This window comes from Streptomyces sp. VNUA24 (assembly GCF_029167005.1).
Taxonomy (GTDB): Bacteria; Actinomycetota; Actinomycetes; order Streptomycetales; family Streptomycetaceae; genus Streptomyces; species Streptomyces scabiei.
The window spans coordinates 9,243,140-9,974,491 of the sequence record NZ_CP119143.1 but is presented as its reverse complement, the minus strand read 5'-3'; the positions used below and the strand labels follow the sequence as shown (position 1 = coordinate 9,974,491).

Genomic DNA, 731,352 nt, shown 5'->3' with positions numbered 1-731,352 from the left:
GAAGAACTCCGCATCGAACTCCGCCGCATCATGCAAAAACCCGCCATGCCGCGTATACGACGTCCCCGGCCGATCCGGATCCGGATCGAACAACCCCTCCACATCCCAACCCCGGTCCACCGGAAACCCCGACACACCGTCCCGACCCTCAGCCACCAACTCCCACAACCCAGCAGGCGACACCACCCCACCCGGCAACCGACACGCCATCCCCACCACCGCCACCGGCTCCCCCACACCCGCCTGCGCGAGGGCCTCCGGGGCCGGCGTGCCGTCGCCCGGCGCGTTCCCCAGGTGGCGGATCAGGGCCTCGGGTGTCGGGTGGTCGTAGATCAGGGTGCTGGGCTGACGTGTGCCGGTCGATCTGCTGAGGATGTCGCTCAGTTCGACGCCCATGAGGGAGCTGAAACCGAGTTCCTTGAAGGTGGTGCCGATCCGCACGGCGTCGGCCGAGTCGTGGCCGAGGACGTGGGCCACGTGTGCGCGCACCAGCTCCGCCGGTGCGGTTCGGCGGTCGCCGGGGGCGGCCGGGGAGACCATGTCGAGTTCCGGCGAAGGGAGTTCCGGGGCGGCCGGGCTCCGCGGGAGCGATGTGCCGGGGGAGCCGAGCCAGTGGCGCTGCCGCTGGAAGGCGTAGGTGGGCAGGGCGACGCGGCGCGCTCGGGAGCGGGCGAAGAGCTGGTTCAGGGTCCCGGTGGCGCCGCCCACGTGGAGTTCCGCGAGTGCCGAGTAGAGAGTGGCTCCTTCGTCGCGGTCCCTCCGCACGGCGGGGACGAAGAGCTGGTCGGCGCCGTCGGGCGCGCAGTCGCGGGCCATGGTGGAGAGCACCGCGTCCGGTCCGATCTCCAGGTGGAGGACGATCCCGCGGGCGTGCAGGGTCCTGACCCCGTCGAGGAAGCGGACCGCGTCGCGGGCGTGGCGGACCCAGTGGTCGGGAGAGCGGAGTTCGTCCTCGGTGGCGGTCCGGCCGGTCAGGTTGGAGACCACGGGGAGGTGCGGTGTGCGGTAGGTGAGACTCTCGGCGACCTGGCGGAACTCGTCGAGCATGCCGTCCATGTGGGGTGAGTGGAAGGCGTGACTCACCCGTAGTCGCCTGGTCCTGCGGCCGCGGTCGCGCCAGCGTCCGGCGAGGCGGAGCACGGCGCCCTCGTCGCCGGAGAGCACGGTCGAGGCGGGTCCGTTGACCGCGGCCACGGCGACCTGGCCGGCGAACTCGGCAAGGTCGGAGCGGAGTTCCTCCTCGGACGCCTGGACCGACACCATGGCGCCGCCACCCGGCAGTTCGTCCATCAGACGGCCCCGTGCCGCGACGAGCGTGCAGGCGTCCGGCAGGTCCAGTACGCCGGCCGCGTGTGCCGCGACCAGTTCGCCGACGGAGTGGCCCAGTACGGCGTCGGGAGTCAGACCCCAGTGTTCGAGCAGCCGGTAGAGCGCGGTCTCGAAGGCGAAGAGCGCCGGCTGGGTGTAGCCGGTCCGGTCGAGCAGGGCCGCGTCGGGGGTGCCGCCGCTGTCGAGGACCAGGTCCCGCAGCGGCCGGTCGAGGTGGCGGTCCATCTCCTCGCACGCCGCGTCGAAGGCGTCCGCGAAGACGGGGAAGGTGGTGTGCAGCGCCGCGCCCATGCCGGGCCGCTGGCTGCCCTGCCCGGTGAACAGGAACGCGAGGCCGCCCTCGCGTGCGGTGCCCTCCACCAGACGCGGCACGGGGCGGCCTTCGGTCAGGGCCGCGATCGACGCGAGGAGGTCGTCGCGATCGGTGGCGAGGGCGACCGCGCGTCGCGCGAAGTGGGTGCGGGTCGTGGCGCAGGAGTACGCGATCTCGCCGGTCCCGAGTTCGGGGCGGTCGGCGAGATGGTCGAGCAGGCGTGCCGCCTGGGCGCGCAGGGCGGGCTCGTCGCGCCCGGAGAGGGCGACGGGGGTGACGGGGGCGGGCAGCGGGGCGTACGACGGTTCGGGGGCCGCGGGCGTGCCCCGGCCGCGCCAGTCGGACAGCACCAGGTGGCAGTTGGTGCCGCCCAGGCCGAACGAGCTCACCCCCGCGGTCCTCGGCAGGTCGTCGTGGGGCCAGGGCGCGAGTTCCCGCTGGACCGTCAGATTGAGGCGGTCCAGGGGTACCGAGGGGGGCGGGGCGGTGAAGTTGAGGCTGGGGGGAAGGGCCTGGTACTCGATGGACAGGATGACCTTGAGCAGGCCCACGACACCGGCGGCGGCCTCCAGATGGCCCACGTTGGTCTTGGCGGAGCCGACGGCCAGGGGCCTGCCGGGCGTCCTCGCGGTGCCGAGGGCCGCGCCGAGTGCCGCGGCCTCGACGGGGTCGCCGGCCTTCGTCCCGGTGCCGTGCAGTTCGACGTACTGCACCTGGTCGGGGCGTGTCCCGGCGCGCCGGTGGGCGAGTCGGATCACCTCGCGCTGGGCGCTCTCGTCGGGAACGGTCAGCCCGGAGGAGGCGTTGCCGGCGTTGTTCACGGCGCCGCCGAGGATGAGGCAGCGGATGCGGTCGTCGTCGGCCATGGCCCGGTCGAGGGTCTTGAGGACGACCAGAGCTCCGCCCTCGCCGCGTACATAGCCGTTGGCGCGTGCGTCGAAGGTGTGGCACCGCCCGTCCGGCGAGAGGGCGCCGGAGCCGGCGGCGACGAGTGCGCCGTCCAGGGCGAGGTTGAGGTTGACGCCGCCGGCCAGGGCGGCGGTGCAGTCGCCCGCGCGCAGGCTCTCGCAGGCCAGTTGGACGGCGACGAGGGACGAGGACTGTCCGCTGTCGACGGTCTGGCTCGGCCCCCGCAGGTCGAGGGTGTGGGAGAGCCGGTTGGCGATCATGGTGCGCTGGGTGCCGACGGCCGTGTGGCGGGTGATGCCGGCGGCGCCCAGGCGGGCGCGCAGGGTCGCGTAGTCGTCGGTGGCGGCGCCGACGAAGACCGCGGTCGGGCTGTCGGCCAGGGTGCCGGGGACGATGCCGGCGTGTTCCAGGGCCTCCCAGCCGAGTTCCAGCACCAGGCGCTGTTGGGGGTCCATGGCGGCGGCCTCGCGCGGGGAGATCCCGAAGAAGGAGGCGTCGAAGAGGTCGGCCCGGTCGAGGAAACCGCCCCATCGCACGCGTTCGGCGTCCGGTGCCGCCCCGGCCGACCTGATCGCGTCGGCGTCCCAGCGGTCGGACGGCGCCTCGGTGATGGCGTGCCGGCCCGTCGCGAGCAGCCGCCAGAACGTCTCCGGGTCGGGCGCGCCAGGCAGTCGGCAGGAGTATCCGACGACCGCAATCGGCGTGCCGGCATCACCGTCGTCCTTGTTCGGCATTTCTTCCATTTCCGGCTTCCCGGCCATCCGGGCAAGAGGAATTACTCGGGCCACGCAAGAACTCTGACAGTCCCGCATATCGTCTCGATAGCGCGGCCCGCGACACCCGACGGTGGCTGGAAACAGAGTCGGATGGCTCTTTCCGCAGGGCCGGGCGGTGGGTACGGTAGCTGCGCATCAGTGGCCTCGAAGACCCGGTCGCGCGGTAGGCACACCGAGAGCACCAGGTCCTGTTCACGCCTTTTTTGTTCGAGATACACAGGAGTCGGCCATGACGTTGGGCTTTCTGTTCGGCGGCGGAGTCGGCGCGGATGTGCACGGTCTGGAGATGTACAGGGCCCATCCCGTGATGCGGGACCTGTACGAGCAGGTCTCGGAGTGGACGGGTCTCACGGTGGGCCAGATCCTCGAGGAGGAGCTGCCGGAGCCCCAGGAGGAGCGGCAGAGCGCCGGGACGATCCGCGAGACGGCACTCGCCCTCGGCATCCACGACGTGCTGGCGGAACAGGGGCTCTGCCCGGCGGTGCTGGGCGGACTGAACCTCGGCGCCATGACGGCGAGCTGCCTGGCGGGCTCGATCGGACGGCGGGAACTGTTCGAGATGCTGGCGTACGCCCGTCACACACCCGAACTGTGCGCCGAGGAGCCGGAGCAGGGCCTCGCGCTGGCGTTCGCGCCGGCCGAGGGCGACCTGGTGGCGGCGTACCGGGGCGAGGGCCGGGCCGGGGTGCATCTGTCCGGGGACTTGGGTCCGACGGCCGACGGGGCCGTGCGGATCCTGATGCTGTCGGGCGAGCGGAAGGCACTGGACGCGCTGGCGGCGGACCTTCCGCCGGGCAGTGTCGCCCCCTTGCCGGACCGGCCGATCGCCGTGCACTCGCCGCTGCGCGGTCGGTTCCGCGCGTTCATGGCGCCGTACATCGACGCGATGCCGTTCAAGGCGCCCGAACTGCCTCTGGTCTCCTGCCTGGAGCGCAAGACCTTGACCACGGCGGAGGACGTACGGGATCTGTTCGACCGGAACCCCACGGACCCGATCAGTCTGGTGGACGTCTGCGACGAGATGAAGGACCAGGGCGTGCGCCTCGGCCTCATCATCGGCGGCTCGATCCCGGACGGCATCCTCGGATTCCCGTTCCCGGTGGTGCACGTCGACAAGCCGGAGCACATCCAGCAGGTGCTGACCAGTGTGAACGAGTTCGGCATGGACCTTTCGCCGGCGTGGGCCCGGTGAGCGCGGCGGCCGACGTGTCGCCCGCCGCGCTGGGGGCGGGCTGCGACACGTTGATCGAAGACTGGCTCGAAACCGACCTCGACGCGTGGACCTCGAAGGCGGTGGTGGCTCGGTACTTCCCCCCGGAGACCGGCAGCCCGTACCGGCCGCCTCGCGCCGCCCGACTCGACCCCGACGCGCGGGACATCACCCGCTATGAGCGGCTCACGGCGTTCGGCCCGTTTCCGGTGGACGTCCCGCGCTCCCGGGACCCGGCGGACCTGATACCGCTCGACGTGCCGCGCCCGCCGACCGGCCGCGTCCGGGACACCGGCGGCACGAGGGGCGCGAGCGGCACGACCGGCACGTCCTCCCGGACCTGGCTCCGGGCGACCCCCACGAGACCAGGTCTGATCGGCGACGGCGTGCGGGAGGTGCCGGACCTGTACGCCGGGCAGGCGCACTCCGTCGGCATGGACCCGCGCCGGGTCGAGCGACGCATCCGGGCCGACCGACCGGCAGACGCGGCCAAGTGCACCACCCATCCGCTGGAGCAGGTGGGCCGACGTGCTCGTCCACGCCCGGATCGACGGCGGCATCCGCGGTCGCGGCTACGGCAACACCTTCGGCAACGCGGCGAGCCTGCCCGTCGGGCAGAACACCGAACGCAAGCCATATGGCCCGAATTGCCCGCAGGCGACAATGAATGTCATACGCAAAGTGGGCTGGTCAACGGCGGTGGAATACGGCACCGTAGGACAGGTCCGGCCGACCGTGCCGCACGAAGACCCCTGCCTTCCGACATCTTCGAACGCGACCGGGCGCTACTTTACGACACCGGCTCGAAATGGCCGTCCGGCGGAGTCGCGAATGGGACTCCGCTGCAGACTACTTCGTCGGCCCCCGAGGGACTCCGCTAAGAGTCCGCAAAGAAACCCGAGGCCTCCGGCAATCTACTCGTGAGTTTACGAATAGAATTCCGATGTGTTGCAAAGAGTACACGCATGATACTGATCGACCGCAAAGACGAACTGTCCGCGTTACACGAATTCCTCGCGGACAGCCGCCACGGCAATGGACACGTCGCCCTCGTCAGCGGCTCCGTGGGCATCGGCAAGTCGGAGTTGCTCTATGCCTTTGCCGAGGAGGCGTCCGCGACCGGTTCCGAGGTTCTGCGAGCCGTCGGCCGGGAAGAGGAGCGCGACGTCCCGTTCGGTATCATCCATCAGCTCGTCCGGGACATCTCACTGCCCGCACCGCTCCGTACGCAGATGACCGCCCTGGAGAACAGCTTCGCCTCGGGTCGTCCGCCCGCCCGTCATGAGTCGGCCGCCCTGCAGGCCCATGTCGCCCGCAGCCTGTGCCGTGCGCTGCTGCACGCGGCCGGGCCGCGCGGCCTGCTGCTCTGCGTCGACGACGTCCAGCACACCGACTCCGCCTCCCTGAGCTGTCTGCTGCAACTGCTCCCGCACACGAGATCCGCCCCCGTGATGCTGGTGTTCAGCCGCCCGGACAGTGCCCGCCACTGTCTCCCGCAGTTGAGCACCGAACTGCTCCGCCATCCCTTCTACCGGCGTGTCCGGTTGGCTCCCCTGTCCTCGGAGGGCACGACCGAGCTCACGACGAAGGCCCTGGGCACACAGGAGGCACAGGCCTACGGCCCCGTCTACCACTCCCTCGGCGGAGGCAATCCCCTGCTCGTCCACGCCCTGTTGAGGGACCACCGCGACAGGCTGGTGGACGGTGACGACGACAGCGCCGGCGACGGCGACGCAGGGTCCGAAGTCCCGCCCGCGGGAGAGGAGTTCGCCCAGGCGGTCCTCGCCTGTCTGCACGGCCGGGAGCCGGACGTCCTCGGCGTGGCCCGCACGATGGCGTTACTGGACTCCTGCTCCTCCCCCGACCGCCTGGGCCGCCTGCTCCGGCTCGGTCCGTCCTCGGTGGCGAACGCGCTGCGGCATTTGGAGGCCGCCGGGCTCGTCGCCGGCGACCGTTTCCGTCATCCGGCGGCACGGTCGGCCGTCCTGGACGACATCCCCTGGGGCGTGCTCCGGCGACAGCGACTGGACGTCGCGGAGTTGCTCCACCACGAAGGACTTCCGACACCCACGGTCGCCCGGCATCTCGTCGCGGTGCGACACGTGCCACCCGGCTGGGCCGTCCCCGTGCTGATGGACGCCGCCGAGCAGGCGCGCCGAAGCGGCGACGTCGGCTTCGCCCTGGAGTGCCTGGAACTGGCGCTGTCCGGCTCCGACGACGCGCGGGAGCAAGCGCTCACGGCGATGAAGCTCGTGCGGCTGGAGTGGCAGCTCAACCCCTCCATGGTGACTGCCCGTCTGGGGCCCCTGTCCGAAGCGCTGCTGACGGGTGTCCTGCCCGCCCATCTGGCCGTCCCGCTCTCCCGTGCCCTGCTGTGGCACGGGCGCCTGGACGAGGCCGCCGAGGTGATCCGTGCGCTGGACCCGAAGGTCCCGGGCCCCCACGGCCTGTACACGGAAACCAGGGAGTGGCTGCGGAACCGCTACCCCGTGATGGTGCCTCTCCTCCCTTCCGCCGCCGAGGACGGCCCGGGCATCCGCGACAGCAGGGAACCCGCGGCCGCCAGACCCCTCCTGCTCGCCGAGACCGTCCTCGGCTCGACACTGCGCAACGGCGGCGACGAGTCCAGCGCCAGGAGTGCCGAACAGGTGCTGCGCTCCTGCCCCCTGGACGACACCAGTCTGTACGCGCTGGAGTCCGCGCTGCTCGCGCTCGTCTACGCGGACCGGCTCGGCCAGGCTTCCGTATGGTCGGCCAAGCTCCTGCAGGAGGCCACCGTCCGGCAGGCGCCCACCTGGCAGGCGAAGCTCACCGCGATCCGCGCCGAACTGGCCCTGCGGCAGGGCGATCTGCACGAGGCATGCGCCCTGGCCCGCTCCGCCATGACCCACCTCTCGCCCCGCAGTTGGGGGGTCGCCGTCGGTGCGCCGCTGAGCACGCTCGTCCTGGCCGCGACCGCCATGGGGGCGGACGACGTCACCGAGGAGTACCTGCGGCACTCGGTACCGGAGGCGATCTCCGAGTCGCGGTACGGCCTGCAGTACCTCTACGCCCGGGGCCATCACCACCTGGCCGCGGGCCGGGTGCACGCGGCCCTGGACGACTTTCTGCGCTGCGGCGACCAGGCCCGCGCCTGGGACATGGATCTGCCCGCCTTCCTGCCCTGGCGCAGCGGCGCGGCGGCCGCGCATCTGCGCCTCGGGCAGCGGGACCAGGTCCGACGACTCGCGGATGCGGAGCTGGCCCGCCCCGGCAGCGCCAAATCCCGCAGTCGCGGCGTCGCCATGTGCCTGCTGGCCGAGATCGCCGAACCGCGGCGCCGGGCGAGCCTGCTGCTGGAGGCGGTCAGTGTCCTGCGGCTCACCGGGGACAGGCTCGAACTGGCCCGGGCACTGGCCGCGTTGAGTTCCGCGCAGCGCGCGATCGGTGAGGTGGAACAGGCACGGCGAGCGCTGTACCAGGCGCTGCACCTGGCCGATGTGTGCGGCGCCGACCGTCTGCAGCCCTACCTGCCGCCGCGCGGCAGGGAAGGGGCACCGCCCGACCAGGTCACCGTTCCCCGCGACCCCCTCAGCGCGGCGGAGCGACGGGTCGCCTCCCTGGCCGCCCTGGGCAACTCCAACCGCGAGATCGCCGACCAACTGTGCGTCACCATCAGCACGGTGGAACAGCATCTGACCCGCGTCTACCGCAAGCTCAACGTCACCAGGCGCGCGGACCTCCCCAGAGAGTTCAAAGCCCTGGCCGTCGGCTCCATCTGAGCGACCGCACCGCCGTTCCCCTGACGGGCGCCGCCGAGTCCCGCGGCGCCTCCGGCACCGGTCGCGGTGATGGGTGCATCACCGTCGCCCAGACAATCCGAACCGGGACCTCGTGAAGGATATCGGGCCCGGTCTCGTCAATGGATGTGGGAACCGCCGTTGACGTCGTACGTCGCCCCGGTGAGGTAGCCCGACTCAGGGCGCGCGAGGAAGGCGATCACGTCGGCCACGTCCTCGACGCTGCCGATCCGGCGGACCGGAACGTCCGCGATCATGGCCGCCTTGCGCTCCCCGTCCAGTTTGCCCTGTGTGATGTCGGTGTCGATCAGGCCCGGGGCGACGGAGTTGACGGTCACACCGGAAGGACCGAGTTCGCGGGCGAGGGAGCGGGCGAAGCCGAGGAGCGCTGCCTTGGCCGCCGAGTACGCCACTCCCCCGAACACCCCGCCGCCGCGTTCGGCCGAGACGGACGACAGGAATACGATCCGGCCGAAGCCCCGTTCGGCCATCCCCGCCGCCACACGGTGCGTGACCAGGAAGCTGCCGCGGACGTTGACGTCGAAGATCCTGTCCCACTCCGTGGATGTCACGTCGAGGAAGCGGGTCGGGGAGGTGATCCCCGCGTTGTTCACCAGGACACCGACCGGCGGCAGCGCCGCCTCCGTCTGCGCCAGCGCGGCGCCGACCGCGTCGGCGTCGCAGACGTCCGCCGCCACGCCCAGGGCCTCCACCCCGTGCTGGGCGGCAACCTCCCGGGCGGCCTCCTGGGCGGCCTCCTTGTCGAGATCGAGTACGGCGATGTGGTATCCGGATGCGGCGAGCGCGTGCGCGGTGGCGCGCCCGATGCCGCGACGGGAGCCGGCACCGGTGATGACGGCGGTGCGGGAGATGTGATCAACGGACATACGGTTCTCCTGAGGGTGGGAAGGTCGGTGGTCTGGGGTCAGAGGGCGTGCCTCACCCGCTCCTTGATCGCTGCGACCGAGAGTCCGTAGCGGTCGTGGAGTGTGGGCAGTGCTCCCGCGGCGAGGAACTCGTCCGGCAGCCCGATCGGGACGATGCCCGCCGTCTGCCGGGCGAAGGCCAGGCAGGAGGCGACGGACTCGGCGAGACCTCCGACGACGCTGTGGTTCTCGAGCGTCACCACGAGACGTCCCTTTGCCGCCTCCCGCAGCACGGTCTCGCGGTCGAAGGGCTTGATCGTCGGTACGTGGAGGACGGCGACGTCGACATGGTCGGCCGCGAGTTCCTCGGCAACGGTCAGTGCCCGTACCGTCATCAGACCCGTGGAGATGAACAACACATCGCGTCCGTCGCGTAGTTGTGCCGCCTTGCCGACTTCGAACCGGTAGTCGTACTCGTCCAGGACCGTGGGTACGGCCCCGCGCAGCAGCCGCATGTAGGTGGGGCCCGGGTGGGCGGCCAGCGCCGGAACGGCCTGTTCGATGTCGACGGAGTCCGCGGGGTCCACGATCGTCAGTCCGGGCATGCCGCGCAGGATGGCGAGGTCCTCGGTCGCCTGGTGGCTCGGTCCGTAGCCGGTGGTCAGGCCGGGCAGGGCGCCCACGACGTTGACGTTCAGCTGTGGCTCGGCGATGTCGAGGCAGAGGAAGTCGTAGGCGCGGCGGGTGGCGAAGACGGGATAGGTGGAGGCGAACGGGGTCAGGCCCACCTCGGCCAGTCCCGCAGCCGCGCCCAGCATCACCTGTTCCGCCATGCCCATCTGGAAGAAGCGTCCGGGGTGGGCCTCCCGGAAGACGTGCATGTCGGTGTACTTGGCCAGGTCCGCGGAGAGACCGACCACGTCCGGGCGTTCGTCGGCGAGGCGAGCGAGTGCGCGGCCGAAGGGCGCCTTGGTGGTGCGCTGCCCCTCCTCGGCGATCGAGGCGATCATCGCGGACGTGGTCAGCTTGCGCCCTGGGGCCCTGGACGGCACGAAGGTGCTCATCGAACGGTTTCCTCTCCCTCGGCGGCTGTGTGGTGCTGCTCCGTCAACTGGTCACGGGCGAGCTGCCATTCGTGTTCCTCGACTCGCATGAAGTGCGCCTTCTCCCGGCTCTCCAGCATCGGCACGCCACATCCGATCCGGGTGTCACAGATGACCACGGCTGGTGAACCACGGTGCCCGCGCAGGCTGTCGAAGGCCCCGACGAGCGCCTCGATGTCGTTGCCGTCCACCCGGACCGCGTGCCAGCCGAACGCCTCCCACTTGGCCGTGACCGGCTCGGTGCGCAGCACGCCCTTGGTGGGGCCGTCCGCCTGGAGGGCGTTGACGTCGACGAGGGCGGTGACGTTGTCCAGACCGTGGTGTGCGCAGGCGAGCGCCGCCTCCCAGGTGGAGCCCTCGTCCAGTTCACCGTCGGAGAGCAGGTTGTAGACACGTGCGTCGCTGCCCTGGTGGCGCAGGCCGAGCGCCATGCCGGTGGCGACGCCCAGGCCGTGGCCGAGGGAACCGCCGGAGATCTCCATGCCGGGCGTGTAGGAGGCCATGCCCGACATGGGCAGGCGCGAATCGTCGCTTCCGTAGGTGGCGAGTTCCGCGACGTCCAGCACACCGGCCTCCGCGAGCGCCGCGTACAGGGCGATCGCGTAGTGGCCGATCGACAGCAGGAACCTGTCGCGCTGCTGCCAGTCCGGTTCGTCCGCACGGAAGTCGAGGACGTCCTTGTAGACGACGGCCAGAAGGTCGGCCACGCCCAGCGCCTGTCCGATGTAGCCCTGGCCCTGGGTCTCCCCCATGTCCAGCGCGTGCCTGCGGATACGGTGGGCGGAGTCACGCAGGGCTTGGATGCGCCGGGTGGACGACACCCTTGTTTCGGATGCCTGAGTGGACATCACATCGATCCTCTTCTCTGTCAGCGAGCGGTGGGCAGTGCGGGTTCGGCGGTCGCGGTCATGGCGTGGTCGGCCGCTCGGCGCTCCTCGGCACCCCATGTCTCGCGCGTCATGAAGGTCGCCAGGAGTCCCAGAAACCCGTAGCAGCTGAAGAGAACAGCGGGCCCCACCCATCCGGTGACGGAGTAGAGCGCGGTGGCGATCATGGGGGTGAATCCGGAGACCACTGCGGAGAGTTGGTAGGCCAAGGACGTTCCCGCGGTACGGGTCCTGGTGTCGAAGAGCTCGCAGAACCAGGCCCCTTGAACGCCGGCGAGGCAGTTCTGGCAGATGGCATAGCTGATCACGAAGGCGATCAGGACGAATGCGGCGGTCTCCGTGTTGACCAGCAGGAAGAGCGGGACACCCCAGAGCACGCTGACCGCGCAGCCCAGGAGGTAGACGGGACGACGGCCGACCCGGTCCGACAGACGGGCCCAGAGCACGGTGGCCGCTATGCCGAGCGCGGCCGCGGTGACCAGGGCGGTGAGGGTGGTGGTGCTCGTGACGTCGGGGGCGTCGCCGTCGCCCAGGTAGGACAGCACGAAGGTGACGGAGACGGCGTACCCGGCGGTCTCCGTGATGCGCAGGCAGAAAGCCCGCAGGACGTTGCGCCAGTCCTCCCGCACGACTTCGAGCAGCGGATTCCTGACGACCTCGCCGGACTCCTTGAGCGCTTCGAACTCGGGCGACTCCTCGATCTTCAGCCGGATGAAGATGCCGACCGCGATCAGGACGGCACTGAGCAGGAACGGCACGCGCCAGACCCAGGTGCCGTCCAGGGTGTGCCGACTGAACAGGAAGGCGAGGTTGGCGAGCAGCAGCCCGACCGGGAAACCCGCCTGGGTGATGCCCGTGTACAGGCCACGCCGTCGCCACGGGGCGTGCTCGAAGGTCATCAGGATGGCGCCGCCCCACTCGGCGCCGAAGGCGAGTCCCTGTATGACCCGGACGACCACCAGCAGGATCGGCGCCCAGATCCCGACCGTCTGATAGGTGGGCAGGCACCCGATCAGCACGGTCGCGATGCCCATCAGCAGCAGGGATCCGACCAGCACAGGCTTGCGACCGACACGGTCCCCGAGATGACCGGCCACGATGCCGCCCAGCGGCCGTGCCGCGAAGCCGATGCCCAGGGTCGCGAACGACAGCAGGGTGGCTGAGAGCGGGTCGGAGTCGGGGAAGAACACATCGCCGAAGTAGAGCGCCGCCGCGGTTCCGAAGCCGATGAAGTCGTACGTCTCGATGGTCGCGCCGACTCCGCATCCCACGGCGACCCGCAGCCGCTCGGGCGACCCCTCGGCCGACGGCGGCGCTTTGGACTCAGCCATACCGGTCCTCCTTGACCGTAGGCGAAACTGTTGTCTGTCGACTGTTAACAGTCGAGAGTCGATGCTGAGTCCGACGGCGAGAGCTGTCAACCCATGCGGCGAGATCGGCCAGGAAAGTGCTGACTGTCAACAGACAACACCGATGCGGGTTACTCTGATCACTCGTGGACTTCAAGGAGGGTTCGACCGTGTCCGGTCAGGCGCTGCCCAGTCTCACCCGCTCGACCACCCTTCGGGAGCGCGCGCTCGTGGCGCTGCGGACGGCGATCATCACGGGCCAGTACCGCCCCGGCGACCACCTCGGCGAGGTGGAGATCGCCGAGCACCTGTCGGTGAGCCGGGGCACGGTACGGGAAGCCCTCCGCCACCTCCAGCAGGAAGGGCTCGTCACACCCGGCGCACGCGGCATGCTGCGGGTCTCCCGGCTCACGCCGACCGAGGTCCGGGAGCTCTTCCAGGTCCGGGAGGCGCTGGAGGGCCTGGCGCTGACGCAGATCATCGCCTCACCGCGCAGAAGCGAAGCGGCCGACGCGCTCCGCCAGGCCCTGACGAGGCTCCACGACGCCTTCGCGTCGGGCGCGGACCTGGCGGCGAAGGTCGAGGCCGATCTCGGCTTCCACCTCCTGCTGTGCGAGCTGTCGGGCAATTCGGTGCTTCTCAAGACCTGGCGGCAGCTTGAGGGTCCGATGCGCGTGGTGATCATGAGCGCGGCCGGCGAACGCCGCGAATCGGCCATGTCCGCGACGGCCCATGAGCCCATCGCCGACGCGATCGCCCGCGGAGACGCCGCGGCCGCCCAGCGGATTCTGCACACCCACATGACGTCGGCGATCGAACAGTTGGGCATCGAGCCAGAAGGCGCGCGCAAGACCGCCTGATTCCGACGGTCGATCGCGCCGGGGCCGGCGATGCGATACCGGACCCGGGAAGGGGCCTACGCCCCGCTCCTCCTGTCCGGTTACCAGCGGCTGACCGGCACCCGGTTGTGTCCCTCGGAAGCCGAGGTGACCCGGTTCACCGGCCCTACGAGGAAGCGCCGTTCGGAACGCTCGCACACGACGCGAGCGCGGACCCCATGTTCGTGACCCGAACAGAACCGCCCAGGCAGTGCTGCGCACTCTCCTGGCCGGCACCTGGGCCTGGGCCGACCAGCCGCACACCCCCATCGAAGCCACGCAGGCCCTAACCGGCGCGATGCCGAGCGCCCCGGCGACTGGACGCCCGCGCAGCGGCACTTCCGTGACGGGCACACCGAAACCTGGTGGGCCGCCGACGCCCCGGTCCGGGTGGGGATGCGAGCCCTGGACGGAGCGCCGAGTTCGACAGCCGGCCGAGGGCGGCGCCGTGCGGCCGGACCAGGGCGTCCGGGGCCCCACCACCTTCCCCCGGGAGCAGGCATCCTTGGTCCCCCGGACCGGTACGTGCGGTCATGCGGCGGGGACGACGACCACCGGGCAGTGCGCGCGGTGCAGCAGGACCGGAGCCACCGCTGTCCGGTGCGGCGCGACGGCGGATGTGCGGCGGTGTGAACCGACGACCACCAGACCGGCCTCGCGGGTGGATTCCACCAACGCCTCCGGGGCGCTCGTCCGTACCGTGACGGCCTCCACCGGAACATCGGCGTACCGCTCCCGCAACGCGGCGAGGGCGAAGCGCGGAACGGCCTCCTCGACCTGTTCGTACGAGGTGGCCGGGTCCGGTCGTCGGCACTCCGTGCTCACCGGCGGTGGCAGTGCGGGTGTGACGTGGCGGTGGGACCAGGAGTGCAGGACACGCAGCCGGGTGCCTCGGCGGCGGGCCTCCTCGAAGGCGTAGACCGCGGCCCGCTCGTCCCTGTCGTCCTCCAGGCCCAGCACCACCTCACGCCCCCCGTCGCACGGATGGTCGCCGCGCACGACGAGCAGCGGACCGCGCACATGCCGGGCCAGCCGCAGACTGACGGAACCGAGGAACAGGCCGGCGGTGCGGCCCATGCTCCGGGTGCCGACCACGGTGAGGACCGCGTCGGCGCTCTCGCGCGCCAGCGCCCCCACGGCTCCGCCTTCGGCCGCGACGGCTCGTACGGGGAGGCCTGGGTGCCGCCCCCGGACGCGCGAGAGGGCGGCCTGCAGGATCGGTGCGGCCTCGTCGCGGTCCGGCACGGCGTACACCAGGCGCAGCCCGACGCCACGCCGGACCGCTTCCCCGGCGGCCCAGTCCAGGGCCCTGGTGGAGGAGAGGGTGCCGTCCACCCCGACGACGACTGGCTTGTGAGTCATGGCTCCGCTTCCCTTTCGACAGGCTGTGACCGGGGAGCACCGGGCGGTGGCCCCCTCACGAGGCTGGCCGTGTCCCGCCTCCCCGGGGAGGAGCCGGGAGAACCCCGTGTCGTGCCGAACGGCCCCTGCCCTCAGGGCCGTTCGGGCCGTGGCGCCGCGACGGTGCGGCTCTCACGGGAGCCGTCCATGCCGACGGTGACGGTGCGGTTCATGAACTCCGCCTTGTGGGGGCGGAATACTGATCGGAGGGTTCGCGCGAGGGCTCTGGGTGCGGGCCCGCCGTCGGGCCCGCCGCCTCCCCCGCGGTCAACGCAGCCAGGGGCTGCGGCGCACCAGCGGAAGTCCGGCCCAGAACCTGCCCAGGCCCAGGGTGCCGCCGGCGGCCGTGGCGGCGAACACGACCAGGACGACGGCGTAGACGAGGTGGTACTCCGCGAACGGATTCGTCGACATGCTCGGCGAGCCGTCCGACAGGTGCCGCGCGGGCGGCCATTCGGCGATCCACATCAGCGCCATCATCACGGTGCCGGCGACGGCCGCGAGCCGCAGCGCCACTCCGGCGGCGAGGGCCAGCCCGATGCCGAGCAGCCCCAGCATGAACAGCCAGTCCGCCCAGGTGTCTCCCGCCCAGGAGTGGAAGGTGGACTCCATCGGCCCGACGGCCACGGAGCCGAGGAAGCCGCGCGTCGGCGAGCCGCCGTCGATCCAGCCCTTGCCGGACGGGGTGGCGTAGCCGAGACCGAAGGTCTTGTCGAGGAAGGCCCACAGGAAGACGAACCCGGTGAGCAGACGCAGGGACGCGAGGGCGTAGGCCGCCACCGCGTGCGTGCCGGTCGCCGCCGCGAGGGTGGGCACTGCAGACGAGGCGGCCCGCCTCCCCCGGAAGGACGGCAGGTGGAGGCCGGGCCTCCGGTGAGGGTTCTCGTGCACGGCCATGATGGACTTCCCTTCGAAAACGGAGGGGACGTGGTGTGATGCCTTCACCCTCGTCGCGTCCGCCGCGCCGCGCCGGATGCCGAAGGTCCGTGACTCCAGGGCTGAACGTCCCTGTCCGCAAGCCCTGTTGGACGACGGCTCGCTCCCGGGCGGCGTGGCTGGTCACGGACCGCGCCGCAGCCGTGATCAGTGGGCGCGCACGCCGTGCGTCCTGAATCGTTCACGGATCCGTTTCGGTGAGGTCGGCGTCCGGGCAGGGGGTGTCGCGGAGCGGGAACGGCAGTCCCAGGGCCTCGTACTTGGCGGCCGGTCGAGGCGGGTGGCGAAGTTCAGGGTATGCAGCCCCGGTGAAGTGCTCCGCGATCAGTGGACGCACTGGTCGATGCCGGCCTCCAGAAGGTGCACGGTGAACGTGAAAGACGTGTACTGCAATCGGTCCCTGGCACGCCTATGAACGCTCGGGCACGTGACCTTCGCTGCTGCAAGGTCGATACTTCCAGGAGGGGCGCCCCCCGGCATCCGCTCGACCGCTGCGGATACCTGGCGGCCCGTCATCAGAGTCAGCATCAAGTCAGCACCAGTACCGCCAGAGCTCACCCACGACCGCCACCGACCGCCACCGACCGCCAAGATCAACAATTGACCGAACCCGCACTGACCAGCAAAGACGCTGGTTATCGGCTCGTCTGATAATGCCTACAGGAGGCACCAGTGAAGATGCTCATCAACGTCGCGGAGAGCGTGGTCGCCGACGCGTTGCGAGGCATGGCGGCCGCGCACCCGGAGTTGACCGTGGACGTGGAGAACCGGGTGGTGGTGCGGCGGGACGCGCCGGTGGCCGGGAAGGTGGGGCTGGTTTCCGGGGGCGGCTCGGGACACGAACCGTTGCACGGTGGTTTCGTGGGGCCGGGGATGCTGTCGGCGGCCTGTCCCGGTGAGGTGTTCACCTCACCCGTGCCGGACCAGATGGTGCGCGCGGCGGCCGCCGTGGACAGCGGGGCCGGAGTGCTGTTCATCGTGAAGAACTACACCGGCGACGTCCTCAACTTCGACATGGCGGCCGAACTCGCCGAGGACGAGGGCATCCGGATCGCCAAGGTGCTCGTCGACGACGACGTGGCCGTCACCGACAGCCTCTACACCGCCGGGCGGCGCGGCACGGGCGCGACCCTGTTCGTGGAGAAGATCGCGGGGGCCGCCGCCGAGGAGGGGCAGCCGTTGGAGCGGGTCGAGGCGCTGGCCCGGCAGGTCAACGAGAACTCCCGCAGCTTCGGGGTGGCCCTCAGCGCCTGCTCCACCCCGGCCAAGGGCAGCCCCACCTTCGATCTCCCCGCCGGGGAGCTGGAGTTGGGCGTGGGCATCCACGGCGAGCCGGGACGCGAGCGGCGCGCGATGATGACCTCGCGCGAGATCGCCGACTTCGCGGTGAACGCGATCCTCGACGACATGACCCCCCGCAACCCGGTACTGCTGCTGGTCAACGGCATGGGTGCCACTCCGCTGCTGGAGCTGTACGGCTTCAACGCCGAGGTGCAGCGCGTGCTCGTCGAACGCGGGGTGCCCGTGGCCCGCACCCTCGTCGGCAACTACGTCACCTCGCTCGACATGGCCGGCGCCTCGGTGACGCTGTGCCAGGTCGACGAGGAGCTGCTGCGGCTGTACGACGCGCCGGTGCGGACACCGGGGCTGCGCTGGGGCGTGTGAGGGAACGCGCGGCCGCCGGCCCGGGCGGCGGCGGCCCCATGCCTCAGCGTCAGTCAACTCACGTACCACGCAAGGAGATTCCGTGCTCGACGCCGACTTCTTCCGCCGTTGGATGACGGCCACCGCGGCCTCGGTGGACCGTGAGGCCGAACGGCTCACGGCGCTCGACTCGCCGATCGGGGACGCCGACCACGGCAGCAACCTGCGCCGCGGGTTCACCGCCGTGGTGGCCGTCCTGGAGAAGGACGCGCCGGACACGCCGGGCGCCGTCCTCGTGCTCGCCGGGCGGCAGCTGATCTCGACCGTCGGCGGCGCCTCCGGCCCGCTGTACGGCACCCTGCTGCGCCGCACCGGCAAGGCACTGGGCGAGGCGGGCGAGGTCAGCGAGGCCCAGCTGGCGGACGCGCTGCGGGCCGGGGTCGACGCGGTGCGGGCGCTGGGCGGCGCCGCGCCGGGCGACAAGACCATGGTCGACGCGCTGGTCCCGGCGGTCGACGCGCTCGCCGAGTCGTTCGGCGCGGCACGCTCCGCCGCCGAGGCGGGGGCGGTGGCGACCACACCGTTGCAGGCCCGCAAGGGCCGGGCCAGCTATCTGGGTGAGCGGAGCATCGGCCATCAGGACCCCGGTGCCACGTCCGCCGCGCTGCTGATCGCCGCGCTCGCCGCCACGGCCGGCACCCCGGAGGCCACCGATGTCTGACTCCGGGCCGGTCGGCATCGTGCTGGTGTCGCACAGCGCCGCCGTCGCCGCCTCGGTCGCCGAACTGGCGCAAGGGCTGGCCGGGGCGGGGGCCGACGTGCCGGTCGCGCCGGCCGGCGGCACCGAGGACGGCGGCCTGGGCACCAGCGCCGAGCGCATCTCCGCGGCGGCCGCCTCCGTCGACCGGGGCTCGGGGGTCGCGGTCCTCGTCGATCTCGGGAGCGCGGTCCTCACCGTGCAGGCCCTGCTCGCCGAGGGCGACGAACTTCCCGCGGACACCCTGTTGGTCGACGCCCCGTTCGTGGAGGGCGCGGTCGCCGCGGTCGTGACGGCCTCGACGGGGGCGGACCTCGCGGCGGTGGCGGCCGCGGCCTCGGAGGCGTACACGTACCGGAAGCAGTGAACCTGCGGGGAAGCCGGCACGTGGCCCGGGGCCCGTCACCGCTCGGTGGCAGGCCCCGGGCCGTGCCGGTCAGCTCGCGGCCCCGCCCCGCATCGCCGCGCCCCTGCGCGGCGCCGGCTCTCCGACCCACGCCCGCGCCAGCTTCTCCCCCAGCCTGACCGCGGCGGCGTGGTCCTCGATCGGGGCGACCCTGGAGTCCTCGAAGAGGATGTAGGTGACGCCGGACGCGGTGCCGCCGGTGCGCGGGTCGGGCCGGATGCCGAGGGCCTTCGCCGTGGCGTACGAGGCCTCGCCGATGATGTTCTGGGGCCCGGTGTCGCCGACGACGGCGTACTGGACGCGGTCCTTGTACACGACGGCGGCGACCGAACCGCCCCTGATGCCGTGGACCCGGTGGTCCCAGATCCGGCTCGCGACGGGAACGACCACGAAGGGCAGGCTCTCGGAGCGCAGGTACCGGCCGTCGGACTGGAGGAACGACGTGGTGGGCTGGAACCACGGATCGGTGTCGCTGTTGCAGTGCGGGCTCGGCCGGCCGTCGCAGTCGATGTCCATGTCGGCCTTCCAGAACACCGCGCCGTCGACACCGCACACCGGGATGGCGGCCGGGGTGCCCGCGTCGCTGCTGTAGAGCCCCTCGGACACCCGGACGCAGCCGCGCGCCTTGGCCAGCAGCCGGGCGGCGGTCACCTCGCCCTCCCGGTGCACGGGACGCTGCGGGTGGGCCAGGGCGGGCAGGGCGACGGGAGCCAGCAGTACGGCGCCGACGGCGGCCAGCGTCAACGAGCGGAGACGCACGATGAGGACCCTCTCCTGGGGGACATGACGGACACCCACCCAAAGGTGGTGGGGTGCGGAGAGGTCGGCCACCGGGAGGGGGCCGGACGGATCACGGCGCGCCGTGCACGGGTGCGCGTCCGAGGGCCAGGGCCCCGGTTCGGCCCCGGCCGCTCGGCCGCTCTCGTCGGCGCGGGATCGGCGACGACAGCGGCCCGCGCCGTACGACGCGAACATGCCTGGAAATCACGCGAGTTCACGCCGTGTCAGGTGACCAGCATACGTATCCGTCCGCCGTGCCGTGCACCGCGCCGCCGTCGAGCGAGAGGACGCGGGCGACGGTCGGGCCCACTCCGTACCCGCCTCTTGATGTGACCGCGTCAGTCATGCCATACATGAGGCAGGTACAGACCAATCCCGTCGCGGCTCGACGACCGAGGGGCAGGATCGTGCGACGCTTCGGCTCACTGCTCCGCGGCTCACTGCTCTCCGGCGCGCTGCTGGTCGTGTCGGGCTGCGCGATCGAGGAGGCACCCGGTCGGCGCCCGCCGCCGGCCCCGGCCGGCGTCACCGCCGAGGCGGGCAGCGCCACCAGCGTGCACGTCATGTGGAACCGGGCGCCCGGCGACGCGCGAGTCGCCGGGTACGTGGTGTACCGGGGCCGCACCCAGGTGAAGGACGTGCCGGGCGGCGCGCACATGGCCGACATCACCCGGCTGCGGCCCTCCACCGGGTACGTGTTCACGGTCCGGGCCCGCGACGCCGCCGGGAACCTGGGCCCGCCCAGTGCGGAGGTCCGGGCCACGACGCCCGCCGCCGGGACGGCGGACCGGCGCTCCCCCACCCGTCCGGGGCACCTCGACGGCACGGCGGTCGGGAGCAGGGCGGTCCAGCTGTCCTGGGGACCGTCGACGGACGACCGCGCCGTGGTGTCGTACGACATCCTCCAGGGCGGTTCGAAGATCCACAGCGTGGGCGGGCAGCAGACGGCGGCCGTGGTCACGGGCCTGCGGCCCGGAACCCGGTACTCCTTCACCGTGCGGGCGCGGGACGCGGCGGACAACCTCTCCCCCGTGAGCCGGACGGTACGGCTCCGCACGGCGCCCGGGGCGGACGACGGGCGGGGCACCGCGCCCACCGGGTTCCGCGCGGGCACCCGCCGGGCCGACGGCGCGTACTCCATCGAGCTGTCGTGGCGGCCGCCGCGCGTCGACGGGGTGATCACGGAGTACGAGATCCAGCTCGACGGACGCCCGGCGACCACACTCGTCTGGGGCGGGACCCCGCCCCGGGGCCGGGCCACCCACAGTTTCTACGCGGGCCGGGAGTCCGGAGTGTCGTACCGGGTGCGGATCCGCGCGAAACTCCCGGACGGGACCTGGGGCGGCTTCTCGCCCGAGCGGACGGTGACCACCGGCGGCTGAGCCGGGCCCACCGCCACCGGGCCGGCGCGTGGGGTCCCCCGCTCGGCGCAACGCGTCACCTGCCCGGGGGCCGTCCGGGTGCGGACCGGGCGGGCGGCGCGTTGGCTCACCCTGAGGCAGCACGGGTCTCCCGATCCTCGGCGGCGCAAGGGACGTGCCGTCACCGTGCCGCTGGAGGGCAGACCATGCGTACGTCTCAGCTACTCCTTCGCTTCGGCCCGGCCGCGGCCGCCGCGGTGCTGCCGATCGCCCTGGCCACGCCGTCGGCCGCCGCCGCGCCCACCGGCATCTCGGTGAGCACCACCGGATCGTCGGTCACCGTCACCACCGACGACTGCCCGAACAGCACCAACGGCACCTTCGGTACCGCCTCGCTGCTCTCCAGCGGGCAGGCGAACTTCTCCCAGGGGCGCCAGGCGACCCTCACCGGCACGAGCGACAATCAGGCCGCCTCCTGGGCGAACGTGGGGCCGGGCACCTACACCGTGATCGCGGTGTGCAAGGACGGGACCACGGCGGGAACCCAGTCCGTCATCGTCACCGCCGCCACCCCCGCGATCTCCACCCCCGCCGTCTCCGCGCCGGCCTCGCCCGCACGGGGCGTGATGGGCGGCGTCGGCGGCGCGACCCGCGAGTACGGCACCGTCACCCTCGTCGGCGGTGGCGCGCTGGTGGCCCTGGGCACGGGCGCCACCGTCTGGTACCTGCGCCGCCGGGCCAAGCCGCACCGCCTGTGACCCCCGCCGGCTAGGCGCGCCCCGCGCCGTCACCGTCCCCGTCACCGTCGCCGACGGCCTCCGGCAAGGTCTCGAACTCCTCCAGGGCGTCGCTCAGCCACTGGGTCCAGAAGGTCTGCAGGTCGATGCCCGCCCGCAGGATCAGATGCTGCAGCCGGTCCTGGGTCGTGTCCCGGCCGGGCCCGAAGTCCCGCTTCTCGATCTCCTCGTACTCCGCCAACTGCCGCTGATGCAGCACGAGATGGCGCCGCAGATCGTCCTGGAGACCGGCCGTTCCGACCACGGCCGCCGCACGCAGCCGGACGAAGAGCGCGTCACGCCAAGGCTTGGGGTCCTGGGGCGCGGCGGTCCAGCGGGCCAGTTCCTCGCGGCCCGCCGGCAGGACCTCGTAGCTCTTCTTCTGTCCTCGGGCGGGCCGTTCGGAGGGCAGGGCCCGGATGTGGCCCTCGCCCTCCAGCCGTCCCAGCTCACGGTAGATCTGCTGGTGCGTCGCCGACCAGAAGTAGCCGATCGACCGGTCGAACCGCCGGGTCAGCTCAAGGCCCGACGACGGCTTCTCGAGCAGGGCGGTGAGGATCGCGTGCGGGAGTGACATGGGCTCATCCTAGGAAGGCCCGGGGTGCGCGACCCTCCCGCGCACCCCGGGCAGAGGGCTACAGCGCCGCCGCCACCTCGGTCCCCTGAAGGATCGCCCGCTTGGCATCCAGTTCGGCCGCCACGTCGGCACCGCCGACGAGGTGCGCGGAGCGCCCGGCCGCCACCAGGTCGTCGTACAGGTCGCGGCACGGGTCCTGACCGGTGCACAGGACGACCGTGTCGACCTCCAGCACCTGGCGGACGCCGTCGACGGTGACATGCAGGCCGGCGTCGTCGATCAGGTCGTACCGGACGCCGGGGACCATGGTGACGCCTCGGTGCTTCAGCTCGGTGCGGTGGATCCAGCCGGTGGTCTTGCCGAGTCCGGCGCCGACCTTGGAGGTCTTGCGCTGGAGGAGGTGCACCGAGCGCGGCGGGGCGGGCCGCTCGGGCGCGGCGAGGCCGCCGGGGGCGCGGTAGTCCATGTCGACGCCCCACTGCCGGAAGTACGCGGCCGGGTCCTCGCTCGTCTTCTCCCCGCCGTCGGTCAGGTACTCGGCGACGTCGAAGCCGATTCCGCCGGCGCCGAGGATGGCCACCCGGTCACCGACCGTGACGGCGTCGCGCAGGACGTCGAGGTAGCCGACGACCTTGGGGTGGTCGACGCCGGGCAGTTCGGGGGTGCGGGGGGTGACCCCGGTGGCGACGACGACCTCGTCGTAGGCCGTGAGGTCGTCGGCGGCGACCCGGGTGTCGAGGCGTACGTCGACGCCGTGGGTGTCGAGCTGGTGGCGGAAGTAGCGCAGGGTCTCGTCGAACTCCTGCTTGCCGGGGACCTTGCGGGCCACGTTGAGCTGGCCGCCGATCTCGCTCGCGGCGTCGAACAGCGTGACCTCGTGGCCGCGTTCGGCCGCGCTCACGGCGCAGGCGAGGCCGGCCGGGCCCGCCCCGACGACGGCGACCCGCTTGCGCAGCCGGGTCGGGGAGAGGACGAGTTCCGTCTCGTGGCAGGCGCGCGGGTTGACCAGGCAGGAGGTGATCCTCCCGCTGAAGGTGTGGTCGAGGCATGCCTGGTTGCAGCCGATGCAGGTGTTGATGGCCTCGGAGCGGCCCTCGCGGGCCTTGTTGACGAAGTCGGGGTCGGCGAGCATCGGGCGGGCCATGGACACCATGTCGGCGTGCCCGTCCGCGAGCAACTCCTCGGCCAGTTCCGGGGTGTTGATGCGGTTGGTGGTGACGAGCGGGACGGAGACCTCGCCCATCAGCTTCTTGGTCACCCAGGTGTACGCGCCCCGCGGCACCGAGGTGGCGATGGTGGGGATACGGGCCTCGTGCCAGCCGATGCCCGTGTTGATGAGGGTCGCCCCGGCCGCCTCGACGGCCTTCGCCAGCGTGACCACCTCCTCGAAGCTGGAGCCGCCGGGCACGAGGTCCAGCATCGACAGCCGGTAGACGACGATGAAGTCCTCGCCGACCGCCTCGCGCACCCGGCGCACGATCTCCACGGGGAAACGCATCCGGTTCTCGTAGGAGCCGCCCCAGCGGTCGTCGCGGTGGTTGGTCCCGGCGGCGATGAACTCGTTGATCAGATAGCCCTCGGAGCCCATGATCTCGACGCCGTCGTACCCGGCGCGGCGGGCGAGGCGGGCCGCGTTCGCGTAGTCGTCGATCGTCTGCTCGACCTCGGCGTCGGTGAGCGCGTGCGGGACGAACGGGCTGATCGGGGCCTGCAGGGCGCTCGGGGCGACCAGGTCGCGGTGGTAGGCGTACCGCCCGAAGTGCAGGATCTGCATCGCGATCCGGCCGCCCTCGCGGTGGACGGCGTCGGTGATCAGGCGGTGCTCGTCCACCTCGGCGTCGGTGGTGAGCTTGGCGCCGCCCTCGGCGGGCCGGCCGGCCTCGTTGGGCGCGATGCCGCCGGTGACGATGAGGCCCACTCCCCCGCGGGCCCGGGCCGCGTAGAACTCGGCCATGCGCTCGAATCCGCGTTCGGCCTCCTCCAGTCCCACGTGCATGGAGCCCATGAGGACCCGGTTGGGGAGCGTGGTGAAGCCCAGGTCGAGCGGGCTCAGCAGGTGCGGGTAACGGCTCATGGGGCCCCTCCGTGCGTGGCGTCGTCAGCACGGTTGTAGACGACGCCACGCCGTTTGTGCAACTAGTTGCACAAGGGGTGAGGGCAAGGCCACATCCTGCGCGGGGGCCCGGCAGGGTCCCGCACGGGAGCCCGGGCAGGGCCCTGCGGTGTCCGAGGGTGCGGCCCCGCGTGTCTCAGGGGCGGGTGCCGAGCACCACGTGGGCGTACATCTCCCGCGAGACGGCGGTGCGCGCGGTGAGACCGGCCCGCTGGAACGCGTCGAGGGCGAGCGGCGCCTGGCGCTCGCTCGTCTCGGCGAGCAGACAGCCGCCCGGGGCGAGCCACGCGGGGGCCTCGGCGGCGACCCTGCGCAGGACGTCGAGGCCGTCCGCGCCCCCGTCCAGGGCGACCAGGGGTTCGTGGTCGCGGGCCTCACCCGGCAGGAACGGGACCTCACCGGTAGGGACGTAGGGGACGTTCGCCGCCAGGATGTCGACGCGGCCCCGCAGGCGGTCGGGCAGCGCCGCGAAGAGGTCGCCCTCGTGGACATGGCCGCCGTGCGGGGCGATGTTGCGGCCGGCGCAACGGACCGCCGCCGGGTCGATGTCGGCGGCGTGGAGTTCGGCGCCGTCGAGCCGCGCGGCCAGTGCGGCGCCCACCGCGCCGGAGCCGCAGCACAGGTCGACGAGGACCGAGGCACCGGGGACGGCGGCGAGGGCCCGCTCGACGAGGAACTCGGTGCGGCGGCGGGGCACGAAGACGCCGGGTTCCACGGTGATGCGCAGCCCCGCGAACTCGGCCCAGCCGAGGACGAGTTCGAGGGGAAGGCCGCCGACCCGGCGGTCGACCATGGCGGCGGCCTCGCCCGCGGTACGGGCGGTGGCGAGGATCAACTCCGCCTCGTCCTCGGCGAAGACGCAGCCGGCGGCGCGCAGGGACGTGACGACGGAGGAGATCGAGAGAAGTGGCATGACAGCCGAGAGCCTTTCGGTGGGCCGAAGGGCGCTCCCGCGGTGGCCTATCGGCGAGGCACCGCGCCGCGTTGGGGGGAGAGCACCCGACCTGACACAGCGGTAATGGGTCTCACCTCCTCGGTCCACGTGCTGACTGGCCCGGCAACCCTACCCCATGGCCGCGCCCGGACCCTGAGGGCACGAGCGCCACGCCGCAGGCCCGCCGAGGCCGCGCTACACCCCCACGCGCTCCTCCCCCACGGCCGGCACCCTGGCCGCCATGAAGCGGGTGGTGCGGCGCAGACGGAAGCCGAGGGACTCGTACAGGCGGATGGCGTCGGTGTTGGTCGCGGAGGTGTGGAGGAAGGGGGTCTCGCCGCGTTCACGGATGCCGTGCGCGACGGCCAGGACGAGGCGGGTGGCGAGGCCCGCGCCACGGAAGGCGGGGTCGGTGCAGACGGCGCTGATCTCGGTCCAGCCCGGCGGGTGCAGGCGCTCGCCGGCCATCGCGACCAGCGCGCCGCCGCGGCGGATGCCGAGATAGGTGCCCATCTCGACGGTGCGGGGCAGGAAGGGGCCCGGCTGGGTGCGTTCGACGAGGTCGAGCATCTCGGGCACGTCGGCGGCGCCGAGCGGCACGGCCTCGGCGTCCGGGGCGGCGGCGATCCCGTCGTCGACGAGCTGCACGCCCGCGAGGTCGAAGGTCACCTCCCAGTCGGCGGGGAAGCCCCCGGTGTAGGCCGGGACCGGGACCTCGGCGCCGGGGCCGGCCAGTGCGGCGAGGTCGGCCCAGTCCCGCGCGTCCGGCGCGTCGGGGAGGGCCAGCCACGGCGACACGTCGAGCGGATAGCGCAGCACCCGGCCGCGCCGCTCGGCGAAGTGGGCGTGCGGTCCGGTGAGGGAGGCGAGGGCGGGGTTGTCCAGGACGTGCGGCACGGCACCCGCACCCTGACTGCCGCTCGTGTACTCGGACATGCGCTCTCCACTCTGTATCGGTTCGACCCTGTATCGGTTCGACGTTCGGTCACGAAACCGGTCCGGCCCGATCGTCGGACACGGCCCGATCCGCCGGGATCCGGGCCGGTCCGCTGTCACCGGGGGTACCGGCGGCCGGATCCGGTCGGTACCGGCTGAAGACGGCAAGGGAGATCGCCGAGCCGCTATTCCCGGGCCGCCGAAGAGTTCATACGGCCGCAACGATCGCCGCCTGCCCCCGGGCCCGAGCACCCGCCCCGGACACGTACGGTTGTATGACTCAGCATTCACCCTCGTCACGTGGGACCCCATGAACGTCACCCGAGGCTTCACCGGACGCCCCCGCGTCCACCATCCCGGACTGCCGCCCGGCCAGTACGACGCCGGCGACGACTGGCCCGTGCTGTCCGCCGAGGTCACCCCGGACCTCACGCCCGCCGACTGGACCTTCCGGATCGACGGCCTGGTGGCGGAGCCGCGCACCTGGGACTGGGACGAGGCGCACGCGCTGCCCGCGTCGGCGTACGAGGGCGACATCCACTGCGTGACGAGCTGGTCGAAATTCGGCGTGCGGTTCGCGGGCGTCTCGCTCGACGCGTTCCTGGACGCCGTCCGGCCCGACACGTCGGCCACCCACGCGGTCGCGTACGCGCACAGCGGCTACACCACGAACCTCCCGCTCGCCGATCTCACCGGCGGACGGGCCTGGATCGCGTGGGAGTACGACGGCAAGCCGCTGCCCGCCGAGCACGGCGGCCCGGCACGGCTGCTGGTGCCGCACCTGTACTTCTGGAAGAGCGCCAAGTGGATCGCGGGCCTGCGGCTCCTCGACCACGACGAGCCCGGCTTCTGGGAGCAGAACGGCTATCACGCGCGGGGCAACCCGTGGGAGGAGCAGCGGTACTCCGGTGACTGAGACGACGACGGACACGCGCACGCCGGCCACCCCGCCGCCGGAGCCGGCCTTCGCTCCGCCCACGCGGTTCGCCGTGCCCGGCCGGATCGCCGTGAGCAACCGGGCCGCGTCCCTGTGGCAGCGGGCGACGCTCACGGAGATCCGGCGCGAGACGGCGGCGGCGGCCACGTTCCGGTTCGCGGTGCCCGGGTGGGAGGGGCATCTGCCGGGGCAGCACCTGATGCTGCGGCTGACCGCCGCCGACGGCTACACCGCGCAGCGCCACTACTCGCTGGCGTCACCGCCGGACGACAGCGGGCACATCGAGCTGACCCTGGACCACGTCGAGGGCGGCGAGGTCTCCGGGTGGTTCCACACCGAGGCCCGGCCCGGCGACGAGGTCGAGGTGCGGGGCCCGCTCAGCGGCTTCTTCGCCTGGCCCGGGGACCGGCCCGCGCTGCTGATCGGCGCCGGTTCCGGCGTCGTACCGCTGATGTCGATGATCCGCCACCACCGGGCGCGCGGGCTCGACGTCCCGCTGCGGCTGCTGGTGTCCGCGCGCGGGCCCGAGGAGCTGATCTACGCGGCCGAGTACGGCACGGAGACGACGGCGGTGTTCACCCGCCGGGCGCCCGAGGGGGTGCCGGTGGGACGGCTGTCGGCGGCCCAGGTGGCGCCGCTGCTCGCCGAGCGGCCGACGGACGGCTGGGAGGCCTACGTGTGCGGCTCCAACGCGTTCGCCGAACACACCTCACGGCTGCTGGTCGAGGCCGGACAGCCCGTGGACCGCATCCGCATCGAGCGGTTCGGCTGACCTTCGGCCGACCTCGGGCGACCGGGTCCCGTCCGCACGGCCGGGTCCCGGTCCCACGGAGCCGCATCTCCATCATTTATGCCGCAAACCATGCCATCACGCTCTCTTTCGGGTACACCGGAAGTGCGGACCAGTCCAGACCGGGGTTCTCGTACACGAGGACCGGACCGGCGAGGGAGGGCGAGATGCGAGGCCAGGTGTTCGGGTGGCGGTGGCGGGCCAATCCGCTGCGCCGGCGCTCGGACGTCGTCGAGGCGTGGACCGTCCTGTGTGTGGTCCTGCTCCTCGCCCTCGGCGCCCCGGCCGCCGGAGTGCTGGTGGGCCGGTGGGCCCACGCGGACGCGCGGGCCCAGGCGACGGCCGAGCGGGCCGCGCTCGACCGGGTGAGTGCCGTGATCGTCGAGAAGGCCCCCGCCTCGGTGCCCTCGGCGCACGACGACAAGCAGCCCACGTACTGGGTGCGGGCGCGCTGGACCGAGCCCGACGGCGGCTCCCGCACCGGCGAGGCACGGGTGCCGGCCGGGACCGATCGGGGTGACCGCGCCGACGTCTGGCTGGACGACGCGGGCCGCAGCGTCCGGCCGCCCCCGAACGACACGGCCGTCTGGCAGCACGCGGTCGCCATGGGCACCTGCGCCACCGGCGGCGTCGTCTGCGTCGTCCTGCTCGGGCACGTGGTCGTCCGCCGGGTCGCCATCCGGCATCGCCTGGCCGAATGGGAGCGTGAGTGGGCGCGGACGGGCCCCGACTGGGGCCACCACTGGGCGTGACGGCGGCACCCGGGCCGGGACCGGCCGCCGGGCCGTCGCGGGTCCGCCGAGACCCTCTTGGCGGCCCGCGGCGCCGCACGTACGGTGTGATCATCCGCACCTCAGACTCACAAGGTGGTCTTCTTCATGGCCCTGTTCGACCTGCCGTTGGACGAGCTCCGTGGTTATCGAAGCGCTTCAACGGAGCCGGAGGACTTCGACGCCTTCTGGGCCAAGACACTCCAGGAGGCCCGCGAGCACGACCTCGACGCCCGGTTCGAGCCGGTCGAGACCCACCTGAAGACGATCGAGGTGTACGACGTCACCTTCTCCGGGTTCGGCGGGCACCCCGTCAAGGGCTGGCTGGCCCTCCCGGCCGGAGACGGCGAACCGCTGCCCACGGTCGTGGAGTTCATCGGTTACGGCGGCGGCCGCGGTCTGCCCCACACCCATCTCCTGTGGGCGTCGGCGGGCTACGCCCACTTCGTCATGGACACCCGGGGCCAGGGCAGCGCCTGGGGCGGAGGCGGGGACACCCCCGACCCGGTGGCCGGCGCCCCCGCCTTCCCCGGCTTCATGACCCGGGGCATCGACGCCCCCGAGAACTACTACTACCGCCGGGTCTACACCGACGCCGTCCGCGCGGTCGAGGCCGCCCGCGCGCATCCGCGCACCGACGCGGCGCGCACGGCCGTCGCCGGTTCCAGCCAGGGCGGCGGCATCTCCATCGCCGTCGGCGGACTCGTCCCCGACCTGGTCGCGGTCGCGCCCGACGTGCCCTTCCTGTGCGACTTCCCGCGCTCCACGACGATCACCGACCGCGACCCGTACCGCGAGATCGGCAAGTACCTCAAGACCCACCGCGGCCGTACCGAGCAGGTCGGGCGCACCCTGGCCTACTTCGACGGCGTGCACTTCGCCGCGCGCGGCCGGGCCGCCGCCCTGTTCTCGGCGGCCCTGGAGGACCAGACCTGCCCGCCGTCCACGGTCTTCGCGGCCTTCAACGCCTGGGCCGAGGCGAACAAGCGCATCGAGGTCTACGACTTCAACGACCACGAGGGCGGCGGCCCCTACCAGGAGGCGGTCAAGCTGCGCTGGCTGGCCTCCCACCTCTGAGGGAGGCGGACGGCATGGACACGGTGGAGGCCGCCCGGCGGTTCGTGGGCGTGTGGCAGCGGGCGTGGGCCGCGCATGACGTCGAGGCGATCCTGGAGTTGTACGCGCCGGACTGCGTCCACCGGTCGATGCCGTTCCGGGAGCCGCACCGGGGCCGCGACGCACTCGCCGAGTACCTGCGCTGGTCCTTCACCGGCGAGCGGGTGGACGACGTGCGCTTCTCGGACCCGGTGGTCGGCCGGGACGGTGTGGCCGTCGCCGAGTTCCGGGTGCTGTCCGAGGTCGACCAGGAGCCGCAGACCCTCGCCGGATGCGTCTTCGTGCGGTTCGACGCGGCCGGTCTGGCCGTGGAGACCCGGGACTACTGGCACCTGGTCCCGACGCACACGGAGCCCTCCCGGCCGATGTTCCTGTCGCGGACCCCGCGGGGCGGGTGAGGCTCGTTCCGTCGCACGGGCGGAAGGGTGCCGCCTCCTGACGCCGGGCGGCCGTCGGCCCCGCACGGGACCGGCCCGGTCGCGCTCCCGTGATCGCGCGCGGCCGGGCCGACGGCCGACCGTCGGGCCCGGCACCGGCGCTCCGGCCCGCGCGCAGGGCGCGGACGAGGACGGCCCCGGTCGACGAGGGCGGCCTCCGTCGACGAGGGCGGCGCGGAAGGCGTTGACGCCGAGTCGGGCCACCGGGCCGGCTCGTCCGGGCGCTGCGGCACGCCCGGCCGGTCACCCCTTGCGGGTGGCCACGACCATCCGGCAGCGCGGGCTGCCGTCGGCCCGCCGTCCGAACTCGGGCAGGGCGTACAACTCCACCTCGAAGCCCGCGCGTTCCAGCTCCTCCCGTACGACGCCGAGCCGGAACGGCCGGTAGTACATGACGAACGGGGGCCGCCACAGGGCGTTGCGCACCCGCATCGCCGTGTCGAAGCCCAGCGCCGCCCAGTACCAGGGCGAGCGGGGCGGGGCGGGCGCCGGCAGCGGGAACGCGAAGCGCCCGCCGGGCCGCAGCACGGAGCGCACCTCGGAGAACAGCCCCGGCAGCTCCCGCGGCAGGAAGTGCCCGAACGCGCCGAAGCTGACGGCCAGATCGAAGACGGGGGCGAAGGGCAGCGCCAGGGCGTCACCGCGTACCCAGGCCACACGCGGGGCGTCGGAACCGGGGCCGTTGCCGGAGTCGCCCGGTCGTTCGGCCCCGGCAGAGGCGTCCCGAGGGCCGTCGGGACGGGCGGTCGCGGAGCCCAGCCGCCGCCTCCCCACCGCCAGCATCCCCGCGCTGATGTCGACGCCGGTGACACTCTCCCGGCACACCTCGCGCAGCACCTCCATCCCGGCTCCGGTGCCGCAGCAGAGGTCCAGGCCGTGGGCGAAGGGGCCCAGCGACGACAGGGCGGTCTCGACCGCCTCCAGGATCGGGTCGGGCGTACGGAACGGGGTCTCGTCGAACTTGGGCGCGAGCAGGTCGTAGCCGTGTTCGACGGAGGAGAGCGCCTGGACGGCGAGTTCGCGGAGGCTGGGGCCTTGCGGGGTGAACATCACGTCAGCTTAGGCCCTGGCTCGGGGCAGCGGCGGGCGTGTGCTCTCGCCTATGGTCCGTGACATGACTCCGTTCCGCCCCGCCCCGACCTGGCTGGCCGACGCCGTCTTCTACCAGATCTATCCGCAGTCCTTCGCCGACTCCGACGGGGACGGCATCGGGGACTTCGCCGGAATCGCCGAGCACCTCGACCACCTGTCCTGGCTGGGTGTCGACACCGTCTGGCTGAACCCCTGTTTCGTCTCGCCGTTCCGCGACGCCGGGTACGACGTCGCCGACTATCTGAACGTCGCCCCGCGCTACGGCTCGAACGACGACCTGGCGAGGCTCGTCGACGAGGCGGCCCGCCGGGGCATCCGGATCCTGCTGGACCTCGTCGCCGGCCACACCTCCGTCGACCACCCCTGGTTCCGCGCGTCCGCGAACGACCCTGACGACCACCGCTACATCTGGGCGCCGCACGGCCGTCCCGAAGGCTTCGTGGCCTCCCCGGGCACCCGCCCCGGCGCCTACCTACCGAACTTCTTCGACTCCCAGCCCGCCCTCAACTTCGGCTACGCGCGCGGGAATCCGGCCGAGCCCTGGCGGTTGCCGCCCGACGCCGACGGTCCGCGCGCCAACCGTCACGCGCTCCGCACGATCATGGACCACTGGCTGGGCCTCGGCGTGGCCGGATTCCGCGTGGACATGGCCGCCTCGCTCGTCAAGGACGACCCGGACAGGGCCGAGACCTCCCGCCTCTGGGCAGAACTGCGGCACTGGCTGGACGCCGCCCACCCGGACGCCGTGCTCCTCGCCGAGTGGGGCGAGCCGGAGGTGTCGGTCCCGGCCGGGTTCCACGCCGACTTCTTCCTCCACTTCGGGGGCCCCACCGACGGCCTCGCCCTGCGCTCGCTGTGGAACAACGGCGAGGGCACGGTCCACGAGCACTGGGACCCGCTCGACTGCTTCTTCGACGCGAGCGGCCACGGCTCGCCGCGCCCCTTCGTCGAGGCATGGCGGCAGGCGTCCGCGGCGGTCGGCGACGCGGGCTCGATCGCGCTGCCCACCGCCAACCACGACTTCTCCCGCCTCAACTGCGGCCCCCGCACGGCCGAACAGCTCCCCGCCGCCTTCGTCTTCCAGATGACCTGGCCGACGCTCCCGGCGATCTACTACGGTGACGAGATCGGCATGCGGTACGTCCCGGGTCTGCCCGACAAGGAGGGCAGTGTCCTCGGCCCCCGCTACAACCGCGCGGGCTCCCGTACGCCCATGCAGTGGGACGGCACCGCGAACGCGGGGTTCTCCACCGCCCGCGCCGACCGTCTCTACCTCCCCCTCGACCCCTCCCCCGACCGCCCGGACGTCGCGGCCCAGCGCGCCGACGACACCTCGCTCCTGCATCTCGTGCGCCGCCTGATCGCCCTGCGCCGCCGCTCACCCGAGCTGGGCCCCGGCGGTGCGGTGGAGGTGCTGCACGCGGGGTACCCGTTCGTGTACGTCCGCGGCGGGCGCTACCTGGTGGTCGTCAACCCGCAGGAGCACACGGCGAGTTGGCCGTACGAGCCCGCCGTCCACCGGGCCCTGGAGGTGCTGGGGGTGGAGATCGCGGACGGCACGATCACCGCCCGGGGCTTCGGGTACGGCGTCTTCGAGCTGCGCGGCTGAACACCGGAGCGGCTGCCCGGTCCCCCGTTCCGGCCAGCCGCTCACGCACACGGACGGCTACGGCACGGGTGTGCCGGCCGCCTTCGGCTCCTCGCCGTACGCGGTGAGGAACCGGTCGCGGAAGGAGTCCATGCGCCAGACCGGGGCGTCGGCACCGGGCCGCAGGCCGTCGGACCAGCCCCAGTCGTCGATCCGGTCGAGCACCTTGGGGTCGTGGGCGACGACGGTGACCGGTACGTCGTGGCTCGCGCCGTCGCCGCTGACCCTCGCCATGGGCTGGTGGTCGCCCAGGAAGACCAGCACCGAGTTCTTGTCGCCGTACCTCTTCAGGTACTGCAGGAGGCTGTGCAGCGAGTACTGGACGGACCTGCCGTACTCCTCCTTCACCTTGACGGGGTCGGTGAACACGTCCGCCGGGTCCTTGCCCGCCTTCTCGACGGCCTGGTAGACCGAGCCGTCGCCCACCTCGTCCCAGCCGATCATCTTGGGCAGCGGTGCCCACGGCTGGTGGCTGGAGGTCAGGATGATCTCCGCCATCAGCGGCTTGTCACGCTTCTTGGCGGCCTCCAGGCGTTCGAACGCGGTGAGCGTGTACTGGTCGGGCATGGTCGACCAGCTGAACTTCGGCCCCTGGTAGCCGACATCGCGGGAGTCGTAGACCTTGTCGAAGCCGTAGAAGTCGCCTTCCGGCCAGTTGTAGCGGACGCCGGGCACGACCCCGACCGTGCGCCAGGCGCCGGTCCTGCCGAAGGCTCCGGGCAGGGTGAGGCGGTCGCCGGCGGTGACCGTGCGGTAGCGGCTCTGGTTGTCGATCCACAGGCCGGTGAGGAACGTGGAGTGGCCGAGCCAGCTGCTGCCGCCGTACGTCGCGGAGGTCAGCCATCCGCTCTTCGCCGCGAACCCGGCCTCGGCCAGTGCCTTGCCCTCCTCGTCGAGGGCTCCGTTCACTCCGGGGGCGATGGCGGGGTCCTGCAGGGCGGCGCGCCCGTAGCTCTCGATGAAGGCGATCGTGACGTCCTTGCCGCGCAGCCCGGTCAGCAGCCGGTCGGCGGGCACCTCGGCGAACCGGTCCTTCTTGGCCTCCTCGGCGAAGGCGGCCTCGTCCCGCAGTGTCTCCTGGACCCGTCCCCAGCGGTCCTGCACGAAACCGATGGTGCTCCTGGAGGCGACCGCGGTGTTGTCGAGGGGTGTCAGGCCGAGCGCCGCGCAGGTGATCCAGACGGTGCCGGCGACGACGATGCCCTTCGTCGCCCGTTCCCGGTCGCGGACGAGCAGCCCCGTGAGCCGCAGCACGGCCAGCGCCATGACGGCGAACAGCAGGAGCACCAGCACCACCAGGCCGAGCACGGCCGCCCGCGCGCCCGCGCCGCCGAGGGTGTCCCGCACGTAGGACTCGGCGTCGTCGAGCAGGCCCCAGTCGAGGACCACGTTGAAGCCGCGGCCGAGGAACTGGTTGAAGCCGATGTCCAGCGCCTTCACGACCACCAGGGCGGCCAGACCCACCCCGATGACGACCGCCCCCGCCAGCCGCGGCCGGCGCGGCAGCACCAGCAGCAGGGCGGCGGCGAGGATCGGCTCCACGGGGATCCGCAGGAACTGCCGCGCCTCGAAGTACTCGGCCTTGCCCGGCATGAACAGCGCGAAGAACACCAGGGCGGCGGCCAGCGCGGTGACCGTCCAGGACAACGCGCGTGCCGCGCGCGGGTACTTCTCCCGGAACGCGGCGCGGTACCTCCGCAGCAGATGGGTTGTCGGGGCGGCCGTCGGCGGCACACCCGTCCCGTCCGTGTCGTCGGCGCCGTCCGTGTCGTCCGTGTCGGGTGAGGGGCTGGAGCGCGTGAAGAGGGACACGCGGCGTTCCTTCCGTACGAAGACCGCTGGCGGTGCCCCCATCTGTACGAGGTCCCCGGGAGATCGGTTCACCGGCCACGGGTAAGCCGTCGGTAAGGAACTCCCCCACCGTCGGCCACCGATGGTGGTACTGTGGTTCCGGCACGTGTGTATCGCCCCCTCCGGGGCGCCGGTGCCACTCTCCCCGGATCCCGGGATCTCTTCCGCTGAACCGCCCGTCGTCCTCCGACCGGCCGTCAGCCTCCCCGCACCACCCGTGACACACGGTCCGTCTCCCACGAGCGGTCCCGAACGGCTCCGCCGTCCCCCCGGGTGTGCGCCCCTCCCCCCCTTCTCTCCTCTCTTCCACGTTCTTCCCGTCCTCGAAAGGACCCCCACTCATGACCACCACCACACTCGAACGCACGTCCACCGATCGGCAGCCTCCCGCCCGGGTCACCGGTGTCCTGGAGACCGCGCAGGGCGGGCAGGGACACCTGCGCGTCCACGGCTGCCTGCCCGACCCCGCCGACCCGCAGGTCCCCGCCGCACTGATCCGCCGGTACGGGCTGCGCAAGGGCGACACCGTCGAGGGCGTCCGCGACCGCGGGCGCGCCCTCACCGGGGTCGAACGGATCAACGGCCGTACGCCCCAGGAACTGGGCCGCCGCCCGCACTTCCACGACCTCACCCCGCTGCACCCGCGCGAGCGGCTGCGGCTCGAACACCCGGCGAGCGGCCTGACGGGCCGTCTGTTGGACCTCGTGTCCCCCGTGGGCAAGGGGCAACGGGGACTGATCGTCGCCCCGCCGAAGACCGGCAAGACGGTGCTGCTCCAGCAGGTCGCCGCCGCGATCGCCGCCAATCACCCGGAGGCCCGCCTGATGGTGGTGCTCCTCGACGAACGGCCCGAGGAGGTGACCGACATGCGGCGCTCGGTACGGGGCGAGGTGTACGCGTCGACGTTCGACGGGTCCCCCAGGCAGCACATCGCGCTCGCCGAACTCGTCGTGGAGCGCGCCAAGCGGCTCGTCGAACAGGGCGAGGACGTCGTGATCCTGCTGGACTCCCTGACGCGGCTGTGCCGGGCCCACAACAACGCGGCCGCCGCCGGTGGGCGCACGCTCAGCGGCGGAGTCGACGCCGCCGCCCTGCACGGACCCAAACGGCTGTTCGGCGCCGCCCGGCTGACCGAGGAGGCCGGATCCCTCACCGTCCTCGCCACCGCCCTGGTGGAGACCGGAACCCGCGCCGACGACTTCTTCTTCGAGGAGCTCAAGAGCACCGGCAACATGGAACTGCGCCTCGACCGCGCACTGGCCGACCGCCGTGTGTTCCCCGCCGTCGACATCACCCCCTCCGGCACCCGACGGGAGGAACTTCTGCTGACACCGGCCGAGTTGACGGCCGTACGCGGACTGCGGCGGGCCCTGCGGTCGCGCGAGGGGCAGGGGAACCTCGAAACCCTGCTGGAGCGCCTGCGGGCCACCCCGGACAACGCGGCCTTCCTGCGGCAGGTGCAGCCCACGCTGCCGGCGGCATGACCTACGGCATCCGGGTGCTCGATCCGGGCGCACGGCCCTGGCATCCCGGACCGCGACCCGCCTCTTCCTACGTTTGCGGTATGACCATCGGATTCTCATCCCGAGTCCCCCGTCTCGCCCGCATCGCCGTCTGCTGCTCCGTCGTCTGCGCGCTCGGGGCCCTGGCCACCGTGACGCACCCGGAAGGGTCCCCACCCCCCGCCGGGGCGGACCGGCCGGACGCCAAGACCGGGCAGGAGCCGTCGCCGCTGTTCCGGCAGGGGACCCAGGTACGGCCACGGGCCGGGGCTCCCCGGGTGCCGCAGGACATCTCGGCAGTGTCCTGGCTGGTGGCGGACGCCGGCAGCGGCGCGGTGCTGGCCGCGCACGACGCACACCGCAGACTGCCGCCGGCGAGCACCCTGAAGACCCTGTTCGCCCTGACCGTGCTGCCGGGGCTGCCGGCGGGTCTGAGACACACCGTCAAGAGCGAGGAACTCGCGGGCATCGGCGCCGGCAGCAGCCTGGTCGGCGTCAAGGAGAACAACACGTACACCGTCGCCGATCTGTGGCGCGGGGTCTTCCTCAGCTCCGGCAACGACGCCGTACGGGTGCTCGCCTCCCTCAACGGCGGCTGGAAGGCCACCACCGAGCAGATGCAGGCGAAGGCCCGCGCGCTGGGCGCCCGGGACACCCATGTCGTCTCGCCCGACGGCTACGACGCGCCCGGCCAGGTGTCCTCCGCGTACGACCTGGCGGTGTTCGGGCGTGCCGGGCTGCGCAACGCGGAGTTCGCCGGGTACTGCGCCACGGCCACCGCGACGTTCCCGGCGGGCGGCTGGTCGTACGGCATCCAGAACACCAACCGGCTGCTGACCGGCGCCGGGGTCGAGCGCTATCCCGGGCTGATCGGCGTCAAGAACGGCTACACGACCAACGCGGGCAACACCCTCGTCGCCGCCGCGAAGCGGGGCGGCCGCACCCTCGTGGTGACGGTGATGCGCCCCGAGTCGGGCGGTGGCCACGCTGTCTACGAGGAGACGCGCTCCCTCCTCGACTGGGGGTTCCGGGCCGCCGGGCACGTCGACCCCGTGGGCTCGCTGCTGCCACCACGTCCGGCGGCCGCTCCTCAGGCCGGTCCCGAACCGCTGTCGGCGCGCGCGGAGAAGGAGGCCGTCACCTCGCCCGCCCTGCCGGTGGCGGGCGTGATCGCGGGTGCCGCGGGCTGCGGTGCGGCGGCCGTGGCACTGGTGCTGCGGCTCGGACTGCGGCTCAGGCGCGGCCGGGCCGCCGACGGCGGCTGACCGACCGGCAGCCGCAGCAGGAGTCCGAGCGTGATCCACACATAGGTGTTGGCACCGAGGAACCCGCCGGGGCCGGAGGCGTCGTCGAACCAGAGCCATACGACACTGCTGCACAGCACGGCGTACAACGCCGCCGTGAGCGGCAGCAGCCGACGGTGTCGCAGCAGGACGGCGAAGGACGGCAGCAGCCAGACCAGATGGTGCACCCAGGTGACCGGGCTGACCAGACACGCGGTCAGCCCCGTCAGGGCGAACGCGGCCGTCCAGTCCTCGGCGCGCACCGCCGCGCGGGCCCGCCACGCCCACACGCACAGCACCACCAGCACGAGCAGCACCCACACGGCCCGGCTCGGCTCGTGCGGGGCCGCCAGCCGGGCCACGACTCCCTGCAGCGACTGGTTGGAGACGTAGTCCAGGCGGCCGACGCGGCCGGTGTCCCACAGGGCCTCGGTCCAGTAGAAGCGCGAGGCGGCCGGGGCGATCCAGGCCGCCGCCGCGGTGGCGGCCGCGGCGACGGCGGTCGCGAGCCCGGCGGCCCGCCACCGCCGGGCGAGCAGCAACAGCACGATGAAGATCGCGGGTGTCAGTTTGACCGCCGCCGCCAGACCGATGCCGACACCCGCCCGGCGGCCCCGGCCGGTGGCCAGCAGCCGGGCGTCGGCGAGCACCAGGGCCAGCAGCAGGAGGTTCACCTGACCAAAGCTGAAGGTGTCCCGCAGCGGCTCGAACAGGGCGAGCGCGCACAGGGCGAGCGAGGTGCCGAACCAGCCGTGGCGGCGCAGCAGCGGGCCGGCCAGCAGGTACAGGACGGCCGCGAGCGCCGCCAGGTTCAGTGCCAGGCACACCGCGATCGCGGTGCGCAGCCCGGTCAGCGCCATCGGCAGCATGGCGACGGCCGCGAACGGCGGATAGGTGAACCCGTACGTCGTGCCCGGCACCAGATAGTCGTACAGCCCGCCGTCGTGGACCCAGAAGTCGATCGCTCCGTGGTAGACCCGCAGGTCGAACCAGTCGCGCAGCAGCGGGACGGTCGCGGTGAACACGGTGACGGCAGCGGCCGACACAAGGACCAGGAGAGCACGGGCGCGGTCGGTGCGCGGCGCGTACCGCCGCGGTCGCGGCGCGCTCATGCCGTACGCCCCAGGAGCGGCGCGCGGGAGGCCAGTTCGGCCTGCCACAGCACGACCAGCGCGAGCACTCCGCCGCACACCGCCAGCACCAGCTGCTCGGCGTCCGGGGGGTACCCGCTCGGCAGGACGACCAGCGCCAGCACCGCGCTGACGGCCGCGGCCCGGCGCTGCACACGGGCGTCGCGGGCGGCCGCGGCGATGAGGAACAGCCCCCACAGGGCGTACCAGGGGCGGACCGCGGGGCCCAGCGCGGCCACGGCGGCCAGGCTGAGGCCGAGCGCGTACACCGGACCGGGCCTCAGCCGGAGCCAGACGAACAGCACGACGGCGAGGGTCAGCAGGAGCCCCGCCGCGCGCCAGGCCGGGAGGGCGAGCGGGGCCAGGTCGCTGCCGAGGCCGTGCAGCACGGTGCCGGTGGCGCGGCCGAGGACGCTGGTGGGCGACCAGTTCCGTGCGGAGACCGGGGTGCGCAGGGCGGCGATCCAGCCGTACCCGGTGCCGGTCAGGGTGGTGACGGCCGCCGTGGTGGCCGCCGCGACGGCCAGCGTGGCCGCGGTCGTCCGGAGCCGTCCGGTACGGCCGCGCATCACGACCACCGCCAGCAGGCCGAGCGCGGCCGGTGCCTTCACCAGAGCGGCGAGGGTGACGAGGGCGACGCCGATGAGGTACCAGCGGCCTCCGGCGACCACCAGGCCGACGCCGAGCAGGCCCAGCATCAGCGCGTCGTTGTGGGCCCCTGCCACCAGGTGCAGCAGCACCAGCGGGTTGAGGGCGCCGAGCCAGAGGGCGACGGCCGGGTCGGCTCCGCTGTGCCGGGCGAGCCGGGGCAGCGCCACGGCCATCAGGACGACCCCGAGCAGCGCGATCAGCCGCATCCCGATGAGCCCCGCCGGTATCCGGCCCTCGGTCAGACCGGACAGCCCGGAGGCCGCGGCGAGGAAGACCGGGCCGTACGGGGTGGCCGTGTGCCGCCACATCGGGGCGACCTCGTCGGCGAGCGGGCCGCCGAGCCGGGCGGGTCCGTGCAGAGAGACGTCCAGGTGCGCGTCGACCATGGCGCCCTGCGCGAGGTAGCTGTAGACGTCCCGGCTGAACAGCGGCGGCGCGAGCAGCAGGGGTGCCGCCCAGACGGCCAGCACCAGGAGCAGGGCGCGGGGCGTCGGGGGCTCCGGGCCGCGTGTCACCTTCCCGAGCAGGGCCCAGGCGGCCATCAGTAGGACGACGCCGAAGTAGACACCGACCAGCCCCAGGGCGCCGCGCCCCGAGGTCGGCGACAGGAGCTCCCGGACCGGCAGGGCACCGGCGGTCTCACCTCCCAGGGCGAGAAAGGCGGATCCGGCCAGGCCGAGCGCCTGGCAGCGGCGTAGGTCGACGGGGAAAGCGATGGCCACCACTCGGTCAGCCTGGCAACGCCGAGTGGCGGGCAGGCGACGTATCGCCCTCCGGGCGGGTACCGGGACGTGACCAGGAGCGATCCGGTCGGCCCGGCGCGGCGGTCAGAAGACCGACAGTCCCGTCAGGGTGGTGAACCGGTCCAGCGCCGCCACTCCCGCCACCGAGTTGCCCCGCTCGTCCAGTCCCGGACTCCACACGCACAGCCCGCAGCGTCCCGGTACGACGGCGATGATGCCGCCGCCCACACCGCTCTTGCCGGGCAGGCCGACGCGGTAGGCGAACTCGCCCGCCGCGTCGTACGTCCCGCAGGTGAGCATGACCGCGTTGACCTGTTTCGCCTGGCTGCGGGTCAGCAGGCGGGTGCCGTCGGCCCGGACGCCGTGGCGGGCCAGGAAGGTGGTCGCGAGGGCCAGGTCGGCGCAGGAGGCGGTGAGGGAGCACTGCCGGAAGTACTGGTCGAGGAGGGCCGGTACGGGGTTGTCGATGTTGCCGTACGAGGCCATGAAGTGGGCGAGGGCCGCGTTGCGGTCCCCGTGGGCGGTCTCGGAGGCGGCGATGTCCGCGTCGAAGTCCAGGTCCGGGTTGCCGCTCTCCGACCGTAGGAAGGCGAGCAGTTCGCCGGCCGCGTCGCCGGTCCGGGTGTGGAGGCGGTCGGTGACGACGAGGGCACCCGCGTTGATGAACGGGTTGCGCGGGATGCCGCTCTCGTACTCCAGCTGGACCAGGGAGTTGAAGGGGTTGCCGGAGGGCTCCCGGCCCACGTGCTCCCAGAGGGTGTCCCCCTCGCGTGCCAGGTCGAGGGCGAGGGTGAACACCTTGGTGATGGACTGCGTGGAGAACGGCTCGCGCCAGTCGCCCACGCCGTACACCGTGCCGTCCGGTTCCGCGACGGCCATGCCGAAGCGGCGCGGGTCGACGGCCGCGAGCGCCGGGATGTAGTCGGCGGGCCGGCCGCGGCCCGGGGTCCGCTCGATCTCCTCGGCGATGCGTTCCAGCACCGCCCGGTAGGTGGGCGATCCCATCAGCCGAGGGGTCCGCCGCTGCCCGCGAGCACCTCGGGCCGCAGCAGTTCCCGGAGCCGGTCGGCGGGCAGCAGGCCCTTCTCCTGAACGAGTTCGGCGACGCCCCGGCCGGTGGCGAGGGCTTCCCTGGCGATGTCGGTGGCCGCCGAGTAGCCGATGTGCGGGTTGAGGGCGGTGACCAGGCCGATGGAGTTCTCCACGCTCGCGCGCAGCGCCTCGGTGTTGGCGGTGATGCCGTCCACGCACCGCTCGGCGAGCGTCAGGCAGGCGGCGCGCAGGTGGGTGAGGGACTCCGAGAGGGAGTGCAGGATGATCGGTTCGAAGGCGTTGAGCTGCAGCTGACCGGCCTCGGCGGCCATCGTGATGGTGACGTCGTTGCCGATCACCTCGAAGGCGACCTGGTTGACGACCTCGGGGATCACGGGGTTGACCTTGCCCGGCATGATCGACGAACCGGCCTGCACCGGCGGCAGGTTGATCTCGTTCAGCCCCGCGCGCGGCCCGGACGACAGCAGCCGCAGGTCGTTGCAGGTCTTCGACAGCTTCACCGCCACCCGCTTGAGCACCCCCGACATCTGCACGAACGCACCACAGTCCTGCGTCGCCTCCACCAGATTGGCCGCGGTGACCAGCGGCAACCCGGTGATCTCCGCGAGATGCCGGCGCGCCGACTCGGCGTACCCGGCGGGTGCGTTGAGGCCCGTGCCGATGGCCGTGGCACCCAGGTTGATCTCGTGGACCAGTTCCACGGCCTCGGCGAGACGGCTGCGGTCCTCGTCCAGCATCACCGCGTACGACGAGAACTCCTGGCCGAGCGTCATGGGGACCGCGTCCTGCAACTGGGTGCGGCCCATCTTGAGCACGTCGCGGAACTCGACCGCCTTGCGGGCGAAGGAGTCCTGGAGCACCGCCATCGCGCGGAGCAGCTCGCGCACGGCGTAGACGGTCGCGATCTTCACGGCGGTCGGGTAGACGTCGTTCGTCGACTGGCCGAGGTTGACGTCCTCGTTGGGGTGCAGATGGCCGTACTCGCCCTTGGCGTGGCCCAGCAGCTCCAGCGCCCGGTTGGCGACGACCTCGTTGGCGTTCATGTTGGTGGAGGTGCCGGCGCCGCCCTGGATGACGTCCACGACGAACTGGTCGTGCAGCTTGCCGTCACGGATCTCCCGGCATGCCTCGACGATCGCGGCGGCCTTCTCGGGCGCGAGCAGACCGAGTTCCTCGTTGGCGAGGGCGGCGGCCTCCTTCACGGCGGCCAGGGCGTCGATGAGGTGCGGGTAGGCGGAGATGGGGGTGCCGGTGACGGGGAAGTTCTCCGTGGCGCGCAGGGTGTGCACGCCCCAGTACGCGTCGGCGGGGACGTCACGGTCGCCGAGGAGATCGTGTTCGCTGCGGGTGGCTGTGGCGGCGGTCATGGCGGGGGCCTTCTTTCGTGCGGTGCGGTGCGGTGCGGGTGGGTCGGTGGTCGGGGTGGGGTGGGGTGGGTGCGTCGTCGGGTGCGGGTGAGTGGGGGCTGGTCGCGCAGTTCCCCGCGCCCCTGAAAAAGCGGGGGCTGCGCCCCCGGCTTTTTCGGGCCGAAGAGCAGAGGGCGCAGCCCCTGCTCTTCAGGGGCGCGGGGAACTGCGCGAGAAGTTCCACCGGGCCGCCAGTCGGCAGCGCAGCCGCCTCTCAGGGAAGACGCGGCATCGGATCCAGCGCCCGCACCACGCCGACCCGCCCGACCTCCCGCCCGCCTCCGAGCAGCGCCTCGCCCGAGAACGCGGCGAGAGCCTCGGGGTCGACCCCGGCCCGCACGAGCGCGGCCGCCGTCACCGGCACCCGCGCCCGGTTCGCGCCGTCGGCGATCTTCACGGCGACGGCCCGGCCGTCCGGGAGGGCGGCGACCTGGACGCCCTCGAAGCCGTCCTTGGTGAGCAGTCCGGGCACGGCCCGCATCAGCTCGGCCACGTCGCGCCCGGCGCCGGACGCCATTTCGGCGTGGTCGCGCATGGCGTCGGCGACCGTGCGCTCGGGGGTGCCCTCGGCGGCGGTGGTGATCCGGGCGAGGGCGCGGGCCAGGCCGTGCAGGGAGACGGAGAAGAGCGGAGCACCACAGCCGTCGACGGTCACCCGGGCGACGGCCTGCCCGGTGAGGTCCTCGACGATCTCCGCGACGGCCTGCTGCAAGGGGTGGGCCGGGTCGAGGTAGTCGTCGAACGACCAGCCGTTGAGCCGGCAGGTGTAGAGCATGGCCGCGTGCTTGCCGGAGCAGTTCTGCGCGAGACGGGAGGGCTGCCTCCCCTCGCGTATCCACTGGTCCCGGACCGTCGGGTCGTACGGCATGTCGGGGACGTTGCGCAGGTCGTCCTCGCTCGCCCCGGCCAGCTGAAGGATCTGCCGGGCTCCGGCGAGGTGGCGTTCCTCGCCGGAGTGGCTGGCCGCGGTCAGGGACAGCAGTGCGCCGTCCAGCGGCAGTCCGGCGCGCAGCATCGCCACGGCCTGGACCGGCTTGAGCGCCGACCGGGGGTAGAACGCCGCCTCGATGTCACCGAGTTGGAGTTCCACCTCCCCGTCGGCACCCAGCACCACGACGGAGCCGTAGTGGATGCCCTCGATGACACCTCCGCGTACGAGGTGGGCGACGGGGGCGTGGAGCGGTTCCCGGATCGCGGGGGCCGCGGCCACCGGCGGCGCAGGGATCGCCGCGGCGCCGGTGGTCGTGGGGTCGTACATCACTGCCTGCTTCACTTCTTCACTTCGGCCGACTGCTGGGCGACCCGGCGACGCACGCCGAACCATCCCGCGATCAGCGCCAACACGATGAGGGGGAGGCACAGCACGGTCGTGCGGCCCGCGCCGCCGTCCGCGTACATCAGGACGAGGACCGACGCCAGGAAGAACAGGGTCACCAGTTCGGTCCAGGGGGAGCCGGGCAGCCGGTAGCTCGGCCGGGTCAGCTCGCCCTTCTCGGTCTTCTGCCAGAACACCAGGTGACAGATCATGATCATGCCCCAGGTGCAGATGATGCCGATCGCGGCGAAGTTGAGCACGATCTCGAACGCGTCGGCCGGGACCACGAAGTTCAGTCCGACACCGAGCACACAGATACCGCTGGTGAGCAGGATGCCGCCGTAGGGCACCTGGTTGTGGCTCATCACGCCGGTGAACTTCGGGGCGGAGCCCGCCATCGCCATCGAGCGCAGGATGCGGCCGGTGGAGTACAGGCCCGAGTTGAGCGAGGACATGGCCGCAGTCATCACGACCAGGTTCATGATGCCGCCGGCCGCGGGGACGCCGATGTTGGAGAGCACGGTGACGAAGGGGCTCTCGCCGGCCTTGTACGAGGACCAGGGCAGCAGCATCGCAAGGAGCAGCACGGAGCCGACGTAGAAGAGGCCGACGCGCCACATGATCGAGTTGATCGCCTTCGGCATGATCTTCTCGGGGTTCTCGGTCTCGCCCGCGGCGACGCCGACGAGTTCGACGGAGGCGTAGGCGAAGACGACGCCCTGGATGATCAGCAGCATGGGCAGCAGGCCGTTGGGGAAGATGCCGCCGTTGTCGGTGATCAGGGACGGGCCGGGGCTGTGGCCGTCGACGGGCTGCTGGGTGACGAGGAGGAAGATGCCGATCACCATGAACACGACGAGCGCGCTGACCTTGATGATCGCGAACCAGAACTCCAGTTCGCCGAACATCTTCACCGAGATCAGGTTCACGGTGAGGACGACCGCGAGGGCGATGAGCGCGATCACCCACTGCGGGACGTCGGAGAACATGCCCCAGTAGTGGGTGTAGAGGGCTACCGCGGTGATGTCGGCGATACCGGTGGTGGCCCAGTTCAGGAAGTACATCCAGCCGGCCGTGTACGCGCCCTTCTCGCCGAGGAACTCCCGGGCGTAGGACACGAAGGCGCCGGACGAGGGCCGGTACAGGACCAGTTCGCCGAGGGCGCGGACGACGAGGAAGGCGAAGACTCCGCAGACCGCGTAGGCGATGAAGAGGGACGGGCCGGCGTCGGCGAGCCGGCCGCCGGCGCCGAGGAAGAGGCCGGTACCGATCGCCCCGCCGATGGCGATCATGTTGACGTGGCGGGCCTTCAGGGACTTGCTGTAGCCGGCGTCTCCGGCGTCGACGTGGGCCGGGGACGTCCTGGTCTGTTCGACGTCTTTGTCGAGGGACTGCTCGCTCACGCCGCTGGTCCGCCTTCCGTGGAACTCTCCGTGCGCGGGGAACGCACGATGTCGGTGAGGGTGGTCTCGACGCGGTCGAGGTGGTGGGACATGGCCTCCACCGCGTCGTGTTCGGAACCGTCGATCAGCGCTTCGACGATGGCGCGGTGCTCGCGGTTGGACTGCTCGCGCCGGCCGCCCAGCTCGTTGAGGAAGGCCGACTGGCGGGCCAGCGCGTCCCGGATCTCCTCGATGACCCGGCGGAACACCGGGTTCTGGGCGGCCTCGGCCACGGCCAGGTGGAAGAGGGAGTCCATCGCGACCCAGGCGGTGGTGTCGGTCTCCCGCTCCATCCGCTCCAGCAGATGGGCCAGATGGTCCAGGTTCTCCGGGGTGCGGCGCACCGCCGCGTACCCGGCGACCGGGATCTCCACGTGGCGGCGCACCTCCAGCAGGTCGCTGGCCGTGAAGTCGCCGAAGGTGGGGTCCTCGACGGCGTTCGCGATCACGAAGGTGCCCTTGCCGGTGCGGGACTGGGTCAGTCCCATCACCTGCAGCGCGCGGAGCGCCTCGCGGAGCACCGGACGGCTCACTTCGAGCTGTCGGCACAGCTCCGCCTCCGAGGGGAGCTTGTCCCCGATGGCGTACTTGCCGCGCTCGATGGCGTCGCGGAGGTGGGTGAGCACCGCTTCCATGGCGCTGACGCGCCGGGGTGCCGAGCCACCTGTCTGGCTGTCTGACAGGTTCACGGGGGTGATCCTGCGGGTGACGGGAGGGGGCTGTCAAGAGGTCAGGGATTCGATCTTCGAGCTGGTCAGCTCAGTCCGCCCGCGCCGAGCAGGCCGAGGAGGAGCACCCCGACGACGATGCGGTAGGCGACGAACACGTTGAAGGAATGCCGGGTCACGAACTTCAGCAGCCAGGCGACGGAGGCGTACGCGACCGCGAACGAGACGGCGGTTCCGGCGATCAGCGGGGCCGCGCCCACCCCCGCGCCGAGGGCGTCCTTCAACTCGTAGAGCCCGGCGCCGGTCAGGGCCGGTATGCCGAGGAAGAACGAGAGCCGGGTGGCCGCGAGCCGGTCGAGGTCGAGCAGCAGCGCGGTGGACATGGTGGCGCCGGAGCGGGAGAAACCCGGGAAGAGCAAAGCGAGGATCTGCGAACCGCCGACGAGCATCGCGTCCCGGAACCGGGTGTCCTCCTCCGCGCGCCGGCGCCGGCCCACCTGCTCCGCGACCCACATCACACCGCTGCCGGCGATCAGCGAACCGGCCACCACCCACAGCGAGGCGAGCGGCCCCTCGATGAGCGACCGGGCGGCGAGTCCCACGAGGACGATCGGGACCGTCGCGGCGATCACCCACCACGCGAACCGGTAGTCACGGTCCTGCCGCCCCTCCGCGTGGAGGATGCCCCGGAACCAGGCGGAACAGATCCGCGCGATGTCCTTGCGGAAGTAGACGAGCACCGCGGCGATCGCGCCGACCTGGATCACCGCCGAGAACCCGACGACGGCCTTGTCGTCGACCTGGATCCCCATGAGCCCTTCGGTGATCTTCAGATGCCCGGTGGAGGACACCGGGAGGAACTCCGTGACGCCCTCCACCGCTCCGAGGACGACGGCCTGACCGACGCTGATGGTGCTCATGGGGTCCAGTTCTGCTCGGCGAGGGCATGCCTGACGGGCACATGGCTGAGGTGTGACCGGCCACGGCTCACGGTCACCGTGATCGCGCCGGGGAGGCAGTCGTACTACAGCCGGGTAAGGGCCGCGCTCAGAGCCAGAGGGCCCGGGCCACCGTCAGCCCCACGAAGACGGCGCCCAGGCCCGCCGCCACGCTCGCGACCGCGTTGGCGACGGCGAGCGGACGGGCGCCGTCCTGGGCCAGCCGCAGGGTCTCGTACGAGAAGGTCGAGTACGTGGTGAGCGCCCCGCACAGTCCGGTGCCGAGCAGAAGCTGCAGGTGGGAGCCGGCGGCTCCGGCCGCGACGGCGCCGGTGAGGGTGCCGAGGACCAGGGACCCGGTGACGTTGACGGCGAACGTCCCCCAGGGGAAGCCGGTGGCGTGCCGTGCCTGGACGGCGCGGTCGGTGAGGTAGCGCAGGGGCGCGCCGATCATGCCTCCGACGATGACGAGCACCCAGTTCACGACGACCTCTTACCTTTCTCGCGCAGGGGGACGGCCGGCAGCACGCGCCGCGCCGTCGCCGCCGCGAGCCAGACCGCCGTGAGGGCGGCGAGGAGGGTCGCGGCGAGGTAGGCGAGGGCGGTGCCGGGCCGGCCCTCCTCCATCAGGCGCTGGATGTCGACGGCGTACGTGGAGAAGGTGGTGAAGCCGCCGAGGACTCCGGTGCCGAAGAAGGGCCGGACCAGCCGGTGGACGGGCCGTCCCTCCGTGATCACGACCATGAGGAGGCCGATCACGAAGCAGCCGGCGACGTTCACCCAGAACGTGGTCCAGGGGAAGCCGGCCGCCACCGTGGGCCACAGGAGGGAGGCCCCGTAGCGTGCCGCGGCGCCGATGCCGCCGCCGGCCGCCACGACCGCGACCACGGGCGCCTGTCCGTGCCAGCGGGCGGGCCGGGGCGGATCGGCCACGGGGGCGTCGGGGGACAGCGCGGGCACGGTGGCGCCCGGCACAGGGGTTTCGGGTTCGGGGTGGGGGGCCGGCATGGCTGTGCGTCTCTCCTACTCGCCGGGACCCGGCGTCCGCCGGGCGCGCTCCGTCGCAAGCAGGGACCGTTGTCGGCACCGGTGCCGCGGTTCGGGTACGGCGGGCCCCACCGCCGCGCCGCGAGGAACCGCGGCCGTTCGCCAGCGTAACGCGGCCGTGCACCGCCGCGCACCCGGCCGGTGCCGGGGCACACCCCGGGGCACGACGTTCCTGCCGGGCCGTGCCGTCACGCGGCCTTCGGCGGAAGTTCGCACAGCGCGACGGTCGGCCCGCCGCCCGCGCCGGTCCGTCCTGGCAGGCGGTCGGGCCGCACCCACGGCCTCGGGTTAGGTTGGCCGTCACCGACCAGGGAGACCGCCGTGCCCGCCCGCCCCCGCCTGCTGTACGTCACCGACCTCGCCTATCCGGCCCGCGGGCGGCGCTACGGCGACGAGGACGTCTTCCTCACCTCCCGGCTGCGCGCGGATTTCGACCTCGCCCTGTGCCATCCGCTGGACGCCGCCGCCCTGCTGGACGGCTTCGACGCGGCCGTGGTCCGCAACAGCGGTCCGGTGCTGCACCACCGGGAGGCGTACGACGCGTTCCGCACGCGGGCGCGGGCGCTGGGCACCCCCGTCTACAACCCGCTGACCGGGCGGGCCGACATGGCCGGCAAGCAGTACCTGGTGGACCTGACGGAGGCCGGGTACCCGGTCATCCCCACCGTCGACAGGGCCGAGGACCTGGGACGGCTGCCCGCGGCCGACGCCTACGCGGTGAAGCCGAGGGCCGGCGCCGACTCCATCGGCCTGCGCTTCGTGACCGGTGCCGAACTGGCGGACCTGACCTGGGGCGACGACCTGGTCCAGCCCCGCGTCGGCTTCCGTCACGAGGTGTCCTTCTACTACGTCGACGACGCCTTCCAGTACGCCCTGTACGCGCCGGACCCCGCCCGGCGCTGGGTCCTGGAGCCCTGTGCGGCCTCGGCGGCCGACCTCGCCTTCGCCCGGCGGTTCATCGACTGGAACACCCTCGGCCACGGCATCCAGCGGGTGGACGCCTGCCGCACCCGGGACGGCGACCTGCTCCTGGTGGAGCTGGAGGACCTCAACCCGTATCTCTCCCTGGACCGGGTGCCGGAGCCGGTCCAGGACGCCTTCGTGACCGCCCTGACCGGCTCGCTGCACGACTTCCTGCGGACGGCGGGCGGCTGAACGCCCGAAGGGCCGCACGCCGGGACGTACGGCCCTGAACTCAGCGGCGGTGTCCTACCGGTGGCCGAACCAGGCCATCGCCGGGAGCGCCCGGTCGTCGTACCCGAACAGGGCCTGGTTCTCCCAGCCGTTGCCGGAGGCCGCGTCCGTCGGGTCCCATCCGTTGCCCGCGACGGCGGTCCACGTCGACTCCCAGTAGAAGATGCCGAGGCCACGGCCGTTCGGGACGGCCTCGACGATGCTGGCGACGTCCTTCATCCAGCGGGTCTGGCCGGCGGTCGTGGCCGGGTAGCCGGCGACCAGCTCGCTCGGCACGTCGATGATGTTCTCGTGCGCGTCCTTGCTGTCCAGCCGGAACGGGTAGGCGGTCTCGGCCAGGTACACCGGCTTGCCGTACCGGGAGGCGGCGTCGTCCAGCGTGGTCTGGAAGTCCGCCAGCGTGCCGTGCCAGTAGCCGTAGTACGACAGCCCGATGACGTCGAACCTGACGCCGTTGGACACGGCGTTGTCGAACCACCAGCGGGTGCCCGACAGGTCGCCGCCCTTGGCGAGGTGGAGCGCCACGCGGGTGCCGGAGCTGACCGCCTTGACCGCGTCGTAGCCGGAGTTGAGCAGTCCGGCGAGCTGCGGCCAGTTGGCGGTGGATCCGGCGGACCACAGCATGCCGCCGTTGATCTCGTTGCCGACCTGGACCATGTCGGCGGTGGTGCCTTGGGCCTTGAGGGCGTTGAGGACGTCGTAGGTGTGCTGGTAGACGTCCGTCTTCAGTTGGCTGTAGCCGTGCCCGGTCCACGCGGACGGCACGGTCTGGGCGCCGGGGTCGGCCCAGGTGTCCGAGTAGTGGAAGTCGACCAGCAGCTTCATGCCCTGCGCCTTGACGCGCTTGGCGGCGGCGAGCACGCGCGCCTTGTTGTTGTAGCCGTCGGCCGGGTTCACCCAGACCTTGACGCGGGCGTAGTTCTGACCGGCGCTCTTCAGGATGGCGAGCGCGTCACCGGTGGTGCCGGAGGCGTTCTTGTAGACGCCGCCCTTGGCCTCGCTCTTGAGGAAGGAGGACACGTCCGAGCCCTTGACGGCCAGGCCGGTCGAACCGGGGGTGAAGGTCAGGTCGTCGACGTTGAGCCAGGTGCCCGCGGCCGCGTCGGAGGTGACGCTGATGGTGCACTGGTTGTTCGTCACCGCGATCGAGGTGACGATCCGGATCCAGCCGCTCGCGGAGACCGGGATGTCGGTGCGCTGTTCGGCGCTGCCGCAGTTCTTCAGCGCGAGGTACGCGGAGTTCTGGCCGCCGCCGGAACGCACCCAGGCGGTGAGCTTGTAGGTGCCGTTGGTCAGGCCGGACAGGTACTGGTAGGTCTCCACCTTGTAGGCCGAGGCCGACCAGTGGCTGAGGCGGTAACCGCCGCCGTGGCCACCGGACTCGGTGAAGGAGGCGGAGTTCTGTCCGGCCGCCGAGTACGTCGACCAGCCGGCCGGCGTCGCGGTTCCGGTGCCGTCGGACTCGAAGCCCCCGTTGGTGAGGGTGGCGGCCGCGGCTGCCGGGCCGGCGGGCAGGGTGGTCAGTGCCAGACCTGCGAACAGCGGTATGAGCAGGGCCCTGAGGGCGCGTCTCGCGTGGAACATCGTCGTCCCTTCGACGAAGGTGGGGACCTGGTTGCGCGGTGCTGTGACGGCGCCGCGCCCGAACGCCGTGGGCGCGGCGCCGCCGGTACCGGCCGGAAGTCCCCAGAGATCCGGCCGGTGTTCGGGGGGTGGCGGATGCCGGTGCGTACGCGGTGATCAGACGTCGAGGCGTACGACCCGGACGCCGCCTGCGGGGACGACGAGATGGCCCGCCGCGCGTTCGCCGGTGAGGAGTTCGGTGCCGTCGGTGTCGAGCGGCACCTTCGCGTCGGCCGCGGTGTGGTTGATCGCGAACAGGAAGGCGCCCGACTCGCCCGCGCGGCGCACCACTTCGACGTCGCGCGGCAGGTCGCCGCGGGGCGCGAGGCCCGCGTCGTCGGCGGCCCAGCCGAGCAGCGCGTCCAGACCGTGCGCGTCGAGGCGGGTCGACACGTACCAGGCGGAGCCCTCGCCGAGCCGGTGCCGGGTGACGGCGGGCAGGCCGGCGGTGAGGCCGTCGGCGTACGTCCACACCGGGTCGGCGCCGCGCGGCACCACGAACTCCGTCCACACGTCGCCGGTCAGCTCGGAGCCGTCGGGGCCGGTGAGCCGTACGCTCTCCCCGGCCTGCAGCGGCGAGAACTCCTCGACGGTCAGGCCGAGCACGTCCCGCAGGGCGCCGGGGTAGGGACCGTCGTGGACGGCGTCGTGCTCGTCGACGATTCCCGAGAAGCAGGAGACGACGAGGGTGCCGCCGTTCTCGACGTACTCCTTGAGGTTGTTCCCGGCCGCTTCGGTCGTCAGGTACAGCGCGGGGACGACGACCAGGGGGTAGGCCGACAGATCGGCCTCCGGGTGGGCGAAGTCGACCGTGAGGTGACGGTCGTAGAGGGCCGCGTAGAAGGCGTCGGCGCGCTCGCGGGCGTCGTGGTCCTCGCTGGGGCGCCAGGCGAGGTTCTGCGCCCACCAGGAGTGCCAGTCCCACAGGACGGCCACGTCGGCGACGGTCCGGCTGCCGCGGACCTGGCTCAGCGAGTCCAGGGACGCGCCCAGTTCGACGACCTCGCGCCACACGCGCGATGCGGTGCCGGCCTGCGGGAGCATCGCCGAGTGGAACTTCTCGGCGCCGCGCCGGGACTGCCGCCACTGGAAGAACATGGCGCCGTCGGAGCCGCGCGCCACATGGGCGAGCGAGTTGCGGGCCATCTGTCCGGGGGCCTTGGCGGGGTTGCGGGCCTGCCAGTTGACGCCCGAGGTGGAGTGTTCCAGGAGCAGCCAGGGGGCGCCCGCGCCGACCGAGCGCGTGAGGTCGGCGGCCATCGCGAGGTTGACGTGGGTGCGGCGGCCGTCGGTGATCAGGTAGTGGTCGTTGGTGACGAGGTCGACCTCGCGGCCCCAGGCCCAGTAGTCCATGGAGTCGCACTGGCTGAGCGCGGTCATGAAGTTGGTGGTGACGGGGATGCCGGGGGCGAGGCGGTGCAGGATGTCCCGCTCGGCGACGAAGTTCTCGCGGACGGTCTCGTCGGCGAACCGCTTGTAGTCGAGTGCCTGCCCCGGGTTGCCGACGGTGGGGGTGGTGCGCGGCGGATTGATCTGCGCGAGGTCGGTGTAGTGCTGGCCCCAGAAGGCCGTGCCCCAGGCTTCGTTGACCGCCTCGACGTCGCCGTACACACGCTCCAGCCAGCGGCGGAAGTGCGCGGCGCAGGAGTCGCAGTAACAGGCGGAGACGGGGACGCCGTACTCGTTGTGCACGTGCCACAGGGCGAGCGCCGGGTGGTCGGCGTAGCGCTCGGCCAGCTTGGTGGTGATGGTCGCGGCGGCGGCGCGGTAGTCGGCGTTGCTGTGGCAGATGGCGCCCCGGGAGCCGAACTCGTAGCGGGTGCCGTCGGCCGTCACGGGCAGCGCCTCGGGGTGCTCGCGGTAGAACCAGACGGGCGGGACGACGGTGGGGGTGCCGAGGTCGACGCGGATGCCGTTCTCGTGGAGCAGGTCGAGCAGCCGGTCGAGCCAGCCGAAGTCGTAGACGCCGCGCGAGGTCTCCAGCAGGGCCCAGGAGAAGATCCCGACGCTCACCATCGTGACGCCGGCCTCGCGCATCAGCCGGACGTCCTCCTGCCAGACGGTTTCCGGCCACTGCTCGGGGTTGTAGTCGCCACCGAAGGCGAGCCTGGTGAGGCCCGTGGGGGTGGTCTCCGGCATGGATCTCTCCCGTTGAGTTGATCATTTGGGAACGTGCACACACAGATTCGGCGATGCGAGCCCAACATAACCGCACAGCAACAACCATTGACAAGTGTCCGGGATGTTTCTCTACTGTGAACGCTCACAGAAGCATGGCACGGTCCTCGCAGCAGACGAGGGCCCAGGTCAGGGGAGAACGATCCATGTCCGACATCACGAAGCACGGGCGCTTTGTGGCCACCGCCGTCGCCGTCGCGCTCGGCGCCACCACCCTCGCCGCCTGCGGCGGGTCCGGCGACGACGGCGAGGCCCAGGCGGGTCCCGCCGAGCTGACGTACTGGACCTGGACGCCGGGCATGGACAAGGTCGTCGACCTGTGGAACAAGGGTCCCGGCAAGAAGCAGCAGATCACCGTCACGGTGAAGAAGCAGGCCTCCGGCGACACCCTGGTCACCAAGATCCTCACCGCGCACAAGGCGGGCAAGGGCCCCGACCTGGTGCAGGCCGAGTACCAGGCGCTGCCGACGCTGGTCAGCAACGACGCGGTCGCCGACATAGCCGAGGAGTCCGGCGCGGCGAAGGGCAAGTTCGCCGACGGCGTCTGGCAGCAGACCACACTGGGCTCGGACGCCGTGTACGCGATCCCGCAGGACATCGGGCCGATGATGTTCTACTACCGCGAGGACCTCTTCAAGAAGTACGGCCTCGAAGTGCCCACGACCTGGGACGAGTTCGCCGAGACCGCGCGGAAGCTGAAGAAGGAGGACGAGGACGTCGACCTCACCACCTTCTCGGCGAACGACTCCGGCCTCTTCGCCGGCCTCGCCCAGCAGGCGGGCGCCAAGTGGTGGACCACCGAGGGCCAGAAGTGGAAGGTCGGCATCGACGACGCGGCGACAAAGCGGGTCGCCGACTTCTGGGGCGGCCTCGTGAAGGAGGGCGCCATCGACAACCAGCCGATGTACACCCCGGCCTGGAACAAGGCCCTCAACACCGGCAAGCAGATCGCCTGGGTCAGCGCCGTGTGGGCGCCGGGCACCCTGACCACCGCCGCGCCCGACACGAAGGGCAAGTGGAAGGTGGCGCCGCTGCCGCAGTGGTCGTCGTCCGAGAACACCACCGGCAGCTGGGGCGGCTCCTCGACGGCCGTCACCACGGACTCGAAGAACAAGGGTGCCGCCGCGAAGTTCGCCACCTGGCTGAACACGGACCCCGACGCGCTGACCGCGCTGGCGAAGGAGGGCGGCATCTACCCGGCCGCCACCACCGCCCAGACCAGTGACGCGTTCGCCCAGCCGCCGGCCTTCTTCGACAACCAGACCGACTTCTACACCGTCGCCTCCGGGATCGCGAAGACGACCGCGCCCTCCGCGTGGGGCCCGAACGTGAACGTCGCGTACACCACCTTCAAGGACGCGTTCGGCGCCGCCGCGAAGAACAGGTCGGACTTCGGGGCCGCCCTGAAGACGATGCAGGACGACACGGTCGCCGACATGAAGAAGCAGGGCTTCGAGGTCGCTCCGTGACGACCGCACGCCGCAGGCCGTACGGGGTCAAGGGGGCCCCGTACGCCCACCCGTCACCCACCACCACCCTCAAACGAGCGCGAAGCGCCCCCTACTTTTTCCTCCTCCCCGCGACGATCCTGTTCGCCCTGTTCTTCGCGCTCCCCATCGGCTACGCGCTCTGGCTCAGCCTGCACAAGGTGCAGGTCAAGGGGCTGGGTCTCGGCTCGGGCGCGCGCAGCGAGGTGTGGGCGGGCATCGAGAACTACACGGACGCGCTGACCGACTCCGAGCTGCTGGACGGCGCGCTGCGCGTCCTCGGCTACGGGGCGATCGTGGTCCCGGTCATGCTCGGTCTGGCCCTGGTCCTCGCCCTGATGCTGGACAGCGACAAGGTCCGCCTCGCCCCCTTCACCCGGCTGGCGATCTTCCTGCCGTACGCCGTCCCGGGCGTGGTGGCCGCCCTGCTCTGGGGCTTCCTCTACCTCCCGGACGTCAGCCCCTTCTACTTCGTGCTGGAGAGACTGGGACTCCCCCAGCCGGACCTGCTGGACGGCGGCGGGCTGTACGCGGCGCTGTCGAACATCGCGATCTGGGGCGGCACCGGCTTCAACATGATCGTCATCTACACCTCGCTCCAGGCGATCCCCGTCGAGGTGTACGAGGCGGCCAGGCTCGACGGTGCCACCCCGCTGCAGATCGCCCTGCGGATCAAGATCCCGATGGTGGCGCCCTCGCTGGTGCTGACCTTCTTCTTCTCGATCATCGCCACGCTTCAGGTGTTCAGCGAGCCCACCACCCTCAAGCCGCTCACCAACTCCGTGTCCACGACGTGGAGTCCGCTGATGAAGGTGCACCGGGACGCGTTCGGCGAGGGTGACATCTACGCGGCCGCGGCCGGTGCGGTGATCATCGCCGTGGCCACCCTGGTCCTCTCCTTCGGGTTCCTGAGGGCCGCGAACTCCCGTAGCAAGCAGGAGGCAGCACGATGAGTTCTCTTGCCGTCCGCAAGGCCGCCCCGGCGGCCGGCACGACCCCCGGCGCCGCCCGGAGGCCACCGCTGCGCCGCCGGATCGCGCTCGTCCCGACGCTCACCCTGCTGCTGGGTGCCGTCTACTGTCTGCTGCCCGTCGCCTGGGTGCTGATCGCGGCCACCAAGTCGGGCAGCGAACTGTTCTCCACGTTCACCTTCCTGCCGGGTACCGGCTTCAGCGGCAACCTGTCCGACCTGAACGCCTACCGCGACGGCATCTACTGGCAGTGGATGGGCAACTCCGCCCTCTACGCCGGTGCCGGCGCCCTGCTGTCGACGGCCGTCTCCGCGATCAGCGGGTACGCGCTGGCGATCTACCGCTTCCGGGGCCGCGAGGCCGTCTTCAACGTCCTGATGGCGGGCGTGCTGATGCCGCCGGTGATCCTGGCGATCCCGCAGTACCTGCTGATGGCGAAGGCGGACCTGGCGGACAGCTACTGGTCGGTGCTGCTGCCGCTGGTCCTCTCCCCGTACGGCGTGTACCTGTCCCGGATCTACGCCGCCGCGGCCGTCCCCTCCGACGTGGTCGAGGCGGGCCGGATGGACGGGGCGGGCGAGTGGCGGATCTTCACCCGGGTCGCGCTGCCGATGATGGTGCCGGGCCTGGTGACGGTCTTCCTGTTCCAGTTCGTGGCGGTCTGGAACAACTTCCTGCTGCCGTACATCATGCTCAGCGACGACGAGAAGTTCCCGATCACGCTGGGCCTGTTCACCCTCCTCGAACAGGGCGCGAACACCCCGGCGCTCTACACCCTGGTGATCACGGGCGCCCTGCTCGCGGTGATCCCGCTGATCGCGCTCTTCCTGGTCGTCCAGCGCTTCTGGAGCCTCGATCTGCTCTCGGGAGCCGTAAAGTCATGACCATGAGCAACACCGGGGGCAGGCGCAGGGCTCCGACCATTCACGATGTGGCGCGCGAGGCGGGAGTCTCCCGGGGGACGGTCTCGCGTGTGCTCAACGGTGGTCACTACGTCAGCCCGGCAGCGGCCGAGGCGGTCAACGCCGCCATCCGGAAGACGGGTTATGTCGTGAACCGGCACGCCCGCTCGCTGATCACGGGCCGCTCCGACTCGATCGGCTTCCTGCTGACGGAACCGCAGGAGAAGCTGTTCGAGGACCCCAACTTCAACGTGCTGCTGCGCGGTTGCACGCAGGCGCTGGCCGCGCACGACATCCCGCTGCTGCTGATGGTGGCCGGCACGGAGGACGAGCGGCGCCGGATCACGCGCTACATCACCGCCGGCCACGTCGACGGGGTGCTGCTGGTGTCCAGCCACTCCGGCAACCCGGTCGCCCGGGAACTGCGCGAGGCGGGCATCCCCCTGGTCCAGTGCGGCAAGCCGATGGCGCCCGGCTCCAAGGTGAGCTACGTGGCCGCCGACGACCGGGACGGCGCCCGGGACATGGTGCGCCACCTGCTGTCGCTGGGCCGCCGCCGCGTCGGTGTCGTGACCGGGCCGCTGGACACCCCCGGCGGTGTCGACCGTCTCGCCGGCTACAAGGAGGTCCTCGGGGAGGCCGGCATCGGGATCGACGAGCGGCTCATCGTCTCCGGTGACTACAGCCGGGCCAGCGGCGAGGCGGGCACCGACCGGCTGCTGGAGCGGGCCCCCGACATGGACGCCGTGTTCGTGGCCTCCGACCTGATGGCGCAGGGCGCCCTGGCGGCGCTGCGCCGGGCGGGCCGCCGGGTCCCCGAGGACGTGGCCGTGGGCGGTTTCGACGACTCGGCGGCCGCGACGGAGGCGGTCCCGGCCCTCACCACCATCCGCCAGCCCTACGACCGCATCAGCAACGAGATGGTGCGGGTGCTGCTGGCCCAGATCGGCGGCGAGGACCCGGCGGCGGTGATCCTCCCGACGGAACTGGTGCGGCGGGAGTCGACGTAGGACGCCGCTGCGGCCCGGGGAGCGGGGCCGGGCCGCACGGCCGTCCGGGTTCCGGGCTCAGTGGTGCACGGGCTGCCGGTCCGGTGCCGGTGTCTCCTCGGTGACCCGGGTCCCCGGATGCCGCAGCGCGCACAGGAAGCCGATGCCGAGCGCGATGGCCATCCCGTAGAACACCCACTGGTTGGCCTCGGCGAAGTCCATGCGGATGGCGTCCGCCGAGTCCCGCACCAGCGTGCCGAACGGGCCGTCGCCGCTCGGCGCCTGACTGTCCGCGTTGCCGGTGACCGACTCGGAGACGTTCCGGGCCACGTCCCGCGCGGTGTCGTCCGGCACCCCCTTCGAGGTCAGCGTCTCCACGACGTTGTCGGTGGTGAGGTGCGTGAGGATCGTGCCGTACACCGCGAGACCGACGGCCGCCGCGTAGTTGCGGACGGTCTGGGTGATCCCGGTGACCTCTCCGTAGGAGGCGTTGAGGGACCGGTTCACCGCGTCGGTCGAGGCGGGCGCGAGCAGGAAGCCGATGCCGGCGCCGGCGAGGGCGACGTAGGGCCACTGGTCGTGCATCGAGAGGTCCGTCAGTTTGTTCGCCCACAGGGCGAAGCCGACCGCGCCGAGGGCCGTGCCCAGTTTCAGCGCGGGCCGGGCGCCGCGCTTGTCGAGGATCCGGCCGCCCCACTGGGAGGCGATGGCGAAGCCGATGAAGAAGTACAGCAGGAACAGCGCGGCCTGGTTGGGCGAGGCGCTGAGTGAGACCTGTGCGTACACCGAGGCGAAGAAGAACAGCGGCACGAAGGCGAGCATCGCGAAGAACAGGACGGCCGCGTCGACGCTGAACGCCTTGTCACGGAAGACGTGCAGCTTGACGAGCGGTTCATCGACGCGCAGTTCGTAGGCGCAGAACAGCACCAGGACCGCGAGTCCGCCGATGATGCAGGCCCAGGTGGCGAAGCTGCTCCAGCCCCAGGCGGACGCCTGCTGCAGGCCGAGCACGCTCAGGCCCATGCCGACGGCGACGAGCACGGCGCCGGGTACGTCGAGGCGTTCCCGGCGGGCCTGGTGCGGGATGCGGGCGAGCGCGGTCAGGACGAGCGCGACGATCGCGACGGGCACGTTGACCCAGAAGATCGCCCGCCAGGTCCAGCCGGTGAGCCAGCCGCCGAGCAGCGGGCCGAGCGCGGTGAGCGCGCCGGAGAGTCCGAAGAAGAGGGCGAGCGCCCGGCCCCGTCGGTCGACCGGGAAGACGGCGACGACCACGGCGAGCGCGGCGGGGAACATCAGGGCGGCGCCCAGGCCCTGGGTGGCCCGGAAGGCGATGAGCCAGCCCAGCGCGAAGCTGTCGTCGGGGACGCAGCCGCAGAGCACGGAGGAGACGACGAAGAGCAGGGTGCCGACGACCGCCATCCGACGGTGCCCGAGGATGTCGGCGAGCCGGCCGCCGAGCGCGAAGCACGCGGCCAGGGCGAGCAGATAGGCGTTGACCACCCACTGCATGCCCGACGAGGAGAGACCGAGTTCGTCGACGATGCTGGGGGCGGCGATGGCGACGATGGTCTGGTCGATGAAGGTCATCGACACGGCGAACATCATCGCCGCGAGAGCGAGGGTCTGGTGGGGCGCGGCGGAGCCGGCGGCGGCCGGCCCGGGCCCGGAACGTTCCGTTGTGTCGGCCATGGTCAGAATGTTCCCTTGAGCCGCTGCCGTGCGCATGCTCACGGCGCGGCGGCGCCCGGTAAGGGCCCGGGCCCCTGGTCATCACCCGAACGGCCGTCCGAAGATCGGCCGCCCACCGGGATCGGAACGCCTGCACGGGGGTACTCGACGCGCACCGGCCCCGGATCCGGTTGGACACTGGAGTGCGGCCGGGGTGTGCCGGCGGACGAGACCAGGACGCGACTGCCATGAACAGCGACAGCAATTTCGGGGGCGCGGAGCACGTCGTCTCCAGCCATTCCGTCTTCGGGGCCCCCTGCTGGGTGACCCTCACCAGCCGGGACCTGCCGGCCACGGAGGACTTCTACGCCGCCGTACTGGGCTGGCGATGGCGCACGGCCAAGCTGGGCGACCACTTCCGGATCGCGCTGGCGGGCGGGGTGCCGGTCGCCGGGATCGCCGGGGTGGCGTCCCTGTGGCAGATGGCGGTGGCCTGGACCCCCTACTTCGCGGTGTCCGACGCGGACGCGGCGGCGTCCCGGGCCCGGGAGCGCGGCGGCACGGTCGCCGTCGGCCCCCTCTCCTTCCCGCCCGGCCGGGCGGCCCTGCTGGCCGACCGGCACGGCGCCTCCTTCGGGATCTGGGAGGGCGCCCTGTTCACCGACTGGGAGACCTGGCGCAAGGCATCCCCGGCGTTCATCCGGCTGCACACCCGCGACGCCTTCGACGCCGCGATCTTCTACGGCGAGGTCCTGGAGTGGGCCACCGAGAAGCCCGGCTGCTGCGAGGTCCACTACGAGGGCAACGAGGTGGTGCTGCGCAGCGAGGGCGAGGCCGTCGCCCGGATCACCTCCGGCGCGCTGGAGGCCGCGCCGGACCCCACGATCCGCCCGCACTGGCAGGTGCACTTCTCCGTCTCCGACGTGGCGGCCTGCGTCGAGGCCGCCGAGCACCACGGCGGCACGATCCTGGCGCACGACGCGGACGAGGCGGTGCTGCGCGACCCGGACGGGGCCCAGTTCACGATCACGTCGCGCACCAGGCGCTGACCGTCACCGGGCCCCGGCGCGGGTCAGGTGTCCCGGCAGGGCCGTGACAGCAGGACCAGGCTGCGGGCGTCGACGGTGATCTCCGCGCCCGCCTTGTGCTCCGTCTCGTCGGGGACGCCGTCCGGCTCCGCGGCCGTGTCGAGCAGGCTCGCCCACCGCTCGCCGTACACGGGGCCCGGCAGCCGGAACCGTCTCGGCTCCCAGTGGCTGTTGAGCAGCAGCAGGAAGGAGTCGTCGACGACCCGGCCGCCGTGGGGGTCGGGTTCGGCGATGGCGTCGCCGTTGAGGAAGACGGCCACGGCGTGCGCGTCGGAGCGGTCCCAGTCGGCGTCGGTCATCTCGGTCGCGTCCGGCAGCAGCCACACCAGGTCGGGCAGGGGCTGGTCCGCGCGGGTCGGGGTGTCGCCGCGGAAGAAGCGGCGGCGGCGCAGCACGGGGTGCGCGGCGCGCAGGGCGATGAGGTCGCGGGTGAACGCGAGGAGCGCTTCGCGTTCGGGGTCGGGCCGCCAGTCGAGCCAGGAGATCTCGTTGTCCTGGCAGTAGGCGTTGTTGTTGCCGAGCTGGGTGCGGCCCGACTCGTCGCCGTGGCCGATCATCGGGATGCCCTGGGAGAGCAGCAGTGTGGCCATGAGGTTGCGCTGCTGACGGGCGCGCAGCGCGCGGACGCGGGGGTCGTCGGTGGGGCCTTCGACCCCGCAGTTCCAGGAGCGGTTGACGCTCTCGCCGTCCCGGCCGCCCTCGCCGTTGGCCTCGTTGTGCTTGTCGTCGTACGAGACGAGGTCGCGCAGGGTGAATCCGTCGTGCGCGGTGACGAAGTTGACGCTGGCGCGCGGGCGGCGGCGGCTGTGCTCGTACAGGTCGGCGGAGCCGGTCAGGCGGGAGGCGAACTCGCCGAGCGTGTGCGGACGTCCGCGCCAGAAGTCCCGTACGGCGTCCCGGTACTTGCCGTTCCACTCCGACCACAGCGGCGGGAAGTTGCCGACCTGGTAGCCGCCCTCGCCCACGTCCCACGGCTCGGCGATGAGCTTGACGCGGCTGATCACGGGGTCCTGCTGGATCAGGTCGAAGAAGGCAGAGAGCCGGTCGACCTCGTGGAACTGCCGGGCCAGGGTGGCCGCGAGGTCGAAGCGGAAGCCGTCGACGTGCATCTCGGTGACCCAGTACCGCAGTGAGTCCATGATCAGCTGCAGTACGTACGGGTGCCGCATCAGCAGGCTGTTGCCGGTGCCGGTGGTGTCGTAGTAGTGGCCCCAGTCGCCGTCCACGAGGCGGTAGTAGGAGGAGTTGTCGAGGCCGCGGAAGGAGAGGGTGGGGCCCTTCTCGTTGCCCTCGGCGGTGTGGTTGTAGACGACGTCGAGGATCACTTCGAGGCCGGCCGCGTGCAGGGCCTTGACCATCGACTTGAACTCGCTGACCTGCTGGCCCCGGGTGCCGTGGGCGGCGTAGGCGTTGTGCGGCGCGAAGAACCCGATGGTGTTGTAGCCCCAGTAGTTGGTGAGACCGCGGTCCCGCAGGACGCCGTCCTGGACGAACTGGTGCACGGGCATCAGCTCGATCGCGGTCACCCCCAGCGAGGTGAGGTGCTCGACGACGGCGGGGTGGGCCAGTCCCGCGTAGGTGCCGCGCAGTTCGGGAGGCACGTCGGGGTGGGTGCGGGTGAGGCCGCGGACGTGCGCCTCGTAGATGACGGTGTCGGCGTAGGCCCGCCGGGGCGGACGGTCGTCCCCCCAGTCGAAGTACGGGTCGGTGACGACGCCGAGCATGGTGTGCCCGGCGCTGTCGGCGCCGGGCTCGTACAGGGAGGGGTGGTTGTCCGTCTCCCCGTCCACGGCCCGGGTGTATGGGTCCAGCAGCAGCTTGGCCGGGTCGCAGCGATGGCCGGCGGCGGGGTCCCAGGGGCCGTGCACGCGGTAGCCGTAGCGCTGTCCGGGCCCGATCCCGGGGAGGTGGCCGTGCCAGACGAACCCGTCGGCCTCGGTGAGCCGGACGGTGCGGTGGACACCGTCGTCGTCCACGAGGACCAGGTCGACGCGCTCGGCGACCTCGCTGAACAGCGCGAAGTTGGTGCCGGTGCCGTCGTAGGACGCACCCAGCGGACAGGGGTGCCCGCTCCACACGGGCACCCCTGTCCGGTCCGCTCGCAGCGTCACCGCGCGGCCTCGCAGGCGTCCGGCTCGTCGCCGGGCGCCCCGGCGAGCAGGGCGACCTGCGTCTCGCGGGGCACCTGGAGGACTTCGCGCAGGGCCGGCTCGGGCACGGTGGGCACCAGCGGAACACTCTGGTCGACCGGTGCCCGCTGGGTGAACCAGATGACCGTGCTGCCGGTGGCCGTCGAGCAGCAGCCCCAGCCGTCGCTGAGCGCGGCGATCCGGGTCAGGCAGGGGCGCAGTTCGCGGTCCGGGCGCATCTCGCGGTCGTTCGCGCCGACCGCCGCGATGAGGTGCTGGCCGTTCCACCACATCTCGATCGAGGTGTTCTTGTCCGTCGCGTGTTCGTCGATCGCGCGCAGCAGCAGTTCGGTGTTGTGGCAGACGGCCCCCGACAGGGTCTCCAGGTCCCAGAACCGGAGGTGGGCGGCCAGGATGCGCCGGACCTGGCCGACCCGTTCCGGACCGACCTCCACGTCGAGGTGGTAGTAGCGAGGCACTGCGGTCTTCATCGTCGTTGGCTCCTCACCGGCGAAGCTCCCGCCCCATGAGCACGAAGCGTGAGCACCGATCACTTCTGAGTCAGCTCCAGAGTGGGAGTGCTACGCCATTCGTGCAACACGAGCGACCACCGAGGTAGTTGAAGTGCCAACAAGACGCCGGGTGGCCACCTGTGCACCATGAGTGCAGGCATCGGCTCCGTGAGGCGCCGGTGCCCCTCCGTGCACGACCTCCCCAGGGAAGCGTGCTCCGTCGAGAGTGCCGGGAGGGACCAGCGCATGTTGCTGCCCGCCAAGAACGAGGTGGCGAGACATCTGCGGCGCTACCGCACCTGGGAACGCGCGATGCTCGCGTCCCCGACCGACCGTGCCGCCCGGGACAGTTTCGAGGACTCGGGCTACACGCTGTGCGTCCTGATGGGCAAGCGGTGTGCCCGCGAGGCCGTGACGGCCGCCGAGCGCTATCTGCAGACGAGCCTGCCCGCCTATCTCCAGGAGCAGAGCGGCCGGCCCCAGCCGCCGCAGAACGGCAGGACCCGTAAGGACCAGACCGGCAAGACCCGTTCCGTTCGACACGGTCCGCCGTCCGGGCAGCGTTTCGCGTCAGGGCGGTAGGACCCGTTCCACACCCGTTCGGCCCAGCGCCGATCCCCGAGCACGGCGGAGGTGAGACCCATGAGCCCGATCCCGGCCCCGGCCGTCGGCCGCGTCCCCGTCAGGGACGTCCGCCCGCTCGTCGAGTGCGGCAGGCGTCCCGCGAAGGCAGTCGTCGGCGAGACCTTCGAGGTCACCGCGACGCTCTTCCGGGAGGGACACGGTGTGGTCGCCGCCAATGTGGTGCTCAAGGATCCGGAGGGCCGCCCGGCCCCGTGGACGACGATGCGCGAGCTGGCCCCCGGCACCGACCGCTGGGGCGCCTGCGTCACCCCGACCGCCGTCGGCCGGTGGACGTACCGCGTCGAGGCGTGGAGCGACCCGGTCGCCACCTGGCGTCACACCGCCCGTATCAAGATCCCGGCCGGCATCGACACCGAACTCGTGCTGGAGGAGGGCGCCGAACTCTACGCGCGCGCCGCCGCCGGGGTGCCGGAGGCCGACCTGCACGCGGTGCTGCTGACAGCCGTACGGACACTCCGCGACGACACCCTTCCGGTCGCCGAGCGGCTGGCGGCGGCGTTGGCGCCGGAGGTGGACGAGGTCCTGGCCCGGCATCCCCTGCGGGAGCTGGTCACCTCCTCCGAGCCGTTGCCGCTGCTGGTGGAGCGCGAACGCGCCCTGTTCGGGTCCTGGTACGAGTTCTTCCCCCGGTCCGAGGGCACTCCCGCCCAGCCCCACGGAACGTTCCGCACAGCCGCCCGCCGGCTGCCGGCCATCGCCGCGATGGGCTTCGACGTCGTCTACCTGCCCCCCATCCACCCCATCGGGACGACCTTCCGCAAGGGCCGCAACAACACCCTCTCCCCCACCCCCGACGACGTCGGCGTGCCCTGGGCCATCGGCTCCCCCGAGGGCGGCCACGACAGCATCCACCCCGACCTCGGCACCCTCGACGACTTCGACCACTTCATCACCGAGGCCCGCGGCCTGGGCATGGAGATCGCCCTCGACTTCGCCCTGCAGTGCTCCCCCGACCACCCGTGGGTCTCCAAACACCCCGAGTGGTTCCACCACCGCCCCGACGGCACCATCGCCTACGCCGAGAACCCGCCCAAGAAGTACCAGGACATCTACCCCATCGCCTTCGACGCCGATCTGCCCGGCCTCATCACCGAGACCACCCGGGTCCTGCGGCACTGGATGGACCACGGCGTGCGGATCTTCCGGGTCGACAACCCCCACACCAAACCGGTCGTGTTCTGGGAACAGGTCATCGCCGACATCAACGCCACCGACCCCGACGTCATCTTCCTCGCCGAGGCCTTCACCCGCCCCGCGATGATGCACACCCTGGCCGCCACCGGCTTCCAGCAGTCCTACACCTACTTCACCTGGCGCACCACCAAGGCCGAACTCACCGAGTACGCCACCGAACTCGCCGGTGAGGCCGCCGCCTACATGCGGCCCAACTTCTTCGTCAACACCCCCGACATCCTCCACGCCTTCCTCCAGGAAGGCGGCCGCCCCGCCTTCGAACTCCGCGCCGTCCTCGCCGCCACCCTCTCCCCCACCTGGGGCATCTACTCCGGCTACGAACTGTGCGAGAACACCCCCCTCAAACCCGGCAGCGAGGAATACCTCGACTCCGAGAAATACCAGCTCCGCCCCCGCGACTGGGACACAGCCACACGCGAGGGCCGCACCATCGCACCGCTGATCACCGCGCTCAACGACATCAGACGGCGCCACCCCGCACTGCAAGGGCTCAGGAACCTGCGCTTCCACCACACGGACAACGACGCGGTGATCGCCTACAGCAAGCGCTCCGGCCCGGACGCGGTCGTGGTGGTCGTCAACCTCGACCCCCACCGCGCCCAGGAGGCCACGGTCACGCTGGACATGCCGCAACTCGGCCTCGGCGCCGGCGACGACGTGCCCGTGCGCGACGAGCTGACCGGGGAGAGCTACCGATGGGGAAGGACGAACTACGTGCGGCTGGAACCCGGTCGGGCACCCGCGCACGTCCTCCATGTCCACCTGCCCGTCGACAGCACGTCCGCCTCGGCGCGGACCGGAGGGTCAGCCACACCATGACGACGAACAACCCCATTCCGGACACCTTCGAGGACACGCCGCAGAAGGACCGGGACCCGGACTGGTTCAAACGCGCCGTCTTCTACGAGGTGCTCGTCCGCTCCTTCCAGGACAGCAACGGCGACGGAGTCGGCGACCTCAAGGGCCTCACCGCCAAACTCGACTACCTGCAGTGGCTCGGCATCGACTGCATCTGGCTCCCACCGTTCTTCAAGTCGCCCCTCCGCGACGGCGGCTACGACGTCTCCGACTACACCGCCGTCCTCCCCGAATTCGGCGACCTCGCCGACTTCGTCGAATTCGTCGACGCCGCCCACCAACGCGGCATGCGCGTCATCATCGACTTCGTCATGAACCACACCAGCGACCAGCACCCCTGGTTCCAGGAATCACGGAACAACCCCGACGGACCCTACGGCGACTACTACGTCTGGGCCGACGACGACAAACAGTTCCCCGACGCCCGCATCATCTTCGTCGACACCGAAGCCTCCAACTGGACCTTCGACCCCGTCCGCAAACAGTACTTCTGGCACCGCTTCTTCTCCCACCAGCCCGACCTCAACTACGAGAACCCGGCCGTGCAGGAGGAGATGATCTCGGCGCTGAGGTTCTGGCTGGACCTCGGCATCGACGGATTCCGGCTGGACGCGGTGCCGTACCTGTACCAGCAGGAGGGCACCAACTGCGAAAACCTTCCCGCAACCCACGACTTCCTCAAACGGGTACGGAAGGAGATCGACGCACACTACCCCGACACGGTCATCCTCGCGGAGGCGAACCAGTGGCCCGAGGACGTCGTCGACTACTTCGGCGACTTCGCCAGCGGCGGCGACGAATGCCACATGGCGTTCCACTTCCCCGTCATGCCCCGCATCTTCATGGCCGTACGACGGGAATCCCGCTACCCCGTCTCCGAAATCCTCGCCAAAACCCCCGCCATCCCGTCCAGCTGCCAGTGGGGCATCTTCCTGCGGAACCACGACGAGCTCACCCTCGAAATGGTCACCGACGAAGAACGCGACTACATGTACGCGGAATACGCCAAAGACCCCCGCATGCGCGCCAACATCGGCATCCGCCGCCGCCTCGCCCCCCTCCTGGACAACGACCGCAACCAGATCGAACTCTTCACCGCCCTCCTGCTGTCCCTGCCCGGCAGCCCGATCCTCTACTACGGCGACGAGATCGGCATGGGCGACAACATCTGGCTCGGCGACCGCGACGCCGTCCGCACCCCCATGCAATGGACCCCCGACCGCAACGCCGGCTTCTCCTCCTGTGATCCGGGACGACTGTCACTGCCGACGATCATGGACCCGGTCTACGGCTACCAGGTCACCAACGTCGAAGCGTCCATGTCCTCGCCGTCGTCGCTGCTGCACTGGACCCGCCGCATGATCGAGATCCGCAAACAGAACCCGGCGTTCGGCCTGGGCACCTACACCGAACTGCCCTCCTCCAACCCGTCCGTGCTGGCCTACCTGCGTGAACACGGGGACGACCTGGTGCTGTGCGTGAACAACTTCTCCCGCTTCGCCCAGCCCACCGAACTCGACCTGCGCACCTACGAGGGACGCCACCCCGTCGAACTCATCGGCGGAGTCCGCTTCCCCGCCATCGGCGAACTCCCCTACCTCCTCACCCTCGCGGGCCACGGCTTCTACTGGTTCCGGCTCTCCCGAGTCCTCACCCGCGCCGCCGCCCCAGGGCGTTGAGGCGCGGCCCGGCGAAAGGACGCGTCACCATGTCGAAGACCGCAACCGCACTGCTCCGGCCGGGCAGCGGCGGGCCGGGCGCCGGCGAGGCCGCCGCCGACCTCATGACCTCGCTGGCCGGGCTGCTGCGCGACTGGCTGCCCCGGCAGCGCTGGTTCGCCGGCAAGGACCGGCCGGTCACGGACCTCGCCCTGCTGTCGATGACCGAGCTGTATCCGGGCTGTCTGCACCTGCTCGTGCACACCGGCCAGCCGGGTCACACCGGACACGGCGGGGTGCCGGCGCCGGGCGGCACCGCCGCGGGTGACTGCTACCAGTTGCTGCTCGGTGTGCGGGAGCACCAGGCCCCGCGTCTGGGCCGGGCGCTCATCGGCCAGGCGCAGAAGGGCCCGCTCGCGGGTCTCAGCGTGTACGACGCGCTGTACGACCCCCGCTCGGCCCGGCTGCTGCTCGAACGGCTCAGGCACCCCGGCACGGCGGGCCCGTTGTGCTTCGAGGCGGACCCGGACGTGCGGGTGCCGGACGGGCTCGCGCCCCGGCTGCTGGACGCCGAGCAGTCCAACTCCTCGCTGGTGTACGGGGACGCGTTCATCCTGAAGGTCTTCCGGCGGATCCAGCCGGGGGTCAACCCCGACCTGGAGGTGCCGGGCGCGCTGGCCGGGCAGGGGTGCGGCCGGGTGCCGGCGCCCGTGGCCTGGTTCCGGACGACCGATCCGTTCCCGGCGACCCTCGGTGTGCTGCAGCCGTTCCTGCCCGACGCGTCGGACGGCTGGACGCTGGCGCTCGGCGCGCTCGCCGCCGGTCAGGACTTCACGGCGCAGGCCCGGGAGCTGGGCCGGGCCACGGCGGAGGTCCATCTGGCGCTGGCCTCCGCCTTCCCCTCGGGCGCCCATGACGAGAACGACCGCACGGCCGCCGCGATGACCGAGCGGCTGGACGCCGCCGCCCGTTCCGTACCCGCCCTGCGGCCGTTCGTCCCCGGTCTGCGCACCGCCTTCCGTGCCCTGCTCTCGTGCGACATGGGGCCGCCCGCGCAGCGGGTACACGGCGATCTGCATCTGGGGCAGGTGCTGCGGGCCGGCCGGGAGTGGTTCGTCATCGACTTCGAGGGCGAGCCGTCCCGTCCGCTGGCGGAGCGGTGCGGCACCCAGTCTCCGGTGCGGGACATCGCCGGGATGCTCCGTTCCTTCGACTACGCGGCCCGGCAGCGCCGCCCCTGGCGCCCGGAGTGGGCACGCCGCTGCCGGGAGGCGTACTGCGCCGGTTACGCCGCCCACGCCGGCTGGGACCCGCGCAAGAAGCACGGCCTGCTGCGCGCCTACGAGACGGACCGGGCCGTGTACGAAGTGCTCTACGAGGCCCGGCACCGCCCCGACTGGCTTCCCGTACCGATGGCGGCGATCGAGCGTCTCGCCGTGAGAGGAGACTGAGACCGTGGCCCTGCGCGACACCACTCCCCCCGAGGCGGCGGGCCCGCCCCCGCGCGGGCCCCGGCTGACCGTGCCGGCCCCTCCCCTGGCCCCCGACGACCGTGCGCGGCTGCTCTCCGGCGCCCACCACGACCCGCACGCCCTGCTCGGCGCCCATCCGGTGGCGGGCGGGATCGCCGTGCGGGCGCTGCGGCCGTACGCCCATGCCGTGAGCGTCGTGATCGACGGTGAGCGCACCTACCTCGCCTCGGAGGGCGACGGTCTCTTCTCCGTCCTGCTGCCGCGCGAGGCCGTCCCGGAGTACACGCTGCTCGTCTCGTACGAGGACACCGACCACGAGGTGCACGACCCGTACCGCTTCCTGCCCGCGCTGGGCGAGCTGGATCTGCATCTGATCCGTGAGGGGCGGCACGAGCAGCTGTGGAAGGCGCTCGGCGCCGAACCGATGACGCACCAGGGCGTGACCGGCACCCGGTTCACCGTGTGGGCCCCGAACGCCCGGGGTGTCCGGGTGGCCGGTGACTTCGCCTGTTGGGACGGGACGGCGTTCCCGATGAGGTCCCTCGGGGCGTCCGGGGTCTGGGAGCTGTTCCTGCCGGGGGTGGGCGAGGGCGCCCTCTACAAGTTCGAGATCACCTCCCGCCACGGCCACCGTCTGCTCAAGGCCGACCCGATGGCCCGGCGGGCGGAGGTGCCGCCCGCCACGGCGTCCGTCGTCACCGCCTCGCACTACGCGTGGGGCGACGCGGACTGGATGGCGCGGCGCGGGGACACTCCGGTGCACGAGGCGCCGTTCTCCGTCTACGAGGTCCATCTGCCGTCCTGGCGACCGGGGCTGACGTACCGTCAACTCGCCGATGTGCTGCCGGAGTACGTCCGTGACCTCGGCTTCACCCATGTCGAGCTGATGCCGGTCGCCCAGCACCCGTTCAGCGGGTCCTGGGGGTATCAGGTCACCGGCTTCTACGCCCCGACCGCGCGGCTCGGCTCCCCGGACGACTTCAAGTACCTGGTCGACGCCCTGCACCGGGCCGGTGTCGGGGTGATCCTGGACTGGGTTCCCGCGCACTTCCCCAAGGACGACTGGGCGCTCGGCCGGTTCGACGGGGAACCGCTGTACGAACCCGGGGACAGCCGGCGGGCCGAGCATCCCGACTGGGGCACGTACGAGTTCGACTTCGGCCGTACCGAGGTGCGCAACTTCCTCGTGGCGAACGCGGTGTACTGGTGCGAGGAGTTCCATGTCGACGGGCTGCGGGTGGACGCGGTGGCGTCGATGCTCTACCTCGACTACTCGCGGGACTCCGGCCAGTGGACGCCCAACGTGTTCGGCGGGCGCGAGGATCTGGACGCGGTCGCCTTCCTCCAGGAGATGAACGCGACGGTGTACCGGCGTGCGCCGGGCGTGGTGACCATCGCGGAGGAGTCCACGGCCTGGGACGGCGTCACCCGCCCGACCGACGGCGGCGGCCTCGGCTTCGGGCTGAAGTGGAACATGGGCTGGATGCACGACTCGCTCGGCTACATCGAGCACGAGCCGGTGCACCGCACGTACCACCACGACGAGATGACCTTCTCGATGGTGTACGCGTACAGCGAGAACTACGTCCTGCCCATCTCCCACGACGAGGTCGTCCACGGGAAGCGGGCGCTGGTGTCGAAGATGCCGGGCGACTGGTGGCAGCGGAGGGCGAACCACCGGGCGTACCTGGGCTTCATGTGGGCGCACCCCGGCAAGCAACTCCTTTTCATGGGGCAGGAGTTCGCGCAGGGGGCCGAGTGGTCGGAGGCGCAGGGCCCGGAGTGGTGGCTGCTCGACCCGGGGTACGGCGCCGAGGCGGACCACCGGGAGGTGCGCGACCTGGTCCGTGACCTCAACGCCGTGTACCGGCGGACGCCCTCGCTCTGGCAGCGGGACACCGATCCCGCCGGTTTCCAGTGGGTGTGCGGGGACGCCGCCGACGACAACGTCTTCGCGTTCCTGCGGCTCGACGCGCAGGGAGTGCCTCTCCTGGCGGTGTCCAACTTCAGCCCGGTCGTCCGGGAGGAGTACCGGCTCGGCGTCCCCGAGGAGGTCCCCGCATGGGTCGAGGTGCTGAACACGGACGCCGTGATGTACGGGGGCGGGGGCGTGCACGACCCGGGGCCCGTCGCGCGTGAGCCGGTGGCGTGGCACGGGCGTTCGGGAAGTGTCCGGGTGACGCTGCCACCCCTGGCCACGGTGTGGCTCCGCCCGGCCTAGGTGTGGCGTTTCGCGTGCGGGTGGGTGGGGGTTGCTCGCGCAGTTCTCCGCGCCCCTGAAAAGCAAGGGCTGGGCTTCTAGGGGCGCGGGGAACTGCGCGAGAAGCCCCACCGGACCCGCACCCGACCACGCACGGAAAGCCCCCGAGCCGATCGGTCAGGATCGGAGAAGCCCTGCCGACACCACCGCGCCTAGCGTGGACCTCAGTTCCAGTGACCATGCAATTCAACCCCCTCCGAGGAGCACCCCATGACCGCCGGACTCAAGACCGTCATCTACCCCGTCAAGGACCTGGCCGCGGCGAAGGCACTGTTCAGCGCCCTGCTCGGGGTGGAGCCGTACGCGGACTCGGCGTACTACGTCGGCTTCAAGGACGCGGGCCAGGACGTGGGGCTGGACCCGAACGGCCACGCGAAGGGCATGACCGGACCCGTGCCGTACTGGCACGTCACCGACATCCGCGCGACGCTCACGGGGCTGCTGGGTGCCGGCGCCGAGACGCTGGAGGACGTCCACGATGTGGGCGGCGGCCGGCTCATCGCCTCGGTGAAGGACCCGGACGGGAACCTGATCGGCCTGCTCCAGGACACCGCCGCGGAGTAGGCGCCGGACGCATTCGTTGCGCCTGCACTAGTTGCACAGGCAACAACCACCCCGCCCTCTGTTACCGTGCACATATGGCAGCGAACACGGCCGGCGCCCGGCTTGAGGACGAGTGGCGGGACATCCTGTCCGTGCACGCCCGCACCATGTGCGAGATCGACCGCGTCCTGCATCCGCACGGCCTCGGCGCCAGCGACTTCGAGGTGCTCGACATCCTCGCGTCCGGCCTGGCGGCCGCCACGGCGGCCGGGGACCTGTGCCGGGTGCAGAACATCGCGGAGAAGGTCCACCTCAGCCAGAGCGCGCTGTCCCGGCTGATCGGCCGACTGGAGAAGGACGGCCTGGTGGAACGGTCCGTGTGTGCGGAGGACCGGCGCGGCGTATGGGTCGCTCTCACGGACAAGGGCCGCGCACTGCACGCCGAGGCGCTCCCGCTGCAGCGCGACGCCCTGGCCCGCACACTCCGGCAGGGCTGACACCCCGCCCCTCCGGCTCAGCCGGCCTGCCCTCCCAGCAGGGTGCCCACGTCGTGGGCGTCGAGGGTGAGACCGTGCGGGGAACCGGCGTCGATGGTGAGGGACAGGTCGGCGTCGGCCGGCCACTGGGAGGCGAGGGCACCCAGCGGCACCAGGCGGTAGCGCGCCACGTAGGGCAGGAGTTCGGCCATCGCGGGTTCCGAGGTGAAGACCGGCACGATCTGTTCACCGCCGGGCTGCTCCAGAACCGGCAGCGCCACGGCCGTCGGATCGCTCACGGCCGCCTCGTCGGCGTCGTCCGGCACGGGAATCAGCACGTCGCTGTCGGCGAGGGTGCTCAGCGCGGCCTCGTCGTGGGTGTCGAAGGCGAGCGCGGTCAGCGCACGCTGGGCCGGTGACACGGCCTGGGGCGCGTGGTGACCGTTCGGGGAGATGTCCATGGAAGATCCCAGGTAGTGATGGAAAAGGCCGCCCGGAACGGCGTCCGTACCGGGCGCGTCGCCCTGCGCGTACCCGACACGGACGCGCGCACTCCTCCGTGCCGCTCCGGGTACGGCCCGCCGCTCCGTGTCACACGGGGCAGAGCAGGCCGGTCCCGGTTCGGGGTGAAAACGGACCAGCAGTGGTGACCGGCGCCCACGCGCCCTCCGGAGCCCGCCGCCTAGCGTGACCCTATGACCATGCAACCCTGGTTTCCCGCCGCCAAGCTGGGCATCTTCATCCACTACGGCATCTACGCCGTGGACGGGGTGCCCGAGTCCTGGTCCTTCTACTGGGGCGAGGTGACGCACGAGCGGTACATGAAACAGCTGGACGGCTTCACCGCGTCCGCCTACGACCCGTCGGCCTGGGCCGAGTTGTTCGCCCGGGCGGGCGCGGGATACGCGGTGCTCACCGCGCGCCACCACGACGGCGTCGCCCTGTGGGACACCGCCCACGGCGACCTGGACGTCGTCCGGCGCACTCCGGCGGGCCGGGACCTGATCGGCGGCTACGTGGACGCGCTGCGCGAGCGGGGCCTGAAGGTCGGCCTCTACTACTCGCACTCCGACTGGAACCACCCGGACTACGCGAGCCTGCGCCACCCAGAGATCGACCGGTGGTCGCACACGCACCCGGGCGGCAACGACGCCAACCCCTACGCGCACGCCGCCCCCGGCGAGGAGGACCCGGTGGCGTGGGAGCGTTACCTGGCCTACCGTGACGGCCAGGTGAAGGAGCTGGTGGAGCGGTTCCGCCCGGATCTGCTGTGGTTCGACGGCGAGTGGGAACGCACCGAACAGCAGTGGCGCATCACGGAGTTGGCCGATCTGATCCTCGCGGAGAACCCGGACACCGTCCTGAACGCCCGTATGCTCGGCCGCGGCGACTACGCCACCCCCGAGCAGGGGGTGCCGCTCGAAGCGCCCGGCGGCCCCTGGGAGTTGTGTCTGACGATCAACGACTCGTGGGGTTTCCAGCACACGGACCACAACCACAAGTCGGTGCGGCAGCTGGTGCGTTACTTCACCGAGACGATCGGCATGGGCGGCAATCTGCTGCTGGACGTCGGCCCCCGGGCGGACGGGACGATCCCCGCGGAGCAGGTCGACCGGCTGGAGGGGCTCGGCGCGTGGATCGCGCGGCACTCCGAGGCCGTCCACGGAACGGTCGCCGGGCTGCCCGCCGGGCACCACTACGGCCCGAGCACCCTCTCCGCCGACCGGCGCACCCTGTATCTGACCTGCTTCGACGTGCCGCGCGAGTCCGTCGCGGTGCGGGGGCTGCGCAACCCGGTCCGGAGGGTCACCGTCGTCGGCACCGGCACCGAACTGGGCCACCGGGTGATCGGCGGCCTGGACGCCGTGCCCGGTGTGACCTGGATCGACGCCCCCGAGGAGGCCGACCTCGACCCGTACGCGACCGTGCTCGCCCTGGAACTGGACGGGGAGCTGGACCTCTACCGGGGTACGGGCCGCGACTGACCGCGTACCGAGCACGGAGAAGACGTCGGCGCCGGAGCAGGGCCAGGAGACCCGGCCGCCTGCCCGCTTGACCGCCTGCCTGCCTGCCCGCCCGCCCACCTCCCTGTCGGGAGCTACGTACAATCTTCGGGAATCGGCCGGAGGTTCGTGATCAGGGCTCTCCGGATGGGCTCCGGACGGCCCGGGGCCGGCTTCGGGGGGAATCGCATTGCCGTGGGACGTGGCTCCGCTGGTGAGCAGGGAGACCGAGCTGGCACGGCTCGCCGGAATACTCGACGGACTGACGGGGACCGGCGACGGCCCGGCGGTCCCCGCCCCCGGACCGGCGGTCGTCGACGTCACCGGCGCGGCGGGGATCGGCAAGAGCAGACTGGTCTCGGAGTTCTGCGCGCTGGCGCGGGAGCGGGGCATGACGGTGCTGCGCGGCCGGGCGACCGAGTACGAGCAGCATCTGCCCTACCAGCCCCTCGCCGACGCCCTCACGGACCTCGACTCCGAGACCGGCATCCCGTCCCCGTTCGCCGAGGCGCACACCGTGGACCGCTTCGCGATGCAGCGTGCGGCGGCGGCCTTCCTCGCCCGGGTCGCCCGCACGGGCAAGGGCCTCGTGGTGGCGCTCGACGACGTGCACTGGGCGGACCCGGCGTCCCTGGAACTGCTCGACCACCTCGTACGGCACCCCCCGCGGCGCGCGCCGGTGGTGATCGTGGTGGCGCGCCGCGAACGGCAGACCTCTCCCCGGCTCGTCGCCTCGCTCACCCGGGGCGTGGAGACCGGGACGGTGCTGCGGCTGGAGCTGGGCCCCCTGGACCGTGCCGCGTGTCTCGCGGCGCTCGCCCCGGACCGGCCGCCGGCCCTGGCCGCCGAGCTGTACGCGGCCAGTGAGGGCAATCCGCTGTACTTCCTGGCGCTGCTCCAGGCGGGCAGACCCGCGGGGCTCAGCTCGCTGCTCCTGGACGAGCTGACTCCCCTGACCGACGCCCAACGCGCCACGGTCCAGGCCGTGGCCGTGCTCGGCGACCATGCCGCACCCGCGCTGGTGGCGGCCGTCACCGGGCGGGACGAGATGGAACTCGACGCGGATCTGAGGGAGTTGACGGCTCGTGATCTCGCACGGCCGGGGCCGGACGGCCGCTGGGCCCTGCGGCATCCCGTGCTGCGCTCCCTCGTCCACGACACCACCGACCCCCTGCTGCGCACCCGGACGCACCACCTCGCCGCCGCCGAACTGGCCCGGATCGGGGCGCCGGTCACCGAGCGGGCACACCACGTCGAGCGTTCGCTGACCGGCTGGGACCCGGACGCCGTGACCGTCCTCACCGAGGCTGCCCGGCAGGCCGCCGCGACCGCGCCGGCGAGCAGCGCGCACTGGCTGGGCGTCGCCCTCACCCATCTGCCGGAGCGGCCTGCGCACGGGGCGCTGCGCCGCGACCTCATGCTGCGGCGGGCCGAGGCGCTCGGCGCCTGCGGCGGGCTGCTGGAGAGCCGGGACCTGCTGCACGAGGTGATCAGCCTGTCGCCGCCGGGCACCGACGACGGCGTACGGGCCGGCGCGGTCACCCTGTGCGCGGTCATGGAACGCCATCTGGGCCGGTACGCGGAGGCCATCGCCCTGCTGCGCCGCGAACTGGCCCGCGGCGCCGACCTCTCCCCCGCGGAGACCGTCCAACTCGGCCTGGAACTGGGCTCGTCCGCCCCGCACGCCAGCTCCTACCCGGACGTGCGCGACGACGTGGTCCGCACCCTGGAGCTGGCCCGGTCACTGGGCGACGAGGTCGCGGAGGCGGGGGCGCTCGCCGTCACCGCGCTCGGGGAGGCGTACGAGGGGAACATGGTGGCCGCCGCCGAGGCCGCCGACCGGGCCGGCGCGCTCATCGACTCCCTCACCGACCAGGATCTCGCGGGCCTGTGCGAACCGCTGGCCCGGCTCGGCTGGGCGGAGGCGTTCCTCGAACGGTACGCCGACGCCGAACGGCACGCCGGGCGCGGTCTCGCCATCGCCCGACGCGGCGGCCTGCTCTACGTGGTGCCGCATCTGCTGCTGTGCCTGTCCCACATCCAGGTCATGACCCTGCGGCTGGGGCCGGCCCTCGAACTGGCGGAGGAGGCGGAGACCATCGCCCGGGGCATCGGCAGCGACGAACTGCTCGCGTTCGTCCTGGCGTCGAAGGCCCAGGCACTGGTCCCCGCTCTCCCGCCGGGCGACGGCGGCGCGCTGGCCGTCGCCGAGGAGGCCGTGGCGCGGGCCGGTGCCGGCACCCGCTGGTGGGCGTCCATCGCCTGGTGCATGCTCGGGTACGCCGCGCTCCACACCGGTGATCCGGCGCGGGCCCGCGCGGCGGTGATCCGGGCGGGCGGGGAGGATCTCGGCGGCCTGCAGCCGAGCATGCGGCCCCTGTTCATGGAGATCCTGGTGACCGCCGCCGTCGTCGCCGGGGACCGCGATCAGGCCCGGCAGTGGGCGGACCGCGCCCGCAAGGAGGCGGAGCGGCTCGGTCTCGTGGCGCAGCGGGCGTCGGCGCTGCGCAGCTCGGCGCATGTGCCGCTGGCCGACGGCGACCTGGCGGCCGCGGCCGACCTGTTCGAGCGGGCCGCGGCGGAGGCGGCCCGGGGCGGGGGCCGGCTGTGGGAGGCTCAGACACTGCTGCTGGGGGCGCCCCTGACCGCGTCCGCGGGACGCACGGCCCGGGCTCGCGCCATGTGGGAGCGCGCCCTGCGGCTGAGCACCGAGGGGGAGGCCCATCTGCTGACCGGCCTCGCGGAGGTGATCCGGCCGACGGTCCTCGACGCGGAGCGGACGGCGGGGGCGGTGACAGGCCCGGGGACGGCGGGTGTTCCGGAGGTCGCGGGCGGGAGCGGCGGGGAGCCGGGCGCGGGTCGCGTGGCGGGCGCGGTGACCGGTCCGGGCGCGGGTCCGGTGGCAGGTGCCGTGGCAAGTGCCGTGACCGGACCGGGGGCAGGGCCGGCGACCGGTGCGGGGGCGCGTCCGGGCGGGGGCGCCGACGGGCCGTCACGGGAGGCGGCGTCCGAGGAACTGGCGGTACTGTCGCCGCGGGAACGGGAGATCGCCGCTCTCGTCGCCAAGGGCCTGACCAGCCCCGCCATCGCCGAACGACTGTTCCTCAGCCCGCGTACGGTCGAGACCCACCTCTCCCGCATCTACCGCAAGACCGGCGTGACGTCGCGGGCCGCGCTGGCGGCGCTGCAGGTACGCGAGGAGCTGCGCGACGGGGGCGCGTGAGCCCTCCTCGGCACGCGATCGGGCGCGGTCGTGACGCGGCGGCGGGGTGCGCGGCGCGCCCGATTACGTAGTCTCCCCGATACCGGGCACGCCCGCGGTCCGGAACGATCGCTTCTGGAACCACGAGGCGGGGCCGACCATGCCGGCCGCACACCTCGAACACGCCGGGTCGCCGCCGCGGAGGGGGCGGCGGCGACCGGGCTCCCCGGCGTCGGCCGCTCCCGGGCCGACGCCGCCCGGCCGCCCCGGGCAGCCAGGGCCCGCCCCATTGAACCCGGCCCGCCCCATTGAACCCGTGCGACCGCACGCGCTTCCCGCACCCCTCGTTCGTCTCCTCCGAGCGGGGTGGTTAGCATATGAGCGCCGCCTAGCTCGAAAGATAAACTTGTGACTGTCAACGAGGACTCGTTCACCCAATGGAAGAACCGCGAGGAGATCGCGGAGTCGATGATCCCGATCATCGGGAAGCTGCACCGTGAGCGGGACGTGACGATCCTGCTGCACAGCCGCTCCTTGGTGAACAAGTCGGTGGTCAGCATCCTGAAGACCCACCGGTTCGCCCGGCAGATCGCCGGTGAGGAGCTGTCGGTCACCGACACCCTGCCGTTCCTGCGGACCCTCACCTCGCTCGACCTCGGCCCCTCCCAGATCGACATCGGCCTGCTCGCCGAGGCCCACCGGGCCGACGACCGGGGGCTGTCGGTCGAGGAGTTCACCGCGGAGGCCGTCGCCGGTGCCACGGGCGCCAACAAGATCGAGGGCGGCGAGGGACGCGACGTCGTCCTCTACGGCTTCGGCCGCATCGGCCGCCTCGTGGCCCGCCTGCTCATCGAGAAGGCCGGCTCCGGCAACGGTCTGCGGCTGCGCGCCATCGTGGTGCGCGGCGGGGGTGAGCGGGCCGGCGAGGACATCGTCAAGCGGGCGTCCCTGCTGCGCCGGGACTCCATCCACGGCCAGTTCCAGGGCACGATCACCGTCGACGAGTCGACCAGCACGATCAACGCCAACGGCAACGAGATCAAGGTGATCTACGCCGGCGACCCGTCCGAGATCGACTACACCGAGTACGGCATCAAGAACGCCATCCTCATCGACAACACCGGCAAGTGGCGCGACCGCGAGGGCCTGTCGACGCACCTGCGCCCGGGCATCGACAAGGTCGTCCTGACCGCGCCCGGCAAGGGTGACGTCCCGAACATCGTGCACGGCGTCAACCACGACACGATCAAGCCGGACGAGCGGATCCTGTCCTGCGCGTCCTGCACCACCAACGCGATCGTGCCGCCGCTGAAGGCGATGGCCGACGAGTTCGGTGTGCTGCGCGGTCACGTGGAGACCGTCCACTCGTTCACCAACGACCAGAACCTGCTGGACAACTACCACAAGTCCGACCGCCGGGGCCGGTCCGCGCCGCTCAACATGGTCATCACGGAGACGGGCGCCGCCTCCGCCGTCGCCAAGGCGCTGCCCGACCTGAAGGCGCCGATCACCGGCAGCTCGATCCGTGTGCCCGTCCCGGACGTCTCGATCGCGATCCTCAGCCTGCGCCTCGGCCGGGAGACCGACCGCGACGAGGTCGTCGACTACCTCCGCGGCGTCTCGCTGACCTCGCCGCTCAAGCGCCAGATCGACTTCACCAACGCCCCCGACTCGGTCTCCAGCGACTTCATCGGCTCCCGCCACGCCTCGATCGTCGACGCGGGCGCCACCAAGGTCGACGGCGACAACGCGATCCTCTACCTCTGGTACGACAACGAGTTCGGCTACTCGTGCCAGGTCATCCGGGTCGTCCAGCACGTCTCCGGCGTGGAGTACCCGACGTACCCCTCCCCGGCGGTCTGATCCACCGGGACACGAAACACGGGACTCAGGACCGCGGGCCGGACGGGGCATCCCCCGTCCGGCCCGCGGCGCGTCCGTGCCCCTGGGCCGCAGGGCCCGGGGCCGGCCCTCGCGGACAACGACGCCGGGGGCGTTGTCAGTGGTGGGAGGCAGGATGGCTCCCATGACGACTTCAGTTGCAGTGATCGTGGATGCCGCCGCCTACGCCCAGGCCGTCGAGGACGCGGTCCGCGCCTCGGCCGCGTACTACACCGGCGGAACCTCGGCGCTGGACGACGACACCTACGACCGTCTCGTGCGCGGCATCGCGGTGTGGGAGGCGGCCCATCCCGAGCAGGTGCTGCCGGAGTCGCCCACCGGGAAGGTGGCCGGCGGAGCCGTCGAGGGGGACGTGCCCCACACGGTCGCGATGCTGAGCCTGGACAACGTGTTCTCCGCCGAGGAGTTCACGGCGTGGACGGCGTCGCTGGCCCGGCGGATCGGGCACGACGTGGAGCGGTTCGGTGTGGAGCCGAAGCTCGACGGGCTGGCGGTCGCCGCCCGGTACAGCCGGGGGCGGCTCACGCGGCTGATCACGCGGGGCGACGGGACGGCCGGGGAGGACGTCTCGCACGCCATCGGCACCATCGAGGGCCTGCCGCGGGAGCTGGCCGAGCCGGTGACGGTCGAGGTGCGCGGCGAAGTCCTCATGACGACCGCCCAGTTCGAGCACGCCAACGAGGTGCGCACCGCACACGGCGGGCAGCCGTTCGCCAACCCGCGCAACGCCGCGGCGGGCACGCTGCGCGCCAGGGAACGGGCGTACACCGTGCCGATGACGTTCTTCGGGTACGGACTGCTGGCGCTGCCCGGCACGGACGCCGACTCGGCCGCGCACCTGGGCGAGCCGGCCCACAGCGAGCTGATGGCGCGGGCCGCCGAGCTGGGGGTGAACACCACCGCGAGCACGGCCGTCCCCGGTGTCACCGCCGCCACGGTCGAGGAGGTCCTGGACCGGGTCAAGGAGATCGCCGGGCTGCGGGCGGAGCTGCCGTTCGGCATCGACGGCATCGTGATCAAGGCGGACCTGGCCGCCGACCAGCGTGCCGCCGGGTCCGGTTCACGCGCCCCGCGCTGGGCGATCGCCTACAAGCTGCCGGCCGTCGAGAAGATCACGCGGCTGCTGGAGGTGCAGTGGAACGTCGGCCGCACCGGCATCATCGCGCCGCGCGGAGTGCTGGAGCCCGTCGAGATCGACGGCTCCACCATCACGTACGCCACGCTCCACAACCCGGCGGACATCACCCGCCGTGACCTCCGCCTGGGCGACCACGTCATGGTGCACCGCGCCGGTGACGTCATCCCCCGCGTCGAGGCACCCGTGGCCCATCTGCGCACCGGCGACGAACAGCCCATCGTCTTCCCCGAGGTGTGCCCCAGATGCGGCTCCGCCATCGACACCGGTGAACAGCGCTGGCGCTGCGAGAACGGCCGCAACTGCCATCTGGTCGCCTCCCTCTCGTACGCCGTGGGCCGCGATCAGCTCGACGTGGAGGGGCTCGGGCACACCCGGGTCGTCCAGCTCGTGGAGGCGGGCCTGGTCGCCGATCTGGCCGATCTGTTCGCCCTCACCCGGGAGCAGTTGCTGGGCCTGGACCGCATGGGCGAGACCAGCACCGACAACCTCCTCGCCGCGCTCGACACGGCCCGGGGGCGACCGCTGTCGCGGGTGCTGTGCGCGCTGGGTGTGCGGGGCACCGGGCGCTCCATGTCCCGCCGTATCGCCCGCCACTTCGCCACCATGGACAACATCCGTGCCGCGGACGCCGAGGCGATCCAGCGGGTCGAGGGCATCGGCACCGAGAAGGCCCCGTCCATCGTGGCCGAGCTGGCCGAACTCGCCCCGCTCATCGACAAACTGGTGGCGGCCGGGGTGAACATGACGGAGCCGGGCGCCACACCTCCCGCCCCGGCCGGCGACCAGGAAGGACCGGAGGAGGGCGCCGAGGGCACCGGCGGGCCGCTCGCGGGGATGGCCGTGGTGGTCACGGGAGCGATGACCGGCGTCCTGGAGAAGCTCAGCCGCAACCAGATGAACGAACTCATCGAGCGGGCCGGGGGGCGCGCCTCCTCCAGCGTCTCCAAGAAGACCTCCCTGGTCGTGGCGGGCGAGAACGCCGGCTCCAAGCGGGCCAAGGCCGAGAGCCTCGGCGTCCGGCTGGCCGACCCGGACGAGTTCGCCGCGCTGGTGGCCGACTTCCTCGACTGACAGCCTCGGAACGTGCGCCGTGGGGGGGCGGCCGGGATCAGAGCTGGAGGATGACGAGGGCCGCGTCGTCGGTGGCCCGGCCGGCGGGGAGGAGGTCTAGCAGGAGGGCGTCGGCGAGAGGTTCGGGGCCAACCCGGCGGTGGCGGGTGAGCGCGTCGGCGAGGCGGCCGAGGCTGTGGTCGATGTCCTCGCCGCGGCGTTCGACCAGGCCGTCGGTGTAGAGGACGAGCAGGTCGCCCCCGGTGAAGTCGACGGTGGCCTCGGGCCGGGGCGTGTGTTCCGGGCGGGCTCCGAGCGGGGGATCGGTGGCCCCGTCGAGGAACACGACCTCACCGTCACGGCACAGCAGCGCGGGCGGCAGATGTCCGGCGCTGCTGTAGGTGATCGTGCGGGTGTCCCAGTCGACGCAGGTCTGCACGGCGGTGGTGTTCTCGGCGCCGTCGACGGAGCGGGCGTACAGGCCGAGCGCGTCCAGGGCCTGTGCGGGACCGTCCGCCACCAGGGACGCGGCGGACAGCGCGCTGCGGAGCTTGCCCATGACGCAGGCGGCGGCCAGGCCGTGTCCGACCACGTCACCGACGGCGATGCCGATGCGGTCGACACCGGTCAGGTCGACCAGGTCGTACCAGTCGCCGCACACGTTCAGCGCGTCGGTCGCGGGCTGGTAGCGCACCGCCGCCCGGTGGTGACCGAGCGGGTTGGGTGCGGGCAGCATCGCCGTCTGCAGGGCGAGCGCGACCTCCCGCTCATGGGCGTGCGCCTCGCGCAGCCGCTCGTTGACCTCCTGCAGCTCACGGGCCCGGGTGTACAGCTCGGCCTCCAGCACGCTGGCCCGGTCGCCCGGGGAGCGCTCCCGGGCGCGGATCAGCTCGGTGACCTCCTCGACCTTGTGGATCAGGAGGACCACCTTGCCGTCGGGGCCGATGATCGGCGCGTTCACCGGGCTCCAGTACCGCTCCTCCCACTCCCCCGGCCGCTCCGCCGACTCCACGTCGTAGCGCTGCAGCGCCATCGCGTCGCGCTCACCGGTCTCCACCACCCGGTGCAGGGAGGCGGCCAGATTGCGCATCCCGCTCGCCGAGGAGTCGGCGGGGTTGTCGGGGAACACGTCGAAGAGGTACCGGCCGACCACCTGCTCGCGGGTGCGCCCCGACAACCGCAGGAACTCCTCGTTCGCGTCCGCGTACACCAGCTCGGGTGTCAGCAGCGCCACCATGCCCGGCAGCGCCTGGAACACCGCCGCGTAGTCGTTCGCCGTGTCCGTCATGGTCGCCGCCTCAGCGTCCGTCGCCTTTCCGTGATCCCCACCATAGGAGCCCACGGCCCCGCGGGCGCGGTCCCGTTTCAGGAAAACCGGCAGATAACGCACGTTTGTGCGATATAGGGGCTCTGACACCCGGAAAGGGTCACGGTGTGGCACCGCTCCGTGGCCGTGCGGACGTCGCACCCACCCCGGGCCGCTGCGGAGGGTGAGCGCGCCCGGCGGTACGGCGGCGCCCCGGGGCCGACCCCGGTGACTGGCCGGTAATACGTACTCCGGTTACGTAGGACTACGGATGCGGCGGCGCGGCCGCTTCGGTTGGCTTGCCGGACGCCGAGGGGTTCCCGTCGTGCGCCCGCTCGCGGTCGGGGGCTCCCGGCGCGTCGCGGGAGGCTTCTCGGGAGGGGCCCCGCAGCGATTGTCAGTGGCTGCCGCTAGCGTTCCGCACATGGTCGCACGTGGGCCGGGATTCCCCGGCTGAACTGTGCTTTCTTCCTGTGCAATTGACGCTAGGGGCTGGGGTACGTGGGTTGGCTGTCGGCGGGCGACGGGTATGAAGTCGCCCTTGTGGAGGGGCGGGTGGCGGCGCGAGCCACCTCGGGCCGGGCGGCGGGACGGCAGTTGAAGTCGCTGCCGAAGGCGCTCAAGGACCACCCGGAGGTGGACCGGCTGCGGCGGTTCGCCGAATGGCTGGATCGGCACGCGGCGGCGTGCGTCACGCAGGTGGACGCCTGGATGGTGTCGTCACTGCCCGTACCCACCGGTCTGCTGGCCCGGGTGTGGCCGGACGAGGCGTGGCAGAGCGCGCTGCGGGACCTCGCGGTGGTCGGCGACGACCCGGACGAGGTCGGCTTCCTGCGGGGGGCCACCGACTCCGGCGAACTGCGGGTCGTGAACCTGGACGGCGAGACGGTCCGCCTCTCCCCGCGCACGGTGACCCTGCCGCACCCGGTGCTGCTGCCGGACCTCGACGACATCCGGGAGTTCGCGGCGGAGCTGGGCATCGTCCAGCGCGTCGAGCAGATACACCGCGCGACCTGGCGCCGGCCGGCGGATCTCGCCGCCAAGGCCACCCAGGTACGGGACTTCACCGGGGGCAGGTTCCGCTCCCGGTTCGCCCTCGCCGCCCGCGCCACCTCCCTCGGGTACCGCGTCTCCGGCGGGTACGCCACCGCCCGCGTCCGGGACGGCGAGCGCACCGTCGAAGCCTCCGTGTGGATCGGGGAGCCGTACTGGGACGACGAGGTGGAGACCGGCAGCCTGACCTGGCAGGACCGGGACGGCCGCGCCCTGCCACTGGCCGAGGTGGGCCCGGTGGCCTGGTCGGAGGGGATGCGGATGGCCTCGGCGCTGCACGCCGGGCGCGTGATCGAGGAGGGCAAGGACGTATGAACGGGGGCGAGGCTGTGTCGTACGAGGAGATGCTGGCCGCGGGCGGGGTACTGCCGGCCGACACCGAGGGGGCCGGGGAACGGGCGGTGCCGCTGACCGCGCGGACCTACCGCCATCCGGGCCTGGACGACCGGGTGGTGGTACGACTGGTCGCCGGGGAGCTGGGCGCGGCGGAGGATCTGGCCGCCGGGTTCCTCGGTCTGGAGCAGGACGCGGAGCCGGCGGTCGTGGGGCTCGGGCTGCGGCAGTCGCTGGGCTTCCCCGAGTGGGTGCTGGTGCACCACCCGGCGGACGGTCACCACGCGCTGGGCATCGTTCCGGACCTGGAGCGGGCGGCCCGGCAGGCCCGGACCAAGCCCAAGGCGGCCATGGACGCCTATCTGGAGCTGGGCGACCGGCTCGCGGCGTCGGTGCCGCACTTCCTGCCGACGTTCTACGAGCAGGCCGGGCGGGTGTTCCTCGCGGAGGAGAACGCCACCTACGCGGCCCAGTTGTTCACCCGCGCCCGCAAGGCCGAGGCGGAGCACGGGCTGGTCGTCGAGGAAGAGCGGCTCGACGCCGTGTTCCTGGAGTTCGCGCTGGCCGGGGCGCTCCCGGTGAAGGTGCTGTCGGCGTACGCGAAGGAGCTGGCCGCGCGGGTCCCCGCCGAGGAGGCGCTGCGGCGCTTCACCCGGCTGTGCCTGCGCCGCACGGCGGGCGGTCTGCCGCCGTCGGCGCAGATGGCGAACGACCTGCGCAGGCTGGCCCGCGCCGCCGGTCTCGACGCCGACGTGACCGAGCAGGACTATCTGGCCGAGCTGCTGACCCTGCCGTCCACGCTGCGCGCGGCGGCCGGCTGGTGGAAGGGGCACCGCACGGCGCTGGTGGCGCTGGCCGCGCGGGAGCCGAAGGTGCGCGGCACCCTGCTGGACACGCTCCCCTCGTCCACCGACGAGGACCTGCCCGCGATGTGGCTGGACCTCCTGGAGGTCTCCGGCGCCACGGCCGCGCTGTGGGACGGCTCCCTGCCCGCGGACCGGCGTCCGCACGACGGTACGGCGGGCTGGCTGGAGCGGTTCCTGGTGTTCCGGGAGCGTGCGCGGTCCTGGCGCGGCTCCACCCGGATGCCCGAGCTGTACCCGCTGGTGGAGCGGGCGGCGGACCAGCTGCGGACCGAACTTGCCTCGTCGGCACGCGAGTTGACGGTCACGCACGACATCGACCTGATGGACCTGCTGCTGTCCCTGGACGTGCCCGTGGCCGCGCCGGCGAAGGCCACCGCGCTGCCGCTGGAGCAGTGGGCGCCGGGTGAGGGCCACCGCGAGCTGCTGTCGCTGAGCGCGGACTCCCGCTTCCACGAAGCCTTCCTGCTGGGCGCGGACCGGTTCGGCGACGACGACTCCGGGCGGCGCGCGATCCGTGTGCTGGCCGCCTCCCCGGGCGGGCGCCCGCTGCTGGCGCGCTGGGTGAGCGGGGTCGTCCGGCGGTTCACCGCCGTGGGCCTGCCCCAGCTGCCCGACGCCCTCACCCGGCTGAAGTGGCTGCCGGCCGAGGCGCTGGCGCTGGCCGAGGACGAGGTCCGCGCGGCCGTCGCCACCGACCTGGCACCGGTGCTGGCGCGGACCCTGCGCGCCGGGCTCTTCGACGAACTGGGCTGGCCCGCCTGGGAGGACGCCACCGCCGGCCTCGTCCCGAAGGACGACGTCGAGGACATCATCGTCGCCGACGCCTGGCCGCATCTCGTCGTGGCCGGCGGCGCCCAGGCCCGCGTGATCGGCGCGGAGGGCACCCTGCTCACCCACGACCTGCGCATCCCGGCGAACGACCGCTGGGGCGACCCGGGCTTCCACCACGTGGACGGCGAACTGCTCGTCTACTGGCGGTCCCGCAACAACGGGCTGCGCGGCTACTGGCACACCCGCGCCGACAGCCCCCGGACCATGGAGGGCCCGGGCGGCACCCGGGGCACCGAGATGGACTGGTACAAGGCCGACCTGCGGCTCACCCTGCCCCTGCCGGGCGGCGGCCGGGCCACCGGCGCGGGCGTCCTGCACACCGGGGACACCACGGTCCCCGAGGAGCGGTGGCTGCTCTTCGACGGCGCCTCGTACTGGGTGTGGCACGCGGAGGGCGAGCAGGACACCCACGGCTTCCACGAGTACGACCCGGTCACGAACACGCGCGGGCGCCGCAGCCTGCCCGCGTTCCTGTCCGACGCGCTGCGTGACGCCCCCGAGGGCAGCACCTACGAGAGCGGCTGGCTGGGCCCCTCCCCGACCGTCGGCCGCACCCCGGCCTCGGCTCCCGTGGACGGCGTGGTCGGCATCCGCACGATCCGGCTGCCCGACGGCTCCCGGCGCACCCAGGACCTCGCCGGACACACTGTCACCCTGCCCGCCGACCGGGGCCGGGCGGCCGCGCTGGTGGTGTTCCCGGGCGACGACCGGGCCCGTGCGGTCGTCCGCAACGGCTGGCAGCTGGAGATCGTCGACACCGACGGCGTCGTCACCTCCGTCGCGAAGACGGACCGTACGCCGGGCGTCTTCGGCGAGGGCACGCTGCTGCTGCCGCCGGTGCAGTTCTGGGAGTGCATGACCGCCCGGGACCCGAAGGGCTCCGCCGCGCTGCGCCGCGTCGACGGGGCGACCACGCAGGCCCTGCTGGCGGCCGCCGCCGAGGAGGACAAGGAGGCGCTGCCCACCGCGATCCGCGCGCTGCTGCCGGTCACGCACGACGCGCTCGTCGCGGGCATCGCCGGAGTGGTACGCCACGCGGCCGGCCAGCAGGCCGTCCTCGACGGGGCCGCGGCGCGGCTCACCCGGGCGCTCGACGGGGGCCTGGTGGAGGAGGGACCCGCCGGACCGGCGGACACCGTGCTCCAGCAGGCCCTGAGCGGCGTCGGCGGATCGGCCGGCTACTGGTGGAACCGGGACGACCAGGCGGACACCGTCTTCCGCGCCCTGCGCACCCTCACCAGGGCCGCCGGGCTCGACGGGACCGCCGTGCCGCAGGAGCGTGCCGTACGCCTCCACCTCGACGGGACCGGGCTGCCGACCGGGCGTCCCGAGGTGCCGACGCTGATCGACCGGGTGTGCGCCCTGGCGTTCCGGGCCGCGGCCCTCACCACCACGGAGGACCACCGCGAGGTACTGCGGACGCTGCTCGAACGGCTCGACGCCCTGGGCCTCGGGAACGACGGCGCGTCCACCCGCTGGCGCGAGGTGACCCTGCGGCTGGGGGCCGACCAGCTGCGCACCCCGTCGGGGGCATGGCGCGAGGGCTCCTGGGACGGGCTCCTGCCGCTGGGCGGCGGCGCGTTCCTGGCGATCGTGGAGCACGGCTCACCGGACAACGACGGCTGCACCTTCCGCGGGTACCTCCACGACCCGGCGGAGCGGTTCGACACACCGGAGCCCTACACGCTCCAGAAGTCGACCCCTCTGGGCACGGCGGGGGACGCGCCCTGGATCGGCGGGTTCCTGGCGGAGCTGGCCGCGCGCGGGCCGGCACCCTGGTTCCCCGAGGCCGCCGAGGAGTTCGCCCGGCTGACCGGCGTCACCGAGACGGTGGCCCGGCTGCTCGTGGCCGGGCTTCCGGGGATCGACGTCCACCAGCGCACGTTCCTGGCCACGGAGGCGCGCCAGGCCCTCGGGGTCAAGGCCGCCCCCGCCGCCGTCGCCAAGGACGAGCTGCAGGGCGTCGACAGCGCGGTCCGCGCGGCGGTGGTCGGCGCGCTGCTGCCCGACGACCCCGCCGGTCTGTGGACCGACGGACCGAACGTGGCCGCCGCGGCCGAGGTGTGGAACAGCGAGGTCGGCAGGCGGACGGCCGTGCCGGAGGACGTGCTCGCCGACGCGCTGCGCGCGGTCAGGCACGCGCGGTGGAACGTGCGCGAGGCCCTGCCCGCGCTGCTGCACCCGGCCGGGGAGCCGCGGCTCACCCAGGACCTGGAATGGGCGGTCAAGGGCGACCGGGTCCGGCCGGTGCCGGACGACGCGGTCGGTTTCACGGCGGACACGCTGGTCGGCTCGGTCGGGCTGGCCGCCTGGCTCGCCCACCGCCTGCCCGCGGGCGACCCGCTCCGGGCCGCGCTGCCCGTCGCCCTCACCGCCGTACGGGAGCGGCTCGCCCACCCCGGACTGGTGCTCGACCTCGGCCGGTACATCAGCATCACCCAGTTCCGGAAGACGGCCGGCACCCCGACCGAGACCGGTGAGGGCTTCGAGCGGTACGGCGCCGTCGTCCTCGCCACCCACGACGACCAGCCGTCGCCGGGCGTCCGGGTCGCGCTGCTCGACGAGGCCGGCCAGGACCCCTACCTGCCCGCGCTGCGGGTGGACGATCAGCGGCCCTACGCGGCCGAGGTCGCGTTGCGCCTGGCCCGCTCCGCCCCGTTCGGGGCCCTGCTCGACGACCCGGGCGCGCCGCTCGCCGGCGAGCGCGCCGCGGACGGCACCTGGTGGCCGCAGGACCCGAGCCGTTCGGTGCCCGACCTGGTCACCGAGGTGGCGAAGGAGTACGGCATCGGCGAGGACGCCGCCACGCTCTACCTGATGCTGCTCGCCATGCCCGACCCGACGGACCGTATGACGGCCCGTTGGACCGGGTGGAAGCCGGCCCGGCTCAAGGCGGCCCGAGCCGAACTGGCCGGGGGCGAGCTGGTGGTGGAGGCCAGTCGCACCAGGGCGGGGCGGTCGCTGTTCCTGCCCGGAGCCTGGGTCGACCCGAAGGCGCCGCGTCTGCCGCTGGAGCGGTGGAAGCTGCCGCTGTTCGGCGAGCTGATGACCGACGAGCACGCCACGTTCGGCGTGATCGTGCCGACCGAACCGGCCGCCGAGCTGTACCGCAGGGCCTGGCAGCGCGTCCAGGACGGCGACGCGCCCCGGTTCGAGGAACTGAAGGTACGGCGCGGCCGCCGCCGCTGACGGGCCCGGGGGCGCCCCGCGGCGGGGCGCCCCCGCCACCCGCACACCAGAACGACCCACCGACCCACCGACCCACCGAGCAAGGACATCCATGACCCCGACCGACACGGCGACGGCCCTCCCGGCCCGGCAGACCCTGCCCGCCGAGGAGCGCCACGCCACCGAACTCGACTTCCTCGCCGCCCACGACCAGGGCCCCCGCCCGCCCGGCTGGCGGCTGACCCCGCGTTCCGTGGTCACCTTCGTCTGCGGCAGCGGCGGCGAGACCCTGAAGCTGCCCAAGCCGCACGAGACGCTGCCCGAGAAGCTGGTGATCGCGCCCAAGTTCGTCGGCGAGCGCGCCCTGGTCGAGCGGTGCGTGGTCACCCTCGCCGGTGAACGGGGTCTGCTGCTGGTCGGCGAGCCCGGTACGGCCAAGTCGATGCTCTCCGAGCTGCTGTCGGCCGCCGTGTGCGGCACCAGCGCGCTGACCGTGCAGGGCACCGCGGGCACCACCGAGGACGCCTTCCGCTACGGCTGGAACTACGCCCTGCTGCTCGCCCAGGGCCCCACCCCGCAGGCGCTGGTCGACTCGCCCGTGCTCGGCGCCATGCGCTCGGGCCGGGTGGCACGGGTCGAGGAGATCACCCGCTGTCTGCCCGAGGTGCAGGACGCGCTGGTGTCGATCCTGTCCGACCGGCGGGTGAGCGTGCCCGAGCTGTCCGGCACGGACGACGCCCAGGTCCCGGCCGCGCCCGGGTTCACCGTCATCGCCACGGCCAACCTGCGCGACCGGGGCGTCTCGGAGATGTCGGCGGCGCTCAAGCGGCGCTTCAACTTCGAGACCGTGCACCCGATCGCGGACGTGGACGCCGAGACCGCCCTCGTCCGGCGGCAGGCGGAGGCGGCCGTGCAGCGGGCGGGCGCGGCCTTCGGCGTGGACGACGCCGTGCTCGACGTGCTGGTGACCGTCTTCCGCGATCTGCGCGAAGGGCGCTCCGCCGAGGGCTGGGACGTGGAGCGTCCCGGCACGGTGATGTCCACCGCCGAGGCCGTGCAGGTCGCGGCCTCGCTCGGGGTGGCCGCCGCGTATCTGCCCGGCGGGGACGCCCTCGACCTCGTCCCCGGCCACCTGCTGGGTGTGGTCCGCAAGGACGACCCGGCCGACCACGCCCGGCTGCTCGGCTACTGGGACGGGCCGGTGCGGCGCCGCGCCGAGGACGGCTCGGCGATGTGGCGCCGCCTGTGGGACCTGCGGGAGAACCTTCGGTGACGACCACTCAGGACCCGAGGGCGGCCGTCACGGCCCTCGCCGACTCCGCCGCGCCGTACCTGCTGGGCGTACGGCACCACAGTCCGGCCCTCGCCGCGGCCGTCCCCGCCCTGCTGGACGCCTCGGGCGCCGAGGTGGTGTGCGTGGAGCTGCCGGCCGACTTCCAGCACTGGCTCCCCCATCTCGCCGCCCCCGGCACCCTGGCACCGGTCGCGCTGGCCGGGGCGAGCGAGGGGGGACGGCTCGGCTTCTACCCGTTCGCCGACTTCTCCCCCGAACTCGCCGCGCTCCGCTGGGCGCGTGAGCGGGGGGTGGAGGTGATCTGCTGCGACCTGCCGATGTCGGATCCGGCGTGGAGCGCGGAGGCGACCGGGCCGGGCCCGGCCACCCTCCCCGCACCGCCCGCGGACGACCCGGCAGCCGGACCCGCGGACGACACCGTCGCACCGGCGGACGGCCCCGCCCCGCCCGCCGACACGCGGAGCGCGGTCGCCGCTCCCGCCGCCCCGCCCACCGCGTTCGCGGCCGCGCTCACCGCCGCCGGGACGGGGCGCGACGGCGACGACCTGTGGGACCGGTGTGTGGAGGTGCTCGCCCCCGGCTGCGCCCCCGAGGCGATCCGCCGTGCGGCGCTCGGCGTGGGATGGGCGCTGCGCCGCGATGCCGAGTCGGCGGGCGGCGTGCCGTCCGTGGACCTGGCCCGCGAGGCCCACATGCGGGCCACCGTCGCCCGCGCGGCGGCGGGGGGTCGCCGGGTCGCGGCCGTGATCGGCGCCTTCCACGCCCCGGCCCTCACCGACGGGCTCGACGACGGGTCCGCCGACGGCCCGGCCGAGGGCGGGAGCGGGGCGCCGGTCACACGTACGGTCGACGCCCCCGGCCGGGCCCGGGCGGCGGGGCTCGTCGCGGAGCACCCGCCCGTCGTCACCTCGCTGGTCCCGTACGCCTTCGACCTGCTGGACTCCCGTTCCGGGTACCCGGCGGGCATCCGGGACCCGCGCTGGCAGCAGGCGGTGTTCACGGCCGGGGGCGACCCCGACCTGCTGCGCGGCGCCGCCGCGCGGGCGATCACCGACGTGTGCCGGGAGCTGCGCGCCGCCGGACACACCGCGGGCACCGGGGAGGCCACCGAGACGCTGCGGATGGCCTGCGACCTGGCCGCCCTCCGAGGGCTGACCGCTCCCGGCCGGGGCGAGGTCCTGGAGGCGCTGACGACCGTCATGGGCCAGGGCGAACCGCTCGGCCGGGGCCGGGCCCTCGCCCGGGCCCTCGACGTGGTCCTGGTCGGCACCGACCGGGGCCGGATCGCGCCGGGCACCCCCCGCTCCGGCCTCGGCCCCTCGGTGGAGGCGGAGCTGGCCGCGCTGCGGCTGCCCGGCCCGGACGACCCCGCCTCGCGCGAACTGCGCCTGGACCCGCTCCGCTCGGCCCTCGACAGCCGCCGCGAGACGCTGCTGCAACGTCTCGCGGTGTGCGGCGCGGGCTACGGCGAGGCCGTGGAGGTGGCCGGCACGGGCGACGGTACGGCGCTCACCACCCGGTGGCGGCTGTCCTGGACGCCCGCGGTCCCCGTACGGCTGGACCTGGCCGGGATACGGGGCGTGACCGCGGCCCTGGCCGCCGAGGGCACGCTGCGGGAGACCTTCCGCCGGGAGTCGGCGGACGGCGGGCCCACCTGCGCCCTGGTGCTCGCCGGGCTCCGCGCGGCGGCCCGCTGCGACCTGCCCGCGCTGGTCGCCGACCGCCTGGCGGACGCCGCCGCCGTCCTCCCGGCGGCGGCCACCCTTCCCGAACTCCTCGAAGCGCTCGACCTGTTGGAGGCACTGCGGCGGGGCCATCTGCCCGGCACCACCGCCGAGGGCAGGCTGTCGGCGGCCGAGCTGGCCGTCGACCTCCTGGAGGCGGCCGTCCGCGCGCTGCCCGGCCTCGCGGGCAGCGACCAGCCGGAGGACGCCGCCGCGCTCGTCGCGCTCGCCTCACGGGCCGGTGACCACCGCCTCGGTCTGCGCATGGACGACGCCCTGGGCACCCTCGCGCGCACCGGCTCCCCGCTGGTCCAGGGCGCGGCGCTGGCCGCCCGCGTCCTGCTCGACCTCGACGCCGCCGACACGCTCGGGGAGCGTGCCGCGGGCTGGATCGACACGGCCACCGGCCCCGACGGCCGGCTCGCGCTGGCCCGTCGGCTCAGCGGCCTGCTCAGCGGCGCGGCACCCCTCCTCCAGTCCGCGCCGAAAGCGCTGGACCCGCTGCTCGACCGTATCGACACGCTCACCGACCAGGGGTTCCTGGACCGGCTGCCCGCCCTTCGCGGCGGCTTCGACACACTCACACCGGCCGGCCGCGACCGTCTTCTCGACACCGTGACCGAGCGCCTCGGCGACCGGCTGGACCTGTCGCTCGGCGCGTCACCGGCGCTCCTCGCCCTGTGGACGGCTGCCGACAGAGCGGGCCTGGCGGCCGTCGACCGGCTGCGGCTGCCGGCCCGCACGGAACCGGTGGGGCGCTCCGAGGACACGGCCGACACCGCGGCTCCGGAGACGCCCGCCGACCCGGCGGCCCCCGTCGCCCCGGCGGAGCCGGGGACGCCGGACCCCCTCCACCTCACCCCCACCGACCGCTGGCGGCTGCTCCTCGGCCGGGAGAGCGAGAAGCTGCCGCAGGGTGCCCGCCGTTACGCGCACGCCCTGGACGAGCTGTACGGCACCGGCCGGGGCGAGGGTTCCTCGGACCTGGGCCGGGAGGGCGGCCGGAGCCGGGCCGGCGGTCAGGACACGTCGTTCCCCACGGCCCGGGAGTGGGCCGAGGAGCTGGACGCGCTGTTCGGCGCGGAGGTCCGCGAGGAGGTGCTGGCGCGGGCCGCGGACCAGGGCCGCACGGACGTCCTGGCCGAGCTCGATCCCAAGGCCGTCCGTCCCTCGGTCGACCTGCTCACCTCGGTGCTCTCCCTCGCCGGAGGGATGCCGGAGCAGCAACTGGCCAGGCTGCGCCCGCTGGTCCGGCGTCTGGTCGACGAACTGGCGAAGGAACTCGCCACCCGGATGCGGCCGGCGCTCACGGGTCTGGCCACCCCGCGCCCGACCCGCCGCCCCGGAGGCCGGCTCGACCTGCCGCGCACCCTGCGGGCGAACCTGGCCCACACGCGCCGGACGGCGGACGGCCGGACCGTGGTGGTGCCGGAGCGGCCGGTGTTCAGCACCCGGTCCCGCAAGGAGGCGGACTGGCGGCTGATCCTCGTCGTCGACGTGTCGGGGTCCATGGAGGCATCCGTCATCTGGTCGGCGCTGACCGCGGCCGTGCTGGGCGGTGTGCCCACGCTGTCGACGCACTTCCTGGCCTTCTCGACCGACGTGATCGATCTGACCGACCGGGTCGACGACCCGTTGTCGCTGCTGCTGGAGGTGCGGGTCGGCGGCGGCACCCATATCGCGGCGGGGCTGGCCCACGCCCGTTCCCTGGTGACCGTGCCCAGCCGGACCCTGGTCGTGGTCGTGAGCGACTTCGAGGAGGGCTACCCGCTGGGCGGGCTGCTCGGCGAGGTACGGGCCCTCGCGGGTTCCGGGGTGCATCTGATGGGCTGCGCCGCCCTGGACGACACCGGCACCCCGCGCTACTCGGTGCCGGTCGCCCAGCAGCTCGTCGCGGCCGGGATGCCGGTCGCCGCCCTCAGTCCCCTCGCCCTCGCCCGCTGGGTGGGCGACCGCCTCCGCGGAGAGACCCGATGAACGCCGAACTGCCCCCGGCGGCGCCCGAAGTGGTGGCCGCCGCCGTCGAGAGCCTGACCTCACGGCTGCGCAAGAAGCTGGACGCCGCGATCGAGACGTACGCGGCCCTGCCCGTCACGGCCGACGGCGCGGCCCTGCGCGTCCGGTGCGGCGAGGACGCCGAGGTGACGCTGACTCCCGGACCCTCCGGTGCGGTCACCGACGCCGAGCGGGCGGTGTGCAGCTGTCTGCTCGCCCCCCGCTGTCTGCACCGGGCCGCGGTGCTGAGTGCCTGCCCGGTGGCCGACGCGGATGCCGAGGGCGTCGGGACGAGCGGGGCCGCGGCCGACGCGGTCGCCGAAACGGACGGACCGGCGGGCACGGGCACCGCCGACCCCGACGGCACCGACGGCGCCGACGGCACGACCAGCACCGGCGGCCCGGGCGGCCCCGCAGCAAACGACAGCGCCACCGACAGCGCCACCGCCACCCCGGGAACGCCCCACACCCCCGCGGCCGCGCCCCCCACGCCCGCCCAGACCGCAGCCGCCGCCGGGCTCTGGGCCGCCACCGCGGCCGTGCTCGCCGCCGGGGTCCCGGGGGCGGGCGCGGTGCCGCAGGCGGAGCTGCTGCGGGCCGCGCACACCGCACGGCTCGCGGGGCTGCATCGCGCCGAGGCGGCCGCCCTGCGGGTGGTGCGCGGACTGCGCGGCGCGCGCGCCCGGCACGAGGGCCACCGGCTGGCCGACCTCGTCGCCAACGTGCGCGAACTGCTGCTCACCACCGGCCTGCTGTCGGCGGCGGACCCCGATCCGGGCCTCGTCGGCACCGCCCGCCGCGCCTACCGGCCGGGCGGCAGCCTGCGGGTGCACGGGGTGTGCCGGGAACCGGTGATCTCGGCCACCGGCTACGGCGGTGTCGTCACCCACCTCGTGTCCGACGAAGGGGACTGGTTCTCGATCGCCGACGTCAGGCCGGGCGGCCCGGCGCGCGCCCGGGGCGCCGGCACGGCCACCGTCGCGCTCGGCTCCGGCACCCTCGACCACGCCGGGCTCTCGCGCGGCGGCCTGCTGGTCTCCGGCGCCACGCTCTCCCCGGACGGCCGCCTCGGCTCCGGCAAGGGCGTGCGGGCCACGCCGCTCCCGGGCCTGCCCTGGACATCGGGACCGCTCGCCGCCCTCTTCGCCCGGCCCCTGGCCGAGGCGGTCGCCGAACGGCTCGCCGTCGCCCCCGGAACCGATCCGGAACAGGCCGAGCGGACGGCCCGTCGGCTGATCGGCTGCGACCTGGTCCTCGTCGGGGCGGCGGGCGATCATCTGCTCGCCCGTGAGGTGTCGCCCGCCGGGGCCTCGACCGGTGACGGCCTCCTGGTCCGGCTGACTCCGGCGAACGGCCACCCGGACCTCGCCCACAGCGCCAACTTCCGTCAGCTCGCCGCCCGTCCCGGTCTGCGGCTGCGTGTGCTCGGCCGGCTCGAACCCGACCGGGCCGCCACGCTCCGCCCCCTCGCGGTCGGCCCGGCCCCGGACGCGGAGGCCACGCTGCGGCTGCCGGACGACTGGCAGGGCCACGCCGACCTGGGGTACGACCGCCTCCAGGGCGCGCACTTCCCGCCGCCCGACTCGCTGCCGGCCCCGGAGGGTCTCGTCGGTGTCCCGGCCGACCCGCTGGCCGATGCCCCGCTGTGGCGGCTGCGCCGGCTGGTCGAGGTCGCCGTCTCCGGGGGCCGCCGCGCGGTCGCCGAACCCGCCCGGGACGGCGACCGGAACGGAGCGGGCGCGGCTCTGCGCCGCAGCGGGTTCCACGCGGCCGCCGACCTGTCGAGCGCGCTCGCCGCGGAGGCCGACCGTCGCTCCCGGGACGTCTTCGGCCGCGTCACCGATCCCGACCCGGCCCCCTACGCCCGCGCCTGGCTGGCGACGGCGGTGTACCTGGCCGCCACCGAACGCGCCCTGGTCCAGGCCACCTGGCAGCCGGCGGCCTCCGGCACCTGACCGCGGACCGCCCCGCCCGCCGTGCCTGACGCGCCCGCCCCGGTCTCCCCGACCGGGGCGGGCGCGTCACTCAGACCCGGCCCGACGGCTCCGGCACCGGCTCATCCGTCTGCGGGTACGGGAGCGGCGGACAGCGCCGCTGGAGGCTGGATTCGAGGGCGTCGAGGGCCTGCCGTGCGGCCAGGACGCGGAGGAGGAGTTCGCGCTCGTCGGCGATGTGCCCCTCGACGTCCGGGCGCGCCGGACCCGGCGTGGGGAGCAACTCCCCCTGCGCGCGGCCCGGTTCCGCCTGCGCGCGCGTACGCTCCGCCTGCGCACGCTCCGCCTCCGCACGCGCCCGCTCCTCCTCTTCCCGTTCCATCTCGCGGGCCTCGTCGAGGGAGCTGATGACGACGCCGATGAGAACGTTGACCAGGACGAAGGAGGCGAACAGGACGTAGGAGGCGTAGTAGACGATGCTCCAGCGGGAGATCTCCAGCCCTGCGCGGACGGCGTCGCCGAGACCGTCCAGGGTCATGAGGAGGAAGAGGGTGAGGACGGCCCGGCCGAGGGAGCCGAAGTGTTCGGGGTCGTGCTCGGCGAAGAACACCCAGCCGACCATGGCATAGACGTACAGCACCAGGGCGCCGATGAGAAGGAAGCTGAAGGTGCCGGGCAGGCTGCGGCCCACGGCGACCATGAAGACGCGCAGCTGGGGCAGGAAGCGGGCGGTGCGCAGGACGCGGGCCAGGCGCAGCAGCCGCAGGACGGTGCCGTTGTCGCGGGCGAAGGGGAGGAAGGCGGAGGCCACGACGGCCAGGTCGAACAGGTTCCACGGGTCGCGCAGGAAGTCACGGGGGCGGTCGGCGTGCGCGCAGGCACGCACGAGTATCTCCGCGGTGAACGCGACCAGGAAGGCGTGCTCGGCGAGGCGTAACCAGGTGCCCCAGCCCGCCACCAGCGCGCTGTACGTCTCCACGCCCAGCAGCGCCGCGTTGGCGAGGATCAGGGCGAACACGGTGACGCCGAACCAGCGGGCCTCCGTGACGTCGCGGGCCCGTTCCGCGAGCGCCAGGCGGAGGGGCCGCCGGCCCGTGGTCGTACGGTCGTGCGGGTCGGTCATCCTGCTGTACCTGCTCCTTCGCGCAGCGCGACGTCCCGCCGGCCGGGGCGGCCGGCGGGACCGTTGGAACGATCACGCTCCAGGAGACTTCTACAGCACGGCCGCCGTGTGGTGCGCCGAGGGCGGCCGTCAGGCGGCCCGGGGTTGCAGATAGCGCGCCAGGAGGTCGTCCAGGGTGACCAGACCGGCCAGGCGCCCCGAGTCGTCGTGGACGACGGCGAGGGTGGCGCGATGCCTGCGCAGGACGTCGATCGCGTCGGCCACGGTCGCGTCGTCCGGCAGGCCCGGTACGGGCCGGGCGAGGGTCCGTACCGTGACGGCGCGGCCCTTCGTCCGGGCGACCAGGGCGTCGCGGGCGTGGACCGAGCCGAGGACGGTGCCGTCCCCGGCGCGGACGAGGAGACGGGTGCGGTCGTGCGCGGCGGCGGCGCGGAGCACGGCCTCGACGTCGGCGTCCGCGTCGACCGCGTTGATCTCCCCGGCGGGCACCACGAGGTCGCGCACCGGGGTCGCGGGCTCCGTCAGCGACCGGGTGATCAGCGCGGAGTCCGTCTCGCTGATCAGCCCGAGGCGCTGCGACTCCTCGACGAGATGCGTGAGCTGCTCGCGGTTGTGCACGGAGGTCAGTTCGTCGCGCGGGGTGACCTTGCACAGGCGTACGAGTGCGTTGCTGACCCGGTTGAGCACCCCGATCAGCGGTCGTACGGCCCTGACCACGGCCCGGAAGGACGGGGACAGCAGCATCGCGGAGCGCTCGGGGTGGGCGATGGCCCACGACTTGGGTGCCATCTCTCCGACCACCATGTGCAGGAACACCACGACCACCATGGCGACGACGAACGCCACGCCGTAGCTGAGGGCGCTGGGCAGGCCCAGGCGGTGCAGGAGGGGGTCGAGTTCGTGCGAGATGGCGGGTTTGGAGACGGAGCCGAGGCCCAGGGTGCAGACCGTGATGCCGAGTTGGGCGCCGGCCAGCATCAGCGACAGTTCGCGCATACCCGCGAGGGCGGCCTTGGCGCCGCGCTGCCCGGAGGCGGCGGCCTGTTCCATACGGTGGCGTTTGGCGGCGACGAGCGCGAACTCGGCGGCGACGAAGAACCCGCTGCCGATCAGCAGCAGGACGGTGGCGAAGAGTGCCATGGGGAAGCTCATGCCTGCTCCTCCTCGCGCTCACGCACGGGCACCCGCTCCAGACGGACCCGGCCCGGTACGTGCCGGTCGAGCGTGGTGACGTCGATGACGGCACGTCCGCCGTCGGGCAGGTCGACGGCGAGCCGGTCGCCGATGGCCGGGAAGCGGCCGAGCCGGTCCACGACCAGTCCGGCGACGGTGTCGTAGTCCTCCTCCTCGGGCAGGTGGAGGCCCGTTGCGTCGGCGACCTCGTCGAGGCGGCGCCCGGCGTCGACCAGCCAGCCGGTGCCGTCGGCGACGGCGAGTTCGGTGACGGTGTCGGACTCGTCGGCGATGTCGCCCACCAGTTCCTCGGCGATGTCCTCGTAGGTGACGATGCCGGCGACTCCGCCGTGCTCGTCCAGGACCACGGCGAACTCGTCGTCCTGCTCGCGCATCCGTGTCACGGCGTCCGGCAGCGGCAGGGTGTCCGGCAGCAGCAGGGGGCGGCGGGCGAGGGCGCCGGCGGTGGTGGCGGTGAGGGGTCCGGCGGGCAGCCGCATCAGCTCACGCACGCCGAGGACGCCGGTGACGTCGTCCGGGTGGTCGCCGAGCACCGGGTAGTTCGAGTGACCGTGCTCGGCGATCAGTTCCACCGCCTCGGCGGCGGAGGCGTCGTCGCGGACGAAGACGGCGGCCACCCTCGGCACCAGCACCTCGTCGAGGGTCCGCTCGGAGAACTCCAGGGCGTGGTCGAGCAGTTCGGCGGTGTCCTTGGGCAGTTCGCCCTGCTCGTGGGACTCGCCGATGAGGTGGCCCAACTCCTCCAGGGTCGCGCCGTGGTGCAGTTCCTCGACGGGCTCGATGCCCACCCTGCGCAGCAGCCGGTTGGCGGCGCCGTCGAAGACGTGCACGACCGGGCCGACGACCTTCAGGTAGGCGAGTGTGGAGGCGGCCAGGGACTTCGCCAGGCGTTCGGGGACGGCCAGCGCGAGGTTCTTGGGTGCCAGTTCGCCGAGGACCATCTGGACGACGGTGGCCGCCGTGAACGCGAGGACGACGGAGATCCCGCCGACCGCGCCCTCCGGGACCCCGAGGCCGGTCAGGGCCGGTTCGAGCAGGGCGGACACGGACGGTTCGGCGATGAAGCCGACGATCAGGCCGGTGACGGTGATGCCCAGCTGGGCGCCGGACAGCATGAACGACAGCCGTTCCAGCACGGTCAGGGCGCGGGCGGCCCGCCGGTCGCCCGCCGCCGCGTCGCGGGCGAGGGCGAGCCGGTCGGCGGAGACGTAGGCGAACTCCTGGGCGACGAAATAGCCGGTGCCGGCGGTGAGGACGAGGACGGCCAGCAGGCCCGTTACGGCGTACACGGCACTCATCGAGCACCACCTCGTCGCGTGCCGCGATCGGATCGATCAGCCGAGATTCGGCGAGGTGGTCGGGGACTGTGCCCCGGGGAGTCCGTCTGTCTGGCGGACACGGGCTTGCTCCTTCAGTAGGTGTGCAGCACGTGAACGATTCTGACCGGATCTTCGTTCCCGGCCGCGATCACCCCGGCCCGGCGCGGCGCGTGCCCTGTCCCCGGCCGGGCGCCCCCGTACGCAGGCCGCGCATGACGAGGTCGAAGAGACGGGCCGCGCGGGGCTGCCAGTCGCCCTGCGGGTCGAGCTGCCAGACGCCGGCGATGGCGAGGACGACGTCGTCGGCGGTCACGTCCGGGCGGATGGTTCCGGCGTCGTGGTTGGCCGTCAGCAGGCGTTCGATCGCGGCGACCAGGAGCGCGGAGCCGGGTTTCGCCGGGGCGCCCGTCGCGGCGGTGGCCCGGCGCAGCGCATCGGCCAGGCCGGCCTTGGCGGTGGCGTAGCGGGCGAGGTGGTCCAGCCATGCGCGCAGCGCCCGGTCGGGCTCCAGGGTGCGGAGCAACACGGCCGCACCGTCGACGAGTTGCTGCACCTCCTGGCGGTGGACCTCCAGGACGAGCGCCTCGCGGCTGGGGAAGTTGCGGTAGAAGGTGGCCTGCCCCACGCCCGCCTTCTTGGCGATCGTGCTGAGCGGGACGTCGGCGGAGCGCGCCAGTTCGGCCAGTGCGACCTTCAGGATGCGCTCGCGATTGCGCTGCGCGTCGGACCGCTGCGGCACCTCACTCGCCGACACCCCTCGCCCGCCCTTCCTGACGCACGCCCGGCACTGACGGACAGATGTCCACTTAGGGCGACCTTACCGCGACTTCCGGCCGGGAACGAACCCCCGGCCCACCGGTCCGGCCCGCCGGAGCACCCCATGGGGCGGTGTACGGTCTCCGCTATAACACTCGTCATAGGAGAGCGTCATGACCGTCATCACCGTGAACACCGTGCGGGGCAGGCTGAGCCCCGACCAGCGCCGGACGCTGGCGGAGACCCTGACGGACGCCGTGCTGGTGCCCGAGGTCGGCCGGTTCGCCCCGGCCGCGCGGGCCGGGTTCCAGGTGCACTTCGACGAGCGGGCGGGCGACATGGCCGCGATCGGCGGCCGGCTCCTGGCGGACGGCGAGCAGCCCGCCGACGCGATGGTGATCGACGTCACGGTGATGGACGGGGACTGGCGCCGGGAGGTCAGGGCGGAGGTCATCGAGCGCGTCCTGGCCGCGATGGCCGCGGCCTGCGGGGTCCCCGAGCCCTCGCCGACGTGGTGGGTCACCTTCCGGGTCGTCGACGAGGGCAGCTGGGGCTCCGGCCGCGGGGTCCTGTCGGTGCTGTCCCTCCTGGACAGCGGCGTGTTCACCGAGGAGAAGGCCATGGCGATCCGGGGAGCCGTCGGGGCCTGAGTCCACGGCCGGGCCCGCCGGGGCGAGCCCGGCCACCACGTCCGCGGTGCCACGGGCATGGGCCGACGCCCGCGGCACCTGCGAACGGCGACGAGGCCCCCCGAGCCCGCACGGCTCACGGCTCACGGCTCACGGCTCACGGCTCACGGCTCACGGCTCACGGCTCACGGCTCACGGCTCACGGCAGCGGCATCTCACCACACAGGCCCGGCAGGACAGAGCCCTCGACGGCGAACCCGGTCGCCGCCCGGTCACACCCCTGCCGGGCTCAGTCCCGGCCCTCGACGGCCTCGGCGATCAACGCCACCAACTGCTCTCCCACCTGGTCCAGCGGCCGAGCGCTGCGCTTGGCGCGGCACATGGCGGTGGCGCCCTCGACGGAGGCCACGACGAGGGCACCGAGGGCGGCCGACCGCTCAGGGTCGACGCCGTGGTCGCCCAGCGCGTCGGCGAGCAGCCGCTCCCAGCCGTCGAACGCCGCGGCGGCGGCACTGAGGGCCGCGGGGATCTCACCGTCCGGCGGCTCCTCGACGGACACCGCGAGGATGGGGCAGCCCACCCGGAACTCGCTGTCGACCACGATGCCGCGCCACAGGGCCAGGAAGGCACGGACCCCGTCGACGGGCCCGTCCTTCAGCGCCTTGCCCAGGGCACGGGCGATGGCCGTCTCCGCGTACCGCACGGCCTCGGTGGCCAGTTGCGCCTTGCCGTCGGGGAAGTAGTGGTACGTCGAACCGAGCGGCGCCTTGGCGTGCTTGGCGAGGTTCCGGATGCTCGCGGCGTGCAGCCCGCGTCTGCTGATCAGGTCGGCCGCCCCGGCCACGATGCGCTCACGGGACGGCGAGCCGCCGTGCGTCAAGATCGTAGTCCCCTCTGGTTATGTCGCTCGTCATAGTCTAGCGTGACCTCCGTCTATAGCGTTCGTCATAGAGAGGAACCGCCATGCCGATGATCCGGCTGACCGCCCCCGCGGGTTCGCTGACCGAGAAGGGCCGGGCGAGCGTTCAGCGCGAGCTGGCCGCCGCGCTGCTGCGCTGGGAGCGCGCGCCCGACCTGCCGTTCTTCCGCGCCCAGGCGTGGAGCTACCTGATCGAGCTGCCCGAGGGGGCGCAGACCACGGCCGAGGACGACGAGCCGCGCTTCCTCGTGGAGGTGACGGTCCCGCAGGGCGCTCTGGACGACGAGCGCAGGGCCGGGCTCGTGGCGGAGGCCACCACGACGGTCCTCGACGCCGCCGGGCTCTCCCAGGAACACGCCATGCGCGTCTGGGTGCTGGTCAACGACCAGCCCGAGGGCACCTGGGGCGCCGGTGGCAACGTCATCCGCTTCGCCGACCTCGTCGCGCTGGCGAGGGAGCAGCGGGCAGGTGCGTGAACTGACCTACGTGGCCCGCCGCACCGTGGAGTGGCGGGAGGCTCCCGACCCCGTGCTCCGGTCCGACCGGGAGGCGATCGTCGCCCCGGTCGCCGCCACCTCGTGCGACGTGGACTCCGCGATCCTCGCGGGCCACGGCTTCCTCGACCCGCCCTTCGCCCTCGGTCACGAGTGCGTGGCCCGGGTCGTCGAGACCGGTGAAGCCGTCACCACCGTGGCCCCGGGCGATCTGGTGGTGGTCCCCTGGTCCGTCAACTGCGGTACCTGCGACCACTGCCGGGCCGGACTCACCGCGCACTGCACGTCCGTACCGCACATGGCGATGTACGGGGCGCCGATCGGCGGCAGTTGGGGCGGCCTCTTCTCCGACCTGGTCCGGGTGCCGTACGCGGAGGCCATGCTGGTGCCCCTGCCCGCCGGTCTCGACCCGGTCGCCATGGCCTCGGCGAGCGACAACTGGTCCCTGTCCTGGCGGCTGGTCGCCCCTCACCTCAGGAACCGGCCCGGCGCCCGTGTCCTGGTCGTCGCGCGGGGCAGCATCGGCCTGTACGTGTGCGACATCGCCCGCGCCCTCGGCGCCTCGGACGTGCTGTACGTCGACCCCGACCCCGGTCACCGCGCTCTCGCCGAGGGGTTCGGCGCCCGTACCGCGGAGGCGTTCGAGCCCGTGCCGCACGGCTTCGACCTCGCCGTCGAGGCCACCGGGCGGGTCGACCAACTGGCGCTGGCGGTCGGTTCCCTCGCTCCGGAGGGGGTGTGCGAGTCGGCGGGCAATCACTTCCGGCCGGGTGAACTGCCCCTGCTGGACATGTATCTCACCGGCGTCACCCTGCGGATCGCCCGCGACAACGTCCGGGCCCACCTCCCGGACGCGCTCGAACTGGCCCGCTCGGGAAAGGTCGACCCCGCCCGGGTCGTCTCCCACGTCCTCGACTGGGAACAGCTCCCGGACGCGCTCCCGGAGAAGCACCTGAAGCCGGTCTTCGTACGCCCCGCCGCCTGACCGGGGAACGTCCAGGACGCCGCCGGCCGGCCTCCCGCACCCGCCCACGGGGGGGCCGGTTGCGGTGGCCCGGCCTCAGGCCGTGGGGTCGAACCAGGTGACCGTGTCGGACATCGCCTGCTTGATCCGGAACAGCGCGAACTCGTTCAGGTCCGGCAGGGCGTCCAGCGAGAACCAGCCGACGTCCAGCGACTCGTCGTCGTTGACCCGTGCCTCGCCGCCGACCGCCCGGCAGTAGAACGTGGTGTCCATGTACTGGCAGACGTCACCGTTGTCGTAGCGCACCGGGTCCAGTGCCTGCACGAGGACGACCCGTTCGGCCACGCACCGCACCGCCGTCTCCTCGTAGACCTCCCGCACGGCACAGGCCGCCGGCTGCTCGCCGGGGTCCGGGATGCCGCCGATCAGCGCCCACCTGCCGGTGTCGGACCGGCGGCCCAGCAGCACTCTGCCCTCGTCGTCGAAGACGAGGGCGGTGACTCCGGGGAGCCAGAGGAGCTGGTTGCCGGCGGTGACACGGAGGGTGCGGATGAAGTCAGGGGTAGCCATGGAGCCGACCCTAACGGGCCGGTTCCCTCACCCCCGCCGTTCCGGCACGCGCACGCGCGGCGTACGGCTACACGCCACCGGCGCGCCTCCCGCGCACACCGGCCCCGATCGCCCAGCCGAGCCCACCGGCCGCGACCAGCACCAGAAGCATCTCGGGCGCGATGCCGAACCGGGTGGCGGGCGTCTGCGAGGACCGCAGCGGGACCTTCTGGACGAGCGAGTCCGGGACGAACATGCCCGTCTTCTGGGTGATCCGCCCGTCCGGCATGATGATCGCGCTGACCCCGCTGGTCACCGGCACGGTGACGGTACGGCTGTGCTCGACGGCACGGACCCGGGACATGGCGAGCTGCTGGTAGGTCATCTCGCTGCGGTCGAAGGTCGCGTTGTTGCTGGGCACCGAGATCAGCTGGGCGCCGTCGGTGACCTCGGAGCGCACGGCCCAGTCGAAGGCGGCCTCGTAGCAGGTGACGAGGCCGACCTTGGCACCGTCCATGGTGAACACACCGGGCTCCGTACCCCGGCTGAAGTCCTGGCGGACCATGGAGGTCCACTCGCCGTTGATGGCGCCGATGAGCGACCGCAGCGGGAGGTACTCGCCGAACGGCTGGATCTGCCGCTTGTCGTAGGTGTCGACGGGGCCCTTCTCCGGGTCCCAGAGGATCTGCTCGTTGTAGAGCCTGCCGTCCCGCTCGACGACACCGCCGACGGAGATGGGGGCACCGATGGCGGTGGCCGCCCGTTCGATCACCGCGCGGGCGTCGGCGTTGGCGAAGGGGTCGATGTCGGAGGAGTTCTCCGGCCAGAGCACGAAGTCGGGCCGGGCGACCTTGCCCGCCTTCACCTCGGCGGCCAGCCGTTCGGTCTCCTTGGCGTGGTAGTCGAGCACGGCCCGCCGCTGCGCGTTGAAGTCCAGCCCCAGGCGCGGCACGTTGCCCTGGATGACCGCCACGGTCGCCGTGCCGTCCTCGGCCTCGTCGCTCACCAGGGCCCGGGACACGAAGGCACCGGCCAGCGGGACGGCCACGGAGAGCGCGGCCACGGCGGCGGTGCCCCGCCGTACGGCCTCGCCGGTGCGGCGGTTCGCGACGAGCAGCCGCACCGCCTCGCCCAGCCCGAAGCCACACAGCACGACCGCGAAGCCGAGCACGGGTGTGCCGCCGAGCGCGGCCAGCGGCAGGAAGACGCCGTCCGCCTGCCCGAAGGCGATCTTGCCCCAGGGGAAGCCGTGGAACGGGGCACGCGCGCGTGCCGCCTCACCGGCGACCCACAGCGCGGCGGCCCACACCGGCCAGCCCGGCAGTTTCGAGACGACGGCGACGCCCGCGCCGACGAGCGCCACGAACACCGCCTCGATCGCGACGAGCGCGAGCCACGGTCCGGGGCCCACCTCCACACCGGTCCACACCAGCAGCGGAAGCAGGAAGCCGAGGCCGAAGAGGTAGCCGAGGCCGAGGCCCGCCCTCCAGCCGCGTCCGCGCAGCACCAGGCCGAGGACGGCGAAGGCCGGCAGGGCCAGCCACCACAGCGTCCGCGGCGGGAAGCTGACGTAGAGCAGCACCCCGGAGAGCGCCGCGGCGGCGGCCGGAAGGAGCCGGGCGGCCCATCGGGACACCCGGGAGGCGGGCGTGGCCTGGGGTTCGAGCTGTTCCGGCTCGTCTACGGGAGTGGCGGTGACGGTCACTCGGGGAGTGTACGGCGCGTCACCCCGGCGCCGACAGCGCGGCCCGGGCGTCCGGCGTGAGGCTTTTGTCGCACCCCGGCCGCAACGTTCCTGCGCAACTCGTCCACAAACCGGCGCATCACCCGTTACGGTGTCCGCGAGCCTCTGACGTGCGGCCGGACGCGTTCCGGCGGTCGGGGCCCGGCACAGGCGAGAGGCGTCGGGGGGCGACGGGTTGGGGTCCACGAGGACGCGGTCCGCGGCCGGAGCGCCGGCCGCACACGAGAGACGGAACGTCTCCGATGTCACGGGTGTGCTCCTGCTCGGGGCGTGCGCGGCCTGGTCCCTCACCACGGCGGCGGCACGGGGCGGCCGTCCCGAGGGGGTGCTGCTCGCGGTGCTCGCCGTGGCGGCCGGGTATGCGGCGGGCCGGATCTGCGGGGCGCTGCTGCCGGTGCTGGCCCCGTCCGCCGCGGCACTGGCCGGATTCGGTCTGGCAGTCACGTCCCCGCACACCGTGGCGGGCTCGCCGCTGATCCCGCCGCTCGGGCACACCGGTGCGACCGCCGCGCTGCTGGCCCTGTCCACGGGCGCCGCCTGCTGTGCCGCCTGGGCGGCGCCCTCCCCCGGGCCGCGGCCGGCCCTGCGGCTGCTGGCCTGCGGCATCGCGGTGACGGCGGCCGTGCTCGGGTCCACCACCGGTGTCGCCGCGTGCGTGGGCGTGCTGCTGTGCTCGCTCGCGTCGGACCGGATGCGGTATCGCGGCCTGGGGCTCGCGGGGCTCGCGGCCGGCACGGCCCTGGTGACGGCGACGGTCTGGGCGATCGCCGAGGACGCGCTGCCGGCCGGACTGACCGACCTGCTGGAGGGGCAGCTCACCGGGCACCGGGTGCTGCTGTGGCACGACGCGCTCGGCCTGGCCCGTGACGAGCCGCTGCTGGGCACGGGGCCGGGCCGCTTCGGGGAACTGAGCCCGACGATCGCCCTGTCGCTGCCGTCCGACGACCGGCCCCACTCGGCTCCGTTGCAGCTGGCGGCCGAGCAGGGGCTCCTCGGCGTCGTCCTGCTCGCCGCCGTGTTCGGCTGGATCCTGTACGTGCTGTGGCGGGCCCCGCGGTCCACGCCGGTCGTCCTCACCGCCGGTGCGGCCCTGACCGCGCTGGCCGCGATCGCCTCGGTCGGCAACGCGCTGAGCTTCACGACGGTGACGGCGGGCGCGGGCCTGCTGGCGGGCATGGCGACGGCCCGGCCCCTGACGGAGGAGGACGACGACGGAGCGGGGCCCGGTCCCGGCGCGCTCTGAGAAAAGAGGGGGTGTCCGCGAAGTGGCGGGCGGTCAGCGCGCGGCGCCGGACGCCCTCGGGCGCAGCCGGGCGCGGATGACACGGACGGCCGTCTCGGCGTTGTCCACGGTGATGGTGAACGTGTGGCCGTCCCACAGGCGCAGCACCACGGCCTCCCCCCGACGTACGACGACGGCGGTGCCCTTCTCGGGCCGCCAGCGATAGCCCCAGCCACCCCACTGGTGGGGAGTGACGCAGGCCGCGAAGTCGGCGTCGGCGACCTGGGACAGGGGGATACGGCGACGGGGCACGCCGATGTGACCGCAGCGGACCTCCAGGGACTCGTCGTCGACCCGCACGGAGACATGGACGAAGGCGAGGGTGCCGAAGAGGACGAGCAGTCCGGCCGCGATGCAGCCGACGACCGCCATGACGAGCGGGGCGGTACCGGACGTCCACGCCGAGTCGACCGCCAGTTCGATGCCCAGAGCCATGAACGCGGCACCGCCGAGCGCCAGCAGCCATTGACCGCGGTTGGTCGCGCGGCCGGTCCAGACCTCGGAGCCCGGGCCCGCGGGGGTACCCGTCTCGCCGTGGGGGTGGTCCCTCATGGCTTTGAGACTACTCAGATTCCGCAGCGCGGGCACCTGGTCGCGCAGCGTCACTGCTCCGGGTGGGCGGCCGGTACGGGAGCGGTCGTCCGGAGCAGGGCGCCCTCCGCGTAGGCCAGTGCCGGAGCGGGCAGCGAGCCCTCGCGGCCGCTGAGGATGACGGTCAGCGTCGCCCCGGTCCAGTCGGCCTCGGGCTTGGGCAGTTCCCCGATGCGGCGCAGCGCCTGGGCGGCCACGGCGCCGGCGGAACCGTGCAGCACGAGCGGCGGACGGCCGGGCTGCTGGACGGCCGCCCGGATGCGCTCGGCGACCAGTTCGTAGTGGGTGCAGCCGAGGACGACGGTCGTCACGTCCGCGGGGGTGAGGGCGGCGGCCGCGGCGATCGCGGCGTCGATCGCCGCGTCGTCCGCGTGCTCCACCGCTTCGGCCAGACCCCAGCAGGGCACCTCGGTGACCGTGACGCCGTCGGCGAATTCCTCGATCAGGCCGCGCTGGTAGGGGCTGCCGGTGGTGGCGGGCGTGGCCCAGATGGTGAAGGGGCCGCCGCCGGACGCGGCGGGCTTGATCGCCGGGACGGTGCCGATGACCGGCAGACCGGGTTCGAGGAGGGCGCGCAGGGCGGGCAGGGCGTGCACGGACGCGGTGTTGCAGCCGACGATCAGGGCGTCCGGCGCATGCGCGGCGGCCGCCGTCGCCACGGCCAGGGCGCGCTCGGTGAGGTCCTGCGGGGTGCGCGGTCCCCAGGGCATGCCGTCGGGGTCGGAGGAGATCACCAGATCCGCGTCGGGCCGCAGCCGCCGTACCGCGGCGGCGGCGGGCAGCAGACCGATACCGGAGTCCATGAGCGCGATCTTCACCCGGCCACGATAGACGATGGCCTCGGTACGGCCGCCGCCGTGGGGCAGACTGCGGACGTGAGCGCCATCGTGTGGACCGCCGCCGGATCACTCGCCGCCTGGTCGTGGCTGCTGCTCGGCCAGGGCTTCTTCTGGCGCACCGATGTGCGCCTGCCCCCGCGCCGGGATCCGGACGACTGGCCGGACGTGTGTGTCGTCGTCCCCGCCCGTGACGAGGCGGGCGTGCTGCCCGAGAGCCTGCCGTCGCTGCTGGCGCAGGACTATCCCGGCCGGGCGGAGATCTTCCTGGTCGACGACGGCAGCTCGGACGGCACCGGTGACCTGGCCCGCGAGCTGGCCCGACGGCACGGCGGGCCGGCGCTGACGGTGTCCTCGCCCGGGGAGCCGCCCCCGGGCTGGACGGGCAAGCTGTGGGCCGTACGGCACGGGATCGAGCTGGCACGCGCGCGGGAGCCGGAGTTCCTGCTGCTGACGGACGCGGACATCGCGCACCGGCCCGACAGCCTGCGGGCGCTGGTGGCCGCCGCGCGCACCGGCGGCTTCGACCTGGTCTCCCAGATGGCCCGGCTGCGTGCCGAGAGCCGGTGGGAGCGGCTCGTCGTGCCGGCCTTCGTCTACTTCTTCGCCCAGCTGTATCCGTTCCGGTGGATCCGCGTCCCGGGTGCGCGCACGGCGGCCGCGGCGGGTGGCTGTGTGCTGCTGCGCACCGAGGCCGCCGAGCGGGCGCGGATCCCGGAGGCGATCCGGCAGGCGGTCATCGACGACGTGGCCCTGGCGAGGGCGGTGAAGAGGAGCGGCGGCCGGATCTGGCTGGGGCTGGCGGAGCGGGTGGACAGCGTGCGCCCCTACCCCCGGCTGCGCGACCTGTGGGACATGGTCGCGCGCAGCGCCTACGCCCAGCTGCTGCACAGCCCGCTGCTGCTGGCCGGCACGGTCCTCGGCCTCGCCCTGGTCTATCTCGTGCCGCCCGTCGCGCTCCTGGCGGGACTGCTCACCCGGGATCCGGCGACAGCGCTCCTGGGCGGCCTCGCCTGGCTCGTGATGACGGCGACGTATCTGCCGATGCTCCGTCACTACGGTCAGCCTCTCGGGCTCGCCCCGCTGCTGCCGTTCACGGCGTTCCTCTATCTGCTGATGACGGTGGACTCCGCGGTGCGGCACCACCGGGGGCGCGGTGCGGCCTGGAAGGGCCGCACCTACGCACGCCCGGAGCCGGTCCCCGAGGAGGGGTAGCGCGGCTACTTCCGTCCGGGGGTCCAGTTCATCCCCCACCCGTAGGCGTAGTCGACCGTACGCTGCGGGCTCACTCCGCGTTCGGGGACGAGGTAGCGGGCCTCGCGCTGGACGATGAGGTCGCCGCCCTGGTTGGTGATGAGGGCGAGTGCGCACACGGTGGAGGGGACGGTGCACTCGTCGAGGGAGAAGTCGATGGGCGCGCCGTGCTGCGGCTGGAGGGTGACCGTCGCGTGCAGGTCGGCGAAGGAGCGGGCGCCCTCGTAGATGGTGACGAAGATCAGGATGCGCCGGAAGTACTGCGTGTGGTCGAGGTTGACGGTGAGGTTCTCGCCGCTGCTGACGGCGCCGGTGCGGTCGTCGCCGTCGAGGTGGATGAACGGTGGCTGGCGCAGGGAGCCGAAGGCGTTGCCGAGCGCTTGGACGACGCCCTTGCTGCCGTCGGAGAGTTCGAACAGGGCGCACAGGTCGAGGTCGAGGTCCGCGTGCATGGCGACGGCCCGGCCCAGTTTGCTGCCCCACCCCTTGAACTGCTTGCGCACCTCCCAGTTGAGGTTCACGCGCATGGCGCCGGAGGTACCGCCCTGTTTGGTGAGGGAGACCGCCGGGGCCTCCTTGGTCAGCGTCACCTTGGTGAGGCGGACCGGCGCGGGGGGCGTCACGGGAGGGGCGGGGGGCGGGGGCGGGGCGTGGGTCACCGGCGGCGGCACGGTGACGGGAGGCGCGACGGGCGTGGAGGCCGTCGGCGTGGGCGCGGGCAGGGGGGCGGGTGCCGCGGCCGGCTGCTGGGGTTCGTCCACGGTGATGCCGAAGTCGGTGGCGAGGCCCTCCAGGCCGCTGCTGTACCCCTGGCCGACGGCCCGGAACTTCCAGGCGCCCTGCCGGCGGTAGAACTCCCCGAGCACGAATGCGGTTTCGGCCCCCGCGTCCGCGCTGTCGTAGCGGGCGATCTCGGTGCCCGCCCGCTCGTCGAGCACGCGGATGTGCAGGCCGGGCACCTGACCGAAGGTGCCGCCGTCGGCCGAGGCGGCCACGACCACGGTCTCGACGGCGGGCTCCACGCGCGCGAGGTCGACGACGAGCGTCTCGGTCACCTGGCCGCCGGCGTCCCGCTTGCCCTCGTGGCGGACGGCGCCGGAGGAGTGCGCCGGCTGGTTGTAGAAGACGAAGTCGGCGTCCGAGCGCACCTTTCCGCCGACGAGGAGCAGCGCCGAGGCGTCCGTGTCGGGCACGCCCGGTCCGGAGTGCCGGCCCAGTTCCACGCGCAGCGCGGTCGTCGGCACCGCGGTGTTCGATCCTTTCGGCATTGACATGTCCGCCCCCATCAGAAGGTCATCCAGAAGGTCGTCGCCAGACCGCGTCCCACGCGGACCGTCGGATCCGGTCGGATCCGTTGTCGGCGCCAAACCTATTCCCCCGGGGCCCGGAACCCCCAGAACCCGTACCGAAAGATCGTGGCCGACCGTCGGTAACCCGCCGGGAACTCGGCCTTTACACGATCAGTACGCGCTTTGCCGCCCTTTTTCACCGAGTTCGCTCGCATTGGGGGTCCGGCGTCACTGCCGACACGGAAAACAACCCTCTTATCGGTCTCCCCAACCAGCACATCGTGGGCTTAACTTATGTGCCATGACCTCCCCCCGCTCCACCTACGGCGGCGGTTACTACTCCGCCTCGTCCTTCGCGGACACCCCGATCTACGACTCTCTCGTCGCCGAGCGGGGAACCCCTCAGATCGCCCCGATCCGGGTACCCGCCCAGTACGACATGCCGAGCAGCAACCTGCCCGCGCTGCCGTCGGCGCTGCCCGCACTGCCGTCGGCTCCGTCGCAGGCCGCCTACGGCTATCCGCAGGCTCAGCAGCCCTCACCGCTGCAGCAGGCTCCCAACGCGTACATCCCGCAGCAGGTCGCGGGCCCGCGCGGCTATCCGGGCGCCCAGCCGCAGCAGCAACGGCCCATGGCCGGGTACGAGGCCATGCGCCCGGCGGCTCCGCGTCCGGCCCCGTCCGCCCCCTACCAGCAGGATCCGTACAACGGCCAGCAGTACCGGGGGTACTGAGGCACTCGGCACAATGCGCGTGGGGTTGTCACGGTCTGCTGGCAGGATGACCCCATGGGGAATCCGTCGCTGCACTCGATCCACGTCCACCCGCTGAAGGCGGCCCGGGGCTTCGCCCCCGACGAGGCCGTCGTGGAGCCCTGGGGGCTGGCGGGAGACCGTCGGTGGGTGCTGGTCGACGACTCGGGCAAGGTCATCACTCAACGTCCGCATCCGCGTATGGCGTTGGCCGCCGCCGGGCTGCTGCCCGGCGGCGGTCTTCTGCTGTCCGCGTCCGGCCGCGCGCCGCTGACCGTCCCCGTGCCCGAGCCCGTCGGCACGGTCACCGTGGAGATCTGGCGGGACAAGGTGGAGGCGGTCCTCGCCGACGCCGCCGCGCACGCCTGGTTCAGCGACCACCTCGGCGCCTCCGTGCGCCTGGCGCACCTCGACGACCCGGCGACCCGGCGCCCGATCGACCCCGAGTACGCCCGCCCCGGGGAGACCGTCAGCTTCGCCGACGGCTATCCGCTGCTGCTGACCACCCTCGCCTCGCTGGACGCGCTCAACGCGCTGGTCGCGCGGGGCGACCATGCCGAGGAGGGCCCGCTCCCCATGAGCCGTTTCCGGCCCAACGTGGTCGTCGACGGCACGGTCGCCTGGGCCGAGGACGACTGGCGACGGGTCGCGATCGGCGAGGTGACCTTCCGGGTGGCGAAGATGTGCGGCCGGTGCGTGGTGACCACCACCGACCAGGAGACCGGCGAGCGCGGCCGTGAACCCCTGCGCACCCTCGCCCGCCACCGCCGGTTCGGCGACAAGCTGGCCTTCGGGCAGAACCTCGTACCGGAATCCGGCGGCACGGTACGGATCGGCGATCCGGTGCGGATACTCGAATAGCGAGTCCGAACTCACCGCCGTACAAGGGTTCTTGAGGCGGCCCGTATACGGCCCCGAAAGCGACCCCCTGTGTGTCCCCGGTGTGTCCCCGGTGTGTCCCCGGTGTGCGAACCCCCGCCTCCCGCTTGAAAATTCAATCTCCTACGATTCGGTTTCACGAGCTGGGAACACATGCTCAGGGTCCGGCCGTTGGGTGTTTGTGAGAAGTTCATGAGAAGGCCCGGTGGAAGAGTGACGTCGCTCTCTCTTCACCCGGACCGCCCGTGGACGGCTCCGCCCCGGGTTATCACGGACGCGGAAGGGGGTGTGGTGCGATGCGGGCCATCGGTGGACTGCGGGCGATCGGCGGGCTGTGGCGCTGGCGGCACAATCCGCTGCGCCGGACGACCGATCTGGTCGAGGCATGGCTGGCGTTCGCCGCCCTGCTGCTGATCCTCGTCGCCGCGCCCCTCGTCGGCGCCGTCGCCGGCACCACCGCCCAGGGAGCCCTGCAGCAGTCCGTGCGCGACCAGCAGCAGAGCCGGCACCGGGTGACGGCCACCGTCGTCAAGAAGATCGACGGCTCCCCGCTGGACCCCGATCCGGAGACCTCCACCCGCGGCCGGCAGAGCCGTGTGGTCGCCGACTGGACCGGCCCGGACGGCACCGAACGCCGCGGCACGGTCCTGGCCGGTCTCAGGACCCCGAGACCCGGCGACCACTTCACGCTGTGGACGGACGTGCGGGGCCGCGCGGTCGGCCGCCCCCTGGACTCGGCCACCGCGACGACCCACGCCGTGCTGGCCGGATTCGGCTCCACCGTGCTCGCCGCGGGGCTCGTCGAGGGCGTCAGACGCCTGATCGTCTGGCGCATGGTCCGCCGCCGGTACGCCCGCTGGGACCAGGCATGGGACAAGGCGGGGCCGGACTGGGGCAGGACGGGCACGGGCAGCTGACGGCCTTCGCACTCCGGTCAACTCCCCCTGCCCGCGCACGCTACGGTGGACCGACCAGCCGAACTGTTCGGCATCGACCCGCGTTCCACGAGGTGGGGGCACAGCAACGCCATGGCACAGGGCACGGTCCAGGTGACGCACACCGGTACATCGCGGTGGCGGCGCCGCACGGGTGAGTACGCATCGCTCGCCGCAGCCCTGGAGGCCGCGAGCGACGGCGACGTGCTCGTCGTCGCTCCCGGCACGTACCGGGAGAACCTCGTCGTGCAGCGCGGGGTCACGCTCCGCGGTCCGGAGGGCTCGCCCGGCTCGGTCCGCATCGCGCCCGTGGACGGGGTGCCGCTGACCGTGGCCGCCTCGGCCGTCGTCCAGGACCTGCACGTGGAGGGCCAGGACGCGGCGGCGCCCGCGCTGCTCGTCGAGGACGGCACCCCCGAACTGCTGGACCTGCGGATCGTCACCCGTTCCGCGGCCGGCATCGAGGTGCGCGGCGGCGCCCGGCCGACGGTCCGGCGCTGCACCGTGGACAACCCGGCCGGCATCGGCATCGCCGTGGTCGACGGCGGCGGTGGTGTGTTCGAGGAGTGCGAGGTCGTCGCGGCGGGCCAGGCCGGGGTCGCGGTGCGCGGCGGTGGCCATCCCCGGCTGGAGCGCTGCCGGGTGCACCACACCTCGGGCTCGGGTCTGACGGCGACCGGGGAGAACTCCGCGCTGGAGGCGGTCGGTTGCGAGGTCTACGAGGTCCGCGGCAGCGGCGTGCAGATCACCAACCGGGCCACGGCCCACCTCACCGACTGCGATGTGCACCGGACGACGGCCGACGGGATCACCCTCGACACCGACGCCGTGCTCACCCTCGCGGACTGCCGTATCCACGACATCCCGGAGAACGCGGTGGACCTCCGCTCGCGCTCCGTCCTCACCCTGACGCGCACGTCGGTGCGGCAGTTCGGGCGCAACGGGCTGTCGGTGTGGGACCCCGGCACCCGCGTGGACGCCAACCAGTGCGAGATCTTCGACAGCACCGGCGACTACCCGGCCGTCTGGGTCAGCGACGGCGCGACCGCGGTGCTGGAGTCCTGCCGTGTGCACGATGTGCCGGACGCGCTGTTCGTGCTGGACCGGGGTTCGCGCGCGGACGTCGTCGACAGCGACCTGTCGCAGGTGCGGAACACCGCGGTGTCGGTCAGCGACGGGGCGACCGCGCAGCTCGACGACTGCCGGATCCGGGACGCCGCCACGGGCGCCTGGTTCCGCGACCACGGCAGCGGCGGCACCCTCAACGGCTGCACCGTGGACGGCACCCAGACCGGCGTGATCGTCACCAAGGGCGCCGACCCGACCATCGAGCGCTGCACGGTCACCTCGCCCGCCGAGGCCGGCTTCTACGTCTCCGCGGGGGGCCGCGGCAGCTTCCTCAACTGCCGGGTGACCGGCAGCGGGGGCTACGGCTTCCACGTCATCGACGGCTGCCGGGCCACCCTGCGCAAGTGCCGTACGGAGCGCTGCGCGCGCGGCGGCTACGAGTTCGCGGAGGGCGGTCCCGGTGCCGCGGGCGGCGGTCCGGTGGTCGAGGACTGCACCAGCGACGAGAGCGCGGGGGTCCGGCCCCCGGCCCCGCAGGAGACGGCCACGCAGACCACGGCCGCGTCGTCCGGGCTGCTGGGCTCGATCCCCGGACAGCGCACCACCGAGCAACCGGTGACCGCCGCCCCGGCCGCCGTGGAGCCCGAGACCCCGGCGCGGGCCTCCAAGGCCGTGCTCGGTGAACTCGACGCGCTGGTCGGCCTGGACAGCGTCAAGCGCGAGGTCCGCGCCCTCACCGACATGATCGAGGTGGGCCGCCGCCGCCAGCAGGCCGGCCTCAAGGCGGCCTCGGTGAAACGGCACTTGGTCTTCACCGGCTCCCCCGGCACCGGCAAGACCACGGTCGCCCGCCTCTACGGCGAGATCCTGGCCTCGCTCGACGTCCTGGAGAAGGGGCACCTCGTCGAGGTGTCCCGCGTGGACCTGGTCGGCGAACACATCGGCTCAACGGCGATCCGCACCCAGGAGGCCTTCGAACGCGCCCGTGGCGGCGTGCTCTTCATCGACGAGGCGTACGCCCTGTCGCCGGAGGACTCGGGACGGGACTTCGGCAAGGAGGCCATCGACACCCTGGTGAAGCTGATGGAGGACCACCGGGACGCGGTGGTGGTGATCGTCGCGGGCTACACGGCCGAGATGGAGCGCTTCCTCACCGTCAACCCCGGCGTGGCGTCACGTTTCTCCCGCACCATCACCTTCGACGACTACGTCCCCGACGAACTGCTGCGCATCGTGGAACAGCAGGCGGAGGAGCACGAGTACCGGCTGGCGCCCGGCGCGGGCGAGGCCCTGCTGGACTACTTCACCGCGATCCCCAAGGGCCCGGCCTTCGGCAACGGCCGGACCGCGCGGCAGACGTTCGAAGCGATGGTGGAACGCCACGCGAGCCGGGTGGCCCAGGTCGACGAACCGGACAAGGACGACCTGACACTGCTCTACGCGGAGGACCTGCCGGAGCTGCCGTAGTCCGGGTTGCCCGGCGACCGCTCGGGACGTCGTCCTGCCCCGACTAGGGAGTCCGCGGGCCCGGCAGGCCGGTGTCGAGGCGGTCGAGCAGGTGTCGTCGTTCCTCGACGAAGGCGGGGTCCGCCTGGTAGTCGGAGTGGCCGAGGATCGGGGCGGGCAGGGGGTGGGCGGCGGTGCGGCCGTAGGCGAGGGGGTCGGTGAGGGGGTCGGCGTCGACCTGCGGCCCGTTCGCGCTCGTCAGCCGTACGGGGCCGCCTATGGGGTCGGTGCGGCGGTACAGGTTGCGCCAGCAGTCGATCTCGCGGTGCAGGGCGGCGAGCGGCTCGGGGCCGAAGTGGGCCGGGAACCAGCGCCCGTACAGCCGCTCCAGCGGCGATCCGTAGGTGAGGAGCGCGACCCGGCTGCGGACCGACGGGGTCAGCTGCCAGGCGGCGGCCGCCGCGAGGACACTGCCCTGGGAGTGCCCGGAGATGACGAGCCGGCCGCCCGTGGCGCGCGTCCAGGTGGCCATGCGCCAGGTCAGGTCGGGGACGGCCCGCTCGGCATAGCAGGGCGGCGCGAACGGGTGGGCGGCCCGCGGCCAGAACGTGCCCACGTCCCAGAGGATGCCGATCGTGCGGCGCGCGGAGGCGTCCTTGTAGGCCCGGCGCCCCCAGGTGACGAACAGCAGGAAGCCCACGCCGATCAGCCAGGACCCCAGCGCCTGGGCGGCCTCGGCGGCGCCCGCGACGAAGGCGGACGAGCCCAGCGCCGCACGCGCCGGTGTCTCCCGTGTCACCAGGGCGCCGGTCAGGGCGGCCGCGCCGAGCAGCAGGGTCACGGTGGAGATCACGCCGACGAGGCGGGGCGCCCGGTCGGTGAGCGCGGCCATGGCCCGGGTACGCGCGATCCGGCGGGTGCGGCCGTCGTCCCGGGACTCGTGCTCCTCGCCGGGGCGCTCCTCGTGGGGTGACTCCCGCGTCAGGCCGTACTCCCGTTCGACGGCCACCGTCTCCGACCGTCGCAGGGCCAGGGTGCGGCGCGCCAGCCAGCCGAGGAGGCCGAGGACGACCAGGAGGAAGGGCGGGATGACGGATGCCTGCCAGGTGAGCAGGACGGGGGGACCGGGCAGGGCGTCGTCGGTGCCGCCCAGCCAGTCGGCGACGCGCTGGGCGACCCCGGCGGACATGACACCGCCGAGGGCGCAGGCGAGCATCGCGACGGCGGGACCGGCCAGTCCGTACAGGGCGGTGCGCGGGTCGGGCCGGGAGCGGTACAGCAGACGGGCGACCACGCCGAGCGCGAGGACCAGCACGCCCTGGACCAGGGTGATCCCACCGAAGGTCAGGTCCCCCGGCAGCCGTCCCGCCGACCGCCAGCCGGGGCGCGACCACCCGGCGTACAGCAGGGTGAGGACGAGTACGGCGAGCGCGCAGGCCGGCAGGCCGCGTACCAGGTGGGCGTCCAGGTGCTGGTCGAGGCGCCCTTCGCTGCGGCCTCGGCGGCAGACCACCCACACCACGACGACGGCGAGCACGACCAGGGCGGCGTTCAGCAGCGAGCCCAGCAGTTCCAGGAGGGCCGGCCCGCCCGCCCGGCGGTCCTGGCGGGCGGCGGCCGTGCCGACGGTCGCCGCCACGGTCAGGAACCCGGCCGCCACATGGGCGGCGCGCAGCCTGGCCACGAGGCGGCGCCCGTACCAGAAGCCGGGCCGCCCCAGGGCGACGCGTGCGGTGTCCTCGGCGTCGAGGGCGGCGCGCGGCGCCCTGTCGTCCTCGGAGCGGGCGCCGCGCTCCATGGGGCGCTGGGACTCGTACTCGCTCCAGGTGCGGTGGGAGAGGTACCACAGCAGACCGGTCAGGGCGCTGGGCACCAGGGCAGCCAGGGCGAGACGGCGGCCGGGCAGGCTCCACCAGCCGTCGTCGGAGACGGCCGGGGAGAGAAATCCGAGCCAGGTGTGCGCCCGCGCGCAGTCGCGTGCGCCCGCGCACTGCCACGCGGTCAGGTCGAGCGCGACCTCGCAGGCGGCCGCGACGAGCAGCACGGTGAGGGTCAGGCCGGTCAGCCGGACCAGCAGGCCGTAGAGGCGTACGGTCCGACGCCGGTCGCGCACGCCGGGCCGCATCCAGTGGGCGAGGTTGACGACCATGAACGGCAGCAGCACCAGCCACAGCGCGCGGGAGCCGTTGCCGGAGGTGAGGTTGCACCAGACGTATGCCTCGGGGACGGGTCTGCCCCGGCGGTCGGTGGGGCGCTCCTCCGCGTCGGCGTCGTCGGCACGGCGGAACACGGCGGCCGTGTCGTCGCCGGTGATCCGGACGGTGCGGGGGTCGTCGAGCATGCGGTCGGGGCTGGTCCCGCCGACGCCGTGGACGAGGAGTTCGAGGGCGGGCCCCTCCGGCTCCGTGCGGCCGGATTCCGGGCGCCGCTCCGCCGCGGCGGGTTCCCGGTGTTCCCCGGGTTCCGTATGTGCCGTATGTTCCCTCGCACGATCCACTGTTCCGCTTCCCCCGTGACGCGCCGCAAGTCAGGTGATGTGCAGGCACTGATGATCGCCGCTGAGGGCGCCTCGTACACCTGTGGTCACCGAATCTCCTCGATCCGTGTGATAGTGACGGGCGCGGGAAACGGTGGGTGACGTGCGGGTGACGGCACGGGTAAGGGCCTTGCCCGTGGCGGGGCGTGCGAATATGGGACGTCCTCGGGACCGGGGACGGGGGAATGTCCTCGTCGGAGGGGGTAGGGAAGGCGTGTCGGGCGTGATGGGGCGAGAGGACCGGAGCGGGCGTGAGTGAGAACCAGAACCTCCTCGCGGAGCAGCGCCGGGCCCTGATCCTCGACGAGGTGCGACGGCGGGGCGGGGTCCGGGTCAACGAGCTGACCCGCAGGCTCGGGGTGTCGGACATGACGGTGCGCCGCGATCTGGACGCGCTCGCCCGCCAGGGCGCGGTGGAGAAGGTGCACGGCGGCGCGGTGCCGGTGGCCGAGGCGAGCACCCACGAGCCCGGTTTCGAGGCGAAGTCCGGGCTGGAGCTGAACGCCAAGGAGGACATCGCGCGGGCCGCCGCGGAGCTGGTCGCCCCGGGGTCGGCGATCGCCCTGTCGGGCGGTACGACGACGTACGCGCTGGCGCACCGGCTCGTGGACGTGCCGGACCTGACCGTGGTCACCAATTCGGTGCGGGTCGCCGACGTCTTCCACGCGGCCCAGCGCACGACGGGCCCCCGGCAGGGAGCGGCGACCGTGGTGCTCACCGGCGGGGTGCGCACGCCCTCCGACTCCCTGGTGGGGCCGGTGGCGGACCAGGCGATCGCGGCGCTCCACTTCGACGTGCTGTTCCTCGGGGTGCACGGCATATCCGTCGAGGCGGGTCTGTCCACGCCGAACCTGGCGGAGGCCGAGACCAACCGGCGGCTGGTGCAGTCGGCGCGGCGGGTCGTGGTGGTGGCCGACCACACCAAGTGGGGGACGGTGGGCCTGAGTTCGTTCGCGGCGCTGGAGCAGGTCGACACGCTGGTGACCGACGCGGGGCTGGCCGCGCAGGCGCGGGCCGAGATCGCGGAGCATCTGCGGCGGCTGGTGGTGGCCGGGGAGGACTTCGACGACGGCGTGGACGACTGACCGCCGTCGAGTGGCGAGGACTGCCTGGGGCTGCGGGGTGTCCGTGGCCGGTCGTGCCCCCGCGGCGGGGCCGCGCACCGGAACGGCCCCGCACCCCTGACGGGGCGCGGCAGGACCCGGCGCCGAGGCGGGGCTCTCAGGCCGTCCACTCGCCCGTGGCCAGCAGCGTCTCGATCGCCGTCGTGTACGGGGCGATGTCCAGGCCCTGCTCCGCCAGCCACGCGTCGGAGTAGTACTTGTCGAGGTAGCGGTCGCCCGGGTCGCAGAGCAGGGTCACCACACTGCCTCGGCGGCCCTCCGCCACCATCTCGGCGGCGATCTTGAGGGCACTCCACAGGCCCGTGCCCGTCGAACCGCCGGCCTTCCGGCCGATGGCCTGCTCCAGGGCGCGCACGGCGGCGACGCTGGCGGCGTCGGGGACCTTCATCATGCGGTCGACGGCGCCGGGGACGAAGCTGGGCTCCATGCGGGGCCGGCCGATGCCCTCGATGCGGGAGCCGCAGTCGCAGGTGACGTCGGGGTCGCCGGTGGTCCAGCCCTCGAAGAAACAGGAGTTCTCGGGGTCGGCGACACAGATCCGGGTGTCGTACTGCATGTAGTGCACGTACCGGGCGATGGTCGCCGAGGTGCCGCCGGTACCGGCGGTGGCGACGATCCAGGCGGGCTCCGGGAAGCGCTCCAACTGGAGCTGGCGGAACACGGATTCGGCGATGTTGTTGTTGCCGCGCCAGTCCGTGGCGCGCTCGGCGTAGGTGAACTGGTCCATGTAGTGGCCGCCGGTCTCCCCCGCGAGGCGGGCCGACTCCTCGTACATCTTCCGCGAGTCGTCCACGAAGTGGCAGCGTCCGCCGTGGAATTCGATCAGGCGGATCTTCTCGGCGCTCGTCGTGCGGGGCATGACGGCGATGAAGGGGACGCCGATCAGTTTGGCGAAGTACGCCTCCGAGACTGCCGTGGAGCCGCTGGACGCCTCGATGACGGGGCGGCCCGGCCGGATCCAGCCGTTGCACAGGCCGTAGAGGAAGAGGGAGCGGGCGAGGCGGTGCTTGAGGCTGCCGGTGGGGTGGGTCGACTCGTCCTTGAGATACAGGTCGATGCCCCAGGACTCGGGCAGCGGGAAGCGCAGCAGATGGGTGTCGGCGGAGCGGTTGGCGTCGGCCTGCACCTTGCGCACGGCCTCTTTGAGCCAGCCTCGGTACCCGGCGTCGCTGTGATCGACGTCAAGGGTCGTGCCCGGACGAGGGGGGTGGGGGGTGCTCACGGCGTGCTCCTCACAGTGCGCCGACGGCGGATCGCGGCGTCGGACACCCCGATGATAAACACCTTCCACACGCTTCTCACCTGCATAAACATGCCTTTGAGCACCTCAAAGGCACTCCTGTGGCAGGGATGCGCGGGGCGCATGGGGGGCGCATGCCGCGCATGCGCCGGAACCCCGCCCCCGGTCCACCGTGCGCACTGGTGCTCGACCCGGAGGACGTGCAGACTTCACCGCACGGACCGAGTCGACGCCACCGGGGCCGATCAGGGGGAGGCGGCCTCGGGCACACTGGAGCACGGTCCGCGACGGATCACACGACACGGGACAGTCGACGCGCGCTAGGGGGCGGGATACATGGCCGAGCCGGAGTTCAGGGCCACGGGCGTCCGGATCGGGAAGAGGCTGCGGCAGCTCACCCGGGCGGGGCAGGTCCGGATCGAGGACGGCCGGCTGCAGTTGCTGACCAGCTACGGCAGCGAGATCGACAGCGCTCCGGTGCAGGCGGTGCGCGCCTCGAAGCCCTGGTTCGCCAACGAGGACCGGGCGTTGGCCGACGTCAACGGCACCCGTTACACGCTCACGCTGAACGAGCACGACCCGGCTCCGGGAAAGCCCGGTCCGCCCTCGGCGCGCCGGTTCATCGAGGCGGTGCGCCGGGCCGCCGGGCGGGGCTGACGAAGCGGGCCACCGAGCCGCGAGTTGCGGGACCGGTCCCCCTGCGTCACTCTGGTCTCACGTCACTCTGGGTTTACCGGCGATAACGCTGCGAACCAGCCGCCGGCCACGTCAGCGGGCGGCGGCCGTGCGCAGCCACCCCACGAGCAGGCGGCAGCCCCGGCTTCCGTCACCAGGCGGCAGTCATCGGCGGCCGCACCACAGCAGGCGGCGTTTTTCGCCCAGCCACCTCGCTGGATCCGTACTCCGATCTTCTTCCGGACTCAACTTCGGGGAGTCGCAGCCGTGATCAGCCAGCAAAGCAGGCACTGCACGGTGGAGCTCCAAGCCCTGCCGTCGCGGATCGGACAGGTCCGCAGAATCGTATCTGCGCAATTGCGCTACTGGCATCTGGATCCGTTGATAGAGCGGGCCGCACTCGGGGTGACCGAGCTGCTGTCCAACGTCCACCGGCACGCGGAGCCGGACAAGATGTGCACCGTGGAGATGGAGTTGCTCCTCGGCCGGCTCACGGTCTCGGTGCGCGACAACGACCCCCGCCTCCCCGTCGTCCAGGACGCGGAGCCCTTCGCCACCTGCGGTCGCGGTCTCGCGATGGTCGCCGCGGTGAGCGAGAGCTGGGGTGTGCGGCCGCACGCCGAGGCGGGGAAGGTCGTGTGGTTCACGCTGCCGGCGTCCTCCGCGGCGGTGCCGAAGATCTCGCCCTACGACGCCGGGCTGACGGTCGAGGCCGCCCAGCCGTGCGACCTCGGACAGCCCTACGACACCGGACGCAGGCCCGCCGCACGCGGGCTCAGGTCCGAACACGCTCCCGCCCGGTCGGCCGTCGCAGGCTGACCGGGCGGTGACCATCTCTCCGTGGGCCGGGGCGGGTTCGCCCGCCGGCCACCGGTCTCGGGTGGGGCCGGCCGCGGGTGGGAACCCGCCCGTGGCAGGATCGTGGGGCTCGCCGCCCCTGTGTCCGGCGGTTCCCGCGGCACCCCGATCCGAGAAGAGGCCCACCCATGGCGCTGGAGATGCGCGACCGCTGCGAGCGCTGCGCGACGACCGTGCTGCCCGCCGACGCCCCGGCCCGCATCTGCTCGTACGAGTGCACGTTCTGCGTGCCATGCGGCGAGGCCCTGCGCGAGATCTGCCCCAACTGCGGCGGGGAGCTGGTGGCCAGGCCCCGGCGCCGGACGGACGCCTGACGCCACGAGGCCGACGGCAGGCTAGGAGCGGGGGTGACGTGCCTCGTCCTCGACGGTCCCCCGCTGCTTCCGCGTCCCGGCCCAGGTCGCCAGGAGGGTGAGGCCGTCGGCGCTGGGGGTGCCGGGGTCCGCGGTGTAGGTGGTGATGGAGACGTACGGGTCGCCGGGCAGCGCGAAGTCGTCGTACGAGAGTTCCATCCTGCCGACGGCCGGATGGTGGACGGTCTTGCGGCCGCGTGAGTGGCGGCGGACGTCGTGCCTGGCCCAGCGGGTGCTGAAATCGGTGCTGCGGGCCGCGAGCTCGCCGACGAGGGCGGTCACCTGTCGGTCCAGCGGGTCGCGTCCGGCGGTCGCGCGCAGTACCGCGACCAGCAGGTTCTTCGCCTCTTCGAGGTCGTCGTAGAACGCCTCGGCGCGCGGGTCGAGGAACACGTACCTGGCGATGTTCGGCGGTTGCTCGGCCATGGTGAACAGGTCGGCGTACAGGGCGCGGCCGAGTTCGTTGGCCGCGAGGATGTCCACCCGGCCGTTCTGCACCATGGCGGGCACGCTCATGGAGTCGAGGACCTGCTGCACCGACGCGGTGACGGGTGAGGCGCGCCGGGGGCGCTTGCGGGGCGAGCCGGGTCCGACGGCGCGTGCGAGGTCGTACAGGTGGGTGCGCTCGTCGTCGTCCAGTTGCAGCGCACGGGCGATCGCGTCGAGGACGCTGTCGGAGGCGCCGCCCAGCTGACCGCGCTCCAGGCGGATGTAGTACTCGACACTGAGGCCGGCCAGCATCGCGACCTCCTCGCGGCGCAGTCCCTCGACCCGGCGGTTGCCTCCCACGAAGGGCAGACCGGCCCGCTCGGGCGTGATGCGCGCCCGGCGGCTCATGAGGAAGCCCCGGATCTCCTGCTGAAACTCCATGGTTTCCAGGCTAGGCCGCCTGTTCCCGGCATGGGGGTCCCTGAGAGTGCCTGGCAGGGGTCCGCGAGGCGGGAGACGGTGGGTGAGCACCCCTGAGAATCTCTGCAAAGGAATGCCGCAAGTGCGTGGAGCTGTCATACATGCCCCGGGCGATGTCCGGGTGGAAGAGCGCGAGAACCCCACGATCGTCGCGCCGACGGACGCGGTCATCCGCGTGTCGGCCGCCTGTGTGTGCGGCTCGGACCTGTGGCCGTACCGCGGGATCGAGCCCGTGACGCGGCCGACCCCGATCGGGCACGAGTACGTCGGCGTCGTCACCGAGATCGGCGACGAGGTCGAGAACATCAAGATCGGCGACTTCGTCGTCGGGTCGTTCATGGCCTCGGACAACACCTGCGAGATCTGTGAGGCCGGGTACCAGTCACGGTGCGCGCACGTCGAGTTCGTCGGCGCCGGCGGGGCCCAGGCGGAGTACCTGCGGGTGCCGTTGGCCGACGGCACGCTCGTCGCCACCCCCGGGATGCCCGACGAGGACCTGATCCCGTCGCTGCTGGCCGCCTCCGACGTGCTGGGGACGGGCTGGTTCGGGGCGGTGGCCGCCGAGGCCGGGCCGGGCAAGACCGTGGTCGTGGTCGGCGACGGGGCCGTCGGCCTGCTCGCGGTCCTGGCCGCCAAGCGGCTGGGCGCGGAGCGGATCATCGCGATGTCACGGCACGCCTCGCGGCAGAAGCTCGCCCGCGAGTTCGGCGCGACCGACGTCGTCGAGGAGCGCGGCGACGAAGGGGTGGCCAGGATCAAGGAGCTGACCGGCGGATACGGCGCGCACAGCGTGATCGAGGCCGTCGGCACCCAGGAATCGATGATGCAGGCCATCCGCTCCACCCGTCCCGGCGGACACGTGGGCTACGTCGGCGTGGCCCACGGGGTGGAGCTGCCCGGCGAGGAACTCTTCTTCGCCGGGGTGCACCTGCACGGCGGGCCCGCCCCGGTGCGCCGCTTCCTGCCCGAGCTGATCCGGCTCATCTGGGACCGCGAGATCGACCCGGGCAAGGTCTTCGACCTGACCCTCCCGCTCGACCAGGCCGCCGAGGGGTACCGGGCGATGGACGAACGCCGCGCCGTCAAGACCCTGCTGAAGCCCTGACCCGGCCCCACCCCCCACTCATCGGAATCGACGGGAGAACACCATGAACCCCACGTACGACTTCTCCGGGCAGGTGGCCTTCGTCACCGGCGCCGCCTCCGGCATGGGCCTGGCCGCCGCCCGCGCCTTCGCCGACTCCGGCGCCGCCGTGGTGCTGGCCGACCGTGATCCCGACGCCGTCCACAAGGCGGCCGAGGAGATCACCGGCCGCGGTGGGCGGGCGATCGGCGTCGTCTGCGACGTCACCGACGAACAGCAGGCGGAAGCGGCGGTGCGGCGCGCGGTGACGGAGTACGGCCGGCTGGACATGGCGTTCAACAACGCCGGCATCCAGGTGGACCCTTCCGACGCAGCCGACGAGACGGCCGAGAACTTCGACCGGGTCAACGCCGTCAACCTGCGCGGCGTCTGGGCGGCGATGAAGCACGAACTGCGGCAGATGCGCGAGCAGGGCAGCGGCGCCGTCGTCAACTGCTCGTCCCTGGGCGGGCTCGTCGGCCTGCCCGAGCGCGCCGCCTACCACGCCTCCAAGCACGGCGTCATCGGCCTGACCCGCAGCGCCGCGGTCGAGTACGCGCCCCGGGGCGTCCGCATCAACGCCGTGTGCCCCGGCGTCATCGACACCCCGATGGTCGCCGACATGGTCGAGAACCAGGCCGAGGCCATGGCGGCGATCATGAAGGAGCAGCCCATCGGCCGGCTGGGGCGGGCGGACGAGGTCGCGGCCGCCGTCCTGTGGCTGTGCAGCCCCGGCGCGAGCTTCGTCGTCGGAACGGCCCTCCCCGTCGACGGGGGTTTCACCGTCCACTGACGCGGCGCGGGGCGTGGAGCGTGGGCGCCGTACCCGTCGGCGGCGTGGCGACGCCGGGTTGTGTCACCATCGTCGTGTCCGTCACCGCCCTCGCCGGGGTACCGGGTGAGGGCGACCGATGGGGAGCAGACGGAGGAACACACGGCGTGCGGCACGACCAGGGACCTCATACGCCGATGCGCACGGCGACACCGACACGGCCGTTCCCCGGGCCCGGGGAACCGCCCGAGGTCCAGGCCCGGCAAGGGTCCCGGGCGCACGCGACCCCGGACCGCCGCATCCCGGGCCAGATCGTCAGCTTCGCCCTGGTCGGGGTGGTCAACACGGCGGTCTACTACGGCCTTTACCTGCTGTTCCTCCACTGGATGCCCTACCTGGGCGCGCATGTTCTCGCCTTCGCCCTGAGCATGACGGGCTCGTTCTTCCTGAACGCGAGGTTCACCTACCGCACCCGCCCGACCCTGCGGAAGTTCCTGCTCTTCCCGCTGACGAACGCCACCAACTTCCTGCTGACGACGACGGGTGTCTACGTGATCGTCGACGTCCTGCACGCGGGCAACCGCTTCGCTCCCCTGCTCGCGTCGGGGGCTGCCGTCCCGGTGACGTTCGTCGTCTCCCGTTCGATCATGCTGCGGGGTACGGGCACCCGCTGAGCGGCGTCAGACCAACGCGCCCAGCGGATCGTCGAGCACCGGCTGCCACGCCAACTCGGCCGCGCCGACCAGGCTGTTGTGGTCCAGGGTGCACGCGAGGATCGGCGGCACCCCGCTCTGCCGTCCCCACAGGCTGCGGTCGGCGACGACGGCACGCAGCCGGTCGGGGTCGGCGTCGAGCAGGGCGCGGTGCATGCCGCCGAGGATGATGCGGTCGGGGTTGAGGATGTTGACCAGGCCGGCGATGCCCAGGCCGAGGCGGTCGATGATGGCCTCGGTGGCCGTGCGCACACCCGGGTCGTCGTACTGGGTGCGGATCAGGTCGTTGGCCTGCTGCAGCAGGGAGCCGTCGGGGCCTGGGTCGCGGCCGACGGCCGTGAGCAGGGCCCGCGGGTCGGCCTCGACGTCGAGGCAGCCGCGGCTGCCGCAGTGGCAGGGGCGGCCCTCGGGGTTGACGGTGAGGTGTCCGACTTCGAGGGCGAGGCCCGAACTGCCCGTGTGCAGACGGCCGTCGAGGACGAGCGCACCGCCGACGCCCCGGTGCCCGGTCGCCACGCACAGCAGTTCCCGGGAGCCCCGTCCGGCGCCGTGCCGGTGTTCGGCGAGGGCGGCGAGGTTGACGTCGTTCGCCGCGAAGGCGGGCCCCTCGATGCCGGCCGCGCGGACCCGTTCGGCGAAGATCTCCCGGACGGGCGCCCCCGCCGGCCAGGCCAGGTGCAGCGGGTTCAGCGCCAGTCCCGCCGGTTCGGCGACCGCGGACGGCACGGCGAGGCCCGCGCCCACGCACCGCCGGCCCGTCTCGCGCAGCAGCGCGGCGCCCGCGTCGACGACCGAGCCGAGCACCTTCGCCGGATCGGCGTCGACGATCTCGCAGGCGGGTGCGGTGGTGACGATCCGTCCGCCCAGGCCGACCAGGGCGACCCGCCAGCCGTCGGCGTGGATCTGGGCGGCGAGGGCGACGGGCCCCTCCTCGGCGACCTCCAGGCGGTGCGAGGGTCTGCCCTGCGAACCGGCGGCCGCGCCCGGGTGCGCGTCGACGCGGATCAGACCGAGCGCCTCCAGTTCGGCGGCGACGGCGCCCGCCGTGGCCCGGGTGACCCCCAGTTCGGCGGTGAGCACGGCCCGGGTGGGCGCCCGCCCGGTGTGCACCAGCTCCAGTGCCGGACCGAGCGCGCCCCTCCCCCGGTCCAGCCGCGTACGTGTCGTCGGTGTCCCTTCGCCCGCCGCCTTGGGGGCCGCCTTCCCGTCCATGAGGGGGAGTCTCCCATGATCCGCTCGGCGTCGGCCTCCCGCCCGGCGCCGCGCCTCAGGCGTCGTCGAAGCCACCGGCCCGCAGGGTGATGCTGAGCCGGCCGGTGAGGCCCAGTCCGGGCGGCGCGGTTCCCGCGTACACCCGGGGCACCCCGTGGTACGCCCGCCGCGCCTCCCCGCCGAACACGAAGAGGTCCCCGCTGCGCAGCTCCACGTCCGTGTAGGGCCGGGTCCGGGTCCGCGGGTTGCCGAAGCGGAAGAGGCAGGTGTCGCCGAGGCTCAGCGACACCACCGGCGCGTCCGACGGCTCGTCGCTGTCGCGGTGCATGCCCATGCGGGCGTCGGCGTCGTAGTAGTTGATCAGTGCGATGTCGTACGGGTCCGTCGCCCACCCCGGGCCGAGGGTGTCCGCCACCGCGCGCCGGCCCAGTTCGCCGAGCCAGGCCGGGAAGGGCTTCACGGGCGCGCCGTCGCCGTCGACGACCGTGCGGGAGTAGGCGTACGGGTAGGTGTGGCGGCCGGGGCAGGCGGGGTTGTCGCGTACGGCGCGGCCGCAGGCGGGGCATGCCGGTACGATGCCCCAGTGCCGGCCGAGGCAGACCTGCCGGGCGGTCATGGTGCCGCCGCCCGGGGTGCGGACCGTGCGGAGCCCGGCGGGCGGCCGGGCCCATGCGCGGCAGGCGTCCAGGAGGCGCCGCTGCTGTCCGGCGTCCAGCCGGTCCGGGACGTGGACCGCGCCGGGCACGATCTCCGTGCGGTCGCGGGGGAACAGCTCGGCGTTCATCGTGCCATCGTCCCGCACGGCCGCTCGGGGAGGAGTCCCGAGCCGCGGCTCGGTTAGCCTGGGCGCACGATGAGCGACCGTATGACCGCGCCCTGGGGCGAGTACACCCTGACGCGCTTCCCCGAGGACCCCCGTGACCTGTTGCGCGCCTGGGACGCGTCCGACGCGTATCTGCTGCGCCATCTCGCGGAGAGCGGGACGCGGCTGGACGGGACGGTGGTGATCGTCGGGGACCGCTGGGGTGCGCTGACGACCGCGCTGGCCGGGTACGGGCCGACGCAGATCACCGACTCGTTCCTGAGCCGGGAGGCGACGCGGGCGAACCTGGAGCGCGGCGGCGTCGAGCCGGACGCCGTACGCCTGCTCACCACCCGGGACACGCCCCCGGACCGCGTCGACGTGCTGCTCGTCCGGATCCCCAAGAGCCTCGCGCTCCTGGAGGACCAGCTGCACCGCCTCGCGCCCGCCGTGCACGAGGGCACGGTCGTGATCGGCACCGGCATGGTCAAGGAGATCCACACCTCCACGCTCCGGCTCTTCGAGCGGATCCTGGGCCCGACCCGGACCTCACTGGCCCGGCAGAAGGCGCGGCTCGTCCTCTGCACGCCGGACGCGGACGTGCTGGCGGCCCGGGGTGACGATCCGTGGCCGTACACCTATCGACTGCCGGACGACATCGGCGTGTTGGCCGGGCGGACGGTCGTCAACCACGCGGGGGTGTTCTGCGCGGACCGTCTCGACATCGGCACCCGGTTCTTCCTGCGGCAGCTGCCGAAGGCCCCGGCCGGCGGCCGGGTCGTCGACCTGGGCTGCGGCAACGGCGTGGTGGGCACGGCCGTCGCGCTGGCCGGTCCGGAGGCGGAGGTGGTGTTCGTCGACGAGTCGTACCAGGCGGTGGCCTCGGCGCGGGCGACGTACGAGGCGAACCTGCCCGGCGCCGACGCCGGGGCCGAGTTCCTGGTCGGCGACGGGCTGGAGGACTTCCCGCCGGGGAGTGTCGATCTGGTCCTCAACAACCCGCCGTTCCACTCCCATCAGGCCACGACCGACGCCACGGCCCGGCGGATGTTCACCGGGGCGCGGCGGGCGTTGCGGCCGGGCGGGGAGCTCTGGGTGGTCGGCAATCGTCATCTGGGCCATCACGTGACGTTGCGGCGGATCTTCGGCAACAGTGAAGTCGTCGCGAGCGACCCCAAGTTCGTGGTGTTGAGGGCGGTCAGGGCGGGCTGATCGGTTCCGTGCGCTGCGGGGCGCCCCGCAGCGCACGGGGTGAGGCGCCCAGCTCCCGGCGGCAGGCCTTGTTGAATGCCTGGAGGTCGGGGATGCCCACGGAGGCGGCCACGGCGGGGATGGAGAGGGTCGTGGCGCGCAGCAGATGGTGGGCGCGTTCGAGTCTCCGGCGGCGGATGTAGGCGACGACCGTGCCACCGGTCTCGGCGTGGAACAGCCGGGTCAGGTGGTTGTGGGAGACGCCGGCCGCCCGGGCCACCTCCGGGACGGTGAGCGGCGCCGCCAGCCGGGCCTCGATGTGGGCGATGGCGGCGGTCACCGCCGGGTGCGGGCCGGGGCCCGCGGCGGCGGGCGGCGCCAGCGTGGCGACGCGCCACAGGGCGGTCCAGATCTCGGCCCGGGTGCGGTCGGGCTCGCTCGGGGCGGCCGCCACGGCCCGCAGCAACAGCCCGGTGAGCGTGGGGAGTTCGGGTCCGGCGTCCTGGACGACCGGTACCGTGCGGGGCGGGCCGGCCGGGGTGATCCGCAGATGGGCGAAGAGGTGTTCGGAGCGGCCCCGGTAGCGGTAGCGGACCGTGGTGCCGGGCGGCACGAGGCTGACCCGGCCGGGGCGGATGTGGTGGACGGTGCCGTCGACGGTCAGTTCGCCCTCGTACCGGTAGAGGTGCAGCTGCCACAGCTCCGGCAGCCGGAACACGTCCGTGGGGCTCGCGACGCCGTGCACGCCGACCCCGGTGAGGGCGACGACCGGTGGCTCACCGAGGTGGATCTCCGTCTCCCGCATGACCGGAAAATACCAGTGACGGGCGTCACATTCCGCCCCTGCGGCCGCGCATCCTAGGCGGAGGGAACGGTGGGAGCCGGCAGTTCCGCGCGCAGGACGCCGATGAGGCGGGTCACCGTGTCGGCCATCGCCGACCGGCCCGCCGCGAGGTACCGGCGCGGGTCCACCACGTCGGGGCCGGCGTCGAGGAACTCCCGGATGGCGCCGGTCAGGGCGATGTTGAGCGCGGTGCCGATGTTGACCTTGGCGATGCCTCCCGCGACGGCCCTGCGCAGCTCGTCGTCCGGGACGCCGGAGGAACCGTGCAGGACGAGGGGGACGTCCAGGGCGCCGGCCAGCCGCCGCAGCAGGGCGTGGTCGAGGGCCGCGGTGCGGGTGGTCATCGCGTGCGCGCTGCCGATGGCGACGGCGAGCGCGTCCACGCCCGAGTCGGCCACGAAGGCCCGCGCCTCCTCGGGGTCGGTCCGGGCCCCCGGCGCGTGCGCGTCGAGCGGCCGCTCGCCGTTCTTGCCGCCCACCTGACCCAACTCCGCCTCGATCCACAGCCCTTGGGCGTGTGCCCAGCGCACGGCGGCGTGGGTCGCGGCCAGGTTGTCCAGGTACGGCAGATGCGAGGCGTCGTACATCACGGAGCTGAAGCCGGCGTCCGCGGCCCGGCTCAGCAGGTCGTCGCTGCGCACGTGGTCGAGGTGGAGCGCGACGGGCACGGCCGCCCGCTCGGCGGCGGCGGACGCGGCGCGGGCCAGCGGGAGCGGGTCGCCGTCGTGGAACCCGACCGCGTTCTCGCTCACCTGGAGGACGACGGGTGCGGCGGCGTTCTCGGCGCCCGCGAGGACCGCTTCGACGTGCTCCAGGGTGATGACGTTGAACGACGCCACCGCGGCGTGCGCGGCGGCGGCCCCGGTGATCAGTGCTGCGGTCGTCGTGAGGGGCACGGCTCCTCCTGTTTTCAGCTCTTCAGCTCTTCAGCGGTCGTTCGGGGTGAGGATCACCGAGCGCGTGAGATGGCGCGGCCGGTCGGGGTCGAGGCCGCGGGCGGCGGCCACGGCGACGGCGAGCCGCTGGGCGCGGACGAGTTCGGCGAGCGGATCGAGTCCGCCGGGCACCCAGGTCGCGCCGGTCGCCCGTACCTCGTCGGCGAGCCCGTGCGGTGCCTCGCCGAACATCCAGGTCGCGGTGGACCGGGTGGTGACGCTGATCGGGCCGTGCCGGTACTCCATCGCCGGGTACGCCTCGCTCCACGCCAGTGCGGCCTCGCGCATCTTCAGCGCGGCCTCGTGGGCGAGGCCCACGGTCCAGCCCCGGCCCAGGAAGGTGAACTGGGTGCCGCCGACGAGCCCTTCGGGCAGCGGCGCCCGGAGCGCGGTGCGGGCGTCGGCGACGGCGTCCTCGGTGTGCAGACCGAAGTGGGCGCGCAGCAGGGTGAGCGCGGTGGTGGCGAAACGGGTCTGGACGACGGACTTCTCGTCGGCGAAGCCCAGGACGACGACGTCGTCCGCGGCGGCCGTCACAGGGGTGGCCGGGTCGGCGGTGATCGCCGTCGTACGGGTACGGCCCCGCAGCGCGCCCAGGAGGTCCAGCACCTCGGTGGTGGTACCGGAGCGGGTGAGGGCGACGACCCGGTCGTAGGTCCGCAGCCGGGGGAACTCCGAGGCCGCGTAGGCGTCCGTCTCCCCGTGTCCGGCCCCTTCACGCAGTGCCGCGGCGGCCTGGGCCATGAAGTACGACGTGCCGCAGCCGACGAGCGCCACCCGCTCCCCCGGCGCGGACAGGACTCCGGCGTGCTCCACCGCCTCGGCGGCGACGCGGGCCCAGCACGCGGGCTGGCTGTTCAGCTCGTCCTCGACGTGGGTCATGCGGTCACCCTCCCCAGGAGACATCGGATTCATGCTTGTTCCTGCACGATAGAGTCTTTTTTCGAGCATCTTCAAGCATCATGCGCAAACGGACCAGCAGGAGGAGACCCCATGTCCCGCGACACACGCTGGCGGACGCTGCTGGAACTGCTCGCCGAGCGGGGGCGGCTGGACGTCGAGGAGGCGGCCGCCGCGCTGGGGGTGTCCGCCGCGACGATCCGGCGCGACCTCGACCGGCTCGCGGAGCAGCAGATGCTCGTCCGCACCCGGGGCGGAGCGGTCGTGCACGGCGTCTCGTACGAGTTGCCGCTCCGCTACAAGACGGCGCGTCGGGCCACCGAGAAGCAGCGGATCGCGGCGGCGGTGGCGGACCTCGTGGCCCCCGGCGAGGCGGTGGGCCTGACCGGCGGCACGACCACGACCGAGGTCGCGCGGGCCCTGGCGGTACGAGGGGATCTGACGTCCGGGACTCCCGCGCTGACCGTGGTGACCAACGCGCTCAACATCGCGAGCGAGCTGGCCGTGCGGCCCCAGTTCAAGATCGTGGTGACGGGCGGGGTGGCCCGCGCCCAGTCCTACGAGCTAGTCGGCCCGCTCGCCGACGGGGTGCTCGACCGGATCACCCTGGACGTGGCCGTCCTCGGCGTGGTCGCCCTGGACGTGGTCCATGGCGCCGCCGCTCACGACGAGGCGGAGGCAGCGGTCAACCGGCTGCTGTGCGAGCGGGCCGAGCGGGTGGTCGTGGCGGCCGACTCCAGCAAGCTGGGGCGGCGGGCCTTCGCCCGGATCTGCGGGACCGACTCGGTGAACACGCTGGTCACGGACGCGGCGGCGGCACCGGAGACGGTTCGGCGCTTCGAGGAGGCGGGCGTGCGGGTGGTCGTCGCCCGATGAGACCGGGGCGCGTCGGGGCCGTCAGCATCGATGAGACCGGGGCGCGGTGAGGCCGTCAGTGCGCGTGGTCGGCCGTGGGCTTCTCGGGCTGCGTCGGTGCCGCGGCTCCGCCGGCACCGACCGTGAAGGCCACCGTGTGGACCTCGCCCTCGTGCTTGAAGTCGAGGAAGAGGCGGTAGGTGCCGGCACTGGGGGCGGTGGCGGTGAAGGAGATGCGGGGACCGGGCCGGGTCCGTCCGTCGCCGGGCTCGCCGTTCGGGTGGACGTGCAGGTAGGCGAGGTCGCCCGAGCGCAGGGCGACCAGATGGCCGTACGCGCCGAGGTAGGGCTGGAGGTCGGTGACGGGCCGGCCGTCGCGGGTGACCTTGAGGGTGAGTTCGCTCGCGGCGCCCGGGCGCAGGCCGCCGTCCAGCTCGACCTCGTAACCGTCGGCCTCCGCGGTGGCGTTCGGTGCCGGGAGCTTGCGCGGCTCGTACGTGCCCGAGGCCGCGAGGTCGGCGCCGAGGGTGAGGTTCTCGGCACCCTTCCCGGCCGGCGTGAAGTCGGCGAACACCCGGTAGCCGCCGGCCTCGGGCAGCTCGACGGGGGTGCTCCAGGTGCCGTCGGCCGCGCGGGCGGGGTGCAGATGGCGGTAGGTGACCAGATCGCGCGAGGCGACGATGAGGTGGAGTTCCTTGTCGTGCTCGCGCTGGTACGCGGTGACGGCACGGCCGTCCTCGTCCCGGATGACGAAGCGCAGGTCGGAGCGGTGGCCGGCGGTGACACCCGGGGTCCGCAGGTCGAGGGTGTAGCCGCCTTCGGAGAGCTGGAGTCCGCCGGGCGGGGTGGTCTCGTGGCCGCCGTCGCCGTGCCCGGGATCCGGTGACTCCTCGACATGGCTGTCGTGGCGCGCGGGCTCGTTCTCCGCGGCGCCGGAGACGACGGGTTCGATGCCCTTGCCCACGCCGTAGGCGGTGCCGAACGTGGCGGCCAACGCGGCGGCGAACGCGGTGATCCTGAGTCCGGTGTTCATGGCCGTCTCCTTCGGTGTGCGGGTTCTGTCACCACGGCCCACCATACCCCTGGGGGGTATGCAGTCAAGTCGTGCGAGCGACTCGCCACGCGCTCCCCGCGCCGGACCTGACCCTGCCGACCACACACCTCGCCGACGGCACCGACGAGGCGGGGCCCCGGCGGCCGCCCGGGTTCTAGTGGTCGTCGCAACACCCCAGTTCAAGGGGTGCGATGGACTTCGAGGTTCGTGAGGAACGGGGCAACTACGGCGCCAAGCCTCTGGTCCGGGAGCGGGAGGAATACCTTCGGCTTGTGGATCTTGGGATAAGCAACACGGAAGCCTGCCGGATCGTCGGCATCAACCGCCGCACCGGCACACGATGGCGTTACGGCCGGCAGGCATCCGGGAAGAAGAGGGCGTACGCGCCCATCGCCGACACCGGGATTCCGTGGGAGCCCCATGAGGTGCCTGCCCGATCGGCGGCAGAGCCCGAAGCGGCTGGCCCGTCCCGGTACCTGGGCGAGGCCGAGCGCATCCACCTCGCCGACCGGCTGCGGGAGAAGGCGTCCATCCGCACGATCGCGGCCGAGCTGGGCCGCAGCCCCTCCACCATCAGCCGGGAGATACGCCGCAACCGGCGGCCCATGCCCAGGGGCGGCTGGGCCTACCAGCCATTCCACGCCCACCGTCGCGCCGAACGGCGACGCCCCCGTCCCAAGCCCGGCAAGATCGGGCAGAACCCCGAGCTGCGGGACTTCATCCAGGACCACCTCACCAAACGGTGGAGTCCGGAGCAGATCTGCCACGCTCTGCGCAGGCGCTTTCCCGACCGGCCGGAGATGCACGTGGTCCACGAGACGATCTACCAGGCCCTCTACGTCCAGAGCCGCGGTGAGCTGAAGCGGGAACTGACACGAGCCCTGCGGACCGGACGCGCCATGCGACGGCCCCGCCGTCAGGCTGCGAGCCGCAGGCAGCGGTTCCCGCACCCGATGGTCATGATCAGCGAACGGCCCGCCGAAGCCGCCGACCGCGCCGTTCCCGGCCACTGGGAAGGCGACCTCATCATCGGCGCCAACACCCGCTCCGCCATCGCCACCCTGGTCGAACGCAGCACCCGCTACCTGATGCTCCTCCACCTTCCCCACGGCCACAGCGCCGCCGCCGTCCGCACCGCGCTGGTCGACACCGTCCAGACCCTCCCACCCCACCTGAAACGATCTCTGACCTGGGACCAGGGCACGGAGATGGCCTACCACCACAACTTCACCGTCACCACCGACGTCCCGGTCTACTTCTGCGACCCGGCCAGCCCCTGGCAACGCGGCTCCAACGAGAACACCAACGGCCTGCTGAGGCAGTACTTCCCCAAGGGCACCGACCTGTCCGTCCACACCCGCGAGGACCTGGACGCCGTCGCCGCCGAACTCAACAGCCGCCCACGCAAAACGCTCGGCTGGGAAACCCCAGCCGAGCGTCTGTCTAAACTGCTCGCGGCTTGATCAACTCACCGCGGTGTTGCAACGACCCCTGGAATTCGCCCCGGCGGGGCCCCGGCGGCCGACGGGGCCCGTCGGCAACACACCTCGGGGCGCCCGGTCGCCGGTGCCGCCTCCTCGGCGGGCGGCGCTCACGCGGCTCGACGCCGACCCACCGCCCGCGCCGGAGGACGTCACGCACGCGCCCTGCGCGCCCGGCCTCGCGTCCCGTCGGGTCCGGGCTGCCGAACCGTGGCGACCGCCGGGCCGCCACCCCCATTACCCCTGTCTTTGGAGAGGCAACTCCTGGCGACTGGCGGCGTTCTGAGCCGAGGGAGAATCAACCGCCCAGCTGAATACGGTCAGTTGCCTTCCGGTTACCGGCGACGGGTTAGCGAAAGGCCCGTCGAGACCCCGAGGAAAGCGATTCGGCAGGGTGCGGCCCCGTGCAGTGGAAAGGACGTCGAATTCCGGGTTCGATCCACCGCCGCGGCCCCGCACGGGACGCGACCCCTTTGCCGTCGGCCCTCTTTCGCCCGCCCAGCGCCCGGCGCCGCGCATTGCTCTCGTCCGGACCCGCGAATTCCGTACTGCCGGCGAACGGGGAGGTCACCGTCGGTGAGCGGCCGGGGGTGGGATACTCACGGCGACGGGGCCGGTCACGACGCCCTTCGCGGGTGCGCGCCCCGCTTCACGGCTCGCCGCCGACCGGGCCGGTCACCGACGACGATCCCCCCGGGGCCCCTACACCGCCCTCCCCAGCACCCCCGTACCGGTCTCCCAGCCGCCCCCACGCACGGCAGCGCCACCCGCCGGACCTTGCCCCGGCCCCGGCTCCCGCCTAGCCTCATTTTGTGCCGCGAATAAACAAAATCCGAACGCACGGTGCCGTGCCGGGCCAGGACAGCGGCCTCGCGCGAGCCGGCAACCTCCGCGCCCTCCGCATCGCGATCACCGCCTTCTTCGCCCTTGACGGCTTCGTCTTCGCCGGCTGGGTGGTCAGGATCCCCGCGATCAAGGAGCAGACCGGCGCGTCGCCCGGCGCGCTGGGGCTCGCGCTGCTCGGCGTGTCCGCCGGAGCCGTGATCACGATGATGCTGACCGGCCGGCTCTGCCGCCGCTTCGGCAGCCACCCGGTGACGGTCGTCTGTGCCGTTCTGCTGTCCCTGAGCGTGGCCCTGCCCCCGCTCACCCACTCGGCACCCGCCCTGGGCGCGGTACTGCTGGTGTTCGGCGCGGCCTTCGGCGGCATCAACGTCGCCTTCAACAGCGCGGCCGTGGATCTGGTGGCCGCGCTGGGGCGCCCCGTCATGCCCGGTTTCCACGCGGCGTTCAGCCTCGGCGGCATGGTCGGGGCAGGTCTCGGCAGCCTGGTCGCGGGCTCCTTGTCCCCCACCCGTCACCTGGTCGGCATCGCCCTGGCGGGCCTGCTGGTCACCGCCCTGGCCGCGCCCACCCTGCTGCGCCACGAGCCTCCGGCGCCACGGGCCCGCCCCTTGGAGGAGGGCGCCCGGGAGTCCGGACGGCACGACGCGCCCGGCGCGGACCATCACGGCGGCCGTACGCGCGGCCCGGTCGTCGTCCTCGGCCTGATCGCCGGGTGCACGGCGTACGGCGAGGGGGCACTGGCGGACTGGGGTGCCCTGCACCTGGAGGCGGACCTGGGTGCCTCACCGGGCGTCGCGGCGCTCGGTTACTCGTGTTTCGCGCTGGCCATGACGATCGGCCGACTCACCGGGACGCCCCTGCTCGAACGCCTGGGCAGGACCACGGTGCTCGTGGCCGGTGGCGCGACCGCGACGGTCGGCATGCTGCTCGGCTCCCTCGCACCCTCCTCGTGGGCGGCCCTGCTCGGCTTCGCCGTCACCGGCCTGGGCCTCGCCAACATCTTCCCCGTCGCCATCGAGCGCGCCGGCGCGCTGGCCGGCCCCGGCGGGGTCGCCACGGCCTCCACGCTCGGCTACCTCGGCATGCTCCTCGGCCCGCCCGCGATCGGATTCATGGCCGAATGGCGCTCCCTCCCCGTCGCGCTCACGAGCGTCGCGGTACTGGCCGGGTTCGCCTCCGCCATCGCGTTCACCACCCGCCACTCGACCACGAAAGCCCGCCACCCGACCGCGAAATGACCACTCACCGTTGCCCGGTGACGCCTCGCGGTGCATGAAGTCAGCCCTCCGAGAACATGAGGCAACCATTCAGTCGTTCGATTCGTATAACTCCCTGGAGGCACTGCGACCCGGCCGAACAGAGAGCGGCCGGAGCGTCACCATCCGCTTTTCCGGATGGTCCCGAACAAGGAGAAACGATGCGACTGTTCGTGCTCAACTACGCTCGCGCCGCTGAGCAGTTGGAGTTCAGCGCTCCGTACACCTACGACTCCGGGCTGCAGTTGAACGTGCTCGCCGACGGGCGGATAGCGGCACACGACCAGGGTCTTATGCGGGAATTGGGGGCGACCACCTCCACGGCGGGATCGAAGACCCATTTCGACGACTGAACGCGGATTCGCGACGATGACGGTGTTGATCCTCACCTCTGAACAGGACGTGACCGCGGACCTGGTGGTGGCCCGGCTCAACGGGACCGGCGTACCGGTGGTCCGGCTCGACCCCGCCGACCTGCCCGGCACGGTGGCGCTCTCCGGCGAGTACGTCCACGGCTCGTTCCACGGCCATCTGTCCGCCGGCGGGCGCCTGGTGAGCATGGACGGGCTGCGGTCCATCTGGCTGCGCAGGCCCGGCGTCCCGGCCACCGGGGTCGCCGAGCCGTCCCCGTGGCTCACCGAGGAGTCCTCGCAGGCCCTGTACGGCATGCTGCGCGGCACGGGCGCCCGCTGGATGAACGACCCGGACGCGGCCCGCCGAGCGAGGCACAAGCCGTGGCAGCTCCGGCATGCCCAGCGCTGCGGACTCCCCGTACCGGCCACACTGATCACCACGTTCCCGCAGGCCGCCCGGGACTTCGCCGAGCGCTTCCCGGACCTGGTGGTGAAGCCGGTCTCCGGCACCCATCCGCGGGAGCCCGTCGGCACCGTCCCCACCAGCCGCGTCGCGCCCGGCACCGACTTCACCGCCGTCGCGTTCGGCCCGACACTGCTGCAGCGGCGCATCGCCAAGACCGCCGACATCCGGCTCACCGTCGTCGGCGACCGCATGCTGGCCGCCCGCAAGGCCGTGGCCCCGGACGCACACCCCGACGAGGTGGACGTCCGCTTCGCCCCCTCCACCGCGCCCTGGCGGCCGGCCGAGGTACCGGAGCGCACCGCCACGGCCGTCCGCACCTATCTCCGCGATGCCGAACTCTCCTACGGGGCCTTCGACTTCGCGGAGGACGCGGACGGCATCTGGTGGTTCCTGGAGTGCAACCAGTCCGGCCAGTTCGGGTTCGTGGAGATGGACACCGGCCAGCCGATCGCGCACAGCGTCGCCGAGTGGCTGGCACACGAGGAACCGGGGGCGGGAGCCCACCGCGACGACCGGATCCGGACGACCTCCTGAAGTCCCTGCTGTTCCCGGCATCTCTGACGGCTCGTCCGTGCGTGGACGTGCCCTCCCGGGGCCGGGGCGGGCGCGGCGCGCGGATCCGGGGGCGGCGGACGCGTACGCCGCCTTGTCCGCCGCGCCCGCCGCCCCCACACTCGGGCCATGGGGAGACGAACGCAGGCCGAACGGGACGCGATGACCATGGAGATGCTCTTCGCGCTCTTCGCGGGGGCGGTCCTGGCGGGCGCGGCCTATTTCGGCGTCACGGCGTTCCTGCCGAACGTCTTCGGCTCACTGCGCGACCAGGAGGGTCTGACCGGCCCCCTCGCCCTGGCCGTCACCGTCGTGGTGTTCATCGTGGTCGTCTCGATCGTCCTGACACGCTTCCGGCGCGCCACGCGCCTGCGTCGGCAGGCCGCCGGACCTCCCGGCGGACACCGCACCCCTCGGCCCGACCGGCCCGGCCGCACCAGCCCCGACTCCTAGGCCAGGACGACGAGTGGAGCACGGACGACGAGTGGAGCACGGACGACGAGTGGAGGACGGACGACGAGTGGAGGACGGACGACGAGTGGAGGACGGACGACGAGTCGGGCGCCGTCACGGGCGCCCCGCTCCACCATCGTGAGGGACACACCGGGCGACCGCAGCCCTCACCCCTGGGGGAACACCAGGCCGACGTGGTGGGCGAGTTGGCCTGCCGCGTGACGGAAGAACACCTCCCGGTCCTCGACCACCCGGTTGAACTGCCCGAACACCTCGAAGCTGATCAGGCCGAACAGCTGCGCCCACGCCCCGACTAGCACCGCGATGACCTCCGGCGGCAGGTCGGGGGCGTACTCCTCGGCGATCCGCCGCGCCTCGGGACGCAGCTCGGGGGGCAGCTTCCACTGAGCCACACCCTTGGCCTGGTAGGCGTCCCGCACGATCCGGATCAGCAGCTGTCCGACCCGGGAGGCGGCTGGAAGAGTCGCGTCGGGGGCCTGGTAGCCGGGCACGGGCGAACCGAAGATCAACGCGTACTCGTGGGGCCGTGCCAGCGCCCACTCCCGCACCCCCTCGCACACCGCGACCCACTGCCCGGCCGGGCTCTCCCCGGCGGCACGGGCGTGTGCGGCCTCGGCGGCCTCGCCCACGGAGTCGAAGGCGTCGATGATCAGGGCGGTGAGCAGTTCGTCGCGGCTGGGGAAGTAGCGGTAGAGGGCGGAGGAGACCATGCCGAGTTCGCGCGCCACGGCTCGCAGCGACAGCTTGGCGGCGCCCTCGGCGGCGAGCTGTCTGCGCGCCTCGTCCTTGATCGCGGCGGTGACCTCGATCCGGGCGCGGGCACGGGCTCCCTGTGCAGTGCTCATATGAGGCAGTGTGCCACATGGTCGGAGCACTGCACCCGTTTCGGAGCACCGCTCTGGTCCGAGACCGCCGCTCTCGCATGAGAACGCCGCTCACAACTCGGAGCGCCAAAACAAATCGAGATCAGTGCTCTTGCTTTGGAGCACCGATCTCGTGCACACTGCTCTCAAGCGAGAGCAGTGCTCTCCAAAGCGCCCGCCCCATCCCAGTTCCCGCCCCACCCCCAGTCCCAGCCCACGGCTCCCAGTCCCAGCCCACGGCCCTCAGCCCGCGGCCGCTGGCCTCGGCCCCGCCGCCACCCCACCACCACGGGAGGACCCCATGTCGTCGTCGAGCCACTACATCAGGACCAACCCCTTCGACCGCGCACTCAACGGCTTCGTCGGCTGGCTCGCCCGCCGCGGCGTCAGCCTCCTCGGCACGGCCGAGCTCTCCGTGCGCGGCCGCAAGAGCGGCGAGTGGCGCCGACTGCCGGTCAACCCGTTGCCGTACGAGGGCGGCCCCTACCTGGTCTCGGCGCGCGGTCACTCCGAGTGGGTGCGCAACATGCGGGCGGCCGGCGGCGGGCGGCTCCAGGTGGGCCGCCGCGTGCAGGAGTTCACGGCGGTCGAGCTGACCGACGAGGAGAAGCCCGTCGTCCTGCGCACCTACCTCAAGAAGTGGGGCTGGGAGGTGGGCCGGTTCTTCGGCGACGTCAGCGCCGACTCCACCGACGAGGAGCTGCTCGCCGCCGCGCCGAAGCACCCCGTCTTCCGGATCACCGTGCAGCGGTGACCGGGCGGGGTGCCGGCGGGCGGGCGCGGAGGGCCGAACACCGGCCCCCACGGCCCTACTTGTCGAACGCCGTCAGCGCGCGCTGGGCGATCGGGCGGTTGCGGACGATCTCGCCCAGGGAGGTCGACCCGCGGGTGATGTCGACGAAGGCCCGCCAGGCGGGCCGGAACCCGGTCAGTGCCGCGTGGAAGAGACCCGGCCGCCGCTCGAAGGCGGCCAGCAGCCGCTTGCCGACGCTCATCTCGACACCGAGGCCCGCCTTCACGGCGAACGCGTAGTTGAGGGCCTGGCGGCGGGTGTCGACCGCGTCGTGCGCCTCGGCGATCCGCACCGCCCACTCCCCCGCGAGCCGGCCCGACCGCAGCGCGAAGGAGATGCCCTCCCGCGTCCACGGCTCCAGCAGCCCGGCCGCGTCCCCGCAGACCAGCACCCGGCCGCGCGAGAGCGGCGAGTCGTCCGCACGGCAGCGCGTCAAGTGCCCCGAGGACACGCTCGGTTCGAAGCCGGCGAGGCCGAGGCGCCCGATGAAGTCCTCCAGGTACCGCTTGGTGGCGGCGCCTTCACCGCGCGCGGAGATCACGCCGACGGTCAGGGTGTCGCCCTTGGGGAACACCCACCCGTAACTGCCGGGCATGGGGCCCCAGTCGATGAGGACGCGCCCCTTCCAGTCCTCGGCGACCGTCTCCGGCACGGGGATCTCCGCCTCCAGGCCGAGGTCGACCTGTTCGAGCTTGACCCCCACATGCGCCCCTATCCGGCTGGCGCTGCCGTCCGCCCCGACGACGGCCCGCGCGAACAGCGTCTCCCCGCCCTGGAGCACCACCGCGACCGTCCGCCGGTCCGGCACCGCCGAGCCGTGCTGCTCGACCCGGGTGACCGTGACGCCCGTCCGCAGCTCGGCGCCCGCCTTCTGGGCGTGCTCGACGAGTTGCTGGTCGAACTCGGGCCGGTTGATCAGGCCGAACAGCATCTGCTTGGACTTGCGGGTGCGGGCGTACCGTCCGTCGAGGGAGAAGGTGACCGCGTGCACCCGGTCCTTGAGGGGCAGGTCGAAGCCGGGCGGCAGCGCGTCGCGCGAAGGGCCGATGATGCCGCCGCCGCACGTCTTGTACCGCGGCAGCTCCGCCTTCTCCAGCAACAGGACGCTGCGTCCCGCGACCGCCGCCGCGTAGGCGGCCGAAGCCCCTGCGGGGCCCGCGCCCACCACGACGACGTCCCACACCCGCTGCACGTCGTCCGCCGAAGAGTTCTCGCTGCTCACGATGGTCTACTGCTCCCGATCCAGCCGCCTGCCGCACCTGTCCCACGCATCCTACGGCGGGTGACGCCGAGGACCGCTGTGGGAGGATCGGCAGCGCGTGCGCCCTACACCGACACTCCGGGCAAGCGCGTACGCAGCCACATGCCCACCAGGACAACGTCGCACCCACGAGGAGCGTGCCCATGCCGTCGAACCAGGTCGCCGAGACCGTCGCCTCGCTGATTCCCCGGGCGAAGGAGGAGCTCGCCGAACTGGTGGCCTTCAAGTCGGTGGCGGACTTCGACCAATACCCCCGCAGCGAGAGCGAGGGCGCCGCGAACTGGGTCGCCGACGCGCTGCGCGCCGAGGGGTTCCAGGACGTCGCGCTGCTCGACACCCCCGACGGCACCCAGTCCGTGTACGGGTTCCTGCCGGGACCCGAGGGCGCGAAGACCGTGCTGCTCTACGCCCACTACGACGTGCAGCCGCCGCTGGACGAGGCGGCCTGGGGGTCGCCGCCGTTCGAGCTGACCGAGCGCGACGGCCGCTGGTACGGGCGGGGCTCCGCCGACTGCAAGGGCGGTGTGATCATGCACCTGCTCGCACTGCGGGCGCTGAAGGCGAACGGCGGGGTGCCGGTCCACGTCAAGGTGATCGCCGAGGGCTCGGAGGAGATGGGCACGGGCGGACTCCAGCGGTACGCCGAGGCCCACCCCGAACTCCTCGCCGCCGACACCGTCGTCATCGGCGACGCGGGCAACTTCCGCGTCGGACTGCCGACGGTGACCACCTCCCTGCGCGGCATGATCGCCATGCGCGTCCGGATCGACACCCTCGAAGGCAACCTGCACTCGGGCCAGTTCGGCGGCGCGGCACCCGACGCGCTGGCCGCGCTGATCCGTGTCCTCGACTCGCTGCGCGCCGAGGACGGCACCACGACCGTCGACGGCCTCACGGGCGAGGGGACGTGGGACGGACTGCAGTACCCCGAGGAGCGGTTCCGCGAGGACGCCCGGGTGCTCGACGGCGTAGGACTCGTCGGCGACGGCACGATCGCCGACCGCGTCTGGGCGCGCCCGTCCGCCACCGTGCTCGGCATCGACGTACCGCCGGTGGTCGGCGCGACCCCGTCGATCCAGGCGAGCGCCCGCGCCCTGATCGGTCTGCGCGTCCCGCCGGGCGTCGACGTGCGGCAGGCCGTCAAGCTGCTGGAAGCGCACCTGGTGGCGCACACCCCGTGGGGCGCCCGCGTGGAATGCGAACCGATCGGCCAGGGCGAGGCGTTCCGCGCCGACACCGCCAGCCCCGCGTACGAGGCGATGGCCTCGGCCATGGCCGTCGCGTATCCGGGCCAGAAGATGCAGTACGCGGGGCACGGCGGCTCGATCCCCCTGTGCAACACCCTCGCCGCCCTCTACCCCGAGGCCGAGATCCTGCTCATCGGCCTCAGCGAGCCCGAGGCCCGAATCCACGCGGTCGACGAGAGCGTGTCCCCGCAGGAGCTGGAGCGGATGGCCGTGACGGAGGCGCTGTTCCTGCGCAACTACGCGGCGGGCTGAGGGCCGGGGGCCGGGGGGCCGCGCCCGTCAGGAGCGCGGTGATTGCCGCGTGATCCGCGCCGCGCCGGGGCGTCGCGCGGACGTCCGCGGCCGCGCTCCGGGCGGGCGGCGGCGGGCCGTCACACCGGCACACCGGCCTCCAGGTACAGCGCGGCGCCCCGCTCCCGCGCCCGCAGGGCCCACCGCAGCCGCTCGTAGCGCACCGGCGGCAGCAGTTCCGCGGCCTCGTCCTCGGTCACGAACCGCCAGCCGCGCAGCTCGGGGCCGGGCAGGACCGGCCGCTGCGCCCCGCTGACGTCGAGGCGGCCCCCGTCGAACAGCAGCCGCAGGCCGCCGTATCCGGGCGGGCGGGGCGCCTCCCAGTCCACCACCAGCAGCCGGGGCACCTCGTCCAGCCGTATCCCGGTCTCCTCCAGGACCTCACGCACTCCGGCGCGCGCCGGGGCCTCCCCGGACTCCACGACACCGCCGGGAAACTCCCAGCCGGCCTTGTAGGTCGGGTCGACCAGCAGGACCCGGTCGTCCTCGTCGAACAGCAGGACCCCCGCGGCGACCGTCTCGGCGGTCGGCTCGGGGGTCTGCACGATGTCGCACGCGGGTACGTGGTCGCCGGCCACGGCGTCGGCGATGCGCCGCGCGGTCTCGTACGGGGTGAGGGCGCCGGTGTCGACGAGATGGGCGTCCGCGGTGAGCCAGCCGCCGAGGGCCGCGCGGTAGGGCGCGATGTGGTCGTACGCCCATTGACGCAGCCGCATCTCGCCGTCGGGGAGGTCGGGCGGTATCTCCCGCCCGGCTATTCGCTCGCGCAGGATCGTTTCGGCCGGGGCCAGGAGCAGATGCCGTACGACGATGCGGCGGGACGCGAGGCCGCCGAAGATCTCGTCGCGGTACTCCTGGCGGAGCAGCGTCATGGGGACCACGAGGGTGCCGCCCAGCTCGGCGAGGAGGGCGGCGGCGGTGTCGACCACGAGCCGTCGCCAGCTGGGCAGATCCTGGAAGTCGCCGACCTCGGCGAGGCGTTTGGCCGGCAGCATGTGCGTCAGTGCGCCGCCGATGACCTCGGGGTCGAAGAGCGTGCTGTTCGGGATCAGTTCGATCAGTTCCCGTGCGGTGGTGGTCTTCCCCGCACCGAACGCACCGTTGATCCAGACGATCACGGTTCCCCCTCTTCTGTTGACCCCCTGAGGCTTGCCCTCCACCCCGCTACGGAAACCAGCCGCTGTCGAGGAGCCGAAAGTTGCGGAGCCGCGGAGCCGCCGAGACGGAGCCACGGACGACGACGGCGGGCCCCACCGAGTGGGGCCCGCCGGCCGCGATGCGAGGGGGGAGGCGGGGAACCGGCCACATGCACGGCCGTTTCCCCCGCTCTCCGTACGGGCGTCAGCCCTGCTTGCCGGCCTTGCCTCCCTGGTCCGCCAGGCCCCCCAGGGCACCCTTGTCGACCGCCAGGCTCTCGCTGGAGACCGTCTTGCCGACCTTGCCGAGGGTGCTCTCGACGTCCAGTTTGCTCAGACCGTCCGTCTTCCCGAGGGCGTCGGCGGCTTCGAGACCGTGCGACGGCGTGACGGCCGCGACGACGAAACCGGTGGCGAGGGAGGCGATGGCGAGCATGCTGCGCTTCTTCATGCCCTGCCCAACTGCGGAACGCCCCGCGGGGTCACGGTCGACTTTCGCCACCCGGCGCCGCCCGGACGCCGGCGCCAGTCCCGTCGACCCGTCCGGACGAACACCGCTGGCCCTGTCGGGGAGTCGCCCGCCCCGGCCCCGGCGAGACTCTGTCCGGCCGACGGCCCGTATCCCGGCGTACCTGTCCGGACCCCAGCCTCCACCCCGGCAGCCCAGTCCGGACAGCAGCCCCCCGTCCCTGCAGCTCCCTCCGGACCACAGCCACCACCCCGTCGCCCCCTCCGGACAACAGCCCTCATCCCGGCAGCTCCGTCCGGACCACGACCACCACCCCGTCGCCCCCTCCGGACAACAACCCCCTCCCAGCAGTCCCGTCCGGACAACAACCCCCATCCCGGCAGCCCCATCCGAACCACAGCCACCACCCCGTCGCCCCCTCCGAACAACAACCCCCATCCCAGCAGTCCCATCCGGACCACGGCCACCACGCCGGCAGCCCCTTACGGACCACAGCCCTCACCCCGGCAGCCCTGTCGGGACGACGGTGTGTGTGCCGGGGGCCTGTCCGGACCGCGGCCAGCACCCCAGTGACCCCGTCCGGACCACAGCCCTCATCCGCGGGCCCGTCGGTATGACAACCCCCGTCCCGACAGCCTCATCCGGACCACGACCGCCACTCCGGCGGGCAAGTCAGGACGACAGTCCCCATCCCCGCCACCCATCAGGACCACGGCCACGAGCCCAGCGGCCCCGTCCGGGCAGCGGCCACGAGCCCGACACCCCCGTCCGGCGACGGCCGCTATCCCAGCCGGCCCGCTCCCGCGCCCGGGCGCCCCGTCAGCGCCGCCGCGGCTGCTCCGACCAGGCCCGCGTCCGTGCCCATCACGGCGGGGGCGACGGTGAGGTGCTGGACGAAGGAGAGGGTGGCGTAGTCCTTCAGGGCGGCGCGGAGAGGGGCGAGGAGGACGTCGCCGGCGTTCGCGACACCGCCGCCGACGACCGCGATGTCGATCTCGACGAGCGTGGCGGTCGCGGCGATTCCCGCGGCGAGGGCCCGTGCGGCGCGCTCGAAGGACGCCACCGCGACCGGGTCGCCCGCCCGCGCGGCGGCGGCCACCGCGGCGGCCGAGGTGTCCCCGTCGGGGCCGGGCCGCCAGCCGCGCTCCAGGGCGCGGCGGGCGATGTTGGGCCCGCTCGCGATGCGCTCGACGCAGCCGTGGGAGCCGCACGGGCATGCCTCGCCGTCGAGGTCGACGCTGATGTGCCCGATGTGACCGGCGTTGCCGGTGGGACCGGCGTGCAGTCGTCCGCCGAGGACCAGGCCGCCGCCGACGCCGGTCGAGACGACCATGCACAGCGCGTTGTCGTGGCCGCGTGCCGCGCCCTGCCAGTGCTCGGCCGCCGTGATGGCGACACCGTCGCCGATCAGCTCCACGGGCAGTCCGCCGGTCGCCGCCCGGACCCGGTCGACGAGGGGGAAGCCGCGCCAGCCGTGGATGTTCACGGGGCTCACCGTGCCGGCCGAGGCGTCCACCGGCCCCGCGCTGCCGATCCCGAGGGCCGTCACGCCGCCCCACTGCGGCGCGGCCCTCAGCTCGCCGAGCACGTCCTCGACGGCCCGCATGACGGTGTCGCCGTCCTCCCGTGCGGGCGTCGGGCGCTGGGCGCGGACCACTATCCGGCCGTGGCCGTCCACCAGCGCCCCGGCGATCTTGGTGCCGCCGATGTCGAGCGCGGCCACGAGGTCGGTCTGCATCAGTGTCAGTTCTCCCGCTGCGAGTCTCCCGCCGGGCGCCCGGCAGAGCGGCGCCCGGATCTCCGGCCGGAAATCCGGCGGCACGACGCTCGCCTGGTGGGGGGCGCCGGCCGGAGAATGCGACAGACAGTCTCTCCCGGGCGTGACAACGTTGTCCAGGCTCTATGGTGTCCAGGCTCTATGCTCGACGGCACATCCTCAACAGCCGCACCACAGCGACAGCGCACCACCGATCACATCCGATCGCACCCGATCACACCCGTGGACGACAGGACAGGACCGCGCACTGTGCCCGAGACCGCCAACGGCTTCGCCCGCCGCCCCGAGAGCCGCTACGGCAACCGTCCCACGATGAAGGACGTCGCGGCCCGGGCCGGAGTGGGCCTGAAGACGGTCTCCCGGGTGGTGAACGGCGAGCCGGGCGTCACCCCCGACACCGAGCGCCGCGTCCAGGAGGCGATCGAGGCACTGGGCTTCCGGCGCAACGACAGCGCCCGGGTGCTGCGCAAGGGCCGTACGGCCAGCATCGGCCTGGTCCTGGAGGATCTCGCCGACCCCTTCTACGGCCCCCTCAGCCGGGCGGTGGAGGAGGTGTCCCGCGCTCATGGCTCGCTGCTGATCAACGGGTCCAGCGCCGAGGACCCGGACCGTGAGCAGGAGCTGGCGCTGGCGCTGTGCGCCCGCCGCGTGGACGGGCTCGTGATCATCCCGGCCGGTGACGACCACCGCTACCTGGAGCCCGAGATCAGGGCCGGTGTCGCCACGGTGTTCGTGGACCGTCCGGCGGGGCGCATCGACGCCGACGTCGTGCTGTCGGACAGCTTCGGCGGGGCCCGCGACGGCGTCGCCCACCTCCTCGCCCACGGACACCGCCGTATCGGTTTCATCGGCGACATGCCCCGGATCCACACCGCCGCCGAACGGCTGCGCGGGTATCGGGCGGCCATGGAGGACGCGGGCATACCGGTCGAGGACGGGTGGATGTCGCTGGGCGTCACCGATCCCGAGCGGGTCCGCAGGGCTGCCGAGGGGATGCTGTCCGGCCCGTCCCCCGTCACGGCCGTCTTCGCGGGCAACAACCGGGTGACGGTGACGGTCGTACGAGTCCTCGCCGAGCACCCGCGCCCGGTCGCCCTCGTCGGCTTCGACGACTTCGAGCTGGCCGATCTGCTCCGGCCGGGCATCACGGTCGTCGCCCAGGACCCCGCCCGGCTGGGCCGTACCGCCGCCGAGCGGCTGTTCCGGCAGCTGGACGGCTCTCTCGTCGCCCCGGAGCGCATCGAACTGCCGACCAGGCTGATCGCCCGCGGTTCGGGCGAACTCCCGCCCGCGGACTGATCCCCGATGGCCTCCGACCCCCGCACGCTGGAAGCGCTCGGCCTCGCCGTGGCGCCGCGCGAGGACCCGCTGAGCTACCCGGGTGTGTGGCCCGCCGAGTCCGGAATGCTCGACGGCAACCGGATGCTGCCCCTGGACACGCTCCGCTTCGAGGACCGCGCGCCCGTCCTCTCGGTCGGTTCCAACGCCTCCCCCGCGCAGCTCGTCCACAAGATGGCGGAGCACGGTGTGCCGTGCCGGATCCCCATGGTCAGGACCCGCGTCACCGGCATCGGAATCGGTGTCTCCGCGCACGTCAGCCTGCTCGGCTACGTGTCCGCGTCGCCGTTCCGCTCCCCCGGCACGACGACCGAACTGTTCCTCACCTGGCTCGACGAGGCGCAGCTCGCGGTGGTCGACGCGAGCGAGGGGGCCGACTCGCCGACCGGGAACTTCCAGCGGGCCCTCCTGCCCGCCGCCGACGTCCGCGTCGAGCTGGAGTCGGGGGAGGTCCTCGATCACGCCTGGATCTACGTGAACCGGTGGGGCGTCCTGCGCGACGGCGGCCCCGGACCGCGTCGCCATCCGGGCCGGCAGCGACCGCTCATCGGCGAGCTCCTCGCGGCGTCCGCGGAGTTGCGCGAACTGTTCGGCACCACCCCGGACGAGTTCTGCGCCCGCGCCCAGGGCGACCGGGCCCGGTGCGTACGGGGCAGGGAGCTGTTCGCCGAGCGGCGGTGGACGACGGTGTCGGGCCTGGAGCAGTACGTGGCACCGCGCCCGGGAGCGTAGGGACGGCGCTCCCGGACCCGGCTCTCAGCAGTGCGGGAGGCCCGGCACCGGGGCGTCGTTGTCGCCGCCCTGGACGTAGACGACGCTGACGAAGACGTTCCGGTTGCCGCTGTCGTCGTCGGTCTTGGCCCACCACACGTTCGTCCACCTGCCGGAGGTCTCGCGGCGGCCCAGGTTCTGCTGGCAGTAGAAGTAGTTGGTGCCCTGCTTGAGGATGCCGACCTCGGTGCCGGCGGCGTCGTAGGACTTGGCGGTCGTCCAGACCGTGCAGTTGTACTTGCCGCCGCCGATCGCGTGGCAGACCGGCTCCTCCTCGGTCGCCCCTCCGGTGCTCGCCCCGGTCGTGCCTCCGCCGGTGGAGCCGCCCGAGGTCTCCGTACCGCCGGAGCCGCCGGTGGTGCCGCCGCTGCCGTTCTTCGACGGGGAGGGGGACGCCTTGGGCTTTTCGTCGTCCACCTGCTCGTCCTTGCCGCCGGGGCTCGGGGTCGCGTCGACGTCTTGGTCGTCCTTGCCCTTGTCCTTGGCAGTCTCGTCGTCGGAGAGGTCGACCGTGCCCCGGCTGCGGCCCGGAGAGGGGGTGTCGCCGCCCGTCGCGTCGGCGGAGGTACGGGCGTCCTTCTTCTCGTCCTCCCCGTTGAGCAGGACGACGGTGACGCCGGAGGCGGCGAGGACGACGGCGACGGCCACGGCGGCGAGGAGGGCGCGTCCCTTGCCCTTGCGGGCGCTCCGGCCGCCGGCCGGGGAGACGGTGGTGACAGGTCCCGAGGACGGTGCCGGAGTCTGCGCGGCGGCCGCGCCAGGCACGACGGCCGCACCGGGCGCGGCGGCCCCCGCCGGTGATCCGGTGGCGGGGCCCGGGACGACCGGCTGCGGGGGACCGAAACCGGGGGTGGGGCCCGTCGCGCCGGCCCCGGCACCCGCGCCGGCCGTCGGCGGTCCGAAGCCCGGGGGCACCGACGGCATGCTCCGCTGGGTCTGCGGCCTCGGCAGAGCGGCCGGGTCGCCGCCCGCTCCCGCGGCGCCCGGGGAGGCGGGGGTCTCCCCGGCCGCCACGGCCTCCAGCAGGGCGCGCGCCTCATCGGCGTCCGGGCGCCGCTCCGGACGCTTGTCCATCAGCTGCCGCAGGACGGCTCCGAGCGGTCCGGACCGCCGGGGTTCGGGCAGGTCGTCGCTGACGATCGCGGTGAGCGTCGACCAGGTCGACGTACGCCGGAACGGGGAGGCGCCCTCGACGGCCGCGTACAGGGTGGCCCCGAGGGCCCAGACGTCGGAGGCGGGGCCGGGGTCGTTGCCCTGGGCGCGCTCGGGGGCCAGGTAGTCGAGGGAGCCGACGAGTTCGCCGCTGCGGGTGAGGTGGGTGGCGGAGCCGTCGCCCGGGTCCTCCATGGTGGCGATGCCGAAGTCGGTGAGGACGACGCGGCCCGAGCGGTCCAGGAGGATGTTGCCGGGCTTGACGTCACGGTGCAGTACGCCGACCCGGTGGGCGGCGGCGAGGGCGTCCATGACCTTGGCGCCGACGGAGGCCGCCTCGCGGGGGTCGAGCAGGCCCCGGTCGCGCAGGACGTCGTCCAGGGACGGCCCGTCGACCAGCTCCATGACGATCAGCGGGCGTCCGTCGACCTCGGCCACGTCGTGCACGGCGACGACCCCGGGGTGCCGGACACGGGCCGCGGCCCGTGCCTCGCGCTGCATCCGCAGCCCGAGGTCGGCCAGTTCGGGCGCGCCCGCGTCCGTGAAGGTGCGCAGTTCCTTGACGGCGACCTCGCGGTGGAGGACCTCGTCCACGGCCCGCCAGACGACGCCCATGCCGCCGCGCCCGAGTTGCCCCACGACCCGGTACCGCCCGGCGAGCATCCGCCCGACACCGTCCGTCTGTTCGTTCGCCCCCGAAGACACCCGCGCCTCGCTCCTGTGACACACCGATGAACGGCGTACAGCCTATGCGGTGCGCGGGGGCTCTTCGGACCGGCGCCAACAGCTGTCACAGGACCGCTACTTGGCCGCCCGCCGGCCCTCACCCGGGACGTGCCGGCCCGCCCCTACCGGCCGGACGAGATCGTCAGATCGGCCCGTCGGGGCGCCGCGAAGCCCTCCAGGTCGGCGCGGGCCAGACCGGTCGCCGCGGACACCTCGTCGAGGTCGAGAGCGCCGCAGTCCAGCCCCCGCAGCAGGTAGCCGCTGAGGGCCTTGGCGGTCGCGGGCTCGTCCATCACGTCGCCTCCGGCCCGGTGGGCGTACCGGGCGAGGCGGGCGGCGGCCTGTTCGTAGCCCTCGCGGTAGAAGGCGAAGACGGCCGCGTAGCGGGTGGGGAGGTGGCCGGGGTGCATGTCCCAGCCCTGGTAGTAGGCGCGGGCCAGGGCGCGGCGGGTGAGTCCGTAGTGCAGGCGCCAGGCGTCGTGGACCTGCTCGGTGGGGCCGACCGGCAGGACGTTGGTGGAGCCGTCGCAGACGCGTACGCCGGTGCCCGCGGCCGCGACCTGCATGACCGCCTTGGCGTGGTCGGCCGCGGGGTGGTCGCTGGCCTGGTGGGCGGCGGAGACGCCGAGGCAGGCGCTGTAGTCGAAGGTGCCGTAGTGCAGACCGGTGGCCCGGCCCTCGGCGGCGTCGATCATCCGGGCGACGGTGGCGGTGCCGTCGGCGGCGAGGACGGCCTGGCTGGTCTCGATCTGGATCTCGAAGCCGATCCGGCCGGGCTCCAGGCCGCGCGCCTTCTCGAAGGCTTCGAGCAGGCGGACCATGGCGGTGACCTGTTCGGTGTACGTCACCTTGGGCAGGGTGAGGACCAGGCCGTCGGGCAGGCCCCCGGCCGCGAGCAGACCGGTGAGGAAGATGTCGAGGGTGCGGATGCCCCGGTCGCGGACCGGCGCCTCCATGCACTTCATGCGGATGCCCATGTACGGGGCGGCGGTGCCGTTGGCGTACGCCTCGGCGATCAACCGGGCGGCGCGGGCGGCGGCCTCGTCCTCCTCGGCGTCCGGGCGCGGACCGTAGCCGTCCTCGAAGTCGACGCGCAGGTCCTCCACCGGCTCGCGCTCCAGTTTGGCGCGGACGCGGTCGTACACGGGCCGCGCGAGGTCGTCGCCGAGTCCGAGGACGGCGGCGAAGGAGGCGGCGTCGGGGGCGTGCTCGTCGAGGGCGGCGAGGGCCCGGCCGCCCCAGTCGCGGAGGGTGTCGGCGGCGAAGACGTCACCGGCTACGTAGACGGTGTGCACGGGCTGGCGGGTGCCCGGGTCGCCCGGGTAGCGGCGCTCCAGCTCCGCGTCGACGGAGGCGAGGGAGGCGCTGATCTCCTCGCTGACGGCGCCCGCGAGACTCGTCGCCACGTTCTCCTGCCGGCCCTGCCCCATTCCACACCCTCCACTTTCCGCACTGCGGAATCAGAAATCCGTATAACGAAGCTAACGGTCGATCTTCGCCCCGGTCAACAGCCTCTCGACGTGTGATTCCCCATGACTTCCCCCTGGTCACTGCAGACTCGGCCGCTTCTTCCGTATTCATCAGGCAAGGTTCATCCTGACCCCCAGGGGAGGAGATCGCGTTGCCGAAAGAGGTCGGAGTGACGCGCCGCCAAGGACTCAGGTCCGCGGCGGCCGCCGCCATCGCCGTGCCGCTGCTGACCACAGCGGGCTCGTCACTGCCGGCGGCCGCCGGCGAGTACGCGGGTGCCCTGAACGTCATGACGTTCAACGTGCGCTTCGCGACCGTCGTCGACAAGACGCCGCGCTGGAGCGTGCGCCGCCCGGTGATGCGGGAGCTGCTGCGCCGCGAGCGACCGCACGTCATCGGCACGCAGGAAGGGCTCTACCAGCAGCTGCGCATGATCGAGAAGGATCTCGGCGGCCACTACGACTGGATCGGCACCGGCCGAGGGGGTGGCAGCAAGGACGAGTTCATGGCGATCTTCTACGACACCCGCAGGCTCGACCCGATCGAGTTCGACCACTACTGGCTGTCCGACACCCCGTACACGATCGCCTCCAACACCTGGGGCGCGGACTGGCTGCGCATGGTGACCTGGGTGAAGTTCGCCGATCTCGCGGACGGGGGGCGGGAGTTCTACGTCCTCAACACGCATCTGGACAGTGTCAGCCAGTACGCCCGGGAGCGTTCCGCGAAGCTGGTCGGCGAGACGATCGCCGGATGGGACCGCTCGGCCCCGGTCGTGGTCACCGGCGACTTCAACGCGGCCGCCCACGACAACCGGGTGTACGACCTGATGCTGGGCAACGGACTCGTGGACGCCTGGGATGCGGCGGCCTCGCGCAGCCCGGCGTACGGGACCTACCACGGCTACCGGGCGCTCAAGCCCGACGGCCGCCGCATCGACTGGATCCTGACCTCGCCCGGGGTGACCACGCACTGGGCCGCGATGAACACCTTCTCCGTCGACGGGCTGTACCCGAGCGACCACCTGCCGGTGCAGGTCTCCCTGACCCTGGGATGAGCCGAGGCCCCCGTGACCGCCTCTGCGGTCGCGGGGGCCTCGGCCGACGGGACATCAGCCCTTGCGGGTGTTGATCTCGTCGGTGAGCTGGGGGACGACGTCGAAGAGGTCGCCGACGACGCCGTAGTCGACGAGGTCGAAGATGGGGGCTTCGGCGTCCTTGTTGACGGCGACGATGGTCTTGGAGGTCTGCATACCGGCGCGGTGCTGGATGGCGCCGGAGATGCCGTTGGCGATGTACAGCTGCGGGGAGACGGACTTGCCGGTCTGGCCGACCTGGTTGGTGTGGGGGTACCAGCCGGCGTCGACGGCGGCGCGGGAGGCGCCCACGGCCGCGCCGAGGGAGTCGGCGAGGGCCTCGATGAGGGCGAAGTTCTCGCTGCCGTTGACGCCGCGGCCGCCGGAGACCACGATCGCGGCCTCGGTCAGCTCCGGACGCCCGGTCGACTCGCGCGGGGTACGGCCGGTGACCTTGGTCCCGGTCGCCAGCGCACCGAACGTCACCTCCAGGGCCTCGACCGCACCGGCGGCCGGGGCGGCCTCGACCGCGGCGGAGTTCGGCTTGACGGTGATGACCGGCGTGCCCTTGGCGACACGGGTCTTGGTGGTGAAGGAGGCGGCGAACACCGACTGGGTGGCCACCGGGCCCTCGCCGGACGCTTCGAGGTCGACGGCGTCGGTGATGATGCCGGAGCCGATCCGCAGCGCCAGACGCGCGGCGATCTCCTTGCCCTCGGCGGAGGAGGGCACGAGCACGGCGGCCGGGGAGACGGCGGCGACGGCGGCCTGCAGCGCGTCGACCTTGGGGACGACGAGGTAGTCGGCGTACTCGGCGGCGTCGTGGGTGAGAACCCGGGTCGCGCCGTGCTCGGCGAGGGCGGCGGCGGTGTCGGCGGCACCCGCGCCGAGCGCGACGGCGACGGGCTCGCCGATGCGGCGGGCCAGCGTCAGCAGCTCCAGGGTGGGCTTGCGGACGGCACCGCCCGCGTGGTCGACGTAGACGAGGACTTCAGCCATGGGATTGCTCTCCTGCGGATTGCGAAGGCGTGAGGGAAGGGGAGGGGCGGCCCCGGCCGTGACCGGCGACGGTCGCGACGGGCCGCGGGGGCCTCAGATGAACTTCTGGCCCGCGAGGAACTCGGCGAGCTGCTTGCCGCCCTCGCCCTCGTCCTTGACGATCGTGCCGGCGGTGCGCGCCGGGCGGGCGGTCGCGGAGTCCACGGCCGTCCAGGCGCCCTCCAGACCGACGTCCTCGGCCTCGATGTCGAGGTCGGACAGGTCCCAGGACTGCACCGGCTTCTTCTTCGCCGCCATGATGCCCTTGAAGGAGGGGTAACGCGCCTCGCCCGACTGGTCGGTCACGGACACCACCGCCGGCAGGGACGCCTCAAGCTGCTCGGAAGCGGCGTCGCCGTCACGGCGGCCCGTGACGACCCCGTCCCCGACGGAGATCTCCGAGAGCAGGGTGACCTGCGGAACACCCAGCCGCTCGGCCAGCAGCGCCGGAACCACACCCATCGTGCCGTCGGTGGAGGCCATACCGGAGATCACCAGGTCGAAACCGGCCTTCTCGATCGCCTTCGCCAGCACCAGCGAGGTACCCAGCGCGTCGGTGCCGTGCAGGTCGTCGTCCTCGACGTGGATCGCCTTGTCCGCGCCCATCGACAGCGCCTTGCGCAGCGCGTCCTTGGCGTCCTCCGGACCCACGGTCAGCACGGTGATCTCGGCCTCGTCGGCCTCGTCGGCGATCTGGAGCGCCTGCTCCACCGCGTACTCGTCCAGCTCGGAGAGCAGACCGTCCACGTCGTCACGGTCGACGGTCAGGTCATCGGCGAAGTGCCGGTCGCCAGTGGCGTCGGGCACGTACTTCACAGTGACAACGATCCTCAAGCTCACGCCGGCTCTCCTACTGCATCGTCATTTCTGGGCTGCCTTCTGCAAGGCAGCATAGGCGCCTGAAGCGGCCGATCCCGATCGGGGCGACCTGCGCTCCGAACAGAATATTACTCACCAGTACGACGCCTACGCTCCCGCATGACGTGCCCGCTAAGCAAGCGCTTTGAACTGTGAGTTAGGCAACCCTGCGTAATCGCGCGGGGTTCAGTCTCGCAGACCGCCGAAGCGGCCCTGGTGGTACAGCAGCGGCCGGCCGGCGCCCGACGGGTCCCCCTCGACCACCTCGGCGAGCACGATCCGGTGGTCCCCCGCCGGGACCCGCGCCACCACCCGGCAGACCAGCCAGGCGAGCACGTCGTCGAGGACGGGAACTCCCTCCGGGCCGCTACGCCATCCGGTGGGCGCGCCGAAGCGGTCGGCGCCGCTGCGGGCGAAGGTGGCGGCCAGCTCCCGCTGGTGCTCCCCGAGTATGTGGACGCCGACGTGGGACGCCTCGGAGATCACCGGCCAGCTGGAGGCTCCGGTGCCGATGCCGAACGAGAGCAGCGGGGGCTCGGCGGAGACCGAGGTGAGCGAGGTGGCGGTGAAGCCGACGGGGCCGCCGCTTCCCCGAGCGGTGATCACGGCGACGCCCGCGGCGTGCCGGCGGAAGACGGAGCGCAGGAGGTCGGGGGAGGCGAGGCGGGTCGAGCGGAGGCCGGAGGTGGCCGTCATGGAGTTGTCCTTCTGCCGGGGTCGACGGGATCGCGCGGGGCTGCTCACGGCCTGGGACAGCGGGAACTGGCCGTGCGGACCAGGTCCACGTGCACACGCGCGAAGAGAAGGAGTTCTCGGGGCATTCCGTCAGGCTGACGAGAGGCGGGGTCCGTCGTCAAGTGCGTCCCGGTGTGCGGCTTCACACGGCCTCACCGAGCGCGGCGATCACATCGGCCCTGCGCGGCTGGCCGCTGGCCCTGCGCACGATCCGGCCGTCCGCGTCGAGGACGAGGACGGTCGGCGTCTTGAGGATGTCCAACCGCCGGACGAGATCGAGGTGTTCCTCGGCGTCGATCTCCACGTGGGCGACGCCGGGAACCATGGCGGCCACCTCGGCGAGCACCCTGCGGGTCGCCCGGCACGGGGCGCAGAAGGCGCTGGAGAACTGGACGAGTGTGGCCCGTTCGCCGAGCCCCTCCCCCAACTCCGCCGCGTCGAGCCGCTTGTCGCCGTCCCGCCCGCGCACTCTCACCCTCCCGCTCCGCCGCCGATGCAGCACTCCGTAGGCGCTCGCCAGCGCGAGCACCAGCCCACACACCACAAGTCCGGTCACAGCGTGCTTCAGCGTTCACGAGACTGCAAAGATTCCCGGCTGCCCGCGGAGATTGGCCTGAGGAATGCTTGACGCATGGACATCGATGTGAGGGGACCGCGCTTCGGGGCGGCCGTGACGACCGTGGTGCTGGCGCTCGTGCTGATCACCCAGAACCCGTGGCTGCTGGCGTGGCAGACGCTCGCCTTCGCGCTGGGCGCCGCGGGCGGGGTGGGGCGTTCGCCGTACGGCTGGGTGTTCCGCACGCTGCTGCGGCCCCGGCTCGGGCCGCCGACGGAGTTCGAGGCGCCGCAGCCGCCGCGGTTCGCGCAGGCGGTGGGGCTGGTCTTCGCCGCAGTGGGTCTGGTCGGTCTCACGGTGGGGCCCGCGTGGCTGGGACTGGGGGCGACCGGCGCGGCGCTGGCGGCCGCCTTCCTCAACGCGGTGTTCGGATACTGCCTGGGCTGCGAGATGTATCTGCTGGTCCGACGGGTGACGGTGCGCGCGGGGTGAGGGCCGGGTGTGCTTGCGGTGGTCGGTCATGTGTCCGACGTGACGAGAATCTCGCCTCGGGCGAGCGCCAAGACTGGCTACTCGTGCGTTCTTGGGGCACGATCTGCGGGATGCCGTAAACCTACGGCTGCGTAACTTCCCGCCGGGAGACCCCGTCCCAGGCAGAGAGAAGGGTCCACTCCGCCCATGGCAGAGCTTGTCTACCGCCCCGCGATCGGTCTCGCCCAAACCCTGTTCAAGGTCTGGGACCTGAAGATCGACCTCAAGGGGACGGAGAACATTCCGCGCTCGGGCGGCGCGGTGCTGGTGAGCAATCACATCGGCTACCTGGACTTCATCTTCGACGGCCTGGCGGCGCTGCCGCAGAAGCGTCTGGTGCGCTTCATGGCCAAGGAGTCGGTGTTCCGGCACAAGGTCTCCGGTCCGCTGATGCGGAACATGCGGCACATCCCGGTGGACCGCAAGCAGGGCGAGGCCGCCTACGCGCACGCCCTGGACTCGCTGCGCTCCGGTGAGATCATCGGCGTCTTCCCCGAGGCCACCATCTCGCAGTCGTTCACGCTGAAGAGCTTCAAGTCGGGCGCCGCCCGGCTGGCCCAGGAGGCGGGTGTCCCGCTGATCCCGATGGCCGTGTGGGGCACCCAGCGGCTGTGGACCAAGGGACACCCGCGCAACTTCAAGCGCAGCCACATCCCGATCACCATCCGGGTCGGTGAGGCGATAGAGGCGTCCAAGGACAAGTACGCGGGCGCCATCACCCGTCAACTCCGCGAGCGCGTGCAGGAGTTGCTGGAGGCCGCCCAGCGCGCCTACCCCGTGCGCCCCAAGGGCCCGGACGACACCTGGTGGATGCCGGCCCACCTCGGCGGTACGGCCCCGACCCCGGAGCAGGTCCGCGAGGCCGAGGCCCGCTGACCCGCGGTCACAGCGTCTCGGGGAGCGTCGCCCACAGCCGCGCCCGGTCGGGGGCGGCCCGCAGGGCGCCGAGCACGGCCGGATGCGGTGCGGCGTACAGCGTCGGCAGGTCCGACTCGCCCGCACCGGCGTCCGGGACGAACGCCAGGCGCTCCCCGTCGAGCGAGAACCGGGCGTCCACACCCGGCTTGTTGCCCCGGGGGTCCTGGCGGTGCCAGGCGCCGTGGAAGCGCACGGCGACCAGGCCGTGGATCACGTACCCGTCGCCGTCGTCGTCCGCCAGCCGCTGGTAGCACAGGGCGGTGGGGATGTCCTCGGCGCGCAGCAGCGCGGCCAGGGCATGGACTTTGGCGTAGCAGATCCCGGTGCGCTGTTCGAGGACGTCGGAGGCGCGCCAGGTGACGCGCGGATCGCCGGCGTCCTGGGAGTGCGGGACGGTGTCGCGGACGAACTCGAACGCCGCTCTCGCATAGCCATACGAGTCCTCCACGCCCTTGGCGAGCTGCGCGGCCGTCCGTCGTACGACCGGATGGTGGTGGTCGACGGCCTCGTCGGCGGCCAGATAGGCGGACAGGTCGGGGTTCTGTTGGATCGGTTCCATGCCCGTGGAGCATAGAAAAACGATCACCCGAGAGTCAATGACTTTTCGGGTGACCGTATATCTATGCAGTCTGCGAAGGCCCTCGGCGGGACTCAGCGGGTCTCAGCGGGCCATTTCCTCCTTGAGCGCCGCCACGAACCGGTCCACGTCCTCCGCGGTGGTGTCGTAGGAGCACATCCAGCGGACGTCACCCGCGGCCTCGTCCCAGAAGTAGAAGCGGAAGCGCTTCTGCAGGCGTTCGCTCACGTCGTGCGGGAGGCGGGCGAAGACGGCGTTGACCTGCACCGGGTACAGGATCTCGACCCCGTGGACGGCACGGACGCCCTCGGCGAGCCGCTGGGCCATCTCGTTGGCGTGACGGGCGTTGCGCAGCCAGAGGTCCTTCGCCAGCAGGGCCTCCAACTGCACCGACACGAAACGCATCTTGGAGGCGAGCTGCATGGACAGCTTGCGCAGGTGCTTCATGTGGCGGACGGCGTCCTGGTTGATCACGACGACCGCCTCGCCGAACATCGCGCCGTTCTTGGTGCCGCCCAGCGAGAGCAGGTCGACGCCAGCCGCGTTGGTGAAGGTCCGCATCGGCACGTCCAGGGCGGCCGCGGCGTTGGCTATCCGGGAGCCGTCCAGGTGCACCTTCATGCCGTGCGCGTGGGCGTGCTCGCAGATCGCGCGGATCTCCTCGGGCGTGTACAGGGTGCCGAGTTCGGTGCTCTGGGTGATCGAGACGACCTGCGGCATCGCCCGGTGCTCGTCGTCCCAGCCGTACGCCTGCCGGTCGATCAGCTCGGGGGTGAGCTTGCCGTCGGGCGTGGGCACGGTGAGGAGCTTCAGGCCCCCGACCCGTTCCGGCGCGCCGCACTCGTCGACGTTGATGTGCGCGCTCTCGGCGCAGATCACCGCGCCCCAGCGGTCGGTGACCGCCTGGAGCGCGACGACGTTGGCGCCGGTGCCGTTGAAGACCGGGAACGCCTCGGCGGTGGCACCGAAGTGGCTGCGGACGATCCGCTGCAGGTTCTCGGTGTAGTCGTCCTCGCCGTACGCGACCTGGTGCCCGCCGTTGGCCAGGGCCAGGGCGGCGAGCACCTCGGGGTGGACCCCCGCGTAGTTGTCGCTGGCGAAGCCGCGGATCTCCGGGTCGTGATGGCGCCGGGCGTCGGTCTTCGGAGGGTTCACGGCTTGTCGGTCAGCCACAGACGGTTTCCGTTCACTTCGGCGGCGGACTTGTCCCAGACGCCGGCGATGGCCTCGGCCAGCTCCGTGACGTCGGTGAAGCCCGCGAACTTCGCGTTGGGGCGGTCGGCGCGCATCGCGTCGTGCACCAGCGCCTTCACCACCAGGATCGCAGCCGCCGAGGTCGGCCCGTCCGGCCCTCCAGCCTTGCGGAAGAAGTCGGCCGTGGCCAGCGTCCACGCCTCGGCGGCGGCCTTGGCCGCGGCGTAGGCGGCGTTGCCCGCCGTGGGATTGCTGGCGCCGGCCGCGCTGATCAGGACGTACCGGCCGCGCTCGCTGCGCTGCAGGGCCTCGTGGAAGGCGAGGGAGGTGTGCTGCACCGTGCGGATCAGCAGCATCTCCAGGAAGTCCCAGTCGTCGAGGCTGGTCCGGGTGAAGGTCTCGCTGCCCCGCCAGCCGCCGACGAGGTGGACGAGTCCGTCCACCCGCCCGAAGTCCTTCTCGATACGGGTGGCCCAGTCCCGGGTGGACTGGAGGTCCAGCAGGTCGACCGTGTCGCCGACGACGGTGGCGCCGCCGTGCGCGTAGCGGGCCGCGTCGACGGCCTCGGAGAGCCGCTCGGGGTCGTTGTCGGAGCCGACGACGATCGCGCCCGCGTCGGCCAGCCGCAGCAGGGTCGCCCGGCCCGCGGGTCCGCCCGCGCCGGCCACCGCGATCACCGCGCCACTCAGTGCACCGTTGCCGTTCTGCATGGTCCTCGCCTCCTGAGCGGCGTCCGAGACGCCCGCGGGTCCGGCGCTCACGCGGCGATCCGCTCGGCGTTCGCCGCAGTGATGCCCTTGGTGGAGGCGATCACGGACTTCAGCTTCTTGGCGAGCGCCTCATAGAACATGCTGAGCGGAAACTCGTCCGGAAGCACGTCGTCGACGAGTTTCCGCGGCGGCTGCGTCAGATCCAGGGCGTCGGGGCCCTTGGCCCAGCGGGAGCCGGGGTGCGGGGCGAGGTACTCGGAGACCAGCTCGTACCCGGCGAACCAGTGGACGAGCTTCGGGCGGTCGATGCCGTCCCGGTAGAGCTGCTCGATGTCGGCGCAGAGCTGGTTGGTGACCTGCGGGGCGCGCTGCCAGTCGATGTGCAGCTTGTTGTCGGTCCAGCGGACCACGTCGTGCTTGTGCAGGTAGGCGAAGAGAAGCTGTCCGCCGAGCCCGTCGTAGTTGCGGACGCGCTCGCCGGTCACCGGGAAGCGGAACATGCGGTCGAAGAGGACCGCGTACTGCACGTCACGGGCCTGCGGGACCCCGTCGGCCTCCAACTTCACGGCCTCCTTGAAGGCGGTGAGGTCGCAGCGCAGCTCCTCCAGGCCGTACATCCAGAACGGCTGGCGCTGCTTGATCATGAAGGGGTCGAAGGGCAGGTCGCCGTGGCTGTGGGTGCGGTCGTGGACCATGTCCCACAGCACGAAGGCCTCCTCGCAGCGCTTCTGGTCGTGGACCATCGCGGCGACGTCCTCGGGCAGTTCGAGGCCGAGGATGTCGACGGCGGCGTCGGTGACCCGGCGGAAGCGGGCGGCCTCGCGGTCGCAGAAGATGCCGCCCCAGGAGAAGCGGGCCGGGGCCTCGCGCACGGCGATGGTCTCCGGGAAGAGCACGGCCGAGTTGGTGTCGTAGCCGGCGGTGAAGTCTTCGAAGGTGATGCCGCAGAACAGAGGGTTGTCGTAGCGGGTGCGCTCCAGCTCGGCCAGCCACTGGGGCCACACCATGCGCAGCACGACCGCTTCGAGATTGCGGTCGGGGTTGCCGTTCTGCGTGTACATCGGGAACACCACGAGGTGCTGGAGGCCGTCCGCGCGGTCGGCGGCGGGCTGGAAGGCCAGCAGCGAGTCCAGGAAGTCGGGGACCCCGAACCCGTCCTCGGCCCAGCGGCGCAGGTCCTTGACGAGGGCCTCGTGGTAGGCGGCGTCGTGCGGCAGCAGCGGCGACAGCGTCTCGACGGCCCCGACGACCTCGGCGACCGCCTGCTCGGCGTCGCCCGGAGCGGGGGCGCCCTCGGCGTCGAAGTCGATCGAACCGTCCTTGGACTGCCAGGGCCGGATGCGCTCCACGGCATCCTTGAGCACGGGCCAGGCCGGGTGCTCCACCACCCTACCTACCGAAGGAACAACGCCCTCCGCTGCCGTCTGCACAAGAATTTCCGTCATGACCCATCCTCCACGGGAGAACCTTTCGTAGTGACACCGTACGTAGCGAGGGTTCCTCACCGCAAGACCGATCTTGTGTGAGCCAGCCGGAAATCTTCCCGCCACCCCCGGCTCCTAACCGCTGAATCTCCTGTCACACGAGTCATGGATCACAGTTCGTGCGTCACGCTCTCCGAACGGAGGCACCCAGGGTCAACGCGCGCCGGACTCGCCCACTCAGGGATGACCCGCTCGGTGCGCGGCAGCTGCGGAAACGGTCCTGTTCCCGGACGTGACACGGGGTGACACGCCCCGAACGGGCTCGTGCACATGCGGATGCATCGCACGGCGGGAGGACTACGCTGCGCCCCAGCCGCGTGCCGCCCCTCCCCCGGTCACGCGGGCCGAGCCGCCGTCGACGGAAGCGAGTCAACCTTGAACTTCCTCACCATCGGTCACCGCGGAGTCATGGGTGTCGAACCCGAGAACACCCTCCGTTCCTTCGTGGCCGCCGATCGCGCGGGCCTCGACGTCATCGAACTCGATCTGCATCTGAGCAAGGACGGCGCGCTCGTCGTCATGCACGACGCGGACGTGGACCGGACGACGGACGGCACGGGCCCGATCGCCGACAAGACCCTCGCCGAACTGCGCGCCCTGGACGCGGGCCGCGGCGAGCGGATTCCCACCTTCGAGGAGGTCCTGGACGCGGTACGGGCACCGCTGCAGGCCGAGATCAAGGACACGGCGGCGGCCCGCTCCCTCGCCGAGGTCATGCACCGCCGCGACCTGGTGGGGCGGGTCGAGGTGCTGTCCTTCCACGACGAGGCGGTCGCCGAGATCGCCCGCCTCGTGCCCGGCGTGCGCACCGCCCTGGTCGCCAGCCGCTACGGCCCCGACGTGGTGGACCGGGCGGTGGCGGTGGGCGCCGCCACGCTGGTGCTGAACATCCGGCGGCTGACCCTGGAGGTCGTCGAGAAGGCCCGCAAGGCGAACCTGCGGATCATCGGCTGGGTGGTGAACACCCAGGACCACCTGCGGCTGGTCCGCGCGCTCCAGCTGGACGGGGCGACGACCGACTACCCGGACATCAAGCGCACGGGCCGTTTCACGGCCTGACGCTCACCCGAGCGGCTTGACCAGCAGCTCGAACCGCAGATCCGTGCGCAGCGGCACACCGAACCGCTCGTCGCCGTACGGGAACGGGGTCATCCGTCCCGTACGGCGGTAGCCGCGCCGCTCGTACCAGGCGATGAGGTCGTCCCGTACGGAGATCACGGTCATGTGCATCTCCCGGGCGCCCCAGGTCTCGCGGGCGAGGCGCTCGGCCTCGGCGATGATCACCTTGCCGAGGCCACCGCCCTGGAGGGCCGGACTCACCGCGAACATCCCGAAGTAGGCGTGGGAGCCGCGGTGTTCGATCTGGCAGCAGGCGACGACCGTGCCGTCCCGCTCCACGGTGAGCAGCCTGCTCTCGGGGGTCTTGATGACCTGCAGCACGCCCTCGGCGTCGGTCCGCTGCCCGTCGAGGATGTCCGCCTCCGTGGTCCACCCGGCCCGGCTGGAGTCCCCCCGGTACGCCGACTCGATCAGCGCGACGAGGGCGTCCACGTCGCCGTCGGTGGCGTCACGGAAGGTCAGACCGGTGGCGGCGGTGTCCATGAGCTGCTCCAGGCGGATGTCTGCGGACGGGAACACGCACGAGGGTATCCGCAGCCGCGTCCCGGCCCGGGGCGCGGGGAAGCGCCGCGAGAAGCCGCCCCCGCCCGTACCCGTGCGGACCGCCCGGCACCTACCCTCGATCGCATGATCCACGTACTCAGCAGCCGCGTCCTCCTGCGCCCCACCGACCCCGAGCGGTCCCGTGCCTTCTACGGAGAACAGCTCGGACTGCCCGTGTACCGCGAGTTCGGCACGGGCGACCACCGGGGCGTCGTGTACTTCCTCGGCGGCGGCTTCCTGGAGGTCGCGGGCCGCTCCGAGACCCCGCCGTCGCCCGCGCTCAAGCTGTGGCTGCAGGTGGCGGACGTGACCGCGGCGCACGAGGAGCTGCTGGCGGCCGGGGTGCAGGTGCGGCGACCGCCCGTGAAGGAGCCGTGGGGCCTGATCGAGATGTGGATCGCCGACCCGGACGGCACCGAGATCGTGCTGGTGGAGATCCCGGCGGACCATCCGCTGCGGTACCGGCCGGGCATCTGACGCTCCGCACACCGGTCGCCCGGGGCCGGAACCGGGCCGTCGTGCCCCGGTGGCCGGGGCCGGGGCCGGGGCATAGCGTGCTGGCAGGGGCCCGGACCGCTCGCGGGAGGCACGCGATGAAGCTCGACGAGCCCGTCGTCGGAGGACCTTGCTGGACCGAGCTGGGGACCAGCGACCTGGACGCGGCGAAACGCTTCTACTCCGAGCTGTTCGGCTGGCGTCCACGCACCGATCCGCGCCAGGAGGCGGGCGGTTACAGCGTCGCGCACCTCGGTGACGCGGCGGTGGCCGCCCTCGCCCCGCTCTACCAGGAGTCACAGCCGGTGGCGTGGAACGTGTCGTTCGCCGTACGGGACGCGGACGAGTCGGTCGGCGCCGTACGGGCGGCGGGCGGGACCGTGGTGCTGGAGCCCATGGACGTCTTCGACATCGGGCGGTTCGCGGTGGTGTACGACCCGGGCGGCGCGGCCTTCCAGCTGTGGCAGGCGCGCTCCTTCCCCGGCGCCGGGCTGTTCAACGCGCCCGGCACGCTCGGCTGGGTCGAGCTGCTGACCCGTGCGCCCGAGCGGGCCAGGGCCTTCTACACGGCGGTGTTCGGCTGGAGCGTGAGCACGGGCGAGCACTACACGCAGTGGGGCCTCGACGGCGCCGACTTCGGCGGCATGGTCACGATGGGCGACACGTTCCCGCCCGAGGTGCCCTCGCACTGGCTGCCGTACTTCGCCGTGGCGGACGTCGACGACACGGCCCGCGCCGCCGTCGAGGCGGGCGGCACCCTGCTCATGGAGCCCACGACCGTGCCGGAGGGACCCCGTATCGCGGTCCTGCGGGACCCTCAGGGCGCCGCCTTCGGGGTGTACCCGGCCGGCGCCGAGGGCTGACCGAGGGCGGCGGGCGCGCGGCGGGCCCGGCTCGGCGCTCCCCCCTGGCGCGGCGCTCCCCCCTGGCGCGGCGCCCCGGAGGCCGTGACCCCGGGTGCCGCACCCCCACGCGCTCCCCCGCGTACACCCTTGCGCTCGTATGCGCGCCATCACGTCCGGGCATGCCCTGACCGACTGCCCGACCTCGCTCTCAGCGCTGACCGATGTCGACGAACGGGGGGATGCGTGGTGCACGGACCGGTGTCGTCCGGCTGGCTCCTGGTCGCGCTGTGCGCGATGACCGGTGGGTACTGCCTGCTGCGGATGCGCAGTGCCGTCGAGGAGCAGCGCCGGGCCGCGGGGGGCGAGGCGTTGATGGGGTTCGGGATGGCCGCGATGGCCGTGCCCGCCGTGGTCGTCGCACCGCCGCGCTGGGCCTGGCTGGCCTGTGCGGTCGTCTTCGGCACGGCGGCGGTGCGTGCCCTGTGGTCGGCCCGCAGGAGTGCGCACCATCTGCACCATCTGGTGGGCGCGCTGGCCATGGTCCACATGGCCGTCTCGATGGCCGCCGGACCGGGCGGCGGCCACGGCGGCGCGGGCCTGCCCCTGGTGACCGGGGTGCTGCTGGCGTACTTCGCCGGCTATGTCCTGTGGGCGGGACTGCGGCTCGTGCCGGTGCCGGTGACCGCGGGCGCGCGGGGCGCGGCTGCCACGGCGGCGGCGACGGGGTGGGGCGACCGGCCGGAGCTGGCCCGGGCCTGCCGACTGTCCATGGGCATGGGGATGTTCGCGATGCTGCTGACCGTCTGAGCGGGGTCGCCGACCCGCGCCGCCGGCCGCGGCGGACAGCGGTTCGTCCGGTCGTGGGGCGTATCCGGCCGTGGGCTGCGTCACTTCGGCGGCGCCGCCCGTGTCGCGGCACACCGGCCCGCTCATAGGCTGCGCCTCATGATGGTCCCCGCGGCGTTGTTGCTGCTCGGCGCCCTGACCGCCGTCGTCGCCCCGCGGCTGTTGGCCCGCGCCGACTGGCCGGACCGTGAACCGGTGGTCGCCCTGTGGGTGTGGCAGTGCGTGGTGGCGGCCGTGCTGCTGTGCTGCGTGCTGTCGATGGCCCTGAGCGCGGCGGCCGCCTGGGCCGCGGTGCGCGGGCCGGTGTTCGCGCCCGCTCCGGACGGGGTCGTGGAGGCGTACGCGCTGGGCGGCGGGGGTTCCTGGGCCGTGGCCACGGCCGTGGCGCTCGCCTGCGGAGGGCTGTGGACCGGGGCGATGCTGACCCGCGAGATCGTCCGGGCCCGGCGGCAGCGGCGGCGGCGCCATGCCGAACTGCGGCTTCGCGCACCGTTGTTGCCCGGTGAGGAGCCGGACGGCGACCGGCTCGTGGTGGTGGAGGGCGACCGCCCGGACGCCTGGTGGCTGCCGGGCCCCGAGCCCCGACTGGTCATCACCACGGCCGCGTTGCGCCGGCTGGAGGAACGCCAGGTGGACGCGGTGGTGGCCCATGAGCAGGGACACGCGCGGGCACGGCACCACTGGCTGCTGCACTGTTCGGCGGCGCTCGCGGGCGGCTTCCCGCGGGTGCCGGTGTTCGCGGCGTTCCAGGGCGAGATGCACCGGCTGGTCGAACTCGCCGCCGACGACACCGCCTCCCGCCGCCACGGCCGTCTCACCATCGCCCTCGCGCTCGTCGGTCTCAACGAGGACCGGGGCGTGTTCGGGCCGTGCCCGACCCCCGAGGACCATGTGCCGCAGCGGGTCGACCGGCTGCTCGCTCCCCCGCGGCGCCTCAGCCCGGCACGTCGGCTGCGGCTGACCGCGTACGCCACCCTGGTGCCGGCCGTGCCGGTCCTGGTGGCTTTCGTTCCCGCTCTGCGGGCACTCGGTAGGTCGTGACATGGCAAAGAGGGCACAAAGAGAAACCCAAGGACAACGTACGGCGCGGCGGCTGCGCTCCGGATGCGCCGCGTGACGGTGATCTCACGGCCCGGCATTGGCCTGAGGCCCCACGAGTCGGTCAGGATCGCTGTATGCACACCCCCACCGTCGACGCGCCGCCCCACCGGCCGCCGGCCACCCGCACCGTCCGCGCCGCCGTGGCCCTCGCGGTCCCTTCCGTCCTGCTGCTGGTCCTGGTAGCGCTCTCCTGGTCGCCGCTGATGTCGCTGGACCGGAGCATCGCGGACACCACTCATCGCTGGGCCGTCGCCGACCCGGCACTCACCCACGCCTTCCGCATCCTCACGGACTGGGTCTGGGATCCGGTGACGATGCGTCTGCTGGCCCTGGCCGCCGCCGTCTGGCTGGTGTGGCGCCACCGGGACTGGTGGCTCGCCGTCTGGCTGGGCGTCACCTGCGCGGCGGGGACGGCGGTGCAGCAGGGGCTGAAGGCGGCCGTCGGGCGGGAGCGGCCGGCGTGGCCCGACCCGGTGGACTCCGCGCACTACGCGGCGTACCCGTCGGGCCACGCCATGACGGCCACGGTCGTCCTCGGGCTGCTGGTGTGGCTCCTGCACCGGTACGGCGCCGGGCGCGCCGTCGTGCGGACCGCCCTGGCGGTGGCCGTCGTCTCCGTCCTCGGGGTCGGCCTGACCCGGATCTGGCTGGGCGTGCACTGGGCGTCGGACGTGCTGGGCGGCTGGCTGCTGGGCGGACTGACGATCGCGCTGGCGGTGCTGGCCTATGAGAAGTGGCGTTCCCCGGGGCGTACTTGACCGGCCGGCGGCGGGCACGAAAGATCGACGGCATGACGGTCGAAGGGGTGTTGTTCGACTTCTCCGGAACTCTCTTCCGGGTGGAGTCCACCGAGTCCTGGCTCCGTGCGGTCCTCAGGGACGCCGGTCTGGTCCTGCCCGAGCCGGAGTCGCTGCGGGTGGCCGAGGCCCTGGAGCGGGCCGGTGCGCTGCCCGGCGGGGCGGTTCCGGCGGAGCTGCCGACGGGCGCGTCGGGTGAGCTGTGGGCGATGCGGGACCGCAGCGCCGACTCGCACCGGGCCGCCTACACGGCTCTCTCCCGACAGGTGGGGCTGCCCGACCCCGCGCTCCACGACGCGCTGTACGACCGCCATATGACGCCGTCGGCGTGGAGCCCCTACCCGGACGCCGTCGAGGTGCTCGCGGCCCTGCGCGAACGCGGGGTGGCCGTCGGGGTGGTGAGCAACATCGGCTGGGATCTGCGGCCCGTCTTCCGGGCGCACGGCCTCGACGCGTACGTCGGCGCGTACGTGCTGTCGTACGAACACGGCATCCAGAAGCCGGACGCGCGGCTGTTCGCCCTCGCCTGCGAGGCGCTGGGCGTCGACGCGCGCAGGACGCTGATGGTCGGCGACGACCGGCGGGCCGACGGCGGAGCGGCGGCTCTGGGGTGCGCGGTGCACTTCGTGGACCATCTGCCCGCCGCCGAACGGCCGGACGGGCTGCGGCCGGTGCTGGATCTGGTCGGCTGAGACGCCGTTCGGACCGGCTGCCGGGGGGCGCATCCGCGTTCATCTGTCGGCCGGTCAGCGCCGCCGGACGTCCGTCCCGGACCGTCCCCCGTGCGGCCCGGGACGCACGACGGCCGGACGGCGGCACGCCGGGCCTCCCCCGGAGGCGCCGAGTATAGTGCGCCGGCGCCGGGCCGACCCGGGAGTCGCGGACCGCACCGCGCCCCGGCCGGCCGGGACCCCGCCGTACGCGCGAGTCCCGCCGGACCCCTGGGGGCCCGGCGGGACGGGTGACGCGCAGACCGCTCGACGCCCCTAGTCGAGGTCGAAGTAGTCCGGCTGCGTCTGCACGTTGAGCTCGGACATGGTGACCTGCTGGGCGGGGTTCGTCCGCGGGTCGTCGAGCTTCAGGACGTCGAAGCCCTTCACCAGGTCGTTCGAGTAGATGTAACCGTTGTAGTAGTACGCCGACCAGGAGCCGCCGCCCACCAGGGTGCTGGTGGAGATCGGACCGCGCTCGAAGTAGGCGATCTCCTCGGGCTTGGTGGAGTCGGTGAAGTCCCAGACGGAGACGCCGCCCTGGTACCAGGCCTGGACCATGATGTCCTTGCCCTCGACCGGGATCAGCGAGCCGTTGTGGGCGACGCAGTTCTCGGTGTCCGCCTGGTGGCGGGGGATCTTGTAGTAGCTCTTGAAGACCAGCTTGCGCTTGTCGCCCTTGCCGGTGATCTCGTAGATGCCGTCGGCACCGCGGTTCGGCCCGATCGCCGCGTTGCAGGTGGCCGCGCCGCCGCCGCCCAGCTCGTCGGTGAAGACGACCTTGTCGGCGTCCTGGTTGAAGGTGGCCGAGTGCCAGAACGCGAAGTTGACGTTGTCCTGGACGCGGTCGATGACCTTCGGCTTCTTCGGGTTCTTGATGGAGAACAGGATGCCGTCACCCATGCACGCGCCGGCCGCCAGGTCCTTCGACGGCAGCACCGTGATGTCGTGGCAGCCCGTGGTCTTGGAGACACCGGGGTTCGTCGGCGAACCGGGGTTGCCGCCGCCGTCCGGTCCCTCACCGGGGAACAGGACCGGGAAGCCCACGACCTTCGCCCGCTCCGGGTGCTTGCGGGACACCTTGATGACCGAGATGCCGTCGTGCGGCGGCTTGCAGTCGGGGAACGAGGCGCTCGGCGAGTACGAGGAGACGTAGACGTAGACGTTCTTGCCGTCCGGCACCAGCGTGTGGGTGTGGGAGCCGCAGGCGGTCTCGACGGCGGCGACGTACTTGGGGTGCGCCTTGTCGCTGATGTCGAAGATCTTCATGCCCTCCCACGACGACTTCTCGGTCGCGGGCTGCGTGGTGCTGTTGCAGGAGTTGTCGCTGCGCGAGGAGTCGGTGGACAGGAACAGCAGGTCGCCGGAGACCGAGATGTCGTTCTGCGAGCCCGGGCAGAGCACCTGGGCGACGGTCTTCGGCGCCTTCGGGTCGCTGATGTCGAAGATCCGGAAGCCGTCGTAGTTTCCGGCGAAGGCGTACTTGCCCTGGAAGGCGAGGTCCGAGTTGGTGCCCGGCAGCGCCTCCTTGGGGATGTTCGTCAGGTGCTGCATGTTGGCGGAGTGGACGATCTCGTCCTGGCCGGGTATCTCGCCGGCGGCTATCGCCGCCCGCGCCTCGGCGGCGTCGCTCTTGGAGACCTTCTCCCGTACGGCGGGCGCGTCCCCGGGGTCAGGAGTCGCGGCCGCCGGTCCGGCGGTGAGCAAGGCGGCCAGGAGACCGGCCGCGGTCGCGGCGACCCCCAGACGTCTGCGCCGCGTCCGAAGGTTCTTCAACAGGGTCACTGTGTCCTCCCGTGTGGCCGTTCGCGGTCGAACGGTTCAGGCTCCTCCGAAGTATCGTCTTCATCATGCACAGATCAACAGACGGCAATGCACTTGTAACGAACAAATTTGATCACCGATCAGTGAATGCGTGTTAGGAAAGTTCGTCAACACCCACAAGGTGTCCGCCCGTTGCCGTGTCCCCAGGAGGTCACTGTGCTCGTTCGCCGCACCACCCGCGCGCCGCTGGTCACGGCCTCACTCACGGCCGTCCTCCTGGCGCTCGCGGGCTGCGACTCGGGGTCCGGGGCGGACCCCGACGGCGGTTCCGCCAAGTCGGGGGGACCGGCGGTGATCGCCCCCGGAAAACCGGGTGAGGCGGCTCAAACCCTTTCGCCAGCAGAAGTTGAAAAACAGCGCGCGGAGGACGACGCTCCGAACTCCGCGGACTACGACTACGCCCGCATGATGATCGTGCACCACACCCAGGCGCTGGAGATGACCGAACTCGCCCCCGACCACGCGAAGTCGACCCAGGTGAAGCGGATCGCCGAACGCATCTCGGCCGCCCAGAAGCCCGAGATCGAGGCCATGGAGGGCTGGCTGAAGGTCCACGACGCCGACGAGCACGGCACGTCGCACGACCACGAGGCGATGCCCGGCATGGCGACCGAGCGGCAGATGAAGGAACTGGGCTCGCTGGACGGGGCGAAGTTCGACCGGCTGTTCCTGAAGCTGATGATCACTCACCACGAGGGCGCGATCACCATGGCCACGGACGTGAAGGCGCAGGGCAACAACATCCTGGTCGAGGAGATGGCCGACGACGTGATCGCCCAGCAGGCCACGGAGATCAGCCGGATGCGCGACCTGACGACCTGACAGATACCCCTTGCCGGGCAGGCAGGGGGCTCAGCGCCGGGCGTGCCGGGGGCCGAGCAGGCCCTCGTCGCGCGCCCCGGCGATGAGCCGAAGCGACTTGCGGCGGCTGTGCCCGGTCGCGCACATCACGGCGACGACCGGGTCGTGGCCGGACCGCTGCGCCGCGAGGTACTCCTCGGCCACCAGCCGCCGCCCCTCCACCCCGCGCGGCCACGCCGGCCTGGCCCGGCGCCCCGGTCCGTACGGGGCCTCCGGCCGCTCCTCGTCGAGGTACACGGGCGGGGTGCCGCACGCCTCGAACAGCGGGCCCTCGATCCAGTCGGCCAGCTCCGTCAGGTCCTCCAGGGACAGCGGCGGCTGGGCGCGCACGTCCTCCAGGGACAGCCGGCCCTCGCAGACCACGGCGAGCACCTCGACCGCGGCACCGTCGGGGAAGGCCAGCCGCGCGGTGAACCAGGCCGTGGCGCCGTCGTGCTCCTGCACCTCCCAGGCGGGGCGCACGCTCACCACACCGTCCCGCCAGTGGCGATCGGAAAGGTTCAGAAAGGAGGCTTCCAGCACATACGCAACGTAAGCGCATGATCACATTCACTGCGAATAGGCACGCATACCGGGGGCGCACGGCACCCCGACGGCGCAGCACCCGGTCCAGCCTCCGCGCCCCTCCCCCGGCGGGTCCGGCGGTGTCATCCTGGAGGCATCAGCGATCTCCTCGCGTAGGGAGTTCCGCCGTGCTGCGAGTCGCCGTCGTGGGGTCGGGGCCGAGCGGGTGCTACACCGCCCAGAGCCTCGTCCAGCAGGACCCGGGGGTGCTGGTCGACGTCCTGGACCGGCTGCCCTGCCCGTACGGGCTGGTGCGCTACGGGGTCGCGCCCGACCACGAGAAGATCAAGTCGCTGCAGAACACCCTGCGTGCCGTGCTGGAGCACGAGCGGGTGCGCTTCCTGGGCGGTGTCCGGGTGGGCGCGGACGGGGTCCCTGCCGCCCGGCTGCGGGAGCTGTACCACGCGATCGTGTACTGCGTGGGCGCCGCCGCCGACCGCCGGCTCGGCATCCCGGGCGAGGAACTGCGCGGCAGCTGGTCGGCGACCGACTTCGTCTCCTGGTACAGCGCCCACCCGGACGCGACGGACCGCGCCTTCGGCGGACCCGTCCTCGGGGCGCGCACGGCGGTGGTCGTCGGCGTCGGGAACGTCGCGGTGGACGTCACCCGCATGCTCGCGCGCGGCGCGCGCGAGCTGAGCCCGACCGACATGCCCCAGGCCGCGCTCGCCTCCCTCGCCGCGAGCGAGGTCACCCAGGTCCACATGGTGGGCCGCAGGGGTCCCTCGCAGGCCCGCTTCACCACCAAGGAGCTGCGCGAGCTGGGCTCCCTCCCCGACACCCGGGTCGGCGTCAACCCGGCCGAGCTGGAGCTGGACCCGGACTACGTCGACCCGTCGTCCCTCCCCGCCGCACGGCGCCGCAACGTCGAGGTGCTGCGCGGCTGGGCCACGGCGCCCGCGCCGTCCGGCCGTCGCCGCATCCGGCTGCGTTTCTTCCTGCGCCCCGTCGAACTCCTCGCCGACGGCGACCGGGTCTGCGGCGTGCGCCTGGAGCGCACCGCACCCGACGCGCACGGCGGGGTGACCGGCACCGGCCGCTACGAGGAGATCGAGGCCCAGCTCGTCCTGCGCGCGGTCGGCTACCGGGGCGTCCCCCTGGACGGCCTCCCGTTCGACCCGGTGCACGGCACGGTCCCGCACGGGGCCGGGCGCGTGCTCCGCGACGGCGCGCCCTCGCCCGGCGAGTACGTGGCCGGCTGGATCAAACGCGGCCCGACCGGGGTGATCGGCACCAACCGCCCCTGTGCCAAGGAGACGGCGGCCTCGCTGCTGGAGGACGCGCCGGAACTGGCGGTCCGGCACGTGCCCGACGACCCGGTGGCGGCCCTGCGGGCCGAGGGGTGCGAGCCGGTCGAGTGGCGGGGCTGGCAGGCGATAGAGCGGGCCGAGGCGGCCCTCGGGGCCTCGCTGGGCAGAGGCGTGGTCAAGCTCCCCGACTGGGACGCGCTCATGACGGCGGCGCGCACCGGCGCGGGCTGAGAGCGCGGCGACACGCCCCGACGCATGCCGCTCGTGCCGGCCACGGCCGGGCAGCCCTCCCACGGGGCCCGTGCGGTCGGCGCCGAGACGGCCGGACCGCCGGGCGGCGGCGTCCACGGCGGCGTCGAGAAGCCCGGTGACGAGACCGGCCGGGTCGCACCGGCGGCCGTTCTCTCGGCGAGGTCGATCCGGTGGCGGCCGGTCTCGCGGCCGCGCCGCGGTGGACCTTCCGGTCACCCCGCTCGCGCGCACGACGCTCACGCCGTACGGGACCGGCGGCCCCGTGCGGCGGAGCCTCTGCCCGGCCCCAGCCCGCCGCGCCCCCTCGCGGGCCCTGTGGACGGCCCCGTCGCTGGGGAACGAGACGGACGGGGCCACGGGGCCTACGAGGAAGAGGGATCCGCGCGGTGCCGTCGGTGAGTCGGGGCGAAAGTGCCCTCAGGCGGCCGGATCGTGCCGTTCACCCCCGCTGGAGCAGACGGGCCGGGACCGCCCCGGCGAGGATCCGGTAGCCCTCCGGGTTGAGGTGCAGCCAGTCGCCGTCGTGGAGGCCCGGCTGGAGGCGGGCGGGGTTCTCCGGGTCGCGGACCGCGCGGTCGAAGTCGAGGACCGCGTCGAAGCGGCCGCTCGTGCGGATCCAGGTGTTGACGGCCTGCCGCGCCGCCTCGCGGTGTCCGGCGGCGTCGTCGTACGGGGTGTTGCCGCCGAAGGGCAGGAGGGTCGCGCCGTAGACACGGATGCCCTGGGCGTGGGCGCGGACGACGATCTGCTCGTAGGCGGCGACGAGGTCGGCGGTGACGCGCTGCTGGGCGGCGGGGGTGGCCTCCGCGGTGCCGAGGTCGTTGACGCCCTCGAAGACGATCAGCTGCTCGACGGCGCTGTGCGCCAGGATGTCGCGGTCCAGGCGGGCGAGGGCGTTGGGGCCGAGGCCGTCGTTGAGGACGCGGTTGCCGCCGGCGGCCAGGTTCACCACGGCCAGGTGCCGGGTGCCGGGCCGCTGCTGGAGGCGGTCGAAGAGCTGGTCGGGCCAGCGGTTGTTGCCGTTGGTGGTGGAGCCCCGGCCGTCGGTGAGCGAATCGCCGAGGACCGCGACCGAGGTCGTGGCACGCCGGGACAGCACCTCGATGTCACTGAGCAGGTACCAGTGGTTGGTCGGGGTCGCGCCGGGGAGGTCCGTGTCCTCGGTGCCGTCGCCGTGCCGGAGGTAGGAGGTCGTGCGGGAACCGGGGTGGGAGGTGAGCGCGAGCGACGCCTGGCCCTCGGCCAGATACGCGGTCACGGTCAGGACGGTGGCCGGCGCCAGGGGGAAGTCCAGGGGGTCCGAGACCACCTGGGCGCCGACCGGTACGGTCGTGGACCTCCGGCCGCTGAACGTCACGGTCCGCGAGGTGCCCGGTTCGATCGCCGCGACACCGGCCCGCCCGTCCCGCGGGAGGGCGACCGTCACGGCGGTCAGCGGCAGCGCGCTGCCGCCGAAGGCGTTGGAGAAGCGGAGGCGGACGCGGTCACCGCCGGTGGTGACGCGTACGGTCTGCCGCAGGGTGGTGTCGACCAGGACGGCCCGTTCCCCGGTGAACGGCGCCGGGGGCATGTTGGCCGGTTCGGTCAGCTGCGGCATGGCGGACCAGGTGTTCACCCAGTGCCGGGCGGAGGACGCCGCGGCGCCCGTTCCGGTCCCGTTCGTCCGCCGCGGGCCCTCGACCAGGGCGGCCACGGCGGACGACGCCATCACCAGGGCCAGTGTCAGGACGCAGGTGGTGAGCACGGTCGCGAGCGTCGACCGGCGCGACGGCCTGACGGGACGTGGGGTGCTGAGCGGTCGCAAGAGTGGTGCCTTTCTCGGAGGTCGGGCAGAACGGACCGTCGCGCGGGTGCGCGCCGCGCCGGCGCGCACCCGCAACCGGCCGGTCGGAGCGGGCCGGGGCCGGAGGTCAGCGAGTCAGGGCACGTCAACCACGCGTGCACGCCGTCCCGTTGAGCGTGAACGCCGAGGGCGCGGCACTGTTGCCGGTGTGGTTGGCCTGGTAGCCGATGCTGACGCTCGCCCCGGGGGCGATCGCGGCGTTGTACGCGGCGTTGGTCGCGGTCACGGCGCCGCTCGCCGGGCTGTACGTGGCGCCCCAGCCGCCGGTGACGGTCTGTCCGGCGGGCAGGGTGAACCCGAGTTTCCAGCCGTCGACGGCCGTCGTACCGGTGTTGGTGAGGGTCACGGACGCCGTCAGACCGGTGCTCCAGGGCTGGGTGGTGACGGTCACCTTGCAGGGTCCGGCCGGAGGCTCGGGGGCGGGGCCGGAGCCGGTCAGACCGAAGAAGGTCAGGACACGCTCGCCCATGCCCCAGGCGTAGACGTTGTGGCCGGTGCCCTGGAGGCTGATGGCCTCGACGGGGGCACGGTCACCGGTGCCGCCGTAGCGGGTGCGGGTCCAGCCGGACTGGGGCGAGTCGGTGGCCGCCGGTGTCTGGCCGACACCGTGCACATTGGTCCACTGCTTGATCTCCTCGCCGAAGTTCGGGTAGCGGAGCACGTCGTCGGTGGTGCCGTGCCACAGCTGCATGCGCGGCCGGGGTCCGGTGTAGCCGGGGTAGGCGCCGCGGACGAGGTTGCCCCAGGCCTGCGGGGTGCGGATGACGGTGCCGTTCGCGCAGTCGCTGTTCCACTCGGAGCCGTTGGTGGTGGCGAAGCAGGCGAAGGGCACGCCCGCGAAGGCGGCCCCGGCGGCGAAGACGTCGGGGTAGTCGCCGAGGAGGACGTTGGTCATCATCGCGCCCGAGGAGATGCCGGTGGCGAAGATCCTGCCGGTGTCCGCGCCGTAGGTGCGGACGGTCCAGTCGACCATCGACTTGATGCCCACGGGGTCGCTTCCGCCGCCGCGGGTCAGCGCCTGCGGGGAGGCGACGTCGAAGCACTTGCTGCTGCGGGTGACGGACGGGTACACGACGATGAACCCGTAGCGGTCGGCCAGCGAGGCGTACTCGGTGCCGTTGTACATCGCCGGTCCCGAGCCGGTGCAGTAGTGCACGGCCACCACGATCGCCGGCTTCGCGGTGACGTTCTGGGGCACGTACAGGTACATCTGCAGATTGCTGGGGTTGGTGCCGAAGCCGGTGATCTCGGTGAGTGCCGCCCGGGGAGCGGCCTCGGCCCGGGTGTCCGACGCGGTGGCCGCGGGCGCGGTGAGAAGCATGGCCGCGAGGAGCGGCACCAGGGCCGCCAGCAGCGTGCGTAACGCCGGGCGGAGCGTTCCGCGTGCCCGGTGGTGGGGGGTGGGGGTCACGTCGTCGTGCCTTCCTGTGACGGGGTCAGCGGGGGCGACAGGAGTGGGGAACTCGGTTCAGGTCGGCGGCGGGAGCAGCATCGTGGCATGGGCATGGCGACCATGGAAGCGCTCCCACACGTCGAAAGAATTCGCTCGCGGCACCCCCGGCCACAGGCCGGGCCGGGCCCGCGGGACACCAGCCACCGCGCCACCAGGGCGGACCCGACGTCTTTTGCGCAAAGCGTTGACTAGAAAGCGCTTGCCCTCTACGTTCCGTTCAGCAGTGTGAACCGGCGGCCGCCGCCCCGCCCCAGGGTTCAGGCATGCCGGGACCAGCACCTCCCCGGGAAATCGCACCACCTGCACGATCGAGGCCCTGGCCGCAGCCGTTCCGCTCACGCTCATCGATCAGAAGAGTGAACTCAGTTCTTCTACATGGCCCATCAGCATCTCCCTGAAGGGACGCACCCGCATGCGTACCGTCCCCCCACATGCACGGCCGCAAAGATCCGCCGCCCTGGTGGCCGCGACCGCCGCCCTGGCGACCGCCGCCGTCCTCGTCCTGCCGCACGCGGCGACGGCGGCGGAGACCTCCCCGGTCGGCTTCGGCGCCGGGACCACCGGCGGCGGCAGCGCCGGACCCGTCACCGTCTCGACGCTCGCCGCGTTCCGGACCGCCGTCGCCGGCGACAACGCCAAGGTCGTCCGGGTGAGCGGCCTGATCACGCTGAGCGGCCAGGTGGACATCGGCTCGAACACGACGGTCCTCGGAGTGGGTCCGTCGTCCGGGTTCACCGGCGGCGGCCTGCGGATCAAGGAGCGGACCAACGTCGTCGTCCGCAACCTGAACATCAGCAAGCCGGTCGCCCCCGCCGACGGGATCACGGTCCAGGAGTCCACGAAGGTGTGGATCGACCACAACTCCTTCTCCGCGGACCGCACGCACGACAAGGACCACTACGACGGCCTGCTGGACATCAACCACGGCTCGGACCGGGTGACGGTGTCCTGGAACACCTTCAAGGAGCACTTCAAGGGCTCCCTGGTCGGCCACAGCGACAACAACGCCTCCGAGGACACCGGCCGCCTGAGGGTGACGTACCACCACAACCACTTCGGCAACGTGTACTCGCGCATCCCCAGCCTGCGCTTCGGCACGGGGCACTTCTACAACAACTACGTGGACGGCGCCGAGACCGCCTGCCACTCGCGCATGGGCGCCCAGATGCTCGTGGAGAACAACGTCTTCCGCAACACGGGAGTCGCCGTCACCACGAACCGCAGCAGCGACGTGGACGGCTTCGCGAACCTGCGCGGCAACGACCTCGGTGGAGCCGCCACCGAGATCTCCCGGGTGGGCACCTTCACCGCCCCGCCCTACGGCTACACCGCCGAGCCCGCCTCCTCCGTCGTCTCCTCGGTGACGTCGGGCGCGGGCGCCGGGAAGCTCTGAGAACCGCCACCCCCATCCGCTCGGACCACAGAAGGAACCGGGACATGACTTCTGCAGCACGTCCGCGTGTCCGCACACGCGCGCTGACCGGCACGCTCGCCGCGTTCAGCCTTTCATTTGGCATGATCATGACTAATGGGGCCACTCCGGCGAGCGCCGCCACCTGGCCGTCCGCCAACGGCAGCCAGCCGGTGTCCTCCACCATCTCGGTGTCCGGCACCCGGGACGGCGGAATGGTCCGCTACTACGGCAGCGGCGAACTGGCCGGCGACGGCCAGCAGGAGGGCCAGGACCCGATCTTCAAGCTCGCGGCAGGCGCGACGCTGAAGAACGTCATCATCGGCGCGCCCGGCGCCGACGGCATCCACTGCGAGGGCAACTGCACCCTGCAGAACGTCTGGTGGGAGGACGTCGGCGAGGACGCGGCGACCTTCCGCGGCGGCTCCACCTACACGGTGACCGGCGGCGGCGCCCGGAAGGCCGCGGACAAGGTCTTCCAGCACAACGGGCCCGGCACCCTGAACATCTCCAACTTCGCGGTCAGCGAGTTCAAGACGCTGTACCGCTCGTGCGGCGACTGCTCCACGCAGTACACCCGCAAGGTGAACCTCAACAACATCGAGGTGACGGGGACGGGCTCCACCGCACGGCTCGTCGGCATCAACGTCAACCGGGGCGACGTGGCGACCCTGCGGAGGATCACGATCCTCAACGACAGCGGCCGCAAGGTCGTCCCGTGCCAGAAGTACAACAACAACACCGCCGTCGGTACGGGCCCCGACAGCACCAACTGCCTGTACTCCTCCTCGGACATCACCTACAGGTGAGCCCGCTCCTCACCCACCGGTGAGTCCTCCGGCGGCCGGACGAAGCCTCCCCCACGGGCATCGTCCGGCCGTCGGCCGTGCGCGGGGCGGTCGCGCTCTCGTGCGCCCGCCCCGACCGCGCTCACCAGATCTTGCGCTCCCAGAGCGGACCGATCCGGGCCCACTCCTCGTCCCACAGGTCCATCCGCCGCCGTTCCATCCGGCCCCGCACGAGCCGGCCGCCCACCAGGGGCACCGCGGCCGCGAAGACACCCGCGAGACCGCCGACGAGCGCGGCCCGCAGCCGGGCCTGGGCCTCGCTGGCGGGCTTGGTGACCAGCAGGCCCTCGGTGTCCGTCCAGACGGTGACCCGGGCACCCATCAGGACGGCGGGGTCGACCCGGGCCTGTCCCGTGCGGGCGGAGCCGTCCGGGGCCGTCCAGCGGACCTTCGCCCAGACCTTCGCCGTGCCCGTGCCGGCGCCTTCGGGGGCGGACGGCTCCGGCGCGTCCTCGGTGAGCACCGCCTCGACCGGACGCCACTCGGCGCGCTGCCGGGCGAGACCGGACTCCACGGAGCCGGCGGCCGCGAGGCCCACGGCCACCCCGCCGAACAGCGTCAGGGCCCAGGTGATCAGCACGACCCAGGACTCCAGGCGGTCGGCACGTCTTCTGAGCGGGTTGCGCCGCCATCGCCACAGCCACACCTTCGGACCACGGAATGCCACCATCGGAGGCACCCTCCCTCGCACGCACAGGACTGCCGGACCGCTCTCCCATACGGCGGCGGCCCGCCCTCTGCTCATGCGACCTGGGTCACCCCGCCCCCGCCGGACGGCCGCCGAACCGCCCGGCGCGCCCCTCCACGCCCGCCGACCTGCGGCGAAGCCGTCCCGAGGGGTGACTGTCAGTGCCGGGGTGCAGACTGACCCATGGCTGAGACGACGATGTCCAGGAGGTGGCCGCCATGGCCGAGGTACTGCTGACCGTGGGTACGCGCAAAGGGCTGTTCATCGGCCGGCGGCGCGGTGGCACCTGGCGGTTCGACGAGGCGCCGTACTTCAACGCCCAGGCGGTCTACGCGATCGCCGTCGACACCCGTACGGACACCCCCCGGCTCCTCGTCGGCGGCGACAGCGCCCACTGGGGCCCCTCCGTCTTCCACTCCGACGACCTCGGCCGCACCTGGACCGAACCGACCCGGCCGGCCGTCAAGTTCCCCCAGGACACCGGGGCCTCGCTGGAGCGCGTGTGGCAGCTGCACCCGTCGGCCGCGGAACCGGACGTGGTGTACGCGGGCACGGAACCGGCCGCGCTCTACCGTTCCGAGGACCGCGGGGTGAGCTTCGACCTGGTGCGGCCGCTGTGGGAGCACCCGACGCGCGACAGGTGGGTGCCGGGCGGCGGTGGCGAGGGGCTGCACACGATCCTGACCGACCGGCGCGACGCGCGTGCGTTGACCGTGGCCGTCTCCACCGCCGGGGTGTTCCGCACCGAGGACGGCGGCGCGAGCTGGTCGCCCTCCAACTCCGGTGTCTCCGCGGTGTTCCTGCCGGACCCGAACCCGGAGTTCGGCCAGTGCGTGCACAAGGTCGCCCGGGACGCGGTGAACCCCGACCGGCTGTATCTGCAGAACCACTGGGGGGTGTACCGCAGCGACGACGGGGGCGGGCACTGGGAGGACATCGGCGCGGGCCTGCCCTCCACGTTCGGGTTCGCGGCCGTCGCCCATCCGCACCGCGGGGACACGGCCTACGTGTTCCCGATCACCGCCGACGCCGACCGCGTCCCGGCCGACCGCCGTTGCCGGGTCTACCGCACCACGGACGCCGGCAAGAGCTGGGAGCCGCTGTCGGCGGGGCTGCCGGCCGGGAACCACTACGGCACGGTCCTGCGCGACGCGATGTGCACGGACGACGCGGACCCGGCGGGCGTCTACTTCGGCAACCGCAACGGCGAGGTGTACGCCTCGGCCGACGACGGCGACACCTGGCACCAGTTGATGTCGCACCTGCCGGACGTGCTGTGCGTGCGCGCGGCGGTCGTCGGCTGAGGCGGGCCCGAGAAGAAGGCAAGGCAGGAGAAGGAAGAGGGGGTCCGGTTGTCCACGTCGTCATCAAGTCGGGCCGCGGCCAATCGTGTTCGGGTGCGGAACGGTCGTCATCGATCAGCCGTCGGCCACCGGTTGATCGTCATGACCGTCACGGCAGCAGGGTGACGCCGTGGCACCACGACCGTTGCACGAGATCGTCGAATCCGGCTGGGCGAAGGCCCTCGGACCCGTGGCCGGGAGGATCGCCGAGATGGGCGACTTCCTGCGCGGCGAGATCGCCGCGGGGCGCACCTATCTCCCCGCCGGGGCCCATGTCCTGCGGGCGTTCCAGCAGCCCTTCGACGACGTCCGCGTCCTCATCGTGGGACAGGACCCCTACCCGCCCCCGGGGCACGCAAGAGTTCCAGAAGTACTGGAATACCCTTACGCCGATCTGACCGCAGTCAACCAGGTAGGGGGCTCGTGCCCATCGCCGGCCATCTGCGCATCTCTGACGCGGACCTTGCGGAGATCCGACGAGCCGTGCGCAGCGGCGACATCACCCGGGAGGAAGGCGCCGAACGCGAGCGCAAGGGCGTCCTGAAGCAGCGGGACGACATCATCGGTCCAGCTAGCCGGTTGCCGCAGAGGAGTCCCCGACCATACGCAGGACGGGCAGTGCCTTTTCCCCGGCCCGTGCGTGCGTGAGGAACCGCGTCAGGGCGGGCGAGGGGGGTGCGTCGATGCGCTGGACGAACACGGTCTCCGCACGTGCCTCCTCCGCCGGCAGCTCGTGCACTCGTAGTTGCTCGCGAGAGGCATGCCGCTCGACCACGGCGGCGGGCAGCAGGGTGATGCCCATGCCGGCCCCGACGCAGCCGACAATGCCATCCAGCGTGCCGAATTCCATGCAGCGGACACCGGCTGCACCCCGTGCCTGAAGGATGCTCTCCAGACGCCTGCGGTAGGAGCAGCCGACGCGGAAGACGAGGATTCTGGGGTCGCGCATGACGGCGTTCAGGTCGGTGACCCGGCGTGCCGAAACAAGGACGAGGCGTTCCTGGAACACCGGCGTCTCCACCAGGTCGGGCTGCCGCACCGGGCCCCCGACCAGCGCGCCGTCGAGCCGGTACTCCAAAACGTCCCGGACCAGCTGTTCGGTCGGCCCGGTGAGCAGCGAGAAGTCGACGCGCGGACAGTCCTCCGCGAAGGCCGCCAGCACCCCGGGAAGCCTCAGGCCCGCCGTGGTCTCCATGGACCCGATCCGAAGAGGTCCGCAGGGATCGGTCTCGTCGCCGATGACGTGCCGCGCGTCGTCGACGAGCCTGCTGATGCGCTCGGCATACGGCAGCAGCTGCTCGCCCGCGTTCGTGAGTGCTACGCCCCGGGCGTGGCGTCGAAACAGCGGGGCGCCGAGTTCCTTTTCCAGCGCGTGGATCCGGGCGCTGACATTCGACTGCACGGTGTGCAGTTCCTGAGCGGCCTTGGTGATGCCCTGCGTGCGCGCGACGGCCAGGAAGACCCGCAGATCGGACAGTTCCACGTCAACCTCCATGGGTCCGGGTGTGGCCGGGAGCATATCCACGACCGGTTACGGGCGAACGTCGTCACCGGCTGGGGACAGCCAGGATGCCCTCGGTGTACTGGGCGCGTCCGAAGCCGAACGACCAGTCCTGCGGACCGTTCTCCACAATACCGATGAAAACGTCCTCGCCGCTGATGCCGAGAGGTTCCAGCCGGTCCGCGACGGTACGAAAGACGCGCTGCTTGACCTCCGTGGTGCGCCCTGACTGCGTGAAGACCTGGATCATCACCAGCCGATCGGTCCGTTCGAAGCCCAGTCCGGCGTCGAGGGCGATGACGTGATCGGCGTCGTGCTCGGTGATGATCTGGAACCTGTCCCGCTCGGGGATGTCCAGCACGTCCACGAGCGCCCGGTGTGTCGCGTCGGCGATGGCCCGCAGCTCGTCAGGACGGCGTCCGCGGATGAGATCGATCCGTACGAAAGGCATGGTGTTACTCCTTGCTGGGTTCGTTGCTGTCTTGTTTGCCGGTGGGGACGGCACCACGGGCCAGATGTGTCCACGTTCCATGGGCCGCGACCCGCAGCAGAGAGGACAGGCCGGTTTCGTGGAAGGCCGGCTCGATCTCCCGCAGCCCTTCGGAGAAGTGGGCCCAGCCGTCGTAGTGAGCAAGCACCACGGCGTCCGCGCCGAGAACGGCCGCCGCGGCGGCGGCGCTCCGACTGTCCAGGGACAGCGGACGGCCGCCGAACTTCGCCTGCACGCGGGCCGCGCCCGTGTGCAGGACGGCCGCGTCGATGTCCGGCACGCGGCGGGAGATCTCCGCGACCGTGCGGATCGAGGCGTTGTCGCCACTGACGTATACGGCGGGAAGGCCCTGCCCGGACAGCACTAACCCCATGACCTCACAGTTGATGTTGCCTCGGAGTCGCGCTCGCCGTCCTCGGGCCCATGGACGGCGGGGACCTCGAGTACGGTCAGGTCGCCGCCACCGTCCGCGCGTGGCAGGGAGTGTCCGGCCCACGGAGACAGGCCGACCGCCGATGAACCCAGTCGTCCCGCAGCCAGCGGACCGGCGAGCACGAGGGGAGAAGCCTTCGCGAATGCGCGACCGCGCTCGTCGAGGTTGTCCGGATGAGCATCGTGGCTGACCAGAAATAGGTCGACCTGCCCCACCCCGGCCTCGTCGACGGCGGGTCCGGCCGTCTTGGTGAGACAGCCGTGCGGGCCGGCCTCGTCGAAAGTTGGATCACTGACGATACGCAGGCCACCGATGTCGATCACGGCCGTCGGACCGCCCAGGACGGTGATCGCACATTTCTGTCGGGTCGGACCCGTCCTGATGGTTTGGCTCATGACATCGACGCTAGTGACCCCCCACTCCTCGCAGAAATGCCTTTTGTGACCCATCTATGCATGCCGGGCATAGACTGTGTTCGTAGGGTCGAAATCCGGATCACCCGGGGGTGGCGACCTGGGCGGCCTCCAGGAACCGACGGATCAGTGTCCGCTGGGTGCCGGCCAGGTAGACGAGGCTGACCGGGCTCGGTGGCGCGTTGGTCAGGGGCAGGAAGCGGACGGCGGGGTGCTGGGAGCGGCGCTCCGCGACCTCGGGGACGATCCCGATCCCGCGGTTGGCTGCCACCGTCTCCAGCCATTCGTCGTAGTTGGCCGTATCGATGATCTGGGCCGGGCGCTCGTCCACGGGCCACGACCAGGGGCCGGTGGTACCGCTGACCGTGTTGACGACCAGGGGCCAGTACTGGACGTCCGTCCAGTCCAGATGGCCGAGGCGGGTCAGATCGCAGCGCTCGGAGCATACGGCGATACGCGGCTCGTCGTACAGGTGCATGGTCCGTGCCCCTCTCGGCACGTCGAAATCACCGCGGACCAGCACGATGTCCAGGGTGCGCTGACGCAACGCCTGTAGAGGATCGTCCGTCCGGGTCAGGGCGACCGATGCGCCTGTGCTCTCCTCGAAGCGGCCCACGGCCTCCTGTGCCCAGGGATCGGGTAGCAGCCAGCTGAAGCCGAGCCGGAGGACGACTCGGTGGCTGGCGACGGCGAGAGCCTGGTCGAGAGTCGCCAGAACCCGCTCGACGTGTGCGAGGAACTCCGCACCGGTGTCGGTCAGCTCGACGTGCCGTGAGGACCGGTCGAGCAGTCGGACACTCAGATTGCTCTCCAGCTGCGCGATCGTACGGCTCAGCGCCGGCTGTGTGATCAGCAGTTCCTCGGCGGCACGGGAGAAGGAGCGGTGACGGGCCACGGCCGTGAAGGCCCGCAAATGACGCAGTTCGATGTCCAAGCCCTCAGCCCCCTTCCCAGCATCCATGCCTGCTGTGCATAGGGGCAGCTTAACCGGCATTTCACAACCAAACACGCGCCCGCCTAGCGTCAGAGTCGGCCACTCACCGCCACCAGGAAGGCGCCCTTGACGTGCAGTCATCCGCCCCCACCTGTCTGCGAACGCAGTCTCCTTGCGCCATCGTTGCCCAGGCGGCGGCAGCGCTCGCCTCGGGAATGGGGATCGGCAGGTTCGTCTATACCCCCATCCTGCCCCTCATGCACGCCCAGGCCGGACTCTCCTCGGGTCTCGGGGCGAGCCTGGCCACGGCCAACTTCATCGGATACCTCGCCGGGGCCCTGGTAGGCATCGCCCTCCCCGCCGTCGTACGGTCGACCGCGATTCTTCGCGGCTCACTCGTCGTGCTGGTAATAACGCTGGTGCTCATGCCGGCCACCCACGACGGCACCGCCTGGTTCCTCCTGCGTCTCGTCGCCGGCGCCGCCAGCGCGCTGATCTTCGTGATCGCCGTCAGCGCCATGCTCTCCCGCCTGCACACACACGCCCACCTGGTCGGATGGGCCTTCGGCGGAGTCGGTGCCGGAATCGCCCTCTCCGGCCTACTGATCGCCGCCTTGCAGGTGGCTTCGACCTGGCAGGCCGCCTGGTGGATCTGCGCCGCCCTCGCGGCCCTGCTCGCGGCGGTCGCCTGGCCCCTGGCCCCACAGCCGGAACCGAAAAGTCCCGAGGCCGCCGCGCAGACCGAACGGCCCCGTACCCACCGCTGGTTCCTCGCGCTGCTCGCCAGCTACACCTTCGAAGGCATCGGCTACATCATCGCCGGCACCTTCCTGGTCGCCGCGATCCAGCAGGACGTCAAGGGCTGGCTTGGCGCTGGGGCGTGGATCGTGGTCGGACTGGCGGCCCTTCCCTCGTGCGCCCTGTGGGCCCGGCTGGCCCGGCTCTGGTCCAGGCCGGCGCTATTGTTCATCTCTCTGACCATCCAGGCCATGGGCATCGCCCTTCCGGCGCTGTTCAGCGGTGCCACGCCCGCACTCGTCTCCGCGGTGCTTTTCGGCGCCACCTTCATGGGCGTCAGCACGATCACGCTGTCCATCGGAACCCACCTGCAGGTGCCGCGCGCCGTGGCCCTGCTGACCGCCGGATACAGCGCAGGCCAAATCCTCGGCCCGCTGTTCGCCGACCCGCTGCTGAGCCACGGCTACCACCAGGCGCTCCTGCTGGGCAGCGCGATGGTCGTCGTCGCCGCGATCGCGGCCGCCGCCGTGTGCGTCCGCTTTCCACACCACCTCGGGCGCATGACTTCGGCCGCCTGATGCCAGTGCCTTTCACGAGGAGTTGCCGTGAGCAGACTGCTGTCCGGCATCGGAGCGCGACTTCCGATCATCGCAGCGCCGATGGCCGGCGGACCGAGCACGCCCGCGCTGGTCGCGGCAGCGGCCCGCGCGGGCGGCCTGAGATTCCTGGCCGGCGGGTACAAAACCGCACAGGCACTCGCCGGGCAGATCCACACCACGCGTACGGAAGGCGTCAACTTCGGCGTCAACCTATTCGTCCCCAACCCGGTCCCTGTCTCCGAAGAGGCGTACCGCCGTCACGCGCGGGAGGCGCAGGCGGAAGCAGACCGCTACGGGATCTCGCTGCCAGAGGAACCGATCGAGGACGACGACCACTGGAAGGACAAGATCGACCTGCTCATCTCCGCTCCCGTTCCCTGGGTGTCCTTCACCTCGGTATCCCGGACCGCGCGGTCGTCAGTGCTCTACGGAGGGCCGGGAGTACTGTGCTCCAGTGCGTCACCTCGGCCGATGAAGCGCGTCGAGCGGCTGGTGCCGGTGCGGAGGCGCTGATCGTGCAAGCGTCGGCCGCCGGTGGGCACTCGGCAACGCTCACCCCCTCAAGTCCGCCCGCGCCGGTCCGGCTGCCCGACCTGATCGCCGGAGTACGCGGCGCCGTCGCTCTGCCCATTATCGCCACCGGTGGAATCACTACCGCTGCCGACGTGGTAGCCGCGGAACGAGCGGGCGCGGAAGCCGCGATGGTCGGCACCGCCCTGCTGCGCACGAAAGAGAGCGGAGCGTCCGCACCACACAAGGCCGCCCTGGTCGACCCGGCCTTCGACACAACCGTCGTAACCCGCGCGTTCACTGGACGCCCCGCGCGCGCCCTGCGCAACCACTTCACCGACCGATACGACCTGATCGCCCCGACCGGTTACCCCGCCCTCCACCACCTCTCCGCAGAGCCGCCACCGCAGCCGCTGACACACGCCTGATCCACCTGTGGGCCGGAACCGTCACCGCCAGGCAAGGGCCGAGTCCACCGTCGACACCCTTACGCGCCTTGCCGACCGGCTGTGAGCGGAGGGAAACGATCAAGCGAGTTCACCGGCCTGACACTCGTCGGCCAATGAAAAGTTCTCTGTCAGCGATGGATGTCATCACAACCAATCGTTGGTTCTCAAATCTCGGCGAGCCTAGAGTCTCCGCAACGCCGCTCCACCGGGCGAGAGGCGCTCGGACGAAAACGTCTCTCAATGCGCCCCTTCGGATTCAAGCATCCAACCCCAGTCACTTATACATTCAAGTGAGAGAACGAAGATTGGCACGACATGATTGCGTCCCCTATCCCATCCGAGCCGCTGGCTGGGTCCCTCACTGAGTCATCCAAGAGCGAGCATCCCCCAGTGGGAAAGTCGTTCATCTTCGCGTTTGCGTTCGCCTACGCAGGATTCTGGATCGCCTGCCTGACGCCCGGCACGGTCTCGTTGGCGCTCAAGGTCCAGGATCTGGTCGGCTCCAAAAACGCCGCGAGCACATTGAGTGCCATCATCGGTGTGGGTGTCCTCCTCCCCCTGGTTTTGATGCCTTTGGTGGGGCGGTTGAGTGACCGGACGACGGCGCGCATTGGCATGCGCCGTCCGTACCTTCTCGCTGGCGCGGTCGGAGTAGTTGCGCTGGGAGCGGTGATGGGGCTCGCACCGAATGTTCCGGTGCTACTTATCGCCTTCGCGCTGTACAGCGTCGCGGCGAACCTGATCGGAACCCCACTGCTCGCGGTCATCGCTGACCAGGTGCCTGTGCATCAGCGTGGCCTGGTCTCCGGTCTGGTCGGTCTCACGCTCCCGCTGGGGGTGATCGGCGGTACGTTCATCGTCCAAGCAGTGGCCACCGATACTCTGCTGACGTTCTTGCTGCCGCCGCTCATCGCCGCTGTGAGCGTTCTGATCTTCATCGGGTTGGTCAAGGATCGCCGACTCCCCAAGGACGCCCCCAAACCAAGACTGTCTCTGCGCGAGATTGCGGGGACATTCTGGGTCAACCCTGTCCGGCACCCGGACTTCGCGTGGGTCTGGTTCAGCCGTCTTCTGTTTGTGATCGGTTACGGTTTCCTCACCACCTACCAGGCGTTCTTTCTGCTCAATCACCTCGGATCCAGCCCGAACGAGGTACCGCGGCAGATCTTCATCGCGAGCCTGGTGCTGTCGATCACGACCATCCTCACCAGTGTTACTGGCGGGAGACTGTCGGACTTCCTTCGCCGCCGGAAGGCGTTCGTGCTGACCTCTGCGGCGATATATGGTGTCGCGCTGATCATCGCATCGCTCGTCACAGGGTTCAGCGGTTACTTGTTCGCGATGGGGATCGCGGGGATCGGCTACGGGGCATTCCTCGCCGTTGACCTCGCACTGGTCACCGATGTTCTTCCGGACACAGCGAACGCGGGTAAGGACATGGCTGTCTTCAACATGTCCAGCACACTCGCCAACGCCCTCGCTCCTGCGGCGGCTCCGTTCATCCTCCTTCTGGGAGGGGGGTCCTACTCCACGCTGTTCGCCGTCGCCGGTGGCGTCGCGATCCTCGGGGGCATCGCGATCCTTCCGGTAAAGAGCGTTCGCTGACACCCGTCCTCGGCACCGCTCCCTTCACGCATCCTCAAGGACACACATGCCGATCGACCCGGACCTGCGACCTCTTATGCCCTTCGGCCATCCTCCGAAGGTCATTGAAGACCCGGGACTCTTCCGCGCGCAGATGAACCAGAACAACGACGATGCGTTCGACATGTTCGGATGCCCCGGTCCGCGCGTCGCCGAGCGCCAGATCCTGAGTATCGGTTCGCCCTTCGGGAATGTACGAGCGATCCTGTATCGGCCGGCCACCGACGGACCCCATCCGGTACACATCTTCCTGCATGGTGGAGGGTGGGTGATCAACAGTGCGTCCTCAAAGCACTCGGAAGCAGTCAGTCGCCACCGCTGCGTACATGCAGATTGCATTGTCATTTCTGTCGACTACCGCAAAGCGCCCGAACATCTATTTCCGGCGCCCGTCTACGATGTGATCTCGGTCATTGATTGGGTTCGCGACAACAGCGCCGAGATCGGCGCGCTTCCCGGCGCGATTTCCATCGGTGGGCAGTCATCGGGCGCCAACATCGCTGCCGCGGCAACAATCATGCTGCGAGACGAGGCACGGGACGACATCGACTACCAACTCCTGGAGGTGCCTGCTCTCGACCTGACTCACAGCCGCCCACGGGATGAGGGTGAGGAACTTCCTCTGTCGATGTCCGACGTTCGCACGTTCTGTGCGCTCTACCTCGGCAGCGGTAAGGGTAGCGATCCGCTGGCTTCCCCTTTGCTGACCCGCGACCTCAAGGGGCTGCCGTCGGCATACATCGCGGTCGCCGAATACGACGTCCTACGTGGCGACGGCGAGTGGTACGCGCAGCGATTGCATAACGCGGATGTACCCGTCGAGCTCTACCTAGGAGAAGGGCATGTCCATATCTCCCCGTCCATGACGGGGCTGTTGGCCTCGGCGCGCGTGTGGCAGGAGGCGGCGACCGGGGCACTGCGGACTGCCAACACGCGGTTGCGCGACGCGACGCGGTGACGATGTGCCCGTTGAGGGGTACCTCGGCCCCGCCCCAGTGACCATGCCGCCCTGGCTGACTGGCGGCGCTGGCATCGACGCGCTCACACACGGATCGACGGGTATGCGAGCCGGAAGGCCAACCCTTTCTGACGACGCCTCTCACCGCTGAGCAGGCCCTGGGGTCCGGCCCTTCGGCCAGTAACCCGGTGGTGCGCACCAGCGACGAGATCCAGCCCCCTACTCGTAAAACCACGTCTGATCCCACGTTTCTCTGAGGAGCCACGATGACGACGACAACACACATCGACCACTACATCGACGGCCGTCTCGACGACCGCGGCGCACAGCACCGTAGTGAGGTGTACAACCCGGCCACCGGACAGGTCACCGGCCTTGTCGCCCTGGGAACGAGCACCGATGTGGACGCGGGGGTCCGGGCCGCCGTCAAGGCGTACGAAACCTGGTCCGTCACCCCGCCGCACATCCGGGCCCGCATTTTGTTCCGGTTCCGGGACCTGGTGGAACGAGAGACGGACCGGCTGGCTGCGATCATCACGGCCGAGCACGGCAAAGTACGCAACGATGCCAAGGGCGAGGTCATCCGCGGTCTTGAGGTCGTCGAGTTCGCCTGCGGCATCCCCCAGCAGCTGAAGGGAGAGTTCTCCGAGAACGTCGCCCGCGCGGTGGACGCGGTGTCCCTGCGCCAGCCGCTCGGTGTCGTCGCCGGCATCTCTCCGTTCAACTTCCCCGCGATGGTCCCCATGTGGATGTTCCCCGTCGCGCTCGCCTGCGGGAACACATTCGTGATGAAGCCCTCGGAGAAGGACCCCACCCTTTGCGTCGAGCTCGCCAAGCTGCTCACCGAGGCCGGACTGCCCAAGGGCGTATTCAACGTCGTGCACGGCGACAAGGCCGCAGTGGACGCCCTCCTCGCGCACGACGACATCGAGGCCGTCAGCTTCGTCGGCTCCACGCCCATCGCTGAGTACGTGCACCAGACGGCCACGGCCAACGGCAAGCGGGTCCAGGCACTCGGCGGCGCCAAGAACCACATGGTCGTCATGCCCGACGCCGACCTGAACCAGGCCGTCGCCGCGCTGATGGGCGCCGCGTACGGATCAGCGGGTGAGCGCTGTATGGCGATCTCCGTCGTCGTCCCCGTCGGAGAGGACACCGCGAACGCCCTGCGGGAACGCGTCGTCGCGGCCCTGGCAGACCTCAAGGTCGGCCCAGGCACCGAGGACGGAGTCGAGATGGGTCCTCTCGTGACCAAGGTGCACCGGGACAAGGTGGCCGGCTACCTCGACGTAGGTAGCTCGGAAGGCGCCGAGTTGGTCGTCGACGGCCGCCAGGCCTCGCTCCCCGAGTATGAGGGCGGCTTCTTCCTCGGCGGCTCGCTCTTCGACCACGTCACCCCGGACATGCGGATCTACCGGGAGGAGATTTTCGGACCGGTGCTGTCGATGGTGCGCGCCCAGTCGTTTGACGAGGCGCTGCAGTTGGTCAACGACCACGAGTTCGGCAACGGTGCGGCGATCTTCACCGCTGACGGCAACACCGCCCGCACCTTCCTGGCCAAGGTCAAGGCAGGTATGGTCGGTGTCAACGTGCCGATCCCGGTGCCCATGGCCTTCCACTCGTTCGGCGGCTGGAAGCGGTCCCTGTTCGGTGACCACCACATCCACGGCCCCGAAGGCGTGCGGTTCTACACCCGATACAAGACCGCCACCACCCGCTGGCCCAACGACAACCAGGTGCGCGCGGACTTCGCGATGCCGACCCATTCCTGACGCGCCTGCGTAGGCTCGACTCGTCACCTGCGCGGGCAGCCCGGGTGTCCGGCGACGGGCACTCAGGGCTGTTGGCGGGCATCGGTAACCGTGCCGCGAGTCCTCGATCATTCGGCGGTGTTGGGGTTCACGAAACCCACGTAGCAGTTTCGGCCGAGCGATGCTTGGAACCTGTGGCTCGGTGCTGGGAGAACGCAGAAGGCGTACCTTCCCGAACGATTCTGTGATGGTCACCCAGTAGGACCGCGTTCCGCAACGCGGGTCGAAAATGCCCGCCCGTGGTCAGTGTTGTCACCGCCAACGGCTCCACCCAGCTCGGCTCCCTGATCGACGAGATCGTACGCGAGGGCGGCCGCTGGATGCTCGCCGCCGCATTGGAAGCGGGAGCCAACCAGTACATAGCCGAGTTGGCCGCCGAGACCGACGCGGCGGACAAGCAGGCGCGGTGGGCGGCGGCGATTGATCAGCGTGAACTGCTGGCGGCGGGACCGGCCGCGACCGCCGGAGCGGCCGGTGGGCTATCGACCTCATGGCTGCCACGCTGCGCACCGCACTCAGCACCTGACGCACACCAGCAAGCATGCTGAGCATGGGCTGATATGAACCCTGGTGCCACACCGCCGTGTTCGACCATCAAGGCGTGCTGATCACAGAGCCGCGATCACCTCCGAGAGCAGGCGCCATAGCCGAGTGTGAGGCGTGGGGTCGGGGATGGCGCGGTTTGTGAGGTAGGCGAACGTGATGCCGGATTCGGGGTGGGCGAAGGCCAGATGGCCGCCGAGGCCGTCGTGGCCGAGTGATCCTTGGCCCAGCATGGGCTGGCGTGGAGACGACAGAGCGAAGACGGTGCCGAACCGGGTCGGCTGGTCGACCAGGACCTCGTCGGGCCCGCGTACCTGCTCGTGCCGGACCCTGTCCACCGTGGAGGGTGAGATGGCACGGAGGGGGCCGTCGACCACGCTGGAGTAGAGCCGGGCCAGTGACCTGGCGTCGAAGACGCCGTTGGCGGCAGGGATCTCCGACCGCCACATCCCGGGGTCATTGAAGAGATCCGCGGTGACGGCGGGGTTGTTGAACGTAGTGTGGGTCGGCGTGCCGGGGGTTCCGGCGACGGTGGCCAGGAAGTCACCGATTCCCGGTGTGGGAGGGGCATCCTGGTAGCGGATGACGCGTTCGTCGTGCTCCGGGGGCAGGCCGATCCACGCCTGAAGGTCCCCAGCTGGGGCGAAGCGCTCGCGCAGCAGCTCGCCGACGCTCCTGCCGCTCGCACGTCGTGCGACCTCGCCGACCAGATAGCCGAGGGTCAGGGCATGGTAGCCGTGTCGGGTGCCCGGGATCCATATCGGCGCCTGGTCGGCCAGGCGCCGCACACAACCATTCCAGTCGGCGACGTCGGCCTTTGTCATCGGCTCCTCGAAGGCGGGCAAACCGGCTTGGTGCGAGGCCAGTTCGCGGACCAGGACGCTGTCCTTGCCGGCCGTGGCGAACTCCGGCCAGTAGGCCGACACGGGCGCGTCGAGGTCGACCTCGCCCGTGTCGACCAGGCTCGCGAGGACCAGGCCCAGGACGCCCTTGGTCACGGAGTACCCGACGTGCAGGGCGTCCTCGGGGTACGGCGCCCCGCCGGTGGCCTGGATGCCGCCCCACAGGTCCACGACCGGCTCGCCGTTCTGGTAGACGGCGACGGAGGCGCCGATGTCGTCGCCGTTGCGCAGGTTGCTCTCGAAGGCGTCGCGGACGCCTGAGAAGCGGGGCGCGGTGTAGCCGGATGCCCTGGCCACGGTGTCCTGGGCTGTACTCATGCCTGCTTGCGCTCCAGTTCCTGCATCGTCGACCCGCCCGCCATCAGGTCGATGACCTCGGCTGCCTCCTTCTCGCCTCGCGCGAACGAGGCCACGAGCCGGCCGTGGGCGAGGACGGCGAAATGGTTGCCGACGCGTAGGGCGTGATGGGCCTGGTGGGTGATCAGGACGACGCCGACTCCCCGGTCCCGTGCCTTCTCGACGGCCTGCAGGACGATCTCGGCCTCGCGGACGCCGAGCGCCGAAGTCGGTTCGTCCAGGATCAGAACCCGGGCTCCGAAGTGCAGGGCGCGGGCGATGACAAGAGCCTGGCGTTCACCACCGGACATGGTGCCCACCAGTTGGTCGGCGTCACGGATCCGGCGGATACCCAGCTCCTGGATCTCCCGAAGGGCGATCCGGCCCGCCGTCGCGGCGTCGAAGCGGCGGAACGGTCCGCGCCCCTTGGTGGGTTCGGCCCCGAGGAAGAAGTTGCGGGCCACACTCATCAATGGGACGGTGCCCGCACCCTGGTGGACAGTGGCGATGCCGCGGTCCAGAGCGTCGCGAGGACCGCCGAGTGGTACGGGCTCGCCGTCGATCAGCATCGTGCCGTCCGTGGGCGCGTACACCCCGGACAGGATTTTGATGAGGGTGGACTTGCCGGCGCCGTTGTGGCCGAGGAGACAGAGCACCTGACCGGGCCGGACGGTGAGCGAGACGTCGGCGACGGCGGTCACGCCGGTGAACTGCTTGGTGACGCTCTGGAGTTCGATCAGCGGATGATCGGTCGTGGTGGTTGTCATGAGGGTCACCTGCCACTCAGTGCGAGCTTGCGGAAGTAGTTGTTCGCCATGACGGCGACCAGCAGCAGGGCGCCGAGGAACAGCTGGGCGTAGTCGGTGTTCCAGCCGGTGTAGAAGATGCCGAGGCTGACGATGCCGTAGGTCGCCGTGCCCAGGAGGACGCCGAGTGCCGAGCCGTAGCCGCCCTGCAGGAGGACTCCGCCGATCACGGCGGCGATCACGCCGTCGAAGATGAAGCTGGAGCCGCGGGTCACGTCGCCCCCGCTGTAGGTGATTGTCTGCAGGACGCCGACGAGTGCGGCACCGACGGACGTGGCCATGAAGAGCGAGATCTTGACCCGGGCGGTGGGGACACCCGCGTCACGCGCTACGTCCAGTGCCCCGCCCGTGGCGTAGATCCAGCTTCCCGTGCGGGTGCGGGTCAGTACCCACCAGGCGAGCACCGTGATCGCCAGCCACCACAGGATGGAGACCTGGAACTGCCCGGCCTTGGAGCCGAACACCGCCTGTACGCTCGGCTCCGGTGTCAGCGTCATTGCCGTACTGCCGGACAGGGCGCGGCTGAGGCCCAGAGCGCCGCCGCCCACGACCAGCGAACTACCCAGAGTGACGATGAAGGACGGGAGCTTGGTACGGGTCGCGACGAGGCCGTTGACCAGCCCGACAAGCAGCCCGAAGGCGATGGCAAGCGGGATGGACACCCATTGCGGCAAGGTGTAGGTACCGCTGCCGATGGCCACGATCACCGACGTGGCGCCGACGACGGAACCGATCGACAGGTCGAACTCTCCGGCGATGAGCAGCAGCGCGACCGGTGTCGCCACCACACCCAGTTCGGCGGCGGTGTCCAGCCAGCTCGCGGTGCCGTCCACGCTGGTGAAGCCGGAGCCGGAGGCTGTCACCAGGAAGAAGACGAACACGACGACGGCGCCGATCAGCGCGCCGAGCTCCGGGCGCCGTGCCGTGCTTGACATCAGTGAAACGCTCAGTGTTGCGGTCTTCTCGTCCGGCGCGGTGGCTGCCGGAGCTTCTTGCTCGATGGTCATGGGTGCTCTCTTCTGGAATTCGGGGCCTGTTGCGGCGTCTCAGGAGGCACCGCGGATGCCCTTTTGCTGCTCGTTGATCTTCAGCACGTCGGCCGCGTTGTCCTTGTCGATGACCTGGGGGCCGGTGAGCACCCCGTCGGCGGGCACGAGCCGGTACTGCACGTACTGCTTGGCGATCAGGACGCCGTAGTACGTCTGGAGGTAGGGCTGCTGGTCGACGGCGTACTGGATCTTGCCCGCCTTGATGTCCTTGAGGACCTGGGTGGACAGGTCGCCGCTGCCGATGGTCAGCTTGCGTCCGGCGTTGTTCGCCGCGGTCAGCGCGTTCTCCGCGACGGCGGCACCCGTGGTGAACACGCCGTCGATGCTCTTGTCGGCCCTGAGCGCGCCCGCGATGGCCTGGGTGACCTTCGTGGGGTTGGTCGCGTTCTGGTAGGGCACGCGCAGCGAGCTCGCCGTGCCGCCCCCCTTCTTGATCGCGTCGGTGTAGCCCTGGCACAACTGCTCCAGGGCGGGGTTGCCAGGCACCGTGTTGACGCACAGCCCCTTCTTCACTCCGCGCGCGGCCTGTTCCCGACCTGACTTGGTGCCCGCGAGAGAAGGCTCGATACCGACGAACGAGATGGCGCCCAGCTCCTTCCAGTTCGTCTGGCCGGAGTTGATGACGACCACCGGGATACCGGCCTTGATCGCGGACTTGATCTCAGGGTCCTGAGCCTCGGGGAAGAAGTTGCCGACGACGATGGCGTCCGGCTTCTTCGCGATGGCCGCCTGCATGAGCCTGGCGAGCGTCGGACCCGAGGCGTCGGTCGAGGTCGGGCTGAGGTATTCGGTGGCGACGTTCAGATCCTTGCCGGCGTTGTCGGCGCCGGTCTTCATCGCGCCGAAGAACGGGTCGGCAAGCGGACCGGCCACGACCACCACGGACAACTTGCGGCCGGAGGAGCCTCCGGAGCTCTTCGAGTCATCGCCGTCGGTGCGCTTGGAACAGGCGGCGGTGACGGTCGTGGCAGCGACGACGGTCGCGATCAGGGCGATGCGGGATCTACGGAAGGACGACATGGGAACTCCACGAGGTTGAGGGTTGAGCAGGGGCGACATTGCGGTTGGCCGCTGTGGCTCTGGTAGGGCAGGTGGTCGGGGTTCCGCCACGTCCGGCTGTGTGGCGGACGTGGCGGAACCCCGGGCAGCGCCCGCCTCTGTCAGGGATGACGGGCGCTGGACTGGATCACCCGGTGGGGGCGGGTTCGGAGGAGTCCGACTGCTCCGGGGTGTCGAGCTGCTCCCACACGGCGCGGACGAATCTGTTGTCCCCTCCCCCCGCGCAGCAGCGTCAGGCTGACCACGGTGGACACGGCCGCCACGACGATGGGGTAGGCAACACCAGCGAGCTGGTTGCCGGTCGACGTGGTGAGCGAGAGCGCGATGAGCGGCATGAAGCCGCCGAAGACCCCGGCGCCCAGGTGGTACGACACCGACAGGCCGGTGTAGCGGATCCGGGGCGGGTACAGCTCGGTCAGGTAGGCGGCCGTCGCCGCGTACACCATGGCGCTGAACACGATCTGCAGCGTCACAGCCACGACCACCTGTGCCCACGAGTGGTCAGCGGCGGCTTCGCGTATCCACGCGTACAGGGGCAGGAAGCTTACGGCCGAGAGCGCCAGGCCCGGGATGACGATGCGCTGCCTGCCGTATTTGTCGGACAGCCGGCCGAACAGGATGTAGGTCGGGGTGCCCAGCACCAGCGCGACCGCCATGCAGACATTGCTGGTGAGGAAGTCCACCTTCAGCACGCCCTGCAGGAAGAACAGGGCGTAGAACTGGCTGGTGTACCAGACCGCTCCCAGCCCTGCGGTCAGACCGAACAAGGTGAGCAGGACGAGGCGGAGGGACCGGGGGTTGCCCAGGGCCTCTCGGACGGGAGCCTTGGAGAGGGTGCCCTGTGCCTGCATACGGGAGAAGACAGGCGACTCGTGGAGCTTCAGCCGCATCCTCAGCGACAGGACGACAAGGACGGAGGAGAGCAGGAAGGGAAGACGCCAGCCCCACGAGGTGAACGCCTCCTCACCCAGCAGGAGCCGGCAGGCCACGACGACGCCGATGGACAGCAGCAGCCCGAGGGTGGCCGTGGTCTGCAGGAAACTGGTGCAGAAGCCCTTGCGGTCCGCGGGGGAATGCTCTGCAACGTAGGTGGCGGCGCCGCCGTACTCACCGCCCACCGCGAAGCCCTGGAGCAGCCGCAGCAGCACCAGCAGCGCCGGAGCCGCTGCGCCGATGGTGTCGTACTTCGGGAGACAGCCGATCAGGGTGGTGGCCGCGCCCATGAGGACGAGTGTGGCGAGGAAGGTCTTCTTGCGGCCGACCTGGTCGCCGAGCCTGCCGAAGAACAGTGCTCCGAGGGGACGGACGACGAAGCCGGTGCCGAACGCCGCCACACTTACCAGGAGCGCGAGGCTCGATTCGCCGGCGGGGAAGAAGAAGCCGGAGAAGACGACGGCAAGGCTGCCGTAGATGAAGAAGTCGTACCACTCGATGAGCGTGCCGGTGCTGGACGCGGTGATGATGCGGCGCAGCTCGCGCGGCGAGGTCTGCGGTGATTGGGGACTGGACATTGCGATCCCTCCCGATGCCGATGCTGCGGTGTCGCGGTGAGTTCAAGAACGGGTGGACATGTCGAAGGAGGATCGATCCTGTTCGCCCGGCGGGCGGTGGACCGTGGGCGTCTTCAGCCGGGTACGAATGGGCGGACTGACCACTACGGCCGGCGACGGCGGGGTCGTGGACGGGCTGCCAGTCATCGGTAGAACTGCCACTCCCGGGGAGAGCTTCGGCTTACACTCCGCGCGCGGCGGTCTGCTGAGCGAAGCAGCTCAGGCGTCCGACGGCTTCCTGGACCATGCGGCGTACGACGTCGCCCGCGGGGAGAATCTCGTGAACCAGACCGATGGCCTCGCCGACGATCATGTTCGCAACCTCGAAGTCCTGCTCGACCACGGCGGCGTGGAACTCCGCCACCGCTTCAGGCAATCGCGCGGCCAGGTCCGCTTCTCGGCCGTGCCAGCGATCGATGAATTGGTTGCGCAACAGGCGTCCGTTGTACTCGGCCGGCCAGGGGTACTGCCGAACGATGTCATAGACGCCCGTGCGGATGGTGTCGTCACCGGTGGCCTCGACACCACGGATCTGGGCGCGGGCGGACACAACCGCCTCCTCAGTCGCCCAGAAGCGGGTCCCGACCAGGACGCCGTCAGCCCCGAGCGAGAGCGCGGCGGCCAGTCCGCGACCGTCGGCCACACCGCCCGCGGCGAGAACGAGAGTCTCCTGGGAGCGGGCGGCGATCAGGTCGGCGATGTCGGGTACGAGCGTGAATGTCGAACGCGTGCCGACTCCGTGCCCGCCGGCCTCACCGCCCTGTGCGACGACGACATCCGCTCCCGCGTCGAGGGCCTGGCGTGCCTGGTCGAGCGTATGGACCTGACAGAGCAACGGCACGTCCGCAGCTCGGACCCGGTTGGCAAACGGTGTCGGGTCACCGAAGGACAGCATGACCGCGGCGGGCCTGTGTGTGAGGGCGACATCGAGGAGTTCGGGGTCGCGAGCGAGACTCCAGGTGATGAAGCCGCACCCCACGCGGGTGTCACCGGCAGCGGCGAACTCATGCTTCAGCCACTCACGGTCGCCGTAGCCCCCTCCGATCATGCCGAGGCCGCCTGCGGCGGTGACCGCGGTGGCGAGTCGGCCTCCGGACACCATGTCCATAGGGGCAAGCACAACGGGATGCTCGATACCGAGTGCATGGGTGAGGCGGGTTCTCAACAAGGCGAAGTCCCCTTCGTCTGGGCGTCCGCTCGTCTGCGGTGCCGACAGGCGGTGCGGCGTTAGGGGGACAGTAGATATCCCGAGATTTCAGATCCAACGATTGCTTCCGATGGGAGCCATCACTGATAGAGAATTTTCTGTGGCCAGCCTGTGTCGCCCGTCGGACGATCCGGTGAACTAGCCGGTGTCCATAGAGGAACGGCAAACCATCCGCAATGTCGGCAGAGCCTGATCGACAGCCGGGGTATGAGCGAGCAAACCCGTCAGGGCGGGCGCCGGTGCGCGTCGACCCGCCGGGATGAACACGGTCTCCGCGCGACTCATCCTCCGGCAGCTCGTGCGCCCGTGCCTGATCGCGCCCGGAGTCCCGCTCGACCACGGTGGAAGGCAGCAAGCTGATACCCATGTCGGTCCCAATACAGCGGAGGGTCCCGCATTCCAGACAGCGAACGTCGATGGCTCCGCCCGCGTGCAGGATGCTCTCCAGGCCCCTGTAGCAGGTGCCACTGGCTCGGAAGACAAAGATCGGAGCGCGCAGCACGGCTCTGCGGTCGGTGACGCGTCGTGCCGTGTCCGGCACGAGTCGTTCAACGAACACGGCTGGCCCGTCGGCCCGTTGATCAAAAGCAGGTCGGCTCTGGGCAGCCGTCCGCGAATACCGACCTGATCTCTTCGGGGTGTTGTCGGAGGGGGTGACGCGTAGCGATCCCTGCGGTAGGCCGGTGGTATGCGGTACGCGCAGGGTGGCGGGTTGACCGCCGAGCAGCAGCAAGCTCGAGAGCGGATCCGCTTCGAGGCCGGTGAGCGGTTCGTACGGGGGAGAAGAACGCGGTGATCGCGAAGGATCTGCAGGTCAGTGAACGGTCGGTGGAGCGGTGGCGCAGTGTCTGGCGGGCGGGCGGTATAAATGCCCTGGAGCCGGCGGGGCCTGCGAAGATGCCCAAGTTGTCCAATGAGCGGTTCGCTGAACTGGAACGGGAGTTGGCGCGAGGCCCGGCCGTTCACGGCTGTGAGGACCAGCGCTGGACGCTGGCCAGGATCCGGGCGCTGATCTGGCGGAAGTTCGAGCTGGACTGTTCGTCGGCGGCAGTGTGGCGGCTGCTGCACCGGCACGGCTGGTCCTGGCAGTCGCCCGCTCGCCGGGCGCTGGAGCGCGACGAGGGCGCGGTGGGGTTGCGGAAGAAGGAGGTGTGGCCGCAGGTGGAATGACTGCGGCGGCGCTCGGGGCCTACGTGGTGTTCGAGGGCGAGGCCGGGTTCTCGATGACCCCGTCCGTCGCCCGCACATGGAGCCGGCGGGGTCACAGCCCGGTGGTGCGGGGCCGTTCCTGGTGCCGCTTCTCGATCGCAGCCCTGTGCTGCTGCAAGCCCGGCGAGACATCGCGGCTGATCTACCGGCCCTATCGTCACCGCAAGCATCCCGGTTCCGGGCGCAGGAGCTTCGCCTGGAGCGACTACCGCGACCTGGTCGTGCGCGCCCACCTGCGGCTCGGCGCCCCGATCATCTTGATCTGGGACAATCTCAACACCCACCGGGCCGCGGGAATGCGCCAGTACGCCGCTGACCATGACTGGCTCACGATCGTGCAACTGCCCTCCTGTGCACCGGATCTGAACCCGATGGAAGGGGTGTGGTCACTGCTGCGACGCGGCCCGCCGGCCAACATCGCCTTCACGGATCACGAACACCTCGAACGCGTCTGACGCCGCGGACTGCGTCGCATCCAGCGTCATCCCGAACTCATCGACGGCTGCCTCGCAGGTACCGGCTTCAGCCTCACCCACCGCCCGACAACACCCCGAAGAGATCAGGTAGCAGCACACCTTCGGCACCTGACAACCAATCAGAACGTGCGTCAAACGTGCGTCAAACATGCGCCGCGTGCGTCAAACGTGCGTCAAGATATCGCCCGTAACGCCCACGGCGCACATAACGCACACCACCCGAACCTGCAGGTCAGGCGCCCTTTGTGGCGGGCTCAAGGATCGCGACACACTCAACATGGTGCGTCATCGAAACACGTCCACGGCTCCTCTGAGGCCGACAGTCACAAGGAGCCCGCCGCCCTCAGAGCCGTCACGTGCACCACGGCTTACGGCAAGTGCCAGTCCACCGGCTGGGCGCCCTGCTGGATCAGCAGATCGTTGGCCCGGCTGAAGGGGCGCGAACCGAAAAAGCCCCGGTCCGCCGACATCGGCGACGGGTGCGCGGACTCGATCGCCGGGAGATCGCCCAGCAACGGCCGCAGATTGCGGGCGTCACGGCCCCACAGGATGGACACCAGCGGCTTCCCCCGCCCGGCGAGCGCCCGGATCGCCTGCTCGGTGACCTCCTCCCAGCCCTTGCCCCGGTGCGCGGCCGGTTTGCGGGGGGCGGTGGTGAGCGCCCTGTTGAGCAGCAGCACCCCCTGCCGCGTCCACGGCGTCAGATCACCGTTCGACGGCCTGGGCAGCCCGAGGTCGGAGTGCATCTCCCGGAAGATGTTCTCCAGGCTGCCCGGCAGCGACCGCACCTCGGGCGATACAGCGAAACTCAGGCCGATCGCCATCCCCGGCGTCGGGTAGGGGTCCTGACCTACGATCAAGACGCGCACGTCATCGAAGGGCTGCTGAAACGCCCTCAGGACATTGGCCCCGGATGGAAGGTATGTCCGGCCGGCCGCTATCTCGGCCCGCAGGAAATCTCCCATCACGGCGATTCGTTCAGCCACAGGGTCCAGAGCCTTGGCCCAGCCCGCTTCCACCAGTTCATGCAACGGTCGTCGTGCCACAGGGCGCCACCCTAGTGGCACACACCGACACCTCGCACACACAGTAGCCACCGCGCGCACAGACGCCGCGTACACCGCTACTCTTCCTCCTCAGCAAGGTCATCGAGCCGGTCCAGCAACTCTCGTAGCCGGTCACCGGGAAGGAGGGGAGCCCGTTGCAACCGATGCTCAACCCACTCCGCCACGGTCGTACCAGCTCGCCGACCTCTCCTCGCAGATACACAGATCACGGAACTCCCGCACACGCGGTGGGACTGTCCTTCTCGGTCGCGCCGGAGGTACGGCCGCTGCCGGGCAGCCTGCTCAACATCTACCGGGAGCTGAACACCGACCTCGGGCTGTCCCAGCCGTCCAACGGTGATCTGACGCCGTGGACGCGGCAGGGGGTGCTGCTGCTCAACAGGGCGCTCACCACGGCCCCCCGCAAGCCGGCCGCGCACCGGGGCAAGGGCTGGGAAGAGGTCACCGAGCAGGCGATACGGGCACTGGCCGGGCGGGGGAAGCCGCTGGTGTCCATTCTGTGGGGCCGTGACGCCCGCAACCTCCGCCCGCTCCTCGGCGACCTGCCGTCCATCGAGTCCGCCCATCCCTCCCCCATGTCGGCCGACCGGGGCTTCTTCGGTTCGCGCCCCTTCAGCCGGGCGAACGACCTGCTGGCCCGCCAGGGCGGCGCTCCCGTGGACTGGCGTCTGCCGTGACCGGCGGCGAGCCCCCCGTCGTGCTCGCCGTGGACTCGGGCGGCTCCGGGCTCCGCGCGGTACTGGCCCGGGGCACGCGGAGGCTGGGCGAGCCGCTCTCCTCCCCGGAGCCGGTGCGGACCGGGGCGCGCGGTCTCGACGCCGGGGAGCTGCTGGAGCGGTTGCTGCCCCTGGCGCGGCGGCTGATCGACGACGCCGGGTGCGGCGGTCCGGTCGCCGCGGCCGTCGGGGCCGCCGGGTTCGCGACGCTCGGCGAACAGCTGCGTGCCGAGCTGCCGTCGGCGCTGGCCCGCGAACTGGGCGTGCGGCGGGTGGCGCTGGCCGCCGACGCGGTCGCCGCGTACACCGGCGCCCTCGGCCCGCGCCCGGGTGCGGTGGTCGCGGCCGGTACGGGGCTGATCGCGATCGGCACGGACCTGGAGCGCTGGCGCCGGGCGGACGGCTGGGGCCATCTGCTCGGGGACTGCGGCGGCGGGGCGTGGATCGGGCGGGCCGGACTGGAGGCGGCGCTGCGGGCGTACGACGGACGCAGCGGCGGCTCGGCCCGGCTGCTGGCGCGCGCCGAGGCGGCGTTCGGCCCGATGGACGGGCTGCCCGGCCGGCTCTACCCGCGGCACGACCGCCCGGCGGTCCTCGCCTCCTTCGCCCCCGAGGTGGGCGCCTGCGCCGTGGACGACCCGGTGGCGGCGGAGATCCTGCGCGAGGCCGCTCGGCACATGGCCGACGCCGCGGCCGCCGTGTGCCCCTCCTCGGGTGAGCCCCGAGTGGCCCTGACCGGCGGCCTGTTCAAGCTGGGCGCGCCCCTGCTCGACCCACTGGAGGCGGAGTTGGCGAAGCTGCTGCCGCACGCGCGGCCGGTGCCGGCGGAGGGGGATCCGCTGGACGGTGCCGTGCGCATCGCGGCCGCGCTGGCCGGTGACGGCCCCGGGTTGCCGTACGACGAGCGGATGTTGTACGTGGTGGCCGAAAAGCGATCCCCGCAAAAGGGAACAATCAAGCCTGTCGGACAAGACCCGCCGTTCACCCCCAAGAACACCCCTCGATAGATATATGCGGGAGTGATCGACCCTGATCGGCCCGTAACTCATCAGACAAATCAGGACGGATACCGCTCACCTGCACCCTCCCCGAACAGGGGGACCCAAGAAGCCAGTAACATGCGGCGCCATGAGCTCCCCCACTGGGCCCGCGTCCGGCCTGCCAGTACGAATGCCGCGACCCCGCCAGCCCGGGCGGCACCGCCGCCCGGAGCCCCTGGCGGCTCCCGAGGGCGCGCCCGCGCTCGTCCTCGCGGTGCCCGGCACGCCCAGCGCCGCCACGCGCGGCCTCGCCGAGGAGGTCGTGAGCATCGCGCGCTCCGAGCTGCCCGGCCTCGACGCCCGCATCGGCTATGTCGACGGCGGTGCCGACGAGTTCCCCACGCTGCAGTCGGTGCTCGCGCGCGCCGCCGAGGAGCGCACCGCCCGCTACGAGCAGGCGCGCGCCGCCGGCCTGGACGTCAAGGAGCCGGAGGGCCTCGTCGCCGTCGTCGTGCCCCTGCTGGCCGGCCCGGACAGCGCCACCCTGCGGCAGGTGCGCCAGGCCGTCATGGAGAGCCGTATCGCGGCCGAGCTGACCGATGTGCTCGGCCCGCACCCGCTGCTCGCCGAGGCGCTGCACGTCCGCCTGTCCGAGGCCGGTCTGGCGCGTGCCGACCGGGCCCGGCTGTTCACCGTGGCCACCGCCGCCGACGGCATCGTCCTCGCCACCGTGGGCGGCGAGGAGGCCGTGCAGGCGGCCGGGATCACGGGCATGCTGCTGGCCGCGCGTCTCGCGGTGCCGGTGATGGCCGCCGCCCTCGACCAGGAGGGCTCGATCACCTCCGTGGCCGAGCAGCTGCGCTCCTCGGGCTCGCAGCAACTGGCGCTCGCCCCGTACCTGATAGGGCCGGAGATCGACGCCGGTCTGATCGAGGCCGCCGCGAAGGAGGCGGGCTGCTCCGCCGCCGAGGCGCTCGGCCCCTACCCGGCGATCGGCAAGCTGGCGCTCGGCAAGTACACCACCGCGCTCGGCATCGCGCCGCAGCAGCCGCAGGGCATGCCGGTCCGCTGAACCCGGTTCTCCGACCCGGACCGCGACCCGTACGGCCGAGGGCCCGCTCCTCTCGCAGGAGCGGGCCCTCGGCCGTGTCCGCGCGGACCTACACGTCCAGGCAGACCTACACGTCCAGGACGACACACGAGGCCGCCGGTGCCTCGACCGAGCCCGCTCGCACCGGTACGCCCGTCTGCGGGTCCACCGTGAACCAGGTGACGTCGCCCGACCGCTCGTTGGCCACGTACAGCCTCCCGGCCGCGTGGGCGAGGGCACGGGGCCAGTGGCCGCCGCAGGGGACGGTCGCGACCAGGCGAAGCCCGGCGTCCTCGACGACGAGCACCGAGAGGAGGTCCGCGCCGCGGGTCGCCGTCCACACGAAACGCCCGTCGGGTGACGTGACGATGCCCGAGGGGTACGCGTCGTCCTCGGGTGCCCCCGGGAGCACCGGGGTCTCTCCCAGTGCCTCCAGCGGGCCGTCAGGGGCGTTCCAGCGGCACACCGTGACCGTGGCGGCGAGTTCGTTCAGCACGTAGACGAACGGCCCGTGCGGATGGAGGGCGAGGTGACGGGGGCCCGAGCCCGGCCGCAGGGCCGTCTCGTGGAGCACGACAGGGACGCCGTCCTCCAGCGCGCACACCCGCACCGCGTCCGAGCCGAGGTCGACGCCGAGGAAGCGGCGGCCGCCCGGGGCGGGCACCACCTGGTGGGCGTGCGGGTCCCGGGGGCCGGGGCCGGTGTGCCGGAGCGTCCCGGACGCGCGGGCGGCGAGGGTGCCGTCGGGGCGCAGGGGAACGGCGGTGACGCTGCCGGAGCCGTGGTCGGCGGTCAGGGCGTGGCCGGCGTGCAGACACAGGTGCGTGGGGCCGCCGCCCACGGCGACGGGGGGCCCGGTCAACTCGGGTCTGTCGCCGGTCACCCGGTAGGCGGCCACGGCCCCCTCGGGTCGCTCACTGACCGCGTACAGGGTGTCGCCGTCCGGGGAGAGGGCGAGGTACGACGGGTCGGGGACGTCGTCCGCGCCGCCGAGGACGGTGAGCGCTCCGCTCTCCTCGTCCACGGCGGCGGTGAGGACACCGAGGCCGCCCGCCGAGGTGAACGACCCGATGTAGGCCCGTCGTGGCCGCCGTCCGCCCCTGCTCCGAGGTTCTGTCGACACTGCCGTCCCCTCCCGCTCGCCGGTGTGCGGGCGAACAGTAGCAGCAGGTCTAGACCAAAGTCTGTACGAGGGAGGAGCCGCGCAGCGGAGCGGCCAGGTCCGCGAGGGCGCGTTCCATGCCCTGGAGGTGCGCGAGGGCCTGTTCCGCGCCGGGGTGACGGCCGAGGTGGGATGCGCCGGCGTGCGCCGGGGCGGGGCGCTCGGGCAGCGCGCCGACCAGCGTCTCGACGGCCGATTCGACACGGCTGCAGGCGGCGGTGAGGCGGGCCGCGTGGGAGGCGTCCGCGCCGGCGGTCACGGTGTCGGGTGTGCGTGCCGTCCGGTGTCCCTCGTGGGAGGCCCGCACGACCTCGCCGAGCCCCCGGGCCTCGCGGGCGCACTCGTCGAGCAGGGCGAGCACCCGGCGGGCCCTCTGCTTGCGCGGGCGCAGCGGGTTCAGCGGGTGGACCAGGGGCCCGAGGGACAGCCGTACGCGCCCCAGGAGCGCCTCCAGTTCCGCCACGTGCGGCGCCGGGTCCGCCTCGGGGTCCCCCGCCAGGCTCCGGGCCGCCGCCGCGGTGCAGTCGCGCACCGCGTGCAGGGCCCGCCCCACCCACCGGTCGGTGACCGCGTGCGTGGTGACGGGGAGGATCAGCGCCACGGCGAGCGCGGCGCCCAGCGCGCCGACCCCGGTCTGTGCCAGACGGAGGCCGAGGAGCGCGGGGTCGAGGACGCCGAGCAGACCGTAGAGCAGGGCCGCCATCACGGTGACGCACAGCATCATCCAGGAGTACGACACGGCGGCGGTGTAGAAGATGCCGAACACGCAGACGGCCACCAGTGCGGCGGTCGGGGCCGGGGCGCCGTGCAGGGGGACGGCGACCAGGAGGCCGACGAGGATGCCGGTGACCGTGCCGAGGAGACGCCGGAAGCCGCGGACCAGGGTCTCGCCGCGCGAGGTGGTGTTCACGAAGATCCACCAGGCGGTGCCGACGGCCCAGTACCAGCGCTCCTGCGAGAGGACCTGTCCGACGGCCATCGCGAAGGCGCAGGCGGCGCTCGCCTGGAAGGCCTGACGGGTCGTGGACCGGGCGAGTCCCCGGCCGTCGCCCGGGGCGGGGGCGGCCGGCGGGGGAAAGCGCCGCTCGACGCACCAGACGCCGAAGCGGACGGCCGAGGCCGCCGCCAGCGCGAGGGTCATCGCCGCGTACAGCTCCGGCAGCTGGCCCGGGACGGCGTGCAGGAACTGGGTGACGAAGAAGGTCATGAAGGCGAAGATGCCGAGCGCGTGGCCGCGGGGCCCCCAGCGGCGGGCGTGCACGCCGCAGAAGATCACCACGAGCCAGACCGTGTCGCGCAGTGCCGGTACGTCGTGCAGCACCGTCGCGAGGGCCAGGACCGGGAAGCCCGCGGCGGGCAGCAGCGCGGTGGTGAGCGCCTGGCCGCGCACGGTGGGGTCGGTGACCGTGAAGAGGGCCAGGAGCGCCGTGAGCCCGCCCGTGATCGAGGCCGTCAGGGACAGCCCGGCGGCCTCCGCCGCGGCCACCGCGAGACCGATGCCCAGCACCGCCCGGGTCGCGATCCGCAGCCTCAGCAGCCCCGGGTCCGGAGCCATGAACATCCTCTTCACCGCCGGCCGCCCGCCCTCTCCCGTTCGCTTCGGCCCGTACGGGCCCCGAGGCCCGTCCACCGGAGCCCTGCCACACCGTCACGGCATGGAAATGGCGCCGCGGGCACGGACCGGCCTCATTGCCGTCCTGCGCTGCGCGGCGCCATCGATGGTCATCAGGAAAGCACCGGAGGCCCGATGGCTCAACCGGCGCGCTTTCCACTGGGCCATTGGTACAGTCGAACCCGGTCGACGGACGACACAGGGAGGCCAACGGACCATGGCCGTGGACGAGCTCGACACGCGCATCCTGCGGCTGCTGCTGGACCGGCCGCGCACCAGCGTGCGGGAGTACGCCCGCATCCTCGGCGTCGCCCGGGGCACGCTGCAGGCCCGCCTCGACCGGCTGGAACGCGAGGGCGTGATCACGGGGACCGGGCCGTCCCTCTCCCCCGCCGCCCTCGGCCACCCCGTACTGGCGTTCGTGCACATCGAGGTGACCCAGGGGCACCTGGACGACGTGGGGGACGCGCTGGCGGCCGTACCGGAGATCGTCGAAGCCTTCTCGATCACCGGCGGCGGCGATCTCCTGACCCGGGTCGTGGCCCGGGACAACGCGCACCTGGAGGACGTCATCCAGGCGCTGATCAGCCTTCCGGGCGTCGTGCGCACCCGCACGGAGGTCGCGCTGAGGGAGCGGGTGCCCCACCGGCTGTCGCCGCTGGTGGAGTCGATCGGCGCGGCGGCGGCCGGCCGGTCGGCGACGCGGAACTGAGCGGCCGGTGTCGTCAGGGGTGTTCGTTCGGGTGCGGGCCGGTGGGGGCTGGTCGCGCAGTTCCCCGCGCCCCTGAAAAGCCCCGGGCGCAGCCCCTGCTTTTCAGGCCCGCAGGGCCCGATCTTTCAGGGGCGCGGGGAACTGTGCGAGAAGCCCCACCGGGCCCGCACCCGACGACGCACCCCGTCCCCGCCCCACCCTCACGTGTCGAAGTCGACCGTCAGCGTCTCCGACACCGGGTACGACTGGCAGGTCAGGACGTACCCGGCGGCCACCTCCGCCGGTTCGAGCGCGAAGTTGCGGCGCATGTCGGCCTTGCCGTCGGTGACCAGTGCCCGGCAGGTGCCGCAGACGCCGCCCTTGCAGGCGAACGGCAGGTCGGGGCGGGTGCGTTGGGCCCCTTCCAGGATGCTCCGCTCGCGGGGCAGCGCGGCGGTGGTGGAGCGGCCGTCGAGCGTGACGGTGACCTCGCTGACGGGCCCCTCGACGGCGGCCTCCTCGTGCCGGGCCTCCCGTACGGGCTCGTCGTCGGCGTAGAACAGCTCCTGGTGCACGCGGTCGTCCGGCACCCCCAGTCCGGCCAGCACCTCCTGGGCGTCACGGACCATGCCGTGCGGACCGCACAGCCACCAGTGGTCCGCGGTGGGGACGTCGACCAGGGCGCCGATCAGCTCCGAGAGCCGGCCGGCGTCCAGGCGGCCGGACAGCACCTCGGCCTCACGGGGTTCACGGGACAGGACGTGCGCGAGCTGGAAGCGGGCCGGGTACAGGTCCTTCAGGTCGGCCAGTTCGTCGGCGAACATCACCGTGCCGCTGCGGCGGTTGCCGTAGAAGAGGGTGACGGTCGAGGAGGGGTCGGCGGCCAGCACGGACTCGGCGATGGAGACCATCGGCGTGATGCCGGAGCCCGCCGCGATCAGTACATGGTGGCCCGGAGTTCCGAGGTCGGGGGTGAAGAACCCGGTGGGGCCCATGACCTCGACGGTGTCGCCGGGCCGTACGTCACCGACGAGCCACGACGAGAACAACCCGCCCGGCACGACCCGCACACCGATGCGCGGCGTCGTACCGGCCGGCGAACAGATCGAGTACGAGCGGCGTTCGTCGCGTCCGTCGATCTCGCGCCGCAGGGTCAGCGACTGTCCGGGCGCGAACGCGAACTCCTCCGCCAGCTCCGCCGGGATCGCGAACCCGACGGCCACGGCGTCCTCGCAGAGCGGCTCCACGGAGGCGACCCGCAGGGCGTGGAAGGCCGGACGGCGGCGAGCACGCGCGGGGACCGCCGGGGTGACGGAACCCACCGGCAGCGGCGAGGCCACCGCCCCGGTCCGCGGGCCTCGCGTCGGTTCTTCCTTGAGGCCTTCCATCAGATCTCCTTGACGTGCTCGAACGGCTCGCGGCAGGCGTGGCAGCGCCACAGGGACTTGCAGGACGTGGCGGCGAAGCGGGAGGTCTCCTCGGTGTCCGCCGAGCCGCAGCGCGGGCAGGCCACCGCACGCCGGGTGGGTGACAGCAGGAGCGGGACCGGGCCCCGGGGTGCCGCGCCGGGCGGGGCGATGCCGTGCTCGGTGAGCTTGCGGCGGCCGGTGTCGGTGATCCAGTCGGTGGTCCACGGGGGGTTCAGGACCGTACGGATCTCCACCCGCGCGTACCCGGCGGCGCTCAGCCGGGCCGCCACGTCGGCGCGCATCTCGGCCATGGCCGGGCAGCCGGAGTAGGTCGGGGTCAGGCTCGCGACCACCGTGCCGTCCTCCGTCAGCTCGACGTCCCGCAGGACGCCGAGGTCGGCGAGGGTCAGCATGGGCAGCTCGGGGTCCGGCACCTGCTCGGCGATGTGCCGGGCGCGCCGTGTCTCGGCCGGCGTGGTCACCATGTCGCCTCCGGGTGGGCGCGGGCCACGCTCTGCAACTCGGCCAGCAGCGGCGCCAGATGCTCGGTGTGGTCGCCGGCGCGGCCCGCGCCCGGCAGCGGCCGGTAGACCGGCATGGGCAGTCCGGCCGCCTCGGTGACCTGGCGGAGCACGTCGACGACCTCGTCCCGTACGTCGTGGGCGGTGAACAGCTCGCCGAGGTAGGGCGCGGTCTGCTCCAGCGCCCGGCGCATCCGCCGGTGCGACTCCTGGGTGCCGTCGCCCAGCCGCACGGCCCATTCGGCGGCGTACTGGCGGTGGTAGGTCAGCTCCTTGACGCCCTTCGCCGCGATCGCCGCGAGCACCGGGTCGGGGTGCTCCGCCAGCCGCTCGAAGTACGCGAGGCGCCAGCTGGACAGTACGAGCAGCCGGACGATCGAGAACGCGAAGTCACCGCAGGGGAGTTCGGCGAGGCGGACGTTGCGGAAGTCGCCGGCGTCCCGGAAGTAGGCGTACGCGTCCTCGCCGCGCCCGGTGCCGTCGACCTGCCCGGCGCGGGAGTACAGCAGGCGTGCCTGGCCGAGGAGGTCGAGGCCGATGTTGGCGAGGGCGACCTCCTCCTCCAGTTCGGGCGCGCGGGTGGTCCACTCGGCGAGCCGCTGGGCGCCGACCAGCGCGTCGTCGGCCAACGCCACGCAGAGCGCGGCCAGTTCACCGGCGTCCACGCCCTCGGGCACCGTGGTGTCCACGCCGTGCAGCGGGTCCTCGAAACCGGTGCCGTACGCCCAGCGGGCATCGTCCTCGTGTCCCTCGGCGAGGGACAGGTAGACGTGGTCGTCACTCATGCCCTGCTCCTCAGATGTGCGGGACGTCGGCGGGGATGTCGTAGAACGTGGGATGGCGGTACACCTTGTCGGCGCTGGGCTCGAAGAAGGGGTCCTTCTCGTCGCGGGTGGAGGCGGCGATGTGCTCGGAGCGCACCACCCACAGGGAGACGCCCTCGTTGCGGCGGGTGTACAGGTCGCGGGCGTGGGTGAGGGCCATCTGGTCGTCGGCGGCGTGCAGCGAGCCGACGTGGACGTGGTTGAGTCCGCGCTTGCCGCGCACGAAGACCTCGTACAGCGGCCAGTCGCCCTTGTCAGGGCGGGCCGCGCCCGCGTCGTTCGCGGGGGCCGTGCCACCGTGGCCCGTACGGGCCGCGCCCTCGCCGCTCGTTCCGGTCGTGCCGCCGTTCATGCCGCCGTCCCCTTCCGGGCTCGTTCGTCGCGCCGGGCCGCGTGGGCGGTGGCCGCCTCGCGGACCCAGGCACCTTCCTCGTGCGCGGTCCGCCGCCGTTCCATCCGCTGCTCGTTGCACGGCCCGTCACCGGTGATCACGCGCTTCAGCTCCTCCCAGTCCGGGGTGCCGAAGTCGTGCCGGCCGCGCTCCTCGTTCCAGCGCAGCTCGGGGTCGGGCAGGGTCACGCCGAGCTTCTCCGCCTGCGGGACGGTCATGTCGACGAAGCGCTGCCGCAGTTCGTCGTTGCTGTGCCGCTTGATCTTCCACGCCATGCTCCGGGCGGAGTTGGGCGAGGCGTCGTCGGGCGGGCCGAACATCATCAGCGAGGGCCACCACCAGCGGTTCACCGCGTCCTGGACCATCTCCCGCTGGGCGTCGGTACCGCGCATCATCGTCAGCAGCAGTTCGTACCCCTGCCGCTGGTGGAAGGACTCCTCCTTGCAGATCCGCACCATGGCACGCGCGTAGGGTCCGTACGAACTCCGGCACAGCGGCACCTGGTTGCAGATCGCCGCGCCGTCCACGAACCAGCCGATCACGCCCACGTCGGCGAAGTTCGCCGTCGGGTAGTTGAAGATCGACGAGTACTTCTGGCGGCCCTCGATCAGCCGCCGGGTCAGGTCCGCGCGGTCGGCGCCCAGGGTCTCGGCCGCCGAGTACAGGTACAGCCCGTGGCCCGCCTCGTCCTGGACCTTGGCGAAGAGGATCGCCTTGCGGCGCAGCGAGGGCGCACGGGTGATCCACTCGCCCTCCGGCTGCATGCCGATGATCTCCGAGTGGGCGTGCTGGGCGATCTGCCGGACGAGCGTCTTGCGGTAGCCGTCGGGCATCCAGTCGCGCGGCTCGATCCGCTGATCCCGCGCGATCGTCGCCTCGAAGTGCTCCAGCAGCGCGTCCTGGGCGTCCGGGGCGTTCGGGGCTCCCTCGGCGTCCTGGGACGTCGCCCCGGTGGAGTCTGTCGTCGTCATCGATACCAGCTTCCCAACCGACCATTCGTTCGGGAACAGTGTGACGCGATTCGAGCGAGCAGGCAAGACCCGCCCGGCCCCTCCCGCGATCAGCGCCCTCCTTGACAGGTCCTGACACCCCTGGGTTACATGACCGTGACGTACGGCAACCGAATGGTCGGTCGGCTCACAGGACGGCGGGCACGAAGGAGTCGCGATGAGCAGCAGCCTGGGCGAACCGCTCCCCCGCGACCTGTGGGACGAGGGTGAACGCCTGGCTCCGGAGGAGTTGCGGGAGCTGCAGCTCGTGCGGTTGCGGGCGACTCTGCGGCATGCGTACGACCATGTGGAGTTGTACCGGCGGAAGTTCGATGCGGCGGGGGTCGGGCCCGAGGACTGCCAGTCGCTGGATGATCTGGCGCGTTTTCCGTTCACGACGAAGGCCGATCTGCGGGACACCTATCCGTTCGGTATGTTCGCGGTGCCGATGGGGGAGGTACGGCGGGTGCATGCCTCCAGCGGTACGACGGGGCGTCCGACGGTGGTGGGTTACACGGAGGGGGACATCTCGCGCTGGGCGGACGTGGTGGCGCGTTCGATCCGGGCGGCGGGCGGGCGCCCGGGGCACAAAGTGCATGTCTCCTACGGTTACGGTCTGTTCACCGGGGGGCTGGGCGCGCACTACGGGGCGGAGCGGGCGGGGTGCACGGTGATTCCGGCGTCCGGCGGCATGACCGCCCGGCAGGTGCAGCTGATCCAGGATTTCCGTCCCGAGATCATCATGGTGACGCCGTCCTACATGCTGACGCTGCTGGACGAGTTCGAGAAGCAGGGTGTCGATCCGCGCACCTCGTCGCTGGAGGTGGGGATCTTCGGGGCGGAGCCGTGGACGCAGGAGATGCGGCGGGAGATCGAGGAGCGGGCGGGGCTGCACGCGGTCGACATATACGGCCTGTCGGAGGTGATGGGGCCGGGTGTCGCGCAGGAGTGCGTGGAGACCAAGGACGGGCTGCACATCTGGGAGGACCACTTCTACCCCGAGGTCGTCGACCCGCTGACGGATGCCGTGCTGCCGGAAGGTGAGGAGGGGGAGATCGTGTTCACCTCGCTGACCAAGGAGGCGATGCCGGTGGTCCGGTACCGCACCCGCGATCTGACCCGGCTGCTGCCGGGTACGGCCCGGCCCGCGTTCCGCCGGATGCGGAAGGTGACCGGCCGCTGCGACGACATGATCATCCTGCGTGGGGTGAACGTGTTCCCCAGCCAGATCGAGGAGATCGTGCTGCGCACGCCCGGCGTGGCGCCGCATTTCCAGATCCGGCTGACCCGGCGGGGCCGCATGGACCATATGACGGTCCTGGTCGAGGCGCGGCCGGGCGCGGGCGGGGACCGCCGGGAGGCCGTGGCCGCGGCGATCGGCCGGGCGGTCAAGGAGGGGGTGGGTGTCACGGTGGAGGTGGCGATCGTGGACCCGGAGACCCTGGAACGGTCGGTCGGCAAGCTGAAGCGGGTGAAGGACCTCCGCGACCTTCCCGACTCGCCTGGCTGACGGCTCCGGGGTACGGGGCGAGGGGGTGGGGGCTTCGGTTCGGGGCATCTGCGGGCCCGGTGGGGCTTCTCGCGCAGTTCCCCGCGCCCCTAAAAACCCAGGCCCTGCGGGCCTAAAAACGCAGGCCCCGCGGGCCTAAGAACCCAGGCCCCGCGGGCCTGAAAAGCCAACGGCCCTGCGGGCCTGAAAAACCCAGGCCCCGCAGGCCTGAAAGACCCATGGCCTGCGGGCCTTAGAAGCCCAGGGCCTGCGGGCCCGGAAGCGAGGCCCTGCGGGCAAAGCATGAGGCCTGCGGGTCGGGAAGCGACGGCCCTGCGGACCAAAGCATGAGGCCTGCGGGTCGGGAAGTGACGGCTCTGCGGGCCTGAAAAGCATGGGGCGCAGCCCCTGTTTTTCAGGGGCGCGGGGAACTGCGCGATCAGCCCCCACTCACCCGCACCCGACCCACGACCGAATCCACCCCCGACCCACCCCGCCCAACCTCACCCCACCCCTCAGAGCCCCCGGTGCACCACACGCCCGCCCGTCACAGTCAACCGCACCGGCGCCTGCGCGACCTCGTCCGCCGGCGCCTCCACGGGATCGACCCCCAGCGCGGTGAGATCGGCGCGGAAGCCCACGGCGACGCGGCCGGTGACATCGGCCTCCCCCGCGGCCAGCGCCGCGTGACTCGTGCAGCCTTCCAGCGCCTGCACCCCGGTGAGTCCCGCCCCGCCGGACGCCGCGCCCCGCGGCTCGCGGGCCGTCGCCAGGACGGCGCGCGCGTCGTAGTGGGCGATGGGCCAGTCCGACCCGAGGGCGACGACCGCGCCCGCGTCCCGCAGATCCCGCAGCCGCCACGCCCGCACCGCGCGTTCCTCTCCGAGCCGCAGGGACCACTCGTCGCTCAGGTCGGCCCGCGTGTAGTCGGTGTGCGGGGGCTGCATGGAGGCGATGACCCCCACCTCGGCGAACCGCGCCACCAGTTCGTCCGGCACCGACTCGATGTGCTCGACCCGGTGGGCGAGCCGCCCGCCCGGCCCCAGGGAGGCGATCGTGTCGAGGACGTGCCGCACGGCCGCGTCCCCGATCGCGTGGGTCGCCGTGCGGACCCCGGCGCGGTGCAGGCGCCGTACCGCGTCACTGTAGGCGGCCGGGTCCGGCCAGAACGCGTCGGAGCCCTGGCCGTGGCAGTCGGGGTGGTCCAGCCAGGCGGTGCCGCCCTCCACGGTGCCGTCCATGAAGAACTTCACGCCGCCGACCTGCCAGTGCCGCCCGCCCCTGCCCTGCAGCTCGACGAGTTCGGCGAGGTCGTCCGCGTCGGCGCCGGGCATGCACCAGGGCGCGAACCGCAGCCGGAGCGGCAGCACCGACTCCTCGGCGACCGCGGACACCAGGTCGAGGTCGCCGAGGTCCATGACATGGGCGCCGGTGAGGCCGGTGGCGGCCATCGCGCCGAGCAGCTCGGCGAGCCGCGCACGTCGTTCGGTGAAGGAGGGCCGGGGCATGACGGGCTGGAGGAGTTCCATCGCGGCGTGCTCGACCAGGTGGCCGGTGAGCCGTCCGTCGTCGTCGACGACGATGTGCGAGCGCTGCTCGAAGGCGCGCGGCCCGGTGATGCCGGCGAGCTTGAGGGCGGCCTCGCTGACGAGGGCGGAGTGCCCGTCGTACAGGCGCAGGAAGGCGGGGGCGCCGTCCAGGACGTCCTCGACGAGGGCGCGGTCGACGCTGCGGCCGCCGAAGACGTTGTGGTCCAGGCCGTGGCCGATCACCCAGCCGTCGACACGTTCCCCCGAGGTGAGCGCGGCGCGCAGCCCGTCGAGGTCGCGTACGGCGGTGAGGTCGATGCCGGTGGCCAGGTCCAGGCCCCACACGGGGTGGCTGTGGCTGTCCACCAGGCCCGGCACCAGGTGGGCGCCGCCCAGGTCGACGGTCTCGGTGCCCGGCCCCTGCCAGTCCCGCAGGTCCGTCTCCTCGCCGACGGCGGCGATCAGTCCGTCGCGCACGGCCAGCGCGGTGGCGTGGGGCCGCCGGGGGTCGAGGGTACGGACTCGGGCGCCGGTGATGACGAGGTCGGCGGTGGGCATGGAGAGGCTCTCCTCGGGTGAGGGTGGTGCGGGTGGCGGCGGTCGGCTGGGGCGCGGTCAGTGCCCGGTGCCGGCCGGGGGTTCGGCGGCGAAGCCGGCGTAGACCTCGGGGCGGGCCCGGCGCAGCCACCGGGCGAGGACGAGGCCGATGACGAGGACGGCGGGGACGAGGGCCGCCAGGAGGGTGTTGACCGTGGTGGAGGCGCCGGTGAACTGGTCGAGGTGGCTGACGACGAGGGCGATGGCGCCCGCCAGGAGCACCGCCGCGACCACGGGGGCGACGACCGTGCGCAGGACGCCCTCGGAGTGGCTGATCCGCCGGAAGTAGAAGGGCACGGCGAGCGCGGCGAGCAGTTGCAGCAGCATCAGGGCGAGCATGCCGGGGGTGTTCACCCAGAGCAGCAGCTGCATGTACGGGTCGGCGCCGGCCGCGGCGAAGGCCAGGACCACGATCGCGCCGAGCACGGTCTGGGCGATGCCCGCCACGTACGGGGAGCGGTGGCGCGGGTGGACGCGGGCCAGGGCCTTGGGCAGGATCCCCTCCTCGGCGAGGGCCAGTCCGTAGCGGTTGATGGCGTTGTGGAAGGCCAGCAGGGAGGCGAGGACGCTGGTGACGATGAGGACGCGCATCAGGTCGGCCGCCCAGGGGCCGACGTAGGTCGTGATGGCGGAGAAGAACAGGGCCGCGGGGTTGGAGCCTGCCGCCGCGACGACCTGGGCGTCGCCGAACGCCTGGATCACGGTCCAGACGATGAAGGCGTAGAACAGGCCGAGGAAGCCGATGGCGAGATAGGTGGCGCGGGGCACCGTGCGGGCCGGGTCGCGGGCCTCGCGGCGGTAGATGACGGTGGACTCGAAGCCGGTGAACGCGGCGAACGCGAAGGCCAGGACGGCCACCATGCCGGGGACCATGACGTTGTCCGGGGCGAAGGAGGCGGCGGAGAGGCCGCCGGCGCCGCCCTTGATCAGGACCGCCCCGGCGAGCAGGACGAGGATGCCGGTCTCGGCGACGAGCAGGACGCCGAGGAGTTTGGCGCCGAAGTCGATGGACCGGTAGCCGGCCCAGCCGATGAGCAGCAGGCCCACGAGAGAGACGGGGAGCCAGGGGACGCGCGCGCCGAACAGGGCGTCGGCGGTGTCCCGGGCGGCGGTGCCGAGGAGGCCGTACACGCCGATCTCCATGCCGTTGTAGCCGACGAGCGCGAGGAGCGCGGCGCCGATGCCGGCGCGGCGGCCGAGACCCCGGGTGATGTACGCGTAGAAGGCGCCGGCGCTGCGGACGTGGCGGCTCATCGTGGTGAAGCCGACGGCGAAGACGGCGAGCGTGAGCCCGGCGACGAGGTAGCCGACGGGGGCGCCGATGCCGCCCATCAGGATGGCGAGCGGGGCGACGCCGGCCATCACCGTGAGCGGGGCGGCGGCCGAGACGACGAAGAAGGCGATGTCGGTGGTGCCGAGCGAGCCGGAGCGCAGGGACGGCGCCGGGGAGTCCTCGCCGCCCGCGGCCGGGGCGGCGGGCGCGTCGGCGGTGGTCGCGTCGGGGGTGACGGTCATGGGGAAAGCCCTTCTGCTGCGGGCGGGGGGCGGGATGGGGGCCGTAGGGGATCACCCGGGCCCGTTAACCTAAAGGCTTTCGGTTTTTGCAATGTAGCCTTCACTCGGACCGCTGGGAAGACCTCGGAGGGGACGGACGACATGGGACGGCCGCGCACCCCCCTGCTCGACAGGGAGCGCATCACCACCACCGCGCTGGAACTTCTCGCCGCGCAGGGCGAGTTCAGCGTTCCGCAGATCGCACGACGGCTCGGGGTGCAGACCGGCTCGGTGTACCACCATGTGGACGGCCGGGACGGCATCGTGGAACTGCTGCGCGAGCGGGTCGCGGCGGGCATCGACGCCTCCGCCCTCGACCTCCGGCCCTGGGACCACGCACTGGAGACATGGGCCCGCTCCTACCGGGCCGCCTTCGCGGCCCACCCCCGGGCCATCCCGCTGCTGATGACCTCGCCGGTCCGGGCCCCGCGCGTCCTCGAACAGTACGAGCGGGCCGTCTCCCTGCTCCTCGACGCGGGCTTCCCCCTCCCGGAAGTGATGGCGGTGCTGGTCGCGCTGGAGAACGTCGTCCTGGGCTCGGCGCTGGACCTCGCCGCCCCCGTGGCCATGTGGGAGATCACCGACGAGTCCGCGACTCCGCGCCTGGCGCGGGCCCTGGACGCGGTGGGCGACGGCCGCGCGGACGCCGCTTTCGAGTTCGCCCTCGACAGCTTCCTCGCGCACGCGCGCAGGAGGCTGGAGGCGGCCACGGAGGTCTGACGGGACCGGTCGCGGGCGGGGCGGCGCACGGCGAAACTCCGGTGCGCCGGTTCGCACACCTCTGCGATCATCCCGCAATGACGCAGAGTCTCGCATCGCTGGTCATCCGGCACACCCACCGCCTGCCCGCCCCCACGGGGTCCGCAGGCGACGGCACCGCGGCCGCGCGGCAGTTCGACGCCGCCCTGATGGGCGTGGGCTTCAAGCTCTCGGCGGAGCTGCTGGAGCGGCTGTCGGGACTGTCCGGGGCGGCCGTCCTGCACACCGCCCGGCGGACCCTGCGCATCGTGCGCGAGATGGTGGGCGACCACGTCCGCCACAACTCCTACTTCATCGACTTCCCGGCGAACGTGCCGGACACCGAGGAGTTCTGGGCGCGGTGCGTCGCGCAGGCCCTCGGCGACGAGAAGTCGCGCGAGAACGTGCTGGCCCAGCTGGCGAACGGTGTGCTGGACCTGCTGAGCCTGCCCACGTACGGCCGCTACCAGCACAGCTACGAGGAGATGCTGGCCGCGCAGGACGAGCTGATCGCCTCGGCCGGCGACCGGGTGACCGTCCTGCACGCCGGCCGGACCCTGGACGAGGAGCTCACCGACCTGTACCTGGCGCTGGCGGGCAGCACCACCCCGCTGGGCGAGGAGCACCTGGCCGACCTCCGGCTGCTCGCGGAGCGGTGCGCGCTCGGCCCCCAGCCGGAGAAGGTCCCGGTGCGGGAGAACCGGGCGGTCGTCAACACCGCCCGGCTCGGCGTCGGCGCGGACCTCCTCCTGGACACCGTCACCGACGTGCTGCGGCTGGCCTGCGCGCTGTCGGGCGGCGACGTGACGCTGCAGGAGCCGACCCGGTTCCGGCCGCTCGCACGTCCGGTGCGCCGGGCCCTGCTCGCGGGCCTGGACGCCGTGGTCGCGGCGAACCCCGCGAAACTCGCCGACGTACACGCGCACCGGGAGCCCTTCAAGCGGCTCGGGGAGCGCCTGCACCCGCACGAGTACCCGCGCTGGCCGCACGCCGCCGACGTGTTCGCCGTCGCACGCGGCGAGAAGGAGGCGCGGTCCTTCGGCAGCCGGTTCGAGCAGCTGCTCGACAGCTCCGACGTACGCGGCGTGGTGAGGCTGCTGGAGCCCGCTCCCGGCAGGCTGTTCCGCGCCCTGGACCTGCTGCTGCGCGCCGCAGCGGACCAGGCGGAGCGGGACGCGGTGGTGGACGCGGCGGTCCGGGCGGCGCCCGGGGTCTCCGCCCGGGTCGTGCTGTCGGTGCGCGAGCACTTCCACAACCGCGAGCGGGAGAGCGACCGTCCGCGCATCTTCGTCAACCGCCGGGGCCGCGCCTGGGTGACCCGCGACCGGCGGATGCCCGTGCCGGCCGCCGACCGCGACCGGCTGATCGCCGCGCTCGACGCCGAGATCCGGCGCCGGCTGCCGGTGGCGGGCCGGCTGCTGATCGACCCCGACATCGTCGACGTGGCGCTGCCGCTCAGCGGCCGGGCGACCTCGGCCGGGCTCGGGGTGCTGCCGCGCGGATCGGTGTCGGCGGTCGAGGGCGACCTGCTGCGTTTCTTCGTGTACTGGAAGGAGACCGAGCGGCGGACCGACTACGACCTGTCGGCCCTGCTGCTGCGGTCCGACTACAGCACCGACTCCTGGCTCTCCTACACCTCCCTCAAGGACGGCGGGGGCGAGCACTCGGGCGATGTCACCGAGGCGCCCGAGGGGGCCTCGGAGTTCATCAACCTCTCCCTGGACCGGGTGCGCGCACCCTTTGTCGTTCCGCAGGTCAACATCTACGCGGGTGAGGGGTTCGAGGAGGCCGAGGAGTCGTTCTTCGGGTTCATGCTCCGGGACGGCGAGCAGAAGGGCCGGCCCTTCGAGCCCCGCACCGTGCGGATGAAGTCGGAGCTGCGCGGCGTGGGCCGGGTGGCACTGCCGCTGGTGTTCCGGCGCGGGGACGACGGCCGGTGGCGCGCGAAGTGGCTGCACCTGTACCTGAAGGGCGTCACGGAGGCCAACCGGGTCGAGGAGAACCAGGTGTCGGTGTCCAAGGTGGTGCGTGCCGTCGTGGAGCGCGAGCAGCTGACGGTGGCGTACCTGATCGACCTGATGTCCGACGGCGACACGGTCGTGGACCTCTGGGACGGCCGGTCGGTCCCGGACGGGCCCGTGACCTACCTCGGCCTCGAACGGCCCGAGGGGCTGCACCCGGACTCCCGGATCATCACCCTCGAAAATCTGCGCGACCTGATCCCGGACTGAGTGCTAGCGTTGGCCGCGGCGAGGCCATGGAGGGGCTTCCTTCTCATTCACTCCAAATGATTCAAGCACTTCCGCTCTCCTCGCCACCGACGTCGCACCGGGCGGCGCCCGCGCTCATCGCGCGAGCGCCGCCCGTGCCGTTTCCAGGGCCTGTTCGGCGTAGCCGCGGCCGAACAGCACCGCGTGCACCAGCAGCGGGAAGAGCTGGTGCAGGCCGACGCGCCGGCGCCAGTCGTCGGCGAGGGGCGCGGCCCGCTCGTAGCCCTCCAGCACCCGCTCCAGACGGGGGCAGCCGAAGAGGGCGAGCATCGCCAGGTCGCTCTCGCGGTGGCCGCCGTGCGCGGCCGGGTCGATGAGGTGGGCCCGTCCGTCGGCGCCCCACAGGACGTTGCCGTTCCAGAGGTCGCCGTGCAGCCGTGCGGGCGGCTCGGCCGGCCCCGCGAGGGCGGGCAGCCGAACGCAGACCTCCTCGACGACGGCGGCCTCGGCCGGGCGGATCGTGCCGTCGTCGACCGTGCGGCGCAGATACGGCAGCACCCGGTGCTCGGCGTACCAGGCCGGCCAGGCGGTACCGGGAACGTTCCGCAGGGGGGCGCGCCCGATGTACGCCTCCCGAGGACCGCCCGGCGGCGGCGCCCCGAAGGAGGGTGCGCCACAGGCGTGCAGGGCGGCCAGATCGGCGCCGAGACGGGTCGCCGCCGCATCGCTCGGTGCTCCCTGTTCCACCCGGCCGATCACCAGCCGGTCCTCGTCGTGGCCGTACACGGTCGGCACGCGGACCGTGTCGGTCGCGGCGAGCCAGCGCAGTCCGGCCGCCTCGGCGCGTGCCGCGCCGGGGCCCTCGCCCCGCTTGACCAGCACCGGCCTGCCGTCGTCGAGGGTGACCTCGACGAGCGTCGCCGAGAGCCGGCGCTCAGCGGTGGCGGTGCGGCCCGTGAGCCGCGCCGCCAGGGCAGCGGGTGCCGTTCGTCCGGTCACGGCGCATCACCTCCGGATCTCGTGTCCTCGCCCGGCTCCTGCCCTGCCCTGCCCGCCGGCGACACCCTGCCCCCGGGCCCGGATTGCCGCCGTGGTGGTCCGGGCGCACGCTGGAACGAGGAGGGGGTGGCGGACAGCGGGCGCCGGCGGAAGGGCGCGTGGTCATGCCCTCGTTCAAGTATCTCGTCCGGGAGACCGGCCGCGTCGTGAGGTCCTGGCCACCGGCGGGAGCCCGTCGGGGGCGGCGGATCGCGGGCCTTCTCAAGGCGGCGCTCAGTGCCAACGCGGCGTTCCTGCCGATCGCCGCCGCACTGGTCGCGCTCGCCGTGACAGGCGTCTTCCACGACCTGGCCGGGAACTGGTCCGTGGCGGAGTGGGTCGCGCTCGTCCTGGCCCTGGTCCTGGTCCTGCTGGCGTTCAGCCGCAGGAGGTCACGGCCGGTGCGGATCCTCTCGTTCAAGAACCTGGTCGCCGGGGACGACGTCGGCGAGCTGGACCGGGTGGCGGCGGGCTTCGCCGAGTTGCTGCACAGCGAGATCGAGCGGATCTCGGAGCTGGTCAGACAGGAACCGTTCATCACCCCCGCCGACGTGCTCAATCCGGCCGGGGAGCGCGGCGAGATGGTGCTGCGGTCGTCGACGCGGGTGCCGTTCAAGTCCGGTGTCGCCGCGACCGGACTGCACGGGGACATCAAGGAGACGGAGATCGGCACGGTCGCCCTCGGACCGCTCCAGCTCCAGGTCGGCACCCTGCTGACGCTGGTGGAGCGCACCTTCGGCCGCACACTCCAGGGTTCGCTGGTGGAGGCCGAGGGAGTCCTGCGGGTCGTCGCCTCCCAGTCCGGGCACGGCGGCCGCACCTGGTCCGCGCAGACGGACATCGTCTCCGGCGACGTACGCCGGGCCAGCGCCTCGCTCGCCCGCGAACTGGCCCACAGCATCGAGCTGGAGCGGCCGGGGGCCGCGGAGTCGGGTGCGGACGTCGACAGTTTCCAGCGTCTGGTGGACGGGCTGGAGAGCTATCAGCGCTTCCAGCACGAAGGGCTCCTGCATCATCTCGACGCGGCGGAGGAGCACTTCCGCGCGGCCCTCTCGCACAGCCCCGGCTACGCGGCGGCCTATCACAACCTCGGCCTCGTCTACCGGGAGCAGCGCAGGATCCGCACCGACATCGGGCTCCGGGCCTCCACGGTGGTGCGCAGCGCGGCGACGCTGATGTGGCAGAAGGCGGTCGCCCTCGACCCGGCCCTCGCCCCGGCCCGGATCCAACTCGCCCGGGCGGCCCTCGAACAGGCGGAGCATCCGGACGTCGACGCGGCGAAACGCGGCGAACTCCTCGGTCAGGCCGCCCAGTCGGCCCGTAGCGCCCTGCAACACGCCGGCGGCGGGCACCCCATGGACGGCGCGCTCGCCGCGTACTGGCTCGGGGTGGCGCTGCTGCGGCAGGAGGCGGAGACGTGCCGCACGGTGGTCCTGGGCCGGACGCCGGAGCCGATGCGCGGGGCCGAGCCGGTCCGGCGGGCCGGCGCGGACACGGGTGGGGAGGCGGGAGACGACGCGGCAGGCGCGGCGACTCGCGCGATCGAACGGAGGCGGGCCGACGGCCGGGTCCGGGAAGCGCTGCGTCTCTTCCAACGCGCCGAGCGGGACCTGATCGACGAACGGGCCCGCCGGCTGGTCCAGGACGGCGACGAGACCGCGGTACGGCCGCTGACGGAGCGGATCGCCCATGTGGTCGCCATGCGGTCCGAGTGCTGGTTCCGGCTGGCCCGGGACGCGGACGACCGCCCGGGGCGCCGCGCCCGCGCGAAGGCGGACCGGTGCCTGCGTACGGCCATCCGCTGGGCCCCCGACATGGCCGAACTGCACGCGCTGCGGGGCCGCATGCTGCAGCGGCACGACCGGGAAGGCGCGCTCTTCGCCTGTCTGGAGGCGATCCAGCGTGACCCGCAGAACCATCATGTCGCCATCCGTGACGTCGGCCTGTTCGCGGTGGGCTCGCCGGAGTCCGGGGACACGCACGACCTGGCCACCGCCCTGTTCACCGTCGCCGCGCACCAGCATCCCGACGACGCCGAGGCCTGGCTGCTGCTGGCCGTCAACCAGATGTTCTGGCGGGGGAACAGAACGGCCGCCCGGGCCCTCGCGGGCATGGCGCTGACCCTGGAGCCCGGCCGGGAGGACGTGCGCCGGATCGTCGACGCGTACTGGCCGCCGCCGAACGGCTCCGGCGGCGCGGACGGCAGGCCCTTCCTCCTGCGCTGGGCCCGCGCCTGGGCCCACGCCCGGGAGGCGCAGCAGCACTTCGACGAGGCCGGGCTGCGGCAGGCACTGTCGGAGATCGACTCGCTGCGGCGGGCGCCGGGGGCGTGCGCGCCCGAAGTCTCCCTGGCGGCACGGGAGATCGGTCTGCTGCACGGCGCGCTGGCCGGTCTGATCCTGCCCTCGGACCGGCAGCGCCGGCACTGGGAGACGGCGGTCGAGGAGCTGACCCGGGCGGTGCGGGAGGGGCTGCCCGCCCGGCTGGAGAGCCCGCCGCAGTGGAACGTCGATCTGGGGGACGCGCACGCGGCCCTCGGCGACTCCCTGTCCGAGGCGGACCACCACGGTCCGGCCGGGCCGAGCTACCGGTCCGCGGTGGGACAGTACGACCTCGTTCTCGACCGCCCGCCGAAGACGGTCTGCCCTCGGTACCGTTCCGGGCGGCGGGGCCAGGAGCGGCTGACGGTGCTGTCCGCCGAGCCGCCGGACCTGCCCACCCGGGCCCGGGCCCTGGCGGGGCGCGCGGCGGTGCGCCTGCGGCAGGGTCGCACGAGCGACGCGGTGCGCGACTGCCGGGACGCGTTGAAGCTGGCGCCCCTGTACGCGTATCCCCGTTTCACCCTGGCGCGGCTGTACCGCGACCACCGGGCGCAGTACGACCTCGCCGAGCAGACGCTGTTGCGGTTGATCGAACTGCTCCCGGCCGGGGAGCAGCGGGACCTGGCGCGTCTGGAGCTGGCCGTCACGCACCGCGAACGGGCGCAGACCGCGCAGGACGAGGAGCGCGCCGGGCTCCTGGAGCGGGCCCGGGAGGAGTTGGTGGACGCCACGCGGGAGGCCACGCTGAGCGCGGACCTGGAGGCCCGGATGCACGAGGAGCTGGCCAACGTCCTGGATCTGCTGGGCCGTTCGGACGACGCGATCGTCGCGCTGCGCTCGATCGGCGGCTCGGTCCGGCAGCCGGGCGCCGGCCGGCACCACGAGTGGATCGCCCATCTGATCGCCGGGCGTGAGCAGCCGTGGGAGGTCGAGCAGGAGCTTCTGGAGGCCCAGGACGCCTGCGCGGCCCGGCTGACGACGTACCGCGGCACGGACGAGGAGCATCCGCTGCGGGCCGCGCTGGTCATCCTCACGGCCCGGCTCGCCATGTTCTACGCGGAGCAGGGCATCCGGCTCGACGAGGCACGTCTGCTGGCGGAGGGCGCGCTGAAGAGTGCGCGCCGGGTGCTGGAGCCGACCCGGATGGCCGTGTGCGAGGACGCCTGCGGCTGGGTCGCCTTCCGGCAGGGGCGCCTGGACGAGGCCGTCGACCTGCTGGAGGACGCCGTCGAGCACTCCGGGGGCCACGCCCGGCAGTGGGCCCACCTCGCCCAGGCCCTGGAGGCCCGCGACGATCCCGAGGGCACCGACCACGCCCGCGACATCTGGCAGCAGATCGCCGAGCAGTTCCCCCACAGCAAGACGGCGGAACAGGCTCACCGTCATCTCGACCTGCTCGCGCAGGACTGAGCCCGCGCGCGGCACGCGGCCGTCCGGCGTGGGGCGGCGACGGGCCCGGGGCCCGCGAGGTCAGGGTGAGGGCTCCGCCGTCTCGGATTCGAGCGAGGCGCGGGTCGCCTCGCCGTAGACGCCCGACTCGTCCTCCAGGAGGACGCGGGTCAACTGGTAGCCGCGGACCGCGCTCCGGACCTCGCGGTCGTACTCGCCGTCGGCGTCACCGTTGTAGAAGCCCACCTCGTTCAGGCGGAGTTGGAGTTCGGTCACCTCCGCTCCCCGGTCGCCGAGGCCGAGGACGGGGGGCGTGGTGTCGGACGGGGGCGGCGCGGGGACGCCGGTGACGGTGGCGTCGCTGCCGGACGGCGTCCTGCTCGGGGTGCCGGAGCCCGTGGGGGTGGCCCGGCTCTCGGTCGGCGTCGCCTCCGGCGAGGTGGACTCGCTCGGGGACGGGGACGCCGAGGAGGCCGTGGCGGAGGGGGCCGTCGACGACGGGGCCGTGCCGGCCGCCGCCTGGGGGAGGTCGGCCCTGATGTCGCCGGGGCCCGAGCCGTCCCGTGAGGGGGCCTCGTACGAGAAGAGGCCGCCGATGACGCCCGCCGTCACGAGGACGGCCGCAGCCGCGGTGCCCGCCCCGGCCGCCAGCAGCACCCGTCGCCGGCTGCGGCCGCCCCGGGCGGGGCCGGCGGGAGGCTCGTCGCCGCCGGAGGGCCCGTCGTCGGGTAGGGGCTCGTAGCCGAGAGGGGGCTCGTCGGAGGGAGCGGTCCGTGCGGGGTGGGGCTCGGCGGGCGTGGGCGGCTGCGGGGTGTCACCGTCCGCCGAAGGGTTCTGCGGGGGCCCGTCCTCGCCGACCTTCACGAACGGCCGGATACGTACCGGGTCGAAGTCCTCCGCGGCCTCCGCCTGCGCGGTACGCGTGTCCCGGTGGGCCTCCGACGCGAGCAGGCCGCAGGAGCAGGCCGGGGTGCCGTCCACCGCCCGGGGCGTACCGCACTGCGGGCAGGCAGGGGCTGTCGGTTCACTCACGCGTGGTCCTCTTCGAACGGATTCCAGAATTCAAACAGATCTTCTGCACAGAATCCCCAAGACTTGCTTGAACCTCAAACTTTTGTCGGCCAAGTCCCCAGGTACGCGTGCGAGTTCGGACAGGTCTTCATGCGACAGGACTGGTGCCCGACCCGGCACTCGGTGTGTCATGCCTCTGACATCAATCCGGTGTGCCGGAGTGGAAGGAACCCTGTGAGCCTGTCCCGTCCCCATCCCCGTCCTCGTACGCGCCCTCGCGCCCACGCCCGTGCCCTGGGCGCGGTCGCCGCGCTCACCCTGGGCGTGCCCTTCGCGATGCCGGGGACCGCCGCCGCGGCGGTCCCCACGCACTCGGTCTATCTGCAGAACTCCGTCACGGGGCTCAACGCGGCGGACAGCGGCGGTACGGTCGCCGCGCACAACCCCAAGGGCAACGAGGACCACCAGCAGTGGACGCCGGTCGCCGTCGGCGGCGGCCACCAGCTGCGCAACGCCGACCGGTCGGGGATCTGCCTCGGCCGGAACGGCGCCTCGGCGGTGACGGCGGCCTGCGGCGCGGACGGCACCACGTGGACGGTCACCGAGGCGGCCGACAGCACGTACACGATCGCCGTGCCCGGCACCGCGCAGTATCTGACGGGCGTCGCCTCGGACTCCTCCCTGGTGCAGATCGGGTCGAAGGGCGACCAGGCCCGCTGGTACCTCACGCCGGTCGCCCCCGCCACGACCGCCATGCCCTCCCCCGACACCCGGACCCTCGACCAGGTCTCCTTCCTCACCTCGCACAACGCCTTCGCCAACGGCGCCGACGGAAACTTCGCCTCGTTCCCCGTCAGTCTGTTCCCCAACCAGTCACGGGGCATCAGCCGCCAACTCACCGACGGGGTGAGGGGGTTCATGCTCGACGCGTACACCGTCTCGGGTCAGGCCGTGCTGTGCCACAACAGCTGTGACGGGGTCGGCAGCCCGGTGCCGCTCGCCACCGACCTCCAGCGCATGGTCGACTTCCTCAAGGCCAACCCGGGCCAGTTCGCCACGGTCTTCCTGGAGGACTACACCTCCTCCGACGTGCTGAAGGCGTCGCTGGCCTCCGTCCGCGGCCTTTCCGACGTGCTGTACCGGCCCGACCAGGAGGGCGTGGCCACCAACGGCTGGCCCACCATGGCCGACCTCGCGGCCCGCGGCAAGCAGCTGCTGGTCTTCAGCGACCGCACCCGCGCGAGCGACACCTCCGCCGGCCAGGCCGCCCGGAACACCTTCGGCGTGATGTACCAGCGCGAGTGGACCGTGGAGAACTACTGGTCCATGGGCGGCGGGCTCGGCGGGTCCGACTGGTCCTGCTACAGCCGCTGGGGCACGAGCAGGCCCCTCACCACGGACTCGGCCGCCTTCCACCCGCTGTTCGTCATGAACCACTTCCGCGACTACACGATCAGCGGCACGACCGAGACGGACAACGCCAAGCTGGGCAACCGGGCACAGAACTTCTGCACCCCGGCCGCCCGCAAGAAGCCCAACTACCTCGCCGTCGACCGCTACGAGCTGGGCTCGCCGTCACCGCTGACCAGCGTCGCGAACCTCAACACGTACGTCCTCGCGGCGGGTCAGTAGCCGCCGGCCCCACCTGCGGGGCGCCCCAGGGATGCCCCGCAGGACGGGCAGATGGCTCCGGGTCAGCTTCGCCCGCTCACCGCCGCCCGCGATCAGGGCGTTGACCGACGCCATCGGGTCACCGCCGGCCGACCGCGCCACCAGCGCGCCGACCAGCAGCGGCAGCAGCACCACCGCGAGGGCCGACCCGGTGGCGGTGGCCGTGGCGGTGACGTTGTGGAGCGGGCGCGGGCGCGAGGGGTGCGTGTCCATGACGCCAGTGCACCAGCGGGCGGCGGTGCCGGGCATCGGAGCAGGTACTCAGTCGTCCCGGCCGACGTACTCAGACCCGCCCGCCGGCCCGCGCCCGGTCAGGCCGCCGCCACGGCACCCCGCTCCCCCGCCTCGCGATGGATCGGCGTCCCCGACCCGGTCAGCGGTACGCCCGTGCCGCCGCGCCGGGCCGCGACGATCTCCGCCGCGATGGACAGGGCCGTCTCCTCGGGCGTACGGGCGCCGAGGTCGAGCCCGATCGGGGACCTGAGCCGGGCCAGCTCCCGTTCGGTGAGACCGGCCTCGCGCAGGCGCTCTTCGCGGTCGGCGTGGGTACGGCGGGAACCCATCGCCCCCACGAACGCGACCGGCATCCGCAGGGCCGCCGTCAGCAGCGGGATGTCGAACTTGGCGTCGTGGGTGAGCACGCACAGGACCGTGCGCCGGTCGGTCCCCGTGCGCCGCAGATAGCGGTGCGGCCAGTCCACCACGATGTCGTCGGCCTCGGGGAAGCGGGCCCGCGTGGCGAAGACGGGACGGGCGTCGCACACGGTGACGTGGTAGCCGAGGAACTTGCCCGCGCGCACCAGCGCCGCCGCGAAGTCGATCGCCCCGAACACGATCATGCGGGGCGGTGGCACCCGTGTCTCCACCAAGAGCGTGAGACCGCCGGGGCAGTGCGAACCGTCCGCCGACAGCTCGACGGTGCCCGTGCGTCCGCCGTCCAGCATGGCCCGCGCCTCGGCGGCCGCCGTCCGGTCCAGACCGGGGTGACCGCCGAGCCCGCCCTCGTGGCCCGCCTCGGCCGCCGGGCCGTACGCCCCGCCGTCGGGCCCGTCCCCGGCTCCGCCGGCCCGTACGAGCAGGGCGTGTCCGAGGAGTTCGGCCGGGCCCCGCACGACGCGGGCGACGGCCGTCGGTTCGTCCCGGGCGGCCGCCGAGAGCGCGGCGCGCAGCACGGCTCGGGCCGGTGAGGCGGCGGTGACCGGCGTGACCAGGATGTCGATGACGCCGCCGCAGGTCAGGCCGACCGCGAAGGCGTCCTCGTCGCTGTAGCCGAAGCGCCGCAGAACCGTCTCCCCGTCCGCCAGGGCCTGCCGGCACAGCTCGTACACCTCGCCCTCGACACAGCCGCCGGAGACCGAGCCGACGGCCGTGCCCAGGCTGTCTACGGCGAGGGCCGCGCCGGGGCCTCGGGGGGCGCTGCCGCTCACCGCCACGACCGTGGCGACGGCGAAGTCGCGGCCCTCCTCGGCCCAGGCGCTCAGCTCGGCGGCCGCGTCAAGCATCCCGGCCCGCCGTCAGGACGCGGTCGGGCCGGATGGGCAGGTGGCGGTGGCGTACGCCGGTGGCGTGCCGGACCGCGTTGGCCACGGCGGCCGCCGCGCCCACGATGCCGATCTCACCGATGCCCTTGATGCCGACGGGGTCGTCGGGGTCGAGGTCCTCGACCCAGTCGGCCTCGACGGCGGGCACGTCGGCGTGCGCGGCCACGTGATAGCCGGCGAGGTCGGCGCCGTAGTGGCCGCCGGACGCCCGGTCGCGGACCGCCTCCTCGTGCAGGGCCATGGAGATGCCCCAGATCATGCCGCCGACGAGCTGGCTCCGGGCGGTGAGCGGGTTGACGATCCGGCCCGCCGCGAAGATGCCGAGCATGCGCCGTACGCGGACCTCGCCGGTCGCGGGGTCCACGGCGACCTCGGCGAACTGGGCGCCGTAGGAGTGCCGTTCCTTCTGGGCGAGGGCGCCGAGGGCGGCGGTGGTGTCGGAGCGGACGGTGATGCCCTCCGGCGGGATGTCGGCGCCGAGGGCCAGCCTCTCCCGCATCTCGCGGGCGGCGAGGGTGACGGCCCAGGCCCAGGAGCGGGTGCCCATCGAACCGCCGGCGATCATGGCGGGCCCGAAGTCGCTGTCACCGATCCGTACCCGGACCTCTTCCGGTGCCACCTCCAGGGCGTCGGCGGCGACGAGGGTGAGCGCGGTGCGGGCGCCGGTCCCGATGTCCGCCGCGTTGACCCGGACGGTGAAGGTGCCGTCGGCCTCGGCGGTGACGGCCGCCGTGGAGGGTGCGGCTCCCGCGCCGAAGGAGGCGGCGGCCGTGCCGGTGCCGAGCAGCCAGCGGCCGTCCCGGCGCAGGCCCGGGCGCGGGTCGCGGTCGGCCCAGCCGAACCGGCGCGCGCCCTCGCGGAAGCAGGCGTGCAGGTTGCGGCCGGCGAACGGCAGCCCGGAGACGGGGCCCCGCTCGGGTTCGTTGCGGGCCCGCAGCTCGATCGGGTCGATGCCGAGCTTCTCGGCCAGCTCGTCGACCGCCGACTCCAGCGCGAAGGAGCCCGGCGCCTCGCCGGGCGCGCGCATCCAGGTGGGGGTGGGCACGTCGCGCCGGACGATCCGGCTGGCCGTGTGGTGGGCGTCGGCGCCGTACATGACCCGGGCCGGTCCGGCGGCCGACTCGATGAACTCGTGGACGGTCGAGGTGAGGCTCTGCGAGCGGTGCTCCAGGGCGCGCAGCCGTCCGTCGGCGTCGGCGCCGAGCCGCACCCGCTGGGCGGTGGGGCTGCGGTAGCCGGCGAGGGAGAACATCTGACGCCGGGTCATGACGACGCGGACCGGCCGCTGCAGGACCGTCGCGGCCATGACGGCGGCGACCTGGTGGGCGCGGACGCCCTTGCTGCCGAAGCCGCCGCCGACGTGCTCGGAGCGGACCCGCACCGAACCCGGGTCGAGGGAGAAGAGGTTGGCGAGTTCGCCCTGGACCCACATGGTGCCCTGGTTGGAGTCGAACACGTCGAGCCGGCCGCCGTCCCAGTGGGCCGTCACCGCGTGCGGCTCCATCGGGTTGTGGTGTTCCTCGGGGGTGCTGTACTCGGCGTCCACGACGACGGCGGAGGCGGCGAGTTCGGCCTCCAGGTCGCCCTGCTCGATCACCGCGGGGCCGAAGGCGTCCAGCGGGTACGCGTCCGGGGCCCCGGCGGTGAAGTCGGTGTCGTGCGGCTGCTGTTCGTAGTGCACGACCAGCGCCTCCGCGGCCTCCCGGGCCTGCTCGGAGGTCTCGGCGACGACCAGTGCCACGGGCCAGCCCCGGTGCGGTACCCGGTCGTGCTGGAAGACGGCGGTGGTCGGGTCGGGCTTGGATCCCATGAGGCCTGCGTAGTCGGTGTCGAGGCGCGGGGCGTTCTCGTGGGTCAGGACGGCGAGCACGCCCGGCATCGCGAGGGCGTCGGCGGTCTCGATCGCGCGGATCCGGCCGCGGGCCACCGTGGACAGCGCGAGCCAGCCGTGGACGAGTCCGGTGAGGGGGATCTCCCCGGCGTAGCGGGCGGCGCCGGTGACCTTGTCGCGGCCTTCGACGCGGGTGCGCGCGGTGCCGACGGCGCGCTGGTGGGCCGTGGGGGCGGTGGTCATCGGGTGGCCTCCTCGGTGAGTTCGGACAGGACGGCCACGACGAGGTTGCGCATGAGGGTCACCTTGTAGGCGTTGTGCGGCAGCGGCGCGGCGGCGGCCAGTTCGGCGTCGGCGGCGGCCGCGAAGCTCTGGGCGTCGGCCGGGGCTCCGGTCAGCGCGCGCTCCGCCGCGCGGGCCCGCCACGGCCGGGACGCGACCGCCCCGAAGGCCAGCCGGGCCTCGTGCACGAGGCCGTCACGGACGTCGAGCGCGGCGGCGATCGAGCCGATGGCGAAGGCGTACGAGGCGCGTTCGCGGACCTTGCGGTAGCGGGAGTGCGCGGCGACGGGGGCGGGCGGCAGGACGACGCCGGTGATCAGGGCGCCCGGCGGCAGGGCCGTCTCGAGGTGCGGGGTGTCGCCGACGGGCAGGTAGAAGTCGGCGAGGGGTGACTCGCCGCGTCCGTCGGCCGTCTCGTAGGTCACCACGGCGTCGAAGGCGGCCAGCGCCACGCCCATGTCGGAGGGGTGGGTGGCCACGCAGTGCCCGGACGCGCCGAGGATCGCGTGGTTGTGGTGCTCGCCCTCGATCGCGGGGCAGCCGCTGCCGGGCAGGCGCTTGTTGCAGGGCTGGGTGACGTCGGCGAAGTAGCCGCAGCGGGTGCGCTGCAGGAGGTTGCCGCCGACGGTGGCCATGTTGCGCAGCTGCCCGGACGCGCCGGCCAGCACGGCCTGGGCCAGTGCGGGGTAGCGGCGGCGGATCTCGGGGTGGGCCGCGAGGTCGCTGTTGGTGACGGTCGCGCCGATCCGCAGTCCGCCGTCCTCGGTCGGCTCGATCGCGTCGAGGGGGAGTTCACGGACGTCGACGAGCCGGGCGGGCCGCTCGACGCCGGTCTTCATCAGGTCGACGAGGTTGGTGCCGCCGCCGAGGAAACGGGCCTCGGGGTCGGCGCCGAGCAGGGCGACCGCGCCGGAGACGTCGTACGCCCGCTGGTAGTCGAACTCCTTCACGCCACGCTCTCCTCGGTCTTCGCGGTGCTGCCGGCGGCGGCGCGGGCGACGGCCTCGACGATCGACACGTAGGCGCCGCAGCGGCACAGGTTGCCGCTCATCCGCTCGCGGATCTCCTCGGGGGTGAGCGGTGGCGCTCCCGCCTCGGGGCGTACGTCGGCGGTGGCGGCGCTGGGCCAGCCCGCCGCGTGTTCCTCGATGACCGCGATGGCCGAACAGATCTGGCCCGGGGTGCAGTAGCCGCACTGGAAGCCGTCGAGGTCAAGGAACGCCTGCTGTACGGGGTGCAGTTCGTCGCCGTCGGCGACGCCCTCGATGGTGGTGATCTCGCGCCCCTCGGCCGCGACGGCCAGTTGCAGGCAGGAGACGGCACGGCGTCCGTCGACGAGGACGGTGCAGGCGCCGCACTGTCCCTGGTCACAGCCCTTCTTGGTGCCGGTCATGTCGAGCCGCTCGCGCAGGGCGTCGAGCAGGGTGGTGCGGTGGTCGACGGAGAGCGCGTGCTTCTCGCCGTTGATGTTCAGGGTGATGGCGCTGTACGTCGAGGAGGTGGCTGGGGACATGATCAGCCTTCTTTCGCGTATCCGGAGCATGTCGAGGAGACCCGCTCCGGCCGGCGGTCGAGTCAGGTATGTGGACAGCGGAGGTTGCCCTCGCCGGCCGGTCCGACGCTACGATGACACAACCGGACAGCTGTCCTCTCCGGAGAACGTAACGGACAGTTGTCCGCTTAACAAGGACGGGTTTCGGCCAGGGACCCGCGAGGAGGACCCGTGGAGCCGAAGAAGGACGCCTCGCTGCGCTCGGACGCCCAGCGCAACCGCGAGCGCATCCTGGCGGTCGCCCTGACCGAACTGACGCGCTGCGCGGACGCGCCGTTGAGCGGGATCGCCAGGAAGGCGGGTGTCGGGCAGGGCACGTTCTACCGTCATTTCCCCACTCGGGAGGCCCTGGTCCTGGAGGTCTACCGGCACGAGATGCGGCAGGTCGCCGATGCCGCGGTCGAGCTGCTCGCCACGCGCGAGCCGGACCGGGCGCTGCGCGAGTGGATGGACCGCCTCGCCCGCTTCGCCATGACCAAGGCGGGTCTGGCGGACGCGATCCGTCAGGCCACCTGCCGCCCCGACGGCCCCGACCGGCCGCCGCCCACGCCGGTGACGGAAGCCGCCGAACTCCTGCTCCGCGCGGGCGAGAAGGCCGGCACCGTCCACCCCGGGGTCACCGTGGACGACTTCTTCCTCGCGATCGCCGGCCTGTGGCAGCTGGCCGCCCAGGACACCGCCCAGCCCGACTGGCAGCCCCGCGCCACCCGTCTCCTCGACCTCGTCATGGACGGGCTGCGGGCGGGGGGTTCGAGGGCTGCGGGGGTGGAGGGGTAGGCGGTGGCGATCGGCCGGGGCGGCGCAGGCCAGGGCCGATGAGGGCTCAGGACTCCTGAGCGTGCGACGACCGGCCCGCGGCCAGCCGGTGCAGGAGAAGTGACATCCGGTGGGGAATCACCTCGGTCGTGGCGATCGAGGTACTGCTGCGCTGCACGCCGGGCACCAACTGCACCCTCTGCGTGACCCGGTGCAGATCGACCGTGTCACGCGCGACCACGCGAAGCATGAGATCCGCGTCGCCCGTCATGGTGTGCGCTTCGACGACCTCCGGAATGGCACCGATCGCCGCATAGACCGAGTCGATCTGCTGCTGCGCGACCGACAGGGTCACGAAGGCGAGCAGGGGCCGGCCCAGGGCCGCCGCGGGGAGACGCCCGCTGGGTGCGCCCAGCGCACCACTGTCGCGGAGCCTCTTCAGGCGCGCGTGCACCGTGTTCCGCGAGACCCCCAGCCGCGCGGCGATCTCGATCAGTGAGGCTTCGGGCGAGCTGTCCAGAGCGAGCAGGATCCGGGCATCGACCGCGTCCAGGCTGTGCATGGGACAGGACAGTACACCGCGAGGCGCGCCTGCGGCTGTGCATCTGCACGATCGAAAACGATTCGCTTGTGCATTCCGCCCTCCCTGCTTAAGTTCTGCGGCCATGAGAACAGCGACTCACCACACCGACCTGCCGCGTATCGATCTCCGGGGGTTCACCTCGCCCGTGCACGTCCTGCCCCGGCTCAGCGACGAGCTGGGCGTGGAGGTCTGGTGCAAGCGCGACGACCTGGGCTCGGTGGGCCTCGCGGGGAACAAGGTGCGCAAGCTGGAGACAGAACTCGCGCACGCACGAGCGCTGGGGGCCACGCACCTCGTGACCGAAGGCTCCCGGCACTCCAACGCCACGCGGGCGGCCGCGGCCGCGGCCGCTTCGATCGGAATGAAATGCACCCTCGTGCTCTGCCACGACGAGCCGAAGGAGCCGGTGGGCAATCTTCTCCTCGACGCCCTTTTCGGCGCCGATCTCCGCCTTGTCGGCGACACCTCCTGGGGAGAGCTCGCTCGGCTGACCGGGGATGTCGTCCGTGAGCTCGAGGCGGCCGGAGAACGTGTCCACCGACTGCCCATCGGCTCGGCGACCGGCCGTGGCGCGGCGAGTTTCGCGCGCGCCTACATCGAGGCCGACGAACAGATGGAGGCGCAGGGTGCGTCGTTCAGGACGATCGTGCACGCCAGTTCGGCGGGAAGCACGCACGCGGGACTCGTACTGGGGCGAGCGCTCCGCGGGCGGTCGGCCCGCGTCATCGGCGTCGTGGTCGCGGGAGAGGTGTACGACGACGTGTCAGGGACCTACCTCCGTCTCGCGAACGAGGCAGCCGGCCTCGTCGCGCCCACCGTCCGTCTTGCCGCATCCGACATCGAACTGACCGAGGCGTACCTGGGAGAGGGCTACGGACAGCCCGCCCCCGGCGTCACCGAGGCCATCGACCTCATGGCACGGCTGGAGGGCATCGTGGTCGACCCCGTGTACACGGCGAAAGCCGTCGCGGCGATCATCGACATGGCACGCAGGGGAACGATCGAGGGCCCGGTCCTCTTCTGGCACACCGGGGGGTACCACGCGCTCTTCGATCCGAGCCTGACGGCGACCGTGTGGGACGGCCTTCCCCGACTGCGGGACATCCGGCTCTAGGCACCGGCTCCGGGCGTGGACGGTGTTCCGGCACAGTGCTCCGAGCGGAGCAGACCGTAGACGAGCACATCGACATACTCGCCGTGCTGGAAGGACCTGCCGCGCATGACTCCTTCCCGCCGGAACCCGAGGCGTTCGAGGGCTTTCTGCTCGGCGAGGTTGCCGCCATTGGTGAGAGCCTCGATCCTGTGGGCGGTCGTGCGGCCGAACAGATGGTCCACGAGAAGCTTCTGCGCCGCCGTGCCCACCCCCTGTCCCCGATGCTCGGGGAGCACTCCCACGCCGATCTCGTAGGTGACACCCGACGGGAAGCCGCGGGGCTTCCACGAGACGATGCCGAGGACCGTGTCGTCGGCCCCCGCGATCGCGACCGCCGAGGACTCGGCGGAGATGTACCCATCGGTCTCCCACCGCTTGCGGCGTGCCCTCGGGTCACCGAATCCGGGCCACTCGAACGCGCCGAGCGCTTCGGGATCGGTGCAGAGGCGGTCGAGGAAGCCGAGGTCGGCCTCGGTGAAGGCCCTCAAATGGACTGTGTCCGGGCGGTTCGCTGGAGTCATGAAGGTCAGTATCACGCCCGGAACACCACCCGTCAGGCAGTGAGTCCTTCTCAACCTGCCTATGACAGGCAGGAGTTGGGAGACGCGGTCGTCCGGCGTCCGGGCCCGGCGACGGCGGCGTCGAGGGCCGGTGTCACGGCTCGCGGTGCCGGGCGAACACCTGTCGCTGTTCCTCCTGCCAACTCCAGTCGGCCGGGCGGGAGAAGGGCAGGCTTCGGGCGAGGACGGCGAACTGTCCGGACGGCTCCCGGCTGGCCTTGTTCACCACGATCGCCGAGAGCATCGGTGCTCGTCCGTCCTCATTGTGGTAGGAGCAGACGTCCGCGAGGAGATACGTCATGACTCCGCGGTGGGGCGGGATGGAGTCGAAGCCCCGTGCCTGCAACTCGGCGCTCAACTCCCCGTAGGTGATGGTCCGTTCCTGCCGGGCCCGTACCCGCAGGATCTCCACGGCGGCCTCGACCGCTGCCGGGTACTCCGGGTCCTTGGTCCTCATCTGCGCTCCCCCTCGCGTGCACACCGACCGGCACGCGCATCGTAGCGACCGGACACCCTCCAGGCACCGCGATCAGAACCGAGCCCCCACATCCGCCCCGTTCGCCGGCCGGAGGAACACCGACGTCGGGATCGAACCGTTCGCCGTCCTCGCCCCCGTGATCGTGGTCGCGTCCGTGCTGGTGAAGGTCCAGGTGCCGCCGAGGTTCCAGGAGTTGCCGCTGCCGCCGGAGTTCGAGCCCAGCGAGACGTTCGTACCGTTGGCCACCGAGAGGTTCTTCGTCAGCGTGCCGTCGGCGTCGGCGAAGTCGAAACCCGCGCCCTTGTTGCGCCAGGCCGTGCAGCGCTCGGCCACCAGCGCGCCGGGGTTGGCGTTGTCGATGAAGCCGCCGGCCGAGTTGTCCCACGCCATGCTGTTGCGCACCACGTGCGCCGCGGGCCGGTCCTCGTCGCCGCCGCCGAGCTTGTAGCCGTTGCCGTCACCGGTGTAGTTGGGCAGGCTCCAGCGGTTGTAGCCGTTCCCGTGGGCGAGGCTCCCCTCGATCGTCACCGGGGAGAGGAACTCCCAGAGGTCCAGCCCGTCGTCCGCGTTGTTCCACAGCCGCGCCCCGCGGACGACGTTGCCCGTCCCGGAGCCCTCCTTGATCGCCAGACCGTCGGCGCTCTCGCCGTTCTTGCGCGGGTCCCGGTTGCCGTGACTGTCCAGATCGATGATCTGGTTGGCGCCGGACGCGCCCTGGAGGTGGACCCCGGACTCGTAGTTGTTCCGTGTGACCAGCCGCTCGAAGACATTGCCGTTGGTGTCCGCGCCGAAGATCCCGTACGGCCCGTTGACGATCTCCAGCCCGCTCAGCCGCCAGTGATCTCCCTCGATGTGGATCGCGCCCCGCTGTGCCCGCGGGATGCTGGAGCCGACCGCGCCGGGCGTGTACGGCATCCCCTCGCCGTCGATGACGACGCGCTCGCCGTTGTAGTTGCCGAGCCGGATGGGCCGGCTCGCCGTACCGCTCTTCAGCAGCTGGATGTTCGCGGTCGGCGCGTAGGTCCCGCCCCGGATCAGGATCGAGTCGCCCGCCTGCGCGAGGTCGACGGCCCGCTGGATGGTCCGTAACGGGGCGGCCAGGGTGCCGGGGTTGCCGTCGTCACCGTTGGTCGCGACATGGAGGGCGCCGACCGCGTGCGCCGCGGGGGCGGACAGGGCGAGGAGGCCGCCGGCCAGGACGCTCAACAGGCTTACGCACGCGGTGAATCGCTGTGGTCGCATGGTTCGTCTCCCGGACACCGTGAGGGGAAAGCGCTTTCTCCCACGGAAGCTAGGGGCGCCGTCCCGAGCGCGTCAATATCCATGCACGTGATTGCTGTTCTCATTCATGAATCGACGTGAATCCGCGAGCATGGAGAGGTCCGGCGTCGAGGAGAGCGGGCCGGATGGATCAGAGCGAGCCTGCGGGCGCCGACACGGGCGGCCCGACTCCCTGCCGAAGATGTACGCGCAGCCATCTTGACGTGTAAATGACAACGATGGCAGGTTCACCCGGGAGCGCTCCCATCTCACTCAGGGAAGGGACCCACCCCATGCGTGACACCCACTCATCCCCCTTACCGCCCCTGCCGCTTCTCGGCCTGGTGGCAGCCCTGCTCGTCTCCCTCGCACTGACACTCGCACCCCCCGCGCCCGGCGCGGCGGCCGCCGCGTCGACGGCAAGCGGCGCCGCCGCGGCCCCCGTGCGCGTCATGCCGCTCGGCGACTCGATCACCGGCTCGCCCGGCTGCTGGCGGGCGGTGCTGCGGAACCGCCTGCGGAACGCCGGCTACACGGACCTCGACTTCGTCGGCACGCTCCCCACCCAGGGCTGCGGGCAGGAGCACGACGGCGACAACGAGGGCCACGGCGGGGAACTCGTGACCCATGTCGCCGACCAGAACCTGCTGCCCGCCCGGCTCTCGGCGACGCGACCCGACATCGTTGTCATGCACTTCGGCACGAACGACGTGTGGAGCAGCATCGCCCCGGACCGCATCCTCGCCGCGTACACCAAGCTCGTCGGTCAGATGCGCGCGTCCCACCCGCACATGCGGGTCCTCGTCGCGCAGCTCATCCCCATGAACCCCGGCAGCTGCACAGGCTGCGCACAGCGGGTGGTGGACTTCAACGCGCGGATCCCCGCCTGGGCCCGGGCGACCAGCACCGAGGACTCACCGGTGACCGTGGTCGACCAGTGGACGGGGTTCAGCACGGCGACCGACACCTACGACGGGGTGCATCCGAACGCCGCCGGGGACGACAAGATCGCCGCCCGCTGGTTCCCGGCGCTGAGGGCGGTGCTGGACGCGGGAGTACCGGGTGATCCGGGAGACCCGGGCGATCCGGGCGGCGGTCAGGTCACCTGCGGTGCCGTCTTTCGGGCCACCAACGTCTGGCAGGGTGGCTACCAGGGCGAAGTCACCGTCACGAACACGTCGTCGTCCGCCGTGGCGGGCTGGACCGTGACGGTCGTACCGGCCGGCGGGGCCCGTCTCACCCAGGTCTGGAACGGGACCTCGGCCACGGCGGCCGACGGCACCGTCACGGTCACCAACGCCTCGTGGAACGGCACGCTCGCGGCGGGCGCGAGCGCCTCGTTCGGGTTCGTCGCCTCGGCCCCGACGACGGCCGGGACGCCGTCGGCGACGGTCGGCTGCACGGCACGGGCGACGGTCTCCTCCCGGTAATCGACGCCTCGTCGGCGATGCCTGTCGTCGACGCCTCGTCATCGACGCCTTGTCATCGACGCCTTGTCATCGGCCGGGACATCGGCCGGTGATGGGTCGGCCACCCGCCGAACATCGGCGGTGCGTCGGCGCGCCACCGGCCGGCAACGGCCGGCCGACAAGAGCCCCTGCTCCCTGCCCCACGCCGCACACCCCTCACCGCTCTCCCTTGTCTCTCCCCCACTCCCCTTAGCTGGAGCCGCCATGAGAGCCCCCACGCACACGACAGCCCCCGCCCACTCACCTCGGACGCCCCCCAAGCGCCGGGCACCCCGGACCGGCGCCCTCGTCGCCGCCCTCCTCGGCCTGCTGCTCCCCTTGTTCGCCCTCGGCACACCGGCGCACGCGGCGCACGCGGCGCCGCCCGGTTTCCGGATCGAGAACGGGCGGCTGCTGGAGCGCTCCGGCAACGACTTCGTGATGCGCGGCGTGAACCACGCCCACACCTGGTACGCGGACCAGATCGGCTCGCTCGCCCACATCAAGGCCAAGGGCGCCAACACCGTGCGCGTGGTCCTCTCCAGCGGTGACCGGTGGACCCGTAACGACACCGCCGACGTGGCGAACGTCGTGGCGCAGTGCAAACGCAACCGGCTCATCTGTGTGCTGGAGGTGCACGACACCACGGGGTACGGCGAGCAGAGCGGGGCGGTGACGCTCTCCCGGGCCGCCGACTACTGGATCGGCGTACAGAGCGCGTTGACGGGCCAGGAGGACTACGTCGTCGTCAACATCGGCAACGAGCCGTACGGCAACAACAACTACGCGGGCTGGACGGCGGACACCAAGGCGGCGATCCAGAAGCTGCGCGCCGCCGGGTTCGACCACACGATCATGGTCGACGCCCCCAACTGGGGCCAGGACTGGGCGTTCACCATGCGCGACAACGCGGCCTCCGTCTTCGCCGCCGACCCGGACGCCAACACGGTCTTCTCCATCCACATGTACGGCGTCTTCGACACGGCGGCGGAGGTGAACGACTACCTCAACCGGTTCGTACAGGCCAAACTGCCCATCGTGATCGGCGAGTTCGGGCACGACCACTCGGACGGCAACCCCGACGAGGACGCCATCCTCGCCGCCGCGCAGCGCCTCGGCCTCGGTTACCTCGGCTGGTCCTGGAGCGGCAACGGTGGCGGCGTCGAGTACCTGGACCTGGTCACCGGCTTCGACCCGAACCGGCTGACCAGCTGGGGGCAGCGCCTCTTCAACGGCGCGAACGGTATCGCCGCCACGTCCAAGGAGGCCGCGGTCTACGCCTCCTCCGGCGGCGACACCACTCCCCCGACGGCCCCCGGCACCCCGACCGCCTCCGCGGTGACCTCCTCGTCCGCCACCCTGACCTGGGCCGCCGCCACCGACGCGACAGGCGTCACCGGCTACGACGTGGTCCGTGTCAGCGGGACCACCGAGACCGCCGTGACCACCACGACGGGCACCTCCGCGACCCTCACCGGGCTGACTCCCGCCACGTCGTACACCTTCGCCGTGTACGCGCGGGACGCGGCCGGCAACCGTTCCGCACGCTCGGGAACGGTGAACGTCACGACCGCCTCCGGCGGTTCCACGGCGGCCTGCGCCGTCGGCTACCGGGTGACCGGCGAGTGGTCCGGCGGGTTCCAGGGCGAGATCGTCATCCGCAACACCGGCACCTCGGCCGTCGACGGCTGGACCCTGCGCTGGACGTTCCCCGGCAGCCAGCGGGTCTCCAGCCTCTGGGGCGGTACGGCGGCCCAGTCCGGCGCGGCCGTCACCGTCACCGCCGCCTCGTACACCGCGAAGATCCCGGCCGCGGGCTCGGTCACCCTCGGGTTCACGGCGAGCCGTGGCACCACCAACCCGGCGCCGACCGCCTTCACCCTCAACGGGGCCTCCTGCACGACGACATGACCCTCCGTACGCCGCCGGGCCCCGGGCGGTCAGCCCGGGCCCGGCCCGACCCCGCCGCCCTTCAGCCGCTCCAGGTCGGAGGGCCGCACCTGGATGGCCAGGACGGCGATGAGGGCGGCGACGACGGTGAAGATCGCCGCCATGACGAAGGCGGCCGAGACGCCCGCGGTGAGCACCTCGTCGGACCAGGGCGGCGGGAGCTGCCCGGTCTGTTCGAACCGCAGGCGCTCGGCCGGTGTCGCCTGGGAGAGGAAGTCCGGGACCTGCTCGGCCGCCTCGTTGGTGCTGGCCGTGCCGTACATCGTGACGAGGATGGAGAGGCCGAGCGAACCGCCCACCTGCTGGGTGGCGTTGAGGAGTCCGGAGGCGGCACCGGTCTCCGGGGTGGGTACGTCGGAGAGGGCCATCAGGGTCAGCGAGACGAACTCCATCCCCATGCCCAGGCTGAAGACGAGCATCGGGCCGAGGACGCTGCCGGCGTAGGTGGAGTGGACGTCGGTCAGGGTCAGCCAGCCCAGCCCGGCCGCCGCGAGGATCGCGCCCCCCACCATGAACGGTTTGGGCCCGTACACGGGCAGGAACCGTGAGGCCAGCCCGGCACCGACCGCGATGACGGCGCTGACCGGCAGAAACGCCAGCCCGGTGGCCAGCGGGCTGAAGTCCAGCACGTTCTGGGTGAACAGCGTCAGGAAGAAGAACATGCCGAAGATCGCGGCCGCCAGGCACAGCATGATGCCGTAGGTCCCGGCGCGGTTGCGGTCGGCGAACATGTGCAGGGGAGTGATCGGCTGCCGGGAGCGCTTCTCCACCAGTACGAACGCCACCAGCAGCACGACGGCCGCGGCGAACGAGGCCAGCGTGAGCGCGTCCCGCCAGCCCTCCTGCGCGGCCCTGATGAAGCCGTACACCAGGCACACCATGCCCAGGGTGGAGGTGAGGGCACCGGTGACGTCGAAGTGCCCGGGTGTGCGCTCGGACTCCCTGATCCAGCGCGGTGTCGCCAGCACGATCAGCAGTCCGATCGGCACGTTGACGAACAGCACCCACCGCCAGTTCAGCCACTCCACGAGGATGCCGCCGGCGAGCAGCCCGATCGCGCCGCCGCCCGCCGAGACCGCCGCGAACACCCCGAACGCCCTGTTGCGCTCGGGGCCTTCACGGAACGTCGTACTGATCAGGGCGAGGGAGGTCGGCGAGGCGATGGCACCGCCGACGCCCTGGAGGGCGCGGGCGGCGAGGAGTTGGGTCTCGTTCTGGGCGAGACCGCCGAGGAGCGAGGCCAGGACGAAGAGCAGCACACCGAAGACGAAGACGCGCCGTCGGCCGAGGATGTCCCCGGCCCGGCCGCCCAGCAGCAACAGCCCGCCGAAGGTCAGCGTGTAGGCGTTGACCACCCAGGCGAGGCTGGTGGTGGAGAAGTCCAGCGAACGCTGGATGTCCGGCAGGGCGATGTTCACGATGGTGATGTCCAGCACCACCATCAGCTGGCACGAGGCGATGACGAACAGGGCCATCGCGCTGCCACCACCGCCCGTTTCCCGGGTGGTGGTGGATTCTGGGGAGGTCGGCCGAGGTTCGCTCATGGCAGGTCGCAAGGTCCGGGTCCGGCGGACGGGTCCGCCCGCCGCCGCGTTCCACTGTTCGACCGTACGCCGGTGACCTGCGCGTCACCACTCGGGCCTGGTACGGACGCGCGCCCGCACCGGATCGGAAATATTCGCCCGCACCGGATCGGAAATACAGGTGCGCGACCGCGCGGGCCGGCGCTACGGTCGCCGCGATGACTACACACTCCTTCTGCGGAATGGGGGTCCCGTCCGAGCAAGGTGAGCGCTGATGCTCACCGACGCCGTGAACGGGGATCCCCGTCTTTCCCTCTGGTTGCGCGTGCGCGAGTTCGCCGTGCCACCCTCCATGGTCGAGACCGCGACCGCCCTCCGCTCCGTCGGCGACTGGGCCGGTGCGTGCGCCGCCGCGGGCGTCGACGTCGACCTCGACCTGCGTTCCGTGGCGCGCGCGTACGGCCGCGACCTCCAAGCCCGGATCCGGGCCGATCTCCGCCATCTGGCTCCGGACCTGCTGCGCTGGCACATGCCGAGGATCGCCCCCGACGGGCTGCTGCGGCCGGGCCTGACCCTCACGCTGGCCCGGTACCGCACGGACGGGCGCGACGGCCCGGGTTCCGTGCACCTCGTGGTCCGGACTCCGCCCGCCTGGGCGGACGCCGGGCAACGGATCGGCCTCGCCTTGTGGGACGGCTCCCGCTCCTCCCCCGGTGCCCTCGCTCATCCGCATCCGCGCCCGCGCCCCAGCCGTCGGTACCGGCTGGATCTGCATCGCCACCTGTGGGACGCGCGCAAGTCGGCGGAGCTGCGCGGGCGTTGCGGAGCGAACCGGCCGCCGGGGCCGCCTCCGCCCGGGCCGGACGTGTGGGGCACGACGGCCGCGGAACTCGGCTGTGCCGTCGAGAGGTGGGCGGACGAGGCGGCGATCGTGCTCCGCGCCGCGGGGCGGTCCACGGGGACCGTCCTCGTACGGTGCGGGGTTCGGCGCCGGCTGCTCCTGGACCTGGGCACGGGCCGGGAACCGGCGGCCGGCGGGAGCCGGGACACGGACACCCGCCCCGGTCACGGCGACGACGCGGCACCCTCGCTGCGGATCACGGCCGCCCCCGGCGACGACGGGGCCTTCACCTCCCTGCCGATTCTTCCCGACGCGGCGACCTGGACGCTGCCCGATCTGGAGCTGATCCGGGCCGGTGCGCTCGACGCCGAGCGGCTGCATCCGCTCGTCGCCTCGGCGCTCGTACCGGATCACGCCTGGTCCGGGCCCCACGAGGCCCTGGACCGTGCGGGCCGGCCGCGCCTCGTGGAGTGCCGGGGGGAGCGGCACCGGATCGGTCTGGTGGACGGGACGCTGACGGCCCTCGACCATGACCCGGCCGAACTGCGGCGCGAGGAGCTGCTGGTCCACCTGACCGGCACTCCCCTCCCCTGTCTACGGGCCATCGACGCGGCACACCGCCGTCCGGACTGCCTGTCCGGAGTGCGCGAACGGCTGGACCACGGGGACATCGCCGGTGCGCTGGCCATCGTCGAGGGGCTGCTCGGCCCCGAGGCGGTGCTGCGCGAGGGCCCTCTGCGGGACGAACTGGAGTCGGCCGCGCGCCGGCGGATCGTCTACGGCCTGTACCGCGCCGGTCTCGCCGAACCGCTTCCCGGACGGGTCCGCTCGGACACCGGCCGCCGCCCTCCCCGCCACCGCCGCCCACGCGACGCGACCTTCTACTGACCCGGGCCGGGCCAACCGGCCTCTGCCTCCTGGCCTCTGGCCTCTGGCCTCTGGCCTCTTACTCCTGGCTCCTGGCTCCTGGCTCCTGGCTCCTGGCTCCTGGCTCCTGGCTCCACCTACGCACTCACCCACCCCAGGTCTTCGACCCACTCCAACCAAAGGTGATCACTCATGCCCACATGCACCCCGTTCGCCCTGCCCACCACGCTCTCCGAGCCCGCCCCCGTATCCCAACTCGACGTTGCCGCGGACCTGTTGAGCCTTCTGCGCACCACGACCACCGAACCCCGCCCCGACGCCCAGCTGGAGGCCCTGTCGCTGGCCGTCGCCGCCGACCTTCCTGTACTGCTCTGGGGTGAGCCGGGGATCGGCAAGACCGCCGCGCTCACGCAGCTCGCGGCCGCCCTGGACCTTCCGCTGACGACCGTGATCGCCAGCGTCCACGAGCCGTCCGACTTCTCGGGGCTGCCGATCGTGGGCGACGACCCGGCCGAGCAGGGAGTGCCGATGGCCCCGCCGGACTGGGCGGTGCGGCTGGTGCGCGTGGGCCGGGGGCTGCTGTTCCTGGACGAGCTGTCGACGGCGCCGCCCGCGGTGCAGGCCGCGTTGCTGCGCCTGGTGCTGGAGCGGAGGATCGGCACCCTGCAACTGCCGCCCGGTGTGCGGATCGTGGCCGCCGCCAACCCCCGGTCCTCGGCGGCGGACGGCTGGGAGCTGAGCCCTCCGCTGGCCAACCGGTTCGTGCATCTGCAGTGGACGCACGACCACGAGGTCGTCGTACGGGGTCTCGGCGGGACATGGCCGCGGGCCACTCTGCCGCGGCTGGCGCCGGAACGCCTGCCGGAGGCGGTGGACTTCGCCCGGCGCGCGGTGTGCACGCTGCTGGCCGCCCGGCCCAAGCTGGTGCATCAGCTGCCGAACAGCGAGAGCCGCCGGGGCGGGCCGTGGCCGTCCCCCCGGAGCTGGGAGATGACGCTCCATCTGATCGCCTTCGCGACCGCCGCCGGCGTCTCGCGCGATGTGCTCTCCCCGTTGGTACGCGGCACCGTGGGCGACGGGCCGGGGCTGGAGCTGCTGGCCTCCCTGGACCGGCTCGACCTGCCGGATCCCGAGACGCTGCTCGCCGACCCGGCGGGGGCGGAGCTGCCCCGACGGGGGGATCTGCGGCAGGCGGTGCTCGACGCAGTGGTGGCGGCGGTCCGGGCACGGCCGGAGAAGGACCGCTGGGACGCGGCATGGGCGCTGCTGGTGCGGGCGCTGGAGACCGGGGCCCCGGATCTGGTGGTCGTCCCCGCGACGACGCTCGCGTCACTGCGGCGCGACGACTGGGACGTACCGGCCGCGATCGAGAGCCTCGCCGGAGTGGTGACGCTGTCCCGGCGCGCGGACGAGGCGGCGTCCCGCGCCGAACAGGCGACGAGGACCCGCCGATGAACGGCGGCAAGGGGCTCGACTTCGACAAGCTGTACACGGCCCGGCTGCAGGCGGCGCGGGCCCGCCCCTATCTGGCGACGGCGCTGTTCGCGCTGCAGGCCGTGGAGTCCCGGCGGGTGCCCACCATGGGCGTCGACCGGTACTGGCGGTGTTACGTCTCCCCGGACTTCGTGGACCGCACCCCGGTGGAGGAGCTGGCCGGGGTGTGGGTGCACGAGGTGTCGCATCTTCTGCGCGACCACCACGGGCGCGGTGACCGGGTCGCCAGGGAGCGCGGCCTGACCGGGCCCGGGGAGCGGCTGCGGATGAACATCGCCGCCGACTGCGAGATCAACGACGACGCGTTCGGCGACGGCCTGGTCAAGCCCGAGGGCGTCGTCGATCCGGCGTTCCTGCGGCTGCCCGAGGGGCAGCTGATGGAGGACTATCTGCGCCAGTTCCAACTGGGCCCGTATACCGACGAGTTCGCGTGGCTGGACTGCGGCAGCGGCGCCGACGGCCTGGAACGGGAGTGGGAGCTGGGGGCGGACGGGGCGTGCGCCCTGAGCGAGCAGGAACGGGACGCGGTCCGGTTCCGGGTGGCACAGGGCATCATCGGCCGGCCCGGGTCGGCGTCCGCGGGCTGGAAGCGCTGGGCGGAGGAGGCGTTCCATCCGCCCCAGCCGTGGCGCGAGCTGCTGGGCGCGGCGGTCCGTTCGGCGGCCTCCGCGCCCGGCGCGGGCGAGGACTACAGCTACGGCCGGCCGTCGCGGCGCTCGGCGGGCGTGCCGGGCACCGTGCTGCCGAGTCTGCGGCGCCGGCCTCCCCGCGTGTCGGTGATCATCGACACCTCCGGGTCGGTGAGTGACGCGGAACTGGGCAGCGCGCTCCTGGAGGTCGCGGCGATCTCCCGTGCCGTGGGCGGCCGGCGGGACCTCGTCACCGTCGTCCCCTGCGACGCGGCGGCCCGGATCGCCCACCCGCTGTGCAAGGCGGAGGGCATCCCCCTGCTGGGCGGCGGCGGGACGGACCTGCGCGCCGGCTTCTCCCGGGCGCTGCGCGGCCACCCCCGGCCCGATGTGGTGGTGGCCCTCACCGACGGACAGACCCCCTGGCCCGCCTCCCGGCCGCCGTGCCGGACCGTGGTCGGCCTGTTCCCCCGACACTCCCGGCGCAACGCGTGGCGCGAGGACGACCCGGACTACGTACCCCACTCGCCGCCGGACTGGGCCCGGGTGGTCCGGATCGGATGAGCCCCGTCGGTCTCCCGGAACCTACACATGACAATGAAAACGATTATCGATAAGGTGAGCATGTCAAGCCGGGCGCCCCCTCCGCGGGGGCGTCGTCGGGCTGCCCTGACGCCGAAACGCACCGCACGAAAAGGGGAGCTGTGGCTCATCTGTTGGTGGTCGAGAGCTGGGTCGGATCGATGAGCAGACTGCTGCCACGGGCCATCCTGGAGGGCGGGCACGAGTTCACGTTCCTCACCCGCGACCTGCACCACTACCTGCGCTCCGCCCCCGAGGGAGCCGCCCACCCGCTCCTCGGCGCCCGGAACGTGGTCACGGCCGACACCAACGACCTCGACACCCTCCTGCCGGAGGCGGAGCGGCTGCACGGGGTGTTCGGCTTCGACGGGGTGATCTCCTCCTGCGACTACTACCTGCCGACGGTCGCCCGCATCGCCGACCGCCTCGGCCTCCCGGGGCCGGGTCCGCGGGCCGTCGAGGACGCCTGCCGCAAGGACGCCACCCGCCGGGTCCTCGCCGACGCCGATGTGCCCGGTCCCCGTTTCGCCCTGCACGAGGAGTGGGCCGATCTCGCCCGCGCGGCGCGTGGGATCGGCTATCCGCTGGTGGTGAAGCCGGTCGACCTGTGCGCGGGCATGTTCGTCCGGCGCGTGGACGGCGAGGCCGAACTGGCCGCCGCAGTAAGGTCGTTGGCGGACTTCCCGCTGAACGCGCGCGGGCAGCGACGGGTGCCGGCCGTGCTGCTCGAAGAGTTGCTGACCGGTCCCGAGGTGAGCGTCGAGACCGTGTCGCACGCCGGGGCCGTGCACGTCGTGGGCGTGACCGACAAGAGCGTCGGCGGCGCGCCCGCGTTCATCGAGACCGGGCACATGTTCCCCGCCGCCCTGACCGGCGCCGACACCGAGGCCGCCGAACAGACCGCGCTCAGCGCGCTCAAGGCCCTCGGGCTGACCGACGGCCTCGTGGCCCACACCGAGATCAAACTGACCCCGGCCGGTCCGCGCGTGGTCGAGGTCAACCCACGGCCCGCCGGGAACCGCATCACCGAGCTGATCCGTCATGTCACCGGCATCGACCTCGCCGCGGCCGCCGTGGAGGTCGCGCTCGGCCGTGCGCCCGATCTGCGGCGCCGGGAGACCGGACTGCGCAGCGCGGCCGTCGGCTTCCTCGTACCGCATGCCTCGGGCACGCTGGAGGCGCTGGACGGCGGCCCGCTCGCCGACGCCGCCGGAGTGCTGGAGGCGCAGCTCGCCGAGCCGGGCCGGCAGGTCAGGCAGGCCGGCAGCAACAACGAGTACCTCGGTCATGTCATGGTGGGCGACCCGGCCGGGCCGGGCGCGCGCGAACAGGTCGAGGCACTGCTGGCCGAGGTGCGCGCCGGGCTGGTGATCCGGTGACCACCGTGGCACGGGCGGCCGGCGCCGCCACCACGTACGAGAACCTGCTGGAGCGTGTCCTCGCGGGCGAACTCGGCCCGGATCCACGGACCTTGCGCATCGCGGTGGCGTTCGTGACGCGGCAGGCGGTGCGGCACGACGGGCGGGGCACCGGCTATCGCAACGAGGTGCTCAGTCTGCGTCTCGCCGGTGCCGTGGGGTCCTGTGCGGTCGAGCCCGGCGCCCTGCCGGACTCGGCGGTCGACGACTGCGTCGGCGCCGACGCCGCCCGGCTCCTGGCACACCCCCTTCTCCCGGTACGGGTGGCCGCGCTCGACGCCTATCTGATGCATGCCGGCCCGCACACCCCGGAACGCGGGGCCCACCCCTTCCCGCTGCCGGCCGGCACCTCGCTGGAGAAGTCACGGGCCCGGGCGCGGGCCGTCGTCGAACTGCTCGATCTGCCCGAGGGCTCCACCGTGCTCGTGGTGGGGGTCGTCAACTCCCTTCTGGAGCAGCTGCGTTCACGCGGACTGCGCTATGTGCCGTGCGATCTCAAGGGCGGCGTCACGGAGTGGGGGGAGCCGGTCGTCACCGACGCGCTCGCGGCCGCGGAGTCCTGTGACGCGCTGCTGGTCTCCGGGATGACGCTGGGCAACGGCAGCTTCGAGCCGCTGCGGCGGCACGCGCTGGCGCGGGGCAAGCAGCTGGTGATGTTCGCGCAGACCGGCAGTGCGGTGCTGCCCCGGTTCCTCGGTCACGGCGTGAGCGCGGTGTGCGCGGAGCCGTACCCCTTCTTCTGGCTGGACGCGGGGCCGGGCACCCTGCACCGCTACCGCTCGGACGGAACGGACCCCGGCCGGGGTGTCCGTCACCTGACGGGAGAGCGCCGGTGACGTCCACGACCGTCCTCCGTGCCGTCGCCCGTCCGGAGCTGCTGTCGCTGGTCGGGCGGACACCGCTGGCGCGGATCACCGCCGATCTGCCGGGCCCGCAGCCCGGGTTCTGGGCCAAACTCGAAGGGCTCGCGGCCGGCGGGATGAAGGCGCGGGCCGCCGTGTCCATGCTGCTGGGCGCCCGGGAGCGGGGTGAGCTGCTGCCCGGCGCCCCCGTGGTGGAATCGACCTCCGGCACGCTGGGCATCGGGCTGGCCTTCGCCGGACAGGCGCTCGGCCATCCGGTCGTCCTGGTCGGAGACAGCGAACTGGAGCCGTCCATGCGGCAGTTGCTGCGCTCCCACGGCGTCCGGCTGGAGCTGGTGGACCGCCCGGCGGCCGTCGGCGGCTGGCAGGCGGCCCGTCTGACGCGACTGCGGGACCTGCTCACCGTCCTGCCCGGGGCGTACTGGCCCGACCAGTACAACAACCCCGACAACACCGCCGGCTACGCCTCGCTCGCCGCCGAACTCGCCGTGCAGCTCGATCACGTGGACGTCCTGGTGTGCAGCGTGGGCACCGGCGGGCACAGCGCGGGGATCATCGGCCCGCTGCGGCGGCACTGGCCCGCGCTGCGCCTCGTCGGCGTCGACTCCACCGGCTCCACGATCTTCGGGCAGCCGGCCCGGCCGAGGCTGATGCGGGGCCTCGGCAGCAGCATCCATCCGCGCAACGTGGCCTACGACGCCTTCGACGAGGTGCACTGGGTCGGTCCGGCCGAGGCCGTCGACAGCTGCCGCCGCCTCGCCCGGGCGAGCTTCGTCAGCGGCGGCTGGAGCACCGGCGCGGTCGCGCTCGTCGCCGCCTGGGTGGCCCGCGTCCACCCCGGTGCCGTCGTCGCCACCGTCTTCCCGGACGGCCCGCACCGCTACCTCGGCAGTGTCTACGACGACGACTTCGCCGCCGCCCACGGCATCGACCCGGCCTCCGCCGCCGTCCGCCCCGTCGAGATCCCCCATCCCGGCGCCGCCGAGGCCGTCGGCTGGGTCCGGTGCGGCAGGGTCCGCGACCCGCTCCAGGTCCCCCGTCCGGAAGAGAGACTGTGAAGGCCACCCGGCGCACCGTACGCCTCGCCCTCGCCGAGCCGTTGCGCATCTCCCGCTCCACCATGTCCGCGCGTGACGCGGTGTGGCTGACCGTCGAGGACGACGACGGGCGGCACGGCCACGGCGAGGCCGTCACCAGCGTGTACTACGGCCTCGACACGGGCACCCTGGACCGGCTGTTCGCGGACGTCACCGTGGACCTCGCCCGCTTCCGCGATCCGGAGAGCGCGCTGGAGGCCCTGGTCGACGGCGAGTGGGCCGGCGCCCCGGCGACCGCGCCCGCCGTGACCGCCGCCGTCGGCGCCGCGCTCCTCGATCTGGCCGGCAAGCGCGCGGACAGCCCCGTCCACCGACTGCTGGGCGCCCCGTCCGCCCCGACGGCCGCGACCGCCCGGACCATCGGCATCACCTCACCGGCCCGCGCCGGGGCGGAAGCGCGCCGCCTGGCCGCGCGCGGCTTCGGGGTCCTCAAGGTGAAGGCCGGGGCCCCGGACCCGGAGGAGGACGTCGAGCGCGTCCGGGCCGTCCGTGCCGCCGCGCCCCGCGCCCGGCTGCTCCTGGACCCCAACGGCGCCTGGACGACGGCCCGGGCCGAGGCCCTGCTGCCGCGCTTCGCGGACCTCGGGGTGGAGGCCGTCGAACAGCCCCTCGCCCCCGGTGACCCGGAGGCGCTGGCGGCTCTCGCGCAGCGCTCGCCGCTGCCCGTCATCGCCGACGAGGACGCGGTGGGGCTGGAGGACGTACGGCGGCTGGCGGGACGGGTGCACGGTGTCAACGTCAAGCTCGCCAAGTGCGGTGGAGTCCACGCGGCCCTGCGGATCGCCGAGTCGATCGAGGGCAGCGGCACCGAGCTGATGCTCGGCTGCCTCACCGCCAGCAGCCTCGGTCTCGCCCCCGCCGTCCATCTCGTGGACCGGGCCCGCTGGGTCGACCTCGACGGCCATCTCCTGCTCGCCGCCGACCCCTGGACCGGAATCGGCGGCACCGACGGACACGTGTCGACAACCGGGCTCCCCGGACTGGGAGTTCGCCGCCGCCCGACCGGCGGACACGACGAGGACGACGACGAGGCCCGACCCGAGGGGAGCGCAGCGCTCGACCCGGCAGCCGCGGCGAACGGACCGCTCGGCGCGACGGAGGGGACACGCCGTGCAGACCTGGCATGAGATACGCGCCTTCCCGTTCGCCGTCCGCCTCCTGCTGGTCAACCAGCTCGGCGTCAACATCGGCTTCTACCTGCTGATCCCCTACCTCGCCACCCACCTCACCGAGAACCTGGGCATGTCGGCGGCCGTCGTCGGGGTCGTCCTGGGCGTCCGGAACCTGAGCCAGCAGGGCCTGTTCATCATCGGCGGGTCCGCCTCGGACCGGCTCGGCGCGCGGGGCGTGATCATCGCCGGCTGTGCGCTACGGACCGTCGGGTTCGCGCTGTTCGCGCTCGGCGACGGGCTGCCGGTGCTGCTCGCCGCGTCGGTGCTCAGCGGACTCGCCGGGGCACTGTTCAACCCGGCGGTGCGGGCGTACCTGTCGCAGGAGTCCGGGGAGCGCAAGGCGGAGGCGTTCGCGCTGTTCAACGTCTTCGCGACGGCCGGGGCCCTGATCGGACCGCTGCTGGGCAGCGTGTTGCTGCTGGTGGACTTCCGCACGTCGGCGCTGACCGCCGCCGGGATCTTCGCGGTCCTCACCGTGGCGCAGGCCCTGGTCCTGCCCGCGCGCAGGACCGAGCCGAGCGGCGGCGGTGTCCTCGGGGACTGGCGCGAGGTGCTCGGCAACCGTGCCTTCCTGGCGTTCGCGCTGGCCATGGTCGGCATGTTCACCCTGGAGAACCAGCTGTACCTGCTGCTGCCCACGGGGGCCAGGGAGGCCACCGGCTGGGACGGTGCGGCCGGACTCGTCCTCGTCGTCGGCACGCTCGCGAATCTCGCGCTGCAGCTGCGCATCACCCGATGGCTCACGTCCCGTGGCGACAGGACCCGTTGGATCGGTGCAGGGCTCGCCGTGACCGGTCTGGCCTTCCTGCCGCCGGCCCTGGCGGCCGCTGTCGGGGCCTCGGGACGGCTCGCCCTCGTCCCCGTCCTGCTCGGGGCACTGCTTCTCCACCTCGGCCTCATGATCGCCTCACCGTTCGTGATGGAGCTGATCCCCCGGTTCGGACGCGAGGAGCTGACCGGCACGTACTTCGGCATCTTCTACGTCGTCTCGGGCGTCGCGGCGGCCGTGGGCAACACCGTCGTCGGGTGGGCCATGGACGCCGGAGGGCGCGGCGGCCACCCCTGGCTGCCCTGGGTGTGCTGCGCCGTCCTCGGGCTCCTCTCGGCGGCCGGCGTGGGACGGCTGCACCGGCTGGGGGCGCTTCCCGCGCGCCCCGCGCCGGCCACAACCGCCCCGGCCGGTGAGCGGAGCAGCGCATGACCGCCGCCAACCTCCTCACCGACAACCCCGCGCTGTACGAGGCCCGCTTCCCCGATCCCGGTCGGCTGGCCGGGCGTTGGGCCGAGGACTGCCTGCGGCGCCACGGAGCCGGTCCCCGTGTCCTGGACATGGGCTGCGGCACCGGGCGCGACGCCGCCCATCTGCACCGCGCCGGCCGTACGGTGACCGGCGCCGACGTCTCGGAGTCGATGCTCACCCACGCCCGTGACCGGCATCCCGGGCCGCAGTACGTGCGGGCCGATCTGCACGGCTTCGACCTGGGCCGGGCCGTCTTCGACGCGGTGGTCTGCCTGGACAGCGCGCTGCTGTACTGTCACACCGCCGCCCAGCTCGACGGCTTCCTCTCCTCCTGCCGCCGGGCGCTCGCCGGCGGCGGGCTGCTGGTCGCGGAGATGCGCAACGGGGCCTACTTCCTGGGCCGCACGGACCTGCTCGACACCCCGGCCGTGCACGCCTTCACCTGGCAGGGCACCGCCTACCGGTCCACCACCACCCTCACTGTGGACCGCACCGCCCAACTGCTGCGCCGGGTACGGGTCTGGACCTCGGACGACGGCACACCGCAGGCCGAACAGCGGTCCGCCTGGCGGCTGTTGTTCCCGCAGGAGCTGCGCCACGTCCTGACCGCGCACGGCTTCGAGGTGCTCGAACTGCACGACGGGCCGGGCCCGCGCACCGAACCGCCGTGGCAGGAGGGCCGGTTGCCCGGCTCCACGGCCGACGCGGACCGGCTGCACCTCGTCGCCCGGCTCGCCTGACGCTCCCTCTCTTCTCCCTTCCATCACACCCAAGGAACCCTCATGCACGACGAACGTCTCCCCGGTCTGCGCCGACGCGGCTTCCTCGCCGCCGGCGGTGCCGTCGCACTCGGCTCGCTCGCCCTGACGGGATGCGGCGACGGCGGCGGCACGGACGCCGGGGCCAAAGGCGGCGACGCCAGACCGAAGCGCGGCGGACGGCTGCGCGCCGCGTTCGCGGGCGGCGGCGCCAGTGAGACCCTCGACCCGCACCTGGCCAGTCTCTTCGCCGACGTCGCCAGGGCCAAGGCCCTGTTCGACAAGCTCGCCGACTACGGCGCCGACCTGTCCGCGCGGCCTCGCCTCGCGGCGAAGTGGGAGTCGAACAAGGCCCTGGACCGATGGCGGGTCACCCTGCGCGAGGCCACCTTCCACGACGGCAGCCCGGTCACCGCGAAGGACGTGCTGTTCAGCTACCGCCGTATCGCCGACCCGAGGAAGGCGTTCCGCGCGAAGGCGTCCCTGGAGCCCATCGACCTCGACGCCAGCCGGGCCACCGGGGAGCGGGACATCGAGTTCGTCCTGAAGCGGCCGACCGCCGAGTTCCCCAACGTGCTGGCCGCGTTCGGCGCCTACATCGTCCCCGAGGACACCGCCGACGGCGACTTCGACCGGAAACCGATCGGCTCCGGGCCCTTCCGCTTCGTGTCCTTCGCCCCCGGCCGTTCGGCCGTCTTCCGCCGCCACGACGCCTACTGGGACGGCTCCCCGCACCTGGACACACTCGAATTCGTCGTCGCCAACGAGGAGTCGGCCCGGGTGAACGCGCTCCTCGGCGGCCAGGTCGAGTACGCCCACGAACTGAACCCCGCCACCGCCCGCGCCCACGAGGACAAGGGGCAGATCGAGATCGTCCGGCTGCGCAACAGCGCCATGCAGGCGTTCTGCATGAAGACCGACCGGCCGCCGTTCGACGACAAGCGGGTGCGGGAGGCGTTCTTCCTGATCGCCGACCGTCAGGAACTCGTCGACGGCGCCCTGTCGGGGGCGGGCGTCGTCGGCAACGACCTGTTCGGCAAGGGCTACGAGTACTACGCCGCCGGCCTCCCGCAGCGCGAACAGGACCTCGACCGGGCCCGCGCCCTGCTGAAGCGGGCCGGCGCCGAGAAGCTGAAGGTCACCCTGGACACCTCGGCCGTGGCCGCCGGATTCACCGAGGCGGCCGGCATCTTCCGCGACCAGGCCGCGAAGGCCGGCGTCACCGTCGAGGTCAGGATGGGCAGCAAGGACTCGTACTGGAGCGACATCCTCGACTCCGGCACCCTCTCCTGCTACCGCTCCGGCGCCATGCCCATCGAGGCGCACATCTCGCAGCGGCTGCTCACCGACTCCACCACCAACGCCACCCACTGGCACCACAAGGACTTCGACGCGCTGTACCGGCAGGCGCAGTCCACCCGGGACAGGACCGAGCGCGGGGCCGTCTACGAGCGGATGCAGCGCCGGCTGTACGCCGAGGGCGGCTTCCTGATCTGGGGGTTCGCCGACTGGATCATCGGAACGAGCAAGCAGGTGAAGGGAGTCCGGACCGACGCGCCCGCCAACACCCTCGACTGGGCACGCTTCGACAAGGTGTGGCTGGCGTGACGCCGAGCACCCCGGAGGGGTGCGGGGAACCGCGCGACCGGCCACGACCGCGCGGCACCCGCCCGGCGCCCCCGCTCCCCTTCGTGGCCCGGCGCCTCCTGCTGGGCGCGGCGCAGGTCGTGGCCGTCGTGCTGCTGGTCTTCGCGCTCACCGAGGCATTGCCGGGCGACGCCGCGGTCGCGGTCGCCGGTGACCAGCCCGACCCGGCGCGCATCGCCGCCATCCGCGAGGCGATGCACCTGGACCGGCCCGTGCACGAGCGGCTGGCCGACTGGGCGCTCGGCCTGCCGCAGGGCGACTTCGGGACCTCCCTCACCTCCGGCCGCCCGGTGGCCGGGTACATCGCCGACGGCTTCGGCCCGACCCTGCTGCTCGCCGCCCTCACCGTGGCCCTGCTCGTACCGGTCGGCTTCGGGCTGGGCGTCCTGGCCGCACGGCACGAGGGCGGGCCGGTCGACCGGCTGGTCAGTTCCGTGACGCTCGCCGTGTACGCGGTGCCCGAGTTCGCCCTCGGGGTGCTGCTGGTGACCGTGTTCGCGCTGCGCCTCGGTTTGCTGCCGCCGACCGCCGTCGGCTACGGCGGCGACCTGCTCGCGCATCCGGCCGCGCTCGTCCTGCCCGTCCTCGTCCTGCTCGCCCGGCCGGTCTGCTCGCTCACCCGCCTGGTCCGCGCGGGCATGGTCGACGCCCTCGCCTCCCCCTTCGTCGCGCACGCCCGCCGGTGCGGGATCCCGGGCGCGCGCGTCCGCTACGCCCACGCGCTCCCCCACGCGCTCGCCCCCGCCGCCCAGCAACTCGCCCGCACGGTGGACTGGCTGCTGTGCGGCGTCGTCGTCGTGGAGGCCCTCTTCGTGATCCCCGGGCTCGGCACCGTTCTGCTCAACGCCGTCGCCGAACGCGATGTCCCCGTCGTCCAGGGCCTGGCGGTGGTCTTCGGCGTCCTGACCGTCGTCCTCAACCTGGGCGCGGACGTGGTCGCCCGGCGTCTGGCCCCCCGGGCGGGGGTGGCCGCGTGACGCGGGGCACCGATCCCGGTGCGAGTGCCGTCGCCCGCGCCCGGCGGCGTACGACGCGCTTCGCGCTCGGCGTCGCGGTCGTCGCCGTTCCCCTTCTCCTGGCCCTTCTGGGACCGGTGTTCGCCGGGGAGCCGGGGCCGCGGGCCACGTCCTTCACGCTCGGCGACGGGCACTGGCTCGGCACGGACTTCACGGGCCGGGACGTGGGGCAGCAGGTCCTGCACGGCGGCCGGCCCGTCGTACTGACCGCGCTCGGCGCCGGAGCGCTCGCCTACCTGGTCGCCCTGCCGGTCGGCCTGCTCGCGGCGCTGACCCACCGCCGGTGGCTGGAGGAACTGCTCATGCGGCCCCTGGACGTGCTGATCTCGGTCCCGTCGCTGCTGCTGATCCTGCTGGTGGCGTCCGTGTTCACCCCCGGAGCCGTGGGTCTCGCCCTCCTCGTCGCCCTGGTCAACGTGCCGGACGCCGCCCGCCTCGTGCGCGCCGCCGCCACGGATGCCGCCGCCCGGCCGGTCGTCGAGGCGCTCCGCCTCCAGGGCGAGACGTGGTGGCGTACCGCCGTGGGGCATGTGGGCCGCAGCATCCTGCGTACCCTCGGCGCGGATGCCGGGACGCGGCTCACGGGTGTCCTGTACCTGGTCGCCACCGCCGCGTTCCTCGGTGTCGGGGTGGCCCCGGACGCCGCCGACTGGGCGGTCATGGTCGACCGCAACCGTACGGGTCTGTTCGTGCAGCCCTGGGCCGTGGTCGTCCCCGCGCTGCTGATCGTCGCGCTGACCACGGGCACGAACCTCCTCTTCGACGCGGCGCTGGAGAGGCCTGGCGGTCCGGCGGGGCGCCGCGAGCACGGCCGGGTTCCGGCGCGGGTCCGCACAGGCGAGGGACGACGGTGACGCGGTACGACGACGAAGCCGGCCGGGACGCCCCGGCCCCCCTGGCCGAGATCACCGGCCTGCGGGTCGAGGTGGGCGGCCGGGCGATCGTGGACGGGGTGGACCTGCGGGTGCTGCCGGGCCGGATCACCGCGCTGGTGGGCGCCTCCGGCAGCGGGAAGACGACCACCGGGCTGGCGCTGCTCGGCGAGTACCCGGAAGGGGCGCGCGTCACCGGCGAGGTCCGCCTCGCCGCGGCGGGCCCGGTCGGGTACGTGCCCCAGCATCCGGCGGCCGTGCTCAACCCCGCCCGCCGGATCAGCGCCCTGCTCACCGACATCGCCCGCCCGCAGGTACGCCACCTCCCCCGGCGCGCCCGCCGCGCGGCCGCCCGGAACCGCGTACTGCGCGCCCTGGCTCAGGCACAACTCACCGACGGCGAAGCGCTGTTGGCGCGCCATCCGCACCAGCTCTCCGGCGGTCAGCAGCAACGGGTGGTCCTCGCCCAGGCCCTCCTGCTCGGGGCCCGGGTCGTCGTCGCCGACGAACCGACCACCGGACAGGACGCGTTGACCAAGGCACTCGTCGTCGAGCAGCTGGCGGCGGTCGCGGCGCGCGGCATCGCGGTCGTCCTGCTCAGCCACGACCTCGACGTCGTCCGCGCGCTCGCCGACGAGGTCCACGTCATGCGGGAGGGGCGGGTCGTGGAGTCGGGTCCCACCGCACGGGTGTGGGAGGCTCCCCGGCACGCGTGGACCCGGCAACTGCTGTCCGCGCGACCGAGTCTGCCGGAGACGGGGCCGACACCCCGGACGGACGAGGGCACCGGCCCGGGCGAGGGAACCCCCGCCCGCGTCGCCCGGACCGCCGCCGCGCCCGTCCTGCGGGTCCGCGGTCTCACCGCCCGTCACCGTGACGGCTCACGCGGCACGGGGGTGACCGTGCACGCCGACGAACTCGCCCTGTGTGCGGGCGAGTCGCTGGCCGTCGTCGGACGCTCGGGCAGCGGCAAGACCACCCTCGCCCGGTGTCTGGCCGGGCTCCACCGGGACCTCGACGGCGAGATCCTCCTCGACGGCACCCCGCTGCCGCACAGCCTGCGCGATCGCGACCGGGGACAGCTGGCGGCGGTGCAGTACGTCTTCCAGGACGCCCGTGCCTCCTTCGACGAGCACCGGCCGGTACGGGACCAGATCGCCCGCACGGCGGTCAGGCTGCGCGGACTGGACGCGGGAACGGCCGAGGCGGAGGCGCTGACGACGGCGCGGCGTCTCGGTCTCCCGGCGGAACTGGTGCGGCGTCGTCCCGCAGGGCTCTCGGGCGGGGAACTCCAGCGCGCCGCGCTGGCCCGCGCCCTCCTCGCCCGTCCGCGCGTCCTGCTCTGCGACGAGATCACCTCGGGCCTGGACGCCGTCACCCGGCGCGGCATCCTCGACGTCCTCACCGGACTGTGCGGCGACGCGGCGGGGGCCGGACCGGCTCTCGTCCTGATCACCCATGACCTGGACACCGCCGCCGTCGCCCACCGCATCGCGGTCATGGACGCCGGGCGCATGGTCGAACAGGGCCCCGCCCGCCGGGTCCTCACCGCCCCGCGGCACGCCTTCACGGCTCACCTGGTGTCGGCGGCACGGTGGCCGGCCGGGGCGGTGCCCTGAGGCGCCCGCCCCGACGCGGAGGTCAGACGATCTCGACCAGCAGGTCGCCGCCCTCCACCTGCTGGATCTTGTTGATGGCCAGGCGGGAGACCCGGCCGGCCTTGGAGACGGTGATGGTGGCCTCCATCTTCATCGCCTCGATGGTGGCGACGGTCGCGCCCGCCGCGACCTCGTCGCCCTCGGCGACCGCGAGGGTGACCACCCCGGCGAACGGGGCGGCGACATGGCCGGAGTTGGAGCGGTCCGCCTTCTCCGTGACGGGGAGGTCCGAGGAGGCGGCCTTGTCACGGATCTGGATCGGCCGCAGCTGGCCGTTCAGGGTGGACATCACCGTGCGCATACCGCGTTCGTCGGCCTCGCCGACGGCCTCCAGGCCGATGAGGAGCCGCACACCGGGCTCCAGGTCGACGGCGTACTCCTTGCCGGGGCCGAGGCCGTAGAAGAAGTCCTTGCTGTCGAGGACGCTGGTGTCGCCGTAGGTCTGGCGGTGGTTCTCGAACTCGCGCGTCGGGCCGGGGAACAGCAGCCGGTTGAGGGTGGCGCGGCGGTCCTTCTCCAGTCCGGCGCGGTCCTCGGCGTTCAGGTCCTGGACGGGCTTGGCGTCGGCGCGGCCCTGGAGGGCCTTGCTGCGGAACGGCTCGGGCCAGCCGCCGGGCGGGGTGCCCAGCTCGCCGCGCAGGAAGCCGATGACGGAGTCGGGGATGTCGAACCGGTCGGGCGTGGCCTCGAAGTCGGCGGGCGACACCCCGGCCCCGACGAGGTGCAGGGCGAGGTCGCCGACCACCTTGGAGGAGGGCGTGACCTTCACGAGGTGGCCGAGGATGCGGTCGGCGGCCGTGTACATCGCCTCGATGTCCTCGAAGCGGTCGCCGAGACCGAGGGCGACGGCCTGGGTGCGCAGGTTGGAGAGCTGGCCGCCGGGGATCTCGTGGTCGTAGACGCGGCCGGTCGGGGAGGCGAGTCCGGCCTCGAAGGGGGCGTAGACGCGGCGCACGCTCTCCCAGTAGGGCTCCAGGTCGCCGACGGCCCGCAGGTCCAGTCCCGTGGGGCGGTCCGAGTAGTCGGTCGCGGCCACGATCGCGGACAGCGACGGCTGCGAGGTGGTGCCCGCCATGGAGGCCACCGCCCCGTCGACGGCGTCGGCGCCGGCCTGGATCGCCGCGAGGTAGGTGGCGAGCTGGCCGCCTGCGGTGTCGTGGGTGTGGATGTGCACCGGCAGGTCGAACTCGCGGCGCAGCGCGGTCACGAGCTTGGTCGCGGCGGGGGCGCGCAGCAGGCCCGCCATGTCCTTGACGGCGAGGACGTGGGCGCCCGCCTCGACGATCTGCTCGGCGAGCCGGAGGTAGTAGTCGAGGGTGTAGAGCTGCTCGGCAGGATCGGAGAGATCGGAGGTGTAGCAGAGGGCGACCTCGGCGACGGCCGTTCCGGTGGCCCGTACGGCGTCGATGGCGGGCCGCATCTGGCCCACGTCGTTGAGGGCGTCGAAGATCCGGAAGATGTCGATGCCGGTCTCGGTGGCCTCCTGGACGAAGGCGTCGGTCACCTCGGTCGGGTACGGCGTGTAGCCGACGGTGTTGCGGCCGCGCAGCAGCATCTGGAGGCAGATGTTGGGGGCGGCGGCGCGGAAGGCGGCCAGCCGCTCCCAGGGGTCCTCGGCGAGGAAGCGCAACGCGACGTCGTAGGTGGCGCCGCCCCAGCACTCCAGGGAGAGCAGCTGCGGCAGGGTCCGGGCGACCACGGGGGCGACGGCGAGCATGTCCTTGGTACGGACCCGGGTGGCCAGCAGCGACTGGTGGGCGTCCCGGAAGGTGGTGTCCGTGACGCCGATGGTCGGCGACTCGCGCAGCCAGCGGGCGAAGCCCTCCGGGCCGAGTTCCACGAGCTTCTGCTTGGAGCCGGCCGGGGGCTCGGCCACGGCGGCCGCGGCCCTCGGCAGCTTGGCCGTCGGGTCGGCGAGGTCGGGCCGTGGGCCGTTCGGCTTGTTCACGGTGACGTCGGCCAGATAGGTGAGCAGCTTGGTGCCCCGGTCGGCCGAGTGGCGGGAGGTGAGCAGGTGCGGGCGCTGCTCGATGAACGAGGTGGTGACGTTGCCGGACTGGAAGTCGGGGTCGTCGAGGACGGCCTGCAGGAACGGGATGTTGGTGGAGACGCCCCGGATGCGGAACTCGGCGACCGCGCGCCGGGCCCGGTTGACGGCGGTGGTGAAGTCGCGGCCCCGGCAGGTCAGTTTGACCAGCATGGAGTCGAAGTGGGCGCTGATCTCCGTACCGGCGTGGGTGGTGCCGCCGTCGAGGCGGATGCCGGAGCCACCGGGCGAGCGGTAGGCGCTGATCCGGCCGGTGTCGGGGCGGAAGCCGTTGGCGGGGTCCTCGGTGGTGATACGGCACTGCAGGGCGGCGCCGCGCAGGGTGACGCTCTCCTGGGACAGGCCGAGGTCGGCGAGGGTGGCCCCGGCGGCGATCCGCAGCTGGGACTGGACGAGGTCGACGTCGGTGACCTCCTCGGTGACCGTGTGCTCGACCTGGATGCGAGGGTTCATCTCGATGAAGACGTGGTTGCCGTCGCGGTCGAGGAGGAACTCGACGGTGCCCGCGTTGCGGTAGCCGATCTCGCGGGCGAACCGGACGGCGTCGGCGCAGATGCGGTCGCGCAGGGCCGGGTCGAGGTTCGGGGCGGGCGCCAGCTCGATGACCTTCTGGTGGCGGCGCTGCACCGAACAGTCGCGCTCGAAGAGGTGGATGACGTTGCCGTGGCCGTCGGCGAGGATCTGCACCTCGATGTGGCGGGGCTCGACGACGGCCTTCTCCAGGAAGACGGTGGGGTCGCCGAACGCGGAGGCGGCCTCGCGGGACGCCGCCTCGATGGCGTCACGGAGCGCGGCGGGGTCCTCGACACGGCGCATGCCGCGCCCGCCGCCGCCGGCGACGGCCTTGACGAACACGGGGAAGCCGATGCCGTCGGCGGCGCGGACCAGTTCGTCCACGTCGGTGGAGGGCTCGGAGGAGCCGAGCACCGGTACGCCGGCGGCGCGGGCGGCGGCCACCGCGCGCGCCTTGTTGCCGGTCAGCTCCAGGATGTGCGCGCTGGGGCCGACGAACGTGATGCCGGCCTCCTCGCACGCCCGGGCCAGCTCGGGGTTCTCGGACAGGAAGCCGTAGCCCGGGTAGACGGCGTCGGCGCCGGCGAGGCGGGCGGCGCGCATGACCTCCTCGACGGAGAGGTAGGCCCGCACGGGGTGGCCCGGTTCGCCGATCTCGTAGGCCTCGTCGGCCTTGAGCCGGTGCAGCGAGTTGCGATCCTCGTGGGGGAAGACGGCGACCGTCCGCGCGCCCACTTCATAGCCTGCGCGGAACGCGCGGATCGCGATCTCGCCACGGTTGGCGACCAGTACCTTGCGGAGCATTCCGGATCCCTTCGGCCTGCCTGGTGAGGAACACCATGGTCGCGGCAATGCGGCCGACGTGCCATGAGAGTCCCGTCACTGACAGGTGATCGGAGGTCTGACGGCCGTGACAGGGCCATGGTCAGCTCGTCACCGTGAACTGGCTCCCCGTCTTCTCGCCGTCGTCCGTGACGGCCGCGGCCACACAGCGGAAGACGCGCAGTCCCTTGTCCCACTGCGTCTCCGACGGCGGGACGATGTCGACGTTCCACTCCTTCGCGACCCCACGGCCGCCCGCGGTCATGGTCGCGGCCCTCACCTTCTGCGAGCACAGCGCCTTGACGTCCGGGTGCCTGATCAGGTCGCGCGCGTTGTTCGTCATGCCGTCCTTGGGCAGCGGGGCGATCGCGAAGGTCTCCCACACGTGCTTGGCCTGACAGTCGGCGCGGCTGACGGTGACGATGCCGGAGATGTCGACGATGCCGCTCCAGCACTCCGCAGTGGCGACGCATCGGCCGCCCACTCCGGCGACCTCGGTGGCGGGGCAGTTCTCCGCCGTGGTCGCCACCTCGAACCCCGAGGCCCCCGCGCCCCCGGCGGTGGCACCGGTGGACGGTGAGGCGGAGGAGTCCTTCGCCCCGTCCGCGCCGTCGTCGTTCCCGTACGTCACGACGGTCACGGAGACGCTCACGGAGACGGCCACGGCCACGGCCGCGAACCCGGCGAGCACCGCGGGCCGCCGCCGCGCCGCCTTCCGCCCGCCGCCGTCGCCGTCCCCCTCGGGTCCGGGCACCACGGTCGTACCGCCCCGGCCCGGCGGGACGACTCCGTACGGCGGCACGGTCGTGGCCGGGGCGCCCCGGTACGGCGGGGCGGTCGTGGGCGGGATGGTCGTGGGCGGCGTGCCCGGGTGCGACGGCACCGTGGTCATGGCGGGCGCCGGGCCGAACCCTCCGCCTCCTCCCCCGCGCAGGTCCAGGGTGTCGAGGTCGACCGCGGCGAGGGCGTCGCGGAACGCGCCCGCGTCGGACAGCCGCCCGGCGGGGTCGGCCACGAGGGCGTGCCGGAGCGCCGCGTTGAGGGCGGGCGGCACTCCGGGGAGGTCGGCGTAGGGCCAGGTGTGACGCACGATCAGTTCGGCGAGGCTGAGCTGGGTGCCGTCCTCGGGATGGTGCGGCGGGCGTCCGCACAGCAGGGCGTGGACGGTCGCGGCCAGGGAGTACACATCGCCGGCCGGGCTGGGCTCCGCCATGTGGAACGCCTCGGGCGGCGCGTACGCGGGGGTCAACGCCTCCCGGGTCACGGACAGTTCGCGTCCCGGCCGGGGCATGGCGGCGAGGCCGAAGTCGGCGAGGGCGACGCCGCCGTACCGGTTGACCATGACGTTGCCGGGCTTGATGTCGCGGTGCAGCACTCCGGCGGCGTGGGCGGCGGCCACCGCGTCGGCCAGGCCCACCCCGATGTCGCGTGCCTCCTTCAGCGGGAACGCGCCCTGCCGGTGCAGCCGGTCGCCGAGCGAGCCGCCGGGGCACAGCTCCAGCACCATGTAGGGGCGGTCGTCGGCGAGGACGCCGGCGTCGTAGACCGGGACCACGTGGGGGTGCCCGGACAGCTGCCCGGCGGCCGTGACCTCGCGCAGGAAGCGCTGCCGGTCGCGCGGTGTGGACAGCACGCGGCTGTCCACCTTCAGCGCGACCTCGCGGCCCACGGCCAGTTGCCGGGCCCGGTAGACCGTGGCGAATCCGCCCCGGCCCAGGACTTCCTGGATCTCGTAACCGGGCAGGTCCGTTCGTTCGGGCCCCATGGTGCCGTACCCCCAGCGCACAGCCCCGGCCAGGACGTCCGGCCGAGGTGAGGCGAGACTCTAGCCGAGCCCGGTGACACCGGAACGCCGAGCCCGATGACACCGGAACGCCGGGTTCGTCCGCCGGCCGACGCGTCCGGGTAGAGCTGATTAAAACGTTTCATTCCTCAGGAATTCACTCGCGGCCCACTATTGACCGGATTCGGCACGGAACTCTAACCTCCGGGAAATCGCATTGAAACCTTTCATGATGCGACCCTCAGCCCCCGGACCCTCGACCGAAGGTATGCACCATGGCGCAGGACTTCTCACGGCGAAGACTCCTCCAGTTCAGCGGCATCGCAGCGGCCTCGGTCGTCCTGTCCGCGCCCCGGACCCTCGCCGGACCGGGACCGGTGGGCATGGCCGCGGTCGCCGAGGAGGCTCTCGTGCCCACCGGGATGCTCACGGACCTGCTGCCGCGGGCGCTCGGTACGGACGCCGGGAGCGCCCCCCGCTTCAGCTGGCAGGTGCCGGACTTCCGCGAGGGCACCGTGCAGCGCGCCTACCAGCTCCAGGTGGCGACCACCCCGGGCGGCTTCGCGGACGACGACCTGCTGTTGTGGGACTCCGGCAAGCGGGACTCCGCCGACTCCACGGCCGTACCGTACGGCGGGCCTGCGCTGAAGCCCCGTACGGCCTACTGGTGGCGGGTCAGGAGCTGGAGCAACAAGCGCTCGGCCTGGTCGGAGCCCGTCCTGCTGGCCACGTCGGTCGAGGACGAGTGGGAGGCGAAGCCGGTCTGGGCACCCGCCGGGCCGGTGATGACCGACGGCACCCTCACGGTCCGCGTGAAGATCACCGCCGTGGCGGCCGGGCTGTGGTTCCGGGCCGCGAACACCTCCAACAACTACATGTGGCAGCTGCGCGCGGGCACCACCGGAGTGCTGCGCAAGCACGTCTGCGTGAACGGCACGTACACCGTGCTCGGCGAGGTGCGGCTGCCGTTCGCGGTCGCCGCCGGGGAGTGGGTGGACCTCGGCGTCACCATGACGGGCGCCACCTTCACCACCACCGTGAACGGCACCGTCGTGGACACCACCACCGACAGCCGCTACGCCTCCGGCAACGTCGGCCTGCGCAACGGCAGCACCGAGTCGCAGACCTACGACCGCGTCACCTTCACGGCCGCGGACGGCACGGTCCTCCTCGACGACGACTTCGCCTCCGACAAGGGCACCTTCACCACCGGCACGGTCTCCGGCGGCGTCCTCGCCTTCCCCGCCGGCGCCTCCTCGCTCTCCTCCTACGGGGCCGACGACACCTGGGCGCTGCTGCGCCACGAGTACGACACGAAGGCGGGCAAGGAGATAGCCGCCGCGATCCTCTACGTCGCGGCCACCTCCCCCGATCCGGCCCGGCAGTACGTCGCCAAGGTGTGGAGCAACGGCACGACGGTGGGGTACGCCTCCGTCCGCTCCGGCACCGGCACCGCCTACCAGGCGTTCGACGTGACCTCCACGCTGCGGGCGGACGGGAAGGCCAACGCGCTGGCCGCGCTGTGCTGGACCACCTCCCAGCAGAAGTTCCTGGCCCAGCTGGAGATCACGTACACGGACGGCAGCCGCTCCACCGTCGCCTCCGGGGACCACTGGAAGGCCCGCCGCCAGGCCGGTCTGCTGCCCTCCAAGGGGAGCGCGGGCAGCAGCTACTTCACCGTTCCGCAGGAGTACTGGGACCTGCGCCGGGAGCCGGTGGGCTGGACGAAGCCGGGCTTCGACGACGGCGACTGGCTCAAGCCGGTGGTCCGCACCGCGATCGGCGGTCTGGTGCCCGCGCTGATCGAGGCGATCCGTCCGCACGACGTGCCCCCGGCCTCCGTCACCAAGGTCGCCGACGGCCGCTGGCTGGTCGACCTCGGCCGGGAGATCGTCGGCGGACTGGCCCTGGCGGTCACCGGCGACGCGGGCGACACCGTCGAGGTGCGTCTCGGCGAGGAGCTGAACCCCGACGGCACGGTCAGGTACCAGCTGCGCGCGACCAACACCTACCGCGAGGTGTGGACCCTGCGCGACGGCGAGCAGCGCTTCGAGCACTGGGGCTACCGCGGCTTCCGCTGGGCCGAGCTGCGCACCTCGCTCGACCTGTCGAAGGCGGTCGTCACCGGTCGTGCCTGGAGGCTCGACTGGGACGACGCGCAGGCCACGTTCCGCAGCTCCGACGCCGACCTGGACCGGGTCTGGGAGCTGTGCCGCTACTCCATCGAGGCCACCCGCGGCGACCTCTACACCGACACGCCCACCCGTGAGCGCGGCCCGTACGAGGGCGACGCGCTGATCAACCAGCTCTCCGAGTACGGCGTCCAGCGCTCCTACGCCCTCGCCCGCTGGTCGAACGACTACCTGGTCCGCAAGGGCACCTGGCCCACCGAGTACCGGCTGATGTGCGCGATCTCCGCCTGGGAGGACTATCTCGCCACCGGCGACGACCGGCAGCTCGCCAAGGACTACGACCTGCTGACCGCGAAGAACCTCACCTCGTACCTGGACTCCGCGGGGCTGGTCCGCAAGGCGCCCGGCAGCAGCAGCCAGGATCTCGGCGACCTGGTCGACTGGCCGGTCGCGAGCCGGGACGGCTATGTGTTCACCAACGTCAACACGGTCGTCAACGCCTTCCAGTACGCGGCCTTCGCCGCCCTGGCCGAGTGCGCGGCGGCGCTCGGCAAGGACGCGGACGCGACCGCCCTGCGCGGCCGGGCCGACACCCTCGCCAAGGCGATGCGGACGACCCTCCTCGACAGCGCGGGCGGGCGCTTCCTCGACGGCGTCGGCACCACCCACAGCGCCCAGCACGCGACCGCCTTCCCGGTGGCCCTCGGGGTCGCGGACGGGCTGGACAAGGCGGTGCTGGCGAAGCTGGGCGACACCCTCGCCGCCGGCGGCATGAAGGTCAGCGTGTACGGGGCCCAGTTCCTGCTGGACGCGCTGTTCCGGCTCGGCCGCTCCGACGCCGCCCTCGCGCTGCTCACCTCCGGGGCCACCAACTCGTGGCTGCACATGCTGGACGCGCTGAAGGCGACCATCGTCACCGAGGCGTGGGACCCCGCGCTGAAGTCCAACATGACGCTCTCCCACGCGTGGGCCTCCGCACCCGCCAACGCCGTGGCCCGGCACATCCTCGGCGTCCAGGTCAGCGAGCCCGGCGCGGCGGCCTTCCGGATCCGGCCCCGGACCGGTTCGCTGACGGAGGTGGAGGGCACGGTGCCCTCGCTGCGCGGGCCGGTGTCGGTCCAGGTGCGCCGCTCCGCGGACACGCACACCACCCTGGTGACGCTGCCGCCCAACTCCCAGGCCGTGCTGGAGGTCGAGATCGGGGACGCCTCCCCCAAGGCGTACCGGGTGAAGGCGTCCACACCGCGCGGGGAGGGAAGCGCGAAGGTCGAGTCGTTCACCGATCTCACGGGCACGGTGCTGCGGATCGGGCTGATCGGTTCGGGGACGACGGAGGTGCGGCGGAAGACCTCCTGAGCAGTCCCTCGTGAGCGTTTTCACGGGGTGGAAGTGAGCGATTACCCGGAACGCGAGTCCCCGCTGAGCTAGCCTCAGCAATCTGGGGGCGAACTGACGTACGTCAAAAGTGATTTCGGGGGTGTTGTGTCAGACCAGCGGCCGGTGCCGCCATCATCCACGGCGGACAGGGCTCCGGCGCTGCGGCAGGCGGGTGCCCTGCCGCTGCGCCCCGGCGACCCGGACCGGATCGGTCCCTATGTGCCGCTCGGGCTCCTCGGCAGCGGCGGGATGGGGCGCGTCTATCTGGCGCGCCCCACGGACGGCGGGCCCGACCTGGTCGCGGTGAAGGTGATCAGGCCCGAGTACGCGGAGGACGTCCGGTTCCGCCGCCGCTTCGAGCAGGAAGCGGCGGTGCACAGCCGGATCCGCACGCCCCGCATGCCGCGCCTGGCCGGCACGGGCTTCCGGGACGAGATGCTGTGGATGGCCACGGAGTATCTGCCGGGACTCGACCTGTCGGCCGCCGTGGACGAGGACGGGCCCCTGACGGCTCCCGCCGTGCGGCGGCTGGTGGCGGAGCTGGGGCAGGCGCTCGCCGACCTCTCCGCCGCGGGGATCGTGCACCGGGACCTCAAGCCGTCCAACGTCCTGCTGTCCGCGCAGGGCGCGCACGTCATCGACTTCGGCATCGCGAAGGCCGCCGACGCCAGCGCGATCACCGGCACCGGCAACCGGGTCGGCACCCCGGCCTACATGTCACCGGAGTACCTGCGGACCGGCGAGTGCGACACGGCCTCCGACGTGTTCTCCCTGGCCTGCACGCTGGTGTTCGCGACGATCGGCAGAGCCCCGTTCGGCGACGGCACCGGCGTCGACGTCATGCACCGGGTGGCGTTCGAGGAACCCAACCCCGACGTGCTGGCCGAGATCGCGGACGCCGACCCCGGTCTGGCCGCCCTGCTCGCCGCCTGTCTGGCCAAGGAGCCCGGCCGGCGGCCCACACCCGGGCAGCTGATCGAGGCGGCCTCCTCGGACTCCTGGGGCGCCTGGGGTTCCGAAGCGGTCGCGTACGACTTCCCGGAGGCCGGCGCGGCACGGGACACCGAGGCGGACGGACCCTCCGCGACGTTCGACTGGCCCGAACCGCTGGCCGGTCGCGTGCTCGCCCGGCAGCGAGCGTGCGAGACCCTGCGCCGTGTCCCCCTCGACCAGCCCGGTGCCCGGCCGGCGGCGAAGGCGGCGGCCGGGGCCGACGCGGCGCCGGGGCCGTCCGCCGACGCCTCGGCCCAGCCCTTACCTGCGACGGCGCCCGGTGGCCGGGCCCGCCGCAAGCGGGTGCTGATCGGCGCCGCCGGCCTGACCGCCTGCCTGGCGGCGGCCGGGGTCGTGCTCACCGTGCTGAGCCCCTCCACGACCGAGGCCTCGCCGCGCAAGGGGACGACGGACTCCGCCGGCGCCCGGCCCGGCGACTCCGTCTCGTTGCCGGCGTCCAAGTCCGCCGACCGGGCGGGCGCCGCCCCCGACGGCGGATCGGGTGCCTCGGAGGTGTCCGGCAAGGAGAAGGAGGAGCGGGCCTCGGGCGACGGCGACACCCCGGGCCCCGGCGCGTCCGCGTCCGGCACCGGAAGCGGGAAGGGCGCCGGAAGCGGCTCCGACGACCCTGCACCCACCGATCCCTCCTCACCCGACACGAGGACCAGCGCGCCCGACGATCCCTCGCCGACCCCGCCCGACGAGCCCACCGAACCGGGGACTCCGGCATGGCTCACGGACTGCACCTACTACTACGGCAACGGACGCACCCGCCCCGGGGACAGCGGCGACCGCGTCCGGCAGGTGCAGTGCATGCTGTCCAAGCGCGGCTACAGCCTCGGACCCGGTGGTGTGAGCGGCGAGTTCGACGACGGGACGACGGCCGCGGTCCAGAAGTTCCAGTACGCCAAGGGCCTGGTCGTCAAGGACGGCGTCGTGCGCCCGCGTGTGTGGAAGGCGCTGCGCTCCGCGGACTGAGGGTGGCGCGGTGGGACGGCGGCCCGGCCGGTGCCGGGCCGCTCAGTCGACGAACAGATCCCGGGCCGCGGCCCGTACGTCGAACTCCTCCAGCTGGGCCTGGGCCGAGGGGAGGGCGTCGCACATCGCCTCCAGGAGGACCTGGCCCAGCAGCATGGGCGCGGCGACGGTGTCGAAGACCAGGCCGGTGCCCACGGCGGCGGGGAGCAGCACGTCGCTGTGGGCGGCGACCGGCGCGAAGGTGCCGTCGGCGACGGTCACCACGGTGAGCCCGGCGGCCCGGGAGTGGGCGAGGGCGTCGAGGAGTTCGCGCGGGTGGCGGGGCAGCGCGAAGCACAGCAGCGCGCTCGCCCCGGCCTGCCGGGCCGCGTGGACACGGTCCCCGAGCAGGGAGCCGCCCTCGTCGAGCAGCCGGACGTCGGGGTGGACCTTCGCCGCGAAGTAGGCGAAGCCGCGGGCCTGCGCGGCGGAGGCGCGCAGACCGAGCACCGGCAGCGGCCGGGAGGCGGCCAGCAGACGGCCCGCGCGCTCCACGGGTGCGGGGTCGGTCAGCAGGGACGCCAGCTGCCGCAGATTGTCGATCTCGGCCTGTACGGCCCGCTGGTAGGGGTTGGCGGGCCCCTCGTCGGGGCCGTGGCCCGGGGACGCGACCGCCCGCAGGTGGGCGCGCAGGGCCGGATAGCCGTCGAAGCCGAGGACGGCCGCGAAACGGGTCACCGACGGCTGGCTGACACCCGCCAGCCGGGCCAGTTCCACGCTCGACAGGAAGGGCGCGTCGGCCGCCTGCCGGACCAGGAAGTGCGCGACGCGGCGCTGGGTCGGGGTGAGCCGGCGCCCTTCGAAGAGCTGCTGCAGCCGCGCGGCGGCGCCGACTCCCGCGGGTTCGCCGGTGCCTGCGCGGTCGGCGGCGTCCGTCATCTGGTCTCCCGGCCGGTGGTGTGCGGTCCCCGCCCCTGCCCGGCGCGTGCTGCCGGGCAGGGGCGGTCGGTGGGGGTGTGGCCGCGGACCGTCAGCCGACGAGACCGGCGGAGGTCAGCCAGTCCTTGGCGACGGTGTCGGAGTCCTCCTTGTCGTTGCTGAGCCTCTTCATCATCTCCAGCAGGTCCCCGGTGGTGAGCTTGGCGGAGACGGCGTCGAGCGCCTTCCTGGCCTTGTCGTTCACCGCGTCCTTGTAGACCAGAGGGGTGACGTTCTGGGAGGCGAAGAGGTTCTTCGGGTCCTCCAGGACCACCAGTTTGTCCGCGACGATGGCGGGGTCGGTGGTGTACAGGTTGGCGGCCTGCACCTTGTTGTCCTTGAGCAGCTTCACCAGGGTGGACTGGGCACCGGCGTCGAGCGGCTGGAACTTGCCGAACTCGACGCCGTACACCTTCTTCAGGCCCACGCCGCCCTGGACGCGGGTCTTGAACTCCGACCCGGCCCCGAGGGTCATGTCCCCGGCGACCGGCTTGAGGTCGGCGAGGGTCTTGAGCTTGTACTTGGCCGCGGTCTCGGCGGTGACCGTCACGGAGTCCTTGTCCTCGGCCGAGGCGGAGTCGAGGATCTCCACCGACGAGGGGAGCTTCTCCTTCAGTTCGGCGTTGATGTCCTCGGTGGTGGTCGCGGTGCTGTTCTTGTCGACCGCCACCGTCAGCAGGGCGCCGTTGTACTCGGGGAGGACGTCGATGCCGCCCTTGACCACCTGGTCGTAGTAGACCTCGCGGGCGCCGATGTCGAACTTCCGGGTCACCTTCAGGCCCTTGTCCTCCAGGGCCTGTGAGTAGATCTCGGCGAGCAGCTGGTTCTCGGGGAAGTTCGCCGAGCCGACGACGATGGTGTTGCCTCCGCCGCCGCTGCCGCCCGCCAGCGGATCGTCGTCGCTGCCGCCACCGCCGCAGGCGGTCAGCGTGAGCGCGGTGATGAGGCCGAACGCGGCGCCTCGGTACATGCCTCGCATGGATCGTGTCCTCTCTCGGAGCCCGGAGGCTCGGAAGGTCGAGCAGGTCGGGATCAGGGATCTGTGTGCGGGAAGGGGGTGGGGGTGCGGGTTCGGTCCGCCGGTGCGGTCGCGCCCACCGGATCAGGGCCTCGACGCCGTGGTCCTCAGGCCCGGCGAGACGACGACGCGTCGCAGCGCGGTGAACACGAGCTGGACGGCGAGCGCGAGGGCGACGACGACCGCCGAGCCGCCGATGACCAGCTCGTAGTCGTTGCGGGAGAGTCCGTCGACGATGTAGCGGCCGAGACCGCCGAGGCCCGGGTAGGCGGCGACGGTCGCGGTGGCCACGACCTGGATCGCGGCGACCCGCAGTCCGAGGAGGATCAGCGGCAGCGCCATCGGCACCTCGACCCGGGTCAGGACCTCCCACTCCGTCATGCCGACCCCGCGCGCGGCGTCCCGGGTGGCGTGGTCGACGCCCCGTACGCCCTCGAAGGTGTTGATGAGGATCGGCGGCACCGCGAGCGCGGTCAGGGCGACCAGGACGGGTGCGGTGCTGAGCCCGGCGAGCGTGACCACCAGGACGACGAGGCCGAAGGTCGGGATCGCGCGGGCGAGGTTCGCCACCGTGGCCACGGCGAAGGCGCCGCGGCCGGTGTGCCCGACGAGCAGGCCGAACGTCAGCCCGATGGCGGCGGCGAACAGCAACGACAGCCCGCTGTAGGTGAGGTGCTCCAGCAGTCGGCTCGGGATGCCCTCGTCGCCGTGCCACTGGGCCGAGGACGTCAGCCAGTCCCCCACGAGCCGCATCTGGTTCAGGAAGTCGTTCATGCCGACGTCACCTTGTTCCGGGACCACGGGGTGAGCAGCCGCTGCGCCAGGACCAGCAACGCGTCGGTCGCGAGGGCCAGCAGCATGATCAGGGCGATCGCGGTGACGATCGGGGTGGGGAAGTCGAGCTGGAGGCCGCGGGTGATGTAGTAGCCGAGGCCGCCCTGCCCGATCAGCTGGCCGACGGCGACGAGGCTGATGGAGGAGACGGCGGCGACGCGTACACCGGCGATGACGACGGGCACGGCGATCGGCAGCTCGACCTGGACGACCCGGCGTACGGCGCCGAATCCCATCGCGGTGGCCGCGAGCCGTACGGACTCGGGCACCGAGGCGAGGCCGTCGACGACGTTGGGGACCAGCACGGACAGGGTGTACAGCGTCAGCGGGATCATCACCGTCTGTTCGGTCAGTCCGGTGTACCGAACGAAGATCATGAACAGGGCGAGGGACGGGATCGAGTACAGGATGTTGGCCACGGTCAGCACCGGCGGGTAGAGCCGGCGGAAGCGGTGGCACAGGATGCCGAGCGGCACGGAGATGATCAGCCCGAACAGCACCGGCAGCAGGCCGAGTCTGAGGTGGACGCCGGTGTACTCGGCGAGTTCGGCGGTGTGATCGGCGATCCACCCCCACCGGACCAGGGGTTCGCCGTCACTCATCGGTCACCGCCTCGCGGGTGCCGGCCGGGGCCGCTCCGCCGACGGACGCCGTGGACACGGCTCCGGCCGGCCCCTTGGCCGGGGGCGTGGCCGCAGCGGGCTCGGCCGGGGCGGACCCGGCCGTCGTCCCACCGGTGACCGCGCCGGCGGACAGTTCGTAGGCGTCGGCGACTCCGGCGACCGCGCCGTGGGCGTCGACGGCCACCGCGAGGCGGGCGGGCGACAGCAGGGCCGAGTCGAGCGCGGCGCGGGCCGAGTCGCCGACGAGGCTGAAGGTGTGGCCGAGGGGGGCGAGGGCCGCGTCCGCGAGGGTGCCGGTGGCCGGCAGCGTGTCGGTGGCGGCCCAGCCGAGCGGCCGTCGGGCGTCGTCGACGACGAGGACCCAGGCGACGTCCTGCGTCCGGGCCTCGGTCACCGACGAGGTGACCGGCAGCACCGGGCCGTCGCGCAGCGGCAGTTCGGCCGCGTCGACGAAGGAGAGCCGTCGGATGCCGCGGTCCTGCCCCACGAAGTCGGCCACGAAGTCGTCGGCGGGACGGGCCAGCAGCCGCTCGGGGGTGTCGAACTGGGCCAGCACCCCGCCGGTGCGGAACACGGCGATGTTGTCGCCGAGCCGGATCGCCTCGTCGATGTCATGGGTGACGAACACGATCGTCTTGTGCAGCTCCTTCTGCAACCGGACGAACTCCGCCTGCAGTTCCGCCCTGACGATCGGGTCGACCGCGCTGAACGGCTCGTCCATCAGCAGTACGGGCGGATCGGCGCCCAGCGCCCTGGCCACTCCGACGCGCTGCTGCTGCCCGCCCGAGAGCTGGTTCGGGTAGCGCCTGGCCATCTCGGCGGGCAGGCCGACGAGTTCGAGCAGTTCCGCCGCCCGGGCCCGCGCCTTCCTGCGGCCCCACCCCAGCAGCAGCGGAACGGTGGCTATGTTGTCCAGGACGGTGCGGTGCGGGAAGAGTCCCGCGTGCTGGATCACATACCCGATGCCCCGGCGCAGCTCCGGGGCGTCGACCTCGCGGATGTCCCGGCCGCGCAGGCTCACCGTTCCGGAGGTCGGCTCCACCATGCGGTTGATCATGCGGAGGGTGGTGGTCTTGCCGCAGCCGGAAGGACCGACCAGGACCGTGATGCCACCCTCGGCCAGCTCCAGGGACAGGTCGTCCACCGCTGTCGTGCCGTTCGGATATTTCTTGCTCACCGCGTCGAATCTGATCAAGACTGCCCCTTACCCGACTGCATATGGTCATGCAGAGTTGTCGGTGACTGAATGACAGTCAATGGAATTCCGTGAACGGCACGTTACGTTCACACCAAACCCTGCCCAAGGTGCCCCGGTTCCGACTGTATGAGAGCTTTGGTCCTCTTGATGATGAGCCGGTACGGAGGAAGGGACGACACCGGATGGGGTGCCCGAGGGGGAGGCGGCCGGGCGCGGCGACGGAGTTCCCCGGGGCCGCGAACGGGGAAGTTCTTCCCCGCCCGGACGACGTCCGGAGCGGACCGCGCGCCCCGGCCGGGGAGGCGCCGACCTCGGTGGGAGGAGCGGCATGACCAACTGCGACGTGCACCAGCACCTGTGGACCCCCTCGCTGGTGACGGCCCTGCGGTCACGCCGCGAACCGCCGTACCTGGACGGCTGGACCCTGTTCCTGGACGGTGAGCCGCCCTACGACGTCCCGCCCGCCGACCACGACATCGCCCGCCGGACCGAACTCGCCCGCGCCGACGGCCTCGGCCGGGCCCTGGTCTCGCTCTCCTCCCCCATCGGCGTGGAGTGGCTGCCCGCCACCGAGGCACGCCCCCTGCTCGACGCCTACCACGAAGGCTCGGCCCTACTCCCCGAACCGTTCGGCGTCTGGGCGGCCGCCTGCGTACGGGACGTCGACGCCAAGGCCACGGCCCAGGACCTCGACCGGGGCTTCGCCGGCCTCCAGCTGCCGGCGAACGCCCTGGGCGACGCGGACGGCTACGCGCGCTGCGCCCCGCTCCTCGACCTCCTCGAAGAACGCGGCCTTCCGCTGTTCGTCCACCCGGGGCCCGCGCCCGGCGGCACCGAGGGGCCCGGGTGGTGGCCGGCGATGGTCCCCTACGTCCAGCAGATGCACTCGGCGTGGTTCGCGTTCCGCGCCTTCGGGCGCCCCCGCCACCCCCGGCTGCGGGTGTGCTTCGCGCTGCTGGCCGGGCTGGCCCCGCTGCACGACGAGCGCTTCGCCGCGAGGAGCGGCGGGGGCGACACGGCGGCGGACCCGGACGTCTTCGTGGAGACGTCCTCCTACGGTCCGACCGCCGTCGAGGCCGTGGTCCGCGCCCTCGGCGTGGACGCCGTCGTCCAGGGCTCCGACCGCCCCTACGCCGGACTCCCGCGGCAGCCCGGCTTCGGCCTGGGCGGGGCGGCGGCGTACGCGATGCGCGTCGCCAATCCGCACCGGCTGCTCACCGGGCGGGCCGGCTGACGCGTCGGCGTCGGTCAGCGGCCGGAGCGGATCAGCCCCGTGAGATAGCGCCACAGCGAGGAGCGCTGCCGGGCGGACACGTCCCGTGCCGGCGCCCCCGCACCGGCCTCCGCGCCGGTTCCGGTCCCGGCCGGGTCCAGCGCCGACGGCTGCCGGTCCGTCGGCGCGAGCTCGTAGCGCACGGGAAGCGAGCGCAGGCCCCGCATGAAGGGCGAGGACCGCCAGGGCAGCTGGTCGACGGGGAGCGCGAGGTCCAGGTGGGTGAACCGCTCGAACAGCCGTCCCACCCCGACGGCGGCGACGGTCGAGGCGAGTTCGCGTGCCGGGCACTGGCGCGGGCCCGCACCCCAGGACAGGTGGGCCCGGGTGCTGACCGTGGTGGTGGGTGCGACGTGATCGGCGAAGAGGGGGTCGGCGTGCGCCGCGGCGGAGGAGACCCACACCGGGTCGCCCGCGCGGATGGTGTACTCGCCGAGCCGGGAGTCCGCGGCGGCGAACCTCGGCACGAAGTTCACCAGCGGGGGCTTGCGCATGACGACCCGGTTCATGGCCTCCCGGACCATGCCGGCGGACAGGCTCGCCCGCACGCTGTCCTCGCCCGAGAGGACCTCGACGACCGTGTTGGAGATGAGGATGCCGACGTGGTCGGACGTCATGCCCAGCAGCATGAACAGCTCGCGGGCCAGCTGGTCCAGCGAGAGGTCGGGGTGGGCGGCCAGCAGGTAGGAGGGGAAGTCCTCGCCCGGCGTCTTCAGCTTCAGCTCCGCCAGTTCCGCCAGCGCGCCCAGCAGCCGGTCCAGGGCGGGCCCCGCGTCGGGGCCGGCGTCCAGGACCCGCCACATGTCCATCAGGGCGTCGTCGCCCTGGGAGCCGGGGAAGCCGAGGAGATGGCTCGCCACCATCAGCGGCAGGGGCCGCGAGAACTGCGCGGACAGGTCCGCCAGCCCCGTACCGCCCGCCTCGCCCATCAGGGTGATCAGCTCGTCGGCGTAGGCCGTCACGGCCGCCTTCAGCCGCTTCGTCTGGGGGTTGCGCGGGTCCTGGAAGGGCTTGAGCGCCTGGTCCCACGCCGTCCGCAGCGACTTGTAGCCGGGGCCGCCCTGGATCAGTACGTGGTTGACCTCCAGGGAGGGCGCGAGCGGCCAGTCGGCGGGCACCCTGCCCTCGGTCCTGGCCCGCCAGTTCTCCAGCCCCTTGGGCCACCCCGCGTCGTCCTGGAGCACCTGGAGCGACTCGCGGTAGCCCAGCACCAGCCAGGCGGGTACGCCCAGCAGGTCGACCGGCGCGACGGCGCCGTGCCGCTGCCGCAGCCGCTCGTACACCAGCGAGGGGCGCGTCTCGTAGTCCCGGGTCAGCAGTGGCTGGGGAGACAACTCCTCCAGCCTCGCGCCGTCCAGGTCCACGGACACACCCTCGTCCGACCGGATTTCCCTCACCATGCCGCCCGCCCCTCCGACACTCCCCGTACCGGCTTACCTTCAGCCGGTAGCCGGAACGTGGGGACCCTACCCCAGGGTCACTTCCGGGGGAACGCCGGGCGTCGTCCGGTGCGGTTCCGCGTTGCCGACGAACGGGCCGCGGCAGGGCCGTCCGTCACCTCCCGGCGCGGGCCGCCCGGACGAACTCCCTGATCAGACCGGGGTCCTTGACCCCTCGGCGCTGTTCCACCCCACTGGAGACGTCGACACCGAACGGATTGGTCGCGGCGACGGCGTCGCGCACGTTCTCCGGGGTGAGGCCGCCGGCGAGGAGCCACCGCTCCCCTGCCGCCGCCTGCGGGCCGCGCGCCCAGTCCCAGGCGATGCCGGAGCCGGGGACGGGCGCGTCGAGGAGGAGCATGTCCTCGCCGAACTCCCCGCAGCGCGGTACCGAGTCGCCGAACGCGGCGGCGCGGATCAGCGTCCGGCCGGCGGTCGCGAGCGCGTCGTAGTAGGCGCGGTCGTCGGGGCCGTGCAGCTGGATCGCCCCGATGCCCGACTCCTCGGCCAGGGCCCGTACGTCGTCGAGGGGTTCCCGGCGGAAGACGCCGACCGTCAGGACGTGCTCCGGCACGCGCCGGCCCAGCCGGGCGGCGGTGGCGGCGTCGATCCGGCGGGGGCTCTCGGAGAAGACGAAGCCGATGGCGTCGGCGCCCGCCTCCACGGCGGTGTCGACGTCCTGCTCGGTCTTCAGGCCGCAGATCTTGATGAAGAGGGAGTCACTGGAGTTGCTCACGGCTCCAGCCTGCCGCATCGGCGGCGGCGCGGGCACCTCGGCCACCCGGTCCGGTGCCCCGGCCCGGAACGGCCCGGGTGGTCCGGCCCGGAACGGCCCGGGTGGTCCGGCCCCGTCAGTCCCAGGCTCCCGACAGACGCCGGGCGACGACCGCGCTCAGTGTGCGCACGCCCCGGGTGGAGCCCGGATCGATGCCGGTGAGTTCCCGCACCCGGCGCAGCCGGTAGTCCAGGGTGCGGGAGTGGACGGTGAGCGCGGCCGCGGTGGAGCCGCGGTGCATGTCGTGGCGGTAGTACGCGTCGAGGGTGATCAGCAGGTCCGGCCCCAGGTCCAGCCGGCGGGCCAGCGAGCGCAGCCACGCGTCGGCGAACGGCACGTCCGCGACGGCGAGTTCGACGAAGACGTCGGCCAGGGTATGGGGCCGTGACCGGGCGGACGCGGGCCGCAGCGGGGCCGCCCGGCTGATCCGCCGGGCCCGGTCCAGGGCGTCGGCCGACTCGGCGGTCCGTGCGACGGCGGTGCCGACGGCGCAGGGTCGGCCGAGGGCGAGGGCGAAGTCCCGTACGAGATCCGGCAGACGGTCGGGGACGAGATCGGGGACGAGATCGGGCAGGAGGCTCGGGGCGGGGTGCGGAGGCACGTTCTCCGGCGTCGCACCCGTCGGCAGGGGCACCAGCGCGATCAGTTCGACACTGCCGTCGCCGCTGCCCGGGCCCCACATGACGGGTGTGCGGTGCGTCTTCACCAGGGTGTCGATCTCGTTTTCCAGAAATCGGTCGGCAAGGGGAGGGTCCGGCAGCCGGAACACCGTCACGGCGCAGTATTCGGGCAGTTCCATGTCGACGGCCGCGGCGAGTTCCGCCGCTATCGGGTCGCCGCTCAGCAATGACCGGGCCAGCAGGGAAACCTGCTCGGCGTACGGCATTCGGCGCCGCAGCACGCGGACGAATCCCTCGCGGTAGGCACCGATTCCCCGCTCTCCCTGCGGGGCGAACCAGGCCATCATCCGCATGAGTTCGTCGACGCCACCGCCGCGCTGGGCCTCGGTGGCCTCGTTGATCTCGCGCAGCATGAGCGCGGTGTGCACCCTCAGCACCTGCTGGCGTGCGTCGAGCGACATCCCCGCCCCCGCCCGCGCCTCCCCCATCGACGCGATGCAGCCGAGATCGTCGTCGGTCAACTCGCTTTTTTCGGGCGAGAGTTCGACCGTACGCCGGCGCAACCACAGCGCGTGTTCCAGTGTCTCGCCGCGTGCCCGGTGGTCCCTGTCCAGGAACCCGAGTTCCGGGATCTCGCGGGTGTACGTCTCGACCTCCCGGCGGGCGTTGGCCGGCGCCCGGCGGGCCAGTTCGGCGAAGAGGCTCCCCATGCAGGCGAGCATGTCATTCCGGGCGAACGGGCCGACAGACGACTTCCGGACGGCATTCATCACTTCGCATAAACAGCGGGAAGTATGCCCGAACGGTTTTTGTCACCGTGCGCAAAATTCCCGGATCGGGGCGTTCCCATCTGGGCTTCCGCTTGTGGAGGAGACGTAAAGTGTTCTTAATGAGAACCGCCTACGGGCCCGTGGGGGAACAGCGGGACGGCATTCCGGCGACGACTGCGGAAGGCGCCCGCCGATCAGTACGGGCACGGGTACGACATTTCTCAGCCGGGCGCCACGCGACGGCGCTCGCCCGAACGGGAGGGAACCCCGATGACAGCAGGCACGAGAAGGAGAATCACGGCGGCGCTGGCGGTCGTGGTCACGTCGGCGTCGCTCATGCTCGGCGCGCCGGGCACCGCTTCGGCCGGCCCCGCCGCCGTCCCCAGTCTGCGCGCCTTCGGGATCAGCGGCGACGGCACCCTCATGGCCACGTTCACCACGGACCGGCCGGACGTGCTCAACTGGGTGCGGGCCGTCGTCGGGCTCAGCGGCGACACGGCCCTGGTCGGCATCGACTTCCGGGTACAGAACGGCGTGCTGTACGGAGTCGGCAACAAGGGCGGCATCTACACCATCAAGATCCCGACGGGCACCCAGGACGTCGTGGTCACCAAGGTGTCCCAGCTGCAGTACGCGCTGACGGGCACACAGTTCGGCGTGGACTTCAACCCGGCCGCCGACCGCCTCCGCGTGATCAGCGACAACGGCCAGAACCTCCGCCACAACCTGAACGACCACACGACCATCCAGGACGTGACCCTCACCACCCCGCCGACCGAGGGCGCGACCAAGGGGGTCACCGCCGCCGCGTACACGAACAACGACCTCAACGGGGCGACGGCGACCACGCTGTTCGACATCAACACCACCAGCGACCAGGTCGTCATCCAGTCCCCGGCCAACAACGGCACGCTCGCCCCGACCGGCAGCCTCGGCCTCGACGCCCAGCTCAAGGCCGGCATGGACATCTACAGCACCCTGAGCGGCGGCAAGACGGTCGACAACGCCGCCTTCGCCTCCCTCACCCCGAGCGGCGCGAGCAACCCCTCGCTCTACACCGTCAACGTCTTCACCGGCGAGGCGACCGTCATCAAGCAGTTCCCGCTGAACATCACGGACCTGGCCATCAGCCTCACCGGCTCCTGAGCCCGCACCGCTCCCACCCCCGCCGCGGCCCGGCCGTCACCGGACCGCGGCGCGTCCATGTCGCGGACTCCCCTATGCTTCTACACGTCTGTAGAGGGAAAGCACCCTCAACTGCACACGCACGTACGGAAGTTAAGGAGTGGACGCCACGATGGTGTTCAAACGACTGCTCGGTTCGCTCGGCGTGGGCGGCCCCACGGTCGACACGGTTCTCGACCCCGGGGCGGTCCGCCCGGGCGCCACACTGACCGGCCGGGTCCATCTCAAGGGCGGTGACGCCGACTTCGAGATCGAGCACCTCACCCTGGAGCTGGTGGCCCGGGTCGAGGCCGAGCACGAGGAGGGCGAGAGCGAGGGGACCGTCGCCTTCGACCGGACCACGGTGGGCGGCGGCTTCCGGCTCGCCGAGGGCGAGGTGCGCGAGGTCCCGTTCACGTTGACCCTGCCGTGGGAGACCCCGATCACCGAGCTGTACGGGCAGGCCCTCGGCGTCGTGCTCGGCGTCCGCACCGAACTGGCCGTCGCCGGCGCGAAGGACAAGGGCGACCTCGACCAGCTGAGCGTCACCCCGCTGCCCGCCCAGGAGGCCGTCCTCGAAGCGCTCGGCCAGCTCGGTTTCGGCTTCCGGTCCGCCGACCTCGAACTGGGCCGGATCCACGGCACCGGCCAGCAGCTCCCCTTCTACCAGGAGATCGAGCTGACCCCCTCCCCCCGGTACGCCCACCTGGTCGGCGAGATCGAGCTGACCTTCCTCGCCGGCCCCGGCGGACTGGACGTCGTCCTGGAGGCCGACCGGCGGGGCGGACGGCACGCCGAGGGGCACGACGCCCTCTCCCGCTTCGCCGTCTCCCACGAGGAGGTCGCCCACCAGGACTGGAACGCCCTGGTCGACGGCTGGATCGAGCAGGTGGCCGGGCACCGGACCGCACCCGGCCCCGACTCCCCCTACGGATACGCGAGTTCCCACGGCGATGAGCACGCGGGCCACCAGGCGACGAGGGACACCGCTCCGGCCCCGGGATCGGCACCGCCGTCGCCGCCGGCGCGGCCGGACTCGCCGTCGGAGTCGTCGGGGGGATGGTCGCCGCCGAAGTCGTGGACGAGGTGGGGGACTTCTTCGAGGGCGAGGACGAGGAGGAAGAGGAAGAGGAAGAGGAGGGCTGACAGGTCCAACGGCCTGTCACCGGATCTTCTCCGGATCGAGGTCCGATCCGACGGTCAGGGTCACCTCTCCCGCGGCGGCGTCCGCGGACCGGGTGGCTCTGGCGTCGGGCAGCCGTGAGGCGAGGACCTTCGCCTGCCCGGTGAGGCCGTCCGGGTGGGCGACCGTGGTGGTGTCGGTGGTCTCGGGCGCGTTGCCCGTTCCGACGACCGTGAAGCCGGCCCTGCGCAGCTTCTCGGCCACGGCGGCCGCCCGCCCGGAGACCCCGGTGCCGTTGAGGACCCGTACGCGCACGGTGGAGGCGTAGATCAGGCCCTTCTTGACCTGGGCCTGGAACCCCTTCTTGTCGACCTCCTTGTCGTTGGCCAGGGAGGTGAACAGGTCGGCGGCGTACGGGTACTGCCAGACGACATTGGCCTTGTCTGCGGGAACGTCCGCCTCGCGCGGGTAGTTGGGGACGGTCAGGAAGGTCAGCCGGTCGCTCGGGATGCCCTTCAGCTCGGAGGCGAGGTCGTAGATCGGGTCGATGCCGTCGAGTTCCTCGTCCGTGGTCAGGGACTTGGTCGCGGACTGCAGGAAGTCGTAGAGCGACGTGGGGCTGGTCAGCTTGGACTTGGCCTTCGCGGCCAGCGTCTCCATGAACTCCTGCTGGCGGCCGATGCGTCCGATGTCGGAGCCGTCGCCCACCGCGTAGCGGGTCCGCACATAGCCGAGCGCCTTCTCGCCGCCGACGGTCTGGCAGCCGGCGTCCATGTCGAGGCGGGCGTCCTCGTCGTGGATGTCCTGCTCGGGGCAGACCTCTATGCCGTCCAGGGCGTCGACCATGCCCTTGAAGCCCTGGAAGTCGATGGACATGAAGTTGTCGATGCGCAGGCCCGTGTTGTCCTCGACCGTCTTGATCGAGCAGGCGGCCGCGCCGGCCACCTCACCGCCCGAACCGCCTATCGCGAACGCCTCGTTGATCTTCGCCAGATGCGGACCGGAGGTCCCGCCGTCGCCCTTCTCGCACGCCGATATCTCGACCCACGAGTCCCGCGGGAACGACACCACGGTCGCCCACTCGCGGTTCGCGGGGAGGTGCAGCACCATCAGCGTGTCGGACTGCATGGTGGTCAGGTCCCTGCCGTACTTCGCGTTGGCTCCGTCGCGGCTGTCCGAGCCGACGACCATGATGTTCTTCGAGCCCGGGCTGAGGTTGGCCGGCCGGTCACCGCCGAGCTTGCCGTCGATGTCGGCGCCCTTGATGTTGTTGTCGAGGTCGTTGTAGACCCAGGCGCTGACGCCTCCGGCGCCGAGCACGAACACCGCGGTGGTGCCCGCGAGCCAGCTCACCACCCGTCCCCGCCGTGTCAGGCGCGTCCCCCCGCCTCCGGCACCCGCGCGCCGCCTTCCCGTACCGCTCACCGGCCTTCCCCCGCCTCGGCCGCACCCGGCCGGTCGACTGCCCCCTGGACGTCCGGGACGTGTGATCACCGAACCCGCAGGACTCTACATGCATGTAGATATACGGACCGGTGCCCCACACGTCTCACCACGCCCCGTGGCCCCGAACGTCACAGAGGCGTCGCAGCGTACAGAATCAGGGCCATCGTCACGGCCGAGTTCGCCGAGGACATCGCCGAGAGCGCGGCCCCGACGGCCGCTCCCCACGCGGCCAGCCCCACCGAGGTGAACACCGGCGGCCAGCTGCGCGCCGCGGGCGCGGGGCCCAGCAGGGCGGCCACCCGGCGCGGCACCGGCCCCGACGCCGCGAAGCCCGCGAGCGTCACCACCGGTGAACCGGCCGACAGGAGCGCGGCCTTGCCGATCGCACGCGCCACGACCCGGCGGCTTCCGACGGCACGCGCCGCGTCCTCGTCCGCCCACCGTTCGGCCGTGTAGGACACGGCCGTGCACAGGGGCCGGAGGAACGGATTGGCGCGCGCGGCCAGCCGGACGGCCAGCAGCAACCGGTGATGCCGGGCGGCGAGATGGGCCCGCTCGTGGGCGAACAGCGCCCGGCGCTCGGCCGGTTCCAGGGACTCCAGCAGGGCCGTGGTGACCACCACCCGGTCGCGCCGGCCCCCGGGCAGCGCGTACGCGTAGGGCACCCCGTCGGGCAGGACGGCCACCTCGGTGCCGGGCAGCCCGGCCAGGGCCCGGTGGGCGCGACGGCGCACCCGTCCGTGCCGCCACAGCGTGCGGCCGCAGGCCACCACGACCGCGAGGAGCGCCGGGATGGCCAGCCGCCCGGCGACCTCGTCGTAGGGGACCGCCGCGCGCACCTCGGGGTCGGACCAGCCGTCCGGCAGTGGATTGCCTGGGAGTTGGGCCGTGCCGACCACCATCAGCAGGGCGAGGCAGACCGTGCTGCACACCGCCGTCACCACGGCCACGCCGGTCAGCAGCCGGGTGGCGGTGCGCGGATGCAGCCGCTGCTCGGCGAGCCGAGCGATCGGCCACGCGGTGAGCGGCAGGACCAGCGGGAGAAAGACGAACAACCCCATGCTGCCTCAGTCGTCCCCTTCGGCCCTCGTCCGCCCGAGCAGCTCGCGCAGCAGGCGCTCGTCGTCCGGCTGCAGCGAGGTGACGAAGCTGGCCAGCACGGCCTCGCGGTCGCTCTCGCCGTCGAGGACCCTGCGCATCCGGTGTGCGGCCAGGCCCGCCTGGTCGGAGGCCGGGGTCCACACGAACGAGCGGCCGGAGCGCTCCCGGGTCACCGCGCCCTTGGCCAGCAGCCGGGTCAGGATCGTGATCACCGTGGTGTAGGCGAGGTCCCCGCCGAGGCGTTCCTGCACCCATCCCGCGCTCTCGGGGGCCCGCGCCTCGCGCAGCGCGGACAGGACGAGCGCCTCCAGCTCGCCCTGCCCCCGCCGCCGGGGACGCTGCTCGTCCGTCACGCCCTGCCTCCTCGCCGCCGGCCGATCGATCCGCGTCACGCTCTCTACAGGATTGTAGAAGGGGGATTGCGGAAACACGTCCACTCTTCTTCTACAGTGCTGTAGATTTCAGATCCCGGCAGAACGCCGGTACGACACGCGGGCGGCAGGTTCCACGGGACCCTGCCGGCCCGCCGCATCGCAAGAAGGAGTCCACCGTGGGAGTTTCCCTGTCCAAGGGCGGCAACGTCTCGCTCAGCAAGGCGGCACCGGGCCTCACCGCCGTCCTGGTCGGCCTGGGCTGGGACGTGCGCACGACCACCGGCACCGACTACGACCTCGACGCGTCGGCGCTGCTGCTCGACGCCTCCGGGAAGGTGCTCTCCGACCGGCACTTCGTCTTCTACAACAACCTCACCAGCCCCGATGGTTCGGTCGAGCACACCGGCGACAACCTCACCGGCGAGGGCGAGGGCGACGACGAGTCGGTCAAGGTGAACCTGGCGGCCGTACCGGCCGAGGTCGACCGGATCGTCTTCCCCGTCTCGATCCACGACGCCGAGAACCGGGGCCAGAGCTTCGGCCAGGTCCGCAACGCCTTCATCCGCGTGGTCAACCAGGCGGGCGGCGCCGAGATCGCCCGCTACGACCTGTCCGAGGACGCCTCCACCGAGACGGCGATGGTCTTCGGCGAGCTGTACCGCAACGGCGCCGAGTGGAAGTTCCGTGCCGTCGGGCAGGGTTACGCCTCCGGGCTGGCCGGGATCGCCGCCGACTTCGGCGTCAACGTCTGAGGAGGACGGGGTGACGGGGCCGTATCCCCCGACCGGTCTCCGCCCCGAGGACCGGACGGAGTTCGAGGCCGTGCTGTGCCGGGCGCTGGACACCCCGGACATCCGCGACGCGCTGCGTGCCGACACCGGCGGTGTGGCCGAACGGCGGCTGCGGGTCCGGGCGTCGGCGGACGCGGACACGATCGTGGCGGCGGCGAGCGGCGAGTACGGCGCGTACCTCGCCGCGCTCACGTCCGGCACGGACGGTCCGGACGCCTCGGACGGGGCCGAGCCCGGGGCGGGCGGCTGGAGCGGGCGCACGGCGCGGCGGACCGCCGACGCCGGGCTGCTGCCGCTGCTGGCGGTGCTCACCCCGTCCCTGGCCGCAAGTTCCGCCGCTGCCGTCCTCGTCCTCGGCGGGCTGCTGCGGCTGCTCGGCGTGCGGGGCACACTGCCCGGCTCGCTGCTGGCCGCCGGCTGGACACTCGCGCTGTTCGCGGCCACGAGTGCCCTGCTCGCGCTCGCCGCCCTGTTCCGCGCGGCGCTGCGCGGGCCCGGCGATCCGGCGGGGCCCGCCCGGACGGAGCAGGCGCGGCTGGTGTGGCAGCAGGCCCTGTTGCACCGTGGCATGCTGCCCCACCTGCGCCGTTGCCTGCGCGAGGACCCGTCCCTCAGCGAAGCGAGTCCGCCTGGTCGTCCCGCTTGACCACGCACAGGGCCCAGATGATGAACGCCGAGAAGGCGATCATCACGATGGACCAGACGGGGTAGTACGGCAGGGACAGGAAGTTGGCGATGATGATGAGCCCGGCGATGGCGACGCCGGCGATCCGGGCCCACAGGGACGCCTGGAACAGGCCCAGGCTGACGAGGACGGCCACGGCACCGAGGGCGAGGTGGACCCAGCCCCAGCCGGTGAGGTCGAACTCGAAGACATAGTTGCGGGTCGAGACGAAGACCTCGTCCTCGGCGATGGCCATGATGCCCCGGCAGACGCCGAGGACACCCGCGATCATCAGCATGATGGCCGCGAAGACCGTCAGTCCCTCCGCGAAGGGATGTGACCGCTTGGTCGCGTGCATGTGCCCGGAATGTGTGGCGGTCATACCGCTGCCTCCGTTCGGTGTGGTGCGCTTGCGTGCGGTGCGCCCTCAGCGCACGGCGGAGGACGGGCCGGTGCCCGCTCCCGCCGAGGCGCCGTGGCCGCTCAGGACCAGTTCCTTCGCGCGGCGGAACTCGTCGTCCGAGATGTCGCCGCGGGAGCGGATCTCGGACAGCCTGGCGAGTTCGTCGACACTGCTGGACTGTGCGCCGCCGCCCTTGGCCGTCTCCCGGATGTAGGAGTCGAAGGCCGCCTGCTGCGCACGTGCCTGGGCCACCTCGCGGCGGCCCATGTTCTTGCCCCGGGCGATCACGTAGACGAAAACGCCCAGGAACGGCAGCAGGATCGTGAAGACCAGCCAGCCCGCCTTGGCCCAGCCGCTCATGTCGTCGTCGCGGAAGATGTCGACGACGACACGGAAGAGCAGCACGAACCACATGATCCACAGGAACAGCCAGAGCATGGACCAGAAGACGCTCAGCAGCGGGTAGTCGTACGCGAGGTACGTCTGACCACTCATGTCTCTCCTCCGTTCCGGGCGTTCGCCCGGCAGTCTTCCTGCCGTCCAGGCGTGACGCCCACGGCACCACCCGGTGCCGCTCTCAGCGTGCCCACGCCACCGACCGGCCGGCCTCACCCCGGGCGGGTGAGAACGGTGCCGCCGGGGGCGGTGCCGAAGGCGGGGCCCGGGCAGGCGGCCGCCGCGGTGCCGTACCCGCACACGCGTCCGGGAGCCGCCGGCACCCGGCGGCTCCCGGACGGCGCGGCCCCGGTCACTCGGGGGTCACGGCGGTCGCCCCGTGCGTACCCGTGAGGCCCGCCCGGTGGAGCGCGGCCCGCCAGGCGAAGGCGATCGCCGCCTCCGCCAGACCGAGCAGGACCAGCCACAGGCCGAGCAGCCGGGTCAGCGCCGTGGCCGACTCGGTCGGCAGGGCCAGCACCACGATCCCCGCGATGATGCCGAGCACCGCGGCGCCGAGGACGAACCCGCGGTGGGGCAGGTCCTTGGCGGCGAGGGCGGTGTGGAGCGTGAGGATGCCGCTCGCCAGCCAGACCACCCCGACGATCAGCGAGAGCGCGGCGATCGTCTGCAGCGGGTTGCGCAGGCACAGCACCCCGGCCAGCACGCACAGCAGCGCGAGGAGCAGTCCGGCCAGCCGCTCCCCGGCCTCCTCCCGAGCGAAGACGGCGACGAACCGGAACAGGCCCATCACCAGCAGATACAGCCCGATGAGGACCGCGAGGACATGCAGCGTCTCGTCCGGCCAGACCAGGATGATGACGCCCGGCACCAGCGTGACCAGGGCCGCGCCGAGGATCCACGTCCAGGATCGGCCGACCCGCCCGAGCGCCTCCGCCGGGTCGCCGAGGGCGCCGGGCGCGGTCGCACGGGGCGGGGCCGCCGACCCGCCGGGCCTGTCGGCGGCCCCGCGGGGCCCGCGGTCCGTGCCGGTACGCGGTGCCGGGTCGGGAGAGTGCGTCATGGCTCCTCCTCGCGGCCGGGCGGGCCGCCTCCCCCACCGCCGGCGCGCGGCGGTGGGCGGTGATGTGTGCGGTGACCTCTCTGGGGCCAGCGTTCCCGGGCCCGTTCCCGGCCGGATCACCCTCGGCGGGTGAAACCGGCACTTCGGAGGCACGATGAGGGGGGAAGCACGCCCGGCCGGCGGTTCAGGAGGTAGGGGTCATGACCGTATCCAGCGCATTCAGCGCGTCGCTGACCGTGGCCGACAGGGCCGCGTACGGCCGCAGCGCGCGCAAGCGGGCCTCGCGCTCGTGTCACGGCTGGTTCGAGGCGGACACGGACTCCGGCCGGACCGACCCCATCGAGGTGATCGAGCGCCAGTCGGCCACCCGGCTCCAGGAGCTGGTGCCGATCCGCTACGGCCGCATGCTCGAATCGCCGTTCCGCTTCTACCGGGGCGCCGCGGCGATCATGGCCTCGGACCTCGGGCCCCTGCCGAACACCGGCCTCACGGTGCAGCTCTGCGGCGACGCCCATCTGCTCAACTTCCGGCTGCTGGCCTCGCCCGAACGCCATCTCGTCTTCGACATCAACGACTTCGACGAGACCCTGGCCGGGCCCTTCGAATGGGACGTCAAGCGGCTGGCGGCCAGCTTCGTGATCGCCGCCCGGGCCAACGGCTTCCCGGAGAAGGAGCAGAACCGCGCGGTACGGGCCTGTGTGGAGGCGTACCGGCGGCGGATGCGCGACTTCGCCGGCATGCCCACGCTGGACATCTGGTACGCGCAGGACGACGCCGACCGGCTGCGGGAACTGATGGCCTCGTCGATGGACAGGCGCAGCAGGCGCCGTACCGCCGAGGCGGCCACGAAGGCCCGCACCCGCACCCATCTCCAGGCGTTCGAGAAGCTCACCCGGGTCACGGCCGAGGGGCGGCTGATCACCCCCGACCCGCCGCTGATCACCCCGCTGAGGGACCTGCTGGCGGACCCTGCCGGGAACGGGCAGGAGAAGGAGCTCCAGAACGTCCTGGACCAGTACGTACGGACCCTGTCGTCGGAACGCCGGCATCTGCTGCGGCACTACCGCGTCGTCGACATGGCCCGCAAGGTGGTGGGCGTCGGCAGCGTCGGGACGCGCTGCTGGATCGTCCTGCTGCTCGGCCGGGACGACACCGATCCGCTGCTGCTCCAGGCCAAGGAGGCACAGCAGTCCGTCCTCTCCGCCCAGCTCGGCGGCGACCGCTGGGACAACCAGGGCCGCCGTGTGGTGGCGGGGCAGCGGCTGATCCAGACGACGAGTGACATCTTCCTGGGCTGGACCCATGTGGTCGGCCTCGACGGGCGCGAACGGGACTTCTACGTACGGCAGTTGCGCGACTGGAAGGGCATCGCCCGGCCGGAGACCTGGGACCCCGGCATGCTGCGGCTCTTCGCCCAGGTGTGCGGGGCCAGCCTGGCCCGGGCCCACGCCCGTTCCGGTGACCCCGTCGCGATCGCCGCCTACCTGGGCGGCAGCGACCGCTTCGACCGGGCGCTCGCCGAGTTCGCACAGGCCTACGCCGACCGCAACGAGCGGGACTTCGAGGCGCTGCGGGTGGCCGCGCACACGGGCCGGGTCCGCGCGGAGATCCTCTGACGGGCGCCCGCTCCGGCTCACTCCGGCAGCTGGCGCATCTCCAGGACCCGTAGGCCGAGGGACTGGCAGCGCGCCAGCAGACCGTACAGATGCGCCTCGTCGACGACGTGCCCGAACAGGACCGTGTGGCCGGACATCCGCACATGGTCCAGCTCGGGGAAGGCGCCGGTCAGCGCCTTCGACAGATGTCCGTCGACGCGGATCTCGTAGCGCATGCGCATGGATTCCCCACGGCCGGTGGCGGGCGGACTGCGCCCCTTCTCTGCGATCGTGCGGCCCGGGGGTCCGGCGGGGCCTCACCCCTGGGAGGTGAGAGTCGGCGTCGGCGAGCCGGAGCGGGGCGGGAGTCCGCGGGTCAGTGCGTCAGGTACAGCTTGAACGCGATGATCAGGAGGCCGAGCAGCAGGTTCACCGAGGCCGTGAGGGTGACCATGCCCCACTCCGCGCCGGCCCGGCGGGCGGCCGCCGCGGACCAGCCCACCTGTCCCGCCACCGCCACCGCGATCGCCAGCCACAGGGCGCCCGGCACATCCAGGCCGAGGACGGGACTGATCGCCACGGCGGCGGCGGGCGGGACGGCGGCCTTGACGATCGGCCACTCCTCGCGGCACACCTCCAGCACGACCCTGCGGTCCAGGCCCCGCTGCGCCAGCCGCGCCCCGAACAGCTGGGCGTGCACGTGCGCGATCCAGAACACCAGGCCGGTGAGCACCAGCAGCAGGACGATCTCCAGGCGCGGATAGGACCCCAGGGCGCCCACCCCGATGAGCACGGAGGAGGCGAGCATGGAGCCGTAGACCCCGCCGGTGTAGTCGGCACGGGCCCGGCGCTCGGCGCGGCGCTGCGCACGGGGCGTGGCGGGTGCGGGTGCCGGTCCGGTCGCGGACATCGTCGGCCTCCTCTCGGTGGCGGGTGGTCCCCCAGGCGCTGGCTCTGGCCCTCTCAGTCACCGTCGTGCGGATGGGCCCGGCCGCCGTGGCGGCGGGCCGAACCGTGCGCGGCCGCCGGGGTGCGTCCGGTGACGGGCGGCTCGGAGCCGCCCGTCGCGGGCGACGGTGCACGGTCCGTCCGCCCGCCGGGCAGTCGCGGGGTGACCAGGAACGCGGCGAGGGTGATGCCGCCGGTCGCGAGGATGGCGGCCTTGAGGCCGTTCAGCTGGGCCGTCGCGTAGGAGTCGGCGAGGGCGTCGACCTCGGACGGCGGCAGCCCGGCGTCCTCGGCCGCCTCGCGCACCTGATCGGTGGGGACGAAACCGATCCCGGCCTGCAGCGCGACACTCGTCTGCTGCCGGGTCTCCTGCGACAGCCTCGGGTCGTCCTCGACCTGGGCGGTGAAGGCGTGGGCGAGGGCGCCGATGAGCAGCGAGCCGATGAGCGCGGTGCCGAGCGCGGACCCCAGGTTCTGGGCCGTGAACTGCAGACCGCCGACCTCGCTGCGCTCCTCCTCCCCCACGCTGGACTGCACGACGTTGCCCAGCTGCGAGGCGAGCAGGCCCATGCCCACGCCGAGCAGGGCCATGGCCAGGGCGAACTGGGTGTCGTCGATGACCGGGTCGATGGTGGCCAGCAGCCACACGATGGCGACGGCCAGCGTCGCGAGGGCCAGCCGCACCACACGGCGCGGGCCCGCCCGTCGGCCCAGCCGGGAGGCGACCAGCGACGAGGCCAGCATGGTGACGGACACCGGAAGCAGCCGCAGCCCGGTCTGGAAGGCGTCGAAGCCCTGCACGACCTGCAGATAGAGCGGGATGGTGAAGAACAGCCCGAGAAGGATGAGGTTCTGGCAGAGCAGCGCCGACAGGCCCGAGCCCAGCGCGGGTCTGCGCAGCAGGGGCAGGTGGACGAGGGGGTCGGTGCCGTGGGCGGTCCGCCGGTGCTCCCAGTGCGTGAAAGCGGCCAGGACGAGGACTCCGGCGCCGATGACGAACAGGGTCGGGGCGAAGCCCATCACGGTGAAGGGCGGGTTGCGGGGCTGCACCCAGCCCCAGGTGCTGCTCTGCAGCACACCGAGCACGCCCAGGGCGAGACCGGTGGCCGACAGCACGGCGCCGACGCCGTCCATCGCGGGCCGCCGCACGCTCCGGGGGGCCTCGGTGATGGCCCGGCGGAAGCAGAGCATGGCGACGACGACCACGACCTCCCCGGCGAAGACCAGCCGCCAGGTGAGGTACGTCGTCACCCAGCCGCCCAGCAGCGGACCGACCGCGATGCCCGCGCCGGCCAGCCCGCCGATGACCCCGTAGGCGACGGCCCGGTCCCGGCCCCGGTAGGACTCGGCAACGAGCGCGGCCATGGACGGCAGCACCATGGCCGCTCCGAGACCCTCGATGACCGACCAGCCGAGCCCGAGGACCCACAGCGTGGGCGCCACGGCGGTCAGGGCGGAGCCGATGCCGTAGACCACGAGACCGAGGAAGAAGAGCCGGCGGCGGCCGATGATGTCGCCGAACCTTCCTCCGATGATCATGAAGGCGGCCATGACCAGCGCGTACAACGTGATCACGCCCTGGATGGCGGTGACCTCGGTGTCGAAGTCCTCGACGAGCTGGCTGATGGAGACGTTCATGACGGACGTGTCCAGCACCATCAGGAACTGCGCCGTCCCGAGGACGATCAGAGCCCGCCACTGCTTCACGGTGTCCTCCTCGCCGAGACCGAGTGGGCCCGGAACGCCACCGCCGCCACCCGGACGACGGTCGTCCCACGCTCACCATCGCAGCTCAGAAACCATGGCGCCGCCTCACCCGCCACGGGCGAGACGACCGCTTCGCGTTCCGCGACCATCGCCTGCCGGAGCCTCGGGCAGGTCCCGAGACCGGCATCTCACGCACCCGGCCCTGACTCTCCCGCCTCCGACATGATCGAGGCGAAGGTGTGCCGCACGTAGTACGTGCAAGCCATCTCGCGGCGCAGCCTGCCACGGCCATCCGGTATCGAGGGCTGATCGCGTCGCGGGCGCGCAACGCCGTATCCAACGGCCAAGCATCACGACGCTCCTGCGGCAGTTCGGGTCACCTCGCGGACTTCGCGCGCAGGGGGTTCGCGGTTGCGGTACCGCTGACAACTACTTCCCGGTTGCATGGCGGTAGTCGCCGACGTCACCCTTCGCTAGGGTACCGACCGGATGGTATGCACGGAATGGCCCGCGCACTGTCACGTGCTTGATGAACAGCAACGCCGCATCCGCCACAGGACGGAGAGCCCCTCATGACGCACGGCACGGATCGCGACAGCCTGACGCTCGCACGCCAGACCTGGAGAACTCTCGAGCCCTACCACGGGGCTGTCTACTTCTCGCCCGAAGCGGCGGGCCAGTACGCCCAGTTAGGTGTGGACGCCAAGACAGGCTACTTCGCGTCCCGCTCCGCCGCGCTCGGCGCCGCTCCCGCGGATCTGGTCATCGCGACGTTCTACAACTTCAATCCCCAACTGGTGCGCCGAGCCATCCCCGCGGCGTGGGAAGCCGCCACGCCCCAGCGGTTCGCCGCCGCCCGCCTCACCGCGGTCGACGCCATGCTTCGCCGCATCCTCGGTGCGGACGTCTCGGCACCGGCGCTGGCCCGCGCGGCGGAGTTGGCCCGTGCCGCAGCCGAAGTGACCGTGCGCCATCCTCAGGGCCGCCCTCTCTTCGCCGCGTACGCCGCACTGCCGTGGCCGAGCCCACCCCACCTGGTGCTCTGGCACGCACAGACCCTGCTGCGGGAGTTCCGGGGCGACGGGCACGTGGCGGCACTGCTGACCGCAGGGCTGAGCGGACTGGAGGCTCTCGTCACGCACGCCGCCACAGGTGTCATCGATGCAGCGGTGCTTCGAGACTCCCGGGCATGGACGCCGGAGCAGTGGGAACAGGCCGTGCGTACCCTGCGTGAGCGTGGATGGCTCAGCGACGGACCCCACTTGGCCTTGACCGAGGACGGTACGCGGCGCAGAGCCGAGATCGAGGACACCACCGACAGGCTGGCAGCCCTCCCCTACATCACGCTCGGTCCTGCCGACTGCGACGAACTCCGTTCACTGGTACGGCCGTTCAGTCTTGCTCTGGCCAAGGAGCTCGTGCCGTCGGCGGTCGACCGCCTCAGCGAAGAAGTGGCCGCCGGCTGACGGCCCCTGCACCGGCACCGTTTCCACGGCGACTGGAACTACAGGGGGGAGCCGACAACAGCCCTCGCCCCGGTACGGGCCGCCACCGCCGGCGCACGCCGGCACCTCGGACTCCCTGACAGCGAAGCGACCAAGCGCATTCTTACTGAACACCGGGCGTGAGCTCGATGCGCACGCCCTCGCCCTCCCTGAGGATGAAGACGTTGTCGGTCCGTGCCCGCCATCCGATGGGCACGGCGTAATAACGCCCAGCACGCTCCACGACAAGCCGCAGGCCCCAGTAGCGGTGACGGAGGTGGACTCCCTCGCCGAGGTCCAGATAGCGGAGGCCGGCCGACCGTGAGGTGAGGCTGAGCGGCTGGGCGCTGTGGACCACCAGACCGGTGCGCAGGATCACCTCGCGGGCATCGTTTCGGGCGTGCCGTTCGCCGAGTTGACCGGAGACAAGAGTGACCGCCCAGAGCAGGAACAGGCCGGCGGCCAGGACCAGCAAAGCCGTCTCCCACGGACTGCCTTGGCGGCCCTGGCCGGTCTGCCCCACCGCGCCGAGCAACAGCCCGAAGCCGACGAGGAGAGGGCCCACCCAGCGGTACGGCAGAAGCACCTGCCACTGCCACCACAGGACGAGCAGAAGCAGACCCACGGCCACGACGATCAGATAGTGCCGGGCGAGAGCCGATGCGAGACGTCTGGCGCCCCGCATCAGGGCACCTTGAGATTCCTGCCGCGGCCGATGTCCGGCTGCCGCAACGACCAGAAGTAGCACGGTGGCGCCCACAAGCACCGGGAAGGTGGCCAAGTGCAGGCTGTGCAGGACGAATTCACCGAATCCGAAGCCGAGCGCGAAGGGGGAGAGATGGAAGTGGCCGTAGTACGCGCTTGTGTAGATCACCCCCAGGTAGAACATCAGCGCCGCGATGAAAGTCGCCTGCGCGACCACGATGTTGATCAGCGCAGTCGGAGGCGTGTGGGCTGCCTGGTCCGGGCGTTCGAGCCACGCTGCAGGACGAGGCTCCGGTTCGTTCACGTGCCGTCCGGTGAGGGCGGGCACGTCGGATCACCCGGGCAGACGGGATCGGGGGTTGACGACTCGGTGAGGCCGGGGCCGGGCTTCTTCGACGGGCGAGTGTTCGACGGCACGGGTTCGGGCGGGGGGATCGGCTCACCGCCGTGGGAGGAAGAGCCACCCGATGGTGACGATGAAGAAGAGCCGTCCGACGGTGACGATGAAACAGAGCTGTCGGACGGTGACGACGAGAGGGTGGGGCTCGGCCGCGCAGGAGTGGTGCTGCCTTCGGTGTCGCCGGCCCCTCCCCCCGAACCACACGCCGCAACGACTCCGAGGACTGCCACGGACGCACTCAGGCGGATGATCAACCCTGGGCTGTACCTCATGCCTCTCCCCGCGACGCTTCACCACACTCTGCCGATGCGGACAGCAGGGGAACATAGCCCGAATCTCGCTCACTGCCAGGAAACTCGACCTGAGCGGTGGACCGTGCTGCCCGATCGGAGCAGCGTCCGGCCTGCCTGGGCCGTGCCCAGGTGGCCTCGCGCTTGCGGATGCCATGGACGAAGGAGTGCAGGGGCACGCAGGACGGTCATGCGCATGGCTTCGCTGACGTCGCTGCTGCTGTGGAGCTGGGTGCCGGCCAGGACGCCGCGCAGGAGGCCGGGATGTAGCAAGGGGCGAGGGTGTCGTGGGGGATCTCGTACAGGAAGGTCGTGCCGTCCTCGTCGTCTCGACAAGCTTGACCTACGCGGTTCGGCCGCCGGTTCTGGTGAGAGCGCCGACCCTGTTCTCGTACTCGCGGCGGGCCTTGCGCTGGGCCGGGACTGCGGGGAGGCCCTGACCGCCGTCGAGCGGCTGGCAGCGGGCGTCGTGCGGAGGTGGTCGGCAATCTTGCCCGCCACGTCGAGGGGGCTGTGACCACGGCCTTTCGACGGTGATCGAAAGGCGTGGCCCGCTTTTCGGCGCGCGGACCACACTGAGGCCGAACCACCGAAGTCCCACCAAGTCCGAGGGTCAGGGCACCTTTGCGGAAGGGGGCGGTTCGGCTGGCCGGTTGCGACTACAGAGGAGATCAAATGAGCGTGACAAGCTTCAGAAAGCGGGCGGCCGCGATGGTCGTGACGATGATCGCCGCATTGGCCCTTCCGCTGGCGGCGCAGGCACCAGCACAGGCAGCACCCAACGGTGCGGCCGGAACAGCCGCATGGACACCGGAGATCTACCCGCTGTACTCGGGCGAGCGGGTATGGGCACGGAACGTGTCGAGTGCCAATCGGAACGCGGCGCTGGGTGCGTGCTCCCTGGCGTCCGGAATCGCCTGCGTGTCGGTCGGCCAGGGCGACGGCAATCACAGCGTCTTCCACCTGTTCAGGTGCGAAACGCGTTCGCTCTCGAACTTCATCGACGCGCTGGCTGTTCGTAACAACCAGACCGGCGGAGCCGTAGTCCGTTTCTGGGGGCCCAGGTATCACGCCAACGTTGAGGCGAACGGCCGGATCACCGAGGTCGGCCCGAACGAGGCGGTGTACGACTTCACCAACATCGACATCTGCTGAGGGCACGTCGGCCCGAGCACGTCGACCTGGGCACGCTGGTCGTGGAGTCCTGGTCGGAGGCCTGTGCGGTGACGGCCACGGAGTGACGACGGTCTGACGTACAGGTGGTCGGGGCCCTGATCGGCCATGCGGCGCCGATGCCGTCGACCAACGCGTCGGCGCCCCGCGACCGGCGAGGCGGTCCCTGGTATGTCGCGAAGGGCACCGGCCCGCGCGGCCGTCACCGCCCTCTGGCGAGGGTCAGTCCGTGGCCGCTCGCTCGTGGTCGCCGTGGGACGGCCGGGAGTGAGTCAGCGCCTTGTCGCTGACGTCGATGATCGGGGTCAGGTCGATGGGCCGACGTCGCAGCTCTCGCCGACCAGCAGCGCCACCAGGGAACCCAGCCTGTCCACGGGCAGCTTGGCCCGGCCGCAGCCGTCGGGGACGACGATCTCCACCTTCGCCTCGTCCCCGGCCTCCGCGAGCCGGTCGGCCAACTGCCGCCACGCGGCTTCCAGGGCCCGGCTCAGCTGGTCCAAGTGCTCGTGGGAGTTCCTCGGACAGGCTCAGGCCCGCGAGCACGGTCGCCCACCGGTTCGACGGGGACGCGAACACGTCCCTGCGGTACGGGGCCCGGTGCATCTGTTCCAGCACGCACACCACGTACGCGTCGCGGTCGACCGAGCCCTGCGGCAACTTCGGGTTGGAGAACACCGCACGCCGCCACATCGCCGCCACATCGCCGCCACCAGCTCGGCGTCCACCTCGCGGGGCAGCATCATGTCAGTTTGAGTGGCAGACCCGAACGCTCGCGCAGGGATTCGAGTGCCGTGGGGTCCACGGCCGCGACGCGCAGTGTGTCGGTGTTGTAGGAGTAGCTGGCCAGCACGCGTCTCATCGGGTCGATGAAGCTCAGCCAGTGACCGCCCTTTTGCATCTCGTGAGACCCGAGGTACCCGAGCAGTGACTCGACGACTCCCAGTTGCTGCTCACGGATCCGGCACGTGGCTTGATGCGGAAACGACCTCACGGCCTGCATGCAGGCGACATGTATCAGGAAGGACGACAGTCTCCGGGATTCGCTGTACCACTTCCCGCCCGGCTCGCTCCGGCCATGGACTCTGGGGTCGGGCCAGTTGACATCGTCCGGGCGCACGCTCCACTGAGCGAGCCCTTGGTTCTCCCCGCAGAACACCAGGTGTCCGTCCTCGACGCTCAGACGCTCAGGCGGACTCACCCGGAGAGAGTGCTCGTGGCCGCTCATGCCCATCAGCTCCGGGTGCCGACCGGCGGCAGCAAAGTAGTCACGCATGGCGTCCGGCAGGCAGATCCCCAAGCGATCCCCGGCAGCGGTGACTTCGGCATCCGGGCATCCGTCGTTCGGAGTCCAGCTGCCGAACGCGGTCGACGTGAGTTCCTGAAGCAACTCTTTGATCATGGCAGGCCCCAAGCCGATGGGATCATCACTCACCGCGAATGAGCATTCCGTCCGCAATGATCATAAGTGACCTCGTCGCGGCCGTTGATGTGACGACGGATTCCGAAGCAGAGGCATGGCCTTGAGCCGGCCGCCCCGCAATGTCCGCCGACCGGCATCGGCTTCCCTGGCCGGCTCGGGGTGGCGCCCTTGCGAGTGAGACGCCTGGTCATGAGAGTGAACGCGGCCCGGGTGATCAGTGTTTCGGAGTGTGGACGAGTCGTTCGTACTCCCTTGCATGGCGGTGGGGGGCATCATTCAGGCCACTCGGCATGTGGGGATCAGAAACACGATGGAGCTTGTTCTCCATGGCCTGAGTCGGTTTCGTTCGATGGTGCTCTCGGGGCGTTTCACGGTCTTGCTCCGGTCGTAGCGCGTGGGGGGCCGCTGGTCCTTCGAGCCGCGTGACCTTCCGGGGCCGTGAGTTGAGGGTTTCGGTGCGCGGGCCGGACAGTGCCCTTGCAGCGGCCTGATCGCCGAGGGGCACTTGCCGTGAGCGCGGTCGGCAAGCTGTACTGACAGCCGGCGTGACGTTGAGCGACCTGGCTGTGGCCGGCTCCACGCGACGCCTTGGGTATCACGAACATCTCCGGCATGTGAGCCGTTCGAGGCTTCTTGTTCCGCCCCACCACCTCCCATCCCCGAGGCTGCACTGGCTCGGCGCCTCCGCAAGCGGTATGTCGGGCAACGGTGGGCCTGTCTCACTCCGTTCGAAGGGCATCTGAGCATGCGACGGTACGTTCTCACTGGCACGCCAGGCGCGGGCAAGACATCGATCCTGCGGTGTCTGGCAGAGCGCGGCTACGAGGTTGTTGAGGAGGCCGCGACCGCGGTCATCGCGGGAGCGCAGGCTCAGGGCGAGGCCGAGCCGTGGACGCGGGCCTCCTTCATCGATGAGGTCGTCGACCTGCAGAAACAACGGCAGTTGGGGGCTCCCGCCAGAGCCTCTGTCCAGGTGTTCGACCGGTCACCGATCTGCACACACGCGCTCGCGACCTACCTGGGGCGGTCGGCCTCCCGTGCGCTGACTGCGGAGGTCGAGCGGATCGCTGCCGAGGAGATCTACGAGCGGCAGGTGCTCTTCGTCCGCAATCTGGGGTTCTGTGAGCCCACTGATGCCCGTCGGATCAGCTTCCAGGAGTCGCTGGTCTTCGAGAAGATCCACGAACAGAGCTACCGCGCGTTCGGTTTCGAGCTCATCGACGTCCCTGCCGGCAACCTGGCCGACCGTGTCGCCGCAGTCAGTTCGCTCATCTCTCGGCCTGGCTTATGAGCGACACCGATCGTCATCCGTTCGGTGGTGTCTCGGGACCCGGTTCCCCTGGTCCCGGTTCGTCACGACAGCCATACAGGACCAAACGACCACCCGCTCAGCGGTGCAAGGCTCCGGCCGAGGTAACCGCCGCAGCCGATGCTCTCGCCGTCGACCCGCCAGAAGTCCTGCCCGTGGCACGGGCAGCGGCACTCGGCGTAACACGCTCACACCCCTCACCGGGGCTGACACCAACCAGACCCACACCCTCGTCTGCTCGTCTGCTCGTCTCCTGCGGCCAGTCGATCGGACAGACGTGATGAGCGATCACTGACAGCCCGGCGCATCTGGGATGATGTGTCGCCATGGACACAACCCCTCCGAGCCACACTCGCGTCGAAGCAGGTTGGCAGAAGGTTCGCGCCGACGGGCGGGTCCGTCCGGAATTGCTGGAGGCGGCCTATGCTGAACCGCGCCTGCGCCAGTTGTTCCCCTGGACGGGCATGGGGGAGCTGCATTTCAGCCGTTGCACTGAGTGGCCATGGGCATGGGACATTCCCTACATCCAGCCCGCAGCTGAAGGCGAATACTGGGTCTCCGGCCCCCTGCGCAGCCAGTCCGTGGGTCCGGCCGCGACGTCGCAACAGGCCGTCGCGATGGTGGTTGACCGCCTCCCTCCCGATTGCGGACCTGCCTTCGTTGGAACCCGAGAAGAACTCGCCACCCACGACGCCGCAACCTCCGGCGCCCGGAACGCCGACCGCTCCACGAACCAAGGCTGACGTGTCGAAGCCTTTGAGCACAACAGGGGGCGCGTGCGCGCCATCTCCCCTGAGCGGTGTCCTGCGGTGCCACTGCGAGGACAGCGGCGGGACCGCGGGTCAGCAGAGTGGCCAACTGCGCACTGCGGAGCGGGCCACGATGAGGTCGGCCCCATGGCCTGAGAAGTGTGGGGCCAAGGCTGCCGAGGCTGGAAGATCCGGCCCACCACAGAGAACGGAGCCCCGTGATGACCGTGTCCCCCTCCCTGACCTATGCCTTCGAGATCCGCGCGACGGTCGCCCCGAGCCTGCACATCGGCCACGGCGACGGCGAGCTGACGGAGTTCACCCCCGTCACCGGCGGAACCGTCCACGGCCCCCGTCTCACCGGCACCGTCCTGCCCGGCGGTGGTGACTGGTCCAACACCCGCGGCACGGTCTGCGAGCTGGAGGCCCGCTATCTCCTGCAGGCCGACGACGGCGCCGTGATCGACATCGTCAACCGCGGCTACTACCACGAACACGCCGACAGCCCCGACCTCTACGACGGGGCCCTCCGCCTCGCCGAGTCCGGCACCTACTTCCGCACCGCCCCCGTCTTCCGCACGGACGCCCCACCGCACCTCTGGCTCGCACGCACCGTCTTCGTGGGCCTCGCCCGGGAGGAAGACGACCACATCGTGATCCGCTGCTACTCGGTCGACTGACCCTCGCCCCACCGCCGGCAACGGGGCGGGGTGCTCGCGATCAACGGCACCTCGACCAAGGCGCATTCGCAGGTGCCCCGGAGGGGCAGTCCCGATCCGTCGACGTGCCCGTTCGACCCGTGGGGCGACCGGGAGCCGAGATTCTGTCAGCCGTGAGAAGTCAGCGACCGGTCCCACGATGTTGAGATCCTGGTCGAGAATCCACCGCAACTGGAGCCCGTTGAGCACCACTTGGAAGAGGATCGCGGCATCCTCGGGGCGGCGAACTGATCGCGGCTGCGTGCGTATCGCTCGACGAAGTGGGCGTGCGCGGGATGATCCGACCGTGAGGCCGCGACCGCGTGGCTCAGCCCGCTGCTGCCGGCCCCTGCTCTCCACGTCGGCGGTTGACGATGCTGGACAGGGTGAGTGCGGTGACCGTGTCCCGTACGCCGGGCATCTGGGCGATGTCCTCCCGGATGCTCCGGACGCGTTCCAACGAGGCGGCCTCCAGGCGCACCATGATGTCGAAGTCGCCGCTGAGGATCTCGCAGATGACCACCTCCGGAATGCGCTGGAGCGCGGCCAGGACCTCGCCGCCACGCATACGGTCCTGACGGTGGACGAGGACCAGCGCCGAGACCACATCGCCCGTGTCGACGCCCGCGCGGACGATGGTGTAGCCGGCGATGTGGCCCTGACGCTCCAGCCGATCGACGCGCTGACGCACCGCGTTACGGGACAGCAGCACCTTGCCGGCCAACTCCGCGTGCGAGATACGAGCGTTGCGGGTCAGCTCGGCGATGATCTTCTCGTCGATGGTGTCCACGGCGGACCGTCTCCTTCGCGAATCGGTCATGGTCGCACACTCCCCGCGGCAAGGGTCTCCGGCGCGACCGGGTGCCGGAGCCGGGGCGGTGGCGGGGCGGTGGCGGGGCGGTGGCGGCGGCGGATCTTCAGCAGGCCGCCACTCCGGCCGAGCCGCGAGTCCGCTCCAGCCAGGGTTGGTGAACGCCCCTGCGTTCGCAGCCGGCGGCCCGTCAGCCGTGGGGGGCGGCGATGGCGGCGAGGTGCGTGCCGGGGCGCACGGTCAGCCCGTTCATGTGGTAGATGATCGTTCCGGTGGAGACGGCGGTGACCTTGAGTTCGGTGCCGTCGGCCGGGTCGATGATGCGGCCGATGGTCTGTCCCTCGGTCACCTCGTCACCGGTGACCGCGTCCGGGTACCAGAGGCCGGGGGCCGGGGATTCGACCTCGCCCGTCCACATCCAGTCGCGCGTCCGTACCGTCACCGGCGCGAGGTGCTGCGGCGCCTCGCTGACACCGAGGTGGTGCAGGAGCCGGTACAGGCCGTCGAGGAGCCTGCGCACGGCGGCCGGGTCCCGGTCGCCGAGTCGGCCGGTTTCCACGAGGATCGCGGGGACGCCCTGCCGGTTCGCCGCGGCGTGGCTGTTGCCGCCGTCCGGGCTGGTGCCGAAGATGACCCGCTCGTAACCGACCGCGTGAGCCATCGTCTTGATCCTCGCGCCCAGCTCGGCGTCGGCGGTCAGACGGTAGCCGACGAAGTCGAGCAGATGCTGGTCGATGCCGCCGCTGTGCAGGTCCACGTAGGCGTCGGCGCCGTCGATCAGGTGGTCGAACAGCCAGGCCGCAATCCGCTCTGTGGGGCCACTGTCCTTGTCGCCGGGGAAGACGCGATTGATGTTGACGCCGTCCAGCGGGGAGATGTTGAGCCTGCCCCCGTAGACGGCCGGGGGGTTGGCCACGGGGCAGATCACCACCTGACCGGCGACCTCGTCCGGTTCCAGCAGTCCGGCCAGGCGGGCCGCGGCATCGACGCCGATGAACTCGCCGCCGTGGACACCACCGGTGATCACGACCCGGGGGCCGGGCCGGGAGCCGTTGACGAGGGTCAGGGGCACCTCCACCGTCGTGGTGCCCAGGTCGGCCGGCAGGCTCCCGCGCGTCTTCCGGCCGGGCTCTGCCCGCAGGGTGCCGATGGTCAGGTTCATGGCTTTCCTCGTTCGGACTCAAGCCGCGGTGCGGCCGATCGTGGTGATGAAGTCGATCGGCTGGGAGGTGTGGCCCTGAAGGGCGAGGTCCGCGGCGATGTCGCCCATGGCGGGCGAGATCTTGAAGCCCTGGCCCGAGAAGCCGGCCAGCAGGACGATGTTGTCGCAGCCCGGCAGGGGGCCGACCAGAGGGAGGGTGCTGTCGGTGTAGCCCTCCATGAAGACGGACAGGCGCACCGGGTCAGGGTTCAGGCCGGGCAGGTGGCGCCGCACCGCCGTGGTGAAGGTCTCCAACTCTTCCGGTGCGACGGTCCGGTGCAGGCGGTTGGGGTCGTCCACGGGCCTGTGGTGTCGCTGGGGCAGGCCCAGCTTGACGGCCAGGCCGTCCGGGGACGGGATGCCGTAGAAGGGGATCTCGCCGCAGCGGACGAACGCGGGACGCTCGGCGTCTGCGGGATGGTCCGCGCGGGGCAGGAACCAGGCGCTGATCGCGCGGTGGACGTTCACTTCCCACGGCAGGTCGGGCAGCAGGTCTCCCACCCAGGGGCCCGGGGTGACGACCGCGGCGTCGAAGCGCTCGGTGTCGGTGTCGGTGCGGATCTCCACCGCTCCCCCGGCGACCGGGGTGACTTCCCGTACGGGGGTGTAGCGGCGGACCCGGGCCCCCAGCTCCTCGGCACGCCGGGCCGCGGTCTGGACCGTCAGCTCCGGGCGGACGAACCCCGCGTGGGAGTCGAGGACCACCAGGTCGCCGTCGTCGACGCGGAACTGCGGGAAACGCTTCGCCATGGCCTCGGTGTCGATCATCTCGTGGTCGAGGCCGTGCTCGGCGATGCCGTGCATGACGGTGCGCATCTCGGGGTCGTCGGGCGGCCCCATGACCAGGGCTCCGGTCAGGCGGCGCAGTTCCCGCCCGGTCTCCGCCTGCAACTGCTTCCAGAGGACGTCGGCGTGCCGGACGAGCGGCACATAGCGGCCGTCGTGGGTCTGCACGCTACGGAAGACCCGGGTCTCGCCGCCTGCGGCACTCCGGTCGTGACCGGGGGCGAAGCGGTCGTAGGCGACGACTTCCGCGCCCCGTGCCGCCAGCCGCCAGGCGGCCTGGCTGCCCATCGTGCCGGTACCGACGACGGCGACACGTCTCCTACTGGCCATGTGGTTCTCCTTATGGGGCAGGCCGGACGGTGAGGGGGAACAAGCGGGCCGTGATGTGGCCGGGTCGAGATGAAGTCGAGGGGCCGGGGCGAGCTGCCGTTCAGCGCCGGGTCTGCGTCCGATAGCGGCCGATCGGGTCGCCGTGGATCTCCGGCTCCGCCGGCTGCACCGTCCGGTCCAGCTGGTTCGGGTCGCCCGCGGGCTTGTGCAGGACCTGGGAGAGGCCGAGCTTGACCGACACTCCCCCGGAGAGGGCAGGCCGTGGCAGTACGTGGGTGAGTGCGGATGACGGCGGAGTGCTCCTCGCCGAGCGGGGCGTCGGTGATGGGCACGAACCAGACGCTGATCGGGCGGCGGATCCGCACCTCCCACGGCAGCTCGGGCAGGAGGTCGTTGCCCCAGGGGCCCGCGGTGACGACGGCGGTGTGGCAGCACTGGCTCCCGGTGCCGGTGCGGGTCTCCACGCCGTTCACGACGGGGACGATCTCGCGGACCGGGGTGTAGTCGTGGATGACGGCGCCGAGGGAAACGTTTCGCCAGGGTCTCCGCGTCGCACACCGCGCCATCGAGGCCATGCTCCGCAACGGGCTTGAGGACAGTGGCCACCCGCCGCTCCCCGGTGGACTGCGGAAGACGCGGGTCTCGCCGCCTGCGACGCGCTTCCTGGCGGCTGACACAGGACTTCCCTTTCGTATCGCCGGGCCGCAAGCTGGGCCCGGACGCGAGGACGCTTGGGGGGCATGGAGGGGCGTACCCCCTGGGACCTCCAGGGCGTTCGCGTGCCACATTGTGGCATATTGTGCTGCCATCTGGCACAGAGAATGGCAGCGGTGTACGGGGGAGTCAAGAGGTCCGAAACGGTGACCGCTCCGCACGTAGGGGACACTCCGCTCCGCCACCCTTCGAAGTTCCTGGGCGCGGCTCTTGCTACAGACCCGCCACGAGGGCCAGTTGGGAGCGGAGAGTGCCGGCGCGGGGCTGCAGAGAGCCGTCGAAAGCGGCGGATCCGATGGTGAAGGCGTCGGCTCCGGCTGATGCGAGCGCCCGTATCTGGTCGGTGGTGGTGATGGAACCGGCGATGACCAGGCGGCCGGTGGTGGCGGCGCGGGCTGCGCGGACGAGGTCGAGCGGGTCGGCATCGGTGGCACGGTAGGCCAGGAGGTCGACCCCGGCGCAGCCTGCGGCCTCCGCTCGTCGGCAGTCGTCGGCGATGCGGTCCGGGGTGCCGGCCAGGCGGGTGGGGTGCCCCACGGGTGCTCCGGCGAAGGGCAGGTAGCCGATGGACGTGCCGTGCAGGAGAGCGAGGGTTTCCTCGATCCAGGTGCCGCCCATCAGCCAGTCGACCCCGAGTTCGATGGCTGTCCGTACGGAGGCGAGAGCCTGGTCCCGGTGGGTGCTGACGACTTCGAGGTAGGTGGTGGCGCCCAAGTTCTTGATGCGGGTGTGGAGCTTGGCGAGGATGTCGGGGTCCACACCGATGTCCTTGAATCCGATGTGGGTGATGCCGAGGTCCTCGACGGTGTCGAGGACCTCCAGGCAGTCGGTGACGGTGCGGTCGTCGCGGGTGAGCATGAAGATGAAGTCCATGGCGTCCTTCGGTTCTCTGTTCCGGGGCTTACGGAGGTCCGTGGGTCAGGGGCGGGCCGGTGCCCCTGAGGACAGGCGGTCGGCGTGGGTCAGGGCGCCGAGCAGGCTGGTGTGGTCGGCGGTGCCGAGACCGGCGATGTCGAAGGCGGTGCCGTGGTCGACGCTGGTGCGGACGAAGGGCAGGCCGATGGTGATGTTGACGCCGTGTTCGATCCCGAGGTACTTGACGGGGATGAGGCCCTGGTCGTGGTACTGGGCGACCACGGCGTCGAAGGCTCCGGCGCGGGCTCGCATGAAGACGGTGTCGGCGGGCCAGGGTCCGCTGGCCTGGATGCCTTCGCTCTGAGCGGCCTGGACGGCGGGGGCGATGATGTCCAGGTCCTCACGACCGAACAGGCCGTTCTCCCCTGCGTGCGGGTTGAGGCCGGCGACGGCGATGCGGGGGGTGGTCAGGCCGCCGCGCCGAAGTGTGCGCTGGGTGAGGCGGATGATGTCGAGTACGCGCGGGGTGGTGATCGCGTCGATCGCGGAGCGGAGTGACTCGTGCACGGTGACCAGGACGACCCGCAGCTCGTCGGTGGCCATCATCATCGCGTAGTCGGTGGTGCCGGACAGGTCGGCGAGGATCTCGGTGTGCCCGGGATAGGGGACGTCGGCCAGGCGCAGGGCTTCCTTGTTGATCGGCGCGGTCACCAGCGCCCGTATCTCGTGGGCCATCGCGAGCCGAATGCCGCGGCGGACGTACCGGAAGGACGCCGCTCCGGCTCTGGCGTCGAGGGTGCCCCAGGCCAGGTCGGCCGGGAGGCCGTTCTCTGCGAGCACGTCCACCGTGCCGGGTGCGTACTTCGCCTGGTCGACGGAGTCGATGGGGCGGAGTGCGAGGCGGGTGTCGGCGATCTTGTCGGCGCGGTCGAGGACGTCGATGTCGCCGATGACGACGACGGGGACCGTGCGGCGGGAGTCGGCGCACGCCTTGAGGGTGATCTCGGGGCCGATTCCGCAGGGGTCGCCCATGGTGATGGCGATCGGAGTCATGCGTTCTCTCCTGGGTCGGGGCGATGTCGGATGAGGTGGCACAGGCGCAGGAGCATGGCGTCGTCGCCGAAGCCGCCTGCCTTGATCAGCACGGGAAGGGTGTGTCGGCCGATCAGGGATCCTCGGACGACGCCCGGTTCGGGTTCGTCGAGCAGGTCGACGCCGGTGACGCCCAGGGGCTGGAGCACGGTGGTGGCGGTCTCCCCGCCGGTGATGACGAGCGCGTCGACCATGCGGTCCTCGGTCAGCGCCTGGACGACGGCTGCCTGAGAGCGGGCGAGTACGCGTGCGGTCTGTGGCGTGTGGCGTTCATCGGGTGTCCGCAGGGTGAGGACGGGAGCCGTCAGGTCTCGCAGCCGCGCCACGGCCGGGGCCGGATCGACGCCGACGGTGACACCCTGGACGTCCGCACTTCTGTGGAGTTCGGCCAGCTGCCGTCGGGTCGCCGGGTTGGTGCTGCCGACCACGATGAGTGGGCGCCGGGCCGGGGCGGGAGGTGATGCGGCGCCGGCCGTGGCGCGAGCACACCTTCGGGCCAGGGCGGCCGCCAGACCCGGGGAGCCGACCCACAGCACTTCGTCGAGCCGCGGGACCGCCGCCACCAGACGGTCGAGGTCACCGTCCACGGTGGCGGAGCAGACGATCAGGTCGCCGTTCGCGATCAGTTCGGGCAGCTCGGCCGCACGGTCCGGCTGCACGGACACGGCCTCCGGGAACAGCGTGGCGAGGTCCGAGCAGCGCACGGGGTGCACCGGGTCGCGGGCATAGTCGCTCTCGTGGACCGGTATGCCCCGCACGTACTGGACCCCGCGCACCGTCACTCTGCCCTCCGCCGGGAAGGCCGGTGCGACGACGACCGCCCGCCTTCCCGATCCCGCCCATGCGGCCCGGACCTCTGCCGCGACATGACCGCGCAGGGTGGAATCCACCGTCTTGAAGAGCACCTCGGAGCCGGCGAAGAGGCGGGCCGTCCGCCAGGTGGACAGAGCGGCGGCCTCCTCGTCCAGCACCCGGCTCCCCAGGTCGACCGCGTTCACGCACGCGGCATGTGGCGGCGCGCCGGCCGGGGTGGTGAACAGGATCCGGGCGTCGTGACCTGCTCCGCGGAACGGCGCGGCACCGTCCCCGGCACTGGTGAGGTCATCCGCAAGGATGGCGATAGCCTGCCGCGCGTCGTTGCGGAACACCATGACCCACTTCTCCGTTCAGTCACCTCTTCTGTGAACGAATCAATAGTCCTTCAGGAAAATGAGCAGGACAAACGATTCGTTCTCACATGACCTGTGAGTAGAATTCACACATGCGCTGGCCGGACCTTCCTCCTCTGAATACGCTGCAGCCCTTCGAGGCGACTGTCCGGTACGCGAGCATGACGGCGGCGGCGCAGGAACTGCATGTCACGCACGGCGCGGTGAGCCGACAGATCCAGAACCTGGAACGGTCCCTCGGAATATCACTGTTCGAACGAGGGACACGCACCCTGCGTCCCACCCCGCAGGCCCGCCAACTGGCGGCCGTCGTGCGGGACGCGCTCGATCAGATCGATGCGGCAGCCCGGCAGATCTCCCACCGGACACCGACAGGACCGCTCACCCTCTCGTGTGAGCCCACACTCCTGATGCGTTGGCTCATCCCCCGGCTCCCCGATCTGGCCGTGAACGTGCCGGACGTCGCCGTCCACCTGTCCGCCGGCGGCGGCCCCGTCTTCTTCGAGCGGGACAACATCGACCTCGCGATCCGCCGGGACGACTTCCCGTTCCCCGAAGAGGCGAGCCGGAGCCGTCTGTTCGCCGAACGGATCGGCCCCGTCTGCCGGCCCGATCTGGCGCCCCTCCTGACCGGCACCGACGGCGTGTCGCAGGTGACTCTTCTGCACACCGCCACGCGACCGCAGGCGTGGGACGACTGGCGACGTATCACCGGCATGAAGGCCGAGCCCGCCTCCCAGCAGACCCTGGAGCACTTCTACCTGACCCTCCAGGCGGCCGCGGCCGGCGTCGGAGTGGCCATCGCCCCGTATGCCGTCGCCCGCGACGACCTGGAGCGAGGGCAACTCGTCGCGCCCTTCGGTTTCGTCCCCGACGGCACCAGTTATCACCTCCTCGCCCGTCAATCACCCGAGCGGGACGGACGCGTCCGCCGGCTGACGGCATGGCTGCGAGCCAGGACGCGCCGGCTCGAAAATGATTCCCCACCAGTGTGACCACGGGACTCATCGCACCTTCGCCTCGCGGAGGACGGTGGCGGCTCCGGGAAGCTCCGTGCGGTTGGTGTGAGCGGCGACGCGCAGGTCCTCGTCCCTGGTCCGGGAGTCGGCCTGCGCGGCGGTCGCGGCCTCGGCTCGGCCGGTGACGCCGACGCGCTCGTCGGCCGCCCAGGGCACGGCAGGGCCGTACAGGCCCTGCGCGGGTCGGCGTGTCCGCCCACGACCGAGTCGACGAGAGCGGACCCGGGCATGGCCTCACGGGCCGCCGCGCGCTGCGCCGGATCGGTGAACGGGCCGCCGCAGGCATTGAGGACGCGTTGTCGGTCCGTACGGCGGCGGGACCGCCGGGCGGTCGCCCGGTGCGCCGACGGATGTTCAGAAAGCGGTGTACCCGCCGTCGACGGTCAGGACCGATCCGGTCACGTACGACGACTCCGACGACGCGAAGAAGAGCACCGCGTCGGCAACCTCTTCGGGGGTGGCGAGGCGTTGGAGCGGGATCGTGCTCTCGCGCTCACGTCGGTATGCCTCGGGGTCCGGCCTGCGCTCGAACGCCGCTTCGATGACCGGAGTGACGGTCAGCCCCGGAGCGACGACGTTGACACGGATGTTGCGCGAAGCCCATTCGATGGCAGCGCCCTTGGCGAGCATGATGAGGCCACCCTTGGCGGCGGAATACAGCACCTGCCCGGCCATGCCCACCATGCCCAGCCGTGAACTGACGCAGACGAACGAACCGCCGGTATCGGGCATCAGAGGGGCGAAGTGCTTCATCACCAGGAACGCGCTGAGCAGGTTGCTCTCCAGTACGTTCCTCGCGTCGTCGCAGGCCATCTCGGTGAGCGGACTGACGGCCTGCAGACCGTGGTTGAGGACGACGACGTCGACGGAGCCGAAGGACTCCGCGGCCTGCTTGGCCAGGCGCTCGACGAACGCCTCGTCGTTGAGGTCCCCGGGAACGTACAGGTCGTCGGGTTCAGCGCTGTCGAGTCGCTCCCTGCGGCCGGTGAGCAGCAGTCGTGCGCCCTCGCGGCGGAAGTGGGAACTCACGGCTTCCCCGATGCCACTGCTGGCACCGGTCACCAAGGCCGTGGCCTTGTCGAGTCTCATGTCTGGCACTCCTTCGCGGGTGAGGTCGGTCGGGTCGTGGGCTCGGATTCGGGGGTCCCGTCCCCGGCATCGGTCAGTTGAGGAATCCGCGGGCGTCGACCGGCCAGCGCTGCAGCGACGTGCCCGTGCTGTCGGTGACGATCAGTTCCTCGAAACCGAGGACGACCGGGCAGACGTGGTTCGGCACGACCGGGACGACGCTGCCGACTCCGGGGCGGAACTCGCCGTCCGTGAGCGGAAGGAACCCGTGGTACTCGTTGACCTTGGACAGGACTGCCTTCGTGCCGGCGATGCCTCCGTAGCCGATCTCGGGGCTGCCTTCTTTGCTGAGGGCCTTGTTGCCCACATCGACGATGACCTGGCCGGGGACCCAGTCGCTGACCACGGTGCCGGCGACGAACAGCGCGATCTGGTCCTCCGTGCAGGAGCCCAGACGGGCGTTGTTCAGGTCGCCGAAGATGTACTCACCGGGACGGATCTCGGTGATCACGCCGCTGGTGGAGAACTCGAAGGTGGGAGTGGAGCCGGCGCTGACCACCTCTGCGGTGACACCGACACCTGCGAGGCTGCGTACCGCGGCGGTGAGCGCGGCTTCCTGGTCCTGCGCGGCGCGTCGGCGGGCGTCCCGATCCGCGCCGCCATGACCGGGATAGGTGAAGACGCCCACCGGCATCAGGCCACGTTTGCGGGCGGCGAGCGCCAGATCGCCTGCGGCCTCGGGTGGCGCCCCGGAACGACGGGCGCCGCAGTCGACCTCGATCACGACCTGCAGTCGGTCCGGTTCTTCTCCCATCGCATCGGCGAGAGCCTCGATGGCCGCGACGTTGTCGACGCCGACCCGCAGCCGGGCGGACTCGGTGAGCCGGCGAATCCGGGGCCCCTTCGTTCCTGCGGCCCAGATCGGGTAGGCAAGGAAGATGTCGTCGAACCCGGCCGCGGCGAAGACCTCGGCCTCACCGACGTTTCCCGCGGTGATGCCGACCGCGCCCGCCGCGACCTGGCGTCGCCCGATCTCCACGCACTTGTGCGTCTTGATGTGCGGCCTGACCTTGAGGTCGCGCTGGTCGGCGAAGCTCTGGACGCGGTCGATGTTGCCCTGCATGACGTCGACCAGCACGATCGGCGCGGGGGTGTCGACCCGCTCGACCAGAGCGTCGAGTGCTCGTTGCAGCCGGTTCATGCTGCCCCTCCTTGTGATGCTGCCTGGAATGATCGAGGGGCGCGGGTGCTGACTCCCTCTGGATACCGAAAGCGGTCGGCGACATCTCGCGTTTGCGTACACCGCCGCACCGCTCATGAGCGGCTCGCCGCTATACCGCGGTGCAGACCATCTGGATCTCGACCGGACTGTTGAGCGGCAGCCCGGCGACACCGATCGCGGTGCGGGCGTGCCGTCCGTTCTCACCCAGCACCTCGATCAGCAGTTCACTGGCCGCGTTGGCGACCAGTGACTGCTCACCGAAGTCCGGCGTACTGGCGACGAAGACCAGCATCTGCACGATCCGGACCCGGTCCAGATCTCCCACCGCCAGCACAGCCGCAGCGAGGCAATTGAGCACGGCATGACGGGCGAGCGACCGCGCCGAGTCCAGCTCCACGTCCCTGCCCACAGCGCCCTGCCCCAGCAACCAACCGTCCTTGTAGGGCAGTTGGCCCGAGATGTAGATGCTGGAGCCCACGGTCCGGTGGTGCACGTAGTACGGATTGTCACGGAGTTCGGGAAGGGCCAAGCCCAAGGCTTGAAGCCGGTCGGAAGCCGAGGCGGCGTTGGTCGGCGGGGTCACGGTCTGACTCATCGAGTCACCTCCGCGGTCGGGTCGGGGCACACTCCCGCGCGATCGGCCGGGAGGACCCCCTTCACATAAGGCTTGATCATCTGCACTCGGCTTTCCTATCGAGCAGCAGAGACGACAAAGCGCTATATAGGGGCTTAAACCTGCCCACCACATTGTCGTTTGTCGACCATATGGTCGACAGTTGAGCGCTGTCAACACACACTTCAGCGTCGAACGCGACCCTGGAACACCGCGTGCGTTCGGGTCAGTCCCTGATGGGAGCGGCGGTCAGCGCCGCGAGTTGGCTCTCGAGAGCGGCTCGGCCTGCCGCCCGGTTTGCGGCCAGACCCGCAGAGGCCGGCCCTCAAACCCGGGCGGCAAGCCCGGCAGCGGTGTACGTTGCTCGCGCCTTGCCTGCCGATGGGCAAGCGCGGCCACAAGCCCGACCCCGGCGGAGTCCTGTCGTCCTTGGTCGCGCCTTCGCAGGCGTACCGAAGCGCGGTCAGGGCTGAGGCCCGGACGCTGCGGCAGTGCTGAGGGGCGGAGACAGGGCAGGCCGCAACGCATGCCTGAGCAATCCGCGCACCTGCGGTGACCGTGCCGCGGAGGCGGTCAGTGCGCCGTCCCGGCCAGGTCACAGGTGTGGCCTACCACCCTGCGTGCCGGGACACGGCCGGACGCGGCACCCATGCCGACCTGACGGGTGACCTTTACCCACCCCCCGGCCCCGCCCACCAGGAACATTCAGGGCCAACGAGGCACTCACGCAGCCCCACTCGGCAGGGGGCCGCACCATCACAGTGTCGAGCGGGCTCGAACGCCGCACACAGCAGGCATGGACTCATGCGTGCCGGGGCGCGCGTCCGTCCGAATCCGGCTTCCGGGCACCCAGGCCCATGGGGAAATGGGCGGCCAGCTCACGGCGGAACGCTTCCGTGTCGCCTTCCAGGGCGACGGCGGCCAACCTCTCGTGCTCGACGACCAACTTTTGCGGGTCCTTGCTGTAAGTGCGGTGATCGACGCTGAGGTGGAGGCGCAGCCGGGTCTCCCAGCCGGTCCAGAGACTCTGCAGGACGCCGTGCCCCGAGAGTTCGTAGAAGAGTCGGTGGAAGCGAAGGTGCGCGTCGATGCTGGCCGGGATGTCGTCCTCCTCCATCGCTCGACGAAGATCCTCGACGGTCTGCAGCAACTGCGGCCGCTCAGGACCGCGCAGCGCTTCGGCCGAGAGCTCGGCGGCGTAGGGTTCGACGTGAAGCCGGACCGAGTCGATCTCGGCCACCTCACGAGCGCTCACCTCTACGACGAAGGCCCCACGGTAGGGGAACTTGACGACGAGCCCTTCCTCCTCCAGCTTGGTCAGCGCCTCACGCAGCGGGGACCGGCTGATCCCGAGGTCCGAGGCGATGTGCGCTTCGCGGAGCTGGCCACCAGGACGCACGGTTCCGTTGAGGATGGCAGCACGCAGAGTGCGGTAGACGCCGTCCGGCGTCGTTGTCCGCTGCTCCTGCCACTCGAACTTGTGGTCCACCCCGTGCCTCCCTGGACGCTTGTCGACCATTTGGTCGTTTGTCGACTATACCTCTGCCGGTTTCTGCTTCCCCACCTCAAGTCGACTGTCCGGCAAGGAGCTCACCGCGTTCACGGCGAGGCCCCATCCGACCCGCGGGCCCACCCGAAGGCGACCTCGGTCGACAGCTGCGGCACCCGACAGCTGCAGCACCCGACCTGCCCGAAGGCACTCCTCCGACGCTCTTGACAGCCGAGATTTATTTGGTCGACAATCGACTAAGTGGTCGACAATCGACTAAGCGTGACTGCTCCACTGAAGCACTAGGAGGACCCGGTGGGATTCGACGTCAAGCCCAAGTTCGTGACGTTCGACATGAACGGCACACTGATCAGGTTCAGCATCAACGACACGATGCGTGAGGTCCTGGGCGACCGGCTGCCGGCCGAGGTCGCCGATGAGTACCTGCGGATCTGCAAGGCGTACCGCATCGACGAGTGCACGGGCGCCTACCAGCCGTTCCACCAGGTCGTCGCGCGTTCCATGGAGCGCGCCCTGCACAAGGTCGGTCTGGAGTTCCGCGAGGACGAGGCGCGGGCGGTGTACGAGCGCATCCCCACCTGGGGCCCGTACCCCGGTGTCACCGAGGCGCTGAACCGCCTGGCCGAGGCGGTCCCGCTGGTCATCATCACCAACAGCGACACCGCGCACGCCGTGCGCCTCGCGGAGAACCTCAAGGCCCCCTTCGAGGTCGTCATCAGCGCCGAGGAGATGGGCGTCTACAAGCCGCGACTCAGCGCGTTCGAGTACATGTTTGACAAGCTCGGCGTGGCACCCGACGAGATCGTGCACGTCTCCGCGAGCCCCATGTACGACCACCGGTCCGCGGCCATCATGGGCATCAAGAACAAGGTGTACATGGACCGCGGCTGGGAGCACGACGAGCACTGGCTCGCCTACGAGCGGATCACCGACATAGCCGACCTCCCGGTCCTCTTCGGGCTTCCGCGCCCGTGATGCCGAGCGGAGATCTGAGGAAATGATCCCCAGCCAGGCGGTGGCGACATGAGTCGGCCCCTGCCTCGAACCGCCAAGGGTGACTCGGCGTCAGCAAGGCTCGCGCGGTCACTCGCCCGTCATGCGGTGCTCGACTGTCTCGCTGCGGCTGTGCTGGCGGTGGGAGATCTGGAGCGGGTCCGGATCGTGCAGATGCTGGTCTTCGTGGCCAGTGCGCCGGACTTCGGTGAGCAGTCACTGGTCGCCGACGCGGCCAGTGAACTGCTGATCGAGGTGCTGGGTGAGAACGGACGGCACGCCCGCACCGCGATCGGTGTCGCCGGGCTGCCGCTCGACAGTCCGGTCGAGATCCAGATGGTCTGCACCGCGGTATAGCGGCGAGCCGCTCATGAGCGGTGCGGCGGTGGCGGCTTCAACAGGTGCTCGGCACCGCAGATCCGCCCCAGAGGTCATCCGCCGTGCGCGGGAAGGGCAGATGCCGCTCCAGCGTCTCGCCCCGTCCGAGAGGTCGCCGACGCCGTCCCCTTCCTCGCGCCGTCGGCGCCCTCGTACATCACCGGGGAACGGACCCGGTCGGCAGCGACTTCACCGCCTTCCAGCAGCAGCCCGCGCGATGTCCCGAAACAGATCAAGGACACACCATGAACGCCCTCGCGGTACCACCCCGAAACGGAGAGCTCGGCTTCTGGGTGAGGCAACTGGCCGACAGGAAGCCCTCGTTCCCCCGGTTCACCGGCCAGGACACCGTCGACGTGGCCATTGTCGGCGGCGGCTACACCGGTCTCTGGGCGGCGTACTTCGCCAAGAAGCTCGAACCGTCGCTCTCGGTCGCCGTCTTCGAGGCCGAACAGGTCGGCTACGGCGCGTCGGGGCGCAACGGCGGCTGGCTCTCGGCCATGCCGCCGGGGAACCGTGCCGGCTTCGCCCGCGCCGGGGGCGGGCTGGAGGCCAGCCGGGCACTGCAACAGGAATTCGTCGCCGGCGTCGACGCCGTCCTGGACATCCTCCGGGCCGAGGGCATCGACGCCGATCAGCACAAGGGCGGAGCGCTCGTCGCGGCCCACACTCGGGCAGGGCTGGGCCGACTTGTCACCAGGCGTGATGCCGATCTGAAGTACGGGTTGACCGACGACGAGGTCCACCTGCTCGGCCGGGACGAGTTCCGGTCCAGGATCGACATCGCCACCGTCCACGGCGGGCTCTTCTACAAGCACTGCGCACGGATCCACCCGGCGAAACTCGTCTACGGCCTCGCCGACACGTTGACCTCCATCGGGGTCAGGATCTACGAGGGCAGCCGCGTGGACCGTGTCGGGGGCCGGACCCTGGCTCTGGCCGACGGGCGTGTCACCGCGGCGAAGACGTTCATCTGCACCGAAGGCTATTCGGGACGACTGCTGGGGAGCCGGGCCCTGATCCCGGTCAACTCCTCGATGATCGTGACCAAGCCCCTGCCGGAGGAGGCGTGGCAGCGGATCGGCTGGGACGGTCCCCAGTGCCTCAACGACTCCGCGCACACGTTCATCTACGCCCAGCGGACATCGGACGGCCGTATCGCCATGGGGGGCCGCGGTGTCCCCTACCGCTTCGGTTCCGGTACGGGAGGAGCCGGTGCGACCGCCCGGTCCACCATCGACCTGATCTCGCACAAGCTCGGTTCCTTCTTCCCGGGGATCCCCTTCGAGGTGGATCACGCCTGGTCGGGAGTGCTGGGCGTCACGCGGGACTGGAACGGCGGCGTGCTCTGGGACCCGGCCGCCGGGATCGGATCGTCCTCCGGCTACGCGGGACACGGTGTCACGGCGGCCTATGTCGGCGGCAGGACCCTCGCGGAGCTCGCCCTGGAGAGGGAGACCGTACGCACCACCCTTCCCTGGGTCGGCTACCGGGCACGGAAGTGGGAACCGGAACCCGTTCGCTGGCTGGGTGTTCACGCCATGTACCGGCTCTTCGGTATCGCCGACCGGTGGGAGGAGCGCCGGGGCTCCAGCACGACCTCGCTCCTGGCCAGATTCGGCAGCCGCCTCGCGGGACTGCACGAGTAGACGAAAAGGAAACGCCACTCATGGACGCACAACTCGCCGTCATCGGCCTGGGCAGCATCGGAAGCATGGCGCTGTGGCAGGCTTCCCGGCTGACCGACTCGGTCGTGGGCTTCGAGGCCGCCACCCCCGCCCACGGCCGCAGCGCCGTGGGCGGGGACACCCGCCTGTTCCGCATGATCTACTTCGGGAAACCCGACTACTACCCCATCCTGGAACGCTCCCGAAGCCTGTGGGCCGAGCTCGAAGCGGAAACGGGGCAGGAAATCTTCACGCCCACCGGGGGCCTGACCATCGGGACGGCGAACAGCAGCTTCATCAACAGTCTCCTGGAGACGGCGCGCGTCACGGGAGCCGAGCACCGCGTCCTCAACCGGGAGGAGACAGCGGAACGCTACCCCCAGCACAACCTCCGCCCTGACGACTGCGCCGTCTACGACCCGCACGCCGGAGTTCTGCGCACCGACCGCGCCGTCAGCGCCGCCGTCGCGGCGGCCCGAGTCAACGGCGCCACCGTCCTGCAGAACACACCCGTGGACAGCATCACCGAAACCGACCACGGCGTGGTCGTCACCTCCGGCGACAGAACCTGGACGTTCGAGAAGGTCGTCGTCGCCTCGGGCGGCTGGTCCCGCAGGCTCATGCCCGACTACCTGAAGGCAGTCACGGAAACCCATCGGCTCGTCCTGACCTGGTTCATCGCCCAGGACGGCACACAGTTCTCGCCGGAGAACTTCCCCGTCTTCAGCCGGCAGTACGACGATCGCTCCCTGTACGGCGCACCCGCCGTCGACGGCGTGACGGTCAAGGCATCCGTGGACGCACCGATGAAGGGGCGCGCGCGGGCGACCCCCGACCCGGGCTCCGTGCTCAGGGAACTCACCCCGGAAGAAATCGAGAAGGTCACCGAGACCGTCACCGAATTCTTCCCCGGCCTCACCCCCACCATCGTGCGCGCAGACGCCTTCCCCGACCTCTTCACCGAGGACAGGCATCCCCTCGTCGGCCGGCTGGACGAGAACAGCAGCGTCTACTGCGCCACCGGGTTCTCCGGAAAAGGCTTCAAGATGGCGACCGGCTACGGCCACATCGCCGCACACGAGGCGCTCGGCAAGCAGACCGTCGAAGGCCTGGACTTCGTCCGTCCGGAGCGGTTCAGGACCAGGTAGCCGCCCGCTCCGGCCGCCTCGGCGTAGTGGGGAGCTTAGATCGGCTCCATCAGAACGCCGGCGCAGCCTGTTCCTGCCGCGGACCCTGAGCGCGTGCCTTCAGCAGTGCGTCCCGCAGGCGGTTGTGCGTCATGGCCAGGCCGGCGTGCACCGCGCCGCATGCCACCGAGAGTCCCAGAACCTGGGAGACGGTCGAGATCCGGGGCACGGCCGGCAAGCTGTGTTCGAGTCGCTTGCGCACTTCGGGGAGCACCTCCTCCACCAGAGGGCTCAACCGGCCGACGAAGTAGACGGATTCGGGATCGAGTGTCACGGCGACGACACGCACGGCGGTCGTGACCGCCGTCGTGAATGCCTCGAGTGTCTCCGCACGGCCCCGATGGTCCTGGGACGTGAGCCACAGGTCCTCGACGCGCTCGGTGTCCAGTCCGTGGTCATGGGCGAGCCTCGCAAGCCCCGCAGTGCTCAGCATCCCGTTGAGTGTGCGGTCGTCGACACCCGAGGAGAGGGAACCGATGTCGCCGAAAGCGGGAGTACGTCCCCGAGCCAGTTCCCGGTCCCTGCACGTCGCGAGGTTCACGGTGCTGCTGAGGCTGAACAGGGCGGCGTCGTGGATGCTCTCGTCGTCCGTGAGCACCTGGAGCAGGGATGCGTTCGCGTCGCTGTCGAACGTCACCGGAGCGTCGAGGAGTTCTTCAAGGACGCGGTGGAGATCTCCGCCGGAGAAGATCTTCATCGGATCGGCAGGCCGGAAGACCTCGGCGCCGTCGCGGACATGGGCGGGCAGTGCCACGACGATCTGGCGCCGGGGCCCTCGCGCCGAGGCGCTGGTCCGTGCGATCAGGTCGGCCAGCCACCGTCCGCCGGCGGGGACGTCGTGGTGCTCGGCCGTCGGGACGACCACATGTCCGATCTCGCGGCCGCGCAGGTCGGTCACCAGCACGCCGGTGGTCACGGCGCCGAAGCTGACGCCCACGACGTGTCCGGCCGTCCCGGGCACGTCGAGGTACGTCGACGGACGGCCACGCCCGACGACGGCGTCGACTCCCCCGTCCACGACGAACCCGTGCGAGCGCAGGTCTTCGACGGCCCGTGACACTGTGGCCTTGCTCAACCCCGTGACCTCGATGAGCTTGTTCCGGGTCAACGGCGCACGGGAGAGAACCACGTCGAGGACACGTGCCGTGTTGTGGTCGCGTGGTGTGGGGTTGATGCTGCTCACCTCATGACCTTAGCCAGACCGTACGTCGCCCGAACCCGGGGTCTCCGTCTCAGGGCCGGCTCCGGACGTGTCACGGCGAGTGCTCAGCAAGCGGTCCACGACCTCCGGCAGGGCGACGGACATGGCGCGTTCCAGGTTGAGCCAGTCGTCGCCGGCATGCTCGAGCAGATACGCGCGACGGTCCGGCACGCGCTCCGCGCGCCAGTGGGTGATCAGCGCACGAAGTGTCAGCCGTGCCAGTGCGGCAATGGGCAGGAGCGGGAGTTCGGTGTCCTTGATCGGGCGCGCCCGCTCGTATCCCGCGACGAAGTCGTATGCCTCGTGCCAGGGATCTCGCGGTGTCCGGCCGAGGAGGTTCGCGAGGGACACCGCGGGATCGAAGATCAAGGCACTGCGCATGCTGTCACCGAAGTCGATCACTCCGGTGACGAAGCCGTCCGTCCGCGGATCCACCAGGACGTTGTAGGGGCTGTAGTCACCATGGATCACTTGGGTCTCGAGATCCCCCAGCCTCGGAACGACGGTCTCGTGGAACAGGCGGAACACTTCCTGAGCCAGCCGACGGTGCGGGGCGTCGGGTGTGTACGGGATGAGCTCCCGCACCTGGTCGAAGTACCGGAGGTCCCACACGAGGCGCCGCTCGTCCGCCGGATGTCCGAAGGACCGCAGAGCCATGTCCACTCGCCCGAGCATCTGCCCGGCCTTGGCCAGCTGCGTGGGATCGGGGTTCGTCCGCGCCAGGACGGCACCTTCGACGTAGTCGAGGACCCGCAGGACTCGAACCCCGCCGTCGTCCGTCTCGATCGGTACGTTGTCGCCGCCTTCGATGGTCTCCTTCACCCGCTGGGTGGGCAGATGAGGAGCTTCGGTTTCGAGATGGCGCATCACGGCCGTCTGCAGAGCCACGACGGCCACCGGCTCGTCGGGCGGGGAGACCTTGACGAGATGGTCGTCCGTGCCGGTCCGCAGGCGGAACGTGTCGTCCTTCTCGGTTGCCAGCCGCTCGAGATGTCCGGCCAGCCGGTAGTGCCGGGCGAGGAGGGCGGCCACCGTGTTCGTCCCGATGGGCTCGTGGGACGATGCCAGGCCGCTCTCGTCGAACAACTGCTGGGCGGTGGGTGCGGGGGGCGAGGCGTTCACCGTTCGGTCCCTTCGGTCTTCGGCCTGCTAGAGGCGAGTCTCGGCGATCTCCGCGAAGGTTTCGAGGAATCGCGTCACGTCGGCGGAGTCGAAGGCCAACGGCGGTCGGATCTTGAGCACGTTGACCGCTTCGCCGGTGCCGCTGATGAGGACGCGACGCTCGCGCATGTCGTTGATGACGTCGTCGGCGCGCTCACGATCGGGCTCCAGCGACTCCCGGTCCTTCACGATGTCCACGCCCACGTACAGACCGGCGCCGCGTACTTCCGCGACATGGGGAGACTCACGAGTGATCTCCTCCAGGCCGGCTCGAAGCGCTCTGCCGTTGTCGAGAACTCGCTGCTGTACGTTCTCCGCTTCGAAGACGTCCAGGACCGCCGCGCCGGCGGCCACCGCGATCGAACTGCCCGCGAAGGTGTTGAAGTAACGAACGTTCCGCCCGAACTCGTCGCATATCTCGGGCCGGAACGCCACGCCGGAGATCGGCATGCCGTTGCCCATGGGCTTGCCCATCGTGACGATGTCCGGAAGCACTCCATGGCGGCTGAACCCCCACATCGACTCTCCGAGCCGGGCGAATCCCGACTGGACCTCGTCGGCGATGTACACGCCGCCCGCGGCGTGCACCTCCTCGACCATGTCACACAGGTAACCGACGGGGTCGGTGAAGAGGCCGTCGCTGGAGTGCGCGCAGTCGGTGATCAGCGCCGCGAGCCGGTAACCGTGGCGTTCGAGGTCGTCGATCGCGCCGCGCACCTGGCTGCGCATGTGGTCGGGAAGCGAGGAACCCGGCGGGACGAGTCGCGGATCCGGGGCGTCGATGACCCGCACATTCGGTCCGAGCGGTGACCCCGCTCCGAGCGTCGGCGAGAAGCTCGCCACCTCGCGGGTCAGCCCGTGGTAGGCCCAGCGACTCACGACGATCCCCTCGCCGCCGGTGTGGAAGCGAGCCACGCGCACGGCCAGGTCGTTCGCCTCCGAGCCGCTGCACGCGAAGCTGATCCTCGAGAGCGCCTCGGGCATGGTCGCGAGAAGACGCTCGGCGTAGTCGACGAGTGACTCCTGCACGTACCGCGTGTTGGTGTTCACCGCCGCCATCTGGCGGGACACGGCCTCGACGACGTGCGGGTGTGCGTGACCGACGCACGGCACGTTGTTGTAGGCGTCAAGGTAGTCGTTGCCCTCCGGATCGAACAGATGGGCGCCTCGACCGGAGACGAACTCGACCGGCTCCCGATAGTTCAGCGCGTAACCCGGGCCCAGTACGTCGTTCCGCCGCTTGACGGTGGACTGCAGCCGCTCAGGCAGGCCATCGAGCGCTGCGGGGTCGAACCTGTTGGGGTAGTTGGCCAGCGCCCGGCTCGGCGTGGACGTCATCGGCAGATCCCTCCTCGGCTCGCATCTCATCGTGGCCGCTTCAGCCTCGGATGCTTTTTGTTTCCGTTTCAGCCTGAAACTTATCTCTCCCGCGCAGACACGGCAACCCCTGCGAGGGGGAAGAGTGCGGCGGCCCCGGCCGTGGGCCGTGTCGGGGTCGCCGTGACGTTTGCGAGGGCGATGCCCGAGCCATAGGACCGTGACGTCGATGGCCGTACCATGACGTGGCCGGTCTCACATCATCCGGCCCACTCATGATCCGGCTCGCATCCCGGTCGCGAACGTCGGCGGCCGCCCTCGACCCCGTCCCGCGGGCACCGCACCCGGCTTCGCAGGAGGCACACGGTGAAGGACGTCGGAATCGACCGAAGAACGTTCCTCCGGGGCGTCGGCGCCGTCACGGCGGGCGCCGCCGCCGTGACGCCCACCGCGTGCGGGCCCTCCGCCGCCCGGAGATCCGGCGGATCGGGAAACAGCAGGACAGTCGTCGTCCGGGACATCGGCGGCGCCTACGGAGAGGCGCACCGCAAAGCGGTGTACGAGCCGTTCGGCAAGGAGACCGGCATCCGCGTCGAGGTGGTCCACATCCCGACGTACGCGGAGATCCTCACCCGGATCCGGGAGGGCCCCCGGTTCGACCTCATCGACATCGACATGAGCGCGCTGGCCCTCTTCGAGAAGGACGACGCCACCCAGGAACTCGACCACGACCGGCTGGGGAACACCCGGAACGCCGGTATCGCCCGGTCCCTGCTCACCTCCCACGCCGTCGGCAAGAACTACTGGGCCAGCGTCATGGCGTACCGCACCGACGGCTTCGGAGGGAGGACGCCGGAGACCTGGGCCGACTTCTGGGACACCAAGGACTTCCCGGGCAGCCGTGCCCTGCAGGGCCCGGAGGCGGGCCCGCCCGAGCTGGAGTTCGCCCTCCTCGCCGACGGTGTGGCGGCCGACGGGCTCTACCCCCTCGACGTCGACCGCGCCTTCGCGGCCCTGGACGAGATCAGGGGCGCCGTCCGCCGGTTCTGGGGCGACGGCGCCGCGCCGGGGATGCTGCTGGAGCGGCGGCAGGTCGCCGCCACCACGGTCTGGCACGGCCGCCCGAACCACCTCATCCGGCGAGGTGCCCCGCTCGCCTACCAGTGGAACGGCGCCCGTCGGCAGAGCAACGGCTACGGCATCCCCCACGGCGCGCGGCACCCGGACGCCGCCCACCGGCTCATCGACTTCTCCCTGCGCCCCGAGGTGCAGGCCGCCGTCGCCGAGCTCTACCCCATGGGCCCGGTGGTGCCGGCCGCGTACAAGTACCTGCCCAGGGCCGCCGCGGATCTGGCCAGCTCCCCGGAGCATCTCTACACCGGTTTCGACCTGGACATCGGCTGGTGGGTCGAGAACAAGGAAGCCGTGATCAAGCGCTGGCAGGAGTGGGTGCGGTCCTGAGGACACGGCAAAGGGACGGGCCGGCACCGTCTCTGGGCACCGCCGGCTCCCCGCCGGGCACCGGGAAGGACATCCCGTGGACATGACCAGCACCTTCGACCGGTCGACCGAGCCGCCCGGCGGTCGTCGTTCCCGTACGGCTGCTGCCGCGCCCCCGCGCGAGGAACCGGACCGGTCCCGCATGTCGCCCACCCGGCCGTCCGGGCCCCGTGCGCGTTCCGTGCTGAGCGCGCGCAGCGTCGCGGGTCAGGTGTTCCTGTGGCAGCTGTTGCTGGTGATCCTGTTCGCGGCCGCGGCGGGCGTGGCGCTCGTCCTCCAGGCCCGTACGTCGAGCACGGAGGAGGCCCGCCGAGTGTCGCTGGGCGTCGCCCAGACCTTCGCCCGGGCGCCGGGCACGGCCGAGGCCATGAAGTCCGCGGACCCCACCGCCGTACTGCAGCCGCGGGCGGAGGAGACCCGTGAGCTGACCGGTGTCGACTTCGTCGTCGCGATCGATCCGCGCGGCTACCGCTGGACGCACCCCGACCCGAGCCTGATCGGGCAACACGTCTTCGCCCTGCGCAAGGAGGCGGCTGCCGGCCGGCCCTTCACCCAGGACATCGAGGGCAGCCTCGGGCTCGCCGTGGAGTCCACGGTTCCCGTCTTCGACACGGGAGGACGCAGGATCGTCGGCCTGGTGTCGGTCGGGGTCACGGTCAAGAAGGTCGACTCCGTGGTCCGACGCCAGATGCCGATCCTGCTCGGGTCCGTCGCCGGTGGGCTCGCTCTCGTCACCGGCGGCAGCGCCCTGGTGTCACGGCGGCTGCGGCGGCAGACCCGCGGACTGGGACCGGCCGAGATGACCAGGATGTACGAGCACCACGACGCGGTACTGCACGCGGTGCGGGAGGGAGTACTGATCATCGACGGCGACGGGCGGCTGCTCCTCGCCAACGACGAGGCACGGCGCCTGCTGGACCTGCCCGCGGACGCGGAACAGCGCCGGATCACCGCTCTGGGCCTGGGAGCGGACACCGCCGCCCTGCTGGCCTCCGGCCGGGTGGTGACCGACGAGGTCCACCGGGCCGGCGACCGTCTGCTGGCGGTCAACCTCCGGCCCGTCGACCCGGAAGGCGGCGTACGCGGCCATGTCGCCACCCTGCGGGACACCACGGAACTCCAGGCTCTGGCGGGCCGGGCGGCCGTGGCCGGGGAACGGCTGCGGATGCTGTACGAGGCCGGGGTACGGATCGGCACCACGTTGGACGTGGTGCGCACCACCGAGGAGCTGGCCGAGGTGGCGGTCCCCGGGTTCGCCGACGCGGCCACGGTCGACCTCCAGGATCCGGTGCTGGAAGGTGAGGAGCCGGTCGGACCGAGCCCCGAACTGCGTCGCACGGCCCTGCACAGCGCCGAGGGGTCGTCCTGGCCCCTCTTCCCCGTCGGGGACCTGATCCGCTTCGCCCCCGAGAACCCCGTGGCCGTCGGTGCCCAGCAGGGCAGGCCCGTCCTCGACGCCGACCTGACCACGTCCTACGACTGGCGCGTCCAGGATCCCGAACGGGCCCGGCGCATCCTGGACTCCGGACTCCATTCCTTGATCACCGTGCCGCTCCAGGCCCGTGGTGTCGTGCTGGGCATGGTCAATTTCTGGCGCGCGGAGCAGGACGCCTTCGACGAGGAGGACCTGGCCTTCGCCGAGGAACTGGCCGCCCGGGCCGCGGTCGCCATCGACAACGCGCGCCGCTACACGCGCGAGCACGCCATGGCCGTGGCTCTGCAGCGCAGCCTCCTGCCGCGTTCCCTGCCCGAGCAGTCCGCCGTCGAGGTCGCGTACCGCTATTTGCCCGCCCGGGCCGGTGTGGGCGGCGACTGGTTCGACGTCGTCCCCCTGCCCGGGGCACGGGTGGCGCTGGTGGTGGGCGACGTGGTGGGCCACGGTCTGCACGCTGCGGCCACCATGGGCCGGCTGCGCACCGCGGTGCGCACGTTCTCGTCCCTCGACCTGGCCGCCGACGAACTGATCAGACGTCTCGACGAGCTGGTCACCCGGGTCGACGGCGAGGAGAGCCGCGACGGCGAGGGAATCACCGGAGCGACCTGTCTGTACGCCGTCTACGACCCGGTCGCCGGACGGTGCTCGCTGGCCCGGTCGGGGCATCCGGAACCGGCCCTGGTGCGCCCCGACGGCACGGTCGAGCGGATACCGGTACCGGTCTCACCGCCCCTGGGCCTCGGAGGCGGCCACCCCTTCGAGAAGGCCGAGTACACCCTGCCCGAGGGCTCGCGGCTGGTCCTGTACACGGACGGGCTGGTCGAGGACCGGGGCCGGGACATCGACACCGGCATCGCCTTGCTGCACGACGCCCTGGCGGGGCCGGGCCGGACATCGGAGGAGACCTGCGGGGCCGTGTTGGACGCCCTGCTGCCGGTGCGCCCGAGCGACGACATCGCCCTGCTCGTCGCCCGCACCCGGCTGCTCGACCCGTCCAAGGTCGCCGACTGGGACATCCCCGCGGACCCCGCCGCCGTCGCCGGGATCCGGGCCCAGGTCGCCCGCCGGCTGGAGGAGTGGGGGCTGGAGGACTTCGCGTACTCGACCGAGCTGGTGATCAGCGAGCTGGTCACCAACGCCATCCGCTACGGCAGCGCCCCGAGGCGGCTGCGGGTCCTGCGCGACGGCGACAGCCTCATCTGCGAGGTGGCCGACGGCAGCAGCACCTCTCCGCATCTGCGCCGGGCCGCCGACACCGACGAGGGCGGGCGGGGACTGTTCCTCGTGGCCCGGTTCACGCAGGGGTGGGGGACCCGCTACCTGGCCCGCGGGAAGGTGATCTGGACGGAACAGTCGCTCCACGGCGGCCTGCCCGAACCCGACGGCGACCTCGCCGAGACGCTGCTGGACCAGTGGGACGACACGGGCTGGTGACGACACGGACTGGTGACGACACGGACTGGTGACGACACGGACTGGTGACGACGGTCCGCGCCCGGCGCAGGCTTCGTGCACGGCCTGCCTAGAACGCGGTGTAGCCCCCGTCCACGGGCAGCACGGCGCCGGTGATGTAGGACGACTCCGGGGAGGCGAGGAAGAGGACGGCGTCGGCGACCTCCTCGGGCGTGGCGAGCCGGCGCATCGGTATGGAGTCCTCTCGGGTGCGCCGGTAGGCGGCGGGGTCGGGGCGCCGCTGGAACGACGCCTCGATGACCGGCGTCATGGTCAGACCGGGCGCGACGACGTTGACACGGATGCCGCGGTCCGCCCATTCGACGGCGGCGCCCCGGGCCAGCGCGATGAGGCCGCCCTTGGCCGCGGAGTACAGGGTCTGGTTCGGCATGCCGACCATCCCGAGGCGGGAGCCGACGCACACCATCGAGGCGCCCCGCTCGGGGGCCAGCGGCATCAGGTGTTTCATGACGAGGAACGCGCTGAGGAGGTTGGCGTGGAGCACGTCGCGGGCGTCCTCGTAGGACGTCTCGGTGAGCGGGCCGGACCGCTGGAGGCCGTGGCAGAGGACGACCACTCCCACGTCACCCAGGTTCGCCCGCGCGCGTGTGGCGAGATCGGCGACGAACCGCTCGTCGTCGAGGTCTCCCGCGAGGTAGAGGTCGTCCGGGTGGCTCTCCGGCGGCTCGGGTCGCCGTCCGGTGAGCAGGAGGCGGGCACCCTCGCGGCGGAAGTGGGAGGCGATCGCCTGCCCGATGCCGCTCGACGCTCCGGTGATCACGGCGTTGACGCCCTGCAGTCTCATTCGCGTTCCCAGTCGGTCGGTGGCCGCAGTCGGCCGGAGTCAGGCGCGTACCTGTCCCCTGCCGGCGACGATCTCCGGGCGGAGCAGGTCGGCAAGGGTTTCGGCAGGCAACAGGCCCTTCTCCAGCACCAGTTCGGCGACGCCCCGGCCGGTGGCGAGGGCTTCCCTGGCGATGTCGGTGGCCGCCGAGTAGCCGATGTGCGGGTTGAGGGCCGTGACCAGGCCGATGGAGTTCTCCACACTCGCGCGCAGCGCCTCGGTGTTGGCGGTGATGCCGTCCACGCACCGCTCGGCGAGCGTCAGGCAGGCGGCCCGCAGATGCGTGAGGGACTCCGAGAGGGAGTGCAGGATGATCGGTTCGAAGGCGTTGAGCTGCAGCTGACCGGCCTCGGCGGCCATCGTGATGGTGACGTCGTTGCCGATCACCTCGAAGGCGACCTGGTTGACCACCTCGGGGATCACCGGGTTGACCTTGCCCGGCATGATCGACGAACCGGCCTGCACCGGCGGCAGGTTGATCTCGTTCAGCCCCGCGCGCGGCCCGGACGACAGCAGCCGCAGGTCGTTGCACGTCTTCGACAGCTTCACCGCGACCCGCTTGAGCACCCCCGACATCTGCACGAACGCACCGCAGTCCTGCGTCGCCTCCACCAGATTGGCCGCCGTCATCAGCGGCAGCCCGGTGATCTCCGCGAGGTGCCGGCGCGCCGACTCGGCGTACCCGGCGGGCGCGTTGAGGCCCGTCCCGATCGCCGTGGCACCCAGGTTGATCTCATGGATCAACTCGACGGCCTCGGAGAGCCGGGACCGGTCCTCCTCGATCATCACGGCGTACGCGGAGAACTCCTGGCCGAGCGTCATCGGCACGGCCTCCTGCAGTTGCGTACGGCCCATCTTGAGCACGTCGCGGAACTCGACCGCCTTGCGGGCGAAGGAGTCCTGGAGCACCGCCATCGCGCGGAGCAGCTCGCGCACGGCGTAGACGGTCGCGATCTTCACGGCCGTCGGGTAGACGTCGTTCGTCGACTGGCCGAGGTTGACGTCCTCGTTGGGGTGCAGGTGGCCGTACTCGCCCTTGGCGTGGCCCAGCAGCTCCAGCGCCCGGTTGGCGACGACCTCGTTGGCGTTCATGTTGGTGGAGGTGCCGGCGCCGCCCTGGACGACGTCGACCACGAACTGCTCGTGCAGCTTGCCGGAGCGGATCTCCCGGCACGCGGCGACGATCGCGGCGGCCTTCCCCGCCTGCAGCAGGCCCAGTTCCTCGTTCGCGCGAGCTGCGGCCTCCTTCACGGCGGCCAGCGCCTCGATCAGATGCGGGTACGCGGAGATCGGCATGCCGGTGATCGGGAAGTTCTCCGTGGCGCGCAGGGTGTGGACACCCCAGTACGCGTCGGCGGGAACGTCCCGGTCGCCGAGCAGGTCGTGCTCGGTGCGGGTGACTGCGGCGGGCATGGGTCTACGGGCCTTCTTTCAGGGGGCGTCCATGGGGGTCGCGGGGGCCTCTCGCTCTGCCGCGGTCAAGGCCCCCGCGACGTCATCGGCGGCGGCGCCCGGTCAGAGCAGGCGGTCCTTCGCCTTGTAGTAGGCGCCGCCGAACGGCAGGAACCAGGGAGTGCCGTTGTAGAAGGGGACGGGGACCTTCGGGAAGCCGAAGCCGCGCATCGGGTTGGCCTCGGGATTGCCGTCCATCATCTCGGCGACCGCGCGGCCCATGTACGTGGCCATCTGGACGCCGTGGCCGCAGTAACCCATGGAGTAGTACAGGCCGTTGACCTCGCCCGCGTGCGGGATGCGGTCCCAGGAGAAGCCGACCATGCCGCCCCACACATAGTCGATCCCCACCCCTGCCAGCTGCGGGAAGATCTCGGTCATCTCCCGCTTGAGGATGTCACCGCTCTTGACGTCGGAGGCCGGGTTGGAGGGGGCGAAGCGGGCCCGGCCGCCGAAGGCGAGGCGGTTGTCCGGCGTGAGACGGATGTAGTTGCCGACGTTCTTGTGGGCGACCAGCAGGCGGCCGTTGGGGATGAGCTCCTTGGCGCGCGCCTCCCCCAGCGGCTCGGTGACGATGATGAAGCTGCCGACGTTGATCAGCCGCTTGCGGAACCACGGCATCGACTGGTCGGTGTAGGCATCCGTCGCCGCCATGACCTGCTTGGCACGGATGGTGCCGTGCAGGGTCTCCACCACGAAGCCGCCGCCGGGGAGGCGGGTGAGGCCGGTGGCGGCGTTGCGCTCGTGGATCTCGGCGCCGGCACGCTCGGCGGCGTCCGCCAGGCCGACGACGAACTTGCCCACGTGCAGGGCCGCGCCGAGCGGGTCGAGCAGGGCGCCGTGGTAATGGTCCGAGCCCAGCTCGGCGCGCAGCTCGCTCTTGCTCAGGACGACCGTCTCGTGGCCGAAGTTCTCGGCCAGGTCGCGCTGCTTGGCGTGCATGCCCTCGAGGTGCTTGGGCTTGCAGACCAGGCCGAGGCGCCCGGCACGGTGGAAGTCGCAGTCGATCTTCTCCTTGACCGCGATCTCCTCGACGAGGTCCACGGCGACGCGGAACGCGTCGTAGAGCTCGCGCGCACGTTCCTGCCCGTAGCGCTGGCGGGCCTGGGCCGGACTGATGGTGATGCCGGGGTTGCAGTGGCTGCCGTTGCGCCCGGAGGCGCCCGAACCGACCTGGTCCTTCTCGACGAGGACGACCCGGGCACCCTTGCGGGCGGCGTGGTAGGCGGTGGACAGGCCGGTGAGGCCGCCGCCGATCACCACCACATCCGCCTCGTCGGGCAGGTCCTTCCCGGAACGGTCGGGCAGGGCGGGGGCTGTGTCCATCCAGTAGGGGATCTGCTTCATGGCGTGCGTCCTCTGTGTTCTCGGTCTGTTTCGCCGGTGTGCCGTCGGTCAGCAGCCGAGGAGCTTCGGCAGGCCCGACAGGTCGGGCAGCTCGTCGTAGGGCTGGTAGTCGGCGCTGCCCTTGCGGCCGTAGCGGTTGATCCACACACGGCGCTTCAGGCCGAGGTCACGGGTCGGGATGTGGTCGTACTCCCAGCCCTGGGCGACGTGGATGACCTGCGACGACTCGACACCCATGGTGCGGAAGGCGTGCTTGAAGGTCTGCCGGTCGGGCTTGTAGGCGCCGGCCTGCTGGGCGGTGATGACGTAGTCGAACTCGACGCCGATGTTCTCGACGTTCCGCGCGATCAGGTTGTCGTCGGAGTTGGAGATGATGGCGATCTCGTACTTCGTCTTCAGCTTCCGCAGGGCCTCCGGGACCTCCGGCCAGGGACCGAAGGTGGGGACGGCGTCCACGAGGGCCTCGCCGTCGGTCTCCCGGTACTCCAGGCCGTGCAGGCGCATGGCGTTGCGCAGGCTGGAGTGCAGGACCTCGTGGTAGGGGCGGTAGGCCTCCAGGACGGCCTGGAAGCGCATGACGCGGAAGTCGTCGAGGAACTCGTCGACGTCCAGGTTGTCCAGGTCCAGCCGGTCCTCCAGGACCTTCAGGGTCGTGGGGCCGAGCTCGAAGTTGATCAGGGTCGCGTAGGCGTCGAAGGTGACGATCTCTCGCATGATGTCCAGCCTCGGGGTCGCGGGTTTTCGGAAGGGGTGGGGCTTTCAGACGACGCGTTCGCCGGGGGCGACGATCGCGTCCAGCGCGGCCAGGTCGGCCGGGCTCGGTATCCAGTCGGCGGCCGCCGCGTTGGCGGTGACCTGTTCGGGGGTCATGGCTCCGCAGATGACGGAGCCGACGGCGGGCAGGGCCGCCAGTGCGCCGACCGCGACGCGGAGGAGGGTCAGGCCGCGGTCGGCGCCGTATCGGGTGAGCGCCTCGGTCCTGTCGAGGGCCGCGTCGGTGAGCCAGCCCTGTCGCGAGGACAGGCGGCTGCCGGGCGGGGGCTCCTCGCCACGGCGGTACTTCCCGCTCAGCAGGCCGTTGGCCAGCGGGTAGTACGGCAGCAGGCCGAGGCCGTGGCGCAGGCAGGCGGGGACCAGATCCTGTTCCGCGCCGCGGTCGAGCAGGTGGTAGCGCTCCTGGGTGGACACGAAGGCGTCCGTGATCTGCTCGGCCGGGAGGTTGGAGCAGCCGATGTACCGGATCTTGCCCTCGTCGACCAGTTCCCGGAGCGCGGCGACCGTCTCCTCCAGCGGTGTGACGCCGTCGGGTTCGTGGTACTGGTACAGGTCGATCCGGTCGGTGCCGAGCCGGCCGAGGGACGCCTCGACCGCGTACCGGATGTAGGGGCGGGCCCCGCGCGGACCGTAGAGGTCGGCTTCCCGGCTCATCTCCATGCCGAACTTGGTGGCCAGCACCACCTCGTCGCGGCGGCCCTTGAGCGCGGCCCCGAGGAGCCGCTCGCCGTCGCCCCGGATGCCGCCCCGATCACCCCACCCGCCGTACATGTCGGCGGTGTCGAACAGGGTGATCCCGGCGTCGAGGGCGGCGTGGACGACGGCCTTCGTGCCGTCCTCGTCGAGGCGGCTGCCGACGTTGTTGCCGCCCACGCCGACCACCGAGACGACGGGGCCGCGCTCGCCGAGCGTGCGGTATCTCATGACCGGTTCCCGAACCCGATGCAGACGTTCTTGGTCTGCAGGTAGCTCGCGAGTCCTTCGAGGCCCTTCTCCCGGCCCCAGCCGCTGTGCTTGTAGCCGCCGAAGGGGAGCTCGACGCCGGTGCCGACCCCGGTGGCGTTGACGTAGACCTGGCCGGCGCGGATGCCCTCGGCCAGACGCATCGCCTTGTCGATGTCGCGGGTCCACACGTAGGAGGCGAGGCCGTACGGGCTGTCGTTGGCGATCCGGAGGGCCTCGTCGACGGTGTCGAAGTCGATGACCGTGACGACGGGGCCGAAGATCTCCTCGCGGGCGCACCGGGCCTGGTTGTCCACTCCGGTCAGGACGGTCGGCTCGACGAAGTAGCCGTCCGCCAGGTCGGGGTCGGCGGGAGCGCCTCCGCCGGCCCGTGCCACGGCGCCCTCCGCCCGCGCCACCTCCAGGTAGTCGAGGACCCGGTCCCGCTGCCGTGCGGCGACGAGCGGGCCGACGTCCGGATCGGTCAGACCCGGGCCGAGGCGCAGGGAGGAGGCGTGCGCGACGAGCCTGTCCAGGAACTCCTCGGCGCCGCGCTGGACCAGCAGCCGGGTGCCGGCCGAGCAGGTCTGTCCGGCGTTGCCGAAGGCGGAGGCGGCGACGGCACCGAGGGCCGCGTCGAAGTCGGCGTCGGCGAAGACGACGACCGGGGACTTGCCGCCCAGTTCCGTCACGGAGGGCACCACGTTGGCGGCGGCGGCCTGCGCGACCTTGATGCCGGTCGGCACCGAGCCGGTGAAGGTCACCTGGTCGATGTCCGGGTGCCCGGCGAGGGCCGCGCCGGTGTCGCCGTCACCGGGGACCACGTTCAGCACGCCCGGCGGGAGACCGCACTCCAGGGCGATCCTGCCGATCTCCAGCGGGGTGAGCGGCGCCTCCGGAGAGGGCTTGAGCACCACCGTGCAGCCCGCGGCCAGCGCGGGGGCGGAGCCCCTCGCGGTGTTCTGCAGCGGGTAGTTGAACGGGATGATCTGACCGGAGACCCCGATCGGCTCCCGCACGGTGTAGTCGATCAGGCCGGGTCCGAGCGGCACGGTCGAGCCGCCGAGCTTGTCGGCGACGCCCGCGTAGAACTCGAAGTAGCGGGCCGCCGCCTCGACGTCGTTCCTCGCCTGGCGCAGCGGTTTGCCGACGTCCTGGCTCTCCAGCCGGGCCAGTCGCTCGCCCTGGAGGCGGATGGCCTCCGCGATCCGGTAGAGGATCCGGCCGCGGTCGGCGGCACGCATCCCGGCCCACTCGGGTGCCGTGAAGGCGGCGCGCGCCGCTGCCACCGCGGCGTCCACGTCGGCCTTGCCGGCCAGCGCGACCCGGGCGATCGCCGTGCCGTTCGACGGGTCGAGGACGGTGAAGGTGCGGCCGTCGGCGGCGGGGACCTGCTTGCCGTCGATCAGCAGCTCGGTCGACTGCGGTGCGTCGCTCATGGCCGGATCTCTCCCAGCACCTCGCCGAAGATGACGACCTCGTCGCCGGGGCGGACCGTACGGATGCGGCGCACCCAGAGCACGATGCCTTCCTGCGGCGCGCGGACCTCTTCCAGCGGGGTGCCGTAGTGGTCGGTGATGGTGGCGATCAGGTCGCCTTCCTTGCAGGTCTCCCCCGGCTCGGCGTGCGCGACGAAGAAGCCGCCGGCGGCGGACCGGGCGAAGGTGCCGGAGACGGTCGTGTAGGTCTCCCGCAGCACCGCCTCGCCCTCGATGATCCCGAGCCGGCGCAGGATGTTCCGGATCGAGTTCATGTGGTGCTCGACGTTGGTCTCGCGGTACGTGGCGCCGCCGCACTCGATGGTGATGGCGGGCTTGCCCGCTTCGAGGACGGGGTGGCGGACCGTGCCGCCCCACTTGCCGCCCTTCCAGACCAGCTCGTGCCCGGCGGCGAGTGCGATGTCCGTCGCCAGCTCCTCGTAGCCGCCCTGGAGGATGACCAGCGGGGCGATCTCGCCGTAGGCGCCACCGGTGTGCAGGTCGACCACGGCGTCGACGGCGGGGACCACCTGCTCGACGAAGGTCGCGGCCAGGCGCTGGGAGTAGGAGCCCTCCGCGTCGCCCGGGAAGATCCGGTTCAGGTTGAGGTGGTCGATGCCGCTCGCGCGGGCAGCCGCCTCGAAGGCCGGGGTGTTCAGGCAGGGAATGCCCACGACCGTGCCGCGCAGGGTGGCCGGGTCGAGCTCGGCGAGGACGCGGCGAACGGCTTCCTGGCCGTCGTACTCGTCGCCGTGCACGCCCGCGTCGACACACAGGACGGGGCCGTCCTCGACGCCGTTGACGACGATCAGCGGGATGCCGAGCTCCACGCCGTAGCTGCTGGTGCCGACCGGGATCAGGCCCTGGGCGCGTTCGCCGGGGGCGACGGTCAGCGGACCGATGGAGTACATGTGGTTCCTTCCCAAAACGTGCGTCAGATACGGGACGAGGCCTCGGCGAGGACGCCCGCGATGATCGCGGCGATACGGTCGAGGACCGCGCGGTCGCTGATCAGCGGGGGCGCGATCTGGACCAGCGGCGCGGCTCGGTCGTAGACGCGGGCCAGCAGGCCGGCCTCGCGCAGTCGGCGCGGGATGAGGTCGGTGATCAGTTCGGCGCGGGCCCTGTCGCCGAAGCCTCCGCCGTCGAGGTCGCCGACGAGTTCGCAGGAGTAGAAGAACCCGGTGCCGCGGACGTCGCCGACGATCGGCAGGTCCTTGAGGGCCGCCATGCGGGTGGCGAGGTCGCCCTGGAGATCGCGGACGTTGTCCAGGATCCGGTCCCGTTCCATGATCTCCAGGTTGCGCAGGGCGATGGCCGTGCTCAGCGGGTGCCCGGCGAAGGTGTAACCGTGGTTGAGGACGGCGCCGGGCCGGTTGATGACCTCGGTGATCCTGGTGCCGACCAGGGTCGCGCCGAGCGGGGCGTATCCCGAGGTGATGCCCTTGGCGACGGTGACCATGTCCGGGCGGGCGCCGTAGCGGTCCCCGCCGAACCACTCGCCGATCCGGCCGAAGGCGGTGATCACCTCGTCGGCGACGAGCAGGAAGCCGTACCGGTCGGCGAGCGCCCGCAGCCCCTGCCAGTAGCCCCGGGGCGGAGTGATGCAGCCGCCCCGGTTCTGCACGGGTTCCGCGATGAGCATCGCGACCGTCTCCGGGCCCTCGGCCAGGAGCGTGGCCTCCAGCTCGGCGAGCAGCCAGGCCGTGTACACCTCGTCGTCCGCGAACTCCGGTGCGAGGCCGAAGCGGTTGGTGTTCGACACGAACCGGGTGTCGATCGCCGGCGGGCCGTAGGGCTGTGTCAGACCGGGTTCGTCGGTGAACGACAGGGTGCCGACGGTCAGCCCGTGGTAGGCGCCGCGCCGGGCGATCGCCTTCACCCGTCCCGGCTCCCCGCGCAGGGCGTGGTACCGGCGGGCGATCTTCCAGGCGGTCTCGACCGCTTCGGCGCCACCGCTCGAGAAGAAGGTGTGCTCGATGTCGACGGGGGCGATCCGCGACAGGCGCTCGGCCAGCTCGATCGCCGTGGGGTGCGCGGAGCCGGTCCACAGAGGGCTGTAGCACAGTTCGCGCAGTTGCCGTTCGGCGGCCTCGGCGAACTCGGGGCCGTAGGAGTAGCCGAGTTGGCAGCAGTACAGCCCCGACAGACCGTCGATGTAGCGCCTGCCGTCGGCGTCGTCGACGTACGGGCCCTCCCCTCGCCGGACGACGAGGAGGTCTTCGCCCTCGTGGCCGAGCGATCCGTTGGCCGTCATGTTCAGCAGCAGGTGCCGCTGAGCGGTGGCCGCGGTCGTCCGAGCGGCGGCGGTGGTCATACGGCTTCGCCTCCGGGGTTGGCGACGCCGACGGTGTTCTCGACGGAGAGGAGGGAGTCCTGTCGCCCCGAGCCGAGCCAGCGGACCAGGGCGACCAGGCCGAGGGCGAGGACGGCGAAGGCGATGAGGATGGCGCTGACGGCGGTGACGCTGGGGTCGATCTCGAAGGTGAGGGAGTTGTAGACCTGCACCGGGAGGGTGACGGTGTCGACGGAGGACAGGAACTGGGAGATGTAGAACTCGTCGAAGCTGGTGATGAAGGAGAAGATCGCCGCCGCGATCATGCCCGGCGCGGCGAGGGGGAAGGTGATCTTCCGGGCGATGGTGAGCCGGCCGGCGCCCATGCTGGCGGCGGCGTCCTCCAGGCGTTCGTCGATCCCGCGCAGGGTCGCGATCAGGATCAGGACCGCGATGGGTGAGGCGAGCACGGTGTGGCCGAGCGCGATCGCGATCGGGCTGCCCAGCATCGCGGCCGGCTCGAAGAGGAGGAACAGTCCGAGCGCGGTGACGATCTGCGGGATCAGCAGAGGTCCGAGGACCAGGGCGAACACCGCCGAGCGCAGCGGGAGTTCGCTGCGGACCAGCGCGGTCGCCGCGGTCACCCCGATGACGAGGGAGAACACGGTGCTCAGAGCGGCGACCAGGGCACTGAGGGAGAGTGCGGCGGGCCATTTGCTGCCGTCGGCGAACAGGGCCTTGTACCAGTTCAGCGTCCACGTCTGGGGCGGGAAGGCGGCGAAGGCGTTGTTGCTGAAGGAGGTGACGAGGATGACGACGATCGGCAGCGCGAGGAACAGCAGGATCAGCGTGGCGACGGCGGTCAGGGCGATGCGTCCGGTGAGGGTCTTGCGCAGTTCCATCAGGACCCACTCCCCTTCCTTCTACGGCTGGCGCCCAGGGACGTCACGGCCTTGACCAGCAGCAGACCGGCCAGGGTGAGGACCAGCAGGATCACGCCCTGTGCGGCGGCCCCGTTCCACTGGTTCTCCTTGGTGACCTGCTGGTTGATGAGCGTGGCGATCATCGTCTGGTTCGGGCCGCCCATCAGGGCCGGGGTGATGTAGTAGCCCAGCGACAGGATGAAGCTGAGCAGTCCGGCACTGGCCAGACCCGGCGCGACCAGCGGCAGATACACCCTGCGGAAGATGGTGACCTTGCCGGCGCCCATGCTGGCGGCGGCCGCCAGCAGACGCCGGTCCACCCCACGCATCACCCCGTACAGGAGGAGCACGGTGTAGGGGAGCATCATCGAGGTGGTACCGATGACCACACCCAGCTCGTTGTAGAGGAGCTGGAAGGGTGCGCCGGGGACGGAGACGGCGGTGAGGGTCTCGTTCACCAGGCCCTTGTCGCCGAGCATGATGATCCAGCCGTAGGTGCGTACCAGGGCGGACACGAAGTGTGGGACGACCACGACCAGCATCGCCAGACCCGCGAAGAGGGGCTTGAGCCGAGAGATCGCCTGCGCCAGCACGAACCCGAACACCAGGCTGAGCACGGCCGTTTCGGCTGAGATCCGCAGCGTGGTGAACAGCACCGACAGGTTCACACCCGTCAGAGCGTCGGCGTACCAGTGCAGGGTGAACGAGCCGTCCGCGTCCTTCAGACTCAGCAACAGCGTGCTGAAGATCGGGTACACGAACAGCACCAGCAGGTAGATCACGACCGGCAGCGCGTACAGAATCCCGACTCGGGTCTTGCGTGAGGCGAGGAGTTTGCGCGGGCGGGCGGGAGCCCCCGCGGTCAGGGTGGCTGCCATGGCTCACCCCGCCTGTTCTGTGGGGAAGAGGTTGATGTCCTCAGGGTCGGCGGTGATCCCGACCCGCTCACCGGCGACGGGGCCGCGGCCGGCGGGGACTTCCAGGCGCAGCAAAGGCGCCTCGCCACCGTCGATGCGCACACCCGCGCGGACCAGGGTGCCGACGTAGGTGGCCATCTCGACGGTTCCGGTACAGAAGCCGTCGTCGGCGGCCGAGGCCCGCAGCCGGCCCGGCTGCACAGCCACCTTCACCTGTGTGCCGGAGGACAGTTGGTGGCGGCGGGCCTTGAGCAGTCCGCCGCTGTTGTCGAGGCGGACCAGGGTGTGTTCGTCGGTGTGCTGTTCGATGCGGCCGGGCAGGAAGTTGGCCGCACCCAGGAAATCCGCCACGAACGGCGTCTTGGGCCGCTCGAAGAGTTCCCGGGGGGTGTCGAACTGCTCGATCAGACCGTTGCGCATCACCGCGATCCGGTCCGACATGACCAGCGCCTCCTCCTGATCATGCGTCACATAGATGACGGTCAGGCCGAGTTCCTGCTGGATGGACTTGATCTCCACCTGGAGCTGGTCGCGGAGCTTCTTGTCCAACGCGCCGAGCGGCTCGTCCATGAGGATGACCGGAGGGCGGTAGACCAGCGCCCGGCACAACGCCACACGCTGCTGCTGACCACCCGACAGCTCACGCGGCTTACGGCCACCGAACCCGGACAGACCCGCGATCTCCAGGGTCTCCCCCACCCGCCGACGGATCTCGTCCTTGCCGACTCCGCGCAGGGTGAGCGGGAAGGCGATGTTCTCGCTGACGGTCATGTGCGGGAAGAGCAGGTACTGCTGGAAGACGAACCCCAGACCACGCTTCTGCGGCGCGAGCCGGGTGACGTCCCGGCCGCCGACGGTGATGGTGCCGGAGTCGGGTTCACAGAACCCGGCGATCATCATCAGCGTCGTGGTCTTGCCCGACCCGGAGGAGCCGAGGAAGGTGACGAACTCCCCCGCGGCGATCTCCATCGACGCCTCGTCGACGGCGACGACGCCGCCGTAGGTCTTGCGCAGAGCCACCACCGACAGTGCTTTGCCGGTCGCGGCGGCCGGCTTGACGCCGGCCGCCTTCACCGACGGTGCGGCCACACCGAATTCAGCCACGAGCCCACTCCAGCCAGCGCTTGGTGACGGCCGCTTCGTTCTTCAGCCACCAGTTGACGTCCGTGTCGAAGCCCTTGTCGTAGTACTTGGGCGCACCGGCGAGTGCGTTGCGCTCGTCCTCGGTGAGCCTCTCGTAGGCCAGCGGGGACGACGGGTTCGACGGGAACGCCTTCGCGAGGTTGGCCTGGCTCTCCGCCCGCAGCGAGAAGTCCATGAGCTGGTAGGCGTTGTCCGTGTTGGCCGCACCCTTGGCGATGGCGTAGCCCTGGAACTGGCGGCGCATCCCGTTGAGCTGACGGGTGACCGGGACGCCCTGCTTCTCCAGGTCGGCGATCCGGCCGTCCCAGACGGTGGACATGGTGACCTCCTGGCGGCTGAGGAGCACGCCGGGGAGCGGGCCGCTGTCCCAGAACTTCTTGATGTCGCCCCGCAGCCGGGTCAGTGCCTTGAAGGCACGGTCGACGTCCAGCGGGTACAGCTTGTCCGCCGGGACGCCGTCGGCCAGCAGCGCGAACTCCAGCTCCGGCAGGTCACCGTCCGGGCTGCACATCGAACGGCCGCCCTTGAACGCCTTGGTGTCCCAGAAGTCCGCCCACGACTCCGGCTTCTTCCCTCCGAAGGCATCGGTGCGGTAGGCGATGCACTGGCCGTAGAAGCTGTTGCCGACGGCGTGCTCGGTGACCTGGGCCTCGGGGATCTTCGCGCTCTGCACGCTCTTGACCCGGTCGAGGTCCAGCGCCTCCAGGGCGTCCTGCTTCACGTACTTCAGATGCGACATCATCGAGTTGTTGATCAGGTCGCACTGCGGGCGGCCCTGCTTGATCTGCGCCAGCAGCGGGGCGTCGTCCAGGTTCAGCACCTTGACCTGGATGCCGGTCTCCTGCGTGAACGGCGTGTAGATCGCCTTCTGCAGCGCGGCCCCGTAGGAACCGCCGCTGTCACGGACGACCACCGTCTTGGAACCCTTGCCACCGCCACCGCTGCCGCCGGCCGTCCGGCTGGTACCTGTACCGCAGGCGGAGAGAGCGCTCGCGGCTGCGACACCCGCCGTGACTCCGCCTATGCCTCGCAGGAACAGTCTGCGGTCTATCCGGGCATCTTTCATGGTGTGCCTCCTGGTGGTGCCGGCCGCGGGAGGTGAGCGGCCGAGGGACGTGGGAAAAGGGCGAGGGGGGTGAGAGGGGGGTCTAGGGGCGGGAATCCGTCTCGTCGGATCCGGCGCCGAGGCCGGGGGCTCGGAGCGAGGTGGGGCCCGTGGCCAGGGCGGGGTCCCAGGGGACGGCCAGGGCGGCGAGTTCCTTGCCGGGGGCGACGGTGAGGCCGTGCATGCCGTAGAAGATCCGTCCGTCGGCCGGTGCGTGGACCGCGTGTTCCGTGCCGTCGACCGGGTCGACGATGCGGCCGAGGAGGGCGCCTTCGGTGACTTCGCCGATGATGTCGGCGTCGAAGGAGAACTCCGGGTACCACAGGCCGGTGGCCTCGGCGGTGACGCCGCCGGACCAGACCCATTCCCGGGTCGGTGCCGGGGCGGAGTGGTCCTGGTCGAGAACGCCGAGGTGACGCAGTGCCGTCAGCAGGCCGTCGACGCGGCGCAGGGCGGTGGCCTCGTCCCTCCGGCCCAGTTCGCCGACCTCGACCAGGACGGCGGAGATGCCCCGGCGGGCGGCGGCGGCGTGACTGTTGCCGCCCTCGGGGGTCAGGCCGAGGATGACGTCCTCGATGCCGAAGGAGCCCGCCAGTGCGGCCGTGGCCTTGTCGAGGTCCGGGTCGCCGGTGAGGCGGTAGCCGACGAAGTCCCGCAGGACCTGGTCGATGCCGCCGCAGTGCAGGTCGATGTAGACGTCGGCGCCGTCGACGAGGTGGGTGAAGAGCCAGGCGGCCAGGCGTTCGGTGGGGCCGCCGTCCGGGTCGCCGGGGAAGACGCGGTTGATGTTGACGCCGTCGACGGGGGAGATGTTGAGCCGGCCCTGGTACACGGCGGGAGGGTTGGCGACCGGGCAGATGATCACCTGTCCGTGCACCTCGCGGGCGTCCAGCCTGTCGGCCAGGCGTACGACGGCGTCGATGGGCGTGAACTCGCCGCCGTGGACGCCGGCGGTGATGACGACCCGGGGGCCGGGGCGGGAGCCGTTGACCAGGGTCAGCGGAATGTCGGTGGTGAGGGTGCCGAGGTCCGCCCGGAGGGTGCCGCGCGCCTTGGTGCCGGGCGCGGCGTGCAGGGAGCCGACGGAGAGGATGGTGTCGCTCATGGTCATGCCTCCGTGCGGCCGACGGTGGAGAGGAAGTCGATGGGCTGCGGCGAGGTGCCGTCCAGCGCCAGGTCGGCGGCGATGTCACCGAAGGCGGGCGAGAGCTTGAAGCCGTGGCCGGAGAATCCCGCGAGCAGGACGACGTTCTCGGCGCCGGGCAGCGGACCGACCAGCGGGCGGCTGCTCTCGGTGTAGCCCTCCATGTAGACGGCGAGGCGGGTCGGGTCCGGGTGCAGGTCCGGCGCATAGCGCGCGACGAGCTCGGAGAAGATCTCCAGCTCTTCCGGACGCACCGTGCGCTCCAGCTGGTTGGGGTCGTCGGTCAGCCGGTGCAGGACGCGGTTCAGGCCGAGCTTGACGGAGACGCCGTCCGGGGAGGGCAGGCCGTACCAGTGGGTGGGGGCGGTGCGGATGAAGGCCGGGCGCTCCTCGCCGAACCATGCCTCGGGGGTGGTGGGCACGAACCAGGCACTGACCAGGCGCCGGACCTCCACCTCCCACGGCAGGTCCGGGAGCAGGTCGTTCACCCAGGGGCCCGGGGTGACGACCGCGGTGTCGAACCGCTCGCTGCCCGCGTCGGTACGGACCTCCACGCCACCTGCGACGGGAACCACCTCGCGGACGGTGGTGTAGCGGTGGATCACGGCGCCCAGCTCCTCCGCGCGGCGGGCGGCGGTCTGGATGGTCAGTTCGGGGCGGATGAAGCCGGCGCGGCGGTCGAGGACGGCCGCGTCGCCGTCCTCGAGCCGGTACTGCGGGAAGCGCTTGGCGAGTGCCTCGGCGTCCAGCACCTCGTGGTCGAGGTCGTGCTCCGCGATGGACTCCAGGACGGTGGCCATCTGGTGGTGCGCGGTCCGCCCCATCAGCAGGCACCCGGTCAGGCGCCGCAGCTCGCGGCCGGTCTCCCCCTGGAGCTGCTCCCACAGCGCGTCGGCGTGCTTGAGGAGCGGGACGTACCGGGAGTCCTCGAAGTGGGCGCTGCGGAAGATCCGGGTCTCGCCGCCCGCCGCACCGCGGTCGTGGCCGGGGGCGTAGCGGTCGTAGCCGACGACCTCCGCGCCGCGTGCCGCCAGCCGCCAGGCGGCCTGGCTGCCCATCGTTCCGACGCCGATGACGGCGACACGCTTCCTGGCAGCTGACACGGGGGTTTCCTTTCGTTTCACCGGGGCGCATGCTGAGCTCCGGTGCGAGGCTGTTCGATTCGAGTGGTTTTGGGCGGGGGCGGAGTCCTCGGGGCCCGCAGCGCGCATCCGTCCGGTTCTCGGGGGTGCTCCGGCTCTCTCGGAAAGTTCTTCCTCAAGCCGTGCCACATTGTGGAACGCTGTGCTAGAATCTGGCACAGACAATGACAGTGGCACGGAGGGGAGTCAAGGGGTTGTTCACGGAAAATTCAGAGGACCAACAGGGGGAAATCGGATGGAAATGAAGAGCGTCACCAGGTCGCTGCGCATCCTGGAGGCGGTCGCCCAGCATCAGCCCGTCACCGTGGGCGAGTTGACGAAACTGTTCGGCCTTCCGAAGTCGACGGTGCAGCGCACCCTGGTCACCCTGAACGAGGCCGGCTGGCTGCGCGCCAACCGCAAGGACACCACCCGCTGGGAGATCGGCGCCCGCGTCCTCGCCGTACGCCCCGCCGCCCTCCAGGGCTCCAGCCTGTTCGCCGCCGCGCGCGACCCCATGGTGAGCCTGCGGGACGCGGTGAACGAGACCATCCACCTCTCGGTCCCCGACGGGCTGCACGGCATGGTCGTCGTCGACCGCGTCGACTGCGCGCAGGCGGTACGCACCTTCCACACGATCGGCGACACCTCACCCCTGCACGCCACCGCGGTCGGGCGGGCCGTCCTGGCCCACCTTCCCGGCCGGGACGTGGAGGAGGTCATCACCGCGGGCCTGGAGCGCTTCAGCGACACGACGCCGGCCGACGCCGACGAACTGCGCGCCGAACTGGCCCGGATCCGCACCCATGGGTACGCGGTCAATCGCAACCAGTTCCGTCCCGGCGTCTGCGCCGTCGCCGCCCCCGTGCTGGACGAGGACGGCACGCCGCTGGCCGCCGTGGCCGTCTCCATGCCCGAGTCCCGGTACGACGCGGACCGCCTGCCCGAGTGGGGCCGCCTCGTCGCCGACACGACCGCGGAGATCTCGCGCCGCCGCCTGGGCGCCTGAGCGCACGGCGGCCACACCGGAGCCGCCATCGAGGGTGGGTCTCGCACCGACACGCGAGGCCCACCCTCGACGCATACCCTGACCCTGTCGTGCCACATTGTGGAATGGCATGCTATGATGCGGCACATGGAGATGAAGAGTGTCACCAGGTCGCTGCGCATCCTGGAGGCGGTCGCCCGGCATCAGCCCGTCACCGTGGGCGAGTTGACCAGGCTCTTCGGGCTGCCCAAGTCGACCGTGCAGCGCACCCTGGTCACCCTGAACGAGGCCGGCTGGCTGCGCGCCAACCGCAAGGACACCACCCGCTGGGAGATCGGCGCCCGCGTTCTCGCCGTACGCCCCGCCGCCCTCCAGGGCTCCAGCCTGTTCGCCGCCGCGCGGGAGCCGATGCTCCGGCTCCGGGACGCGCTCAACGAGACCATCCACCTGGCGGTGCCCGACGCACTGCACGGCATGGTCGTGGTGGACCGCGTCGACTGCGACCACGCCGTACGGACCTTCCACGCCATCGGCGCCACCTCACCGCTGCACGCGACGGCCGCCGGGCACACGGTCCTCGCCCACCTGCCCAAGTCCGAGGTCGACGAGTTCACGGCCCGCACCCTGAAGGGGTACGGCGAGGAGACGATCACCGATCCCCTGGAGCTGCGCGCCGAGCTGGAGCGCGTCAGGGAACGGGGATACGCCGTCAACCACAACCAGTACGTCCCGGGTGTCTGCGCCATCGCCGCGCCGGTGCTGGACGCCGCCGGCGCAGCGCTGGCCGCCGTGGCGATCTCCCTGCCGGACTCCCGCTTCGAGCCCGGCAGGCTCCCCGACCTGGGCCGGCTGGTGACGGCCACGGCCGCGGAGATCACCGTCCGCCACCTGCGCTGAGCGCACGGGCGACGGGTCGCCGCCACCCCGTCGGCACGGCGAGGTACTGGTACTGGTCCTCGTATTCCAGGAACTCGTCGATCCCGATCCGACTGCCCTCGCGGCCCGGCCCGGACTGCTTGACCCCGCCGAAGGGTGCGGCAGGGCGTGGCCCGGCGAAGGTGCGGCGACAGTGCGGTCATGTTCGTCTCCCGGGCCTCGGTACTCCGTCTGCTGCGGTCTCCCGAGCATCCCGGCGGACGAGGACCGCACCAACGCGCGATCTGTCCGGCACGGACGCCACATCCGGACAATGTGTCAGCCCCGTGCCCGCCACCGGCCAGGTCATGAGGACCACCAGCTCCGCCTGTCCGGGCAGGGGTCTGCGGCCTCAGCAGCCGAGCAGGGCCGGCAGGCCGGACAGGTCGGGCAGCTCGTCGAAGGGCTGGTAGTCGGCGCTGCCGCGGGCTCCGGCGGAGCCGTTGTGGCCGTAGCGGTTGATCCACACGCGGCGGGCGAGGCCGAGGTCGCGGGTGGGGATGAGGTCGTACTCCCAGCCCTGGGCGACGTGGATGACCTGGGCGGGGTCGATGTCCATGGCCTGGAAGGCGTACGCGAAGGTCTGGCGGGACGGCTTGTACGCCTTGGCCTGCTGGGCGGTGACGACATGGTCGAACTCGACGCCGATGTGGGCCAGGTTCCGGGCGATGAGGTCGTCGTCCGTGTTGGAGATGACGGCGATCTCGTACCGGGACTTCAGCGCCCGCAGGGCGGCGGGGACCTCGGGGTGGGGGCCGAAGGTGGGCACGGCCGCGACCAGGGCCTCGCCGTCGGACTGCCGGTACTCCAGGCCGTGCAAACGCATCGCCGTCTCCAGGCCGGCGGGCAGCACCTCACGGAAGGGGCGGTATGCCTCCAGGACGGCGTGGAACCGCATGATGCGGAAGTCGTCGAGGAACTCGTCGACGTTCAGACGGTCCAGGTCCAGCCGGTCGGCCAGGATCTTCAGGGTGGTGGGGCCGAGCTGGAAGTCGACCAGGGTGCCGTAGGCATCGAAGGTGACGATCTGACGCATGGTGTTCAACCTCTTTCCGGGCATGGCTGACGCCCCGTTCACCGGGAGTCACGGTCTCGTCGAGTACGGCCGGGTCTGCCCCGTAGGGGTTCGGAAGGCTGCTGCGGCGTGGGCGGCGACCTGTTGGGGGCATAGGGCTCAAGGGGGCGCCGAGCGCGATGAGCCCTTCTCCGACCCGAGGTGATGCGTCAGTGAAACACCGCGGAGAATCCGGCAACAAGGGACGCGAGGCCGCGACATCGGCCCCGCATTTTGTCAGGCTGTCCGCACCCCGATGAACCTAGTGCGGGGGCGGTACGTGTGGTTCCACGACGAGGACGGCCTTGCCTTCTGGACTCGCTGAACAACGTCACCCATGTCGGCCATGCCGAGCCGCGCGTGACGGCCGCCGCCACCCGGCAGCTGCGCAAGCTCAACACCAACAGCCGTTTCGTGTACCCGCAGATCGCCGGTTATGTGCAGAAGCTGGTAGCCACACTGTCCGACCCGCTCGACGTCGTCTTCCTCGTGTGCACCGGCAGCGAGGCGAACGACCTGGCGCTGCGGATCGCCCGCCAGGTGACAGGTCGACAGCACTCGTCATCCCGGACCGCTACCGCAGCACCTACGGCTACGACGACACGGACGCAGGCGCCAAGTACGCGCGCGACGCCGCGGCTGTCATCGAGCGGATCACGGCCGACGGCCGGCCCCCGGCCGCCTTCATCGCCGAGTCCCTGATGGGATCGGGTGGCAACATCGTCTTCCCCGACGGCTACCTCGACGGCGTGTTCACCGCCGCCGGGCGGGCGGGCGCCCTGTGCATCTCCGACGAGGTCCAGGTCGGCGTCGGACGACTCGGGCCCTGGTGGGGGTTCGAACTGCAGGGAGTGGTCCCGGACATCGTCACGATGGGCAAGCCGCTCGGGAACGGGCATCCCCTCGCGGCGGTGGTCACGACCCGGGAGATCGCCGACGCGTTCGACACGGGCATGAAGTACTTCAACACCTTCGGCGGCAACCCCGTCTCCTGCGCGATCGGCGAGGCCGTGCTCGACATCGTCGAACACGACGGACTGAGGCAGAACGCCGTGCGCGTGGGCGGGTACTTCGCCCAGTCGCTGCGCCAGCTCCAGCAGAGCCGGCCGCTCATCGGTGACGTGCGGGCGGAGGGGCTCTACCTCGGCGTCGAACTGGTCCGCGACCGCACCACCAAGACGCCGGCCACCGAGCAGGCCTTCATGGTCACCGAACTCATGAAGGAGCGCGGCGTCATCGTCTTCCCCAATGGCGTGCACGACAACGTACTGAAGATCAAACCCCCCATGACCTTCCGCCGCGAGCACGTGGACCTCTACGTCGACGTGCTGGACGAGGTGCTGTCCCTGCCCGAGCTGCGCTCGGCCGTTCAGTAGCCTCCGGGCCGGCCCGGGCGCAGCATCCCAGGCACGCATGTACGTACAGGTCAGAAGGGCTGGGATGGTTCCAGGGTGCTCCATGGGCCCCTGGCTGTTGCGGTCGGCCGTCGTGACCGTCGATGCTCTTGGTGTCGCACCGACCGGGGACCGGACCGACCAACCGGACCGCGTCGGGGCAGCCCTGTCCACCCACTCGTCCACGGGGGAACACCCATGTCCATGCGCATCCGAACCAGCGCCCTCACCGCACTCGCCGTCACCGCCCTCGCGGCGGGCTCCCTCCTGACGGCGCCGGCCGCGGGCGCCGCGACGAAGGCCGCCGCGCCGAAGTTCCTGTCGGCGTCCGAGCTGCCGCCGCACCCCACGTCGTCCTGGACCGCCGGGCCGGTCACCGAGGGGTTCCCGGAGGCACTCGGCCTCTGTGTGAGCACGGAGGGCGTGCTCGACTACGACTACCGGCACCGCACGTTCCGCACCGACCTGGACACCAACGCCGTGCAGTTGACGGTCGTGACGGGCACCGCCGGCCAGGCCAAGGCCCTGGCCAAGCACTACGACGACCTGATCCGCACCTGCGCCGACCGTCTGGAGGAGTCCTCGCCCGACATCGACGCCGAGGGCCGGGACTTCGGCACGCTGCCGGTCGAGGAGGGTGCCCATGTCCGCGGCGTGAACACCGAGACGTCCTCGGGCTCCACGGACGTCGCCCTGCTGTCGGTCGGCCGGGACGGCAGGACCGTCACGGTCGTCCAGTGGAGCCAGATGGGCGACTTCGGGGACGCTCCCGTGACCGCCTTCAAGAAGACCACCACCACGGCCGTCAACAAGCTGTACTGACCGGGCGGCCACCGGACACGGGTGCAGGCCGAGCCACCCCGGGGAGGGCGCCCCGGTCACCTCGCCCACGTACAGGGTGAGGTGCTGCCTGAAGCGCTCGACGAGGGAGCCGCCGCACTCGACCGCGCCATGGCCACGCACGTCTCCCACCTGCGCACCCATGTCTCCGGCCTGCTCTCGGCGGAGGACCGCCGTCACCTGGAACGCACCCTGCGCACGCTCCGCGACGCACAGGGGTGAGAACCGGGAGCGCCGGTGGCGGATGCCTCAGTCCGGTGGGCCGGTGCGCCGGGCGAGGAGGAGGGCCACGTCGTCGTCCGGTTGGCGGTTCAGGGTGTCGAGCACGAGGTCGCAGGTCTCTTCGAGGGGGAGGCGGGTGCCCAGCACACGGAGCAGGGCGTTCAGCCCGGTGTCGAGGGGCTCCGTGTGGCTCTCGACGAGACCGTCGGTGAACAGGGCGAGCAGTGCCCCCTCCGGCAGCTCCCGCCGGTCCGCGGTGAACGGCACGCCCCCCACTCCGAGGGGCACGCCGGCGGCGGTGTCCAGGAAGACGGCCGTCCCGCCCGGGTCCACCAGGACCGGCGGGAGGTGGCCGGCGCGGGAGACCTCGCACCGGCCGTGCCGGGGGTCGCAGACGACGTACAGGCACGTGGCCAGCGTGTCGGAGTCGCCGAGCGAGGCGGCGATGCCGTCGAGGTGGGACAGCAGCTCCGCCGGAGGCAGGTCGAGCCGGGCGAGGGCGCGGGTGGCGGTGCGCAGCTGCCCCATGACCGCGGCGGCGTGCACACCCTTGCCCATGACGTCACCGACGACGAGGCCGACCTTGCCGTCCCTGAGCGGCAGCACGTCGAACCAGTCCCCGCCCACCTCGCTGACCGCGGGCAGATAGCGCGAGGCCACCTCCATGCCGGCGGGGCGCGGCGGCTCCTGGGGCAGGATGCTGCGCTGCAGGGTGAGCGCGGTGGCGCGTTCGCGTCCGTACAGCCGGGCGTTGTCGATGCAGATGGCGGCGCGGGCGGCCAGTTCGGTGGCGAGGGTGAGGTCCTGGTCGTCGAACGGCCGCTCGTCGACCGTCCGGTACAGGCTGAGCGTGCCCAGCACCTCGCCCCGGGCCACCAGCGGGGCGGCCAGATAGGAGTGGACGCCCGCCCGGCGCAGCCGCTCGGCGGCCGCGTCGTCCCGGGCGATACGCCGCAGCGCCTCGGCGTCGACCCGCCGCAGGAGAAGGGGCCGTGCCTCCCGTACGCACTGGGTGATCACCCGGGACGCGGTGTACGACGCCGGCTCGCCGACCGGGTCCGCCGCCTCCGCCGCATCGCCGGCACGGCTCGCCTTCAGGGCCAGCGCGTGGAAGGCAAGGGGGTCGTCCGGCCGTACCGTGCCCGTGCCACCGGTGCCGTGGCCGACGACGGAGTCGAGTACGTCGACGGCGGCGAGGTCGGCCAGCTGCGGAACGGTCACGTCCGTGAGTTCCTGTGCCGTCCGGCGCAGGTCCAGCGTGGTCCCGATACGAGCGCCCGCGTCGGCGATCACCGCCAGGCGTTCCCTCGCCTGCGCGACCTCGGCGGCCGCCCGCTGCCGCTCGGAGATGTCGAGGATCGCCATCGCCAGGCCCAGCACGCGTCCGTTCGGGTCCTCCAGCCGGTGGTAGGACTCCGAGTAGGCGTGGTCCTCGTCGTCCGCGGCGGTCCGGCCGATCGTCTGCTGGTCCAGCAGCGGCTCACCGGTGTCGAGGACCCGCCGCATCCGTGTCTCGATGGCCTGGACGTCGAGCGCCGGCAGCACCTCGGCGACCCGTCGGCCCAGCACGGCCTCCTCGGGAACACCGTTGATGCGCTCCAGCGCCGGGTTGACCCGCAACCACCGCAGGTCGGGGTCGAACACCGCGATGCCCACCGGTGACTGGTTGATCAGGATGTGGGAGAGCGCCAGGTCGCGCTCCACGTTCCGTACGGTCTCGGCGTCGATGCCGAGGCCCAGGGCGTGGATGTCGCCGCGCGTGTCGCGCAGCTGCATGGTGCGGAACTCCACGCGGCGCGTCCACCCGCCCTTGTGACGCATCGGGAAGACGCCCGCCCAGCGTGCCCCGGTGCGTACGCGCCGGAACAGCTCGCGGGCCCGTGCCCGGTTCTCCGGGGCCACCAGCAGCACGCCGGCGTCGCTGCCCAGGGCCTCGGTCGCGGAGTAGCCGAGCAGCGACTCGGCCTCCGGGCTCCACAGCACGATCCGGCCGTCGCTGCCCAGGACCAGGGCGGCGACCTTGAGCAGATCGAGCAGCCCGCCGGGCGCGGCGGTGACCTCGTCCGCCTGCCGGCCGCTCCCGGCCCGGGTCTCTCGCTCAGGCATACCGGACGCTCCTTCCGGCGGCAGCGCAGGATGGGGCCTTCGCCTGTTCCGCCGGGCCACGTGTCAGTCATACCTCTGCCCGTGGGGCACCGCACGCCATGGTCCGGCGGCGGGCGGTGTCGACGGGGTCACAGCAGGTGGAGTTCGCGGGCGCGGCGTACGGCGTCGTTGCGGCGGTTGACCGCCAGTTTCCGGAAGACGCTCTTGAGGTGCGTCTTGACGGTGTTCACCGACACGCACAGGTCGGCGGCGATCTCCTCGGTGGACATCATCCGGTCCAGCCCCCGCAGCACGTCACGCTCGCGCCCGCTCAGGTCCTCCACGACCGGTGGCCGCTCCTCGGGGCCGGGCGTCCCGGTGTGCGGCGCGGACCCGGGGGTGAGCCAGCCTGCCGCGAGGCCCCGCAGCGGTGCGGTGTCGAGGACGGGCCGGAGCCATCCGCCGGCCTCGGCGAAGGGACGGCGCAGCCGCTCGCGCCGGGCCTCGTGGAGGGCCTGGGCGACCAGCCGGCGCACCGCGACCGTGTCCCCGACCGCGTGCGCGGCCTCCGCGCGGACCAGCAGGGCCCGCACGGTCACCGCGGGGCCCGTGCGGGTCTCGGCCGGCACCCCGTCCAGCACGTCGAGAGCGGCGCGGGGCGTGCCCGCGGCCAGCCGGGCGCGCGCCTCTCCCACCGCGCAGACCGGCTGGTGGCCGGGCACGTCGTGCAGCAGTGCGGCGGCCTCCTCGGGCCGGCCCCGGGCGAGGTGGGCGGCGGAGGCGACCAGGGCCGTGTGCCCCCGCGCCCAGGGGGAGGCCACGTCGGCGGTGACGGCCGGTTCTGCCGCCGCCAGGGCGCCCCGGGTGTCGCCGCGCGCGAGCAGCAGACGGCCGGTGGCGATGGCCCGGCCGGCCTCCGTCACCGGGTCCCGCAGGGGGGAACGGTCGTCCGCGACCGCGTCGAGATGGGCGCGGGCCAGCCGCAGCTCGTCCCGGTCGACGGCGACGGCGGCCAGGACCAGATGGGCGATGCCGTAGGCGGAGGGCTGCGGCAGGCTGTACCGCTCGGAGAGGGTCAGCGCCGCGTTGGCCCGGCGTTCGGCCCTGCCGGGCCAGCCGTTCAGATAGTCGATGAGGGCCAGCAGCCCGAGGCAGTCCTCGCGCGGCAGTGCCGTCGACGCGTCCCCGGAACCGTCGGCGACGAGGGACAGCGCGGCCCGCGCCTCCTCGAAGCGCCCGGCCCACAGACGGGTCGACCCCAGGTGGGTCAGGAGCAGGGCGGTGAGTTCGGGGTGCGCGTCCAGCAGGTGGGCCGGGACCTGCTCCCGCAGCCGCTCGGCCGTCCCGGCCACCAGCTCCGCCCGGCCCGGCGAGCCGGTCAGCCGGGCCGCCAGCGCCTCCAGCAGCAGACAGCTCAGCCGGGCCGCCGCCGGGCCGGGCTCGTCCCCCGCCCGGTCCTCGTCCTGTGCCAGATCCCGCTCCGCGTGCCGCAGATGGCTCAGGCCCCGGTCGAGTTCGCACCGGGACAGCTCACGGGCCGCCCGTACGAGGTGGGCGGCCGGGCTCCGCGCCTCGGGGCCCATACGGGAGAACAGCGCGGCCAGGTCGTCGGAGCGCAGCCCCGTGAAGAGCTGACCGAGGGCGAGGTCGTCGACGAGGGCGCCGGCGGTGAAATCCCAGTCGCCCGCGGCGGCCCCGTGCCCGAGCGCCTCGTCAAGCAGCCCCGAGCGGCGGAGCCACTCGGCGGCCCGCCGGTGGAGCACGGGTTCCAGACCGGGCAGGCGCATCCGCAGATGGGCCCGGAGGATCTCCCCGAAGAGCGGGTGGAGGCGGTACCAGGAGTGCCCGAGGTCCTCCACGAACGCGTTGCCGCGGTGCAGCTCCGCCAGGATCCCGGCGGCGTCACCGCGTTCCGTCAGCGCGTCCGCGAGTTCGGGGCGGATCCGTTCCAGGACGCTGACCCGCAGGAGGAGATCCTGCGTCTCGGGCGGCTGCCGTTCGAGGACCTCGGCGAGCAGGAAGTCGGCGACGGCGGTGCGCTCGACCTCGAACCGCTTCAGATACGTCTCCGGGTCCGGGTTCTCCCGGGCGGCCAGCGCGCACAGCCGCAGACCGGCCGCCCACCCCCGGGTGCGCTCCACCAGTGCCTCCGCGACCGGTACGGGGAGCCGCAGGCCGTGCAGGCCCAGCAGGACGGACGCCTCCTCGGGCGTGAAGGCCAGATCGGCGTTCCTGATCTCCGTGAGGTCACCGGCCGTCCGGTGGCGGTGCAGCGGCAGCAGCGGTTCGGTGCGGGTGACGAGGACCAGGCGCAGGCCGCCCGCCGCGTGATGGAGGACGAACTCCAGCTGGTCCGCGATCTCGGGGTCGGTCACCCGGTCGAACTCGTCGAGCACCAGGATCGCGGGCCGCTCCCGGGCGCCCAGCTCCGCGGCCAGCCGCGTCAGCAGCGTCCGGTCGGCCCGGCCCGCGTCGGCCGGGCAGCCGATCTCGGGCGACAGGGGGACGCCGGCGGAGCGGAGCGTCTGCAGGACGTACGCCCAGAACATGCCGGGGCCCTGGTCGCCGGCCTCGGTGGTGAGCCAGGCGACCGGCGGCTCCTGCCGTGCGGCCCAGTCGGCGACCAGCAGGGTCTTGCCGGCGCCGGCGGCACCGTTGACCACGGTCAGCGGTGTGGTCAGGGCCCGGTCGAGGCGGTCGACCAGTCGGGCCCGCCTGAGGAAGGTGCCGGGCCGGGCCGGTACGGCGAACCGGGTCCGCAGGTAGGGGTCACCCCGGGGGTCGGCGCACGGAAGCAGGCGCCCCGAACCGCTCTCCCCGGACCCTGCCATGGTTTCCACCACCACCTGGCCGTCAGCATGTGGACAGCGCTCCACGTCCAGCAACAGCATCCCAGTGTTCCTCCGCGCCCGCGCGCCGCGGGCGCCCGAGGGCCCATGGCGTACGCCCCCGAGCGGGATCCGGGAGGTGCCCCGCCGCCGGTCCGCCCGGGCAGGTGGGCAGGCGGCCCCCGCGGGCCCTGCCGGGCCGGATCGGCGGGGCGCCTCCCCCGTGCGACCCGGCCCGGCTTACCGTACGGGGAGATCACGATCTGCCCGGGAGTCCCCATGGCCGGTAGCCGCCGGAAGAGGTCCGCCGAGGCCGTCGATGCCTTCGAGGCCATCGAGCCGCCCCGCAACGCCGAACTCGTCCTCGGCGTCCTGGCCGTGACGGCCCTGGTGGAGGCCCTCGGTGTGCTGTCCGGGTCCGAGGTGTGGCTGCTCGGACTGCTGGTGTTCCTGCCGGGAACGGCGTCGGCGCTGTGCACGGTACGGCAGACGGCGTTCGTCGCCGCGTGGACCACTCTCGTCGTCACCACCACGGCCGTGGTGCGCAACGTCGACGCGGACCGCTGGCTCGACCGTCTCCTGCTGGTGCTGCTCACCCTCACCCTGGGCGCCGCGTCCGTGTACGCCTGTCACCGGCGGATCGGACGCGAGGCGGAGATGTTCCGGCTGCGCTCCACGGCCGCGGCCATGCAGCGGCACATCCTGCACCCCCTCCCCCTGCTCACCGAGGACGTCCTGGTCAACGGCGTGTACGAGCCCCTGCAGGAGGACCGTCTCGTCGGCGGCGACATCTACGACGTCGTCGCCTCGCCGTGGGGGACGCGGGTGCTGATCGGTGACGTCCAGGGCAAGGGCCTGGCCGCCGTGGGCGCCGCGTTCGCCGTCATCGGCACCTTCCGTGAGGCGGCCCACCGCGAACCCACGCTCACCGCGCTCGCCGACGCCCTCGACGCGGCCGTGGTCCGCCACAACTCCTACGCCGAGAACACCGGCGACGACGAACGCTTCGTCACCGCTCTCGTCATCGGCATCGACGGGCTGACGGAGGAGGCCCAGGCGGTCAACTGCGGGCACGTCCCCCCGCACGTGATGCACGAGGGGAGGGTGACCACGGCCGAGCTGGACTCCGGTGTCCCGCTCGGGCTGGCCGAACTGGCGGTCGAGCCCACCACCGTGGGCTGGTTCCCGTTCCCGGACGGCGCGACGCTGCTGCTCAGCACCGACGGCCTCACCGAGACCCGCGCCGCCGACGGCACGTTCTACCCGGTCGACGAACGCCTCGCGGAGCACCTCGACCTCTCCCCCACCGACCTGCCCCGGGCCCTGTACGAGGACGCGCGGGCGTACGCGGGCAGCGGCGGCCGGCACGACGACGTCGCCGTCCTCACGGTCCGCCGGTCCCCGCGCCACTGAACGCGCACCTACACGCACTGAACGAGTACCGAAAAGGGTTTCCGCAGCGCGCGACGGACGGGAACGGACCCGCGCACACCGTGCACCGCTCGTCGACCGCTCGGTCCCCGAACTCCGTTCCCTCCCGGCTCTCTTGACACGTCAACAGCGCGCTCCTACGTTGCGAAAACCTTTTCAGTTCGTTTTCCGCACCCCCCGGTTCACGCACACATGCCGTCAACGGGACAGGGAGCATCCGATGAGAAGACCGCACCTCCTCCTGGACCGCCGCCGGCGCACGAGGTGTGTCCTCGTCGCCCTGGCACTGAGCGCCTGCTCCGTGGTCGCCGCTCCCCCGGCCGCCGCGGCGCAGACCATCGGGTTCCCCACCTTCGGCGGGCCCGCGATCCCGGCACCGCCCGTCGCGCACACCTCCGGCGACATGATGAAGGCCATCTACGACGCGGAGAGTTCCGGCACCGACTTCTGGATGGACCGCCTGCTGGCCCGCTCGGGCAACGACCCCGCCGGGCCGTGGCTGATGAGCCGCGGCCGGGCGTTCTTCATGAAGGAGCACAACCCCGCCCAGCTCGGGTTCGGCGGCAAGGCGGCCTACTGGGAGAGCATCAACGACAGCGCCGCCTACACCGTGGCGGTCACCCCGGGCACCTTCACCGAGCAGGTCGCCCAGCGCCGGCAGACGCCCAGCCACTGGAAGAGCGTCCACACCAGCGGGTCGGTCACGATCGACCAGACGAAGTTCGTCACCGACAACAACGTCGCCGTGACGAACCTGTCCATCAGGAACAACGGCTCCGCCTCCACCACGCTCCGGCTGCGGGCGACCTCGCCGTACACGACCTCGGGCACCGGCAGCGAGCTGACCGGGCAGATCAACGCCCACAACAACCTCACCACCCTGCGTCCCCGGCTCACCGGCGACGGATTCGCGGTCTCCGGCGGGGGTCTCGACCGGTCCGTGACGATCGCGGCCGGTGCCACCGTGACGGCCAAGGTGGTCATGGGCTTCGTCACGGACGAGATCCCGCAGTCGCTGACCGAGTACCACGCCTACGCGGCCCACTCGCCCGCGACCGCGTTCGCCACCCACGTCAGGGCGTACAACCTGTGGTGGGCGCAGAACGTGCCGTACATCGACGTGCCCGAACCGGCCATCAAGAAGAACATCTACTACCGCTGGTGGCTGATGCGCTTCAACAGTCTCGACGCGGACATCCCCGGGCAGACCTTCCAGTTCCCGACGTCCACCGAGGGCGTCCTCGGCTACAACAACGCGATCGCGCTGACCCAGCCGATGCACATCGACGACCTCAAGTACCTGCGGAACCCCGCCTACGCGTACGGGGACTGGCTGAGCGTCGGCCAGACCTCCAAGGGCGGCCGCTTCCTCGACAACCCGGGTGACCCGGAGAACTGGTCCAACAGCTACACCCAGTACATCGCCGAGGCGGCCTGGAAGAGCTACCAGATCCACGGCGGCCAGCCCGGCATCGCCGCCAATCTGGCCCGCTACGCCGAGGGGGACGTCAAGGGGCAGCTCGCGCACTACGACCACGACGGCAACAAGCTCATCGAGTACGACTGGGGCGCCCTGACCGGCAACGACGCCGACGCCGTCTCCTTCCACTGGAAGCCCGGGAACATGGACCGCGCCGAGTCCGCCTACCAGTACAGCGGCGCGCTCGCCGCCGCCCAGGCCTACGAGGCGACCGGCAACACCGCCAAGGCCACCGAGATGCGCACGCTCGCGACGCAGATCAAGGACGCGATCGTGAACGTGCTGTGGAACCCGAACCGGCAGCTGTTCGAGCACCGGCTGAAGTCGACGAACGAGTGGGTGCCCTGGAAGGAGATCAACAACTACTACCCGTTCTCCGTCGGCGCTGTCCCCAACACGGCCACCTACAAGCAGGCGTTGCGCCTGTACGACGACCCGGCGCAGTACCCGGTCTTCCCCTTCTACACGGCCAACCAGGTCGACAAGAAGGCGGCCGCCGACGCGGGCGAGCCCGGCTCCAACAACTTCTCCACCATCAACTCGACCGTGCAGTTCCGGCTGTACTCGTCGGTGCTGCGCGACTACCCCAACTCCTGGATGAGCGCGACCGACTACAAGAAGCTCCTGTACTGGAACACCTGGGCCCAGTACGTCGGCGGCAACACGCAGTGGCCCGACGCCAACGAGTTCTGGGCCGACTGGAACGGCGGCTCGATCGACTACCGCTCCTGGATCCACCACAACATCCTCGGCAGCAGCAACTGGACCGTCATCGAGGACGTCGCCGGGCTGCGCCCGCGCAACGACGCCAAGGTCGAGCTGTCGCCGATCGACATCGGCTGGAGCCACTTCACCGTCAACAACCTCCGCTACCGGGGCGCCGACCTGTCCGTCGTGTGGGACGACCCGGCCGACGGCGTGGTCCGCTACCCGGGCATCCCGGAGGGCTACTCCGTCTACGTCGACGGCGACCGGGTGGCCACCGTCAGCGCGCTGGTGCCGCTGACCTGGGACCCGGCCACCGGTGACGTCACCACCGGCGGCACGGTCACCCACCACGCCGCCAAGTCCGGGCTGAAGGCGCCGAACCAGGTCGTGCAGGACAGTCCGCAGATGGTCGACATGCTCGCCAAGGCCGGCGTCGACCTGACCGCCGACCTCACCAACCTCGCCGCCGGCGCGACCGCGACCGCCTCCCACACCGGCTCCGGCAGTACGGTGGCGGGCGCGGTCGACGGCTACCCCACCAATGAACCGTTCTGGGGCGCGGGCGGCTCCGCCGACGGCCAGGACTGGTACGAGCTGAACTTCGGCACCGCCCGCACGCTGAGCGAGGTCCGGCTGCACTTCAAGGACAGCCGCCCGGCGACCACCACCTACCGGGCGCCGTCCGCGTACACGATCCAGTACCACAACGGCAGTTCCTGGGTGAGCGTCCCCGACCAGACGAAGAGTCCGGCGGCGCCCCGGGCCAACTACAACCGGGTGCGGTTCCCGGCGGTCAGCGCCCAGCGCATCCGGGTCCTGGCCACCCACGCCTCCGGCGCGAGGACGGGGCTGACCGAAATCAAGGTGTTCGACCGGGGCGGCATCCAGCCGCCGGGCAACCTGGCGGCGTCGGCCACGGCGTCGGCGTCGTACACCTCGCCCTGGGAGAGCGTCGCCGCCGTGAACGACGGGATCGATCCGCCGTCGTCCGACGACACCGTGAACCCGCGCTGGGGCACCTGGCCGGAGACGGGCCGGCAGTGGGCCGAACTGACCTGGCCGTCCGCGAAGACCCTGGACAGGGCCGAGGTGTACTTCTTCGACGACGACCAGGGCATCGACATGCCCGCCTCGTGGAAGCTGCAGTACTGGAACGGCAGCGCGTACGCCGACGTGCCCGGAGCCGGGAGCTACCCCCTGGCCAAGAACCAGTACAACACCGTCGCCTTCACCGCCACGAGCACCACCCGGCTCCGGGTGCTGCTCACCGGCAACGGCACGAACTCCGTCGGACTCCTCGAAGCAAAGGTGTACGGACCGTGATCCGACCTAGACTCCTGTCCGCGTTCCTCGCCTCGGCCGCCCTGGCGGTCACCTTCCTGATCGCACCCCGGCCCGCTGCCGCCGCCGTCGCGTTCACCTCGACGGCGGTGAACCGGACCGGCGGCAACTGCCTCGAACTGCCGGGCGGTTCGTCGGCCGACGGCACGCAGCTGCGGGCCTCCGCCTGTGCCGGCGGGGCGAACCAGAGCCTGTCCTTCACCCCGGTGACGGGGACGGCCGACGTCTACACCGTCACCACCGGGTCGGGTCGCTGCGTCGACGTGTACGGCGCCTCCACCGCCGACGACGCCGCGGTCATCCAGTGGCCCTGTCACAGCGGGGCCAACCAGCGGTGGCGGCTCGTCCCGGTGTCGGTGGCGGGCACGGACAGGACCTTCACGCTGGTCTCCGTCGGCTCGGGCAAGTGCGTGGCGCCGAGCGGCGGTTCACCGGCGGCCGGCACCAACCTGGTGCAGCTGCCGTGCTCCACGTCCGACGGCAGGGTGTGGCGGCTGCCCGGCTTCACCGGCGGCCCGGCCCCGAGGACGTTCACCAACCCCCTCGTCCAGCGCGGCCCCGACCCCTGGCTGACGTACCACGACGGCTTCTACTACCTCGCCACCACGACGTGGAACTCGACGGTCACGATGCGCAGGTCGAGCACCCTCGCCGGGCTCGCCACCGCCGAGGAACGGGTGATCTTCCACCTGACCCGGCTCAACGGGGCGGGCACCATGTGGGCCCCGGAGTTCCATCTCCTGGACGGGCCGAACGGCAAGCGCTGGTACTTCTACTACACGGCAGGCCGGGAACCGTTCGACCTCGGCACCCAGCGCATCCACGTCCTGGAGAGCGCCGGCCTGGACCCGATGGGCCCCTACGGTTTCAAGGCCGATCTGCTCGACCCGACGCAGGACAACACCTGGGAGCTGGACCCCGGCATCCTGCAGCTCGACGGCAAGCTGTATCTGCTGGGCACGTTCTACAACGGCTCGCAGCCCTTGTTCATCCGCCCGCTGTCGAACCCATGGACCGCGAGCGGCACCCGCCGGGTGCTGTCCACGCCGACGTACGGCTGGGAGACGGTGGGCGGTGCGGTCAACGAGGGCGCCGAGGTGCTGCAGCGGGGCGGCAGGACCTTCATCGTCTACTCGGCCGGCCACTGCTCGACGCCCGACTACAAGCTCGGCATGCTCACCTACAACGGCGGCGACCCGCTCAGCTCCTCGTCATGGGTCAAGTCCCCGAACCCGGTGTTCCAGCGGTCCAACGCGAACGGGGTGTACGGCCCCGGTCACAACGGCTTCTTCAGGTCGCCCGACGGGACGGAGGACTGGATGGTCTACCACGCCAACGGTTCCGCCTCCGGGGGCTGCGACATGAACCGGTCGACCAGGGCGCAGAAGTTCACCTGGAACGCCGACGGCACCCCGAACTTCGGGACCCCGGTCTCCCTCGGCGTCACCCTGACCGCACCATCGGGCGAATAATCGTACCGTTTTCTCCCGATCGTCCCAAACCGCTTGCCGGGTGCGGGCCCCCTGCCCATCCTTGAGCGGTGATGGATGAGCAGGCGCACGCCGGACCCGACCTCCCGACGACACTGCACAGGCTGGTCGAGGAACTGGGCCGGGTCCGGGCGCTCGGGCTGCTGCGGCTGCACGAGGCCCGGCTGGAGACACTGGCGGCGTGCGCCGCGGACCGGTCCCCGGGTGCGGAGCCGTCCGCACCCGGCGGCCGCGCGGAGCCGGAGGCGGTGGAGCGCCTGCTGCACGCCGTACTGCTGGGCCTGGACGGGGAGTTGCTGCGGGACGCGGCACTGCACTCGTTCGGTTTCGCCCCCGGCACCCGCGATCTGTCGGGCAAGGAGCGCCGGGAGCGGGCGGCCCATGTCTACGGCGTGGGGGCGGAGCGGTTCCGCAAGCACCAGGAGAAGCTGATGCTCCAGCAGGTGGCCCGCGCGGTCATGCACTTCGAGGGCCACCGGGCCGGGCCCGTCCCGGAGTCCCGGGAGAGCGTCCGGGAGGGCGCCGGGGACAGCGAGGTCGCCCCCGTCCGCGCGGGACGCCATGTGGTACGGACCGCGTTCCCCCACGGGGACGTCCTGCTCACCCTGCATGTGGCGCCCATCGAGCTGGTGACGGGCGTGGACGTGCTGGTGTCCTCGGAGAACATCTACTTCGAGATGTCGAAGACGTTCCGGCGGACGGTCTCCGGCAGCCTGCGGCGGGCGGGGGCCACGAAGGATGCCGTCGGTCGGATCACGGACGACGTGATAGCCCGTCAACTTGCCGACTGGGTGAGGAACTTCGGGGTGCCGGGGCTCCCGGTGGCGGCGGGTACGGTCGCCGTGACCTCGCCGGGGGCGCTGGCCGCGCAGGGGGTGCGGCGGATCCTGCACGCGGCGGTCGCCACGCCCTCGGCGACGGGCGACGGGTACGAGACCGCGCCCGCGGCCGTCGCGACGGCCGTCCGGCGCGTCTTCCAGCTGGCGGCGGCCGAGCGGCGCGCGGGCCGCGCGCCCCTGCGGTCCGTCGCGCTCCCTCTGCTCGGGGCGGGCCGGGGCGGCCTCGACGCGCGGACCAGCGCCGAGACCGTCGTCGGAACACTGGAACAGGTGCTGCGGGCCGACCCCGACTGGTCGGTGCATCTGGTGACCCGCAATCCCCTCAGTGCGCGCGCGGTGATCGACGTGCTGCGCGACCGGCGGCCCTGATATTCCGGAATGGACGACGGAGGGGACGGAAGAGCACGGTATTCGAATTCGCTCGCCCCGTGGAACTCGAATACCGTGCTTTCTTCCTGCCGCATTCCCCCGTGCTTTCCCGCGGCCTTTCGAGCAGAAGTATGCACGAGTGGCGACCGGGACCGGAAGCCGCTGCGCCGATCCCCGGCGACAATCCGGAAAGCTACCGGTTCCCGCCCGGAAAAAGCCCGGCCGGACCCCGTGAGAGCGCGGAAGCAGGGTCAGGACCCGATGCCCGGCAGCCGGTCCACCGACCCGATCTCGACGTGGTACTCCTCCAGGGTCTCGGCCAGCCAGCGCAGGCCGTCCTCGTCGTCGAGGGCCCTCGCAGGCTCCTCGGTCACCGTGAGCAGGTCGCTCTCGGCCGCGGAGCCGAACAGGACCAGGGACTCGTGGGGGCCGTCCAGCCGCGAGCGCCAGACGAACCCGTCCGCCCACTCCGCCTCGGCGCGCAGCCAGTGCCCCCAGCGCCGGGTGAACGCGTACTCCGTCGGGTCGGACTCCACGAGCCACCAGTCGCTCTGCTGGACCGCGTTGAGGTGGAGGATGCTGCACAGGGAGACCAGTTCGACGTCGCGGGTGAGCCGGACCTGGGACAGCAGCCTGCCCTCCAGTTCCTTCCGCAGCAGGATGCGAGAGTTGCCGAGGCCGTCGAAGCGCAGGGTGCGGACGAACCTCTCGATGATCGCGGTCTCGGGCCTGGGGGCCGCGTACAGGTACGCGTAGGAATCGTTCGGGGTGCTGTCGAAGCGGCCGCCGCCGAAGTGATGGTCCTGCGGCTCCGGGTTGAAGCGGTCCGCCGCGCGGCGCCGCGAGTGCACCCGGTAGAACACCTCGCCCGCCCTGCGGACCGTCCTGCGGGCGTCGGCCGCGCCCTTCTCGGGAAGTTTCGCTCCACGGGCCATGTCAGTAGTCCTCCCCCACCACGCCCGCGGCGGCGAGCAGTTGATCGTCCAGCCCCGCGCCGAGCAGGGTCGCCGGCACGGCATCCAGCCACGGATTGGGCCCCAGCCACCAGTCGGCCACCCCCCAGGGGTCGGCCGCCGCGCCCAGCATCGCGTTGACGGCGAGCACCAGGGACCGGGGACGGCCCTCGCCGTCGAACTGGAACGCGGGCAGCCGCTCGGGGCCCTGGGGCGCGCGCAACCGGATCAGTTCGGGATGCTCGGCCGCGACCCCGAAGATCTCCGTCAGGTCCGTGTCCGTCAGGGCGGGCTCGGCCAGCAGCCGGTCACGGGCCGAGGCCCAGCGCACCCCGGGGTCCGGCGTGGACCCGGCGGGGGAAGCGGTGGTGCGGGCGACCGTGGACGGGCCGCCCGCACCACCTGTGCCGCCCCTGCCGTCGCTACCGCCCGGCGCGAAGCGTTCCAGCAGGACGTCGTGCGGGGGCCGCCTGGTGAGCGACGAGGAGGTGTACCGCCGGCCCACCGCGCTCCCCTCGTCGTCCGGCAGCGCCGCGCGCAGATGGGCGGCGACGGCCCGCGCGATCCCCCGCGACCGCTGCTCGCCGCCGCCCTCGGCGACGAGGTCGAGCAGGACGTCGAGCTGTTCCCGGTCGGCCGGGGAGAGCTTTTCCCGGATCGACTGCGGTTCCGACACGAGCGCCGCGATGAGTTGCTGCTCGTAATCATCCATGCGTTCCCCTCCTCCGATCCGGAATCCGGATTACGGCCGTACGCTAGTGAGCTACGATCCCCTTGGCAATTCAGATGCCGGTACGGGGACATTCCCCGGCGCGGGCGGGGGGTTTTCGTGTACACCGGAAATCAGGGTTTCGATGATCAGTCCGATGAATCCGGGATGACGGAGCGTTTCGCCCGGATCGACGTCGTCGTGGAACTCCTCGAAGCCGCCGAGGACGCCCTCGGGCAGGAGGACGAGGCCCGCGTCGTGGACCTCGTCGACGAGGTGGAGCGGATGCTGGCGGAGCTGTCCGGCGCCCCCTCCGGGCCGGCCGAACGGCGTCTGCTGCTCGGCCTGTCCGCCGACGCGTCCCGGATCCGCTACGCCCACGGGCAGGCACCCCGGGATCTCGACGACACCGTCGAACGACTGGACACCGTCCACGCGTTGACCGTCGAGGCGTTCACGTCCCCCGGGCCGGAGGGCCCGCCCGACCCCGGTGACCTGGTGCGGGTCCGCCGCGAACTCGCCCTCGACCTCGCGGAACGCTGGCGCACGGCCGAGGACGGCCCCCGGCGGTCCGCCGACGCCGACCGGGTCGTCGACCTCCTCGCGCCGCTCCTCGACGGACCGGACGCACGGTTCCTGCCGGATCCCGCCCAGTGCCGCGCCGTGCTGGGCCTGGTCCTCTCGGACCGCTGCCGGTGCGCCGAACACGACAGCCCCGAACGGCTCGCGGACCGCCGCGCGGCCCTCGGACATCTGCGGTCGGCGCACGACAGCGAGGACCTCGACGCGGACCTGCGCCCCGCGGTCGCCTTCGACCTCGCCCTACTGTCCTACCTCGAACTCGGCGACCGCCACCGCGCGTCCGGCGGTCCGGCCGAAACCCCGGACCCCGCACCGGAGTTCGTCGCCCTGCTGACGGTCCTGCGGCCCCTGCTGGCCGACCCCGGGCCGGCCGGCGCCGACGCGGCGGAGCTGGGCGCGGACGTGTGCGACGCGCTCACGCAGGCCGGCACCGGCCGGGCGGGCCGGGCGGCGGCCGTGGAGTGGTACCGCACGGCCCTCGCCCATCCCGCGCTGCCCGAGGAGGCCGCCCACCGGATCGCGACGAACCTCGGGCTCGCCCTAGCAGAGCGGTCCGAAGTCAACCGTGCGGCCCCTCATCCCGACGACCCCGCACCGGCCGCCGACCGCGCCGGGGCGCTGGCCCTGTGGGAGGAGGCACGGACCCGGCTCTCCCGCGCCGCGGACCCCGGCCGACCCGGAGCGGACCCGGAGGCTGTCGCCGAGGCCCGGGCGGACCTGGTGGCCTGTCTGGCGGGGATCGTCGACCTGCTGTGGATCGAGCTGTCGGACCAGCTGCTGGACGAGGACGGCATCGGCCTCCTCACCGTCCGGGCCCGTGAACTCGCCGCCCTCATCGGCCCGGACGACACCGACCGGGCCGAATTGGTGCTGAAGACCGCGATCGTCCTGACCCGGCGGGTGATCGACCGCGGCACGCCCAACGCGTACGACCTCAGCAACAACGCCCTCCTCACGGGCGCGGCCGATCCGTCCCTGGCCCTGGACCGTACGGTGCCGCGCATCGTGACGGACCTCCGCGAGGCCATCGACCTGCTGCGCACCGGCACGGGTCTCTACCACCACCAGGACGAACTCCACCTGGGCGCCCAGTGTCTGCTGGGCGTCGCGCTGCTCCTCGACTTCGCCTGCGCGCTGCCGCAGGTCCGGCACGCGTCCCTGCGCGAGGCCCTGCGTGTGCTGCGCGTGGTGCTGGAACGGGCGCCCGCCGACAGCGAGTTCCGCGACGAGAACCTCAACGGGTCCTTCCTGACGGCCATGCTGTACCGCGTCTGGTACACCGACCCGTTCGCCGTTCCCCAGGGACCGGGCGGGCCGCCCCTTCCGGACGTCAGCGGGTTCCCCACCGTCGAGGACGATCTGCACCTGCTGGCCGGGCTGCTGGACCCGGCCACCCTGGAACGCGAACCGCACTTCGTCTTCGTCTCCGTCATGGTGGACTTCCTGCGGTCGCCGGACCAGACGCCTTCCGCGGCCGACTGCCGTGCGTGGACGGACCAGTTGCTGCGGGCCGCCCCGCGGCTGGAACCCGAGGCGTGGGCGCTCCGGGCGACGACGCTGGCGGTCGCCGGCACGCTGGGACTCGTCCTCGTCACCCGGGGCGAGGCGACCGGCGCGGAACGGACCGCCGCCCTCACGGCACTGCGGCAGGCCCGGGACGCGCTGCCACCGGGCTCCGCCATGCGCCGGCACATCGAGGAGGCGCTGCGGCAGGGAGCGGTGGCCGATTTCCAGGCGCTGCTGGGCACCTTCTTCCCGGCCTCGCGCCGTGACCGGCCGGCCGAGCCGCAGGCGCCCCGGCCGCAGGAGCCCGTCCCCTCCGATCCGCCGTACGACGAGGGCACCCTCGCCCCGCCCACGATCGACCCCTCCGCGACGATCCTGCTCGGGGACGGCTCCCCCGACCCGTTCGCCGTACCCCTCGGCAGGGTCACCGAGATCCTTTCCGGCGCCCCTGAGCCGGCGAGTCCCGTCGAGGCCGCCGCCCGCTCCCTGGCGCACCACCGCCGCTGGCTGCGGGAACGGGACGGGCAGGACCTGACCCGGGCCATCGCCCTCGTCCGGCACGCCCTCGACGTCCTCGGCCGTACCGCACCGGACGGCGTGCGTCCGGCGGACCCCGACGGCCCGGACCTCGCCGACCGGTGCGCCGAGTTCCTGGCCCGGCTTCTCCTCGACCGGCATGTGCTGCTCGGCGACCACGCCGATCTCGACGCCGCCGTCCACGAGTACGACCTGCTGCTGGACCGCACACCGGACCGGCTCACCCGGCCGCCGCTGCACACCGTGCTGGCACGGGCGGGCGACCCCCGGGTTCCCTCGCACCTGTTCCGCGCCGGGGAGCCGGCCAAGCCCGCTCCCTTCCGGGCCGAACTGCTGGCCGCCGCCGGACCGGCGTGGCTGCTGCTCGCTCGGTCCCGGCGGCGGCACTCCACGACGCTCGCCGACGACGCCGTACGGGCCTGGGAGGAGGCACGGCGCGCCCTGCCCCCGGACCATCCGAGCGGGCCGGCCGTCCGGGCCGAACTGGCCGCGCACGCCCTGCGGCAGGCACGGGAGGCGGGCGACACGGCGGCCGTCCGGGCCCGCGTCGACGCCCTCGTCGAGGCCGCTGCCGCCTGCCCGGCGGACAGTCCGCACCGCCCGGCGCTGTGCCTGCGCGCGGCGGCGGCCCTGGCACGGCCGGGTGACACCGACGGGCCGGACCGGGCCGACGCCCTCGGCCGGGGCATCGCCCTGCTGCGGGACGCGGCAGAGCGGGGCCCGCACGAGTTCCACGGGTCGCGCGGGCGCTGCCTGTACGGGCTGGGCAGTCTTCTGCTGGCCCGGTATCTGGTCACCGGGCGGCGCGAGGACCTGACGGAGTCGGTCGGCGTGCTGCGGGAGGCGTGGGCGGCGCTCAACGCGAGCCCCGGCGACCCGTTCGCGATCGCGCTGATCCGGACCATCGCCCTCGCCCATCGCGCCTTCGGTCCCGGGGACGACCGTCATCGGCGGCAGTCACGGGAGACGGCCCGGTCGGCGCTGACCGGCTACGGCCGCTCCGTCCTGCTGCAGTCGGGCGCGGACCACGGGCTGGAGGCCGCGCGGGCGATCGCGCCCGACATGCTGCGGCTGGTCCGCTGGAGTCTCGCCGACGGCCTGCCCGAGTCGGCCTTCGAGGCGCTCGAACTCGGCCGCGGGCTGGTGCTCAACGCCGCGACGATGAACGTCACCGTCCCCGATCTGCTCCGGGGCGCCGGCCGGCCCGCGCTGGCCGACGAATGGGTCCGGGCGGCCGCCGACGGCGGCGGGCGTCTCGGCGGGGTACCGGACGACCTGCGGGGCCGGGTGCTGGAGGCACTGGCGGGCAGCGCCGCCGAGAAGCGGCTGCTGTCCGCGCCGAGCCCGGCCGTGCTCGGCCGGACCCTGCGCCGGCTGGGGACCGACGTGCTGGCCTACCTTGTCCCCGGCGAGGACGGGGCGCCCGGCCACGCGGTCCTCGTCACGGCGACCGGGGTGGTCGGCTCCCTGCGGCTGCCGAAGCTGACCTCCGTGTCCGCCGGGCCCGTCGGCGCGTACGCCGCCTCGCTGGAGGCGTTCCAGAGGGCGGGCCGGCTGGACCCGCCGGCCCCGCACCACCCGCTGGTCATGCACGAGCTGCACCGCAAGCGTCTGCTGCGGCTGGAGAAGGAGTGGCGGCAGGCGCTGCAGCGGCTGTGCGCATGGGCGGGCGAGGCCGCGATGGCGCCGCTCCTGGCGGCGGCCGACGCCTGGTGGCCGGGGCGGGCCCCACGCGTCGTCCTCGCGCCCGTGGGTCCCCTCGGCATCGTCCCCTGGCACGCGGCGTACTGCCCGGCGCCCGGTCGCGGCGAGGCCGGCGGGCACGCGTGCGAGCGGGCGGTCGTCTCCTACTGTGCCAGCGCCCGTCAGCTCATCGAGGTGGCCGCGCGCCCCACCGCCGTCCTGGGCGGGGGCGCCGTGGCCGTCGTCGTGGACCCGGACGGTTCGGCGACGATGCACCGGGAGGCGGCGCTCGTCGCCGCCCTCCATCCGGAGGTCACCGTGATCGGCGGCACGGGCGAGGACACCGGAACATCGGGAGCCTCCGGCGCCGGCCGGCCGGCGCCGCTGCCGCCCGAACCCCGGTCGCTGGAACGCTTCCTGCCGGGCCGGGGCCCCGCGCCGACGGCCCTGCTGCACGTCAACTGCCACGCGGACACCGGCCCGACCTCGAACGACTCCGTCCTGAAACTGGACGCCACGCACACGGTGTCGGTGCAGGATCTGCTGACCGGCGCCGCCGGCCGTGATCCGCGGATGCCCGGCGGCACGGTCCTGCTCGCCAACTGCACCAGCGACCTGACCCTGAGCGACCACGACGAGGCGCTCACCCTGGCCACGGCCTTCCTGGGCGTGGGCGCCACGGCGGTCGTCGGTTCCCGCTGGGCCGTCGCCGACGACCCCCGGACCACCCTGCTGGTGCTCCTCGTCCACCACCACATGAAGCGGGGCGTGCCGCCGAGGGACGCCCTGCGCGCGGCGCAGTTGTGGATGCTGGACCCGGGCCGGGTCCTGCCCGCCGAGCTGGCCGCGTGCGCGCCGCTGGTCGCGGACACCGCGCACGGTCCGCTGGACGAGCTGGAGGTCTGGGCGTCGTTCACGCATCACGGCCAGTGAGCCGGCCGTCGTCACGGGCCGGGGTCGTCGACGCCCAGATCGCGGCGCATGGTGTGCCGCATGTCCGAGAGCAGCGTCCACGCCGACCGCAGCTGCGGTTCGAACGCCTCCAGCGCCGTGGCGTCGGCGGCAGGGCCGGCGAGGGCCTTCTTCAGCGTGCCGTAACCGCTGTTGAGCTGTCGGCTGACGGTGCCCGCGGCGGCGAGCACGGCCGCCGGCACGATCATCTGGGCCTCGGCATGGCTTTCCCGGTGGGCGGCGCGGCGCTCGTCCAGCTGGTGCAGACACTCCTCGACGCCCGTGCCCTCCTTGAGCGCGTGCCACAGGTTGACCTGGGCGGTCTGGTACTGCCGGGCGGCGGTGTTGAGCGCGATGTAGCAGGCGCGTCGCAGGTCGAGCAGTTCGCGTCCCCGGGCCGCCGACAGCTCGGCCCGGCGCACGCGTTCGCCGTGGGCGCGTTCCTCTCCCTGCTGCCGGGCCAGGGCCTGGAGTTCCAGGCGCTTGGTGCGGTCGGCCCGGCTCTGCGTCAGCAGCGCGGCGCCCAGTGTGCCCACGACTCCGACGGCGGCGACCGCCAGCGCCGCCCAGGTGTCCCCCACCCCGTGCCCCCTCGGCTGTCCGTGTCGGTCAGGTGTCCCCGAGGACGACCACCCTGCGGGGCGTGCCCGCGCCGGCCGGGGCGGTGGGGGTGGCGGACCGGCCGGCGGGCACGGCGCGTTCCCGGCCCCAGGCGCGGATCTCCTCGATCTGCTCGGGGTTGCTGCGGCTGAGGGGTGCGGTGTTGGCGAAGGTGTCCTCGACGAAGGCGGGGTTCAGCCGGTCCGCCCCGCCGCCCAGCAGGACCTCGGCGCCGACGTCGTGGAGGGCCGACTCGATGTCGGAGCCGGCGAAGCCCTCGGAGAGTTCCACCAGTCGGTCGAGCAGGTCCGGGTGGGGTTCGGCCTTGACGTAGCGCCGGTAGTAGAGGGTGATGATCTCCCTGCGGTCCTGGTCGTCGGGCAGGTCGACGAAGAACAGTTCGTCGAAGCGGCCCTTGCGCAGCAGTTCGGGCGGCAGGCTGCGGACGTCGTTGGCGGTGGCCACCACGAAGACGCGGGAGTCCGACTCCTGCAGCCAGAACAGGAACTGGCCGATGATGCGCTGCTGGACGCCGGTGCTGTCGTGGGCGCCGGCCAGTCCCTTCTCGATCTCGTCGATCCACAGGATGCACGGCGCGACGCGGTCGGCGGCGTCGAGCGCCTCCCGCATCCGTCCCTCGGACTCGCCCAGGTAGCGGCCGTGGATGCTGGCCATGTCCAACCGGTAGAGCGGGAGTTGCCACTGCTGGGCGATGGCCTTGGCCGACAGGGACTTGCCGCAGCCGGGGACGCCGACGAGCAGGACACCGCGCGGCGGGCGCAGTTGGGTGCCGCGCAGGTCGGTGTGGATGAGCCGGTGTTTGCGCTCCAGCCAGCCGCGCAGGCTGGTGAGCCCGCCGACGGAGTAGTCGGCGTCCTTGCGGGCGACGCGTTCGAGTCCGGCGAGGTTGTTGAAGATGCGGTCCTTGGAACTGGCGAGGGCCAGCACGTCGGCTGCTTCCACCGAGCCCTTGGCGATGAGGGTGGCCAGGAGGTTCACCGCCTCGCCCTCGGTGACTCCCTGGAGGAACTCGGCGGCCCGGCGGGCGTCGTGCTCGGTCCAGGCGATGGCGACCACGCCCCGGTGGTCGCCGAGGAAGCCGCTGATGGTCACGTACATCTCGTCGGCGTTCGGCAGGTCCAGCTGCAGGCTCATGCCCAGGCGCTGCAGACCGCTCCAGATGGGGTTGTCGGTGATGAGGACGACGCATCCGGCATGGGCGTCGGCGATCCGGGCGAGTTCGGCGACGTTACGGGTGAAGGGGGTGTCGGACTCCAGCTCCCCGGGGTCGACCAGGACGAGCGTGGCCTGCGGGCGGGCGGCGAACTGGGCGGCGGCGAAGTCCATGGCTCCGGTCAGCGACCGGTCCTCCAGGACGGCCGCCCCGGACCGCAGGTCGCGCAGGCCGGTGGCCCGGGTGTGGATCCAGAACTGCTGGGAGGCGCGCCCGGGCCGGCTCGCGACCTCTTTCAGCATGCGCAGGGCGCGGGCCTGTTCGATGGTGCGCAGCCCGACGACGGGCACCCGTGCGGTGAGGTAGTTGTCCAGGTCGCGCTTGCTGTCGGCGTAGTTCGGCATGGTGGTTCTCCGTGGTGGCGTCAGTCGGGGGTGACGATGCGACGTCCGCCGGTCGGCTCGTACCAGCCGACGGGGGGCGGTGCGGACGGCTCGGACAGCACCGCGGTGAGGGGGTTGTCGCGCAGGGTACGGCGCCGGGTCTCGACGGCGTGGGGGTCCGCGCCCTCCGCGAGCAGTGCCTGCACGCCCCGTTCGAGTTCGTCCTGGAGGCGGCGGGTGTGGTCGTCCATGAGGCCGGCCATGCGCCGGCGGAAGTCGGCGGGCAGGCTGGTGTGGGTGATGACGGAGCGGACGGAGCGCAGGACGTCGCGGCCCCGGGTGAGGGCCCGTCCGACGGAGAACTCGTCCGCGGCGTCGTTCACCTCGCGGACCATCAGGTCGAGCCCGTCCTGCAGCCGCCGGTCGACGGCGGCGGCGATGCGGGTCAGCAGCCGTTGCCAGGTGTCGGCCGGGAGGCTGTCGGGGGACAGCGGCGGCAGGTGCAGGGGGTCGGGCTGTTCGCCGTCGGCCCAGCGGTCCAGGGTCCGCGCCCAGATCTGGTAGTCGCTGCCGCCTCCCCACCGGGCCTGGTTCACAGGTCCCCCGACGGTCGGCGTACGAGCTGTTCCCCCGGTGGCAGGGGGTCCCAGGCGGGGAGGTCGGTGACGGTTCGCCGCAGCCGCCGGGTGACGGGTTCTGCCGTGGGCCGGTCCGGCGGACGCGGCGGGTCCGAGGCCCAGGGGGCGGGCGCGCTGGGCGGTGTGGGCGGAACGGGCCCCGTGGCGGCGTCGGAGTCGCGCTGACCGGGTACGGCGGGAGGCTCCTGGGGTCTGGGGGGCGCCGCGAACGGCCGTAGGTGTTCCGGGATCTCGGGCCGGAGCCAGGGGGGTGTGGAGTCCGGGGTGAAGGGGAGGTCGTCGCTCATGGTGATGTCCTCTCGGCCGGCTCAGTCGCCGGCGCCGACGACGCGGCCCTCGAAGGGGGAGGGGGCGCCGGTCGCGGTGTTCAGGGAGGCGATGAACGTGCGGGCCTCGGCCTCCACGAAGTCGGCGGCCCAGTACTGCTGTTGCCAGTCGGTGAGTTCGGCGTGGGCGCCCCTGAGCTGCCCGATGGCCTCCGTCATGTGCCGGCTGAGCAGTTCCCGGGCCTGTTCCTGGGCGGTGCGCGCGGCGTCGGCGCGGTTGTACAGGACGATGCCCCAGATGCCTCCGACGGTGAGGGCCGCGATCAGCGCGAACCCGACATGGACGCCGAGGAAGACCACGAGGATCGCGGTGACCGCGGCGCCGAGGAGGGCGAGGGAGGACCGGTAGTCGTAGGCGAGGGACTTGACGTACAGGTCGACGTAGCCGCTCCAGTGCCGGGTCAGGGACGCCTCCAGGTCCGGCAGGTCGTCGGTGAGCGGCTTGGTCCAGGTGGTGAGCTTGAAGCGCTGGGTGCCCTGGCCGATGCCATAGGTGTTGCGCAGCGAGATCTCGATCCTGGGCGGCACGGCGGCCCGGTAGTCGCGGCTGAATCCGGCGTGCGCCTGCGCGAACCACTCCTGGCAGGACGCGACGGCGACCCGCTGAGCCGCGGGTGAGGCGCCCACGGCCTCGGGGTCGAGGGCCGCGACCGACTGCACGCTCAGGTAGTTGCGGGTCTCCTCCAGCGCCTCGGAGCGCATGTCCGCCTCACTGCGGGCGGCCTCCTCGTCCCCGTCGTGGCGCACGATGGCCTGGTTGAGCATCAGTTCGCGCTGGAGGGGGAGTTCCTCCTCGTCCGAGTTGCGGACCAGGTTGTCGAGGATGTCGTCGACGGTGTCCTCCAGGTTGTGGGCCGGGAGGATCTCGCTCTCCATGAGGGTGCGGAACCGGCTCAGCAGCGCCTCGTGCGCGCGGGCGCGGGCGAGGACGTCGTCGAGGGCCGCCCACTGGGGGCACACCTCGGTCAGACGGGGGAAGTCGGCGGCGGCCGACGGGGCGCGCAGGGAGTCGATCTCCTGCCGCCAGCGTCCCGCCTGGGCCGCGCGTACGGCGTCGTCGTCGAGCAGACGCTTGCGCCACTCCTCCAGTGTCCGGGTGAGGAGTTGGCGGCCCGGGGGTCCGAAGGCGCCCTGGGAGACACATTCCAGGATGACCTGGAACTCCCGGCCGAGCACCCGGGGGTCCTGTCCCTCCAGGTAGTGCCGCAGCCAGCGCAGCGAGGCGTCCTGGCGTCCCTGTCGGCGGAGGATCAGTGCGAAGAAGAGGGAGGTCTTCGACGTGGAGCGCCGGAACGCCTCCTCGACCGCCCGTGCGCACAGCGCCTCGTCGTCACCGGCCCAGGCCGCCAGCCCGACCAGGGCGGGGGCCAGCCAGTAGCGCGGCGTCTGGATCATCAGCTCCTCGCTGACCTGCCGGACCGTCTCCTCCTGGACGAGTCCGGTGTCGAACGCCTGGAGGATGCCGGTCGCGGTCCGGCGGACCACCTTGTGGTGCCCGTACTTGTGCTCGACCTCGTCGTTGATGCGGACGATCCGGGTCTCCGCGCGCTGGGCGGCGGCGATGCGCTCGGTTCTCCCGACGAACTCCAGGAACTTGTCGTAGAGGACCTCCAGGCGGTCCTTGGTCTGCGCCTGTACGGCCTTGACGTCGCGGACCTCACCGTCCACCTGCTCGATCTGGCCTCCGAGCGAGCGGACGGAGCGCTCCAGCTGGCGCTCCAGGTTGTTGATGCTGCTGAGGATGGGGCCGAGGTTGATGTCGCTCACGCGCGTCTCCGTTCGGTGCCGTGTCGTTCTCGTGCGGCGCGGTCCGCCGTCTCAGGGCCTGACGACACCGCCGTCGGGCAGCACGGGCAGGACCAGCCCGTCCGCGTACACCTCGACGAACGCGTACGCGTCCGAACGGGCCAGCATCCGGGCGGCGTCGAACGGCGGCGGCATCGTGTCGTGTGCGGTGCAGTGGCCCAGGATGCGTCCGTCGAGGCCGAGTCGGTGGTCCACGTAGGGGGAACCGAGCAGGCACCGCGCGACGAAACCCACCGGGACCGGAGCCCCGCGACAGGTGTACTGCTCGCACAGCCACGCGGCGATGTCCCGGACCGCGGAGTCGTCCACCGCGGCGTCCAACCGGCGCAGTCCGCCGAGGAGTTCCGGTGTGCGGGCGGCGAACATCTGCCGGGTGTCCACGGGTCCGGGCGTCGGCGGCGCCGTGATCCGCGCGGCGCCGGGCGCCACGGACGTGCCCGGTGGCACGACGATGCGGCGAGGCCGCTCAACGGATCCCATGGATGCCCCCTGCTGACATGGACCGACCTGCGTCTCTTCGGTGACGCGCTGTATCCGAAGGGTATTGACGCCCCATCCGCAGCGCCTAAGTTGAGCGGTATCAATCGACAATGACCGTTTACTACCCGGATAAGTACCGGATAACGACCGGCTACCGCCCCGGCCCACGCCCGTCCGTCCGGCCGGTGCCCGGGTGGGGGTCCTGGACGAGCTGGTCGGCCAGGCGATGGGCCTGGGCCAGCAGCGTTCCGTAGGTCACGAGCGCGTCGGGGTCGTCGTCGACGGCACCCGGCAACCGACGGCGGAACTCGTCGAGCGTGCGACGGAGTTCGACGGCCGCCTCCCGCAACTCCGCGGCGGCGGGCCCGTCGTGATCGCACGGGCCGAAGCGGGTGCGGCCGTACAGCCGGACGGCGTGTGCGGTGCGGCGCAGGAAGTCGGCGTAGGGGCGGGCGATCACGTCGTCCGGCCGGGCCGCCCTGCCGTCGTCCACGGTCTCCCACACCGTGCGTGTCACGCCCGCGGTGTGGACGGCCACCTGGTCGAGCACGACCAGCGCGTCGCCGTACGCCTCGCCCGGGGCGGCGACGCCGTGCCTGCGACGGCCCCGGGGGTTGACGCGCATGCTCTCCCGGCTCCAGTCGATCGCCGACCTCGCCTGCTCCACCAGGCGGCCCAGGCGCAGCGCGCGTTCGTGCCACTCCCCCGCCTGGTGCCCGTTCCACTCACCGGCGGCCAGCCCGTCCGCGACGGCGTCCAGGATCTCCCCGGCCTCGCGGGCGGCGTCCCGCAGCGCGGCGGCGGTGTCGCGCAGGTACACCGGCGGCCGTACCAGCGCGTTGACCGCGACGCCGACCAGCGCGCCGAAGACCGCCTCCGCGACGCGGGCCGCCGAGGCGGCGACGGTGACCTGGCCGCCGGTCAGCACGAAGAGCGCGCCGGTGGCGGCGTACACGCCCTGGCTGCCCAGCCGCTGCCACTGGCCCAGCAGCAGTACGGTCGGCAGGACCAGGGCCATCGTGACCAGCGTGGTGTCCAGCACCAGCGCCACCGCCGTGGCCAGCACCGTGCCCGCGGCGATCGCCGCGAGTTGCTGCAGCCCGTGCGCGAGCGACCGGTAGACCGTCGACTCCACCAGGACGACCGCCACCCACGGCGCCACGAACGCCATCGGTGCGCCGAGCCACCAGCCCGCCACCGCCCACGCCACCCAGGCGGCCAGTGCCCCCTTCGCGGCCTGCGCCACCAGATCCCGTTCCCGGCCCGGCTCCGTCCAGGCCCGCCGCAGCGTCGTCACGACGGCCGCGCCGCGCCTGCGTGTCTCCCGTACCGTCCTGTCGGTCCACTCCATGCTCCCCCAAGTGCCACATCCGCGGCGGGACGCACCCCCGAACCGCTCCGTCCCGACCTGCGGACACCTCACGGCGGTGGATGCGGCGTCGCGGTGCGACACCGGAAGGCGGCTTGGCCCCGGCCGTAGGGGGCAGGCGATGGCGTGCGGGCGACGGTGGTGCGCATCCGCCGAGGTTCCGGGGCGGGCGCTGTCATGGCGGCTTCGCGCGGGCGCGCGTGCGAGGCTGGGACCGAGGATGGTCCCGACAGGGCGACGAGGAGACGGAGGACGGCGTGGACTGGGATCGATTCGCCCGGCAGATGGCGTCGATGGCGCGGGACCTGCTGGCACAGCCGTCGGTCGACGCCACGCTGGACCGGATCACCGCCTCGGCCACCGAACTGGTGACGGGCTGTGACGCGGCCGGCATCCTGGTGCTGCACGACTCGACCGTGGAGTCGCTGGCCGCCACGGAGCAACTGGTGATCGACAGCGATCGGCTGCAGGAACAACTGCGGGAGGGGCCGTGCTTCGACGCCGCCCGCAGTTCGACGGGGGAGCGCGTCTTCCGCATCCACGACCTCTCCGCCGAGCAGCCGCGCTGGCCCGCCTACGCCCCGGCCGCACGCCGGCTCGGCCTCGGCAGCATGATGGGGTTCCTACTGTTCACCGAGCAGGAGGACCTGGGCGCACTCAACCTCTACCCCCGCGAGCCCGGCGCGTTCACCGAGGTCAGCGAGCTGGCGGGCTGGCTGCTCGCCTCGCATGCCGCGGTCGCCTTCTCCAGCGCCCGCACACACGCCCAGATGGAGCGGGCCGTGGCCACCCGGCACCTCATCGGCGAGGCCATGGGCATCCTCATGGGCAGTCTCCACGTCAGCGAGGAGGAGGCGTTCGACGTGCTGCGCCGGTTCTCGCAGGAGAACAACATCAAGCTCCGCGAGGTGGCCCGGCGCATCTGCGAGCGGGGCGCGCTGTAGGCGATTACGGGGGACGGCTCCTCCGGCACGTTGTCTGAACCAGAGAAGCCTGACCGGGCCGGCCCCCAGGGGAACGTCGCCGAATCCGGTCTGCCCACCAAGTCCCCCCGCCCCGCCTCCCCACACCTGCTCACCTCGACGGACCCGCCCGCGGAAGGCCCCCGCCCGGGCGTTTCCCGCGGCGCGCGACGAAAACCCCGTGACCATGGCGTCCTCCGACTGTCAGGACACCGGGACCGGGAGGCGGCGGGTGCTCCGTCGCGTCCGGATGGTGGACGCGGACGGCGTCCGGGTGAACGCGGTGGCACCGGGCCCGTGTGGACCCCGAGCGCACGACGGCGCCGTTTACGCGCTCGGCCGACGGGAACCCGTGCCGCACCAAGCGAGAAGAAACGATTCGGGTCCCGAAAGAAGATGAGGCGTCGTGAGTACGCACACCGTCGAGAAACTCGTCGTCCGCGAGAGCGGCTGGGCCAAGGCCCGGCGTCGGCGCGGGAAGGGTGTGCGCCTGTGCCTTCCCGCCGTCGCCGACAGGAGGGAAGGCACCGGGGTCACGGGGACCGGGGCGGACGCGCACATCGTCAGGGGTGACGACTGACGGCTGACGGCTGACGGCTGACGGCTGACCGGGTTCACGGGTTGTACGGCGAGGGGCCGGTGGAGAACAGTTCCGACTGTTCTCCACCGGCCCCTCGCCGTCCCCGTACCGCCTCCCCGGAGGGTACGGATGTCAGTCGTCCTTCCCCCGCCCGCTCAGCGCGTCGCGCATGCGGTCCACGAGGCCCATGCCGGGGGCGAGTAGCTTGTTGGCCGGAGGGGTGTCGGGGGCCGCCGGGTGGGGCCGGGTCGGCGCCGTCTTCTTGGCGGTGCGGACCTTGTCACCGAGGCTGTTCAGCGCCTCGGCCGAGCAGGACGCACGCAGCCGGGGGAAGAGGTTCTCCTCCTCGTCCCGGATGTGCGCCCTGATCTCGGTCATCAGCTGGGTGATCAGCAGATCGAAGTCCGGGTCGTCGGCCTCGCACCGCTCCAGGGCCTTCAGGGTGCGCTCGGCCTCGGCGTGGTCCTCCAGTTCCCGGTCGGCGATCGCGTCGCCGTCCGGGACGTGCTCCCGGACGGCCGGGTAGAGGTACGCCTCCTCGGCGACCGAGTGACGCACCAGTTCGATGGTCACCTTGTCCACGCACTCCTTGCGCCGGGGGTCCCCGGACGGCAGTGCCTCGATCTCACCGAACAACTCCTCCACCTCGCCGTGGTCCGTGGTCAGTTCGGCGATGACGTCTCCACCGTGTCCCATGTCTTTGGCTCCTCTCCTGAGCGCGATCCGTGCGCATGCGTCTGCGCATGGGTACCCGTCGGCCCGACAGGTCTTGCGACGGGACGCCGAGTACCCGCGAACGGCCCAGCCACGCGGGCCCGGACCTCGGATGATCTCGACCACGGCACGAAGGGGCCCCGGTGCCCACGGCCACTCATAGCGCGCCGGACCGGTCCTGCTAGCCTCCGGGCGCACCCCCGGTCCCGGCCTGAGGGCCACCGGCACGGATCCGCCCGCACTCCCGAAGGACGACTTCACCGCGATGCTCCACGGCACCCGTTCGACGACGGCGCCCCTCGGCCGGAACGACCGTCTGCGCCTGTTCGGGTACCCCGGACGCCCGCGCGGCGACACCCGTGAGCGCCTGGTGCCGCCCTTCCCGGAGCCGGCGACCCGGCTCTGGGAGAGGGTGGGGCTCGGTCCGGAGCCCGCGTACCGCGTCGCGCGGGCGATGGCGTGGCTGGGGCCGCTGCTCGTCGCCCTGCTGGCAGGAACGATTCGCTTCTGGCGTCTCGGCCGGCCGCACGAACTCGCCTTCGACGAGACCTATTACGCCAAGGACGCCTGGTCCCTGCTGCGGCTCGGCTACGAGGGCACCTGGCCGGACCGCAAGGTCGCCGACCCGCAGATCCTGGCCGACCCCCAGGTGATCTCCCTCTCGGGCACGGGGAGTTTCGTCGCCCACCCGCCGACGGGCAAGTGGGTCATCGCCGTGGGCGAGGGGATGTTCGGTCTCGACCCGTTCGGCTGGCGCTTCATGACGGCCCTGCTGGGCACGCTGTCGGTCCTGATGCTCTGCCGCGTGGGGCGCCGGCTGTTCCGTTCGACGTTCCTGGGCTGTCTGGCGGGCCTGCTGATGGCGGTGGACGGTCTGCACTACGTGATGAGCCGGACCGCCCTGCTGGACCTGGTCGTCATGTTCTTCGTGCTGGCGGCCTTCGCCTGCCTGCTGATCGACCGGGACCGGTCCCGGGCCCGGCTCGCGGCGGCGTTGCCGGTCGACGGGGACGGGCACGCCGGCCCGGACGCGGAGACCGGGGACCGTGCGGGGACCGGGTGGCGGCCGTGGCGTCTCGCGGCCGGTGTCTGTCTGGGGCTGGCCGCCTCGACCAAGTGGAACGGCCTGTACTTCCTGGCCTTCTTCATGGTCCTGACCGTGCTGTGGGACGTCGGCGCCCGCCGTGTCGCGGGGGCCCGCCACCCCTACCGGGCGGTGCTGCGCAAGGACCTCGGCCGGTCCGCGCTGTCCCTCGCCCCGGTGGCCGTGGTGACCTATGTGACGACGTGGACCGGCTGGTTCCTGTCGGACGGCGGTTACGGACGGCACTGGGCGGACGGCCGCGGCGGCGTGTGGTCGTGGATACCGGCCCCGCTGCGCAGTCTGTGGCACTACGAGGCGGCCGTGTACCGGTTCAACGTGAACCTGGACGCGTTCCACAAGTACGAGTCGAATCCGTGGAGTTGGCTGGTCCTCGGCCGCCCCGTGCTGTTCTCGTACCACTCCCCCGAACCCGGTGAGGCGGGCTGCCACGCGCTCACCGGCTGCTCGCAGGCCGTCGTCGCCCTCGGTACACCGCTGCTGTGGTGGTCGGCGTGCTGCGCGCTGGTGTACCTGCTCTTCCGGTGGGCGCTGCGCCGCGACTGGCGCGCGGGCGCCGTCCTGTGCGCCGTGGGCGCGGGCTATCTGCCGTGGTTCCTGTACCAGGACCGTACGACCTTCTCGTTCTACGCCGTCGTGTTCGTGCCGTACCTGTGTCTGGCCGTGGCGATGACGCTGGGCGCGCTGCTCGGTCCGCCGGGCGCGAGCGCGGAACGCCGCCACCGGGGCGCGGTGGCGGCGGGAACGCTCGTCCTGCTCATCGTGTGGAACTTCATCTACTTCTTCCCCGTCTACACGGGGACCACGATCCCGTATCCCGACTGGCAGACCAGGATGTGGCTCGACACCTGGATCTGACCGGTCCGAACGGGCGGGCGGGGCGGCCGGCCGTCCGACGGAGCGGGCGGCCCCGCCGCCGCAACCGCTACCGCCTCGGGCCCGCGAGGGCGTACGCCGCCGTGCCGGTGAGCGCGAGGGTCAGGGCCGTCCAGGTGGCCGCCGGGGTGCCGGGCGCGAGGAGCATCCAGCTCGCCGCCCGCGTGGGCAGGCCGGTCGGGGGCGGGGCGAGGACGCTGTAGGACAGCCAGGCCATCGGCGGGGTCCACGCGTACCGCGCCCCGAACAGCACCGCCCCGAGGGCGGCCAGGCCCGTCAGGCCGGCGCTGTCGCGGACGACGAACGCGGTCGTGACCCAGGAGTCCCCGCCGATCGTCCGCGCCGTGAGGAGCGCGGTGCCCGCGACCACCCCGATGAGCAGGACGTGTGCCGCCCGGCGGCGCCGCCAGGAGATCGCGGCCGTGCGGTCCAGCGCGAGATCCTGCCCGCCGAGCCCGATGGAGGCGGCCACCACCCCGGTGACGAGGACGAACACGGGCACCTTCGGATCGCCCGGCCCCCCGCCGCCGTCCCGGGCGAAGGTCCACACCAGCGCCGTGCCGATCACCAGCGCGGCGAGGGAGACCGGCACCTGCCGGGAGCGGGCGTACAGCGTCAGCCATCTCACCGGGACCCACCGCCGTCCAGTACGTCGAGCGGGTCGCCCTTGCAGGAGACGGCGGCGGAGTGCGCCGCCTTGACCCGTGCGACCTGTTCCGACCACGGCAGCGCCTTGAGTTCCCGCAGCACCGGGCGGGCCTCCCGCAGCTGTTCCCTCGGCGCGTGCACGGCTCCGTCGAAGGGTTTCAGTTCACCGAGGACCCAGCCGGCCGCGACGCTCTGGGCCGCGAGCTCGCCGAGCGTGCCGCTCTCGTTGGCGCTGCGGGCGAAGCAGACCGGCAGCATGCCCTGGCCGAGCAGGGCCCGGGTCATCGCCTCCCCCTTCGCCTCCGCGAAGACGCTGTCGTCGAAGTCGACGAGCACGGCCGTGCGGGACCGCTCCGGCGGGTCGAAGAGCGCCCGGGGAGCGGTGCTCTCCCGTACGGACGTCGGTGCCTGGTCGCCGAGGGCGTCCCGCAGCAGCCCGAGCGCCTTCTTCCCGGGCTTCGCGAGGTCGGCGAGGTGGTCCTGGTGCGCCTTCGCCACGCACACCCGGCCGTCGCACACGGGGGCCGCGGCGGCCTGGTCGACGACGTACGCCTTGCGCGCGTTCGCGGGAAAGAGCAGCAGGGCGATCACCGCACCCGCCAGGACGGGTGTCAGGGCGAGCAGGCGGGTGCGCCGGTTCGCGGCGAGCAGCAGCGCGAAGCCGGTCGCCGCCATGCCGAGCAGCCAGACGGTCTGGCCCAGGTGGACGCGGGCGGAGAGGGTGAGGAAGACGTCGCGCACGTCCTCCACCGCCGGCGACAGCAGCGTGGCCCGGCCGGGTGGCGCGGCGTCCGGCGTCATCGTGTCCATCGAGATCCGCAGGAGGTTGAGGAACACGAACGCGGCCACGGCCAGGGCGGGCGGGACCAGCGGGGAGGGCAGGCTGCGTCCGATCCCCATGCCGAGGAGGAACCCCGCGACGAGGGAGAGTCCGGCGACGAGCGAGATCGGCAGCCAGCCGAGATGCGTGTACGAGGTGTCGCCGGCCACCTGCACCGCGCCCTGGAGGACGATCAGCGTGAAGGCCGACACCAGCGTGATCGCCGTCGCGCCCGCGGTCGTCGCCGCCCGGTGCCGGGCGGGCCGCGGTGTGCTGGTCAGCAGCTCCGTCATCTTCGAACGGTGGTCGCGCAGCCCCTGGAGGGCACCGAGCGCCAGGGCGAGCGGCCACAGCAGGAACAGCAGGGAGCGGGTCCACAGGGCCATGGACGTCCACTGGGCCGTCCACATGGCCGTGCCCTTCCACCAGGGGCCGCTCAGCAGGTAGAGGAACGCCAGGGAGACGATCAGGGTCACGGCTCCGGCCCAGGGGGCGACGGAGCGTCTCAACTCGGTGCGCAGGACGCGGGTGTTCACCAGGAGCCCCTTTCCTGCCGGGGGTCGAGCAGGAGCGCCGAGTAGCCGCGCTCCAGCGGGCTGTCGCCCACGTGGTCGGGTCCGCCCGCCGCGGCCAGCTCGTCCGGGGTTCCCTGGAAGACCAGCCGGCCCTCGGCGAAGAGCACCACGTCGGTGCAGGCGGCGGCGACGTCCTCCACCAGATGGGTCGAGACGACCACACAGGTGTCCGTGCCCAGCTCCTGCAACAGCCGACGGAACCGCAGCCGTTGGGCCGGGTCCAGGCCGGCCGTGGGCTCGTCGAGGAGCAGGATCACCGGGTCGTTGACGATGGCCTGGGCGATCCCTACGCGTCGCACCATGCCGCCCGACAGGGACTTCATCCGGTCGTCGGCGCGGTCCGCGAGGCCCACCCGTTCGACCGCCCGTTGCACCGCCGCGGGGATGTCCGCCTCGGGGACCTCCTTCAGCCAGGCCATGTACTCGACGAACTCGCGTACCGTGAACCGCTTGTAGTAGCCGAACTCCTGCGGCAGGTAGCCGATGCGGCGGCGCAGCGCCCGGTGTTCACCGAGGCCACCCGCGGACTCGCCGAGCAGTTCGAGGGTTCCCCCGGCGGGGCGCAGCACGGTGGCCAGCGCCCGGATGAGGGTGGTCTTGCCGGCCCCGTTGGGTCCGAGCAGGCCGTGCACGCCGGTGCCGAGCGACAGGTCGAGTCCGTCGACCGCCATGCGTTTCCTGCCTGCCCGCACCTTCAGCCCCGTGGCCCGGATCTCCCAGGCGTAGGACGTCGGTGCGAGGTCGGCCGCGCTCACCGCGGACATCACGTGGTGTTCCTTCCGGTCGTTCATCGATGGGCTCCCAGCACGGTGTAGGCGCCCCTGCGGGCGATCACGACACCGATGCCTAGGGTGAGGATCAGCCCCCACACGGGCAGACCGTCGGTCTGCAGGGTGACGGGGGTACGGCTGGTGGCCAGAGCCGGTGCCACGACCACGGCCGCCCACACCGCGACCAGCGCGACGGCGGCCCGGGTCACCCCGACGACTCCGCCGAGCGCCAGGGTGGCCGAGGTGAACGCCAGGGACGGCAGCAGCCATTGGGCAGCCGTCACCCCGGTCGCCCAGCCGCCCGCCAGCAGGGCGGGGATGACGACGGCGAGCACGGACGCGGTGCGCCGCAGCACCAGCGGGAGTCCGGCCCTGGGCGCGGAGGCGGTCAGCTCGTACGCCGGGTCCAGGCCCCGTGACCACGAGGCCGCGACGCCCAGCACGGGCAGGACGGGGGCCAGCAGCAGCACCAGCGACACCTGGCCGGGGCCGGACTCGGTGTCGGCGGCGTCGAGCAGCAGCGCGAGCAGCGTCACGCTCGCGATCATGGCCAGCCACGGCGCGGTCGTGGGCGTCAGCCATCTGGCCGACCGCGCCGACCGGCGACGGCGCCGGGGCATGGTGGCGGTGGTGGCCAACCGGGGTTCGAGGGCGGACCAGACGGTGCCGACCACGGCCGTCACCTCGGGCGCGGTCGCCGTCACGGCGGCCGAGAGCCGGTCACGGCACTCCCGGCACCGCTCCAGATGGGCCTCCAGGGCCCATACGTCGTCGGCACCGAGGTCGGTGGCGCCGCGCGCGTAACCGTCGATGATCCGTGTCGAGGCGTGTTCGACGCTCATGCCAGGGCCCTCCGCATCTCGGTCCGGGCCCGGCGGGCGCGGGTCTTGACCGTGCCCTCGGGCACGCCGAGCAGGACCGAGGTCTCCCGGACGGACAGCCCGTCGAGCACCATGGCCTGCAGTACCTGTCTGAGTTCGGGCGCGAGGCGCCGCAGCGCGTCCCCGACGTCACCGCCGACGGTCGCGGCGAGCGCCTCCTCCTCGGCCGCGGGCGCCAGGGGCTGCCCGGCGGCCGCCGGCGGCGGTTCGGCGTGGTGGGCGCGGCGGCGGAACGCGTCGACGAGACGGCGCGCCGCGATGGTCCACAGCCAGCCGACGGCGGTCCCGCCGACCGCGGCCCCGGCGAACGCGCCCGCCGCGCGCCACACCGCCAGATACGTCTCCTGCATGACCTCGGCGACGATCTGCTCGTCGGCGCAGCGGCGCCGCAGCCGTACCGCGAGCCATGGCGCGGTGCGCCGGTACAGCTCCTCGAACGCCGCGCGGTCACCCCGGGCCACCAGCCGGACGAGGCGCTCCTCGTCCGGCTCCTCCGGTGCCTTCCTGACTGATCTCACACCCCCTAGACGCGGGGCCCGTGCGACGGGTTTTCGACCGGACGTGATCCGCGTCACGTCCCGGCGTCCAGCGGTGGCGGCGGGGTGTCCGCCGCGCGGAGCGGTATTTCGGGTGGGTGGCGAGGGGGTGTCCCGACCCGCTCCGGCCGGTGGGCCCGGCCCCAACCCCGGCCCCGGCCCCGGCCGGGGCCCTCGCCCGGTCGAGAGCGCCGTGGATGCCGTCGAGGGCGGAGGCGAGGGATCCGCCGCCGGTCATGCCGCACGCCGACCGGGAGCCGCCGTATGCGGCGCGGCCGCCGTACGGGCCCGGAATCTCCCGGTCCGGCCCGACCACCCGGCCCGCCGGCCCGGCTCACCCGGCCGCCCACCCGGCCACCCGCCCGCCCGGCCGGTCCTCGCGACCTCCCGTTCTCCGGTCGGCCCCCGCCCTCGATTGCCCCGGTCAGGGCAGCCGGTCGTCCGGGACGACGTGCATCGCCGCCTCCTCGGCGCCGGCCGCGCCGCCGTCGATGCCCTCGTCCTCGGCGACGAGTTCCTTGGTGGTGTCCGTCCGCACGCCCTCGTCGGGAGCGACCAGGCGGCCCGCGCGGTCCGTGCCGGCCTCCGGGTCCACCGGTTCGCCCTCGCCGCCCGGCAGGTCGCCGATCCCGTCGCCGGGCGGCACCTCCACGTCGGGGACCTCCTGCCGCAGCCGGTCGTCCAGGGACTCCCCCTCGTGCTGCTCGGCCGCCGTGGTGCCGCTCCGGGTGACGCCCAGGGGCTTCTCGGGCGGTGAGTAGCCCTCGTCCAGGATGTCGTCGTAGGTGCGCTCGTCGAGCGCGTCCTGGAGGTCCAGCGGCGAGGCGTCCTCCTGCTCCTCGTTGCCGCCGGTGGGCTGGTAGGCGTCGTCCGCCATGTTCTCGTCGGTCATGATCGCCTCCGGGGACGTCGGCTGATTGCTGTCGTCTGCGGAGTACCGGGTTCCCCCGGTGTGACACCTGCGGACCCGGTCGGCGCGCCGCGTCGCCGGGTTACCGGGGAGGCCGGGCGGGCACCCGGGTGGGCATGATGCCCAGTCGCCGCACCCCGCTCGTCGACAGTTCGCTCTCGTTGCTGGTCAGGGGCTACACCTGGCTGCCCGACCGCCGGCGCCGCACCACGGGTCCGCTGGTCCGGGCCCGGCTGACGGGCCGGCCCGCCGTGGCGCTGCGGGGCCCCGAGGCCGTGCGGTTCTTCTACGACGAACGGCATGTGGAACGGGCCTCGGCGCTGCCCGGCCCGGTGCTCGGCACCCTCTTCGGTCAGGGCGCCGTGCACACGCTGGACGGGCCGCCGCATCGCGTGCGCAAGGACCTGTTCCTGTCCCTGCTCACCGGTCCGAAGGCCGTGGCCGGCCTGGTGGAGCATGTCACCAGGGCCTGGGACGCGGCCGAGGCGTCCTGGCCGCACCGGCCCTCGGTCGTCCTGTTCGACGAGGCGAGCCGGGTGCTCGCCCTGGGCGTCTGCCGGTGGGCCGGGATTCCCCTGCACGACCGTGACGCCGACGGCGCGGCCCCGGCCGCCGACCTCGTCGCCATGGTCGACGGCTTCGCCTCGCCGGGGCCCCGGCACCGGCGGGCCCGCCGCGCCCGCGGCCGCCGTGAGGCGTGGCTGGCACGTCTGGTGTCGGACGTCCGCGAGGGCGCCGCCACGGCGCCCGCCGGCTCGGCGCTGGACGTCGTGGCCCGGCACGAGGACGCCGACGGCCTGCCCCTGGACCCGCACACCGCCGCGGTCGAACTGCTCAACCTGATCCGTCCCACCGTCGCCGTGTGCTGGTTCGTCGCCTACGCCGGGCACGCGCTGCACCTCAGGCCCGACGTACGGGAACGGCTGGCCGAGGCCGATCCGGAGTACGCGGTGGCGTTCGCCCACGAGGTGCGGCGCTTCTACCCGTTCGCCCCGTTCGTCGGCGGGCGGGCCGTCACCGACCTGGAGTGGAGGGGCGAGCCGATCCCGGCGGGCGCCCTGGTCCTGCTCGACCTGTACGGGCAGAACCACGATCCCGGCCGGTGGGACCTTCCGTACACCTTCGAACCCCAGCGGTTCCTGGAGCGCCCTCCCGGCCGCGACGACCTGGTACCGCAGGGCGGCGGCGACCGGGCGACCGGTCATCGCTGCCCCGGCGAGGACGTCACCGTCGCGCTGCTGCGGACCCTGGGGCCGCGGCTGGCCCGGCTGGAGTACGCCGTGCCCCCTCAGGACCTGCGGATCCCGCTGACGCGGATGCCGGCGCGGGTGCGCAGCGGCTTCGTCATGGAGTCCGTCCGCGTACCGGAACGGGTCCGGGCGACCGGGCGCAAGGCGGGGTGACGGCCCGGGGCCGAGCGCCGACGCCGCGCGGGGAGGGCGGCGCTTGCCCGGTCCGCGCTACCGGCGCACGCTGGTCCTATGGCTGAGCACGACGGCCCCGGCCCCACGCTCATCACGTCCGTCCAGCGCGCCTTCCGCCTGCTGGAGGCGGTGAGCGCGCACGAGAACGGCGCGCCGGCGAAGCAGCTGGCCCGCGAGACCGGACTGCCGCTGGCCACCGCCTATCACCTGCTGCGGACCCTGGTCCACGACGGCTACCTGCGCAAACTGGCCGACGGCGGCTTCGTCCTCGGCGACAAGGTGCAGGCGCTGCACACCACCGGACGGGGTCAGGCGCTGCTCAGCCGGGTCCGACCGACGCTCGCCGCGCTGCGGGACGAGCTGGCCAGCGCCGCCTACCTCACCTTCTACGAGGACGGCGAGATCCGGGTCGCCGAGATCGTGGACAGCCCTCGGGCACCCCGGGTCGATCTCTGGGTGGGTTTCGAGGACGCCGGGCACGCCACGGCGCTCGGCAAGTCGGTGCTGCGCGAGCTGGACGCGGACGCCCGCAGGGACTACCTGTCCCGGCACCACCTGGCCGACCTCACCCCGCGGACCATCACCGACGCCCCGGAGCTGCTCCGGCGGCTGGACTCCTCCCCCGTGGCCCCGGCCGTCACGGACCTGGAGGAGTACGCCCTCGGCACGGTCTGCATCGCGGTGCCCGTCTACAGCGGGGACACGCTCGGCTCGCTCGGCGTGTCGCTGCGTGCGGACCGGCTCTCCCGGCTGCCGGAGGTCCGGGCCCGGCTTCTTCCGATCGCGAGCCGGGTGACCAGGGGCCTGTCGCTCACTATCTGAAATCCATGTCCTTGTGGCGCCCGCACAGATCCCCTTTCCTGTTTAAAACGGACAATTCAGGAGCCGGGGGCTCCGCGCACAGGTGAGGATCGCGGGCGATACATGAGTCACACCCGAGAGCTTGGCGGCGACCACAGGCCGATGCCGACCCGCCCGTCCCGGACGCTCGCGTCCGGCACGGGCAGGGCGGCCCGCCAGCGGGTCGCCACACAGCTGGCCTCCGGTACACCCGCTCTGCCCGTGCTGATCGTCTCCGTGATCGTCTTCGTCGGCCTGGTCGGCGGCCCCGGGCTGACCTGGCTGCCGCTGCTCGCCGCGGGGCCCGCGCTGGCCGCCACCACCGGCGGGCCGCGCGGCGTGCTCTGTGTCGGCCTGCTCGCCGGAGTGCTGGGCACGATGCTCGGCGTGCGGGACGGCGCACCGGCCAGGGAGCTGGCCGCCGTGCTGTCCGCGCTCGTCGCCGTCTCCCTCGCGAGCGCCCTGGCCGGTGCCCTGCGCGGCCGGCGCGAGCGGGTGCTCGCGGCGGTCCGCTCGGTCGCCGAGGCCGCCCAGCACGCGCTGCTCCAGCCGGTACCGGCGACCGTCGGCCCGTTCCAGGTGGCCGTCCGCTACAGCGCCGCGGCGGCCGAGGCCCGCATCGGCGGCGACCTGTACGCCCTCATCCCCACCCCGTACGGGGTACGGCTGATCGTCGGCGACGTGCGCGGCAAGGGGCTGCCCGCCGTCGGGATCGCCGCCCTGGTGCTCGGCGTCTTCCGCGAGGCCGCGTACGAGGAGCCCGACCTCCTCGCCGTCGTCGACCGGATCGAGCGGAGCCTGGCCCGCAACCTCCGCAGCGACGACTTCGTGACCGCCGTCGTCGCCGGGCACCCCCGGCCGGGCATCCTGGAGCTGGTCAACTGCGGGCACGCGCCCCCGCTGCTGGTGCGCGGCTCGGACGTCGTACCGGTGGAGCCCGACTGTCCGGCCCCGCCGCTGGGGCTGCGCGCGCTCACGGGTGAGACACCCGGACTGCGGACCCTGCCCTTCGGGGACGAGGATCAGCTGCTGCTCTACACCGACGGTGTCACCGAGGCCCGCGACCGCGACCGCGCGTTCTATCCGCTCGCCGAGCGCCTGGCCCGCCATGTGTCCGACGAGCCGGCCCACACCCTCTCGGCGCTCCACGACGAACTGCTCACCCACGTGGGGGGCCGGCTCCACGACGACGCGGCACTGCTCCTGCTCCGTAAGCCGGCCGTCGCGGACGGGGCGGGTGCCCCCGGCTAGCCGGACCCGGCGCAGGCATCGGCTCGGGCGGTCATTCGCTGTCCGTCAGGATCGTGTACGCCTCGTGCCGGACGTCGGCGTGGGGGTGGCGGCGCAGCAGGCGCAGCAGCGCGCGCCACTCCTCGGGCCATCCGAGAGCGCTGCCCGTGGTCCGCACCAGACCGGTCGCCAGCAGGCCCTGCGCCGCCCCGCCGTCGTGGGCGAACCGGTCGGCGGCGGTCAGCAGGGCCTCGGCGGCGCGCGGATGCGCGTGGTGCGGGGAGAACGTCCGCAGGCGGCCTGCCGTGTGGACCGCGGTGGTGACCCCCGTGCCCTCCAGGGACGCCGCCAGGTGCCGCAGCCGTTCCAGCAGCACATCCGGCTCCAGGGTGTGATCGGCCGACTGGGCCAGCAGTTGGGCGCGTTCGGCCACGAGCAGGGGTTCCGGCGCCAGCTGGTCCGCGACCGCCTCCAGCAGCTCGGGCCGTACTCCCTCGACGTAGGCGAACGAGGCCAGGCTCCGCAGTCGCTGCAGTGCCGGAAGGTCCCGGTCCGGGAGCGCGTCGGCGCCGCCCTCCGGCGTGTGCAGCGCGGCCAGCAGCGCGGCCACCGTGTCGTGCAGGACGCTGCCCGGCGCGGCACCGCCCACGGGGTGCGGCAGTTCGGAGGCGGCCAGCTCACGCAGCACCCCTTCGGCGGACCGCCAGTGCGTCCGGTCCGTGAGATCACGGACGATCCCGGCGATCCGCACGGCCAGTTCGGGGGCGTGGCGGCACCACACCCCCAGGGCGCGCAGCACGGCGTAGCCACCCGCGTAGCCCTCGCTGCGCGCGAGGGCCGCGCCGTAGGTGCCGAGGATCACGGTGGCGTACGCGCGGCGGTGCGCCTCGGCCAACTCCCAGGGGCTGACGGCCAGGAGGGCGTCGTGGACGGTCCTGGCGTCGTCGTCGGCGACCTCGTCGAGCAGTCGCCATGCCTGCGGATCACCGAGCAGCGGCGGCAGGGCGCGGACGACGGCGGCCCGGACGTCCGGGTGCCGGTCGGGGGCGTGGAAGGTGCTCGCCAGCAGGGAGACCGCCTGCCGGGGCGGCAGGAAGCGGGCCGCGAGGCGTACGGCCTCCTTCCGGGCGGTGACCTTCGCGGGGCGCTCACCGGTCAGCAACGCGCCCAGGGCCAGGGCGAGTTCGGAGGGCGAGGTGAAGCGGGCGGCGCGTGCCGCCGCGTACACGGCGACCCTGGCCCGGTCGCCGCCCGCGTGTTCCAGCAGTGTCGCGAGGGTGTCCTGGGGGCGGTCGGCCCGGGGCAGCGCGCCGAGCGCGGCCTCGGCGACGACCACCTCCGGGTCGTCGGTGTGCGCGAGCGCCAGGGCCCGCCCGAACTCGGGGACCGCGGCCGCGCCCCGGATCAGGGCGGCCCGCTCGTCGAGCGGGAGCGAGTCGTCCGCGACCGCCCGCCCGGCCCGCCGGACCGCGGCCCGCTGCTGACGGGGCAGCCAGCGGTAACTGTCGTCGAGGTCGGGCAGGGGGCACCGGGCCCCGTCCGGCAGGAAGCGCCCGTACGGCGGGGACGCGTCGAGGAGGGGGCCCAGCAGATCGGTGCGCCGCCGGGCCAGCACGCGTCGCACGGGCGGGAGCACGACCGACGACGGTTCCAGGGCGACGATCCTTGCGACCCGTTCGTCGCGGGTCCGCGGTGCGGCCAGCCACAGCGCGGCGGCCGCCCGGAAGGTGTCGTCGTCGCCGCGCTCCAGAGCCGTGGCCAGGCAGTCCTGCAGTGCGGGCAGCCGCCGGGCGCGTGGTCCGAGGGCGGCGGCCAGGGCCAGGAGCAGCCGGAAGTCGGCCCGGTCCGCCCCGGCGTCGAGCCAGGGGCGCAGGGCGTCGAACAGCTCCCGCTCCTGGCCGCGCCGCAGGACGCGGTGGAGCGGGCCGAGGTCGGGTACGCCGACGCGGCGGGTGAGGCGTTCCAGGACGCGCAGGGCGCAGTCCCGCAGCTCCGCCTCGCCGTCGGTGGCGTGCTCGACGAACAGGCGTACGGCGAGGGTGCGCAGGGCCGTCGTCGTGTCCACCGAGGCGTCCCGCGCCTCCAGGGCATCGGTGGCGAGCGCGTCCAGCAGCGGGACGTGCTCGGGCCCGAAGACGCGCGGAGGCGTCTCGGCGAGCGCGCCGAGCGCGGCGGCGCGGACCGGGTCACGGTCGTTGCGCAGACGGCGTCCGGCGACGGTCAGCAGGTCGGAGACCGCCTCCCGGCTCCCGTCGAGGGCGGCGCAGGTCACGAACAGCGGCCAGGCCGTGGCCCGGTCGTCCGCGTCGGGCCGCCCGAGGGCGGCGACCAGCTCGGCGCGCGCCTCGTCGAAGGGACCGTGGGAGAGGGTGTCCAGGTCCTCCCACCAGTAGCCGGTGCCGTCGGACTCGGCCAGGGCACGGCGGACCTCCGCCCAGCGGCGCTCCCGGGGCAGCAGGGCGAGGGCGCCGAGCGCCACGTCCCCGTTCCGCACCCCCACGGCGACCGCGTCCACGAACGCGGCACGCCGGCCGGGTGCCAAGGCGTTCACCAGCGAGGCGAAGTGGGGACCGCGGTGGAGCCAGTGGCGGCCCAGCGCGATCAGCGACGCGGGCTCGGCCCGCACCAGCCGGCGCACCACCCCGGGCGGGGGCAGCGGCTCGTGGCGCTGTGCCCGCCGGCCGGGGGCGGCGATCCACGCGATCACGCGTTCGGCGTCGGCGTCGGCCAGGGGGCCGAGCGCCCTGACGAGCACGCGCGGCGGACTGCCGGGGCCGTACCGCTCCAGCAGGGTGAGCACCCGCTCGGGGCGCCGTGGCGCGAGGGCCGCGACCGTGGTGGCGTGCACGCGCCACCACTCGTCCCGCCGCTGCACACCGGCCCGGTCGGCCAGGGCCCGCTCGGCGTGGTCCAGGACCGGGTCGGGGTGCCGGACGGCGAGCCGCGTCCAGCCGTCGACGGCGTGGGACAGCGCGGGCAACTCCCGTGCCACGAACGGGGTGGAGCAGGCCGGCAGCAGCCGCGCGGCCTCGGCGTCACCCCATTCCGCGCGCAGGCGCGCCACCAGCCGTTCGGCGAGCGCGGTGCGGCCTCCGGAGGCGAGCAGCCGGGCCAGCCGCTGCCGCAGCACGGCAGGCGCGTCGTCGTAGGCCGCCTCCACCGCCTCGTCCGGGACGGGCAGTTCGCGCACGGCGCGCCGGGCGTAACCGGCGACCACCGGGTCCGGGTCGGCCAGCCGGGCCGCGAGGAACCCGGCGTCCCGTCCGACGAGCGCCGCCAGCGCCGCGAGCCGCCGCTCGTGGGGTCCGTGTCCGTCCAGCTCGGTCAGGAACGGGGCGAGCGACCCGGCGTCCGCGAGCCGGCGTGCGGTCCGCGCCGTCAGGGTCAGCCGGGCGGGGAACGGCAGGGGTTCGAGGGCGGCGAGCAGCTCCTCGGCGGCGGTCGGCATGCGCCGATTGTGCCGGGCAAGATCCGTTCACGCGATCGAATATGCACGCGTCGCACCGACGGTGAACCAGCGCGTGCCGACGGACGGGTACTGACGGGACGGGCGCTGACGGAACGGGTACTGACGGGACGGGTGCCGACAGGCGATCGGTCGACGGGACGTGTGGTGCCGGCCCCGCGGTCGCCCGCTCTACCGTCGCGTCCGTAGCAGCAGACGGAGGAAGTACGGCGTGCCGATCACCGCCGTCATCAGGCCGGCGCCCAGCTGGGCCGGGGCGATCACCGTACGGCCCAGGAGGTCGGCCGCACAGACGAGGCAGGCACCGAGCAGGACGGCCACCGGGACGACCCGCACGTGCCGCCGGCCCACGAGGGCACGTGCGGCGTGCGGCGCGACGAGCCCCACGAAACCGATGGTGCCGGCCGAGGCGACGGCGGTCGCGCTGAGCAGCACGCCCACCACGAGGAACCCGAGTCTGGCCCGGGACAGCCGCAGCCCGAGGAGCCGCGGGGTGTACTCGTCCAGGGAGACGAGGTCGAGTTCGGTCCGGCGGGACAGCGCGACGGCGAGGCCCAGCGCCAGCACGCACGCGACGGGCAGCACGTCCGGCAGGGTCCGCCCGTACGTCGAACCCGACAGCCAGGTCAGTGCCTTGGTGGCGTTGAACGGGTCGGTGAGCACGATGAGCAGGCTGATCAGTGCCGTGGTGCCGGCGGCCACGCCGATGCCGACGAGGACCAGCCGGTTCTGCTGGTAGCCGCCCCGGGCCGCCAGCCCGAAGACGACCGCGGAGGCGAGGGCGGCGCCCGCGAACGCGGCACCCGCGACGCTCCAGCCACCGGCGACCGGCACGGTGGTGACCAGCAGCACGGCGCCCAGCGCCGCCCCGCCGGAGACGCCCAGGACGCCCGGTTCCGCGAGCGGATTGCGGGTCACGGCCTGCACCAGCGTGCCTGCCAGGGCAAGGGCCGCACCCGCGCACAGGGCCGCGAGGACGCGGGGCACCCGGGTGTCGAGCACGAAGGACACAGTCCGGCCGGCCCGCCCCTGGGCCCAGTTGGCGACGTCGCCGAGCAGCAGTTTGCTGTCGCCCAGCAGGACGCCCGCGACCACGACGCCGACGGTCACGGCGACCAGGACGGCCACGGTGACCAGGAACGCCGTACGGCCGGGGATGCGCAGCCGGTCCGGTGGCTCGGCTCCGGCGGTGTCCCGCAGCCGCAGGGCCATCACCACCAGGAACACGGCGCCGACCAGGCTGGTCACCACACCGGTGGGCACGGCGACCGCCGTGCCGGAGGGGACCAGGGCCCGCAGCAGTACGTCCGACCCGAGCACCAGTCCGGCACCCACCAGACCGGCGACGGGCAGGGACCCCCGGGTGCGGGCGAGGCCACGGAAGCGGCGGGCGAGGGGGCGTACCAGCGCGGGTGCGCACAGCCCGACGAAGCCGACGGGCCCGGCGAGCGTGACGGCCGCTGCCGACAGCAGTGTCGCCAGGACGACCACCGTGACGCGGGTCGCGCGGACGGGGACGCCCAGCCCTCGCGCGGCGTCGTCGCCGAGGGCGAGCGCGTCGATCCGGCGGGCCGTCAGCCACAGGCCGACGAGCCCGACCGCCACGACGGGCAGCATCTGCACGACACCGTCGAAGCCGTTCTGCCCGATGCTGCCCTGGTTCCACCGGTAGAGGCCCTCGGTCCGCTGCGGATACAACAGCAGCAGACCTTCCGTCAGGGAGTTCAGGCCCAGCATGAGGGCGGTGCCGGCGAGGACCAGCCGTACGGTGCCCGTGCCGAGCCCGGAGAGGGCGAGGACCACGGCCGCCGCCAGCAGGCCGCCGGCGAAGGCGACGCCGGACGAGGCGAGCAGCGGCAGGGAGACACCGGTGACGGCGACGACACCGAGCGCGAGGTAGGCGCCGGCGTTCACCGCGAGGGTGTCGGGCGCGGCGAGCACATTGCGGCTCACGGCCTGCAGCACGGCCCCCGCCACACCGAGGACGACACCGACGAGGACGCCGGCTGCCGCGCGCGGCAGCCGGGAGGCGATCACGACGGACGCGTCGCCCGGACCGGACCGCCCGGTCACGGCCTTGACCACCTCGGCGGGTCCGACGGCGGCGGTGCCCTGGGTGAGGTCGACGACCGCGAGGACGGCCACCAGGACGGCGAGGCCGGCCGTCACCGCGGCCGCGCCCGTCCGGGTCGCGGTGACCGGCGGTCGGCCGGCGGCCGTCGACGGACGGGGGGCGGGGGGCTGGGCGGTGACGGCCATGGCTGTCGTTCGTCGTCCTGTCGTCGTGGTCGCTGCGTCGCGCGTCGGGTGTCGCGTGTCGCGTGTCGCGTGTCGGGTGTCGGGTGTCGGGTGTCGCGTGTCGGGTGGGGTCGTCGCCCGGTCGGTTACTTCGTCAGCGCGTCGACGACGGCGTCGACGTACGCCTCCATGGACTCGGGGCCGCCGAACATCCAGATGCCGTCGGGCAGTCGGTGCACCTGGCCGGCCTTCACGAACGGCAGAGAGGTCCATACGGCGTTCTTCGCCAGCGCGCCGGTGAAGGGCGTGCTGGTGTCGTCCTCGTCGTTGCCGATGTAGGCGAACCGGACGTCCTTCGGCAGGTCGGTGAGACCCTCGACGTCGGTGGTGCCGAGGCCGTAGGCGGCGTCGCCCTTCACCTTCCAGGCGTTCTTCAGGCCGATCCGCTCGTTGACGGCGCCGATGAGCGAGCCACTCGTGTAGGGGCGCAGGGAGACCTGGTTGGAGGTGACGTAGCCGTCGGCGAAGGCGAACCCAGCGCCGTCGAGACCGGCGTCGGCGAGGGCCTTCCTGCCCTCGGCGACCTTCGCCTCGAAACTCTTGCGCACCGCCCCGGCCCGGTCGGTGGTGCCGGTGGCCTCGGCGATGAGGTCGAGGTTCTCCAGCATCTGCCCGATCTGGTCGGAGGCGTCCGCGGACGTGATGCCCAGCACGGGGGCGATCTTCCGCAGTTGCTTCACGGCGGCGGGCGGCAGGTCGGAGGAGGCCACGATGAGGTCGGGCGAGAGGGCGGCGATGGTGTCCATGCTCGGCTCGCCGCGTGTGCCGATGTCCTTGGGCTCGTTCTTCAACGGGACGGCCTGGTCCCAGGTCTTGTAGCCCTTGACGTCGGCGACGCCGACCGGGTCGACGCCGAGCGTGAGGAGGAACTCGACCTCGTTCCACTCGGTGGCGACGACCTTGGTGGCCGGGCCGTCGAGTTCGACCTTCTTGCCCTGGGAGTCGGTGAGGGTGATGGCCTCGGAGGGCTGCTTCGCGGAGTCGTCGGCGGCAGGCTCGGTGGTGCCGCACGCGGCGAGGGTGAGCGCCGCGGTGGTGGTGGCCGCGGTGAGCAGGAGACGTCTCATGAGGTGGAGCCGAGCCTTTCGCTTGGGGCGTTCCGTGAGTTTCGGGCGTCACGGGTATTACGGTTATTACGGGTGTTGCCGGAGGTCTCCCGGTCGCCGTCCGGGAGGGGCCGCGGGTCGGCGGGTGGAGAGCCGACGGGTGGAGAGCCGACGGGTGGAGAGCCGGCGGGTGGAGAGCCGGCGGGTGGAGAGCCGGCGGGTGGAGAGCCGGCGGGTGGAGAGCCGGCGGGTGGAGAGCCAGCGGGTGGAGGGTCGGTGGGGCGGGGGCGCCGGGTGTGGTGACGGCCGATCGGGCGGGTGCGCAGCCGGCCGGTGAGGGGATCGGTGTCGACGTCGATGCGGATGCCGTAGACGGCGGTCAGCCGTTCCGGCGTCAGGACGTCCTCGGGGCGGCCCTCGGCGACGATCCGGCCCGCTTCGAGGAGTGTGATCCGGTCGGCGACGGCGGCCGCCTGGTCGAGGTCGTGCAGCACGACGCCCACGGCGATCCCGTGGTCGTCCGCCAGGTCGCGGACCAGGTCGAGGAGTTCGACCTGGTAGCGCAGGTCGAGATAGGTCGTGGGCTCGTCCAGCAGGAGCACGCCGGTCTCCTGGGCGAGACAGCAGGCGAGCCACACCCGCTGCAACTGCCCACCGGACAGGTGGTCGGCGCCGCGCTCGGCGAGGTCCGTGACGCCGGTCAGCGCGAGCGCCCGGTCGACCGCGGCCGTCGCGTCCGGGTCCCGGCGGCCGAAGCGGCCCCGGTAGGGGTACCGGCCGAACTCGACGACGTCACGCACGGTCAGTCCGCCGGGAGTGGGCCGCCCCTGGGTCAGCAGGGCCACGTGCCGCGCGAACTCGCGTGCCGTCAGGGCGAGACCGTCGGTGTCGGTGTCGATCGTGAGCGCGGCGCGGCGGGCCCGCTGCAACCGGGCGACCGTCCGCAGCAGCGTCGACTTCCCGCTGCCGTTGGGACCGACCAGGGCGGTCACCTCACCGGGCCGCAGTCCGATCGCGACGTCGTGCACGACGTCCACGCCGTCGTACGACACGGTCACGCCCGTGGCCGACAGTGCGTGACCGCGGAGCCGCGGCATGGCGGCTGCTTCCTCACCAGATCTCACGAAGAGAAGGTTAGCCTAACCTAATTTCCCCGTCATTGGCGGCACCTCGGGCACCCCCGGCGAACCCCTGCGCAGGCTTCCCCCATCCGCGAACTCCCGCCCGCCGCACGGTCATTCGGTCCGCCACGACGCCGGATCCCAGAGCCCCGAGCGGCGCAGCGACTGCGGGCAGTGCAGATAGATCTCGTCGATCTCCAGCACCAGGGCCAGCGCGGGGCGGCGACCCGCCAGCGCCATCGCGTCGAAGAAGGGCGCGTCGGTGAGGATGCGGGCCCGGCCGTTGATCCGCAGGACCTGTTTGCTGCCGGGGATCAGATACAGCAGGCCCGCGTGCGGGTTGTCGAGGATGTTGTGGAAGCTGTCGCCCCGCCGGTTCCCCGGCCGGTCGGGCAGCGCGATCACACCAGGGGTGAGCACGTGCGTGAATCCCGGCGCGTCCCCGCGCGGGGAGACGTCGCAGTCGCCCCGCGCGCCGGAGGTGGCCAGCAGACAGAAGGGCGAGCGAGCCAGGATGTCCCGGTCCTGGTCGGTGAGCCGGTCGTGGACCTTCTCGATGACCACCGGCCAGGGTTCCCCGAGCAGTTCACGCAGCTCGCCGCGCGACCGCAGCCCGACCCATCCTTCCTCGATACCGGGCCCACCCCCCTCGGCCCCGACCCCGACCCCGACCTCGGCCTCGGCCTCGGCCCCCGCCCCGGCCTTCGGCCCGTCTCCGGCGGTGCTGTCGATCGCGCGCGACAAGGCCGACCCCCATGACGAACGTCCGGCGGTGGCCACCACCCCGGATCCCAATAAGTTAGGTCACCCTAACCTCGCGATCGCGCCCTGGTCCAGGCACCCGCGCCGCCCGCTCCTCCCCTCCGGCCCAGGCCCAGGCCCGGGCTCCGGCTCCGGCTCCGGCTCCGGCTCCGGCCAGACCGAACCGCTGGGCGTGCGCCTGTCCCGTCACCCGCCGTACGCCCGGCACGACGGCAGCCCCGACCGCCGAGACCGCGCGCACCGACAACCCGGCCGCCACCGACACCCGGCGGCACCGGTACACGCGCGGGGAGGGCCACCCGAGGAACCACCGCTCCACGCTCGCCCTTACCAGCAGCCGGCCCCACCCGTCCATGAGGTCCGCTCCCGCTTTCGGCTCGGGCCGGCGTCACCTCGCACGCACCTGCCTGCCGGAGTGATCACCGGCCGTACCGTCCCTACCGTGAGGGAGCATGCTCACCTTCCCGACCACCTACCGGACCGGCAGGCGCCCGGTTCTGGCGGCCCTGATGACGGCCGTCGTCCTGGCCACCGGCCCGACGGCGACCGCACAGACGCCCGCCCCACGCCCCGCCGTGGACTGCGGCACACACGACCGGACCAGCCGATTACTGCGCGACCTCACCGACCGCCATGGCATCACCGGTGCCGCGGTCCTGGTGACCGACCCCACCGCGGGCCGTCCCTGCGGACGTTGGGCAAAGACCGCCGGCACGGCCGACCGGCGCACCGGACGCCCGATGAACACCACCGACCGGCTGCGCGTCGGCAGCGTGACCAAGACGTTCACCGCGGCCCTCGTCCTGCGGCTGGCCGCCGAGCACCGCCTCTCGCTGGACGCCCCCGTCGACCGTTATCTGCCCGATCTGCTCGACGGGGTCGGTCACGACCGCCGTCCGGTCACCGTACGCGACCTCCTGCGGCACACCAGTGGGCTGCCCGACTACCTCGACGCTCCGGAATGGGAACATCTCGAACGGCAGCGGTTCCGGCACTTCGAGCCCCGCGACCTCGTCGAGCGCGCGCTCGAACTGCCGCGCCCGCAAGGCAGCTGGCACTACGCCACCACCAACTACCTCGTGCTCGGCATGATCGTCCGCGAGGTCACCGGCCGCACCCCCGAGGCGGAGATCACCCGCCGCATCATCGGGCCCCTCGGGCTGCGCGACACCTACTGGCCCGGCGACGGGACACACGTCCGAGGCGCGCACTCCCGCAGCTACTTCACCGACGAGGGCGGCCGGCGCGTCGACGGCACCGCCTGGAACATGACCTTCGGCGGCGTCGGCGGCGCCCTGGTCTCCTCACCGGGCGACCTGACCCGGTTCGCCACCGCCCTGTTCGACGGGCGTCTGCTGCCCGCCGCCCAACTCGCCGAGATGCGGCGGACGGTGGAGGTCGACGCCGACCGGCTCTGGCCCGGCGCCCGCTACGGGCTGGGCCTGATCTCGACACCGCTGTCCTGCGGCGGGACGTGGTGGGGACACGCGGGGACGGTGCCCGGCGGCCATCGGGCCCTGGTCGCCGTCGGTCCCGGCGGACGGAGCGTCGCCGTCGCCCTGAACGAGATTCCCGCCTCGATCCCGGCCGAGTCCGCGTTCCTGGACCTCGTCGACGCCGCCCTCTGCGAGAGCCTGCCTTCCGAAAGGACCACCGCATGACCGCCCCGGCCACCCCCGGCGCCACGACCACGGCCGCCACGACGACAACCGCCACGACGACGGCCTCCACCACCACGCCAGGCACGCGCCGACGGGTGTCCCGCATCGCGGCAGGGGCCGCTCTGTGCCTGACCGCCGCCCTCGCCGTCCCCCCGGCACCCGCCGCGGCGGAACCCGCCCCCGCGACGGCCGCCGCCCTGGCCCGCTACCACGACCAGCGACTCGACTGGAAGAGCTGTGTGCTGGGACCCGACGACGAGACGGGCACGGAACTCCAGCGGGCGGGCGCCCGGTGCGCCGACGTCACCGTCCCCCTCGACCACGCCCGTCCGGAAGGCCGTACGATCACCGTCGCGATCTCCCGGATCCGGGCCACCGACACGGCGCATCGCGTGGGCGCCCTGCTGCTCAACGGCGGCGGCCCCGGCGGACAGACCATCGGCGACCCGCCGTGGATACGCTCCACGATGAAGGAGGTCGGTGAACGGTACGACGTGGTCGGCGTCGATCCCCGTTTCGTCGGCCGCAGCACGCCGCTGGACTGCCACTGGCCCACCGGTTCCTTCATCCGCGGCGCGGGGGCGGACCGTGCGGGATTCGACCGCGCGGCGGGGTTCGCGAAAGAACTCGCCGACCGGTGCGCGAGGACCCAGGGGGACGTCCTGCCGTACGTCACCACCCGGAACACCGCGCGCGACATGGACATCGTCCGCGCGGCGCTCGGTGAGCGCCGGATCTCCTACCTCGGTTACTCGTACGGCACCTACCTCGGCCAGGTGTACGCCACGATGTTCCCCGGCCGCACCGACCGCGTCGTCCTGGACGGCCTGGTCGACCCGGGCCGCTACCACCCACGGCTGCTGCGCGGCACGGCGCCGGCCAACCGGCACGCCCTCGAAGGCTGGGCCACTTGGGCGGCGGCCCGCGACACCACCTACGGCCTGGGCCGGACCAGGGGCGCGGTGCTGGCGACCGTGGACCGGACCCTGACCGCCTCCGCACGCACCCCGCTGGCGATCGGCGGCCACCGGGTGGACGAGCACCTGGTCCCCGTCATCGTCTTCTCCGGCCTCTCCCAGGACAACGACGCCGCCTACGCCGATCTCGCGCGGGCGATGAGGGACATGCGCGGCGCCGCCGACGGCCGTACGGTCACTCCCTCGCCCTGGCTGGCGGAGACCCTCGACTTCCTGCTGACCGGGTCCGGCTCCGCCTACGGCAGCGTCCAGACGGCGATCCTGTGCGGGGACGTGTCCGCGCCGCGTTCCCCGGAGACGTACTGGCACGACGTCCGACGCGCCCGTGAGCGGGACCCGTTGTTCGGTCCCGTCACCGACACCATCGGCCCGTGCGCGTTCTGGGCCCCGCCGCGCGAGCGCCCGACGACGATCCGCCGCGATCTGCCGGCGCTCCTCGTCAACGCGACCGGCGACCCCCGTACCGTCCACCGGAACGCGCTGACGGTACGTCATATGTGGCCCTCGTCCCGCCTGCTCACCCTGCGCGGCGCGGACCAGCACGCCGTGTACGGTGTGTTCGGCAACTCCTGTGTCGACACCACGGTCAACACCTACCTGGCCACGGGCCGCCTGCCCGGCACGGACGTCACCTGCGCCCGGTCCGCCGGCTGACAGAGCCCTCCGGCGCCGCGCCCTGTCAGTGGCGGGTGGCAGCATCGAAGGCATGACGGACACCACGGCATTCGACTGGCGGCCCTTCCTGCTGAGGTGGAGCGAGGAGTGGGCGGACGCCACGCCGGACGACGAGACCCGGGGCGAGGACGACCTGGCAGCGCGGCAGGCGCGGTGGCTGGGCTTCCCGCCCGCGTCGCAGGAGCGGATCGCGGCGATGGAGGAGCGGCTCGGCCGCCGGATGCCGCCGTCGTACCGGGAGTTCCTGCGGGTGAGCGACGGCTGGCGGCACGCGGGCGGGTTCCTGTGGCGGCTGGCGGGGACCGCGGACGCGCGCTGGCACGACGACGCGTCGGGACTCGCGGAGATGTTCGAGGAGGATCTCGACGACGACGCCGGGCCCGAGGAACGCCAGGAGGTGGACATCTGGCGGCGCGGGCTGCAACTCGACGTCGAGTCCGATTCCGTCCACGTCCTCATGGACCCCGAGGACGTGGACGAGAACGGTGAGTGGGCCGTGTTCACCTGGGCGAGCTGGCTGGCCGAGGCACCCGAGCGGCACGACGACTGCCTCGCGTTCATGCAGGCCATGCACCGCGAGTTCCACAGCCTGCGGGCCCACCGCGACGAACGGAGCGACGGGGACCGGGTGTTCGCCAACACCACGACCGCCGAGCTGGACGCCCTGGTGGACGAGGCCCGCAACGAGGCACTGCGCGGCGGCTGGGAGAAGGCCGGGGAGGCGCTGGACCGGGCCAAGGACTACGGCAGGCCGAGGGCCGCCGGGCTGGGCGACCAGATACGCCTCCTGCTCGGAGAGACCCTGGTGTACTTCGACGGCCTGGTGACGGACCCCGCGTACGCCCCGGAGCTGCTGCCACCGCTCGTCGCCGAGTACGCGGAGCACACCTACCGGGACGACTCCACGCTGACGTTCCATCTGCGGGGCGCGAGCGAGGATCTGGTGTCCCTGGCCTACGCGACGCTGGCCGCGGTGCGCGAGGGCACGTACCGGTACGCGCCGGCCGGGCCGTTCGGGGAAGCGGTCGGACGGGCGCGGAAGCTGGCGCGATGGGGTGACACGGACGGCGCCTGGCGGACGCTGATGCGGGCGCTGCCCCTGTGGGAGCCGCTGGGGCCGGACCACCTGGCGCCGCTGGGATGGGTGGCCGATCCCGTGCTCGGGCCGCTGCTGACCCCGGAGCGGGGTCGCGAGCTGCTGTCGACCCCCCGGGGCGGGCACACGGGCGAGGCGCCGAGCACGGCCGTCACCGCACTCGACCCGGGCGACCTGACGTGGCTCGCGGAGCCCGACCCGGGCAACAACCGCACGTCGTACCGGTTCGTCCTGGTGGAAGGGGTGGAGCCGGAGGACCTGCCCGGGCGCCTCGCGGACGGGCACGGTACGACGCTGAACGACCCCATGACCCTCGGGGAGGCGCGCCGCTGGTCGCTGGAGGGCCGGAGGGAGTTCTCGTCCTACGACGACCGGCCTCTCATGGCGGTGGGCCGGGCCGGCGACGGCTGGTGTTTCGCCTTCGACGGCGACGCCGACCACTTCGACCGGCAGCGGTTCGTCTCCCCGGCCGCCGCCGCGAGTGCGGGCACCCGAGCGGTGGTGGTGTGGAGCGGCCTGAGGTGCTGGCACGGTGAACCGTTCTTCCACCTCTCGGTGGCGCGAGACGGCGCGGAGGAGTACGCCTTCACGTACACGCACGGAGAGGTCCGGTCGAGCGGGGCGATACCCCGGGCACTGGACCCCGGTCCGTTCTTCGGCGACGGGGCGGACCCCGCCGAGGCGGAACGGCCGCTCCTGGAAGCCCTGAGCCGGGAGTTCGGTGTCCGTCTTCCCCGTCACGCCCTCGTGCACGGGCGGCTGCACACGTTCGTCACGCGCACCTGGAGGCGGCCGCCCAGGGACGGTGAGACGTTCATGGTGATCCGCGTGGGCTGAGAAGGCGCGCCCGGGGGGTGTCTCGGGCGCACCCGGGCAGCTGTGGCGGGCGCACCCCGGCGACTGTGGGCCACGTGATGCGGCATCAAGCCAAAGTGACCCCGGTCGCGTCGGTCGCCTTCCGGGATCGGTGTGTCGCTCCTATCCTCGTGCGCCGGTACTTACCGACGGTAAGGGGGAGCGATGGGCGGCACCACGCGCAGAGGGTTCCTGGGCACGGCGGCGGCCGCCGGCGGCGGGATCGGCCTCGGCGGCCCCGGGCGGGCAGCGGCACAGGACAGCTCGGCCGCAGGAACCGTGGCCGTCCTGGGCGGAGGCGTCGCCGGGCTCACCGCCGCGCACGAACTCGCCGAACGGGGCTTCCGGGTCACGGTCTACGAACGCAAGGCGCTCGGCGGCAAGGCCCGCAGCATGGACGTGCCCGACAGCGGCAAGGGCGGCCGCGCGCCGCTGCCCGGGGAGCACGGTTTCCGCTTCATCCCCGGCATCTACCACAACCTGCCCGACACCATGCGGCGCATCCCCTTCCCCGGCAACACCCATGGCGTCCACGACAACCTCGTCGCCCCCAAGGAGATGCTGTTCGCACGGTCCGGCGGCCGTGAGGACATCCGGATCCCGCTCCCCTGGCCCGGCACCACCCCGGCCGAACTCACCCCCGACGAGATCCGCCGCGCCCTCACCTCGTTCCTGGACACCGCCCTCCGCCTGCCCCTCCACGAGGCCCTCTACTTCGCCAACCGCCTGCTGGTCTTCCTCACCAGCTGCGAGGAGCGACGCGACAACTCCTGGGAGCGGACGCCCTGGTGGGAGTTCGTGCGCGCGGGACGCATGTCGTACGACTACCAGCGGATCCTCGCCGTCGGCATCACCCGGAACATCGTGGCCACCAAGGCGGAGGAGGCCAGCACCCGCACGGTCGGCACCCTGCTGGAGGCGTTCGCCTTCAACCTCCTCGGGCGGGGCGCGGACGGTCCTCTGGACCGGATCCTCAACGCGCCCACCAACGAGGCGTGGATCGACCCCTGGGCGACCCATCTGCGGTCGCTCGGTGTCGAGTTCCGCATCGGCTGGACCGTGCAGGACCTGACCATGGACGCGGGCCGGGTGGCCGGCGCCGTCGTGAAGGACCCGGGCGGCGTCCGCCGGACCGTCACCGCCGACCACTACATCTCGGCCATGCCGGTGGAGCACGCCCGCCGCACCTGGAACGCCGCCGTGCGCGCCGCCGACCCCCAACTGGCCGCGTGCGACCGGCTGGAGACGGACTGGATGACCGGCATCCAGTTCTATCTGACGGAACGCACACCGATCCTGCACGGCCACCTCGACCTCATCGACTCCCCCTGGTCGCTGACCGCGATCGCGCAGGCCCAGCACTGGCCGGGCCACGACTTCCCCGCGGACTTCGGCGACGGCACGGTCGCGGACTGCCTGTCCGTGGACGTCTCCGAATGGGACCGGCCGGGCATCCTGTACGGGAAGACGGCCAAGCAGTGCACGCGCGCCGAGGTCGCCCGCGAGGTGTGGGCCCAGCTGAAGGCGGCACTCAACGACAGCGGCCGTACGGTCCTGAAGGACTCCGTGCTGCACTCCTGGTTCCTGGACCCGGCCGTGGACGGGCTCGGCACCCCGGCCCCGGTCAACGAGGAACAGCTGCTCATCCACCCGGTGGGGACCTTCCATCTGCGCCCGCGGTCCGCCACGAGGATCCCCAACCTCTTCCTGTCCGGCGACTACGTGTCCGTACCCATCGACCTGGCCACCATGGAGGGCGCCAACACCTCGGCCCGCCAGGCCGTCAACGCCCTTCTGGACAGCGTCGGTTCGGCCGCCGAACGATGCACGGTCACCCCGCTGTACCGGGCACCGGAGTTCGAGCCGCTGAAGCGGCACGACCGCACCCGGTACCGCCTCGGGCTGCCGAACCTCTTCGACGTCGGCTGACGACCGCACCCCCGCGCCCCGTTCAGGGCAGTGCGCGGGTGGGGGCTTGGTCAGCACCTGGGAGCGCGACCGGACCCACCTGACGGGGTGGAAGCGATGGCTCGTGGTCGCCGGCGCGCAGCACGCCTCCTTCACCGACGTCGGACTCGTCGCGGAACAGCTCGGCCTCGACATCGGCGCCGACCTGCCCGCCGCCCGCGCCGCACAGCTCACGCACCGCTGAGACCTCGGCCCACGTCACCACACAGCGGTGTCCCCGTCAGCGCCTCCGGCGTCGCGGGTCCACCGTTGCCGCATAGGATCCTGCAATGTCCTCCCCCGACCTTGAGCAGTTCGTTCAGCGGCTTCACCTGAACATCGCCCGCGCCGAGCACGACCTGCTGGCGCCCGGCAGCACCTGGAACCTCTCCCAGACCGTGCAGCACTGCGCTCAGACCGTCCGCTACTCCGTGACCGGATATCCGGTGCTGAAGCCCGCCTGGTACCGGGCCACGACAGGGCGGCTGGCCAAACTGGTCTTTCTGCGCCGAGGGGCGATGAAGCATCCGCTCGGCGCGGAGATCGAGGGGGCGCCGGCGTTGGACCCGGGCCTGCCGGTGTCCGAGGCCGCGGCCGGTCTCGCGGACGCCGTGGCCCTGTTCACCGGCCACACCGCCGGGCACGCCACCCATCCCGCCTACGGACCCTGCACGCACGACGAGTTCGCACAACTCCACGCCATGCACCTCGCCGACCACCTGCCCGGCGTGGCCACGAGCTGAGGCGGCCGGCTAGTGGAGCTGTTCCGTCCTGCTCGCGACAAGGAGACCGGCCTCGAAGCCGTCGATGCGGGCCGAGTGAGCGGGTGCCGCGACGGGCACCGTCACATCGGCCTGACCATCGGTGAGGTCCACCGATGCGCGCGGCCGCTGGTCGACGTAGACGTCCACACGGTCGACGTTCGTCGCCTTCACCTTGAGTTTCAGAGAGCCGTTGACGGAGACGGCGTCCGTGATGGACACGGCGTGCGACTCCCGGTCCTTGAGGATCCGGCCCGCCCGGTCGAACAGATCCGCGTTGTCCTCCAGGAGGTCCCGCCGGGTCATCCGGTGCGGCTGGTCGGGGACGACGCCCAGGTCCTCCACCGGGGTGCCGGACAGGGCGCCGACCCGGAGAGTGCGGCGGATGGACACCCGCATGCCGCTTCCCTTCGGCAGCGGTACGTACGGCGTCGCCCGGTCGCCTTCGAGGAGGTCGGAGAGCAACTGGTGGGTCCAGACGTTGGCCCCGCCGGCGCCGGTGTTCTCGTCGGTGCCGAGCACAGGACCGATCGCGTGGTCCTGGAAACCGGCGGCGAAGATGTCGGTGGCCGAGTAGCAGCGGGCGTTGGTGATGAGCACCACGGGTCCGAAGTACTGCTGCCCGATCGCGTTGGCACCCTCCACGGGGGTGATGGGGAAGGCGCTGGAGAAGGTGGCGCCGATCTCGACGGCCTGCTCCATGGAGGGGACCCAGGCGCCGAGGTCGATGCCCGAGGAGCCGTCCTGGTGCCTACGGCAGATGCGCAGGTTGAGCGGCGTGTTGATGAACTGCACCGGCTCGGGGATGATCCGGCGAGGAGTGAGGACCTGCAGGGCGAACTCGGCGGCGTGGATGTGGCCGCCGCCGTTGTCCCGGACGTCCACGATGAGGCCGTTCTGCGGGAGCTGTCCGATGAGGCGGACGAACTCCCGGACGAAGGCCGTCGGGTTCTCCACGTTGAACGTGAAGATACGGATGTGGCCGAACGTCCCGGACGACGTCTGCACCTGCTGGGCCTTGAACACCTGGGGCATGGTCGTGGCGACCTCGCCCTCACGTAGCGCGGGCACGGCTTCGTCGGCCTGGACGGCTCGTTCCTGGGCGACGACCCGAGGGGCGAACAGCAGCACCTTGGCCCGGCCCGCCTCGTCCGCGTCGAGGTCCAGCCCTTGCGTCAGGGCGGCGGTGCTGATCGCGTCCGTGTCCACCAGGGGAGGCAGGTTCTGCACGATCCGCCAGTTCTCGCGCAGCTCTCGCGGAGTGCCGCTCTCGTCGATGTAACTGACGGTCACCCACTCCTCGAAGGGAGGCAGGTGGATGCGCAGCGGCCGTACGGTCAGCGACTGGATGCCGCGGCTGCGCCGGGCAGCGGCGTTGCTGCCGGCGAACCGGGCCGCGTTCAGGTCGACGGCCGACGAGATGGGGATGCCGCTCCAGTGGGTGATCTCGACGCCGGGCCTGAAGCCGGGTGCGGAGAAACCCTCGGCCATGTGCGTGACCAGGAAGTGAGGGCCCTGTTCGTCCGTGTACCGCTCGATGAGGAACGGCAGGAACGCGATCTTGCCGTTGAAGGGGTCGGGGAGCAGATAGTTCGTGTGCAGGTCCCGGACGGAGTGGAAGATCTCCGACACCTCGGCGTGGAAGATCCACTCCCGAGGCATGGTCTGCGGCGTCTGCCGTTCCAGACGCCGCCGCATCACCCGCAGCCGCTGGACCGGATTCACGGCGTGCATCGCGGCCTTGAGCGGCAGGTGGACGTAGTTCTGCTCCAGCAGGACGAGTGCCTGGTCGACGATGAGACGGCGCTCCTCCAGCGTCAGAGTGCCGGCGCCTTCGAGGAAGCTGCTCAAGGGGGTCGAGGTGGCCAGATGGGCGCGGACCGGAGGCGCGGCCCGCTGGATGAACGTGGGTGTCGTGTCGTCAGCCGCGTACGTCATGGTGTCCTTCAAGGGGGTTGGGGGGTTCGACGTCGGGCGGCCGGCGGCGTGCGTGGGGGGCGTACCCGGCGTGTGCGTCTGAAGGGGAGGGAAGGGCGCCGGTGACCGCGCCGGAAGCGCGTTCGGAGCGGATCCTGGCGCCGCCCCGCGCCCTTGTCGCGGTAAGTCGGTAAGTCCTTATACGGTGAAGGGCCGTTGCCGCAGGAACGAGTCGTCGGCCTTGCCGGTGACGAACAGGCCGGGGCTCTGGTTGGGGGGCATCCTGCGGAGGATTTCGCGGTGGAACGACTTGTGTCCGCCGGTGAACTTCCCCTCGGCCCATACTTCGCGGAGCGTGCCGGTGAAGAGGCCGTTCTCCCAGCCGTCAGCGGCCAGTTGGTTGTCGGCGCAGGCGGAGATGAGCAGGACGCTGGCCGGCAGGTCGAGGGTGTCCTTCGGCTGCAGGTTGCGCTGGATCGTGTCGTAGAGGGTCCTGTCCCTCTCGTACGCCTCGTGCTGTGTGTCCGGTGGCATGACCCGGGAGGTGACCTCGATGTGGTTCGGGTCGCGGGTCTGGTACTGCTCCTCCATGGCGTCCGAGGTGAGGAGGTTGCGCACCGCTCTGACGGCTGTTTCGCTGTGGCAGCAGTCGAAGTAGGCAGAGATGCGGACGCCTTCGGCGAACGCTTCGAATTCCTTGTACAGCTCGTCGTCGATGAACTCGCGGTCGTAGAGGACCAGGGTCTCGTCGAGGCGGTCGGGCTCGTCCTCGGGCCCGTTCCTGTCGGGCACCTGGCCGCCGTGGCCCGAGTAGGTGAGGAGCAGGATGTCGCCGGGGGTCAGGATCCTGGCCGCCTTGCGGAGCTCGGCGGTCACGTTGTCGACCGTCGCCTCTGCCGTGAGCAGCATCGTGCGGTCGTCGAAGCCGGCGTTCCTGGCGATCTCCTCCATGTCGCGGGCGTCGTTCTCGCAGGCGTTGAGCTTGCCGTCCCACCCGCCGTACTTGGCGGGGTCGACCCGGTTGAGTCCGATGTGGAGTGACACGCCGAGGGCCATGGGATGGTCTCCTTCCGAACGGAGCGGATCCCCGAGCCTGAACCAATCACCCATATGACTTAATAATATCCAGTAATGCTCCACATGGCGTCTCCAGTAGCGTCGCTTCCCGTAGCGTCGATGACCACCTACGAGGCGACGGGGCTGGACCTCGGCCAGGTACAGGGGGAGCCGGTTGGCGATGATCCAGCTGGTCGCCCTGGCCTCGGCGTCCGCGAGCCAGGGAAGACCGCAGGCGAGAGCGACCGCTCCACGGTGGGGTACCTCGGCGCAGTCGAGGGTGCTCGTCCCCCAGGCCCGGACCGTCGCCGAGCTGCGTGCCGCGCTGGCGGCCGTCGAGCGCCGCGGGGCGGTGCTCGACGGTCGGGCCGGCGTCTCGGACGGTGATCCTTGGGAGGATTTCAGCGCCCGGCCGGCCGACTACTACGCGATGCTCGCGGAGCTCGGATTCCTGGCCGACGACGCCGAGAAGAGCCAGGGCGACCTGCCGGCCGAGATCGTCGACGCGGTCCGGACGCTCAAACTCGACACCAGCCATCTCAAGGAGTCGCTGCGTGGGTACCAGTCGTTCGGCGCCCGCTTCGCGATCGTGCAGCGGAAGGTCGTCATCGGCGACGAGATGGGGCTGGGAAAAACGGTCGAATCACTCGCCGTGCTCGCCCACCTGCGTGCCAAGGGCTCCTCCCATTTCCTGGTGGTGTGCCCCGCCGCCGTCGTGACCAACTGGGTGCGTGAAGTCCGGGCGAAGTCCGATCTGCACGCGTATCGCCTGCACGGGCCGGGTCGCGATGACGCGCTGAAGTCCTGGATCCGTGGTGGTGGAGTCGCGGTCACCACCTACGACACCCTCGGCTGGCTGGAAGGACGGATTCCCGAACGCGCCGAACCCGCGTGCCTGGTGTTCGACGAAGCGCACTACATCAAGAATCCGTTCGCCCAGCGAACCCGGCGCTGTACGGCCCTGATCAAGAGTTCGGAGCGAGCGATCCTGCTGACCGGCACCCCGTTGGAGAATCGTATCGAGGAATTCCGCAATCTCGTCGGCTACCTCCGGCCCGACCTGTCGATCAGCGCCTCGGAAATAGCTCCTCGCCAGTTCCGGAAGCAGGTGGCCCCGGCCTATCTGCGGCGTAATCAGGAAGACGTTCTCACCGAGCTTCCGGAGCGGTTCGACGTCGACGAGTGGATGCCGATGTCCGGCGCCGACAAGCAGCACTACCGAGCCGCCGTCGTCGACGGCAACTTCATGGCGATGCGCCAGGCGGCACTGCGCGCCGGCGCCAAGTCCCAGAAGATGCAGCGCCTCATCGACATCGTCCAGGAGGCGGAGGACAACGAGCGCAAGGTGCTGGTCTTCTCGTACTTCAGGGAGGTCCTCGACGAGGTGGCGTCGGTCCTTCCGGGAAAGGTGTTCGGTCCCCTCACCGGCTCCGTACCGGCCGCGAAGCGACAGAGCATGGTCGACGAGTTCTCCCAGGCCAGCCACGGGGCGGTCCTCGTCGCGCAGATCGTGGCAGGCGGCGTCGGTCTGAACATCCAGGCGGCATCGGTCGTCGTGATCTGCGAGCCCCAGCTCAAGCCGACGACCGAATGGCAGGCGATCGGCCGCTCCCACCGGATGGGGCAACTGGAATCGGTACAAGTGCACCGCCTGCTCTCCGAAGAAGGCGTGGACCAGCGGATCATCGAGATCCTGGCGCGCAAGAACCAGCTCTTCGCGGAGTTCGCCCGCGTCTCCGAAACCGCCGACAGCGCACCGGAAGCCTTCGACATCACGGATGCCGAGCTGGCACGAGAAATCGTGGCGGCGGAGCGCGAGCGCCTGCTCGCGGGCGGCTGACGAACACCACACACATGAGGAGACCGGAGTGGGGAATCTCGGCGGCTACCAGTGGATCACCACCGCCGCGAAGCAGGTCGGTGGCCCGGCCAAGCTCCTCGCCGGCGTCGGCGTGCTCGGCTATCTGGCCTTGCGCGGTGCCGAGGCCGGCGGAACAGCGGCATACAAGAAGCTGCGAGGCGTGTTCGAGAAGGACATCGACTCCACGTCCGATGAGGTTTTCACCGCCACGGCCGACGGAGACGACGGCAACGGCCTCCGGGTCCGTGTCGGCAACGAGATCCGCGTCCTCAAGAACGTCGGCGAGGCCGTCCTCGTCGAGGTGATCGGCGACCAGGACAACCCCTACGTGGTCTCGCCGGCCTTCCTCGCCTCGGTCTGCGGCTTCCGGTCGGGGAACTAGAAGTGCGGTTCAGAAGGGGTAGTGCGCCTGCTGCGTGGCGATGGTCAGCCAGCGGGTGTTGGAGAACGCCTCGATGCCCCACCGCCCGCCGAAGCGGCCGTATCCGGAGGCCTTCGCGCCGCCGAACGGGGCCTGCGGCTCGTCGGCCACCGACTGGTCGTTGACGTGGACGATGCCGGTACGGATCCGGCGCGCCACCGTCAGCCCGTGGGTGGCGTTCTCCGTGATGATGCCGCAGGTCAGGCCGTTGTCGGTGTCGTTGGCGAGGGTCACCGCGGTGTCGTCGTCGGAGAAGGTCTCGATCACGCAGACCGGGCCGAACGCCTCCGCGTGGTACAGGTCCGCGTCCCTCGGGACATCGGTGAGGACGGTCGCCGGGTGGACCGCGCCGTCCGGTTCACCGCCGCCGAGCAGGACCTTCGCGCCCTTGGCCACGGCGTCCGCGACCAGGTCGGCCACCCGCCGGGCGGCCTGTGCGCTCACCAGCGGGCCCACGACCGTGTACGGCTCCCCGGGGTCACCGGCCGCGAGCGAACCCGCCTTCGCGGTGAACTTCCTGGTGAACTCCTCCGCCAGGGACTCGTGGACGAGGATGCGGTCGCCCGACATGCAGATCTGGCCCGCGTTCATGAACACGCTGAACGTCACCGCGTCCACGGCGTAGTCCACGTCCGCGTCGTCGAGGACGAGTACGGAGTTCTTGCCTCCCAACTCCAGTACGGCGGGCTTGAGGTGACGGGCCGCCAGCTCTCCGACGATCCGGCCGACGGCGGTGGAACCGGTGAAGTTCACCGCCCGCACCCGCTCGTCGGCGATCAGCGTCTCGGCGATCTCGGCAGCGTCCTCACGGGCGTTGGTGATGACGTTGAGCACGCCGTCCGGCAGCCCGGCCTCCCGCAGCACGTCGGCGACCAGCAGGCCACAGGCGACCGGCGCGTCCTCGCTCGCCTTGACGACGACCGTGTTGCCCGCGGCCAGGGGCGCCGCCACGGCGCGCACGCCCAGGATGACCGGGGCGTTCCAGGGCGCGAACGCCGCGACCACGCCCAGCGGTTCGCGTACCGCCAGGCCCAGCGCGCCCTGCTCCTGCGCGCTGAGCACCTCACCGCGCGGCGCGGTGATCGCGGCCGCCGCCTCGCGCAGGATGTTCGCCGCCAGCATCACGTTGAAGAACGCCCACGGCCGGGTGCCGCCCGCCTCCTGCGCCATGAGGTCGGCGACCTGTGCGCCGCGCCCGTCCAGCAGGTCGGCGGCCTTGAGGAAGATCGCCCGTCGGGCGAAGGGGGCCAGCGCGGCCCACGGCTCGAAGGCCGCGTCGGCCGCGTCCACGGCACGGACGACGTCCTCGGGACCGGCGGCGGCGACGGTGGCGTACACCTCCCCGGTGAAGGGGTTGATGTCGTCGGTGGTCCGGCCGGAGGCGGCGGGCACGTCTCGGCCGGCGATGTACAGGTCTCGGGTGACGGCCATGAGGTGGTTCTCCTTGCTACGTAGCGTCGTTGATACGCGGTGCTTACGTGGTGAGCTGGGTCAGGACGGCTGGGACACGGCCTCGTCGGTCAGTTCGGAGGCGCCCGCCTCGACCCGGTCGGCGGCGCGGACCATGCCGGCCGCTTCGTCGGCGGGCAGGTCCCAGGCCGCGATGCGGCGTACGCCCTCGGGGCCGAGTTCGACGGGCACGGTGAGGCTGGTGCCGCGCACGCCGTACTCGCCGTCCAGGACGACGGAGGCGGGCACGAGGGTCCCGGAGCCGGTGGCGATCGCCTCGATGAGGCGGGCGGTGCCCAGGCCGGTGGTCCAGGTGGAGGTGCGGCCGGAGTCGAGGGCGACGTGCTTGGAGTACCAGGTGTCCACGTACTCCTCGGCGGTCAGTCGTTGTTCGCCGGTGAGGACGACGGGCTCCCCGCCGACCCTGACCCGGCTGTACAGCGGGACCTGGCCCTCGCCGTGCTCGCCGAGCATCCAGGCGTCGACGTCCTTCGGCGGCACGCCGAGCGCGAAGGCGATGCCGGTGCGCAGCCGGAGGCTGTCGTTGAGGGTGTAGCCGATCAGCCGCTCGCGCGGCAGCCAGCCCTGCCGGTGCACCCAGGTCAGCAGCGGGTCGACGGGGTTGGTGAGCATGAGGACCAGTCCGCCGAAGTCCGTTCCCGCCGCCCGCAGGGGACGCAGGCACTCGTTCACGATCCGCGCGTTGTCGGCGAGGAAGACGGAACGGGAGGAGTTCAGCCGCAGCGGGACGGCTGCGCTCAGCACGACCACGTCCGCGTCGAGCGCGTCCTCGGGGGTGCCGCCCCGCACGGTGTCGGCGGTGGCGCCGAGGCCGAGGGCGTTCTCCAGGTCCATGGTGTGGCTGGTGATCATGTTCGGCCGGGTGTCGACGAGCACGATCTCGTACGTCCCCCGCGCGGAGAGCAGGTTGAACGCGGCGGAGGAGCCGATGCCGCCGGCGCCCCCGATGATGACGACCTTCACGTGTCTGTGCCTTCCGTGCTCAGCGGGTCAGTTCAGCGGGTCAGGAGGAGTAGTGGGCGTCGGCCTCGACGGCGACTTCGAGCACGAGCGGCTCGCGCCGGTCCGCCAGTGACGGCAGGACCTTGTCCAGGACGGACAGCAGCGCGGTGTGGTCCTCGACCCGTTCGGCCGGGCAGCCCAGGCCCTTGGCCAGGGTGGACACGCTCAGCTCGGTGAAGGCGGGCCAGGCGGGGACGGCGGAGCCCTCGCGTTCGGAGAGGCGGTCCATGATCGCGTAGCGGCCGTTGGCGAGGACGACGAACAGGACGCCGATGCCGTAGTGGGCGGCGCTCCACAGGGCCTGGATCGAGTAGAGGGAGGAGCCGTCGCCGAGTACGGCGACGACCGGCCGGTCCGGGGCGCCGTGGCGGACGCCGATCGCGGCCGGCAGGGCGAAGCCCAGTCCGCCCATGGCGGCGCTGAGGAAGCCGAGGGGCGCGCGGGCGGGCAGCAGCCGGTGCAGGTCGGGGCGGCTGGAAGGGGTCTCCTCGACCACCACGGCCTTCGGGTCGAGCCGTTCGGCGAGAGCGGCCAGTACGTGAGCGGCCCGCAGGGTTTCACCGGGTACGGGCTGCTGAGGCGCGGTCGGCCGGTTCGGCGCCGAGGAACGCGGGACGGCGGGCACCAGCGGGGTCAACCGGCTTACGGTGTCGGCCGGTTCGGCGAGCAGGACCAGCTCCGCCGGGCTGCGGTGGGCCTCTTCCGGGTCGTCGGTGATGACGGCGACCCGGGTGCCCGGCTCGGTGAAGTCGCCGGGGGCGTAGGTGTACTGGCGGAACGCGGCGGCTCCGACGGTGAGGACCGTGTCGTACGGCGCGAGCGCCTCCCGCAGTGCGGGGCGGACCGCGGGCAGGTGGCCGGCGAAGAGGCGGTGGTCCTGGGGGAATCCGGCGCGGGCGCCGAACGGCTCCTGGTGGACCGGGCAGTCCAGTCGCTCGGCCAGTGCGACGAGCGCCTGCCAGCCGTCCGCCGTGTCGTTTCCGGCGCCCGCCACCAGACAGGGCGAGTCGGCGGCCGTCAGCAGCGCGGCGAGGTCGGCGAGGTCGGCGTCGGAGGCCGTACGACCGCCTCGTACCGCGAGCGGTCCGCGCGGGGCGGCCTGAGCCACCGTCTCCTCGGCTTCGGCGAACCAGTCGTCCATCGGGACCACCACGACCGCAGGGCCTCGGCCTTCCTGGGCCTCGTGCCAGGCGCGGGCGACGGCGCCGGGGACGTCCTGCGGACGGGCCGGGGTGTGCTGCCACACCGGGTACTCCCCCGCGAGTCCGTCCAACCGCCCGGCCAGGAACGGCTCGTGGGGCAGATGCCGGCGGTCCTGCTGGCCCACGAGCACCACCAGGGGTGCGCGGTTGGCGCGGGCGGTGGCCAGGGCGCTGACCGCGTTCCCGTATCCGGCGGTGGTGTGCAGCAGGACGAGCGCGGGGCGACCGGTGGCCAGGGCGCTGCCGGAGGCCATCCCGACCACCGAGCCCTCGTGCAGTCCGAGCACGAAGGAGATGTCGGCGGGCAGGTCGGCGAGAAAGCCGACCTCGGTGGAGCCCGGGTTGCTGAAGAGGGTGGTGAGGTCGTACTGGCGCAGGACGTCGAAGGTCTGTTCCTTGACGGTCCTGGCGTGGGCGGCCGTGGTCATCGCGGGTCCCCTTTCTGGCAGGACTGGACGCTAGACCGCCCAACCCCGGGGGGCCATGGGCACGTTCGCTATGCGAAACGTGCCGTGGCTCGGACAGCCGCCCGAGTCAGTCGACCCCGGGCAGGACCGCTCCGGTGGACAGCTCTCCGCGCAGCCGGCCGGTGATGAGGCGGGCGGTGTCGAGGACGGCCTCGATCTGTGGCGGGCCGGGGTGTTCGACGGTGAAGGCGATCGACACGGCGGCGACGGCGTGGCCGGGCGCCGACACGACCGGCGCCGAGACCGTCCCGAGGCCGCGCACGACCTCGTTGCGTGTGGTGGCGTAGCCGCTGGCCCGGGCCCGGCTGATCTCCGGTCGCTCACCGCGCAGGTGCGGCTCGGCGGACAGCATGGCGATGCCCGGGGAACCCAGGGTCAGCGGATGCCGGTCGCCGGGGATGTAGACGGTGCGTGAGCGGGTGCTCTCGACCTCGACGGAGACCAGCGTGACCGCTTCTTCGCCGTCCCGGACGACGAAGAAGGAGGTCAGGCCCACGCGCGCGGCCAGCTTGGCGATCTCCGGTTTGGCGATGCGCTGGAGCATGGGCAGGGTGCGCCGGCCCAGTGACTGCGCGCGGGTGCCGATGACGTACCCGTGCGTGGTGTGCGCGACCAGGTGGTGGTCCTGGAGGGTGCGCAGCAGCCGGTAGACGATCGAGCGGTGCAGCCCCATCTGCTGGCTCAGCTCGGCCAGCGTCAGCGGTACGTCCGACAGCGCGATCACTTCCAGCAGCCGAAGGCCCCGGTCCAGGGTCTGGACGGGGGGCCGGCCGGGCGGCGGGGGGCCTTCGGCGGGTCCGGTCATGGCTCGGGGATCTCGTCGTCCAGGGACGGAAACGCCGGAAACACTGTCTCGGCGGGGTCTCCCTCCCGGACCACGGGTCGGCGGGCTTCGCGACGGTGAACGAGGTAGGTGGCGTCGGCGCGCGCGTAGTGCCCGGCCGGGTCGTAGGCGTTCTTCGCGAGGTCGATCTCGTCGAGGTCGATGTCGGCGTACACCAGTGCCTCCTCACCCTCGTCGACGTCCTTGGTGAGGGTACGTCCGTCGGGGCCGAAGATCCGGGAGCAGCCGCCGCCGGCTGTGAGCAGGCGGCGCTGCTCGGGTGTGGACGCGAAGACGTCGATGCCGGCCGGGGAGATGACCTGGGTGGCCATCAGGACGAAGGCGCTGCCCTCGATGGCGTACACCTGGGTCACGGCGGTGTTGGCCTCGGCGCTGAGCTGGAAGGCCAGGTCGCGGTAGAGACCGAAACACGGCCAACTGGCCACGTGCACCTGCTCGTTCTGCGCGTACAGGGCGTACTTGCTGAGCGGCTGCACGTGTTCGGCGCAGTTCAGGGCGCCGAGCCGGCCGAGCGGGCTGTCGACGACCTTGAGGTCGCTGCCGTCGCCCTCGCCGAACAGGGCGCGCTCGACATGGGTCGGCTTGAGCTTGCGGCGGTGCAGCAGCACGCTGCCGTCGGCGGCGATCACGGTCTGGGTGATGTAGAGGCTGCCGTGGTCCTTCTCGCTGTATCCGAGCGCGACGGTGATGCCGTGCCGGCGGGCGGCGCGGCGGATCGTGGTCAGCCCGTCGCTGTCGGGTGCGAGGGAGGCGGCGTGGTAGCGGCCGACGAAGGGGACCTGGCCGGCGACCGCGCCCAGCCACAGGAAGTGCGGGTAGCCGGGGATCCACACTTCGGGGAAGGCGATGAGCGAGGCCCCGCCCCGGGCCGCTTCCGCGATCAGGTCGACGGTCTTGGCGACCCCGGCCTCGGCATCGAGCCAGGCGGGTTCGGCCTGGACGGCCGCGGCCCTGAAGCGGCGGGTGGTCTCTGTCATGTCCGATCGTCTCCTTCTCTTCATGCTCCCGCTTCCAGGAGCTTTTCGACCAGCAGGCCGAGGCCCAGGAGCCGTCGGTCGGTGTTCCAGGGCGCGTCGAGCGCCACACCCACCGGGAGTCCCGGGCCCGCCGACCGGGCGGGCACGGTGAGGCCGGGAAGGGCGGCGACGCTGCCGGGTCCCGTGTTGCGGATGTAGGTGGGAAAGGTCGGACGCGGGTCGCCGTCCAGCCGTACCCGCTCGGTGTCGGTGTCGAGCCGTCCGGCGGGCAGGGGTGTGGTGGGGAAGAGCACGGCGTGGGCTCCGGTTTCGCGGAAGATCCGCCGGTAGCCGTCCACGAGGACGCGGCCGCGGATTTCGAGCGCGGCCTTGTACGCCGTCTCGGTGACCGCCTGCGGGAACACGACCCGTTCCATCGTCGTGCGTACGTCGGGGTGGGTGATCCGGGTCAGGAGTTCCGCCGGTTCCGTGCCGCCCGTCACCCTGCTCAGGTACCCGGGCAGCCGCCTGGCCGCCTCGTAGAGGGTGATCGGGAATCCGGCCAGTTCCTCGGCGGTCTCGACCTCCGGCAGCCGTACCGGCACGAGCCGGACCCCGGCGGTCCTCAGGACGTCCAGGCAGTGCCGCCACACCTCGGCGGTGCGCGGGTGCAGCGGCTCGGTGAAGTGGTGCTCGGGGACGCCGAGCACGACCGCGCGCGGGTCGGGTGCCTCGGCCGGGCCCGGGTCGGCGGCGAGGACGGTGTCCAGGAGGACGAGGTCGGCGACGGTCGCGGCCATGGGGCCGATGGTGTCGCGGGTCCACGACAGGGGCGTCACTCCCCCGGTGGGGTAGCGGCCCGTGGTCGGGCGCAGGCCGGCGATGCCGGTGAGCGCGGCCGGGACGCGGACCGAGCCGCCGGTGTCGGTGCCCAGACCGGCCGGGGCCAGACCGGCGGCGACGGCCGTGGCGGTGCCGCCGCTGCTGCCGCCCGCGAAACGGTCGGGGTCGGCCGGGTTGCGGGCGGGTCCGTACGGGCCGCCCGCGGTGGTGGCGCCCAGGGCCAGCTCGTGCATGTTGGTCTTGCCGAGCACGATCGCGCCGGCCGCGCGCAGCCGGGTGATCGCCTGCGCGTCGCGGTCCGGGACGAATCCGGCGAGCGCCTCGCAGCCCGCGGTGTTGGGGAGCCCGGCGACGTGGATGTTGTCCTTGACGGCGATCGGCAGCCCGTGCAGCGGGCCCCGGGAGGGGGCTCGGTCCGCTGCCGCGGCTTCGGCGAGGGCGCGGTCGGCGTCGAGGGTGACGAAGGCACCGAGGTCACGCGCCCGCTCCGCACGCGCGATGAGGTCCTCGGTGAGCGAGACGCTGGTGAGCGTCCCGGCGGCGAGCCTGGAGAGGGCGGTCTGCATGGGCGGACCCTATGGGCCTCGCCGCCGCCGGCGAACAGGACTGCTTCGCAATGCGAGACTCCGGAAGGGCGGCGCGGCCCGCGTACAGCCGATGTCTCATTCAGGTCACCGACGGCCCGCCGTCTCTCATATCGAATCCATGCCCTGTCCAGGCACGGACGGCGGGCCTACGTTCGCGGCCACTTCCACCACTCCGCCGCAGCCCCCGACCTGCGGCTCAAGGCCCTCCGGAGCCCGCCATGGAACACCCCGCGAAGAAGCCCTCCCGCCGCAACGTCCTCATCGGCCTCGGAGCCACCGCCGTGGCGGCCACGCCGATCCTGTCCGCCTGTTCCTCCGGCCTCAAGGGCTCGGGCAGTTCGACCGGCAACACCATCAAGATCGGTTACGTCAGCCCGCGCACCGGCGCCTACGCGGCCTTCGCCGAGTCCGACGCCTACATCCTCAAGCAGGTCCGCGACTTCTTCGCCAAGGGGATCACCTCCGACGGCAAGAAGTACGACGTGGAGATCCTGGACCGGGACACCGGCTCGGACCCGCAGCAGGCGGCCACCATCGCGGACGAGCTGATCTCCCAGGAGCAGGTCGACCTCGTCCTCGTCACCGCGACGCCGGACACGATCCACCCGGTGGCGGCGAAGTGCGAGAGCGAGGGAGTGCCCTGCGTCTCGACCATCGAGCCCTGGCAGGCATGGTTCTTCGGGCGTGGCGGCACGCCGAAGAAGACCTTCACGTACACGTTCCACTTCTTCGACGGCCTTGAGCACCTGACCAGGGTCGAGACCGACATGTGGCGACAGCACGACACCAACAGGAAGGTCGGCGTGCTGTGGCCGAACGACTCCGACGGCAACGCCTTCCGGGACAAGGCCACCGGTTACCGCACACAGCCCTCGACCAAGGGGTTCACGTACGTCGACCCGGGTTCCTACGAGCCCGGTACCAAGGACTTCTCGTCGATCATCGCGACGTTCAAGAAGGAGGGCGTCGAGATCCTCGCCGGCGTGCCCTCGCCGCCCGACTTCTCGACGTTCTGGACGCAGGCCGCACAGCAGGACTTCAAGCCCAGGGTCGCCACCATCTCCAAGGCCATCCTCTTCGAGTCGACGGTGGCCTCCCTGCCGAACGGCCTCGGCAACGGGCTGTGCACGGCGAGCTGGTGGGTGCCGCAGTTCCCCTTCACCTCCACGCTCACCGGTCAGACCGCCACGGCGCTCGCCGACGACTACCAGAAGTCGCCGCTGGCGAAGGTCCGTTCGTGGAACCAGGGGCTCGGCCCCAACCACGCGCTGTTCGAGGTGGCCAACCACGTCCTGCGCAACGCGAACCCCAAGGACCGCGAGGCCGTCGCCGCCCAGATCGCGAAGACCAGCCTCGACACCGTCCTCGGTCACCTCTCCTGGACGGGCGGCGGTGCGGCCAACCCGGTCAAGAACGTCGCCACCATCCCCATGGTCGGCACCCAGTGGATCAAGGGCAGCGGTGACAGGTACGACCTGAAGGTCGTCAGCAACAGCCTGCTGCCGATGGTCGAGCCCGACGCCAAGGCGGCGGACCTGTGACCACTCCCCTGCTCGAAGTGGACCATCTCGCCGTGCGTTTCGGTGAGTTGCTGGTCCTGGAGGACGTCGAGCTGACCGTCCCCCGAGGGCAGGCCGTCGGCATCGTCGGCCCGAACGGTGCGGGCAAGTCCACCCTGCTCAGCGCGATCTCGGGCGTCGAGCGCGCGACCGCCGGGACCGTGCGCCTGGCGGGCCGTGACGTCACCCGCACCTCCGCTGCCGAACGATGCCGGCTCGGCGTCGGCCGCTCCTTCCAGATACCGCGCCCCTTCGGCGACCTGACCGTGTTCGAGAACGCCCTGGTCGGTGCGGAGCGGGGAGCGCGACTGCGTGGCGGTCCCGCCCGCGAACAGGCCCTGCGCGCACTGGAGACCGCCGGACTGCTCCCCCTCGCCAACAAGCCTGCAGGAACCCTCCCCCTGCTCGGCCGCAAACGGCTGGAGCTGGCACGGGCGCTCGCCACCGGCCCCGATCTGCTCCTCCTCGACGAGATCGCGGGCGGGCTCACCGAGGCCGAGGCGGAGGAACTCGTCGCCACCGTGCTGTCCCTGAAGGAGTCCGGCGTGACGATCCTGTGGATCGAGCATGTCGTCAAGGCCCTGGTCCAGGTCGTCGACCGGCTCGTCTGCCTGGCCTACGGCCGGATCCGCGTCGACGGCGACCCGCACGAGGTGCTGGCCAGCGACGAGGTCGCGGAGGTCTACCTGGGAGGCACGGCGGCATGAGCACAAGCACGCGCCCGCTCCTGCGGGTTGCCTCCGTCGACGCCGGATACGGCGACTTCCAGGCCCTGTTCGGCATCGACCTCGACGTGGCCGAGGGCGAACTGCTCGCCCTGGTCGGCGCCAACGGCGCAGGAAAATCAACCTTGTTGAAAACCATCGCGGGAGCCCTGAAGCCCTTCCGCGGCACGATCGGCCTGGAGGACGAGGACATCACCTCCGAGCCGGACATCCTCCGGGCCCGCAAAGGCGTCTGCCTGGTCCCGGAGGGCCGCCGGCTCTTCCCGTCGCTCACCGTCGAGGAGAACCTCCAGGTGGGCGCCGCCACCGGGCGCAAGGGCCCCTGGAACCTGGCCAAGGTGTACGAGGCGATGCCGCTCGTCGCCGACCGCCGCACCCGCAGGGCGGCCCGGCTCTCCGGCGGTGAGCAGCAGGCCGTCGCCATCGGCCGCGCGCTGATGGGCAATCCGCGTCTGCTGCTCCTCGACGAGGTCTCCCTGGGCCTGGCCCCGCTCGTCGTGGACCAGCTCTACACCGCGCTGCCCGGCATCCGCGCCCAGGGCGCGACGGTGATCCTGGTCGAGCAGGACCTGGGCCGCACGTTCGCCGTGGCGGACCGCATCGCGTGTGTCCTGGAGGGCCGGATCGTCCTGACCGGCACGGCGGCCGGACTCACCCGCGACCAGGTGACCGCCGCGTACTTCGGCACCGGCGCCCTCCCGGAGGTGAACACCCCATGACCTGGCTCAACGCAATCCTGCAAGGTGTCCTGCTCGGCGGCATCTTCGCCATGGCCGCAGCGGGCCTGTCCCTCGTCTTCGGCGTGATGCGCATCGCCAACCTCGCCCACGGGGACCTGATGATCCTCGGCGGCTATGTGGCCTCGGTGACAGCGACCCACTACGGCGTCCCGGTCCCCGTCACCATCGTCGTATCGATGATCGCGGTAGGCGGGCTCGGCTACTTGGTCCAACGCACCATGCTGGACCGCGCGATGGGCATTGGCGAACTCGCCCCGATGCTGGTCACCTTCGGTATCTCGGTGATCATCCCGAACGTCCTGGTCCAGGTGTTCAGCAGCGACGCGCAGCCCCTCCCCATCGGCTCGCTCGGCACCGCCGGCATCGACCTCGGCGGTGGCCTGGCCATCGGTTGGTTCCCGCTGATCACGGTCGTGGCAGCGGTCGCGGTCCTCTCCTCGCTCCACCTCTTCCTCTACCGCACCCAGCCCGGCCGGATCGTCCGGGCCACGTCCGACGACCGCGCGGTGGTCCGCCTGCTGGGCGTCGACAACCGCCGCGTGTACGCCCTGACCTCGGTCATCGCCTTCGCGACGGTGGCCCTGGCCGGTGTCCTGTACACGATGCGGCAGGGCGGAGTCACCCCCTTCGAGGGTCAGCTCACCGTCCTGTTCGCCTTCGAGACGGTCATCATCGGCGGTCTCGGCTCGCTGTGGGGCACGCTCGCCGGGGGCGTGGTGCTCGGTGTGGCCCAGTCCGTCGGCGCCCAGATCTCCCCCGACCTTCCCCTGCTCGCGGGGCACGTGGTCTTCCTCCTGGTCCTGGTGTTCCGCCCGCAGGGCCTGTTCGGCAGGAGTGTCCTCGCATGACCGTCCAGACAGCCCCCGCCCCCGAGGCGACCGCCGCACTGCCGCCCGTACACCGGGGCGGCCGGGCCACGATCCTCGGCCTCACGGGCACCGCCGTCGTCCTCCTGACGATGGCGGCCCTCCCCTACGTCGTCGAATCCGGCGTCACGGCCCAACTCGTCAAGCTCTGCTACCTGGTGGCCCTGGCCTCCATGTGGAACCTGCTCGCGGGCTACGCGGGCATGATGTCGATGGGCCAGCAGGCGTTCATCGGCCTGGGCGCCTACCTCCTGTTCCTCGTCAACGACCACGGCGTGAACGTCTACGCGGGCACGCTCGTCGTCTCCGCCGTGGTGGCGCTGCTCGCCTGGCCGGTGTCGTACCTCGCCTTCCGGCTGCGCGGCGGCTACTTCGCCGTCGGCACCTGGGTGATCGCCGAGGTCGTCCGCCTGATCGTGGTCCGTTTCGACTCCCTGGGCGCGGCGAGCGGGCGCACTCTCTCCGACGTCACCGCCGATCCGGTCCTGCGGCGGGCCTTCACCTACTGGCTGGCGCTCGCCGTCATGGCCGCGGCCGTGCTCGGCACCTACGCCGTCCTGCGCAGCCGCCTCGGTCTGAGCCTCCAGGCCATCCGCGACGACGACACGGCCGCCGGTTCCCTCGGCGTGAACGTCACGCGCGGCAAGCGGATCATCTACGTCACCGCCGCGGCCGGATGCGCCGCCGCCGGCGCGGTGATCTGCGTCAACAGCCTGGGGGTGGCGTCGCCGACGCAGATCTTCGGGGTGCAGTACTCGGCTCTGATGGTCTTCATGGTGATCATCGGTGGCATCGGCACGATCGAAGGCCCGGTCATCGGCGCGATCGCGTACTTCCTCCTCGACAAGTACTTCGCGCAGAGCGGTGTCTGGTACCTGATCGTGGTGGGCGCGGCGGCCATCGTGGTGTCGCTGTACCTGCCGCGGGGACTGTGGGGAACGCTGGCGCACCGCACAGGGTTCGCCGTCTTTCCGGTGCGCCACACAGTCCGGTCGTAGTCCGGTCGCCGTGCTCGCTCAGCCGTCATGTGTCCGCGGTCGGGTGCCCAGGGCTGTGATGGCGGCGGCGGCCGAGAGGGCGGTGAGTACGGCGAAAAGGGCCGGATAGCCGCCGAGCGGGCCGGCGATGAGCGTTCCGGCGAAGGGGGCGAGGGCGGCGGCGGTGTGGGCGGGTGCGGCCAGGAGGCCGGAGAGGCGGCCGTAGTGGGTGATGCCCCAGCGGTCGGTGACGGCAGTGGCCTGGAGGAGGGTGAGGTTGCCCCGGATGACTCCGGCCAGCACCGACAGCGCGACGAGCAGCGGGTAGGGCCCGGGAAAGAGGGCGAGGGCGGCTGTGGTGAGTCCGCCGAGGCCGACGAGGGTGGTGGTGCGGGCGACGGTGCCGGTGTGGCGGGCGAGGGCGGCGTAGAGGGTGCGGCCGAGGGTCTGTCCCGCGCCTCCCAGCCCGAGGGCCCAGGCGGCTTGGGTGGTGGTGTAGCCGCGTGCGAGGAGGAGAGGGACGAGGGTGATGACGACGGCGTACATCGCGAACGCGGAGAGGGTGAAGGTCGCCGCCAGCATCCAGAACGCCCGGCTGCGCAGGGCCGGGTCCGGCCCCTCGGCCGGGCGGTGCGGGCCGGCGTCGGGAGCCGGCGGCCAGGGCGCGCGGAGAGCCAGGGCATGGGTGGGGATGGTCAGAACGGCGAGGATCGCGGCGAGGACGGCGTAGGTGGTGCGCCAGGAGTAGTGGCCGGCGAGGACGGCGGTCAGGGGTGCGAACACGGTGGAGGCGAGTCCGCCGGCGAGGGTGACGACGGTCAGGGCCCGGACGTGGTCGGGAGCCCACCAACGGGTGAGGGCGGCGAAGGCGGGCGGGTAGAACGTGGCGGCCATCGCCGCCCCGGCCAGCAGCCATCCAGCGGTGAAGACCGTGAGGTCGGGGGCGGTGGCCACGACGAGCAGGCTGAGCGGGCCCAGGACGGATCCGGCCGTCATGACCGTGCGGGGGCCTCGGCGGTCCAGCACGCGGCCCACGTGGATGCCGACGACGGCCGAGACGATGAGCGCGGCGGAGAACGCGGCCGTGGTGGCACCGCCGGGCCAGCCGGTGCTCTCGGTGATGGCGGGGTTGAGGACGGGGAAGGCGTAGTAGAGGACGCCCCAGCTGGTGATCTGCGTGGCGCACAGGGCGGGCAGCACGGCGCGTGGCCGCGGCCGGACCCCCGTCCCGGTCGCGGCCACGCCGGCCTCGGTGTTCGGCACCGTCAGCAGCCGCCGGAGGAGACCGCGGCGGCGGGAGCGCCGATGGTGAGGGGGGCCGGTGCCGCGCAGCATCCGCCGCCGCTCTGTCCGGCGGTCTCCGGCTGGTCGAAGAGGCCGGCGCCGCCGCACACGCCGGTTTCGGGGAGGGTGAGTTCGACGCGCTCGGCGGCCTCGCGGTCACCGGCGAGGTGGGCGGCGATCGAGCGGACCTGCTCGTAGCCGGTCATGGCCAGGAAGGTCGGGGCGCGGCCGTAGGACTTCATGCCGACGAGGTAGACATCCTTCTCGGGGTGGGAGAGCTCCGCCTGACCGTGGGGAGGGACCGTGCCGCAGGAGTGCTGGTTGGGGTCGATCAGCGGAGCGAGGTCGAGCGGGGCCTGCAGGCGCTCGTCGAGGCCGAGGCGGAGTTCACCGAGGAACGTCAGGTCGGGGCGGAAGCCGGTGAGCACGATGACCTCGTCCACCGCCTCCAGGCGGCGGCCGTCCTCACCGACCAGGACCAGGCGGCCGTCACCGTCCCGCTCGAAGGCGTCGGTGCGGAAGCCCGTGACGGCGTCCGCGTAGCCGCCGTCGACGGCGGCTTTCGCGGCGAGGCCGAGGGCTCCGCGGGCGGGCAGCTGGTCGGCTTCGCCGCCGCCGAAGGTGGAGCCGGAGATCCCTCGGCGCAGAATCCAGGTGGCGTGCGTGCCGGTGCCTCCGTCCGTCATGGCCAGGTCGGCGAGGTAGGCGAGGGCGGTGAACGCGGAGGCGCCGGAGCCGATCACGGCCGTGCGCTTGCCCGCGTACCGGGCACGGACGGCCGGGTCCTTCAGGTCGGGGACGCGGTAGGTGACCCGGTCCGCGGCAGCCGCCTCCCCCAGGGCCGCGAGGCCGCCGGCGCCGGCGGGGCCCGGGGTGGACCAGGTGCCGGAGGCGTCGACGACCGCGCGGGCGAACAGGCGCTGTTCGCGTCCGTCGGTGGTCTCGATGTGGACGGTGAAGGGCTGGGTGTCGCGGTCGGCGTCGACGATCCGGTCCCGGCCCGCACGGGAGACACCGGTGACGCGGGCCCGGTAGCGGACGCGGTCGCCCAGGGTGTCGGCGAGGGGCTGCAGGTAGAGGGCGGCCCAGTCCCCGCCGGTGGGGTACGTGGCAGGGTCGGGCCGGGTCCAGCCGGCCTGTGCGAGGAGCTTCCCGGCGGCCGGGTCGACGACTTCCTCCCAGGTGGAGAACAGGCGTACGTGCGCCCACTCACGCGTGGCCGTTCCGGCGTGCGGGCCCGCTTCGAGGACGAGGAAGTCCAGGCCGCGCTCGTGGAGGTGGGCGGCGGCGGCCAGGCCGGCGGGGCCGGCCCCGATCACGACGACGGGCAGGTCGGTGGTGGTCTCGCTCATGACGTGTCTCCGGGTTCTTCGTACGTCGGACGGGCGGGCGGGGCAGACGGGGTGGGCTCGGGTGGTCAGCAGCGGCCGGCGCCGGTGGCGACGGCTTCGCGCTTCGCCTGCGCGGCACGGCAGGCCAGGCCCGCCTCCGGTGTTTTGATGAATGTCGATGTACTGGTGCGCCAGCATGACACCTGATTCGATGAACGTCAACATAGACATTCGTCGAATTCAGGAGGACACCCGTCGAGCGCGGCGACAAGGAGGCCATCGGCGGCGACCGGCCAGGGCCGCTGGCTGCGCATACCCCGCCTCCCGGCGGGACCGAGGCCGGCACCCCCGTCCACCGCGCCCGCCCTACCGGCCTGATTTGACATGTGTCAACATAGACGCATGTCGAATGCGAAGGTTCTGCCGCTCCTGGAGCCCGAGGACGTCGCCCCGTGCTGCCCTCCCCTGAACGAGCGCCCCATGTCCGCGGACGAGGCCGAGATCGCGGCGAAGATGTTCAAGGCCCTCGGCGACCCGGTCCGGCTGCGCCTGTTCTCCGCCGTCGCGTCCCACGAGGGCGGAGAAGCCTGCGTATGCGACATCTCCGACGTCGGCGTCTCCCAACCCACCGTCTCCCACCACCTCAAGAAGCTGAAGGAGGCCGGGCTGCTGTCCTCGGAGCGGCGCGGAACGTGGGTGTACTACCGGGTCGAGCCCGCCGTCCTCGCCACCATGGGCGCCCTGCTGTCCGGCACCGCCGAGGCAGCCGTGTGAGCGGGGGCCGGACAGCGGCGCCGCCACGCGGGCACGCCGGGCAGGCGCCGGCGACCCATCGGGCCGGGATCGACGCGGGCGACGCCACCGGTGCCCCCTCCGAGCCGTCGGCGAGGTAGCGCACCGGCCGGCGCATCGCCCGCGTCACCCGCGCACGGCCGGTCGCACGGCCGGTGAGGCAGGCGGCGATCCGGGTGCCGGAGGCGCGGCAGATGAGGCGGCTACCCTCGCGGGAAGGAAGGGCCGCGCCCAGGTACAGGTCGCACCGACGACGGTGCGCGCCCGCAAGGCATCACCGATCACCCCCACCCCCGCGTGCCGCGTCAGCCCGCGGACGACCCCTCGACCCCCTTGTCGTGCCCGTCGTCCATGAAGATCAGGGCGACCAGCGCCAGGCCCACGACGGCACCGATCAGTTGCATGCCGATGAACGCGACCACCGAGGAGGGAGCGATGCCGGCGAAGGTGTCGGTGAACGCACGGCCGATGGTGACCGCCGGGTTGGCGAAGGACGTGGAGGAGGTGAACCAGTACGCGGCGCCGATGTAGGAGGCGACCGCGACGGGCGCGAACCGCAGCCGATCCGTACGGGCCAGCCCGAAGATCAGCAGGATCAGGCCCGAAGTGGCCACCACCTCACCGAGGAGCAGGTTGCCCGCGGAGCGGTCATGGGTGGACCACGTCACCAGCGGCTCCCCGAACATCGCATCGGCGAGGATCGCGCCCGAGATCGCACCGACGATCTGGGCGGGCACATACACGGCCAGCTCGCGCAGGGTGACCCCGGCTCCGCCGCGGCGGGCGGTCCACCACTCGGCAAGGCTGACGACCGGGTTGAAATGGGCGCCGGAGACCGGGCCGAGCAGAGCGATCAGGACACCGAGGCCGAAGACGGTGGCGGTGGAGTTGGCCAGCAGTTGCAGGGCGACGTCGTCCGTCAGCCCGGTGGCCTGGATACCGGAGCCGACCACGACCGTCACCAGGGCGGCGGTCCCGACCAGCTCCGCGGCCGCGCGGGCGGCCAAGGGCTTTCGGGGCGGGGTCGCGCCCGGTGCGGGCTGCGGCGACGGATCGGCGGCCACGGCGTCACTCGCTGCGGTTTCTGTGGCGGTCACGACGGGATTCTCCTCGGACAGGTGAGACAGAGGGCGGAAGGCCGGGGCCCTTCTGACGGAACTCCGTGGGAGAAGGTGCGGCGTTGGGCGCGTCCGCGCGGCACGTCGGGCGGACGCTCGTGCTGGAGGTACGTGGACTCTCGCCCGGTGCGGCGGTGGGGGCCTCCCGCTCGGGGGCGGACGGAACGTCGCGGGCGCGGGCTAGAGGCAGGACCGTTTGAGGTTCGCTTCGGCGGTGGCGCGGGCGGTTCGGGCGAGGCCGGTGAACTGACCAGCGAGCGTTTCGATGACGTCCGGGCGCAGGCGGTAGTAGATGTACCTCCCGCACGGCTCCGTCTCGACGACCCCGGCCTCACGCAGCACCTTCAGATGGTTGGACAGGTTCGTCTGCTTCGCCCCCGTCTCCTCCACGAGGTGGGTGGTGCACAGCGTCTCGCGGGCGAGGAGGGTCACGATCCGCAGCCTGAGCGGGTCGGCCAGAACCCGGATCAGATCAGTGTCGACTGACGTCATCATCCGCTGATACTGTCACATCACTCAAGGCTGATACCAGCCTGGGCTGAATCACGCCGCGATCCGACGGCCTGCCGCAGCCCGTCCGCCGTGAAGGAAGAACGATGTCCGCCAGCCCGCTCGCGTCCGTGCTGTTCGTCTGCATCCACAACGCCGGCCGCTCCCAGATGGCCGCCGGGTTCCTGCGCCACCTCGCCGGTGACCGCGTCGAGGTTCGCTCCGCCGGCTCCCTGCCCGGCGACAGGATCAACCCCTCCGCCGTGGCCGCGATGGCCGAACTCGGCATCGACATCTCCGACCAGACCCCCAAGCTCCTCACCCCCGAGGCCGCCCGGGCATCGGACTACGTCATCACGATGGGATGCGGGGACGCCTGCCCGTACTTCCCCGGCAAGACCTACCTGGACTGGCAGCTCGACGACCCCGCCGGCCAGGGCGTCGACGCCGTCCGCCCCATCCGCGACGAGATCAAGACCCTCATCGAGGGTCTCATCTCCGAGATCGACGCCAAGAATTCGTGACCGGCACGACCGGCACCCACGGGGGCGACCGGCTCCCCTGTCCCGCCACCGCTGTACGGGTGACCGACACCGACCGCGACGGAGCCTGACCCGCGAGCAGCGAGCGTGGGTCTCTCTTCGTATGTGCCGAACAAAGGGTCGGACACCCAGTTGAGGATCAGCTCGTCCTGGGTCACGGTGGGTGTCCGTCGACGCGACGGCGACGACCAGGACGGGCTCGACCGCCGGACGGGCCCCGCCGGCTCACCGACTCACCGACTCACCGGCTCACGCACGAGCCTCGATCCACTTGGCCAGCGCCTCAAGTGATTCCTGGCCGTCCGCGGCCGCGGGTCTGTCCAGTGAGCCGTGTGACGCACCGGTGAGCAGATGGCGCCCACACGGCACGCCGGCGTCGGTCAACTGGCGGGCGAAGAGTTCCGCCGACGGTCGCACCGTGTCGTTCTCGCAGTCCAGGAAGAAGGTGGGGGGATGGCCGGGGAGCGGGTCTCCCAGCCCGGCGAAGGCTGCAGGGTCGTTCATATGGTCCGGGCCGGCGTAGTGGAGGTTCTTCTCCGTCAGCCAGTGCGGTTCGAAGCAGGTGCCGTCGGTGGCCCTCCGTATGGCGGCCAGCTCTGCGGGGTCCCAGTCGGGGATTCCGCTGTGCAAGGAGGCGTAGGCCAGGATCAGTGTGCGCGGGGAAGGCTGCTTCTGGTCGCAGAGATACCGGGTGGCGGAGGCGACCAGGTTGCCGCCGGCGCTCGCGCCACCGAGGTGGAGCGCGTCGGCCGTGGCGCCGAGGACGTCGGTGCTGTTCTCGACGGCCCAGTGCCAGCCCGCCAGGACGTCGTCGCGGGGCACCGGATAGCGCACACCGTGCAGGGCCTTGCGGTAGTCGAGGGCGAGCACCGGAATGCCCCGGGCGGCGAGGGCGAGGCCCACCCAGTGGGACTCGTGCATGTCGAGGCTGCCGCTGACGTAGGCGCCGCCGTGGACCCAGACCAGTGCCGAAGTGACCCGCTTGTCCGGATGGCGGTACACCCGGGCCGGTACTCCCGCCGGGCCGAGGCACAGGTGACGAACCGTCACCGTCGCCAGCTCCGGAAAAAGTGCGACCGGATCGATCGGGCTCTGCTGGGCCATGACGCGATCCGCGGCCGGTCCCAGCCCTTCCAGGAGGGCCACGAACTCGCCGAACGGCGGTAGCACGGACTTTCCGTCCTGCGCCCCGCGACGCAGGACGGCCTCCAGTACCGGCGCGGGGAGCCTGCGCAGGACGTGTCCGACGAGCCTCATGCGCAGCCGGCGTGAACGACTGCTCGTACCAACGGGTGTGGACACGCGTACTCCTTGGAGGTGGTGCGGGTGCGGGACAACAGAGGCGGTGCTCAGGAACCGGCGGCCTCCAGGGAGGCGAACTTCTCCTCCAGGTCCACCAGGAACCGGTCGCCGTTGGGCAGCATCCTCGCGACGGAACGCACCGTGGTGCCGGAGGGAGCCGAGGAAGCGCCGTCCTCGATGAAGGCCGCGGCCTCCGGGACATACGCGATGAGCAGGTCCTTGAAGGCGCGCATCCCGTCCTCGCGGTCCATCAGTACGTCCATGTCCATGTCCAGGGACAGCGGCGCTCGCGCAGTGTCGTCCGTCGCGAGGGACACCGTCCAGGTGTGCCGTCCCGAGCCCACCCGCTGCTCCTCCCGGCCGGGCAGGAGCACATCGGCGGAAGTGTTCGGCGGCACGAGGGCTTCGACGGTCAGCTCGCCGCCGGACAGGGACCAGGAGACGGCCGCGTCGCCGTACGGCGTGCGCAGCCCTGCCTCCGCGTGGCTGAGCCCGCCTCCCGGCACGGGCGCGATGCGCAGACGCCGGTAGCCGGGGGCGGCGGGGGCCAGGCCCGCGACCGTGCGGTGCAGCCAGTCGGCGACGGCGCCCAGCGCGTAGTGGTTGAAGGAGGTCATGCCGCTCGGGTTGACCGTGCCGTCGGGCAGCATGCTGTCCCAGCGCTCCCAGATCGTGGTGGCGCCCATGGTGACCGGGTAGAGCCAGGACGGGCATTCGCGCTGGAGCAGCAGCCGGTACGCGGTGTCGGCGTGTCCGGTGTCGGTCAGGGCGTCGCAGATCAGTGGGGTGCCGACGAAGCCGGTGGCGATCTTGTGACCGCTGCCCCGCACCAGTTGGGCGAGCCGGTTTCCGGCGTGGACGCGCTGGTCGGCTGTGGGCAGCAGGTCGAAGCAGAGGGCGAGGGCGTAGGCGGTGGGGGCGTCGGCCATCATCCGGCCGGCGCCGGTGACGTACTCCTTCTGGAACGCGGCCCGGATCTCGGACGCCAGCGTGTGGTAGCGCTCGGCGTCGGCGGTCCTGCCGAGGATCTCCGCGGAGCGGGCGAGAAGGTCGGTGGAGCGGGCGAAGTAGGCCGTGGCCACGAGCTCTCCCGGGGTGGCCGCGGCGTCCGGGCGTCCGGCCGGGGCCGTCGGGTCGAGCCAGTCGCCGAACTGGAAGCCGCTGTCCCACAGTCGGGACTCGCCCGCGAGGCCGGCCACGTGGTCCACCCAGGCGCGCATCGAGTCGTACTGCGCCGCCAGTACCCCGATGTCGCCGTAGCGTTCGTACAGCACCCACGGCACCATGACCGCCGCGTCGCCCCAGGCCGCGGTGGCGGAGTCGGCTCCGGGAACGACCTTGGGCACGACGAAGGGGACGACGCCGTCCTCGCCCTGCTCGGCGGCGAGGTCCGCCAGCCAGGAGGAGAGGAAGCCGGCGCTGTCGTGGAGGTAGGAGGCGGTCGGCGAGAAGACCTGGATGTCGCCCGTCCAGCCGAGACGTTCGTCGCGCTGAGGGCAGTCGGTGGGCAGGTCGAGGAAGTTGCCGCGCATGCCCCAGACGACGTTCTCGTGCAGACGGTCGACGAGATCGTCGGAGCAGCTGAACGTGCCGGTGCGGGCGAGGTCGGAGTGGAGGACGACGGCCTTCACCGCGGTGGCGGCGTCGAAGCCGTCGGGCGCGCCGGTGATCTCGGCGTAGCGGAAGCCGTGGAAGGTGAAGCGGGGCTCGAAGACTTCGGTGCCCTCGCCGCGCAGGGTGTAGGTGTCCGTCGCGGCGGCGGTGCGCAGCGGCCGGGTGCACAGGTCGCCGTTCTCCAGGACCTCGGCGTGGCGCAGCACCAGGTGCCGGCCCGGCTCGCCGGTCACCGTCACGCGCAGCCGTCCCACGAGGTTCTGGCCGAAGTCGAGGAGTGTCCCGCCGGACGGCGTCGTGGTGACGGAGACCGGAGCGATCTCCTCGATACGGCGTACCGGTGGTGCGTCGGGTGCGACCAGTGTGGCGAGGTCACGCCCGAGGGTGCGGACTCCGCGCCAGTCGGCGTCGTCGTATCCGGGTTCCGACCAGCCGTACCGTTCCAGCCGTGCGTCGTACGCCTCGCCGTCGTACAGGCCGGCGGAGACGACGGGGCCGGTTGCCGCCCGCCATGAGCCGTCGGTCACGACCCGCTCGGTGGTGCCGTCCTCGTAGGCCACCTCCAGCTGCGCGAGGAAGGCGAGGCGGTCGCCGTAGACGGCCCGGGTCTTGCCGTCGAAGCCGATACGGCCGCGGAACCAGCCGTCCGCGAGCGTCGCGCCGAGGGCGTTGCGGCCAGGACGCAGCAGGCCGGTGACGTCGAAGGTCTGGTACCGCAGACGCTTGTCGTACGCCGTCCACCCGGGTGCGAGGACGTGGTCGCCGACCCGGCTGCCGTTCAGCTCGGCCTCGTACACACCGAGCGCGGTGGCGTAGAGGCGGGCCGAACGCACGGGGCCGCGCAGGTCGAACTCGTGGCGCAGGAGCGGGGAGGGCTGGTCGAGCTGCGCGTCCTCCTCCCCGTCGGGAGTGATGAAGGCGGCCGACCAGTCGTCGGGAGCGAGCAGGCCCGCCTCGACGGTCGCAGGCTCGCTCCAGGAGGACTTCTCGCCGTCGGTCCCGGTGACGCGGACACGGACGGTGGCTCGGTCGCGGGCCGTCAGCGGTGCGAAGGGCCAGGGGACGAGGACGGAATCGTCCGATGCGATCCGCAGCACGGCCGGCTCCGATCCGTCCCGTCCGGTGAGCTCCACCTCGTAGGCCGTCTGGCGCCAACCGGCGGTGCCGGTGAGCGTGGTCCAGGACAGGCGGGGGGTGGCGGTGCCCAGGCCGAGGGGTTCACGCACATGCTCGAAACGGACCTCGGAAACGCTGACGGCATGGGTGCGGTCTGCCTGGATCATGAAGGGTTCCCCACTTCTGTGAATCGATTCATTCCATGAGCCGCGCCCAGGCCCGCAGTCGGGAGGGGGCTCGAAAACTCTGTGGCTGAAACCCTAGCCATGAAACCCGAATGTCACTAGGTTTTCGCCGTGTGAACTTCCGTCGCATCCCGATCACACGCGTTCACGTGCAGGAGGAAGCCGCCCTCTCCGTCGCTCCCCACCACCGGTGACCAGCAAGTCAGTCACAGGGGAGGGTTGACGGTTCAGGCCATGGCTTCCGCCGTGGCCGCCACGGATCTGAAAGGTTCCAACTCATCGCCTCGGCATCCGCCCCGCCGCCGCAGGCCACACTCTTCGGCTCCGTCCGGGTTCCCCACCGACGTCGCCGCCGCGCCCCGCGGCTGCGCCTCGTGCTCGACAGCCGCTCACCACCGCTCGACGCACCCCGACCGCTCCGCATGAGCGGGCCGGTGCCGTCACCCTCCCGCAGTCCGCCGAGCCGCGCGGACCGCCCTTGACGAGAGGCCACACTGCCGTGTCTTCATCCACCACACCCTCCGCGCCCCCGCCCACCGCTCCGGCGTCCTCGACCGCTGCCCGGCCCTCAGGTCTCGGTGCGCGTCTGGCACTGACAGCGGTGGCCCTGATGTGGCCGACCCAGCTGCTGTCGCTGAGCGGCCTTCTGGGAGGCAACGCCCAGGCATCCGTCGCCCTGCACTTCCACACGACGGAGATCGGCTGGTTCATCCTCATCAACGCGCTGGTCGGCACGGTCATCCTGCCCTTCGTCGTCAAGGCGGCCGACCTGTACGGCAAGCGCAACACGATGATCGCCATCACCGTGCTCGGCCTGGTCGGCGACATCGTCGCCGCACTCGCCACCAACTACGAGACGCTGCTGATCGGCCGCGCCGTCGCCGGCTTCTACGCGCCGATCGCCGCCCTGGCCTACGCCAGCGTCCGTGAGCTCTTCCCTCCCCAGCAGGTCGGCACCGCCAGCGGGTTCATCGGCAGCGGCATCGCGTTCGTGGCCCTGGGAGGCCCCTTCCTCACAGGGTGGCTGCTGGATTCCTTCGGCTTCCGTGGCGTCCTGTGGGCGCTGACCATCGCCACGGCCGTAGGGCTGGTGCTCCTGCTCACCGTCGTGCCCGAGACACCCCACCGGGTGAGCAACACCAGGTTCAACTGGCTGTCCGGGCTGCTCCTGGGCGCCGGAGCGGCGTCGATCATCTACGGCGTGGGCAAGGGCGGGGAGTGGGGCTGGACGGAGGCCGGGACGCTGGGGTTCGTCCTCGGTGGTGTTCTGGCGGTGATCCTCTTCGTCGTCAGCGAGAAGAAGTCCGCCAACCCGCTGTTCGACCTCGCGATGATGTCCCGCCGCCCGGTGTGGAGCGTCATGGTCGCGACCTCCCTCATCGCCGGAACCATCTTCGGCACCGGCGTCATCACGCAACTGCTGGTCCTCTTCCCCAAGATCCCCACGGTGTCGGACGGCCTGGGCATGACCGCCACCCACTTCGCGGTCATCGGCATCCCCTCCAGCATCCTCATCCTCCTCGTCGGCTTCGGCACCGGCGCGCTGCTGCGCAAGCTCGACGCACGCGTCCCGCTGGGCCTGGGCGCCGCACTCGCCTGCCTCGGCTTCGTGCTGTCGCACAGCTGGCACTACACGACCTTCCAGCTGATGATCCTGGGACCCATCTCCGCGTTCGCCATGGGCATGATCGTCGCGTCGATACCCGTGCTCATCATCCAGACGGTCCGCCCCGAGGAGCAGGCCACCGCCAACGGCCTGCAGAACCTCATGCAGGGCGTGGTCCTCACGGTGATCACGCAACTCGTCTACGTGGTCCTCGCCCAGGACAGCCGTGTCGTCCAGGGCACCCGCTTCTACCTGGACACCGGTTACAAGAACGCCATGCTCCTCGGCGCCGGTCTCGCGGCGGCGGGACTTCTGGCCGTGGCCCTGATCCCCCGGCTGAAGCGCGCCGAGGACGTGACCGCGGGCGAGGCCCCGAGCCACTCCTGACCGTGCTCCCTGTCCGGTCCGCCCCGGCGGACCGGACCCCCACCACCGAAAGGAAATCCCATGGCCCGTCGGCAGTCGGTCGACGAAGCGGATCTCACCCGGCGCCTCGACGCCATGTCTCTGAAGGAGAAGGTGACCCTGCTCACCGGCGGCGACGCCTGGACCCTGACACCGGTCGTCGCCGCCGGCCTCGCTTGTCTCGCCCTGTCCGACGGGCCCGTCGGCCCCCGTGGCACCACGTTCGGCGGCGACGCTCCCGCCGCACTGCTCTTCCCCAGCCCCACCTCGCTGGCCGCCGCCTGGGACGAGGACCTGGCCCGCGAGGCCGGGCGGCTGATGGGACTGAAGGCCCGCGAGATGGGCATCCACGTCCTCCTCGCCCCCACCGTCAACCTCCACCGCTCGCCCCTCGGCGGCCGGCACTTCGAGTGCTACTCCGAGGACCCCCACCTCACCGCACGCATCGCCGCCGGCTTCGTCAAGGGGGTGCAGTCGACCGGTGTCGCCGCCACCGTCAAGCACTTCGTCGGCAACGACTCCGAGACCGAACGCATGACGTACGACGTCCGGATCGACGGGACGACCCTGCGTGAGACATACCTGCCGCCCTTCGAGGCGACGGTGCGCGAGGCGGACGCCTGGGTGGTGATGGCGGCCTACAACTCGGTGGGCGGCACGACGATGACCGAGAACGCCGAACTCCTCACCGGCCTGCTGAAGGAGGAATGGGGGTTCGACGGCGTCGTCGTCTCCGACTGGCAGGCCGCGCGGTCCCTCGATGCCTCCGCCCTGGCCGGCCTCGACCTGGTGATGCCGGGACCGGACGGCCCCTGGGGCGACGCACTGATCGCCGCCGTGGAACAGGGCCGCGTACCCGAGTCCGTGGTCGACGACAAGGCACGGCGGGTCCTGCGGCTCGCGGCACGCACCGGCGCCCTCGACGGTGTCGACGCGCCGCCGGCGGAGGCGGTGCCCGGGGACATACGCGCACGCATCCGCGACCTCGCCGTACGCGGGTCGGTCCTGCTGCGCAACGACGGCCTGCTGCCCCTGGTTCCCGCCGCGCTCCGCAAGGTCGCACTCATCGGACCCAACGCGGTCCGTTTCGCACCACAAGGCGGCGGAAGCGCCCATGTCACACCCGAGCATGTCGTGACACCCGCGGAAGGACTGCGCCGCGCGCTCGGAGAGCACGTCGAGGTCACCGTCCACCCGGGCGTCTTCCCGCACGCCAAACTGCCTCCGATCCACGCAGGACTGGCCACCGACCCCGTGAGCGGCGCGCCAGGCGTGCGCCTGGAGTACCGCTCGGCGGACGGCAGCCTCATGTCCGACGAACACAAAGACCCCTCGGCCTGGTGGTTCCCCGTCGTCCTCGGCGAGGGTGTCGAGGAAGTGTGGCTGCGGACCCGGCTCATCCTGACGGGGTCCGGCGAGCACCGCCTGTCCGTCCTGGGAACCGGCCACTTCACCCTGCACGTGGCGGGCCAGGAGCCCCAGACCCACCAGGAACTGCAGGAAGGCGACGACATCGCCGCACTCCTGCTCAACCCGCCGTCGCACACCTTCGCCTTCCCCGCGGTGCGGGGCGAGGCCGACATCCTGGTGCGGGTGCGCCCGCAGCGCAACCTCCCCCACCCCATCACCCTGCTGGGCCTCGGCTACGACGTCCCGCGCGGCAGCGACGAGGAAGAACTGCAGGCGGCCGCAGACGCCGCGGCGGACGCGGACGCCGTCGTTCTCATGATCGGCAGCGACGCCGACACCGAGACCGAGAACGCCGACCGCGCTTCACTCACCCTGCGTGGCCTGCAGGACCGGCTGGTCGAACGAGTCTGCGCCGCGAACCCCCGTACCGCCGTGGTCGTCAACGCCGGCTCGCCCTTCCTGATGCCGTGGGCCGAACGACCGGCCGCGCTGCTGTGGTCGTGGTTCCCGGGCCAGGAGGGCGGCGACGCGATCGCGGACATCCTGACCGGCACCGAGCCGGGCGGGCGACTGCCCACCACGTTCCCGGCGGTCGAGGAGGACGTTCCGGTTCTGTCGACCCAGCCGGTCGACGGCGTCCTCGACTACACGGAAGGGACACTGATCGGGCACCGGGCCTACGCCGCGTCCGGCACGACGCCGCTCTTCCCGTTCGGCCACGGGCTGTCGTACACGACCTGGCACTACCAGGACTTCGTACTCACCGGAGACCTGGCGCGCGGACTCACCGTCCGCGTCAACGTCCGCAACACCGGCTCACGGGCCGGACGCGAGATCGTCCAGGTCTATCTGGAACCCGCCGACGGCTCCGAACCGGCCCGCCTGGTCGGATTCACCGCCATCGGGGCGGAGGCCGGCGCGGCCGCGGTCGCCGTCATCCAGGTGCCCCCGCAGGCTCATGCACGCTGGACCGGAAGCGGCTGGGGCCCCCGATCCGGGCCGCACGTGCTCCGGGTCGGACGCTCGGTCCTGGACACCAGGCTCAGTACTCACGTGGCACGACCAGCCTGAACGCCTGCGAGTCCCGGGCCTGCCGAGCTGACGGACGGTGAAGTACGGTCGGAGCGTGAGCACACCACGCAAGTCCCGCGGCCCTTATCGCAAGGGGCTGGAACGCCGACGGCAGATCCTGCGAGCGGCCTTGGAGGTCTTCAACGAGCACGGCGAGCGAGGATCGTCGCTCAAGGAGATCGCCGACCGCGTGGGCATGTCGCAGGCGGGCGTGCTGCACTACTTCGACTCTCGCGAGGACCTGCTGCTGGCCGTCCTGGCAGAACGGGACGCCCTGGACACGGAGTCGGTCGCCGACGCGACGTCCCCGGGCGAGGCCGTGGCCCGGACCGTCGCCCACAATGCCCGTCAGCCGGGCCTGGTGGACCTGTTCGTCACCCTGTCCGCCGCCGCGTCGGACCCGGACCATCCGGCCCACGCGTTCTTCAAGCAGCGCTACGCGGACCTCAGTGCCCGGATCGAGGAAGGTCTGGGCACGGCGCAGCAGGAAGGACAGGTCCGCCCGGACGTCGCGCCGCGACACATGGCGCGGATGCTGGTGGCTCTCTCGGACGGGCTCCAGCTGCAGTGGCTGCTGGATCCGAGTGTCGACATGGCGGAGACGATCGAGGCGTTCAACCGGATGTGCCTGGCCTGGTCGGGCGAGACCGGGGGACAGGCGTCCGCGGCGCCCGTCCCCGACCACGCCTGAGCCTTCGCACCCCACCTTCACCCCACCCACCCACCACCACGTCCGAACCGCCGCGCACCGTCCCGGGATGTGCCGCGCGGTTCCTGCGGCGCGCTTCTCGGCGACCTCTCCGCGGTTCTGGCACATCCACCGTGCCCGAGGACATCCGCGGCGCCCAATACCTAGCGTCATTCGCTTTTCAAGCCTAGAGTCGGTCCCCGGCGCCCTTCTCCGTTTCGTCGCGCCCGACCGACCACGTCTTCGCCGCAGGTGCCCGGCCGCAGGACGCGGCGCGGGACACGACACGTCGCCCCTCTCCTCGGGAACGACCCCCCTGCGTGCGCGCGCTGCACTGCGCGCCCCCACGGAAGAACCAAGAGGTAAGCCCATGGAACGTCTGGTCAGCCGCCGCATACTCGTCACCGGATCCGCTTCCGGCATCGGCCGCGCCACCACCCTCCGCCTGCTTTCCGAGGGAGCCCGCGTCGTCGCGACCGACGTCGCCGAGGACGGCCTCGCGGAGACGGCCGCACTCGCCACCGAAGCGGGAACCGGTGACCGGCTCCGGACGGCCGTCCTCGACGTGTCCGACGAGAACGCGGTGGGCGGCGTCGTGGCGGACGCCGTCGCCGGACTCGGCGGCCTCGACGCCCTGGTCAACGTGGCCGGCATGCTGCGCGGAGCCCATACCCACGCCTGCCCCCTGGAGCTGTGGAACCGCGTCATCGCCGTGAACCTCACCGGCACCTTCCTGGTGACCCGGGCGGCACTGCCCGCACTCCTGGAGACGGGCCAGGGTGTGGTGGTCAACTTCAGCTCCACCTCGGCCCAGTTCGCCCACCCGTTCATGGCCGCGTACTCCGCGAGCAAGGGCGGGATCCTGTCCTTCACCCACAGCATCGCCCAGGAGTACGCCAAGCAGGGTCTGCGCGCGGTGAACATCAACCCGGGCAGCATCTCCAGCGGCATCACCGAGAACATCTTCTCGCTCGTCCCCGAGGACACCGACTGGAACCTCTTCACCAAGCTCACGCCCGTCCTGGGGGAGGGCTTCGGTTCGCCCGACGCCGTCGCCGGCGTCGTGGCCATGCTGGTCTCCGACGACGGCGCCTTCATCACCGGCACCGAGATCCGCGTCGACGGCGGCACCCACCAGTAGGACCGCCGTGGGAGCATCTCGCGCCCCGCCCCGGCGCTCCCCTCTCCCCCACCCCACCCTCGCGTGAACACGCCCGACCGGGCCGGAGGCCGCCATGTCCCACCGCTCAGCCCAGCTCCCCGCTCGGGCAGCCGTGCCCGAGGCAGCGTCCGACGCTCCCGCCCCGGTCGGCCGACGGTTCATCACGCTCTACGTCATCGCCCACCTGGGCCTGTATCCGGCCGTGATGAGCCCGCTGCTGGTGTCGCTCGCGATCCGGCTGGAGGACGTCGACCCGGACGGCAGGACCAGGAGCCTCGGCCTGGTGGTCGGGGTGGGCACACTGGTGAGCATCGTGGCCGGTGTCGTCATCGGGGTCCTGGGCGACAACACCACCGCGCGCCTGGGCAGGCGCAAGCCCTGGATCATCGCCGGGATCCCGGCGCTGCTGGCGGGAACCGTGGTCACCGGAGTCGCTGCTTCCCGCGCGCTGTGGCCCTGGCCTCCAGTTGGGACCCGGACCTCCTGCGCCGACTCGGTGAAGCCCTCGACCGCGAGGCCCGGCACCTGGGTGTGGACGTCCTGCTCGGTCCCGGCGTGAACATCAAGCGCTCCCCGCTGTGCGGCCGCGACTTCGAGTACTTCTCCGAGGACCCGCTGCTCAGCGGAACCCTCGGGGCCGCCCACGTGCGGGGAGTGCAGAGCCAGAGGGTGGACGCCTCGTCCAGGTGTCGAGCGCCGAGATGCTGCCGGACGACTCACTCGAGCCGGCGGCGAGAGCGGCACGGGCAGGAGTGCACGTGGAGATGGAGGTGTGGCCGGAGATGACCCACGCCTGGCAGATCGCCACAGGCTTCGCCCCGGAGCAACCGAAGCCGCCGCCCGCACGGCGGCATTCCTCAACCGCGTGGCCGAAGGCCGGGTCGTCGACGGTACCGCCCTGCTCGGCGGTCCCGCGACGCTCGACGAGGTCTGACGTTGATCTCACACCTCAGGAGTGTCCACCGAGGAAGCTCAACCGGACCTGACGGTTCGGGTTGTCGCGGTTGGTGTCCACCAGGCACACCGACTGCCAAGTGCCCAGTTCCAGCCGCCCGTCGACGACCGGCAGGGTGGCGTGGGGTGGCACGAAGGCCGGGAGGACGTGGTCGCGGCCGTGGCCGGGGCTGCCGTGGCGGTGTTGCCAGCGGTCGTCGGCGGGGAGAAGGGTGCGGAGGGCGGCGAGGAGGTCGTCGTCGCTGCCGGCGCCCGTCTCGATGACGGCGATGCCGGCGGTGGCGTGAGGGACGAAGACGTTGAGCAGGCCGTCCCGCCCGGCCGCCGCCTCGCGGAGGAACTCCTCACAGTCGCGGGTCAGGTCGACGACCCGCTCGCGGGATCCGGAGGCGATGTTCAGGACTCGGGTGGTGAAGGCGTCGGACATGCCTCCATCCTCGCGCACCCCGGGGGCGCGGCGCGGGAGCGGCCGGCCCGGCCCTGGGTCTGGGGGTGCTCGGTGCGGCTGGTGTGCCTGATCGCACCCGCACGCGGGGAAGATCCGCACCCTCGCCACTGTTCGTAGAAACGTGAACAACACGCGCGAGGTCGAGGTAGTCGTCATCGGCGCCGGCCAGGCAGGTCTGGCAGGCGCCTACCACCTGCGCCGGACCGGCTTCGAGCCGGAGCGGGACTTCGTGGTGCTGGACCACTCCCCCGGCCCGGGCGGCGCCTGGCAGTTCCGCTGGCCCTCGCTGACGTACGGCAAGGTGCACGGGATGCACGCGCTGCCCGGCATGGAGCTGACGGGAGCCGACCCGGCACGACCGTCCGCCGAGGTCGTCAGCGCGTACTTCGACTCGTACGAGCAGACCTTCGACCTGCGGGTACGGCGCCCCGTGGACGTGCGCGCGGTGCGCGAGGGCGAGGGCGGCCGGCTGCTGGTGGAGACCTCGGACGGGATGTGGTCGACGCGGGCGCTGATCAACGCGACGGGCACCTGGGACCGGCCCTTCTGGCCGCGCTACCCCGGCCAGGAGACCTTCCGGGGGCGGCAGTTGCACACCGCCCAGTACCCGGGGCCCGAGGAGTTCGCGGGGCTGCGGGTGGTCGTGGTGGGCGGGGGCGCGTCCGGCACGCAGCACCTGCTGGAGATCGCTCCGTACGCCGCCGCGACGACCTGGGTGACGCGGCGCCCGCCCGTCTTCCGTGAGGGACCGTTCGACGAGGGCGCGGGACGGGCGGCCGTGGCCATGGTGGAGGAGCGGGTGCGGCAGGGACTGCCGCCCAAGAGCGTGGTGTCGGTGACGGGCCTGCCGCTCAACGACGCCGTCCGGCAGGGCATCGCGGACGGCGTCCTGGACCGGCTGCCGATGTTCGACCGGATCACTCCCGACGGCGTGGAGTGGGACGACGGCCGCCGTGTGGACGCCGACGTCATCCTCTGGGCGACCGGCTTCCGCGCCGCCGTCGACCATCTGGCGCCGCTGCGGCTGCGTGAGCCCGGCGGCGGTATCCGCGTCGACGGCACCCGCGCGCTCGCCGACCCCCGGGTCCATCTGGTCGGCTACGGCCCCTCGGCGAGCACCATCGGCGCCAACCGTGCCGGCCGGGCGGCGGTACGGGACATCAGGCGGCTGCTGGCGGGCGAGCCGGTGGCCGCCGTCTGACGTCCCGACCCGGCGGGACGGGAGTCAGCCGGCCGCCTGCGAAGGAGGCGGGGTCGACGCGAGGGACGGCGACGGCCTCCTCCGGTTCTGGTTGAACTCGGCGACGTTGCGCAGGTGTTCCTGGTAGTTCGCCGTGAAGCGGGTGTCGCCCTGCTTGACCGTGACGAAGTACAGCCAGTCGCCCGACGTCGGGTTGACCGCCGCGCGCATCGCGGCCACGCCCGGGTTGGCGATCGGCGTGGGGGGCAGGCCCATGCGCCGGTAGGAGTTGTACGGGCTGTCGATCTTCGTGTCGTTCACGCTGGTGTCCAGCGTGGAGCGGTTCAGCGCGTAGTTGATGGTGGAGTCCATCTGCAGCGGCATCCCGCGCTCCAGCCGGTTGAAGATGACCCGGGCCACCCGGCCCATGTCCTTCTCGGTGGCCGCCTCGGCCTGGATGATGCTCGCGATCGTGACCGCCTGGTAGACGTTCATCGCGTTGCGCTGGGCCCCGGCCGTGACCTGCCCGCCGTTGAACCTCTTGTTCGCGGTCTCGACCATGGAGGCCAGCAGGGATTCGGGGGTCGCCTTCTCCCGCACGGGATAGGTCGCCGGGAAGAGGTAGCCCTCGGGGTTGCCCTCGGCGTCGTCCGGTAGCGTCAGCTCGGCCTTGGACAGGGACTTCCTGGTCGTTCCCGCGGGCAGGGCGAGGGCCTTGTCGACGGCTTCGTAGACCTGGCCGGAGCGCCAGCCCTCCGGGATGACCAGTGACGTGGGGCGCTCGTCCGCGCCACCACCGCTCTCCACGCTCAGCAGCGGCACCGCCACGGCGGTGGCCGCCACGACGGCCCCGGCCGCGATGAGGGCGGCCTGGCCCCGACGCGTCAGTCGAATCGTGCTCCGTGGCGGAGTGTTCATCTGCATGCGGGCACGGTAACCCGCATATCACCTCAAATCCGGCATAGCCTCGCATATCTTCATCTTGTCGGCTCCAGTTTCGGCACCTCGACCACCTCACGCCCCGGCGTCAGCCGCGCGTCCCGACGCACCAGGGCCGCGTACCGGCCGCCCCGCCGCATCAGCTCCTCGTGCGTACCGCGCTCCACCGCGCGGCCGGCATCCAGGACGACGATCTGGTCGGCGTCCCGGACCGTGGAGAGGCGGTGGGCGATGGTGACGGTGGTGCGGTTGGCGGAGAGCGCGTCGATGGCCTGCTGCACGGCGTGTTCGGTGCGGGTGTCGAGGGCGCTGGTCGCCTCGTCGAGGATGAGGACCGGCGGGTCGCGCAGGATGGTGCGGGCGATGGCGAGACGCTGCTTCTCCCCGCCGGAGAAGCGGTGTCCGCGTTCGCCGACGACGGTGTCGTAACCGTCGGGCAGTGCCGCGATGTGGTCGTGGATCTGGGCCGCCCGCGCCGCCGCGTGCAGTTCCTCGTCGGTGGCGTCCGGCTTGGCGAAGCGCAGGTTGTCGGCGACCGAGGCGTGGAAGAGGTACGTCTCCTGGGAGACGACTCCGACGCCACGGGCCAGCGTGTCGAAGTCCAGGTCCCGCACGTCGACCCCGTCGAGGGTGACCCGGCCGCCCGTGACGTCGTACAGCCTCGGCACCAGAGCGCCGAGCGTGGACTTTCCGGCTCCGGTAGGCCCTACGACGGCGAGGCTGCCGCCGGCCGGGACGGTGAGGTCGATGCCGTCGAGGATCGGGCGGCGACGGCCTTCGCCACCACGCTCGCCGCGCTCGCCGCGCTCCCCGGCACCGCGGCCGGCAGGGTCGCCGTGGTCGGCGTCGTAGCGGAACTCGACGTTCTCGAAGCGGACTTCTCCCTTGACCCGGTCGAGATGGACGGGGTTCTCGGACTCGGTGATGTCGATGGGCAGGTCGAGGTACTCGAAGATGCGCTGGAAGAGGGCGAGCGAGGCCTGGATCTGGACGCCGGTGGACAGCAGGCTCACGGTCGGCCGGAACAGGTTCTGCTGGAGCGAGACGAAGGCCACGAGTGTGCCGACCGAGACGGACGGGCCGCCCAACTGCAGGGCGACACCGGCACTCCAGTAGATGACGGCGGGCATCGCGGACATGACGACGGTGATGACGGCCATCCGCCAGCGCCCGGCCATGTTGGACCTGACCTCCAGGTCGACGAGCCCCTCGGACTCCTCGGCGAAGGACTTGGTGAGCGAGTCGGCGCGGCCCATCGTGCGTCCGAGCAGGATGCCGCTGACGGACAGCGACTCGGTGACCGTCGCGGCCATGGCGGCCATCTGGTTCTGGCGCTGCGTGGTGATCTTCTTGCGTTCGTTGCCGACCCGGCGGCTTATCCACACGAACAGCGGCAGCAGGAGCAGGGTGACGACGGTGAGCCGCCAGTCCAGGGCGACCATCGCGACGACGGTGGCGACCACACTGGTGGTGTTGGAGACCAGCGAGGTCGCGGTGGAGGTGACGGTCGCCTGCATGCCGCCGATGTCGTTGGCGATGCGGGACTGGACCTCGCCGGTGCGGGTCCGGGTGAAGAAGGCGAGCGACATGCGCTGCAGCCGGCCGTAGACGGCGGTGCGCAGATCGTGCATGACGCGCTGACCGACGGTCGTCGAGATCAGGGTCTGCAGGACGCCGAAGATGCTGGTGAGGACCGCGCTCAGGATCATTCCCAGCGCGAGCAGGCTCAGCAGACCGGTGCGGCCCTCGGGGATCGCGGTATCGAGTATCTCCTTGAGGAGAAACGGGGTGGCGACCGACGCGAGCGAGGCGGCCCCGACGAGCAGGCCGACGATCGCGAGCCGGCCGCGGTAGGGGCGGAAGAGTTTCAGGATGCGGCGTACCTGTCGTGGCTGTTCCGGCGCGGGGCCGGACGGCACCCAGGTGGGTTCGTGGTCGGGACGCATGGGCTCCTACGGGAGGTGAGGGAGGCGGGACGGACGAGCTGTGGACCGGCTCACGGAGCCTAGCTCATTGTTACCTATACTCACAATGAACATGGTCCTGATATTGTTCCCGTATGACCACCCCCGACGCCGACGGACCGCTCGCCGAGCAGTTGCTGCGGCTCACCCGCCGCGTGCACCGCATCCAGAGGCGCCACCTCCAGCAGAGCGGGTTGGAGATCACGCCGGCGCAGTCCCGGCTGCTGCGCACCCTGGCGCACTACGACACACCCCCGCGCATGGCCGATCTGGCCGAGCGGCTGGAGGTCGTGCCCCGGGCCGTGACCACACTGGTCGACGCGCTGGAGGAGAGCGGCCGGGTGCGCCGGGTACCGGATCCCACCAACCGCCGGGTGATCCGGATAGAGGTCACGGACGAGGGCCGCAAGGTGCTGCGGGAACTGCACCACGCGCGGCGGTCGGCGGCGGAGGAGATCCTGGCACCGCTGTCCGACGACCAGCGGGGGGTGCTCGGCGGGCTGCTCGACACCCTGATCGACGGGGCGCCGGTGGCGGAGCGGCGCTGCTGACTCGCCGGGCGCGTGAAAAGGCCCGGCGCGAGTGCAGCACCGGGCCTTTCGTATGAGCGAGTTGCATCCGCCCAGGTGAGACGCATCAGCCGGTCGTACGCGCGGGTGGCACGCGCACGGTCGCGGGACGGGCAGCCGCCCGGACGGGCAGCCGCGGGACGGGCAGCCGCCGGACGGGCGTCAGCTCACCTCGGGTGCGGGCTCCCTCGCCTCGGCCTTGGTGAGCGGGGGCGCGGCGGCTGCGGGCAGGAGCCGGGCGGGCGCGTCCGTGGCCGCGTCCGCGTCCGTGGGGTCTGCGTCCGTGGCCGCTGCCGCGATGGGCTCGTCGTCCTCCTCCACGAACTGGAGTTCCCCGTCGAGCATCCTCTTCGCCCGGTCGGTGTCCAGCGCCCCTTCCCACTTCGACACCGCGAAGACGGCGACGCAGTTGCCGAGGAGGTTGGTGACGACACGCATCGAGTCCATGATGCGGTCGACCCCGAGCAGGAGCGCGACGGCTCCGGCGGGGATGGCGCCGAGCGAGGACGCCGTGGCCGACAGGGCGAGGAACGCCGAACCGGGGATGCCGGCCATGCCCTTGCTGGTCAGCATCAGCACCAGGATGACCGTGATCTGCTGGCTCGGACTGAGGTCCACGCCCACGGCCTGCGCGATGAAGAGCGTGCCGATGGAGAGATAGATGGACGCGCCGTCGAGGTTGAAGGAATACCCGGTGGGCAGCACCAGACCCACCGCGTCGTCGCGGGCGCCGGCCTGCCGCAGCTTCTGCATCATGCGCGGCATGACGCTCTCGCTGGAGGCGGTGCCCAGCGCCAGCAGCATCTCCGCCCGGGTGTAGCGGACGAACTTCCACAGACTCAGCCCGGTCATCAGCTTCAGCGCGACACCCAGCAGCACGAGGAAGACGAGCGCGACGGCGTAGCAGAGGACGATCAGCTTGGCGTAGGTCTTCATCACACCGAGGCCGTACTCGCCGACCAGGTGGACCATCGCGCCGAACACGGCGAGCGGGGCCAGCTTCATGACGAAGCCGACGATCGCGAAGATGACCTCCTGGGCCTGCTCGACGGCGGGCAGGATCTTGGGCACCTTGGTGTGGCCGAGGTGCAGCAGCGCGGCACCGACGAGGCATGCGAGCACGAGCACCTGGAGCAGCGAGTTCTCGGCGAACGCGCCGATCGCGCTCTGCGGCAGCGCGTTCAGGATGAACTCGCCCGTCGTCGGCAGGTCGCCGCCCGCTGTCTTCGCGTCGACCGCCGAGGCGTCGAGCTTCGAGGGGTCGACGTTCATGCCCGAACCGGGGCCGACGAGGTTGGCGGCGATCAGGCCGATGAGCAGCGCCGCCGTCGAGGCCACCTCGAACCAGATCAGGGCCTTGAGCCCGATCCGCCCGAAGGCCCTGAGATTGCCGGCCTTGGCGATACCGACGACGACCACGCAGAACACCAGCGGCGAGATGACCGTCTTGATCAGACGGATGAAACCGTCGCCGAGCGGCTGGAAGGTCGTGGCCGTGTCCGGCCACAGCCTTCCGACGACGATTCCGAGCACAAGCGCCACTCCGACTTGTGCGAAGAGCGAGGTACGCAGCATGCGTGCGACGCGACGCGGCAGGGACGGTACGGACTGCGGCACGAACACTCCTCCGAAGGAACTTTCTGTCATGCGGAAAATTTCTTCCGCGTTGATCACTATCGAGGAGTCGCCGCACGCGAGGAAGACCGCCGTGTTTCGTCGCGGTAAATCATCGAACAGACGTCACATCGCACGCATTCGGCGTCAACAGCCCATCCGGTCCTCCGTCAGCACTCCCTGCACGGAGACCAGCGACCGGTCGTAGCAGCCGTCCGATCCGTACCTCCGGAAGCGCTCGCCGGTCGTGCCGACCGCGTGCCGCTGGTCGCGCGGCACGTTCGCCGTGTACGTGGCGTCCCCCGTGTAGGTGTCGTCCAGCCGGGACCACGCCGTGCGCCGCCCGCCCCACAGCTCGGTGGTCCTCGCCCGGTCGCCGAGCCTGAGCACGGTCCGCAGTCGGTCGCCCGCGCCGAGCGTCGTCGTTCCGTCCATCGTGTACGACCGCTGCACGCGCGTCGTCCGGGCCGGACCGCGCCCGTCGACGGTGACCGTCTCGTCGTCGCTCCACCGCGCGTCGAGCGCGTCGGGGTTCTCACCGTCGGCCCAGGTGTGCGTGGAGGTGTGGGCGAGACTCCGCCGCACGGTCGTCGTCACCCGGCCGTGCGACGTGTCCACGTACCCGGCGACGGTCAGCCGGTCGCCGCCCCGGGTGTCGACGCGGTGCTCCGCGCCGGGCGTGTACGTGGACGAGGTGGCGAGGTCGCCCGTCTCCGCCTTCGTCAGGGCGCCGGTGACGCGCTCGCTCCCCTCGTCCTGCCAGACCAGGACGTTCACCGGAGTGCTCCAGCCGGTCCGCCCCTCGGGCACGCCGACGACGGACACCTCGATCCGGTGGGGGCGGCCGTCGTTGAGCAGGCCCGCGAAGGGAGTCAGGTCGTAGCGCAGGGGCTGGACGTCGAAGGCCCGGGGCCCGGGGACGACGTACCAGAGGAAGGGGTTGGACCATCCGCCCGTCCACACGTTCGGGAAGGGCGCGGCGATTCCGGCCGGTTGCCCGTCCACCGCGATGCGCACCTCGCGGTAGGGACCCTCGTCCGCCGTACAGGAGTACGGTGCCCGCGCGGGCACCGTCAGGTACCAGTACTCCTCGCAGCCGCCCCCGGACCCGGTCGCGTAGACCTCGGCGACGACGCGCTCGCTGTTGCGCGGGGTGGTGAGGGTGTGGTCGTCCCGGAGGGTGAGGACGCGGTCGGGGATCGTCGCCGCCGTCCTCACGTCGGGCCGGCCCTTGTAGAAGGTCAGCGTGACCTTCACGTCGAGGATGCCGGTGTAGGTGTCGTCGACGACGTTGCCGATGAGCATCTCCACGGGCTGGGTGGTGCGCAGCGTCTCGGCGTAGCGCGTGACGTCCTTCTCCACGGACCACTCGATGCCGTCGGGCGAGGGCTGCGGCGTGGACGTCCGCAGCACCTCGACGCCGCCGATGCGCAGATGGCCGAGGCGGTCGAACTGACGTCCCTTCACCTTGCCGTCCAGCCGCAGGACGACCTTGCTCCATCTCTTCCCGCAGGCCGTGGGTGATGTGTAGGTCCCGCGGTAGGGGGTGAAGTCCTTGAAACGGGCTTCGGCGACCGTCACCTCGCACGACCTGCCGTGCGCGGGCCCGGTGACGGGCGGGGCGGCGGTGACCGGGTCGTGCCAGTCGGTGCCGAACTCGGCGGGGACGTCGGCGGACCGGGCCGTCCCGGCCCCGAGGAGGGTGCCCACCAGAAGGGTCGCTCCGGTGAACATGGACATGAAGATCCGGCTTCTCATGGCCGGAGTTCTACGGCGCCCGGCTGTTCCGCCACAACGCGATCTCCGGCCACAAGCGGGCGCCGTTCCTCAGGCCTTCAGCGCCGCCCTGTCCCCCATGACGATCACCGGGTGCCGGGCCGGGTCGAGCGTGCGCAACAGGTACTCCATCCCCGACTTGGAGAGGCTGACGCAGGCCGAGGTACCGCTGCCGTGATCCATGTGCAGCCAGATGCTGCCGCCCTTCGACTGGCCCTTAGGGCGGGTCGGGTCGATCGGCGAGGTGCCCTTGACGCGGTTGTAGTCGATGGCGATCACATAGTCGAAGTCGTGCCAGTGCGACTTGGCCCAGTAGTGCGGTGCCTGGAAGGACGCCGACCGGCTGTACGGGAGCTTCGCGCCCGGATCGGCGAGGACGCCGCCCGCGTCGCTGAGCGTGAACACACCGACGGGGCTGCGCTTGTCGCCCTCCCGGTGGTCGGTGGTCCACCCCTTCTTGCCGTTGTGCCCCTCCCAGCTGCGGGTCTTCTTCCAGGCGGAGCCGGTCTTCGTGTACAGCACGACCGTCGCGTCGGCGTCGTCCTCGCCCTTCCCGTACACCGCCACGACCTGACGGGACTCGGCGGGGATCTGCTTCTGGAGACGGTCGCCGACGTCCGGGATCCGGGTCGGATCCACCGTCCGCGCCTCGGAACGCCCGGTCCCGCCGGACTTCTGGGCGCCCGTGTCCGACGCCGCCGCGCCGTTCGTGCCGCCCGAACCGCCGCATGCCGTCAGCGACATCACCAGCGCACCACAGACCACCACCGCACACCGGACACGGCTCGCACCCCTCGTGGCACGCGCGTTGCGCGCCCGAAACTCGTCCGCGCCGTGGACTCGGCACTCGTCCGGGCTGTGGGCTTGGTACTCGTCCGCGCTGTGTGCTCGGTGTGTGTCCGCGTCACTCGCCTCGCCGGTTCGTCCCCGCATCGTCCCGCCTATTCGCATGCCGTCCATCGTCGCACCGCTCACCGGACGGAGACGTCCGCCGGGCCGCGGGCGGAGCCCCACCCGCGTGGTCCAGGCCGAAACTTTGCCCGGCGCCGGAAAACCGTTTGCTTCCGACCGTGCCGCGACGCGAACCTTTCACGGCCGGTCGTCGGACTGACGGCCCCTTCAACGGCCGGCCGTCGGACTCGACGGCCTCTTTCTCCCCACGTCGCCTCACCTCCCCCACCCTGACACGAGCCTCTGGGACGTCATGCAGATTCAAGACCTTCCGTATGCAGACCCGGGCGTGCCCGACGCACGCTCCGGTCCACGATTCTTGTGGTGGCTCGGCCGCAATCAGCTCGGCGGACAGTTCAAGGCGCTGGCATGGGGGTTGCTGCACTTCACCTCCGTGGCCGCCCTGCCCTTCTGCGTCGGCCTCGCCATCCAGGCGGTGGTCGACCGCTCCGGTTCCCGGCTCGCCCTCGCCGGTGTGGTGCTGGTGCTGTGCGGGTTCACCATCGCGCTGGGCGACACCTTCCTGCACCGCTCCGCCGTCACCAACTGGATCACCGCTGCCGCGCGCGTCCAGCAGCTGCTGGCCCGCAAGACCGCCCTGCTCGGCTCGGCGCTGACACGGCGGGTGGCCGCCGGTGAGATCGTCGCCGTCTCGACCGGTGACGTCGAGAGGATCGGCTGGTTCGTCGAGGCCGTCTCCCGGTTCACGGCCGCGGCCCTCACCGTGGTGCTCGTCTGTGTCGGGCTGGTGGTCTATCAGCCCGCGCTCGGCATCGTCGTCGCCGTCGGCGTCCCCGTCCTCGCCCTGTCCGTACTGCCGTTGCTGCCCCGCGCGACCCGGCGGGCCGACTTCCAACGCGAGAAGGCGGGCCGCGCCACCGAACTGGCCTCCGACACCGTGGCGGGCCTGCGCGTCCTGCGCGGTATCGGCGGCGAGGACCTGTTCCTCGACCGCTACCGCCGGGCCTCCCAGGAGGTGCGGCACGCCGCCGTACGCAGCGCCCGTATGTGGGCCCTCATCTCCGGGCTGCAGGTGCTGCTGCCCGGGCTGCTGATGATCGCCGTCGTCTGGCACGGCGTGGGTCTCGCCCGTGAGGGCCGGATCACGATCGGCGAACTGGTCACCGTGTACAGCGCGGTCATGCTGCTCGCGTATCCGCTGCGGCACTTCGAGGAGATCGCGATGGCGTACTCCTTCTCCCGTCCGTCCGCCAAGAGGGCCGCCCGGGTGCTGTCGCTGGAGCGCGCCACGGACACCGAAGGGGCCCGCGAGGCCGCCGTCCCCGCCGGTGACCTGTACGACCCGGCGACCGGTCTGCTCGCACCCGCCGGGTGTCTCACCGCGGTGGTGTGCGGCGACCCGGACGCGGCCGGCCGGCTGGCGGAACGACTGGGCGGCCACGGCAGCGAGGAGGGCGACGCCTCGGTGCTGCTCGACGGCGTACCGCTCGACGAACTGCCCCTCGACTCCGCGCGCACCGCCGTCCTCGTCCAGGACAAGGACCCGGTACTGCTCTCCGGCACGCTGCGCGAACTCCTCGACGTCCCTGCCTCGGGCCAGGTCAGTGCCCAGGAGGCGCTGGCCGCCGCCCAGTGCGGTGACGTGCTGGAGGCCCTGGTCCAGGGCTCGCTCGACGCCGAGGACCCGATGGACGCGAGGATCACCGAGCGCGGCCGGTCCCTGTCCGGCGGGCAGCGTCAACGCCTCGCACTGGCCAGGTCCCTGATCACGGACCCGGGCGTACTGGTCCTGGACGAACCGACCTCCGCCGTCGACTCGCACACCGAGGCCCGGGTCGCCGACGGCATCCGCTCGCTGCGGGCGGGGAGCACGACGGTCGTGTTCACCTCCTCGCCGCTCCTGCTGGATCTCGCCGAACGCGTCGTCCTCGTGCACGAGGGCAAGGCCGCGGCGGTCGGACTCCACCGGGACCTGGTGCGCGACGAACCCCGGTACCGGGCCGTCGTCACCCGCGAGACGGATGAGGAGACCGCCTCGGCCAGCAGGCCCGAGGCGAAGGCGGTGCGGGCCGCCGGGGCCGCCTTCGCGGGTCGGCCGCCGGACCGCAGGACCGCCCTCGGCGACGTGCTGGACGAACTGGAAGAAATCGAGGAGACCGCATGATCGGCGTGGCGCCCCCGGCCTACGACCCGGCCGCCCCGACGACGGCGAGCACCCTGCCCGTCGGCGCCCCCGCGACCGTACGCGCCTACGTGGCCGAACTGTTCCGCCGGCACCGCCGGGCCTTCGCCGTGCTCATCACCGTCAACACGATCGCCGTGGTCGCCTCCATGGCGGGCCCCTACCTGCTCGGCGGCCTCGTCGAACGCGTCTCCGACGGCGCGCGCGAACTCCATCTGGAACTCACGCTGACGGTCTTCGTCGTCGCCCTCCTCGTCCAGGCCGTGTTCGTACGGGAGGTGCGGCTGCGCGGCGCCATGCTCGGTGAGCGGATGCTGGCCGACCTGCGCGAGGACTTCCTCGTCCGGTCGGTCGGACTGCCGCCGGGCGTCCTGGAACGCGCCGGTACGGGCGACCTGCTCTCCCGCATCACCACCGACATCGACCGCCTCGGCAACGCCATGCGCGAGGCCGTGCCCCAGCTGGCCATCGGCGTGGTGTGGGTGGCCCTCCTCCTCGGCGGACTCGCCGTCACCGCGCCCCCGCTGGCTCTGACCGTACTGCTGGCCCTGCCCCTGCTGGTGCTCGGCTGCCGCTGGTACTTCCGGCGTGCGCCCTCCGCCTACCGGTCGGAGTCCGCCGGGTACGCCGCCGTCGCCGCCGTGCTCGCGGAGACCGTGGACGCCGGCCGTACGGTCGAGGCCCACCGGCTCGGTGCGCGCCGCATCGAGCTGTCGAACCAGCGCATCCGGGAGTGGACCGCGTGGGAGCGGTACACCCTGTGGCTGCGGTCGGTGCTGTTCCCCGTCATCAATGTCACGCACACCACCGTCCTCGGGTCGGTGCTGATCGTCGGCGGGGTGTTCGTGCTGCAGGGCTGGATCGGGCTCGGCCAGCTGACCACCGGCGCGCTGATCGCCCAGATGCTCGTCGACCCGCTCAACCTGATCCTCCGCTGGTACGACGAGCTGCAGGTCGCCGAGGTGTCGCTGGCCCGTCTGGTCGGTGTGCGGGACATCGAGCCGGACGCGGGCGACCCGGCCGTGGCCCCCGACGGACGCCATGTCCACGCCGACCAGGTGCGCTTCGGGTACCGCGAGGGCGTCGACGTGCTGCGCAAGGTGTCCCTGGAGGTCGCGCCGGGCACCCGGCTCGCCCTCGTCGGCCCCTCCGGTGCGGGCAAGTCGACCCTGGGCAGGCTCCTCGCCGGGATCTACGCCCCCCGCGACGGCCGCGTCACCCTGGGCGGCGCCGAGCTGTCCCGGATGCCCGCCGAGGACGTCCGCTCCCATGTGGCGCTCGTCAACCAGGAGCACCACGTGTTCGTGGGCTCGCTGCGCGACAACCTGCTCCTCGCCCGCACGGGCGCACAGGACGCCGAGCTGTGGGCGGCGCTGGGCGCGGTCGACGCCGACGCCTGGGCACGGGCGCTGGAGGAAGGGCTGGACACCGAGGTCGGCTCCGGCGGGTTCGCGCTCACTCCCGCGCAGGCCCAGCAGATCGCGCTGGCCCGGCTGGTGCTCGCCGACCCGCACACGCTGGTCCTGGACGAGGCGACCTCGCTCCTCGACCCGCGCGCGGCCCGCCACCTGGAACGCTCCCTGGCCCGTGTCCTCGACGGCCGCACCGTCGTCGCCATCGCGCACCGCCTGCACACCGCCCATGACGCCGACGTCATCGCCGTCGTCGAGAACGGCCGGGTGAGCGAGCTGGGCAGCCACGACCAGCTGGTCGAGGCGGACGGCGCGTACGCGGCCCTGTGGAGGTCGTGGCACGGCTGACGGCCGCGTGCTCGGCCCGAGTACGGCTGACGGCCGCACGCTCGGGCCGAGCACGGCCGACGGTCGCGCACTCGGGCCACGCACGGCTGACAGCCGCACGCTCGGGCCGAGCACGGCCGGGAGTCGCCCGCGCGGGCCCCGTCCGGTCGGAGGTCGCACGGGCGGGCCCGGCACGGGTGCGGTGGGCCGCGGCGGGGAGGAGCATCCGACCCGGTCCCTGCCCGCGAGCGACCGCGGGGCCGTGTGACACCCCGCGGCGCCCCGGCTGGCGCGCGAGGCGGGCGCCGGAAGCGGGTAGCGGCCCACTGGTCCGGCGGCCGCCGAGCCGCTGCCGTTGCGCTTTGCCGAACGCGAGTGGAAGGCTGGTGGTGGGCACTGATTCGGGGGACGCCCGTGAACCGCCCGGTTCACGGGGTCCGGGCCGTCGCCCAGCGGTCCGCGCGCCCACCGTCGCCGAACGGTGGCACCGGGCCCGTCCCACCACTGGAGGTACCCGTGGACAGAGTCGGCGGCTGGGGAGACGACGTCTACCAGCCAGACGGATCCGAGGTCCAGGACGACGCGGGGCTGCTGGACGCCGAGGACACCCTGCTCGCCGACGGTGTGCCCGACCCGCTCGACCGGGGCTGGTCCCCGCCGGAGCGCCCCTGGGCGGTGGAGCACACCGGGGTGACCGCGGCCGAGCGGCTGCGCGGCGAGAGCCTGGAGCAGCGCCTCGCCGAGGAACTCCCGGACATCGCCTACCCCGACGGGGACGGTATCGGCGACTCCCAGGACACCGACGGTGAACCCCTGGACAACGAGGTGGGCGCCCTGCGCTCCGGTCGCCTCGTCGCTCCCGACGAGGGCGCGCACGAGGACGAGGAGAGCGGGCTGATCGCCAGCGACGTGGGCATCGACGGGGCCGCCGCCTCCGCCGAGGAGGCGGCGATGCACATCGTGGACGAGGACACCCTCTCCGGCTGACTCGGCCGACCCGGCTCCCGAAGGCTCGACCGGGGCCGGGCGGCGACTCAGATGACGTTCAGCGCCGCCGCCGCACCCACGCCCCCGAGCACCATGAACACCGGCATCAGCACCCGCAGCTCCACCCAGCTGCCGGCCCGGAACCGCATCGCCTTCGGCGGGCCCAGGGGGTACCAGCGCTTGCGCCCGATCGGTATGGGCCACAGGACCGGACAGCCCGACACGGTCAGCGAGTCCCCGATGTCGTGCACCAGCGCGCCGAGCACGATCGGCAGCCCCAGCCACAGGTACTCCTGGCCCGGCTGGGTGAACAGCCAGTCCGCCCCGTTGCCCGGCTTGTCCAGGACGCCCGCGATGATCCAGGCGCTGGTCGCGGCCAGCAGCCACACCAGCACATCGCTGCTCGAACCCCGCGCCGCCCGCCACAGCAGACCTTCGATGGCGAGCACCATGTGCACGAACAGGATGGCCAGCACCGCCCAGCGTCCCCCCGTGATGGCGAGGCCGGAGGCGCCGGCTCCGAGCAGCACGGCCCACAGCCAGGTGTGCGTGAGCGTGCGGTGCCCGCCGGAACGGCGCGGGTCGCCCTGCTTCTTCGTCGCCTTGTAGACGGCATAGGAGAGCTTGTCGACGATCTCGCACACCCACCGGGACAGCGGTCCGAAGGAGCGGGAGATCGTGGCCGCCTTGTGGTCCAGGTCCGGGGCGAGTGCGGCACCCGCGCAGATCAGCGCACCCGCCAGGAGGACCGGCCAGGGCATGGTGTGGCCGATGGCGGCCGCCGCGGCGCCTACGCCGAGCCAGGCCGCGGCTCCCGACAGTGAGTGTGCTGGTCCCATCATGGCCGTGCCCCGTCCCATTCCGTTCGTGCCGCTGTCCAGGCGCGTTGTGCCGCTGTCCAGTTGTCCAGGTGCGCTGACGTTCCGTCGGCGCCACAGCGTAGCGTTCACGATCTTCGGTCCGGCAGCCGATTCCCCCATCCGCCGTGCGGGCAGGCAAGATGGGGGCGTGACCCTCATCGATCAGCTGCCGCGGACCGCCGACCCCGACGCCCTCTACGAAGCCTTCGAGGCGTGGGCCCAGGAACGCGGTCTCACCCTCTATCCGCATCAGGAGGAGGCGCTCATCGAGGTGGTCTCCGGCGCGAACGTGATCGTGTCGACGCCCACCGGCTCGGGCAAGAGCATGATCGCGGCGGGCGCGCACTTCGCGGCCCTCGCCCGGGACGAGGTCACCTTCTACACGGCCCCGATCAAGGCGCTCGTCTCGGAGAAGTTCTTCGAGCTGTGCAAGATCTTCGGCACCGAGAACGTCGGCATGCTCACCGGCGACGCCTCCGTGAACGCCGACGCCCCCGTCATCTGCTGCACCGCGGAGGTGCTGGCGTCCATCGCCCTGCGCGACGGCAAGCACGCCGACGTCGGCCAGGTCGTGATGGACGAGTTCCACTTCTACGCGGAGGCCGACCGTGGCTGGGCGTGGCAGATCCCGATCCTGGAGCTGCCGCAGGCCCAGTTCATCCTGATGTCGGCGACGCTCGGCGACGTCTCGATGTTCGAGAAGGACCTGACCCGGCGCACCGGCCGCCCCACCTCGGTGGTCCGCTCGGCGACCCGCCCGGTCCCGCTGTCCTACGAGTACGTCCTGACGCCGCTGACGGAGACGCTCACGGAGCTGCTCGCCACGAAGCAGGCTCCCGTCTACATCGTGCACTTCACCCAGGCCCAGGCCGTGGAGCGCGCGCAGGCGCTGATGAGCATCAACATGTGCACGCGCGAGGAGAAGGACCGGATCGCGGAGCTGATCGGCAGTTTCCGCTTCACCACCAAGTTCGGCCGCAACCTCTCCCGTTACGTGCGGCACGGTATCGGTGTGCACCACGCCGGCATGCTGCCCAAGTACCGGCGGCTGGTGGAGAAGCTGGCCCAGGCCGGTCTGCTGAAGGTCATCTGCGGGACGGACACGCTGGGCGTCGGTGTCAACGTGCCCATTCGCACCGTGCTGTTCACCGCGCTCACCAAGTACGACGGCAACCGGGTGCGCACGCTCCGGGCCCGGGAGTTCCACCAGATCGCGGGCCGTGCCGGGCGGGCGGGCTTCGACACGGCGGGTTACGTGGTGGGGCAGGCGCCCGAGCACGTCATCGAGAACGAGAAGGCGCTGGCCAAGGCCGGCGACGACCCGAAGAAGCGCCGCAAGGTGGTCCGCAAGAAGGCCCCCGAGGGGTTCGTCGCCTGGTCGGACAGCACCTTCGAGAAGCTGATCGCCTCGGACCCGGAGCCGCTCACCTCCCGCTTCCGCGTCACCCACACGATGCTTCTGTCGGTGATCGCCCGGCCGGGCAACGCCTTCGACGCGATGCGTCATCTGCTGGAGGACAACCACGAGCCGCGCAAGCAGCAGCTGCGGCACATCCGCCGGGCGATCGCGATCTACCGCTCGCTGCTGGACGGCGGCATCGTCGAGAAGCTCGACGAGCCGGACGCCGAGGGCCGCATCGTCCGGTTGACGGTCGATCTCCAGCAGGACTTCGCGCTCAACCAGCCGCTGTCCACCTTCGCGCTGGCCGCGTTCGAGCTGCTGGACCCGGAGTCCCCGTCGTACGCCCTCGACATGGTCTCCGTCGTGGAGTCGACGCTGGACGATCCGCGCCAGATCCTGGCCGCCCAGCAGAACAAGGCGCGCGGTGAGGCCGTGGCCGCGATGAAGGCGGACGGGGTCGAGTACGAGGAGCGCATGGAGCGGCTCCAGGACGTCGGCTACCCCAAGCCGCTGGAGGAGCTGCTCTTCCACGCGTACAACACCTACCGCAAGAGCCACCCCTGGGTGGGCGACCATCCGCTGTCGCCCAAGTCGGTGATCCGGGACATGTACGAACGCGCCATGTCCTTCACCGAGTTGGTGTCCCACTACGAGCTGGCCCGTACCGAGGGCATCGTGCTGCGCTACCTCGCCGGCGCCTACAAGGCCCTCGACCACACCGTCCCCGACGATCTGAAGTCGGACGACCTGGAGGACCTGATCGCCTGGCTCGGTGAGATGGTGCGCCAGGTCGACTCCAGCCTCCTCGACGAGTGGGAGAAGCTCGCCAACCCCGAGGAGATGACGGCCGAGGAGGCCCAGGAGAAGGCCGACCAGGTCAAGCCGGTCACCGCCAACGCGCGCGCCTTCCGTGTCCTCGTCCGCAACGCCCTGTTCCGCCGTGTCGAACTGGCCGCCCTCGACCAGGTGGGCGAACTGGGTGAGATGGACGCCGAGTCCGGCTGGGACGCCGAGCGTTGGGGCGAGGCGATGGACAAGTACTGGGACGAGTACGAGGAGCTGGGCACGGGCCCCGACGCCCGTGGCCCCCGGCTGTTGATGATCGAGGAGGAGCCGCAGAACGGGCTGTGGCGCGTCCGGCAGACCTTCGCCGACCCGAACGGCGATCATGACTGGGGCATCAGCGCGGAGATCGACCTCGCTGCCTCCGATGCCGAGGGACGCGCGGTCGTCAAGGTCACCGACGTCGGTCAGCTGTGAGCACAGGAGAGGCACGTACATGACGACCAACCCCGCCGAGCGGCTTGTCGACCTGCTCGACCTGGAGCAGATCGAGGTCAACATCTTCCGTGGGCGCAGCCCGCAGGAGTCCCTGCAGAGGGTCTTCGGCGGCCAGGTCGCCGGGCAGGCGCTGGTGGCGGCCGGCCGGACCACGGAGGGCGACCGGCCGGTGCATTCGCTGCACGCGTACTTCCTGCGCCCGGGCCGGCCGGGGGTGCCGATCGTGTACCAGGTCGAGCGGGTCCGCGACGGGCGGTCGTTCACCACGCGCCGGGTCACCGCCGTGCAGCAGGGCCGCACGATCTTCAATCTGACCGCCTCCTTCCACAAGCCTGAAGAGGGGAGCTTCGAGCACCAGCTGCCGCCCGCGCGGAAGGTGCCGGACCCCGAGTCGCTGCCGACGGTGTCGCAGGAGATCACCGAGCATCTGGGCGCGCTGCCGGAGCAGTTGGAACGCATGGCCCGGCGTCAGCCCTTCGACATCCGTTATGTCGACCGGCTGCGCTGGACGCCGGAGGAGGTCGAGAACGCCGAACCGCGCAGCGCGGTGTGGATGCGGGCCGTGGGGCCGCTGGGGGACGACCCGCTCGTGCACACCTGCGCGCTGACCTACGCCAGCGACATGACGCTCCTGGACGCCGTCCGGATCCCGGTCGAGCCCCTGTGGGGACCCCGCGGCTTCGACATGGCGTCGCTGGACCACGCCATGTGGTTCCACCGGCCGTTCCGCGCGGACGAGTGGTTCCTGTACGACCAGGAGTCACCGATCGCGGTGGGCGGCCGGGGGCTGGCCCGCGGCCGTATCTACGACCTGGAGGGCCGCCTGCTGGTGTCGGTCGTCCAGGAAGGGCTGTTCCGCAAGCTCGGCGCCTGACCGGCCGGCCGACGCGCGGGGCCCGCGCCGGAGCCGGCCCAGCAGGCCGCGCAGTCCCTCGGGTGCCGTGCCCGCCGTCGGCCGTGGGACTCCGGGATGCCGCCCGGCCCCGGCCCGGCTCGGCGCCGGTGTCGCGCGTCGGGCGGTGGTGGGCGCGGACACTTTCCGGCGCGACCGCGGCGCCAGACGGTGGGCGCGGGCCTCCGCGAGGGCCTGCAGGAGGTCGGTGCGCAGCCACGCGATCTCATCGGGATCGTCCGCCGTCCTGATCCCCGCGATGATCCGCGCGGTGGGCGAGTCGGGTGGGGAGTGGTCGGCCCGGAAGGGCCGGTGGTGGTTCAGTTCGGCGCGCTCGTAGGGGTCCTGGACGATCTGCGCGACCTGGATCGGATCGAGCAGGGAGGCCGGGGCCGCGGCGCGCCTCCAGGGGTCGTCGGACTGGCGCAGCAGGAATCCGAGTTGGCGTCCTCGCCAGTTCCGGGGCCGCAGGTCCAGGCCCTCTCCCAGCTGCCGCCTCGCGTCCTGCGGCATGCGGCCCGTCAGCCAGCGGGCGTTCTTCTCGTCGGCCGCGAACTGCCGCAGCTCGGCCGCCAGATAGAGCCAGACCACGGTCCGGTAGCGGTTGACGGAGAACGCGACCGGTGTGACGAGCCCGAGTCGTGCGAGGCGGGTGAACCGCGAGACGGCCACGCCCAGGATCTGGGCCGCCGGGAGGGAACTCACGGCGTCGACGCGTGCCCGCAGCGTTTCCGGGAAGCCCTTGGCAGCTCGGAGCCGGTCGATCTCCGCCTGTGCGATCCGGCGGGCTCCGCCTTCGTCGACGGTGCGCAGGCATCCCAGATGTACGGCGAGATCGAGTTCGCTTCGTTTCAGGCCCAGTTCGCGGGCGGCTCGGCCCGGTGCGAGGGTGCGGCCGTTCGCCCGGGCCGGTGAGGGTGCCGGGGCCTGTACCGGGGCGGCGCCCGGTGAGGTGGTCGTGGCGGATGCGCCGTGCGTGGTGGATCGGGTGACGGTGTCGCCGGACATGATGGTTCTCCCCCGTGTGGTGCGGTGCTCGCGCCGGTCTTGCGCTCGCCTCGGGAAAAACCGTAGCCCGTTCTCGGAAAGTCGTGGTCGGCCTGTGGATAACTCGGCCCGTATCGACGAGAACAGCAGGTCAGCGGTCCATCGCGGCGGAGCGTTCGGGTTGGCGGGCGTCCACGCGGAGGTGTTCGCCGACGCGGTTCACCAGGAGCGTCATCTCGTAGCCGATCAGGCCGATGTCGGCTTCCGCGGCGCTGAGCACACACAGGCAGCTGCCCGGTCCGGCCGCGGTGACGAAGAGCACCGCGTCGTCAAACTCGATCATGGTCTGTCGGACGTCGCCGGCACCGAAGTGACGGCCCGAGCCCTTGGCGAGGCTCTGCAGTCCCGAGGAGACCGCGGCCAGGTGCTCGGAGTCCTCGCGTCGCAGACCGGTGCTGGCCGCGGTGACCAGTCCGTCGTTGGACAGCACCAAGGCATGCCGTATGGGTTCGACGCGCTCGGTCAGGTCGTCCAGCAGCCAACCGAGTCCCGCGTTCCGCACCATCGTCCCTACTCCCCGTGTCGTCGCTCCCCCCTGGCAAGGAGGATCCGACGATTCAGCCTTCCCCACCGCCGTCGCCGGAGCAAGCAGGACGGGGACATGGCAGGGAAGATGACCGACAAGGCATGCCGGGACTTCCGGGCGAACTGCGACAACGGGCGCTTCCCCGCCCGAATCAACGGTGTCAAGGGCCCGAAACAGGCCAGGGCGGGGCGCGTTGCCGCCGGTTCAGCTCACGGAGTCGAGCAGCCGGGCGGTGTGCATCCGGCCGGCGTATTCCACGAGCCGTATGAGTACTTCCTTGCCGGAGTCGCGGTCCCGGGCGTCGCAGAGGACGACGGGGGTTCCCTCGTCGAGATCGAGGGCGCGCGCGACATCGGGGACGCCGTACGCGCGAGATCCCGAGAAGCAGTTGACGGCGACCACGAACGGGATGTGCCGGTGCTCGAAGTAGTCGACGGCCGGAAAGCAGTCCTGCAGCCGCCTGGTGTCCGCGAGGACGACGGCGCCCAGCGCCCCTTGTGCCAGCTCGTCCCAGAGGAACCAGAACCGGTCCTGGCCAGGGGTGCCGAACAGGTACAGCGAGAGTCCGGACCGGATGGTGATGCGCCCGAAGTCCATGGCGACGGTGGTGGTGACCTTCTGGTCCACCCCGTCGGTGTCGTCCACCGACTGGCCCGCCTCGCTCAGGAGCTCCTCGGTGCGCAGGGGTCTGATCTCGCTGACCGCGCCGACCAAGGTGGTCTTGCCCACGCCGAATCCACCGGCGACCAGGATCTTCAGTGCCAGGGCGCCCGTGTCGCCCTCTGTCTCATCGGAGTGCTCGGAGACCATCGATCACTTCTCTCGGGAGTGTCGGCCGTGGTCGACATCGGTAGGGCTGTGAGGAGTCAGCATCATGACAACTGCCACCTGCCCGTGTGGCGTTGTACCGGTTTTTCATTTCACCGACCGCTTCGTGCGTGTTCGATGCCTGGTTCGTGGCGCAAGTCGGCGCGGGTGCGACGCATGTGTCTGTTCGTCTACAGGGCCCTGAGTCCTTCGATCACCTCGCGCAGGATCCGCTCGTCCGGCAGCCGCGCGGGAGGAACGGGACGGCTGACGGTGACCCGGCCCAGCTCCAGGAGGTCGCCGAGGAGGACCCGCACGACACCGACGGGCAGGTCGGTGCCCGCGGCGAGTTCGGCGACGGACTGTTTCTCCGTGCTGCACAGCTCGACGAGGGCGCGGTGCTCGGGGCCGAGCAGGGCGTCGTCGGTGCCGGGTGCCTCCGCGCAGAGCGCGACCAGGGCGATCAGGTCGAAACGGGTCCCGCCCGGGCCGGACTTGGTGCGGCCGCCCGTCATCGCGTAGGGCCGGACGAGCGGCCCGGCGTCACTGTCGTACCACCGGCTGTCCGACGGCTCCTGCGCGGCGCCTGTGCTGCCCTCGGTCATGAGCAGGGCCCGTTCCTGGTTCATCCGGCCGCGGGCGGGCGCGCGCCGGCGCGTGTGGGTGTGCGGAGGTGCTCTCCGACGCGTTTCACCAGCCGGGCCATCTCGTACGCCACCAGACCGATGTCGGCCGTGACCGCGGTGAGGACGGCGAGACAGGAACCGTCGCCGGCGGCGGCCACGAAGAGGAAGCCGTCGTCCATCTCCACCATGGTCTGGCGTACGCCGCCGGCCCCGAAGTGGCGGCCCGTGCCCTTGGCGAGGCTGTGGAAGCCGGAGGCGACGGCGGCGAGGTGTTCGGCGTCCGCTCGTCCCAGGTCGCCGGAGGCGCCGACGGCGAGGCCGTCGTTGGACAGGACCACGGCGTGCCGCACCTCTTGCACGCGCAGTACCAAGTCGTCCAGCAGCCAGTCGAGTTCACCGGACCGCTCGGTGGCCCTGGCTCTCGGGTCCTGGATCATGCGGGGTCTCCTTCGCTGCTGTCGCTGCCCGCCTGGGGGCCTTGGGTGACGCCCTTGCCGGGTGTCCTGCCGCCGCCTCGCACCCAGCCGTCGCGGTAGGCCGTCATGCGGTCCCTGACGAGTTCGGGGGTGCGGGTGTCGTCGGGCGGGGAAGTCGTCGTCCGCGTGGGCTGCCCGGAGCGCTGTTCGCGGAGCTGGGGTGCGAGATGCGCCTGGCGTACCCGCCGCGGCAGTTCGCCGTTGTCGTCCCGTTCCGGCACGTGGCGTGGGGGCCGCAGGGCGGTGACGCCGGGCGGCGGCTCGGGCGGGCCGTCCGCCGGGAAGGGTCCGGCGGAGGCGGCGGGCGCCAGGAGGGCGCGCCGGTCCTCGGCCGGTTCGACGGGTTCCTGTTGCGGGGCGGCCGCCACGCGCGCGTACTCGCGTTGCTCGGCCGGTGGCTGCGCCTCGGCGACGGTGTGCGGGGATCGTTCCGGCGCCCCGCTGTGGAGCAGGGTGGTGGGCAGAAGGACCACCGCGGTGGTGCCGCCGTAGGGCGAGGTCCGCAGGTGGACCTTGATCTCGTGGCGGGCGGAGAGGCGGCTCACCACGAAGAGTCCGAGCCGGTCGCTGTCGAACAGGTCCAGGGCTTCGGACTGTTCGATGCGACGGTTGGCCTCGACGAGGGTCTCCTTGCCCATGCCGAGGCCCCGGTCCTCGATCTCGACGGCGTATCCGTTGCCGACCGGTTCCCCGGTGATGCGCACGCGTGTGTGGGGCGGTGAGAACTGGGCGGCGTTCTCCACGAGTTCCGCCAGGAGATGGGTGAGGTCGGCCACGGCGGCGCCGGAGATCTTCGCCTCGGGCAGTTGCCGCACCTCCACGCGCGCGTAGTCCTCGATCTCGGAGACGGCGGCTCGGACCACGTTCGTCAGGGAGACGGGCAGCCGCCAGGCGCGCCCGGGGGCGGCTCCGGAAAGGATGATCAGACTTTCCGCGTGGCGTCGCATGCGGGTGGTGAGGTGGTCGAGTCGGAAGAGGTCACTGAGTTCGTCGGGGTCGTCGGAACGGCGTTCCATGCTGTCGAGCAGGCTCAGTTGGCGGTGGACGAGGATCTGGCTGCGCCGGGCGAGGTTGACGAAGACTCCGGAGATGCCGCCGGCGAGTTCGGCGCGCTCGACTGCGGCGTGCAGGGCCGCTCGGTGCACCGTGCCGAGGGCTTCGGCGACCTGACCGGTCTCGTCCTCCGCCGGCGGTCCGGGCGGGGCCTCGGTGTCGACGTCGATGTCCTCCCCGGCGCGCAGTCTGCGCATGGCGTACGGCAGTTTCCGGCGGGCGATCTCCAGGGCGTCGTTGCGCAGTTTCACCAGTTCGACGACCAGGCCCCGTCCGATGCGCACGGAGATGACGAGGGAGGCGGCGACGGCGGCGAGACCGAGGAGCACCGCGGCCCCCGCCGGGGTGAGCAGGGCACGGGTGAACGGGCCGGAGGAGTCGGCGGCGCTTCCGGCGTCGGACTCGATGCCGCGCATGTCGTCCCGCACGCGCGCGTGGGCGGTCTGCCAGGCGGCCTCGGGGGCGGCGTGGAGCGCTCGGGTTCCGGGCCCGCCGGTGAGCACCGCGTCCTCGGCGCCCCGCAGATCGGCGTAGGCACGTTCACCGGCGAGGTCCTGCCAGGCGGTTCGCTCGCGGCCGCGCAGGTCGGCACCGGCGGCCTCGGTCAGGGTGCGGCGGGTGTCGACGGCGCCGGTGAACAGGCGCAGCCGCTCACGGTCGAGGGTTCCTGCCAGGCGAGCGCCGGCCAGGACCGTGTCCTCCTGGGCGAGGGCCTCGCCCGCGCGGGAGAACTCCAGCAGGACGCGCGCGTCGGAGCCGCGTTCGGCGTCCTGGACGCCGGTGAGCGCGCCGCCCACGCCGAAGGCGGCGGCGATGGTCGAGGTGTACCGCTCGTACGCCTCGGTCCAGCCGGTACGGCGGTCGAGCACCGAGGTGCGCAGCGCGCTCAGCCGGTCGGCACCGGTCACGAACCCGGCGAGTCGTTCGGCCACGCCGGCGGGCAGGTCCGCGCCGTCGGCGACGGTGTGCCGGTCTCCCAGACGCAGCGCGTCGACCGCCCGGCCGGTGCGCTGCGCCGTCGTACGCAGCTCGCTTTCTCGTGGGACGGAGGGCCTGGTCGCGTAGCGCACGGCAGCCACGCGCTCGGCCTGGAGCGCGGCGACGGCGTCGGCGACGGGGCCGCGGACGGAGGCGTCGACGCGCTGCGCCTGCCGGATGCGGGCGATGTCCTGGGCGGTGGTGACGGTGGCGTACGCCCACAGGGCGAGCAGGGAGACGACCGGCACCATGAGCAGGCAGACGATCTTGGCCCGGACGGTGCGGGGGCGTATGTGCCATCGGCCGGCGCGTGCGGGCGGCCCGGTCGTCGGGGCGCCGGTCTCGTCGGGGTCGTAGCGGCCTCCGGGGTCGAGGCGCTCGTCTGCGGGGGGTCCGGCGTGGGCGCGGCGGCCGCGTACGGCGGGCGGGGGCGGCGTCTCGGTGCCGGCTGTCGGGGTTCTGCGGGGTGTACGCATGGCCTCCTCCATCGGGGTGGCTCGGGGGCGGGTCTCGAAAGCCGCCGCGCGGCTAGAGGGCGGCGGCGTTCTCGACCGGTCGCTGGGCCGACGCGGACGCCTCGCGCTCCCCGGCCGTCGGTGACAGCGCGACGAACGCCGAGGTGAGGAAGAGGTAGGACCCGAGGCCGACGGCGAGGGGGAAGATGAACTGCATCGCCGTGGCCCCGGGCAGGTCCGCCCCGGACGGAGTGACCTCCACACGCACCGCCCACATGGCGGTGTAGTGCATGCTGCTCACCGCCGCCCCCATGACCAGGGACGCGACGGTGACCGCGAGGGGCGACTCGATGTTGAGCGCCGCCCAGAGCGCGGCGGTCGCGGCCACCACGGCGATCGCGACGGAGAGCGCGACGAGTGGCGGGTCGTAGGTCACGTCGCCGTGCAGCCGGACGGCGGCCATGCCCAGGTAGTGCATGCTCGCGACGCCCAGGCCGGTGGTGAGCCCGCCCAGCAGGAGGGCCCGGCCCCGGTCCCGGCTGTAGCCGATCGCGAAGACTCCGCCGCAGACCACCGTCATCGCGACCAGGAGGCTGAGGATGGTCAGTGGCACGTCGTAGCGGATCTCGGTGCCGCCGACTCCGAAGCCGAGCATCGCCACGAAGTGCATGGTCCAGATGCCGGTGCCGATCGCGGACGCGGCGGTGACGAGCCAGTTGCGACGGGACCTGCCGGTGGTGGCGAGCGCGCGGACCGTGCAGCGCAGGCCGAGCGCGGCGCCGATGGAGGCCATGACGTACGAGAGTGCGGGGGTCAGCCAGCCGAAGGTGGCGTGGTCCAGGTGTCCCATGGGTCCGGGACGGTAGTGGGGGCACGGGAGCACGAAGGGGGCGCATTTCGAAAGGTGCTGGAATGTGGCGCATATATGCACCGCAACGATCGCCTGTCGCCCGAACGTGCGCGCCACCTTCCGTGCCGTTCCGGTGGGGGATCATGCGGAACATGAGTGACGACCACACACATGTCCAGGAGTTCTTCACGGCACGGGCGGCGCACTGGGACACCCGCTTCCCCGACGACGGACCCGCCTACGCTGCGGCGGTCGCCGACCTCGGCCTGCGGGCGGGCGAGCGGGTGCTGGACGCGGGGTGCGGCACGGGACGCGCGCTGACGCCGTTGCGCGCCGCCGTCGGGCCTGCCGGCGTGGTGCTCGGGGCGGACCTGACGCCCGCCATGCTGGAGGCCGCCGCACGCGCCGGACGGGACCGCGACGGGCAGTTGCTGCTGGCCGACGTCGCCGCGCTGCCGCTGCGCACGGAGTCGCTGGACGCGGTGTTCGCCGCCGGCCTCGTCGCGCACCTGCCGCACCCGGCCGAGAACCTGCGGGAGCTGGCGAGGGTGGTCCGGCCGGGCGGCACGCTGGCGCTCTTCCACCCCATCGGCCGGGCGGCGCTCGCGGCACGCCAGGGGCGGCGGATCACCCCGGAGGATCTGCGCGCCGAGGGAAACCTGCGACCGCTGCTGGCCGCCGCGGGCTGGAGCATGACGTCGTACGCCGACGAGGACACCCGTTTCCTCGCGCTCGCCACCCGCGACGGCTGAGTTCACGCCGCGGAGGTCCGGACAGGCCGGGAGGCGCCGTGCCGGGCGGGGAGAACCGTGAGGGCCGGGGGAAGTCGTGAGGGCCGGAACATCCGCGTCCTGAATGCATCGCCCGCACGGGCCCCGGCTCGTCCTCCCCCTTCTGCGGCGCCGCATCAGTCATTACGTTGATGACGACGCTTTCCGTCGATGAGGACGGCTGTGAACCCGACGCGGAGGGTAGGTAGTCCGTATGTTCGAGAGTGTTCGCAAGTCCATCGGCAGATTCTTCGACTCGTCGCGCACCGAGAACACCGCGCGGGAGGCGAAGCGCACGCACAACCTGTTCGAGGCGGCCGCCGTCTACATCTCCGCGTGCGCCGACGACGACCAGGACCAGGTCGACGAGGCCGTGACCTGGGTGTCGCCCGAGGCCCTGTCGTTCGGGGTCAGCGAGCTGGCGTGCCGGGCGGTCATCGCGCTCGCGAGGGAGCGGGACGAGTCTCCGCAGACGGTCGCGCGGTCGCTTCTGGGGCTGCCCGCCGCCTGAACCGCCGTACTCCCGGTCGATTCCGCCGCGCCCACCCGGACACCTGCGCCCGCGTACCGGGTTCCTGCTCGTGACAAGGGCCCGCCGCGCGCATTAGGGTGCGCCGACGGACGAGCGAGAGCAATGGGAGGCCGGCATGGCCGGGACGGACGACGAGGCCGTCACCGCCGGGGACGACGACGCACTGTATGTGCTGACGGCGGTACTGCTCACGCCCGCGAACTTCCCCAGCGTGCTGGGCGACGACTATCCGGAGGCCTGCGCGGCCCTCGGCCTGGCGCCGCTCGCCGACGGGTACGGGATCGTCCTGGGCCAGGACGGCGACGGCGCCCGGTGGACGGTGGCGGTGGACGACGTCTCGCTGGTCGCCGTGGCCATCGCCTCGTGGGACTGCGGCATGGAGTACGACCTGTCACCGGACGAGCATTCGGTCGTGGCCGCGCTGCCGGGTTGGCCCCTGGCGGTGGCGGTGGCGGCCCCGGGCGTGCCCGCCCCGCACGACCCCGACCCGGAGGTGTCGGATCTGCCGCCGCTGAGCCCTCCGGACACCGGCACATGGGGTCCCGCCCAGCGGCGTCTCGGAGCCGACGAGATCGCTCTGCAGTGGTCCACCTGGCGGGAGCAGATCGACGACGCCGCGTTCGCCGGGCAGGACGGCACGGACCCGGCGGCGCCGGACGGCGGGGGGCCGGCAGGGGCGGCGACCGACGCCGACACGGACCAGGCCGTCCCTCGCACGGGCATCCGCCGCGTCCTCGCCGAGGCACGCGCGTACGTGGATTCGCCGCCGCCCCTCGGGCGTGTCCGCTCCTCCTTCGCGCCGGGCGACGCCCGCACGCTCCGGGCCGACGGTCCCGGCTGGTCGATGGTGGCCAGGACCGACGACATCGCCTTCGTCCTGCTGGACGAGGAGCCCGGCGAGGTCCTGCCGGTGGGCCGGGGGCCGGAACTGCCCGGCCTCCTGGAATCCCTCGACAAGATCGCCGTACGCCCCAACTGATCCCCGGAGTTCCGCCGGCCCGTACGCCCTCGCGCACCGGGCCGGCGGCGACTCACCGGCCGAGTTCCTTGCGGCCGACCCGACGCAGCCTGCGCCGCTGCGAGGGGTCCAGCGCCAGGTACGCGGCCGTGGGAATCCCCAGGACTATCAGGAGATTGGCCCAGAAGGGGAAGGGCAGAAGGATCAGCAGGACGATCCCGATTGCCGCACCCCCCGCGACGATCTTCGTGCTCTTCGACATCTGCGTCGCCTCCTTCGCGGCCACTGCCGCTCTCTGTCCTGAAAACGGGAGCGGAGTCCCCGCGGTTCCGGACCACGACCCTGACGCGCCCCTGAGTCGAACCCCCGTACAACCCTGAGATGCCCCCGACACCGCCCGGGAAAAGTGACCCACGTCACTCCCCCACGAGGCGGACCGACGTTTGAGGCGATGCACTCTCGGCAATTCTGGCTGCGGTAGTCAAATTTGAGGAGTCCCGAATCCCTGTGCCGACGAACCTCATGGCAACTCCCTCCGCGATCTCGGTCCCGGCCCGCTGTCACGCCGTCTTCGTGGCGGCGGACCCCGCCCGCACCGGCCGGGTGGTCTTCTGGCGGACGGACGGCTCGACGCCGCCCCCGCTGCCGCACGGCTCCGCCGACGAGCTGACCGTCGTGCTGCCCGGCGACGACCGCGTCGAACAGGTCACGGTGCCCGCCGTGTCGCTGCCGGTGCGCGCCGCACTCCCACTGCTGACCCGCGCGCGTGCCGCGGCGGACGCCGACCGGGCGACGGCGTTCTGGGGCGCGGCCTGCCTGCTGGCGCTCCAGTTCGCCGCGCGCGGACTGCTGTTGCCCGGTGTCACCCGAGGCGGCCATGACGCCTGGCGGGCGGGCCCCCTGCGAGCGGAGGATCTGGACCGGGTGAGGGAACTGGCCGCCGCCATGCCGCCCGAGGCACACGCGGTACCCGTCGGCGACGGCGAGCCGTGGCGACTGCCCGATCCGGAGCGGCTGCTGCGCGCCTTCCTCGACGCCGTCGTGGACACGCTCCCCCGCTCCCCCGCGGCCGCCATCGCGGCGGGCGGCCCCGCCTTCGCCGCACAGGAGCCCCGGCACATCCCCGAGCAGCGTGCCTGGGCCGCGGATGTCGCCGCCGGACACGACGCGGGCGTCCGCGTCTCGCTGCGCGTCGAGGTCTCCGGCCTCACCTCGGCCGGGGCCGCCGATCCGGGCGACGAGGCACCCGCGTTCCGCGTCGTCCCGCAGGTGCACAGCGTGGACGATCCGGCGCTCCTCGCCGACGCCGCCGCCGTGTGGGCCGCCGCCGGGTCCTTCGGGCCGCGTGCGCGGATGGACGCCCTGCTGGCGCTGCGCCGTGCGGCCCGCGCCTGGGCACCGCTCGCGCCGCTACTGGCGGCAGCCGTGCCGGACGCCGTGGAACTCGCCGACGAGGAGGTCGTCGAGCTGCTCGGCGAGGGCGCCCGCCTGCTGGCGGCGGCCGGCGTCGATGTGCACTGGCCGAAGCAGGTGGAGCGCGGCCTGACCGCACGGGCGGTCATCGGCCCACCGGACGAGGAGCGGGACTCCGCGCGCTCCGCGTCGGCCGCACCGGCGTATCTGTCCTCCGACGCGCTCCTCGCCTTCGACTGGTCGTTCGCCCTCGGCGACCAGCGGCTCACCCGGCAGGAGCTGGACCGGCTCGCGGAGGCGAACCGGCCCATGGTGCGGCTGCGCGACCGGTGGGTGCTGGTGGACCCGGAGGAGATCCGCCGCGCGCGTGCCCAGCGGGACCGCAAGGTGTCGCCCCTCGACGCCCTCGGCGCGGCGCTCACGGGCTCCACGGAGGTCGACGGCCGCACGGTCGAGGTACGGCCCACGGGGTGGCTGGCGACGCTCAGGGAACAGCTGTCGGATCCCGAGGGGCACGAGCCGGTCGGGCAGCCGTCCGCTCTGGCGGCCACCCTGCGGGACTACCAGCTGCGCGGTCTCGACTGGCTGGCCCGGACGACCTCTCTGGGCCTCGGCGGCTGTCTCGCCGACGACATGGGCCTCGGCAAGACCATCACCCTGATCGCCCTGCATCTGCACCGGCAGACGGACGCCGCGTCCGCGGGACCCACCCTCGTGGTCTGTCCGGCCTCGTTGATGGGCAACTGGCAGCGCGAGATCGAGAAGTTCGCGCCCGGTGTGCCGGTGCGCCGCTTCCACGGGCCCGCGCGCCGCCTGGACGGTCTCGGCGACGGGGAGTTCGTCCTCACCACGTACGGCACGATGCGGCTCGACGCGCCGCACCTCGCCGGCGTGCCCTGGGGCGTGGTCGTGGCGGACGAGGCCCAGCACGTGAAGAACCCCGGATCGGCCACGGCGAAGGCACTGCGCACGATCGGGGCACGCGCGCGCGTGGCGCTCACCGGCACTCCGGTGGAGAACAACCTGTCCGAACTGTGGGCGATCCTCGACTGGACCACTCCGGGCCTCCTCGGCACGCTCGGCGCCTTCCGCTCCCGCTACGCGGATGCCGTGGAGGGCGGCCGGGACCCCGTCGCCGCCGAGCGGCTCACCCGTCTCGTTCGGCCGTTCCTGCTGCGCCGCCGCAAGTCGGACCCGGGCATCGCGCCGGAACTCCCGCCGAAGACCGAGACGGACCTGGCGGTGTCCCTCACCAGGGAACAGGCGGGGCTCTACGAGGCGTTGGTCCGCGAGACCATGGCGGAGATCGCCCACGCCGACGGCATGGAACGGCGCGGACTGATCATGAAGCTGCTGACCGGGCTGAAGCAGATCTGCAACCACCCCGCCCAGTACCTCAAGGAGGAGCGACCGCGCGTCGCGGGCAGATCCGGGAAGACGGAACTGCTGGACGAACTGCTGGACACCATCCTCTCCGAGGGGGCCGGCGTCCTGGTCTTCACGCAGTACGTGCGCATGGCGCGACTTCTGGAACGTCATCTGGCGGCACGCGGCGTACCCACGTTGTTCCTGCACGGCGGGACGCCGGTGACCGAGCGCGAGTCGATGGTCGAACGGTTCCAGGCCGGCGAAGTACCGGTCTTCCTGCTGTCGTTGAAGGCCGCGGGCACGGGGCTGAACCTGACCCGCGCCGAACATGTCGTGCACTACGACCGCTGGTGGAACCCGGCCGTAGAGGCGCAGGCCACCGACCGGGCGTACCGCATCGGGCAGACCCGACCGGTGCAGGTGCACCGGCTGATCGCGGAGGGGACGGTCGAGGACCGCATCGCGGACATGCTGCTCAGCAAGCGGAAGCTGGCCGACGCGGTGCTGGGCGGCGGCGACACCGCGCTCACCGAGCTGTCCGACGCCGAACTGGCCGACCTGGTGGAACTGCGGGGGGACGCACGATGACACGACTCCAGGGACACGACGACGAGCGCACGTTCACCCTGCCCGCCCCCGCGCCCGGACGGGCTCTGGCGCGGACGTGGTGGGGACGGGCCTGGCTGAAGGCACTTGAGGACGCCGCTCTGGACGGACAGCAGCTGAAGTCGGGGCGCAGGCTGGCGCGCGCGGGCGCGGTGGGCGCGGTGTCGGTGCGCCCCGGGCGGGTCACCGCCGTCGTCCAGGATCTCGACGGCACCGCTCACCGCGCCGATGTGCTGCTGCAGGAGCTGACCGGTGATCAGTGGAACCGCTTCGCGGGCATGGCGGTGGAGCGGGCCGGGCACGTCGCGGCCCTGCTCGACCGTGAGATGCCACCGCACCTGGTGGAGGACGCCGCGACCGCCGGGGTCGAACTGCTGCCCGGCCTCGGTGATCTGGAGGCGGAGTGCGCCTGCGGAGCCTGGGACCACTGCGGTCACACCGCGGCCCTTTGCTACCAGGTGGCCCGGCTGCTGGACCGGGACCCGTTCGTCCTGCTGCTGATGCGGGGGCGCGCCGAGCGCGCGCTCCTGGACGAGCTGCAGGTGCGCGGCACCGGCCCGGTGGCGGACGGGCAGACGGCGGACGGGCAGACGTCGGGCGGGCAGGTGGCCGCGGAACGCCTTCGGGGAGGTAGCCGGGACGGGGTGGACGCCGCCGAGGCGTTCGCGGCGGGCGGGATCCTTCCGCCGTTGCCGGAGCCGCCGGTGCTGCCGGTCGGGCCGGGCCTGCCGGCCTCCCTGGACACCGAGGTCCCGCCCGCCCCCGGAGTGGATCCGGCCGCGCTGGAGTTTCTGGCGGCGCAGACGGCCCGTCAGGCCCACAGGATGCTGGCCGAGGCCCTCCGGCCCGGTCACGATCGGCAGCCTCCGGAGGACGAGTCGACCGTCCGTCAGGACGTGGTACGGCTGGCCTCTGGCGATCCGGGACCGGGCGTCACCGCGCGACTCGGCGCAGAATTCGGGCGGGGCCGGGACGGGCTGGACGTCGCGGTACGTGCCTGGCGGTCCGGCGGCGCCGCCGGACTCGCCGTCCTGGAGGAGGAGTGGCCCGTACCGGCGGAATCGCTCGCACGCGCGCGTGCCGCTCTGGCGGCGGCCTGGGACGAGGACGAGCGGCCCGCGTTGCGGTCCGCGCACAACCGCTGGACCGTGATCGGCGGCTCGGCCCAGCTACGGCTGAGCCGGGACGGCCGCTGGTGGCCCTACGGCAAGGAGCGGGGGCGGTGGGTGCCCGCGGGACCGGCGTCGCACGATCCGGCGACGGCGTTGGCAGCCGTACGGACCTCGGTCGGAGCCGGGACCGACGGCTGAGGATGCCGGGCAGTCGAGCGGGCCAGGGCGGTCGAGCTGCTAGGTCGTCCTCCACGCGCGCGTACCCAGCTGTCGGCGGGCGGGCGCCCTGGCCGGTCCCGGAGCCCGAAGGGGCCACGGCTGCGAGCACGGCGACGTCCCTGCGAGCACGGCGACGTCCGGCTCGTGGCCCGGCGGTTCCCGCTCACCCGATGTCGCCGACCTGGTCGGGAAGGAGCGAGCCGAGGTCGCCGGGAAGCTCGCTCGGGAACCCGCTGGGCAGGTCGCTCGGGAAGCCGGAGGGAAGCGTCGGGAGGTCGCTGGGCAGTTGCGAGGGGAGGCTCAGCGACGGAGTCGGGGTGGGCGAACGGCCCGTACGGCCGACGGTTCCGCCCTGCTCCCGGTCGTCCGGTGGTCCCTCGCCACCGGAGATCGCGAGAACCACGGCGACGACCGCGCCCAGGGCGATGATCACTGCCGCCACGACGACGGTGACGGTGCGTCGGTGAAGAGGAGGAGGTCCGCCGGGCGGACCGGGTGGCTGCCAGCCCCCGCCCTGACTCGGGGGCTGGCAGCCTTCACCCTGCCCCCAGGGAGGCAGGGCACCGCCCTGTGCAGGGGGCCCGAAGGCCCCGGGCGGTGGTGTGTGTCCCCCGGCCGGATGGCCCGGCGGTGGTCCGAAGCCCCCCGAAGGGGGCCCGGCGCCGTGGTCGGGGGGTGTGGTGTTCTCCGGCGGCTGCGGCGGTGTCGGCGGCATGCCCATAGCGACCAGGGTCGCCGTCGGGCGGCCAAGTCGCGACCCATGCGGGGAAGTTGCTGCCGACGCATGCCATGAAGCGCATGGTTCCGGAGAATTCCGTGCGGGAAGCGACCGAACCGGGCGCGAAAGGCCACCGCCGCGAAGGCCGGCCGGAGCGGCGGCAGGCCGCTGTCACGCGGCGGCGGACAGGGCCTCCCGCGCGCGTGCTCAGCCCCTGGCACCCAGCAGGTGGTCCATGGCCAGCTGGTCGAGCTGCTCGAAGGCCATGCCGCGCGCGGCGGCGGCCTCGGCGTCGAACTCCTCGAAGGCCGTGCGGTCGGCGAGCAGGGCCTGCAGACCGTCGGCGGCCGTGGCCTGGGCCAGCTGGTCCAGGCGCGCGGCGCGCAGGGCCTCCTGGACCGCCGGGTCCGCACGGAAGGCGGCCGCACGCTCCTTGAGGATCAGGTAGTTGCGCATGCAGCCCGCGGCCGACGCCCAGACACCGTCGAAGTCCTCGGTACGCGGCGGCTTGAAGTCGAAGTGCTTGGGGCCCGCGTACCCGGCGGACTCCAGCAGGTCGACCAGCCAGAAGGCGGAGCGCAGGTCGCCCGCGCCGAAGCGGAGGTCCTGGTCGTACTTGATGCCGGACTGGCCGTTGAGGTCGATGTGGAAGAGCTTGCCCGCCCAGAGCGCCTGGGCGATGCCGTGCGGGAAGTTCAGGCCGGCCATCTGCTCGTGGCCGACCTCGGGGTTCACGCCGTACAGCTCCGGGCGCTCCAGGCGCTCGATGAAGGCGAGGGCGTGGCCGACCGTGGGGAGCAGGATGTCGCCGCGCGGCTCGTTGGGCTTGGGCTCGATCGCGAACTTCAGGTCGTAGCCCTGGGAGGTCACGTACTCGCCGAGGAGGTCGAAGGCTTCCTTCATGCGGTCGAGCGCGTCCCGCACGTCCTTGGCGGCGCCGGACTCGGCGCCCTCGCGGCCGCCCCAGGCGACGTAGATCTTGGCACCCAGCTCGACCGCCAGGTCGATGTTGCGGATGGTCTTGCGCAGCGCGTAGCGGCGGACGTCGCGGTCGTTGGCGGTGAACGCGCCGTCCTTGAAGACGGGGTGGGTGAAGAGGTTGGTGGTCGCCATCGGCACGGTCATACCGGTGGCGTCCAGGGCCGCGCGGAAGCGCTTGACGTGCTCCTCGCGCTCGCCGTCGGAGGACCCGAAGGGGATCAGGTCGTCGTCGTGGAAGGTCACTCCGTAGGCGCCGAGGTCGGCCAGGCGCTGCACCGACTCGACCGGGTCGAGGGCGCGCCGGGTGGCGTCGCCGAACGGGTCCCTTCCCTGCCAGCCGACGGTCCACAGGCCGAAGGTGAACCTGTCATCGGGGGTGGGCTGGTAGTTCATGCCGCGGCTCCTTGCGCTCCGACTATTTCGTCATGGCGATTTACAAATTAGTATGCGGACGTGTCTCCGGGAAGGCAAGATGTCGCCCGGCAGAGGCGCCGGCCGCGTCAGCGGCCCATCACGAGCCGTGTGAGAGGGAGAGCCCGATGTCAGCAGCCGAGGGTCCGCTCGTCGTCGGTGTGGACTCGTCCACACAGTCCACCAAGGCCCTGGTCGTCGACGCGTCGACGGGACGCGTGGTGGCGAGCGGACAGGCACCGCACACCGTGTCCTCCGGCGCGGGCCGGGAGAGCGATCCCCGGCAGTGGTGGGACGCCCTGCACGAGGCGCTGCACCAGTGCGGGGACGCGGCGCGGGAGGCTGCGGCGGTGTCGGTCGGCGGCCAGCAGCACGGCCTCGTCACCCTCGACGCCCGGGGCGAGCCGGTCCGTCCCGCGCTGCTGTGGAACGACGTGCGCTCGGCGCCGCAGGCCGCCCGCCTGGTGGAGGAACTGGGCGGCGCGAAGGCCTGGGCGGAGCGCGCCGGAAGCGTTCCGGGACCGTCCTTCACCGTCACGAAGTGGGCCTGGCTGGCCGAGAACGAGCCCGAGGCGGTCCGCGCGACCGCCGCCGTGCGCCTGCCGCACGACTACCTCACCGAGCGCCTCACCGGCCAGGGCACGACCGACCGCGGCGACGCCTCCGGCACCGGATGGTGGGCGTCGGCGACCGAGGCGTACGACCCGGAGGTCCTGGACCGTGTCGGTCTGGACCCTGCGCTGCTCCCCCGTGTGGTCCGGCCGGGCGAGGTCGCCGGGACCGTGCGGGACACACACGATCTGCCGTTCGCCAAGGGCACGCTGGTCGCGGCCGGCACGGGCGACAACGCGGCCGCCGCGCTGGGGCTCGGGCTGCGCCCCGGCACCCCGGTGCTGAGCCTCGGCACCTCCGGCACGGTGTACGCCGTCTCCCGGCACCGCCCCGCGGACCCGACCGGCACGGTGGCGGGCTTCGCCGACGCGCACGGGGACTGGCTGCCCCTGGCCTGCACCCTGAACTGCACCCAGGCCGTCGACCGGATCGCCGCCCTGCTGCACCTGGACCGCGAGGCCGTGGAGCCCGGCACGACCGCCACTCTCCTGCCCTACCTGGACGGCGAACGCACCCCGGCCCTGCCGCACGCCGCGGGACTGCTGCACGGACTGCGGCACGACACCACCGGCGGCCAGCTGCTGCAGGCCGCCTACGACGGGGCCGTCCACTCGCTGCTCGGCGCCCTCGACCTGGTCCTCGACGCCGACGCGGACACCTCCGTGCCGTTGCTGCTCATCGGCGGCGGCGCGCGGGGAACGGCCTGGCAGCAGACCGTGCGTCGTCTGTCGGGGCGCGCCGTACAGGTCCCCGAGGCGAGGGAACTGGTCGCCCTGGGCGCCGCCGCGCAGGCGGCCGGACTGCTCACCGGCGAGGACCCGGCCGCGGTCGCCCGCCGCTGGGACACGGCGAGGGGGCCGGTGCTGGAGGCCGTGGAACGGGACGAGGAGACGCTGGCCAGGATCTCCGGGGTACTGTCCGACGCGGCGCCGCTGCTGGAGCGCGGGACGGGCGGCCGCTGAGCACAGCGGGCGTGTCCGACGTGGGAAAATACGATTCCGTCATGATCTGCAGAACACCCACCAGGACACACCGACGGGAGCCGGGGGAGGCATGACCGCACCACTGCACGACACCCACGCGGGCGGCTCCGGGCGCCGCCTGCCCGACAACCAGCAGGGCATGCGCCGCCGCAACCTCGCCCGGGTGCTGCACGCGGTCAACGCCGAGGGACCGCTGTCCCGCGCCGCGGTCGCCTCCCGCATCGGTCTGACCCGGGCCGCCGTGTCCACCCTCGTGGACGAGCTGATCCGCTCGGGACTCCTGGAGGAACTGGGCCCGGAGCGCCCCGGCCGGGTCGGGCGGCCCGGCTCGGCACTCGCGCTCAGTGGGCGTGGCCCCGCCGGGATCGGCGCGGAGATCGGGGTCGACCACCTGGCGGTCTGCGCCGTGGACCTGCGCGGCGAGGTGCGGGCCCGGGCGGTGCGCCAGGGCACCAACCGCGGCCGGTCGCCCGAGCCGGTCGTCGACGACCTCACGCGCCTCGTCCGGCAGGTCGTCGCCGAGGCGGAGAACGAGGGCCTGTGGCCCGCCGGACTCGCGGTCGCCGTGCCCGGGCTGGTGGCGAGCGACGCCCGGACGGTGGTCCGCGCCCCCAACCTCGACTGGCACGACACGGACCTGGGCGCCCTGTTGCCCGGCGGTCTGCCCGGCGGCCTGCCGGTGACCGTGGACAACGAGGCGAACTTCGGCGGCCTCGCGGAACTCTGGCTCGGCGACGGCACCCCACCGGACTTCCTGCACGTCTCCGCGGAGATCGGCATCGGCGGCGCGGTCGTCGTGGACGGCCGGCTGCTCCGCGGCACACGCGGTTTCGCGGGCGAGCTGGGACATGTTCCGGTCCGCCCGGAGGGCCCCGCCTGCGCGTGCGGCGGACGCGGCTGCCTGGAGCAGTACGCCGGCGAGGAGGCCGTACTGCGTGCGGCCGGCCTCGAACCGGCGGAGCACCGTGTGGAGTTCCTCGCGGAACGGGCCGCGGCCGGTGACAAGGATGTGCACCGGGCCCTGCGCGGCGCCGGTACGGCACTCGGCATCGCGCTGACCGGCGCGGTCAACCTCCTGGACCCCGAGACCGTGGTGCTCGGCGGTGCCCTGGCCGCGCTCGCTCCCTGGCTGCTGCCCTCGCTGGAGCGGGAGTTGGCACGCCGTACGGCCGGTCCGGCATGCGCCGTGACCGTGTCCCGGCTGGGGTCCGACGGACCGCTGCTGGGCGCGGCCCACTCGGTGGTGCGGGCCGTGCTGGACGATCCGGCGGCGGCCGGGGTTCGGCCGTGACGCGGTTCGGCACCGTCGGCGCTCGGACGTGAGCGGGCCCATCACCCTTCCGGGTGGCGCAGTTGTCCACAATCGGCTGTCTGTCCACCGTTTTCCCCCCGCCCGGACGGCCCGGCCCGCGATCGCCGTACCGTGATTCACGTGAGGCGCAGCCGTCCGGCCCGTGGACGCGTCCTCACCTGCGATGTCCGAGCGGAATCACACCCTGAGAGGCGGACCGATGGAGCGAGTCAGGCCGTTGCCGAGCAGACGCCGGCTCCTGCGGGGCACCGCCCTCGCCACGATCCCCTACGTCCTGCTCCCGAGCCCTCGGGCCGACAACCGGCCGCCGCCCGTCGACCGCGCACCGGCCCTGTGGGAACCGGCGAGCGCGGCCAACTACACCGCCGCCGACCGACCGGCCGGCCAACCGATCGACCTCGTGATCATCCACGTGACGCAAACGACGTACAAGAACACCCTGCCCGTCTTCTGGAACCCGGCGAAACAGGTCTCCGCGCACTATCTGCTCCGCTCCGGGGACGGGCGGGTCACCCAGTGCGTCCGTGAGCACGACATCGCCTGGCACGCGGGCGACTGGGCGTACAACGCCCGCAGCATAGGCATCGAGCACGAGGGCTGGGTCGACCGGCCCGAATGGTTCACCGGGGCCATGTACGAGCAGTCGGCGAGGCTCACCTCGGCGATCTGCGACACGTACGGCATACCGAAGGACCGCGCCCACATCATCGGTCACCACGAGGTACCGGGCACCGACCACACCGATCCGGGACCGCACTGGGACTGGGACCTCTACATACGCCTGGTCAACTCCGCCTGACAGCGTCAGAACCGCAGCGGTTCTCGGAGTCCGCCCCGGCGGAGGGGGCGCGTGGCTTGTCGGGCGTGCCTTCGGCGGTGACGATGGTCCCGGCGGTGTGTGCTCTCCGGGGAGGCCGAGTTGAGCGATCCATGGGTGGCCCTGGAGCAGGGTGCCGATCCCGTCGAGCGGGTGCGGGTACTGCGCCGTGCGCACGAGGCGTTCACACAGCAGGGCACAGTGGCGCGGCCGGTGCGTGCGGTGGTCGCGGATTCCTGGCGCCGGTCGGCGAGAGCGGGCGTCGGGCCGGAGGGCACCGCACGGGTGGAACTGACGGACGGGGACCTCGGTTCCTACCGCGCGGAGCATCCGCTGGCCCGGGTCATGCCGTTGATCCGGGAGCTGCTGGGCACGTTCGCGGCGGACGGCGAGCATCTGCTGGCCGTGTGCGACGCCCAGGGCAGGCTCCTGTGGGTGGAGGGGGATGCCGCGACCAGACGGCGGGCGGACCGGATGAACTTCGTGCCGGGCGCGCGCTGGGCGGAGTCCGTGGTCGGGACGAACGCGCCGGGTACCGCGGTCGCCCTGGACCGGCCGGTGCAGGTGTTCGCGGCCGAGCACTTCATACGGCGGGTTCAGCCGTGGACGTGCGCGGCGGCCCCGGTGCACGATCCGCGTACGGGGCGGGTGCTCGGCGCGGTCGACATCACCGGCGGAGACGGCCTGGCCCATCCGCACAGCCTGGGCTTCGTCCAGGCTGTGGCGAGGGCGGCCGAGTCCCAGCTCGCTCTGCTGGCCCCGCCCGCAGCGGCGGCCGACGCGATCGAACTGGCCGCTCTGGGACGCGACGAGGCCCAACTCGTCGTCGCCGGAAGGAAGATCAGACTCAGCCGCCGGCACAGCGAGATCCTGGTACTGCTGGCGCGGCACCCGGAGGGACTGTCCGGGGACGAGTTGCTCTGTGCGCTGTACGAGGACGAGTCGGTGACGCCGGTGACACTGCGGGCCGAACTGGCCCGGCTGCGGCGCCTGCTCGGACCGGGCCTGCTGGGGTCACGGCCGTACCGGATCACGGTCCCGGTCGAGTCCGACGTGGCGGTCGTGGAACGGAGGTTGGAGACGGGGGCGGTGACGGCGGCCGCCTCTGCGTACGGGGGCCCGTTGCTGCCGGGTTCGCAGGCTCCGGCCGTCGTACGACTGCGGCACCGACTCGCCGACGGACTGCGCACCGCGCTGATAGCCCGCCGCGATCCCGACCTTCTGGCGGACTGGGCACACGCCCCCTGGGGCGAGGACGACCTGGAGGTATGGCGGGCGCTGGCGGTCGCACGACCGACCCCAGCGGTGCGGTCCCGGCTGCGCGAGCTGGAGTCGGAACTGTCGGCACCATCGGGGTGGGGGCTGGTTCGACGTTCTTGAGGGCGGGGCGGGGCGGGGCGGGGCGGGGCGGGGCGGGGCGGGGCGGGGCGGGGCGGGGCGGGGGTGCAACGTCGTTGCAACATTGTGGTTTCTAGCCTCCTTGCGAGAGCCGCCCAACGGCGGGTGGCGCTTCTCGGGAGGCAGGTACTCATGACCCGTTTCGCAGCGCCCGGTACGGAGGGCTCGGTCGTCTCCTTCGAGGCGCGGTACGACCATTTCATCGGGGGCGAGTACGTGCCGCCGGCGCGCGGGCAGTACTTCGAGAACCCGAGTCCGGTGAACGGGCTGCCGTTCACGGAGATCGCGCGCGGTACGAGTGAGGACGTGGAGCGCGCGCTGGACGCGGCGCACGCGGCCGCGCCCGGCTGGGGGCGGTCGTCCGTGACGGAGCGCTCGGACGTGCTGCGGAAGATCGCCGACCGGATGGAGGCGAACCTGGAGCTGCTGGCGGTCGCGGAGAGCTGGGAGAACGGCAAGCCGGTGCGGGAGACGCTGGCCGCCGACATCCCCCTCGCGATCGACCACTTCCGGTATTTCGCGGGGGCGATCCGCGCGCAGGAGGGTTCGCTCGCGGAGCTCGACGACGACACGGTGGCGTACCACTTCCATGAGCCGCTGGGTGTGGTCGCCCAGATCATCCCGTGGAACTTCCCGATCCTGATGGCGACCTGGAAGCTGGCTCCCGCGTTGGCGGCGGGCAACGCGGTCGTGCTGAAGCCGGCCGAGCAGACCCCGGCGTCCATCCATGTCTGGCTGAGCGTGGTGGCGGATCTGCTGCCGCCGGGTGTGCTGAACATCGTCAACGGGTTCGGGGTGGAGGCGGGCAAGCCGCTGGCGTCGAGTCCCCGGGTGGCGAAGGTGGCGTTCACGGGCGAGACGACCACGGGGCGGCTGATCATGCAGTACGCCTCGGAGAACATCACGCCGGTGACGCTCGAACTCGGGGGCAAGTCGCCGAACATCTTCTTCGACGACGTGTGGTCCGCGAACGACGACTTCCGGGACAAGGCCCTCGAAGGCTTCACGATGTTCGCGCTCAACCAGGGCGAGGTGTGCACCTGTCCGTCGCGGGCGCTGGTGCAGCGCGGCAACTACGCCGAGTTCATGGAGGCGGCCGTCGCCCGCACCGAGCAGATCGTGACGGGGCATCCGCTGGACACCGACACCATGATCGGCGCCCAGGCGTCCAACGACCAGCTGGAGAAGATCCTCTCCTATCTGGACATCGGCCGGCAGGAGGGCGCGAAGATCCTGACCGGTGGTGAACGCATCGAGCACGACGGTGAGTTGAAGGGCGGTTACTACGTCCAGCCGACGATCTTCGAGGGTCACAACCGTATGCGGATCTTCCAGGAGGAGATCTTCGGCCCGGTCGTCTCCGTGACCCCGTTCGACGACTTCGACGACGCCGTCAAGATCGCGAACGACACCTTGTACGGTCTGGGGGCGGGGGTCTGGACGCGGGACACCAACACGGCCTACCGCGCGGGCCGTTCCATCCAGGCGGGCCGTGTCTGGACCAACTGTTACCACGCGTACCCGGCCCACGCGGCGTTCGGGGGCTACAAGGGTTCGGGCATCGGCCGCGAGACCCACAAGATGATGCTGGACCACTACCAGCAGACGAAGAATCTCCTGGTGTCGTACTCGCCGAAGAAGCTGGGCTTCTTCTAGGCGCAGGAAAGGGCGCCTGACCTGGGCAGATGCCCGTCAGGCGCCCATGTCCGGGTGCATCTGCTGACGTGTAGTGCGTGATGTCGTGGGGTGCGAGCATGTCCGTGTGGTGGCGGGTGAGATGTTCGCGGCCGGTAGCGACAACGCCGAGGCGGCGAAGGTGCTGCGGGTCCATGTGCGCTGGGTGCAGCGCTGGCGGCGCGAGTGGGCCGAGCGGGGTGAGGCGGGGCTGGTCTCGAAGGGGCCGGCGTCCCTGCCCGAGCTCAGCGACGGGTTGTTCGTGAAGCTGGGGGCGGCGCTGGCGTGGGGGCGGTGGCGCACGGCTGGCCTGACGAGCGCTGGACGCTCGCGCGGATCCGGACGCTGATCGGGCGCTATGGTCAGTCGCTGCTCTGTCGTCCCGCCGAACCCGGTGCCGCTTCGTAGGCGGGACCGCACACGGGCACAGACTCCATCACAACCGCTCGGACGGCGCGGGGGCGAGCAGCTCCAGCACTTCCTCTTCGCTGCCCTGCGGCGGAGGGCGCATGGTGCAGGCGGCATCAGAGATGATGCAGGCGTCGCGGGCGAGTGGCTGGCGAACCCTGCTTCGCCATCAGCAGGTCATTCCACTTTCGCGACGATGTCCGCCACCTGGCCCGGCATTGACAGGAACGGTGAGTGGGAGGCGTCCAGCGCCACCACGGACGTCGAGGTGTCGGGGAAAGCCGCGTCGGCTTCCGTGATGAATCCGCGTTGCACCGCCGGGCGTATCGCCATGTCCTGCGCGCACGTGATGTAGGTGCGCGGAATCGAACCCCAGCCGTCTTGAGTCAAGGTCGTGGCACCCAGTGCGATGCCGATCGGTGCGTCGGGTGACAGCAGGCCGAGGGCGGCGTCGGCGACAGCCGGTGCTACGTCGCCGAAGAACGCTTGGCGCAGTTGCTCCCGGTAGGCCGCGTCCTGTGAGGCGAGGTCGAAGCGGAGCGCGCCGATCAAGGCGGGGTCGCCACGCAGCGAAGGCCCGATGAGTTCTCCCTCATTGGCGGCCGACTGGATATACGCGATGGCCGGGACGTCGGTGGCCGGCATGAACGCCGTCAGGTACACCATGTGCCCGACCAGCTCCGGCACCTGCTGAGCCGCTCGCGTCAGCACGGTGCCACCCATACTGTGCGCGACCACGGTGACCGGAGCCCCGCGGCCGACCTGTCTGATCTGCGCGATCAGGAGCTCGGCTGCTTCGTCCAGGCCGACTCCCGCCACCGGAGACGGCTCCGTGGCGACCGCGTCTGGTGCGAAGGGGCGCTGGGAGAGGCAGGCGGGCCGACGGGCGTGCAGCCCATGACCAGCCATGTCCACGGCCACTGCGCGGCGTCCAGCCGCCGTCACTCTGGCGACCACTTCGCTCCAGCACCAGGAGCCGTGCCAGTAACCGTGCAGGAAGAGCAAGGGCGCAGGAGTCACGGCCGCTCCATTGTTCGATCTGATGCGTCCTGAAAGGGACGGTGTACTTCGGCGAGCACCGACGAGTGAAGGAATCTTCACGTGGAGAATGCCACCATTCAATGTGGGCGCCATCACATTCTCCTCGATCCGATACGGTCGCAAAACCGGCCGGGGCGCTAGCCGTCGGCTCTGAGGTTCGGGAAGCCGGGGGCATTGCCACAGGCTGTTTCCTCCGGATGCCTCATCCCCCGACATGGGAATTCACTGCCTGCCCCCAGGAACTCGGCTCACAGGAACTCGGCTCACAGGAACTCGGCTCGATGGAGGAGGGCTTGTGCCCTGAGCAGGACGGGTCGGTCGATCATCTGACCGGCGTGCGCTACGACGGATCCCTGCGCACCGATGGCCAGGACGGCGCGTGCCCACTGGATCTGGTCCTCGGTGGGAGCGAGGACTCTGTGGACGACAGGTACTTGACGAGGGTGGATGCAGAGCTTTCCGGTGAAGCCGAGTGAGCGGGCGTGTGCCGTGTCTTCGGTGAGGGCGTGCTCGTCGTCGAGGGCGGTGGTCACTCCGTCGACGGGGGCACCGCATCGTGCCGCAGCGGTGGCCAGCACCAGAGCGGACCGCGCATGCCGAAGGGCCTGGTGGGACGTGTGGTCTACGGTGAGTTCCGTGGCGAGGTCGACGCTGCCGAACACGGGGCGCACCACTGCGGAGGTGGAGCAGATCTCGCGGCTGTGCAGCACTCCGAGGGCGGTCTCGACCAGGGGCAGTACCGGTACGCCGGAGGGCAGTCGGCCGATGTCGAGCGCGCTCTGCGCTTTCGGCAGTATCAGGGCACCCGCTAGACGGCCGACCGCGGCGAGGTCGTCGTCGAGCCAGGGCGAAGTCGTGCCGTTGACGCGCACGACGGCCCGATGCCCTGCATGGAGCCAGGCGGTCACGTGGCGTCGTGCCTCGTCTTTGTGCTGCGGAGCCACGGCGTCCTCCAGGTCGAGGACCACGACGTCGGCGCCGGACGCGTGCGCCTTGTCGAAACGGTCGGGGCGGTGGCCCGGTACGAAGAGAAACGTGCGCGCGGTGAGCAGGTGGTCGGCGAAGGCCATGACGTTCTCCTGATCGCGTAGGGCACGGTCGGTGACCGTGCATGATGTGAGGGAAGATGCACAGCGACCTCCGGGCGGAGGCCGCTGGTCCACGGCCGCACTACCGATGACGTGCGGTTCCATGAACAGGAGAGTGGGTGCGGTGGCGACTCCATCGGCGACCAAACGCGACCAGATCGTCGACGAGCTTCGCCGTCTGATCCTCAACGGTGAGCTGGCGCGGGGGGAGCGGTTGCCGCAGGACGAGCTCGCCAGGCGGTTCGGGGCGAGCATCACTCCGGTGCGGGAGGCGCTGCGGCTGCTTGAAGCGGAGGGCGTGGTCGTGGCCGAGCCCCACCGTGGCGTCCGTGTGGCGGGTGTCGACCTGGAGCGGGTGAAGGGCATCTATGTGATGCGCAGACTCGCCGAGAGCTACGCCATGAAGCGAGCCGCTTTGAGGGTCTCGCGCCGCGACCTCTCCGCGGCCCGTGAGCTGCTCGACCGCCTCCAGAGCAAGGAGGCCGACGGCGACCGGGGTGCCGTCCGCGAACTCAACCGCGAGTTCCATTTCTTCTTCTACGAGCGGTGCGGCATGCCGGCACTTCATGATCAGATCCGCGGCATATGGCAGTCGTTCCCGTGGGACCTCATGTTGTCCTCGAAGGAACGGACGGCCACCTCCCACAAGGAGCATCTCGAAATCCTTTCCGCGTTGGACGCCGGCGACTGTGACGCGGTCGCCGTGGCGACCGAACGGCACATTCACAGGGGGTTCGCCGCGATCACCGAACATCTGACCGGTCACTCCGGCCCTGACCCGTTCGATCTCGACGTCGACTGACCGCTTGCGAAGGCCCGGCCGGGCCCCGCATCCCGTCAGGATTGTCATGTGCACGACCGTCACCTCCACACCCCGCTGGAGTCACATAATGCATTACTTTCCAGATAATGCATCATGTGCCTACGATGGCTGAAGCCGGACCCGTCGGCGTGATGTGGAGAGGCGATGTGATGGCCGAGCTGCCCCTGTCCGGAAAGACTGCTGTGGTCACTGGCGGTGCCAGTGGCATCGGGAGGGAAACGGCCCAGCGGCTCGCCCTTGCCGGTGCCGCCGTGGTGATCGCCGACCTCGACTTCGACGGGGCCCGCCAGGTGGCGGAGATGTTGCGCCTGGACGGGATGACGGCGAGCGCCGTCGCCGTGGATGTGACGGATGCCGCGGCGACCGGCCGGATGGCCGAGCACGCCCTCCATGAGCACGGCCGCATCGACGTTCTCTCCTGCAACGCCGGACTGGCCTCCTACCCGCGCACGGCGCTGGAGACCTCGGAGGCCGACTTCGACCGCATCTTCGCCGTCAACGTCAAGGGTGTCTGGCTGTGCGCCCGCTCCGTGATTCCCGCCATGCGTGCGGCGGGTGGCGGTTCCATCATCGTCACCGGCTCCGTCATGGGCGAGCGCACCCGCCCCGGATTCAGCGCGTACGCCCCCAGCAAGGCCGCCGCGAACCACCTGTCCCGCACCCTCGCGGTCGAGCTGGCCTCGGACGGGATCCGGGTGAACGCGGTCGCGCCGGTGGCCACCGACACCGGCATGCTGCCGCTGTTCCTGGGCCCGGACCACCCGGAGGAGGCCCGTGAGGCGTTCATCGCCGGGATCCCGATGGGCCGCCTGGCGCAGCCGGCGGACGTCGCCGACGCCACCGTGTTCCTCGCCTCCGACGCCGCACGATTCGTCACCGGGGTCGTCCTCCCCGTCGACGGCGGTCGCAGCATCTGACACCCAGGAGAGTTCATGCGCACCATCCCGGCCCTCATCGCCGGCGAGGAAGTAACCACGGGGACCACGTTCACCGTGGTCGACCCGTCCACCGGCACCCCCTTCGCCGAGGCCACCCGCTGCGGAACCGCTCAGGTCGACGACGCGGTCGAAGCCGCCCGCAGCGCCTTCGGCTTCGTACGAGGGCGGAGCGCCGAATGGCGAGCCGGTGTCCTGCGGCAACTCGCCGCGCTGATCAGGCGCGACGCCGACCGGCTCGCGGACCTGGAGTGCCAGGACGTCGGCAAACCGCTCCGGCAGGCGCGAACGGACGTGGCCGTCACCGCGCGCTACTTCGACTACTACGCCGGCATCCTCCAGGCCCTGCACGGTGACACGCTGCCCCAGGCGGACGGCATGGTCGCCTTCACCAGACGCGAGCCCTTCGGTGTCACGGCCCACATCACGCCGTGGAACTACCCCTTGCAGATGACGGCGCGCACACTGGCCCCCGCGCTCGCCGCCGGCAACTGCTGCGTGCTCAAGCCCGCCGAGGACACCCCGGTCACGGCCGTGGAGATAGCCAGACTCGCCCTGGAAGCGGGCTTTCCGCCGGGCATGCTGAATGTCGTGCCCGGATTCGGACCGGAAGCCGGGGCGGCCCTGGCCGGGCACCCCGGTATCGACCACATCTCCTTCACCGGGTCGCGTCCCGTCGGCACCGCCATCGCCCAGGCCGCCGCGGCGAACGTGGTCCCCGTCGTCCTCGAACTCGGCGGCAAGAGCCCGAACATCGTCTTCGAGGACGCCGACCTCGGCCATGCCGTCCCGCTCATCGTCAGCGCCATCATCCAGAACTGCGGGCAGACGTGTTCCGCCGGGTCTCGTGTCCTCGTCCACGAATCGGTGCACGGCAAGCTCGTCGCGGCGGTTCGCGAGAGGTTCGAGGCGCTGCGGATCGGCCCCGGCGCGCAGGACCCGGACCTCGGTCCCCTGATCAGCGACAGGCAGCGCGCGCGGGTCGCCTCGCTGGTCGAACAGGGCAGGCGGGAAGCCGTCCTGGTCACCGGCGGCGACGTCCCCGACGACGAGCGTCTGCACGGCGGCTTCTTCTACCGGCCGACGCTTTTCGACCACGTACCCGCGACAGCCGCGGTCGCTCAGGAGGAGATCTTCGGCCCCGTACTGTCGGTGACTCCGTTCCGTGACGACACCGAGGCGGTGGCCCTCGCCAACGGCACCGAGTACGGACTCGTCGCCGCGGTCTGGACGCGGGACATCGGACGCGCCCACCGGCTCGCCGACGAGGTGTGCGCGGGACAGGTCTTCGTCAACACCTACGGTGCCGCCGGTGGCGTGGAACTGCCCTTCGGCGGATGGAAGCGCTCCGGATACGGGCGTGAGAAGGGATTCGAGGGTTTGCTGGGCTACACACAGACCAAGACCGTCGTGATCGGAGTCCGATGAACACGCTGCCCCTGGCCGGCATCACCGTGGTCGCCTGCGAGCAGGCCGTCGCCGCCCCCTTGGCGACCCGTCAGCTCGCCGACCTCGGGGCCAGAGTCATCAAGGTGGAAAGGCCGGGCACCGGCGACTTCGCGCGGGACTACGACGAGACGGTGCGCGGCATGTCGAGCCACTTCGTGTGGCTCAACCGGTCGAAGGAGAGCATCACCCTCGACCTGAAACACCCCGAAGCCGCCGAGGTGATGGACCGCCTGATCGGCCGGGCCGACGTGTTCATCCAGAACTTCGCGCCCGGCGCGGCGGAGCGCCTCGGTCTCGGCGCCGAGCAGCTCCGCGCCCGTCACCCCCGGCTGATCACCTGTTCCGTCTCCGGATACGGAAGCAGCGGCCCGTACCGCGACGCGAAAGCCTACGACCTGCTCATCCAGGCCGAGGCGGGCCTGCTGTCGGTGACCGGCAGCGAGGACGCGCCGGCCAAGACGGGAATCCCCGCCGCCGACATCAGTGCCGGGATGTACGCCTTCTCTGGCATCCTCGCCGCTCTGTACGAGCGCGAACGCACCGGCCGCGGCGGCGCGGTGGACATCAGCCTTCTGGACTCGCTGGTGGAGTGGATGGGTTACCCCTTCTACTACACCGAGTACGGCGGGACACCCCCGGTGCGCGCGGGAACCAGCCATGCCGCCATCGCTCCGTACGGCACGTTCGCGGCCGGAGACGGCACCGAGATCGTCCTCGCGGTGCAGAACGAACGCGAGTGGGTGTCCTTCTGCCGGACCGTGCTCGGGCGCCCCGAACTCGCGTCCGACGAGCGGTTCCACAACGGCAGCCGGCGGGTGGCGAACCGCAAGGCTCTGGAGGAACACATCACCGAAGTCCTCTCGGGTCTGACCGCGGAACAGCTCGAACAGCGCCTCACCGAAGGGCGGATCGCTCATGCCCGCCAGCGCGGTGTCACAGAGCTCGGCACGCACCCGCAGCTCCTGGCCCGCGACCGTCTCACCGAAGTGCACTCCCCCGTGGGCCCGTTGACCGCCATTCGCCCCGCCATCGGTCTGCAGGGCCACGCACCACGCATGGACCCGATCCCCGCGCTCGGAGAACACACGGACGCCGTTCTCGAGGAACTTGGCTACGACCGACCGGCGCGCAGCCGGTTGCACGGCCAGTCCACGGAATAGCGGAACCGACCACAGCAGCCACAAGGAGACACAAGTGAACGCAGACACTCCCCCCGAAGTCCCCACCGCGGCCGGTCTCGTGCGCGGCCGACGCGAGGCGGGTCTTGAGGTTTTCCGGGGAATCCCGTTCGCTCAGCCACCGGTGGGCGAACAGCGCTTCGCCGCCCCGCAGCCGGTGCATCCGTGGGAGGGCGTACGGGACGCCGCCGTGTTCGGACCGCCCCCGCCCCAAGTCCCGATGTTTCCGGCCTTGCCCGCCGCACAGGTCGTGCCCGCAGGAGACGACTGGCTGACGGTGAACGTGTGGACGCCGGCCGCCGATGTCTCGGCACGCCGTCCGGTGATGGTGTGGATCTACGGCGGAGCCTACAAGAGCGGCCACGCCGACGAGCCGAGCTACGAGGGCGGCCGCCTCGCCCGCGACGGCCAACAGGTCGTCGTGTCGTTCAACTACCGCGTCGGCATGGAGGGCTTCGCCCAGATCGAGGGAGCACCGGCCAACCGCGGACTGCTCGACCAGGTCGCCGCGCTGCGATGGGTGCGGGAGAACATCACCGCATTCGGCGGCGACCCCGACCAGGTGACCGTCTTCGGCGAGTCGGCCGGCGCGGGGTCGATCGCCGCTCTGCTGGCCATGCCCAGTGCCAAGGGCCTGTTCCGGCGGGCCATCGTCCAAAGCGCCCCGGGCACGATCCTGTCGAACGAGCTGGCGACCGACATCTCAGCCGCCCTGGCAGCGGAACTCGGTCTCCGTCCGACGGTCGGCGACCTGTCCACCGTGGATCCGCGCAAGCTGACGGAGGCCGGAGTCAAGGTGTCGGCCACCTTGGACCGGTACGTGGACCGGTGGGGTACGGTGGCGTACTCCTCGACACCCTTCTGGCCCGTCCTCGACGGCACGGTCCTGCCCACCACTCCATGGGAGGCCCTGGCAAGGGGCGCGGGAACCGACGTGGACCTCGTCATCGGCCACAACCGCGACGAATACCGCCTCTTCACCATCCTCCGTGAGAACGCCGGTGCGATCGACCGCGACCTGCTGGCCGGGGTGATGCGCGTCTGCGGGCCCGGCCCCGACGCGGAGCAGCACTACCGGGCGGCCTTCCCCGACGCCACGGACGAACGCCTCTACGAACTCGTCCAGTCGGACCGCTTCTTCCGCATGCCCTCCCTCCACCTCGCCGAGGCCCAGCTGGCCGGAGGCGGCCGCGCCCACGTCTACGAACTTCTCTGGAGCGCACCGGGATTCGACGGCGTCTTCGGCGCCTGCCACTTCCTGGACGTCCCCCTCACCTTCGGCGTCTTCGACGGCGTCGCGGGGGCCCTGGTCCCGGAGGCGACGCCCGAGGTGGAAGCACTGTCCGCGCACATCCGCTCCGCCTGGACGGCCTTCGCCGCCACCGGCGATCCAGGATGGCCCGCATACGACACCGACCGGCGCCTCGTGCACGTGCTCGATGTGGAACCGTCCGTCACCGCCTACCCGGAGCAGCACTCACGGCGACTCTGGCAACACTTCACCTTCGACTCGGTCGGCCTCACATCGCCTTCCGCCTGACGAACCTCATCGGCTTCGGCTCGTCGACGTCATGCGGGCTCGTCGGGAGTCGGGACCGGTGCCCGCGATGAAGCCGTCGAGGGTGTCAGCCCATACGTGCGCCGGCCCGGCTGGAACAGTGCGGGTCCTCGTGGGGCCCGAGGTCCGCCGTCTGCTGGGGGTGGCGCGGCTGGTGACGCTGACGGGTGGGGCGGGGCGGGCAAGACGCGGTTGGCGCTGGAGGTGGCCGCCGTGTCGGTGAAGGCGTTCTCGGATGTGGCCCGGCCGCCGTCCCTGACCGCGCCGTCACCGGCGGTGGATCACCGCGCTGCCCGAAGCCCTGTCGTGCATGCCACGGCGGTCCTTGCTGAGGTTGATCAACGAGACGTCGGCGACGGAAAGAAACGGGATGCCGGTCACCACGAGGTTCATGAGGTGCCGGGCAACAGCCGAGCCGTACCACCACTGGTTTGTGTGCCGGCTCGCCGTCTCCGGGCCGTCGGTCAGTGGTCCACTCCGCGCCGACCAGGATCCGGGCCGTACGCGGCCCAGCCGCCTACAGCTTGGCAAGGACCGACGGCTGTGGGTCTCTAGATGCGGTGGAGCTGGAAGCGCTGGTTGGTGCTGCCGGTGGCCGTCCACTGGGAGATGCGGGCTCCGTCGGCGGTGGATGCCTGCCACACGTCCAGGGCTAGGCCGCTCTGCCGGTTGACCAGACCGATCACGCCACTGCCGTGGTCGACGATCCGCCACTGCTGGCCGGCGGCGTCGGTGTCCGCCTGCTGGGTGATGTCGGCGCCGCTGCCGCTTCCGGCGACCTGCAGAACCAGACCACCGGGCCGAACCCGGATCTTGTAGTGATCGCCTTCGGAGGGCAGGAACTCGAACTGCTGGTTGCGACCGGCGGCGGTCTGCCACTGGATCAGGGTCGCGTCGGCGGAGGCACCGTTGACGTCGGCGGCCTTGCCGCTGTGCTGCGCCACCAGCCGGTACGCCGCTCCAGCCTCCACCGGCCCCGACCTGACCGCGGACGCGCGGTAGGTCCTGCCGGCGCGGCCGGCGAACTCGATGAGGTCGGCCTCCAGCCGCTTCGGCTGGACCGGGTCGCCGCTCGCCTCGTCCCGCAGGGTGAAGTCGGCGGCGAAGATGCGGCTGCGCACCCGGACCGTACCGGTTCGGTCGGGTGTGACGACGCACTCGATGCGGCCGCTGCTCCACTCGGCGCCGACGGTGTATCCGCCGCGGCCGCGCAGTCCGTTCACGCGCCCGGTGGGCCAGGCGGCAGGCAGCGCCGGCAGCACGTGCAGTTCGCCGTTGTGGCTGTGCAGCAGCATCTCCGCGATGCCCGAGGTGGCACCGAAGTTGCCGTCGATCTGGAAGGGCGGGTGCAGGTCGAACATGTTGGGTGCGAGCCGGTCCGTGCGCACCAGGTCCCGGAGGAGCTTGTGGGCCCGGGCACCGTCCTCCAGTCGCGCCCAGAAGTTGATCTTCCACGCGAGCGACCAGCCCGTCCCGTCGTCACCGCGCAGTTCCAGCGTCCGCCGTGCGGCCTCGTGCAACTGGGGTGTCCCGCGCTTGGTGATCTGGTTGCTCGGATGCAGACCGTACAGGTGGGAGACGTGCCGGTGGTTCCGCTCGGTCTCCACCCAGTCGGCCAGCCACTCCTGGACGTTGCCCCGGGAACCGACCCGTGTCGGGGCCAGCCGGTCCCGGGCCGCCAGTGCCTGGGCACGGAAGGCGGCGTCCACGCCGAGGGTTTCGCCGGCGCGGGCGACGCCGGTGAAGAGGTCGCGCAGGATCTGGTTGTCCATGGTGGGCCCCGCGCAGACGGTGGCGTTCGTGTGGTGAGGGAGCTCCGGGGAGTTCGACGGGTTGGTGACGAGGTGTCCGAGCGTCGGGTGGGCGACCAGGGTGTCGAGGAAGAACTGGGCGGCGCCCTTCAGCGCCGGGTAGTTCGAGCGGAGGAAGTCGGTGTCAGCGCGGCGACGCGCAGGAAGTGGGTGACTCCCCAGACCGCGGCGGTCTGGACGATGTCGACGCCTCCGGCCGCGATCAGCGGAGCGAACTGCTCGAGGCCGGTGAGGTTCTCGCCGCCGGCGACCGCCGTCCGCACGCCGCGGCTGACCGCGGCCAGGCCGTCGGCGTCCCAGCGCCGGACCGGCTCCTCGATCCAGGTCAGGTCGAGTGTGCATTCCAGTTCACCGACGTGGCGTACCGCCTGTTTGCGGCTCCAGAACTCGTTCGCGTCCGGCATGAGCCCCGGCCGGGCCCCGTGCGCGGCCTCGGTCAGTACCTCGCGTACGAGGAACAGCCGGTGCCGGTCGCGCTCGATGTCCAGGCCGCCCTTGAGCTTCGCCGCCCTCAGCCCGCGTTCGGCGTAGACCTGGTAGGTGGCGACGAGTTCGTCGTCGGTGAGACCGATGTCCAGGCCGGAGGCGTAGGCGTGGACCGTGCGGTCGTTGCCGCCGAGCAACCGCCACAGCGGCTCCCCCGCGGCCTGCGCCTTGATGTCCCACGGGGCCGTGTCGAACGCGCCGATCGTGCCGAACACCACGCCGGCGTGCCCGGCTTTGAAGGTGTGCCGCAGCATGCGGTCGTAGAGGGCGGTCACGGCGCGCGGGTGAGTGTTCGGTGCTTCATTGCTGCCCCACTCTCCTGAGGTGGCCGGCCGCCCGGCAGTTGAGGTTGAGGAGGAACGCAACTCGTATGACGTATGTAACTCGTATGACGTATAACGTCAACCAGATGCCGTACAGTGGCTCAGAATCCGTGGCACGGTCAAGGTCCCGGGGGGTGTCATGACGGCAGTACCGCAGTCATCCGCAGGGGCCTCCGAGAGCCCTGCCTGGAGTCGGCGCCCGGCGAACCTCGCCGCCGCGGTCACGGCCGAGCTGGTGGACCGGATCGTCCGTGGAGTCCATCCGTCCGGTTCACCCCTGCCCCCTGAGCCCGTGCTCTGCGCGACCTTCTCGGTCAGCCGCACCGTGGTGCGCGAGGCGGTGAAGATCCTTCAGGAGAAGGGGCTGGTGCAGGTCCGCCAAGGCGCCGGCACGATGGTCACCCCATCGACGATGTGGAACATGCTCGACGAACTGGTCCTCGGCGCGTCCATCGCCGAGGACGAGAGCCTGGCCATCCTCGATCACCTTGTCGCGACCCGCCGCGCGCTGGAATGCGACATGGCCAACGTCGCCGCCCGCCTGGCGGACGCCGAGGTGATCGACCGGCTGTGCGGTCTGGTGGAGCGGATGGACGAGCTCGTCGACGACCCCGCTTCGTACCAAGACGAGGACAGAGCGTTCCACGACACCGTCATGCAGGCGTCGGGCAACCGCATCGGCCGTGCCGTGGTCCGTTCGCTGGAGCGCCAGGTCATCGACTCCGCCCGTTACATGGGCCGAACCGGCCGCACCCTGTGCGTCGCGTCCAACCAGGGCCATCGGCGCATCTACGAGCGGATCGCCGGGCACGACCCCCAGGGCGCGGCCGAGGCGATGTTCACCCACATCACGGAGGCATGGGTGGTGCGCCGCAGCGGGCCGGGCGACCCGACCGGGCTGCTGCGTTAGAGGCGCCGGACCCGGCGCGGGACGGCCTGCCGCGAGCGAGGCGACGCCGTCGCGGCGCAGGCGTCCACGGATCCACCCACGCGCGACGGGGCCCGCACCGAGTCGGGCCCCGCTGCCGGCATCCGCTCCTCTCACCGAGGAGCGGAGGGGCGTTGATGTGCGCTAGCGCAGTGTCCACTGCTGGTTGGTGCCGCCGTTGCAGGACCAGAGGATGGCCCGGGTGCCGTTGGCGGTGCCGCCGGCGTTGGCGTCGAGGCAGAGTCCGGACTGGACGCCGGTGATGGTGCCGTTGGGGTTGACGTTCCATTGTTGGTTGGTCTGGCCGTTGCAGTCCCAGACGATGACCTGGGTGCCGTTGGCGGTGCCGCCTCCGCTGGCGTCGAGGCATCTGTTGCCGTGGACGGTCAGTTGTCTGCCGGTGGTGTAGGTCCAGGTCTGTCCGGTCGCGCCGGTGCAGTCCTGGAGTTGGGTCTGGGTGCCGTTGGCGGTGCCGGTGCCGGGGACGGTCAGACAGCGGCCGGACTGCGCGCCCACGATCTGCTGGGCCGTCGTCGGCGGCGGGGTGGTGTCCTTCGGTCCGGCGGACGCCATCACGTCCTGGGCACCGGACGGCCAGGTGCCGTTGGTGACCGTGGTATTGCCGGACACCACGTTGCCGCGGTCCCCGTGGGTCACGTTCGTGCTGCCGTTGGTCGACCAGTTGTCGGTGAGGGTCCAGTTCCCCATGTTCTCGCCACCCCAGTAGTTGGCTGTCGCCCATGTACCGGTGGTGGAGAAGACGTTGTTGTCGGCCTTGTAGTACTTCGAGCCCTCGTCGAAGTACAGCCCGAAGTGTCCGTTGGTCCGCAGGCAGTGGTTCCGGCTGATCAGCGCGCTCGGGTTCCATCCGAGGGTGTAGATGCAGCCGCCGTCGTTCATCTGCTGCATGACATCGTGAATGTAGTTCCCGACGAGCCGGTTGTTGGACGCGGTGGTCGGCGTCGTGTAGCGCGGCTGGTAGGTGTACAGGCCGCGGCCCGCATAGTGGTTGCTGCCGCCCGCGTCGTTGGCACCCCAGCCGAACCCGATCGACATGCCGGTGTACGGCATGTTGTAGACCTCGTTCTGGGCGACGGTGCTGCCCGTGACGTACGTCGTCAGGACGGAGACGATGCCCCGGTGGTCCGCCCCGAGGTCGTGGATGCGGTTGTTGCTGATCGTGATGTCCCGGTTGACCATGCGCTGGTCGCCGGGGTGGTGGGCGTCGGCGCGCACGCCGCCCACGAGGATGCCACCGGCTGAACTCCGGGCTATCTCCGACCGGGTCACCGTGATGTCGGCGGCGCCCAGGCCGACGCCGCTGTCATGCGCGTTGGCGTCGTTGCCGATACCGATGGCGGTCTGACCCAGGTTGACGAACCGGGAGTCGGTGAAGGTGACGGTGTTGGCGGCGGAGACCTGCACGGCGGCCGGCATCTGCCGCCAGTGCGGCCGGGCCGCCTCGAACTGCGTGCAGCCGTTGTGGCAGGAGTCGAAACCCGGCCAGCTCCAGTCGCCGGCCAGGTACGCGCCCGTCTGCTGGTCCGCGTACCCCTGGTTGCTGCTCGGGCCCAGCCAGCTCGTCCCGGTGAAGGTGATCCCGCTGAACGTGAGGTGGTGTGCCGGCTCACCGTAGGTGCCGCCGACGTTCACCAGCGACTGCAGCCTCGGCAGTTCCACACCGACGGAGCTCATGTTCTGCCCGGCCAGGGGTTTGTAGTACAGGGTTCCGGCCGTGGGGTTGAGGTACCACTCGCCGGGCGAGTCCAGGAATTCGTACGCGTTGGTCAGGTAGAACGGGCCGGCCCGGTGTGGCTTCATGAGGGTGTCGTAGCCGAAGTTGTTGTTGTTCCACGCCGGCTGCCGCATCGTGACGAAGTTCCCGCTGATGCTCTGGACCGGCGAGTACCGGTCGGTGAAGGAGTTGACGCCCTCCACCTCGATCCGGCTCTGGTCGGCCAGGTTGTTCAGATAGCTCAGCGCACCGCCCGAGAACCTCATTCCGGCGCTGGTGGGGGTGAAGTCGGCCCTGTTCACCTGTGTGCGGGCCCGGGTGGCGACGGCGCCGTCGACATACAGCTGCCGGGCGTCGAGACCGGCGGGCACCTCGGCCTTCCAGATGTTCTTGGCCGAGTCGGCCACCGACCAGCCGGTGACCGCCCGGGCACCGGTGAACACCGGACGCGCCGACGGGGCGGCCCGCCACACGACCGTGTGCCCCCCTGAACCGGAGTCCTCCGCCGTCAGACGCAGGGGTCGGTCCAGTCGGTACACGCCGTCCGCCAACTGCACCACGATGTCGTCCGACATGGCGTCGTTGAGCGATCGCACCGCCGCCTGCGCGGCTGTCAGCGAACAGGGCTGCGCGCTGGAGCAGTCCGTGCCGGTGCCGGACGGCGAGACGTACACGGTGTGTGCGGCCGCGGACGCGGGCGCGGGGAACGCCATCACGGCGGTCGCGGCGGAACCGAGTGCGGCGGCTACGGCGAGAAGCCGCCTTCGTATCGTGCGGGCTGTGAACACCATTTCTCCTTGAGGCGGTTCCCGATGCGGAGGGCGTAGGACGTCTTTCGTCTGCGGAAGCCGCCCCCTCACCCGGTCGAGGGAGCGTTGTCCAGTCCGTGGAGGACGGTTCGGAGGTAGGACAGCCCGTCACGGGCGAGGGTGTCCTGTGTGGGGGCGAGCGGCCGCCAGATCGAGGCGGCGGTGGCGATGGCCTCGTTCTGCGCGGTGAACGACTCGATGCACAGCGCGCCGCCGTAGCCGGTGGCGGCCAGGTGGGCGAGGAAGCGCGGCCAGTCGAAGTGGTCGGCGCCCGGGGCGCCGCGGTCGGTGCCGCTGACCTGGACGTGAGTGAGGTGCGGACCGGCCGTGACGAGCGCCTCGTAGGGGTCGGCCTCCTCGATGTTCATGTGATAGGTGTCGATCATGAGGCCGACGTTCGCGGGCAGGCCGTCGATCAGCTCCACCGCCTGCTCGACCGTGTTGACGACGCTCGTCTCATAGCGGTTGAGGGCTTCCACGCCGATGCTCACGCCCCGCTCCCCCGCGTGGTCGGCCACCGGCCCCAGCGCGCGGCGGACGTCCGCGTAGCAGGCCGCGCGCTCGGCCGGGGACATGCGCCAGGTCCGCCCCACCGAGGCGTAGACCGGGCCGCCGACGCAGGGCGCGCCGACGGCCGCCGCCAGGTCCACACATGTCTTCAGGTACGCCACGGTCGCGGCGACGACCTCCGGTGGGGCGTTCACGAGGTCACGTCCGGGCGAGGTGACGGCACAGACGCCGGCCGCGCGCAGGCCGTACGCCGCCAGCAGGTCCCGTGTGCGTGCCGGGTCCCAGTCGTCGGGTCGCTCGATCGGCAGCTCGACCGCGTCGAAGCCGAACGCGGCGATGCGCGGCACCAGTTCGGCCAGGGCCTCGTCGTCGACGGGCGAGGCCCAGACCCACGGGTTGACACCGATCGTGTACACCGGACTACTTCCAGCGCTTCGGGTAGCCGGGCAGGTCGGTGCAGCCGCACATCGCGTAGTGCAGCGGGGGCATGGTGGGGTCGACGTACTCGTCCAGGTTGTCCCGGGTGATGGTCGGCTGGGGCAGCTTCCAGGGGTTCGGCACGTGCTCGCCGTCGAGGATCCTCAGCGCGGCGATGACCGGGGTGCGCCACTGGTAGGTCGGGTAGGTCGGGGCGATCGCCGTGAGTTTCTTGTCCTTCCACATCTTCAGGAAGTCGAGCTGGTCCTCGCCGTTGATCGGCGGCACGGGCCTGCCCGCGTCCTCGAACGCCTCGACCGCCGCGCCCGCGACGGCCCCGGCGTCCATCCAGACGCCGTCGATCGTGCCGTACCGCTGGATGTAGTCGTTGACGATCTTCTTGGTCCTGGCCGGGTCGCCGTCGGTGAACTCGACGCCGACGACGTCGACGCCCGCCGTGTCGAAGGCGACCTTCGCCGCGGACCAGCGGGTCTCCAGGACGTCGACGCCGGGCAGGATGCGCAGCGCGAGCACCTTGCCGCCCCGCTTCATCTTCCGGGTGACGAACTCCGCCGCGACATGGCCGAATCCGTAGCCGCCGATCGGGTTGATGAACGTCACCGGGCAGGTCGTGTCGACGCCGCGGTCGAAGACGATGACCGGCAGGCCCTTCCGGCAGGCGGCCTCCACGGCGGGGGTGAGCGTCGCGGTGGTGTTCGGCGAGACGATGAGCGCGTCACAGCCCTTGCCGAGCAGGTCGTTGATGTCGGCGATCTGCTTCTGGTCCTTGCCCTCGGCGTCGACGTGGACGAACTCGGAGATCCGGTCGCGGTGGGTGTCGACCTCGGCCTGCATGGTCTTGAAACCGACCTGGCGCCAGGGGTTGTTCAGCCCGGCGTTGGAGAAGCAGAGCTTGTGCGGTCCGGGCTTCCTGTACTTCGCGGTCTTCACCATCGCCGGGTCGAGCGCCTGCTCCCAGGGCCTGTCCGCGGGTCCGGTGGGCGCGGTGTCCAGGAGCGCGAGCTGCTGCTCGTAGTCGGCCCGCACGAAGAACTTCGACTGCTTCCCGGTGCCCGAGCCGGTGCCCGGTCCCGTGCCCGCGGAGGGGGAACCCGATGCGCCGGTGGTGGGCTCGTCGGTGGCGCAGCCGGCCAGCACCAGCAAGGTGCTCACGGCCAGCACCGTCATGGAATGCCTCACTGGATCCCCTTCATCTGGACGGGACACGGAAGGACGCAGCCGCCACCGCGAACAGGATGATCGCGCCCTGGACGGCCGGTTCGAGGGCGCCGGAGACGCCGTAGAAGTTCATGAGCGTGAAGAGCGTCTCCAGGGTCAGCGCGCCCAGCATCGCGCCGACGACCGAGCCCCGGCCCCCGCCCAGGGCGACACCACCGAGGACCGCCGCGGTGATCGCGCCGAACTCCAGGCCGGCACCGGCCTGGAACGACACTCCGCCGTACCCGGCGATCAGGACCGCCGCGAGCGTGGCGGCGAGTCCGCTGAGGACGAACGCCATGGTCCTGGCGCGCCCCACGCGCACGCCGCTCAGCTCGGCGGTCCGCGGGTTGCCGCCGACGGCGACCAGGGTGCGGCCGAAGTCCGAACGCGTCAGCGCCGACGCCAGAGCGGCCGCGGCCAGCAGGACGAGAAGGGCGTACGGTATCCGGCCCAGCACGGGCACGTCCTCGAACGCCGACCGGCCGAGCCGGCGGAACTCCTCGGAGAGGCCGCCCTTCGGGGCACCGTCGGACCACAGGTACACGGCACCGACGAGGATCAGGAACATCCCGAGGGTCGTGATGAACGACGGCACGCGCAGCCAGGTGGTGACGAGGCCGTTGACGAGGCCGACGGCGACGCCGAACGCGAGCAGGAGCACGACGACGGTCCAGCCGGCCGACGGATCGCCGTCGATCAGCCGGGCGGCGACGACCACCTGCGCGGTGACCAGGGAGCCGACGGACAGGTCCAGCTCGCCGGAGACGATCACGAAGTACTGGCCGGCGGCGAGCAGGACGATCGGCGCGGAGCGGCCGAGGAACGACATCAGCGACGGCGGCGAGAAGAAGTCCGGTTGGCGGGCGCTCAGCAGCACCAGCAGGACCGCCAGGATCACGACGATCGGTGCGAGACCGCCGGAGCGGAACCCGGGGAGCCGCCGTGGGCGCGCGATCCGCATGCTAGGACGCCTTCCGCATCGTCCGGCGGGCGTGGACGGCGACCGCCGCGATGATGACCACGCCACGGATCACCTGCTTGAAGAACACGTCGACGTCGAGCTGGTTGAAGACGGCGTCGATGCTCGCGAGGAGCAGCACGCCGCCGACCGTGCCGACGACGCCGCCGCGCCCGCCGGCCAGGGCGGTCCCGCCGAGCACCACGGCGGCGATCGATTCCAGGTCGTACAGTCCCTCGGTGCCCACCCTGGGTGCGCCGGCGCCGAGCCGACCGGCGAGGTAGAGCCCGGCGAGGCCGGCGCAGAGGGCGCACAGCACATGGGCGGTGACGAGGACCCGGCCGGTGCGCACGCCGGAGAGCCGGGCGACCTCCATGTCTCCGCCGACGGCGATCAGATGGTGGCCGAAGCGGGTGCGGGCGAGGACGAACCAGGCCGCGGCGGTGACGGCGAGCAGCAGCAGGAACGCCAGCGGCACCGGGCCGACGCGCTGGTACCCCAGGCCCCGCACCAGGGCGGGTGCGGTCTTGCCGGCCGGGCCGTCGTACCCGTTGTCGAGGTACCCCTTCAGCAGCAGTCCGACGCCGACGGTCGCGATGAAGGGGTTGATCTGCGCCAGGGTGACGAGCAGGCCGTTGACGAGGCCGATCGCGGCGCTGACGGCGAGCGTCAGACCGATCGCCGGGAGCAGCGCCGCGTCGTCACCGGCCATGGTCTCGGCGGCGACGAGGGTGCTCAGGCTGACCGTGTACGCCACGGACAGGTCCAGCGAGCCCCCGACGACGACCAGCGTCTGGCCGACCGCGACGAGGCCCAGACCGGCGGCGACGTGCAGCAGGCTCACCGTCGTCGGCAGACTGAACAGCCGGCCGCCGTCGACCGTGACGACGAGCCAGCCGATCGCCAGGGTGAGGGCCAGGGCGACGAACACACCGGGCGGGGTCCGCCGGGCCGGCGGGGACGGGGCGCCGCTCATCCGGCCGCCTCCCGCGCGGTGCCGACCGCCAGGGCGACGACGTCCTCCTCGGTCGCGCCGGCGGGCAGCTCACCGGCGATCAGGCCGTCGCGCATGACGATGATCCGGTCGCTCATGCCGAGCAGTTCGGGCAGTTCGGAGGAGACCATCAGCACAGCGGCGCCGTCGCGGGCCAGCCGGCGGACGAGGGCGTGGATCGCCGACCTGGCGCCGACGTCGATGCCCCGGGTCGGCTCGTCGAAGAGCAGGATCCTCGGGGCGAGCGCGAGCCACCTGGCCAGCACGACCCTCTGCTGGTTGCCCCCGGACAGGAAACGGATCTCCCGGTCCTCCCGTGCGGCGCGCAGCTCGACGGCCGCGAGCAGCTCCCGGACGCGCGCGGTCCGGGCGCCGCGGCCTGCCCTGCGAGGGGGTACGGCGCGGACGGCCAACAGCGCGTTGTCGAGCACCGACTGCCCGGCGACGATCCCTTCGCCCTTGCGGTCCTCGGAGACGTAGGCGATACCGGCCCGCATCGCGGCGCGGGGCGAGCGCAGCCGGACCGGGGTTCCGTCGACGGCCACCTCGCCGGTTCTGAACGGGACGGCGCCGAACAGGGCGCGGGCCAACGCCGACCGGCCGGAGCCCTGCAGCCCGCCGACCCCGAGCACCTCACCGGCGCGCAGCCGCAGGTCGATGCCGCGCAGCTTCCGGTTGCCCCCGCCCCGGACGGTCAGTCGCACCGGGCCCGGCTCCCGCGGCTTCGCCCGGTCGGGGCAGTGGCTCGACAGCTCCCGGCCGACCATGTGGCGCACCAGCCGGCCGGCGCTGGTGTCCGCGGTGTCCAGGGTGGCCACCGCCCGGCCGTCCTTGAGCACGGTGATCCGGCCGGACAGGTCGAAGACCTCCTTGAGGCGGTGCGAGACGTACAGCACGCCCATCCCGTGCTCCTGCAGCCGCCGTACGAGCGCGTAGAGCCGGTCGACCTCGTTCTCGGCGAGGGCGGCGGTGGGTTCGTCCATGATGAGCAGCCGTGCGTCGAGGGTGAGCGCCTTGACGATCTCGACCACCTGCTGGTGCGCCACGCCGAGGCGTCCCACGCGGGTGTCGGGCGGTAAGGAGCCCTCCCCGATCGAGGCGAGGAGCCCCGCGGTGCGGCTGTGCATCGCTCCGCGGTCGACGAGCCCCCGGCGCAGGGGCTCGTGGCCCAGCCAGACGTTCTCCGCGACGGTGCGCTCGGGCAGCAGGGTCAGCTCCTGGTGGACGATGCCGATACCGGCCTGTTGGGCCTCACGCGGGCTGCGGAACGCCCGCCGTGCGCCGGCGAACTCCACCGTTCCCTCGTCGGGTCGGTGGACGCCGGACACCACCTTCATGAGCGTGGACTTGCCGGCGCCGTTCTCACCGACGACCGCGTGCACCTCGCCCGGCCGGACCTGGAGGTCGATGCCGTCGAGCACCCGCACGCCGAGGAACGACTTGCCGATGCCTCGCAGAGCGAGCAGCGGCGACGGCAGCGGGGCAGACATCGTGGTGGACCCTCAACATTCGCGTCGTCAGCAGGAATGAGTCACCGATAGCTGAATCGTTCGGGTACGGCCCGGCCCGGAAACGGCAGCTCTCGTCCGCGAGCTGTCATCGAATTGCCGCGAGCTTGCGCCGGACGCGATGGCGGCATTGCGGCCCCGAGAGTAAATGCCTCGGTGAGCGCCTGGCAATACCGTCGGGGCCGACCATTTCCCTGCGGGCCCGGTGATCGGCCGAGAACACATTCATACGCCTGAATCTGTTATCCGACGCCCCGTACACAGTCGCGCGCCGAATCACGCCCGCCGATGCGCAAACATGTTATGGAATCGGCCCGTAGACAGCCGCGCACCGGACCACGAAGAAGATACGAGAAATGTGTTATGGAATCGTCGGCACCCGATCCATATTGACTGTTGCGAAAGCCCGCTGCATGCTGACCGGCAGACCACGGGAGACGGTCGCATCTTGTGTGACGCCCCCCTCTCTTCCGTAGGGACCTGACTGCCCGTCACGGCGGACGGGACGACGAGCTGACGGCACACGCACGCCTCCGACACGCCTCTGTACTCCGGCGCATCGCAGGTGCGGCCGGCGCGTGTCCGTGGTCATGCCATCGTTGCTCCGCCGAATAGGAGACGGCATGCGTCGCATCACATTGATCTTCGGGGCGATCGTGAGCGTGCTCCTGTCGCTCGTCATCGCCCAACCGGCGTCAGCGGCGCCGGCCTTCCGAGCACTGGTCTTCACGAAGACGGCCGGCTACCGGCACGATTCGATCCCGGCCGGCCTGGCGATGTTCCGGGAGCAGGCGGCGGCCAACAACTTCGAGTTGGTCCACAGCGAGGACTCCAGCGTTTTCACGGCGGCGAATCTCGCCACCTTCGACGTGCTCATCATGTTCCAGACCTCGGGAATGGTGTGGACCACGGCGTCCCAACGTCAGGCGGTGGAGGGCTACCTCGCCAGCGGCAAGGGCATCGTCTCGATCCACAACGCCACGGACATGGGCATCGAGAACGAGTACCCGTGGTGGGACCAGACCGTCAACGGCGGCGCACACATGCCGGAGCACTCCCCCGGCGTGCTGGCCGGCACCGCCGTCGTCGCGGACGGGAAGCACCCGTCGACGGCCGGCCTGCCGGACCGTTGGAACCGCAGCGAGGAGTGGTACAACTTCGACCGCAACCCCCGCGGCGACGTCCACGTCCTGGTCACCGCGGACGAGCGGACGTACGACCCGGGCCCTCGCGCCATGGGGCCGGACCACCCCATCTCCTGGTGCCGCAACACCGGCGGCGGCCGCGTGTGGGCCACCGCCATGGGGCACGCGAGCGCCGCCTACAGCGAGACCCCTTTCCGTAACCACGTCCTCGGAGGCGTCGAGTGGGCGGCCGGCAAGGAGTCCGGCGACTGCGGCGGCACCGTGTGGAGCAACTTCGAGAAGCGCACCCTCGACGACAACACCGCGGACCCGATGGCCCTCGCGGTCGCCCCGGACGGGCGGGTGCTCTACGTCCAGCGGGGCGGGCAGCTGAAGATCTTCAAACCGTCCACCAACAGGACCGTGACAGCCGCCACGCTCAACGTCTACACCGGCGGCGAGGACGGCCTCACCGGCCTGGCTCTCGACCCCGACTTCGCCGGGAACGGCTACGTGTACCTGTATCACTCCCCGGCCGGAGTCCCGAACGACATCAACCGGGTCTCCCGGTTCACGCTCACCGGCGACACCCTGAACATGTCGAGCCAGGTGACGATCATCGACATCCCCGCGACCCGTGACCGCACGTTCGCCGAGCCCGGACACACGGGCGGGTACATCGAGTTCGGCCCCGACAAGAACCTCTACATCGGCACCGGGGACGACGTCCCGCCGAACCTCGACCCCGCCTGGCAGGGCTACGCCCCGCTGGACTGGCGGCAGGGCAAGGCCAACCTCGACGCCGCCCGCACCGCCGGCAACACCAACGACCTGCGGGGCAAGCTCCTGCGCATCCGGCCCTCGGTCGACGGCGGTTACACCGTCCCGGCCGGCAACCTCTACCCGCAGGGCACGGCGCAGACCCGGCCGGAGATCTACGCGATGGGCTTCCGCAACCCGTTCCGCTTCTCGATCGACCCGGAGAACGGCTGGGTCTACGTCGCCGACTACGGCCCGGACCGGAACCCGCCCACGACCAACCGCGGCCCCGAAGGGCTCGTCGAGCTGAACGTCATCAAGACACCGGGCAACTACGGCTGGCCGTTCTGCCACGGAGACAACCAGGCCTACGCGCCCTACAACCCGAGCACCGGCGTCGTCGGCGCCAAGTTCAACTGCAACGCGCCGGTCAACAACTCGCCGAACAACACCGGCCTGACCAACCTCAAGCCGATCGTCGCGCCGAACATGTGGTACGGCTACGGCGTCTCACCGAACTTCCCCGAACTCGGCTCCGGCGGCTCGGGGCCGATGGGCGGACCGGTCTACCGCTACGACGCCGCCAACCCGTCCGACACGAAGTTCCCGCCCTACTACGACGGGGTCCACTTCTTCTACGAGTGGTCGCGCCACACGGTCAAGGAGGTCCACTTCGACTCCGCGACCGCGGTCACCCGGACCAACCCCTTCCTGCCCGGTGCCAAGTTCCTCAAGCCGATGGACATGGAGTTCGGGCCGGACGGCTCGCTGTACCTGCTCGAATGGGGCAACAACTTCTCCGGTGGCAACAACGACTCGGGTCTCTACCGCATCGACTACCACCACGGCGGACGGTCACCGATCGCCAAGGCCACCGGGACGCCCACCAACGGGGACGCGCCACTGGACGTGCGGTTCAGCAGCGCGGGGTCGACGGACCCCGATCCCGGCAGCACGCTCGGCTACCACTGGACGTTCGGCGACGGCACCACGTCCACGGCGGCCAACCCGTCCCACACCTACACCGCCAACGGCAACTACACCGCCCAGCTCAAGGTCACCGACAACACCGGCAGGACGGCCTTCGCCAACGTGCCGATCACCGTGGGCAACACCGCACCGACCGTCACCCTCACCCTTCCCTCCAACGGCGGCATGCTCGACTTCGGCGACCGCGTCCCGTACAAGGTGACCGTGTCGGACCCCGGCGGCGGGCCCGTCGACTGCGCCAAGGTGTTCGTCAACCCCGCTCTCGGCCACGACGACCATCAGCACGAGACCACGGACCATCCGGGGTGCTCGGGGACCATCGACACGTCGCTGCTGGGCGGGCACCCCGACGGCGCCAACCTGTACTACGTCCTCAACGCCCGCTACACCGACGACGGCGGCCCCGGCGGAGCGAACCCGCTCACCGGTTACGCCCAGGCGATCCTCCAACCCAAGCACAAGCAGGCCGAGTTCTACTCCGACCAGTCGGGTGTGCAGATCGTCGAGCAGGCCGGCGCGGAGAGCGGCAAGCGGGTCGGCGACATCTCCGACGGCGACTGGATCTCGTTCAAACCCATGAGCCTGTCGGGCGTCACGAGCGTGCGCTACCGCCTGTCGTCGCCGAGCGGCGGCGGATCGATCGAACTGCGCGCCGACTCCCCGACCGGGACGCTCCTGGCCACGACACCGGTGCCCGGCACCGGCGGCTGGAACACCTACCAGTCCACGGCGGCGGTGAACACAGCCGACCTCTCCGGCTCGCACCCGCTCTACCTGGTGTTCAAGGGCACCTCGAACAACTGGTTCGACCTCGACTCGCTCACCTTCGGCGGCAACGGGGTCGGCGAACCGGGCGGCGGTGGCGGTGGTGGCGTCGCCGGTCGTACCTGGACGGTCGCGGCGCAGCACAGCGGCAAGTTCATGGACGTCAACGGCGCCTCGACCGCGGACGGCGCCCAGGTCGTCCAGTGGCCGGCCACCGGCGCCGACAACCAGAAGTGGCAGGCCGTCGACGCCGGTGGCGGCGCCGTCTACCTGAAGGCGGCGCACAGCGACAAGTGCCTCGCCGTCACGGGCGGGTCCACCACCCAGGGGGCGTTCCTGCAGCAGTCCACCTGCGACAACGGCAATCCGCAGAAGTTCCTCGTCACCCCGTCGGCCACGGCGGGCGTGTACACGATGAAGAGCGTCCCCAGTGGACTGTGCGTCGACGTCAACGGCGCCTCGACGGCCGACGGCGCACGGCTCCTGCAGTGGGGCTGCCACAGCGGCACGAACCAGCAGTGGCGGTTCACCGCCGTACAGCCCGTCCGGTGGATGCCCGGCGTGCTCGGACGCCGGGCATCCCTTCCCACGACCAGGTGAGGAACCGCCATGGTCTTTCGCATATCCAGTCCCCGCTGGTACGGACGTCTGTCCGCGCTGGGCACCGCCCTGGTGCTGGTCGCCGTCGGCGCCACGGCGGTGGCGGCACCGATCGAGCCCGGGCAGAGCGCCACGCTCGTGGGCGCGCAGTCCGGCCGCTGCCTGACCGTCCCCGGCACCGGCACCGCCAACGGCACCCAGACCCGACTCCAGGACTGCACCGGCGCGACCGGACAGACCTGGACCTACACCACCGGCAGACAACTGACCGTCCCCGGCAACAAATGCCTCGACGCCAACGGAGGCGGCACCACCAACGGCACCCAGGTCATCGTCTGGGACTGCAACGGCCAGACCAACCAACAATGGAACGTCAACCCCAACGGCACCATCACCGGCGTCCAGTCCGGACTCTGCCTCGACGCCAACGCCGGCGGCACCGCCAACGGCACCAGGGCCATCCTCTGGTCCTGCAACGGCGGCACCAACCAGCAGTGGAGCTCGCCGACCCCGCCGCCGGACCCGCCCGACCCGCCGGACCCGGGCGACGGGGGCACGTGCGACATCTACGCCTCGGGCGGCACCCCCTGCATCGCCGCCCACAGCACCGTACGAGCCCTCTACGGCACCTACAACGGCAACCTCTACCAGGTCCGGCGCTCGTCCGACAGCACGACCCGGAACATCGGCGTCCGGAGCGCGGGGGGCGCCGCGGACGCGGCGGCTCAGGACTCGTTCTGCGCCGGGACCGCCTGTGTGATCACCGTCGTCTACGACCAGTCCGGCCGCGGGAACGACCTGTGGTACCAGGGATCGAGTGTCGTTCCCGGCTCCCCCCAGAGCCGCCCGGCGACCGCGACGTCGGAGTCGCTGACGGTCGGCGGCAGCAAGGTCTACTCGCTCTACATCAACCCCGGCAACAGCTACTGGCGGGACGGCCACCTGACCGGCGTGCCGACGGGCAGCGCCCCCGAAGGCATGTACATGGTGACCAGCGGGACCCATGTCAACGGCGGCTGCTGCTTCGACTACGGCAACAGTGAGACGACCCGGGCGGCCGACGCGGCCGGGGCGATGGACGCGATCAACTTCAGCACCCAGTGCTGGTTCGGCGGGTGCGCCGGCCGAGGGCCCTGGGTCCAGGCCGACCTCGAATGGGGGCTCTACTCCGGCGGGAGTCAGAGCTGGAACACGAACCAGCGGGCCTTCAATGGCAAGTTCGTGACGGCGATGCTGAAGAACAACGGGACGAGCCGTTTCGCGCTCAGGGGTGCCGACGCCCAGACCGGCGGCCTGACCACGCTCTGGGACGGCGCGCTGCCGCCCGGCTACAGCCCCATGAAGAAACAGGGCGCGATCATCCTCGGCAGCGGTGGTGACTGCTGCAAGCCCGGCGGCGGCGCGAACCTCAGCGCCGGCACCTTCTACGAGGGCGCGATGGTGTCCGGCTACCCGTCCGACGCGACCGACAACGCGGTACAGGCCGACATCGTCGCGGCCGGCTACCGCTGAACCGCTCATCCACGAAGGGAGAAACATGAGGCGACAAGGCACCAACCGTCACCGATGGCGCACACCGATCGCCGTGGCCATCGCCCTGTTACTCGCCGCGGCCGGCATCAGCGGCATCGGACTGACGTCCGCCGCCGCGGCCGAGGCCCCCTCCGCCGCTCCGAGCGCCGGATGCGGCAAGCCGCCCACGCTGTCGAGTGGTCCGCGCTCGATCCAGAGCAGCGGAAAGACGCGGAACTACATCCTGCGGGTGCCCGCCACCTACGACAGCAACCGCCCGTACCGAGTGGTCTTCGGCTTCCACTGGAACGGCGGCACCGCCAATGACGTCGACTCGGGCGGAACCAGCGGATACCCCTGGTCGTACTACGGACTGCGCGCGATCTCGAACGACAGCGCGATCTTCGTCGCGCCCCAGGGCCTCGGCAACGGCTGGGCCAACTCGGGCGGCGAGGACCTGACCTTCGTCGACGACATGGTCAGGCAGATCGACGCGGGCCTGTGTGTCGACACGAACCAGCGCTTCGCCGGGGGTTTCAGCTACGGCGGCGGCATGAGCTTCGCGCTCGCGTGCGCCCGGCCGACCGTGTTCCGCGCGGTCGCCGTGTACGCGGGCGGTCAGCTGAGCGGATGCAACGGCGGTACCCAGCCGGTCGCGTACATCGGACTGCACGGTTTGCGGGACCCGGTGCTCCCGATCGCCACGGGACGTTCGCTGCGTGACAGGTTCGTCCGGAACAACGGCTGCACCGCCCAGAACCCGCCGGAGCCGGCGCGGGGCAGCCTCACCCATGTCGTCACGACCTACTCGGGGTGCCGCGCCGGCTACCCCGTGGCATGGGCCGCGTTCGACGCGGGCCATACACCGGGTCCCGTCGACGGATCGCCCGGCGACTACGAACCGGGTGAGCGGTCGTGGACCCGGGCGGTGGTGTGGAACTTCTTCACGCGGCTCGACGGCTCGGATCCCACCCCGCCGGACCCGACCACGTTCCGGCTGCGCAACGAGGGTTCGGGCCGGTGCCTGGACGTCAACGGCGCGAACGCGGCCAACGGCACACCGATGATCATCTGGGACTGCCACGGCAACGCCAACCAGCAGCTCACCCAGAACGGTCAGGCGCTGCAGGTGCTGGGCAAGTGCCTGAACGTTCCCACCGGCGCCGCCGCCGGCACGCGGGTGCAGATCCAGGACTGCAACGGTGGCGCCAACCAGCAGTGGGCCCTCACCGCCAACGGCACGGTCCGTAACGTGCAGAACGGCTTGTGCCTGGACGTCAACGGCGCGAGCACCGCCAACGGTTCCGCGGTCGTGGTCTGGAACTGCCACGACGGCGCCAACCAGCGCTGGGCGCGAGCCTAGACGCACGAGAGGGCCACCTCCTCCTGGGAGGTGGCCCTTTGGGCGTGCCGCGTCAGCTCAGGGCAGAGTCCATTTCTGGTTGGCGCCGCCGTGGCAGGTCCACAGGTTCACGAGGGTGCCGTCCGAGGTGTTCGCGCCGTTGACGTCCAGGCACTTGCCCGACCGCGGGTTCCGCAGCGATCCGTCCGTGGACGCCTGCCAGTTCTGGTTGGCACCACCGTTGCAGGACCACAACTGGACCTTCGCCCCGTCCGCCGTACTGTTGCCGCTGACGTCCAGGCACTTGCCCAACGCCTTGACCGTCGACCCCGACGCCACCGTCCACTGCTGCCTCGCCGCACCCGTACACGACGAGATCTGCACGGCCGCCCCATCCGCCGAACCGCCGTCACGGACATCCAGACACTTGCCCGCGACCCCCACGATCGGCCCCGCGCCGGGGGTGGGTGGCGGGCTGCCGCCGAGATCCTTGATCCGGACGTTGCGGAACGACACGTCGTCCCCCGTGCCGTGGTTCTGGATGCCGACGTGCCCGGCGAGCGAGCGGGCGGGATTCGTGTTGGTGAAGTCATTGATCTTCACGCCGTTGAGCCAGACCTGGAGCCGTTCACCCTCCACCAGCACCTCGAAGGTGTTCCACTCGCCCGGTGGATTGAGCGCCGCGTCCCGGGCGGCCGTGTCCGGGGCCTTCACGGCGTAGATCGAGCCCGTCGTACGGTCGGGCGCGTCCGTGGCGTCGATCTGGACCTCGTAGCCGCTGTCCAGTGCCGCCTGCGGGTCGTTCGTCGGCGGGAAGCCCACGACCACGCCGGAGTTGTCGTCGCCGGGCATCTTCCAGTCCAGCTTCAGCGAGTAGGTGGTGAACTGACGGGCGCTGTACCAGAGCATGCCCAGACCGCCGTTCGAGGCGAGGGTGGCGTCCGCGTTGGTGAAGCCGCCCGGGCCGGCCTGTGACCAGCCGGTGGTGGAGCCGTTGTAGAGGGTCGTATAGCCGGTCTCGGGCCGGCAGTCGGCCTTGGTCCGGCCTGCCGCGTACCGGATGCCGCCGAGCAGGTGCGCCCGGAACGCCGGTTCCGCGTAGGACGCCTGACTGTGCCCGCCGCCGGTGTAGAAGGCCCGGCCGCCCGAGTGGGTCTTGCACCAGCTGTGCGGGTGGTCGGCCCCCATCGAGCCACCCGAGTACGACGACTCGTCCAGCGTGGTGAGCACGCGCGCGGTGGTGCGGGGGTTGGTCCGGAAGTTGTACCACTCGTCGGTGCGGGTCCAGGTCTGCGGCAGATGGGCGGTCGCCGCGTGCGCCCGCCCTTCCACCTTGACGTCGGCCCGCTGGACGGCGGGGTGCGAGGCGAACCAGGCGCCGACCAGGTCGCCGTAGAACGGCCAGTCGTACTCGGTGTCCGCGGCCGAGTGGACGCCGACGAAGCCGCCGCCCGAGCCGATGTACGACTGGAACGCCGACTGCTGGGTGTCGTTCAGGACGTCGCCGGTGGTGTTGAGGAAGACCACCGCCTCGTAGCGGCTCAGGTTGCCGGTGGTGAACTGGCCGCCGTCCTCCGTGGCCGTCACCGTGAAGCTGTTCGCCGTGCCGAGCTCGCGGATGGCCTGGATCCCCGCCGGGATCGAGTCGTGCCGGAACCCGGCCGTCCTGGAGAACACGAGGACGTCGTAGGCCGTGTCGGCGGCATGGACGGGGTGGGGCTGGCCGAGAAGGACCAGGGTGGCGAGTGCCGTGGCGGCCCCGCCGAGCAGGGTCCGGGGTCGACTGCGCATGTGCGTCACTCCCTTCTTGGTGACCGGCATCAGGGCAGGGTCCATTTCTGGTTGGCGCCGCCGTGGCAGGTCCACAGGTTCACGAGGGTGCCGTCCGAGGTGTTCGCGCCGTTGACGTCCAGGCACTTGCCCGACCGCGGGTTCCGCAGCGATCCGTCCGTGGACGCCTGCCAGTTCTGGTTGGCACCACCGTTGCAGGACCACAACTGGACCTTCGCCCCGTCCGCCGTACTGTTGCCGCTGACGTCCAGACACTTGCCCAACGCCTTGACCGTCGACCCCGACGCCACCGTCCACTGCTGCCTCACCGCACCCGTACACGACGAGATCTGCACGGCCGTCCCATCCGCCGAACCGCCGTCACGGACATCCAGACACTTGCCCGCGACCCCCACGATCGGCCCCACGGACGGGCCTCCCCCGGTGTCGAAGGTGAACGCGTCGACGTCGAAGAGGTATCCGGAGCCGCCGGCGAAGGTCAGGTAGAGGGTGGTGGTGCCGAGCGGTGCCCCGGAGACCGAGCCGTTGACCGTGGTGAAGTTCGTCCACGAGCCGGTGACCGGGACGGTGGCGGAGCCGAGGACGGTGCCGGTCGGCGAGCCGGCCCGGACCTGCAGCGTGCCACCCGCGCCGGCCGACGACACCCGGGCACTGAACGACGTGGCGTTGCTCAGCCTGTACGGCTCGAACGCGATCCAGTCGCCGTTCTCGATGTCACCGACGGACTTGCCGCCCTCGGCGGTCGACTTGTCCAGGATGCTGATGCCGGACGACGTCTTGTGGTGCTCGGCCTGCCGGTGCTTGGGCTGCAGGATGTGCTGGGTGTGCGTGGTGAGCCCGGCGCTGTCGGTGTACTCGGCGTCGAAGACCCCGAAGATGTTCGCCGCGTCGTCGTGCTCGCCGTCGACCGGGACGGTGATCGTGCCCGAGCACCCGGTCTTCGAGGTGACCGGGTGGCCGTGGCTGTCGTGACCGACGATGTACGTCATCTTCACCTTGGCGCAGTCGACGGTCCCGTCCTCCGGATCCGTCACGGTGACGGCGAACGGCACGGTGTCGCCGAAGGCGAAGATCTCCCCCGCGGCAGGTCTGTCGATGGTCACGGTCGGCGCGGTGTTGCCGACGGTGATCCGCACGTCGGCGGTGCCGGTGGCACCCTGCGGGTCGCGCACGGTCAGCGTGGCCGTGTAGTTCCCGTTCGTGTCGTACGTCTTCGTCGGGTTGGCCGCGGTGGAGCCGGTGCCGTCGCCGAAGCTCCACGCATAGGTCAGTGCCCCACCGTCGGGGTCGGACGAGCCGGCCGAGGAGAAGGTCACGGTCAGCGGCGCCGCGCCGGACGTCCGGTTGGCGCCGGCCACCGCCGTGGGCGCGCGGTTGCCGACGCCGACGTAGTCGAAGCGGTACAGGGCGGAGTTCTGGTCGCCCTGGTAATACCCGGTGCCGTAGTCCAGCACGTAGTAGGAGCCGTCCGGGCCGAAGGCCGAGTCGATCACCTGCTTGCCGGTCCAGGGGAAGCTGTCGATGGTCCCCGGGGAGCCGTCGGCATTGAGGTGGATCGGCTTGATCCAGCCGCGGCCGAACTCCGTGGCGAAGAACTGCCCGTCGAACGACTGCGGGAACTTCGTGGGCGAGTTGAGGTCGGGGTCGTAGCGGTACACCGGGCCCGCCATCGGCGACTCCGAGCCGCCGCCGAACGCCGGCGGACTGCCGGCGTCGCCGCCGTAGCGGATCCAGGCGGCCTTGGCGGGGGGCAGCGTGCTCAGGCCGGTGTTGCGGAACGAGTTGTTCGTCGCTCCGCCCGAGCAGTTGTACTTGGCGCCCGCCGTATTGGTGGCGAAGTCCCATTCGGCGAACGTCTCGGCGTTCGTGTTCGTGCCGTTGCAGTACGGCCAGCCGTAGAAACCGGGGCTCGTGATGCGATTGAACTCGACCTGGCCCTGCGGTCCGCGCGCCGAGGTGGCCCCGGCGTCGGGGCCGTAGTCGCCGACGTGGACGACGCCGGTGGCCTTGTCCACGCTCATCCGGAAGGGGTTGCGCAAGCCCATCGCGTAGATCTCCGGCCGGGTCTTCGCCGTCCCGGGCGGGAACAGGTTGCCTTCCGGGATCGCGTACGACCCGTTGGCGTTCACCTTGATCCGCAGGATCTTGCCGCGCAGGTCGTTGGTGTTGGCGGCGGTGCGTTGCGCGTCGAACGCCGGGTTGCGGTTGGTCCGTTCGTCCAGGGGGGAGTACCCGGCGGACTCGAACGGGTTGGTGTCGTCGCCGGTGGACAGGTACAGGTTGCCTGCCGCGTCGAAGTCGATGTCTCCGCCGGCGTGGCAGCAGATGCCCCGGTCCGCCGACACGTCGAGAATGTCCACCTTGCTGGACTGGTTGATCGTGAAGTCGCCGTTGAGCGTGAACCGGGAGAGGCGGTTGACGCCCTGCCACGCCGACCAGTTGCCGCCGGTGGTCGGTGCGTCGCCTCCCGGCGTGGACAGCGGCGGGGCGTAGTAGAGGTAGATGTGCCGGTTGGTGGCGAACCCCGGGTCGATGCCGATGCCCTGGAGGCCGTCCTCGTCGTGCGTGTAGACGGGGACGGTGCCGATGACCGTGGTGGTGCCGTTGGCGTCGGTGCGGCGCACGGTCCCGTTGCGGGCGGTGTGCAGCACCGACCGGTCGGCGAGTACGGCCAACGACATCGGCTCGCCGACCTCCGTGACCCCGCGGGCCAGTTGGACCTGCTGGAAGTCGGCCGCGTTGATCGGGTGCGCCGAGGCCGGCGTCGCGCCGGACAGGTTGGCGACGAGAGCGGTCGCGACCAGGAGCAGAGCCGAAGCGATGGCGGGCCAGCGTGCGGTTGCGACCCTCCTGATGTTCATGGACATGACAATGCCGTCCCCTTCCTGAACAGATGACTGCCAGGCTTGGGGCGCGCGCTGCCGCGCCGATGCCGTAGCGGAATGCCGATGCCGTAGCGGAACGTCGCCGCTTCGGCCCGCCAGGGATGCTTCGGCGGGCCATGACGCCGAGCGGGGGCAACCGCTCGGAAACACCAGGAGTCGATGGCTACCGCGCCGTCGGGTCACATCGGCGATCCTGATGGGTTGTCAGCAAGGCTAGGAGACTTCGGCCCGAGGTGTCCACACCTCCCTCCGGACCAGTTTGGCACTCAGGGTCCCCAACTCCCTTGCTGATACGCTGCTTTGACTTTCAACAAGCGCCACTCGCACGCACACTTCTGGCACCCCCGACGGGAGACAGCAGCACGTGGACACCACCGGACCACGCACGGCCGAGAGCCTTGCCGCACGCTTCCACGACGTCGACTCCTCCGGCGTCCCCGAGGACTTCATCGCCTATCTGCGGAAGATGGAGGAGAGCGAGAGCGGTCGCGCGGTACGGGAGACCACCTACCGCGCCCTGGAGACCGCCGGAGGCAGGGGAACCGACGTCGGGTGCGGCGCCGGCCGCGCCGTGGCGGATCTCGTACGGCTCGGAAAGGACGCGGTCGGCGTCGACAGCAGCCAGGCCATGGTCGACGCCGCTCTGGCCAGGTTCCCGGACTGCCGCTTCGTCCAAGGCAGCGCCTTCGAGCTGCCGTTCGAGGACGGTGAACTGTCGTGGTACCGGTCCGAGCGGACCTTCCTCCACTTCGGCGATCCCGCCGAGGCGCTGTCCGAGGCCCGCAGGGTGCTGAAGCCGGGCGGGACCATCGTGCTCGCGGACCCCGATCTCGGTTCGATGGTGGTGAGTTCACGGATCCCCGGGACGACCGAGGCGGTCAAGCACGCCTTCTGTTCGGCCGTCCCGAACCCCCACTCCGGCACCCGCAGCGCCCCCCACCTCGCCGACGCGGGCTTCACCGACATCGACATCGTTCCGATCATGGCGACGCTGAACGACCACGCGTCCGCGTTCGGTGTGGTCCTGGAACCGGCCCTCACGGCGGCGCTCACCCAAGGCGTCGTCGGCGAGGAGGAGGCGGCGCGGTGGAAGGACGACCTGAGCGATCTCTCGCGCCGGAACGCCTTCACCGCGACGGCGACCTTCTTCGTCACCACGGCCCGCCGGGCGTCCTAGCCCTCGGCGGTACCGCTCCCGCGGCCTGCGGTCCCCCGTTCACGCGGTGAACCGACGCGAGCGGGTCGCCCGGGGATGTTCTCCCGGGCGACCCGGACCCCTCTCGGTCAGTCGGAGCGGAGCCGAAGCCGTTCCCGGAGCAGGTTCTTCCGTACCTTGCCGGTCTCGTTGCGCGGCAGTCGGGGCAGGAGCTCCAGGCGGGAGGGCAGGCACCACTCGCTCATCCCGAGCCCGCCGAGCCAGTCGCGCAGCCCTTCGAGGGTGGGCGTCCGCTCCCCCGGGACGACGACCGCGCAGGCCAGCTCGCCTCCGTGGCCGTCCGGGTAGCCGACCAGGGCGACATCCCGTACGTCGGGGTGATCCAGCAGTGTCGACTCCACGTCGCTGACCGGGATCATGATGACGCCGATCCGGTCCTCGGCACGGCCGTGGAGCCGGATGCCGCCGTGGCCGTCCGGCGCCGCGAGGTCACCGGTGTCGTACCAGCCGTCGTCGTGCTCGGCCAGCACGGTCAGACGGCCGTCGTCCCGGCCCCAGGTGGCCAGGCACAGCGAAGGGCTGCGCACGAAGAGACGCCCGGGCCGGTCGTCGCCGATCGGGTGGTCGGCCCGCAGGTCGATCTCGTGGCCGGGCGCGCACCGCCCGACCGTGCGTCCGGCCAGCTCCGGGTGCTCTCCGACGCGGGTGAAGGTGTTGGCGCCCTCCGTCATGCCCCAGCCGACGTCCAAGGGGATGCCGAAGGTCTCCGTCACCCGCCTGAACAGCGGCTGCGGGACCGTGGTGCCTCCCGCGCGGATGATGCGCACGGTGTCCAGTCGCCGCGAGGTGCCTTCCATCGCGTCGATCAGCGCGGAGAGATGGACCGGGACGATGACCATCCACGTGACCTGGGCCCGGTCCAGGAAGGGGACGATGGCCTCCGGCGCCCAGCGGCCGGTCATGACCGCGCACCCTCCGCGGTGCAGCGGCATGAAGATCCCCATGGTGAGGCCGACGATGTGCGTCGCCGCGTTCGGCGAGTAGACGCGGCTGTGCGGGCCGATGCCGTCGGCGGCCGCGACGGGGCCGTACCAGGCATACAGGGTGTTGAGGGTGTGCAGCACGGCCTTCGGCTCACCCGAGGTACCGGAGGTGAACAGCACCAGGGAGACCCGGTCCGGGTCCACCACGGACGGATCCGGCAGGGTGGCGTGCTCCGTGTCCTCGAAGAACTCGCGGAAGTCGAGTTCCCCGTCGCCCCCGTCGGCGGTGCGCTCGCCGAGCACCACGCGGTGGCGCAGTGCCGGCAGCCGGGGTGCCATCTCGGCCAGCGCGGCGGCGTGTGCGAAGTCGTCCCACCGGTCGATGGTCACGCAGACGACGGCGTCCAGCCGGCGGAGCATCCGCTCCAGCTCACGGGGGCGGAAGGCGCACATGATGGGCGCGGCGACGGCGCCGAGCCGGGCGCACGCCAGGAGCAGCGGTCCGACCTGCCAGACGTTCGGCACCTGCATCGCGACGACCTGACCGCTGCGCACCCCCAGCGCGTGCAACGCGCCCGCGAAGCGGTCCACGTACGCGGCGTACCGGGCGTAGCTCATTTCCACGAGGCCCTGGTTCCCCGTGACGGTCTCCGGCACGAGAAGGGCAGGGGCGTCGGGAGTCTCGGCACTCCACCGCGCCAGGTCGTCCAGGAGGGTGTCGGCGCGCCAGAAGCCCTCCTTGCGGTACCGCTCCACGGTGTCGGCGGACGGGCGTAATGTGGTGATCGGATTCACATGTCCACTTTCATCAGAGGATCGCTTCGTTCGAGGGTGTCGTCCGGACCACGCCGGTCACTCCTGGCCCAGCCCCTCGCGCCAGCTCGGCCGCAGCGGCTTCCAGCCCAGAGCCGTACGGGCCCGGTCGTTGGCCGCGCCGTGGGCGGCGGTGAGTTGATGGGCCGGGTACCAGCCGAGCAGCCGGGGCGCGAGGTCCGCCGGGATCGTGCGAGGGGCGGGGCCGCCCAGCGTCCGGGCGTAGTGCGGCAGCCACTGCGCGGCCGGGGCCGGGTCGTCGTCCGTCACATGGAACACCCCGGTGGCCTCCGACTCGACGGCGGCGACGGTGGCCCCCACGGCGTCCTCCACGTGCAGGAACGACGTGATCCCGGCGCCGTCCCCGGGCAGCGGGAACTGTCCGGCCCGCACCGCCTGGGCCGCGCCGCCGTCGCGGGCGTACAGGGTGCCGGGGCCGTACAGCGTGCCGTACCGCAGTATCGCGCCGGCGAGCGGCCCGCCGTCCAGAACCAGCCGCTCCGACTCGGCGACGGCCCGCACGGTGGCGGCCCAGCCGGGATCGGGTGCGTCCACGTACAGCGGCGCGTCCTCGTCGAGGACCGGGTCCTTGGCCGGGGCGGCCGCGAAGGCGACGGACTGCGCGACCAGCCGTCCCGCTCCGGCCTGCCGGGCCGCCTCCATCAGGTTGGCGGTGCCCTCGGTACGCAGCCGTGCGGTCAGGCCGAAGGCCGCGACCGGGTCCTCGCCCAGCAGGCGCAGCGCCGTCATCTGATGGACCACCACCTCGGGACGGACGGCCGACACCGCCGACAGCAGGGCCTCGCGGTCGAGGGCGTCCGCGTACACCGTGGCGTCCGCCTCCGGGGCCCGCTCCCGTGATTCGGGGCGTACCAGCGCGCTCACCTCGTGACCCCGGGCCCGCAACGCTCCCACCAGGGGTTTTCCGATCACTCCGGTGGCTCCGGCGACGAGAATACGCATAGATCATTCCTCCGTATCGGTAGAGAGAGGGTGGGCGCACCACCTCGGCGGACGGCACACCTCGTTCCGGCGGGCCGCCTGACACACCGTTCGCTGTCGCACGGCGTCGTCCGGGGTCGTCGCGTCGGGGCCGCGAGATGCGCGTGTGGCGCCGGGGAGGGCTGGGCGCAGGACGGCAACTGCCGCACGGCGGCCGCGATGGCGGCGAACGGTGCGGGATCCCTTGCTGCCGATGTCGGGGACCGGGAGGTGCACGCCTAAGTGGGACTCCACCTCGGTCACGCGTGGACACCGGCCGACGTCAGCCGGCTCGACCGACATCGCGTGCCCCGCACTCGCATCCCGCCCGCCACTTCCCCGTCCGAAAAGCATTGGTCGTACAACTTTCAAGAACTGCTGCGCCCTCAGCATTCCCCTTGTGATCACACGTTGGCAAGGCGTGGTCGCCGCTGGATTTTTATGCCGACAGGCGCATGGTTGCCGAGGGGGAATCGGCGGCCATCGTCCTCTCGGATCGACGGCGAACGCGCGCCCGGTGGGGCGACATGAAGACCGCCTCCAGGTCGCCGCGCGTCCTGGAGGCGGTCGCCTTCCGTGTTCCTCGCCCCGTCCGACAGCCGTCTGCCGACGCGGAAGCGGGCGCCGTGCGTCGGCATCACGTGACGAGCACACAGGTCTTCGCCATCACGTGACGAGCACGCAGGTCTTCGCCGTTACGCGACGAGCACGCAGGTCTTCGCCATCACTTCACGATCACGTAGATCTTGCGCACGGTCTCGACGGTCTTCCAGACGCCGACGAAGCCCGGCTTCATGACAAAGCTGTCGCCCGCCCCGTAGACGACCGGTTCGCCGCCTTCCGGGGTGAGTTCCACCAGTCCGGCGAGGATGTGGCAGAACTCGAAGGTCTCGCCCTTGATCGAGCGGGTCTCGCCGGGCGTCGCTTCCCAGACCCCCGTATGGATCATCTCCCCGCGGGCGATGTCCTGGGGCCAGGTCATGAACGCGGGGTCGCCGGAGACCAGACGTTCCGGGAGCGGGCCGGACCGGTGCGGCGCGAAGGAGGGATGAGCGTCGATGGTCTTCAGGAGCGTCATGTTCTTCCTTGCCTGGACTCGAGAACGGGTGGCCGCGCCCTCGGGCGAGGAGCGGCCGTGGACATGGCCGTGGACATGGCCGTGGCCGAGGAGAGGGGACGGCGGGGGCGAGGGCACGGGCGCCGTCAGCTCACGGGGACCGCGAGGTACTGGTACTCCAGGAACTCGTCGATCCCGACCCGTCCGCCCTCGCGGCCCAGCCCCGACTGCTTGACGCCGCCGAAGGGTGCGGCCGGGTTGGAGACGAGGCCCGTGTTGAGTCCGACCATGCCGACCTCCAGCCGCTCGCTGACGCGCAGGGCGCGGTCGAGGCTCTCGGTGAAGACGTAGCCGACCAGGCCCCAGGGGGTGTCGTTGGCCCGGCGGATCACCTCGTCCTCGTCGTCGAAGGTGAGGATCGCCGCAACCGGGCCGAAGATCTCCGTGTCCATCAGACGACTGCCCGGGTCGACGTCGGTGAGGACGGTCGGCGGGTAGAAGCACCCCGGCCCCTCCGGCGCGCGGCCGCCGACGAGTACCCGGGCACCGCGCTCCACGGCGTCGGCGACCAGTTCCTCCACCTTGGCCCGCCCGGTCCGGTCGATGAGCGGACCGACGTCGACGCCGTCCCGGGTGCCGGGGCCCACGACGAGCGCCCCCATGCGCTCGGCCAGCCGGCGTCCGAACTCCTCCGCCACGGACCGGTGCACGAAGAAGCGGTTGGCCGCCGTGCACGCCTCTCCCATGTTGCGCATCTTGGCGACCATCGCGCCGTCCACGGCCTTGTCCGGATCCGCGTCCTCGAAGACGACGAACGGCGCGTTCCCGCCCAGCTCCATCGAGGTCCGCACGACCGCCTCCGCGCTCTGCGCGAGCAGCAGACGCCCCACACCCGTGGATCCGGTGAAGGACAGTTTGCGGATCCGCCCGCCGCGCAGGAGCGGTTCGCACACCTCCCCCGCACGGGAGGTGGTGACGACGTTCAGCACGCCGTCCGGCAGCCCGGCCTCCTGGAGGATCGCGGCGAGAGCCAGGCTGGACAGAGGGGTCTGCGGGGCGGGCTTGAGCACCATCGTGCAGCCGGCCGCGACCGCCGGGCCGATCTTGCGGGTGCCCATGGCCAGCGGGAAGTTCCACGGGGTGATCAGGAGGCAGGGGCCGACCGGGCGGCGGGAGAGCAGCATCCGGTTGCGGCCGTCCGGCAGGACACCCGAGCCGCCGTCGATGCGCACGGCCTCCTCGGAGAACCAGCGGAAGAACTCCGCCGCGTACGCCACCTCGCCCCTGGCCTCGGCGAGCGGCTTGCCCATCTCGGCCGTCATCAGGTGGGCCAGCTCGTCGGTGCGCTCGATGATGAGCTCGTAGGCGCGGCGCAGGATCTCGCTGCGGGCCCGGGGCGCCGTGCGCGCCCAGGTCTCCTGGGCTGCGACGGCCGCTTCCTCGGCGAGTTTGGCGTCCTTGGCGCCGGCGTCGGCGACGTGGCAGAGGATCTCGCCGGTGGCGGGGTCGTCGACGGGCAGGGTGGCACCGTCCGCGGCGTCCACCCAGGCGCCGCCGATGAACAACTGCGTGGGCGTGTCGGTCATGAGTTCTCTCCTGGTCGTCCGGGTCGGTCGGCAGCGGGGTCGAGCAGTTCCGCGAGGTGCAGGGCACGAACACCCCGGTCACCGGCGAGGTGGTCGATCTGGGTGGCGCAGCTGAAGCCGTCGGCCACGACGACGGCCGGGGCGTCGGGGGTGATGCCGTCGAGGCGCGGCTTCAGGGCCAGATCCGCGACGGCCATCGAGGTGTCGTAGTGCTCTTCCTCGAAGCCGAAGTTCCCGGCGAGCCCGCAACAGCCCTCGGCCTCGTCGACCTCGCGTACGCCGAGGCGGCCGAGCAGGTCGCGGGGGTGGCGGCCCTTGAAGGTGGCGTACTCGTGGCAGTGGGTCTGCAGGACCACGGTGTCCGGCAGTTCCGGGGGCGTCCAGCCCGGTGCGGCGAGATCGGTCAGGGCGCCGGTGAGGGTGTGGACGCGGGCCGCGACGCGGCGGGCGGCCTCGGTGCCGAGCAGTTCGGGCACGTCCCGCTTGAGGGCGGCGGCGCAGCTGGGCTCGGCCACGACGACGGGCCGGTCGTCGCCGTTGTCGAGGCGGGCGACCGTACGGGCCATGATGCGGCGCGCGAGGGACAGCTGTCCGGTGCTCACCCAGGTCAGGCCGCAGCACAGGTCGTCCTCGGCCGTGCAGGGGATGCCGGCGTCGGCGAGTACGCGGCTCGCGGCCCCGGCCACCTCGGGGCGGAAGGCGCGGGTGAAGCTGTCGACGAAGAGCACCGCCTTCGCCGGCTCACCGGTCCGCGCCGTGCGCAGGGCCCGGCGTACCGCGTGCCGGGAGGCGAAGGCGGGGATCCGGCGTCGGGTGGTCACGCCGCCGAGACGCGCGAGCAGTCTCCCGAGGGGTCCGCGCAGCAGCGCGTTCACCGGGCGGGCCGCGTGGCCGACGAGCCTGGACGTCAGGGGGAGCCAGCCCAGCGAGTAGTGGGAGCGGGGCCGGAGCCTGCCCTTGTAGTGCTGGTGCAGGAACTCGGCCTTGTACGTGGCCATGTCGACGCCGACCGGGCAGTCGCTGGAGCACGCCTTGCAGGACAGGCACAGATCGAGGGCGTCCCGCACCTCCGTGGAGCGCCAGCCGTCCTGGACGGTTCCGCCCCGCACCATCTCCTGGAGCAGCCGGGCCCGGCCCCGCGTCGAGGCGTTCTCCTCCCCTGTGGCCCGGTAGCTGGGACACATCACGCCGCCGGCGTCGCTGCGGCAGCGGCTGACTCCGACACAGCGGCGTACGGCTCCCGCGAAGCCGTCCTCGTCGTGCGGGAAGGAGAAGAGGGTCTCGACGGGCAGCACCGTCGACGGGGTGTGCAGCGCCAGGTCGGCGTCGAGGGCCGCCGGGGCGACGACGACGCCGGGATTGAGGAGCCCTTCCGGGTCGAAGACCTCCTTGAAGGCGGCGAACGTCCGGATCATCCGGTGGCTGTACATGACCTGCAGCAGTTCGCCGCGCGCCCGTCCGTCACCGTGCTCACCGGACAGGGTTCCGCCGTGCGCGACGACCAGGGCCGCGGCCTCCGTGAGAAACCTGCGCATGGCCGCCCGCCCCGTGTCCGTGGCGAGGTCGAAGTCGATGCGGACGTGGACGCAGCCCGCGCCGAAGTGTCCGTACAGCACGCCGGTCAGCTCGTGCGAGACCAGCAGCTTGCGGAAGTCGCGCAGGTAGGCGGCCAGGTCCTCCGGGGCGACGGCCGCGTCCTCCCAGCCGGGCCAGGACTCGCCTCCGTCGACGAGCCGGGCGGCGAGCCCCGCCCCGTCCTCACGGACCCGCCACAGCGAGCGCCGCTCGGCGGGGGACTCCACGACACGGCCGCCGGTCGTCCGGCCCCGCGCCCTGAGTGTGTCCAGGAGTTCCGCCGCGCGGCGGTCCACCTCGGCGTGGTCGTCGCCTTCGAGTTCGACGTAGAGCCAGGCCCGGCCCTCGGGGAGGCCGGTGACGGAGTCCGGGCCGCGCCGGGCGCGCATGGTGGAGACGATCGCCTCGTCCATGCCCTCCACGGCGGTGGGGTTCCAGCGCAGGATCTCGGGGACGTCCTCGGCGGCGTCGACCACGTCGTCGTAGCCGAGGGTGAGCAGGGTGGAGGCCTGTGCGGTCGCCACCAGGCGGACCGTCGCGGCGGTGACGACCGCACAGGAGCCTTCGGTGCCCACGAGCGCGCGGGCCATGTCGAAACCGTGCTCGGGCAGCAGGTGCTGCAGCTGGTAGCCGGAGACCTGACGCGGGATACGGCCCAGCTCGGTCCGGATCGGTCCGAGGTTGTCCGCGATCAGCCGGCGTGCGTCCGCTTCCAGGCGGGCGACGAGTCCGGCGTCCCGGGGGTCCACCGGGTGCAGTCCGGCGTGATCGGCGACGGCCCGCACGCCGTCGGCCGTCACGATCTCCAGCGCCTCGACGTGACCGCCGGTACGCCCGTCGCGCACCGACCGGTTGCCGCACGCGTCGTTGCCGATCATGCCGCCGAGGGTGCAGCGGCTGTGCGAGGACGGGTCGGGCCCGAAGGTGAGCCCGTGCAGGGCGGCGGCGGACCGCAGCGCGTCCAGGACCACTCCGGCCTCGACCCGCGCGGTACGCGCCTCGACGTCGATGTCCAGGATCCGGTTCATGGACCGCGAGAAGTCCAGCACGACACCGGGGCCGACGGCGTTGCCCGCCATGCTGGTGCCGCCGCCCCTCGGGGTGAGCGGGATGCCCGCCTCGCGGCAGGCCCGCACGACGGCGACGACGTCCTCGGCGCTGCGGGGGAACACCACGGCCCGTGGGGGGACCCGGTAGTTGGAGGCGTCGTAGGCGTAGGGACCGGTGGTGCCGGGGCCGGTCTCCACCCGCAGGCCGGGCGCGGTCTCGGCGAGCCGCGCGGCCAGGAGCTCCAGGGCCGTGGTGGTGTCGTTCATCGCCGTGCCGCTCCCGAGGTGCCGGCCTCGACCGCGGTCGCCCACGCCTGCAGTCCCTCGTCCACCGCCGCCTCGTCGATGACGAGCGCCGGGATCATGCGCACGACCTGGTTCCACGCGCCGCACAGCAGCAGGAGCAGGCCCTCGTCGACGGCGGCGCGCTGCACGCGGGCGGCGGTCTCGGGGTCGGGGCTGCCGTCCTCGGTGATGAACTCGGTGGCCAGCATCAGCCCGAGCCCGCGCACATCGCCGATCCCAGGCGTCCGGTCCGCGACCGCCTCCAGGCCGTGGCGGAGGCGCTTGCCCATGGCCTCGGCGTTCTCCACGAGCCGTTCCTCGCGGACGACGTCGAGGGTGGCACAGGCGGCGGCGCAGGCGACGGCGTTCGCCCCGTACGTCCCGCCCTGCGAGCCGGGCCACGCCTTGGCCATCAGCTCCTCGGGGGCGGCGATGCCCGACAGGGGGAAGCCGCTGGCCAGGCCCTTGGCGGTGACGAGAATGTCCGGGGTGACCCCGAAGTGGTCGTGTCCCCAGAAGCGGCCGGTACGGCCGACACCGGTCTGCACCTCGTCGAGGACGAGCAGGAAGCCGTGCCGGTCGGCCCGCTCCCGCAGACCCTCCATGAAGACGCGGTTCGCGGGGACGTAACCGCCCTCCCCGAGGACCGGCTCGACGATGATCGCGGCCGTGTCGGCGGGCGAGGAGATCGTCTGCAGGGTGTAGTCCAGCTCCCGCAGGGCGAAACGGGTCGCGGTCTCCTCGTCCCAGCCGTAACGGTAGGCGGCCGGGAACGGGGTGACGACCACACCGCTCATCAGCGGGGAGAAGCCGGAGCGGAAGCGGGTGCCGGAGGTCGTCATGGACGCGGCGGCGACCGTACGCCCGTGGAAACCGCCGTGGCAGACGATGACGTTGGGGCGCCCGGTGGCCTGGCGGGCCAGCCGCAGCGCGGCCTCCACCGCCTCGCTCCCGGAGTTGGTGAAGAACAGGCTGTCCAGACCGGCGGGGAGCACCTCGCCCAGCTTGTCCACCAGACGGCGCAGCGGCTCGTGCATGACCGTCGTGTACTGGCCGTGGATCAGCGAGCCCACCTGCTCCCGGGCCGCCGCCACGACCTTGGGGTGGCAGTGGCCGGTGCTGGTGACACCGATGCCGGCGGTGAAGTCGAGGTAGCGGCGGCCGTCCTCGTCGAAGAGGTGGACGCCCTCTCCGCGGGCCGCCACCACGGGCGTGGCCTGGCGAAGGTGCGGCGACAGTGCGGTCATGTTCGTCTCCCGGGCCTCGGTACTCCGTCTGCTGCGGTCTCCCGAGCATCCCGGCGGGCGGAGGGCGCGCCAACGCGCGATCTGTCCGGCCCGGACGCCACATCCGGACGTTGTGTCAGCCTCGTCGGCACACACGCCGGGGGCCGATCGCTCAGGGGCCTCTCTTGCGCAGGTCAGGGACGCTTGTCACAGTGGCCGGGCACTCCCCCGGGCTCCGGGCCGAGTTCGAGCAGGGACCCTCATGGAGAGACCGTGAACGACAACCACCCGGCCGGTCAGGGGCCCACCCGTCCGCTCACCGTGGCCGATGTCCTGGCGCTTCCCGTGCTGGCCGCGGGGCTGCCCCGGGTCGTGACCGGCATGCCGGGTCTGGACCGACCGGTGCGGTGGGTCCACATCACCGAGCTGACGGATCCCGCGTCGTTCCTCAAGGGCGGCGAACTCGTCCTCACCACCGGAATGCCCCTGCCGCAGGACACGGCCGGCGTGCGCCGGTACGTCGACGAACTCGCCGACGTCGGTGCCGCGGCCCTGGTCATCGAACTCGTACGCCGCTACCACCGGCCGCCGGACGCCCTCGTCGACGCCTGCCGCCGTCGCGGCCTGCCGCTCGTCACCCTGGCCGAGGACGTCAACTTCCTGGAGGTCACGCAGGTCGTGCACGCGCTCCTGCTCGGCAACCAGACGGAGGCGATGCGCCGCACGCAGCGCATCCACGAGGCGTTCACCACCCTGACGCTGCGCGGCGCCGGGCCGGAGGACGTGGTGCGGGCGGCGGCGGAGATGAGCGGGCGGACGGTCGTCCTGGAGAACCTGGTGCACCGGGCCCTGATCTGCGAGCCGTCCGGGCTCACGGTCGAGGAGGCACTCGCCGACTGGGAACGGCGCTCCCGGGCGACCGGGGCCGGTGACAGCACGGCGGTGAGCGGTCCGGAAGGCTGGCTGACCACCTCCGTCGCGTACCAGGGCGAGCGCTGGGGCCGCGTGGCCATGCTACCGGCGCGCACCGAGGGTGCGGTGTTCGGGCCGGAGGAGATCACGCTGCTGGAGAGGGCCGCGATGGCCCTGACCGTCGCGCGCCTCATCCACCCCACGCCCTGGGAGCGCACCGCGCACCGCAACGCCCTGCGCGACCTCGTGGAACAGCGCCACCGCTCCGCGGGGGACGCCCGCGCCCGCTGCTCCGCACTGGGTCTGCCCACCGATCGCGGCCACTTCGTCGCCGCCTTGGTGGACGTGCCCGCGGGGGAAGGGGTGACCGGGATCGAGTCCCGTCTGTCGCAGGAGCTGAGCAGGGCGGGCGCGACGGCTCTGGTCGGTGAACTGGCCCCCGACCGCCTCGGCGTCCTGCTGGCCCTGCGCACCTCCCGGACCTGGCGCCCCCTGGTCGAGCAGCTGTCCGCCTCGGTACGGGACGTGGTCCCGGAAGCGGTCGTGAGTGTGGGCTCCGAGGTCACCGACCTCACCGAGACCGCCCGCTCCTTCCGTGAGGCGGACCGTGTCGCCGAGGCCACCCCTCCGCGTCAGCCCCTGCCGCCGGACCGCTCCTTCCACGAACTGTCCGACATCGGTCTGCGCCGCCTGCTGTACGCCGTCCGTGAGGACGCCCGGATCCAGGAGTACACCGAACGGCAGCTCCGACGTCTCATCGACCACGACACCCAGCACGGCACCGACCTGCTGACGACCCTGCGCCACTACCTCGACGCGGCCGGCAACAAGACGACCGCCGCCCGCCGGGGCGGCCTCTCCCGCGAGACCATGTACCAGCGGCTGCGCACCATCGAGCGTCTCCTCGCCCGCGACCTCGAATCGGGCGACCAGCGCACGGAATTGCACGTGGCGCTCACGGCCCTCGACGTGCTGCGATCCGGCTGACGGGGCGTCCCGGCCCGGCCACCCCGGGGACGGCAGCAGGGCCCGGACCACGTGCGTGGTCCGGGCCCTGCCCCGTGCGGTGCCGCCCTGGCGGCGGTGCGTCAGCTCTGTGCGGTGGTGTCGTCCGTCTGTCCGGCGCTCTCGTCCGTGCCCGCCTTCTCGCGCATCTTGCGCACCAGCTCCGCCTTCTGCGCGGCGGCGTTCTGGCGGTCGAGGTTGCGGTGCGGGCCGTTGTTCTGCCGTTCGGCGCGGGACAGCTTCTTGCGCTGGCCGCCGCCCATGCCCACGGGGTTGTTGATGTTCTTGCTCACGGGTTCTCCCTGAAGGGTGTGCAGTGATCCACGGAATTCCTCGGTGGGGGACGGGCGCGGTGACGTCACAGGACGTCAGCAGGGGCCCGTCACGCTCTCACTCGTACATCTGCGTCTGGAAGAACATGAGCAAGACGTTACCCGGTGGCGTCGGCTCCGCACACCACGTTTTCCGCGTCCCGGTGTCCGCCGGGTGCTCGCGCACAGCCATCGCCCGTGACGGTCGCCGGGGCCGCCGACGGTGAGCGGATACCCTGCGGGGACGACGGTCCGGCCGGCAGGGGGAAGCGTGAGTGACACCAGCGACACCCGAGCCGCCGAAGGCGCGGCGCAGACTCCTCCGCCGAGCCTGCTGCACCGCCTGATGCGGTACCTCCCCCTGATCGCCCCCGTCCTGCTGTGGGCCGTGCCCTGCTGGGTGCTGCTGCACGCCGGCCAGCGCTGGCCGCTGCCCGTCGCGCTCGTCGGCACCGGCGTGTTCGTCCTCGGCCTCGTCGGTATGCCGCTCGCGATGGCACGGAGCCACGGCCGGCGCCCACGGGACCGGGCGGAGATCGTGGGTGACACCCTGCTGGGCGTCAGCTGGGTGCTGTTCACCTGGTCCGTGCTGCTCGGGATCCTGCTGCGGCTCGCGCTGCGCGTGGCCGGCGTCGGGGACGGCCAGGACCGGGCCCGGATCGTCACCTGGGCCGTTGTCGGCACGGCCGCCGTCCTGCTGGCCTGGGGGTACGCCGAGGCCCGCCGCGTACCCCGGGTGCGCCGGCTCGACGTGCGACTGCCGCGGCTGGGGGCCGGGTTGGACGGGACCCGCGTCGTCCTCATCACCGACACCCACTACGGCCCGCTCGATCGCGCCCGCTGGTCGGCACGGGTGTGCGAGACGGTGAACACCCTGGAAGCCGATCTGGTCTGTCACACCGGCGACATCGCGGACGGCACGGCCGAGCGCCGCCGCGCCCAGGCCGTCCCGCTCGGAACCGTGCGGGCCACCCGTGCCCGGGTCTACGTCACCGGCAACCACGAGTACTACAGCGAGGCCCAGGGCTGGGTCGATCTGATGGACGAGCTGGGCTGGGAGCCGCTGCGCAACCGTCATCTGCTGCTCGAACGCGGAGGCGACACCCTCGTGGTCGCCGGCGTGGACGACGTCACCGCCGAGTCCTCCGGCCTGGCGGGCCACCGTGCCCACCTCGCCGGAGCCCTGGACGGAGCCGACCCCGGCCTGCCGGTACTGCTGCTGGCCCACCAGCCCAAGTTCGTCGACCGGGCGGCGGCCGCCGGCGTCGACCTCCAGCTCTCCGGGCACACCCACGGCGGTCAGATCTGGCCCTTCCACCACCTGGTCCGCCTCGACCAGCCCGCCCTCGCCGGACTCAGCCGTCACGGAGCCCGCACCCTCCTCTACACCAGCCGCGGCACCGGCTTCTGGGGCCCGCCGTTCCGTGTCTTCGCACCCAGCGAGATCACCCTGCTCGTGCTCCGCTCCCCGCGGTCGCCCGCCTCGCCGTGACGACGGGAGACGGGCGACCGGGGTGGGGGGGTGGGGGCATCAGAACTGTGCGAAGAACCTCCAGATCTCTGCCTTGGTCCAGGTGGTGACGCCGCTCTCGCCGGAGGAGCCGTCGACCGGGCCCGGGATGTGGCCTCCGTCGAACGCGGCCCATCGGACCGGGTATCCGGCACGGCAGCCCGCGTAGGCGGTGGTGATATGGGTGCGGCTGCCCGGCGCGGGTTCGCGCGGGCTCTGGGGGGTGCAGCCGTTGTTGCCGACGAACCTGTCGCGCAGGGACCGCCCTTGTCCGATGTTGAGGACGGAGTCGCCGACACCGTGGATGCCGAGGTAGGCGATGGGCTGGGAGCCGCCGTCGCACCCGCTGATCTGGGCGCCCGAGATGACCGCCACGGCCCTGAAGACGTTCGCCCTGCTGCAGGCGAGTGCGTAGCTCATCCCGCCGCCCCAGCTGAATCCCGTGGCGAAGCGCTGTGCCGGGTTGACACAGAGGCCACCCTCGATGCGCCGGATCATGTCGTCGACGAAGGCGACGTCCTCACCGCCCGCGTTGCCCCAGCCGTTGCCGAGGCCCTGGGGGGCCACGAGGATCGCGCTGTTGTCGGACTGTTCCTGCTGGCCGTAGTAGGACCAGGCGCTTCCGCTGGTCCCGCCCGAGGCGACGTCGCCGGCGGTTCCGCCCCGCCAGTGGAAGGCGAAGATCAGCCGGTAGGGGCGGCTGTTGTCGTAGCCGGCGGGAACCCTGAGGATGAAGCTGCGGCTCTTGCCGCCGCTCTGGATCGTGTGCGTGCCGCTCGCCAGTGTCGGGGCGTTGCCGCATCCGCCCGCGCCGCCGGACGACATCTTGATCATCTGCCATTGCTGGTTGGCGCCGCCCCGGTCGGTGTACTGGACGACGTTGCCGCCGTCGGCGGTGGAGGCGCCCTGTACCTCCGCCGCCTTGCCGCTGCCGCGGTTGATCAGCCGGACGTGGCCGGCGTCGGAGTCGGCCAGGCGGAACTGCTGGTTGGCCCCGTTGTGGTCGGCCCACTGCTGGATCGCGGCGCCGTCCGCGGTGGAGGCGCCGGCCACGTCTAGGACCTTGTCGGAATGCCGGGCCCTGAGGCGGTAGAAGCCGTCGCCGGAGTCCGTGAACCGCCACTGCTGGTTGGTGCCGTCGTTGCGGGTGCGCTGGCTGACGCGCGTGCCGTCGGCGGTGGAGGCGCCGGTGACGTCCAGGGCCTTGCCGCTGTTGCGGTTGACCAGGACGTACCAGGCGTTGGTGTCCACCGTCGCCGCCTCGGCGGGCGCCGGGTGCACCACGGCGAGCATGCCGATCGCGAGGGTGGCCGCCACCAGTGCGGCGACCCGGGACCACCAGCGGTGCCGTGCTGGAGCGGCGGGGTGGGCCGCACCGTGGGTCTTCATCGGTTCACCCTTTCGTCGGTGACGGATCCCCTCAGGTGCGGGACCAGCGCTGGCTGCTGCCGCCCGAACAGGAGGAGAGCTGGATCAGGGTGCCGTTGGCGGTGCCGCCCGACGCGGTGTCGAGGCAGAGGCCGGACTGGACGCCGACGACGGTTCCGTCGGAGTTGAGGCGCCACTTCTGGTTGTCGCCGCCCCAGCAGCCGTAGATCTGGACCTTGGTGCCGTTGCCGGTGCCGGCGGCGTCCAGGCACTTGTTGCCGTAGACCCTCAGCTCGCCGGCGGCGGTGTACGTCCACTGCTGGTTGGTGCCGGTGTGGCAGTCGTACAGCTGGACCTGGGTGCCGTCGGTGGTGCTGCTGCCGGGCACGTCGAGGCAGCGGCCCGAGCCGACGCCCTTGACCGGCCGGGCGTCCGCGGGGGGCGTGGGGGTGCCGCCGTTGAGGGCGTTGAGGACCGAGGTGTAGGCGGGCTTCTTGGCGCCGCCGCCGGTGAACAGCAGCGGTGTCTGCTCCGCCCGCCAGGAGTCGGTGTCGCGCACACCCCAGACGGTGATGCCGAGGCAGCGCGGGACGGCCAGGCAGTCGTTGGTCACGTTGGCGTAGGTCGTGCCCGAGGCGCCCTGGATGTCGAGTTCGGTGATGGCGACATCGACGCCGAGAGCGGCGAAGCTCTGCAGGGTGGTGCGGAAGTTGCTGTTGTAGGGGCTGTCGTTGTTGAAGTGCGACTGGAAGCCGACGCAGTCGATCGGTACGCCGCGCTGCTTGAAGTCGCGGACCATGGAGTACATGGCCTGGGTCTTGGCCCAGGTCCAGTTCTCGACGTTGTAGTCGTTGTAGCAGAGCTTGGCGGCCGGGTCGGCGGCCCGCGCGGTGCGGAAGGCGACCTCGATCCAGTCGTTGCCGGTGCGCTGCAGGTTGGAGTCGCGCCGGGCCCCCGAACTGCCGTCGGCGAAGGCCTCGTTCACGACGTCCCACTGGGCGATCTTGCCCTTGTAGTGGGCCATCACGCCGTTGATGTGGCCGATCATGGCCTGGCGCAGGGTGCTGCCGCTGAGGCTCTGCATCCAGCCGGGCTGCTGGGAGTGCCAGGCCAGGGTGTGGCCGCGCACCTGTTTGCCGTTCTGCACCGCCCAGTTGTAGACGCGGTCGGCGGCGGTGAAGTTGAACTGGCCCCGCTGCGGTTCGGTGGCGTCGATCTTCATCTCGTTCTCGGCGGTCACCGAGTTGAACTCACGGTTGGCGATCGTCGTGTACGCCGAGTCGCCGAGCCGGCCGGAGGCGATGGCGGTGCCGAAGTAGCGGCCGCTCTGTGCCGCGGCGGCGCCGAGCGTGCTCTCGGCGGCGTGGGCGGCCGGTGGCGTGACCAGCGCGGCGACCGTACCGAGGACGCTGACGAGCAGCGTCAGCAGCAGACCGCGGATCTTTGGGCGGACATCGGGTCCGCGAAGGGCGTACGAGCCCATGACGGTGCCTCCAGACGGGGTGGACATCACGGAAGGATCGAAAGCGCGGGGGGTGGCGATACGGGCAGGGGGGTGCTCCCTCGCGGCTCGCCGGGTCGGCCGCCGCGCAGGGGTGGCGCCGGTGCTGCGAAGGACGGATCCGCGGATCCGCGTGCGGCGGTGCGGGTCGGCCGTGCGGCGCAGCCGTTCGGGGCGACGCGGTCCGGGATACCGAACCGCGGTCGGTCACTCAGAAAGGGATGATTGAGGGATTGACAGTGAATCGTCAATACTCGCCACAGAGAAAGTTTCCGTAGTCAGTTCGAATCTTTCGGAAACACGCCGAGCGCCCGAACGCCGCCCACTCGACGCCCTCTCGCTCCATTGCCCTTGAATTGGCGCGTCCTGCCGCACAACCTTCCAGACGCCACGAGGAGCGTTTTGTAGACAGATCGGCGAGAGCTCTTGACCGAAGGGGCCTTCATTCCTAGCTTGTGACGTCAATAGTTCGGTTCACTCTTCGAATGTTTCGAAGCTGTTCCCGCTTCCCGGTACGACCGCTCCGCTGATGCACCGGCGCCGCCTCACCCCGTCCCCCAGGAGGCCCCTGATGTGGTTTCGCCATCTGTCCCCGGTCAGTCCGAGACGCCTGCTCGCGGTCCTCTCGCCCCTGCTGCTCGTGGCCGCCTTCCTCGGCGCCCAGCCCGCCGCCGCGGCGACCGTCGACCCCAACGCCTCGTACGTGCTGGTCAACCGCAACAGCGGCAAGGCCCTGGACGTCCACAACAGGGCGACCGAGGACGGAGCCCGCATCACGCAGTGGACCAGGAACGACCAGGCCCAGCAGCAGTGGCAGTTCGTCGACTCCGGCGGTGGCTACTACCGCGTCAAGTCCCGTCATTCGGGCAAGGTGCTGGACGTCCACAACCTGTCCACCGCGAACGGCGGCTCGATCGTCCAGTGGGCCGACCTGAACGGCACCAACCAGCAGTGGCGGCTGGCCGACAGCTCCGACGGCCATGTACGGCTCATCGCCCGCCACAGCGGCAAGGCCCTCGAAGTACAGGGCGCCGGCACCGCCGACAACGCCAACGTCGTCCAGTACGACGACTGGGGCGGGACCAACCAGCAGTGGCAGCTCGTCAAGGTCGGAGGCGGCGGTTCCGGCCCGTGCGACCTGCCGTCGTCCTACCGCTGGACGTCGACGGGCGCGCTGGCGCAGCCCAGGGCGGAGTGGGCCTCGCTCAAGGACTTCACCGTCGCCCCCTACAACGGCAGGCAGCTCGTCTATGCGACGACCCACGGCGCCGCGGGAACGGGCAAGGCGTGGGGCTCGATGAACTTCGGCCTGTTCACCAACTGGTCGGAGATGGCCTCGGCGAGCCAGAACACGATGTCGTCCGGCACCGTCGCCCCCTCGCTCTTCTACTTCGCGCCGAAGAACATCTGGGTGCTCACCTACCAGTGGGGCGCGACCGCCTTCTCCTACCGGACGTCGACCGACCCGACCAACCCGAACGGCTGGTCGGCACCGCAGCCGCTGTTCTCCGGAAGCATCTCCGACTCCGGAACCGGCCCCATCGACCAGACGATCATCGGTGACGGGACGAACATGTACCTGTTCTTCGCCGGTGACAACGGCAAGATCTACCGGGCGAGCATGCCGATCGGGAACTTCCCGGGCAGCTTCGGCTCCTCGTACACCACGATCATGAGCGACACGGTGAAGAACCTGTTCGAGGCGCCGCAGGTCTACAAGGTCAAGGACCGCAACCAGTACCTGATGATCGTCGAGGCTCGGGGTGCGGACGAGAAGCGATACTTCCGCTCGTTCACCGCGACCAGCCTGAACGGCTCCTGGACGCCCCAGGCCGCGACCGAGAGCAACCCGTTCGCCGGCAAGGCCAACAGCGGCGCGAGCTGGACCAACGACATCAGCCACGGCGAACTGCTCCGCACCAGCGCCGACCAGACCATGACCGTCGACCCCTGCAACCTGCAGTTGCTCTACCAGGGCCGCAGCCCCAACTCCGGCGGGGACTACGGCCTCCTGCCCTACCGCCCGGGCCTGCTGACCCTGCAGCGCTGACGGTACGAACGCCGGCCGGACACCTACTCGGTGTCCGGCTGGTGGTCGGCCCAGACGTAGCTGTCCGGCAGCAGATCCGTCACGGGGACGGCGCGGAGGCGGTCGCCGGACCCGACGATGACCCGGACGGAGGGGAAGTAGTCGAGGAGGACCTGGCGGCAGCGGCCGCAGGGCGGCACCACTCCCCTGTCGCGGTCGCCCACGGCGACGACGGTGTCCAGCTCGTAGGCTCCCTGGGCGGCCGCCGTGCCGATGAGAACCAGTTCGGCGCAGGGGCCTCCGGTGAAGTGGTAGGCGTTCACGGCCGTGATGACGCGGCCGTCCCGGGCGCGGGCCGCTGCCGCCATGGTGTGGTTGTCGCCCCGGCACCGGGTGCGTGCGACGTCGGTCGCGGCCCGGACGAGTTCGTGGTCGACGGGGTGGATCCCGGTGGTCATCGTCTGCGACTTCGTCCTTGTCTCGTATCGACGGCGGGCGGCGCCCCGGCGGAGGGTGGGGTCACTCCGTCGGGGCGTCGCGGGCGGAAGGGCGTCTCAGCTGCTCACCGGCTGCAGTTTGGCACGGAAGTGCCGCAGGATCGGGGACTGTTCCACGATGCGGTAGCCGTGCACGGATTCCGCGTTCTTGACGATCTGTTCCAGGGTGCGGCCGACGTGGTCGTAGTGGCTGCGCGTGTAGACACGGCGCGGGAGCGCCAGCCGGACCAGTTCGTAGGGTGCGCTCTTGGTCGGGTTGCCGTCCTCGTCCTCCTCACCGAGGTACAGGGAGCCGAGTTCGGCCGAGCGGATGCCGCCTTCGAGGTAGAGGCGGCAGGCGAGGGCGTGGCCCGGGTAGTGGTGGGGCGGTATGTGCGGGAGCAGGCGTCCGGCGTTGAGGTAGAGGGCGTGCAGGCCGGGGGGTTCGAGGATGTCGACGCCCGCCGAGCGGACGCGGTCGGCGAGGTGGGAGGCGACGTCGGCCCGTTCGGCGAGGTAGGCGGGTTCGGTGACCTCCAGCAGGCCGGTGGCCATCATGTCGAGGTCGCGGCCGGCGAGTCCGCCGTAGGTGGCGAAGCCTTCGGTGGCGATGAGGAGGCGTTCGCACTTCTCGGCGAGTTCGGGGTCGTTGAGCCCGATGAAGCCGCCGATGTGGACGATGCCGTCCTTCTTGGCGCTCATGACGCAGCCGTCGGCGAGCCGGAACGCCTCTTCGGCGACCTGGCGGGGGGTGCGGTCGCGGTACCCCTCCTCGTGGCGGGTGACCAGCCAGGCGTTCTCGGCGAACCGGGCGGCGTCCAGGATCATGGGGACGCCGTGGCGGCGGCAGATCTCGGCGGTCTGCCTGAGGTTCTCCATGGAGACGGGCTGGCCGCCGCCTCCGTTGTTGGTGATGGTCATGATCACCACGCGGACGCGGGCGCCGTCCGGTCCTTCGAGGGTGGTGCGGAGCTTGTCGAGGTCGATGTTGCCCTTGAAGGGCCGTTCGCTGTCGAGGTCGCGGGCCTCGGCGCACGGGATGTCATGGGCCTGACATCCCGAAAGCTCCACGTTCGCCCGGGTGGTGTCGAAGTGCGTGTTGGCCAGGACGATGCCGCCGGGTTCGAGGAGCGTGTTGAACAGGATGCGTTCGGCGGCGCGGCCCTGGTGGGCCGGGAGGATGTGCCGGTAGCCGGTCAGCTCGGTCACGGTCTCGTGGAAGCGGTAGAAGGAGCGCGAGCCCGCGTAGGACTCGTCTCCCTCCATACCCGCGGCGAGCTGGGCGGCGGAGATGGCGCCGGTGCCGGAGTCGCTGAGCAGGTCGATGGTCACCTCCTCGGCACGCAGGTCGAAGAGGTTGTAGTGCACTCGCTCCAGCGCCGCCTCGCGCTGCTGCCGAGTGGTGAGCGCGATGGGCTCGACGACTTTGATGCGGTACGGCTCCATGATGGTCCTTGCTCCTGAAGTACTGCTGAACGGCTGGTCGTTGCTGTGCCGGCGGAGGGACGCGTGCCCTGCCGAGGACGGTGCGGTGCGGGGCGCCGACGGGATGTTCGGGGGCCGGACCTCATAGGCCTCCGACGAGATGTACGTGGTCACCCGGGGCGGCTGGTGCTGCTCGTGGGCCAGGGCCAGGTACGCGAGCAGCCCGGCACCGTCGTGAAGGGCGCGGGGGGTGAGGGCGGACAGCGACCGGGCGAGCGTCTCGGTGCCCAGCCCGTGGCGGCCGAGGACCGCCCCGGCCCGCCGGAGGGCTTCGGCGTCGTCCCGGACGTAGTCCCTGACCGGGACATGGAGGGTGAAACCCGTGGGACCGCCGGTCGTCCGGGTGAAGGAGTGACAGGTGAGGACGGGGCGCCGGTCGAACCGCGCCTGCGGAGCCGATGTCCGGTCCGTTCCCCCGCCGAAACCGCCCGCCGTGCGGAGGAACTCCTCCAGCGTCGCGCCGTCGGGACCGTTCTCCATCCGGCACAGGCCGCCGACGCCTGTCACCGGCAGCCCGTGATGGGTGGCGTAGATCTTCACCCGGGGCGCCGCCCAGTCGCCCAGGTCGAGTGCGAAGAACGGGTGCCCGTCGGCCGGAGGCAGCGCGTCGAAGGCGTGCCGGTGGCCGAGGCGGTCGAGCGCCTCCCGGATCGTTCCGGCGGCCCTCGCCGGGCCGGACGCCGCGGGGTTGAGGTACACCTTCATCCTGGGCACGCCGCCCGGGCGCAGTTCCAGGGCGATCCACAGGGCCAGGGGGCCCTGCGGGTCGGGAGGCAGGAACAGGTCCTCCAGGGCGTCGAGTTGCCCGGTGTCGAATCCCCAGCGCCCTGCCATGGACCGGACGACACGGAGCCCCGTGCGGCCGTCCTCGCGGAGGTCGCCGGCGCCGCATCCCGGTTCGAGCAGCACCCGCAGCCGGGGGGACGCGTCGGCGGCGAAGGAGAGCGAGAACTCCACGGGGGTGGAGTCGTCGGACAGGAAGCTCCGGGAGGGGGCCGGCAGGTCCAGGGACCGTTCGGCCGCCGCTCCGAGGGAGTCGGCCAGGACGAGCGCGTAGGTCTCGGCGTCGGACGGGCCGAGCCCCGACACCTGGCACAGGCGCCGCAGTTGGCCGGTCACGAGCTCGCCGAGCGTCCGGTCCGGCCGGGTCCTCCCGGCGCCGGACGTGCGGGCGCTCACCGGTTCTCCCGCCGCTGTCCGCACGGGGCGGGCGGGGTCGCGGACGGGGGTTTCTGCCCGTGGGTCCGCTGGGTAGAGAAGGAGACAGCAAGATACCCGCCGACCTCGGCGGGTATCTCGTGGCGTGGCGACCGGCGGCGGATCTCGCCCCTCGTGCCCTCCACGTGGGTTAAAGCGGTGTGCCGTCGGGAGCGGCGGGATGTGTCCGGATGTCGAGCAGTAGCGGCGCCGGTGGATATGTGGTCCACGACACCTCCCTTTGTTCGTTGGTCACCACGAATTGCCGCCGCGTTACTACCCCGTTGGTTGAATACTCATGCAGTGCCCTCTGTCACAGGATGTTGCGTGCATCACCCCTTCAACCAGGACAGGAAGGAACCCCACACACCTCGCTCCTGCTTGCGGCCCGCCGGGGCGCTCTCGCCGCGTGCGGCCGTCTCCGCGCGGGGCGGGGTGGGACGCTGCAGCACCTGAGGGGTGAAGCGGCAGGGAAGCGCGGCGAGCGCGCGGTGGAAGGGGCCCGGACGCCAGGTGAGGCTGTCCGCGGGCACCGCGAGTTCGATGTCGTGCAGCCGGTTGAGCAGGTTCTCGATGGACACCATGGTGACCAGCCGGGCGAGTTCCTTGGAGGGGCAGGCGTGCGGTCCGGCGCTCCAGGACAGGTGGGCCCGCCTGCCGCCCGTCTGACGGGCCGTCGCGAGCGCCGGGTCGGTGTTGGCCGCCGTCATGCTGACCAGGACGAGATCGCCGGCCCGCATCTTCGTCCCGCCGAACTCCAGGTCGATGGCCGGGTAGTGCGGCGCGAAGTTCGCCATGGGCGGGTTCTCCCACAGCGTGTCGTCGATGGCTTCCTCGATGAGGCCGCCGTCGGCGTAGCGGTCGTGCAGGAGCAGGCGGTGCAGGGTGTTGCCGATGAGGTTGCGCAGCGGTTCGGCGCCGGCGCCGAGGAGCAGGATCAGCTGGTGGACGAGTTCCTCGTCGGTCAGCCGCGCCTCGTGCCGCATCAGGTAGGAGGTGACGTCGTCGGCGGGCCTGGCGCGCTTGAGGGCGACCAGTTCGAAGACGGCCTGGCCCAGCACCGCGTTGGCCTTCTCGGCGTTGACGCCCTCGAAGACCCCGGAGATGCCGAAGACGACCCGGTCGCCGATGTCCGCCGGGCAGCCGAACAGCTCGTTGAAGACGAGCAGCGGCAGCTGCTTGACGTAGTCGTTCATCAGGTCGATGGACCCGCGGGCGGAGACCTGGGCCAGGAGGTAGTCGGAGGCCCGCTTGGTCATCTCGCTGATGCGGCGGGAGTCGACCTTGGCCAGGCTGTCGGTGATGGCCTGGCGGAGCCGGGCGTGCTCGGCTCCGTCGGTGAACATGGCGTTGGGGCGGTACCCCAGCATCGGGACGACCGGGCTCTCCGGGCCGATCTTGCCTTCCGCGACGTCACGCCAACGGCGCGCGTCCTTGCGGAAGTTGCCGGAGTCCTGGAGCAGGCGCAGCGCGGTCGCGTGGTCGGTGACGAGGGTGGCGTCGACGCCGGGCGCGATCTCGACCGGAGCGGTCTGCCCGTAGTGCCGCATGTACGCGTAGTACGCCTGCGGGTCGGCCGCGTACTCCGGCCCGTACAGCGGAACCCGCATGCCGCTGTCGTGGGCGGGGCAGCCGGGCGGGGGTGCGGGGAAAGAGGAGTCGGGGGTCATGTCTGCTCTGCTCCTAACGGGCGCGGTCCATCAAGTAGCGGACGAGCGTGATCAGTGCTTCGGCCGACGAGCGTTCGTCCCGCGCGTCGCAGGTGACGATCGGGGTGTCGTCGAGCAGATCGAGCGCTTCGCGCAGTGCCCTGGCATCACGTATGGATGTGCCGTCGAAGTGATTGACCGCGATCGCGTAGTCGAGTCCGTACTGCTCGATCAGGTCGATCACGGCGAAGGAGTCGGCCAGCCGCTCGGGGTCGACCAGCACGAGCGCGCCGAGGGCGCCGCGTGCCATGTCCTCCCACATCTGTACGAAGCGCTGCTGGCCGGGGGTGCCGAAGAGGTACAGCACGACGCGGTCGCTGACGGTGAGGCGGCCGAAGTCCATGGCGACCGTGGTGGTGGTCTTGCCCTGGACGCCCTTGAGGTCGTCGATCGCCTCGCCCGCCTGGGTCATCGTCTCCTCGGTGGAGAGCGGCGAGATCTCGGAGATCGACCCGATGAACGTGGTCTTGCCCACCGCGAAGTGCCCGACGACCAGGATCTTCACGGCGGTCTGCGTCTCTCCGCCGGGAACGTAGGCCCGCTCATCCAAACTTGGACTGGAGACCATGGAGCACCTCCTCGAGAATCTGCAGGTTGGCGACGGGCGCGCGCGCCGCCGCCGGCGGTCGGGTGACGAGGTAGCCGGCCTCGGAGAGGGCGGCGAGCAGGATCTTGACCACTCCCACCGGCAGGTGCAGGTGGCCGGAGATCTCGGCGACGGAGAGGTAGCCCCCGACGCACATCCCCAGCAGGTTCTGCTCCTCGGGCGAGAGGCGGGCCGGCCGCTGCTGCTGGTCGACCACCGCGGTGACCAGCGTGATCAGCGAGAACTGGCTCTCGCCGGGCAGGCTGCGGCCGCCGGTGATGACGTACGGACGTACTAATTCGGCGGCTTCGTGCTCGTGCCTGTCGGAATCGGTCATGGCCGTACCACGCTCTCCCGGGGCGGCGCGGTCATGACCTTCCCCAGTTGTCGGACGAGCTGCTGCATACGGAAGGTGATGTCCGCCATGTCGACGTCGGAGGAGGCCGACACGGCGAGGTAGGCGCCGTCCCCGGCCGAGATCAGGAAGATCCAGCCGCCGTCGAACTCGACGAGGGTCTGCTGCCAGCGCAGGTCGGAGCGGGAGCAGAAGAACGCCAGGGACCGGCTGAGCGACTGCATGCCGCTCATCGCGGCGGCGGCCTTGTCGGCGTCGTCCTTGTCCACGTCCTTCGAGCGTGCCCTCAGCAGCCCGTCGGAGGAGACCAGAACCGCGTGCAGGGCTCCGGGGATCTCCAAGGCGCTGTCAAGCATCCAGGAAAGATCGTTGTTCATGGGACCTCGTGCCCTTCGCTGCTCGCGTCACGGGTTCCGCCCGGCCGCTCCCCCTCCGGATGTGTGGCGCGGCCCGCGTCCGTGCCCTGCTTGAAGGCGGCCATGATCGCTGCCGTCTCCTCGCTGCGGCGCCTCGGGGCCGGGGCCGCGGTCGGGCCGCTGGAGACCAGGGCCATCGGCCGCTTGCGCCGCCGCTTGGGCAGACCGTCCTCGGTCGTGCCGATGGGCAGCGCGGGCTCGGGCGTGCTCTCGTACGCCGAGGCGCGCGTCTCGACGGCCGCGGGCTCCTCCCGCGGCGCCACCGACTCCACCGAGGCGGCCGGCTGCGTGGGCACCGGCATGTCGGTGAGCAGTTCGTCGGGCAGCAGCACGACCGCCCGCACACCTCCGTAGGGGGAGGTGGAGTCCACCGAGACCGTGAAGCCGAACCGCTCGCAGAGCACGCCGATCACCGCGAAGCCGAACTGCGGCGGGTTGCCCAGTCCGGAGACGCCCGTGGCACGCTCGCTCGTCAGGAGCTTCTCGGCCCTGGCCTTCTCCTCCTCGTTCATGCCGACACCGGCGTCGTCGACGATGATGCAGACGCCCTTGGGCACGGAGCGCACGTTGATCTCGACCACGGTGTCCGGGCTGGAGTAGCTGGTCGCGTTGTCGAGCAGCTCCGCGAGGGCCAGTGCCACCGGTTCGACGGCCCGGCTGGTCACGCCGAAGTCGACCTTGGACAGGATGTGGGCCCGCTGGAAGTGGCGGATCCTGCCCTGGGCACTGCGGACCACGTCGTAGACCGAGGCCACGTCGCGGTGCCGGCCGAGCCAGCCCTCGCACAGCACGGCGATGGACTGGGCGCGTCGGCCGAACTGCGCGTTCATGTGGTCGATCTCCAGGAGGTCCTGGAGCATGACGGAGTCTCCGTACTTGCGCTGCAGTCCGGAGATGATGCGCTGCTGTTCGGCGGCGAGGCCCTGCAGGGTCCGCATGGCGGACTTCAGCGCGGTCCTCGTCTCGCCCTCGGCCTCCTGCTGTGCCGAGCGGACGGACTCCGTGTATTGGCTCTCCAGCTCACCGTAGTGGTTCCTGAGCCCTGCGATCTCCTGCCGTAACGTGCGCGCCGCCCGTCGCTGGCGAACGATGAGAGCGGCGGCGACAAGGGTTACGACAAGGAGCGCCCACAGCGCCGGGTTTTGTATGTATTGCGTCATGAGACCCTCTTCAGGCGGCCGATAGCCAGCTACTGAATTCCTGTCAATTCACACATACCGAAGGTCAGCCATTCCAGGGTTGCCACGAGGAATTCACCAAAGACGACGGATGCTCCTTTTGCACCCATCCGTCCACTCGGTAAGTGCCGTGATCGTATCATCACTCAACCTGATGACTGGGTGTCAGCCTCGGTACTTCTGGCGACAGTTGACCCCAACCGGAACGTGCTGAACACGGGCACAAGCCGCATTGCCACGGACGACTGCCGCACACGCGCCGGGTGTTGACTCGTGTACTCGCCCATCAGCCGTGAATCCGAGCGCAGTTGATGATCCCGACCGTCGCGCGAAAAGCCTTCCGGAAGTCATGATGGTCGGTAAGCGGAACGTCAGGGGGAGATCGCTGTGCGTGGGGACCGCCGACCCGGCTCCGGGCTCGGGCCGGGACGCTCGTCGCGGTGCGCGGCCGTGCGCCCGCTCGACTCGCTCGGCTGATTCCGTGCCGAGAAGAAACGTTGAACCCGCGGCGGCGTGCCGACGATCCGCCGCGGCGACCATCACGGAGGTTGTCATGTCTCACGCAGAACACAGCGGTGTCGGCAGGCGTCAGTTCCTGGCCCGGTTCGGAGCCGGGGCCGTGGCCGCCGTGGCCGGATTCGACCTGGTCGCCCGGCAGTGGGTGACCGAGGCTGCGGCAGCGGAGAACTCCGCCCTCGCCGGCGTGCCCCCGCTCGACGGCTCCCTGGTCTACGACGCGGCGTCCCTCACGGCGAACGCACACGACCAGGGCAACATCGTGTTCCGGAGACCGTGCGCGGTACTCCGGCCGGGGTCCGTCCAGGACGTCCGGAAGATGGTCGCCTTCTGCGCCGACCACGGCATCAAGGTGGCACCGGCCGGCGCGCACCACGCGATGTTCGGCCAGCCGCTGGTCAGCGGGGGCCTGGTCATCGAGATGCGGTCGCTGGACACCATCCACTCGATCGGCGCGGACGGCGCCGACGTCGAGGCGGGCGTGCTGTGGCAGGACCTGGTCAGGGCCGCCTTCGCCCAGGGGCTGACCCCGGTCTCGATCACCAGCTACCTGGGGACGACGATCGGCGGGACCCTGTCCATGGGCGGCATCGGGATGATGTCCGCCTACCGGGCCGGCGCACAGGTCGACCACGCCCGGCGGCTGCAGGTCGTCTCGGGCGACGGCCGGCTGAGGTGGTGCTCCGGCACGCAGAACAGCGACCTGTTCGACGCCGCGCTCGCCGGACTCGGGCAGTGCGGCGTGATCACGCGGGCCACCGTCGACCTGGTGCCCGCCAAGCAGCTGGCCCGCACGTACCGGATCGGGTACCAGGACATCCCCACCTTCTTCCGGGACATCCGCGTCCTGGCGAACCGGGGCGAGTTCGACTCGCTCGGCAGCATCCCCCAGCCGGGCACCGCCCAGCCCCTGACCCTGTGGGCCACCGTCTTCCACAACCCGGGCGACACCCCCGACACCACGCGTCTGCTGCGCGGACTCAGCCCCGCCGCGGCCTCGGCCGTCTTCGAGGACTCCCCCTACCTCGACTACATCTCCCTGGTCACCACCATGTACGACTCCTTCGCGGCGAACCTGGACTGGGACGCGAAGGTCAAGCCGTGGTCGGACCTGTTCCTGCCGGACGACGCGGTCGAGGACTACGTCGCGTCGGTGTTCCCGTCGCTGAGCGCCGAGGACCTCGGTCCGACCGGGTTCGGACTGATCTTCCCGATGCTGCGGTCCAGCTACGGCCGGCCGCTGCTGCGGCTCCCCAGTGACGCGGGCGGTCCCTGGGTCTGGCTCGTCAGCGTGCTGACCGACGCCGCGCGCTCCGGCCCCGACCCGGACTTCGCGACGCGGATGACCCAGCGCAACTACCGCTTCTACCAGGAGGCCGCCGCCGTCGGCGGGGTGCGCTACCCGCACGGTGCCTGCGCGTTCACCGCGGCCGACTGGCAGGCGCACTACGGCTCGATGTGGTCGCGGTTCTCCGAGTGGAAGCAGCGCTTCGACCCGTCCGGCGTCCTGACCCCGGGCCCGGGCATCTTCTGACCTGCCGCCTCGGGGCGGCGGGCCCGCTCCGGGGATTCACTCTTTCGGTCCTTTCCTGTGGCCGGACGCGCGCGTCCGGCCACAGGCCGGCGGACGGCCGGAGCGAGGCGGTGCCGGAGTGACGGGGGGAGATCCCGGTTGCGAGCGCGCACGGAGTCCGGCACCGATACTGCGGATCTGCCGCGTCAGGTGGCGCGTTCACGCCTATCGTGGAACGGCACACCGACGCTCGGCGCCAAGGCAGGCTGGACATGAGGGAACCGCATATCGACTATGCGGAGGTCTTCCGGGCACTGCCCGGCATGGTGGCGCTGCTCACGCCCGATCTCGTCTACGTCGACGCCAACGACGACTTCCTGCGGCTGGCCGGACGCACCCGCGAGCAGCTGCTGAACCGCTACATCTTCGACGTCTTCCCCGAGAACCCGAACGAGCCGGAGGCGGCCGGGATGCGGGAGACCCGGGAGTCGATGCTGCGGGCGGTGGCCACCGGCGAACGCGACACGATGGCGCTGCTCCGCTACGACATCGAGGACCCCCAGCTCCCCGGCTCCTGGCAGGAACACTACTGGAGCCCGGTCAACGCGCCCGTCCTCGGCCCCGACGGGCAGGTGGCCCTGATCGTCCACCGGGTGGAGGAGGTCACCGAACTCATCCGCGCCCGGGGCGGCCCGGGGGGCGACAGCCGCGCCCAGGTGCTGGAGGCCGAGTTGTACACCCGCGCCCGGGAACTGCAGGAGGTCAACGAACGGCTGCGCACGGCCCACGCCCACGAGCGCGAGGTGGCCCTCGCCCTGCAGGCCGCGATGCTGCCCCCGCCAGGCCCCACCGGGCAGCACGACGCGGCCGTACGGTACCGCCCGGCCATCGGCGCGCTGAACGTGTGCGGCGACTGGTACGACCTGGTCGGCCTGCCCGGGGAGGGCCTCGCGGTGGCCGTCGGCGACGTCGTCGGCCACGGCCTGGCGGCCGCCTGCGCCATGGGACAGCTGCGCAGCGCCCTGAGCGGGGCCACCCGCGTCTCCGGCGGTCCGGCCGAGGCGCTGGAGGCCCTGGACCTGTACGCCCGTTCCGTCGAGGGCGCCGAGTCGACCACCGTGGTGACGACCTTCATCGACTGGGACAGCCACACCATCACCTACAGCTGCGCGGGCCATCCGCCGCCCGCCCTCGTGCACCCCGACGGCACCGTCACCTTCCTCGACCGGGCCACCGACCCGCCGCTCGCCGCCCGGCCCGTCCACGCCGCCCGGCCCCAGGCCCGCACGTCCTTCGTCGAGGACTCCACCCTGGTCCTCTACACGGACGGGCTGATCGAACGCCGTACCGAAGGCATCGACACCGGCCTGCAGCGCCTGGCCGAATCCCTGGCCCACCACCGCAAGCAGGACCCGGAGACCCTGGCCGACGCCCTGCTCGCGGATCTGCTGCCGCTGACCGGCAACACCGACGACACGGCCCTGATCGTCCTGCGCCTGTGATCCGCACGGCGGCCCCGCCTCGCACGGGCCGTGCGGCGGGCGCTCTCACCTGCCCCAGATCTTCCGGTACCCCTCCCGGTAGCCCGACGGGTTCCAGCTCGTGGCGCCCTCGCTGTTGTCGGCCGTACTGATGTGGACCGGGGCCACATAGCCGCTCGCCGGGCGGCGGGAGAAGGCGCGGTTGAACTCGTCCACGATCTGCCAGCCCTGGAGGGTGAGCGGTTCGGGGACGGTGGCCGCCTGGTACTGGTCGCTGTTGACACGCTGGAACGCGGAGGGGTCGCCGTCTCCGGCTCCGATGTTGAAGGGCGGACCCGCGCCGTCCTTGCCCGCCGCGCGGAACGCGGGCGCGGCGTCGGCGAAGTACAGGTCGTTGATGGCGACGGAGTGGGTCCAGCGGTCCTGGAAACGGGAGAGGAGCGAGGAGACCTCACGGGGCGTGCGGCTGCTCGCGTCGGGGATCGGGATGTTGACGTACGACAGGAGCTTCACGCCCGCGCAGGTGGCGAGTTCCTCCCTGATCAGGTCGGACTTGTTCTTGGCGAAGGGGATGGAGGCGTCGGTGAGGATGACGACCCCGGCGTCGCCGTCGGAGGTCGCGACGACCCACTGCGCGCTGATCCTGGCCACGTCCTCGACCTGGGTGGTGACGTTGGTGAACAGGGCGGGACGCCGGCTGGGGCCGGGGGCGGCGACCGCGTGCCAGCCGATGACGGGGATGCCCGCCCGTTCGGCCCGGGCGAGCTGCTGCGAGGTCGCCTCGGGGTCGAAGCCGCCGACGACGATGCCCGAGGGCCGGAGGGTCACCGCCTCGCTCATGGCCGCCTGGATGCCGGCGGGAGTGCCTCCGCCGTCGATCACCCGGACGTTCCAGCCGACGACCCGCGCGGCCTCCCGGACGCCGTCGGCCGCGCCCGCGACCCCGGGGTTGGTCATGGTCTGGGCGACGTACACGAGGGTGCGGCCGGTCACGGCCTTCGGGCCGGTGGCCGGGCCGTTCCAGGGGACGTCGGTCCGTTCCGCCCGGCCGACGGCGGCCCGGGCCTCGACATAGGCCCTCGGACAGCCGTTCGGGCCGGAGGCGGACTCCGTGGGGTCACCGGACGACCCGCGTTCGCAGCCGGCGAGCAGGGCGGTCGTCACGGTCAGCAGCGCCGCCGCGTAGCGGGTCCCGGGCGCGCCGGCGCCGGTCCTGCGTCGGCGCGGGCCGTGGGGGGAGTGGTGCACGAGTGCTCCTCGCGGAGGGACGAGCGGGAGGGCGCGGCGGTGCGTGGCCGCGGTCACGGGGTGCCGCCCGGTGGTGGCTCCGCGGGGCCGGCGGGTGCGTCGCGGGCCGCGAAGGCGCCGGTGCGCATCCGGCGGCGGGCGGCGTATCCGGCCAGGCCGACGGCGAGGAGCAGGGTGCCGCCGTGGAAGAGGGGCACCGTCCAGAAGTCGGCGCCCATCTGCGCGATGCCGGTGAGGCCGACGGCGAGGACGGTGACCGCGACGAGGGTGCCCAGGGCGTTGGGGCGGCCGGGTCTGATCGCCGTGGAGCCGAGGAGGGCGCCGACGAAGGCGGGCAGCAGGTAGTCCAGGCCGACGCTCGGATTGCCGATCTGCTGCTGGGCGGCGAGCAGCACCCCGGCGAGGCCGACGATGAGTCCGGAGACGGCGAAGGCGCAGACGGTGTACCTGCGGACGGGGATGCCGACGAGCTCGGCGGCGCGCGGGTTGGATCCGACGACGTACAGAGAGCGGCCGATCGGCAGCCGTTCCAGCACCAGCCAGAGGACGAGGGTGAGCGCCAGCACGTAGAACGCGGGGAGCGGGAGGCCGAGGAAGGTGGAGGTGTAGAGGTCGGTGAAGGCGGGCGGGAGGCCCTGGGGGCCGGGGACGATCCGGCCGCCGTCGGTGACCCAGCCGGTCACGGCGTACATCATGCTGCCGGTTCCGAGGGTGGCGATGAAGGAGTCGATACGGCCGAACTCGACGATGACGCCGTTGACGACGCCCACGACCGTCCCGCCGACGGTCACGGCGAGGCAGGCGAGCGGCCAGGGCCAGCCGGCGTCGACGATCAGGTACAGCACCATGACGTGCGCCAGGCCGAGTCCGTAGCCGATGGACAGGTCGAAGGCGCCGGTCACGATGGGGACCATGGCGGCCAGGGCGAGGACGGCCGGGATCGACTGGGTGGACAGGATCGAGTCGACGGTGTCCAGGGTGGGGAAGGTGCGCGGGAGGGTCAGGGAGAAGACCAGGACGAGCAGGACGGTCAGGCCGAGGAGGCCGTAGGCGCCGATGAGGTGCCCGCCCGTGCGGCTGCCGGGGGCTGTGGCTCTCGACGTGCGCGGGCGGCGCGGACGCGGGGCGGACGGGGAGGGCGGGGCGGTCATGGGGCCGTCGCGGTCGCGCCGGGGGGCAGGGCCGAGGCCGCCCGGGTCAGGGCCGCGACGGTCAGGGCCGGCCCCGCCGGTTCGGCCGTCACGGCCCCGCGGACGAGGACCAGGGCTCGCCCGCACACAGCCGCGACCTCCTCGAAGTCGGTGGAGATGAGGAGGATCGCGAGGCCGTCGGCCAGCGCCTCCCCGAGCAGCCGGTGGACGGCCGCCTTGGCCCCGATGTCCACGCTCGCCGTGGGCTCCTCCAGGATCAGCAGCCGCAGACCGGTCCGCAGCCGGCGGCCGAGCATCACCTTCTGCTGGTTCCCGCCGGACAGGACGGCGACGGGCACCTCGCCGTCGCGCGGCCGCACCGAGAACCGGTCGATCAGGGCGGCGGCCTCGGCGCGCTCGCGGCGGGGGCCGAGCCAGCGCGGCGCGGGTCCGTCCCCCGCGCGGGGGTTGGCCAACAGGTTCTCCCGCACGGTCAGTTCGGGGAGGCAGCCCTCCCTCAGCCGGTCGCCGGGCACCAGGGCGACCCCGCGCCGGACGGCCTCGGCGACGTCGCGAGGCCGGTACGGGGCGCCGTCGAGGAGGACCCGTCCGCCGAGGAGCGGCCGGGCACCGGCGAGGGCCCTGCCCAGCTCCCCGTGCCCGGCGCCGGGCAGACCGACCAGTCCGAGGGCCTCCCCGGCGCGCAGCTCCAGGTCGACCGGCCCCGCGCCGGGGGTCCGTACGCCGTCCAGGGCCAGGAGGGGCGGGGTACCGGCCGCCGCGGACGCGGGACGGGGGGCGGCCGGGGCGGGGCGGAGTCCGGCCGGGTCCTCGCCGGTGATGTCGCGCACCAGGCGCAGCGGGCTGTGGCCCGCGGTCGAGCCGTGGCTGACGAGACGGCCGTCCCGCAGGACGGCGAAGGTGTCGGCGACCTCGTAGACCTCGTCGAGGCGGTGGCTGACGTAGAGGATGCCGTGGCCCCGGTCGCGCAGGGTGTGCAGGACGCGGAAGAGGCGGGCGCAGTCCGCGGCGGGCAGCCGGGCGGTCGGTTCGTCGAGGACGACGAGTCCCGCCCGGGTGGCCAGGGCGCGGGCGATGGCGACCAGGGACCGCTCGGCCGGGGTCAGGCGGGCGATCGGCGCGTCGGGGTCGAGACGACCGCCGACGAGTGCGAGGGCCTCGGTGCAGCGGTCGCGGGTGCGTCGCCAGGAGATCAGTCCGGCGCGGCGGGCGTATCCCGTGCTCAGGGCGATGTTCTCGGCGACCGTCATCCACTCGACGAGACCGAGGTCCTGGTGGATGAAGGACATGCGGGACGTCGCGGTGTGGCTCCCGAGCGGGTGTCCGTCGACGGTGATCCGGCCCGCGTCGGCGTGGTGGACGCCGGCGAGGATCTTGATGAGGGTGGACTTCCCGGCTCCGTTGGGACCGAGGAGCGCGAGGACGCTGCCCGCGTGGACGTCGAGGTCGACGCCGGCCAGGGCGAGGGTGCCGCCGAAGCGCTTGGTCAGGCCCCGGACGCGGACCAGTGGCTCCGGCCCGCCGGGCGGGGCCGGCTGCGCAGAGGTGTCGTGAGCGTCGTGCACGGACAGCTCCGGGGGTCGGCCTGGCGAGTTCTTCCGGCTTCTGCTTCCGGCAGCGATACTAACCACCCCTATCGCCCGCTCTACGGCATTTGCCCCTCGGTCGGCGTCGGTCGCGTCAGCCGCCGTCGAGTCCGCACTGGGCCCAGATGACCTTGCCCTCGGGGGTGTAGCGGGTGCCCCAGCTCTGGGAGAGCTGGGCGACGAGGAACAGGCCGCGCCCGCCCTCGTCGGTGGTGGCGGCACGGCGCAGATGCGGGGCGGTGCTGCTCGTGTCGGCGACCTCGCAGATCAGGGAGCGGTCGTGGAGCAGCCGTACCCGGATGGGTCCGGTGGCGTGGCGGACGGCGTTGGTGACCAGTTCGCTGAGCATCAGTTCGGCGGCGAACGCGGCCTCGTCGAGGCCCCAGTCGGCCATCTGCCGCTGGGCGGCGGCGCGTACCTCGCTGACGCGGGCGGGGTCGGCCGGCAGCTCCCAGGTGGCGATCCGTCGCGGGTCGAAGGCGTGGGTGCGGGCCACGAGCAGGGCGATGTCGTCGCCCGGATGGGCGGGCGCCACGGTGTCCAGGACGACCCGGCAGGTCTCCTCCGGGCTGCGCTCGGGGTGGGCCAGCGCGTCGCGCAGCTGGTCGAGGACCACGTCGACGTCGCGGTCGCGGTCCTCGATGAGTCCGTCGGTGTAGAGGACCAGTTGACTGCCTTCCGGCAGGTGGATGTCGACGGCCTCGAAGGGCAGTCCGCCGAGGCCCAGGGGAGGTCCGGCGGGCAGTTCGGGGAACGACACGTCGCCGTCGGGACCGACCAGGGCGGGCGGCGGGTGGCCGGCGCGGGCCAGGGTGCACGCTTGCGAGGTCGGATCGTAGACGGCGTAGAGACAGGTCGCGCCGATGATGCCGCCGCCGTCGGAGACCGGGTCCTCCCGGTCCAGCCGGCCCACGAGGTTGTCGAGGTGGGTGAGGACCTCGTCCGGCGGGAAGTCGAGTTCGGCGAAGCTGCGGGCGGCCGTGCGGACCCGGCCCATGGTCGCGGCGGAGAGCATGCCGTGGCCGACGACGTCGCCGACGAAGAGTCCGACACGGGCGCCGGAGAGCGGGATGACGTCGTACCAGTCGCCGCCGACGTCGGATTCGGCGGGCAGATAGCGGTGGGCGACCTCGACGGTGTCCTGGGCGGGGAGCCCTTGCGGGAGCAGGCTGCGCTGCAGGGCGAGGACCATGGTGCGTTCGCGGGTGTAGCGCCGGGCGTTGTCGATGGACAGGGCGGCGCGGGTGGCGAGTTCCTGGGCCAGCGAGCGGTCGTCGTCGCCGAAGGGGGCGGGGTCCTGGGCGCGGTAGAAGGCGGCGACGCCCAGGACCACGCCGCGGGCGACCAGGGGGACGGCGATCAGGGAGTGGACATGGCTCAGCAGCCGGTCGGTGTGCTCGGGGTCCTGCGCAAGCCAGCCGGCGGCCGCCCTCAGGTCGGGTTCCAGCACCGCTTCCCCCCTGGTCAGGGAGCGCAGCTGCGGAACGGTCGGGCCGTAGTCGACCTGCTTGCCCACCGGGCTGAAGGGGAGGTCGTCACGGATGCCGTGGACCACCGTGCGGCGCAGGTCGTCGCGCGGGTCCGCCGCCTCCTCGCCGCGCAGCACGGGTTCGGCGAGGTCGATGGTGACGTAGTCGGCCAGGCGCGGGACCGCCGTCTCGGCGAGTTCCCGGGCGGTGCGGCGCACGTCCAGGGTGGTGCCGATCCGTGCGCTGGCCTCGGACAGCAGTTCCAGTCGGCGGCGGGCCGCGAGGGCGTAGGTGCCGACGTGGGGCTCGCCCACCATGAGCAGACCGCGGTCGGGGGCCGGGGGGCGGCCGGCAATGCCGCCGTCGACGGCAGCGGTGGCCACGGCGGTCCCGGCGGGTGGTGCGGGGGCGTACGCGGGGCGTGTGGGGTCGTGCTCGGGGGGTGTGGGGTCGTGCTGATGGCCGGGGGCGGGGACGGCGGTGAGCGGGCCCGGCGTCACGGTGAGGAGACCGTCGTGGCGGGGCCGTGTCGTCGCAGTGGCGGCGGCGCCGACGCCCCGCGCCGGGTCGACGGCGAGGGCCGGCACCGGTGGGGCGGGGCGGACCGCGGTGAGGACGCCCTGCCGCGGGGCACCGGGCAGGACGGCCTCGACGGCGATGCCCTCCACGCCGGAGGCGCCGGTCACGGGGCGGCTGACGAGCGTGACCCGTCGGCCGTCGGTCAGGGGGACGTCGACGGCGGCCCGCTGGGCGCGGGAGATCAGTTCGGCGGCCTTCTCCAGGAGGGTGGCCCGGTCGGCGGGGCGCAGCCCGCGGACCAGCTCGTCGACGCCGACATCGACGCCGCGGTGAAGGCCCGTGCCGGCGTCGGCCCCTGCCCCTGCCCCTGCCCGGACCCCGGCCTCGGCCTCGGCCCCGGCGTCCAAATAGGCCCGCAGCAGGGACCGTTCCCGCACGGAACTCTGCCCCAGCAGCCGCCGTTCGATGGCCGCGGCCGCCTTGCGGATCACACCGTCCAGCGCCGGATGTTCGAAGCCGCGTGGATATCCGAAGCACAGGACGCCCTCGATCCGGCCGCTGAGCGGATCGCGCACGGGGAGCGCGCGGCAGGCGCTGGCCTGGGAGCGTTCGGCGAAGTGCTCGGCGCCGTAGACCCGGATGAGCCGCCGTTCGGCCAGGGCGAGGCCGATGCCGTTGGTACCGGCGAACTGCTCGGCGAACACGAACCCGGGGACGGTCTGGATGTCCGGGAGCCCTCTGGCCAGTGAGGCCTCACCGAAGCGGCGGAGCAGAACCGTGCCGTTGGCGTCGGCGACGGAGATGTTCATCGCGCTGCCGGCGAATCGGGACTGCAGCCGGTCGAGCACCGGTACGGCCGCGCGGGCGATCCGGTCGTCCCGGTCGAAGTCGTCACGGAAGGGCAGGTCGGACCGGTCGGGGGACAGTCCCAGGGACCGGCACCGCTGCCAGGAGCTGAGGATCGACGTGCGGACGCCCGTCTCCGGCGACTCACCCTGCAGGAACCGTTCGCGCAGGAGGGCGGGGCCCGGGCCGCGAAAAAGGGCGGGGCTCGTGCCGTCTGTCGCACGTCCCGTGAGGATCGGCTCGCCGTCGGACCGCACCACGCTGGCCTCACTCGCGCCCTGGACAATCCGCTTATCGGAAATATCTGGCATTGACGAGGATACGGGCATCCGCAACATGAGTCACTGTTCGGGGCACCCTCACCCGCGGTGACGGGCCGGAGGGGGCGCACGGAGCGGCCGGGAGGGGCGTCGGCCCGGGGGGCCGCCCTGGCGGAGTCACGGCGGCATGGGCGTCGACGAAGTCACGGCGGCATGGGCGTCGGCGGAGTCACGGCGGCACGGGCGTCGGCGGCCGGGAGCCGGTGGACGGGAGCCGGTGGACAAGCGCCTCCGCAGGCGGCCGGCGGCCGTCCGCACGGTCACGCCGCCGCCTTCGGCCACCGGCCATCAGCCACCGGCCCTCCCGACGGCTCCAAGCGGCCACCGGGGGGCAACCCGCGAGTCGCCCGGCACCACTCCGCGCCCCCGGCGCCGGACCTCTCCGCCACTCCCCCATTCGAGCACACTGCAAATTTTACCTAGAGCAATGATTCATTCGCCGCCCCCGCCCGTACCCCTCGGTGACCCAGTCCCGCTGCCAGGAGGTACCCCTTCCATGCGTCGCACCAGGAGCATCGGCACGATCTTCGTGAGCGGCGGTCTGCTGATGACCGTCGCCGCGCTCGCCTACCCCGCCCTGGTGGGCGTGGAGAAGACGACCGCCACCCCGGACAGGATCATCGCCAACACGCAGTACGGGCCTCTCACGGAGGCCGACCGGGACTTCGTCATCAAGGTGCGCTCCGCCGGGCTGTGGGAGTACCCCCTCGGCGAGATGGCCATGCAGCGCGGTACGACCGCGGAGATGAAGGAGGCGGGTGCGCATCTCGTCGTCGGACACGCGGGGCTCGACGCGCTGTGCCGCAAGATCGCGCCCGAGCTGGGCATCACCCTCAACAACCAGGCCAGCCCGCAACAGCAGCAGTTCGTGGCGACCGCGGACGCGGCCACCGGCAAGGAGTTCGACTCCACCGCCGTCACCATCATGCGCGTCACGCACGGCCAGATCTTCCCGGCCATCGCCAAGATCCGCGCCGGCACCAGGAACACGATGGTGCGCCAACTGGCCGACCTGGCCAACGACACCGTGCTCGACCACATCACCGTGCTGGAGAAGACCGGCCTGGTCAACCACGACCAGGTGAACTACCAGCAGACCAACCCGCCGAAGCTCCCGCAGGATCAGGTCACGCCGCCCGTGCCCCAGCCGGGCGCCCCGATGGTCGTCCTGACCCCCCGTCCGGATCTGAACGTACGGACGTCCGCGCCGACGGCCACCCCCACGGACGGACCGACGGCCGACTCCTCGGGCGGGGGTACGGCGGGGTGAGGCACCCTCCCGCGGGGGCGGGGCGCGGCTGGGCCGGAGCGCTCAGGCGCCCCGGCCCACCCAGGTGTCGACCCAGCCGAGCGGGTACGGCTCCGAGTCGTCCGCCGCGGGCGCCGCGGGCTCCCCGCCCGCGGTGTTGAACGCGGTCAACGCGGCGACGAGCGCCTCCCGTTGGGCCGGGGCGAGGCGCTCGACGACCGTGGCGAGTTCGGTGCGCCGGCGGGCCATGACGTCCTCGACGGCGCGTCGCCCTTCGTCGGTGAGCTGCAGCAGGGTCTCGCGACGGTTGTCGGGGTTGGTCCGGCGGTCGGCGAGTCCGGCCGCGATCAGCCGGTCGACCATGCGCATGGCGGTGGACGGGGCGACCTGGAGCTGGTCGGCGAGGACGACGAGTTTCGTGGCGCCCCGCAGGGACAGCACCACCAGCATCCGGAACTGCGGCAGGGTCACCCGCTCCTCGACGGCGGCGAGCGACCGCGCGGAGATCGCGACCAGCAGCCGCGACGCGGTGAGCACCGCTCGCGTCACCTCGTCGACGTCGTCCACACCACCTGCAGGGCCCTCGCGTTCAGTCATGGTCCCTTTCTATCCCGCCGCTCCGTGCGGGCCGTCGGCGGATCCGCGCAGATTTTCCCTCCGCATGACCGAACGGGGTCTCCCCACGGGATCTTCGGGGCGGCGAGGGCGGGGAGGGCGGGGCCGCTTCAGACCAGGGCGGCGACCAGCGCGGTGAGCGCGGCGCCTATGACGCCGACACGGACGTAGTGGAGGCGGTCCCAGCGGTTCGCCTGCTGCTTCCAGTCGGCGGGCCGGTTGTCGGGGGTCCAGGTCTTGCTCCGGTCGTTGATCGGGACGAGCAGCAGGACCGACATGATGACGCTGAGCAGCAGCAGCGCGCCCGCGGTGACGACGAGGCCGGTGCCGCGGTGCTGCCGGTCGGCCACGGCCCAGACCCCGACGAGGACGAGCGAGGAGACGTACCAGACCGGCATCACCGCGCCGAGCATCCGGCCCCCGTGGGCGCGGCCGAGCTGTCCGCCGTCCTCCGGCAGGGCGTCGAAGATCCGGTTCATGACGAAGGCGACCGAGAACTCCACCCCCACCAACACGCCGACGGACACGGTGGTGAAGACCTGCAGAGCTTGGAGCATGACGCCCCCTCCGGTTTCCTAGCATTGACAGGCTTTGTGGCAACGCTAGACCTACTGCCGCTCGATTGTCTAGCGATGCTAGGATCGAGTCATGTCGGTACAGGAACGCAGGGAACGCGAACGGGCGGACCGAGAACGTCTCATCGTGACGACGGCCCGCGAACTCGCCGAGCGGCAGGGCTGGGACGCGGTCACCACCCGCCGGCTCGCCGAGCGCATCGAATACAGCCAGCCCGTCCTCTACAGCCACTTCCGCGGCAAACGCGAGATCATCGGCGCCGTCGCCCTCCAGGGCGCCACCGAGATGGCCGTGGCGCTGCGGGCGGCGTCCTCCGCGGCGGACGGGCCTCGCGCCCGGGTCGCCGCCCTCGCCCGCGCCTACCTCGACTTCGCCGAGCGCAACCCGGCGGTCTACGACGCGATGTTCCGGCTCGACGGCGGTCTGGCCTTCGCACAGGAGGACACCCCGGAGCCGCTGAAGGACGGCTTCGCCGCTCTGCTGGAAAGCCTGGGGGAGGTCGCCGGAGAGGGTGTCCACCCGGGGCTGTTCACCGAGGTGTTCTGGGCGTCCCTGCACGGCCTGGCGACCCTGACCCGGGCGGGACGGCTGCCGCCGGAGGAGTCCGGGCGGAGGGCGGAACTGCTGGTGGACCGCCTCGCCGTGCTCTGACGCATCGCCTCGGAGGGGGCATGGCCGCAGTCCGGAGGGCACCGCGCGGTTCGCCTCCCCGGCCCGGAGGTGCCACACCGCACCGCGCGGCCGACACCGGTCAATCCCCTCGCGCACGCTCCCCGCGCCCCGCGGGCGGACGCCGGGACGGCGGCGAGGACGGCGCTGAGGACGGCCTGGGGCGGGAGCGCACCCAGGCGAGGAGCAGCACCGAGCACAGGGCGGCGAAGGCGCACCACGTGGAGACGAACTCCAGCCGCCACAGCGTCCAGCAGGCCACGGCGCCGACGGCGGCCACGATGCCCAGGGCCGTGAGCCACCGGTCGCCGGAGAGGAGCAGCGAGCCCACCGTCGCCAGGAGGTAGCCCGCGACCAGGAGAACCGGGTGGGAGAGGGCGACCGTGTAGCCGATGGTGTGGCCGCGGATCTCGGCCGTCACCGGCCCCTCGACGAGGCCGTGGGCGAGCGGCGCGGCGGTCACGACACCGATGGCGAGGAGCAGGGCGAGCCGGTTGCGGGCGGAGGGCGGGGCCGCGCACCACACGCCGGCGGGCACCCAGACGGCCAGCAACGGAAGCGCGATGACGGCCCAGGCGACGGTGGCCGCCCCGCCTCCCCCGCCCGAGGACCAGACCACCGCCTCCACGATCTGGTGCGCCCCCAGCAGCAACGGCAGCGCGGCGAGCGGCAGGTCCCGCACCTCGCGCACCAGCGCCACACAGGCCGCCCCGACGGCCGCGACCCCGGTACCGGCCACGAGATCGGCCGTCGCACTCCAGCACATCGCGCCACCATCGGGTCGACCGTCATCAGCGCGGCCACGGTACGTCGCACGCCGTGGAGGGACGCGGGACGACACGGACGCCAGGAGGGTCACGGGCGGTACGCGTCACTGCCCACGCGGCCCTCGCCGCTCCGCCCGCCCGCGCTCCGTGAGGGGTTTTTGATGGGTTTCCGCGCATTGAACGACGGGGTGCGGCTCCGCAGACTGGCAGGGACACCAGGCTGCGAAAGGAACCTCGATGCTCTCCGACGCCGCGGCGCACCGGGTCCGGCCGACCGGGGCGGACTGTGATCTCGGCGCGTTCCGCACGCTCGTCGAGCAGCGCACCGACCCCGCCGAGCATCCCTCGGCCGACCGGGTCGAGCACGAGGTGCCGCTCTACGACAGCGCCCGGCTCCGCGCCCTCACCGCCACGCACGAGGGACGTGGGGACGTCCAGGCCGAGCTGGCCCGGACCCTGATGGACGGCCCCGGAATCGTGGTGTTCAAGGGCGCGTTCACGGATCCGGCCGTCGTGGACCGGGCCTCCGCCGTCTTCCAGGACCTGATCGAGGAGGAGCGCGACGCGGGCACCGCGCGGGGTGACCACTTCGCGAAGCCCGGCGCCAACGACCGCGTCTGGCGCGCGCTGGACAAGATGGCCGTGCGCGCGCCGGACGTCTTCGCCGACTACTACGCCAACGACATGCTGGCCCTGGTCGCCGAAGCCTGGCTCGGCCCCGCCTACCAGATCACCTCACAGGTCAACGTGGTCAACCCGGGCGGCGCCGCCCAGAGTCCGCACCGCGACTACCACCTCGGGTTCCTGTCCCAGCGGCAGGCGGCCGCCTATCCCGCGCACGTCCACCGCCTCTCCCCCGTCCTCACCCTCCAAGGCGCGGTCGCCCACTGCGACATGCCCGTCGAGTCCGGGCCCACGCTCTACCTGCCGCACTCCCAGAAGTACGAGCAGGGCTACCTCGCCTGGCGACTGCCGGAGTTCGTCGAGTACTTCGACGCCCATCACGTCCAACTCCCGCTCGACAAGGGGGACGCGGCGTTCTTCAACCCCGCGCTGTTCCACGCCGCCGGGCACAACCGCTCGTCGGACGTCCGCCGCATGGCCAACCTGCTCCAGATCTCGTCGGCCTTCGGTCGCGCCATGGAGACCGTGGACCGGGACGCGATGGCCGAGGCCGTCTTCCCCGTCCTGGCGCGCCGGCGATCCGAGGGCGCCACCGAGGACTGGCTGCGCCGCGTCGTCGCCGCCACCGCGGAGGGCTACCCCTTCCCCACCGACCTGGACCTCGACCCGCCCCTCGGCGGCCTCGCCCCGGCGTCCCAGGCCGACGTGCTCTGGCAGGCCGTCAGCGAGAACTGGACCCCCGACCGGCTGCACCACGCACTCACGGCCGCCCGCCACCGCCGAGGACACTGAAAGAACCCACGCCCGACAGCCGTTGCCGCTGCCACTGCCACTGCCACTGCCGCTGCCGCTGCGGCTGCGGCAGCGGCTGCGGCAGCGCATGACCCACGCACCGCACGGTGCGGATGCCGTCGCGAGGGGTTGACGGCGACGGGTGTGACGGTCACCTTCGATAGCGCACCCTCGCGGGAGCGCTCCCACGCTGCACGCCCCCACGCACCCCCACCGCTGCGTCGAAGGGACGACCATGCGCACACCTCGCCACCTGTCCCGGCGGACCCTGGTGGCGGCCGGCGCCGCCGGCCTCGCCGCCACCGTCGTGTCCCCCGCATCAGCCGCCGTACGCACCGCCGGGACAGGGGCCTCGGCGGCCCGGTTCCACACCGTCGGCCGGGTGGAGAGGGCCGCGGACGGGTCCGTGCGGTACAGCTGGCCCGGCATCTCCTTCGAGGGAAGGTTCCGCGGGACCGGCGTCGGTGTGGTCCTCGACGACGCCGACAACGACTACGACGTCCAGGTGGACGGGGAGACGGTGGCCACCCTCGTCACCCCGGGCCGGGCCGTCTCCTGGATCGACGGCCTGGCCGACACCCGGCACCGCGTGCGGGTCGTGAAGCGGACGGAGAGTCCGTGGGCGGCCGGCCGCTTCGGCGGATTCGTCGCGGCCGCCGACGGCGCGATTCTCCCGAGGCCGCGGGCGCGCGAGCGACAGATCGAATTCATCGGCGATTCGTACACCGCCGGTTACGGAAACATGTCCACCACCCAGGACTGCTCCGGAAACGGTGGCGTCAACCGGAACAGCAACGCCGATCTGTCGTTCGGCGCGCTGACGGCCCGGAAACTCGACGCCGATGTCCAGATCAACGCCTTCTCCGGCCGGGGAATGGTCCGCAATTACAACGGCGGTGAACCGGGGACCGATTTCCGCACCTACTACGACCGGGCCCTGCTGAACGTCGAGGGTGATGTCTGGCGGAAGCCGGAGAGCTGGCGTCCGCGGGTCGTCGTGATCGGACTCGGGATCAACGACTTCTCGACACCCCTGCATCCCGGGGAGCGCTGGAGTACGACGGCCGACCTGGTGGCCGCCTACGAGAGCGCCTATCACGGGTTCCTCGACAAGCTGCGTACCCGCTACGGGCGCCGCACGTTCCTGGTGGTCGCCGCCGCCCGCATCTGGAACACGACCGTCTTCGAGGAGGCCACCCGGCGGATCGTCGAGGAGCGCCGCCGTCGGGGGGACCGCCGGATCAGCCACTGGTACTACGACGATCCCGGCCTCGATCATCTGGGCTGCGACTGGCATCCCTCGCTGAACGACCACCGGATCGTCTCCGGACTGCTGGACGGCCATCTCGCGGGGCTGCCGCTGCGCTGGTAGCGGGAGGCCGGTGGTGTGCCGCGCGGGCTCAGGCCGTCAGGGCCCGCCCTGGCCTCAACGTGTGGACCAGGTCGGCCCGGTGCAGCGTCGCCACGGGGGCGAGGAGGTCGGGGTGGCGCAGCAGCGCGGCGGCCCGTCGGTCGAGTTCGTCGGGGGTGAGGAGGCGGCGGAAGGCGGCGGGTGAGCCGGTGGTGTGGGGGGAGCCGCCGAGGGCGGCCACGGCGGTGTGGGCCAGGCCGGGGTCGGCGAGCAGACAGGCCGCCCAACTGGCGACGACCTCGTCGACCCAGGTCCGCCAGGCGTACTCGTCCGGGGTGAGGTGTTCGTCGAAGCCGGTGATCCAGTCGAGCCGGGCGGTGCCGCCCGGTCCGGCCATCCCGACCAGCGCGGCGTCCGTCGGCGTGGGGTAGCGCAGCCACGCGGCCACGGTGACGGCCTGGCGGGCCTGGGCCTCGCAGAGGGCGCCGTCCAGGGCGCCGCCGCCGGCCGGGTAGGCACGCGTCAGCCATTGGGTGGTCGCCGCTATGAGCGGGGAGAGGTCTGCGAGCACTCTGGGCCGTCCGTGGGAGCTGGGGAACGCGTGGCACAACGTAGTCGTGCGCCATCGGGCGGGAAATGGCGCAGGCCACGGAACGGGCGTGTCCTGGGCCACATCTCCCCGGCGCACTGACTCACCGGGTCGTCAATACGACGTATTCGGGGCCGCGAGGGTTTCACTGACCTCCACAGAGATCCGGTCCGGTACGGCCGGCCGGGGCGTGCGGGTGAGGAGCGACGGACATGGCACACGGTGGAGATGTCGTCGAGGAACTGAAGACCGACCACCGGGAGGTGGAGGAACTCTTCGGCAAGATCGAGGAATTGCCCTCCGGCGACTCGCGGCGCAAGGAGTACGCCGATCTCGTCACCATCGAGCTGGTACGTCACTCCGTGGCGGAGGAGGCGTATCTCTATCCGGCGGTACGCCGGCACGTGCGCAACGGTGACGCGGTCGCCGACCGGGAGCCGGCGGATCACACGGCGGCCGAGCGCACCATGAAGGACCTGGAGCGGTGTGCCGCCGACGACCCGGAGTTCGACCGGCTGATCGCCCGGTTGACGGCCGAGATCAGGCACCACGTCCGGGACGAGGAGAGCAATCTCTTCCCGCAGCCGGCGAAGTCGTGTTCGGCCGAGGTGCTGAACGACCTCGGCGACAAGGTCCGCCGGGCCAAGAAGCCGGCGCCGACCCGCCCCCACCCGTCGGCCCCCACCAAGCCTCCGGCCAACACGATCCTCGCACCGGGCCTCGGCCTCGTCGACCGGATGCGCGACGCGCTGACCGGACGCGGCAAGGAGTCCTGACCGGGCGGGCCGCCGGACGTCCGCGCCGCCGGCGGAACCCGCTTCCCTTGTCACCCACGGACGAACAACGGCCTCTCTTGACTCATCTCCCGCACACAGAACGGTGAGGGACCCGGTCCGGCCCGCCTCCGCTGCCATATTCGGAAGCCACTTCGGAGGTGGCTGTGACGCTAGAGGTGACGACGTCCCGGGACAGGCGGGCGCTGGAGCGGGCCGGCGGCCGGAACGCCGACCCGGTCGCCGGCCGTACGGTCGACCGGACCGCCGACCGCATCGCCGACCTGGAGGGCCGCCGCATCCGGGCGGTCGCACCGGCGGGGGCGAGGAGACGCGGGGAGTACGGCGCCCGGGAGCGCGTCGATCTGCTGCTGGACACCGGTTCGTTCACGGAGACGGGCCAGTTCGTGCGGGCCCGCCCCGCCGAGGGCGCCGGCCCGCGGCCGTACGGCGACGGCGTGGTCACCGGGCACGGCACGATCGACGGCAGGCCCGTCTGTGTCTTCGCCCAGGACTCCGCGGTGTTCGGCGGCAGCATGGGCGAGGCGTTCGGCGAGAAGACCATCGCGCTGATGGACCTCGCCCTGAAGACGGGCTGCCCCGTCGTCGGACTCAACGACGGCGGCGGCGCCCGGATCCAGGAGGGCGTCACCTCGCTCGCCCTCTACGCCGAGCTGGTGCGCCGCAACGTGCGGGCGTCCGGCGTGATCCCGCAGATCTCGGTCGTCCTCGGCCCGTGCGCCGGCGGGGCCGCGTACTCGCCCGCCATCACCGACTTCACCGTGATGGTGGACGGCAGCTCGCACATGTTCGTCACCGGGCCCGACGTCATCGAGACGGTCACCGGCGAACGCACCGGCGCCGAGGAACTGGGGGGCGCCCGCACCAGCAACACCGTCAACGGCAACGCCCACTTCCTCGCGGCCGACGAGGTGGACGCCCTCGACACCGTGCGGGACCTGCTGTCGTACCTGCCCGGCAACAACGCGGAGCGGCCCCCGCAGTACACGCCGGGGGCCGCGCCCGCCGGTCTCGGGCTGGACGCGGTGGTGCCGGACCGGCTCACCGAGGTCTACGACATGCGGGAAGTCCTGCGCGCGGTCGTCGACGACGGTGAACTCCTGGAGATCCACGAGCTGTTCGCGCCGAACATCATCTGCGCGCTGGCCCTGGTCGAGGGTGCCACGGTCGGCATCGTCGCCAACCAGCCCCTGCACGCGGCCGGTGTCCTCGACATCGACGCCTCCGAGAAGGCCGCCCGGTTCGTCAGGTTCTGCGACGCCTTCGGCATCCCGCTGCTGACCTTCGCCGACGTCCCCGGTTATCTCTCCGGCGTCCGCCAGGAACAGGCCGGCATCATCCGCCGCGGCGCGAAACTCCTGTACGCGTACGCCGAGGCGACCGTCCCCAAGGTCACGGTGGTGGTGCGCAAGGCGTACGGCGGCGGCTACGCGGTGATGGGGTCCAAGCATCTCGGCGCCGACATCAACCTGGCCTGGCCCACCGCCCGGATCGCCGTCATGGGCGCCGAGGGCGCGGTGGGTGTCCTGCACCGCCGCGAACTCGCCGCCGCGGCCGACCCCGAGGCCCTGCGCGCCCGCCTCGTCACCGCGTACGAGAGCACCTACGGGACCCCGTACCTGGCCGCCGAGCGCGGGTACGTCGACGCGGTCATCGCCCCGCGCGACACCCGCGCCCACATCTGCCGGGCCCTGCGCGCCCTGCGGGGCAAGCGCGCCCCCGTGCCGGAGCGCCGGCACGGCAACATCCCGCTCTGAGCGGGCCCTCGACCCGGCGCGCCGCGCCGCCGGCGGGCACCCGCGACGCCGCCCGTGCCCCGTCCCCGTGAACCGTCCGCAAGCCGTCCCCGCGACGTGAGGAGCCATGCCCGATGGACAGCCGACGCCCCCCGCTCGCGCCCGTGTTCCGCAGTCTGCCGGAGTACGTGCGGCACTGGGCCGAGACCATCCCCGACCGCCGGGCGTTCACCTTCGTCGACCATCCGGCTCCGCGTTCGCGGGGCGTCCACCGCACCCTGACCTGGCGCAGGCTGGATCTGCGGATGCGGGCCGTGGCCGCCCGGCTCGCGGCGGAGGCCGGGCCCGGGGCGCGGGTCGCGGTGCTGTGCCCGCAGGGCACGGAGTACGTCACCGGCTTCCTCGGGGCGCTCGCCGCCGGACTGGTCGCCGTACCGCTGCACCCGCCCGGTCTGCCCGGCCAGGGCGACCGGCTGTCGGCGGTCCTGGCGGACGCGTCCCCGGCGGTCGTCGTCACGACGGGCCACGCCCTCGCCGAGGTGCGCGCGGCCTGCGCGGGACGGGCGTCGAAGGTCGTCGCCGTCGACCGGGTCCCCGACGCCGCGGCCGGCGCAGCGCGGGCCCCGGTGCCCGACGCCGACGCCCTCGCCTACCTCCAGTACACCTCCGGCTCGACCCGCACCCCGGCCGGCGTGGAGATCACCCACGGCAATGTCGTCGCCAACGCCCGCCAGGCGCTGGCCGCCTACGGTGCCGACGCGCATCCGGTGACGTTCGTGGGCTGGCTGCCGCTCTACCACGACATGGGCCTGGTGCTGAGTGTCGCGGCTCCGGTGGTGCGCGGGCTGCCGTCGGTGCTCATGGATCCCGTGGCGTTCCTGCACGAGCCCGCGCGCTGGCTGCGGCTGCTGGCCGCGCATCCGCGCGCGCTGAGCGCGGCGCCCAACTTCGCCTACGACTACTGCGCCTCGACGGTCACCGAGGCGCAGAAGGCCGGGCTGCGGCTGGGCGGGGTCCACGCGCTGATCAACGGCAGCGAGCCGGTGCGCCCCGGCACGGCGGACCGCTTCCACGCCGCGTTCGCCGCGCAGGGGCTCGCCGCGGGGACGCACTGTCCGTCGTACGGGCTGGCGGAGGCGACCGTCTTCGTCAGCGCCGCCCGGCCCGGGGACCCGGTGCGCGCGTTCGCGCTCGACCGGGACGCCCTGGCGGCGGGCAAGGCCCTGCCCGCGCGGCCCGACGATCCGAGGGCGGTGCTGCTGGCCGGCTGCGGCGCGCCGGCGGGCCAGCGGATACGCGTCACGGACCCGGTGTCGCGGGCCGCGACGGCGGACGGCGAGGTCGGCGAGATCTGGGTGCGCGGGCCCAACGTGGGGCGGGGGTACCGGGGTCAGGAGGGGCTGACGCGGCGCGTCTTCGGCGCCGAACCGGCCGAGGTCACGGCGGAGCCGGGCGCGTGGCTGCGGACCGGTGACCTGGGGGCGGTGCTGGAGGGGCAGTTGCTCGTCACCGGGCGGCTGAAGGACCTCATCGTCGTCGACGGACGCAACCACTACCCGCAGGACGTGGAGGCCACGGCCCAGGAGACGCATCCGGCCGTACGGCGGGACCGGCTCGCCGCGTTCGGGGTGCCGGGCGGCTCCGGGGAGCGGGTGGTCGTGGTCGCGGAGCACGCGCGCGGTGTGCCGGTCGCCGACCTCGACGTACCGGCTCTCGTACGGACCGTGCGCGCGGCCGTCTCCGCCCGGCACGGGCTGCGGCTCGCCGACGTCGTCCTCGTCCCGCCGGGGACGGTGCCCCGGACGTCCAGCGGGAAGGTCTCGCGGACGCTGACCCGCGAGCGCTATCTGGCCGGCGCCTACGCGGCGGGGGTCGCGGGATGAGGGCCGTCGGGGACGGCGCGGCGGGCGGGCTGCGGCGGCTGATCGCCGAGCGGGTGGCCCTCTGGGGCGGCACGGCCGCCGCGGACGTGCCGATGGACCGGCCGCTCGCGGATCTCGGCATGTCCTCGCGGGAGGCGGTCGCCCTCGCCGGGGAGCTGTCGCGGGCGACGGGCCGGGAGCTGCCGGCGACGCTGCTGTGGGAGGCGACCACCGGGGACGCGCTGGTGGCGCTGCTGTGCGGTACGCGGACGGACCCCGCCCCCGCTCCGGCCCCGCCCCCGGGGGCGCCCGTGCCGCCCGGCGAACCGGTCGCGGTGGTCGGGGTCGGCTGCCGGCTGCCCGGGGGTGTGCGCGGGCCGGCGGAGTACTGGCGGGCGCTGCTCGACGGCGTCGACGCGATCCGGCGAGTCCCGGAGGACCGCTGGCGGGACTTCACGCCGTACCCGCCCGCCGACGCGCTCCCCTTCGGCGGCTACCTGGACGACATCGCCGGGTTCGACGCGGACTTCTTCCGGATCACCCCGCGCGAGGCCGCGGTCATGGACCCGCAGCAGCGGATCCTGCTGGAGGTCGTCCACGAGACGCTCGATCATGCCGCCGTCCCGGCCGCGTCCCTCGCGGGCAGCGCCACCGGTGTCTTCGTCGGGGTCTCCGCGTCCGACTACGGGCAGCTCACCGGCGCCGATCCGGCCGCCGTCGACCCCTGGGCACCGGCCGGCGGGGCGCTGAGCGTGACGGCGGGCCGGCTGGCGTACGTCCTGGACACGCGCGGGCCGAGCATGGCCGTCGACACCGCCTGTTCGTCGTCGCTGGTGGCCGTGCACCACGCCTGTGTCAGCCTGCGCACGGGCGAGAGCGACCTCGCGATCGCCGCCGGGGTCAACCTGGTGCTCTCCCCGGCCGTCACGGTCGCGTTCCGGCGGGCGGGCGCCCTCGCGCCCGACGGGCGGTGCAAGCCGTTCTCGGCCGCCGCCGACGGGATCGGCCGGGGCGAGGGGTGCGCGGCCGTGCTGCTGAAACGGCTCTGCGACGCCGAACGGGACGGCGACCGGATCCTCGCCGTCGTGCGGGCCACCGCCGTCAACTCCGACGGCCGTTCGGGCGGCCTCCTCGCCCCCAACCCGGCCGCCCAGCGGGCCCTGCTGACCACCGCCTGCGCACGGGCCGGCCTCTCCCCCGCGCACATCGACCACGTCGAGGCCCACGGCACCGGCACCCCGCTCGGCGACCCGATCGAGGCGGGCGCGCTCAGTGCCGTCCTCGGCCGCGGCCGTGACCCCGACCAGCCCCTGCTGCTCGGCTCCGTCAAGGGCAACCTGGGCCACCTGGAGTCCGCCGCGGGCGTCGCCGGTCTGGTGAAGACGGTGCTCGCGCTCCACCACGACCTCATCCCGCCCTCGCTGCACTGCGCCCAGGGCAGCTCCCTGGAGGACGGCGCACCGCTGCGCGTAGTGACGGAGGCCGAGCCGTGGCCCCGGTACGGCGGCACGGCCACGGCCGGGGTCTCCGGGTTCGGGTTCGGCGGCACCAACGCCCACGCGGTGCTGGAGGAGTGGCCGCCCGACACCGCTCTCGCGCCCCCGGCACCGGAGACCGCCGCCCGCCTGCACCTCCTCTCCGACGCCGGTCCCGCCCGGGTCCGCGACACCGCCGCCCGGCTGGCCGACTGGCTGGACACGCCCGAGGGGCGCGCCGCGCACCCGGCCGACGTGGCCCGCACCCTCGCCGGACGTACGGGGCGGGGAAGGATGCGGGCCGCGGTGGTGGCCGGTGCTCCGGCCGAACTGGCGGACGGATTGCGCGCGTTGGCCGGCGGACGGCCGCACGCGCGGGTCGTCGTGGGCGACGCGGACCGCCTCGGGCCCGGCCCGGTGTGGGTGTTCTCCGGGTACGGCAGTCAGTGGCCCGGCATGGGGCGCCGGCTCCTCGCCGAGGAACCGGCCTTCGCCGCGGCCGTGGAGAAGCTGGACGCGCAACTGGCCCCCGAGTGCGGGTTCTCCCTCTACGACCACCTCGCCACCGGCGGCGGCCTCGACCGCCTGGAGATCGCCCAACCCGTGCTCTTCGGGCTGCAGTTGGCGCTCGCGGAGCTGTGGCGGGCGCACGGCGCCGAGCCCGCCGCCGTCATCGGGCACTCCCTGGGCGAGGTGGCCGCAGCGGTGTGCGCGGGCGCGCTGGAGGTGGCGGACGGGGCTCGTGTGGTCGCCGTACGGGCCCGGCTGCTCGGCGGGCTGCGGGGCGGGGCCATGGCGGTGGTGGACCTCGCCGACGACGAACTCGACGTCCTGGCACGGGACTTCCCGGATGTTCATGTCGCCGTGCACTCCTCGCCCGGCCAGAAGGTCGTCACCGGCCGGGAGGAGCAGGTGGCCCGGCTGGTGCGCCGACTGGAGGCCGAGGGGCGGGCCGCGCGGGCGATGCGGGTGGTCGGGGCGGGTCACTCGCCGCAGGTGGAGCCGCTGCTGCCGGAGCTGACGGCGGAGCTGGCGGACGTGAGCGGCGGACCCGCCCACGTCCCCGTGTACTCCACCGTGCTGGACGACCCGCGCGGCCACGGCGTGTTCGACGCGGCGCACTGGGCCGCCAATCTGCGCAGACCGGTGCGCCTGGCCCGGGCGGTCGCCGCAGCCGCCGCCGACGGCCACACCGCGTTCGTCGAACTCTCGCCCCACCCGGTCCTGACCCGGGCCATCACGGACACCGCGCCCGAGACCCTCGCCCTCGGCACCCTCCACCGCGACGCCGACTCCGCCGCGGACTTCCTCACCCAGGTGGGCGTCCTGCACACCGCCGGGCTGCGGCTCCCCCTGCCCCCGGGCCGCGTCATCGACCTGCCCGGACCCCGCTGGCGGCACACCCGGCACTGGTGGACGGACCGGACGGCGGGCGGTGCGGCACCGGAGCCGTCCACCGCCGGGGCCATGGACGCCGGGGCCGCCGCCCGGGGTCACCTGGCGGCGCGGCCGGAGGAAGGCCGGACGGCGGACCACGCCTCGGTCTCCGACCGGCTCCGCCACCACATCGCCGCCGTCACCGGACACCCGCCGGCCCGCGTCACCCCGGCCACCGCACTCACCGAACTGGGCCTGGACTCCCTGATGGCCGTCCGTATCCGCGCCGCCCTGGAACGCGAGTTCGGGATCCCGCTCCCCCTGCGCGACCTCCTGGGCGCCGGCACCGTCGAGGCCACGGCGGCCCGCATCCAGCGCGCGCTGCCGGCCGGAGCGACGGCCACCGAGGACACCCCGCTCACCGGACTCCCCGGCGCCCACCCGCTGCTCCGCCCCCTGCACGCCTCGGGCCCGCACTCCCCGCTCTTCCTCGTCCACGCGGCGGGCGGCACCACCGACGTGTACCGGTCGCTCGTGGAACGGCTCGGCGGGGAACGGCCCGTGTACGGGCTGGAGCGGGCCGACGAGGCCCGTACGGTCGCCGAGAAGGCACGCCGGTACGCCGACGCGGTGGCCGCCGCGCGTCCCGACGGGCCCTGCCTGCTGGGCGGCTGGTCGTTCGGCGGCTTCGTCGCCCAGGAGGCGGCACGCCTGCTGACGGTCGCGGGGCGTGACGTGCGGCTGGTGGTGCTCCTCGACTCCGTACGGCCGCTCCCCCGCCCCGAGGGCACCGAGGCCGAACGGATCCGCGCGCACTTCACCGGTTTCGCGCGCCACGTCGCCGACACGTACGGGGTCGCGCTGGACCTGCCGTACGACGAACTGGCCGCGACCGAGGACGACGCCGAGCGCATCGATGCCGTGCTGAGGGCGCTGCGGGAGGCGGCCGACGTCCCGTCGGCGGTCCTCGACCACCAGCGGGCCTCCTATCTGGACCTGCGGATCGGCGAGGCGCACCGGCCGGGCCGGTACGACGGGCAGGTCGTGCTCTACCGGGCCACCGAGCCCGCCCCGCACACCGTGCGCGACCCCGCGTACGAGCGGGAGGACGAGGCGCTCGGGTGGGACGAGGTGTGCCCGCGCCTGACCGTCGTCCGGGTCGCGGGCCACCATCTCTCGCTGCTCGACCCGCCGAACGTCGACGAGATCGCCGCCCATCTGCGGCGGCGGCTCGCCGGGGAGACCCGCTGAACCGATCCGAGGAGAGCCGCCATGACCGACCCCGTGAACCACAGCCCCCGCACCGGCCGACGCAACGGCAGCACCGGGTCGTCCCGGCGCTCCGTCACCGGAGCGGCCGCCGCCACCGCCCTGGCCGCCCTCGTCGGGACGAGCACCGCGAGGACCGCCGCCGCGGCCACCCCCGGGACCGCACCCCGCGCCCGGACCACGCCGGTACCCGGCGTCCGGTCCGTCACCCGCCTCGGCGCCCGGACCCTCGACCTCTCCCTCCCCTCCGCCGCCCTCGGCCGGAACGCCCCGGTCCGGCTGATCCTCCCCTCCTCCTTCGACGCGCGGCCCGCGCGGACCTACCCCGTGCTGTATCTGCTCCACGGTGCCCACGACGACCACACGTCGTGGACCCGGGAGACGGACATCGAGGCGTTCACGGCGGGCCGGGAACTGATCGTGGCGATGCCGGACGCGGGGCCCACCGGTATACCGACCGCCTGGCGCGACGGCCCGGACTACGAGACGTTCCAGGTGTCCGAGGTCCCGGCGCTGCTCGCCCGCGACTACCGCGCCTCCGGCGTGCGGGTGGTCGCCGGGGTGTCCACCGGCGGCTACGGCGCGATGGCGCACGCGGCGCGGCACCCGGGGACGTACGCGGCGGCGGCCTCGTACAGCGGCATCCTGGACACCATGGCACCCGGGGTGCCGAGCCTCATGGACGCCATCGTCGGCCGCGAGAACCTGGCCCCCCGGTCGCTGTGGGGCAACCCGATCCTCGACCTTCTCACCTGGCGTGACTTCAACCCGCGTTCCCGGGCGGCGGGACTGCGCGGCACCGCCCTGTACGTGTCGAGCGGCAGCGGAGTGGTCGGCGGCCTCGGCGACTGGCTCCCGGAGGCGCTGGAGAGTCTGCTCTGGCCGTCCGCCCACGCCTTCACGGACGCGCTCGCCCTGCTCCGCGTGCCGGTCACCACGCACTTCTACAGCGGCGGCGGACACGGCTGGGCCTACTGGAAGCGGGAGTTCGGCGCCTCGTGGCCGATGCTCGCCGGTGCGCTGGGAGTGCCGGCGTGAGGCCGGTGCCGTCGGGGCACGGAACGGAGCGCGGGGGGCGTGCGTCCTACTCGGGACTTGCCGCTCGCCCCACGGGCAACGGCCCGCGGGTGAGCCGCTTCCGGGTGAAAGGAGGGTCCGCCGTGGCTTCCCCCACTCCGCCGTACGGCGTACCGAACGGTCCCGGCGCCACCCCTGTGCCGCCCGAACTGGCCAGGCTGCTGCGCGACGAACTGGAGTCCGTCGCCGACGAGGTGGAGGAGGAGGTGTGCCGGCAGGTCCCGGAGTACGCCTCCCGGGTGGCCGACGAGGCGAGCCGCGCGCTCCTCAGGTCGGGGGTCGTGCAGGCGCTCACCCTGTTCGTCGACCACATCGCCGATCCGCGCGCCCGGGGGGACTCGATCGCCGCGATCTACCACGAGTTGGGGCGCGGCGAGGCGCTGCTGGGCCACAGCCTCGAAACGCTGCAGTCCGCGCTGCGGGTCGGAGGGCTGCACGCCTGGCGGCGGCTGGGCCGCACGACCGAGGAACTCGGGCTGGACTCCTCGGTCATGGCCGGACTGGGCGAACTGGCGTTCCGGACGGTGCACGAGGTGGCCGAGGCCGCGGCGGCGGGGTACGCGGAGGGGCAGCTGCGCCGCACGGACGAACTGGAGCGGCGCCGGGGGCGGCTGCTCGCCCTGCTGCTGGGCGAGGGGCCGGTGTCGCCGGAGGCGGTGCGCGACCTGGCGCACGGCGCCCGCTGGTCGGTGCCGGCGCAGGTCGCGGTCGTCGTCCTCGCGGCCTCGCCCGACCAGCGGGAGGAGCGGCCGTTGGCGGCCGCCGGGGCGCTGGTGGACATGGAGTCCCGGCCGCCCCGGATGCTCGTGCCCGACCCGGACGGTTCGGGCGGCTTCGGCGGCCGGGCGTTCACGCTCGCGCTGCGGGGGCGGCCGGCGGCGATCGGCCCGTCGGTTCCGCTCACGGAGGCCGCCCGGTCCCTGCGGTGGGCCACGCGCGCGCTCGGGCTGATGGGGCGCGGCGTCCTGCCCCGGCAGGGCGTGGTGCGCTGCGCCGACCATCTGTCGACCCTGCTGCTGCACAGCGACGAACCGATGCTCGCCCGGCTCCGGTCACAGGTGCTGGCCCCGCTGGACACGGTCGCGGAGGGGCCGCGCGGCCGGCTCGCCGAGACGCTGCTGGCGTGGCTCCTGGGCGGCAGCAACGTGCCCGACGTCGCCGCCCGCCTCCATGTCCACCCGCAGACGGTCCGCTATCGCCTGCGGCAGCTGGAGAAGCTGTTCGGCGACGCCCTGCACGACCCGGCCACCCGTCTGGACCTCATCCTCGCCCTGCGGGCGGAGGCACTGCGGGACGACGACCCGTCCCCCGCATAAGCAAACCGTCTCACCGGGGCCGGCCCCCTCTTCGCCGGCCCGTTTCCGGCTGCCCGATTTATGGCCGCCCCTTTCGGGCCGCCCATCTCCGGCTGTCCTTTTCGGGAGACTCAATTCGGCACAAAAAAGGAGGTGAATACTGAATTCCCGTCCATAACACCGCGACCGGCCAGGCACATACCTTCGGGACGTCCTTTTCCACAGGCGCTTCCCCGCGCCCGACCCTCAAAGGATCCCCATGCGTATCCGCCTGTACCTCGCCGCCGTCTCGCTCGTCGGCGGGGCCGGTCTGGCCGCCGTCGCGACCCCCACCGCCACGGCCGCCGCCTGCACGGACATCGACGTCGTCTCGGCTCGCGGCACCTTCGAGCCGGGCACGCTCGGCTTCATCGTCGGCGACCCCGTGTACGCGGCGCTGCAGAAGAAAATCGCGGGCAAGTCACTGTCCAGCCACAAGGTGAACTATCCCGCCGACCTTTCGCCCACGTCGGCCGCGCAGGGCAACGCGGATCTGGTGAACCATGTCCGGAGCCAGGCCGCCTCCTGCCCGAACCAGCGTTTCGTTCTCGTCGGTTATTCGCAGGGCGCGAACGTCGTCGACAACTCCATCGGTATCAGCAGCGCCGGCGCGGTGGTCGGCAGTCCCATCGTGGCCACCATTCCGGCGGCGCTGGAACCGCGGGTCTCCGCGGTGCTGCTGTTCGGCAACCCGATCCGTGCGATCGGCAAGAGCGTCACCGGCGTCTACCAGAGCCGCACCGTCGACTTCTGCGCGGCCGGTGACCCGGTCTGCGAGAACGGCGGCGGCGACGTGGGCGCCCACCTCGGCTACCGCGCGAACGCCGACGCGGCGGCGGCCTTCGCCGCGACCAAGATCTGACCCCACCGGCCCGACGGGCCCCGCCGGCTCCACGCACCGCACGGACAGGGCGAAGGGCCCGGGAGGACATCCTCCCGGGCCCTTCTTGCACGAGGGTGACGAGGGCGCCGGTTACGCCGGGTCCCGCGCGAACTCCGTCAGGCTCGCGGAGACCGGCTCGGGACGGCCGTCGTTCCGGGTCGGCGCGGCGGTCAGCACGTCCAGGTGCTGGTAGCCGTCGGCGATCACGGGATCCAGGCCGGCCGGGACCCGGCCCGCCAGCAGTCCGTCGCCCGCGAGCACGGTGAGCGTCGGGTGGGCGGTGAGCCCGTCCGGGTGGACGACGAGCCGCTTCACCTGGGGCGAATCCGCCAGCTGGAGATCGGTGACCAGCTTCGTCGGAAAGTACTGCTCGGTGAAGTCCAGCGGCTGCCGGGCCATGCTGCGGGCCAGTTCCTGGATGTCGGTGACCTCCTTGCCCGCGTCGGTGAAGGGCGTCCCATCGGCGGACCGGTACCCGGGGTCGTCGGCGTCGCCGACGCGGTCGTAGTTCCGCCAGGTGTAGAGCGGGCCGCCCGGCCGGTCGGGGATGGCCTTGTACTCGCGGCCGAACAGGGCCGGTTGTGCCCCGCTCCCGTTGGCGGCGGGGAAGTTCTTGTCGACGACCGGCCCGCCGTCGAAGAAGCCCACGCTGCTCTGCAGGAAGGCCAGCGGTACGGAGTGGTCGTCCATCAGGGCGCCGAGGACGGCCTCGTTGGTGAGCCGGAAGTCCCGTACCGCCGGGGTGCCGGAGAGGAAGGCGGCAGTGTCCTCGGAGAACAGGAACCGGTTGGTGAGGTCGATGTTGGCGGTGCGGGGCAACTGGTCCGGCAGGGTCGCCTCGCCGTCCGGGTCCTGCAGCGCGCCCATGGCGGCGATGGCGAGCAGCGTCATCGTCTCCGGGTTGAGGAGCACCGGCGCGGACAGCGAGCGCGGCAGCAGTCCGCTGTCGAGGCCGGCCTGCACGGCGCCGTGGCCGAGGCCGACGTCGGGCAGATCGGTGTCGTCCGGGATGCTGCCGCTCAGGTCCCCGAGGGAGGTGGAGACGGTGGTGTCGAGGGCGAAGTAGCCGGCGCACTGGCGGTGTCCGGCGTCCGCCGTGGTGGCCGGGTCGCCGTCGAAGTCGGCGGTCGCGAAGTACCCGGTGACGACACCGCCCAGGGAGTGGCCGCCGCACAGCACCTTCCGCGCGCGCACCCGCGGGTCGGGCAGTTCGGCGGTGAGCAGGTCGTACTGGTCGCGGACGGTCCGCTCGACGCCGAGCCGCGCCATCCAGGCCAGGTCGCCGTTGCCGAGGAACCCGTCGAAGGTGCGGCCCGCGACCGGTTTGTCGCGGTAGTAGTAGTCGACGGCCGTGCGCTGGTCGCCGTAGGCCACCCCGGTGCGGTCCTCCAGGCAGTTGGAGCGGCGGTCCAGGGCCCAGAACTCGATGTGCCGGCCCTGGGCGGCGGCGCGTGCCACGGTGTTGCGGGCGACGCTGTCGAAGGCGCCGGCGCCTTCCAGGATGCCCGGCTGGGCGACGAGGATCCGGTCGGCGTCGGCCGAGGCGGCCGGTCCGCCGGAGGAGCGGTAGCGCAGGTACGACAGCCAGTCGCACGCCGCCGGCCGGGCCCCGAAGGACGCCGGGAGCGGCGCCCGCACCCGCACCGTCGTCTCCGTCACCTCCCGGACCGGGCTGGTCGACGCCACGGCCGTCTCGGTCCGCGTCTGCGTGCCCCGCGCGTCGGGGGCGGCTGCGGTGAGCGCCCCGACGGTCAGCAGCACCGCCGGCGCGACGCCCCGCAGCGCCCTGAAGGTCTTTCCTCTCCTGCGACTCGTGTTCATGCTGGGACGGTAGGACCGCGGCGCGGGCCCCACCGCCCCGTGCTCACAACAACGCAGCCACGGCGAGCGCCTTTGTCATCAGGCACCGACTCCCGCTGCAGCGGCCGCGGTTCACAGCCCGTCGGACACCATCGCGGCGACGATCCGGACGTGCCGGTCGGCCGCGGTCGTGGAGTACTCGTTGTCGTAGTTGAGGCCGTAGGGCCAGAAGTGGCCGCCGCCGGTGGAGATCTTCGCGCTCGCGCCGTCGTACTGCCTCACCAGCGCCGTCGCCCGCGCGCCGGTCCAGGTGCCGCTGCCGCCCAGCCGGGACCAGCCGGAGCTGGTGCCCACGCCGATGGTGTGCGCGATCTCGTGCAGGGCGGTCCGCTCGTTCATGTAACTGCGGTTGCTGCCGAAGCGGATGGTCCCGTTGAGGTTCCCGTCGGCCGTGGGGACGCCGGGCTCGTAGCGGACGGTGATGTTCTTGCCGAGGTCGCTGAGGTTGTTGTAGCGGGCGACCGCCGCGTTCATGGCCGAGGTGATCAGGGTGTACGCCGAGCGCTGGTCCTGCGTCGGATTGGCCGCCCGGACGAGGGTCCAGCTGATGGTGGCCGCGGCGGCCTGCGTCCGGGGAACGGGCGCGGCCTGCGGCGCCGCCTGTGCGACACCGGGTCCGGTGAGCAGCGCGGCCGTCAGCGCGGCCAGGACCACCTTCGTGCGCGGTGAGTTCATCGGGCTCTCTCCTGTGCTTCGTGGGGGGGAGGAGGACTTGCTCAGGCACCCGGCGTTCCGGTGCGCGGCCCGGCCACCGTGCCGCCGGGGAACGGGCGCGCCGTGCGGGCGTACAGCGGGAACCGATCGGCGGTGGCGGCGGTCGGGGCGGGGCGTTCGGTCCCTCCGGCGGTGCCGGTCCGTCCGGGCGCGCCGACGGTACGTGACGACCTCATACGGTTTCTCCCGGGACGGGTGGAGGACGTTCTCGGACCGTGCGGCCGGTCGGGCGAATCCATGAACAACGAGGACTAGAAAGCGCTTTCAGTTTCCTGAATGCTAAGCACGTGTTTTGGCCATGTCAACGAAACGGCGTTCGCCCCGTGTTGTGGAAGGGAGTGTCGTGACCCCACGACATCGCATCGTCAGGGCCTTGGCGCCCGTGGTCCCCCTCGTGCTGGGTGCCGGTCTGACGGCGGCCCCGCCGGCCGCCGCGGACACGACGGCCCCGGTGCGGAACTCCGTCACCGTCCGGATCGATCCCTCGTACCGGCAGCAGGAGTTCGAGGGATGGGGGACCAGCCTCGTCTGGTTCGCCAACGCCACGGGCGGCTACCCCGAGCCCGTCCGAAGACGCCTCGTCGACATGCTGTTCGGTGAGGACGGGCTCCGTCTCAACATCGCGCGCTACAACATCGGCGGCGGCAACGCACCGGACGTCCGCAAGGACTACATGAAGACCGGCGCGACGATGGACGGCTTCTGGAAGGCCCCGCCGGGCACCACCCGCCAGGACATGGAGTGGTGGGATCCGGAGAACCCCGACCACTGGGACTGGAACGCCGACCCGGGCCAGCGCTGGTGGGTGGACCAGGTCAAGGACAAGATCACCAAGTGGGAGGCGTTCAGCAACTCGCCGCCCTGGTTCCAGACCGTCAGCGGTTACGTCTCCGGCGGTTTCGACGCGAACACGGACCAGATCCGCGCGGACCGCGTCGACGAGTTCGCCGCCTACCTGGTGCGGGTCACCGAGGAGATGGAGAAGCGGCACGGTATCGACTTCGACACCATCGCCCCGCTGAACGAGCCCAACACCAACTACTGGGGCACCCAGATCGGCGCGAACGGCCAGCCCACCGGCGGCCGTCAGGAAGGCGCGCACGCGGGTCCCGCCCTCCAGCAGAAGGTGCTCCTCGCCCTGGAGAAGGCACTGCGCGGAGCGAGGACCGACGCCCGGATCTCGGCGATGGACGAGACCAACCCGACGATCTTCACCCAGAACTGGAACGCCTACGACGCCTCCGCACGGGCGGCCGTCCCCCAGCTCAACGTGCACACCTACGGCACCGGCATGCGCACCAGCGCGCGCGACATCGCCAAGGGCGCGGACAAGAAGCTCTGGATGAGCGAGGTCGAGGGCACCTGGGGCACCGGCAGCGACTTCACGAGCATGGAGCCCGGCCTCGGCATCGCCGGCCGCATGGTCGACGACATGCGTGAACTGGAGCCCTCCGCCTGGGTGTTCTGGCAGCCGGTCGAGGACGCGCTGCCGCAGGCCGCGGCGGGCAAGAACTGGGGCAGCATCCACATCCCGTTCAACTGCACGGCCACGGACACCCTGGAGACCTGCCCGATCCGGGCCAACTCCAAGTTCGACACCATCCGGAACTTCACCCATCACATCCGGCCCGGCGACCACTTCGTGAAGGTCGACGACCCGTCCAGCGTCGCCGCCGTCAGGAAGTCGGGCCGTTCGGCCACCGTGGTCCACGTGAACGGCGGCACGACCGCCCGTTCCGTCACCCTGGACCTCTCCCGCTTCCGCAAGATCGACGCGGACGCCACCGTCACCCCCGTCGTGACGAGCGCGGGCGGCGCCCTCGTGAAGGGCACCCCGGTCGCGGTGACCGGCGGCTCGGCCACCCTCGACGTCCCCGCCAAGTCCGTCACCACGTTCCTGGTCGAGGGCGTCCGGGGCGCGGACAAGGATGCCGCCCTCGTCCAGCCCGGTCATGTCTACCGCCTCCAGGGCACGCAGAGCGGCAAGTCCTTCACCCCGTCGCCCGACGGCACCGGTGTCGTCCTGCGCACGACCGACGCCGCGAGCGCCCGGCAGCTGTGGTCGGTGGAGCAGCTGACCTCCGGCACCGGCAACCGTGAGCGCTACGCCCTGACCAACGCGGACACCGGCGGGCGGCTCGCCGTGCGCGACAACCAGGCCGTCCTCGAAGCAGCGGGGGCCGGTGAGGTCCCCGCCGCCGCGCAGTGGCTCATGTCGACCACCGGGGACGGCAACTGGACGCTGGTGAACGCCGCCACCGGCCGTCTCCTCGACGTCACCGGGCAGTCCTCGGCCGACGGCGCCAAGGTGTCGACGTACACCCCGACCTCGGCGGCCAACCAGCTCTGGGCCGTGAGCGACGAGACCGTGCTGAGCACCGAGCGGGCCGAGGCGTTCACCGTCCCGGGGCTGCGGCCGAAGCTGCCGGAGACGGTGACCCCGGTGGTCCGCGACGGCGTTCGGGGCTCCCTGCCGGTGGTGTGGGAGCTGCCGGCGGACCGCAAGTGGCGCAAGTCCGGGACCGTACGCGTCAAGGGCGAGGCCACCGACGTCCTCGGCCGGAAGATCCCCGCGGAGGCCCGGGTCACCGTCGACACGATCGCCTCGACCGTCCCCGGCCGCGCGAAGACCTACGAGGGGGGCGAGCCGGAGCTCCCGGCCACGGTCACCGGCGTCGGCCGGGACGGCGGACGCACCGCCCTCCCGGTGATCTGGGACCGGGCCGCCGACGGGGCGTTCGACGAGACGGGGGTCGTGACCCTGACCGGCCGGGCGGAGGTCGTCGACGGCTCCACGGTCGACGCGACCGTCCGCGTCCAGGTGACCAGGGCCTCGGAGACCAACATCGCGCCCGACGCGGGTGTCACCGTCGCCGCCACCTACACCGAGAGCGGCTACTCCGCCGAGCGGCTGCGCAACGGCAACACCGCCGAGAAGGCGTGGTCCAACTGGAGGTCGGGCACCAAGAACCCGTCCGACACCCTCACCTTCGGCCTGCCGAAGGCCCGCGACCTGAGCCGGGTCGTCGCCCACTTCCACCGGGACGGCACCAACGTCTCCTTCCCGCAGAGCCTGAAGGTGCAGGTCAGGAAGACGGCCGACGGCCCGTGGACCGACGCGGGCGGGCCGGTCGCGGTCGGCACCGAGGGCACCCCGGTGATCGACGTCCCCCTCGACGCGGGCCCGGTGACCGGTGTGCGGGTGGTCATGACCGCGCGGCAGGGCGGCTACATCACCATGGGCGAGATCGAGGTGTACGCCAAGGCCCCCGGTGTCTCCTCCGACGCCGCCGCCTCCTCCGTCGAGGTCGACGGGAAGCCGGTCGCCTCCTTCGACCCCGGCACCACCGACTACCGGGTCGTCACCGACGACCCGGGCCGGGCGGAGGTCACGGCGACGGCGCGCGACCCGTACGCGACCGTCACCGTGGACCGCGACGGCACCTCCGGCGGGGCCTCGGCCGTGGTCACGGTGCGCGGCGAGGACGGTTCCCGGACCCGGACGTACCGGATCGAGCTGGTGCGGGGCTGATGACGGGACCGGCGGGGGCCGTGAGCGTCCCCCGCCGGTCGTGCCGGCCGGCCGGTGTCCCGGCCGGCTCGTCGGAGCGGTCAACTGCCTGCGCAGGCAGCCCCGTTGAGCGTGAAGGCCGTCGGCGCGGTGTTCTTGGCGCCCTTGGTGCCGATGAAGCCGACCGTCACCGAGCCCGCGGCCGGGATGGTGGAGGTGTAGGAGACGGGCTTCACGCTCACCGATCCGGCGCTCTGCGTGGGAGTCCCGCCCCACATGGTGCCGACGGTCTGGCCGTCGGCGAAGGCGAAGGCGAGGGTCCAGCCGCTGACGGCGGTGGTGCCGGTGTTGCGGATGACGATCTCGCCCTGGAAGCCGCCCGGCCACTCGTTGGTGGCCCGGTACGTCACCGAGCAGTCCCCGGCCGGGGTGCCGCCGCCCTGGTCCGTGGTGACGTTCACGGTGCCCGAACGGTTCGACCGGTTCCCGGCGGCGTCACGGGCGTAGACGGCGAAGGTGTATGCCGTGCCGGCCGTGAGACCGGTCAGGGTCGCCGAGTTGGTGGTGGAGGAGGCGATCCTGCTCTCGGTGGAGCCGCTCACCCGGACGATGTCGTAGGCGGTGACACCGGTGTCGTCCGTGGCGGCGGTCCAGGTCAGCGTGGCGGCGGTCGCCGTCACCGCGGAGGCGGCCGGGGTGCCGGGGGTGGTCGGCGCCCGGGTGTCGCCCGGGGTGCCGCCGCCGAAGACCGTGGCTTCCTTCGCCGTCCGCGCGATGCCGTCGGCGCCGTTGAAGATGCGCTCGCCCCAGGAGCTGAGCCGGTCGGGGTCGAAGCCGATCGACAGGTCGAGGACCGGGTCGGTGTTGCCGCTCCAGGACCAGGCCAGGTAGCCGAGGTCCAGCCGCTCGGCGGCGGCCATCATGGTGTCCTCGTCCGGATCGCCCCACTGGTCGGCGGGTCCCCCGAACTCGCCGATGAGCAGGGGCAGTCGGGCGTCCACGAAGGCGTTCAGGTAGTCGTTGATCTCGGCGGCGGTGTCGAAGACGCTGTACATGTGGATCGAGAAGATGAGGTTGCCGGTGGTGTCGGCCTCGTACACGGACCGGGCGTTGGCGCGCATGACGCCCTGCCAGTCCTGACCCCAGTTGGGGGCGTCCACCATGATCGTGTGCTCGAGGCCGGCGGCCCGCAGTTTCCGCACGGCGGCCTTGGTGGGCGCGGCCCAGCCCGCGGGGTCGGTGTTGCCCCAGGGCTCGTTGCCGATGTTGACGATGACGTAGTTCTCCTCGCCGGCGAGGACGTCCTTGAGGCTGATCCAGTAGTCGGCCGCGTGGTCGAGCGTCCCGGCCGCGGCCTCCTCGCCGTAGCCGGTGGTGTCGTGCACCTCCAGGACGCAGATGAGCCGGTTGGCCTTGCACCGCGCGACGACGTTCGCCACGTCGGCGGCGCTGTTCTTCGTCCAGCGGTGGCCGTCGGAGAGGACGACGCGGACGGTGTTGGCGCCGAGCGCCTTGATGTCGGCCAGCGACTGCGTCTGGCCCGGGTACCAGGTGTGGGCGTGGTTGACGCCGCGCATCACGAAGTCGTTGCCGTTGCCCTCCACGAGACGGCCGTCGCTGATGTGCAGGCCGGTGGCCCGGGCGTCGGGCGCCGACTGGGCCAGCGCCACGGCCGGGGCCAGAACGCCGAGGAGGGCGAGTCCGATCAGACCGGCGAGCCCTGCCAACAGGGTGCCGAGGGGGTTTCTTCGCTGCGTGCTTCGTCCAGTTCTCATCGCGACTCCAGGTGGGGGTGGGCGCCGAGAAGCTCAGGCATCAAAGAGAGGTGGGGGTGGAGATGAATCCATGGGAGCGCTCCCATGAACCCATCCGACTACGCGCACGTCAACCCTGCGCGCATGTGTCATGCACATTGCCGCGAATGTTCGCACGCGTGGTGACGCGCGTGGTGGCACACGTGGTCAGCGCCGAAGGCCCGCACGGACCGCCGCGGCGACCACCGCGTCCCGCTCCGCGCCGGTGAACCGGCCCTCGGAGACCCAGCCGTCGGCGAGCGTCCGTACGGCCGTCACGAAGGCGTCGGACGTGGGGAAGGGCGCCCGCGCCCAGAGGACGTCGAGGAACGTCAGCCGGTCCGCCCGGGCCCGGTTGGGGACACCCGAGCCGGCCGCGCCGAACACGATGAGAGGCTCGGAGCGCCTGAAGTAGGCGTGGTAGCGGAGGTCGTCGCCGATGAAGAAGGGGGCGAGGGTGAGCCCGTGCGTGGTGAAGTGCAGGGGTCTGCCCTCCGGGCGGACCGCGTCCGCGAGATCGCCGCGCAGGGTGAAGTCCTTGTAGAACGAGAAGGTCCGCAGCCCGGCCTCCGGGCTCCGCGCGACCAGCAGCAGCGGCCCGAAGAACACCGACTGCACGGTGGGGTCGTCGGGCGCCCGCTCCACCCGCAGCCGGTACGGCGCCGAGACGGCGACCCGGTCGCCGCGCCGCCAGTTCCGGCGCAGGGTGAGGTACGACCCGGGTACGGCCTCGGCCTGCTGGAGGACCCCGTTGACCGTGACCGTGAACCCGCCCGTGGCCCAGGACGGCACCCGCAGCCTGAGATCGAGCGTGCCGCCGCCCTCCCGGAAGGTCAGGGTGCGGACGCCCTCGGCCGGATAACCGCTCGTCTGCTCGATCACGAGCCCGCGCTCCGGCCACCGCAGCGTCGAGGCGAGGTACAGGTTCACGTACAGCGCGTCGCCGGCGGCGGAGCGGAAGTACACCGAGTCCTGGTACTTGGTGTGGTTCTCCATGCCGGTGCCGCCGCAGCAGGTGCCGGTGTTGCCGTACTCGCGCACGACCCCCGGGCCCATGCCGACGAAGTAGGTGACCTCCGGACTGCTCGCGCTCGCGGTGTCCCGGCGGGAGGCGAGGATGTGGTTGGTCAGGCCCCGCTCGTAGTAGTCCATGTAGTCCGTGCGGGCCGCGTCCGGCTCGCGGAAGAAGAGCTGTCGGGTGAGCTTCAGCATGTTGTAGGTGGCGCAGGTCTCGGCGTTCTTGTCGTCCAGGGTGGCCGCGACGGCGCCCCGCGCCTTGAACATCTCCCCCTGTCCCGTACCGCCCAGGCTGTACGTCCGGGGCCCCACGACCATGTCCCAGAAATTCCGCGCGGCCTCGGCGTACCGCTCCTCCCCCGTCTCGTCGAACAGCCGCAGATACCCGGTGAACTGCGGGATGTGCTGGTTGGCGTGCCGCCCGTCGAGGACGTCCCGGTCCTGGGCGCAGGCGTCGAGGAGCGCGGTGTTGTCGAAGCAGCGGGCGGCGGCGAGGTGTTCCGCCCTGCCGGTGAGGGCGTACAGGTCGGCCAGCACCTCGTTCATGCCGCCGTACTCACCGGCGATGTAGAGGGACCACATGCGCTCCAGCTGGGCCCGGGGCAGCCCGCCCAGCCTGCTGTGCACCCAGTCGCCCATCCGGGAGACGATGGCCAGGGCCTGCGCGTTCCCGGCCAGGGTGTGCGCGTCGAGGAGGCCCCGCATGATCTTGTGGCAGGTGTAGTAGGGCGCCCAGATGGTCGGGTACGTGGCGTAGCTCTCCAGGAGGACGAACTGCGTCTCCGGGTACGCCGCGAGGAAGCCGGGGTGACTCGGTCTCGGTGTGCCCCGCTCGGCCAGGGCCGTCTGGCACTCCCCCAACGCCGTGACCAGATGGTCCAGCTTGGTCTTCAGGGCCGGCTCCCGGGTGTCCGCGTACGCCTGGGCGATGAGCGTCAGGAAGTGCCCGCCGTAGTGGCCGCGCAGATTGCCGTCGGAGGTCTCCCAGCCGCCGGGCGGCCGGGCGCCCCGGGTGTCGAGACCGGCGTTGGCACGGAACACGGCCAGGACACGGTCGGCCGGGTAGGTCCGGGCGTAGTTCAGCATCAGGTCGCGCTTGGCTCGGAACACCCCGTCCCCGAGGGTGACCTGATCGAGCGCGAACGGCTGAGCCGACCAGGTGGCGGGGACGGGCGGCGCGGCCGGCGCGGCGGCCGGTACGCCTCGTGCGGGCGGTGCGGCGTGCGCGGGTGAGGTGGCCTGGGCGAGCGGGCCGGCGGCCGCCGCTCCGGCCGCGAGGGTCAGCAGCCTGCGGCGGGTGGGGGGTTGGGACATGCTTCTCGACTCCGATCGTGCGTCGAAGGGTGGGGGGCTGGGTGTGTGGGGGTGTTGAGGGTGTGGAATGCGGGTGGCCGGTCGGGCGGGGCAGGAGTCACCCGGCGGTCAGGGAGGTGCCTCGAACGTGGTCCGCGCACCGCTACCGCCCCGCGGCGGTGCCGTCGTCCGGGGCCGCGGGGTTCTCGTCCGCGGTCGGCAGCCACACCCGCATCGTCGAGGGGCCCCGCTCGGCCCACGCGTGGTACGGCACGAGGACGATCCCGGCGGGCTCGCCGGGGCGCGGTGCGGTGGTCGGCCCGTGCGGTGCGTACGGCCAGGCCGCCTCGTCCCCGTCGGCGCCGCGGACGGCCACCTCCCCGGCGACCACGACCGTGCCGTCCCCGGCCGGCCCGTCCTCGGGGGCCGTGGACGTGTCCACCCGGATCGCGTCGACCTCGTGACCGTCCGGGAGGTCCACGGACTCGGCGCAGTAGACCAGCGGGCCGCGCTGGACGGCCACCGTGCCGCGTACGGCGTCGATGCGGGGGTCGGCGTGGATCCAGCGCGGGGCGACGGGCAGGTGGAGCCTCACCTCCTCACCGGGCCGGAAGACACGGGTGACGGCCGCCGTGCCGGGGGCGACCGGGCGGCGTACGCCGTCGGGGTCGACCAGGGACGCGGGGGCGCCCGCCGCCCAGCCGGGCACCCGCAGCGACAGGGTCCAGGGGCCGGCCGGGGAGCGGACGATCCGGACGGTCACGGTCCCGCCCGACGGGTAGCCGGTGCGGACCTCCAGGGCGACGGCCCGGCCGCCGGTGAGGGAGGTGGCGAGATCGGCGTCGGCGTACTGGTGCAGCTGCACCCCCTCGTCGTCCGCCGTCGCCAGGTAGGCGGGCAGTTGCGCCAGGGTCCGCGCCACGTTGGTCGGGCAGCACGACACCGCGAACCAGGGGGCTCGCAGCCCCGAGTCGGCGCGGGGGCTGTCGGCGTCCGCGCGCGGGGCGGCGCCCCGGTGGCGCCGGTGCAGGGTGTTGGCGTAGAAGAAGGACCGGCCGTCCTCGGACGGGGAGGTGGCGACGACGTTGAACAGGGTCCGTTCGACGAGGTCCGCGAAGCGGGGTTCGCCGGTGGCCAGCAGCAGCCGCCAGCCGAGCATCACGGAGGCGACGCCCGCGCAGGTCTCCGCGTAGGCCCGGTCCGGGGGCAGGACGAAGTCGGCGCCGAAGGACTCGTCGCGGTGGTGGGAGCCCATGCCGCCGGTGAGGTGGGTGCGGCGGGCGACCGTGGCCTCCCACTGGCGTACGACGGCGGCGAGCAGTGCGTCGTCGCCGGTCTCCACGGCCACGTCGACGGCTCCGGCGGCGAGGTAGAGGGCGCGGACGGCGTGCCCGCGCAGGACCGTGGCCCGGCGGACGGGGACGTCGTCCTGGAAGTAGGCACGGCCGAACTCCCCTTCGGCCAGGGTGCCGTGGCCGCGCCGTTCGACGAAAAGGGCGGCCTGGTCGAGGTAGCGCTGCCGGCCGGTGAGCCGGGCCAGTTCGACGAGGGCCGACTCGATCTGGGGATGGCCGCAGACGGCCTCGACGCCGCCCCGCCCGAAGGTGGCGCAGACGTGGTCGGCGGCCCGCTGGGCGATCTTCGCGAGTTCGCCCTCGCCCCGCGCACGTGCCTGGGCCACACCGGCCTGCACCAGGTGGCCCTGGCAGTACAGTTCGTGGCCCTCTTCGAGGTCGCTGTAGCGGGCGGGCTGTCCCGGGCGTCCGAACGCGGTGCTCAGATAGCCGTCCGGGTCCTGGGCGGGGGCGACGAGGTCGGTGAGGGCGGTGATCCGGGCGTCCAGCGGGCCGGACGCGGAGGGGACCGGCCCGCCCCGCAGCGCGGGGTCACCGTTCGCGGCCTCCCAGGCCATGGCTTCGAGCAGCTTGTAGATCTCGGAGTCGGCGAACTCCCGGCCGCGCCGGTCCCGTACGATCCGGCCCTCGACGGCGGCCCGGAAGTTGCCGGTCCAGCCGACACGGTCCATCCAGTCGCGGCAGTGGCCGAGCGTGACGGTCGTGTTGGTGTGGCGTCGTCGTGCCCAGAACCCGCCGGTGATCCGGACCTCGTCGAGGCCGAGCGGCCGCAGCCGGCCACGGGTCGGCGCCACCGGCAGGACGGTCGACGTGACCGCGTTCTCCCTCACCTGTTCATGCCTCCGGTTCGTCCCTTCGGTCGTCGGTGGGCCGTCCGCGCCGACGGGTCCGGGCGGATGCGCCGGCGCGTCGCGCGGGCGCGTCAGCCTTTGAGTGCGCCGGACATGAAGCCCCGGATGTAGTGCCGTTGCAGGAGCAGGAACAGCAGCAGGCAGGGCACGGCGAGGACCACCACGCCCGCCTCGGTCGCGCCGTAGTCGACGGCTCCCATGCTCTGCTGCCGCAGATTGGCCACGGCGAGCGGCAGGGGAGCCTTCTCGCTGTCGGAGATGAGGATCAGGGGGGCGATGAAGTCGTTCCAGGCCGCGAGGAAGGCGAACAGGCCCACGGTGATCAGCCCCGGCCGGACCGCCGGGAGCAGCACCCGGCGCAGCGCGCCCGCCGTACCGCAGCCGTCGACCAGCGCCGACTCCTCCAGTTCGCGCGGGACCGCCTCGAAGGAGATCCGCATCATGAAGGTGGCGAACGGCAGTTGGAACAGGGCCAGGACCAGGCTCAGCCCGACCAGCGAGTTCTGCAGGTGCAGCCGGCCGAGCAGGACGTAGAGGGGGATGAGGAGGGTGGCGTACGGGACCATGAGGACGGCCAGGGTCAGCAGGAACAGCAGGTTCTTGCCGGGGAAGTCGAAGCGGGCGAAGGCGTAGCCGCCGAGCAGGGAGACGCCGAGGGTGAGGGCGACCGTCAGCGCGGACACGACCGTGCTGTTGAGGAGGTAGCGCCCCAGGCCGGCGTCGTAGTGGAGGAGTGTGCGGTAGTTGCCGAGGCCGTACCCGGACTCCTGCGCGGTGCCGGGCTGTCCGCTGACCGAGGCCCAGGCGTTCCACAGCAGGGGGAACAGGAAGATGACGGCCAGGCCGCCGGCGACGACGTAGTGGGGCGTCCGGCCCAGGGCGCGGGTGAGCACGGTGGTGTCCCTTCTCCTCGGCGGGGTGGCGGTCGACGGGGGTACGGCGGTGGGTGTCATGGCTCGTCGGCGCGGCGCAGACCGCGGAACTGGACGGCGTTGAGCAGCAGCAGGACGGCCAGCACGATGATCGACAGGGCGGCCGCGGTGCCGAGGTCCAGCCGCTGGAACGCCTCGCGGTAGATCAACTGCACGACGGTGACGGTGCTGTTGTCGGGGCCGCCCTTGGTGAGGACGAAGAACTGGTCGAAGGCGAGCAGCGATCCGGTCACGCACAGCAGGAGGGTCAGCGCGAGCGACGGTCGCAGCAGGGGCAGGGTGATGGAGCGGAAGATCTGGGAGCGGCTCGCGCCGTCGGTCCGCGCCGCCTCGTACACCTCGTGCGGGATGCGCTGCAGGCCCACCAGCAGGATCAGCATGTAGAAGCCGGCGAACTTCCAGACGATCAGGAACACCGTCGACAGCAGGGCGGCCGTCGGGGTGCCGAGGAAGGACACCTCGTCGTCGGTGAGGCCGAGCGTGGCGAGGAGGTCGCCGAGCGGGCCGGTGGTCGGGCTGTACAGCCCCCAGAAGAGCAGGGACGCGGAGGCGAGACCGAGGGCGCTGGGCAGGAAGTAGACGGTACGGAAGAAGCCGGCGCCCGGGCGGGACTCCTGGACGAGCAGGGCGAGCAGGAGTGCCAGGCCGAGCAGGACGACGGTGACGACCCCCGTGTAGAGGAGGGTGAAGCGGACGGCGGGCCAGAACAGCGGGGCGTCGGTGATGCCCCTGAAGTTCTCCGGGGCGTTGAGGCCCCGGTCCCCGGCGAGGAGCGGCCAGTCGCTGAGCGACATCTGCCCCACGAGCAGGAGGGGCAGCAGGAAGAACACCGTGACGAACACGGCGGTGGGGGCCGCGTAGGCCAGGCCCCGCGCCCTGCGGGACCGCCACCGGGGCACGGACGCGCGCGGCGGAGGGTCCCGGTGTTCCGGCCGGTGCGGATGCGCGGTCCGCGCGGGCCCGGCCACCTTCACCTGCATGTCTCTCCTTCGCTGACGGTCTGGGGGTACGGGGGGGGCGGGAGGGGCGGGGCGCCGGGTGCCTCACCCGGTTGTCGCGCGGGCCGTGGACGACGTCCGCGCGGCGGCGGGCCTCGGGCGATCTCCCGTTCGGCGGGTCCGGGCGGGGGCCCTGGCACCGGGTCCGGCGGGGGCCCGGTGCCGGACCGGTGGAGGGTTCCGGGTCCCGGGTGCCGGCCCGGGCAGTGGTCCCGGGGGCCGGCCCGGGCAGTGGTCCCGGGGGCCGACCCGGGCAGTGGTCCCGGGTGCCGGGCCCGGCGGCCGCCTCGCGGGCGAAGACCGGGGCGCGCTGCCCGGGACCCGGAAGTCGGGCGATCCGGTCTCAGTTCTCAGTCGGCGAGCGACTCGGTGACCGCCTCGTTGTCCTCCTCCAGCGACGCCCCGTCGCCGAAGACGGCATCGCGCATCAGCGACAGCCAGGGCCCGTTGGGGTCGTTGAACGTCTGGCCGAACTTCAGGGCGTACGGGGTCCGTCCGTCGGCGACGAGTTCGTTGACGGCGACGAGCCGGGGGTCGGCGTCGGAGTACTTGTTGGAGGCGAGATCGGTGCGGGCCACCACGTCCTTGTGCGCGGCGACGATGTCGACCTGTGCCGTGTCGCCGAGGGTCCAGGCGAGGAAGTTCCACGCCTGGTCGGCCTTCCCGCTGGTCGCGGCGATGCCGATCGCGTCACCGCCGACGAAGGTGGACCGGCCGCCGTCCGGGCCGGGAATGGGGGCGACCCCGAGGTCCAGATCCTTCGGCATCAGCCCGAGCGTGGTCGACGGCATGGGCATGATCCCCACCTTGCCCTTCGGGAAGACGCCGGTCCACGTCGTGCCCGTCTCGTCCTTCGCCCCGGGTGCCACGATGCCGTCGTCCACCCAGCCCCGGTAGGTGTCGTAGACCTTCCTGGCGGTGGCGGATGCCAGGCGCGCCCCGGTGCCGTCCTCGTTCAGCACCTCCTCGCCCGCGGCCCAGATGGACGGCCACCAGGTGAAGACCCCGCAGCCTCCGCAGTTGCCGCCGAAGAAGGTGCCGTCGACGCCTCCGCCGAGGGCGTCCACCGCACGCGCCTGCTCGTCCCACTCGCCCAGCGTGGCGGGCGGATCGTCCGGGTCGAGCTTCGCCTTCCGGTAGAGGTCCTTGTTGTAGAAGAGGACCGAGAGGTCGAGGGTGTGCGGCACCACGTACTTCTTGTCCTCGTACGTGCCTGCCTCGATGTGCGACCGGGCCAGGTCGTCGGCGAAGGGCAGGGCGTCCACCCGCTCGGTGAGGTCGGCGAAGAGGCCGCTGGAGGTGTAGTTCGGGACGAAGACCACGTCGGAGGCGAACAGGTCGGGCAGGTCCCGGGAACCGGCGGCGGCCCCGACCTTGGCCTGGTAGTCGTCGGTGGGGACGACGGTCAGCTCGACCTTGTTCCGGTGGCTCGCGTTGTACGCCTCGACCAGGGCCTCGCTCTGCGGCCTGGTCGCCGCGCGCGTCCACATCGTGAGCGTGGCGCCGTCGTCCACGCCGGTGGCGTTCGCCGCGCCGCCGCCGTCGCCCCGCGCGTCGCCGTTCCCCGATCCGCAGGCCGTGGCCAGGGTCGCGGCGGTGAGCAGTGCGACGGCACCGGTGACGAAACGGCTCGTGCGGCCACGCGGCCCGACCGTGCTCCCCATGGTCGATCCCCCTTGTGTCGCGGCGGGCCGCGCGGGGCCCGCCGGTCGGGACGATGGATGTGGTGGCGCTGAACCGAGAGACGGACCGGCCGGCGGTCAGGCGGTCGCCGGCACCGGACGAGCAGCGGACGCACAACGGGAACGAAAGAAGACCGAAAAGGCTTTCTGAGACGCTAGGGCGGACCCGAATACTCGTCAATCCCCTTGCAGAAAGCGGTTCTCGGCAGCCGGCGACGGCGCCGTGCTGAAACCCGTGGCAGTCCCACGACCGAAACGTTTCCCGTACGCTTGCGGGTGGCGCGTGTCATCCTCGGCGAGGTCGGCACGCGGGGCGAGACAGGAGATCACTCATGGCACAGGCCACCGGCCCCTCTCGTACGCAGCCCGCCACCCTCGGCGACGTCGCGCGGCTGGCGGGCGTCTCGATCGCCACGGCGTCCAAGGCGCTCAACGGTCGCAGCCAGGTCCGGGCGGAGACCAGGCAGCGCGTGGTCGAGGCCGCCGAGCGGCTGTCGTTCCGGCCCAACCAGGTGGCCCGCGGCCTGCTCGCCGGACGCACCGGCACCGTGGGGCTGCTCACCAGCGACCTGGAGGGCAGGTTCGGCATACCGATCCTGATGGGTGCCGAGGACGCGTTCGGCGCGGGCGAGGTGGCGGTCTTCCTGTGCGACGCGCGCGGTGACGCGATCCGCGAACAGCACCATCTGCGCGCCCTGTTGGGCCGCCGCGTCGACGGCCTGATCGTGGTGGGCAGCCGGACGGACCCCCGCCCGTCGCTGGGCCGCGAGCTGCCCGTCCCGGTCGTCTACGCCTACGCCCCCTCCGACGACCCGGAGGACTTCTCCGTCGTCCCGGACAGCGTCGGTGCCGGCCGGATCGCCGTGGACCATCTCCTCGCCTGCGGCCGCACCCGGATCGCCCACATCACCGGCGACCCCGGTTACCTCGCCGCGCGGGACCGCGCCGACGGGGCGCGGGCCGCGCTCGCCGACGCCGGTCTCGCCCTGGTGGGCGAACCGCGGTTCGGGGACTGGTCGGAGGGGTGGGGGCGGGCCGCCACCACCCTGCTGCTGGACCGCCACCCCGACATCGACGCGGTCCTGTGCGGGAGCGACCAGATCGCCCGGGGCGTCATGGAGGTGCTGCGCGAGCGCGGCCACCGGGTGCCCGACGACATCGCCGTCATGGGATTCGACAACTGGCAGATCATGACCGCGGGTTCGCGGCCGCCGCTGACCAGCGTCGACATGAACCTCGAACAGGTCGGCCGCGTGGCCGCCCACGCCCTGTTCGCCGCGATCGCCGGCACCCCGAGCACCGGCATCGACACGCTCCCCTGCCGGGTGGTGATCAGGGGCTCGACGGCACCGCTGTCCTGAGAGCCACCACCCGGAAACCCGGCACCCCCCGTACCCGGCACCCGGCACCCGGGGAATCCCGGACTCCCCCAGAGACCCGCGTTAGCGGGACTCGTCCAGATACCCCCGGGCCAGTTCCTCCGCGCGCCCGAACCAGTCGGTGAGCAGGGCCAGTTCATCGGGCGAGTAGCGGGCGAACAGCTCGGCGAGGCGGGCGTAGAACGGGCCGTAGACCGTCACCACCCGCTCGACGACGTCCGGGACCGCGACCACCCGGACGCGGCGGCGGTCGGCGGGGTCCGGCTGCCGGGTCACGAACCCGCCGCGTTCCAGACGGTTGAGGATGCCGGTGACCGCCCCGGTGGTGACATGCGCGCGCTGCGCCAGGTCACCGGCCGTGACCGGTGCGTCCCCGGCCTCCATGACGTACGCGAAGCACACGAGGTCGGTGACGCTCAGGCCGAATCTCCGGGCGAACTCCTGCTGGCCGACGATCATCGTGGCGATCAGGCCGTCCATGGCGCTGATCGCCTCCGGGACGGTGGGGCGGCGTTCGGGCTCCATTGAAGTTGCCTCCGGGGCAAGCTATATTCCTTACTTACTAAGACATCATAGTCCGGCGCCGCGGGTGTGGCCGCGGCATGCCGTGGCACGACGCGGCGCACGTCAAGGGAGCACACACGTGAGTCTTCACGACGAGGGCCACACCGTCGCCGGCTGGACCGGCACCGCCATAGGCACCACGGGGTCCGCGCTCCTCGGTCTGGGCGTCTGCGGCTGGACCCCCGGATTCGTCCTGGGCGCCGCGGTCTCGGCGCTGGCCCTCCTGGTCACCTGGGGCCTGCACCTCGTCGGCTGGGGCAAGCCGCCAGGCCCCCGCCCCCGCGACCAGTGGAGCCTGCGGGTCCGCGACCGCTCCGCGCGCGGCGGCCACCCGGAGTGCCTCGGCTGCCGCCTGGCCGGCCGCCGGCGGACCCCCGCCCCACTCCCCGCCGTACCCGGGCCCGCCGGGAGCCCGGAGGGCGCCGCCGCCACCGTCCCGGCGGCCGACTCCCCCGCCTGATCCACGTCCGGGTTCCCGGTCGGGGCGAAGCAGGCCGCGGGCCGGCCGGGAAGGCTCCCGGCCGGCCCGGGCGCGCCGCCCGCCGCCGGCCCCTCCCCCGTGCCGACCACGGCGCGGGGGCCCGCAGGAGGGTCAGGGGCCTCTACGACGCCGGCCCAACCCCCGCGCACACCGGAGAAGTTGACGAAGTGTTCACGCTCCCTAGGGCAACGGGTGGCATCAGGTCAAGCGTCCCGGACTCTTGACTCGGATCATCGCAGTGGCGATTCTCGTCACATCGCTTGTGCCAGCCATGACAAACGGACTACGGCGTCGTGGGTGTTCACCGCGTCCCGGAACGGTCTGGCCGATCGACCGTGCATCCCCCTGACCGAGGACGTGAGTGATGACCAGGACTCCACGCGCCCATGACAGACGCAGACCCCTCATGGTGCTGGCGCTGTTCCTCACGACGATGGGCATGCTGCTCAGTCCGTCGTCCAGTGCGGCCGCGGCCGGCGACTGGTGGCTGCCCACCTCACGGCCGGCGCCCGACGCGCAGATCAACGTGACGGGCGAGCCGTTCAAGGGGACCGACTCTGCCGGTGACGTACGCGGGTTCGTCGACGCCCACAACCACCTGTTCTCCAACGAGGCGTTCGGCGGCCGGCTCATCTGCGGCAAGGTCTTCTCCACGTCCGGCATCGCCGACGCGCTGAAGGACTGTCCCGAGCACTACCCCGACGGCAGCCTCGCGATCTTCGACTACATCACCCACGGCGGCGACGGCAAGCACGACCCGGTCGGCTACCCGACGTTCAAGGACTGGCCGGCGTACGACTCGATGACGCACCAGGCCAACTACTACGCCTGGATCGAGCGCGCCTGGCGGGGCGGCCAGCGGGTGCTGGTCAACGACCTGGTGACCAACGGGATGATCTGCTCGATCTACCCGTTCAAGGACCGCAGCTGCGACGAGATGACCTCGATCCGGCTGCAGGCGAAGCTGACGTACGACCTGCAGGACTACATCGACAAGCAGTACGGCGGCGCCGGCAAGGGCTGGTTCCGGATCGTCACCGACAGCGCGCAGGCCCGTGAGGTGATCAAGCAGGGCAAGCTCGCCGTCGTCCTCGGTGTGGAGACCTCGGAGCCGTTCGGCTGCAAGCAGATCCTCGACATCGCGCAGTGCAGCAAGGCCGACATCGACAAGGGCCTCGACGAGCTGTACGGCCTGGGCGTGCGCAGCATGTTCCTGTGCCACAAGTTCGACAACGCGCTGTGCGGCGTCCGCTTCGACGAGCACGGTCTCGGTACGGCGATCAACGTCGGCCAGTTCCTGTCGACGGGCACCTTCTGGCAGACGGAGAAGTGCAAGGGCCCGCAGAAGGACAACCCGATCGGCGACGCGGCGACGAAGGCCGAGCAGGATCTGCCCGAGGGCACCGAGGTGCCGGAGTACGACGACAACGCGCAGTGCAACGTGCGCGGGCTCACCGATCTCGGCGAGTACGCCGTGCAGGGCATGATGAAGCGCAAGATGATGCTCGAGATCGACCACATGAGCGTCAAGGCCACCGGCCAGGTCCTGGACATGTTCGAGGCCGCGTCCTACCCGGGCGTCATTTCCTCGCACAGCTGGATGGACCTGAACTGGACCGAGCGGGTCTACTCCCTCGGCGGTTTCGTCGCCCAGTACATGCACGGCTCCGAGGAGTTCGGCAAGGAGGCCGCGCGCACCGACGCGCTGCGCACGAAGTACGACGTGGGCTACGGCTACGGCACGGACTTCAACGGCATCGGCGACCACCCCGCCCCGCGCGGCGCGAACACCTCCAACCCGGTGAAGTACCCCTTCAAGACCGCCGACGGCGGCTCGACCGTGGACAGGCAGACCACCGGTCAGCGCACCTTCGACTACAACACCGACGGCGCGGCCCACGTCGGCATGATCCCCGACTGGATCGAGGACATCCGGCAGACCAGCGGCCAGGGCGTCGTGGACGACCTCTTCAAGGGCGCCGAATCCTACCTCGGCACCTGGGGCTCCTCCGAGGACCACCAGGCGGGCGTCAACCTGGCCAAGGGGAAGACGGCGACGGCCAGCGCGTCCGAGTCGAACCCCGTCACCAGCTACCAGCCCGGCCGGGCCGTGGACGGCGACGGCGGCACCCGCTGGGCGAGCGACTGGAGCGACTCCCAGTGGTGGAAGGTGGACCTCGGCACCTCGCACACGATCCGGAAGGTCACCCTGGACTGGGAACGGGCCTACGGCAAGGCGTACCAGATCGACGTCTCCACCGACGGCTCGACCTGGAAGACGGTGTGGTCCACCACCTCGGGTGACGGCGGACTCGACACCGCCAAGTTCTCCGGGGTGACGGCCAGATATGTTCGGATGCTGGGGACCGACCGCGGTACGGACTGGGGTTACTCCCTCTACGAGGTCGGCGTCTACAGCAGCTGACCGCATTCCACGGGGGAAAGGGATCCACATGGCACGCCTGCCGTCGGCCGAGCGACGCAGACAGCTCACCGAGGCCGCGATCCGCGCGATGACCCGGGACGGCGTCCCCAGGACGACGACCCGGTCCATCGCGGCCGAGGCGGGCGTGTCCCTGAGCGTCTTCCACTACTGCTTCGAGTCGAAGCAGGAGCTGATCGAGTCCGTCATCACCACCATCACCGGGCACTACGTGTCCCTGGTGCGGGAGGCGATCCGGCCGAGGGAGACGCTCAGGGAGACCGTCCGGGCCGGTTTCCAGGCGTACTGGGACCATGTGTCCGCCCACCCGGGCGAGCACATGCTCACCTACGAACTGACCCAGTACGCCCTGCGGGAGCCCGGGTTCGAGCACCTGGCGCGGCGGCAGTACGAGATGTACCGCGTCACCTACGCCGATCTGATCGAGCAGTTGCGCCGGACGATGGGGTTCGAACTGACGGTGCCCGTGCCGGTGCTGGCCCGCTATCTGGCCGCCATGACGGACGGCCTCACCCTCAACTTCCTGGTCCTGGGCGACGACGCGGCCTGGGCGGACATCCTCGACACCATCACCGACCATGTGGCCGGTCTGGTCCGCGAGGAGGTCCGCCCGTAGGGCCACCGGCCTCAGCGGGCCGACGCGGCGATCAGCTGGTCCAGGAGGGCGATCAGGACGTCGCGGCAGGAGGCGCGTTCACGGGCGTCGAAGAGCAGGACGGGGGTGTTCTCCGGCAGCGCCAGGGACTCCCGGATCACGTCGGGTTCGTAGGGGTGCTCGCCGTGGAAGCCGTTGACGCCGATGACGAACGGGATCTTGCGGCGCTCGAAGAAGTCGATGGCGGCGAAGCTGGACTCGGGCCGGCGCACGTCGACCAGGACGACGGCGCCCAGGGCGCCGATCGCGAGGTCGTTCCACATGAACCAGAACCGCTGCTGTCCGGGCGTGCCGAACAGATAGAGCACGAGGTCCTGGCCGATGCTGATCCGGCCGAAGTCGAGGGCCACCGTGGTGGCGTGCTTCTCGGGAATGCCGTCGAGGTCGTCGACGTCGAGACCGGCCGTCGTGAGGGGTTCCTCGGTGCGCAGCGGGACGATCTCGCTGACCGAGCCGACCATGGTCGTCTTCCCGACGCCGAACCCTCCGGCGATGAGGATCTTCACCGTGTCGGGAGCCGAGATCCCCTGGGGGTCAGAGCCGGCCAAGACCGTCCCTCACTTTCTTCAGCAGGTCCAGGTCGGGGGTGCGGGAGATCAGGCGCGGCTGGCGCACACTGATCCGGCCCGCTTCCAGCAGGTCGCAGAGCATGATGGCGACCACGCTGACCGGCAGGTCGAGGCCCGTCGCCAGCTCCGCCACCACGATCGGTCTCGCGCACAGTCTGAGGATGCGGGCGTGCTCCGGCTGGGGCCGGGTGCCGCCGGCCGGCTGCGGGTCCACGGCCGCCACCATGGTGATGAGGGTGAAGTCGCCACGGGCGGGCCGGGTCCGGCCGCCCGTCAGGGTGAACGGGCGAACCAGCCGGCCCGCCGCATCGCCTCCGTTCACCTCACTCGCCGCTGTCGGCCGCGACGGCACCGGTGCGTGGGGCCGCGCTGAGGTGCTCGCCGATCTTCTTCACCAGCATGTTCATCTGGTACGCGACGACGCCGACGTCGGCACCCTGACGGGTCAGCACGGCGAGGTTGGCGCCGGGGCCGGCGTTGGTGAGGATGAGGAAGGCGTTGCCCATCTCGATGAGCAACTGGCGCACGGGACCGCCGCGGAAGTCCATGCTGACGCCCTTGCTGAGGCTCATCAGGCCGGACGCGGTCGCCGCGAGCCGCTCGGCGTCGTCGCGCAGGAAAGCGGTGGACTTGCTGACGACCAGTCCGTCCTCGGAGAGCACGACGGCGTGGTCGACCTCGGCGACCCGGTCCACCAGTCCGGTGAGCAGCTGGTCGAGCTGGCTGTGCGTGGCGGGGATGGGGCGTGTCATCTGTGTGTCCTTCAAAGAGCGGTCTGCGTGGGGAGTCGATGGGCCGTCAGGTGCCGGAGGCGGGGACGCGGTCCCCCGGTTCTTCGGATACGGATTCCTCCCCCGGGTCGTACGCGGATTCCGCGTCGTCGTCACGGGCCCGGAGGGTTCCGCGCTGGAAGCCGGCGAGCGAGGACGCCGCCCGCTCGGCCGTGAAGTCGTCGTCGTCACCGTCGGGGCAGGGTCCGGACTCCTCCTTCAGCTCGGCAGCCAGACTGGTCTGCGGAATCCGGCGCGGCAACGGCATCGGGCCGCCCTTCTTCCCGGCCCGGGGCTTCCTCTCGGCGGCCGGCCGCGTCCCGTTCGCGCCCGGGGAGGCGCCGGCGGTCCGCGCGGCGGAGCTCGCGAGGGAGGGGTCGGCCGCCTCGCCCGCCCCATCCGCCACGGCCCGCTCCGGCGGCGTGCCCTCCGGTTCCCGGCGTACGGACGTGGAGTCCGGGCCGGGGCCCGGCGCGGCGGTGACCCGGGCGGCGACCGGCGAGGTGCGCGCGGGCGATTCGGCGGTCCCGGGGCCGGCCTCGTCGTCGGCGGGTGCCTCGCGGACGACCGTCTCGTCGGGGATCAGGACGATCGCGGTGGTGCCGCCGTACGGCGAGGCGCGCAGGGTGACGGTGATGCCGTGCCGGGTGGCGAGCCGGGCGATGACGAACATGCCGAGCCGGAGGTCGTCGGCGAGCGCGACCACGTCGAACTGCGGGGGCACCGCCAGCTGGGCGTTGAACGCCGCGTAGTCCTCCTCGGACATGCCGAGGCCCCGGTCCTCGACCTCCAGGGCGAGCCCCTTGGCGACGGTTGCGGCGCGGACGCTGACCGGGCTCGGGGCGGGCGAGTACGAGGTCGCGTTGTCGATGAGTTCGGCGAGGAGGTGGATGACGTCGGCCACGGCGGGCGGGGCGATCCACACGTCGTCGTCGGCGTGCACCTCGACCCGCTGGTACTGGGCGACCTCGCCGACGGCGCTGCGCAGGATGTCGATGAGCGCGACCGGTTCGGTCCAGCTGCGGCCGGGGCGCTCACCGCTGATGATGACCAGGTTCTCCTCGTACCGGCGCAACTGGCTGGCGGTGGAGTCCAGTTCGTAGAGGCCCTTGAGGATCTCGGGGTCCTGGTGACGGCGTTCGAGCTGGTCCAGCTTGGTGAGCTGGAGGTTGACCAGGTTCTGGCTCTGCCGGGCGATGCCGAGGATGACGCGCTGGAAGCCGCGCCGGGTGTCGGCGAGTTCCACGGCGGTGTGGACGGCGGTGCGCTGGGCGGCGTTGAACGCCTTGGCGACCTGGCCGAGTTCGTCGGTGCCGTAGTCCAGCGGGGCCGAGGCGGCGTCCGCGTCGACCTTCTCGCCCCGGTCGAGGCGGGCGACGATGTCGGGCAGCCGTTCCTCGGCGAGACTGAGGGTGGCCGTGCGCAGTCCGGTGAGCCGGCGGGACAGCGAGCGGGTGATGCGCCAGGACATCACGATGCACAGCAGCAGCGCGGCTAGACCGCCGGCGCTCAGCGAGCCGGCCGTGATCAGCAGACCGCGTGCCTCCTCGCCGCTGCGGTCCAGCAGCCCCTGGGTCTGCTCGCGGATCAGCTTCTCGTACTGGGTGGAGAGCTTGGTCATCGCGGCGTCCCAGCGCGCCTGCGACTGCGGCAGTCGGGTGTGGCGGGACGGGCCGTCGCCCGTGGTGCGGGCCGAGAGGACCTCGTCCTCCACGGACTGCAGGGCCCGCCAGTCGCCGCCCTGGACGATCCGCTCGACCTCGGTCTTCACCTCGCCCTCCAGCGAGGGGACGAGCTGGTTGTCGACGAGCCAGCGGCGGGCGTTGACCACCTGGGCGAAACCGTTGCGGGTGGGTTCGTCGAGGCGGCCCGAGGGCCAGTTGAGGGTGAGGATCGCGTCCTCCTGGGAGACCAGCTCCGCGGCCTGCGCGATGGTGACGAGGGGACCGGCCTGCGAGGTGAGGTCGCCGTCGTCGACCTGGGTCAGCTGCTGGAAGGCGTGGATCTGGCCGTCGATGATCGAGCCGTAGTGCTCCAGGACCTGCTCGGGCGTGATGTCGGTGGGGTTGTCCACCTGGTCCCGGTAGTACTCCAGGCTGTTGGAGGCGCCCATCACCGAGTACAGCTGGTCGCCGATGCGGTCGGGGGCGCGCTCGATCTCGCTCGCGCGGCGGTCCAGCTTGGCGACCGCCCGGTCGGTCTCCCGGCGCTGCCGCTCCAGGGCGTCCATGGAGCTGCCGGGGGTCGCCATGTAGGCGGCGGACAGGGCCCGCTCGCGCTGCAGGGCGAGCGTCGCCTCGGTTCCCATGGCGCCGGTGGACTTGCTCAGACCGGTCTGCGTCCGCAGCCGCAGGCCCTCCGAGAACATCTGGGTCGTCGTCACACCCCAACTCACGGCCAGCGTGACGCTGGGGATCAGAGCCAGGAGGATCAGCGAGAGACGTATGGAGCCGAGACGGCGCCGGGCGCCGGTCCGTGAGGGCATCGTCGTCCTTGGGCGGTTGGCGGGGAGCGGAAGGGAGGGGGGCGGGGCGGCAGGGGTCCGGAATCGGTGGGTGGACACCTGTCAGTGGGGCGCACAGGGGATGCGGAGGATGTTATCCGTACAAGTGAGCGCACGTCGCAGGGGTGGTGGGAAGTTTGGCGTCGCCGTTACACGACCGTTCCGGATACTTGGGGCGCGTGGCTCGGCCGTGCCCGAACGGAAGGTTCCGTTTGTCCGTGCGCGGCGGCCGGGACGCGTCACGTCAGCGGGTCCCGTTCGCCGCGAACTTGGCGATGCCGGCGATGTTCTTGCGGGTCACGAACGCGGGGCCGGTGAGCACGGGGGCGACGCCGCCGCCGCTGACGTTGCCGTTGGTCCGGTACAGCCACAGCCCGTCGACCGCCAGGTAGCCCTGCAGGTAGGGCTGTTGGTCGACGGCGAACTGGACGTCCCCGTCCCGTACGGCCTTGACCAGGTCCTTGTTGAGGTCGAACGTGGCGACCTCGGCCTTGCTGCCGGCGTCGCCCACGGAGTCCACGGCGGCGAGCGCGAACTGCGCCCCGAGCGTGACGACCTCGTCGATGGACGGGTCCTGACGGAGCTTCGCGGCGATCGCGTCGGTCACCGCGTCCATGTCGGTGCCGTCGACGTACAGGTTCTCGGTCTGCCCGCCGAAGGTCTTGCGTACGCCGGCGCAGCGGGCCTCCAGGGCGACGTTGCCGCGCTCGTGGATGACGCACAGGGCGCGCTTGGCGGCACGGGCGTCGAGTTCGTTGCCGAGCGCCCGGCCGGCGACGCTCTCGTCCTGGCCGTAGAAGCCCAGCAGGCCCTGGGCCCGCCAGGCGCCGATGCCGGAGTTGAGGCCCACCACGGGTATGCCCGCGGCGCGGGCCTCGGCGACCGCGCCGCGTACGGCCTGCGGCTTGGCGAGGGTCACCGCGATGCCGTCGACCTTGTCGGCGATCGCGTCCCGCACCAGTTTCGCCTGCCCCGCGGGGTCGGGGTCGCTGACGAAGGTCAGCTCGATGTCGTCCTTCGCGGCCGCGGCCTCGGCGCCCTTGCGGACCAGGTCCCAGAAGGCGTCCCCCTCGGCGCTGTGCGTGATCAGCGCGACCTTCATCCCGCCCGGGACCCCCGACGTGTCCGTGTCCGCACCGTCCTGCGAGCCGCCGAGGACGGAGCAGCCGACGACGGTCAGGCAGAGAGCCGCGGCGAGGGCCGTGGCACGGAAGGCGGTGCGGAACCTGTGGGGCACGGGAGAGGGGTTCATGGGGGCGCGGCACCTCGCTGTACGACCGGGGTGGGAGGTCGGGGAGAGCGAGGCCGCCGTCATCACCGCGATGACGTGCGGCGACTGGCTGACTTTCGCTGGGCGGAGCCAATCGCGTGTGACGCCCGGTAGTCAAGTGAACAACGTAATCGATGTGTTGCTGTGACGGCCCGATCCTGACCTGCGCACACGTGTCAACGGCCGCGGCGGGTCCGGTCCCGGGAACCTGGAACGTTCCACCCCGCCCTCCGGGGTCGATTTCCGGCCGTCCCCGGCACCGCCCGCGGTGGGCCCGTTCTCGGCCGGATCCCGCCCCCGGGGGCGGCAACCCCGGTGCGTCCGGCGGCGACTGCTCGGCTGACGGCCCCCTCCCCCACACGGAACGGAAGCGACGCATGAGCGAGAACCGCGGCAAGCCCCGCCACCGCAGAAGGAACACCGCCCTCGTGGCCGGTGTCCCCCTGTCCCTCGTCGCCGCCGGGACCCTGGCCCACGGCACGGCCCTCGGGGTGTTCGGCGAGGACGCGCAGCCCCGCGCGGCCGCGGCGGCCGATGTGCCGGCGCTGCTCACGTCCGTTACAGGACACCGGAGTTCGATCGGCACGACGGTGGCTGCCGAGGCCGCCGCGACCACCACCCTCACCGTCGCCAAGGACGGCAGCGGCCAGTTCACCAGCGTGCAGAAGGCCGTCGACGCGGTGCCCGCGAACAACCCCTCGCGGGTGGTGATCTCGGTCAGGCCGGGCACCTACCGGGAACTCGTCAAGGTCCCCTCCAACAAGCCGCACGTCACCATCCAGGGCACCGGCGGCAGCCGCAAGGACACCACCATCGTCTTCAACAACGCGGCGGGCACGCCCAAACCGGGCGGCGGCACCTACGGCACCGGCGGCAGCGCCACCGTCGCGGTGGAGGCGGACGACTTCCAGGCCCGCAACCTGACCTTCTCCAACGACTTCGACGAGGCCGCCAACCAGTCCCTCAAGGACCAGCAGGCGGTCGCGCTGCGCACGGCGGCCGACAGGGTGCTCCTCGACAACGTCATCGTGACCGGCGACCAGGACACCCTGCTGCTGGACACCGCCTCGAAGGACCGGCTGGGCCGGGTCTACGTCGTGAACTCCTACGTCATCGGCAACGTCGACTTCATCTTCGGCAGGGCCACCGCCGTCGTCGACCGGTCGGTCATCACCCTGAAGAAGCGCTGGAACGGCACCTCGGCCGGCTACGTCACCGCACCGAGCACCGCCGCCAACCGCAAGGGCTTCCTGATCACCAACTCCACGGTCAACGGTGACGTGTCCGACCGGAGCTTCCACCTCGGCCGCCCCTGGCACGCGGGCGGCGACGCCTCGCTCGACCCCCAGACCACGGTCCGCAACACCAGCCTCAGCGCCGCGATCAGGACCGCGCCGTGGACCGACATGAGCGGCTTCTCCTGGAAGGACGACCGCTTCGCGGAGTACAGGAACACCGGCCCGGGATCGGGCGGCGCGAGCACCGACCGTCCGCACCTGAGCGACGCACAGGCGGCCGGCCAGGAGGTCGCCGACTGGCTGGCCGGCTGGACACCGGGCGCCTGAACACCGCGGCGGGGCGCACGCAACGTCCTCGCAACCTGCCGGGGCGTTCACTGCGGCCATGGATGTCGTCCCGCGCGTAGAGCTGACCCCCGCGGCCGCCGATCTCATACGGCGGCTGCGGGCGGCCCACGGCCCGTTGATGTTCCACCAGTCGGGCGGCTGCTGCGACGGCAGCTCGCCCATGTGCTACCCGGACGGCGAGTTCCGGACGGGGGACTCCGACGTCCTCCTCGCGGAGCTGACCGTGGACGGGGTCGACGAGAGCGTCGGGTTCTGGATGTCCCGCGGCCAGTACGAGGTGTGGAGTCACACCCGGCTGATCGTCGACGTCGTACCGGGCCGGGGCGGCGGCTTCTCCCTGGAGGCACCCGAAGGGGTGCGTTTTCTCATCCGTTCCCGCGTCGTCGGAGCCGAGGCGCCGCCCGGCCGGTAGTCGTCTGGTGCACTTCCCCTGAGTCCTGGGACGGTTGACGAGACATCAGGGGGCGCCGTGACGCGTCGTGCTGGACGGGTGCGCAGGGTACTGACGGTTCTCTCGGTGTGGAGTGTGCTGGCCGGCGCGGCCCTGGCGGGCGCGGCACCGGCCACCGCCGCGCCCCGGGCCGTCGCCGTCGCGCCGGGCGTCGAGTACAGCCACTTCGACGTCAGGGGCGCCCAGGGCGTCACCCACGCCCATCTGCTGACCGTCGACCTGCGCAACCGGCAGGTCGGCGTCGGGCTGCTGTACCCGGGGAAGGTGGCCGCGCGGGCGACCGTCTCCCGGCTGGCCGGCTCGGCGGGAGCGGTGGCCGGGGTCAACGGCGACTTCTTCAACATCACCGAGACCCAGCACCCGGGCGTCGCGGCCACCGGGGCACCGGTCGGTCCGGCGATCGCCGCCGGGCACGCGCTCAAGGCCGCCGTGCCGAAGGGCCAGCGCTTCGGCCCCGCCCTGCCGCCGGGGACGAGCACCAGGGACGTGCTCGGCGTCACGACCGACGGCACGGCCCGCCTGGACAGCGTCGCCCTCGACGGGTCCGTCACCACCGCCGACGGCGACCTCCCGCTGCGCGGCCTCAACCAGTACGCCCTGCCGGTGGGTTCCGTCGGGGCGTTCACCTCGGACTGGGGCAGCGTGTCCCGGATGCGGGCCGTCTGTGGCACGGACACCGACCGGGCGGCACCGTGCAGCACCGACACCCACGAGGTGGTGGTCGAGGACGGCCGCGTGGTCGGATCGACCGGCACCCCCGGCAGCGGCGCCATCGCGGAGGGCGCGACGGTCCTCGTCGGGCGCGAGGCGGGCGCCCAGCGGCTGCGCAAGCTCTCCCCCGGCGACACGGTGGACGTCCAGCACGTGCTGGTCTCCTCGACCGGAACTCCCTACGCCTTCGCGCTGGGCGGCTACCCGGTCCTGCGGGACGGCGCGCCGCTGCCCGGCCTCGACGACACCACCTCGGCGGTACGCACCGCCGCCGGTGTGGCCGACGGCGGCCACCGTCTGCTGCTCCTCGCCCTGGACGGCGCCGCCGCCTACCGCACGGGGCTGACCATCGCGGAGGTCGCCTCCACCCTGCGCGGCCTGGGCTCCACCGACGCGTTCAGCCTGGACGGGGGCGGCTCCTCCACGCTGGTGGCCCGGGCGCCCGGCGCGAGCACCGTCACGGTCCGCAACCATCCGACGGACGGCACGGAACGGGCCGTCCCGAACGGCATCGGCGTCTTCACGAAAGCCTGACGAGGCGCACGGAGCCGTCCGGCGCGCTTCACGGCTCCAGGCTGCTCACGATCTCCGCCGTGGCCGTCATCCCGTTGTGGATCGTCGGCCCCAGACTCGTACCGGCCATCGAGAAGCCCAGCAGCACGCACACCACCGCATGCGACATCTTCAGCGCACCGTTGCGCAGGAAGACCACCGTCAGAATCACGAGCAGCACCACCACAGAGATGGAAATGGCCATCGTCAACCTCCTCTCGCCACGCGCACTTCGCGGCATTCGCCCGCAAGTGTGACGCAGTGAGGCATTCGTCCGGGTGGCTGACATGTCCGCCGAACGAGTGATCTACACCGGCCCGCGAGCCTCCAGGAACGCCGCGAGCCCCGCGAGGTCGTCGGTGTTGAGGTGGTCGACGTCCGCCGCGACCAGTTCGCCCCACACCGCGTCCCGGGCCGGGCCCGCCAGGTCGGGTGTCGCCCAGAACCGGACCCGCTGTCCCCGCCCGTGGGCCGTCGCGACGATCCGGCGCAGCTTCGCGCGCTCGGCCTCGGGGAACGGCCCGACGCCCTGCCAGGTGAAGTGGAGCGTCCAGTTGTCCGAGATCAGCGGGACGAACGTGGCGGGCGCGGGCGCCGGGTCGAGGAGGTCGGCGAGCCGTCCGTCGTAGAAGGCGTGCCGCACGGACTGCGCCGCCATGGGCACCCGGGCGGCCCGGTCCCCGGAGACCACCGCCGTCACCGCCCCCGGGCGCACCCGGCCGTGGGCGTACGTCGTGAACAGGTGCCGGTGGCGCCGCAGTTGCCGGTCGAGTGCGAGGTAGGTGGACGAGCCCTCGGTCTTGAGGTCGACGAGCAGCTGCAGGGGCCTGCGCTGCCCCCGGTACACCGAGCCGTGGTGGGCGCGGACCCGGGCGGCGAGCGGTTCGAGGTAGAGGGAGGCGAGGGTGCGGGCGGGATCGAGGCCGGCCGGGTCGTGGGCGACGAGGAGGTGCCCGTCGACGAGGAAGACGTCGGCCTCGACGCTGCCGAAGCGGTGGTCGAGGGCGTCGAGGAGGGGGCGCGGGTGCTCGTAGTCGTTGTGGGCGTGGGCCCGCCACAACGGGCGCGGGCGGTGGGGGCGTTCGCCGGCCGACGCGCTCGCGGCGGGCAGGGCGACCGCGCCCGCGAGGGCGGTGCCGAGGGTGGTGAGGGCTCGGCGACGGGTGGTGAGGGCCATGCGCTGCCTCCCGGGTGGGGCCGGTGCGGGACCCTGCGAGTATGCGAGCCGGAAGGGGTGTACGGGCAGTGCCGTACGGGGAGTTGGCCGGACCGCCGTGGTGCGTTCATCCGCTCCGCCGCGCGGACGGCACGAAGCCCGCCCCTGGTGGGACGGGCTTCGTGCCTGCGTTGCCGGTCGGCCGTCAGGGAGCCTGGAGGTCGACCAGTCCGGCCAGCGCGGCCCGGTGGGCGCCCGCCGTGCCGTAGGCGATCGAGTCGGCCTTGGCGCGCTTCAGGTACAGATGGACCGGGTGCTCCCAGGTCATGCCGATCCCGCCGTGCAACTGCAGTGCCTCCTCGGCGGCGTGCACGGCCACGGGCGCGGCGAAGGCCTGGGCGACGGCCACCGCGAGGTCGGCGTCGTCGCTGCCGACGGCGAGCCGGTCGGCCGCGTTGCGGGCGGCCGCCCGCAGGTTGACGACCTCCAGCCAGAGCTGCGCGAGCCGGTGCTTGAGCGCCTGGAAGCCGCCGACGGGCCGGTTGAACTGCTTGCGTTCCTTGAGGTAGCGGACCGTCTCGGTCAACGTCCATTCCGCGAGGCCGAGTTGCTCGGAGGCCAGCAGTCCGGCCCCGGCGCGCAGGGCCCGGCGGACGGCGGGCTCGGCGTCGCCGAGGAGCCGGCCCGGCGCCCCGTCGAGCGTCACCTTCGCCAGCGGGCGGGTCAGGTCCAGCGACACCTGCGGGGTGACGGTCGCGGCGGAGGCGTCCACCGCGTAGAGGCCGCCGTCGTCGGCGGGCACCAGCAGCACGTCGGCGACGGCCGCGTCGGCGATGCCGGTCAGCTCCCCGTGCAGGGCGCCGTCCTCGTACCGCACGACCTGGTAGGCACTGCCCGCGGACACGCTCAGCGAGACCGCCAGGGCGCCGATCGCGGTCGCCGACGCCAGCCGGGTGAGCAGGTCGTCGGCCCCGCACTCCAGCAGGGCCTCGGTGGCGACGACCGCGCTGGTCAGATACGGGACCGGCGCGACCGCACGGCCCAGCTCCTCCAGGACGACCGCCGCTTCGCGGTGGGTGGCACCCTGCCCGTCCAGTTCCTCCGGCACCAGCAGTCCCGCGAGACCCATGCCCTGGGCGAGGGCCTTCCACGCGGCGAGGTCGTGCGGGGCGTCGGACTCGGCGCGGGCGATCACACTCGCGGCGTCGCAGTGGTCGGTCAGCAGGTCGCGGACGGCCGCGCGGAGGGCTTCCTCCTCCTCCGAGTACAGGAGGTCGGGCTGGGTGCTCTGCGCTGTCATCGGGCCAGGTCCTTCCACGCGACGTCCTTGTCGGTGCGCGGTTCGCCGGGCAGGCCCAGGACGCGCTCGGCGACGATGTTCAGCAGGACCTCGGTGGTCCCGCCCTCGATGCTGTTGCCCTTGGAGCGGAGGTAGCGGTACCCGGCGTCGCGGCCGACGAAGTCGACCAGTTCGGGGCGCCGCATGGTCCAGTCGTCGTACAACAGTCCTTCCTCGCCGCGGAGTTCGACCTCCAGGCCGCTGATCTCCTGGTTGAGGCGGGCGAAGGCGAGCTTCATGCCGGCGCCCTCGGGGCCGGGCTGTCCGGCGACGAGCTGCTGGCGCAGCCGCTCGGCGGTGAGCCGCGCGGCCTCGGCCTCGACCCAGAGCTTCAGCAGCCGCTGGTGGAGGTCGTGGGTGCGCAGTTCGGGACGTTCGCGCCAGGTCTTCGCGACCGGGCCGATCATGCCGCCCTCACGGGGCAGGCGCATGCCGCCGATGGCGACGCGCTCGTTGTTGAGCGTGGTCTGGGCGACCTTCCAGCCCTCGCCGATCCCGCCGAGGCGACGGGAGTCGGGGATGCGGACGCCGGTGATGAACACCTCGTTGAACTCGGCCTCGCCGGTGACCTGGCGCAGCGGCCGGACCTCGATGCCCGGGTCGGTCATGTCGCAGAGGAAGTAGGTGATGCCCCGGTGCTTGGGCACGTCCGGGTCGGTGCGGGCGATGAGGATGGCCCAGCGGGCGACGTGCGCGCTGGACGTCCACACCTTCTGGCCGTCGACGACCCAGTCGCCGTCGCCCTCCCGGACGGCCCGGGTGCCGAGCGCGGCGAGGTCGGAGCCGGCGCCGGGCTCGCTGAACAGCTGGCACCAGACCTCCTCCCCCGTCCACAGCGGGCGCAGGAACCGCCGCTTCTGCTCCTCGGTGCCGTAGGCGAGGATCGTCGGCGCCGCCATCCCGAGGCCGATGCCGATGCGGCGCGGGTCGTTGTCGGGGGCGTCCTCCGCCGCCAGGTCGGCGTCGACCACGGCCTGCAGGGAACGCGGGGCGCCGAGCCCGCCGAGGCCCTCGGGGTAGTGCACCCAGGCGAGCCCGGCGTCGAAGCGGGCGCGCAGGAACTCCAGACGGTCGGTGGTGGCGGGCGGGTGCGCGGCGAGCAATTCGGCCGTGCGGCGCCTGAGGTCGGCTGCGTCGGTCATGCGGCGGCTCCGTTCTCCAGGGCGGGTACGACGACGACCCGGCCCGTGGTGACGCCGTCCGCGACGCGCTGCACGGCGGCGGCGGCTCCGTCCAGCGGCGCGCGCTCGCTCACCAGCGGCCGGACGACGCCCCGGGCCGCCAGCTCGGTGAGCTGCTCGTGGCAGTGCTGGACCAGCTTCGGGTTCTTGGTGTTGTACAGGCCCCAGTGCAGGCCGAGGATCGAGTAGTTCTTGACGAGGGCGTGGTTGAGGCCGGGGCTCGGGATCGTCCCGCCGGCGAAGCCGACGACCACGATGCGTCCCTCGAAGGCGACGACCTTGGTCGACTGCGTGTAGGCGTCGCCGCCCACGGGGTCGTAGATCACGTCCGCGCCCCGGCCTCCGGTGGCCTCCTTCACGGCGGAGACGACGTCCTCGCTCCGCCGGTCGACCACCACGTCACAGCCCAGCTCCCGGGCCACGACGGCCTTCTCGGCGCCGCCCACGACGCCGATGACCGTCGCGCCCGCCGCCTTGCCGAGCTGCACGGCCGCGCTGCCGACCCCTCCGGCGGCGGCGTGGACGAGCAGGGTCTCCCCCGCTTCGAGGCGCGCCCGGCGGTGCAGGGCGAACCAGGCCGTCTGGTAGCCGATGTGCAGGGCCGACACCTGGGCGTCGTCCAGTGCCTCGGGCGCCGGCAGCAGGGCGGCGGCGTCGGCGACCGCGTACTCGGCGAAACCGCCGTGCGGCAGCACCGGGTTGGCGATGACCCGGCGGCCGTCCTCGGTCTCCCCGCAGATCTCCACGCCGGGCGTGAACGGCAGCGGGGGCCTGACCTGGTAGTGCCCGCGGCACATCAGGGCGTCGGGGAAGTTGACGTTCGCGGCGCGCACCTTCAGCAGGACCTGGCCGTCACCGGGCGTGGGCCGCTCCACGTCCTGGAGCCGCATCACCTCGCCCGGCTCGCCGTTCTCGTGCACTTGCCATGCCTGCATGCGATGCCTCCACGGACTGCCTCGGACGTCCTCGTCGGACCGGGGGTCGACTGTCGCATGCATACTAAGCGGTCGCTTGCCCTCCGGGGAACCGCTCCGGAGGAGTCGTGTACGTCACGAACGCGCGGGCCTGGCCCGTACGTGCATCCGCTCGCCCTGCGGCCCGAACAGGCTGAGGAACTCCACCGGCCCCTCCCCCGTCGAACCGAACCAGTGCGGCACGCGGGTGTCGAACTCGGCGGCCTCCCCGGCGACCATCACCACGTCGTGTTCGCCGAGCACGACCCGCAGCTTCCCGGACATCACGTACAGCCACTCGTACCCCTCGTGCGTGCGCGGCTCCGGCTCCTGGTTCGACTGGGGGATGAGCACCTTGAATGCCTGGAGGCCGCCCGGCTGCCGGGTCAGCGGCCAGTACGTCCGTCCGTGCCGCTGGATCGGCTTCGAGCGCACCCGGGGGTCTCCGACCGGCGGCTCCCCGATCAGCTCGTCCAACGGCACCTGATGGGCCCGGGCGATCGGCAGCAGCAGCTCCAGGCTGGGCTTGCGCAGCCCCGACTCCAGCCGCGACAGCGTGCTCACCGAGATGCCGGTCGCCTCCGACAGCCCGGCGAGCGTGGCCTCCCGCTCCTTCCGGATCCGCCGCAGCCGGGGCCCGACCCCGGCGAGAACCTCGTCCGTACCGCCCGCGTCCGCACTCGTGTCACTCATCCCGCCATTGCAGTTTCGGCAAAGACATTTGTCAATGCGGCGATTCGGGGCGACCGTCGTCGTGGAGGTGGTCACCCATGACCGAGCAGCAGTACGAAGTGATCGTCATCGGCGGCGGAGCGGCGGGACTCTCCGCCGCCCTGGTCCTCGGCCGGGCCCGGCGGCGCACCCTGGTCGTCGACGCGGGCGAGCCGCGCAACGCGCCCGCCGCGCACATGCAGGGCTTTCTGACGCGAGACGGGATGCCGCCCGCGGAGTTCCTGGCCGCGGGCCGCGAGGAGATCGCCCGCTACGGCGTCGAGCTGGTCCGGGGCCGGGCGGTGGACGTGGCCCGCGACGAGGACGGCGGAGTCTTCACCGTCTCCCTCGCGGACGGCCGGTCCGCGCGCGGGCGCCGCCTGGTCGTCGCCACCGGCCTCAAGGACGAACTGCCGGCCGTCCCCGGCGTCGCCGAACGCTTCGGCCGGGACGTCCTGCACTGCCCCTACTGCCACGGCTGGGAGGTCCGCGACCGGCCCTTCGGCGTCCTCGCCACCGGCCCGATGAGCGTCCACCAGGCCCTGATGGTCTCCCAGTGGTCCGAGGACGTGACCCTGTTCCTGCACGAGACCCCCGAGAGCGACCTCTCCGACGACGACCTGCGCCGCCTCGCGGCAGCCGGGGTGCGGGTGGTGCCGGGAGCGGTGGCGGGCCTGGTCGTGGAGGACGACCGGCTCACCGGTGTCCGGCTCGCCGACGGCACGGCCCACGCCCGGTCGGTGCTCTTCACGGCCCCCCGCCCGATCCCCCGGTCGAGCCTGCTGGAGAAGCTGGGCGCCGCCATGAACGAGACCCCGTTCGGCGCGTACGCCGCCGTCGACCCCACCGGTCTGACCACCGTCCCCGGCGTCTGGGCCGCCGGGAACGCGATCGGCTTCTCCGAACAGGTCGTCAACGCGGCCTCCTCGGGCTACCGGGCGGGAGCCACGATCAACGGGGACCTCCTGATGGCGGACCTGGACGCGGCGGTCCCGCGATAGCCGGGCGTGCGGGATCGGCCCGGTGGGCCGTCGCCCGAAGGGGCGCGGGGAACCGCGCGGGAAGCCCCTCTCACCCGTACCCGCCACCACACCGCACCCCCTTCCCCCGTAGGCGCACGGCGGAACTCCGTAGCACCATGGCCCCATGCTCTTCGCCCGGCTCGCCCGCGTGTCGCAAGAGATCGCCGCCACCTCGGCCCGGTCCCGCAAGACCGCCCTGCTCGCCGACCTCTTCCGGGACGTTGGGGAGGAGGACGTACCGATCGTCATCCCGTACCTCGCGGGCCGCCTGCCCCAGGGCCGCCTGGGCATCGGCTGGAAGGTCCTCGACCAGCGGATCCCCCCGGCCGGCACCGCGACCCTCACGGTCCGCGAGGTCGACGCCCGTCTGACGGCGATCGGGGCCGTCACCGGTACCGGTTCGCAGACCGAGCGCAGACGTCTGGTGGGCGCGCTGCTCGCGGCGGCCACCGAGGACGAGCAGCGGTACCTCGTCGGCCTGCTCACCGGCGAGGTCCGCCAGGGCGCCCTGGACGCGCTGGCGGTGGAGGGCCTCGCCGGGGCCACCGGGGCGCCCGCCGCCGACGTACGGCGGGCGGTGATGCTCGCCGGCTCGCTGCAGACCGTGGCGCGGGCGCTGCTCACCGAGGGTCCGGGGGCACTCGACGGGTTCCGGCTCACCGTCGGGCGCCCCGTCCAGCCGATGCTCGCCCACAGCGCCGCCTCCGTCGCCGCGGCCGTGGCGAAGCTGGGCGTGTGCGCGGTCGAGGAGAAGCTGGACGGCATCCGCGTCCAGCTCCACCGCGACGGCGGCGACGTACGCCTGTACACCCGCACCCTGGACGACATCACCGACCGGCTGCCCGAACTCACCTCCGCCGCGCTGGGCTTGCGGGGCGAACGGTTCATCCTGGACGGGGAGGTGATCGCGTTCGACGGGAACGGGCGGCCCCGCTCCTTCCAGGAGACGGCGGGCCGGGTGGGCTCACGGCTGGACGTGGCGACGGCGGCCCGCCAGGTGCCCGTCTCCCCGGTCTTCTTCGACGCGCTCTCCGTGGACGGGCAGGATCTCCTGGACCTCCCGTTCACCGAACGCCACGCCGTGCTCGCCCGGCTCGTCCCGGAGCCCCTGCGGGTGCGCCGCACCCTCGTGACCGGTCCCGACGACCTGCCCGAGGCGGAACGGTTCCTCACCGACACCCTGGAGCGCGGCCACGAGGGTGTCGTCCTGAAGGCGCTGGACGCCCCCTACAGCGCGGGCCGGCGCGGGGCGTCCTGGCTGAAGGTCAAGCCGGTGCACACCCTCGATCTGGTGGTCCTGGCCGCCGAGTGGGGCCACGGCCGCCGCACGGGCAGGCTGTCCAACCTCCACCTCGGCGCCCGCACCGCCGACGGCTCCTTCGCCATGCTCGGCAAGACCTTCAAGGGCATGACCGACGCACTGCTGGCCTGGCAGACCGAGCGGCTGACGGAGCTGGCCGTGGAGGAGCACCGCTGGGGCGTGACCGTACGCCCCGAACTCGTCGTCGAGATAGCCTACGACGGACTGCAGCGCTCCACGCGCTACCCGGCCGGTGTCACCCTCCGGTTCGCCCGCGTGATCCGCTACCGCGAGGACAAGACCCCGGGGGAAGCCGATACGGTCGAGGCCCTGCTGTCCGCACACCCCGAGGTGACGCGTTGACCACACCCAAGCGCAGCGCCGGCCTGCTGCTGCACCGCCGCACCGAGCACGGCGTCGAGGTTCTGCTCGGCCACATGGGCGGCCCGTACTTCGCGCACAAGGACGCGGGCGCGTGGAGCGTGCCCAAGGGCGAGTACGAACCGGACGAGCCGGCCTGGGACGCGGCCCGCCGGGAGTTCCAGGAGGAGCTGGGGCTGGCGCCGCCGGACGGGGAGGCCGTACCGCTGGGCGAGGTGCAGCAGAAGAACGGCAAGATCGTCACGGTCTGGGCGATCGAGGCGGACCTCGACCCCGCGACCGTCGTGCCGGGCACCTTCCGCATGGAGTGGCCGCCGAGGTCCGGCCATGTCCAGGAGTTCCCGGAGCTGGACCGCGTGGAGTGGCTCACCGTCGAACGGGCCCGGGCCGTGCTCGTCCCGGCACAGGCGGAGTTTCTCGACCGCCTGGCGGAGCACTCGGGCTGAGTCCGCGTTGCGGCGTGCGCCGTGGCGCGGGAAGGTCGAAGGACAGCCCACGCAGGAGGTCAGCCATGCCCATCGCCACGGTCAACCCGGCGAACGGCGAGACGCTTCGGACCTACGACGCCCTCGGCGAGGAGGAGATCGAACAGCGCCTCGCCACCGCCGACAGCACGTTCCGTACGTACCGGACGACGTCGTTCGCGGAGCGGGCCCGGCTGATGCGCCGGGCCGCCGAGCTCCTCGACGCGGACGCCGAGGACGTCGCACGGGTGATGACCACCGAGATGGGCAAGCCCGTCAAGCAGTCCCGCGCCGAGGCCGCCAAGTGCGCGAAGGCGATGCGCTGGTACGCCGACCACGCCGAGGTGCTGCTCACCGACGTGGAGCCGTCGGACGCGGACGTGAAGGACTCGGGCGCCTCCCGTGTCCTGGTCCGTTACCGGCCGCTCGGCCCGGTGCTCGCCGTGATGCCGTGGAACTTCCCGCTCTGGCAGGTGATCCGCTTCGCCGCGCCCGCGCTGATGGCCGGCAACGTGGGCCTGCTCAAGCACGCCTCCAACGTCCCGCAGACCGCCCTCTACCTGGAGGATCTGTTCCGCCGGGCGGGCTTCCCGGAGGGCTGCTTCCAGACGCTGCTCGTCGGCTCGGGAGCCGTCGAGGACATCCTGCGCGACCCGCGGGTGAAGGCCGCCACGCTCACCGGCAGCGAGCCAGCCGGGCGGGCCGTCGCCTCGGTGGCCGGCGACGAGGTCAAGAAGACGGTCCTGGAACTGGGCGGCAGCGACCCCTACGTGGTGATGCCGTCCGCCGACGTCGACAAGGCGGCGGAGACCGCGGTGACGGCCCGGGTGCAGAACACCGGTCAGTCGTGCATCGCCGCCAAACGGTTCATCGTGCACGCCGACGTGTACGACGCCTTCGCCACGCGGTTCGTCGAGGCGATGCGGGCGCTGAAGGTCGGGAACCCGCTGGACGAGGACACCGACGTGGGCCCGCTCGCCAGCGAGCGGGGCCGCGAGGACCTTCAGGAACTGGTCGACGAGGCCGTGGAGAGCGGCGCCACGGTCCTGTGCGGCGCCGAACGCCCCTACGGGCCGGGCTGGTTCTACCCGCCGACCGTCCTCGCCGACATCACCCCCGAGATGCGTGTGCACCAGGAGGAGACCTTCGGCCCGGTCGCCACGCTGTACCGGGTCGCCGACCTCGACGAAGCCGTCGCGATCGCCAACGACACGCCCTTCGGGCTCAGCTCCAACGTGTGGACGCGGGACCCCGCCGAGGTGGAGCGGTTCGTCCGGGACCTCGACGCGGGCGCGGTCTACGTCAACGGGATGACCGCCTCCCACCCGGCGTTCCCGTTCGGCGGCGTCAAGCGCTCCGGTTACGGGCGTGAGCTGTCCGGACACGGAATCCGGGAGTTCTGCAACATCACCACCGTGTGGCACGGGGCGTGAGCGTTCCGCGGCTACCATCCCCGTTGTGAACCGCGAAGTGACTCTGCCTCTGATCGTCGACGACCGCGGGACCTTGCAGGTGTCCGCGGCCGAAGTGAGCAAGCTGCTGCGGACGGTGGGCGGCCGGTGGCTGCACCTGGTCGAGGCGGGTGAGGAGCTCGACGAGGACACGGTCGCGGCACTGACGATCGAGCTGGCGAAGCTGGCGGACCGCATCGACGTGGCGTGCATCGCGCACAGCAGCGGGTCCGCCTCCGGCTAGGGTCCCGCCGCCGGGGCTCGTGACGAGGCCGCGGGACCTTCGCGGAGCGTTCCCACGGCGCTACCGGATCGGCATCCCCGACAGGGTCCGGGCGATCACCAGCCGCTGCACCTCGCTCGTCCCCTCGAAGATGGTGTAGATGGCCGCGTCCCGGTGCATCCGCTCGACCGGGTACTCCCGCGTGTACCCGTTGCCGCCCAGGATCTGGATCGCCTGCGCCGTCACCTTCTTCGCCGTCTCGCTCGCGAACAGCTTCGACTGCGAGCCCTCGGCCGCCGTGAACGGCCTGCCGTTGATCGCCATCCAGGACGCCCGCCACACCAGCAGCCGCGCCGCGTCCACGGAGGTCCGCATGTCCGCGAGCTGGAAGGCGACACCCTGGTTGTCGATGATGGGCCGGCCGAACTGCTCCCGGGTCTTGGCGTAGTCGAGCGCGACCTCGTACGCGGCGCGGGCGGTGCCCACCGCCATCGCGCCCACGGCCGGACGGGACGCCTCGAACGTGGCCATCGCCGCGTTCTTCACGCGCTCCCCGCCTGCCTTCGCCCGCTCGCGGGCCCGCGCCAGGCGCTCGTCGAGCTTCTCCTTGCCGCCGAGGAGGCAGGAACCGGGGACGCGTACGTTCTCCAGGACGACCTCGGCGGTGTGGGAGGCGCGGATGCCGTGCTTCTTGAACTTCTGGCCCTGCGAGAGACCGGGGGTGTTCGGCGGGACGATGAAGGAGGCGTGGCCCTTGGAGCCGAGGTCCGCGTCGACCACCGCGACGACGACGTGGACGTTGGCGATGCCGCCGTTGGTCGCCCAGGTCTTGGTGCCGTTGAGGACCCACTCGTCCTTGGCCTCGTCGTACACGGCCCGGGTGCGCATGGACGCCACGTCGGATCCGGCGTCGGGCTCGGAGGAGCAGAACGCGGCGACCTTGACGTCGTCGGCGTCACCGTACATCTGGGGGATCCAGGTGCCGATCTGCTCCTCGGTGCCGTTGGCGAGGACGCCCACGGCGGCGAGGCCGGTGCCGACGATGGAGAGGGCGATGCCCGCGTCCCCCCAGAACAGCTCCTCCATGGCCATGGGGATGCCGAGGCCGGTCGGGTCGAAGTACTGCTGGGCGTAGAAGTCGAGGGAGTAGATGCCGACCTTGGCGGCCTCCTGGATCACCGGCCAGGGGGTCTCCTCGCGCTCGTCCCACTCGGCGGCCGCGGGGCGGATCACATCGGCGGCGAACCCGTGGAGCCAGTCGCGGACCTCTCGCTGTTCCTCGTTGAGTTCCATGGTGAACTCGGCCATGACGCGCCTCCAGGACTGCACTAAGATGTTACCTGCGGTAACTGGAGTGTGTTACCGGTCGGTAGGAAAAGTCAACTCCCCCGTCGGGGTCGGTAGCCCGTTCGATCGGGTCGTGCCAATCAGTGCTAGTTTGCGCAGGGCGTCACCGTCATCAGCATGTGGGGGAGTAACTCATGGACACCACGCAGCGGACCGACCAGGAGCGGTCCGCCGACCGCCGTCGGCGCGAGCTGCTGGAGGCCGCGGACAGGGTGGTGCTCCGCGACGGCCCCGGAGCCTCGATGAACGCCATCGCCGCCGAGGCCGGGATCACCAAGCCGATCCTCTACCGCCACTTCGGCGACAAGGGCGGACTCTACGCCGCGCTCGCCCAGCGCCACACCGACGCCCTCCTCGACTCGCTGCGGGCCGCGCTGGACGCCCCGGCGGAGCGGCGGGAGCGGGTCGAGGCGACCCTCGACACCTATCTGACGGCCATCGAGGCCCGCCCCCAGGTGTACCGCTTCCTCATGCACCCCGCCGAGACCGGGCAGCCGGGCGACCAGCCCGGCGACCAGGGCTTCGACGTCGGCAGGCACTCCGCCCCGCTCCTGCGCCGCATGGGCGAGGAACTCGGCAAGGTCATAGAGGACCGCCTCGACCTCGGCCCCGACAGCCACCGGCTCGCCCGCGTCTGGGGCCACGGCATCGTCGGCATGATGCACGCGGCGGGAGACTGGTGGCTCGGCGAACGTCCCTGCACCCGGGCGGAGTTGGTCCGCAGCCTCGCCGACCTCCTGTGGGGCCGCCTGGCGGCCGCGGGCGACAAGGTCGGCGGCCCGGGTTTCTAGGCGGCTCCTTGCCGGCGGGGCCGGGGCGCAGCGCCCCTGAAAGGGACGCGGGGCTGTCTCGGTTCGCGGCTCCGCCGCGTGGGCGCGAGAAGCCCCACCGAATCCGCACCCGCCTACGAGCTCACACCCCCCACGACGCTTTCGCGGCCTTCCTCATCACCCGAGAACGCCGCCACCCCGACAGCCGGTCCACATAGACCCGGCCCTCCAGATGATCGCACTCGTGCTGCAGGCACCGTGCGAAGAACCCGCTCCCCCACACCCGCACCCGGTCCCCGTCCACCGTGAACCCCTCCACGGCGGCCTCGTCGTACCGCTCCACGCCCGCCTCCAGGCCGGGCAGGGACAGACAGCCCTCGGGCCCCCGCAGTACGATCCCCTCGGCCGAGACGAGCCGGGGATTCACGACATGACCCAGATGCCGTACGTCCTCGTCGTCCGGACAGTCGTATACGAACACCCGAAGCGCCCGGCCGACCTGGTTCGCGGCGAGACCCACACCCCGCGCGTCGTACATCGTCGCGAACATGTCCTCCACAAGGCGCGCCAGTTCGGGCCCGAACTCCGTCACCTCTTCACAGGGTGCCTGCAGTACGGGGTCCCCGAGCAGTGACAGGGGGAGAACGCGCCCTCTGGCGCCGGGAATCGAGCCGCTTCGCATGGTCGCAAGGGTACGTTCGGACCGATATCTCCGGTCCGGGCGGTGTTCACGGCCCGGTCGAGATTCGGGCGCGTGAGTGGATCTCGATAGGCTTCGGTCCACACGTTGCCGGGACAGGGCGCGGCGCTGTACGCAAGGAGGATCGAGAACTGATGGCAGGCAACTCGGACCCGCTCACGCCGCGGGCCAAGCTGGCCGTGACGGCGGGCAAGGCGGTCGCGGCGGCATCTCGTGCCGCGGGACGCGGTAGCGGATCTGTGATCGGCGGCCGGGTGGCACTGAAACTCGACCCCGACCTCCTCGCCCGGCTCGCGCAGAGCCTGGACGTCGTCCTGGTCTCGGCCACCAACGGCAAGACCACCACGACCCGGCTGATCGCCGAGGCGCTGCGGGCCGCGGGCCCGGTCGTCTCGAACGCGCTCGGCGCCAACATGCCCGCGGGCATCACCTCGGCCCTCGCCGGAAACTCGGACGCGAAGTTCGCGGTCATCGAGGTCGACGAGAAGTACCTGGCCGGTGTGGCGCGGGATACCGACCCCAAGTGCATCGCGCTGCTCAACCTCTCCCGCGACCAGCTCGACCGCGCCGCCGAGACCCGCATGATGGCGGAGGCGTGGCGGGAGGGCCTGGCCGGCACCAAGGCCGTGGTCGTGGCCAACTGCGACGACCCGCTGATCGTGTGGGCGGCCTCGTCGTCCCCGAACGTGATCTGGGTCGCGGTCGGCCAGATGTGGAAGGACGACGCCTGGTCCTGCCCGTCCTGCGGCGGTGTGATGCAGCGGCCCGGCGACGACTGGTTCTGCGGCGAGTGCGGTTTCCGCCGTCCGACGCCGAGCTGGGCGCTCTCCGGCGACCACGTCCTGGACCCGCACGGCTCGGCCTGGCCGATCCACCTGCAGCTCCCGGGCCGCGCCAACAAGGCCAACGCCGCCTCCTCGGCCGCCACGGCCGCCGTCTTCGGCGTGCCCCCGCAGGTCGCCCTGGAGCGCATGTACCAGGTCCAGGCGGTCGCCGGACGCTACGACGTGGTGCAGTTCATGCAGCGCGATCTGCGGCTGCTGCTCGCCAAGAACCCGGCGGGCTGGCTGGAGACGTTCTCGCTGATCGACCCGCCGCCGTCGCCGGTGATCCTGTCGGTGAACGCGCGCGGCGCCGACGGCACCGACACCTCCTGGCTGTGGGACGTCGACTACACCCGGCTGACCGGCCACCCGATCTTCGTGCTGGGTGACCGCAAGCTGGACCTGGCGGTACGGCTGGAGGTCGCGAACCAGCACTTCCAGGTCTGCGACACCCTCGACCAGGCGGTGCAGATGTGCCCGCCCGGCCGGATCGAGGTCATCGCGAACTACACCGCGTTCCAGGACCTGCGCCGCCGCGTGGGCAACTGAGCACGCCACGACGCACGACGCCAACGACTCCGAGGGGCACCGACTTTCATGAGCGACAACAGTCTGCGGGTCGTCTGGGTCTACCCGGACCTGCTCAGCACCTACGGCGACCAGGGCAACGTCCTCGTCGTCGAGCGCCGGGCGCGGCAGCGCGGCCTGGACGTGGCCCGGCTGGACGTGCGCAGCGACCAGCCGATCCCGACCTCCGGCGACATCTACCTGATCGGCGGCGGCGAGGACCGTCCGCAGCGGCTCGCCGCCGAGCGGCTGCGCCGGGACCGGCACCTGTACCAGGCGATCGACAACGGCGCGATCGTCTTCGCGGTCTGCGCCGGGTACCAGATCCTCGGCCACGAGTTCGTCAACGACCTCGGTCAGCGCGAGCCGGGCCTCGGTCTGCTCGACGTGACCACGGTCCGCGGCGAGGGCGAGCGGTGCGTCGGCGACGTCCTCGCGGACATCGACCCGCGCCTCGGTCTGCCGCAGCTGACCGGGTTCGAGAACCACCAGGGCGTCACCCACCTCGGCCCCACCGCCCGCCCCTTCGCCAACGTGCGGCTCGGCAAGGGCAACGGCACGGGCGACGGAACGGAGGGCGCGTACAACGACACGGTGTTCGGCACGTACATGCACGGGCCGGTGCTGGCGCGGAACCCGCAGATCGCGGACCTGCTGCTGAAGCTGGCGCTGGACGTGAACGCGCTGCCGCCGACCGACGACCGCTGGTTCGAGGCGCTGCGCGACGAGCGCATCTCCTCGGCGCAGCAGCAGCCCGCCTAGCACGTCACGACGGGTGCCGAGGCCCCTGAGAAACGGTTCCTCAGTGCCCGGACGAAAGCCCGTCCGACAGCGCCCCCGCTCATGTGTGAAAGCCCGTCTGACCAGGGCTCCGCTCACCTGTGCGGGGGCGTCCAGCAGGCGGACGCCCGCTACGGCCGGGGCCCCCGCCGCCGGTAGGGTGGCGGGGATTCCGGCCGGACAGCGTGGTCCGGTTACCGGCCCACGTCGAGAAGGTATTCGGGCTATGCGCATTGGTGTCCTCACGTCCGGCGGCGACTGTCCCGGACTGAACGCCGTCATCCGGTCCGTCGTGCACCGCGCCGTCGTCGACCACGGCGACGAGGTCATCGGCTTCCGGGACGGCTGGAAGGGTCTGCTGGAGTGCGACTACCTCAAGCTGGACCTGGACGCGGTGGCCGGCATCCTGGCCCGCGGCGGCACGATCCTCGGCTCCTCCCGGGTCCAGCCCTCGCATCTGCGGGACGGGGTGGAGCGGGCCAAGAGCCATGTCGAGGAACTCGGTCTGGACGCGATCATCCCCATCGGCGGTGAGGGCACGCTCAAGGCGGCCCGGCTGATGTCGGACAGCGGCCTGCCCGTCGTGGGCGTGCCGAAGACCATCGACAACGACATCGCGGTCACGGACGTCACCTTCGGCTTCGACACGGCCGTGGGCGTCGCCACGGAGGCCCTGGACCGGCTGAAGACCACCGCGGAGTCCCACCAGCGGGTCCTGGTCGTGGAGGTCATGGGCCGCCACACCGGCTGGATCGCGCTGCACTCCGGCATGGCGGCCGGCGCGCACGCCATCGTCGTCCCCGAGCGGCCCTTCGACATCGAGGAGCTGACCGCGAAGGTCGCCGAGCGGTTCTCGGCGGGCAAGCGGTTCGCGATCGTCGTCGCGGCGGAGGGCGCCAAGCCGAAGGCCGGGTCCATGGACTTCGACGAGGGCGGCAAGGACATCTACGGGCACGAGCGCTTCGCCGGGATCGCCCGTCAGCTCTCGGTCGAGCTGGAGCAGCGCCTCGGCAAGGAGGCGCGGCCGGTGATCCTCGGGCATGTGCAGCGGGGCGGCACACCGACCGCGTACGACCGGGTGCTGGCGACGCGGTTCGGCTGGCACGCGGTGGAGGCCGTGCACCGGGGCGAGTTCGGGAACATGACCGCGCTGCGGGGCACCGACATCGTGATGGTCCCCCTCGCGGAGGCCGTGGAGACGCTGAAGACGGTGCCGGACGAGCGGTACGCCGAGGCGGAGTGCGTGCTCTAGGGGGCCGGTGAGGGCTCAGGAGCGAGGTCCGCCCCCGGTCGTGATCGCGACCGGGGGCGGTTCTAGTCTGGGGGCGGACAGGACAGCACAACCCCCCACGAAGCAGGAGCCGGCGGATGGACCACAGCGGGCACGGTACGGGGCTCTTGCCCTTCACCCTGGGGCGGGGACTCGCGTGGTCGGCCGACCCCTTCTTCCTCGTCGCCTGCCTGGCGGGGCTGGCCCTGTACGCCTGGGGCGTCGTGCGGCTCGTGCGGCGCGGGGACAAGTGGCCGGTGGGGCGGACCGTCGCGTTCGTCGCGGGCGTGCTGCTGGTGATGCTGGTGACGTGCACCGGGCTCAACGACTACGGCATGGTCATGTTCAGCGTGCACATGGTCCAGCACATGGTCGTCAGCATGGTGGCGCCGATCATGCTGCTGCTCGGGGCGCCGGTCACCCTGGCCCTGCGGGCGCTGCCGGTGGCGGGCCGGGGCCGCAAGGGGCCGCGTGAACTGCTGCTGATGTTCCTGCACAGCTGGTACATGAAGATCGTCACGCACCCGGCGTTCACGATCCCGATGTTCATCGCGAGCCTCTACGGGCTGTACTTCACCCCGCTCTTCGACTTCCTGATGGGGTCGACGCCCGGGCACATCGTGATGATGACCCACTTCCTGCTGGTGGGCCTGTTCTTCTTCTGGCCGATCATGGGCGTGGACCCGGGTCCGCACCGGCCGGGCTATCTGATGCGGATGCTGGAACTGTTCGCGGGCATGCCGTTCCACGCGTTCTTCGGCATCGCGCTGATGATGGCGTCCGCCCCGATGGTGAAGACGTACGAGAACCCGCCCGCGTCCCTCGGCATCGACGCGCTCGCCGACCAGAACGCGGCCGGCGGCATCGCCTGGGCGTTCAGCGAGATCCCGTCGGTGCTCGTCCTGCTCGCGCTGCTGTTCCAGTGGTACGGCTCCGAGCAGCGGCAGGCCCGGCGGGCGGACCGCGCGGCCGACCGGGACGGCGACAAGGAACTCGAGGCGTACAACGCCTATCTCGCCTCACTCGACGCACGCGGTCGCTGAGCCGTAATCCCTTTCGGGGCCCCCTTTCTTTGTTCGATCCCGGGACCGCGCTTCTCCCCAATTCCCCTTGACCAAAAGGCTTTTGCTTTCAGTAGCATGATGCCTGCGTCCCGCTTCCACCCTGCGGGACCGCAGGGGAAACCGCCGGGGGGAGCGGCCATGACCATTCATGTGTGCCCACGAACACATTTACGAAAGGCCGGGAAATCGATTGCCCGGAGGATCGCCGTCGTGCTGTGCGGCGCGATACTCCTCAGCGGGTGCGGTGACTCGGCCCCGTCCCTGCTCGCGGTGAAGGCGGTGGCCGCGGGGGTCGCCTCCCTCGCACCCTTCTTCGACGAGGGCGAACGGCTCGGCCGGGACGAACCCCGGCTGACGCCCCTGACACCGCACAGCGGTCTGCAGCAGGGAAACGCGCCCGGTCTGTACGGGGGCACGCAGAAACCCAAGGTCTGCGACGTGCGCAAGCTGGAGGATTTCCTCGCTGCCCCCGAGAACAAGAAAAAGGCTCAGGAATGGGCCCGCGTCACCGGGGTGAAAGCCGACGGCATCGGGCGTTATCTCGACGCGCTCACCCCCGTTCTCCTGCGTCACGACACCCTCGTGAAGAACCACGACTACAAAAAGGGCAGGGCCGTTCCCTTCGACGCGCTCCTGGAGGCCGGAATCGCGGTCCTGGTCGACGACCAGGGGCTGCCCGCCGTGAAGTGCAGCTGCGGAAACCCGCTGCGGGCGTTCGACGCGGACCCCGGACGCATCGACGTGGAATTCCCGGGCGACAAGGAGTGGAAGGGCTACGACGCGTCCGGCGTGGTCGTCGTCGAACCCGCCCCCGAGCAGCTGAAGGAGATCAAGCTCGTCGATGTCGAGGACCCGGGCCGGGGCATCAGCCGGGCGGTCGGCACCACGGGAGAGGCCGACACGACGTTCGACGCGCGGGCACGGCAGGCCGTACCGAAGGTGCGCGGCATGACCTTCGGCGAGGCGAGCGCGGCCCTGGCGGACAGAGGGCTGGCGGTGACGGTCGCCGGGGACGCGCTGCCGCCGGACGACACACCGGTGACGGGGTCCAGCCCCGGGCCGGGCGCCGAGCTGGAGTTCGGCGCCGCGGTGGCCCTGCGGGTGGAGGAGCCGGGCGGGACGGCGGAGGAGAGCGCCAGGGACTCGGGGCCCGAGCCTGGGTCGTCGGTACCGGGATCCGGTTCGGGCTCGGGCTCTGGTTCGGGTCCGGGCGCGGGCGCGGGCTCGGCTTCCGGGTCGGAATCGGGAACGGGATCGGGATCGGAATCGGGATCGGGATCGACGAGGCTGGGGCCGAGCGAGCCGTCGGAGACGGGTGACTCATCGACCGACGGGGGTCCGTCGGAGAGCGGTTCGACGCCGACGGACGGGAATTCTCCACCGGCGGGCGGGGGATCCTCCCCGCCGGACAGCGGTCCGTCGGACAGCGGGACGACATCCGGCACCGGCCCGTCGGGGGGCGGGCCTTCGGGCGGCGGACCCTCGGGCGGCGGGGCATCGGGCGACAGGCCATCGGAGGGCGGGGCTTCGGATGGTGGGCCTTCGGGCGGCGGACCCTCGGACGGCGGGGCATCGGGCGGCGGGGCTTCGGATGGTGGGGCGTCGGATGGTGGACCTTCGGGCGGCGGACCGCCGGACAGTGGGCCCTCGGACGACAAGCCGTCGGACGGTGGACCCTCGGGCGACAGGCCATCGGGCGGCGGGGCGTCGGACAGTGGGCCCTCGGACGACAAGCCGTCGGACGGTGGACCCTCGGGCGACAGGCCATCGGGCGGCGGGGCATCGGATGGTGGACCTTCGGGCGGCGGACCGCCGGGCGGCGAGCCCTCGGGCAGCGGACCGCCGGGGGGCGGGTCGGTGGGTGGGGGGTCGGCGCCCGCCGAGTCGGTCGTTTCTCCGTCGGCCGGCGGGACGCCGTTCGTGCCGTCGCCGTCCACGGCCTCGGAGGAACCCGTACCGGAGCCCGACCCCACACCGAGCCCGTCCGTTCCCTCGTCGGCCTCCGGCCTGTCCACGTCGAGCAGAAGGCCGGCCGCTCCCGAGCCCGGGGCCCCGACGGACACGCCGGGCGCCCCCTGGTGGCCGGGCCTCCCCGTCGAGGCCCCGGCCCAGCCGCCCGTACGGATCTGAACCCCGGGAGTGACCGATGCAGTCAGAAGCACCGCAGTCGGGGGTCGGCCGGGTCATCGCCGACCGGTATCGCCTGCTGCACCGGCTGGGCAGCGGCGGCATGGGCCAGGTCTGGCTGGCGCACGACCGCCGGCTGGACTGCGAGGTGGCGCTCAAGGAGGTCGTGTTCGGCGGTCCGGACGAGGCCGAGCAGGAGCGCGCGGCCCGAGTGGCCCGCGCCCGGGCCGAGGCCCGGCACGCCGCCGGTCTGCGCGCCCACCCGAACGTGGTCACCGTGCACGACGTCCTGGAACACGACGCGCTGCCGTGGATCGTCATGGAGTACGTCCCGGGCGCCCTCGACCTCAAGGCCCTCGTCGACCGGCACGGCGCCCTCGCGCCCGCGGAGTGCGCCCGGATCGGGCTGGCCGTGCTGGACGCGCTGACCGCCGGGCACGAGCGCGGCATCATGCACCGGGACGTCAAGCCGGCCAACATCCTGCTCGCCCCGGACCGCACCGGATCGCCGTACGCACGCGTCCTGCTCACCGACTACGGCATCTCCGTCCAGCCCGACGCCCAGGAGACCCGGCACACCCGGTCGCACGTCCTGGTCGGGACCGCCGGGTATCTCGCGCCCGAGCGGGCGCAGGGCGGGCCGCCGACCGCCGCGTCCGACCTGTTCTCGCTGGGCTGCACGCTCTACCGGGCCGTCGAGGGGTACGGGCCCTTCGACCGTGCCTCCGACATCGCGGCGCTGACCGCCATCGTCCTGGACGAGCCGCGGCCCATGCTGCGGGCCGGTGCGCTGGAGGCGGTACTGACCGCGATGCTCGCCAAGGATCCCGCGCACCGGATCACCGCGGCGGACGCCGAGGCCGCGCTCTCCGCGATCGTCAGGCCCGAGACCCGTCCCCGCACCGGGCCCTTGCCCCGCCCGCGCTGGGCGCACGCGCCCGCACCGGCCGGCCCGGAGGGTCCCGCCCTCCCCCGCCCCGCGCCCGGGACACCGTGGCACGCCCCGTCGGACGGGCCCGGCGGGCAGGACGACTGGTCCCCGCCGGAGCGTCGTTCGTCCGGGGGCCGGGAGCCCGTCCCGCCTCCGCGGACCGCCGGCGACCGTCCCGGCGCCGACGGGCGGGTGCACCGGTACCGCCTCCGGGCCCTTCTCGCGGGGCTGGCCACCGCGCTCGGGCTGGCCTTGGTGGCCGCCGGGGCGTGGCAGGCCGTGGAGAACCTGAGGGACCTGCGGGGTGCGCTGGACGGCAGCGCCGACACCCTGCGTACCGAGCTGCCGTACGGGCGGGCCGTGGGGCTGGTGGAGCCGCTGAGGGACGGCGACTGCGTGGACGTCACCTGGGCCGGCACGCCCTTCGAGGAGGCCGCCCGGCTGCGGGTGGTGCCCTCGTGTGCGGGGCGCGCGATGGACGGCCAGGTGATGGCCTCCTACGAGGCGTCGTCCGCCGAGGACGCCAGGACGGGCGGTGCCGCACGATGCGAGCAGCTCACTGGGGAGGCCCGCGGGAAACTCGTGGACGTCCGTGCCTTCGCCGTCCTGCCCACCGCCGACGGCTTCGACGCCGCCGGGCACCGGGTCGCCTGTCTCCTGCTGGGCGAGCGCAGGCCGGTCTACGGGCCGATCGGGGCGTACCGGACGGTGGGTGAGACGGTGCTGGTGGACGTGGCCACCCTGCAGAAGCAGGACTGTCTCGACCCGATCTCCAGCAACCGGATCCGGCTCGTCTCCTGCCACGACCGCCACCGCCAGAAGGTCCTCGGCTTCTACGAGATGAGCCCCTCGACCACCTACGACGCGGCGCAGGACCAGGCCCTCGCGGCCTGTGTGCGGAACCTGCCGCCGCGGCAGTACGGCCACGAGCCCGGTATCACCGCTTCCGGTTTCTGGATCAGCGAGGACGGCTGGAAAAAGGGCGCGCATTTCGTCGTCTGCACTGTCATTTCCGGTAGTGGGGGCACCATGGAGGGAGAAGAAGCCTGACGAAGGGTGTTGCGATGCCCGGTTCGACGAAGACCATGGGGGTGCTCACCGTCGGTGGGCTGGTCGCGGTGACGGCCTACTCGGTGGCGCTCGGCAGCAATGGCTGGCTGTGGTTCGGATGGGTCTTCCTGGGCCTGCTGACGCTGGGGATGGTGGCGTCGCGCACCTGAGGCTCACCCTCCGTGCTCCTCAGGCCCGGGGCATTCCCCCGTCCGGGTGTACGCCCGGCTGGAACTTGGGCAGCCGGGCGGTGATCTTCATACCCGCGCCGACCGCGGTCTCGATGACGAGGCCGTGGTCGTCGCCGTAGACCTGACGCAGCCGCTCGTCGACGTTGCTGAGGCCGATGCCGCCCGAGGGGCTGGTCTCGCCGGCCAGGATGCGGCGGAGCACCTCCGGCTCCATGCCCACGCCGTCGTCCTCGATGACGACGAGTGCCTCGGCTCCCGCGTCCTGGGCGGTGATGCTGATGTGGCTCTTGCCCGCGGCGGCCACCGTCCTGCCCTCCAGGCCGTGCTTCACCGCGTTCTCCACGAGGGGCTGGAGGCAGAGGAAGGGCAGGGTGACGGGGAGGACCTCGGGGGCTATCTGGAGCGTGACCGAGAGCCGCTCGCCGAAGCGGGCCCGGACCAGTGCCAAGTAGTGGTCGATGGCGTGGAGTTCCTCGGCGAGGGTGGTGAAGTCGCCGTGTCTGCGGAACGAGTAGCGGGTGAAGTCGGCGAACTCCAGCAGGAGTTCACGGGCGCGCTCGGGGTCGGTGCGGACGAACGAGGCGATCACCGCGAGCGAGTTGAAGATGAAGTGCGGGGAGATCTGGGCGCGCAGGGCCTTGATCTCGGCCTCTATCAAACGGGTGCGGGACTGGTCGAGGTCGGCCAGTTCGAGCTGGACGGAGACCCAGCGGGCCACTTCCCCGGCCGCGCGGACGAGCACGGCGGACTCGCGGGGCGCGCAGGCGACGAGGGCCCCGTGGACGCGGTCGTCGACCGTGAGGGGGGCGACGACCGCCCAGCGCACCGGGCAGTCGAGGATGTCGCAGGTCAGCGGGAACGCCTCGCCCCGGCCGGTCTCCAGGGGGCCCGCCAGTCGGCCCATGATGTCGGCGCGGTGGTGCTCGGCCACGCCTTCCCAGGCGAGGACGGACTCGTGGTCGGTGAGGCAGAGGGCGTCCGTGCCGAGCAGGGTGCGCAGCCGTTTGGCGGATCTTCGGGCGGTCTCCTCGGTGAGGCCGGCCCGCAGCGGGGGCGCGGCGAGGCTGGCGGTGTGCAGGGTCTGGAAGGTGGCGTGCTCGACGGGCGTGCCGAGTCCGCCGAGGCTGTTGCGCGGGCGGGCCGTCCGGCGGCCGAGCCAGAACCCGGCGGCGAGCACCGGAAGCAGGGCCACGCAGAAGCCCGCCAGGAACCCGGTCACCTCAGCGCTCATCGCTCACCTCCCGCATGTGATACACCGCTCACCGCCCGTGGGTTCCCTTCCCCCGCTCCCCCGCCCCGAGCAGGCGCTCCCGGCCTTCCCGGCTCCGGGCCCGCCCTGCGGGTACTGCCGCCCCTCCCGTCCCTCAGCGGCGCCACAGTTCGATCTCCTTGGTCGCCGCCCGGGTCCGGCCGCCGACGAGTTCCTCCGGGAGGTGGAAGCGCGCCAGGATGGCCGGTGTCTCCGCCGGGATCCTGCCGGGGGTGGCCAGGGACACCAGGACCATCGTGAGGAAGCCGAGCGGCACGGACCAGAGCGCGGGCCAGGCCAGCAGGGCGTGGAGGGTGCCGGTGCCGGGGTAGCCGGCCATCGTCGCGGCGACCGCGAGGAGCGCCGCGCCGCCGCCGACGAGCATGCCCGCGGCGGCCCCCGGCGGGGTCAGGCGCCGCCACCAGATGCCGAGGACGAGCAGCGGGCAGAAGGAGGAGGCCGACACGGCGAAGGCGAGGCCGACCGCGTCGGCGACGGGCAGCCCGCCGACCAGGCCGCTCGCCGCGAGGGGCACGGCCATGGCGAGGACCGTGCCGAGCCGGAAGTGCCGGACGCCGCGTGCGGGCAGGACGTCCTGGGTGAGCACTCCGGCGACCGCCATGGTCAGACCGGAGGCGGTGGACAGGAACGCGGCGAAGGCGCCGCCCGCGACCAGGGCCCCGAGGAGGTCGCCGCCGAGGCCGCCGATCATGCGGTCCGGGAGGAGGAGGACGGCCGCGTCGGCGTCGCCGGTGAGGGTGAGGTCGGGGGCGTAGAGCCGGCCGAGGGCCCCGTAGACCGGCGGCAGGAGGTAGAAGAAGCCGATCATGGCGAGGACGACGACCGTGGTGCGGCGGGCGGCGACGCCGTGCGGGCTGGTGTAGAAGCGGACGACGACGTGGGGCAGGCCCATGGTGCCGAGGAAGGTGGCGAGGATCAGCCCGTAGGTGGCGTACAGGGGACGTTCCTCGCGGCCGGCGGCGAGGGAGGTGGACATGCCGCCGTTGGTGCCCCGGTCGGCGACGGGGACGGTGTCGCCCTCGCCGAAGGTCAGCCGGGTGCCCCGGTCGACGCGGTGGGTGCCGGCGGGCAGGTCCACCCGCCGGTCGTCGTGGCGGCGGCCGTCGACCGTGCCGGTGACGGTGACGGTGAGCGGGCCGGCGAGCTTCAGGTCGAGGGTCTCGTCGACACGGACGACACGCTGTTCACGGAACTCGGCGGGCTCGTCGAAGACGTGCCGCGGGGCGCCGTCGGCCTGCCAGGCGAGGACGAGGAAGAGCGCGGGGACGAGCAGGGCGGTGAGTTTCAGCCAGTACTGGAAGGCCTGGACGAAGGTGATGCTGCGCATGCCTCCGGCGGCGACGGTGGCGGACACGACCACGGCGACGATGACACCGCCGAGCCAGGAGGGCGCGTCGGTGAGCACGCTCAGCGTGAGTCCCGCGCCCTGCAGTTGGGGCAGCAGGTAGAGCCAGCCCACGCCGACGACGAAGGCCCCCGCGAGCCGCCGTACGGTCTTGGAGGCGAGCCGGGCCTCGGCGAAGTCCGGCAGCGTGTAGGCACCGGAGCGGCGCAGCGGGGCGGCGACGAACAGCAGCAGGACGAGGTAGCCGGCGGTGTAGCCGACCGGGTACCAGAGCATGTCGGGGCCCTGGACGAGGACGAGGCCGGCGATGCCGAGGAAGGAGGCGGCGGACAGGTACTCGCCGCTGATCGCGGCCGCGTTGAGCCGGGGGCCGACCGTGCGGGAGGCGACGTAGAAGTCGGAGGTGGTGCGGGAGATGCGCAGGCCGAAGGCGCCGACGAAGACGGTCGCCACGACGACGAGGGCGACCGCGGGGACGGCGTAGTTCTCGTTCATGCCTTGCTTCCGGTCTCCTCGCTCACTCGGTCCACTCGGTCCACTCGGTTCACCGTCGGCGTCGCCGCTGTCTCCACCGCGGTCCTCAGCGGTCCTCGACGAGCCGGACGAGGTCCTGTTCGTTGCGTTCGGCGCGGCGTACGTGCCAGAGGGCGAGGAGGACCAGCGGCGGGTAGACGCCGAAGCCGAGCAGGGCCCACTCCAGGCCCGCGCCGTCCGGTATCGCGGCGAAGACCAGGGGCAGCGGGGCGACCAGCAGGACGAGGACCGCGAACACGGCGAGGGCGGCGCGGAGCTGGCTGCGCATGAGGGAGCGGACGTAGGTGTGGCCGAGGGTGGTCTGTTCGTCGATCTCGGTGCGCGGGCGGTGGTGGCCCGAGCCGCGCCGGGTGCGGCGGGGCACTCCGGTGACGACGACACGGCGTTCGGCGGGATCGTGGGGCATGGCGGCTCCTCAGCCCGTGGTCCGGCGCATCAGCAGATCGCGCAGCTCGCGTGCGTGGCGGCGGCTGACCTGGAGCTCCACGGGACCGACGAGGACACTCACCGTGCCCGCGTCCAGGCGGAGTTCGCCGACGTGCCGCAGGGCGACGAGGTGCCGGCGGTGGATGCGCACGAAGCCGCGTGCGCGCCAGCGCTCCTCGAGGGTGGACAGGGGGATGCGGACGAGGTGGCTGCCCTGGGGGGTGTGGAGCCGGGCGTAGTCGCCCTGGGCCTCCACGTGCGTGATGTCGGCGACGGCGACGAAGCGGGTGACACCGCCGAGTTCGACGGGTATCTCGTCGGGGTCGGGTTCGTGGACGGGGATCGGCGGGGCCGTGGCGGTCGCCGTGTCACGGAGCTGGGCGGCCCGGCGTATCGCCTCGGCGAGGCGCTCCCGGCGGACGGGCTTGAGGACGTAGTCGACGGCCTTGAGGTCGAACGCCTGGACGGCGAAGCCCTCGTGCGCGGTGACGAAGACGACGAGCGGGGGGCGGGCGAAGCCGGTGAGGAGACGGGCGAGGTCGAGGCCGTCGAGGCCGGCCATGTGGATGTCGAGGAAGACGACGTCGATCGCCTCCGGCCCCTGGGGCCCGGACTCCAGGGCACGGTTGATCCTCCGCAGTGCCTCGGTGGCGTCGCTCGCTCCCTCGGCGCTGCCGACCCGTGGATCGGCGTTCAGCAGGTACAGCAACTCCTCCAGGGAGGGTTTCTCGTCATCGACGGCGAGCGCGCGCAGCATGAACGTGGAGTGTAGGAGCAATTCGTACGCCTGCACACGGGCGCGCGCCGAGCCCTTCGCAGCGGGGGCCGCGGGGCCCCTCCCTGGATACAGTGCCCGCATGAGCAGCAAGTCCGCGGCGTTCGACGAACTCGACCGCAAGATCATCACGGCGTTGATGGCGAACGCGAGGACCAGCTTCGCCGAGATCGGGGCGGCTATCGGCCTTTCGGCCACCGCGGTGAAGCGGCGGGTGGACCGGTTGCGCGAGACCGGGGTGATCACCGGGTTCACGGCGACCGTGCAGCCGGCGGCGCTCGGCTGGCGCACGGAGGCGTACGTGGAGGTGTACTGCGAGGGCGCGGCGCCGCCCCGGCGGCTCGCGGAGGTCGTGCGCAACCATCCGGAGATCACGGCGGCGATGACGGTGACCGGCGGCGCGGACGCGCTGCTGCACGTCCGGGCGATAGACGTGGAGCACTTCGAGGAGGTGCTGGAGCGGATCCGCACCGAGCCGTTCATCCGGAAGACGATCAGTTACATGGTGCTGTCGCACCTGCTGCCGGAGGCTCCGGAGGCCGGGGCCACCCAGGACGCAGCGAACGTGCGCTGAGCCGAGCCGACACGCAGCATTACTGCGCGAACACGCAACGTTCGTTTCTTGTCGTGCGCCTGGCCTGATTCTTACCGTGGTGTCATCCCCGTCGACACCCGTCAGGAAGCGGAGAAACCCTCTGTGCCCGACAGCCGTGTGCCGCGCCTTCGGCGCTTTCTCGTCTGCGAACCCAGACATTTCGCCGTGCAGTACTCGATCAATCCGTGGATGCATCCGGACACCCCCGTGGACGTCGATCTGGCCCAGGACCAGTGGCGGGAGCTGATCCACGCCTACCGCACCCTCGGCCACACCGTGGAGACCGTGGAGCCGGTGGCGGCGCTGCCCGACATGGTGTTCGCGGCCAACTGCGCGCTCGTCCTCGGCGGCCGGGTCCTCGGCTCGCTGTTCCACGCGCCCGAGCGGCGCCCCGAGTCCACCGCGTACGACGCCTGGTTCGAGAGCGCCGGGTACGACGTGCTGCGCTCCGAGTCGGTGTGCGAGGGCGAGGGCGATCTGGTGCCGACCGGCCGCTATCTGCTCGCCGGGACCGGCTTCCGCACCACCCGCGAGGCCCATCGCCAGGCGCAGGAGTTCTTCGGCGTCCCGGTGATCAGTCTGCAGCTCGTGGACCCGCGTTTCTACCATCTGGACACCGCGCTGTTCGTCCTCGACGACGGGAGCGACGGCTCGGCGGGCAACATCGCCTACTACCCGGAGGCGTTCTCCCCCGGCAGCCGTGCCGTCCTCGCCCGGCTCTACCCGGACGCGGTGATCGCGACCCGCGAGGACGCCATGGCGTTCGGCCTGAACTCGGTCTCCGACGGCCGCCACGTCTTCATCTCGCCCCGCGCCAAGGATCTGGCCGACCGGCTCACCCGGCTGGGCTACGTTCCCGTCCCCGTCGACCTGTCGGAGTTCCAGAAGGCCGGCGGCGGCATCAAGTGCGTCACACAGGAGATCCGCCCATGACCCGGGAGACCCGCCGCCCGGTTCGTGCGACCCGCCCCCTGACCGTTGGAGGTCCGCTCATGACCGCTCCCGCCCCCACGCGCTCGTCGGCCGACCTCATCCGCGCCGAGGAACCCGTCCTCGCGCACAACTACCACCCGCTGCCCGTGGTCGTGGCCCGTGCCGAGGGCACCTGGGTGGAGGACGTCGAGGGCCGACGCTATCTGGACATGCTGGCCGGCTACTCCGCCCTCAACTTCGGCCACCGCCACCCGGCGCTGATCGACGCCGCGCACCGCCAGCTCGACACGCTCACCCTCACCTCGCGGGCCTTCCACAACGACCGGCTCGCCGGGTTCGCCGCGTCCCTGGCCGAGCTGACCGGGCTGGACATGGTGCTGCCGATGAACACCGGCGCCGAGGCCGTGGAGAGCGCGATCAAGGTGGCCCGCAAGTGGGCGTACGAGGTGAAGGGCGTCCCCGCCGACCGGGCCACGATCGTCGTCGCCGCCGACAACTTCCACGGCCGTACGACGACCATCGTCAGCTTCTCCACCGACCCGGTCGCCCGTGACGGCTTCGGGCCCTTCACCCCCGGCTTCCGGGTGGTCCCGTACAACGACCTCGCCGCGCTGGAGGCGGCGATCGACGAGACGACGGCCGCGGTGCTGATCGAGCCCATCCAGGGCGAGGCGGGCGTGCTCATCCCCGACGACGGTTATCTGCGCGGGGTGCGCGAGCTGACCCGCCGCACCGGCTGTCTGTTCGTGGCGGACGAGATCCAGTCGGGCCTCGGCCGCACCGGCCGTACGCTCGCCGTCGAGCACGAGGACGTCCTGCCCGACGCCGTCCTGCTCGGCAAGGCGCTCGGCGGCGGCATCGTGCCCGTGTCGGCGGTGGTGGCCCGCCGGGAGGTGCTGTCGGTACTGCGTCCGGGCGAGCACGGCTCGACGTTCGGCGGCAACCCGCTCGCGGCGGCGGTCGGTTCGGCGGTGGTCGAGCTGCTGCGCACCGGGGAGTTCCAGCAGCGGGCCGCCGAACTGGGCGGGGTCCTGCGGGAGGGGCTCACGGAACTGGTCGGCCGGGGCGTGGTCGGCTTCCGGGCGCGCGGGCTGTGGGCGGGCGTCGACGTCGACCCCGCGATCGGCACGGGCCGCGAGATCAGCCGGCGCCTCATGGCGGCGGGCATCCTCGTCAAGGACACCCACGGCTCCACCATCCGCCTGGCCCCGCCCCTGACCATCACGGCCGCGGAACTGCGGTCCGCGCTGGGCACGTTGGGGAAGGTGCTGGAGGCCGGTTCCTGACGGAGGGTCCCGCCCGGGTCGGCCCTGTGAGACCGCCCGTCGACTCGCACCACGTCCGGCCCGAACACCAGATGTGACGTGCCGGGACACCGCTGCCGGGCGGGGTCAGGCGGCGCGGTGGGGTCGCAGCAGGAACAGGGCGATGTCGTCGGTGTGCCGACCGGTGGGGCGGGTGTGGCGGACCAGGCTGTCCACCAGCTGGTGCAGCGGGAGGTCGCCGGCCCGGCCGAGGTGCTGGGCGAGGTCGGCGATGGTCCGGCTCATGTCGGTGCCGGGGTCCTCCACCAGTCCGTCCGTGTAGAGGGCGAGCAGTGTCTCCGGGGCCAGGGACAGCGTGGTGAGCGGGTAGACGGGGCTGCCGACGCCGATGCCGAGCGGGGGGCCGGGGCGGATGTCCACCGGATGGCTGCGCCGGTCGGGGTGGCGCACCAGCGGCGGCGGATGTCCGGCGCTGGCGAGGGTGGCCTGGCGGCGGCCGAGGTCGAGGTGGGCGTAGAGGCAGGAGACGAAGCGGCTGGCGTTGAGGTCGGCCAGGTCGCGGTCGGTGCGGGCCAGGACCTGGTCGGGAGCGGCACCGGCGGTGGCGTGGGAGTGGACGGCCATGCGGACCTGGCCCATGAGGGCGGCCGCCGTGATGTCGTGTCCCTGCACGTCGCCGATGACCGCGGCGGCCGTGGTGTCGGTGAGACGGATCAGGTCGTAGAAGTCGCCGCCGATGTCCATGCCGTGGCTGGCGGGCAGATAGCGGGCGGCGACGTCGAGCCCGGCCACGGCGGGCAGGGCGTGGGGCAGCAGGGTCTGCTGCAGAGCGTGCGCGAGGTTGTGCTTGGCGTCGTAGAGGCGTGCGCGGTCCAGGGCCTGGGCGATGAGCCCGGCGAGGGGCGTGAGGATCGAGCGCTCACCGGCGGTGAACGGGTGCGGCTCGTCGTAGGCGAGCAGGAGGCAGCCGATGGGGTGCCCGGAGCTGAGCAGCGGCAGGAAGGCCCAGGCGTGCTTGTCGGTGATCTGCGGGGCCCTGGGATAGAAGCGGGACAGTTCACCCCGGTCGGCGAAGAACGAGGAGGCACCGGTGGTCAGGACACGGCCGGCCGGGGTCAGATCGGCGTCCGCGGGCATGCCGTCGAACTGCTCGATGACGGCGGGGTCGTAGCCGCGGTGCCCGATGATCTGGATGCGGCCGGCGTCGGCGGTGGACATGATCATGCCGTGGGCGCCGAACGCGGGCAGGATCCGTTCGGCGACGAGGTCGACGACGTCCTGGACGCCGAGGGTGTCGGTCAGGGCGGCGGCCAGGGCCATCAGCAGGTGGATGCGGCTGTGCGACGGGGGTCCGGTGAGCGCGGGCCGCGTGTCGTCCGGCCCGGCCCCGGAGACGGACCCGGGGTCGGGCGCGGGCCGCGCGCCGAGGGGGCGGGAAGCGAGGTGGGGGGAGATGAGCACGCTGGTGCCGTTGTCGTCCGTGTGCAGGCGCAGATCGAGCCGACGGCCCGGAGGGCGCACCACGGTCAGGGCGACCGGCTCGCGGCTGCTCATGGCGGTGCGGTAGGCGTCCATGTACGCGATGTCGTCGAGCCAGGTCAGGGACTGCCACGGCTGGGTTCCCAGCAGGCGCTCCGCCGGTCCGCCCAGCAGGTCGGCGGCCGCGGCATTGACGTAGGCGACGCATCCTCCCAGGTCGAGGGCGAGGATGCCGAGCGGCAGACGTTCCACCATCTCGGCCGCGGCGCGTCCGGACTGGGGGACGGGGGTGTCGCGGTGCGGCCGCACGAAGCGGGGCCGGTCCGGGACGACCGGCGGCAGGGCCTGCGCGTCCAGCACCCGGGCGATACGGCGGGCGCTGAAGGCGATGTTCCCGCGCTCCCGGCGGCCGAGCCGGGGGGAACGTCCGGGTGCCCACCCGAGCAGCAGCGCGCCCCGGCAGTGCCTGATCCCGCCGAGCGGGTGGACGGCGAACGCGACCTGGTAGGGGATGCCCGCCGCGACGCGCGGATAGCAGCGGGCCAGTTCCTCCAGGGAACTGACCCAGACGAGCCGGTCGTTGCGGACCGCGTCCTGGCTCGGGCCGTGCACGGAGAAGGGGGCCCGCCACCACGGGGCGAAGGCGTCGACCGGTACGCCGCACAGCGCGAGCAGGCCCAGTGTGGTTTCCGCCGGATCCAGCACGTAGACGCCGCCGAAGCGGGCTCCGGTGCGGCGCACCGCCGCCGCCAGGCTCTCGCCCAGCGGATCGTCCGCACCCGGACGCCCACCGGACCCGGTCATGCGGCGCAGCACCTGACGCCCATATCCAGACGCTAAGCCAGCACGGGGGCGACGGCATGTGGATCAGGAGCACGGCCGGCCCGGGGCGGCGCTCCCCGCCGTCGGACGTCCGGGGCGGGGCGCGGCCCCGCTGCCGCCGCCGGACGCTTCGACGCCGTTCGGCGGGCCGCACACCCGCGTCCGCCGCCCACGCGGTTCGGCCAGAAGTCAGCGCGGGACGACGTGGGCGCCTCCGGGTGCTCCCGGTGACGCGGCACGGCGGGCTACGATCACACTGTCGACACGCGGGACGGGGCTCACCAGCGCTCATGGCGCCTGACGCAACGTCAGCGACGTCAGCGAGGAGTCAGCGTGAGCACGATCGGACCCGGCCGCGGACGGGCTCTGCCCCCGGAGGGATCGCGAGCGCGCATGTCTTCCGTGTCCTGGCGGAACACGTCCACAGAGTCGATCGGGTAGCGCGAGGGAGACGCCGTGTTCTATTACCTGCTCAAATACGTGCTTCTGGGTCCGCTGCTGCGACTGGTCTTCCGGCCTCGCATCGAGGGCCTCGAACACGTCCCGTCCACGGGCGCGGCCATCGTCGCGGGCAACCACCTGTCCTTCTCGGACCACTTCCTGATGCCCGCGATCCTCAAGCGGAGGATCACGTTCCTGGCGAAGGCCGAGTACTTCACCGGTCCGGGTCTCAAGGGCCGGCTGACCGCGTTCTTCTTCCGCAGCGCCGGGCAGATCCCGGTCGACCGCTCCGGCAAGGAGGCCGGTCAGGCCGCCATCCGCGAGGGGCTCGGTGTGCTGAGCAAGGACGAACTCCTCGGCATCTACCCGGAGGGCACCCGCTCCCACGACGGCCGCCTCTACAAGGGCAAGGTCGGCGTCGCGGTCATGGCGCTCAGGGCCAAGGTGCCCGTCATCCCCTGCGCCATGATCGGCACCTTCGAGGCGCAGCCCCCGGGCAAGGTCATCCCCAACATCCACCCCGTCGTCATCCGCTTCGGCAAGCCGCTCGACTTCTCGCGCTACGAGGGCATGGAGAGCGAGAAGGCCGTGCTGCGCGCGATCACCGACGAGATCATGTACGCGATCCTGTCGCTCTCCGACCAGGAGTACGTCGACCAGTACGCGGCCGTGGTGAAGGCGGAGGAGGCCGCGGCGGCCAAGGAGCGCAGGTTCCCGCGCATGCCGCTGAGTTGACCGGTTCCCGGACCCCCGCCGGGGTGTTCTGCCGGTAGCAGAGCACCCCGGCGGACCGGGGGCGGGCGCCGTACGGTCGGGGCATGACACGACGTGCTGTGGTGATCGGGGCGACGGGACAGATCGGGCGCGCGGCCGTGGGCGCGCTGGCGCGCGACGGCTGGGCGGTGACCGCCCTCTCGCGGGGCGGCGGCCGGGACGCGGGGTGGCCCGAGGAGGTGCGGGCGGTACCGGCCGACCGTGAGGACGACGCGGCCCTGACGACGGCGATCGGCGACGACTGCGACGTCCTGGTCGACGTGGTCGCCTACGGCCCCGCACACGCCCGGCAGTTGCTCGCGCGGTCCGACGGGGTCGGGTCGGCGGTCGTCGTCTCCAGCGTGTCGGTGTACGAGGACGACAAGGGCCGTACCTTCGACACCCAGGCCGAGCCCGGCGGCTTTCCCGAGTACCCCGTGCCCCTTCCCGAGAGCCAGCGCACGATCCGGCCCGGCGATACCTCGTACAGCACCCGCAAGGCGGGCCTGGAGCGTGAACTCCTCGCCGGGGGCGACCGGTTGCCCACGACCCTGCTGCGCGCGGGCGCGGTCCACGGGCCGCACGGCCGGACACCGCGCGAGCTGTACTTCGTGAAGCGCAACCTGGACGGCCGGCCCCGCCGGATCCTCGCGTACGGCGGCGAGAGCCGTTTCCACCCGGCGAGCGTCCACAACATCGCCGAGCTGGTCCGGCTGGCCGCCGCCCGGCCCGGCACCCGGGTGCTGAACGCCGTCGACCCCGAGGCGCCGACGGTCGTGGAGATCGCCGCGGCCATCGACGCGGTGATGGGAGTCGACGCGGAGAACGTCCTGGTGGACGGCCCCGCCCCGGCTCCCACCGTGGGCGACACGCCCTGGTCGGTGCCGGTGCCGGTGGTGTGCGACATGTCGGCGGCGGAGCGGGAGCTGGGCTACCGCCCGGTGGTCCGGTACGCGCGGTCGCTGCCGGAGACGGTCGCGTGGATCGAGAGCCGGCTGGCGGGCGGACGGGACTGGCGGGCGGCGTACCCGAGGATGGCCGAGGTCTACGGGGACCTCTTCGCCTACGCGGCGGAGGACGCGTGGCTGGCGGGGCGCCCGGCGTGACGGTGTGAGCGCAGGGAGAAGGGGGCGACCGGGGTGTCCCGGTCGCCCCCTTTCCGTCACGTCACCTCGGTCACGTCACGGGACCACGGCGGGTCCTACGGAGCGGGCGTGGCGTGCGGCGCGCACGTCACGTCGGCCCCGCCCACCTCACCGGTGAGCAGGTAGGTGTCCACCCGCTCGTTGACGCACGGGTTCACCAGGCCGGTGACGCCGTGGGAGCCCGCGTTCTGCTCCGTGACGAGACGGGAGCCCTTGAACCGCTTGTGCAGCTCGACGGCACCCTCGTACGGCGTGGCCGCGTCCCGCTCGGACTGGACGATCAGGACGGGCGGCAGGCCCGCCTTGGTCTTCACGTTCAGCGGGGTGTACTGCTTCGACCCCCAGGTGGCGCACGGCAGGTTCATCCAGGCGTTGGCCCAGGTCATGAACGGGTGGTCCCGGTGCAGCCGGGTGTTGTCGCGGTCCCACTTCCGCCAGCTGGTGGGCCACTTGGCGTCGGTGCACTCGACCGCCGTGTAGACGGCGTTGCCGTTCTCCGAGGCCGCGTTGCCCGCGGTGTCGGAGAGGTCCGGGGCGGCCGCGTCGACCAGCGCCTGGGTGTCACCGGCGGCGTACTTGCTCCAGACCCGGGCGGTGGGCGCCCACGAGGAGTCGTAGTACGGGGCGCTCTGGAAGAAGGAGATCAGCTCGGCCGGGCCGACGAGCCCGCCGAGCGGCTTCTTCTTCGCGGCGGCCCGCAGCTCCAGCCACTTCGCCTGCACCTTGGCCCGGGTGTTCCCGAGGTGGTACGTCGCGTCGTTCTGCGCGACCCACTTCGTCCAGTCCTGCCACCGGCCCTCGAAGGCGACGTCCTGGTCCAGGTTGGCCTGGTACCAGATCTTCTCGCGGGAGGGGTTCACCACGCTGTCGACGATCATGCGGCGCACGTGGTCCGGGAAGAGCGTGCCGTAGACGGCGCCGATGTAGGTGCCGTACGAGACACCGAGGAAGTTGAGCTTCTTCTCCCCCAGGGCGGCCCGGATGACGTCCAGGTCACGCGCGGTGTTCGGCGTCGTCATGTGGGGCAGCATCTCGCCGCTGCGCTCCCGGCAGCCCGCCGCGTAGTCGGCCGCGAGCCCCCGCTGCTTGAGCTTGTCGGCCTCGGAGTCCGGGACCGGGTCCATCTTGGGCGCCTTCACGAACTCCTGCGGGTCGACGCAGGAGATGGGCGCCGACTTGCCGACTCCGCGCGGGTCGAAGCCCACGAAGTCGTACGCCTTGGACGTCTTGGCCCACAGCGGGGCCTTGGTGGTGACCCGGCGCGGGAAGCGCAGGCCCGAGCCGCCCGGGCCGCCCGGGTTGTAGACGAGCGCGCCCTGGCGCTCCTCCTTCGTACCGGTGCTGCCGATACGGTCCACCGCCAGCTGGATCTGCTTGCCGTTCGGCTTGGCGTAGTCCAGCGGCACGGAGACCCAGCCGCACTTGATCGGCTTCTCCAGGCCCCAGCCCTCGGGGCAGTCCTGCCAGTCGATGCCCTTCTTCGCCGCCCTCTCGGCGGCGAGGGCGACGCCCTTGGCCTCGCGGTTCTGCGCTCGCGCGCTGTCCGCGGCGTTTGCCACGGGGGCGGCGACGGCACCCGCTATCAGCGTCGCCGTGACGAGCAGTCCGGCGGAGCCGAACGCTGCCGCCCTTCTGGTCGGCCTCATACCTCTCAAGAGGAAACTCCCCGTACATCGTTGCGAAGATGCGACATGGTCACGGGGATCCTCGTACCTGTCAGGTACCTGAGAACAGAGGCCGGAACAGTTCTTTACTAATCCGATAACCGGTGCGGAAAGTCCCGTTCAGCGGATGAGTGCGGACCCGGTCCGCCACTCCTCAGCCGTCCAGTTCGGCCAGGGCGTCGTCGAGTACGCGCCGCAGCCTCAGCGCGTCGGGCGCGAGCGCGCTGACGAGCACGGCCGGCCCGGCGAGCGGGGTGAGCACGGCGGTCTCCCCCAGCACCTTCGGCCCGGGCGCCCGCTCGGCGAACTCCGGCCGTACGACCAGGAGTTGCCCCAACGCCCGATGCCCGCCCAGCACGGCGGGCCCGTCCCAGCCACCGGGAGCCCCCGGCCCGCAGGACACCTGCTGGTCGAGCAACGGCCGCCCGCCCGACCACACCCCGAGCCGGCTGGTGAGCCGCCCGGGCTCCTCCCCGGACCGGCCGAGCACCTGCTCCTCCCGGAAGACCAGCCGCGCGCCCTCGGCGAGTTCCACCCGCGTCGACACGTACAGGTCGCTGCCCTTCGCCGAGATCAACTGCTCGGGCAGCCAGCGCAGTTCACCTCCGGTGGCGACCTCGATCCGTACGCCGTAGTGGGCCTCGCCCTTGGCCTGGCCGGGCAGCGCGATGGTCGCGGCGGCCGACCCGACATGCAGCCGCGCCCCGGCGCCGACCTCCGCCTCGACGGCGAAGCGGTCCCCGCCGAGCGGCCCGCTCATGGCCCCGACCAGCATGACCCGGGCCTCGTCGCCACTCCCCCGTGTACGGCGCAGGGCCAGGGGCCCGTCGCTCTCCAGTACGGGCAGGGCGGTGCCGCCCCGCCCGTCCGCGCGGGCCGTGAGCCGGGCGGTGGCGCTGACGCCGGTCGTCCCGCGGGCCCTCGCCACGGCGGAGTGCGGGGCCGACGTCATGCCGTCCACGCCGCGAGCTGCCCGCGCACCCAGGCGGCGACGTCCGTTACGCCCGCCTCGGTGCGCAGCGACTGGAACACCACCGGCAGTTCGGCCCGCTGCGCCTTCGCGTCCGCGGCCATCCGGGCGAGGTCGGAGCCGACGTACGGCGCGAGGTCCGTCTTGTTGACGACGAGCAGATCGGCGGTGGTGACGCCGGGGCCGCCCTTGCGCGGGATGTCGTCCCCGCCGGCCACGTCGATGACGAAGACCTGTGCGTCGACGAGACCCCGGGAGAAGGTGGCGGTGAGGTTGTCGCCGCCGGACTCGACGAGGATGAGGTCGAGCGGCCCGACCTCGTCCTCCAGGTCCTCCACCGCCTCCAGGTTCGCGGAGATGTCGTCCCGGATCGCCGTGTGCGGGCACGCGCCCGTCTCCACGGCGGTGATCCGCTCGGGCGGCAGTACGGCCTCGCGCAGCAGGAACTCGGCGTCCTCGCGCGTGTAGATGTCGTTGGTCACGACCGCGAGCGACAGCTCGTCCCGCAGCGCGCGGCAGAGCGCGGCGACGGTGGCGGTCTTGCCGGACCCGACGGGCCCGCCGAGCCCGATCCGCAGGGCCCGCCGTGTCCCGTCGGGCCGCCGCGCGTCCGCGCCGAGTGCGGTGGGGCCGTCGTGGGGGTGGGAGTGGTCGAGATGCATAGGGGACTCCTTGGCCGTGGGTCGCGGACGGGGGTGGGTGGGACGGTCGTGGGGCGGGTGCGGGTGAGTGGGGGCTGGTCGCGCAGTTCCCCGCGCCCTTAAAAGCATCAGGCCCCTGCGGGCCTGAAAGCCACCGGCCCTGCGGGCCTGAAAAGCGCGGGGCGCAGCCCCTGCTTTTCAGGGGCGCGGGGAACTGCGCGAGAAGCCCCACCGGGCGGACGTATGGGGGCGAGGGGCGCAGCCCCTCAAGGATGGGACGGGTAGGGGCGGCGGGGGCGAGGAGACTCAGGAAGCGAACAACCGCACGGACCACCCCGCATGAACCTCCGCACCGATCTCCAACAACGGCCCGGACGCCGCAGGCAGACACTCCACCCCCGCCCGCCCCACCCCCCGAGCCGCGTCGACCGCCTCCCCCACCACCACATCCAGCTCGGGAGCCAACCGCGCCAACACCCCGGTCGCGTCGAACGGATCGAGACTCAGCAACCGCACCACCGCACTCGCCGCCCCGCTCACACTCTCGTACGCCGAGCAGTACGCCGCGTCGTCCGCCCCCAGCCCGGCCGCCCTGGCCACCACCCCCAGCACCACCGGCTGGTGTGCCCCCTTGGGGAACTCCCCTGCCAGCGCGTCCAGTTCCGCCGACGGCCAGGTCGCCCGCGCCGCCCGCATCAACTGCCGCCCCAGCTTCCGTGAAGCACCCCGGAGGGCGACGGAGGGCGTCCGGGCGTCGGCGGCGGCGTCCAGGGCCGTCGGATCCACGCCGAGCGCGGCGGCGGCGGCCAGTCCCGCCGCCACCAGCCCGGCCGTGTGCAACCGCCCCCGGCAGAAAGCCTCCAGCCCCTCCGCCCCGGTGATCAGCCCGGCCTTGACGGCCGCCTCGGCCCCGCCGGAGTGCGCGTGCCCTCCGGCGGGGAACCGGCCGTCGGCCAGGACCAGCAGCGCGGCCCTAGACATCGCGGCCCCCTCTCCTCGGACGTCGTGCCCCGAAGGTCCGGCGTGGCACCCCGCGCATCCCGTGCACCGTCCCGGCCATCAGAAGAGGAAGTACCGCTGCGCCATGGGCAGTTCGGCGGCCGGTGCGGCCTCCACCAGCTCTCCGTCGATGTGCACGGCGAAGCTGTCCGGGTCGATGCGCACCTCCGGCCGCGCGTCGTTCTCCCGCATGTCGGCCTTGGTGACCCCCCGGGTCGACTCGATGGCGACGAACCGCTTCCCCAGCGACAGCCGCTCGGGCAGCCCGTCCTCGACGGCGAGCGGCGCCACGAAGTTGAAGGAGTTCGAGGCGGGCGCCCGCCCGATGGCCCCGAACATCGGGCGCGGAAGGATGGGCTGCGGCGTCGGGATGGAGGCGTTCGCGTCGCCCATCTGCGCGTAGGCGATCTGTCCGCCCTTGATCACGAGCTGGGGCTTGACCCCGAAGAACGCGGGCTCCCACACGACCAGGTCGGCCAGCTTGCCCGTCTCGACCGAGCCGATCTCACGGGCCAGCCCCTGCGCGAGGGCGGGGTTGATCGTGTACTTGGCGACGTAGCGACGTACGCGGTGGTTGTCCGCGCGGCCGTCACCGGGGAGCGCGCCCCGCCGCCGCTTCATCACGTGCGCGGTCTGCCAGGTGCGCAGGACGACCTCGCCCACGCGTCCCATGGCCTGCGAGTCCGAGGAGATGATCGAGATGGCGCCCAGGTCGTGCAGTATGTCCTCGGCGCCGATGGTGGACGGCCGGATGCGGGACTCGGCGAACGCCAGGTCCTCCGGCACGGCAGCGTTCAGGTGGTGGCAGACCATCAGCATGTCGAGGTGTTCCTCGGCGGTGTTGACGGTGTAGGGCCGGGTCGGGTTGGTGGAGCTGGGCAGCACGTGCGGCTCGGACACCACGGTCATGATGTCCGGCGCGTGCCCGCCGCCGGCACCCTCGGTGTGGTACGCGTGGATGCCGCGTCCGGCGATCGCGGCGAGCGTGTCACCGACGAACCCGGCCTCGTTCAGCGTGTCCGTGTGGATGGCGACCTGGATGCCCGTCCGCTCGGCGACGGTCAGCGAGGCGTCGATGACGGCCGGGGTCGAGCCCCAGTCCTCGTGCAGCTTGAGGCCGAGGGCGCCGGCGCGGATCTGGGACAGCATCGCCTCGTGCGAGACCGTGTTGCCCTTGCCGAGGAAGCCGATGTTGAGCGGGTACGCCTCCATCGCCTCCATCATCCGGGCCAGGTGCCAGGGGCCGGGGGTGACGGTCGTGGCCTTCGAGCCCTCCGCCGGTCCCGTGCCGCCGCCGACCAGGGTCGTGACACCGGACGACAGGGCCTCGTCGGCGATCTGCGGGCAGATGAAGTGGACGTGGGCGTCGATCGCTCCGGCGGTGACGATCCGCCCGTTGCCCGCGATGATCTCCGTCTCGGGGCCGATGACCAGGTCGGGGTGGACACCGTCCATCGTGTCGGGGTTGCCGGCCTTGCCGATGCCGGTGATCCGGCCGTCGCGGATGCCGATGTCGGCCTTCACGACGCCCCAGTGGTCGATGATCACCGCGCCCGTGACAACGGTGTCCGGAGTGCCCTCCGCGCGCGTGGCCCGGGCCTGGCCCATGGATTCGCGAATGACCTTGCCACCGCCGAACACCGCCTCGTCACCGGCGAGTCCGGGCCCGCCGCAGCGGTCCTCCTCGATCTCGACGAGCAGATCGGTGTCGGCGAGCCGGATGCGGTCACCGGTGGTGGGGCCGAACAGGTCGGCGTACGCGGCACGCGAGATCTCAGGCATCGAGGGCACCTCCGGTCTCCCCGCGCAGTCCGGGCACGACCCGGGCACCGGCGAGGGGTACGAGTTCCACCTCGGCGGGGATCCCGGGCTCGAAGCGCACGGCGGTGCCGGCGGCGACGTTCAGCCGCTTCCCGCGCGCGGCCGCGCGGTCGAACTCCAGGCCCGGGTTGGCCTCGGCGAAGTGGTAGTGGGAGCCGACCTGCACGGGCCGGTCGGCGGCGTTCAGGACGGTGAGCCGGGTGACCTCACGGCCCTCGTTGTAGACGATCGGGCCGGAAGCGAAGAGGATCTCGCCGGGAATCATCGCGGTCCCCTCGGAGGCGCGGGTCGTGGACATCGCGGCCCTCTCAGACGATCGGGTCGTGGACGGTGACGAGCTTGGTGCCGTCCGGGAAGGTCGCCTCGACCTGGACGTCGTGGATCATCTCCGGGATGCCCTCCATGACGTCGTCCCGGGTGAGCAACTTCCGCCCGGACGCCATCAGTTCGGCCACGGTGCGGCCGTCCCGGGCGCCTTCGAGGAGGTGAGCGGTGATGAGCGCCACGGCCTCGGGGTGGTTCAGCTTGAGGCCGCGGGCCCGGCGCTTCTCCGCCACGTCGGCCGCCACATGGATCAGCAGCCTCTCCTGCTCGTGCGGGGTCAGTTGCACGGCGTCCACCTCACATCCTCGCTCCGGACCGTGCGGGGTCCGGTTGCCTCGCCACCGGGCAAATTCGCTGGTGGCGTGGCCGCAGGCTAATCGGGCGGCGTTTCGGCGACGTTAACCGGGCCGTGATCACCGTGCGCCCCGCCCCGGTCCCCGCTCAGCCGGCGTCGTCCCTGACCTCCATGCTCATCAGGGCCTTGAGACCCAGCTCCAACACCTGGACCGGTACGTCACCGAACAGCGCGTTCTGGGCGGCGAAACCCTGGGCGAGCGCGACCATCGTGCGCGCCACGCTGACGGCGGGGATGTCGGCCCGCATCATCCCGGCGTCCTGGTACGCCTCGACGATCCTGATCCAGGGGCTGCGGACCTGGGTGAAGCCTTCGGCGAGGATCGCGTGCAGTTCGGGATTGCGCAGCGTCTCCGCCCACACCTGCACCATCAGCTTCGGGTACAGGGACTCCCCCGCCTCCCCTAGCGACGGCTCCCGGTGCAGGATGCGGCGCAGCACGGTGCCGAGCAGGACGTCCGGCGGCGGGGGCGGATCCTGCACCGCCGCGTCCTCGAACGCGCTGCGGACGTCGTCGAGGACCTCGCTGACGATCGCCGCGATCAGCTCTTCCTTGCCGCTGAAGTAGCGGTAGACGGCCCCGGCGGAGAGATCGGCCTCCTTCAGCACGTCCTGCATCGAGGTGGCGTGGAAGCCGTTCCGGGCGAAGCAGCGGGCGGCGGCGTCGAGGATCTGGCGGCGGCGGGCGTCGAGACGCTCCTGGGATACGCGGGGCATGGCGCCCAACGTAAAACGAACGTTCCTTCTTGACAAGACGCGACACCGGGAGGATGGTGAAGACAAGAAAAACGAACGCTCCTTCTTTTTAGCGGCCACGCACACGCACCACCGCCGCCCTGCCGTCGCGAGCAACCGCCGCGGCGACCACCCGCCCACCCCTTACTCCCCACCGAGGAGAACCATGTCCGCCCCGTCCGCAGCATCCACCGCGGCCAAGGCCACCGACTCAGGCGCAGGCACCACCCCCGCCACCGCCGTCGGCACGTCGGCCCCGGCCCACTCGGTACCCCCGAACCGCCGTATGGTCGCCGTCATCGTCCTGATCCCGGTCATCGCGGCCCTCGCACTGTGGGCCTTCGCGTGGCCCAACGCCCGGACCGCCCCCCGCGACCTGCCGCTCGGTGTGGCCGGTCCGGCCACCGCGGTCGCCCAGGTCGAGAAGCAACTGGCGGACCGGGAGGGCGCCTTCGAGATCCACCGCTACGCCGACGAGACGGCCGCGCGGAAGGCGATCGAGGACCGGACCGTGTACGGCGCGGTGGTCGTCACCCAGGCGGGGCCGAAGCTGCTCACCGCCTCGGCCGCGAGCCCGATGGTGGCCCAGTTGCTGCAGCAGGCCGTGACCCAGCAGGCCGCCGAGGAGGGGGTCCGGGTCGCGACCACCGATGTGGTGGCCACCTCGCCGAACGACCCGCGGGGCTCGGCCTTCGGTGCCGGTGTGCTGCCGCTGGCCCTGGCGGGTACCGCCTCCGGCGCCATGGTCACCCTGCTCGGTCTGCGCCGGGGGCGTGCGGCCGGTGCGCTGGTCGGAGCCGCCGTGCTGGTCGGGCTCGCCGCCACCGCGATCACGGAGAGCTGGCTGGGCGTACTCGGCGGTCACTGGTGGGCCGAGGCCGGCGTGCTGAGCCTGACGACACTGGCCGTCGGCGGCACCGTGGCCGGATTCGCCTCGCTGCTCGGCAAGCCGGGCATGGGCCTGGGCGCGCTGCTGATCGTCTTCGTCGGCAACCCCTTCGCGGGCGCCGCCACCGCGCCCCAGCTGCTGCCCGAACCGGCGGGCACCCTCGGCCGGCTCCTCCCGCCGGGTGCGGGTGTGTCCCTGCTGCGCTCGGTGTCCTTCTTCGACGGCGCTGCCGCCCTCGCCCCGGCCCTCGTCCTGACCGCCTGGGCGGCCTTCGGCCTGGCGGCGGTCCTGCTGGGCCACCTGCTCAGGCGTGCCCCGAAGCCCGCCGAGCGGACCGTCACCGAGCCGGGCCCCGCCCCGGTCCCGGCCGGCTGACCCGTCCGCGGCCGACCCCGGCCGACACCAGGACCGGCCGTGCGCCCCCGCTGTAGCGGACGGGGGCGCACGGCCTTCGCGCCCCCGCCCACACGCCGCTAGGACGCGGCGCCCGTCCCCCGGTGCTCGGCCGCGATGCCGAACCTCTGCTGCTCCCTGGCCGTCGGCGTGACCTCGCGGACTCGGGAGGCGGAGCTGATCACCGGCTCGTCCGCGGGCCCCTGGAGGGCTTCGAGCTGCTCCAGGTCGGCGGCGGAGACCAGGGCGACGAGCGGCTTGCCGTGGCGCGTCACGACGACGCGCTCGCCGCCGTAGACCACGCGGTTGATCAGTTCGGCGAGCTCAGCCCTGGCTTGCGTCACCGGAATCTCGTAGGCCATGGAATCCAGCTTAGACCGGGGCTCCCCCACCGCCCGGAGCGGAAGATCCGATTCTGGCCCAGGGCGGTCGCCCCGTTCGTACGATCGGGCTCGGCCTCCGTCAGGAGGCGTTCATGACCACCAGACGCAGGGGGAACGATGTCCGGTCTTTCCAGGCGGTCGCTGCTCGGGTACTCGGGATCAGCGGCGGCAGGGGCGGTCCTCACCACGAACGGCACCACCCAGGAGGCGACGGCGGTGAGCGCGGAGACGGCCACCGGCACCGACAGCAACGGCGACAGCGGGCCGTCGGCCGCCGCCGACTTCCCGGACGGCACCAGGTTCAGCGGCACGGTCCGTATGCCCGGTACGGAGATGACGGAACTGACGATCGGTTTCAGTGTCGGCACGACGGAGGCGCCGGCAGCCCAGCGGATCACCGCGCTGGAGGTCGCGGAAGCCCTGAACACGCTGGCCGCCGCCCGTGGCTGGCCGCCCGTCACCTTCTACGGGACCCCGGCTCCCGCGCCGCTGAACTGACCGGCCGGACACGGCCCACCCGAGATCCCCGCGAAGCCTCGCTGCGCGGGGATCTCTCCCTTTCCACGGGTTTCACCATCGGCTGCACCCCGCACCGTCGGCGGGGTCTTTCGCTCTCGGCCGATAGCGGCCCCCTCCTCCTCCTCGCTACGTACGCCCTGTACATTTTTTACGGAAGTCGATCAGAGGAGGCACATCCATGCCCGAGCGTCCGCCGTCCGCCCGCCCTGTGCTGCCCGAGTTCACCGAGCGCACCGGCGCGGGGTACCGGACGCTGCTGCCGGGGGCGCGCCTGCTGCTCCACCCGCCGGCCCTGGCCGAGCCGGCCGAGGGGCAGGCCGGTGATCTGGTGATCCAGGCCGAGGAGTTGGCGCGCCACCGCCGGGCCATGGAGGAGATGCTCGTCCGGCACACGGGGCGGAGTCCGGAGCGGATCGGTGCCGACATCGAGCGGGACACGTTCCTCGACGCCGAGGCGGCGGGGGCGTACGGCCTGGCCGACCGGGTGATCCGGAGCCGCAAGACCCGTCCCGCACCCCCCTCGCCCCCGTTCCCCGGCGCGAGGTGAGGCGCGGATGCTGCCCCCGGAACTGCCGCCGCTGCCCGCACTCACGCGTGCCGAGGCCGAGCTGATCGACCGTTACCTGGACGTACTGGACCTGATCGGCCGGATCAATCCGGCGCGTCCGGGCGACACCTATCGCGGGTTGCGGGCGGCGCAGGCGCTGGTCTCGAAGGCGACCGCCCTGCGCGACGCGCTCGAACTGATGCACAAGCGCGGGGAGAACGAGGTGCACGCGCCGACACTCGCGCGGGCGCTGCGCGTCCTGGACGGGGAGCGCCGCGCCGGACGGGTGGCGCTGCCGCCGGAGGCGGAGGACTCGCCGGCCTGAACCGATCGCTCATCGGCTCCGCACTCCGGCCTGAACCGATCGCGTATCGCGCTCCGTACTACTGACGGGGCGTCCGGTTCCGGCTCGGCGCCCTCCGGTCGGCCTACCGCGATCGACCCATCGGCCCATACGTCGTGAGGACCTGTGAAGTTGCGCAAGATGCCTGGTACATGGGCGGAGTACAGCATTCCGGCGCTGGTGCGGACCTCCTCGACCAGTGGGACACAACGAGGGAAATCGCCCTGTCCACCCGAACGGGTGAGTGGTGAGTAAGACCACAAATCCCCGTTTCCGTTGGGATTTTCGCACTTGAGTACGCCAAGATCCCTTCCTGACGACAAGCCCCCGCCGCAGCGGCGGGGCGATCCGGGTGGACGCCGAGTCCTGCCGCCGCCCGGATGACCGGTCGACAGGATTGCATCGGCAGGAGTGGAGGACCCAAGCACGACGGGTCGCCGGAACGGTCACGCCATGACCGGGCCGAGCAGCCCTTGGGGTGAAGCCGCGTCAGCGGCCGGGCAACTTCGCCAGCCCGAATCCGACAGGTCATCCTTCACAGGCGGCTGACGAAGGGTTGCGCATGTCTGCGCTGAATCGTGTCCCGTCGCTGTTGACCCGGGCCGGTACGGCCTCGGCTCTGACCATCGCCGCCGTGGGCGGCAGCATCGTGGTCCCGGGCGCCGCATCCGGCGCCGAGGCCGCCACGGTGGCGTCGAAGGCACTCAAGGTCGCGGCTTCCAAGAAGGGCTCCCCTTACAAGTACGGCGCCGTGGGTCCGGGCAGGTTCGACTGCTCGGGGCTGACGCTCTACTCGTTCAAGAAGGCGGGCAAGAAGCTGCCCCGTACTGCCCAGCAGCAGTACAACAAGACGAAGCACATCTCCGCGAGCAGCCGCAAGCTCGGAGACCTCGTCTTCTTCCACTCGGGCTCGAACGTCTATCACGTCGGTATCTACGCGGGGAAGGGAAAGCTCTGGCACTCGCCGAAGACGGGTGACGTCGTCCGGCTGCAGAAGATCTGGACGAAGAGCGTCTGGTACGGCCGGGTCCGCTGACCCACCGACGGGGGCGGTGGAGCTGTCCGCCGCCCCCGTCGGCGTATGTCGTCCTCATATGGTTACCCGTCCGGTCATGGCCGACGTACCCACCAGCACCGCGCGTAACGAGACACCCCTCGAACGCGCCGACCGCAACTTCTCGGAGTTGCTTCAGGAACTGCGGGTCACCCAGACCGGAGTGCAGATCCTCTTCGCGTTCCTGCTGACGCTGGCCTTCACGCCACGCTTTCCGGATCTGGACACGTTCCAGCGTGTCACCTACGTCACCACCCTGTTGCTCGCGGTTCTCGCGGCGACGCTCTTCACCGCCCCGGCCGCCCTGCACCGCTCGCTCTTCCAGCAGAACGCCAAGCCCGCCATCGTCCGGGTCTCGTCCCGGCTGGCCACCGCGGGGATGATCGTGCTGATGCCGGCCTTCACCGGTTCCGTCCTGCTCGTCGTGGACGTGACACTCGGCCGGACGGCCGGGATCGTCGCCGGATCGGGCACCCTCCTGGCGTGCCTCCTCCTGTGGGGCCTGCTCCCGAAGGTGGTGGGACGCGCCTCCGGCCGTGGCGCCACGCCGCCGCCGTCGTCACCGGTCGGACGGGAGAACCACCCGGTCAGGTCTCCGGCCGACCACCCGCGGTGACCGGCTGGACGGGAACCGTCCACGGAAGTTCGATCGCCACCGTCTTGCCGCCCTCCCGCGTGGGTCTGACGCTCAGCCTGCCGCCGCACTCGGCGGTCAGCCACCGGATGATGACCATGCCCCGGCCGTTGTCCTGCTGGACGGCGGCCGGCAGGCGTCTGGGGAAGCGCGGATGGCTGTCGGTGACGCCGATGCGCAGCTGTTCGTCCCGGTCGAGCGCGATGTCCACGGTGAAGGTGGGAGACAGGCCCGACGTGTGCTGGACGGCGTTGGTGGCGAGTTCGGACACGATCAGGCGCACGGTGTCCGCGGTGCCCGAGTCACCCGGCAGGCCCCATTCGGCGAGCACACCGGCGACGTAGTTCCGGGCTGCGGAGACCGAGGCGGGATCGCTCGGCAGAGTGACGGATGCTTCCAGGTGATCTGCCATGGCGAGGCGTCCCTTTCCCACGGGACCGGTGTCCGACAGGGAGCGGATGGTTCGACTGCGGTCCCGGACTGGTGCTTCGCGCCAGACTGCCACTACCTGGGCCGTGACGGGCGGCGATCCACCAAGATGTGCATATATCTGTCGCTCGAAGCGGTGAACTATCCGACGGCCGAACGTATTTGGGTGGGCCTTTGGTCCATCCTCTGTCGTCACCCCGACGTCGCTCGCCGGGCGGAAGGAGAATCCCATGCAGTACGGTCCGGCGGTGCGCCGCCGCAAGCTCGGTGCCGAGTTGCGTGTCCTGCGCACCCGTTCCGCGCTCACGAGCATCGAGGCGGCCCGTCGGGTGGGCTGGCACCAGTCCAAGGTGAGCCGGATCGAGACGGGCTCCAGCGGGGTGAGGCCCGCGGACGTCCGCAAGCTCCTGGACGCGTACGGGATCGACGACACCGAGTTACGGGAACTGCTGCTGGCCCTCGCCGGCTCCGAGGACGGCGGCGGACGGCACAACTGGTGGCACGCGTACCGGGGCGTACTTCCTCCGGCGTACCGGGACTTCATCAGCCTGGAGTCGCAGGCCGGGGGCATGCGCACGCTGGAGACCTCGGTGGTGCCCGGCCTGCTGCAGATCCCCGAGTACGCGCGGGCGGTGACGCGGGCCGCGGTGGAGGGGCTGGAGGACGACAAACTCGACGCGCTCGTGGAGGTGCGGCTCGCACGGCAGAAGGTGCTGTGCGGAAACCCGCCGATGAGGCTGAGCGCCGTGCTCGACGAGAGCGTTCTCCGGCGCGAGGTGGGGGGCCGCGAGGTCATGGCCCGGCAGCTGGTGCGTCTGGTCGAGGCGGCGCGGCTGCCCCAAGTGAGACTGCAGGTGCTCCCGTTCACTGCCGGGGCACATGTCGGCGTCACGGGCCCTTTCGTAATTTTCTCATTCCCGAGCACATCTGATCTGGATGTGGTTGTTCTCGACCACTTGACGAGTAGCCTCTACCTCGAACGGAAAGAAGACCTCAAGGCGTATGTCGAGGCCTTCAACGCCCTTCAGATCCACGCCCTTTCGCCCGAGGACTCGTTGGATTACATCGCCGGGCTAGCCGCCGGCGCGTAAGGAGGCACCATGTCCGCACTGCCTCGGAACGTCCCCGCAAGTACCGACCTGCACGAGGTGCGATGGCTGCGCAGCAGCCGCAGCACCGGGATGAACAACTGTGTCGAGACGGCCCGTCCGGGGTCCGGCCGCTGGGCCGGGCTGGTGGCCGTACGCGACTCGAAGAACACGGCGGGGCCCGCCCTGCTGTTCGACCCCGACACCTGGGAGGGATTCATCACCGCGCTGCGGTGACCGACACCGACGGCGTTCGGGATTCCGTTCGCGGCGACGCCCGGCCGGGACGCCGACTCACGGTCGCGTGTCGTCGATGATCCGCACGGCCCGGTCGATCTGCTCCGGCGTGAGATCCGCACGGGCGGTCAGCCGCAGCCGCGAGACGCCGTCGGGCACGGACGGCGGGCGGAAACAGCCGACGGCGAGACCCGCCGCCCGGCAGTCCGCCGCCCACCCCAGCGCCTGATCCGGCGACGGCGCACGCACGGACACCACGGCGGCGTCGGGCCGCACCGCTTCATGGCCCGACGCCGTCAGCCGTGTGTGCAGCTCCCTCGCCACCTCACGGGCGCGCGCCGCCCGCTCGGGCTCACGGCGCAGCAGGCGCAGCGCGGCGAGCGCAGCGCCGGTCGCGGCCGGGGCGAGACCCGTGTCGAAGATGAAGGTACGGGCCGCGTTGACCAGGTGGTCGATGACGGCCGCCGGGCCGAGGACCGCTCCGCCCTGGCTGCCGAGCGACTTGGAGAGCGTGAGGGTGACGACGACGTCGGGGGCGCCCGCGAGGCCCGCCGCGTGCGGTGCGCCCCGGCCCCCGTCGCCCAGGACACCGAGGCCGTGCGCGTCGTCCACGACGAGCCCGGCGCCGTACTCCCGGCAGGCCGCGGCGAGTCCGGCCAGCGGGGCGGCGTCGCCGTCCACGGAGAAGACCGTGTCGGACACGGCCAGGGCGGTCCCCGCGGCGGCCGTGCCGAGCGCCTTGCGGACGGCGTCGGGGTCGGCGTGCGCGACGACCTGCGTGGTGCCGCGGGCCAGCCGGCAGCCGTCGATGAGGGAGGCGTGGTTGCCCGCGTCCGAGACGATCAGGGAGCCGTGGGGGGCGAGCGCGGTGACGGCGGCGAGGTTGGCGGCGTAGCCGGAGGAGAAGACGAGCGCGGCCTCGAAGCCGCAGAAGTCGGCCAGTTCCCGTTCCAGTTCGCCGTGGAGCTCGGTGGTGCCGGTGACCAGCCGGGAGCCGGTGGCCCCGCCGCCCCAGCGGCGGGCGGCCTCGGCGGCGCCCTCGGTGATCTCGGGGTGCCGGGCCAGACCGAGGTAGTCGTTGCTGGCGAGGTCGAGGAGCGGGGAGTCGGCCGGCCGGGCGCGCAGGGTGCGGACGAGACCGGCCCGGCGGCGTGCGGAGGCCTGCTCGTCGATCCAGCCGAACGCCATGGGTCCTCCGGGGTGGTGTGGGCAGCCCTCGGCGCCGGGGCCGCGGTGGACGGCACGGCGGGGGCTTTTGTAGGCAGTGCACAGACACTAACGGGCCGGCCGGCCGCCCACGATGTGGCGATACCCACACGTCGAACCCACTCTGTTGTCCGAACCGTCCTTGGCCGCAAGCGGTCCCGTAGGACAGGATCGGCTCTCATGGACCTGCTGAACACGCTGGTGGACAAGGGGCTCCGGCGCGAGCCGCTGAGCCGTGCCGAGGCGCTCGCCGTCCTCGGCACCTCCGACGACGAACTGCTGGACGTGGTGGCCGCGGCCGGGAAGGTGCGCCGGCACTGGTACGGGCGCCGGGTGAAACTGAACTATCTGGTCAACCTCAAGTCCGGGCTGTGCCCCGAGGACTGCTCCTACTGCTCGCAGCGGCTCGGCTCGACCGCCGGCATCCTCAAGTACAGCTGGCTGAAGCCGGACGAGGCGTCCAAGGCCGCGGCGGCCGGACTCGCCGGGGGCGCGAAGCGGGTCTGTCTGGTGGCGTCCGGGCGCGGCCCGACCGACCGGGACGTGGACCGGGTGTCCGACACGATCAGGACGATCAAGGACCAGAACGAGGGCGTCGAGGTGTGCGCCTGTCTCGGTCTGCTCTCCGACGGGCAGGCCGAACGTCTGCGCGAGGCGGGCGCGGACGCCTACAACCACAACCTGAACACGTCCGAGGCGACGTACGGCGAGATCACGACGACGCACACGTACGCCGACCGGGTGGACACGGTCCAGAAGGCGCACGCGGCGGGTCTGTCGGCGTGTTCGGGGCTGATCGCGGGCATGGGCGAGAGCGACGAGGACCTGGTCGACGTCGTCTTCTCCCTCCGTGAGCTGGACCCGGACTCGGTGCCGGTCAACTTCCTGATCCCGTTCGAGGGCACCCCGCTCGCCAAGGAGTGGAACCTGACCCCGCAGCGCTGTCTGCGGATCCTGGCGATGGTGCGGTTCGTCTGCCCGGACAGCGAGGTGCGGATCGCGGGCGGGCGCGAGGTCCATCTGCGCACGATGCAGCCGCTGGCGCTGCACCTGGCCAACTCGATCTTCCTGGGCGACTACCTCACCAGTGAGGGCCAGGCCGGCAAGGCCGACCTGGAGATGATCGCGGACGCCGGCTTCGAGGTGGAGGGCACCGACCAGGTCACCCTGCCGGAGCACCGGGCGGCGGTCACCGCGGGCGGGGCGTGCGGGTCCGGGGAGAGCGCCGGGTGCGAGTCGCACGCGGGGGGCGGCTGCGGGTCGCACGAGAGCGCCGGCGCGGGATGCGGATCGCACGCGGAGGGCGGTCCCTGCGGGTCCGTCGCCGCCGCGGCCCCGGCCGGCGAGGCGCGGACGGACCTGGTCGCGGTACGCCGCCGGGGCGCCGGAACCGACCTCGCGCCCAATGCCTGAGCCGTCCGGCCTGGGCGTCCCGGAGCTGCTGGACCTCGACCGGCGGCATGTGTGGCACCCGTACGGGCCCATGCCGGGCCGGCAGGAACCGCTCGTCGTGGAGTCGGCGAGCGGGGTCCGGCTGAAGCTCGCGGACGGCTCGGGCGAGCTGGTGGACGGCATGTCGTCCTGGTGGTCGGCCATCCACGGCTACAACCACCCGGTGCTCAACGAGGCGGTGCGCGAGCAGCTCGGCCGGATGAGTCACGTCATGTTCGGCGGGCTCACGCACGAGCCCGCCGTACGGCTGGCGAAGCACCTCGTCGACCTGTCGCCCGACGGTCTGGAGCATGTGTTCCTGGCCGACTCGGGGTCGGTCTCCGTCGAGGTCGCGGTCAAGATGTGCCTGCAGTACTGGCGTTCGCTCGGCCGCCCCGCAAAGCGGCGCCTGCTGACCTGGCGCGGCGGCTACCACGGCGACACCTGGCAGCCGATGTCCGTGTGCGACCCCGAGGGCGGGATGCACGAGCTGTGGCAGGGCGTCCTGCCCCACCAGGTGTTCGTGGACCCGCCGCCGGCCGAGTTCGACGAGGCGTACGCGCGGTCGCTGCGCGCGGCGATCGAGCGGTACGCCGACGAGTTGGCCGCCGTGATCGTGGAGCCCGTGGTGCAGGGGGCGGGCGGGATGCGCTTCCACTCCCCCGCGTATCTGCGGGTGCTGCGCGAGGCGTGCGACGCGCACGACGTGCTGCTGGTCTTCGACGAGATCGCGACCGGGTTCGGCCGGACGGGCGCTCTGTTCGCGGCGGACCACGCGGCGGTGACCCCGGACGTGATGTGCGTCGGCAAGGCGCTGACCGGCGGTTACCTGACCCTGGCGGCGGCCCTGTGCACCGCCGGGGTGGCCGACGGGATCTCGCGGGGCGAGGTGCCGGTGCTGGCCCACGGCCCCACGTTCATGGGCAATCCGCTGGCGGCGTCCGTCGCCTGTGCCTCGATCGAGCTGCTGCTCGGCCAGGACTGGCTCGCGGAGGTCAAGCGGATCGAGACGGGGCTGCGGGACGGTCTGGCGCCCGCGCGGGAGCTGCCGGGGGTGAAGGACGTACGGGTCCTCGGCGCGATCGGGGTCGTCCAGCTCGACCACCCGGTGGACATGGCGGCCGCCACGGCCGCAGCTGTGGGCGAGGGCGTGTGGCTGCGGCCGTTCCGGGACCTCGTCTACACGATGCCTCCCTATGTCACGGGCGACGAGGACGTGGCGCGGATCGCGCGCGCGGTGTGCGCGGCGGCGACGGCGGGATGACGGAGAGGGATGACATGACGGTCCTGGTGGTCACGGGGACGGGTACGGAGGTCGGCAAGACGGTCACCACGGCGGCCGTCGCGGCGGTGGCCCTGGCGTCCGGCCGGTCCGTGGCCGTCCTCAAGCCCGCGCAGACCGGTGTACGGCCGGACGAGCGCGGGGACGCGGACGAGGTGGCCCGGCTCGCGGGGTCCGTGACGGTCCGCGAACTCGCCCGCTATCCGGAGCCGTTGGCCCCGGCGACCGCCGCCCGGCGCGCCGGGCTTCCCGCGGTGCACCCGGAGGACGTCGCCGAGGCGGCGGCGAAGCTGGCGGCCGACCACGACCTGGTGCTGGTGGAGGGCGCGGGCGGTCTCCTCGTCCGCTTCGACGAGGCGGGCGGCACCCTGGCGGACACGGCACGGCTGCTCGGCGCGCCGGTGCTGCTGGTCGCCTCGGCGGGGCTGGGCACGCTGAACACGACGGAGCTGACCGCCCGGGAACTGGCCGCCCGGGAGGTGGAGCTGACGGGTGTGGTGATCGGCAGCTGGCCCGAGGCCCCGGACCTGGCGTCGCGGTGCAATCTGGCGGATCTGCCCGTGGTCGCGGACGCGCCCCTGGTGGGGGCGGTGCCCGCGGGGGCCGGGGGGTTGCCCCCGGCTGCCTTCCGGGCGGCGGCCGGGGGTTGGCTGGCGCCGGCCTTGGGCGGGGTGTGGGACGCGGTGTCCTTCGGTGCCGGCGAGGCCGCGCCGTAGAGGTCCTGTGCCGGGTCCTCTGCGGGTACGTCGTGACTGGTCGCGCGGTTCCCCGCGTCCCTGAGGGGCGCGGGGCCGCGCTCAGCCTTCCGTCTCCCCCAGCAGTCGCACCAGTTCGATCCTCGACCGGATCCCCAGCCGCGAGAACACCCCGCGCAGATGGTGGTCGATCGTGCGCGGGCTCAGCAGCAGCCGCGCGGCGATCTCCCGGTTCGTCGCACCCTCCGCCGCCATGCGGGCGATCATCAGCTGCTGGGCGGTGAGGACGGACGCCAGGGCCTCCGCGGCCGGCACCGCGGCCGCGCGCTCCCCGAGGGCCCGGAGTTCCGCGCGGGCCTGGGCCGCGCAGTGCGGGGAGCCGAAGTGGTCGAAGGCCTCCAGGGCGCTGTGCAGCCGGTCGCGGGCCTCGGTGCGGTTGCGCAGCCGCCGCAGGGCACTGCCGAACAGCAGTTCCGTACGGGCGCGTTCGAAGTCGCGGGTGCCGGAGGCGTGCAGGTCGAGCGCCGCGCGGTAGTGCTCGACGGCCGCCTCCCCGGTGGCGAGCAGCGCCCGGCAGCGGGCACTGAGGGCGAGGTCGTCGGCGCTGCGGACGGTACGGGCCCAGCGGTCGTAGTCGGCGTGCGCGGCGCGCGCCACCCGGGTGTCGCCGGTGCGGACGGCCGCCTCGACGTAGTGCGGAGTGGCGAGGTGCCGGACGGCCCGGTGCCCGTGCCCGGGGCCGAAGCCGGCCAGGGCGCGCAGACGGGCCGCCGAGGCGGCGTACCGGCCGGTGCTCAGGTCGAGGAAGGCGAGGGCGAACATGGCGAGCGCGGCGGGCAGTCCGAGTCCGCGTTCGAGGGCGTGCACACGGGCGGCCTCGGCGCGCTCCCGGCACACCTGCTCGTCGCCGGTGACGGCCGCGAACATCGCGAGGGCGGCCTGGAGATGGCAGGCGCCGTTGTCCTGCCCGGTGGCGTACGCCTGGCGCAGGGCGTCCACCGCGGCGGCCTCGGCGGCCCTCGGCCGTCCGGTCCAGAACTCCGCGTAGGCCCGGAACTCCATGGCCTGCGGCACGGTCACCGTCTCGCCCCCGGCCCGCGCGGAGGCGGCGGCGCGGGCGGTGGCGGTGTAGGCGCGGGTGTGGTCGCCGAGGAGGAGGGCGGCGATCCCGGCGTGGATGAGCTGGGTGGGGTCGCCGCCGGGACCGCAGCGCCCCGCGGCGGCTTCGAGCACGTCCCGGGCGTCCTCGTAGCGGCCCTCGAACGCGGCGGCCAGTGCGCCGAGGGTGCTGGGCGGCACGATGCCGAGCCCGTCGGCGACGGCGGCGGCCTCCCGGCAGCGGCGCAGGTCCCCGGTGTAGATGGCGGCCTCGGTGGCGCGTGCCAGCAGGTGGGTGGCCCTGTCCCGGGTGTGGTCGCCGACGTGCCGGACGGTGGCGGTGAGCAAGGCGTCGAAGGCCTCGGCCGCGTTTCCGGCGCGCAGGGCGAGCAGGCCCGCGAGGGCGTCGTCGTCCGTGGCGGTGACGAGCCGGCGGGCCCGGTCGCCGTCGCCGGACCGCCATGCCTCGGCGGCGGCCTGGGCGAGCAGCGGCGGGCGTTCGGCGGGTTCGGGGGTGAGGGCGGCGGCGCGTTCGGCGAGGGCGGAGGCGAGCGCCGGGTCACCGATGGCACGTGCCACCCGTGCCGCGAGGCGGAGTTCGGCGGCGAGGCGGCGGCTGGGGCCTAGCGCGGCGGCGGCCCGGTGCCAGGAGCGGCCGGGGCGCTCGCCCTCGCCGCTGAGGACGGCGGCGAGGAGGCGGTGGGCCTCGCGCCGGTCGGCCATGGACGCGGACTCGTACACGGCGACGCGGATCCAGGCGTCCTGGAAGACGATGCCGTGGGCCGTGGCGTGCGCGAGGCCGGCCGCCTCCGCCGTGTCCAGCGGGCGGGTGTCGAGCCGGGCGGCGGTGACGGCCCGCGCGTAGGCGTGCGTGGCGACCGGGTACTGGTCGGCGGCGGCGAGGAGCAGCAGGAAGCGGGTGTCGTCGGGCAGCGCCCGGACGTCCCGCCGATGGCCGCGCAGCAGGGCGGGGGCCAGCGCCAGCGGTTCGGCGGGCAGCGGGTCGAGGCCCGTGAGCTGACGCGGGGTCAGGGCGGCGGCGAGTTCCGCGGCCGCGCGCGGGTCGCCGTGGGCGGCGTGCAGCAGGCGTACGCGCACGCCTTCGGACAGCGTGGGCGCGGCGGCCGACGCCGGGTCCGGGCTCGGCCACGTGCGCGGGGGAGGCGGTGGCGAGCGATGCGGAAGTCGTGGGGGATTCACCGGGGTCACCACGCCCATCACGTTACTTGCGAGTTAACCGACCAGTAAAGACCGGCGATTTCGCCGATGCGGCGCGCGTAGACCCCGCTGACACTCCAGACGAACCCCACCCGTTTCAGGAGGCACCATGCAGCGCCGCATGCGCCGTATCGCCACGGCCCTCGCGACCGTGACCACCACGCTCCTTCTGTCGCTCTCCTTCTCCGCGACCTCCGCTCAGGCCGCGACCCGCAACCCCGTGGTCTTCGTGCACGGTCTGAGCAGTTCGTCCAGCAGCTGGGACGACTGGATCGCGTACTTCAAGGCCGACGGCTACACGTCCGCGGAGCTGTACTCCTGGTCCTACGACTGGGGTCAGTCCAACGTCACGACGGCCGCGCAGCTCAAGACCAAGATCGAGAGCGTGCGGGCCGCGACGGGCGCCGCCAAGGTGGACGTGGTCGTCCACTCGATGGGCGCGCTCAGCTCCCGGTACTACCTCAAGAATCTCGGCGGGACGGCGTACGTGGACGACTTCGTCTCCACGGCCGGTGTGAACCACGGGACGACGGTGGCCGGTTGGTGCCGTTGGCTCTACACGTCCTGCGGCGAGATGTACACCGGCAGCTCCTTCCTGACGGCGCTGAACTCCGGCGACGAGACGCCGGGCACCGTGTCGTACGCCAGCTACTGGTCGAACTGCGACGACGCGCTCACCCCGGACACCTCCGCGATCCTCAGCGGCGCGACCAACGTCGAGGTCGGCTGTGTCTCGCACAACGACATGAACAACGACAAGGGCATCTACGACCAGGTCCGGGCCTTCATCGCCTGACCTTCCGGCGGCCGGCACCTCGTGCCGCGTTCCCCCGCGCCCGTCGCGTGGTCTCTCCCCGGGGACACGCGGCGGGTGAGCCGTTTCCGCCCCCGTCGCGACCGGCAGCCCCTCCGGCCGCGGCCGGCCGCCCCGGCCGTGACGGGTGAGCCGGTGCTTCCGGGGGGAGAATCACGGTATCTGCCGTTCTCTTCGGGAGGTCCTCATGGCCCGGGCCCGCGCGACGACGGACGCCGTGCACCACCCTCTCTTCGCCCGGTTCTACGCCCGGCTGAGCGTGTCGGCGGAGCCGAGGATCGGTCCCCTGCGCGACGAGTTGCTGGCGGGGCTGTCGGGGCGGGTCATCGAGATCGGCGCCGGGAACGGTCTGAACTTCGCGCGGTACCCGAACGCGGTCTCGGAGGTCGTGGCGATCGAACCGGAGCACTCCCTGCGGCGGTTGGCCCTGGAGTCCGCCCTGCGCGCCGAGGTGCCGGTGGACGTGGTGCCGGGCGCGGCGGAGGCGCTGCCGGTCAAGAGCGAGGCGTTCGACGCGGCCGTGGTGTCGCTGGTGCTGTGCAGCGTGCGGGACGTACGGCGCTCGCTGAGCGAGGTGCGGCGGGTGCTGCGCCCCGGCGGTGAGCTGCGGTTCTTCGAGCACGGCCGGGGCGGCGGACGCGCGATGCGGACGGCACAGCGGGCGCTGGACGGCACGGTGTGGCCCCTGTTGTTCGGCGGCTGCCATGTGTCCCGCGACCCGGTCGCGGTGATCCGGGCCGCCGGGTTCGAGACCGGGGCGGTCCGGGAGGTCCTGGTGCCCGAGCGGGGGCCGCGGCTGCCCAGTTCCTACTGCGTGCTGGGCCGCGCCCGGCGGCCCGGCGTCACAGACTCCACTGGCGCAGCTCCCGCGTGATGTCCTGCACGGTGGCCTCGCCGCTCTTGACCAGCCGGGCGAGTTCGCGCACCTGCTCGGCGGAGGTGACGACCTTGACGCCGCTGGCCACGAGGTAGCCGTAGGCGACGGCGGAGGCGAACAGCGCGTTGGAGCGCTCCAGGGCCGGGACGTGCATCAGGACCTGGAGGAGCGCGGCGGCCCGGGCGTGCGGGGTGTCGTAGACGGGGACGTCGAAGATCTCGGCCTCGTGCCGGGCGACGGCCGCGACGAGTGCGCCCCAGTCGGAGACCTGTGGGTCTCCGGGCGTCTTGCGTTCGGCGACCATGAGGAGCCAGGCGAGGTCGATTCTGAGCTGACTCAAGGGATCAGTGACGTCCCTCGCGCCGGCCCTCGGGGTCGGCGCCGAACTCCTCGGCGAAGACCGCCTCGTACTGCTTCATGAAGTCGGCCGCGGACTCGACGAAGGTGTGGCCCGCCTCGCCGGTGTCCTGCCGGACCAGTTCCTCGATGTACCGGTTCACACTCATCCCGCGCTCCAGGGCTCGTTCACGGGCGGCCCGGGCCGTGTCCTCGTCCACCCGGACGTTCAGCTGGGTCTTGGCCATGACTCGACGCTAGCGCCGGAGTGCTAGCAGTGGCAAGGGCGCCTTTCTCCGGTGCCCCCTAGGGGCCCGCTTTGCGTGCCCCTTACACCCAGATCGGGGACCCGACCTGCGGCGGAGACCGCCTCGGACTTCGGGGGGATTCCTGCTGTGCCCCACATCACACTAGGCTCGGCCCGAAGCGCCCGGAATTCGAACTGGTTCGAGCCTGGAGGCCGTTTTGTCCACTGCTGCCGCTGAGCACCCCCTCGGCCGCGCGGAAGCCGGTGCCGTCGCCGCCCGCGCCCGGGGCCTGACGAAGGCGTACGGCTCGGGCGAGACCGCGGTGCTCGCCCTCGACTCGGTCGACGTGGACATCGCGCGCGGCCGTTTCACCGCCGTGATGGGTCCCTCGGGCTCGGGAAAGTCCACACTGATGCACTGCCTCGCGGGGCTCGACACCGTCTCGGCCGGGCAGGTGTGGCTCGGGGACACCGAGATCACCCGGCTCAGGGAACGCGATCTGACCCGGTTGCGCCGGGACCGGATCGGCTTCATGTTCCAGTCCTTCAACCTGATCCCCACGCTGAACGCGGCCGAGAACATCACGCTGCCGATGGACATCGCGGGCCGCAAACCCGACCAGCAGTGGCTCGACCGGGTCATCGACACCCTCGGGCTGCGCGACCGGCTCAAGCACCGGCCCTCGCAGCTCTCCGGCGGCCAGCAGCAGCGCGTCGCCTGTGCCCGCGCGCTCGCCTCCCGGCCCGAGCTGATCTTCGCCGACGAGCCGACCGGCAACCTCGACTCCCGCGCCGGGCTCGAAGTGCTCGGCTTCCTGCGCGAGGCGGTCGACCGGCTGGGCCAGACGGTCGTCATGGTCACCCATGACCCGGGCGCCGCCGCCCACTCCGACCTGGTGCTCTACCTCGCGGACGGGCGGATCGTGGACCGGATGGAGCGCCCGACGGCCGAGGCCGTCCTGGAACGCATGCGCCTCTTCTCCGGAGCCAAGCCGCAGGCTGCCGCCGGAGACGGGGCGGCGGGAGGGGCCGGTGGTGGGTCCTTCGGGTCCGTCGACGGATCCTTCGACGGATCCTTCGACGGGGCCGCCGATCGGTCCACCGGTGGGTCCTTCCACGGGTCCGCCGATGGTTCCTTCGAACGGTCCGCCGACGGGTCCGTGGACCCGTCCGCCGATGGTTCCGCCGCTCGGTCCGCCGACGGTTCCCTCGATCGGTCCACCGACAGGTCCGCCGGTCGGCCCACGGACGGCTCCGCCGACGGGACCGCGGGTCGGTCCACCGATCGTTCCTTCGACGGGACCGCGGGTCGGTCCACCGATCGTTCCTTCGACGGGGCCGCCAATCGGTCCGCCGGTGGGTCCATCGACGGGGCCACCGACGAGTCCGCGGATCAGTCCCCCGGTGGGTCCTTCCACGGGTCCACCAACCGGTCCGCCGGTGGGTCCATCGACGGGGCCACCGACGAGTCCGCGCATCAGCCCGTCGACGGCTCCGCCGATCGGTCCACCGGTGGGTCCTTCCACGGGTCCGCCGATGGTTCCTTCGAACGGTCCGCCGACGGGTCCGTGGACCCGTCCGCCGATGGTTCCGCCGCTCGGTCCGCCGACGGTTCCCTCGATCGGTCCACCGACAGGTCCGCCGGCCGGTCCACGGACGGCTCCGCCGACGGGACCGCGGGTCGGTCCACCGATGGGTCCTTCGACGGCTCCGCCGGTCGGTCCGCCGACGGGGCCGCGGGTCGGTCCAGCGATGGTTCCTTCGGTGGGGCCGTCGACGGGTCCGCCGAGCGGGCCGGCGGCTTCGGCAAGGGCGACTGAGGCCGTGCTGAAGGCGAGTCTGCGCAGTTTCCTCGCGCACAAGGGGCGGCTGCTGCTCTCGGCGCTGGCGGTCGTGCTGTCCGTGGCGTTCGTCGCGGGCAGCCTGATCTTCTCGGACACGGTCGCCCGCACCTTCGACCGGCTGTTCGCCTCCACCTCGGCCGACGTGACCGTGGGCCCGAAGGACGACGAGCTGACGGGTCAGCTGCCGACCGGGGCCGTCGAGACCGTGCCCGCCTCGCTCGCGCGGCGGATCGCGGCGATCGACGGCGTGGCGGACGCCCGTGTCGACGCGTCCGTCGACAACGTCACGGTCGTCGACAGCGACAACGAGTCGGTGGGACCGACCACGGGCGCCCCCACCGTCGCCAGGAACTGGCGCCCCACCGACCGCAGCCCGGTGAAGCTGACGAGCGGGCACGCGCCACGGGGCGACGGCCAGGCGTTGCTCGACGCGGACACCGCCAAGAACAAGGGCGTGGAGATCGGCGACACCCTGACGGTGCTCGCCCGGCCGGGCTCCTTCGAGGTGCGGGTCGTCGGCATCGCCACCTTCACCACCACCAACCCGGGCGCCGCGCTCGTCTACCTCGACACCCGAACGGCCCAGACCCGGCTGCTGGGCGACCCCGACGCCGCCACCGGCGTCTCCGTGACCGCCGAGCCGGGCGTGAGCGAAGACCGGCTCAAGCGGCGGATCGCCGACGAGCTGGGGCCGACGACGTACGCGTACCTGACCGCCGACGAGCGGGCCGAGTCGGCGGCCGCCTCGCTCGGCGGATTCCTCGACGTCATCAAGTACGTGATGCTCGCCTTCGCGGGGATCGCGACCCTCGTCGGGATCTTCCTCATCGTGAACACCTTCTCGATGCTCATCGCCCAGCGCACCCGCGAACTGGGCCTGCTGCGAGCGCTGGGCGCCGACCGGCGCCAGGTGCGGCGCTCGGTGCTCGTCGAGGCCGCCCTCCTCGGCCTCGTCGGGTCGACGCTCGGCCTCGCCGCCGGCATCGCGCTGGCCTTCGGGCTGATCGAGCTGATGGGCGCCTTCGGGATGAACCTGAGGTCGACCGAGATGGTGATCGGCGTGGGGACGCCGGTCGCGGCGTACGTCGTCGGGCTCGGCGTCACCTTCGTCGCCGCCTATCTGCCGGCGCGGCGGGCCTCGGCCGTCTCGCCGATGGCGGCCCTGTCCGACGCCGAGATCGCCGGGGTGGGCCGGCCGCTGCGGATGCGCGCGGTGGCCGGCGGGATCGTCGGAGCGGCCGGTGCCGCCGCGCTCGCGGGGTGCGCGATGTCGTCCGACACGGGCTCCGCGGCGTCCCTGCTCGGTCTCGGCCTGGTCCTCACGCTGATCGCGACCGTCATCGCCGGACCGCTGCTCGTACGGCCCGTGATCCGGGTCCTCGGCGGCGCCTTCCCGGCGCTGTTCGGCTCCGTCGGCCGGATGAGCCAGCGCAACGCCCTGCGCAACCCGCGCCGCACCGGGGCCACCGCCTCCGCGCTGATGGTCGGCATCGCGCTCGTCACCGGGATGTCCGTGGCGAGTGCGTCGATGGCCACCTCCTTCGACGACGAGATCGACAGCACCCTGGGCGCCGACTTCGTCGTCCAGAACCAGAACTTCCAGCCGTTCCCGCAGGAGGTCACCGACAAGGTCCGGGGCACCGACGGCGTGGGCCTCGTCGTACGGCAGCGGTTCACCCCGGTCGCGGTACGGCTGCCGGACGGCGAGCGCGTGGAGACGACCGCCGCGGCCTACGACGACCGGCTGGACGAGATCGCGAACGTGACCTACGCCGAGGGCGACAGCGAAGCCGCGCTCGCCGACGGCGCCCTCGCCATGGACGCGGAGTTCGCGCGGGACCACGACGTACGGGTGGGCAGCACGATCCCCGTCCGGTTCCCGGCCGGGAGGAGCACCGAGCTGCGGGTTGCCGCGCTCACCGACCAGGACACCGCCGACGGCTTCGGGGTCCAGGGCGGGCTGTACTTCGGGATGGCCACGATCCGGCGGTACGTGCCCGACGGGCAGGACTCCGCGCTGTACGTGAACACCGGACCGGGCACCGGCGCCGACGAGCTGCGCGGGAACCTGGAGCGGACGCTGGACGCCTACCCGCAGGTCCAGGTCCGCGACCAGGCCGACTACAAGGAACTCGTCCGGGGCCAGATCGCCGTGCTCCTCTACCTCGTCTACGCCCTGCTCGGCCTGGCGATCGTCATCGCGGTCCTCGGTGTCGTCAACACCCTCGCCCTGTCGGTGGTCGAACGCACCCGGGAGATCGGCCTGTTGCGCGCCATCGGGCTGGGACGGCGACAGCTGCGGCGCATGATCCGGCTGGAGTCGGTGGTGATCGCCGTGTTCGGCGCCGTCCTCGGGCTCGTCCTGGGGCTGATCTGGGGGGTGTGCGCCCAGCAGGTGCTGGCGCTGCAGGGCATGAAGGCGCTGGCGATCCCGTGGGGGACGGTCGTGGCCGTGGTGATCGGATCGGCGGTCGTCGGCGTCGTCGCGGCCCTGCTGCCCGCGCTGCGCGCGTCCCGGATGAACGTCCTGGCGGCGATCGCCCACGAGTGAGAGCGCCCGTCGGAAGCACCCGTCACGAGCGCCCGCGCGTACGCGTCGCGCATGTGCTGGCGGCATGCGCGCACGGGTGGTGTACTCACCGGCGTGCCCGCTCGAGTCCCGCAGAGGTGAGGAGAGTTCATGCCGCGCCCGTTCCGCTTCGGAGTCAACTTACTCAGCCCCACGTCGGCCGGGGAGTGGCGCGCGAAGTGCCGCCGCGCCGAACAGCTCGGCTACGACGTGATCCTGGTCCCGGACCATCTGGGCATGCCGGCCCCGTTCCCGTCCCTGGTCGCGGCGGCGGAGGCGACCGAACGACCGCGGCTCGGCACGTTCGTGCTGAACGCGGGCTTCTGGAACCCGGCGCTGCTGGCGCGCGAGGTCGCGACCACGGACGCGCTCACCGGAGGGCGTCTGGAGCTGGGCCTCGGCACCGGGTACGTACCGGCCGAGCACGAGAAGGCGGGCCTGCCGTGGGGTTCGGCGGGCGGACGGGTCGACCATCTGCTGCGCACGGTCCGGGAGTTGGACGAGCTGCTCGGCTCCGGAGAGCACGAGCCGCGGCCGGTGCAGCGCCCCCGGGTGCCGCTGCTCATCGGGGCGAACGGCGACCGCATGCTGCGGATCACCGCCGAGCACGCGGACATCGCGGCGTTCACGGGCGCCCGGACGGTGGAGAACGGCAAGCTGGAACCGCTGACCGCCGGGGAACTCGACGAACGCGTCGGCAGGTACCAGGAGTTCGCCGCCGGTCGGAAGGAACCCGCCGAGCTGAACCTGCTGATCCAGATCGTCGAGTTCACCGAGGACCGCGCCGCCGCCGTACGGCCCTGGCTGGGCCACCTCCCGAACCTGACCGAGGAGCAGGCGCTCCAGCTCCCGCTGGTCCTCGTGGGCACCCTGCAGGAGATCGTCGACCAGGTACTGGCACAGCGGGAGCGGTACGGCTTCTCGTACCTGACCGTCCTGGAACCGAACATGGAAACCTTCGCGAAGGTCGTCGAGGCGCTGCACGGCCGGTGAGCAGGTGAGGGGGACGCGGGGCCGGGCGCGACGAGCGCGCTCCGGGTGAACGCCCGGCCGGTGCGGAACCGGTGCGCACTCGGTGACGACCGGAGCCGCTCCCCTGTCCCGGTGCCCGCAGCTCGGGCAGGCTGTCTCGGGGGCAGCCGCCGACGTCGCCGTCGTGTCCTGCGTCGGCCGCATCGGCTCTGGGCCGTCGCCGTGGCAGCGCATCGCGCACAGGGACCCGAGGCGCTCGCGGGTACCGGACCGCGGGCAGTGCCGGGTGCCGGGCCGGCTCGGTGTCCGGGCGGGACGCGGAGTCCGCGTCCGCGTCCGCCGCGGCACACCGCCGTGCGCCCGCGTCCGGATGCTGGAATTCCGCATCGCGCTCCCGCCCCCGTGGTGGGATCGCCCCATGACCGACCTGCGCATACGGGCCGCGACGCCCGACGATCTCGACGCCGTCCTCGCCTTCTGGAAGACGGCGGCCGAGGGCACGAGCATCAGCGACGACCGGGAGGGCGTCGATCGGCTGGTGGCGCGTGACCCCGAGACGCTGATCCTGGCCGAGCTGGACGGCGAGCTGGTGGGCACCGTCATCGCCGGTTTCGACGGCTGGCGGTGCCACCTGTACCGGCTCGCGGTGCACCCCGAGCGGCGGCGCCGGGGCATCGGGTCGGCCCTGCTGACGGCGGCCGAAGAACGGTTCGTCCGGCTCGGCGGACGGCGCGGCGACGCGATGGTGCTCGTACGCAACGAGACGGCCCAGCATGCGTGGCGGGCCGCCGGGTACGCGCCCGAGGAGAAGTGGCGGCGGTGGGTGAAGCCGCTCGGGGGCTGAGACCGGGCGCGCGGCAGGGCGTGCGCCGAGGCGAGGGAGGCACTTTGCCGGTCCTTTACCATGGGTGGACCAGTCAACCTCTACGGAAAGGTTGTGAGCGTCCGCCCATGGGCGAGCCTCCCAGTACGCGGCCCGGTACCGCACGCACCCGAGCCGGTGCACGACATCGCGCGTTCCTCACGTCCCTGCCCGATCCTGGGACGGAGGTGACCCGATGACCGAAGTGCTCCTCCTTCTGGTGGCGGTGCTGCTCTCGCTGATCTGTGGCGCCTTCGTCGCCGCCGAGTTCTCGCTGACCACGGTCGACCGGGCCCGCCTGGAACGGGCCGTGGAGCGCGGCGAGCGGGGTGCCGCCGGCGCCCTCAAGGCCGTACGGAACCTGACCTTCCAGCTCTCCGGCGCCCAGCTCGGCATCACCGTCACCAACCTGGTCGTCGGCATGCTCGCCGAGCCGTCCATCGCGAAGCTGATCGCGGGCCCGCTGGAGGCGGTCGGTGTGCCCGCCTCCGCGGCCGGCTCGGTGGCGCTGGTGATCGGCACGGCCCTGTCGACCGTCGTGCTGATGGTCGTCGGCGAGCTGGTGCCCAAGAACTGGGCGATCTCCGCGCCGCTGCCGGTGGCGAAGAAGGTGGCGAACCCGCAGCGCTGGTTCAGCGCCGCGTTCCGCCCGTTCATCACCCACCTCAACAACACCGCCAACCGTCTCGTACGCCTCCTGGGCATCGAGCCCGCCGAGGAGCTGGCCTCCGCGCGGGGCCCCCAGGAGCTGGCCGCCCTCGCCCGGCACTCGGCCAAGGAGGGCGCCCTGGAGCCGAACACCGCCGAGCTGTTCGTACGGACGCTGAACCTCGCCGACCTCACCGCGGAGAACGTGATGACCCCGCGCGTCCAGGTCATCGCCCTGGACGCCCAGGCGACCTGCGAGGACGTGGCGAACGCGACCCGGGCCACCGGCCTGTCCCGCTTCCCCGTCTACCGCGGCAGCCTCGACTCGGTCGTCGGCACCGTGCACATCAAGGACGTCCTCGCCGTGCCGGCCGCGCGCCGGCTGCGCACCTCCGTCGCGGAGCTGCTGCGCGAGCCCCTGCTCGTCCCCGAGTCGCTCACCGTCGACCGCGTGCTGGACCGGCTCTCGGGCAAGCGCACGATGGCCGTCGTCATCGACGAGTACGGCGGCACGGCGGGCGTCGTGACCCTGGAGGACATCGTCGAGGAGGTCGTCGGCGAGGTGCGGGACGAGCACGACCCGCACGAGACGCCCGACCTGGCCCCCGTGGGCACCGACGAGCACGGCCGCGAGCTGTACTCCGCCGACGGCTCGGCCCGCACCGACCAGCTGGCCCGGGTGGGCCTGCGCGCGCCGGACGGACCGTACGAGACGCTCGCCGGACTCGTCGCCACCGAGCTGGGCCGTATCCCGGCCGTCGGCGACACCGTGGAGGTGGCCGGCTGGCGGCTCGACGTGGTGGACGCCGCCGGACGCCGGGCCGCGCGGGTGCTGCTGCACGCGCCGGTCCCGTCCGTCGAGGAGCACGAGGAGGAGACGCGATGACCGCCGTCCAGCTGCTGATCGGTTTCGCGACGCTGGTCGTCAACGCCTTCTTCGTGGGCGCCGAGTTCGCCCTGATCTCGGTGCGCCGCAGCCAGATCGAGCCGTACGCCGAACAGGGCGACCGGCGGGCGCGCAGCGTGCTGTGGGGTCTGCGGCACGTGTCCGCGCTGATGGCGGCGGCGCAGCTCGGCATCACCCTGTGCACCCTGGTCCTCGGTGTGGTCGCGGAGCCGGCGATCGCGCACCTGCTGGAGCCGCTGTTCCACGCGGTGGGCGTGCCGGAGGGCGCGGGCCACGTGGTCTCCTTCGTGATCGCCCTGACGCTCGCCACGTATCTGCACATGCTGCTCGGCGAGATGGTCCCGAAGAACATCGCCCTGGCCGAGCCGGTACGCAGCGCGCTGCTGCTCGGCCCGCCGCTGGTGACGCTCTCGCGGGCGCTGCGCCCGGTGATCTTCACGGTCAACGCCTTCGCGAACACCCTGCTCAAGCTCATGCGGATCGAGACGAAGGACGAGGTCGCGGCGACCTTCTCGGACACCGAACTCGCCCGTCTGGTCCGGGACTCCAGCGAGGCGGGACTGATCGACGACCGCGCGCAGGAGCGGCTGCGCGACGCGCTGGAGCTGGGGCGGCGGCCGGTGCGTGACGTCGTGCTCCCGCTGGAGCGGGTCGTCTACGCGGGCATGGGGGTCACCCCCGAGGAGCTGGAGCGTCTGTCGGCCGAGTCCGGGTTCTCCCGTTTCCCGGTGGTGGACGAGGGGCGCCGGATCGTGGGCTATCTCCATGTGAAGGACGCGCTCGACGCGGCCCCGCGCGACGAGCCGTTCTCCGTGCGGGACATGCGGTCCATCGCCCGGGTCCGCGAGACGACCCCGCTGGACGACGTGCTCAGCGCGATGCGCCGCAGCCGGACGCATCTGGCGGCCGTCCTGGGCGAGGACGGGCGGCTCGCGGGCATCGTGACCATGGAGGACGTGCTGCGGGAGCTGTTCGGGCAGCCGGCCGTGTGAGCTTCGTCGGCGAGGGGAAGCCGACCGACCGTAGGGTATGTGAACGCGTTACCATCGTGGGCGCCATGCAGACGAATCCCACGTACTCCAGCCTTGTCTCGGTCGGCGACTCCTTCACCGAGGGGATGTCCGACCTCCTCCCCGACGGTTCGTACCGGGGCTGGGCGGACCTCCTCGCGGGCCGCATGGCCGCGCGGACGCCCGGCTTCCGGTACGCCAACCTCGCGGTGCGCGGAAAGCTGATCGGCCAGATCGTCGCCGAGCAGGTGGAGGTCGCGGCCGCCATGGAGGCGGACGTGATCACCCTGGTCGGCGGTCTCAACGACACGCTGCGGCCCAAGTGCGACATGGGCCGGGTCAAGGGGCTGCTGGAGGAGGCCGTGGAGCGTCTGGCCCCCGCCTGCAAGCAGCTCGTCCTGATGCGCAGCCCCGGCCGCGAGGGCCCCGTCCAGCAGCGGTTCCGGCCGCGCATGGAGGAACTGTTCGCCTGCGTCGACGAGCTGGCCGCCCGCCACGGCGCCCTCGTCGTGGACCTGTACGGCGCCTCGTCGCTCAGCGACCCGCGCATGTGGGACGTGGACCGGCTGCATCTGACGCCCGAGGGGCACCGCCGGGTCGCCGAGGCGGTCTGGCAGACGCTCGGCCACGAGGCCGAGGACCCGGACTGGCGGACGCCGATGCCGCTGACGCCGCCGCCCGGCTGGGCCGCCCGCCAGGTGGCCCATGCCCGGTTCACCCGGCAGTACCTGCTGCCGTGGATCGCCCGCCGCCTCACCGGCCGCTCCTCGGGGGACGGCCGGTCGGGCGCCCACTTCAGCGCCGAGCTGGGCCAGGCTTTCTGGGTCACCCCCGCGGACCACACGAACCCCGGCCCGGTGACGGACTGGCGCCGGGTGGGTCCCTGACCCGGAGCCTTCCCGCACCCTCGCCCGCGGTCTCTGTTGCGGGCCATGACGGGCGCGCCCAGAATTGTCGCCGAGGAAGATCTTCAGGTCCGCGCTCGGGCGTGCGACGGCAGCCGGCGGAAGGCCGGGGAACCGCCGGACGTCGATCGGCTCCTTCGGCGGTGTGACCCCCGGGCGAAATCGAACGTCTTACGTTCGAGACCGCGTCCCGGCGGTTCCCGACGGAAGGTTCTTCGATGGACAGTCAGATCGTGAAGGTGAAGATTCACCCCGCCATCGGGGTCGCCCGGGTCGGCAACAGCACCGAAGCACCCTTCATCGGCCCGGAGTCACCGGACCAGGAACCGGCGGACCCCGGCTCCTACAAGGACGCCTCCGGTGCGCTCCGCAGGCAGGCCGCACGGTTCCGTGTGTACGGCTACAACGCCGCGGGCGAGGTCGTCAGGGAGCTGAAGCCGGGCGTCGAGGGTGTCTCCGAGATCCAGTGGACGGTGCACCTGGCCAACAAGAAGGCCGCCTGGTACCAGTTCCATCTCGCGCTGGACATCCCCGAGGGCAAGACACTGGCGGCGGAGCAGTACGCCCTGCGCAACGCCGACGTCGTGGGCGCCGAACGGAAGAAGCTGGTCAACGACCCCGGAAGCCGCACCGTCCGCGGCTCGAAGACCGAGACGCAGAAGTTCGACACCGGCAAGATCATGGGCAGGGCGGTGTACCTCGGCGAGATCTCCACGCGTGCCGACGGCCGCCTGGTGGTGCTCGGCGGCCGGGGCAGCTCCGCCTCCTACAAGAACCAGCCAATCACCGGGGTCGCCAACAACAACACCTGGTACGACGACGTGTCCGACGGCCCGGTGACGGCGAAGGTCCGTATCGCCGGCAAGGACCTGACCGCCGCTCCCGCCTGGGTCGTGGTGGGGCCTCCGCACTACGCCCCCGGCGTGAAGTCCGTCCGCACCCTCCACGACCTGCTCTTCGACGTCTTCGTCCAGGCCGGTTCACTGACCCGTCCCCAGCAGATCTCGTACACCGACCACATCGAACCGATCCTGCGCCGCTTCTGCGATCTGCAGTGGGTCAACCACGGTTTCGCGGCACAGTTCGGCTGGAACGGCCCGCACTTCTTCCTCGCGCCGGCCATGCGGAGGAGGCTCGCCGATCCCTCCGACCGGAACCGGGAACTGCGCCGCCAGACGTACGCCGCCCTGCGCGACTACGACCGGGACGGGAAGTCCCCGCAGCCGTGGCCGTGGATCTACGGCGACGCCATGGCCAGCAAGCCCAAGTCCGTGCGCCAGCACCTCGTGCTCTCCCCGACCCAGGACTGGATGCTGCAGCGCTGGGCGGACGGGGCGTTCCGGGCCGGACCCCTGCGGCAGCCGCGCCCCACGGTCGACGACGCCCCCGTGGGCGAGCAGCCGGGCCTGCTGGACCGGGCGGCCCTGGAGAACTGCGCCGCCGACGCCTTCCACCCGGGGTGCGAGGTCACCTGGCCGATCAGGCACGCGAGCATGTTCGGTGAACCCTTCCGCATCCGGCACCGCGCCGCCGGCACCGCGGAACCCGACTACGGACCCACCCTCACCGCGCAGGAGGCGCTCGCCGCCAACGGCCCCCTGCACGCACAGGGGCCCGGAGGCCTCACGCGTTGGATGGCCGCACCCTGGCAGGCGGACACCGCCAGCTGCCGCTCCGGCTACGAGGTGCTGGCCAACCTGGGGCCCCGCTACAGCCCCTACCTGCCGACCTTCTGGCCCGCCCAGGTGCCCAACCACGTCCTCAAACTGGAGGACTTCGAGAAGGTCAACACGCCGTCGGCCGGGAGCGACGACAGCGCGCGGGAGGAGGCGTTCGAGCGACGGGCGACCTGGCTGCGCGGCCTCAGCGGCACCATGAACCAGCAGCGCACCCAGATGATCAAGGACTGGTACAAACTCGGCGTCGTCGAGGTGCGCGACTACACCGTCGGCGACGGGAAGTTCCCGGACCGGATCCTGGTGGAGTCGCGCCCGGGACAACCGCTCGCTCAGGCACCCGACACGGCGAACCTCGTCAACCTGCACGTGCCCGAGGCGGGTCCGCACGTGATGTCCGCGGCGGCGGGCGTCCGGTCCGAAGGAGGGCTCTCCCCCGAGACCGCCGAGGCCGAGTCCGAGTCCGCGGCACGGGCGATCGGCGAGGCCGCCAGGGCGACCGGCTACCGCGCGGAGGAGATCACCGCCGGATATCTGGAGATACTCGACCCCTTCCGCGACGCGCGGTGAGCGCCGCACCCGCTCCCGGCACGGACGCCTACGACGTCGTGGTGGCGGGCGGCGGCCCGGCCGGCTGTGCCGCCGCGCTCGTGCTCGCCCGTGCCGGCCGTACGGTCCTGCTGGCGGACGCCGGCACCGGGCCGCCCAAGGTCGGCGAGACGCTCGTGCCCGCCGGACGGGTCCTGCTCGGCGACCTCGGCGTCGCCGACCGGGTTCTCGGCTCCGGACATCTGCCCTGCTACGGCAGCCTGTCGGCCTGGGGTTCGGCCGGCCTGCACGCCGTGGACTTCATCAACGACCCGCACGGCCACGGCTGGCACCTCGACCGGCGGTTGTTCGACCGGCGGCTGCGAGACGCCTCGCGCGCGGCGGGGGCCGAGGTCGCCGAGGGCTCGGCCGTCCGCGACATCGCGCGGACACCGGACGGCGGCTGGACCCTGGTCCTGCGCGGCGGCACCGGCCCTGCCGGTGCCCGGTCGGGTGGCGAGCGTACGGTGCGCTGCCGCTGGGTGATCGACGCCACCGGCCGCGCCGCCGCGATCGCCGTCCGGTGCGGTGCCCGGCGGCGGGTCGCGGACCGGCTCACCTCTCTGTACCTGCCCCTGGAGGCGGACCCGCTGGACACCGACCGCCGTTCCCTCGTCGAGTCCGACGAGGACGGCTGGTGGTACACCGCCCCGCAGCCCTCCGGCGGGCGTCTGGTCGCCTACTTCACCGACGCCGACCTGCCCGCCGCGTCCCACACCGCACGCCACTTCCACCGACGGATGTCGGCCACGCGCCACGTGTCCCGATGGGCCCACCGGGACGGACCCCCGGCCCCGTCGGCCGCCGCGCCCCGCCGGGCCGCGGCGCACACAGCGCACCTGGACACGGTGTACGGAGACGGCTGGACCGCCGCCGGGGACGCGGCGGTCGCGTTCGACCCGCTCTCCTCCCAGGGCGTGCTGACCGCGCTCTACACCGGGCTGGGCGCGGGCCTGGCCGTCGACACCCGCCTGGGTCACGCCCGCTCCGGCGCGGACTCGTCCCTCGCCGCGTACGCGGACAAGGTCGCGGCCGCACGGCACGCGTATCTGCGCGGCCACCGTGCCCTCCACGCCCAGGAGGCCCGCTGGACCGACCGCGCCTTCTGGGCGCGGCGCCTGGCCGGGCTCCCCGACCCGTCCTCCCGACCGCAGGAGGAGCCCAGCGCCCCTTGATCCGAGTTGTCGGCGCAGGAGGGCCCGCTAGCGTAGGGAGCCGCCGTACCGGGAGACGTGTGTGACCACGACCGTGATCAACCTCAAGGGCCGCATCCGCGACTTCGGCCCCCGGCTGGAATTCGCCCCCAGCGACGTGGTCTACATCGGCCGCCGCTGGACCATGGGCCACTGGGACCTGCCACGGCATCCGCTGTTCAACCCGTTCCAGTACGACACCGAGAGGAAGAAGCGCGACGGGACACGGGCCGAGGTGATGGCGAAGTACCGGGAGTACCTGACGTCCGACCCCGACTTGATGGCCCTCGTCCCGGAGCTGCGCGGCAAGACCCTGGCCTGCTGGTGCGCACCGGAGCCGTGCCACGGGGACGTCCTGGCGGAGCTGGCGGACGGGCGCTGAGGAGGCGGAGGCCCGCGGGTGCCCGTGGCGCCCCGCCACGGCTCCTGACCGCCCTGCCCGGGCTTCGTAGGTTCCTCCGAAGAGACCCTCGGCGCCCACCTGCACGAATCGCCAGTAGAATCCGTACACGTGACTTCCGCGCCAGCCAAGCCCCGCATCCCCAACGTCCTCGCCGGACGCTACGCCTCCGCCGAGCTCGCCACGCTCTGGTCGCCCGAGCAGAAGGTGAGGCTGGAGCGGCAGCTCTGGCTGGCCGTGCTGCGGGCGCAGAAGGACCTCGGCATCGAGGTGCCGGACCAGGCCCTCGCCGACTACGAGCGGGTCCTCGACACCGTCGACCTGGCCTCCATCGCCGAGCGCGAGAAGGTCACCCGGCACGACGTGAAGGCGCGGATCGAGGAGTTCAACGACCTCGCCGGGCACGAGCACGTCCACAAGGGCATGACCTCCCGCGACCTCACCGAGAACGTCGAGCAGCTGCAGATCCGGCTCTCCCTGGAGCTGGTGCGCGACCGTACGGTGGCCGTGCTGGCCCGCCTCGCCAAGCTGGCCGGTGAGTACGGCGAGCTGGTCATGGCCGGCCGCTCGCACAACGTGGCCGCGCAGGCCACCACCCTCGGCAAGCGGTTCGCGACCGCCGCCGACGAACTGCTGGTGGCGTACGGGCGCGTCGAGGAGCTGCTCGGCCGCTATCCGCTGCGCGGCATCAAGGGTCCGGTCGGTACGGCCCAGGACATGCTGGACCTGCTGGGCGGGGACGCCGCCAAGCTGGCGGAGCTGGAGGACCGGATCGCCGGGCACCTCGGCTTCGCCCAGGCGTTCACGTCGGTGGGTCAGGTCTACCCCCGCTCGCTCGACTACGACGTCGTGACGGCTCTCGTCCAGGTCGCCGCGGCGCCCTCGTCGATCGCCAAGACGATCCGGCTGATGGCCGGGCACGAGCTGGTGACCGAGGGCTTCAAGCCGGGCCAGGTCGGCTCGTCCGCGATGCCGCACAAGATGAACACCCGCTCCTGCGAGCGCGTCAACGGGCTCATGGTCATCCTGCGCGGCTACGCGTCGATGACCGGCGAGCTGGCGGGCGACCAGTGGAACGAGGGCGACGTGTCCTGCTCGGTGGTCCGCCGGGTCGCGCTGCCGGACGCGTTCTTCGCGCTGGACGGCCTGCTGGAGACGTTCCTCACGGTCCTCGACGAGTTCGGTGCCTTCCCGGCCGTCGTCGCCCGCGAGCTGGACCGCTACCTGCCGTTCCTCGCCACCACCAAGGTGCTGATGGGCGCCGTGCGCGCCGGTGTCGGCCGCGAGGTCGCGCACGAGGCCATCAAGGAGAACGCCGTCGCCTCCGCGCTCGCCATGCGCGAGCAGGGCGCCGAGCGCAACGAACTCCTCGACAAGCTCGCCGCCGACGACCGCATCCCGCTGGACCGTGCCCAGTTGGACGCGCTGATGGCCGACAAGCTCTCCTTCACGGGTGCCGCCGCCGACCAGGTCGCCGTCGTCGTCGGACGGATCGAGGAGATCGTGAAGCAGCGTCCGGAGGCCGCCGGTTACACGCCCGGGGCGATCCTCTGACCCGCTACACCCAGGCCGAACTGGAGGCCGCCCGCGACCGGCTGGTGCCGGACGTCGTCGCGGACGGCCTCCGGGTCCTTTTCTGCGGCATCAACCCGGGGCTGATGACGGCGGCTTCCGGCCACCACTTCGCCCGCCCCGGCAACCGCTTCTGGCCCGTGCTGCATCTGTCCGGGTTCACCCCCCGTCTGCTCAAGCCGTCCGAGCAGGGCGAACTGCCGTCGTACGGGCTCGGCATCACGAACGTCGTCGCGCGGGCGACGGCACGCGCCGACGAGCTGACGGCGCAGGAGTACGTCGAGGGCGGGCGCCTGCTGACCGCCAAGGTGGAACGGCTCCGGCCGCGCTGGCTCGCGGTGGTCGGTGTGACCGCCTACCGGGCCGCCTTCGGCGAGCGCAAGGCCGGCGTCGGGCCGCAGGAGCGGACGATCGGGGCCTCGCGTGTGTGGGTGCTGCCCAATCCCAGCGGGCTGAACGCGCACTGGACGGCGGCGACGATGGCGGAGGAGTTCGGGCGGCTGCGGGTGGCGGCGGAGAGCTGACCGCCGTGCCGGGGGGTGGGACCGGCGGTCACGGCGGGTCGATCTCCGTTATCAGCGCGACGAGTTGGAACGGCAGCTCCTTGTCCCACTGCGAGACGCCGAGGGCGACCCAGCGGCCGTCGGCCCGCCAGAGGTGCACATCCGGGACATGGGCGCTGAGGGCCGCCCAGGGCTCGGGTATCTCCTCGCCCTCCATGGAGCGTTCGAGGACGCTCCACAGACTGAACACGTCCGGGGCACCCCAGCGCGCGCTGAGCCGTTCCGACAGGGCGTCCCGGTCCGCCTCGTACTGCTCCTCCGTCTCCTCCCGCCGCGAGCCGTCGTCGTCCGCGAACTCGGCACTCGTCGCTAACTCGGCGACGTGATAGCCCGGTCCGGCCTCGCCGGTGTCCGACCGGCCGCGCTCCGCCGGGAAGGGCTCGGAGCGCAGCCGGTCGACGACGGCGAGGTGCTGGATGATGCTCATGCGGTCCAGTAAAGCGGGCACCACTGACAATTGGCACGGAGTCAGGCGGCGGTGCGGGCGGGGACGGCCCGTCGTCGCCACCGGGAGCGCGGGCTCGTGGCCTTCGGTGCCCGCTCCGTCTCCGGCCGGTGCCCGCTCCGTCTCCGGCCGGTGCCTGCCTCGGTCTCCGGCCGGTGCCTGCCTCGGTCTCCCGCCGGCACGAGCCTCCGCCTCCGGCCGACGCCCGCCTTCATCTCCGGCCGACGCCCGCCTCCGTGTCCGGTCGGCCGTCAGGCGTCCGGTCGGGATTCCGCAGGTCGGGGGCGGCGGGCACTCGCCCGGCCCGGCTGTGGCGAGTACCATCCGGCACACACGGGCGCGAGCGGGGAGGACGGACGTTGGGGCGACTGACCGGCGGGGATCCCTCTCTGCTCCGGAGGATCAACTCGGCCGTGGTGCTGCACGCGCTGCGCGCCACCGACCACGCGACCCTCACCGAGATCACCAGGGTCACCGGCCTGTCCCGGCCCACGGTCGAGGGCGTGGTCGAGGGGCTGGTCGAGGCCGGCCTCGTCGTCGAGCAGGCGGCCGACGAGGGCGCCGCCCGGCGGCAGGGGCGCCCGGCACGGCACTACCGGTTCCGGGCCGAGGCGGGCCATCTGCTGGGCCTGGACGTGGGCTCGCACCAGGTGACCGCGCTGCTCGCGGACCTCGACGGGCGGGTCCTGGGCTCCCTGTCGAAGGAGGTCTCCGAGGCCGCGTCGGCGGACGACCGGCTGGAGCGGCTGCGCTCGACCGTGGCCGAACTGCTGCGCAGGTCCGGGGTCTCGCGCGCGTCGCTGCGGGCGGTCGGTGTCGGCAGTCCGGGTGTCATCGAGGCGGACGGCGCCGTACGTCTGTGCGCTGCCCTGCCGGAGTGGACGGGCCTGAACCTGGGCGAGCGGCTGAGCCGTTCCTTCAAGTGCTCCGTGCTGGTCGAGAACGACGCCAACGCGGCGGCGGTCGCCGAGCACTGGAAGGGCGCGGCCGCCGAGTCCGACGACGTGGTGTTCGTGCTGGCGGGGCTGAGCCCGGGAGCCGGCTCACTGATCGGGGGGCGGCTGCACCGCGGTTACGGCGGCGCGGCCGGCGAGATCGGGGCGCTGCACCTGCTGGGCCGTGAGGCCACCCCGGAGGCGCTGTTGTCGACCACGGGCGAGCCCTTGCATCCGCTCGACGAGCAGGCGGTCGCCGAGGTCTTCAAGCACGCGCGCGAGGGCGACGAGCGGGCCCGCGAGGCCGTCGACCGCTTCATACAGCGGCTCGTGCACGACGTGACGGCCCTCGTCCTCGCCCTCGACCCGGAACTCGTGGTCGTCGGCGGCTGGGCGACCGGCATCGACGACGTCCTCGACCCCCTGCGCGACGAGTTGGCCCGGTACTGCCTGCGCCCGCCCCGTGTCGCCCTCTCCCGCCTGGGCGAGACGGCCGTCGCCATGGGCGCGCTGCGTCTCGCGCTGGACCATGTCGAGGAACAGCTGTTCGCGGTGGAGGGCACGGTGACCGCGCGGCGCTGAGCCGGTGCCGTCGGCGAAGCGGGATCCGTGGATCCGCGGAAACGGGTATGCGGGCGCCGCGCCCCGGGGTCCGGGGCGCGGCGGGTGCGACTCGATGGAGGCGGCCGGCGGGCCGGCGCCGTCAGGACGCGTGGCGCTCCGGGCCGTGGTGGATCTCGACGCCGCCCGAGTCGCCGAAGGTGAGCCGGCAGGTGTCGGCACGGTAGGTGGCCAGGGAGACCGCCGCCGTGCGTCCCCCGGCGCGGAAGCGGGTGGTGACGACGAGGACGGGTGCGCCGGGCAGCCGGTCCAGTTCCTTGGCGTCGTCCGCGCGGGCGGAGCCCAGCTCGACCGAGCGGTCCTGCCCCTCCAGCTCCAGCCGCTGCAGCTCGCGCAGCACGGCACGCGCGTGCGCGGCGCCCGAGGGCGCGTCGATGGCGGACAGGGCGGGCACCGAGTCCGCGGGGACGTAGAGCAGCTCGGCGGCGACGGGCTGGCCGTGCGACACACGGGAGCGGCGTACGACGTGCACCTGCTCACCGTGCACGCTGTCCAGGATGTCGGCGACGGCGGCGGGCGGTGTCGCGGACGTGCAGTCCACGGCCTGCCAGGCGTCGCCGGCCGTGCCCGGCCACGCGTGCTGACGGGTGCCGACCGCGACCCGCACGCGCGGCGGCGCCACGGTGGTGCCGACGCCGCGACGGCGCTGCAGCCGGCCCTCCAGTTCGAGCTGCTCCAGCGCCTGGCGGAGCGTGGCCCGGGCCACCCCGAAGCGGGCGGCGAGATCACGTTCGTTGGGCAGGATCTCTCCCACCGAGAACTCGGAGTCCAATGCCTCACTGAGCACGGTTCTGAGATGCCAGTACTTCGGTTCCGGCACCGTTTCGAGCTGCTGGGTCCCCACCCTGTCCTCCGCTGCTTCGCCGTGGCCCGGCCGCGTTTTTAGCGCCCTTGTTTATTAAAGGTTGTTGCACTTTCTTGCGACCATAGGCCCGCCCCCACCCTTGGTCAAGACCAATCATCGGCCGCGGGGGCACCCGCCCGGCCGGACGCCGGCAGCGTTCACCGAGGCTTCACGGCAGGGCGGCGGGCCTTGCCGTGAAGGCGGCGGGGACGAAGCGGAAGGCGGCCCGGAGACCTACTGCTCCGCCCTCAGAGCACCCAGCTTCTCCGGGTTCCGCACGATGTAGACGCACTGGACACACCCGTCGGCGACATCGAGCTGGAACACGCTGTCGACCTGGTCACCGGACCGGAGGACCACCGCGAAACCGCCGTTGACCTCCATGAAGTGGAACGACGCGTCCGCGAGGCCCTTGCCGGCCACGCCGTGCAGGAACCGACCCACCTTGTCGGCGGTTTCGAGGACCCGCACCGGGGCCTTGCCGAGACCGCCGCCGTCGCCCACCAGGCGCACGTCGGGGGCCAGCAGCGACATCAGTTGCTCCAGGTCGCCGCCGGCCGCCGCGGCGAGGAACCGCTCGGTCAGCTCCCGGCGTTCGGCCGGATCCACCTCGTAGCGCGGGCGCCGCTCGTCGACGTGCCTGCGGGCCCGCCCGGCGAGCTGGCGCACGGCGGGCTCGGCGCGGTCGATCATGGCCGCGATCTCGGCGTACGGGTAGCCGAACGCCTCCCTGAGCACGAACACCGCGCGTTCCAGGGGCGAGAGGGACTCCAGGACGACGAGGACGGCGAGCGAGACGGTGTCGGCGAGGACGGCCCGCTCGGCGGTGTCCTCCACCGTCACCGCGTAGTCGGTGACATAGGGCTCGGGCAACCAGGGGCCGGGGTACGCCTCGTTGCGGGACTGCACCTGGCGCAGCCGGTCGATGGAGAGCCGTGTCGTGACGCGGACCAGGTAGCCGCGCGGTTCGCGCACCTCGGACCGGTCGGCGCCGGACCAGCGCAGCCATGCCTCCTGGACCACGTCCTCCGCGTCGGCGACCCGGCCGAGCATGCGGTAGGCGACTCCCATGAGGACGGAGCGGTGCTCTTCGAAGACGTCGGTCGCGATATCGGTGGTCACCGCTCCATCCCATCCCGGGCGACGCGGACCTGTCCAGGCGATTCCGGGCCCGCTCACGGGCTTGTTACCCACAGGGACTACCCGCCGGTAGCAGTTGCTGACAAGCTGTCTATGAACGCCGTACGTCCGCGCGCCCACTCCCAGACGAGGAGCTGCACCATGTCCGCCGCCACGGTCTCCTTCCAGGTCCCCTCCCCGCTCGGCCCGCGGCCCGTGACGGTCTCCTACACGCGCGAGGGCACCGGCGAGCCGCTGCTCCTGCTGCACGGAATCGGCCACCACCGGCAGGCATGGGACCCGGTGACGCACATCCTGGCCGCCGAACGCGAGGTCATCACCGTGGACCTCCCCGGCTTCGGCGAGTCCCCCGGGCTGCCGGACGGGCTCACCTACGACCTGCCCACGACGTCGGCCGTGTTCGGCGCCTTCTGCGAGGCCCTGGAACTCGACCGCCCCCATGTGGCGGGCAACTCCCTGGGCGGTCTGCTGGCCCTGGAACTGGGCCGCGAGAAGCTCGTACGGTCCGTCACCGCCCTCTCCCCGGCCGGGTTCTGGAACGAGGCGGAGCGGCGGTACGCGTTCGGCATCCTGCTCACCATGCGGCACATCGCGCGGCGGATGCCCCTGTCATTGGTCGAACGCCTGTCCCGTTCGACGGCCGGCCGCACCGCGCTGACGAGCACCATCTACGCCCGTCCGGGCCGCCGTTCACCCGAGGCGGTGGTCGCCGAGACCCTCGCGCTGGCGGGTGCGACGGGGTTCGACGACACCCTGCGGGCCGGCGGCAGCGTCCTGTTCACGGACGACGTCCCCGGCATCCCGATCACCGTGGCCTGGGGCAGTCGGGACTGGCTGCTCGTCCCCCGCCAGGGCGTCCGCGCCAAGCGGATCATCCCCGGCGCGCGCCTGGTCCGCCTCCCCGGCTGCGGCCACTGCCCCATGAACGACGACCCGGCCCTGGTGGCCCGCGTGATCCTGGACGGCAGCCGCTGACCCGACGGCACCCGCCGACCCGTGGCGGGGCCGGTGCCCACGTCCGGGCGGCCGACGGCCCCGCCGCCGACCGCCGGACTCGTGCTCCACCGATGGAATCGTGCTTCAGCCATCTGCGAGTGTCACCGCTTCCCCGGGTGTCCGCCCAGTTGTTCACTTGTCGTTTGCGTGTGCGCTGCGGCGTGCCCGTAGTTGTGGCTGTGCACCTTGGCCGGATCCGTCACTGGAGGCGTTTTCATGTCACACCGTCCACCGAGTCCCCTGCCCGGTCGCCGCAATGTGCTGCGCGGCTCGCTCGCCGCGTCGGCCGGGCTGGCGCTGCCCGGATCCCTCGCGCTCGGCTCGGTGCCGGCGCTGGCCCTGTCGGGGCGGCCGAGGGCCGGCTGGGGTGTGCAGGCCGGAGACGTGACCGCGCACTCCGGTCTGGTGTGGGTACGGTCGGACCGTCCGGCCCGGATGATCGTCGAGACATCGGCCACCGAGTCGTTCCGCAACCCGCGCAGATGGCACGGCCCGCTGCTGGACGCCGGTACGGACTTCACCGGTACGACGCGACTGCGCGGCCTGCCCTCGGGTGAGCAGATCCACTACCGGGTGCTGCTGGCCGATCCGGACGACCCGCGCCGTACCGGTGAGCCGGTCAACGGCACCTTCCGGACGACGTCGCCGAAGCGACGTTCCGGGGCGCGGTTCGTGTGGTCGGGCGACCTGGCGGGGCAGGGCTGGGGCATCAACCCCGACCGCGGCGGCTACCGCATCTTCGACGCGATGGGCGCCCTCGACCCGGACTTCTTCCTGTGCAGCGGCGACAACATCTACGCCGACGGTCCGATCGCGGCGACGGTCGCGCTGCCGGACGGGAGCACCTGGCGGAACGTCACCACCGAGGAGAAGTCGAAGGTCGCGGAGACGCTCGCGGAGTTCCGGGGCGCCTTCCGCTACAACCTGCTGGACGAGAACCTGAAGAGGTTCAACGCGCGGGTCCCGTCGATCGTGCAGTGGGACGACCACGAGGTCACCAACAACTGGTACCCGGGTGAGATCCTCACCGATGCCCGGTACACCGAGAAGAGCGTGGACGTGCTGGCGGCCCGGGCGCGGCGGGCCTTCAGCGAGTACTTCCCGATCTCCACGCTGCGGCCGGGCGCCCGGGAGGGCCGCGTGCACCGCGTGCTGCGCCACGGCCCCCTGCTGGACGTGTTCGTGCTGGACATGCGGACCTACCGCAACGCCAACTCGCCCGACACGCAGACCACCGACGCGGTCGGCATCCTCGGCGCCGAGCAGCTGGAGTGGCTCAAGCGGGAGCTGTCGAGGTCGCGGGCGGTGTGGAAGGTGATCGCCTCCGACATGCCGCTCGGCCTGGTCGTGCCCGACACCGGGGACGGCAAGCCGAACATCGAGGCCGTGGCCCAGGGCGACCCGGGCGCTCCGCTGGGGCGGGAGCTCCAGATCGCCGAGCTGCTGCGGTTCATCAAGCATCGCAAGGTCACCGGCACGGTGTGGCTGACGGCGGACGTGCACTACACCTCGGCGCAGCACTACCAGCCGTCGCGGGCCGCGTTCACCGACTTCGAGCCGTTCTGGGAGTTCGTCTCGGGCCCGCTCAACGCCGGTGCCTTCCCGGCGAACGCGCTCGACAACACCTTCGGCCCCGAACGGGTGTTCATGAAGGCACCGACGACGGCGAACGTCTCCCCGGCGGGCGGCTACCAGTTCTTCGGCGAGGTCGACATCAACGGCCACAGCGGTGAGCTGACGGTCCGACTGCGGGAGCAGGACGGGACGGTGCTGTACACGAAGGTGCTCCAGCCGGGGCTCGTGGGGCAGTGACCGGGATGTGGTGAGTCACCGTGGAAGCCCCGGCCGCCCGACCGTGGGCCCCAGGCCGGAGGCCCGTCGGCCGGTTGCCGAATGGCGGGTGCGGTGGCCGATGCGGTCGCCATCGGCGCAACTTCCGACAGCCGCGGTCATACAAAATGCAACAAAAGGCACGGAACGATGCTTTTACCGGTCAGTCACAAAGCGTTCGTGATCACGCAACACGATTCGTTCACAGTGGCCACATGACTCCTGACATGTCTGACGAGACGCGGGCGCGCGGCGGCCGCCCGGCGCACCCCCGACCGCGGTTCCTCACGGCCGGGTTCCGTGGCTGGTGGGAACGGCGCCACGGGCACGCGCCGCCCACGAGCGATACCGGCACCCGGCCGCCGCTCAGCGAGGGGCAGCAGGCCGGGGCCGGGCCGTCCGGGGCGGACGTACCGGCGGGCACGGGTGCGACCCTGATGTGGCGGATGCGGACGACGGTGCGGGACGCGCCGGGATCGCTGGCCGTGCTGTGCACGGCGCTGGCAGAGCACCGGATCGACATCCTGAGCCTGCAGACGCATCCGCTGGCCGAGGGCACCGTGGACGAGTTCCTGCTCCGGGCGCCCGAGGAACTGTCGGCCACGGAGATCGTCCGGGCCGTGTCGCAGGCGGGTGGCACCGGCACCTGGATCGAGCGCGGCGACGCCCACGACCTGGTGGACGCGCCGACCCGGATCCTCGGCCTGGCGACGCGTACGGCGCTGGACACGGCGGAACTCCCGCTCGCGCTGCGGGAGTTGCTGGGCCGCTGCACGATCCGCTCACTGCCCGCCACCGCTCCCGGCTCGGGCCGGGAGCAGGAGAGCGCCCCGGTCGAAGGGGTCCTGGAGGAGACGGTGATGCGGCTGCGGGCGCCGGAGGGCGGGGTGATCACGGTGGAGCGGCCGTATCTGCCGTTCACGCCGACGGAGTTCGCCCGGGCGCGGGCCCTGGTGGAGCTGGACGCACGGCTGGGGCCGCGGATCCCGGGCGACCGGGACGTGCTGACGCTGCCCGAGGGCAACGACATCATGGTCGGGCGGGCCGACGCCGGGGATCTGCGGGCGGCGAAGGAGATGCACGAGCGGTGCTCCCCCCGCACGCTGGGCATGCGGTACCACGGGCCGGTGGGTGACGCCGACCGGTATCTCCGGCACCTGCTCAGTCCCCGCTTCGGACGGACGCTCGCCGCGCGGACGACGTCCGGTCGTCTCGTCGGACTCGGACACCTCCTGTGGGACGGGGACGAGACGGAGATCGCGCTGCTCGTCGAGGACGACTGGCAGCGGCGCGGGATAGGCGGCGAACTGCTGCGCAGGCTGGTGGACATGGCGGCCGAGTCGGGCTGCGAGAACGTGTACGTGGTGACGCAGTCGTCCAACACGGGGATGGTCGCGGCGATGCGGGGGCTCGGGCTGCCGATCGACTACCAGATCGAGGAGGGGACGCTGGTGATCACCGCCCGGCTGGACGAGGTACGGGTGGTGGAGGCCGCGGAGGGGCGCCGCCACGGCTGACACGGAGGGCCGGGTGCGGCTCCGCCCCGGTGGCGGGGATGGGCCGGGTACGGCTCCGCCCCGGTGGCGCGGATGGGCCGGGTACGGCTCCGCCCCGGTGGCGCGGATGGGCCGGGTACGGCTCCGCCCCGGTGGCGCGGATGGGCCGGGCGCGAAGGGGCCCGGTGGTGGGCCGGGCGCTCGGGTCGCCCCCCGACGACCCGAGCGCGTTCCCGTCGAACCGAGCGCGTTCCCGTCGAACCGAGCGCGTTCCCGTCGAGCCGGGTCGGCCGCAGGCGGCACGGCCGCCCGGTCCTCGGGAGCTCAGGCCCGGCCGGCCGACAGTTCGGCCCCCTCGCCCATGCCCCGCTCCCCCGGCGACCCGGCCCACTCCCCCGGCAGCCCCGCCCGCTGCCCCAGAGCCGCGTCCAGGTCCGCCCACAGGTCGTCCACGTCCTCCAGGCCCACCGACATCCGCAGCAGCCGGTCGCTCACACCCGCACCCCGGCGGTCCGTCTCCTCCACGATGCGGTGGCTGATCGAGGCCGGGTGCTGGATGAGGGTGTCCACGCTGCCGAGGCTCACCGCCGGGGTGATCAGCCGGACGGCGGCGATGACCTCGTGCGGGTCGCCGTGGACCTCGAAGGCGATCATGGCGCCCCCGATGCGGGGATAGTGGACCCGGGCGACCCGCGGGTCGGCGGCGAGGCGGCGGACGAGTTCCGCGGCGGTCGCCGAGGCCGCGCGGACCCGGACGGGCAGGGTGGACAGGCCGCGCAGGAGGAGGTAGCCGGCGAGCGGGTGGAGGACGCCGCCGGTGGCGAAGCGGATCTGGCGCAGCCGGCCGGCGAACTCCTCGTCGCAGGCCACGACCCCGGCCATGACGTCACCGTGACCGCCCAGGTACTTGGTCGCGCTGTGCAGCACGAGCCGGGCGCCCTGCTCGACGGGGCGCTGCAGGACGGGCGTGGCGAAGGTGTTGTCCGCGAGCAGCGGAACCGAGCCGCAGGCGTGGGCGAGGGCCCGCAGGTCGAGTTCGGCGAGGGTGGGGTTGGCCGGTGACTCGACCAGGACGAGACCGGTGTCGGGCCGCAGCGCGTCCGTGACGCCGGCCGGATCGACCCAGGTGACCTCGGTGCCGAGCAGCCCGGCGGTGAGGAGATGGTCGCTGCAGCCGTACAGGGGGCGTACCGCGACCACATGGCGCAGGCCCGTCGAGGCGCGGGCGAGGAGGACGGCGCTCAGGGCGGCCATGCCGCTGGCGAAGGCGACCGCGCTCTCGGTGCCCTCGAGACGGGCGAGGGCGGTCTCGAACCGGGCGACGGTCGGGTTGCCGAGCCGTCCGTAGACGGGCGGCCCCTCCGGCTCGGCGCCGTCCGTGGCGAAGGCGTCGATGCGGGCGGCCTCGCCCCGGCTGTCGTACGAGGGGTAGGTCGTCGACAGGTCGATGGGCGGGGCGTGCAGGCCCAGGCGCGCGAGGTCGTCGCGGCCGGCGTGCACGGCCTCGGTGGCCAGTGCTCTCGGCGTGGTGCGTGCGTGGTCGTACGCGTGCGTGCTCGCTGAGTTCATGACATGAGGGTGAACATCGGACGGGCCGGAGTGGGCAGGAGCCGTGCTACGTTCGGGCAATGGCCGAATCCGTCGTACTCGATCCGGTGGACCTCCATCTTCTGCGGCTCCTGCAGAACGACGCCCGGACGACGTACCGGGATCTCGCCGCACAGGTCGGGGTCGCGCCCTCGACCTGCCTGGACCGGGTGACACGGCTGCGCCGCGCCGGCGTGATCCTCGGTCATCAGCTGCGACTGGATCCGGCCAAGCTGGGGCGCGGTCTGGAGGCACTGCTGTCGGTGCAGGTCAGACCGCATCGGCGGGAGCTGGTGGGGCCGTTCGTGGAGCGGATCAGGGCGCTGCCGGAGTCGCGGACGGTGTACCACCTCACCGGCCCGGACGACTATCTCGTGCATGTGGCGGTCGCGGACATGGCGGATCTGCAGCGGCTGGTGCTGGACGGGTTCACCTCACGGCCGGAGGTCGCGCGAGTGGAGACCCGGTTGATCTTCCAGCAGTGGGAGTGCGGCCCCCTGATGCCACCGGACGGCGAACGAATCCGGCCGACGTAAGGCTCGATCACCGGCCAAGCGGCTGACGCCGCCCCCGTCGCCGTACCAAGATTGTCCACATGTCTGACATCAAGAGCCCGCTGCCCCGTGAGGTCGCCGACGCGTACGTCGACGATCTCGTCGCCCTCGACCCCGTGACCGGTACGTACCTGGGCGTGAAGGAGAGTTCCAGCAGGCTGCCGGACACCTCGCCGGCCGGCCAGGAGGCCCGCGCGGAGCTGATCCGGGCGACGCTGGCGCGGCTGGACGAGGCGGAGCGCCGGCCGGGCGCGGACAGTGACGTGGAGCGCCGGTGCGCGCGTCTGCTGCGTGAGCGGCTGTCGGCGGAGCTGGCCGTGCACGAGGCGGACGAGGGTCTGCGCGCGGTCGGCAACATGGTCACGCCGCCCCACGAGGTGCGGGAGGTCTTCACCATCACCCCGGCCGAGACCGAGGAGGACTGGGCCGCGATCGCGGAGCGGCTGCGCGCGGTGCCGACGGCGTACGCCGGTTACCGCGAGTCCCTGGCGCTCGGCCTGGAGCGGAAGCTGTACGCGGGCCCGCGCCCGACCGCGACCTTCATCGGCCAGCTCACCGAGTGGGCGGACACGGGCGGTTCGGGGCGCGGCTGGTTCGAGGAGTTCGCCGCCGCGGGCCCCGAGGCGCTGCGTGCGGAGCTGGACGAGGCCGCCCGCGCCGCGACCGGGGCCGTGGTGGAGTTGCGCGACTGGATGCGCGAGGTGTACGCCCCGGCCGTCGAGGACGCGCCGAACACGGTCGGCCGGGAGCGCTACGGCAGGCTGGTGCGCTACTTCACGGGTTCGGACCTGGATCTCGACGAGGCGTACGCGTACGGCTGGGCCGAGTTCCACCGGCTGCTCGGCGAGATGCGGCAGGAGGCCGAGAAGATCCTGCCCGGCGCCCGGACGCCGTGGGAGGCGCTCGCGCACCTGGACGAGCACGGCCGGCACATCGAGGGGGTCGACGAGGTCCGCGCCTGGCTGCAGTCCCTGATGGACGAGGCGATCGAGGCCCTGGACGGCACGCACTTCGACCTCGCCGAGCCGGTCCGCAGGGTCGAGTCGTGCATCGCCCCGCCCGGCGGCGCGGCGGCCCCCTACTACTCGGCGCCGACCGAGGACTTCTCCCGTCCGGGCCGCACCTGGCTGCCGACGATGGGCGCGACCCGCTTCCCGGTGTACGACCTGGTCTCGACCTGGTACCACGAGGGCGTCCCCGGCCATCACCTCCAGCTGGCGCAGTGGGTGTACGTCAAGGACGACCTGTCCCGCTACCAGGCCACGATCGGCGGGGTCAGCGCCAACGCCGAGGGCTGGGCGCTGTACGCGGAGCGGCTGATGGACGAGCTGGGCTTCCTCAAGGACGCGGAGGAGCGGCTCGGTTACCTGGACGCGCAGATGATGCGCGCCGCCCGGGTCATCGTCGACATCGGCATGCATCTGGAGCTGGAGATCCCGGCGGACTCCCCCTTCCACCCGGGCGAGCGCTGGACCGTCGAGCTGGCACAGGAGTTCTTCGGCGCCCACAGCAGCCGCCCCGCGGACTTCGTGGAGAGCGAGCTGACCCGCTATCTGACGATGCCGGGGCAGGCCATCGGCTACAAGCTCGGCGAACGCGCCTGGCTCCTCGGCCGGGAGAACGCCAGACGCCGCCACGGCGACGCGTTCGACGCCAAGTCCTGGCACATGGCCGCGCTGTCCCAGGGGTCGCTGGGACTGGACGACCTGGTGGACGAGCTGTCCCGGCTGTGATCCGGGCCGGCCGGGCCCCGCCGTCCGCGGCGGGGCCCGGCCGCCGCCGCCGTTCATCTGTTCGGCGGTCTCGACCGGTCGGTGGTCTCGACCGGTCACCGGTCTCAGCCGGTCAAGGGTCTCGGCCGGTCAGCGGTCTCAGCCGGTCAAGGGTCTCAGCCGGTCAGCGGTCTCAGCCGCACGAGACCGAGCCAGGTCCGCGGGCCCGTCGCGACCCGGGCCGCGCGCACCCCGTAGCGGCCGGGGGTCAGCTCCACCCGTACGTGGTCCCCCTTGCGCACGGCGCCCCCGGGCCGGGCGGCGTCGAACAGGACGACCGGGCCCGGCACCCGCCACCGCACCTCCGGCTCCCAGGCGGCCGCGTCGAGCGCCGCCGGGACGTCCGCGAGGGATCCGGCCGCGCGGGGTCCGGGCGCGGAGTCGGCGGCGTGGTGGCGTACGAAGGCGGCGTGCTCGGGCAGATACGTGGTGGCGGCGGGTTCGCGGCCCAGGACCAGGGCGCGGCTGTCGCCGACCGGCAGCAGGCCCACGTGTCCGTCGAGGTCACAGGCCCGGTCGTGGTCGGAGGACGTCTCGTCGCCGTCGGCTCCCGCCCAGAACGGCAGCACCGCTTCCGGCACCGCTATGAGCGGGCCGCCGCCCGATTCCACCCACCGCACCGCACCGGGGACCACCGCCGTATCCGCGTATCGAGCCATGCCCAGAAGCTACACGGCGCCCCCGCGGCCGAACTGGCCACCCCTGAGCGCTTGTTGACTGCCTGTCAGCAGCCGCAGTCGGCGCTGTCCTCCGGCGCGGTCAGCGGGTCGGCCGCGCGCCGTGTCACGCCTTCCCAGGTCTCGTAGGCGAAGCCCTCGCGCACCCAGTACTCGAAGCCGCCGAGCATCTCCTTGACCTGGAAGCCGAGTTCGGCGAGGGCGAGGGCGGCACGGGTGGCGCCGTTGCAGCCGGGGCCCCAGCAGTAGGTGACGACGGGCACGGACCTGTCGAGCACCTGCTCGGCCTGCTCGGCGATCAGCGCGGTCGGCAGGTGGACCGCGCCCGGGATGTGGCCCTGGTCCCAGGACGCGGTGGAGCGGGAGTCGAGGACCACGAAGCCGGGGTCGCCGTCGGCGGCGAGGGTGGCGGCCACGTCCGAGGCGTCGGCGTGGAAGACGAGACTGGCCCGGAAGTACGCCGCGGCGTCGGCGGGGGCCGCCGGGGCGACCCGCAGGACGGCGTTGGCGGCGGACGTGCTGACGCTCATGAGTGGGCCCCTTCCCTCGCGGAGCCGTTCGGCTTCGGCTCCGTCTCCCTGACCAGGAATCTACGGTCGGCCGACGCCGGCCTGAAGGGGCATTCCACGGCCCTGCCCTTGATCGGCCGGGGATTCACCTGCTATCTCTCGCACATGACCGCACAATCCCCGTACGAGCCCGATGCCACCGACTGGCGCATCCTCGACATCCTCCAGCGCGAGGGCCGGACCGGCTTCGCCGAGCTGGCCCGGGCGGTGTCGATGTCGGCGAGCGCGGTGACCGAGCGGGTGCGGCGGCTGGAGGAGGCGGGGGTGATCCAGGGGTACGCGGCCGTCGTGGACCCGGAGCGGCTGGGGCTGCCGATCCTGGCCTTCGTCCGTCTGCGCTACCCGCACGGGAACTACAAGCCGTTCCACGACCTGGTGGCCGTCACGCCCGAGATCCTGGAGGCGCACCACGTCACGGGCGACGACTGCTTCGTGATCAAGGTCGCCGCCCGTTCGATGCGTCATCTGGAGGAGGTGTCGGGCCGGCTCGGCACGCTGGGGTCGGTCACGACGAGCGTGGTCTACTCTTCACCGCTCCCCCGACGTCCCCTCGGCCACTGACCGCCCGCTGTCGCGACGCCCCCTCGGTCACTGACCGCCCGTTCCCCCGACCGCCCTCCGTCACCGACCGCGCTGCCGCACGACCGACCCCGTGCGCTCCTTCACTACCTCCAGCTGGGCGTGCACCCGCCGCCGCAGGTCGGCGACATGGCTCACGATGCCGACACTGCGGTCGCGTTCGCGGAGCGCGTCGAGGACGTCGAGCACCTCGTCGAGGGTCTGGTCGTCGAGGCTGCCGAACCCCTCGTCGACGAAGAGGGTGTCGAGACGCACGCCCCCCGCCTCGTCGGTGACGACGTCGGCCAGCCCGAGGGCCAGCGCGAGGGAGGCGAAGAACGTCTCGCCGCCGGAGAGCGTGGCCGTGTCCCGCTCCCGCCCGGTCCAGGCGTCGACGACGTGCAGTCCGAGCCCGCTGCGGCCCCGCCCGGACCGGTCGTCGGAGTGGACGAGGGTGTAGCGGCCCGACGACATGCGCTGGAGCCGTACGGTCGCCGCGGCGGCGACCTGCTCCAGACGGGCCGCGAGGACGTAGGACTCCAGGCGCATCCTGCGTTCGTTGTCGGCCGAGGTGCCGGCAGCGAGGCCCGCCATCCGGGCGACGCGCTCGTACTCCTCGCGCAGCGGCGCCAGCCGGCGCACGGAGGCGGTCGCCCGCGCGGAGAGCCGGTCCAGTTCGGCAGCGCGCCGCTCGGCGGCGTCCCACGCGGAGACGGTGTCCTGGAGCCGCCGGGCCGCGGCCGCGGCGGTCCGTTCGGCGGTGGCTAGGTCGGCGGCCGGCCGCCCGGCCGCGGCGGCCGTCTCGGCCTCGGCGAGCACGGCCCGTACGGCGGCCTCCTCCGACTGCCGTGCGTCGAGGCGGTGTTGCAGGTCCCGGTGGGCGGCGTCGTCGAGGACGGCGGCGGCAGCGGCCGACGGGGTGTCGAACCCGGCGCGGAACGCCGCGTCGGCGAGACGCGCGTCGGCGTCCTTGAGGCGCTGCGCGGTGTCGTCGGCCGTCCGCACCGCCTCGGCGGCCTCGCCGAGGAGCCCGGCCAGCCGCTCCCACTGCGCGGCCCGCGCGGCCACGCTCTCGGCATCGCCCCGGGCCTGCGCCAACTCCCCCTCCAGCGCTTCCCGTTCCCGCTCCAGCGCGTCCCGCCGGGTGTCGCGGGACGCGGCCCGCACGGCGGCCTCCCGCCGGGCGTCGAGCCGTCGGTCCCGCTCGTGTTCGGCGTGCAGCAGGGCCTCCTGCGCGGGATGCAGATCGGAGGCACCGGCCCGGGCCCGCGCGTACTCCTCCGTCATCTCCTCGACCAGGGCGGCGAGCCGCTCCGTCGGCGCGTCACCGGCCTCGGCGCTCGCCGCCGCGTACGCCTGCCGGACGACTCCCAGCCGGCGCTCCGCCTCGGCCCGCTCCTCGTCGGCCCGCTGGGCCGCGGCGAGCGCCCGCTCCTCCGTCTCCCGGTCCACGTGTCCGGCGACCTTCCGGGCGGGCTCGGGGTGTTCGGTGCCGCCGCAGACGGCGCACGGCTGCCCGTCGACCAGTGCGGCGGCGAGTTCCGCCGCGATGCCGGAGAGCCGCTGTTCCTTGAGGTCGAGCCAGTGGGCGCGGGCCTCGACGGCCCGCTCGGCGAGCCGGAGCACGCGCGCCTGCGCGTCCTCCGTGTCCCGCCCGAGCTGATCACGCTGCCGTGCGGCGGCGAGCCGCTGCTCGGCGGGTTCCCGCCGCACGGCGAGCTGTTCGGCGCGGGTGGCGGCCTCCTGGGCGGACTCGATCCGGGTCCGCAGCTCCGCGCGGGTCGTCTCCCATGCGGCGAGCCAGCTCTCGGCGTCCTGGAGGACCTCCTCGTCGGCCCGCTCCTCGCTGTCCGACTCCGCCCGCTCGGCGAGGAGTTCGGCAAGGCGCCGCTCCGCGCGGCGGGCCGACTCCAGCCCGCCCAGCTCCTGAGCCGCTCGGCGGGCGGCGGCGGCGAGTCCGGCGGCGCCCTCGTCGGCGTACGCCCCCGACAGCCGCGCCCGCGCGCCCTCCTCGGCGGCACGCGCACGCCGGTGCGCGGTCTCCGCCTCGTCCCGCAGTTCCAGCGCGGGCACCACGGCCTCCGCCTTGCGGGCCCGCTCCATGCGCGCCCGGTCCTCGCGGTGCTCTCCGGCCCGCTCCTCCAGCCGCGCGGCCCGCTCCCGCGCCTGCGCGAACCGCTCCTGTAGCCGCGCCACTTCGCGTACGTCGTCCAGGTCCCGGCCGGCGGCGGCGCGCGCCGACTCGGCCGCCGCCCGCGCGCAGTGGGCGATGGTGAGCCGTTCACGGGCGGTGCTGCGGACGACGGCGGCCCAGCCCAGCACGGCGTCGGCGAGGCCCGGGTCACCGGGCGCGAGGCCGGGCGGCTCCGGGGCGTCCCCCGCCGCCTGCTGCATCCGGTGGACGTCGGCGAGCAGGTCCGCGTCGCCCTCCCGGACCCGCGCCTCGGTCGCCCGGCGCCGGTCGGCGAGCCGCTTCTCGACGGCGGCGAAGTGATGGGTGTCGAAGAGCCGGCCGAGCAGTCTGCCCCGCGCCTCGGCGTCGGCGCGCAGGAAGCGTGCGAAGTCGCCCTGCGGCAACAGCACGACCTGGCAGAACTGCTCCCGGCTCATCCCCAGGACCTGGGTGATCTCCTCGCCGATCTCCTGGTGGGAGCGGCTGAGGTCCTTCCAGGAGGCGGTGGCCGTGTCGTACTCGCGCAGCCAGCTCTGTGCCTTGTCGAGGGTGGTGCCCTGGCCGCGTTTCTTGGGCCGCTCCCAGGGCGGCTGCCGGGTGATCTCCAACCGGCGTCCGGCGACGGTCAGTTCGAGGCGGACCTCGGTGCGTGTCGCGGGTGCCGCGTGGTCGCTGCGCAGGGTCGCGCCCTGGCCGTTCTGCCGGGCGCCGGGCACCGCGCCGTAGAGCGCGTAGCAGACGGCGTCCAGGACCGAGGTCTTGCCGGCGCCGGTCGGGCCGTGCAGCAGGAACAGCCCGGCCGCCGAGAGGTCGTCGAAGTCGACGGACTGGGCGCCGCCGAAGGGACCGAAGGCGGTGATGTCGAGCCGGTGGAGCCTCATCGGCCACCACCCGCCGCGCCCGCCCGGCGGGGCGCCCCGAGAGGCAGGTGCCCGGCAGCCCCCGTACGGCCGGTCGCCGCCGGACGGCCCCCGGGCTCGTACGTACGTCCGGCCGGACGACCCCGGCCGGTCGTCGAGGGGGCCGTGCGCCGGCATCCGTCGTGCGCCGCCGGTCGAACGGCCCGGCAACGCGCCGGACCGGCAGGACAGGCAGGACAGGCGGGACGAACCGGATACGTCGCCCGGCGGACCAGGTGGCTCGTCGGACGACCCGCGCGGCCGTCCGTACGACTCGTCGTGCAGCCTTCCCGGCCACCCGCATCCCGCATCGGGCGACCCTCCCCGCCGTCGGCACGGCCCATCGACCACCTCTCCCCGCCACGCACCGGGCACACCGCCGGCAGGCGGTTCACCCTGCGGCGACCGCGGCTCATCGAACAGCCTCTCGTACGGTCTCATCGGCCCTCACCGCGTCGAACGCGTCCCTGAGGACGGTCCGTTCGTGGGCGTCGGGCCCCGTGCCGCGGACATGGGCGACGAAGTCCTCGGCGATCTGCTGGTCGTCGCGGCCGGCGAGGCGCCGGGCGTAGGAGACGTCCGGGTCGCCGGGGGCGCGTTCGGGGTCGAAGGCGAGGCTGAGCGTGTGCGGGAAGCGGGCGCACAGCCGGGCCATGGGCTCGGCGGGCCGGACCGGGTCGGTGAGCGTGGCCTCGACCCACGCCTCCTCGTGCCGGGCCAGCTCCGGTGCGACGAGCAGGTCGTCCAGCCGGCCCCGGATGCGGGCGAGCGGGCGCGGCACCGGGCAGTCGACGCGCTCGGCGTCGACGGCACCGTCGGCGCCGAGGTCCACCAGCCACATGCTCTTGCGGTGGTCGGCCTCGGAGAAGGAGTACGGCAGGGGCGAACCCGAGTAGCGGATACGGTCGGTGAGGGTCTGGCTGCCGTGCAGATGCCCCAGCGCCACGTAGTCGACGCCGTCGAAGACGCCCGCCGGCACCGAGTCGACCCCGCCGACGGAGATGTCCCGTTCGCTGTCGCTGGGCGTGCCGCCGGTGACGAACGCGTGGGCCAGCACGACGGAACGGGTGCCCGGCGGCCGGGCGGCGAGGTCGGCCCGGACCCGGTCCATGGCAGCGGCGAGCACCGACTCATGGTTCGCCCTCTCCACCCCGAACTCGTCCTTCACCAGGGCGGGTTCGAGATAGGGCAGCCCGTAGAAGGCGACGTCGCCGTGGGTGTCGGGGAGCATCACGGGGGTCCCGGCCCCCGAGGCCGCCGTCCGCAGATGGATGCCCGCCCGGCCGATGAGCCCCGCGCCCACACCGAGCCGCCGTGCCGAGTCGTGGTTCCCGGAGATCATCACCGTGGGCACGCCCAGCTCGGCGAGACGGTGCAGGGCGTCGTCGAACAGCTCCACCGCCGCCAGCGCGGGCACCGCCCGGTCGTACACGTCTCCCGCCACCACCACCGCGTCCACCTCGCGCTCACGCGCGGTCGTGACCAGGTGACCGATGAACTCGGCCTGCGCGCCGAGCATGTTCACCCGGTGGAACGCCCGACCGAGATGCCAGTCGGAAGTGTGCAGCAGCCTCATGATCCTCGAACCTAACAGGCGGGTCGGACATCACGGGCGCCTACCGGCGAACCGACCCGCGAACGCCGCCCCCTCCGCGTTCCCGCACGCCCCCCGGCCCGACAGCGCATCCGGGACATCCCGGACATCCGCGGTCACGCGTCCCCGTACGCCTCGCCCCCGAGTTCGAACCCGGCCGTGCCCGCGGTGGTGTCGGCGAGCCAGGCGCGGAAGGCATCGACCTCGGCGTCGGGCAGGCCGATCTCCAGGGTGACGGCCTCGGCGTACCGCACGTCACGGACCTCGCGCCCGGTGGACCGCAGGTCGTTCTGCAGCTTGCCGGCCCGCTGGTGGTCGACGGTCACCGTGGCCAGCCGGAAGCGCCGGCGGGTGATGCCCCCGAGCGCGTCCAGGGCCTCGCCCACGGCACCGCCGTACGCCCTGATGAGTCCGCCGGCGCCCAGTTTGACCCCGCCGTAGTACCGGGTGACGACGGCGACGACGTACCGCATGTCCCGGCGCAGCAGCATCTGCAGCATGGGGACGCCGGCGGTGCCGCCGGGTTCCCCGTCGTCGCTCGCGCGCTGGACGGCCGCGTCGGCACCGATGACGTACGCGTAGCAGTTGTGGGTGGCGTCGGCGTGCTCCCTGCGGACGGCCGCGACGAAGTCCTGGGCCTCCTGTTCGGTGGCCGCCGGGGCGAGCGCGCACAGGAACCGCGATCGGTTGACCTCGGTCTCGTGCACGCCGGCGCGGGCGACGGTGCGGTACTCGTCCTGCATCCGGCCAGCCTATGCGCAGGCCGGCGCACGCCCGCGCGGGGCGTCGGCCGGCGGACGGGCCTGCGGTCGGGCGGCGCTCAGGACCGTTTCGCGCCCCTGGCCACGAGCACGTCCGTCAGCAGCGCCGTGCCCGGGGCGAGCGCGGCCCAGGTCCCGCCGTGCCAGGACAGGAAGGCGAGCGCCGAGGTGGGGAACTTGGTCCGTACGTCGTCCAGCGCACCGTCGAGGGCGTCGCCGGCCAGCTCCAGCACCAGTTCCTCCAGTCCCGGGTTGTGACCGACGAGCAGCAGCGTCCGCACATGGCCGGGGGTCTCGTGCACCACGTCGAGCAGTTCGGGCACGTCGGCCGCGTACACCCGCTCGTCGTACCGCACGGGCGGGGGCGTCCCCCACTGCGCGGAGGCCAGTTCCCAGGTCAGACGCGCCCGTACGGCCGTGGAGCACACGGCCAGGTCGGGCAGGCAGTCCACGTCGGCGAGGGCCTGTCCGGCCGCGGGGGCGTCGCGTCGGCCGCGTGGTGCCAGGGGGCGCTCGTGGTCGGGGACGCCCATGGGCCAGGCGGACTTGGCGTGCCGCAGGACGACGAGTCTGCGCAGCGGTCCGGCGCCGGCACGGGGCGTCATGCCGTCGCCCCGATCTCCCGGGTGAGTTCCAGCCCGAGGAGGCGGTCGGCGTAGGCGTACGTCTCGAACCGGGCGCCGTCGGGGACGTCCGGGTCCCGTTCCACGTCCCGCAGCACGTCGAGCACCGCGCGTACGTCGAGGTCGTCGTCCCACGCCTCCCGCAGTGCCTGCCGGACGGGCTCGGGGACCGGCCGCGACGGCCGGGCCGCCCAGGCCGCCACCGACCCGCGCCAGCGGCCGAGCGTGTCCTCGGCCTCACGGACGGCGGTGGTGTCGAGTGTCACGGGGGTTCGGCGGGGAGGGCTGAGGAGGGCGAGCCGCAGGGCGGTGCCCGACGCGGCCGGCTCGCCGGTCCCGGTCACGGGGCCGGCCTCGGTCACAGGGCCGACCTCGACCGCGGTCCCGGCGTCGGTGCGGGGGTCGGCCGGTTCGCCCGACACGGCCACGTGCAGAACCTGCCGCCCGCCCCGCGTCGCCCCGGAGGTCTCGCTCCGCCGGACGCCGAGGCCGTCGGCGCGCTCCCGCAGGGCGGCCGGCGGGTCGGCGACGAAGAGGACGGGGCTCCCGCCCAGTTCGAGGGCGCGGGCGAGGACGTCCGCGACCAGCAGGACGCGCAGCGCCGAGGGGGTGTCCTCCGGCGTGTGGGCATGGACCCGGGTGAGCGCCCTGCGGATCTCGGCGGGTTCGCCGGTCCGGGCGTCAGTGATACGCAGCACGGGCTGAGCGTAGGCGCGGAAGCGGCCGAACGCAGTGCGGACGACGGCATTCCGGAGATCGAGCCGCACGCCCGGTGCTCCGGACCGGGAATTCGGCGCGCACCTCCCGCTGTTGCCGCAGGCAGCCCCCGCACCCGGGGCTCTCCCGCGCGGCACCCGGCCAGAACAGAAGGAGACGGCATGTACGGCGACCCCGACACGATCCGCAAGGTCCTCACGGAACTCGGCGAGACCTGGGCCGTCGTGGGCCTGTCCGGCAACCGCGGCCGCGCGGCGTACGGCGTCGCGGAGGTCCTGCAGCGCTACGGCAAGCGTGTCGTCCCGGTGCACCCCAAGGCCGAGACGGTCCACGGCGAACAGGGCTACGCCTCGCTGTCCGACATCCCCTTCCCCGTGGACGTCGTCGACGTCTTCGTCAACAGCGACCTCGCGGGCCCCGTCGCCGACGAGGCCGCCCGCATCGGTGCCAAGGCGGTGTGGTTCCAGCTCGGCGTCGTCGACGAGGCGGCCTACCACCGCACCCGCGCGGCGGGCCTGGACATGATCATGGACCGCTGCCCGGCGATAGAGATCCCCCGCCTGCCCGCCGACGCCTGAACCGGCCGGTGAGCCCCCCGCCCCGGGGAGCGCGGCGCCTTCCTCCCGTGCGCCCCGGGGCGGGGGGCGACCACACGACAAGGTGCTCCCCGCGGCCAGGTCCACCGGCCTCACTCGTGTGCGACGACCACCACCGGCACCGCCGCGTGATGCAGCAGCGCGTGCACGACCGGCCCGACGTGCGCGCCCACCGGCGCATGCCGCACCCGCCGCCCGACCACGACGAGCGACGCGTCCAGGGACGCCTCCAGCAGATGCTCGGCCGCCTTCCCCCGCCGTGACTCCTCCACCACCTCGACCCCCGGGAACTCCCGCCGCCACGGCACCAGCACCTCGTGCAGCGTGCCCGCCTCCACCTCGCCCACGTCCGCGTCGAGATCGGCCTCCAGACCGGGCCTCTCCCGCAGCCCGGAGTGCGGGGGCGGACGCCAGTCGTGCAGTATCCGCAACGGCGCTCCCCGCGCCTCCGCCGCCTCGAACGCGAACCGGATCAGGGTGTGGTCGGGCTGTACGGTGTCCAGCCCGAGCACGACGGGCCGGAAGGGCGCCAGGGCCGACGGCGTGCCGGTGGCGCTCGGCGTGTGCTCGTCCGCGGCCCGCTCCTGCGCCCGCACGAGCACCACCGGCCGCTCGGTGTGCGCGACGACGTGCAGCCCGACCGAGCCGAGCAGAAACCCCGCGAGCCCGCTCAGCCCGCGGGAACCCAGCACCAGCAGGTCCCCTTCGTGCGCGACCCGCACCAGCTCCTCGCTCGCCCGACCCGTCAACTGCTCCACGCCCGGGTCGAGCCCGGGGTGCCGCAGCCGTATCCCGTCGGCGGCCTCCCTCAACACCCTTCCTACACCGGTCTCCCCCTGGCCCGGCCCCGTCGCCGCGCCCAGCACCGGCTCCCGGCCCATCGGCTCGGGAACCGGCTCCCAGACGTTGACCAGCCGCAACGGCAGAGCCCGGAGCCGCGCCTCCCGGGCCGCCCACTCGGCGGCGGCCAGGCTCTCGCGGGAACCGTCGATACCCACGGTGACGGTGCGGAACATGGGCGCACCTCCTGAGGTCGAGGTCTGTCTCCAGGATCGCCGCAGTGCGGCGGATCCGCAGGGGCGAGAATCGGACCATGCTGAGCATCGGTTCCGTGGTTCTGGGCGCGTCCGACGTGGGGCGGGCCACCGCGTTCTGGAGACAGGCCCTCGGGTACGTTCCGCGTGAGGAGCCGGAGGACGACTGGGTCGTCCTGGTGCACCCGCGGGGCACTGGCGTCCAGCTCTCCATCGGCTTCAGCGAGACCCCGGTGCAGGAGCGCCCGCGGGTGCATCTGGACCTCTACGCGGGCGACGCGGAGGACCAGGCGGCGGAGGTGCGGCGGCTGCTGGGCCTCGGAGCACGGCGCGTCGCGTGGGATTCCTACCCGCCGGACGCCGACTTCGTCGTCCTGGCCGACCCGGAGGGCAATCGCTTCTGCGTGATCGACACCGGCCGGGGGTGAGGGCCGGCCGGCCCCGTACGTCTCACACCGGCAGCAGCCGGGTCACCAGTTCCCCGAGCCGCCGGGCGTTCCGGCAGGCGTGCATGTCGACGATCTCGGCGTACACGAGGGCGGCGGAGTCGCCGGTGCCCCACTGTTCGGGCGACTCGGGGTTCAGCCAGTGGACGCGGCGGGCGCGGGCGGCGATGCGCCGCAGTGCGTCCGCGCGCGGGTCGAACCCGTTGGTGCGGGCGTCCCCGAGCACGATCACCGACGTACGCGGGCCGATCGCGTCGAGGTGGCGTTCGGCGAACTCCCCGAGCGCGGAACCGTAGTCACTGCTGCCGTGCCAGCCGGAGACCGCGGCCTCGTCGGCGATCCGGCGGCCGAGTCCGGCGGGATCGGCCTCGCCGTTGGTGACGAGCCGGGTGACCTCGTCGACGCGATTGACGAACGCGTACACCCGCACCTTGCTGAACTGGTCCCGCATCGCCTGGACCAGCAGCATCGTGAAGTTCGCGAACCCGGCGACCGATCCGGACACATCGCACAGCAGCACGATCTCCGGACGTGCCGGCCGATGCCGCCGGTACGCCGGGCGCAGCGGCACACCCCCGGTGGACAGCGAGCGCCGGAGCGTGCGCCGGATGTCGATCTGGCCGCGCGCGGCCCTGCGCCGCCGGGCGGCCAGCCGGGTCGCGAGCTTACGGGCCAACGGCTGGACGGTACGGCGCAGTTCGACGAGCTGCTCGCGGCCCGCGACGAGGAAGTCGACCTGGTCGGCGCCGCGGGCGATGCCCCGCTGGGCGATCATCTCCGCTCCGCGCCGCTCGGCGACCCGCCGCCGTGCCTCCGTACCCACCCGCTTCCGGAAGTCCTCGATACGGCGCCGGATCTCGTCGGCGTCCAGCCGGTCGGTGAACCCGCCCGCACCGAGCCCCGAGCCGGCTCCGGAACCCGAGCCCGTAGCGGACCGCGCACCCGCACCCATGCCCGCACCCGCACCCAGTCCGAATCCGCCGCCGAATCCCCTGCCGAACCCGCCACCGCCCCCCGCACCCGGGGCACCCGCGCCTTCCCCGCCGTCCGCGCGCGCACCCGCCAGGATCCGCGCGAGCAGTGTCTGCGGACGGAGGCGGTCCAGGGTCTGGTGGGCCGACCAGCCGTCCGCGCCCGGCGTCCCGTAACGGCCGAGCAACTCCACGGCCTCGGCGGCGAGTCGGGTGAGGGCCGCCGTGTCGTTCGCGGCCAGGGCCTCGGCGAGCCGGTCGCGCAGCTCGTCCCGGTCCCCGGCGGCCGCGCCGCGCGCCGCCGCCAACTCCCCCACCCCCAGCGGGAAGTACAGCTCGAAGGCCGCGTCGAACACGGCACGCTGGCCGTCGGCGCGCAGCAGCGCCGCCGCGAGCCCCTCGCGGATCCGCTCCCGGTCGGCGAGGCCCAGCACCTCCAGGACGGCCGCCGCGTCCACGGTCTCGCCCGGCCCGATCCGTATCCCGTGGCCGCGCAACGCCCGTACGAACGCGGTCAGCCGGTCGGCCAGCGCGGTGCCGGGCGTCGTACCGCTCGCGTCACGGGCCCCGGCGCTCATACCAGCGTCAGCTTCCGCGCGGCCTTCTCGATGTCGTCCTGGTGCTTGAGGATCACTCCCAGGCTGTCCCGGACGACGTTCTCGTCCAGGGTGTCCGCGCCGAGGGCCAGCAGGGTGCGTGCCCAGTCGATGGTCTCGGCCACCGAGGGCGCCTTGCGCAGCTCCATCTCCCGCAGCGCGCCGACCACCCGGACCAGGGAGTCGGCGAGCGTGGCGTCCAGACCGGGGACCCTGAGCGTCACGATCCGCCGCTCCAACTCGGCGTCGGGGAAGTCGAGATGGAGGAAGAGGCAGCGGCGGCGCAGAGCCTCGGAGAGCTCCCGGGTGGCGTTGGAGGTGAGGACCGTGAAGGGGCGCCGGGTGGCGGTGATCGTGCCCAGCTCCGGGACGGTGACCTGGAAGTCGCTGAGCACCTCCAGCAACAGCCCCTCGACCTCGACGTCCGCCTTGTCGGTCTCGTCGATGAGCAGGACCGTCGGCTCGTCGCCCCGGATCGCGGTCAGCAGGGGGCGGGTGAGCAGGAACTCGTCGCTGAAGATGTCGGTACGGGTGTCGTCCCACGCCTCGTCGCGTCCGGCGGTGATGCGCAGCAGCTGTTTGGCGTGGTTCCACTCGTACAGGGCGCGGGACTCGTCGATGCCCTCGTAGCACTGGAGGCGGACCAGACGGGCGGCGCCGACCCGGGCGACGGCCTTGGCCAGCTCGGTCTTGCCGACGCCCGCGGGGCCTTCCACCAGCAGCGGCTTGCCGAGCCGGTCGGCCAGGAAGACGGTGGTGGCGACGGCCGTCGAGGCGAGGTATCCCACGTCGGCGAGCCGTGCGGCGACGTCGTCCACGGAGGTGAAGAACCCGGTGCCTGTGCCCGTGCCCCTGCCTGTGCCGTCCGGGCGGCTCGTCACGTCGTCCCCGGCCGGGCCGTTCCCGGCGTGCTCGGCGATCTCGTCGGTCATGTGGCCCGTCCCCTCACCCGGCGTACGAGGCCGTTCCCCGACACCCGCCCCCAAAGTTACCAAGCGGTCGCTTTGACTGCCCCGTCTCCCTGCGGCTCCCGGCGCCTCCGGGTGGCTACGCGGTCACGACCAGCCGCTCCACCAGGTCAGCCCACCCCTGCTCCAGCCGTTCGAGAGACATCCCCCGGCGCTCCACGAGGTGGTCGACGAGGCCGATGTCCAGGAATCCCAGCAGGGTCTGCGCCAGCAGCTCGATGTCGCCGGTCGCCCTGGCCCGGCGCAGCAGCATGCACAGGTGCCCCAGACGGAGCTGGTTGGCCGGGCTGGTGTGCCGGCGCGAGACGTTCGCGCCGGCGGCCAGGTAGAGGTCCCGGTGGGCGTACTCGTGGCGGACGACGGCCACGCCGAAGGCCCGGAGCCGCTCGACGGGCGGCGCGTCGGGCCCGAGGGGCGGCGGGCCGGTGAGGAAGGCGGCCTGCAGCTCCCGCTCGTGGTGGTCGAGGAGCGCGAACATCAGCCCGGTCCGGTCGCCGAACCGCCGGAAGACGGTGCCCTTGCCCACTTCGGCGGCGGTCGCCACGGCTTCCATGGTCAGCTTGGCGGCGCCCCCGTCGGCCGCCAGCCGGGCGGCCACCTCCAGCAGCCGGGTGCGGTTGCGGGCCGCGTCCGCGCGCAATCGGGGCGGTTCGGGGGCGGTGGTGGCGAGGTTCAGCAGTCCGTCGAGGGGGTCGGGGTCCTGAGGCGCCGGAAAGGGCGGCAGCGACTCTTTCATGAAATGAGCGTAACGCTCACCACAGAGAAGTGGACCCCGGTCCGGATAGCTGCTACAAATTTCAACGGACCCCGGTCCGCTTAGCTCTTCCCAGGTGCTCGCCCTTACTAGGAGTCAGCTCATGTCCGTACGCATCCTCGCGCTCGTCGGCAGCCTTCGCGCCGGTTCGCACAACCGCCAGCTCGCCGAGGCCGCCGTGAAGCACGCCCCGGAGGGCGTCACGATCGAGCTGTACGAGGGCCTGGCCGACGTCCCGTTCTACAACGAGGACATCGACACCGAGGCCGCCCTTCCGGCCACCGCCGCCCGTCTGCGTGAGGCCGCCAACCAGGTCGACGGCTTCCTGCTCTTCTCCCCCGAGTACAACGGCACCATCCCGGCCGTCCTGAAGAACGCCATCGACTGGCTGTCGCGCCCGTACGGCGCCGGCTCCTTCACCGGCAAGCCGGTCGCCGTGGTGGGCACCGCGTTCGGCCAGTTCGGCGGCGTGTGGGCGCAGGACGAGACCCGCAAGGCCCTCGGTATCGCCGGCGCCACGGTCCTGGAGGACGCCAAGCTCTCCATCCCCGGCTCGGTCGTCCGCTTCGCCGAGACCCACCCGGCGGACGACGCCGAGGTCGTCACCGGTCTGACCGAGGTCCTGGAGCAGCTCAGCACCCAGGCCGGCACCGTCGCCGCCTGACCGGCAGCCTGTCGTACGACGCCGGGTCCAGGGCCTCGTGCCCGGGGCCCGGCGTTCTGGCGTTCTGGCGTTCCGGCGTTCCGGCCCGGCCTCCCCGGCGGGGGGGCCGGTCAGACGACGCCCAGCCCTTCCAGCACGACCGCGTTGGGCAGTTCCGCGAATGCCTTCCCCGGCACCAGCAGTTTGCCGCGCCGCCGTCCGCTGCCGACCAGGACGTACGGCAGGTCGACCACGGCGGAGTCCACCAGGACCGGCCACGACGCGGGCAGCCCGACGGGGGTGATGCCGCCGTACTCCATCCCGGTCTCCCCGGTGGCCGTCTCCATCGAGGCGAACGATGCCTTGCGGGCGCCCAGCCGGCGGCGGACCACGCCGTTGACGTCGACGCGGGTGGCGGAGAGCACGACACACGCGGCCAGGCTCGACTCGCCGCCCCGCCTGCCCGAGACGACCACGCAGTTCGCGGAGGTGTCGAGCAGGTCCTTCCCGTAGTGCTGGACGAACACGGCGGTGTCGGCCCACTCCGGGTCCGTCTCGACGTACAGGATCCGGTCGGCGGGCACGCTGCCGGACCAGTCGCGAACGGCGTCGGAGACCGGACCCACGAGGTCGTCGAGGCAGTCGGGGGCGGGGGTGGCGTGGTCGAAGTCTCCGATGGGTGTGCGCATGGGCCGCACGGTAACAAAGGGCGGCCGGTGACCGGGGAACCGCTCAGTGCGCGGCCGGCACCGACACCGTCAGCACCATCCGGGTCGGCACGTCCGCCCGGTTCGCGTACTCGTGGGCCGCGTTGGCCTCGAAGGTGACACTCGCGCCGGCCGGCACCCGGTACTCCGTGCCCTCGACGGTGAGGGTCAGCTCGCCCTCGGTGACGTGGGCGATCTCGACCGTGCCCACGGGGTGCGGGTCGGACCGGCTGCCCTCGCCGGGCATCAGCAGCCAGTCCCACATCTCCAGCGGGCCGGGCGCCTCCGCGCCGGCCAGCAGCTTGCTGTGGCTGCCCGCCTCGGTGTGCCAGAGCCGGACCACCTGCTCGGCCGGCACGATCCGGACCCTGGGGCCCCGCTCGTAGTCGAGCAGGGTGGTGATGCTGACCCCGAGCGCGTCCCCGATCTTCACGACGGTGCCGATGCTGGGGTTGGTGCGGGCCTGCTCGATCTGGATGAGCATGCCGCGGCTGACGCCGGCGCGGGACGCGAGGGCGTCGAGCGTGAACCCCCGCTCGGTGCGCCAGCGCTTGACGTTGCGTGCCAGGGACTGGGTCAGCAGATCGAGATCCGACACGTTCCGTCCAATGTTTTCCATGGAGAGGTTGACCGCGAGGCGCCGCAGCGGGGGGCACCGGACACGCACCGAACTGTACTGCGCGGTGCCGGGCCTTGATCACCTAGGCGGAGTCCCCCGCGCCCTCCGCGTCCCACTCGGCGAGGGCCAGCAACTGCTCCGGGGTGACCCCGTCGGGTATCGGCACCGGCGCGGGCGTCCGGATCGGCGGCTGCCATCCCTCGACGGGATCCCAGCGCCGCACGACCCGCGCGGGCGCCCCCGCCACCACCGAGTGGTCCGGCACCGCCCCGCGCACCACGGCTCCCGCGGCCACGACCACGTTCCGCCCGATCCGTGCGCCGGGGAGGATCACCGCACCCGTGCCGATCCAGCAGCCCGGCCCGATGGACACGGGGTCCATCCGCGGCCACTGCTTGCCGATCGGCTCGTGCGGGTCGTCGTAGGAGTGGTTCGTGGACGTCACGTACACGTACGGGCCGAAGTAGCAGTCGCTGCCGATGGTGACGGTGGTGTCGGCGATGACATGGCTGCCCCGGCCGAGGACGACACCGTCACCGATGCGCAGGATCGGTTCCGCGCCGAGGTCCAGATCGGGCATCAGCCCGGCGGTGAGGGTGACCTGCTCGCCGATGATGCAGTGGGAGCCGAGCTGGATCCACGGTTCACCGAAGACCGTGCCGAGCGGGAAGGCGAGTCTGGTACCCGTTCCCATCGCGCCGAAGCGGAAGCGGCCGGGGCGGTCGGCCGTCACCGACCCCGTGCGCTGCAGCCACGCCCAGCCCGCGTGGACGGCGCGCTGCACGAGGCGGCCCCGCCAGGACGAGAACGTGTTCTTGCTTTTCGGCACCCGCTCACGGTACTCACCGCGCCGCACCCGCATGACGCCGTACGGCTGTGATCTTCACCCCACGGGATGCGCCCGCCATGGCTTACGGTGCGGGTGCGGACTGATCCTCACCCACCCCCAGGAGGCGGCGATGAACCGGCAGCGGGCCCTGATCACGACGTTCGGCGGCAACAAGCCGGATGTGGAGGAGGCCGCGTTCGTCTCCCCCACGTCGGTGGTGATCGGGGACGTGACGCTGCGGCCGGGGTCGAGCGTCTGGTACGGGGCCGTGCTGCGGGCCGAGTTCGAGCCGATCGTGATCGGCGCGGACGCCAACGTCCAGGACAACTGCACGCTGCACGTCGACCCCGGGTTCCCGGTCTCGATCGGCGCGCGGGTCTCCATCGGGCACAACGCGGTGGTCCACGGGGCGACCGTCGAGGACGACTGCCTGATCGGCATGGGCGCGACGGTATTGAACGGCGCGGTGATCGGAGCAGGGTCGCTGGTGGCCGCGCAGGCACTGGTCCCGCAGGGGATGCGGGTACCGCCGGGCTCGCTGGTCGCGGGCGTTCCGGCCAAGGTGAAGCGCCCGCTCACCGAGGAGGAGCGGGAACTGGTGACCCTGAACGGCACGCACTACACGGAACTGGCCGCGGCCCACCGGGAGGCACAGGAGGAGTACGGCGCGTAGGCCGTACGCGGGGCGCGGGGCGCGGGGAACGTCCCGGTCGAAGCTCGGGCCGTTCACTTCGCCCAAGCCCGGCCTCGGGCGGGGCACTTCGGTCCAGGTCGGGCCGAGGGCTCCGGCTCAGGCCGGGCGCTCCTGCTCAGGCCGGGCGCTCCGGTTCGGGCGCGAGCCAGGCGCTCCGGTTCGGGCGCGGGCCAGGCGCTCCGGTTGAGGCGCGAGCCGGGCGCTCCGGTTCAGGCCGACGGACGGTCTTCGGCTCGGGTCCGGGCCGAGGGCTCCGGGGCACCGAGTTCGGCGCTCCGGTTCAGGCCGACGCCACGTCTTCGGCTCGGATTCCGGCCGGGGGCTGCGGGTGCGGGCCCGGGCTGGGTGCTCGGTTTCGGGCTCCGGCCAGGCGCTCCGGTCAAGCCGGGCCCAGCGCTGCGGTTCAGCCTGAACCGGGCGCTCCGGCTGGAGACTGGTCCGGGCCCTTCGGCCAAGCCCAAGCCCGGCACTCCAGGTCGGACCCAGGCCCGGCACTCCAGGTCGGACCCAAGCCCGGTACTCCGGTTCGCGCATCCGGATCGGCGCTCCGGTTCAGGCAGCGCCAGGTGCTCCGGTGCGAGCCGGCCCCGGCACTGCGGCCAGGGCAGGTGTCGCCCTCGGTGCGCGGCGGGGCGCGGCACTGGCGTGTGGCGCCGGTCCTGTCAGGAGTCGGCGGGGACCAGGTCCGCTTCCGGCCTCTCCGCCGCTTCCGCCGCCTTCTTCGCCTTGCGCCTGATCACCAGCATCGACGTGACGCCGATGAGGACGGCCAGGACCAGGCCCAGCCAGGAGAAGCGCTTGAGCCATGCCTCGGCGACGACTCCGACGTAGTAGATGACGGCCGTGGTGCCGCCGGCCCAGAGGATGCCGCCGAGCACGTTGGCGACGAGGAAACGCCAGTAGGGCATCTGCAGGACACCGGCGAGCGGGCCGGCGAAGATGCGCAGGAGGGCGATGAACCGGCCGAAGAAGACCGCCCACATGCCCCAGCGGTCGAACGAGCGCTCGGCGACGGCGATATTGCTCTCGCTGAAGTGCTTGGGGAACCGCCGGTTGAGCTTGGCCAGCAGCGGACGGCCGCCCTTGCGGCCGATCGCGTAGCCGATGGAGTCACCGATGATCGCCCCGGCGGTGGCGCAGGCGCCCAGGACGAACGGGTCGATCTCACCGTGCTGGGAGGCGAGCAGCGCCGAGGAGACCAGGATGATCTCGCCCGGCAGCGGGATGCCCAGGCTCTCCAGGCCGATGACCAGCCCCACCAGCAGATAGACGGCGAGCGGGGGCACTGTTTCGAGCCACTCCTGGACGTGCAAGACCGGTTCCTCCCGTGTAGCGGTTCAAAGGCCCCCGGCGTGCGCTCGCGACGGAGCGCACGCCGGGGCAGCCTACCCGCTTACTCGGACGGCGACGGAGCCCTCCGGGTTGTCCCGCGGAGGGCACCGTCGCTCGGCGCGCACGGTCGCACCCGGCGCGTCGCGGCGCCCGAGGAGGTGAGGGCCGGGCGTGGACCGGATGCGGATCAGGCGTTGGGGCGCAGGGTCCACACCACGGTCATCTCGCCCGTCACGGCACCGTCGGCGCGCTGGAGGGCGACCGCGACGGGGAACTCGGGGCGCCGCCCGGCATCGAGTTCGGCGACGACCTCGGCCGCGGGACGGCCCAGGGTGGCGGTGGCCGTGACGGGGCCCATCGCCAGCTTGCGGTACGCGATCTCCGCGCTGACGGCGAGCGGCACGGCACGGGAGAGCTGGTCCCCGAACGCGGCGAGCACGATCGCCCCGCTCGCCGACTCGCCCAGCGTGAACATCGCACCGGCGTGCGGCCCGCCGACGTGGTTGTGGAACTCGCCCTGGTCCGGCAGCGACACCACGGCCTTCTCCGGCGTGGTCTCCAGGAACTCCAGCTTCAGGGTCCTGGCCATCGGCACGGTGGCGGCGAGCATCTCGCCGATCGACATCTGGTCTGCGCTCATGCCGCGATGTTACCCACGAGTAGCCATGTCTGACCAGACGTGGCCGCCCGCCGTCGCAACCGTTCGCGGACAGGAACGACGAAGCCGCCCGCGCGGACCGCCCGTTCACCGCCCGCCGCCCGCCGGGCGCCGATTTGAAACCGTTCGTCCCGAGTGCAAAGACGCTTCCCGGACTCCCGTGGCACCCCGCCCCCCGGCGCATCTATGGTTACGAGCCATGTGGCCAGGACAGCAGCAGCCGCCCGGGGGCGAGCACCAACCGCAGCAGCCGAATCCGTACCAGCAGCCGGGGTACGACCAGTCGGGACAGCAGGGGTACCAGCAGCCGGGGTACCAGCAACCCAACCCCTACCAGCAGCCCGGATACCAGTCGACGGGCCAGCAGCCCTCGTACGGGCAGCAACCGCAGTGGGGCGCGCAGGGACCGGCGGGCCCGCCGGTGCCGCCGGGCGGAGGCGGCGGCAACCGGACGAAGCTGATCGCGATCATCTCGGCCACGGCCGTCGTCGTGGCGGCCGGTGTGACGGGCTTCCTGGTCCTCGGGGGCGACAAGGACAAGGACGAGGCGTCGGCGAAGTCGTCCTCATCGGCCTCCCCGTCACCGACCGCGTCCGAGAGCACCGAGGACAACCCGCGCGGCGAGGACGCCGGAGCGAAGCCGACCATCGCGGGCTGGAAGGTCGTCGTCAACCCCAAGTGGGGTACGGCCTTCGACGTGCCTCCGGAGTGGGCCGTCCAGTCGGCCGACACCTTCATCGGCTTCGAGGACGACAAGAAGGGCGACGGGTCGGTCCTCATCGGCATGTCGGCACCCGCCATCCTCAAGGAGAAGTGGTGCACGTCCGACGACGACAAGGACGGCAACGAGGAGACCAGTTCGCTGGCCGCCGCGGGCACCAAGGGCCAGCAGGGCGCCAAGGGCACCGAGGACGTGGCCCGCAACGACTCGGCGTGGTGGGTCTTCGGCGGCTACACCGACCAGAAGGACGGCGCCAAGAAGAAGCTGACCATCGGCAAGCCCGAGCCGTACACGACGACGTCGGGCGTCGAGGGCAGTGTCGCGACGACCTACTCCAAGGGCGTCTCCAAGAAGGGCAAGTGCGACACCGACGGCAAGGCGACCACGTTCGCCTTCAAGAACTCGGCCGGTGACTACGTCTCCTGGACCTTCCACGGCGCCAAGGACGTCAAGGACGAGGTCCCGGACGCGACGGTGCGGAAGATCCTCAGCACGGTACGGCTGTACGGCGAACCGACGGGCGGCTGAGCCCGCGCCGGACGCCGGGGCGGGGGTCGGCGGGCCGCCGGCCGAGCCGCCCCCTCCGGGCGCCGGCCCGGACCGCCTTCCCCTGGCCCGATCCGGCCCCTCCTCCCGCGGAAACGGTTTTGCATCAGCGGGCGGGGCGGCGATAGTCGGCGGGTGACCATTCCCGCCGCCACCCGCCGCCCCGCCTGGGCGGGACGCAACTACACCCTGCTGACGGCGGCCTCGGTCGTCACCGGACTCGGCAGCAACGGCGCCCTGATCGCGGCCGCGTTCGCGGTGCTGCAAGCGGGCGGCGACGGCGGTGACGTCGGTCTGGTCGCGGCGGCCCGCACCCTGCCGCTGGTGCTCTTCCTGCTGATCGGCGGGGCGGTCGCGGACCGGCTCCCCCGGCACCGGGTGATGGTCGCGGCCAACACCCTCAACTGCCTCTCCCAGGCCGTCTTCGCCGTGCTCGTGCTCACCGGCGAGGCACGCATGTGGCAGATGATGCTGCTCTCCGCGCTCGGCGGCACCGGCCAGGCGTTCTTCGGCCCGGCGGCCGAGGGCATGCTGCTGTCCTCGGTCACCGCCGAACAGGCGGGCCGGGCCTTCGCGTTGTTCCGCTTCGCCACGCAGGGCGCGACCATGACGGGCGCGGCCCTCGGCGGCGCCCTGGTCGCGGTGATCGGGCCCGGCTGGGTGCTCGCCGTGGACGCCGTCGCCTTCGCCTTCGCGGGCGCCCTGCGCGCCTTCCTCGACGTGAGCCACATACCCGAACGCGAGCCGGGCCACGGCATGCTCGCCGATCTCCGGGACGGCTGGCGGGAGTTCACCGGCCGTACCTGGCTGTGGGCGATCGTCGTCCAGTTCTCCCTGGTGAACGCCGTCATGGTCGCCGCCGACGCGGTCTACGGCCCCCAGGTCGCCGACGACAGCCTCGGCGGCCCCGGCCCGTGGGGCCTGGCGCTCGCCCTGTTCGGGGCGGGCAACGCCGCGGGGGCCCTGCTCATGACCCGCTGGAAACCGCGCCGCCTCCTCTTCGTGGGCGTCCTGTGCGTCTTCCCGTTCGCCCTGCCGAGCGCCGCGCTCGCCGTGCCGGCACCGATCACCGTCCTGTGCCTGGCCATGTTCGTCAGCGGGCTGTCGATCGAGGTGTTCGGCGTCTCCTGGATGACCGCGCTGCACCAGGAGATCCCCGAGGACAAGCTGTCCCGGGTCTCGGCCTACGACTGGTTCGGCTCGGTGGCGATGGTGCCGCTGGCCGCCGCGCTGGCGGGCCCGGCGGAGAGCGCGTTCGGGCGTACGGCGGCCCTGTGGGGCTGCGCCGCGCTGTGCGTGGGGGCCACGGCGGCGGTGCTGTGCGTCCGGGACGTACGGACTTTGACCAGGCACACCGTGCCGGTCGCCCTGGCGAGACCCGACGCCGAGCCCACCGCCGTCTCCGCTGCCGGATCCGAGGCGAGATCCGAGGCCGGATCCGGGGCCGGGCCCACCGTCTCCGCTGCCGGACCCGCGACCGGGGCCGGCGCCGGGGCCCCGGTCCCCGCCGACACCGGCTCAGCCGATGCCGAAGGCTCCGTCCGGCGGCTCGGGTGACGGTACGGCGTCCTGCGCGCGCACGGGCGCGGCATCACCAATGAACCGGCGCAGTTCCGGGCCGTGTTCGACCCGCGCCGGGAAGGCGTCGGCGGCGGTGCGCCGGGCCAGGGCGGCGATGTCGGGCGGCTGACGGGAGGCGACGAGCACGGCGTTCCCGAACCTCCGGCCGCGCAGCACGCCCGGCTCGGCGATCAGCACCAGCTCCTCGAACACCGTCACCAGTGTGGCCAGTTGGGACCGCAGGAAGGCGAAGGGCGAGGCGTCGGCCAGGTTCGCGAGGTACATCCCGTCCGCGCGCAGCACCCGCGCGGCGGCCCGCGCGTGCGCCACGGTCGTCAGGTGCGCCGGGATCCGTGAGCCCCGGAACACGTCCCCCACGATCACGTCGGCCGAGTCCGCGGGGGCCGCTTCGAGCCATTCCCCGGCGTCCGCGGCGTGCAGCGCGATCCGCGCGTCCTGGGGCAGCGGCAGCTCTTCGACGATCAGCTCCAGCAGGCCCCGGTCGTACTCGACGACCTCCTGGCGGGACCCGGGCCGGGTGGCGGCGACGTACCGGGGCAGGGTGAGCGCGCCGCCGCCGAGGTGCAGGACGTCGAGTGGCCGCCCCGGCTCCGCCGCCGTGTCCAGCACATGGCCGAGCCGGCGCGTGTACTCGAACTCCAGATGCTCCGGCTCGTCCAGGTCCACGTACGACTGCGGCGCCCCGTCCACGGTCAGCAGCCAGGCCCGTTCCCGGTCGACGTCGGGCATGAGCTTGGCGGTCCCCCGGTCGATGGCCCGGGAGACGGGTATGGCTTCGTTCACGGCCCCATTGTGCCGGGCCCGCCCCCGGCCCGCGGACCGTCGACGCGGCCCCGGGACGAGCACGGGGACCGCGCGACCGGCCGTACACCGGCCCGCGGCCCCCACGCCCCGGGTGTCCCGCCCGGCCTACCGCACGGCCGTCACCGTCCCCGCCCCGACGGTCCGGCCGCCCTCGCGGATCGCGAACCCGAGACCGGGCTCCAGGGGAACCTCCCGGCCCAGCTCCACGCTCATCGTGACCCGGTCACCGGGCCGCGCGACGGCGGTCTCCCCGAGGTCCACGTCCCCGACGACGTCCGCCGTACGGATGTAGAACTGCGGCCGGTACCCGGTGGACACCGGGGTCGATCGCCCGCCCTCGCGCGCCGACAGCACGTACACCTGCGCGGTGAAGTGCCGCCGGGGCTCCACACTGCCGGGCGCGGCCACCACGTGCCCGCGCCGGACGGCGTCCCGGCCGACCCCGCGCAGCAGCAGCGCCACGTTGTCCCCGGCCTGCGCCTCCGCCATGGGCTTGCCGAAGGTCTCCAGCCCGGTGACGACCGTCTCCAGGTCGGCGCCGAGCACCTCGACCCGGTCCCCCACGTGGATCGTGCCGCGCTCGACGGCACCGGTGACGACGGTCCCCCGGCCCGTGATCGTGAGGACGTTCTCCACGGACAGCAGGAAGGGGGCGTCCAGATACCGCTCGGGCATCGGGACGTAGGTGTCCACCGCGTCCAGCAGCGCGTCGATGGACGCCGTCCACCGCGGGTCCCCTTCCAGCGCCTTGAGCCCGGACACCCGTACGACCGGTACGGAGTCGCCGCCGTAGCCGTGCGCGGTGAGCAGCTCGCGGACCTCCAGCTCCACGAGGTCGATCAGGTCCTCGTCGCCCGCGTCGGCCTTGTTCAGCGCGACGACGACGTGGTTCACCCCCACCTGCCGCGCCAGCAGCACGTGTTCGGCGGTCTGCGGCATGATCCCGTCGAGCGCGGAGACCACGAGGATCGCCCCGTCGAGCTGCGCGGCCCCGGTGACCATGTTCTTGACGTAGTCGGCGTGGCCGGGCATGTCGACGTGCGCGTAGTGCCGGGTGTCGGTCTCGTACTCGACGTGCGCGATGTTGATGGTGATGCCCCGCGCCGCCTCCTCCGGGGCGCGGTCGATGCGGTCGAACGGCACGAACGTGCCGGACCCGCGCTCGGCCAGGACCTTGGTGATGGCGGCGGTCAGGGTGGTCTTGCCGTGGTCGACGTGACCCATGGTGCCGATGTTCAGATGGGGTTTCGTGCGGACGTAGGCGGTCTTGGACATGGGGGTACCTCGAAGTCTCTTCAGCGGTACTGAGTGAGGTCCCGGCGCGACTACGGGCGCTGCCGGGACGGGGACCCCGAGGTCTGGCCGACCCTCCCCCTGCGGGGTCCGCCGGAATGTGTCCGGGAAGGGTCAGCTTCGGGCGCCGTCTGCGGCGGCCACGACGATCAGAAGGGCAGCCTTCGGGGCATCCGCGCCTGTGGCGGATGCGGCGAGAGCGAAGGCGTGCCGGACCATGTCGTCGATCATCGTCGACGGGCCGGCTCCCGTCGAATGGTTTTCGGTACGGGCGGGTTCCGGGAGGGAGCCGAAGAGAGATGCTTCACAGGGGGCGTCCGTGGTGAACGGGGTCCGGGCCGGGACCGTGCTCCGGAAGGCGCAGGCGGCAGGGTACGCGGTACCCCCGGGAGAGCCGGGCCCACCCGGGCCGGTGGGCTCTGTGATACGCACGCTGTGACCCCCGTGAGACGTTCCGCGGGGCATACGGGTACACGGGTCGGTTACCGTCGACGAATGCTCGATGCCACCACCCGCTCTGGGGGCACCGCCACGGTCCTTCCCCGGACCGCCGCCACGGAGCTCGCCGTCGCCACCCCCGTCGCGCTTCCAGCCGTGCCCCTGGGACGGGCCGCCCGCTGGGGCAGAGCGCTGCTCGCCCCCTGGGCCCGCTTCTCGTTCCTCGTGGTGCTGCTCCTGGGCGCCGTGTCGACCGTCGTGCTGTTCGAGCCGCAGCGGCTGCTGGCCGACGGCTGGCCGCCCCAGCTGAGCGGTGCCGCGGCGGTCGTGATGTTCGCGGTGGCGTACGGACTGTGCACGGTCGCCTTCGTGCCCCGGCCGATCCTCAACATCGCGGCGGGAGCGCTCTTCGGTTCCCAGCTGGGTCTGGTCTCGGCGCTCGGCGGTACGGTCCTCGGCGCCGGCATCGCCTTCGGCCTGGGCCGGATGCTCGGGCAGGACGCCCTGCGCCCCCTGCTCCGCCACCGCTGGCTGAAGTCGGCGGACGGCCAGCTCAGCCGCCACGGCTTCCGGTCGATGCTGGCGGCCCGGCTCTTCCCCGGGGTGCCGTTCTGGGCGGCGAACTACTGTGCATCGGTCTCCCGTATGGGCTACCTCCCCTTCCTGCTGGCCACCGCGCTCGGCTCGATCCCGAACACCGCCGCGTACGCGGTCGCCGGGGCCCGGGCCTCGTCCCCGACCTCCCCGGCCTTCCTGATCGCCATGGCCTGCATCGCGGTCCCGGCCCTGATCGGCGCCGCGCTGGCCTGGCGCAAGCGCCACCACCTGCGCGCCCGCTGACCTCGGGGGCGGGCCGGCTCCAGGCGCCCGGCGCTCAGTCCGCCCGGTAGACGTCCAGGCGTCCGCACATGCCGAACCTGCCGTACACGGACGGCTCCTCGGCCCGGACCACGGCGGCGGCCAGATGCGACACGTCCCCCCGCTCCAGCCGGTCCAGCTGTTCCCCCGTCGCGGCGGCGGCGGCCCGCGCGCCCCGCTCCCAGCGCTCCCGCCACTCCGCGAGGCGCGGCCTCACGAGCGCGGCGGCGGCCCGGTGGAACGCGGCGAGCGGCTCGGGCCCGGACGCCTCGCGCAGCGCCCGGTAGCCCTCCACGGCGAGGTCTCGCCGGGCGCGGGCGGCCCGCTCCTGCTCCTCCCGCGGCACGTCCGCCGGGATGCGGGTGGCCGCGGCGTACGTCTCCGGGTCGGCCAGGTACTCCGGGGGCAGGGTGAGGACGGCGTCGCCCGCCTCCGGCAGTCCGCTGTTCTGCATGAGGACGGTGATCCGCAGGTCGCCCTCGTCGACCAGCCGGTGGATGGTGCCGGGCGTGAACCGGGCGACCGTCCCCGGCGCGAGCGGCGTGACCTCGTACCCGGAGGTGGTCAGCGTCTGCACCGCGCCCCGGCCGCCGGTGACGACGTACGCCTCCGAACAGGTCAGATGCATATGGGGAGTTCCGCCGCGGACGCCGTCCGCGGCGGGCCAGTCGTAGACGCACAGGTGCGAGACCGCGACCCCGCCCGGCAGTCCCTCGAAGCCGCTCACCACGGGTGCGCCTCCAGGTACTTGGCGATCTCCTCCCGCTCCCAGGCCCCGTCCGCCACGACCACCCGGTAGCGGCGGGTGAGCGTGTCGCCGGGAGCCAGCGCCAGCTCGTCGAAGAAGGCCCAGGAGGGGGCGACGGCGGCGAAGGGCTCGTTGCGGACGAACCAGTGTGCCGGGTGGGCGCCCCCGGCTCCCGTGTGGTCGTTCTCCGGCGCGTGGGCGAAGACGAGGGTGGCGTGTCCGTCGGTGCCGTCGTGCTCGCCCGAGTAGGCCAGCCAGGGCGCCTGCTCCCCCATCAGACCGGGACCCTCGGTGTCGGGCCCGATGATCCGCCCGTCCCGGAAGGCGCGCGGGCCGCGCCAGAACAGGCCCGTGTAGCCGGCCATCTCGCGCCCGGCGGTCGTGGGACTGCCGAACAGCAGCGGTTCGTCCCGCCGGTTGGTGATCGCGCTCGTCCAGGTCAGTGCCCAGGAACCGGACTCGGTGTCCACGTCGTGGATCTCGATCCGGCGCTCCTCGTCGGCCCACAGCTCCCCGGTGTACGGGTGCCAGGTCAGCCGTTCGGCGATCACGACCCGCTCGCCGTCGGACTCGACGACGTCGAAGCCGGCGTGCGCCATGGAACCGACCCGCTCCGGAAGCGGCAGATAGCCCTCGCCGTGCACGTACGAGTTGCCGCCCCACAGGTTCTGGCCCGACAGGTGCGAGGCCGTCAGCTGCAGGCCCTTGTGCCAGCGGTGGTCGTTGGGCCGGAAGTCGGTGACGACGTCCCCGGCCAGCGTCCGGACCGGGTGCAGATACGGCTTCGGCGCCTCCCAGGCCGACTCCGGCCGGTAGACGTAGCTCAACAGCTCGACGCCGGTGGCGGACTCGGTGACCGTGATCCGGTCGCCGTGGGCGTGGACGACACGCAGCCCGTCGTGGAAGGTCATGCGGTGCTCTCCTCGGTCGCGTCGGCGGACACCTGGACGGTTCCCGGCGCCCACCCGGGGGCGCCTCCGTGCATGGCCGTGTAGTACGGGTCGCCGGGCCCGATCTCACCGCGCCGTACGGTCACGTCGGTGAAGGCGGACTTGTACAGGGCGGCGATCAGCTCCAGGCTCGTCCGCCCGTCGGCGCCGCTGCTGCGGGGGCGCTCGCCGGCCCGCATGCTCGCCACGAGTTCCCGCAGCTGCGCCAGGTGCGAGCTGGGCACGTCCTCGCCGAAGTCCCGCCAGGCCGCCGCGTCCGCCTCCGGGGTGCCCGGGGCGGGGGTGACGGACCAGTCGGCGTTGGAGTGGCCGTACAGATGGGTCAGTTCGACGGTGGCGCGCTCGCAGTCGATGCGGATGCGGCTGACCTCGTCGGGGCTGAGGACGCTGTTGACGACCGTGGCCAGGGCTCCGCTCTCGAAGCGCACGAGGGCCGTGGAGACGTCCTCGGTCTCCACGTCGTGGACCAGCCGGCCGGCCATCGCCCGCACCTCGCTCCACGGGCCGAGCAGATCGAGCAGCAGGTCCATCTGGTGGATGCCGTGGCCCATGGCGGGGCCGCCGCCCTCCGTCGCCCAGCGGCCGCGCCAGGGCACGGCGTAGTAGGCGGTGTCCCGGTGCCAGGTGGTCTGGCAGTGCGCGACGAGCGGGCGCCCGAGGCTCCCGTCCGTGAGCAGCGTCCGTACGTGCCGCGCGCCGGAGCCGAAGCGGTGCTGGAAGACGATCGAGGCGTACGGGCCGCCGCTGTCCGCCCCTTCCTCCGCCTCGACGGCGTCGAAGTCGGCCAGCGTCGGCACCGGCGGCTTCTCGCACCACACCCAGGCGCCGGCCCGCAGGGCGGCGATCGTCTGGTCCCGGTGCAGGGTCGGCGGCGTGCAGACGCTGACCAGGTCGGGCCGCTGCTCCTCCAGCATGCGGTCCAGATCGGTGTAGCCGTGCGGGATGCCGTGCTCCGCGCAGAACTTCGCCACCGCGTCGGCGTCGATGTCGACCGCCGCGACGACCTCGGTCTCGCCCTCCTCGGCGAGCCGCTCCAGCGCGGGCAGGTGCGAACCGCCGCCGATGGCGCCGATGCCGATGATCGCGGCACGGACACGGCGGCCGGCGAGCGGGGCCGGCGGGCGGTTCGGCCGGTGGTCCGCAGCAGGGCTCGGGTCGTTGCTGGATGTGGGCATGGACGTGATCAGCACTCCATCGAACGTGACGTCGGACATCGGCCGGCGCCTGGTGGCGGGGCCCCGGCAGTCGGCGGCCCTCCCAGCGGCAAGCGCTTTCCCTCGCCAGCAAAGTATGTGCGGACATAGTGACTGGTCAACACCACGCATTCGGCCGTTCCACGCCTCGGAACGCCCGTGCCCCACTCGTTGCGCGCACACCCCCCGCCCGGCCCCCGCCCGGCCCGGCGAAACCCCTGTGACGGGCCCGTCCCTACGGGGCGCTAGGCTGCCCCCAGCACCTGTGATCACCCGCCCCGCGGCGCGGCACGTCTTTCGTCGGCCCTCCACGATCAGCGCTTGGACCACGTAACTTCATGTCTTGGTTTGAATCCCTCATCCTCGGACTCGTCCAGGGGCTGACCGAATTCCTCCCCGTCTCCTCCAGCGCGCACCTGCGCCTGACCGCGGCCTTCTCCGGCTGGGAGGACCCGGGCGCGGCCTTCACGGCCATCACCCAGATCGGCACCGAGGCAGCCGTGCTGATCTACTTCCGCAAGGACATCGCCAACATCATCTCGGCGTGGTCGCGCTCCCTGTTCAACAAGGAACTGCGCTCCGACCACGATGCCCAGATGGGCTGGCTGGTGATCGTCGGCTCCATCCCGATCGGTGTCCTCGGCGTGACCCTCAAGGACCAGATCGAGGGCCCCTTCCGCGACCTGCGCGTCACGGCGACCATGCTGATCGTCATGGGCATCGTGCTCGGCGTGGCGGACCGCCTGGCCGCCCGCGACGAGACCGGCGGCAAGCACCGTGCCGCCAAGGAGCGCAAGAGCCTCGAACAGCTCAACGTCAAGGACGGTCTGATCTTCGGCCTCTGCCAGGCCATGGCCCTGATCCCCGGCGTCTCCCGCTCCGGTGCCACCATCAGCGGTGGCCTCCTCATGGGGTACAAGCGTGAGGCCGCGGCCCGCTACTCCTTCCTGCTCGCCATCCCTGCCGTGATCGCCTCGGGCGGCTACGAGCTCAAGGACGCGATGGAGGGCGGTCATGTGTCCTGGGGACCGACGATCTTCGCCACGGTCATCGCCTTCGTGGTGGGCTACGCGGTCATCGCGTGGTTCATGAAGTTCATCACCACCAAGAGCTTCATGCCGTTCGTCTGGTACCGCATCGCGCTCGGCATCGTCATCGTCGTCCTGGTGTCGATGGGCGTACTGAGCCCTCACGCGGGCGAGTCGGCGGGCTGACGAGGGCGAGTCGGCAGGCTGACACGGGCGAGTCGGCAGACTGACGGGGGCAAGTCGGCAGGCTGACACGGGCGAGTCGGCAGACTGACGCGGGCAATCCGTGGGGGCCGACGCGGGCGAGAGTCTGTGGCCGACGCGGGGCCGGTCCGCCCAACTCCCTTCAGTGACCAAGCACATACGACATCCGTAGCCGCCCTGTAGCGCACGGTCAGTGCGGGCGCCTACTCTGGTCGGCATGTCCCCCGATCATCTTCTTGCGTGTGGTTCCGTGCGGTCCGCCGCCGACCTGAACGACCGGATCCGCGCGCTGTGGCGGCGTGCCGGCGGGTCGCTGTCGGCCGAGGAGCGCGCCGAGTACGAACTGCTGGTCGCGGAGTGGGCCGCGGCGATGCGCGAAGACGTCGTCGAAGCCGCGTGACACCCGTACGGCCGGCCGTGGACACCGACGAGCCGGGGGGCGGCACCGGCGGCCTCATCATCTTCCTCAACGGGACGTCCAGTTCGGGCAAGTCGAGCATCGCGGCGGAGTTGCTCCGCATCCTCGACGAGCCGTCCTTCCACATCCCGGTCGACGCGTTCCACGCCATGCGGACCGGCCGGGACATTCCCGCCGACCGGCTCCCCGCCGTGCTGCACGACACCTGGCGGGGCTATCACCGCGCGATCGCCGGCATGGCCGCCGCGGGCAACCAGGTCGTCATGGACCACGTCCTGAGCGCGGAATGGCGGCTACGGGACTGCCTCGACCTCTTCGTACCGCAGGACGTGGTGTTCGTCGGGGTGCACTGCCCCCGCGCCGAACTCGAACGACGCGAACGTGAGCGGGGCGACCGGCCACCGGGGCTGGCCGCGCGACAGCTGGCCCAGGTGCACGCGCACGGCCTCTACGACATCGAGTGTGACACGAGCCGGGCGGATCCACGCCGGTGCGCCGCCCGCATCAAGGACTTCCTCACCGACCGCCCCACCCCGACCGCGTTCGAGCGCCTGCGCACCAAGCAGAACCCGACCACCTGACAGCCCCGACCAGCTGACAGCACCGATCACCACCGCCCGACGGCAACGCCGCCAGGGGCACGGGGAACTGCGCGACCGACCCCACGCCCCGCCGAACGAACAACCTCCGCCCGACGCCACCCCCGCCAGGGGCGCGGGGAACTGCGCGACCAGCCCCCACAAACCCGCCGCCCGACCGACACCCGAAACCCCACACCGCACCACCAGCCCCGCCGAACGAACAACCGCCGGCCGACGCCACCCCCGCCAGGGGCGCGGGGAACTGCGCGACCAGCCCCCACAACCCTCCCGCCGCCCGACAACCCCGCCCACCCGCGGCGCGAGCGTCAGCGGCCGCCCGACACCCTCAGCACCGCGCCCGTCGTGTACGACGCCTCCGGGGACATGAGCCAGGCGATGGCCGAGGCGATCTCGTCGGCGCGGCCGGGCCGCCGAAGGGGGACGGACGCGGCGATACGCCCGGCCCGCTCCGGGTCCCCCATCCGCGCATGGATCTCCGTGTCGATCACTCCGGGGGCGACCGCGTTGACCCGGATGCCGTCCGGCCCCAGTTCCTTCGCGAGCCCCGTCGTCAACGCGTCCACCGCCGCCTTGGTCGCCGCGTAGTGGACGTACTCTCCGGGGCTGCCCAGCGTCGCCGCCGCCGAGGACACGTTCACGATGACCCCGCTCCCCGAGGCGGCCATCACCTGCGCCGCCCGGCGCGAACACAGCAGCACGCCGAAGAGATTGACCTCGACCACCCGCCGCAGCACGTCGGTGCCGGTGTCCGCGAGCCTGCCGAACGGGCCGGTCACCCCGGCGTTGTTGACGAGCCCCGTCACCGGTCCGATCCGCTCCGCCGCCGTCTCGAACAGACGGTCCACGTCGGCCTCCACCGAGGTGTCCACCCGCACCGTGACACAGCGCGCCCCGTTCGCCCGCACCCCCGTCGCGATCCACTCGGCGGCAGCCCCGTCGTTCACGTACCCCACGACGACGTCGTGGCCGTCCGCCGCGAGCCGCAGGCAGGTCGCCGCACCGATCCCCCGGCTTCCACCCGTGACCACCGTGACCGGACGTGACATCCCAACCTCCCCAAGACGCGGCGATCGATCATCCTACGATCGCAGCCCGGCCGACAGCTCACATCGAGGGCAACCATTCCGGCCCCGGCGGCAACCCAGGAGTGCAAAGCTCCTCCACACGAGCCTCACACACATCACACATGCTCCTGAACCACATCTTTTCGGATCCGCACCACACACAGAACCACGCACAGAACCACGAACAGAACCGAAGGACTTGACCGTGGCAGCCCGTTCCCACCGCTCCTCCCGCCGTCCGAAGCGGCGTACCGCCCTCATATCCGTCGCCGCCGTCGCGGTCGCCGGACTCGCCGCGTCGCTCGTCATCGCCTTCGGCCCCGACCGCGACAGCGGCAGCGGCACCGAGGCGTCCGAGAAGGTCGGCGCCGCACCCCCCGCGACCACCCCCGAGGCGACCGCGTCCTCCTCCGAGGAACCGAAGCGGAAGCCGAAGGCCACGCCCTCGAAGTCCCCGTCCCCGTCCGCCTCGAAGAGCACCGGGCGGGCACGTCGGTCCCCCGAGCCCACGCCGCCGGCGCCCGCCGTCACCCGGCAGGCCGGGTCCGCGTCGGGACAGCTTGCCGGGCGGATCCGCCCCGGGGTCGACTACAAGGGCATCGCCACCTTCTACGACAGCGACGGCAGCGGAGCCTGCTCGTACGACCCGAGCTCGGACGTCATGACGGCGGCGATGAACACCACCGACTACGAGGTCTCCCAGGCATGCGGGGCCTACGTCCGGGTCCGCGCGGCGAGCGGGGCCACCGTGACGGTCCGCATCACCAACGAGTGCCCGGCACCCTGCCGTCCCGGCCAACTCGACCTCAGCGCCGAGGCGTTCGCCAAGCTCGCGGCCCCCTCGCAGGGACAGATCCCGATCACGTGGAGCCTGCTGAGCCCGGACACCTCCGAGCGGATCTCCATCCGGTACAAGACCGGCTCCAGCGCGTACTGGTGCGGTATCCAGGTGATCGGCCACCGCAACCCGGTGGCACGGCTGGAGGTCCGCACCGGAGGCGCCTGGACCCGGCTGCCGCGAACCGAGTACAACTACTTCCTCTCCGAACAGGGCGGCGGATGCGGCGGCGCCCTCAGGATCACCGACATCTACGGGGAGCAGCTCACCGTCGACAAGATCGCGGTGCGTCCGAACGTCGTCCAGCCCACCGGCGTGCAGTTCAGCGCGCACTGAGCACGCCGTCCCGTGCGCCCCGGCCGGGCACTGAAACACCTACCGCTTTTCAGCCGGACGCCGTAGCATCCCGATTCACATTCGGATCTTCAACTCGGCTCGGGGACAAGCCTGTTGAGGGTGGACGGCACGTACGGCGGGGGTGGCGACGATGGCCCGAAACCTGTGGGACGAGATCCCGGCGACAGTGACGGCAGCGGCGGCGGAGCGTCAGCTCGGTGACGGCCGGTACGCCTTTCGCACCCGGACGAGTTCGGTGTCCTGGTGGGGCGCGTTCATGCTGCTCCTGGTGTCCGCGTTCTGCGTGATGATGGTCTTCATCATCAGTGGTGAGAGCGAGTGGACGAACGCGATCCTCTTCATCGTCCTCGGCGCGGGCTCCTTCCTGGGGGCGATCGCCGTCCCCCTGGCCGCACGGTTCCGCCCGGTCGCCTGGTGTGCCGTCTTCGCGGGCGGCGTGGTCTACCAGTACGGTTCGCGGCCGCCGATCGCCGGCTCCTGGGACGAGATCACCGGATGCCAGCGCCATGTGACGGAGCAGGAACGCAACGGCATCACCGTGGCGACCACGCATTCCGTGTACGTCCAGATGCCGGCCGGCAACTTCATGGTGTCGGGGGACACTTCCGAGGCGCAGCAGGTGGGAACCCTCATCGCGGACGGCTGGCTCACGGTGCAGAGCCAGGGCGCGGAGGAGGACGCGCGGGCACAGCTGGCCGAACTCGGCGCGGTGCTGGAGAGCGGAGGGCGCGCGGCGTTCGGCCCGTTCACGGTGAGCCTGGCCGGGCTGGAGCACGGGGGCCGGTACATGACCTGGGAGACGATCAGCGAAGTCGACCTGCTGGGTTCGACCATCCACGTCCTGGTCACCGGTGAACGCAAGCCGGCGGCAAGGGAACCCGTCTCCGGCGTGCCGGACAGCGCCCTGTTCCTCACCGTCACGGACGCCCTGCGACGATCGGCGAGGCAACCCGCCGAGTGAGCGATCCCGCCGGGCCCACGCCCCGCGAACCTCATCGCAGATGGGCCAGCACGTCCTCCGCCACCGGATACGGCGGCTCCTGCGGCAGCAGCGCGGCGGCGCGGTCCAACTCCCCCGCCCGCACATGACCGTGCACCTCCCGGGCCAGCGGCGTCACGTCCTCGATCCCGACGATCCACTCGTCGGCGTACCTGGCCGCAGCCTCGCCCACCAGCCCCAACTGGAGGGACCGGTACGGCAGCGGACCGAGACGCAGGCTCCGCTCCGGATCCCACTGCACCCGCGCCGGCGCCCGCCTCAACCGGCGCTTCCACTCCGCCTGGTCGGCATGCAGCTCAGGCACGAAGTGCGACAGACACGCGTGCCGCAAGGCCCACTCGAAGCCCTCCCGGCTGATCTCCACGGCCAGAACGGTCTCCTGACCCTCCTTCGTACCCCAGCCGCACCGGTACATCATCCACAGGAAGGAGGGCTTGATCCAGGTCATCCGGTCCCGCTTCCACGCGGCCGGAAAGCGGCCCTCGCGCGCGGCCGGGCCGCCTATCTCCGGGCGGTACGTCTGGTAGACAGTGATCGTGTCGGCGGTATGACGGGCACGGATCCGGAACCTGGGTTCGGTCGGTGCGAGGTCTTCGTTCGGTGCGAGATGTTCGTTCTGCTTCACGGGGACCAGATTCGATCAGGGCCGCACCCCGCGGCCACCGAATATCGACGGCCCCGGCCCCGCGGGCCCGCTCCCCGCCCCAGCCCTCAACCCCAGCCCCAGCCCCAGCCCTGACCCTGGCCCCGTTCCCTGACATATCCCCCATCCCCGCGCACACCCCTTGGCGTGGCCCGGCTCCTGCCCCAAGCTGAGCCGATGACGCAGCGCGTGGAGCTCGCGACCGTGATGGACCGACTCGCCGTCGACGGCCTGATCACCGAGTACGCGGTGGCGGTGGACGACGGGGACTGGACGGCCTACCGGGATCTGTTCGCCCCGGGGGGACGCGCGGACTACCGCTCGGCCGGCGGCATCGAGGGCGACGCGGCACAGGTCGCCGGGTGGCTGGCCCGGAGTATGGAACTCTTCCCGATGCGGCAGCATCTGATCGTCAATCGGCGGGTGCGCTTCGGGCAACTGGAGCAGGACACCGGCGACATCGCCGAGGTCCAGGCGGACTACATCAACCCGATGCGTTTCGCCGGGCACGACGGCGGCTCCACCGCCCCCGACTTCGTCTGCGGCGGCCGCTACGCCTTCACGGTGACCCGCACCCCCGACGGCTGGCGCCTCAGCAGGGTCCTCGTCCAGGAGAAATGGCGACGCGCCCCGGAGAGCCTCACCCCCGCCCAACACCCCGCACCGGCCTGAGAGCCCCGGTCTGAGCGCACCGGCCGGAGGGCACAGCCCCGCCGACCGCCCCCAACGGCACACCACCCGGTGCTCCAGTCGGCCCAACCCCTTCCCCCCCTCCACGTCCCCCTCCTCCCGCCCGTCACCGCCGCACCACCCCCCACCCCGCCCACGCCCCCTGTCGGAGATCGTCCCCGGCGCGCACACTGGAGGGACGCACCGGGTGGGAGGGAGGCGCTGTATGCGGACGCCGGACTGGATCGCCTCCCCGTGGCGGCGACGGTCGGCCGTCGTCGTGGCGGGCGCCCTGCCCGTGCTCGCCTTCCCCGCTCCCGGCCTGTGGTGGTCGGCGTACGGGGCACTGGTGCCGTGGATCCTGTTGCTCCGTGCGGCCCCGACCGGCCGCCGGGCGGCGTACGACGGCTGGCTCGGCGGCTTCGCGTTCATGCTGGCGATGCACCACTGGCTGCTGCCGAACCTCCACGTCTTCACCTTTCTCATCGCCGGCCTGCTGGGCGCCCTGTGGGCGCCCTGGGCATGGCTGGCGCACAGGTTCCTGGCCGGTTCGCCCTCGCCCCGACGGGTCGCCGCCGCGCTGCTGGTGGTGCCCTCGGGCTGGCTGATGATCGAGCTCGTCCGCTCCTGGCAGGGCCTGGGCGGGCCATGGGGCCTGCTGGGGTCCAGCCAGTGGGAGGTGGAGGCGGCACTGCGGCTGGCCTCGGTCGGCGGGGTCTGGCTGCTCAGCTTCCTGGTCGTGGCCGTCAACGTCGCGGTCACCGTGCTGGTTTCGGTACGGGAATCCCGGGCGCCGGCGCTCGCCGGTCTGGTCGCCGTGGCGGTCGCGACCTCGGCGGTGTGGCTGTGGTCGCCGCGCCCCGACGTCCGGGGCGAGGTGCGGATCGCCGTCGTCCAGCCCGGCGTGACCGACGGCCCCGACACCCGGTTCGCCCGCGAGGAGGCGCTCACCCGGCGGCTCGCCGGGCAGGACGTCGATCTGATCGTGTGGGGCGAGAGCAGTGTCGGCCACGACCTGGCCGACCGCCCCGACCTGTCCGACCGGATCGCCGCGCTGGCACGTGCGGCGGACAGCGACATCCTCGTGAACGTCGACGCCCGCCGCTCCGACCGCCCCGGCATCTACAAGAGTTCGGTGCTCGTCGGCCCGGACGGCCCCACCGGCGACCGGTACGACAAGATGCGCCTGGTCCCCTTCGGCGAGTACATCCCGATGCGCTCGCTGCTCGGCTGGGCCACCTCGGTCGGGGAGGCGGCCGGCGAGGACCGCCGGCGCGGCACCGAGCAGGTCGTGTTCGACGCGGGGAAGGGGCTGCGGATCGGCCCCATGGTCTGCTTCGAGTCCGCGTTCCCGGACATGAGCCGTCATCTCGCCCTGGACGGAGCCGAGTTGCTGCTCGCCCAGTCGGCGACCTCGTCGTTCCAGCAGAGCTGGGCACCCGAACAGCACGCCACGCTGGCCGCGCTGCGGGCCGCCGAGACCGGCCGCCCCATGGTCCACGCGACACTGACCGGCGTCTCGGCCGTGTACGGCCCGTCCGGCGAACGGGTCGGCCCATGGCTCGGCACGGACGCGAGCGAGGCGGCGGTGTACCGGGTGCCGCTGGCGGGGGGTACGACGCCGTACGTCCGCTTCGGCGAGTGGCCGGTCCACGCCGCGCTGCTGGTCCTGGTCGCGTGGGGCGCCTTCGAGGGCGTACGGGCCCTGCGGCTGAGGCGGCAGGCGGGCCCTCGGCCGCCCGCGGCTCAGCCGGCGGACCCCTCCTCGACCGCGCGCACCACCCGCTCGCACAGCACATGAGTGGCCAGCGCGTCCCGGGCGCTGAGCACCCGGCCCGCACCCACGGCGTCGAGGAAGGCGAGGACGGCCTGCTCGACGCCGCGCTGCCGGGCCACGGGCACCCAGTCACCGCGCCGCCGCACGGAGGGCTGCCCCTTGTGGTCGACGACCTCGGCGAGGTTGACCACCTGCCGCTTGGTGTCCTGCCCCGAGACCTCCAGGATCTCCTCCGCCGAACCGCTGAGCCGGTTCATGACGCCGAGCGCGGTGAACCCGGCCCCGGAGAGCTGCAGGACGACATGGTGCAGCAGCCCGCCCTCGGTGCGGGCCCGCACGGTCACGTCCTCGACCTCCCCCGGCACCAGGAACCGCAGGGTGTCGACGACGTGGATGAAGTCGTCCAGGATCATCGTGCGCGGCAGCTCGGGCAGGCCGATGCGGTTCTTCTGCATGATGATCAACTCGCGCGGATGGTCGGCGCACTGGGCGTACCCGGGCGCGTACCGCCGGTTGAAGCCCACGGCGAGCGCTACGTTCCGCTCCTCCGCGAGCCGTACGAGCCGTTCCGAGGCGGCGAGTTCGTACGCGAGCGGCTTGTCGACGTAGGTGGGCACGCCCGCCTCGATCAGCCGCTCCACGATCTCGGGATGGACCAGGGTCGGCGCGTGCACGAAGGCCGCGTCCAAGTCCTGGGCGAGCAGCGCGTCGAGATCGGTGTGCCGCTGTCCGGGCGGGAGGTGCAGGCCGTCGGCCACGCGGGCGAGCGTGGCCGGTGTCCGCGTCTGCAGATGGAGTTCGAGCCCCGGCCGGGTTCCGAGGACCGGGAGATACGCCTTCTGCGCGATGTCGCCGAGCCCGATGCAGCCGACCTTCACTGGGGTCTCCCGTCCACGGTGTGCCGTCGAATTGCCTCGTCGGCAGCATACGGGGACTGCCAGGATGGCCGTCATGACCACCGAGCGCACCGAACCCTCCCTGACCGCCGACGAACGGACCATGCTCGAAGGCTGGCTCGACTACCACCGCGAGACATTGGCGCTCAAGTGCGCGGGCCTGGACGACGCCCGGTTGCGGACCGCTTCGGTGCCGCCCTCGGAGCTGTCCCTGCTGGGGCTGGTCCGGCACATGGCGGAGGTCGAGCGCATCTGGTTCCGCAAGGTGCTCGTCGACGACGACCGGGGGCCGATCTACTTCAGTGAGGAGGACCCGGACGGGGAGTTCCACCTGACGGAGGCGGACACCTGGGAGGAAGCGTACGGCACCTGGCAGCGGGAGATCGCGGCCGCCCGGCGCAACGCGGAGGGGTTCGCCCTGGCCGACGTCGCCAGGGCCGTGCACCGGCGGGCGGGCGAGGCGCCCAGCCTGCGCTGGATCTACACCCACATGATCGAGGAGTACGCCCGCCACAACGGCCACGCCGACCTGCTCCGGGAACGCCTCGACGGAACCACCGGCTACTGAGACGCAACCGCCGGCTACTGCACGGACCTGCCCCCGCATCGCCCACGGTCCCGGCGTCACCCACGGTCCCGGCGTCGCCCACAGTCCCCGGCGTCACCCATGTGGGGGCATCATCCGCCCGCCCCCTCCCCAAAGGCGCCCGGAACCAGCAGAGTTGCGCGCGTGCATCGACCGACCACCACCGCAACCGCAACGCTCCTGGTCACCGTGGCCGTCTCGGCCCTCAGCGGCTGCGTGACCGCGCACCGGCCGCCCCCGGCGCAGGCGTCGCCCGTTCCGTCCCTGCCGTCCGAGCCCCGCCCGGACGGTACCGGCGGCACACCGATCGTGCAGGCGCCGGCGCGGGAGGCGCTGGAACTGATCGGCCCGCCGAGGAACCCCGCCTCGAGCACCTCCACCGCGCCCGAACCCGGCGCACCGGCCACCGCTTCCACCGATCCCCGGCCCGCCGCACCCGCTCCCGCGCCGCCGCCCCGCGGGAAGCGTCAGGCTCCGCCCGAGCGGTACGGCCCGCCCCCCGGGTCCCGCCCGCACGTCGACGTCCCGCCCCTCCCCGAGAACCTTCCGGCCCGGCCGCGCGGGAACTCCGACGTGTGCGCGCTCGGCCACAAGTACGGCGGCTGGGGCAGGGACACCCCGCAGGCGGCCATCTGCAAGGACGTCTACGGCCGCTGATCCTCGTCCCGGTGCTCTGGCACGAACCTAGGGCCGCTGTCTCGGCGGCCCCGGCACGTCCCCTCCGCCGGGGCCCGCCTCGTCGAGCCGGGCCTCCAGCCTGCCGAGGGCGGTGCGGATGCCGTCGCCGTGCACGCCGTCGTCCAGCACGGCCAGCGCGGCCCGGGCCAGCCGCAGATGGCTGCGGGCCGCGTCGGGGCGGCCCAGCTTGGCGTAGTCGGCGGCGAGGCTGAGGTGGAGCGAGGGGTAGAAGGCACGCACCGCCGACGCGTCCGGGCACTCCTCGGCACGGCTCCCGGGGCGGTCCGCGAGGCCGACCGCGTGCCGGTCCGTGGCGTGCCCGGCCGGCCGGCCGCCGGACAGTTCGTCGGCGGCCGACAACGCCCGCAGGTCCCAGGCCAGCTCGGTGTCCGGATCGTCCTGGGTGTCGGCCATGTAGTGCGCCAGCGTGCAGCGGTGGAGCGGGGTGCCGTCCTCGCCGATCTCCGCCCACAGCTGCAGCAGGCGGTGCCGGGCCTCCTCGCGGTCACCCCCGTGGTGCAGCATGACCGCCTGCCCGATCCGGGTCATCAGGGCGTCCGGTGCCACCTGCTCCTGTCGCTCCACCGCGTCCTCCGCACTCGTCGCCCCCTGGTCCGCCTGTCCCTCCCGACGCTAACGGCAGGTACCGGCATTCCCGGTCAGGCGGCCCCGTACAACCGCGCGGGCGCCCCGGCGGCCGTACGGCGGACGAGCCGGACGGGCCGGAACGCGACGGCGGGCGGACGAACCACGCGTCAGCCGAGGTTGGGGATCGTCCAGTCGATCGGCTCGTGGCCCTGCCGGGCGACGGCCTCGTTGATCTGCGTGAACGGCTGGGAGCCGAAGAACTTCTTGGCCGACAGCGGCGAGGGGTGCGCGCCCTTCACCACGATGTGGCGCTCCTCGTCGATCAGCGGGAGCTTCTTCTGCGCGTAGTTGCCCCACAGCACGAAGACGGCCGGGTCGGGTCGGTCGGCGACCGCGCGGATCACGGCGTCGGTGAACTTCTCCCAGCCCTTGCCCTTGTGCGAGTTGGCCTCGCCGGAGCGGACCGTGAGGACCGCGTTGAGCAGCAGCACGCCCTGCTGGGCCCACGGCATCAGATAGCCGTTGTCCGGGATCGGGGTGCCCAGCTCGGCCTGCATCTCCTTGTAGATGTTGCGCAGGGAGGGTGGGGTCTTCACCCCCGGCCGCACGGAGAAGCACAGGCCGTGGCCCTGGCCCTCGCCGTGGTACGGGTCCTGGCCGAGGACGAGGACCTTCACGCTCTCGTACGGCGTGGCGTCGAGCGCGGCGAAGACCTGCTCACGGGGAGGGTAGACGGGACCCTTGGCGCGCTCCTCCTCGACGAACTCGGTGAGTTCCTTGAAGTAGGGCTGCTGCAGCTCGTCCCCCAGGACCCCGCGCCAGGACTCGGGCAGCATGGCGATGTCGGTCACGTCAACTTCCTCCGGTGTGCGCTCACTTCACGGCCGCGGAGCACGCGGCCATGGGCAGCCGCGCGAGGCGCGGCCGCCGTCAGAGCACAGAACCTACAGGCGCCCACTGACAACGGGCGCCCGCACCCGGAATTACCAGCTGGTCTTCCAGGAGAGCTGCCACATGGTCATCATCGTCGCGGGGTCGATGACGTTCTCCAGTCCGGCGATCTCCTCGTTCGCGGCCGTGTACGCCTTGCCCTGCCAGAGCGGGATCAGGCGGGCGTCGTCCACGAGGATCTGCTGGGCCTCCTCGAACTCCTCCGAGACGGCCCCGCGGTCGCTCTCGGCGCGCGACTCGGGAAGCAGCTTGTCCGTGATCTCGGGGGACTTGTACGGGGTGCCGAGCGCGTTCTGCTCGCCCACGAACGGGGCGATGAAGTTGTCGGCGTCGTTGAAGTCGGGGTTCCAGCCACGCCCGAAGATCGGGTACTCGCCCTTCTGGTAGCCCTCCGAGTAGGTCTTCCAGGGCCGGCTCTTGAGCGTGACCGAGAACAGGCCGGACGCCTCCAGCTGCCGCTTCAGCTCCTCGAAGGCCGGCTTGGTCTGGGAGCCGTACCGGTCCGAGGTGTACCAGAGCGTGAGAGGAACCGTTTCGGTGATGCCCGCCTCGGTCAGGATGGACTTCGCCTTGGTCGCGCTGGGGTTGCCGTAGTCGTCGAAGAAGCCGGTCGTGTGACCCACCAGACCCCTGGGGATCATGGAGTACAGCGGCTCGACGGTGTCCTTGTAGATGTTGTGGGCGAGCGCCGGACGGTCGAGGACCTGGGCGATCGCCTTGCGGACCGCGGGGTTCTTCGCCCAGGGGTCCTTGGGGTTGAACACCAGGTAGCTGATCTCGGTGGTGGGGCTCTCCACGATCTGGAGGTTCTCGTCGTCGTGGTTGGTCTGGATGTCCACGATGTCCGCGGCGCCGAGGCCCCGGTAGATGACCGAGATCTTCTTGTCCTTGAGGGCCCTGACCATCTGGTCCGACTGCCCGAAGTACTCGATGGTGACGGCGGAGTTCTTGCGGTCGGCGAGGCCCTTGTAGTTCTCGTTCCTGACCAGCTCGGCCTTCTTGCCCTCGTCGTAGGAGTCGAGGTCGTAGGGCCCGGAGCCGGTGATCTCGGTGCCCTCGCGGAGCTTGTCCGCCGGATAGTCCGCGGGGTCCACGATCGACATGGCGGGCGTGGTGAGCACCAGCGGGAAGGTGGCGTCGGGCTGGCTGAGGTGGAAGACGACCTCGCGGTCGCCCTTCGTCTGCACGCGGGAGAGAGTGGTCAGCAGACCCGCGGGACCGCCGTTGACGTTGATCTTCTTGATCCGGTCGAACGAGTACTTGACGGCCTGGGCGTCCAGCGTGTGGCCGTTGGAGAACTTCAGGCCCTCGCGCAGCGTGCAGCTGTACACGGTGCTGGTGCTGTCCGTGAACTCGCAGCTCTCGGCGGCGTCGGGCTCGGGGTCGGAACCGCCGGGCGCGTAGCCGAGCAGGGGCTGGAAGACGTTGCGCATCAGCTCCCAGGAGCTGTCCCAGGCCGCGGCCGGGTCCAGGGTGCTCGGGGCGCTGGTGGTGCCCACCACGATGGGGTCCGCGTCGTCGGAGGCGTCCGAGGAGAACACACCACACCCGGTCACCAGGGATATGGACGCGATCACCGCGAGTGGCGGCAAGTATCGGTTCCGGTTGAACACGCGCATGCTCCTCGAAATGCCGTACCAAGAGTGGGCGAACGATACCGCAGGCCCCGCGAGCGGCTCCCGCTCGGCCGACGAAGCCCTTGATCAGTCCGCGAGTGACGGCGTTGTCGAGCCCCGGTGAGGGGTGCGGACGGGCGCCGGAGATGTTCGGTGAAGCATGCACCGGCGCCCGCCGTACTCTGTCAGGCGACCCCCGCGTTGAGGAAGATGCCGCCGTCGACCACGAGCGTCTGGCCGGTGATCCAGTCGGACTGCTCCGAGGTGAGGAAGGCCGCGGCGCCCCCGATGTCGGAGGGCACGCCGAGCCGGGCGAGCGGGTAGGCCGCGGCGGCCTCGGCCTCCCGGCCCTCGTAGAGGGCCTGCGCGAACTTGGTCTTCACCACGGCGGGCGCGATCGCGTTGACCCGGACCCCGGGCGCGTACTCGTGCGCCAGCTGCAGGGTCAGGTTGATCATGGCGGCCTTGCTGATGCCGTAGGCGCCGATGAACGGTGACGCGGAGACTCCGGCGACGGAGGCGATGTTCACGATCGCGCCGCCGTTCTCCTTCTGCCAGGCGTGCCAGGTCCGCTGGGCGAAGCCGAGGGCCGAGACGACGTTCGTCTCGAACACCTTGCGGGCGACGTCGAGGTCGAGGTCGGCGATCGGCCCGAAGACCGGGTTCGTTCCGGCGTTGTTGACCAGGAAGTCGACGCGGCCGAAGGCGTCCATCGTGCGTTCGACGGCGCGTGCCTGGTGGGCCACGTCGTGGGCCTTGCCGGCGACGCCGATGACCCGGTCGGCGCCGAGCTGCTCGACGGCCTTCTTGAGCGAGTCCTCGTCGCGGCCGGTGATGCAGACCCGGTCGCCGCGCGCGACGAGGGCCTCGGCGATGCCGTGGCCGATGCCGCGGCTGGCGCCGGTGATGAGGGCGACCTTGCCCGACAGTTCGGGGAGTTGTACCGAAGTCATGTTCCCGTTCCCTTAGTTCAGCGGTCCGCCGGCCACGTACAGCACCTGGCCGGAGACGAACCCGGCGTCCTCGCCGGTGAAGTAGGCGATGGCGCCGGCGATGTCCTCGGGGCGGCCCACGCGCTGGACGGGGATCTGGGTGGCGGCGGCCGCCTGGAAGTCCTCGAAGCCCATGCCGACGCGGGCGGCGGTGGCGGCGGTCATGTCGGTGACGATGAAGCCGGGCGCCACGGCGTTGGCGGTGACGCCGAACTTGCCGAGTTCGATGGCGAGGGTCTTGGTGAAGCCCTGGAGACCGGCCTTGGCGGCGGAGTAGTTGGCCTGGCCCCGGTTGCCGAGCGCGGACGACGAGGACAGGTTGACGATCCGGCCGAACTTGGCCTCGACCATGTACTTCTGGACGGCCTTGGCCATCAGGAAGGCGCCCCGCAGATGCACGTTCATGACCGTGTCCCAGTCGGACGCGCCCATCTTGAACAGCAGGTTGTCGCGGAGCACGCCCGCGTTGTTGACCAGGATGGTCGGGGCGCCCAGCTCCTCGGCGATCCGGGTGACGGCGGCCTCGACCTGGGCCTCGTCGGAGACGTCGCAGCCGACCGCGAGCGCCTTGCCGCCGGCGGCCGTGATCTTCTCGACGGTGTCCTTGCACGCGGCCTCGTCGAGGTCGATCACCGCGACGGCACGGCCCTCGGCGGCCAGTCGTACGGCGGTCGCGGCACCGATGCCGCGCGCGCCACCGGTGACCACGGCGACACGCTGCTCAGTGGTGGACATTGCTGGTTCTCCTCGCCCTTGGGATGCGGCTCCTGCGGCACGCCCCGATGAATGAGCGACCGCTTAGTACCTTCAGCACACGTGACGCTAGAAGTCCTGGCACCCGGTGTCAACGTCCCACCAGGTGTGATCCCTTACTCGGCCCCGCCCGGGCCCGGCGGCGCGCCGCGCGCCGGTCACCTGACCAGCAGGGCGAGCAGCCGATCGGCCTCCGCCGCCGGATCCGCGGTGAGCCCCGTGTGCACGGGCCCCGCCTGCACGACCGTGGAACGGGGCGCGACCAGCCACCGGAACCGCCGGCCGGCGTCGTCCCGGGCGGCCTGCCCGGCCGCGTCCCCGCCGGCGCACACGCCCTCGACGGCGCGCAGCGCGGCGCGTACGCCCCCCACGTCCGCCCCGGGGTCCAGCGCGAGGAGCTTGGCCTCGTCCAGATGCGTACGGGCGGCCACCAGGGCCCGGGAGCGGCTGTAGACGAGGACGCCCGCGTTGAAGCACTCCCCGCGCTCGATCCTGGGCACCACCCGCAGCAGCGCGTACTCGTAGACGTCCTGCCCGGTCGCCCCGGTGCCCAGGAAGCGGTCGCTCACGTGATCCCCTCGATGCGTTCGTGGATGTCGGCGGCGCGGGCGAGCAGCGGTTCGGCGTACGCGCGCCGCAGCGCGTCCGCCGTCGCGAAGCCGGGTTCGCCGGTCAGCCAGACGTCCGGGATCCGGGCGGTCACCTCGGCGAGCAGGTCCTCGGTGACCAGGGGCGCGAGCTCGGCGGCGGCCGCGGCGACATCGGGGGCGAAGCGCGCCAGGGCGTGGTCGGCGGCGGCGTACGGCTTGGCCGCGGAGGCGCGGGCGCCCGGCCAGTGGTGGTGCCAGATCATGGTGGCGCCGTGGTCGATGAGCCACAGCTCGCCGTTCCGGATCAGCAGGTTGGGGTTGCGCCAGGAACGGTCGACGTTGTTGATCAGCGCGTCGAACCAGACGACCCGCCCGGCCTCCTCGGGGCTCACCGCGAAGGCGAGCGGGTCGAAGCCGATCGCGCGGGCCAGGAAGTCCATGCCCAGGTTGGTGCCGCCGCTGGACTTGATCAGCTCCTGCACCTGCTCGTCCGGCTCGCCGAGCCCGAGGACGGGATCGAGGTCGAGGGCGACCAGGCCGGGCACCCGCAGACCGAGCCGCCGGGCCAGCTCGCCGCAGACGACCTCCGCCACCAGCGTCTTGCGGCCCTGACCCGCGCCGGTGAACTTCAGGACGTACGTGCCGCGGTCGTCGGCCTCGACGAGCCCCGGCAGCGAACCGCCTTCCCGCAACGGCGTGATGTACCGGGTCACGCTGACTTCCTTGAGCATCGCCCCAGGCTACCGGCGTGCCGCGGGCACCCGGAGGCGACCCGTCCGCCGCCGGCTCGGATCGACAGCTTCCGGACAGCTGCTTTTGACGTCGTCATGACCTCGGACAGGTCAGGATGTGCACCCTGTCTGAACGTTCGAGCACAGCCCCGACGTACCCATGGGCGACCGTGCAGAGCCATCTCGGGAGGAACCTCCGGCATGACCAGCGAAACGAACACACCCGCTTCGATCCCGGGCCGTCGCACCGTCATGGCGGCGGCCGGCGTGGCAGGACTCGCCGTCGCGCTGACCGCGTGCGGGTCGGAGGACGACCCGTCGACCTCGACCTCGAACTCCTCCGGTGCCGGGGCGGGGGCGGGCGGCGACTCGACGGCGGAGGCGAACGGCGGCAGCACGAGCGGCGGCGCCGGCGGCACGGCGATCGCCAAGACCTCGGACATCCCGGAGGGCGGCGGCAAGATCTTCGAAGACGAGGGTGTCGTCATCACCCAGCCGGAGGCGGGCCAGTACAAGGCGTTCTCCGCCACCTGCACCCACCGCGGATGTGCCGTGAAGTCGATCGCCGACGGCGTGATCAACTGCCCCTGTCACAACAGCAACTTCTCGATCGCCGACGGCAGTGTGCAGAGCGGCCCGGCGACGAAGCCGCTGCCGGCCAAGAAGGTCAGCGTCTCGGGTGATGCGATCACGCTGGCCTGATCCCCGTCAGGCACGCCAGCACCTCGTCGGTGGTCGCGACCGTGGCGACCAGCGCGAGGGTGTGGCGGATCATCGCGGGGGTGTAGTCGGCAGGCACCCCCGCGATGGCGTCCCCGGGCACGACGACGCGGTAGCCGCGGTTCACCGCGTCGAACACGGCGTTCGGCACGGCCACGTTGGCCGAGACCCCGGTGACGATCAGCGTGCGGCACCCCAGATTGCGCAGCAGCGCGTCCACGTCGGTGCCCGCCAACGGCGACAGCCCGTGCAGCCGCCGTACGACCAGGTCCTCCTCGGCGACCTCGACGGGCGGGGCGACGCGAACGGCCTCGGTGCCCGTCACCTGCCGTACGGGCAGCCGTTCCGCCGCGCGGAACAGGCGGGCGTTGCGGTTGGCCCCCCGCCCGTCCGGCCGCCGTTCGGCGACGGCGTGCATGACCTGCACCCCGCTCCCGTGGGCCGCGTCGACCAGCCTGGCCACGTTGGCGAGCGCCCCCGACGAGCGTGCCTCGCGGGCGAGTTCGGGCAGCGCGCCGTCCGGCCCGACGACCCCGCGCTGGCACTCGACGGTGAGCAGGACGGTGGTGGCGGGTTCGAGCAGCCCGTGCAGCTCCCGCCGTCTCCTGGAGTCGCTCGCGTCCTCGTTGGCGTACGACGGCATGCCGTTCCCCCTTGTCGACGGCGATCGGGCGGGCGAGCGTAACGCCCCTTGCGCAGGGACGGAAGACGGCCGATGCTCTTCTGACGCCACGTCAGTGAAGGGGATGACGATGACCGCCACGCAGCGCCGGGGCCGGAAGATCATGATGGAGCCGGCCGAACTGGACGAGTTCCTCGGCGCGCAGCGCACCTGCCGCGTCGCGACGGTCTCGTCCGACGGCTCCCCCCACATCAGCCCGCTCTGGTACGTCTGGGACGGCACCTCGCTCTGGCTCTACTCGATCACCCGCAGCAAGCGGTGGTCCGCGCTGCGCCGCGATCCGCGCGTCGCCGTCGTGGTCGACGCGGGCGAGGAGTACGGCGAACTGCGCGGCGTCGAGCTGTCCGGCACCGTCGAGTTCGTCGGCGAGGCACCGCGCACGGGCGAGCCGGTTCCCGAACTCGTCGAGGTGGAGCGGCGGTTCGCCCGCAAGAACTTCGGCATCGACGAGATGCCGCACGACGGCCGGCACGCCTGGCTGCGTCTGACGCCGGACGCGATCGCGTCCTGGGACTTCCGCAAGCTGGGATAGCACCCGGCCGGAGCGCCCCGCGTGGCACACCGCCCGCCGGGCCCGGTCGCCGGTCAGGGGGCCCGGCGCCCGTTCACCCCGAACCGCAGGCGGCGCCCGCCGCCCGGAGCGCCTCGACCGCCGCCCTGATCGACGGCCGCCGGTCGGCGTCCGCGCGCCAGACGGCGTAGACGCTCCGGTGGACCCGGGGGCGCACGGGGACCGTCCGCATCCGGGCCGGCATCGGGTCGCGGCCGAGCCGGGGTGCGATGCAGACACCCAACCCGGCTGCGACCAGCGCCAGTTGGGTGTGGTGCTCACCGGCCCGGTGGGCGATCTGGGGCTCGATCCCGTTGGCACGCAGTGTGTAGAGCAGCCATTCGTGGCAGAACTCCCCCTCGGGCCAGGCGACCCACGGCTCCTCCGCCAGTTCCCGCAGGTCGATCTCGTCCCGCCCGGCCAGCGGGTGGTCATCGGGCAGGGCCACCTCCACCGGGTCGTCGAGGATGGCGGCCCTGGCGAGGCCCTCGGGGACGGGCAGCGGCTTGTTGTACCAGTCGAGGACGACCGCCAGATCGGCGTCGCCTCGGACCACCGCGTGGATGGCGAGTTCGGGCTCCAGCTCCCGTGAGCGCACGCGCAGGGCGGGATGGTCGTCCCGCAGCGCGCGGAAGAGGGCGGGGAACAGTCCCCGGACGGCCGTGGGGAACGCGGCCAGCCGCAGTTCGCCGACGACCTGCCCGCGCTGTGCCTCCAGGTCCGCCTGGGCCAGTTCGACCTGCGACAGGATGCGCGCGGCATGCTCGGCGAGCAGCCGCCCCGCGTCCGTGAGGCGCACGCCCCGCCCGTTCTTGGCGAGGAGGCGCTGTCCGACCTCCCGCTCCAGCTTGGCCATCTGCTGCGAGACGGCCGAGGTCGTCACATGCAGCCCCTCGGCCGCCCCGCTGACCGAACCGTGCCGGGCCAGCGCGTCGAGGGTACGCAGCCTCTCCAGATTCAACATGTTAGAGATGCTACGAGATTCAGCGCATGAATTCTCGCTTGTGCTACAAGATTGTGGGGCGCCATGGTGGGCGCATGACCACCGCCACGCCCACTCGCACCCCTGCCTCCCTGCCCGGACGCGCCCGCGTCACCGTCGACTGGCGCCTGCGCTTCGCCTTCCTCTCGCTCGTCTGGGGCTTCAGCTTCCTTCTGATCAAGGTGGGCACCCAGGCATACGCGCCGTTCCAGGTCACCTTCGGGCGGCTGCTGTTCGGCACGCTGGTGCTCGCGGTGGCGATGGCGGTGAAGCGGGAGCGGCTGCCGCGCGGTGCCCGCACCTGGGGGCACCTCACGGTGGCGGCCCTGCTCCTCAACGCGCTGCCGTTCTCCCTCTTCGCCTATGCGGAGCTGACCATCCCCTCCACGCTGGCGGGCATCTGCAACGCGACCTCACCGCTGTGGGGCATGGCGCTCTCCCTGGTGGCGCTCTCGGAGGACCGCCCGACCCGGGTGCGGGTCGCCGGTCTCGGCCTCGGCTTCCTCGGCGTGCTCACCGTGCTCGGTGCCTGGCAGGGCTTCAGCGGGCTGGACGCGCGGGGCACCACGCTGGCGCTGCTGGCCTCCCTCAGTTACCCGGTCGGCTGGATCTACGTCCGCCGCACGCTGGCCGGCAGCAGCACCTCGCACCTGTCCCTCACCGGCGCCCAGCTCCTGCTGGCCACCGCTCAACTGGCCTGCGTCACCCCGCTGTTCACGACCCTGCCGAGCAGCTTCCCGGTCCTGCCCCTGCTGGCGGTGGTCGCCCTGGGCGCCCTCGGCACGGGTGTCGCCATGCTCCTCCAGTACGGCCTGGTCTCCGAGGTCGGCCCGACCACCGCCCAGATGGTCACCTACTTCATCCCGGTCATCGCCACGGCCGCCGGTGTGGTCCTGCTCGGCGAGTCCCTGGCCTGGTCGACGCCGGTCGGCGCGGTGATCGTCCTGGCGGGAGCCGCCCTGACCCAGGCCAGGCCGCGCACCTGACCTGCCGGGCGCCCTCACACCCGGCCGCCACCGGAGCCCGGCCGCACCGCCGAAGCCACCGCCTCCGCCACCCTCCCGATCTCCTCCTCGGTGAGGGCGGAGACCGTGATCCGGATCCCCGGCGGGGCGCTCATGCGGAAGCGTGCGCCGGGCGCCACGGCCCACCCCGCGTGGAGCAGCCGGGCGACCGCGCCGGTCTCGTCCGGGACCCGGATCCACACGTTCATCCCGCTGACCCCGTGCGCCTCGACCCCGTGCCGGGCGAGGGCGCCGATCAGCGCGTCGCGCCGCCTCCCGTACGCCGCCGCCACGGCCGCGGCGTCCACCGCGCCGCCGGTCCACAGCCGTACGACGGCCCGCTGCACCAGCCGGCTCACCCAGCCCGGCCCCAGCCGTTGCCGGCCCCGGACCCGGTCGACCGTGACGGCGTCCCCGGTGAGCACCGCGACCCGCAGGTCGGGGCCGTACGCCTTGGCGACCGACCGCACGACGGCCCAGCTGCGGGTGGCCCCGGCGAGAGGACGCAGGGGCTGGGCGACGATCCGGTGGCCGTGGTCGTCCTCGATGAGCAGGGTCTCGGGATACTCCTCCAGCACGGACCGCAGGGCACGCGCCCGTGCGGCGCTCACGGCCGCGCCGGTGGGGTTCTGCGCGCGGTCGGTGACGATCAGGGCCCGCGCCCCGGCCTCCAGTGCCCCGCGGACGTCGTCGGCGAGCGGCCCCTCGTCGTCGACGCCGACCGGCACCACGCGCAGCCCGAGCGCCGGTACGAGGTCGAGCACGCTGCCCCACCCCGGGTCCTCGACGGCGACGGCGTCCCCGGGCTTGAGGTGGGCGGCCAGGACGCGTTCGATCGCGTCGAGCGAACCGGAGGTGACGGCGACCGGCCCGTCCGGCACCCCGTCGGCGTCCAGCTCGGCCCGCGCGATGCGGGCCAGCTCGGGCTCCACGGAACCCGCCCCGTACAGCACGGGCTCGCGGTCGCCCTGCCGGGCGGCGGCCGCGAACGCCTCGGCGAGGGACGGCAGCAGGGCGGTGTCGGGATTGCCGCCGGCCAGATCCCGGACGCCCTCCGGCACCTCCACCCGGATGTACTCACGGCCCGTCGTCGCCGGCCGGGGCCGCACACGGCTCCCCCGCCGGCCGGCCGTCTCGATGACCCCGCGCTCGCGCAGCGTGCGGTAGGCGGCCGCGACGGTGTTCGGGTTCACCCCGAGCCTCTCCGCCAACTCCCGCATGGGGGGCAGTAGCTGACCGGGGGTCAGCTCGCCCGCCCCGACCGCCCGCTCGACGCTCGCCGCGATATCCGCCGCGCGCCGCCCGGTGACCATGTATTCTCCTAGCACAAACCAAACTATGCACTAGTGCAATGGGGAGCGCAATGACGGGGACACCACAGCCGACGACACCGGCGGCCGCCGCCTACCACCCCACCGACCGCACCGCCCCCACCCGGGGCAGGGAGAAGGCGTCGTACGACAAGGAGCTGGTCCACGCGATACTCGACGAGGGGTACGTCTGCCATCTCGGGTTCGTCCGTGACGGCGCCCCGGTGGTGCTGCCCACGCTGTACGGCCGGGTCGGCGAGACGCTCTACGTGCACGGTTCGACGGGTTCGCGCCCGCTGCGGATGACGGGCCAGGCCGACCCGGGGCTCCCGGTGTGCCTGACGGTGACCCACGTGGACGGGCTGGTCCTGGCCCGCTCCGCCTTCCACCACTCGATCAACTACCGCTCGGTGGTGGTGCACGGCATCGCCCACGAGGTCACGGACCCGCAGGAGCGGCGGATCGCCCTGGACGCGCTCGTCGACCACGTCGTACCGG

General features: G+C 72.3%; 610 protein-coding genes, 16 pseudogenes and 1 riboswitch (1 of these 627 running past the window's edge). Of the genes and pseudogenes, 298 read left to right on the top strand and 328 right to left on the bottom strand.

The features are described from left to right. On the bottom strand, positions 1-3,294 hold a 3,294-nt coding region (locus tag PYR72_RS42900), incomplete at its 3' end, for a beta-ketoacyl synthase N-terminal-like domain-containing protein (RefSeq protein ID WP_275460300.1). Positions 3,295-3,556: 262 nt separating this feature from the next. Here PYR72_RS42900 and PYR72_RS42895 point away from each other — a divergent pair. Continuing rightward, entirely contained in the window at positions 3,557-4,519 is a 963-nt protein-coding gene (locus tag PYR72_RS42895; protein ID WP_275453771.1) for an ACP S-malonyltransferase, read from the top strand. A 983-nt stretch (positions 4,520-5,502) separates the two neighbouring features. After that, positions 5,503-8,298 carry a LuxR family transcriptional regulator gene (locus tag PYR72_RS42890; RefSeq protein ID WP_275453772.1) on the top strand — a complete coding sequence of 932 codons (2,796 nt, stop codon included), beginning with the start codon at positions 5,503-5,505 and terminating at the stop codon, positions 8,296-8,298. Positions 8,299-8,435: 137 nt separating this feature from the next. Here the strand turns inward: PYR72_RS42890 and PYR72_RS42885 are convergent, their stop codons facing one another. The 4 genes from PYR72_RS42885 to PYR72_RS42870 are packed head-to-tail and all read right to left on the bottom strand — an operon-like array spanning position 8,436 to position 12,503. After that, positions 8,436-9,203 carry an SDR family NAD(P)-dependent oxidoreductase gene (locus PYR72_RS42885; RefSeq protein WP_275453773.1) on the bottom strand — a complete coding sequence of 256 codons (768 nt, stop codon included), beginning with the start codon at positions 9,201-9,203 and terminating at the stop codon, positions 8,436-8,438. A gap of 38 nt (positions 9,204-9,241) precedes the next feature. Next, the gene (locus PYR72_RS42880) at positions 9,242-10,246 is read right to left on the bottom strand and encodes a transketolase C-terminal domain-containing protein (RefSeq protein WP_275453774.1); all 1,005 of its coding nucleotides are present in this window, start codon (positions 10,244-10,246) and stop codon (positions 9,242-9,244) included. Next, the gene (locus PYR72_RS42875) at positions 10,243-11,133 is read right to left on the bottom strand and encodes a transketolase (RefSeq protein WP_275453775.1); all 891 of its coding nucleotides are present in this window, start codon (positions 11,131-11,133) and stop codon (positions 10,243-10,245) included. Before PYR72_RS42875 ends, PYR72_RS42880 begins: the two co-directional genes overlap by 4 nt. A gap of 20 nt (positions 11,134-11,153) precedes the next feature. Then, positions 11,154-12,503: an MFS transporter gene (locus PYR72_RS42870; RefSeq protein WP_275453776.1), complete on the bottom strand. Its 1,350-nt coding sequence runs from the start codon at positions 12,501-12,503 to the stop codon at positions 11,154-11,156. A 164-nt stretch (positions 12,504-12,667) separates the two neighbouring features. Between PYR72_RS42870 and PYR72_RS42865 the strand changes: the two genes are divergently transcribed. Continuing rightward, positions 12,668-13,381 (top strand): GntR family transcriptional regulator, encoded by a 714-nt coding sequence (locus PYR72_RS42865; protein ID WP_275453777.1) that lies wholly within the window; start codon positions 12,668-12,670, stop codon positions 13,379-13,381. 549 nt (positions 13,382-13,930) lie between these two features. On the opposite strand, the gene PYR72_RS42860 is transcribed toward PYR72_RS42865, so the two are convergent. The 3 genes and pseudogenes from PYR72_RS42860 to PYR72_RS42850 form a co-directional block, all read right to left on the bottom strand. Continuing rightward, positions 13,931-14,761: a universal stress protein gene (locus PYR72_RS42860; RefSeq protein ID WP_275453778.1), complete on the bottom strand. Its 831-nt coding sequence runs from the start codon at positions 14,759-14,761 to the stop codon at positions 13,931-13,933. Positions 14,762-15,067: 306 nt separating this feature from the next. Continuing rightward, a complete protein-coding gene (locus PYR72_RS42855) occupies positions 15,068-15,697 on the bottom strand; it encodes a DoxX family membrane protein (RefSeq protein WP_275460299.1) in 630 nt (209 codons plus the stop codon). Between the two features lie 186 nt (positions 15,698-15,883). After that, a pseudogene (locus PYR72_RS42850) lies at positions 15,884-16,004 on the bottom strand (pyruvate formate-lyase 1-activating enzyme); the annotation flags it as partial. A 404-nt stretch (positions 16,005-16,408) separates the two neighbouring features. Between PYR72_RS42850 and dhaK the strand changes: the two are divergent. The 3 genes from dhaK to dhaM all read left to right on the top strand — a co-directional run bounded on the left by dhaK (position 16,409) and on the right by dhaM (position 18,504). Continuing rightward, on the top strand, positions 16,409-17,401 hold the full coding sequence (dhaK, locus tag PYR72_RS42845) for a dihydroxyacetone kinase subunit DhaK (RefSeq protein WP_275460298.1): 993 nt from the start codon (positions 16,409-16,411) through the stop codon (positions 17,399-17,401). 82 nt (positions 17,402-17,483) lie between these two features. Next, on the top strand, positions 17,484-18,101 hold the full coding sequence (gene dhaL, locus PYR72_RS42840) for a dihydroxyacetone kinase subunit DhaL (RefSeq protein ID WP_275460297.1): 618 nt from the start codon (positions 17,484-17,486) through the stop codon (positions 18,099-18,101). Beyond that, a complete protein-coding gene (gene dhaM, locus PYR72_RS42835) occupies positions 18,094-18,504 on the top strand; it encodes a dihydroxyacetone kinase phosphoryl donor subunit DhaM (protein ID WP_275460296.1) in 411 nt (136 codons plus the stop codon). Before dhaL ends, dhaM begins: the two co-directional genes overlap by 8 nt. Before the next feature lie 69 nt (positions 18,505-18,573). Here the strand turns inward: dhaM and PYR72_RS42830 are convergent, their stop codons facing one another. Then, on the bottom strand, positions 18,574-19,302 hold the full coding sequence (locus tag PYR72_RS42830) for a glycoside hydrolase family 75 protein (RefSeq protein ID WP_275460295.1): 729 nt from the start codon (positions 19,300-19,302) through the stop codon (positions 18,574-18,576). Between the two features lie 428 nt (positions 19,303-19,730). On the opposite strand from PYR72_RS42830, the gene PYR72_RS42825 reads away from it, so the two are divergent. Next, positions 19,731-20,705, top strand: a complete 975-nt coding sequence (locus PYR72_RS42825; protein WP_275460294.1) for a fibronectin type III domain-containing protein — start codon at positions 19,731-19,733, stop codon at positions 20,703-20,705. A 185-nt stretch (positions 20,706-20,890) separates the two neighbouring features. Beyond that, positions 20,891-21,442, top strand: coding sequence for a hypothetical protein (locus PYR72_RS42820; protein ID WP_275460293.1), 552 nt, complete (start codon positions 20,891-20,893; stop codon positions 21,440-21,442). Positions 21,443-21,452: 10 nt separating this feature from the next. On the opposite strand, the gene PYR72_RS42815 is transcribed toward PYR72_RS42820, so the two are convergent. The 4 genes from PYR72_RS42815 to PYR72_RS42800 form a co-directional block, all read right to left on the bottom strand. Beyond that, positions 21,453-22,037, bottom strand: a complete 585-nt coding sequence (locus tag PYR72_RS42815; RefSeq protein WP_275460292.1) for a PadR family transcriptional regulator — start codon at positions 22,035-22,037, stop codon at positions 21,453-21,455. A 58-nt stretch (positions 22,038-22,095) separates the two neighbouring features. Further along, positions 22,096-24,111, bottom strand: coding sequence for an NADPH-dependent 2,4-dienoyl-CoA reductase (locus PYR72_RS42810; protein WP_275460291.1), 2,016 nt, complete (start codon positions 24,109-24,111; stop codon positions 22,096-22,098). Between the two features lie 175 nt (positions 24,112-24,286). Further along, a complete protein-coding gene (locus tag PYR72_RS42805; RefSeq protein ID WP_275460290.1) occupies positions 24,287-25,063 on the bottom strand; it encodes a putative protein N(5)-glutamine methyltransferase in 777 nt (258 codons plus the stop codon). 216 nt (positions 25,064-25,279) lie between these two features. Next, positions 25,280-26,020 (bottom strand): GNAT family N-acetyltransferase, encoded by a 741-nt coding sequence (locus tag PYR72_RS42800; RefSeq protein ID WP_275460289.1) that lies wholly within the window; start codon positions 26,018-26,020, stop codon positions 25,280-25,282. 310 nt (positions 26,021-26,330) lie between these two features. Between PYR72_RS42800 and PYR72_RS42795 the strand changes: the two genes are divergently transcribed. The 5 genes from PYR72_RS42795 (at position 26,331) to PYR72_RS42775 (ending at position 30,031) form a co-directional block, all read left to right on the top strand. Next, entirely contained in the window at positions 26,331-26,936 is a 606-nt protein-coding gene (locus PYR72_RS42795; RefSeq protein WP_275460288.1) for a sulfite oxidase-like oxidoreductase, read from the top strand. 73 nt (positions 26,937-27,009) lie between these two features. Beyond that, on the top strand, positions 27,010-27,729 hold the full coding sequence (locus PYR72_RS42790; protein WP_275460674.1) for a ferredoxin reductase: 720 nt from the start codon (positions 27,010-27,012) through the stop codon (positions 27,727-27,729). Positions 27,730-27,914: 185 nt separating this feature from the next. Next, entirely contained in the window at positions 27,915-28,499 is a 585-nt protein-coding gene (locus PYR72_RS42785; protein ID WP_275460287.1) for a hypothetical protein, read from the top strand. 126 nt (positions 28,500-28,625) lie between these two features. After that, positions 28,626-29,594 (top strand): acetylxylan esterase, encoded by a 969-nt coding sequence (locus PYR72_RS42780; protein ID WP_275460286.1) that lies wholly within the window; start codon positions 28,626-28,628, stop codon positions 29,592-29,594. A gap of 14 nt (positions 29,595-29,608) precedes the next feature. Next, positions 29,609-30,031 (top strand): nuclear transport factor 2 family protein, encoded by a 423-nt coding sequence (locus PYR72_RS42775; protein ID WP_275460285.1) that lies wholly within the window; start codon positions 29,609-29,611, stop codon positions 30,029-30,031. Positions 30,032-30,313: 282 nt separating this feature from the next. Here the strand turns inward: PYR72_RS42775 and PYR72_RS42770 are convergent, their stop codons facing one another. Continuing rightward, positions 30,314-31,120 (bottom strand): class I SAM-dependent methyltransferase, encoded by an 807-nt coding sequence (locus PYR72_RS42770; RefSeq protein ID WP_275460284.1) that lies wholly within the window; start codon positions 31,118-31,120, stop codon positions 30,314-30,316. 64 nt (positions 31,121-31,184) lie between these two features. On the opposite strand from PYR72_RS42770, the gene PYR72_RS42765 reads away from it, so the two are divergent. Continuing rightward, positions 31,185-32,771, top strand: a complete 1,587-nt coding sequence (locus PYR72_RS42765) for an alpha-amylase family glycosyl hydrolase (protein WP_275460283.1) — start codon at positions 31,185-31,187, stop codon at positions 32,769-32,771. A gap of 57 nt (positions 32,772-32,828) precedes the next feature. On the opposite strand, the gene PYR72_RS42760 is transcribed toward PYR72_RS42765, so the two are convergent. Continuing rightward, positions 32,829-34,622 (bottom strand): sulfatase-like hydrolase/transferase, encoded by a 1,794-nt coding sequence (locus tag PYR72_RS42760; protein WP_275460282.1) that lies wholly within the window; start codon positions 34,620-34,622, stop codon positions 32,829-32,831. A 380-nt stretch (positions 34,623-35,002) separates the two neighbouring features. Here PYR72_RS42760 and rho point away from each other — a divergent pair, with 380 nt between their 5' ends. Together rho and PYR72_RS42750 are read left to right on the top strand one after the other, a co-directional pair. Further along, positions 35,003-36,145 carry a transcription termination factor Rho gene (gene rho / locus PYR72_RS42755; protein ID WP_275460281.1) on the top strand — a complete coding sequence of 381 codons (1,143 nt, stop codon included), beginning with the start codon at positions 35,003-35,005 and terminating at the stop codon, positions 36,143-36,145. Between the two features lie 80 nt (positions 36,146-36,225). Then, entirely contained in the window at positions 36,226-37,428 is a 1,203-nt protein-coding gene (locus tag PYR72_RS42750; RefSeq protein WP_275460280.1) for a serine hydrolase, read from the top strand. A 227-nt stretch (positions 37,429-37,655) separates the two neighbouring features. On the opposite strand, the pseudogene PYR72_RS42745 reads toward PYR72_RS42750, so the two are convergent. The 10 genes and pseudogenes from PYR72_RS42745 to crcB (PYR72_RS42700) form a co-directional block, all read right to left on the bottom strand. After that, positions 37,656-38,558, bottom strand: a pseudogene (locus PYR72_RS42745) (glycosyltransferase 87 family protein); the annotation flags it as partial. Then, on the bottom strand, positions 38,555-39,943 hold the full coding sequence (mptB, locus tag PYR72_RS42740; protein WP_275460673.1) for a polyprenol phosphomannose-dependent alpha 1,6 mannosyltransferase MptB: 1,389 nt from the start codon (positions 39,941-39,943) through the stop codon (positions 38,555-38,557). The pseudogene PYR72_RS42745 and the gene mptB, both read right to left, overlap by 4 nt. A gap of 111 nt (positions 39,944-40,054) precedes the next feature. Then, on the bottom strand, positions 40,055-40,975 hold the full coding sequence (locus tag PYR72_RS42735) for a glutaminase (protein ID WP_275460279.1): 921 nt from the start codon (positions 40,973-40,975) through the stop codon (positions 40,055-40,057). After that, entirely contained in the window at positions 40,975-42,390 is a 1,416-nt protein-coding gene (aspA, locus tag PYR72_RS42730; RefSeq protein ID WP_275460278.1) for an aspartate ammonia-lyase, read from the bottom strand. Before aspA (PYR72_RS42730) ends, PYR72_RS42735 begins: the two co-directional genes overlap by 1 nt. A gap of 253 nt (positions 42,391-42,643) precedes the next feature. Continuing rightward, positions 42,644-43,687: an asparaginase gene (locus PYR72_RS42725; RefSeq protein WP_275460672.1), complete on the bottom strand. Its 1,044-nt coding sequence runs from the start codon at positions 43,685-43,687 to the stop codon at positions 42,644-42,646. An 11-nt stretch (positions 43,688-43,698) separates the two neighbouring features. Next, a complete protein-coding gene (locus PYR72_RS42720; RefSeq protein ID WP_275460277.1) occupies positions 43,699-45,147 on the bottom strand; it encodes an amino acid permease in 1,449 nt (482 codons plus the stop codon). Then, positions 45,144-45,875, bottom strand: coding sequence for a FadR/GntR family transcriptional regulator (locus tag PYR72_RS42715; RefSeq protein ID WP_275460276.1), 732 nt, complete (start codon positions 45,873-45,875; stop codon positions 45,144-45,146). Before PYR72_RS42715 ends, PYR72_RS42720 begins: the two co-directional genes overlap by 4 nt. A 65-nt stretch (positions 45,876-45,940) precedes the next feature. Further along, positions 45,941-46,774 carry an undecaprenyl-diphosphate phosphatase gene (locus PYR72_RS42710; protein WP_275460275.1) on the bottom strand — a complete coding sequence of 278 codons (834 nt, stop codon included), beginning with the start codon at positions 46,772-46,774 and terminating at the stop codon, positions 45,941-45,943. Positions 46,775-46,901: 127 nt separating this feature from the next. Continuing rightward, complete coding sequence (gene crcB / locus PYR72_RS42705; RefSeq protein WP_275460274.1) at positions 46,902-47,276, bottom strand: fluoride efflux transporter CrcB; 375 nt, start codon at positions 47,274-47,276, stop codon at positions 46,902-46,904. Then, entirely contained in the window at positions 47,273-47,800 is a 528-nt protein-coding gene (gene crcB, locus PYR72_RS42700) for a fluoride efflux transporter CrcB (RefSeq protein ID WP_275460273.1), read from the bottom strand. The genes crcB (PYR72_RS42705) and crcB (PYR72_RS42700) overlap by 4 nt, the downstream gene beginning before the upstream one ends. 360 nt (positions 47,801-48,160) lie before the next feature. On the opposite strand from crcB (PYR72_RS42700), the gene PYR72_RS42695 reads away from it, so the two are divergent. Continuing rightward, positions 48,161-48,994 carry a hypothetical protein gene (locus PYR72_RS42695; RefSeq protein WP_275460272.1) on the top strand — a complete coding sequence of 278 codons (834 nt, stop codon included), beginning with the start codon at positions 48,161-48,163 and terminating at the stop codon, positions 48,992-48,994. A gap of 54 nt (positions 48,995-49,048) precedes the next feature. On the opposite strand, the gene PYR72_RS42690 is transcribed toward PYR72_RS42695, so the two are convergent. Beyond that, the gene (locus PYR72_RS42690) at positions 49,049-50,617 is read right to left on the bottom strand and encodes an arabinogalactan endo-1,4-beta-galactosidase (RefSeq protein WP_275460271.1); all 1,569 of its coding nucleotides are present in this window, start codon (positions 50,615-50,617) and stop codon (positions 49,049-49,051) included. A 156-nt stretch (positions 50,618-50,773) separates the two neighbouring features. After that, positions 50,774-52,795, bottom strand: coding sequence for a beta-galactosidase (locus PYR72_RS42685; RefSeq protein WP_275460270.1), 2,022 nt, complete (start codon positions 52,793-52,795; stop codon positions 50,774-50,776). A gap of 185 nt (positions 52,796-52,980) precedes the next feature. Here PYR72_RS42685 and PYR72_RS42680 point away from each other — a divergent pair, with 185 nt between their 5' ends. Genes PYR72_RS42680 through PYR72_RS42665 form a run of 4 tightly spaced genes read left to right on the top strand, consistent with a single transcriptional unit; the run spans position 52,981 to position 57,204 of the window. Beyond that, entirely contained in the window at positions 52,981-54,303 is a 1,323-nt protein-coding gene (locus PYR72_RS42680) for an extracellular solute-binding protein (protein WP_275460269.1), read from the top strand. Next, complete coding sequence (locus tag PYR72_RS42675) at positions 54,300-55,274, top strand: sugar ABC transporter permease (protein ID WP_275460268.1); 975 nt, start codon at positions 54,300-54,302, stop codon at positions 55,272-55,274. Before PYR72_RS42680 ends, PYR72_RS42675 begins: the two co-directional genes overlap by 4 nt. Then, the gene (locus PYR72_RS42670) at positions 55,271-56,176 is read left to right on the top strand and encodes a carbohydrate ABC transporter permease (RefSeq protein ID WP_275460267.1); all 906 of its coding nucleotides are present in this window, start codon (positions 55,271-55,273) and stop codon (positions 56,174-56,176) included. Before PYR72_RS42675 ends, PYR72_RS42670 begins: the two co-directional genes overlap by 4 nt. Then, entirely contained in the window at positions 56,173-57,204 is a 1,032-nt protein-coding gene (locus PYR72_RS42665; RefSeq protein WP_059084919.1) for a LacI family DNA-binding transcriptional regulator, read from the top strand. Before PYR72_RS42670 ends, PYR72_RS42665 begins: the two co-directional genes overlap by 4 nt. 57 nt (positions 57,205-57,261) lie before the next feature. Here the strand turns inward: PYR72_RS42665 and PYR72_RS42660 are convergent, their stop codons facing one another. After that, positions 57,262-58,875 (bottom strand): MFS transporter, encoded by a 1,614-nt coding sequence (locus tag PYR72_RS42660; RefSeq protein ID WP_275460266.1) that lies wholly within the window; start codon positions 58,873-58,875, stop codon positions 57,262-57,264. 227 nt (positions 58,876-59,102) lie between these two features. On the opposite strand from PYR72_RS42660, the gene PYR72_RS42655 reads away from it, so the two are divergent. After that, on the top strand, positions 59,103-59,903 hold the full coding sequence (locus PYR72_RS42655) for a VOC family protein (RefSeq protein WP_275460265.1): 801 nt from the start codon (positions 59,103-59,105) through the stop codon (positions 59,901-59,903). A gap of 23 nt (positions 59,904-59,926) precedes the next feature. Here the strand turns inward: PYR72_RS42655 and glgX are convergent, their stop codons facing one another. Then, a complete protein-coding gene (glgX, locus tag PYR72_RS42650; RefSeq protein WP_275460671.1) occupies positions 59,927-62,026 on the bottom strand; it encodes a glycogen debranching protein GlgX in 2,100 nt (699 codons plus the stop codon). Positions 62,027-62,049: 23 nt separating this feature from the next. After that, positions 62,050-62,562 carry a pep a2 gene (locus PYR72_RS42645; RefSeq protein WP_275460264.1) on the bottom strand — a complete coding sequence of 171 codons (513 nt, stop codon included), beginning with the start codon at positions 62,560-62,562 and terminating at the stop codon, positions 62,050-62,052. 267 nt (positions 62,563-62,829) lie between these two features. On the opposite strand from PYR72_RS42645, the gene PYR72_RS42640 reads away from it, so the two are divergent. From PYR72_RS42640 to PYR72_RS42610, 7 genes are all read left to right on the top strand, one after another. Beyond that, positions 62,830-63,165: a DUF5133 domain-containing protein gene (locus PYR72_RS42640; protein WP_275460263.1), complete on the top strand. Its 336-nt coding sequence runs from the start codon at positions 62,830-62,832 to the stop codon at positions 63,163-63,165. 60 nt (positions 63,166-63,225) lie between these two features. Then, on the top strand, positions 63,226-65,241 hold the full coding sequence (locus tag PYR72_RS42635) for a maltotransferase domain-containing protein (RefSeq protein WP_275460262.1): 2,016 nt from the start codon (positions 63,226-63,228) through the stop codon (positions 65,239-65,241). Next, positions 65,238-66,959, top strand: a complete 1,722-nt coding sequence (treS, locus tag PYR72_RS42630) for a maltose alpha-D-glucosyltransferase (protein WP_275460261.1) — start codon at positions 65,238-65,240, stop codon at positions 66,957-66,959. Before PYR72_RS42635 ends, treS begins: the two co-directional genes overlap by 4 nt. A gap of 29 nt (positions 66,960-66,988) precedes the next feature. Then, positions 66,989-68,389 (top strand): maltokinase, encoded by a 1,401-nt coding sequence (locus tag PYR72_RS42625; protein ID WP_275460260.1) that lies wholly within the window; start codon positions 66,989-66,991, stop codon positions 68,387-68,389. Positions 68,390-68,393: 4 nt separating this feature from the next. Beyond that, positions 68,394-70,631, top strand: a complete 2,238-nt coding sequence (gene glgB, locus PYR72_RS42620; RefSeq protein ID WP_275460259.1) for a 1,4-alpha-glucan branching enzyme — start codon at positions 68,394-68,396, stop codon at positions 70,629-70,631. Positions 70,632-70,880: 249 nt separating this feature from the next. After that, on the top strand, positions 70,881-71,234 hold the full coding sequence (locus tag PYR72_RS42615; RefSeq protein WP_275460258.1) for a VOC family protein: 354 nt from the start codon (positions 70,881-70,883) through the stop codon (positions 71,232-71,234). Positions 71,235-71,308: 74 nt separating this feature from the next. Beyond that, on the top strand, positions 71,309-71,710 hold the full coding sequence (locus PYR72_RS42610; protein WP_275460257.1) for a MarR family transcriptional regulator: 402 nt from the start codon (positions 71,309-71,311) through the stop codon (positions 71,708-71,710). Positions 71,711-71,727: 17 nt separating this feature from the next. On the opposite strand, the gene PYR72_RS42605 is transcribed toward PYR72_RS42610, so the two are convergent. After that, the gene (locus tag PYR72_RS42605; protein WP_275460256.1) at positions 71,728-72,150 is read right to left on the bottom strand and encodes an SseB family protein; all 423 of its coding nucleotides are present in this window, start codon (positions 72,148-72,150) and stop codon (positions 71,728-71,730) included. 234 nt (positions 72,151-72,384) lie between these two features. Between PYR72_RS42605 and PYR72_RS42600 the strand changes: the two genes are divergently transcribed. The 4 genes from PYR72_RS42600 (at position 72,385) to ligA (ending at position 81,005) form a co-directional block, all read left to right on the top strand. Next, positions 72,385-73,674: an alpha-L-fucosidase gene (locus PYR72_RS42600; protein ID WP_275460255.1), complete on the top strand. Its 1,290-nt coding sequence runs from the start codon at positions 72,385-72,387 to the stop codon at positions 73,672-73,674. 229 nt (positions 73,675-73,903) lie between these two features. Then, entirely contained in the window at positions 73,904-76,915 is a 3,012-nt protein-coding gene (locus PYR72_RS42595; RefSeq protein WP_275460670.1) for a LuxR family transcriptional regulator, read from the top strand. Positions 76,916-77,302: 387 nt separating this feature from the next. Continuing rightward, positions 77,303-78,757: a glyceraldehyde-3-phosphate dehydrogenase gene (locus PYR72_RS42590; protein ID WP_275460254.1), complete on the top strand. Its 1,455-nt coding sequence runs from the start codon at positions 77,303-77,305 to the stop codon at positions 78,755-78,757. A gap of 154 nt (positions 78,758-78,911) precedes the next feature. Beyond that, the gene (ligA, locus tag PYR72_RS42585; protein WP_275460253.1) at positions 78,912-81,005 is read left to right on the top strand and encodes an NAD-dependent DNA ligase LigA; all 2,094 of its coding nucleotides are present in this window, start codon (positions 78,912-78,914) and stop codon (positions 81,003-81,005) included. Between the two features lie 37 nt (positions 81,006-81,042). Here ligA and PYR72_RS42580 read toward each other — a convergent pair whose 3' ends face one another. Beyond that, the gene (locus tag PYR72_RS42580) at positions 81,043-82,272 is read right to left on the bottom strand and encodes a SpoIIE family protein phosphatase (RefSeq protein ID WP_275460252.1); all 1,230 of its coding nucleotides are present in this window, start codon (positions 82,270-82,272) and stop codon (positions 81,043-81,045) included. Positions 82,273-82,791: 519 nt separating this feature from the next. Between PYR72_RS42580 and PYR72_RS42575 the strand changes: the two genes are divergently transcribed. The 5 genes from PYR72_RS42575 (at position 82,792) to PYR72_RS42555 (ending at position 95,509) form a co-directional block, all read left to right on the top strand. After that, positions 82,792-83,658 (top strand): DUF4132 domain-containing protein, encoded by an 867-nt coding sequence (locus PYR72_RS42575; RefSeq protein ID WP_275460251.1) that lies wholly within the window; start codon positions 82,792-82,794, stop codon positions 83,656-83,658. Further along, positions 83,655-88,562: a DNA-binding protein gene (locus PYR72_RS42570; RefSeq protein ID WP_275460250.1), complete on the top strand. Its 4,908-nt coding sequence runs from the start codon at positions 83,655-83,657 to the stop codon at positions 88,560-88,562. Before PYR72_RS42575 ends, PYR72_RS42570 begins: the two co-directional genes overlap by 4 nt. 91 nt (positions 88,563-88,653) lie before the next feature. Continuing rightward, positions 88,654-89,814, top strand: a complete 1,161-nt coding sequence (locus PYR72_RS42565; RefSeq protein WP_059084887.1) for an AAA family ATPase — start codon at positions 88,654-88,656, stop codon at positions 89,812-89,814. Then, positions 89,811-93,536, top strand: coding sequence for a DUF5682 family protein (locus PYR72_RS42560; protein ID WP_275460249.1), 3,726 nt, complete (start codon positions 89,811-89,813; stop codon positions 93,534-93,536). The genes PYR72_RS42565 and PYR72_RS42560 overlap by 4 nt, the downstream gene beginning before the upstream one ends. Further along, positions 93,533-95,509 (top strand): SWIM zinc finger family protein, encoded by a 1,977-nt coding sequence (locus PYR72_RS42555; RefSeq protein ID WP_275460248.1) that lies wholly within the window; start codon positions 93,533-93,535, stop codon positions 95,507-95,509. Before PYR72_RS42560 ends, PYR72_RS42555 begins: the two co-directional genes overlap by 4 nt. Positions 95,510-95,579: 70 nt before the next feature. Here PYR72_RS42555 and PYR72_RS42550 read toward each other — a convergent pair whose 3' ends face one another. The 4 genes from PYR72_RS42550 to PYR72_RS42535 form a co-directional block, all read right to left on the bottom strand. Continuing rightward, complete coding sequence (locus PYR72_RS42550; protein WP_275460247.1) at positions 95,580-96,611, bottom strand: ion transporter; 1,032 nt, start codon at positions 96,609-96,611, stop codon at positions 95,580-95,582. A gap of 129 nt (positions 96,612-96,740) precedes the next feature. Next, positions 96,741-97,763: a hemolysin family protein gene (locus PYR72_RS42545; protein WP_275460246.1), complete on the bottom strand. Its 1,023-nt coding sequence runs from the start codon at positions 97,761-97,763 to the stop codon at positions 96,741-96,743. Beyond that, positions 97,760-99,103: a hemolysin family protein gene (locus PYR72_RS42540; protein WP_275460245.1), complete on the bottom strand. Its 1,344-nt coding sequence runs from the start codon at positions 99,101-99,103 to the stop codon at positions 97,760-97,762. Before PYR72_RS42540 ends, PYR72_RS42545 begins: the two co-directional genes overlap by 4 nt. A 169-nt stretch (positions 99,104-99,272) precedes the next feature. After that, positions 99,273-99,878: a TetR/AcrR family transcriptional regulator gene (locus PYR72_RS42535; RefSeq protein WP_275460244.1), complete on the bottom strand. Its 606-nt coding sequence runs from the start codon at positions 99,876-99,878 to the stop codon at positions 99,273-99,275. A 175-nt stretch (positions 99,879-100,053) separates the two neighbouring features. Here PYR72_RS42535 and PYR72_RS42530 point away from each other — a divergent pair, with 175 nt between their 5' ends. Further along, entirely contained in the window at positions 100,054-100,530 is a 477-nt protein-coding gene (locus tag PYR72_RS42530) for a tautomerase enzyme (protein WP_275460243.1), read from the top strand. 268 nt (positions 100,531-100,798) lie between these two features. Here PYR72_RS42530 and PYR72_RS42525 read toward each other — a convergent pair whose 3' ends face one another. Further along, the gene (locus PYR72_RS42525) at positions 100,799-101,389 is read right to left on the bottom strand and encodes a TetR/AcrR family transcriptional regulator (protein ID WP_275460242.1); all 591 of its coding nucleotides are present in this window, start codon (positions 101,387-101,389) and stop codon (positions 100,799-100,801) included. 83 nt (positions 101,390-101,472) lie between these two features. Between PYR72_RS42525 and PYR72_RS42520 the strand changes: the two genes are divergently transcribed. Both PYR72_RS42520 and PYR72_RS42515 read left to right on the top strand, forming a co-directional pair. Beyond that, positions 101,473-101,904 carry a tautomerase family protein gene (locus tag PYR72_RS42520; protein WP_275460241.1) on the top strand — a complete coding sequence of 144 codons (432 nt, stop codon included), beginning with the start codon at positions 101,473-101,475 and terminating at the stop codon, positions 101,902-101,904. Then, the gene (locus tag PYR72_RS42515) at positions 101,897-102,907 is read left to right on the top strand and encodes an alcohol dehydrogenase catalytic domain-containing protein (RefSeq protein ID WP_275460240.1); all 1,011 of its coding nucleotides are present in this window, start codon (positions 101,897-101,899) and stop codon (positions 102,905-102,907) included. The genes PYR72_RS42520 and PYR72_RS42515 overlap by 8 nt, the downstream gene beginning before the upstream one ends. Positions 102,908-102,982: 75 nt before the next feature. On the opposite strand, the gene PYR72_RS42510 is transcribed toward PYR72_RS42515, so the two are convergent. After that, the gene (locus PYR72_RS42510) at positions 102,983-103,456 is read right to left on the bottom strand and encodes an NUDIX domain-containing protein (RefSeq protein WP_275460239.1); all 474 of its coding nucleotides are present in this window, start codon (positions 103,454-103,456) and stop codon (positions 102,983-102,985) included. Positions 103,457-103,523: 67 nt separating this feature from the next. Further along, positions 103,524-105,140, bottom strand: coding sequence for an apolipoprotein N-acyltransferase (gene lnt / locus PYR72_RS42505; RefSeq protein ID WP_275460238.1), 1,617 nt, complete (start codon positions 105,138-105,140; stop codon positions 103,524-103,526). A gap of 292 nt (positions 105,141-105,432) precedes the next feature. Here lnt (PYR72_RS42505) and PYR72_RS42500 point away from each other — a divergent pair, with 292 nt between their 5' ends. After that, positions 105,433-106,422 carry an O-antigen ligase family protein gene (locus PYR72_RS42500; protein ID WP_275460237.1) on the top strand — a complete coding sequence of 330 codons (990 nt, stop codon included), beginning with the start codon at positions 105,433-105,435 and terminating at the stop codon, positions 106,420-106,422. 33 nt (positions 106,423-106,455) lie between these two features. Here PYR72_RS42500 and PYR72_RS42495 read toward each other — a convergent pair whose 3' ends face one another. Continuing rightward, positions 106,456-107,013 (bottom strand): hypothetical protein, encoded by a 558-nt coding sequence (locus PYR72_RS42495; protein WP_275460236.1) that lies wholly within the window; start codon positions 107,011-107,013, stop codon positions 106,456-106,458. A gap of 50 nt (positions 107,014-107,063) precedes the next feature. After that, positions 107,064-107,870: an aspartate/glutamate racemase family protein gene (locus tag PYR72_RS42490; RefSeq protein ID WP_275460235.1), complete on the bottom strand. Its 807-nt coding sequence runs from the start codon at positions 107,868-107,870 to the stop codon at positions 107,064-107,066. A gap of 57 nt (positions 107,871-107,927) precedes the next feature. On the opposite strand from PYR72_RS42490, the gene PYR72_RS42485 reads away from it, so the two are divergent. Further along, positions 107,928-109,103, top strand: a complete 1,176-nt coding sequence (locus PYR72_RS42485; protein ID WP_275460234.1) for a glycosyltransferase — start codon at positions 107,928-107,930, stop codon at positions 109,101-109,103. Positions 109,104-109,108: 5 nt separating this feature from the next. Here PYR72_RS42485 and PYR72_RS42480 read toward each other — a convergent pair whose 3' ends face one another. After that, positions 109,109-110,416: a TerD family protein gene (locus PYR72_RS42480; protein ID WP_275460233.1), complete on the bottom strand. Its 1,308-nt coding sequence runs from the start codon at positions 110,414-110,416 to the stop codon at positions 109,109-109,111. A gap of 316 nt (positions 110,417-110,732) precedes the next feature. Here PYR72_RS42480 and PYR72_RS42475 point away from each other — a divergent pair, with 316 nt between their 5' ends. The 4 genes from PYR72_RS42475 to PYR72_RS42460 all read left to right on the top strand — a co-directional run bounded on the left by PYR72_RS42475 (position 110,733) and on the right by PYR72_RS42460 (position 115,531). Beyond that, positions 110,733-111,164: a DUF6643 family protein gene (locus tag PYR72_RS42475; RefSeq protein ID WP_275460232.1), complete on the top strand. Its 432-nt coding sequence runs from the start codon at positions 110,733-110,735 to the stop codon at positions 111,162-111,164. 54 nt (positions 111,165-111,218) lie between these two features. Then, positions 111,219-112,043, top strand: coding sequence for an MOSC N-terminal beta barrel domain-containing protein (locus PYR72_RS42470; RefSeq protein WP_275460231.1), 825 nt, complete (start codon positions 111,219-111,221; stop codon positions 112,041-112,043). Between the two features lie 314 nt (positions 112,044-112,357). Further along, positions 112,358-112,978: a hypothetical protein gene (locus tag PYR72_RS42465; protein WP_275460230.1), complete on the top strand. Its 621-nt coding sequence runs from the start codon at positions 112,358-112,360 to the stop codon at positions 112,976-112,978. 111 nt (positions 112,979-113,089) lie between these two features. Beyond that, positions 113,090-115,531, top strand: a complete 2,442-nt coding sequence (locus PYR72_RS42460; RefSeq protein WP_275460229.1) for a right-handed parallel beta-helix repeat-containing protein — start codon at positions 113,090-113,092, stop codon at positions 115,529-115,531. A gap of 43 nt (positions 115,532-115,574) precedes the next feature. On the opposite strand, the gene PYR72_RS42455 is transcribed toward PYR72_RS42460, so the two are convergent. Then, positions 115,575-117,851 carry a hypothetical protein gene (locus PYR72_RS42455; protein ID WP_275460669.1) on the bottom strand — a complete coding sequence of 759 codons (2,277 nt, stop codon included), beginning with the start codon at positions 117,849-117,851 and terminating at the stop codon, positions 115,575-115,577. Positions 117,852-118,297: 446 nt separating this feature from the next. Here PYR72_RS42455 and PYR72_RS42450 point away from each other — a divergent pair, with 446 nt between their 5' ends. Beyond that, positions 118,298-119,131, top strand: coding sequence for a DeoR/GlpR family DNA-binding transcription regulator (locus tag PYR72_RS42450; RefSeq protein ID WP_013005690.1), 834 nt, complete (start codon positions 118,298-118,300; stop codon positions 119,129-119,131). A gap of 136 nt (positions 119,132-119,267) precedes the next feature. On the opposite strand, the gene PYR72_RS42445 is transcribed toward PYR72_RS42450, so the two are convergent. Further along, positions 119,268-120,392: a PLP-dependent cysteine synthase family protein gene (locus PYR72_RS42445; RefSeq protein WP_275460228.1), complete on the bottom strand. Its 1,125-nt coding sequence runs from the start codon at positions 120,390-120,392 to the stop codon at positions 119,268-119,270. A 354-nt stretch (positions 120,393-120,746) separates the two neighbouring features. Between PYR72_RS42445 and PYR72_RS42440 the strand changes: the two genes are divergently transcribed. From PYR72_RS42440 to PYR72_RS42430, 3 genes are all read left to right on the top strand, one after another. After that, complete coding sequence (locus PYR72_RS42440; protein WP_005474746.1) at positions 120,747-121,067, top strand: hypothetical protein; 321 nt, start codon at positions 120,747-120,749, stop codon at positions 121,065-121,067. A gap of 285 nt (positions 121,068-121,352) precedes the next feature. Next, positions 121,353-121,904, top strand: coding sequence for an ATP-binding protein (locus PYR72_RS42435; protein ID WP_275460227.1), 552 nt, complete (start codon positions 121,353-121,355; stop codon positions 121,902-121,904). Between the two features lie 167 nt (positions 121,905-122,071). Next, positions 122,072-122,257 (top strand): DUF1272 domain-containing protein, encoded by a 186-nt coding sequence (locus PYR72_RS42430; protein WP_013005687.1) that lies wholly within the window; start codon positions 122,072-122,074, stop codon positions 122,255-122,257. Between the two features lie 21 nt (positions 122,258-122,278). Here PYR72_RS42430 and PYR72_RS42425 read toward each other — a convergent pair whose 3' ends face one another. Then, entirely contained in the window at positions 122,279-123,166 is an 888-nt protein-coding gene (locus PYR72_RS42425) for a helix-turn-helix transcriptional regulator (protein ID WP_275460226.1), read from the bottom strand. Between the two features lie 121 nt (positions 123,167-123,287). On the opposite strand from PYR72_RS42425, the gene PYR72_RS42420 reads away from it, so the two are divergent. The 3 genes from PYR72_RS42420 to PYR72_RS42410 all read left to right on the top strand — a co-directional run bounded on the left by PYR72_RS42420 (position 123,288) and on the right by PYR72_RS42410 (position 125,774). After that, positions 123,288-124,310 (top strand): zinc-dependent alcohol dehydrogenase family protein, encoded by a 1,023-nt coding sequence (locus PYR72_RS42420; protein WP_275460668.1) that lies wholly within the window; start codon positions 123,288-123,290, stop codon positions 124,308-124,310. A 43-nt stretch (positions 124,311-124,353) separates the two neighbouring features. After that, positions 124,354-125,121, top strand: coding sequence for a glucose 1-dehydrogenase (locus PYR72_RS42415; protein WP_275460225.1), 768 nt, complete (start codon positions 124,354-124,356; stop codon positions 125,119-125,121). Between the two features lie 278 nt (positions 125,122-125,399). Next, positions 125,400-125,774: a GtrA family protein gene (locus PYR72_RS42410; RefSeq protein ID WP_275460667.1), complete on the top strand. Its 375-nt coding sequence runs from the start codon at positions 125,400-125,402 to the stop codon at positions 125,772-125,774. 6 nt (positions 125,775-125,780) lie between these two features. Here the strand turns inward: PYR72_RS42410 and PYR72_RS42405 are convergent, their stop codons facing one another. Continuing rightward, positions 125,781-127,025 (bottom strand): ROK family protein, encoded by a 1,245-nt coding sequence (locus PYR72_RS42405; protein WP_275460224.1) that lies wholly within the window; start codon positions 127,023-127,025, stop codon positions 125,781-125,783. Between the two features lie 55 nt (positions 127,026-127,080). After that, positions 127,081-127,809 (bottom strand): alpha-ketoglutarate-dependent dioxygenase AlkB, encoded by a 729-nt coding sequence (locus PYR72_RS42400; protein ID WP_275460223.1) that lies wholly within the window; start codon positions 127,807-127,809, stop codon positions 127,081-127,083. Between the two features lie 69 nt (positions 127,810-127,878). On the opposite strand from PYR72_RS42400, the gene PYR72_RS42395 reads away from it, so the two are divergent. After that, the gene (locus PYR72_RS42395) at positions 127,879-129,039 is read left to right on the top strand and encodes a methyltransferase (RefSeq protein WP_275460222.1); all 1,161 of its coding nucleotides are present in this window, start codon (positions 127,879-127,881) and stop codon (positions 129,037-129,039) included. Here PYR72_RS42395 and PYR72_RS42390 read toward each other — a convergent pair. From PYR72_RS42390 to PYR72_RS42380, 3 genes are read right to left on the bottom strand one after another with little or no spacing between them, the layout of a single operon-like run. Beyond that, the gene (locus PYR72_RS42390) at positions 129,026-129,823 is read right to left on the bottom strand and encodes a helix-turn-helix transcriptional regulator (RefSeq protein ID WP_275460221.1); all 798 of its coding nucleotides are present in this window, start codon (positions 129,821-129,823) and stop codon (positions 129,026-129,028) included. The genes PYR72_RS42395 and PYR72_RS42390 overlap by 14 nt on opposite strands. A gap of 53 nt (positions 129,824-129,876) precedes the next feature. Further along, positions 129,877-130,758 (bottom strand): class II fructose-bisphosphate aldolase, encoded by an 882-nt coding sequence (locus PYR72_RS42385; protein WP_275460220.1) that lies wholly within the window; start codon positions 130,756-130,758, stop codon positions 129,877-129,879. 30 nt (positions 130,759-130,788) lie between these two features. Continuing rightward, the gene (locus PYR72_RS42380) at positions 130,789-131,679 is read right to left on the bottom strand and encodes an SIS domain-containing protein (protein ID WP_275460219.1); all 891 of its coding nucleotides are present in this window, start codon (positions 131,677-131,679) and stop codon (positions 130,789-130,791) included. A gap of 111 nt (positions 131,680-131,790) precedes the next feature. On the opposite strand from PYR72_RS42380, the gene PYR72_RS42375 reads away from it, so the two are divergent. Next, positions 131,791-132,573: a DeoR/GlpR family DNA-binding transcription regulator gene (locus PYR72_RS42375; protein ID WP_275460218.1), complete on the top strand. Its 783-nt coding sequence runs from the start codon at positions 131,791-131,793 to the stop codon at positions 132,571-132,573. A 55-nt stretch (positions 132,574-132,628) separates the two neighbouring features. Here PYR72_RS42375 and PYR72_RS42370 read toward each other — a convergent pair whose 3' ends face one another. Then, entirely contained in the window at positions 132,629-133,585 is a 957-nt protein-coding gene (locus PYR72_RS42370) for a hypothetical protein (protein ID WP_275460217.1), read from the bottom strand. Positions 133,586-133,797: 212 nt separating this feature from the next. Between PYR72_RS42370 and PYR72_RS42365 the strand changes: the two genes are divergently transcribed. The 5 genes from PYR72_RS42365 (at position 133,798) to PYR72_RS42345 (ending at position 139,013) form a co-directional block, all read left to right on the top strand. Beyond that, positions 133,798-135,069: an IS30 family transposase gene (locus PYR72_RS42365; RefSeq protein ID WP_275456303.1), complete on the top strand. Its 1,272-nt coding sequence runs from the start codon at positions 133,798-133,800 to the stop codon at positions 135,067-135,069. Positions 135,070-135,935: 866 nt separating this feature from the next. Then, a complete protein-coding gene (locus PYR72_RS42360; RefSeq protein WP_275460216.1) occupies positions 135,936-137,171 on the top strand; it encodes an MFS transporter in 1,236 nt (411 codons plus the stop codon). 179 nt (positions 137,172-137,350) lie between these two features. Next, entirely contained in the window at positions 137,351-137,542 is a 192-nt protein-coding gene (tgmA, locus tag PYR72_RS42355; protein WP_013005676.1) for a putative ATP-grasp-modified RiPP, read from the top strand. A gap of 16 nt (positions 137,543-137,558) precedes the next feature. After that, the gene (gene tgmB / locus PYR72_RS42350; protein WP_275460215.1) at positions 137,559-138,542 is read left to right on the top strand and encodes an ATP-grasp ribosomal peptide maturase; all 984 of its coding nucleotides are present in this window, start codon (positions 137,559-137,561) and stop codon (positions 138,540-138,542) included. A 147-nt stretch (positions 138,543-138,689) separates the two neighbouring features. Continuing rightward, positions 138,690-139,013 (top strand): DUF6332 family protein, encoded by a 324-nt coding sequence (locus PYR72_RS42345; protein WP_275460214.1) that lies wholly within the window; start codon positions 138,690-138,692, stop codon positions 139,011-139,013. A gap of 167 nt (positions 139,014-139,180) precedes the next feature. On the opposite strand, the gene PYR72_RS42340 is transcribed toward PYR72_RS42345, so the two are convergent. Next, positions 139,181-139,879 carry a TetR/AcrR family transcriptional regulator gene (locus tag PYR72_RS42340; protein ID WP_275460213.1) on the bottom strand — a complete coding sequence of 233 codons (699 nt, stop codon included), beginning with the start codon at positions 139,877-139,879 and terminating at the stop codon, positions 139,181-139,183. A 319-nt stretch (positions 139,880-140,198) separates the two neighbouring features. On the opposite strand from PYR72_RS42340, the gene PYR72_RS42335 reads away from it, so the two are divergent. Further along, positions 140,199-140,651 (top strand): nitroreductase family deazaflavin-dependent oxidoreductase, encoded by a 453-nt coding sequence (locus tag PYR72_RS42335; protein ID WP_275460212.1) that lies wholly within the window; start codon positions 140,199-140,201, stop codon positions 140,649-140,651. 55 nt (positions 140,652-140,706) lie between these two features. On the opposite strand, the gene PYR72_RS42330 is transcribed toward PYR72_RS42335, so the two are convergent. Next, the gene (locus PYR72_RS42330; RefSeq protein WP_275460211.1) at positions 140,707-141,912 is read right to left on the bottom strand and encodes a geranylgeranyl reductase family protein; all 1,206 of its coding nucleotides are present in this window, start codon (positions 141,910-141,912) and stop codon (positions 140,707-140,709) included. A 182-nt stretch (positions 141,913-142,094) separates the two neighbouring features. Here PYR72_RS42330 and PYR72_RS42325 point away from each other — a divergent pair, with 182 nt between their 5' ends. Next, entirely contained in the window at positions 142,095-143,450 is a 1,356-nt protein-coding gene (locus PYR72_RS42325; protein ID WP_275460210.1) for a dipeptidase, read from the top strand. Between the two features lie 119 nt (positions 143,451-143,569). Here the strand turns inward: PYR72_RS42325 and PYR72_RS42320 are convergent, their stop codons facing one another. The 3 genes from PYR72_RS42320 to PYR72_RS42310 form a co-directional block, all read right to left on the bottom strand. Next, positions 143,570-144,607, bottom strand: a complete 1,038-nt coding sequence (locus PYR72_RS42320) for an NUDIX hydrolase (protein ID WP_275460209.1) — start codon at positions 144,605-144,607, stop codon at positions 143,570-143,572. A 223-nt stretch (positions 144,608-144,830) separates the two neighbouring features. Continuing rightward, the gene (locus PYR72_RS42315; RefSeq protein ID WP_275460208.1) at positions 144,831-145,076 is read right to left on the bottom strand and encodes a hypothetical protein; all 246 of its coding nucleotides are present in this window, start codon (positions 145,074-145,076) and stop codon (positions 144,831-144,833) included. Positions 145,077-145,875: 799 nt separating this feature from the next. Continuing rightward, on the bottom strand, positions 145,876-146,832 hold the full coding sequence (locus PYR72_RS42310; protein WP_275460207.1) for an ROK family protein: 957 nt from the start codon (positions 146,830-146,832) through the stop codon (positions 145,876-145,878). A 288-nt stretch (positions 146,833-147,120) separates the two neighbouring features. Between PYR72_RS42310 and PYR72_RS42305 the strand changes: the two genes are divergently transcribed. Both PYR72_RS42305 and PYR72_RS42300 read left to right on the top strand, forming a co-directional pair. After that, positions 147,121-148,170, top strand: a complete 1,050-nt coding sequence (locus PYR72_RS42305; protein WP_275460206.1) for a LacI family DNA-binding transcriptional regulator — start codon at positions 147,121-147,123, stop codon at positions 148,168-148,170. Between the two features lie 6 nt (positions 148,171-148,176). Then, complete coding sequence (locus tag PYR72_RS42300; protein ID WP_275460205.1) at positions 148,177-148,941, top strand: hypothetical protein; 765 nt, start codon at positions 148,177-148,179, stop codon at positions 148,939-148,941. Positions 148,942-148,965: 24 nt separating this feature from the next. Here the strand turns inward: PYR72_RS42300 and PYR72_RS42295 are convergent, their stop codons facing one another. Next, positions 148,966-150,837 (bottom strand): serine/threonine-protein kinase, encoded by a 1,872-nt coding sequence (locus PYR72_RS42295; protein WP_275460204.1) that lies wholly within the window; start codon positions 150,835-150,837, stop codon positions 148,966-148,968. Between the two features lie 143 nt (positions 150,838-150,980). Then, positions 150,981-152,288 (bottom strand): aldolase/citrate lyase family protein, encoded by a 1,308-nt coding sequence (locus PYR72_RS42290; protein ID WP_275460203.1) that lies wholly within the window; start codon positions 152,286-152,288, stop codon positions 150,981-150,983. 191 nt (positions 152,289-152,479) lie between these two features. On the opposite strand from PYR72_RS42290, the gene PYR72_RS42285 reads away from it, so the two are divergent. Further along, positions 152,480-153,385: an endonuclease/exonuclease/phosphatase family protein gene (locus PYR72_RS42285; RefSeq protein WP_275460202.1), complete on the top strand. Its 906-nt coding sequence runs from the start codon at positions 152,480-152,482 to the stop codon at positions 153,383-153,385. Between the two features lie 54 nt (positions 153,386-153,439). Here the strand turns inward: PYR72_RS42285 and PYR72_RS42280 are convergent, their stop codons facing one another. The 4 genes from PYR72_RS42280 to PYR72_RS42265 all read right to left on the bottom strand — a co-directional run bounded on the left by PYR72_RS42280 (position 153,440) and on the right by PYR72_RS42265 (position 156,590). Continuing rightward, on the bottom strand, positions 153,440-154,402 hold the full coding sequence (locus PYR72_RS42280; protein ID WP_275460201.1) for an electron transfer flavoprotein subunit alpha/FixB family protein: 963 nt from the start codon (positions 154,400-154,402) through the stop codon (positions 153,440-153,442). Between the two features lie 93 nt (positions 154,403-154,495). Next, complete coding sequence (locus PYR72_RS42275; RefSeq protein ID WP_275460200.1) at positions 154,496-155,281, bottom strand: electron transfer flavoprotein subunit beta/FixA family protein; 786 nt, start codon at positions 155,279-155,281, stop codon at positions 154,496-154,498. Positions 155,282-155,485: 204 nt separating this feature from the next. After that, positions 155,486-155,995: a flavin reductase family protein gene (locus PYR72_RS42270; protein WP_275460199.1), complete on the bottom strand. Its 510-nt coding sequence runs from the start codon at positions 155,993-155,995 to the stop codon at positions 155,486-155,488. Between the two features lie 181 nt (positions 155,996-156,176). Beyond that, positions 156,177-156,590 carry a thioredoxin family protein gene (locus tag PYR72_RS42265; protein WP_041670137.1) on the bottom strand — a complete coding sequence of 138 codons (414 nt, stop codon included), beginning with the start codon at positions 156,588-156,590 and terminating at the stop codon, positions 156,177-156,179. 75 nt (positions 156,591-156,665) lie between these two features. Between PYR72_RS42265 and PYR72_RS42260 the strand changes: the two genes are divergently transcribed. Both PYR72_RS42260 and PYR72_RS42255 read left to right on the top strand, forming a co-directional pair. Beyond that, complete coding sequence (locus PYR72_RS42260; protein ID WP_275460198.1) at positions 156,666-157,082, top strand: DUF4395 domain-containing protein; 417 nt, start codon at positions 156,666-156,668, stop codon at positions 157,080-157,082. Between the two features lie 186 nt (positions 157,083-157,268). After that, complete coding sequence (locus tag PYR72_RS42255; protein WP_045561734.1) at positions 157,269-157,997, top strand: lysophospholipid acyltransferase family protein; 729 nt, start codon at positions 157,269-157,271, stop codon at positions 157,995-157,997. 7 nt (positions 157,998-158,004) lie between these two features. Here PYR72_RS42255 and PYR72_RS42250 read toward each other — a convergent pair whose 3' ends face one another. From PYR72_RS42250 to PYR72_RS42235, 4 genes are all read right to left on the bottom strand, one after another. Continuing rightward, positions 158,005-158,598 (bottom strand): transglutaminase family protein, encoded by a 594-nt coding sequence (locus tag PYR72_RS42250; RefSeq protein ID WP_275460197.1) that lies wholly within the window; start codon positions 158,596-158,598, stop codon positions 158,005-158,007. Between the two features lie 102 nt (positions 158,599-158,700). Beyond that, positions 158,701-159,771 (bottom strand): low specificity L-threonine aldolase, encoded by a 1,071-nt coding sequence (locus tag PYR72_RS42245; RefSeq protein ID WP_275460196.1) that lies wholly within the window; start codon positions 159,769-159,771, stop codon positions 158,701-158,703. After that, a complete protein-coding gene (locus PYR72_RS42240) occupies positions 159,768-160,520 on the bottom strand; it encodes an SDR family NAD(P)-dependent oxidoreductase (RefSeq protein ID WP_275460666.1) in 753 nt (250 codons plus the stop codon). Before PYR72_RS42240 ends, PYR72_RS42245 begins: the two co-directional genes overlap by 4 nt. Before the next feature lie 47 nt (positions 160,521-160,567). Further along, complete coding sequence (locus tag PYR72_RS42235) at positions 160,568-161,965, bottom strand: DUF6421 family protein (protein ID WP_275460195.1); 1,398 nt, start codon at positions 161,963-161,965, stop codon at positions 160,568-160,570. Between the two features lie 414 nt (positions 161,966-162,379). Between PYR72_RS42235 and PYR72_RS42230 the strand changes: the two genes are divergently transcribed. Beyond that, the gene (locus tag PYR72_RS42230; RefSeq protein WP_275460194.1) at positions 162,380-163,063 is read left to right on the top strand and encodes a glycerophosphodiester phosphodiesterase family protein; all 684 of its coding nucleotides are present in this window, start codon (positions 162,380-162,382) and stop codon (positions 163,061-163,063) included. A 3-nt stretch (positions 163,064-163,066) separates the two neighbouring features. Here PYR72_RS42230 and PYR72_RS42225 read toward each other — a convergent pair whose 3' ends face one another. After that, positions 163,067-163,606, bottom strand: coding sequence for a GNAT family N-acetyltransferase (locus PYR72_RS42225; RefSeq protein WP_275460665.1), 540 nt, complete (start codon positions 163,604-163,606; stop codon positions 163,067-163,069). 144 nt (positions 163,607-163,750) lie between these two features. On the opposite strand from PYR72_RS42225, the gene PYR72_RS42220 reads away from it, so the two are divergent. From PYR72_RS42220 to PYR72_RS42195, 6 genes are all read left to right on the top strand, one after another. Continuing rightward, positions 163,751-164,143 carry a VOC family protein gene (locus PYR72_RS42220; protein WP_275460193.1) on the top strand — a complete coding sequence of 131 codons (393 nt, stop codon included), beginning with the start codon at positions 163,751-163,753 and terminating at the stop codon, positions 164,141-164,143. Positions 164,144-164,259: 116 nt separating this feature from the next. After that, entirely contained in the window at positions 164,260-165,024 is a 765-nt protein-coding gene (locus PYR72_RS42215; RefSeq protein ID WP_275460192.1) for a VOC family protein, read from the top strand. A 228-nt stretch (positions 165,025-165,252) separates the two neighbouring features. Then, positions 165,253-165,813 carry a DUF5134 domain-containing protein gene (locus PYR72_RS42210; protein ID WP_275460664.1) on the top strand — a complete coding sequence of 187 codons (561 nt, stop codon included), beginning with the start codon at positions 165,253-165,255 and terminating at the stop codon, positions 165,811-165,813. A 138-nt stretch (positions 165,814-165,951) separates the two neighbouring features. Then, positions 165,952-166,893: a M56 family metallopeptidase gene (locus PYR72_RS42205; protein ID WP_275460191.1), complete on the top strand. Its 942-nt coding sequence runs from the start codon at positions 165,952-165,954 to the stop codon at positions 166,891-166,893. A 134-nt stretch (positions 166,894-167,027) separates the two neighbouring features. Then, on the top strand, positions 167,028-167,711 hold the full coding sequence (locus tag PYR72_RS42200; protein ID WP_275460190.1) for a phosphatase PAP2 family protein: 684 nt from the start codon (positions 167,028-167,030) through the stop codon (positions 167,709-167,711). A 32-nt stretch (positions 167,712-167,743) separates the two neighbouring features. Continuing rightward, entirely contained in the window at positions 167,744-168,442 is a 699-nt protein-coding gene (locus tag PYR72_RS42195) for an HAD-IA family hydrolase (protein WP_275460189.1), read from the top strand. A gap of 294 nt (positions 168,443-168,736) precedes the next feature. On the opposite strand, the gene PYR72_RS42190 is transcribed toward PYR72_RS42195, so the two are convergent. Then, positions 168,737-170,245, bottom strand: coding sequence for a hypothetical protein (locus tag PYR72_RS42190; RefSeq protein ID WP_037726535.1), 1,509 nt, complete (start codon positions 170,243-170,245; stop codon positions 168,737-168,739). Positions 170,246-170,440: 195 nt separating this feature from the next. Between PYR72_RS42190 and PYR72_RS42185 the strand changes: the two genes are divergently transcribed. Further along, positions 170,441-171,106, top strand: a complete 666-nt coding sequence (locus tag PYR72_RS42185) for a DUF305 domain-containing protein (RefSeq protein WP_275460188.1) — start codon at positions 170,441-170,443, stop codon at positions 171,104-171,106. Positions 171,107-171,136: 30 nt separating this feature from the next. Here PYR72_RS42185 and PYR72_RS42180 read toward each other — a convergent pair whose 3' ends face one another. Beyond that, on the bottom strand, positions 171,137-171,613 hold the full coding sequence (locus tag PYR72_RS42180) for a DUF6214 family protein (protein ID WP_275460187.1): 477 nt from the start codon (positions 171,611-171,613) through the stop codon (positions 171,137-171,139). Between the two features lie 224 nt (positions 171,614-171,837). Between PYR72_RS42180 and PYR72_RS42175 the strand changes: the two genes are divergently transcribed. Further along, the gene (locus PYR72_RS42175; protein WP_275460186.1) at positions 171,838-173,190 is read left to right on the top strand and encodes an FAD-dependent oxidoreductase; all 1,353 of its coding nucleotides are present in this window, start codon (positions 171,838-171,840) and stop codon (positions 173,188-173,190) included. Between the two features lie 460 nt (positions 173,191-173,650). Here the strand turns inward: PYR72_RS42175 and PYR72_RS42170 are convergent, their stop codons facing one another. Next, entirely contained in the window at positions 173,651-174,955 is a 1,305-nt protein-coding gene (locus PYR72_RS42170) for an SGNH/GDSL hydrolase family protein (RefSeq protein ID WP_275460185.1), read from the bottom strand. Between the two features lie 184 nt (positions 174,956-175,139). After that, positions 175,140-176,465, bottom strand: a complete 1,326-nt coding sequence (locus PYR72_RS42165; protein ID WP_275460184.1) for a PHB depolymerase family esterase — start codon at positions 176,463-176,465, stop codon at positions 175,140-175,142. A gap of 454 nt (positions 176,466-176,919) precedes the next feature. Between PYR72_RS42165 and PYR72_RS42160 the strand changes: the two genes are divergently transcribed. After that, positions 176,920-177,900, top strand: coding sequence for a polysaccharide lyase family 1 protein (locus tag PYR72_RS42160; protein WP_275460183.1), 981 nt, complete (start codon positions 176,920-176,922; stop codon positions 177,898-177,900). Positions 177,901-177,944: 44 nt separating this feature from the next. Further along, entirely contained in the window at positions 177,945-178,727 is a 783-nt protein-coding gene (locus PYR72_RS42155) for a pectate lyase (RefSeq protein WP_275460182.1), read from the top strand. A 121-nt stretch (positions 178,728-178,848) separates the two neighbouring features. On the opposite strand, the gene PYR72_RS42150 is transcribed toward PYR72_RS42155, so the two are convergent. Then, positions 178,849-179,436 carry a hypothetical protein gene (locus tag PYR72_RS42150; protein ID WP_275460181.1) on the bottom strand — a complete coding sequence of 196 codons (588 nt, stop codon included), beginning with the start codon at positions 179,434-179,436 and terminating at the stop codon, positions 178,849-178,851. Positions 179,437-179,672: 236 nt separating this feature from the next. Here PYR72_RS42150 and PYR72_RS42145 point away from each other — a divergent pair, with 236 nt between their 5' ends. Both PYR72_RS42145 and PYR72_RS42140 read left to right on the top strand, forming a co-directional pair. Then, complete coding sequence (locus PYR72_RS42145; RefSeq protein ID WP_275460180.1) at positions 179,673-180,758, top strand: sialidase family protein; 1,086 nt, start codon at positions 179,673-179,675, stop codon at positions 180,756-180,758. Between the two features lie 169 nt (positions 180,759-180,927). Further along, positions 180,928-181,155 (top strand): annotated as a pseudogene (locus tag PYR72_RS42140) (uracil-DNA glycosylase); the annotation flags it as partial. 213 nt (positions 181,156-181,368) lie between these two features. Here the strand turns inward: PYR72_RS42140 and PYR72_RS42135 are convergent. The 4 genes and pseudogenes from PYR72_RS42135 to PYR72_RS42120 all read right to left on the bottom strand — a co-directional run bounded on the left by PYR72_RS42135 (position 181,369) and on the right by PYR72_RS42120 (position 184,568). After that, positions 181,369-182,280, bottom strand: coding sequence for a LysR family transcriptional regulator (locus PYR72_RS42135; protein WP_275460179.1), 912 nt, complete (start codon positions 182,278-182,280; stop codon positions 181,369-181,371). Between the two features lie 64 nt (positions 182,281-182,344). Further along, entirely contained in the window at positions 182,345-182,749 is a 405-nt protein-coding gene (locus PYR72_RS42130; RefSeq protein WP_275460178.1) for a tautomerase family protein, read from the bottom strand. Positions 182,750-182,753: 4 nt separating this feature from the next. Next, a pseudogene (locus tag PYR72_RS42125) lies at positions 182,754-183,616 on the bottom strand (MBL fold metallo-hydrolase). Between the two features lie 100 nt (positions 183,617-183,716). Beyond that, the gene (locus PYR72_RS42120; RefSeq protein WP_275460177.1) at positions 183,717-184,568 is read right to left on the bottom strand and encodes a LysR family transcriptional regulator; all 852 of its coding nucleotides are present in this window, start codon (positions 184,566-184,568) and stop codon (positions 183,717-183,719) included. Positions 184,569-184,699: 131 nt separating this feature from the next. On the opposite strand from PYR72_RS42120, the gene PYR72_RS42115 reads away from it, so the two are divergent. The 7 genes from PYR72_RS42115 to PYR72_RS42085 all read left to right on the top strand — a co-directional run bounded on the left by PYR72_RS42115 (position 184,700) and on the right by PYR72_RS42085 (position 191,825). Next, positions 184,700-185,884, top strand: a complete 1,185-nt coding sequence (locus PYR72_RS42115) for a YbfB/YjiJ family MFS transporter (RefSeq protein WP_275460176.1) — start codon at positions 184,700-184,702, stop codon at positions 185,882-185,884. 27 nt (positions 185,885-185,911) lie between these two features. After that, complete coding sequence (locus tag PYR72_RS42110) at positions 185,912-186,418, top strand: nitronate monooxygenase (RefSeq protein ID WP_275460175.1); 507 nt, start codon at positions 185,912-185,914, stop codon at positions 186,416-186,418. Further along, entirely contained in the window at positions 186,352-186,843 is a 492-nt protein-coding gene (locus tag PYR72_RS42105; RefSeq protein ID WP_275460174.1) for a nitronate monooxygenase, read from the top strand. The genes PYR72_RS42110 and PYR72_RS42105 overlap by 67 nt, the downstream gene beginning before the upstream one ends. Before the next feature lie 411 nt (positions 186,844-187,254). After that, positions 187,255-188,469 (top strand): MFS transporter, encoded by a 1,215-nt coding sequence (locus PYR72_RS42100; protein ID WP_275460173.1) that lies wholly within the window; start codon positions 187,255-187,257, stop codon positions 188,467-188,469. Between the two features lie 46 nt (positions 188,470-188,515). Further along, positions 188,516-189,466 (top strand): alpha/beta hydrolase, encoded by a 951-nt coding sequence (locus PYR72_RS42095; RefSeq protein ID WP_275460172.1) that lies wholly within the window; start codon positions 188,516-188,518, stop codon positions 189,464-189,466. A 266-nt stretch (positions 189,467-189,732) separates the two neighbouring features. Continuing rightward, on the top strand, positions 189,733-191,238 hold the full coding sequence (locus PYR72_RS42090) for a CoA-acylating methylmalonate-semialdehyde dehydrogenase (RefSeq protein ID WP_275460171.1): 1,506 nt from the start codon (positions 189,733-189,735) through the stop codon (positions 191,236-191,238). Between the two features lie 278 nt (positions 191,239-191,516). After that, on the top strand, positions 191,517-191,825 hold the full coding sequence (locus tag PYR72_RS42085; protein WP_275460170.1) for a hypothetical protein: 309 nt from the start codon (positions 191,517-191,519) through the stop codon (positions 191,823-191,825). Positions 191,826-191,885: 60 nt separating this feature from the next. Here PYR72_RS42085 and PYR72_RS42080 read toward each other — a convergent pair whose 3' ends face one another. The 6 genes from PYR72_RS42080 to PYR72_RS42055 all read right to left on the bottom strand — a co-directional run bounded on the left by PYR72_RS42080 (position 191,886) and on the right by PYR72_RS42055 (position 198,687). Beyond that, positions 191,886-193,040, bottom strand: a complete 1,155-nt coding sequence (locus PYR72_RS42080; RefSeq protein WP_275460169.1) for a serine hydrolase domain-containing protein — start codon at positions 193,038-193,040, stop codon at positions 191,886-191,888. Beyond that, positions 193,037-193,825: an ATP-binding cassette domain-containing protein gene (locus PYR72_RS42075; RefSeq protein WP_275460168.1), complete on the bottom strand. Its 789-nt coding sequence runs from the start codon at positions 193,823-193,825 to the stop codon at positions 193,037-193,039. The genes PYR72_RS42080 and PYR72_RS42075 overlap by 4 nt, the downstream gene beginning before the upstream one ends. Before the next feature lie 5 nt (positions 193,826-193,830). Further along, positions 193,831-194,871: an ABC transporter permease gene (locus PYR72_RS42070; protein WP_275460167.1), complete on the bottom strand. Its 1,041-nt coding sequence runs from the start codon at positions 194,869-194,871 to the stop codon at positions 193,831-193,833. A 39-nt stretch (positions 194,872-194,910) separates the two neighbouring features. Next, positions 194,911-195,933 carry a sugar ABC transporter substrate-binding protein gene (locus PYR72_RS42065; protein WP_275460166.1) on the bottom strand — a complete coding sequence of 341 codons (1,023 nt, stop codon included), beginning with the start codon at positions 195,931-195,933 and terminating at the stop codon, positions 194,911-194,913. Positions 195,934-196,073: 140 nt separating this feature from the next. Next, positions 196,074-197,483, bottom strand: coding sequence for an MFS transporter (locus PYR72_RS42060; RefSeq protein ID WP_275460165.1), 1,410 nt, complete (start codon positions 197,481-197,483; stop codon positions 196,074-196,076). A 220-nt stretch (positions 197,484-197,703) separates the two neighbouring features. Further along, complete coding sequence (locus PYR72_RS42055) at positions 197,704-198,687, bottom strand: nitronate monooxygenase (RefSeq protein ID WP_275460663.1); 984 nt, start codon at positions 198,685-198,687, stop codon at positions 197,704-197,706. Between the two features lie 834 nt (positions 198,688-199,521). On the opposite strand from PYR72_RS42055, the gene PYR72_RS42050 reads away from it, so the two are divergent. Continuing rightward, complete coding sequence (locus tag PYR72_RS42050; RefSeq protein ID WP_343245556.1) at positions 199,522-199,899, top strand: winged helix-turn-helix domain-containing protein; 378 nt, start codon at positions 199,522-199,524, stop codon at positions 199,897-199,899. Further along, positions 199,896-200,480: pseudogene (locus PYR72_RS42045) on the top strand (transposase); the annotation flags it as partial. The gene PYR72_RS42050 and the pseudogene PYR72_RS42045, both read left to right, overlap by 4 nt. Before the next feature lie 302 nt (positions 200,481-200,782). On the opposite strand, the gene PYR72_RS42040 reads toward PYR72_RS42045, so the two are convergent. Beyond that, positions 200,783-201,460, bottom strand: coding sequence for a uracil-DNA glycosylase (locus PYR72_RS42040; RefSeq protein ID WP_275460164.1), 678 nt, complete (start codon positions 201,458-201,460; stop codon positions 200,783-200,785). 233 nt (positions 201,461-201,693) lie between these two features. Here PYR72_RS42040 and PYR72_RS42035 point away from each other — a divergent pair. The 3 genes and pseudogenes from PYR72_RS42035 to PYR72_RS42025 form a co-directional block, all read left to right on the top strand. Continuing rightward, a pseudogene (locus tag PYR72_RS42035) lies at positions 201,694-202,158 on the top strand (uracil-DNA glycosylase); the annotation flags it as partial. Further along, positions 202,155-203,204, top strand: a complete 1,050-nt coding sequence (locus PYR72_RS42030) for a BadF/BadG/BcrA/BcrD ATPase family protein (protein ID WP_275460163.1) — start codon at positions 202,155-202,157, stop codon at positions 203,202-203,204. The pseudogene PYR72_RS42035 and the gene PYR72_RS42030, both read left to right, overlap by 4 nt. 121 nt (positions 203,205-203,325) lie before the next feature. Beyond that, complete coding sequence (locus PYR72_RS42025; protein ID WP_086022912.1) at positions 203,326-204,249, top strand: hypothetical protein; 924 nt, start codon at positions 203,326-203,328, stop codon at positions 204,247-204,249. Positions 204,250-204,355: 106 nt separating this feature from the next. Here PYR72_RS42025 and PYR72_RS42020 read toward each other — a convergent pair whose 3' ends face one another. Together PYR72_RS42020 and PYR72_RS42015 are read right to left on the bottom strand one after the other, a co-directional pair. After that, positions 204,356-205,390 carry a lactonase family protein gene (locus PYR72_RS42020; RefSeq protein WP_275460162.1) on the bottom strand — a complete coding sequence of 345 codons (1,035 nt, stop codon included), beginning with the start codon at positions 205,388-205,390 and terminating at the stop codon, positions 204,356-204,358. Positions 205,391-205,439: 49 nt separating this feature from the next. Continuing rightward, positions 205,440-206,990: an FUSC family protein gene (locus PYR72_RS42015; RefSeq protein WP_275460161.1), complete on the bottom strand. Its 1,551-nt coding sequence runs from the start codon at positions 206,988-206,990 to the stop codon at positions 205,440-205,442. A 268-nt stretch (positions 206,991-207,258) separates the two neighbouring features. On the opposite strand from PYR72_RS42015, the gene PYR72_RS42010 reads away from it, so the two are divergent. After that, positions 207,259-207,753 (top strand): Lrp/AsnC family transcriptional regulator, encoded by a 495-nt coding sequence (locus tag PYR72_RS42010; RefSeq protein WP_275460160.1) that lies wholly within the window; start codon positions 207,259-207,261, stop codon positions 207,751-207,753. A gap of 200 nt (positions 207,754-207,953) precedes the next feature. On the opposite strand, the gene paaE is transcribed toward PYR72_RS42010, so the two are convergent. The 5 genes from paaE to paaA form a co-directional block, all read right to left on the bottom strand. Then, entirely contained in the window at positions 207,954-209,120 is a 1,167-nt protein-coding gene (gene paaE / locus PYR72_RS42005) for a 1,2-phenylacetyl-CoA epoxidase subunit PaaE (RefSeq protein ID WP_275460159.1), read from the bottom strand. After that, entirely contained in the window at positions 209,120-209,626 is a 507-nt protein-coding gene (gene paaD / locus PYR72_RS42000; RefSeq protein ID WP_275460158.1) for a 1,2-phenylacetyl-CoA epoxidase subunit PaaD, read from the bottom strand. The genes paaE and paaD overlap by 1 nt, the downstream gene beginning before the upstream one ends. Continuing rightward, positions 209,620-210,447 (bottom strand): 1,2-phenylacetyl-CoA epoxidase subunit PaaC, encoded by an 828-nt coding sequence (gene paaC / locus PYR72_RS41995; RefSeq protein ID WP_275460157.1) that lies wholly within the window; start codon positions 210,445-210,447, stop codon positions 209,620-209,622. The genes paaD and paaC overlap by 7 nt, the downstream gene beginning before the upstream one ends. A gap of 10 nt (positions 210,448-210,457) precedes the next feature. Beyond that, positions 210,458-210,724 (bottom strand): 1,2-phenylacetyl-CoA epoxidase subunit PaaB, encoded by a 267-nt coding sequence (gene paaB / locus PYR72_RS41990; RefSeq protein ID WP_037726608.1) that lies wholly within the window; start codon positions 210,722-210,724, stop codon positions 210,458-210,460. Positions 210,725-210,834: 110 nt separating this feature from the next. Then, positions 210,835-211,848, bottom strand: a complete 1,014-nt coding sequence (paaA, locus tag PYR72_RS41985) for a 1,2-phenylacetyl-CoA epoxidase subunit PaaA (protein WP_275460156.1) — start codon at positions 211,846-211,848, stop codon at positions 210,835-210,837. Positions 211,849-212,044: 196 nt separating this feature from the next. On the opposite strand from paaA, the gene paaK reads away from it, so the two are divergent. Next, positions 212,045-213,376, top strand: coding sequence for a phenylacetate--CoA ligase PaaK (paaK, locus tag PYR72_RS41980; protein WP_275460155.1), 1,332 nt, complete (start codon positions 212,045-212,047; stop codon positions 213,374-213,376). 494 nt (positions 213,377-213,870) lie between these two features. Here paaK and PYR72_RS41975 read toward each other — a convergent pair whose 3' ends face one another. Beyond that, positions 213,871-215,442: an amidohydrolase gene (locus PYR72_RS41975; RefSeq protein ID WP_275460154.1), complete on the bottom strand. Its 1,572-nt coding sequence runs from the start codon at positions 215,440-215,442 to the stop codon at positions 213,871-213,873. A 57-nt stretch (positions 215,443-215,499) separates the two neighbouring features. Continuing rightward, positions 215,500-216,996, bottom strand: a complete 1,497-nt coding sequence (locus PYR72_RS41970) for an APC family permease (RefSeq protein WP_275460153.1) — start codon at positions 216,994-216,996, stop codon at positions 215,500-215,502. Positions 216,997-217,137: 141 nt separating this feature from the next. Here PYR72_RS41970 and PYR72_RS41965 point away from each other — a divergent pair, with 141 nt between their 5' ends. Both PYR72_RS41965 and PYR72_RS41960 read left to right on the top strand, forming a co-directional pair. Next, positions 217,138-217,755 (top strand): TetR/AcrR family transcriptional regulator C-terminal domain-containing protein, encoded by a 618-nt coding sequence (locus PYR72_RS41965; protein WP_275460152.1) that lies wholly within the window; start codon positions 217,138-217,140, stop codon positions 217,753-217,755. A 77-nt stretch (positions 217,756-217,832) separates the two neighbouring features. Further along, entirely contained in the window at positions 217,833-220,004 is a 2,172-nt protein-coding gene (locus PYR72_RS41960; protein WP_275460151.1) for a hypothetical protein, read from the top strand. A gap of 114 nt (positions 220,005-220,118) precedes the next feature. Here PYR72_RS41960 and PYR72_RS41955 read toward each other — a convergent pair whose 3' ends face one another. Further along, positions 220,119-220,982 carry a fructosamine kinase family protein gene (locus tag PYR72_RS41955; RefSeq protein WP_275460150.1) on the bottom strand — a complete coding sequence of 288 codons (864 nt, stop codon included), beginning with the start codon at positions 220,980-220,982 and terminating at the stop codon, positions 220,119-220,121. 164 nt (positions 220,983-221,146) lie between these two features. Here PYR72_RS41955 and PYR72_RS41950 point away from each other — a divergent pair, with 164 nt between their 5' ends. Continuing rightward, entirely contained in the window at positions 221,147-224,752 is a 3,606-nt protein-coding gene (locus tag PYR72_RS41950; protein ID WP_275460149.1) for a tetratricopeptide repeat protein, read from the top strand. A 60-nt stretch (positions 224,753-224,812) separates the two neighbouring features. On the opposite strand, the gene PYR72_RS41945 is transcribed toward PYR72_RS41950, so the two are convergent. After that, positions 224,813-225,763, bottom strand: a complete 951-nt coding sequence (locus PYR72_RS41945; protein WP_275460148.1) for a peptidoglycan-binding protein — start codon at positions 225,761-225,763, stop codon at positions 224,813-224,815. Positions 225,764-225,976: 213 nt separating this feature from the next. On the opposite strand from PYR72_RS41945, the gene PYR72_RS41940 reads away from it, so the two are divergent. After that, positions 225,977-227,374, top strand: coding sequence for an RICIN domain-containing protein (locus PYR72_RS41940; protein WP_275460147.1), 1,398 nt, complete (start codon positions 225,977-225,979; stop codon positions 227,372-227,374). On the opposite strand, the gene PYR72_RS41935 is transcribed toward PYR72_RS41940, so the two are convergent. From PYR72_RS41935 to PYR72_RS41915, 5 genes are all read right to left on the bottom strand, one after another. Continuing rightward, positions 227,318-227,626: a hypothetical protein gene (locus PYR72_RS41935; protein WP_275460146.1), complete on the bottom strand. Its 309-nt coding sequence runs from the start codon at positions 227,624-227,626 to the stop codon at positions 227,318-227,320. The genes PYR72_RS41940 and PYR72_RS41935 overlap by 57 nt on opposite strands. A 98-nt stretch (positions 227,627-227,724) precedes the next feature. Then, complete coding sequence (locus PYR72_RS41930) at positions 227,725-228,915, bottom strand: XdhC/CoxI family protein (protein ID WP_275460145.1); 1,191 nt, start codon at positions 228,913-228,915, stop codon at positions 227,725-227,727. Further along, positions 228,908-231,028 (bottom strand): xanthine dehydrogenase family protein molybdopterin-binding subunit, encoded by a 2,121-nt coding sequence (locus PYR72_RS41925; RefSeq protein WP_275460144.1) that lies wholly within the window; start codon positions 231,026-231,028, stop codon positions 228,908-228,910. Before PYR72_RS41925 ends, PYR72_RS41930 begins: the two co-directional genes overlap by 8 nt. Further along, entirely contained in the window at positions 231,025-232,017 is a 993-nt protein-coding gene (locus PYR72_RS41920) for a xanthine dehydrogenase family protein subunit M (RefSeq protein ID WP_275460143.1), read from the bottom strand. Before PYR72_RS41920 ends, PYR72_RS41925 begins: the two co-directional genes overlap by 4 nt. Then, positions 232,014-232,580, bottom strand: a complete 567-nt coding sequence (locus tag PYR72_RS41915) for a 2Fe-2S iron-sulfur cluster-binding protein (RefSeq protein ID WP_275460142.1) — start codon at positions 232,578-232,580, stop codon at positions 232,014-232,016. Before PYR72_RS41915 ends, PYR72_RS41920 begins: the two co-directional genes overlap by 4 nt. 210 nt (positions 232,581-232,790) lie before the next feature. On the opposite strand from PYR72_RS41915, the gene PYR72_RS41910 reads away from it, so the two are divergent. Then, positions 232,791-233,396 carry a TetR/AcrR family transcriptional regulator gene (locus PYR72_RS41910; RefSeq protein ID WP_275460141.1) on the top strand — a complete coding sequence of 202 codons (606 nt, stop codon included), beginning with the start codon at positions 232,791-232,793 and terminating at the stop codon, positions 233,394-233,396. Positions 233,397-233,442: 46 nt separating this feature from the next. On the opposite strand, the gene PYR72_RS41905 is transcribed toward PYR72_RS41910, so the two are convergent. Beyond that, on the bottom strand, positions 233,443-233,937 hold the full coding sequence (locus PYR72_RS41905; protein WP_275460140.1) for an Lrp/AsnC family transcriptional regulator: 495 nt from the start codon (positions 233,935-233,937) through the stop codon (positions 233,443-233,445). 103 nt (positions 233,938-234,040) lie between these two features. Here PYR72_RS41905 and PYR72_RS41900 point away from each other — a divergent pair, with 103 nt between their 5' ends. After that, on the top strand, positions 234,041-235,072 hold the full coding sequence (locus PYR72_RS41900) for a pyridoxal-phosphate dependent enzyme (RefSeq protein WP_275460139.1): 1,032 nt from the start codon (positions 234,041-234,043) through the stop codon (positions 235,070-235,072). On the opposite strand, the gene PYR72_RS41895 is transcribed toward PYR72_RS41900, so the two are convergent. The 3 genes from PYR72_RS41895 to PYR72_RS41885 form a co-directional block, all read right to left on the bottom strand. Beyond that, positions 235,069-235,632, bottom strand: coding sequence for a GNAT family protein (locus tag PYR72_RS41895; RefSeq protein WP_275460138.1), 564 nt, complete (start codon positions 235,630-235,632; stop codon positions 235,069-235,071). The two genes, PYR72_RS41900 and PYR72_RS41895, sit on opposite strands and share 4 nt — an antisense overlap. A gap of 133 nt (positions 235,633-235,765) precedes the next feature. After that, on the bottom strand, positions 235,766-236,128 hold the full coding sequence (locus PYR72_RS41890; protein ID WP_275460137.1) for a hypothetical protein: 363 nt from the start codon (positions 236,126-236,128) through the stop codon (positions 235,766-235,768). A 72-nt stretch (positions 236,129-236,200) separates the two neighbouring features. Beyond that, a complete protein-coding gene (locus tag PYR72_RS41885) occupies positions 236,201-237,391 on the bottom strand; it encodes a right-handed parallel beta-helix repeat-containing protein (RefSeq protein ID WP_275460136.1) in 1,191 nt (396 codons plus the stop codon). Between the two features lie 311 nt (positions 237,392-237,702). On the opposite strand from PYR72_RS41885, the gene PYR72_RS41880 reads away from it, so the two are divergent. Together PYR72_RS41880 and PYR72_RS41875 are read left to right on the top strand one after the other, a co-directional pair. Continuing rightward, positions 237,703-238,839 carry a GDSL-type esterase/lipase family protein gene (locus PYR72_RS41880; protein ID WP_275460135.1) on the top strand — a complete coding sequence of 379 codons (1,137 nt, stop codon included), beginning with the start codon at positions 237,703-237,705 and terminating at the stop codon, positions 238,837-238,839. Positions 238,840-239,082: 243 nt separating this feature from the next. Then, a complete protein-coding gene (locus PYR72_RS41875; RefSeq protein ID WP_275460134.1) occupies positions 239,083-240,768 on the top strand; it encodes a cellulase family glycosylhydrolase in 1,686 nt (561 codons plus the stop codon). 29 nt (positions 240,769-240,797) lie between these two features. Here PYR72_RS41875 and PYR72_RS41870 read toward each other — a convergent pair whose 3' ends face one another. Then, positions 240,798-242,282: an MFS transporter gene (locus PYR72_RS41870; protein ID WP_275460662.1), complete on the bottom strand. Its 1,485-nt coding sequence runs from the start codon at positions 242,280-242,282 to the stop codon at positions 240,798-240,800. A 322-nt stretch (positions 242,283-242,604) separates the two neighbouring features. Here PYR72_RS41870 and PYR72_RS41865 point away from each other — a divergent pair, with 322 nt between their 5' ends. From PYR72_RS41865 to PYR72_RS41805, 13 genes are all read left to right on the top strand, one after another. After that, entirely contained in the window at positions 242,605-244,059 is a 1,455-nt protein-coding gene (locus PYR72_RS41865; RefSeq protein WP_275460133.1) for a hypothetical protein, read from the top strand. A 171-nt stretch (positions 244,060-244,230) separates the two neighbouring features. After that, positions 244,231-245,493, top strand: coding sequence for an AAA family ATPase (locus PYR72_RS41860; RefSeq protein ID WP_275460132.1), 1,263 nt, complete (start codon positions 244,231-244,233; stop codon positions 245,491-245,493). Continuing rightward, positions 245,490-246,725: a VWA-like domain-containing protein gene (locus PYR72_RS41855; RefSeq protein ID WP_275460131.1), complete on the top strand. Its 1,236-nt coding sequence runs from the start codon at positions 245,490-245,492 to the stop codon at positions 246,723-246,725. Before PYR72_RS41860 ends, PYR72_RS41855 begins: the two co-directional genes overlap by 4 nt. 140 nt (positions 246,726-246,865) lie before the next feature. Beyond that, positions 246,866-248,122, top strand: a complete 1,257-nt coding sequence (locus PYR72_RS41850; RefSeq protein WP_275460130.1) for an ATP-grasp domain-containing protein — start codon at positions 246,866-246,868, stop codon at positions 248,120-248,122. After that, a complete protein-coding gene (locus tag PYR72_RS41845) occupies positions 248,119-248,997 on the top strand; it encodes a DUF364 domain-containing protein (protein WP_275460129.1) in 879 nt (292 codons plus the stop codon). Before PYR72_RS41850 ends, PYR72_RS41845 begins: the two co-directional genes overlap by 4 nt. Further along, positions 248,994-250,082: a PLP-dependent cysteine synthase family protein gene (locus tag PYR72_RS41840; protein ID WP_275460128.1), complete on the top strand. Its 1,089-nt coding sequence runs from the start codon at positions 248,994-248,996 to the stop codon at positions 250,080-250,082. Before PYR72_RS41845 ends, PYR72_RS41840 begins: the two co-directional genes overlap by 4 nt. After that, entirely contained in the window at positions 250,079-251,248 is a 1,170-nt protein-coding gene (locus PYR72_RS41835) for an enolase C-terminal domain-like protein (protein ID WP_275460127.1), read from the top strand. The genes PYR72_RS41840 and PYR72_RS41835 overlap by 4 nt, the downstream gene beginning before the upstream one ends. Further along, a complete protein-coding gene (locus tag PYR72_RS41830) occupies positions 251,232-252,494 on the top strand; it encodes an MFS transporter (RefSeq protein ID WP_275460126.1) in 1,263 nt (420 codons plus the stop codon). The genes PYR72_RS41835 and PYR72_RS41830 overlap by 17 nt, the downstream gene beginning before the upstream one ends. Further along, positions 252,491-253,273: a class I SAM-dependent methyltransferase gene (locus tag PYR72_RS41825; protein WP_275460125.1), complete on the top strand. Its 783-nt coding sequence runs from the start codon at positions 252,491-252,493 to the stop codon at positions 253,271-253,273. Before PYR72_RS41830 ends, PYR72_RS41825 begins: the two co-directional genes overlap by 4 nt. A gap of 42 nt (positions 253,274-253,315) precedes the next feature. Next, complete coding sequence (locus tag PYR72_RS41820; protein WP_275460124.1) at positions 253,316-254,899, top strand: ABC transporter substrate-binding protein; 1,584 nt, start codon at positions 253,316-253,318, stop codon at positions 254,897-254,899. A gap of 83 nt (positions 254,900-254,982) precedes the next feature. Then, a complete protein-coding gene (locus tag PYR72_RS41815; protein WP_275460661.1) occupies positions 254,983-255,915 on the top strand; it encodes an ABC transporter permease in 933 nt (310 codons plus the stop codon). Continuing rightward, a complete protein-coding gene (locus tag PYR72_RS41810) occupies positions 255,912-256,808 on the top strand; it encodes an ABC transporter permease (protein ID WP_275460123.1) in 897 nt (298 codons plus the stop codon). Before PYR72_RS41815 ends, PYR72_RS41810 begins: the two co-directional genes overlap by 4 nt. Then, a complete protein-coding gene (locus PYR72_RS41805) occupies positions 256,805-258,445 on the top strand; it encodes an ATP-binding cassette domain-containing protein (RefSeq protein WP_275460122.1) in 1,641 nt (546 codons plus the stop codon). Before PYR72_RS41810 ends, PYR72_RS41805 begins: the two co-directional genes overlap by 4 nt. Positions 258,446-258,467: 22 nt before the next feature. On the opposite strand, the gene PYR72_RS41800 is transcribed toward PYR72_RS41805, so the two are convergent. Further along, positions 258,468-261,848: a pyruvate carboxylase gene (locus tag PYR72_RS41800; RefSeq protein WP_275460121.1), complete on the bottom strand. Its 3,381-nt coding sequence runs from the start codon at positions 261,846-261,848 to the stop codon at positions 258,468-258,470. Between the two features lie 121 nt (positions 261,849-261,969). Beyond that, positions 261,970-263,631 (bottom strand): serine/threonine-protein kinase, encoded by a 1,662-nt coding sequence (locus tag PYR72_RS41795; protein ID WP_275460120.1) that lies wholly within the window; start codon positions 263,629-263,631, stop codon positions 261,970-261,972. A 293-nt stretch (positions 263,632-263,924) separates the two neighbouring features. Between PYR72_RS41795 and PYR72_RS41790 the strand changes: the two genes are divergently transcribed. Continuing rightward, entirely contained in the window at positions 263,925-267,137 is a 3,213-nt protein-coding gene (locus PYR72_RS41790) for a family 78 glycoside hydrolase catalytic domain (RefSeq protein ID WP_275460119.1), read from the top strand. Between the two features lie 144 nt (positions 267,138-267,281). Then, positions 267,282-269,129: a serine/threonine-protein kinase gene (locus tag PYR72_RS41785; RefSeq protein ID WP_275460118.1), complete on the top strand. Its 1,848-nt coding sequence runs from the start codon at positions 267,282-267,284 to the stop codon at positions 269,127-269,129. A gap of 42 nt (positions 269,130-269,171) precedes the next feature. On the opposite strand, the gene PYR72_RS41780 is transcribed toward PYR72_RS41785, so the two are convergent. The 5 genes from PYR72_RS41780 to PYR72_RS41760 all read right to left on the bottom strand — a co-directional run bounded on the left by PYR72_RS41780 (position 269,172) and on the right by PYR72_RS41760 (position 273,756). Next, positions 269,172-270,047, bottom strand: a complete 876-nt coding sequence (locus PYR72_RS41780; protein WP_275460117.1) for a MurR/RpiR family transcriptional regulator — start codon at positions 270,045-270,047, stop codon at positions 269,172-269,174. Between the two features lie 91 nt (positions 270,048-270,138). Further along, on the bottom strand, positions 270,139-271,056 hold the full coding sequence (locus PYR72_RS41775) for an ABC transporter substrate-binding protein (protein ID WP_343245568.1): 918 nt from the start codon (positions 271,054-271,056) through the stop codon (positions 270,139-270,141). A gap of 132 nt (positions 271,057-271,188) precedes the next feature. Continuing rightward, positions 271,189-271,878 carry an ABC transporter permease gene (locus tag PYR72_RS41770; protein ID WP_275460115.1) on the bottom strand — a complete coding sequence of 230 codons (690 nt, stop codon included), beginning with the start codon at positions 271,876-271,878 and terminating at the stop codon, positions 271,189-271,191. Continuing rightward, positions 271,875-272,540, bottom strand: coding sequence for an ABC transporter permease subunit (locus PYR72_RS41765; RefSeq protein ID WP_275460114.1), 666 nt, complete (start codon positions 272,538-272,540; stop codon positions 271,875-271,877). The genes PYR72_RS41770 and PYR72_RS41765 overlap by 4 nt, the downstream gene beginning before the upstream one ends. Next, complete coding sequence (locus PYR72_RS41760; protein WP_275460113.1) at positions 272,533-273,756, bottom strand: ATP-binding cassette domain-containing protein; 1,224 nt, start codon at positions 273,754-273,756, stop codon at positions 272,533-272,535. The genes PYR72_RS41765 and PYR72_RS41760 overlap by 8 nt, the downstream gene beginning before the upstream one ends. Before the next feature lie 331 nt (positions 273,757-274,087). Between PYR72_RS41760 and PYR72_RS41755 the strand changes: the two genes are divergently transcribed. Then, the gene (locus PYR72_RS41755) at positions 274,088-274,993 is read left to right on the top strand and encodes an amidohydrolase family protein (protein ID WP_275460112.1); all 906 of its coding nucleotides are present in this window, start codon (positions 274,088-274,090) and stop codon (positions 274,991-274,993) included. A gap of 14 nt (positions 274,994-275,007) precedes the next feature. Here the strand turns inward: PYR72_RS41755 and PYR72_RS41750 are convergent, their stop codons facing one another. From PYR72_RS41750 to PYR72_RS41740, 3 genes are all read right to left on the bottom strand, one after another. Then, the gene (locus tag PYR72_RS41750) at positions 275,008-276,432 is read right to left on the bottom strand and encodes a cytochrome P450 (protein WP_275460111.1); all 1,425 of its coding nucleotides are present in this window, start codon (positions 276,430-276,432) and stop codon (positions 275,008-275,010) included. Between the two features lie 154 nt (positions 276,433-276,586). Further along, positions 276,587-277,225, bottom strand: a complete 639-nt coding sequence (locus PYR72_RS41745) for a phosphoribosylanthranilate isomerase (RefSeq protein ID WP_275460660.1) — start codon at positions 277,223-277,225, stop codon at positions 276,587-276,589. 97 nt (positions 277,226-277,322) lie between these two features. Further along, the gene (locus tag PYR72_RS41740; protein WP_275460110.1) at positions 277,323-278,576 is read right to left on the bottom strand and encodes a helix-turn-helix domain-containing protein; all 1,254 of its coding nucleotides are present in this window, start codon (positions 278,574-278,576) and stop codon (positions 277,323-277,325) included. Between the two features lie 330 nt (positions 278,577-278,906). On the opposite strand from PYR72_RS41740, the gene PYR72_RS41735 reads away from it, so the two are divergent. Together PYR72_RS41735 and PYR72_RS41730 are read left to right on the top strand one after the other, a co-directional pair. Further along, positions 278,907-279,782 carry a DUF4394 domain-containing protein gene (locus PYR72_RS41735; RefSeq protein ID WP_275460109.1) on the top strand — a complete coding sequence of 292 codons (876 nt, stop codon included), beginning with the start codon at positions 278,907-278,909 and terminating at the stop codon, positions 279,780-279,782. A 151-nt stretch (positions 279,783-279,933) separates the two neighbouring features. Then, positions 279,934-280,946, top strand: a pseudogene (locus tag PYR72_RS41730) (sporulation protein). Between the two features lie 16 nt (positions 280,947-280,962). On the opposite strand, the gene PYR72_RS41725 reads toward PYR72_RS41730, so the two are convergent. The 3 genes from PYR72_RS41725 to PYR72_RS41715 all read right to left on the bottom strand — a co-directional run bounded on the left by PYR72_RS41725 (position 280,963) and on the right by PYR72_RS41715 (position 283,823). After that, positions 280,963-282,276, bottom strand: a complete 1,314-nt coding sequence (locus PYR72_RS41725; protein ID WP_275460108.1) for an LCP family protein — start codon at positions 282,274-282,276, stop codon at positions 280,963-280,965. A gap of 221 nt (positions 282,277-282,497) precedes the next feature. Beyond that, positions 282,498-283,430, bottom strand: a complete 933-nt coding sequence (locus tag PYR72_RS41720) for a M56 family metallopeptidase (RefSeq protein WP_275460107.1) — start codon at positions 283,428-283,430, stop codon at positions 282,498-282,500. 6 nt (positions 283,431-283,436) lie between these two features. Further along, complete coding sequence (locus tag PYR72_RS41715; protein ID WP_037726573.1) at positions 283,437-283,823, bottom strand: BlaI/MecI/CopY family transcriptional regulator; 387 nt, start codon at positions 283,821-283,823, stop codon at positions 283,437-283,439. A gap of 197 nt (positions 283,824-284,020) precedes the next feature. On the opposite strand from PYR72_RS41715, the gene PYR72_RS41710 reads away from it, so the two are divergent. Both PYR72_RS41710 and PYR72_RS41705 read left to right on the top strand, forming a co-directional pair. Then, complete coding sequence (locus PYR72_RS41710) at positions 284,021-284,596, top strand: TerD family protein (protein ID WP_059080523.1); 576 nt, start codon at positions 284,021-284,023, stop codon at positions 284,594-284,596. 10 nt (positions 284,597-284,606) lie between these two features. Next, positions 284,607-285,281: a hypothetical protein gene (locus PYR72_RS41705; protein ID WP_275460106.1), complete on the top strand. Its 675-nt coding sequence runs from the start codon at positions 284,607-284,609 to the stop codon at positions 285,279-285,281. On the opposite strand, the gene PYR72_RS41700 is transcribed toward PYR72_RS41705, so the two are convergent. From PYR72_RS41700 to PYR72_RS41690, 3 genes are all read right to left on the bottom strand, one after another. Continuing rightward, entirely contained in the window at positions 285,247-285,681 is a 435-nt protein-coding gene (locus PYR72_RS41700; protein WP_275460105.1) for a hypothetical protein, read from the bottom strand. The two genes, PYR72_RS41705 and PYR72_RS41700, sit on opposite strands and share 35 nt — an antisense overlap. A 45-nt stretch (positions 285,682-285,726) precedes the next feature. After that, a complete protein-coding gene (locus PYR72_RS41695) occupies positions 285,727-286,197 on the bottom strand; it encodes an SHOCT domain-containing protein (protein ID WP_275460104.1) in 471 nt (156 codons plus the stop codon). 253 nt (positions 286,198-286,450) lie between these two features. Beyond that, a complete protein-coding gene (locus PYR72_RS41690; protein WP_275460103.1) occupies positions 286,451-287,161 on the bottom strand; it encodes a DUF308 domain-containing protein in 711 nt (236 codons plus the stop codon). 200 nt (positions 287,162-287,361) lie between these two features. Here PYR72_RS41690 and PYR72_RS41685 point away from each other — a divergent pair, with 200 nt between their 5' ends. Next, positions 287,362-288,777, top strand: a complete 1,416-nt coding sequence (locus tag PYR72_RS41685) for a DUF2252 domain-containing protein (RefSeq protein ID WP_275460102.1) — start codon at positions 287,362-287,364, stop codon at positions 288,775-288,777. A gap of 17 nt (positions 288,778-288,794) precedes the next feature. Here PYR72_RS41685 and PYR72_RS41680 read toward each other — a convergent pair whose 3' ends face one another. The 3 genes from PYR72_RS41680 to PYR72_RS41670 all read right to left on the bottom strand — a co-directional run bounded on the left by PYR72_RS41680 (position 288,795) and on the right by PYR72_RS41670 (position 291,411). Further along, the gene (locus PYR72_RS41680; RefSeq protein ID WP_013005558.1) at positions 288,795-288,992 is read right to left on the bottom strand and encodes a hypothetical protein; all 198 of its coding nucleotides are present in this window, start codon (positions 288,990-288,992) and stop codon (positions 288,795-288,797) included. Between the two features lie 140 nt (positions 288,993-289,132). After that, positions 289,133-289,666, bottom strand: a complete 534-nt coding sequence (locus tag PYR72_RS41675; protein WP_275460101.1) for a hypothetical protein — start codon at positions 289,664-289,666, stop codon at positions 289,133-289,135. A gap of 53 nt (positions 289,667-289,719) precedes the next feature. Further along, positions 289,720-291,411, bottom strand: a complete 1,692-nt coding sequence (locus PYR72_RS41670; protein ID WP_275460100.1) for an MFS transporter — start codon at positions 291,409-291,411, stop codon at positions 289,720-289,722. A 572-nt stretch (positions 291,412-291,983) separates the two neighbouring features. Here PYR72_RS41670 and PYR72_RS41665 point away from each other — a divergent pair. Next, positions 291,984-292,877, top strand: coding sequence for a hypothetical protein (locus PYR72_RS41665; protein WP_275460099.1), 894 nt, complete (start codon positions 291,984-291,986; stop codon positions 292,875-292,877). A gap of 142 nt (positions 292,878-293,019) precedes the next feature. Here PYR72_RS41665 and PYR72_RS41660 read toward each other — a convergent pair whose 3' ends face one another. Then, a complete protein-coding gene (locus PYR72_RS41660; RefSeq protein ID WP_275460098.1) occupies positions 293,020-293,928 on the bottom strand; it encodes a hypothetical protein in 909 nt (302 codons plus the stop codon). A 1,037-nt stretch (positions 293,929-294,965) separates the two neighbouring features. On the opposite strand from PYR72_RS41660, the gene PYR72_RS41655 reads away from it, so the two are divergent. After that, positions 294,966-295,445, top strand: coding sequence for a hypothetical protein (locus PYR72_RS41655; RefSeq protein ID WP_275460097.1), 480 nt, complete (start codon positions 294,966-294,968; stop codon positions 295,443-295,445). Positions 295,446-295,816: 371 nt separating this feature from the next. On the opposite strand, the pseudogene PYR72_RS43045 reads toward PYR72_RS41655, so the two are convergent. From PYR72_RS43045 to PYR72_RS43040, 3 genes and pseudogenes are all read right to left on the bottom strand, one after another. Further along, positions 295,817-296,203, bottom strand: a pseudogene (locus PYR72_RS43045) (Tn3 family transposase); the annotation flags it as partial. Then, positions 296,203-296,895: a hypothetical protein gene (locus PYR72_RS41645; protein ID WP_275460095.1), complete on the bottom strand. Its 693-nt coding sequence runs from the start codon at positions 296,893-296,895 to the stop codon at positions 296,203-296,205. The gene PYR72_RS41645 and the pseudogene PYR72_RS43045, both read right to left, overlap by 1 nt. 264 nt (positions 296,896-297,159) lie before the next feature. Continuing rightward, positions 297,160-297,375, bottom strand: a pseudogene (locus PYR72_RS43040) (hypothetical protein); the annotation flags it as partial. Positions 297,376-297,628: 253 nt separating this feature from the next. Between PYR72_RS43040 and PYR72_RS41640 the strand changes: the two are divergent. The 3 genes from PYR72_RS41640 to PYR72_RS41630 all read left to right on the top strand — a co-directional run bounded on the left by PYR72_RS41640 (position 297,629) and on the right by PYR72_RS41630 (position 299,621). Beyond that, positions 297,629-298,174, top strand: coding sequence for an AAA family ATPase (locus PYR72_RS41640; RefSeq protein ID WP_275460094.1), 546 nt, complete (start codon positions 297,629-297,631; stop codon positions 298,172-298,174). A gap of 344 nt (positions 298,175-298,518) precedes the next feature. Beyond that, entirely contained in the window at positions 298,519-298,935 is a 417-nt protein-coding gene (locus PYR72_RS41635; RefSeq protein WP_275460093.1) for a DUF6193 family natural product biosynthesis protein, read from the top strand. 227 nt (positions 298,936-299,162) lie between these two features. Further along, positions 299,163-299,621 carry a DUF3237 domain-containing protein gene (locus PYR72_RS41630; protein ID WP_275460092.1) on the top strand — a complete coding sequence of 153 codons (459 nt, stop codon included), beginning with the start codon at positions 299,163-299,165 and terminating at the stop codon, positions 299,619-299,621. Positions 299,622-299,967: 346 nt separating this feature from the next. Here the strand turns inward: PYR72_RS41630 and PYR72_RS41625 are convergent, their stop codons facing one another. The 4 genes from PYR72_RS41625 to PYR72_RS41610 form a co-directional block, all read right to left on the bottom strand. Further along, positions 299,968-300,429 carry an Lrp/AsnC family transcriptional regulator gene (locus PYR72_RS41625; protein WP_275460091.1) on the bottom strand — a complete coding sequence of 154 codons (462 nt, stop codon included), beginning with the start codon at positions 300,427-300,429 and terminating at the stop codon, positions 299,968-299,970. Positions 300,430-300,640: 211 nt separating this feature from the next. Next, positions 300,641-301,612: a succinylglutamate desuccinylase/aspartoacylase family protein gene (locus tag PYR72_RS41620; RefSeq protein WP_275460090.1), complete on the bottom strand. Its 972-nt coding sequence runs from the start codon at positions 301,610-301,612 to the stop codon at positions 300,641-300,643. A gap of 18 nt (positions 301,613-301,630) precedes the next feature. Beyond that, complete coding sequence (gene solA, locus PYR72_RS41615; RefSeq protein ID WP_275460089.1) at positions 301,631-302,767, bottom strand: N-methyl-L-tryptophan oxidase; 1,137 nt, start codon at positions 302,765-302,767, stop codon at positions 301,631-301,633. Positions 302,768-302,867: 100 nt separating this feature from the next. Next, on the bottom strand, positions 302,868-303,008 hold the full coding sequence (locus PYR72_RS41610; protein WP_275460088.1) for a hypothetical protein: 141 nt from the start codon (positions 303,006-303,008) through the stop codon (positions 302,868-302,870). Positions 303,009-303,091: 83 nt separating this feature from the next. Between PYR72_RS41610 and PYR72_RS41605 the strand changes: the two genes are divergently transcribed. Continuing rightward, positions 303,092-303,271 (top strand): hypothetical protein, encoded by a 180-nt coding sequence (locus PYR72_RS41605; protein WP_275460087.1) that lies wholly within the window; start codon positions 303,092-303,094, stop codon positions 303,269-303,271. Between the two features lie 423 nt (positions 303,272-303,694). On the opposite strand, the gene PYR72_RS41600 is transcribed toward PYR72_RS41605, so the two are convergent. From PYR72_RS41600 to PYR72_RS41590, 3 genes are read right to left on the bottom strand one after another with little or no spacing between them, the layout of a single operon-like run. After that, positions 303,695-304,354 carry a HisA/HisF-related TIM barrel protein gene (locus PYR72_RS41600; RefSeq protein ID WP_275460086.1) on the bottom strand — a complete coding sequence of 220 codons (660 nt, stop codon included), beginning with the start codon at positions 304,352-304,354 and terminating at the stop codon, positions 303,695-303,697. Between the two features lie 45 nt (positions 304,355-304,399). Next, the gene (pdxA, locus tag PYR72_RS41595; protein WP_275460085.1) at positions 304,400-305,389 is read right to left on the bottom strand and encodes a 4-hydroxythreonine-4-phosphate dehydrogenase PdxA; all 990 of its coding nucleotides are present in this window, start codon (positions 305,387-305,389) and stop codon (positions 304,400-304,402) included. Next, on the bottom strand, positions 305,386-306,579 hold the full coding sequence (locus tag PYR72_RS41590; protein WP_275460084.1) for a four-carbon acid sugar kinase family protein: 1,194 nt from the start codon (positions 306,577-306,579) through the stop codon (positions 305,386-305,388). Before PYR72_RS41590 ends, pdxA begins: the two co-directional genes overlap by 4 nt. A gap of 110 nt (positions 306,580-306,689) precedes the next feature. Here PYR72_RS41590 and PYR72_RS41585 point away from each other — a divergent pair, with 110 nt between their 5' ends. After that, positions 306,690-307,592: a LysR substrate-binding domain-containing protein gene (locus tag PYR72_RS41585; RefSeq protein ID WP_275460083.1), complete on the top strand. Its 903-nt coding sequence runs from the start codon at positions 306,690-306,692 to the stop codon at positions 307,590-307,592. A gap of 9 nt (positions 307,593-307,601) precedes the next feature. On the opposite strand, the gene PYR72_RS41580 is transcribed toward PYR72_RS41585, so the two are convergent. From PYR72_RS41580 to PYR72_RS41560, 5 genes are all read right to left on the bottom strand, one after another. Next, positions 307,602-307,772 carry a hypothetical protein gene (locus tag PYR72_RS41580; protein WP_275460082.1) on the bottom strand — a complete coding sequence of 57 codons (171 nt, stop codon included), beginning with the start codon at positions 307,770-307,772 and terminating at the stop codon, positions 307,602-307,604. 198 nt (positions 307,773-307,970) lie between these two features. After that, positions 307,971-308,705: an SDR family NAD(P)-dependent oxidoreductase gene (locus tag PYR72_RS41575; RefSeq protein WP_275460081.1), complete on the bottom strand. Its 735-nt coding sequence runs from the start codon at positions 308,703-308,705 to the stop codon at positions 307,971-307,973. Positions 308,706-308,778: 73 nt separating this feature from the next. Then, a complete protein-coding gene (locus PYR72_RS41570; RefSeq protein ID WP_275460080.1) occupies positions 308,779-309,885 on the bottom strand; it encodes an alanine racemase in 1,107 nt (368 codons plus the stop codon). A 130-nt stretch (positions 309,886-310,015) separates the two neighbouring features. After that, on the bottom strand, positions 310,016-310,501 hold the full coding sequence (locus PYR72_RS41565; RefSeq protein WP_275460079.1) for a RidA family protein: 486 nt from the start codon (positions 310,499-310,501) through the stop codon (positions 310,016-310,018). Positions 310,502-311,321: 820 nt separating this feature from the next. Next, positions 311,322-312,008: a GntR family transcriptional regulator gene (locus PYR72_RS41560; RefSeq protein WP_275460078.1), complete on the bottom strand. Its 687-nt coding sequence runs from the start codon at positions 312,006-312,008 to the stop codon at positions 311,322-311,324. 315 nt (positions 312,009-312,323) lie between these two features. Here PYR72_RS41560 and PYR72_RS41555 point away from each other — a divergent pair, with 315 nt between their 5' ends. From PYR72_RS41555 to solA (PYR72_RS41540), 4 genes are all read left to right on the top strand, one after another. Next, positions 312,324-313,004 carry a haloacid dehalogenase type II gene (locus PYR72_RS41555; protein WP_275460077.1) on the top strand — a complete coding sequence of 227 codons (681 nt, stop codon included), beginning with the start codon at positions 312,324-312,326 and terminating at the stop codon, positions 313,002-313,004. A gap of 48 nt (positions 313,005-313,052) precedes the next feature. Further along, the gene (locus PYR72_RS41550; RefSeq protein WP_275460076.1) at positions 313,053-313,379 is read left to right on the top strand and encodes a RidA family protein; all 327 of its coding nucleotides are present in this window, start codon (positions 313,053-313,055) and stop codon (positions 313,377-313,379) included. Between the two features lie 266 nt (positions 313,380-313,645). Then, entirely contained in the window at positions 313,646-315,049 is a 1,404-nt protein-coding gene (locus PYR72_RS41545) for an FAD-dependent oxidoreductase (RefSeq protein WP_275460075.1), read from the top strand. 20 nt (positions 315,050-315,069) lie between these two features. Further along, positions 315,070-316,215 (top strand): N-methyl-L-tryptophan oxidase, encoded by a 1,146-nt coding sequence (gene solA, locus PYR72_RS41540; RefSeq protein ID WP_275460074.1) that lies wholly within the window; start codon positions 315,070-315,072, stop codon positions 316,213-316,215. A gap of 49 nt (positions 316,216-316,264) precedes the next feature. Here solA (PYR72_RS41540) and PYR72_RS41535 read toward each other — a convergent pair whose 3' ends face one another. From PYR72_RS41535 to PYR72_RS41525, 3 genes are read right to left on the bottom strand one after another with little or no spacing between them, the layout of a single operon-like run. After that, complete coding sequence (locus PYR72_RS41535) at positions 316,265-317,437, bottom strand: ROK family transcriptional regulator (RefSeq protein ID WP_275460073.1); 1,173 nt, start codon at positions 317,435-317,437, stop codon at positions 316,265-316,267. A 9-nt stretch (positions 317,438-317,446) separates the two neighbouring features. Continuing rightward, the gene (locus tag PYR72_RS41530) at positions 317,447-318,577 is read right to left on the bottom strand and encodes a phosphotransferase (RefSeq protein WP_275460072.1); all 1,131 of its coding nucleotides are present in this window, start codon (positions 318,575-318,577) and stop codon (positions 317,447-317,449) included. 27 nt (positions 318,578-318,604) lie between these two features. Next, complete coding sequence (locus PYR72_RS41525) at positions 318,605-319,954, bottom strand: aspartate aminotransferase family protein (protein WP_275460071.1); 1,350 nt, start codon at positions 319,952-319,954, stop codon at positions 318,605-318,607. A 345-nt stretch (positions 319,955-320,299) separates the two neighbouring features. On the opposite strand from PYR72_RS41525, the gene PYR72_RS41520 reads away from it, so the two are divergent. Together PYR72_RS41520 and PYR72_RS41515 are read left to right on the top strand one after the other, a co-directional pair. Further along, positions 320,300-321,394 (top strand): extracellular solute-binding protein, encoded by a 1,095-nt coding sequence (locus PYR72_RS41520; protein ID WP_275460070.1) that lies wholly within the window; start codon positions 320,300-320,302, stop codon positions 321,392-321,394. A 181-nt stretch (positions 321,395-321,575) separates the two neighbouring features. After that, positions 321,576-324,302 carry a SpoIIE family protein phosphatase gene (locus PYR72_RS41515; RefSeq protein ID WP_275460659.1) on the top strand — a complete coding sequence of 909 codons (2,727 nt, stop codon included), beginning with the start codon at positions 321,576-321,578 and terminating at the stop codon, positions 324,300-324,302. Positions 324,303-324,390: 88 nt separating this feature from the next. Here PYR72_RS41515 and PYR72_RS41510 read toward each other — a convergent pair whose 3' ends face one another. From PYR72_RS41510 to solA (PYR72_RS41445), 14 genes are all read right to left on the bottom strand, one after another. Next, a complete protein-coding gene (locus PYR72_RS41510; protein WP_275460069.1) occupies positions 324,391-325,125 on the bottom strand; it encodes an SDR family NAD(P)-dependent oxidoreductase in 735 nt (244 codons plus the stop codon). Positions 325,126-325,164: 39 nt separating this feature from the next. Continuing rightward, positions 325,165-326,577 (bottom strand): aspartate ammonia-lyase, encoded by a 1,413-nt coding sequence (gene aspA / locus PYR72_RS41505; RefSeq protein ID WP_275460068.1) that lies wholly within the window; start codon positions 326,575-326,577, stop codon positions 325,165-325,167. Positions 326,578-326,679: 102 nt separating this feature from the next. Next, on the bottom strand, positions 326,680-327,963 hold the full coding sequence (locus PYR72_RS41500; RefSeq protein WP_275460067.1) for an FAD-binding oxidoreductase: 1,284 nt from the start codon (positions 327,961-327,963) through the stop codon (positions 326,680-326,682). A gap of 48 nt (positions 327,964-328,011) precedes the next feature. Continuing rightward, entirely contained in the window at positions 328,012-328,677 is a 666-nt protein-coding gene (locus PYR72_RS41495; RefSeq protein WP_031484183.1) for a haloacid dehalogenase type II, read from the bottom strand. A 45-nt stretch (positions 328,678-328,722) separates the two neighbouring features. After that, positions 328,723-329,661, bottom strand: a complete 939-nt coding sequence (locus tag PYR72_RS41490) for an aldo/keto reductase (RefSeq protein WP_275460066.1) — start codon at positions 329,659-329,661, stop codon at positions 328,723-328,725. Next, positions 329,658-331,118, bottom strand: a complete 1,461-nt coding sequence (locus PYR72_RS41485) for an aldehyde dehydrogenase family protein (RefSeq protein WP_275460065.1) — start codon at positions 331,116-331,118, stop codon at positions 329,658-329,660. The genes PYR72_RS41490 and PYR72_RS41485 overlap by 4 nt, the downstream gene beginning before the upstream one ends. After that, positions 331,115-332,068, bottom strand: a complete 954-nt coding sequence (locus PYR72_RS41480; RefSeq protein WP_275460064.1) for a M14 family metallopeptidase — start codon at positions 332,066-332,068, stop codon at positions 331,115-331,117. The genes PYR72_RS41485 and PYR72_RS41480 overlap by 4 nt, the downstream gene beginning before the upstream one ends. A 23-nt stretch (positions 332,069-332,091) precedes the next feature. Beyond that, entirely contained in the window at positions 332,092-333,474 is a 1,383-nt protein-coding gene (locus tag PYR72_RS41475; RefSeq protein WP_275460063.1) for an aminotransferase class III-fold pyridoxal phosphate-dependent enzyme, read from the bottom strand. Continuing rightward, entirely contained in the window at positions 333,471-334,334 is an 864-nt protein-coding gene (locus tag PYR72_RS41470; RefSeq protein ID WP_275460062.1) for an ABC transporter permease, read from the bottom strand. The genes PYR72_RS41475 and PYR72_RS41470 overlap by 4 nt, the downstream gene beginning before the upstream one ends. Then, complete coding sequence (locus tag PYR72_RS41465; RefSeq protein WP_275460061.1) at positions 334,334-335,233, bottom strand: ABC transporter permease; 900 nt, start codon at positions 335,231-335,233, stop codon at positions 334,334-334,336. The genes PYR72_RS41470 and PYR72_RS41465 overlap by 1 nt, the downstream gene beginning before the upstream one ends. A 3-nt stretch (positions 335,234-335,236) precedes the next feature. Beyond that, positions 335,237-336,376, bottom strand: coding sequence for an ABC transporter ATP-binding protein (locus tag PYR72_RS41460; RefSeq protein WP_275460060.1), 1,140 nt, complete (start codon positions 336,374-336,376; stop codon positions 335,237-335,239). Next, positions 336,369-337,481, bottom strand: a complete 1,113-nt coding sequence (locus tag PYR72_RS41455; protein ID WP_275460059.1) for an ABC transporter substrate-binding protein — start codon at positions 337,479-337,481, stop codon at positions 336,369-336,371. Before PYR72_RS41455 ends, PYR72_RS41460 begins: the two co-directional genes overlap by 8 nt. An 82-nt stretch (positions 337,482-337,563) precedes the next feature. Further along, positions 337,564-338,625 carry a succinylglutamate desuccinylase/aspartoacylase family protein gene (locus PYR72_RS41450; protein ID WP_275460058.1) on the bottom strand — a complete coding sequence of 354 codons (1,062 nt, stop codon included), beginning with the start codon at positions 338,623-338,625 and terminating at the stop codon, positions 337,564-337,566. 2 nt (positions 338,626-338,627) lie between these two features. Then, positions 338,628-339,875 carry an N-methyl-L-tryptophan oxidase gene (solA, locus tag PYR72_RS41445; protein ID WP_275460057.1) on the bottom strand — a complete coding sequence of 416 codons (1,248 nt, stop codon included), beginning with the start codon at positions 339,873-339,875 and terminating at the stop codon, positions 338,628-338,630. Positions 339,876-340,047: 172 nt separating this feature from the next. Here solA (PYR72_RS41445) and PYR72_RS41440 point away from each other — a divergent pair, with 172 nt between their 5' ends. Then, complete coding sequence (locus PYR72_RS41440) at positions 340,048-340,794, top strand: IclR family transcriptional regulator (protein WP_275460658.1); 747 nt, start codon at positions 340,048-340,050, stop codon at positions 340,792-340,794. Positions 340,795-340,926: 132 nt separating this feature from the next. Continuing rightward, positions 340,927-341,670, top strand: a complete 744-nt coding sequence (locus PYR72_RS41435) for an IclR family transcriptional regulator (protein WP_275460657.1) — start codon at positions 340,927-340,929, stop codon at positions 341,668-341,670. A 370-nt stretch (positions 341,671-342,040) separates the two neighbouring features. On the opposite strand, the gene PYR72_RS41430 is transcribed toward PYR72_RS41435, so the two are convergent. Continuing rightward, a complete protein-coding gene (locus PYR72_RS41430; RefSeq protein WP_275460056.1) occupies positions 342,041-342,724 on the bottom strand; it encodes a haloacid dehalogenase type II in 684 nt (227 codons plus the stop codon). A 300-nt stretch (positions 342,725-343,024) separates the two neighbouring features. Here PYR72_RS41430 and PYR72_RS41425 point away from each other — a divergent pair, with 300 nt between their 5' ends. From PYR72_RS41425 to PYR72_RS41410, 4 genes are all read left to right on the top strand, one after another. Continuing rightward, complete coding sequence (locus PYR72_RS41425; protein ID WP_343245555.1) at positions 343,025-343,444, top strand: aminotransferase class III-fold pyridoxal phosphate-dependent enzyme; 420 nt, start codon at positions 343,025-343,027, stop codon at positions 343,442-343,444. Continuing rightward, on the top strand, positions 343,387-344,118 hold the full coding sequence (locus tag PYR72_RS41420) for an aminotransferase class III-fold pyridoxal phosphate-dependent enzyme (RefSeq protein ID WP_275460655.1): 732 nt from the start codon (positions 343,387-343,389) through the stop codon (positions 344,116-344,118). Before PYR72_RS41425 ends, PYR72_RS41420 begins: the two co-directional genes overlap by 58 nt. Positions 344,119-344,334: 216 nt before the next feature. After that, the gene (locus PYR72_RS41415; RefSeq protein WP_275460055.1) at positions 344,335-344,958 is read left to right on the top strand and encodes a hypothetical protein; all 624 of its coding nucleotides are present in this window, start codon (positions 344,335-344,337) and stop codon (positions 344,956-344,958) included. A gap of 81 nt (positions 344,959-345,039) precedes the next feature. Beyond that, positions 345,040-345,198 (top strand): hypothetical protein, encoded by a 159-nt coding sequence (locus PYR72_RS41410; protein ID WP_275460054.1) that lies wholly within the window; start codon positions 345,040-345,042, stop codon positions 345,196-345,198. A 27-nt stretch (positions 345,199-345,225) separates the two neighbouring features. On the opposite strand, the gene PYR72_RS41405 is transcribed toward PYR72_RS41410, so the two are convergent. Together PYR72_RS41405 and PYR72_RS41400 are read right to left on the bottom strand one after the other, a co-directional pair. After that, a complete protein-coding gene (locus tag PYR72_RS41405) occupies positions 345,226-347,304 on the bottom strand; it encodes a SpoIIE family protein phosphatase (RefSeq protein ID WP_275460053.1) in 2,079 nt (692 codons plus the stop codon). 128 nt (positions 347,305-347,432) lie between these two features. Next, entirely contained in the window at positions 347,433-350,114 is a 2,682-nt protein-coding gene (locus PYR72_RS41400; protein ID WP_275460052.1) for a LuxR C-terminal-related transcriptional regulator, read from the bottom strand. Between the two features lie 276 nt (positions 350,115-350,390). On the opposite strand from PYR72_RS41400, the gene PYR72_RS41395 reads away from it, so the two are divergent. The 4 genes from PYR72_RS41395 (at position 350,391) to PYR72_RS41380 (ending at position 357,769) form a co-directional block, all read left to right on the top strand. Then, positions 350,391-351,524 (top strand): PP2C family protein-serine/threonine phosphatase, encoded by a 1,134-nt coding sequence (locus tag PYR72_RS41395; RefSeq protein ID WP_275460051.1) that lies wholly within the window; start codon positions 350,391-350,393, stop codon positions 351,522-351,524. Between the two features lie 238 nt (positions 351,525-351,762). After that, positions 351,763-355,053 (top strand): discoidin domain-containing protein, encoded by a 3,291-nt coding sequence (locus PYR72_RS41390; protein WP_275460050.1) that lies wholly within the window; start codon positions 351,763-351,765, stop codon positions 355,051-355,053. Next, a complete protein-coding gene (locus PYR72_RS41385) occupies positions 355,050-356,543 on the top strand; it encodes a family 43 glycosylhydrolase (protein WP_275460049.1) in 1,494 nt (497 codons plus the stop codon). The genes PYR72_RS41390 and PYR72_RS41385 overlap by 4 nt, the downstream gene beginning before the upstream one ends. Before the next feature lie 71 nt (positions 356,544-356,614). Beyond that, positions 356,615-357,769: a macro domain-containing protein gene (locus tag PYR72_RS41380; protein WP_275460654.1), complete on the top strand. Its 1,155-nt coding sequence runs from the start codon at positions 356,615-356,617 to the stop codon at positions 357,767-357,769. Between the two features lie 251 nt (positions 357,770-358,020). Here PYR72_RS41380 and PYR72_RS41375 read toward each other — a convergent pair whose 3' ends face one another. Continuing rightward, the gene (locus tag PYR72_RS41375) at positions 358,021-358,704 is read right to left on the bottom strand and encodes an RES family NAD+ phosphorylase (protein ID WP_275460048.1); all 684 of its coding nucleotides are present in this window, start codon (positions 358,702-358,704) and stop codon (positions 358,021-358,023) included. 1 nt (position 358,705) lies between these two features. After that, a complete protein-coding gene (locus PYR72_RS41370; RefSeq protein WP_275460047.1) occupies positions 358,706-359,434 on the bottom strand; it encodes a DUF3168 domain-containing protein in 729 nt (242 codons plus the stop codon). A gap of 165 nt (positions 359,435-359,599) precedes the next feature. Between PYR72_RS41370 and PYR72_RS41365 the strand changes: the two genes are divergently transcribed. Then, positions 359,600-364,672, top strand: a complete 5,073-nt coding sequence (locus PYR72_RS41365) for a CHAT domain-containing protein (protein WP_275460046.1) — start codon at positions 359,600-359,602, stop codon at positions 364,670-364,672. Positions 364,673-364,683: 11 nt separating this feature from the next. Here PYR72_RS41365 and PYR72_RS41360 read toward each other — a convergent pair whose 3' ends face one another. The 7 genes from PYR72_RS41360 to PYR72_RS41330 all read right to left on the bottom strand — a co-directional run bounded on the left by PYR72_RS41360 (position 364,684) and on the right by PYR72_RS41330 (position 371,448). Then, positions 364,684-365,271, bottom strand: coding sequence for a hypothetical protein (locus tag PYR72_RS41360; protein ID WP_275460045.1), 588 nt, complete (start codon positions 365,269-365,271; stop codon positions 364,684-364,686). A 28-nt stretch (positions 365,272-365,299) separates the two neighbouring features. After that, positions 365,300-366,868 (bottom strand): AAA family ATPase, encoded by a 1,569-nt coding sequence (locus PYR72_RS41355; protein WP_275460044.1) that lies wholly within the window; start codon positions 366,866-366,868, stop codon positions 365,300-365,302. Positions 366,869-366,888: 20 nt separating this feature from the next. Beyond that, positions 366,889-367,443 carry a hypothetical protein gene (locus PYR72_RS41350; protein WP_275460043.1) on the bottom strand — a complete coding sequence of 185 codons (555 nt, stop codon included), beginning with the start codon at positions 367,441-367,443 and terminating at the stop codon, positions 366,889-366,891. Beyond that, a complete protein-coding gene (locus PYR72_RS41345) occupies positions 367,440-367,772 on the bottom strand; it encodes a hypothetical protein (protein ID WP_275460042.1) in 333 nt (110 codons plus the stop codon). Before PYR72_RS41345 ends, PYR72_RS41350 begins: the two co-directional genes overlap by 4 nt. Positions 367,773-367,793: 21 nt before the next feature. Next, a complete protein-coding gene (locus PYR72_RS41340; protein ID WP_275460041.1) occupies positions 367,794-369,578 on the bottom strand; it encodes a hypothetical protein in 1,785 nt (594 codons plus the stop codon). 51 nt (positions 369,579-369,629) lie between these two features. Further along, positions 369,630-370,097 carry a hypothetical protein gene (locus PYR72_RS41335; RefSeq protein WP_275460040.1) on the bottom strand — a complete coding sequence of 156 codons (468 nt, stop codon included), beginning with the start codon at positions 370,095-370,097 and terminating at the stop codon, positions 369,630-369,632. 151 nt (positions 370,098-370,248) lie between these two features. After that, the gene (locus tag PYR72_RS41330) at positions 370,249-371,448 is read right to left on the bottom strand and encodes an aromatic acid exporter family protein (RefSeq protein ID WP_275460039.1); all 1,200 of its coding nucleotides are present in this window, start codon (positions 371,446-371,448) and stop codon (positions 370,249-370,251) included. A 302-nt stretch (positions 371,449-371,750) separates the two neighbouring features. On the opposite strand from PYR72_RS41330, the gene PYR72_RS41325 reads away from it, so the two are divergent. Beyond that, positions 371,751-372,410 (top strand): GAF and ANTAR domain-containing protein, encoded by a 660-nt coding sequence (locus PYR72_RS41325; protein WP_275460653.1) that lies wholly within the window; start codon positions 371,751-371,753, stop codon positions 372,408-372,410. A 424-nt stretch (positions 372,411-372,834) separates the two neighbouring features. Beyond that, complete coding sequence (locus PYR72_RS41320) at positions 372,835-373,008, top strand: hypothetical protein (RefSeq protein ID WP_275460038.1); 174 nt, start codon at positions 372,835-372,837, stop codon at positions 373,006-373,008. Positions 373,009-373,140: 132 nt separating this feature from the next. Here the strand turns inward: PYR72_RS41320 and PYR72_RS41315 are convergent, their stop codons facing one another. Then, positions 373,141-373,704, bottom strand: a complete 564-nt coding sequence (locus PYR72_RS41315; RefSeq protein WP_275460037.1) for a hemerythrin domain-containing protein — start codon at positions 373,702-373,704, stop codon at positions 373,141-373,143. 283 nt (positions 373,705-373,987) lie between these two features. On the opposite strand from PYR72_RS41315, the gene PYR72_RS41310 reads away from it, so the two are divergent. After that, positions 373,988-375,682: a phospholipid carrier-dependent glycosyltransferase gene (locus PYR72_RS41310; RefSeq protein WP_275460036.1), complete on the top strand. Its 1,695-nt coding sequence runs from the start codon at positions 373,988-373,990 to the stop codon at positions 375,680-375,682. A gap of 67 nt (positions 375,683-375,749) precedes the next feature. On the opposite strand, the gene PYR72_RS41305 is transcribed toward PYR72_RS41310, so the two are convergent. From PYR72_RS41305 to PYR72_RS41280, 6 genes are all read right to left on the bottom strand, one after another. Further along, positions 375,750-376,328: a hypothetical protein gene (locus tag PYR72_RS41305; protein ID WP_275460035.1), complete on the bottom strand. Its 579-nt coding sequence runs from the start codon at positions 376,326-376,328 to the stop codon at positions 375,750-375,752. Then, entirely contained in the window at positions 376,325-377,704 is a 1,380-nt protein-coding gene (locus PYR72_RS41300) for a hypothetical protein (protein ID WP_275460034.1), read from the bottom strand. The genes PYR72_RS41305 and PYR72_RS41300 overlap by 4 nt, the downstream gene beginning before the upstream one ends. Next, complete coding sequence (locus PYR72_RS41295) at positions 377,701-378,534, bottom strand: ABC transporter ATP-binding protein (RefSeq protein WP_275460033.1); 834 nt, start codon at positions 378,532-378,534, stop codon at positions 377,701-377,703. The genes PYR72_RS41300 and PYR72_RS41295 overlap by 4 nt, the downstream gene beginning before the upstream one ends. Next, positions 378,531-379,355, bottom strand: coding sequence for a zf-HC2 domain-containing protein (locus PYR72_RS41290; protein ID WP_275460032.1), 825 nt, complete (start codon positions 379,353-379,355; stop codon positions 378,531-378,533). Before PYR72_RS41290 ends, PYR72_RS41295 begins: the two co-directional genes overlap by 4 nt. Further along, positions 379,352-379,912 carry an RNA polymerase sigma factor gene (locus PYR72_RS41285; RefSeq protein ID WP_275460031.1) on the bottom strand — a complete coding sequence of 187 codons (561 nt, stop codon included), beginning with the start codon at positions 379,910-379,912 and terminating at the stop codon, positions 379,352-379,354. The genes PYR72_RS41290 and PYR72_RS41285 overlap by 4 nt, the downstream gene beginning before the upstream one ends. A 442-nt stretch (positions 379,913-380,354) precedes the next feature. After that, on the bottom strand, positions 380,355-380,822 hold the full coding sequence (locus tag PYR72_RS41280) for a DUF5709 domain-containing protein (RefSeq protein ID WP_013005472.1): 468 nt from the start codon (positions 380,820-380,822) through the stop codon (positions 380,355-380,357). Between the two features lie 134 nt (positions 380,823-380,956). On the opposite strand from PYR72_RS41280, the gene PYR72_RS41275 reads away from it, so the two are divergent. The 3 genes from PYR72_RS41275 (at position 380,957) to PYR72_RS41265 (ending at position 384,355) form a co-directional block, all read left to right on the top strand. Further along, entirely contained in the window at positions 380,957-382,243 is a 1,287-nt protein-coding gene (locus PYR72_RS41275) for a cytochrome P450 (protein ID WP_275460030.1), read from the top strand. Positions 382,244-382,321: 78 nt separating this feature from the next. Further along, complete coding sequence (locus PYR72_RS41270; protein ID WP_275460029.1) at positions 382,322-383,086, top strand: IclR family transcriptional regulator C-terminal domain-containing protein; 765 nt, start codon at positions 382,322-382,324, stop codon at positions 383,084-383,086. A 102-nt stretch (positions 383,087-383,188) separates the two neighbouring features. Then, entirely contained in the window at positions 383,189-384,355 is a 1,167-nt protein-coding gene (locus PYR72_RS41265) for a PP2C family protein-serine/threonine phosphatase (RefSeq protein WP_275460028.1), read from the top strand. Positions 384,356-384,386: 31 nt separating this feature from the next. Here PYR72_RS41265 and PYR72_RS41260 read toward each other — a convergent pair whose 3' ends face one another. From PYR72_RS41260 to PYR72_RS41240, 5 genes and pseudogenes are all read right to left on the bottom strand, one after another. Then, positions 384,387-387,782 (bottom strand): hypothetical protein, encoded by a 3,396-nt coding sequence (locus PYR72_RS41260; RefSeq protein ID WP_275460027.1) that lies wholly within the window; start codon positions 387,780-387,782, stop codon positions 384,387-384,389. Between the two features lie 189 nt (positions 387,783-387,971). After that, complete coding sequence (locus PYR72_RS41255) at positions 387,972-390,059, bottom strand: iron ABC transporter permease (protein WP_275460026.1); 2,088 nt, start codon at positions 390,057-390,059, stop codon at positions 387,972-387,974. 125 nt (positions 390,060-390,184) lie between these two features. Further along, positions 390,185-391,165: an iron-siderophore ABC transporter substrate-binding protein gene (locus tag PYR72_RS41250; RefSeq protein WP_275460025.1), complete on the bottom strand. Its 981-nt coding sequence runs from the start codon at positions 391,163-391,165 to the stop codon at positions 390,185-390,187. Between the two features lie 260 nt (positions 391,166-391,425). Then, a pseudogene (locus PYR72_RS41245) lies at positions 391,426-392,268 on the bottom strand (ABC transporter ATP-binding protein); the annotation flags it as partial. 111 nt (positions 392,269-392,379) lie between these two features. Continuing rightward, positions 392,380-392,898, bottom strand: coding sequence for an MSMEG_1061 family FMN-dependent PPOX-type flavoprotein (locus tag PYR72_RS41240; protein ID WP_275460652.1), 519 nt, complete (start codon positions 392,896-392,898; stop codon positions 392,380-392,382). 581 nt (positions 392,899-393,479) lie between these two features. Here PYR72_RS41240 and PYR72_RS41235 point away from each other — a divergent pair. From PYR72_RS41235 to PYR72_RS41210, 6 genes are all read left to right on the top strand, one after another. Further along, positions 393,480-394,688: a serine hydrolase domain-containing protein gene (locus tag PYR72_RS41235; protein ID WP_275460024.1), complete on the top strand. Its 1,209-nt coding sequence runs from the start codon at positions 393,480-393,482 to the stop codon at positions 394,686-394,688. Next, positions 394,685-396,319: an alpha/beta fold hydrolase gene (locus PYR72_RS41230; protein WP_275460023.1), complete on the top strand. Its 1,635-nt coding sequence runs from the start codon at positions 394,685-394,687 to the stop codon at positions 396,317-396,319. Before PYR72_RS41235 ends, PYR72_RS41230 begins: the two co-directional genes overlap by 4 nt. A 52-nt stretch (positions 396,320-396,371) precedes the next feature. Beyond that, positions 396,372-398,273, top strand: a complete 1,902-nt coding sequence (locus tag PYR72_RS41225) for an SMI1/KNR4 family protein (protein WP_275460022.1) — start codon at positions 396,372-396,374, stop codon at positions 398,271-398,273. A gap of 183 nt (positions 398,274-398,456) precedes the next feature. Next, positions 398,457-400,220 carry an FAD-dependent oxidoreductase gene (locus PYR72_RS41220; RefSeq protein WP_275460021.1) on the top strand — a complete coding sequence of 588 codons (1,764 nt, stop codon included), beginning with the start codon at positions 398,457-398,459 and terminating at the stop codon, positions 400,218-400,220. A gap of 46 nt (positions 400,221-400,266) precedes the next feature. Next, positions 400,267-400,443, top strand: a complete 177-nt coding sequence (locus tag PYR72_RS41215) for a hypothetical protein (protein ID WP_275460020.1) — start codon at positions 400,267-400,269, stop codon at positions 400,441-400,443. 85 nt (positions 400,444-400,528) lie between these two features. Continuing rightward, positions 400,529-400,981 carry a DUF1569 domain-containing protein gene (locus tag PYR72_RS41210; RefSeq protein ID WP_275460019.1) on the top strand — a complete coding sequence of 151 codons (453 nt, stop codon included), beginning with the start codon at positions 400,529-400,531 and terminating at the stop codon, positions 400,979-400,981. A gap of 9 nt (positions 400,982-400,990) precedes the next feature. On the opposite strand, the gene PYR72_RS41205 is transcribed toward PYR72_RS41210, so the two are convergent. Both PYR72_RS41205 and PYR72_RS41200 read right to left on the bottom strand, forming a co-directional pair. Next, positions 400,991-402,937: a S41 family peptidase gene (locus PYR72_RS41205; protein ID WP_275460018.1), complete on the bottom strand. Its 1,947-nt coding sequence runs from the start codon at positions 402,935-402,937 to the stop codon at positions 400,991-400,993. A 177-nt stretch (positions 402,938-403,114) separates the two neighbouring features. Further along, complete coding sequence (locus PYR72_RS41200; protein WP_275460017.1) at positions 403,115-403,972, bottom strand: caspase family protein; 858 nt, start codon at positions 403,970-403,972, stop codon at positions 403,115-403,117. 181 nt (positions 403,973-404,153) lie between these two features. On the opposite strand from PYR72_RS41200, the gene PYR72_RS41195 reads away from it, so the two are divergent. Together PYR72_RS41195 and PYR72_RS41190 are read left to right on the top strand one after the other, a co-directional pair. Further along, positions 404,154-405,812 (top strand): DEAD/DEAH box helicase, encoded by a 1,659-nt coding sequence (locus PYR72_RS41195; RefSeq protein ID WP_275460016.1) that lies wholly within the window; start codon positions 404,154-404,156, stop codon positions 405,810-405,812. 28 nt (positions 405,813-405,840) lie between these two features. Continuing rightward, positions 405,841-406,215 (top strand): hypothetical protein, encoded by a 375-nt coding sequence (locus PYR72_RS41190; RefSeq protein WP_275460015.1) that lies wholly within the window; start codon positions 405,841-405,843, stop codon positions 406,213-406,215. A 9-nt stretch (positions 406,216-406,224) separates the two neighbouring features. Here the strand turns inward: PYR72_RS41190 and PYR72_RS41185 are convergent, their stop codons facing one another. The 6 genes from PYR72_RS41185 to PYR72_RS41160 form a co-directional block, all read right to left on the bottom strand. Then, positions 406,225-407,685 (bottom strand): aldehyde dehydrogenase family protein, encoded by a 1,461-nt coding sequence (locus PYR72_RS41185; protein ID WP_275460014.1) that lies wholly within the window; start codon positions 407,683-407,685, stop codon positions 406,225-406,227. A 60-nt stretch (positions 407,686-407,745) separates the two neighbouring features. Next, positions 407,746-408,687 (bottom strand): hypothetical protein, encoded by a 942-nt coding sequence (locus tag PYR72_RS41180; protein ID WP_275460013.1) that lies wholly within the window; start codon positions 408,685-408,687, stop codon positions 407,746-407,748. Positions 408,688-408,727: 40 nt separating this feature from the next. Then, complete coding sequence (locus PYR72_RS41175) at positions 408,728-410,356, bottom strand: thiamine pyrophosphate-dependent enzyme (protein WP_275460012.1); 1,629 nt, start codon at positions 410,354-410,356, stop codon at positions 408,728-408,730. 106 nt (positions 410,357-410,462) lie between these two features. Next, positions 410,463-411,200, bottom strand: a complete 738-nt coding sequence (locus tag PYR72_RS41170) for a helix-turn-helix domain-containing protein (protein ID WP_275460011.1) — start codon at positions 411,198-411,200, stop codon at positions 410,463-410,465. Then, a complete protein-coding gene (locus PYR72_RS41165; RefSeq protein ID WP_275460010.1) occupies positions 411,197-412,216 on the bottom strand; it encodes a carbon-nitrogen hydrolase family protein in 1,020 nt (339 codons plus the stop codon). The genes PYR72_RS41170 and PYR72_RS41165 overlap by 4 nt, the downstream gene beginning before the upstream one ends. Positions 412,217-412,236: 20 nt before the next feature. Continuing rightward, complete coding sequence (locus PYR72_RS41160) at positions 412,237-413,604, bottom strand: amidase family protein (protein ID WP_275460009.1); 1,368 nt, start codon at positions 413,602-413,604, stop codon at positions 412,237-412,239. Between the two features lie 239 nt (positions 413,605-413,843). Here PYR72_RS41160 and PYR72_RS41155 point away from each other — a divergent pair, with 239 nt between their 5' ends. The 5 genes from PYR72_RS41155 to PYR72_RS41135 are packed head-to-tail and all read left to right on the top strand — an operon-like array spanning position 413,844 to position 418,513. Beyond that, positions 413,844-415,166 carry an ABC transporter substrate-binding protein gene (locus PYR72_RS41155; protein WP_275460008.1) on the top strand — a complete coding sequence of 441 codons (1,323 nt, stop codon included), beginning with the start codon at positions 413,844-413,846 and terminating at the stop codon, positions 415,164-415,166. After that, a complete protein-coding gene (locus tag PYR72_RS41150; protein WP_275460007.1) occupies positions 415,163-415,891 on the top strand; it encodes an ABC transporter ATP-binding protein in 729 nt (242 codons plus the stop codon). The genes PYR72_RS41155 and PYR72_RS41150 overlap by 4 nt, the downstream gene beginning before the upstream one ends. Next, positions 415,888-416,628, top strand: a complete 741-nt coding sequence (locus tag PYR72_RS41145) for an ABC transporter ATP-binding protein (RefSeq protein WP_275460006.1) — start codon at positions 415,888-415,890, stop codon at positions 416,626-416,628. The genes PYR72_RS41150 and PYR72_RS41145 overlap by 4 nt, the downstream gene beginning before the upstream one ends. Beyond that, positions 416,625-417,497: a branched-chain amino acid ABC transporter permease gene (locus PYR72_RS41140; RefSeq protein ID WP_275460005.1), complete on the top strand. Its 873-nt coding sequence runs from the start codon at positions 416,625-416,627 to the stop codon at positions 417,495-417,497. The genes PYR72_RS41145 and PYR72_RS41140 overlap by 4 nt, the downstream gene beginning before the upstream one ends. Then, entirely contained in the window at positions 417,494-418,513 is a 1,020-nt protein-coding gene (locus PYR72_RS41135; RefSeq protein WP_275460004.1) for a branched-chain amino acid ABC transporter permease, read from the top strand. The genes PYR72_RS41140 and PYR72_RS41135 overlap by 4 nt, the downstream gene beginning before the upstream one ends. A gap of 18 nt (positions 418,514-418,531) precedes the next feature. Here PYR72_RS41135 and PYR72_RS41130 read toward each other — a convergent pair whose 3' ends face one another. Together PYR72_RS41130 and PYR72_RS41125 are read right to left on the bottom strand one after the other, a co-directional pair. Then, the gene (locus PYR72_RS41130) at positions 418,532-419,755 is read right to left on the bottom strand and encodes an MFS transporter (protein WP_275460003.1); all 1,224 of its coding nucleotides are present in this window, start codon (positions 419,753-419,755) and stop codon (positions 418,532-418,534) included. Positions 419,756-419,757: 2 nt separating this feature from the next. Beyond that, complete coding sequence (locus PYR72_RS41125; RefSeq protein ID WP_275460002.1) at positions 419,758-421,128, bottom strand: FAD-dependent oxidoreductase; 1,371 nt, start codon at positions 421,126-421,128, stop codon at positions 419,758-419,760. Between the two features lie 381 nt (positions 421,129-421,509). Here PYR72_RS41125 and PYR72_RS41120 point away from each other — a divergent pair, with 381 nt between their 5' ends. Continuing rightward, entirely contained in the window at positions 421,510-421,881 is a 372-nt protein-coding gene (locus PYR72_RS41120; protein ID WP_275460001.1) for a metalloregulator ArsR/SmtB family transcription factor, read from the top strand. Between the two features lie 323 nt (positions 421,882-422,204). Here PYR72_RS41120 and PYR72_RS41115 read toward each other — a convergent pair whose 3' ends face one another. Together PYR72_RS41115 and PYR72_RS41110 are read right to left on the bottom strand one after the other, a co-directional pair. Next, positions 422,205-422,996 (bottom strand): aquaporin, encoded by a 792-nt coding sequence (locus tag PYR72_RS41115; protein WP_275460000.1) that lies wholly within the window; start codon positions 422,994-422,996, stop codon positions 422,205-422,207. 201 nt (positions 422,997-423,197) lie between these two features. Beyond that, the gene (locus tag PYR72_RS41110) at positions 423,198-423,512 is read right to left on the bottom strand and encodes a metalloregulator ArsR/SmtB family transcription factor (protein ID WP_275459999.1); all 315 of its coding nucleotides are present in this window, start codon (positions 423,510-423,512) and stop codon (positions 423,198-423,200) included. A gap of 101 nt (positions 423,513-423,613) precedes the next feature. Between PYR72_RS41110 and PYR72_RS41105 the strand changes: the two genes are divergently transcribed. Continuing rightward, a complete protein-coding gene (locus tag PYR72_RS41105; protein WP_275459998.1) occupies positions 423,614-424,030 on the top strand; it encodes an arsenate reductase ArsC in 417 nt (138 codons plus the stop codon). 267 nt (positions 424,031-424,297) lie between these two features. Here the strand turns inward: PYR72_RS41105 and PYR72_RS41100 are convergent, their stop codons facing one another. Both PYR72_RS41100 and PYR72_RS41095 read right to left on the bottom strand, forming a co-directional pair. After that, the gene (locus tag PYR72_RS41100; RefSeq protein WP_275459997.1) at positions 424,298-425,350 is read right to left on the bottom strand and encodes an alpha/beta hydrolase; all 1,053 of its coding nucleotides are present in this window, start codon (positions 425,348-425,350) and stop codon (positions 424,298-424,300) included. A gap of 47 nt (positions 425,351-425,397) precedes the next feature. Then, entirely contained in the window at positions 425,398-428,247 is a 2,850-nt protein-coding gene (locus tag PYR72_RS41095; protein ID WP_275459996.1) for an alpha-L-rhamnosidase, read from the bottom strand. Between the two features lie 628 nt (positions 428,248-428,875). Here PYR72_RS41095 and PYR72_RS41090 point away from each other — a divergent pair. From PYR72_RS41090 to PYR72_RS41060, 7 genes and pseudogenes are all read left to right on the top strand, one after another. Further along, positions 428,876-430,258, top strand: coding sequence for an MFS transporter (locus tag PYR72_RS41090; RefSeq protein WP_275459995.1), 1,383 nt, complete (start codon positions 428,876-428,878; stop codon positions 430,256-430,258). Between the two features lie 60 nt (positions 430,259-430,318). Next, positions 430,319-432,757, top strand: coding sequence for a glycoside hydrolase family 3 C-terminal domain-containing protein (locus PYR72_RS41085; protein ID WP_275459994.1), 2,439 nt, complete (start codon positions 430,319-430,321; stop codon positions 432,755-432,757). A 55-nt stretch (positions 432,758-432,812) separates the two neighbouring features. Further along, a complete protein-coding gene (locus PYR72_RS41080) occupies positions 432,813-433,448 on the top strand; it encodes a TetR/AcrR family transcriptional regulator (RefSeq protein ID WP_275459993.1) in 636 nt (211 codons plus the stop codon). Between the two features lie 367 nt (positions 433,449-433,815). Then, complete coding sequence (locus PYR72_RS41075) at positions 433,816-434,586, top strand: SDR family NAD(P)-dependent oxidoreductase (protein WP_275459992.1); 771 nt, start codon at positions 433,816-433,818, stop codon at positions 434,584-434,586. Between the two features lie 94 nt (positions 434,587-434,680). After that, complete coding sequence (locus tag PYR72_RS41070; protein WP_275459991.1) at positions 434,681-435,166, top strand: hypothetical protein; 486 nt, start codon at positions 434,681-434,683, stop codon at positions 435,164-435,166. After that, positions 435,058-435,288, top strand: a pseudogene (locus tag PYR72_RS41065) (glycoside hydrolase family 3 N-terminal domain-containing protein); the annotation flags it as partial. The gene PYR72_RS41070 and the pseudogene PYR72_RS41065, both read left to right, overlap by 109 nt. 91 nt (positions 435,289-435,379) lie before the next feature. After that, positions 435,380-435,541 carry a hypothetical protein gene (locus tag PYR72_RS41060; RefSeq protein WP_275459990.1) on the top strand — a complete coding sequence of 54 codons (162 nt, stop codon included), beginning with the start codon at positions 435,380-435,382 and terminating at the stop codon, positions 435,539-435,541. A gap of 15 nt (positions 435,542-435,556) precedes the next feature. On the opposite strand, the gene PYR72_RS41055 is transcribed toward PYR72_RS41060, so the two are convergent. Further along, entirely contained in the window at positions 435,557-435,988 is a 432-nt protein-coding gene (locus tag PYR72_RS41055) for a secondary thiamine-phosphate synthase enzyme YjbQ (protein ID WP_275459989.1), read from the bottom strand. A gap of 142 nt (positions 435,989-436,130) precedes the next feature. On the opposite strand from PYR72_RS41055, the gene PYR72_RS41050 reads away from it, so the two are divergent. Next, entirely contained in the window at positions 436,131-437,210 is a 1,080-nt protein-coding gene (locus PYR72_RS41050; RefSeq protein WP_275459988.1) for an NAD(P)-binding domain-containing protein, read from the top strand. Positions 437,211-437,234: 24 nt separating this feature from the next. Here the strand turns inward: PYR72_RS41050 and mltG are convergent, their stop codons facing one another. Both mltG and PYR72_RS41040 read right to left on the bottom strand, forming a co-directional pair. Further along, positions 437,235-438,113 (bottom strand): endolytic transglycosylase MltG, encoded by an 879-nt coding sequence (gene mltG / locus PYR72_RS41045; RefSeq protein WP_275459987.1) that lies wholly within the window; start codon positions 438,111-438,113, stop codon positions 437,235-437,237. 53 nt (positions 438,114-438,166) lie between these two features. Then, positions 438,167-440,074, bottom strand: a complete 1,908-nt coding sequence (locus tag PYR72_RS41040) for an ABC transporter ATP-binding protein (RefSeq protein ID WP_275459986.1) — start codon at positions 440,072-440,074, stop codon at positions 438,167-438,169. A gap of 113 nt (positions 440,075-440,187) precedes the next feature. Here PYR72_RS41040 and PYR72_RS41035 point away from each other — a divergent pair, with 113 nt between their 5' ends. Beyond that, positions 440,188-440,643 carry a MarR family transcriptional regulator gene (locus PYR72_RS41035; RefSeq protein WP_275459985.1) on the top strand — a complete coding sequence of 152 codons (456 nt, stop codon included), beginning with the start codon at positions 440,188-440,190 and terminating at the stop codon, positions 440,641-440,643. A gap of 180 nt (positions 440,644-440,823) precedes the next feature. Here the strand turns inward: PYR72_RS41035 and PYR72_RS41030 are convergent, their stop codons facing one another. From PYR72_RS41030 to PYR72_RS41020, 3 genes are all read right to left on the bottom strand, one after another. Further along, the gene (locus tag PYR72_RS41030; RefSeq protein ID WP_275460651.1) at positions 440,824-442,278 is read right to left on the bottom strand and encodes a cation:dicarboxylase symporter family transporter; all 1,455 of its coding nucleotides are present in this window, start codon (positions 442,276-442,278) and stop codon (positions 440,824-440,826) included. A gap of 144 nt (positions 442,279-442,422) precedes the next feature. Continuing rightward, the gene (locus tag PYR72_RS41025) at positions 442,423-444,033 is read right to left on the bottom strand and encodes a peptide-N4-asparagine amidase (RefSeq protein ID WP_275459984.1); all 1,611 of its coding nucleotides are present in this window, start codon (positions 444,031-444,033) and stop codon (positions 442,423-442,425) included. Between the two features lie 69 nt (positions 444,034-444,102). Then, a complete protein-coding gene (locus tag PYR72_RS41020) occupies positions 444,103-444,795 on the bottom strand; it encodes a hypothetical protein (protein ID WP_275459983.1) in 693 nt (230 codons plus the stop codon). 460 nt (positions 444,796-445,255) lie between these two features. Here PYR72_RS41020 and PYR72_RS41015 point away from each other — a divergent pair, with 460 nt between their 5' ends. From PYR72_RS41015 to PYR72_RS41005, 3 genes are all read left to right on the top strand, one after another. After that, positions 445,256-447,127 carry an ABC transporter ATP-binding protein gene (locus PYR72_RS41015; RefSeq protein WP_275459982.1) on the top strand — a complete coding sequence of 624 codons (1,872 nt, stop codon included), beginning with the start codon at positions 445,256-445,258 and terminating at the stop codon, positions 447,125-447,127. Then, positions 447,124-448,905 carry an ABC transporter ATP-binding protein gene (locus PYR72_RS41010; protein ID WP_275459981.1) on the top strand — a complete coding sequence of 594 codons (1,782 nt, stop codon included), beginning with the start codon at positions 447,124-447,126 and terminating at the stop codon, positions 448,903-448,905. Before PYR72_RS41015 ends, PYR72_RS41010 begins: the two co-directional genes overlap by 4 nt. 495 nt (positions 448,906-449,400) lie before the next feature. Then, positions 449,401-449,871 (top strand): DUF5709 domain-containing protein, encoded by a 471-nt coding sequence (locus PYR72_RS41005; RefSeq protein WP_013005413.1) that lies wholly within the window; start codon positions 449,401-449,403, stop codon positions 449,869-449,871. A 47-nt stretch (positions 449,872-449,918) separates the two neighbouring features. Here the strand turns inward: PYR72_RS41005 and PYR72_RS41000 are convergent, their stop codons facing one another. Then, positions 449,919-450,713, bottom strand: coding sequence for a metal-dependent hydrolase (locus tag PYR72_RS41000; protein ID WP_275459980.1), 795 nt, complete (start codon positions 450,711-450,713; stop codon positions 449,919-449,921). A 166-nt stretch (positions 450,714-450,879) separates the two neighbouring features. Here PYR72_RS41000 and PYR72_RS40995 point away from each other — a divergent pair, with 166 nt between their 5' ends. Both PYR72_RS40995 and PYR72_RS40990 read left to right on the top strand, forming a co-directional pair. After that, positions 450,880-453,393: a DEAD/DEAH box helicase gene (locus tag PYR72_RS40995; RefSeq protein WP_275459979.1), complete on the top strand. Its 2,514-nt coding sequence runs from the start codon at positions 450,880-450,882 to the stop codon at positions 453,391-453,393. A 19-nt stretch (positions 453,394-453,412) separates the two neighbouring features. Next, the gene (locus PYR72_RS40990; protein ID WP_005475120.1) at positions 453,413-454,288 is read left to right on the top strand and encodes an acyl-CoA thioesterase II; all 876 of its coding nucleotides are present in this window, start codon (positions 453,413-453,415) and stop codon (positions 454,286-454,288) included. Here the strand turns inward: PYR72_RS40990 and PYR72_RS40985 are convergent. The 7 genes from PYR72_RS40985 to PYR72_RS40955 all read right to left on the bottom strand — a co-directional run bounded on the left by PYR72_RS40985 (position 454,175) and on the right by PYR72_RS40955 (position 461,124). Beyond that, complete coding sequence (locus PYR72_RS40985; protein ID WP_275459978.1) at positions 454,175-455,314, bottom strand: DUF6397 family protein; 1,140 nt, start codon at positions 455,312-455,314, stop codon at positions 454,175-454,177. The two genes, PYR72_RS40990 and PYR72_RS40985, sit on opposite strands and share 114 nt — an antisense overlap. A gap of 130 nt (positions 455,315-455,444) precedes the next feature. After that, positions 455,445-455,858, bottom strand: a complete 414-nt coding sequence (locus PYR72_RS40980; RefSeq protein WP_275459977.1) for a roadblock/LC7 domain-containing protein — start codon at positions 455,856-455,858, stop codon at positions 455,445-455,447. A gap of 225 nt (positions 455,859-456,083) precedes the next feature. After that, on the bottom strand, positions 456,084-456,689 hold the full coding sequence (locus PYR72_RS40975; protein WP_275459976.1) for an ATP/GTP-binding protein: 606 nt from the start codon (positions 456,687-456,689) through the stop codon (positions 456,084-456,086). Between the two features lie 188 nt (positions 456,690-456,877). Then, positions 456,878-457,291: a DUF742 domain-containing protein gene (locus PYR72_RS40970; protein ID WP_275459975.1), complete on the bottom strand. Its 414-nt coding sequence runs from the start codon at positions 457,289-457,291 to the stop codon at positions 456,878-456,880. Between the two features lie 20 nt (positions 457,292-457,311). Next, positions 457,312-457,749 (bottom strand): roadblock/LC7 domain-containing protein, encoded by a 438-nt coding sequence (locus PYR72_RS40965; RefSeq protein ID WP_059081794.1) that lies wholly within the window; start codon positions 457,747-457,749, stop codon positions 457,312-457,314. Further along, entirely contained in the window at positions 457,746-460,295 is a 2,550-nt protein-coding gene (locus PYR72_RS40960; RefSeq protein WP_275459974.1) for a nitrate- and nitrite sensing domain-containing protein, read from the bottom strand. Before PYR72_RS40960 ends, PYR72_RS40965 begins: the two co-directional genes overlap by 4 nt. Positions 460,296-460,347: 52 nt before the next feature. After that, a complete protein-coding gene (locus tag PYR72_RS40955; protein WP_275459973.1) occupies positions 460,348-461,124 on the bottom strand; it encodes an MHYT domain-containing protein in 777 nt (258 codons plus the stop codon). A gap of 152 nt (positions 461,125-461,276) precedes the next feature. Between PYR72_RS40955 and PYR72_RS40950 the strand changes: the two genes are divergently transcribed. The 3 genes from PYR72_RS40950 (at position 461,277) to PYR72_RS40940 (ending at position 463,405) form a co-directional block, all read left to right on the top strand. Beyond that, the gene (locus tag PYR72_RS40950) at positions 461,277-461,876 is read left to right on the top strand and encodes a class I SAM-dependent methyltransferase (RefSeq protein ID WP_275459972.1); all 600 of its coding nucleotides are present in this window, start codon (positions 461,277-461,279) and stop codon (positions 461,874-461,876) included. Positions 461,877-462,108: 232 nt separating this feature from the next. Next, positions 462,109-462,405, top strand: a complete 297-nt coding sequence (locus PYR72_RS40945) for a hypothetical protein (protein ID WP_275459971.1) — start codon at positions 462,109-462,111, stop codon at positions 462,403-462,405. Positions 462,406-462,541: 136 nt separating this feature from the next. Next, complete coding sequence (locus PYR72_RS40940; protein ID WP_275459970.1) at positions 462,542-463,405, top strand: hypothetical protein; 864 nt, start codon at positions 462,542-462,544, stop codon at positions 463,403-463,405. A 52-nt stretch (positions 463,406-463,457) separates the two neighbouring features. Here PYR72_RS40940 and PYR72_RS40935 read toward each other — a convergent pair whose 3' ends face one another. After that, positions 463,458-463,646: a hypothetical protein gene (locus PYR72_RS40935; protein ID WP_037705135.1), complete on the bottom strand. Its 189-nt coding sequence runs from the start codon at positions 463,644-463,646 to the stop codon at positions 463,458-463,460. A gap of 260 nt (positions 463,647-463,906) precedes the next feature. Here PYR72_RS40935 and PYR72_RS40930 point away from each other — a divergent pair, with 260 nt between their 5' ends. Both PYR72_RS40930 and PYR72_RS40925 read left to right on the top strand, forming a co-directional pair. Next, positions 463,907-466,753, top strand: coding sequence for a DEAD/DEAH box helicase (locus PYR72_RS40930; RefSeq protein WP_275460650.1), 2,847 nt, complete (start codon positions 463,907-463,909; stop codon positions 466,751-466,753). Further along, the gene (locus PYR72_RS40925) at positions 466,750-468,081 is read left to right on the top strand and encodes an SWF or SNF family helicase (protein WP_275459969.1); all 1,332 of its coding nucleotides are present in this window, start codon (positions 466,750-466,752) and stop codon (positions 468,079-468,081) included. The genes PYR72_RS40930 and PYR72_RS40925 overlap by 4 nt, the downstream gene beginning before the upstream one ends. A gap of 184 nt (positions 468,082-468,265) precedes the next feature. Here the strand turns inward: PYR72_RS40925 and PYR72_RS40920 are convergent, their stop codons facing one another. Both PYR72_RS40920 and xylA read right to left on the bottom strand, forming a co-directional pair. After that, complete coding sequence (locus PYR72_RS40920) at positions 468,266-468,544, bottom strand: hypothetical protein (protein WP_275459968.1); 279 nt, start codon at positions 468,542-468,544, stop codon at positions 468,266-468,268. Positions 468,545-469,027: 483 nt separating this feature from the next. Next, positions 469,028-470,194: a xylose isomerase gene (gene xylA / locus PYR72_RS40915; protein ID WP_275459967.1), complete on the bottom strand. Its 1,167-nt coding sequence runs from the start codon at positions 470,192-470,194 to the stop codon at positions 469,028-469,030. Positions 470,195-470,340: 146 nt separating this feature from the next. On the opposite strand from xylA, the gene xylB reads away from it, so the two are divergent. The 6 genes from xylB (at position 470,341) to PYR72_RS40885 (ending at position 477,357) form a co-directional block, all read left to right on the top strand. After that, on the top strand, positions 470,341-471,786 hold the full coding sequence (gene xylB, locus PYR72_RS40910) for a xylulokinase (protein ID WP_275459966.1): 1,446 nt from the start codon (positions 470,341-470,343) through the stop codon (positions 471,784-471,786). A gap of 91 nt (positions 471,787-471,877) precedes the next feature. Next, positions 471,878-473,098, top strand: a complete 1,221-nt coding sequence (locus PYR72_RS40905) for an ROK family transcriptional regulator (RefSeq protein WP_275459965.1) — start codon at positions 471,878-471,880, stop codon at positions 473,096-473,098. A 220-nt stretch (positions 473,099-473,318) separates the two neighbouring features. Next, on the top strand, positions 473,319-473,918 hold the full coding sequence (locus tag PYR72_RS40900) for an N-acetylmuramoyl-L-alanine amidase (RefSeq protein ID WP_275459964.1): 600 nt from the start codon (positions 473,319-473,321) through the stop codon (positions 473,916-473,918). Between the two features lie 120 nt (positions 473,919-474,038). Continuing rightward, positions 474,039-475,316, top strand: coding sequence for a GAF domain-containing protein (locus tag PYR72_RS40895; protein ID WP_275459963.1), 1,278 nt, complete (start codon positions 474,039-474,041; stop codon positions 475,314-475,316). A 150-nt stretch (positions 475,317-475,466) separates the two neighbouring features. Continuing rightward, on the top strand, positions 475,467-476,990 hold the full coding sequence (locus PYR72_RS40890; RefSeq protein WP_275459962.1) for an aldehyde dehydrogenase family protein: 1,524 nt from the start codon (positions 475,467-475,469) through the stop codon (positions 476,988-476,990). An 85-nt stretch (positions 476,991-477,075) separates the two neighbouring features. Further along, positions 477,076-477,357, top strand: a complete 282-nt coding sequence (locus tag PYR72_RS40885; RefSeq protein ID WP_275459961.1) for a helix-turn-helix domain-containing protein — start codon at positions 477,076-477,078, stop codon at positions 477,355-477,357. Between the two features lie 236 nt (positions 477,358-477,593). Here PYR72_RS40885 and PYR72_RS40880 read toward each other — a convergent pair whose 3' ends face one another. Both PYR72_RS40880 and PYR72_RS40875 read right to left on the bottom strand, forming a co-directional pair. Continuing rightward, on the bottom strand, positions 477,594-478,550 hold the full coding sequence (locus PYR72_RS40880; protein WP_275459960.1) for an alpha/beta fold hydrolase: 957 nt from the start codon (positions 478,548-478,550) through the stop codon (positions 477,594-477,596). A 170-nt stretch (positions 478,551-478,720) separates the two neighbouring features. Then, entirely contained in the window at positions 478,721-479,527 is an 807-nt protein-coding gene (locus tag PYR72_RS40875; RefSeq protein WP_275459959.1) for a CoA ester lyase, read from the bottom strand. Between the two features lie 31 nt (positions 479,528-479,558). Between PYR72_RS40875 and PYR72_RS40870 the strand changes: the two genes are divergently transcribed. From PYR72_RS40870 to PYR72_RS40850, 5 genes are all read left to right on the top strand, one after another. Further along, positions 479,559-480,347 (top strand): GntR family transcriptional regulator, encoded by a 789-nt coding sequence (locus PYR72_RS40870; RefSeq protein ID WP_275459958.1) that lies wholly within the window; start codon positions 479,559-479,561, stop codon positions 480,345-480,347. Positions 480,348-480,472: 125 nt separating this feature from the next. Next, a complete protein-coding gene (locus tag PYR72_RS40865) occupies positions 480,473-481,285 on the top strand; it encodes an SDR family oxidoreductase (protein ID WP_275459957.1) in 813 nt (270 codons plus the stop codon). 15 nt (positions 481,286-481,300) lie between these two features. After that, positions 481,301-482,731, top strand: coding sequence for an aldehyde dehydrogenase family protein (locus PYR72_RS40860; protein ID WP_275459956.1), 1,431 nt, complete (start codon positions 481,301-481,303; stop codon positions 482,729-482,731). Beyond that, positions 482,728-483,912 (top strand): CaiB/BaiF CoA-transferase family protein, encoded by a 1,185-nt coding sequence (locus PYR72_RS40855; RefSeq protein WP_275459955.1) that lies wholly within the window; start codon positions 482,728-482,730, stop codon positions 483,910-483,912. Before PYR72_RS40860 ends, PYR72_RS40855 begins: the two co-directional genes overlap by 4 nt. 34 nt (positions 483,913-483,946) lie before the next feature. Beyond that, complete coding sequence (locus PYR72_RS40850) at positions 483,947-485,470, top strand: carboxylesterase family protein (RefSeq protein ID WP_275459954.1); 1,524 nt, start codon at positions 483,947-483,949, stop codon at positions 485,468-485,470. 285 nt (positions 485,471-485,755) lie between these two features. On the opposite strand, the gene PYR72_RS40845 is transcribed toward PYR72_RS40850, so the two are convergent. From PYR72_RS40845 to PYR72_RS40835, 3 genes and pseudogenes are all read right to left on the bottom strand, one after another. Next, positions 485,756-485,881, bottom strand: coding sequence for a hypothetical protein (locus PYR72_RS40845; protein ID WP_275459953.1), 126 nt, complete (start codon positions 485,879-485,881; stop codon positions 485,756-485,758). Between the two features lie 158 nt (positions 485,882-486,039). Further along, positions 486,040-487,419, bottom strand: a pseudogene (locus tag PYR72_RS40840) (RICIN domain-containing protein); the annotation flags it as partial. Between the two features lie 5 nt (positions 487,420-487,424). Further along, positions 487,425-488,069: pseudogene (locus PYR72_RS40835) on the bottom strand (enolase C-terminal domain-like protein); the annotation flags it as partial. A gap of 178 nt (positions 488,070-488,247) precedes the next feature. Here PYR72_RS40835 and PYR72_RS40830 point away from each other — a divergent pair. After that, on the top strand, positions 488,248-489,018 hold the full coding sequence (locus tag PYR72_RS40830) for a FadR/GntR family transcriptional regulator (protein WP_275459952.1): 771 nt from the start codon (positions 488,248-488,250) through the stop codon (positions 489,016-489,018). A gap of 162 nt (positions 489,019-489,180) precedes the next feature. Here PYR72_RS40830 and PYR72_RS40825 read toward each other — a convergent pair whose 3' ends face one another. The 6 genes from PYR72_RS40825 to PYR72_RS40800 all read right to left on the bottom strand — a co-directional run bounded on the left by PYR72_RS40825 (position 489,181) and on the right by PYR72_RS40800 (position 497,170). Next, on the bottom strand, positions 489,181-491,484 hold the full coding sequence (locus PYR72_RS40825) for a ricin-type beta-trefoil lectin domain protein (protein WP_275460649.1): 2,304 nt from the start codon (positions 491,482-491,484) through the stop codon (positions 489,181-489,183). 143 nt (positions 491,485-491,627) lie between these two features. Next, complete coding sequence (locus PYR72_RS40820) at positions 491,628-492,506, bottom strand: sugar phosphate isomerase/epimerase family protein (RefSeq protein ID WP_275459951.1); 879 nt, start codon at positions 492,504-492,506, stop codon at positions 491,628-491,630. Positions 492,507-492,510: 4 nt separating this feature from the next. Then, on the bottom strand, positions 492,511-493,695 hold the full coding sequence (locus PYR72_RS40815; RefSeq protein ID WP_275459950.1) for an ABC transporter substrate-binding protein: 1,185 nt from the start codon (positions 493,693-493,695) through the stop codon (positions 492,511-492,513). Between the two features lie 22 nt (positions 493,696-493,717). Beyond that, positions 493,718-494,689: an ABC transporter permease gene (locus PYR72_RS40810; protein WP_275459949.1), complete on the bottom strand. Its 972-nt coding sequence runs from the start codon at positions 494,687-494,689 to the stop codon at positions 493,718-493,720. Between the two features lies 1 nt (position 494,690). Next, the gene (locus PYR72_RS40805; protein WP_275459948.1) at positions 494,691-495,662 is read right to left on the bottom strand and encodes an ABC transporter permease; all 972 of its coding nucleotides are present in this window, start codon (positions 495,660-495,662) and stop codon (positions 494,691-494,693) included. Further along, positions 495,659-497,170: a sugar ABC transporter ATP-binding protein gene (locus PYR72_RS40800; protein ID WP_275459947.1), complete on the bottom strand. Its 1,512-nt coding sequence runs from the start codon at positions 497,168-497,170 to the stop codon at positions 495,659-495,661. The genes PYR72_RS40805 and PYR72_RS40800 overlap by 4 nt, the downstream gene beginning before the upstream one ends. A gap of 641 nt (positions 497,171-497,811) precedes the next feature. On the opposite strand from PYR72_RS40800, the gene PYR72_RS40795 reads away from it, so the two are divergent. From PYR72_RS40795 to PYR72_RS40785, 3 genes are read left to right on the top strand one after another with little or no spacing between them, the layout of a single operon-like run. Beyond that, positions 497,812-501,426 carry a ThuA domain-containing protein gene (locus tag PYR72_RS40795; protein WP_275459946.1) on the top strand — a complete coding sequence of 1,205 codons (3,615 nt, stop codon included), beginning with the start codon at positions 497,812-497,814 and terminating at the stop codon, positions 501,424-501,426. Between the two features lie 9 nt (positions 501,427-501,435). Then, entirely contained in the window at positions 501,436-502,938 is a 1,503-nt protein-coding gene (locus tag PYR72_RS40790; protein WP_275459945.1) for an arabinofuranosidase catalytic domain-containing protein, read from the top strand. A gap of 25 nt (positions 502,939-502,963) precedes the next feature. Beyond that, complete coding sequence (locus PYR72_RS40785; RefSeq protein WP_275459944.1) at positions 502,964-504,301, top strand: ricin-type beta-trefoil lectin domain protein; 1,338 nt, start codon at positions 502,964-502,966, stop codon at positions 504,299-504,301. Positions 504,302-504,358: 57 nt separating this feature from the next. Here the strand turns inward: PYR72_RS40785 and PYR72_RS40780 are convergent, their stop codons facing one another. Next, positions 504,359-506,071 (bottom strand): ThuA domain-containing protein, encoded by a 1,713-nt coding sequence (locus PYR72_RS40780; protein ID WP_275459943.1) that lies wholly within the window; start codon positions 506,069-506,071, stop codon positions 504,359-504,361. A 29-nt stretch (positions 506,072-506,100) separates the two neighbouring features. Then, positions 506,101-508,938 (bottom strand): carbohydrate-binding protein, encoded by a 2,838-nt coding sequence (locus tag PYR72_RS40775; RefSeq protein WP_275459942.1) that lies wholly within the window; start codon positions 508,936-508,938, stop codon positions 506,101-506,103. A gap of 382 nt (positions 508,939-509,320) precedes the next feature. Between PYR72_RS40775 and PYR72_RS40770 the strand changes: the two genes are divergently transcribed. Further along, positions 509,321-510,133, top strand: a complete 813-nt coding sequence (locus PYR72_RS40770) for a methyltransferase domain-containing protein (RefSeq protein WP_275459941.1) — start codon at positions 509,321-509,323, stop codon at positions 510,131-510,133. Positions 510,134-510,240: 107 nt separating this feature from the next. Here the strand turns inward: PYR72_RS40770 and PYR72_RS40765 are convergent, their stop codons facing one another. The 6 genes from PYR72_RS40765 to PYR72_RS40740 form a co-directional block, all read right to left on the bottom strand. Beyond that, the gene (locus PYR72_RS40765; RefSeq protein WP_275459940.1) at positions 510,241-511,890 is read right to left on the bottom strand and encodes an AMP-binding protein; all 1,650 of its coding nucleotides are present in this window, start codon (positions 511,888-511,890) and stop codon (positions 510,241-510,243) included. Positions 511,891-511,947: 57 nt separating this feature from the next. Continuing rightward, positions 511,948-512,871, bottom strand: a complete 924-nt coding sequence (locus tag PYR72_RS40760; RefSeq protein ID WP_275459939.1) for an NAD(P)-dependent oxidoreductase — start codon at positions 512,869-512,871, stop codon at positions 511,948-511,950. A 742-nt stretch (positions 512,872-513,613) separates the two neighbouring features. After that, on the bottom strand, positions 513,614-513,967 hold the full coding sequence (locus PYR72_RS40755) for a cupin domain-containing protein (protein ID WP_275459938.1): 354 nt from the start codon (positions 513,965-513,967) through the stop codon (positions 513,614-513,616). Between the two features lie 125 nt (positions 513,968-514,092). Next, positions 514,093-515,532, bottom strand: coding sequence for an NAD-dependent succinate-semialdehyde dehydrogenase (locus tag PYR72_RS40750; RefSeq protein ID WP_275459937.1), 1,440 nt, complete (start codon positions 515,530-515,532; stop codon positions 514,093-514,095). Further along, positions 515,529-518,423 (bottom strand): FAD-binding and (Fe-S)-binding domain-containing protein, encoded by a 2,895-nt coding sequence (locus PYR72_RS40745; protein WP_275459936.1) that lies wholly within the window; start codon positions 518,421-518,423, stop codon positions 515,529-515,531. The genes PYR72_RS40750 and PYR72_RS40745 overlap by 4 nt, the downstream gene beginning before the upstream one ends. Further along, the gene (locus PYR72_RS40740) at positions 518,420-519,688 is read right to left on the bottom strand and encodes an aminotransferase class III-fold pyridoxal phosphate-dependent enzyme (protein WP_275459935.1); all 1,269 of its coding nucleotides are present in this window, start codon (positions 519,686-519,688) and stop codon (positions 518,420-518,422) included. The genes PYR72_RS40745 and PYR72_RS40740 overlap by 4 nt, the downstream gene beginning before the upstream one ends. Before the next feature lie 252 nt (positions 519,689-519,940). Here PYR72_RS40740 and PYR72_RS40735 point away from each other — a divergent pair, with 252 nt between their 5' ends. Further along, positions 519,941-521,566, top strand: coding sequence for a PucR family transcriptional regulator ligand-binding domain-containing protein (locus tag PYR72_RS40735; RefSeq protein ID WP_275459934.1), 1,626 nt, complete (start codon positions 519,941-519,943; stop codon positions 521,564-521,566). 101 nt (positions 521,567-521,667) lie between these two features. Here the strand turns inward: PYR72_RS40735 and PYR72_RS40730 are convergent, their stop codons facing one another. After that, positions 521,668-521,877 carry a DUF6243 family protein gene (locus tag PYR72_RS40730; protein WP_275459933.1) on the bottom strand — a complete coding sequence of 70 codons (210 nt, stop codon included), beginning with the start codon at positions 521,875-521,877 and terminating at the stop codon, positions 521,668-521,670. A 289-nt stretch (positions 521,878-522,166) separates the two neighbouring features. On the opposite strand from PYR72_RS40730, the gene PYR72_RS40725 reads away from it, so the two are divergent. Further along, positions 522,167-523,387, top strand: a complete 1,221-nt coding sequence (locus PYR72_RS40725; protein ID WP_275459932.1) for a metallophosphoesterase — start codon at positions 522,167-522,169, stop codon at positions 523,385-523,387. A gap of 39 nt (positions 523,388-523,426) precedes the next feature. On the opposite strand, the gene PYR72_RS40720 is transcribed toward PYR72_RS40725, so the two are convergent. After that, positions 523,427-524,794, bottom strand: a complete 1,368-nt coding sequence (locus PYR72_RS40720; protein ID WP_275459931.1) for an RICIN domain-containing protein — start codon at positions 524,792-524,794, stop codon at positions 523,427-523,429. Positions 524,795-524,825: 31 nt separating this feature from the next. Continuing rightward, positions 524,826-526,256, bottom strand: coding sequence for an endo-1,4-beta-xylanase (locus PYR72_RS40715; RefSeq protein ID WP_275460648.1), 1,431 nt, complete (start codon positions 526,254-526,256; stop codon positions 524,826-524,828). 589 nt (positions 526,257-526,845) lie between these two features. On the opposite strand from PYR72_RS40715, the gene PYR72_RS40710 reads away from it, so the two are divergent. Beyond that, on the top strand, positions 526,846-528,324 hold the full coding sequence (locus PYR72_RS40710; protein ID WP_275459930.1) for a non-reducing end alpha-L-arabinofuranosidase family hydrolase: 1,479 nt from the start codon (positions 526,846-526,848) through the stop codon (positions 528,322-528,324). A gap of 23 nt (positions 528,325-528,347) precedes the next feature. Here PYR72_RS40710 and PYR72_RS40705 read toward each other — a convergent pair whose 3' ends face one another. The 7 genes from PYR72_RS40705 to PYR72_RS40675 form a co-directional block, all read right to left on the bottom strand. After that, the gene (locus tag PYR72_RS40705; protein WP_275459929.1) at positions 528,348-528,761 is read right to left on the bottom strand and encodes a cytidine deaminase; all 414 of its coding nucleotides are present in this window, start codon (positions 528,759-528,761) and stop codon (positions 528,348-528,350) included. Between the two features lie 96 nt (positions 528,762-528,857). After that, positions 528,858-531,443: a tryptophanase gene (locus PYR72_RS40700; RefSeq protein WP_275459928.1), complete on the bottom strand. Its 2,586-nt coding sequence runs from the start codon at positions 531,441-531,443 to the stop codon at positions 528,858-528,860. A gap of 350 nt (positions 531,444-531,793) precedes the next feature. Beyond that, complete coding sequence (locus PYR72_RS40695; RefSeq protein ID WP_275459927.1) at positions 531,794-533,131, bottom strand: cytochrome P450; 1,338 nt, start codon at positions 533,129-533,131, stop codon at positions 531,794-531,796. Positions 533,132-533,144: 13 nt separating this feature from the next. After that, positions 533,145-533,738, bottom strand: a complete 594-nt coding sequence (locus tag PYR72_RS40690) for an ATP/GTP-binding protein (protein ID WP_013005331.1) — start codon at positions 533,736-533,738, stop codon at positions 533,145-533,147. Further along, positions 533,713-534,093, bottom strand: coding sequence for a DUF742 domain-containing protein (locus PYR72_RS40685; protein WP_013005330.1), 381 nt, complete (start codon positions 534,091-534,093; stop codon positions 533,713-533,715). The genes PYR72_RS40690 and PYR72_RS40685 overlap by 26 nt, the downstream gene beginning before the upstream one ends. Next, on the bottom strand, positions 534,090-534,488 hold the full coding sequence (locus tag PYR72_RS40680) for a roadblock/LC7 domain-containing protein (protein ID WP_037727590.1): 399 nt from the start codon (positions 534,486-534,488) through the stop codon (positions 534,090-534,092). The genes PYR72_RS40685 and PYR72_RS40680 overlap by 4 nt, the downstream gene beginning before the upstream one ends. Continuing rightward, entirely contained in the window at positions 534,485-535,687 is a 1,203-nt protein-coding gene (locus PYR72_RS40675) for an ATP-binding protein (protein WP_059080204.1), read from the bottom strand. Before PYR72_RS40675 ends, PYR72_RS40680 begins: the two co-directional genes overlap by 4 nt. 571 nt (positions 535,688-536,258) lie before the next feature. Here PYR72_RS40675 and PYR72_RS40670 point away from each other — a divergent pair. Both PYR72_RS40670 and PYR72_RS40665 read left to right on the top strand, forming a co-directional pair. Next, positions 536,259-537,755, top strand: a complete 1,497-nt coding sequence (locus PYR72_RS40670; RefSeq protein WP_275459926.1) for an FAD-binding protein — start codon at positions 536,259-536,261, stop codon at positions 537,753-537,755. Positions 537,756-538,006: 251 nt separating this feature from the next. After that, positions 538,007-539,236, top strand: a complete 1,230-nt coding sequence (locus PYR72_RS40665; protein ID WP_275459925.1) for a SpoIIE family protein phosphatase — start codon at positions 538,007-538,009, stop codon at positions 539,234-539,236. A gap of 45 nt (positions 539,237-539,281) precedes the next feature. On the opposite strand, the gene PYR72_RS40660 is transcribed toward PYR72_RS40665, so the two are convergent. The 4 genes from PYR72_RS40660 to PYR72_RS40645 form a co-directional block, all read right to left on the bottom strand. Beyond that, the gene (locus tag PYR72_RS40660) at positions 539,282-540,388 is read right to left on the bottom strand and encodes a substrate-binding domain-containing protein (protein ID WP_275460647.1); all 1,107 of its coding nucleotides are present in this window, start codon (positions 540,386-540,388) and stop codon (positions 539,282-539,284) included. A gap of 128 nt (positions 540,389-540,516) precedes the next feature. Beyond that, complete coding sequence (locus PYR72_RS40655; protein ID WP_275459924.1) at positions 540,517-541,614, bottom strand: ABC transporter permease; 1,098 nt, start codon at positions 541,612-541,614, stop codon at positions 540,517-540,519. Further along, positions 541,611-543,179 carry a sugar ABC transporter ATP-binding protein gene (locus PYR72_RS40650; protein WP_275459923.1) on the bottom strand — a complete coding sequence of 523 codons (1,569 nt, stop codon included), beginning with the start codon at positions 543,177-543,179 and terminating at the stop codon, positions 541,611-541,613. Before PYR72_RS40650 ends, PYR72_RS40655 begins: the two co-directional genes overlap by 4 nt. 115 nt (positions 543,180-543,294) lie before the next feature. Then, entirely contained in the window at positions 543,295-546,294 is a 3,000-nt protein-coding gene (locus PYR72_RS40645; RefSeq protein WP_275459922.1) for a SpoIIE family protein phosphatase, read from the bottom strand. Between the two features lie 556 nt (positions 546,295-546,850). Between PYR72_RS40645 and PYR72_RS40640 the strand changes: the two genes are divergently transcribed. Next, complete coding sequence (locus PYR72_RS40640) at positions 546,851-547,624, top strand: DUF4142 domain-containing protein (protein WP_275459921.1); 774 nt, start codon at positions 546,851-546,853, stop codon at positions 547,622-547,624. Positions 547,625-547,666: 42 nt separating this feature from the next. Here PYR72_RS40640 and PYR72_RS40635 read toward each other — a convergent pair whose 3' ends face one another. Both PYR72_RS40635 and PYR72_RS40630 read right to left on the bottom strand, forming a co-directional pair. After that, on the bottom strand, positions 547,667-548,200 hold the full coding sequence (locus tag PYR72_RS40635) for a MarR family transcriptional regulator (protein ID WP_275459920.1): 534 nt from the start codon (positions 548,198-548,200) through the stop codon (positions 547,667-547,669). Positions 548,201-548,328: 128 nt separating this feature from the next. Further along, positions 548,329-548,775: a DUF1772 domain-containing protein gene (locus PYR72_RS40630; RefSeq protein WP_275459919.1), complete on the bottom strand. Its 447-nt coding sequence runs from the start codon at positions 548,773-548,775 to the stop codon at positions 548,329-548,331. Positions 548,776-548,866: 91 nt separating this feature from the next. On the opposite strand from PYR72_RS40630, the gene PYR72_RS40625 reads away from it, so the two are divergent. Next, positions 548,867-549,445 carry a TetR/AcrR family transcriptional regulator gene (locus tag PYR72_RS40625; RefSeq protein ID WP_275459918.1) on the top strand — a complete coding sequence of 193 codons (579 nt, stop codon included), beginning with the start codon at positions 548,867-548,869 and terminating at the stop codon, positions 549,443-549,445. A 100-nt stretch (positions 549,446-549,545) separates the two neighbouring features. Here the strand turns inward: PYR72_RS40625 and PYR72_RS40620 are convergent, their stop codons facing one another. Further along, positions 549,546-550,229, bottom strand: a complete 684-nt coding sequence (locus PYR72_RS40620; protein WP_275459917.1) for a DUF6629 family protein — start codon at positions 550,227-550,229, stop codon at positions 549,546-549,548. Positions 550,230-550,467: 238 nt separating this feature from the next. On the opposite strand from PYR72_RS40620, the gene PYR72_RS40615 reads away from it, so the two are divergent. After that, the gene (locus PYR72_RS40615) at positions 550,468-551,646 is read left to right on the top strand and encodes a phytanoyl-CoA dioxygenase family protein (RefSeq protein ID WP_275459916.1); all 1,179 of its coding nucleotides are present in this window, start codon (positions 550,468-550,470) and stop codon (positions 551,644-551,646) included. Positions 551,647-551,881: 235 nt separating this feature from the next. After that, the gene (locus tag PYR72_RS40610) at positions 551,882-553,018 is read left to right on the top strand and encodes an SGNH/GDSL hydrolase family protein (RefSeq protein WP_275459915.1); all 1,137 of its coding nucleotides are present in this window, start codon (positions 551,882-551,884) and stop codon (positions 553,016-553,018) included. Between the two features lie 28 nt (positions 553,019-553,046). On the opposite strand, the gene PYR72_RS40605 is transcribed toward PYR72_RS40610, so the two are convergent. Further along, on the bottom strand, positions 553,047-553,568 hold the full coding sequence (locus PYR72_RS40605; protein ID WP_275459914.1) for a hypothetical protein: 522 nt from the start codon (positions 553,566-553,568) through the stop codon (positions 553,047-553,049). A gap of 230 nt (positions 553,569-553,798) precedes the next feature. On the opposite strand from PYR72_RS40605, the gene PYR72_RS40600 reads away from it, so the two are divergent. The 7 genes from PYR72_RS40600 (at position 553,799) to PYR72_RS40570 (ending at position 565,372) form a co-directional block, all read left to right on the top strand. After that, positions 553,799-554,362: a hemerythrin domain-containing protein gene (locus tag PYR72_RS40600; protein ID WP_275459913.1), complete on the top strand. Its 564-nt coding sequence runs from the start codon at positions 553,799-553,801 to the stop codon at positions 554,360-554,362. Positions 554,363-554,565: 203 nt separating this feature from the next. Beyond that, positions 554,566-556,137 (top strand): acyl-CoA carboxylase subunit beta, encoded by a 1,572-nt coding sequence (locus tag PYR72_RS40595; protein WP_275460646.1) that lies wholly within the window; start codon positions 554,566-554,568, stop codon positions 556,135-556,137. A 113-nt stretch (positions 556,138-556,250) separates the two neighbouring features. Beyond that, complete coding sequence (locus tag PYR72_RS40590) at positions 556,251-557,999, top strand: fatty acyl-AMP ligase (RefSeq protein WP_275459912.1); 1,749 nt, start codon at positions 556,251-556,253, stop codon at positions 557,997-557,999. Continuing rightward, entirely contained in the window at positions 557,996-562,081 is a 4,086-nt protein-coding gene (locus PYR72_RS40585) for a type I polyketide synthase (RefSeq protein ID WP_275459911.1), read from the top strand. The genes PYR72_RS40590 and PYR72_RS40585 overlap by 4 nt, the downstream gene beginning before the upstream one ends. Positions 562,082-562,102: 21 nt before the next feature. After that, positions 562,103-563,137 carry an alpha/beta hydrolase family protein gene (locus PYR72_RS40580; RefSeq protein ID WP_275459910.1) on the top strand — a complete coding sequence of 345 codons (1,035 nt, stop codon included), beginning with the start codon at positions 562,103-562,105 and terminating at the stop codon, positions 563,135-563,137. Positions 563,138-563,259: 122 nt separating this feature from the next. Continuing rightward, the gene (locus PYR72_RS40575; RefSeq protein WP_275459909.1) at positions 563,260-564,492 is read left to right on the top strand and encodes a PucR family transcriptional regulator; all 1,233 of its coding nucleotides are present in this window, start codon (positions 563,260-563,262) and stop codon (positions 564,490-564,492) included. Positions 564,493-564,730: 238 nt separating this feature from the next. Continuing rightward, positions 564,731-565,372 (top strand): cutinase family protein, encoded by a 642-nt coding sequence (locus PYR72_RS40570; protein WP_275459908.1) that lies wholly within the window; start codon positions 564,731-564,733, stop codon positions 565,370-565,372. Between the two features lie 111 nt (positions 565,373-565,483). Here the strand turns inward: PYR72_RS40570 and PYR72_RS40565 are convergent, their stop codons facing one another. The 3 genes from PYR72_RS40565 to PYR72_RS40555 all read right to left on the bottom strand — a co-directional run bounded on the left by PYR72_RS40565 (position 565,484) and on the right by PYR72_RS40555 (position 568,143). Then, on the bottom strand, positions 565,484-567,214 hold the full coding sequence (locus PYR72_RS40565) for a hypothetical protein (RefSeq protein WP_275459907.1): 1,731 nt from the start codon (positions 567,212-567,214) through the stop codon (positions 565,484-565,486). A gap of 111 nt (positions 567,215-567,325) precedes the next feature. Then, on the bottom strand, positions 567,326-567,928 hold the full coding sequence (locus PYR72_RS40560) for a hypothetical protein (RefSeq protein WP_275459906.1): 603 nt from the start codon (positions 567,926-567,928) through the stop codon (positions 567,326-567,328). A gap of 41 nt (positions 567,929-567,969) precedes the next feature. Further along, positions 567,970-568,143 (bottom strand): hypothetical protein, encoded by a 174-nt coding sequence (locus tag PYR72_RS40555; RefSeq protein WP_275459905.1) that lies wholly within the window; start codon positions 568,141-568,143, stop codon positions 567,970-567,972. 206 nt (positions 568,144-568,349) lie between these two features. On the opposite strand from PYR72_RS40555, the gene PYR72_RS40550 reads away from it, so the two are divergent. Continuing rightward, complete coding sequence (locus PYR72_RS40550; protein ID WP_275460645.1) at positions 568,350-571,499, top strand: glycoside hydrolase; 3,150 nt, start codon at positions 568,350-568,352, stop codon at positions 571,497-571,499. 80 nt (positions 571,500-571,579) lie between these two features. Here the strand turns inward: PYR72_RS40550 and PYR72_RS40545 are convergent, their stop codons facing one another. From PYR72_RS40545 to PYR72_RS40520, 6 genes are all read right to left on the bottom strand, one after another. After that, positions 571,580-573,253, bottom strand: coding sequence for a cellulase family glycosylhydrolase (locus PYR72_RS40545; RefSeq protein WP_275459904.1), 1,674 nt, complete (start codon positions 573,251-573,253; stop codon positions 571,580-571,582). A gap of 186 nt (positions 573,254-573,439) precedes the next feature. Then, positions 573,440-575,602, bottom strand: a complete 2,163-nt coding sequence (locus tag PYR72_RS40540) for a beta-L-arabinofuranosidase domain-containing protein (protein WP_275459903.1) — start codon at positions 575,600-575,602, stop codon at positions 573,440-573,442. 142 nt (positions 575,603-575,744) lie between these two features. After that, entirely contained in the window at positions 575,745-577,766 is a 2,022-nt protein-coding gene (locus tag PYR72_RS40535; protein ID WP_275459902.1) for a beta-L-arabinofuranosidase domain-containing protein, read from the bottom strand. 92 nt (positions 577,767-577,858) lie between these two features. Then, on the bottom strand, positions 577,859-578,680 hold the full coding sequence (locus PYR72_RS40530; RefSeq protein ID WP_343245567.1) for a carbohydrate ABC transporter permease: 822 nt from the start codon (positions 578,678-578,680) through the stop codon (positions 577,859-577,861). A 56-nt stretch (positions 578,681-578,736) separates the two neighbouring features. Next, positions 578,737-579,699: a sugar ABC transporter permease gene (locus PYR72_RS40525; protein ID WP_275459900.1), complete on the bottom strand. Its 963-nt coding sequence runs from the start codon at positions 579,697-579,699 to the stop codon at positions 578,737-578,739. A 368-nt stretch (positions 579,700-580,067) separates the two neighbouring features. Next, positions 580,068-581,381 carry a sugar ABC transporter substrate-binding protein gene (locus tag PYR72_RS40520; protein WP_275459899.1) on the bottom strand — a complete coding sequence of 438 codons (1,314 nt, stop codon included), beginning with the start codon at positions 581,379-581,381 and terminating at the stop codon, positions 580,068-580,070. 350 nt (positions 581,382-581,731) lie between these two features. Between PYR72_RS40520 and PYR72_RS40515 the strand changes: the two genes are divergently transcribed. Further along, positions 581,732-582,760 carry a LacI family DNA-binding transcriptional regulator gene (locus tag PYR72_RS40515; protein WP_275459898.1) on the top strand — a complete coding sequence of 343 codons (1,029 nt, stop codon included), beginning with the start codon at positions 581,732-581,734 and terminating at the stop codon, positions 582,758-582,760. Positions 582,761-582,841: 81 nt separating this feature from the next. Here the strand turns inward: PYR72_RS40515 and PYR72_RS40510 are convergent, their stop codons facing one another. Further along, on the bottom strand, positions 582,842-583,303 hold the full coding sequence (locus PYR72_RS40510; protein WP_275459897.1) for a MarR family transcriptional regulator: 462 nt from the start codon (positions 583,301-583,303) through the stop codon (positions 582,842-582,844). 118 nt (positions 583,304-583,421) lie between these two features. Between PYR72_RS40510 and PYR72_RS40505 the strand changes: the two genes are divergently transcribed. From PYR72_RS40505 to PYR72_RS40495, 3 genes are all read left to right on the top strand, one after another. Continuing rightward, positions 583,422-583,802 (top strand): HGxxPAAW family protein, encoded by a 381-nt coding sequence (locus PYR72_RS40505; RefSeq protein WP_275459896.1) that lies wholly within the window; start codon positions 583,422-583,424, stop codon positions 583,800-583,802. Positions 583,803-584,187: 385 nt separating this feature from the next. Further along, complete coding sequence (locus PYR72_RS40500) at positions 584,188-586,248, top strand: discoidin domain-containing protein (protein WP_275459895.1); 2,061 nt, start codon at positions 584,188-584,190, stop codon at positions 586,246-586,248. A gap of 28 nt (positions 586,249-586,276) precedes the next feature. After that, on the top strand, positions 586,277-586,882 hold the full coding sequence (locus PYR72_RS40495; protein ID WP_275459894.1) for a TetR family transcriptional regulator C-terminal domain-containing protein: 606 nt from the start codon (positions 586,277-586,279) through the stop codon (positions 586,880-586,882). An 11-nt stretch (positions 586,883-586,893) separates the two neighbouring features. Here the strand turns inward: PYR72_RS40495 and PYR72_RS40490 are convergent, their stop codons facing one another. The 5 genes from PYR72_RS40490 to PYR72_RS40470 form a co-directional block, all read right to left on the bottom strand. Continuing rightward, entirely contained in the window at positions 586,894-587,469 is a 576-nt protein-coding gene (locus PYR72_RS40490) for an ATP/GTP-binding protein (RefSeq protein WP_275459893.1), read from the bottom strand. Beyond that, complete coding sequence (locus tag PYR72_RS40485) at positions 587,456-587,812, bottom strand: DUF742 domain-containing protein (RefSeq protein ID WP_275459892.1); 357 nt, start codon at positions 587,810-587,812, stop codon at positions 587,456-587,458. The genes PYR72_RS40490 and PYR72_RS40485 overlap by 14 nt, the downstream gene beginning before the upstream one ends. Position 587,813: 1 nt before the next feature. Further along, complete coding sequence (locus PYR72_RS40480) at positions 587,814-588,242, bottom strand: roadblock/LC7 domain-containing protein (protein ID WP_013005296.1); 429 nt, start codon at positions 588,240-588,242, stop codon at positions 587,814-587,816. Between the two features lie 46 nt (positions 588,243-588,288). Then, positions 588,289-590,745, bottom strand: a complete 2,457-nt coding sequence (locus PYR72_RS40475) for a nitrate- and nitrite sensing domain-containing protein (RefSeq protein WP_275459891.1) — start codon at positions 590,743-590,745, stop codon at positions 588,289-588,291. A 262-nt stretch (positions 590,746-591,007) separates the two neighbouring features. Then, positions 591,008-592,015, bottom strand: coding sequence for a substrate-binding domain-containing protein (locus tag PYR72_RS40470; protein ID WP_275459890.1), 1,008 nt, complete (start codon positions 592,013-592,015; stop codon positions 591,008-591,010). Between the two features lie 545 nt (positions 592,016-592,560). Here PYR72_RS40470 and PYR72_RS40465 point away from each other — a divergent pair. The 3 genes and pseudogenes from PYR72_RS40465 to PYR72_RS40455 all read left to right on the top strand — a co-directional run. Further along, positions 592,561-593,598: pseudogene (locus PYR72_RS40465) on the top strand (pectinesterase family protein); the annotation flags it as partial. A gap of 58 nt (positions 593,599-593,656) precedes the next feature. After that, positions 593,657-594,031, top strand: a complete 375-nt coding sequence (locus tag PYR72_RS40460) for a DUF779 domain-containing protein (protein WP_275459889.1) — start codon at positions 593,657-593,659, stop codon at positions 594,029-594,031. A 114-nt stretch (positions 594,032-594,145) separates the two neighbouring features. Continuing rightward, a complete protein-coding gene (locus PYR72_RS40455; protein WP_275460644.1) occupies positions 594,146-595,315 on the top strand; it encodes a phosphodiester glycosidase family protein in 1,170 nt (389 codons plus the stop codon). 28 nt (positions 595,316-595,343) lie between these two features. On the opposite strand, the gene PYR72_RS40450 is transcribed toward PYR72_RS40455, so the two are convergent. The 6 genes from PYR72_RS40450 to PYR72_RS40425 all read right to left on the bottom strand — a co-directional run bounded on the left by PYR72_RS40450 (position 595,344) and on the right by PYR72_RS40425 (position 600,655). Further along, on the bottom strand, positions 595,344-595,538 hold the full coding sequence (locus PYR72_RS40450; RefSeq protein ID WP_037727566.1) for a hypothetical protein: 195 nt from the start codon (positions 595,536-595,538) through the stop codon (positions 595,344-595,346). Between the two features lie 102 nt (positions 595,539-595,640). Next, the gene (locus PYR72_RS40445; protein WP_275459888.1) at positions 595,641-596,510 is read right to left on the bottom strand and encodes a phosphatidylinositol-specific phospholipase C/glycerophosphodiester phosphodiesterase family protein; all 870 of its coding nucleotides are present in this window, start codon (positions 596,508-596,510) and stop codon (positions 595,641-595,643) included. A gap of 184 nt (positions 596,511-596,694) precedes the next feature. Continuing rightward, on the bottom strand, positions 596,695-597,789 hold the full coding sequence (locus PYR72_RS40440; protein WP_275459887.1) for an acyl-CoA dehydrogenase family protein: 1,095 nt from the start codon (positions 597,787-597,789) through the stop codon (positions 596,695-596,697). Then, on the bottom strand, positions 597,786-598,970 hold the full coding sequence (locus PYR72_RS40435) for an acyl-CoA dehydrogenase family protein (RefSeq protein WP_275459886.1): 1,185 nt from the start codon (positions 598,968-598,970) through the stop codon (positions 597,786-597,788). The genes PYR72_RS40440 and PYR72_RS40435 overlap by 4 nt, the downstream gene beginning before the upstream one ends. Continuing rightward, entirely contained in the window at positions 598,967-599,944 is a 978-nt protein-coding gene (locus tag PYR72_RS40430; protein ID WP_275459885.1) for an NADPH:quinone oxidoreductase family protein, read from the bottom strand. The genes PYR72_RS40435 and PYR72_RS40430 overlap by 4 nt, the downstream gene beginning before the upstream one ends. Positions 599,945-600,058: 114 nt before the next feature. After that, positions 600,059-600,655, bottom strand: a complete 597-nt coding sequence (locus tag PYR72_RS40425) for an XRE family transcriptional regulator (RefSeq protein ID WP_275459884.1) — start codon at positions 600,653-600,655, stop codon at positions 600,059-600,061. Between the two features lie 77 nt (positions 600,656-600,732). On the opposite strand from PYR72_RS40425, the gene PYR72_RS40420 reads away from it, so the two are divergent. From PYR72_RS40420 to PYR72_RS40400, 5 genes are all read left to right on the top strand, one after another. Continuing rightward, positions 600,733-601,674, top strand: coding sequence for an NAD(P)/FAD-dependent oxidoreductase (locus PYR72_RS40420; RefSeq protein WP_275459883.1), 942 nt, complete (start codon positions 600,733-600,735; stop codon positions 601,672-601,674). Between the two features lie 145 nt (positions 601,675-601,819). After that, the gene (locus tag PYR72_RS40415) at positions 601,820-603,358 is read left to right on the top strand and encodes an ATP-dependent DNA ligase (RefSeq protein ID WP_275459882.1); all 1,539 of its coding nucleotides are present in this window, start codon (positions 601,820-601,822) and stop codon (positions 603,356-603,358) included. Further along, positions 603,355-603,822 (top strand): NUDIX domain-containing protein, encoded by a 468-nt coding sequence (locus PYR72_RS40410; protein WP_275459881.1) that lies wholly within the window; start codon positions 603,355-603,357, stop codon positions 603,820-603,822. Before PYR72_RS40415 ends, PYR72_RS40410 begins: the two co-directional genes overlap by 4 nt. 65 nt (positions 603,823-603,887) lie before the next feature. After that, positions 603,888-605,273 (top strand): NADP-dependent succinic semialdehyde dehydrogenase, encoded by a 1,386-nt coding sequence (locus PYR72_RS40405; protein WP_275459880.1) that lies wholly within the window; start codon positions 603,888-603,890, stop codon positions 605,271-605,273. A 25-nt stretch (positions 605,274-605,298) separates the two neighbouring features. Next, positions 605,299-605,535: a DUF6213 family protein gene (locus PYR72_RS40400; protein WP_275459879.1), complete on the top strand. Its 237-nt coding sequence runs from the start codon at positions 605,299-605,301 to the stop codon at positions 605,533-605,535. Between the two features lie 60 nt (positions 605,536-605,595). On the opposite strand, the gene PYR72_RS40395 is transcribed toward PYR72_RS40400, so the two are convergent. After that, a complete protein-coding gene (locus PYR72_RS40395) occupies positions 605,596-606,822 on the bottom strand; it encodes an acyl-CoA dehydrogenase family protein (RefSeq protein WP_275459878.1) in 1,227 nt (408 codons plus the stop codon). A 173-nt stretch (positions 606,823-606,995) separates the two neighbouring features. Between PYR72_RS40395 and PYR72_RS40390 the strand changes: the two genes are divergently transcribed. After that, entirely contained in the window at positions 606,996-607,652 is a 657-nt protein-coding gene (locus PYR72_RS40390) for a TetR family transcriptional regulator (RefSeq protein WP_275459877.1), read from the top strand. 121 nt (positions 607,653-607,773) lie between these two features. Here the strand turns inward: PYR72_RS40390 and def are convergent, their stop codons facing one another. Continuing rightward, on the bottom strand, positions 607,774-608,313 hold the full coding sequence (gene def / locus PYR72_RS40385) for a peptide deformylase (protein ID WP_275459876.1): 540 nt from the start codon (positions 608,311-608,313) through the stop codon (positions 607,774-607,776). Positions 608,314-608,465: 152 nt separating this feature from the next. Between def and PYR72_RS40380 the strand changes: the two genes are divergently transcribed. The 7 genes from PYR72_RS40380 (at position 608,466) to PYR72_RS40350 (ending at position 617,114) form a co-directional block, all read left to right on the top strand. Beyond that, on the top strand, positions 608,466-609,704 hold the full coding sequence (locus PYR72_RS40380) for a MurT ligase domain-containing protein (protein ID WP_005475362.1): 1,239 nt from the start codon (positions 608,466-608,468) through the stop codon (positions 609,702-609,704). Between the two features lie 48 nt (positions 609,705-609,752). Next, positions 609,753-610,484, top strand: a complete 732-nt coding sequence (locus PYR72_RS40375) for a glutamine amidotransferase (protein ID WP_275459875.1) — start codon at positions 609,753-609,755, stop codon at positions 610,482-610,484. A gap of 244 nt (positions 610,485-610,728) precedes the next feature. Then, positions 610,729-611,754 (top strand): 6-phosphofructokinase, encoded by a 1,026-nt coding sequence (locus PYR72_RS40370; RefSeq protein ID WP_275459874.1) that lies wholly within the window; start codon positions 610,729-610,731, stop codon positions 611,752-611,754. 116 nt (positions 611,755-611,870) lie between these two features. Then, positions 611,871-612,815, top strand: coding sequence for a cytochrome c oxidase assembly protein (locus PYR72_RS40365; RefSeq protein ID WP_275459873.1), 945 nt, complete (start codon positions 611,871-611,873; stop codon positions 612,813-612,815). 231 nt (positions 612,816-613,046) lie between these two features. Beyond that, positions 613,047-614,966 (top strand): DUF6777 domain-containing protein, encoded by a 1,920-nt coding sequence (locus PYR72_RS40360; protein ID WP_275459872.1) that lies wholly within the window; start codon positions 613,047-613,049, stop codon positions 614,964-614,966. 16 nt (positions 614,967-614,982) lie between these two features. Then, on the top strand, positions 614,983-616,944 hold the full coding sequence (locus PYR72_RS40355; RefSeq protein WP_275459871.1) for a protein kinase: 1,962 nt from the start codon (positions 614,983-614,985) through the stop codon (positions 616,942-616,944). 14 nt (positions 616,945-616,958) lie between these two features. Beyond that, complete coding sequence (locus PYR72_RS40350; RefSeq protein WP_013005270.1) at positions 616,959-617,114, top strand: hypothetical protein; 156 nt, start codon at positions 616,959-616,961, stop codon at positions 617,112-617,114. Between the two features lie 19 nt (positions 617,115-617,133). Here the strand turns inward: PYR72_RS40350 and PYR72_RS40345 are convergent, their stop codons facing one another. The 4 genes from PYR72_RS40345 to PYR72_RS40330 form a co-directional block, all read right to left on the bottom strand. Next, positions 617,134-618,354: a histidine kinase gene (locus PYR72_RS40345; protein ID WP_275460643.1), complete on the bottom strand. Its 1,221-nt coding sequence runs from the start codon at positions 618,352-618,354 to the stop codon at positions 617,134-617,136. 145 nt (positions 618,355-618,499) lie between these two features. Next, complete coding sequence (locus PYR72_RS40340) at positions 618,500-620,245, bottom strand: cation acetate symporter (RefSeq protein ID WP_275459870.1); 1,746 nt, start codon at positions 620,243-620,245, stop codon at positions 618,500-618,502. 85 nt (positions 620,246-620,330) lie between these two features. Then, a complete protein-coding gene (locus PYR72_RS40335) occupies positions 620,331-620,690 on the bottom strand; it encodes a hypothetical protein (protein WP_275459869.1) in 360 nt (119 codons plus the stop codon). A gap of 9 nt (positions 620,691-620,699) precedes the next feature. Then, positions 620,700-621,467, bottom strand: a complete 768-nt coding sequence (locus PYR72_RS40330; protein WP_275459868.1) for a LytTR family DNA-binding domain-containing protein — start codon at positions 621,465-621,467, stop codon at positions 620,700-620,702. A gap of 100 nt (positions 621,468-621,567) precedes the next feature. On the opposite strand from PYR72_RS40330, the gene PYR72_RS40325 reads away from it, so the two are divergent. From PYR72_RS40325 to rocD, 3 genes are all read left to right on the top strand, one after another. Next, a complete protein-coding gene (locus tag PYR72_RS40325; RefSeq protein WP_013005265.1) occupies positions 621,568-622,059 on the top strand; it encodes an Lrp/AsnC family transcriptional regulator in 492 nt (163 codons plus the stop codon). Positions 622,060-622,182: 123 nt separating this feature from the next. After that, positions 622,183-623,013 carry a dimethylargininase gene (ddaH, locus tag PYR72_RS40320; protein ID WP_275459867.1) on the top strand — a complete coding sequence of 277 codons (831 nt, stop codon included), beginning with the start codon at positions 622,183-622,185 and terminating at the stop codon, positions 623,011-623,013. A gap of 59 nt (positions 623,014-623,072) precedes the next feature. Next, positions 623,073-624,299 carry an ornithine--oxo-acid transaminase gene (rocD, locus tag PYR72_RS40315; RefSeq protein ID WP_275459866.1) on the top strand — a complete coding sequence of 409 codons (1,227 nt, stop codon included), beginning with the start codon at positions 623,073-623,075 and terminating at the stop codon, positions 624,297-624,299. A 105-nt stretch (positions 624,300-624,404) separates the two neighbouring features. Here rocD and PYR72_RS40310 read toward each other — a convergent pair whose 3' ends face one another. After that, positions 624,405-626,561 (bottom strand): SpoIIE family protein phosphatase, encoded by a 2,157-nt coding sequence (locus tag PYR72_RS40310; protein ID WP_275459865.1) that lies wholly within the window; start codon positions 626,559-626,561, stop codon positions 624,405-624,407. 474 nt (positions 626,562-627,035) lie between these two features. Between PYR72_RS40310 and PYR72_RS40305 the strand changes: the two genes are divergently transcribed. Together PYR72_RS40305 and PYR72_RS40300 are read left to right on the top strand one after the other, a co-directional pair. After that, positions 627,036-627,755, top strand: a complete 720-nt coding sequence (locus PYR72_RS40305) for a lysophospholipid acyltransferase family protein (protein ID WP_013005260.1) — start codon at positions 627,036-627,038, stop codon at positions 627,753-627,755. Between the two features lie 83 nt (positions 627,756-627,838). Beyond that, the gene (locus PYR72_RS40300; protein WP_275459864.1) at positions 627,839-628,879 is read left to right on the top strand and encodes an NAD(P)-dependent oxidoreductase; all 1,041 of its coding nucleotides are present in this window, start codon (positions 627,839-627,841) and stop codon (positions 628,877-628,879) included. Between the two features lie 95 nt (positions 628,880-628,974). Here the strand turns inward: PYR72_RS40300 and PYR72_RS40295 are convergent, their stop codons facing one another. From PYR72_RS40295 to PYR72_RS40260, 8 genes are all read right to left on the bottom strand, one after another. Further along, complete coding sequence (locus PYR72_RS40295) at positions 628,975-630,564, bottom strand: alpha/beta hydrolase (protein WP_275459863.1); 1,590 nt, start codon at positions 630,562-630,564, stop codon at positions 628,975-628,977. 172 nt (positions 630,565-630,736) lie between these two features. Beyond that, positions 630,737-631,534: an urease accessory protein UreD gene (locus PYR72_RS40290; protein ID WP_275459862.1), complete on the bottom strand. Its 798-nt coding sequence runs from the start codon at positions 631,532-631,534 to the stop codon at positions 630,737-630,739. Then, positions 631,531-632,214 (bottom strand): urease accessory protein UreG, encoded by a 684-nt coding sequence (gene ureG / locus PYR72_RS40285; protein WP_275459861.1) that lies wholly within the window; start codon positions 632,212-632,214, stop codon positions 631,531-631,533. Before ureG ends, PYR72_RS40290 begins: the two co-directional genes overlap by 4 nt. Positions 632,215-632,499: 285 nt before the next feature. Next, on the bottom strand, positions 632,500-633,174 hold the full coding sequence (locus PYR72_RS40280; protein WP_275459860.1) for an urease accessory UreF family protein: 675 nt from the start codon (positions 633,172-633,174) through the stop codon (positions 632,500-632,502). Between the two features lie 78 nt (positions 633,175-633,252). After that, positions 633,253-634,974, bottom strand: a complete 1,722-nt coding sequence (locus PYR72_RS40275) for an urease subunit alpha (RefSeq protein WP_275459859.1) — start codon at positions 634,972-634,974, stop codon at positions 633,253-633,255. After that, the gene (locus PYR72_RS40270; protein ID WP_037727758.1) at positions 634,967-635,278 is read right to left on the bottom strand and encodes an urease subunit beta; all 312 of its coding nucleotides are present in this window, start codon (positions 635,276-635,278) and stop codon (positions 634,967-634,969) included. The genes PYR72_RS40275 and PYR72_RS40270 overlap by 8 nt, the downstream gene beginning before the upstream one ends. A gap of 43 nt (positions 635,279-635,321) precedes the next feature. Next, entirely contained in the window at positions 635,322-635,624 is a 303-nt protein-coding gene (locus PYR72_RS40265) for an urease subunit gamma (RefSeq protein WP_037727756.1), read from the bottom strand. A gap of 154 nt (positions 635,625-635,778) precedes the next feature. Beyond that, a complete protein-coding gene (locus PYR72_RS40260) occupies positions 635,779-636,408 on the bottom strand; it encodes a TetR/AcrR family transcriptional regulator (protein WP_275459858.1) in 630 nt (209 codons plus the stop codon). 184 nt (positions 636,409-636,592) lie between these two features. Between PYR72_RS40260 and PYR72_RS40255 the strand changes: the two genes are divergently transcribed. Further along, entirely contained in the window at positions 636,593-637,690 is a 1,098-nt protein-coding gene (locus PYR72_RS40255; RefSeq protein ID WP_275459857.1) for an ABC transporter permease, read from the top strand. Between the two features lie 98 nt (positions 637,691-637,788). Here PYR72_RS40255 and PYR72_RS40250 read toward each other — a convergent pair whose 3' ends face one another. After that, the gene (locus PYR72_RS40250) at positions 637,789-638,070 is read right to left on the bottom strand and encodes a type II toxin-antitoxin system Phd/YefM family antitoxin (protein WP_275459856.1); all 282 of its coding nucleotides are present in this window, start codon (positions 638,068-638,070) and stop codon (positions 637,789-637,791) included. Between the two features lie 138 nt (positions 638,071-638,208). On the opposite strand from PYR72_RS40250, the gene PYR72_RS40245 reads away from it, so the two are divergent. The 5 genes and pseudogenes from PYR72_RS40245 (at position 638,209) to PYR72_RS40225 (ending at position 641,170) form a co-directional block, all read left to right on the top strand. Continuing rightward, positions 638,209-638,589, top strand: coding sequence for a twin-arginine translocation signal domain-containing protein (locus PYR72_RS40245; protein WP_275459855.1), 381 nt, complete (start codon positions 638,209-638,211; stop codon positions 638,587-638,589). Positions 638,590-638,857: 268 nt separating this feature from the next. Further along, a pseudogene (locus PYR72_RS40240) lies at positions 638,858-639,157 on the top strand (ATP-dependent Clp protease proteolytic subunit); the annotation flags it as partial. A gap of 7 nt (positions 639,158-639,164) precedes the next feature. Continuing rightward, a complete protein-coding gene (locus PYR72_RS40235) occupies positions 639,165-639,482 on the top strand; it encodes a hypothetical protein (protein WP_059080266.1) in 318 nt (105 codons plus the stop codon). Between the two features lie 365 nt (positions 639,483-639,847). Beyond that, positions 639,848-640,059, top strand: a riboswitch (cyclic di-AMP (ydaO/yuaA leader). Between the two features lie 3 nt (positions 640,060-640,062). After that, the gene (locus PYR72_RS40230) at positions 640,063-640,536 is read left to right on the top strand and encodes a C40 family peptidase (protein ID WP_037727551.1); all 474 of its coding nucleotides are present in this window, start codon (positions 640,063-640,065) and stop codon (positions 640,534-640,536) included. 76 nt (positions 640,537-640,612) lie between these two features. Then, the gene (locus tag PYR72_RS40225; protein ID WP_275459854.1) at positions 640,613-641,170 is read left to right on the top strand and encodes a DUF6328 family protein; all 558 of its coding nucleotides are present in this window, start codon (positions 640,613-640,615) and stop codon (positions 641,168-641,170) included. Here PYR72_RS40225 and PYR72_RS40220 read toward each other — a convergent pair. Beyond that, positions 641,142-641,600, bottom strand: coding sequence for an ATP-binding protein (locus tag PYR72_RS40220; protein WP_275459853.1), 459 nt, complete (start codon positions 641,598-641,600; stop codon positions 641,142-641,144). The genes PYR72_RS40225 and PYR72_RS40220 overlap by 29 nt on opposite strands. Before the next feature lie 247 nt (positions 641,601-641,847). Here PYR72_RS40220 and PYR72_RS40215 point away from each other — a divergent pair, with 247 nt between their 5' ends. After that, positions 641,848-642,708, top strand: a complete 861-nt coding sequence (locus tag PYR72_RS40215) for a helix-turn-helix transcriptional regulator (RefSeq protein WP_275459852.1) — start codon at positions 641,848-641,850, stop codon at positions 642,706-642,708. Between the two features lie 9 nt (positions 642,709-642,717). Next, complete coding sequence (locus PYR72_RS40210; RefSeq protein ID WP_275459851.1) at positions 642,718-642,942, top strand: DUF397 domain-containing protein; 225 nt, start codon at positions 642,718-642,720, stop codon at positions 642,940-642,942. 57 nt (positions 642,943-642,999) lie between these two features. On the opposite strand, the gene PYR72_RS40205 is transcribed toward PYR72_RS40210, so the two are convergent. Further along, positions 643,000-644,130, bottom strand: coding sequence for an 8-amino-7-oxononanoate synthase (locus PYR72_RS40205; RefSeq protein ID WP_275459850.1), 1,131 nt, complete (start codon positions 644,128-644,130; stop codon positions 643,000-643,002). 198 nt (positions 644,131-644,328) lie between these two features. Between PYR72_RS40205 and bioB the strand changes: the two genes are divergently transcribed. Genes bioB through bioD form a run of 3 tightly spaced genes read left to right on the top strand, consistent with a single transcriptional unit; the run spans position 644,329 to position 647,577 of the window. Next, positions 644,329-645,561 carry a biotin synthase BioB gene (bioB, locus tag PYR72_RS40200; RefSeq protein ID WP_275459849.1) on the top strand — a complete coding sequence of 411 codons (1,233 nt, stop codon included), beginning with the start codon at positions 644,329-644,331 and terminating at the stop codon, positions 645,559-645,561. Continuing rightward, positions 645,554-646,843, top strand: coding sequence for an adenosylmethionine--8-amino-7-oxononanoate transaminase (locus tag PYR72_RS40195; RefSeq protein WP_275459848.1), 1,290 nt, complete (start codon positions 645,554-645,556; stop codon positions 646,841-646,843). The genes bioB and PYR72_RS40195 overlap by 8 nt, the downstream gene beginning before the upstream one ends. A gap of 14 nt (positions 646,844-646,857) precedes the next feature. After that, positions 646,858-647,577, top strand: a complete 720-nt coding sequence (bioD, locus tag PYR72_RS40190) for a dethiobiotin synthase (protein WP_275459847.1) — start codon at positions 646,858-646,860, stop codon at positions 647,575-647,577. 81 nt (positions 647,578-647,658) lie between these two features. On the opposite strand, the gene PYR72_RS40185 is transcribed toward bioD, so the two are convergent. Beyond that, complete coding sequence (locus tag PYR72_RS40185; RefSeq protein WP_275459846.1) at positions 647,659-649,752, bottom strand: LuxR family transcriptional regulator; 2,094 nt, start codon at positions 649,750-649,752, stop codon at positions 647,659-647,661. A gap of 229 nt (positions 649,753-649,981) precedes the next feature. Here PYR72_RS40185 and PYR72_RS40180 point away from each other — a divergent pair, with 229 nt between their 5' ends. Together PYR72_RS40180 and PYR72_RS40175 are read left to right on the top strand one after the other, a co-directional pair. Next, on the top strand, positions 649,982-650,668 hold the full coding sequence (locus PYR72_RS40180; RefSeq protein WP_275459845.1) for an alpha/beta fold hydrolase: 687 nt from the start codon (positions 649,982-649,984) through the stop codon (positions 650,666-650,668). A 205-nt stretch (positions 650,669-650,873) separates the two neighbouring features. Further along, positions 650,874-651,560 carry a class I SAM-dependent methyltransferase gene (locus tag PYR72_RS40175; protein ID WP_059080276.1) on the top strand — a complete coding sequence of 229 codons (687 nt, stop codon included), beginning with the start codon at positions 650,874-650,876 and terminating at the stop codon, positions 651,558-651,560. Here PYR72_RS40175 and PYR72_RS40170 read toward each other — a convergent pair. Further along, positions 651,529-651,903 (bottom strand): fic family toxin-antitoxin system, toxin component, encoded by a 375-nt coding sequence (locus PYR72_RS40170; RefSeq protein ID WP_275459844.1) that lies wholly within the window; start codon positions 651,901-651,903, stop codon positions 651,529-651,531. The genes PYR72_RS40175 and PYR72_RS40170 overlap by 32 nt on opposite strands. 4 nt (positions 651,904-651,907) lie before the next feature. Further along, positions 651,908-652,147 carry a toxin-antitoxin system HicB family antitoxin gene (locus PYR72_RS40165; RefSeq protein ID WP_013005232.1) on the bottom strand — a complete coding sequence of 80 codons (240 nt, stop codon included), beginning with the start codon at positions 652,145-652,147 and terminating at the stop codon, positions 651,908-651,910. Positions 652,148-652,364: 217 nt separating this feature from the next. Between PYR72_RS40165 and PYR72_RS40160 the strand changes: the two are divergent. The 12 genes and pseudogenes from PYR72_RS40160 to mug form a co-directional block, all read left to right on the top strand. After that, a pseudogene (locus tag PYR72_RS40160) lies at positions 652,365-653,132 on the top strand (ABC transporter ATP-binding protein); the annotation flags it as partial. 838 nt (positions 653,133-653,970) lie between these two features. Continuing rightward, positions 653,971-656,541, top strand: a complete 2,571-nt coding sequence (locus PYR72_RS40155) for an FtsX-like permease family protein (RefSeq protein WP_275459843.1) — start codon at positions 653,971-653,973, stop codon at positions 656,539-656,541. 129 nt (positions 656,542-656,670) lie between these two features. After that, the gene (locus PYR72_RS40150; RefSeq protein WP_275459842.1) at positions 656,671-657,552 is read left to right on the top strand and encodes an LLM class F420-dependent oxidoreductase; all 882 of its coding nucleotides are present in this window, start codon (positions 656,671-656,673) and stop codon (positions 657,550-657,552) included. A 397-nt stretch (positions 657,553-657,949) separates the two neighbouring features. Beyond that, positions 657,950-658,375, top strand: coding sequence for a GNAT family N-acetyltransferase (locus tag PYR72_RS40145; RefSeq protein ID WP_275459841.1), 426 nt, complete (start codon positions 657,950-657,952; stop codon positions 658,373-658,375). Between the two features lie 214 nt (positions 658,376-658,589). Continuing rightward, positions 658,590-659,927 carry a hemolysin family protein gene (locus tag PYR72_RS40140; RefSeq protein ID WP_275459840.1) on the top strand — a complete coding sequence of 446 codons (1,338 nt, stop codon included), beginning with the start codon at positions 658,590-658,592 and terminating at the stop codon, positions 659,925-659,927. Beyond that, entirely contained in the window at positions 659,924-660,940 is a 1,017-nt protein-coding gene (locus tag PYR72_RS40135; protein WP_275459839.1) for a hemolysin family protein, read from the top strand. The genes PYR72_RS40140 and PYR72_RS40135 overlap by 4 nt, the downstream gene beginning before the upstream one ends. A 65-nt stretch (positions 660,941-661,005) precedes the next feature. Continuing rightward, the gene (locus tag PYR72_RS40130; RefSeq protein WP_275459838.1) at positions 661,006-661,845 is read left to right on the top strand and encodes an SGNH/GDSL hydrolase family protein; all 840 of its coding nucleotides are present in this window, start codon (positions 661,006-661,008) and stop codon (positions 661,843-661,845) included. Positions 661,846-662,081: 236 nt separating this feature from the next. After that, entirely contained in the window at positions 662,082-664,109 is a 2,028-nt protein-coding gene (locus PYR72_RS40125; RefSeq protein WP_275459837.1) for a LodA/GoxA family CTQ-dependent oxidase, read from the top strand. Next, positions 664,106-665,302 (top strand): FAD-dependent monooxygenase, encoded by a 1,197-nt coding sequence (locus PYR72_RS40120; protein ID WP_275459836.1) that lies wholly within the window; start codon positions 664,106-664,108, stop codon positions 665,300-665,302. Before PYR72_RS40125 ends, PYR72_RS40120 begins: the two co-directional genes overlap by 4 nt. A gap of 61 nt (positions 665,303-665,363) precedes the next feature. Next, entirely contained in the window at positions 665,364-665,702 is a 339-nt protein-coding gene (locus PYR72_RS40115; protein ID WP_275459835.1) for a DUF4326 domain-containing protein, read from the top strand. 129 nt (positions 665,703-665,831) lie between these two features. Further along, complete coding sequence (gene purB, locus PYR72_RS40110) at positions 665,832-667,274, top strand: adenylosuccinate lyase (RefSeq protein WP_275459834.1); 1,443 nt, start codon at positions 665,832-665,834, stop codon at positions 667,272-667,274. Between the two features lie 44 nt (positions 667,275-667,318). After that, the gene (gene mug, locus PYR72_RS40105) at positions 667,319-667,816 is read left to right on the top strand and encodes a G/U mismatch-specific DNA glycosylase (RefSeq protein ID WP_275459833.1); all 498 of its coding nucleotides are present in this window, start codon (positions 667,319-667,321) and stop codon (positions 667,814-667,816) included. 28 nt (positions 667,817-667,844) lie between these two features. Here the strand turns inward: mug and PYR72_RS40100 are convergent, their stop codons facing one another. Beyond that, positions 667,845-668,282, bottom strand: coding sequence for a hypothetical protein (locus tag PYR72_RS40100; RefSeq protein ID WP_275459832.1), 438 nt, complete (start codon positions 668,280-668,282; stop codon positions 667,845-667,847). Positions 668,283-668,659: 377 nt separating this feature from the next. On the opposite strand from PYR72_RS40100, the gene PYR72_RS40095 reads away from it, so the two are divergent. Next, positions 668,660-669,817 carry an ROK family transcriptional regulator gene (locus tag PYR72_RS40095; protein ID WP_079081698.1) on the top strand — a complete coding sequence of 386 codons (1,158 nt, stop codon included), beginning with the start codon at positions 668,660-668,662 and terminating at the stop codon, positions 669,815-669,817. A 121-nt stretch (positions 669,818-669,938) separates the two neighbouring features. Here the strand turns inward: PYR72_RS40095 and PYR72_RS40090 are convergent, their stop codons facing one another. Together PYR72_RS40090 and PYR72_RS40085 are read right to left on the bottom strand one after the other, a co-directional pair. Next, entirely contained in the window at positions 669,939-670,700 is a 762-nt protein-coding gene (locus tag PYR72_RS40090; RefSeq protein WP_275459831.1) for a GntR family transcriptional regulator, read from the bottom strand. Positions 670,701-670,934: 234 nt separating this feature from the next. Continuing rightward, positions 670,935-671,822 (bottom strand): RNA polymerase sigma-70 factor, encoded by an 888-nt coding sequence (locus PYR72_RS40085; protein ID WP_275459830.1) that lies wholly within the window; start codon positions 671,820-671,822, stop codon positions 670,935-670,937. A 159-nt stretch (positions 671,823-671,981) separates the two neighbouring features. On the opposite strand from PYR72_RS40085, the gene PYR72_RS40080 reads away from it, so the two are divergent. The 3 genes from PYR72_RS40080 (at position 671,982) to PYR72_RS40070 (ending at position 676,183) form a co-directional block, all read left to right on the top strand. Then, entirely contained in the window at positions 671,982-672,815 is an 834-nt protein-coding gene (locus PYR72_RS40080; RefSeq protein WP_275459829.1) for an alpha/beta hydrolase, read from the top strand. A gap of 237 nt (positions 672,816-673,052) precedes the next feature. Then, positions 673,053-674,648: an alkaline phosphatase D family protein gene (locus PYR72_RS40075; protein ID WP_275459828.1), complete on the top strand. Its 1,596-nt coding sequence runs from the start codon at positions 673,053-673,055 to the stop codon at positions 674,646-674,648. A 245-nt stretch (positions 674,649-674,893) separates the two neighbouring features. After that, the gene (locus PYR72_RS40070; RefSeq protein WP_275459827.1) at positions 674,894-676,183 is read left to right on the top strand and encodes a GNAT family N-acetyltransferase; all 1,290 of its coding nucleotides are present in this window, start codon (positions 674,894-674,896) and stop codon (positions 676,181-676,183) included. A 303-nt stretch (positions 676,184-676,486) separates the two neighbouring features. Here PYR72_RS40070 and PYR72_RS40065 read toward each other — a convergent pair whose 3' ends face one another. Continuing rightward, positions 676,487-677,731 carry a PLP-dependent transferase gene (locus tag PYR72_RS40065; protein ID WP_275459826.1) on the bottom strand — a complete coding sequence of 415 codons (1,245 nt, stop codon included), beginning with the start codon at positions 677,729-677,731 and terminating at the stop codon, positions 676,487-676,489. Positions 677,732-677,790: 59 nt separating this feature from the next. On the opposite strand from PYR72_RS40065, the gene PYR72_RS40060 reads away from it, so the two are divergent. Together PYR72_RS40060 and PYR72_RS40055 are read left to right on the top strand one after the other, a co-directional pair. Beyond that, complete coding sequence (locus PYR72_RS40060; protein ID WP_059080845.1) at positions 677,791-678,285, top strand: Lrp/AsnC family transcriptional regulator; 495 nt, start codon at positions 677,791-677,793, stop codon at positions 678,283-678,285. A 59-nt stretch (positions 678,286-678,344) separates the two neighbouring features. Then, positions 678,345-680,036, top strand: coding sequence for a DUF885 domain-containing protein (locus PYR72_RS40055; RefSeq protein ID WP_275459825.1), 1,692 nt, complete (start codon positions 678,345-678,347; stop codon positions 680,034-680,036). A gap of 155 nt (positions 680,037-680,191) precedes the next feature. Here the strand turns inward: PYR72_RS40055 and PYR72_RS40050 are convergent, their stop codons facing one another. Beyond that, a complete protein-coding gene (locus tag PYR72_RS40050; RefSeq protein WP_275459824.1) occupies positions 680,192-680,734 on the bottom strand; it encodes an immunity 21 family protein in 543 nt (180 codons plus the stop codon). 65 nt (positions 680,735-680,799) lie between these two features. Continuing rightward, entirely contained in the window at positions 680,800-681,282 is a 483-nt protein-coding gene (locus PYR72_RS40045; protein ID WP_275459823.1) for a rhodanese-like domain-containing protein, read from the bottom strand. 144 nt (positions 681,283-681,426) lie between these two features. Between PYR72_RS40045 and PYR72_RS40040 the strand changes: the two genes are divergently transcribed. Further along, entirely contained in the window at positions 681,427-681,882 is a 456-nt protein-coding gene (locus PYR72_RS40040; protein ID WP_275459822.1) for an Lrp/AsnC family transcriptional regulator, read from the top strand. Positions 681,883-681,942: 60 nt separating this feature from the next. Here PYR72_RS40040 and PYR72_RS40035 read toward each other — a convergent pair whose 3' ends face one another. The 5 genes from PYR72_RS40035 to PYR72_RS40015 form a co-directional block, all read right to left on the bottom strand. Next, positions 681,943-684,933: an SMC family ATPase gene (locus PYR72_RS40035; RefSeq protein ID WP_275459821.1), complete on the bottom strand. Its 2,991-nt coding sequence runs from the start codon at positions 684,931-684,933 to the stop codon at positions 681,943-681,945. 430 nt (positions 684,934-685,363) lie between these two features. Further along, positions 685,364-686,527: an exonuclease SbcCD subunit D gene (locus PYR72_RS40030; RefSeq protein ID WP_275459820.1), complete on the bottom strand. Its 1,164-nt coding sequence runs from the start codon at positions 686,525-686,527 to the stop codon at positions 685,364-685,366. 134 nt (positions 686,528-686,661) lie between these two features. Beyond that, on the bottom strand, positions 686,662-687,288 hold the full coding sequence (locus PYR72_RS40025) for a YigZ family protein (protein ID WP_275459819.1): 627 nt from the start codon (positions 687,286-687,288) through the stop codon (positions 686,662-686,664). A gap of 77 nt (positions 687,289-687,365) precedes the next feature. Further along, positions 687,366-687,911 (bottom strand): histidine phosphatase family protein, encoded by a 546-nt coding sequence (locus PYR72_RS40020; protein ID WP_275459818.1) that lies wholly within the window; start codon positions 687,909-687,911, stop codon positions 687,366-687,368. Further along, positions 687,908-688,627 carry a hypothetical protein gene (locus PYR72_RS40015; RefSeq protein WP_275459817.1) on the bottom strand — a complete coding sequence of 240 codons (720 nt, stop codon included), beginning with the start codon at positions 688,625-688,627 and terminating at the stop codon, positions 687,908-687,910. The genes PYR72_RS40020 and PYR72_RS40015 overlap by 4 nt, the downstream gene beginning before the upstream one ends. A 180-nt stretch (positions 688,628-688,807) precedes the next feature. On the opposite strand from PYR72_RS40015, the gene PYR72_RS40010 reads away from it, so the two are divergent. Further along, positions 688,808-689,224, top strand: coding sequence for a CoA-binding protein (locus PYR72_RS40010; protein WP_275459816.1), 417 nt, complete (start codon positions 688,808-688,810; stop codon positions 689,222-689,224). A gap of 110 nt (positions 689,225-689,334) precedes the next feature. Here PYR72_RS40010 and PYR72_RS40005 read toward each other — a convergent pair whose 3' ends face one another. After that, positions 689,335-690,258 (bottom strand): universal stress protein, encoded by a 924-nt coding sequence (locus PYR72_RS40005; protein ID WP_275459815.1) that lies wholly within the window; start codon positions 690,256-690,258, stop codon positions 689,335-689,337. A gap of 77 nt (positions 690,259-690,335) precedes the next feature. Between PYR72_RS40005 and PYR72_RS40000 the strand changes: the two genes are divergently transcribed. Continuing rightward, on the top strand, positions 690,336-690,704 hold the full coding sequence (locus PYR72_RS40000) for a VOC family protein (protein ID WP_275459814.1): 369 nt from the start codon (positions 690,336-690,338) through the stop codon (positions 690,702-690,704). A 22-nt stretch (positions 690,705-690,726) separates the two neighbouring features. On the opposite strand, the gene PYR72_RS39995 is transcribed toward PYR72_RS40000, so the two are convergent. The 3 genes from PYR72_RS39995 to PYR72_RS39985 all read right to left on the bottom strand — a co-directional run bounded on the left by PYR72_RS39995 (position 690,727) and on the right by PYR72_RS39985 (position 693,993). Further along, entirely contained in the window at positions 690,727-692,271 is a 1,545-nt protein-coding gene (locus tag PYR72_RS39995) for a VWA domain-containing protein (RefSeq protein ID WP_275459813.1), read from the bottom strand. After that, positions 692,268-693,221 carry a MoxR family ATPase gene (locus PYR72_RS39990; protein WP_275459812.1) on the bottom strand — a complete coding sequence of 318 codons (954 nt, stop codon included), beginning with the start codon at positions 693,219-693,221 and terminating at the stop codon, positions 692,268-692,270. The genes PYR72_RS39995 and PYR72_RS39990 overlap by 4 nt, the downstream gene beginning before the upstream one ends. 115 nt (positions 693,222-693,336) lie before the next feature. Beyond that, the gene (locus PYR72_RS39985) at positions 693,337-693,993 is read right to left on the bottom strand and encodes a TetR/AcrR family transcriptional regulator (RefSeq protein WP_275459811.1); all 657 of its coding nucleotides are present in this window, start codon (positions 693,991-693,993) and stop codon (positions 693,337-693,339) included. A gap of 121 nt (positions 693,994-694,114) precedes the next feature. Here PYR72_RS39985 and PYR72_RS39980 point away from each other — a divergent pair, with 121 nt between their 5' ends. Further along, positions 694,115-694,675: an NAD(P)H-dependent oxidoreductase gene (locus PYR72_RS39980; RefSeq protein WP_275459810.1), complete on the top strand. Its 561-nt coding sequence runs from the start codon at positions 694,115-694,117 to the stop codon at positions 694,673-694,675. 110 nt (positions 694,676-694,785) lie between these two features. Here PYR72_RS39980 and PYR72_RS39975 read toward each other — a convergent pair whose 3' ends face one another. The 3 genes from PYR72_RS39975 to PYR72_RS39965 form a co-directional block, all read right to left on the bottom strand. Next, positions 694,786-695,343, bottom strand: coding sequence for a YbaK/EbsC family protein (locus tag PYR72_RS39975; RefSeq protein ID WP_275459809.1), 558 nt, complete (start codon positions 695,341-695,343; stop codon positions 694,786-694,788). A 43-nt stretch (positions 695,344-695,386) separates the two neighbouring features. Further along, positions 695,387-695,959 (bottom strand): XRE family transcriptional regulator, encoded by a 573-nt coding sequence (locus PYR72_RS39970; protein WP_275459808.1) that lies wholly within the window; start codon positions 695,957-695,959, stop codon positions 695,387-695,389. A 103-nt stretch (positions 695,960-696,062) separates the two neighbouring features. Continuing rightward, positions 696,063-696,842 carry an acyltransferase gene (locus PYR72_RS39965; protein WP_275459807.1) on the bottom strand — a complete coding sequence of 260 codons (780 nt, stop codon included), beginning with the start codon at positions 696,840-696,842 and terminating at the stop codon, positions 696,063-696,065. Positions 696,843-696,939: 97 nt separating this feature from the next. Here PYR72_RS39965 and PYR72_RS39960 point away from each other — a divergent pair, with 97 nt between their 5' ends. Next, on the top strand, positions 696,940-697,482 hold the full coding sequence (locus PYR72_RS39960; RefSeq protein WP_059080829.1) for a gamma carbonic anhydrase family protein: 543 nt from the start codon (positions 696,940-696,942) through the stop codon (positions 697,480-697,482). Between the two features lie 683 nt (positions 697,483-698,165). Here the strand turns inward: PYR72_RS39960 and PYR72_RS39955 are convergent. Together PYR72_RS39955 and PYR72_RS39950 are read right to left on the bottom strand one after the other, a co-directional pair. Then, on the bottom strand, positions 698,166-698,816 hold the full coding sequence (locus tag PYR72_RS39955) for a DedA family protein (RefSeq protein WP_275459806.1): 651 nt from the start codon (positions 698,814-698,816) through the stop codon (positions 698,166-698,168). A 206-nt stretch (positions 698,817-699,022) separates the two neighbouring features. Further along, positions 699,023-699,460 carry a DUF4442 domain-containing protein gene (locus PYR72_RS39950; RefSeq protein WP_037727477.1) on the bottom strand — a complete coding sequence of 146 codons (438 nt, stop codon included), beginning with the start codon at positions 699,458-699,460 and terminating at the stop codon, positions 699,023-699,025. A 232-nt stretch (positions 699,461-699,692) separates the two neighbouring features. On the opposite strand from PYR72_RS39950, the gene PYR72_RS39945 reads away from it, so the two are divergent. Together PYR72_RS39945 and PYR72_RS39940 are read left to right on the top strand one after the other, a co-directional pair. Further along, positions 699,693-700,742, top strand: a complete 1,050-nt coding sequence (locus tag PYR72_RS39945; RefSeq protein WP_275459805.1) for a hypothetical protein — start codon at positions 699,693-699,695, stop codon at positions 700,740-700,742. 153 nt (positions 700,743-700,895) lie between these two features. Next, positions 700,896-702,317: an MFS transporter gene (locus PYR72_RS39940; RefSeq protein WP_275459804.1), complete on the top strand. Its 1,422-nt coding sequence runs from the start codon at positions 700,896-700,898 to the stop codon at positions 702,315-702,317. Here the strand turns inward: PYR72_RS39940 and PYR72_RS39935 are convergent. Together PYR72_RS39935 and tuf are read right to left on the bottom strand one after the other, a co-directional pair. After that, entirely contained in the window at positions 702,279-703,124 is an 846-nt protein-coding gene (locus PYR72_RS39935) for a fused MFS/spermidine synthase (protein ID WP_275459803.1), read from the bottom strand. The two genes, PYR72_RS39940 and PYR72_RS39935, sit on opposite strands and share 39 nt — an antisense overlap. A gap of 126 nt (positions 703,125-703,250) precedes the next feature. Continuing rightward, a complete protein-coding gene (gene tuf, locus PYR72_RS39930) occupies positions 703,251-704,420 on the bottom strand; it encodes an elongation factor Tu (protein WP_275459802.1) in 1,170 nt (389 codons plus the stop codon). A 513-nt stretch (positions 704,421-704,933) separates the two neighbouring features. On the opposite strand from tuf, the gene PYR72_RS39925 reads away from it, so the two are divergent. Further along, entirely contained in the window at positions 704,934-705,716 is a 783-nt protein-coding gene (locus tag PYR72_RS39925) for a VTT domain-containing protein (protein ID WP_275459801.1), read from the top strand. A 34-nt stretch (positions 705,717-705,750) separates the two neighbouring features. Here the strand turns inward: PYR72_RS39925 and PYR72_RS39920 are convergent, their stop codons facing one another. Genes PYR72_RS39920 through PYR72_RS39910 form a run of 3 tightly spaced genes read right to left on the bottom strand, consistent with a single transcriptional unit; the run spans position 705,751 to position 708,646 of the window. Further along, on the bottom strand, positions 705,751-706,464 hold the full coding sequence (locus PYR72_RS39920) for a cupin (RefSeq protein ID WP_275459800.1): 714 nt from the start codon (positions 706,462-706,464) through the stop codon (positions 705,751-705,753). Then, positions 706,458-707,393: a PmoA family protein gene (locus tag PYR72_RS39915; RefSeq protein WP_059080821.1), complete on the bottom strand. Its 936-nt coding sequence runs from the start codon at positions 707,391-707,393 to the stop codon at positions 706,458-706,460. The genes PYR72_RS39920 and PYR72_RS39915 overlap by 7 nt, the downstream gene beginning before the upstream one ends. Further along, a complete protein-coding gene (locus PYR72_RS39910; protein WP_275459799.1) occupies positions 707,390-708,646 on the bottom strand; it encodes a Gfo/Idh/MocA family oxidoreductase in 1,257 nt (418 codons plus the stop codon). The genes PYR72_RS39915 and PYR72_RS39910 overlap by 4 nt, the downstream gene beginning before the upstream one ends. A gap of 317 nt (positions 708,647-708,963) precedes the next feature. Here PYR72_RS39910 and PYR72_RS39905 point away from each other — a divergent pair, with 317 nt between their 5' ends. The 3 genes from PYR72_RS39905 to PYR72_RS39895 all read left to right on the top strand — a co-directional run bounded on the left by PYR72_RS39905 (position 708,964) and on the right by PYR72_RS39895 (position 710,856). Next, positions 708,964-709,839 carry an undecaprenyl-diphosphate phosphatase gene (locus tag PYR72_RS39905; RefSeq protein ID WP_275459798.1) on the top strand — a complete coding sequence of 292 codons (876 nt, stop codon included), beginning with the start codon at positions 708,964-708,966 and terminating at the stop codon, positions 709,837-709,839. 235 nt (positions 709,840-710,074) lie between these two features. Beyond that, on the top strand, positions 710,075-710,257 hold the full coding sequence (locus PYR72_RS39900; RefSeq protein ID WP_059080819.1) for a hypothetical protein: 183 nt from the start codon (positions 710,075-710,077) through the stop codon (positions 710,255-710,257). Further along, positions 710,254-710,856 carry an AAA family ATPase gene (locus PYR72_RS39895; RefSeq protein ID WP_275459797.1) on the top strand — a complete coding sequence of 201 codons (603 nt, stop codon included), beginning with the start codon at positions 710,254-710,256 and terminating at the stop codon, positions 710,854-710,856. The genes PYR72_RS39900 and PYR72_RS39895 overlap by 4 nt, the downstream gene beginning before the upstream one ends. A 326-nt stretch (positions 710,857-711,182) precedes the next feature. Here the strand turns inward: PYR72_RS39895 and PYR72_RS39890 are convergent, their stop codons facing one another. Further along, complete coding sequence (locus tag PYR72_RS39890) at positions 711,183-711,923, bottom strand: SDR family oxidoreductase (protein ID WP_275459796.1); 741 nt, start codon at positions 711,921-711,923, stop codon at positions 711,183-711,185. A 223-nt stretch (positions 711,924-712,146) separates the two neighbouring features. Here PYR72_RS39890 and PYR72_RS39885 point away from each other — a divergent pair, with 223 nt between their 5' ends. After that, positions 712,147-713,115: an expansin EXLX1 family cellulose-binding protein gene (locus tag PYR72_RS39885; protein ID WP_275459795.1), complete on the top strand. Its 969-nt coding sequence runs from the start codon at positions 712,147-712,149 to the stop codon at positions 713,113-713,115. Between the two features lie 151 nt (positions 713,116-713,266). After that, positions 713,267-714,097, top strand: coding sequence for a DUF6585 family protein (locus PYR72_RS39880; RefSeq protein ID WP_275459794.1), 831 nt, complete (start codon positions 713,267-713,269; stop codon positions 714,095-714,097). Positions 714,098-714,128: 31 nt separating this feature from the next. On the opposite strand, the gene PYR72_RS39875 is transcribed toward PYR72_RS39880, so the two are convergent. Continuing rightward, complete coding sequence (locus PYR72_RS39875) at positions 714,129-714,761, bottom strand: DUF4291 domain-containing protein (RefSeq protein WP_275459793.1); 633 nt, start codon at positions 714,759-714,761, stop codon at positions 714,129-714,131. 195 nt (positions 714,762-714,956) lie between these two features. On the opposite strand from PYR72_RS39875, the gene PYR72_RS39870 reads away from it, so the two are divergent. Together PYR72_RS39870 and lnt (PYR72_RS39865) are read left to right on the top strand one after the other, a co-directional pair. Then, positions 714,957-715,451 (top strand): nuclear transport factor 2 family protein, encoded by a 495-nt coding sequence (locus tag PYR72_RS39870; RefSeq protein ID WP_275459792.1) that lies wholly within the window; start codon positions 714,957-714,959, stop codon positions 715,449-715,451. A 223-nt stretch (positions 715,452-715,674) separates the two neighbouring features. Next, positions 715,675-717,249 carry an apolipoprotein N-acyltransferase gene (gene lnt / locus PYR72_RS39865; protein ID WP_275459791.1) on the top strand — a complete coding sequence of 525 codons (1,575 nt, stop codon included), beginning with the start codon at positions 715,675-715,677 and terminating at the stop codon, positions 717,247-717,249. On the opposite strand, the gene PYR72_RS39860 is transcribed toward lnt (PYR72_RS39865), so the two are convergent. After that, positions 717,195-718,103, bottom strand: a complete 909-nt coding sequence (locus PYR72_RS39860; protein ID WP_275459790.1) for a Gfo/Idh/MocA family oxidoreductase — start codon at positions 718,101-718,103, stop codon at positions 717,195-717,197. The genes lnt (PYR72_RS39865) and PYR72_RS39860 overlap by 55 nt on opposite strands. A gap of 73 nt (positions 718,104-718,176) precedes the next feature. Here PYR72_RS39860 and PYR72_RS39855 point away from each other — a divergent pair, with 73 nt between their 5' ends. Then, complete coding sequence (locus PYR72_RS39855; RefSeq protein WP_275459789.1) at positions 718,177-718,689, top strand: DinB family protein; 513 nt, start codon at positions 718,177-718,179, stop codon at positions 718,687-718,689. Positions 718,690-718,851: 162 nt separating this feature from the next. Continuing rightward, complete coding sequence (locus tag PYR72_RS39850) at positions 718,852-719,364, top strand: hypothetical protein (RefSeq protein ID WP_275459788.1); 513 nt, start codon at positions 718,852-718,854, stop codon at positions 719,362-719,364. Positions 719,365-719,391: 27 nt separating this feature from the next. Here PYR72_RS39850 and PYR72_RS39845 read toward each other — a convergent pair whose 3' ends face one another. The 7 genes from PYR72_RS39845 to PYR72_RS39815 form a co-directional block, all read right to left on the bottom strand. Then, positions 719,392-719,934 (bottom strand): hypothetical protein, encoded by a 543-nt coding sequence (locus PYR72_RS39845; protein ID WP_275460642.1) that lies wholly within the window; start codon positions 719,932-719,934, stop codon positions 719,392-719,394. 206 nt (positions 719,935-720,140) lie between these two features. Further along, positions 720,141-720,824, bottom strand: a complete 684-nt coding sequence (locus PYR72_RS39840) for a uracil-DNA glycosylase (RefSeq protein ID WP_275459787.1) — start codon at positions 720,822-720,824, stop codon at positions 720,141-720,143. Between the two features lie 132 nt (positions 720,825-720,956). Further along, complete coding sequence (locus PYR72_RS39835; RefSeq protein ID WP_275459786.1) at positions 720,957-722,537, bottom strand: ABC transporter substrate-binding protein; 1,581 nt, start codon at positions 722,535-722,537, stop codon at positions 720,957-720,959. Between the two features lie 188 nt (positions 722,538-722,725). Continuing rightward, positions 722,726-723,493, bottom strand: a complete 768-nt coding sequence (locus PYR72_RS39830; protein ID WP_275459785.1) for an SDR family oxidoreductase — start codon at positions 723,491-723,493, stop codon at positions 722,726-722,728. 12 nt (positions 723,494-723,505) lie between these two features. Beyond that, positions 723,506-724,267, bottom strand: a complete 762-nt coding sequence (gene fabG / locus PYR72_RS39825; protein WP_060907482.1) for a 3-oxoacyl-ACP reductase FabG — start codon at positions 724,265-724,267, stop codon at positions 723,506-723,508. 176 nt (positions 724,268-724,443) lie between these two features. Then, on the bottom strand, positions 724,444-724,854 hold the full coding sequence (locus PYR72_RS39820) for a DUF3037 domain-containing protein (protein WP_275459784.1): 411 nt from the start codon (positions 724,852-724,854) through the stop codon (positions 724,444-724,446). Then, the gene (locus tag PYR72_RS39815; RefSeq protein WP_275459783.1) at positions 724,851-725,606 is read right to left on the bottom strand and encodes a HipA family kinase; all 756 of its coding nucleotides are present in this window, start codon (positions 725,604-725,606) and stop codon (positions 724,851-724,853) included. Before PYR72_RS39815 ends, PYR72_RS39820 begins: the two co-directional genes overlap by 4 nt. A gap of 201 nt (positions 725,607-725,807) precedes the next feature. On the opposite strand from PYR72_RS39815, the gene PYR72_RS39810 reads away from it, so the two are divergent. Then, positions 725,808-726,308, top strand: coding sequence for a Rieske (2Fe-2S) protein (locus PYR72_RS39810; RefSeq protein WP_275459782.1), 501 nt, complete (start codon positions 725,808-725,810; stop codon positions 726,306-726,308). On the opposite strand, the gene PYR72_RS39805 is transcribed toward PYR72_RS39810, so the two are convergent. After that, the gene (locus PYR72_RS39805) at positions 726,295-726,969 is read right to left on the bottom strand and encodes a cysteine hydrolase (RefSeq protein ID WP_275459781.1); all 675 of its coding nucleotides are present in this window, start codon (positions 726,967-726,969) and stop codon (positions 726,295-726,297) included. The two genes, PYR72_RS39810 and PYR72_RS39805, sit on opposite strands and share 14 nt — an antisense overlap. Before the next feature lie 109 nt (positions 726,970-727,078). Between PYR72_RS39805 and PYR72_RS39800 the strand changes: the two genes are divergently transcribed. Then, the gene (locus PYR72_RS39800; protein WP_275459780.1) at positions 727,079-727,540 is read left to right on the top strand and encodes a pyridoxamine 5'-phosphate oxidase family protein; all 462 of its coding nucleotides are present in this window, start codon (positions 727,079-727,081) and stop codon (positions 727,538-727,540) included. 73 nt (positions 727,541-727,613) lie between these two features. Here PYR72_RS39800 and PYR72_RS39795 read toward each other — a convergent pair whose 3' ends face one another. Next, on the bottom strand, positions 727,614-728,522 hold the full coding sequence (locus PYR72_RS39795) for a LysR family transcriptional regulator (protein WP_059080794.1): 909 nt from the start codon (positions 728,520-728,522) through the stop codon (positions 727,614-727,616). Positions 728,523-728,596: 74 nt separating this feature from the next. On the opposite strand from PYR72_RS39795, the gene PYR72_RS39790 reads away from it, so the two are divergent. Further along, positions 728,597-729,526, top strand: a complete 930-nt coding sequence (locus PYR72_RS39790; protein ID WP_275459779.1) for a DMT family transporter — start codon at positions 728,597-728,599, stop codon at positions 729,524-729,526. A gap of 14 nt (positions 729,527-729,540) precedes the next feature. Here PYR72_RS39790 and PYR72_RS39785 read toward each other — a convergent pair whose 3' ends face one another. Further along, entirely contained in the window at positions 729,541-730,872 is a 1,332-nt protein-coding gene (locus PYR72_RS39785) for an aminotransferase class I/II-fold pyridoxal phosphate-dependent enzyme (RefSeq protein ID WP_275459778.1), read from the bottom strand. 35 nt (positions 730,873-730,907) lie between these two features. On the opposite strand from PYR72_RS39785, the gene PYR72_RS39780 reads away from it, so the two are divergent. Then, positions 730,908-731,352, top strand: the 5' portion of a protein-coding gene (locus tag PYR72_RS39780) for a pyridoxamine 5'-phosphate oxidase family protein (protein WP_275459777.1). Its footprint extends 242 nt past the window's final position; the window shows 445 of its 687 coding nt (coding positions 1-445); it begins with the start codon at positions 730,908-730,910; its stop codon lies beyond the right edge, outside the window.

Bases quoted from the DNA above. Each gene is read 5' to 3' on its own strand.
- PYR72_RS40040 (WP_275459822.1), top strand. From the start codon at position 681,427: ATGACCGCACAATCCCCGTACGAGCCCGATGCCACCGACTGGCGCATC.
- PYR72_RS40625 (WP_275459918.1), top strand. From the start codon at position 548,867: ATGTCGGTACAGGAACGCAGGGAACGCGAACGGGCGGACCGAGAACGT.
- PYR72_RS41105 (WP_275459998.1), top strand. From the start codon at position 423,614: ATGTCCGCCAGCCCGCTCGCGTCCGTGCTGTTCGTCTGCATCCACAAC.
- PYR72_RS41200 (WP_275460017.1), bottom strand. From the start codon at position 403,972: ATGGCCCTCGGCGTGTCACTCCACATCGGACTCAACCGGGTCGACCCC.
- PYR72_RS42095 (WP_275460172.1), top strand. From the start codon at position 188,516: ATGCCGATCGACCCGGACCTGCGACCTCTTATGCCCTTCGGCCATCCT.
- PYR72_RS42875 (WP_275453775.1), bottom strand. From the start codon at position 11,133: ATGTCCACTCAGGCATCCGAAACAAGGGTGTCGTCCACCCGGCGCATC.
- PYR72_RS40580 (WP_275459910.1), top strand. From the start codon at position 562,103: ATGACCGACCCCGTGAACCACAGCCCCCGCACCGGCCGACGCAACGGC.
- PYR72_RS42820 (WP_275460293.1), top strand. From the start codon at position 20,891: ATGCGTACGTCTCAGCTACTCCTTCGCTTCGGCCCGGCCGCGGCCGCC.
- PYR72_RS40740 (WP_275459935.1), bottom strand. From the start codon at position 519,688: ATGACCGCACTGTCGCCGCACCTTCGCCAGGCCACGCCCGTGGTGGCG.
- PYR72_RS42270 (WP_275460199.1), bottom strand. From the start codon at position 155,995: ATGACGGCCACCTCCGGCCTCCGCTCGACCCGCCTCGCCTCCCCCGAC.
- PYR72_RS40900 (WP_275459964.1), top strand. From the start codon at position 473,319: ATGGAGCGAGTCAGGCCGTTGCCGAGCAGACGCCGGCTCCTGCGGGGC.
- paaE (WP_275460159.1), bottom strand. From the start codon at position 209,120: ATGGAAGGCCTCAAGGAAGAACCGACGCGAGGCCCGCGGACCGGGGCG.
- PYR72_RS42765 (WP_275460283.1), top strand. From the start codon at position 31,185: ATGACTCCGTTCCGCCCCGCCCCGACCTGGCTGGCCGACGCCGTCTTC.
- PYR72_RS41070 (WP_275459991.1), top strand. From the start codon at position 434,681: ATGTCCCACCGCTCAGCCCAGCTCCCCGCTCGGGCAGCCGTGCCCGAG.
- PYR72_RS40600 (WP_275459913.1), top strand. From the start codon at position 553,799: ATGGCACACGGTGGAGATGTCGTCGAGGAACTGAAGACCGACCACCGG.
- PYR72_RS41330 (WP_275460039.1), bottom strand. From the start codon at position 371,448: ATGGAGTGGACCGACAGGACGGTACGGGAGACACGCAGGCGCGGCGCG.
- PYR72_RS41470 (WP_275460062.1), bottom strand. From the start codon at position 334,334: ATGGAACTGCGCAAGACCCTCACCGGACGCATCGCCCTGACCGCCGTC.
- PYR72_RS42205 (WP_275460191.1), top strand. From the start codon at position 165,952: ATGATGGTCCCCGCGGCGTTGTTGCTGCTCGGCGCCCTGACCGCCGTC.
- PYR72_RS42260 (WP_275460198.1), top strand. From the start codon at position 156,666: ATGGACATCGATGTGAGGGGACCGCGCTTCGGGGCGGCCGTGACGACC.
- PYR72_RS41455 (WP_275460059.1), bottom strand. From the start codon at position 337,481: ATGAAAGATGCCCGGATAGACCGCAGACTGTTCCTGCGAGGCATAGGC.
- solA (WP_275460074.1), top strand. From the start codon at position 315,070: ATGGACGCACAACTCGCCGTCATCGGCCTGGGCAGCATCGGAAGCATG.
- PYR72_RS41825 (WP_275460125.1), top strand. From the start codon at position 252,491: ATGACCGCCGCCAACCTCCTCACCGACAACCCCGCGCTGTACGAGGCC.
- paaC (WP_275460157.1), bottom strand. From the start codon at position 210,447: ATGAGTGACGACCACGTCTACCTGTCCCTCGCCGAGGGACACGAGGAC.
- PYR72_RS41600 (WP_275460086.1), bottom strand. From the start codon at position 304,354: ATGGACTTCATCTTCATGCTCACCCGCGACGACCGCACCGTCACCGAC.
- PYR72_RS42065 (WP_275460166.1), bottom strand. From the start codon at position 195,933: ATGTCGTCCTTCCGTAGATCCCGCATCGCCCTGATCGCGACCGTCGTC.
- PYR72_RS41750 (WP_275460111.1), bottom strand. From the start codon at position 276,432: ATGGTGAGGGAAATCCGGTCGGACGAGGGTGTGTCCGTGGACCTGGAC.
- PYR72_RS40560 (WP_275459906.1), bottom strand. From the start codon at position 567,928: ATGAACTCACCGCGCACGAAGGTGGTCCTGGCCGCGCTGACGGCCGCG.
- PYR72_RS41480 (WP_275460064.1), bottom strand. From the start codon at position 332,068: ATGTACTCCATCGGTCCGCTGACCGTCGCCCCCGGCGAACGCGCCCAG.
- PYR72_RS42815 (WP_275460292.1), bottom strand. From the start codon at position 22,037: ATGTCACTCCCGCACGCGATCCTCACCGCCCTGCTCGAGAAGCCGTCG.
- PYR72_RS40325 (WP_013005265.1), top strand. From the start codon at position 621,568: ATGAGCAGCAAGTCCGCGGCGTTCGACGAACTCGACCGCAAGATCATC.
- pdxA (WP_275460085.1), bottom strand. From the start codon at position 305,389: ATGACTCCGATCGCCATCACCATGGGCGACCCCTGCGGAATCGGCCCC.
- PYR72_RS40405 (WP_275459880.1), top strand. From the start codon at position 603,888: ATGCCCATCGCCACGGTCAACCCGGCGAACGGCGAGACGCTTCGGACC.
- PYR72_RS40165 (WP_013005232.1), bottom strand. From the start codon at position 652,147: ATGGCCAAGACCCAGCTGAACGTCCGGGTGGACGAGGACACGGCCCGG.
- PYR72_RS40520 (WP_275459899.1), bottom strand. From the start codon at position 581,381: ATGGGGAGCACGGTCGGGCCGCGTGGCCGCACGAGCCGTTTCGTCACC.
- PYR72_RS41475 (WP_275460063.1), bottom strand. From the start codon at position 333,474: ATGACCACCGCCGCCGCTCGGACGACCGCGGCCACCGCTCAGCGGCAC.
- PYR72_RS41635 (WP_275460093.1), top strand. From the start codon at position 298,519: ATGGACACAACCCCTCCGAGCCACACTCGCGTCGAAGCAGGTTGGCAG.
- PYR72_RS41315 (WP_275460037.1), bottom strand. From the start codon at position 373,704: ATGGGACACGGTGGAGACGTCATCGCCGAACTGACCACGGACCACGGC.
- PYR72_RS39815 (WP_275459783.1), bottom strand. From the start codon at position 725,606: ATGCTCAAGGAAGTCAGCGTGACCCGGTACATCACGCCGTTGCGGGAA.
- PYR72_RS41230 (WP_275460023.1), top strand. From the start codon at position 394,685: ATGACCGCCCCGGCCACCCCCGGCGCCACGACCACGGCCGCCACGACG.
- PYR72_RS39965 (WP_275459807.1), bottom strand. From the start codon at position 696,842: ATGCGGGTGCGGCGCGGTGAGTACCGTGAGCGGGTGCCGAAAAGCAAG.
- PYR72_RS40330 (WP_275459868.1), bottom strand. From the start codon at position 621,467: ATGCTGCGCGCGCTCGCCGTCGATGACGAGAAACCCTCCCTGGAGGAG.
- PYR72_RS41495 (WP_031484183.1), bottom strand. From the start codon at position 328,677: ATGCGAGAGATCGTCACCTTCGACGCCTACGCGACCCTGATCAACTTC.
- PYR72_RS40445 (WP_275459888.1), bottom strand. From the start codon at position 596,510: ATGGCCCTCACCACCCGTCGCCGAGCCCTCACCACCCTCGGCACCGCC.
- PYR72_RS41630 (WP_275460092.1), top strand. From the start codon at position 299,163: ATGACCGTGTCCCCCTCCCTGACCTATGCCTTCGAGATCCGCGCGACG.
- PYR72_RS42545 (WP_275460246.1), bottom strand. From the start codon at position 97,763: ATGAGCTTCCCCATGGCACTCTTCGCCACCGTCCTGCTGCTGATCGGC.
- PYR72_RS40055 (WP_275459825.1), top strand. From the start codon at position 678,345: ATGTCTGACATCAAGAGCCCGCTGCCCCGTGAGGTCGCCGACGCGTAC.
- PYR72_RS41695 (WP_275460104.1), bottom strand. From the start codon at position 286,197: ATGAGTGGTCAGACGTACCTCGCGTACGACTACCCGCTGCTGAGCGTC.
- PYR72_RS41490 (WP_275460066.1), bottom strand. From the start codon at position 329,661: ATGAGATACCGCACGCTCGGCGAGCGCGGCCCCGTCGTCTCGGTGGTC.
- PYR72_RS41075 (WP_275459992.1), top strand. From the start codon at position 433,816: ATGGAACGTCTGGTCAGCCGCCGCATACTCGTCACCGGATCCGCTTCC.
- PYR72_RS41975 (WP_275460154.1), bottom strand. From the start codon at position 215,442: ATGCCCACCGCCGACCTCGTCATCACCGGCGCCCGAGTCCGTACCCTC.
- PYR72_RS42775 (WP_275460285.1), top strand. From the start codon at position 29,609: ATGGACACGGTGGAGGCCGCCCGGCGGTTCGTGGGCGTGTGGCAGCGG.
- PYR72_RS40715 (WP_275460648.1), bottom strand. From the start codon at position 526,256: ATGGGCTCGTACGCCCTTCGCGGACCCGATGTCCGCCCAAAGATCCGC.
- PYR72_RS41935 (WP_275460146.1), bottom strand. From the start codon at position 227,626: ATGGACACGCACCCCTCGCGCCCGCGCCCGCTCCACAACGTCACCGCC.
- PYR72_RS40880 (WP_275459960.1), bottom strand. From the start codon at position 478,550: ATGGCGCCCACATTGAATGGTGGCATTCTCCACGTGAAGATTCCTTCA.
- PYR72_RS39910 (WP_275459799.1), bottom strand. From the start codon at position 708,646: ATGTCCGACGTCACGTTCGATGGAGTGCTGATCACGTCCATGCCCACA.
- PYR72_RS40830 (WP_275459952.1), top strand. From the start codon at position 488,248: ATGACGGCAGTACCGCAGTCATCCGCAGGGGCCTCCGAGAGCCCTGCC.
- PYR72_RS39995 (WP_275459813.1), bottom strand. From the start codon at position 692,271: ATGAGCGCCGGGGCCCGTGACGCGAGCGGTACGACGCCCGGCACCGCG.
- PYR72_RS40990 (WP_005475120.1), top strand. From the start codon at position 453,413: ATGACGACCAACCCCGCCGAGCGGCTTGTCGACCTGCTCGACCTGGAG.
- PYR72_RS40335 (WP_275459869.1), bottom strand. From the start codon at position 620,690: ATGCCCCACGATCCCGCCGAACGCCGTGTCGTCGTCACCGGAGTGCCC.
- PYR72_RS39975 (WP_275459809.1), bottom strand. From the start codon at position 695,343: ATGCGCACACCCATCGGAGACTTCGACCACGCCACCCCCGCCCCCGAC.
- PYR72_RS41395 (WP_275460051.1), top strand. From the start codon at position 350,391: ATGGCCGGTAGCCGCCGGAAGAGGTCCGCCGAGGCCGTCGATGCCTTC.
- PYR72_RS41160 (WP_275460009.1), bottom strand. From the start codon at position 413,604: ATGCAGACCGCCCTCTCCAGGCTCGCCGCCGGGACGCTCACCAGCGTC.
- PYR72_RS41860 (WP_275460132.1), top strand. From the start codon at position 244,231: ATGCCCACATGCACCCCGTTCGCCCTGCCCACCACGCTCTCCGAGCCC.
- PYR72_RS42235 (WP_275460195.1), bottom strand. From the start codon at position 161,965: ATGACGGAAATTCTTGTGCAGACGGCAGCGGAGGGCGTTGTTCCTTCG.
- PYR72_RS40000 (WP_275459814.1), top strand. From the start codon at position 690,336: ATGCTGAGCATCGGTTCCGTGGTTCTGGGCGCGTCCGACGTGGGGCGG.
- PYR72_RS42335 (WP_275460212.1), top strand. From the start codon at position 140,199: ATGTCGTCGTCGAGCCACTACATCAGGACCAACCCCTTCGACCGCGCA.
- PYR72_RS40175 (WP_059080276.1), top strand. From the start codon at position 650,874: ATGGCCCGGGCCCGCGCGACGACGGACGCCGTGCACCACCCTCTCTTC.
- PYR72_RS40415 (WP_275459882.1), top strand. From the start codon at position 601,820: ATGCTCTTCGCCCGGCTCGCCCGCGTGTCGCAAGAGATCGCCGCCACC.
- tgmA (WP_013005676.1), top strand. From the start codon at position 137,351: ATGCGACTGTTCGTGCTCAACTACGCTCGCGCCGCTGAGCAGTTGGAG.
- PYR72_RS40935 (WP_037705135.1), bottom strand. From the start codon at position 463,646: ATGTCGAAGAGCACGAAGATCGTCGCGGGGGGTGCGGCAATCGGGATC.
- PYR72_RS41895 (WP_275460138.1), bottom strand. From the start codon at position 235,632: ATGACTCCAGCGAACCGCCCGGACACAGTCCATTTGAGGGCCTTCACC.
- PYR72_RS42480 (WP_275460233.1), bottom strand. From the start codon at position 110,416: ATGTCAATGCCGAAAGGATCGAACACCGCGGTGCCGACGACCGCGCTG.
- PYR72_RS42015 (WP_275460161.1), bottom strand. From the start codon at position 206,990: ATGTTCATGGCTCCGGACCCGGGGCTGCTGAGGCTGCGGATCGCGACC.
- PYR72_RS39810 (WP_275459782.1), top strand. From the start codon at position 725,808: ATGACCAGCGAAACGAACACACCCGCTTCGATCCCGGGCCGTCGCACC.
- PYR72_RS41450 (WP_275460058.1), bottom strand. From the start codon at position 338,625: ATGAGCGACACCATCCTCTCCGTCGGCTCCCTGCACGCCGCGCCCGGC.
- PYR72_RS39855 (WP_275459789.1), top strand. From the start codon at position 718,177: ATGACCACCGAGCGCACCGAACCCTCCCTGACCGCCGACGAACGGACC.
- PYR72_RS41655 (WP_275460097.1), top strand. From the start codon at position 294,966: ATGAGCGTGACAAGCTTCAGAAAGCGGGCGGCCGCGATGGTCGTGACG.
- PYR72_RS40720 (WP_275459931.1), bottom strand. From the start codon at position 524,794: ATGAAGACCCACGGTGCGGCCCACCCCGCCGCTCCAGCACGGCACCGC.
- PYR72_RS42800 (WP_275460289.1), bottom strand. From the start codon at position 26,020: ATGTCCGAGTACACGAGCGGCAGTCAGGGTGCGGGTGCCGTGCCGCAC.
- PYR72_RS42070 (WP_275460167.1), bottom strand. From the start codon at position 194,871: ATGACCATCGAGCAAGAAGCTCCGGCAGCCACCGCGCCGGACGAGAAG.
- PYR72_RS39900 (WP_059080819.1), top strand. From the start codon at position 710,075: ATGTCCCCCGATCATCTTCTTGCGTGTGGTTCCGTGCGGTCCGCCGCC.
- PYR72_RS40080 (WP_275459829.1), top strand. From the start codon at position 671,982: ATGTCCGCCGCCACGGTCTCCTTCCAGGTCCCCTCCCCGCTCGGCCCG.
- PYR72_RS40510 (WP_275459897.1), bottom strand. From the start codon at position 583,303: ATGGAGCCCGAACGCCGCCCCACCGTCCCGGAGGCGATCAGCGCCATG.
- PYR72_RS42540 (WP_275460245.1), bottom strand. From the start codon at position 99,103: ATGAGTGCCGTGTACGCCGTAACGGGCCTGCTGGCCGTCCTCGTCCTC.
- PYR72_RS42550 (WP_275460247.1), bottom strand. From the start codon at position 96,611: ATGACCGACCCGCACGACCGTACGACCACGGGCCGGCGGCCCCTCCGC.
- PYR72_RS41950 (WP_275460149.1), top strand. From the start codon at position 221,147: ATGCCCTCGTTCAAGTATCTCGTCCGGGAGACCGGCCGCGTCGTGAGG.
- PYR72_RS40220 (WP_275459853.1), bottom strand. From the start codon at position 641,600: ATGGCAGATCACCTGGAAGCATCCGTCACTCTGCCGAGCGATCCCGCC.
- PYR72_RS40545 (WP_275459904.1), bottom strand. From the start codon at position 573,253: ATGAGAACTGGACGAAGCACGCAGCGAAGAAACCCCCTCGGCACCCTG.
- PYR72_RS40610 (WP_275459915.1), top strand. From the start codon at position 551,882: ATGCGCACACCTCGCCACCTGTCCCGGCGGACCCTGGTGGCGGCCGGC.
- PYR72_RS41545 (WP_275460075.1), top strand. From the start codon at position 313,646: ATGAACGCCCTCGCGGTACCACCCCGAAACGGAGAGCTCGGCTTCTGG.
- PYR72_RS40005 (WP_275459815.1), bottom strand. From the start codon at position 690,258: ATGTTCCGCACCGTCACCGTGGGTATCGACGGTTCCCGCGAGAGCCTG.
- PYR72_RS42145 (WP_275460180.1), top strand. From the start codon at position 179,673: ATGGCCGAGGTACTGCTGACCGTGGGTACGCGCAAAGGGCTGTTCATC.
- PYR72_RS42340 (WP_275460213.1), bottom strand. From the start codon at position 139,879: ATGAGCACTGCACAGGGAGCCCGTGCCCGCGCCCGGATCGAGGTCACC.
- PYR72_RS40245 (WP_275459855.1), top strand. From the start codon at position 638,209: ATGTCCGGTCTTTCCAGGCGGTCGCTGCTCGGGTACTCGGGATCAGCG.
- PYR72_RS41290 (WP_275460032.1), bottom strand. From the start codon at position 379,355: ATGAGCGTCGAACACGCCTCGACACGGATCATCGACGGTTACGCGCGC.
- tgmB (WP_275460215.1), top strand. From the start codon at position 137,559: ATGACGGTGTTGATCCTCACCTCTGAACAGGACGTGACCGCGGACCTG.
- PYR72_RS42680 (WP_275460269.1), top strand. From the start codon at position 52,981: ATGTCCGACATCACGAAGCACGGGCGCTTTGTGGCCACCGCCGTCGCC.
- PYR72_RS42375 (WP_275460218.1), top strand. From the start codon at position 131,791: ATGTCCCGCGACACACGCTGGCGGACGCTGCTGGAACTGCTCGCCGAG.
- PYR72_RS42315 (WP_275460208.1), bottom strand. From the start codon at position 145,076: ATGAAGAAGCGCAGCATGCTCGCCATCGCCTCCCTCGCCACCGGTTTC.
- PYR72_RS42155 (WP_275460182.1), top strand. From the start codon at position 177,945: ATGACTTCTGCAGCACGTCCGCGTGTCCGCACACGCGCGCTGACCGGC.
- PYR72_RS39985 (WP_275459811.1), bottom strand. From the start codon at position 693,993: ATGAAAGAGTCGCTGCCGCCCTTTCCGGCGCCTCAGGACCCCGACCCC.
- PYR72_RS40710 (WP_275459930.1), top strand. From the start codon at position 526,846: ATGTGGTTTCGCCATCTGTCCCCGGTCAGTCCGAGACGCCTGCTCGCG.
- PYR72_RS40435 (WP_275459886.1), bottom strand. From the start codon at position 598,970: ATGACCGACGCAGCCGACCTCAGGCGCCGCACGGCCGAATTGCTCGCC.
- PYR72_RS42425 (WP_275460226.1), bottom strand. From the start codon at position 123,166: ATGGAGTTTCAGCAGGAGATCCGGGGCTTCCTCATGAGCCGCCGGGCG.
- PYR72_RS41900 (WP_275460139.1), top strand. From the start codon at position 234,041: ATGAGAACAGCGACTCACCACACCGACCTGCCGCGTATCGATCTCCGG.
- PYR72_RS40790 (WP_275459945.1), top strand. From the start codon at position 501,436: ATGGTCTTTCGCATATCCAGTCCCCGCTGGTACGGACGTCTGTCCGCG.
- PYR72_RS41775 (WP_343245568.1), bottom strand. From the start codon at position 271,056: ATGTACCGAGGCGCCGCGTTCGGCCTCATCACCGCGCTCACGCTGACC.
- PYR72_RS41010 (WP_275459981.1), top strand. From the start codon at position 447,124: ATGATCGGCGTGGCGCCCCCGGCCTACGACCCGGCCGCCCCGACGACG.
- PYR72_RS42685 (WP_275460270.1), bottom strand. From the start codon at position 52,795: ATGCCGGAGACCACCCCCACGGGCCTCACCAGGCTCGCCTTCGGTGGC.
- PYR72_RS41235 (WP_275460024.1), top strand. From the start codon at position 393,480: ATGCTCACCTTCCCGACCACCTACCGGACCGGCAGGCGCCCGGTTCTG.
- PYR72_RS42415 (WP_275460225.1), top strand. From the start codon at position 124,354: ATGAACCCCACGTACGACTTCTCCGGGCAGGTGGCCTTCGTCACCGGC.
- PYR72_RS42860 (WP_275453778.1), bottom strand. From the start codon at position 14,761: ATGACTCACAAGCCAGTCGTCGTCGGGGTGGACGGCACCCTCTCCTCC.
- PYR72_RS42080 (WP_275460169.1), bottom strand. From the start codon at position 193,040: ATGAGTACAGCCCAGGACACCGTGGCCAGGGCATCCGGCTACACCGCG.
- PYR72_RS41055 (WP_275459989.1), bottom strand. From the start codon at position 435,988: ATGTCCGACGCCTTCACCACCCGAGTCCTGAACATCGCCTCCGGATCC.
- PYR72_RS41585 (WP_275460083.1), top strand. From the start codon at position 306,690: ATGCGCTGGCCGGACCTTCCTCCTCTGAATACGCTGCAGCCCTTCGAG.
- PYR72_RS41435 (WP_275460657.1), top strand. From the start codon at position 340,927: ATGAAGAGTGTCACCAGGTCGCTGCGCATCCTGGAGGCGGTCGCCCGG.
- PYR72_RS41525 (WP_275460071.1), bottom strand. From the start codon at position 319,954: ATGACGTCCACGCCGAGCCGGGCGCTGGCCAACTACCCCAACAGGTTC.
- PYR72_RS42240 (WP_275460666.1), bottom strand. From the start codon at position 160,520: ATGCAGAACGGCAACGGTGCACTGAGTGGCGCGGTGATCGCGGTGGCC.
- PYR72_RS41770 (WP_275460115.1), bottom strand. From the start codon at position 271,878: ATGAACGACTTCCTGAACCAGATGCGGCTCGTGGGGGACTGGCTGACG.
- PYR72_RS39790 (WP_275459779.1), top strand. From the start codon at position 728,597: ATGACCACCGCCACGCCCACTCGCACCCCTGCCTCCCTGCCCGGACGC.
- PYR72_RS42670 (WP_275460267.1), top strand. From the start codon at position 55,271: ATGAGTTCTCTTGCCGTCCGCAAGGCCGCCCCGGCGGCCGGCACGACC.
- PYR72_RS42640 (WP_275460263.1), top strand. From the start codon at position 62,830: ATGTTGCTGCCCGCCAAGAACGAGGTGGCGAGACATCTGCGGCGCTAC.
- PYR72_RS41745 (WP_275460660.1), bottom strand. From the start codon at position 277,225: ATGCGGCAGGCTGGAGCCGTGAGCAACTCCAGTGACTCCCTCTTCATC.
- paaD (WP_275460158.1), bottom strand. From the start codon at position 209,626: ATGGTGACCACGCCGGCCGAGACACGGCGCGCCCGGCACATCGCCGAG.
- PYR72_RS40615 (WP_275459916.1), top strand. From the start codon at position 550,468: ATGCTCTCCGACGCCGCGGCGCACCGGGTCCGGCCGACCGGGGCGGAC.
- PYR72_RS39795 (WP_059080794.1), bottom strand. From the start codon at position 728,522: ATGTTGAATCTGGAGAGGCTGCGTACCCTCGACGCGCTGGCCCGGCAC.
- PYR72_RS41165 (WP_275460010.1), bottom strand. From the start codon at position 412,216: ATGACAGAGACCACCCGCCGCTTCAGGGCCGCGGCCGTCCAGGCCGAA.
- PYR72_RS40960 (WP_275459974.1), bottom strand. From the start codon at position 460,295: ATGCGTACACCCCGCAGAACCCCGACAGCCGGCACCGAGACGCCGCCC.
- PYR72_RS40675 (WP_059080204.1), bottom strand. From the start codon at position 535,687: ATGACGCAATACATACAAAACCCGGCGCTGTGGGCGCTCCTTGTCGTA.
- PYR72_RS42395 (WP_275460222.1), top strand. From the start codon at position 127,879: ATGAGCGACCGTATGACCGCGCCCTGGGGCGAGTACACCCTGACGCGC.
- PYR72_RS41090 (WP_275459995.1), top strand. From the start codon at position 428,876: ATGTGGCCGACCCAGCTGCTGTCGCTGAGCGGCCTTCTGGGAGGCAAC.
- PYR72_RS40025 (WP_275459819.1), bottom strand. From the start codon at position 687,288: ATGCAGGACGAGTACCGCACCGTCGCCCGCGCCGGCGTGCACGAGACC.
- PYR72_RS42795 (WP_275460288.1), top strand. From the start codon at position 26,331: ATGAACGTCACCCGAGGCTTCACCGGACGCCCCCGCGTCCACCATCCC.
- PYR72_RS42380 (WP_275460219.1), bottom strand. From the start codon at position 131,679: ATGACCCACGTCGAGGACGAGCTGAACAGCCAGCCCGCGTGCTGGGCC.
- PYR72_RS40930 (WP_275460650.1), top strand. From the start codon at position 463,907: ATGGCAACTCCCTCCGCGATCTCGGTCCCGGCCCGCTGTCACGCCGTC.
- PYR72_RS42460 (WP_275460229.1), top strand. From the start codon at position 113,090: ATGGCACAGGGCACGGTCCAGGTGACGCACACCGGTACATCGCGGTGG.
- PYR72_RS40955 (WP_275459973.1), bottom strand. From the start codon at position 461,124: ATGGGACACCTGGACCACGCCACCTTCGGCTGGCTGACCCCCGCACTC.
- PYR72_RS41795 (WP_275460120.1), bottom strand. From the start codon at position 263,631: ATGGGGCCCGAACGAACGGACCTGCCCGGTTACGAGATCCAGGAAGTC.
- PYR72_RS41855 (WP_275460131.1), top strand. From the start codon at position 245,490: ATGAACGGCGGCAAGGGGCTCGACTTCGACAAGCTGTACACGGCCCGG.
- PYR72_RS41925 (WP_275460144.1), bottom strand. From the start codon at position 231,028: ATGACCACCGCCCCCACGGCCCACCAGCGCGCCGTCGGCACCGCGCGC.
- PYR72_RS42390 (WP_275460221.1), bottom strand. From the start codon at position 129,823: ATGCGGGAGACGGAGATCCACCTCGGTGAGCCACCGGTCGTCGCCCTC.
- PYR72_RS40565 (WP_275459907.1), bottom strand. From the start codon at position 567,214: ATGAACACGAGTCGCAGGAGAGGAAAGACCTTCAGGGCGCTGCGGGGC.
- PYR72_RS40515 (WP_275459898.1), top strand. From the start codon at position 581,732: ATGGCACAGGCCACCGGCCCCTCTCGTACGCAGCCCGCCACCCTCGGC.
- PYR72_RS42290 (WP_275460203.1), bottom strand. From the start codon at position 152,288: ATGGGGCAGGGCCGGCAGGAGAACGTGGCGACGAGTCTCGCGGGCGCC.
- PYR72_RS42090 (WP_275460171.1), top strand. From the start codon at position 189,733: ATGACGACGACAACACACATCGACCACTACATCGACGGCCGTCTCGAC.
- PYR72_RS40125 (WP_275459837.1), top strand. From the start codon at position 662,082: ATGGACAGTCAGATCGTGAAGGTGAAGATTCACCCCGCCATCGGGGTC.
- PYR72_RS40635 (WP_275459920.1), bottom strand. From the start codon at position 548,200: ATGACTGAACGCGAGGGCCCTGCAGGTGGTGTGGACGACGTCGACGAG.
- PYR72_RS40585 (WP_275459911.1), top strand. From the start codon at position 557,996: ATGAGGGCCGTCGGGGACGGCGCGGCGGGCGGGCTGCGGCGGCTGATC.
- PYR72_RS41905 (WP_275460140.1), bottom strand. From the start codon at position 233,937: ATGCACAGCCTGGACGCGGTCGATGCCCGGATCCTGCTCGCTCTGGAC.
- PYR72_RS42780 (WP_275460286.1), top strand. From the start codon at position 28,626: ATGGCCCTGTTCGACCTGCCGTTGGACGAGCTCCGTGGTTATCGAAGC.
- PYR72_RS41885 (WP_275460136.1), bottom strand. From the start codon at position 237,391: ATGCGACCACAGCGATTCACCGCGTGCGTAAGCCTGTTGAGCGTCCTG.
- PYR72_RS40340 (WP_275459870.1), bottom strand. From the start codon at position 620,245: ATGAACGAGAACTACGCCGTCCCCGCGGTCGCCCTCGTCGTCGTGGCG.
- PYR72_RS41620 (WP_275460090.1), bottom strand. From the start codon at position 301,612: ATGAACCTGACCATCGGCACCCTGCGGGCAGAGCCCGGCCGGAAGACG.
- PYR72_RS40980 (WP_275459977.1), bottom strand. From the start codon at position 455,858: ATGGTGCGGAACGCGGGACTCGGTTGGCTGCTGGACGACCTGACCGAG.
- PYR72_RS39805 (WP_275459781.1), bottom strand. From the start codon at position 726,969: ATGCCGTCGTACGCCAACGAGGACGCGAGCGACTCCAGGAGACGGCGG.
- PYR72_RS41270 (WP_275460029.1), top strand. From the start codon at position 382,322: ATGGCTGAGCACGACGGCCCCGGCCCCACGCTCATCACGTCCGTCCAG.
- PYR72_RS42220 (WP_275460193.1), top strand. From the start codon at position 163,751: ATGATCCACGTACTCAGCAGCCGCGTCCTCCTGCGCCCCACCGACCCC.
- PYR72_RS40480 (WP_013005296.1), bottom strand. From the start codon at position 588,242: ATGACACGCCCCATCCCCGCCACGCACAGCCAGCTCGACCAGCTGCTC.
- PYR72_RS40215 (WP_275459852.1), top strand. From the start codon at position 641,848: ATGCAGTACGGTCCGGCGGTGCGCCGCCGCAAGCTCGGTGCCGAGTTG.
- PYR72_RS42615 (WP_275460258.1), top strand. From the start codon at position 70,881: ATGACCGCCGGACTCAAGACCGTCATCTACCCCGTCAAGGACCTGGCC.
- PYR72_RS40135 (WP_275459839.1), top strand. From the start codon at position 659,924: ATGACCGCCGTCCAGCTGCTGATCGGTTTCGCGACGCTGGTCGTCAAC.
- PYR72_RS41335 (WP_275460040.1), bottom strand. From the start codon at position 370,097: ATGGGATCCGTTGAGCGGCCTCGCCGCATCGTCGTGCCACCGGGCACG.
- PYR72_RS41145 (WP_275460006.1), top strand. From the start codon at position 415,888: ATGAGCACAAGCACGCGCCCGCTCCTGCGGGTTGCCTCCGTCGACGCC.
- PYR72_RS41175 (WP_275460012.1), bottom strand. From the start codon at position 410,356: ATGACCACGGCCGCCCACGCCAGGACCGTCAAGGAACAGACCTTCGAC.
- PYR72_RS40965 (WP_059081794.1), bottom strand. From the start codon at position 457,749: ATGATCCAGGACCCGAGAGCCAGGGCCACCGAGCGGTCCGGTGAACTC.
- PYR72_RS40680 (WP_037727590.1), bottom strand. From the start codon at position 534,488: ATGAACAACGATCTTTCCTGGATGCTTGACAGCGCCTTGGAGATCCCC.
- PYR72_RS40390 (WP_275459877.1), top strand. From the start codon at position 606,996: ATGGACACCACGCAGCGGACCGACCAGGAGCGGTCCGCCGACCGCCGT.
- paaK (WP_275460155.1), top strand. From the start codon at position 212,045: ATGAGCAGCAGCCTGGGCGAACCGCTCCCCCGCGACCTGTGGGACGAG.
- PYR72_RS42580 (WP_275460252.1), bottom strand. From the start codon at position 82,272: ATGACGGACACGGCGAACGACTACGCGGCGGTGTTCCAGGCGCTGCCG.
- PYR72_RS41500 (WP_275460067.1), bottom strand. From the start codon at position 327,963: ATGAAGCAGATCCCCTACTGGATGGACACAGCCCCCGCCCTGCCCGAC.
- PYR72_RS39925 (WP_275459801.1), top strand. From the start codon at position 704,934: ATGCTCGATGCCACCACCCGCTCTGGGGGCACCGCCACGGTCCTTCCC.
- PYR72_RS40655 (WP_275459924.1), bottom strand. From the start codon at position 541,614: ATGACCGCCCCGCCCTCCCCGTCCGCCCCGCGTCCGCGCCGCCCGCGC.
- PYR72_RS40030 (WP_275459820.1), bottom strand. From the start codon at position 686,527: ATGAGGCTGCTGCACACTTCCGACTGGCATCTCGGTCGGGCGTTCCAC.
- PYR72_RS40890 (WP_275459962.1), top strand. From the start codon at position 475,467: ATGACCCGTTTCGCAGCGCCCGGTACGGAGGGCTCGGTCGTCTCCTTC.
- solA (WP_275460089.1), bottom strand. From the start codon at position 302,767: ATGGCCAGTAGGAGACGTGTCGCCGTCGTCGGTACCGGCACGATGGGC.
- PYR72_RS42130 (WP_275460178.1), bottom strand. From the start codon at position 182,749: ATGCCTTTCGTACGGATCGATCTCATCCGCGGACGCCGTCCTGACGAG.
- PYR72_RS40255 (WP_275459857.1), top strand. From the start codon at position 636,593: ATGTCCGCCCCGTCCGCAGCATCCACCGCGGCCAAGGCCACCGACTCA.
- PYR72_RS42725 (WP_275460672.1), bottom strand. From the start codon at position 43,687: ATGTACGACCCCACGACCACCGGCGCCGCGGCGATCCCTGCGCCGCCG.
- mltG (WP_275459987.1), bottom strand. From the start codon at position 438,113: ATGCAGATGAACACTCCGCCACGGAGCACGATTCGACTGACGCGTCGG.
- PYR72_RS40180 (WP_275459845.1), top strand. From the start codon at position 649,982: ATGCAGCGCCGCATGCGCCGTATCGCCACGGCCCTCGCGACCGTGACC.
- PYR72_RS40785 (WP_275459944.1), top strand. From the start codon at position 502,964: ATGAGGCGACAAGGCACCAACCGTCACCGATGGCGCACACCGATCGCC.
- PYR72_RS41755 (WP_275460112.1), top strand. From the start codon at position 274,088: ATGACCAACTGCGACGTGCACCAGCACCTGTGGACCCCCTCGCTGGTG.
- PYR72_RS40065 (WP_275459826.1), bottom strand. From the start codon at position 677,731: ATGAACTCAGCGAGCACGCACGCGTACGACCACGCACGCACCACGCCG.
- treS (WP_275460261.1), top strand. From the start codon at position 65,238: ATGACGACGAACAACCCCATTCCGGACACCTTCGAGGACACGCCGCAG.
- PYR72_RS40375 (WP_275459875.1), top strand. From the start codon at position 609,753: ATGAGCGACAACAGTCTGCGGGTCGTCTGGGTCTACCCGGACCTGCTC.
- PYR72_RS42870 (WP_275453776.1), bottom strand. From the start codon at position 12,503: ATGGCTGAGTCCAAAGCGCCGCCGTCGGCCGAGGGGTCGCCCGAGCGG.
- PYR72_RS41965 (WP_275460152.1), top strand. From the start codon at position 217,138: ATGGGACGGCCGCGCACCCCCCTGCTCGACAGGGAGCGCATCACCACC.
- PYR72_RS42060 (WP_275460165.1), bottom strand. From the start codon at position 197,483: ATGTCCAGTCCCCAATCACCGCAGACCTCGCCGCGCGAGCTGCGCCGC.
- lnt (WP_275459791.1), top strand. From the start codon at position 715,675: ATGCGGACGCCGGACTGGATCGCCTCCCCGTGGCGGCGACGGTCGGCC.
- PYR72_RS42010 (WP_275460160.1), top strand. From the start codon at position 207,259: ATGGCCGTGGACGAGCTCGACACGCGCATCCTGCGGCTGCTGCTGGAC.
- PYR72_RS40060 (WP_059080845.1), top strand. From the start codon at position 677,791: ATGGCCGAATCCGTCGTACTCGATCCGGTGGACCTCCATCTTCTGCGG.
- PYR72_RS41970 (WP_275460153.1), bottom strand. From the start codon at position 216,996: ATGACCGTCACCCCCGACGCGACCACCGCCGACGCGCCCGCCGCCCCG.
- PYR72_RS41035 (WP_275459985.1), top strand. From the start codon at position 440,188: ATGACCACCCCCGACGCCGACGGACCGCTCGCCGAGCAGTTGCTGCGG.
- PYR72_RS42735 (WP_275460279.1), bottom strand. From the start codon at position 40,975: ATGGGATCGCCCACCTACCGGGCGGTGCTGGAACGCATCGCCGAGGAG.
- PYR72_RS41765 (WP_275460114.1), bottom strand. From the start codon at position 272,540: ATGAGTGACGGCGAACCCCTGGTCCGGTGGGGGTGGATCGCCGATCAC.
- PYR72_RS41110 (WP_275459999.1), bottom strand. From the start codon at position 423,512: ATGATGACGTCAGTCGACACTGATCTGATCCGGGTTCTGGCCGACCCG.
- PYR72_RS40100 (WP_275459832.1), bottom strand. From the start codon at position 668,282: ATGAGCATCATCCAGCACCTCGCCGTCGTCGACCGGCTGCGCTCCGAG.
- PYR72_RS42250 (WP_275460197.1), bottom strand. From the start codon at position 158,598: ATGGAACCGATCCAACAGAACCCCGACCTGTCCGCCTATCTGGCCGCC.
- PYR72_RS41640 (WP_275460094.1), top strand. From the start codon at position 297,629: ATGCGACGGTACGTTCTCACTGGCACGCCAGGCGCGGGCAAGACATCG.
- PYR72_RS42310 (WP_275460207.1), bottom strand. From the start codon at position 146,832: ATGCAGACCGACCTCGTGGCCGCGCTCGACATCGGCGGCACCAAGATC.
- PYR72_RS42150 (WP_275460181.1), bottom strand. From the start codon at position 179,436: ATGGTGGCATTCCGTGGTCCGAAGGTGTGGCTGTGGCGATGGCGGCGC.
- PYR72_RS42880 (WP_275453774.1), bottom strand. From the start codon at position 10,246: ATGAGCACCTTCGTGCCGTCCAGGGCCCCAGGGCGCAAGCTGACCACG.
- PYR72_RS41390 (WP_275460050.1), top strand. From the start codon at position 351,763: ATGAGAAGACCGCACCTCCTCCTGGACCGCCGCCGGCGCACGAGGTGT.
- PYR72_RS41590 (WP_275460084.1), bottom strand. From the start codon at position 306,579: ATGGTGTTCCGCAACGACGCGCGGCAGGCTATCGCCATCCTTGCGGAT.
- PYR72_RS42405 (WP_275460224.1), bottom strand. From the start codon at position 127,025: ATGGACGGGAAGGCGGCCCCCAAGGCGGCGGGCGAAGGGACACCGACG.
- PYR72_RS42610 (WP_275460257.1), top strand. From the start codon at position 71,309: ATGGCAGCGAACACGGCCGGCGCCCGGCTTGAGGACGAGTGGCGGGAC.
- PYR72_RS41565 (WP_275460079.1), bottom strand. From the start codon at position 310,501: ATGAGTCAGACCGTGACCCCGCCGACCAACGCCGCCTCGGCTTCCGAC.
- PYR72_RS40665 (WP_275459925.1), top strand. From the start codon at position 538,007: ATGAGGGAACCGCATATCGACTATGCGGAGGTCTTCCGGGCACTGCCC.
- PYR72_RS41255 (WP_275460026.1), bottom strand. From the start codon at position 390,059: ATGGCCGTCACCGCCCAGCCCCCCGCCCCCCGTCCGTCGACGGCCGCC.
- PYR72_RS41025 (WP_275459984.1), bottom strand. From the start codon at position 444,033: ATGAGAAGCCGGATCTTCATGTCCATGTTCACCGGAGCGACCCTTCTG.
- PYR72_RS40460 (WP_275459889.1), top strand. From the start codon at position 593,657: ATGGATGTCGTCCCGCGCGTAGAGCTGACCCCCGCGGCCGCCGATCTC.
- aspA (WP_275460068.1), bottom strand. From the start codon at position 326,577: ATGCCCGCCGCAGTCACCCGCACCGAGCACGACCTGCTCGGCGACCGG.
- PYR72_RS40140 (WP_275459840.1), top strand. From the start codon at position 658,590: ATGACCGAAGTGCTCCTCCTTCTGGTGGCGGTGCTGCTCTCGCTGATC.
- PYR72_RS39950 (WP_037727477.1), bottom strand. From the start codon at position 699,460: ATGTCGATCGGCGAGATGCTCGCCGCCACCGTGCCGATGGCCAGGACC.
- PYR72_RS40275 (WP_275459859.1), bottom strand. From the start codon at position 634,974: ATGCCTGAGATCTCGCGTGCCGCGTACGCCGACCTGTTCGGCCCCACC.
- PYR72_RS40865 (WP_275459957.1), top strand. From the start codon at position 480,473: ATGGCTGAAGCCGGACCCGTCGGCGTGATGTGGAGAGGCGATGTGATG.
- def (WP_275459876.1), bottom strand. From the start codon at position 608,313: ATGCGAAGCGGCTCGATTCCCGGCGCCAGAGGGCGCGTTCTCCCCCTG.
- dhaM (WP_275460296.1), top strand. From the start codon at position 18,094: ATGTCTGACTCCGGGCCGGTCGGCATCGTGCTGGTGTCGCACAGCGCC.
- PYR72_RS40280 (WP_275459860.1), bottom strand. From the start codon at position 633,174: ATGTCTAGGGCCGCGCTGCTGGTCCTGGCCGACGGCCGGTTCCCCGCC.
- PYR72_RS41485 (WP_275460065.1), bottom strand. From the start codon at position 331,118: ATGAGCGACGCACCGCAGTCGACCGAGCTGCTGATCGACGGCAAGCAG.
- PYR72_RS42300 (WP_275460205.1), top strand. From the start codon at position 148,177: ATGGCCTCCGACCCCCGCACGCTGGAAGCGCTCGGCCTCGCCGTGGCG.
- PYR72_RS40295 (WP_275459863.1), bottom strand. From the start codon at position 630,564: ATGAGGCCGACCAGAAGGGCGGCAGCGTTCGGCTCCGCCGGACTGCTC.
- PYR72_RS41665 (WP_275460099.1), top strand. From the start codon at position 291,984: ATGACGCACGGCACGGATCGCGACAGCCTGACGCTCGCACGCCAGACC.
- PYR72_RS40855 (WP_275459955.1), top strand. From the start codon at position 482,728: ATGAACACGCTGCCCCTGGCCGGCATCACCGTGGTCGCCTGCGAGCAG.
- tuf (WP_275459802.1), bottom strand. From the start codon at position 704,420: ATGTCCAAGACCGCCTACGTCCGCACGAAACCCCATCTGAACATCGGC.
- PYR72_RS42890 (WP_275453772.1), top strand. From the start codon at position 5,503: ATGATACTGATCGACCGCAAAGACGAACTGTCCGCGTTACACGAATTC.
- PYR72_RS41780 (WP_275460117.1), bottom strand. From the start codon at position 270,047: ATGACGGACGCCGCCGACCGCGCAGGCACCGGCGAACCCGCGGGAGTC.
- PYR72_RS40875 (WP_275459959.1), bottom strand. From the start codon at position 479,527: ATGGCCTTCGCCGACCACCTGCTCACCGCGCGCACGTTTCTCTTCGTA.
- PYR72_RS41820 (WP_275460124.1), top strand. From the start codon at position 253,316: ATGCACGACGAACGTCTCCCCGGTCTGCGCCGACGCGGCTTCCTCGCC.
- PYR72_RS40970 (WP_275459975.1), bottom strand. From the start codon at position 457,291: ATGACCGAGGGCAGCACAGGCGCCGCGCAGGAGCCGTCGGACAGCCGG.
- PYR72_RS40745 (WP_275459936.1), bottom strand. From the start codon at position 518,423: ATGAACGACACCACCACGGCCCTGGAGCTCCTGGCCGCGCGGCTCGCC.
- PYR72_RS42570 (WP_275460250.1), top strand. From the start codon at position 83,655: ATGAACGGGGGCGAGGCTGTGTCGTACGAGGAGATGCTGGCCGCGGGC.
- PYR72_RS42655 (WP_275460265.1), top strand. From the start codon at position 59,103: ATGAACAGCGACAGCAATTTCGGGGGCGCGGAGCACGTCGTCTCCAGC.
- PYR72_RS41260 (WP_275460027.1), bottom strand. From the start codon at position 387,782: ATGCCGACCGCCGCCGAGGAGCTGCTCGCCGCCCTCGAACCCCTGCCG.
- crcB (WP_275460273.1), bottom strand. From the start codon at position 47,800: ATGCCGGCCCCCCACCCCGAACCCGAAACCCCTGTGCCGGGCGCCACC.
- PYR72_RS42470 (WP_275460231.1), top strand. From the start codon at position 111,219: ATGGGGAATCCGTCGCTGCACTCGATCCACGTCCACCCGCTGAAGGCG.
- PYR72_RS40945 (WP_275459971.1), top strand. From the start codon at position 462,109: ATGTTCGAGAGTGTTCGCAAGTCCATCGGCAGATTCTTCGACTCGTCG.
- PYR72_RS41465 (WP_275460061.1), bottom strand. From the start codon at position 335,233: ATGGCAGCCACCCTGACCGCGGGGGCTCCCGCCCGCCCGCGCAAACTC.
- PYR72_RS41890 (WP_275460137.1), bottom strand. From the start codon at position 236,128: ATGAGGACCAAGGACCCGGAGTACCCGGCAGCGGTCGAGGCCGCCGTG.
- PYR72_RS40205 (WP_275459850.1), bottom strand. From the start codon at position 644,130: ATGGCGTTCGGCTGGATCGACGAGCAGGCCTCCGCACGCCGCCGGGCC.
- PYR72_RS42025 (WP_086022912.1), top strand. From the start codon at position 203,326: ATGAGCTCCCCCACTGGGCCCGCGTCCGGCCTGCCAGTACGAATGCCG.
- PYR72_RS40150 (WP_275459842.1), top strand. From the start codon at position 656,671: ATGCCGCGCCCGTTCCGCTTCGGAGTCAACTTACTCAGCCCCACGTCG.
- PYR72_RS40810 (WP_275459949.1), bottom strand. From the start codon at position 494,689: ATGCGGATCGCGCGCCCACGGCGGCTCCCCGGGTTCCGCTCCGGCGGT.
- PYR72_RS40130 (WP_275459838.1), top strand. From the start codon at position 661,006: ATGCAGACGAATCCCACGTACTCCAGCCTTGTCTCGGTCGGCGACTCC.
- PYR72_RS41790 (WP_275460119.1), top strand. From the start codon at position 263,925: ATGGCGCAGGACTTCTCACGGCGAAGACTCCTCCAGTTCAGCGGCATC.
- PYR72_RS42465 (WP_275460230.1), top strand. From the start codon at position 112,358: ATGCGGGCCATCGGTGGACTGCGGGCGATCGGCGGGCTGTGGCGCTGG.
- PYR72_RS40620 (WP_275459917.1), bottom strand. From the start codon at position 550,229: ATGTGCTGGAGTGCGACGGCCGATCTCGTGGCCGGTACCGGGGTCGCG.
- PYR72_RS41345 (WP_275460042.1), bottom strand. From the start codon at position 367,772: ATGAGCGACGACCTCCCCTTCACCCCGGACTCCACACCCCCCTGGCTC.
- PYR72_RS40905 (WP_275459965.1), top strand. From the start codon at position 471,878: ATGACCGCACCACTGCACGACACCCACGCGGGCGGCTCCGGGCGCCGC.
- PYR72_RS41140 (WP_275460005.1), top strand. From the start codon at position 416,625: ATGACCTGGCTCAACGCAATCCTGCAAGGTGTCCTGCTCGGCGGCATC.
- PYR72_RS41415 (WP_275460055.1), top strand. From the start codon at position 344,335: ATGTCCATGCGCATCCGAACCAGCGCCCTCACCGCACTCGCCGTCACC.
- PYR72_RS40805 (WP_275459948.1), bottom strand. From the start codon at position 495,662: ATGAGCGGCGCCCCGTCCCCGCCGGCCCGGCGGACCCCGCCCGGTGTG.
- PYR72_RS41870 (WP_275460662.1), bottom strand. From the start codon at position 242,282: ATGGCCCTGTTCGTCATCGCCTCGTGCCAGCTGATGGTGGTGCTGGAC.
- PYR72_RS40540 (WP_275459903.1), bottom strand. From the start codon at position 575,602: ATGTCCCAACCCCCCACCCGCCGCAGGCTGCTGACCCTCGCGGCCGGA.
- PYR72_RS41575 (WP_275460081.1), bottom strand. From the start codon at position 308,705: ATGAGACTCGACAAGGCCACGGCCTTGGTGACCGGTGCCAGCAGTGGC.
- PYR72_RS40350 (WP_013005270.1), top strand. From the start codon at position 616,959: ATGCCCGGTTCGACGAAGACCATGGGGGTGCTCACCGTCGGTGGGCTG.
- PYR72_RS40750 (WP_275459937.1), bottom strand. From the start codon at position 515,532: ATGACCGACACGCCCACGCAGTTGTTCATCGGCGGCGCCTGGGTGGAC.
- PYR72_RS40755 (WP_275459938.1), bottom strand. From the start codon at position 513,967: ATGACGCTCCTGAAGACCATCGACGCTCATCCCTCCTTCGCGCCGCAC.
- PYR72_RS42635 (WP_275460262.1), top strand. From the start codon at position 63,226: ATGAGCCCGATCCCGGCCCCGGCCGTCGGCCGCGTCCCCGTCAGGGAC.
- PYR72_RS41000 (WP_275459980.1), bottom strand. From the start codon at position 450,713: ATGATGGGACCAGCACACTCACTGTCGGGAGCCGCGGCCTGGCTCGGC.
- PYR72_RS40070 (WP_275459827.1), top strand. From the start codon at position 674,894: ATGTCTGACGAGACGCGGGCGCGCGGCGGCCGCCCGGCGCACCCCCGA.
- PYR72_RS40685 (WP_013005330.1), bottom strand. From the start codon at position 534,093: ATGACCGATTCCGACAGGCACGAGCACGAAGCCGCCGAATTAGTACGT.
- PYR72_RS41310 (WP_275460036.1), top strand. From the start codon at position 373,988: ATGCTCCACGGCACCCGTTCGACGACGGCGCCCCTCGGCCGGAACGAC.
- PYR72_RS41690 (WP_275460103.1), bottom strand. From the start codon at position 287,161: ATGACGCACTCTCCCGACCCGGCACCGCGTACCGGCACGGACCGCGGG.
- PYR72_RS42200 (WP_275460190.1), top strand. From the start codon at position 167,028: ATGCACACCCCCACCGTCGACGCGCCGCCCCACCGGCCGCCGGCCACC.
- PYR72_RS40420 (WP_275459883.1), top strand. From the start codon at position 600,733: ATGACCGAGCAGCAGTACGAAGTGATCGTCATCGGCGGCGGAGCGGCG.
- PYR72_RS41680 (WP_013005558.1), bottom strand. From the start codon at position 288,992: ATGCGCTACGAGATCCGCGTCGACGGACATCTGTCGAAGGCGCTGACC.
- PYR72_RS39890 (WP_275459796.1), bottom strand. From the start codon at position 711,923: ATGTCACGTCCGGTCACGGTGGTCACGGGTGGAAGCCGGGGGATCGGT.
- PYR72_RS40250 (WP_275459856.1), bottom strand. From the start codon at position 638,070: ATGGCCTACGAGATTCCGGTGACGCAAGCCAGGGCTGAGCTCGCCGAA.
- PYR72_RS40775 (WP_275459942.1), bottom strand. From the start codon at position 508,938: ATGTCCATGAACATCAGGAGGGTCGCAACCGCACGCTGGCCCGCCATC.
- PYR72_RS40365 (WP_275459873.1), top strand. From the start codon at position 611,871: ATGGACCACAGCGGGCACGGTACGGGGCTCTTGCCCTTCACCCTGGGG.
- PYR72_RS40050 (WP_275459824.1), bottom strand. From the start codon at position 680,734: ATGGCTCGATACGCGGATACGGCGGTGGTCCCCGGTGCGGTGCGGTGG.
- PYR72_RS41275 (WP_275460030.1), top strand. From the start codon at position 380,957: ATGATGCCCAGTCGCCGCACCCCGCTCGTCGACAGTTCGCTCTCGTTG.
- PYR72_RS39945 (WP_275459805.1), top strand. From the start codon at position 699,693: ATGTGGCCAGGACAGCAGCAGCCGCCCGGGGGCGAGCACCAACCGCAG.
- PYR72_RS39960 (WP_059080829.1), top strand. From the start codon at position 696,940: ATGAACCGGCAGCGGGCCCTGATCACGACGTTCGGCGGCAACAAGCCG.
- PYR72_RS40950 (WP_275459972.1), top strand. From the start codon at position 461,277: ATGAGTGACGACCACACACATGTCCAGGAGTTCTTCACGGCACGGGCG.
- PYR72_RS41120 (WP_275460001.1), top strand. From the start codon at position 421,510: ATGTCGAATGCGAAGGTTCTGCCGCTCCTGGAGCCCGAGGACGTCGCC.
- PYR72_RS41015 (WP_275459982.1), top strand. From the start codon at position 445,256: ATGCAGATTCAAGACCTTCCGTATGCAGACCCGGGCGTGCCCGACGCA.
- PYR72_RS42365 (WP_275456303.1), top strand. From the start codon at position 133,798: ATGGACTTCGAGGTTCGTGAGGAACGGGGCAACTACGGCGCCAAGCCT.
- PYR72_RS40940 (WP_275459970.1), top strand. From the start codon at position 462,542: ATGGCCGGGACGGACGACGAGGCCGTCACCGCCGGGGACGACGACGCA.
- PYR72_RS41155 (WP_275460008.1), top strand. From the start codon at position 413,844: ATGGAACACCCCGCGAAGAAGCCCTCCCGCCGCAACGTCCTCATCGGC.
- xylB (WP_275459966.1), top strand. From the start codon at position 470,341: ATGTCAGCAGCCGAGGGTCCGCTCGTCGTCGGTGTGGACTCGTCCACA.
- PYR72_RS42600 (WP_275460255.1), top strand. From the start codon at position 72,385: ATGACCATGCAACCCTGGTTTCCCGCCGCCAAGCTGGGCATCTTCATC.
- PYR72_RS40010 (WP_275459816.1), top strand. From the start codon at position 688,808: ATGTACGGCGACCCCGACACGATCCGCAAGGTCCTCACGGAACTCGGC.
- PYR72_RS40525 (WP_275459900.1), bottom strand. From the start codon at position 579,699: ATGCAGGTGAAGGTGGCCGGGCCCGCGCGGACCGCGCATCCGCACCGG.
- aspA (WP_275460278.1), bottom strand. From the start codon at position 42,390: ATGACCGCCGCCACAGCCACCCGCAGCGAACACGATCTCCTCGGCGAC.
- PYR72_RS41735 (WP_275460109.1), top strand. From the start codon at position 278,907: ATGACAGCAGGCACGAGAAGGAGAATCACGGCGGCGCTGGCGGTCGTG.
- PYR72_RS42665 (WP_059084919.1), top strand. From the start codon at position 56,173: ATGACCATGAGCAACACCGGGGGCAGGCGCAGGGCTCCGACCATTCAC.
- PYR72_RS40975 (WP_275459976.1), bottom strand. From the start codon at position 456,689: ATGGTCTCCGAGCACTCCGATGAGACAGAGGGCGACACGGGCGCCCTG.
- PYR72_RS40985 (WP_275459978.1), bottom strand. From the start codon at position 455,314: ATGTCCGGCGACACCGTCACCCGATCCACCACGCACGGCGCATCCGCC.
- paaA (WP_275460156.1), bottom strand. From the start codon at position 211,848: ATGACGACGACAGACTCCACCGGGGCGACGTCCCAGGACGCCGAGGGA.
- PYR72_RS41700 (WP_275460105.1), bottom strand. From the start codon at position 285,681: ATGACCGCCACACATTCCGGGCACATGCACGCGACCAAGCGGTCACAT.
- PYR72_RS42710 (WP_275460275.1), bottom strand. From the start codon at position 46,774: ATGAGCACCATCAGCGTCGGTCAGGCCGTCGTCCTCGGAGCGGTGGAG.
- PYR72_RS39845 (WP_275460642.1), bottom strand. From the start codon at position 719,934: ATGACCCGGATCGGGCAGGCGGTCATGCTGCACCACGGGGGTGACCGC.
- PYR72_RS41355 (WP_275460044.1), bottom strand. From the start codon at position 366,868: ATGCCGAACTACGCCGACAGCAAGCGCGACCTGGACAACTACCTCACC.
- PYR72_RS41960 (WP_275460151.1), top strand. From the start codon at position 217,833: ATGACGCAGAGTCTCGCATCGCTGGTCATCCGGCACACCCACCGCCTG.
- PYR72_RS42440 (WP_005474746.1), top strand. From the start codon at position 120,747: ATGGCCGAGCCGGAGTTCAGGGCCACGGGCGTCCGGATCGGGAAGAGG.
- PYR72_RS41195 (WP_275460016.1), top strand. From the start codon at position 404,154: ATGATCCAGCTGGTCGCCCTGGCCTCGGCGTCCGCGAGCCAGGGAAGA.
- PYR72_RS42510 (WP_275460239.1), bottom strand. From the start codon at position 103,456: ATGGCTACCCCTGACTTCATCCGCACCCTCCGTGTCACCGCCGGCAAC.
- PYR72_RS42885 (WP_275453773.1), bottom strand. From the start codon at position 9,203: ATGTCCGTTGATCACATCTCCCGCACCGCCGTCATCACCGGTGCCGGC.
- PYR72_RS40630 (WP_275459919.1), bottom strand. From the start codon at position 548,775: ATGCTCCAAGCTCTGCAGGTCTTCACCACCGTGTCCGTCGGCGTGTTG.
- PYR72_RS42455 (WP_275460669.1), bottom strand. From the start codon at position 117,851: ATGCTCGACGACCCCCGCACCGTCCGGATCACCGGCGACGACACGGCC.
- ligA (WP_275460253.1), top strand. From the start codon at position 78,912: ATGGCTCCCATGACGACTTCAGTTGCAGTGATCGTGGATGCCGCCGCC.
- PYR72_RS41095 (WP_275459996.1), bottom strand. From the start codon at position 428,247: ATGATCCAGGCAGACCGCACCCATGCCGTCAGCGTTTCCGAGGTCCGT.
- PYR72_RS41370 (WP_275460047.1), bottom strand. From the start codon at position 359,434: ATGGATGATTACGAGCAGCAACTCATCGCGGCGCTCGTGTCGGAACCG.
- PYR72_RS41185 (WP_275460014.1), bottom strand. From the start codon at position 407,685: ATGGCCGTCACCCGAGACCTGTACATCGCCGGCCGAGACGTGCCCGCC.
- PYR72_RS40670 (WP_275459926.1), top strand. From the start codon at position 536,259: ATGTCTCACGCAGAACACAGCGGTGTCGGCAGGCGTCAGTTCCTGGCC.
- PYR72_RS40495 (WP_275459894.1), top strand. From the start codon at position 586,277: ATGGCACGCCTGCCGTCGGCCGAGCGACGCAGACAGCTCACCGAGGCC.
- PYR72_RS41720 (WP_275460107.1), bottom strand. From the start codon at position 283,430: ATGGGGTTGTTCGTCTTTCTCCCGCTGGTCCTGCCGCTCACCGCGTGG.
- xylA (WP_275459967.1), bottom strand. From the start codon at position 470,194: ATGAACTACCAGCCCACCCCCGATGACAGGTTCACCTTCGGCCTGTGG.
- PYR72_RS40230 (WP_037727551.1), top strand. From the start codon at position 640,063: ATGTCTGCGCTGAATCGTGTCCCGTCGCTGTTGACCCGGGCCGGTACG.
- PYR72_RS41675 (WP_275460101.1), bottom strand. From the start codon at position 289,666: ATGTCCGCGACCGGACCGGCACCCGCACCCGCCACGCCCCGTGCGCAG.
- PYR72_RS42625 (WP_275460260.1), top strand. From the start codon at position 66,989: ATGTCGAAGACCGCAACCGCACTGCTCCGGCCGGGCAGCGGCGGGCCG.
- PYR72_RS40270 (WP_037727758.1), bottom strand. From the start codon at position 635,278: ATGATTCCCGGCGAGATCCTCTTCGCTTCCGGCCCGATCGTCTACAAC.
- PYR72_RS39980 (WP_275459810.1), top strand. From the start codon at position 694,115: ATGTCCGTACGCATCCTCGCGCTCGTCGGCAGCCTTCGCGCCGGTTCG.
- PYR72_RS40225 (WP_275459854.1), top strand. From the start codon at position 640,613: ATGGCCGACGTACCCACCAGCACCGCGCGTAACGAGACACCCCTCGAA.
- PYR72_RS39990 (WP_275459812.1), bottom strand. From the start codon at position 693,221: ATGACCGACGAGATCGCCGAGCACGCCGGGAACGGCCCGGCCGGGGAC.
- PYR72_RS39915 (WP_059080821.1), bottom strand. From the start codon at position 707,393: ATGACCTTCCACGACGGGCTGCGTGTCGTCCACGCCCACGGCGACCGG.
- bioD (WP_275459847.1), top strand. From the start codon at position 646,858: ATGACGGTCCTGGTGGTCACGGGGACGGGTACGGAGGTCGGCAAGACG.
- PYR72_RS40045 (WP_275459823.1), bottom strand. From the start codon at position 681,282: ATGAGCGTCAGCACGTCCGCCGCCAACGCCGTCCTGCGGGTCGCCCCG.
- PYR72_RS42195 (WP_275460189.1), top strand. From the start codon at position 167,744: ATGACGGTCGAAGGGGTGTTGTTCGACTTCTCCGGAACTCTCTTCCGG.
- PYR72_RS40555 (WP_275459905.1), bottom strand. From the start codon at position 568,143: ATGAGGTCGTCACGTACCGTCGGCGCGCCCGGACGGACCGGCACCGCC.
- PYR72_RS39880 (WP_275459794.1), top strand. From the start codon at position 713,267: ATGGCCCGAAACCTGTGGGACGAGATCCCGGCGACAGTGACGGCAGCG.
- PYR72_RS40210 (WP_275459851.1), top strand. From the start codon at position 642,718: ATGTCCGCACTGCCTCGGAACGTCCCCGCAAGTACCGACCTGCACGAG.
- PYR72_RS41800 (WP_275460121.1), bottom strand. From the start codon at position 261,848: ATGCTCCGCAAGGTACTGGTCGCCAACCGTGGCGAGATCGCGATCCGC.
- PYR72_RS40800 (WP_275459947.1), bottom strand. From the start codon at position 497,170: ATGTCTGCCCCGCTGCCGTCGCCGCTGCTCGCTCTGCGAGGCATCGGC.
- PYR72_RS40690 (WP_013005331.1), bottom strand. From the start codon at position 533,738: ATGGTCTCCAGTCCAAGTTTGGATGAGCGGGCCTACGTTCCCGGCGGA.
- PYR72_RS41570 (WP_275460080.1), bottom strand. From the start codon at position 309,885: ATGAACCGGCTGCAACGAGCACTCGACGCTCTGGTCGAGCGGGTCGAC.
- PYR72_RS41040 (WP_275459986.1), bottom strand. From the start codon at position 440,074: ATGCGTCCCGACCACGAACCCACCTGGGTGCCGTCCGGCCCCGCGCCG.
- PYR72_RS41365 (WP_275460046.1), top strand. From the start codon at position 359,600: ATGACGGAGCGTTTCGCCCGGATCGACGTCGTCGTGGAACTCCTCGAA.
- PYR72_RS41205 (WP_275460018.1), bottom strand. From the start codon at position 402,937: ATGACGTACGCGGCTGACGACACGACACCCACGTTCATCCAGCGGGCC.
- PYR72_RS42225 (WP_275460665.1), bottom strand. From the start codon at position 163,606: ATGGACACCGCCGCCACCGGTCTGACCTTCCGTGACGCCACCGACGGC.
- PYR72_RS41915 (WP_275460142.1), bottom strand. From the start codon at position 232,580: ATGTCCCCAGCCACCTCCTCGACGTACAGCGCCATCACCCTGAACATC.
- PYR72_RS41085 (WP_275459994.1), top strand. From the start codon at position 430,319: ATGGCCCGTCGGCAGTCGGTCGACGAAGCGGATCTCACCCGGCGCCTC.
- PYR72_RS40590 (WP_275459912.1), top strand. From the start codon at position 556,251: ATGGACAGCCGACGCCCCCCGCTCGCGCCCGTGTTCCGCAGTCTGCCG.
- PYR72_RS41440 (WP_275460658.1), top strand. From the start codon at position 340,048: ATGAAGAGCGTCACCAGGTCGCTGCGCATCCTGGAGGCGGTCGCCCAG.
- PYR72_RS42855 (WP_275460299.1), bottom strand. From the start codon at position 15,697: ATGGCCGTGCACGAGAACCCTCACCGGAGGCCCGGCCTCCACCTGCCG.
- PYR72_RS42555 (WP_275460248.1), top strand. From the start codon at position 93,533: ATGAACGCCGAACTGCCCCCGGCGGCGCCCGAAGTGGTGGCCGCCGCC.
- PYR72_RS40825 (WP_275460649.1), bottom strand. From the start codon at position 491,484: ATGGCGTTCCCCGCGCCCGCGTCCGCGGCCGCACACACCGTGTACGTC.
- PYR72_RS41515 (WP_275460659.1), top strand. From the start codon at position 321,576: ATGTCGCCCACCCGGCCGTCCGGGCCCCGTGCGCGTTCCGTGCTGAGC.
- PYR72_RS40195 (WP_275459848.1), top strand. From the start codon at position 645,554: ATGCCTGAGCCGTCCGGCCTGGGCGTCCCGGAGCTGCTGGACCTCGAC.
- PYR72_RS40780 (WP_275459943.1), bottom strand. From the start codon at position 506,071: ATGCGCAGTCGACCCCGGACCCTGCTCGGCGGGGCCGCCACGGCACTC.
- PYR72_RS40450 (WP_037727566.1), bottom strand. From the start codon at position 595,538: ATGGCCATTTCCATCTCTGTGGTGGTGCTGCTCGTGATTCTGACGGTG.
- PYR72_RS42690 (WP_275460271.1), bottom strand. From the start codon at position 50,617: ATGTTCCACGCGAGACGCGCCCTCAGGGCCCTGCTCATACCGCTGTTC.
- PYR72_RS42785 (WP_275460287.1), top strand. From the start codon at position 27,915: ATGCGAGGCCAGGTGTTCGGGTGGCGGTGGCGGGCCAATCCGCTGCGC.
- PYR72_RS41865 (WP_275460133.1), top strand. From the start codon at position 242,605: ATGCTCACCGACGCCGTGAACGGGGATCCCCGTCTTTCCCTCTGGTTG.
- PYR72_RS41135 (WP_275460004.1), top strand. From the start codon at position 417,494: ATGACCGTCCAGACAGCCCCCGCCCCCGAGGCGACCGCCGCACTGCCG.
- PYR72_RS41875 (WP_275460134.1), top strand. From the start codon at position 239,083: ATGAGAGCCCCCACGCACACGACAGCCCCCGCCCACTCACCTCGGACG.
- PYR72_RS41550 (WP_275460076.1), top strand. From the start codon at position 313,053: ATGAGTCGGCCCCTGCCTCGAACCGCCAAGGGTGACTCGGCGTCAGCA.
- PYR72_RS40430 (WP_275459885.1), bottom strand. From the start codon at position 599,944: ATGCAGGCATGGCAAGTGCACGAGAACGGCGAGCCGGGCGAGGTGATG.
- PYR72_RS41280 (WP_013005472.1), bottom strand. From the start codon at position 380,822: ATGACCGACGAGAACATGGCGGACGACGCCTACCAGCCCACCGGCGGC.
- PYR72_RS42430 (WP_013005687.1), top strand. From the start codon at position 122,072: ATGGCGCTGGAGATGCGCGACCGCTGCGAGCGCTGCGCGACGACCGTG.
- PYR72_RS42750 (WP_275460280.1), top strand. From the start codon at position 36,226: ATGACCATCGGATTCTCATCCCGAGTCCCCCGTCTCGCCCGCATCGCC.
- rocD (WP_275459866.1), top strand. From the start codon at position 623,073: ATGACCGCTCCCGCCCCCACGCGCTCGTCGGCCGACCTCATCCGCGCC.
- PYR72_RS41510 (WP_275460069.1), bottom strand. From the start codon at position 325,125: ATGAGACTGCAGGGCGTCAACGCCGTGATCACCGGAGCGTCGAGCGGC.
- PYR72_RS42215 (WP_275460192.1), top strand. From the start codon at position 164,260: ATGAAGCTCGACGAGCCCGTCGTCGGAGGACCTTGCTGGACCGAGCTG.
- PYR72_RS42805 (WP_275460290.1), bottom strand. From the start codon at position 25,063: ATGCCACTTCTCTCGATCTCCTCCGTCGTCACGTCCCTGCGCGCCGCC.
- PYR72_RS41740 (WP_275460110.1), bottom strand. From the start codon at position 278,576: ATGGGGAGCCTCTTCGCCGAACTGGCCCGCCGGGCGCCGGCCAACGCC.
- PYR72_RS41020 (WP_275459983.1), bottom strand. From the start codon at position 444,795: ATGTCGCTGACGGCATGCGGCGGTTCGGGCGGCACGAACGGCGCGGCG.
- PYR72_RS40500 (WP_275459895.1), top strand. From the start codon at position 584,188: ATGACCAGGACTCCACGCGCCCATGACAGACGCAGACCCCTCATGGTG.
- PYR72_RS40370 (WP_275459874.1), top strand. From the start codon at position 610,729: ATGCGCATTGGTGTCCTCACGTCCGGCGGCGACTGTCCCGGACTGAAC.
- PYR72_RS41125 (WP_275460002.1), bottom strand. From the start codon at position 421,128: ATGAGCGAGACCACCACCGACCTGCCCGTCGTCGTGATCGGGGCCGGC.
- PYR72_RS42520 (WP_275460241.1), top strand. From the start codon at position 101,473: ATGCCGATGATCCGGCTGACCGCCCCCGCGGGTTCGCTGACCGAGAAG.
- PYR72_RS40425 (WP_275459884.1), bottom strand. From the start codon at position 600,655: ATGAGTGACACGAGTGCGGACGCGGGCGGTACGGACGAGGTTCTCGCC.
- PYR72_RS41375 (WP_275460048.1), bottom strand. From the start codon at position 358,704: ATGGCCCGTGGAGCGAAACTTCCCGAGAAGGGCGCGGCCGACGCCCGC.
- PYR72_RS40470 (WP_275459890.1), bottom strand. From the start codon at position 592,015: ATGAACCCCTCTCCCGTGCCCCACAGGTTCCGCACCGCCTTCCGTGCC.
- bioB (WP_275459849.1), top strand. From the start codon at position 644,329: ATGGACCTGCTGAACACGCTGGTGGACAAGGGGCTCCGGCGCGAGCCG.
- PYR72_RS41880 (WP_275460135.1), top strand. From the start codon at position 237,703: ATGCGTGACACCCACTCATCCCCCTTACCGCCCCTGCCGCTTCTCGGC.
- PYR72_RS42255 (WP_045561734.1), top strand. From the start codon at position 157,269: ATGGCAGAGCTTGTCTACCGCCCCGCGATCGGTCTCGCCCAAACCCTG.
- solA (WP_275460057.1), bottom strand. From the start codon at position 339,875: ATGCGCGCTGCGGGCCCCGAGGACTCCGCCCCCGCCCAAAACCACTCG.
- PYR72_RS41210 (WP_275460019.1), top strand. From the start codon at position 400,529: ATGTCCTCCCCCGACCTTGAGCAGTTCGTTCAGCGGCTTCACCTGAAC.
- PYR72_RS40815 (WP_275459950.1), bottom strand. From the start codon at position 493,695: ATGACGGTGCTGGCCGTGAGCACCTTGCTGGTGCTGGCCGGCTGCGCC.
- PYR72_RS42895 (WP_275453771.1), top strand. From the start codon at position 3,557: ATGACGTTGGGCTTTCTGTTCGGCGGCGGAGTCGGCGCGGATGTGCAC.
- PYR72_RS41380 (WP_275460654.1), top strand. From the start codon at position 356,615: ATGGATGAGCAGGCGCACGCCGGACCCGACCTCCCGACGACACTGCAC.
- PYR72_RS41220 (WP_275460021.1), top strand. From the start codon at position 398,457: ATGGGCGGCACCACGCGCAGAGGGTTCCTGGGCACGGCGGCGGCCGCC.
- PYR72_RS42160 (WP_275460183.1), top strand. From the start codon at position 176,920: ATGCGTACCGTCCCCCCACATGCACGGCCGCAAAGATCCGCCGCCCTG.
- PYR72_RS40695 (WP_275459927.1), bottom strand. From the start codon at position 533,131: ATGACCCCCGACTCCTCTTTCCCCGCACCCCCGCCCGGCTGCCCCGCC.
- fabG (WP_060907482.1), bottom strand. From the start codon at position 724,267: ATGTCCACCACTGAGCAGCGTGTCGCCGTGGTCACCGGTGGCGCGCGC.
- PYR72_RS42770 (WP_275460284.1), bottom strand. From the start codon at position 31,120: ATGTTCACCCCGCAAGGCCCCAGCCTCCGCGAACTCGCCGTCCAGGCG.
- PYR72_RS40475 (WP_275459891.1), bottom strand. From the start codon at position 590,745: ATGCCCTCACGGACCGGCGCCCGGCGCCGTCTCGGCTCCATACGTCTC.
- PYR72_RS41400 (WP_275460052.1), bottom strand. From the start codon at position 350,114: ATGGCAGGGTCCGGGGAGAGCGGTTCGGGGCGCCTGCTTCCGTGCGCC.
- PYR72_RS42495 (WP_275460236.1), bottom strand. From the start codon at position 107,013: ATGAGGGACCACCCCCACGGCGAGACGGGTACCCCCGCGGGCCCGGGC.
- PYR72_RS40260 (WP_275459858.1), bottom strand. From the start codon at position 636,408: ATGCCCCGCGTATCCCAGGAGCGTCTCGACGCCCGCCGCCGCCAGATC.
- ureG (WP_275459861.1), bottom strand. From the start codon at position 632,214: ATGCATCTCGACCACTCCCACCCCCACGACGGCCCCACCGCACTCGGC.
- PYR72_RS40570 (WP_275459908.1), top strand. From the start codon at position 564,731: ATGCGTATCCGCCTGTACCTCGCCGCCGTCTCGCTCGTCGGCGGGGCC.
- PYR72_RS39830 (WP_275459785.1), bottom strand. From the start codon at position 723,493: ATGACTTCGGTACAACTCCCCGAACTGTCGGGCAAGGTCGCCCTCATC.
- PYR72_RS39905 (WP_275459798.1), top strand. From the start codon at position 708,964: ATGTCTTGGTTTGAATCCCTCATCCTCGGACTCGTCCAGGGGCTGACC.
- PYR72_RS40290 (WP_275459862.1), bottom strand. From the start codon at position 631,534: ATGACGTCGGCCCCGCACTCCGCCGTGGCGAGGGCCCGCGGGACGACC.
- PYR72_RS42645 (WP_275460264.1), bottom strand. From the start codon at position 62,562: ATGAAGACCGCAGTGCCTCGCTACTACCACCTCGACGTGGAGGTCGGT.
- PYR72_RS42400 (WP_275460223.1), bottom strand. From the start codon at position 127,809: ATGAACGCCGAGCTGTTCCCCCGCGACCGCACGGAGATCGTGCCCGGC.
- PYR72_RS42660 (WP_275460266.1), bottom strand. From the start codon at position 58,875: ATGGCCGACACAACGGAACGTTCCGGGCCCGGGCCGGCCGCCGCCGGC.
- PYR72_RS40020 (WP_275459818.1), bottom strand. From the start codon at position 687,911: ATGACGCCCCGTGCCGGCGCCGGACCGCTGCGCAGACTCGTCGTCCTG.
- PYR72_RS42370 (WP_275460217.1), bottom strand. From the start codon at position 133,585: ATGAACACCGGACTCAGGATCACCGCGTTCGCCGCCGCGTTGGCCGCC.
- PYR72_RS41605 (WP_275460087.1), top strand. From the start codon at position 303,092: ATGGGCACGAACCAGACGCTGATCGGGCGGCGGATCCGCACCTCCCAC.
- PYR72_RS41430 (WP_275460056.1), bottom strand. From the start codon at position 342,724: ATGCGTCAGATCGTCACCTTCGATGCCTACGGCACCCTGGTCGACTTC.
- PYR72_RS42605 (WP_275460256.1), bottom strand. From the start codon at position 72,150: ATGGACATCTCCCCGAACGGTCACCACGCGCCCCAGGCCGTGTCACCG.
- PYR72_RS40145 (WP_275459841.1), top strand. From the start codon at position 657,950: ATGACCGACCTGCGCATACGGGCCGCGACGCCCGACGATCTCGACGCC.
- PYR72_RS41250 (WP_275460025.1), bottom strand. From the start codon at position 391,165: ATGAGACGTCTCCTGCTCACCGCGGCCACCACCACCGCGGCGCTCACC.
- PYR72_RS40355 (WP_275459871.1), top strand. From the start codon at position 614,983: ATGCAGTCAGAAGCACCGCAGTCGGGGGTCGGCCGGGTCATCGCCGAC.
- PYR72_RS42475 (WP_275460232.1), top strand. From the start codon at position 110,733: ATGACCTCCCCCCGCTCCACCTACGGCGGCGGTTACTACTCCGCCTCG.
- PYR72_RS40235 (WP_059080266.1), top strand. From the start codon at position 639,165: ATGCTGCCCCCGGAACTGCCGCCGCTGCCCGCACTCACGCGTGCCGAG.
- PYR72_RS40380 (WP_005475362.1), top strand. From the start codon at position 608,466: ATGGCAGGCAACTCGGACCCGCTCACGCCGCGGGCCAAGCTGGCCGTG.
- rho (WP_275460281.1), top strand. From the start codon at position 35,003: ATGACCACCACCACACTCGAACGCACGTCCACCGATCGGCAGCCTCCC.
- PYR72_RS42565 (WP_059084887.1), top strand. From the start codon at position 88,654: ATGACCCCGACCGACACGGCGACGGCCCTCCCGGCCCGGCAGACCCTG.
- PYR72_RS40860 (WP_275459956.1), top strand. From the start codon at position 481,301: ATGCGCACCATCCCGGCCCTCATCGCCGGCGAGGAAGTAACCACGGGG.
- PYR72_RS42075 (WP_275460168.1), bottom strand. From the start codon at position 193,825: ATGACAACCACCACGACCGATCATCCGCTGATCGAACTCCAGAGCGTC.
- PYR72_RS42810 (WP_275460291.1), bottom strand. From the start codon at position 24,111: ATGAGCCGTTACCCGCACCTGCTGAGCCCGCTCGACCTGGGCTTCACC.
- PYR72_RS41325 (WP_275460653.1), top strand. From the start codon at position 371,751: ATGGCGTCGATGGCGCGGGACCTGCTGGCACAGCCGTCGGTCGACGCC.
- PYR72_RS42280 (WP_275460201.1), bottom strand. From the start codon at position 154,402: ATGGCTGAAGTCCTCGTCTACGTCGACCACGCGGGCGGTGCCGTCCGC.
- PYR72_RS40310 (WP_275459865.1), bottom strand. From the start codon at position 626,561: ATGACCGGGTCCGGTGGGCGTCCGGGTGCGGACGATCCGCTGGGCGAG.
- PYR72_RS41265 (WP_275460028.1), top strand. From the start codon at position 383,189: ATGAGTCACACCCGAGAGCTTGGCGGCGACCACAGGCCGATGCCGACC.
- PYR72_RS41295 (WP_275460033.1), bottom strand. From the start codon at position 378,534: ATGAACGACCGGAAGGAACACCACGTGATGTCCGCGGTGAGCGCGGCC.
- PYR72_RS39800 (WP_275459780.1), top strand. From the start codon at position 727,079: ATGACCGCCACGCAGCGCCGGGGCCGGAAGATCATGATGGAGCCGGCC.
- PYR72_RS40705 (WP_275459929.1), bottom strand. From the start codon at position 528,761: ATGACCACCGGGATCCACCCCGTCGACCACGAACTCGTCCGGGCCGCG.
- PYR72_RS41170 (WP_275460011.1), bottom strand. From the start codon at position 411,200: ATGACCGGACCCGCCGAAGGCCCCCCGCCGCCCGGCCGGCCCCCCGTC.
- PYR72_RS40395 (WP_275459878.1), bottom strand. From the start codon at position 606,822: ATGGCCGAGTTCACCATGGAACTCAACGAGGAACAGCGAGAGGTCCGC.
- PYR72_RS40845 (WP_275459953.1), bottom strand. From the start codon at position 485,881: ATGAACCTCGTGGTGACCGGCATCCCGTTTCTTTCCGTCGCCGACGTC.
- PYR72_RS40075 (WP_275459828.1), top strand. From the start codon at position 673,053: ATGTCACACCGTCCACCGAGTCCCCTGCCCGGTCGCCGCAATGTGCTG.
- PYR72_RS41685 (WP_275460102.1), top strand. From the start codon at position 287,362: ATGACCGTATCCAGCGCATTCAGCGCGTCGCTGACCGTGGCCGACAGG.
- PYR72_RS40300 (WP_275459864.1), top strand. From the start codon at position 627,839: ATGACACGACGTGCTGTGGTGATCGGGGCGACGGGACAGATCGGGCGC.
- PYR72_RS41225 (WP_275460022.1), top strand. From the start codon at position 396,372: ATGACGGACACCACGGCATTCGACTGGCGGCCCTTCCTGCTGAGGTGG.
- PYR72_RS39870 (WP_275459792.1), top strand. From the start codon at position 714,957: ATGACGCAGCGCGTGGAGCTCGCGACCGTGATGGACCGACTCGCCGTC.
- PYR72_RS41405 (WP_275460053.1), bottom strand. From the start codon at position 347,304: ATGCCTGAGCGAGAGACCCGGGCCGGGAGCGGCCGGCAGGCGGACGAG.
- PYR72_RS41930 (WP_275460145.1), bottom strand. From the start codon at position 228,915: ATGCTTGACGCGGCCGCCGAGCTGAGCGCCTGGGCCGAGGAGGGCCGC.
- PYR72_RS40440 (WP_275459887.1), bottom strand. From the start codon at position 597,789: ATGACAGCGCAGAGCACCCAGCCCGACCTCCTGTACTCGGAGGAGGAG.
- PYR72_RS42325 (WP_275460210.1), top strand. From the start codon at position 142,095: ATGCCGTCGAACCAGGTCGCCGAGACCGTCGCCTCGCTGATTCCCCGG.
- PYR72_RS40795 (WP_275459946.1), top strand. From the start codon at position 497,812: ATGCGTCGCATCACATTGATCTTCGGGGCGATCGTGAGCGTGCTCCTG.
- PYR72_RS42345 (WP_275460214.1), top strand. From the start codon at position 138,690: ATGGGGAGACGAACGCAGGCCGAACGGGACGCGATGACCATGGAGATG.
- PYR72_RS42530 (WP_275460243.1), top strand. From the start codon at position 100,054: ATGACCGTCATCACCGTGAACACCGTGCGGGGCAGGCTGAGCCCCGAC.
- PYR72_RS40640 (WP_275459921.1), top strand. From the start codon at position 546,851: ATGCGTCGCACCAGGAGCATCGGCACGATCTTCGTGAGCGGCGGTCTG.
- PYR72_RS40035 (WP_275459821.1), bottom strand. From the start codon at position 684,933: ATGAGGCTCCACCGGCTCGACATCACCGCCTTCGGTCCCTTCGGCGGC.
- PYR72_RS40760 (WP_275459939.1), bottom strand. From the start codon at position 512,871: ATGCGTATTCTCGTCGCCGGAGCCACCGGAGTGATCGGAAAACCCCTG.
- PYR72_RS40925 (WP_275459969.1), top strand. From the start codon at position 466,750: ATGACACGACTCCAGGGACACGACGACGAGCGCACGTTCACCCTGCCC.